The sequence below is a fragment of the Bacillus sp. D48C genome, assembly GCF_053345735.1.
The window spans coordinates 1-749,693 of the sequence record NZ_JBKFAQ010000002.1; the positions used below are offsets into that span (position 1 = coordinate 1).

736 protein-coding genes, 41 pseudogenes, 6 riboswitches and 6 other annotated features are annotated in these 749,693 nt (G+C 33.8%); of the genes and pseudogenes, 249 read left to right on the top strand and 528 right to left on the bottom strand.

Annotation, left to right across the window (positions count from 1 at the left end):
• Positions 1 to 268 precede the first annotated feature (268 nt).
• The 3 genes from ACLBXA_RS05030 (at position 269) to ACLBXA_RS05040 (ending at position 1,928) form a co-directional block, all read left to right on the top strand.
• A complete protein-coding gene (locus ACLBXA_RS05030) occupies positions 269 to 493 on the top strand; it encodes a hypothetical protein (RefSeq protein WP_086390541.1) in 225 nt (74 codons plus the stop codon).
• Positions 494 to 567: 74 nt separating this feature from the next.
• Positions 568 to 993, top strand: coding sequence for a phage holin family protein (locus ACLBXA_RS05035; protein ID WP_447617124.1), 426 nt, complete (start codon positions 568 to 570; stop codon positions 991 to 993).
• Entirely contained in the window at positions 993 to 1,928 is a 936-nt protein-coding gene (locus ACLBXA_RS05040) for an N-acetylmuramoyl-L-alanine amidase (protein ID WP_447617125.1), read from the top strand. The genes ACLBXA_RS05035 and ACLBXA_RS05040 overlap by 1 nt, the downstream gene beginning before the upstream one ends.
• 31 nt (positions 1,929 to 1,959) lie before the next feature.
• On the opposite strand, the gene ACLBXA_RS05045 is transcribed toward ACLBXA_RS05040, so the two are convergent.
• On the bottom strand, positions 1,960 to 2,211 hold the full coding sequence (locus ACLBXA_RS05045) for a YolD-like family protein (RefSeq protein WP_447617126.1): 252 nt from the start codon (positions 2,209 to 2,211) through the stop codon (positions 1,960 to 1,962).
• 137 nt (positions 2,212 to 2,348) lie between these two features.
• Between ACLBXA_RS05045 and ACLBXA_RS05050 the strand changes: the two genes are divergently transcribed.
• From ACLBXA_RS05050 to ACLBXA_RS05090, 9 genes and pseudogenes are all read left to right on the top strand, one after another.
• The gene (locus tag ACLBXA_RS05050; protein ID WP_097850606.1) at positions 2,349 to 3,392 is read left to right on the top strand and encodes a hypothetical protein; all 1,044 of its coding nucleotides are present in this window, start codon (positions 2,349 to 2,351) and stop codon (positions 3,390 to 3,392) included.
• Positions 3,370 to 3,756 carry an ASCH domain-containing protein gene (locus tag ACLBXA_RS05055; RefSeq protein ID WP_097850605.1) on the top strand — a complete coding sequence of 129 codons (387 nt, stop codon included), beginning with the start codon at positions 3,370 to 3,372 and terminating at the stop codon, positions 3,754 to 3,756. Before ACLBXA_RS05050 ends, ACLBXA_RS05055 begins: the two co-directional genes overlap by 23 nt.
• On the top strand, positions 3,756 to 4,277 hold the full coding sequence (locus tag ACLBXA_RS05060) for an ATP-binding protein (protein ID WP_097850604.1): 522 nt from the start codon (positions 3,756 to 3,758) through the stop codon (positions 4,275 to 4,277). The genes ACLBXA_RS05055 and ACLBXA_RS05060 overlap by 1 nt, the downstream gene beginning before the upstream one ends.
• A 31-nt stretch (positions 4,278 to 4,308) precedes the next feature.
• A complete protein-coding gene (locus tag ACLBXA_RS05065; protein WP_097850603.1) occupies positions 4,309 to 4,545 on the top strand; it encodes a DUF3850 domain-containing protein in 237 nt (78 codons plus the stop codon).
• Between the two features lie 316 nt (positions 4,546 to 4,861).
• A pseudogene (locus tag ACLBXA_RS05070) lies at positions 4,862 to 5,034 on the top strand (replication-relaxation family protein); the annotation flags it as partial.
• 200 nt (positions 5,035 to 5,234) lie between these two features.
• Positions 5,235 to 6,917 carry an RNaseH domain-containing protein gene (locus ACLBXA_RS05075; RefSeq protein WP_000626096.1) on the top strand — a complete coding sequence of 561 codons (1,683 nt, stop codon included), beginning with the start codon at positions 5,235 to 5,237 and terminating at the stop codon, positions 6,915 to 6,917.
• A gap of 207 nt (positions 6,918 to 7,124) precedes the next feature.
• Positions 7,125 to 7,892, top strand: a complete 768-nt coding sequence (locus tag ACLBXA_RS05080; RefSeq protein ID WP_014894749.1) for a DUF3959 family protein — start codon at positions 7,125 to 7,127, stop codon at positions 7,890 to 7,892.
• A gap of 144 nt (positions 7,893 to 8,036) precedes the next feature.
• Complete coding sequence (locus tag ACLBXA_RS05085) at positions 8,037 to 8,453, top strand: DUF3995 domain-containing protein (RefSeq protein ID WP_000905578.1); 417 nt, start codon at positions 8,037 to 8,039, stop codon at positions 8,451 to 8,453.
• A gap of 122 nt (positions 8,454 to 8,575) precedes the next feature.
• Positions 8,576 to 8,779: a hypothetical protein gene (locus ACLBXA_RS05090; RefSeq protein WP_000878369.1), complete on the top strand. Its 204-nt coding sequence runs from the start codon at positions 8,576 to 8,578 to the stop codon at positions 8,777 to 8,779.
• Positions 8,780 to 9,107: 328 nt separating this feature from the next.
• Here the strand turns inward: ACLBXA_RS05090 and ACLBXA_RS05095 are convergent, their stop codons facing one another.
• Positions 9,108 to 9,320: a hypothetical protein gene (locus tag ACLBXA_RS05095; protein WP_000416836.1), complete on the bottom strand. Its 213-nt coding sequence runs from the start codon at positions 9,318 to 9,320 to the stop codon at positions 9,108 to 9,110.
• Positions 9,321 to 9,529: 209 nt separating this feature from the next.
• Here ACLBXA_RS05095 and ACLBXA_RS05100 point away from each other — a divergent pair, with 209 nt between their 5' ends.
• The 6 genes from ACLBXA_RS05100 to ACLBXA_RS05125 all read left to right on the top strand — a co-directional run bounded on the left by ACLBXA_RS05100 (position 9,530) and on the right by ACLBXA_RS05125 (position 14,879).
• On the top strand, positions 9,530 to 10,534 hold the full coding sequence (locus ACLBXA_RS05100; RefSeq protein WP_000565700.1) for a DUF1835 domain-containing protein: 1,005 nt from the start codon (positions 9,530 to 9,532) through the stop codon (positions 10,532 to 10,534).
• A gap of 146 nt (positions 10,535 to 10,680) precedes the next feature.
• On the top strand, positions 10,681 to 11,085 hold the full coding sequence (locus ACLBXA_RS05105) for a hypothetical protein (protein WP_000282691.1): 405 nt from the start codon (positions 10,681 to 10,683) through the stop codon (positions 11,083 to 11,085).
• A gap of 160 nt (positions 11,086 to 11,245) precedes the next feature.
• Positions 11,246 to 12,481 (top strand): cytochrome P450, encoded by a 1,236-nt coding sequence (gene cypA, locus ACLBXA_RS05110; RefSeq protein ID WP_000062093.1) that lies wholly within the window; start codon positions 11,246 to 11,248, stop codon positions 12,479 to 12,481.
• A 266-nt stretch (positions 12,482 to 12,747) separates the two neighbouring features.
• A complete protein-coding gene (locus ACLBXA_RS05115; protein ID WP_000106404.1) occupies positions 12,748 to 14,031 on the top strand; it encodes an MFS transporter in 1,284 nt (427 codons plus the stop codon).
• Positions 14,021 to 14,653 (top strand): Vat family streptogramin A O-acetyltransferase, encoded by a 633-nt coding sequence (locus ACLBXA_RS05120; RefSeq protein WP_001069207.1) that lies wholly within the window; start codon positions 14,021 to 14,023, stop codon positions 14,651 to 14,653. Before ACLBXA_RS05115 ends, ACLBXA_RS05120 begins: the two co-directional genes overlap by 11 nt.
• A gap of 70 nt (positions 14,654 to 14,723) precedes the next feature.
• Positions 14,724 to 14,879 (top strand): DUF1540 domain-containing protein, encoded by a 156-nt coding sequence (locus ACLBXA_RS05125; protein ID WP_000046095.1) that lies wholly within the window; start codon positions 14,724 to 14,726, stop codon positions 14,877 to 14,879.
• A 102-nt stretch (positions 14,880 to 14,981) separates the two neighbouring features.
• Here ACLBXA_RS05125 and ACLBXA_RS05130 read toward each other — a convergent pair whose 3' ends face one another.
• The gene (locus tag ACLBXA_RS05130) at positions 14,982 to 15,479 is read right to left on the bottom strand and encodes a PadR family transcriptional regulator (protein WP_000289121.1); all 498 of its coding nucleotides are present in this window, start codon (positions 15,477 to 15,479) and stop codon (positions 14,982 to 14,984) included.
• 140 nt (positions 15,480 to 15,619) lie between these two features.
• Here ACLBXA_RS05130 and ACLBXA_RS05135 point away from each other — a divergent pair, with 140 nt between their 5' ends.
• From ACLBXA_RS05135 to ACLBXA_RS05165, 7 genes are all read left to right on the top strand, one after another.
• The gene (locus tag ACLBXA_RS05135) at positions 15,620 to 16,834 is read left to right on the top strand and encodes a cytochrome P450 (protein ID WP_081143678.1); all 1,215 of its coding nucleotides are present in this window, start codon (positions 15,620 to 15,622) and stop codon (positions 16,832 to 16,834) included.
• A gap of 108 nt (positions 16,835 to 16,942) precedes the next feature.
• Positions 16,943 to 17,521, top strand: coding sequence for a cysteine dioxygenase family protein (locus ACLBXA_RS05140; protein ID WP_000954440.1), 579 nt, complete (start codon positions 16,943 to 16,945; stop codon positions 17,519 to 17,521).
• 174 nt (positions 17,522 to 17,695) lie between these two features.
• Entirely contained in the window at positions 17,696 to 18,547 is an 852-nt protein-coding gene (locus ACLBXA_RS05145; protein WP_000766389.1) for a Cof-type HAD-IIB family hydrolase, read from the top strand.
• A 422-nt stretch (positions 18,548 to 18,969) separates the two neighbouring features.
• Positions 18,970 to 20,757, top strand: coding sequence for a PAS domain-containing sensor histidine kinase (locus ACLBXA_RS05150; RefSeq protein ID WP_001088545.1), 1,788 nt, complete (start codon positions 18,970 to 18,972; stop codon positions 20,755 to 20,757).
• 234 nt (positions 20,758 to 20,991) lie between these two features.
• Complete coding sequence (locus tag ACLBXA_RS05155; RefSeq protein ID WP_000743784.1) at positions 20,992 to 23,118, top strand: peptidoglycan D,D-transpeptidase FtsI family protein; 2,127 nt, start codon at positions 20,992 to 20,994, stop codon at positions 23,116 to 23,118.
• Between the two features lie 76 nt (positions 23,119 to 23,194).
• Entirely contained in the window at positions 23,195 to 23,725 is a 531-nt protein-coding gene (lepB, locus tag ACLBXA_RS05160; RefSeq protein WP_002162782.1) for a signal peptidase I, read from the top strand.
• A gap of 259 nt (positions 23,726 to 23,984) precedes the next feature.
• Positions 23,985 to 25,172: a macrolide family glycosyltransferase gene (locus ACLBXA_RS05165; RefSeq protein ID WP_000932152.1), complete on the top strand. Its 1,188-nt coding sequence runs from the start codon at positions 23,985 to 23,987 to the stop codon at positions 25,170 to 25,172.
• 91 nt (positions 25,173 to 25,263) lie between these two features.
• Here ACLBXA_RS05165 and ACLBXA_RS05170 read toward each other — a convergent pair whose 3' ends face one another.
• Positions 25,264 to 25,944: an aspartate/glutamate racemase family protein gene (locus ACLBXA_RS05170; RefSeq protein ID WP_044784332.1), complete on the bottom strand. Its 681-nt coding sequence runs from the start codon at positions 25,942 to 25,944 to the stop codon at positions 25,264 to 25,266.
• 153 nt (positions 25,945 to 26,097) lie between these two features.
• A riboswitch (SAM riboswitch) is annotated at positions 26,098 to 26,213 on the top strand.
• A gap of 140 nt (positions 26,214 to 26,353) precedes the next feature.
• Here ACLBXA_RS05170 and ACLBXA_RS05175 point away from each other — a divergent pair.
• The 4 genes from ACLBXA_RS05175 to ACLBXA_RS05190 all read left to right on the top strand — a co-directional run bounded on the left by ACLBXA_RS05175 (position 26,354) and on the right by ACLBXA_RS05190 (position 29,650).
• A complete protein-coding gene (locus ACLBXA_RS05175) occupies positions 26,354 to 26,902 on the top strand; it encodes an ECF-type riboflavin transporter substrate-binding protein (protein WP_001038209.1) in 549 nt (182 codons plus the stop codon).
• A gap of 10 nt (positions 26,903 to 26,912) precedes the next feature.
• On the top strand, positions 26,913 to 28,613 hold the full coding sequence (locus tag ACLBXA_RS05180; protein WP_303465517.1) for an ABC transporter ATP-binding protein: 1,701 nt from the start codon (positions 26,913 to 26,915) through the stop codon (positions 28,611 to 28,613).
• Entirely contained in the window at positions 28,606 to 29,406 is an 801-nt protein-coding gene (locus ACLBXA_RS05185; protein ID WP_081143682.1) for an energy-coupling factor transporter transmembrane component T family protein, read from the top strand. Before ACLBXA_RS05180 ends, ACLBXA_RS05185 begins: the two co-directional genes overlap by 8 nt.
• A gap of 136 nt (positions 29,407 to 29,542) precedes the next feature.
• The gene (locus tag ACLBXA_RS05190; RefSeq protein ID WP_000120182.1) at positions 29,543 to 29,650 is read left to right on the top strand and encodes a YjcZ family sporulation protein; all 108 of its coding nucleotides are present in this window, start codon (positions 29,543 to 29,545) and stop codon (positions 29,648 to 29,650) included.
• A 100-nt stretch (positions 29,651 to 29,750) separates the two neighbouring features.
• Here ACLBXA_RS05190 and ACLBXA_RS05195 read toward each other — a convergent pair whose 3' ends face one another.
• Entirely contained in the window at positions 29,751 to 31,010 is a 1,260-nt protein-coding gene (locus ACLBXA_RS05195; RefSeq protein ID WP_081143683.1) for a LytS/YhcK type 5TM receptor domain-containing protein, read from the bottom strand.
• Between the two features lie 169 nt (positions 31,011 to 31,179).
• A pseudogene (locus tag ACLBXA_RS05200) lies at positions 31,180 to 31,428 on the bottom strand (tyrosine-type recombinase/integrase); the annotation flags it as partial.
• A 233-nt stretch (positions 31,429 to 31,661) separates the two neighbouring features.
• On the opposite strand from ACLBXA_RS05200, the gene ACLBXA_RS05205 reads away from it, so the two are divergent.
• The gene (locus ACLBXA_RS05205; RefSeq protein WP_000755350.1) at positions 31,662 to 31,937 is read left to right on the top strand and encodes a hypothetical protein; all 276 of its coding nucleotides are present in this window, start codon (positions 31,662 to 31,664) and stop codon (positions 31,935 to 31,937) included.
• Between the two features lie 362 nt (positions 31,938 to 32,299).
• Here the strand turns inward: ACLBXA_RS05205 and ACLBXA_RS05210 are convergent, their stop codons facing one another.
• Together ACLBXA_RS05210 and ACLBXA_RS05215 are read right to left on the bottom strand one after the other, a co-directional pair.
• Positions 32,300 to 32,764 (bottom strand): hypothetical protein, encoded by a 465-nt coding sequence (locus ACLBXA_RS05210; RefSeq protein WP_001109245.1) that lies wholly within the window; start codon positions 32,762 to 32,764, stop codon positions 32,300 to 32,302.
• A 291-nt stretch (positions 32,765 to 33,055) separates the two neighbouring features.
• Positions 33,056 to 33,508: pseudogene (locus ACLBXA_RS05215) on the bottom strand (exosporium protein D); the annotation flags it as partial.
• Between the two features lie 593 nt (positions 33,509 to 34,101).
• Between ACLBXA_RS05215 and ACLBXA_RS05220 the strand changes: the two are divergent.
• Positions 34,102 to 34,362 (top strand): hypothetical protein, encoded by a 261-nt coding sequence (locus tag ACLBXA_RS05220; protein WP_000453679.1) that lies wholly within the window; start codon positions 34,102 to 34,104, stop codon positions 34,360 to 34,362.
• A gap of 32 nt (positions 34,363 to 34,394) precedes the next feature.
• Positions 34,395 to 34,628, top strand: a complete 234-nt coding sequence (locus ACLBXA_RS05225; RefSeq protein ID WP_000453747.1) for a hypothetical protein — start codon at positions 34,395 to 34,397, stop codon at positions 34,626 to 34,628.
• A gap of 255 nt (positions 34,629 to 34,883) precedes the next feature.
• Here ACLBXA_RS05225 and ACLBXA_RS05230 read toward each other — a convergent pair.
• Positions 34,884 to 35,170: pseudogene (locus ACLBXA_RS05230) on the bottom strand (hypothetical protein).
• Between the two features lie 85 nt (positions 35,171 to 35,255).
• Here ACLBXA_RS05230 and ACLBXA_RS05235 point away from each other — a divergent pair.
• The 3 genes from ACLBXA_RS05235 (at position 35,256) to ACLBXA_RS05245 (ending at position 36,194) form a co-directional block, all read left to right on the top strand.
• Positions 35,256 to 35,444 carry a hypothetical protein gene (locus tag ACLBXA_RS05235; RefSeq protein ID WP_136804132.1) on the top strand — a complete coding sequence of 63 codons (189 nt, stop codon included), beginning with the start codon at positions 35,256 to 35,258 and terminating at the stop codon, positions 35,442 to 35,444.
• Positions 35,445 to 35,569: 125 nt separating this feature from the next.
• Positions 35,570 to 35,731 (top strand): hypothetical protein, encoded by a 162-nt coding sequence (locus tag ACLBXA_RS05240; RefSeq protein WP_170957357.1) that lies wholly within the window; start codon positions 35,570 to 35,572, stop codon positions 35,729 to 35,731.
• A gap of 103 nt (positions 35,732 to 35,834) precedes the next feature.
• The gene (locus tag ACLBXA_RS05245) at positions 35,835 to 36,194 is read left to right on the top strand and encodes a hypothetical protein (RefSeq protein ID WP_015945802.1); all 360 of its coding nucleotides are present in this window, start codon (positions 35,835 to 35,837) and stop codon (positions 36,192 to 36,194) included.
• Positions 36,195 to 36,196: 2 nt separating this feature from the next.
• On the opposite strand, the pseudogene ACLBXA_RS05250 reads toward ACLBXA_RS05245, so the two are convergent.
• The 4 genes and pseudogenes from ACLBXA_RS05250 to ACLBXA_RS05265 form a co-directional block, all read right to left on the bottom strand.
• Positions 36,197 to 36,843 (bottom strand): annotated as a pseudogene (locus ACLBXA_RS05250) (IS4 family transposase); the annotation flags it as partial.
• A 140-nt stretch (positions 36,844 to 36,983) separates the two neighbouring features.
• Positions 36,984 to 37,457: a DUF1203 domain-containing protein gene (locus ACLBXA_RS05255; RefSeq protein WP_001245408.1), complete on the bottom strand. Its 474-nt coding sequence runs from the start codon at positions 37,455 to 37,457 to the stop codon at positions 36,984 to 36,986.
• A gap of 264 nt (positions 37,458 to 37,721) precedes the next feature.
• Positions 37,722 to 38,027 (bottom strand): Ada metal-binding domain-containing protein, encoded by a 306-nt coding sequence (locus ACLBXA_RS05260; protein ID WP_447617127.1) that lies wholly within the window; start codon positions 38,025 to 38,027, stop codon positions 37,722 to 37,724.
• Complete coding sequence (locus ACLBXA_RS05265; RefSeq protein WP_447617128.1) at positions 38,011 to 39,297, bottom strand: APC family permease; 1,287 nt, start codon at positions 39,295 to 39,297, stop codon at positions 38,011 to 38,013. Before ACLBXA_RS05265 ends, ACLBXA_RS05260 begins: the two co-directional genes overlap by 17 nt.
• A gap of 1,242 nt (positions 39,298 to 40,539) precedes the next feature.
• Between ACLBXA_RS05265 and ACLBXA_RS05270 the strand changes: the two genes are divergently transcribed.
• Positions 40,540 to 41,010, top strand: a complete 471-nt coding sequence (locus ACLBXA_RS05270) for an NUDIX hydrolase (protein WP_000210489.1) — start codon at positions 40,540 to 40,542, stop codon at positions 41,008 to 41,010.
• A 538-nt stretch (positions 41,011 to 41,548) separates the two neighbouring features.
• On the opposite strand, the gene ACLBXA_RS05275 is transcribed toward ACLBXA_RS05270, so the two are convergent.
• Positions 41,549 to 42,118 carry a membrane protein gene (locus tag ACLBXA_RS05275; protein WP_000648401.1) on the bottom strand — a complete coding sequence of 190 codons (570 nt, stop codon included), beginning with the start codon at positions 42,116 to 42,118 and terminating at the stop codon, positions 41,549 to 41,551.
• A 510-nt stretch (positions 42,119 to 42,628) separates the two neighbouring features.
• The gene (locus ACLBXA_RS05280) at positions 42,629 to 43,510 is read right to left on the bottom strand and encodes a protein kinase domain-containing protein (RefSeq protein ID WP_000654529.1); all 882 of its coding nucleotides are present in this window, start codon (positions 43,508 to 43,510) and stop codon (positions 42,629 to 42,631) included.
• A gap of 128 nt (positions 43,511 to 43,638) precedes the next feature.
• On the opposite strand from ACLBXA_RS05280, the gene ACLBXA_RS05285 reads away from it, so the two are divergent.
• From ACLBXA_RS05285 to ACLBXA_RS05345, 13 genes are all read left to right on the top strand, one after another.
• On the top strand, positions 43,639 to 44,142 hold the full coding sequence (locus tag ACLBXA_RS05285; protein ID WP_000372681.1) for a GrpB family protein: 504 nt from the start codon (positions 43,639 to 43,641) through the stop codon (positions 44,140 to 44,142).
• A gap of 175 nt (positions 44,143 to 44,317) precedes the next feature.
• Entirely contained in the window at positions 44,318 to 45,307 is a 990-nt protein-coding gene (locus ACLBXA_RS05290) for a zinc-binding dehydrogenase (protein ID WP_447617129.1), read from the top strand.
• Positions 45,308 to 45,553: 246 nt separating this feature from the next.
• Positions 45,554 to 46,153 carry an undecaprenyl-diphosphatase gene (locus ACLBXA_RS05295; protein ID WP_001110130.1) on the top strand — a complete coding sequence of 200 codons (600 nt, stop codon included), beginning with the start codon at positions 45,554 to 45,556 and terminating at the stop codon, positions 46,151 to 46,153.
• Positions 46,154 to 46,443: 290 nt separating this feature from the next.
• Positions 46,444 to 48,582, top strand: a complete 2,139-nt coding sequence (locus tag ACLBXA_RS05300) for a penicillin-binding protein (RefSeq protein WP_001170953.1) — start codon at positions 46,444 to 46,446, stop codon at positions 48,580 to 48,582.
• Positions 48,583 to 48,758: 176 nt separating this feature from the next.
• Positions 48,759 to 49,016: a binding site (T-box leader), on the top strand.
• Positions 49,017 to 49,081: 65 nt separating this feature from the next.
• Complete coding sequence (locus ACLBXA_RS05305; protein WP_000793350.1) at positions 49,082 to 50,314, top strand: MFS transporter; 1,233 nt, start codon at positions 49,082 to 49,084, stop codon at positions 50,312 to 50,314.
• Between the two features lie 166 nt (positions 50,315 to 50,480).
• Positions 50,481 to 51,506: a serine hydrolase domain-containing protein gene (locus ACLBXA_RS05310; protein ID WP_000598054.1), complete on the top strand. Its 1,026-nt coding sequence runs from the start codon at positions 50,481 to 50,483 to the stop codon at positions 51,504 to 51,506.
• A gap of 224 nt (positions 51,507 to 51,730) precedes the next feature.
• Positions 51,731 to 52,363 (top strand): VanZ family protein, encoded by a 633-nt coding sequence (locus tag ACLBXA_RS05315; RefSeq protein WP_000281840.1) that lies wholly within the window; start codon positions 51,731 to 51,733, stop codon positions 52,361 to 52,363.
• 190 nt (positions 52,364 to 52,553) lie between these two features.
• Positions 52,554 to 53,009, top strand: coding sequence for a DUF1453 family protein (locus tag ACLBXA_RS05320; protein WP_000353715.1), 456 nt, complete (start codon positions 52,554 to 52,556; stop codon positions 53,007 to 53,009).
• 79 nt (positions 53,010 to 53,088) lie between these two features.
• Entirely contained in the window at positions 53,089 to 53,595 is a 507-nt protein-coding gene (locus tag ACLBXA_RS05325) for a DUF3189 family protein (protein WP_000639423.1), read from the top strand.
• A 200-nt stretch (positions 53,596 to 53,795) separates the two neighbouring features.
• Positions 53,796 to 54,602, top strand: coding sequence for a DegV family protein (locus tag ACLBXA_RS05330; protein WP_000831924.1), 807 nt, complete (start codon positions 53,796 to 53,798; stop codon positions 54,600 to 54,602).
• 293 nt (positions 54,603 to 54,895) lie between these two features.
• Positions 54,896 to 55,321: a DUF4879 domain-containing protein gene (locus tag ACLBXA_RS05335; protein WP_000472921.1), complete on the top strand. Its 426-nt coding sequence runs from the start codon at positions 54,896 to 54,898 to the stop codon at positions 55,319 to 55,321.
• A gap of 504 nt (positions 55,322 to 55,825) precedes the next feature.
• On the top strand, positions 55,826 to 57,049 hold the full coding sequence (locus ACLBXA_RS05340; RefSeq protein ID WP_000703286.1) for a MerR family transcriptional regulator: 1,224 nt from the start codon (positions 55,826 to 55,828) through the stop codon (positions 57,047 to 57,049).
• 112 nt (positions 57,050 to 57,161) lie between these two features.
• Positions 57,162 to 58,457, top strand: coding sequence for an MFS transporter (locus ACLBXA_RS05345; protein WP_000535181.1), 1,296 nt, complete (start codon positions 57,162 to 57,164; stop codon positions 58,455 to 58,457).
• A 39-nt stretch (positions 58,458 to 58,496) separates the two neighbouring features.
• Here the strand turns inward: ACLBXA_RS05345 and ACLBXA_RS05350 are convergent, their stop codons facing one another.
• Entirely contained in the window at positions 58,497 to 59,201 is a 705-nt protein-coding gene (locus ACLBXA_RS05350; RefSeq protein ID WP_000035353.1) for a hypothetical protein, read from the bottom strand.
• 510 nt (positions 59,202 to 59,711) lie between these two features.
• Here ACLBXA_RS05350 and ACLBXA_RS05355 point away from each other — a divergent pair.
• The 3 genes from ACLBXA_RS05355 (at position 59,712) to ACLBXA_RS05365 (ending at position 62,563) form a co-directional block, all read left to right on the top strand.
• A complete protein-coding gene (locus ACLBXA_RS05355) occupies positions 59,712 to 60,512 on the top strand; it encodes a GNAT family N-acetyltransferase (RefSeq protein WP_001107084.1) in 801 nt (266 codons plus the stop codon).
• Positions 60,513 to 60,557: 45 nt separating this feature from the next.
• A complete protein-coding gene (locus tag ACLBXA_RS05360; protein ID WP_000725654.1) occupies positions 60,558 to 61,433 on the top strand; it encodes a glycerophosphodiester phosphodiesterase in 876 nt (291 codons plus the stop codon).
• A 284-nt stretch (positions 61,434 to 61,717) separates the two neighbouring features.
• Positions 61,718 to 62,563: a M15 family metallopeptidase gene (locus tag ACLBXA_RS05365; RefSeq protein ID WP_000873744.1), complete on the top strand. Its 846-nt coding sequence runs from the start codon at positions 61,718 to 61,720 to the stop codon at positions 62,561 to 62,563.
• A 133-nt stretch (positions 62,564 to 62,696) separates the two neighbouring features.
• Here the strand turns inward: ACLBXA_RS05365 and ACLBXA_RS05370 are convergent, their stop codons facing one another.
• Positions 62,697 to 63,158, bottom strand: coding sequence for a DUF2306 domain-containing protein (locus ACLBXA_RS05370; RefSeq protein WP_000021744.1), 462 nt, complete (start codon positions 63,156 to 63,158; stop codon positions 62,697 to 62,699).
• A gap of 174 nt (positions 63,159 to 63,332) precedes the next feature.
• On the opposite strand from ACLBXA_RS05370, the gene ACLBXA_RS05375 reads away from it, so the two are divergent.
• Positions 63,333 to 63,863, top strand: a complete 531-nt coding sequence (locus ACLBXA_RS05375; protein ID WP_000495184.1) for a DUF4269 domain-containing protein — start codon at positions 63,333 to 63,335, stop codon at positions 63,861 to 63,863.
• A gap of 44 nt (positions 63,864 to 63,907) precedes the next feature.
• Here the strand turns inward: ACLBXA_RS05375 and norG are convergent, their stop codons facing one another.
• Positions 63,908 to 65,341 carry an efflux pump transcription regulator NorG gene (norG, locus tag ACLBXA_RS05380; protein WP_000210495.1) on the bottom strand — a complete coding sequence of 478 codons (1,434 nt, stop codon included), beginning with the start codon at positions 65,339 to 65,341 and terminating at the stop codon, positions 63,908 to 63,910.
• Positions 65,342 to 65,492: 151 nt separating this feature from the next.
• Here norG and ACLBXA_RS05385 point away from each other — a divergent pair, with 151 nt between their 5' ends.
• The 14 genes from ACLBXA_RS05385 (at position 65,493) to ACLBXA_RS05450 (ending at position 77,571) form a co-directional block, all read left to right on the top strand.
• A complete protein-coding gene (locus ACLBXA_RS05385; protein ID WP_447617130.1) occupies positions 65,493 to 66,407 on the top strand; it encodes a DMT family transporter in 915 nt (304 codons plus the stop codon).
• A gap of 138 nt (positions 66,408 to 66,545) precedes the next feature.
• Positions 66,546 to 67,907, top strand: a complete 1,362-nt coding sequence (locus ACLBXA_RS05390) for a glycosyl hydrolase family 8 (protein WP_001013608.1) — start codon at positions 66,546 to 66,548, stop codon at positions 67,905 to 67,907.
• A 162-nt stretch (positions 67,908 to 68,069) separates the two neighbouring features.
• Entirely contained in the window at positions 68,070 to 68,993 is a 924-nt protein-coding gene (locus tag ACLBXA_RS05395; RefSeq protein ID WP_000416781.1) for a nucleoside hydrolase, read from the top strand.
• 77 nt (positions 68,994 to 69,070) lie between these two features.
• Positions 69,071 to 69,529 carry a GNAT family N-acetyltransferase gene (locus ACLBXA_RS05400; RefSeq protein ID WP_001102680.1) on the top strand — a complete coding sequence of 153 codons (459 nt, stop codon included), beginning with the start codon at positions 69,071 to 69,073 and terminating at the stop codon, positions 69,527 to 69,529.
• Between the two features lie 30 nt (positions 69,530 to 69,559).
• Positions 69,560 to 69,907 carry a divalent cation tolerance protein CutA gene (gene cutA / locus ACLBXA_RS05405; protein ID WP_001160789.1) on the top strand — a complete coding sequence of 116 codons (348 nt, stop codon included), beginning with the start codon at positions 69,560 to 69,562 and terminating at the stop codon, positions 69,905 to 69,907.
• Positions 69,908 to 69,923: 16 nt separating this feature from the next.
• Positions 69,924 to 70,370: an NUDIX domain-containing protein gene (locus tag ACLBXA_RS05410; protein ID WP_000836826.1), complete on the top strand. Its 447-nt coding sequence runs from the start codon at positions 69,924 to 69,926 to the stop codon at positions 70,368 to 70,370.
• 199 nt (positions 70,371 to 70,569) lie between these two features.
• Positions 70,570 to 70,830 carry a heterocycloanthracin/sonorensin family bacteriocin gene (locus ACLBXA_RS05415; protein WP_001071343.1) on the top strand — a complete coding sequence of 87 codons (261 nt, stop codon included), beginning with the start codon at positions 70,570 to 70,572 and terminating at the stop codon, positions 70,828 to 70,830.
• A 101-nt stretch (positions 70,831 to 70,931) separates the two neighbouring features.
• On the top strand, positions 70,932 to 71,948 hold the full coding sequence (locus ACLBXA_RS05420) for a serine hydrolase domain-containing protein (protein WP_000288927.1): 1,017 nt from the start codon (positions 70,932 to 70,934) through the stop codon (positions 71,946 to 71,948).
• 401 nt (positions 71,949 to 72,349) lie between these two features.
• Entirely contained in the window at positions 72,350 to 73,558 is a 1,209-nt protein-coding gene (locus ACLBXA_RS05425; RefSeq protein WP_000814379.1) for an L-lactate MFS transporter, read from the top strand.
• Positions 73,559 to 73,688: 130 nt separating this feature from the next.
• A complete protein-coding gene (locus ACLBXA_RS05430; RefSeq protein WP_000706901.1) occupies positions 73,689 to 74,114 on the top strand; it encodes a GNAT family N-acetyltransferase in 426 nt (141 codons plus the stop codon).
• Between the two features lie 281 nt (positions 74,115 to 74,395).
• Positions 74,396 to 74,839, top strand: a complete 444-nt coding sequence (locus tag ACLBXA_RS05435; protein WP_000757612.1) for an NUDIX hydrolase — start codon at positions 74,396 to 74,398, stop codon at positions 74,837 to 74,839.
• A 30-nt stretch (positions 74,840 to 74,869) separates the two neighbouring features.
• The gene (dnaN, locus tag ACLBXA_RS05440; protein ID WP_000394477.1) at positions 74,870 to 76,000 is read left to right on the top strand and encodes a DNA polymerase III subunit beta; all 1,131 of its coding nucleotides are present in this window, start codon (positions 74,870 to 74,872) and stop codon (positions 75,998 to 76,000) included.
• 22 nt (positions 76,001 to 76,022) lie between these two features.
• Positions 76,023 to 76,535 carry an NUDIX hydrolase gene (locus ACLBXA_RS05445; protein ID WP_014895268.1) on the top strand — a complete coding sequence of 171 codons (513 nt, stop codon included), beginning with the start codon at positions 76,023 to 76,025 and terminating at the stop codon, positions 76,533 to 76,535.
• Between the two features lie 97 nt (positions 76,536 to 76,632).
• A complete protein-coding gene (locus ACLBXA_RS05450) occupies positions 76,633 to 77,571 on the top strand; it encodes a hypothetical protein (RefSeq protein ID WP_001242971.1) in 939 nt (312 codons plus the stop codon).
• A 61-nt stretch (positions 77,572 to 77,632) separates the two neighbouring features.
• On the opposite strand, the gene ACLBXA_RS05455 is transcribed toward ACLBXA_RS05450, so the two are convergent.
• Positions 77,633 to 78,595 (bottom strand): MBL fold metallo-hydrolase, encoded by a 963-nt coding sequence (locus tag ACLBXA_RS05455; protein WP_001037075.1) that lies wholly within the window; start codon positions 78,593 to 78,595, stop codon positions 77,633 to 77,635.
• Positions 78,596 to 78,891: 296 nt separating this feature from the next.
• Here ACLBXA_RS05455 and ACLBXA_RS05460 point away from each other — a divergent pair, with 296 nt between their 5' ends.
• Complete coding sequence (locus ACLBXA_RS05460) at positions 78,892 to 79,887, top strand: LAGLIDADG family homing endonuclease (RefSeq protein ID WP_086398310.1); 996 nt, start codon at positions 78,892 to 78,894, stop codon at positions 79,885 to 79,887.
• A gap of 152 nt (positions 79,888 to 80,039) precedes the next feature.
• Entirely contained in the window at positions 80,040 to 80,435 is a 396-nt protein-coding gene (locus ACLBXA_RS05465; protein ID WP_001169706.1) for a RidA family protein, read from the top strand.
• A gap of 722 nt (positions 80,436 to 81,157) precedes the next feature.
• On the opposite strand, the gene ACLBXA_RS05470 is transcribed toward ACLBXA_RS05465, so the two are convergent.
• From ACLBXA_RS05470 to ACLBXA_RS05495, 6 genes and pseudogenes are all read right to left on the bottom strand, one after another.
• Positions 81,158 to 81,898 carry a YwqG family protein gene (locus ACLBXA_RS05470; RefSeq protein WP_447617131.1) on the bottom strand — a complete coding sequence of 247 codons (741 nt, stop codon included), beginning with the start codon at positions 81,896 to 81,898 and terminating at the stop codon, positions 81,158 to 81,160.
• A 78-nt stretch (positions 81,899 to 81,976) separates the two neighbouring features.
• The gene (locus tag ACLBXA_RS05475; RefSeq protein WP_001070924.1) at positions 81,977 to 82,384 is read right to left on the bottom strand and encodes a DnaJ family domain-containing protein; all 408 of its coding nucleotides are present in this window, start codon (positions 82,382 to 82,384) and stop codon (positions 81,977 to 81,979) included.
• A 39-nt stretch (positions 82,385 to 82,423) separates the two neighbouring features.
• A pseudogene (locus ACLBXA_RS05480) lies at positions 82,424 to 82,837 on the bottom strand (hypothetical protein); the annotation flags it as partial.
• A gap of 109 nt (positions 82,838 to 82,946) precedes the next feature.
• Positions 82,947 to 83,312, bottom strand: coding sequence for a hypothetical protein (locus ACLBXA_RS05485; protein WP_000800304.1), 366 nt, complete (start codon positions 83,310 to 83,312; stop codon positions 82,947 to 82,949).
• A gap of 280 nt (positions 83,313 to 83,592) precedes the next feature.
• Positions 83,593 to 83,969: pseudogene (locus ACLBXA_RS05490) on the bottom strand (YxiJ-like family protein).
• A 12-nt stretch (positions 83,970 to 83,981) separates the two neighbouring features.
• Positions 83,982 to 84,833: a patatin-like phospholipase family protein gene (locus ACLBXA_RS05495; RefSeq protein WP_000789281.1), complete on the bottom strand. Its 852-nt coding sequence runs from the start codon at positions 84,831 to 84,833 to the stop codon at positions 83,982 to 83,984.
• 179 nt (positions 84,834 to 85,012) lie between these two features.
• On the opposite strand from ACLBXA_RS05495, the gene ACLBXA_RS05500 reads away from it, so the two are divergent.
• Entirely contained in the window at positions 85,013 to 85,390 is a 378-nt protein-coding gene (locus ACLBXA_RS05500) for a PH domain-containing protein (protein WP_000522474.1), read from the top strand.
• Between the two features lie 121 nt (positions 85,391 to 85,511).
• Here the strand turns inward: ACLBXA_RS05500 and ACLBXA_RS05505 are convergent.
• The 5 genes and pseudogenes from ACLBXA_RS05505 to ACLBXA_RS05525 all read right to left on the bottom strand — a co-directional run bounded on the left by ACLBXA_RS05505 (position 85,512) and on the right by ACLBXA_RS05525 (position 89,314).
• Positions 85,512 to 85,999 (bottom strand): annotated as a pseudogene (locus tag ACLBXA_RS05505) (GNAT family N-acetyltransferase).
• Position 86,000: 1 nt separating this feature from the next.
• Positions 86,001 to 86,522, bottom strand: a complete 522-nt coding sequence (locus tag ACLBXA_RS05510) for a YfiT family bacillithiol transferase (RefSeq protein WP_000999062.1) — start codon at positions 86,520 to 86,522, stop codon at positions 86,001 to 86,003.
• A gap of 16 nt (positions 86,523 to 86,538) precedes the next feature.
• Entirely contained in the window at positions 86,539 to 87,066 is a 528-nt protein-coding gene (locus tag ACLBXA_RS05515) for a GNAT family N-acetyltransferase (protein WP_000409250.1), read from the bottom strand.
• Between the two features lie 63 nt (positions 87,067 to 87,129).
• On the bottom strand, positions 87,130 to 88,452 hold the full coding sequence (locus ACLBXA_RS05520) for an FAD-dependent oxidoreductase (RefSeq protein WP_000483453.1): 1,323 nt from the start codon (positions 88,450 to 88,452) through the stop codon (positions 87,130 to 87,132).
• Positions 88,453 to 88,534: 82 nt separating this feature from the next.
• A complete protein-coding gene (locus ACLBXA_RS05525; RefSeq protein WP_001104289.1) occupies positions 88,535 to 89,314 on the bottom strand; it encodes an undecaprenyl-diphosphate phosphatase in 780 nt (259 codons plus the stop codon).
• 132 nt (positions 89,315 to 89,446) lie between these two features.
• On the opposite strand from ACLBXA_RS05525, the gene ACLBXA_RS05530 reads away from it, so the two are divergent.
• On the top strand, positions 89,447 to 89,653 hold the full coding sequence (locus ACLBXA_RS05530) for a hypothetical protein (RefSeq protein WP_000265474.1): 207 nt from the start codon (positions 89,447 to 89,449) through the stop codon (positions 89,651 to 89,653).
• A 57-nt stretch (positions 89,654 to 89,710) separates the two neighbouring features.
• On the opposite strand, the gene ACLBXA_RS05535 is transcribed toward ACLBXA_RS05530, so the two are convergent.
• The 4 genes from ACLBXA_RS05535 to ACLBXA_RS05550 form a co-directional block, all read right to left on the bottom strand.
• Complete coding sequence (locus ACLBXA_RS05535; protein WP_001048947.1) at positions 89,711 to 90,091, bottom strand: nucleotide excision repair endonuclease; 381 nt, start codon at positions 90,089 to 90,091, stop codon at positions 89,711 to 89,713.
• 77 nt (positions 90,092 to 90,168) lie between these two features.
• Positions 90,169 to 90,732, bottom strand: coding sequence for a GNAT family N-acetyltransferase (locus tag ACLBXA_RS05540; RefSeq protein WP_000185962.1), 564 nt, complete (start codon positions 90,730 to 90,732; stop codon positions 90,169 to 90,171).
• Positions 90,733 to 90,764: 32 nt separating this feature from the next.
• Positions 90,765 to 91,337, bottom strand: coding sequence for a hypothetical protein (locus tag ACLBXA_RS05545; protein WP_001079230.1), 573 nt, complete (start codon positions 91,335 to 91,337; stop codon positions 90,765 to 90,767).
• A gap of 187 nt (positions 91,338 to 91,524) precedes the next feature.
• Positions 91,525 to 92,955 (bottom strand): PQQ-dependent sugar dehydrogenase, encoded by a 1,431-nt coding sequence (locus tag ACLBXA_RS05550; protein ID WP_447617132.1) that lies wholly within the window; start codon positions 92,953 to 92,955, stop codon positions 91,525 to 91,527.
• 135 nt (positions 92,956 to 93,090) lie between these two features.
• On the opposite strand from ACLBXA_RS05550, the gene ACLBXA_RS05555 reads away from it, so the two are divergent.
• Both ACLBXA_RS05555 and ACLBXA_RS05560 read left to right on the top strand, forming a co-directional pair.
• The gene (locus ACLBXA_RS05555; protein ID WP_000587696.1) at positions 93,091 to 93,348 is read left to right on the top strand and encodes a hypothetical protein; all 258 of its coding nucleotides are present in this window, start codon (positions 93,091 to 93,093) and stop codon (positions 93,346 to 93,348) included.
• A 91-nt stretch (positions 93,349 to 93,439) separates the two neighbouring features.
• Positions 93,440 to 93,619, top strand: a complete 180-nt coding sequence (locus ACLBXA_RS05560; RefSeq protein WP_000026312.1) for a hypothetical protein — start codon at positions 93,440 to 93,442, stop codon at positions 93,617 to 93,619.
• A gap of 215 nt (positions 93,620 to 93,834) precedes the next feature.
• Here the strand turns inward: ACLBXA_RS05560 and ACLBXA_RS05565 are convergent, their stop codons facing one another.
• Complete coding sequence (locus ACLBXA_RS05565) at positions 93,835 to 95,004, bottom strand: serine hydrolase domain-containing protein (RefSeq protein WP_447617133.1); 1,170 nt, start codon at positions 95,002 to 95,004, stop codon at positions 93,835 to 93,837.
• Between the two features lie 763 nt (positions 95,005 to 95,767).
• On the opposite strand from ACLBXA_RS05565, the gene ACLBXA_RS05570 reads away from it, so the two are divergent.
• Positions 95,768 to 96,139: a glycosyl transferase gene (locus ACLBXA_RS05570; RefSeq protein WP_447617134.1), complete on the top strand. Its 372-nt coding sequence runs from the start codon at positions 95,768 to 95,770 to the stop codon at positions 96,137 to 96,139.
• Positions 96,140 to 96,189: 50 nt separating this feature from the next.
• Positions 96,190 to 96,528, top strand: a complete 339-nt coding sequence (locus tag ACLBXA_RS05575) for a glycosyl transferase (protein ID WP_015945808.1) — start codon at positions 96,190 to 96,192, stop codon at positions 96,526 to 96,528.
• Positions 96,529 to 96,806: 278 nt separating this feature from the next.
• Here ACLBXA_RS05575 and ACLBXA_RS05580 read toward each other — a convergent pair whose 3' ends face one another.
• From ACLBXA_RS05580 to ACLBXA_RS05595, 4 genes are all read right to left on the bottom strand, one after another.
• Entirely contained in the window at positions 96,807 to 97,466 is a 660-nt protein-coding gene (locus ACLBXA_RS05580) for a serine/threonine protein kinase (RefSeq protein WP_000026523.1), read from the bottom strand.
• A 377-nt stretch (positions 97,467 to 97,843) separates the two neighbouring features.
• Complete coding sequence (locus ACLBXA_RS05585) at positions 97,844 to 98,284, bottom strand: NUDIX hydrolase (protein WP_001202619.1); 441 nt, start codon at positions 98,282 to 98,284, stop codon at positions 97,844 to 97,846.
• 216 nt (positions 98,285 to 98,500) lie between these two features.
• The gene (locus ACLBXA_RS05590) at positions 98,501 to 99,616 is read right to left on the bottom strand and encodes an NAD(P)/FAD-dependent oxidoreductase (protein ID WP_000844384.1); all 1,116 of its coding nucleotides are present in this window, start codon (positions 99,614 to 99,616) and stop codon (positions 98,501 to 98,503) included.
• Between the two features lie 126 nt (positions 99,617 to 99,742).
• Positions 99,743 to 100,396, bottom strand: coding sequence for a YdeI/OmpD-associated family protein (locus ACLBXA_RS05595; protein WP_000110860.1), 654 nt, complete (start codon positions 100,394 to 100,396; stop codon positions 99,743 to 99,745).
• A gap of 27 nt (positions 100,397 to 100,423) precedes the next feature.
• On the opposite strand from ACLBXA_RS05595, the pseudogene ACLBXA_RS05600 reads away from it, so the two are divergent.
• Positions 100,424 to 100,628 (top strand): annotated as a pseudogene (locus ACLBXA_RS05600) (hypothetical protein).
• 20 nt (positions 100,629 to 100,648) lie between these two features.
• On the opposite strand, the gene ACLBXA_RS05605 reads toward ACLBXA_RS05600, so the two are convergent.
• From ACLBXA_RS05605 to ACLBXA_RS05620, 4 genes are all read right to left on the bottom strand, one after another.
• Positions 100,649 to 101,416 carry an arylamine N-acetyltransferase family protein gene (locus ACLBXA_RS05605; RefSeq protein ID WP_242297086.1) on the bottom strand — a complete coding sequence of 256 codons (768 nt, stop codon included), beginning with the start codon at positions 101,414 to 101,416 and terminating at the stop codon, positions 100,649 to 100,651.
• Between the two features lie 139 nt (positions 101,417 to 101,555).
• Positions 101,556 to 102,059, bottom strand: a complete 504-nt coding sequence (locus tag ACLBXA_RS05610) for a MepB family protein (RefSeq protein WP_001058784.1) — start codon at positions 102,057 to 102,059, stop codon at positions 101,556 to 101,558.
• 108 nt (positions 102,060 to 102,167) lie between these two features.
• Positions 102,168 to 102,536 (bottom strand): DUF4180 domain-containing protein, encoded by a 369-nt coding sequence (locus ACLBXA_RS05615; protein WP_000351862.1) that lies wholly within the window; start codon positions 102,534 to 102,536, stop codon positions 102,168 to 102,170.
• A 130-nt stretch (positions 102,537 to 102,666) separates the two neighbouring features.
• Positions 102,667 to 103,416, bottom strand: coding sequence for an HAD family hydrolase (locus tag ACLBXA_RS05620; protein ID WP_000895697.1), 750 nt, complete (start codon positions 103,414 to 103,416; stop codon positions 102,667 to 102,669).
• A 461-nt stretch (positions 103,417 to 103,877) separates the two neighbouring features.
• On the opposite strand from ACLBXA_RS05620, the gene ACLBXA_RS05625 reads away from it, so the two are divergent.
• The 4 genes from ACLBXA_RS05625 to ACLBXA_RS05640 all read left to right on the top strand — a co-directional run bounded on the left by ACLBXA_RS05625 (position 103,878) and on the right by ACLBXA_RS05640 (position 107,244).
• A complete protein-coding gene (locus ACLBXA_RS05625; protein ID WP_000800727.1) occupies positions 103,878 to 104,543 on the top strand; it encodes a response regulator transcription factor in 666 nt (221 codons plus the stop codon).
• Positions 104,536 to 105,996 (top strand): sensor histidine kinase, encoded by a 1,461-nt coding sequence (locus tag ACLBXA_RS05630; protein ID WP_001084893.1) that lies wholly within the window; start codon positions 104,536 to 104,538, stop codon positions 105,994 to 105,996. Before ACLBXA_RS05625 ends, ACLBXA_RS05630 begins: the two co-directional genes overlap by 8 nt.
• A gap of 327 nt (positions 105,997 to 106,323) precedes the next feature.
• On the top strand, positions 106,324 to 106,860 hold the full coding sequence (locus tag ACLBXA_RS05635) for a DinB family protein (RefSeq protein WP_000405918.1): 537 nt from the start codon (positions 106,324 to 106,326) through the stop codon (positions 106,858 to 106,860).
• Between the two features lie 201 nt (positions 106,861 to 107,061).
• Complete coding sequence (locus tag ACLBXA_RS05640) at positions 107,062 to 107,244, top strand: hypothetical protein (protein WP_000273237.1); 183 nt, start codon at positions 107,062 to 107,064, stop codon at positions 107,242 to 107,244.
• A gap of 299 nt (positions 107,245 to 107,543) precedes the next feature.
• Here the strand turns inward: ACLBXA_RS05640 and ACLBXA_RS05645 are convergent, their stop codons facing one another.
• The gene (locus tag ACLBXA_RS05645) at positions 107,544 to 108,221 is read right to left on the bottom strand and encodes an ABC transporter ATP-binding protein (protein WP_000447865.1); all 678 of its coding nucleotides are present in this window, start codon (positions 108,219 to 108,221) and stop codon (positions 107,544 to 107,546) included.
• Between the two features lie 11 nt (positions 108,222 to 108,232).
• On the bottom strand, positions 108,233 to 109,657 hold the full coding sequence (locus ACLBXA_RS05650; RefSeq protein WP_001010216.1) for an ABC transporter permease: 1,425 nt from the start codon (positions 109,655 to 109,657) through the stop codon (positions 108,233 to 108,235).
• Positions 109,658 to 110,205: 548 nt separating this feature from the next.
• Here ACLBXA_RS05650 and ACLBXA_RS05655 point away from each other — a divergent pair.
• Positions 110,206 to 111,207 carry an alpha/beta hydrolase gene (locus tag ACLBXA_RS05655; protein ID WP_000577700.1) on the top strand — a complete coding sequence of 334 codons (1,002 nt, stop codon included), beginning with the start codon at positions 110,206 to 110,208 and terminating at the stop codon, positions 111,205 to 111,207.
• A 661-nt stretch (positions 111,208 to 111,868) separates the two neighbouring features.
• The gene (locus tag ACLBXA_RS05660) at positions 111,869 to 112,825 is read left to right on the top strand and encodes an alpha/beta hydrolase (protein ID WP_000857936.1); all 957 of its coding nucleotides are present in this window, start codon (positions 111,869 to 111,871) and stop codon (positions 112,823 to 112,825) included.
• Between the two features lie 108 nt (positions 112,826 to 112,933).
• On the opposite strand, the gene ACLBXA_RS05665 is transcribed toward ACLBXA_RS05660, so the two are convergent.
• From ACLBXA_RS05665 to ACLBXA_RS05700, 8 genes are all read right to left on the bottom strand, one after another.
• The gene (locus ACLBXA_RS05665) at positions 112,934 to 114,388 is read right to left on the bottom strand and encodes a pyridoxal phosphate-dependent decarboxylase family protein (RefSeq protein ID WP_447617135.1); all 1,455 of its coding nucleotides are present in this window, start codon (positions 114,386 to 114,388) and stop codon (positions 112,934 to 112,936) included.
• A 55-nt stretch (positions 114,389 to 114,443) separates the two neighbouring features.
• On the bottom strand, positions 114,444 to 121,460 hold the full coding sequence (locus ACLBXA_RS05670) for an amino acid adenylation domain-containing protein (RefSeq protein ID WP_447617136.1): 7,017 nt from the start codon (positions 121,458 to 121,460) through the stop codon (positions 114,444 to 114,446).
• Positions 121,461 to 121,492: 32 nt separating this feature from the next.
• The gene (locus ACLBXA_RS05675; RefSeq protein WP_001290966.1) at positions 121,493 to 122,470 is read right to left on the bottom strand and encodes a SagB/ThcOx family dehydrogenase; all 978 of its coding nucleotides are present in this window, start codon (positions 122,468 to 122,470) and stop codon (positions 121,493 to 121,495) included.
• A gap of 871 nt (positions 122,471 to 123,341) precedes the next feature.
• Positions 123,342 to 125,900 carry a type I pullulanase gene (gene pulA / locus ACLBXA_RS05680; protein ID WP_001165754.1) on the bottom strand — a complete coding sequence of 853 codons (2,559 nt, stop codon included), beginning with the start codon at positions 125,898 to 125,900 and terminating at the stop codon, positions 123,342 to 123,344.
• A 481-nt stretch (positions 125,901 to 126,381) separates the two neighbouring features.
• Entirely contained in the window at positions 126,382 to 128,085 is a 1,704-nt protein-coding gene (locus tag ACLBXA_RS05685) for a M4 family metallopeptidase (protein ID WP_000791462.1), read from the bottom strand.
• Between the two features lie 340 nt (positions 128,086 to 128,425).
• The gene (locus ACLBXA_RS05690; RefSeq protein ID WP_242297084.1) at positions 128,426 to 130,378 is read right to left on the bottom strand and encodes a bifunctional metallophosphatase/5'-nucleotidase; all 1,953 of its coding nucleotides are present in this window, start codon (positions 130,376 to 130,378) and stop codon (positions 128,426 to 128,428) included.
• Between the two features lie 527 nt (positions 130,379 to 130,905).
• The gene (locus ACLBXA_RS05695) at positions 130,906 to 131,421 is read right to left on the bottom strand and encodes a DinB family protein (RefSeq protein ID WP_086413170.1); all 516 of its coding nucleotides are present in this window, start codon (positions 131,419 to 131,421) and stop codon (positions 130,906 to 130,908) included.
• Between the two features lie 94 nt (positions 131,422 to 131,515).
• Positions 131,516 to 131,986: an AraC family transcriptional regulator gene (locus tag ACLBXA_RS05700; protein WP_017763235.1), complete on the bottom strand. Its 471-nt coding sequence runs from the start codon at positions 131,984 to 131,986 to the stop codon at positions 131,516 to 131,518.
• A gap of 254 nt (positions 131,987 to 132,240) precedes the next feature.
• Here ACLBXA_RS05700 and ACLBXA_RS05705 point away from each other — a divergent pair, with 254 nt between their 5' ends.
• Entirely contained in the window at positions 132,241 to 132,708 is a 468-nt protein-coding gene (locus tag ACLBXA_RS05705) for a VOC family protein (protein ID WP_098832643.1), read from the top strand.
• Between the two features lie 354 nt (positions 132,709 to 133,062).
• Positions 133,063 to 134,367: a preprotein translocase subunit SecY gene (gene secY / locus ACLBXA_RS05710; protein WP_000490132.1), complete on the top strand. Its 1,305-nt coding sequence runs from the start codon at positions 133,063 to 133,065 to the stop codon at positions 134,365 to 134,367.
• A gap of 85 nt (positions 134,368 to 134,452) precedes the next feature.
• Here secY and ACLBXA_RS05715 read toward each other — a convergent pair whose 3' ends face one another.
• The gene (locus ACLBXA_RS05715; RefSeq protein ID WP_000234335.1) at positions 134,453 to 135,370 is read right to left on the bottom strand and encodes a DMT family transporter; all 918 of its coding nucleotides are present in this window, start codon (positions 135,368 to 135,370) and stop codon (positions 134,453 to 134,455) included.
• Positions 135,371 to 135,518: 148 nt separating this feature from the next.
• On the opposite strand from ACLBXA_RS05715, the gene pdxR (ACLBXA_RS05720) reads away from it, so the two are divergent.
• Both pdxR (ACLBXA_RS05720) and ACLBXA_RS05725 read left to right on the top strand, forming a co-directional pair.
• Entirely contained in the window at positions 135,519 to 136,952 is a 1,434-nt protein-coding gene (gene pdxR, locus ACLBXA_RS05720) for a MocR-like pyridoxine biosynthesis transcription factor PdxR (protein ID WP_097826506.1), read from the top strand.
• A 423-nt stretch (positions 136,953 to 137,375) separates the two neighbouring features.
• Entirely contained in the window at positions 137,376 to 138,230 is an 855-nt protein-coding gene (locus tag ACLBXA_RS05725; RefSeq protein WP_242297083.1) for an alpha/beta fold hydrolase, read from the top strand.
• Between the two features lie 117 nt (positions 138,231 to 138,347).
• Here ACLBXA_RS05725 and ACLBXA_RS05730 read toward each other — a convergent pair whose 3' ends face one another.
• Together ACLBXA_RS05730 and ACLBXA_RS05735 are read right to left on the bottom strand one after the other, a co-directional pair.
• The gene (locus ACLBXA_RS05730) at positions 138,348 to 138,683 is read right to left on the bottom strand and encodes a hypothetical protein (RefSeq protein WP_001257762.1); all 336 of its coding nucleotides are present in this window, start codon (positions 138,681 to 138,683) and stop codon (positions 138,348 to 138,350) included.
• Between the two features lie 11 nt (positions 138,684 to 138,694).
• On the bottom strand, positions 138,695 to 139,864 hold the full coding sequence (locus ACLBXA_RS05735; protein ID WP_000025620.1) for a ParM/StbA family protein: 1,170 nt from the start codon (positions 139,862 to 139,864) through the stop codon (positions 138,695 to 138,697).
• A gap of 209 nt (positions 139,865 to 140,073) precedes the next feature.
• Here ACLBXA_RS05735 and ACLBXA_RS05740 point away from each other — a divergent pair, with 209 nt between their 5' ends.
• Positions 140,074 to 140,478, top strand: a complete 405-nt coding sequence (locus tag ACLBXA_RS05740; RefSeq protein WP_001093136.1) for a hypothetical protein — start codon at positions 140,074 to 140,076, stop codon at positions 140,476 to 140,478.
• Positions 140,479 to 140,522: 44 nt separating this feature from the next.
• On the opposite strand, the gene ACLBXA_RS05745 is transcribed toward ACLBXA_RS05740, so the two are convergent.
• The 7 genes from ACLBXA_RS05745 to sleB form a co-directional block, all read right to left on the bottom strand.
• The gene (locus tag ACLBXA_RS05745; RefSeq protein WP_000158573.1) at positions 140,523 to 141,059 is read right to left on the bottom strand and encodes a DUF1697 domain-containing protein; all 537 of its coding nucleotides are present in this window, start codon (positions 141,057 to 141,059) and stop codon (positions 140,523 to 140,525) included.
• Positions 141,060 to 141,087: 28 nt separating this feature from the next.
• Entirely contained in the window at positions 141,088 to 142,143 is a 1,056-nt protein-coding gene (locus ACLBXA_RS05750) for an aromatic acid exporter family protein (RefSeq protein ID WP_001070855.1), read from the bottom strand.
• 104 nt (positions 142,144 to 142,247) lie between these two features.
• Positions 142,248 to 142,760: a GNAT family N-acetyltransferase gene (locus ACLBXA_RS05755; protein ID WP_003278429.1), complete on the bottom strand. Its 513-nt coding sequence runs from the start codon at positions 142,758 to 142,760 to the stop codon at positions 142,248 to 142,250.
• 10 nt (positions 142,761 to 142,770) lie between these two features.
• Positions 142,771 to 143,127 (bottom strand): hypothetical protein, encoded by a 357-nt coding sequence (locus ACLBXA_RS05760; protein ID WP_000976437.1) that lies wholly within the window; start codon positions 143,125 to 143,127, stop codon positions 142,771 to 142,773.
• Positions 143,128 to 143,233: 106 nt separating this feature from the next.
• Positions 143,234 to 143,830 (bottom strand): YhcN/YlaJ family sporulation lipoprotein, encoded by a 597-nt coding sequence (locus ACLBXA_RS05765; protein ID WP_000854051.1) that lies wholly within the window; start codon positions 143,828 to 143,830, stop codon positions 143,234 to 143,236.
• A 26-nt stretch (positions 143,831 to 143,856) separates the two neighbouring features.
• On the bottom strand, positions 143,857 to 145,197 hold the full coding sequence (gene ypeB, locus ACLBXA_RS05770) for a germination protein YpeB (RefSeq protein ID WP_000943737.1): 1,341 nt from the start codon (positions 145,195 to 145,197) through the stop codon (positions 143,857 to 143,859).
• Between the two features lie 15 nt (positions 145,198 to 145,212).
• Entirely contained in the window at positions 145,213 to 145,974 is a 762-nt protein-coding gene (sleB, locus tag ACLBXA_RS05775) for a spore cortex-lytic enzyme (protein WP_001249046.1), read from the bottom strand.
• A 145-nt stretch (positions 145,975 to 146,119) separates the two neighbouring features.
• Here sleB and ACLBXA_RS05780 point away from each other — a divergent pair, with 145 nt between their 5' ends.
• The gene (locus tag ACLBXA_RS05780; RefSeq protein ID WP_000749154.1) at positions 146,120 to 146,452 is read left to right on the top strand and encodes a DUF3889 domain-containing protein; all 333 of its coding nucleotides are present in this window, start codon (positions 146,120 to 146,122) and stop codon (positions 146,450 to 146,452) included.
• A 48-nt stretch (positions 146,453 to 146,500) separates the two neighbouring features.
• Here the strand turns inward: ACLBXA_RS05780 and ACLBXA_RS05785 are convergent, their stop codons facing one another.
• The 5 genes from ACLBXA_RS05785 to kynU all read right to left on the bottom strand — a co-directional run bounded on the left by ACLBXA_RS05785 (position 146,501) and on the right by kynU (position 150,968).
• On the bottom strand, positions 146,501 to 147,124 hold the full coding sequence (locus ACLBXA_RS05785; protein ID WP_001213866.1) for a Pr6Pr family membrane protein: 624 nt from the start codon (positions 147,122 to 147,124) through the stop codon (positions 146,501 to 146,503).
• Positions 147,125 to 147,140: 16 nt separating this feature from the next.
• Entirely contained in the window at positions 147,141 to 148,058 is a 918-nt protein-coding gene (locus ACLBXA_RS05790; protein ID WP_000346246.1) for a serine hydrolase domain-containing protein, read from the bottom strand.
• A 119-nt stretch (positions 148,059 to 148,177) separates the two neighbouring features.
• Positions 148,178 to 149,017 (bottom strand): tryptophan 2,3-dioxygenase, encoded by an 840-nt coding sequence (kynA, locus tag ACLBXA_RS05795; RefSeq protein WP_000661959.1) that lies wholly within the window; start codon positions 149,015 to 149,017, stop codon positions 148,178 to 148,180.
• Positions 149,018 to 149,049: 32 nt separating this feature from the next.
• Entirely contained in the window at positions 149,050 to 149,679 is a 630-nt protein-coding gene (gene kynB, locus ACLBXA_RS05800) for an arylformamidase (protein ID WP_332277404.1), read from the bottom strand.
• Between the two features lie 2 nt (positions 149,680 to 149,681).
• The gene (gene kynU / locus ACLBXA_RS05805; RefSeq protein ID WP_332277405.1) at positions 149,682 to 150,968 is read right to left on the bottom strand and encodes a kynureninase; all 1,287 of its coding nucleotides are present in this window, start codon (positions 150,966 to 150,968) and stop codon (positions 149,682 to 149,684) included.
• 159 nt (positions 150,969 to 151,127) lie between these two features.
• On the opposite strand from kynU, the gene ACLBXA_RS05810 reads away from it, so the two are divergent.
• Positions 151,128 to 151,739 carry a TetR/AcrR family transcriptional regulator gene (locus tag ACLBXA_RS05810; protein ID WP_000798548.1) on the top strand — a complete coding sequence of 204 codons (612 nt, stop codon included), beginning with the start codon at positions 151,128 to 151,130 and terminating at the stop codon, positions 151,737 to 151,739.
• 35 nt (positions 151,740 to 151,774) lie between these two features.
• Here ACLBXA_RS05810 and ACLBXA_RS05815 read toward each other — a convergent pair whose 3' ends face one another.
• From ACLBXA_RS05815 to ACLBXA_RS05845, 7 genes are all read right to left on the bottom strand, one after another.
• Complete coding sequence (locus ACLBXA_RS05815; RefSeq protein WP_447617137.1) at positions 151,775 to 152,212, bottom strand: NUDIX domain-containing protein; 438 nt, start codon at positions 152,210 to 152,212, stop codon at positions 151,775 to 151,777.
• A gap of 515 nt (positions 152,213 to 152,727) precedes the next feature.
• Positions 152,728 to 153,825, bottom strand: coding sequence for an L-dopachrome tautomerase-related protein (locus ACLBXA_RS05820; RefSeq protein ID WP_069355723.1), 1,098 nt, complete (start codon positions 153,823 to 153,825; stop codon positions 152,728 to 152,730).
• A gap of 718 nt (positions 153,826 to 154,543) precedes the next feature.
• Complete coding sequence (locus ACLBXA_RS05825) at positions 154,544 to 154,801, bottom strand: DUF3977 family protein (protein ID WP_000873825.1); 258 nt, start codon at positions 154,799 to 154,801, stop codon at positions 154,544 to 154,546.
• 112 nt (positions 154,802 to 154,913) lie between these two features.
• Entirely contained in the window at positions 154,914 to 156,764 is a 1,851-nt protein-coding gene (locus ACLBXA_RS05830; protein WP_447617138.1) for a sigma-54-dependent Fis family transcriptional regulator, read from the bottom strand.
• Positions 156,765 to 157,078: 314 nt separating this feature from the next.
• Positions 157,079 to 157,417, bottom strand: a complete 339-nt coding sequence (locus ACLBXA_RS05835) for an NIPSNAP family protein (RefSeq protein WP_065228953.1) — start codon at positions 157,415 to 157,417, stop codon at positions 157,079 to 157,081.
• On the bottom strand, positions 157,390 to 157,986 hold the full coding sequence (locus ACLBXA_RS05840) for a GNAT family N-acetyltransferase (RefSeq protein WP_000635672.1): 597 nt from the start codon (positions 157,984 to 157,986) through the stop codon (positions 157,390 to 157,392). The genes ACLBXA_RS05835 and ACLBXA_RS05840 overlap by 28 nt, the downstream gene beginning before the upstream one ends.
• Complete coding sequence (locus ACLBXA_RS05845; protein ID WP_447617139.1) at positions 157,983 to 158,768, bottom strand: DeoR/GlpR family DNA-binding transcription regulator; 786 nt, start codon at positions 158,766 to 158,768, stop codon at positions 157,983 to 157,985. The genes ACLBXA_RS05840 and ACLBXA_RS05845 overlap by 4 nt, the downstream gene beginning before the upstream one ends.
• A gap of 250 nt (positions 158,769 to 159,018) precedes the next feature.
• Between ACLBXA_RS05845 and ACLBXA_RS05850 the strand changes: the two genes are divergently transcribed.
• Positions 159,019 to 159,516: a hypothetical protein gene (locus ACLBXA_RS05850; RefSeq protein ID WP_000838465.1), complete on the top strand. Its 498-nt coding sequence runs from the start codon at positions 159,019 to 159,021 to the stop codon at positions 159,514 to 159,516.
• A 61-nt stretch (positions 159,517 to 159,577) separates the two neighbouring features.
• Here ACLBXA_RS05850 and ACLBXA_RS05855 read toward each other — a convergent pair whose 3' ends face one another.
• The 3 genes from ACLBXA_RS05855 to ACLBXA_RS05865 all read right to left on the bottom strand — a co-directional run bounded on the left by ACLBXA_RS05855 (position 159,578) and on the right by ACLBXA_RS05865 (position 161,383).
• A complete protein-coding gene (locus tag ACLBXA_RS05855; protein ID WP_139213298.1) occupies positions 159,578 to 160,183 on the bottom strand; it encodes a class I SAM-dependent methyltransferase in 606 nt (201 codons plus the stop codon).
• An 89-nt stretch (positions 160,184 to 160,272) separates the two neighbouring features.
• Positions 160,273 to 160,674, bottom strand: coding sequence for an Rrf2 family transcriptional regulator (locus ACLBXA_RS05860; protein WP_000877649.1), 402 nt, complete (start codon positions 160,672 to 160,674; stop codon positions 160,273 to 160,275).
• Between the two features lie 85 nt (positions 160,675 to 160,759).
• Positions 160,760 to 161,383 carry a DUF4085 domain-containing protein gene (locus tag ACLBXA_RS05865; RefSeq protein ID WP_086390575.1) on the bottom strand — a complete coding sequence of 208 codons (624 nt, stop codon included), beginning with the start codon at positions 161,381 to 161,383 and terminating at the stop codon, positions 160,760 to 160,762.
• Positions 161,384 to 161,603: 220 nt separating this feature from the next.
• Here ACLBXA_RS05865 and ACLBXA_RS05870 point away from each other — a divergent pair, with 220 nt between their 5' ends.
• Positions 161,604 to 162,200 (top strand): hypothetical protein, encoded by a 597-nt coding sequence (locus tag ACLBXA_RS05870; protein ID WP_000914433.1) that lies wholly within the window; start codon positions 161,604 to 161,606, stop codon positions 162,198 to 162,200.
• A gap of 77 nt (positions 162,201 to 162,277) precedes the next feature.
• Here ACLBXA_RS05870 and lpdA read toward each other — a convergent pair whose 3' ends face one another.
• The 6 genes from lpdA to ACLBXA_RS05900 are packed head-to-tail and all read right to left on the bottom strand — an operon-like array spanning position 162,278 to position 167,599.
• On the bottom strand, positions 162,278 to 163,657 hold the full coding sequence (gene lpdA, locus ACLBXA_RS05875; protein WP_072938713.1) for a dihydrolipoyl dehydrogenase: 1,380 nt from the start codon (positions 163,655 to 163,657) through the stop codon (positions 162,278 to 162,280).
• Positions 163,658 to 163,672: 15 nt separating this feature from the next.
• On the bottom strand, positions 163,673 to 164,872 hold the full coding sequence (locus ACLBXA_RS05880) for a dihydrolipoamide acetyltransferase family protein (RefSeq protein ID WP_000257778.1): 1,200 nt from the start codon (positions 164,870 to 164,872) through the stop codon (positions 163,673 to 163,675).
• A 27-nt stretch (positions 164,873 to 164,899) separates the two neighbouring features.
• Positions 164,900 to 165,934, bottom strand: coding sequence for an acetoin:2,6-dichlorophenolindophenol oxidoreductase subunit beta (gene acoB, locus ACLBXA_RS05885; protein ID WP_447617140.1), 1,035 nt, complete (start codon positions 165,932 to 165,934; stop codon positions 164,900 to 164,902).
• Positions 165,935 to 165,951: 17 nt separating this feature from the next.
• Complete coding sequence (gene acoA / locus ACLBXA_RS05890; protein WP_000921263.1) at positions 165,952 to 166,950, bottom strand: acetoin:2,6-dichlorophenolindophenol oxidoreductase subunit alpha; 999 nt, start codon at positions 166,948 to 166,950, stop codon at positions 165,952 to 165,954.
• A 30-nt stretch (positions 166,951 to 166,980) separates the two neighbouring features.
• A complete protein-coding gene (locus ACLBXA_RS05895; protein ID WP_001045415.1) occupies positions 166,981 to 167,127 on the bottom strand; it encodes a hypothetical protein in 147 nt (48 codons plus the stop codon).
• Positions 167,120 to 167,599, bottom strand: a complete 480-nt coding sequence (locus tag ACLBXA_RS05900) for a DinB family protein (RefSeq protein ID WP_071713672.1) — start codon at positions 167,597 to 167,599, stop codon at positions 167,120 to 167,122. Before ACLBXA_RS05900 ends, ACLBXA_RS05895 begins: the two co-directional genes overlap by 8 nt.
• 166 nt (positions 167,600 to 167,765) lie before the next feature.
• Here ACLBXA_RS05900 and ACLBXA_RS05905 point away from each other — a divergent pair, with 166 nt between their 5' ends.
• Together ACLBXA_RS05905 and ACLBXA_RS05910 are read left to right on the top strand one after the other, a co-directional pair.
• A complete protein-coding gene (locus ACLBXA_RS05905; RefSeq protein ID WP_025989043.1) occupies positions 167,766 to 168,611 on the top strand; it encodes an oxidoreductase in 846 nt (281 codons plus the stop codon).
• 40 nt (positions 168,612 to 168,651) lie between these two features.
• On the top strand, positions 168,652 to 169,161 hold the full coding sequence (locus ACLBXA_RS05910) for a GrpB family protein (protein ID WP_000901210.1): 510 nt from the start codon (positions 168,652 to 168,654) through the stop codon (positions 169,159 to 169,161).
• A 105-nt stretch (positions 169,162 to 169,266) separates the two neighbouring features.
• Here ACLBXA_RS05910 and ACLBXA_RS05915 read toward each other — a convergent pair whose 3' ends face one another.
• The 6 genes from ACLBXA_RS05915 to ACLBXA_RS05940 form a co-directional block, all read right to left on the bottom strand.
• The gene (locus ACLBXA_RS05915) at positions 169,267 to 169,650 is read right to left on the bottom strand and encodes a DUF4181 domain-containing protein (protein WP_041488163.1); all 384 of its coding nucleotides are present in this window, start codon (positions 169,648 to 169,650) and stop codon (positions 169,267 to 169,269) included.
• Between the two features lie 23 nt (positions 169,651 to 169,673).
• Positions 169,674 to 170,111, bottom strand: a complete 438-nt coding sequence (locus ACLBXA_RS05920) for an NUDIX domain-containing protein (RefSeq protein ID WP_000620904.1) — start codon at positions 170,109 to 170,111, stop codon at positions 169,674 to 169,676.
• A 30-nt stretch (positions 170,112 to 170,141) separates the two neighbouring features.
• Positions 170,142 to 170,507: a DUF4181 domain-containing protein gene (locus tag ACLBXA_RS05925; RefSeq protein WP_447617141.1), complete on the bottom strand. Its 366-nt coding sequence runs from the start codon at positions 170,505 to 170,507 to the stop codon at positions 170,142 to 170,144.
• Between the two features lie 23 nt (positions 170,508 to 170,530).
• Positions 170,531 to 171,361, bottom strand: a complete 831-nt coding sequence (locus ACLBXA_RS05930; protein ID WP_057187472.1) for a PP2C family serine/threonine-protein phosphatase — start codon at positions 171,359 to 171,361, stop codon at positions 170,531 to 170,533.
• Positions 171,339 to 171,839: an HIT family protein gene (locus tag ACLBXA_RS05935; protein WP_057187477.1), complete on the bottom strand. Its 501-nt coding sequence runs from the start codon at positions 171,837 to 171,839 to the stop codon at positions 171,339 to 171,341. The genes ACLBXA_RS05930 and ACLBXA_RS05935 overlap by 23 nt, the downstream gene beginning before the upstream one ends.
• A gap of 91 nt (positions 171,840 to 171,930) precedes the next feature.
• Positions 171,931 to 172,086, bottom strand: a complete 156-nt coding sequence (locus ACLBXA_RS05940; RefSeq protein ID WP_065212635.1) for a septum formation initiator — start codon at positions 172,084 to 172,086, stop codon at positions 171,931 to 171,933.
• Between the two features lie 217 nt (positions 172,087 to 172,303).
• On the opposite strand from ACLBXA_RS05940, the gene ACLBXA_RS05945 reads away from it, so the two are divergent.
• Positions 172,304 to 172,540: a hypothetical protein gene (locus tag ACLBXA_RS05945; RefSeq protein ID WP_000553346.1), complete on the top strand. Its 237-nt coding sequence runs from the start codon at positions 172,304 to 172,306 to the stop codon at positions 172,538 to 172,540.
• Positions 172,541 to 172,593: 53 nt separating this feature from the next.
• On the opposite strand, the gene ACLBXA_RS05950 is transcribed toward ACLBXA_RS05945, so the two are convergent.
• Both ACLBXA_RS05950 and ACLBXA_RS05955 read right to left on the bottom strand, forming a co-directional pair.
• A complete protein-coding gene (locus ACLBXA_RS05950; protein WP_001059837.1) occupies positions 172,594 to 173,430 on the bottom strand; it encodes an ABC transporter permease in 837 nt (278 codons plus the stop codon).
• Positions 173,423 to 174,628, bottom strand: a complete 1,206-nt coding sequence (locus ACLBXA_RS05955; RefSeq protein WP_000370608.1) for a quaternary amine ABC transporter ATP-binding protein — start codon at positions 174,626 to 174,628, stop codon at positions 173,423 to 173,425. The genes ACLBXA_RS05950 and ACLBXA_RS05955 overlap by 8 nt, the downstream gene beginning before the upstream one ends.
• Positions 174,629 to 174,799: 171 nt before the next feature.
• On the opposite strand from ACLBXA_RS05955, the gene ACLBXA_RS05960 reads away from it, so the two are divergent.
• Positions 174,800 to 175,657, top strand: a complete 858-nt coding sequence (locus tag ACLBXA_RS05960) for a glycine betaine ABC transporter substrate-binding protein (RefSeq protein ID WP_001227626.1) — start codon at positions 174,800 to 174,802, stop codon at positions 175,655 to 175,657.
• 43 nt (positions 175,658 to 175,700) lie between these two features.
• Here ACLBXA_RS05960 and clpP read toward each other — a convergent pair whose 3' ends face one another.
• The gene (clpP, locus tag ACLBXA_RS05965; protein WP_000991620.1) at positions 175,701 to 176,282 is read right to left on the bottom strand and encodes an ATP-dependent Clp endopeptidase proteolytic subunit ClpP; all 582 of its coding nucleotides are present in this window, start codon (positions 176,280 to 176,282) and stop codon (positions 175,701 to 175,703) included.
• Positions 176,283 to 176,303: 21 nt separating this feature from the next.
• Entirely contained in the window at positions 176,304 to 176,990 is a 687-nt protein-coding gene (locus ACLBXA_RS05970) for an RNA polymerase subunit sigma-70 (protein ID WP_000337517.1), read from the bottom strand.
• A 142-nt stretch (positions 176,991 to 177,132) separates the two neighbouring features.
• Between ACLBXA_RS05970 and ACLBXA_RS05975 the strand changes: the two genes are divergently transcribed.
• The 3 genes from ACLBXA_RS05975 (at position 177,133) to ACLBXA_RS05985 (ending at position 178,669) form a co-directional block, all read left to right on the top strand.
• Positions 177,133 to 177,453: a 2Fe-2S iron-sulfur cluster-binding protein gene (locus ACLBXA_RS05975; RefSeq protein ID WP_001125391.1), complete on the top strand. Its 321-nt coding sequence runs from the start codon at positions 177,133 to 177,135 to the stop codon at positions 177,451 to 177,453.
• A 4-nt stretch (positions 177,454 to 177,457) separates the two neighbouring features.
• Positions 177,458 to 178,120: a ribose 5-phosphate isomerase A gene (rpiA, locus tag ACLBXA_RS05980; RefSeq protein WP_001049995.1), complete on the top strand. Its 663-nt coding sequence runs from the start codon at positions 177,458 to 177,460 to the stop codon at positions 178,118 to 178,120.
• Positions 178,121 to 178,234: 114 nt separating this feature from the next.
• Positions 178,235 to 178,669, top strand: a complete 435-nt coding sequence (locus ACLBXA_RS05985) for a GNAT family N-acetyltransferase (protein WP_001190875.1) — start codon at positions 178,235 to 178,237, stop codon at positions 178,667 to 178,669.
• Between the two features lie 224 nt (positions 178,670 to 178,893).
• Here the strand turns inward: ACLBXA_RS05985 and ACLBXA_RS05990 are convergent, their stop codons facing one another.
• Together ACLBXA_RS05990 and ACLBXA_RS05995 are read right to left on the bottom strand one after the other, a co-directional pair.
• The gene (locus ACLBXA_RS05990; protein WP_000342605.1) at positions 178,894 to 179,496 is read right to left on the bottom strand and encodes a DUF6944 family repetitive protein; all 603 of its coding nucleotides are present in this window, start codon (positions 179,494 to 179,496) and stop codon (positions 178,894 to 178,896) included.
• Positions 179,497 to 179,503: 7 nt separating this feature from the next.
• Entirely contained in the window at positions 179,504 to 179,722 is a 219-nt protein-coding gene (locus tag ACLBXA_RS05995; RefSeq protein ID WP_000337734.1) for a hypothetical protein, read from the bottom strand.
• 472 nt (positions 179,723 to 180,194) lie between these two features.
• Between ACLBXA_RS05995 and ACLBXA_RS06000 the strand changes: the two genes are divergently transcribed.
• Positions 180,195 to 180,659 carry a hypothetical protein gene (locus ACLBXA_RS06000; protein WP_000024965.1) on the top strand — a complete coding sequence of 155 codons (465 nt, stop codon included), beginning with the start codon at positions 180,195 to 180,197 and terminating at the stop codon, positions 180,657 to 180,659.
• 308 nt (positions 180,660 to 180,967) lie between these two features.
• On the opposite strand, the gene ACLBXA_RS06005 is transcribed toward ACLBXA_RS06000, so the two are convergent.
• The 16 genes from ACLBXA_RS06005 to ACLBXA_RS06080 all read right to left on the bottom strand — a co-directional run bounded on the left by ACLBXA_RS06005 (position 180,968) and on the right by ACLBXA_RS06080 (position 192,668).
• On the bottom strand, positions 180,968 to 182,335 hold the full coding sequence (locus tag ACLBXA_RS06005) for a lytic polysaccharide monooxygenase (RefSeq protein WP_133964237.1): 1,368 nt from the start codon (positions 182,333 to 182,335) through the stop codon (positions 180,968 to 180,970).
• A gap of 453 nt (positions 182,336 to 182,788) precedes the next feature.
• Positions 182,789 to 183,982, bottom strand: coding sequence for a macrolide family glycosyltransferase (locus tag ACLBXA_RS06010; protein ID WP_447617142.1), 1,194 nt, complete (start codon positions 183,980 to 183,982; stop codon positions 182,789 to 182,791).
• A 92-nt stretch (positions 183,983 to 184,074) separates the two neighbouring features.
• Positions 184,075 to 184,755, bottom strand: coding sequence for a formylglycine-generating enzyme family protein (locus ACLBXA_RS06015; protein ID WP_332277408.1), 681 nt, complete (start codon positions 184,753 to 184,755; stop codon positions 184,075 to 184,077).
• Between the two features lie 161 nt (positions 184,756 to 184,916).
• Positions 184,917 to 185,420: a DNA topology modulation protein gene (locus tag ACLBXA_RS06020; protein WP_000720572.1), complete on the bottom strand. Its 504-nt coding sequence runs from the start codon at positions 185,418 to 185,420 to the stop codon at positions 184,917 to 184,919.
• Positions 185,417 to 186,346 carry a phosphotransferase enzyme family protein gene (locus ACLBXA_RS06025; protein ID WP_000434083.1) on the bottom strand — a complete coding sequence of 310 codons (930 nt, stop codon included), beginning with the start codon at positions 186,344 to 186,346 and terminating at the stop codon, positions 185,417 to 185,419. Before ACLBXA_RS06025 ends, ACLBXA_RS06020 begins: the two co-directional genes overlap by 4 nt.
• A gap of 24 nt (positions 186,347 to 186,370) precedes the next feature.
• Positions 186,371 to 186,757, bottom strand: a complete 387-nt coding sequence (locus tag ACLBXA_RS06030) for a ribosomal maturation YjgA family protein (protein WP_001093451.1) — start codon at positions 186,755 to 186,757, stop codon at positions 186,371 to 186,373.
• Between the two features lie 65 nt (positions 186,758 to 186,822).
• Positions 186,823 to 187,530: a class I SAM-dependent methyltransferase gene (locus tag ACLBXA_RS06035; RefSeq protein WP_000655260.1), complete on the bottom strand. Its 708-nt coding sequence runs from the start codon at positions 187,528 to 187,530 to the stop codon at positions 186,823 to 186,825.
• A gap of 21 nt (positions 187,531 to 187,551) precedes the next feature.
• Positions 187,552 to 187,905 (bottom strand): MmcQ/YjbR family DNA-binding protein, encoded by a 354-nt coding sequence (locus tag ACLBXA_RS06040; protein ID WP_332277409.1) that lies wholly within the window; start codon positions 187,903 to 187,905, stop codon positions 187,552 to 187,554.
• A gap of 15 nt (positions 187,906 to 187,920) precedes the next feature.
• A complete protein-coding gene (locus tag ACLBXA_RS06045; protein WP_000288980.1) occupies positions 187,921 to 188,325 on the bottom strand; it encodes a GNAT family N-acetyltransferase in 405 nt (134 codons plus the stop codon).
• 145 nt (positions 188,326 to 188,470) lie between these two features.
• Positions 188,471 to 188,887 (bottom strand): GNAT family N-acetyltransferase, encoded by a 417-nt coding sequence (locus ACLBXA_RS06050; RefSeq protein WP_000680538.1) that lies wholly within the window; start codon positions 188,885 to 188,887, stop codon positions 188,471 to 188,473.
• 28 nt (positions 188,888 to 188,915) lie between these two features.
• The gene (locus ACLBXA_RS06055) at positions 188,916 to 189,287 is read right to left on the bottom strand and encodes a hypothetical protein (protein WP_000828002.1); all 372 of its coding nucleotides are present in this window, start codon (positions 189,285 to 189,287) and stop codon (positions 188,916 to 188,918) included.
• Positions 189,284 to 190,060 carry a serine hydrolase gene (locus tag ACLBXA_RS06060; protein WP_000450757.1) on the bottom strand — a complete coding sequence of 259 codons (777 nt, stop codon included), beginning with the start codon at positions 190,058 to 190,060 and terminating at the stop codon, positions 189,284 to 189,286. Before ACLBXA_RS06060 ends, ACLBXA_RS06055 begins: the two co-directional genes overlap by 4 nt.
• A gap of 127 nt (positions 190,061 to 190,187) precedes the next feature.
• Entirely contained in the window at positions 190,188 to 190,700 is a 513-nt protein-coding gene (locus ACLBXA_RS06065) for a GNAT family N-acetyltransferase (RefSeq protein ID WP_000617519.1), read from the bottom strand.
• Between the two features lie 80 nt (positions 190,701 to 190,780).
• Positions 190,781 to 191,782: an HAAS signaling domain-containing protein gene (locus tag ACLBXA_RS06070; protein WP_001048843.1), complete on the bottom strand. Its 1,002-nt coding sequence runs from the start codon at positions 191,780 to 191,782 to the stop codon at positions 190,781 to 190,783.
• Positions 191,769 to 192,113, bottom strand: a complete 345-nt coding sequence (locus ACLBXA_RS06075) for a PadR family transcriptional regulator (RefSeq protein ID WP_000339346.1) — start codon at positions 192,111 to 192,113, stop codon at positions 191,769 to 191,771. The genes ACLBXA_RS06070 and ACLBXA_RS06075 overlap by 14 nt, the downstream gene beginning before the upstream one ends.
• A gap of 234 nt (positions 192,114 to 192,347) precedes the next feature.
• Positions 192,348 to 192,668, bottom strand: coding sequence for a DUF952 domain-containing protein (locus ACLBXA_RS06080; RefSeq protein ID WP_000629079.1), 321 nt, complete (start codon positions 192,666 to 192,668; stop codon positions 192,348 to 192,350).
• Between the two features lie 124 nt (positions 192,669 to 192,792).
• On the opposite strand from ACLBXA_RS06080, the gene ACLBXA_RS06085 reads away from it, so the two are divergent.
• On the top strand, positions 192,793 to 193,479 hold the full coding sequence (locus tag ACLBXA_RS06085; protein ID WP_001095278.1) for a hypothetical protein: 687 nt from the start codon (positions 192,793 to 192,795) through the stop codon (positions 193,477 to 193,479).
• A gap of 221 nt (positions 193,480 to 193,700) precedes the next feature.
• On the top strand, positions 193,701 to 194,261 hold the full coding sequence (locus tag ACLBXA_RS06090; protein WP_000337120.1) for a GNAT family N-acetyltransferase: 561 nt from the start codon (positions 193,701 to 193,703) through the stop codon (positions 194,259 to 194,261).
• Positions 194,262 to 194,574: 313 nt separating this feature from the next.
• Here ACLBXA_RS06090 and ACLBXA_RS06095 read toward each other — a convergent pair whose 3' ends face one another.
• From ACLBXA_RS06095 to recQ, 4 genes and pseudogenes are all read right to left on the bottom strand, one after another.
• A complete protein-coding gene (locus tag ACLBXA_RS06095) occupies positions 194,575 to 196,650 on the bottom strand; it encodes a HelD family protein (protein ID WP_000065164.1) in 2,076 nt (691 codons plus the stop codon).
• A 230-nt stretch (positions 196,651 to 196,880) separates the two neighbouring features.
• Positions 196,881 to 197,631, bottom strand: a pseudogene (locus ACLBXA_RS06100) (class I SAM-dependent methyltransferase).
• Positions 197,632 to 197,813: 182 nt separating this feature from the next.
• On the bottom strand, positions 197,814 to 198,197 hold the full coding sequence (locus tag ACLBXA_RS06105; protein WP_000274901.1) for a gamma-glutamylcyclotransferase family protein: 384 nt from the start codon (positions 198,195 to 198,197) through the stop codon (positions 197,814 to 197,816).
• A gap of 25 nt (positions 198,198 to 198,222) precedes the next feature.
• Positions 198,223 to 200,340: a DNA helicase RecQ gene (recQ, locus tag ACLBXA_RS06110; RefSeq protein ID WP_000494275.1), complete on the bottom strand. Its 2,118-nt coding sequence runs from the start codon at positions 200,338 to 200,340 to the stop codon at positions 198,223 to 198,225.
• A 1,120-nt stretch (positions 200,341 to 201,460) separates the two neighbouring features.
• On the opposite strand from recQ, the gene ACLBXA_RS06115 reads away from it, so the two are divergent.
• From ACLBXA_RS06115 to ACLBXA_RS06125, 3 genes are all read left to right on the top strand, one after another.
• Positions 201,461 to 202,084 carry a hypothetical protein gene (locus tag ACLBXA_RS06115; protein ID WP_000287734.1) on the top strand — a complete coding sequence of 208 codons (624 nt, stop codon included), beginning with the start codon at positions 201,461 to 201,463 and terminating at the stop codon, positions 202,082 to 202,084.
• A 177-nt stretch (positions 202,085 to 202,261) separates the two neighbouring features.
• On the top strand, positions 202,262 to 202,618 hold the full coding sequence (locus tag ACLBXA_RS06120) for a hypothetical protein (protein ID WP_000606231.1): 357 nt from the start codon (positions 202,262 to 202,264) through the stop codon (positions 202,616 to 202,618).
• Between the two features lie 134 nt (positions 202,619 to 202,752).
• Positions 202,753 to 203,205 carry a hypothetical protein gene (locus tag ACLBXA_RS06125; protein WP_000877576.1) on the top strand — a complete coding sequence of 151 codons (453 nt, stop codon included), beginning with the start codon at positions 202,753 to 202,755 and terminating at the stop codon, positions 203,203 to 203,205.
• 391 nt (positions 203,206 to 203,596) lie between these two features.
• On the opposite strand, the gene ACLBXA_RS06130 is transcribed toward ACLBXA_RS06125, so the two are convergent.
• The 3 genes from ACLBXA_RS06130 to ACLBXA_RS06140 all read right to left on the bottom strand — a co-directional run bounded on the left by ACLBXA_RS06130 (position 203,597) and on the right by ACLBXA_RS06140 (position 206,136).
• On the bottom strand, positions 203,597 to 204,427 hold the full coding sequence (locus ACLBXA_RS06130; protein WP_017763253.1) for a GH25 family lysozyme: 831 nt from the start codon (positions 204,425 to 204,427) through the stop codon (positions 203,597 to 203,599).
• Between the two features lie 335 nt (positions 204,428 to 204,762).
• Positions 204,763 to 205,497, bottom strand: a complete 735-nt coding sequence (locus ACLBXA_RS06135; protein ID WP_000135285.1) for an N-acetylmuramoyl-L-alanine amidase — start codon at positions 205,495 to 205,497, stop codon at positions 204,763 to 204,765.
• A 189-nt stretch (positions 205,498 to 205,686) separates the two neighbouring features.
• Positions 205,687 to 206,136 carry a DUF6884 domain-containing protein gene (locus tag ACLBXA_RS06140; protein ID WP_000824878.1) on the bottom strand — a complete coding sequence of 150 codons (450 nt, stop codon included), beginning with the start codon at positions 206,134 to 206,136 and terminating at the stop codon, positions 205,687 to 205,689.
• A 241-nt stretch (positions 206,137 to 206,377) separates the two neighbouring features.
• Between ACLBXA_RS06140 and ACLBXA_RS06145 the strand changes: the two genes are divergently transcribed.
• On the top strand, positions 206,378 to 206,566 hold the full coding sequence (locus ACLBXA_RS06145; RefSeq protein ID WP_000789485.1) for a DUF4017 family protein: 189 nt from the start codon (positions 206,378 to 206,380) through the stop codon (positions 206,564 to 206,566).
• Positions 206,567 to 206,594: 28 nt separating this feature from the next.
• Here the strand turns inward: ACLBXA_RS06145 and ACLBXA_RS06150 are convergent.
• The 4 genes and pseudogenes from ACLBXA_RS06150 to ACLBXA_RS06165 form a co-directional block, all read right to left on the bottom strand.
• Positions 206,595 to 207,655 (bottom strand): annotated as a pseudogene (locus ACLBXA_RS06150) (M3 family oligoendopeptidase); the annotation flags it as partial.
• 71 nt (positions 207,656 to 207,726) lie between these two features.
• Positions 207,727 to 208,656, bottom strand: coding sequence for a manganese-dependent inorganic pyrophosphatase (gene ppaC, locus ACLBXA_RS06155; protein WP_000416871.1), 930 nt, complete (start codon positions 208,654 to 208,656; stop codon positions 207,727 to 207,729).
• 160 nt (positions 208,657 to 208,816) lie between these two features.
• Positions 208,817 to 209,482 (bottom strand): lytic polysaccharide monooxygenase, encoded by a 666-nt coding sequence (locus tag ACLBXA_RS06160; RefSeq protein WP_000742282.1) that lies wholly within the window; start codon positions 209,480 to 209,482, stop codon positions 208,817 to 208,819.
• A gap of 233 nt (positions 209,483 to 209,715) precedes the next feature.
• The gene (locus tag ACLBXA_RS06165) at positions 209,716 to 210,219 is read right to left on the bottom strand and encodes a GNAT family N-acetyltransferase (RefSeq protein ID WP_001245262.1); all 504 of its coding nucleotides are present in this window, start codon (positions 210,217 to 210,219) and stop codon (positions 209,716 to 209,718) included.
• A gap of 106 nt (positions 210,220 to 210,325) precedes the next feature.
• Between ACLBXA_RS06165 and ACLBXA_RS06170 the strand changes: the two genes are divergently transcribed.
• Complete coding sequence (locus ACLBXA_RS06170) at positions 210,326 to 210,967, top strand: HD domain-containing protein (RefSeq protein ID WP_000874108.1); 642 nt, start codon at positions 210,326 to 210,328, stop codon at positions 210,965 to 210,967.
• Between the two features lie 66 nt (positions 210,968 to 211,033).
• Here ACLBXA_RS06170 and ACLBXA_RS06175 read toward each other — a convergent pair whose 3' ends face one another.
• From ACLBXA_RS06175 to ACLBXA_RS06205, 7 genes are all read right to left on the bottom strand, one after another.
• Positions 211,034 to 211,426 carry a carboxymuconolactone decarboxylase family protein gene (locus tag ACLBXA_RS06175; RefSeq protein ID WP_001999958.1) on the bottom strand — a complete coding sequence of 131 codons (393 nt, stop codon included), beginning with the start codon at positions 211,424 to 211,426 and terminating at the stop codon, positions 211,034 to 211,036.
• A 72-nt stretch (positions 211,427 to 211,498) separates the two neighbouring features.
• Positions 211,499 to 212,989: an alanine/glycine:cation symporter family protein gene (locus tag ACLBXA_RS06180; RefSeq protein WP_081143709.1), complete on the bottom strand. Its 1,491-nt coding sequence runs from the start codon at positions 212,987 to 212,989 to the stop codon at positions 211,499 to 211,501.
• A gap of 130 nt (positions 212,990 to 213,119) precedes the next feature.
• Positions 213,120 to 214,604, bottom strand: a complete 1,485-nt coding sequence (locus ACLBXA_RS06185; RefSeq protein ID WP_000920980.1) for an aldehyde dehydrogenase family protein — start codon at positions 214,602 to 214,604, stop codon at positions 213,120 to 213,122.
• Positions 214,605 to 214,621: 17 nt separating this feature from the next.
• Positions 214,622 to 215,518, bottom strand: a complete 897-nt coding sequence (dapA, locus tag ACLBXA_RS06190; RefSeq protein ID WP_001169450.1) for a 4-hydroxy-tetrahydrodipicolinate synthase — start codon at positions 215,516 to 215,518, stop codon at positions 214,622 to 214,624.
• Positions 215,519 to 215,540: 22 nt separating this feature from the next.
• Complete coding sequence (locus ACLBXA_RS06195; protein WP_001025577.1) at positions 215,541 to 216,482, bottom strand: proline racemase family protein; 942 nt, start codon at positions 216,480 to 216,482, stop codon at positions 215,541 to 215,543.
• Positions 216,479 to 217,516: a proline racemase family protein gene (locus ACLBXA_RS06200; protein WP_447617143.1), complete on the bottom strand. Its 1,038-nt coding sequence runs from the start codon at positions 217,514 to 217,516 to the stop codon at positions 216,479 to 216,481. Before ACLBXA_RS06200 ends, ACLBXA_RS06195 begins: the two co-directional genes overlap by 4 nt.
• Positions 217,513 to 218,688: an NAD(P)/FAD-dependent oxidoreductase gene (locus ACLBXA_RS06205; protein ID WP_447617144.1), complete on the bottom strand. Its 1,176-nt coding sequence runs from the start codon at positions 218,686 to 218,688 to the stop codon at positions 217,513 to 217,515. Before ACLBXA_RS06205 ends, ACLBXA_RS06200 begins: the two co-directional genes overlap by 4 nt.
• A gap of 180 nt (positions 218,689 to 218,868) precedes the next feature.
• Here ACLBXA_RS06205 and ACLBXA_RS06210 point away from each other — a divergent pair, with 180 nt between their 5' ends.
• The 4 genes from ACLBXA_RS06210 (at position 218,869) to ACLBXA_RS06225 (ending at position 222,472) form a co-directional block, all read left to right on the top strand.
• Positions 218,869 to 220,530, top strand: coding sequence for a sigma-54 interaction domain-containing protein (locus ACLBXA_RS06210; RefSeq protein WP_081143711.1), 1,662 nt, complete (start codon positions 218,869 to 218,871; stop codon positions 220,528 to 220,530).
• A 108-nt stretch (positions 220,531 to 220,638) separates the two neighbouring features.
• The gene (locus ACLBXA_RS06215) at positions 220,639 to 220,911 is read left to right on the top strand and encodes a (2Fe-2S)-binding protein (RefSeq protein ID WP_000182619.1); all 273 of its coding nucleotides are present in this window, start codon (positions 220,639 to 220,641) and stop codon (positions 220,909 to 220,911) included.
• On the top strand, positions 220,908 to 221,240 hold the full coding sequence (locus ACLBXA_RS06220) for a (2Fe-2S)-binding protein (protein WP_001080019.1): 333 nt from the start codon (positions 220,908 to 220,910) through the stop codon (positions 221,238 to 221,240). Before ACLBXA_RS06215 ends, ACLBXA_RS06220 begins: the two co-directional genes overlap by 4 nt.
• Positions 221,237 to 222,472, top strand: coding sequence for an NAD(P)/FAD-dependent oxidoreductase (locus ACLBXA_RS06225; protein ID WP_332277415.1), 1,236 nt, complete (start codon positions 221,237 to 221,239; stop codon positions 222,470 to 222,472). Before ACLBXA_RS06220 ends, ACLBXA_RS06225 begins: the two co-directional genes overlap by 4 nt.
• A gap of 24 nt (positions 222,473 to 222,496) precedes the next feature.
• Here ACLBXA_RS06225 and ACLBXA_RS06230 read toward each other — a convergent pair whose 3' ends face one another.
• Positions 222,497 to 222,805, bottom strand: a complete 309-nt coding sequence (locus ACLBXA_RS06230) for a YxcD family protein (protein WP_000447759.1) — start codon at positions 222,803 to 222,805, stop codon at positions 222,497 to 222,499.
• Entirely contained in the window at positions 222,793 to 223,242 is a 450-nt protein-coding gene (locus tag ACLBXA_RS06235; RefSeq protein ID WP_000914478.1) for a hypothetical protein, read from the bottom strand. The genes ACLBXA_RS06230 and ACLBXA_RS06235 overlap by 13 nt, the downstream gene beginning before the upstream one ends.
• Before the next feature lie 258 nt (positions 223,243 to 223,500).
• On the opposite strand from ACLBXA_RS06235, the gene ACLBXA_RS06240 reads away from it, so the two are divergent.
• Positions 223,501 to 224,265, top strand: coding sequence for a DUF1836 domain-containing protein (locus ACLBXA_RS06240; protein ID WP_000447231.1), 765 nt, complete (start codon positions 223,501 to 223,503; stop codon positions 224,263 to 224,265).
• 205 nt (positions 224,266 to 224,470) lie between these two features.
• Here the strand turns inward: ACLBXA_RS06240 and ACLBXA_RS06245 are convergent, their stop codons facing one another.
• Together ACLBXA_RS06245 and ACLBXA_RS06250 are read right to left on the bottom strand one after the other, a co-directional pair.
• Complete coding sequence (locus ACLBXA_RS06245; RefSeq protein WP_206776795.1) at positions 224,471 to 224,944, bottom strand: GNAT family N-acetyltransferase; 474 nt, start codon at positions 224,942 to 224,944, stop codon at positions 224,471 to 224,473.
• Positions 224,945 to 225,007: 63 nt separating this feature from the next.
• The gene (locus ACLBXA_RS06250; protein WP_017763259.1) at positions 225,008 to 226,123 is read right to left on the bottom strand and encodes an HD domain-containing protein; all 1,116 of its coding nucleotides are present in this window, start codon (positions 226,121 to 226,123) and stop codon (positions 225,008 to 225,010) included.
• 277 nt (positions 226,124 to 226,400) lie between these two features.
• Between ACLBXA_RS06250 and ACLBXA_RS06255 the strand changes: the two genes are divergently transcribed.
• Together ACLBXA_RS06255 and ACLBXA_RS06260 are read left to right on the top strand one after the other, a co-directional pair.
• The gene (locus ACLBXA_RS06255) at positions 226,401 to 227,006 is read left to right on the top strand and encodes a DedA family protein (protein WP_000952913.1); all 606 of its coding nucleotides are present in this window, start codon (positions 226,401 to 226,403) and stop codon (positions 227,004 to 227,006) included.
• A 168-nt stretch (positions 227,007 to 227,174) separates the two neighbouring features.
• Entirely contained in the window at positions 227,175 to 227,399 is a 225-nt protein-coding gene (locus ACLBXA_RS06260; protein ID WP_000558692.1) for a hypothetical protein, read from the top strand.
• Between the two features lie 40 nt (positions 227,400 to 227,439).
• Here ACLBXA_RS06260 and dltD read toward each other — a convergent pair whose 3' ends face one another.
• From dltD to ACLBXA_RS06290, 6 genes are all read right to left on the bottom strand, one after another.
• The gene (gene dltD / locus ACLBXA_RS06265; RefSeq protein ID WP_000782293.1) at positions 227,440 to 228,621 is read right to left on the bottom strand and encodes a D-alanyl-lipoteichoic acid biosynthesis protein DltD; all 1,182 of its coding nucleotides are present in this window, start codon (positions 228,619 to 228,621) and stop codon (positions 227,440 to 227,442) included.
• Positions 228,622 to 228,960: 339 nt separating this feature from the next.
• Positions 228,961 to 230,583 (bottom strand): peptide ABC transporter substrate-binding protein, encoded by a 1,623-nt coding sequence (locus tag ACLBXA_RS06270; RefSeq protein ID WP_000758265.1) that lies wholly within the window; start codon positions 230,581 to 230,583, stop codon positions 228,961 to 228,963.
• Positions 230,584 to 230,602: 19 nt separating this feature from the next.
• Positions 230,603 to 231,604: a C40 family peptidase gene (locus ACLBXA_RS06275; RefSeq protein WP_017763260.1), complete on the bottom strand. Its 1,002-nt coding sequence runs from the start codon at positions 231,602 to 231,604 to the stop codon at positions 230,603 to 230,605.
• A 40-nt stretch (positions 231,605 to 231,644) separates the two neighbouring features.
• On the bottom strand, positions 231,645 to 232,706 hold the full coding sequence (locus ACLBXA_RS06280) for a dipeptide epimerase (protein WP_017763261.1): 1,062 nt from the start codon (positions 232,704 to 232,706) through the stop codon (positions 231,645 to 231,647).
• A 186-nt stretch (positions 232,707 to 232,892) separates the two neighbouring features.
• Complete coding sequence (locus ACLBXA_RS06285; protein WP_000271314.1) at positions 232,893 to 233,219, bottom strand: DUF3870 domain-containing protein; 327 nt, start codon at positions 233,217 to 233,219, stop codon at positions 232,893 to 232,895.
• A 260-nt stretch (positions 233,220 to 233,479) separates the two neighbouring features.
• Entirely contained in the window at positions 233,480 to 233,836 is a 357-nt protein-coding gene (locus tag ACLBXA_RS06290) for an FtsB family cell division protein (RefSeq protein WP_001228728.1), read from the bottom strand.
• Between the two features lie 284 nt (positions 233,837 to 234,120).
• Here ACLBXA_RS06290 and ACLBXA_RS06295 point away from each other — a divergent pair, with 284 nt between their 5' ends.
• A complete protein-coding gene (locus ACLBXA_RS06295) occupies positions 234,121 to 235,047 on the top strand; it encodes an aldo/keto reductase (protein WP_000559372.1) in 927 nt (308 codons plus the stop codon).
• A gap of 19 nt (positions 235,048 to 235,066) precedes the next feature.
• On the opposite strand, the gene ACLBXA_RS06300 is transcribed toward ACLBXA_RS06295, so the two are convergent.
• From ACLBXA_RS06300 to ACLBXA_RS06345, 10 genes and pseudogenes are all read right to left on the bottom strand, one after another.
• Positions 235,067 to 235,663 carry a DJ-1/PfpI family protein gene (locus tag ACLBXA_RS06300; RefSeq protein ID WP_017763273.1) on the bottom strand — a complete coding sequence of 199 codons (597 nt, stop codon included), beginning with the start codon at positions 235,661 to 235,663 and terminating at the stop codon, positions 235,067 to 235,069.
• Positions 235,660 to 236,151 carry an ankyrin repeat domain-containing protein gene (locus tag ACLBXA_RS06305; protein WP_017763274.1) on the bottom strand — a complete coding sequence of 164 codons (492 nt, stop codon included), beginning with the start codon at positions 236,149 to 236,151 and terminating at the stop codon, positions 235,660 to 235,662. The genes ACLBXA_RS06300 and ACLBXA_RS06305 overlap by 4 nt, the downstream gene beginning before the upstream one ends.
• 530 nt (positions 236,152 to 236,681) lie before the next feature.
• Positions 236,682 to 236,912: a hypothetical protein gene (locus ACLBXA_RS06310; protein ID WP_447617145.1), complete on the bottom strand. Its 231-nt coding sequence runs from the start codon at positions 236,910 to 236,912 to the stop codon at positions 236,682 to 236,684.
• Positions 236,913 to 237,181: 269 nt separating this feature from the next.
• Positions 237,182 to 237,445: a hypothetical protein gene (locus ACLBXA_RS06315; protein WP_000432422.1), complete on the bottom strand. Its 264-nt coding sequence runs from the start codon at positions 237,443 to 237,445 to the stop codon at positions 237,182 to 237,184.
• Between the two features lie 125 nt (positions 237,446 to 237,570).
• Complete coding sequence (locus ACLBXA_RS06320) at positions 237,571 to 238,131, bottom strand: AAA family ATPase (RefSeq protein WP_000767068.1); 561 nt, start codon at positions 238,129 to 238,131, stop codon at positions 237,571 to 237,573.
• A gap of 102 nt (positions 238,132 to 238,233) precedes the next feature.
• Positions 238,234 to 238,995 (bottom strand): class I SAM-dependent methyltransferase, encoded by a 762-nt coding sequence (locus tag ACLBXA_RS06325; RefSeq protein WP_081143713.1) that lies wholly within the window; start codon positions 238,993 to 238,995, stop codon positions 238,234 to 238,236.
• 227 nt (positions 238,996 to 239,222) lie between these two features.
• Positions 239,223 to 240,963 (bottom strand): annotated as a pseudogene (locus tag ACLBXA_RS06330) (Xaa-Pro dipeptidyl-peptidase).
• 330 nt (positions 240,964 to 241,293) lie between these two features.
• The gene (locus tag ACLBXA_RS06335) at positions 241,294 to 242,136 is read right to left on the bottom strand and encodes a peptidylprolyl isomerase PrsA (RefSeq protein WP_025989048.1); all 843 of its coding nucleotides are present in this window, start codon (positions 242,134 to 242,136) and stop codon (positions 241,294 to 241,296) included.
• Between the two features lie 189 nt (positions 242,137 to 242,325).
• Positions 242,326 to 243,702 (bottom strand): sensor histidine kinase, encoded by a 1,377-nt coding sequence (locus ACLBXA_RS06340; RefSeq protein ID WP_001037228.1) that lies wholly within the window; start codon positions 243,700 to 243,702, stop codon positions 242,326 to 242,328.
• Positions 243,695 to 244,342, bottom strand: coding sequence for a response regulator transcription factor (locus ACLBXA_RS06345; protein ID WP_000865984.1), 648 nt, complete (start codon positions 244,340 to 244,342; stop codon positions 243,695 to 243,697). The genes ACLBXA_RS06340 and ACLBXA_RS06345 overlap by 8 nt, the downstream gene beginning before the upstream one ends.
• A 121-nt stretch (positions 244,343 to 244,463) precedes the next feature.
• Here ACLBXA_RS06345 and ACLBXA_RS06350 point away from each other — a divergent pair, with 121 nt between their 5' ends.
• A complete protein-coding gene (locus tag ACLBXA_RS06350; RefSeq protein WP_000591776.1) occupies positions 244,464 to 244,880 on the top strand; it encodes a hypothetical protein in 417 nt (138 codons plus the stop codon).
• Positions 244,881 to 245,076: 196 nt separating this feature from the next.
• Here the strand turns inward: ACLBXA_RS06350 and ACLBXA_RS06355 are convergent, their stop codons facing one another.
• The 11 genes and pseudogenes from ACLBXA_RS06355 to ACLBXA_RS06405 form a co-directional block, all read right to left on the bottom strand.
• The gene (locus tag ACLBXA_RS06355) at positions 245,077 to 245,523 is read right to left on the bottom strand and encodes a GNAT family N-acetyltransferase (RefSeq protein WP_000651675.1); all 447 of its coding nucleotides are present in this window, start codon (positions 245,521 to 245,523) and stop codon (positions 245,077 to 245,079) included.
• A 335-nt stretch (positions 245,524 to 245,858) separates the two neighbouring features.
• Positions 245,859 to 246,563, bottom strand: coding sequence for an alpha/beta hydrolase (locus tag ACLBXA_RS06360; RefSeq protein ID WP_017763266.1), 705 nt, complete (start codon positions 246,561 to 246,563; stop codon positions 245,859 to 245,861).
• A gap of 55 nt (positions 246,564 to 246,618) precedes the next feature.
• Positions 246,619 to 247,278: an HAD hydrolase-like protein gene (locus ACLBXA_RS06365; protein WP_000938413.1), complete on the bottom strand. Its 660-nt coding sequence runs from the start codon at positions 247,276 to 247,278 to the stop codon at positions 246,619 to 246,621.
• A 2-nt stretch (positions 247,279 to 247,280) separates the two neighbouring features.
• A complete protein-coding gene (locus ACLBXA_RS06370) occupies positions 247,281 to 247,994 on the bottom strand; it encodes a 5'-methylthioadenosine/adenosylhomocysteine nucleosidase (RefSeq protein ID WP_001079715.1) in 714 nt (237 codons plus the stop codon).
• A 20-nt stretch (positions 247,995 to 248,014) separates the two neighbouring features.
• The gene (locus tag ACLBXA_RS06375; RefSeq protein ID WP_044782798.1) at positions 248,015 to 249,013 is read right to left on the bottom strand and encodes a phosphotransferase; all 999 of its coding nucleotides are present in this window, start codon (positions 249,011 to 249,013) and stop codon (positions 248,015 to 248,017) included.
• Positions 249,014 to 249,028: 15 nt separating this feature from the next.
• Positions 249,029 to 249,781 (bottom strand): annotated as a pseudogene (locus ACLBXA_RS06380) (WecB/TagA/CpsF family glycosyltransferase).
• Positions 249,782 to 249,793: 12 nt separating this feature from the next.
• Positions 249,794 to 251,377 carry a M3 family metallopeptidase gene (locus ACLBXA_RS06385; RefSeq protein WP_336455414.1) on the bottom strand — a complete coding sequence of 528 codons (1,584 nt, stop codon included), beginning with the start codon at positions 251,375 to 251,377 and terminating at the stop codon, positions 249,794 to 249,796.
• A gap of 289 nt (positions 251,378 to 251,666) precedes the next feature.
• Positions 251,667 to 252,527, bottom strand: coding sequence for a DegV family protein (locus tag ACLBXA_RS06390; protein ID WP_000538298.1), 861 nt, complete (start codon positions 252,525 to 252,527; stop codon positions 251,667 to 251,669).
• A 460-nt stretch (positions 252,528 to 252,987) separates the two neighbouring features.
• The gene (locus tag ACLBXA_RS06395; protein WP_000415813.1) at positions 252,988 to 253,440 is read right to left on the bottom strand and encodes a spore coat protein; all 453 of its coding nucleotides are present in this window, start codon (positions 253,438 to 253,440) and stop codon (positions 252,988 to 252,990) included.
• Between the two features lie 14 nt (positions 253,441 to 253,454).
• A complete protein-coding gene (locus ACLBXA_RS06400) occupies positions 253,455 to 253,655 on the bottom strand; it encodes a spore coat protein (RefSeq protein WP_000342252.1) in 201 nt (66 codons plus the stop codon).
• A 367-nt stretch (positions 253,656 to 254,022) separates the two neighbouring features.
• Complete coding sequence (locus tag ACLBXA_RS06405) at positions 254,023 to 254,571, bottom strand: spore coat protein (RefSeq protein WP_000332789.1); 549 nt, start codon at positions 254,569 to 254,571, stop codon at positions 254,023 to 254,025.
• A gap of 657 nt (positions 254,572 to 255,228) precedes the next feature.
• On the opposite strand from ACLBXA_RS06405, the gene ACLBXA_RS06410 reads away from it, so the two are divergent.
• Positions 255,229 to 255,660: a GNAT family N-acetyltransferase gene (locus ACLBXA_RS06410; RefSeq protein WP_000027164.1), complete on the top strand. Its 432-nt coding sequence runs from the start codon at positions 255,229 to 255,231 to the stop codon at positions 255,658 to 255,660.
• Positions 255,661 to 256,013: 353 nt separating this feature from the next.
• On the opposite strand, the gene ACLBXA_RS06415 is transcribed toward ACLBXA_RS06410, so the two are convergent.
• Together ACLBXA_RS06415 and ACLBXA_RS06420 are read right to left on the bottom strand one after the other, a co-directional pair.
• On the bottom strand, positions 256,014 to 256,784 hold the full coding sequence (locus ACLBXA_RS06415) for a GNAT family N-acetyltransferase (protein WP_000581062.1): 771 nt from the start codon (positions 256,782 to 256,784) through the stop codon (positions 256,014 to 256,016).
• 256 nt (positions 256,785 to 257,040) lie between these two features.
• On the bottom strand, positions 257,041 to 257,820 hold the full coding sequence (locus ACLBXA_RS06420) for a BC_2878 family exosporium-associated protein (RefSeq protein WP_081143313.1): 780 nt from the start codon (positions 257,818 to 257,820) through the stop codon (positions 257,041 to 257,043).
• A 252-nt stretch (positions 257,821 to 258,072) separates the two neighbouring features.
• Here ACLBXA_RS06420 and ACLBXA_RS06425 point away from each other — a divergent pair, with 252 nt between their 5' ends.
• Positions 258,073 to 258,393, top strand: coding sequence for a hypothetical protein (locus tag ACLBXA_RS06425; protein ID WP_001062742.1), 321 nt, complete (start codon positions 258,073 to 258,075; stop codon positions 258,391 to 258,393).
• Positions 258,394 to 258,447: 54 nt separating this feature from the next.
• Here the strand turns inward: ACLBXA_RS06425 and ACLBXA_RS06430 are convergent, their stop codons facing one another.
• From ACLBXA_RS06430 to ACLBXA_RS06450, 5 genes are all read right to left on the bottom strand, one after another.
• Positions 258,448 to 259,983 (bottom strand): MDR family MFS transporter, encoded by a 1,536-nt coding sequence (locus tag ACLBXA_RS06430; RefSeq protein ID WP_000229652.1) that lies wholly within the window; start codon positions 259,981 to 259,983, stop codon positions 258,448 to 258,450.
• Positions 259,984 to 260,006: 23 nt separating this feature from the next.
• Entirely contained in the window at positions 260,007 to 260,714 is a 708-nt protein-coding gene (locus tag ACLBXA_RS06435) for a hypothetical protein (protein ID WP_000401028.1), read from the bottom strand.
• 18 nt (positions 260,715 to 260,732) lie between these two features.
• Positions 260,733 to 261,443, bottom strand: coding sequence for a bactofilin family protein (locus ACLBXA_RS06440; protein ID WP_001258382.1), 711 nt, complete (start codon positions 261,441 to 261,443; stop codon positions 260,733 to 260,735).
• 13 nt (positions 261,444 to 261,456) lie between these two features.
• Complete coding sequence (locus ACLBXA_RS06445) at positions 261,457 to 262,080, bottom strand: YhbD family protein (protein ID WP_000102243.1); 624 nt, start codon at positions 262,078 to 262,080, stop codon at positions 261,457 to 261,459.
• Between the two features lie 160 nt (positions 262,081 to 262,240).
• Entirely contained in the window at positions 262,241 to 263,977 is a 1,737-nt protein-coding gene (locus tag ACLBXA_RS06450) for an ABC transporter substrate-binding protein (RefSeq protein ID WP_017763287.1), read from the bottom strand.
• Between the two features lie 101 nt (positions 263,978 to 264,078).
• Here ACLBXA_RS06450 and ACLBXA_RS06455 point away from each other — a divergent pair, with 101 nt between their 5' ends.
• On the top strand, positions 264,079 to 265,293 hold the full coding sequence (locus ACLBXA_RS06455) for an MDR family MFS transporter (protein WP_001108447.1): 1,215 nt from the start codon (positions 264,079 to 264,081) through the stop codon (positions 265,291 to 265,293).
• 150 nt (positions 265,294 to 265,443) lie between these two features.
• Here ACLBXA_RS06455 and ACLBXA_RS06460 read toward each other — a convergent pair whose 3' ends face one another.
• The 9 genes and pseudogenes from ACLBXA_RS06460 to ACLBXA_RS06500 form a co-directional block, all read right to left on the bottom strand.
• Positions 265,444 to 266,115, bottom strand: coding sequence for a YjgB family protein (locus ACLBXA_RS06460; RefSeq protein WP_017763288.1), 672 nt, complete (start codon positions 266,113 to 266,115; stop codon positions 265,444 to 265,446).
• Between the two features lie 23 nt (positions 266,116 to 266,138).
• Positions 266,139 to 266,309 (bottom strand): annotated as a pseudogene (locus ACLBXA_RS06465) (aminopeptidase); the annotation flags it as partial.
• Between the two features lie 140 nt (positions 266,310 to 266,449).
• Positions 266,450 to 266,596 (bottom strand): hypothetical protein, encoded by a 147-nt coding sequence (locus tag ACLBXA_RS06470; RefSeq protein WP_000959552.1) that lies wholly within the window; start codon positions 266,594 to 266,596, stop codon positions 266,450 to 266,452.
• 260 nt (positions 266,597 to 266,856) lie between these two features.
• Entirely contained in the window at positions 266,857 to 267,252 is a 396-nt protein-coding gene (locus ACLBXA_RS06475) for a hypothetical protein (RefSeq protein WP_000834883.1), read from the bottom strand.
• Between the two features lie 79 nt (positions 267,253 to 267,331).
• Positions 267,332 to 267,574: a GlsB/YeaQ/YmgE family stress response membrane protein gene (locus ACLBXA_RS06480; protein WP_447617146.1), complete on the bottom strand. Its 243-nt coding sequence runs from the start codon at positions 267,572 to 267,574 to the stop codon at positions 267,332 to 267,334.
• A 178-nt stretch (positions 267,575 to 267,752) separates the two neighbouring features.
• The gene (locus ACLBXA_RS06485; protein ID WP_017763289.1) at positions 267,753 to 268,718 is read right to left on the bottom strand and encodes a nucleoside hydrolase; all 966 of its coding nucleotides are present in this window, start codon (positions 268,716 to 268,718) and stop codon (positions 267,753 to 267,755) included.
• Between the two features lie 77 nt (positions 268,719 to 268,795).
• The gene (locus ACLBXA_RS06490; RefSeq protein ID WP_000621885.1) at positions 268,796 to 268,984 is read right to left on the bottom strand and encodes a DUF3970 family protein; all 189 of its coding nucleotides are present in this window, start codon (positions 268,982 to 268,984) and stop codon (positions 268,796 to 268,798) included.
• A 69-nt stretch (positions 268,985 to 269,053) separates the two neighbouring features.
• Positions 269,054 to 269,839, bottom strand: a complete 786-nt coding sequence (locus ACLBXA_RS06495; protein WP_332277422.1) for a class I SAM-dependent methyltransferase — start codon at positions 269,837 to 269,839, stop codon at positions 269,054 to 269,056.
• Between the two features lie 195 nt (positions 269,840 to 270,034).
• Positions 270,035 to 270,403: a hypothetical protein gene (locus tag ACLBXA_RS06500; RefSeq protein ID WP_000071474.1), complete on the bottom strand. Its 369-nt coding sequence runs from the start codon at positions 270,401 to 270,403 to the stop codon at positions 270,035 to 270,037.
• A gap of 476 nt (positions 270,404 to 270,879) precedes the next feature.
• On the opposite strand from ACLBXA_RS06500, the gene ACLBXA_RS06505 reads away from it, so the two are divergent.
• The 8 genes from ACLBXA_RS06505 to coaW all read left to right on the top strand — a co-directional run bounded on the left by ACLBXA_RS06505 (position 270,880) and on the right by coaW (position 276,975).
• The gene (locus ACLBXA_RS06505; RefSeq protein WP_074789873.1) at positions 270,880 to 271,032 is read left to right on the top strand and encodes a YqbF domain-containing protein; all 153 of its coding nucleotides are present in this window, start codon (positions 270,880 to 270,882) and stop codon (positions 271,030 to 271,032) included.
• A 205-nt stretch (positions 271,033 to 271,237) separates the two neighbouring features.
• Positions 271,238 to 271,636, top strand: coding sequence for an exosporium protein ExsC (gene exsC, locus ACLBXA_RS06510; protein ID WP_223837280.1), 399 nt, complete (start codon positions 271,238 to 271,240; stop codon positions 271,634 to 271,636).
• 294 nt (positions 271,637 to 271,930) lie between these two features.
• Entirely contained in the window at positions 271,931 to 273,133 is a 1,203-nt protein-coding gene (locus ACLBXA_RS06515; protein WP_335386127.1) for an MFS transporter, read from the top strand.
• A gap of 153 nt (positions 273,134 to 273,286) precedes the next feature.
• A complete protein-coding gene (locus ACLBXA_RS06520; protein WP_447617147.1) occupies positions 273,287 to 273,586 on the top strand; it encodes a hypothetical protein in 300 nt (99 codons plus the stop codon).
• A 169-nt stretch (positions 273,587 to 273,755) separates the two neighbouring features.
• Entirely contained in the window at positions 273,756 to 274,118 is a 363-nt protein-coding gene (locus ACLBXA_RS06525) for a hypothetical protein (protein WP_000757023.1), read from the top strand.
• A 294-nt stretch (positions 274,119 to 274,412) separates the two neighbouring features.
• Positions 274,413 to 275,612, top strand: a complete 1,200-nt coding sequence (locus ACLBXA_RS06530; protein WP_000222704.1) for an LL-diaminopimelate aminotransferase — start codon at positions 274,413 to 274,415, stop codon at positions 275,610 to 275,612.
• A gap of 56 nt (positions 275,613 to 275,668) precedes the next feature.
• Positions 275,669 to 276,067, top strand: coding sequence for a 3-hydroxyacyl-ACP dehydratase FabZ family protein (locus ACLBXA_RS06535; RefSeq protein ID WP_000547673.1), 399 nt, complete (start codon positions 275,669 to 275,671; stop codon positions 276,065 to 276,067).
• A gap of 86 nt (positions 276,068 to 276,153) precedes the next feature.
• The gene (gene coaW / locus ACLBXA_RS06540; RefSeq protein ID WP_000442499.1) at positions 276,154 to 276,975 is read left to right on the top strand and encodes a type II pantothenate kinase; all 822 of its coding nucleotides are present in this window, start codon (positions 276,154 to 276,156) and stop codon (positions 276,973 to 276,975) included.
• A 14-nt stretch (positions 276,976 to 276,989) separates the two neighbouring features.
• Here the strand turns inward: coaW and ACLBXA_RS06545 are convergent.
• Positions 276,990 to 277,205: pseudogene (locus ACLBXA_RS06545) on the bottom strand (2'-5' RNA ligase family protein); the annotation flags it as partial.
• 51 nt (positions 277,206 to 277,256) lie between these two features.
• Positions 277,257 to 277,850, bottom strand: coding sequence for a DUF4825 domain-containing protein (locus ACLBXA_RS06550; RefSeq protein ID WP_447617148.1), 594 nt, complete (start codon positions 277,848 to 277,850; stop codon positions 277,257 to 277,259).
• Between the two features lie 442 nt (positions 277,851 to 278,292).
• On the opposite strand from ACLBXA_RS06550, the gene ACLBXA_RS06555 reads away from it, so the two are divergent.
• From ACLBXA_RS06555 to ACLBXA_RS06575, 5 genes are read left to right on the top strand one after another with little or no spacing between them, the layout of a single operon-like run.
• Complete coding sequence (locus tag ACLBXA_RS06555; RefSeq protein WP_000156193.1) at positions 278,293 to 278,433, top strand: YrzI family small protein; 141 nt, start codon at positions 278,293 to 278,295, stop codon at positions 278,431 to 278,433.
• A 27-nt stretch (positions 278,434 to 278,460) separates the two neighbouring features.
• Positions 278,461 to 278,604, top strand: a complete 144-nt coding sequence (locus tag ACLBXA_RS06560) for a YrzI family small protein (protein WP_000142727.1) — start codon at positions 278,461 to 278,463, stop codon at positions 278,602 to 278,604.
• 28 nt (positions 278,605 to 278,632) lie between these two features.
• Positions 278,633 to 278,776 (top strand): YrzI family small protein, encoded by a 144-nt coding sequence (locus ACLBXA_RS06565; RefSeq protein ID WP_000668963.1) that lies wholly within the window; start codon positions 278,633 to 278,635, stop codon positions 278,774 to 278,776.
• Positions 278,777 to 278,802: 26 nt separating this feature from the next.
• Complete coding sequence (locus tag ACLBXA_RS06570) at positions 278,803 to 278,943, top strand: YrzI family small protein (RefSeq protein ID WP_000669805.1); 141 nt, start codon at positions 278,803 to 278,805, stop codon at positions 278,941 to 278,943.
• A 27-nt stretch (positions 278,944 to 278,970) separates the two neighbouring features.
• Positions 278,971 to 279,111, top strand: a complete 141-nt coding sequence (locus tag ACLBXA_RS06575; RefSeq protein WP_000668498.1) for a YrzI family small protein — start codon at positions 278,971 to 278,973, stop codon at positions 279,109 to 279,111.
• Between the two features lie 240 nt (positions 279,112 to 279,351).
• Here ACLBXA_RS06575 and ACLBXA_RS06580 read toward each other — a convergent pair whose 3' ends face one another.
• On the bottom strand, positions 279,352 to 280,437 hold the full coding sequence (locus ACLBXA_RS06580) for an AI-2E family transporter (protein ID WP_000837892.1): 1,086 nt from the start codon (positions 280,435 to 280,437) through the stop codon (positions 279,352 to 279,354).
• A gap of 149 nt (positions 280,438 to 280,586) precedes the next feature.
• Between ACLBXA_RS06580 and ACLBXA_RS06585 the strand changes: the two genes are divergently transcribed.
• Positions 280,587 to 281,408: an HNH endonuclease gene (locus ACLBXA_RS06585; RefSeq protein ID WP_000189714.1), complete on the top strand. Its 822-nt coding sequence runs from the start codon at positions 280,587 to 280,589 to the stop codon at positions 281,406 to 281,408.
• 228 nt (positions 281,409 to 281,636) lie between these two features.
• On the opposite strand, the gene ACLBXA_RS06590 is transcribed toward ACLBXA_RS06585, so the two are convergent.
• From ACLBXA_RS06590 to ACLBXA_RS06690, 21 genes are all read right to left on the bottom strand, one after another.
• Positions 281,637 to 281,729, bottom strand: a complete 93-nt coding sequence (locus ACLBXA_RS06590; RefSeq protein WP_001289320.1) for a putative holin-like toxin — start codon at positions 281,727 to 281,729, stop codon at positions 281,637 to 281,639.
• A 195-nt stretch (positions 281,730 to 281,924) separates the two neighbouring features.
• On the bottom strand, positions 281,925 to 283,037 hold the full coding sequence (gene ssuD, locus ACLBXA_RS06595; protein WP_000422253.1) for an FMNH2-dependent alkanesulfonate monooxygenase: 1,113 nt from the start codon (positions 283,035 to 283,037) through the stop codon (positions 281,925 to 281,927).
• Positions 283,038 to 283,113: 76 nt separating this feature from the next.
• Entirely contained in the window at positions 283,114 to 283,962 is an 849-nt protein-coding gene (locus ACLBXA_RS06600; RefSeq protein WP_000432136.1) for an ABC transporter permease, read from the bottom strand.
• 16 nt (positions 283,963 to 283,978) lie between these two features.
• On the bottom strand, positions 283,979 to 284,965 hold the full coding sequence (locus ACLBXA_RS06605) for an aliphatic sulfonate ABC transporter substrate-binding protein (RefSeq protein ID WP_000276925.1): 987 nt from the start codon (positions 284,963 to 284,965) through the stop codon (positions 283,979 to 283,981).
• A 17-nt stretch (positions 284,966 to 284,982) separates the two neighbouring features.
• Entirely contained in the window at positions 284,983 to 285,738 is a 756-nt protein-coding gene (locus ACLBXA_RS06610) for an ABC transporter ATP-binding protein (RefSeq protein WP_000218578.1), read from the bottom strand.
• A gap of 181 nt (positions 285,739 to 285,919) precedes the next feature.
• Positions 285,920 to 286,432 carry a DUF402 domain-containing protein gene (locus ACLBXA_RS06615; protein ID WP_001037871.1) on the bottom strand — a complete coding sequence of 171 codons (513 nt, stop codon included), beginning with the start codon at positions 286,430 to 286,432 and terminating at the stop codon, positions 285,920 to 285,922.
• A gap of 173 nt (positions 286,433 to 286,605) precedes the next feature.
• Positions 286,606 to 287,661, bottom strand: a complete 1,056-nt coding sequence (locus tag ACLBXA_RS06620; RefSeq protein WP_144514316.1) for a hypothetical protein — start codon at positions 287,659 to 287,661, stop codon at positions 286,606 to 286,608.
• A gap of 12 nt (positions 287,662 to 287,673) precedes the next feature.
• Positions 287,674 to 288,147 (bottom strand): tetratricopeptide repeat protein, encoded by a 474-nt coding sequence (locus ACLBXA_RS06625; RefSeq protein ID WP_000400637.1) that lies wholly within the window; start codon positions 288,145 to 288,147, stop codon positions 287,674 to 287,676.
• Positions 288,148 to 288,288: 141 nt separating this feature from the next.
• Positions 288,289 to 288,978 (bottom strand): phosphopantothenoylcysteine decarboxylase domain-containing protein, encoded by a 690-nt coding sequence (locus tag ACLBXA_RS06630; RefSeq protein WP_000676727.1) that lies wholly within the window; start codon positions 288,976 to 288,978, stop codon positions 288,289 to 288,291.
• A gap of 15 nt (positions 288,979 to 288,993) precedes the next feature.
• Positions 288,994 to 289,791, bottom strand: coding sequence for an aminoglycoside N(3)-acetyltransferase (locus ACLBXA_RS06635; protein WP_127726076.1), 798 nt, complete (start codon positions 289,789 to 289,791; stop codon positions 288,994 to 288,996).
• A gap of 236 nt (positions 289,792 to 290,027) precedes the next feature.
• Entirely contained in the window at positions 290,028 to 290,429 is a 402-nt protein-coding gene (locus ACLBXA_RS06640) for a GNAT family N-acetyltransferase (protein ID WP_001053229.1), read from the bottom strand.
• A 56-nt stretch (positions 290,430 to 290,485) separates the two neighbouring features.
• Entirely contained in the window at positions 290,486 to 291,424 is a 939-nt protein-coding gene (locus ACLBXA_RS06645) for a DMT family transporter (RefSeq protein ID WP_000644594.1), read from the bottom strand.
• A gap of 70 nt (positions 291,425 to 291,494) precedes the next feature.
• Complete coding sequence (locus ACLBXA_RS06650; protein ID WP_000653847.1) at positions 291,495 to 292,016, bottom strand: DinB family protein; 522 nt, start codon at positions 292,014 to 292,016, stop codon at positions 291,495 to 291,497.
• A gap of 15 nt (positions 292,017 to 292,031) precedes the next feature.
• Complete coding sequence (locus ACLBXA_RS06655) at positions 292,032 to 292,532, bottom strand: GNAT family N-acetyltransferase (protein ID WP_000620322.1); 501 nt, start codon at positions 292,530 to 292,532, stop codon at positions 292,032 to 292,034.
• Between the two features lie 33 nt (positions 292,533 to 292,565).
• Entirely contained in the window at positions 292,566 to 293,111 is a 546-nt protein-coding gene (locus ACLBXA_RS06660; RefSeq protein ID WP_001102493.1) for a GNAT family N-acetyltransferase, read from the bottom strand.
• A gap of 15 nt (positions 293,112 to 293,126) precedes the next feature.
• A complete protein-coding gene (locus ACLBXA_RS06665) occupies positions 293,127 to 293,828 on the bottom strand; it encodes a nucleotidyltransferase domain-containing protein (RefSeq protein WP_000802430.1) in 702 nt (233 codons plus the stop codon).
• Positions 293,829 to 293,844: 16 nt separating this feature from the next.
• Positions 293,845 to 294,528 (bottom strand): DNA alkylation repair protein, encoded by a 684-nt coding sequence (locus ACLBXA_RS06670; RefSeq protein WP_000478212.1) that lies wholly within the window; start codon positions 294,526 to 294,528, stop codon positions 293,845 to 293,847.
• 198 nt (positions 294,529 to 294,726) lie between these two features.
• Complete coding sequence (locus ACLBXA_RS06675) at positions 294,727 to 295,674, bottom strand: PLP-dependent cysteine synthase family protein (protein ID WP_000635842.1); 948 nt, start codon at positions 295,672 to 295,674, stop codon at positions 294,727 to 294,729.
• A gap of 174 nt (positions 295,675 to 295,848) precedes the next feature.
• The gene (locus ACLBXA_RS06680; RefSeq protein ID WP_016077547.1) at positions 295,849 to 296,238 is read right to left on the bottom strand and encodes a VOC family protein; all 390 of its coding nucleotides are present in this window, start codon (positions 296,236 to 296,238) and stop codon (positions 295,849 to 295,851) included.
• Positions 296,239 to 296,426: 188 nt separating this feature from the next.
• Entirely contained in the window at positions 296,427 to 297,248 is an 822-nt protein-coding gene (locus tag ACLBXA_RS06685) for a hypothetical protein (protein ID WP_001067271.1), read from the bottom strand.
• 708 nt (positions 297,249 to 297,956) lie between these two features.
• Positions 297,957 to 298,187, bottom strand: a complete 231-nt coding sequence (locus tag ACLBXA_RS06690) for a hypothetical protein (protein WP_001106986.1) — start codon at positions 298,185 to 298,187, stop codon at positions 297,957 to 297,959.
• A 217-nt stretch (positions 298,188 to 298,404) separates the two neighbouring features.
• On the opposite strand from ACLBXA_RS06690, the gene ACLBXA_RS06695 reads away from it, so the two are divergent.
• Positions 298,405 to 299,232: a peptidoglycan-N-acetylglucosamine deacetylase gene (locus ACLBXA_RS06695; protein ID WP_000551449.1), complete on the top strand. Its 828-nt coding sequence runs from the start codon at positions 298,405 to 298,407 to the stop codon at positions 299,230 to 299,232.
• Between the two features lie 41 nt (positions 299,233 to 299,273).
• Here ACLBXA_RS06695 and ACLBXA_RS06700 read toward each other — a convergent pair whose 3' ends face one another.
• Positions 299,274 to 299,699 carry a WapI family immunity protein gene (locus tag ACLBXA_RS06700; RefSeq protein ID WP_001010973.1) on the bottom strand — a complete coding sequence of 142 codons (426 nt, stop codon included), beginning with the start codon at positions 299,697 to 299,699 and terminating at the stop codon, positions 299,274 to 299,276.
• 154 nt (positions 299,700 to 299,853) lie between these two features.
• A pseudogene (locus ACLBXA_RS06705) lies at positions 299,854 to 300,315 on the bottom strand (TetR/AcrR family transcriptional regulator); the annotation flags it as partial.
• A 42-nt stretch (positions 300,316 to 300,357) separates the two neighbouring features.
• On the opposite strand from ACLBXA_RS06705, the gene ACLBXA_RS06710 reads away from it, so the two are divergent.
• Entirely contained in the window at positions 300,358 to 300,582 is a 225-nt protein-coding gene (locus ACLBXA_RS06710) for a hypothetical protein (RefSeq protein WP_000288051.1), read from the top strand.
• 181 nt (positions 300,583 to 300,763) lie between these two features.
• On the top strand, positions 300,764 to 301,435 hold the full coding sequence (locus tag ACLBXA_RS06715; protein WP_000346946.1) for a TerC family protein: 672 nt from the start codon (positions 300,764 to 300,766) through the stop codon (positions 301,433 to 301,435).
• A 55-nt stretch (positions 301,436 to 301,490) separates the two neighbouring features.
• On the opposite strand, the gene ACLBXA_RS06720 is transcribed toward ACLBXA_RS06715, so the two are convergent.
• The 11 genes from ACLBXA_RS06720 to ACLBXA_RS06770 form a co-directional block, all read right to left on the bottom strand.
• Positions 301,491 to 303,464, bottom strand: coding sequence for an LTA synthase family protein (locus ACLBXA_RS06720; RefSeq protein WP_000808776.1), 1,974 nt, complete (start codon positions 303,462 to 303,464; stop codon positions 301,491 to 301,493).
• Positions 303,465 to 303,982: 518 nt separating this feature from the next.
• On the bottom strand, positions 303,983 to 305,608 hold the full coding sequence (locus ACLBXA_RS06725) for an ABC-F family ATP-binding cassette domain-containing protein (RefSeq protein WP_016077543.1): 1,626 nt from the start codon (positions 305,606 to 305,608) through the stop codon (positions 303,983 to 303,985).
• Positions 305,609 to 305,920: 312 nt separating this feature from the next.
• Positions 305,921 to 309,037, bottom strand: coding sequence for an MMPL family transporter (locus ACLBXA_RS06730; protein ID WP_044782814.1), 3,117 nt, complete (start codon positions 309,035 to 309,037; stop codon positions 305,921 to 305,923).
• A 245-nt stretch (positions 309,038 to 309,282) separates the two neighbouring features.
• Positions 309,283 to 309,849, bottom strand: coding sequence for a TetR/AcrR family transcriptional regulator (locus ACLBXA_RS06735; protein WP_001107289.1), 567 nt, complete (start codon positions 309,847 to 309,849; stop codon positions 309,283 to 309,285).
• A gap of 271 nt (positions 309,850 to 310,120) precedes the next feature.
• Complete coding sequence (locus tag ACLBXA_RS06740) at positions 310,121 to 311,278, bottom strand: GNAT family N-acetyltransferase (protein ID WP_017763306.1); 1,158 nt, start codon at positions 311,276 to 311,278, stop codon at positions 310,121 to 310,123.
• Positions 311,279 to 311,403: 125 nt separating this feature from the next.
• Positions 311,404 to 312,693: a 3-phosphoshikimate 1-carboxyvinyltransferase gene (gene aroA, locus ACLBXA_RS06745; protein WP_151616702.1), complete on the bottom strand. Its 1,290-nt coding sequence runs from the start codon at positions 312,691 to 312,693 to the stop codon at positions 311,404 to 311,406.
• Positions 312,694 to 312,710: 17 nt separating this feature from the next.
• A complete protein-coding gene (gene tyrA / locus ACLBXA_RS06750; protein WP_001228126.1) occupies positions 312,711 to 313,811 on the bottom strand; it encodes a prephenate dehydrogenase in 1,101 nt (366 codons plus the stop codon).
• Positions 313,804 to 314,904, bottom strand: coding sequence for a histidinol-phosphate transaminase (gene hisC, locus ACLBXA_RS06755; RefSeq protein ID WP_001197269.1), 1,101 nt, complete (start codon positions 314,902 to 314,904; stop codon positions 313,804 to 313,806). Before hisC ends, tyrA begins: the two co-directional genes overlap by 8 nt.
• An 18-nt stretch (positions 314,905 to 314,922) precedes the next feature.
• The gene (gene aroC / locus ACLBXA_RS06760) at positions 314,923 to 316,095 is read right to left on the bottom strand and encodes a chorismate synthase (protein ID WP_001269426.1); all 1,173 of its coding nucleotides are present in this window, start codon (positions 316,093 to 316,095) and stop codon (positions 314,923 to 314,925) included.
• Between the two features lie 53 nt (positions 316,096 to 316,148).
• Positions 316,149 to 316,368, bottom strand: a binding site (T-box leader).
• A gap of 9 nt (positions 316,369 to 316,377) precedes the next feature.
• Positions 316,378 to 317,454 carry a bifunctional 3-deoxy-7-phosphoheptulonate synthase/chorismate mutase gene (locus tag ACLBXA_RS06765; RefSeq protein ID WP_001273573.1) on the bottom strand — a complete coding sequence of 359 codons (1,077 nt, stop codon included), beginning with the start codon at positions 317,452 to 317,454 and terminating at the stop codon, positions 316,378 to 316,380.
• A gap of 194 nt (positions 317,455 to 317,648) precedes the next feature.
• Positions 317,649 to 317,885 (bottom strand) — a binding site (T-box leader).
• Positions 317,886 to 317,939: 54 nt separating this feature from the next.
• Positions 317,940 to 318,175, bottom strand: a binding site (T-box leader).
• A gap of 108 nt (positions 318,176 to 318,283) precedes the next feature.
• The gene (locus tag ACLBXA_RS06770) at positions 318,284 to 321,766 is read right to left on the bottom strand and encodes a DUF4020 domain-containing protein (protein WP_000265189.1); all 3,483 of its coding nucleotides are present in this window, start codon (positions 321,764 to 321,766) and stop codon (positions 318,284 to 318,286) included.
• A 181-nt stretch (positions 321,767 to 321,947) separates the two neighbouring features.
• Between ACLBXA_RS06770 and ACLBXA_RS06775 the strand changes: the two genes are divergently transcribed.
• Positions 321,948 to 322,385, top strand: a complete 438-nt coding sequence (locus ACLBXA_RS06775; RefSeq protein ID WP_000997702.1) for a YndM family protein — start codon at positions 321,948 to 321,950, stop codon at positions 322,383 to 322,385.
• A gap of 149 nt (positions 322,386 to 322,534) precedes the next feature.
• On the opposite strand, the gene ACLBXA_RS06780 is transcribed toward ACLBXA_RS06775, so the two are convergent.
• Genes ACLBXA_RS06780 through ACLBXA_RS06790 form a run of 3 tightly spaced genes read right to left on the bottom strand, consistent with a single transcriptional unit; the run spans position 322,535 to position 323,965 of the window.
• Positions 322,535 to 323,065, bottom strand: coding sequence for a cysteine hydrolase family protein (locus ACLBXA_RS06780; protein WP_000709528.1), 531 nt, complete (start codon positions 323,063 to 323,065; stop codon positions 322,535 to 322,537).
• Between the two features lie 42 nt (positions 323,066 to 323,107).
• Complete coding sequence (locus ACLBXA_RS06785; RefSeq protein ID WP_000898780.1) at positions 323,108 to 323,647, bottom strand: GNAT family N-acetyltransferase; 540 nt, start codon at positions 323,645 to 323,647, stop codon at positions 323,108 to 323,110.
• A 12-nt stretch (positions 323,648 to 323,659) separates the two neighbouring features.
• Complete coding sequence (locus ACLBXA_RS06790; RefSeq protein ID WP_044782819.1) at positions 323,660 to 323,965, bottom strand: YfzA family protein; 306 nt, start codon at positions 323,963 to 323,965, stop codon at positions 323,660 to 323,662.
• Positions 323,966 to 324,065: 100 nt separating this feature from the next.
• Here ACLBXA_RS06790 and ACLBXA_RS06795 point away from each other — a divergent pair, with 100 nt between their 5' ends.
• The gene (locus ACLBXA_RS06795; protein WP_044782820.1) at positions 324,066 to 324,584 is read left to right on the top strand and encodes a kinase; all 519 of its coding nucleotides are present in this window, start codon (positions 324,066 to 324,068) and stop codon (positions 324,582 to 324,584) included.
• Between the two features lie 368 nt (positions 324,585 to 324,952).
• Here ACLBXA_RS06795 and entB read toward each other — a convergent pair whose 3' ends face one another.
• Both entB and ACLBXA_RS06805 read right to left on the bottom strand, forming a co-directional pair.
• The gene (gene entB / locus ACLBXA_RS06800) at positions 324,953 to 326,500 is read right to left on the bottom strand and encodes a cell wall-binding protein EntB (RefSeq protein WP_447617149.1); all 1,548 of its coding nucleotides are present in this window, start codon (positions 326,498 to 326,500) and stop codon (positions 324,953 to 324,955) included.
• A 212-nt stretch (positions 326,501 to 326,712) separates the two neighbouring features.
• A complete protein-coding gene (locus ACLBXA_RS06805; protein ID WP_001071238.1) occupies positions 326,713 to 327,204 on the bottom strand; it encodes a hypothetical protein in 492 nt (163 codons plus the stop codon).
• Positions 327,205 to 327,636: 432 nt separating this feature from the next.
• On the opposite strand from ACLBXA_RS06805, the gene ACLBXA_RS06810 reads away from it, so the two are divergent.
• The gene (locus tag ACLBXA_RS06810) at positions 327,637 to 328,119 is read left to right on the top strand and encodes a hypothetical protein (protein ID WP_001070897.1); all 483 of its coding nucleotides are present in this window, start codon (positions 327,637 to 327,639) and stop codon (positions 328,117 to 328,119) included.
• A 121-nt stretch (positions 328,120 to 328,240) separates the two neighbouring features.
• Positions 328,241 to 328,591 (top strand): short-chain dehydrogenase, encoded by a 351-nt coding sequence (locus ACLBXA_RS06815; protein WP_141403414.1) that lies wholly within the window; start codon positions 328,241 to 328,243, stop codon positions 328,589 to 328,591.
• 134 nt (positions 328,592 to 328,725) lie between these two features.
• Here ACLBXA_RS06815 and ACLBXA_RS06820 read toward each other — a convergent pair.
• Positions 328,726 to 329,771 (bottom strand): annotated as a pseudogene (locus tag ACLBXA_RS06820) (DUF2332 domain-containing protein).
• 375 nt (positions 329,772 to 330,146) lie between these two features.
• On the opposite strand from ACLBXA_RS06820, the gene ACLBXA_RS06825 reads away from it, so the two are divergent.
• The gene (locus ACLBXA_RS06825) at positions 330,147 to 331,649 is read left to right on the top strand and encodes a malate:quinone oxidoreductase (RefSeq protein WP_000069147.1); all 1,503 of its coding nucleotides are present in this window, start codon (positions 330,147 to 330,149) and stop codon (positions 331,647 to 331,649) included.
• Between the two features lie 45 nt (positions 331,650 to 331,694).
• Here the strand turns inward: ACLBXA_RS06825 and lsrB are convergent, their stop codons facing one another.
• From lsrB to ACLBXA_RS06845, 4 genes are read right to left on the bottom strand one after another with little or no spacing between them, the layout of a single operon-like run.
• A complete protein-coding gene (gene lsrB / locus ACLBXA_RS06830) occupies positions 331,695 to 332,738 on the bottom strand; it encodes an autoinducer 2 ABC transporter substrate-binding protein LsrB (RefSeq protein WP_000823653.1) in 1,044 nt (347 codons plus the stop codon).
• Positions 332,735 to 333,724 carry an ABC transporter permease gene (locus ACLBXA_RS06835; RefSeq protein ID WP_000878499.1) on the bottom strand — a complete coding sequence of 330 codons (990 nt, stop codon included), beginning with the start codon at positions 333,722 to 333,724 and terminating at the stop codon, positions 332,735 to 332,737. The genes lsrB and ACLBXA_RS06835 overlap by 4 nt, the downstream gene beginning before the upstream one ends.
• Positions 333,721 to 334,674: an ABC transporter permease subunit gene (locus ACLBXA_RS06840; protein ID WP_044782824.1), complete on the bottom strand. Its 954-nt coding sequence runs from the start codon at positions 334,672 to 334,674 to the stop codon at positions 333,721 to 333,723. Before ACLBXA_RS06840 ends, ACLBXA_RS06835 begins: the two co-directional genes overlap by 4 nt.
• Positions 334,671 to 336,152, bottom strand: a complete 1,482-nt coding sequence (locus ACLBXA_RS06845) for a sugar ABC transporter ATP-binding protein (RefSeq protein ID WP_000432604.1) — start codon at positions 336,150 to 336,152, stop codon at positions 334,671 to 334,673. Before ACLBXA_RS06845 ends, ACLBXA_RS06840 begins: the two co-directional genes overlap by 4 nt.
• A 179-nt stretch (positions 336,153 to 336,331) precedes the next feature.
• Between ACLBXA_RS06845 and ACLBXA_RS06850 the strand changes: the two genes are divergently transcribed.
• From ACLBXA_RS06850 to ACLBXA_RS06870, 5 genes are all read left to right on the top strand, one after another.
• A complete protein-coding gene (locus ACLBXA_RS06850; RefSeq protein ID WP_000677766.1) occupies positions 336,332 to 337,282 on the top strand; it encodes a sugar-binding transcriptional regulator in 951 nt (316 codons plus the stop codon).
• Entirely contained in the window at positions 337,282 to 338,844 is a 1,563-nt protein-coding gene (gene lsrK, locus ACLBXA_RS06855; RefSeq protein WP_000105712.1) for an autoinducer-2 kinase, read from the top strand. The genes ACLBXA_RS06850 and lsrK overlap by 1 nt, the downstream gene beginning before the upstream one ends.
• A 26-nt stretch (positions 338,845 to 338,870) precedes the next feature.
• On the top strand, positions 338,871 to 339,233 hold the full coding sequence (locus ACLBXA_RS06860) for a cupin domain-containing protein (RefSeq protein ID WP_000909986.1): 363 nt from the start codon (positions 338,871 to 338,873) through the stop codon (positions 339,231 to 339,233).
• A gap of 6 nt (positions 339,234 to 339,239) precedes the next feature.
• Complete coding sequence (gene lsrF, locus ACLBXA_RS06865; protein ID WP_000219772.1) at positions 339,240 to 340,022, top strand: 3-hydroxy-5-phosphonooxypentane-2,4-dione thiolase; 783 nt, start codon at positions 339,240 to 339,242, stop codon at positions 340,020 to 340,022.
• A gap of 65 nt (positions 340,023 to 340,087) precedes the next feature.
• Positions 340,088 to 340,693 carry a hypothetical protein gene (locus ACLBXA_RS06870; protein ID WP_001253821.1) on the top strand — a complete coding sequence of 202 codons (606 nt, stop codon included), beginning with the start codon at positions 340,088 to 340,090 and terminating at the stop codon, positions 340,691 to 340,693.
• A 104-nt stretch (positions 340,694 to 340,797) separates the two neighbouring features.
• Here the strand turns inward: ACLBXA_RS06870 and ACLBXA_RS06875 are convergent, their stop codons facing one another.
• From ACLBXA_RS06875 to ACLBXA_RS06895, 5 genes and pseudogenes are all read right to left on the bottom strand, one after another.
• Positions 340,798 to 341,217, bottom strand: coding sequence for a VOC family protein (locus tag ACLBXA_RS06875; RefSeq protein WP_447617150.1), 420 nt, complete (start codon positions 341,215 to 341,217; stop codon positions 340,798 to 340,800).
• 203 nt (positions 341,218 to 341,420) lie between these two features.
• Positions 341,421 to 342,125: a nucleotidyltransferase family protein gene (locus ACLBXA_RS06880; RefSeq protein ID WP_000570640.1), complete on the bottom strand. Its 705-nt coding sequence runs from the start codon at positions 342,123 to 342,125 to the stop codon at positions 341,421 to 341,423.
• 69 nt (positions 342,126 to 342,194) lie between these two features.
• Entirely contained in the window at positions 342,195 to 342,521 is a 327-nt protein-coding gene (hmoA, locus tag ACLBXA_RS06885; RefSeq protein ID WP_000469496.1) for a heme-degrading monooxygenase HmoA, read from the bottom strand.
• 96 nt (positions 342,522 to 342,617) lie between these two features.
• Positions 342,618 to 343,831 (bottom strand): annotated as a pseudogene (locus ACLBXA_RS06890) (MFS transporter).
• A gap of 57 nt (positions 343,832 to 343,888) precedes the next feature.
• The gene (locus ACLBXA_RS06895) at positions 343,889 to 344,932 is read right to left on the bottom strand and encodes an ArsR/SmtB family transcription factor (RefSeq protein ID WP_081143950.1); all 1,044 of its coding nucleotides are present in this window, start codon (positions 344,930 to 344,932) and stop codon (positions 343,889 to 343,891) included.
• A gap of 165 nt (positions 344,933 to 345,097) precedes the next feature.
• On the opposite strand from ACLBXA_RS06895, the gene ACLBXA_RS06900 reads away from it, so the two are divergent.
• Entirely contained in the window at positions 345,098 to 346,291 is a 1,194-nt protein-coding gene (locus tag ACLBXA_RS06900; protein ID WP_218225784.1) for a NupC/NupG family nucleoside CNT transporter, read from the top strand.
• Between the two features lie 56 nt (positions 346,292 to 346,347).
• Here the strand turns inward: ACLBXA_RS06900 and proA are convergent, their stop codons facing one another.
• Both proA and proB read right to left on the bottom strand, forming a co-directional pair.
• Entirely contained in the window at positions 346,348 to 347,595 is a 1,248-nt protein-coding gene (gene proA, locus ACLBXA_RS06905; RefSeq protein ID WP_332277431.1) for a gamma-glutamyl phosphate reductase, read from the bottom strand.
• A 16-nt stretch (positions 347,596 to 347,611) separates the two neighbouring features.
• Positions 347,612 to 348,715 carry a glutamate 5-kinase gene (gene proB / locus ACLBXA_RS06910; RefSeq protein WP_000744738.1) on the bottom strand — a complete coding sequence of 368 codons (1,104 nt, stop codon included), beginning with the start codon at positions 348,713 to 348,715 and terminating at the stop codon, positions 347,612 to 347,614.
• A gap of 138 nt (positions 348,716 to 348,853) precedes the next feature.
• Positions 348,854 to 349,064 (bottom strand) — a binding site (T-box leader).
• Between the two features lie 340 nt (positions 349,065 to 349,404).
• On the opposite strand from proB, the gene proC (ACLBXA_RS06915) reads away from it, so the two are divergent.
• The gene (gene proC / locus ACLBXA_RS06915; RefSeq protein WP_000360720.1) at positions 349,405 to 350,223 is read left to right on the top strand and encodes a pyrroline-5-carboxylate reductase; all 819 of its coding nucleotides are present in this window, start codon (positions 349,405 to 349,407) and stop codon (positions 350,221 to 350,223) included.
• Positions 350,224 to 350,398: 175 nt separating this feature from the next.
• On the opposite strand, the gene ACLBXA_RS06920 is transcribed toward proC (ACLBXA_RS06915), so the two are convergent.
• Together ACLBXA_RS06920 and ACLBXA_RS06925 are read right to left on the bottom strand one after the other, a co-directional pair.
• The gene (locus ACLBXA_RS06920; RefSeq protein ID WP_140159725.1) at positions 350,399 to 352,066 is read right to left on the bottom strand and encodes a M20/M25/M40 family metallo-hydrolase; all 1,668 of its coding nucleotides are present in this window, start codon (positions 352,064 to 352,066) and stop codon (positions 350,399 to 350,401) included.
• A 52-nt stretch (positions 352,067 to 352,118) separates the two neighbouring features.
• A complete protein-coding gene (locus ACLBXA_RS06925) occupies positions 352,119 to 352,868 on the bottom strand; it encodes an IclR family transcriptional regulator (protein WP_000250748.1) in 750 nt (249 codons plus the stop codon).
• A 267-nt stretch (positions 352,869 to 353,135) separates the two neighbouring features.
• Here ACLBXA_RS06925 and ACLBXA_RS06930 point away from each other — a divergent pair, with 267 nt between their 5' ends.
• The 3 genes from ACLBXA_RS06930 to ACLBXA_RS06940 all read left to right on the top strand — a co-directional run bounded on the left by ACLBXA_RS06930 (position 353,136) and on the right by ACLBXA_RS06940 (position 356,154).
• Entirely contained in the window at positions 353,136 to 354,560 is a 1,425-nt protein-coding gene (locus tag ACLBXA_RS06930; protein WP_000079997.1) for an amino acid permease, read from the top strand.
• Positions 354,561 to 354,899: 339 nt separating this feature from the next.
• Positions 354,900 to 355,247: a VOC family protein gene (locus ACLBXA_RS06935; RefSeq protein WP_332277432.1), complete on the top strand. Its 348-nt coding sequence runs from the start codon at positions 354,900 to 354,902 to the stop codon at positions 355,245 to 355,247.
• A gap of 448 nt (positions 355,248 to 355,695) precedes the next feature.
• On the top strand, positions 355,696 to 356,154 hold the full coding sequence (locus tag ACLBXA_RS06940; RefSeq protein ID WP_025989052.1) for a VOC family protein: 459 nt from the start codon (positions 355,696 to 355,698) through the stop codon (positions 356,152 to 356,154).
• A gap of 300 nt (positions 356,155 to 356,454) precedes the next feature.
• On the opposite strand, the gene ACLBXA_RS06945 is transcribed toward ACLBXA_RS06940, so the two are convergent.
• The 4 genes from ACLBXA_RS06945 to ACLBXA_RS06960 all read right to left on the bottom strand — a co-directional run bounded on the left by ACLBXA_RS06945 (position 356,455) and on the right by ACLBXA_RS06960 (position 363,460).
• Positions 356,455 to 357,486 (bottom strand): fatty acid desaturase, encoded by a 1,032-nt coding sequence (locus ACLBXA_RS06945; RefSeq protein WP_000171500.1) that lies wholly within the window; start codon positions 357,484 to 357,486, stop codon positions 356,455 to 356,457.
• A gap of 306 nt (positions 357,487 to 357,792) precedes the next feature.
• Positions 357,793 to 360,180 (bottom strand): immune inhibitor A domain-containing protein, encoded by a 2,388-nt coding sequence (locus ACLBXA_RS06950; RefSeq protein ID WP_332277433.1) that lies wholly within the window; start codon positions 360,178 to 360,180, stop codon positions 357,793 to 357,795.
• A 289-nt stretch (positions 360,181 to 360,469) separates the two neighbouring features.
• Positions 360,470 to 361,300 carry a VanW family protein gene (locus tag ACLBXA_RS06955; RefSeq protein WP_001028246.1) on the bottom strand — a complete coding sequence of 277 codons (831 nt, stop codon included), beginning with the start codon at positions 361,298 to 361,300 and terminating at the stop codon, positions 360,470 to 360,472.
• Positions 361,301 to 361,786: 486 nt separating this feature from the next.
• Entirely contained in the window at positions 361,787 to 363,460 is a 1,674-nt protein-coding gene (locus tag ACLBXA_RS06960) for an alkaline phosphatase (RefSeq protein ID WP_137050334.1), read from the bottom strand.
• 297 nt (positions 363,461 to 363,757) lie between these two features.
• Here ACLBXA_RS06960 and ACLBXA_RS06965 point away from each other — a divergent pair, with 297 nt between their 5' ends.
• Together ACLBXA_RS06965 and ACLBXA_RS06970 are read left to right on the top strand one after the other, a co-directional pair.
• Positions 363,758 to 364,240: a DUF2975 domain-containing protein gene (locus tag ACLBXA_RS06965; RefSeq protein ID WP_000809121.1), complete on the top strand. Its 483-nt coding sequence runs from the start codon at positions 363,758 to 363,760 to the stop codon at positions 364,238 to 364,240.
• A 10-nt stretch (positions 364,241 to 364,250) separates the two neighbouring features.
• Positions 364,251 to 364,466, top strand: coding sequence for a helix-turn-helix domain-containing protein (locus ACLBXA_RS06970; RefSeq protein WP_000974622.1), 216 nt, complete (start codon positions 364,251 to 364,253; stop codon positions 364,464 to 364,466).
• 40 nt (positions 364,467 to 364,506) lie between these two features.
• Here the strand turns inward: ACLBXA_RS06970 and ACLBXA_RS06975 are convergent, their stop codons facing one another.
• From ACLBXA_RS06975 to ACLBXA_RS06995, 5 genes are all read right to left on the bottom strand, one after another.
• Positions 364,507 to 364,818: a hypothetical protein gene (locus tag ACLBXA_RS06975; protein WP_000845550.1), complete on the bottom strand. Its 312-nt coding sequence runs from the start codon at positions 364,816 to 364,818 to the stop codon at positions 364,507 to 364,509.
• Between the two features lie 272 nt (positions 364,819 to 365,090).
• Positions 365,091 to 365,669, bottom strand: coding sequence for an HAD-IA family hydrolase (locus tag ACLBXA_RS06980; protein ID WP_001024247.1), 579 nt, complete (start codon positions 365,667 to 365,669; stop codon positions 365,091 to 365,093).
• A gap of 23 nt (positions 365,670 to 365,692) precedes the next feature.
• Positions 365,693 to 366,274, bottom strand: a complete 582-nt coding sequence (locus ACLBXA_RS06985) for a kinase (RefSeq protein WP_000106089.1) — start codon at positions 366,272 to 366,274, stop codon at positions 365,693 to 365,695.
• Positions 366,274 to 366,816 carry a GNAT family N-acetyltransferase gene (locus tag ACLBXA_RS06990; protein ID WP_000506642.1) on the bottom strand — a complete coding sequence of 181 codons (543 nt, stop codon included), beginning with the start codon at positions 366,814 to 366,816 and terminating at the stop codon, positions 366,274 to 366,276. Before ACLBXA_RS06990 ends, ACLBXA_RS06985 begins: the two co-directional genes overlap by 1 nt.
• A 14-nt stretch (positions 366,817 to 366,830) precedes the next feature.
• Positions 366,831 to 367,214, bottom strand: a complete 384-nt coding sequence (locus ACLBXA_RS06995; protein ID WP_000364500.1) for a VOC family protein — start codon at positions 367,212 to 367,214, stop codon at positions 366,831 to 366,833.
• Between the two features lie 281 nt (positions 367,215 to 367,495).
• On the opposite strand from ACLBXA_RS06995, the gene ACLBXA_RS07000 reads away from it, so the two are divergent.
• Both ACLBXA_RS07000 and ACLBXA_RS07005 read left to right on the top strand, forming a co-directional pair.
• Entirely contained in the window at positions 367,496 to 367,741 is a 246-nt protein-coding gene (locus ACLBXA_RS07000; RefSeq protein WP_000433605.1) for a hypothetical protein, read from the top strand.
• A gap of 156 nt (positions 367,742 to 367,897) precedes the next feature.
• Positions 367,898 to 368,176, top strand: a pseudogene (locus ACLBXA_RS07005) (hypothetical protein).
• A 109-nt stretch (positions 368,177 to 368,285) separates the two neighbouring features.
• Here the strand turns inward: ACLBXA_RS07005 and ACLBXA_RS07010 are convergent.
• Complete coding sequence (locus ACLBXA_RS07010; protein WP_000448309.1) at positions 368,286 to 368,813, bottom strand: DUF2812 domain-containing protein; 528 nt, start codon at positions 368,811 to 368,813, stop codon at positions 368,286 to 368,288.
• Positions 368,814 to 368,820: 7 nt separating this feature from the next.
• Positions 368,821 to 369,138 carry a PadR family transcriptional regulator gene (locus ACLBXA_RS07015; protein WP_000991890.1) on the bottom strand — a complete coding sequence of 106 codons (318 nt, stop codon included), beginning with the start codon at positions 369,136 to 369,138 and terminating at the stop codon, positions 368,821 to 368,823.
• Between the two features lie 206 nt (positions 369,139 to 369,344).
• On the opposite strand from ACLBXA_RS07015, the gene ACLBXA_RS07020 reads away from it, so the two are divergent.
• Genes ACLBXA_RS07020 through ACLBXA_RS07030 form a run of 3 tightly spaced genes read left to right on the top strand, consistent with a single transcriptional unit; the run spans position 369,345 to position 372,518 of the window.
• Complete coding sequence (locus ACLBXA_RS07020; protein WP_000581417.1) at positions 369,345 to 370,274, top strand: AAA family ATPase; 930 nt, start codon at positions 369,345 to 369,347, stop codon at positions 370,272 to 370,274.
• Entirely contained in the window at positions 370,271 to 371,437 is a 1,167-nt protein-coding gene (locus ACLBXA_RS07025; RefSeq protein ID WP_150158920.1) for a DUF58 domain-containing protein, read from the top strand. Before ACLBXA_RS07020 ends, ACLBXA_RS07025 begins: the two co-directional genes overlap by 4 nt.
• Positions 371,409 to 372,518 (top strand): DUF4018 domain-containing protein, encoded by a 1,110-nt coding sequence (locus ACLBXA_RS07030; RefSeq protein WP_000860493.1) that lies wholly within the window; start codon positions 371,409 to 371,411, stop codon positions 372,516 to 372,518. The genes ACLBXA_RS07025 and ACLBXA_RS07030 overlap by 29 nt, the downstream gene beginning before the upstream one ends.
• A 188-nt stretch (positions 372,519 to 372,706) precedes the next feature.
• Here ACLBXA_RS07030 and ACLBXA_RS07035 read toward each other — a convergent pair whose 3' ends face one another.
• The 4 genes and pseudogenes from ACLBXA_RS07035 to ACLBXA_RS07050 all read right to left on the bottom strand — a co-directional run bounded on the left by ACLBXA_RS07035 (position 372,707) and on the right by ACLBXA_RS07050 (position 377,122).
• A complete protein-coding gene (locus tag ACLBXA_RS07035) occupies positions 372,707 to 373,555 on the bottom strand; it encodes a PRK06761 family protein (RefSeq protein WP_001093193.1) in 849 nt (282 codons plus the stop codon).
• A 281-nt stretch (positions 373,556 to 373,836) separates the two neighbouring features.
• Positions 373,837 to 374,016, bottom strand: a pseudogene (locus ACLBXA_RS07040) (hypothetical protein); the annotation flags it as partial.
• Between the two features lie 192 nt (positions 374,017 to 374,208).
• Positions 374,209 to 375,666, bottom strand: a complete 1,458-nt coding sequence (locus ACLBXA_RS07045; protein WP_098578334.1) for an MFS transporter — start codon at positions 375,664 to 375,666, stop codon at positions 374,209 to 374,211.
• Positions 375,667 to 375,904: 238 nt separating this feature from the next.
• Positions 375,905 to 377,122, bottom strand: coding sequence for an aspartate aminotransferase family protein (locus ACLBXA_RS07050; protein ID WP_001286468.1), 1,218 nt, complete (start codon positions 377,120 to 377,122; stop codon positions 375,905 to 375,907).
• A 301-nt stretch (positions 377,123 to 377,423) separates the two neighbouring features.
• On the opposite strand from ACLBXA_RS07050, the gene ACLBXA_RS07055 reads away from it, so the two are divergent.
• Positions 377,424 to 378,803, top strand: coding sequence for a catalase (locus tag ACLBXA_RS07055; RefSeq protein ID WP_000344194.1), 1,380 nt, complete (start codon positions 377,424 to 377,426; stop codon positions 378,801 to 378,803).
• A 125-nt stretch (positions 378,804 to 378,928) separates the two neighbouring features.
• Here the strand turns inward: ACLBXA_RS07055 and ACLBXA_RS07060 are convergent, their stop codons facing one another.
• The 16 genes and pseudogenes from ACLBXA_RS07060 to ACLBXA_RS07135 all read right to left on the bottom strand — a co-directional run bounded on the left by ACLBXA_RS07060 (position 378,929) and on the right by ACLBXA_RS07135 (position 392,471).
• A complete protein-coding gene (locus tag ACLBXA_RS07060) occupies positions 378,929 to 379,450 on the bottom strand; it encodes a hypothetical protein (RefSeq protein ID WP_000723218.1) in 522 nt (173 codons plus the stop codon).
• A gap of 113 nt (positions 379,451 to 379,563) precedes the next feature.
• Positions 379,564 to 381,318: an adenine deaminase C-terminal domain-containing protein gene (locus ACLBXA_RS07065; protein ID WP_332277435.1), complete on the bottom strand. Its 1,755-nt coding sequence runs from the start codon at positions 381,316 to 381,318 to the stop codon at positions 379,564 to 379,566.
• Positions 381,319 to 381,661: 343 nt separating this feature from the next.
• A complete protein-coding gene (locus ACLBXA_RS07070; protein ID WP_044782833.1) occupies positions 381,662 to 382,828 on the bottom strand; it encodes a serine hydrolase domain-containing protein in 1,167 nt (388 codons plus the stop codon).
• A gap of 258 nt (positions 382,829 to 383,086) precedes the next feature.
• Positions 383,087 to 383,593 carry a DUF3902 family protein gene (locus ACLBXA_RS07075; RefSeq protein ID WP_000843839.1) on the bottom strand — a complete coding sequence of 169 codons (507 nt, stop codon included), beginning with the start codon at positions 383,591 to 383,593 and terminating at the stop codon, positions 383,087 to 383,089.
• 182 nt (positions 383,594 to 383,775) lie between these two features.
• A pseudogene (locus ACLBXA_RS07080) lies at positions 383,776 to 383,949 on the bottom strand (signal peptidase II); the annotation flags it as partial.
• Positions 383,950 to 384,084: 135 nt separating this feature from the next.
• Positions 384,085 to 384,582 (bottom strand): SMI1/KNR4 family protein, encoded by a 498-nt coding sequence (locus tag ACLBXA_RS07085; protein ID WP_000427920.1) that lies wholly within the window; start codon positions 384,580 to 384,582, stop codon positions 384,085 to 384,087.
• A gap of 5 nt (positions 384,583 to 384,587) precedes the next feature.
• A pseudogene (locus ACLBXA_RS07090) lies at positions 384,588 to 385,177 on the bottom strand (sugar-binding protein).
• Between the two features lie 256 nt (positions 385,178 to 385,433).
• A complete protein-coding gene (locus tag ACLBXA_RS07095; RefSeq protein WP_001204727.1) occupies positions 385,434 to 386,150 on the bottom strand; it encodes a PoNe immunity protein domain-containing protein in 717 nt (238 codons plus the stop codon).
• Between the two features lie 10 nt (positions 386,151 to 386,160).
• Complete coding sequence (locus tag ACLBXA_RS07100) at positions 386,161 to 386,820, bottom strand: hypothetical protein (RefSeq protein WP_000941894.1); 660 nt, start codon at positions 386,818 to 386,820, stop codon at positions 386,161 to 386,163.
• Positions 386,821 to 387,116: 296 nt separating this feature from the next.
• Positions 387,117 to 388,364, bottom strand: coding sequence for a PoNi-like cognate immunity protein (locus ACLBXA_RS07105; protein WP_063675489.1), 1,248 nt, complete (start codon positions 388,362 to 388,364; stop codon positions 387,117 to 387,119).
• 27 nt (positions 388,365 to 388,391) lie between these two features.
• Entirely contained in the window at positions 388,392 to 390,158 is a 1,767-nt protein-coding gene (locus ACLBXA_RS07110) for a T7SS effector LXG polymorphic toxin (protein ID WP_447617151.1), read from the bottom strand.
• Positions 390,155 to 390,517: a DUF3958 family protein gene (locus ACLBXA_RS07115; RefSeq protein ID WP_000076591.1), complete on the bottom strand. Its 363-nt coding sequence runs from the start codon at positions 390,515 to 390,517 to the stop codon at positions 390,155 to 390,157. Before ACLBXA_RS07115 ends, ACLBXA_RS07110 begins: the two co-directional genes overlap by 4 nt.
• A 40-nt stretch (positions 390,518 to 390,557) precedes the next feature.
• Positions 390,558 to 390,833 carry a TIGR04197 family type VII secretion effector gene (locus ACLBXA_RS07120; RefSeq protein WP_000503638.1) on the bottom strand — a complete coding sequence of 92 codons (276 nt, stop codon included), beginning with the start codon at positions 390,831 to 390,833 and terminating at the stop codon, positions 390,558 to 390,560.
• 212 nt (positions 390,834 to 391,045) lie between these two features.
• Positions 391,046 to 391,339 (bottom strand): putative quinol monooxygenase, encoded by a 294-nt coding sequence (locus ACLBXA_RS07125; RefSeq protein ID WP_000583832.1) that lies wholly within the window; start codon positions 391,337 to 391,339, stop codon positions 391,046 to 391,048.
• A gap of 46 nt (positions 391,340 to 391,385) precedes the next feature.
• Entirely contained in the window at positions 391,386 to 392,024 is a 639-nt protein-coding gene (locus ACLBXA_RS07130; RefSeq protein ID WP_000185391.1) for a nitroreductase family protein, read from the bottom strand.
• A gap of 18 nt (positions 392,025 to 392,042) precedes the next feature.
• The gene (locus ACLBXA_RS07135; protein WP_000204164.1) at positions 392,043 to 392,471 is read right to left on the bottom strand and encodes a MarR family winged helix-turn-helix transcriptional regulator; all 429 of its coding nucleotides are present in this window, start codon (positions 392,469 to 392,471) and stop codon (positions 392,043 to 392,045) included.
• Positions 392,472 to 392,735: 264 nt separating this feature from the next.
• Here ACLBXA_RS07135 and ACLBXA_RS07140 point away from each other — a divergent pair, with 264 nt between their 5' ends.
• Positions 392,736 to 394,679: a GTP-binding protein gene (locus tag ACLBXA_RS07140; protein WP_242297044.1), complete on the top strand. Its 1,944-nt coding sequence runs from the start codon at positions 392,736 to 392,738 to the stop codon at positions 394,677 to 394,679.
• 45 nt (positions 394,680 to 394,724) lie between these two features.
• On the opposite strand, the pseudogene ACLBXA_RS07145 reads toward ACLBXA_RS07140, so the two are convergent.
• Together ACLBXA_RS07145 and ACLBXA_RS07150 are read right to left on the bottom strand one after the other, a co-directional pair.
• Positions 394,725 to 395,370, bottom strand: a pseudogene (locus ACLBXA_RS07145) (alpha/beta hydrolase).
• Entirely contained in the window at positions 395,371 to 395,838 is a 468-nt protein-coding gene (locus ACLBXA_RS07150) for an NUDIX hydrolase (RefSeq protein ID WP_000366247.1), read from the bottom strand.
• Between the two features lie 193 nt (positions 395,839 to 396,031).
• On the opposite strand from ACLBXA_RS07150, the gene ACLBXA_RS07155 reads away from it, so the two are divergent.
• Positions 396,032 to 396,820 (top strand): DUF4240 domain-containing protein, encoded by a 789-nt coding sequence (locus ACLBXA_RS07155; RefSeq protein WP_000449118.1) that lies wholly within the window; start codon positions 396,032 to 396,034, stop codon positions 396,818 to 396,820.
• A gap of 67 nt (positions 396,821 to 396,887) precedes the next feature.
• Here the strand turns inward: ACLBXA_RS07155 and ACLBXA_RS07160 are convergent, their stop codons facing one another.
• The 6 genes from ACLBXA_RS07160 to ACLBXA_RS07185 all read right to left on the bottom strand — a co-directional run bounded on the left by ACLBXA_RS07160 (position 396,888) and on the right by ACLBXA_RS07185 (position 401,287).
• Positions 396,888 to 397,319, bottom strand: coding sequence for an SMI1/KNR4 family protein (locus tag ACLBXA_RS07160; RefSeq protein ID WP_000265344.1), 432 nt, complete (start codon positions 397,317 to 397,319; stop codon positions 396,888 to 396,890).
• A 54-nt stretch (positions 397,320 to 397,373) separates the two neighbouring features.
• Positions 397,374 to 398,399, bottom strand: coding sequence for an SDR family oxidoreductase (locus ACLBXA_RS07165; RefSeq protein ID WP_000697692.1), 1,026 nt, complete (start codon positions 398,397 to 398,399; stop codon positions 397,374 to 397,376).
• Positions 398,400 to 398,499: 100 nt separating this feature from the next.
• Positions 398,500 to 399,435: a serine hydrolase domain-containing protein gene (locus ACLBXA_RS07170; RefSeq protein WP_000844642.1), complete on the bottom strand. Its 936-nt coding sequence runs from the start codon at positions 399,433 to 399,435 to the stop codon at positions 398,500 to 398,502.
• A gap of 23 nt (positions 399,436 to 399,458) precedes the next feature.
• Positions 399,459 to 400,349 carry an AraC family transcriptional regulator gene (locus tag ACLBXA_RS07175; RefSeq protein WP_447617152.1) on the bottom strand — a complete coding sequence of 297 codons (891 nt, stop codon included), beginning with the start codon at positions 400,347 to 400,349 and terminating at the stop codon, positions 399,459 to 399,461.
• 48 nt (positions 400,350 to 400,397) lie between these two features.
• The gene (locus ACLBXA_RS07180; protein ID WP_001198087.1) at positions 400,398 to 400,868 is read right to left on the bottom strand and encodes a GNAT family N-acetyltransferase; all 471 of its coding nucleotides are present in this window, start codon (positions 400,866 to 400,868) and stop codon (positions 400,398 to 400,400) included.
• Between the two features lie 17 nt (positions 400,869 to 400,885).
• The gene (locus tag ACLBXA_RS07185) at positions 400,886 to 401,287 is read right to left on the bottom strand and encodes a DUF3980 domain-containing protein (RefSeq protein ID WP_000610481.1); all 402 of its coding nucleotides are present in this window, start codon (positions 401,285 to 401,287) and stop codon (positions 400,886 to 400,888) included.
• Positions 401,288 to 401,383: 96 nt separating this feature from the next.
• Here ACLBXA_RS07185 and ACLBXA_RS07190 point away from each other — a divergent pair, with 96 nt between their 5' ends.
• Positions 401,384 to 401,836, top strand: a complete 453-nt coding sequence (locus ACLBXA_RS07190) for an NUDIX hydrolase (RefSeq protein WP_098900463.1) — start codon at positions 401,384 to 401,386, stop codon at positions 401,834 to 401,836.
• A 33-nt stretch (positions 401,837 to 401,869) separates the two neighbouring features.
• Here the strand turns inward: ACLBXA_RS07190 and ACLBXA_RS07195 are convergent, their stop codons facing one another.
• Positions 401,870 to 402,781, bottom strand: a complete 912-nt coding sequence (locus ACLBXA_RS07195) for a DMT family transporter (protein WP_000832990.1) — start codon at positions 402,779 to 402,781, stop codon at positions 401,870 to 401,872.
• 124 nt (positions 402,782 to 402,905) lie between these two features.
• Here ACLBXA_RS07195 and pdxR (ACLBXA_RS07200) point away from each other — a divergent pair, with 124 nt between their 5' ends.
• Both pdxR (ACLBXA_RS07200) and ACLBXA_RS07205 read left to right on the top strand, forming a co-directional pair.
• On the top strand, positions 402,906 to 404,357 hold the full coding sequence (pdxR, locus tag ACLBXA_RS07200; RefSeq protein ID WP_447617153.1) for a MocR-like pyridoxine biosynthesis transcription factor PdxR: 1,452 nt from the start codon (positions 402,906 to 402,908) through the stop codon (positions 404,355 to 404,357).
• Between the two features lie 70 nt (positions 404,358 to 404,427).
• Positions 404,428 to 404,868: a YaiI/YqxD family protein gene (locus ACLBXA_RS07205; RefSeq protein WP_000708771.1), complete on the top strand. Its 441-nt coding sequence runs from the start codon at positions 404,428 to 404,430 to the stop codon at positions 404,866 to 404,868.
• Between the two features lie 86 nt (positions 404,869 to 404,954).
• Here the strand turns inward: ACLBXA_RS07205 and ACLBXA_RS07210 are convergent, their stop codons facing one another.
• Complete coding sequence (locus tag ACLBXA_RS07210) at positions 404,955 to 405,269, bottom strand: DUF3892 domain-containing protein (RefSeq protein WP_000358166.1); 315 nt, start codon at positions 405,267 to 405,269, stop codon at positions 404,955 to 404,957.
• 243 nt (positions 405,270 to 405,512) lie between these two features.
• Between ACLBXA_RS07210 and ACLBXA_RS07215 the strand changes: the two genes are divergently transcribed.
• Positions 405,513 to 406,385, top strand: coding sequence for a hypothetical protein (locus tag ACLBXA_RS07215; RefSeq protein ID WP_001017805.1), 873 nt, complete (start codon positions 405,513 to 405,515; stop codon positions 406,383 to 406,385).
• Between the two features lie 118 nt (positions 406,386 to 406,503).
• On the opposite strand, the gene ACLBXA_RS07220 is transcribed toward ACLBXA_RS07215, so the two are convergent.
• The 5 genes from ACLBXA_RS07220 to ACLBXA_RS07240 all read right to left on the bottom strand — a co-directional run bounded on the left by ACLBXA_RS07220 (position 406,504) and on the right by ACLBXA_RS07240 (position 410,797).
• Complete coding sequence (locus tag ACLBXA_RS07220) at positions 406,504 to 407,328, bottom strand: DUF2785 domain-containing protein (protein ID WP_001006698.1); 825 nt, start codon at positions 407,326 to 407,328, stop codon at positions 406,504 to 406,506.
• Positions 407,329 to 407,451: 123 nt separating this feature from the next.
• Complete coding sequence (locus tag ACLBXA_RS07225; protein ID WP_001080476.1) at positions 407,452 to 408,117, bottom strand: uridine kinase; 666 nt, start codon at positions 408,115 to 408,117, stop codon at positions 407,452 to 407,454.
• 172 nt (positions 408,118 to 408,289) lie between these two features.
• Positions 408,290 to 409,033, bottom strand: coding sequence for a metallophosphoesterase family protein (locus tag ACLBXA_RS07230; RefSeq protein WP_000357646.1), 744 nt, complete (start codon positions 409,031 to 409,033; stop codon positions 408,290 to 408,292).
• Between the two features lie 13 nt (positions 409,034 to 409,046).
• Positions 409,047 to 409,985 carry an aminoglycoside phosphotransferase family protein gene (locus ACLBXA_RS07235; RefSeq protein WP_000661761.1) on the bottom strand — a complete coding sequence of 313 codons (939 nt, stop codon included), beginning with the start codon at positions 409,983 to 409,985 and terminating at the stop codon, positions 409,047 to 409,049.
• A 14-nt stretch (positions 409,986 to 409,999) separates the two neighbouring features.
• Positions 410,000 to 410,797: a VOC family protein gene (locus ACLBXA_RS07240; RefSeq protein ID WP_000943330.1), complete on the bottom strand. Its 798-nt coding sequence runs from the start codon at positions 410,795 to 410,797 to the stop codon at positions 410,000 to 410,002.
• 98 nt (positions 410,798 to 410,895) lie between these two features.
• Here ACLBXA_RS07240 and ACLBXA_RS07245 point away from each other — a divergent pair, with 98 nt between their 5' ends.
• Positions 410,896 to 411,906, top strand: a complete 1,011-nt coding sequence (locus ACLBXA_RS07245; RefSeq protein ID WP_002082558.1) for a sulfite exporter TauE/SafE family protein — start codon at positions 410,896 to 410,898, stop codon at positions 411,904 to 411,906.
• A gap of 39 nt (positions 411,907 to 411,945) precedes the next feature.
• On the opposite strand, the gene ACLBXA_RS07250 is transcribed toward ACLBXA_RS07245, so the two are convergent.
• Positions 411,946 to 412,395, bottom strand: a complete 450-nt coding sequence (locus ACLBXA_RS07250; RefSeq protein WP_081143301.1) for a GNAT family N-acetyltransferase — start codon at positions 412,393 to 412,395, stop codon at positions 411,946 to 411,948.
• Positions 412,396 to 412,780: 385 nt separating this feature from the next.
• Positions 412,781 to 412,972: riboswitch (Lysine riboswitch) on the top strand.
• 112 nt (positions 412,973 to 413,084) lie between these two features.
• Between ACLBXA_RS07250 and ACLBXA_RS07255 the strand changes: the two genes are divergently transcribed.
• The 5 genes and pseudogenes from ACLBXA_RS07255 to ACLBXA_RS07275 form a co-directional block, all read left to right on the top strand.
• Positions 413,085 to 414,551 carry an amino acid permease gene (locus ACLBXA_RS07255; protein ID WP_001083394.1) on the top strand — a complete coding sequence of 489 codons (1,467 nt, stop codon included), beginning with the start codon at positions 413,085 to 413,087 and terminating at the stop codon, positions 414,549 to 414,551.
• A 113-nt stretch (positions 414,552 to 414,664) separates the two neighbouring features.
• Positions 414,665 to 414,970 carry an iron-sulfur cluster biosynthesis family protein gene (locus tag ACLBXA_RS07260; RefSeq protein WP_001026197.1) on the top strand — a complete coding sequence of 102 codons (306 nt, stop codon included), beginning with the start codon at positions 414,665 to 414,667 and terminating at the stop codon, positions 414,968 to 414,970.
• A gap of 33 nt (positions 414,971 to 415,003) precedes the next feature.
• Positions 415,004 to 415,444, top strand: a pseudogene (locus ACLBXA_RS07265) (hypothetical protein); the annotation flags it as partial.
• Between the two features lie 10 nt (positions 415,445 to 415,454).
• A pseudogene (locus ACLBXA_RS07270) lies at positions 415,455 to 415,765 on the top strand (tetracycline resistance MFS efflux pump); the annotation flags it as partial.
• 254 nt (positions 415,766 to 416,019) lie between these two features.
• Positions 416,020 to 416,509 (top strand): annotated as a pseudogene (locus ACLBXA_RS07275) (cytochrome P450); the annotation flags it as partial.
• Between the two features lie 117 nt (positions 416,510 to 416,626).
• Here the strand turns inward: ACLBXA_RS07275 and ACLBXA_RS07280 are convergent.
• Complete coding sequence (locus tag ACLBXA_RS07280) at positions 416,627 to 417,577, bottom strand: nucleoside hydrolase (protein ID WP_001170286.1); 951 nt, start codon at positions 417,575 to 417,577, stop codon at positions 416,627 to 416,629.
• 426 nt (positions 417,578 to 418,003) lie between these two features.
• On the opposite strand from ACLBXA_RS07280, the gene ACLBXA_RS07285 reads away from it, so the two are divergent.
• Positions 418,004 to 418,279, top strand: coding sequence for a hypothetical protein (locus tag ACLBXA_RS07285; protein WP_001087711.1), 276 nt, complete (start codon positions 418,004 to 418,006; stop codon positions 418,277 to 418,279).
• A gap of 59 nt (positions 418,280 to 418,338) precedes the next feature.
• Here the strand turns inward: ACLBXA_RS07285 and ACLBXA_RS07290 are convergent, their stop codons facing one another.
• The 6 genes and pseudogenes from ACLBXA_RS07290 to ACLBXA_RS07315 all read right to left on the bottom strand — a co-directional run.
• Positions 418,339 to 418,572 (bottom strand): YuzF family protein, encoded by a 234-nt coding sequence (locus ACLBXA_RS07290; protein WP_000120816.1) that lies wholly within the window; start codon positions 418,570 to 418,572, stop codon positions 418,339 to 418,341.
• Between the two features lie 239 nt (positions 418,573 to 418,811).
• Positions 418,812 to 419,045 (bottom strand): hypothetical protein, encoded by a 234-nt coding sequence (locus tag ACLBXA_RS07295; RefSeq protein ID WP_000340032.1) that lies wholly within the window; start codon positions 419,043 to 419,045, stop codon positions 418,812 to 418,814.
• Between the two features lie 296 nt (positions 419,046 to 419,341).
• A complete protein-coding gene (locus ACLBXA_RS07300; RefSeq protein ID WP_000738546.1) occupies positions 419,342 to 419,488 on the bottom strand; it encodes a BC1881 family protein in 147 nt (48 codons plus the stop codon).
• A 546-nt stretch (positions 419,489 to 420,034) separates the two neighbouring features.
• Positions 420,035 to 420,495, bottom strand: a pseudogene (locus tag ACLBXA_RS07305) (CarD family transcriptional regulator).
• 216 nt (positions 420,496 to 420,711) lie between these two features.
• Positions 420,712 to 421,620 (bottom strand): acyl-ACP desaturase, encoded by a 909-nt coding sequence (locus ACLBXA_RS07310; RefSeq protein ID WP_000957093.1) that lies wholly within the window; start codon positions 421,618 to 421,620, stop codon positions 420,712 to 420,714.
• Positions 421,621 to 421,850: 230 nt separating this feature from the next.
• Positions 421,851 to 422,224 (bottom strand): annotated as a pseudogene (locus ACLBXA_RS07315) (sensor histidine kinase); the annotation flags it as partial.
• A gap of 163 nt (positions 422,225 to 422,387) precedes the next feature.
• On the opposite strand from ACLBXA_RS07315, the gene ACLBXA_RS07320 reads away from it, so the two are divergent.
• Positions 422,388 to 423,149, top strand: coding sequence for a class I SAM-dependent methyltransferase (locus ACLBXA_RS07320; RefSeq protein ID WP_000817593.1), 762 nt, complete (start codon positions 422,388 to 422,390; stop codon positions 423,147 to 423,149).
• 181 nt (positions 423,150 to 423,330) lie between these two features.
• On the opposite strand, the gene ACLBXA_RS07325 is transcribed toward ACLBXA_RS07320, so the two are convergent.
• Positions 423,331 to 423,855, bottom strand: coding sequence for an NUDIX hydrolase (locus tag ACLBXA_RS07325; protein WP_000280180.1), 525 nt, complete (start codon positions 423,853 to 423,855; stop codon positions 423,331 to 423,333).
• 158 nt (positions 423,856 to 424,013) lie between these two features.
• Between ACLBXA_RS07325 and ACLBXA_RS07330 the strand changes: the two genes are divergently transcribed.
• A complete protein-coding gene (locus tag ACLBXA_RS07330) occupies positions 424,014 to 424,637 on the top strand; it encodes a cephalosporin hydroxylase family protein (RefSeq protein WP_265736909.1) in 624 nt (207 codons plus the stop codon).
• A gap of 34 nt (positions 424,638 to 424,671) precedes the next feature.
• Here ACLBXA_RS07330 and lepB (ACLBXA_RS07335) read toward each other — a convergent pair whose 3' ends face one another.
• From lepB (ACLBXA_RS07335) to ACLBXA_RS07395, 13 genes are all read right to left on the bottom strand, one after another.
• Positions 424,672 to 425,193 (bottom strand): signal peptidase I, encoded by a 522-nt coding sequence (gene lepB / locus ACLBXA_RS07335; protein WP_000711484.1) that lies wholly within the window; start codon positions 425,191 to 425,193, stop codon positions 424,672 to 424,674.
• A gap of 81 nt (positions 425,194 to 425,274) precedes the next feature.
• Positions 425,275 to 427,428, bottom strand: a complete 2,154-nt coding sequence (locus ACLBXA_RS07340; RefSeq protein ID WP_001249189.1) for a peptidoglycan D,D-transpeptidase FtsI family protein — start codon at positions 427,426 to 427,428, stop codon at positions 425,275 to 425,277.
• 323 nt (positions 427,429 to 427,751) lie between these two features.
• Entirely contained in the window at positions 427,752 to 428,489 is a 738-nt protein-coding gene (locus tag ACLBXA_RS07345; protein WP_079997208.1) for an NAD-dependent protein deacylase, read from the bottom strand.
• Positions 428,490 to 428,555: 66 nt separating this feature from the next.
• The gene (pcp, locus tag ACLBXA_RS07350; RefSeq protein ID WP_000859748.1) at positions 428,556 to 429,203 is read right to left on the bottom strand and encodes a pyroglutamyl-peptidase I; all 648 of its coding nucleotides are present in this window, start codon (positions 429,201 to 429,203) and stop codon (positions 428,556 to 428,558) included.
• Between the two features lie 15 nt (positions 429,204 to 429,218).
• Entirely contained in the window at positions 429,219 to 430,181 is a 963-nt protein-coding gene (locus ACLBXA_RS07355) for a DUF979 domain-containing protein (protein ID WP_001021658.1), read from the bottom strand.
• Between the two features lies 1 nt (position 430,182).
• Positions 430,183 to 430,878 carry a DUF969 domain-containing protein gene (locus ACLBXA_RS07360; RefSeq protein WP_000593392.1) on the bottom strand — a complete coding sequence of 232 codons (696 nt, stop codon included), beginning with the start codon at positions 430,876 to 430,878 and terminating at the stop codon, positions 430,183 to 430,185.
• Positions 430,879 to 430,899: 21 nt separating this feature from the next.
• Positions 430,900 to 431,661, bottom strand: coding sequence for a 5-oxoprolinase subunit PxpA (gene pxpA / locus ACLBXA_RS07365; protein WP_000207324.1), 762 nt, complete (start codon positions 431,659 to 431,661; stop codon positions 430,900 to 430,902).
• A gap of 18 nt (positions 431,662 to 431,679) precedes the next feature.
• Positions 431,680 to 432,669, bottom strand: coding sequence for a 5-oxoprolinase subunit C family protein (locus tag ACLBXA_RS07370; protein ID WP_000382228.1), 990 nt, complete (start codon positions 432,667 to 432,669; stop codon positions 431,680 to 431,682).
• Complete coding sequence (gene pxpB, locus ACLBXA_RS07375; RefSeq protein ID WP_000672262.1) at positions 432,660 to 433,373, bottom strand: 5-oxoprolinase subunit PxpB; 714 nt, start codon at positions 433,371 to 433,373, stop codon at positions 432,660 to 432,662. The genes ACLBXA_RS07370 and pxpB overlap by 10 nt, the downstream gene beginning before the upstream one ends.
• 14 nt (positions 433,374 to 433,387) lie before the next feature.
• Positions 433,388 to 434,140 (bottom strand): IclR family transcriptional regulator, encoded by a 753-nt coding sequence (locus tag ACLBXA_RS07380; protein WP_000026365.1) that lies wholly within the window; start codon positions 434,138 to 434,140, stop codon positions 433,388 to 433,390.
• Between the two features lie 155 nt (positions 434,141 to 434,295).
• Positions 434,296 to 434,847 (bottom strand): signal peptidase I, encoded by a 552-nt coding sequence (gene lepB / locus ACLBXA_RS07385; protein ID WP_447617154.1) that lies wholly within the window; start codon positions 434,845 to 434,847, stop codon positions 434,296 to 434,298.
• A 23-nt stretch (positions 434,848 to 434,870) separates the two neighbouring features.
• Positions 434,871 to 435,548, bottom strand: a complete 678-nt coding sequence (locus tag ACLBXA_RS07390) for a copper homeostasis protein CutC (RefSeq protein WP_000895107.1) — start codon at positions 435,546 to 435,548, stop codon at positions 434,871 to 434,873.
• A 197-nt stretch (positions 435,549 to 435,745) separates the two neighbouring features.
• Positions 435,746 to 436,453 carry an ArsR/SmtB family transcription factor gene (locus ACLBXA_RS07395; protein WP_001103797.1) on the bottom strand — a complete coding sequence of 236 codons (708 nt, stop codon included), beginning with the start codon at positions 436,451 to 436,453 and terminating at the stop codon, positions 435,746 to 435,748.
• A gap of 69 nt (positions 436,454 to 436,522) precedes the next feature.
• Here ACLBXA_RS07395 and ACLBXA_RS07400 point away from each other — a divergent pair, with 69 nt between their 5' ends.
• On the top strand, positions 436,523 to 436,993 hold the full coding sequence (locus ACLBXA_RS07400) for a DinB family protein (protein ID WP_000991277.1): 471 nt from the start codon (positions 436,523 to 436,525) through the stop codon (positions 436,991 to 436,993).
• 215 nt (positions 436,994 to 437,208) lie between these two features.
• Here the strand turns inward: ACLBXA_RS07400 and ACLBXA_RS07405 are convergent, their stop codons facing one another.
• The 8 genes from ACLBXA_RS07405 to ACLBXA_RS07440 all read right to left on the bottom strand — a co-directional run bounded on the left by ACLBXA_RS07405 (position 437,209) and on the right by ACLBXA_RS07440 (position 444,404).
• Positions 437,209 to 438,357: an acyl-CoA dehydrogenase family protein gene (locus tag ACLBXA_RS07405; protein WP_081143305.1), complete on the bottom strand. Its 1,149-nt coding sequence runs from the start codon at positions 438,355 to 438,357 to the stop codon at positions 437,209 to 437,211.
• A 301-nt stretch (positions 438,358 to 438,658) separates the two neighbouring features.
• Positions 438,659 to 439,291, bottom strand: coding sequence for a YdcF family protein (locus ACLBXA_RS07410; RefSeq protein WP_000662217.1), 633 nt, complete (start codon positions 439,289 to 439,291; stop codon positions 438,659 to 438,661).
• Positions 439,292 to 439,621: 330 nt separating this feature from the next.
• The gene (locus ACLBXA_RS07415; RefSeq protein WP_000402591.1) at positions 439,622 to 440,209 is read right to left on the bottom strand and encodes a GNAT family N-acetyltransferase; all 588 of its coding nucleotides are present in this window, start codon (positions 440,207 to 440,209) and stop codon (positions 439,622 to 439,624) included.
• Between the two features lie 218 nt (positions 440,210 to 440,427).
• On the bottom strand, positions 440,428 to 441,756 hold the full coding sequence (locus tag ACLBXA_RS07420; RefSeq protein WP_001289409.1) for a YjiH family protein: 1,329 nt from the start codon (positions 441,754 to 441,756) through the stop codon (positions 440,428 to 440,430).
• A 108-nt stretch (positions 441,757 to 441,864) separates the two neighbouring features.
• Positions 441,865 to 442,746 (bottom strand): aminoglycoside phosphotransferase family protein, encoded by an 882-nt coding sequence (locus ACLBXA_RS07425; RefSeq protein WP_118961880.1) that lies wholly within the window; start codon positions 442,744 to 442,746, stop codon positions 441,865 to 441,867.
• A complete protein-coding gene (locus ACLBXA_RS07430) occupies positions 442,747 to 443,262 on the bottom strand; it encodes a GNAT family N-acetyltransferase (protein WP_000440746.1) in 516 nt (171 codons plus the stop codon).
• 23 nt (positions 443,263 to 443,285) lie between these two features.
• Positions 443,286 to 443,753 carry a DUF2691 family protein gene (locus tag ACLBXA_RS07435; protein WP_063675504.1) on the bottom strand — a complete coding sequence of 156 codons (468 nt, stop codon included), beginning with the start codon at positions 443,751 to 443,753 and terminating at the stop codon, positions 443,286 to 443,288.
• A 216-nt stretch (positions 443,754 to 443,969) separates the two neighbouring features.
• Positions 443,970 to 444,404, bottom strand: coding sequence for a ferritin-like domain-containing protein (locus ACLBXA_RS07440; protein ID WP_000282834.1), 435 nt, complete (start codon positions 444,402 to 444,404; stop codon positions 443,970 to 443,972).
• A 309-nt stretch (positions 444,405 to 444,713) separates the two neighbouring features.
• Here ACLBXA_RS07440 and ACLBXA_RS07445 point away from each other — a divergent pair, with 309 nt between their 5' ends.
• Positions 444,714 to 445,220, top strand: coding sequence for a GNAT family N-acetyltransferase (locus ACLBXA_RS07445; RefSeq protein WP_063675505.1), 507 nt, complete (start codon positions 444,714 to 444,716; stop codon positions 445,218 to 445,220).
• A gap of 104 nt (positions 445,221 to 445,324) precedes the next feature.
• Here ACLBXA_RS07445 and ACLBXA_RS07450 read toward each other — a convergent pair whose 3' ends face one another.
• The gene (locus tag ACLBXA_RS07450) at positions 445,325 to 446,506 is read right to left on the bottom strand and encodes a YhgE/Pip domain-containing protein (protein WP_063675506.1); all 1,182 of its coding nucleotides are present in this window, start codon (positions 446,504 to 446,506) and stop codon (positions 445,325 to 445,327) included.
• Between the two features lie 171 nt (positions 446,507 to 446,677).
• Between ACLBXA_RS07450 and ACLBXA_RS07455 the strand changes: the two genes are divergently transcribed.
• Positions 446,678 to 447,295 (top strand): TetR/AcrR family transcriptional regulator, encoded by a 618-nt coding sequence (locus ACLBXA_RS07455; RefSeq protein WP_001205690.1) that lies wholly within the window; start codon positions 446,678 to 446,680, stop codon positions 447,293 to 447,295.
• A gap of 51 nt (positions 447,296 to 447,346) precedes the next feature.
• On the opposite strand, the gene ppsA is transcribed toward ACLBXA_RS07455, so the two are convergent.
• Positions 447,347 to 449,953 (bottom strand): phosphoenolpyruvate synthase, encoded by a 2,607-nt coding sequence (gene ppsA, locus ACLBXA_RS07460; protein ID WP_000094220.1) that lies wholly within the window; start codon positions 449,951 to 449,953, stop codon positions 447,347 to 447,349.
• A 503-nt stretch (positions 449,954 to 450,456) separates the two neighbouring features.
• Here ppsA and ACLBXA_RS07465 point away from each other — a divergent pair.
• Together ACLBXA_RS07465 and ACLBXA_RS07470 are read left to right on the top strand one after the other, a co-directional pair.
• Positions 450,457 to 451,302 carry an MBL fold metallo-hydrolase gene (locus ACLBXA_RS07465; RefSeq protein ID WP_447617155.1) on the top strand — a complete coding sequence of 282 codons (846 nt, stop codon included), beginning with the start codon at positions 450,457 to 450,459 and terminating at the stop codon, positions 451,300 to 451,302.
• Between the two features lie 304 nt (positions 451,303 to 451,606).
• Positions 451,607 to 452,083, top strand: a complete 477-nt coding sequence (locus tag ACLBXA_RS07470) for a YndM family protein (protein ID WP_000680680.1) — start codon at positions 451,607 to 451,609, stop codon at positions 452,081 to 452,083.
• 35 nt (positions 452,084 to 452,118) lie between these two features.
• On the opposite strand, the gene ACLBXA_RS07475 is transcribed toward ACLBXA_RS07470, so the two are convergent.
• Together ACLBXA_RS07475 and sasP are read right to left on the bottom strand one after the other, a co-directional pair.
• The gene (locus ACLBXA_RS07475) at positions 452,119 to 452,634 is read right to left on the bottom strand and encodes a DUF3231 family protein (RefSeq protein WP_000512140.1); all 516 of its coding nucleotides are present in this window, start codon (positions 452,632 to 452,634) and stop codon (positions 452,119 to 452,121) included.
• Between the two features lie 294 nt (positions 452,635 to 452,928).
• Positions 452,929 to 453,141 (bottom strand): small acid-soluble spore protein, SasP family, encoded by a 213-nt coding sequence (sasP, locus tag ACLBXA_RS07480; RefSeq protein ID WP_000002835.1) that lies wholly within the window; start codon positions 453,139 to 453,141, stop codon positions 452,929 to 452,931.
• Between the two features lie 265 nt (positions 453,142 to 453,406).
• Here sasP and ACLBXA_RS07485 point away from each other — a divergent pair, with 265 nt between their 5' ends.
• Positions 453,407 to 454,540 carry a zinc-dependent alcohol dehydrogenase gene (locus ACLBXA_RS07485; RefSeq protein ID WP_000649089.1) on the top strand — a complete coding sequence of 378 codons (1,134 nt, stop codon included), beginning with the start codon at positions 453,407 to 453,409 and terminating at the stop codon, positions 454,538 to 454,540.
• A gap of 234 nt (positions 454,541 to 454,774) precedes the next feature.
• A complete protein-coding gene (locus ACLBXA_RS07490) occupies positions 454,775 to 455,629 on the top strand; it encodes a manganese catalase family protein (RefSeq protein ID WP_000500352.1) in 855 nt (284 codons plus the stop codon).
• Positions 455,630 to 455,890: 261 nt separating this feature from the next.
• On the opposite strand, the gene aspA is transcribed toward ACLBXA_RS07490, so the two are convergent.
• Together aspA and ansA are read right to left on the bottom strand one after the other, a co-directional pair.
• The gene (gene aspA / locus ACLBXA_RS07495) at positions 455,891 to 457,321 is read right to left on the bottom strand and encodes an aspartate ammonia-lyase (protein ID WP_447617156.1); all 1,431 of its coding nucleotides are present in this window, start codon (positions 457,319 to 457,321) and stop codon (positions 455,891 to 455,893) included.
• 53 nt (positions 457,322 to 457,374) lie between these two features.
• Positions 457,375 to 458,379, bottom strand: a complete 1,005-nt coding sequence (ansA, locus tag ACLBXA_RS07500) for an asparaginase (RefSeq protein ID WP_000722293.1) — start codon at positions 458,377 to 458,379, stop codon at positions 457,375 to 457,377.
• A gap of 184 nt (positions 458,380 to 458,563) precedes the next feature.
• Between ansA and ansR the strand changes: the two genes are divergently transcribed.
• Together ansR and ACLBXA_RS07510 are read left to right on the top strand one after the other, a co-directional pair.
• Entirely contained in the window at positions 458,564 to 458,941 is a 378-nt protein-coding gene (gene ansR, locus ACLBXA_RS07505) for an HTH-type transcriptional regulator AnsR (protein ID WP_000893569.1), read from the top strand.
• 57 nt (positions 458,942 to 458,998) lie between these two features.
• A pseudogene (locus tag ACLBXA_RS07510) lies at positions 458,999 to 459,214 on the top strand (DUF1304 domain-containing protein); the annotation flags it as partial.
• 581 nt (positions 459,215 to 459,795) lie between these two features.
• Here the strand turns inward: ACLBXA_RS07510 and ACLBXA_RS07515 are convergent.
• The 10 genes and pseudogenes from ACLBXA_RS07515 to ACLBXA_RS07560 all read right to left on the bottom strand — a co-directional run bounded on the left by ACLBXA_RS07515 (position 459,796) and on the right by ACLBXA_RS07560 (position 474,882).
• Positions 459,796 to 460,875: a Ger(x)C family spore germination protein gene (locus tag ACLBXA_RS07515; RefSeq protein ID WP_000832875.1), complete on the bottom strand. Its 1,080-nt coding sequence runs from the start codon at positions 460,873 to 460,875 to the stop codon at positions 459,796 to 459,798.
• A 2-nt stretch (positions 460,876 to 460,877) separates the two neighbouring features.
• The gene (locus tag ACLBXA_RS07520) at positions 460,878 to 461,960 is read right to left on the bottom strand and encodes a GerAB/ArcD/ProY family transporter (RefSeq protein ID WP_000809703.1); all 1,083 of its coding nucleotides are present in this window, start codon (positions 461,958 to 461,960) and stop codon (positions 460,878 to 460,880) included.
• A gap of 20 nt (positions 461,961 to 461,980) precedes the next feature.
• Positions 461,981 to 463,480, bottom strand: coding sequence for a spore germination protein (locus ACLBXA_RS07525; RefSeq protein WP_000802307.1), 1,500 nt, complete (start codon positions 463,478 to 463,480; stop codon positions 461,981 to 461,983).
• A 366-nt stretch (positions 463,481 to 463,846) separates the two neighbouring features.
• The gene (locus ACLBXA_RS07530; RefSeq protein ID WP_000584302.1) at positions 463,847 to 466,252 is read right to left on the bottom strand and encodes a PAS domain S-box protein; all 2,406 of its coding nucleotides are present in this window, start codon (positions 466,250 to 466,252) and stop codon (positions 463,847 to 463,849) included.
• 431 nt (positions 466,253 to 466,683) lie between these two features.
• Positions 466,684 to 466,911 (bottom strand): annotated as a pseudogene (locus tag ACLBXA_RS07535) (hypothetical protein); the annotation flags it as partial.
• 20 nt (positions 466,912 to 466,931) lie between these two features.
• On the bottom strand, positions 466,932 to 468,332 hold the full coding sequence (gene hblB / locus ACLBXA_RS07540; protein WP_000976159.1) for a hemolysin BL regulatory component HblB: 1,401 nt from the start codon (positions 468,330 to 468,332) through the stop codon (positions 466,932 to 466,934).
• 374 nt (positions 468,333 to 468,706) lie between these two features.
• On the bottom strand, positions 468,707 to 469,834 hold the full coding sequence (gene hblA / locus ACLBXA_RS07545) for a hemolysin BL binding component B (protein WP_000591972.1): 1,128 nt from the start codon (positions 469,832 to 469,834) through the stop codon (positions 468,707 to 468,709).
• 36 nt (positions 469,835 to 469,870) lie between these two features.
• The gene (gene hblD, locus ACLBXA_RS07550) at positions 469,871 to 471,091 is read right to left on the bottom strand and encodes a hemolytic enterotoxin HBL lytic component L1 (RefSeq protein ID WP_000714435.1); all 1,221 of its coding nucleotides are present in this window, start codon (positions 471,089 to 471,091) and stop codon (positions 469,871 to 469,873) included.
• Positions 471,092 to 471,152: 61 nt separating this feature from the next.
• On the bottom strand, positions 471,153 to 472,472 hold the full coding sequence (hblC, locus tag ACLBXA_RS07555) for a hemolytic enterotoxin HBL lytic component L2 (protein WP_000850235.1): 1,320 nt from the start codon (positions 472,470 to 472,472) through the stop codon (positions 471,153 to 471,155).
• Positions 472,473 to 473,652: 1,180 nt separating this feature from the next.
• Positions 473,653 to 474,882, bottom strand: coding sequence for a helix-turn-helix domain-containing protein (locus ACLBXA_RS07560; protein WP_001097907.1), 1,230 nt, complete (start codon positions 474,880 to 474,882; stop codon positions 473,653 to 473,655).
• A gap of 429 nt (positions 474,883 to 475,311) precedes the next feature.
• Here ACLBXA_RS07560 and ACLBXA_RS07565 point away from each other — a divergent pair, with 429 nt between their 5' ends.
• Entirely contained in the window at positions 475,312 to 475,440 is a 129-nt protein-coding gene (locus ACLBXA_RS07565; RefSeq protein ID WP_003281887.1) for a hypothetical protein, read from the top strand.
• A gap of 798 nt (positions 475,441 to 476,238) precedes the next feature.
• On the opposite strand, the gene ACLBXA_RS07570 is transcribed toward ACLBXA_RS07565, so the two are convergent.
• The 11 genes from ACLBXA_RS07570 to ACLBXA_RS07620 form a co-directional block, all read right to left on the bottom strand.
• Positions 476,239 to 476,418, bottom strand: a complete 180-nt coding sequence (locus ACLBXA_RS07570) for a small, acid-soluble spore protein, alpha/beta type (RefSeq protein ID WP_042598237.1) — start codon at positions 476,416 to 476,418, stop codon at positions 476,239 to 476,241.
• A gap of 198 nt (positions 476,419 to 476,616) precedes the next feature.
• A complete protein-coding gene (locus ACLBXA_RS07575) occupies positions 476,617 to 477,258 on the bottom strand; it encodes an excinuclease ABC subunit C (RefSeq protein WP_001292159.1) in 642 nt (213 codons plus the stop codon).
• A 165-nt stretch (positions 477,259 to 477,423) separates the two neighbouring features.
• A complete protein-coding gene (locus tag ACLBXA_RS07580; protein ID WP_098900423.1) occupies positions 477,424 to 478,839 on the bottom strand; it encodes an amino acid permease in 1,416 nt (471 codons plus the stop codon).
• Between the two features lie 133 nt (positions 478,840 to 478,972).
• Positions 478,973 to 479,791, bottom strand: coding sequence for a pyrroline-5-carboxylate reductase (gene proC, locus ACLBXA_RS07585; protein ID WP_001041290.1), 819 nt, complete (start codon positions 479,789 to 479,791; stop codon positions 478,973 to 478,975).
• Positions 479,792 to 480,116: 325 nt separating this feature from the next.
• Positions 480,117 to 481,310 carry a Ger(x)C family spore germination protein gene (locus ACLBXA_RS07590; protein WP_000790795.1) on the bottom strand — a complete coding sequence of 398 codons (1,194 nt, stop codon included), beginning with the start codon at positions 481,308 to 481,310 and terminating at the stop codon, positions 480,117 to 480,119.
• Complete coding sequence (locus ACLBXA_RS07595) at positions 481,307 to 482,398, bottom strand: spore germination protein (protein WP_000628928.1); 1,092 nt, start codon at positions 482,396 to 482,398, stop codon at positions 481,307 to 481,309. The genes ACLBXA_RS07590 and ACLBXA_RS07595 overlap by 4 nt, the downstream gene beginning before the upstream one ends.
• 26 nt (positions 482,399 to 482,424) lie before the next feature.
• Complete coding sequence (locus tag ACLBXA_RS07600) at positions 482,425 to 483,999, bottom strand: spore germination protein (RefSeq protein WP_000119224.1); 1,575 nt, start codon at positions 483,997 to 483,999, stop codon at positions 482,425 to 482,427.
• A 689-nt stretch (positions 484,000 to 484,688) separates the two neighbouring features.
• Positions 484,689 to 485,633, bottom strand: a complete 945-nt coding sequence (locus ACLBXA_RS07605) for a response regulator (protein WP_000274088.1) — start codon at positions 485,631 to 485,633, stop codon at positions 484,689 to 484,691.
• A 4-nt stretch (positions 485,634 to 485,637) separates the two neighbouring features.
• Entirely contained in the window at positions 485,638 to 486,954 is a 1,317-nt protein-coding gene (locus tag ACLBXA_RS07610; RefSeq protein ID WP_000584811.1) for a sensor histidine kinase, read from the bottom strand.
• A gap of 233 nt (positions 486,955 to 487,187) precedes the next feature.
• On the bottom strand, positions 487,188 to 488,168 hold the full coding sequence (gene glsA / locus ACLBXA_RS07615; RefSeq protein WP_000588648.1) for a glutaminase GlsA: 981 nt from the start codon (positions 488,166 to 488,168) through the stop codon (positions 487,188 to 487,190).
• 124 nt (positions 488,169 to 488,292) lie between these two features.
• Positions 488,293 to 489,717: an alanine/glycine:cation symporter family protein gene (locus ACLBXA_RS07620; protein WP_000439283.1), complete on the bottom strand. Its 1,425-nt coding sequence runs from the start codon at positions 489,715 to 489,717 to the stop codon at positions 488,293 to 488,295.
• Between the two features lie 952 nt (positions 489,718 to 490,669).
• Here ACLBXA_RS07620 and ACLBXA_RS07625 point away from each other — a divergent pair.
• The gene (locus ACLBXA_RS07625; protein ID WP_447617157.1) at positions 490,670 to 491,821 is read left to right on the top strand and encodes an anion transporter; all 1,152 of its coding nucleotides are present in this window, start codon (positions 490,670 to 490,672) and stop codon (positions 491,819 to 491,821) included.
• A 261-nt stretch (positions 491,822 to 492,082) separates the two neighbouring features.
• Here the strand turns inward: ACLBXA_RS07625 and ACLBXA_RS07630 are convergent, their stop codons facing one another.
• The 5 genes and pseudogenes from ACLBXA_RS07630 to ACLBXA_RS07650 all read right to left on the bottom strand — a co-directional run bounded on the left by ACLBXA_RS07630 (position 492,083) and on the right by ACLBXA_RS07650 (position 497,544).
• Positions 492,083 to 492,343, bottom strand: a complete 261-nt coding sequence (locus ACLBXA_RS07630) for a hypothetical protein (RefSeq protein WP_000578627.1) — start codon at positions 492,341 to 492,343, stop codon at positions 492,083 to 492,085.
• 340 nt (positions 492,344 to 492,683) lie between these two features.
• Complete coding sequence (locus ACLBXA_RS07635; RefSeq protein ID WP_015945838.1) at positions 492,684 to 493,907, bottom strand: serine hydrolase domain-containing protein; 1,224 nt, start codon at positions 493,905 to 493,907, stop codon at positions 492,684 to 492,686.
• A gap of 429 nt (positions 493,908 to 494,336) precedes the next feature.
• Positions 494,337 to 494,615, bottom strand: a pseudogene (locus ACLBXA_RS07640) (erythromycin esterase family protein); the annotation flags it as partial.
• 99 nt (positions 494,616 to 494,714) lie between these two features.
• Positions 494,715 to 496,304, bottom strand: a complete 1,590-nt coding sequence (locus ACLBXA_RS07645; protein ID WP_044783657.1) for a bifunctional metallophosphatase/5'-nucleotidase — start codon at positions 496,302 to 496,304, stop codon at positions 494,715 to 494,717.
• A gap of 403 nt (positions 496,305 to 496,707) precedes the next feature.
• Entirely contained in the window at positions 496,708 to 497,544 is an 837-nt protein-coding gene (locus tag ACLBXA_RS07650) for an alpha/beta fold hydrolase (protein ID WP_063675510.1), read from the bottom strand.
• Positions 497,545 to 498,035: 491 nt separating this feature from the next.
• Between ACLBXA_RS07650 and ycaC the strand changes: the two genes are divergently transcribed.
• The 4 genes from ycaC (at position 498,036) to ACLBXA_RS07670 (ending at position 501,917) form a co-directional block, all read left to right on the top strand.
• Positions 498,036 to 498,680, top strand: coding sequence for an isochorismate family cysteine hydrolase YcaC (ycaC, locus tag ACLBXA_RS07655; protein ID WP_000131212.1), 645 nt, complete (start codon positions 498,036 to 498,038; stop codon positions 498,678 to 498,680).
• Positions 498,681 to 498,833: 153 nt separating this feature from the next.
• Positions 498,834 to 499,478 carry a hydrolase gene (locus ACLBXA_RS07660; protein WP_000067162.1) on the top strand — a complete coding sequence of 215 codons (645 nt, stop codon included), beginning with the start codon at positions 498,834 to 498,836 and terminating at the stop codon, positions 499,476 to 499,478.
• Entirely contained in the window at positions 499,475 to 500,068 is a 594-nt protein-coding gene (locus ACLBXA_RS07665; RefSeq protein ID WP_447617158.1) for an antibiotic biosynthesis monooxygenase, read from the top strand. Before ACLBXA_RS07660 ends, ACLBXA_RS07665 begins: the two co-directional genes overlap by 4 nt.
• A gap of 13 nt (positions 500,069 to 500,081) precedes the next feature.
• Complete coding sequence (locus tag ACLBXA_RS07670) at positions 500,082 to 501,917, top strand: amidohydrolase (protein ID WP_000174494.1); 1,836 nt, start codon at positions 500,082 to 500,084, stop codon at positions 501,915 to 501,917.
• Between the two features lie 304 nt (positions 501,918 to 502,221).
• Here the strand turns inward: ACLBXA_RS07670 and ACLBXA_RS07675 are convergent, their stop codons facing one another.
• The 6 genes from ACLBXA_RS07675 to ACLBXA_RS07700 all read right to left on the bottom strand — a co-directional run bounded on the left by ACLBXA_RS07675 (position 502,222) and on the right by ACLBXA_RS07700 (position 507,400).
• Complete coding sequence (locus ACLBXA_RS07675) at positions 502,222 to 503,100, bottom strand: LysR family transcriptional regulator (RefSeq protein WP_000423185.1); 879 nt, start codon at positions 503,098 to 503,100, stop codon at positions 502,222 to 502,224.
• 219 nt (positions 503,101 to 503,319) lie between these two features.
• Positions 503,320 to 503,763 carry a MarR family winged helix-turn-helix transcriptional regulator gene (locus tag ACLBXA_RS07680; protein ID WP_000111433.1) on the bottom strand — a complete coding sequence of 148 codons (444 nt, stop codon included), beginning with the start codon at positions 503,761 to 503,763 and terminating at the stop codon, positions 503,320 to 503,322.
• A gap of 457 nt (positions 503,764 to 504,220) precedes the next feature.
• Complete coding sequence (locus ACLBXA_RS07685) at positions 504,221 to 505,171, bottom strand: magnesium transporter CorA family protein (RefSeq protein ID WP_016077504.1); 951 nt, start codon at positions 505,169 to 505,171, stop codon at positions 504,221 to 504,223.
• Between the two features lie 305 nt (positions 505,172 to 505,476).
• Entirely contained in the window at positions 505,477 to 506,502 is a 1,026-nt protein-coding gene (locus tag ACLBXA_RS07690; RefSeq protein ID WP_016077503.1) for a ParM/StbA family protein, read from the bottom strand.
• Between the two features lie 35 nt (positions 506,503 to 506,537).
• Complete coding sequence (locus ACLBXA_RS07695; protein WP_000683213.1) at positions 506,538 to 506,939, bottom strand: hypothetical protein; 402 nt, start codon at positions 506,937 to 506,939, stop codon at positions 506,538 to 506,540.
• Positions 506,940 to 507,013: 74 nt separating this feature from the next.
• Positions 507,014 to 507,400: a general stress protein gene (locus ACLBXA_RS07700; protein ID WP_000549431.1), complete on the bottom strand. Its 387-nt coding sequence runs from the start codon at positions 507,398 to 507,400 to the stop codon at positions 507,014 to 507,016.
• Between the two features lie 119 nt (positions 507,401 to 507,519).
• Between ACLBXA_RS07700 and ACLBXA_RS07705 the strand changes: the two genes are divergently transcribed.
• Complete coding sequence (locus tag ACLBXA_RS07705; RefSeq protein ID WP_074789697.1) at positions 507,520 to 507,675, top strand: acyl dehydratase; 156 nt, start codon at positions 507,520 to 507,522, stop codon at positions 507,673 to 507,675.
• Between the two features lie 112 nt (positions 507,676 to 507,787).
• Here ACLBXA_RS07705 and ACLBXA_RS07710 read toward each other — a convergent pair whose 3' ends face one another.
• Entirely contained in the window at positions 507,788 to 509,326 is a 1,539-nt protein-coding gene (locus tag ACLBXA_RS07710) for a DUF3887 domain-containing protein (protein WP_447617159.1), read from the bottom strand.
• Between the two features lie 575 nt (positions 509,327 to 509,901).
• Here ACLBXA_RS07710 and ACLBXA_RS07715 point away from each other — a divergent pair.
• On the top strand, positions 509,902 to 510,267 hold the full coding sequence (locus tag ACLBXA_RS07715) for a YxeA family protein (protein WP_000714889.1): 366 nt from the start codon (positions 509,902 to 509,904) through the stop codon (positions 510,265 to 510,267).
• A gap of 87 nt (positions 510,268 to 510,354) precedes the next feature.
• Here the strand turns inward: ACLBXA_RS07715 and ACLBXA_RS07720 are convergent, their stop codons facing one another.
• The 8 genes from ACLBXA_RS07720 to ACLBXA_RS07755 all read right to left on the bottom strand — a co-directional run bounded on the left by ACLBXA_RS07720 (position 510,355) and on the right by ACLBXA_RS07755 (position 520,133).
• On the bottom strand, positions 510,355 to 511,065 hold the full coding sequence (locus tag ACLBXA_RS07720; RefSeq protein WP_016077501.1) for an alpha/beta hydrolase: 711 nt from the start codon (positions 511,063 to 511,065) through the stop codon (positions 510,355 to 510,357).
• 103 nt (positions 511,066 to 511,168) lie between these two features.
• On the bottom strand, positions 511,169 to 511,624 hold the full coding sequence (locus ACLBXA_RS07725; protein ID WP_000749748.1) for a TspO/MBR family protein: 456 nt from the start codon (positions 511,622 to 511,624) through the stop codon (positions 511,169 to 511,171).
• Between the two features lie 111 nt (positions 511,625 to 511,735).
• Positions 511,736 to 513,166 (bottom strand): cryptochrome/photolyase family protein, encoded by a 1,431-nt coding sequence (locus ACLBXA_RS07730; protein ID WP_079245726.1) that lies wholly within the window; start codon positions 513,164 to 513,166, stop codon positions 511,736 to 511,738.
• A gap of 85 nt (positions 513,167 to 513,251) precedes the next feature.
• The gene (locus tag ACLBXA_RS07735) at positions 513,252 to 513,764 is read right to left on the bottom strand and encodes a carbonic anhydrase (protein WP_086390639.1); all 513 of its coding nucleotides are present in this window, start codon (positions 513,762 to 513,764) and stop codon (positions 513,252 to 513,254) included.
• Positions 513,765 to 513,827: 63 nt separating this feature from the next.
• Positions 513,828 to 516,434, bottom strand: a complete 2,607-nt coding sequence (locus tag ACLBXA_RS07740; RefSeq protein WP_447617160.1) for a DUF2309 domain-containing protein — start codon at positions 516,432 to 516,434, stop codon at positions 513,828 to 513,830.
• The gene (locus tag ACLBXA_RS07745; protein ID WP_000908926.1) at positions 516,434 to 517,966 is read right to left on the bottom strand and encodes an NADH dehydrogenase subunit 5; all 1,533 of its coding nucleotides are present in this window, start codon (positions 517,964 to 517,966) and stop codon (positions 516,434 to 516,436) included. The genes ACLBXA_RS07740 and ACLBXA_RS07745 overlap by 1 nt, the downstream gene beginning before the upstream one ends.
• A 606-nt stretch (positions 517,967 to 518,572) precedes the next feature.
• Positions 518,573 to 518,935, bottom strand: a complete 363-nt coding sequence (locus tag ACLBXA_RS07750; RefSeq protein WP_000798170.1) for a DUF2294 domain-containing protein — start codon at positions 518,933 to 518,935, stop codon at positions 518,573 to 518,575.
• Positions 518,936 to 519,290: 355 nt separating this feature from the next.
• Positions 519,291 to 520,133, bottom strand: a complete 843-nt coding sequence (locus tag ACLBXA_RS07755) for a polysaccharide deacetylase family protein (protein WP_000665156.1) — start codon at positions 520,131 to 520,133, stop codon at positions 519,291 to 519,293.
• Between the two features lie 395 nt (positions 520,134 to 520,528).
• Between ACLBXA_RS07755 and satA the strand changes: the two genes are divergently transcribed.
• On the top strand, positions 520,529 to 521,086 hold the full coding sequence (gene satA, locus ACLBXA_RS07760) for a streptothricin N-acetyltransferase SatA (protein ID WP_001050464.1): 558 nt from the start codon (positions 520,529 to 520,531) through the stop codon (positions 521,084 to 521,086).
• 98 nt (positions 521,087 to 521,184) lie between these two features.
• On the opposite strand, the gene menA is transcribed toward satA, so the two are convergent.
• The 13 genes from menA to ACLBXA_RS07825 all read right to left on the bottom strand — a co-directional run bounded on the left by menA (position 521,185) and on the right by ACLBXA_RS07825 (position 532,911).
• Positions 521,185 to 522,096: a 1,4-dihydroxy-2-naphthoate polyprenyltransferase gene (gene menA / locus ACLBXA_RS07765; RefSeq protein WP_000526092.1), complete on the bottom strand. Its 912-nt coding sequence runs from the start codon at positions 522,094 to 522,096 to the stop codon at positions 521,185 to 521,187.
• A gap of 371 nt (positions 522,097 to 522,467) precedes the next feature.
• Complete coding sequence (gene mntA, locus ACLBXA_RS07770; RefSeq protein WP_000669597.1) at positions 522,468 to 523,403, bottom strand: manganese ABC transporter substrate-binding protein/adhesin MntA; 936 nt, start codon at positions 523,401 to 523,403, stop codon at positions 522,468 to 522,470.
• A 17-nt stretch (positions 523,404 to 523,420) separates the two neighbouring features.
• Positions 523,421 to 524,287: a metal ABC transporter permease gene (locus tag ACLBXA_RS07775; RefSeq protein WP_000706183.1), complete on the bottom strand. Its 867-nt coding sequence runs from the start codon at positions 524,285 to 524,287 to the stop codon at positions 523,421 to 523,423.
• Positions 524,284 to 525,033, bottom strand: coding sequence for a metal ABC transporter ATP-binding protein (locus ACLBXA_RS07780; protein ID WP_000503231.1), 750 nt, complete (start codon positions 525,031 to 525,033; stop codon positions 524,284 to 524,286). The genes ACLBXA_RS07775 and ACLBXA_RS07780 overlap by 4 nt, the downstream gene beginning before the upstream one ends.
• Before the next feature lie 368 nt (positions 525,034 to 525,401).
• Positions 525,402 to 526,001: a DJ-1/PfpI family protein gene (locus ACLBXA_RS07785; protein WP_000701579.1), complete on the bottom strand. Its 600-nt coding sequence runs from the start codon at positions 525,999 to 526,001 to the stop codon at positions 525,402 to 525,404.
• A 54-nt stretch (positions 526,002 to 526,055) separates the two neighbouring features.
• The gene (locus ACLBXA_RS07790) at positions 526,056 to 527,039 is read right to left on the bottom strand and encodes a phosphotransferase (protein WP_000821335.1); all 984 of its coding nucleotides are present in this window, start codon (positions 527,037 to 527,039) and stop codon (positions 526,056 to 526,058) included.
• Positions 527,040 to 527,360: 321 nt separating this feature from the next.
• Entirely contained in the window at positions 527,361 to 528,017 is a 657-nt protein-coding gene (locus ACLBXA_RS07795; protein ID WP_000359529.1) for a uridine kinase family protein, read from the bottom strand.
• Positions 528,018 to 528,325: 308 nt separating this feature from the next.
• The gene (gene arsC, locus ACLBXA_RS07800; RefSeq protein WP_000428375.1) at positions 528,326 to 528,730 is read right to left on the bottom strand and encodes an arsenate reductase (thioredoxin); all 405 of its coding nucleotides are present in this window, start codon (positions 528,728 to 528,730) and stop codon (positions 528,326 to 528,328) included.
• 24 nt (positions 528,731 to 528,754) lie between these two features.
• A complete protein-coding gene (gene arsB, locus ACLBXA_RS07805) occupies positions 528,755 to 529,795 on the bottom strand; it encodes an ACR3 family arsenite efflux transporter (protein ID WP_074789715.1) in 1,041 nt (346 codons plus the stop codon).
• An 18-nt stretch (positions 529,796 to 529,813) separates the two neighbouring features.
• Positions 529,814 to 530,251, bottom strand: a complete 438-nt coding sequence (locus ACLBXA_RS07810) for an ArsI/CadI family heavy metal resistance metalloenzyme (protein ID WP_001271002.1) — start codon at positions 530,249 to 530,251, stop codon at positions 529,814 to 529,816.
• Between the two features lie 60 nt (positions 530,252 to 530,311).
• Positions 530,312 to 530,617: an arsenical resistance operon transcriptional regulator ArsR gene (gene arsR, locus ACLBXA_RS07815; RefSeq protein ID WP_002162753.1), complete on the bottom strand. Its 306-nt coding sequence runs from the start codon at positions 530,615 to 530,617 to the stop codon at positions 530,312 to 530,314.
• Between the two features lie 591 nt (positions 530,618 to 531,208).
• The gene (locus ACLBXA_RS07820) at positions 531,209 to 531,781 is read right to left on the bottom strand and encodes a DJ-1/PfpI family protein (RefSeq protein WP_000690036.1); all 573 of its coding nucleotides are present in this window, start codon (positions 531,779 to 531,781) and stop codon (positions 531,209 to 531,211) included.
• 272 nt (positions 531,782 to 532,053) lie between these two features.
• Positions 532,054 to 532,911, bottom strand: coding sequence for a LysR family transcriptional regulator (locus ACLBXA_RS07825; RefSeq protein ID WP_000351670.1), 858 nt, complete (start codon positions 532,909 to 532,911; stop codon positions 532,054 to 532,056).
• Positions 532,912 to 533,022: 111 nt separating this feature from the next.
• Between ACLBXA_RS07825 and ACLBXA_RS07830 the strand changes: the two genes are divergently transcribed.
• Both ACLBXA_RS07830 and ACLBXA_RS07835 read left to right on the top strand, forming a co-directional pair.
• Positions 533,023 to 534,249: an MFS transporter gene (locus ACLBXA_RS07830; RefSeq protein ID WP_001171807.1), complete on the top strand. Its 1,227-nt coding sequence runs from the start codon at positions 533,023 to 533,025 to the stop codon at positions 534,247 to 534,249.
• 122 nt (positions 534,250 to 534,371) lie between these two features.
• Positions 534,372 to 535,280, top strand: a complete 909-nt coding sequence (locus ACLBXA_RS07835) for a DMT family transporter (protein ID WP_000087751.1) — start codon at positions 534,372 to 534,374, stop codon at positions 535,278 to 535,280.
• 199 nt (positions 535,281 to 535,479) lie between these two features.
• Here the strand turns inward: ACLBXA_RS07835 and ACLBXA_RS07840 are convergent, their stop codons facing one another.
• Complete coding sequence (locus tag ACLBXA_RS07840; RefSeq protein ID WP_000042407.1) at positions 535,480 to 535,884, bottom strand: VOC family protein; 405 nt, start codon at positions 535,882 to 535,884, stop codon at positions 535,480 to 535,482.
• 341 nt (positions 535,885 to 536,225) lie between these two features.
• Between ACLBXA_RS07840 and ACLBXA_RS07845 the strand changes: the two genes are divergently transcribed.
• The gene (locus ACLBXA_RS07845; protein ID WP_001053906.1) at positions 536,226 to 537,656 is read left to right on the top strand and encodes an IS4 family transposase; all 1,431 of its coding nucleotides are present in this window, start codon (positions 536,226 to 536,228) and stop codon (positions 537,654 to 537,656) included.
• A 448-nt stretch (positions 537,657 to 538,104) separates the two neighbouring features.
• Here the strand turns inward: ACLBXA_RS07845 and ACLBXA_RS07850 are convergent, their stop codons facing one another.
• Positions 538,105 to 539,121, bottom strand: coding sequence for a hypothetical protein (locus ACLBXA_RS07850; protein ID WP_081143985.1), 1,017 nt, complete (start codon positions 539,119 to 539,121; stop codon positions 538,105 to 538,107).
• 323 nt (positions 539,122 to 539,444) lie between these two features.
• Here ACLBXA_RS07850 and ACLBXA_RS07855 point away from each other — a divergent pair, with 323 nt between their 5' ends.
• Positions 539,445 to 540,875, top strand: a complete 1,431-nt coding sequence (locus tag ACLBXA_RS07855; protein WP_081143986.1) for an IS4 family transposase — start codon at positions 539,445 to 539,447, stop codon at positions 540,873 to 540,875.
• Positions 540,876 to 541,210: 335 nt separating this feature from the next.
• On the opposite strand, the gene ACLBXA_RS07860 is transcribed toward ACLBXA_RS07855, so the two are convergent.
• The 3 genes from ACLBXA_RS07860 to ACLBXA_RS07870 form a co-directional block, all read right to left on the bottom strand.
• The gene (locus ACLBXA_RS07860; RefSeq protein WP_001261152.1) at positions 541,211 to 543,067 is read right to left on the bottom strand and encodes an alpha/beta fold hydrolase; all 1,857 of its coding nucleotides are present in this window, start codon (positions 543,065 to 543,067) and stop codon (positions 541,211 to 541,213) included.
• A gap of 58 nt (positions 543,068 to 543,125) precedes the next feature.
• Positions 543,126 to 543,692: a TetR/AcrR family transcriptional regulator gene (locus ACLBXA_RS07865; protein ID WP_001072318.1), complete on the bottom strand. Its 567-nt coding sequence runs from the start codon at positions 543,690 to 543,692 to the stop codon at positions 543,126 to 543,128.
• A 375-nt stretch (positions 543,693 to 544,067) separates the two neighbouring features.
• Entirely contained in the window at positions 544,068 to 544,832 is a 765-nt protein-coding gene (locus ACLBXA_RS07870) for an SDR family oxidoreductase (RefSeq protein WP_000792677.1), read from the bottom strand.
• 167 nt (positions 544,833 to 544,999) lie between these two features.
• Between ACLBXA_RS07870 and ACLBXA_RS07875 the strand changes: the two genes are divergently transcribed.
• A complete protein-coding gene (locus ACLBXA_RS07875; protein ID WP_001181721.1) occupies positions 545,000 to 545,440 on the top strand; it encodes an Lrp/AsnC family transcriptional regulator in 441 nt (146 codons plus the stop codon).
• A gap of 168 nt (positions 545,441 to 545,608) precedes the next feature.
• On the opposite strand, the gene ACLBXA_RS07880 is transcribed toward ACLBXA_RS07875, so the two are convergent.
• Entirely contained in the window at positions 545,609 to 546,814 is a 1,206-nt protein-coding gene (locus ACLBXA_RS07880; RefSeq protein WP_000501376.1) for a M20 family metallopeptidase, read from the bottom strand.
• 88 nt (positions 546,815 to 546,902) lie between these two features.
• A riboswitch (SAM riboswitch) is annotated at positions 546,903 to 547,004 on the bottom strand.
• Between the two features lie 75 nt (positions 547,005 to 547,079).
• Complete coding sequence (locus ACLBXA_RS07885) at positions 547,080 to 549,389, bottom strand: AAA domain-containing protein (protein ID WP_002162750.1); 2,310 nt, start codon at positions 549,387 to 549,389, stop codon at positions 547,080 to 547,082.
• 111 nt (positions 549,390 to 549,500) lie between these two features.
• On the opposite strand from ACLBXA_RS07885, the gene ACLBXA_RS07890 reads away from it, so the two are divergent.
• On the top strand, positions 549,501 to 549,893 hold the full coding sequence (locus ACLBXA_RS07890; protein ID WP_001145295.1) for a VOC family protein: 393 nt from the start codon (positions 549,501 to 549,503) through the stop codon (positions 549,891 to 549,893).
• A 135-nt stretch (positions 549,894 to 550,028) separates the two neighbouring features.
• Positions 550,029 to 550,352 carry a hypothetical protein gene (locus ACLBXA_RS07895; protein WP_000528636.1) on the top strand — a complete coding sequence of 108 codons (324 nt, stop codon included), beginning with the start codon at positions 550,029 to 550,031 and terminating at the stop codon, positions 550,350 to 550,352.
• A gap of 308 nt (positions 550,353 to 550,660) precedes the next feature.
• Here the strand turns inward: ACLBXA_RS07895 and ACLBXA_RS07900 are convergent, their stop codons facing one another.
• From ACLBXA_RS07900 to ACLBXA_RS07910, 3 genes are all read right to left on the bottom strand, one after another.
• Positions 550,661 to 552,736 (bottom strand): serine hydrolase domain-containing protein, encoded by a 2,076-nt coding sequence (locus tag ACLBXA_RS07900; protein ID WP_000428443.1) that lies wholly within the window; start codon positions 552,734 to 552,736, stop codon positions 550,661 to 550,663.
• Positions 552,737 to 553,751: 1,015 nt separating this feature from the next.
• Positions 553,752 to 554,075 (bottom strand): PepSY domain-containing protein, encoded by a 324-nt coding sequence (locus ACLBXA_RS07905; RefSeq protein WP_000912129.1) that lies wholly within the window; start codon positions 554,073 to 554,075, stop codon positions 553,752 to 553,754.
• Positions 554,076 to 554,095: 20 nt separating this feature from the next.
• Complete coding sequence (locus ACLBXA_RS07910; protein WP_001233663.1) at positions 554,096 to 554,566, bottom strand: hypothetical protein; 471 nt, start codon at positions 554,564 to 554,566, stop codon at positions 554,096 to 554,098.
• A gap of 271 nt (positions 554,567 to 554,837) precedes the next feature.
• On the opposite strand from ACLBXA_RS07910, the gene ACLBXA_RS07915 reads away from it, so the two are divergent.
• Positions 554,838 to 555,512: a response regulator transcription factor gene (locus ACLBXA_RS07915; protein WP_098506801.1), complete on the top strand. Its 675-nt coding sequence runs from the start codon at positions 554,838 to 554,840 to the stop codon at positions 555,510 to 555,512.
• The gene (locus tag ACLBXA_RS07920; RefSeq protein ID WP_000826690.1) at positions 555,509 to 556,882 is read left to right on the top strand and encodes a sensor histidine kinase; all 1,374 of its coding nucleotides are present in this window, start codon (positions 555,509 to 555,511) and stop codon (positions 556,880 to 556,882) included. The genes ACLBXA_RS07915 and ACLBXA_RS07920 overlap by 4 nt, the downstream gene beginning before the upstream one ends.
• Before the next feature lie 193 nt (positions 556,883 to 557,075).
• Here ACLBXA_RS07920 and ACLBXA_RS07925 read toward each other — a convergent pair whose 3' ends face one another.
• The 3 genes from ACLBXA_RS07925 to ACLBXA_RS07935 form a co-directional block, all read right to left on the bottom strand.
• Entirely contained in the window at positions 557,076 to 557,291 is a 216-nt protein-coding gene (locus ACLBXA_RS07925; protein ID WP_001104104.1) for a hypothetical protein, read from the bottom strand.
• A 347-nt stretch (positions 557,292 to 557,638) separates the two neighbouring features.
• Entirely contained in the window at positions 557,639 to 559,084 is a 1,446-nt protein-coding gene (locus tag ACLBXA_RS07930; protein WP_001064076.1) for a L,D-transpeptidase family protein, read from the bottom strand.
• A 638-nt stretch (positions 559,085 to 559,722) separates the two neighbouring features.
• On the bottom strand, positions 559,723 to 560,607 hold the full coding sequence (locus ACLBXA_RS07935; protein ID WP_000600467.1) for a CPBP family intramembrane glutamic endopeptidase: 885 nt from the start codon (positions 560,605 to 560,607) through the stop codon (positions 559,723 to 559,725).
• Between the two features lie 359 nt (positions 560,608 to 560,966).
• Here ACLBXA_RS07935 and ACLBXA_RS07940 point away from each other — a divergent pair, with 359 nt between their 5' ends.
• The 3 genes from ACLBXA_RS07940 (at position 560,967) to ACLBXA_RS07950 (ending at position 565,144) form a co-directional block, all read left to right on the top strand.
• Positions 560,967 to 562,304, top strand: a complete 1,338-nt coding sequence (locus tag ACLBXA_RS07940; protein WP_079245739.1) for an erythromycin esterase family protein — start codon at positions 560,967 to 560,969, stop codon at positions 562,302 to 562,304.
• A gap of 358 nt (positions 562,305 to 562,662) precedes the next feature.
• Complete coding sequence (locus tag ACLBXA_RS07945; RefSeq protein ID WP_000836848.1) at positions 562,663 to 563,241, top strand: sensor domain-containing protein; 579 nt, start codon at positions 562,663 to 562,665, stop codon at positions 563,239 to 563,241.
• A gap of 115 nt (positions 563,242 to 563,356) precedes the next feature.
• The gene (locus ACLBXA_RS07950) at positions 563,357 to 565,144 is read left to right on the top strand and encodes a response regulator (protein WP_447617161.1); all 1,788 of its coding nucleotides are present in this window, start codon (positions 563,357 to 563,359) and stop codon (positions 565,142 to 565,144) included.
• A gap of 473 nt (positions 565,145 to 565,617) precedes the next feature.
• Here ACLBXA_RS07950 and ACLBXA_RS07955 read toward each other — a convergent pair.
• The 8 genes and pseudogenes from ACLBXA_RS07955 to ACLBXA_RS07990 form a co-directional block, all read right to left on the bottom strand.
• Positions 565,618 to 565,812, bottom strand: a pseudogene (locus tag ACLBXA_RS07955) (alpha/beta hydrolase); the annotation flags it as partial.
• Between the two features lie 42 nt (positions 565,813 to 565,854).
• Entirely contained in the window at positions 565,855 to 567,201 is a 1,347-nt protein-coding gene (locus tag ACLBXA_RS07960) for an FAD-binding oxidoreductase (RefSeq protein WP_000964999.1), read from the bottom strand.
• 563 nt (positions 567,202 to 567,764) lie between these two features.
• The gene (locus ACLBXA_RS07965; RefSeq protein WP_000897823.1) at positions 567,765 to 569,594 is read right to left on the bottom strand and encodes an FtsX-like permease family protein; all 1,830 of its coding nucleotides are present in this window, start codon (positions 569,592 to 569,594) and stop codon (positions 567,765 to 567,767) included.
• Positions 569,595 to 569,610: 16 nt separating this feature from the next.
• A complete protein-coding gene (locus ACLBXA_RS07970; protein WP_097981009.1) occupies positions 569,611 to 570,372 on the bottom strand; it encodes an ABC transporter ATP-binding protein in 762 nt (253 codons plus the stop codon).
• A 247-nt stretch (positions 570,373 to 570,619) separates the two neighbouring features.
• Positions 570,620 to 571,696: a sensor histidine kinase gene (locus ACLBXA_RS07975; protein WP_000800283.1), complete on the bottom strand. Its 1,077-nt coding sequence runs from the start codon at positions 571,694 to 571,696 to the stop codon at positions 570,620 to 570,622.
• The gene (locus tag ACLBXA_RS07980; protein ID WP_000444082.1) at positions 571,693 to 572,379 is read right to left on the bottom strand and encodes a response regulator transcription factor; all 687 of its coding nucleotides are present in this window, start codon (positions 572,377 to 572,379) and stop codon (positions 571,693 to 571,695) included. Before ACLBXA_RS07980 ends, ACLBXA_RS07975 begins: the two co-directional genes overlap by 4 nt.
• 191 nt (positions 572,380 to 572,570) lie before the next feature.
• Positions 572,571 to 573,521 carry a class A beta-lactamase gene (bla, locus tag ACLBXA_RS07985; RefSeq protein WP_000636468.1) on the bottom strand — a complete coding sequence of 317 codons (951 nt, stop codon included), beginning with the start codon at positions 573,519 to 573,521 and terminating at the stop codon, positions 572,571 to 572,573.
• Positions 573,522 to 573,885: 364 nt separating this feature from the next.
• A complete protein-coding gene (locus ACLBXA_RS07990; protein WP_000022536.1) occupies positions 573,886 to 574,314 on the bottom strand; it encodes a DUF5412 domain-containing protein in 429 nt (142 codons plus the stop codon).
• Positions 574,315 to 574,988: 674 nt separating this feature from the next.
• Here ACLBXA_RS07990 and ACLBXA_RS07995 point away from each other — a divergent pair.
• Positions 574,989 to 577,100 carry a TerD family protein gene (locus tag ACLBXA_RS07995; RefSeq protein ID WP_447617162.1) on the top strand — a complete coding sequence of 704 codons (2,112 nt, stop codon included), beginning with the start codon at positions 574,989 to 574,991 and terminating at the stop codon, positions 577,098 to 577,100.
• Positions 577,101 to 577,311: 211 nt separating this feature from the next.
• Here ACLBXA_RS07995 and cypD read toward each other — a convergent pair whose 3' ends face one another.
• Together cypD and ACLBXA_RS08005 are read right to left on the bottom strand one after the other, a co-directional pair.
• Positions 577,312 to 580,509: a bifunctional P-450/NADPH--P450 reductase gene (gene cypD / locus ACLBXA_RS08000; RefSeq protein ID WP_000412781.1), complete on the bottom strand. Its 3,198-nt coding sequence runs from the start codon at positions 580,507 to 580,509 to the stop codon at positions 577,312 to 577,314.
• A gap of 584 nt (positions 580,510 to 581,093) precedes the next feature.
• The gene (locus tag ACLBXA_RS08005; protein ID WP_000005102.1) at positions 581,094 to 582,572 is read right to left on the bottom strand and encodes a DHA2 family efflux MFS transporter permease subunit; all 1,479 of its coding nucleotides are present in this window, start codon (positions 582,570 to 582,572) and stop codon (positions 581,094 to 581,096) included.
• A gap of 395 nt (positions 582,573 to 582,967) precedes the next feature.
• Between ACLBXA_RS08005 and ACLBXA_RS08010 the strand changes: the two genes are divergently transcribed.
• Positions 582,968 to 583,564, top strand: coding sequence for a hypothetical protein (locus ACLBXA_RS08010; RefSeq protein WP_447617163.1), 597 nt, complete (start codon positions 582,968 to 582,970; stop codon positions 583,562 to 583,564).
• A gap of 130 nt (positions 583,565 to 583,694) precedes the next feature.
• Here ACLBXA_RS08010 and ACLBXA_RS08015 read toward each other — a convergent pair whose 3' ends face one another.
• The 6 genes from ACLBXA_RS08015 to ACLBXA_RS08040 form a co-directional block, all read right to left on the bottom strand.
• Positions 583,695 to 584,249: a hypothetical protein gene (locus ACLBXA_RS08015; protein WP_001201794.1), complete on the bottom strand. Its 555-nt coding sequence runs from the start codon at positions 584,247 to 584,249 to the stop codon at positions 583,695 to 583,697.
• 257 nt (positions 584,250 to 584,506) lie between these two features.
• On the bottom strand, positions 584,507 to 585,502 hold the full coding sequence (locus ACLBXA_RS08020) for a D-cysteine desulfhydrase (protein WP_098900330.1): 996 nt from the start codon (positions 585,500 to 585,502) through the stop codon (positions 584,507 to 584,509).
• Between the two features lie 357 nt (positions 585,503 to 585,859).
• Positions 585,860 to 587,092 (bottom strand): DUF4073 domain-containing protein, encoded by a 1,233-nt coding sequence (locus ACLBXA_RS08025; protein WP_098900331.1) that lies wholly within the window; start codon positions 587,090 to 587,092, stop codon positions 585,860 to 585,862.
• Positions 587,093 to 587,396: 304 nt separating this feature from the next.
• Complete coding sequence (locus ACLBXA_RS08030) at positions 587,397 to 587,810, bottom strand: DUF6892 domain-containing protein (protein WP_001232168.1); 414 nt, start codon at positions 587,808 to 587,810, stop codon at positions 587,397 to 587,399.
• A 171-nt stretch (positions 587,811 to 587,981) separates the two neighbouring features.
• Entirely contained in the window at positions 587,982 to 588,740 is a 759-nt protein-coding gene (locus ACLBXA_RS08035; protein WP_000620770.1) for a DUF975 family protein, read from the bottom strand.
• 361 nt (positions 588,741 to 589,101) lie between these two features.
• A complete protein-coding gene (locus ACLBXA_RS08040) occupies positions 589,102 to 590,022 on the bottom strand; it encodes a class I SAM-dependent methyltransferase (RefSeq protein ID WP_199663878.1) in 921 nt (306 codons plus the stop codon).
• Between the two features lie 215 nt (positions 590,023 to 590,237).
• Between ACLBXA_RS08040 and ACLBXA_RS08045 the strand changes: the two genes are divergently transcribed.
• Together ACLBXA_RS08045 and ACLBXA_RS08050 are read left to right on the top strand one after the other, a co-directional pair.
• Positions 590,238 to 590,819, top strand: coding sequence for an AAA family ATPase (locus tag ACLBXA_RS08045; protein ID WP_447617164.1), 582 nt, complete (start codon positions 590,238 to 590,240; stop codon positions 590,817 to 590,819).
• 150 nt (positions 590,820 to 590,969) lie between these two features.
• Complete coding sequence (locus tag ACLBXA_RS08050) at positions 590,970 to 592,091, top strand: LPXTG cell wall anchor domain-containing protein (protein WP_447617165.1); 1,122 nt, start codon at positions 590,970 to 590,972, stop codon at positions 592,089 to 592,091.
• Positions 592,092 to 592,141: 50 nt separating this feature from the next.
• On the opposite strand, the gene ACLBXA_RS08055 is transcribed toward ACLBXA_RS08050, so the two are convergent.
• The 5 genes from ACLBXA_RS08055 to ACLBXA_RS08075 form a co-directional block, all read right to left on the bottom strand.
• On the bottom strand, positions 592,142 to 592,813 hold the full coding sequence (locus ACLBXA_RS08055; protein WP_000202594.1) for an ABC transporter ATP-binding protein: 672 nt from the start codon (positions 592,811 to 592,813) through the stop codon (positions 592,142 to 592,144).
• A complete protein-coding gene (locus tag ACLBXA_RS08060) occupies positions 592,813 to 593,877 on the bottom strand; it encodes an ABC transporter permease (RefSeq protein ID WP_000477741.1) in 1,065 nt (354 codons plus the stop codon). The genes ACLBXA_RS08055 and ACLBXA_RS08060 overlap by 1 nt, the downstream gene beginning before the upstream one ends.
• Positions 593,878 to 594,199: 322 nt before the next feature.
• Positions 594,200 to 595,576, bottom strand: coding sequence for a sensor histidine kinase (locus ACLBXA_RS08065; protein WP_044783140.1), 1,377 nt, complete (start codon positions 595,574 to 595,576; stop codon positions 594,200 to 594,202).
• A gap of 1 nt (position 595,577) precedes the next feature.
• Positions 595,578 to 596,255, bottom strand: a complete 678-nt coding sequence (locus tag ACLBXA_RS08070) for a response regulator transcription factor (protein ID WP_000781960.1) — start codon at positions 596,253 to 596,255, stop codon at positions 595,578 to 595,580.
• A 161-nt stretch (positions 596,256 to 596,416) separates the two neighbouring features.
• Positions 596,417 to 597,082 (bottom strand): YczE/YyaS/YitT family protein, encoded by a 666-nt coding sequence (locus ACLBXA_RS08075; protein WP_000878286.1) that lies wholly within the window; start codon positions 597,080 to 597,082, stop codon positions 596,417 to 596,419.
• Positions 597,083 to 597,196: 114 nt separating this feature from the next.
• Here ACLBXA_RS08075 and ACLBXA_RS08080 point away from each other — a divergent pair, with 114 nt between their 5' ends.
• From ACLBXA_RS08080 to paiB, 3 genes are read left to right on the top strand one after another with little or no spacing between them, the layout of a single operon-like run.
• Positions 597,197 to 597,649, top strand: coding sequence for a MarR family winged helix-turn-helix transcriptional regulator (locus ACLBXA_RS08080; protein WP_000658986.1), 453 nt, complete (start codon positions 597,197 to 597,199; stop codon positions 597,647 to 597,649).
• Positions 597,650 to 597,674: 25 nt separating this feature from the next.
• Positions 597,675 to 598,193: a GNAT family N-acetyltransferase gene (locus ACLBXA_RS08085; RefSeq protein ID WP_000207056.1), complete on the top strand. Its 519-nt coding sequence runs from the start codon at positions 597,675 to 597,677 to the stop codon at positions 598,191 to 598,193.
• 23 nt (positions 598,194 to 598,216) lie between these two features.
• Entirely contained in the window at positions 598,217 to 598,840 is a 624-nt protein-coding gene (paiB, locus tag ACLBXA_RS08090) for a protease synthase/sporulation negative transcriptional regulator PaiB (RefSeq protein WP_000275827.1), read from the top strand.
• A gap of 213 nt (positions 598,841 to 599,053) precedes the next feature.
• Here the strand turns inward: paiB and ACLBXA_RS08095 are convergent, their stop codons facing one another.
• Both ACLBXA_RS08095 and ACLBXA_RS08100 read right to left on the bottom strand, forming a co-directional pair.
• On the bottom strand, positions 599,054 to 599,893 hold the full coding sequence (locus tag ACLBXA_RS08095; RefSeq protein WP_000747488.1) for a YitT family protein: 840 nt from the start codon (positions 599,891 to 599,893) through the stop codon (positions 599,054 to 599,056).
• Between the two features lie 331 nt (positions 599,894 to 600,224).
• A complete protein-coding gene (locus ACLBXA_RS08100; protein ID WP_000525476.1) occupies positions 600,225 to 600,866 on the bottom strand; it encodes a F0F1 ATP synthase subunit alpha in 642 nt (213 codons plus the stop codon).
• 35 nt (positions 600,867 to 600,901) lie between these two features.
• On the opposite strand from ACLBXA_RS08100, the gene ACLBXA_RS08105 reads away from it, so the two are divergent.
• The 3 genes from ACLBXA_RS08105 to ACLBXA_RS08115 all read left to right on the top strand — a co-directional run bounded on the left by ACLBXA_RS08105 (position 600,902) and on the right by ACLBXA_RS08115 (position 602,640).
• On the top strand, positions 600,902 to 601,144 hold the full coding sequence (locus ACLBXA_RS08105; RefSeq protein WP_044784009.1) for a hypothetical protein: 243 nt from the start codon (positions 600,902 to 600,904) through the stop codon (positions 601,142 to 601,144).
• On the top strand, positions 601,138 to 602,169 hold the full coding sequence (locus ACLBXA_RS08110) for a S66 family peptidase (RefSeq protein WP_000905878.1): 1,032 nt from the start codon (positions 601,138 to 601,140) through the stop codon (positions 602,167 to 602,169). The genes ACLBXA_RS08105 and ACLBXA_RS08110 overlap by 7 nt, the downstream gene beginning before the upstream one ends.
• Positions 602,170 to 602,244: 75 nt before the next feature.
• Positions 602,245 to 602,640, top strand: a complete 396-nt coding sequence (locus tag ACLBXA_RS08115) for a DUF3224 domain-containing protein (protein ID WP_000454103.1) — start codon at positions 602,245 to 602,247, stop codon at positions 602,638 to 602,640.
• Positions 602,641 to 602,701: 61 nt separating this feature from the next.
• Here the strand turns inward: ACLBXA_RS08115 and ACLBXA_RS08120 are convergent.
• From ACLBXA_RS08120 to ACLBXA_RS08175, 12 genes and pseudogenes are all read right to left on the bottom strand, one after another.
• Positions 602,702 to 602,902, bottom strand: a pseudogene (locus tag ACLBXA_RS08120) (dehydratase); the annotation flags it as partial.
• A gap of 87 nt (positions 602,903 to 602,989) precedes the next feature.
• Positions 602,990 to 604,237 carry a DUF1015 domain-containing protein gene (locus ACLBXA_RS08125; protein WP_001063061.1) on the bottom strand — a complete coding sequence of 416 codons (1,248 nt, stop codon included), beginning with the start codon at positions 604,235 to 604,237 and terminating at the stop codon, positions 602,990 to 602,992.
• Between the two features lie 13 nt (positions 604,238 to 604,250).
• Positions 604,251 to 605,423: a 3-phosphoglycerate dehydrogenase family protein gene (locus ACLBXA_RS08130; RefSeq protein WP_000490235.1), complete on the bottom strand. Its 1,173-nt coding sequence runs from the start codon at positions 605,421 to 605,423 to the stop codon at positions 604,251 to 604,253.
• Positions 605,424 to 605,435: 12 nt separating this feature from the next.
• Positions 605,436 to 606,518 (bottom strand): 3-phosphoserine/phosphohydroxythreonine transaminase, encoded by a 1,083-nt coding sequence (serC, locus tag ACLBXA_RS08135; protein ID WP_000442926.1) that lies wholly within the window; start codon positions 606,516 to 606,518, stop codon positions 605,436 to 605,438.
• Between the two features lie 207 nt (positions 606,519 to 606,725).
• On the bottom strand, positions 606,726 to 606,917 hold the full coding sequence (locus ACLBXA_RS08140; RefSeq protein WP_000670804.1) for a DUF378 domain-containing protein: 192 nt from the start codon (positions 606,915 to 606,917) through the stop codon (positions 606,726 to 606,728).
• An 89-nt stretch (positions 606,918 to 607,006) separates the two neighbouring features.
• Entirely contained in the window at positions 607,007 to 608,074 is a 1,068-nt protein-coding gene (locus tag ACLBXA_RS08145) for a glycoside hydrolase family 113 (protein ID WP_118961669.1), read from the bottom strand.
• 201 nt (positions 608,075 to 608,275) lie between these two features.
• Complete coding sequence (locus ACLBXA_RS08150; protein ID WP_000997179.1) at positions 608,276 to 608,515, bottom strand: cupin domain-containing protein; 240 nt, start codon at positions 608,513 to 608,515, stop codon at positions 608,276 to 608,278.
• 293 nt (positions 608,516 to 608,808) lie between these two features.
• Positions 608,809 to 609,636 (bottom strand): helix-turn-helix transcriptional regulator, encoded by an 828-nt coding sequence (locus tag ACLBXA_RS08155; protein WP_000762790.1) that lies wholly within the window; start codon positions 609,634 to 609,636, stop codon positions 608,809 to 608,811.
• A 552-nt stretch (positions 609,637 to 610,188) separates the two neighbouring features.
• Positions 610,189 to 612,579 (bottom strand): penicillin acylase family protein, encoded by a 2,391-nt coding sequence (locus tag ACLBXA_RS08160; RefSeq protein WP_000454330.1) that lies wholly within the window; start codon positions 612,577 to 612,579, stop codon positions 610,189 to 610,191.
• Between the two features lie 102 nt (positions 612,580 to 612,681).
• Positions 612,682 to 616,095, bottom strand: coding sequence for a DUF4132 domain-containing protein (locus tag ACLBXA_RS08165; RefSeq protein ID WP_098311408.1), 3,414 nt, complete (start codon positions 616,093 to 616,095; stop codon positions 612,682 to 612,684).
• A 111-nt stretch (positions 616,096 to 616,206) separates the two neighbouring features.
• Complete coding sequence (locus tag ACLBXA_RS08170; protein WP_000312102.1) at positions 616,207 to 616,983, bottom strand: DnaD domain-containing protein; 777 nt, start codon at positions 616,981 to 616,983, stop codon at positions 616,207 to 616,209.
• Between the two features lie 455 nt (positions 616,984 to 617,438).
• Positions 617,439 to 619,238, bottom strand: coding sequence for an S-layer homology domain-containing protein (locus ACLBXA_RS08175; protein WP_015945848.1), 1,800 nt, complete (start codon positions 619,236 to 619,238; stop codon positions 617,439 to 617,441).
• A 259-nt stretch (positions 619,239 to 619,497) separates the two neighbouring features.
• Here ACLBXA_RS08175 and ACLBXA_RS08180 point away from each other — a divergent pair.
• Positions 619,498 to 619,776, top strand: a pseudogene (locus tag ACLBXA_RS08180) (DUF7832 domain-containing protein); the annotation flags it as partial.
• 81 nt (positions 619,777 to 619,857) lie between these two features.
• Here the strand turns inward: ACLBXA_RS08180 and ACLBXA_RS08185 are convergent.
• Complete coding sequence (locus ACLBXA_RS08185) at positions 619,858 to 620,439, bottom strand: TetR/AcrR family transcriptional regulator (RefSeq protein ID WP_000113331.1); 582 nt, start codon at positions 620,437 to 620,439, stop codon at positions 619,858 to 619,860.
• 222 nt (positions 620,440 to 620,661) lie between these two features.
• Here ACLBXA_RS08185 and ACLBXA_RS08190 point away from each other — a divergent pair, with 222 nt between their 5' ends.
• Positions 620,662 to 621,912 carry an MFS transporter gene (locus tag ACLBXA_RS08190; RefSeq protein WP_001085014.1) on the top strand — a complete coding sequence of 417 codons (1,251 nt, stop codon included), beginning with the start codon at positions 620,662 to 620,664 and terminating at the stop codon, positions 621,910 to 621,912.
• Between the two features lie 144 nt (positions 621,913 to 622,056).
• Here the strand turns inward: ACLBXA_RS08190 and ACLBXA_RS08195 are convergent, their stop codons facing one another.
• The 6 genes from ACLBXA_RS08195 to ACLBXA_RS08220 form a co-directional block, all read right to left on the bottom strand.
• Positions 622,057 to 622,515 carry a hypothetical protein gene (locus ACLBXA_RS08195; protein WP_000591641.1) on the bottom strand — a complete coding sequence of 153 codons (459 nt, stop codon included), beginning with the start codon at positions 622,513 to 622,515 and terminating at the stop codon, positions 622,057 to 622,059.
• A 155-nt stretch (positions 622,516 to 622,670) separates the two neighbouring features.
• Positions 622,671 to 623,627 (bottom strand): DUF3994 domain-containing protein, encoded by a 957-nt coding sequence (locus ACLBXA_RS08200; RefSeq protein ID WP_098506645.1) that lies wholly within the window; start codon positions 623,625 to 623,627, stop codon positions 622,671 to 622,673.
• A gap of 56 nt (positions 623,628 to 623,683) precedes the next feature.
• A complete protein-coding gene (locus tag ACLBXA_RS08205) occupies positions 623,684 to 624,013 on the bottom strand; it encodes a hypothetical protein (RefSeq protein ID WP_000587852.1) in 330 nt (109 codons plus the stop codon).
• A gap of 101 nt (positions 624,014 to 624,114) precedes the next feature.
• Positions 624,115 to 624,453, bottom strand: a complete 339-nt coding sequence (locus ACLBXA_RS08210) for a DUF4064 domain-containing protein (RefSeq protein ID WP_000831395.1) — start codon at positions 624,451 to 624,453, stop codon at positions 624,115 to 624,117.
• 127 nt (positions 624,454 to 624,580) lie between these two features.
• Complete coding sequence (locus ACLBXA_RS08215; RefSeq protein ID WP_000451796.1) at positions 624,581 to 624,955, bottom strand: immunity 22 family protein; 375 nt, start codon at positions 624,953 to 624,955, stop codon at positions 624,581 to 624,583.
• A 103-nt stretch (positions 624,956 to 625,058) separates the two neighbouring features.
• Positions 625,059 to 625,547: an antitoxin YezG family protein gene (locus ACLBXA_RS08220; RefSeq protein ID WP_000403543.1), complete on the bottom strand. Its 489-nt coding sequence runs from the start codon at positions 625,545 to 625,547 to the stop codon at positions 625,059 to 625,061.
• Positions 625,548 to 625,750: 203 nt separating this feature from the next.
• On the opposite strand from ACLBXA_RS08220, the gene ACLBXA_RS08225 reads away from it, so the two are divergent.
• Positions 625,751 to 626,458 carry a DNA alkylation repair protein gene (locus tag ACLBXA_RS08225; protein ID WP_000346340.1) on the top strand — a complete coding sequence of 236 codons (708 nt, stop codon included), beginning with the start codon at positions 625,751 to 625,753 and terminating at the stop codon, positions 626,456 to 626,458.
• 76 nt (positions 626,459 to 626,534) lie between these two features.
• On the opposite strand, the gene ACLBXA_RS08230 is transcribed toward ACLBXA_RS08225, so the two are convergent.
• The 9 genes and pseudogenes from ACLBXA_RS08230 to ACLBXA_RS08270 all read right to left on the bottom strand — a co-directional run bounded on the left by ACLBXA_RS08230 (position 626,535) and on the right by ACLBXA_RS08270 (position 631,510).
• Positions 626,535 to 627,002, bottom strand: coding sequence for a DUF6985 domain-containing protein (locus ACLBXA_RS08230; protein WP_001265695.1), 468 nt, complete (start codon positions 627,000 to 627,002; stop codon positions 626,535 to 626,537).
• Between the two features lie 66 nt (positions 627,003 to 627,068).
• Positions 627,069 to 627,497 (bottom strand): annotated as a pseudogene (locus ACLBXA_RS08235) (SMI1/KNR4 family protein).
• A 64-nt stretch (positions 627,498 to 627,561) separates the two neighbouring features.
• Positions 627,562 to 627,936, bottom strand: a complete 375-nt coding sequence (locus tag ACLBXA_RS08240; RefSeq protein ID WP_447617174.1) for an immunity 22 family protein — start codon at positions 627,934 to 627,936, stop codon at positions 627,562 to 627,564.
• 19 nt (positions 627,937 to 627,955) lie between these two features.
• Positions 627,956 to 628,507 carry a SecY-interacting protein Syd gene (locus ACLBXA_RS08245; RefSeq protein ID WP_186315453.1) on the bottom strand — a complete coding sequence of 184 codons (552 nt, stop codon included), beginning with the start codon at positions 628,505 to 628,507 and terminating at the stop codon, positions 627,956 to 627,958.
• Positions 628,508 to 628,570: 63 nt separating this feature from the next.
• The gene (locus tag ACLBXA_RS08250; RefSeq protein ID WP_086403394.1) at positions 628,571 to 629,122 is read right to left on the bottom strand and encodes an SUKH-4 family immunity protein; all 552 of its coding nucleotides are present in this window, start codon (positions 629,120 to 629,122) and stop codon (positions 628,571 to 628,573) included.
• Positions 629,123 to 629,293: 171 nt separating this feature from the next.
• Entirely contained in the window at positions 629,294 to 630,082 is a 789-nt protein-coding gene (gene imm47, locus ACLBXA_RS08255; protein ID WP_137073719.1) for an Imm47 family immunity protein, read from the bottom strand.
• Positions 630,083 to 630,143: 61 nt separating this feature from the next.
• Positions 630,144 to 630,215, bottom strand: a pseudogene (locus ACLBXA_RS08260) (SMI1/KNR4 family protein); the annotation flags it as partial.
• A 78-nt stretch (positions 630,216 to 630,293) separates the two neighbouring features.
• Positions 630,294 to 631,127 (bottom strand): DUF2262 domain-containing protein, encoded by an 834-nt coding sequence (locus ACLBXA_RS08265; protein ID WP_000677953.1) that lies wholly within the window; start codon positions 631,125 to 631,127, stop codon positions 630,294 to 630,296.
• An 86-nt stretch (positions 631,128 to 631,213) separates the two neighbouring features.
• Positions 631,214 to 631,510, bottom strand: a complete 297-nt coding sequence (locus ACLBXA_RS08270) for a hypothetical protein (protein ID WP_000836202.1) — start codon at positions 631,508 to 631,510, stop codon at positions 631,214 to 631,216.
• 660 nt (positions 631,511 to 632,170) lie between these two features.
• Here ACLBXA_RS08270 and ACLBXA_RS08275 point away from each other — a divergent pair.
• On the top strand, positions 632,171 to 632,788 hold the full coding sequence (locus tag ACLBXA_RS08275) for a DUF4241 domain-containing protein (protein WP_000040618.1): 618 nt from the start codon (positions 632,171 to 632,173) through the stop codon (positions 632,786 to 632,788).
• Between the two features lie 223 nt (positions 632,789 to 633,011).
• Here the strand turns inward: ACLBXA_RS08275 and ACLBXA_RS08280 are convergent.
• Together ACLBXA_RS08280 and ACLBXA_RS08285 are read right to left on the bottom strand one after the other, a co-directional pair.
• Positions 633,012 to 633,245, bottom strand: a pseudogene (locus ACLBXA_RS08280) (hypothetical protein); the annotation flags it as partial.
• Between the two features lie 236 nt (positions 633,246 to 633,481).
• On the bottom strand, positions 633,482 to 633,814 hold the full coding sequence (locus tag ACLBXA_RS08285) for a DUF3895 domain-containing protein (RefSeq protein WP_001071926.1): 333 nt from the start codon (positions 633,812 to 633,814) through the stop codon (positions 633,482 to 633,484).
• A 313-nt stretch (positions 633,815 to 634,127) separates the two neighbouring features.
• Between ACLBXA_RS08285 and ACLBXA_RS08290 the strand changes: the two genes are divergently transcribed.
• Positions 634,128 to 634,382, top strand: a complete 255-nt coding sequence (locus ACLBXA_RS08290; RefSeq protein ID WP_000900618.1) for a SunI/YnzG family protein — start codon at positions 634,128 to 634,130, stop codon at positions 634,380 to 634,382.
• Between the two features lie 35 nt (positions 634,383 to 634,417).
• Here ACLBXA_RS08290 and ACLBXA_RS08295 read toward each other — a convergent pair.
• From ACLBXA_RS08295 to phaZ, 19 genes and pseudogenes are all read right to left on the bottom strand, one after another.
• Positions 634,418 to 634,900: pseudogene (locus tag ACLBXA_RS08295) on the bottom strand (ADP-ribosyltransferase); the annotation flags it as partial.
• Between the two features lie 501 nt (positions 634,901 to 635,401).
• Positions 635,402 to 635,842: an SMI1/KNR4 family protein gene (locus ACLBXA_RS08300; protein ID WP_001052205.1), complete on the bottom strand. Its 441-nt coding sequence runs from the start codon at positions 635,840 to 635,842 to the stop codon at positions 635,402 to 635,404.
• A gap of 15 nt (positions 635,843 to 635,857) precedes the next feature.
• Entirely contained in the window at positions 635,858 to 636,253 is a 396-nt protein-coding gene (locus ACLBXA_RS08305) for an HNH endonuclease (protein ID WP_000673073.1), read from the bottom strand.
• Between the two features lie 78 nt (positions 636,254 to 636,331).
• Positions 636,332 to 637,567 carry an IS110 family transposase gene (locus ACLBXA_RS08310; protein WP_447617166.1) on the bottom strand — a complete coding sequence of 412 codons (1,236 nt, stop codon included), beginning with the start codon at positions 637,565 to 637,567 and terminating at the stop codon, positions 636,332 to 636,334.
• Positions 637,568 to 637,723: 156 nt separating this feature from the next.
• The gene (locus tag ACLBXA_RS08315) at positions 637,724 to 638,509 is read right to left on the bottom strand and encodes a recombinase family protein (protein WP_000516939.1); all 786 of its coding nucleotides are present in this window, start codon (positions 638,507 to 638,509) and stop codon (positions 637,724 to 637,726) included.
• A 586-nt stretch (positions 638,510 to 639,095) separates the two neighbouring features.
• The gene (locus ACLBXA_RS08320) at positions 639,096 to 639,590 is read right to left on the bottom strand and encodes a hypothetical protein (protein ID WP_000873545.1); all 495 of its coding nucleotides are present in this window, start codon (positions 639,588 to 639,590) and stop codon (positions 639,096 to 639,098) included.
• Entirely contained in the window at positions 639,587 to 640,375 is a 789-nt protein-coding gene (locus tag ACLBXA_RS08325; RefSeq protein ID WP_447617167.1) for an AHH domain-containing protein, read from the bottom strand. The genes ACLBXA_RS08320 and ACLBXA_RS08325 overlap by 4 nt, the downstream gene beginning before the upstream one ends.
• A gap of 431 nt (positions 640,376 to 640,806) precedes the next feature.
• Positions 640,807 to 641,376, bottom strand: coding sequence for a suppressor of fused domain protein (locus ACLBXA_RS08330; protein WP_000611567.1), 570 nt, complete (start codon positions 641,374 to 641,376; stop codon positions 640,807 to 640,809).
• Positions 641,373 to 642,998, bottom strand: coding sequence for a GH-E family nuclease (locus ACLBXA_RS08335; RefSeq protein WP_000382751.1), 1,626 nt, complete (start codon positions 642,996 to 642,998; stop codon positions 641,373 to 641,375). The genes ACLBXA_RS08330 and ACLBXA_RS08335 overlap by 4 nt, the downstream gene beginning before the upstream one ends.
• Before the next feature lie 33 nt (positions 642,999 to 643,031).
• The gene (locus ACLBXA_RS08340; RefSeq protein ID WP_001198201.1) at positions 643,032 to 643,358 is read right to left on the bottom strand and encodes a hypothetical protein; all 327 of its coding nucleotides are present in this window, start codon (positions 643,356 to 643,358) and stop codon (positions 643,032 to 643,034) included.
• A complete protein-coding gene (locus ACLBXA_RS08345) occupies positions 643,358 to 644,077 on the bottom strand; it encodes a DUF5081 family protein (RefSeq protein WP_000514121.1) in 720 nt (239 codons plus the stop codon). Before ACLBXA_RS08345 ends, ACLBXA_RS08340 begins: the two co-directional genes overlap by 1 nt.
• 22 nt (positions 644,078 to 644,099) lie before the next feature.
• Entirely contained in the window at positions 644,100 to 644,405 is a 306-nt protein-coding gene (locus ACLBXA_RS08350; protein ID WP_000014535.1) for a WXG100 family type VII secretion target, read from the bottom strand.
• Between the two features lie 26 nt (positions 644,406 to 644,431).
• On the bottom strand, positions 644,432 to 644,854 hold the full coding sequence (locus ACLBXA_RS08355; protein ID WP_000883468.1) for a hypothetical protein: 423 nt from the start codon (positions 644,852 to 644,854) through the stop codon (positions 644,432 to 644,434).
• A gap of 645 nt (positions 644,855 to 645,499) precedes the next feature.
• Positions 645,500 to 646,231, bottom strand: coding sequence for a M15 family metallopeptidase (locus tag ACLBXA_RS08360; RefSeq protein WP_000241993.1), 732 nt, complete (start codon positions 646,229 to 646,231; stop codon positions 645,500 to 645,502).
• A 48-nt stretch (positions 646,232 to 646,279) separates the two neighbouring features.
• A complete protein-coding gene (locus ACLBXA_RS08365) occupies positions 646,280 to 647,515 on the bottom strand; it encodes a CapA family protein (RefSeq protein WP_000887594.1) in 1,236 nt (411 codons plus the stop codon).
• Positions 647,516 to 648,123: 608 nt separating this feature from the next.
• Positions 648,124 to 648,324: an NETI motif-containing protein gene (locus ACLBXA_RS08370; RefSeq protein ID WP_000166303.1), complete on the bottom strand. Its 201-nt coding sequence runs from the start codon at positions 648,322 to 648,324 to the stop codon at positions 648,124 to 648,126.
• A complete protein-coding gene (locus ACLBXA_RS08375; protein WP_000062804.1) occupies positions 648,308 to 649,504 on the bottom strand; it encodes an MFS transporter in 1,197 nt (398 codons plus the stop codon). Before ACLBXA_RS08375 ends, ACLBXA_RS08370 begins: the two co-directional genes overlap by 17 nt.
• A gap of 117 nt (positions 649,505 to 649,621) precedes the next feature.
• Positions 649,622 to 649,849: a hypothetical protein gene (locus ACLBXA_RS08380; RefSeq protein WP_000549501.1), complete on the bottom strand. Its 228-nt coding sequence runs from the start codon at positions 649,847 to 649,849 to the stop codon at positions 649,622 to 649,624.
• Positions 649,850 to 649,910: 61 nt separating this feature from the next.
• Positions 649,911 to 650,813 carry an intracellular short-chain-length polyhydroxyalkanoate depolymerase gene (gene phaZ / locus ACLBXA_RS08385; protein ID WP_000594887.1) on the bottom strand — a complete coding sequence of 301 codons (903 nt, stop codon included), beginning with the start codon at positions 650,811 to 650,813 and terminating at the stop codon, positions 649,911 to 649,913.
• A gap of 189 nt (positions 650,814 to 651,002) precedes the next feature.
• On the opposite strand from phaZ, the gene ACLBXA_RS08390 reads away from it, so the two are divergent.
• The 3 genes from ACLBXA_RS08390 (at position 651,003) to ACLBXA_RS08400 (ending at position 653,994) form a co-directional block, all read left to right on the top strand.
• Entirely contained in the window at positions 651,003 to 651,419 is a 417-nt protein-coding gene (locus ACLBXA_RS08390) for a MarR family winged helix-turn-helix transcriptional regulator (RefSeq protein WP_000343679.1), read from the top strand.
• A 15-nt stretch (positions 651,420 to 651,434) separates the two neighbouring features.
• Complete coding sequence (locus tag ACLBXA_RS08395; RefSeq protein WP_001190320.1) at positions 651,435 to 652,634, top strand: MFS transporter; 1,200 nt, start codon at positions 651,435 to 651,437, stop codon at positions 652,632 to 652,634.
• A 100-nt stretch (positions 652,635 to 652,734) separates the two neighbouring features.
• The gene (locus ACLBXA_RS08400; RefSeq protein ID WP_000768730.1) at positions 652,735 to 653,994 is read left to right on the top strand and encodes a serine hydrolase domain-containing protein; all 1,260 of its coding nucleotides are present in this window, start codon (positions 652,735 to 652,737) and stop codon (positions 653,992 to 653,994) included.
• Positions 653,995 to 654,167: 173 nt separating this feature from the next.
• On the opposite strand, the gene ACLBXA_RS08405 is transcribed toward ACLBXA_RS08400, so the two are convergent.
• The gene (locus ACLBXA_RS08405; RefSeq protein WP_000597306.1) at positions 654,168 to 654,650 is read right to left on the bottom strand and encodes a hypothetical protein; all 483 of its coding nucleotides are present in this window, start codon (positions 654,648 to 654,650) and stop codon (positions 654,168 to 654,170) included.
• Between the two features lie 348 nt (positions 654,651 to 654,998).
• On the opposite strand from ACLBXA_RS08405, the gene ACLBXA_RS08410 reads away from it, so the two are divergent.
• Positions 654,999 to 656,345, top strand: coding sequence for a short-chain fatty acid transporter (locus ACLBXA_RS08410; protein WP_000490007.1), 1,347 nt, complete (start codon positions 654,999 to 655,001; stop codon positions 656,343 to 656,345).
• 40 nt (positions 656,346 to 656,385) lie between these two features.
• On the opposite strand, the gene ACLBXA_RS08415 is transcribed toward ACLBXA_RS08410, so the two are convergent.
• From ACLBXA_RS08415 to ACLBXA_RS08430, 4 genes are all read right to left on the bottom strand, one after another.
• Positions 656,386 to 656,739: a hypothetical protein gene (locus ACLBXA_RS08415; RefSeq protein WP_001006476.1), complete on the bottom strand. Its 354-nt coding sequence runs from the start codon at positions 656,737 to 656,739 to the stop codon at positions 656,386 to 656,388.
• Positions 656,736 to 657,311: an NAD(P)H-dependent oxidoreductase gene (locus ACLBXA_RS08420; protein ID WP_001101572.1), complete on the bottom strand. Its 576-nt coding sequence runs from the start codon at positions 657,309 to 657,311 to the stop codon at positions 656,736 to 656,738. Before ACLBXA_RS08420 ends, ACLBXA_RS08415 begins: the two co-directional genes overlap by 4 nt.
• A 23-nt stretch (positions 657,312 to 657,334) precedes the next feature.
• Positions 657,335 to 657,724 (bottom strand): SWIM zinc finger family protein, encoded by a 390-nt coding sequence (locus tag ACLBXA_RS08425; protein WP_000271530.1) that lies wholly within the window; start codon positions 657,722 to 657,724, stop codon positions 657,335 to 657,337.
• Positions 657,725 to 657,986: 262 nt separating this feature from the next.
• The gene (locus ACLBXA_RS08430) at positions 657,987 to 658,244 is read right to left on the bottom strand and encodes a hypothetical protein (RefSeq protein WP_000171476.1); all 258 of its coding nucleotides are present in this window, start codon (positions 658,242 to 658,244) and stop codon (positions 657,987 to 657,989) included.
• A gap of 100 nt (positions 658,245 to 658,344) precedes the next feature.
• A riboswitch (SAM riboswitch) is annotated at positions 658,345 to 658,443 on the bottom strand.
• A 131-nt stretch (positions 658,444 to 658,574) separates the two neighbouring features.
• Between ACLBXA_RS08430 and ACLBXA_RS08435 the strand changes: the two genes are divergently transcribed.
• On the top strand, positions 658,575 to 658,766 hold the full coding sequence (locus ACLBXA_RS08435; RefSeq protein ID WP_000554032.1) for a hypothetical protein: 192 nt from the start codon (positions 658,575 to 658,577) through the stop codon (positions 658,764 to 658,766).
• A gap of 30 nt (positions 658,767 to 658,796) precedes the next feature.
• Here ACLBXA_RS08435 and ACLBXA_RS08440 read toward each other — a convergent pair whose 3' ends face one another.
• The 7 genes from ACLBXA_RS08440 to rraA all read right to left on the bottom strand — a co-directional run bounded on the left by ACLBXA_RS08440 (position 658,797) and on the right by rraA (position 666,489).
• Positions 658,797 to 659,519 (bottom strand): YwiC-like family protein, encoded by a 723-nt coding sequence (locus ACLBXA_RS08440; protein ID WP_000779996.1) that lies wholly within the window; start codon positions 659,517 to 659,519, stop codon positions 658,797 to 658,799.
• 182 nt (positions 659,520 to 659,701) lie between these two features.
• On the bottom strand, positions 659,702 to 660,403 hold the full coding sequence (locus tag ACLBXA_RS08445) for an ECF transporter S component (RefSeq protein WP_079245767.1): 702 nt from the start codon (positions 660,401 to 660,403) through the stop codon (positions 659,702 to 659,704).
• On the bottom strand, positions 660,376 to 662,037 hold the full coding sequence (locus ACLBXA_RS08450) for an ABC transporter ATP-binding protein (protein ID WP_103577927.1): 1,662 nt from the start codon (positions 662,035 to 662,037) through the stop codon (positions 660,376 to 660,378). The genes ACLBXA_RS08445 and ACLBXA_RS08450 overlap by 28 nt, the downstream gene beginning before the upstream one ends.
• Complete coding sequence (locus tag ACLBXA_RS08455; protein ID WP_016077455.1) at positions 662,010 to 662,888, bottom strand: energy-coupling factor transporter transmembrane component T; 879 nt, start codon at positions 662,886 to 662,888, stop codon at positions 662,010 to 662,012. The genes ACLBXA_RS08450 and ACLBXA_RS08455 overlap by 28 nt, the downstream gene beginning before the upstream one ends.
• A 22-nt stretch (positions 662,889 to 662,910) precedes the next feature.
• Positions 662,911 to 663,750 carry a DUF4430 domain-containing protein gene (locus tag ACLBXA_RS08460; protein WP_144514220.1) on the bottom strand — a complete coding sequence of 280 codons (840 nt, stop codon included), beginning with the start codon at positions 663,748 to 663,750 and terminating at the stop codon, positions 662,911 to 662,913.
• A 57-nt stretch (positions 663,751 to 663,807) separates the two neighbouring features.
• The gene (locus ACLBXA_RS08465) at positions 663,808 to 665,670 is read right to left on the bottom strand and encodes a DUF4430 domain-containing protein (RefSeq protein ID WP_001241067.1); all 1,863 of its coding nucleotides are present in this window, start codon (positions 665,668 to 665,670) and stop codon (positions 663,808 to 663,810) included.
• 339 nt (positions 665,671 to 666,009) lie between these two features.
• Complete coding sequence (rraA, locus tag ACLBXA_RS08470) at positions 666,010 to 666,489, bottom strand: ribonuclease E activity regulator RraA (protein ID WP_000266045.1); 480 nt, start codon at positions 666,487 to 666,489, stop codon at positions 666,010 to 666,012.
• 199 nt (positions 666,490 to 666,688) lie between these two features.
• Here rraA and ACLBXA_RS08475 point away from each other — a divergent pair, with 199 nt between their 5' ends.
• Entirely contained in the window at positions 666,689 to 668,119 is a 1,431-nt protein-coding gene (locus ACLBXA_RS08475) for a YfcC family protein (RefSeq protein ID WP_001166977.1), read from the top strand.
• A gap of 146 nt (positions 668,120 to 668,265) precedes the next feature.
• Here the strand turns inward: ACLBXA_RS08475 and ACLBXA_RS08480 are convergent, their stop codons facing one another.
• The 4 genes from ACLBXA_RS08480 to ybaK form a co-directional block, all read right to left on the bottom strand.
• A complete protein-coding gene (locus tag ACLBXA_RS08480; protein WP_000672181.1) occupies positions 668,266 to 669,093 on the bottom strand; it encodes an endonuclease I family protein in 828 nt (275 codons plus the stop codon).
• Positions 669,094 to 669,592: 499 nt separating this feature from the next.
• Positions 669,593 to 669,949, bottom strand: coding sequence for a hypothetical protein (locus ACLBXA_RS08485; protein ID WP_001229421.1), 357 nt, complete (start codon positions 669,947 to 669,949; stop codon positions 669,593 to 669,595).
• A 211-nt stretch (positions 669,950 to 670,160) separates the two neighbouring features.
• A complete protein-coding gene (locus tag ACLBXA_RS08490) occupies positions 670,161 to 671,039 on the bottom strand; it encodes a 5'-methylthioadenosine/S-adenosylhomocysteine nucleosidase (protein WP_000742457.1) in 879 nt (292 codons plus the stop codon).
• A gap of 180 nt (positions 671,040 to 671,219) precedes the next feature.
• Positions 671,220 to 671,323, bottom strand: a riboswitch (purine riboswitch).
• Between the two features lie 240 nt (positions 671,324 to 671,563).
• Positions 671,564 to 672,040 carry a Cys-tRNA(Pro) deacylase gene (gene ybaK / locus ACLBXA_RS08495; protein ID WP_000710860.1) on the bottom strand — a complete coding sequence of 159 codons (477 nt, stop codon included), beginning with the start codon at positions 672,038 to 672,040 and terminating at the stop codon, positions 671,564 to 671,566.
• A 340-nt stretch (positions 672,041 to 672,380) separates the two neighbouring features.
• On the opposite strand from ybaK, the gene ACLBXA_RS08500 reads away from it, so the two are divergent.
• The 3 genes from ACLBXA_RS08500 to ACLBXA_RS08510 all read left to right on the top strand — a co-directional run bounded on the left by ACLBXA_RS08500 (position 672,381) and on the right by ACLBXA_RS08510 (position 674,953).
• Entirely contained in the window at positions 672,381 to 673,658 is a 1,278-nt protein-coding gene (locus ACLBXA_RS08500; RefSeq protein ID WP_000425331.1) for a histidine--tRNA ligase, read from the top strand.
• A gap of 201 nt (positions 673,659 to 673,859) precedes the next feature.
• Entirely contained in the window at positions 673,860 to 674,132 is a 273-nt protein-coding gene (locus tag ACLBXA_RS08505) for a hypothetical protein (RefSeq protein ID WP_080598387.1), read from the top strand.
• 221 nt (positions 674,133 to 674,353) lie between these two features.
• Positions 674,354 to 674,953, top strand: a complete 600-nt coding sequence (locus tag ACLBXA_RS08510) for a hypothetical protein (RefSeq protein ID WP_000914419.1) — start codon at positions 674,354 to 674,356, stop codon at positions 674,951 to 674,953.
• A 161-nt stretch (positions 674,954 to 675,114) separates the two neighbouring features.
• Here ACLBXA_RS08510 and ACLBXA_RS08515 read toward each other — a convergent pair whose 3' ends face one another.
• Positions 675,115 to 675,495: a winged helix-turn-helix transcriptional regulator gene (locus ACLBXA_RS08515; RefSeq protein ID WP_000340656.1), complete on the bottom strand. Its 381-nt coding sequence runs from the start codon at positions 675,493 to 675,495 to the stop codon at positions 675,115 to 675,117.
• Between the two features lie 128 nt (positions 675,496 to 675,623).
• Between ACLBXA_RS08515 and ACLBXA_RS08520 the strand changes: the two genes are divergently transcribed.
• The gene (locus ACLBXA_RS08520; protein WP_000185604.1) at positions 675,624 to 676,307 is read left to right on the top strand and encodes an NAD(P)H-dependent oxidoreductase; all 684 of its coding nucleotides are present in this window, start codon (positions 675,624 to 675,626) and stop codon (positions 676,305 to 676,307) included.
• Positions 676,308 to 676,462: 155 nt separating this feature from the next.
• Positions 676,463 to 676,744, top strand: a complete 282-nt coding sequence (locus ACLBXA_RS08525; RefSeq protein ID WP_002005464.1) for a DUF1292 domain-containing protein — start codon at positions 676,463 to 676,465, stop codon at positions 676,742 to 676,744.
• 50 nt (positions 676,745 to 676,794) lie between these two features.
• Here ACLBXA_RS08525 and ACLBXA_RS08530 read toward each other — a convergent pair whose 3' ends face one another.
• Positions 676,795 to 677,853, bottom strand: coding sequence for a pyruvate kinase (locus ACLBXA_RS08530; RefSeq protein WP_000151076.1), 1,059 nt, complete (start codon positions 677,851 to 677,853; stop codon positions 676,795 to 676,797).
• Positions 677,854 to 678,135: 282 nt separating this feature from the next.
• On the opposite strand from ACLBXA_RS08530, the gene ACLBXA_RS08535 reads away from it, so the two are divergent.
• Together ACLBXA_RS08535 and ACLBXA_RS08540 are read left to right on the top strand one after the other, a co-directional pair.
• The gene (locus tag ACLBXA_RS08535) at positions 678,136 to 678,612 is read left to right on the top strand and encodes a hypothetical protein (protein WP_001056355.1); all 477 of its coding nucleotides are present in this window, start codon (positions 678,136 to 678,138) and stop codon (positions 678,610 to 678,612) included.
• Between the two features lie 71 nt (positions 678,613 to 678,683).
• Positions 678,684 to 679,622, top strand: coding sequence for a hypothetical protein (locus ACLBXA_RS08540; protein ID WP_000810164.1), 939 nt, complete (start codon positions 678,684 to 678,686; stop codon positions 679,620 to 679,622).
• A 62-nt stretch (positions 679,623 to 679,684) separates the two neighbouring features.
• Here the strand turns inward: ACLBXA_RS08540 and ACLBXA_RS08545 are convergent, their stop codons facing one another.
• The 5 genes from ACLBXA_RS08545 to ACLBXA_RS08565 form a co-directional block, all read right to left on the bottom strand.
• Complete coding sequence (locus ACLBXA_RS08545) at positions 679,685 to 680,407, bottom strand: hypothetical protein (protein ID WP_000782564.1); 723 nt, start codon at positions 680,405 to 680,407, stop codon at positions 679,685 to 679,687.
• A gap of 337 nt (positions 680,408 to 680,744) precedes the next feature.
• Positions 680,745 to 681,503, bottom strand: coding sequence for an SDR family oxidoreductase (locus tag ACLBXA_RS08550; RefSeq protein ID WP_002082465.1), 759 nt, complete (start codon positions 681,501 to 681,503; stop codon positions 680,745 to 680,747).
• Between the two features lie 57 nt (positions 681,504 to 681,560).
• Entirely contained in the window at positions 681,561 to 683,219 is a 1,659-nt protein-coding gene (locus ACLBXA_RS08555) for a putative ABC transporter permease subunit (RefSeq protein ID WP_000036853.1), read from the bottom strand.
• The gene (locus tag ACLBXA_RS08560) at positions 683,212 to 683,937 is read right to left on the bottom strand and encodes an ABC transporter ATP-binding protein (RefSeq protein WP_000570204.1); all 726 of its coding nucleotides are present in this window, start codon (positions 683,935 to 683,937) and stop codon (positions 683,212 to 683,214) included. The genes ACLBXA_RS08555 and ACLBXA_RS08560 overlap by 8 nt, the downstream gene beginning before the upstream one ends.
• 88 nt (positions 683,938 to 684,025) lie before the next feature.
• A complete protein-coding gene (locus tag ACLBXA_RS08565; RefSeq protein WP_000958863.1) occupies positions 684,026 to 684,220 on the bottom strand; it encodes a hypothetical protein in 195 nt (64 codons plus the stop codon).
• 179 nt (positions 684,221 to 684,399) lie between these two features.
• Between ACLBXA_RS08565 and ACLBXA_RS08570 the strand changes: the two genes are divergently transcribed.
• Both ACLBXA_RS08570 and ACLBXA_RS08575 read left to right on the top strand, forming a co-directional pair.
• A complete protein-coding gene (locus ACLBXA_RS08570; protein ID WP_000859207.1) occupies positions 684,400 to 684,759 on the top strand; it encodes a DUF3796 domain-containing protein in 360 nt (119 codons plus the stop codon).
• Positions 684,747 to 684,947 (top strand): helix-turn-helix transcriptional regulator, encoded by a 201-nt coding sequence (locus ACLBXA_RS08575; protein WP_063675548.1) that lies wholly within the window; start codon positions 684,747 to 684,749, stop codon positions 684,945 to 684,947. Before ACLBXA_RS08570 ends, ACLBXA_RS08575 begins: the two co-directional genes overlap by 13 nt.
• A 79-nt stretch (positions 684,948 to 685,026) precedes the next feature.
• Here the strand turns inward: ACLBXA_RS08575 and ACLBXA_RS08580 are convergent, their stop codons facing one another.
• The 4 genes from ACLBXA_RS08580 to ACLBXA_RS08595 all read right to left on the bottom strand — a co-directional run bounded on the left by ACLBXA_RS08580 (position 685,027) and on the right by ACLBXA_RS08595 (position 689,047).
• Entirely contained in the window at positions 685,027 to 685,992 is a 966-nt protein-coding gene (locus ACLBXA_RS08580) for a tubby C-terminal domain-like protein (RefSeq protein ID WP_447617168.1), read from the bottom strand.
• A gap of 246 nt (positions 685,993 to 686,238) precedes the next feature.
• Positions 686,239 to 686,949 carry a YjjG family noncanonical pyrimidine nucleotidase gene (locus tag ACLBXA_RS08585; protein WP_000875913.1) on the bottom strand — a complete coding sequence of 237 codons (711 nt, stop codon included), beginning with the start codon at positions 686,947 to 686,949 and terminating at the stop codon, positions 686,239 to 686,241.
• Between the two features lie 87 nt (positions 686,950 to 687,036).
• Positions 687,037 to 688,059 carry a tyrosine-protein phosphatase gene (locus tag ACLBXA_RS08590; RefSeq protein ID WP_016098733.1) on the bottom strand — a complete coding sequence of 341 codons (1,023 nt, stop codon included), beginning with the start codon at positions 688,057 to 688,059 and terminating at the stop codon, positions 687,037 to 687,039.
• A 265-nt stretch (positions 688,060 to 688,324) separates the two neighbouring features.
• Positions 688,325 to 689,047: a GNAT family N-acetyltransferase gene (locus ACLBXA_RS08595; RefSeq protein ID WP_000207406.1), complete on the bottom strand. Its 723-nt coding sequence runs from the start codon at positions 689,045 to 689,047 to the stop codon at positions 688,325 to 688,327.
• A gap of 123 nt (positions 689,048 to 689,170) precedes the next feature.
• Here ACLBXA_RS08595 and ACLBXA_RS08600 point away from each other — a divergent pair, with 123 nt between their 5' ends.
• Both ACLBXA_RS08600 and ACLBXA_RS08605 read left to right on the top strand, forming a co-directional pair.
• Complete coding sequence (locus tag ACLBXA_RS08600; RefSeq protein ID WP_000355454.1) at positions 689,171 to 690,010, top strand: DUF2785 domain-containing protein; 840 nt, start codon at positions 689,171 to 689,173, stop codon at positions 690,008 to 690,010.
• Between the two features lie 17 nt (positions 690,011 to 690,027).
• On the top strand, positions 690,028 to 690,477 hold the full coding sequence (locus ACLBXA_RS08605; RefSeq protein WP_000540466.1) for an NUDIX hydrolase: 450 nt from the start codon (positions 690,028 to 690,030) through the stop codon (positions 690,475 to 690,477).
• Between the two features lie 92 nt (positions 690,478 to 690,569).
• Here ACLBXA_RS08605 and ACLBXA_RS08610 read toward each other — a convergent pair whose 3' ends face one another.
• The 6 genes from ACLBXA_RS08610 to ACLBXA_RS08635 all read right to left on the bottom strand — a co-directional run bounded on the left by ACLBXA_RS08610 (position 690,570) and on the right by ACLBXA_RS08635 (position 695,543).
• Positions 690,570 to 690,824: a YbeF family protein gene (locus ACLBXA_RS08610; protein ID WP_001289513.1), complete on the bottom strand. Its 255-nt coding sequence runs from the start codon at positions 690,822 to 690,824 to the stop codon at positions 690,570 to 690,572.
• Between the two features lie 90 nt (positions 690,825 to 690,914).
• Positions 690,915 to 691,295: a VOC family protein gene (locus tag ACLBXA_RS08615; RefSeq protein WP_000687550.1), complete on the bottom strand. Its 381-nt coding sequence runs from the start codon at positions 691,293 to 691,295 to the stop codon at positions 690,915 to 690,917.
• Between the two features lie 61 nt (positions 691,296 to 691,356).
• A complete protein-coding gene (locus ACLBXA_RS08620) occupies positions 691,357 to 692,385 on the bottom strand; it encodes an ROK family transcriptional regulator (RefSeq protein ID WP_000003031.1) in 1,029 nt (342 codons plus the stop codon).
• A gap of 122 nt (positions 692,386 to 692,507) precedes the next feature.
• Positions 692,508 to 693,701, bottom strand: coding sequence for an MFS transporter (locus ACLBXA_RS08625; RefSeq protein ID WP_447617169.1), 1,194 nt, complete (start codon positions 693,699 to 693,701; stop codon positions 692,508 to 692,510).
• 71 nt (positions 693,702 to 693,772) lie between these two features.
• On the bottom strand, positions 693,773 to 694,336 hold the full coding sequence (locus tag ACLBXA_RS08630; RefSeq protein WP_000845633.1) for a maltose acetyltransferase domain-containing protein: 564 nt from the start codon (positions 694,334 to 694,336) through the stop codon (positions 693,773 to 693,775).
• Positions 694,337 to 694,544: 208 nt separating this feature from the next.
• Positions 694,545 to 695,543, bottom strand: a complete 999-nt coding sequence (locus tag ACLBXA_RS08635) for a tryptophan--tRNA ligase (protein ID WP_001290885.1) — start codon at positions 695,541 to 695,543, stop codon at positions 694,545 to 694,547.
• A 43-nt stretch (positions 695,544 to 695,586) separates the two neighbouring features.
• Positions 695,587 to 695,794, bottom strand: a binding site (T-box leader).
• Between the two features lie 139 nt (positions 695,795 to 695,933).
• Between ACLBXA_RS08635 and ACLBXA_RS08640 the strand changes: the two genes are divergently transcribed.
• Positions 695,934 to 697,091, top strand: coding sequence for a 1-deoxy-D-xylulose-5-phosphate reductoisomerase (locus tag ACLBXA_RS08640; protein ID WP_447617170.1), 1,158 nt, complete (start codon positions 695,934 to 695,936; stop codon positions 697,089 to 697,091).
• Between the two features lie 29 nt (positions 697,092 to 697,120).
• On the opposite strand, the gene ACLBXA_RS08645 is transcribed toward ACLBXA_RS08640, so the two are convergent.
• On the bottom strand, positions 697,121 to 698,242 hold the full coding sequence (locus ACLBXA_RS08645) for an AI-2E family transporter (protein ID WP_017763426.1): 1,122 nt from the start codon (positions 698,240 to 698,242) through the stop codon (positions 697,121 to 697,123).
• 63 nt (positions 698,243 to 698,305) lie between these two features.
• The gene (locus ACLBXA_RS08650; RefSeq protein WP_000539733.1) at positions 698,306 to 698,554 is read right to left on the bottom strand and encodes a GlsB/YeaQ/YmgE family stress response membrane protein; all 249 of its coding nucleotides are present in this window, start codon (positions 698,552 to 698,554) and stop codon (positions 698,306 to 698,308) included.
• A gap of 209 nt (positions 698,555 to 698,763) precedes the next feature.
• Between ACLBXA_RS08650 and ACLBXA_RS08655 the strand changes: the two genes are divergently transcribed.
• Positions 698,764 to 699,219 (top strand): GNAT family N-acetyltransferase, encoded by a 456-nt coding sequence (locus ACLBXA_RS08655; RefSeq protein ID WP_000601235.1) that lies wholly within the window; start codon positions 698,764 to 698,766, stop codon positions 699,217 to 699,219.
• A gap of 43 nt (positions 699,220 to 699,262) precedes the next feature.
• Positions 699,263 to 699,406, top strand: a riboswitch (cyclic di-AMP (ydaO/yuaA leader).
• 97 nt (positions 699,407 to 699,503) lie between these two features.
• A complete protein-coding gene (locus ACLBXA_RS08660; RefSeq protein ID WP_000945244.1) occupies positions 699,504 to 699,647 on the top strand; it encodes a hypothetical protein in 144 nt (47 codons plus the stop codon).
• 213 nt (positions 699,648 to 699,860) lie between these two features.
• Here ACLBXA_RS08660 and ACLBXA_RS08665 read toward each other — a convergent pair whose 3' ends face one another.
• The 4 genes and pseudogenes from ACLBXA_RS08665 to ACLBXA_RS08680 form a co-directional block, all read right to left on the bottom strand.
• Positions 699,861 to 702,374 (bottom strand): BC_3345 family exosporium-associated protein, encoded by a 2,514-nt coding sequence (locus ACLBXA_RS08665; RefSeq protein ID WP_079997236.1) that lies wholly within the window; start codon positions 702,372 to 702,374, stop codon positions 699,861 to 699,863.
• Between the two features lie 20 nt (positions 702,375 to 702,394).
• The gene (locus tag ACLBXA_RS08670) at positions 702,395 to 704,902 is read right to left on the bottom strand and encodes a collagen-like protein (RefSeq protein WP_447617171.1); all 2,508 of its coding nucleotides are present in this window, start codon (positions 704,900 to 704,902) and stop codon (positions 702,395 to 702,397) included.
• Between the two features lie 147 nt (positions 704,903 to 705,049).
• Positions 705,050 to 705,811: pseudogene (locus tag ACLBXA_RS08675) on the bottom strand (class I SAM-dependent methyltransferase).
• Between the two features lie 38 nt (positions 705,812 to 705,849).
• The gene (locus tag ACLBXA_RS08680) at positions 705,850 to 706,392 is read right to left on the bottom strand and encodes a CGNR zinc finger domain-containing protein (RefSeq protein ID WP_001072943.1); all 543 of its coding nucleotides are present in this window, start codon (positions 706,390 to 706,392) and stop codon (positions 705,850 to 705,852) included.
• A 112-nt stretch (positions 706,393 to 706,504) separates the two neighbouring features.
• Here ACLBXA_RS08680 and ACLBXA_RS08685 point away from each other — a divergent pair, with 112 nt between their 5' ends.
• Positions 706,505 to 707,701 carry an MDR family MFS transporter gene (locus ACLBXA_RS08685; RefSeq protein ID WP_000834868.1) on the top strand — a complete coding sequence of 399 codons (1,197 nt, stop codon included), beginning with the start codon at positions 706,505 to 706,507 and terminating at the stop codon, positions 707,699 to 707,701.
• 82 nt (positions 707,702 to 707,783) lie between these two features.
• Here ACLBXA_RS08685 and ACLBXA_RS08690 read toward each other — a convergent pair whose 3' ends face one another.
• The gene (locus ACLBXA_RS08690; RefSeq protein WP_001024467.1) at positions 707,784 to 708,698 is read right to left on the bottom strand and encodes a tetratricopeptide repeat protein; all 915 of its coding nucleotides are present in this window, start codon (positions 708,696 to 708,698) and stop codon (positions 707,784 to 707,786) included.
• 297 nt (positions 708,699 to 708,995) lie between these two features.
• Here ACLBXA_RS08690 and ACLBXA_RS08695 point away from each other — a divergent pair, with 297 nt between their 5' ends.
• Both ACLBXA_RS08695 and ACLBXA_RS08700 read left to right on the top strand, forming a co-directional pair.
• Positions 708,996 to 709,376: a hypothetical protein gene (locus tag ACLBXA_RS08695; protein ID WP_000810640.1), complete on the top strand. Its 381-nt coding sequence runs from the start codon at positions 708,996 to 708,998 to the stop codon at positions 709,374 to 709,376.
• A 76-nt stretch (positions 709,377 to 709,452) separates the two neighbouring features.
• A complete protein-coding gene (locus ACLBXA_RS08700; protein ID WP_000830329.1) occupies positions 709,453 to 709,680 on the top strand; it encodes a DUF3923 family protein in 228 nt (75 codons plus the stop codon).
• 95 nt (positions 709,681 to 709,775) lie between these two features.
• On the opposite strand, the gene ACLBXA_RS08705 is transcribed toward ACLBXA_RS08700, so the two are convergent.
• From ACLBXA_RS08705 to ACLBXA_RS08720, 4 genes are all read right to left on the bottom strand, one after another.
• Positions 709,776 to 710,324, bottom strand: coding sequence for a DUF2179 domain-containing protein (locus ACLBXA_RS08705; protein WP_000938443.1), 549 nt, complete (start codon positions 710,322 to 710,324; stop codon positions 709,776 to 709,778).
• Positions 710,325 to 710,524: 200 nt separating this feature from the next.
• A complete protein-coding gene (locus ACLBXA_RS08710) occupies positions 710,525 to 710,944 on the bottom strand; it encodes an ATP synthase subunit I (protein ID WP_000613871.1) in 420 nt (139 codons plus the stop codon).
• A gap of 52 nt (positions 710,945 to 710,996) precedes the next feature.
• Entirely contained in the window at positions 710,997 to 712,325 is a 1,329-nt protein-coding gene (locus ACLBXA_RS08715) for a hemolysin family protein (RefSeq protein WP_000402254.1), read from the bottom strand.
• Positions 712,326 to 712,444: 119 nt separating this feature from the next.
• Positions 712,445 to 712,852, bottom strand: a complete 408-nt coding sequence (locus ACLBXA_RS08720) for a MerR family transcriptional regulator (protein ID WP_000285639.1) — start codon at positions 712,850 to 712,852, stop codon at positions 712,445 to 712,447.
• A 462-nt stretch (positions 712,853 to 713,314) separates the two neighbouring features.
• Between ACLBXA_RS08720 and ACLBXA_RS08725 the strand changes: the two genes are divergently transcribed.
• Positions 713,315 to 714,199, top strand: coding sequence for a DMT family transporter (locus ACLBXA_RS08725; RefSeq protein WP_447617172.1), 885 nt, complete (start codon positions 713,315 to 713,317; stop codon positions 714,197 to 714,199).
• Positions 714,200 to 714,217: 18 nt separating this feature from the next.
• On the opposite strand, the pseudogene ACLBXA_RS08730 reads toward ACLBXA_RS08725, so the two are convergent.
• Together ACLBXA_RS08730 and ACLBXA_RS08735 are read right to left on the bottom strand one after the other, a co-directional pair.
• Positions 714,218 to 714,905 (bottom strand): annotated as a pseudogene (locus ACLBXA_RS08730) (hypothetical protein).
• Between the two features lie 19 nt (positions 714,906 to 714,924).
• Complete coding sequence (locus ACLBXA_RS08735; protein ID WP_000181441.1) at positions 714,925 to 715,746, bottom strand: pentapeptide repeat-containing protein; 822 nt, start codon at positions 715,744 to 715,746, stop codon at positions 714,925 to 714,927.
• A gap of 195 nt (positions 715,747 to 715,941) precedes the next feature.
• Here ACLBXA_RS08735 and ACLBXA_RS08740 point away from each other — a divergent pair, with 195 nt between their 5' ends.
• A complete protein-coding gene (locus ACLBXA_RS08740; protein WP_001207874.1) occupies positions 715,942 to 716,118 on the top strand; it encodes a DUF1272 domain-containing protein in 177 nt (58 codons plus the stop codon).
• A 66-nt stretch (positions 716,119 to 716,184) separates the two neighbouring features.
• On the opposite strand, the gene ACLBXA_RS08745 is transcribed toward ACLBXA_RS08740, so the two are convergent.
• The 8 genes from ACLBXA_RS08745 to ACLBXA_RS08780 all read right to left on the bottom strand — a co-directional run bounded on the left by ACLBXA_RS08745 (position 716,185) and on the right by ACLBXA_RS08780 (position 726,333).
• A complete protein-coding gene (locus ACLBXA_RS08745; protein ID WP_000654322.1) occupies positions 716,185 to 717,246 on the bottom strand; it encodes a lactonase family protein in 1,062 nt (353 codons plus the stop codon).
• Positions 717,247 to 717,372: 126 nt separating this feature from the next.
• Positions 717,373 to 718,896: a gluconokinase gene (gene gntK / locus ACLBXA_RS08750; RefSeq protein WP_003309728.1), complete on the bottom strand. Its 1,524-nt coding sequence runs from the start codon at positions 718,894 to 718,896 to the stop codon at positions 717,373 to 717,375.
• A gap of 327 nt (positions 718,897 to 719,223) precedes the next feature.
• A complete protein-coding gene (gene fsa / locus ACLBXA_RS08755; protein WP_000667676.1) occupies positions 719,224 to 719,892 on the bottom strand; it encodes a fructose-6-phosphate aldolase in 669 nt (222 codons plus the stop codon).
• 109 nt (positions 719,893 to 720,001) lie between these two features.
• Entirely contained in the window at positions 720,002 to 720,895 is an 894-nt protein-coding gene (gene gnd / locus ACLBXA_RS08760; RefSeq protein WP_001195925.1) for a phosphogluconate dehydrogenase (NAD(+)-dependent, decarboxylating), read from the bottom strand.
• Between the two features lie 112 nt (positions 720,896 to 721,007).
• On the bottom strand, positions 721,008 to 723,002 hold the full coding sequence (gene tkt / locus ACLBXA_RS08765; protein ID WP_000068270.1) for a transketolase: 1,995 nt from the start codon (positions 723,000 to 723,002) through the stop codon (positions 721,008 to 721,010).
• A gap of 39 nt (positions 723,003 to 723,041) precedes the next feature.
• The gene (zwf, locus tag ACLBXA_RS08770; protein ID WP_000445329.1) at positions 723,042 to 724,526 is read right to left on the bottom strand and encodes a glucose-6-phosphate dehydrogenase; all 1,485 of its coding nucleotides are present in this window, start codon (positions 724,524 to 724,526) and stop codon (positions 723,042 to 723,044) included.
• A 422-nt stretch (positions 724,527 to 724,948) separates the two neighbouring features.
• Entirely contained in the window at positions 724,949 to 725,464 is a 516-nt protein-coding gene (locus ACLBXA_RS08775) for a heme-degrading domain-containing protein (protein ID WP_141526675.1), read from the bottom strand.
• Between the two features lie 497 nt (positions 725,465 to 725,961).
• On the bottom strand, positions 725,962 to 726,333 hold the full coding sequence (locus ACLBXA_RS08780; protein WP_000402472.1) for a DUF1304 domain-containing protein: 372 nt from the start codon (positions 726,331 to 726,333) through the stop codon (positions 725,962 to 725,964).
• A 487-nt stretch (positions 726,334 to 726,820) separates the two neighbouring features.
• On the opposite strand from ACLBXA_RS08780, the pseudogene ACLBXA_RS08785 reads away from it, so the two are divergent.
• Positions 726,821 to 726,949, top strand: a pseudogene (locus ACLBXA_RS08785) (VOC family protein); the annotation flags it as partial.
• A 165-nt stretch (positions 726,950 to 727,114) separates the two neighbouring features.
• Here the strand turns inward: ACLBXA_RS08785 and ACLBXA_RS08790 are convergent.
• The 6 genes from ACLBXA_RS08790 to spxA all read right to left on the bottom strand — a co-directional run bounded on the left by ACLBXA_RS08790 (position 727,115) and on the right by spxA (position 731,795).
• Positions 727,115 to 728,434 (bottom strand): aromatic amino acid transport family protein, encoded by a 1,320-nt coding sequence (locus tag ACLBXA_RS08790; protein WP_001014191.1) that lies wholly within the window; start codon positions 728,432 to 728,434, stop codon positions 727,115 to 727,117.
• 957 nt (positions 728,435 to 729,391) lie between these two features.
• Entirely contained in the window at positions 729,392 to 730,081 is a 690-nt protein-coding gene (locus tag ACLBXA_RS08795; protein ID WP_000702349.1) for a DUF3888 domain-containing protein, read from the bottom strand.
• A 72-nt stretch (positions 730,082 to 730,153) separates the two neighbouring features.
• The gene (locus tag ACLBXA_RS08800) at positions 730,154 to 730,486 is read right to left on the bottom strand and encodes an IDEAL domain-containing protein (protein WP_033669682.1); all 333 of its coding nucleotides are present in this window, start codon (positions 730,484 to 730,486) and stop codon (positions 730,154 to 730,156) included.
• Positions 730,487 to 730,614: 128 nt separating this feature from the next.
• Positions 730,615 to 731,028 carry an Rrf2-family transcriptional regulator SaiR gene (gene saiR, locus ACLBXA_RS08805; protein WP_098900343.1) on the bottom strand — a complete coding sequence of 138 codons (414 nt, stop codon included), beginning with the start codon at positions 731,026 to 731,028 and terminating at the stop codon, positions 730,615 to 730,617.
• 189 nt (positions 731,029 to 731,217) lie between these two features.
• The gene (locus ACLBXA_RS08810; protein ID WP_000573532.1) at positions 731,218 to 731,352 is read right to left on the bottom strand and encodes a BA3454 family stress response protein; all 135 of its coding nucleotides are present in this window, start codon (positions 731,350 to 731,352) and stop codon (positions 731,218 to 731,220) included.
• A 47-nt stretch (positions 731,353 to 731,399) separates the two neighbouring features.
• Positions 731,400 to 731,795, bottom strand: a complete 396-nt coding sequence (gene spxA, locus ACLBXA_RS08815) for a transcriptional regulator SpxA (protein ID WP_000236187.1) — start codon at positions 731,793 to 731,795, stop codon at positions 731,400 to 731,402.
• A 621-nt stretch (positions 731,796 to 732,416) separates the two neighbouring features.
• Between spxA and ACLBXA_RS08820 the strand changes: the two genes are divergently transcribed.
• Positions 732,417 to 732,761, top strand: a complete 345-nt coding sequence (locus ACLBXA_RS08820) for a winged helix-turn-helix transcriptional regulator (RefSeq protein WP_000860826.1) — start codon at positions 732,417 to 732,419, stop codon at positions 732,759 to 732,761.
• A 76-nt stretch (positions 732,762 to 732,837) separates the two neighbouring features.
• Here the strand turns inward: ACLBXA_RS08820 and ACLBXA_RS08825 are convergent, their stop codons facing one another.
• Entirely contained in the window at positions 732,838 to 733,575 is a 738-nt protein-coding gene (locus ACLBXA_RS08825) for a GntR family transcriptional regulator (protein WP_000146279.1), read from the bottom strand.
• A gap of 32 nt (positions 733,576 to 733,607) precedes the next feature.
• On the bottom strand, positions 733,608 to 734,669 hold the full coding sequence (locus ACLBXA_RS08830; protein ID WP_000176645.1) for an oxidoreductase: 1,062 nt from the start codon (positions 734,667 to 734,669) through the stop codon (positions 733,608 to 733,610).
• Between the two features lie 232 nt (positions 734,670 to 734,901).
• Here ACLBXA_RS08830 and ACLBXA_RS08835 point away from each other — a divergent pair, with 232 nt between their 5' ends.
• Entirely contained in the window at positions 734,902 to 735,318 is a 417-nt protein-coding gene (locus ACLBXA_RS08835; RefSeq protein ID WP_000332040.1) for an SRPBCC family protein, read from the top strand.
• A 160-nt stretch (positions 735,319 to 735,478) separates the two neighbouring features.
• On the opposite strand, the gene ACLBXA_RS08840 is transcribed toward ACLBXA_RS08835, so the two are convergent.
• From ACLBXA_RS08840 to ACLBXA_RS08865, 6 genes are all read right to left on the bottom strand, one after another.
• Entirely contained in the window at positions 735,479 to 736,855 is a 1,377-nt protein-coding gene (locus ACLBXA_RS08840) for a S8 family peptidase (protein WP_000787690.1), read from the bottom strand.
• A gap of 367 nt (positions 736,856 to 737,222) precedes the next feature.
• The gene (locus tag ACLBXA_RS08845; protein ID WP_000855216.1) at positions 737,223 to 737,789 is read right to left on the bottom strand and encodes an SGNH/GDSL hydrolase family protein; all 567 of its coding nucleotides are present in this window, start codon (positions 737,787 to 737,789) and stop codon (positions 737,223 to 737,225) included.
• A 15-nt stretch (positions 737,790 to 737,804) separates the two neighbouring features.
• Positions 737,805 to 738,629 (bottom strand): hypothetical protein, encoded by an 825-nt coding sequence (locus ACLBXA_RS08850; RefSeq protein ID WP_447617173.1) that lies wholly within the window; start codon positions 738,627 to 738,629, stop codon positions 737,805 to 737,807.
• 28 nt (positions 738,630 to 738,657) lie between these two features.
• Positions 738,658 to 739,215, bottom strand: coding sequence for a DUF7010 family protein (locus tag ACLBXA_RS08855; protein WP_001099747.1), 558 nt, complete (start codon positions 739,213 to 739,215; stop codon positions 738,658 to 738,660).
• A 28-nt stretch (positions 739,216 to 739,243) separates the two neighbouring features.
• Complete coding sequence (locus ACLBXA_RS08860; protein WP_000406146.1) at positions 739,244 to 740,083, bottom strand: aminoglycoside phosphotransferase family protein; 840 nt, start codon at positions 740,081 to 740,083, stop codon at positions 739,244 to 739,246.
• A 187-nt stretch (positions 740,084 to 740,270) separates the two neighbouring features.
• Positions 740,271 to 741,020: a Nif3-like dinuclear metal center hexameric protein gene (locus ACLBXA_RS08865; protein ID WP_001027990.1), complete on the bottom strand. Its 750-nt coding sequence runs from the start codon at positions 741,018 to 741,020 to the stop codon at positions 740,271 to 740,273.
• Between the two features lie 83 nt (positions 741,021 to 741,103).
• On the opposite strand from ACLBXA_RS08865, the gene ACLBXA_RS08870 reads away from it, so the two are divergent.
• Positions 741,104 to 741,313, top strand: a complete 210-nt coding sequence (locus ACLBXA_RS08870) for a hypothetical protein (protein WP_098900495.1) — start codon at positions 741,104 to 741,106, stop codon at positions 741,311 to 741,313.
• Between the two features lie 83 nt (positions 741,314 to 741,396).
• Here the strand turns inward: ACLBXA_RS08870 and ACLBXA_RS08875 are convergent, their stop codons facing one another.
• The 4 genes from ACLBXA_RS08875 to ACLBXA_RS08890 all read right to left on the bottom strand — a co-directional run bounded on the left by ACLBXA_RS08875 (position 741,397) and on the right by ACLBXA_RS08890 (position 745,187).
• The gene (locus tag ACLBXA_RS08875; protein WP_000849331.1) at positions 741,397 to 742,296 is read right to left on the bottom strand and encodes a PhzF family phenazine biosynthesis isomerase; all 900 of its coding nucleotides are present in this window, start codon (positions 742,294 to 742,296) and stop codon (positions 741,397 to 741,399) included.
• Between the two features lie 12 nt (positions 742,297 to 742,308).
• A complete protein-coding gene (locus ACLBXA_RS08880; RefSeq protein ID WP_000775342.1) occupies positions 742,309 to 742,872 on the bottom strand; it encodes a GNAT family N-acetyltransferase in 564 nt (187 codons plus the stop codon).
• 144 nt (positions 742,873 to 743,016) lie between these two features.
• Positions 743,017 to 744,519, bottom strand: coding sequence for a class I adenylate-forming enzyme family protein (locus ACLBXA_RS08885; RefSeq protein WP_044784233.1), 1,503 nt, complete (start codon positions 744,517 to 744,519; stop codon positions 743,017 to 743,019).
• Between the two features lie 134 nt (positions 744,520 to 744,653).
• Positions 744,654 to 745,187: an NAD(P)H-dependent oxidoreductase gene (locus ACLBXA_RS08890; protein WP_002082441.1), complete on the bottom strand. Its 534-nt coding sequence runs from the start codon at positions 745,185 to 745,187 to the stop codon at positions 744,654 to 744,656.
• Between the two features lie 124 nt (positions 745,188 to 745,311).
• Between ACLBXA_RS08890 and ACLBXA_RS08895 the strand changes: the two genes are divergently transcribed.
• On the top strand, positions 745,312 to 745,635 hold the full coding sequence (locus tag ACLBXA_RS08895) for a winged helix-turn-helix transcriptional regulator (RefSeq protein ID WP_001072962.1): 324 nt from the start codon (positions 745,312 to 745,314) through the stop codon (positions 745,633 to 745,635).
• Between the two features lie 1,100 nt (positions 745,636 to 746,735).
• Positions 746,736 to 748,187 (top strand): FAD-dependent oxidoreductase, encoded by a 1,452-nt coding sequence (locus tag ACLBXA_RS08900; RefSeq protein ID WP_136804212.1) that lies wholly within the window; start codon positions 746,736 to 746,738, stop codon positions 748,185 to 748,187.
• A gap of 230 nt (positions 748,188 to 748,417) precedes the next feature.
• Here ACLBXA_RS08900 and ACLBXA_RS08905 read toward each other — a convergent pair whose 3' ends face one another.
• Together ACLBXA_RS08905 and ACLBXA_RS08910 are read right to left on the bottom strand one after the other, a co-directional pair.
• Positions 748,418 to 748,798: a hypothetical protein gene (locus ACLBXA_RS08905; RefSeq protein WP_000453955.1), complete on the bottom strand. Its 381-nt coding sequence runs from the start codon at positions 748,796 to 748,798 to the stop codon at positions 748,418 to 748,420.
• Positions 748,799 to 749,128: 330 nt separating this feature from the next.
• On the bottom strand, positions 749,129 to 749,404 hold the full coding sequence (locus ACLBXA_RS08910) for an ArsR/SmtB family transcription factor (RefSeq protein ID WP_001208312.1): 276 nt from the start codon (positions 749,402 to 749,404) through the stop codon (positions 749,129 to 749,131).
• Between the last annotated feature and the right edge of the window lie 289 nt (positions 749,405 to 749,693).

Genomic DNA, 749,693 nt, shown 5'->3' on the forward strand with positions numbered 1-749,693 from the left:
TTGTACCCACTAGATATGGGATTTGCGAAAAAGAATATTTGTTTAGAGTGTTATACATCACTGACAGGGAATTATCCATCTCAAGAACCGCCAACATCAACTAATGAAAATAACATACAAACGGAGCAGGAGCAGCTATAAGCTGTTTTTTATTTTGCATAAAATACGGCTTTTGTATGGAGATTCCTACGATGTATTCACCGTGAATAAGGTTGTCTCATATTATATGAAGATTGCTTTATTAAGATGATAAAAGGATGTGAATGTATTGGAAGATGTATATGTAAAAATCGATAGTTTAAAAGCAGAACAAAAAGAAATTATGCGTGATATTCGTAATTTAGAAACTCGCACAACAATTAATGAGAAAGACATCGCTACAATTAATAAGCAATTAGAAAAGATTAGTATGAATACAACTTGGATTTTACGAATTATTGTTAGTGCAATCACAATGTCGGTTTTGGGTTTAATATTAAAAGGAATGATATAAAACCTTAAAATAAAAGTACCTATTGAAAGAGGGGCAAGCGTCTCTCTTTTTTATTATAAATAAGGAGTGAACAGATGGATCGTATTGATGTATTATTAAAAACCTTTATTGCCACTTTCGGTGGTTTCTGTGGGTATTTCTTGGGAGGATGGGATACAACATTGAAAGTTCTAGTAATCATGGCAGCTATCGACTATATCACAGGAGTAGTCGCAGCAGGATATAACGGAGAGCTAAAAAGTAAAGTTGGTTTCAAAGGCATCGCCAAAAAGGTGGTGCTTTTTCTTTTGGTTGGAGTGGCGACCCAGCTGGATGTGGCACTTGGAAGCAATAGTGCTATTCGTGAAGCAACAATTTTCTTCTTCATGGGTAATGAATTACTTTCACTTTTAGAAAATGCTGGTCGAATGGGTATTCCGTTGCCACAAGCTTTGACAAATGCAGTTGGAATTTTAGGTGGTAAACAAAAACAAGAAGAGAAAAAGGGAGATGTTCAATAATGGAAATCAGAAAAAATTTAGTTGATGCAAGCAAATATGGTACTAAGTGTCCTTATACAATGAATCCAGAATTCATTACTGTCCACAATACTTATAACGATGCTACAGCAAATAACGAAGTGGCTTATATGATTCGTAATGACAACCAAGTATCGTTTCATATTGCGGTAGACGATAAAGAAGCTGTACAAGGTATTCCTTTAGAGCGTAACGCTTGGCATTGCGGTGATGGTGGTGGTAACGGAAATCGTAAATCTATTGGAGTTGAAATTTGTTACTCTTTAAGTGGTGGAGATCGATATTATAAAGCTGAAGATAATGCAGCTATCGTTGTAGCTCAATTAATGAAACAGTACAACATTCCAATCAGTAAAGTTCGTACACATAAATCATGGAGTGGAAAGTATTGTCCTCATCGTATGTTAGCAGAAGAACGTTGGAACAGCTTTATTGAAAGAGTCCAAAATGTATATAACGGTGGAGGTAATAACGTACCCCCAACTCATATTCCACCGTCATCTAGTGGGACAGGTATTGCATATATTGAGGGGAATAATGTTAATCTTCGTAAAGGACCTGGTACTGGATACGGGGTTATTCGTCAATTAGGGAAAGGAGAATGCTACCAAGTATGGGGTGAGTCAAATGGGTGGCTAAACTTAGGTGGCGATCAGTGGGTATATAATGATTCATCATACATTCGTTATATAGGAGAAAATGCACCAGCAGCTTCTAAACCTTCAAATGATGGCATTGGTGTAGTAACTATTACTGCTGATGTGTTACGCGTTCGTACTGGTCCAGGAACTAACTATGGTGTCGAAAAAAATGTGTATCAGAGCGAAAGATATCAGTCTTGGGGATATAGAGACGGTTGGTATAATGTTGGTGGCGACCAATGGGTTTCAGGTGAATATGTGAAGTTTGAAAAGTAAAAATAAGAGCCGTTTATTGGGCGGCTTTTTTTTAGTTTATATTCACTAATTCATCAAACTTAAACTCAGTACTCAAAGCAAAAGCATCTGTACAATATACAGTTTTTATCAGCGGTTCAATATGCGATACACTTATGTACATGTCGTGGATTATTCCGTCACGATAGTATGAAATAGATATTTCCTCTTTACTTTGCATCGAATGAATAAGACTTCGTTCAATTTGCTCCTGCATATCAACGCTAACAATTGATTTAGGAACTTTATTTAAATCGTTAAGCATTTCGTTTAATGAAAAGATTTTTTTATAAAAAATTCCTTTTTTTGCTATAATTAAGTGGTAACAATAAATATACTCTAGTTAAGAACGTATGTTTGAATATTGGTGCTAGAAATGATAACATAGGAGGAAGAAAGTTAATGAATGATGTAATTGAACAAATTGAAATTTCACAATTAGATGTAAATGATCGCTTTTTCGAAAGTCTGATAGAGGACTATGAGGGTTTCGAAAGATGGTTCGAGAAGAAAGCCTATCAAGGTGAAAAAGCTTATGTTTTAAGAGAAAATGGAGTTCAGGGATTTTTGTATCTTAAGGAAGAAGATGAGTCTGATGATACTATCACCCCGAATTTTCTGAAAAAAAGACGCCTTAAGATTGGAACCTTTAAAATCAATCCACATGGAACAGTTCTGGGAGAACGTTTTATTGGTATTATTTTGAAGAGAATGCTAGAAGAACAGTATTCTGAATGCTATGTAACTCTTTTTGAAAAGCAAGTAAAGTTAGTGGAGATATTTGAAAAGTTTGGTTTTGTTTTTTGGGGGAGAAAAAATAACGGTGAATTGGTATATGTAAAAACATTGGAGAAAAAAAATGATATTTTTAGAGACTTTCCATGTATTCAATTAGAGGAAAACAATAAATTTGTACTTGGTATCTATCCTAAATACCATACAAGATTATTTCCGTTTTCAAAACTAGACACGGAAAGAAATCATAAAATAGAAGATTTATCTTTTACAAATACAGTTGAAAAGGTTTATTTAACAGCTATGCTGGGGATAGAAAGTATTCAATCTGGAGATATGTTAGTAATTTATCGAACAGCTGAATGGGGTCAGTCCGCTAAATATAGTTCTGTTGCAACATCTATATGTACTGTAATAGAGAGAAAACATATTAGTGAATTTAATAACTTTGACGAATTCATTAAATTTTGCGGTAAAGGAACAATTTTTACCCCTCTAGAGTTAAAAGGATTTTGGGAGTTAAAAAAGTATCCTCATATTATTAAAATGTTGTATAATATTGCATTGCCAAAACGTATTATTAGGAAAGAATTAATTGAAAAAAATGTGATAAGTGACGGGAAGTACGCAGGTTTTATGCCCTTAACAAATTCACAATTTGAAAAGATTTTAGAATTAGGTGAGGTATGTGAAAGTTTTATTATCGATTAAACCGGAGTTTGTAGAAGAAATTATTTCGGGAAATAAAAGATTTGAATACAGAAAAAATATCTTTAAAAGAAAAGATGTTTCTTCTGTAGTAGTTTATGCAACTAAACCATATGGAAAAGTGGTAGGGGAGTTTGAAATAGAAGATATAATTATGGATAATCCCAAAAACATATGGAAACAGACAAAAGAATATTCGGGGATAACTAGAAGATTTTTTAATCATTATTTTGAGGGGAAACAAAAAGGATTTGCAATACAGATTAAAGAATTTAAAAAATATGAAAAGCCTTTAGATTTAATCGAATTCGATAGTACTTTAAAAGGTGCACCTCAATCATTTTGTTATACCAATGGAGGCATATGATGGTAGAATATATTTTTTTATCTGGCATACATGGTGTTGGAAAATCAACTTTAGTAAAAAAGTTACAAAATGACATGGATCTTGAAGCATTTTCTGTTAGTGATTTAATTAGAAAAGCGGGTAATGATATTGAAATATCTCAAAAGAGTACTGGTAATATTTCGAGGAATCAAGAGATGTGGAAGAGTGAATTAAACAATTTAGAATTAACTGATTCAAAATTGTTGTTAGATGGACATTTTTGCTTGTTAAACTCGAAAAATGAAATAAACCCTTTAGATTTTTCAACTTTTAAGGGTACTAATATGAGTAAGATTATTTTTATGAAAAATAATCCTCAAGTAATAAAAGAAAGATTATTCAAAAGAGATCGTATAAAATATTCGATAGAACTGTTAGCGGATTTTCAAGAATTTGAAATGTGTCAGGCTATTAAATATTCGCAAGAGAATGATATCGAGTTATTTATGTATGATGAAATTGAACCATACTCAGAGCTAATTAGATTTATTAAAAGCTAGTAGTATTTTGGTTAGGAGTGAAGAGTATACTATGCTACATAATTTGAAAATAAATACCGTTTTTTTTGAACCGGTGTTGAAGCGTATTAAGACCTTTGAAATCCGCAAAAATGATAGGGATTTTCATGTAGGTGATACAATTAATTTAAATGAATGGGATAATGAGCGAAAAGAATATACAGGAAGAAGCATAGCGATAGAAATTTTGTATATTACAGATTTTGAGCAAAAAGAGGGTTATGTAGTTTTTAGTTTTAAAATAGTATAGTATTTTTATTTCATAATCTTAACAAGGCGTATATTTAATTTTTTGTTTGGGTTCCTTTTGATATTAAAGGAATATAATTAGTCGACTTAAAGGCTATTTTACTTTTGCGTAACTATAACAGTTAATAATGAGAAAGTAAAAACATAAATTTAAAAACCCACTTAATTGTAATGATAGGTGGGTTTTTAAATTGTATAGGCGCCCACAAAGTATTCAATTAAAAGCCTATGAAATCGTATCTTTAATATATCAATAATATAAAAGGTTTATCTATATCAAGGAATTAAAAAGTAATTCTTAATATAACTTACTGTAGAAGAAAATGAAAAGGTGTGGTGAGTTTACAACTTACTACAAAAATAAATATAAGGATAAAATACCAATCGTTCATTTTTTACCGTAACAGAATATAGACAAAAAACTTTAGAGCAGTTTGTAATGAAGAATGGCGTTTATGTGAAGGTGTATGTTGTCCCAGAGTTTCAATAAAAAAGTGCAAACAAGTTTGCAAACACACTTGCTAACACCTATAAGAAATAGACATAAATTATCGCTGATATGTCTTCTTTGAAAATAGCTTTAATCAGTTACATCATACTTATACGAAATGCTCATAAAAACAGTCTTAATATCAAGAATATAATCATCCAGATATTCCTTTACTTTTCAGACGAAAACGAGGGATGATATTGATTTCTACCCCAGAGTTTGCATCAAATAATAAAAAAATACGGTTTGTAAAACTAAAAATGCAACAAGCTACAACCGGCATGAAATGGATTAAGATATTTAGAAATTTAAAAGATGATTTTCAAATAGGTGGAGATTTGGATTTAGACCATATTCTCCAATATCCGAAAGATTATATTGTCGGGGAAAATAAAAGGGTGTTATTTCCATACAATGAAAGAATATATAAAGTCCAAGGTACTAAAATAGAACCAGGTATAAAAGTAAAGGAAAGAGAGTATTTATTTAAAGAATTCCAGCGTAAATTCTCTTATTTCACAATACTTCCAGAATGTAAAAAGGTAGCAACAAATAACAAAAATGAATTATTTCCTTTATTTGCACCAAAAGGATTAGAGACATTAACATTAGAAGTTTGGTCTGAAAATATAGCGCTGGAAATAGAACAAGCATTACTTGATAGCGAAATTGTTTTGACTAAAATTGGTGAAAATTCTTATGTATTGAATACAGATTTCCCAGTATTATTAAAGATTGTGAGATACAATATTGAAAAGGTGTTACAAAATCCATATAAAATGCAATATTGTCAAAAATATAAAACAAATCTTGTAGATGATGTTACGAAAGCTGTCTATGCTACCGCGGGTGAGCGCAGTGATGCGACATTAGCATTAATCGCAATGAAAAATTGTGATGGACGCGAAAAAATTGATCCAAAACAAATCATTAGAGAGGGATTTGCACGAACAAATCGTATTTCAACATTTATTAATTTATTTATAGGCCAAAGTGTATCTCGTAAAACAATTGTAAATAGTGTTTTTAGTCTATTAGAACAAAAAGGATTTTTGAAGCGTAGTTGGAATAAGATAAATTTACCTTGTACATATGTTAATTTATCAATTGAACGAATATCGAAATTTGATTTCTTACCTATTCTTTCAAAAATAAAAGGAAAAGAAATTTTATATAAATTATATGGGAATACAGAGTGGCAAAAGATTGATTACGTATTATTAAATATAAATAAACATAATGCATTTTTATCACAACCATCAAAGAGAAATGATATGGGGGCTCTTTTTAAACAATATGTTTTCGAAACATTAATGGAAATTGTACAATATGCAAAAGAACAAAATGAACAAGTTTACTTCATTGTAGATGCAAATTTGAGAAAATATTGGATAAAAGAGTTACAAAATAAAGAAATTAATACAGATATTTTACCTGATATTGTTCCAGAGGTATTAAAGGTTCCCAACTTAAATATTATTAGAATAAATACAGGTTTTGATGTACCAAGCTACGGTGTAATAGAATGTGATGATGCTCTAGATAGAATAGGCTTATATGCAGATCAAAAAGGGATGTATTATAGCACTGGTGAATATTCACTTAATTGTAGTGAAGTTTTTCAGCGATATATAATTGAAATTCTACCATTAGGTGTAAAACCTGTAGAAAGGGATTATATCGCTAAAATGATACATTACATGTGCTGTAATTCTAGTATGCTTTCGAAAAAGAATGTACACATGACATATTCCGTACATATGGAAAAAGTAATAAAGAGTTATATTACTGACATAGATGCAAGAGAATTTAAAGAATTTGATGATGAATTGGATGTAGATGTAGTAAAAGTAGAAAAGAAAGATTCAATTATTCTACTTTAAATACTAGTAAACAAATCCTGCTCGTTATATCGATCAGGATTTGTCATTTTTTTATGCAAATAAGGATATCATTTGTCAAGTATCTTTTCGTTTACATATTTACTTTATGTGCAGACAGGATTAATATGTTTTTTAGAAATACAAAAACTATACCAAATGGAAAAGCGATTTTTATTAATTGAAAAAATTTGAAAGGAATGGGGAATGGTGAAGAAATTAGATGTGCTCTTAATGCTACTGAGCGTCCTCTTTCCAATTGCAGGACTTACAAAGCAAATCCCTCTAGAACAATCTGTATATATTGGAGGGCTTTTATTTTTTACTAGTTTCGGTAGTTATTTTGCTAAAAAGATGTATTCACGTATATGCAGCTGGATAGCGTATGCGCCATTTATAACATTACTGTTAGTTATTTGGCATCAGGATATTACAACAAGCTCAATCATAGCAAATGCGAAAATTGCTGCATGTGTCGCGTTAATTCCATGTTTATTTCGTTTTCGTACATATGGACTTACTTTGGGATTATTCTCATTATGGGCCGCTTTACTATGGGATATAAAAGAAGTACAGTCGTTAGTCATACTTGAACGCATGACGAGTTTAATGACAAGCCATTATGTATATATATTACTATTAATTGGAGGACTTGTATTAGGAGGATTACTTGCGATGTTCATTCACCGCAAAGAGAAAGATAATAATAAAGAAAATATAAATCTACTTGGACCAAAAAAGAAACGCAAAAGATTATCATTTAAGATTCGTCTTCCGAGATTACCGAAATTAAAGATGAAACTATTTAAGTTTGGTGGGAAAGAATCTAAAAGTAAAATTCCAGAAAAGATACATGAGCATAAGTACGAAGAACCAGTTGCAACATATAAAATGACAGAGAAAATAGATCCATACAAAGAAAATGAAGTTCAAGGTCAAACAAGGATGGAACGCCGAAGAAATAGGTTTAATGCATAATGAAGTTTAATAACCCCGTAATGACTTATCTTAATATTGATAAATCATTACGGTTTTTTTATGTAATTAAATAAAGGTTGCTAATGAGGGGGGGGATAGCATATTTTATAGGTGAGAAGTTAAATAAAATAAGGGGAGGATAAAATGCTTATCATTACATATATATCTGCTTGTATATTATTCTTAGTTAGCTTTTTACATGTATATTGGGGTTTCGGAGGTAATTGGGGGACAAATAGTGTTATACCAACTAAATCAGGGGAAAAGGCGTTTACACCTCGTGCCGGAATGACATTGTTCATTGCATTATTATTAAGTATGGCAGCGATAATTTTGTTGCAACAAGCAAATATTGTTCATTTTGCAGTTCCTAATGTTATTATTCAAGTCGGTTCCTGGATTTGTATGATCGTCTTTTCTATTAGAGTAATTGGTGAGTTTAATTATTTTGGTATCTTTAAACGACAAAAAGATACGCACTTCGCTAGAATGGATACTGGTTTATATATTCCACTTTGTGCATTTTTATCTTTATCTTTCTTATTAGTAATAATTTTGTGAGTAAATAATAGTAGTTTCTTTTCTCAAAATATATGTAAACGTGAGAAATCCAAGAGTAAATAAAAAAAGGGTGTAAGCGCCTTCTTGTCGAAATGTAAATTATTATGAAAGGCGGTGACACTATGAAGTATGTAAAAGTTAGTATGAATGGTGGAAGTGAACACAAATTTTCAATGACTTTAGATCGGTTTGAAGAACTTATTACTACAGAGAATGGGATATTAGAAAATAAATTAGTATGTATTGAAAATGTAATGATTAATCCTACTAATATATCTTCTGTAGTTGAAAAAATTGGTGTACCGGCTAAGTTTATGGAAGCTTAAAATCGTTAGATAAAAAACATCCCCAATGGATGTTTTTTAATTTATAAATATGAAATTGTATAGTGAATATTTGAGTAGATTTTTTTAGCAATGACTATGCATATATTAAGTACCTGAACATGGTGCTTAATATATGCACGAAATAATAAGTACAAGCATATATTATGTAGTAGGACAAGATCTTCGTGTCCTACTTAATACTCAGAAAAAACTTCTAATCACATAAGAGCATCCAATTGCAGGGTGCTCTTATTTTTGTAAAAATTTACTGCAAGGCTTATTTTATAGTAGGATGCAAGAATAAAGGGCTATTTTTAAATAATGTTCTTTAGCCTTTAATTTTAAATTTATCTTTAACATTAGTAAATATTAAAAATAATATGATAGCAGAAATTAAGTTAGATAAGTAGAAATCTTGATGAAACAGTAGTTCGAAGATGACATAGAAAGTAACGAATAAGGCGATAACAGGTAGTATGCAAATAAATATAAATCTCCAATTTTTTAAGTAATGTCTATAATTAGTAAGTACTTTCTCCATAAATGTAGCTCCTATATTTTTGTTTTTATATAATTATACATTTAGATACAAGGATTTTCAAAGTAAAAATATTTAGCAATTCAAAAATATAAGGAAAGTATTTGTTGAAAATCCAGATTGCTCTAGCAATCTGGATTTGACTTTAAAGAACTATACTAAAATGATACACTATAATCTACGTTATTTTTGAAATGAATAGAGGGATTTGTGTGATAGATAAAATTAAAAATGCTGTAGAGGATATGTACGAGGATGAGGTTAAAGATTTACTTCAAAGTATTCTCATACAGTTAAACTTATTAGAAGAAAACTATAGTGAAGATACAATTAAAAATTTGATGGATATTCCGAAACAATTAACGAGTAATCCTACTTATAAAAGAAATGTAAAAGAAAGTACGCACGTACATATTGCTTTTGATGATTCAACGGCTGGTTGCTTAACATATATGTTAAGTCAAGAAGAATTATCTGAAGAGAGTGTTGTTGCTTTTTCTGAATTCTTTTCAATTGGACCGATATATAAGTTGCATACGAATGGGGGGCAACTAGCAAGACAGAAGTGGTTAATAAATAATTTAACTGCTTATGATAGTTATTTTGAAGAAGAATATTTATCAAGATTTATAGCAACTATAGAAGAACTACATACTATTCCTGTTGAAACGCCTATTACAATTTGGAAGGCTGATAATGCACATGAACATGTAGGCCTAAGTTTTGTAATGGCACAATTAAAGGATAAGAAAAACATTCGAGTTATTAATACATCTGAAGCAAGTCGAGAAATATTAAAACAAGAGTATGATATTCGTGGAACTGGAGAATTACCACCTGAAAGTTTAGCTCTATTCCAAAAAAGTTTTGCAAAGTTACCTTATTTAACTGAAGAGAAGCGAATGAAGTTTGAACATGAATGGGATAGAATATCGGGAAGCGTAGAATGTTTAAGAGTGTGGAAAGAAAATGAAGTATATTCTGTACAAGAAGATTATTTTGATCAATTTATAATTGAATGCGCGAAAAGTGTGGGTGCTGATCGAGAATTCCTCAAAGCTCCTAGAGTAATTGGTGAAGCACTTGGTCTTGTTGAACAATTGGTTGGAGATACTTTCTTAGAATATCGCTTGAAACAATTAATTAAACAAGAAGTATTTGAATTTGAAGGTTCGTTAGATGAAATGCGTTTTTATAGTGTGAAGTTAAGGAAATAATAAACACCTTCTATTTTTGAAAGGCTCGTATTTTTAATAATACGAGCTTTTTAAGTTGAATTTGGGCTATAACATAAGCTTCCCAGAGAGGGCATATCACATATAAATGTTAAAGGTAATGAATGAAAAGTAGGTGATTTGTTAATATGTATAACCAACAAAATTATCCATATGATCAAGCGATGTATTATAATCCACAAAACTACGGGTATGAATCTGTAGATGAAGCGAGAGATATGGAACAAGAAGATTACAGACCAGATGATGCGGAAGATGCTCCAACGTCACCACCGCCGTCGCAAGCTCCGTCGTTACCGTCTACCTTTGCGTCTCCATCTCAAGCGGGCAATATGAAATCATGGATGTGTAATTGTCTAGGAAGATGGGGCTATTTACGTTTACATCGTCCTGGTCCTTTCGGAAGGGACTTATGGTTCTTTCCGACTGAAGTGAGAAGAAACGGAGTATCAGGTTACACTTGGCAAGGTGGTCGTCGTCGTAAAGTAAGTTATCGCTATCAACAAATTAGTAATTTTATGTGCTTCGCATAAAGAGTAGTGGGAGAGTGAAACGATTTTACTCTCTCACTTTTTTATTTTTCAATATACGAAGTAAGATTTTGGTTAAAAATTTACAATTTTCACGTTTTTATTAGAGTATAATGCATATGTTGGGTTGGTTTTCAAAAACAAATGAGAGTGAGGGAATACAATGTCAATGAAAAACAAGGTTGGACTAAAAATAGAGGAGGGCATTAATTTAGCTTCAGCTCAATTTAAAGAAGATGCGTATGAAATTTATAAAGAATCTAGAAAAATGCAACCTATCTTATTTGTGAATAAAACTGAACTAGGTGCGGAATGGCTTATCACAAGATATGAAGATGCTTTGCCACTTTTAAAAGATAGTCGCTTAAAAAAAGATCCAGCCAATGTATTTTCTCAAGATACATTGAATGTGTTTCTTACTGTTGACAATAGTGATTATTTAACTACTCATATGTTAAATTCAGATCCACCTAACCATAATCGTTTACGATCACTCGTACAAAAAGCTTTTACACCGAAGATGATCACGCAATTGGAAGGAAGAATACAGGATATTGCAGATGATTTGTTAAATGAAGTCGAGCGAAAGGGTTCATTAAATCTTGTTGATGATTATTCGTTCCCTTTACCGATTATTGTAATAAGTGAAATGCTTGGCATTCCAAAAGAAGATCAAGCGAAATTTAGAATTTGGTCTCATGCTGTCATTGCTTACCCAGAAACACCAGAAGAAATAAAAGAAACTGAAAAGCAACTATCTGAGTTTATTACATATCTTCAATATTTAGTTGATATTAAACGAAAAGAGCCAAAAGAAGACTTGGTGAGTGCTTTAATACTTGCAGAGAGTGAAGGGCATAAACTTAGCGCTCGGGAACTATATTCAATGATAATGTTACTAATTGTGGCGGGACACGAGACAACGGTAAATTTAATAACAAATACGGTATTAGCGCTCCTCGAAAATCCAGATCAATTACAGTTATTAAAAGAAAATCCAAAATTAATTGATGCCGCTATTGAGGAAGGACTACGATATTATTCTCCAGTTGAGGTTACAACTTCAAGATGGGCAGATGAACCTTTTCAAATTCACGACCAAACAATTGAAAAAGGAGATATGGTTGTCATTGCCTTAGCTTCTGCAAACCGTGATGAAACTGTATTTGAAAACCCAGAAGTATTCGATATTACTCGGGAAAATAATCGTCATATTGCCTTTGGTCATGGTAGCCATTTCTGCTTAGGCGCTCCACTTGCTAGGTTGGAAGCAAAGATTGCTATTACTACTTTGTTTAATCGAATGCCTGAACTACAAATAAAAGGGAATCGTGAAGAAATTAAATGGCAAGGTAACTATTTAATGCGTTCTTTAGAGGAATTGCCTTTAACTTTCTAGAATAGTAAAAGGAGACATGCATACATCGAAAATGATTTACATAGAGTATGTATGTGTTATTTAAATTCGAAACGGAAGGGTGAAGACATCCCAATGATCAACTAATTCTATTTGTAAGAGATCTTCGTTAAAAAACGAAATATTCTTCTGAATAGGGTTAGTCTGTACATTTATAGAAAAGGGATGTATTTCGCTCTGCGAATATATAGTCTTTTTATATGATTTGTGCTGCCTCCTGTTCAGAACATGAAATAGGAGGCTTTTTTATGTCGACAAATGTAGTAACGAAACAAAACAATGGGGTATCACAAGTATTAAAAAATCGGTTTGTTCAAGGGATTTTAGCATCAGCATTATTTTTACAAATAGGAATATGGGTTCGAAACTTTGCGGTATTACTATATGTAATGGAAATGACAAAAGGTGATGCTTTTGCTATTTCGATGATTTCAGTTGCTGAATTCGCTCCAATTTTTATTTTTTCATTTATTGGCGGTACTTTTGCTGATAGGTGGAAGCCAAAGAAGACAATGATATGGTGTGAGACGTTAAGTTCCATTTCAGTATTCGCTGTATTAATTACGCTTATGTTTGGAACGTGGAAAATTGTGTTTTTTGTGACACTCATCTCTGCAATCCTTTCACAGTTTTCACAACCATCTGGAATGAAGTTGTTTAAACAACATTTATCAACGGAACAAATTCAATTAGCAATGTCTATATATCAAACGATATTTGCAATATTTATGGTATTAGGACCAATCCTAGGGACATTTATCTTTCATAGTTTTGGAATTTATATTTCAATCATCATAACAGGCATCTCGTTTGTACTTGCGGCAGTTGTATTGTTATTTCTTCCGAAAGATCTTGAAAACGACGTAGAAAAGAAAGATATCACTCTGTTGCAGGAGATGAAGGACGGTATTAAGTATGTCAAAAAGAAAAAAGCATTAACTTTGCTGGGGCTTTGTTTTATGGCTGCAGGACTAGGTATAGGATTAATTCAGCCATTAGGTATATTTATTGTGACTGAGCAGTTAGGATTATCAAAAGAGAGTTTACAGTGGCTACTAACAGTAAATGGTGCGGGAATGATTGTTGGCGGGGCATTAGCGATGGTATTTGCGAAAAACGTTGCTCCGCAAAAGATGTTAATTATCGGTATGCTTGGTCAAGCAATTGGTATTAGCATTATAGGGTATTCTACAAATTTATGGGTTACACTTACAGCGCAGCTTTTTAGTGGTTTAGCTCTTCCTTGTATCCAAATTGGTATTAATACGCTTATTATTCAAAATAGCGATACCGATTTTATAGGTCGTGTAAATGGTATTTTAAGTCCGCTATTTACCGGTTCAATGGTAGTAACGATGAGTATAGCTGGCTCATTAAAAGAGATGTTTTCATTAAGTATGATGTATGAAGGGACGGCTTTACTTTTTATAATTGGATTATTGTTTATTATACCTATATACAATTTAAAGCCAGTAATAGCGATAGAAAGTGAAATAAGTGGTAAAGGAAGTGCTGTACAGAATGAATCCTAATCCAAATATTAAATACCCTATTGAAGGAAATCAAAACGTTCAATTTATAAAAAATACAATAACAAAATCTAATATACTTGTTGGTGACTATTCTTATTATGATGCGAAAGATGGAGAAAAATTTGAAAATCGAGTATTACATCATTATGAATTTCTTGGAGATCGCCTTATTATTGGAAAGTTTTGTTGTATTGCATCTGGAGTTAACTTTATTATGAACGGAGCCAATCATCGGATGGATGGATTTTCGGCATATCCATTTAATATATTTGGAAATGGGTGGGAGAAGTATACACCTAGTTTGTCTGATTTACCTTACAAAGGTGATACAGTTATAGGAAATGACGTTTGGATTGGTATGGATACAACAATTATGCCCGGAATAAAAATAGGGGATGGTGCAATCATTGCAGCTAAATCTGTTGTGACTAGAGACGTCGCACCATATACAATTGTTGGTGGAAACCCTGCAAATAAAATAAAAGAGAGATTTTCAAATGAAACAATTCAAGAATTATTGCAAATTCAATGGTGGCATTTTGATATTGAAAAAATAACTGGAAATATTGATGCTATTGTACGCGGAGATATTGAACCATTAAGAAAGCTAAAAAGGGAATAAAAAATGGATGACGAATAGTATCATACCTCCGAATTTTGTTAATGATAATAGAACAAGGAGGTGTGATACTATGGCACAAGACGTTTTATGTGAAGTAAACAACTGTAAATTTTGGGCGAACGGTAATAAATGTAGTGCAGAGGCAATTTACGTAGTAAGTCATAAAGGTAAACATGCATCTACAACGGAAGAAACAGATTGCAAAACATTCGATCCAGAAGTGTAAATTGTTTAAGGGTAGCCAAATCGTGGTTGCCCTTTTATTAATGATAGTATTGATAATAAATATCATTTTCATTCATTGATTTTAGCTTTTTTTGTTATTTTTTCATATTTTCTTCATAAGTGATGTAATCCAACTCAATTCATGTTCAATTCGTGATTTACTAAATTCAATGACTTCAGTAATAAAGGGTGAGGTAACCTCTAGAGACTGGATAGCGGTAAGTTGATTATGTAGTACGTTTTGACGTACAGTCAAAATCTCTTTTCTAGCTTCATATTCAAGTTTTTCAAATAGTGCGATACGAACAAGAAATTCTGCATTATTTGTCGCAAGTTTTTCGGGAAACTCTCGTAACATTTCAGAAAAAATTTCTTCTCCTGTTTCTGTTATATCGTACATATTTCGATTTGGTTTTCCAACTTGTTTATGTATTTTTTTCGTTATAGCACCCATATTTTCAAAGCGCCGAAGGGCAGGGTAAAGCATGTTGTGATTTAATTCAAAATTCTCACCTAAACGATTTTGAACATTTTTTTTGATTTCATATCCATGTTTTGGTCCTGTCGTTAATTCTGCTAGTAGTAAAATGTCAACGTACATAAAAATCCCCCTTATATATTTCTCAAGTTCTCTAATGAAAAATCTCCTTTAGTATATGTTAAAATAACATATGATAGTTTATACAACTTTGAACTGCCGACCTATCACTTTTATTGTAAAAGAAAAGGGAGGAAAGAACTATGGCTTCACCTGAAAATGTTATTTTAGTTCATGAAATTTCAAAGCTGAAAACAAAAGAAGAATTATGGAATCCATATGAATGGTATCGTTTGATGAGGGATAATCACCCAGTTCATTATGATGAAGAGCAGGATGTATGGAATGTTTTTTTATATGATGATGTAAATCGTGTTTTATCAGATTATCGCTTATTTTCAAGTAGAAGGGAGCGCAGACAATTCTCAATCCCTCCATTAGAAACTAGAATAAATATAAACTCTACAGATCCACCAGAACATCGCAATGTACGTTCCATTGTTTCTAAGGCATTTACTCCAAGAAGTCTAGAACAGTGGAAACCTCGAATACAGGCTATCGCAGATGAACTTGTACAGCATATCGAAAAATATAGTGAAGTTAATATCGTTGAACAGTTTGCTGCCCCTTTACCTGTTACCGTTATTTCTGATTTATTAGGAGTCCCAACAACAGATCGTAAAAAAATTAAAGAATGGTCTGATATTTTATTTATGCCGTATAGTAAAGAAAAGTTTAATGATCTGGATGCGGAGAAAGAGATAGCATTAAATGAATTCAAAGCATATCTTCTACCGATCGTTCAGGAAAAGAGATATCATTTAACTGATGATATCATTTCCGATTTAATTCGAGCTGAATATGAAGGCGAAAGATTAACCGATGAAGAAATTGTAACCTTTTCATTAGGTTTACTAGCGGCTGGGAATGAAACCACTACAAATTTAATTATTAATAGCTTTTATTGCTTTTTAGTAGATTCACCTGGAATTTATGAAGATTTAAGAAAAACCCCTAGCTTAATTTCAAAAGCGATTGAGGAAGTATTACGCTATCGCTTTCCTGTTACATTGGCCCGGAGGATTACAGAGGATACAAATATATTTGGCCCTTTAATGAAAAAGGATCAGATGATTGTTGCGTGGGTTAGTGCAGCGAATTTAGATGAGAAAAAATTTTCACACCCCTCTCAATTTAATGTACATCGAATAGGAAATGAAAAGCATTTAACCTTTGGGAAAGGTCCTCACTTTTGCTTAGGAGCACCACTTGCACGTTTAGAAGCTGAGATTGCATTAACTACCTTTATAAATGCTTTTGAAAAAATAGAGCTATCTCCATCTTTCTGTTTAGAAAAATGTATATTGGAAAATGAACAAACATTAAAATACTTACCTATTCGATTGAAAGCCAAATAAAAATCTCAACAAGGTGCATACATTTGCATCTTGTTTTTTGTTTCTCAATTGTGAGTTTCAGGTAATTACCTTAATATGGAGTTGTATAAAACGTAGAGGAGGATTCCTATGTTGACTTGTAATGGAAGTAAATCATTTCAAAAGTTTATTAAAGGTGTTACAGATCTTATGGAAAACGGTTTATTTGAAGAAGAAATAGTGTGTGGCATTGAAAAGTTACTAGAAGAACTTTTAGAAAAGAAAACATGGCTTCCGTTAGATAAACAGAAGGCGAATTCGACTCAATATGCACGACATTTATTGTATGAGGATCCGCTCAAACGTTTTGAAGTACTAGCTCTCGTATGGAAAGATGGACAATCTACACCTTTACATGATCATGACGGCACATGGGGGGTAGAAGGTGTCTTTTCAGGAAGGATAATGGTGCAGAACTTTATACAAACGAAACAACTTGGAAATTCACTTGTTTATTTAACACATACAGGAAATCTTTATTTGGGAGAAGGAGAAACCGATAAAGTCATTCCACCTGCGGATTGTCATATTCTTGAAATTAGCAAAAAGGAAAGCGTTATCACAATTCATATCTATGGAAAACGGTTAGAAAAGTTTAAAGTATATATCCCAACTGAAGAAAAAAATGTGTACATGTGTGAGACAAAATACATTAGTTATAATTCATAGTTTGAAATCCAAAGCTTTTTAAAAAGAAAAGCTTTGGATTTTATTTTTAATTATTTCTTGACCTGAAACGCTTTTCATAAATTATAAATAAGAAGTACCTCACGAGGATTGTATGAAAACGATACCTAATAATTAATTAGAACTCGTGTATTTATAGAAAGTGGTGAAGAAATAATGAAATTAATCGCAATTGATTTAGATGGAACTCTTCTTTCGGGGAATAAAATGATTAGTAAAGAAAATGCAGAAGCAATTCGAACATGTCAAGAAGCTGGCCATGTTGTAGCAATTTGTACTGGACGTTCTATTGTTGATATTGAACGATTATTGTTAGAAGTTGATTTAGAGTGTCCAATCATTGCGGAAAATGGTGCGCTTATATATAAAGATAAGAAAATGATGAAGAGATATCCAATTCAAAATATGCAGGCACTTGAAATTGTGGAATATCTTGAAGAGAATGGTTTATATTATCAGCTTTATACTGATAAAGGTGTGTATGTACCGGATTATGGAGTAGAGAGTGTACGTAATGAAATTGAGTATGTGAAGAATTCAAAAGAAAATTTCGACTTGAAAGAGTTAAAAACAATCGCAGCATTATATCTTGAGCATACAGCGTTTCATAGTGCGGAAAGTTGTAAGCCAATTGTAGAAACAGATATACATGTGCATAAACTATTACCATTTTCTTATGATATTGAGAAATTAAAAAAACTAAAAGAAACATTTATTCATAATACAGATTTAGCAATTACATCTTCATATTGGCACAATTTAGAGATTAATCATAGAGATGCTCAAAAAGGGAATGGATTATATACTTTAGCAGAATATCTTAATATTCCAGTTGAAAACACTGTAGCGATAGGTGATGGGCTAAACGACGTTTCTATGATGGAAAAAGCGAACATATCAATTGCGATGGGTAATGCAGTTGAAGAAATAAAAACAATCTGTAAATACGAAACGTTATCAAATGAAGAACATGGTGTGGCACATGCTTTATATAAATATGTAATGTAATTAAAAAAGAAAAAAGAATCCAAAGGGATTCTTTTTTCTTTTTTATTAGGGGTAAGGTATTCTATGAGATTCATAGAAGCCTTATTACATTTCATTATATAGAATATATTGGAATAAATGTTTATATTTTTCATGAAATTTGTGAATATTTTATGAATTTTATACTTGTTGCATTTTTATACCGTTATTAGTGACGCGTATGACCCTCAAGGAAAAATTCAGTGAATGTAAGGAGGAATGAACGAAATATCTACTAATTAAAGGTATATTCAGTATATACATTCTTTTCTTATTTTAATTGAAAAATAAAATTTGTGCGAATAATTATTCTACAGCTATATACCTACACTAGCTTTCTTCGTATAATGGAGAAGTATGAATTTTAGATTTGTATTAATTTTACATATTGAGGTGAAAAAGGAATGAATTCGCGGCTAATGGAACTTATTGATGTGAGTACAATAGAAACCATGGCAGAACAATTTTATAAATTAACTAACATATCACATCAACTTCTTGATGCTGAAAAAGAGTGTATTTTTTCATTCGGAATGAATGAGATAATTAAGAGTAAACTTCCAAAGATTGAAATCCCCATTTTCTTATACAATCAACATTTAGGATCTTTTGTTGTATGGTCCAAAAAAAGCGAAATTTTCAGTTGTCAAAAATACTTTGAAATGCTCTCAAGTTTAATTTTAGATGGCGCAATAAAAGTAATTCAAAGTAAAAAAACAACGTTGCTTTCTCAGAAAGAGGAGGAACTACATACGATTTTACAAAACATGCCTGTTATGGTCGATGCGCTTGATTATAATGGAGATTTTGTTTTGTGGAACCGAGAATGTGAAATTGTAACAGGTTATACCGCTGAAGAAATAATTGGAAATCCAAATGCACTTCAATTATTATATCCTGATCATAGTTATCGCCAGCAAATACAAAAGAAATTTTTAACTTGTGGAAAAAATTTCAGAGATTGGGAAATGCACTTAACATGTAAAAATGGTGAAATCAAAACAATAATGTGGTCTAATATATCAGAACAGTTTCCTGTAACAGGATATAGTTATTGGGCTGTTGGTGTAGATATTACACATTTAAAAGCGATAGAAGAGCAGTTAAAACAACAAACATCTGAACTGGAATTAATATTTAAAGCTTTACCAGATTTATGTTTCTTAACAGAAGATGATGGCACAATTATAGATTACAAAGCAGGATCTCCTACAAAGTTTTACGTACCCGCAGAAGCTTTTATGGGAAAAAAGTTTTACGAAGTATTACCATCTTCAGTAGCACAGCAGTTTCAGGAAGCCATTAATCAAGTGAAGAAAAAAGGAACGAATGTAATTGTAGAATATCCACTCACACTTAATGGAAGTATTGATTTCTTTGAAGCTAGGTGCTTACCATTATTACATGATAAAATTATGATTATTGTACGTGACATTACAGAGCGAAAAAAGACAGAAGAATTGCTAAACAAATCAGATACGCTTGCAGCAATTGGTCAATTAGCAGCTGGGGTAGCTCATGAAGTAAGAAATCCCTTAACTGTAATTAAAGGTTTTATACAGTTATTCCAAATTAATAAAGAAGATCAAGAAAGATATTTTGATCTTATGCTTTCTGAAATTGAAAGGATAGAAGCGATCCTGCAAGAATTTTTGTCAATTGCTAAAACAGATGAGATAAATACAGAAAAGAAAAATATTTATCAAATTTTTAAAAATGTCGTATCGTTAATGAATACAAAAGCAATTATGACAAATATTCAAGTTGAACTATTTACGGATGACAAAGATATAATTATTGAATGCTCGGAAAATCAATTGAAACAAGTATTTATTAATATTTTGCAAAATTCAATCGAAGCTATGCCAAATGGTGGGGAAATTTCAATTCACATAAAAGAAATAAATGATGATGGTGTCATCATTCATGTAATAGATGAAGGAATAGGAATACCTGAAGAAAGAATTAAGAGATTAGGTGAACCTTTTTATAGTACGAAAGAAAAAGGGACTGGTATTGGATTAATGTTAAGTTATAAAATTATTGAAAGTCATCAAGGGACAATTAGTATCATGAGCGAGGTTGGTGTCGGGACAACAGTAACAATTTACTTACCGAAAGTACAAAGTAAACAATCTTTTTCTAATTGTGACGATAAATGTATAGCAATACGCACTAGTAGTAATTCTTAAATCAATTAATACCCAATAACAAAGCGATTAGTGAAAGCTAATCTTTTTGTTATTGGGTATTTTTTATATTTAATTTAGTAAACTTTATCTTTTCTTTACATTTGTTTTAATTTCTATTAAGTTTTAAACATTATATTAATATTTGTACAAAGCAATGTATAAAAATTGTACATTACTTTTAATATAGAAAAGTGATTATTATTTGGAATATTGTAAGGAGGAGATTATGACAAGGTGAAAAAACAAGAGAAGAAGAGTGGTAGAGTAGTACCTCTCCGGTTAAATATTTTATTCCTTTGTGTTTTTTTATTATTTTCTGGCATCATTATTCAGTTAGGAAAAGTGCAAATCTTTGATGGAGAAACATATAAAAATGAAGTAGAGAAGAGAGAAAATACAACCGTGGGCCTTTCTGTACCACGTGGGAAAATATTTGATCGTGAAGGAAATCCAGTAGTTGATAATAAATCTTTACGTACGATTACATATACAAAGGTGAAAGGTGTAAAACAAGAAGAAATATTAAAATCAGCAAGACAACTTGCAGACATTATTGAAATGCCGCAAGAAGATATAGATAAGTTAACTGAGACTGATAAGAAAGACTTTTGGATGCAATTAAATCCAGAACTTACTCAAGACTTAGTATCAAAAAAAGAAATAGATAAGTTCCGAGATAAGGATATTACCGGAAAAGAGCTAGACAAAAAAATAGAAGATTTAAAAAGGAAGCGCGTTACAGATAAAAATCTTCAAGAACTAACGGCTAAAGATATAGAAGTGTTAGCTATTAAAAGTAAAATGACCTCAGGTTTTCAGATGGCACCTCAAATTATTAAAAAGGACGTTAGTGAACAGGAATATGCGGTGATTAGTGAAAATTTAGCGAAACTTCCAGGGGTAGACGCATCAGTTGATTGGGAGAGAATCTATGTAAATGATGGTCTATTTCGTTCCGTTCTTGGTAACGTTTCAAATGCTGATGAAGGATTGCCACGTGAAAGATTAGATTATTATTTAGTGCGTGATTATAGCCGAAATGATAGGGTCGGCAAAAGTTATATCGAACAGCAATACGAAGATGTACTTCATGGTACGAAAAAAGAAGTAAGAAGCATTGCTGATAAACAAGGCAATACAATGAGAACGGAAACGGTTTCGGAAGGAAAAAGCGGTAAAAATTTAACTTTAACCATAGATATGGAATTGCAAAAAAAAGTAGAGGAGAGTATAGAAAAAATATTAAAACAATATAAAGGATCAGAATCAATGTTAGACCGTGCTTTCGTAGTGATGATGAATCCTAAAAATGGCCAAGTATTATCAATGGCTGGGAAAAGGCTTGTAGAAAAAGATGGGAAAATGGAAGTAGAAGATTATGCTTTAGGCACGCTGACAAGTTCATATGAGCTTGGATCAACGGTTAAAGGTGCGACAGTGTTAACAGGGTTTGAAACAAATGCAATAACTCCTGGAACACATTTTTATGATGCACCTATGAAGTTTAAAGGAACTAAGGAAAAGAAGTCTTGGAAAAATTTTGGTGATATAGACGATCTAAGAGCGTTACAAGTTTCTTCAAACGTTTATATGTTTAATATAGCATTAAAAATTGCTGGTGTGGATTATGTGAAAAATAGTTCACTAGATATTAAACAAGAATATTTTGATAAAATGAGATATTATTTCAGGCAATTTGGACTAGGCGTACAAACTGGTATTGATTTACCGAATGAAACTGCAGGACAAATTGGAAGAAAAGATAATCAGCCTGGTTTCTTATTAGATTATTCTATTGGACAATATGATACATATACACCACTTCAGCTTGCACAATATATTTCGACTATCGCAAATGGAGGGTATCGAATGAAACCACAAATTGTTCAAGAGATTAGAGAACAAACCGTTCAAAAAGATGAGGTTGGTAAAGTAGTACAATCAATAGAACCCGTTGTTTTAAATAGAATCGATATGAAACAAGAATATATTAATCAAGTAAAAGAAGGATTTAGAAAAGTATTTCAAGAAGGAGATGGAACGGGAGTAAGAGCGTTCCAAAAAGCACCATATAAACCAGCTGGTAAAACAGGGACCGCACAAACTGTATATGGTGGAGAAAATGAAATTGGGCGAAATGCGAAAGGCGATCGTAGAGAATGTTATAACTTAACATTAGCTGGATATGCGCCATATGATGATCCAGAAGTAGCATTTTCTGTTGTAGTACCGTGGGTTGAAAATGATAAATCGGGCATTAACTCCGATATTGGAAAAGAAGTTTTAGATGCTTATTTTGATTTGAAAAATAAGCGATTAACTGGTGAAGCGCCAAAAACAGATGCCTCTAAAGAGAATTAAAATGGACGAAACGTCTCTAGCATTCATGTGAACTAGAGGCGTTTTTATCTGGGAATAGATTAGAAATGAGGTATATATGAAGCCGTTTATTCTAAAATATTGGAGGAACATATGTAGCTACATCTTAATTATAATAGGGGTTATTTTTATTAATAAGTCATTTTTATTTTGTATGGTAGAAGGAATTTCGATGCAACCTACTTTGAATGAAAAAGATTATATACTTGTTAATAAGGTAAACGTCTGTTTATCGTCTTTTCATCATGGAGATGTTGTCATTATAAAAAAAGAAGACGAGCCTACTTACTATGTGAAACGAATTATTGGATTATCGGGGGATAACATACAACTAAAAGAGGATGAGGTATTTATTAACGGTAAAAAGCGTGATGAATCGTATATACATTTAGATATGTCACAAGTATCCAATCGTTTTTCAAATTTGAGAGAAATAAAAGTTCCTACGCATAAATTATTTGTGTTAGGGGATAATCGTAATCATAGTAAAGATAGTAGGAATACACTTGGACTTATTGATGAGTCAAATATAATAGGTAAAGTAGAAATGGTATTTTATCCATTTGATCATATAAAATGGATAAAATAATTCTATTAACTATTCACGTTTTATAAAATAAATCATATATTGATAGCATAGGACAAGCAGAGAAGCTTGTTCTAACCTCACAGAACACTCCTTATCACGGTTAGGCATCTACATAGGTAGATGCTTTTTTTATGTTGATGACTGAAAATTATTTATCAACATAATGTAGCAAGCATTTTAGGACTATTAGGGGACGATTACATGTACAAATAACAGTATGCTTTAATTAAAACAGTGAAATGTAAGGAGTGAGGAATAAGTGCTAAATATTTTAGTAGTTAATTTTCCAGCAGAGGGACATGTAAACCCTACATTAAATTTAGTGAAAGCCTTTACTGAACGAGGGGATAACGTACATTATATTACAACTGCAAACTTTAAAGATAGGATTGAAGATTTAGGAGCTACTGTACATACACATCCGGATCTATTAAAGGAGATTTCTATTGATGCTGAAACCTCATCTGGGTTAAATGCTTTCTTTCATGTGCATGTTCAAACTTCTTTATATATATTAGAAATTACGAAACAATTAAGTGAAAGCATAAATTTTGATTTCGTAATTTATGATATATTTGGTGCGGGAGAGTTAGTAAAGGAGTATTTACAAGTTCCAGGTGTAGTGTCCTCGCCTATATTTTTAATTCCTTCAGAGTTTTTGAAGACATTACCTTTTCATTCAAATGCAGATATACCATTCCAACCAGAGGAGATCTCTGAAAAATTACTAAACCAGATGGAACATGAATTTGGAGTAAAACCAAAGAATAATCTTCAATTTATGAATAATAAGGGTGATGTTTGTCTCGTATACACAAGTCGTTATTTCCAACCTAATAGCGAATCGTTCGGAGAAAATAACATTTTTATTGGACCGAGTATTTCAAAGCGTAAAACAAATATAAAGTTTCCACTGGAATCACTTAAAGAGAAGAAAGTTATTTATATTTCAATGGGAACACTGCTTGAAGGACTCGAACCATTCTTTAATACTTGTATTGATACTTTTTCAGATTTTGATGGGATAGTTGTAATGGCAATTGGTGATAGAAATGATATTTCTAAAATTAAGAAAGCACCAGATAATTTTATAATTGCTCCATACGTACCTCAATCAGAAATATTAAATGAAGCGGATGTTTTTATTACACATGGCGGCATGAATAGCGTACACGATGCCATTCATTATAATGTCCCATTTGTAATAATACCGCATGATAAAGATCAGCCTATGATAGCGCAAAGATTAACTGAACTGGAAGCAGCGCGTAGACTATTGAAAGAACATGTTAATGTGCACACTTTAAAAGAGGCTGTAACAGATGTTCTTTCAAACGAAAAGTATAAGCATGGTATACGAAAACTTAATGATAGCTTTTTAGAATGTGGTGGTTCAAAAGAAGTAATTGCAGTTATTGAATCTCTTTTAAATAAAGTGAAACTTTAATCGTTGGGGGTTTTACTGCCCGTAAATAGCGGGGGAAATAGTCGTAACTATATACAAGCATAGAGGTTCGTACCTTTATGCTTGTATATTCTTATCCAGCAAATTGCACAGCAGTATTTGCATGTAAAAAAGCAGTATCAAAAACGGGAACAGTAAGATCATTTTGGGAGATGAGTAAAGGTATTTCAGTACAGCCTAATAGTATACCTTCAGCGCCGTTTTGAATTAATGACTTTGTAATTTGTAATAGCTTTTCTTTAGATGCTTCTGAAATGATCCCTTTACTTAATTCATCTAATATGACATGATGGATAACTGTTCTTTCCTCTTCATTTGGGATAATTGTCTCAATGTTATGTTTCGCTAATCGTGATTTATAGAAATCTTGCTCCATCGTTTGTTTTGTTCCTAATAGTCCGATACGTTTTATATTTTGTTTTACCATTTCTTTAGCACTTACATCGCCAATGTGAAGAAGCGGGATAGAGATTGCTTGTTCTACTTCTTCGGCAAATAGATGTACAGTATTTGAACACATTAATAAACAGTCAGCCCCAGATTTTTCAACCTTCTTTGCAACCGTGACTAGTTCATTTTTTACTTCTTCATATTGATGGTTTTGTAATAAAGTAGTTACTTCTCCAAAGTCCATACTATATAAAACTAGCTTCGCATTTTGATCGTATTGAGAGAGTGTAAGTGTATTAATATGTTTATAGTATAATGATGTAGATTCCCAACTTAATCCCCCAATTAAACCAATAACTTTCATAATGCATTCCTCCCGAAACGATTTTGAATTTATTATTTCATAATTCCGATAAGAATACAATGATTTAAATGTACTATTTAACGAAAAATAAAAATAGTTAGAAAAGTATTGAAATTTATGCTTTTTAGTGCCATAATACGAATTACAAATTAATACTTATCCAGAGAGGTGGAGGGAACGGCCCTAAGAAACCTCAGCAACCCCTATGCAATTTTATAGGAAGGTGCTAATTCCGCAGAGGACACGATGTGTTTTTTGAAAGATAAGAGGATTCTTGAACGTGAAAGAAAATGACCTCTTATGTAAGAGGTCATTTTTTTGTTGTATAGAAAGGAAGTGTCGATGCATAATTCATTTTTAAAATAAATATAGAATAATAAAAGTTGACCAATATGAGAGGGGAATTGTAATGAATAAATTATCAACAAAGTTAGTAGTAGCAATCGGGATTGGAGCAGCCTTATACGGGATATTAGGACTTTGGGGATTTTCTATTGCACCGAATACATTTATTAAACCAGCATTAGCTATATTAACTGTTTTTGGAGCATTATTTGGTCCAGTGGCAGGACTCTTAATCGGACTTATCGGTCATACCGTAACAGATACGATTGCTGGCTGGGGGATTTGGTGGGGCTGGGTTATTAGTTCAGGGATTATTGGTTTTTCAATGGGTCTTATTCAAAAAAGAGTTGGTTTTAGTGTGAAAAACGGGTCATTTAACAAGGGAGATATTTCTTATTTAGCAATTACTGGGTTAGTTGGTATTGTCATTGCTATTATATTTGCTGGGGCATTCGATATTATTGTGATGGGAGAACCATTTGACAAAATTGTTATACAAGTATTAGGAGCAACAATTTCCGATGTTATCGTATTCTTAGTTCTTGGATTGCCACTTACAATTGGCTTGGCGAAATCCAATAAGAAACATGCACATTTAAAAATTGAAAAGTAGGGATGTTAACATGCAACCAATTATTTCGTTTGAACAATTCACCTTTCAATACGGGCATGCTGCGCAGCCTACTTTAAGTGATATTAACTTTCATATATACCCTGGGGAAAAAGTGCTAATTGCTGGACGAAGTGGTTCAGGAAAGTCGACATTAGCTCATTGTATCAATGGGCTAATTCCATTTTCTTATGAAGGGATTAGTACAGGTAACGTATTAATTGCCGGTAAAGACCCGAGGGAAGGCAGTATTTTTGAACAGAGTAAACATGTGGGAACAATTTTGCAAGATCAAGATGCTCAATTTATTGGTATGACAGTAGAAGAAGATGTAGCTTTTTATTTAGAAAATGAATGTGTAAATCAAGAGGATATGAAAAAGATTGTTTCGGACTCATTAAGAAAGGTGAAGATGCATACGTTTCATAAACAAAGTCCACATGAATTATCAGGAGGTCAAAAACAAACAGTTTCTCTTGCTGGTTTATTAACAACAAATGCGGATATATTATTGTTCGATGAACCGTTAGCGAACTTAGATCCGCTAAGCGCCTTACATACGATAGAACTTATGAAAGATATACATGAGCAATATAATAAAACGATTGTTATTATCGAACATAGAATAGAAGAAATTTTAAAGCTGGATTTAGACAAAGTTATATTAATTGATGAAGGTAAAGTCATTGCAATAGGAACACCAAAAGAAATCTTAGCGTCAAATATATTACCATGTATTGGCTTAAGAGAGCCTATTTACATCGAAGCATTAAAGAGATTACATTTTGATAGTAATAATGACGTAATATATCCAATGGAAAACCTTCAAAAGGAAAAGGTAAGCAACGTTATAAGAGAGTGGATGGAGAAACAAGTCATATTAAAAGGTAATACTAAAAACAAGGAATTACTTAAAGTGGAGAATTTATCATTTTCATACCCTAATAAACAAAAAGTATTAGAAAATGTAAACCTTTCAATATATGAAGGAGAAATTGTGGCACTGTTGGGACATAATGGAGCAGGGAAATCAACATTAGCTCATAGTCTTATAGGCATAAACAAAATGAAAAATGGGGAAATCTTGTTAGAGGGTGAAGATATTAGTTCTTGGTCTATTCGTAAACGTGGGGAAACCATATCTTACGTGATGCAAAATCCAAATCATATGATTACACAGCCCACTGTTTTTGAAGAAGTTTCATTTACATTAAAATTAAATAATTTTTCTAAGGAAGAAATTAAGAATAGAGTAGAAGAAACTTTAAAAATTTGTGGTTTATATCCATTTCGTAATTGGCCAATTCAAGCGCTAAGCTATGGGCAAAAAAAGAGAGTAACAATCGCATCTGTATTAACAATAGATCCCAAGCTTATCATATTAGATGAACCGACAGCGGGACAAGATTATTATCATTATAAACAATTTATGTCGTTTATTAAAAAACTAGCTAAAAAGGGAATCTCATTTGTTTTTATCACTCACGATATGAATCTCGCACTAGAATATGCAGACCGTGCAGTAGTTCTACATGAAGGGAAAATTATTGCGGATAATACAGTGTCTAATGTATTTGGTGATCAAGAAACCTTACAAAGAGCCAACTTAAGAGAGAGTTCTTTAACCAAGCTTGTTAAATTTAGTGGGATTGTATGTCCAGAAAAATTTATGGAGCTTTATTTAGACAGTAATAGGAGGGAGGAAGGTGCATAGTACATATTTTCATCGTATGGATGGGGTAGTAAAATTGTTTTTATTTATTTTTTGTATGACGATTACTTTTTTGTTTTTTGATTTTAGGTTGTTGCTAATTTTATTTATTATTGGGTGTATTGGACTCGGAATTGCTAAAATTCCATTTCGTAAAATTTTAATTGTTTTTAGTGTCATATTTACATTTAGTTTATTAAACTCTGTCATGATTTTATTTATTACACCCACTCATGGATCTGAATTAACTGAATCATATACCTCGTTTTTACATATTGGATATGCAACAATTACATATGAAACATTATTTTATGCAGCTACACTTTCATTAAAGTATTTTACGTTATTACCATTTACACTTCTTTTTATTTACACGACAGATTCAAGTGAATTTGTAAGTAGTTTAAATAAATTTGGTATTCATTATAAGATTACATATGCAATAAATATTGCACTGCGTTATATTCCTGACATCCAGTCTGAGTATAAAATTATTAAACACGCGCAAGAAGCGAGAGGAGTGGCTTTTGAAAAAGGAGAAGCAAGTTTATGGGTTCGTATGAAGAACCGTGTTTTAATTTTCTGGCCACTAATCATTCATTCTCTAGAAAGAATAGATACGGTTTCAAATGCAATGGATTTAAGAGGATTTGGAAAGAAGGATAAACGTACATGGTTTTATACAAGTAAGGCGAAACGTGAAGATTTCATCGCGTTATTTGCCGGTGTTTTCATATTCATTGTTGCCGTATATTTAAAATTAAACGTATTTCAAAACTTTTGGTATCCATTTTAAAGCACTCTTTAAACGAGTGCTTTTACTTATTTTTATGTAGACATGCTCAAAAAAGGGATATACACATAATGTATAATACGAACCAGTTAAAATGATCAACTACCTATTAGTTTTCAAACCAAAAGGAGGAGAAAATATGAGTTACGGTGGTTCTTGTGGTTTTGGTGGAGGTTTCGCTTTATTAGTTGTGTTATTCATTCTATTAATAATTGTAGGATGCAGCTGCTGGGGCGGAGGATACTAATTTTTAATTAGTCTTCACAAATGTAAACTAAAAAACATTGAAGATACTTATGTATCGAAACAAATAAAAAAGGAGCGACTATGCTCCTTTTTTATTTGTTTTAATGCGTATTCTTACTATATTTTGGGAACGTAATCGTTAAAGTCGTTCCTTTACTAACGATACTTCGGATTTTTAAATTTCCATACATCGTCTCAATAATCTTAACAGCAACCATCGTACCTAAACCGGTGCCTTTCGTTTTTGTACTAAAATACGGTTCACCGAATCGATGTATTTGCTCCTGTGACATTCCAACTCCACTATCTTCAATTCGTATTTCAACTTTACTATTATTGATAGATGAGGAAATATTTAAGGTACCACCATTAGGCATTGCTTCAATACTGTTTTTTATTAAGTTTAAAAAACATTGTTGAAAGTGTTGTTTATTACCAACAATGGTTGCCTCAGAAAAATCCTGTGTAATATGTATCGTATTCATATTACACAATGGCAATATCATATTAATAACTCGATTTAACTCTTGTTTTACTGAAATTTGATCTAATTTTTCTGGAGAAGGTTTGGCAAACGTTAAGTAATCATCGATAATTTCTTGGGCACGATTTAACTCTTCAAGTATATGTTTAATATATTCGTCTCTTGATTCAGGAGTTAAATTTGGTGTTTTTAAAAGCTGTGTAAATCCTTTTACAACCGTTAAAGGATTCCTTACTTCGTGCGATATACTTGCAGCGAGTTGGCTAACAATCTCCATTTTTTCCATTTTAATTAATTTTGAGCGCATTAATACAGCATCTTTTATAACTTCATTTATATAAACAATAAATAACATTAAAGTAGTCGGTAATACCATGAAATAAATAATATACAAATTATTCACTTCAAAATCTGATAAAGTTAATACAATTACAGTTGTAAATATTGCTAGGAAAAAGGTTAAAAACATGGAAAAAGCTACTTTAAGCTTTCTATTATATGTATTAAATTTTGAAGATGCGAGTGCTGTAACGATGAACATTATTCCGTAAACAACGACTGTTAGCATATTAAAGCCATAAAATATAAATCTTGTAATTAATAAAATTGTAAACAATATGATACCGACAGGGAATCCACCATAAAGCGTACCTATTATGACCGGAATTTGTCTTAAATCATGAATACAACTTTCATCCATATAGATAGGGTATCGCATACATAAAATAAGCGGGATACTAGAACAAAGGGTAATCAGTAATATTTTGTATTTTTTCAAATAATGCCTGCTATCATATATGAAATAAAAAACAAATATACTACATAAAATGTATAGAAGGTTATTTAATACGTTTTGGTTAATATAAACAAAGTCCATAATATTTGCCTCGTTATTCTGAATTTACTTAACATATGTATTATACATGATAACATGTGTTAGGATGTATAAACCTTGTTCATACAAGATTTATTTAGCTTGTTTTATAAAATGCAAACATTAGCTATTCAAAGATACTTTTACCAAAACTTTTTACTGCTTCTTTCTGCATGTTCGGTAAAACATGGTGGGTTATGTTGCTACTATAAGAAACGTAGGTATTCTTTTTTAAACTCATCCTTTTAATTTCTAGCCACTGAACGAGATAGTCTTTTAAAGTAAGCTTAGACGGTTCCACAAAAGTCCCTTCATTTAAATCCGTAATCTTTTTCGCCACATTTTTTACTGCTTCTTTTTTGTCTTATAACCAGAAAAACACTAAGTACTTATTTCCTCTTTTTCGAATATGTCCTTTCACTTAAAACACTCCTTCATTTTGTTTTGAATTATATTGTATAAGTCTAGTTGTAATGTTGCTACTTTGAAAATTGCATAGTTGGACATATGAGCGATGGATATATTTTACCATATATGAACAAATTCAGTTATAGGATATGATATGTAAGTTACTGCTAATTTTATATTTACAATATACTGAAAATTAAGCAATGCAAAAAATGGAAATATAAAATAATGCAAGGGGGAAAGAAAATGAAAAAGGTTTTTGTAGTGTTTTTTGTACTAGCATTCGCATTTATGTCTATCAATTCTTCAAAAGTTATGGCTTACGGAAATCATAAAGCGGATCTTTATACAAGCGGCGGATCTCAATTATTGAATTATGTTGGATCTAAACAACCTTTATATAATGATCCTGGTAACCCAAATGTAGTAGGTTATGTTGCTTATCAACCTGTTAAAGTAAAACAAGCATGGTATTTAATTAATACATTGTTAGGACAAAAATGGATAGGTTATAACCTTTAAAAAGCACTCATAATGAGTGCTTTTTTTATTTATATATAAGTCTATTTATAATTTTGGTGCTATGAAAATTACATATTTGGACATATGAGTGATGGATATATTTTATCATATTTAGATTGTTATTAAGGAATAAAAAAAGAGCCATAGGGCCTCTTTTTTTGCTGTATTCATGGAAATAAAATTAAAAGCGTTATTTTATTATAAAAAAATAGGTGACTCAACAATTGTGCTAGCCGAGTCACTTAGTACTATCGAACCAAATAATGTACTTTTTCTATATGTAGTTATGGGGAGTTCTTAGAGGCTAGCCCAATAGACAGTTAAGGGACAAATAAAATCATTTTAGAGAGTTTTACATTTTGTTATGTTAATGCTACAACAGCAAGAGTTAAGCCCAACGTATTTAATGTATTAGAATATGGTCCTACATTAACAGTAAGAGTACTTGTTATACCTGGAGGTGTAGTGAAAATTGCGGGTGCTGATACAGAAGTGAATCCGGCTGTATATCCTAGAGAAGTACCTGAGCCAATGATAGGATTATTATTCAGATACATAGTTATACCTGCCGAATTACCCCCTGGTTGAATAATAACTTGCACTTCATAGATTGCCAAATAGGTTCTTCTACCTTCAAGTAAAACAGTTGTTGGTGGTGTGAATGAGATTGCCGTACCATTAGAATTTACCACGGTATCTAGTGGAATCGCAGAGTTTACAGAAACTATTGATGGGGTAGTTTGAACAACATTTAAACTGTTAGCCGTGGGAGATGGACAAGAACAAGGTTTGTGAATGTTAGAGTTGTTATCATTTTGGTAATTCACAAATAATCAAGCTCCTTTGCGTAAGATAATTTTTTATCTTATATAAAACGTAGCCTTTTTGTATCTAAGTTATTTTTAATAAGTTTTTAAAGATAAGTCGAATATTGTTGGTCAGTCGACTTTTGAAATTATTTGAAACTCTGGGATTTTAAAGTGCGTTTGATAAATATATATGAAAAATTTTTTAAGGACATTACTGTAAGTTAGGAAACATAATAAAAAACGGTAAAATGAGGGGAGTAAAAGGAAAAGAACCCTTTATATAAAGGGTTTTTCTGGTGATTTAATATATCAATTACATTCGTGGTAATATTCATCACATGAATCGTTATTATCGTTACAGTATATACAAAATGTTTTTTGAACAAATAAACTAACTACACTAGTAGAACCTTCCTGCTTTGTAAGAGTAAGACTTTGAAAATCTTCAACTTGAAATATTTTTGTTTGAACAGGTTGTAATGTAGTAGTAATTGGTACGCTAGATCTTCTTGTTAGAATAGTTACTTGAACGGGTGCACTCATCCCGACAACGAATAACTGAATTAATGTTTTATTATGATTGTTTGTAAAATCCTCAAATACAGTTTGTGGAGCGGTGGTTTCAAGGAAAACTGACACAGGTATATTTCCATTTGCATTTTCTGCAGAACCAGCTATCGTATGAGTTTCAATAAAACAGTTATTTTTTTGATTGTTGGAATGTGATTGGTTTTTATAATATTTTTTACCATCTTTATAAAATTAATCAGCCATATGAATTTAAAGCTCCCTTCTTTTGGATATCTATATAGTCTATTTAATAAAGTGAAGTAGTGCTTGTACAACATAATAAAATCCGCTCTCGTAATTATCTAAAAATGTTATTTGGAAATTAAAGAGCGCCATTCAAGGCGCTCTCGGATAAACATTAATATTGAAAAAGAATACCACATTATATTTTATGCATGTTCTTAATAAATGTGTAGTTTTTTAGCAAAATCCTTATTTGAAAACAAGAAGCCCTAGAGTTAGGGCTCTAAGGCTTCTTATTTTGGTATTCTCACATGGTTTTTCAAAAAGAATAGAACATATTGAAGATAACATGTGAATGTTTCATAAATGTATCAAAAAAGTGAACAAAATTGCTAGTGGAGAAGAAGCAGAAATGAAGTTTCTAATACGTAAGTACGTGAAAGGTATTATTTCCGGTGAATAAAATGCGCATGGGACACCTAATCATTATTTTATCGGGGGAAAAGAATATGTTATGAACTTGGTTGAATGAAAAAATGAAAATTTTACTTTTAGAGTGAAACTAAACAAAAACGCTATTTTATTAGAAAAGGAGAATGAAAATGGAGGTCCAGTTAATTCACGAACAAACATATAAAAGTCAGTATGATTTAGAAAGTGCAGTAGAAAAATTCTACGATAGTCTCCGAGAAGAATTCGGAATGGTTGAGGACGAGGATATCAAGCAATTTGACCATATAAGCAGAGTATTTGAAGCGACGGCCGTAATGGAGAATGGTTTGAAATTGAAGGTAGAAATATTCTTTGCGGATGATGCAGACGAAGATGAATCATGGGTTTGTAAAGCTTATCAAGTAGCTTAATAGAAACTTCATTTGAAAGGAAAGTGATCAGGGTGGAAGTTCAATATGATGCGCAGGGCCGAATGAAGTATCATCCTGATTACGATCCGAATCATAAGAAGCCGTATACAACGAAAGAATTAGCCTACATATGTAAGTATTATGGATTCGGAAAGGTGAAGGGAATTGCTTTAGCATTAGGAAGAACGGAATTAACGATAAGGCAGCTAGTAAATACTCTCCGGAAGAATGGAATGTTTGAAAAATATAAAACTATGGGTGAGTAATTACAATAAAAATTTCATTTTATAGAAATAAAAACCCTAGTTTCCTAGGGTAATGGTATAACTGCCAAATATATTTTATTCGTTTATATTGTAACTTAATATTACGTTAAATACATCAGGTAAATGAAACCAATTGTAGAAAATAAGAGCAGTTAGCAAAAGCTAACTGCTCATCTCCAAGGGGGAACAAGGAGAAAATCTAATGTCATGTATAGTATTGACGTAATATTTAGTTTTATTCGTGAAGAATTACATTTAACTTAATGCATAACCAACGATTAAAGTTAGTGTTAAAAACACTGATAATAACAATGTTAGCAGAACTGTTACTATGCTTCTAAGCATTGCTATCCAATTACCTGCTTTAGAGAATCCTTTAATACCAGCAAAAAATTTATATTATGCTTCATAGGTTGCTCCTTTGTTATCAAAATATTTCTATTAAATTTTAATGGAAAATATAAGAAAAAGATAGTGGTTATAAATTGGAATGAATCTTTTAACAAAATAATCCTTTTGTTTAAAGAAAAATAAGCTACCAAGTTACATTTATTAGAAATATTTTCTAAGGTATTCTTAAGAAGATGGGAATAGAAAGAATATCTTCGAGAGGAAAGGGATTAATTTATGTTAGGAAATTGGTTGGGTAAATTAAAAGAACCTAAATGTATACATAGATATAAACTTATTAATAGTCATGACAATGAAGATTTTAAAACTGGTAAGATGGGGATAGTTAGTTATTTCAAATGTGAAAAGTGTGGGAAAGAGAAGGAAATCAGCAAATATACTAATGATGTTAATAGTGACTATTAGGATATTTAAAACAACATTCGAATATCGTCCAGCTAGAAAACTAGAGGACACCAATTCATTAAAGCAGCAATTAAGGCTGCTTTACGAATGGGTGTCCTTTTTATTTTGAAAAGGGAGATGGGGTAATGGAGGGGTTAAAAAATCAGTTACATGAATGGAAAAAGAAATCCAAGCAAGAAAAGAAGAAAAAACCAAAAGAGAAATTAAGTACTCGTGAAATTGAGGATTTAATGGGGATGCATAGACCTTGTTATGAACGAAGACGTGGAGCAATAAGACACAAATAATCTAAAAATAAAAAGGAGCGGTCTTATATGACTAAACAATTATCTTTCTTACCAAAAATTGATAGAACAGCGAAACAAGAGGAATTAGAAGGCGTGTTGGAAAGTGTACGTATACATAGGAAATGTGAAAATTAGAAACAGATTCTTTCTTCTAGTAAAAATTGAAGTGGAAGTTGGAAATGTAGCCATAGAGGAATTTGTTTTTATTCGAATATCTGAGCAAGAAGCTAGAACATTGTTAGTAGGGGGTATTCAACGTTGTACTATTTCTAATTGTATTCCTAGGTCTCATGATGATTTAGAAGTAGAATTCATTTGTGTTTTAATCGTGGGTGGGGAAGCATTTGCGGTTTTTGATGTAGAAGACGATGTTGATGAAGCTGTACTTGTTCCAATTTCATTAAGAGAAGCCGAGCGTTTAATCTGTAGAGGAGCAAGACGATGTACAGTTATTAATAGATAAGAGTAAGCCTTTTTATGTTGTATATGTTGAAGATCTTTTAAATGAAAATACCCTAAATCACGGATACATAAATCATTTGGTGCTACAGTTGGAATACACAGAGAACCATAGGTTCGATTATGTTGTTTCCCTGGACCTGTATGGATATATAGGAATTGTCCGCTTAATAGGTCATATTCAAGTTGAATTTTCATCCCAGCAGTATGGCTACATCCTCCAGCCCAGGATAAATGGTTGAAAATATATCTGGAAGCTGAAATGCAGTGGAATCTAAAATGCGAATACGCTTGAAAACAGAGGTGTATGGAGAAGAAAGTGGTATAGATGAAGTTAATTTGTTATTTAGAAGGTTAGTCAATATATGTTGCAAAAACTGAACGGCTGATTTATTAAACCTTTGATTCAGTCCTTCCTGACTGATGAGTACTTCTGTGGATGATTCTAAACAGCTAGATAACTGAGCTAAAGAGGTTGTAGCGATATTTTGACTCATCCATATACATAAAGCGACTAAATCTTTTGCTTGGTATTTACTGGTTCGTTGCACGAAACCAACATCTCTAGCAAGATCCCGTAAGGTATTTGGAGATAAAAAACTTTGAATCTCTTGAGCAAATAGTTGTAATTCATCAGATACAGAAATAGACATACAAAAACGCCATCCTTTCCTATGATTCTACAAAAAGAATAGCGTATTTTTTCATTTTAGGGGAGATTTTGTTGAATTAGCTTGATAGCGATTAGTGGTACCCCTTATAGGATAATAGAAGTTTTGCATTTTCAATTTTTTTACACTCTATTAACAAGGCAGTTATAGCATCCTGGTTTAGCGTTAAGAATATGAATATATTCTACTTCTTTATTATCAAAAATTTCATCTATATTTTCTCTTAAATTTACACCTTCTGTAACCCTTGCTTCTACAATCATTGAGTCAGCATTGTAGCCGCGTACAGATAGATACCTATGATGTAACATATGCGGAATTTCATTTACATCTAGCTTAGCAGTAGTTGCTCCCTTTCGTATAAATATAGGACCACTTGCTTTATAAGGCGAATTAACACTATGATATTGGTAATTCAGTAAAATTACCTCTTCTCCTACCTCTGCATCCTTCAAACTTACCCTGCAAGGATATCCAGGATTTTTATTTGCTATTATTTTGACTGCCCCGATATTTTTTAATACTTCTTCATTCATTAGAAATAGGTTATTAAACTCCTTCTCTTGTAACGCAACGATTTGAAAGTTATTTCTCATATTCTATCCCTCCTTAATTAGTTGTTATAAAGCAATTCACTAATGATGCTACCACTAAAGTTCATAAAACTTGTTCAATAATGCTGCCCGTTTGTTGAGGATTGAATTAAAAAGCCTACAATTCTATAACAGAGAAAAAATTGCTTATTATTGTTCAATACAAAGTTGTTTACTTTTAATCAATCAGTAATGATTTATCGAAAAATACGATGAGTACAAAGCACTCTTGTTAATTCATGCTATCTTTTGTTAAAGAACGTGAATTCAGTCAAGTTCTTGGTTTACGGTATTTCCACTATGGAAAGCCCGGAATTGACTCGGTGAAAATCCTGTATTTCTTTTAAATGCATTATAAAAGCTAGATACACTTTGATAGCCTGCCCTTTGAGCTTCTTGCGCATTTGAAAAAAAGGATACATTTTCATAATTAGGAACCTTAGACTTGCAAGAAGGCCGGCAGAAAATTCCAGTTGTCTTGACTGCGTAAAAGAATATCCCGTCATACGCTGAATCACATGATACTGTTGCTTTCCACATGGTATCTCTAGAAAGGTTATTTTGATCTTTCATTAGATTTTAATCCTCCCTTGTAGGCGAAAATCTTATTACTTAAAATCATATAAATCACATATATAGCCACGACAATTAACGGAACAAATATATACAATTGAAAAAATGGAATCACCAGCAAACATAAAATGAAAGAGATTAACGATGCCCACCATGCCAGTGTGTTCTTCCTAAATAATTTAACGCCTGCCGCCATTGAAAGACCATAAACTAGAATCCCAAGAGAAGTCGGTATAAACAAAATATCATCAAACGTTAGTGACAAAGCTTTTGTCACTAACACACCTGCTACCGAAAAACAGATAACAAACAATACCATCTGTCTTGGAATTTGAGTAGTTGCATGCAGCCTTGAGAAAAATTTTGGGAAAGCACCATCTCTGCTTAATGAATATCCTAATTGCGTTAGGCTGGCTACAAAAGCATTCGCTGTCCCTGTACAAATAATTAAAGCTAAAACAGCTGTAACGACTTTGGCACCTCCGCCTACTGTACCTCCCATTATAACACCGATAGGAGACAGGTTGCTTTCTTGACTGCCATACGTGGCCGTTCCAATAGTGACAAGACTTAGCGCTAAAAATAATAATCCAATGACAACTGCACTAATAACTGCTCCTTTGACAATATCTTTTTCTGGCCTTTTAAAGTGCTCAGCCAGATTACAAATCGCCTCCCAACCGAAAAATGCCCAAAAGATAACCGTTATAGCGTTCCCGACAGAAAACCATCCATTTGGAACACAGGGAGTAAAATTCCCCCATTGTATTCTTGGAAATGCCACAAATACAGCTGACGCTAAAAGAATCAGTAATAAGGAACTTAAAATCACTGCAACTTTACCACTAACATTTACGCCGTAATAATTGGAAACACCTGCAATTACCAAAATAAAGACGGCAATTATAATTGTTTCAAAATGCGAAAATCCAAATGCCTGACTGACGTAAAAAGCACCAGTTAAAGATACAATCGTTTGACCAACTGCTGCTGTTACAAAGTAAAACCACCCAACGATATTGCCAAGATGATATCCAAAAGAATTTCTAACAAAGGTTGCTGCTCCACCAGAATCAGGATATATCCGTGCCAAACTAGCAAAGGAATAAGCAAGCGGAAAACTAATTATAATAACGATAAACCAGGATACAATAGATGCAGGGCCCGCTATTGAGGCCGTTACCCCCGATAAAAAAAGGACACCTGATCCTAGAATAGCTGAAATGTATAACGCAATTCCTTGAAATAATCCAATGGCTTTATTGTTCATGATCTCCCCCCTTTTATAGGATTTAGTGTACTAGTAAAAAGGGGGGGATTCTTCTTGTTTTTTGCGGTTTAATTCGTTTAATAAAACAATCAAAAGCATTTTTATTATATTTCTTCTTCAACAATCGGGCCAGATTGTTGAAGAAAGTAGCCTGTTCCAATAAAGAACTTTATTATTCAGTAAACAACTTGTCATGAAACCATAAAACGAACCGAAATTTTTCTTAAGGGTAGAAAATTCGGCTCGCTTTATGTTGGGATTTGCTTAGCTTATATTTTCGTTAAAATGTGGGCGGGATCCCATGCCCATCAAGCTAACATTTTGAGACATCTCCATTACGAGAAATCTTCAAGAAAACAGACTTTGAAGTAAGGATACTATATACACGTATAGTACTCGCTAATTGGTGCTTTGGCTTTATGGATGCTTATAGTAATCTATATAAAATAATCTTTTTTTATAAATAAAAGGGCCTGATGTGAGAGAAAAGGCCTTTTCAAAAATTGCATATGAGGAAAATCAATGTCAATAGTTTAATACCAATAAATAAGAATTAATTCCAGGTATTAAGTATTGAGAAATAAAAAATATTTAACGCAACAAATTGGTTAACTTTATGAGCTAACCAATTGTTACACAAAAGAAAATTCGGCCCTCTAAGTAATAGATGTGTAACTTAAAGTTACAGTTATAGTGTAAGCGAGATTGAAAATGTTATACGAAAGTAATTCTGTTAAAAAGTTTCATTTTGTCATAAATAAAAGAGCAGTTAGCCCAGCCTAACTGCTCGATACAGAGGTAATAATCTAGCTACATAGATATTATATGCTGAGTTATTGATTTTATTTGTGTAAAAAACAAAAGAGCAGCTAACAAAACCTAGCCGCTCTAAACAGTGATGTGTCTCTAGATGTAGTTGTAGTATAAACAGAATGCTGAGTTTTATTCATGGGGAGATAGAAATGAGCTTGAAAATAGAATATAGTCCGGCTAGAAAACTAGAGGACACCAATTTTTAGAGCCGCGATAAAATTGTTTTAAGAAAGGGTGTTCTCTTTATTTTGAAAGGGGATTCGGGAAATGAAGGTATTAGAATAGAAATGTTTAAAAAACGCATAGATTGATAAAAAGTAAAGGGCGAATTCCTTATGAGAATAAGGAATATTATCATTTTTGTTACCATTTTCTTCTATCCTTATATATAATTGATTTGTATTTTATATATAAATTAGGAGGGAATTTATGACTACAAATAAGGACTACATTCGTTATATCCGGGGAAAAGTAGGGCATGATTTAATATTTCTTAATTTTGCTGGAGGTATTGTTTATAACGAACGAAATGAAATTCTTTTACAAAAACGGGGAGATAGAAATGAGTGGGGTCTACCAGGTGGTGCTATGGAACTTGGAGAATCTCTTGAAGAAACCGCTAAACGAGAAATATTTGAGGAGACAGGATTAAATGTTGAGGTTGAACATCTTATAGGTGTCTACTCTAAATATTCTGGTGAGTTTCCGAACGGAGATAAAGCTCAGACTATCACTCATTGTTTTCAATGTAAGCCAATTGGTGGAGAACTTACTGTAGATGGTATTGAGACTTTGGATTTAAAATACTTCCCAATAGACCAAATACCAAAATTATTCACAAAACTACACGAAGATGCCTTAGAAGATTGGCTTTCCAAAAGAAAAGGTGTATTTAGATAAAACACTTTCAAATTAATTATCCATAATCTTTAACTAACGGGCGCTTTAATTGAGTAAGAAAATAAAAACTTTTAACTTCCGCTAAAGATAATTATGTTAATGATTTAGTGATGGCAGTCCTGTTAAGGACAAGAAGAGGAACGTATAAAAATAGAGTTGTAGAAATAGAAAGAGTGGATTCCATGTGAGAGAATAGGGATCCACTTTTTTTCTTACAACTGATAAAGAGACACTATATCTGACTTACATAAATATCCTAGTTGTTCAAATTTGTCCTTGCTAATGGTACCATTAGAGTCATGGAGGGATATTATGTTTACTTTTAGATAATGCTTTAAGTTAAGTCTTTACAATTAAGCCCATTAAACGAAAGCCTTTAAATATAGAGCGTACAACTTTCATGAAGATGCGCCCTAAAAGAAATATTAAGTATGTATTATTTCTTTTCTTTAACTTCGTATTTAGCTTCAATAAAATTTAATAATTTACCTTTTTGATCATCATTTTCTTATATTTCCTTATCGTGTTGTATAATTGATTACGAGTTACTCTTTCTATTTTGATGTTCCTCTACTTTCTTATCATATACCTTAGAGAAATCATCCTTGTTTTCTTTAGCTAATTGGTAAACTGCTTCTTTCCACTGTTCTCTATCCATGCCTAACAGGTGGGGAGAACTATTCGCAATAACTACACTAACTTCTTTTACATCTTTACCTTTAGCTTCTAATATTGGTTTTGTACCTTTTCTTGCATCCTCTATCCCTTCTAAGATGAGTTTATGCGTGTCTTTATACTTATCAGGTACTTTTACGTTCTCCATTCGATCTAAAGCTTCATCCAAAATACTTGCCGTTTTGAATACCTCTTTATACTTTTCATCACCTTTTAGTGCATAACCTAAACCTATTATTATGTCATCCTTATTAAAGTTAAAATCTAGTAATTGTTCATACATGTAACTTGGATACTGTTCCTCAGATATTGTAGTTTTCAACATTGCTTTACTAGTTTCTTCAGTCTTAGGAGTAGAATCTTTATCTCCTAGCCCACAACCGAACAATAATAGAACTGGCATTGTCAACGCTATGAGTTTCGTTGCTTTCATTATGTATTCCCCTTTTAGAAAGTATTGTAATTAATTAACATATTGTACCATAACGTAAATTATGAATATTAGATATACAAATTCCCTATCTTTACCGTGAAATGCATTTATTGTAATAATGAAGAATATGATACACATGCTTGGAATTGAAAAAATTTATAGCTCGTGAAATAAACATATACAAAGAAAAAGACATATTTATATTGTCCTCACCCTTACCGTCCATTTTGTCTAAAATATGGGTAGTCAAACCCACACATTAATACACAATTGGAAACATAATCAGTATATTAAGAAAAAATGTGTGAATTATTTAAACAAAAAAGTGTTAGCAAGTTTGCAAACGAACTTGCTAACACTTATACAGAATAGACATAACTTATTGCCGATATGTCGCCTTTGAAAATAGCTTTAATCAGTTACATCACACTTTATACGAAATACTCATAAAAACAGTCTTAATATACATGATAACAGTATAAACTCTATATTTCTTTTAATAATTTAAGGTTATATCCTTTCTGCATTCGCCGCGTTTAACCACGAATCATAGAATTCTGTAACTGATGCATACCGTTCTGCCCGATTTTCATTTACAGCACGATACGCTACCTCATATAATTCCTTACTTGCTTCCCATTTTATAAAGGAACGATCTTTTTCACCGCCTAGAAGTGAGAAAGCCATTGCTCCCATATTAAATACATTTGTTCTTTCATCAATTATAGCGTTTAGTTCAAATTCCTCTGGTGACATAAAACGGGAGGAACCCCATAGCCGGCCCATTTTATTTATGTAAGGTTTCTTACTGTATAAATCTATATCACAAATTTTTGTTTCGTTTGTATTAAAATTATATAAAATACTACCGTCATAAAAATCTATCGCTACATAGTTTTTCTTTTCTACATAAGTATGGAAAGAAAAAATGGAATGTAAGGAATGAATTCGTTTTATAGCAGACAAATGTCTAAATTTATAAAATGGAGAGTTTGGATTTTTATATTTCTCAGGAGGTGGGAAACGCCAATGCGAATGAAGACATTCACCATCAAACCAATCGAAAATTAATACATATCCAGATTGAACTGGAAAATGATCGATTAATCTTATAAGCGAGTCATGCTTTAAATCTTCATAGATAGTAACTGAATTTTTTAGCCTTTCAATAGCATCCCTTGTTGTTCCTTCATATGCAATTGTTTGTGCTCCTGCGTATTTAATAAATTTCTTATGACCATCTTTTTCTATACCAAAACTTATATTACCTGAATCTTGCTGGTCAAAAACTGCAAATACGGTCCCTAATTTAATAAGCCAATCAAAATTATGATATTCTTTCAATTGGAATGTTACGTTATTTAACTGAATTTCCACGGAATTATCTTTCATAGATTACCTCACATTTAATATAATTAAGTTGTACATTCCACTATTTCGACATATTTTATGGAAATCCTATGCTAATAATATAAAATTTTATAAATATAATGATAAACACTTATAAAGAGGTGAATATAATGGACCAACAAATTGTTATTAAAGCATATCAAAAAGACTGGGTTGAAGAGTATATAAAAGAAAAAGAGAAATTCTGTTCCTTGTTAGGACAAGAAATAATTGCTGTTGAACATATAGGAAGCACTGCAGTAAAAGGATTAGGAGCTAAACCTCTTATTGATATGATGATTGGCGTAACGGACTTGCAAATTACTGAAAACTGGATAGAAATTCTATCTGAAATTGGATATGAGTTTGTTCCAAAAGAAGCTACGAATTGGCGCTTTTTTAGAAAGGGAAAATGGAGAGCAGGTACTCATCATTTGCATGTTTATATTTATAATAGCGAAGAATGGAGAAACAATATTTTATTTCGGGACTTTCTAATAAGCCATGAATGGGCACGTGAAGAATATAGAGAATTAAAAGAGATGCTTGCTATTACATATACTTTTGATCGTGTGTCGTATACAAAGGCAAAAGCGCCGTTTATTCGAAAAATATTAGAATTAGCTAGAACTTAATAAATTTATAGATTCTTATCTAACTAGTTTTGAAACCTCTTCCTATACTTTTTATAGGGAGGGGATTTTTTGTTTTTTTCATGACAAAATATATAAGTTCTAATTATTGGAGGCAAACTATTTTATTTATTTTGATATTTCGAGTACATTGGAAATATTAAGGGGGAATTAAGCAATGAAAGCTATTGTACATCAATATAAAAAAGGATTAGAGGGATTAGAATATAAATTTTCACCTGAGATAAGTCCTAATGCAGATGAAGTAAAAGTAAAGTTAAAAGCTGCAGGATTAAATCATAGGGATTTATTTATTATAAATAATAGAAAAGAAATGGATCTATCATTAGTAATAGGGTCAGATGGATCAGGAGTTGTTACAGAAATAGGAGAAGGAGTTTCAAATATTAAACTACATACAGAAGTTATTATTAATCCTAGTATTGGATGGGAACATGCTACTGAAGTACCGGAGTTACCGGAAGTGCTAGGTGGACCGAAAGATGGAACGTTTGCTGAATATGTAATTGTACCAGCTGAAAATGTAGTAGAAAAGCCTTCATATCTTACTTGGGAAGAATCAGGTGTTTTATCTTTATCCGCACTAACTGCATATAGAGCGCTTTTTACAAAAGGTAGACTGAAGTGCGGCGAACACGTTTTAATTCCGGGAATAGGCGGTGGTGTTGCTACATTTGCCATGTTATTCGCGAAAGCAATTGGCGCAAAAGTGAGTGTTACTTCTAGGGTAGAGAATAAAAGGGAACTTGCTGAGAAATATGGTGCAGATATTTCTTTTCATAGTGCTGGAAATTGGGAAGAGAGCTTACAAGGTGAAAAAGTAGATTTAATAATAGATAGTATAGGTCCGGCAACTTTTTTGAAATATTTTGATGTATTAAAACCAAATGGAAGAATCGTGAATTTTGGTGCAAGCTCAGGAGATAAAATTGAATTACCATTACGCGCGCTATTTTACAATCAAATTGATATTATGGGAACATCCATGGGTAGCGGTGAGGAATTTAATGAGATGATAAAATTTATAGAAAAACATCAAATTAAACCAATTATTGATAAAGTTTACTCGTTAGAAGAAGCAATTCGAGCACTAAGCCGTATGGAACATGGAGAACAATTCGGAAATATTGTACTTCAAATGAATTAAAAAATATGATTTTGCAATTAGTATATTTAAATGAATATGTTATGTATCCCAAACATGAAAAAATACGAACCGCCTTATTATAAAGGCTTACCAGCTTTATACATAAATTGCGTATAAAATTTGTTTTATAATTGTCATATGAATAATAGTAAAATGAGGATTAGATGAAAAAAGTTTAAGCCTATTTTCATAATGGTATTGTATACTGTGTAAATCAAGAACGCTTGTATGTAAGGAGAGAGTTTAATGAATTACACAGTATTTCAGTGGTTTAATAATTTTGCTGATTCATCCAAACTATTAGATACGTTAATGGTTGCTATTACAAATAGCGCTGCATACGTAGCCATTTTATTTATGCTTATCTTATGGTTTAATAATGGAAAGAAAGATAAGGCAATTAGAAAACAATATACAGTTTTATATACGACGCTTTCGGTTATTTTTGCATTATTAGTAAATGTTCTTATACACGCAGTATATTACCATCCGCGTCCGTTCGTATCACATGATGTACATCAATTAGTACCACATGCAGCAGATTCATCATTCGTTAGCGATCATTCTGTACTTGTATTTTCAATCGTCTTCGTATTTATTCTTAGAGGAGAAAAACTGAAATATATCGCGCTATTATGGGCAGTATTAGTCGGTATATCACGTATGTACGTAGGTGTTCATTATCCTTTAGATATACTTGGTGCAGCATTCTTAACACTTATTATGAGCGCATTAGTAATGCAAAGTGCACGTATGTTTGAACCAATAGCGAAACTTGTATTCAAAATGTATGCATTAGTAGCGAGACGAATTCCTTTCTTAGCGAAATATAACCATATCGCATAATTGTATTATAAAAAAAGTTCCCCTTTGGACATCCAGAGGGGAACTTTTTTATAGGAAATACGAAAAGAGTTTAGAGTGCTCTGTAATCAAGTTGTACTAATTAATATTTTGAAATTTCACGCACCGAATTTAAATTATATAAAATAATGACACAAAATAACAACAGTTAGTTTTGCATTGTTTTAAAGGAATTAAAAAGAAAACTTCGAAACATATAGTATCGCAAACAAAAATTACAAATTTAAAAACGTATCTTCGTACGAATCCATTCCAAAAGAGAGGAGATAAGTATGCAAAAACTCCAAACGAATAAAGGCGCTCGATATATGATGATTGCTTTTATTGTTTTGTTTCTTATTATGATTTTGCGTATATTCTATATTCAGGCAGTAGGAGTCGTGCATAATGTGAATGTAAAGGATCTAGCGAATGAACAACATAATAAAAAAGGTGTTTTAGAAGCGAATCGTGGCACTATCTATGACCAAACCGGGAAGGTGTTAGTACAAGATTCTACAACGTATCGAGTTGTTGTGAATTTAAAAGGAAAAGATAAAGTGAAAAATAAAGATGAAACCGCACAACAATTAGCCGATGCACTTGAAATTGATAAAGAAGAAGTATTGAAAAACTTGCATGAAGGGCGTACACAAGTTGAAATTGGAAAAATTGGTCGGAACTTATCTAGGGAAACGAAGGAAAAAATTAATAATTTAAAAATACCAGGTGTATCTTTTATGACGGAAAAAGCAAGAGTGTATCCGAATGAAGACTTTGCATCCTATATACTTGGTTTTGCTAGACCAGATGATAAAGGGAATACAGAAGGAAAGTTTGGGCTTGAAAAGAGTTTGGATAAATATTTGCGCTCTACAAACGGGAATATAGAATATGTGGGTACACGAAGGGGGATTCCGCTTACGAATGATATAGGTAAAGTAGAACCTGCTAAAAATGGGAATAACGTATATTTAACCCTTGATAAACAAATTAATAGCTTTTTAGAAGAAGCGATGAACAAAGCACAAGAGCATTATGATCCTTCTATGTTAATTGGAATTATTGCTGATCCAAAAACAGGAAAGGTTTTAGCAATGTCTAGTAAACCTAGTTACAATCCTAATGTAGGTGATATCGAATACTTTTTAAATGATCCGATTGCAAATGCATATGAACCAGGTTCAACAATGAAAGTTTTTACGTTAGCAGCTGCCATTAATGAAGGTGTATATAACGGAAAAGAATATTTTCAATCTGGAAAATATTCCGTGGGTTCATCTGATATAAAAGATCATAATGGTGGATTTGGATGGGGATCAATTACGTTTGATGAAGGTTTTGAAAGGTCATCAAACGTAGCTTTCTCTATTTTAGAAGATCAGTTACTGAAACCAAATAAATTTAAGCAATATATGAATAAATTTGGATTCAATCAAAAAACAGGAATAGATTTACCTGGTGAAAGTAAAAATACTTTATTATTAAATACGCAAATTCAACAAGTTACAACTTCTTTCGGTCAAGGTTCTACAGTAACTCCTATTCAATTAATCCAAGCGGCTACTGCAATAGCAAATGATGGGAAAATGATGCAACCATATATCGTTGATAAAATTGTAAATCCAACAAACAAAGAAGTTATTATGGAAAATCAACCGAAAGAAATTGGGAATCCGATAAAAAAAGAAACAGCGGACAAGGTTAGAAGCTTAATGGAGCGTGTTATAACATCTTCAAAAGGAACTGGTACAATGTATAAAGTGGATGGTTATCCAATTGGAGGTAAGACAGGAACAGCACAAATCCCGAATCCTGAAAACGGCCGATATATGGAAGGGAAAGAGAATTACATTTTCTCCTTTTTAGGAATGGCTCCAATTGATGATCCGGAGTTAATCGTATACTTAGCTATTAAGCAGCCAAAGTTAAAAGGAGATGAGTATGGAGCTCAGCCTCTTGCTGAAATATTTAAACCTGTTATAAAAAACAGCCTTGAATATTTAAAAGTGAAACCGTATACAGAAAAACAAATAGCTGATGCAGCGAAACAATCTCAATTAAAAGTGCAAAATTATGTAAATAAATCGATGGATACAATAGAGAAAAGTGTAGAAAAAGAGAAGCTACAGCCGGTAATTTTAGGAGAAGGAAAAATAATAAAACAATACCCACAGTCTGGCGAGGTAATAAGTGAAGGAGATCGTATATTTTTATTAGGAAATAACGCACATATGCCAAATGTAAAAGGTTGGTCCATGCGTGATGTTATGTATTTCTCTAAGCTTTTGAAATTAGATTTGAAAACTTCTGGTACGGGTTATGTAACGAGCCAAAGTATTGAAAAAGGACAAGGTTTACAAGAAGGAGATACACTAGAAATAGAATTAGAACCGCCGTTACAACCGTTAACAGAGGCGAATACAAATTAATTCAGGTATTTGGAAGGAGCTATATGAAAATGGCTCTTTCTTTAGAGTTATAAGTAATTTCACGCACCGTAATTTTTAGAAAAAATAATAAATAAGCGAATTAATAATAATACGTTATTAAATATCTGATTATTTTTTATTTACAGTTAAAATCATTTGTGATAATATGGAAAAAATCAAATGCAGTGAAGAGAATAGTAAATAAAATGAATTTTCACAGAGAGCTCCATTTAGCTGAAAAGGAGTAAAAATTCTTTATTGAATCAAGCCTCTGAGCAGTACACCGGAACCTGTTATGAAGGGGGTGGTGTGACGGGCGCTCCCGTTATAGAGCTATGGTATAAGCATGAATGAGAATGCAGTACCTGATAAGGTTAGTATGGTGACATATTAACAAACTAGGGTGGCACCGCGATGATAATCTCGTCCCTAAGATTAAAAGTCTTGGGGGTGGGATTTTTTTATTGTTGTAAAACAATTTGGAAAGCGGGGGCCAAAAATGAAAAACTTACTTAAAGATTGGAAATATCCTTTATTACTATTGTCCGGAGTTGGTATTGCGAATTTAGGGGCATGGATTTACTTAATAGCACTGAATGTACTTGTCTATAATATGGGTGGCTCAGCCTTAGCTGTTGCTACTTTATATGTAATAAAACCATTAGCCACTTTATTTACAAACGCTTGGTCTGGGAGTATGATTGATCGTTTAAATAAACGGAAGTTAATGATTCACCTCGATATATATCGTGCGTTATTTATCGCTATTTTACCTTTACTTCCGTCACTTTGGATTGTTTATGTATTCGTATTCTTTATAAGTATGGCCAGTGCAATTTATGAGTCAACTGCTATGACGTATATGACGAAATTAATTCCAGTAGAGCGAAGACAACGTTTCAACTCACTACGTAGTTTAATAGGATCTGGTGCATCACTAATTGGACCAGCAGTAGCGGGGGGATTATTAATTGCGGGTACACCAGAATTCGCTATATATATGAATGCTATAGCATTTCTCTTATCAGGATTAATTACATTACTTTTACCCAACCTTGATAAGAAAAAAGATTCGGATACAACTAGTAATACATTATCCCTTACAGTATTAAAAAAAGATTGGAGCACTGTTATAAATTTTAGTAGAAAACATGTGTATGTCGTATATGTGTATTTCTTATTTCAAAGTATGTTCGTATTAGCAACTGCTACTGATTCACTTGAACTATCGTTTGCGAAAGAGGTATTACTACTAACAGATAGTGAATACGGTTTTCTAGTTAGTATAGCTGGTGCAGGCTATATATTAGGTGCCATAACAAATACAATTTTGTCAAAGAAATTAGCACCTTCATTTCTAATTGGAATAGGATCATTATTCATCGCAATTGGTTATTTAATTTATGCCTTTTCAAATGTATTTTTAATAGCTGCTATTGGATTCTTTATTTTATCTTTTTCGATGGCATATGCAAATACAGGATTTTATACATTTTACCAAAATAACATCCCTGTTCATATGATGGGACGGATCGGGAGTATATATGGGCTTATTATTGCGTTAGTAACAATTTTTATTACAATATTATCTGGTGTTGCGACTCAGTTCATTTCTATACAACTTGTAGTTATTGTAGGGTCATTAATAATGTTATTTATCACTATCGTATTGTGTGTGTTTACTTTATTCCCATTGCAATCTAAGTTGTATTCTACTGAATCAATAAAGTGAAACTTTAATCAGTGGGGGTCTTACTGTCCGTTAATGCGGGATAAATTCGAAATAAACTTTGTGTTCTCATTAACAATTTATCGTATTCAATAAGAGGGTTCTTTCCCCTTTATATGGAAAAATTAATAAGGGGAAAGAACAATTTGGAAAGATAAGGGTGGTTGTCGTGATAAAAACAAAAGATGAGATTAATAAAATTGTAAAAGAAATACAAAAGGAAATAGATTTCTCTGGAGTAGTTTTAGTAAAAAAAGAAAAAAAACTAGTCTATGAAAAAGCATTGGGTTACGCAAACCAAAGTGAATGTATAAGCAATACGATACAAACAAGATTCGGCATTGCCTCAGGATGTAAAATTTTCACTGCAATTGGCATCTGTCAACTTGTTGAAAAAGGTGTTATTTCTTTTCATACAAAATTAAAAGATTGTCTAGAGATAAAATTTCCAAACTTTGATGAAGATATTACAATACATCAACTACTAACGCATAGCGCTGGTATACCAGATTATTTTGATGAAAGTATTATGGATAACTTCGAAGATCTTTGGAAACAAACACCTATGTATCTATTAAAGAGCTTAAAAGATTTTTTACCATTATTCCAAAACAGTAATATGATGTTTACACCTGGAAGTAAGTTTCACTACAACAATGCAGGTTTTATCATACTCGGATTAATAATAGAAGAACAGACGGGATTTAAATTTACGGAGTATATAGAAAAGAACATATTTAATCCAATTGGTATGAATGATTCTGGCTATTTTTCTTTAGATAGATTACCAAGACATACAGCACTAGGATATATAAAGGATGAAACTAACCAAAATTGGAGAACAAACGCCTACTCTATACCAATAAAAGGAGGAGCTGATGGAGGTGCATATGTTACTGCACCAGACATGCTGAAATTTTGGGCGGCACTATTTAATAATGAAATTTTAGGAAAGGAATATACAAAGTTACTTTTAACTCCCCACATTCAAGTAAATGATAAACAGTCTTACGGCTATGGAATATGGATTGAAACACGAGAAAACAAGGTATTCAAATATCATATAATGGGATATGATCCAGGCGTCAGTTTTCGCTCGTCTATATATCCAGAATTAGGAATCACTTTAGTTATTCCATCGAATAAAGGGGCAGGACCCGAAAAATTAATGACAGAAATAGAAAGAGCTTTTTAATTATATGGATATTAAAGAAGAGATACAAAAATAATTTAAACGGGTTCATGATAGTTTCTATTTTGAAAAATATTTTAGTTAACGAGAAACCCTTTATTTAGTAAATAAAGGGTTTTATAATTTCATAAAAATATATACAATTATATAGATTTTGGAATTCGAAAACATTACTATATAGTTGTAAATTTTAATTATTCATTCATATGAAAGGGCGTGTTAGCAATTTGTATATGATCAACGGTAGTTTGTTTATTATTTTAGGGGTTATTTGTTATTTAATTGTACGTGGAATATTAATTGGTACCAAAAATAAAAAACATGTGATTTGGTGGAAAGAAATAATAAGTTTTTTATTCGTGGTCTACATTTGTATGGTTGTTGCAGTAACTTTATTCCCTTTACCAATTGGTTTTCCTTCTAATGTTGAAAATCTGAATCGCTCGGTCAATATAATACCATTTGCATCAATTATTAAAGACATCAATCAAATTGGTAGTGCTTATGATGGGGATGCCCTGTTTATGATTGGTCTAATTGTAAGAAATGTAGGCGGGAATATTTTATTATTAATGCCTTTAGGATTTTCAGCACCAATCTTATGGGATAAATATACGAAATTCAAAAATAATATTTTATTAGGATTTGCTATATCAGTTAGTATTGAATTGCTACAATTAATTGAGTCTTTATTTAGTGGAGTGGGACGTATTACTGATATTGATGATGTGATCTGTAATGTTATAGGTTCTATTGTTGGATATTGTATTTATAATATCTTTTTAAAAGCTATTAATAAATTTAACATTCGATTGTTGGGTAAAACTAATTCTAAAGGTGTGGAATTAGTTGATAAATAGGAGTTTAAACGAGTTATTAAAAGCGTACGAGTAAAAAGTACGTCTTTTTATTTTTATAAATAATGCTTAAGGCTGATGAGAACTCACATTTTCCATCTTACACTTGAAAGTAGCTATTGTATTTCAATTATGGAATGAAAAGAGGAGAATATAATCTTTAAAGATAAACAAGTTTATAGGAGGATTCTAAATGGATATTTTACTTGTTGTTCTTATTATTGTTTTGATGCAAAGTAAAGAACGAAAAGTGAAAATAAACCGTATTTGGCTCATTCCGGCTTTGTTGTGCTTTGTAACAGTTCAGTCCATTATTCGTATGGGACAAATAACTTTGCTGCAAGGACTACTGTTTTTTGTAATGCTTGGAATTGGCTTAGGTATTGGAATTATACGGGGGAAAGCTTTAACATTTCGATTAGATAGTGAAACGGGTCATGTACTACGGAAAGGAAATTGGGTAAGTACAATAATTCTTCTTGTTATTTTAGGAGCAAAAATTATTATTAAACAAAGTATGTTTTCTGGTAGCACGCACCAGACACTAATGGTTGTAACAAATGCCTTTTTATGTATTACATTAGGCACCGTAATTAGTAGACGTTATTATATTTGGAAAAAATATAATGAATTAACACAAAAAGCGTAAATACATGCATCCCTTGTTTAACATTGTTGCGAACGGTAATACTAAATAACATTGAACTTTTACAACAAGGGATGATAATATGATATACATTTACACAGACTTCGGCGGTACACATACAACATCACTAGCTGCAGCATATCATTTAAATAAATTACCAACGGATCGTAAGTTAACAAAAGAAGAAATTTTGAATGTAGATTACTTTAATAAATTGAAAACAGAAGATATGGGAAAAATTATTTTTCATGGAATAGACGAAAACGGTCATCCTGTATATACGATTGGATGTGGCGCATCAAAAGTTGTTGTACCAGCGATGAAGCATTTAGGAGAAATCTTGCAAAAACATTATCAAAGTCATGAAAAAATTATTTTTTCTAATACATCACCAACCGTACCTTTACCAATGACTTTTGGTGGTCTGTTTTCTAGAAGGTTCCATATCGATTTTATTGGCGTACCGTTACTCGTATGGGGAGCAAAAATTTGCTGTGATAATATACAAAGGCTTGTTAGTTATACAAAAGAGGCAGGAAGATTAACGAATGATTATGTTGTAATTTTAGATAATGAAACTTTTAAATAGTATATGAATAAGAAGAAAATCGAGCAAATTCCTTGATTTTCTTTTTTATTTGTGGAATAGACAAGAAATAGTCACATTTAATATACATCTACTATAGCCAAAATAATAAAGTCCTGTTACTATTACAGGGATATTCTCTTTTTATAACATAAATATATAGAAAAATTAGAAAAGAGGAATTGAATTAAGGGAGGAACAACATGAAGCGTGTTGCTTGGATTACTGATAGTACAACTGCGAATTTTAAAACAGAAGGAGATAACTTTGTTATCCCAATCGAAGTTATTATTGATGGAACTTCGTACAAAGATTGTGAAGAAGGTGTACGTGAACGGGTTTATAATGCGTTAAACGAAGGTAAAACAGTCACTACTTCACAACCTAATATTGGGGAAATGGTAGAGTTGTTTACAAAATGCAAAGAAGAATATGAAGAAGGATTTGCAGTTGCTATTAGCGGAAAAGTAAGTGGAACCTATCAAAATATGAAGTTAGCTGCAGAAATGGCAGGTTTTCCATTAACTGTATTAGACAGTGAAACAACAAGTTATCCAATGGATGAATTAATTAGAAAAGCGAAATCGTTATACAATGATGGTATGACTTTACAAGATATACACAAAACATTAGTAGATGAAAAAAGAAGACCTTTTCATGTATTCCCAAAGAGTTTAAAAGGTTTATATGCGAGTGGTCGTGTAAAGGGTATTCAATTTTTACTTGGAAGTTTATTAAGTGTGAACTTAATACTAGAAGTAAAAGGTGGAGAGCTTTTACTTGAAAAGAAAGTTCGTAAAATCCAAAAATGTCGAGAATATATTAAAAATGAACTTGAAAAAGAATTACCAAAAGTACTTCATATGTTCCATGCTAACGATAAAGCTGGAGCGGAAGAATGGATTGCAGATATTAAACAAGCATTCCCCGAAATGGATTTCAAATTATATCCATTACCAATTTCATTTGCGGTTCATGCAGGTGAGGGAACAATAGCAATTAGTTATTAAAGTAAAACCCGTGAATCATTCACGGGTTTTTTCAGAGTGTTGGGAAAGACCTTATATACTATAAGGTCTTTTGTACCTCTTAAAATGACTTGAATAGCGTTTATTTGAGGTCATTAGGTAGTTAGAGATTGATGACTATCTTTAATGAAAAAAGTTGAAGTCATATTTTTAAATGCTAATAAATCAGAATATTCTACCTTTTATTTCTACAGTTACAATCTATTTACATATAAGATTATTAGGATTATATTGACAATGAAAGAGAAAACAATAGATGGAAGGGGATGTTTTTTATGTTTAAAAAAGCAGCACTAGGGATTTCATCGTTAGCAATCACAGCGTTCGTCGGATTAGGGATGGCAACAGAAGCTTCAGCTGGACCAGCAGCACCACTTACTTCACTAAACGTCGTACAAGTAGAGTCTGAGCTGGGCGGAGTAGAAACAATTAACCAAAACAGCTTTAGCACAACACGTAACCACGGGGGAAAATACTTATATATTACAACGAAAGAGATGGGATACGGTCAAAATCCGTTTACTAAAATGAATGGTTCTAATGTAAAAAGTATTGGATCCACAATAATCGGCGGAAAACCAATCGTTGGCTGGTATTACAAATGGGATGCGTCTGGACATCAACAAGGAACATTTGAATACCAAAAAACATCTATAAACGCGCCATTTAATACAATGCGTACGTCAATTTATATCCAATAATTTTTGAAAACGTTCGCACATATAGAATAGTTAAAAAGGTACTTCTAGGAGTACCTTTTTTTGATTTGAATCACGTTCATCTATATTTACAATTCCGATTCCATAGCAAGAACACTTCCCATAAAACAAAATCCTTAACGTCTATAAAATTTATATGAACGCGTAATACAAGTCCGCTACAGTTAAAGTACGTAACTTTACATATTTCAACTCAATGAAAAAGGAAGAAACTGCAGTACTTACGCCGCAGTTTTAAATTCATCCATGAACTCACAGTTTTTAGATATATAGACATAAACGTACTACCTGCTACTCTTTTTTAAATTCAAGATTAAAAAAGAGTAGCTAAACTTATATAAGCTTAGCTTAATGGGTATGTGGCGAAACTTTAAAATTAATTAAATCTTTTTCATAGCATAAATAATTTTGTATAGGCAGATGAAAGGATTTTTTAAAATAATAAAGAAGTATGTATAAACAAATATATAAATGGTAGTGATTAGGATGAAAATCAGTAAGTTTGCAGAAGTAAATAATGTAAGTGTAGATACGATTAGACATTATATGGACCTCGGACTCGTTATTCCCGAGAAAAAAGGAAGTCACTATTTTTTTGACGAGTATTGTCAAAAGGATATAGAACTTATATTAGAGTACAAATGGCTAGGGTTTAGCTTGTATGAAATTAAAGAACTGTTTCTTTATAAAAATTTAGGGAAATCCTTAGACTATGAAAAGGATAATTTTTATCAATCTTTATTTAAAGTAAAATATGAAAAGATTGAACAAGAAATAAAAACTTTAGAGGAACGAAAATGCAAATTAAAGGAAGCGTTACATAATTTATCTATAGAAACTGAAATTTCGAGTTCAATTTTAGGGGTAGATTTAAAAGTACTTCATTTATTTAAATGTGTTAAGTGTAACGGAAATTTAATTCTTGAAGATGGCATTATTAATAAGAATCAAATTATTGAGGGAAAGTTAATTTGTAATTGTGGTGAAGAATACACGATTATTTCAGGGGTTTTAACAGCTGGCAACTCAGTGAAAGCGTATGAAAAGAAATCACTTGAAGATTCTATTTCGGATTATATTCATGAAACTGATACTGCTTTTTTGGAAAATGTTCAAAGAGGAGGAGAATGGGCGAAAAAGAAACTAATGCAATTAGATTTAAATGAAAAAATACTACTTGATTTAGGGTCTGGTATTGGGTTCTTTTTACGAAATATTTATGAAGAACTACCGGAAGAGTGTTTATATATTGCTGTTGATCGAGATTTGAATAAACTTTTACTTTTAAAAGATGTAATTGAGAGAAGAAATGTGAAAAGAAATATTGTATTTATCTGTGCCGACTTTCTAAACATACCTATTCAGAATAATTCTGTTGATATTGTAATCGATCAATCAGGTACAAGTAATTATAGTTTTGAATATGAGGAGTTCTTATTGTGTGAATTAAATTCCCTTTTTAAACACAATTGTTATTTATTAAGTTCATTTATTTTATTTAATAAATTTAGTATAAATAGCCAAATTGCACCTAGACTCAGAGAGAATTTTACATCTGCAAAAGTAACAAAAGAAATCGAAAATTTACAGTTTCAATCTATTGATGAAAGTACTTCAAATTATTTGATACGAGGGGGAAGGTACGAGGATTTCTTTGTTCAAGGAGAAGAAATTTATACATATTCATTTTTCGGAAAAAGATGGGGTTAACCCCATCTTTTATTTATTTTCCCTTAAAACTTTTCAAATAGTACATATTGCTATTGGGTTGACCCAAGAACTTACAATGTACGTAACACAAAGTTAGGCAGGGGGAAAAGTGATGGGAAGTTTACGATTACATATAGAAAATAAAAAAAGCAATCAAGAATTAAGAAATATTAGTTTATATTCAATTGCAAAAACAGTATCACTATTTGGTAGCTCTATTTATAGTTTTGCATTAGGATTGTATGTTTTACAAATAACCGGATCTGCGTTAAATTTTGCAATTTCGCTCATATTAGGAACGATTCCAATGATTGTTATGAATCCATTTGCCGGTGTCATTGCTGATAAGGTTGATAAAAAGAAACTGGTTATTTGTATGGATTTACTAAGCGGATTATTATTAATAACTGTTTATATATTAAGCAGCTATTATGGATTAAACTTATTCATCATTTATACTACTACCTTTCTTATGACAGTATTTACAACGTTTTTTGGAATAGGATTAGAGGCCGTAAAACCGAATATGGTTACTAAAGAACGGTTAATGAGTATTAATTCTATAAGTAAAATTATCGATTCTATATCTTTAATTTTAGGGCCTATGTTAGGGGGCATTGTTTTTGCAGTCTTTGATATGAAAACTTTTATAATTATTAACGGTATTTCATTTATCCTTTCGGCTATATCCATATTGTTTATAAACTTTAAATTGTGCGAGCAAAACATAAATGAGGAATGTTCAATTAGAGAAATTAATTTTATTGAAGATATAAAGGAGGGATACTCTTACTTATTGGAGCGGAAAAGCTTAAAAAATACTTTTAGTATTTTAATTTCACTTAATTTCTTTTTAGGCTTTGCTGTAACTGTTCCGTTGCCATACATTATTAACACAGTTCTCAATCTTAGTTCTAAGCAATTTGGTATGATTCAAGGGACTTTTCCGATAGGTATGATAGTTGGTGCAATATTAGTAAAAAAGATAACTGATTGTTTTTCTTATTCTTATCTATTGAAAAAAATAAGTTTTATGTTGGCAATTTTTATGATAGTTTCAGGAATACCTGTTTTATTTAAATCTATTGTAGTAAATAATTTGGTATATGTTACTACGTATTGCATGATTATGTTCTTTTTAGGGTTTATGATAGCACAAATTGATATTCCTTTAATGTATTTCATGCAAAATGAGATTCCTGAAGAATATAGAGGAAGAGTTCTTAGTATTGGATTAAGCTTAGGTAAAATAATGCAGCCAATAGCACTTGCAATATCAGGACTATTATTAAATTTCATTCCAGCCTACACGCTTCCCATTGCAGGGGGGATTGTATTTTTTACTTTGAATAAAATTTTAACAAATAAGTTAAATTTAGAAATTCATTCAAAAGATTATAGTGTTTAACGTAACTTAAAAAGCGCAGGATCAGCATCCTGCGCTTTTCTATCGTAATTCAGCTGTTTTTCTAATAACAATTTTATCAATATCATCTTCTTCATCACCAATAAATAATCCTCGTTCTTTTAAATACGCTTCAAAATATAAATCAGCTTCAGCGCGTTCATCATATGGCTTTACAGAGAGAACGAAACCTAATTTGTTTTGTTCTTCTAAATGAGAAGTGGAGATGTAAGCCGGTACATTATGGCGTAAAAAGAGTTCTTTAACCGGAATAATCATATCTTTCATTAATTTCGTTAGCATACCCATTTCAAACTCGAAATTAAAGCGATCTATACTAGACAAATCAGCGAATACTACACCGATAAAACCTGTATTAAATACTTCTTGATATTCTACATCTTCGTCATGGTCGCCGTAAAAATTCTTTTCGATTAAATAATTTACAAAATAAGCAACGCCATCACTTTGTTCAAATGGTTTCGTTGAAAGAACAAAACCAATTTTCTTTTGTTTATGTAAATACACACATGACATGTATGCTGAAATGTTATGTTCTTTAAATAAAGCACTTGTTGCTCCAGAGAGACCATCTAATACGTGATGAACAATTTGAAGTTTTTTACGAGCGAAATAATAGGATTTCTTTTGTAACTCCAATGTATCAATAAAGACAGAGCCGATAAAGCCTGTATTTGAAATAATAGGTGCTTGCTTTTTTCTTCCTCTGCGCTTTAATGGAGCCATTGTTAAAATCATCCCTTCATGTACGTTTAAAATAAAAAGAACATTTGTTCGCATGTTTATATTTTACTATTAAAACGCTATAAAGTAAAGGGTTTTTGATGAAAATATAACAAAAAAGACACCTTATAAAAGGTGCCTTAAACGCTGTAAGGAATAGGGTTTATCCTAACTATTTATATTATGATACAGAAACAATCTCTTCTGTATCTTCTACATCTAAATGACAGTCCATAGTACGAACATCTTGATCTTCATGACTTCCGAAATAAATAGTAATTTTCATATGTATCGCTCCTTTATTCTAGGAATACCTAAAATAATTACTAGTAATGTTAATATTTATTATATACCACTTTTTTCATTCCGACAACGTTATATCATTTTTAATTATTTTAAACTATAGAGCACAATTTAAAGAAGTACTTTTTATAGAAAAAGGTAAATTTCTAATATGTTATATTTAATATAGAAGGATTCGAGTAGTACTTTTTATGAAAAGGAGAACTATTGATGAATTATAAACAATTACTAATAGATAACTTTGTGTTTAAAACTTCATATGTTGCGCAATTTGTGCCCGGAATGAGTGTAAAAGAAACGAAAGATTATATTTCTGTTGATTGCGGATTACCTGCCGATACATTCAATGTTATTACTCTACTAAATAATAATTTAACGGAAGGGATTGAGAAATTATATAAGGAGGTATTCTACTATAATCAAAAAAAATTTCCAATGAGTATTTGGTTATGGGATGAGGAGCAAGAGCGAGATATAAAAAGCGAGTTAATTAAAATCGGTTTAAAAGAAGCGGAACAGAATATTGCGATGGTAGCAGACTTAGAAACAATTTCTCCACCAATAAACATGCCAGTAAGTTTTACAATTCAAGAAGCATCTTCATCTGGAAAAATAAAAAAATTTGGAGAAACATTAGCTAATCTATTCGGCACATCAGAAGAAGGTATACATGTACAAGCATTCTATAATCAAATTTCTAATCTTGATTTATGGAACAGTGAGAATATGAAACTATTTTTAGGATTTTATGAAGGTGAAGTCGTAACTGTTGGTTCATTGATATGTTCAAAAGATAGTATTGGTATTTATGACATAGCAACTAAAGAAGAAATGAGAGGACGAGGATTCGGATCTACTATGTTCAATTTCCTTCTGCAAGAAGCACAAAAATTTAAAAATACTTATTGTGTATTACAAGCTTCACACGATGGAATCAATATTTATAAAAAATCGGGATTTCAAGCTATCGGTAAAATGACTGTATTGGAAAATCGACATTTAATTGAGTAAATCATTCTAGTTAAATCGTCTTTATATAGGAGCTTATAAATCGTTATGAAAAAGATATATCTTGTTACAATAATTTGTGCCTTTATAGTAATAAGTATCTTTGTTTTTCAGAAAATAAATGAACATAAGTATACTAAAGCTATTAATCAATCAAATCATATAAAAAATATCGCACATAGAGGTGCTTCTGCGTACGCACCTGAACATACAATAGCAGCATATAAATTAGGACAACAAATGAATGGAGATTATATAGAAATTGACCTCCAAATGACAAAAGATGGACATTTAGTGGCTATGCATGACGAAACCTTAAATCGTACAACAAATGGTACTGGGCTAGTGAAAGAGCATACATTAGAAGAAATAAAGCAACTAAATGCAGGTTCTTTTTTTAATGAAAAATATCCGAACTTAGCAAAGAAAGAATTTGAAAATGCTAAAGTCCCAACATTAAAAGAAATTATTGAAACGTTTGGGCATAACGCGAACTATTATATCGAAACAAAATCACCTGATGAATATTTAGGAATGGAAGAAAAATTATTAGAAATTATTAATTACTACGAAATACAGGATAAAGTTATTATTCAATCGTTTAGTGAAGAAAGTCTACAAAAGATTCATAGCTTAAATAGTAATATATCCATAGTACAATTATTACCTTATAAAAAAGCAGTTCAATTAACAAAATTAGAGATAGAAAAGTATAAAATGTACTGCATAGGTCTTGGTATGAATTACAAATATATCGATTCAGATTATGTAAAGAAAATAAAGAAAAGTGGATTAGAAGTTCATCCATTTACAGTAGATAATGAAAATGATATGAAAAAGTTACTTGCATGGGGAGTCGACGGGATGTTTACCAATTATCCAGATCATTTACATTCAATATTGGATTTGAAAAATCATGAATAAGTAGTGTTATTCATAAAGGGAAAATTTACACAACCTGTATACTAGGATTATCAATGCAAGAAGGCATGTATCATATCAAAAGAAAATACCAAAAACCGCAACTGGAAGACCTAGGTTGTGGTTTTTTATTGCTTTGATTTCAGTTTACAAAGTTTGAAGCTAGAAGTGAAAACCTTTTTAGATGAATTGGCTTCTTATGTATTTGTACTTCATATCGTTCTAGGTATATGTACAACCCATGAGACGAATTTTGCATATGATAATAGAAAAGGAGATGTTGCATATTGAAATATCACAATAGAAATGTAAGTAATCTGAATAAATTAGCGGATAATACGAAAGCTGCCGCTTTTAAGTGGTATCAGTACTGCATTGACAATGGTATTGAAGTGTTAATTTACGAAACAATCCGTACGGTCGAGCGACAACGTGAATATGTTCGTAAAGGAGCATCGCAAACGATGCGCTCATATCACTTAGTAGGACAAGCATTAGATTTTGTTCCAATTCAGTCGAATGGTACAGAAGATTGGAATAGCTATAATAAAGAACCGTGGGCATCAGCAATTCGTTATGCTAAACAAATTGGCTTTGAATGGGGCGGTGACTGGAAAGGATTTGTGGATAGTCCGCATTTGCAATATAACTACAAAGGGTATGGAACGGATACTTTTGGAAAAGGTTCTCAAAACGTAGCGACTCCTCCTCCAACGAATGATGGTGTAGGGGTAGCTTATATTAACGGTAGCAATGTAAATTTACGAAAAGGACCTGGTACTGGATATGGTGTTATTCGCCAATTAGGGAAAGGAGAGTCCTACAAAGTATTTGGGCAATCAAATGGCTGGTTAAATTTAGGTGGCGATCAGTGGATTTATAACGATCCATCATATATTCGTTATACGGGAGGAAATGTACCCGCAACTTCACAATCATCAAACGATGGTGTAGGCGTAGTTACTATAATAGCGGATGTATTGCGTGTTCGTACCGGACCAGGAACAAATTACGGTATTGTGAAAAATGTGTACCAAGGTGCAAAATATCAATCGTTTGGATATAAAGATGGTTGGTATAATGTTGGTGGAAATCAATGGGTTTCTGGTGAATATGTTACATTTGTAAAGTAAAAATAAGAGCCGTCCTGTTGGGCGGCATTTTATTATAGATGTTCATAGGACGAGTGCTCATAATATCATTCGTAATATATAGAGTATAATTTTTCATTCTAATAATCAGAAAGTAATCAAAATGTAATTAATTTTAACTACGCTTTTTATATTTTTTTGATACACTGGCTACGAGGGGGATACCAATTAATGTGGGTAAAAACCAAAACCATATTGGCGGAAGTAAATTTATAATGGGAATATGGATGCCGACATTTACTAAAAGTGCGGTGACTGCACCTATATAAGAACCTAACATACCTCTAATGTGGTGATGGAGCCAATTTTTCCAACGTTTTTTTCGTGCGAGGTATCCATAAATTGCAAATGAATAAGAGAAGATTGCTACATAAAATAAATATGCGATTTTATCCCAGTTGATAATGGATAATATTATTGCCGTAAGGGTAATGACAACATAGGATGCATGATATATCTCGCCCCATTCAGTATGTTTTCCTTTCTTCTTTTGAGCAACCATCGCTACAATACCAGTGATTAAGCATATTGTTCCAAATAGTATGTGTATGGTTAAAAGAATGTTAAAAATGCTCATAATAATTCCTCCTTTTTTATTTTTATAGTATTGCAGTATAGGAGAAAAGTTGAAACATATTGTTTGTTGGCCTTAATATATTGAAATAAAGGTAATCCTAGAACAAATTTAAACGGACAAATTTTTCTTGATTTTAGTGAGCCACGTATTACGTGAAATGAAGGAGAGACTTCCATGTTTACATCTATTACATATTTACAATCAGGGAATGACAAACAACAAAAGGTATATGATGTTTTAAATAAACTAAACATAATGGAGGATTTAGCTTTGTATAGTCCCGTTCTTTGCGGGACAATCCCTATAAGAATTGATACTCTCCAATCTGACTTAGATATAGTAATGGAAGTACATAACTTTGATGTTTTTGAGCAGGAAATGAGATCTTTATATGGTTCTTATAGAGGGTTCAATATAAAAAAGAAAAAAATGAAAGGTACTGAATCGATAAAGGTAAATTTTGAATTCGAAGGTTTTGAATTTGAATTATTTGCTCAGCCTAAGCCAGTGCGTAACCAAAATGCATATAGACATATGATAGTAGAGCACATGCTATTAATGCAGCATCCACATATAAGGGAAGAAATTCTTCGCTTGAAAGAGAACGGTATAAAAACAGAACCTGCTTTTGCTCAAGTATTAAACATTGAAGGAGATCCTTATGAAGGACTTATTGTGTTGGGGCAGGAAATGCGGTTGTGGTAAATAAGATACATAAAAACTCCTCTATAGAAAAAGAGGAGTTTTTATTATGCCATTAGCTTACGGATTAATTCACTCAGCAATTTAACCCCGTGAGTCATTTGTTCTGGAGAAGCATATCCATATGATAAACGAATGTACGGTTCTGATTCTTCTTCATAAATACGTCCTGGATTTAAAAGAATTCCCTTTGATAGTGCCTCTGAAAATAATTTCTTCATCGGAATGCTAGGTACAACCTTAAGCCATATAAAGAATCCGCCGTTAGGAATATCCCAAGTGGCAATATCTGCACAATACTTATTTAAAGCCCGTATCATGATTTGTCTTCGTTCTTTTAGTTGAATTCTTACGTTTGCAACATGTTCTTCATAAAAACCTTTTTTTATCCATTCAGCAGCAACTCTTTGGGATAACGAACTCGATCCATAGTCTGTTTGCATTTTTATATCTGACAATCTTTCAATAACTGGTTCAGGTCCAATAATCCATCCAATTCTAAGTCCTGGGCTAAGTGTTTTAGATAGACTACCAACATATAATACATGTCCATGTTTATCTATTGATTTTAAAGGAGCTGGAGGGGGTTCATCAATCCATAACTCACGATAAATATCATCTTCAATAATAGGTAACTGTTCCTTTTCACATATCTTTATTATTTCTTTTCTTCGTTCTTGAGACATTAATATCCCAGTTGGGTTTTGAAAACTAGGAATAGAATATAAAATGTTTTTCTTTTGACTGTATTTAATGCGTTTTAATAATTCGTTAGGTAAAATACCGTGATGATCCATAGCTATACCAGATAAATTTATATTTGCTGATTGAAATACATGAAGTGAATATAAGTAAGAAGGTTGTTCAAGTAAAACAGTTGATTCTCTATGCAAAAGACCAATTGATATTAATTGCAATGCTTGTAATGCACCAGAGACGATTAATATAGAACCCGGTGATACATGTATTCCGAATGATTTTACGTAGTTACTTATTGCCTCACGTAACGGTAAAAAACCTTTTTGTTCTTCGTATCCGAAATAATCTAATTCGTCACTTACGTTTTTCATAATGGACTGCATCGTTTTTAGCGGGAAAATTTGAGGTGCAAGTTCACCTTTACTAAGATGGATAAGTGTTTTATTTGCTTCTGCTTCATTTATTTCTCGTACCATTAACTTGCTAGGTTTATGAATACCAGCTTTTACATATTCACTCCAATCAGGCGGGGGATTCGTCGCTAATAATGACCATGTATTATTTGTTACAACTGTTCCTGCTCCGATTTTCCCTTGAATTAAGCCATCTGCCATAAGTTCATCGAGCGCAGTTATTACAGTACTTCGATTTACATGAAATAATTTTGCTAACTGCCTTTGACTAGGGATCTTACTTCCGATCGGCCATTCTCCGTTTTCGATTTTTTCTTTCATATAATCTACTATCTGCCGATATTTAGGCAGTTTTTTATTCGTTGTCATAAAAAAACTCCCTCGTTCAATTTAAAAATGCCAAGTGGTTGGTTTTTACGATAAATAACTGGTTGAAGACATTGTATCAACTATTAAATATGATGAAAAGAAATAATTGGTAATTTAAAAATGGTTGGTTTATTAGAAAGGGAGAGAAAACATGCATAATAAAAAATGGGATTTACGCATTATATATGCACACGCGTTTACGATTCTTATATGGGGAACTGCTTTTCCGGCAATTCGTATGGGGCTTGAATCTTATACACCTGAGCATCTTACTTTACTACGCTTATTAATCGCTTCATTTATACTTCTGTTGTTTTCTTTTATCTACAAGTTACGGCTACCGGATTTAAAGGATATCCCAGCAATTTTTATGTTCGGTGCTTTAGGATTCACTTTTTATCACATTGCATTAAACTACGGCGAAAAAACAGTAAATGCTGGTTCTGCAAGTTTAATTGTTTCGGTCACACCTATAGTAACGGCAATTCTTGCTTCTATATTTTTAAACGAAAAAATGAAATTAAATGGTTGGATCGGTGGTGTAATTAGTTTTATAGGAATTGCTCTCATATCATTTAGTCAAGGAGATGCTATTCAATTGAATAGTGGGGGATTATTTATATTATTAGCAGCGATTTTAGAAAGCCTATATTTTGTTTTTCAAACTTCTTACTTAAAAAAGTACGGCTTCTTACCATTTACCATATATACAATTTTATCTAGTACTGTATGTATGCTTATTTTCTTACCGGGAATGTATCAAGAAATACTAGCAGCTCCTCTTGAAGTGAATGTGAGTGTTTTATATTTAGGCTTATTTCCAACAGTACTCCCATATATCGCATTGGCCTATATCATATCTCATGCTGGTGCTGCTGAGGCAACAAGCTCTCTATATTTAACCCCAGTAACTGCATGTTTTATTGCTTGGTTATGGTTAGGAGAAGTGCCAACTTTAGTTTCGATAATTGGCGGAGGGATTACTATACTTGGTATCGTGATTGCTCATATACCAGTATTAAGAAAAGAAAAACATAGGAATTTAGCAAATAATCAATCCGTATAACGTAATTCAATAATAATTTTATGATACTTTTTCATATAGTTTCTTTCTTATGTTGATAAATATAATATTTTGTATTTCAGTTAAATATTGTATGTTACATTTTATGTAGTAAGCATTTTAAAAGGAGATGACAACATAATGAATGGAAAAAGAAATATTTTCACATGTATTTCTATTATAGGAATCGGTCTAGCTAGTTTTTCTAGTTTTAGTTTCGCAGCAAATGTAACGGACAATTCAGTACAAAATTCTATTCCCGTAGTTAATCAACAAGTAGCTGCTGCAAAGGAAATGAAACCATTTCCCCAGCAAGTTAATTATGCAGGTGTTATAAAACCTACTCATGTTACACAGGAAAGTTTAAATGCTTCTGTAAGAAGTTACTACGATAATTGGAAAAAGAAATATTTGAAAAATGATTTATCTTCTTTACCTGGTGGTTATTACGTAAAAGGAGAGATTACGGGTGATGCGGATGGGTTTAAGCCACTTGGAACTTCAGAAGGTCAAGGGTATGGGATGATAATTACAGTATTAATGGCTGGTTACGATTCGAATGCCCAAAAAATCTATGATGGTTTATTTAAAACAGCAAGAACTTTTAAAAGCTCTCAAAATCCTAATTTAATGGGATGGGTTGTCGCAGATAGTAAAAAAGCACAAGGTCATTTTGATTCTGCTACTGATGGGGATTTAGATATTGCGTATTCTCTTCTTCTTGCTCATAAGCAGTGGGGATCAAATGGAACAGTTAATTATTTAAAAGAAGCACAAGACATGATTACAAAAGGTATTAAAGCTAGTAATGTTACAAATAATAGCCGACTAAATTTAGGAGATTGGGATTCTAAAAATTCACTTGATACGAGGCCATCTGATTGGATGATGTCACACCTTAGAGCATTTTATGAATTTACAGGTGATAAAACTTGGCTTACTGTTATTAATAATTTGTACGATGTTTATACGCAATTTAGTAATAAGTACTCTCCAAATACAGGACTTATTTCAGATTTCGTTGTAAAAAACCCACCACAACCCGCACCTAAAGACTTCTTAGAGGAGTCAGAATATACAAATGCATATTATTACAATGCTAGTCGGGTACCATTGAGAATTGTAATGGACTATGCGATGTACGGCGAGAAAAGAAGTAAAGTCATTTCTGATAAAGTCTCTTCATGGATTCAAAATAAAACGAATGGAAATCCTTCTAAAATTGTGGATGGTTATCAATTAAATGGATCTAATATTGGTAGTTATTCAACTGCTGTATTTGTTTCACCGTTTATTGCTGCAAGTATAACGAGTAGCAATAATCAAAAGTGGGTAAATAGCGGTTGGGATTGGATGAAGAATAAGAGAGAAAGCTATTTTAGTGATAGTTATAATTTATTAACTATGTTATTTATTACAGGAAATTGGTGGAAACCTGTACCTGATGATAAAAAAATACAAAATCAAATAAATGATGCAATTTATGAAGGATACGATAATTAATTAAATTTGAGAATGGTTACTTAAGAAAGGAATTAGCATACGCTAGTTCCTTTTTAATATTTTGTAAAACATTATCCATTCTAAAATTCGCATAGATATACTTGCTTTTTTCATATACATAGTTATTGATGACTCTATGTTTTTATGAGGGGAGAGTATTTCTTGGAAAAAGTATTATTTTTCGGAGACCCAGGTATTGATGACTCATTTGCCATTATGTATGGTTTACTGCATCCCGAAATTGAAATTGTAGGTATTGTAACTGGATACGGAAATGTTGAGCATATACATGCTGCACATAATGCAGCGTATATTTTACAGTTAGCAAATAGACAAGACATTCCTGTCATTAGTGGTGCAACAAAACCACTTACAGAAGAAATTACTACGTACTACCCTGAAATTCACGGAGCAGAAGGATTAGGGCCCATCCATGTTCCAGAAAGCGTATTATCTATTCCAATATACAATTTTGGTAGTATCGCTGCGATTCTTGTAAAGTACGGAAAAGATTTAACGATTGTTGATGTAGGAAGATCTACCTCGTTAGCAATTGCTTTTAATTTATGGAATGATTTAATGCTAGATGTAAAAGCAATATATTTCATGGGTGGTGTTTTTTTAGAAGTAGGAAACGTTACGCCGTTAGCAGAGGCAAATGTGTATGGAGATCCTATAGCAAGTAAAATTGTTTTCCATCAAGCAAAGAATTTATTAATATTCCCTTTAAATGTAACAAACAAAGCTGTGTTAACACCAAATGTATTTAGCTATATTCAAGCTAATACAAAGAATCCATTTCATATGATAATGAAACCAATGTATGACTACTATTTATCTGCATACCAAAAACTTAATCCATCTATCGAAGGACCTTTGCTACATGATGTGGTTGCAATAAGTGGATTAGTAAATCCAAGTTTTTTTGAATTTGTGCATCGTACAGTAAATGTAGATACATACGGAGATACGAAAGGACAAACATTTGCTGATTTCCGCCCTAGCTCTATACCTGAAGGGGCCCATATAGCATTAGAAATAGATGAACAAAAATTCATTCAAGATTTTATAAAAATCATGTTATAAGTTGTTGTCGAAAAAGGGAATTATTTCAATGCGTTGAATATAAAAATACATCCCTCTAGATAAAGGAGCTTACAATATTGAATGTCCAGTTAAAGGTTGTTACGAGAGAAAATTGGGAAGAAGCATTAAAGCTACAAGTTAAAGAAAATCAGTTGAAATTTGTTCCATCCGTAGCAGTTTCGCTTGCTAAAGTATATATAAAACCAGATGGTGACAATGTAGAGTACATACCATTCGCTATATACGTTGGTGACCTTATGGTTGGTTTTGTAATGCATGCAGTTGTAAGAAAGACATCAGATATGTATTGGATTAACGGATTTATTATTGATCAAAAGCAGCAAGGTAATGGATATGGAAAAGCAGCATTACAAGAAAGTATTAATATAATAAAAAATACTTTTAAATCGTGTAAAGAAATTAGATTAACCGTACATAAAGATAATATCTCTGCAAAGAAACTATATGAACGATACAGTTTCAAATCATTAGAACAGGAGTATGATGGCGAGCAAGTATATCGTTTATTTGTTTAACTATTAGGAAGTAAAGGCGTGAAATGAAATATGCAATTTACTGAAGTGAAAATTGAAGTGTTCATTCCTGAAGAATATATTGAAACATTAAGGGATGAATTAAATAAAATTGGAGCATGTAAAACGGGCGAATATGACCATTGTCTTTCCTATAGTTCAGTGAAAGGATATTGGAGACCGTTAGACGAGGCATCTCCTTTTAATGGAGAAATTGGTCGAATATGCGAAGGGCAAGAATGTAAAGTTGAAATAAAGTGTAAACGAGAACTTGTAAAAGATGCTCTTGAAGTTATTAATGATATTCATCCGTATGAAACACCTATGATTTATATTATACCAATACTAAATGACTATTTTGAGCAACTATACATTGAATAACTAGGAGGAATATCAATTGAAAAGTAAATTTCATCATATTGTACGAGCAGTCATGATAAAAGATGAAAAATTATTAGTTGCTGAATATATTGGCCATCATTATTTTTTACCTGGTGGCCATGTTGAAATTGGAGAATCAGCAGAGAATGCATTAATAAGAGAGTTAAGAGAAGAACTTGGAGTAAACTGTAGTATACAACAATTTTTAGGAGTCATAGAAAATCAATGGCAAGATAAAGAAGTGCTTCATCATGAAATTAACCACATTTTTGAAGTAGAGTCACAAGATTTACATACGGACTTACCACCGAAATCTAGCGAGTCTCATTTAGCATTTCAATGGATAGATTGTAATAAAGAAGCCTTAAATCATTATGAAATCATGCCAATGCCTTTAGTGAAGGAATTACTAGAAAGAAAGTTAAGTGATGAACTACTAAATTGTTGGATTAGTAATTTTTAAATCACTTTATTTATAGTAAATACGTCCATCGAATGAATATAAAGAAAATAGGCTGAAAAACAAGGTACATCACCTAGTGTAAGTTCATATTTTGTTGATGTACGCATTTAGTCTATAGTCTTGTTTCTACTTTGTTCACAAGAATTTATTAACTTTAATATTTGGGCGGAATTTATATTTATAAATGGAGGGGTTCTTAATGAATCAGTTTCAACATGAACTACAAACATTAAATCTTAATGATTATCAAACTGGTAATGTTGTGTATTGGGATCAACAACAAAGTCAATATCCATACTACTACATTCAAGACGATGCACGTCGTTGCGGAGGATGCGGAGGTTGTGGTGGACGCTGTGGCGGTTGTGGCGGCGGTAGATGTGGTGGCTGTGGTGGACGTTGCGTAGGTTGCGCTGGTTGTTTTGGTTGCTTTAATTGCTGGAACTGGTGGGTTATTTAAATATAGTACATCATTAATATTTTATATGAAAGAAAGGTGTAAATACTGTTTATACTTTTCTTTCATGCTGTAATTTTGTATTAGTGTTAAGGGGGATTTATTTGTATACATACGAAAAGTTGATTTCTTGGGTAGAAAATATAAAAGAAAAAAATCAAAGTTCTGCTGCAGCACTTTGTATTATAAAAGATAATAAAATCGTGCTAGAGCATTATAGTGGTTATCACTCAAATACATCTACAAGCAAGAAAGTAACAGCACCTTCACAATTTAACGTTGCTTCTGCTAGAAAAAGTTATTTAGGATTAATAATAGCGTATGCGCTTTATGAGGGGAAAATAAACTCTATTGATGATGAAGCGATAAAATATTTTAAAGACTTTGATCCTGTATTGCTTGGTAAAACGACGATAAGACATTTAGTAACACATTCGCACGGATTAGAAGAAACGAATGACGGGACAATTTTTCGTGAATTTGAACCGGGACAATCATGGGCGTATAGAGATATTAATGTAAGAATGATGACACGTCTTATTTATCAGCTATATAACAAAAGTTTTCCTGAATTGTTAAAAGAGCGTGTTTTTAAACCTGCTAAATTTCAAGAAACAGGATGGAGAATACAGCAAGATGAAAATTTGGTTGAAATTATTAATAATCCAAATGAAGACCCGATAAGTGGAATTGGTACAGTAAATGATGGTACTGAAAAAAATCTATTTGTCTCAGCTAGAGAATTTGCGCAGTGGGGCAATCTTCATCTAAATCAAGGCATGATACATGATAAACAAATCGTTCCAAAAGAAGTTATAAAAATTGCTACGAGTTTGCAGAGTCCAACATTTATAAACAAAGAGCTACCACAAAATGGGGTGTTTTGGTTCATCCAAAATGAGCCTGCACAATTAAGCGAACTTGGTGAACGTATTCCAAAAGGGTCGTATCAAATATTAGGGATTACTGGGCCGACTATTTTAGTAATACCTGAATATAATGTAGTTGTTGCAAAAATGTATAATAAAAGATATAACTACGGCGGTGATAATTACTTATATTATTTACGTGAATTTAGTAATTTAGTCGCTGATACATTTAGTAACCGTATTAGGGCATAATTACTCCTATAACAAAAAGGGGTGATTGAAAGTGAAAGATAAAGTGAACAAAAATAAAAAGCAAAATATAAAAGATGTAAATGTACCGCAGCCGAAAGATTTTGATGAAATCGAATATTAATTTTTCATCCGACTATATGATGAATGAAAAATACGTCTTAAGTCTCATAACATTTAAGAAATTATTTGATAACATATATACATAAGCATTTGAAAATGTCTTATCTTAACAAAGCTTTCTTTAGAAATATCTGATATAACCTGCAAAAGGCACTTCTTTATGAAGTGTCTTTTTGTGTATATGAACTTAATTACCATTTTCCGTACAGTATCTTGTAATTTATGATGGATATACTAACTGTGAAAATTCATGTCAAGATAAAAGAAGGGGACAAGTTAGTATGAAACAAAGTTCTATAAATCCGTTACTAATTGTTCTAGGTACAATCATTGTTCAAATTGGCCTTGGAACAATTTATACATGGAGTTTATTTAATCAACCCCTTGTAAGTAAGTTTGGATGGAATCTTAATTCAGTAGCGATAACTTTCTCCATAACAAGTTTTTCTTTATCATTCTCAACTTTATTTGCAGCAAAGTTGCAGAAAAAATTAGGACTTCGAAAACTTATTGCTACTGCAGGAATTGTTTTAGGACTCGGCTTAATACTTAGTTCACAAGTTTCTTCTTTACCACTATTATATTTATTAGCTGGTGTCGTTGTTGGTTATGCGGATGGAACAGCTTATATTACATCACTATCTAATTTAATTAAATGGTTTCCAAATCGGAAAGGGCTTATTTCAGGTATATCTGTATCAGCGTATGGAATGGGCAGCTTAATCTTTAGATATATAAACGGAAATCTTATCGATAACCTTGGTGTATCACAAGCATTCTTATATTGGGGTATTATCGTGTTACTTTTAGTGTTAATCGGATCGTTCTTCTTACGTGAGGCAATTGTAAGTAATGCTGTAACTGAAACATTACACAATGACTATACTCCGCGTGAAATGATGCGAACGAAACAAGTATATCTGCTATTTTTTATGTTATTCACCTCGTGTATGGGTGGTTTGTATTTAATCAGTATGGTAAAAGATATCGGCGTACAACTCGTTGGACTTAGCGCAGCAACTGCTGCAAACGCCGTTGCTATGATTGCAATCTTTAATACAGTAGGTAGAATCATTCTTGGGACGTTATCAGATAAAATCGGCCGAATGAAAATTGTCTCTGCTACGTTTATTATTATAGGATTGTCAGTCTTTACTTTAAGTTTTATCCCGCTAAATTACGGAATCTATTTTGCTTGTGTAGCAAGTGTCGCCTTTTGCTTCGGTGGTAATATAACTATATTCCCAGCTATTGTCGGAGATTTCTTTGGATTAAAAAACCATAGTACAAATTACGGCATTGTCTACCAAGGTTTCGGATTTGGTGCGCTTGCAGGATCATTTATTGGAGCGATACTCGGGGGATTTCAACCAACTTTCATTATAATCGGTGTTTTAAGTGTTATTTCCTTCATTATTTCAATATTAATCCGTCCACCAACTGCAGAGAAGACAAAGGAACTAAAACATCTACATCGGAAAGTTGCTTAATTTTAAAAAGAGTCCTCATGTTAGGGCTCTTTTTTATTCCATTAACTTTGCTTCTTTACTAACTCATTAAAGACAGGACAATATCATTATAAAATTGAATAGATAAGTAAAAAGGAGCGTGACACTTAAAATGAAAATAGTACAGCAGTGGGTACAAGAAGATAGTGATTACATAAGAGAGAAAGTAATTGAATATAATCAAAAATATCTCGCAGATGAAGAAAAAACACCTTCAGAAAAGGTTAGTTTCATAGTAAGAAATGAAAAAGAAGAAATCGTAGGTGGGGTAACAGCAATAATTTTTTGGCACCATGTACACGTTGACTTTCTATGGGTTTCTGAAGAATATAGACACGAAGGTTATGGAACCAAGTTAATAAAACTTATTGAAGAATTTGCAATTGAAAAAGAGTGTAGGTTAATCAATTTAGATACTTTTAGCTTTCAAGCACCTGCTTTTTATAAAAAACATGGATATAAAGTAATTGGAGTAAGTGAAGATCATCCGAAAGGACATAATCATTATTATTTAGAAAAACGGCTAAAAAGTATATAGAATTTGTTAACATTAGTATTTGGAATACAAATGTAATCAAGGCGAGGTTATTATTAATTTTAGTTTTAATTTAATCAATTTTCATGCTGAAACTTCAAGAACGTTCTTTGGATAATCTTCCTAAGATACGTTCTTTCTTTATATATCAGTGGCCCATTCTTATTAACTCCACCAATAGCGGTAAAGGCAAGACTTAACTAACTTATATATATTAAAAGGAGTTAATGGTAGAATGGATAGAAGACAGAAAATTCCTTTTATTAAAAATAGAGGAGGTACATATGAAAAAAGTTAATGTTACATACGCGATTTTGTACGATAAAACTAATGAAAAGATCTTAATGGTAAAAAACAAAGGGGAAAATGGTTCTTATTATACATTACCGGGTGGCGCAGTTAAATTAGGAGAAACCTTAGAAGAAGGAGTAATTCGGGAAGTAAAAGAAGAAACAGGGTTACATATAAACGTAAAAGGGATTTGTTCTATCAGCGAAGCCTTTTTCGAGGAAAGAGATCATCATGCAATTTTCTTTAATTTTCTAGGCGAAATAATCGGCGGGGAGACATATATATCAAGACCAAAAGAAATCGAAGAGATTACTTGGATGGAATTACATATAGCAGCACCGTATTTACGCATACCAGAACATTTACTAGATTTATTACAAAAGAAAGAAACAGTACCTTATTTTTTTAACGGAACAATCGTTCATCAATCTTCATAAAAATATTATCTCATGTAAGGCGGGGAAAACATGGAGTTCATCGTTAATCACAAACAATTTACTCAAGCACTTTCAGAAGTTAACAAAGCGATATCAACAAAATCTTTAATTCCTATATTATCTGGTATAAAAATAACTGCAGATCAATCTGGAATTACTTTAATTGCAAGTAACTCGAATATTTTTATTGAAAAATTCATTCCTGTTTCAATTGAAGACGAAAAAATTGCAACTATTTTAAAGGCAGGAACTATTGTTGTACCTGCAAAGTATTTCATTGAAATAATAAAGAAAATGCCAAGTGATATAGCAATAAAAAGTAAGAATGAGCAAATTATTAAGATACAATCAGAAGAAATCACATTAAGTTTAAATGGATTTCCTGCAGATGAGTTTCCGAATGTACCGCTTATAGACAATCATGCAGAAATCAAGGTAGAGACAGAGCAATTGATTGAAGTATTTAAACAAACAGTCTTTGCGGTAGCAAAAAATGAATCTAGACCTGTTCTTACTGGGGTGCATATAGAGTTATCTAATAATAAGTTTATTTGTGCTGCAACTGACTCACATAGACTAGCGATACGTGAAACGCGACTTTCCTCAGATGTAAAAGCAAATTGTATTGTACCAAGCGCAACCATTAGTGAACTTCTAAAATTAATGAACAGCAATTCGGAATTCGTATATATTTACCTTTCAGAGAGTCATATTATATTTACGCTTGGAACAACTACATTATATTCAAGACTAATTGAAGGGAAATATCCTAATATTTCTAACCTTATTCCAAATGACTTTAAAACGATTATTAACATAGATAGAAAAAAGATATTACAAGGTGTAGACCGATCAAGTTTATTAGCAAGTGAATGGGCCAATAACAATGTTAACTTAGAAATCATAAACGAATCTACAATTAAAATTTCTTCAAACGCTTCTCAAATTGGGCAAATATCCGAAACGCAACAAATAGATGCGATTCAAGGTGAAAAACAATTAAATATATCTTTCGATGGGCGTTTTATGGTTGATGCTTTAAGAGCAATAAAAGAAGAAACGATTACTTTAAGCTTTGGCGGTTCTATGAGACCGATATTGATTGAAGCAGGAGAGCAATCTGCAGCAATCCATCTTATATCTCCAGTAAGAGCTTATTAAAAACGGAGGAAGGAATCACATTATGTACAAGCACACTTTATGTTTTATAAAAAGAAATGAAGAGATACTTATGTTAAATAGAGAATATGATCCGGTAAAAGGATTATGGAATGGGGTAGGAGGAAAGATAGAAAAGGGAGAAACACCTTTAGAAAATGCGATTCGTGAAATAAAGGAAGAGACTAATATAAAAGTTACGTATGACCAAATTCAATTTAAAGGCATTATTAAATGGGAGGATTCTTCATATTCTGGCGGTATTTATGTTTATCTAGTAGAGTTACTTCATGAATTTACATATCACACTCCAAAAAAAGTCGCAGAAGGAATTTTAGATTGGAAAGAGGTTTCTTGGATTCTTAGTGACTATAATTACGGTGTAGGAGAGATGATACCTAAATTTTTAGTTGAAGTGCTCCACAATGAATTAATATTAGAGCATAATTTTATTTTATCTAATCATAAATTAATAGATTATAGGAATAAAGAATTAGCTAAGCAGGACAACTCTATAGATAATATAATTCCATTATAAAAAGTAAGAATCGTAATCTATCATACACAGCAAAATAATTATCACCTAAATATAAAAGCCATAGATTATTCGAAGAGTAGCTAAGGAGAAAATTTATATGAGGATGAGTGTGATGAAGAAAATAATTATTTTACTCATAGGTATCGTTTTAATTACTATTGCTTTTTATCAATACAACAAAAAAGAAGGTTTAGCTAAAAATGATAAGGTGTATGTAGAAGACTTTAAAGGTAAAAATGATTCAAACAAAATACAATCTGCTATTAATAAAGCAGAATCTAGTAAAATTAAAACAGTATTGCTTGATGATAAGAAGTATAAAATTACGTCACCAATCGTAGTGAAACAGGGTGTAAAGTTATTATTTGGTTATGGAACACAATTTGTTGTTGAAGGTAATTTTAGAGTTCTAGAATTAGAAAAAAACGCTTCTATTGAAGGAGCTTATATAGCTATAGATGATCCTAAATTTAATTCTGAAGTTATATATTTAGACGGAAAAAATAAGTATTATAACACTTGGCACAAAACACAAATAAAAGATATAAATATTATCAATTGGACAGAAACGAATAAAGGTACCGGCATTTCTTTGTATTCTGGTGGGAAGGAAAATGAAATTTCATTTATTAATTTTGAAAATATAAAAGTTGTAGGCATGGAAACTGGGGTGAAATTAGTAGCAAAGAAACCACAATCTGGACATGCATGGATAAATGCCAACCGTTTTATGAACTTCTCTCTCGAAGATTGTGTAAATATGATTTTTATGGATAGTAATGTAACAACGCCAAATGAAATTAGTGGTAACCTATTTACAAACCTTCAAATACAACCTACAAATAAAACGAAAAGTATTGTAAAGGTAAGTGGACAGCATAACGAGTTCCATGGAATGGTGTGGGATTTACAGAAAATCAATCACGAAAACGAACTCATTGAACTAACTGATAAAAGTATGAATACAGTGATTGAAATGTCCAGTGTACCAGCAAATAGAATTTTAGATAGCGGGAAATCAAATATAGTGAAATAAGTTTAAATACAGAAAAAGAGCGAATTCCTTATAAGAGAGTTCGCTCTTTTTCTATTTATAATTAAATTTCTCTCCACCAAGCTGTTGAAGGATAGTTTGTAGATTTTAACGTAATAGATTCGCCAATTTGGGGCGTTGTAATTTTAACTTCTAAACGGTTAGCTTCTTTCGTAACACGCTCTATCGGATCACTCCATTCGTGTAATGCTAATGTAAAAGCACCCCAATGAATCGGAAGAAGTAATTCTCCTTGTACATCAATATGAGCTTGTACAGTTTCTTCAGGCAACATATGAATTGCAGACCACCTCGGATCATATTGTCCGCATTCCATCAATGTAAGATCGAATGGACCATATTTATCACCAATTTCCTTAAAGTGAGGGGCATAACCGCTATCGCCACTAAAGAAAATTTTAGTCTCTTGACCAAGGATAAGCCATGAACACCATAATGAACAATCTCTATCTGTCATACTTCGTCCAGAGAAATGCCTTGCAGGCGCACATACTAACTTAATATTATCAAACGTAATTTCGTCCCACCAATTATGCTCACTAATTTTACTAGGCGAAACACCCCATTTAATAAGATATTGTGCAACTCCAGTTGGAACATAAAAGTGCTTTGCGCGATCTTTTAACTGCATAATACTTTTGTAATTCAAATGATCATAGTGATTATGAGAAATGATAATCGCATCAATTTCTTGAAGGTCATCACGTTCTAAAGAAAAAACACCACTATAGCGTTTACTATTAAACAAAGGAAATGGGGAAGAGGCATCTCCAAACATAGGGTCTAATAACAGTTTTTTACCTTCTATTTTCAAAAGAGAAGCAGAATGGCCAAACCATGTAACACTCTCTAACGGTTCATTATCTTTATTTGATAAAACGATAGGCAAACCTTTTATAGGACGCAGCTTTGATTTTATTTTAAAGTAATCCGTCATTAAACTTATAATATCTTTCGGTTTAAAACTCATATCAGTATGAATTTGATTTGTATATTTCTTATTCATTCGTTCTCCTTTTTACGATTAACAATTTACGTATGTTGTTATTGTAGCTATTTGTAGTTTAAACTATATTATTTTACCTTTCATCTAAAATGCCTTGTATTTCATAAATCCGTCAAATTCATTATTTGTATCTATAAAGTACAAATCGCACAGCAGCAGCTAAGACAAATATTAAGTACATGTAAATTGTTTTTATTTAGTAAATTCCTTCTTATACGCAACAAAGAACATATGTTTCTTTGTATGTTATAGAAGAAAATATGTCTCTAATAAAAGAAAGGAAGGAGAGGATATAAGTGCACATAGAGCGAAAAAAGAAATCAAAATGTAAACTATCAAAATCTGAAATCATGCATTTGTATACTGAAGGGAAGAGCACCTCAGAAATCGCTGTGCTTGCTAATGTGTCTGCAAGGTATATTCGTATGGTTTTATCAGACAATAACGTACCAAGGCGCGCTATAGGGAGTTGGAAGAGAAAGTATGACATAACAGAAGATTACTTTAAAACGTGGTCAAACAATATGGCTTATATTTTAGGGTTTATAGCAGCAGATGGTGTTATACAGAAAGAAAATCAATGTGTCAGTATATCTCAAAAAGAAAGTTATATTTTAGAAAATATAAAAAAAGAACTAAAAACAAACCAGCCACTTTATCAAAACAAAAAAACAAGCGTATACATGCTAAATATTAATAGCAAAACAATAAAAGACGACCTTATGAACATACACGGAATTATGCCATGTAAATCATTTAACATCGAATTTCCTTTTGTACCAGAAGAATATTTGCATCATTTTGTTCGTGGGTATTTTGATGGGGATGGTTACGTCAAGTATGAAACTTATACAGTTAATTTCGTAGGTGGATCATATAACTTTATGAATTCTTTACATCAAATTCTTCAAAATCGCAATTTACGAGCCGATTTACTAAATCAAAACAAACATTATCGCGTTATTTTATCTGGAAGAAAATCAATACAACTATTTTCAAATTGGATTTATAAAGACAAAGATATTTATTTGCATAGAAAATATGAAGTGTTTCAGAGAGAAAGTCTGAGTTTAGATCAATTACAAGATCGAAAATTAAAACAAACTCAAACTGCCGTTAAACAAAGAAAACAAAATTTCCTTGAAGAATATATGAAAAATAAATGTAATGCTACAACTTGTTCAAATTTAGAAATAAGCGAATCGGCTTTCAAACGTTGGCTAAAAAATGATAATCAATTTAAAAGAGATTATGAAAAGATTAATTTAACAATGTCCACTAGCGATAACTAAATATAAAATCCTAAAAAACCTTAGAATAGGTATGAAGATAGCTATTCTAAGGTTTTTTATTTTTAAATCATAAAGGATTCTTAATTTTATTGATTGAATATAGTAAATACATAGATTTTACAATTTTCTTGATAAAAAAGGAGAGAGACACCTTGCAAAAGAAATTTATCAATCCAGAAACGATGCCACCAACTTTTGGATATTCACATGTAGTGGAAGTTAGTAACGCTAAACGAACAATTTACATATCTGGACAAGTAGCGATTAACACTGATGGTCAAATAGTTGGCATTGGTGATTTAGCTACACAAACGCGACAAGTTTTCGAAAATATTAAAAGTGCATTAGAAACTTCGGAATTAAGATTTAATGATGTAGTAAAATTAACATTTTTCCTAACAGATATTTCTCAAATGGCCATGGTTAGAGATATACGAGATCAATACGTTGATACTAAGAATCCACCAGCAAGTTCAGCTGTCGAAGTTAGAAAGTTAATTAACGATAACTTATTAATTGAAATTGAAGCAATTGCTATAGCAAACTAATTTTAAGAACTTATCTGTAATCATATCAATGCAATTCGTTTAATGCGTTCAGTTAAAACGAATTGCATTTTTTATTGTCTTAAATATAATTTATATCTGGAGACATTTTCATCAACAACTTATAAAACAAACAACTACACAATCCATCACACAGAATGATTAAAAAGAACGAGGGGAGGCTAATCACAAAAGCTGACTTATTTATAATAAGTTTATAATTTGAAGTTAGTTAACATAATATATATTATAGGTAGTTATAGAGACAAAGCGATTACAGGTATCAAAAACCAAGTAAACTATACTTAATGAGACGGAACGGAGATTTTTAGTGAGATTCATATGAAATCTTATCTAAACAAATTTCTTCGGTTTTTATCGTTTTTATTTGTTATAAATTCATCACAGCAAATCTTACTCAATAATCGCTTAAGATTTAACGAATCCAAATCATTTTTGATCGGCAAGAAATTTTTATACAGAAAAATTATTTCTATACAAAATATAAATTAGTAATTTTATTTTATGTTTTACTTAATGAACTTATTGCTATTTGCACACGTTTTACAACTTTACATTATTTGTTGTTATTTCTGTTATTTAGGCTTGCCTTTCATTACACTCATTGTTTTTTATTCTAGTTAACATAACGCTTATTTTTAACATAAAAAATCCTCCTCACCTTCAGGAAGATTTTTTGTTTGCTATTAATTTATTTATATCTTCTAGTAACAATCCCAATTGTAAATGACATTGGAAAAATCTAGATTTAACAGCTCTTCCTTACGTATAAAGAAATTAGCAACCCCAGAATCGCCCCACATAATATTTAATGAATCGTCTGTATCGATTTGCAGCAATAATATGTCATGTTGCTGGTATTTTTCTTCCCATTCTCTAGGATCTGTCTGTGTGAAAAATGGATATCCACCAATTTTATGTCCTTGATCTTTACATAAATCATCATACAGTTCGCCTAATTCTATATTATTTTCTTCATCAACAATCTCTTCCCAATCAATGTTATCACTAAAAATCATTTCAAATCGATAATCTCTTGGTGTTACTGGTTGATATGCCAAAATCACCTTAGTTAAATCCGCTGTGATTGTAGAATGATAAACAATTCGAAAGTCTTTTTGGCTTGTGGGATGATCAAAATCTGCTCCAAAAAGATCTTCTTCAGGACTTACGAAAAACTGTAACAATCCCTTTTGAGGCATATATTCAACATGCGGCATTTCTTCAAAGTTTAACTGCGCAAGTAGCATCATAGGTTGTCCATTTGAGTCTTTAGGATGCTCTTGATCTATAGGTAAATACGGATAACCACCAAACTTACTTTCAAAAAGCGTTGTCTCTGCTAATGTTCCAGACACTTTAACATACGGTTTCACACTTTCTTCTAAAATACTACGATACTGTTCTAGTTCTTTCGGAATTTGAAGTTGATACGTATTCTTCACTACATTTGCCTCCCTTTAGTAACGAATTGAAAATGCCTAACTTAATTATATAGTAAGCGATAGCTTAATTGAAAATCGTTAAAAATCCATTTTCACCCTCATTTTTTGCGCGCTTGTCGGACAAAGTAAATTATGCTCTAAAACCTTTTTATTGATAGTTCGAATTAATTCCGCTGCTTCTGCCGTATTTGTATTTTCTTTTAGTCTTTCTTTTAAATCTTCAATTTCTTTTGAAAGCTCAATCCACCTAGGCAAAATATGATTATTTGCTAAAGTTCTATAAAGTTGCTTTTCAGGATTGTAAGAAAGATCTTTATCGAGATTAAGAGGTTTACCTTTACCAGGTAAATTATCAAAAGCTCCTTTCTGTTCTGCTTGTTTAACGATAGAACTAATATGATCCTCATACGTATACGACCAAACTTTTTCATCTTTTACTAAAATCTCTTGTTTCTTTAATTTTTTATCGAGTTCTTCCTGATTCATAGATTTTCTCTCCTTTTTATTTTATAGTGTGGTTTTTATCTATTTCAAAGCTTTCAATCCATCAAATAACTTTTTTCACCCTCACACGCTATCATGACCGTCTTGAAACTCTTCATAAGTGGTTTTGTACCCTTTATCTTTTAAAGCTCTATACAAGTGATTATTGGCCGTTAAAAGAGGTTTGTTTTCAAGTTGTCCTGCTACCATATAAAAGTGAAGTTGAGTTGCATTAGAATTTATAGATGAAATTTGATTTTCAATGCGAGGAATATCGTTTTCAAAAGTTAGTTCTTCTAGCTGATTAACATGATCTACAGCAATACATGGCGGTATTCCATTTTCGTAAATTAAATAATTGAGTGTTTTTGCGATTGAAGATTACTTAATGCATGGATTTTTATTAAAGACAATGAAATGTTCTTGAAGATGTGAAGTTTGAGAATAATTATGAGGTAGATCAAGATGTTTTGCCTTTGCTGCAATGTGGCAGTAAGGATATTTAATTTTGATAGAATGATATAAGAGTCTTGCTACACTTTTGTAATAAGACTCTTTAAATAAGTTATTTACTAGAATAATTGTCTATTGCTTGAATAGAAAGTTCAAACGATTTTATTCTTCTTTCTAAAAGCGTTCTTTGAGGACTCCCAAGCTTTGACTTAACGTAAATCTTTTCAATTGATGGAAGCAAACCAATCAGAACATTACGAGCTTCTGCTAAATCTTCCTGAGTATAATGATGAGTTTCTTGCTTCCAAACACTTTCTAACATAGCTAAGCCGATACTAGCTGCTTTGAGTCTTTTTTTCACTAAAGTAGTATTTGATCCTTTTTGAGTCATCTGTGATAAGGCATTTTCAAGTTTACTAATTGTTGACTGTAAAGATTTTATTGATTCTACTTTATCTATATTTGATACGTTTTTCATGTTAATGTTATCCCTTCTACGTTGCTAACTTGTTTTGTTTAATGTTCAATGAAATCCTTAAAAGCTTGATTTCACTCGAAATATTTTAACATAAATAACTAACTGTATTCGAGTTGGACAATAACTTAAAGCAAAACAGCTATTCCTCTCTCCTCCCCTGTATCATTCTATTATATGTACTTCTTTCTTCTCATTAGAATTCCTATATAAACTAATTGTTAATATTGAATGTTTTATGAACAAAAAACGTACAAGTAATGTAACCTGTACGTTTTCGCTTTTATTCAGTAAGGTAATAAAGTAATAGCTTCCTGGTCTTCTCATAACTTATGAAATCTCTATACAAAATGGGATAATTCACAATTTCTGTTTCTAGAAAACGATATTGCGGAAACCACTCAAAAAACGATTTTCTTAACCACTTTATTTGTTGAAACGTAATGTTCTGTTCGTTTCGTTTCCATTTAGTACAGAATTTAAAGTAGCTGCTGTATGCATCCAATGATGATTAAAATCAGCGTTTATACAATTATCTTCGGTAAATCTACTTTCTAAGTTTCGCTGCAATTTTGCTGTAGCGCGATAAGGAAACGGTTTGTACAGCGGACTAGGCATTTTCTGCAATTCATTAAAAATAACCCTTTTTCCTAACTTCAACTTTCTCCTCCTTTATTTCTCTATCCAATTTAATAAGTTTTCATAATGATATTGAGCATCTATATAGCCAAGGTTATATAAATTAACAAGTTTCTCTTTATTTCTTTCTATTCCGCTTATTGGAAGCTGTACGCTAGGCTGAATGACATAAAAGTTGTCTTTTTGTTCTATTTGATTCATATAAGATATCGTCTCATTATAAAAACGATAATGTTCTACTAAAGATTCTGCGATATTCGGATATTTTCTATATAAAATTTTAGCCAGTCTAAAAAATTTATTCCGCTGCTTTTCGTATCCTTCTGGTTTTGTCATGATAACTACATTCTTTTCATAACCATCAGTTTGAGCTTTTAGAACTGGAATAGGATCTATAATTCCTCCATCTAACAACTTACGATTATCGTATTCTACAGCAGGTGCTATAAACGGAACTGAGCTAGATGCACGGATGATTTTTAAAATATCATTTCCATGTTCTATTTTATTATAATAAACAGCTCGTCCTGATTCGCAATCAGTCGTCCCTATAACAAATTGTTCATTACAGTTTAAGAAAGTTTGAAAATCAAACGGGACAATTTTATTAGGTACTTCATCAAATAAAAAGTCCATCCCAAATAATTCACGTTTTCGAATTAAATTTCGATAAGATATATACCTGTAATCTGATACTAGTTCTGTATTTACTTTCTTATTTCTCCCTTTTTGACGTGACAAATAGGTTGCCCCCATACAGGCTCCAGCTGATACGCCGACTACATACGGAAAGAATAAGTTCTTTTCCATGAAATATTCGAGTACACCTGCAGTATATAAACCTTTCATTCCTCCGCCCTCTAATACTAAACCGATATTCTTCATGTTATATCCCTCTGCTTCTTTTTTCTTAATTTCATATTAGCACAAGATTTTAAGATGAGGTTATATAAACTAATTACAACAATAACCAGAAACTACCAAAGTAATGTCATAATATCTTTGTGAGTAACATGTTACAATATAAGTAATTCATTCCACATATATTAAAGGAGGAATTTAATATGGGTTTATTTAGCGGTATTTTAGGAAATGCATCAAATACGAGTTCTGAAAGTGTAGAACGTGATTTAGAGAAGATTATGCTAGACGATGAAAAAGTAGAGCATGCTTATAAATTAATTCGTGATCTAATCGTATTTACAAATCGTCGACTTATTTTAGTAGATAAACAAGGAGTAACCGGCAAAAAAACAGAATACCATTCTATTCCTTATAAAAGTATTACACAATATAGCATCGAAACGGCTGGGCATTTTGATTTAGATGCAGAACTTAAAATTTGGGTGTCTAGTATGGAGGATCCAATTACGAAAGAATTTAAAGGTGACGATAGTATTTTAAGCATTCAAAAAGCGTTAGTGACATATACGACAAAGTAGTGGTTTCTTGTATTTTTATTCATTTCAGAAATTACTAACCCGAGTATTTTGGAAGAAAATACATCATTTTTGTATATTTAATCTAAAATAACATAAAAAGGTAAAGCGTGTTTTATATGCTTTACCTTTCTTTTTTGTAATAAATAAGTGTAGTTTTATCATTTAATTTCTTTATAACTTCTGTTCTTTTATACTCCATCTTTTCATACAAAAAACAATTTTTCTCTTCTTCTAAAATAGTAGCAAGTTCCCAGCTCGTTGCTTCAGGAAACATTTCCTCAATTAATGTAATCACCTTTTGAGCAATTCCTTTTCCTTGATAACCCGGATGAATAAACATTGGACTGATCCAAAATTTAGAGGGTGTTTCTTTTTGTGAAATGCATATCGCTCCAACAAGATTCATATCCACTATTATTTTATAGAAGCCACCGTTTACTTGATTTATTCTACAAATAGTTTTTTCGATAGTTTCATTTGCTGGATTTGTTTCATAGTCTTTATATTATAGTCTTTATATTTATGTAATAAAGGGCTAAATGAGTCTATTTGCATTTGAAATATAACTTCTACATCAGTTTCTGTCGCCTTCTCTAATATAATATCCATGTTACCAATTTAGACGCTTTCTTAAAGAAGTAATATGAGCGGTATGATGACGACCATGCCATGCGTATAGTCCTATTGCAACAGCAAGTTTTGTTTCACCAGTTTCAGGATGGTTAAATGTCTTTTCTAAATCTTCAATTTCTAGAGAATATAAAAGGTTAACCCATCTTTTATGTAATGAATCTAGCATTACTAGTGAAACATCTACCGGTAATTTTGAATCGGGTAACTCTGCCCACTTCTCTTCTTTATACGGCTTAATAGTTGGATTCTTTTCTGTCAGTGCTAATTTAAAGCGTATGTAGCTATTCATATGGCTATCAACGACGTGATGAACTACTTGGCGTACAGTCCAACCTCCAACGCGATATGGTGTATCTAACTGCTTCTGATCTAAATCTTTAATTGCCTTTGTTAGTTCATGAGGTAAATCTTCAATTTCTTGAATCCATGTATCAATCATTTCTTCCGTTATAGGACGTTTGTATGTAAATTGGCCAATTGGATAACGCAAATCATTCATGAATAAGTCCTCCTTATTATAAGCGCGAAGTATTTCTCCAAATATAATGTACAAACTTCACATGTTCTCCATTTAATTCTACAGATGTTGTATCTGATTCGTTTTGATAAGAAGAAAATCCGCTTTTTTCTAGTACAATTTGTGATGCGAGATTATTAGTCGTTGTTTTAGCATAAATGTCAGTAATTTCATTATTTTTCGCTACATCTAAAATTAATTTTACGGCTGCTGTTGCAACTCCTTTTTTAGTAAATTTTTCTCCGACCCGATACCCTAGTGAACTAATTCGAGTTTCCGTATCTATATCTACTAAATTGATTCGCCCTACAATTTCTTTTTCTTCATTACGAATTAAATAAAAATAAGAATCTCCATCCGCTTGTTCTATTAATAAATCGTCTAGTAGTTTTTGGAAATATTCAAATTCAAAATATTTCGAGCCACGATTTGGTACCATTGTTTCAAAAAAAGATTTATTCGTAAGTTCAAACGTAAATAAATCCTTAACATCTTGTTTCTTTAGTTGCTCTATGTATATTTCCATCTCGTATTCTCCTTCTTGATTTACTAACTGTTATACATTCTTTTTTAATCAATTATATTCCTGCTATTTCTTTCGATTAAGCAATACAGATAGTAGCACTTTCGGATGAAAAAGATGAAATGGACTACGAATTAAATTCATCACTCGTACTAATCGAATATAAACATCAGAATTACTTGCGGATAGTCGATATATTTGTTTCGTATACCATAGCTGAAATTTTTGTTTTGTAGTTAATTCTCTCTTTAGCTGCGGGTGACGTGATATTTCTGTCGTTGTCATATCCCAAGGGGTTTCTATTATATTAGCTGTCTTTTTATAAAATTGTTGTGTAAATGTTTTATCAAGCTGTTTTCTGCCTTGCAGAAGTAATTGCAACTGGTGAGCCTCCATAGCAGCAACTGATACGCCTTGGCCGAAAACGGGATCAAAACGACATTGCGCATCTCCAACAACTAATAAGCCTTCTGGTACATTATTCACTAAATCAAATCGCCGGCGTACTTGATAAGGAATTTTGTATGTCTTTATATCAGTAATTCCCTCAGCCTTGTTTAGGAAGTCTGTAACATTAGAAATTGATAGGTTTTCAGCAAAATCATAAAACTCATCATCTGTTTGTGGTGCTTTCTCATTTGCGTATCCACTGAAAGTAACAAAATAACGATTATCTTCTATCGTTTGAATAAGAACGCCATAAGGGTTATCAGGGAAACTCGGAGACATTAGCATATTACAACAGTCTAACTCCTCATTTTCTTTAAGTTTGAACATTTTCGTTGCGTAAAATAAATCAATACGAACTTTCTCTTCTTTTACTTCAATTTCGTATTCTCGTAGCCATTCTATACTTTTTGAGCCAAATCCACTCGCATCAACTACAAGATCTGCATGAACTTCTTCTTGTGTGTCTGTCTCTAAATATTTAACTTTTACTCCACACACTTTGTTAAGCTTTGCATCTACCAATAACCCTTTAACCAATGTTTCATATTTAATAGTAATATTTGAAATTTGATGTATTCGTTTTTGAATATGCCATTCTAGCAAAGGACGACTTTGTTGAATCATATGTACTTCCCCTATGAACGGTTGTTTCCATAGACCGAATTGATGCCATTTCAAATCACGCGTAAAGTTGTTTATAATACTACCCGCTTCTATTAATTCGTTCGTAATATTAGGAAACAATTCTTCAATTGCGTTTTCTCCACCTTTTAATAACACGTGAGGATGATTACTTTGTGGAACTCTTTTTCTCGAAGACTTTCCATCCCATCTTTCACCAGCTTCTATAATGATTACTTCTTTAAAAGAAGTTGATAATGCTTTTGCTGCAAACTTTCCTGCCACACTTCCACCAATAACGATAGCCGTATTAAACATATTTTCCCCCTTAATAAAAAGAGATCCTGCCTTGTATGAATGAAACAGGATCTTAAACTAATTAACTTCTTTATCATTATACTTAAAATACATCAGTAAATTGCAACATTAAAATTAAAATACCTAATCCCCATACGTAATACGCGAATACTTTTAAGGATTGACGTTTTAAATATTGAATCATCCATGAAACGGCTATGTATCCAAAAAACGCTGCTGATAACGTTCCGACAATTAAAGATGTACTAGAAATAGATTCTGCTTTCCCTTGAAAAACGTCTACAAATTGCAAAATAATGGCTCCGACAATGGCTGGCGTTGATAATAAAAAAGAAAAGTAAGCAGCAGTTTCACGGTCTAACTGCCTCCATAATGCAGCGACGATTGTCATACCAGAACGAGAAATCGCTGGGAAAATAGCAGCCGCTTGAAATGAACCGATAATTAATGCGTCTTTATATGTGATGTCATCCATTTTTTTACGACCATTCTTTTGTTTATCTGCCATGTAGAGAAAGAATCCGGTCACTAAAAACTCCCAACCGATCGTGATTCCTGTTTTTGAAATATCTTCAAAGAAGTCTTTAAACAATAAACCAATAACAACTGCAGGTATCGTCCCAACAATAAGTAATAACATGAGCTTTGAAAATGGGTTTTTAATTAAATATATAAATTCTTTTTTGTAATAAATAAACACTGCAAGTAAAGTCCCAATATGCAACATCGTATCTAAAAATAAGCCTGCTTTATCTAATTGAAATAAATGCCTTCCTAAATAAAGATGTCCGGTACTACTGATTGGTAAAAATTCTGTTAAACCTTGAATTATACCTAATATGAAAGCTTCTAACCAATTCATGATGGTCTCCTTTCTCTTTTGCTTGTACCAATATATGAGGGTTAAATTTTCGATATGAAAAAAACTATATTTCTCTATGAATTTACTTTTAATTTATGGATATATATGTAAAGAGAATTAAGGAGGGGTATTATGTGGAAGCACACAAAATTTGGTAATGTATTACTTTGGGTAGGCCCTATCCTTGTATTTTTAGGACTATGTATGACAAATGTTATTTCAGATATTCCTTTCTTTGAGGGAAAACATAAAACGCTTGGTATTGTACTTATATTTATAGGGATATTCTGTTTTATTGTGGCTAATCATTTGAAAAAAGGAGAAAGATATGAAGAATAAATCTAAATAAAAAACAATCCTGGCATATTAGCTAGGATTGTTTTTTATTAATGTTCATTATTTGTAGAATACTTTATCAACGTTATATTTCGCTTTATATTCATTAATGATATATGTTTCGTAAATTTCTCTTTCTGTTGGATCTTCTACGATACATGCATCAATGCGGTATACTTCATCACGGTGATTTTTAATTGGTGAAACATTATCTTCAAAATGCTTCTTAATACGTTGTCTAATTTTACGAGCTTTACCTACGAAAAGAAGTTCGTCATTAATATTGTAAAACATAAAAATGCCGCCTTTATCTCTAGGGAACAAGTGAAAATCGATAAATCCATTAATTGGAGTAATGATTGGCTCGTCTCCTTTAATAACTTGTTTACGTTCAGTAATTGTAACATCAACTTCAGGGATACTAATTTTAATCAAGTTCATTCACGTCCTCTTTTATTATAAAGATAAATAATAGCATACATAAGTAAGAAAAGCTATGTTCAGAGGCATATTTCATTTTATAATTCAAATATTATAGGTGTATCATGTAAATTGTTCTTCCAAATCATATGATCACTGGATTCGCCCCAGTAATCTTTCAATACATAGCTAGGTTTTCCAAACTTTTTCGTCCATATACTTTGCGCATTTTTATATCCACTATCTAAACAATATTCTGTTATCCCTCTGCTAAGTAATGTAAGAAACATTGTATGTAGTAATAAACTCCCTATTCCCTTTCTTTGATACTCCGGAAGTATGAATACAGTTCCTATTTCATACAAATTTTTAAGTACACCACCTGTACAACTATTAATCAATGTACTTGCTGGACCAATTTCGATTGTTCCAATGATTTTATCGTTACTTGTATCAATTGCTAATAAAAAGTAACGACTTTCTCCGTTACTATCAAAATCACTTTTCAAATACTGCTTTTTTGAGTTAATTTCATTTTCTATGTCATCCAATAATTGTGACAATCCTTCATTTTTGTATGTATTCGTAATAACTATCCGGAAAAATAAATATAGTTCATCTACATCATTCAAATTTGGTCTTCTAACTGCAACGTTAGTCATGAATGCATTCTCCAATCTTCATTATGCCATTGTCAATACAACACTTTACATAATCTATTCATCATTATTCTGCAAAAACCTGCATAAATCCAGCAGTATAGAAAGCTCAGTATAAATATTGATAAAATAATTTTTATGTCCATAGTTGTATGAACAGTAGGACCAAGTACCGGAAAACGGAAAACATCGAGAACGATCATAATCCCTATAAGTAGACAAGTCGCTGAAAAGGAAACAATCCAAATTCTCCTCTTGAATTTTAAAAAGGCTAGTCCTAAGGCTAGACCTAATAAGCCTGTAGTAAAAGGAAAGACAATTAGTTCACTTGGCTCAATAATAAATAATAGAAAAATAGTAAGAATATAAGAAAGTATTCCCTCACGAATAGAATAGAGAATAGCAAAAAAAATCGGCAATGTCGAAAATGGACTAATGAGCAAACCTATACCAGGAATTAAGTTCCCCGCTGCTTGAAACATGGTGGCCAATGCACTCATCAAAGCTGTAAGTACTAACTTATTCGCAAGGGACAAGTTTCTTTTATGAACAAAGCTTATATCATGCTCTATCATCAGTTGATACCAATAACGTACAAAACGATTCATTAAAATACCCCCTAAAGATACCTCATTCATTACTTTCTATATTATTCGTACACATATGGTTTATGAGTTACTTTCTCCAAGTTAATAGATGCTAATACATTGAAGATTTTTAGGGGGACAAGTTAAGTCTTGCGTTTTGGAAACAGAATAAATTCCTTATGTTTTTAGACTGAGCATTTGTATCGTATCAAGGAATAATTTCAAAAATGGTACCTTTGTTAAAATCAGTTACTTTCATAGAACCGTAAACTCCTAAATATAACCTAGTTTGAGCCGAATTTGTTCCTAAACTCATATAATAAGCTGCTTGCGTACCAAAATCATAATTGGTTTCAATAGCATGAAAGTCAGCATGTTTACCGTCTGTACCGGCTCTAGTATAAGCTAAAACACCCTTAACTGGCGGTCGAGAATCTTCTTTCTTAGCAAGGTCGGTAAAAACAACGCTACCCGTTAAATTTGAAATTGCATTTCCCATATATGGCTGAACTCCTGTAAGTGAAGTTCCTCCAAACTTATCGGTTCTAAAATCTTTATGAAAATAACTAAGTAGAGGCAGAATACGCTTCACTGAAGTTTGTATTGTTTCATCATAATAAACTATTGTTCTCTCATCCAAAGTCTGATTTTCGGAACAATGTCGTATAAAAGAAGTAGGTAAATCCCCTTCCCATCCTCGCCACCCAAAATTGATAAAACCATCTTGATTGGGAGTTAACCTCATAAAATGCATTTGAACAAGTTCTGTAACTGGTATAGGTTTATATTGAACAAATGAAAAAATAGACTCTACAATATCCTGTCCGACATTTCCGGTGTATTTGATATATTGATTATAAAACCTTTGAAATGAAATGCCGGTTATATTACGTACTCCTTTTGCAATTACTGTAAGTGTTTCTTGTATAGATAAAGGAAGGTCATTAAAGCGTGTAACTACAGGAGGGTTATTTATAAATGTATTTTTATTTACATCGATTTCAATTATTTTACCTGCTATTTCTAAATCATCTTGGCTTAAGTTAAATGGATCATAACCTGATCCGCCATCTCCATTTGTAAAAACAAGTTTTCCAGTCTCAGGTGAAAAGTTTAAACTATTGACTCCGTTATGATTAAAAAATGGTCTTCTTACATTCAGTAATGTTCGTCGCTTTTGAGCTTGACCATTAGGTTGTAAAGTCCATTCTTCCACAGTATCAATGTGATCATATTGCGTATTTCTATTAACCCACTTTAAATTTAATGTTTTAGGGTCACAAGGATTAGGTTTAAATTGTTCAGAAAGTGCACCTGGCCCTTGAGTTCCGGCTACTGAATAATGTAGATAAAATAACCTATTTTGATAAAATTGTGGATGGAACGCAAGTCCTAGCAATCCGCGTTCATCATAACCGCTACTAGAAACACCTTCTTCAAATGTACCTAATTTAATAATTAGGTGACGAATATCTAAAAATGTCTTTATAACTCCGTCCCCTATGTAAAAAATCTCTCCTAATTGGGTTGCGATAAATAGTCTTTCGGTCGATCCGCCTGGAAGTATTGTTGTTTTCAATACGGTTGGTAAATTTATATTATGAACAATGGGTCGTAAACTAACTTTAACTTTTGTCAATTAACTGTACACCCCTTTTTCTTCTTTTTATAGAAGAATATGATTAGAGTAGTTCTGTTAGTATCAAACAAGTCGTATTCCTTTTTATTACAATTTTGTATATAATATAATTATAAATAATCTGGGGGACGAACTATGATAATCGTACTACAAATCATCTTACCACTAATTTTCGCAGTCTATTTATTTACCCTCTATCATAACGGGACGTATGGATCAGCTTCATTCATTTTAGCAGTCATGATAGGAATTTTCGGTTTAGAGAATATTTTTCAATATGCTAGTCTAACAGATCATGCTATTTATCCATATTGGGGAAGTTTGAAGGCTGTTGTTATCGTTTTATCAGTCGTATTTCTATTTAAAAAAGGTGGTTTAACAGGAAAATATTGATTTGTAATGCGTTACATATTTTCTTGTTAAATTGCTTTTATTTTATAAAAGCAGAAATATTTATGTGAAAACAAGAAGGGATGTGTTACATATGTCTATAAATATTATTTCAATAATCTCTATCATAATATGGATTGTGTTAATTACAGAACTTATAAAACCTTCAAAAGAACAGAATGGACGAAAAATAGTAACTTTAGTAACTGCTGGTTCCGTATCAACACTTATTTTAACGGTTTCTTTTATTCAAAATATCCCGTTTTGGAATTGATAGTGATATTCATAACAAAAATATGTATAAATAAAAAGATTAGGATTCACTCCTAATCTTTTTATTTTGGAGTAGCACCACACATCCATCAACTTAAGAATAAATGCCACCAAAACAAAAAAAGCCCCAAATTTTTCTTGAAAATAAGTTGGGGCTTTTGAACCAGAAAAGTATATTTTTAACTATGAAAATTACGATAAATTTCTCCTTTTTTCCTACTTGCTAAATTCAGCAAGTAAAATTTTTTTAAAAGGATTAGGACTGCCAATTCTACCCAAACTATTCCAATTGACGACCAACGTATGCTTGCCTCCAAGTTTACCTCCAACAAGAGTAGTAAACCCTAGAATGCCACCTGTGTGTCCCCATATCGAGACACCGCTTGGAAGCTTAGTTTCATAGATTCCAAGACCATATCCATCGATTCCTTCTTTTCCTGTAGGAACTGTAGTAAGCATTTGTTTTAGTTGCTGTTCTTTCAGTAATTTGCCACCGAGCAAGTAAGAGAAGAATTTGTTTAAGTCGTCAGCAGTAGAAATCATATCTCCAGCAGAGCTACCTGCACTTGGGTTATAATAAGTAACGTCTTTTAGCTCACTTGCTCCATCTGGTTGGACATATCCACGGGCATGGTTAGTGCCTGGAATAACACTTGAGTTGCCTGGTAGGAATGTATTCGACAATTCAAGTGGTTCAATAATTCGATTTTCAACCTCTTCCGCATAGCTGTTTCCAGTTACTTTTTCAATAAGAATGCCCAGTAATACGTATCCTGTGTTTGAATAAGACCAGCCCTTTCCTGGAGCAAAGTCTGGAGGCAGAGAAACCCCCATCTTCACTAACTCTTCAGCCGTATACGATTTTTTTGTATCCGTAAAATCAGCGTCTTTTGACCTTGAGTATTCAGCGATACCACTTGTATGGTTCAATATGTGCCGGATAGTAATCTTGTTACCATCATATCCATTTCCTTGAATGACACCAGGCAACCAGTCTTCGATGTAGTCGTTTAGCTTCAGGCGATTCTCTCCAGCTAATTGAAGTACAACTGTTGCGGTGAACGTCTTCGTCACACTCCCAATGCGAAAGCGAAAATCTGTTTTCATTGGTTTCTTGGTTCTCAGATCCGCTATTCCAGCGGCATACCCCCACGTTTTTCCACCCTCAGAAGTTTTAGCAAGTATCCCCGGGTATCCAAGTTGCAATGTATCCCGCATTGCTTGCTTGACGGAAGTATGATCTCGTTGCGTATTTGTTTGTAACGAACTAGATACATTTTGAGTGGGCTCTGCTTTTATAATTGAGGTTGGTGTTGTATATAACAGGGAACTTCCAACTATTAAAAGGGCCAAACTTGCACATGTAATTTGACTACGTATTTTCATAAGGCATTCCTCTCCTCTATTCATATTGTATAAGTGTTTGCTTGCTGTTCCTTACTTCCTAACAAGACTTAGGGAAAGACCCTCATGCATATAGATTAAAGCCCCAGTACAAAGGTATTTATCAATACCAACAATTTGAGCCATTTAAATCTCCATCCCTCCTATAACAAAATTATTCAAAGGTATGAAAGCATATTATGTACCCTTAGTTATTGTTAGTATTAACACAACATGAGACATAACCCTAACCCATATTTTACTTTATTTATCCATAATATGTATTGAGAAAGAATGTAAATTCGAATCCTTTCCGTAACCCAACTATTGATTATTTTTTCACCTATTATAATTAGTTATTTTGAATTTCATAATAAAAAAACTTTAAAAAAATAACGATTCCCTTAACGTACAGGAAGCGGTTGAAAAATATGTCTATACGCACAATTTTCTTGTTTTGATATGGTGAACCCATCGCAATTAAGCTAAGGTTTTGAAGTACCCACTAAATGAAATTTTTCTTTCTCTACAGTTAGTTACTTTGAGAAGTCATCTCATTTTTTTGTTTTTTGGGGTGTTTCTTTTTCTTAACTTGATGGATGTGGGGTCTCGCCACATCCATCAAGTTATCTAAATAAAATACCCTCTAAAAATTAAGAATATTCAAAAATTAAAATAGACATTTATTCACTTCGTTCGTTATAATTCAAACAAAATAAAAAATCGTTTACATTTTACGATATCAAATTTACTGGAGGGGATAAAGATGAAAAAAGCACTTTACATCAATATAGGTGGAGAAGGACACTTAAATCCAACATTAGGATTAGTACATGATTTAGTACAACGTGGAGACAACATTGTCTATTATTCATCAAATGATTTTGAAGAAAAAATCAAAAAAGCAGGTGCACAATTCCGTCCCATCAATCAAGAGGCACAAAGAGAGCTTTCGGAAACTATGAATGTTATGACTTCCCATCCTCAAGAGTACTTATTACACTTCCTTCATGCTATGGAAAGAATTACTGATTCCATTTTTGAAGAAACCTCCAAAGAAACATACGATTACATCCTCTATGATGCACAGTCTTTACCTGGAAAATGGGTTGCATATTTCTATGGGAACCATAATTAATAATCAGCCTGAATTCTATCAAAAATGTTTCGTCGGTTTAAAAGATCTCAATGCGAAAGCTTAGTATAGGCAAACAATTAACAGTGGAGCAGCTAGGAGATATACCTGATAATTTTATTGTTGGTAATTATCTTCCACAATTAGATATACTGCGCCAAGCGGATGTATTTATTAGTCATTGTGGAATGAATAGCACAAGTGAATCACTTTATGGCGCAGGATTTATGTTAAATATCCAGCAATTATTGGCTGAGGATTTAAAACATGCCGTTAATGAAGTGTTGCAGCATTCGATTTACAAAGAGAATGCCAAAAAAATTAGTCAATCATTCTGTGAGGCAGGTGGTTATATCAAAGCTGTTGATGAGATTGTTACATTTACTCGTTAATTCTGCTATTGTATGCCACTCAAGGCCTATTAACTTAAGAATTTTATAACACCCTACAACAAGAATATAGAAGATAGAAGAAATGCTGGCAGTATCCCATACTCATCAAGATAAGAAATTAAATACCCCATTACTATCAATTCTTAAGTTGATAGTAATGGGGTAGCACCATATACCCAGCAAGCTAAGGTCTTGAAGTAGCCCCTAAACAAAAATTTAAATTTTTCTACAGTAATTTATGTGAATTCAACTCGTTTTTGGGAACATATGTGGTCCTTTTATAATTTGAATTTCTTTTTAAGCTTCTTATATTTTCTGTACGAACGTCTAACAATGTTTAACATAAAATACGGTATTTTAACGGGGAAAGGCAATTTATAAATGAAAGGAAAATAAAAGGTGAAATATGCCTTTTCTAGGTCTCTCCACTTACTATCTTCTTTTGTTTTTAAGAAATCAGATACATCGACCACATATCCCCTTCCTTTTTCCATCATCACATTTTTCCCGTGAACATCACAAGGAGTTAACCCTTGTTCCCTCGCATACTCCAAAGCCTCATTGATATCAAGTATTACCTGCTTAGGAATTTTAATCCCCTTATGAATAGCATCGTATAAAGTAATTTCTTTTAAACGTTTCAATACTATGAAATTTTCTCCTTTATATATAAGCTTTGAATAAGAAGGATGATTTCCAATTCTTCGGTATGCTTCTGACTCTTTTTCAATTCCTTCTCCTTCTCGCACGTAAACTTTCACTACCCAATCTTTGTATTCTCTGTGCATGAATACTGCGGCATAATTACCTGTCCCTAAACACTTCCAAAGTCTAGGAATATCTTTAACTACTACAGGCTCGAATTCATCCTCACTTCGTATGCTTACCTCTTTTAATAATTCGTCCTTTATTAATCCCACAAAACTATTTATACTCATCATTCCCACTCCGGTTTTGCTAAAAGGGGCCCACCCACATTTTAACGAAAATATACACTAAGCGAATTTTAGCATAAAACGAGTCATCTTTCTTCTTAAAATAAAAAGATGACTCGTTCTATTTGAACTGTTGAATACTTAATATTTATTCCGCTATTCATAGCCAAAAACTGTACAACATAAAAATATTTCTAACTATTTTCATTTTTTCACAGGCAACTGTATAGGGCTTTTCTTAGTGCAAGTTCTCTTAGTTCATTACCCATACCAAATCTATATTACTCTATTTTATAATCTAAAACACTGTTTAGAAGTGTAGCAAAGGTTTGTTAATGGTTCCATTCTTGTTCCAATACTATCTTTGTTAGCTAAAACTTTTATTGTTTTAATAGTCTTTTGTTTAATTCCCACAATGCTGTTTTGTTGCTATCCCATTTCAAAAACGTTACTGCTTCCTCAAAGCATAACCATTTATAATTGAAGTGTTCTTTAGATAATGATATGTTTTTTGTAGGGACTTTAACTCCAAAAGAAAATTCTTTTATTACATAAACCTCTTCTCCCCAAAGGAATCCTCCAACTACATCTTCTACTGATAGTGAAGACACAGAATCTAATTGTATATATGGACATTCTCTTGTAATACCAGCCTCTTCAAATGCTTCCCGTTTTGCTGATTCAATAGGAATCTCACCGTCTTCTCCGCCACCAGCTATTCCTTGCCAATAACCATAATCACTTCGGTTAAAAATGGCATATTGAATAGAATCGACAGTTTTTATATAAGGAAATATCAATACTTGATATGGCGCTCTCATTACTTAACCTCCTCTCGAAAATAAGTTTTAAAGCAATATGAATAAAGAGCCGACATCACAATTCTACATTATTAATGCAGGTTTATAATGTCGGCCCTCTATTTTTAAATAATTTTATTTTTCATAAACAGGCTTACTCTTAACAGAGGAAAAACTGTTTATTTCTTGTCGAATTTGTTTAGCATGGTTTTTCCTAAATGTTAGCAGTACCCTATATTATTCAATTGCGCCAGCAACATCATAATCATTTAAATCTAATTCAATCGTTTGTCCGAGCGCTAGTTTAGCAAGTTCCGCTCCTAGATATGGACCAGCTGTTAAACCCGAAGCTCCTAATCCATTCGCAACGAGAATTCCTTCAAAGTTAGGTAGCGGTCCGATAACAGGTAAGAATCCTGGTGTAAATGGTCTGAATCCAACTCTCGTTTCAAGCATTGTAGCATTTTCTAAGCCAGGCGCAACTGTTAATGCCTTATGGAATACTTCATGTAAACCACCTGCTGTTACACGATGATCGAAACCAGTATCATTCTCATGTGTTGCACCAATTACGACATGCCCATTGTCAAACGTTAAAATATATTGATCGTTCGGTGGCATAACAACTGGCATATTTTCTGTTGCTGTATTTTCAATTTGCAGATGAACAATTTGTCCTTTTTGGAATGTAACTAAGAAATTAATTCCTAATGGGTTCAAGATTTCATTCGCCCATGCGCCTGCAGTTACAATAACCTTTTCTGCTAAAATTGTTTCATCGTTTACTGTAACTCCAGTAATATGATTTCCTTCACGGACTAATATGGCATCGCCTTTTATAAAAGTTGCACCATGTTTTTTCGCAGCACTTATTAACGCATTGCGTAATAATCTTCCATTTACTCGTGCAGCACCACTAATATGAACAGAACTATATTCGTCTGATAATGCTGGGAATAATTTTTTTGTTTCTTCAGCTGATAAGCGAGTTATTTCACCAATCTCTGGGGCATCTTCACGTCGTTTATAAGCTCGCTCTTCCATTTGATCTAACTTTTTCTCGTCAGTATGTAAACTAATTGCACCTACACGATTATATCCTGTGTCAGTTTCACCGTCTTCTTCTAATTGCTGAATTAACGAAGAATAGTAACGTGCACCGCCTTTAACGATTTTATACCATGCTTTATTACGACGCTGTGATAGCCATGGACATACAATACCTGCTCCTGCATCAGTTGCTTGCCCTAATTGTTGGCGATCCACGATAGTAACATTCGCACCTGCCTTAGCAAGATGATAAGCAGTAGATGCTCCTAAAATTCCAGATCCAACTACAATATACGATTTCATTTCAAACACCTTTTCTCTTTTGCTAATTATATAAATATAAGAACATTCCTTAGTATAATGGAAGGAATGCTTTTTTCAATGTACTCATCACAATTAATTGTTGCAGCATTGTGACTTTCTTAATCATTATTTTTTCTTCTTACGGAATAATTCAATTGTTTTATAACCTTGTGAAAGGATTTCTATCATTTTCTCTAGACGTTTTTCACGTGTTTTTTCTTGTTTTACAGAAAAAAGATTACGTGCCCAATCTTTCTGATATCCAGGCGTTAAACTTTGATAAAACTTAAGTTCATTCGGGTGATTTGTTAATAATGCTTCAACATCTTTAATTCGATCTGCATAATCGGCAACACATTGACTCATAGCAGATGTTTTCATTGTTTTTTTCTTTTCACGTTTTAAACCTACAACAGTAAAGACTTCATCCATACTTACCATTCGTGCAAATTTAATATTGCTTTCTCCCACATAACCATCTTCTCCAACGTTTAATGCCGGAAACATCTCATCACGGTGAATAAACGTACTATAACGAGCATTACCTTTTTTCGGATATGCGAAGAACACGTAACCTTTTTCAATTAGTAATTCTTCATTACTAATAATAAAATTCGTTTGTTTCACCATTTCATCAAGCGTTTCTACAAATATAAAGATAGCATCGTGTTCTTTTGAGAATACAGTTTCTTTACCTGTAAAAATGTCATAATTACTTGGTTCGTTAATTACGACCATATTTGTATACTTATTAAGTTTCAATTTATCAATAACTGACATAATAATCTTCCTTTACATTCAAAATTCATTGTACATACTTTTTCGTACTGTTCTAGTGTATTATATGTATTAAGAAAATCAAACTTTAAATCATATTATTCTGCTGCAAAAGAACCAGTTTTTCATACATATGAAGAAACTGAGGAAACATTAACTATACCGCAGTTTCCGAAACATATTAGACGAAAACCATTTACACCAAAAAATAATAAAGATAGCCGCCTCTGATTAAGTACCGGCTATCTTTATTATTCATAACTTAATAGCAAATAAAGTATATAAAAGCTCTCTATATTGCTCTTCTGTAACCTCACGCTTAGTTTTTGCTCCATAAATAATTTCAGTTACACTATTATTCGTTAAAGAGACATGCCCAGAGTCCGTCAATTTCACTGCAATTGGTCCCTTATTAAAAATAGATTTCTCATCTTCTATTACTCTTCTTTGAACATCGTTTACTACTATCTCATCAATAATATGTTTATAAAAGGCATGACAAACTTTCCATTCTCCTTCAGCATCTATTCTTTCTAAAACATAATTTCCTTTACTCGTATCTTTTCGTCTCACCCGGTACGACCCATTCTTTGAAGAAACAGACTCATCAGTAAAAGGTACAGGAACAAGAGGTACTAATGAAGCTATACCTACATCAATTAAATACTGTGCATTAGCATAAGTTAAAATAATTGTTATATGGCCATCCTCAAGTGCCCATGCATTTATATCATTTTTATAAACCGTACCTAATGCCAGTTGTACATCATAGCCACAGTCTTTTAAGAAATAGTAAAAAAGGGTGTTTAATTCGTAGCAAAGTCCACCACGGGAACTAGTTAAAATTTTCTCTCGTAAGTTTTCCAGAGAGATTTGATTCGTATTTTGTGCTATAACGTCTAAATTCTCAAATGGTATAGTATGTGCAAATGAAAAGAGTATAGTAGGTAATTCTTCAAACGTTACTTCATTACGTTTTTTAAGATTTAATCTTGCGAAAAGCTGATCTTGTAAACTTGTCATATTTAGCACCCCTTAAAATTTTATAAGTTTAAATAATATATGCTGATTGTAAGTTTTAAGGGGTACTGTAACAACGTACATTTTATGTAACTGTACCGGTACAAAAAGTCTAACCGACAAGATCACTAAAGATAAGAAGCTACAAATACAAATTTAATAGTTTGTCTATAGGTAAATTATTACAATCGCTTAAATCAACAAAATACTGAAGTTGCCACATTTGGCTCTTTTTAGCTTGATTGCTAACAGGCTTATCCCATATAGGATAAATCCTCATAGCCATCTTGCCTTTTTGATTTTGTGTTCTCAAGATTTTTTCCTTAAGAAGAATCTCTTTAGGCAAAATGAATTGTCCTAGTTTATGATCATCTATACAAGTAATAACTAATAAATCAGGAGCAGCGTCATAAGAAAATGCTTGATTTTGCATATTGTCATCTTTCTCCCAAAAAGAAACAAATTGACCAATTTTATTAGGAGTAACTTTTGATTTTCTAAAACGAATGGTTTTGTTATTTAAGTGGAATAAACATCCTGCATATTCTGCGTTTTGCTTTTCTTCTTTTAGATTCGTAATCATTAAATTGTTAGGTTGGTAAACTATATTATTTAAATTTCGGATCGTATCATTAAAATTGTTCAAAAAAACTCCCCCTTTATTCATCTCTTAGTTTACCACAAACATCAGTTCTTCTATATCGTATATAATCATGAACTAAGTGAAATGGGGGAATTTAGCAGGATATAATTTTTACTTTAATGTACTTAGTTTTTCAATTGCTTGTTGCTCAGTTGCTAAGTAAAAAATGTCATTCCCTTTATTACATTCATAAATAAAGTCTTTTAAGCTTTTACTAGTGTAAATAGAGAAATCCCCAATGATAGCAATCTTTACCTTGTAGTTTATAAACTTTTGAAGGATATCACCCGCAAGACGTGTTTTTAAATCAAAGAAGCTTTCACTTATTAATGACTTGTGGATAATAATATGCTTCGCATCTACCTCGTATTGAACTGTTGCCATAGTATCTAATGCAGACTGAACATCCGATATTAATACCTTATCGTTTCTAATGACCGCAATATTGATTCCATCGATTACTACTTTCTTTATGTCCATAGTCCCACCCCTTTATAATGTGCACCGTATGAGTAAAATTGTTTTACAAAACTTCGTATTAATCATAGATTAAATTAGCCGCAGCTATTAAAATCGCCTCTATTCTTTATTACTAATACGGTTAATGAAATTAATGATAGTTTCTCTTTTTTATATTTTTGAATATATATATGAAATTGCTTTTACTTGTTATAAAAATATTGTACTTGTTATAAAAATATTGTGGAGTAACATAACTTAACAAACTATCCAAAGTGTTAATCTCGGCATATGGTTGTATTTTGGTAGTATTCTTGATTTTTTGAGGGTTAAACCACACACCTTTTATATTTATATTTTGAGGACCAGCAATATCCTTTTCTAAGTCATCCCCAACAAATAAAGTATTTTCCGGCTGTAAATTTAGCTTATTTAACGCTAGTTCGAATATACGTTTATCAGGTTTACTAAATCCCACTTCTTCAGAAATAATGATTGTTTCAAAATACCTATTTAAATTCGTGTTAAATATTTTAGCTTTTTGCCTCTGAGTTGAGCCATTTGTTATAATTCCAACTTTAAAGTGCTTCTTTATTTGATTTAAGAAATGAATAGTATTTTGGTCTATTGAAAAACATCTAGGGAAATTATTATTCCAAAAATCTTGGATATAATTGCGTGGCAATCTATACTTCGGCGTGAATTCATCAAACAATGATTCTAAAACTGTCGTTTTATTACTTATGCCATATTCTCTTTTATCGTATTCTTTGAATTTCTGTAACATGTTGCTTTTAGCCGCACCATCTACATTTTCATAACACTTTTCTAAAACAATTAAAAATAATGCCGCTACTGCCTTATCCCTATCAAGTAAGGTATCATCTAAATCAAACAGCATACCTTTATAACACTTCAAATCATTTCACAACCTTTCTAACATTATATAAATCTCTCCAAGTTTGTACCTTTAAACTTTTGGTTTAGCCAGAACATTGTTATGTAGTGATTAACGATTAAATAGAAACTAGATGAGAGAAATCCAAAGTTCTTGGCACACACTCTAGTATTACTGTAGCTTCTTCTATATTAAAATTCCTTTCCCTCTTTTGGTAAAGAAGTACAAGTATATTTTCACAAATTTTAAGAAATTACATACAATTCACATTATTATACATTAGTTTTTCGTAAATATTATTCATACATCAATTCATACGATAAGTTTTTTAATCAATTATTTCTCCATAAAAAAGTAATATAGCTAATAATACTTTTTGGTAGTAAACGTCCTATGAAGTTTACTACTGTATCTCCACATAAACTCCAGATAGTACGGCTATAATGACTACCAGAGGTGATATTATGAAAAACTATCATATTCTCGTGGTAGAGGACGATCAAGAAATTCAGGAATTAATTAAACAATTTTTAATGACACAGCATTATACAGTGGTAGTCGCTTCAGATGGACTAGAGGGTATGACACAATTTAATAAGCAATCCTTTGATTTAATTCTCCTAGATGTCATGATGCCCAATCTTAATGGGTTTGAAGTTTCTAAAATGATTCGAAGTCAGTCAAACGTACCAATTATTATGCTAACTGCGTTGGAAGAAGAGGAAGATCAAATGAAAGGATTCGATCTTGGGATCGATGATTATATAACAAAACCCTTTTCATTTCATGTTTTGATTAGACGAGTCGAAGCTGTACTTAGAAGAAGTTATGATAAAAATGTAAATAATCATTTGATATTTAAAGAAGTTCGTATCGATGTGGATGCATATAGAGTCTATGTAAATGATGTTGAAATTATATTAACGACAAAAGAGTTTGAAATTCTACAACTACTATTTCAAAATGAGAGAAAAGTACTTACAAGAGAAAATATCGTAGAGAAGGTTTGGGGGTACGATTATTTTGGAGAAACACGAATAATTGATACACATATTAAAAACCTACGCAAAAAATTAGCTATCCCTTATATTAAAACAATAAAGGGTATTGGTTATAAAATTGATGAATAGTATTGTGAAACTCATGAAGATGAAGCAAATTACTTATAAACTCTTTATGACTACATCTCTCATTTTGTTATCCTTTGCAGTATTGATTTATTTAACTTTATACTTCTTTCTCCCTACGTTTTATGAGCAATATAAAACAGATCAACTTCAAACAGGGATAAACGAAATCATTGATAAGTCTAAAAATCTTACGTTTCAAGATGCGATACCACTTTTTGATGAATACGCAAAAAAAAATAATGCGATGCTTTACCTTCAAAATAAAGAAGGAGTAATTATTTACTCTCCTTCATTTTCTTTTATTCAAAGTGGTACGCAAAAAACAGTAGTTACTAAAGCAACACGATTCGAGAATGCAAGTACCCTTAGCAATTCATATAACGTTACGAAACCAATTCAATTCCAAGATGGTAGTTTAACACTTATAGTCTTTGCTACATTTCAACCGATTGATGAAGCTTCACAGGTTTTAGTACGATTTCTCCCCTATATTAGTATCATTGTGCTCATTATTGGTATAGGAAGTGCTTATTTTTATTCCAGGTTTATTACAAAGCCACTTATTTATATTAATGAAGGTGCACAAAAGATGGCAAATTTAGATTTCTCCGAAAAAATTGAGGTTCGCTCTACAGATGAGTTAGGAGAATTGTCTAATAGTTTGAATGACATGTCTATTAACTTACAACAAGCTATGTTTGATTTAAAAAAAGCAAATGAACAATTAAAAAATGATATTGAAAAAGAAAGAGAAATAGAAACAAAACGCAGAGAGTTTTTTGCGATTGTAGCACATGAATTAAAGTCCCCTCTTACTGTAATGAAAGGATACTTAGAAGGGATGATATACAATATTGGCCCTTATCAAAATCGTGATCAATATTTAAAGAAAAATCATCAAATTATTGAAAGTATGGAACAATTAGTTCGTGAAATTTTAAGCGTATCGAAATTAGAACAACACACCTTCAAACTAAAAGTAGAGGAAGTTAATCCTTCAAAGTTAATAGGTACAATCACAAAAGATCTCGAATTTTTTGCTTCTCAAAAAAGTATCGAAATAATAAAAGAATTTGATTCTGACCTTTCTATTTATACAGATTGTGCTCTTTTAGAAAAAGCATGCAAAAATATTATCCACAATGCGGTTATGTATTCACCACATAATGAAAAAGTCTATATAAAGTTAAGAGAGAATTCTAAACAAGATCAAATCGAAATGAAAATTATAAATACAGGTATCAATATTAAAGATGAAGATATTCAACAAATTTTCAAACCATTTTATCGAATTGAAAAATCAAGGAATCGAAATACTGGAGGAAGTGGTTTGGGGCTATATATTGTTAAACAAATTCTTGAAACGTTAGATATAAAGTATTCAATAAAAAATATGGAACATAGTGTGCAATTTTGCATGAGTATTCCGCTATCTAAACATAAAAACAAATAAACTCTCCTTTAAATAGGACGAGTTTATTTGTTTTTGTAGTAAGTATAAACTTATTAACAGGCTTTTCGTTTAATGACGTATGCTACTTTTTAAATGGCGATTGTCATAAGTAGTGACAAACTGTATTCAACTTAAATGTTTACCTATAACAGCAAAAAAAGCGAAATTACGCTTAGCAGCAAATTAGATTCTCTTATTTGAGATACATTTCATCTATGAAACTGAAAAGGAGGATGAAAAATGTTTATTCACCTCCATTTTTCAGATTAATTTGGAATTCTTTTATGATAAGCTATATGTAAAGATTAAACATAAAGGATGATTCGTATGGAAATAAGACCAAAGGTAAGTGAATATAACTCCTATTATGCAACGTATACCAACTTGGTATCAGACGGAAATATCATACATATTCTAGAACAACAAATGAAGGAAACGAATCTTTTATTAAAGGGAATTTCTAATAGTAAGGGACTTTTCCGGTATGCTCCTACTAAATGGAGTATAAAAGAAGTAATCGGTCATATAGCAGATACAGAACGTATTATGGCGTATCGATTGCTATCTATCGCTCGAGGCGAGACAGCAGAACTTCCAGGCTATAATGATGATATGTATGTTCTTAGAGCTGCTTTTGATAAGCAATCTATGCAAGATCTTCTTGAGAATTTAATAGTTGTTCGCCAATCTACCCTGTATTTACTTAGAAGCTTAGATAAAGAAGCCTGGTCACAAAGAGGAAATGCGAATAATTCTGAAGTTACAGTTCGTGCATTAGCATACATCATTGCCGGTCATGAGCTTCATCATCTTCAAATTATAAAAGAACGTTATCTTGGTTCTGATGCATATCCAGCAAGTTAATATTTGAAGAACAAGAGTCCTATTTATGTAGGGCTCTTGTTCAGTATTTATAACGTATTAGCACTTAGAATCATGGCAATTAAATGCATTTATTTATAAAATTCACCACATAATATATATGCTATCCTCTTTTATTCTGTACATAATTTTCTTTAGGTTGATATACTATAAACACAATAGTTCTGGAAAGGTGATGATATTATGTATGAACAACAAAATAATAGAGATAGAGATCAAAAAATGATGTTTTCGATGCAAGGAGTTCCCACAAATAAAATTAACATGAATCAATTACCTAAATGGATTAAAATTTTTGGATATTGTGCGTTTGGTTGGATGATAGTATTTAGTTTAATTATGATTGTAGGTTTAATTCTGCAATAACTATACAGATACATAGATAGGTAAACGGGACGATATTTAGATTATACATCTAGGTAATGTTCCGTTTTTTATGTATGATTATCCCATGATATAGGTAACCAATTATACTAAAAAGAACTTGTAGAATATCCTACAAGTTCTTTTTCAAATATTATTAAAACGGGAACAACAAACTATTTTAACATTCAGTACAGGGAGACCATTTTGATTATGGCTTGATTTTATTATAAAACAAATATAAGCTTTTGAAAGGTCTAGATTTTGAAAATTATGTGAATTGAACAGCTACGATGTTTATATTAGATTTCATTTACAACCAACTTCTTCTTACTTAAATACACTGCACGATCTGATTTTTTAGCAACCTCCTGTGAGTGCGTCACAACAATAATACATTTATTCTCTTTATGTGCAAGTTCTTGAAACAGTTCTATAATATCCATTGCGGTTTGCTCATCAAGGTTTCCTGTTGGCTCATCCGCAATCAATAAATCAACATTACAAGATAGTGCTCGAGCAATTGCTACACGCTGTTGTTGCCCACCGCTTAGTTGCAGGACGTTTCGTTTCGCTTCAGCTTCTGAGAGTCCTACCCTCTCTAATAACTGTAATGCTCTTGCTGTTTTATTTTGCACTTTAACACCTGTAATTTCCATTGCTGTTAAGACATTTTGAAGAGCTGTCATATAGGTTATTAAGTTATAAGATTGGAAAATTACAGATACATTTTGATTACGGTATCGATCCAAACCAATTTTTCTAATATCTTTGCCATTATACAGTACATAACCATTTTTAGGGACATCTAGTCCACAACCTAAGCTTAGAGTCGTAGTTTTACCAGATCCAGATGGTCCTAAAATCGTGTAGAAATGTCCTTTTTGAAAAGAAAAGTTAACATTTTCTAGTATCGCTACATTTTTTCCATTACTTTCATAATAATAATCTAAATTTTTAAACTGTAAAATTGTCTCCATATCGAGCCTCCTCATTCATCTTTTAAAAGAATTTGTTTTGGGTTTAAACGTAGAATAGATAATGCCGGAAGAAGCGTTGCTATTATAGCAATAGCTAGTCCAATTCCACCCATTTTTCCTACATCTTCTCCTGTTACACTTACATCAATTTTATTAATCGGATCTTCTTTTTGATTTTGTAGAGTACCACCAGGTCCAGCCATCATTACAGTACCATGTTGCGAGGTATCTGTTTCTTCGCTTGAAGTAGCAATTTCATTCGAAAGTAAATTATCCCCGATATATTGAGAAACTTTAGCTCCTGTTGTTATGGATAATCCAAATGCTAAAATAGCGACACACACTACTTCTACTACGAATTGCGCCATCAGCTTCCACTTTTTCTCTCCAATGGACAATAGAATTCCCATTTCTTTACGACGCCCTTTAATTGATAGCATTATGATTAATCCTAAAATGATCGCACCTGCAATCGATACAATATAAATAATCATTTGAGAAGTCGAAGAGATATTTTCGATAGGACCAATCATTTGCTTGTACAATGAATCATGCGCATCTAATTTATAATAATTAAAATCAATATTAAATTTTCTTGCTTCTTTTTTAAATGCATCAATATATTGTGGATCATTCAAGAAATACACGACTTGAACACTACTTATACCTTGGTCTACTTCTAATTTTTTCATAGTTGAATGCGGCATATATAGTTTATTAGCTGGATCCATAATAGGAGGAGCCTGTTGACCCATTGCTTGCTCATTTGTTTCGTAAATACCGATAATTTCAACCTCAAGGGTTTCCTTCTTATCCCCTGATTGCACTTTAACTTTGTCTCCTACTTTCAAATTGTTTAATTCCGCTAATCGTTTTTCCATTAAAGCTACATTCTGATCCTTCATTTGCTCTGTTATTGGTTTTCCATCAATGATTTTACTTTTTCCGTTTTTAAAGCTTTCTTGTAATGCAGTCTTGCGAACTCCCTCAATCATAAAAGAAGCGTTCATATCGATTTCTGTACCAGAGCTTGAACCGCCTCGCGCAGCCGCCATTCCCACTTTACCTTTTCCTTCTCCTTCTGAAGCTCCTACTAGTTTAAGCCCATCAGAAATACCGAAAGTGTTAGCTATGTAATTATAATCTTTTACATACTTGGACTTCGCTAATTGATCTGTTTCTTTTGCATCGAGCTGCGGCGGATTTGGCATTTCTCCAGTTTCCTTAGCTTTTTGACCTAATTTGTCGAAATCAAGACCTAAAGTAACATCTGCACCAAGTTTTTTTCTTGCAGCATCCGCTGCTTTTTTTGATGCATTTTGGATTGTGAAACCTGAAAGAACCAAATTTGTAACAATCAGAAAAACTGCCATCAAAATTAATGATGTTCCTATCCTTTTTTTCATACTGAGAATTGCTCGTTTCATAAAATTCATTTTTGCTTACCTCCTTGATAACTTGTATTCTATATAGGTTATCTAGAGTTTATATGGAGCTAATCGGTAGTTTAACTAGAGATATAAGGAGTTTATGTGTAGTTATTTACCTGTTTCAGAAAAGCTAGAACACAAATTCAAAAATGCAGCCGTTTTTGAATATTGATAAGGAGTTATTCCGTTTAATAAATTTATTAAAGGTTAAGATTAATTTAATGTATGTAGCACAAAAAATATTTACTGTGTAATTTCTATACAATAAATATAGAGAAACCTATTTGTAAATATTTATATGAGAATGTAAGTTCCTAATAGAAATTACATCTTTTAATAAGAAAAGAAACAATTTAATATTCTTTTATACGGATATGAACATTAACTTACTTCTTAAATTTTAGTATATATTTATAGTTTTATTTTATTGCAAGCTTTATAATATGATATACAAATTTATCACCTACTATTAGGAAAAGAGAATATTTTATAATTAATTTACAACATAAATTTTGTCCATGTTTTAAACAATATGTATTTTGGAGGAGGTTAATTTGATTTTTTCAAAACTCATTGATCGGTACGCCTTATATGATTTACATAAAAAAAGAAGTGTAGCATTTCAGTTTACTTCCCTTTCTAACACTTCATTAAATATAAAGGACATAGAATCTTTTTATAAAGTACAACCATCACATTTTCATTTTGACATTAAGCATTCAAAGCAGGAAAATGAATACATGGTTGGGCAATTCAACCATAAAAGTTCGGTTCAATCCGGTGATTCACGCAACGACTCTGTAACTGGGGAATTATTCTTACATAAAAATGAAAATGCACCTCATGTTATCTTTGTTCACGGTTGGAGAATGGATTCTAACGAACGTGTGAAAAAAATATTCCACGATCATATGACCAGCCTGAAGTGGAATATGTATTATTTCACTCTACCCTATCATTTTGAAAGAAAACCCGATCAATCCTTATTCAGTGGAGAGTATATGGTAAGTGCAAATATTGAACGAACATTACAAGCAACTAGACAAGCGGTAGCTGACTTACGAGCTTTGATTAAATGGATTAAAGCAAATAAAAATGGGCCCCTGATTCTAATAGGAATTAGTTTAGGCGGATTTATTACTAACTTAACCTCTCTTGTTGAAGAAGAAATTGATGTGTTAGCATCCATTTTCTATGCAAATCGACTTTCTTATTCTATTTGGAATACAACTCCAGGTAAATTTATTAGAGAAGACTTGGAACATCATGGTGTTACGTATGATGATTTAATAGATTATTGGAAAATCACTGAACCGAGTCAAGCATTGCCAAAAGTAAAAAAAGAAAATATTTTATTAATTTCAGGTAAGCATGATCTATATGTGCATTCTGAGGATACAGACTACTTGTGGGAATCTTGGGAAAGACCTCCACGATATATTTATAAATGTGGGCATGCCGGGATCGTTCTTAAACGTAAAAAAATTGCAACTGATACTATTGATTTTATTCAAAATCGATTGAACTCCCCGCACTTATCCAATGTCATGCCTTAAATCGCGAGATTACTAAGTACAAAATCTTATACTTATATTGTTATATTTTTTACTAGTCACCTTTGTAAATCTTCGCCCCTAGCCTTACACGATTGAAAATGAAATAAAATAAATAACTAAGGAACTAATTTACCATATGGAAAAACATTGCTCAACATTTTCACTAGTAGTCCCTGTATATGCAATATTACATATAAAAATCTTTATGTATTCCGTTATTAATTTAAAAGGAAATTATTTATCCATTAATCTATACCATCCGTATTTGCAGTTAAGGATACCCTAATTACATATGAAAAAGAGAGAAGAACATTGGTTAGTTCTTCTCTCTTTGTTTATTTTTAAGATAACTATCTATAAAATTTTGCTTTTCATAATTCTTCATGAGTCTAGAAAAGAATCTAATCCTTTTCTAGACTCAAAAAGAAATTTTTCTAATGTACATAATTACAACGACATTAAACCACTTTGCTCTTAAATCCAATACTTGTATTATTAATTGCATGAAAGTCCTTCTTGAGAAAGGTTTTAATTTCCGAATATTCTGTTGACCGTTATAACATATCCAATTTACAATTTAATTGTGGTGTTCTTTCACAATTAAACTACTTAGAATATACACTTCATTTATTTGAAAACAATTACAAATAGAGGTGCTAAAATGAAAACTAGAGTAAATCCAGAATTATTACAAGGGTTAGAGATGTTTCCGGATCTCGATTTACGCCCGGAAAACTTGCAATCAATCAGAGAAGGAATAGCTCAAATGAGACCACCTACCGTTGTTGATGACTCTCTTTCTTTAACAGATAAAGTCATTTTTGGGCCTGATGATAATCCGTTACCATTACGAATTTATCGTCCAAAATCAAATCATGAATCTTTACCTGTCTTATTATGGATACATGGTGGTGGTTATATCTTAGGTTCTATAGATGATAACGATGATACTTGTATGAGGTTTGCAAAAGAAGCTGGCTGTGTGGTTGTATCTGTAGACTACCGCTTAGCACCTGAACACCCTTACCCAGCACCAATTGAGGATTGTTATTCAGCTTTAAAATGGATTGCTGATAATGCAAAGTCATTAAACATTGATTCAAATCGTATTGGGGTTGCAGGAGTAAGTGCCGGCGGTGGACTAACAGCAGCATTATCATTATTAGCCCGAGATCGAAAATATCCTTCAATTTGTTTACAAATGCCACTATATCCAATGATTGATGACAGAAATGATACACCTTCAGCGAATGAAATTAAAGAGGGATTTGTTTGGAATCAAAAGGCAAATGAAGCTGGCTGGAAAATGTATTTAGGAGAAATGTATGGAACGGATCAAATCCCTGCCTATGCAGCACCTTCTCGAGCTGAGGATTATAGTGACTTACCGTATACTTACACATTTGTTGGTCAATTAGATCCATTCCGCAGCGAAACATTAACCTATGTAAGCAAACTAGCGCAAGCTGGTGTTGATGTGGAGTTTCATTTATATCCAAATGCCTATCACTGGTTTGAAGGGTTAAATCCAAATGCCGATGTATCTATTTATGCTGTGAACGAAATAGTACAAGCAATAAAGACTGGTTTCAAACGAGTATCCAAGGTTGAGGCTTAATCCCATTACAAGATAAATACTTATAAATAGTATATATGTTATCATTTAAACATAATAGCCGATTCTAAATGAGAATCGGCTATTAATATGTAAAATCCGCCTAATATATCAAGGTTGAGAAACAGATATAAGATGTTTAGGCGATGTGTTTATTTCCTCTGCCAATGCTTTTATGTTCATCATGATTTGAAGTATTTCTTCTTTTGTTGTCCTTGGGTTGATAGAGCAAAGTCGAATTACTACTTTTTCTTTTAATTTAGTAGTACTTAGCATAGCAAATCCACTTTGATTAATTTCTTCCACTAATTTTTTGTTTATTTCATGAATTGTATCTGTAGATGTTAGCTCACATGGAATATAACGAAAAGTAACAATTCCTAATTGGGCGGGTGTTACTACTTCCCAATCTTTTTCTTTCCTTAAAAACTCTTCAACTTGTTCAGCTAGCATAATGCCATGATCAATTGCCTCACGAAAAGCTGTAACTCCGAATGCTTTAAAAGAAAGCCATACCTTTAATGCTCTAAATCTACGAGAAAGTTCAATTCCACGCTCCCCAAAATTCACTTTTTCTTCTATATTAGTTTCTGTATCCTTAATATACTCTGGGATCATACGGAATGTTTCACTTAAATATTGGCTATTTCGAATAAGTACACAACCAACATCATAAGGCTGAAAAAGCCATTTATGCGGGTCTAACGTTAAAGAATCGGCACGATGAATTCCACTTAATAACTCCCTTCCTTTTTCACTGAGAATTGCTGCAGCCCCATAAGCCCCATCCACGTGTAGCCATATATCTTCATCACCACATACATCAGCCAATTCATCGAGGGAGTCCACCGCTCCGCAATTCGTTGTCCCTGCATTAGCAATAACACAGAATGGTTTTTTCCCTTTTAATCGATCTTCTTTTATTTGTTTTCTTAAAGTACTAACTGAAATTTTTAAGTCTTCATCTGTCTCAATTCGGCAAATTTGATGCTGTTTAAAACCTAATACTTTAAGTGCTCGATCTACAGAAAAATGAGTTTGGTTAGAAAAATAAACAATCGCATTTTCTATGTCATTATTCAGCTTGACCTGTCTCGCTACAGTAAGTGCAGTCAAATTAGCCATGGAACCACCACTGACAAATAGTCCTTCAGCTGAATCAGGGAATCCTAGCATTGATTTTAACCAGTTAATTGTCGTTAATTCAATTTGTTCGGCACCTGCACCTACTATCCAAGCTGTAGGAAATACATTAAACCCACTTGCTAAAAAATCTGCTAATACACCAACATAATTATTAGGACCTGGCACAAAAGCCATAAAATGAGGATGATCCACATGAGTAATTTGATTAAACACATTGTTATTAAGAAAATGAAGTAATTCTTTTGGATTAGATCCGTTTTCCGGAATCGTTTCAATTAGCTTGTCTCTAAAAATATTACTATCAATCGTTTCTGAAACTGGTTTACTTTTTAAATGATTCATATGATCAACAATCAAGTCAACCGCTTGATATCCTAACTGACGCATTTCTTCGGCTGATAACTGTAATTTTTTTGTCATTTGATTTACTCCTATTCTATTTAAAAAGGCGAGTTCTTGCTCGCCTTTTCATTTTTTATAATTTGTAATCACAAATTGTTTGTATTGGATTTTGAAGAATCGTGTTGATTAACCCATGGATGTGATTTAATATTTCCTGTATTTTCTCTGCTTCATATACCGTTTGATCATATCCAAACTTTATTGTAAGTCTTTCTTCAGGGAAGCACATAATTCCATACTTTACATGTGGCTCATCAACAACTTCGTAATCCGTGATAGCAAAATGTCTGTTTTCATTTGAAGAAAAGATTGCTGGATTAGTTGGATAGTTTTCAAAAACCCAAAGATGGTCAGTCAACTCAGTTTTTAATTCACTTTGCTTTTGTATATCAACAAATGAATAGTATGCATACTCATTACATTTCAATGTCTCTAGTTGTACCTTTTGCAGAAAATCCACAAAAGATTGCGTTTCTGTCCATGCTAATCGGATAGGCAAAACATTTGTGAACAGACCGAACATATTTTCAATTCCTTCTACTTCGGGAGGTCTGACTGATACGAGATTAGGCAATACTACTTCTCTCGTTCCGTTGAATTTGCCAAGTAATATTCCCCATACAGCTAGTAGTGCTGTATTCATAGTTATATTGTTTTTAGTTACAAATGTCTGTAACTGATTAGTCAAATCCTTGTCTAATGTTAAATCCATAAAAGTGAAGTTTAACCCTTCACTTTTAGATGGGACTTTCTTTTTAGGAATACTAATTTTCTGATTGTATCCTGATAAATAATCTCGCCAAAAATGACGTGCTTTCTCATGATCTTGTGCCAAAGTCCAATCTATAAATGTTTCAAAAGGTTTTACCATAGGTAACTCCGCCGTAGTTCCCGCATTTGTAGTTTCGTAGAGCTGGAATAATTCGTCTATCAAAATGCTGACGCTCCAACCATCACATAATAGATGATGGGAACTCCAAATTACCTTATACTCGTTATTACCTAGTTGGAATATACAGAGACGGGTCATAAGTTCACCATTTTTAAATCCTTGACTTAAATTTTCATTCATCCACTGATCTAGGAATTCTTGCTGTTCTTGTTTCGTCATCTCAATCAAGTTTTTTATTTCTGAATTTATTTGAACATCATATAGAACAGCTTGCCAAGGTTTTGCTTGTTCATCTTGCACAATTATTGTTCTTAAAGAATCATGACAATCAACTAATTGTTGGAAACACTGAATAAAGAGTTTAATATCCAGCTCCCCCTCAAGTGCCCAAATTGTTTGTTCAAAATATGCATTTGTATCAGGTTCATTCGTAGCATGCTCATAAATAACTTCCTGGAAAGGTGCTAGCGGGTAAATACGTTCTATTTTTATATCCGGCATTTTTTCTTGTATTTTGGTAAGTGTATGTTGATTAAGTTGTTTATCTTTAACATTTAGTAATGTAGCTTTATTATCGTTCATTATATTTACATCATTTGTTTGTGAACTTGAAAACTGGTCTAGCTTTTTAACAAATTGAACCATATCTCTTAATATAGGAAATGAAAATAGATTTTTTGGTTCAAGCTCGAATCCTTGTCGATACAGTCTAACGGACACTTGAATTGCTTTTATCGAATCTCCACCTAAGGCGAAGAAATGATCATTTACTCCAACTTGATCTATTTTGAGTACTTCTTGCCAAATACTAGTTAATATTTTTTCCATTTCAGTTTTTGGGGCAATAAATACTTCATTTTTTTGTTTCTCCGGAGTAGGGAGCGCTTTTCTATCTAATTTCCCGTTTGGAGTCAGGGGTAATTGGTCCAAATAAACAAAATAAGAAGGAATCATATAATCTGGCAAGTGATCTCGCAAATGCTTTCGTAGTTCTGTTGTACTAATATTTTGCTCAGTTACCACATATGCAACTAAAAATTTTATCCCGTTCTCATCTGTTTGATCAATTACGACAGCATGTTCGACTTGTTTATAAGTTAGAAGACAATGAGAGATTTCTTCTAACTCTACTCGATATCCCTGAATTTTCACTTGGTAATCTTGGCGGCCTAAAAATTCAATATATCCCTCAGAATGCATTTTTCCACAATCTCCTGTTTTATATATAAGACCAAAATCAGGATGTGAAACAAACGCTTCATTTGTTTTCTTTTCATCATTTAAATATCCTTTAGCAAGGCCCACTCCCCCGATATATAAATCTCCAATTACACCAACAGGGCACATTTTCTTTTCATAGTTCAACACATAATACGTTTGGTTTGCCAAGGGCATCCCGTATGGAATACTATTCCAATGTGATTCCACCTGTTTGACCGGATAATAAATTGACCAAATCGATGCTTCTGTTGCCCCTCCTAGTGAAACTACTTCTGCAATCGGAAAATGTCGTTTTATTTTTTCTGGTAAAGAAAGCGGAATCCAATCTCCACTATGTAAAACTAAACGTAAAGAAGAATGTTCAAAATGAGAACCTACTTGATCCAATGCCAAATCCATGATTGCAGGCACTGTATTCCAAATTGTAATCCCTCTACGTTCGACAGTGCGGATTAATTCTTGCATGTCTCTCGGATCACGAATCATTACTAACATTGCACCTGTGCTTAAAGCTCCGAAAATATCGTATACAGATAGGTCAAAACACATGGAAGAGATACTAATAATACGATCATCTTCATTTACCTCATATTTTTGATTTATGTCTTGAATCGTATTTGTAACCGCTTGGTGAGTAATAATTACTCCTTTTGGTTTTCCTGTACTTCCTGAAGTGTATATAATATAGGCAATATCTTCTGGACCAGCAATAGCGGGCATGTCTTCTGTTGTATAAAATGACAAATCATTTTCTTCATAAAGACTAGGTTCTAATAAAAACTTGCATGAGCTATTTTTTAAAATATATGTTTGGCGATCTAAAGGATGATCGGGATCAATCGGAACATAAGCAGCACCTGCTTTTAAAATACCTAGCATATTAACAATTGTGTCAACTCGTCTTTTGGCTAAAAGACCCACTTTGTCACCAAGACCAATGCCCTGCTCTTTTAAGAAGTGGGCAATTTGATTGGAGCGTTTATGAAGTTCCGAGTATGTTAACCATTTTTGCTCAAATACCACCGCTACTTCATTCGGTGTACGTTTTACTTGGTCTGTAAATAATTGATACAGAGTAGTTGAAGGTATTTTTTCTGTTGTTTCATTATATTGTTCAATTAAAGTTTGATCCGACTCTTTCATCTGCAAAGATGTTATATCGCTTTGTTTCACCAATTGTTCCAATAAGTCAACAAATTGGGAAAACATTGCTTCTATCACATCAATATCAAACAACTCTTCAACATAATTCCAGCTAATTAATAACTCTCCATTTTTTTCAATTACTACATTATCCAAATACACTTGTGGAGTTCGAGCATGAATATAGCGAAGAGAACCAAGTTGTTCCCAAGAGAAAGCACCTGCACCTGCTAACATCGAGGTGAAAACGATCGGCATAACTGCTTTTGGCGTCATTTGATGATATCGAGTAAAATCTCGAATAAAGTTAACTCCATCGTAATGACGATGTTCAAGGCCATCTAATAAAGTAGATTGCGTTTCTTTTACTCTAGTAAAGAAAGTTTGCTCTGGTTTTACATCAACATCCAACAAAATAAGCGATGTGAAATCTCCTACAATCTGTTCTACTTCATCATGAACAGGATAACGGTTAAATACAGTCGAATTAATTGCTAATCGACGTTGATTACTCCAATATGCCAACACATCACCATATATTGTACAAAGTAGAGCGGAAGGCGTTACCTCTTTCTCTTGTGCTAACTTTCGTAGCTTTGTCCATTTTTCATTGTCCAGGATTTTTGTAAGTGATTGGAATTTAGGAGTAGCAATCTCTGCTGGATCCTTTTTTAACAGCAAAGAAGGTGCAAACGGAAAGTCAAGAAGCTTACTTGTCCAATAATCTTTTGCTGTTTTATATTCTCCGATTTGTTCCATTTCATCATAGATAAACATATAATCTTGAAAATCAAAAGATAAAGATTCTAATTTTTGATTTGGTTTATAATAATAATGCAACAAATCCTGTCCAACAATGTTCATGCTTGCTCCGTCCATTAATAAAGCATCGTATCGAAAACATAATAAATACGTGTCTTCTTTTAAAAGAAAAGCTTTCAATTCAAACAAAGGCCATTGCCCCAAAGGGAATACATGGTTAGTCATTCGAGAACGCTCTTCTTGCAAGCGAGCATTTTGATTCCTATCATCTAAATCTATGAGACTCACTATTTCAATCTGGTAATCAGGAACGCTTTGTAATATTTGCTGTTTTCCCTCTGGTAAAATTACAGCTCGCAACATTGGATGACGATGGATTACCTTTTGAAAACTTTTTGAAAGACGATTGATATCCAATGTTGTTTCATATTCAAAATATGTTTGAGGTGAAATACCACTTAATTCAAACTGTGAATTCCTTCCTAACATATACGCTGTCTGAACTTCTGTTAAGGAGAATGGATTAGACAAATCTTTAACATGAGTTGGTTTACTTTCAAAGTTTTCTTCTTTATGCTCTAACTTTACACAAGAACTCAGTTGAGCGATTGTAGGGTGCTTAAAAAAATCTGTTGTACTTATTTTTAAGCAGTCTTTTCTTAATAAATTAATTACCTGAAGTGCTTTAATGGATTCTCCTTTTAATGCAAAAAAATTATCATGAATACCGATTCCCTCAATCTCCATAACTTTTTCCCACGCACGCACCAATTTTTGTTCAATTTCATTGCGCGGGGCAACGTATGGAATTGATACATAATCCGTTTGGGTTATATCCAATAACCTTTTTCTATCCACTTTTCCATTTGGATTCAATGGAATCTCTTCTACCTGAATCATTTTTTCAGGAATCATAAACTCAGGTAATTTATCACTTAAATATTTTCTGATTTCACCAAAAGACACCTTGTTATCCGATACATAGTAGGCAGCTAATAATTTCCTATTTCCATACACTTGATCAACAACGATAGCCTGGTTTATTTCTGGATATTCCCTTAATTGAGTTTCGATTTCTCTTAATTCAATCCGATACCCTCGAATTTTCACTTGATGATCCATTCGACCTAAATACTCAAGTTCTCCATTAGGCAACCAACGAACGAGATCACCTGTATGATACATCATTTCCCCTGCCGCAAAAGGACTCTGTACAAATTTTTCATCTGTCAGTTTACTTTTACCAAGATACCCTCGTGCTACCGCTACTCCAGCAATGCAGAGTTCACCGGGAATTCCAAATGGTTTTAATTGGCCATACTTATTCAATATATAGGAATGATAATTCGGATTTGGTTTGCCGATCGTAACTTCTTTGGAAGTGCTCAAGTCTTTTATTGTTGCGCAAATGGTTGTTTCTGTGGGACCATAAATATTTAAAATTGTTGCTTCACTGATACAACGAATTTTTTCAACCAAATCAATGGAAAATGCTTCTCCTGCTAATAAAATAGATTTTAAATCTTTTAGAAAATTTGCCCCTTCTGGATCACTCAAAATCACTTCCATTCGCGATGGCGTTGATTCCCATAAATCCACCTTATGTTTTTTGACCAAATGAGCCAATTCTTTTGTTGCAAACTGTTCCTCTGTAGCAATTACTACTTTTGAACCTTGCGTTAAAGGAAGACATATTTCTAACAAGGAAATATCAAAAGATACACTAGCAAGAAACAAGAATGATTGATTAGCTTTTACTTTTTCTCTCATTACATTTAAAAAATGAACTAGCGATTTTTGTTCTATCATTACCCCTTTTGGATTTCCTGTCGATCCTGATGTGTAAATAACATAAGCCAAATCATTAGGATTATGTTCTCGTACTAAATTACTTTCTTCACCTTGGAAAAGATATTCTTTATCAAAATACAGTACTTCACCCGCAAATTGCGGCAATACTTCCTCTGTTCGCTTACTAAGTAAATATTTTGCTTGACTATCTTGTAACATATATTCAATTCGTTCAGTTGGGTAGTTAGGGTCGATTGGTAAATACGCTGCTCCTGCTTTTAAAATCCCCATCATACCAATAATCATTTCTAATGACCGATCTACCATAACGCCAATAATACTTTCTTTTGAAACACCTTTACTTTGAAGAATAGAAGCCAATTGATTCGCTTTCTTATTCAATTCTCTATATGTCAAAGATTGATCATTACAAACAACAGCAATTTGATCTGGAGTTTTTAATACTTGCGCTTCAAACAAATCTTGAAATGATTGAAACAAGTCTATGCCCGTTTGAAAAGTATTCAATCCTTCTAACAACTCTTTTTCTTCTTCTGCAATAATACAAATATCTTTCAATGCCAAATTCGGATTTTGTGAAACTTGCTTTAAAACATAACAATACGAATTGGCAAACTGTTGCAAAGAAGAGAATGAACGGGACTTGCAAGAAATTTGAAATTCAAATTCATTATGTATTTCATTCCATTTTCTTCGTATCCATAGGACTAAATTATTCTCTGCGTATTCTTCTAGTGAATTTTCATTATGTAATCCTTCCATCCCGATTACAATTTGAAAAGGAGTTAAATTGTGTTTAACTAATAATTCAGAGAGCGGATACTCCTGATTTTCATACCCGAATAAAGTCGTTTGTTCAATCTCATTTACTAATTGTTTAAAGGGGTGATGCGGATGGATTTCACTTCCTAAAGGAATCAACTTATTAAGATTCTCACTTTGTTCAAGATTCTTTTCAATTATAGGAATACCAATGGTAATTCTTTCTTGATCTGTATAATGTGCCAAACAAACCCTTAAAGCGGCTTGAAACCAGCTAAATAATAATAAATCTTGAGACTTACTTATTTTTTGTATACTTTTACTAAATTCTACATTCACTCTGACTTGAACGTACTCACAAGGTGTTTCTTTATTTAGTTGGTAATCGCTATTAAATTTAAATACAGAAAAATCGAGAATCTCGGAAGATAATTGCTCCTTCCAAAACGCTTCTACTTCTTTATTTTCATGAATTGAACTTCGATCTTTAATGTGCATTTTTATCTTTATCCCCCTAATATTCATTTCTTCTACTCGTTAATTTTTAAGCCAACTTCAAGCCCATGGAGAAACACTTGATGATTATCCAAACATAAAAATTGCTGAATATCTTCAAATTTCATATGACCAACTGAACAAACCCCTAAATTTAATGTTTCAGCAACCATATTTAAGGTAGCAGTGATAATGCCTGACTCAATACAAGCAAATAAATATCCATCTGAACCGTATTTCGGGATAGAAGCGTTCGCATTATAAATCAAATAAACTGAGAATGCAGATTGAGTAAATAAATCCTGATTAATTAACTCATGATCACTTTTGATCACTTGATCAATGTTGTTTACAATCACAAGACTGTTTTTTGATGGGTTATAATAATAAAATCCAGCTTTCATACCCTCTATACGTTTTGGTTTTATATAAACAAAGATATCAATGGGATAGAGCCCGCCTGCACTTGCGTAATGATAGTATATTTTTTCTTCCTTAACCTGTTTTAGAGTTGATAAGAATTGGGAAAATTCCGAAAAACTAATATGTTTTTCCGTATCAAATTGACGACAAGATCTACGTTCCTTAATTATAGTAGGTAGCTCATTTGTTGTTTCAAGTTGAATTTCGGTCGACCGTGCAGCAACGTGCGTGCGATTTAATTGTTCACTCATATACTTATCTAACTTTTCTTTAGAAAAGCGAATCTGGTTGCTATATGGATTTGAAAAAATCTTTTCTTGTGAAGAAAATACTTCTCTTGGGTGTAATATATTACTTACTAACACACGATTTTTTATCATGAGCTCTATGTTTTTTTGTGTCTCTTCTACATTTCCTAACGAAAAGCGCTCTACTAGTTCACTAATTTTCACACCTTTTTGAGCCATAAAATAAAAATCTGGAAACCACTCAGACAGAATACCTGTAAATCTCATTTCCCCTATCAAAACTTCATTATGCAACTTCTCCCAATGCTTAATCGGAGACCAGTAATAAATTTTCTCGCTCATATAACCCTCCATAAACATTTAACTTATTTTTGAAATGCAATTTTCTAATTTACAAAATTTTTTTTGGATTCTGCTCCTTGTCTCATAGTGATTATAAATACATGCACTTTAACGAAACTTGAAAATAATGAAATAACTTTTTCTTCATTAAAATTTTTTATTTCATCATAAAAAATGATTTCTTTTTGGATATTTCACATCCTTTCCCATAGTAATCCTATAAGGTATAAACCATTTATAACATTGAGAATATTCATGTATTTCCAATGTGAAATTATTGTAATGGATTGGAGAGCGGTTGAATATAGTTATTAAATCAAATAATGTTGAGAAAGTTTTATTTATTATATCGATAAAATTTTATGATGTAATTTATTACAAATAGATTAAGAAAAGAGTTTTAAATTTTTCTTAATCAGTTAGTGTGAAAATATCACATACTATTACATACAATCGAGTTACTTACATTTCATATTCAAAATAGAGAAAAGACACCTTGAATGGTGTCTTTTCTCTATTTTAATTCCATATACTTTTTACGCCTTTGTTATTTTTAAACGATTTGTAGGAATTAATACAACTCGAACATCTAGTTCGTTATATGTTCGAATATATAATAAACATTATCTGAATTACGAATGTATTTCAGGTAATTTTATAAATAAACTCAAAGATATCTTCTTCTCCTACTGCCACAAAAGAAATAATCTATTGCTTATTTCTTTTATTAAATTGTAATATAATTACAGTATGTGAAATTATATTACATTAACTTTAAAAACGAAGTGAGAATAATCTTCACTTCGCTTTTTTTATTTGCAATCCTTGTTAAATTTGCTCAATGCAGTATTTATTTCCACATTCTTCGCTTTTATTTAATCGGTTTCTCTGTTTTTAAGACAAATGAACTTAATGCAGGAACTTTAATTTTATTGTCATGGACAACATAAAGTGGTTTACTTCCCGCCTGCTTCCCGTCTACTAGTACTTTCCAAGGACCTTTCGATGGAAGTGTTATATCAACAGCTTCTCTATTTGCATTGTGAGCCACTGTAAAGTATTCATTTTTATTCCCCTCTATTGTATAAGCTACCGTATTTTTCGGGGCATCAATAAATGATACGTGTGTTTTTATTTGCTCTGCAGATGTCATTCGAAAAGCTGAGTACTTTTTGCGTAATTCTATTAAACCCTTCATATAATCTACTTCATTATTAAACGTTGCACGGCGCAGCCAATCCATCTGGTTAATTGAATCTGGAGATTTGTAACTATTATGATCACCGTATTTCGTCCGCATAAACTCTTGCCCTGCATGTAAAAATGGAACTCCTTGTGATGTTAATAAAATTGAAGAAGACAATTTGTGCATTTGTTTTCGCACTTCTTCACTGTCACCTGAATTAGTTAACTCAAGTTTATCCCATAATGTATGATTGTCATGTGCTTCCACATAAGTTAATACCTGTTCCGGATCTTGATAGGTAGACGAATTTGTATCGTAGTCAATACCTGCCGTAATACCTTTTTTAATACGATCTTCCATGTTTTCCTTTCCATTTATAAAACCATTTTCCTTTTCCTCAAATACACTACCTTTCAACCCATCACGTATATTATCGTTAAAATGAGCAATCCCTTTCATTTTCTCTGCATTTTTTTGATTTGCTTTCAGCTCAGCTGCAAGAGGTGTATTTAAATCCCATCCTTCTCCGTGTAGTATAATAGAAGGGTCAATTTGATTAACAGCTTTACGTATTTCATTCATCGTTTCATAATCATGAATACCCATTAAATCAAAACGGAATCCATCTAAATTGTATTCTTTTGCCCAATATGTGACGGAATCTATCATAAATTTCCTCATCATTTTTCTTTCTGAAGCAGTATCATTTCCTACTCCAGTTCCATTTGCAAATGTTCCATCTTCATTGTAACGATAATAATAACCTGGAACTAACTTATGGAAATTAGATTCAGCAGCGTTATACATATGGTTATATACTACATCCATCACTACTCGAAGATTATTGTCATGTAGTGTTTGAACCATTTGCTTCAATTCAGTTATTCGCACAGTCGGCTCATAAGGATTTGTAGAATAGGAGCCTTCTGGAACGTTGAAATTTTTAGGATCATATCCCCAGTTATATTGCGGTTCATTTAAAGTCTCTTCATTTACAGAAGCATAATCAAATATCGGTAAAAACTGAACGTGAGTAACACCTAGATCCTTTATATGATCAAGTCCTGTTTTTACACCTTCTGGCCCTTTTGTTCCTTTTTCTGTTACACCTAAATACTTCCCTTTCTGTTTAATACCACTTTCAGGTTGGATGGAAAGATCGCGTACATGTAACTCATAAATAATAGCATCTTCCGGATTTTTAAATTTTGGCTTTTTGTTTGCTTTCCATTTTTTCGGATTTGTTTCTTCTAAATTAACGACTGCACCTTTATCTCCATTTACAGAAGCAGCACGCACATATGGATCAACCGCTTCAGTCCATGTATCACCAATTTTGACCTTATACGTATAAAAGAGCCCTTTTTGATTCCCCTTTAGTTCTGCTGTCCAAGTTCCCTTTTCACCTTGTTGCATGTTTATTTCAGCACCTATTTTATCGTTCCAGTTTTTATATGTAACTAACTTCGCTTCGCTTGCAGTAGGAGCCCATAAACGGAACTTTGTATGTTGCGCGGTATATGTATTCCCTAAATCGTTACCACTATAATAAAATAAATTATCAAATTCCTCGCTACGAATGACTTTACCAATTTCAGTATTCGTATCAGCTAAGTTTTCTATTTTAACTTTGTATGTTTGTTTTAAATCAATTTTCTGTTCCGTAATTATTTTGACCTTATTAGTAATATCTCCACTATTTATATCATAAGGACTAATATTTTTAATTTTAATGCCTTCAATTTCAATTTTCTTTTCCCTAATATGAAACGGGACATTAGTCGTTACGGTAATTTCATGGAAACTATCAATAGTTGCTTTTTGAATTGAGAGATCTGAAGAAGGCTTAGAGTTATATACTTTTTCATCGCCCGAAAGAATCCATACTTCAGCACGACCGCCCTTTATATTTTCAATCCAACGATCCCCACCATCTTTTTCCCATTCATTTGTTCGAACTATAAATCCTACACGATTATAGTCACCGTCTATTTTTATCTTAGCGTATTTTCCAAATTCATCTTCACCAGTAAATTCATAAGATGTACCATTTGCATTTTCTCCCCATAACCAAAGATTCCAGTCTTTTGTATTTCCAAGCTTCTCTTTGTAATGAATGATAACTTCAGTTGTTTTCGAATTTGAAACTGCCTTCACACCCTGAAAGGAGAAAACAGATGATAACATAACGATTAAAGTAAGTAATAAAACTGTTTTGTTAATTAATCTTTTTATAATTTGCACCACATACACCCTTTCTTCAAATATTACTAGCGATTTATTATGCTTACACTGAATAACACTGCTTAAATTAATCTAGAAATCTCTTTTGCTTCACCTCCATATTGGCTATTTTCACGTATGTATTTCAATGACCTTTTAATACGGAAGCGTTTGCATAAATTGCTTAAAAAAATAGATTTGTGTATGCCCTCATATATTTGTAAATGCTAAAAGGTCAGGGAAATCATTTTAAAGCAATCGTTTGTTATCGTTTTCATTTTATAGACTTTCTATCAAGAGGTCAATATATTATTAATTTTCTGTTTTTATATACTTTAAACCTTATTTATTTGTCGCAACTTCTTACAGATAACGCGCCTAATTATTGCTTAGTCAGTTTATTTTCAACAATACATCGCTACGTAAAAAAGCTAATATCCTTAAAATGATATTAGCTTTTTTCATAATGTATTAATATATGAATGAGAACTATAATTCTAAATTACTTAATTTTTGCTGCATCAAATGCCTTTTGAACTGCTTGAACTTCAGCTGTATTCGCCCCATATTTATTAGTTGCCACTCGAATACATGCTGATTTCAATTCTTTGAAATTAGAAGTCATGTTTAACTCATCAGTATTTGCATAATAGAAAATATCAAACATTTTATCTTCACCAATTCCTTTAACAGTTACTCCGTTATGAGTTCCGCCTTTTGCAATGAGATACGCAACTTTATTAATAATACTTGAATTAAAATGAACACCGCCTTGATCCCATCCATTAAAATCGTTAAATTCACTGTAATCATCTGGATAAGGTACTCCGAGTGAAGATGGAACAGAAGCTGGGTTTTCCATATCACGGAAAACAGATCCCGTTTGTTCTCCCATTGTCCAATTAAAGTTTCCATTATTTACGTATTTCTCAATAGATGTTCCCATAATATCAGATAGCGCCTCATTAATCGCACCGGATTCACCGTAATATTCAAGATTAGATTCACTAGAAGTAACAGCATGTGTAAATTCATGTCCAGCTACGTCATATGCTTTAACAATAGGATCCCCATATACAAGCATACTTCCATTATTAGCACTTAATGCATTCTGCCAATTTTTCGGATCATTCGTCTCTTCAGAATCCCAAGCATGTACAACTGAAACTACCTTTTGTCCCTTATTATCAAAGCTATTACGTTTGTATTTATCTTTATAAAAATCAAATACTTTTGTTGCTAAGTAATGAGCACTTACTGCTTTTGGATCGTTAAATGTTGCCGAAGTACTAGTCGCTAATGTACCAGGATAATAGCTTTCTTCTTTAGTAATATCTCTGTAATTCACATCATATGTTTCAATTCCTTGCCCTCTTGTATAATCAGCAAGAGCATATTTGCCATTACTTTGTTTAGAGATACCAAATGAACGAGAAATACCTAAATCATCTTTTCCTGTTCCAGTTAATGATGTAAGACTGCTTTGTTTACTTTTCTTTAAAGCTCCAACTAGTTTGTCACTAGCTTTTAAGTTAGATTCTTGTACCATATTTTTTAACATATCACCATTTTGTGCATTTACTAAATAAGTACCAGAAACATAGTTTGGTGTTGCAGCTTCAAAGGTAACTTGGTATGCATTTTTAGCTTGTCCATTATTTTCATCAACAAAAATAACCTCTTTAACTTCTGGCTCAGTAATAAACTTGATATCGTTCCCGTACTTCGTATAAATAAATTGTTTTGCTTCATCTTTTGACAGATTAATAGGTTTTTTCAATTCTTCTTGTTTTAGATTTTGCGCGCTATCACCTGAAACACTTTTAATAACACCATTATTATCTACGTGTGCAGTTAATTGATGACCATATACTTCTTTTCCTTCGTATGTTTGCTGCATACGTACAAGTGTAGTTCCATCATACGAACCACGTTTTTGAAGGACTTTATAATCTACTCCTGCTTCTCCATTGACTTGTTTTTGGGAGAGAGCTTGCTCTGTTTTCTCCTTAAGTGCATCCTTTACTACATTTTCTGGTGTCTTTTGTGACGGTTGTGTCAGTTCACCCGAACGGAACGATTCTTCCTGAATTTGAACTTGTAGTTGATCTGTTTCCTCTGCATGACCTACCCCATATGGTGCCACAGCTGTTAAAGCTAATCCAGTTGTTAATGCTACCTTAGTTAATGTCTTTTTGTTTTTCATTATTTCACCTCGTATAATTTTTGAAATAGAAAGCTTGTACAAAGTATACTGTCTATTTCTGTCGGAAAAAAGAGAAAATACACAATTTATGTAACATTATGCAAAATTACATAAATTGTGGTCAATATTATAAATAATGAACGGAACACATATGTACATTAATTTGAATAAAAGAGAGTCCTTATAGGCGCTCATCCAATTGGTTAGTTATTAATTATCTATATTCATTGTAATAAAAGTATACTTACCTCTAAATAACAACATAAAAACCCACTCTTTACTATTTTAAGAGTGGGTTTAATGTTGTTAAAATAACAATTACTATAAGAAACCTTATAATTTATATTTTTTTAGTAATCCTACTAAGTTTTTTGTAAAATTCACCTTTCGTTTTTATATGCTTAAACTGATTTGGATTAATATTTGCTTTTTGTGAGAGTGCTACAATCTCTTCTTTTGTAATTGAATCTTTCGTATTTATAGATGCTATATTTGTGTATTTTCCGTCTTCTGTTTTTGGAATTTCTAAAATCCCTTTATTCACAAGATCAACTACAGCCTTATGCTCTGAAGAATGTAAATCTACACCAGTAATTTTCCAATTACGCATAACTTTTGGCGTGTATACACCGTTCTTTACCTCTTTTAAATATGTAATAGCAAGGTTACGAATGGTTCCACCTGTTTCTCCAAATGCATTCTCTTGTTTAGATGACCAAATTTGTTCAAACTTACGCCCCTCTAAAGCTCCTCCTTTTGCCTGAAGAGCCTCCATTCTGTATGCATTCATTCCCAGCGTCATAACATCGCTCATTTTGATTGGTTTGTTTGTACGAATAGAGCGTAAATTTGTAATTCTACTTCCGTATGGTTTTGTTAATTCAATTTCGTATTTTACGCCTCCAAAGAAATCGTTCGTACTGTATTTAGATGCACGGCGGGTTTTATCAAAGCTAACGGTTACATCTCCGGCACGAGATGAGTTAAAATATCCTGCTGCCCATTCCATATAGTCTTTTAAATCTTTTCCAGAAATCTTATATACTGTAATCTCTCCCAAGGCATATTGGTAATTATACGCAATATCTTTTTTCTTAATAGGACCTGTATCCAAACGGGCATAATCATTATCAATTTGATGGGCTACTACATCTGCTTTACTGTAGTAGAGCATGACTTCATGAAAGAAATCTGATAAAGGTGTTTCTTGAATCTGAACACTTGGAATACCCTTTATTTCATTTTCAGGAACAAGATTTCTACCCTTTAATTGAGCGACTACAACATTTGCATCTCCTCTCGCATATTCGTGAAAAGGTGTTAGTGTTTCTTCAAGTGTAGGATCAGATAATATCGTTGTTCCATCAGCATTTTTTACAGGTATAGCGGTAGCAGTTTTATCTTTTAAAACCAACTTCCCATCTTGCTTTGTAAAAGTAAGGTCAATACGTGAAATATGTGTTCCATATTTATCTGGCTCTGTAATAATTACGCCATTTACAACTTCTTTTTTTACAAGTTTATGCATGTGAGCCGCAAAAATAGCGCTTAGTTCCGGACAAGCATTTGCAATATCTTGAACACCAGTACCAGGGATACCATTCTCATTTTCTAATCCCATATGCATAACTCCTACCATTACATCTACTTTACCTTCTAATTCCTTAATTGCCTTTTTCGTCTCTTCTACCGGATTTTTCACCACTAAACCATTTAAGTGATCTGTCCCTTTTTCAAAATCACTAATCATTGGTGTATTCATACCAATAATCCCAACTTTAATTCCACCTTTTTCTACAATTGTATATGCAGGAAGAAAGCGCTCTCCATTTTCCTTATAAATATTTCCTGCTAACGTTTTTCCCTTATATTGCTCACTAACTTTTTTCAATGTATCTAATCCAAAGTTGAATTCATGATTTCCAAATGCCCAGGCGTCATATCCCATTGTATTCATCGCTACCATCATTGGCGATTGTGGCTTATCGTTGAATAATTCTACTGAGTTTCCTTGAATTGTATCCCCGGCATCTACTAATATGGTATTTTGATTTTCTTGACGGACCTTCTTTATAACCGTATAAAGCTGCGTCAAACTTCCACTCATATTTGCTCCATCAAGCGCATAATCCCAAGGCATAAATCTGCCATGAATATCTGCAGTACCTAACAATGTAATATTAACTTCAGATTCCTCAGCCTTAGAGATAGGTGGTTTGACTATTACTGCTGTTCCGAGCAGTAATAGAATTACAAAGTAACATACATAGTTCTTCCATTTCATTTTTTGCATAATAATAATATTTCTCCCCTTTTTGTACTTTCGTAAAGTTGTTTGAACTTTAAAAATGTAACTTATTATTCGGGAAACTTCAACTACAAAAGATAATTTTGAAGGTGGTTCTGTTGCAAAAATAAAGAGAATAAATTGCATACATCCCCTAACAGAATTGTATTTTATCGTTTCCTGACAGAATACCCCTTCCTTAAGGGTGTGAAGTGTACTTTCAAAATAAGGATATATCATTCATTATCATTTCAATTTATTAAAACGTGCATATACAATATGTTATGATGATTAATTTTTTGAATTTCGTTGCTGATTTATTTCCTTCTAAATAAAAACACTTTCAAAAAAAATAACCCCGCTCTTCATTTAAGACGGGGTTACACTTATACAGAAAATCGGATAGTTTTATATTTTCTTAAGCTTATTGGTTACTTTCAACTAATTTCATTCTATTTTTGTTTTCTTCTGAATCAATATGAATCAATCGTTTCCCCTGTTTATAATACGCATCAATAAACAGGGAATGATTTTTACTTTTCAATTTCACAAAGCAATTTTATCTCTTTGATTTGTTCTATATGACGCTGTTCATGCAAATAGATTAATTCTATCCACTGATCAAGAAATAATTCTCCAAGAGCTGGATGCATCACTGATTTTTTTACTAATTTAGATTCATCTTCTATTGTACTCAGAAAACGCATCAATTCTTTTCTTGATTCGTTTAGCATATTGAGCATTTGCTCCACTTCAAATGGTTCTATACTTGGTTCAATCATTTCTGGAGCTATAAACTTTTTCGTTCTATCTAATAAAATAGTGTGAATTTCTTTACGCTCATTTTGGGTACTATCTAACTTTTTTAACCCTGAGGAAATAACTGTTATCACTCTTTCATCTAATAAAACTAAATGATGACAAACTTGTGCAATACTCCATTTATCCTTATCTGGTTTCCTATTAAATTGAGCATCACTCAACAAAAAAATTTCCTCAACTAATTGATTTCTCGTTTCATAAAACTTGTCATTTACAAATGTATCCATGCGGATTCTCCTTTCATTGCAACCTACATACTTAAATTTCTACGCTAAAAATATTATCTTCGAAAACAGATTTTCTTTCACTACTATTCCAATTTCATTTTAAAGCCACAAATAAATCAACTTTTAACTTTCCTTCTAGATCTTCAGCAACATTATTTAAGCAAAACTCTAAATTATCTCTATCATAATCTGCACCATACTCACTATTTAGTAGCCACTCTGCATACATGTATTGATACGCTTCACTTAATTTATGAGGTTCATCATAGAACTGGTATAGACCATATGTACCTCCATCTAATCTTTTAAATTGCACATCATGATACTTTTCTTTATCGAAGTTTTCAGGAATCGTAACACATGCATCATGCCGGCACTTATGACTTGCAACAAGTTCAGGATTATCTAATGATATTCCGATAAATGATTGCTCTGGTGGATACAGTTTATTTTCAATTGACCAGTTCAGTAACTTCCCCCAGTGATCTTGCGGTTCAAAGTAGCTACCAGTTCGTCTTATATACGCTACTTCTAATGGTGGTAATTTTTTTATAACAACTTTCATTTATATCTTCTCCCCTATAAATATGTACACTGTTTAATTAGCTTTTTTTAACATTTATTCCTTCTTAAATTAAAAGAATTCTCTAATCATATAAAGTGAAACTTTAATCAGCGGGAGATGAATTTTAATTGAAATATAATTGATTACTATTACTACTACTAAAGTAGTATGTACTTTCATACTTTTATTTGATTTTACATTCTTTTTAAATCGATATATTAATTGTAAGAAAATAAAAAGGTGGAGGATTTTAATTGATTAAAGGAATATACGAAGCGCATTTACCAGTGAGTAATTTACAACAATCTATCAGATTTTATGAAAAACTAGGGTTGAAGTTAGCCTGGAGCGATGAATCAACAGCATTCTTTTGGATTGAGGATGGGAAAAGTTGGCTAGGATTATGGGCGGGCTCTGAATACGAAACAAAATATCATCCTTCTTTACGTCATATTGCATTTAGAGTTTCATATGAGGATTTAAAAGAATCATTATATTGGTTACACTCACTTCAAATTAAAGCTGTTCCGTTTGGGAGTAATGAATCTATTGAACCCTTTGTCCGTCCACATCAAGGTAATGCATCTGTTTATTTTATTGATCCAGATGGTAATAGCTTAGAACTTATTTGTCATATTGTTGTACCTAATGCACTAAAACATATAACTAATAAATTATCATTTAAAGATTGGGAGACACTATTAGCTGACACATTTGAATGAATATAAGCTATAAATCATAGTGGCTCGCCTTTATTTTTATAACATGTATAACAATCGTGAATAATAATGTCCTATCAATTTATCATTAAATAAATGTAAAAAATGACCCTATTTATTCATTTTTCATGCGTATGTATGTACATTTGTGAATTTATTCGATATATTATGGGTATTGAATGATTACGAAAAGTGTATAGGTCGCTTATATAACACCTTATATTTTTATATCCGTGAAAACTACAAAGTGTATGAAAATCCATTTGTCAAATGAATTTAGTGCGGAAGGAGGTTTGTGGTTACTTCATAGGGTATAATAATCAGTTTTTTACTGATAAAAATATAGGAGGCGACATAATGTTTCGTACGATTTCAAATTTCATGAGAGTAGCTGAGATAAGAAGGAAAATCCTTTTTACACTAGCGATGTTAATCGTTTTTCGAATTGGCACGTTTATTCCAGTTCCTCATACTAACGCAGAGGTATTAAAAGTACAAGATCAAGCTAACGTTCTAGGTATGTTAAACGTATTTGGTGGAGGAGCACTGCAACACTTCTCAATCTTTGCTGTAGGTATTACACCATATATTACAGCTTCTATCATAGTACAATTACTTCAAATGGATGTTATACCTAAATTTTCGGAATGGGCAAAGCAAGGAGAAATGGGCCGTAAGAAATCAGCTCAATTCACTCGATACTTTACAATCATTCTCGCATTCATACAGGCCATCGGAATGTCTTATGGCTTTAATAATATAGCTGGTGGACAATTAATAACAGATCAAAGCTGGACTACATACTTATTTATTGCGACAGTTTTAACTGCAGGTACTGCATTTTTACTTTGGTTAGGCGAACAAATTACCGCTAACGGAGTTGGTAATGGTATTTCGATGATTATCTTCGCAGGTCTCGTTGCCGCGATTCCAAATGTTGCAAATCAAATTTATTTACAACAATTCCAAAATGCTGGCGATCAGCTATTCATGCACATAATAAAAATTGTTTTAATTGGACTCGTAATTTTAGCGATAGTTGTTGGCGTTATTTACATTCAACAAGCTGTACGTAAAATACCGATACAATATGCAAAAGCTGTTTCAGGAAACAATCAATATCAAGGAGCAAAAAACACTCATTTACCTCTTAAAGTAAATAGTGCTGGTGTTATACCAGTTATCTTTGCTTCTGCATTTTTAATGACGCCGCGTACAATTGCGCAGCTCTTCCCTGATTCAAGCATATCAAAATGGTTAGTTGCAAATCTTGATTTCGCACATCCAATTGGAATGACACTTTATGTCGGTCTTATCGTTGCTTTCACATACTTCTACGCATTTATTCAAGTAAATCCTGAACAAATGGCTGAGAATTTGAAAAAGCAAAATGGATATGTTCCTGGTATTCGTCCTGGTAAAGCAACTGAACAATATGTAACTAAAATTTTATACCGTTTAACATTTATCGGTGCAATTTTCTTAGGTGCAATTTCTATATTACCGCTCGTATTCACGAAAATTGCTACGTTACCACCTTCTGCCCAAATTGGTGGTACAAGCTTACTTATCATTGTCGGTGTAGCACTAGAAACTATGAAGACGTTAGAAAGCCAGCTTGTAAAACGTCATTATAAAGGTTTTATTAAAAAAGTGAATTAATTATAAAAAACACAGTTGGAAAAATAACCAACTGTGTTTTTTATTGTATCAGTCCTGTAATATACAGGGCTGTTGCTTTATTAAACTACATCTCCTTCTCTAATAACCGCCCTTTTTTGAAATAAGTCCGTAGTGTAGAACGATTGGCTAAAAATACACCAATCAATATAAAACAAGCCCCCATTCCCATTATAGGATTTAAAGGTTCTCCTAAAATGATATATCCCACAATTATTGCAATTAATGGTGATACATATAACCACGTCGATGGAAATACTGGATTTGTTTTTGATAAGAGCCAGTAATATAGTCCGTGTCCACCGATCGATCCGATAAATATGAGATATAAAATAGGCCATTGTACACTCCATGAAGTTAATACAGTTACATTTGGTTGTTCTACAATAATAGATGCGATTAGTAGTAAAATCCCTCCATAAAACATTTGAATACCGTTAATAAGAAATGGTGATACATTTGATAAATCTGAAAGTATTTCTTTCGAACGAATAGAGCCTATTCCGTAAAATAACTCTCCTATAACTAAAACAATACAAGCAATACTCCATATGAAACTTACTTGTTGATGCATTCCTGGTAAAGAAACAAATATAACACCTATTAGTGCGATAACTAAAGCAACGAGTTGCTCCTTTTGTAATTTCTCCCTATTCCTCTTTGCTTGTATTAATAAAATCATCATTGGTCCCGTAGCAGAAAGAACAGCAGCTAATCCCGAAGAAATATATTGTTCTGACCAATATAAACTTGCGAATGTCATAAATGTTAAACAAAATCCAGCATACATAATACGTTTTGAAAATATATGTGGCATAATTTCTTTTCGCTTTAATTTAAAAATAATCATAAGGATTATGCCCGCTAAAAAGAATCGAATTCCTGCTGAAAACAACGGTGGCGCCCCTGCTTCAATTCCAATTTTTATTGTTAAAAATGTTGTCCCGAAAATAATACATACTAAAATGTAATTAAAAATGACCATTTTTCTTCCTCCTTTTTACTCTTAAAATGAGTATAGAGGGTATGGTGTATAACAGTGTATCAATACATATAACAGTTACTTCAAGTTGTAGTTGATTCCCTATATATTTTTCGCTTTAATTAAATTAAAAAGAAAAATAGGTGAAACTATGAAGATTGTATTGCGTAAAGAATCAAACATACCGTATTACAAGCAAATATATATGCAAATTGTTGAAAGAGTACAAAGTGGTATGCTTTCACATGGTGAATCCCTTCCTTCTTTACGTTGTATGGCCACAGATTTACAAATCAATGTATTAACTGTTCGTAAAGCGTATAAACAGTTAGAAACGAAAGGGTATATACGCATCGAACAAGGAAAAGGTGCTTACATATATAAACATGTAAAGAAAGATTTCAAACCGATACCATATAAATGGCAACAATCAAGATCTATTAATGTTATGCGTTCTCAATATGCAATGAATAAGCACCGTAAATATCATGATTTTTCACAAGCAATTCTGTATCCTCGTCTGTTACCAAATCCATTTTTGGCAGACGAAATGCATAAATTGCTAGATAAAAATCCGATGTTGTTAGCAACTTATGGGCCAGTTCAAGGCGATTATGAACTGCGAGTTGAAATAGCAAATTACTTAAATGAACACCAGAAATTAGTGACGGACCCATCTCAATTATTAATTACAAGCGGAGCACAACAAGGAATTGATTTAATTGCTCAAACATTATTAAAACCTGGAGATATCGTATTAGTAGAAAGTCCATGTTACAGTGCTGCGCTTGACGTTTTCATCAATAAAGGTGTTCAAATCATTCCTATTTCTCTTGATAATCATGGAGTTCGCTCCGACTTAATTGATGATATTTGTCAAAGTAAAAATCCTGTTTTATTGTATACAAATCCCACCTTCCAGAACCCGACAGGTACAGTAATGAGTAAAGAACGAAGAATGGAACTTATAGAACTAGCGGAGCTATATCAATTTTTTATCATTGAAGATGATTCTTTCGGAGAAATATATTTTGAAGGTGCTATAGTCCCACCACCAATCAAAAGTTTTGATAAGGATGGCCACGTGATATATATAAAAGGATTTAGTAAAACGTTAGCACCAGGACTCCGTATCGCAGCACTTTTTGCCGATGGTCCTATTTTTGAATGGCTATATGCAGTGAAAGGTTCCATGGATATCGGTAGTCCTTTATTAACACAGAAGGCACTTCTACCTTTCTTACGTGCGGAACGTATGAAAAATCATTTAGAAAAATTACGTACAGCTTTACAAATGAGACGTGATTTAACAATTGATATACTATCGCCATTAAAAGGACTAAACTTTGAGATACCAAATGGCGGTTTTAATTTATGGGTGAAACTGCCTGATTCGATAGATCCCTTTACCTTATTACAAAAAGCAAATGAAGTAGATGTCTCTTTTTTACCAGGAACAGCTTGTCTATTAAACTACGAAACAAATGATAACCAATTAAGAATTAGCTATTCAATGTTAAACGAGAAAGATATGGCAATTGGATTAGAGAAATTACATGATACAATACGAAACAGTATTTGTTAGAAGTAATAACACAATAGCCAACAATAAATAATACCCGAAAATGACAATGTGTAGTATGGGCTATTATTTATTGTTGAGCTTTTTCGTTATTCTTAACAACCGATTTTAAAACTTGTCTTTCTTTCAATTCTTCAACACTACCATATTGATCAATAACAATTGCTTTCATTTACTCTCCTCCTTGCTGTTTATTTTAATAACATACAATTATTTCTCAAATTTTTTTGTCTTGAATTACCATATAATTATTTTTGGGGGTAATTATGCAAGAAGCATTATAAAGTGAAACTTTAATCAGCCCTCACCAATTGGGCTCCTACTGCTCGTTAATACTGGATGAATTTCAAAACAAATCTTACACACATCTTAGAATCATCCAAAACTGTTTTATTAATTAAATTCAAAAGAAATGAGGCTAACTATATGAGTGAAAAGATATTTAAAATAAACGGAATTGATATATGTACAGAAAGCTTTGGGAACCCTAAGAACCCTGCTATTTTATTAATTATGGGCGCTACATGTTCCATGGTTTATTGGGACGAAGAGTTTTGTGAGCTGTTGGCTAGTACGGGGAAATTTGTTATTCGCTTTGATAACCGTGATGTTGGACGCTCTGTTGCCTACGAACCTAGAACTTCCAATTATACAGTAACAGATATGGCTGAAGATGCAATTGGAGTACTAGATGCTTATCATATTGATAAAGCTCACCTATTTGGTATGTCATTAGGTGGTATGATTGCTCAAATTGCCGCTATAAAACATCCCGAAAGAATTTTGACGCTAACTTTACTAGCGACTAGTGTAATAGGATCTGATGACAATACTCGCGATTTACCTCCAATGGATGAAAGAATTTTAACACATCATGTAAATGGCACAAGTATAGATTGGACAAATAAAAACGATGTGGCAGAGTATTTAGTTTCAGGATCTCGTCTATTATGTGGATCAGAACGAATATTTGATGAAAATAGAGTTTATACACAAGTAAAACAAGAAATAGAACGCGCAAATAATTTATTAAGTATGTTTAATCATGCTTTACTTCAAGGTGATGATGCATATGAAGGTGTACTTGACTCCATACAAGCACCTACATTGGTTATTCACGGAACAGATGATACAGCACTCCCATTCGAACATGGCCTCGCACTAATTGATGAAATTCCAAACTCAGTACTATTAACTCTTAAAGGGGCAGGCCATGAAAACCATCCAGATGACTGGGAAAACATAATTACTGCTGTTTCTAAACATACATCTGAAATTTAGACAAACAAATAATTAACAAAAGGGGCACAAATTATATTGTGCCCCTTCTATTTACAAACAAAAACCCATCACTGTATTCGTATGTATAGTGATGGGACTTCTTATATTTTTCTATGTTTAAAAAAATGGACAATCTAATTGATCAACAGATTCCCATAATTTTTTTTTTGCATTTTCGGTGGATGTATTTGTTTCTAGTGTCATGTTTTTAAAAGGGTTTACTTCAACTTTTAATAAGGATGAAGGCTCCACATATAATGAGAAAACATGGCTGCTTGGTAAAGCTTTAGAAACGTCAATATCTCCTACTTGTTTAAATAGTTGCTGCGCAGCAAAAAAGAAGAAATTAGTTGGATTTGATTGTTTATTCAGCCACGCAAGCATTTCAGGTGATACCGATTTATGAATATTGATTTTTACTCGATCACCACGTTTATATCGCCTAGATCGCATACTTCCACCAACTAACTTATCGTTAAGTTTGTAAATCCTAACTCTTTTTGCTTATGCTCTCTATATTTTGGCGAACAAGTATAGACTAATAATCCTCGTGCATTGGTAAATAACGGATTATCTACAAAGATTACATTTTTGAGTCGTCCTTTTTGCTTTAAAATCATTTTTAAACTGTTTTTAATAATTACTGCACCACCGCCATAAATAAACACGTATGGATCGTCTTTCATATCATCAATTTTATTTATAATATCTGTTGCAACACGAGCTGCTAAACCTAATAGTGCCGGCTGTGATTCCTCAACTAATAAGGTATTTCTCGGATGCTTATCATTTAAATAAATTTGATTGAATTCTGTAATACTATCAATCGTCTTAGTTGGATACTTTCGGTTCCATCTCGTGATAATTTGTAATAACGTCTCTTTTACACCATAAGATAAACCTTTACTTAGTTGCGGACGGAAATTTACCCCTAATGAAACAACTTCTTCTGTCGTCCCTGCACCAATATCAAAAGAGAGTAGAGTCTTATCTACAAAATCAATTTCAGAAACTTGATTCGGCTCACATTCTATTTTATGTTTCACAACATTTCCTTCTTCATCGTATACAATGCCCCACGTCCCAGATGCGCCCTCAGGCAGGCATTTACAAAACTCAATTGAAACATTAATTGTCACATCCCGTCCGTTCGGATAATGGAAAATAACCTTATGATTTCCCATATAACGTTTTGCATTTTCAGCAGCTATTTCTTGTGTAATAAGCTGCATAGGAAGAGCGACAGATAAATCATAACGAATATTAATATGGCTAGAAGTTGGACTTTGACGCATAGCGCTTACCGCCAAACCTGATAGTATTGTAATAACCATTAACTCATCCGTTGACTTATTCGATTTCTTCTCTACCTCAGTACCTTTTAATTGATCTTGAATGACTTTTTCTCCAACGATGTATCGTACATTATTTAGCATTAACGATGGCGAACTTATAGTCACATCAATGTGGTTTTCTAATTCAGATAATGAAACATCTACCTCATCTAAGAGTCCTGTAGGCTCACCTATATATAAAGAATAAATACTCGGAATAAAAATAGGGTCTTGCCCTTTCACCATTAACTTCAAACCGTTGTTTCCTGCATCTGCACCAGCTTTTAAAAGTATAGACATAACTACCCCCTAAATTAATCTGACATCCCTTCCAAATATATGCGAGCCCATTCTTTTACATTCAAATGTATTGTAATTTTTTATTTATCATAAAACCAAAATATTGCATACTTACATATTTTATGTAAAAAGTATTTGACATGATACTTTTCCAATTTTATACTTATATTTGTAAAGAGTTTTTTACAATCGAGGGGGGCAATTATTTATTGAATACTAAAAAAACTATTTTTATCATCATTGTTTTAGCATTAATTGCAATAATAGTACATGGCACATATAAATACATCACTGAAGGTTCTATTTTGGGTAGTACGATTTTTGCTATTTCGTTAATACTTAGTAATTTAATTAATCACATTACTTGGGGAGATCCCCACGGTGTATCAGAAGAAAGTCAAGATGAAATGGGCCAACAAATTACATATAAAAGCTTTAAAATTGCGTATTTTGTGCTTGTAGTTATAATGTTCCTTTTATTAATCTTCTCCGAAGGATTTTCTATGGGGGCTAATTTAGATGGCGTTAAAAACCTCCCTCTGTTCATCGCAATTTGCTCTTCATTCTTTATTTATCCTATTGTCGAACTCATAGTTGCAAAACAATATAAGTAAAAAGATGAGGTTTTCTACATGTAGAAAACCTCATCTTTTTATATTTACATACTCTCTACAATTGCTTTTAATTTATTCACAGTCCGCCAATTCCTAACTGTAGCTGGTGTATGTAACTTCTGAAACTGGTTCATTAATTTAGAATTTCGAATGCTATTTTTGAAAAACAAATAAGCAACCTTCTCATCTATATAGCAATCTTCAAGTTCACTTTTAAATGTAAGCAATTTACTACTCTCTTCTTCAGAAAGTACATTAGCTAAAAAAGCAACATGAACACTTTCTCCTTCTAACAATGAATGAACTTCATACGGACATTGTTTAATAATATTTATAAATTCATCATGTGTTCTTAGCATGACTGGAACATCGAAATCAAATTCATTTTTCATTTCAGATTGTATTCGGTCCTTTAGAAAGTTTATACCTTCCTCAGATTCGAACACGATATTACCACTTTGTATATATGTTTTCACATGTTTTAATTCTATTGATTCAAACAATCGTTTTAAATCAGCCATTTTGATTACTTTATGTCCACCGACATTGATTCCTCTTAGTAGTGCAACATAAATTGTCATATTATTCCCCCACAATAAAATGAATTTATCAACTGAATTGATTTTCCCACTCATATTTCTCGGATATTTGTTTTAATTCTTCTAACATATCATGAATAGATAATACCTCAAATAAAATAATAGATTCACTTGAAAAATGGTGATGATAATGATCTGGTTTATAATCTTTTAAATCATTTTTATAACTCCAAAATTGCTTGTCTAATTCAGCAATAAGTTTAAAATGTTCCTCATCAATTTCATTACAACGGTTTCTCAATATAGCAATTATAGAATAAGTTGTTTGTTGTAATATTTCCCTTTCACTTTGTGACCAGTCACAGGTCTCAATTGACACTCGAGCTAAATTATCTATATGGTAAATGATTTGCTGTAATAAATGCAATTGCTTTTGTACAAGTAAAAAGCTTCTCATTTCCTTCTTTGTATGGTGATGATATTTCCAATCTTTCTGCTCATATTGAACAAATTGTATCGCCTTATGCAATAATAAAGTCAATTTAGATAGATCCTGAGCTGTCTCCTTTTTCATACCTTTTCCTGCAAGTAATGCAGTAATCCATTCTTCCATAATATTTGCTGTTTTAGCAAATAGATCCTCTGTACATCCAAAAATCGTTTTCGTGTAGTGTGGTGGGAAAATGAAAAAATTCACTAAAGTAGATACTATAATACCAGTAGATGTAGTAGCTAAACGAATTAAAAATGCAGTAAAATAATGATCTGCCGTAATTGGAATCATAGCTACAGCAGTTAAAGTCGCGACTAATGTTCCCGCATGTAACCTTAGTTTTTGACATGTAACAATCGTAAACATCGCAGCTAATGCATAAGAAATTGCTTGATGGCCTAGGAAAAATGTGAAAGTCATGGCATATGCCGATCCAATTGTTGAGGCCGGAAAGCGAATAAACCCTTTTTTTATTGAGTCTGTTGCAGTTGGTTCAATTGTAACAATTGCTGTTATTACAGCAAAAATAGTTGGGATGTTAAAAAATTTACAAACTAACACTGTAAGAAAAACTGCAATCCCAGTTTTAATCACTCTTCCCCCAACAATATTCCATTGTCTATCTTGATTCATTTTTTATATCCTTCATTTCTGTTTCATTTTATATACATATATTATATATTGTTAAAATAAAAAAACCTACTACATGAATATTCAAGAGTAAGTTTTCTATCTCATTATTTCATTATAGGTAAATGCATTATTATTTGTTGGCCAATTGGTCCCATTCTTCTAAAACCTTTATCTTGGAAGCCGACTTTTGCATATAAATTTTGTGCAGGAATATTTCTTTCATTCACAGCAAGTACAACTTCATTTTTTATTGGAAAATAACGTTTTACAAACTCTTCTAATAATAACAATGACTTTTTAGCGTATCCCTTTCTTTGTCTATTGTGATTAATAGAAAATGATGTTAAAAGTAAAGCATCCTCATTATCCGTAAACTCCTTTACTCTATCTCCCGTTTGCAATGCGAAAAGACCAACCGGTACCCCATTGTAATCTAAAATAACAATCACATTTTTTGTACGATCACTTTTTGCTTTCTCCAGTAATGCGCTTGGATCTGATGTAAACTGAACTTGTTCACTTGGTAAAGTAAATGTTTGAATAACTTCTTTATATTTCTCCTTATACGGAACTAATTGAATTTCCCCTGTGTGTATGTTCATGCTAAACTCTCCCATTTTTTGCTTATTAACTTATACCTTGCTGTACTTTTGAATGCACTCTTCCATCTAAAAAGGTAATTTCAACAAATGAATTTGGATCGTTTCCTTTCCAAGCAAAAATTTGTTTAATTTGTGTAGAATGCTCTACCCCTTCTTCTATAAGTAAATCCCCTTCACAACCAATTAAATCTTTTACTTCTGTATAAGTCATTCCTTCATTTATGTTCGAGAAATGGTTTATATTGATAGACGCTTTCTGTTGCCTTTCCATCACAGTAGAAGAAGTTGCTGTTTGATTTTTCACTTCTTTTCTCTGTTCACACGCTGTCATACTGAAACCTAAGCAAAAACTAAACAATATACATGCGCTTTTTTTCATCATAACAGTTGTCCCTCCCATCATAATTAAACCATATATTCCCTTAAAAATAAACTGAATATTTAATATTATATTCAAAAACCTCGTACAATTAAGTACGAGGCTAATTTCATTTATTCAAATGATTATTTGATTGATCATCCTGTTCTTTTCTTAGCTCTTGTTTTTCATCTTTTGGTAATTGTTTATCATTATCTTTAATTGGATTCGTTTCTCTATTTTCAATCATATCATTTGGAACTTGTGGCATTACTCGGCCCACAATAGCCGCTAATTCATCTAGTATACCTTCACCTGTTTTTCCTTTTTTAATTTGCTTTCCAATTTGTTTGAGGCGTTCATACGTATCAACATCTGCTACAACGACTGCATTAGCACCGTCAGGATCATTTTTTAAACTTTCTGCAACAGAGTATTTAATTGATTCAACTCGAGTTCGATCAAGTTTTGCTTTTACGTCTATACCTACAATTGCATATTTGCCGACTACTACGGCTGTCGCATCATTCACACCTGGCACACTTGCAGCTAAAGATGCTAAATGATCTGCTGCTTTTTCATTTGGCTTATTTAATTTATTCGTATAATTAACATTTTTCATTGAGACATTTTTTTGTTCCGGCTTTTCGTTTGGATTGTCTTTTTTTCCAATACTGCATCCAGTTATAACGAAGCAAAGCATCAATATATATATTAGAGTTTTCATTATTTTCACCACTTCACTATTAAGGTTTAATCATAAATTTTTTCAACAGCTTGCATTTTCTTTACCTTTTCTTCGGCCCCACTATTAGCATTAATGAATATTTGGTACGTATCTTTTCCTAAAGTACCTACAAATTCATAGCAAAGTACTTCATTATGCAAATCATTGACTACTACAGCTTTACGTTCTTCCATTACTTTCACATCCGGATTGATTTTCTTTCTTGCTTCTGCTACAGTTAACTTTGCCGATGGAACTGTTCGTTTTTGATGCGACGCTAAATATTCTTTTGCGGAGAACCCTACGATAGAACCGTCATCTAAAGCAATTTTCATTTGGATTGCTTCTGGATAAATTCGTACTCCATTTTCATTTACTACATACGTAAACACACCAACATTATCATATTGAGAGCTATCATAAAGCTCCATATTATTAAACTTATGGTCCTTTAAAAATTTCAAACCTTTACTACCTGCATCGTTTAAACTAACTTTCTGTTCTTTAATTTCGCGGTTATTCATAACCCAAATTGGATATCCGCCTTTTCCCGTAATATCCATATAAAACTCATTGTTCGTTGCTTCATCTTTAATTTTCACACTATAGAAAGATTCTTTCGCACCTTTTCCGCTTTTCTCAACATCTACTTTTTCATTTCCTTTTAAATTCAAAAACGATTTTGCAATTTTCGCCGCTTCATCTTTAGAAATTGCCTTTCCTTGCGCTTCAAATCCGCCTTTTTTATTTTTTTGCGCACTTGTAAAGGTCGGTCCGAAGTTTGTAGAAGAATATGATGTTACGTTTTTCTCTACAGTTTTCAATCCATCAATAATTGTGTTATCTGCTGGATCGCGATTTGATGCAAGTGCCATTTCTACATCCATCCAGCGTAAATTATTTTTCAAAACAAGATGTTGTACTTTTCTTAGTTCATCTTGTATATTTCCTGCATTTGAATATAAAGTTTGCAACGTTTTATATTCTTGCTCATTTAAAGGCTCTTTTTCTAAATCACGAATGGCTGCACGGTAACTAAAATCACCGATATTCGCTAAAAATTCTTCCGTTTTATTAAATGGCATTAATGTTAAAGGAAGTTGCCCTACATCTGAGCGAGCTTCAGATGTTAAACGCCATACATCCGCTAATGCAGGTGATAAAGATGATCGTGAATTCATCGCAAGTGTTGTGCCAATTTTATCGTGTAATAAATCGACTTCGTATGCTAAATCATGGAATGCACGTTGATAGCTATTTTCCGCTCTAATTAAAACCGCATTTTTCTCTTGGTGCTCTTTATAGCCCCAGTATCCTGTTCCTACTACACCGACTGTTAATAATACAATGATAATACCTCGTAACATTGTCCCACCTCCGCTCTATTTACAGAAAATATGTTTACCGATTTTTTTAATTTGTGGACGAGTCCAAATCCATTTACTAGTCGCAGTATCTGGATTGAAATAATATAAAGCATTTCCTGTTGGATCCCATCCATTAATCGCATCTAATACAGCTTTTTTCGCTGTTTCATTTGGCGTTAAATATATTTGCCCATCCGCAACTGCCGTAAAGGCTCTTGGCTCAAATATTACTCCTGAAACGGTATTTGGAAATGATGCACTTGTAACACGATTTAAAATAACAGCAGCTACTGCAACTTGTCCTAAATACGGTTCACCACGTGATTCCCCGTATACTGCGTTTGCCATGAGTTGAATGTCATTTTGCGAATAACCATTCGGAACATTTGTCCCTTTATTTTGAGATGGTTTATTTTTTTGTGCAGTACTACCACTATTTCCTTTATTGGCAGTGGACTTGTCATACTTCGTTGCCTTCACGAGCATTTGCTTCGTTTTAGCTCCAGCTAAACCATCAACGGGTAATCCGAATTTCTCTTGAAAATTCCGAAGTGCCCAATATGTACCCCATCCGAAAACACCATCCACTTTTCCCGTATAAAATCCGTTATATTTCAAACGAGATTGCAGTTCAATGACATCTTCGCCAGATGCTCCTCTTTGAATGACTTGATTAGAAAAAGCTTCTACATTCTTTAGTTGTATACTACTGACCATTAAAGACAGTCCTATGAACGCAAGTAAAACTGCTATTTTAAAAATAGCTTTTTGGCGCATACTTTTCCCTCCTTAATTACAGAAATGATTTCTTGGTTATGTTTTGTAAAAGCCTCGCTTTTATGTAAAGAAGACAAAAAAATCCAAACTAATATCGTTGAAAAAATATGTAAACAATATAAAAAAAGGATAAAAGGAGTTCATCATGAAAAAATCGTTAAAACGTGTCGCACTCGTCATTCTGTTCCTAACAACATGTTCAAATATATATACAGGCTCATCAATTGTTCATGCGCAGCCGCCGTATGCCAAATGGGGTAAACTTGCCGTAGAAAAGACGAAAGAACAATACCCAAAAGCAGAAATTATTGATTATCTACATATAGGTAGAAAACCCAAAACAGTTCAAATAACTGTTGAAAAATTTAAATTGTGGTTACGTGAAGATGGAAAAGAATATGGTGTTTTTGTTGATGTAGAATTTGAAACGAAGACGGAGAAATTTATAAAGTTGTCGTTTCAGAAGACGAGTAGATAAAGTGAACCCCCACTGTTAAAAACAGAAACAGTGGGGGTTCTTGCATTTCTAAAATTCTTTCCTAAAATTTCGATTCCCTAAAAATCTTACCAATATACAAATAGCGCCAATTACAACAGCTATCCCTATACTATATAAAAGGACTCTACCATATCCTCCTATTCTCGGATCTAAAAAAGGATATGGATACCAATTTACGATTGGACCACGTAATAAGCTATATACAACGTAAAAAAACGGGAATAAGAGCCAACTTGCAGCTTTTTTCCAGGTGATTTTCTTATTTGGTGGATTTAAAATCCAATCTAAAAGCATGGTAATTGGCATGATATAATGCAGCACCGTATTTACCCATGGTATTGCAGTTTGAAGTGATTCTTCTAATCCTCTTAATAGTAAAAAATAAATTAGTCCTGTCGTAAGTATATATACCGTTGCCGCACCACGAAGTATACCAAACTGCTCTGATCGACCAAATGTAGCTGTTCCGATACTGCTTAAAAGGAGAATACATGCAACTAAAATGTTACTTTCGATCGTAAAGAAACTAAAAAAGTTAACTGGATTGAACGGTTTCACTTGTGCCCTGATTATGAATTGCGTAATAATGGCGCTACATGCTAGAAGACTTAAACATAATCTAAATAAAGATAAAGTTTTTTCACCCCTCATACATTCCCTCCTTTTCTTATAAATAATTAGAATTTCCCTGTACATGCTCAATAAATAATTTTAATGGAACGAGCCCACGCTTTGGCATATGACTACTTATAATAGCTACTACTTCTAACTGAGGAATGATAACGATGTATTGTCCGCCATATCCCATAGCGAAATATATACAATACGGTATGTGAAATCTTTCGTTATGTAATACCCACCAGTGATATCCATAGGCACCGACATGTTCATATGTTTCAAATTGCGCCCTGCTTGACTCTTCTAACCATTGTGCTGATACAATTTCTTTCCCATTCCAATATCCATTTTGTAAACATAATTTTCCTAATTTTAATAAATCTGTAGATTTCATTTTCATACCGAAGCCGCCAACATATATACCCTGCGGATCTTGTTGCCATTCGTATTCGTTAATTTCTAATGGATCAAATAAATATTTCTTTGCAAACCGCTCTGTCGACATTCCAGTAGCTTCTTGAATAATATAGCTCAGTAAATGAGAAGAACCTGAATTATAATTCATTTTTGTAGCAGGTTTTTCAATTATTGGCTTTTCTAATATGTACTGTACCCAGTTCTCTGATTCTACAAAGTCATTTGGGAATACTACTCCATTCCCAAACTCTTTCCAATCCTCACCAGTAGTCATTGTTAATAAGTGATAAAGCGTCAAATCATGTTTTTCCCCAGGTACATTTTCAATCCACTCTGTAATCGGTGTATGTATATCATTTATATAGCCCTTATCAATTGCAATACCAATTAATAAAGATACGATACTTTTTGTAATCGAATTTATTTTATATAAGTTATTTGCACATTCAGGTGTTTTATAATACTCAGTTGTTAATTCCCCTTTTTGATAAACAAGAAATGTATTCACTTTTTTCTTTTCGAATTTATTTTCTAGTTGCTTGAAATCCAAAAACTTTACCTCCATTTAAATAGTTACTCCATTTATTATATCTTGTTACTTCATTTTAAACATAATTGTGCTCAAATAAAAATAAACCTGTCAGCCATAATGAACTGACAGGTTTATTTTTATAATTTCGTACGAACATTCCAAAGCTCTGGGAAGAATCTTTGATCAAGTACTCGTTTTAAATAAGAAACACCGGAGGATCCACCTGTTCCCATTTTATGTCCAATAATTCTTTCTACTGTTTTCATATGACGGAAACGCCATTGTTGTAGCCAGTCTTCAATATCAATCAATTTTTCAGCAAGCTGATATAAATTCCAATATTTTTTCACATCCACATACACTTCTAACCACGCCGCTTCTACTGTTGCATCTTCTTCATAAGGCTGCGTAATATCACGGTTTAACACATCTTTATGAATAGGGAATCCTTCTTTTACTAATGCTTGAATCGCGACATCATATAGACTTGGTGCATGTAGCGCTTTATGAAGTCGTGCATGTAATTCTGGATCCTTTTCATAAATTTTTAATGCGTGCGGCGTTTTATAGCCAAGTGCATACTCAATCATACGATATTGATACGATTGAAAACCTGAAGCTTGACCGAGTGAATCACGAAACTCAATATATTCTGATGGTGTTAATGTCGCAAGAATATCCCAAGATTGAATAATTTGAGACTGAATTTTCGATACACGTGCTAACATTTTAAAAGCTGGTTGTAATTTATCTTGTTTAATAGATTCAATCGCCGCATTTAGCTCATGTAAAATGAGCTTCATCCAAAGCTCACTTGCTTGGTGGATAACGATAAATAACATTTCATCATGATGGTCCGATAATCTTTTTTGAGAAGATAGTAAACTATCTAATTGTAAATACTCCCCATACGTCATATTCTCTTTAAAATCCGTATGAATCCCTTTTTCCATAATTACTTTTTCATTTTCTTTCATATTAGCCAAACTCCCCTTTTATATAATTCTACTTATATTAGTCTAATAACGGCTCGAACTGGACTTCCATCTGCATCAGTTAATGCAAGTGGTAATGCAATAAGTTCATAATCACCGTCTGCTACATGATCTAATACGACATTTTCTAAAATATGAATTCCATGTTTAAATAATTGATGATGCGCTGCTAATTCTTTATCATCTAACGGATCAACTGATGGTACATCTACTCCGATTAAACGAATACCTTTCTCTGATAGAAAAGGTGCTATGTCTGCACGTAAATGAGGGATCACATCTGGAAATTCTTCATTTTTTCCATGTGAAGATGTACGTAATAATAATCGTTCTACACCTTCTAAATGAAAGTTTTCTAATTCCTTTTTCCCGATGCTTTCAAGATTAGAAACGTCAATAATCCGTGCTGGGCCAACATAAACTTGAACATCTAAATCCAATACTTTCTTTCCATCATTATCAAAATGAAATGGTGCATCAATATGAGTGCCTGTATGAATACTCATCGTTAACTTTCCGACATTTACCGAGCCACTTTCTTCTTTTGACCATGAAACTTCATACGAGAACGGTGTGTCTCCTGGCCACGTTGCAATATTATTATTTAGCGGTTGTGAAATATCAATCCACTCTGATGTTTTCATACTTATGCCACAACCTCTCGCTTATTTTCAAACTGCTTATACTTTTCTTCTTTCATAATTCCCTTTAATATTTGTACAGATTTCCACACTTCTTCGTATGTGTTATATAAAGCGACCGGCGCAAGTCTCACTCCATTTGGCGCTCTAAAATCTGGAATTACTCCATTTGCCTTTAGCGCTTTACATATACGTGCTGCTTCTGCATGCTCTAAATAAATGTGCCCGCCTCGACTTTCATCCTCTAACGGATTTCCAATTGTAAATCCGAAATCTTTTAATTCATGATCAATTAAATTCAGCATGTATCTCGTAATATGTAAAGACTTCTCACGTAAACGTTCAATACCAGCATCTTTGAAAATTTCAAGAGAACCAATTAATGGTGCTATACTTAATACGTGAGGTGTACCAATTTGATAAGCACCTGCATGATCAGCGGCTGTTAATGTATGCTCCATATCAAACTGCTTATCTTTTTTAGAACTAAACCATCCAGACAACCCTGGCAGTCTATTAAAATGTTTATTATTTACATAAAGTCCTGCAACACTACCCGGTCCTGCATTTAAATATTTATAATTGCACCAAACAGCAAAATCAACATCCCAATCTTTGAAATGATGCGGAATAGATCCTATTGAATGACATAAATCAAATCCGATATGAATGTCTCGTTTATGTGCTTCCGTTGTTAAACGTTTCATATCAAGAATTTGACCACTTCTATATAAAACAGAAGGTAATAAAATTAAAGCGATATCATCTTCCATCGCATGAATAATATCTTCTTCAGAAAGTGTTCTACCATCTCGGCTTTTCACTCTTACTAGATGCTCATCTGGGTCTAATCCTTTTAAACGTATTTGACTTTGAAGTGCATAAATATCTGACGGGAAAGTTAATTCATCCGCAAGTATTTTTGTACGTATTCCTTTCGGTTCATAAAACGTCCCAATAACTTGGTGTATATTTGTAGTCGTAGAACCGGTTACAATAGTTTCCTCCGGTAAAGCTCCAATAAGAGGGGCTGTAAGTTTACCTAATTTCTCTGAAAGGAAGAACCACGGGTGCTCACCTTCAGTCCAACCGTCAATTCCATATTCTTTCCACGAATCTAGCAACGTAAGTAATGATTTCTCTGCTCTTTTTGAAAGTAGCCCTAATGAGTTTCCATCTAAATATATAGTACCTTCTTTTTTATAGAATTCAGTTTGAAAATCTTTCAGTTCATCATGTTTATCACATTCAAGCGCATACTCATAAGTTGGTTGAAATGGTTCTTTATACATGGTGTCACCTTCTCTTAATTTTCTTTTTATTCTAACTAATTGAAATATAGCACCTTAATTGATATAACGTCAATGATATTATGTCAGTTGACTTTATATATGAACTTCTTTTACAATACAGTTATATTTTCAGACATTTCAGTATGAAGAGGTGATTCTTTGAAAAACTCTACTCTTTCATCAAGAAAACACCGCTCCTTAGAAACGAAGAAGAAACTACTACACTCTGGTTACACTATTTTTATACGTAACGGATTTCAAAAAACGACAATTACACAAATTATTAAACATGCAGAAACCGGTTACGGAACAGCATATGTATACTTCAAAAACAAAGACGATCTCCTAATTAGTTTAATGGAAGATGTTATGAATCAATTTCATAATATTGCCAAGCGCTCCTTTTTGCCTCAAACGAAGGAAGAAGCTCATAAAATGATTCGAAATCAAGTTAGAGCATTTCTCCAACTAGCAAAGAAAGAACGAGCTATTTTACAAGTTGTAGAAGAAGCAATCGGATTATCAAAAGAGATACGTAAAAAATGGGACGAGATACGGGAACGCTTCATAAACAATATTACGCAGGATATTACATACTCTCAAGAAAGTGGATTAGCACAGCCTGAATTAAATAAAGAAATTGTAGCACGTGCTTGGTTCGCAATGAATGAGATGTTTCTTTGGGCGATTGTGAAAAATGATAAAAAATTAGAGTTAGAAGAGATAGTACATACATTGACGGAAATGTATACGACGGGGTTATATAAATAGCACACCTGCAATAAATACGGTGTGCTATTTTACATTTATAAAAATATTTTATCTGGGTATGGCAATGCTAAAAGGGGCTTTTCAGATAAAGGGAAATATTTTAGTTTTAACGATTCACCATCTATCGATTTCAACTCGCCACCGCTAACTTCACACTCAAACACAACAATAATATATTCTACTTCATCACCATTCGGATATGTATGGCGGTACTTTTCTCCTCCAAATACTCCTTTTTGTTTTTTTACTTGTACTTTCAATCCTGTTTCTTCCCAAACTTCCCTAACTACTGCTTCTTCTGGAGTTTCCCCAAGTTCAATTGCTCCAGCTGGCAAACTCCAGTATTCCCCGCCAGGATATTGAAACAAAATATCTCCCTGCCCATTCTTTATAACAGCAGCTACACTCGGTATTAGAATTAGTTCATGGCCTAATTGCTCACGGATTTTTTTATAATATAGCGACATCGACATATAATTCTCTCTCACTCCAATAATAAACAACTGTATTTTCTGACACCTATTGTATAATAATACCAATAGCAATTTCTATATAGAAAGGATAAGAAAATTACTCCCCTTTATATCTGCTACACTAGATAATTTATACAGTTCTAAACCTCGCGTTTTCCATTCTTGTGAATCTTGTTTAATTATCTTTTTAAAATATTTTAGTAGTGGCCATAAAGCATACTCCTTATGATCTACATAACTAACAACATCCCATTTTAACTTTTCATTAATTTCACTCATAAGTTGGGGTATTACTACTTCACCATATTTTTTAAAACATTCATGAGTTCCTTCGTAATTTTAAAATAAAGTTTGATTAAAAATATCGTGTTAACCCGTATTCTATGGTAAATAAAAAGAATCCATTTTGAAAAAGATTGATCAAAATGGATTCTTATCCAGCAGGTTTATGTTTTGGTTTTATAAAAAAGTTTGATCATTTTCTATCAATGAAAACAATTAATTGACTATTTTTATTATGAAAAGGTCGGAGCAGGAAATTCATCAATTTTGATACGAAGTAAACTATAAGGTTTCTGTCGTAAGTCTTTTCCATAATGAAATCTAGGCTGTCGATGTAATTGGTTCACAATGACATACAAATATTGATCTGGACCAATTGAAAAAGTATCCGGCCACAAAATTCTCGGATCATGTGCAATAGTTTCCATTATGCCATTTGGCAATATCTTACGGATACTGTTGTTTTCATAATCTCCAGCATAAACAGTTCCCTTTGCATCAGTGATCATTCCATCAGACGCACCTTTTTCTCCCCAATACTCCACATGATAAGGTAAATTCATGTCCGATATCGTTCTGTCTCTCAGGGCTTCTGTTGAGATCGAGAACAAATGCCGACTGGTTAGTGGAGCAAAAAATAATATCTTTCCATCAGGAGAAATCGCAAGACTATCAGACGCCAATCTAAATGGAGAAGTTGAACCGTCTTTGTTTCGATTCATTAAAATTTGACCTTCTACTTTCGGTAAAAAATAGGGATCGGGTGAAGTTGAATTTGCTCCATTTAACCGTCTAAACGCGTTTCCATTTGATAAATCTACGACGATAATAGCTCCTGGTCCTCTTGAAGAAGAATCCGTTATATAGGCATAACCTGCTTTTCCAACACGAAAATCAAAACGGACATCATTCAGATAAGTTGTAGGCAGGACAACATCTTCTGTAAAGGTATATACTTTTCTTATTGTATTGGTTTCTAAATCAACAGCGACTAATTTTGCCCCCCCTTTAATAGGTTCAGAAAAATTGGGTGCCGCTGTATCTAATATCCAAAGCGTTCCCCTTCCATCAGCAACTACGCTTTGGACACTGATGAAAGTCATTGGGATATTCTCGGGGTTAACCAAATTGGTTTGTAAATTAGGATAAGGCTGCAATTTATCCTCAAAAATTTCCGCCACCGTAAATTTAACATCGTCTCCCCATTTCGGAAAGCAAATGAAAATACGACCGGTTTCTGAAACAGTAACACCTGTAGGCATAGCCCCATAAAATGCATAAACTAGTTCTAAATTACCGAAATATTTTTCACTAGGTAACATAGGTTTCATAATATCCTCCTCAAGCATTCAAACGGGATATCTCCTATATATGATTTATATTTTTTCTAGTGCATGTTTCTTAATAAGTTTTTCTATACGAAAAGATGATTGAATTGATTGTTTTCGAAATTTAATAAGTCTGTCAGAAGAAAGGAAACATTTTAATTTAAAGGTCTCCAGATGAAGTAGAATTCAATTAGCAGGTAGCGAAGTTCAACATTCCCGAATCAACGTTAAGCTGGTATAAAAATGGGGAAATTTCCCCATTTAAAATTGTGAAAAAATGTACTTAAGCTAAACTGCCCGTTAGTTTAAGTGTAACACTTCACAAACAATCTTTTGAGTATTCTTATTATTCCTGTTTCCTCAACACTCTGGCCCTTTAATTGAACAATACAACTGAAATTTAAGGGGCAAAAGAAAAATCTTATATTAATACAGGGGTTTATCAATCTTTTTTATAAATTATCAAACTTTATTTCAAATCAATACCACACTTTATTCCATGTTCCATGAGTGACTAACGGGTGCTTTGAACAAGAAAATAAAGGTGAGTACATATTATACATGACTAATATGCGCTCACCTTTATTTTTTTAGGATTTTTAGCTTTTAGGTCTTGATAATAATTTTTAGTGGTTTTATTAACAATTTATATTTAGTAAAATTGCTTTTTATGAATTTAATATAAGTCCAAAGAATTTCCTGGTCAATATAATAACGTATATCAGCACACTTTTTCTTTATTTATTCTACTTACAATTCCAACTATAAATTTATATTCAATCCTCCTCTTCTTAGTTTTTTTAAACCCTTCTTTCGTATCAAAAATAAAACACGTTTTCCGAAACCAAATTCGTACATATAAAGACTCAAAATAAATAGGTTTTATAATTCCTCGTTCCTCAAATTCAGTTCCATCTTTATTTTCAGTTTCTGTTCGGACGAACCACCTATTTCCGAAGCCAATTTCAATATACTTCACATAAGTCCCCCTTTCGGAAATTAATTTCTAACTGTTCTATTATTTCCCCGGTAAGCGCACATTCCGACAGAACATGAGCCCACAAAGAAAAAGTAGATTACAAAAATCTACTTTATAACTTATATTTTTGCATTCGTTTATAAAATGTACTACGGGGTACATCTAATAGTTTTGCAGCTAATGAAACATTTCCGTTTGTCTTTTCTAATGCTTCAATCATGCTATCACGCTGTATTTTTTCACGAAAATTCAATGTATGTTCGGTTTTATTTTCAACTTGTAACTCAAGTTGTTGTTGATTTCCCATCATTGTTTGTATCAAAAGAGCGACTTGTTTTTCGCATATTTCCCGTCCTTGCGACAAAATGTAAATGCGTTCTAATGCATTTACTAGTTCTCGAATATTTCCGGGCCATGTATGTTGTAAAAATTGATTGCAAATACTCTTCGGAAATACAACATTCCAATTCTTCTGTTCGCAAAAGTGTTGTATAAAATATGGGATATCCTCTTTTCTTTCTATTAACGATGGAACATATAACGGATAAACGTGCAAACGATAATATAAATCTTGACGGAATTTCCCTTCTTCTACTAACCGTAGTAAATCTTTATGTGTGGCAGTAATAATACGAATATTTACTGGTACCTCTTTTGAACTTCCTATTGGAGTTATTGTACGTTCTTGTAAAACACGCAATAATGCTACTTGCATCTCTGGTGGTACTTCACCAATTTCATCTAAAAATAATGTTCCTCCATTCGCTTGTTCAAATTTCCCTTTATATCCTTGACGTCGCGCACCTGTAAATGCACCTTCAGCATAACCGAACAATTCACTTTCTATTAATTCTTTAGGCAAAGAACCGCAGTTAACAGCTATAAAGGGCCCGTCTTTTCTTGGACTATTTTCATGAATCGCTCTCGCGACATATTCCTTTCCCACTCCTGTCTCACCACATACATACACACTAGCATCAGTCGGTGAAACAAGCTTAATTTCTTCTAGTGTGTGTTGAAATGCTCTGCTTGTCCCAGTAACTCCTGGAAAAGTAATTCCTTTTATAAATGTGAGAGCAGAATATGTATTCATTTGTTCGTTTTCCTTTAAATACATACATTTCCCAATCATTCTTTCATTACTATATACTGGTATCTCTAATTTAGTTTCTAATCCATGGTGCATTAACTCTTCAAGTTTCATTCTTGACCAATTATTTATTCGTTCACGAACGCTCTTACTCGCAGAAACGATAACATCACGATGATTACAAATAACTACTTGTTCATCACTATCAATGACATCTAAAAAACGATGAATTAAGTGTAATTCATTTTGATGAACTCTTATGCTACATTCACGTTCTATCGCATGTGCAATTGAAGTTACCATACCGAGCATATATGGATGCGAAAATTCAATTGGACAGGAGAAATCTAGAACACCAATTAATTTCCCGTCATCATTATGAATGGGAGCAGCCGCACAACTCCAGCTATGAGATATCACGGAGTAATGTTCAGTACCACTTATCATAATAGCTTCTTCAATTTCTAGCGCTGTTCCTATTGCGTTTGTCCCCACAGCTGCTTCCGTCCATTTTACACCTTCAATAAAATTAATATGTTTCGCTCGCTTTAACGTTTGTTTATTTCCACTTAACGATAGAACATAACCATCTGGATCGATTAATAATGCCATCATTTGTAGTTCATCAATGGTTTTTCTCATATTTTGTATTTGAGGGATTGCGATATCTAGGAAGATTTCACTCTTTTTCTTTTGATCTTGAAAAAAATTAGAAGACAAAATTTTCTGACCTTTATTCATGTGAGGATTCACATTTGCTTGTTTACATCGATGCCATGACTCTGAAATTCTTTCGTTTATACGGTTCGAATCAAGGACTCCTTCATTAATAAACTTTTTCCATGTATGTAAGTAAAACGGTGAAGCTAACATTGTATCATCTCCCTATTCATTGTTTTGGAGATCTGTAAAAACATACTTTTATTATAAAACTGAATAAAAGCGTTTTCAATAAAACTAGAAAGACGACACAAATATGTTAATAATTTGAATATCTTAATGCACTTCTTTATTCTTTTTTAGTAGCACTATATTTTGTATAATGGAAGCAAAGAAAATACATAACCAAAACCACTTTTGTGGATTACCGTTTATAAAGAAAACAATCACGGCTATTGCAAATAAAATAGTGGATGCTAAACTAAAATATAATTTTGTTTTCATTCCTATTATCCCTCACCCCTCTATTACTTTACAGTACATACTAACTCTTCATTTTTCATCTCTACTATGTACTCCTGTAAAACATATTCTTTCCCGCCATGGTTTTCATACCATTCATGTATTCTTCTAATATGCCTCTCGTCACTTCTAATTTTCGATTCTATTTCTTTATACTGTTCATAACTATCATATTCCCATATGGCAAATACTTCAGACGTACCATTCTTATTATCTTTCACCCAGCGTCCTATTAGCTTAGAACCATGCTTTAATTGATTAGGTAAGTTCGTGTTATTGAAATAATCATTAAATACTTCTATGAATTCATTTTTCACTACATAGTACTTCCTTCTGTAAAACATACTTCTTCACCTCTTTTATGAAAAGTATCAGTAAACCTTCCCATCACTACCGTATTATAATACTTTCCGTCCGATAGTCTTTTGTCATTTTTCAAAACGCCTTCTACTTCAAAACCTAATTTTTTATAAAGATGAATAGCTTTCTCGTTTGTCTCTAATACTTGTAAAGATATTTTATTTACTGCATTTTCGTCAGCCCATTTAATAGATTGTTGTAATAGGCTCTTACCCATTTTATATCCCCAAAACTCTTTTAAAATGCAAACGCCAAACTCCACTTTATGAGATAATCTCTTAAAATTTGATCCTTCACACCTTGAAAATCCAACGATTCGATTGTGCACTTCTGCAACTAAAAAGAGATTCTTCGTCTCTTCACTATCTGTTTTTATTATTTTTTGAAATCCTAGATTATCTATAAATCCCTCTCCAGCATCTCTATCCATATTTTCAGTTTCTCCATCAATCTGAACTCTAATTTTCGATAACTGGTCAGCATCTTTCTCAGCTGCAGAACGAATTGTATAAGTTAATCCATTTATATGAAACTCTTGCTCTTTTACAATCATGTCAAACTCCTTTCAAATGAATATAATGGCGCTATTACAACTTGTTTACCTTGTTTCTCAAATTCCTGAACAGTTTCTTTACTAGCCTCTTCGTCAGTTATAATAAGGTTAATTTCTTTTAGAGACTCTCCTCTTATAAAACAATCTATTCCAAGTTTATTATGCGGAACTAAACAAATATTTCTTCTAGCAATTTCACTTACTCTTTTACTAAAATAAGCAACTTCAGGTGTTGCGGTACTAATACCTTGTAATGAAATGCCTCCACCTGTAGAGAAATACAGATCAATAGAAAATCTACTTATCAATTCAGAGGCAAGTGTATCAGTAATATTCCCTGAAGGTTTTACTTTTCCGCCAATTAAATACGTATCAATATTCTTATATTCTCGTAGATAACCAGCTATTTCTATAGAATTCGTAATAACCGTAAATGATACTTCCGATAAATATTTCAGCATCGCATTATGAACGGAAGCCCCACCAATAAAAATTGAATCACCTTCTTGTATATAAGATACCGCAACTCTTGCAATTGTGTCCTCATATATTGAGCTATCACTATAACGTTTAGTTGGTTCCGCAGCTAAGTTTCTCACTCGCGTAAGTTCAATTGCACCTCCGTGCGTTCTTTTTAATAAACCATCCTTTTCCATAATAGACAAATCTCTTCTTATAGAATCAATAGACATATCAAATCTTTCCGCAAGATCCTTTGCTATTACTCTTCCATCTGTATTAAGTAGTTCTAAAATTTTCTCTCGACGTTCTTCAGTAAACATGTTATCACCACCGTTATTGAAGGTTCAGAAACTTAAACTTTATTTTAATTATATGCATGCCTCTTCCGTTTTACAATATTTTCAATTCTTATTTATTCCGTTTTATACAGTCTTCTCCCTCTTTCTATCCTGTTAACTTGACAACCAAATAAATGTATATCTGTATATTACGCAAAGATACTTCCATTTACCTTCCTATTAATGTAAAATTATTCCTATGTTTTACTTTTTAATACAGAAAGGGATTACTATGAAATCATTAATCAAAACGACATGTACAGCATTATTATTTACTGGAATATTAACAGGATGTAATAGCAATACTACATCAAAACAAGAAAAGAGCGCTCTCGAAAAGAATGCAATGCACTATGGAGAAATAGTTAAAAATGAATACTATAGAGCGACAGTTGAGAATGCAAAGTTTGAAAAAATAGACAAAGAGCGGCGCCTTACTACTCGTGTTATGATTAATAATGTTCGAGACGATGGACAAACTATTGATCTTTCGGAAATAAAATATTTCATACAAGATGAAAAAACTGGTGAGAAATATGAAGGTGAAGCTCATCCGATAGATGACGAGCACTATAAAAATGTTCCACACGAATTCTCTTTAACTACTGACATTGTGTTTGAACTGAAAACTTCACCAAAAGATTTAAATAATATGTATTTATACATAGATAGCAAAGCTGCGCCGTTAACAAATACATATTGGAAGCTTGATAATTTAGTATCTAAATAGAAAGACCAGTCTTATACGACTGGTCTTTTTACATTTATACATTTAACACTTTCATTAACACTTATATTAATTTTCTAATAACAACTTGAATAACATCAGCTAAACCAGTGTGCCCTTTCCCTTCAACTCGCTCTTGTTCTCCATTAAAGAAATGAATTACCTTATGTTCTTCACACCAAGTAAGGATATCAATTGGATTATACAGCATATCAACATCTTTTGGTCCACCAGTACTATAGTTTATTTGTTTTTTTGAGTAAACTTCAAACATAATTAATCCACCAGGTTTTATCGTTTGTATCATTTTATCTAATATCATTTTTTTATAATCATCATGAAAATGTCCAAATACCATAATTGCCGCATCATATTCATTTTCTGGCAAACTATCAGCTAATAAATCTACTTTTTTTGTATGCACGTTTACGTTATGCTTCTCTGCCAATTTTTTTGTCTTTTCTAATCCATCTTCCGAATAATCAATAGCTGTTACTTCGTTCCCTTGTCTTGCTAGAAATACAGCATTTCTACCTTCTCCCTCCGCAAATGCTATTACTTTATTGTGATTTGCTAAACGAAATGCTTGTTCTTTAATAAATGTATTAGGTTCTTCCCCGTAAAAATATTCATCTGATTTATATCGATCATTCCAAAAATTATTCATCATCTTCTCTCCTTCTTCATATCATTTTCTAACTACAATTAAAGATATTAAAGAGCCTTTTTATCCTTAATTAATTTAAAAATAAAAGCAGATTAAAAATCCACTTTTATTTTTTTCGCAAGATCTACGATTTTTTGATTTCTTAACTCTTCTTCCATTTTCTCTTCTGCTGCGAGCATTGCCTCATTAATTAAACATCCAGGTTTGTCATGTAAACAACAGTCAAACAATGATGTTTTGCCTTCAATTGCATGTATAATATCTAAAAATGAAATATCTTCCCAATTCTTACTAAGCGAGTAACCGCCCTTTGGACCAGATGATGAGTGTATCATCCCTTCCTTCGTCAACTTAGTTAGTATTTTAGACAAGTACGTTGGTGAAACATTTTGCATTTCTGCTAATTGGTGAACACTAACTAACTTATTTGGTGTGGCCTTTGCCAGAAAAAGCATTGTATGAAGAGCATAATTTGTAGCTTTAGAATATTTCATAGTACAGCTCCTATTGTAGACTTCATGTATCTACAATAACTTTATTTTTTTATTATGTCAAACGTTTGTAATACTCCATACAACATTATTTCTTCACAAGTAATACATCTGCTGCGCAAATCGTCACTTCTCTAAATGGAGAGTCAAATAAAACACCTAGTTCAAAACCATCTTCAGTAAGAGCTATTTCATGATATAGCCACCAAGAACTGTCAAAGTTTTCCTGCATAGAACACTTTGTTACTCCTATAAAGGTTACTTCAAGTTTATCAAATTCACTAAAAGTACCACTGCAATCTAATACGATAGACAAAGTATCTTCTGATTCTCTCTTTATTACTTTAATTACACTATCGTGTAGTGATGTCTTGTGTAACTGAGCGACATTTGACGGAAGTTTTTTCTCAATGGAATTAAAATATTCTACGTATGATTGATCTAATTGTGCCATTCTTTTCTCATAATCTGTTGTCCACTCTTGCATAAGTTTTTTCAGTTCACCTGATGGATATTCTGAATTAATTGTTATGTTTTGTATAATTGAGTATATCGATTCAGGAAGGAATTTTAATAAATCTATTTTCCTTTCCTCTATTTCTTCCTTTAAACTTTGTATATCCATTTCCGACCATTCTTTTATAGACTCTATAAAACTTACAAATTCTAAAACTTGCATTTTTTTATACCATTCTCTTGTAAAATATTTCAATGACACCTCTCCTAAAATATCTTTACATCCAGTAAAAGCAATACATCCACTTATTATATCATTCCAATAACCATTTTTTCTAAAGAAATAATGTAAAAATGTAAATATTCCGCCTATTATTTCTAAAACTTCAGAATATTTACAAAAGTATAAAATTAGAATACATTTTAGCTGTACAAGATTCACCTGTACAAAAATTCAAACAAAAAGGGATGGTTATATGTTGAAGAAATTAGTAGCAGGGACATTAGTAGCTGGTTTTGCATTAACTGGAGGACTAGGTGCAGTAAGTGCTGAGGAAAAAAGTAACACAATTAAGTCATTTGATTATTTAAAAGTGGATGAACAAAATGTTAATTCATTTGCAAAATTAAGTGATCAGGATAAGAAAGATATCCAAATTACTATGGTATTACCAGAGCAAAATGAAAATGGAGATTGGCTAGCTTATGGTTTTACTAGCCGTGAAACATTGGATGCGTATATTGCAAAGGATAAAAAAGCAATTAAAAATAATATTAATCCTTTAGGTAGCGGTGCTGGTAGTACTGATTTTTACGAACATAAAGATAAAGGTGGTCAATATATTTACTGGAGCAGCGGCTTTAAAAACTTACCATCTAGCTGGAATGACAGAATTTCTTCTGTAAGTACAGCCTCACCTTCTGCAAGTTATTCAACGACACTTTGGGAGCACACTTCAACACAAGGATATGGAAAAGGTGTTATATTTAAACACGCTGATTGGTATGGTAAAACTGCTAATTTAGCTCCTGATTGGAACGATATTACTTCAGCGATTGAAATTAAAAAATAATAAGATATTCTATTAATAAAAAATCAAACCACTATTCTCTTATTTGTTTAGAGAATAGTGGTTTATTATATTTCCATTTAAGCATGTACAGCATGTCCTACCGCTTGCATTAACGCTTCATGAATTGCTTCTGATAAAGTAGGGTGTGCTGCAATATAATCTCTCATTATATCAGCGGTAACTTCTGTATGAATCATTATGGTTCCTTGACCAATAAGTTCAGTTGCATGAGGACCGATAATAGAAATCCCTACAATTTCTTGGTATTTAGGTTCTACAATGACTTTTACTTTACCTACTTGTTCTCCTAAAATAAGAGCTTTTCCGTTCGCTGTAAAAGGAAATTCTCCGATGAGAATATCACCATATTGTTCTCTTGCACCTTTTTCACTTAACCCGACACTAGCTATTTCTGGAGCTGTGTATATACAACGGGGCACAGCGTGATAATTTACTTTCACGTCTTCTCCGCTTGCGTGTAATGCTGCTGTCGTTCCTTCATGGAAGGCAACGTGAGCAAGCTGAATTCCACCGATCACATCACCAGCTGCGTAAATATGCGATACGTTCGTTTGCATATGTTCATTCACAGCAATCCCTTTATTTGAAAACTGAACCCCTGCCTTTTCTAATCCTAATTGTTGCACTCGTGGTTTTCTTCCTACAGAAACAAGAACAAATTCTGGAGTTACTTCGTGAGTAATTCCCTCGTATTCAAATGAAGCTTGCTTCTTATAGTTATTTAAACCTTTTAAAACTGCTCCCGTAAAAATTTTCACCCCATCTTTTTCTAATTTCTCTCTTAAAGTATTCGCGATATCTTCATCTTCACCAGGTATTAATTGCGGTGCCATTTCAACTATCGATACTTTTGTGCCAAGTCTACTATAAATGCTTGCAAACTCGCATCCTATTACACCACCACCAACGATTAACAATGAAGATGGTACACTCTCAAGAGACATGGCATGGCTACTATTTAAAATCCATTTTCCATCAAACGGAGCGAATGGTAATTCTGTAGGTTCGGAACCAGCTGCGATAATAAAGCTCTCTCCATCAACTACTTCTTCTTTATTTCCTTGTACAACTCGCATACGATGATCCGTTTCGAATTTCGCTGTTCCTTTTACAACTTTAATTTTATTTTTCTTCATTAAATATTGTATTCCTTGGACGAGTTGCATTACGATTTGTGATTTCCTCGCCTGTATTTGATCCCAATCAATTGATATACTTCCTGTATTAAGCGTAACCCCATAATCATTCGCTTTTCTCACAATGTCATGTACTTCAGCACTTTCTAACAGTGATTTCGTCGGCATACACCCAACATTTAAACATGTTCCGCCAAGGTCAGCTTCATCAATAAGAGTGACATCTTTGCCATTTTGAGCCGCGGTAATTGCTGCTACATAGCCAGCAGGTCCGCCCCCAATAACAACTAATTTACTCATTCTCTCACCTTCTCTTTATAAAAGAATTGTTATAGGTTCTTCTAAATAATGTTTAATTGTGCGTAAAAATGCAGCTGCTGGTGCACCGTCTAATACACGATGATCGAATGTTAAACTTAAAGGTAACATACTTCCTTTTCTTAATTTTTTCCCTTTAAATACAGGAACATGTTCAATTGCACCTACACCTAAAATACCAGTTTCAGGTGTATTTAATACCGGTGTGAAATATTCAATACCAAAGCTACCTAAATTACTAATTGTAAATGTCGTTCCGTGCATATCATCACTACTTAAGCTACCTGCTCGTGCCTTTTGTGCCACATTCTTAATCTCTTTAGACAACTCTACTAAAGATAAATTATTTGCAAAGCGAATAGCTGGAACGACTAACCCTTTTTCTAATGCGACTGCCATGCCTAAATGCACATGTTCAAATTGATGAATTGCATCATCTATATAAGCGCTGTTCATTTCTTTATGCTCTCCAAGTGCTAATACAACAGCATGCGAGACGAAATCCGTAATAGTTAATTTATTATCGTATCTTTTTTGTACAACTTCCGCTATTTCTTTATGTAAAGCAACTAAATCTGTTACATCTACTTTCATCGTTAACGTTAATTGTGCGCTATTTTGTAAGCTTGCGTGCATACGATTTGCGATTGCTTTACGCATACCAGTAACAGGAATCGCTTTACTTTCTTCTCGTTCAGATATTTCCGGAACGTTTACTCTTACCTCAAGTGCTTTTAATACATCTGCCTTTGTAATCCTTCCGCCAGGACCTGTACCAACTAATGCCTTGATATTCAGATTTTCAGACTTTGCAATTTTCTTGGCTACAGGTGAAATTTTAATTCTTTGCTTCGATACTTCTTTCCCATTTGCTTCTTGATTTTGTACATTTTGTACTTCTATATTAGATGTTTTTTCTTCTACAACATGTGTGCTTTCCTGCATTTCTACCTTTTCATTCGGTTTACCGATGTAGCAAATTACAGTACCAGGCGGCACTCCTTCATCTTCACTTACAGCTATATCAAGTACCGTACCATCAGCTGGCGCTTCAATTTCCGTTTCAATTTTTTCTGAATTAATACTAGCAATTAGTTCTCCTTTTGCTACATTATCGCCTGCTTTAATATTCCAGCTCGTAATAATACCTTCTTTCATCGCCATACCTAACTTCGGCATTACAACTTCTACAGCCATGTCTCTCTCTCCCTTCTCATCGTTTTATTACACATGTAATAAAGATTGGTCTCCGATCATTTCTGATACAGTTTCAATTACTTTTTCTGGCGTTGGCAAATACAACTTTTCAAGTGGTGGTGAGAACGGAACAGGTGTATGTGGTGCTGTAATTCGTTTAATAGGTGCATCTAACAAATCAAAACCTTTATCCGCTACAATTGCCGCAATATCTGTTGCAATACTACATCTAGGATTCGCTTCGTCAATGACGATAAGACGATTTGTTTTTTCAACAGATGATAAAATAGTATCTTCATCAAGTGGTGATAAAGATCGTGGATCAATTACTTCTACTTCAAGCCCCTTTTTCGATAATTGCTTTGCAGCTGCAAGCGCTGTATGAACTTGCTTTCCGATTGCGACAATTGTTACATCAGAACCTTCCCGTTTAATATCTGCTTTTCCTAATGGAATTGTATAGTATCCTTCTGGCACTTCACTTTTCATATTGTAAAGTGTTTTATCCTCAAAGAAGATTACTGGATCATCATCTTCAATTGCCGCTAATAATAAGCCTTTTGCATCATACGGTGTGGAAGGAACAACAACTTTAATACCTGGTATGCTCGTAAATAATGCGTACAAACTTTGTGAATGTTGAGCTGCTGCACTAAAACCAGCGCCATGCATCGTACGTACTGTAACGGGTACTTTCGCTTTACCACCGAACATATAGCGGAATTTTGCACCTTGGTTTAATACTTGATCAAGACAACTGCCGATGAAATCATTAAACATTAATTCAGCAATCGGACGTAATCCTGTTGCCGCAGCTGCCATCGCCGCTCCCATATAACCCGCTTCAGAAATTGGTGTATCTAAAATACGATTTCGTCCAAATTCTTGTACAAGTCCTTTTGTAACACCGAGTACACCGCCCCATGCTTCATCATCTTGCAGGTGATCAACTTGTGCACCACCTGCAACGTCTTCACCTATTAAAATTACATTTTCATCACGACGCATTGAGATTTTCATCGCTTCATTAATTGCAGTTGACATACTTACTGTTCTAGTCATAATTTTTCACCCTCCTCTTATTTGTAAGAAACGTATACATCTTTTAATAATTCTTCATCCTCTGGGTATGGACTATTTTCACTAAATTCAATGGATCTTTGTACTGCATCATCTACTGCTTTTTCCATATCAACAAGTTCAGATTCTGTTAATAAACCTTCATGAATTAAATGCTTACGGAAATTCACAATTGCATCTTTTTCGTTTAAATGTTCTTCTTTTTCTTCTGATGTTTTATATGTTTGCGCTTCACCTTCGAAATGACCATAATTACGATATGTCATACATTCAATAATTGTTGGACCATCACCATTACGCGCACGTTCAACTGCTTCTGCAGCAGCTTTATATACAGCTAGAAGATCTTTTCCATCTACTTGAACACCTGGAATATTATAAGCTTTTGCGCGATCAGCGATAGAATCACAACTTGAAGCATATTCAAATGTAGTTGCTTCACCGTAACCGTTATTTTCTGCAATAAAAATAACTGGTAACTTCCAAATCGCCGCTAAATTAACCCCTTCATGGAATGTTCCTTCATTATTTGCTCCGTCACCGAAGAAGCAAACACTTACATCTTTTGTTCCTTTATATTTAGCTGTTAATGCTGAACCGCAAGCAAGTGGGAAACCCCCGCCTACAATGCCATTCGCACCAAGCATTCCTTTATCTAAATCGGCAATATGCATGGAACCGCCTTTACCTTTACATAATCCTGTCGCTTTCCCGAAAAGTTCAGCCATCATACCATTTAAATCACAACCTTTTGCGATACAATGTCCATGACCTCTATGTGTACTTGTAATACTGTCACTATCCGTTAAGTGGGCACATACACCAACTGCTACCGCTTCTTCACCTGCGTATAAATGAACGAAACCTGGCAAAACGCCTTGCGCGAACAATTCATGCACCTTATCTTCAAACTTACGAATTTCTAACATTTTTTCGTACATCCAATGAGCTTGTTCTTTCGTAATTTCATTCCCTTTACTTTCAGTTGTTTTTAACATGTCCAGCCCTCCTATTTTCTTGTTCGTCTTTTATATTGCAAGTATTGTGCCAATTTCGAATCCTTGTTTTAATAGGTTTTCTCTATCTTTTAACAATAAAAAAGTGGACAAAATGAGACGTTTGTCTCGTTTTGTCCACCTTTGTTCCCTTAATAAGAGAATTGTTACTTTATTCATTATCAAAGCTCTTCTGTAATTTTCGGATGTAAATAATTTGACCAATATGATATGCATTATGAGTTGTTACATTCGCTAGCACTTCCCACCACTTTGCAGAAACAGGAAATCCCACTACATCACTTTCAACCTTTTCTTCATTTATGAGATTTTGCCATTGTAACAGTTTTTCTAGTAGTTTTTCCCGTAATTCATCGAAAGTTTGATTATCTGAGAGCATAAAACTTTTGTTATTATCTCCTATAGCGGGTACTGCATTCACATTTGATTCTTTATACCTAGTTTGCCACGTAGAGTTCCAATACAGTAAATGTTGTACGATTTCAGCTATACTATTACTCTCTTCATTCGGTTTCCAGAAAGCTTCCCTCTCAGACAAACCCTTAACTGCATCTGAAAATGGCATATACCAACTGGGATCATTTGCATTTGCTAATAACTGATCCGCTAATACAGCTTTTACATGGACCATTTTTCTTCCCTCATTTCATTATCATATTAATATACACTACTCTATATACGCTGATTCCCTATAATCCCCTTTTTTTACATACAAATTGATTTCATACTAAATGTAAGAATAATAGATTTTCTTATCATAACTCGTTATGATAAAAGAAAAAGAAAGCTGGCGAAAAATGAATAAAAAAATCGCAATAATTACTGGAGCCTCAAGTGGATTTGGACTATTAACTACACTCGAACTCGCAAAAAAAGATTATTTAGTTATTGCTACAATGCGGAACCTTGAAAAACAAGTGAACTTACTATCTCAAGCTACTCAACTCAACTTACAACAAAACATAAAAATTCAACAATTAGATGTAACCGATCAAAACTCTATACATAACTTCCAATTATTTTTAAAAGAAATACAAAAAGTTGACCTACTTGTTAATAATGCAGGATATGCAAATGGCGGCTTTGTAGAAGAAATTCCAGTAGAGGAATACCGTAAACAATTTGAAACGAACCTATTTGGAGCTATATCAATTACCCAGCTTGTCTTACCGTATATGAGAAAACAAAGAAGTGGAAAAATCATTAATATAAGCAGCATTAGCGGCCAAGTTGGATTTCCTGGTTTATCTCCTTATGTATCTTCAAAATATGCATTAGAAGGCTGGAGTGAATCGCTTCGCTTAGAAGTAAAACCTTTCGGAATAGATGTCGCTTTAATTGAACCTGGTTCTTACAACACAAATATATGGGAGGTTGGTAAACAACTAGCTGAAAACCAATCTGATACAACATCTCCTTACAAAGAATATATGGATAAAATACAAAAACATATTAATAGCGGTAGTGATACATTTGGTAATCCGATAGATGTTGCTAATAAAATCGTTGAAATTGCTGAAACAAAGCGTACTACTTTACGATATCCTATTGGAAAAGGTGTAAAATTTATGATCTTTACGAAGAAGATTCTTCCTTGGAGATTGTGGGAACACCTTGTTTTGAGAAGCTTTAAGAAGATGTAATAAACTTTTTGAAAACTATTTTGAAAGAGGTGCTAATTAAATGTTAGGTTTACCGTATGGGAAAGTGTTTTTAGTGCCGTGGACTGAAGAATGGGAAATTGAGTTTATGAAAGAGAAACAAATCATTGAGGAACAAATTGGCGAACATATTTTAGCGATACACCATATTGGTAGTACTTCTATTCCATATTTAAGTGCAAAGCCAATTATTGATATAGCAATAGAACTAAAAGATAATGCAGTTGGCATACAATGTATCGCAAAGTTGGAACTACTAAATTATAAATACAGAAAAGATGTATTGCCTGAAAGATACTATTTTAATAAAGGAGAGCCACGAACTCATCAAATTCATATGTATGAACAAGGAAATAAATATTTAATAGAACAATTACAATTTCGAGATTACTTAATAGACAATAAAACATCTCGTATACAGTATGAACAATTAAAAATTCAACTTTCACAAGCTAATCCTACTGATAAACATAAGTATGCGGAGGACAAAACAAATTTCATTACATTCATACTAGCTAAAATAAATGATTGAATGAAAAAGACAGAATTTCATACACAGAATAAGAAACCGTTTATTCCTAAGTAAATGGTTTCTTATTCGTTAGTTATCTTATTATTTATACTATCAATTTTTTTATTATACAGCAGGTGGAAAGAAGTAAAATAGTATCGAAGTCATAAAAATAAACGTGAATACCCCAATTACCGAAAATATATATTCTTTCGACTCTCTATCATACTTCCATTCCATCAATGCTCTTAAGATTAACTTCCCACCTAAATAAGTAAAAATGACATAAGCAATATTAACACTTTCGAATTTAAAGATAAACATAAAGCTAGTTATTAAATAAATAAAAAGTAGTCCTATTTCCAATTTTTTATGTAAACTATTTACATGTTTCTTATATCCCCAAAAACCACCCTTGGGCATATTCAATTTTTTTCTTAAAAACTTATCGAGAAAATAGACAGCTATACAAAAAACAATAGTTATAATCCAAAAAGTAGAAGCTCCTATTTTCACCCATCCTATTATTTCATTTAATTACTTGAAATAAATTGGACTATATTACGGTTATCCCCTTCTAAATAACTTATGATTCCTTCAGGATATGTCGGCTTCTCCTGTAATTCCTCTAGACTTTTCCAAATTAATATAATATCCTCATGCTCTTTATGCCTTATTTCATTTGTAATGATTTTTTCAACAGTCCCCCAATATATCAATGTACAATGATGACCTTTTTCGTTGTCCCACTCAAAAATGTGTTCATTTACAATTGCTAACTCTTGAACATGAACTTTCAAATCGTATTCTTCTATTAACTCTCGAATTATTGCTTCTTTTGACGTTTCACCAAATTCAATAGAGCCACCTGGAAAACGATAAAATGATTCGTTTTCATCACATTGTACTAGTACTTTTGAATGTTCGTCGTTTACAATCATTACTTCAGCCCGTAAATGTGGTCTTATCATTTTCTCACCCTTTATTTGTATGACCATCCATCACCAATACGTATTATAGAATACATTCAAAATAATACCTGTAATTATTAATAACGGAACAATTCCAAACGAAATAATATATTCTTTTGCTTTCCTATCATATTTCCACTGCATATATCCTTGAAAAATGTACAACGTCATAAAAAAGAAAATTGGTATATAAGTCATGTATATTGGATTCCAAATTGAACCTATCATCATAAGTACTACATAAGAAATAATGATGATCCATTGTCCCCATTTATGTGATTGACTGACATATTTACTATTCCATCCTGTTTGTCTCGGTATATTTAACTTCTTCCTCACGATTTTTTCTAAAAAAATTAAAATTATAATCCATAACAATAAGACAATTAGTTTCAAAAGAAACAGAAAGGCCTCCTCCTTTACCTTTTCTCCGGCTGATCACTCGGATACGTAGCATTATCTTTATTTTCAACATCCCAACTAATAATGGTCGCACTATCTCGTCCGAATTGATGATGAACATGTTCTAAAACATTGTGAACATTTTCTTTAAGTTTAATATTATTTCTATTCATATTATTATACAGATTTAATGGCGTTTCATATCGGCGTTCCCCGCATTCTAATACCCCATCTGTCACCATTACAATTCGGTTCTTTCCAGTACGTAATTCACGAATACCTGATGAATAGCAAGGAACAGGTAAATCAAATGTGTTTACATTTCCAATCCATTCGTAAAAATGACGTTGATTTAATGCATATTGCCCTAACTTATGTAACTCTTCATGAAATACATACACTAAACAATCACCAATAGAAAGCCACCATATATAATTTTCTTTTCTTACACATAGTAAGCAAGCTGTTTCACCTTTAATTCTTTGGCATTTTTCTTTAAATGAAGAGGATTGAAAAATTGAAAGTATATGATTTTCAACAGATCGAAATACTGTATCAATTGGTTCATTCAAAATTATTCTTATATTTTCATATTCTTTTTCGATTGTATTTACTACTAAATCAACACTTTCCGCACTATTATGTCCATCTAAAATAGCTGTAAACTCCCAATCATCATTCGACCAAACTAACGCACCATCTTCATTCTTTTTCGCTCCAGCACTTATATTCCCGCCATATTTACCAAGTACAATATCACCATATTGCTTAACTGAAATTTCTCCTAAACACATTTCTATATTTCCAACCCATGAATATTGTGTATTATTTGTTGTATGCATACTCATTTACCATATACTTACGTATTCTTTCGCATAGTTTTTTTATTTTCTCTTCATCACCATATGGTGCACCAGTCCATTTCGCTACTTCGGTTGGTGACCAAAATTCTTTTGGTGTATTGGGATAACGTGGAATAATGTGCATATGCATATGTGGTACACCATTTCCTGAAACAAAAGTGTAAATATGCTCTGCACCTTCGCTTTCTTTTAGCGCTTTACTTACTCTACTTGTTATAAGTCCTAACGCTTTCGCTTCTTCATCTGTTAGTTCAGCAAGGCCAGGTACATGTCTTTTTATATCTATCATTACATAACCTAGGTATGTTTCTTCACTATCCCAGTAGACATGTCCAACGTAAACGAGTTCATCTTCGTAAATAGCTCCACCTGGAACTATAATATTTCCTTTATGTTTTTCGCAAATGAAGCAGTTTTGTTCTACTTGATTGTTTGTTGACATATCCATCACCATCCTTTTCATATATAATATCACAAAAAAAGGAAAAATAAGTTCCTTATTCCGAATTTTCATTCTCTTTATACAGCAATTTTTGAAATGAATTTACACCTCATTATTTCTTCAAAAACGCAATCCCAATTATAATTCCGATTACTAAATTATTTGTAAAGTGCCCTTGAAATACACCGATTACAACCCCTATACCGACACCTATTGCCAAAGCATCATTTCTTTTTTTATTTTTAGCCAAAATTGCATCTCCTCCCATCATTTCTCCCTAAACAACATGCATTCACTTAAATGTATTAATATACGCACTATCTCGCTTGAATCTTTTCAAAAAAAGCACTTTAACTTCATATATAATATTTTCCATTTTCTGTACATACTCCTTTTATAATGAAAAAATTTCAAGTAACCATTAAATATATATAGGCATTTACTATAAGAAAGATCCGTAATTTATTGAAGGAGGAACGATTCAAATGCATCCTCATTGGAATCCAAATATAAATCAACAGTATGTTTATTCCCCCCATCCTGTAAGGAATACATTGCATCATGATTCACAATATATGATGCCGCGCATCGCTAGCCTTGAAAGTCAGTTAGCTAAATTAATCTCATTAATCGAAGAAAATAATCAATTAATTAAATCCATGGAACAACAGCAAAACCAAGTTTGTGCACCAGCTGGAGGTTCTGTTATCGTTCGTATGTAAACTGGATGCAATAAAAAACACACTTTGTAGTATAAAAGTGTGTTTTTTGGTCATTATTTTCTTTTCGTATGGAACCCTTGTGTAATTCGGTCTAATATAATTGCGATTACTACGATAGCTAATCCAGCTTCAAATCCCATTCCGATATTAACTTGTGTTACCGAGCGATATACATCAACTCCAAGCCCAGGAGCTCCTACAAGTGACGCTGTTACAACCATTGATAACGAAAGCATAATGCTTTGGTTCACACCAGCCATAATCGTTCCGGTTGCAAGTGGTAATTGTACTTTAAATAGTTTTTGTGATGCTGTGGATCCAAATGCATTCGCTGCTTCAATTAAATCTTCTGGAACTTGTCTAATTCCTAAGTCAGTAAAACGAATTGTAGGTGGCATTGCAAAGATTACCGATGCAATAATTCCAGGTACTACACCAACTCCGAAAAATGTAATCGCTGGAATGAGGTATACGAATGCCGGCATTGTTTGCATAAAATCTAATGTTGGTTTTAAAAATTTTGAAAAACGTTCATTTTGAGATGCTAATATTCCAATTGGAATTCCGACAATAATTGAAATAATAACAGACGTAAGTACGAGTGCTAATGTTTGCATCGTTTGTGCCCAGTAGTTAATATTTAAAATAAACAATAAGCCGATTAGTGTAAAAATAATTAATGATACTTTTCTCGTTGTGTACCAAATGAGGAAACAAAGGATAATAATCATCAATATGGCCGGTATTATTGTTAAAAAATTAGTGAGTAAATCAACGAATCCGCCGATAATATAAGAGAAACCTCGGAATATGCCTTCAAGGTGCTCATATAAACTTGCAACAAATGAGTCGACCCATTCTCCTAAAGGAATACGTGGTATATTATTCATCGTCTTTCACCTCTTCCTCAATGTTTCCTGCAAGAGCTTGAATGACACTTTCACGTTTAATAATTCCTCTTAGCCTTTTCTTCTCATCGATTACTGGTAACGGATATTTCATCTCCGCCATTTTTGCATATGTCTCTTCCAGTAAAGTATCTAAATACACATGCGGAATATCATTAAGTAATAAATCAGCAATCGGCCATTGTTTTTGAACTGCTTTACTCGCATCATCCGCGGTTAATATACCTAAAAACTCATACTTTTTATTGACAACATATACAGTTGAAACACCTGCATTCCTCATAATTTGAAGGGCTACACGTGGTCCACGATCAATTAATAAAGTTTCTGGTCGTTTTAATATAGATTCCGCTGTAATTACTTTTCCTAAATTCACATCCGCAACAAACTTTTCTACGAATTCATTAGCGGGGCTCATCATAATTTCTTCTGGCGTTCCAATTTGGACAATTTCTCCATCTTTCATTAATGCGATACGATCCCCAATTCGAAGCGCTTCATCTAAATCATGTGTAATAAATATAATCGTTTTTTCCATTTTATCTTGTAACTCTAACAATTCATCTTGCATTTCTTTTCGAATAAGTGGATCTAATGCACTGAATGACTCGTCCATTAGTAATACATCTGGATTATTCGTTAGTGCTCTTGCGATTCCAACGCGCTGCTGCATACCACCACTAAGTTGACTTGGATAATTATCTTTATGATGATCGAGTCCTACTAACTGTAGCGATTCTAACGCTTTTTTCTCTCGCTCTTCTACCGAAACCCCTTGTATTTCTAAACCATATGCAACATTTTGTATAACCGTACGATGCGGAAATAGAGCGAACTTCTGAAATACCATACTCATTTTCGTTCTTCTTACTCTCCGTAACTCTTCTTTTCCCATCGTTGCGATGTCTTCACCATCTATGTATATATGACCTGCAGTTGGTTTAATCAATTGATTTAACATACGAACTAGCGTAGATTTCCCGCTACCAGACAAACCCATAATAACGAAAATTTCTCCAGAGTATACCTCAAACGTTGCTTTTTTTACACCAACGTTCATTCCTGTCTCTTTTAAAATTTCCGATTTGCTTTTCCCCTCTTTTAATAAAGAAAGGGCTCTTTGCGGATGTTTCCCGAATACTTTTGTTACGTTTTCAACACGCACCTTTGTATTATCCATGTCACTACTCCTTTTCTACCCATCTATTCACATAGTGTTGCGATTTTGCAAAGAAATATTACATAAAAATGACATTCATAAGATTTCTTTAAAATTCTCGTTTCCGTTCATAATAAGAATGCTTACTTATACATTTATTTTATAAGGCAAACACTACTTAGGAGGTTTTCGATGCGAAAGAAAATTTGGTTTATATGCCTTGCATTATTTATTACTATGATTTTCACTTCATGTAATGCAACAAATGCAAATTCGAAAGGAAAAATTAAACTTGGTGTAACAAGTTGGAAAGAAAATATTGCAACTGCAAACATGTGGAAAGTTTTATTAGAAGAAAAAGGCTACAAAGTTGAGCTCATGTATTTAGAAAAAGCCGCAATTTGGACTGGTGTCGCTCGTGGTGATGTTGATGCGAATTTAGAAGTATGGCTACCCGTTACGGATAAGCCGCTAAACGATCGTTATAAAGATGATATTGTCTTAAAATCAAAATGGTACGAAGGTACTGGACTTGGTCTAGTCGTACCTTCCTATGTGAAAAATATTAACAGTATTGAAGACTTAAATGCTCATAAAGATGAATTAGATAATAAAATTGTCGGTATCGAACCTGGTAGTAGTCTTATGAATTTAACGAATAAAGCAATGAAAGAATATGATATAAAACTAAAACTTGTCCAATCCTCAGAAGCTGCGATGATGAGTGAATTAAAGAAAGCATATACGAAAAAGAAACCAATCGCTGTTACGCTTTGGAATCCGCATTGGGGTTTTTCAGAATTTGACTTAAAATATTTAAAAGACCCTAAGAAAGTATATGGTGAAAAAGATGACATTTATTACTCCGTTCGTAAAGGTTTCGAAAAAGATCACCCAGATGTTATAAAATACTTTGATAAATGGAAAATGACCGATGAACAACTTGGTACGTTAATGGTCATGTTAAATAAAACAAAAGATCCTGAAGAAGCTGCGCGAAAATGGATTAAAAAAAATCAAGCATTAGTTGATGAATGGGTAAAAGATTAATAAAAAGGCTAGAGAATTAACATATCCTCTAGCCTTTTTCATCTTATTTTTTCGTAACAACATCATCTACAATTCCATATTCCTTAGCTTCTTCTGCGGTCATAAAATAATCTCTTTCTGTATCATGCGCTACTCTTTCAATCGGTTGGCCTGTTTTTTCTGCAATCATTTTATTAATATCATGCTTTAACTTTAATATCCTTTTTGCTGTTATTTCAATTTCTGTTGCTTGCCCCTGTGCACCACCAAGCGGCTGATGAATCATAATTTCACTGTTAGGGAGCGCAAACCGTTTTCCTTTTGCTCCTGATAATAATAACAATGCACCAAATGATGCCGCAAAACCCATGCATAGCGTTTGTACATCTGGTTTAATTAAATTCATCGTATCTAATATTGCAAAACCTGCTGTCGTTGAACCTCCTGGGCTATTGATATATAAATATATATCTTTTTCTGCATCTTCTGCTTCTAAAAATAATAGTTGAGCTACGACACTACTCGCTACTTGATCATTAATTTCTGAACCGATAATAATAATGCGGTCTTTTAATAGCCTTGAATATATATCATAGGAACGTTCTCCTAATTTTGTTTGTTCTACTACATATGGAATTGCATTCATTTTAAATCCCCCCAATACTTGTTATGCAACGCAAAGCATACAACTGTAGGAAGAAGGTTCTTTTACACTAAATAATAAGACTGGCTGTTTAGATGGTAACTTAGTAAAATCTATTGTCGGAAGAAGTTTCGTTAACAATTCCGGTCTTTCCTCACGAATAGACGTTACAACAACTTCAATATCCTCTGTGAATTCGACTATCTCGATCCCTTCTTCACTTACAGTTTTCAGCCTATTTCTACTCCGAAATAAAGAAGCTTTCACTGCACCTTCTGATACAGAACACAATTTAGCAATATCAGCGATACTATATTGAAAAACATCTTTTAATAATAAAATTGCGGATTGCTGTACATTTAATGAAGACAATACTTTCCCTACCATTTCATGCAAATCTGCAATGTTCTCATGTGGTTCTTCAACAGTGATTTGTTCTCTTATTTTTTCATGAACAGACTTAGACTTCATCTGATCTAACCAACGATTTCTAGCTATTTTATAGACGAGTGTCATACAAATATCTTTATTTCTATATTTTTGAAGCACTTTACACACCGTTTCTTGGGCGAGATCTTCCCCATCCCATTTGTTTTTCGTTAAAAAAGTACAGTATCTTTTTAGCTCTCCATATTGTTCAATTAAAAAATTTATATTTGAATGATTCATATCGATATGATTCTTTAAAACATGAGTTACTTTTGTGCACAAAATAACCACTCCTTTTCAGCGCTTACTTAATAAACGATTCTACATTTAAAAAAGTTACGGGGGTATAAAAAAATAATGTTTATGTTCAAGAATTCGCGGTCATAAATATGTTATGTACAATTTTACGTGAGGAGGAACAAATTTGCCAAAATTAACAATTGAAGGTGCGGGAACTTTTGATGTGAAAGAAGGAACAAAGTTAGTATTAGCAATTGAAGATAGCGGTGTCAACATTCTCCATCGTTGCGGCGGGAATGCACGTTGCACGACTTGTAGAGTAGAAATACTAGCAGGTGATTTCTGTGAAGCGAGTGCGAATGAGAAACATGCAATGACGGAAAAAGGGATTGAAGATCATTTACGATTATCTTGTCAAATGCGTGTACATAAAGATATAGTCGTTCGTCCGGTACTTACAGTTGAAAATTCAAGTCTTGATGCTGGGCCACGTCCGGCGGAGTAAAGCGATGAATTTAAAACAACTCGCTGGCGAATATGCTGCTAACTTTGTAAATGATGGCATGAAGATTGGGCTTGGTACAGGTTCTACTGTATATTGGACAATACAAAAATTAGGTGAGTATGTAAAAGAAGGATTATCATTTCAAGCTGTACCGACATCAAAGGAAACTGAAGCATTAGCACAGCAACTAAATATCCCCCTAATTTCGTTAAACGACGTACAAAGTCTTGATCTTACAATTGATGGAGCGGATGAAATCGATTCAAATTTACAACTTATAAAAGGCGGTGGTGGTGCATTACTTCGTGAAAAAATCGTTGCCTCTTCCTCTAAAGAACTAATTATCATTGCTGATGAATCGAAACTTGTAACACATTTAGGTAATTTTCCATTACCTGTTGAAATCATCCCTTTTTCATGGAAACAAACCGAAAATAAAATTCAGTCTTTAGGGTGTCAAACAACATTACGTTTGAAAAATAATGAAACCTATATAACCGATAACAATAACATGATTATCGATTGTATATTCTCTAATCATATTTCTAATCCTGCCCATTTACACACCCAATTAAAAATGATTACTGGTGTAGTTGAAACAGGATTGTTTATAAGTATGACGAGTAAAGCAATTATCTGCACTAAAAATGGGATAAAGGAATTGTAATAAAAGCTGACTTTTTAAAGTTGGCTTTTTAGTATGTTCATCTTCTCTTAATAGCACTTTATTATGATATACTATGAAAACACAAGCTGATTACACTAGAAAGGACTGAACATTTTGCAATCCAAACTTATAACAGAACTTACTGATTTAGAAACTGCCTTTCACATTCGAAAAGAAGTATTTGTAAAAGAACAAGGTGTCCCTCTTGCAGATGAATTCGATATATTCGATGAAATCGGAGAGCAATGTAAACATATTTTAGTTTATTATCATGAGTTTCCTGTAGGCACAGGGCGTATACGATTTGTTGATGGTGTCGGAAAATTAGAACGTATTTGTATTTTAAAAGATTATCGTACATACGGATTAGGTAAAGTTATCATTCAAACGTTAGAAGAAATTGCTCGTAACGAACAAGTTACAAAAGTGAAGCTACACGGTCAAACACAAGCTGAAGGATTTTATAAAAAATTAGGCTATCAAACTTCTTCTGATATATTCATGGAAGATAGCATTCCACATATACTTATGACGAAAATGTTATCATAATAGAAAGGTGACTATATTGTTTATTCATATAGTCACCTCTCTGTATCTTATTCACTTGAAAGTCTCTTTAGTGAATATTCCAATGAAAGAACTTTTAACTTGAAAGCAAAGAACCTAGCATACATAGTCTTAAAACACCCTTAATGAAATTGGCATTCTCTAGTTTTCTATTCGCACTATATTCTGTTTGCTTTCACTTTAAAAAGAATATTTTATTAAACTCACTATGAATTGTTGTCTAAAATCTCTTGTCTTTCTTCTCTTATTTGACCGATTAATGAAACTACTGAACCAACCGCTTGAATCCAGCTCCCCGTAATCACTATAATCTGTCCATCCTCCTCATTTCCTTCCGAAATTTCTTCCACTTTATCCCGACTAGCTTTCAATTCATCTATTCCACCTATTGCCTGTAATGAATTTCCAGTCGCTTGTAACACATTCCCAACAATGTTATACGATTCATCTATGTCGGAACTATCCTCTAATTCACCACCTATTGATGTAATACCACCTAATGCTTGAATCCAATTCCCTGCAATCACTACTTTTTTTTGTGTATTATCTTCAAATTCTATAATGAGTCCTGTTAAAACCGTTACATTACCAATTGATTGGATTTCATTACCGATTTTTTCAAGAGATATTTCCCCTTGTCCATCAGCTTCTAGGCCGTTCCCTGTTGCCTGTAATACATTCCCCCATACGTTTAAATCTCTTCTTAATTCGTCATTCAATTTTTTAAAAGGTGTACTACCAACCGCAGCAATAATTGTCCCTACTGCAACAAACCAAGCACCAACTATCTCCTTAATCGGATCATCCATTTTCAATCTATCCCGTCATTAATTTACTACTTACAGGATATGAATTTATGCATCTCCATGTTAATAGCCTACTTCTCTCCATTTGAATAAAAATCAATATTTCTTTAATATTATAAATACATCTAGTGTGACATCCCTGTTTGCCGTTAGCTTTTGCTAACGGCTCATTTATTTTTTTCTTGCTTCTCGGAGAATTCTCTAAATACGTTTCCCAATACGTACACATTCTTTATTCCTCCTCGAATACAATACATAACTCAATATAATATCTATATATCGATTAGTTAAACTTGGCTAACTGCTCCTTTATTTATAGTAAAATTAAATTTCTATAATTTTTTTAAAAATCCATCTCGACATCCATAATTCCAAACATTTAAAATCAAAAATATAATTTTATCATCACAGGAAAATTTTCTGAATAACTTTCTTGTTAAAAAGTTTTCACCTTAAAATTTGACAAGCATATGTTATTGAATGGAGATTCTCCATTCATAAGATTCTTACCTTTCTTATCTAGAGCACACTTTAATGTGTGCTTATTTTTAGTTAGAAACTACAACATTCTCAAATAGTATGCATATCAAATTGTTTTTTCAATTATTTTCAAGAGCGGATATTATTCTTTAGTACAAGCACTCTTTCCTTTTAATTAATACTATATATTGATATTCCAAAGAAAGGAGAGCAAAATAATTATGGCTAATTATTTTTATAAAGATGGTAAAAAATATTATAAAAACCAATCGTATTCGAACGATCAAAAAAATAACTGTTTTATTGAAACTCATACGATAACTGGTTCTGAAGAAAATGCAAATGGAAATATACCTTTATCTGTTTTCCTTGAAACCACCGCTCCACAAACTGTATTTGAGGATTTCACAAACAATCATAATAAAACATTAATTCAGTTATTCGTTGTCGGGATGAGTGCACCCGTTCAAGTAACTATTCTAACAAGAAAATCTAGCCGCCCAATTACTACAACATTACAACCTGTTCAAACAAAAATATTTCAAGTTGAAGATTTTCAAAGTCTTACTTTTACGAAACAGGAAGGCCCTACTAGTATAGTTAGTTTATTTGTGCAAAAAACATTTTGTATTTGCTGTAACGATAATAAAGATTCATGTGATGAATATCATCAAGATTGTAATTAATAGATTAACGCACCAAAAGAACCCGTTTTACAAAGGGTTCTTTTTATTTCACTCCATACATTTTCAAAAACATTTTAGAATCATACACAACGATTTTTCTATAAATCTCTCCTTTTCCCGCTATTTTATTAAAATAACACTTTAGTTTAATTAATTACGGGACTTATCATCATTGAATGAAGGGAAGTAAAATTTAGAAAAAAAGACGACGCTGAATACGTCGTCTTTTTTATAAATAGAAAAGCGAATTCTCAAGATTCCCTTTTGCATCAAAGCCCATCATCTCTTAGTTCATGCCTAGGTAAAGCTTACACTGTTTTCCATAATGATAATGCATAAATCCAGTTTGGATCACCATTTCCTTGATAACTCTGGACTGCTTCATATACTTTTCCTTCGTGTAGAACTCTATCTCCCTTTTTATATGCTTTTTTTGCATCCCACGCTTCATATGAAGCGCTTTCAACTTTTGTAGTAATTGTGAATATATCACTCTGTACGGATTCATTTCCAGCTACATCAACAGCTTTCACTACATATTTATAAGTAGTATTAGCAAGCAGATTTTTATCCATATAAGAAGTTGTATTGGATGTTGCAATCTTTTTCATTAATCCTTCTATTTCTCTATAAATATCATAATGGTCTACACCAATGTTATCGTCAGATGGACTCCACATTAAATCCACACTTGATGCTGTCGTTCCCATACTATGTAATCCTTTTGGTTGTGTTGGTGCTTCTGTATCAGGAGTCGCAACTGTTGTTTTTACTGTAAGCGCTGTACTTTCTTTCGATACATTTCCAGCTGCGTCAATTGCTTTTACAGTATAAGAGTATTCTGTGCTTGGTTGTAATTTCTTATCAATAAAATGAGTGCCTAGTATTGTATCGATCATCTCTCCGTTACGGAAGATTTGATATCCTTTTACCCCTACATTATCCGTAGAAGAGTTCCATGTTAGTTCTACACTATTCGCTGTTACTTTTTTCGTCTGAAGTCCATTTGGAATACTTGGCGCTTCTATGTCTGGTTTCACATCATTAATAAGATTAACATCAATTACATTATAGAATGCATTTGCTGTATCAGCTACATCCCATACTGCTAAAATCACATGATATCCACTACGATCAGTAGGTACATTAATTTTATGAGTTAAATTATTTGAAGCTGCAGAACCATCGTGTTGCACAGTTCCAATTGGTTCAAAATCTGCTCTTGTTAGCGCTTTATTTGGATTCCATCCTTTTTTAGTAATATAGTAATGCCACTTACTCGTTAAGTGAGGCGCAGTATACTTCCAAGTAAATGTATTTTCCCCACCAGTGATTGTATTTTTAAACCAACGATTTGCTGTTTGTTGATCTAAAATACCACCAAATTTTCCGCCTGCTGAAGCAATTTGTCCATCTACTGGACCACCTTGTGGGAACCCTTTTGGAGCTTCTAAACTTTGTGGTTCATACATAACACTTCCGCAGTTTACATTTAGCGCACCATAAGTTGGACTACATAAAGCGGATCGGCTACCGGGCTTTTCAACAAAACCGTGCGCATAAGCATTTTGAGGAATAAGTGTCGTACTAATAATTCCAGCTGTTAATGCTACAGCTCCTAAACTTTTTTTGTTCATTTTCATGTTTTGTAGTTGTTTTAAAAATCGATTATTCATGTTCATGTCTCCTTCTTGTTATACTTTGTAGTGGAATGTGGGCTTTGATGTAAAAGAATAACAAGAGACAAACTTGTACCGATGTATGTATTAATTATGCATACACCGCAGTGAAAATATATTTTTTCCTTGTGAAATATTTCACTTTATGAATATATCATGACATAGAACTCGCCTAAGCATGTGCAGAAGTTGTGCAGAAACAGTGAAATTATTACTAACATATAAAACCACATCCTGAAATCATAAAGTAAAACTTTAATTAGTTGGGGTTTTACGGTCGGTTAATACGGGATAAAATAAAAGTGTGCAGCAGAAATTGTAGACTTAGTTCTCAAAATTCACATTTAGTATTTTCATTTTTTCCATTTAAACAATTCTTCTCTTCTTACAACAGAAAAGTGTCTATATCATTTAATATAGACACTTTTTTCATGTATAACTTTATATTTATTACTGACCTACAAATGTAAAAATTTCATCAACAGCTTCCTTATATCCACCCGATGTTCGGAATGATTCCTTCAAATTCAAAGCAGCCTCTTTATATGAAGGGTTATTTAAAATTAACTCCACACTTTCACGCAATTTCTCCACGGTTAATTCATTCATATGTAATTGAACTCCTGCTCCAAGACTCTCCACTTGCTTTGCGATTGCTGGCTGATCTGCACTTTGCGGTATTACAACGAGCAGAACCCCGTTATATAGTCCTTCATGCGTACTGTTCATCCCGCCGTGTGTAATAAATAGTTTCGTATAAGTAAGCAGTTCGGTTTGAGGCACATAGTGTTTCACAATGAAGTTTTTAGGAATTTCGCCTAGATTACTTATTTTCGTTTTATTACCAATAGACATAACAATTGTATGCTCACTATTCTCAAAGGCCTTCATACACAGTTTATAAAAGTCAATCGCTTCATTAAAAACAGTACCTAATGAAATATAAATCGGACTTTTTTCTTCAATTGAAGTAAAATCAACGTCTCTGTTTTTCACGTGTGCAGAGATAGATGGTCCTACAAATTTATATGTTTCATCAAACGTATCACCAAAAGGCTGGAACTCCTTAATTGTATACACAATAGTAAGGGGTGCAGGATTACAGAAAACTTCATACTGTGATTTTATTTCAACACCATATTTTTCAGCAATTCCCTTCGTTAAGTTTTGAAAATCATTCTGTATTTTATCATGAATTTCTACTGGAATATTTTTTGACAGATGACCTAACATTTGTTCAAAAGATTTTTCATCCTGCGTAAAAGATGTACATGAATTTATGGATGGCAGTTTAAGAATTTGAGCAATTAAGTGCCCACAGCCAAACATAGAATCATGAATTATGTAATCAAAATGTTCACCTTCAATTTGTTCTAGAACACTAGGTATAACAATATCCGCTGTATGTAGAAGACCGTTTATTCTTTCCTGTAAATAATTTCTGCCTCCAGATAGAAACGCTTTTATAAATTTTTGATCATCAATCGTTCGTACAGTAGCACCTGTCTTTTCAATCCGCTCCCTGAAAGCTTCTATTGAGAAATAAACGACCTCTTCACCGCGAGAAATCAATTCTTCTACAACCGGTAAAGTTGGATTTATATGTCCTTCTGATCCAGCGTTAATACATAAAACACGCGCCATTATAAACACTCCTTACGTTAAATCATTTCTATGTTAGCAAGAGTATGGATTCTCTCCATACTCTTTTCTTTGTTGTTCGTATCATATTCCTGCTAAATTGACCTAGCAAGTCTAAAACCGAGATCTTCTATATGAAATGTGGGATGGCTTCGGCGACGACAAGTAGCGCCGCAACCTCTCGCTGCCTCCGCCCAACTACCTCCACGAAAAATGCGGTATGATCCGTATACTTTTTCATCATACAAATCATAGCACCATTCCCAAACGTTCCCTAGCATATCATAAAGTCCCCATGCATTCGGTTCCTTTTGGCCAACGTCATGAATTTGTCCATTTGAATTTTCATTATACCACGCTATATCAAGAAGTTTCCCGTATGTATATCCGGTTGTACTTGCTTTACATGCATATTGCCACTCTGCCTCAGATGGTAATCGGTAGCCATTCGAATCTAAATTACATTTCACAATTTGACCAACATCACTAATAGAATAATATTCTTTTAATCCCGCTATTTTTGAAAGTACATTACAAAACGCAATGGCATCGTTCCATGAAATATTTACAACTGGTTTATGATTTTTTTCAAAATTATTTAATGTACTATTTGTAATAGCATCATATAGTTCCGTTGTTACAGCATACTTTGCAAGAAGAAATGGTTGAATTTGTACTAGCCATTCTTTTTTTATTCGATCATCTCTTAATACTACCTCTCCAGCTGGAATATTGACCATTAATGAATCGATTAGTTGAATTAAATCGTTAGTCATTTTCTATTCCTCCAAACGTTCATTTTATATGAACTTATAGTCATATACTCATTACAAAATACAATTTTCAAAAAGCGTTAAATTTTTCATAATAAAAAACGATTAGTTTTATTAAACTAATCGGTAAGATCCACAAAGAATTTTTGTGTTACATTCTATTATTATATGTGCTCTAAAAATTTCCGAACCTCATTTGGAGATTTTAAAACAATAACCTTTTTCTCTTCGGGCAATTGCTCTAACTCTTTTAAAATTGTAGGTCGTTTAGCATTAGGATATTCCCATATCCATTTAAAAAATTGCAAATCAAATCTTTCTTCACATCCCGCGCCCATATCTGGTCTTGTTTTATTTCGGTATTTTACAATTCTTTTAAAAGCACGATAAATACAAATTGTTCTATGAATATCAAGGAAAATAATTGTATCAGCTGCATTCAGTCTGATACCCATCGTCCCGCCATAATTCCCATAAATAATCCACTTCTCATCTTTAATTAAGTTATTTTGAACTGTTATTTGTTCTTCTCTCGGAACACCTTCCCAATTCGGTTTCCAAAATAATACATCAAGATGATGCACCTTAATATTTAATTTATTTCCTAACTGTCTTGCTAGTGTAGATTTTCCTGAACCACCAGAACCAATTAATATTATTTTTTTCATACCTTTACGATACCTTCTATAACTTCTTCAATATCTTCCTTATTAGCAAAAATCCAGAAGAACATTTCTTCATTTAGCTTTAATAAATCTGGTAACTGGACAAAATAAGCAATAAAGATAATTTGAATTGAAAGCATAACATACCAAATAGCTTTTAGTTCTTCTTTCGTTAAATCATTTTGTTTATAATAACCTTCAAAGACTTTGCTAACGATATGTAACCATTTTCCTCTTAATCTTTCATCACTAAATAGCTCGCTTAATACACTTGTACAGCAATAACATATATCAAATATTTTTACATTATTTTCTAAAATATCGAAATCTATAAACCCTTCCAGTTTATCATCTTTAAAGATTACATTTGATAGATGCATATCACGATGAATAATTTGTCTCGGTAATGGATGGACCGTTTCCTTGAAATCTGTGTGCATTCGCTCCATCTTTTGAATTACCTCTCGATGAACATACTCATTCTTTTCTAAAATTGGTATAGCCCATTCAAATACCGTCTTATATAAATTTCTTTTTATTAACTCATGATCACTATTCACCGAATGTAATGCTTTGTGCAGATTAGCTATTTCTTCTCCAATTGTACTTGCTAGCCTTTCCAGCTTATCCGTATCTTTTATTTCTAAAACACTTCCGGCAACATACTCATATAAGCAATAATATTTTTCTTTATATAATACATATTGTTCATCATTTTCTGTCTTTACTACTCTCTGTACTTTAATTCCCTTTTCATACAGTTGATCCAAAACATCGAATTCAACTAGAAGTTGGTCTATCGATCCCGTTCTCTTTAAAATATACTCTTTATTCTTGCATATAACCTTCGCTACTTTTGGTTGCATTACAGTAGCTGTGACATGTTCATTTTGAAACCAAAACTTTGCAATTTCCAGTGCTTGTTCCATTTACAAATACTCCTTTTACAATTCTTATTTCTTCCGAAAAATAACCTCACACAGTATTCCCACTCCAACACCAATTGTATAAGCCACTAAATCACTCCAAAAAAAACCGTATCCCAACACGAGTCCACCCAAAGTCGTTGCACGCATGCTATCTATCCATTCAGCATGATACAATTGGCTCACTTCAATCCCGTAGCAAAACATTAAACTAATAAAAGACAACTTCTTCGTCTCTGTTTTAAGAAACAAAAATCCAAAGCCAGTGAAAATCATTAATGCCCATAAAGCATCGCCTAAGTAATCATTTAATAGATGTGGTAGTGCAAAAGAAAACTTCCTTGAGCTAAGACCTAAAATAATAACAACTATAGTAAATAGTGCATATAATACTCTATTTCGTTTCGTATTCATTTTAAAGTCTCCTAATATATAATGTATAACTGTAAATAGCTAGTAAAATAAAGTTATTTTACTAGCTATTTATTAGTTGCTTTTATGATAAGAAAATGTGGATTCATATTTAGATAATAATATGATTTTTCGTCTACTTCTTTCATCTTTTCAACTGCCTTCGGTTCCACTATCTCTTCTAATACAAAATAATTTGTAGTTTCATTTATTATGTCTTGTAGTGACCTTCTGAAAAACTTGACTTCAATAGTAATATTCGGTTTAACCCAAGTATCTATTAATAACTGTTTTTCAAAATAATTTTCACATGGAAACTTTGTGAAATCCATAAAAGGATGATGAATAGAATAAATAAGTTCTCCACCTGGCTTCAGTACACGACGAAATTCTTGAAATACTTGATTCCAATTTTCTAAGTAATGAAGAGTTAACGAACTTACAATCACATCATACGTACTATCTTCAAATGGCAATGTTTCTTGCAGATCATGACAAAGGAACGTTGCTTCTTCTCCTATATTTTCTTTTGCTGCTTTTACCATTTCAGGACTTATATCAATTGCTGTAACATTTGCTCTTCTTCCTATGAATTGAGAAGTATACCATCCAGCTGCACATCCAGCATCTAGTATCTTTTTTCCTTCTAGTTCCTTTGGAATAAGCTCCATCATCGCCGGTCTTTCATAATAACTGTTATATGGATTTGCGAAATCTAGATTTTCTTTATATGTACTCGCTAATTTATCATACGTATCTTTAATCGAATCTTTCATTACACACACTCCTAATACATATTAATTCATTAACTCCTGCTGCTTTTTCTTTGAAAATGATTGTAGTACTAAATCATACGACCAATCAATCATTTTATTTATTTGCTCCTGTTCTATACCCTTACGAATATAAACGGTATTCCAATGTTTTTTATTCATATGATACCCTGGAATAATTGTTTCTGGATAATCTTCTCTTATTCTTAATGCGACTTCTGGATCACACTTCAATGTAATCGCAGCTTTTTCACCTTCTTCATGATTTACTATCGCAAATATTTTATTATTAAGCCTCATACATGTTGCACTCCAACCATCTGGAAAATCTTCTGTCGCTTTTCTTTTCGATAAACAGTACGCTCTTGTTGCATTCATTTTAATTGGCACCTCTTATTCTTTCCCTGTTTGATTACGATGCATCACAATTTGCTTCGTTGCTTGAAATTGTTGCTCACCATAAAACTTTATTAGCTTCTCTCCGCAAAATAGACTAACAATATCAATATGAGATATTTCTCGAAGTAATATTGTAAGCATCTTCTCTCCAATACCTTTATTTCTTACACTCTCATGTATGACAACATCTTCAATGTATGCTCGAAAAACACCATCAGAAACGACTCTAGCAAATCCAATTAATTCATTTTCTTCCCATACTCCAATTGCTATACTATTCTTTAACATTATTTCAATATCGACTTCTTTTCTTTCTGGCCACCAACCGACAGAATCATAAAGTTTTTTTATTTTTTCTGCACAGACTGGTTGTTCTTGTTGCAATTTATACGTGTACATATGCTTTCTCCCATCAACCAGTATACATAATATTATTATCCCGCTATTTGCCGTGCAGTAAGACCCCACCTCAAAATTCAGCAAAAGCAAAGAAGTTTGGTGGGATCCGGCTACCCGTAAAACCCCCACTGATTAAAGTTTCACTTTATAATCTCTTTTCAAAAAAGTGCTGACTATGACCTTTCGGGTGATCTTCAACGACACCATACTCCCTGTAACCGTGCTTTTTATAAAATTCTGGTGCTTGGAAACTAAATGAATCTAGCAATATTAATCTACACCCTTTTTCCTTCGCAATACCTTCAATTTCATGTAAAAGTTGGCTACCATAACCGTCATGACGAACTGATTCATCAACCCATAAAAAGTCGATATGAAGGTGATAAAAATACATCGTACCTGTTACGCCACCAAAAATTTTTCCTTCTTCATTTTTTACTACGAGGCTTACTTCTTCCATCGTCTGTCTTGCCTCATCTGTTAAGATGGACATATTATATTGAATAACTTTATTTTTAATATATTCTCCTTCAGTGCGTGTACCGTTCTTTATATGTTTCATATATATTGCTTCCTTTCAGCTCAGTAAGCTACATTTTATTTTTTCTCTTTAAAATACTAATACATACGAATCCACCATATGTAACAAAGCATGAAAAGCCAATTATCCCTGGTACAGAGACATAGCCTATCCTTATGTAACTTATAACTGCGAAACAAGTGATAGACAATAAAATAGATGGCCAAAATATAAGAGCTGTTTTTCTTCGCCCTCGTTTCGATTTACTTTCTTTCTCTTCAGAAACACGTGTACCAAAAAGCAATACAATACAAATAAGGATTGCTGCAAAGTAAATTGTATCTAATGACAAATTGTGATTATATAGTGCGATTCCAACTTCAAGAGCAATAATCGTTAAAATTAAAATAATGATTGTTGAAGTCTTTAAGTTTCTTTTCAACCGCTCACTCCTAGCATGTTTTCACTATATTCTTTGTATATGTACTTTAAAACTACTGCAAAAGCTTCATCTACCTCTTTATTTTCACGTCGATTCGGTAAATCTTTTCCCCCAATCACATAAAGAAGCGGAAATTCGTTAAACATTCCTATTATACCAATATTTATTGTAGCTGTGAGCAATCCACCTGTCATATGAGCTAAATGATAATATGGGATTTCTTCATACTCTCCTTGTTGTCTTACCATGCCACTAATAATTGGTTCCCATAATTCTGGTTCTGATTTATAACCTTGAAAGGTTTGTATCAAAAGGGCAAGAACTTCATTTAAGTCTCCAATATTTTTCTCATCTCTAGCATTCTCTTGTATATGAATTTTTGAAAAGTACGTTTGTACATACATTTTCACAGCATCCCATCCACCACAGTGCATTACAACTGACTGTGCAACGTAGCTATCATGACAAGCTATCATTACCTCGACCGCTTGACTAAGTGTTAAAGAAGTTCTTCCTTGTAAATGCGGATATAACTGCGTACTATCTTCATGCGGATTAAATTTAATGTGATGAAGTATATCATTCCAATTATGTTTATTTTCCTTCACCATTTGTGCTACTACAAATCCAATAACTAATTTTGCTGCTGATGCTAACGGAATATTTAATTCACTATTATATGAAGCAACTATACGATTGTTTTTTGTAGAATAAATTTCCATTCCCACATAATTAGATTGTACCTCTTTTATTTTATTTATGACAGTTTCCATTTCCATCCCTCTTTTCATATCGTTATATTAACTTCTAATAATTCAATATTGAATATAAAAAACCTTTTCATCAGCTATTAAAATAAGAAAAAGGTAGCATGAATTTTTTCTTGCTACCGAAAAATATTTATTCTTCTATAGGATTTTCAGGACCGTTAAGCTCCAGCTGATAAAAAGCTAAATCTAGCCATTTATTAAACTTATAACCAGCTTTTTTTATTGTCCCTGCATGAACAAATCCATAGTTTTGATGCAAGGCAATACTTTTCTCATTCTCTGCATCAATTCCAGCAATTAAGGTCATATACTCTCGTTCCTTCGCGATTTTAATTAATTCTTTCATGAATAAAGACCCAATGCCATTTTTTCTATATGTCTTATCTACATACACAGAATGTTCAACTGAATATTTATAAGCAGGCCACGCTCTAAATGGGCCGAATGTCGCAAATCCTACTACTTTATTATCTAATTCGTATATGAAAATTGGATACCCTTCGGCCTTTTTTTGTTCATACCAATCTATTCTATTTTCAAGGGTTACAGGTTTATACGCATATACAGCTGTTGTATAAAGTATCGCATCGTTATAAATATCTAAAATGTATGCTAAATCTCTTTTCGTTGCTTCCCTTATCATTGTTTTCTTCCTTTCATCATGTTCATCTTATTTCACTATCTTTTTAATAGTTTTATTTTACCGAAATTTCCGATTTTTATCTACGTACGAATACTAGCTTTTCGGAAACCATCAAATATATTTATTGCAGCAGATAACGTATAGAAGAAAATTCCTCCCCCAATGAGCCACGTTTTAAACTCCTCTGTGGAAATAGTAAATGCATTTGCCAAATACGTAATAAATCCTGTGTTAAATAAATGTGGATTTACTACAATTACAATGAATACTATCGTCCCAGCTACTTGAAGAATAGCATTTCCAATCGCCAATCTTTGCGTCCATTTTCCTTGCACTAATTTATAAAGGGATATACCTATTTCAAAAACGATCATAATTACAACAATTGGCCAGTACTGCAGTAAAACATCTTGATTAAAAGTTGGCGAGACAAACTTCAGTCCATTTTCCGTACCATTGTATACGCCAACGAGATGATTCGCATAGAAGTAAAGTGTAGCCCATATTGCCGTCCACATTAGACCTCCAAACACTTCAAACTTTGAGATCGCCTTTTTCTTCGGGATATACGCAATATTTTTCAAATCATCCGGCGTCCATTTTTTTAAACTTGTTGTTAATGGTTGTGGGTCCTTTTCTTTATCCGTTCTTTCTATAACAGCAAACACAACTGTCAGCCAGAAAAATACTTGGAAACCTACTTCAAACGTTCTTCCAATGCCTTCACCTATCAATTTTAAAATAACATTTAATACAGCCTGATCACCACTATAACTAATAAAATTTTCTGCAACCATTGAAATAAGCGCAATTACAACTGCGATTGGTAAGATCATTTTTAATAATGTCATATATACATCAAAATAACGTGGTCCAATTAAATGCATTGGTCTATCCAAGTACCCATTAGCTAATGCAACTGGACTTCCCAATTTTTCAAGAACTCTTTTTTCATCATCTTCATTATAATCATCCGGTAACATATCCTCGATTGTTGACCGTAGTTCAAGAATAATATCTTCACGATTTTTTTCAGGTAATCTCTTCGCTACTTCCTCGACATAAATATCAATTAAATTCATTCTTGTCCTCCTTTAATAAGTTATAAAGTTCCTTCGAATCCTTTATCCATTCCTTTTTTAACTGCAAAAATATCTCTAATCCGTATTCACTTAAAACGTAATACTTACGCGGTCTACTCTCCGTTTTATCCCAACTACTCGTCACTAGCTCTTGCTTTTCTAATCGGCGAAGTAGTGGATATAAAGTACTTTGATCGATTGTGATCCCTGATTTCTCCAATAATTGGACAAGTGAATACCCATACTGCGGTGTTCTTAACTGGCTTAAAACCGCTAATGTTAATGTTCCTCTTCTTAGTTCAGTAATTAACGAATTTAATAAAGCATCCATTCACTCACCTCTTTCCCATTACTATATGTCATACAGTATATGTTTTATACTATGTATCGTACAGTATTAGTGTGATAAAAACAATATTTTTTACCAAAAAACGGATAATAAAACACACTAACTATATGATTTGCGCTTTTCTCACTAACATATATAACATACTTATCTTTTTTAATCAGTGGGGGTTTGGTTCATTCCCCACTGATTATCAGCCCTCACCAATCGAGCTGTCTGTTAATGCGGGATAAACTCTCCGTTTTCTTTATGCAATGGAACAACCTCTACAATCGCCTCAACATTAATTACTCCGTAAACATGCGGATATTCTTGACCGTTAGAAGCAAGTTCATATTTTACTTCTGCTTTTAATAGGGCTGGATCAATTGTAAGTAATAAAACATCTTCTTCATGCTTGAAATATTTTTCTGCAACTTTTAAAGCTTGATCTACTAATGAACAATGAATAAATCCCTCTTCTATAAGTGAATCTTCATTAATTTCTCCAATTATTTTTGCGATTTCCCAATTACTTTTCGTAATTACTTTTGTAATCATAGTAACTCTCCCTTTTTAATTTATGTAATGATATAATAACACTAAATTTTCAACACGTTCTTAATAGATTGGGGGACTTATAATACATAAACCTCACACTGCATTACAAACCATTATTATAAATATGAATACAAATGAACATTGGCATGATTTTATTTGTTACTGTCAGCATCGCGAAGCGGGACTTCGAAAATTAGCTTATAAACATTTAGAGACATTTATTTCAAATGCAAAGAAATGGGAATCAAAAGATCAAGAAGAGTTTGCCATTTCGCTGTTTACTATTTTAGATGCATTAAACGAAAAAGATGAGGTCTTAACTTTCTCACTAAATAGTTTTCTAATTGATATTCTATATAGATGGACAGAAAACAATCCGATTGATTCAAGACCTTTTAGATGGATAGGAATTTATATGGACTCTAGCAATAAAGAAGACGATTTAGAAAAATCCCTTCGAAAAGCGATTGAATTAGGTGGTTATACCGAACAAAAAGCCATGATATACCTAGTTTCTAATTACATCAATACTTTAGAATTTGGTACAAATGAATTCCCTTCAGGTTATTGCGGAGATTTAAGCGAATGTATAGAAAAACTTCCCTATATGCTGCAATTAATTAATAGAATTCAGAATAAGAACATAAAGAAGCTACACATTGGTCAAATACAAGTACAACTACACCTTATTCTAGATTGGTTAAAACATACACAAATTCCAGTAGATGCCGTTCGTATACGGGAAAAAGGACAAACTAAGGAATTAGAAAAGGTCATTGTATATTATTTATACAACAGCTCAAGTCGTTAATTCATCTTGTACAGAGATAATGAATTTGTTTAAAAAACGCCAGTCATGTTATTCAAAAATCGGGTTATATAACGGAATAAATTATTGTAAAAATTAGAAACATTTGAAATAATCGTTATTAAGTTGAAGCAGAGCGAATGCAGAAAAAGGTGATACGACTTTTTCTTACTTAAGAATCGCGAAACAGTTAAAAATTTTAATTAATTATATTCCGAAAGGGTGTGTGTAGTATCTTATCAACTAATGTTTTTACTTATAAATCTAAGGATGGAAAAACAGTAATAATTAGAGAAGCTAAAGAACAGGATGCAGAAAGAATACTAGATTCTGCTTCAAAAGCTTTAATAAACGCTCCATACACGCTAAGTACGGTTGAGGATGTAAAAAAGGTGCGTATCGATGCTATTCAAAAAACGTTAAAAGCTTATCATGAAAATCCAAATTATGTACAGTTTATTGCTGAAGTTGATGGTAAGTTAGTCGGTGCAATAGATTTTAAGAACGGAAACAAAGAAAAAATTAGTCATCAAGGGGCTTTCGCGATGACCATACTACCTGAATATCGAAATTATGGTATTGGAAGAGCTCTTCTAGAAACGTTAATCAATTGGGCTAAAAATAACAGTAAGATTGAAAAAGTTTGTCTTGAGGTAATGGAAGATAATCTAGGTGCAATCCAGTTATATAAGAATCTAGGCTTCTTTGAAGAGGGTAGAAAAGCAAAGGGTGTAAAATTGGATGATAGCTATCAAAATTTAATATTAATGGCTTTATTCGTTTAAAATTGAACATTATTCAACAATGGGCGATATTGTTGAATAAAACTTAGATTTTCAAACGACTTTATTGTTATATTTTTAAGTACAGTGAAGTATCTTATATCGAAAATTAAATAACTATGTTTTAACCCCGTCCTAAATTTAGAGCGGGGTTATACTTGTTTTAGGTTTTAAAATTAAATAACTTTATTGTCATTTTACACATCTACCATTTCAATATAAAAAAGAGGATTTTCATACAGTACTAGAAAATCCTCTTTTTATATTTATCCCACATTAGCTTGCAGTAAAACTCCCCACTGATTATAGTTTCACTTTATTTTAATCCTTTAATTAAAGGTGACGCTTCCCCACTATGGAAAATCCATAAATCATGAAGTGATCTCGTACATCCGACATATAGTAACTTTGCATCATGTTTTGTGTTTTTGTAATGTTCTTCATCCACATCAATTAAAAGCACCGCATCAAATTCTAAACCTTTCGCTAAATAGACAGGTACTACTGAAATACCACCTTCATATTTACTTTGATCTGCTTCAATAACGTTTACAGCCAATCCTGCTTTTGTTAATTTCTCATATATATCGCGGCATTCATCGTCTGTTCTTCCTATTACCGCAATGGTTTTCACATCTTCGTTTTGTAGATGTTTTAACGTCTTCATAATCTCATTAAATTGATCTTCTGCATGGATTACCTTAACATCTTCACCACTGCGAAAAACTGGTGTTGCGAGCCCAACTGGAATCTCTGCATTTTTAATTATTTCGTTCGCAAATTCTATAATTTCTTTTGTAGAACGATAACTTCTCGTCAGTTCATAATAACCTGTTTCTTGGAATACTTCTTTAAAAGCACTCCAATCTTCAATTCCTTGATAATCATAAATTGCTTGAGATAAATCACCTAATATAGTAAAAGAATTACCTAGTGTAATTTCTTTTAATACATAAACTTGGAATGGTGGAAAATCTTGCGCTTCATCAATAACGACGTGATGGAATTTCTGTCCGATTTCAATACCTGTTATGCGGTGATGTATGTAAATTAAAGCTGGTAAATCTTCTACATACACTTCTTTTTTACGACAACTCTTTTCAGTTTCTTTCACAAGTTCTTCAGGCAATACTTCGAGTATTTCTTTACTTTTCAATATTGAACTATATAGTGAAAGTGGGCTCATTTTCGGCCAAAACTTCATATAAGTGTTCAATCTCTTTGTCGCTTCTTTTTTTAATAATTTCTTCTCGTTTGTTTCTCCATACTTTTTCAGTTCAATTTCAATCCAGCGCTTCATTCGGCCGACTAATCTTTCTCTTCTTTTCTTTAATGGATAATGTTTATATTCAACTTGCATCCATTTTTTTATGTCTTCTACTGGAATAATAGCTTTGTCCCATGCCTCAAAATCACTTGTTGGTATTAATTCATTTTCAAATTGAATCATTCTCTCTTCAATAAAGAACTTAAATTCCAGTGTACCTTTCAATTTACCGAGCATAACCTTTTCTTCATCACGATTAATTGAAAATGCTTCTTTCAATTTTTCTTCTGTCTGCTTTAGTTTCACTGAATCATCTAACGTGCGTAATGCCCAATCCGGAAACGTTGTTTGACTAATATTCCCTACACCTAATTCAGGAAGTACACTCGAAATATAGTCTAAAAACAGACTATTCGGCGCAAATACGATCATTCTCTCAGCTTCTAGCTGCTCACGATATTCATAAATCAAAAAAGCAAGGCGATGTAAAGCAATTGTTGTCTTTCCGCTCCCTGCAACCCCTTGAATTAATAATGGCAAGTTTCTTTCCGCACGAATAATATCATTTTGTTCCGATTGAATCGTTGAAACAATATCCTTTAGTTTATTATCTTTATTCTCACCTAATCGATATAGAAGAAAATCATCGGCATGTGATACATCTTCATTTCCTTTTACATATGTATCAACGACACGTTCAAGTTCTCTTTTTCGAATAGAAATGTTTCGTTTTAAATACACATCACCTTCTACTAACCCATCTGGTGATTGATAAAATGCTAATTCTTCTCCACCGGTAAATGAATAAAACATACTTGCGACAGGTGCTCTCCAATCAATAATGATTGGTTTCATCGTGTCCATATCCGAAACCCCTACTTTTCCAATATAAATCGGCATAGCTGCTTCTTTACCATCTTCCTGAAAATCTAACCTTCCAAAGTACGGCTCTTGCACACCAATACGTAAATTTTGTCTATTAGACTCTCTCATACTTTCAAGAATTTGCTCCTTAAAATCTTCTCCATAATAAACTGGGATTTTTTCAAGCTTATCCAATTGCTCATCCATCGTATGCAAAGTATCCTTCATTTTTTGTAACTCATCTTCAAATATGTTGCTCATTTCGACGATTCCCTCCTGTCCGTTCTAATTTTTCAGTCGAAGTATCATTGTATTAAAAATCCAATCATAAAGTCAATAGTTTCTATTTAAATTTTCCGAAAAAACTTACTTTTCATCTTTCTAATTTAAAAAGAATATGCAACATTTAAATCACACAACTACACATATATTAAATTGATGTATACAAAAACGACAATTATTCACACAATAAAAGTAAAAAGAGTAAGGATTTAATCCCTACTCTTTTTTACTTTTATTCGATATGATAAACATTCATTTAAAGAGGATCGCTCTTTATATTTCCCAGCTTCAAAATCATGCGCTCCTCCTGGGAAAATCCCAACTATACTTAAATGAGCCTCGGCACATAAATTACTAATCTCACCTACAGCATAGCAGCGTAAAGATTGTGTCACGATATCATTTGAAGAATCTATTTCCCACCAATGGTCTAGCATTCTTGCATTTTCACTATCATATTCATACTTTCGCATTGCAGAACCTATCGGCATTTCTTGTCCATTGGCCTTTTCCCAATATAACGGTTGATAAATATCAATAAGTGCACATCCATCATCCATCATCCATCATCCAATTTTTAATTCGTTTTAATAGAATCAATTGTTCCTCATCTGTTCCTACACCAAATCCGTCTAAATAAATAACAACATCAAACTTTTCTTTAAAGTTAATTTTATAAAAATCGGCGCAATGAACCTCAATATCATTAGTAGCATGTTCTTTTGCAAACATAGCTAACTCCGGTACAAGCTCAACAGTAGTCATTTTTACATTCAAATTAGACATCGCCCTTGCAAATCCGCCATTTCCAGCTCCTAGTTCTAACATCGTCTGAATTGGATATCCAACTTGTTCTTGCACTTCTTTAGCAACTTCCTGTAACCAATTTTCATTATTTATATCATAGCTTATTAGTTCAAATTGTTTTTTATAAAATTCTTTTACATTTAATTCGTTCATTATTATTCTCCTCCTGCAAATTATTTTTCTGTTACAGGTGAGAAACTAAATTTCTAATGCCCATGAAAAATCCTCCTTTTGATTTCCCTATATTTACAATTCATCAAAATAATAAGAATTTTGAAAGTGAAAGTATAAAAAATAGATAATGGATTATTCCACTATCTACTCTTTAGCTACTTTTATTTTTCTTTTTGATACTCCACCCAGTCACCAGAATCAATAACTTTCAATATCATCTTTTTATCTTGAGCGATATACACATATGCTTCTATTTCCCTATCAGCAACATATACTGTTTGCGTGATTCGATCATATAAATCGGTCTCCGCATTACCTGTATATTCTTCTAGTTCATCTAACTTACACAATATCTCATCATTTACTACATAAACTTCTCCATACACCTTTTCTTCAATCGAATAAGTCATAGCCGGATATCCTTCATTCGTATCAAATAATTTTCCATATGTCCAAGCTCTGTCTGCAATGCACGTTGCACCTAACATATAATGAGCATTCGTTTGTCCTCTTCTTAACGTGCCATAAACGAAAACATGATACATAAAATCTTATCCCCTTTATATGTCTCTACTTTCTTATTTGTAAATAAGCACGAATCATAAAGTAACTCACTTCATTCGGAAGCTGTTCTTTAATAGATTTCAGACCACCCTCAGCATTTTGAACGGCAGTTTCAATAAGAGATTCATACTCTGCTGGAACAAAACTTTGCCACTCTACTTCCATTCCATCCTCGTAGCAGCGAATTAAATGGTTTTCGATTGTTTGTCTTGATAAGTTACGTTCTTTTGCAATCTCATTCAAATCAATACCTTGTTTATACATTTCATACGTTTCTAAATGAGAATTTGCGGACGCTTTTCCTGACTTTTTACGCTCTGCAACTACTTCTGTCTTAATCGTTTCAGCGTAATTTGGATTTTCCTCAATAAAATGCTGAACTGCTTGTAAGAAGTGCGAGCCATATTTCACAAGTTTGTGTTCTCCGATACCTTTTACCGTCAACAATTCGGAATCACTTTGCGGCATTTTCACGCACATATCTTTTAATGTTTGGTCAGAGAAAATAACGAACGGAGGTACACCTTCTCCTTGTGCAATTTCTTTACGTACTTCACGAAGCACTTCAAATAAAGGATGGTCTTGTACAATTTGTCTTGTCTCTACTCGTTCTTTTCGTAAAACATTCTCTTTACCAAGTAATACTTCTTTCCCTTTTTCTGTTACTTTTAACGTCGGATAAGTGCCATGTTCAACTGCAATTAACTCATCTGAAATTAAAAACTCAATAAACTCACTGACCTCTTTTACACTACGGTTCGATAAAAGCCCATACGTTGGTAAAGTATGAAAATTAAATTCAATAACTTTCTTATTTTTCGACCCCGTTAATACTTGCGCTATCATTTGCTTCCCAAAGCGTTGGTTCGTTCTAATCATGCATGATAAAACCATTTGTGATTCCCTTGTCACATCAATGCTCTCGCGATCGTCTGTACAATTACCACAGCGTCCACAATCTTCTTTCGGTTCTTCTCCAAAGTATTGCAAAATGAATGATTGTAAACATTGTTCTGTATGACAGTAATCGGTCATATTTTGCAATTTTTCAAGTTCATTTGAAAAACGTGATTCTCCAGTTGATTGATCAATTAAAAAACGCTGTACTTGTACATCTTGAGAAGAATATAACAATATACATGTGCTATCTAATCCGTCACGACCAGCACGTCCTGCTTCTTGATAGTAACTTTCCATATTTTTTGGAAGCTGATAATGAATTACGTAACGAATATTCGATTTATCAATACCCATCCCGAATGCAGATGTTGCTACCATTACACTTACTTCATCTCGTAAAAAGAGTTCTTGTTGCTCATTTCGATCACTATCACTCATACCAGCATGATATTTTGATACAGAAACTCCAGCCTTCATTAAATCTTCATATAACTGATCGACTACTTTTCTAGTAGCTGCATATATAATCCCAGATTCCTTTTGATTTTGACGAATATAATCCGCCAAATATGCATTTCGATCTTGCCCTTTAATGACAGAAAACGATAAGTTCTCACGCTCAAACGTTGTCATAATTGTATTTTCTTGATTAATTTCAAGTGTGTTACAAATGTCCTCACGTACTTGCGGTGTTGCTGTTGCTGTTAATGCTAATACGAGCGGTTTTTCTGGAAGATAATCTAATATGCGATGTATATGTAAATAACTTGGACGGAAATCATGTCCCCACTGTGAAATACAGTGTGCTTCATCAATCGCAATCATAGGGATTTTCATATCGATAAGTTGGTCAACAAACTCCATCGAATCAAGACGCTCAGGCGCGACATAAAGTAATTTGTAATGTCCTTGTTTCGCTAATTGAATTCGCTGATTTGCTTCGGCAATAGAAATAGAACTATTAATATATGTAGCTGAAATGCCATTCTGTACCAATGTATCTACTTGATCCTTCATAAGTGATATTAAAGGCGATATAACCAACGTCGTTCCTTCAAATACTAATGCCGGAATTTGATAACAAATCGACTTACCGCCACCCGTTGGCATAATACATACTGTATCTTTCCCATCTAGTACATTTTTAATTGTTTCATCTTGTCCTCTTCGAAACGAAGAATAACCAAAATAGGACGCTAAAAGTTCTTGTGCTTTAGTAAACAAAAAAGAGTCACCTGCTTTTCTTTATCTTTCATCTACTTCTATTATATCAATCACTTATGCGACTTGAAAGAGATGAATAGATGCTTATTATTTTTTCATTATTCTATGTTTCTCCACCTATTTAATATGAATTAGCATCCATGTTTTATATGTTTTACAACATTTATAACGTAAATCCAGTAAACATGAAGAAAGAGTTTCAATTTAAATATTCATTTTATTTCCCTTTCTTGAATACTACTAATCGTATACATATAAATTCAGGAGGTTTCTATATGAAACATCATAATATGAGTTCCATCACGGCAAAAAAGAAAACAACACAACTCCAATTCTCTAATAATGATGCGTGGAAATATGAATCATACTATAAGTACCAACCATTATTCTCTTATAAAAAGCTTTTTAATTTTCTTTCTCAACTTTTTAGATGTTAATATATGCGCAAAAAATATATCATTCGCAGAATTTTTCTCAATATTAAATGTATAGACTTACTACAATTCAGTTGTTACCATATATAATAATCTGTTGGATAAACCCCTTAAGTTGACCTGCTTATATTAGCAGGTCTTTTTCATGATTACTTACTTCTACACCTCAATCTCACTTCCAAGTCTTTTTTCCATTTTATAACCATATTTAAATCCCAACAATTAATGATAATCATAAATTGTTGGGATTTTAATTGTTCACATATAATTATGCAATTCTTCTTTCTCAATACACAAAACACATTTTACTTGTTACTATGAAAGTACTCCAGATGAGTTTTTGCTCATCGACATTATCTAGTTAATGGGGCCTGCCGCGGGAAGCAGGTCTCTTTGACTTTATTAAGGTCCCAATTTCATTTGGACACATTTACCAGGTTTTTTCAAAAGAATTTTATGATAACATTACGTAGTCGAGTCCGACATCTCGGCAATACCCTTTTGAGGGTCTGTAACTTCCCTTGCAGACCCTCTTTTACTTTATATTCAATTTATTCATATATACCACAAGATCATTCACCTAATTTCTCCAATTCAAATTCCCTAAAAATAATCTAGGACACGTAACTAAACATAAATCTATATCATACTTTGAGTTATACATGTTCAAAGGAGTGTTACTATTTATGTATTCTTATTGGCAATCGTATTACTCCCCCTACCATAACCCTTATGTAAACTATGATTTATCCGTACGTAACTACCGAATTAGTAAAAACGAGAATTTTTTAAAAGGGTATATGCGTTCTTTATGGGAACAACACGTCGCTTGGACGAGATTGGCTATTATAAGTATTGTATTTAATTTACCCGATGTTAACGTTACTGTTGGACGCCTTCTACAAAACGCAACACATATGGGACTATCACTTGAACCATTTTACGGTGAAGATGCAGTAAAAAAATATAGTGCATTAATTAAGGATCACTTAGTCATTGCAGCAGATCTTGTTAAAGCCGCAAAAACTGGTGATCAAAATGCAGCTGCCGCTATAGAGAAAAAATGGTACGCTAATGGTGATGAAATCGTTGAGTTTCTTAATAACATCAACCCATATATAGGAAAAGAAGAATTCCGAAAAATGTTTTATGAACATTTAGCACTAACGAAAGCAGAAGCACTTACCTTCCTAAATAAAGATTATGAAGCAGGAGTACAACTTTACGATAAAATTGAAAAAGAAGCATTAGAAATGGCCGACATGATAACAAACGCAATCGTAAAACAATTCCCACAAGTATTTCAATAAAGTGAAATGTTAATCAGAGTAGGTATTACTACTAAGTAATACTTGATAAAATAAGTCGATTCCCAAACATAAATCGGCTTATTTAACTTTCTCTCCATGATATTTCACCTCTCCTCTTTACATTTAGCTTATATCGATATATTTTATTAATATCCGTTTTTTATAGGAGGAAATAGTTTGATTAACGCGATTGGGCTCGTTTTTATACTTACAAATAAACACGAGAAAAAAAAGAAAGTTTACCTAAATGAAAAATTTGCACTAATAGATATTATTGATTCTAAAGAAGTATTTGATGATGAAGGGAATCCTTTAGTAGAACTAACATGTAAATACAGTATATATTTAGATGAAAAATATTACTGTAAATCTCTCGATGATTATACTGGACAAGTATTTCCTTTCTTAAGTGCAAAAATAGGAAAAGGTCTTCTAAGAAACTTAAACTACTACTTTTCTTACGTTGATGCCTATGATAAGAAACCACCAGTTAAAGAAATAAGACCGCTGATGAAACAAGTAACTAACAGATAGCGAAACATACAAAAAAGGAAAGCATCTAGCTCTGGATGTTTTCTTTTTTATTGAAAACTCATTCATTCTCATCCTCTTCTAAAAGTATGTATCCAAGCATATTTTAAATTAAAAACATTGGAGGATTAGACTGAATGAAATACTCAGAAACAATTATAAGTAAACGACTTCGAATGCTTAAAATGACGGGTATGTTTTTCATGCTAGTATTAATAGCATGGATTGGATATACAAAATTACTTTATGAAAACGGATTTCTTCAAGAAAAAAAGAATTCAGTAGAAGTAATGAATACTAGCATTACAGGAGAAATAGAGCAGCTTTTTCATATAAACTTGCAAGGTTATCGAAAAACAAACCTTGATGCTGTTATAGAAGCAAGTAAAACCGATCCAAGCGAACTATCCCTAATTGAACTGGTCAACAAATCCTGCTCGCGAGATTGCATAGGTGAGCCAGTAACATATGTAAACTCAAACAATGGATATATCTTTTATAAGGAATCTAATGGAACTAATGTAGCTATAACGGTTAAAAAGAAAGACACATGGGTAATTGTAAAGAAATCTGTTCAAGATGGAATATAACCACCCTAAAAAAGAGTACGTATCGTACTCTTTTTTATTATTAATACCCTTCATCTTCATCTCTACAATGGCATTTCGGTTTCGTTTTACAATGACATTTTTCACACTCACATTTCGGTTTCTCTTTGCAACAACATTCGTGAAAATCACTGCGTTTACATCTACATCTCCCAAACATTAAATTATCCCAAAATTTATTACAATTTCGGGAATGCCCACAATGACAAGTATTCCCCATGGATATGCTTCCTCCTTAATAGAATTCATCATATTCTATGTTTGAAAGTATACAAAGGCTTGTTTATTAGTCTATTTTCTCCATATTATAACTAGATTTAGAAGATTACATAAAAATAAAAAGCCGTCACATGACGGCTTTTTATTTAGCAAACTACTCTTTTGTATAAAAAAATTTAATTCCTTTCGTATCTAACCAAGCCGTTACTTTGTCCAGTTCGTTCCCTTGACGATAATCTGTCTCGAAATACACAAGTCCTTGGTTATTTCCGGGAGATATTATTTTAGAAGTATATCCAAGCTTATCCATCATTTGAATCATGTCAGGAATTAAATTTACACCAAATTCATAAGTAACTACTTTGTTATATTTATTCACTATAATTCCAACCCCTTCTTGTTTCTTTATTGGCTCAACAGTTTGATTTATAAACCAAGCTAACGGTTTATTTCCAATTAGCTCATTTAAATCACATTTTCCGATACCAGCTACATTCCCTGTTTCTGTGTATTGCCAAATATCACATGGATACGCCGGTTTGTTACCACCATAACGAGGAATCCATACAAAATCAGAATTGACATTTGCTATTCCAAATGGAGCATACATATGATGAGCAATATATAAACCGACCTTCTTAGCTCCTAATCTACGTAATTCATCAATAAATGCTTGTGCACCCGCTCTCATATCATTCATTGTTTTTACTTCTACGTCAGCTACCCAAACTGTGGCATTTTTTTCACCACGGTTCCAAAAGTCTCTTGCTTCTATCCGTGCATCCTCTACTGAAACGAAACGACAGAACGCATAATTACCAAACGGAATATTTCTTACTTTCATTGCTTGTACATAATTATTATATAAAGGATCAACATAAGTTGAACCATCTTGCACACGTGCAATTACGAAATCTAATTGTGGGGCTGCGATATCCCAGTTAATATTGCCATTCCATTTTGAAATATCTACAATGTAACCCATTATTCATCATCTCCTTTTTTATTATCATATTCAGAGATTGTATTTTTTGCTCTTATCCCTTAAACAATCAAGTCAGTTTTTTAATTAGCAGTAGAGATTTTGTATTCATTGATAATGATTTAAAATTTAACTTATGTATCGAAAAATAGAATATTATTATAGATTTAAAAGATGATTATTCAAAAAAACTAAAGTATATAATTAAAACCACCTTTTTGATAGGTGGTTTTAATTATATACATTGTCCATATTTGTGGTTACATAGTATATTATCGTGAGCCATTAAAATAATAAAAGCCAACTTGTATTTTTAACCCACTGATTAAAGTTTTACTTTATCTCACATACTCATAGTACCACTTACGCGCATCTAACCAAGCTGTAAATTTATCGATATTTCCAGCTGGATAGCCATTCGTTATAGCATAACCAATGCCATCTTTCTGAACGACAATTTGTCCATCAATACCCGCATCAACCATCGCTTGAGCCAAAGCTTGTAAATTACTAAATGCTACACCGCCAGTTTTTACTTTGAGCAAATCCACTGTACCTCCTCCAGTTTGTCCTGTAAGAGCAAACACAATAGAATTAGCGATTTTATCAACATTCCATTTTGCCATGTCAGATTCATTATCAATAAATCCTAATTCTATAAGAATAGCAGGTGCTTTCGTCCCATTTAATACCGCTAAATCTGTACGCTGTTTTGCACCTCGATCACGCCATCCAATATCTTTTGCTAGTTGAGCTGAGATTTTAGCCGCCAAGTCTTTCTGATCATAATACAGAACCTCAACACCCTGTCCATTTCCATCGCTTGCATTAAGATGAAAAGAAATAACTAAATCCACAGCATGGGAATTGCTTTTACGAATGATATTATTTAAATTTTGTGATTGAGTTGTTCCTACCTCGTCCGTATCGTCATAAACCGTGTGTCCTAAGGCTCTTAACTTAGCCGCCACGGCATCTTTAACTTGCCTATCCAGAACGTGTTCTTTCCGATTCCCGAAATTAGCACCTTGAACAATACTATTATGTCCTCCGTGCAAACTATATCTAGCCATTATTCATCAACATCTCCTTTCTTAATATTCTATTCAAAACTTGTCTTATTGCTATTCCCACTTACAATCTTAACTGTACCCATACACCCTACATTTTCTAAAATTGACGGCACGAACAAAAAAGCATCACCCTTTCGGCGATGCCTAAGCTCCCTAAATAAATAGAGTTTAAAATCACTGAAACTTCACCTATATTTCCTCCCCTTCCTTCACAGCTTCTTTCAACCTCTGCAACATATACCCAATCCCTTTACACCCCTCTAGCGGATATGTAATCATTTCTTCTGGATATAACTTTGTCACTACTTTTTTATGCTTTTTTCCTGCTAGTAAGACGATTTCGTCAAACTGTAATAAACTTTTATCTACCAACTGTTTTTGTAATTGCTCTATACTTATTACCTCATCGCTTTTTGAATCAAATGCAAGATCATAGTTTTCTAATACAATATCATTTGGTCTTAAAAATCCATGTTTCGCTGATAATATAACCCAGTTTTCGAAAAACATAGTTGCGTATGCCTGACATGCTTTTCCGAACGGACTAATATATACATCTTTTGCTTCCATCGGTCCGTAGTTTGAGTGCTTATCCCAAATTTTCTTTTTTCCACAAGGAATTATACATAGCCTTTTCATATATATTTCTACTCCCTTTACTTCTGTAAATAAAATTCGTTATTTTGTACATTTTTCTCTCGAAATACTATATAATAATTCCGAAAGCTAAAATTACACATTTTACCATATACGTACTATGGATCACTCTCATTGCAAATATTATAATACCATAAAAATTTTTGCTTTTTTTCTTCAAAATATTAAATATAAATTTTAACATAAGGATGTATAGATATAATTAAAAAGGAGGTTCATAAAAATGAAAAATATTATCCCTGCACTATTAGTCTATTTTATCGTTTGCGTTATTTCCGTTATCATCCCAGCATCTGAAGGCTATAATTATGTCGGCTGGAAGTTATTTGTTGGGCAAGTGTATGCGATACCTATTTTCTTCATTACTGCGATAATCACATTTTATATAAACAAGAAAAAATCTTACGAATAAACGATTATAAGGATAGCTAACGCTATCCTTATTTTAATTCGTTAATCAAATCTAAAATAGCCCTTGCAGTACTTTGTATCCTTTCTTCCGAAAAGTCAAACGCAACACCTGTATTTATATATATTTCCTGTATAGGTAAATTCCAATCTGAACTCGCTCCCTCTTTAAAGAAAGCAATCGCTTGTTCCTGATTCTCTCGATAAATTTGAAACAATTGCATCGCTCCTATTTGCGCAATTGCATATTCAATTTTATAAAAAGGAAACTGAACAAAGTGAAATGACTCGAACCAATTTCATTCTCTACTCCTGCAATATCAACTGATGAATATTGATACCTTTTACATAGTTCAATATATTTCTCATCTCGCTCTTCTGGTGAATGGTTTGGATTTGTATAAAGCCAGTGCTGGAATACATCTCCTGAAACTGACGATATTAATAACGATAAAGTACGATATAATTGAGCTTGCTGTACTTCTTTATAATCATCCTCTTGCGTATAAAAAATATTAAGCTTATCCATTAATAGTAATTCAAGACTAAGGGAATAAAGTTCCGCCACCTCTTCACGAAGGTATCTTTCCTGCATACTACTTTCATTGTTAAATTGTTTATAAAAGTGAAATGCATGCCCCAATTCATGTATTAATGCATGAATCGCATAAAATGAAGAACTAAAATTAGAATAAACAAAAACGTCTTTACTATGAGATAAGGTAAAGCAAGCAGCTCCTGGTGCTTTATTTTTCCGTTCTTGTACGTCAATTAATCCCGCTTTCCTTATATGAGTAAATTCCTCATGAAAACATGAATCTGTCTTCCGCAACATTTCTTCAATTCCATCCAATAAATTAATATAATTTTCAAATGGATATTTTTGCAAATTACAAGGAGCAAGATCCCAGGGACGATACGTTTTTACATCAAGATTCTTTTTAAGAAAACTTCCTAACTGTTTCCAAATTGGTACAACACACTTTTCTATCGACTCATGAAACTTAAAACAATCTTCAATACTGTAATCTCTATTTTTTTGTTTAAAGGCATACTCACTATAATTATTAAATCCTGCATTTAATTTTCTGTTTTTTAGAGATAAAAAAGGACAAGTAGCCAATCTGACTACTTGTCCTTGCTGTTTATGTGTACTCAATAAAATTAAGCTTGGAATGCTTCTGTTAATACTGGTACGATTTGTTTTTTACGAGATACAACACCTTTTAATGTAGCTGTGTTGTTTTCTAGTGATACGTTGTATGCTTTCTCAACAACGTTTGCTGCTTTACCGATCGCAAGACCGACAGAATCGTTAGTTAAGATATCAGTTACAACGAATAAGAATAGGTCTAAACCTTTTTCTTCTACTACTGCAGAAATTACTTTTTCAAGTTCCGCTTGGTGTACAAGAACGTCGTTTGTATCAACAGCGTTTACTTGTGCGATTTCAACTTTCGCATTACCCATTTGGAATTCTTTAGCGTCAAGAGAGATTAATTGCTCCATTGTTTTTCCGCTTAAGTCAGCACCAGCTTTTAACATTTCTAAGCCGTAGCTATCAGCATCTACACCAGCGATTTCCGCTAATTCACGAGCAGCTGCTACGTCTTGTTCTGTGCAAGTTGGAGATTTGAATAGTAAAGAATCTGAAATAATTGCAGATAACATTAAACCTGCAACTTCTTTACGAATTGTAACGCCATTTTCTTTGTACATTTTGTTTAAGATTGTAGCTGTACATCCAACTGGCTCACAACGATAGTATATAGGATCGCTTGTTTCAAAGTTAGCAATACGGTGATGGTCAATAACTTCTAACACACGAACTGATTCGATATCGTTAGCACTTTGTTGACGCTCGTTATGGTCAACTAAAATAACGTTGTCCACTTCGCTTGCTACTGTCTCAACAAAACGCGGTCCTTCTACTTTAAAATAGTCTAACGCAAATTGAGTTTCACCGCTGATTTCGCCTAAACGTACAGGCTCAGCATTCATTCCTAATTCTTTTTTCAATTCTGCATAAGCAATTGCAGAACAAATTGCATCTGTATCTGGGTTTTTATGCCCGAAAACTAGTACTTTTTCCATGTTTTCCACCTCTTCATGAAAAGGATATCTTAAAGAAGCAAATATGACAATATTTAAAGCATATTTTTTTATAAATAATTGCACTTTCTTCTATATTTTTCATCATTTTCATAAAAAAAATCATCTAAAATGAATTAGATGATCGAAATATATGTTTCAATTAAAATAGTGTAGGAGCTTGCACTACGTTGTTAAAAGCGAAATTTGAAGCTAAGCCATTATTCACAAGGTTTACATCTATAACTTGATAAAACGCATTTCCAGTGTCTGCAATTTCCCAAACAGCTAAAATAAGATGGTATCCACTACGATCAGTTGGTACATTTGCTTCATGCGTTACTGTTGTCCCTGGTCTAGCCCCACCGTCATTTTTCACATAGAATGGCACTAAATCTAAATCTGATCGCGTTAAAGGTTTATTTGGATTCCAGCCTTTTTTCGTAATATAATATTTCCACTCTTTCGTACTATGAGGAGCAGTTAGTTTCCACTTGAATGTATTCGTCCCGCCATTTAACGTAACTTTCTTCCACCTATCCACAGTTTGAACATCTAAAGCAGGAAAATGACCAGCCCCTGCAATTTGTCCATCAGAAGGTCCTAGTTGCGGAAATCCCCCTATCCCTTCTACACTTTGTGGTTCATATTGAATCGGTCCACAATTTACATTTACCCCTTGCTTACATAAATAAGATCGGCTCGCTGGTGATTCTACATAACCATGAGCTGAAGCCTTTTCTGAAAATCCAAATGTTAATAATCCCGTAAGTAATACGCCACCACTTAAAATAACTTTCTTCATCTTTTGTAAACTATTCTTTTTCATTCTTTCATCCCCTTCCGATAATAAAGCGAAAATAACTATAGTTGGCTAGTCATCTTCTCTACATTTATTATAAGACGAGAATCATTACTAAAAGAACCCTCTAAAAACTTTCTCAAATTCATTTAGTGCGTTAAATGGATTATATCAATAAATTTATTTAACACCGCCAGAAAAATATAGACGGTGTTAAAATAGTTTCTTATTATTCAGTATGATAACCTTTTAATCACAATTTATATGCATTTATAATAAAGAACCGTAGCATCTAACTTTCCATTCGGAGAAATTGCATACCCTGGTATTGTTCCAACTTCTTGGTAGTCTAGTGATTTGTACAATTTATTGGAAGGATCTCCTTCTCTAGTATCTAATACTAAAAGAGACCTGTTTTCTTGCTTCGCTCGTTCCTCTGCTTTTTGCATAAGCAATCGTCCAATACCGTTACGTCTAAAGTTTGGATGAGTCATTAATTTGCAAATCTCGGCTCTATGAATTCCGTTAGGCTTTGTAACTAATTGTAATTGAATACTCCCTGCTACTTCGTTGTTTATTTTAGCCACATACAATATCACTTCTGGCGCTAATACTGTTTGCCAATACTTTGTTGCGTCTTTTTGTTCCAGTGGAGGCAAAAAACCAATTGATGCCCCATCATTTACAACCGTTTTCAAAAGTTTCGAAAGTTCTTCCATATCATTTTCTAGTTGCTTAATTTCTTCAATTACTAAATTTCGCATTACTTTTCCCCCTTTTGTTTCATTGTAACAATTTTTAAAGAAGGAATAATGAAATAATAAGATGAATTTATTTAGGATATGATTTTTTTAGTGAAAGGATAACTATATGAAATATATATTAGATAGAACGTACGCAAAAGAATTACTCGAATGGGCATATGAACAAAACCCGGGCCCTTGGTTTGAACATTCACTACATGTTGCTCATGCAACTGAAAACATAATTATAGAGCTTATCAAAAAAGGGTATGACCTAGACGCTGACATAGCATATAACGCTGCCCTTTTGCATGATATCGGAAGATACAAAGGTTTTACCAAATCGGTCATTCATTCCTATGATGGTTATATGTATATGAATGATTTAGGATATGCAGGAAACGCCATTATTTGTGTGACACACTCGTTTCCCTGTAAAAATGAACATATAGATATCGCAGCGGAATGGCATCTCGTTCCTGACCATATGAAAAGCCGGTTGGTTGCAATATTGAATGAACATAGTAACTACGACTTATACAATAAAGTAATTACTCTTTGTGACGCTCTTGCTGACGCGGATGGCTTTACTACGCTGGAAAGAAGATTAATTTCCGTTGGTTTGCGTCATGGTACAACATCTCATACATCTTTACATTGGAAAGGGTTTTATGCAATTAAGAAAGAATTAGAAGCTTTAATCGGTAAGAGTATATACACAGTTCTTCCTGATGTAGAGAATTCGATTTATGAAGATATAGAATACTAAAGTGAATACAAATTTAATTTCACATAAAAAAACGTTTTAAACATAAAGTTTAAAACGTTTTTTTATTCAATGCTTTTGATTTTTCAGTTCTGTTAAACACTCTTGCACTAAAGTTACCGCTTGACTCATCGCAGCTCCGCCAGCAAATGCTGCTGAAACACCACATGCTTCCAGAATCTCTTTATCCGAACATCCTTGATCAAGACAACCTTTTGTATGATAAATTGTACAATACTCATCTTGCGTTGCTAAACTAATTCCTAATGCAATAAGTTGTTTTTCTCTTTTTGTTAAAGCACCCTCTTGAAAACAAGCTTGCGTAAACGCATTATATGTCTCAGCGATTTCAGGAATTTGATTTGTAAAACTACCTATACCTTCTTTATAATGATGTAGAATATCATTTATCGAACTATGTTGCTCATGTTCCATCTTATTCCCTCCAGTCATATTATCCATACCTATTGTAGTATGCGATGAAATGGAGGCAATATACCTTCTTTTAAATCAAGAATTTTCAGTTAATTTACGTTATAATTTTAAATTATCATCTACTATAACTTTTTCTCTAGAACTTTTCCTTTCAACCTCTTTACTTCTTTCTTCCCAAAATGTTAATCCTTCAATCCCTACATTTTTAGGATCAAATACTGGATCTTTCCCTTCTTTTTTCTGCGTTTCATAGTCTTTTAACACTTTTAATGCGATTTTACTTAATAATAGAATCGCGATTAAGTTTAACCATGCCATACTACCGATTCCTAAATCTCCGAGATTCCATAAAAGCGACGCTGATTCAACACTACCGATGTAAACCATAATTAAAAATCCAAATTTTAAAACTGGTTTTAACCAGCCATACTTCAATTGACGATCTAAATAAGTAAGTGTCGTTTCAGCGATATAGTAATAAGCGAGTAACGTTGTAAATGCAAAAAAGAAAATTGCAATTGAAATAAATATTGGACCAAACCCTGTCATCACAGTTTCAACTGCTTGTTGCGTATAAATTGGACCTGCTTCCACACTTCCTATGTTTTTTACAATAGCGCGTTTCCCTTCAGGTATAACATTATACATACCTGTAATTAATATCATAAGAGCTGTCGCTGTACATACGACAATTGTATCGATATATACGGAAAACGCTTGAACTAATCCTTGTTTTGCAGGATGCGATACTTCAGCAGCAGCCGAACTATACGTCGCTTCTCCGACACCAGCAACGTTTGAAAATACAGCGCGTTTTACGCCCCATGCAATAGCTGCACCAACAATTCCACCAAACATTTCATTTACACCAAATGCGCTAGAGAAAATTAAAGCAAACATACTTGGAATCTCCGTTACATTCGCAATTAATATGATACATGTAACAATTACATAACCAATTGCCATAAATGGAACAAGCATTTGAGAAACGCCAGCAATTCTCTTTACACCACCAAAAATAATTGCTGCTAGTAACACGACTAAAAATATACCAGTTATATATTTGTTAATACCATTAGAGTTTTCAAATCCAACTGCGATACTACTAGATTGAATACCTGGTAATAACACGCCATATGAAAGTGTTACAACTACCGCTACAATGACTGCAAACCATTTCATTTTTAAACCTTTCTCAATGAAATATGGAGTACCGCCGCGATATTCATTCCCTACTTTACTTTTGTATACTTGAGATAATGTTGATTCAACAAACGCGCTCGCTGCCCCTAACAAAGCCATTACCCACATCCAAAATACAGCTCCAGGCCCGCCGAAAGCGATTGCTGTCGCTACCCCTGCGATATTACCAATTCCAACTCTTCCTGATAAGGCTAAACAAAATGCCTGAAAAGATGATATTCCCGTCTCTGAACTCTTTCCTTCAAATAATAGTTTAATCATCTCTTTAAAATAACGAATTTGCAAAAAGCGTGTTGCAATCGTGAAATATACGCCTGCCCCTAATGCAAAAACAACTAAACCGATACTCCACACTTGCCCTACTAACCATTCTACTAAATTCTCCATCCAAATCCCCCTTATCATTCTTTTGAAAAACAATTTTGTATATAAGAAAACGGACAACTATTATCAAACTTTCTAGTTGTCCGCATCTTTCATTATTTCATCCCTCAATTTTTGTCAGTAAAACGCCCTATTACTTTATATTTACCCAAACACTTTTCACTTCTGTATAATTATCAAGCGCATATGAACCTAATTCGCGGCCAATACCAGATTGTTTGTATCCACCAAATGGTGCAGCTGCATTTTCTAAGTTATAATCATTAATCCACACTGTTCCTGCTTTTAATTTATTTGCCACTTGATGACCCGTTTTGATATTTTGCGTCCATACACCCGCAGCAAGGCCATAAGATGAGTTGTTCGCTCGTTCAATTACTTCTTCTGTCGAATCAAATGGAAGTACAACAACAACTGGTCCAAATATTTCTTCCTTAACGATTGTCATATCGTCTGTAACGTCTGTGAATACAGTTGGCTTAACGAAATAACCTTTTTCAAGCGCACGTTCACCACCAGCCGCAACTGTAGCACCTTCTTTCTTCCCTTGCTCAATGTAATTTAACACACGCTCTTGTTGTTTCTTAGATACGAGTGGACCCATCTCCGTTCCTTTCTCCATACCTGCTCCAAGTTTTACGTTGTTCGCCATTTTCACAAGTGCATCTACTACAGTTTCATAATGTTTACGATGAACAAATACACGTGATCCTGCGCTACAATTTTGACCGTGATTATACATAATACCTTGGAATGCACCACTAATTGCTTCTTCCAAGTCCGCATCTTCTAAAATGATATTTGGTGATTTGCCGCCAAGCTCTAACGTTACATGCTTAATCATTTCTGCAGACTGACGCATAATATACTTTCCTGTAACAGTAGATCCTGTAAAAGCAACTTTATCAATGTCATGATGATTTACAATTGCCGCTCCTGCTTCAGGACCAAAGCCTGGTACAAAGTTTACAACACCGTTTGGAAATCCAGCCTCTTTAAAGAGTTTTGCTGTATATAGTAAGGATAAAGGTGTTTGCTCTGCTGGTTTTAATACGATCGTACAACCTGTCGCCAGTGCAGCTCCCATTTTCCAAGAAGACATAACGAGCGGAAAGTTCCACGGAATAATCTGACCTACAACACCTACAGGTTCATGTCTCGTATAGTTTAAGTAATCTTTTGAAATCGGGATTGTTTGCCCAATAATTTTTGTAGCCCATCCTGCGTAATAACGATAATTTTCTACAGTCGCTGAAATATCATCCTCAAGTGCTACTTGATACGGCTTCCCATTATCTAAAGCTTCTAATTGCGCTAACTCTTCTCTATGTTCTTCAATTAAATCTGCTAATTTATAAATAAGATGCGCTCTTTCAGCAGTAGTCATTTCTGCCCACGGACCAGATTTAAATGCAGATCTTGCTGCTTTTACTGCAGCATCAATATCCTCTTCTTGCGCTTCACATACGACTGCTAAAACATCTTCTGTTGCTGGATTGTACGTTTCAAACGTCTTTCCGCCAATAGCAGAAACAAATTCGCCATTAATAAACATTTTAATTTCTTCATTTAAAAACGCTTCCACTTTTGGTTTCAGCTCAATATTTGTCTTTAACATTATGTTCTCCTCCTTATTTAAACAGCTGCATGAGCTGCAATATTTGATAAAATCGTTTGAAGCTTTTGATCTTCGTTAACAGTTAATCCTAGTCTTGGATAGCGAGAAGGTCCTCCCGCTTGCCCATGTAATTCCATGGAACGTTTAACGATTTGAACATATTTCCCTGACCCTTCAAGAAACTCGCAAAGTGGTAAAATAGCATCGTTTATTTCCCATGCTTTTTCTAATTCACCATTTTGAAAATGCTCATACATTTTTGTAACGAGACCAGGAACGATATTTCCTGCTACTGAAACCCATCCCGAGGCACCAACTAAATATGATTCCATAACTAAATCTTCAGAACCACAGAAGACTTGGAAAGCCCCTTCACTTTGTCTTACTAAATCTCTTGCTTTTCGAATATCTCCGCTAGATTCTTTAATATGTGTAACATTTTCACACTCTTTTCCAATACGGAGCATTAGCTCTGTACTCATATCAACACCAGAAGTAAATGGATTATTGTATAACATAATTGGTATATTTACAGAGTTTGAGATTTCTTTAAAATGAAAATAGATCTCCTCTTCCTTCGGTTTACAATAGTAAGAGTTTATAATTAATGCACAATCCGCTCCGTGCGCTTCTGCATGTTTCGTATATTCAATTGTTTCTTTCGTGGTTTCCGCAGCAGTTCCAACAATGACTGGAATACGGCCATCAATTTCTTTCAAAACGGTTTCTACCATTTTAAATCGCTCTTCTTTTGATAAACTTACAAACTCTCCTGTACTTCCATTAATGATGATGCCTGCAACCTTTTGTTCGATAAAGTAATTTACATTTTGTTTTACCCCATCCCAATTAATTTCCTGAAATTCATCCATCGGTGTTATTAATACTGGAAATGCCCCTTTAATTTTTTGCATATTTATCTCTCCTTATCACATTTTATTTTAATAAGAACCCTGCCGGAAATGGATCCGTAGGGTCTAATAGAAACGTCTGCATTCCTGTAATAAATCCTCTACTTTCAAAACGGAAAATGTACCCTAGCTCCTCCTTCTTCACTTTTTCCACAGTTATAAAACTATTAAATATACTTTCATTTTTAAAAGGTTTATCCGCCATATAATCATTTTTAAATAACGCATGAACATAGGAAACGATAGTAGAAACAAAACCTGGCGAACGTACGATAAAGTTATCTTCATGAAATGTAATCGACTTTATATGGTTCTTTTCTTTTTGCGAAGGATCTACTAAAATAAGCCTTTTTATTAGCGACTGTTTTTGTATAACCTGCAGTGTAGCTTCTCCCCATCTTTTCAATTCTGGAATGTTTTCAACACGAATTTCTGGCGAATACGCACCTTTTTCTACAACTGCATATACTTTATCTGCTTGTATGAGAGAATAACTTACATTACCAACCTGTAAATTTTCCTCAATCAAATAGCAAAGTTTGCTTTCAAACGAAACAGATACAACTTCATCATTCTCTACATACGCATGAACTAAAAATATTCCAGATAACGTTTCAATTTTGTATTGATTGGACTCTCTCTTTTTTAAATACCCACTTTCGAGTAACATCGTTATTACCGCAACAATGCCCCCATAATGAAGCGGAATCGAACCTTCATGATTAAAAAATAATACAGCTGCATCCACTTCATTATGGATAGATGGAACGACAATACACCCATTCAAACCGATAAAACCACGTGGTTCATTTAATAAAAGCTTCCTCTCTTCTGCTAATTCACCTGAAAATTGTTCATTTAATTGCTCCAAACTGTAGTAGTATTTGCATGGTACGTCTTTCATTACACGAAATGCCTCGCCATTTACATGTACGTCTACTGCTGTATACATTTTTTGAATGTTCATTTTATATCCTCCGTTTCATGTTCCATCGGCGGAATTAGCAAAAATCCTTCTTTGAGTGGATCCATTTCATTGTAAAAAAATTTATGCATACCCATAAGCCAAGCTGATCCCGTAATTTTCGTTATGACAGCTTCAATATTTTCAACATGTGTCGTATTCACGACATATCCTTTAAATAAAGAACCAACGATACTCTCATGAATGAACTCTTCACCAATTTTGATTTCTTTTTGAGCGTATAATACAGCTAGCTTCGCAGATGTTCCTGTACCGCATGGGGATCGATCTATTCCGCCTGGTGGTACAACAACTGTATTTTTCACATTCGCACATCCATGAGTAGCATCTGTATAAAATTCAACATGTGTTAATCCTCTAATAAACGAATACTCTGGATGAATGATTTCAAACTTCTCATTAATTGTGTTTCTTATATGAATCGCCTTATCGATGATTGTAGATGCATTTTCTGGTACTAATTCTAGGCCTACTGAATTCGCATCAATAATGGCATAAAAATTCCCTCCATACGCAATATCAGCCTCTACAGTTCCAATGTCTTTGACGTGTACAGTAATATTTTTCAATAAAAAAGCTGGTATGTTACAGAAAGATACCTCTTTTGCTTTTCCATCTTGAACAGCAATATCTACTTCCACTAAGCCAGCCGGGGTATCTAGTTTTAAAGAAGTAATCGGTTCAACTACTGGAATTAAACCTGATTCAACTAACGCTGTACATACACCGATTGTATCGTGACCGCACATCGGTAAGTATCCACCTGTCTCTATGTATATAACACCTATATCAGCCTCAGGATGACACGGGTCTGTTAATAATGCCCCTGACATTACATCATGACCACGCGGTTCATTCATTAACAATTTTCGAATCCAATCATATTCCTTTTTCATATGTAACATCTTCTCTGCCATCGTCTCTCCAATCAACTTTGGAAGTCCGCTAATTAATGTCCTCGTTGGATTCCCGCCCGTATGTGTATCAATAGTCGTAAAGACTCTTTGTGACCTCATCCGTTTAACACCCTTTCTGTAAAACGACTCAAACGAAGTGGTTCAATAGGAATAATTGTCTCTTTTTCATTTAATAACTCTTCAATTACTTTCCCAGTAACTGCTGCAAGACTAATCCCATCCCCTTCATGTCCAGCGGCAATGAAATAATTCGGAATATGTTCCACTCGTGAAATAATCGGCAAATGATCTTCTGTCCACGGACGTAAACCAGCGTAAGAACGAATTACCATCATATCTGCCATTTTCGGATAAAAGCGAGTCGCTCTATTTGCGATACATTTAATGACTTCATTGTTTATTCTCGTATGAAACCCTACAAATTCACGACTACTTCCAATTAAGAAATTTTGACTTTCAGTAGGCTCAAATACGAGCGCAACCCCGTATTTTTCAGTTAAAGCATCTACTTTTCTTTTTCCGCCAAATTTAGAAATTAAATAACCGAATTCCATTACTTTACGGCATCCTACATGTTGTTGCCTTGATGCTACCATAATATGCCCTTTTCTCGGTTCAATTGGTATATTTACATTTAACATCTGACCAATCTTAGGAGCCCACACACCGGCTGCATTTACAACTTGTTTTGCTGTAAAAGTACCATTCGTAGTTTCTACAACAAATGAACCATTCGTCTCTATTTTCATACTCTTTACTTCGGTCTGCTTAAAGGCTTTTGCGCCAAACTTTTGTGCCTCTGACAGAAGCGAGAAAGCAAGGAGATATGGATTCACAGTTGAATCCGTCGCACATTCTAAACCGCCTAATAAATCATCAGCAAAAAAAGGCGACTCTTCTCTTATATCTTGCCTATCAAGCATTCGAAACGGTAATCCAGCTTCTTTTTGCCGATCTACCCATTGCTGCGCAGCTTCCATCTCTTCGTCTGACTCACATACGAGAATACTTCCTGGTGCCCTATATTCAAATGAATGCTCTAATTTTTCACTTAAATCAGTTACTAATTTTTGACTTACTAAAGACATTTGACTATCAAACCCTGGGTCTTTATCAATGGCCAAAATATTCCCATCACACCGTGAAGACGTCCCGCTGACAAATTCTCCTTTTTCAATGATTGTTACGTCTCTTCCGTATTTTGAAGTGTAATAAGCGATAGAACACCCTATTATTCCACCACCTATAATTAAAACGTCGCAGTGCCTCACAATATACTCCTCCTTTCCCTAAACCTCTCACTTTCTTTTATGCAATTGACGTGCCAATTCTGCACATATACAATTTCCATAAACAATATTTTTATTTGTAAAAATAATTCAAATTTATAGTAAATAGGTGTATTATTTTTTTATCACTGTCAAATTTTTTATACATAACGGGAGGATATTATGGCATTTTCATTTCCGACTATACAAGAGTTTTTGGAAAGTATTTTAATCGATCATACATGTAGCCTTAATCACATTAAGCAAGTAAACGGAAGGTTTTATTATCTCCCTTCTACTACAGAAGAATATAATTGCGCCATTATTTATGTAGATGACTCATTCACTGCATTAATTGACGCTTTTTCTTATGAATTAGCTGTTATCATCCTTAACGAAAACGATGAGCCGATATTCTGTATAACCTCTCAGCAAATGATTCCATTTCTTTATAAGTCCTACAATGAACTACAGTCATTTTATAACACCGTAATACAAACAACTGACTCTTCTGTTACAGTCATTGATAGTAAAGAATGCGTTCGAACTTGGACAGATGGTGCTGAAAAAATATTTTCAGTCAACCATAATGAGATTATTGGGCAACCGATTACTCGTTTTTTTGATTATAAAGACTTGGAAATTTTACAATCTTTACATGATGGAAAAAATATAGTCGCTCAGTTCCATCAGCCTCGTCCCGATTTATTCGTATTAATTAATTCAAATCCAGTTTATTGTAATGATGAAATTATAGGAGCAGTCGTTTCAGAAACAGATGTTACAAATCAAGTCGCTTTAAATGAAAAACTATTTAATATGTCACATGAAATGCACCGTTTAGAACAAGAAGTGGCAAAGTATAAAGATGAATCCGATCCATTCCTTGCGATGAATGGGAAAAGTCCTGTTATACAAAGAACGATACAATTAGCTAGAAAAGTTTGTTCGGTGAAATCAACTGTTTTAATACTTGGGGAAAGCGGAGTTGGAAAAGAAGTATTTGCGAAAGCAATTCATGAAGCAAGTGAAGCAGCGAAGGCGCCTTTCATTTCGATTAACTGCGGGGCAATTCCAGAAGCTTTATTTGAAAGTGAATTATTCGGTTACGAGCGTGGGGCCTTTTCTGGAGCGAATAGTAAAGGGAAAAAAGGTAAAATCGAACTCGCACAAGGCGGTACTTTATTCCTCGATGAGATTGGCGAAATGCCGCTCGATATGCAAGTAAAACTGTTACGTGTACTACAAGAACGAAAGTATTACCGAGTTGGCGGAGAAAAAGAAATTAATATTGATTTCCGCATTATCGCTGCTACAAATCGGGATTTACAAGAAGAAATGAGAAAAGGAACTTTCCGAGAAGATTTATATTATCGTTTAAATGTAGTTAGCCTGCATATTCCACCGCTGCGTGAAAGACGAGAGGATATTATCGAACTCACATACTCATTCTTAAACGATTTTTCGATCAACTATAACCGACCAATTCGTGACCTACCTTCAAGCATTATGTATGAACTGCTTCATTACAATTGGCCAGGTAATATTCGCGAACTTCGAAACGTTGTTGAACGGCTTGTGGTATTCGCAACAGACGGAATTATAAAACAAGAATATTTACCATTTCATACGACTGAAACTTTAGACAACCATACAGCTCATTCCCTATTACTCAGCAACAATAATACAATCCTTTCTTTACAAGAAGAGATGGATGAGCATGAGAAAAAAGTTATTGAAAGGGCTTTACGAATTTTAAATGGGAATAAATTAGAATGCGCAAAACAACTTGGCGTAACAAGGGCTACTTTATATAACCGTTTAAAGAAACTCGGACTTCAATAAAGAATCAGTATGCACCAATCAGGCGTTTATAGGTAGCCCTCTCCCCTCTATATTGGCATGATTTTTGCATATATAATTTGTGCAAACCGAACTAGAGGAGGAATACATATGACAAATAAAAACAACTTAATCGTTTGTCGTTGTGAAGAGGTTACATATGGACAACTTCAATCGACAATTGCTGAATATAACTGCTCGGCAAGAGAATTAAAACTAAGAACACGTGCTGGCATGGGATTTTGCGGTGGTCGCACATGCAGAATAATGATAGATCGAATGATAGAAAATGCGAATCCTGACGTAACTCTTAATGAACTACCGTTAAAATATCAACCACCAATACGTGCAGTTACTTTTGGATCGGTAGGTGAAAGTAAATGAATAGAATTACACATCACCCTATTTTAGGTACTTTACAAAGTAGTGAGCGTATTACTTTTCAATTTAACGGTCATCAATACGAAGCATATGAACATGAAACGATAGCTGCTGCCCTGTTAGCAAATGAAATACGGACATTAAGAGTTCATGAAGATAGCGGGACACCGCGAGGTATTTATTGTAATATCGGGCACTGTTCCGAATGCCGCGTGACAGTAAATAATCAAACAAATGTACGCGCATGCTTAACTGTTGTAGAAGAAAACATGGTTGTTGAAAGCGGGAAACAGCATCCGAATATCGTGAGAGAGATGGTGAAAAAACGATGAGTGATGTAATTATCATTGGTGCAGGACCAGCGGGATTATCTGCTTCTATCTCTTGTTCTCGTTTCGGACTAAAAGTGCTCGTTATTGATGAATTTATGAAGCCGGGCGGGAGATTGTTAGGACAGTTGCATCAAGAGCCTACTGGAGAATGGTGGAACGGAATAGAAGAATCGAAGCGACTTCATGAAGAAGCAGAATCACTTTCAGTACATATCAGGTGCGGTGTTTCGGTCTATAATTTAGATAAAGATGAAAACAATTGGTTTGTACATACTAATATCGGTACGTTAGAAGCACCGTTCGTACTACTTGCTACTGGTGCTGCGGAATATTCTATTCCCCTTCCAGGCTGGACACTTCCAGGAGTGATGTCAATTGGAGCAGCTCAAGTTATGACAAATGTTCATCGCGTGCAAGTTGGAAAAAAAGGAATCATTATTGGTGCTAACATTTTGTCTTTCGCCATTTTAAGTGAATTGCAATTAGCGGGAATTAAAGTAGATCATATTGTACTCCCTGAAAAAAGCGAGTTAAGTCAAAAAGCTGGTGAACCTGAAGAAGTTTTAAACTCTCTTTTAAATGCAGCACATCTCGCTCCTTCTGTTATTTTACGAATAGGTAGCCACTTTATGAAATATGATTGGATTCGAAAAGCTGGATTAACATTCTATCCAAACAGCGGAATGAAAATAAACGGAACGCCACTTCACCTTCGGAAAGCAGCTCTTGAAATTATCGGAACAGATCAAGTTGAAGGTGTACGTATTGCTAATATTGACTCTAAAGGAAATGTTATTAATGGATCAGAGAAAATATATGAAGCAGATTTTGTTTGTATTGCCGGGGGATTATACCCACTTGCCGAACTTGCAGCTGTAGCTGGTTGTCCCTTCCATTACATTTCAGAATTAGGCGGACACGTTCCTCTCCATTCCGAAACAATGGAAACCCCTCTTCCAGGTTTATTTGTAGCTGGCAATATTACAGGCATTGAAAGCGGAAAAATTGCGATGGCGCAAGGAACTGTTGCAGGTCTATCAATTGCTAAATATGCAAGTAAAAAACGTGATATAGTCGACCAACAATTATATCACGCCATTCAAAACGTTCACTTTGTTCGTCAGAAAGCTGCAATTCAGTTTAATCCGATGGTAGATATCGGTAGACGAAAGATGAATGAAATTTGGCGTGATTATTCTTCTACATATGCACATACTAAAAAGAGCTGCTGAGATTATTCTCAACAGCTCTTTTCTCTACTCATCCGAGTTATTAAATTTCGCTAATGCGTAAATACCTTCTTCATCATCTAATTCAAGCTGTAATCTCGCTGCGAATGAATTGACATTATATTCTCTGTCAAGCAATAAGCGTAATGCTTCGATTAAGTTTGCTTGAATTAAAATTTGCTGGCGACCATTTACCTCTACTTCCGCAGAGAAACCGTAGTCATCGTCATACATGAGTTCAACTAACACTTCTTCTGGACCCACTTGTCTTTTTTCAGCTATATATACGCAAAGCGCATTTATTAATTCTTGTTCAGAAATTTTTATTGTTTCCATGCTACTTCATCTGCCTTCTTTTTACGTTGGTCTTTGAAGTATTTAAATGCACGAACTGCTAACATTACGATACCAGCCATTACTAACATATTTACCATAAACGCTAATACAGAACCAAGAGCTCCCATATTTGCAAATAAGCTACCCATTAGTAAACCACCAAGACCACCTAGTAATAAACCTTTCATAAAGCTTCCTTTATTACTTTTTGGTGCTGTATTTGTTGCTTTCGTTTTTGAATCTGGAGTCGTTTTTTGAGAATTTACATTTGAGTCTTTTTTGTTTAAATCAACTTTTGACTTTTGACCTGAACTTGGTGTAAATGATTTTTTACCAGATTTGTAACTTTTCGCTGCCGCATGATCTACGAACATAAAGCTGCTAGCCCCAAAGATAACCATAAATGCTGTCATTACTGCTACAAGTTTTTTCAACATATTATATCCATTCTCCTTTTATATAGATATATGTGAAATCTATCTTTCTAGTAAATTCAGAATGATAGATTTGTTTTTAAGAACATTTTAAAGGTTCTTATGAACTTATTATATGAACTTTTGTCGAAATATGCAAGTATTATTTACTTCCGACAGTTTGGTGACAAAGGAAAATTTAAGCAAAACAGAATTGACTTTAAATGAAACAAAACATATTATAAGTTCATAAGAACTTTTTATTATTTTGGAGGTGAAAAGATGGAAACATTTCATCTCACACGAAACGAAATGGCTACCCTTCTTCTATCACTAAGAGGATGGAATACGAAAAAGCCTCTCGGTATTTTACAAGAAGCTTGGGCAAAGTCACATAAAAAAGATATTGAAAGCGGACAAAGCGTTACAGCTTTTATTACTACCGCACTTTCACCTATTTTTGAAAAGCTGATTAAAATTGACGATACTGATGTCGGTTTTTCTTTAAATGAAATAGTTGCGCTTGGCAATCAGATTGAAAACACAAGTTTCTCTGTAACTGCTATGCAAAACTGGGTGAAACGAGATATAAAAGAAATGATTGGCTCTCCTCAAAAAGGGAAAAAATATTCAATTGAACAAGCAGCCTTACTATTTATTGTCGAAGATTTAAAAACAGCACTTGATTTTGAATCCATTCGTAAGCTATTACGCCTTATTGTAAATGACCCAGCCGATCGAAGTGATGATTTAATCAATCCTGTTCATTTATATGTAGCATACTCTTCTCTATTTGAAGAACTCAATCAAGGGAATTGCTTACAATTAAATGCAACAGATACCGTTCATACAATTGAAAACATTGTAAAAGAAAAAGCTGATAAAATCGCAAGCAAGTTCGATCAAATTAATAACGAACAACGCGAAGCAATTCGTAACGCTATTATCATTGCGACCCTTTCTGTACATACCGCTTATGTACAAATGTTAGCAAAGCGTTACGTAACAGCAACGTTATTTTTACAGAACTTAGATGTGAAGCCTTAAAAAATAGGAGCAGAAATGCTTCTATTTTTTTATAACGGAAACAAGCAACCATCTGTTCCAAATATACAACAAATGCTTGCTTGATTTATTTAAATTTAAGTTTCATTTCATATAAAGCCGTAGTATTACGCATATCTACAAGTAGTGTCATTTAAGGTTCCATATATCCCTCTAACCCTCATTACATTCAGAATTAACTGTTTTTTTAATGTGCTATTTTCTCATTCTTAATTCTATGCATATCATACACTTTCACTTCATTCTCTATATATGATTTTACTTTTTTAAATTCAGCTTTCTCATAACAACGAATTGCCCTTTTGTTGTCTTCCCTTACCTGTAATACAACTGCTTGTATATCGGAATCTAAAAACGATTTACTTATGAAATACTTTGTAATTTCTGTTCCAAGTCCTTTTGAATATAAATTCGAAACGCCAATAAGAATAGAGTATTCCATCACATAGGTATCATCATATTTCGTCTTTTTTAATCCGACTCTTCCTATTACTTCATCTCTCACTATTATTACATGATAACTTGCATAAGACCGCGCTAATTTTTTAGTCCAATACTCCCGAAGTTCTTCTATTGTATATCGCTTAAATGGTTTCACATCTGCTATGTTATGTAATTCTTCGTCGTTATACCATTCTAATATAATTGGTAAATCATCCAATTATAGAAGACGTTCTTTCCAGTTCACATTTCCACCCCATCTATTTTATGTTTTCAAACCAATTTAAAAAGAATATGCATATTCTTTTTTAGGTAATCTCACTATCTGTTGAATAAAAGGGGATTTTTCTATAATATCCTCTAACTGCCCCTCACTATAGACGTAAATACCACCTACATATGAACTGTACGCCTTTTTCTCAGTTATTACTGCTAAAGTGCTATTTTCCTTTTTAAAATCACCCTCTAGTCCTTTTTCAAAAGATAAACTTTTGGCTTCTGAAAAATAAAGCTGAATTAACGTCGCTAATTGTACGTCCTTTGATTTTGCAAAGTACTTTATTTCATTTAAAATGATTTCATCTTGTAACGGAAGAAAGTCCTCTACTTCTAACTTCTCTCCGTTATGAAAGAAGTTTTGAAGTTCAGGAGTATAGAACGAAAGATTTTTCTCCTCTATCATTTTAAAAATTGTTTGCAGCAATATGTCTTTTCCTATCACAAACGGGTGGCCAAATCCATTATTGTAAAGCCCTTCTTTCATTTTCATTAATTGTTCAATGAAGGGGATTCCCGATTCTTCAATAACAAGTTTACCGTCAATTAAACGCATGTTAGCAATCAATTCTTCTATCTGTAAACCTTCTAATTCAAGCGATGAGTAATATATATCTCTATTCCAAAAATCTAATTGATCCATTCCTAATGAATTAAATAAGAGCTCATCTATAATTGGAAAAACTCCATCTTCTGTTAAAGCTTTCGTTACATCATCTAATAATCTAGGTGTTTGATTTAAAATCGTACGTATTTCTTCGTCCTCTTGAATGATTCGTACCGTCCACTCACCATGATCTTCACCCGATATTTGCTGAAAACAATGTGAATATGGCCCATGTCCAACATCGTGTAGAAGGGCTACAGTAGATACTAGCTTTCGTTCATATTTCGATAAATGTATGTCACGAATCTCAGTAAGATGTTCTATCACTTTATTTACTAGCACATATACACCTATCGAATGTTCTTCTCTTGTATGTATTGCGTTCTCATGTAAAAAATAAGTATGTCCTTGTTGTTTAATATGCGTCAACCTTTGAAATGCTTTTGTATCTATCAATCGAAGGATATCTCTATCACGAATAGAGATTGGTCCATAAATCGGATCTGTAATATACATACGTTCTCCTCCTATTTTTGTAAATGAAAGACCTATACCATTATACTTAATTTTCAGTCTATTATCATTGATATATGAGAAATTCTTAATAATCTTTTCATTAACCCTTCATAAAAACGCGGCTTATATCCTTTACTATAATACTTATGAGAGACATAAAAGAATTGAAATAGCAATCCCCTATGTAAATAAGGTATAATCTACATATAGTGAACCTTTTATGTGATTAAATAAAAGGTTCTTATACTCAAAAATTCATAAACTAGAAGGTGCAACAATGTTAAGTAGTTTTATTCATTCAGTATTAACGTTTTTTGAAGGATTAGGTTATTGGGGCATTATGCTTGGACTTATGATTGAAATTATCCCAAGTGAAATTGTCCTTGCTTATGCAGGATACTTAGTATTCAATGGAAGTATCTCATTTATAGGCGCTGTTGTATTCGGTACAATTGGCGGTGTTATTGCTCAAATCTTTATTTATTGGCTTGGACGATACGGCGGACGCCCTATATTAGAACGTTACGGAAAATATATTTTCATACATAAAAAACAAATAGATGCTGCAGAAGATTGGTTTAATCGTTACGGAACTGGCGTCATTTTTACAGCACGCTTCATTCCAGTAGTGCGTCATGCGATTTCAATTCCTGCTGGTATTACAAAAATGCCTTTACTACGTTTCACTACATTAACAGCACTCGCAATCATCCCTTGGTCAATCATTTTCATTTATTTAGGTGAAAAACTAGGTGAAAATTGGGAGAATATAAATGATATTGCTGGTCCGTATGTGAAATCATTCGCAATTGGTGGCGTCGTACTTATACTTTTATACTTCGTTATAAAAAAATGGACAAAAAAGCGTAAAAATCTCGCTTAAGAATATAATAAAAACCGCTATAAATTCATTCGGAATTATAGCGGTTTTTTATTTATATATGAATTAATCTTCAGGAATTATATAACACCTTTCCATCTACATTTACATGGATAAGCAACCATTTGATCATTTCTTTCGTATATTATCTCAAAAAGGAGTGATTCCCCTATGCATTGGCAGCAAAAAATACCATACTTAATCGGACGCCCTATCGGTATTTCCTTCATAAATGGGCAAGGAACTTCCGGCGTATTATGTTCAGCGCATGATGGTCAATTATATGTGTATGAATACCTTTATCAAGCTCAGTTCGCAATGAAACATTATGATTATAGACAGGTTCAAGATATACATGCATTCCCAAATTGTCCTCACCAAAATCCTCTATACTAAAAAAATCGGAACGGCTCATAGCCATTCCGATTTCTATACTTTATTTCTCAGAATAAAATTTCTGCACTGCTTCATCAAAATAAATCCAACCTTTCCAGCCCAAATGAATCGTATCTTTTAAGAAATACTTATCATATTCATGGCCAGAGAAATCAACTACTGGATATCCTGCTTTCTCAACCTGTTCTCGAACTTTTTTATAATACACTTCACGGCGTTCTTTCGGGAATCCAGTATAATCATACCAAGGCCCATTTACAGGTACAGAAATAAAGAGCGGTTTGACATTTTTCTCTTTAAATAAATCTAAAATAATTTGTAAATCATTATATTCTGGTGATTCATCATATGTTTCATTTGCTCTAAAGTTTTTTAAACCTTTAAGTTTTTTCTTCAGATTATTCTTATGATAATACGGATTTTCAATTCCAAATGTATTTGTAGTAGACTCAGCTTTCCCTTCTTGTTCTGCGTGTTTACGTGCGTCTTCCCAAGAAATTGAACGAAGTCCGCTATTTGTTTTCTCTTTCATCGGTTCGATTTTAAATAAAGAGTTAAATAAATCTCTATGATCTAAAATATTTCGATGCATATAAGCAAGTGGTTTAACTAAACCTGCTTTTATGTTATGTTTCGTATCATTATATACAATACCTTCTAATGAATTTTTTAATATATCATCTTCTTGAACAACTTTATAATCTAATAGCCGTTTCGCGATTTGCTTCTTCATTTCTGGATTTATCTCATCATTAAAAATAAAATGATATGCTTGTTGTTTGGAGAAATTATTAGTGAAATCCCCTTGTGATACACCAGTCTTTGTAAACCATTGTGGTGAAAGAACAAAGACTACTTTTTTACCTTCTAATTCATCCATAGTAGATGTCATATTTAAAATATGAGCTAAACTTTGTGTACCGCCAGTTCCAATTAAAAACGGTGTAAAACCAGCTGGATTTACTTTGAAATAATTAGACGGATGATATGCATCCATTCGTAAAAATTCTGATGAACCGTACATCGGTAAATACTGTGAATTATCTAACATTTTTTGCTGTAAGAAAACACTTTGTAATTTCTCTTTTTGTAAAGAAGTAGCCGCATCTTCTACCTTCTTATCACTAATAAGCGATACTAAACTTTTCGATGGGATTAGAATGATAATGAAAAAAAGCACACACGCTAAAATTATAGGACCAAAAGCATGCTTCATTTTCATCTTCTGTCCCTCTTTCTATCGTTATTAACTTGTAACCCTTGTCTTTGACACGCCATCTTTTCTCTCCTTTTTCTCTATACATGATGTTCCATTCTATTTGTCTATTATATACATGTATGTATTTCCTTCCTTGTTCTATTAAATCCTATAGAAATAGCGCAAGAAAATGTTTCCATAGAAACACGTTAATTATACAAGATTCTACATAAATTTCACACTGGAATTTTAGTAATAATTTTATTTTTAAGTCGTAAAAAAACATATGAAATGTCTATATTTCATTAGGAACTGTACAAAAAAACAGACTATCACATACGTGAAGTCTGTTTCCCCATTCTTTTATTTTTGTACATCTGCCCATTTTAAACTTGTAGCTGGACCAAATTGATGTACATATAAATCTTTCACATATGGTTTTTGTAAGTAAGATAATCCGCGCTGGAATACCGGTGCAATTACTGCATCATCAAGTAGCATTTTTTCAGCATCCTGCATTGCTTTCCAGCGAGCCTTTTCATCATTACCTAATTCTGTTTTAATCTTCTTAATTAACGCATCATATTCTGGGTTTGCATATTCTGTATTATTAACACTACTTCCAGAAAGGAATACTTCTAAGTAAGTCATTGGATCTGGATAATCCGGTAACCAGCGTGATAACGACATTTCATATTCTTTCTTCTTCTCTAGTGCTAATTTTTGCGTATGTGGTTGCAATTTCACATTCACTTTTAAACCTGGTAAATTTTTCTCAAGCTGCTCTTTAATGTACTCTCCAACTTTTTTAAAGTTTTCTAAGTCATAATTTAATAGTTCTAACGTCACTTCATCTGTACCTGTTTCTTGCTTTGCCTTTTCCCAATATTCTTTCGCTTTTTTTACATCAGTTTTATTAAACTCACCTGCCGTACTTCTAAAATCTTTTTTATCTGGTCCCTTTAAAAATCCTTTTGGTACGTAATAGTTTGCAGCAACCGAACCATCATTTAAAAATGAATCCGCAAGTCCTTTCTTATCAAAAACTGTACTTAGCGCAAGACGTGCATTTTTATTTTTAAGAATCGGTACATTTTCATTAAATCGGAAGAAGTACATAACTGGATCTGTATATTGTTTTAGCTCTTTATTATTTTTATATTTATCCACGAATTCTGTAGAAATAACAGCTCTATCAACTTTATCTGTTTCATATAAATTTACCGCAGTTGAAATTTCTTTTACAATTTGATAGTTTACTTCATCTAACTTCACTTCTTTTTTATCCCAATACTTATCGTTTTTCTTCATTGTAAAGCTAGCTTCATGCTTCCACTCTGATAATGTAAATGGTCCATTATATACCGCTTTATTTGCTTCTAATCCGTATTTATCACCTTGCTCTTTCGCATATTTTTCGTTAATTGGATAGAAGGATGGTAAAATTAATAATTTCGTAAAATACGGTACAGGATGTTCTAGCTCTACGACGAACGTTTTATCATCCTTCGCTTTTACTCCTAATTCATCTAGACCTAGTTGTTTTTTATTTATCTTCTCAGCGTTTTTCACATCGTACGCAATGTATGCATATTGAGAAGCGGTATCTGGATTAATCAATTGCTTCCAAGCGTATACGTAATCATGAGCGGTTACTGGATCTCCGTTTGACCATTTCGCATCACGCAAATGAAATGTATATGTCTTTCCATCTTTACTCACTTCATATTTTTGTGCGCCTGCCTCAATTACTTCATCATTTTTCGATAGACGGAATAGTCCTTCCATTACGTTATTCAAAACGTTAAACGAGATTGCATCTGTGACTTTCACTGAGTTTAACGACGGAATTTCACCCGTTTCTAGTAACTGTAATACTTTCTTTTCATCTTTCGGCTTTGTTGTAGTTTTTTCTTTTGCGCAGCCAACTAAAAATGAAGAAACTAATAGAGTACTAACTAATGAGTAACGAACAACTTTTTTCATTTAAAAACCCCCTCTATTTTTAAGGTAAGTAACGACGAGCACCAGCGTATTCTTCTATATATCCTGGTGTATTTAGTGGTATAATCTCTACCGACCTTTCAGCTCTTGGTGAGTGAATCATATTGCCATCACCAATATACATTGCAACGTGATGGACACTACCTTTCCCTTGATCATGTGCAAAGAAAATTAAATCTCCCTTTTGTAAGTTTTCTTTATCAACTGCAACCCCTGCTCTTGATTGCGGTCCAGAATCTCGCGGAATTGTAATGCCGTGCGATTTATAGATCGTATGCGTGAAGCCAGAGCAATCAAATCCAAAACCACTTGTACCAGCCCATATATACGGTAAACCTAAAAACATTTTCCCTGTGTTAATTAAATCATCAGCGGTCGGTTTTGGAATATCAGTTTGAGAGCGGTAAACTGTTCCATCATTTTTTCGTAGCCATGCTTTCTGACCATCTGGCAACAATACACGGTATGAAATTGTGTCTTCACTTAATAGCGGCAGTCTTGTATTATAACTGACTTCAAGTGATTTATGTTTTTCAGAAGGATTTATATATAAAATCGCTGTTGGCTTTGTTATTAACACAAAAGGTTCATTTGTTTTATCTGCAAATTCTTGATTATATGTTAATTGCTTTTCAGGCATCCAGCCCGGATAACCTTCTTCATTTCGTGGCGTTGGCTGTCCATGCACTAATACCTTCACCCACTCGCCTTTCTTATCAATAACAGTTACTTCTTGACCGAGTAACGCTTGTGTTTCTAATTTATTTGCATTTGTTAACCATAGTTTCTCGTCAAGTGTCATTGATTTCGTCCATTTCCATAGATCCACTGGATTTGTTGCACTCGGTGTATCGATTGGCCTTAATGCATCAGGTGCTGTCCATAACGTTGCAGCAGATACATCTATAAATGCTTTATTATCCTTCTTTTCTTCAGCATTTGCCGATGTAAACGATGAAAATATAAATAAAGTTGTTAAAAATGCAGTTCCTACTTTTTTCATATATATCCCCCTAAAAAAAATAGTTTACTAGTCTCTTCTCCTAAGACTTACTATTCACTGTCGATTGAAGGTTTACCTTTGATCCAGAATAAGTCATTCCTTCCGGCTCTTCCATTAACCAAAGCGGTGCATCAAGATCAAAATAATGAATATTAGGATGCGCTGCCGCTAAATGCGCAACAGCACTAACGGAAAGTGAAGATTCCATCATGCTTCCCACCATACACTTCACACCAGCTGTTTCTGCGATATCTGCAATACGCCATGCTTCACGTATGCCACCACATTTCATTAATTTAATATTAATTAAGTCTGCATATCTTCCTTGAACGAGCTTTAATGCATCACTTGCTGAAAATATACTTTCATCGGCCATAATTGGCGTTTGCACACGATCTTTGACGTACTTTAACCCATCCCAATCTTTCGCGTGTACTGGTTGTTCAATAAATTCTATATTTAAATTACGATTTTCCATCCCTTGAATGATAGAGACCGCTTCTTTTGGACTCCAACCTTGATTCGCATCTAAACGTAATGTCGTATTTCTTGGTACCACATTTCGAATTGCCTCAATACGTTCCAAATCTAAATGCGCCTCTTTACCCACTTTAATCTTTAATGTTTGAAATCCTTTTTCTATATGTTTCTTCGCTTCTTTTGCCATTAATACAGGCTCATCCACACTCACTGTAATATCCGTATAAATTTCTTTCTTCCCGCCTAACAATGCATATAACGGCACCTTTTGATATTGGCAATATACATCATATAAAGCGATATCTACCGCTGCTTTCGCACTTGAATTTCTAATACAACTCATTTGAATGCGCTGTAGTAACTGCTGAAACTGAATGATATCTTGACCAATTAAACATGAACGCATCGGTCCTAAAATCGCTTCTACTATTCCACTGGTGAAATCACCCGTAATAACTGGCGTTGCGGCTGCAGCTCCCTTACCAATCACTCCTTCATCTGTATGAATATAAACATCTATACTTTCAATTTCTGTTACAGTACGAAGCGCGGTTTTAAACGGTGTATGAAGTTTTACACGTCTACGATTTACTTTTACATCTGTAATTTTCATTTTGTTCATCCTTTCGTTCTCCAATGAAGTGAAATTTTAATCCACCGGAGATTTATACCCACAGATTATTAAGTAAACCTATTGGGCATTTACTCTCCTATCTCTCTACTTTGTTTCCGTTTACTTTTGATGTAGGATGATAATGTGAAATAAAAAAATCCAGCCATAAGAATGATTCTTACGGCTGGATTTTGTCTATGATTGAGTAGACAAAGCAGCAATCTGATTATATTTTTTCTGTGCATCTTTTAGCGCTACAAGTAACGCTTTTTGAGAAGAGCCGAAATATCGGTTCTTTACTTCCATTACTAACGCCGGGTCATTTATATTTTTATGTAGAAATAAATATTTAACAAATTGAGATGTTAATGCAATTGTCGCTGAGCAGTCTGCATCTACAATTTCCCCTGTATCCTTAACAAGTACAAATGCTACGAAATAGCTTTTAAACTTTTCAGTAATGGGATTATTTTGAGGTGCTTTCGCATCCCCTACGATATAAATTGTATTTGAAGCGTACACAGCTATCTTCCTTTCGTATACGAGGATAACGGGTTTCTTAATAGTCGTATGAGCGAGGAACTCAACGTTGATTAAAAAATATATCCGCTTACCTTGTATTATAATATAATTGACAGAATTTTAACAACATTTATTTTAGTGCATATTCCATATCTATGAAAATAGCTTAAACTCTTCATTTTTACAATATGTGATTATTCCTTGTACCATTACATTCATACATAAAAAAAACAGTTAGCGACGGCTAACTATTTTTTTCATTACTTGGGCATCACAAATATAGTTTCATTTGACTTAGAAAATTGATACTCTTTTCTCGCAAACTTCAAAATTTCTTCCTCATCGTCTGTTAAATTTTCTATGTTAGTCTTTAAAGAATCTTTATCTTTCTTTAAAGATACTAATTGTTCCTTTTGATCCGTAATCGTACCTTTCTTCTTATCAATTACTTCTTGTTGTTTCGTTAAAATATATTGAACGTACAGAGTAGTTGCTGCAATAAAAAGGACCATTAAAATAAGTCGCCTTAACTTCTTTTTATTTATCCTACGCTTGTCACTAGGTTGTGATAACTGCTCTGGTATATTAGGAACATTTACTCGTTTGAGTTTCCTCATTCAAATCCCCCTAACCCATATTTTTCACTACCATCGGCACGTTTTCTTACTAAACTAAATTCTATTCTTATAAAATAAACTCCTTCACAAAAATATCCCATAAATTAACCAATTAAAGATAGCATTCGACGACATTTCCATATTTACACCGATTTTTTTTATACATGCTGCTATAAAATAGTAGTTTCTGTAATTCTTTTTCTACTATTGTAGAAGAGTTTTTTCACACACAAAATTCCTTCCCTACATATCCATGTTATAACATGCTTACAAGGAGGGGAAATATGCATTACCGCACATTAGGTAACACTGGAATAACTGTTTCTGAAATAGGTTTTGGGGCATGGGCAATCGGTGGTGATGAATGGGGACCTGTTAACGATAAACAATCTATAACTGCTATAAAAAAAGCCATTGAGTGTGGTGTGAATTTTATTGATACTGCGGATGTGTATGGTTTAGGACATAGTGAAAAGTTGGTGGCTACCGCGATTAAAGGACATCGTAATGATATTATACTATCAACGAAAGGTGGTTTAATCGGACATCACTACGACACTAATGGCGTTCCTGTATATGATACTCCTGAAAAAATCATCGCCGTATTTGAAACAAGTTTACAACGTCTTCAAACAGATTATATTGATCTTTATTTTTGTCATATTTGGTGGCATAATCGTAGAGAAACAGAAGCATTTCTACGTGCATTTGACATATTAAAACGTGATGGCAAAGTAAGAGCAGTCGGTGTTTCGACTCATGATTTACAATACATTCATCATTTCAATAACAACAACGAAATTGATATCGTACAACTTGATTACAATATATTAAATCGAAAACCAGAAAAAGATATATTACCATTCTTACAAGAGAAAAATCTAGGGGCTGTTATTCGTGGTCCATTAAAAATGGGCATTTTAACTGGAAAATTTACAAATAAAACAATTTTTCCAGATGGAGATTTACGCAAAGATTGGCCAAATGAAACTTGGTTTCAAGAAGACTTACAAACCGTAGAGAAACTTCGGTTGCTCTCAAAAAAAAATCAGACCCTAGGGCAACTTGCACTTCGCTATGTACTCTCTCATCCGGCAGTAAGTGTTGTAATTCCTGGTGCGAAGTCAGGAACGCAAGCACAAGAAAATGCAAATGCATCTGTTCGCCCTATTTTGAGTGATGAAGAGCTTAACTATATTCATTCAATATAAAAAGCCCAATCCGGGCTTTTTAATTTGGCAAACTAATATCATACTCCATTCGCTTCGCTGTGTCCTCCGCAACATGCACACCTAACAAGTTTTTCACAATATGAAATGCCATATTAATTCCAGCTGAAATTCCGGCAGATGTTATAATATGTCCTTCATCTACAAACTTTACATTTTCTATAACTTCAACATTTTGAAACTCATTTTTAAACTTTTCAATACTAGCCCAATGTGTTGTTGCTTTTAACCCTTCCAGTAAACCTGCTTTCGCCAGTAATAACGCTCCTGTACAAACTGAAGTCATCAGCTTTACTTCTTTCATTTGTTGGCGAATCCATTTTATTACTATTTCATTTTTTATTTCATATTCTCTAGCACCTAGCCCACCCGGAATTATTAAAATATCCACTGGTGGTAAATTTTCAATACTATAATCTGGCTGTACCTTCAATCCGTTCCTTGCTGTAATCATTTCCCCATTCTCGCTAACGGTATAAACAGTAAATGGTTTTTCTTCATTCACCTCAGTTACAGAAAAAACTTCAAATGGCCCTGCAAAGTCTAACACTTCTACTTCATTAAATAAAAATATACCAACACTCCATTTATTCATCATAAGTTCACTTCCTGTTTCAAATGATGTAATAGATGATCATATCCTTTTTCTAATGCAATATCATACGCTGTTTTCCCATCATTTTTCTTTATCATCTTATTAGCTCCATTTTTAAGGAGTAACATAATTATTTCTTCATTTCCTAATAATGCCGCTTCGTGAAGTCCTGTCCAGCCATCACTTTGCATAATATTTACATCTGATCCTTTTTCAATTAAGAAAGCAACAAGTTCACTTTGCTTGTTCGCGATTGCTGCTTGCAAAGGCGTATTTTCATTTTCGTTTTTCGCTCTACTATGTATATCTGCACCGCTTTCTAAAAGAAAACTCGCTATTTCTTTTTGTCCAAAATAAGCTGCTAAATGAAGTGGTGTCCAGCCATCTTCACTACATTCGTTAACAATACTTGGACTCGCCTTTATAAACTTCACTACTTTTCCCTTATGACCACTTATAACAGCTTGTGCTATTGATTGTAAATGCTCCATAATAATCTCCCATCCTTCAAACTATTTAAGCATCTCCTTCTACATGTTCTATTAATTATTACATTTTCCTTTTAAAACCTTAAGTTTACATAATAATATTATATATCCCTTTTTGTGCTTAATGCTGAATAGCAATAATGTTAAAAATACTGCCTTTAAACAATGAAGACCATGATTTCATTAGAGTTACTGAAAAAGCAAGCAAAAAACTATACACATAGTTTTCATCATATTTGTTCAGTTGCATGAAATAAAACAGGTAATGTTTATTCTGCTATTCATGCTTTCAACATATCAAATAATATTATTCCAATAAAAAAACAATCCATTTTTAAAATGGATTGTTTTTTTATTTCTGTTTTATGCGGTTTATTTTTTTGTATTTTCAATGAAGAAATAATTACGTTTACAAAAATGAAACGCCACTATCTTCGTCCCTCTTATAGTGAGTTTTTCGTTTGAAAACAAAAAACTTTTTTCACCTTACGTTTGAAAAAACATATGTAAAATTCTCTAAAACAGCTGCCTTATCATACTAATCTATAGCAATTCTGTCTTCTTCCCTTACCTGTTTCCTTTAACACATACGATTTTAAAACAAGCACCGTTAATGAATCTGTTAATGTTTTATATGATAAATTTGATAATGCCAATAGATCGTTCGTATATAACATTCTATGCTTCTCTAATAATAATAGCACTAATCGTTCAGACGGTTTTAATGCCTCATCACTTTCTAGTATAAAGTCTATATTTTTCATTTCTCTAATTATTACTCCTTATATAAAAAAATACTTTAGGTGCTAATTTAATATAAAAATAATACACAACAAAATTTGAAATATATTAAAATAACATTACTTTAGGACACTATTATACTATAACATATAAAAAGCATTTGCCGAAATAGGAAATGCTTTTTATATTGCTTATATAATTCTTCAAAAACCACATTTAAAAACGGTTAGTCATTCTCTAAATATGAATGACTAACCGTTTTCCAGCTTCTTCTCAATTAACATGTTTTACCTTAAATATTTATTGCAATATGCGGCTTACTGTAATGACTTGTTCCACCGCCACCTACTACTACTTTACCGCCTTTTTCAAAAATTAATAATTTACTTGAACCATCTGCAAGAAGCACTATTACTTCAGCATTATTACTTGTTGCTACATAAATTACATAACCACTCTTTGATATACAAGTTTCCCAATTCGCATCAAATTCTGATCTTACTACACGATTTGAATACACTTGATTTTCAATTCTATCTTGTTCTACGTTTTCCAAATTTATTCTCTCCTCTTCCCTGTATAGTTATATATATTAAAATAGCGACCGATTTTAACATAAATAGTATATGTAATTAGTAGGAGAATGCTTAGACAATGGAAATGAAATAGACTTTAAAAATTTTACAATTGAAACTTCTCTTTAATCATTTCCGCTACTTCTTTTGCACTCAAATACGTGTTATTAATTTTTATATACTCTTCTTTTTCAATTTCACCATGAAGAGAGTTTAATCTATGCTTTTTCATCGTCTCTTTCAAATTATTTTGAGACCACTCAATATCTCTTTTTTTCGGTTTATGTTCTAATCTATTCGGACTTTTATTCCGTTCTAATCTTTCATCTAATTCCGCTTCCAGCTCTATAAAATACACTGTCCCACCTTTTGATTCAAAAATACTTTCTACATAATGTATATAATCCCAATCCGATTGGAGGTCAAATGCCCATATATACGTAAAAATCATTCCAGATAAATCACTTTTAGATACTTCTTCAAATATTTCATTACGAAATAAACTTACTAGCCTTTTTGCTTCTGTCGTACTGTAATCAAAAATTGGACTTACTAAATCAATTGTCATGTGGTTATGAAAAAGTTTTAAACCGGTTAATGTTGCTAATTCTTGACCCACTGTCATTTTCCCAACTGCTTGTGGGCCAAATATTAATATAAGTTTCATTTATTTCCCTCCGATCTTTCTCTATAAACAATTACATAAAATTAAAAATAAGGCAGCCGATTTTTAATCGATTGCCTTATTTTTTTATTCATAGTATTAGTTCTATTCTTTTCGCACAGCTTCAAAAGTAAACATTTGATTTGAATTTGACGGTTCGTTTTTATAAGCATATTCAGCAGAGCAAGTAATATTAGAGAAACCTATACTTTCTAACAGAAGTTTAAACTCTTCTATTCCATACCAACGTACCGCAAAGCGTTGTAGTTCTGTTTGTACTAACTGTCCTTTACTCCACTTTTCATATTTCAAATATGATACAGTAACTTGGTTCAGCCAATCTATTTCAATTGATTTATTTTCTAATGTGATTCCGTCTCCGCTCGGCAAAGAAAAAGTCGATGTATGAATTTCCCCAGTCTTCCAGTCATACGGAAGCATAATATCTACGATTAATCGTCCGCCTGGATTAAGATGTTCATAAAAATATTTCAATGCGTTTATAGAATCGACACGATTTTCAATTAAACAAAAAGATCCAGTAGGAATGATAATTGCCTCATATTTATGCGGAAGTGATAATTGTTGCAAGCTTCCTTCATATAAATTAGGATGTAAGCCTCTCTCTTTACAGCGCTTACGGCAAGAATCTAGCATTTCAGGTGAATAATCTATCCCATCTACTGTAAAACCAGCCTCTAGAAGTGGAATGATGACACGCCCTGAACCTACTGCAGCTTCGAGGATTCTTCCTCTACAATCTTTTAAACGTTCTTTGTAATACTCAATATCACCATTCAAAGAATAACCGACTGGTTTTGTGTAATCATACAGTTCCGTACAAAGTGTACTATAAAAACTAAACATTTATTTTCTCCTCCGTTTTTACGTACGGAAGATTTCAATTCAACTAATCTTCCTGTACCTCGAATTTTAATGAGATTTTGAAAGAGCTGACTGTCATAATATATCACTCACTTTCCATAGAATATAATGATATTGTATTACATAACCTTCCAATTTGAAATATAAAAATTAAAAATTCAGACTGTAAATTAAAGAGCTTACTTTAGTAAGCTCTTTAGAAAAAATATTTATTTCACAATCGGCAATGTCACTTCACTTAATTTCACTGTAAGTTTCGTTCCAGCTTTCGGTCTAATTGTATAATCATAATCACTTGCAATTAAAACAACTCCGATTTGATGCCCCACTTTAAATACATAATCATCTGGCTGCATGTCCCATGTAAATGCATAATCTTTGCCCGGTTGAATCGCTGTTGAATTTTCTATACTCTTTAAGTTTTGTGGATCCATCCAGCCTCTCGTTACGATTTCCGGCTTCGCTCCTCCATAGTCAACAAGTAATGCTGTTAAATTTAATACAGATCGATCAATATTTCCTGTAATTGAAATCTTTGGTATACCACTTATACGCGTATCTTTTTGCAGTACAGGCATTGTATATACTAATCGATTGGCTACTTCTAATTCTGGGTTTGCTACTAATTGATTTGATTTTATTTGTGCATCATCTACGAATGAGAAAACTTTATTAACCGATCCCATACTTAGTCGCAAATTGACTGATTTATTACTTAAATACATACGGATTTTTGAAGGTACAACCGCTGGATCTGGCCAATTTTTTATCTTTTGCCACGATTTATTTTCTCTTTGCACATCAACCATTGGTTCATCCATAATTCCATTTTCAATTCCGTACAACCAATAATCTAACCATTTATTTTGTGTTTGCTGCCAGTTATTACTTGATGTCCCACCGTGTCCACCTTAATATAGCCACATTTTACGAGGTACATCATTTTCTCCAAGAGCATCCCACCATTGTGCGAACTGTTTCGTTTTAACATTCCAATCGTTTAAACCATGAACAACAAATACACTCGCTTTTACATTTTTAGCATCTTTTACATAATTTCTTTTATCCCAAAAATCGTTATAATTACCCGTTTTCCGATCTTGTCCAGCAGTAAGTTCTGTCATTATCGGACCACAAACTTCTGGATTCTTTCTTGTCAGTACTGCTTCTGCCATATTATCTGTATCTTCTCCTTGATATCCGCCTGGAGCAATGACTGCACCATTTGCACGATAATAATCATACCAACTACTAATTGCTGCGATTGGAATAATTGTTTTTAAACCTTCAACTCCAGTAGTCGCAACAGCATTTGGTAATGTACCATTATAAGAAACTCCAGTCATACCTACATTTCCTGTAGACCAATTTGCCTGAACTTCCTCACCCTGTTCTGTAAATGCTTTCGCGCGACCGTTTACCCAATCAATAACAGACTTTGTACCGAGTATTTCTTGTTCATCTCCAGTTGTAGGGCATCCATCTGATTTTCCAGTACCGATACTTTCGCCTAGAATAACTGCATAACCTCTTGGCACGTAATAGTTCCCATACGAACCAAGATTAACTGCTCCATACGGTTTCCCTTCATACGCATACAATTCTTCATCTACATTATATACAGGAACATCTTTTAATCCAGATCGATATGGACTCATTTCATAAATAACAGGAACCTTCACATTCGGATCTGTCTTTGGACGCATAACTTTTATCGATACTCTGTCTTTCTTACCGTCGCGATCACTTATCAACTTCTGTCTCTACATATAAATTTTCGATAATAGCTTCATCGAGAGAATAAATCGGCTTTGTCATCCCATTTTCTAATTCAATTTTCGTATTTTTAGTCTCTTCCTTCTTCTCTGCATGCACATCCATAGTAAAGCTAGGTATAATTGTTGCAGATAGCATTGCTGACAGTGTAATTGCCATTTTCTTTTTACTCAAAATGTTCCCTCCCCTTATTCGTTCTCTTTTACTATATAAAAAATAACTGAAAATTCAGTTTTATTTTTATATAAAAGTTGAGAAACTCAAAGATTTCTTATTAAGTAAAATTTAATGCAGGTGTGAAAGTATTTTCCCACTCCCCCCTTCTTTATAAAGTGAAACTGTAATCAGCACTCACCAATCGGGCGTTTACGAGCAGCAGGGCCCCCGTCTAACTTCTTTGCTTCCACTGAATTTTGAAGTGGGGGTCTTACTGCCCGGCAAATAGCGGGATAAATAGAGGAAAAGACAACCGATATTTCTATCGATTGTCTTACATTCCATTTATTATTTTTCTAACTCTTTAAAGGTATCTTTCAAGTCTTTATCAGATACCTTTATATCTGCATTTTTAAGCAGATCTCTAGTAACTTGTTGATGGAATTGAGGATCTTGTATACGTTGCTGTTCTAATTCTTTACGAATATTCTCTTTCTCTTCCTCATACGATTTAAGCTCTTTTTTATCCGTTAACTTAATAATATGATATCCGAAGGAAGATTTAACAGGTTCACTCAATTGACCAACTTCTAACTTATATGCAGCATCCTCAAATTCTTTCACCATCATACCTGGTCCAAATTCAGATAGTTCTCCACCTTTCTCTTTAGAACCTGGATCCTCTGAATATTGTTTAGCCAATGCCGCGAAATCTTCGCCACTATTTAATTTTTCTTTAATTTCTTTTGCTGTCTTTTCATCTTTCACTAAAATATGGCTAACTTGAAGCTTTGGCTTATAGTGATTTTTAAAATCTTTTTCCGTTACGGTTGCTTTAATAGCTTTTTCAAAAGCGAAAGTAAGCTTTAATTTCTCTTTCAACTGATCTTCATTTTTCACACCATTAGATTCCATATATGTATTAAAATTATCGCCCATCTTGTCTTTTAATTCTTTTAGTTGTTTCGTTACCTCTTCATCCGTAACTTTATATTTATCATCTAATACTTTCTCTACTACCATTTCAGATAAATTCTGTTTACCGTAGTTTTCTTTTAATTTTTTGTTAAAATCACTTTCTGAAATGCTTCCTGATTTTGTAGTTACAATATTATCTGATGAACCACATGCGGATAAAGATAACGTCATCCCCATTAAAATGCTACCTATTACTAATTTCTTTCTTTTCAAATCCGAATACCTCACTTCATTAAATTCAAATGTAACTATGTAAATGTAACGTTTCCCTGTGAACTTCACGTGAATTTAATGAAAGTAGAACATTTGCTAATTCTCCATTTAATACATCAATTTTGAAAATTATGGTGATTCATCCTGTATCGCTAACCTCTAAAGCTGCAAAAAGGACTAATATTTTCATTAATCCTTTTTCACATTTATATAAAATTGAATTTCTCCATCTATAGAGGAAACTCCATATTCAAAACCATGTCTTTCTAAAATACTTTTCACTATCGCTAGTCCTAATCCTGTACCTGATTTTTCTTTACTACGAGAAAATTCTAGTACGTAAAAAGGCTCCCAAATTTTATCGATATCTTTAATTTTTTCCGTATGAATGCCATTTTTTATTTGAAAATATATACTTTTATTTCTATCTTCTAAAGTAATTATTATGTTTTGATTTGCTGAATATTTTATTGCATTAGAAATTAAATTTTGAAATACCATTCTCATTTTATTTAAATCTGCATAAACGATTGTATCGCTCGTATTACAGTTTACTTGCAAGTTAATTTCTTTCGAATCCAGTTCAATCTGATGCTTATCTAATATACTCTGGACCAGTGGTTCAATAGGGAATTCTTCTTTTTGTAAAATATCTCTTTCTAGTTTAGAAAATCGTAATAGTTCTTCAATTAAGTTTGATATTTGATCTGTTTGTTTAATAATTGTATCTACGTAAGTCCCATCATCTAGTCCATCTTTAATCCCCATAGAGTATGCTTTTACTAATGCGATCGGTGTCTTTAATTCATGCGTCACATCACCCATAAATCGTTTTAAATGTTCATTACGATCAGTTAAATCTTGATGTGCTTCATGTAGTTTTTCGCTCATGATATTAATACTATTGGCCAACTCTCCTATTTCATCATTCGTTTTCACTTTCGTTCTTTTAAACTGCAAATGTGAAATATCCTGAGCTACATCACTTAGCTCTTTCAGTGGCGTCGTTATTATTTTTGAAAGTATCCACACAAGTAAAATAATAAGAAGCAGCGAGAAACATACGATGTATAAGTAAAATGTATTTAACGTACTTATAATTTCATTTGAATTCGCAATAGAAGTCCCAATTAAAATTATCGTATCATCTTTCGCAATATATTTAGCAAAAAAACTCGCTTTTACCTTTCCTTGATCGTACAGTTTATTCGATTGCCCTTCCGTCTTCACTTTCATGACTTCGTCTTTCGTAATCCAAAGCTTATTTAACGTCACTTTCTTTTTCGTAAGTTGCATGCGTAATGCTTCGTTCATAGCATCTTCTGACTGATTAATTGGCGTATACGCAATTGTAACGTTGTTTTCACTTTCAATTGTATGAATAACATCCTCTATATTTTCCACTGTTGTATTTTGTATTTGTGTTGTAAATTTATTTAAGCTTTCACGTGTTTTATAAATATTATAGTTCGGTAAGAGATTGTTAATGAATAATAACGAAATCATAAAGATGAGAATAACAGTTGCAGAAATACTGAAAAATAACTTTTTTCCAAGTTTATTCACTTTGTTCCTCCAAACTATAGCCCAGCCCGCGATGCGTCTTAATAATATTTTCTCCAATTTTTTTACGCAGCCTTCTTACATGTGTATCAACAGTTCTCTCTTCTCCAAAATAGTCAAATCCCCATACAATATCTAGCAATTTTTTACGAGTTAAAATCGTTCCTTTATGATTTAAAAAGCATTTTATTAATTCGAGCTCTGTTTTTGTAATTTCTAACTCTATATCATTTTTATATACTTTATTTTTGGCGAAATTTATCTTTACATCTTGTACTTGAATAATATCATCATGCTGAATAAGCTTTTTCGCTCGTGTAATTAGTACTCCTGGATGAAATGGTTTTTTTACGTACTCATCTGCCCCACTTTGAAGCGCTGCTAATTCATCTTCGCTTTCACTTTTCGCCGTAAGCATTAACACTTTTACGCTTGAATTCTTTTTTATTTCCTGACAGACAGTAATACCACTATGTTTCGGCATCATCCAATCCAAAATTGCTAAATCAATTTTTTCATCATAAAACATTTGAAGTGCTTCCTCTCCGTCTTTCGCTAATAAAACTTCGAAGCCTTCTTTTTCAAAATAAGCTTTTAAAATTCTTAACATATCTTGTTCGTCATCTGCAATTAAAACTTTCATATTTTTTCCTCCATTGCTTTTAAACAAAAACCAATTGTATCATACAACATCTTTGTTACATGAATGTGACAGAAAAATATTTAAAGCTTTTGAGGGGATAGTAATGGTGAGGTGTTGTATTATGATAAAAAAAATCGGGGTCATTTCTCTTCTTTTATTTCTATTATCAACAAATGCATTAGCAAATACAAATCAACAAATTGAAGTGTTTGATTGTCAAAAAGAAATGGTCATTCAAAAACAATCTTTAGATCCAATAGTCCAAAAAGAAGCAGTTCAATACGCTAAAGCAATTACTGGTCCATTTAAAAACTTAAATGTCGTTCCAAAAGATGGCTATATGATAAAAATCCCATTATCTAAGCCGGTTTCTATTACTAATCAATGGTTACACACTACAATAGACGAAGTACTTATACTGCTCCCACTAAATGAAAAGCCTTATATTATGCTTTATGATGATGAAAATAATCCGCATTTTTATTATGTAAAAGGTAAACCAGGATTATTATTGAAACAAATGAACGTTAAAACGTAATTGACTGAAAAGGAGTCACCTTATAAGCTAAATTTTAAAAGCTAAGGTGCTCTTTTTTATAATAACAATTTAGTAAATGAAATTATAAAAGTTGGTTTTTAATATAAGGATCGCAACTTCATATATCAGCGATTTTTAAGATATATCGATTTACCAACAAAAAACCTGTTCGTAGCTATTATTTGGATAGCAATCTCTATAATAGTTTGTAGTGACTCGATCCCTTATATAATCCCCCTTTTACAAATCCATTCGCAGTATAAAACACATCCCCTTGCTTCGTGTCAGTATGTAAAACAATCACTTCAAAATACTTTTCCGCATGACATAATAGTTGGTTTAATAATAAGTTCCCTAACCCTAAACGCCGATAATCCCTTGAAATATAAAATCTCCTTAACCGCCCAATCTTATTGTCTTTTGTGTACGGATCCTCATTTAAACCTCCAACTCCAATTAACATATCACCTTGAAAAATACCATATAAACATTCTCCAGTTTTATTGAATGTATTTATTTCGTTTTTATATTCACTTATTAGCCTTATAAGGAAATTAAAACCTTCTTCTTCACTGTCTTGAACGAGATGACTGAATTCATATCCCATTAATTTTTCTATTTGTTGAATATGTATATCTTTCAAGTCCATTCCCCCTAAGTACGAAAATATATAAAATGCTCGAGAATCATTTATTCTGAGCATTTTTATGGTTGTTACTTTATGTAATTTATAGCGTGCGTATTCTTCACTTCATATCTAAACCGATAATACAGTTGATTAATTTTATTATGAAAATATAAGAGCCTTGCTACAATCTAGTGTGTGATAAGGCTCTTTAAAGTTGTTTAATTCTTATCGAATTAAAGCATGTGTTTTTTTAAGTGTATACATTCACCATTTATAAATTCTCTCAAATATACTATAAGTTTATATATTTCTCATTCTTCTCTAACAGGTTCAAAATAAATTGTAATTTGTTAATCGATATGTTTGTGTAACCACTGTTCAAATATCTTTAACTGTTCTTCAGTATGAAAGTAATGTTCACCCGTCTCCATAACTTCTAATTCACAACGATGTTTTTTTATAAAATAGTTAATAGTTTCAAATTCGCACAGTTCATCCTTGGCTCCGTACATAATATATGTATCTATATTCCATATATTAATAGGATGTTCTTTTACATAGCATAAATAATCCCAATATAACTTTTGACCAATAGGTGTCTCTATAATCATTTCTTTTTGCAAAAGCTCTGGTGTTACATTAAACCATTTCATCATATTTTCGATAATTCGTTCCATATTAACTACTGGTGATAAAAATAATGCCTTTTCTACCACATCATTTTGATAAGCTAAAAGGCTAAAATACGCTCCCATACTACATGCAAACACGTTTATTTCTTTCCAATGTTCTTTGGCATAATTCATAATTATAGATAATTCACTAACACAAATCTGTACTTTGCAAGGAGTATTATCATCTTTTCTTTCTCCATGCTCAGGTAAATCAAAGCTTAATACTTGATAACCTTTTTGTTTGGCTTCTTCAGCTAATATTTGAATAATTGTATCTTCCTTATTTGACATATTTCCATGTACTGCAATAAAAATTTTATCACTCTTATCTCCCCATAAAACCGCAGGAATATTACTAATTTTAAAATTATTTTTAATCATATTCCCTCCATAAACTAAGACATATAGGACTTGGCAAAAAACGCACACACTTTATTTACCTCTGTACAGCAGGTAATATCCCCTTCAACTCCATTAAATCATCTATTACTACATCAGCCTGAGCAAGTTCATCTTCTTGCGCAAAATCAAAATTACACCCAATTGCAAGTAAACCGTTGTCTTTCGCTGCATTTATATCAGATAGCCGGTCACCAACTACCGCTGCCTCTTTTATATCATATTTGTTCATAATACTTTTAACTAAGTCACCTTTATTTAGCGATTGTATTTGTTCAATACTAAACGTTTCAATCACCCACTTGTCTAAAGCATAATAAGTTACGATTGCTCGTAAATATTCTTTCAAACCATTACTAGCAATGTAAATGGAACAATTATTTTCTTTTATATATGTAAATATTTCTTTTACATTTGGATATAAAGCGCCTTTTCCGCTTTTTATGTTTTCAATAAGTCTATCTAAAAAATATGCATCTGTTTGTTCTCTTATTTCAATAGAATGGTCTGGTAATAAAGCTTCCCAAACTTTCGGTAACGGCACACCCATAATTTCTCTATATTTATCAATTGGTGTTACTGTATCCCATAATTGTAATGATCTTAAGTGATCAAAAGTATCATCTAATGATAATTCTAAAATTTTATCTGTTTGAAATAACGTACCATCCATATCAAAAATTAATGCTTGTAACATTCCTATCTCTCCTTTTGGACTATGGTTTTACCAGATATATTTTTAAGCATCTCAATAATAATTTCTGAGCAATAATTCGCAGCAGTTTTCGCGAAGTCATCATAAGAAATTTGAGCTTCATCATCTGCGCTGTCAGAAATACATCTTATAATGAGAAACGGTATATCATTTATATAGGCAACATGTCCAATTGCTGCCCCTTCCATTTCTGTACAATGAGGTGCGTATTCGTCTATTAATTTCGCCTTTAACTTTGAATCTTCAACAAAACATTCACCGCTGACAATTCTTCCTTCATGAACTGCAATCTGTAAACTACTACTAATACAAGCTTTACGTGCTAACTCTACCAATTCCTTACTTGCAATAAATTCCTCTTGGAACGGAAATAAGTTTTTCATTTGAGTTTTACTTACATCATGATGAGTAACATTCGTTGAAATAACTATATCGCCGACTTTTACATCTGAATGTAATCCGCCAGCAACGCCCGTATTAATGATAGAGTCTACATCAAATTTATGAATTAATGTTTGCGCGCATGCAGCTGCATTTACTTTCCCTACACCAGAACGTGTAATAATTACTTCTATTCCCATGAATTCTCCAATATAAAAAGGCATTCCCGCTATTGTCTGTTCCTCTTGTATAACTAGTTTTTCTAAAAGTAAATCTATTTCAATTTGCATTGCTCCAATAATGCCGATTCTGTTCATGTATGTAGTCTCCTCTTTATTTATAAGTCGGCCAATATATTATGTAATACACCATAATTTTCAGCTATCCAATTCATTTCATCTGCAAAGCGTGAAGGTGGTACACTATGCTGATCCATATCGGCATGGATCCACCAAGTACTCTCCATGTACCAAAGCATTTGAATTGCCCGAACAATATTCCCTACTGGAAAGTCTACTTCATTTCGGTACCCTTCTAAAAATGATGCAACAAGACTCTTATTTAATACTCCGTCACTTAATGCGCACGATATAACTACACGGCCAATATCTAACTCTACATAATCGTAATCCATGCGATCAAAATCAAGAATCGCTGATACTTTATCATTAAGAAACAAGAAATTATCTACCCATAAATCACGGTGCACCCATCCCCGTTGGCTATTATGAAATTGTTCTGTATTTACCAATTGTGTTGCTTCTTGCTGTAATTTTATATAAGAGAGAATGTGCTCTTTTCCTAGCTTCTCTACTTCTCTCATTTTTTCTTCCCAATGTTTCAATCTCGCCTCTTTAGTAGGTGGAACAAATTTAGGATTTTCTCCTTTTATTAAAGAGCCATCATTTAACAAGTTATGCATATAACCTATCGTCTGACCAAGAGAGTGAATTTCCTTTTGATTCACTTTTCCTGGTGAAACTAAGCTACCTTCCTTATGTTCTAATACTATAAATCTTTCATCACTTTTTGATATATGCATTACATTATTTTTATAAATTAATACCCTTGGACAACTTACACCATTATTATGTAATCTTTGCTGTTGTTGTAATGCTTGTATTAAAAGGTCTGAGTTATACATTTTGTACCGTTCTTGATTATATTGCTTTAATACAAAATCCCCTGCATCCGTTTCGAGTTTCCACTTCAAATTTAGCCAACCACGATGAATAGGTATTGCATTTCGAATTTTAAATTCAAATAAAGTTTCACATTCTACTTTCAGCTCTTGAAAAATCATTGTAGCTTTTTCATTAGATAACGGCTCTATCATCTTACTTGTCCTTTCTTAGCTTGGCATTCCTTTCACTCTCTCTAACATAACCGACAATAAAAATTTCGGAAGTACAAGTTGCCTCTTCAATCTTTTCGGCTGTGAGAGTAACCTATACAGCCATTCAGTTCCAGTATCCCTCATCATTTTCGGTGCTCTTTTTACAGTACCAGATACTATATCAATCATGCCTCCGATACCAATAGATAGCGGAACGTTTAATGTTTGTATGTTTTCATAGATGAACTCTTCTTGTTTTGGTGAACCTAGTCCTACGAGTAGTAAATGCGGCTTGAATTGCTTAATTTTTATTTTTATTTTTTCTATTTATTCACCATTTACAAATCCATGCTGTCCTTTAAACTGTGCTCCTGGGAACTGCTCATTTAATTTTTCTAATGCCTTTTTATTACTTTCTGGAGCGGCTCCAAAAAGAAAGACACGATATTCATTGTCGTTACAATATTTTATTAAATCGTGAGTTAAATCCGCCCCAGTAACACGTTCTTTCAAAGTTCCTTTTAATATTTCCGAGCCAATTATGACACCAATCCCGTCCGCTGTTATTAAATCCGCAGATAGTAACATCTTTTTAAACTGCTTTGATTTTTCCGTATTTTCCTTTGCAGACATAACAATTTCAGGATTTGCAGTTACTACAAACCTTGGTTTCTCTTGTTGTTCATGTATCCAACCTTTTAATAAACTTATAGCTTTTGCATATTCTAAAGTTGAAAAAGGTATACCTTTTATAAACTGTTGATCCACTATACTCTCCCCTTACATAAGCTGCAAATATTCATCAATGTCTTTAGAAATTTGAATAAAAGCCTTATTCCAAAATTCATAATTTCTTATATCTATTTCAAAATATTTTTTCATAAGCTCCTCTACTGGAGCCTTTCCTGTTTCTCTTAAAAACTCTTTATATTTCGGATGAAAAGTACCTTTACTTTCTTGAGCTATTTCTAATAAACTAAAACTTACTAAATATCCAAATGTGTATGGATAATTGTAAAAAGGAACATCTGCTATATAAAATTGAATATATTTCATCCATACAAACGGCTGGTATTCACTTAAAGAATTTCCATATGCTTCTTTTTGTGCCATTATAGATAATTTCTCAATTTCATCAGCACTTAATGGACCCTCTTTACATTTTTCATAAAATGTTTTTTCAAACTGATACGATGCTCGTATTGCCATTACATAATTAAAACTATTTCTTATTTTCCAGCTAAGCAATGCCTTTTTCATATCTTTACTATCAGTTGTTTCAATTAGATAATTTAAGAGTACCGTTTCAAAGAAAATAGATGCTGATTCAGCCGTACTCATCGGCAAATAATCATCTAAAAAAGATGTAGATTGTTCAAAACTCATATTATAAAAATGCCAAGCATGTCCTAATTCATGAGCGAGCACTCTTACACTATCTATACTCCTATCATAACGCATGGAGATTCTCGATTCTTTCTCACTGAAAAATGGAGCACAAAACCCACCTGGTGGTTTATTCTCTCTCGGTTCAGCATCTATCCATCCACTTTCTATCGCATTACGTGCAAATACTGCTAATTCTTCATCAATATTCTTACATGCATCATAAACGTTTTGTACTGCTACTGAAAAAGGAATAGTAACCTCATTACTTTCCTTTACTGTCATAAGTTCATGCCATGTAATCGAAGCTTTCCCTTTCTTATACACGCTTAAAGCACTTACTAATTTATCAAGGTTTTCTTCTGTCACATTCCACATTTGTAATAATACAGTTTCTGAAATGCCATTCGCATGAAAAGATTGTGTTAAAATCTCTCTATCTTCTATTTCATTACTCTTTATATTACGTAATCTCCCTATTTGATTTAATACAGTAGCAAAGATTTCTTTTTCTTTATTTAATGCATTTGTAAGTAACTCGAATAATTCTAATCTTTCCTTTTCATTATCACTATTCATTGCAATGTTATTTGCTTGTCCAAATGATAATTGTTTGTTATTGTGCGCTATTTCTATCCTATCCCGTAATTGTATGTACATATTTTCCCACGCATTAAGTTCATCTTTTATTAACTTAGTATTATCTGAAGTTTCCACTTCATTATGTTTTATTACTTGCTGTACTTCACTTTTTAGTTCCTTCACTTTCACAGTCAATTTAGTAAGGTCAGATGAAACACTTTCTTCAACCGATTGACAGTACAAATAGTATTCTGCTTTTTCAATAACTTGTATAAGCTTTGAAAGAATCTCTACATCTTTTGTTACAAAATATTGCTCTTTCAACTCCAAAATCGGAAATAGAATATCCTCATTCAAATACAGTCGATTTAAATCCCATCTAGCAATTTCTTGCATTTTTATAGCCGCCTCCTATTTTTACAAATAGTTACAGATATTTCTTCCTACACAATTATATATGAAATAAAAAAATTTCGATATCCTTAAATATTCAGATTTCTATAAATGCATTCTTATTTATATCTTTTCTTCTACCATAAAGTATCATTTCACATATAAAAAATACTCCCTCTACAGGATTGCATTTGATATAGGCTAACTTCAAAGGTTTCATCTTCATCCATACCATATCGACCGATTATCACAGATTAAAAAATAAAAAAGGATTGATCAAAAGATCAATCCTTTACTCTACTTCATTTAAGAAAAATAACGTTATAACGCCAGGACCTGTATGTGCACCGATTGCTGCACCAATTGTATTTACGATAAATACTTCACAGCCAAATCTTTCAGTAATTAATGCTTTTAACGCTTCAGCTGTTTCTAAGTCGTCACCGTGAGTCATAGCGATTGTTTGACCTTTAAGGTATTTTCCACGTTCTTCCATAATATCAACAATACGGCTTAATACTTTCTTTTTCCCTCGTACTTTTTCAAGTGGGACAAGTTTTCCTTCTTCCACGTTCAAAATCGGCTTAATGTTTAATAAACCACCGATAAATCCTGCTACTTTACTTAAGCGCCCGCCTCTAACAAGGTACTGTAAGTCAGCTACAGTGAAGATATGTTCCATATGGTTCATTAGAAAAGCGACACGTTTTAATATATCTTCTTTTGATGCGCCGTTTTTTGCCATTTTAGCAGCTTCTAATACGACAAGCCCTTGACCAAGCGAAGCACATTTCGTATCAATAATTTCTAAATCTAAATCTGCATATGTTTCTTTTACTTCCTCTTTAATGACAACTGATGATTGATATGTACCAGACAGTTCAGATGAAAAAGCTAAATATATACAAGGATTACCTTCTTTTGCATAAGAAACAAATTTTTCTTGGAAAGTTTCAAGTGAAGGCAATGACGTTTTATAAACAGCGCCTTCTCTCATTTTTTGCAGTAATGTAACTGACTCTAATGTTACTCCATCTAAATACTCTGTTTCTACTTCATCATATACACGGAGTGGAATTAAATCAATATCATATGCTTGCAGCAATTCTACTGGTAAATCCGCCGCACTATCCGTAATGATTTTAACACCCATTTTTAAACCTCTATTCTGTTATAAATATAAAATAATAAAATAAAAATAGTACTTTTAAATTATATACGTAAAACTTAAATGAAGAAAGGAAAACACTTTATATTGTATGCACTATTCTTCAAAACTTGAACTATTAATGAAAATGGTTCTATTTTAAACACCTTTTTCTTATCATTTTTCAATAACACGAATAATTTTATAAGTATTTTGTATCATCATATTTTAATTCTTTATCTTAATATAATCTTTTCAAATTTATACTGTTTAAAATTTATACTGTTTAAAATTTAAAAGCCACATCCAATAAAGGAAATGGCTTTTAAATTTCCATAAAACAACCAAACTTTATTTCCCATCACATTGTTCTCATTATTATTTTGGCGATGTTAATGATTAATATTTATAGCCTGTACTATATTCACCTGTAAGAATCAATATATAAAAAAACAGGTTAAACATTTTATAAAATATTTAATTTTACTAGTAAAGCTAATAAAATTTGGAGAAGAATTTGAACATTTACTGCTATGTCTGTATCCGTAGTCGTAACTGTAACATTTCTAGAATTTCTAATAACAGTTTCTTGTTTATTAATTTGTTTAATAGATGATTTTTGAAACAATTCTTGTGCTACACGATCAGCTTTTTCACTATCTGCTATAGAAATACTTATTATAACCACAATAGCTGCTTGTAAAGCTGCTTGAATAGATAACGCAGCTTTTGTATCAGTAGTAGTAACTTCTACATCTGCTGAATCAACTATTGTAATAGATTCTTCAGAAATTTGATAAGTTTTACTTTCTTGCGCAGCTGCTTCTGAAACGCTAGCATTTTTAAAAGACGGATGAGGATTTGAAGAATCTAATGCACTCCACTTTTTATTTCCATCTGAATGACATGTTTTTTCCATAAGTTCACCCCCTTTCAATCTAAATAATTATTAACCTGTGATTGTATTTCAGAAATAATACTTTTAATTTGCTGCTTTTTTTCTGGCGATAAATTTTTTAGTTTTTCTTCATTTATCCCATGCCTATTAAAAATATCTGAGAGTAAAAGGTCTATAATTATATTCTTTTGATCTTTATCAAACTTAAAGGAAGAAAATTTATTTAAATCATCCATTTACAATGTTCACTCCTATCAGTTTTCTATAAAAATTTCAAATAACTACCAGCATTATATGTATTTAAATAACAATTGCTTGGACAAGTAACTTAATCTTCTATTTTCCCTTCTTTTTACTAATGAAATCAAAAGGCTGTCTTCTAATGCGAAGACAGCCTCCCGTTACTTAACATATATAAGTTTTAATTACTGTTAAATAATAAGTTCACCTTTGCTATTGTATAGTTATCCCCACTTACCTTCCCATCAATCTTGAATTTTAATTTAGTCATAATAAGAAGTCCAAGCTTGTACCACATATTACAACAAAAAAATATTTACTTTGAGTCAACCATTATAGCTAAATATAAATGGGATAGACACTTTATAAAATGTTTAGTTTAACTAGTAACGCTAATAAAATTTGAAGGAGAATTTGAATATTCACTGCAATATCTGTATCAGTAGTTGTTACGGTTACGTTTCTGGAATTTTTAATAAATGTTTTTTGTCTATTAATTTGTTTAATAGATGATTTTTGAAACAATTCTTGTGTTATTTTATCTGCCTTTTCACTATCTGCTATAGAAATACTTACTACAACCACAATAGCTGCTTGTAACGCAGCTTGGATGGATAGCGCAGCTTTTGTATCTGTAGTAGTAACTTGTACATCTGCTGAATCTACTATTTCAATATATTCCTCAGAAACTTGATCGATTTCATCTGTTTGTATAGCTTCTTCTAAAAAATTTGCATTTTTACTATATGAATAAGAATTTACTGATTCGGAATCCTGATTTATTGGCTCAGAAACCTGTTTTTTTGGTTCACAATCCTTTTTTATTGGCTCAGAATCCACTTTTTTTCGTTCAGAATCCCGATTTAATGGATCCCGGTTTTTCTTTCGTCTACAAACTTCACAATCACACATAAAATCACCCCTTTTAAACTAAAAAATTAGCAATATTAAAATATTGGCTAACTACTAGCATTTTATGTATTTTTTAATAATTTGTTTGGACAAGTAACTTGAATTTATATTTTACTTCTAATTCTTTTTTGTAATAACAAAAAATAGCCTTCTAACAAGAAGACAACCATCTTTTATTTCACATTTATATAAAAGACCCATACTTAAATACACTTAACTTCATATAATATTTTTAGAATGAGTAGTCGTTACTGAAGGGCACTTTTCGAAGTGCTCTTATCTTTAATCTCCCTCTTTTTCAGGAAGAGTTTTTTTACTAAATCCTAATATGATTTATATCACTAAGGCTGGCGATTACCACATTTCCTTAATAGCTTCAATGAATACAGTAGCTACTAATTAAAATATCCCTATGATTTTCTCTACACTAAAAAAATCGTGCGTTATCGAACACATGAACTATTTTTTATTTTGACTATGTAACACTAAATTCACAACATTATTATCCTATATTTGGTGAAGCCTACATTTCAATGCCAGCAACCCCACACTTTTAACTAATAACTTAAACAAATGTGCTATCTCAAGGTTCCTTTGATATAGTATCTTATGTTCTATATAATGAAGAGAGCGCTAGTATTCGGAAGGAGCATGTATATGAGTATTCAACTAGCTACATCTAACGATTTAAAATGGATTAATAATCAATATGAATCAATAGGATTTGTACGAAGTGATTTAAAGAGAGATAAAGTTGCAATTATTACATATAACAACGAGTATGCAGGTGTTGGACGATTAGTCCAAATAGATGCAGATACTATAGAAATGGGCGGGATTTTTATTCTCCCTAAATTTAGAGGGCTACAATTAGCTGGTGAGCTTGTTTCATTTTTAGTAGAAACTGTAAAAAAATCACAAATACAAGATGTATATTGTCTTCCTTTTGAGGAATTAGAAAACTTTTATAAGAAATATGGCTATACTGAAGTCGATACTACGAAAGAAGCAGTCCATCCAATTATTCTAAAAAAATATAATTGGTGTTTGGAGAACTACGATAAACACGTTCTACTATTTAAATTGTAAATATAATAAAAAGTATATTCTCAATCGTTTTTCTATCAGTACTCCTAATCGGAGCCTAAGGATTAATCAAAGATATTTTATCTCTCCTTTTATAAATGGCTGATTAAAACTCAATGTTCCGTCAATACTATAGGTAACATGATTGTATTTCTCCATTCTCCCTTGGAGAGGAGCAGTTAGCTTTTGCTAGCTGCTCTTTTATTTTTTCAAAAAGTCACATAAATATCTTTAATTCCAAACATTCAAAAGATAAAATGTGATAAGATTGTTATGAAGATATTTACCAACTAATAAATGCGCCCTAGACTTACGTACTAGGGCGTATTTATTTTTTAGTATGTAATTTCCTTCACTCATCTATTATCCACAAAATAAGTATCATACGCTTTATCAAAAACATATCCTAACTTTTCTGCTAGGTTAGCAGATGTAGTATTCGCTGCGTCCCAGTTTGGATACTTTCCATTTTCTAAGCAATCCAATATAAGAGCTGCACTAACTACAGTTGCCAAGCCTTTTCTTCTATGATTGTGATCAGTCGCAACTTCAATTTCAATTCCATCATTATAAATACTATACGAGGATGCACCACATACAACTTCTCCGTTATATAAAATGCTATAACCTATACCACGGTTTATATAATCTTCTACCGACTGAAATTGACTTATAAAATCTTCAGAGATTTTATGTAATGTAGGGCTATTTGCGATATGCTCATCTATTCTTTTTAACTCATATCCTTTTGGAAGTATTGATATAAAAGACTGTAATTTTGAACGATTAAAACCTTCTGAATTTCGTTTGAACTTATAGCGTAAAAACTTATCTATTTTTCTTTCATGGAATGTTTCTAAGCGTTGTTTCCACTCTTCACTATTTACGATAACTAAAATTCTTTCAGGAATGTTACGTAATAACTCTTCTGTTTCTTGCACATTTGGGTCTCCAGCGTAAAATGTGAAAATTCCTACCGTAACTTGTGCTACTGTTGGATTTTCAAGATCATTTACCCAAGCAGTCCCCATATGCCCTTGTAAATAAGAAAGTAAAATAACGTTATTGAAATCATCAAACATAGAAACTAGTTTTTTTCTTGTATGTATATTCGCTTCATGTATCATTTACATTCCCGCCTTCTATAAAATCAATCTTATTCTAAATCTTTTAGAATAAACTTATATAATTTTTCAATCAACCATTTACCATATAAGAAAACACCTATTAAACTAAATTTTTATATAATTATAAATCATTCACAAATATAAAATTATTATAACATCTAATAAAAAAAGAGTATCTCACTTTTTAAACTTTAGAATATACATCGTGTATGTATAAACCCTCAACATAATGTATGAGGATTTATCAAAAAATGCGTTATAACTCCTTCTTAGAAATAAAAGATTCCATTTCACCATTTTTATATACTTTAGTCAATTTAACAACTGACTTGTACGTGTTAACGTCATCCTTTATCATTTTTTTCAGCTCTTCTATTTCGATATTACCAGTTCCACTCTCTACCTTTAAACAATTTGAAATGTTTAAGTATCCACTAGATGCGAAAAGAATAACGAATGTAATATCAGGAAAATTAATGAACAGCATTCCAAACTTCAAAGGGTTCGCAGCAGTATCCGATAAAACTAATCGAAAATCTAACAGTTCAGGTACTTGAACAAAATCCTTAGAAACAATCGCTTCACCTACAATTGCAAATTGCTTTACTACATTCCCAAGTTCATCTGTAAATTCAGTACATATAGGTGCATCAATTGTTTTCGCTTGTAAAGATAAATTTAATTCTGGATTATGAAAATCAAAAAAGATTGTACTCCCCTCTGTTAAACATTGCGGGCACACATTTCCTAGCAAGCTAAAGTCCTCTTCAATATATTTAACTTTCGATTTGCAACTACAAACTTTTCCTATTCGGATTACATCAATTTTTGAGCAATCTACAAAAATAACCTCACTGTCTTCTTGTACGAATGATACAATCCCTTTCATCACATTAAATGAAAGAAAATAAGATACAACGATTTCGTTTCCTACTATTACAATACTTTCAACTTTAGTATACGGTTCTAGACTTTGTAAAAATTCACATATACTATTTTGGCAACATCCACAATCACGTTTCGGCTCACAATCCACTTACACTCCATCCCTTCTCTATATAGAATAGCTAATACATATATATGAAAGGAAAACAAAAAAGCTTGGACAATATAACTTTAACGTAGGAATATCGTTACCTATTCATAATATTAGTAAGGGAATTACACCAATAATGAGTAATAACACATAATTTTTACTATAAATACATATAACAATTTCATCTTTCATGAAAAAAACGTTATAATGAAGTGTAGCCTCTACGATTACGTTATAAAGGAGATTAAAACAATGGCTAAAATTAAAGTATACCAAGTAAAAGAAGAAAATATGGAAGCAGTAAAAAACATCATTGATGTTGAGGAACAAAACCCAACTGCTGAAAACTTACAAAATCTATATGCATGTGTATTAGAAACTGAAGATATGGCATTGCCTGAATCATACATTGAAGAAGATATCTTAATCGATTCTATGGAAGTTATGGTTAACGCTTCTCAAAGCAAAGTAAGAGACTTAGGTGCATACGATGTAATTGAAGTTCAAAACAAAGGTAAGAAAACACAAATTTTATTACTTGCAGACGAAGAATACGAAATTATTGAAGGCTAATCTAACACCATACATACGAAAAAGCTCCTTTCCAATTGGAAAGGAGCTTTTTCATTACGCTTTTGATGTTTCACTTTTTTTATTTGTTTGTTCTTTCTTAATTACCATGCGCTCATTTCCCATAAAGAAAATGAATATGAATGCTAATCCAGCTGGTACCAGTGCCCACATGAATGTTTGAACAATTGAACTAGAAAGAGCATCAATAATCTTATCTAATATTTGCGGAGGGATTTGAGATCTTGCCGATTCTGATAAAATGGCTCTTGAATCCCCTAATGTGTTTGTATTCATTCCCCCGCTCATGCCTTTAAATGCTTCTTCTAATTGATCTTGGAAACCTGTTCTTTGGATCATTCCGAAGATTGTAATACCAAGTGTCATACCTAATGAACGAATGAAATTACTCGTCGAAGTCGCAGATCCGCGCTGTTCCATACCGAAGTTGTGAATAGCTGCCATACTTAGTACAGAGAATGAGAAGCCGACTCCAAATCCGATAATAATCATATACACTGTTAATAATACACGACTTGTTTCTGGCGTTAATGTGCTTAATAAAAATAGTCCAATTAGCATAATAACCGCAGAAATGATCATAATGTTTCGGTAGCTAAGCTTTGTCGTTAAAAACCCACCTAACTGCGCTGTTACGACTGAGCCTAACATCATTGGTAAAAGTAATAATCCCGAGTTTGTTGCAGTGCCACCGTATACACCTTGAATGAATAATGGAATGTATACAGTTGCTGACATAAACGCAGCTCCGTAACATAAAGCAATAATTGTACTCATTCCGAACAAACGTTGTTTAAACATCTCAAATGAAATGATCGGTTCTTCTACTTTACGTTCAATAAAAATGAATGCAATAATTAAAATAGCGAATCCACCAAATAAACTTAAAATAAAGTTAGAATCCCAATCATACTTTTGTCCGCCAAGTTCAAGCGCAAACATTAAAGAAACTACTGCTCCAACTAAAGTAATTGCGCCAAACCAATCAATTTTTTGCTTTCTATGAACTCTTGACTCTTTATAAAAGAATGTAATAAAAATAAGTGCTAAAACGCCAAGCGGTAAGTTAATATAAAATACCCAGTGCCAGCTTATGTAATCTGTAATATACGCACCAAGCAACGGACCAAAAATACTTGATAAACCAAATACTGCTCCGAATAAACCACCCATTTTCCCACGCTTTTCAGGAGGGAAAATATCAAAAACGATAGTAAACGCGATCGGCACTAATGCCCCGCCGCCAATACCTTGAATGGCACGATAAATCCCTAACTGTGTAATATTTTCAGCAGTACCACAAAGTGCCGAACCAATCATAAAGACGATTAAACCGAAAATAAAGAACCTCTTTCTACCATACATATCTGATAGTTTTCCGAATATCGGCATACCTGCCATTTCTGCGACCATATAGGCAGAAACGACCCATACAAAGTTTTCAAGGCCTCCTAAATCACCAACGATTGTTCCCATCGCTGTAACGACAATGGTATTATCCATTGATGCCATTAAAATACCTAGCAATAAGCCCGCTACAACAAAGCCGAGCCTATTATTCTTCTCAACCATAACCTTGCTCTCCCTCATACTACTTATATTTGTTTATGTTCTTTTACGACTGCATTACTTTTTTGGTTAAAACTAGTATGATATTCTACAATACTAATTTCACATCCAGGACCAATTGTAACGTTGTTTCCTCTTACAACTTCAGCAATCGTATGTTCTAAATAGATATCATCTCCTTCAATGATAGATGTTTGGAGGCTTCCAGCATGATTGGTAAATGGAATAAATCTCGCTTTTTTACGAACGGTAATCTTCTGACCGCCAATTTCTCTTACTTTGCTACCTTCATAACGAAGTGAAATTTCAATATTTTCAGCATTAAGTAATCCATCACTTTCAAGGCCACCAGTTAGTGATAGTTCTTCAACTTCAATATCTCCTTTTACATTTAAAGCGCCTTTCACATCTACGAAATCACCAGTTAATTTCCCCTTAACTTCTATCATACCTCTTACTTTTATTTTTTCAATATGAGCATCACTATGCATTTGTGTATTTCCGTATACTTTTACAGATTCCGCATCTACATTTCCTTGTACTTCACTATCTCCATACACGACATAACTTTTCACTTTCATATTACCGCACACTTCACTCGTGCCGTACGTTTTAAATTCATTACAGCTCATATCATTAGAAATCGTTCCTTCACCGCGAATCTTTACTTTATTATAATCTCCGCCCGCTGAACTACCAGAACCATTAACAGTAAGACTGTGTTGATGTTCCATATCATTTTCTCCCTTCCATTAAATCTGCTTAATTTCTTTTACATTTGCGCTTTTATCAACAGTAAGAACACCCGTATATTCGATTAGTTCAATCTCACAGTTCGGTCCTACCGTAACATTATTTCCTCTTACCGTTCTTATGTGAGCATAATCAATATCGATATTGTCACCTTCTAATAGTTCAGCCTCTAATTGCATACCAAATACTGATTTAAACAGCCTACTAAAAGTACTTAGTCTATGCTTTACTTTAATCGTTTGACCACCAATTTCTTTCGCTCGACATGTACCGTGAATATTAATATTTATTTCATCAGCGCTTAATAATCCGCCAATTGTAAATTGTCCTTCTGAAGAAAAAGTATCCACTTCACAATTACCGTCAATTGTAGCTTGACCATTGACCTTAAATTCTTCACCAGTGACATTTCCACCTATCGTACCTTTTCCTGCAATTTTCAAACTGTTTGCCTTTACATCTTGCGTAATTGTTGCTTTCCCATCAATTCGCATCGTTTCAGCATGAACTGTGCCATCGACTTTACCAGATCCGCTAATTCGTGCACTGCTACTTTTCAAATCGCCAGTAACTGCACCGTAACCGTTACATTCAAATTGCTCACATTCAACATTTCCATTCACAGTTCCTTTTCCGTTTAATTGTACTTTATGAAACTCGCCGCCATTGGATGAACCGTAACCATTTATAATCAAATTATCTGTACGCATACTTTCTCCTCCACTACAACAATTTAGTTTTTAATGCTTCGGTATATTTCATAATCGCTTCGCGTAAAACGATTTTAGTGCCTTTTTCAAAAATTAAATCGTCCACGTTTGAAACTAATAAACATGTAGAAATCCCTAATTTTCGGACAACGATTAAATCACAAGTTTTATGTTTAATTGTTTCATAATTTTCACGTAAAACTTGCAAGACCATTTTTCCTTCTTCTAAACTAATCTCTCCCGATTGTAGTAATTCTTCTAACATGTACACATAAAGAATATCTACAAATTGAAACTCTGCTGTTTTATTCGTTTGTTCTATGAAAAATTGTAAAACTGGTTCTGATGCAATCTCCTTACGTAAAATGTCTTCCTTTGTTAAAAGAATTTCTCTCACACTCGGTGAAAACATATTCGCTAGTTCATCAAGTGATAAATCCTCTTTCATCGTTTGGATCTTATCGATGCGCTCTAATATCTTTTCTTTCGGAAAAAATGTCTCTTGACCCGTGAATGTTGACTTTCGTACAAACCAATCTTCCGGTATTAAATTTTTTCTCTTCCACCTATATAACTGTCCGTATGAAATACCAGTTAGTTCTAATAAATCTTTTTTTGAAATTAAATCTGTACTCAACTGTATAACACCCCTTCCTGATAACAATGTAACATAACACTGTTACGCTGTAAATAGACTTTTATCACAAGTAGGGTAACAATGTGTAAAACAAACCTATTCCCACATACAAAAAAAGGCTCTTACACATCTTATGAAAATGCGCAAAAGCCCTTATATATCAAGATTTAAACCAAATATTATAAAAATCAATCCAACCTTGTGAATTAATCATTATATTTTGGACTTTTTCATGTGTACTTACCTCTTGTTTATTACGATATAAAGGAATAATATGAATTTGACGTAACAAAGTATCCTCAATATCGCGTAACAGTGTAACTCTTTTCTCTAATTCTTCTTGTTTAAAATAAGGAGACAACTTTTCATGAAAGTCCATGCTGCTTTGTCCATGAATAAAACTATTTTTTGTAAGAAACATATATAATAGACTATCTTCTATTCGTTCACTTATTGTGGCACTATCATGCATCATATCGGCCTTTTGTATCGTACTTACTTCCAATAGCTCTTCTATGTCAAGAAAATTATTTTCTACACGAATCCCGTACTTCACACACTCTTTTTGTATCCATTGTGCATCTTCAACATGATCTCGTCCTGTAAATGTGTAGAGTTGTAGCGCTTCATTATGATAAGTACTCCTTTTAATTAAACTTTCTACATCTTCCTCAATCTCTACAATGCTTTCACCTGCTAATATTAGTTTCTGTGCCACTTCTCCACGTTCTCCGCCGAGTTCTTGAACGATTGTATAACCATGAATGATTTTATATAATGCTTTCCGAAATAACTCATCTTGCATTGGTCCTTCTTTCGTATGATTACATGTTATATATGTCACGTTCGACTCAAGCCGAGACAATTCTTTATTATGTTTTTCTTTATCTTTATACTGCGCCTTTACTAAAACATCGTATGTACTTACACCTTGTTCTACATTCCACAACTCAACACGATCTAAAAAAGGTCTTTCACGAAAATATAAAGGATGACCTTCTAAAATGAACAAATTTTCATTACTTTTATATAATTGAAAAGGCCCTGTTCCAATTAGCTCTCCTGCTTCATCTTTATTCACGATAGAACACTGTTCTGCACTTAGCATATGTAAAAACATTCGATTTTCCGTATGTAATTGAATTTCGACAACGTAGTCATCCACTGAACGAATACTTTCAACGTGTTGTAACATCCATGCGTGTGCATTATTTTCCAGCTTCATAAATCGATTCAATGAGTATATAACATCATGTGCAGTAAGTTGTTTTCCATTATGAAAGTGAACTCCTTTTCGTAAATAAAACGTCCATATTTTTTCAGCATCATTATATTCCCAGTGAAATGCAAGTCTTGGCTCTATAATGTTTGTATTACCGTCTACATACACGAGTGTATCGAATATATGTTTTACCATATGGCATTCTGAACGCATTGTAGCGTATACAGGATCTAATGTGATATCTAAATTCATTTGTACTTGCAACCGGAGTACATCTCTTCTCCCTTCAGATGTCATTTCAATCTTATGACCAAATATTGAATCCACCCAGGAGTGATATTCTTCCTTTACTAATGGAAAATGTGAGCTATAGCGTTCCACAAATATGCTCCCGCTTTTCACATCCCCTTTTTTCGTTATTTCTTTTCCTCTATCTAAAATTAAAGATATCGGGTCCTTTTGAAATATTAACTTAGAACGATTTCCTCTGCCGCGACCTGGAAACCACTTGATCCAATTTAACTCATCTAATTTTTTTATAATTAATTTACTATTACGCTCTGTACAAAATAATGTTTCAGATATATTTTGCACTGTTACTTCCAATTGTTCTCCCTCTTTTTCCCCTTTTCCATAAGCACTCCATAGTTCAATGTATTGATCTAAAATAAACATCATAATCCCCCTAAAAGGTGAAAAATACTCCCTATTGTTTCTACACTTTTTCCAATTCTTCTTTCATCTTATCATTTCAATATAGAAAGGAGGAATTAATATTGAATTATCTCTTACTTCGTTACAATAAACCTATTTTTATTAGACTGTGTGGTGAATTATTAACCAGAACGACTGAATCTATGTTAGCTATCATTATGATTATTTACGTCAATAAAATGTTAAACGGCAATGTAATAATAACTATGCTGATTTTCGGATTACAGCCACTTTCAGACATTTTATTTACACTTATTGCTGGAGGAATTACTGATAAATATGGCCGGAAAAAAATTATGTTACTCGGCTTATTGCTACAAAGTGTTGCAATCGGTAGTTTCGTTTTCGCTCAATCCGTTTTTATATTTGCACTGTTATATGTCATTAATGGCATTGGCCGTTCCTTATATATTCCGGCTCAACGTGCACAAATTGCTGATTTAACAAAAAAAGAGCAGCAAGCAGAAATTTTTGCTCTCCTACAAACGATGGGAGCAATTGGATCCGTAGTCGGCCCTTTAATCGGTGCAAGTTTTTATAATACTCACCCAGAATATTTATTTATCGTGCAAAGTGTAACCCTTACGATATATGCCGTTGTTGTTTGGACCCAGCTCCCAGAAACCGTTCCACCAATAAGTATGTCAAAACAAACAGTTGAGGCAAGTTCACCAAAGCAATTTATTTTTAAACATTACGCCATATTCGGTCTTATGGTTTCTACACTTCCTATTAGCTTTTTTTATGCACAAACTGAGACGAATTATCGTATTTTCGCAGAACATGTATTTCTTAATCTCGTATTCATACTCGCATTTATTTCAACATGTAAAGCCATTTTGGAAATCATTCTACAAATCTTCCTCGTAAAATGGTCTGAACGATTTTCTATGGCGAAAATCATCCTTATTTCTTACGCCTGCTATACAATAGCTGCAGTTGGCTTTAGTTATTCAACGACGATATTGTCGTTATTCTTCACCTTACTCTTTTTAGTCATTGGAGAAAGTATTGCTCTAAACCATTTATTACGATTCGTTTCAGAAATTGCACCTCATGATAAACGTGGTTTATATTTTTCAATTTACGGTATACACTGGGATATATCTCGAACGTGTGGACCAGTTATTGGTGCAGTTTTATTAAGTAAGTTAAATGGAAGTATGCTGTTTTATATTTGCGCTAGTTTCTTATTAGTTGGAGGTATTGTACAAGCGTTATTTGTTCAAAATTTGGAACGAAAAAAAATCGCAAACCAGCCTACACATAATTTATAAGTTACTACTTTTTCAGTAGATCAACATTTCTTATTGGATGCATGCTAAAAAACAAAAGTGAAGTATTTCGCATATGAAATGAGACGTTCCTTGTTTACAACTAAAACACCTCACTTAAAGAGCGAGGTGTTTTTGAAATCACTTAATTTCTTATCCTGCCATTTTATTAATACTATCCTCTGGTGAAAACACGGAAATATGATCTACATTACCAGTCGATTTTGGAATGACAAATTTTAACTCATACTGGTTATTTACTTTGTATACATATATTTTGTCTCCACCATTCCCTTTAACTGAAGATGGTTTTCCTAACACTTTTTCAATTTCTTGTAATGTAATCGATTTTAGTTCTGCATGATATGAGCGTACATCAAAAACTTGTGACCCTTTATTAAATCCAAAAACAACATTTTTATTTGTAAAAGTTGCGTACATTCCGTTCCCTGCTTGTTCGGTTTTATTCGCTTTCCCCCATGCTTTTTCTATTTCTTCAATATCCCCTGTATGGGCTCCAAATAGTACATTAGGTACTTTTCCTTCTTTTGCTAATTCAAACAAATCTTTAATGTGGTTAATTGATTTTTGATTAAATGTTCTATTTTTCGAATCTGGCTCAGTTGATGGTTTTGTTGTTTTTTCATTACTTGGTTTTGTTTCAAGATTTTTCTGTTCTTCTGAAGAATTACTTTGTTTATTTTTATTATTTTCCAAAGTTGGATTTGTTTCGTTTTTTCCGTCTGTCTCTTTACATGCGGCTAGCGCAAACATACATGTAAACACCAAAAATAACATAACTATTTTTAAATATATTTTCATCATTTTTACCCCCTATTGCATCTTATTTATTTCGTTAACCAACCCATTACACTACTTTTCAAATTATGTTTGTTCCAAAAAGTCAGTACTTCACTCTCTCAAAAAGCTTGTACAAAATATATTACAAAAGCTGTTTCTAAAAAGTAACCAAGTCTGTTATATCCGAAGTAACTACCTCCTGATAAACGAAACCATTTTCATCTCCTTATTTAACCCTTCTCTTCTCAATGACAATATCCTCTATCTATCACTTAAAACATGTTGTCACAACAGCTCCTTCAAACAGAAAAAAAACCAGTAGGAAGTGATTACTCTTTTCCTACTGGTTGAAATGAAATTAAATGGTAAATCTTAGCTTCTTAAAAAGTGTAGCGATAGTGTTTTTTACAGTTTCAAAATTATAAACAAACGTGTTATCTCCACTTAACGATGAAATACATGTTAAACCTGCAGCTTTAATAAAAGCTTTTACATCTACAAGCATAGAATTAGCCTCCATGAATTTAATTACAATCATTATAACAGGTGTTTTACGATGCTAACATGAAAGTAATAAATAAATTTCTATTATGAATTTATCCTGCTATTTGCCGGGCAGTAAAATCTCCACCTCAAAATTCAGCAGAAGCAAAGAAGTTAGATAGGCAGGGCTGCCCGTAAAAGCCTTATTGGTTCAACTAATAATACACCAATTCAATGTCATATAAAAAAGCTGCCCCAAAAGGACAGCTTCAAATATGTATATTATACTTCGATTGATTTACCATCTTCAACAATATGATAAAGTAAGTGCGCTAAATGATGAATTGGACCGTATTCTTCCTCTTCCTCATCTGTTTCGCCTTGGAATTCAAGATCGTTTAAGTATAGCGCTAAAAATTGATAATATAGTTTTAAATCAAATCCGTAGCACGCAGTTGGTTCTTCATGATCCCCTTCATATTGTAACATTAAGTATTGATCATTTCCTTCTGCATCTTCTGCATCAAAGAATACGAAGAAGCCAACGTTTGTATCTAAATCAAATAAATGACGAGTACCTTTTTCAGTTGCTTTATTGAAGTCCTCTTCACTTAATTTATGTACTGTTGTCGCTTTTGCATTATCTTCTTGATGGAAATTTACTGTAAATGATTTCAATGCTGACACCTCCTGATTGTATAATACTAGCATAACATATAAAAAGGACTGCTTACAAATGTAAACAGTCCTGCTACATTCATTTCCGCATTGCTCGTAGTAAAAAACTCACAATGAAAATCAAAATAACCGCACCAATTAAAGCAGGAATGATTGCAAATCCGCCTATTACAGGACCGAAACTACCAAGTAATTTCGTACCAATCCAAGAACCGATAATACCAGCAATAATATTACCAATTACACCAGCTGGTACATCCCTTCCAGTAATTAAGCTTGCAAACCATCCTAATAAACCACCAACGATTAAAGACCAAATCATATAATAACCTCCTTTATATTTAACCAATCAAAATATAATTAGAAACAATTGCTTACCATTAGTTATGTGACATTTTTCATAAGTTATTCATGCTGCTCAACTATAAGACTTTTGAGAATAATACAGACTGATAAACCATTTTTCGGACTAACGATTTATCCGACTTATTATTAACACATTAAGGACAATCTGGCTTCAATATTGTTCGCATAAACTCTTCTTTAAAAGCAGGATAGTTAAAACCAACAGCAATTCTTTGAATCGGCCGACCATCAAACCTTGTTGGTTCAGCTATTTTTCTAAAGTCAGCTACACTTTGGCCCCTAGTCACATCATTTGTCGTACTAATCCACACTGCCGATTTTTTATATTCAAAAATACTATCATTTATAAACGAGACAAACGGTAGTAAATCGTGTATAGGGCTTCCACCAATACCCGGATATTCTTTTTTATAGAAGTTCTCATAATAAAAATCAATCATTGGTTTAATGAGTTTCGCCTGTCCAGTTCCTTGTCTATCTATTATATTGGCCATTTCAGGCGTAATAAGCGCGCCCTGTGTTACATTTAACGGGTATATACTAGCGTTTTTCGCATATTTCATAACAATATTTGCTGCAATTGGATCACCATAAAAATTCGCTTCAGATACTGGTGTAACATTACCTGGAAATAGGAAAGCACCGCCCATTATATAATACGAACAAATACGATCCATTATATTGGGATACAATAAAAATAACGTAGCAAGCGTCGTTAGTCTTCCTGTCGCCACAATTATAATATCTTCTGGACAAGGTTCGATTAATTTGATTAATTCACAAAAATTTTCTCGTTTACAAATTCTCATCTCAGGTGGATTAATAGGACCTAAACCGTGATCCCCATGGATTTCAGGGAAAAACAAAGGTTCTTCAGCTGTCATCGGCCTACTCGCACCTTCAATAATTTTTACATGTGTAGCATAGTACCTTTCTAAAAAATAAACATTTTCCGTAACGATTTCTCGTGATACATTCCCGTACTCTGCAACAATACCTAGAATATCTAATTTACATGTTTTATTTGCATAAATTAACGCTACGGCGTCATCAATACCAAAGTCTCCAAAAAAGATGATTTTCTTATTAACTATTCTCACCCCTCTTCAGCATAATCTACTATTATTATTATGTGAAAAAGACAAGGCGGTGAAACAGCGCAAACTAAAAAAGCCGCCTATTTATTGGCGACTTCAATCTTTTTATAAGACAAATATGCTAGTACATTTTTACTCGAATCGTATTTCGGGTTATTTCCTTTTCTCGGCTCTCTCATATGTGTCTTTTCAAATCCAGGAATGTCCGGCATTTTCCCCATAAATTCAAGCATTTCTTCCTCAGTACCTTCAATGCGTACACGAATCATTATAACTATTCCTCAATTCTCAGTTTCTCTGTACTAAGTATATCGTACTTCAGAAAGACTGCAACACATTTATCTTTTTAATGTTGTACTTTTTTTACATATAAACATAGCCATTTCAGTATAGAATGAATCTACTTTATTATTTTTAAATTGAATATTAAAATATCCCTTCATTTCGTTTGGTGCTTTCATCATACATTCTGTTAATTTTTCGCGCTTTTGTACAGGGACATTCATCATATTACACCACCAGTCAAAATCAAACTTCTTATCAAAAGTAAGACATGACTGCATTTGCAAACCGTTTTTTTCTAATAAAGTAAGCCATTCTGTCTTTTTTAGAGCTCGTTCATGACTTGGGTCCCGCTTTTTTTCTATAAAATTATAAAATGTATCATATTCATTATTTTCTGGCGAAACATTATCTATTAAGATGAATAATCCATTATCCTCCAACGTACGATTTACTTCAAAAATAAATTGAGCCGGATTCGTAAAATGATGGGCTGCAATCCGGCATGTAATTGTATCAAAAAAATGGTCTGCAAATGGTAAATCCTCTGCGTTTCCTACTACAAAAGACACATTTCCATGACCATTCTGCTTTATAAAACCTTTTGCTTCTTCTAACATCTGTTCTATTAAATCAAGTGCAACTACTTCTTCAAACATAGGTGCTAACATATTCGCAACATGTCCGCCACCAGTAGCAACATCAAGAAGACGATTATTATGGCGAGACGCAACTTGTTGAACTACATATTGTAAGTCCTGTCCTTTAGCATGTATTTTACTATTCACATACTTATCTGCATTACTGCCAAACTGTTTTTTCACAAGCTCTTCCTTACTCATTTTATCATCTTCTTTCTATTGTTATTTACATATACGATTCATATAATTATTACAATTCTCTTCATGTATTTTCAAATCCTCTTTTCATCTCACTTCTCATCAAGTTTACCTATAATCAAAATAATATAATTTTACGTTTTACCATTAAACAAAAAAGGCTACGGGAACTTGTCCCCTAACCTGACTAAATATTTATTACATTTTTATTTCTTCGTATATATCTATATAATATAAATCCTCTTTCAACTTCATAATAACATCTACTTCGTTATAAGTAGCCTCACGAGCATGTAAACCAAATTGATCCATACCAATCCATATCCACCCAGGTGTATGATATAAAACATCTAAGTTAAAATAATCTAATTTAGTAAGCTCCGATGTAATAAATTTATCTTTATTAGCGATTTGTTTATCTAGTAAACCATATTCTTTACCATTTTCAAATAGCGATATAACTTTCCCTACAATCGGATGTTCACGAACAATAAAATGATATTCCTTTTCCTCTACATTTGCCACAATCAAACGAGAAACAGATAAATCAGCCCCCGAATTCGACATATTTGTTTATTCACCTCCTTATATAGGTTTCTTCAATATAATAACAAATGAATATTCAAATTAAGTTAATATAATGTAAAAAATAAAAAGCTGACTTCCCTTTAGAAATCAGCCTTTACAATTTGATCAACTTTATACTTTTACAAATTATTATAATGTTTCTTTTTCCTCATCATTTCCGGAAACTAAACTTCCTATAGCATCCGCTGTTACTTCTACTACAAATTCACAAATACCTGCTACAACTTCTCCAATTACTTCATCCATCTTTTTACCCCCTTATTTTATGCAACTTATTTGTAGTATAGAAGAAATTGGTGAATGTAAACTATCGAAAAAGGTGACATAAACCTTACAAAATTGTAAGCTCTTTCATCCCTTTACTTACTTCCTTTGAAACTCCAAGTATTTTTAGCAGACATATAGGCCATCATAATATGAAGAAAGTAATAATCTAGTGTCAGGAGGCGTTTAATATATATTATGTAAAATTAATTAAAGGTCAATCTTTCTACGCTTTTGACCATCGTTTCTTAGTGTCTGAAGAAGAAGAAGTTTCTGAGAGAATTTATAATTACTTACGACGTAATGAATTTTTTGAAGTACGTAAAGAAGAATATTCTGCTTAATTACAAAAAGCATTAAGAAAAATATCATCTTATTATGATATATTCTTGATGCTTTTATGTAAATTGCTTCTTTTCAACAATTGTTGTGGACTCTATTATAATATTCTAGTATTTGTCCAAGATAATTCATCCCTATTTCCGTATTTCAGTATATGAAGAGGTTGTGAATATGACTCATATCATTGATTATTAAGCTACTCAACCTATAAGTAAAACTGATGCAACAACTTTTGCAATCCCCTCTTCTCCAAACAAAGTAATTCTAGCAAATTTGAAATTGAGAATTTCAAGTAGAGATTCACGTAATAATCGAGTAGAATTAATAGCTACAGTTGGTGTAGAAGGTATAACTGAGATTTCACAAGTTTTATTCCGAATTTTCCTTGATAACATTGAAATTTTCAATACACAAGTAGGTATTGAATCAACAAATTCTGAACAATTTTACGTACAAACATTCCAAGCTACAGACCAAAACGTTAGCAGTGGAACACACGAATATTCATTAACTGTAGAAAACCTTATTAGTAGTGCAAGTACAGAAGTTGCTGGTCCTCTATCTTTTAGCGCTTTAGCTATTGGACAAGAGCGTAAATATTGCTAATTGAAATTAATGTTTAATTTTGTACTTTGGAAAAGCAAGACGTAGTTATACGTTCTTGCTTTTTTATATTTATCCTTACTTTCTATTAGCTTTAATCATGAATTTTTTACGTTTTGCTTCATTTATTTCATCAATTAATACATCAAATTTTTTACAAATCAAAAAGATTGAAATCCAATTATGAAACACGTAATATAGACTCTGACTCTAAAAAAGTTCGTATAAAAATACTACATAAATAAGGAGGTTTTATATACGAGTTTTTCATTTTAAAAGACGGAGAGGTTTTATGTTATGTGGCGTAATAAAAACGTTTGGATTGTTTTAATTGGGGAGTTTATTGCAGGTCTAGGATTATGGCTTGGTATTCTTGGCAACCTTGAATTTATGCAAAAATATGTCCCTTCTGATTTCATGAAATCAGTTATATTATTTATCGGACTATTAGCCGGTGTTCTAGTTGGACCTATGGCTGGCCGTGTCATCGATCAGTATGAAAAGAAAAAAGTTCTTCTTTACGCTGGGTTTGGTCGAGTTTTAAGTGTTATTTTCATGTTTTTTGCTATTCAATTTGAAAGTATCGCATTTATGATTGCATTTATGGTTGCTCTTCAAATTTCAGCAGCATTTTATTTCCCTGCATTACAATCTGTAATTCCACTCATCGTACGTGAGCATGAGTTATTACAAATGAATGGTGTACATATGAATGTTGGTACAATCGCTCGTATTACAGGTACTTCACTAGGTGGAATTCTTTTAGTTGTGATGAGTTTACAGTACATGTATGCCTTCTCAATGGCAGCATACGCCTTATTATTCCTCTCGACTTTCTTCCTACAATTCGAAGACAAGAAATCAACAACACCAAGTAAACAAGCTGCAAAAGATAATAGCTTTATGGAAGTATTTCGTATTTTAAAAGGAATTCCTATTGCTTTTACAGCACTTATACTAAGTATTATCCCTCTATTATTTATAGCTGGGTTTAATTTAATGGTTATTAACATTAGCGAAATGCAACATGATCCTACGATTAAAGGGTTCATATATACAATTGAAGGTGTCGCATTTATGTTAGGTGCCTTCGTAATTAAACGTCTATCTGATCATTTCAAACCTGAAAAATTACTATATTTCTTCGCAGTTTGTACTGCTTTTGCACACCTTTCATTGTTCTTTAGCGATATAAAATGGATGGCTCTTACATCATTTGGTTTGTTTGGGTTTAGCGTTGGCTGCTTCTTCCCTATTATGTCGACAATTTTCCAAACGAAAGTTGAAAAAAGTTATCACGGTCGCCTCTTCTCATTCCGTAATATGTTTGAGAGGGTTATGTTCCAAATCGTCTTACTTGGCACAGGGTTCTTCTTAGATACAATTGGGTTACAATATATGGTTCTCATCTTCGGAGTCGTTTCATTATTGATTATTTCTATTTCCCTTTCTAAGCAGAAACATTATGAAAAACAGCATTCGCAATCTGCGAATTTATAAAATAAACAAAGAAGTATGGATATAATATTGAATCCATACTTCTTTGTTTTATAATACGCCTATTTATTACGTTTATTGAAATTATCTAAAGGAGTAGCCCTCTTTTATTTCGAATAGATTATAAAGAGTACTCTTTATAAAAGGAGTGGTAAAATGTCTGATGGCATCCAAGTATTTATTGTCCTGCTCTTTGCAATTGCTCTGTTTAGCATCCTAAACTTTTTAGCCATTTCCTTATCTGGACATAGTTTTAAAAAAAGAATCGTGGCAGGTTTCATATTTTTACTACTGACTCCCATTGTCTTTTTGACTATCGCAACATTTGCTTCTATATTCGATAAAGCAGGATTTGGCGCAGGTACGTTAGCCTTTATGATCGCAAGCGTATATATAATAAATGGAATAGTGCTTCTGCTTTCCTCTTTATATATCCTCAAAAAAGACATAACATAGGCTATAGTACTAGCATGAATCTGACTTTACACTAGATTCATGCTTATTTAATTTCTCCTAAATTTTTATATGAAATTAAATAATTCTTTAAAAAAATTTAAACTTTATTTATTATAATATCCCTATCGTATTCGCACGTTTATTCAACTTTAAAAGAAAGGAGCACAAAATGAAAAAGGTTCTACTTACAATTCCTATACTAATCATCCTACTTAGTGGATGCAGCAATAACGATATATACGGTTCTTGGGAAGTCGTTGACAATAAAAATGGTGAATGCCCTGTATATTATAAATTTGAAACAGTTGTCAAAAAAGAAAATAAAGAGGAAATTGTGCAAAATTTAGTAGAAATGCAAACCACAAAGAATAAAGACGATTTATATAAAGGCTCATTTGTCAAAAATTCTAATGTATATCACATTGATTATGGTAATTCATTTACATCAGAGCAAACTTTAAAAGTTGCCGACGGTACATTAAATGTATACTTTTTGATAGCTGAAAAATTATGCACGTATAAAAAGAAATGATTACATTTCAGAGGAAACGCAGAAAATATTTTCTGCGTTATTTCACTTTAGAAATCTTCCACAAATACTTAATAAAAACTATAAAATAACTTAAGTTATATAAAATGAATCCTATAATAGACATTTCAATTAACACGTCTACGCTATTTACATCGATACTTTTCAAAATAGGCTAATCCTTCCTCTAAATTTGTCAATCGTTTTAATTTTCATAAAAAAATGATAAAATATAAACATGTGTTTTCAGAATAATTAAAAACGCAGAATGAAAGCACTGTTTTAGGAGGGGTTTTGATGACTTACACGTTAGCAACTAGAATGAAAGCATTCCAATCTTCTATATTTAGTGAATTAGGAGCCTATAAAAAAGAAAAAATTGCAGCAGGTCATAACATGATTGATTTGAGCATCGGAAATCCTGATATGCCGCCCGCTGATTTTGTAAGAGAAACAATGGTACATACAGCGAGTGAGAAAGAGAGCTACGGGTATACATTATCAGGTATTCAAGAATTTCACGAAGCTGTAACTGAATATTACAACAACACTCATAACGTTTTATTAAATGCGGATAAAGAAGTTTTATTATTAATGGGTTCACAAGACGGGCTCGTTCATTTACCTATGGTTTATGCAAATCCAGGTGATATTATATTAGTTCCTGATCCAGGATATACAGCTTATGAAACAGGTATTCAAATGGCTGGTGCAACATCTTACTACATGCCTTTAAAGAAAGAGAATGATTTCTTACCAGACTTAGGAGTCATCCCTGAAGAAATTGCCGATCAAGCGAAGATGATGATTTTAAACTTCCCAGGGAATCCCGTTCCAGCAATGGCTCATGAAGATTTCTTTAAAGAAGTAATCGCATTCGCGAAAAAGCATAATATTATCGTTGTCCATGATTTTGCTTATGCTGAATTTTATTTCGATGGTAATAAGCCAATTAGCTTCCTCTCTGTACATGGTGCTAAAGAAGTTGGTGTAGAAATCAATTCTTTGTCAAAAAGTTATAGTTTAGCAGGTAGCCGTATTGGATATATGATTGGAAACGAAGAAATTGTTCGTGCACTTACTCAATTTAAATCTAATACCGATTACGGTGTATTTTTACCAATTCAAAAAGCGGCATCTGCAGCACTAAGAAATGGCGCTGTATTTTGTGAGAAAAACCGCGATATTTATCAAGAACGGAGAGATACTTTAGTCGATGGATTCCGAACATTTGGCTGGAATGTCGATAAGCCAGCTGGTAGTATGTTTGTCTGGGCTGAAATTCCACAAGGATGGACTTCTCTAGACTTCGCTTATGCATTAATGGATCGTGCGAATGTCGTTGTTACACCTGGTCATGCATTTGGACCTCACGGAGAAGGCTTCGTACGTATTGCACTCGTTCAAGATAAAGAAGTGTTGCAACAAGTTGTTGAAAACATTAGAAATAGCGGCATTTTCACTCTTGAAAAAGTAAATGAATTAGTTAAAAATTAGTTCCCACTCCCCTGCTTAAATTTAGCAGGGGTATTATTAATTGGAGGTACTTTCATATGCATATTAAAGACACTCTTCCCCATCGTTATCCATTTTTAATGACTGATAAAGTAACAAATGTAAAACAAGGTGAATCCGTTACAGGATATAAACTCATTACAAATAACGAATGGTTTATAAATGATAATCAAAAACATATGCCTCATATGTTAATTGTAGAAGCACTTGCTCAGCTTAGTGCATTTGTACATACAAGTGATTCTGAAGGACTAGGATTCCTCTCCTCTTTAGATGGAGTTGAATTCCAAGGAAAAGCATATCCCGGTGATAAACTTGATTTACATTATGAACTAACGCGCAATCGCCGAGGTTTTGTTCTTGGTAAAGGTATTGCAACTGTAAACGACCAGCCTATTGTAACTATAGAAAAACTATTAATATATCAAGCAGATTAAATTGTTCCTTATATCAGTTGGGAATATCTATTCTCAACCAATTAAAAATAAATAGGAAAACATATTACGTAGTTAGGAGCAGGAAAATGGAACGTACTATCGGTATCGATGCTGGAGGCACATTAACGAAAATAGCTTATTTTAACGAAAAAAGGCTATTAACTTTTGAAAAATTTTATTCACATGAACAACATAAAATAATAGATTGGATTAAAAACAACAATGGCATAAAACAAATATGTATTACGGGTGGTAAATCGAAACTATTACAGCAACTGCTTACAGGTTCATATAAAATAATAGAGCTAAACGAATTTGAAGCTACTCTTGCAGGTGTCCAATACATATTAAAAGAAGAAAAACATGCTATACGCAATTTTATTTTAACCAATATCGGTACAGGTACTTCTATCCATTACGTTTATAATGAACAATATATTCGCGCTGGTGGAACCGGAGTTGGCGGTGGGACTATTATGGGACTTTCAAAACTGTTAACAAATATAGATCATTTTGAAGATGTAATCCCTCTAACAAAAGTAGGATCTAGAAAAGAACTAGATATTACGGTTGGAGATATTTATGGTGGTATTCTTTCCCCTATCGATAATAACTTAACTGCTAGTAACTTCGGAAAAGCAGCCATTACAGAATCAAATAATAGTAGCTCCGATATACTAGCTACTGTACAAGGACTTGTCGGTGAAGTCGTTACTGCATTAAGCCTTCAATTCGCTGAAACAAAAAACATTGAACATATTATTTATATTGGTTCGACTTTATGTAATAACGTACAACTTCAACATATTATTAGTAGCTACACCGAATATCAAAATAAAACACCAATCTTTTTACAAGATGGTGGTAATAGCGGTGCAATTGGTGCATTACTTCATGCTACGAAATAAAAAGCTGACTTTTGTCAGCTTTTTAGAAATGGCACTTCAAATTCAATAATTGATTCCCCGTTCTCTCCAATTCGCTCCACGCTTATTCTATCAATCACACAATTTAACTTCCCATGAAAACTAGGAATCTCCTTCACTACTTCAGCAGCTAATTCGGCACTTTCTTTTCTTCCGACTGTTACATGTGGGATGTACGGAATGTCTTCTTTCAAAAATTGTAATAATGATCCTGCATTCTATGATAAGAAATTTTGTATACTAACTCCATCTTCTCCCCTCCATTATTTCAACTGGCTTACTGGATATTTAGCAAATAAAGATTTCCGAAAATCTTTATCTTCCACAAGCATTTTAATTTTTTCATTATGATCGTTAAGAAACTTTACTACTTTCTTTTTATCCCATATATCATCTTCTTTTGGAAAATCATCAAATTTCCCATGCAAGATTGATAGGATTTCCTCCCTTTTCATTATAAATTTTATATTCTCTACCTGAAACTCGTAACTGTTTGCATTTGGCACTAAAACTACAAGATAAATAATGTTAAAGAGAAAATTCTTCTTCATCGTATCTTTCTCATCAAACCAATACGTCTCAATCATTTCTTCTGTAAGAGCCCCACTCTCTTTTGCGCCATAGTTCACTTTTATATTTTCATTTTCTAAACTTATACTTTGAACTGTTCCACCACCGGGTAAATGATTAATAATTGCAACCACATCTGAATTTTTACCAACGTATGTCCCAGTATATTTCTTAAAATCATCTGAACTAACATCATATATATCTTTTATTCTTTCTCCATTAGAACAAGCCGTAATAAATAAAAAAATTGTTAGCATAACGATTATGTTATGATGCATATATTTCATTTAGCATCCCCCATTTTTATCGATATTTCGTTAATTACAATATTTACTTTCAAATCCCTTTTTAAATATACGCATTTTAATCAAAATTAAAAATTTTCATTTTTTATGTTTACAATTATCCATTAATTGTATATACTTACTAACGTAAGAAAAAAATTCTAAAAGGAGGTCGAAGGAAATGATGAAATTACAATTACATGCATTAACTTTAGCGTTAACTGCACCTGTGTTTTCTGGACAATTAAATATGAATTCGACCACCCTAATGGAGAATTGAAAATCGTACTTTATTTCATTTAATTCATAAATTCGCCACAGGAGGTCGTATACTTTCCTGTGGCTTTTTCACGCCCCGCCATAGGAGAACTGTATCTTCCTGTGGTTTTTTTGCGCGGTTTTTTTAGTCTCTTACATTATTTTTCTAAGAAAGGAGCAACATTCAATGACTATTAGCGTATTGTTTTTAAGTATTACGATTCAAAGAAATACAATTTCCAAAGATGAAATTCTTCATAATGAGCAAATTGAAAAAGCTATGAATGATGTTAAGGAGCGCCAAGCACTTTACTGTGATCACCTGTAATTCCTTTTCGAAAGGAGGAATTCATTTATGACTTTTCATATTTTCTTTTTTACGACTGTGCTTCAAAAAAATACTTTATCTGAAACTGAAATCATTCGTAAACAACAGTTAAAACAACTGACTGATAAAATAACTGACATTAAAAGTTCATACTACACTCAAATGTATTAAAAATATATTTTAAAGGGGTAATATATTCATGAAATTTAAAGCATTCTTTTTAACAATCACCATTCAAAAACGTAAGCTTTCACAGAAAGAGATTTTACGTGAGCAACACATCCAAAACATTATGGACGAAGTAAAAGAGCGCCAATCTTCTTATTACACTCGTCTTTTCTAAATCACTTATAAAGGGGTAATTATCCAATGAAATTTAAAGTATTCTTTTTAACCATTACCATTCAAAAAAATAAATTTTCTGAGTCTGAAATGCTTCATGAACGACAAATTAATCAAGCTATGGATTCTGTAAAAGAAAGACAAAGTCATTACTGTAGTCATCTGTAATTCCAATTCGAAAGGAGGAATTCACATATGAAGTTTCACCTTTTCTTTTTAACGATTACGATTCAAAAAGAAACAATATCTCAAAATGAATTAAAACAAGAAAGACAATATAAACAAGTTATTAATGAAATTCGAGATCGTAGAAGCAAATACTACACTCACCTTTAATCGTTTAACTATATAGAATTGAAAGGAGTCGATTTTGATGTTGATAGCGTGCTGTAAGGAAATGATTTGGATAGTTCAGAGGGATTCCACATAGTTTTATAGAGCCTTATATCACACAAGTTCATCACTGAATTTGATGTATAAAAAATATATAATAAAATCAAATCAACCCACTTTTAATTATTTTTTATAAACAAAAGATACACCACTTAAAAAGCGGTGTATCTTTCTCAGGTTTTACTATTTCCGATTACTTCTCTTCGTCTTAAACAATCTCACTAAGTTCGAAACAACTGTTTTTGTTACTGCATAAACTGGTACTGCTAAAATCATTCCGATGATTCCAGCAAAGTTACCTACCCCTAAAATTAGGATAATAATTGTTAATGGGTGGATGTTTAATTTCGAGCTCATAATACGTGGTGAAATAATATTACTTTCAAACTGTTGTACAATTGTTACGATAATAATTACGTATAAGGCTTGCATCGGAGATACGAACAGTCCTACAATAACAGCTGGCGCTGCCCCAATAAATGGACCTAAGTTAGGAATGATGTTTGTAAATGCTGCAATAATTCCTAAAACGAAAGCGTACGGTAAATCGATAATTAAATAACCGATAAAAGTAAACGCACCTACAAATATACAAACGAGCGCTTGCCCTTGAATATATGCAGATAATGTTTCGTTCGTTTCCTTAATGATACGAAGCCCCTCTTCACGGTAAGACTCTGGTAATAAACTTACCGCTTTTCCTGGAAAGGCATGTCCATCTTTAAACATGTAAAATAAAATGAACGGTACAGTAAATACAACTAATGCAACGTTCGTGATAATACCAAATAAAGCCGTTGCACTCGACGTAATTGTATTTGGTATATCTTTTAAGTATTCAATCGCATTTTTTTCAATTGTTTCAATGGAAACGTAGTTTTGTGTAGATAACCATTCAAACAACCTATGATGTGATAATTCTTGTATGTATACTTTTCCCTCTTTTATGTAGCCTGGCATATTTTTCACTAAGTCCATTAGCTGTTGTGAAATCGTAGGAACAACTACTCCAACGCCAACCGCAGTTAATGTTATGATAAAAAGATATAACAGTAATATCGCTAAATTTCTAGGTACTTTTTTATTCTCCAAAAAGATTAATACAGGATTAAATATGAAGTATAAAAAAAGCGCGATTAAGATTGGGAAAAATAATGTTGATATGAAGATACCAATCGGTTGAAATAAAAATGATATTTTTGTGCAAATAAATATGATTCCTACAACCATTAGCACTTCTAATGTCCAAAAGTGCACTTTTGATTTCAAAAAAACGGCCTCCTTTAAACTAGCACTTCTCTTCATTGTACCAAAATAAGTATGAATTTCACATAATATTTTCCTTTACAATATTCCAAAATACCGATAAATACACTACAATGAGATTACATACAAATTTGCAGGTAAAGGTGATAAAAATGACACAATGCATCATTTGCAGAAAAGATACGAAAGAACTTAGTGAACAATATGTCATTCCAGAAATATTATGTGGATATTATTTCACAAACTCAATTTGTGATACTTGTCATGAACAAATGACAACAAATATTGATCGTCCTTTAATTAGGCATAAATTGAGTCAATTTAAGATTGAACAAATGAAAAGACAAATTGATTCCCCACTCTATACGAATGAGCACGGTGAGGAACTTGCGGCTGCTGAGACTGATGTTGTCGAAGTAAGCGACGAGATTCTTTATTCTAATGCATTAATTATGAAACTATGTAAAAAGCACGATATTTCCTTACATAATGAAATTTGGAAAGAGGAACGTGTAACGAAAGTAGCGAGTTCTATTCAACGTGAATTACTATTAGATAACCGTAAATATAAAATGAGTGTATTAAAAATGGCTTATACATTCGCTGTACAAGCAGTTGACGGCTACTTTGAAGATCAAGATGCAATTGATATTTCTACCATTCTCTCCAATGCAGATTTCGTGGAACTAAAAGAAAAAAGCATTGTACGTGATTTAAGCAAAAGTTCTTTATGGAATACGCTAAATACAAGTAGTGAAAATCATTACTTTATTTTACTTAGCGATAAAGACGGCCTGTTTTGCTTCATTCGTTTGTTTGACATCTTTGATGTTGTCGTTCATTTATCAGAAAAAAGATTTGACCTTCCATCGCCGATTGTCGGTGTAAATAATGTGAATACGCAGAAATTTTATGTCCAAAGTTTAAAACAGTATATGGATGGGCTGTTTAAAGAAAAAGCACCTACTATATAACAGAAACCAGAACATACGGTCTCCTTTCTTGATGAAAAGACACTGTGTTATAATGAGTATGAAAAGAACAATACAATCACATAAACCAATTATAAATTGTATATAAATAAAAAAGACTAGTGTGCGGCTACACACTAGTCCACGTAACTTAGCAGATTGGATTGTTCATTTATCCTATTTGTTTCTTACAAACAAAACAACCCACATTCTATAAGCATAGGTGGGTTGTTATTTTTTGAGCTTGTCTATTAAAACGACGACGAACGTTAACAATGCAACGAGAAACAGTCCACCTTGCAGTAGCAACGCTATTTCACTCACGTATTATCACCCCCCTCCTACTCGGAGAAGTGATAATTGAACAACCAACCGCACCTTAAGTTACCCTTTAATTTTACCATATTTTCTAATAATTTACGATGAAAACCCGCAAGCGAATAACTTGCGGGTTTTTTATCCCGTATTAACAGGCAGTAAACAAAATAAAGCAATAAATAGGTGAAACTTTATTTCTCACTATTTTTTTAATGCATATGCATCAGCAATCATTTCACCAACCATTTTATTTTCTTCTTTCTTCTCGTTTTTCAATAATGGGAATAACAATTCTGCCACTTCATACGCTTCTTCTAAATGCGGATATCCTGATAAAACAAACGTATCAATTCCTAACGATTCATATTCTTTTATCCTTTCTGCTACTGTATGTGGATTGCCTACAAGTGCAGTACCTGCCCCACCTCTTACAAGTCCGATTCCAGCCCATAAATTAGGGCTTATCTCTAACGACTCTCTCGTACCTTTATTTAAATGTGTCATCCTCTTTTGACCAACCGAATCATATCTTGCAAATGTCTTTTGAGCAAGCTCAATTGTTTCATTATCCACATATTGAATTAAACGTTCTGCCTCTTCCCACGCTTCTTCTTCTGTTTCTCTTACAATTACGTGTAATCTAATGCCAAATCGTACTGTACGCCCCTTCTCTTCTGCAAGTTTTCTTACTTCTTCTATTTTCTCTTTCACTTGCTCTGGTGGCTCTCCCCACGTTAAATATACATCACTATGTTCAGCTGCTACTTCTTTTCCAGCAGCTGATGATCCTCCGAAATATATAGGAGGATATGGTGTTTGAACTGGCGGGAATACAACTTTACTATCTGTAACTTGAATATGTTTTCCTTCTAAAGAGATCGTTTCACCTTGCAATGTCGATTTCCAAACTTTTAAAAATTCATCCGCTGCTTCATATCTTTCATCATGCTCAAGATATAATCCATCTCCTTGTAGTTCAACTGGATCTCCTCCAGCTACTACATTAATAAGTAGTCTCCCATCTGAAATTCTATCAAATGTAGATGCCATCCTCGCTGCAACTGTAGGTGACATTAGTCCTGGTCTCACTGCTACTAAAAATTTTAGTTTTTCTGTTTCAGCAGCAAGAGCTGAAGCTAACACCCAAGGGTCTTCACATCCTTGACCAGTTGGAAGTAAAACACCCGTATATCCTAAATAATCAGCTGCCGCAGCAACTTGCTTATAATAACCATATTCAGCTGCTCTTCCTCGTTTTGTCGTTCCTAAATATCGACCATCTCCATAAGCCGGAATAAACCATAATAATTCCATACCTTTACACACCCCTTATTTATTTTGAAACGTATACTAACAAATTCTATATAAATTACCCCTAATAATTTATATGTTAATTCCTAGTCTCACCTTTAAAATTATCTCGCCATCTTAAAAACTTCACTTCTAGTAAACGTACTAGAGAGTCAGAAAACTTCCCAACAAATGCAAAGATAATTATGCCGACAAATACGATATCTGTATTTGAAAATTGCCTTGCATCCATAATCATATAACCAATACCTTCTGTAGATCCCATAAGTTCTGCTACTACTAAACTCACCCATGCAACACCTAACGATAACCTTGCTCCTAGTAAAAGGTTAGGCAATGCAGATGGTAAAATTAGTTTCGTAATTAGTTTTCTTTTGCTAAACTCTAACACTCTCGCAACATCAAATAACTTTGAATCCACACCTCTAATACCTAAAAATGCGTTTACGTATAAAGGAAAAAATGCACCATCTGCAATTAATAGCACTTTCGATGTTTCACCAAAACCGAACCATAATACGAAAAGCGGCGCAACAGCTAAATGAGGTACAGTTCTTAACATTTGCACAGATGGGTCTAAATATTGCTCACTTCTCGTTGAAAATCCAACAATCGTTCCTAAAATGATTCCTAAGCCCCCACCAATAAAGAAACCAGCCGCAGCCCTGAATACACTAATACTTAAATGGCCGAATAACTCTCCTGTTTTAATAAGCTCTTGGAAAGCTAGAAAAATATCTAATGGTGTTGGTAAAACTGTTTTAGAAACAAGACCGAATACGCCAGCCAACTGCCAAATTATTAATATAATAACCGGTATAGTAATCGCCCTTACTAAAACTTTTACATTTAACTTTCGTACCTTCTTTATGCCATTTTTCTTAATCGTTATACTCGCTGGTTTCATAACAGCTTTCGTATTTTCCACTTTACAAAACCTCTTTTCACTTCGCTTTCAATGCTTTTTCTACGAAAGAATTATCTACAACTTTTTCCGTCTTAATTTCTTTCTTTATAGAACCGAGCTTATATTGAAAATCCGCTGTCTTTTGTTGTTCTGCTATTATTTCCTTCGTTACCGGAACTAAAATTGGTTTGTCGTGATTAAACACTTCTTTTACAATCTCTGCATCTATCTTTTTTACAGAAGTGTATACTTTTATTGCTTCATCTAAGTTAGCATCTTGCCATACACGTGCTTTCTCATAAACTTTGAGGAATTTCTCAACTAATTCTGGATGTTCTTTCGCAAATTTTGTCCTCGTAATTAAAAATTCTGGTGAAGAGACATTTAATGTTTCACCGTCTGCAATCACCTTCGCACCTTTATTTAACGTATGTAATGATATGAAAGGGTCCCAAATCGCCCATGCATCTACTGATCCTGATTCGAATGCAGGCTGCGCTTCATCTGGTTGTAATTGAATGACATTTACATCTTTTGCATCAATACCTTCTTTATCAAGTGCTCGATACAATAAATTAAAGGCACTACTTCCTTTTGCTACTGCAATTTTTTTACCTTTTAAATCCTTTACACTCGCAATCTTGCTATCTTTTTGAACGAGAATTCCAGTTCCTTTTCTCGCATAACTTGTATTGGCGATTTCGGTAAATCCAATACCTGCTGCTTGCGCTGAAATGACTGGAGAATTCCCTACTTCACCAAAGTCTAACCGGTTTGATGCGATTGCTTCAAAATAAGGAGGTCCACTTTGGAACTCTGTCCATTTCACTTTAACTCCTTCTTTTTTAAACTCCTCTTCAAACCATCCCTTTTTCTTTGCTAGTAATAGCGGGCTTAATCCTTGCTGTATACCAATTTGTATTGTTACATCTTCTTTCTTACTACTTGCTGTACTTTTTTCGCATCCTAATAAACATACTGATATAGCTAAAGCAAAAGAAAGAACTTTAAATTTTTTATACATATAAAATCACCCTTTTCCTATATACTTGTTTGAATCAACCCTCCATATTCAAACTGCTGTAATACTTTCGTTCGAAGTTGTTGGAACGATTGAGAAGTTTTATTTCGCGGATAAGGCAAATTATTTTCAATCACTTTATGTATTTTCCCTGGTTTTGCACTCATAATGATAATTCGGTTTGAAAGATATATCGCTTCGTCTATATCATGTGTAACGAATATCATTGTTGTTTTCTTCTGCTCCCAAATATTCAGCAATACTTCTTGTAAATGACTTCGAGTAAAAGCATCCAGCGCTCCAAAAGGTTCATCAAGTAATAATACATTCGGATCTCTTAATAACGCTCTCGCTATCGCAACACGTTGTGACATCCCGCCTGAAATTTCTTTCGGATACGATTTTTCAAAGCCATCTAACCGAACGATTTCAACCCATTCTCTCACCTTATCTTTCACATACTTATCTTTTAACGACAAATCTGCCGCTATATTTTCTTCAACTGTTAACCATGGAAAAAGCCTATGCTCTTGAAAAATAAAACCTTGTTTCTTGCTCGTTTTTAAGATAGGCTCCCCGTCAATAATAACTTCACCTTCAAAATCATTATCTAGACCTGCAACAATTTTTAGTAATGTACTTTTTCCGCACCCACTCGGACCAATTACTGTAACAAAATCCCCTTTCTCTAATTGAAAATTAATATTCTCTAATACTTGAACAGTACCAGTTTGTTTCAAAAAATATTTTGATACCCCATCAATTGAAACAGTCATTTCTTCCCCTCCTTAAAATGATTCATATAAATGAACAGATTCAGTATTTGTGCAATAAAAAAACCAAAGGCATTTTATCAACAGATAAAATGCCTTTGGTTTCTCCAATCAGCAATACGTTATGGAATTAAGTACATATTATACAAATATTTCCGATAAGTCAACTGGGTTTTAGCGAACATTATTTATTTTTAAAGATATCAGCAGTCCCTTTTATTATTTTTGGAAGGAACGTTTTAATTGTATCCATTAATATATAAAGAGCTTCCTTCACATAACCACCTTCGAAATTTCCTAATGGTTCTGGTAATTCATCCTCATCTAATATGAAGTATTCTCCATTTGGAAGTACCATAATATCAATGATTAAATCTTCGAAGGAAACCACTTCGTCTTTTATTTGTGTATTTTTTACGATATTAAAATAGGAACCTAAATACTTCCCTTTTATATCTCTCCATACGTATAAATTGTACGGACAATCTTTCCAGTAATATGCGATTGTATAACTCCCTTTTGGGATTGTTAGCTTAGTATCATTTGCAGTCATTGTAAATGAATACTGCACCTCGTGAAATAAAACAATACTTTGTGATTGCTTTTCAAGTAATAAACACTTGTGATCTACTATTGTTGAGTTATATCGGATTTTTCTTTCTATAATTTCAATTTTCGATGTAAGTAACTTATTCATTATTTTGTTTCCCCTTACACTAGTTCTATCCTCAATTATATCCATTTATATAGTGATAAAGAAGTATATAGTTTTTTATATAATGATTTATACAAGAAAAACTCCTTCTTATTTAGAAAGAGTTTTTCACTTCTAACGGAAGTTTATTTGTTTTTATGTAACTAACAGCACTATTACTCATGTTTTAACTTTTCCTTAACCGCATCATAAAATTTTCGTTCTTCATCAACATTTAAGTGCACACGACTTACTGTTTTAGAAAATCCATATAACAACTGTGCTTTCACTGGCTCTTTTAATGTTATTTCAAAAGTAGCAGGTTCTTTTATGAAATCCATAACAGTTGCATCCAATACCTGTTTCCCTTCTTTTGCCGTTAGCAATTCATCCTTGTAGAACGCAATATTATCAATTTGTGTAAATGATATAACAATTTTCTTTCCTAATCCAATTTGAATGATTACTTGTTCTTCTGTTACGATAAGTGGATTTTTACGCATCGCTTGTATTTCAGCTATAAAATAAATCATCGCGTATACATTTAAAATAAGTAAAATCCATGCTATTACTGGATTCCACTGGTGTAGCAAATAATGAAAACCAATACTTTCTATTAAGGTCGCATGGATGATCATGATATATACACCTATTGCACCAGTCTTTTTGTGATATGAGTATACGTATTCACCTTCTGGTACTTTTTCACGCCACGATAAAAATGCATAATAGATTAACTTACACTCCGTTACAATGATATCTATTAATTTATTTCTTTTCATAGTAGCGTCAAACGCAGCATCAATTGCATAAGAAAATGAAGAGTACTCACTTTTATATTCTTTATATTTTTTTATTATGGTAGGAAGCTTTCTAACAATTTTATATAGAAGGAATAACTCTAAACATACAAAAGCAATTTCTCCTGCAACTATAATATAAGAAACGTATGAAAAATCTTGTAAATAGTCACTTGGAATAATAAATCTTGCAAAAATATAACCAGCTATTACAACAGGAACTATATACGTTAACGAGTACCTTTTTCGAATAATGAAGAAATACGTGATGATTGGAATGACAAACATGCAATCTAATAATGACCCAAGTACAACTTCTTTCGGCGCAGCTGGTACTATTGGAAGAGCATACAATAAATAGTTTGATAGCATAATTAAAGAGACGAGTCCAATCCAAATACCTTTTCGCCTTCGCGATAGTGTAACATTCATACGTTCACTCCTTTATTTAAAAACCTCATTTAAGTGGTCTTTATAAAATGAAATGGCACGTTCAAATTCTTTTACTTCCTCTACTTTCACGACAGTTTCAAGTAATAATTTCATCGCTGACTCGTGATCGTTTACGTTATATTTTGCTAATGATAAAAATACTTTCATCGGATCGTTCTCTGGGAATTTTTTCACCCCAGCTTCTAATACTGTAATTGCCTTTTCATATTCCCCTATACAACGGTATGTACTTCCTAGACCAATATAAGCACCGCAAAGGGATTCGCCATCAAGTCCATTTGCGATTGCCTGCTCATAATACGGAACTGCTTCTGTTTCTAGCCCCATTACATCATGTATCCACGCACACTGATACAGTACTTCTGCATCCTTTGTAAAGTTTGTTAATCCTATAAGCATCTCTTTAGACTGCGCATATTTCTTTTCGTTTCTAAGTTTAATAGCTTGCTTTAATAAATGTTCCATAGAATCCACTCCTCACCAATTATTCTGTGTATAGCTCTTGATTGATATACGCTTCACATTCGTGTAAAAGTAAAATTCCCACCAATTAAAGTTTCGCTTACTTATTACTATGCGGATTCATTCTTATCTAAAAACTTAATTTTAAAAAGCAGTGACACGATTACATAATACCTCTAAGCTTTTGACAATTTCTTTCGCTGTTTCATCTTTCCCATTACACAACTTCCCTTTACCATCTTGTCCAATTACATAATGCACAGCTCCGCGCGAATATAAAGAATGTGGTGAATTCGCAATCATTACATTCGCCCTTGCTTCTTTCATTCTATTTTTCGCTCTTTCAAACAGTTCTTCTTCATTTAAATCACTTTCAAGTTTAAAACCAATAAGTACTGTTTCTGGGTCCCATTCTTTTATTTGTTTTAATACTTTTGGAGCCTTTTGAAAGTGAATAATCGGTGCAATATCACTTGAAATTTTTCCGTTCATATTAAGAACATTACCATCTTGATCACAGATCTTCTCCACAATCCAATCTGATCCAGCCGCTGCCATAATAACCGCATCAACCTTTTCATGTGTGATGATACTTTTCATTTTATCTTGTAAATCAACAATCCCTTCAAATGGATGTAATTCTAACCCTCTATGTACATCGCTCGGTTTCTCCGCAAAATAACCGTGTAAATATATAACATGTGCCCCTTTAGCTAGAAGTTCTTCTGCGATTATCCTTCCGATTGTACCTTTAGCCATATTCGTATGCCCGCGTACTTGATCCCATTTTTCTAGACAACCACCGCTCGTAATTAATACCTTTTTCCCTTTCATTGTAACCATCCCTTACTAATTTTTCTTACGAAACCATTCTGTTCCAAAGTCAACTATATCACGCTGTTTCATTAGACGACACGTTGCATTCCCTATCTTCCCATTTTTTACAGTTCCTTTTCGCTCAAACTCAACACCAATTTCAACAAACTTCTCAGATTCGTAATCCATTTCAACAAACTCTTTCCACACTCTCTCACCGTTTTCTATAATAGGTGCTCCTACTTGTATTAACTCACATGCACCAGTACGCACCTCGGATAAATGAACAGACGTATTGGAATCATATCCAACACCAATTAATAATACGTACCCGTCTAAATCATATATTTTTCTTAATGGAGATTCTTCTCCAAAGCTCATTGATAACGAATGGTTCATTGTTATTTCTACTGCATGTTTTCCCCATGCAGCAAAACTTCCTAACGGATGATTACTACGTACTACATTCGGATATGTACGAAAACATTCAACTATTTCACCCATTCCCCTTGTTGGGGTTATACGTGAATCAAATGCCGGGACGTTATCTCGGATAATTTGCCACCAGTCTTCCGGTACAGGTGGTCTTGACCAATGTTTCGGATCGGATAAATCCGAAGATTGCGTTGGCATTATTATCGTTCCTTCTTCCGTAACAACTTTCATTAATGCTTCTACTACGGCAACCGCACCACCAGATATCCACCCGATAGAACTTAGTGATGAATGAACGATAATTGTCATTCCTTTTTCGATTCCTAATGCTTTTAAATCTTTTGTTATTGTTTCGATTGTATTTGGAAATTTTGTACTTGCTACTATATCATTCATTTTCATATTGGTTCCCCCACTAGCCATGTAAATTTAAACTTTTATATAAATATATTATCATATTTTTCTTAATTTTTAACTTAATCATATTCATTACTACAAAAATATGTATATTATTATACTGAAGACTCAAAACTCTATTAAAATCGTAGATAATGATGAACGAGAGTTTTTTGAAATGAAGAAAAATGTAGATCTTATTTTTTCAGACTATACTCCATATGCATATTTTTATACTATTTTTCCAAATAACAATGAAATCTTTCGATTTCCTTATATTTTTCTCCTAAACTTTTAACTCGAAAACCAATTCTTTTATAAAATTCTACCGCCCCATCGTCTGTCTCTGCTTCTATATAAGTCAATTGATATATTCTTACAACCTCTTTAATCATTTGCAGTGCAATTCCTTTTTGACGATAATCTGGATCCACTGCTATATGACATACTCGTGCTTTAGTTGCTCCGATTACTTCTATACCTATACAAGCTTTTTCTTCATATTTGTACAAAGTCCCTTTATTATTTTGATAAAGTAATACTGCTTTCTTTAAGCTTATTTCATTTGGACCGACGGCATATTGTAGCACATTTAATATTGAATCTTTTTCAAGTTGTTCAACAAGTTGTAAATTCATACTTTCATCCCTTTCTACGAAAAAATACTAGCTCTTAATAAAAAGAGCTAGTCTCATTACGCCGTTATTTTTTCTTCTTTTTTTACAACGACAGCTACATAACTATGAAGTATCATCCCAATAATAACGAGACTCATACCAATCCAAGATAATGATGACGGAATTGGTGCAGATAACCAGATCAGCTCTCCTACTAGCGCAAATAAAACTTCACCAGACTGCGTCGCTTCCACTGTTGCTAGTTTTTGTGGATCATCTTTCACAAGATCTGTTGCAAAGAAAAATAATACTGTCGCGATTAACCCCGAACTAACTGCTACAATAAAACATTGAAAAACTTGGCTACTTGACGGTAATCCGCCAGTTGATACTTCGTAACCAGATAATAAAAACCAAAATGGTAAACTTGCTAATGTCATACCGAGTACTCGCTGAAATACATCTAATTCCCCTTTACAAACTTGCATCATTTTTCGATTTCCAAGAGGATACGCAAATGCTGCAATAAGTACAGGAACTACACATAAAACGGTTTCACGAATACCTAATGAAGAAGCATGTTCTACTTGCATGAGAACAACACCAAATAAAATAATACCCGACATAACTAATTCCTTCATCGGAAGTTTTTTATGTAGTGGATCCACCGCAAAAAATGGTGTTAACAAAATCCCTGCAACGATTGTAATTTGCCATGTTGATGCAACAAGCCAACCTGGTCCGAACGCTCCAGCAAAACTAAGCGGTGCATAAAAGAGACCAAATCCAACGATACTCCATACTAACCATTCTTTCGGATTGTTTTTCATATATTGAAAGAGTTGCTTTAAGTTCCCTCTATACATAACAATAAGTAATAGCATTGGAACCATAAAATAATACCGTAATGATGCACTCCAAATCCAGCTTCCACCTTCTAAGTCCATTGCCCGGTTTAAAACAAAGGTAAAGGCAAAGAAAAATGATGCCAGTATCCCTATAACAATTGCTTTCATTGTAAAACCCCTTGTTTAGTTTCTCCCTAATACTATACAACAAAATAAATATAATTAAAATTCACAATCTTTAACTTGTATGTAATCTAGCTCTATATAATTTCCTCAATCGACTTATATGTGCTTGATGATATCGATTATGATCTGCTATATGCCAAATTCCCCATCTTATAGTCGCAGTTTCCCCTTTTTCATACAAAACTTCCCGCGTTAAATCAGTTTCTGTTAGTTTCATACATTCTTCATGAAACAATTTTTGCACTGCTTCATAATCTTGCATTAACTCTTGCAACGTGTATTTTCTTAAACTCGGCATTTCTCCTACTTCATTCAACATAGGACCATATTTATTTTCAAATGTTGTTGGAACATCTTCTCCCTTGAAACGATACACCCAATGTAAATCGACAACTGCTAAATGCTGAAGTAACTGCCCAATACTATTTTCATTATTTTCAGACCCTTTATAGGATAGTTCGTTCTCTTCAGTACCTTCTACTAACCTTTGCAATCTATTAAACGTATCAGCAACCGTCGCATACAAAATCGCTACTTGAAGGTCCATATTTCTTTCTAAATGGAGATCTTTCATGCTAAACTTCCTCTCTTAAAAGAACAACACCATATGTTCATCATCACTATACACACCATTCATTTTTATAGCCCTTTTTTCAATTCCGTACGTTTTAAATCCCATTGATTCATATAATCGTTTGGCTGGTTCGTTCGTTGACACAACCCCTAAGTTCAATTGCTCTAGCTTCATCTCTTTTGCCCTTTCAATTGCTTTACGTATTAAATCACGTGCAAGACCACTTCTTCGATTTTCAGTATCTACATACATTGCAACGATATGCCCTTTATGCTTATATGCATCCTTTTCTTCTGTTAATAAAGTAACAACCCCAACTAAACGATTTTCATTATTAAAAGCACCAAATGTAAAACTACTGTTAGATGAAAGATTACTAGCAACGCGTTCAAGAGGGTTTTCTTGACGTACTGCTTCTTCATAAGTCGTTACAAATGCTTCTGGGTTTACTTGTAGTGCTTGTAAACGTAACTCCCAATATTGTTTTGCATCCGCTTTTGTAAGTAATCGAATCATTTTATCTTCCCCTTTTTCATTTACATAATATTTTTATAGGTTATTATTTTTTAATTCATACTCTTCTTTTAATATACTGTAACGATAGCGATGAATGAACTTCCCCTGTCTCAATCGATCATTTCTCATTAACCCTTCACATACAAATCCGGCATGTTCATAACTCTTTTTAGCTTGTGTATTATCTTCATCTACACGTAACCAAATTTTCTCCAATTCAAACTGGGAAAAACCTATATGTAACATGCTGTTTAGAGCTGCCATTCCAAATCCTTTACCCCAATAGTCTTTATTTCCAATCGCAATTCCTAGTTCTGCATTTTTATTTGTTTTATCAAAATTTTTAAGGTCTACCCATCCAATATGTATACCTTTCTCAGTAACAATTGCCCTTTGTTCATAACCATTTTTTCGGCTTATACAAGCTTCAATCCAGTTTCTCGTATCTTCACGAGTGAACGGAGGATATTGATCTGGTACGACTAAATGCTTTGTTACATCTCTATCTAATGACCATTGATAGCGATCTTCTACATCATCTAATGTCAATTCTCTTAATTGAACATATGGTACATTCATTTTTCTCTCCCCTTTTTATTTACCAATAGAAAATCCTTCGAACACTCTTCCACCATACTGTTCTAACGTCTTTTCTATAAAATGAATTAATTCATTTTTCTCTCCCGTTTTATAAAAATGATCAAAAGCGGCTACAAATTTGTTTGCATATTGCTCATCATACCTTCTTAGCACTCTAATGAACCATTTTGAACTCCCAAGCCACCTACCATTTACTCTTAATACATATTCATGTACTAAATCCGCTAATAGATTAGCGATAAACAATTCTTCTTCTCTTTTCGTTGCACCAATAAAGTCATCTAAAGTATCCGTAATAAAATATCGCTTCTGCTTAATCGTTTCTTCCGTCCATTTATCTGGTCCTTTATGTAGTAAACCATTCGCTTCTTTTTTTAATTTCTCAACAATTTCCTTTTCCCCTTTTAATGCAATCCCTTCTGAAACTAATTGTGGTAACGAAGGTCTCCCTCGATCACAATCCATTTTGAAAAAGGTTTTATATGTTTCAAAATTATGAACAAACACCTCAACAGGCCATCCATTACTATAGAAAGATTCTCTATAACAAGAAGTTAAACTTTGATCGACTATTACAATATCAAGGTCAGATGTTTTCGTCGCTTCTCCTCGTGCAACGCTTCCGCCGAGTAAAGCTACATCACAATTCGGAAATTGTGATGTAATTATGTTTTGTGCTGCTTCAATTGGTTTCATAACCGTTCCTCTTTTCTTATTTCACTTTCTTTTTTTCAGCTCTTTCTCTCGCTTTTTTTATATAGCTTTCTGCATCTGGTGTTTTACATGATGTCGCACCGTGATCAACCTCTACTTTTCCAATTTCACGCGCAATTCCAATCGTTTGTCGCTCTAAATCTTCATTACGAATTCCTATTGCGATTAAAGCACTATTCATCGCTTCTTTTTTTCTATTTTTTTCATTATGTATATTTTCTTTAATCTCTTCTAAGTACGGAGAGAAGAAATCATCATGTAACGCTTTATTTTTAATCGCTATATTTGCTAATAAAGACCAGCCAGCTCTTCCAATCCATTCATCATTAAACTTTGTCCACTCTTCCATTCTTTCTATTGCAATTGGCGAAGTACATATAGATGTCATAAGAAGATCCATTAAACAGTAATAATCAACATCCTGAACCCAACTATTAAGCTGTTCTGTCGTTATTTTCTTCGGATCTAAAATATAAGTTGCTAATGTCATTGCGTCCATATTTTTTGTTTCCCACAATTCAACTGCTAAATCATGATCTTTTTTTAGCTTCTTTTTTAACAATTTTAAATTCGCAAAACTAACTCCGAATAGTGGCTCTTTCGCTCCGTGGTTTTTATACGTTTTACGATTTTGTTCTGTTCCATATTTCTCTAGTTGCTGCATTACTTCCTCAAGAAACATATACCCACCTCTTTATCTTTTATGTTGACTTTATACATGTATGCACGATATATTCTACATTACTTTTTGGTTTTCCTATATTTATTTTTAAAATACGGTATGTGAAATTTCTAAAGATTGCACAGCTACACCATCAAAAAACTGTACCAGTTAAACATACAGTTTTTTGATGGTCCTCTCTATCATTTGGTCTATCCCCTATTTTTCAACTAATTTTTTTACATCTGACCACTCTTCTATTGACCCTGCGTCCGGAAAAACTGTAACTACATTAAAATTCGCACCTTTTTCTTTCCCAATTTGTTTAGCAGCTAATAAATTCGCTGCCGCAGAAGTTCCTATTTTTATACCAGTATCTTTGTAAAAACGTGCCATTTCATACAGGGTATCTTCATATGAATAAGTCCATTGTTTTTCTATCAAATTTTCTTCCTGTTCTATGAAATGTTGTTTCCTTCCTAAGCCGAACCCACCTGATCCAGCATATTTCTTTAAATCATTTGGTGGTTGTTCCGAAGCATAAGGCAATTCAGCAGGCATTACTAAATGTAGTTCAACATTTTTTGTATAATTCTTTATTGCTGTATAGCCTCCCATTAGAGTTCCACCAGTACCAGCAGATGCTACCCATGCATGTATTGGTTTTCCAATCATTTGTGCAATAATTTCTCGCCCTGTACCTTCAATATGACTTACTATATTTGCATTATTATAATGTTGGAATAAAAAGTATAATTCTGGATTTTGTTTGCTAATCTCTATTGCCTTCTCAATTACTGCGTAAAACCCCTTACATTTATCAACTAAGATTACGTTAGCACCATAATATTTGAGTTTATTTAATAGAGATTGACCAGTTGCAGAACTTAACACTAACGTGCATTCAATCCCTAAACAATTACAAATACACCCAATTGACCTCGCTAAGCTTCCACCACTATACTCTAAAATATTTTGTTTTTTGTCCGCTTCTTGTAAATATTTATTAATCATTCCAAGTGCGGCCCTATCCTTAATTGATCCTGTAGGATTATGCCATTCACATTTAGCATAGATAGAAAGGTTCTTCGTTTCTTCGCATTCTAATTTCATGAGAGGTGTATTTCCAACATGTTTAGAAAACTCTTTAAAATGTTTTACTATCATACTTTTATACCTCCTTCATAAATTATGTTTATTACATTTGCTCTTAGCCAAAATCTTTCTACATTTTAATAACTCTCTCAATAAGATTTTCTTATATAAAAATCCCTACAAACACTGTAGGGATTTATGTCTAAATCATTTTGTTACACTCTATTTCATATAATAATAGTTTCTTTATTCAGATGCATTCATAAGCACAATTCTCCAACCATCTGGATCCTCTATTGTGGTTCCTTTCTCTATCCAATACGGGTTTTCTGGTTCCACCTCATGATAGCCCATATTACTTAATCGATTCACTATCTTTTCAATTTCACCTTTATTAGGCATATAAAAAACTAGTAAATTATCTTTTGTCGGTGCCGGACATGGACTTCCATTAACATGTGTAGTAAACTCCAAATGATATTCTTCATCTGGTAAACCAAACATAACCCCGTCATATCCTTCATGATTGTGAAATTCCCCTATACGTTTTAATCCTAATCCTGTTTCATAAAAACTTATCACTTCTTCAAATTTATCTGTTGGTCTTGCAATTCTAAATTGAACCCAATTCTTCATGCAAATCTCCTCCTTTTCATTTTCCAAAGCTTTATAGTAATTAGTATAGGTTACATATATTCCCTTTAACATCCCTCATTAGTGTGAGCTTCCTAAGTTGAAAGACCTATAAGTTAATAAACAATAGGACTTTCGTATAAAATTCATATAAAATTAGTTATATAAATGTAGAGATGAAATACAAGCTATTACGTATGAAATAGTTCTCCTTGCAGGGCCTTTATATACCGATCAGCAGATCTTTGTACAGCTTTATTTGCATCTTCCACCACACCATGAAATGCATTATATAGTCGACTAAATTGGATATCTTTTACTTTCTCTGCCATATCTCTAACTTTATTCGCTGGTAATGGAATAAGATTGGGATAACTATACATAAAACTTACCCATTTTTGATCCGAAACTACTTGTATAATATCACCTGATAACAAAATACCTTTCCCTTCATTACCGTCTTTCCAATGTATAACAGTCCCGCCCTTAAAATGGCCTCCTAAGCGATGTAATATAAGTTCTTCCGATAACAAAAGATGCTCCCCAGACCAAAATTTAATTTGCTTACTCGGACGAACCACCCACTCTTTATCATCTTCATGAATATAAATAGGTACATTGAATGTTTCTGCCCATTTAACTTGTGTAGAATAATAATGTGGATGAGAAAGTGCTATTGCTTGAATACCACCTAAATCATATATACGTTGTATCGTTTTATCATCTAAATAACTAATGCAATCCCACATAACATTTAGAGTTTTACTTTGTATTAAAAATGCTGTTTGTCCAATCGCAAATTTAGGTTTAGTAGTAATGCTATACAAACCGCTTTCTTCTTTTATTATTTCGTTTTTGTATAAATTGCTATTTTGCATTGTTTCTAATGTTGTCCATGACTGCCCAATTGGATTAACATATTGTCTTTCCTCATTACAAATTTTACAACGAGAAGGTGCTTCTTCATTTTCGGGATACTGTACTCCACATGTAGTACAAATATAATTATTCATATTCCCACTCCTTTTTTTTATGTAATTATTTCTTTACCAATATTTTAATAAAAAACAAAAATATTCGAATCAATAATTGGAACGAAAATGAAGTGATACGAAAGTATGATTAGTCTCCTTTCGTTTTAAGACTTTAGTCTAATTCCTATAAATTTTTTATTTCCTACTTCCAAGAAAATAGAGTTTTAATTTTATTAAAACTTTCTAATATATTTAATCCTTTAATCGTTAAAAGAAGGAGCAAATCTTCATAAAATAAACGAATAAATTAATAGTTTTTGTCAAAATTTTAACACAACAATACTTACTAACACACATCAGGGGGATATTAGGTTTAAATTAAGGAAAGATTTTAATAAAAATCATTATAATGCTTTATGAAGGAATTACTGCATTAGGTGCTATTATGTTGTACGAGGTATTTAATATAGAAGTTTGTTGATAGAAATATCGGATCAATTAAATTTGATGATTGAAGAGTTTGTAACGAGAGATGAATATTGATTTCAAGCTTCATTTTAGGGGAAATAAACATCACAAACTACATGAATTAAAAAGTAGCCTTAAAGCAAAAGTCATATCCATGAAATGTTTAAATTCATATACAATTTTATACAACCACTTTTTTATAAAGCAAGAAAAGTGGTTGTATGTTTTAAAAAGTATTTTTTGTTACAAAATCATGCTACACATTTCATTAAACTACAACTACTCATTTTCTTTTTTCTTCTTTTGTTCCTCAGATGGCTCTTCTGTTGGATCTGGTTCTTGCTCATCCTTTTTGTTTAATTCATTATTTTTTTCCTCCTGTCTTTGTTCAGAAGGTTCCTCCGTTGGATCTGGCTCCTTTTCATCTTTTGGAGCTGGATTACAGCCAATTAATAATCCTACTGTAAATATGCTTGTCATTAATATTGAAAGCATTTTTTTATAATTCAATTAAAGCACCTCCTAAAATTAATATCCCTTGTATTGTTTCCAATTCACCATTCAATTTATCCAATCATTTGTGATGTTTCTTCCAAAATGACATTCCTTTAAAATCTTGCATACTTTTTGCCAAACTTTTTTACACTTGTAAAAAAGTTTTTTTGCATTTCCCTACCTATAATTGCTAATATAGTAGAGTAGAACTTTTATAGAGAGAAGGAAAATTATGCACAATGGAATTCGAATGACAACTTTGGTAAAAAGGGCTATGTTGGTTTGTGCGGGGGTATTATTTACATACGAAGCCGCTTTAGGATCAGTACATACTGCTTTAGCTAGTACAGAGGATGAAGCAAAATCTGTTCAACTTGTAAGTGAGATTCAAACATCTCTTGCTCCGAAAGAGGCTCCAAAGCATTATAACGGACAAGTTAGAAAAGTCGCTTACTTAACATTTGATGACGGTCCCGGAAAATACACAGCTGAGCTTTTAGATATGTTAAAGAAAGAAAATGCAAAAGCAACATTCTTCCTAATTGGTTCAAACGTAAAAGCTTTCCCTGATCTTGTAAAACGCGAAGATGCTGAAGGCCACTACGTTGGGATGCACAGTATGACTCATAACTACAAGAAACTTTACACTGAAGGACATTATGTAGATGAAATGAAGGAAGATCAAGGCTTAATCGCTGGTGTTTTAGGTAAATCACCAGTATTAACTCGCCCATCTTACGGATCAATGCCAGGATTAAACGAAGCTCTTCGCAACAAAGTTGTAGAAAATGGCTTAAAGGTTTGGGATTGGACAATTGATTCTTTAGACTGGAAATATAACAAAATGCAAGTTGATGCTGCATCTGCTAAAATTGTAGAGAACGTACTACATGGTGCTACAAATCCAACAGAAGTTATCCTTATGCATGATATTCATCCACAATCGGTAAAAGCAGTACCTGGAATTATTAAAGGACTGAAAGAAAAAGGATATGAATTAGAAGCATATAATGAGAACGAACACTTCCCATTAAACTTCTGGCATGATAATCGTATGTAATGAAAAGACTTGATTCCCTCTAGTAGGTTATCAAGTCTTTTTTATCGTTTTGGGAAATTTCTTTGTTGCTCTTCAATAAAAAGAATAATCTTTTCTCTGTCCTCTTGTGTAATACTTATAGAAAATTCGTACTCCTCTTCCTTACACCATGAAGGGGTAAGTTCCTGAGATAATCGGACTACAATTTGAAACTCATCTTCATTTTCCCCCATTAATTCAAACGCTATATTAGGCTCTATGAAATCTAGTTCGGTATATGTAGGATTCGGTAATGATTGAAACCATTTTTTCATACGCTGTAAGTCGAACGTTTGTAGAAAAGGATCCATCGTTTCAAAAACTTTATTTCCTTCTGACAGTTTCGCTTTTACTATTAGCCAATTTCTATCACACTCCTCTTTTGCATCTTTAAATTGGTATTTCACCACCTCTAAATGTAATACTATTTTTTTATTTTGAAAATTCATAAATTTCTCCTCTTCTTGCTATAAAACTTTTACTTTATAAATTTGAAATTTATACGCCTTTCTTAACTTGTAAGACACTTTCTATCTCCCATTAATTTCAACTCTTAGATATAATGATTTTTATTTACTAATACATATGACTGATTTTAACATATCATCCTTTATACATTAAATAAATTTGATTTGCAATATAATCTGAACTAAAGTGAAGTCCATTCCTTATCCACCACATGATAATCCCTACCAAAGAGGCTGTTTTAATATCAACTGCAACGTAATCATCAGGTAAATTCTTTTTCGTATTCTCTCTTCTCGTTTCTATTAATTGCTTTAAAAATAAAAACAATTGCTCCTCAAATTGATTCATTTTAAATAATATAAATAAAAAATTTCGGTGAATATATAAATAATCTAGCAATTGTGTTAGCTTTTGTTTTTCTGATAAATCTTTTGCATGTATTAAATCAACAATTTTATTTGAATGCTCATTTAAAATTTCGCTAGTGATTTGGTCTAGTAAATCTTGAATATCTTGATAATGCAAATAAAATGTTGTTCGATTTAACCCTGCTTTTGTTGCGATTTTCTGAACCGTTAAGCTTGAAATAGTAGGATTCGCCAATTAGCAGGTGCTATTGGAACAGCAGTTATTATCACGGTGTATACAATTCAATCCACTTCACACATTTCACAGTTATCTAGTGAGAATGGAAATATATCAGCTATGCAAGTAACAAACTTATCTTCTATCTATAGCTCAAGTGATGCGTACGTATTTATGTTAGTCTTATCTATTGTGGCTTTAATTATTGCATGTTTCACGCCTAAAAAAGTAATAATCAAAGATACGAAAGTAAATCTTCAAACAAAAAATGATAATTAAAAATTAAGCACTTAAAAGATGGTTCCAGAATTGTACCGTATCCATCTTTTTAAGTGTTTATGCACCATAATTATAATCCTTAATTACTATTTGAAGAGATTGTATTTTAATAAATAATCCTTAGAATTCTTAATACGGAATAGCTTATAAGTACATATTAATTATAAGGAGTGATATATTTATGGATTTTCTTTCACCTGAATATTTGTCTGCCTTATTAGCAATTATCGTAATCGATTTAGTGTTAGCCGGAGATAACGCCATTGTAATTGGATTAGCAGCAAGACGATTACCGAAAGATCAACAAAAGAAAGTTATCATTTGGGGAACCGTTGGAGCAATTGCTATAAGAGCTCTTGCTACTTTAGTTGTCGTTTGGTTATTAAAAATACCAGGATTACTTTTAATTGGTGGTGTACTTCTTATATGGATTGCTTACAAATTAATTGCTGAAGGCAAAGACCATGATATTAAGGCAGAAGAAGGATTTTGGTCTGCTATTAAAACCATTATCATTGCTGATGCGTTAATGGGTATTGATAATGTACTCGCTGTTGCAGGAGCTGCGCATGGTAACTTTTCTTTAGTAATCATCGGGCTATTAGTTTCTATTCCTGTAGTCGTATGGGGCAGTACATTGATTTTAAAATGGGTAGATCGTTTTCCTGTCATCATTACGATTGGAGCAGCGGTTTTAGCTTATACTGCTGCAAAAATGATTGTAGATGAGAAATGGTTCGCTGGATTTTTCGAAAGTAACCCTTTCATTAAATGGGCATTTATCATTATGATCATTGTTGGTGTAGTGTTCTTCGGAAAAGCAAAACAAAAAGCAACAGCTAGTTCTGTCTAATAATGATGGTATATTTACAAATAAAAGGCGCTATTCATATGAATAGCGCCTTTTATTATTTAGCTTCCCCTTCCGGAGTCGTTTTTACCTTCGTTTTGTTTTTATCACGATTGTTATAGTTATACTTCGAACGATCTACTGGAGTGAATCCTTCCGGTGTGTAGAATCGTAATAAGTCACCATTTACGACTTGGTCAGAGTATTTTAGTGAGTTTTGAACCATTTGTTCATTTTTCTTTATTTCATCTGTAAATTCTACAGGTTTTCCAGTTGTTGTATCATAGTATTTGCCGTTTAGTGCAGTAACAGTTGGGCTTACGTAGTTACCGTTACGGAACGCAACGACTTGTTTATGCTCTGGTGATAATAAATCTGAACCGAATTGAACATAGTTTTTCGTATCTGTACCTAGTAAGTGTAATAACGTAGGAAGAACGTCAATTTCACCGCCATATTGATGTTGTACGCCACCTTTCACTCCTGGTACACGAACGATTAAAGGCACACGTTGTAACTGTGCATTTTCAAATGAGTTCATTTCTTTACCCATTACTTTTGACATTGCTGCGTTATGATTATCTGAAATACCGTAATGGTCTCCGTACATAACGATAATTGAGTTATCATATAAACCAGATTGTTTCAAGTAATCGATGAAGCCTTTTACAGATTCATCTAAATAGCGTGCTGTTTGAAAGTACGTATCTACTGATGAATCACCTGTTGTTGCTGGTTCAATCGTTGCTTCTGCCTTATCAATTGGATAAGGGAAATGGTTCGATAACGTAATAAACTTCGTATAGAACGGTTGTTTCAACGTTTGTAATAACGGAATAGATTCATTAAAGAACGGTTTATCTTTTAATCCGTAGTTTACTACGTCTTTTTCATTCATATCGTAGTATGACGCATCAAAGAATTTATTAAAACCAAATGATTTATAAATATCGTCACGGTTCCAGAATGTTTTGTAGTTACCGTGGAATACTGCTGATGTGTATCCTTGTTGTCCTAAAATAGCTGGTGCTGATTGATACGTATTATGAGATTTCGTTGTAAAGACAGAACCTTGCGGTAAACCAAACATTGAATTCTCTAACATAAACTCCGCATCAGATGTTTTCCCTTGTCCTGTTTGATGGAAGAAGTTATCAAAGTATAGCGTATTCGCATCTTTTGTAAATGAGTTTAAGAACGGTGTAACTTCTTGACCATTTAATTTGTAATCAATTAAGAAGTTTTGGAATGACTCTAAATGAATATAAATTACGTTCATTCCCTTTCCTTTACCGAAATACTCAGGATTTGGACTTGCATAAGTTGATGTTAAATAATTTCGTACTTCTGTCATATTATCGCCATCAGCTAATGCTCGTTCTGTCGATGCTTTCGCACTTTGAATTCCATCATAAATTGTGTAGTTGTATGCCCCTAAATATTTCACAATATAATTACGGTCAAACGTTCTTGTTAATAATTCAGGACGGTCAGACTCTGCAAGACCTAAATTAACACTGAATAATAAAATACCTGCTACAAATACTAGAGATACTTTATGCTTCGCAACACGAATTGGTTTTGGATTTGCAAATTTTGTTGCAACTAACACAATTAATATAATCGTGTCTAAGAAGTATAGTGGATCATAAAGATGTAGCAACGCAAGAATACTACCACCTAAATCTCCAAAGTTATTCGTTTGTGTTAATGTTGGGAACGTAATAAAGTCACTGAAAAAGCGATAGTAAACTACGTTTGCATATAAAAGAATCGACAATAACAAGTTGATAACAATTAACCAAATATAAGATCGCTTCCCTTTTGCAAATAATGCAAGTCCTAAAAATAGAACTGCTGAACTAAGCGGGTTAAAAAACAGCAAGAATTTTTGGATTGTGTTTGAAATTCCTAAATTAAATTCCGTTACATAGGCTGCATACGTTTTGAGCCACAATAAAATAACGGCAAACAGAAAGAATCCAAAATGATTGCTTAACACACTTTTGCTCTTTAATAAGAACTGTTTCATTTCTCCACCTCTTTTGATCATCCAAGGCTTATTTTTTATAAGTCTGTCTCTCTATTCGATTTTTCTTCTTCAAATAGATTTTTTTATTTAACTATATGAAGAATATTAGTAATTATAATTTGAAGCTTGTATTTATTCAACTATTTCTTTTTAAACATTTTGACCTTGGTTTCTATTTAATAAAATAAATTTGTAACATTTCCTGTTTTCTCCCAAGATTCATCCACTAATTATGACATCCCATACTATATACCTTTATAAACTCATTCGCAAACTATTCTATCTCCAATTTTGGTACATATTTCACATGACAAAATAATGTTATTTAATTATATTGCTCACCTTACATTCTCCTGCTTCAACTAAATCTTAAAGTCATTACATCTCTTCCATACATGAAAAATCCTCATGTTCACTAATATTATATTTGAATAATTATTCATTTGCCCCCACCAATGGTGTTATGTTTTCTCGACAAAAAAACTCGCTCTAAAAAGAGCGAGTTTTTTCATTATATATTATTGACCTTTGTACATTGCATCTACTTGTTTTTGAAGTTCTTCATTTTCTAAGTACTCATCGTAAGTTGCTTCTTTATCGATTACACCGTTTGGCGTTACTTCGATAATGCGGTTTGCAATTGTTTGTACGAACTGATGGTCATGAGATGTGAATAACATTGTACCTTTGAAAGCAATTAAACCATTGTTTAATGCAGTGATAGACTCAAGGTCTAAGTGGTTCGTTGGATCGTCAAGTGTGATTACGTTCGCACCACTTAACATCATTTTAGATAACATACAACGAACTTTTTCGCCTCCAGATAATACAGAAACGTTCTTCTTAACTTCTTCACCTGAGAATAACATACGGCCTAAGAAACCACGTAAGAAGCTTTCTGACTCATCTTGTGGAGAGAATTGGCGTAACCAATCAACTAAGTTGTAGTCATTGTTCTCAAAGTACTTAGAGTTATCTCTTGGGAAGTAAGATTGAGATGTTGTAACACCCCATTTGAATGAACCGCTATCTGGCTCCATTTCACCCATAAGGATTTTAAATAATGTTGTCATCGCAATATCGTTACGACCGATAAATGCAACTTTATCACCTTTATTTAAAGTGAAGTACACATTATCTAACACTTTTTCGCCATCAATTGTTTTAGAAAGACCTTCAACAGTTAATAAGTCATTTCCTATTTCACGCTCAGGTGTGAAGCCAACGAATGGGTAACGACGTGATGATGGTCTAATATCATCTAATGTAATTTTATCTAATAATTTTTTACGAGAAGTTGCTTGTTTCGCTTTAGATGCGTTTGAGCTAAAGCGTGCAATGAAGTTTTGTAACTCTTTTACTTTCTCTTCTTTTTTCTTATTAGCATCTTGTGTTAATTTTAAAGCTAACTGGCTTGACTCATACCAGAAGTCATAGTTACCAACATAAAGTTGAATTTTACCGAAATCAAGATCAGCCATGTGCGTACATACTTTATTTAAGAAGTGACGGTCATGGGATACAACGATTACTGTATTTTCAAAGTTCATTAAGAAGTTTTCTAACCATTGAATCGCTTTTAAGTCCAAGTGGTTGGTAGGCTCATCTAGTAATAGAATGTCAGGTTTACCGAATAATGCTTGAGCAAGTAATACTTTCACTTTCTCTGCACCAGTCAATTCTGATAATTTTTTGTCGTGAAGATCTTCACCAATACCAAGACCTTTTAGAAGGATTGCAGCTTCTGACTCAGCTTCCCAACCGTTAAGCTCAGCGAACTCACCTTCAAGTTCTGCAGCACGCATTCCATCTTCATCACTAAAGTCTTCTTTCATGTAAATAGCATTTTTCTCTTGCATTACTTTGTAAAGTTGCGTGTGACCCATAATTACTGTTTCTAATACTGGGAACTCTTCATATTCGAAGTGGTTCTGTTTTAATACTGCTAGACGCTCACCTGGCGTAATATGTATGTCACCTGTTGATGGTTCAATTTCTCCAGATAAAATCTTTAGAAATGTTGATTTACCAGCACCGTTTGCTCCGATTAAACCGTAGCAGTTACCTGGCGTGAATTTTATGTTAACATCTTCAAATAATTTGCGATCCGCGAAACGCAAACTAACGTTACTTACTGTAATCATTTGTGTCCTCCTACTAATACCGCTTATTTCAGCGTTTTCTCACCGATTGTCTTAAAAAATCGCATATTACGACTCAATTATTGTAGACTATAGCTATTATATAGTAGAAGCTGGATGAATAGCAACGGTTGATTACCTTTCTACAATGAAATCGGATAGTTTTTATCCATTCCCTTAGCTATGGTATGTATATCATCGACCTCTTTCTCATGTTACCATTCACTTCTCGTTGTGTAATACATTGGATTCATTTTCCATTTAAGATTTTATATATAGAAAAACTGTAGAGAAATCATCCCCTACAGTCTTCACTTATTTCGTATTTATTATTTTTTCTTTATAACTCTTCAATTTACTCGTTAACCCCATTAAAGCAGGTAACAATATCGGCATCACGATTAAAGCTAATAGTAATAGTGCAACGCCAACAACTGATGCAACTTGTATAAGTGTTAACACACCTGATGGAATTAATGCTGCAAACGTCCCTACTAAAATTAGCGCCGCCGATAATACAACTCCTCCTATATGACGAGATGCAGTTACAATTTTTGTTACCGAATCCCCTTCGATCTCGTTATAGCGCATCATTACGAAAATACTATAATCCACTCCTAAAGCGACAATCATAATGAAGCTAAAGAATGGAACATTCCAACTTAATGTATCTACATGTAATACATGTGCACTAATTTGTTCGCTTATACCAAGTGATGCGAAGTACGCTAATAGTAATGAGCCAATAATAAATATTGTGTTTAGTAGTGAGCGTGTAATTACGATTAATACAATGGCAATTCCAATTAACATAATTGTAGCTGTACGTAAAAAATCTTGCCCTGTTACTTCTTTTAAATCAACGTTTCTAGATGTTGTTCCGCCGATCGCTGTTTTCGCATCATGTAATTCCGTTCCCTTTACAGTGCCATCGATTGTTTTATTAATTTCTTGAATAATTGGCATCGCTTCTTTGGAATACGGATTTACATCTAAAATGATGGTCATTTTAGCAATTTTTCTATCCTGTGACATGTACGTGTTCAATGCTTTTTGGAAATCTTCTCCCTCTAGCACTTCTTTTGGAATATAAAACTTCTCAGAGCTTTTCGACTCATTGAGCTCCCCTAAATATTTCTGTGCGTCATGCAGGCCATTACTTACTTTTCCAAGCCCTTCTGTACTTTTAGATAAACCGGATTGTAATTGCCCCATCTTTTCTTGCAGGTCTTTAAGGCCCGTTAAAAGTTGTCCTTGTCCATCGTTTATTTTCGTTAATCCAGATTGTAACTCAACTGATTTATTTGCAATTTGTTTTGAACCTGCAGTACCTTCATTTAATCCATTTTTAAGATCCGCTGCTCCCTTTTGTAACTTATTAACTCCAATGCCCATTTCTTTTAAGCCATTATCCACTTTCCATAACGATTGATTCGCTTCTTTAAATGAACTCATCGCCGTTTTGTGCTGGGTTGCTAATTGATTTAATTCATTTGAAAGTACGCTTAATTTTTTTTGTGCCTCTTTAGCAATCCCTATCGTTTGTTGTATGTTTGGATCATTCGCTAATTCTGGTTTCGTTTGAACGAAATTGGTTATTAACATTTCAATTTGTTCATATCCTTTTTTCGCACCGTCAATCGCTTGATCAATACTTCCGAAGTATTGATCGTAAGAACTTAAACCTTTTTCTAACTGTGCATAACCATTATGAAGCTGTGACGTTGCATTGGATAGGACATTTATATTTTTATTTACTGAAGTTAACCCACTCTCAATTTGCTGCGCTCCTTGTGCACCTCCGTTTATGCCGCTGGATAATTGATGTAAAGCTGTTCCTAATGCTGATACCCCATTTTTCGCCTCGTTCGTTCCATCAATTAATTTTTGAACATTCGCAAGACTATTTGAATCATTACTTCCCATTTTATTTTTCGCATCCGTTAATCCATCATTAATTTCCTTTATGCCACCATCGGCATCTCCTAATCCTGTATTCAATTCTCCCGCTTGCTTATTTAAATATAATTCTTTTATCTTCTCACCAGTTGGACGTGTTGGTGCATATACTTCTGACACACCTTTAACTTTCGAAATTTTATCAGTTAATTCATCTAAAATTTGTAGAGAAGTTCCTTCATCCAGCTTTTTATCAGATTGAATGACTAATGTACTCGGTGAAGAGAAACCAGGCGGAAAATGATCTTCTATTACGTTAATACCCATCTTTGATTCATACTTATTATCCACTTCAAATAAATCATTGTAATTCAGTGTAGTAGAGTATTTTAATACGAAAGGAATCGATATTACGAATACGATGATTAAAGCGATAAATGGCCTTGCTACTGAATTTTTCGCAAAGAATCCCCATAAGCGACTATCCTCATGACCTTTAAATGTTTTAACTGGATAAAACATTCCTTTTCCTAAAAGCACCATAAAAAACGGATTTAAAGTCGTTAATACGAGTAGTAATACTAAAACACCAATTGCTACCGCTGAAGTAGATTGATATAATTTAAAACTCGCTAACGCAAGTGATGCAAAACCAATTAGCACCGCTATACCGCTATATAATACGGTTTTACCTGCCGATTTAAATGTTTCTTTCGTGGCCAAAAATGCATTTTCTTGTTTACTTAATTCTTCTTTAAACCTCGTATATAATAAAATGTTATAATCTGTTCCTACTCCAAAGAGGACGACGACTACGAACACTTGTGTAAAGTTTGAAAATGGGAAATTAAATTGATCCACAAGCTGAGCAATAATCCCCATTGAAACTAAATACGACACACCGACTGTAAGAAGAGAAACAATCGGAACAACTGGTGAACGGAATACGAGGATTAATACTACAAGAATGAAAATGATTGAAATAACTTCTGTCTTTTTCACTCCCTCTTGAGAGGATTTAAGAAAATCACCCGCTATTAAGTCACTTCCTGTTAAATACGTTTTTACCCCTTTCGTTTGCACTTTTTCATGAAGATTATTTGAAACCTTTGATATTTCACCATGTTTTTTATCTATCGATATTTGCGTTAAAATAGTCGTATTATCTTTAGAAACTAATTGTTTTTCCAAGTCTTTATTATCTAAATATGAAACAACTTCCTTAATTCCTAATTGCTCTTTTTCATTTTGCAGGGCGTTGATTGTTTTTGTTATTTCCTTCTTTTGTTCATCTGTTAAAGCTGCCTTATTGCCACTATTAAAAACGGCTATAATTTCATACTTTTCAACCCCTTCTTTATCCATCTCTTTTATCATCTTGTCAGCAATGCTGCTTTGTTCTGTATTAGGGATTGTAATTTTCCCTTTTTCCTTCACTAATTTATCCATATTAGGCATCGTTACGACCATTGTAATAGTAATAACTATCCATAATAGAAAAGATAAACTTCTCCAACTTTTTAACTTGCTCATTTGAATCATCTCCCATTATAAAATTCACATGTGGAATGAATATTCATTCCTAATCTTTTGAAAACACTTTCCGGAATGAACGTTCATTCCTATCATTCTATTAATTTATTCATTAACTTTATTAAACTAGGTAATACGGAATGAATATTCATTCCTTTAGTTGTAAAGATTTATCATCTCCTGTTATTCTTTTTCATACCTTTCTCGGAATGAATGTTCATTCCTGTCCTTATAACGCTATAGAATCAAATGATTCTAATAGCATTCCAACAACTTTCTTCCAATTCCTTTACCAAATCATCTGTATATTCTAACTGCCCTGTTTCCATTACTTTAATTAATTTTTCAATTGGTTGATATACAATAATAATTAAAGCAATTGGTGGTAATGGACGAAGCAAACCTTTTTCGATTCCATCTTCAATCAAGTTCATGAAGAAACCCATGAAGTCCTCGAATATTTCATTGCTATGTTCATCTAGAAAATAACTATCACAGTGAGAATTTGTAAAAAGAAAAGCATCTGCATTTTGTCTCGCAAATTCAAATAAACGGTTGTATGTATGGCTAAACTGTTCACGAATATTTGCATCGACCGGGAAATCATTTTTTATTAATTCTGATAGTTGTAAAACACTTTTCGTAAATAAAGAATTAACAAGCGCTTCTTTATTTTCAAAATAACGGTAGATCGTACCTGCGCCTACTTTTGCTTTTTCAGCAATCATCGGAATTGTTGTACCATCATAACCTCGTTCTGCAAAAAGTTGTATTGCAGCATCAAAAATATCCTCTTGTTTGTTTTTAGCCATTTTTCCACCTCAATTTCCAGGAATGAAAATTCATTCCGTTTTTAATTATAAATTACATGAATTAAAAGTCAAGTGCGTGACAAAGTATAGCTGTGATTTTTTATCCCTTATTTGTGAATGTAATTATACGAGCGACTTTCTGGATATATTGGCGCAACTCTAATTATATCAGCGATTTTCATGATATATTGACTTACCGACAAAAATTCACAATATAAGAGGAAGCTATCCCGAAATTCCACTTAGGATAGCCCACCTTCATACATACAAATTAAAAGAAATCATAAATAAATGGCTTACGCACTGGTACTAGATTCTCAATTGACCGTATTGCCTCGTCACTTCCACTAATTAATTCAAGTTCATTTAGTTCTAATGGGCGTTTATAACCAAACATTATTGCCGATAGTGCATTAATATCCAGTTTTATTCCTTTTTCCGTTGTTTCTTCTACAATTGTTATTTCATGATTTGCAAGTCTCACTGTTACGTTATTCCACGGAGCAAATGCGTCTGTAATGTGTAGGATCACTTCTTGCTGTACATTGTTCCAGCTCAACTCATATTGTTTTAAGAACTGCTCTACATCTACAATTCTTCCCATAAAATATGGTTTTATTTCTGTCTTCACGCGTGGCTCTTGCAATGAATATAGCAACGGTTCGTTTTCACTTACTGTCATTTCAAGTTCTTTAATCATAGAATCATGCTGGCAAATAAAGTTCCACAGACCATTTCGTGCTTCATTATGCAGTGGTACAAATTCTTCTACTGTCATTTTATAGTTTTCTATTTTGTATAACATGTAACCTGCTGCCTTTTTATTTTCATCATAGTAAATCGCTAATGTTAAATCATCATAAACTGCTTGTAACCACCAGTTCTTCTCTCGAACTAACATACCTGAAAAACGTTCTGCAAATACTTCATAGAGCTTCTCGACTTCTTCTGGATGATTTTCTTTATTGAAACGTTTCACTGTGCCATTTACTTGTTTTTTCATCACTAAATCGCTCTTAGTCATATGACATGTGACTAAATTCGCACAAAGTTCCCAGCCGTATTTACGGTAAAATGAAACAGCAAATGGATGTAACATAGAGACTGTATATCCATCTTTTTTCATTATTTGAAGTGAATGTTGAAGTAGCTCTTTTACATACCCACTTCTTCTGTACTCTGGATACGTCGCTACTCCTGCAACGCCACCCATTTTAAATTTTTCTTTACCTATGTAAATATGAAACGGAATAAGATGTAGTTTTGCTGCTAAGTCTTCCCCTTCCATAATGCCGTATATTTCATGACTTTCCTTCATCTTTGTAAGTTGCTGCTGTAATCGTTCCTCATCTACTTTATATTGAAAAGCGTATTCTGATAAACGTAATGCTTCTCTGAACTTATCTTCTTTTAATTGCATGACATTCATATAATTCTCCTCCATTCTCTGTTTGAATTGTATCACAATTCTCACTATTATAGTTCGGTAAGTGAAATTACAAGGACGTTTTAACAAAAAAAGCAGATACATCACGTATCTGCTTTCCATCTTTATTATTTAGCTAACTTTTGAAGTTCATCAAAGAATGTAGGATATGATACACCTACTGCTTCTGCATCTTCAATAATTATTTTCCCTTCTGCCAGGCAGCCAGCAATCGCAAGCATCATTCCGATGCGGTGATCACCGTAACTATTTACTGTATTGCCTTTTAAAGCTGATTTTCCGTAAATGATCATGCCGTCATCAGTTGCTTCTATGCAAGCTCCTAGTTTCGTTAACTCCGCAACGACTGTATCAATACGATTTGTTTCTTTTACTTTTAATTCGTGTGCATCTCTAATAACTGTAATACCTTCTGCTTGTGTTGCCGCTAAAGCGATAACTGGAATTTCATCGATTAGTCTTGGAATAATATCCCCACCAATTTCAATTCCTTTTAATGAAGATGTTTCAATCGTAATGTTTGCAGCTGGTTCTGATGCGCCTTCGTTAATCGGCTCTATAGTAAATGTAGCACCCATTTTCTCTAAAACATCAATAATACCTGTACGAGTTGGATTCATTCCTACATTTTGTAATATTAGTTTACTATTTGGGATGATTGCACCTGCTACTAAGAAAAATGCTGCTGATGATACGTCACCTGGCACTTGAATGTCTGTTGCTGTTAATTTTTGTCCACCTGACAGCTTCACTGTCTTTCCTTCTCGAGTTACTTTAACACCAAATGCTTCAAGCATTCTTTCCGTATGATCGCGGGAAATATGTGGTTCTGTAACAGCTGTTACACCTTCTGCGCGAAGCCCTGCAAGTAAAATAGCTGACTTTACTTGTGCACTTGCAACAGGAGAAATATATTCAATTGCTTTTAAATCTCCACCACGTATTGTTAGCGGTGTAAATGTTCCTTCTTCTCTGCCGTCAATGTTTGCACCCATTTGTTTTAATGGGTTTGTTACACGCTTCATCGGTCTTTTTGCGATAGATTCATCACCTTGTACGCAAGAGAAAAATGGTGTGTTAGCTAATATACCTGACATTAATCGAATTGTTGTACCAGAATTACCAACATCTAATACAGCTTTCGGTTCTTGTAAACCTTCTAATCCTTTACCAACTACAGTAACTTCATCACCGTTTTGCGTAATTTCTACTCCCATTTCTTTAAAACATGAAATAGTACTTAAACAGTCTGCACCGGACAAGAAACCTTTAATTGTTGTTTTCCCTTCTGCAATCGAACCGAACATAACAGCACGGTGTGAAATGGATTTATCACCTGGGATTGTAATATTGCCATTCAATCCGTTATTAACAGGTTGTATTGTTCTTTCTTTCACGTTTTTCACCTTCTCATTTAAATTGTTTCATAAGTTTGGTATTCTTCTTCTCCAAGCGCTAGCTTTGCTTTCATACGATCTTCTTCCCTTTGGAAGCTAATACGTAATACCCCAAGCAGTCCTTCACGCGCTTCTAATATTTGCAAGTTCGTAATACTAATTTCCTCGCGCGCTAAAATACTCGTAATATGAGCCAATGCCCCCACCTTATCTAATACATCAACGTATAAGTCGTGATAAGCAGGAATTGCACCACTCTTTCTTACTGGTAAAGAATCACGGTATTCTTTCGCATCTGCAAAATAGTTTTGAATCTCGCCTGCATCTCCAGTAGAAACTGTCTTATATAAACCTTCCATTTCAGAGATCCACTCTTTTAATAATACCATTAAATGCTCTCGATTTTGCTTTACAATATCACTCCACATTTTCGGACTACTAGATGCGATACGTGTAATATCTTTGAAACCTCCAGCAGCTAGCTGATGAATGAGCGGATTATCTCCTGCATGCTTCTCAACTTGCTTTACTAAACCTGCTGCGATAAGATGCGGGAAATGACTAACGATCCCTGTTACATAATCATGTTCTTCTGTATTTAAAACAAGAAAATGTGATCCTGTTCCTTTTAACCATACTTTAAGGTCTTCCACTTGTTCATTTGGTACATGATTCATCGGTGTTAAAATGTAAAATGCATTTTCAAATAAATGCGCCTTTGCGCTTTCAACTCCCGTTTTATGAGAACCCGCCATCGGATGTCCCCCAATGAAAGAAACTTCCTTTGAAAATAAAGCTTCCGCTTCGTTCATAATAGACCCTTTTGTACTACCAACATCAGTCACTATAACATCTTCTCGTAAACGGAATGACGCAAGTTTGTGTAATAACTTCTTCGTTTCTTCAACTGGAGAAGCAAAAACAATTAAATGTGCCTCTTCACATGCATGTTGTAAATCAACTGCTATTTCATCTACTACGTGTAATTCTTTTGCACGCTCTACTTGCTCTTTAAATATATCATAACCTGTTATCATTACATCGTGCTCTTTCTTAATTGCTAATGCGAGAGAGCCTCCTATTAAACCTGTTCCAATTAATACTACCTTTTTACGCATTTGCCTCATCTCGAGACTTACTTTTTTTATTTTCAAAGTGTTGTTTTAACACTGAAATCACTCCTTCATTTTGCTCCCTTGTTCCAACTGTAATACGGACACCATTTGGGAATGGACGAATAATAAACCCTGCATGTGCGCAAGCTTCATAAATCTCTCCAGCATTATCTACCGGTAAGAAGATGAAATTAGTTTGTGACGAATAAAATGGTATACCGTTTTCCTTACAGAAACTCTCGTATTGCTGTAATCCTTCTGTATTCACGCGAACTATTTCTTTAATAAACTCGTCATCACTAAAAGCAATTGTAGCTGCTTTTTGCGCTAATGAAGATACGTTAAATGGTAAACGTACAACATTTAATTTCTCAATTAGCTCTTCCTGTCCGATCGCATATCCAACGCGGAAAGAAGCTAATCCGTATGCTTTAGAAAACGTTCTAAGTACAAGAATGTTTTTATGTTTTTCTAAAAGCGATAATGTCTCAGGGAAGTCTTTTGCTGTTACGTATTCATAGTACGCTTCATCAATGACAATTAACGTATTTTCACTAATGCCTTCAATAAATTGAGTTAATTTTTGCTCATTCACATATGTGCCCGTCGGGTTGTTCGGATTACAAATCCATACGATTTTCGTATTATTATTTACCGCTGACGAAATTTCGTCTAAATCGTATACACCTTTATTTAAAGGAATTTCTTTCACTTCACAGCCTTCAATAATCGCATGATGACGGTACTGCGGGAATGTTGCACCTGCTGTTACAATGTTATCTCCCGCTCGTAATACGGCGCGGCTTATTATTTGAATGATTTCATCTAAACCACTACCACAAAGTACTTGTTCCATTTGCACATGCAACTTATCTGCGATTGTTTGACGGAGCGTTGTAGCACCTCCGTCAGGATATAAAGAATGTTCCAACCAAGATTTTTGCAACTCTTCTAAAACTCTCGGTGAACAACCGAATGGATTTTCATTCGATGCTAATTTCACAAACGAATGATCTCCGTACACTTCTTTCATTTGTTCTGGTGATTTACCTGGTTTATATGGTTGTAATGATGATAGTTGATCCTTTACTTGCACGTTAAACCCACCTTTTTATTAAAATTCTTTTGCGTAGTTATTGTGTTGCATAATGTTTTGTTTTAATAATTCCATACGATCTTTTCCGAATTGTTCGACTAGTGCATCTGCAAGTTCCCATGCCACAACAGATTCAGCTACTACACCCGCTGCTGGTACTGCGCAACTATCAGATCTTTCAATACTCGCTTGGAATTCTTCTTTCGTATCAATATCAACGCTTGCTAACGGTTTGTATAAAGTAGGAATTGGCTTCATAACGCCTCTTACGACAATTGGCATACCTGTTGTCATACCGCCTTCTAAACCGCCGGCATTATTCGTTTTTCTCGTGTATCCTTTTTCTTTATCCCACAGAATTTCATCATGCACTTTGCTTCCAGGTTGTCGTGCCGCTTCAAAACCTACGCCAATTTCAGCACCTTTAAATGCATTTATACTCATAATTGCACCAGCAAGTTTTGCATCTAATTTACGATCGTAATGAACGTAACTACCAACGCCAATTGGCATACCTTCTGCAATGACTTCCACGATGCCACCGATTGAATCTCCACTACTTTTTGCGTTGTCAATCGCATTCATCATTTCTTGCTCTACTTCTTTATCTAAACATCGAACTGGTGAGTTTTCAGTAATTGTTTGAATTTCTTCAATTGATAAGTTTGAAATATGTTTTGCTTTTACTCCACCAATTTCAAGAACATGTCCTGCAATTTCCACGCCTAATTCGCTTAAAATTTGTTTTGCAACTGCACCAGCAGCTACACGAACTGTCGTTTCTCTTGCAGATGAGCGCTCTAATACGTTTCTTATATCACGATGACCATATTTAATTGCTCCATTTAAATCCGCATGTCCGGGACGTGGTTTTGTAATTGTACGTTTCATGTCTTTACTTTCTTTTTCCGAAATTGGCTCGGCACCCATTACTTTCGTCCAATGTTTGAAATCATCATTTTTTACGATTAACGTAATCGGTGATCCAAGTGTCATCCCGTGACGAACACCACTTACAATTTCAACTGTATCTGTTTCAATTTGCATGCGTCTTCCGCGTCCATGACCTTTTTGTCTTCTTAATAATTCTTTATTAATATGTTCCGCCGTAAGTGTCAAACCTGCTGGTACACCTTCTAAAATAACTGTTAACTGCGGTCCATGTGATTCTCCAGCTGTAATGTATCTCATTTCTCTTGCCCCTTTACTATTTTTTTGTACAAAAAAGTCCCTACTGAGCGCTCAGTAGGGACGATGTTTATCGCGGTACCACCCTAGTTGTAGACAAATGTCGTCTACCTCTCTTCTTCTTTAACGATCGTTTGACCGTCTTCCCCTCCATAAGTTGTCGGGAAAGATGCTCCAAGGCTGTAATTCATGCTTACCTTTGTACTGATTCACACCGACCATCAGCTCTCTTTAACAGTGAGATAAGCACTACTGTTTCCTCTTCAATGCATATATGATATGGAATTAAGATAATTTATTTTTGAAACCTTTTAACTCATCCATGAATCTATGGAATTCTGGAATGTCCATTTGTTGTGCAGAATCTGATAATGCAACTGCTGGATCTGGATGCACTTCAGCCATTACTGCATCTGCGCCAATTGCAAGTGCCGCTTTCGCTGTTGGTAATAATAAATCTCTGCGTCCAGTTGAATGTGTTACATCAACGATAACTGGTAAATGTGTTTCTTTCTTTAAAATTGGTACTGCAGAAATGTCTAATGTGTTACGTGTTGCTCTTTCGTATGTGCGAATACCACGCTCACAAAGAATAATTTGATCGTTGCCTTGCGCAATGATGTATTCCGCTGCGTTAATGAACTCATCAATTGTTGCTGCTAATCCACGTTTTAATAATACTGGTTTGTTAACTTTACCTACAGCACGTAATAAATCGAAGTTTTGCATGTTACGTGCACCAACTTGAATTACATCGACATAGTCTAATGCCATTTCAACATCGTTCGGATTTAAAATTTCACTAATAATTGCTAAGTCGAACTCGTCTGCTACTTGACGTAAAATTTGAAGTCCTTCTACTCCTAAACCTTGGAAATCGTATGGAGATGTTCTCGGTTTGAATGCACCGCCGCGCATTAATTTTAAGCCTTGATCTTTCATCGCTTGCCCTACTTGACGAACTTGCTCTAAGCTTTCTACTGCACAAGGTCCCATGATGAACGTTTGTGCTCCGTTTCCAATCAATTCACCTTTTACATCAACGATTGTATTTTCTTGTTTCTTTTTACGTGATACTAGTAACGCTTTGCGGTTATCATCTTCTTGTAACTCTAAGCTTGCTTTGAAAATCGTTTTGAAAATATGTTGAACAGTTGATGTTTCGAATGGTCCTTCGTTATGCTCTGCGATCATATCAAGTACTTCACGCTCACGTACTGGATCAAAGCGTTTCGTACCTTGTACTTGCTTTTGCTCTCCAATTTTTTGAACAATTTCACCACGTTTGTTTAAAAGGTGTAATAGTTGTAAGTTAATTTCATCTACCTGTTTACGTAATTGATCTAATTCATGATTTGCCATTTGGAAATCCTCCTCTAATGTTTTAAAAGTATAGTAAGAGAATAAAAGATTCTCTATTTTCTGAACTGGTTAATTATACAAATTTATAGTGGAATCGATACCTCTTCTTATTTTAAACTAATAATTCGTACAAAGACATGAACTACTAGTTAAAAACCCACTTTTTTGTACAAAAAAGCCCTACTGATGCAATCAGTAGGGACGATATTTATCGCGGTACCACCCTAGTTGTAGACTTCTTTCGTCTACCTCTCTTCATTGTTAACGATCATCTGACCGTCTTTCCCTTCATAAAGACAAATACTATCTTTACTACGAAAAAGATGCTCCAGGACTGTAATTCGCTCTTGTTTTTGTACTGGTTCGCACCAACCACCAGCTCTCTGTTACAGGGAAACAACAACTACTGCTTTTCCTTTCAATGCATGACTATTTTATTTTCAAGTTGGACCACTAAAATACAAAAAGTCCCTACTGAATAAATCAGTAGGGACGATATTTATCGCGGTACCACCCTAGTTGTAGACTAACTTTCCGTCTACCTCTCTTCACTGTTAACGATCAATTGACCGCTTTTTCCTCATAAAGACAAACTATCTTTATTACGAAAAAGATGCTCCAAGACTGTAATTCATGATTATCCCTGTACTGGTTCACACCAACCACCAGCTCTCTGTTACAGTAAGACTAACCACTACTGTGATCTCTTCATTGCACTTTGTTTATTCAAATGTTTTTGAAATTGAATAAGTATGATTCGTATTATAGAACGCTTTTTAAAACACTGTCAACAACTTTTTATATATTTTTTTAAAATTCCACTTTCATCCTATAATTCTTTTTGTAAATCACCCATTACAATTCCTATGCGAATTATTTCATTTTCTAGTAAATGTAAAACATATTCCTCTACTTCATACTGAACTAATAATTCTTTTATTTGTATGATTTCTTTTTCAAATAAAACGGCTTCGTGACATGTTTGTAGTAAAATAAAAAACACATTTGCAAACATTTCTTTATGCGCTTTCATACTTTCTTTTTTATGAAGCATTTCAATCAATAACTGCTTCATTTCCTCACCTGTACATTTACCATGTACACTTGAAAATGCACGAGACATAATACATAATCCTTTTTCTAATATTTCATCCATGTATAAGATAATACGTAAAAGCATTACATATTCTCTCGCAGTTATCTCACCCATTTTTGGTCGTTCTCGTAAAAATACACTGAGCCAAGCTGTCCAAAATTTTTGTTGTTCTTTTACGCTTAATGTTTTGACGTAATAGCATAAAAACTGCATAAATTTAATTTTATTTTCTTCATTTTCTAGTATGAGTAAAGGGTATAACCACTCTGTTTTTTGCTCCCAATATAGTACACATTTAATAAATACAAAGCTAAGCCACTTCAAGAAAGCTTCCCTCGTATGCGGATGTAATACTTCCAAATGTTCTATCGCATACTTAATAAAACGCTTCATTTCTGTAAATAAAGGTAAATTTATTTGCGTGTAACATAAACCAGCCCATGCATATTCCGTAATTTCATTTTGTTTTTTTAAATCTAAGTATGGTAACAAATATTTTCGGCACCATTGCTTTTCAATATGATATAGAAATGTAATATCTGCTATTAAACGAGCAAACATAAAGTTTGTTCGTTCCAAATTAACTCTTACTTGTTCTTCAAATAAAAATAAATATTCATATACATTACGATCGTATAAATGATCATATGATAACAACTTTAATAATACAGCCGTCATTTTCCCAACAGGATGCTGAATTGATTCATTGTAAAAATCTTGTTTTCCAAGCTTAAAATCCGTATCACTCTTCATAACTTGAGGAAACACTGAAAAAGCAAAGCGTTTTACAACACGTATACTATTCTCTTCTAACTCTTCTAGTCGATTACTAATTTCATATAGAAAACTACTAATTAACCAATGATAAGCAGTATTTCTAACAAATTTCTGCAATAGCGGAATAATTTTTTGGATTTGATCATTTGTCAATCCTCGGTTATTTCGCCATTCTCTAATACAAACAAACCATACTTCATTACTTATTTCTTGCACTCCTACTAATTGATATGCGAATGAAATACTCCACTCTGTATTCAATTTACATGCTTTTGATAACATCTCTAAAAAATGGCGTTGTTCAAAAACACCATCTTGCGAAAATTGCCGAACTTGCTTCATAATTTCAACATCTTTCAGCTGCAATAATCCGTCAGCTGTTACATTACAAGTAATGCTTTGCGCTGTATCCTCTTTCTTTTGTACACTGTATCGTTCAGAATGAAAATGAGGATGCTTTTGCTTCATTAACTCATACCCATTTGCCGTAGATGGACTATTTGAATCACACTTGAATAATAAGTCTAATACGAGACATGCATCAAATACCCTCTCTTCTGTAAGATGCTTTATTACAGTTCGAGTGACTTCTTCTTTTGTTTCTTCTAAACAATGTGCATAATGCCTTTTTAAAAGTTGAAAAACTTCGTGTTTATAAGTGAAATCTAAAAGAAGTCCTTCATGTAACAACCATTTCATTTTGTCATCTACACGAACAAAAATATTTTTATTCATCGCGTCAATTGCAATTCGCTTTTGAAGTACACTATTTGCTTCTATCATTTCTGTAATATAATAATCCGCTTTTTTCTCATTGTTTTCACATAAATAAGTTAGACACTCTTTTACAATTTGTATTAAAAATGCAAGATCATTTTGATGAAAATCTTTTTCTACATCTTCCTTATTTCTTTTTTTCAGTGCCGTTTGTCTTAACGACAACATTCTCAATTTTTCTAATCCGATCATCATAATTGGAACAGCATAATGGGTGATATATGGCCTCATCTTTTCGTTCCAAATTTGCTCCACATGAGAAAATGTAGATACTGGTAAGCGACTCGATTCCTCGAGTTCTATTGATTCTTGCGTATCATTTCCCCATTTTCTTACACGTTTCAACTTCAGTTTTCCATCTAAAATAAAAGTTAGTAACAATAAGGCAATTTCCTTATGCTCAGGAAAAGAACATTTTTGCAGTAACTTAGAAATCTTTTCTATAGAGCTACTATCTTTTTCAGCTGTTTCTAATAAAAAGAGTGTCCATCTTGCAAACAACAACGGATCCATCTTACTCTTCGTTTCGTTTAAGTAGTTACAAATCGTTCTCCATAATAACGGTGATATTTTAGAATAGTTTTTATAAATTAATTGAAATAATTCTTTCTGATGACTAAAAAGAAATTGTTCCACTAACCATTCTGCAAGTAATTCATCTACTTCATTATAGTTTGGCGTAAGCATAAACAAATTTTGTAATTTACCTTCTGCTTCTAACCATTCGACCCATTCATAATCATGAGCAAATTCCACAAAGTAACGAACTGTTTCAATTTTTTTAATTGATTGCTTTATGTATGATAATTGTTCCTGTTCTACTGACGGGGGAACCGTTACAATATCCCGAATACGCATTCTTTTCGTAATATAATTATCGCCCATTAATTCCGCCCAGCGTTTTACCGCTTTTACGAGGGATTGATGATTATTCACTTTATTCGGATACACAATTGGTCTTATCCCTAAATGTTCCCAGTGGTACGTATTTTCCCCTTGTGCGACAAAAGCAAATCGTCTTGTACTTGGTGGTAAACCAGTTGCTAAATATTTCATTACTGGGTCATTATGACTATATCCAACGAATAAAACGGTGTAATTCGAGAATAGATCGACTAAAAATCTTCTCGCCCACCCTTCGGTTAAGTAAGCCCTTCCAAAATCACCGTCTGTTAAAATTAAAGCCTCTTTCTCCTGTTCTACATTACCATGTATATAAGCAAGACCTTTAAATGCTCTCCCAGTCGGTAAAGCTGGAGCATAATAAACATTGATATCTCTATTTATTTCCTTAATTGCAGTTGTAAAATGTTGATCAAAATTTGTTGTTACAATGCGGATATCTGTATCTAAAGGAAATAACCTTGGAATTGCAAAATGCAATGGATTCGGTTTTGATTTCTCTATATGAACAAGATCTCTTGCAACTTGATGTACATCTTTTGTTTTTGCAATTTTACCAAGATAATAATCATGTGGTTCTGTTATTTCACGTTTTTCGACATATAACGTTTTTGCAATTGCATCAACTAAATCATCAAAATTCGGTAAGTTTGATTTCCCTTTCATAGAAACTCCCGCTCCAACAAATAACACTAACTTTCCTTGCTCAAGGTGATCGATTAACTCATCTGGAATTTCTACTTCTGAAGTAATCCACATCCTGGATTCCCCCTTACCTAAAAATGTCATACACTCTCATTTTACTATAACATTTTTCCGTTGTTTTTATAATATTTAGACTAAATTCCGAACATGAAAAAGTTTTACGTAAATAAATCCGTTACAATGTATGAACTCCAGAATTTATTGAAAAACTATGTATAAATCGGAGGTGTGAATTTTGAATGATTTCACAGTAGTGCTTATCAAGTTTATATCGTGCATTATCGCATTTAGCATTGGGCTTGCTTTATTTTTCCCTGCAACGTTTGTTCAAATTATTTCATTCAGTCTCTTTGTTACAATCGTATCCTACATGTTCGTTGATAAAATTATTTTAAATCGAATTGGCAATACTGGTGCCATTATGTCGGATTTCTTATTAACATATTTAAGCGTATGGATTTTCGGTAATATTTTATTAGACAACTATATGCAAATTGCATGGGGCAGTATCCTTTCTGCCATCGTCTTCACTTTATCTGAAGTAATCGTTCATCGCTTCTCAAACTCTCATACAAGGCACAACAATGATAACATTCGTATTAATCGCCGCTTTGCATATGGTACGGAGTTTGCTGAAGAACAAAATATATTGGATAAAGACAAGAAGAAGTAACATTTTAATGCAGGAGCACCCTTTTTAATTATGTGGTGCTTCTTTTTTGTATATTTTCATTATGGTACGTAAAATTATATAAACGATTATTTCAAAATATCGACTTACCGACAATATTTGACGCTTTTTTCTAATAAAAAAACTACCTCTTATTTAGAGGCAGCCACTTTCAAGTCTTTTAATGCAACAACATCCGCAAACGCTCCCAATACTGCGTTATGATGTTGCACAATATCTTCAGCACGTAACACTTCTGTATTAAATGTACTATGCGCATCACTCACTAACGTTACTTTATATCCTTCACTACATGCTCTGCGCGTTGTCGTATCTACACAATACTCTGATTGCATTCCCGAAAGAATAACGTGTTCAATTCCTTTCTCTTGTAACACTTCGCTTAAGTTTGTCTTATGGAATGAATCTGGCGTCGTCTTTTCAACAATATTATCTCCTTCTTGCGGAGCGATTGCCGCATGGATTCGCCACCCATCCGTACCTTTTTCTAACGGATGGTCTTTAGGACCGTTATGTTGGACATAAATAATTGGGATATCATTTGAACGACATTCCCCAATAAGCTCTTGCAATGTTTGTAAAAACTTTTCCCCATTATGTACTGGCATTCCAGCTGTATACATACCCGCTTGCACATCAATTACGATTAACGCTTTTTTCATTTCGCACAGCTCCCTTCGTTTATATAAGCCATTGCATATTCATTATAATTGTTTGTATTCCATCATCCAACAATCTTCTAATTTCCCCTCATGCAGCTCATGTTCCTTTAAAATCTTTACTTTTTTAAATCCGCATTTTTCATAACACTTTATCGCTCGTTCATTATTTACTTTCGGATCCATTGCGATTGCTTCTGCTCCCATTTCACCCATAATGTATGTAATTGCTGCCTGAACGAGTTTTTGTCCAATTCCTTTTCCCCAATAGGCTGGTTCACCGATAAATTGGTCCATTCCCCATACATTTTGTGATTCTTTATAGCCATATAACGCTTTCCACTCTGAATCAACTGGGTACATTTGCATGTAACCAATCGGAACGGTATCAAATTCTATTAAACATCTTTTTTCATTACTGTTTGGATTATGTATAAAATGATCAAGCACCTTTTCTACAGACTGCGGATTATCTCGTCCTTCGTAATACCGCAGGACTGCTGGGTCCGTTAACCATTTAGAAACGATAGATGCATCATCTTCCATTACGTATCTAATCAATAAACCTTCTTTTTGAAAAAGCATATTATACCTCTATTATTCCTTTATATTTTTTCTTGATGTTATATCTTTCATTGCACCTACTAATGCATATGGTAGTAATGTAATCGCAAAAAATGCTGTAAATACGTTAAATTGCGGGGTTGTATAGAGTGTGAACCATTCAGTGAAAAATTGAGAATTTAATATTCTATTAAAAAACTCTCCGCCTGGCCTAAAGTTTGGTGCCCACGCAGTTATTTCACACAAAATAAACAGTAACTGAACAATAAAAAATGCCCCTAGATACCGAAACCAAGTCCGTTTCCATATAGGTCGTGCATTTTTTAATATATCTCCCATCTAACCCCCTCCTTAAATATCCGTCATATTAATTATACACTTTCCTCACTTTATTTGTTAAAATTTTCTATATAATTAATACTGTTGGGGGGAATACATTATGTCTAATCCTATATTTACATCCACTTTAATCATTCTTAGAGGAAACTCCGCAAGTGGTAAAACAACGATTGCAAAGCAACTACAAGAACATTTCGGACAAGGTACACTTTTAGTATCACAGGATGTTGTGCGTAGAGATATGCTTAGAGTACACGACACAATGGGGAATTTATCACATGATTTACTATTTGAAATTACAAAGTACGGAAAAGGAAAATGTGAATTTGTTATTTTAGAAGGTATATTGAACAGTATTAGGTATGGTGAGATGTTAAAAGAATTAATTCGTTATTTTGATAAAAATGCATTTACATATTACTTTGATTTATCATTAGAGGAAACTATTAGACGACATAACACAAGGGACAAACGACATGAATTTGGTGAAGATTCCCTACAAAAATGGTACAATCCGCACGATACAATTGAGGTTGCGAGAGAAACTATTTTTACAGATAACTTTACGCAAAAAGAAATATTTGATGTGATTTTTAATGATATTAAGATATACAAATAAGACTGACATAATCAATCAGTCTTATTTACATTATGTACCTTGTATCTCGGTCTTCATTACAGAACAATCTTGACATAAATAAAAATAGATATTCATTTCCCCAAACTGGAAATCAACTACTGAAATAAGTTCACGTTCCTCGATATCTTGTGTAATTGTAGCAACATACTATTCTTCTCTACTTCTCAATACCCTTCTGTTCTACTTCCTTACCTCATTCTTAATAGTTTTTCTAAACATGATACAATTTTTATGTTTTATTACAGTTTTATTAATAAGTCATTTAAGAATCCTATTATACTTCCACTAAAAAAATAAAAGCCAGCCTCAATAAAGAGAACTGACTTCTATTTGGATCATTATAGTTACTATAAAATTTTCACTTTAACAGTTTGTCTTCCCCAATTCATAGCTTTACTTTTTGAACCCATTAATACATCAATACGATTACCTTTAATTGCGCTTCCAGTATCACCAGTGATAGCTTCTCCATAACCTTCCACCCATACTTTAGATCCTAATGGGATTACTTTCGGGTCAACTGCGATAATTCTCATATTCGGATTTGCCGTTAAATCATGCCCCATCGCAGTTAAAACGCGTCCACCATATGTACCATTTTCACTTGGATCAGCAGTATACGCTGTCGCTACTACCGTTAATTCACGTTTAGCAGACTCTATGTTGTTTTTTGATACTTCTTTCGCTCTCTCTTCTTCTTTAGCTTTTGCTATTTCTCTTGCTTTCTCTTCTTCTTTAGCTTTTGCTATTTCTCTTGCTTTCTCTTCTTCTTTAGCTTTTGCTATTTCTTTTGCTTTCTCTTCTTCTTTAGCTCTTGCTATTTCTCTTGCTTTCTCTTCTTCTTTAGCTTTTGCTATTTCTTGCGCTTTTTCTTCTTCTTTAGCTTTTGCTATTTCTTGCGCTTTTTCTCCTTCTTTAGCTTTTGCTATTTCTTGCGCTTTTTCTTCTTTAGCTTTTGCTATTTCTTGCACTTTTTCTTCTTTAGCTTTTGCTATTTCTTGCACTTTTTCTTCTTCTTTAGCTTTTGCTATTTCTTGCGCTTTTTCTTCTTTAGCTTTTGCTATTTCTTGCACTTTTTCTTCTTCTTTAGCTTTTACTTCTTCTTTAACTTTTGCCTCTTCTTTAACTTTTGCCTCTTCTTTAGGCTTTACCATTTCTTGCGCTTTCGGTTCTTCTTTAACTTTTACTTCTTCTTTGACTTTTGCCTCTTCTTTAGGCTTTACTATTTCTTGCGCTTTCGGTTCTTCTTTAACTTTTACTTCTTCTTTAGGCTTTACTATTTCTTGCGCTTTCGGTTCTTCTTTAACTTTTACTTCTTCTTTAGGCTTTACTATTTCTTGTGCTTTCGTTGTTTCTTTCGCTTTTGCTACTTTCTGCGTCTTTACTTCTTTCTTTTCTTTAACTGATTTTTGTACTTTCGCTACTTGCTTCGTTTTCTCTTCGGTTTTCTTTTCAGTTGGTGCTGTACTTGATAGGAAAGAAACGTTTGCATAAGCTGTTTTTCCTTTATACTCAAATTGCAGCCATCCGTCTTTTACTTGATGCGTTGATTCAATTACATCATCTTTTTTCAGTCTGCCAAGAATTTCTGATTCTGTGTTTGCTTCGGTACGTACATTTAACAAATTCGCCGTTACATGATACACATCTTTTGTAAACTCCGAACTTACAAACACTTCTTTACCGTTCAATTCAATTTTTGACCAACCATCTTCGGTATTGATGACTTTTAACTCTTGCCCATTCTTTACTTTTTCGACCACTTTTGATTCTGTAGTCGGTTTTTCACGTACGTTAAGTACATCTGCTGTTACGATTGTTTCTGCGGTAGCAGTTGAGGTAAACGCCCCCAATCCAAAAATAGTTGCTGTTGCTGCGCCAATTACTTTTTTCATATTAGCCTCCATTATATTTTTTGAATTTTATCAAATGCCTCTGTAAAATTGTATAATTTTACATAATATCAAAACATTTGCAACAGTATATTAATATTGTTTAATATACTGTTATTAAAACTCCTTACTCCAATACTATCAAATTCTTATTTCTAATTCTATATATTATAAATATCCTTATCTTTTATAAAAGCTTCATGCCCTTCTTCACACTAAATAGTTGTTGCAATTCCCGCCAAAAATAAACTTACGATTGCTAAAATTTTAGTAGCGACTATAGCACCTCTTAAATGAAACTTATAATCTTTATATCCCTTCATTCCTTCTGTACTAGGAATCACAACAAACCTCGGAGTAATCCAGCAAAAAATTAGCCAATCAATTATAAATAAATCTACTAAATTAAAAATCATTAAAATACCAAAAGTGTGTAAATAAGCATCAATATACAATAATTTTTCATGCTTATGTAATATATATGTAGAAACGAAAGGACAACTGAAAAGAATAGCATTATATACAATATTAAAGTAAATGGTTTGCTTTTTTTCATGAATCGATTTTGGAAAAACTACTTTTTGAATATCTTTCGGATAATCAGTTAATGAAAGTCGAGGATTATAATATAAGGACCCTAAAATCATAACGGATAGTACAATAGACATGATGACACCAACGTACATCATTTGCTCAAATTGATTCATATGCTTCATTCACCCTTTTCTGTAATTACTATGTTGATCATTTACTTAATTACATATTGTATGTACGTACATAATCAAAAATTAACAACTAGCTTTAACACCAAAGCAAAATTGTTGCAATGCAAATGCAAACTTAATACAGTGGAAGCCTAATTGCTACAGATAGGATGGATGAAACCTATGAAAATTGAACATATCGTAATTTGGGTAAATGACTTAGAATGAATGCGTGATTTTTATATGAAATACTTTAACAGTAAAGTAAACTCTATAGCCATTCTTTCAATTTTACTTCATCCAACATTACAACCCCTTCTCATGATCTTTCACAATATATTCGCTCGTTTTTCACAAAAGGTTCATTTTACATGAAAATTTATTTATTACAATAAAAATATAAGGTATATTTTTAAGAAAAGGAGGATTTCAAGAATGAATCAAGAGGATAAAATTTACGCTGAAAAGGTGTTGAAAAATCTATTCATCGGATCACAAGTTGATGGATTACAATTTGGTATTTCTCCAGGCGCTATAAAGATTCATTTCACAAACTTTCACGACTCAGTTGATTATGACGGACAATTATATATCAATATCGAATCAAAATGGTGTTTATTTAATAAACCTCAAAAAAGATACCCATTAAATGAAGATGAATTTGAAGTTTATTCTGGGGAAGAAGAATATGAAAGAATATTTAAGATAAGAAGACAAAAAGTTACCGATATACAACTTGGCTTAGAAAGCCCTCATTTAATTATTACATTAGATAGTGGACAAATTATTTTTGTAAATGGTTTTCATGATTATTATGAATGTTGGCAATCTGGTGTTCTATGTGAGCAATGGCTTGTAGTCGCTGCACCTGGGAATGAAATCGCCACTTGGGCTCCCGATGAGTTTATCGATAAATAAACTGTCTTCACGAAGAAGAACCGAAGATATTTTATGAACTACATAACTATTTCTATTACACTTAAACGAATGACCATTTTACTTTAATAGAACTCACTTTATTAAAATTGAAAGGATGATAATGATGGCATGTGTCCATGATTTTGGAATAATTGACGATTTTACTTCTCAAAAAAATTACGAAGATTATACACCAGAGAAATATCATTGTATTTCTGTTGATGATGATATTATCAGTAGCTTAAATCGAAATTTATCAATTATGAAAGCCTACTTTCATACAGTCAAAAATCAGGAATACGGTTTAGCTTATTACGGTATTACAATTATCCCGCCTGAATCATTAGCAATATTCTATGAAACAGTTACATCTTCAAAGTTCTTCAAAAATTCTGATGAGCTGATTGAGTTAGCTTCAAAAATTGAACAAGCTACAACAGAACAGAAGTACATGATCCATTATGGGGTTTAAGTGTAATACAAAAAAAGCTTAGGATTTCTCCCAAGCTTTTTTTGTATTGTACTAATAATATTTATTCCTTAGTCATTTAGTTAATGCTTGAACCTATGCCCTCACTTTTTACAAGTGAGAGCGCCAATATTAATCTAAATAAGCGTCTCATTTCCAATCTTCCAGCTAAACCATCTCCCGTGTCCTTCTGTTTCTCCAACCGTTTCACGATATTCGTTTCCGTTAATATAATAATCAATATGAAGGTCACGATCCCACATATTGTTATACAGGTGGAATACATCACGTTTTGCGCCGATTTCTTGTATTTGTTTTTCTAATTTATGTTTAACTTGTTCTGGTATTTGATTTGCGACGTGTGTATGGAAAATACAAATAACAGCTTCTTCACTTATTTGTTCAATAATAGATGATAATAGCTCTACACCGTCTCCTTCTATGAATTGGACAGATTCATTTTTCACTAAAGATGCAGCTTGATCAAACATCTCAAGCCTTTCTTTATGTGCTGGCCAAATTAAAGCACGTAACCATAAATAATCTTCCTCATTATGTAAATCATTCACATGTAAGTCCAGTCCGATTCTTTCTACGACAGATGGGCTTTCTTTTAGAAAATGCGGTACATTCTCCCCTCTTATTTCAGAAGTTACATGCACATTTGAATTTATATTTCCGTACATTTCATCCGTCCCGTACGAATAACGATATTGGTCCCAGAACAGTTGCAACCCAGAACTTGTCCCAATTTCAATTAACGCTAACGGCTTCTTCACTTTGTTAAATATGTAGCAGAAACTTGGGTATAAGTATGCGCACCGTCTTACTTCATTTGTTTGAACGAGTTTCGTTTGTAACAAAGTAATGATTTCTTCTCGGTACTCTTTACAGAAATCTTTAAAATGATTAAAAGCTTTATCTAAATTTGTATCAGCATTTTCAACTAAACTACTATAATACGTTTTAAATGATGTTCTTTCCCTGCTAGCAATAAATAATGTACTGCACCTAATAGTAAGTTTGGGACTGGTTGACCTACCTGAGCATAGGACGATAGTGTAAGTACTTCCTCATCTTCAGCAATTTTCATTGATAAATATTCATATAAATCACTTGACCCTTTACATTCCTTTATTGAAAAGTTTCGAAATAAGTTTGAAATTTGTTCTTTTGTACACATTAGAGCCCCTCCTTTTTTCAGAATAATCTTACCATTACAGAAAGAATAATCCCATAAAAAGGTACTCGATTTAGTCACTTAAGGATACGTAAGCTTTTTCGAGATAATTTCAAACTGTAATTTTTTTCTATTTACCACCTTAAAAGAGCTTGTTAAATAAGATTTTTAGCGAATAAAACGTTAAATAGTTTAAAATTATCAGATAACACTAGATATTTTAGTCTATTAATTATTATAATAGAGTATGAGATGGTTATATAATTGAGACAAAAAAGGTATACACCTAGGTGGGGCCTAGGCGGTGTTTCTCTTTTACGGCTTAGACATAGAAAACACCTACACTTTTTTGCCAATATAGGGGATGGAGAGATTATCATGAGCAACATGCAGCAAAAAACAGACGTTATCTTAATTGGTGCAGGAATTATGAGTGCAACGTTAGGCTCATTACTAAAAGAATTAGCACCTGAATGGGAAATTAAAGTTTTTGAAAAACTCGCAAGTGCCGGGGAAGAAAGCTCTAACGAATGGAATAATGCAGGTACAGGGCATTCTGCGCTATGCGAACTGAACTATACTTCCGAAAAATCTGACGGATCTATAGATATTGGTAAGGCTGTAAAAGTGAATGAGCAATTCCAGCTTTCAAGACAATTTTGGGCATATCTTGTAAAAAGCAAATTAATTCGTAATCCACAAGATTTTATTATGCCACTACCTCATATGAGTTTAGTACAAGGGGAAAAAAATGTTGAGTTTCTAAAAAACCGTTTTGAAGCGCTTTCAAAAAATCCACTGTTTCAAGGAATGGAATTTTCCGACGCTCCTGAAACATTAAAAAAATGGCTTCCACTCATTATGGAAGGCCGTACATCTAATGAACCGATGGCGGCAACGAAGATTGACTCTGGAACAGATGTTAACTTCGGTGCATTAACACGTATGTTGTTTGATTACTTAAAAACGAAAAATGTCGAGCTAAACTACAAGCATAGTGTTGAAAATATTAAGCGCACGAAAAATGGTTTGTGGGAAGTGAAAGTACACGATATGAATAGTGGTAAAATTGAGCATCATACTGCTAAATTCGTCTTTATTGGCGGTGGTGGCGGTAGTCTACCTCTACTTCAAAAGACTGGTATCCCTGAATCAAAGCATATCGGTGGATTCCCAGTAAGTGGACTATTTATGGTATGTAAAAACCAAAAAGTTGTAGAGCAACATCATGCGAAAGTATACGGTAAAGCTAAAGTTGGCGCTCCGCCAATGTCTGTACCTCACCTTGATACGAGATATATAGATAATAAAAAAGCTTTATTATTCGGACCATTCGCAGGGTTCTCACCTAAATTCTTAAAAACTGGCTCAAATCTTGACTTAATCGGTTCTGTAAAACCGAATAACGTCTTAACGATGTTAGCTGCTGGTGTAAAAGAAATGGGACTTACAAAATACTTAATTCAGCAAGTTATGTTATCGCACGAAAAACGCATGGAAGAATTACGCGAATTCATTCCGAACGCGAAAAGTGAAGATTGGGATATTGTAGTTGCTGGACAACGTGTACAAGTAATTAAAGATACTGATGCTGGCGGTAAAGGAACACTTCAATTTGGTACAGAAGTAGTAAGTGCAGCTGACGGCTCAATCGCCGCATTACTAGGCGCATCACCAGGTGCTTCTACTGCTGTTCACGTCATGCTTGAAGTATTAGAAAAATGTTTCCCAAGCCGCATGGTAGAATGGGAAGAAAAAATAAAAGAAATGATTCCTTCATATGGCATTTCACTAACTGAAAATCCAAGGTTGTTCCAAGACCTACACACTTCTACAGGTCGTACGCTTGGATTAAATGAAAAAGAAACAGTTCATAACTAATGAAGAAATAAAAAACGTCCGATATATTCGGACGTTTTTTCGTTACTAGAAATTATATTTATCAATATTCTCTTTCGTAAATACAACCCGCTCTGGCAATACAATAATTCCATTTCCTTCTGCCTCATAATCATAACCTTGGATGGAGTTTGGCTCTACTTTCACTTTTCCGATTCCTTTTACTTCAAAACTATCCCCTACTTTTAACTTCTTCCCTTTTACTACTATTTCATTTGCTACATACGTTGCGAGTGCACCTTGTTGTTTTACATCCCATAATCCAAATTGTTGTACTGTTCCTCGTTTTACGTAATCACGCATAACGTTTGGTGTAGAGAAGCCAGTTACGACAACCTTTTTATCCATTTTTAAATTTTCAGCTGCTTGTGCCATTGCCGGAAGTGCCGTTGCATCTGGACAAATGACTGCATTAATATCAGGATACGTTTTTAAAATATTCTCTCCTACTGACAAAGACTTTTGCGCATTATTTTCACCATACTGCGTCGTTACAATTTCCCAGTTCGGATATTTCTTTTTAATAATTTCTTTCGCTTTCGTTACCCATTGGTTTTGATCCGTTACTGTTGGACTAGAATAAAAGAACGCTACTTTCCCTTTATCTCCAATTTGCTTGGAAGTCATTTCAATTAATAAGTTAGCAAGTTGGTCTGGTGTCCCTTGACTTATATAAAAAGAACGGTCTTTCGGATTCACATCAGAATCCCACGTTAAGACAGTCATTCCTTTTTTCTTAGCACGTTGCAATGATTGCGATAAACCATCAACTGATGTAGAGGAAACCATAAGTGCATCATAATTTTGGTTAATAAAATTATTTATATACTTTACTTGCCCTGATACACTCGCTTCAGACGGCCCATCATATTTCACTTGTACGCCTAGCTTATCTCCCATCTCCTTTGCTCCTTCACCGCCCGATGTAAAGAAGCCAACTCCAGTTAATTTCGGGATAAATGCAAATTTCACATCATCCGCTTTTTTCTTATCTGCCGTTTGACTGGAACAAGCGATTAAACCTATTAAACAAATACATACAATCAATACAATCCCTAGTTTTCTCTTCATGACATTTCCCCCTTATGCAAATTCTTTCTTTTCTCCGGTATGAATTGATGTAATTTGAAATGTCTCATAATAACTGAAAGAATTAGAATCATACCAATTACTACGTTGGATTGTTCATTTGTTAAACCCGTCATTTGCAAACCATACTGCATGAGCCCAATAAAAATACTCGCTAGTACAGTACCGAAAATACTTCCTTTTCCGCCTGTAATAAGTGTCCCGCCTAATACGACTGCTGTAATGATTGGTAAAATTGTTTCATTTCCCATATCAGCACGTGCGGAACCAAAATATGCGGTTAAGAAAGCACCTCCTAATCCACCTCCTAACCCAGAAAGTATGTAAGCGATAATGACTACTTTTTTCGTTTTAATCCCGGTGTATTTTGCTGTATTTTCGTTCGCACCTGTTAATTTTACATGGCGCCCGTATATAGTTCGGTGAAATAATACAGTATATAAAACTGTTAATACGATCAGTAGCCATAATAAATTCGGTATTCCTATAAAACTACCGTTTGCCAGTTGTACAAATGTGTCAGGTAAACCGCTTATTCCTTCATACCCAGAAGCACCTGCTCCTCCTGAAATGACGAGTGCAATTCCTCCATATAAAAACATCGTTCCGAGTGTAACGACGAGTGGTTCTACATCTGTCATTTTTATAATGAGTCCGTTTAAAGCGCCTGCTAAACAACTAATTATTAGGGCGATTATGACAGCAAACAAAATAGGTATTCCGTTCATCCAAAGTACACCAATCAAGATCGAAGTGAGCCCCATTATTGATCCGACCGATACATCAATTCCTCCTGTTACAATAACGAAAGTCATTGGTATCGCCGCAATTGCGATAAATAGGAAATCATTTGTACTAAAAAGGAGATTACTAATATTTAAGAAATCACTATTTATAAAACTAAAAAGGATGAATTCTATAAGAAGTAATACAATTAGAACCCCTTCCCATCTATATACATACTTCATAGATTCATCCTCCTTTCTGCCTTCCACTTTTTCATAACACTATCTAATATGATGATAAGTAATAATAAAAAACCTGAAATAGCATTATTCCAAAATGCTGGTATTTTTAAAAAGACGAGTGAGCTACTTATTGTTTCTAAAAATAACGCTCCTAATGCAGCTCCAAATAAAGATCCTGTTCCTCCTTTTAAATGAATTCCTCCTAGTACAGCGGCTGCGATTACTTGTAATTCTAATCCTGTACCTGTTTGATTTGGGACGAACCCGATATTCATAACAAATATGCAACCAGCGAGCGCAGCGCTTATGCCTGAAATCATAAACGCATATATCTTCACTTTATTAACAGGTATACCAATAAGCCTCGCGCCATCTTCATTATCACCTATCGCATAAAAGTATCTTCCCAATGGCACTTTTCTTAAAAAGAAGTATAGTAGTAGTAAAATAATAAAAACGAACCATACAGTTATAGGTAAACCAAGAATGATGATAGATGACAGCTGCTTAAAATCGTTTGGAATATCTTCAATCCACTTCCCGCCTGTGAAGATTAACATTGCACCTCTAACAATTCCTAACATCCCTAATGTCATAATAATGGCTGGTACCCGAAACTTTGCAACTCCAATCCCGTTTATGAAACCGATAATAGCACCAAGCATTATAGCAGCAAGTATCGACAAGACTGCACTATATCCGTTCGTTAATAACATCCCGCAAACTGCCGCGCTTAATCCCATAATTGAGCCAACTGATACGTCTATATTTTTCGTAAATAAAACGAACGATTGGCCAATTGCTAGAACGACTAAAATAACGCTTGATTTCATCATTAACGATAACGAGTTAAACTGAACAAAACTAGGATTTATTATCCCGACCATGGCTATATAAATTAGTAGTAACAGTATGATAGACGTTTCATGCATTTTTAACATACGTTTCATTTCGCTACACCTCCGTTTGCAAGGCGTGTAACTTCATTCACACTCAGTTGTTCTTTTTCCATATGAGAAACAAATCGTCCATTTCTCATTACATATACACGGTTTACTAATTGAACAATTTCTTCAACATCTGAAGAGATTAATAAAATTGCAAGTCCTTCCCTTTTCATTTTTTCTATCGTCTCATACACTTCAAGCCTTGCTTTCGCATCAATTCCGCGAGTCGGTTCATCAAGAATAATAATTTTCGGATTACATGCGAGATACTTCGCAAGTACGACTTTTTGCTGATTTCCTCCCGATAAAGATGCGAGTTCTTCATTCATATTCTGTACAACAATTCGGAATTGTTCTATAAAAAAATTAACTAAAGCGCTTTCTTTTTCTTGATTTATAAAAAAGCGCTTATTTTGCTGTAAACTTGCTGCTGCAATATTTTCTTTAACAGAAGCCATTGAGAAAATTCCATTCCTCGCCCTATCCTCTGGCACATAAACTAGTCCTTCGTCTAGCCTTTTATGCAAAGAACACGTATCAATTGATTTTCCATCTAATAAGATAGACCCTGATTTTATAGTTTTCAATCCAAATATCGCTTCTGCTAATTCCGTTCTGCCAGATCCTATAATGCCAGCAACACCTACAACCTCTCCCGCATGTACAGTGAATGATATATTTTTGAATGCGTGACCATTTATATCAACCACTTCTAATATTTTTTTCGTCCTTGCTGTCTCTTGAACTACTTCTATTTTCTCTTTCTGTTTATATCCTTTTGGCAATAGTCCCTCCATTAGCATGTCATATGTATAGTCACATACATCACCTTGGCTTACAATCATTCCATCACGTAGTATTGCTACTTTGTTGGCAATTTCAAAGATTTCTGGAAAACGATGCGTAATATAAATCATCCCAATTCCTTTTTCTTGTAAACTTTTCATCAACACAAAAAGACTCTTAATTTCGTGTGTTGTTAATGTCGATGTTGGCTCATCTAGAATAAGAATCTCAGCTTCTCTTATTAATCCTCTAACGATTTCTACTAACTGTTGCTGCGCAATGGATAATGATGCTCCTAACTCATAAAGGTCAATATCCCACCCTAGACTGTTAATCAATTGCTGAATCTGTACTCTTAGTTTCTTTTTCTTTTCTTTTAACCCGATACATATATTTTCTTCAATAGTCATATGCGGAAAAATGAGTGGTTCTTGCGGTATTAAATAAATACCTTTTCTATGTGCTTCTGACGGATTTGAAAACTGTTGCTTCATTCCTTTTACATACATCTCTCCATCATCATACGAATATAACCCCGTTAATATTTTCATTAATGTTGATTTCCCGGCGCCATTCCCTCCCACTAAAGCGTATATATCTCCACGCTCTACTTGTAAGTTCACTTCTTTTAATACAAGTTGATTTAAAAACGCCTTACTCATTTTCTTTATTTGTAATAAAGGTACGTTCTCCACATGATGTCACCTGCCTTTATCCAGAACATTTTTTGAGAAAATGATTATTTGTTCTACTTGTTTTGTAGCATTGTATATTCCTTTTTTTATATCTAGAACACTTTTTTCTACGTACAATTAATCGTTTCAACTGGAATAAACAAAATATGTGGCACATATGTTTAAGGAGTGGTCAATTGTTGAAAGGGATGAAGAGTATGACACAGCTGAACTTTGAAGAGAATTTATTAACTAAAGTAGCTTGGTACTATTATAAAGACCAATTAACACAACAGGAAATTGCTTCACTTCTTCACATTTCAAGAAATAAAGTTGTCCGGTTATTAGATAAGGCACGCAGTGAAGGTATCGTTACATTTCACGTAAAAGGAACTGGTTTACACTGTTTAAGTATTGAGCGTGACCTAATGAAAAAATTCCACTTAAAAGATGCTTTCATTATCCCTACTCCAATAGACAATTATCACGCTTCTCTCGGAAAAGCCGCTGCACAATATTTAGAGACTCATCTCCAACAAGGTGATTTACTCGGCATCGGCTGGGGTGAAACAATAAGTAAAATGCTAGAAAACATTCATTTTGAAAGTTCTATTAATCTTTCATTCGTAACGCTAACAGGCGGAGTAAACCACTATCTCCCAAGAAAACAAAACTATTTACACTACATGCAAGGTGATCTTCATATTATTCCTACTCCTTTTCTAGCATCTTCTACTGAAATGGCACAAAGTATTTTATCAGAACCAAGCGTGAAAGATATGCTTCATGTCGCTTCACTTGCACATACGGCAGTTGTCGGTATTGGCGGGTTATCTCAAGACGCTACGATTGTAAAAGAAGAAAAATTAACGCTACGTGAAATGACATATATTCGAAGTCAAAACGGGGCGGGCGATATTTTAGGACAGTTTTATAATACGAATGGTGATTTATTAGAGCTCTCGCATCATAATCGTCTAATTGGCACACCACTTACGATTCTTCGCAGTATGAAGCATGTCATTGGTGTGGCTGGAGGTACTCAAAAGATAGATGCCATTTATGGGGCTTTAAAAGGGAAATTTATTCATACATTAATTACTGATGAAGAAACTGCGCTCTCCTTATTAAGAAAGGAAGGTGATTCTTAATGTCTACTTTATTAGCTTTCGATGCTGGTACAGGAAGCATTCGAGCTGTTCTTTTTGATTTACAAGGCAATCAAATTGCAGTAAGCCAAAAAGAATGGGTTCATAAAACTGATCCTCGTTACCCCGGTTCTATGAATTTTGATGTAAAAGCAAACTGGCAACTCGTACAACAGTGTACGAAAGAAGTTCTACAAAAAAGTAATATACTTCCTTCTTCTATTCAAGCTATTAGCGCTACAAGTATGCGAGAAGGTTTTGTTTTATATGATAAAAATGGGCAAGAAATATGGGCATGTGCAAATGTTGATGGCCGTGCATCCGCTGAAGTTAGTGAGCTAAAAGAAATCCGCTCACATCTTGAAGAAGATTTATACAGAAAATCTGGGCAAACTTTTTCATTAGGTGCTTTACCACGTCTACTTTGGATTAAAAAACATGAACCAGAAATCTATTGTAATATCCACTCCTTTACGATGTTAAACGATTGGATTTTGTATAAATTAAGCGATGTGCTGCAAATCGACCCTTCCAACGGTTGTACGTCTGGAATCTTTGATTTACAAAATAGAAATTGGGATAACGATGTCGCTAAAGAGTGTGGTATAACTTTGCCATTTTCACCAAAAGTAAATGAGGCTGGTACAGTAATCGGAAACGTTACAAAAGAGTGTGCAGCATTAACTGGATTACTGGCAGGAATTCCTGTCGTCGCTGGCGGCGGAGATGCTCAAATGGCATCACTCGGAACTGGAGTCGTGAAACCAAATCAAACATTAATATGCGGAGGCAGCTTTTGGCAACAAGAAGTAAATATTACAGAACCAATTACAGATCCATATGCTGCGATTCGTGTAAATTGCCATGTCATTTCGAATCTATGGCAATATGAAACAATCGCTTTTTTCCCTGGTCTTGTTATGCGCTGGTTTCGAGACGCTTTTTGCCAAGAAGAAAAAAAGCTCGCTGAAAAACTCGGTGTAGACGCTTATGAATTATTAGAAGAACAAGCGAAAGACGTACCTGTCGGTTCATATGGTATTATCCCTACTTTTTCAAACGTTATGAACTACATTTCTTGGCGTCATGCCGCACCTTCATTCTTAAATTTAAGTTTAGACGCTGACAAATGCGGAAAAAAGGAACTGTTCCGTGCTATTGAAGAAAATGCGGCCTTCGTTACACTTGGAAACTTAAAACTAATTGAAAATCTTACTGATACATTCCCTTCTGAAGTTGTTTTTGCTGGCGGTGCCGCTAAAGGGAAACTATGGCCACAAATTCTATCAGACGTACTCGGCATTCCTGTAAAAGTACCAGTTGTGAAAGAAGCAGCTGCTTTAGGAACTGCGATTGCTGCTGGAGTTGGCGCTGGAATATATACATCTATGGAAGAGGCTGCCGAACAATTTTTACAGTGGGAAAATACATTTGAACCAATCACGGAAAATCACGAGCTATACAAGGAATTCTATGAAACATGGAAAACCGTGTATAACAGTCAGCTCACTTTAGCTGATAAAGGACTTACAACACATATGTGGATTGCGCCAGGTGCACTGTAACTCATTTACATAAAGGAGTGAACTGTATGTTAAAAGCGAATGAAAATGATTTCTCCTATCGCTTCGGTGATAACGGGCCGAAATATTTAATACAAGGCCCGAATATTGATCTTGGTCTTGTTGTCATTCAGCCTGGGCAAGAGTTTCAAAATCACTATCATACAACGTGTGAAGAAGTTTTTTATGCGTTAGAAGGTGAAATAGACTTCTATGTAAATAACGAAAGAGTTCCGATTAAACAAGGTGATGTCCTGCAAGTTCGCCCTCATGAATCTCACTATCTGATTAACCATTCTGATAAACCTTTTAAAGCTGTTTTTATAAAGTCACCACATTTACCAAATAAAGATACGGTACAAACGGAAAATCCAACATTAACGAAGGAGTGATTTCGAATGACTTGGGGATTTAAAAATCGATTAAATACAATTTTACCTGATGGTAGAGCGGTTATGTTAGCAATAGATCACGGATATTTCTTAGGACCAATTCACGGACTAGAACAACCACTTGAAACAGTAAAAAACTTACTTCCTTATACAGACTCCCTCTTTTTAACGCGCGGTGTACTTAGCTCCTGTATTCCTGAAAACTGCAGTACACCGATGGTTATGCGTGTATCTGGCGGCGCTACTGTCGTTGGTAAAGATTTAGCGAATGAAACAATTGTTACACCTGTAAAAGAAGCAGTGAAGCAAAACGCAATTGGCGTTGGCGTTTCTGTTTTTGTCGGATCAGACTATGAAACACAAACTGTTTCGAATCTCGCAAATGTAGTTTCTGAAGCTCACGATTACGGCCTACCAGTACTCGGTATTACCGCAGTCGCAAAGGAATTACAAAAACGTGAAGCTCGCTTTCTAGCACTTGCTTCCCGCGTATGTGTTGAAATGGGTGCTGATATTATTAAAACGTATTACTGCGAAGGATTCGAAAAAATAACGAGCACATGCCCTGCCCCAGTTGTCATCGCGGGTGGCCCAAAACTAGATTCAATTGAAGACGCATTAAACATTACGTACAATGCACTGCAAGAAGGCGCGATCGGAGTAGACATGGGCCGAAACATATGGCAATCTGAGCACCCAGCTGCGATGATTCAAGCAATACATGGCATTGTGAAAAATGGATTGAATGTGAAAGAGGCACTTGAACTTTATGATGATGTGAAGAATTAATGTAAAAAGACAGACTATTTATTAGTCTGTCTTTTTTGTTAAAATAAAGTAAAGGAGGAATGATTATGCGAAGAATGACTTTCGAACGTCCTACCGATCATTACGATGAACGCTTATACTCTATTGATGAAAAAATTTGCGCCCTATTAAAAGAACGAAAAGAACTTTCAGGTGATGACCCAGGTTTTCCACATGATGAAGCGATTTATAAATGGGCTAAGCAATACGAATTTTATCCAGACTATCTAAACTCATTATTCTCTTCCATGATGGATGAAGAAGAATTTAAACCTCGCGTTGAACCAACTGGCTTCAAAAAACATGTACCTGTTTTTAAAACTTATGAACATAATGGCGTCATGTATACTGTAACTTTTATTCGGCAATATGCAAATGCTAGTGTAGTTTATTTATATAGCGATTGGGATTCCACGGATGAAGATTTTATTGAAAATAAGCCTCATAGTTTCTTCCAATTATCAATAGATGATACATACGATTGCTGGTCAGAAGGTGGTGGTGGCACCGATGGACATATGAATCATCAATTCGTTATATCTCCTGTCCTTCCTGATAATTTGTCTGGAATAAGCTTACGATTTAAAGAACTCAGTATCCCGTTTAGGAAAGATCAAGCTGTGCTTGAATTTGAAATTCAGATAGACAAATAAGGTGAGACTATAATCAATCCACAAATAGTAAGATAAATAAGGTAATAAAATAAACAAGCCCCTTTCCAAACTGGATAAGGGGCTAAATATACACCTTCAAATGATTACTCTTGGTGATTACTATTAAGCTTTGAAATTTTCTTACCTTCTCTATAATCAAGACAAGACACTTCAATTAATAAGCCATTAAATACTGTAAAATAAAAACCATAACTACTACCTCGCATCGAATAAGGTTCCTTATCTATTTCAATGCCGCCTGCTACTAAACGATTATACGCTTGATCAACTTCATTTGAAGTATCCACTAAAAAACCAATATGAAAAGCTTCAGGATACATAACTTCCTTATTTCCCTTAAATGCTTTTGGATCGCTCAGCACAAGTATAAATCCACTTTCATCACTCATCACTACTAGTGCCTTTCCCTTTTGCTCCAAAAATTGAAAATCAAAAAATGTTTCAAAGAAATGTCTCGCTTCTGATAAATCATCAACACATAAATTCAAATGATTTAACTTCATTCACTCATCTCCTTTTAAGCAGAGGGTATGTAGACTCATTTTCATAACACTTAAATATGCAAGGTAAGATATTCAAGCGTTCCGTCTAAGACTATGCTTTATAAGTCTAATACTTTTCTCCATAGCCTAGAACGTTTTTTATGACTGCAATTATATAAACCGTTCGACGTGAAATATTAATGTACCTATATAAAATAGTCTCATTATTTATTTTCCAGATTGTGTAGAACCCACTCAACCAGGAAAATTGCTGAAGGGATGCGCTCTGTTGTATCACCTAAAAATAGCTTATTAAGTAACTCATCTAAATGAATTGGCTTATTCGGCAACGTTTGAATATACCTTAAAGCAGATCCCGCTGGCGGTACTGGCTTATTATTAATAGCCCATATCCCTTCTAACAATGTCCAAGTTGACGTATGAACTAAGTATGAAGCTTTTAACTCATCATTTGCTTTTAAAGCAGATTGAATTTTAATAAGCGAACTATGCAACCAATGAGAAATGCCCTTCATTTTGTCACTTGAAACACGATAGTTTTCAAATTCATATGTAGCTATTTCCTTTAACTTTTTTAACTCACCGCTTTTATCAAACAAAATTTTCCCTTCTAGAAATGAGTATAGTTCCATCGGATTGTTTTTAAAGTTTACTTGAATTTGATTAAAATCTGCACCCTTATATTCAACTAAAATATCTTCTCTCATTTCAGAATGAAATTTCTTCTTTTGTCCGTCTTCTAAAAGAATATAGAAGTCTAAATCAGATTCAGGATATGCATCGCCTCTTGCAACAGATCCAATTAGCATGAATCCATTTACCTTTTCCATAGATAAGACTTCCGCTACTATTGTTTGCACTAATTTTTTATGTTGTTCATATGTAATGAATGCAAGTTTTTCTATCATTCCCATCCCCCCAGTAATAAAAAAGAGGATACATGATTGCTTCTACAACATGTATCCTCTGCTTGTATATTACGACTGCTGATAAGCCGCTTTTGATGATTTCACATAATAAACTGCGTGATCCACATTAATGATATGATCTGGTTTTGGTTTACCACGGCCCGCTCTATGTCCAGCTAAGTGTTCTTCACTTGTTTCCCAGTTTTTCCATGCTTCTTCAGATTCCCAGCGAATCATTACGACAACTTCTTCGTCGCCGCGTCTTACTTTTTTCACGAGAACACTTAAATCGATGAAGCCTTCAAATTTTTCAATAATACCTTCTCCAGTGAAACGTTCTACAACTATATTTGATGTACCTTCTTTTACTGTAAATGTTTTCGTTTCGATAAACATATATCCCACTCCCTCTTTGTAATACGAATACTAGTATACTTCTATTATAATTGATTATGATAATTATTTTCAATTGTAAAGTTTTAATTTTTTGAATTATGCTGATTTCTTTTCTATCGCCTCATCTAAAAATTTGAAATACGGAAGTAACATTCCTATTAAAGAGGTGACACATATAATTGCACCGATGATTACATATAGCGCTCTTACTCCCCACATTTCACTCAATATCCCCCCTACTAACACACCTAACGGCATAGCGGATCGTATGAAAAATAAACGCACTGAAAATATTTGTCCTATCATATTATTAGGCACAGTTTGTTGGCATATTGTTGTGTTATGAACATTAAAAAATGCAATCAAATCCCTGCTATTACTTCAATTATTATTGCAATGATAATACTATGATTGAACCCTAATGAAATGTATGTGAGCCCCCCTATAAACAATCCTCCAAGCATAAGTATACGCCGGCTTTTATATGTTACTTTTCCGACTAATACTGAGCCAATTACGTAGCCAAGTGGAAAACCTGCCATGAAATAGCCGTACTCTGCATATCCCGCTGACAGCTCGTCTTTTATATAAGGAAGATTTGTAACCATCGTTACCCCTACTCCAAACTGCACGAAAGTAAGAAATATACCGAGCCAAACGATGATTGGTTTTGTAAAAAAATATGTAAAACCTTGAAGAAATTGTTCTAGCCACGTTTTTCTTATATCTGTTGTAGTTCTCTTTTCTTTTATATAAAGTAAGAAAGCACCACTAACAAATAGACAAATACATACAAAAGATAATGTAAATTCTGTTCCAATGTAATGAATTACTACTCCACCTAATACTGGCGCAAGAAACATCATAAGGCGAGTCATTCCATCAATGTACGCATTTGCGTCTTGAAGTTGTTCTTGACTTACAATGCTCGGTGTAATCGCCTGACTCGCAGGTGTATAAAGAGGTGTAATAAGTCCCACTACAATTTGAACAACATAAATGTGCCAAACTTCTATACTACCCGAAACTAGCATCACCAAAGGTAATAAAAATACGGACGCTCGTATCCATTGTGAAAATATCATAATCCACTTCCGGCTCCATTTATCAATAAATGGGCCACTTATTAATTGCAATATGAGTGATGGGATGAAATATAATAGCCACATACTACTTAAAGCCATTTCCGATCCTGTTAATTCATATACTAGAATTGAATTACATAACGTTCCGAAAGCCCCTCCTAATTCTGAGATTGCACTACCAATCCACATAAAAAAGAAAGAACGATTTTTCAATACACTCTTCACTATAGCTCACCAACTTTTCTCTTAAATTCCTCCCTTTATGTACATTCTTGTTGCATATTATCTATTCAAAAACGCTTCTAATTCTTTTGCTAACGACTGTACTGCTTTCTTCCTTAATACATACTTTCCGTCATGTATATCAACTAACTTCGCTGCACGTAACAATTTCAAATGATGGTGTACTGTCGATTTACCAAGCTGCAATCTTTCCGTTATTTCCTGTAATGTACGTTCTTTTTCAAACAACATTTTTACAATTCGCAATCTCGCCTCATCCCCAAGAGCCTTATGTTTTTGAACTAAAAAATAATTCGGTTCATACGGATCTTCAGGATGAATGCTTTCATTCGCAACTGGATAATGAAATACTTTCGTATCTTCAATATCTGCTTCAATATTCCACGGTCTGTACGTCATTTGCGGAATAAGAAGTACGTGATGAACACTTGGCTCTGGCATATAGTTCACTCCGCCAGTCGCCCACTCGACAAACTCTTCCGGTTTCATCTTTTTATTCATTTCATTTTTTGCTTCATAATCTCGTTTTAATATAGAAAGTATTTCTTCTTCCTCTTTCTTAATTATGCTCTCATACCAACCTGTCATTACAGTGATTAAATGAGATTTCAGCACTTGTACATCTACATCACATATAAAGCTAATATAAGTAGAAAAAAACGGATGATCCTGCGTTAATTCCTTTAGTTCATGTATTGCAGTTACATCTCTACTTGCGGCTAAACGTCTTTTCTCTTCATACTTCTCCCCTAAAAACGGTAAACATATAAATTTCAAATCTTCTTCTGAAAGTAAATCAATTTTAAAATTAAACTGCGATAAATCTTGAAAATCCTCTTTATACAATAACTGAAGCAATGCTTTCCACGTATTATGTTCTTCTACAAACTGCAAGTGTTCTCTCATCTCATTTGTTAATGATTGTCTAATTCCTTTCCATTCACTTTCAGTCTTTTCAAGAGTATCAATTAACCTTTTATGAGTAATTGCTGCAATGCCAAGTGCACATTCGAAAAGTATCGAATATTTCACCTGAACGTTGTATGTTTCCCTCTTTTTACTCTTTATGTGATAGACCTCCATTTTTATCTCCTCCTTGTTTGCTATGTATTAAATTCTATTTTTATCGAATTTACCCTTCTATATTTTTAGAATTTACAAAAATATAAATTAAACCACATTCATTCTAAATTAAGAAGAATAAGAGCTTTTTTATATACAAATAATAAAGCTCAAGGAGTGGTTGACATGCATTTCATATTAAATATGTTAGGGATTTTCGTTGTCATATTAATCGTTTTCTTATGTTCGCCTAATAAAAAACATATAAAATGGAGACCAATTGTAATTCTCATCATATTGGAGCTTTTTATTACGTGGTTTATGTTAGGCACGAAACTCGGCAGTATTATCATTAATAAAATTGCGTCATTTTTCAGTTGGCTACTGGCATGCGCGAACGAAGGTATTCGCTTTGCATTTCCTTCCGCTATGGACAGTCCACACATTGATTTCTTCTTTAGTGCATTACTTCCTATCATTTTTGTTATTACTTTTTTCGATATTCTATCTTATTTCGGAATCTTAACTTGGATTATTGATAAAGTAGGTGCAGTTATTTCAAAGATTTCTCGTTTGCCAAAGTTAGAAAGTTTCTTTTCCATTCAAATGATGTTTTTAGGGAACACCGAAGCACTTGCAGTTGTTCGTGATCAATTATCTGTTTTAAAAGAAAATCGTTTGTTGACTTTTGGAATTATGAGTATGAGTAGCGTTAGCGGATCCATTCTTGGTGCTTATTTATCAATGGTTCCAGCAACATATATTTTCAGCGCAATCCCATTAAACTGTATTAACGCATTAATTTTAGCCAATGTATTAAATCCTGTGGAAGTTTCGAAAGAAGAAGACGTTGTTTACACACCTTCCAAACATGAAAAAAAGGATTTCTTTTCTACTATTTCAAACAGTATGTTAGTTGGAATGAATATGGTTATCGTTATTTTAGCCATGGTAATTGGGTATGTAGCTTTAACAGCATGTTTAAATGGGATTTTAGGCTTTTTTGTAACGGGGTTAACAATTCAAAAAATCTTCTCCATTATCTTTAGTCCTTTTGCATTTTTACTCGGTTTATCCGGCAAAGATGCTATGTATGTAGCTGAATTAATGGGAATAAAAATTACGACGAATGAATTTGTTGCTATGATGGATTTAAAATCAAACTTAAAGTCGCTACAACCGCATACGGTTGCGGTTGCAACAACATTTCTAGCTTCTTTTGCTAACTTTAGTACAGTAGGTATGATTTACGGAACTTACAATTCATTATTTGGCGGGGAAAAATCATCAGTCATCGGTAAAAATGTTTGGAAGCTTCTTGTTAGCGGGATGGCTGTTTCTTTATTAAGCGCTATGCTTGTAGGGCTTTTTGTATGGTAAATGGATATTATAATAACAAAAGACATCTCAATTAAATTGGATGTCTTTTGTTATTCTTAGCTCCGAATTTGTCCATTTCCACGAATTACATATTTTGTGGAAGTTAATGCTGGAAGCCCCATTGGTCCTCTTACGTGTAATTTTTGCGTACTGATACCAATTTCCGCTCCGAATCCAAATTCGGATCCATCTGTAAAACGAGTCGATGCATTATGATAAAGTGCCGCGGCATCTACAGAAGTAAAAAACTTGCTGACGTTTTCCTCGTTTTCAGTAATAATTGCTTCAGAATGCATAGATCCATACGTATTTATATGATGAATCGCTTCTTCAACAGTGGAAACCACTTTCACTGCTAGTGTAAGAGATAAAAATTCTGTCCCCCAGTCTTCTTCTGAAGCAAGTACAATTGAAGAATCCATTGCAAATGCTTTTTGATCACCACGTAGCTCCACACCTCTATCCTTCAAAGAAGAAAACAACTCGCTACCATATTTCTCTGCCCACTTCTCATGAAGAACAATCGTTTCAATCGCATTACATACAGATGGACGCTGCGTTTTTGCATTTATAATAATATCCAATGCCATTTGTTTATCCGCTGTTTCATCAATGAATATATGACAATTTCCCGCACCTGTTTCAAGTACTGGAACAGACGCTTCTCTCACAACAGTATCGATTAATTGTTTGCCACCTCTTGGAATAAGAACGTCTAGATAATCCTTCATTGTAAACAACTGCTTTGCGCTATCTCGCGTTGTATCTTCTATAAGCTGGACGCTTTCTTGAGGTAAGCTTGTTTGTTTGAGCGCCCTGTGAATAACGGCAACGATCGCTTTATTAGAATGAATAGCAGAAGAACTACCACGTAATATGACTGCGTTTCCTGTTTTCAAACAAATTGTAGCAGCATCCACTGTTACATTCGGTCTTGCCTCATAAATCATCCCAACAACACCAAGTGGTACGCGCATTTCCTGAATAGATAGTCCATTTGGCCTTTCCCATGCACTTACACATTCTCCTACAGGATCACGTAATTCAATTAGCTGCTTAATCCCTTCTGTCATATCAACAATACGCTGTTCATTCAGCATAAGGCGATCAAGGAGAGAATCAGAAAACCCTTTTGCCTTACCTTCTTCTATATCCCGTTTGTTTTCCTCTAAAATATAAGCTGTTTCACTTATTAATTGATTTGCAATTGCAGCAAGTGCTTCGTTTTTTTGATTTGTAGATTTTAGTACAAGTTCCCTAACAACCTCTTTTGCTTTTATCCCCTTTGCCAACACTTCATTCATTTTCATTTCCTCCTTTTTAAAGTGAAACCCAATGATCTCTATGAATGACTTCATAACTATGTCTCTCGCCTCTTACTTGAATATCTTGGCTTTGCATACCTTTTACATCTCTTAGTTCCTCTGCACTATATGTGCATTGTCCTTTTCCTATTACGCGCCCTTGTTGCGTTACAACCTCTACAACTTCACCCACTTGGAAAAATCCTGATACATTCGTAACACCAGCTGGAAGTAAACTCTTACCATGCTGAATGATGGCAGTAGCCGCCCCAGCATCTACTTCAATTTGTCCGCTAACAAGCGAATGCAAGGCAATCCATTGCTTGTTCATCTTCATTTCTTTTTGAGGAGCATTACCAACATACGTTCCATCACCCTTACCCTTCAAAACATCTACAAACTTTTCCTGTCCACGTCCTGTCCCGATAAATACACTCACACCAAGAGAGAGTGCTGTCTTTGCAGCATCGATTTTTGATTTCATACCACCAGTCCCAAGTTTTGAGCCAGCATCTCCTGCAAGAGAAGAAATTTCTTCCGTAACTTCAGGAAGAAAATAATATTTTTTTGCATCCGCATTTTTCTGAGGATTTTTGTCATATAACCCGTTCACATCCGTAAAGATCATAAGCATATCCGCCGAAACAAGCCCGCTTACTAAAGCTGACAGCATATCATTATCACCGAACGTCAGCTCCTCTAAAGAGATGGAATCATTTTCATTAATAATTGGAAGAGCGGAACGGTTTAGTAATTCTCCTAACGTAGCGTAAGCATTACTATATTGTTCTTTTCTAGAAAAATCACTTCTCGTCAGCAAAAGTTGCGCAGTAACGATGCCATATTTACGGAATTCCTCCGTGTACGCCTGCATTAACAAACTTTGTCCGACAGCTGCTGCAGCCTGTTTCCCTTTAATCGTTACAGGTCTACTAGGATATCCTAGCGCTGAAAAACCTGCAGCGACGGCTCCAGATGTAATTAACACAACCTCGTGCCCTTCCTCTTTCAACCGAGCCAATGCGGCAACGTGATCTGAAAGCTGTTCTGTAGAGATGCCTCCGTGACTATCTGCCAAGGAACTACTTCCAATCTTTACAACAATTCGTTGTTTTTTCACCTTTTTATCCCCCAAGTCTAAAATCAAAGTTTTTATAGTTTACACTTCATTCACTTTGCAACTATATCTATTCTCATCAATGCTGCATTGAAGTATTTAAGAGCAAAATAAAAATGACCGCTTCGCCCTTAATAAAATAAAAAGGACGAAACGGTCATTGTTCCGCGGTACCACCTTAATTGATATACATAGATATCCACTTGGTGCCTATAACGCAGGCGAACGCCTAAACTTTCATTTAAGACTCAGGGATAGGTTCGATACATTCTATACGAGGAATCTTTCAGCCGGTGAATTCCACTCTCTTTCGTAAGAAGACATATGTACTAATTCCCTTCAACGATTTTCGATCTAATTTTTTTATATTATGCGATATAGTTCGATTCGGTGTCAAGAGGTATTTTTAAAAATAAATAGAGCCACAAGTTACTTGTATGAAATTATTGCCCTACTGAATGAAAATACAAATTGATATAAGTTTAACTCATATTCATAAACATAAAACCTTAAATTATAGTGTATATATTTACATAATGTCGAATATAATTAATTTTTATCTTTTAGTGTTGCAAAAAGGAATATATTCTCTTAGAATGTTTCTTTATATTGCACAGGGATGTTATTCTTATTCTAAGATAATAATATCAAACCGATATAATTGATTATAAAAGGAGCAAGATTGAGTTATTATGGATAAACAAATTGGATTCATCGGTTGCGGAAATATGGGAATGGCTATGATTGGCGGAATGATAAACAAAAAGATAGTGTCTTCAAATCATATTATTTGTTCAGATTTAAACACTGCTAATTTAAAAAATGCTAGTGAAAAATATGGGCTAACTACAACTACCGACAACAATAAAGTAGCTAAAAATGCTGATATTTTAATTTTATCAATCAAACCAGACCTATACGCATCAATAATTAATGAAATAAAAGAAGTAATCAAAAACGATGCTATCATCATTACGATTGCTGCTGGGAAAAGTATTGAAAGTACTGAAAATGCCTTTAATAAAAAATTAAAGGTTGTAAGAGTAATGCCTAATACTCCTGCTCTTGTTGGAGAAGGAATGTCTGCATTATGCCCTAATGAAATGGTGACAGAAAAAGATTTAGAAGATGTACTAAACATTTTCAATAGTTTTGGTCAAACAGAGATCGTAAGTGAAAAATTAATGGATGTTGTCACATCCGTAAGTGGTTCTTCACCAGCTTATGTATATATGATTATAGAAGCGATGGCAGATGCTGCTGTACTAGATGGTATGCCAAGAAATCAAGCATATAAATTCGCTGCTCAAGCTGTGTTAGGCTCTGCAAAAATGGTACTAGAAACAGGAATACATCCAGGTGAATTGAAAGATATGGTTTGTTCTCCTGGTGGAACGACAATAGAAGCTGTAGCAACATTAGAGGAAAAAGGATTACGAACAGCGATTATTTCAGCTATGCAACGTTGTACGCAAAAGTCTGTTGAACTATCTGGTCAAACTAAAAAATAAAACTATAAAAGAGATTACGTTAGCTATGAATTCACATAATTTTAATTAAAAATCCACTACATGATAAACGGCCAAACTCATATAAAATTGAGCTTGGTCGTTCCGTTTTTAATTATATTAAAATAATTTAATTCGAATCTTCTTTAAAGGTTCTGTTTTATCCCTTACCTATTCCCTACTGTGATTGTGTAATTTTATTAGAAACTAATAATTTTTCAATGCATTTCGGTAACATATCTAATAGTGTTTCAAATGCGTAGTTTACATCTAGACGTTCTGTCCATTGATGTGCATCTTTTCCTACCGGCCCCATATTTAATACTGGAACATCAAACTCTTCTAATTCCTGAAGCGGAATTGAATAACCTTTATCCCATAATGGCATATTGTCTACAAGCGAACTCATTGAATCCAGTGGATACTGCAAGCCTACATAGCTTAAATCTGAAATCCCCCCAAAATAATTTTGGTTTTCAAATGTAATCTTATGATTGTAGTGTGCATACTTTTCCATTTCTACAACTACCTCTTTTATTAAAGGATTGTTGCGCGAACTCACAGCTGGATAGTACGGCGGAGCGAAGAAAAGTACAATCATCGGTGCCTTTTCTTTACATAAAATCGCTAATTTATCTACTAAATCAATCGTTACCGCACGATCATCTTTATCTTCTCTATTTTTTATAATATTAGATTGAATATGATTTATTTTTTCTTGTCCATGTTGCTCAATTGCATATGTGATAAGCTCTTCATAAGTTAATACATTTACTTTAAGATTAGGTGGTATAAATGGATTATATTTAGAAAAACGATATGCATGTTTTTCATACGACTCTTCTATTTTCTCTGCTACTTTCGTTACTTTTTGACGTAACAATGAAACTACATCTGTCATTGATTTTTCTAATAAAAACAAATTAAATAATGTAACTGCACGATGCGGAATTTGTACAGAATAATCCTCCTTTAAGTCCCTTTGAAGTAAGTTAGTTGGCGGAGGACTCGCTTCCCCTTCTACAATATCACAAAGGTCTGTGTTTAACTCTAATTCTGCTGTTATTAATGAAGCCATATAACTCCCATTTAAGCCTGCAAAAGGTTCACCTACATGTGTCTCTTTTCCATAGCAAAGAAAACCAGGTAACACTTTACCAATAGAGCCAGTGTAAATATACTTATTTTGGTCACCAGGATGTCTTGAAAACATAGGCTCTGAGTTTAAGACCGTTTTATAATCTAAGTTATGCTCTCTAGCTAAATCTAACAGTCTTGGAACAGCGGCCCTCATCCCTACAGAATTCACTTCTTCATCTGGTACAGCCAATAAAAGAACATTCCCATCGAATCTTCCTTCACATGCTTGTTCAATCATTGCCATTTGTAATGCTAGACCGCATTTCATATCCATTGTTCCTCTACCAAACAGCCATTCCCCATGTTCTATATCTTCACGTACATGGTCTGGAAGTTCATCTTTATGAGAATAAAACATAGATGTTAACTTTTTAGGATTAAATGCATCTTCTTTCCACACTCCGTAATCTTGTACATCTACAACATCAAAGTGACTTACTAGAATTACAGTATTTTTTATACTATCGCTTTTCTTTACTAGTGCTGTAACAAAATATCGTCCGTCCCCTGTCGGATTTTTTTGTAAATGATGCGGGTTTTCTTTGAAGTACTGTAAATCAGATAACTGTTCCACAACAAAGTCTGGCAATATTACTTCAGCTTCTGAACCGGTAATACTAGGAATTTCAACAAGACCGCTTAATAATTGAATCAATTGTTCTTTTGATTGCCACTTTGACATATAAATCCCCCTATTTTTCCACATTATGAAAACTAATTCCAGTATATGAATAAAAAAATGACGACAGCTATCAAAATTATAGTTCTGATGTACTGCCGATTTTTATTGATATTTCATGAGCCGCTTGTTTTACCTTGCTAATAAGAAAAGATAGTCGATCATCATTAATACGATGACTAATTAACCCAACACTTAATGCTCCTACTACTTTATGATTAAATCCGATAATAGGTGCAGCTACTGAAGCTGTCCCTTCTGTTTTTTCACCATAACTGACAGCATATCCTTCATTTTTTATTTGCTTTATTTGATTAAGAAGAATTTGCTTTTGTTCTGGTAATGAAGAAAGTAAATGTTCTACAATATGTTCCATTTCATTCGTTTTCATATTAGCAAGCATCGTTTTATTTGCGGCACCAATTGAAAGTGGAATTTGTTCCCCTAGATTATCGATAACTCGAATTTTTAAAGGACTATCCATTCTTTCAATGATAATAGAATGTGTTCCGTTTGGAATATTTAAATAGACACTTTCTTCGACTTCAAAGGCCAACCGCTTCATCACTTCTCTTGCAACTGATCTGTAGTCTACCTTCTCCAATTGACGTAACCCTATTTCCATCCACATTGGTCCAATTTTGTACTGTTTTGTCTCTGGTATTTGTGTAACTAACCCATGCTCCATTAGAGAGTTAAGTAATCTATGTACTGTACTAACTGGGAGATGTGTTCCATCTGCTATATCAGAAATAGCCCAATACTCTTTTTCATTTGTAGAATTCAATAATTTAATAATACTTATCGCTCGATCAATGGACTGTACCATAACTCGCCTCAACTTTACTCGTAATATGTTAGTATGCTTAATTAACTATCAATTTAGCAAACATTCGAAATGAAATCAATTTATTTATTTAATTTTCTAACAATAAAAACATATCACTAACAAAGAATTGAAAACGCAAACAAAAAAATATTGACTTTTCTTTTTAATTATCTGAAAATTATAACAAGATTTCACATCACGGAATACATTCCATAATACGGAAAAACATCAAACTTTATTCTATCAACTACGAAAGTGAGGAAAACAATGGCCCAAGTAAGTAATACAAACAATGAATTAAAACGAACGATGAAAAGTAGACACTTATTCATGATTGCACTCGGTGGTGTGATTGGAACGGGGTTATTTAACGGATCTGGCTTTATAATAAGTCAAGCTGGACCTGGCGGATCCGTACTTGCCTTTATGGCCGGTGGATTATTAATGTATTTCGTTATGCTATGTCTTGGTGAACTCGCTGTAGCCATGCCTGTCTCAGGTTCTTTCCAGGAATATGCCACTAAGTTCATCAATCCTGCAACTGGCTTTACAATCGGATGGTTGTATTGGTTAAGCTGGGCGAATACGACCGGTCTTGAATTTACAACTGCCGGCATTACAATGCAGCGCTGGTTTCCTGATATTCCTGTTTGGGTTTGGTGTTTAATATTTGGCGTTACAATCTTCACTATTAACGCATTATCTGCTCGTAGTTATGCAGAAACAGAATTTTGGTTTTCAAGTATAAAAGTATCTGCCATTATCGCTTTCATTATTCTTGGCGGCGCCGCTATGTTCGGTTTTATTGATTTAAAAGGCGACGAACCCGCTCCGCTATTATCAAATTTCGTAAATCATGGTGGTTTATTCCCAAATGGACTTGCCGCTATTCTTTTAACAATGGTTACAGTCAACTATTCCTTCCAAGGTACAGAACTTGTTGGAATCGCAGCAGGTGAAAGTGAAGATCCAGCAAAAACTTTACCTCGTTCTATTAGAAATATTATATGGCGCACGATGTTTTTCTTCGTCTTAGCAATCTTTGTTCTTGTTGCTTTAATTCCTTGGGAAGAAGCTGGATTAACAAAGAGCCCATTCGTTGCTGTTTTTGATAATATCGGTATTCCATATGCAGCTGATATTATGAACTTTGTTATTCTTACTGCTGTTCTTTCTGTTGCAAACTCAGGACTATACGCTGCTACTCGAATGCTTTGGTCTTTATCAAAAAACGAAATGGCTCCAACCTTTTTAAAGAAATTATCATCACGTGGAATTCCTCTCAACGCTTTAATCATGACGATAGCTATTTCTGCTTTTTCTCTTTTGACAAGCGTAGTAGCTGCTGAAACGGTTTACTTATGGCTCATTTCAATTTCCGGAGTCATTACCATTATTGTTTGGATGTCAATTTGTGTTTCTCAATTCTTTTTCCGCAAACATTATTTAGCAGACGGTGGAAAATTAGAAGACTTAAAATTTAAAACACCACTTTATCCACTCGTACCAATTCTTGGTTTTGGATTGTATGGCATTATATTAATCAGTCTTATTTTTATCCCAGAACAACGACTTGGAATCTATTGCACTGTACCATTTATCATCTTTTGCTATACCTACTATCACTTTAAAGTTAAGAAAAGAATATCTACTAACACTCATAGTGAAAGTAAAATTAGCGAGACTATGTAATATTTGACGATACATAAAAGACCACACGTGGCGCTTCACTTCATGTATGGTCTTTTATCGTTCCTTCTTTCATTTCTCCCTACTATTGAAAGGATTATTTATAACACTTTAAGTTCTGAATTTCTCAGATGAACTATGGGTTGAAAAGTGAGCATTTCAATACCTTCCCCCCAGATTTCAAGTTTTGCCAATGATGATGTTGAAAGTGTTAATGTAGTAAATGCTACAATACTAGCAATTATGATTTTTACTGTTCATAAGTTGATGATTCAGCTTACTATTACTGTTTTGTTTGGATATATTTAATATATATTTAAAGACAGACAGGAGTTAGATACGATGATAAAAGGTTTCGGAGGAATATTTTGGAGAACTAAGAATCTTGATGTTATAAAAAAATGGTACAGTGAAGTGTTGAAACTTGATATAGAAGATTGGAATGGGACTGTGATTAAACCCCAGTTAGGAAATGAGACCATCTTTTCTTTCTTTACTGAGAATGACAATTATTTTCCAACAGAACAACAAGTAATGTTAAATTTCCAAGTATATAATCTAAACAAGACTATAAAGCATCTTGAGAATATTGATGTACCTCTTGAAAAGAAAGAAGAAATGAGTGAATTTGGAAAGTTTATTTGGATTAAGGATCCTGAAGGTCGATTGATTGAACTTTGGGAGAAATAGGTGATTATACTTATCTACTATTAAGTTAACAGCCGCGTTAATACAACAAGGTAAATAAAAAGTCGATTCCTTTAACTCCACAGGAAATCGATTTTTTTGTGGAGTTAAAATTCTTAGCTTTGTAATTTCGCATTTTTCAAATTCTGCCCTATGGCCATCAACTTAAGAACATTAAAAAAGATGCTATTCTTACGAAAAGAATAGTGTTTTTCATTATTTTAATATGATTTCATCTGAATTTAATGAATATATCCCCTCTCCTACAAAAGTAGTAGAATATTCATTTAAACTTGCTACCTCAGTTGGATTTATCTTATTTCAATTTCAATATAATAGTAAGTAGGTATATCGGATATAGATGTACATTACTAGGCTTATACATATTTCAACTTTAGAATTACATTCACTATTCAATTGGTAGTTACCAATAAAGAAAGGAATGATCATAATAATACAGAACATATACGAAACTCATTTACATGTAAAAAATTTAGAAAAAGCGATAAATTTCTATCAAAACAAGCTAGGATTAACGTTAGCAAGAAAACTCTCCAAAAGAAGAGTGGCTTTCTTTTGGGTCGGAGAAAATAAAAAACAAATGCTTGGACTATGGGAAGTAAATAATATCGAAGACTTTGAGCCGAGACATTTTGCTTTTGGTGTAAATTTAGAATCTTTAATGACTTCTAAATCTTGGTTAGAGGAACGTGGAATAGAAGTGATAGGAAGTCAAGGAAAAGGAAATCAAGAGCCAATTGTCCAAAGGTGGATGCCCGCTGCAAGTGTATACTTTCTAGATTGTGATGGAAATAAATTAGAATTCATTTCTATGTTACATGAGAATCCAGATGAATTAGAATATGCATCTTATTTAAGTGTATGGAATGCGGAACACCAAGAAAAATGAATGAAATTTCCATTCAAGTCTTTTCTTATTTTTAGATATAATGTTGTACTATCCCCCTTTTGCTATTAATTTTCGTCGGATTTATGAACAGTTATCATAATGGAGAATTCATGACAACTCCACTTATTAACATAATGTATTTACTGTCACCTTATATTTGTACTTACGTACGAGCAATTCCTAATCTGCTTCAATTATAATTTGAATCATTTAATTTTTCTTCTTATCTGGCATCTACTCTTTAAACAAAAACTCCCCTTAAATCGAAAATGATTAAGGGGAGTTTTATATGCGATGCAATTATAGTTCAGATTTCACCCGAACAGAAACATTATTTTTAATTATATTTTTGACATCTTTAAAGCTAACAAAATTGTTACTTTTCTCATCCCAAAGACGGAAACGTAGTGATTGTAAGCTTGTAGCAAGCGTAATCGTTGGTACATTTTTTAAAGGAAGCGTATTATTGTGTGCCTCTTCTAGTTTATAGTTAGGTACTCTTGGGCTTAAATGGTGAACATGATGGAATCCAATATTACCCGTTAGAAATTGCAAAATTTTGGGAAGCTTATAAAAAGAACTTCCTTCCACTGCCGCTTTCACATATTCCCAATCTTTATCCTCTTCAAAATAAGAATCCTCAAATGTGTGCTGTACGTAAAACAGCCAAATCCCTACTGAACCTGCTATTAAGAATATAGTACCATGTACTAACAGAAACGATTGCCACCCAATCGCCCAGCAAAGTATAGCTACTACAGCAACGATTAAAATATTTGTTAAATAAGTGTTCATACGTTCTTTTTTTCTAGCACCTTTTCGGTTAAATCTATTTTTAAGCAGGAAAACATAAATTGGGCCTAACCCAAACATAACGAATGGATTGCGATATAAACGATATGCTAAACGGAGTCTAAATGGTGCTGCTACATATTCATCTACTGTAAGCGTCCAAATATCCCCTGTACCCCTCTTATCCAAATTACCACTCGTAGCGTGGTGAATAGAATGCTCATGCCCCCACTGATCAAATGGGAATAATGTTAAAACACCCATACACGTTCCAACTATTCTATTTGCACGTCGACTTTTAAAGAATGAATAATGGGTACAATCATGAAAAATAATGAAAATCCTTGTCATAAATCCAGCGGCTAACAGTGCTGGAACTAATGTTAACCAATAAGAAACTGACAAACTTTTATAAGCAAGGTACCATAAAATAATAAATGGCACGATTGTGTTGATCAGTTGCCAAACACTTTTTTTAATCGTTGATTTTTCAAAAGGAGCAACTTGTTTTTTTAAATTTTTAGTATTTTCTAAGGTCATTGTTCTAATTCCTTTCCTTTTTGTTGCTAATTCATATTATAGCACACTATTAGTATCAGGTGTTAAAAGTAGCTATAATAAATATTTTATACTATGAAAATCTCTTTTTTCTTACTCATTACTTACAAATTTCTTACGTCCAAAATAGCTTCTATAATTGGACAGACGGAGCATTTTATGTATCAAAAAAACTTCATATTTTTCCAATAAGTACATAAAAAACAGCGAGTTTTTTCACAAGAAGAAAAAAGCTGCAATCAGTCAGTTTCACCGACTTATCGCAGCTTCTCTTCTTTTTACCTTATTTTATCGATGAAGCCAAACTGCACCTGCAGACTTGTCTTCAGCTTGGCCTACTACTTCAAACTTCAGTCCTAGCTTCGGTAACTTACGTCCTGCATCAGGAATAACGCTGTTGATGTATTGCTTAGAATCATCAAATTTTGCCACTCCTGGTAATCCTTTATAATCAAAGATACCGCGTGTTGGTGAATTTACTTTCCATGTTGGTGTTTGATCAAATGAGAATGCCGCATCGGCAATTTGATAACGCGTACTGCTCTTCACAGTAGGTTGTCCGTTTAATGTCCCTACAATTGCCTCTGGATGAGAATCTACTACTCCTAAGAACCCTTCACCTGGATGAACGCCTACCCAGTTATCTGTAAAGCTTTGATCCGCATACCATACAACCATTCCTGTATTAAATACTGGGCCACGTGCATGTTGTAACGCAGTGTCAGAACCAGCGTAATTTCTCCACTCTACATAGTAATTATGTTTTTTCTGTTCAAATCCGTTAGACACAGTAAAGCCTTTTAACGTCATTGCTGGCTGACCTTCTGCATCATCAGAGAAAACAACTTTTCCATCTACAGTTAAGGCTGCATTATCTAACGCAAATCCTTTATAAGCTACTGCAATATCTGTTAAGTACTCAAATTGCAGTTTTACTTTTTTCCCTTTGAATTGGCTTAAATCGTATGATTTATCAACCCATTTACCATCAGTTGTATCCGCGCCGCCTTTTACATCTTTTTCGCCCATTCTATCAATGCGTGTCTTCGTTCCATCTTCTGCAATCGCATATACGTCAAGGAAATCATACTTCGCTTCAAGTTCGTAAAATGCCTTATAATCGAACTTAGCATCCTTTGCATTTGTTAAGTCAAATACTGGTGTCTCAAGTGTTGTATGAATGTCATTTCCTTTTGTACTGTAATAGAACTTCTTACCAAACGCCGATTCGATATTTTTTATATCTTTGTCCGGCAAGTTAACACGAACAATTCCAGGTCGTTTAGATTTTGTAGTACTTTGATCTACATATGTTGCAACACCGATTCCTTTGCTAAGTTTGTCATAATCTACTTCAAGAATATTCGCCCAGTTCCCCTTCATATTCTTTTGGAAAAACTCTTTATTTTGTGGTGAGAAACTCGTTGGCTCTGTTCCTGCAATTTTTCCAGCCCAGCTACCACCACTCATAATAGACCATGACTCAACAGGTTCACCTTGTCCTGAGTACTTTGTATCATATTCATCTGGTAAGCCTAAATCATGGCCATACTCATGTGCAAACACACCAACTGCTCCGTCTTCAGGCTCGATTGTATAATCATATGCAGCCATCTTTCCGCCCCAGTTCGAAACAGAAGATTTCGTGCCATCAATTGCATATGGTTTTGAACCTAGTTTTGAACGATGTGACCAAATCGCATCATCTTTCAATTTACCGCCGCCAGCTTCTTGACCAACGCCAGCATGTACAACCATTAAATGATCAATAATGCCATCTGGCTCATTTTTATTTCCATCACCATCTTGATCGTATTGATCAAATTGGTCATAGTCTGCTAAATTGATTCCTTTTGCTACCGCTGCTTTTAATGCTTCTTTCACAAAATCTTTTGGTCCTAAAGGCCCCTTGTTATCATGCCCAGTACCCGCATCAGCACCATAATCTGATGCTTTTCCTGGAACAGTAAGCCACTCTGTTACAGTCCCATCAACTGTATAGCTACCACCAGATTGTTCTTCATAATATTGCTTAAATGTGTTAATCTTCGATCCATCAAATAAAGTGAATGGTTCATCACCAAATAACATTTTTTGATAATGTTCACGATTAAAGTCCTTAGAATACATGTATCCTGGCTCTTGATCAATATTGTTATGCTTAAAATCGCTAAATTCTACAAGTAAAACAAGTACTTTATCTTTTCGAACAGCTCCATTGTATTCTTCTTGCTTCGCTGATGTAGTAGGTACTTTTCCATTTAATTTCCCTGGATTCAATGCTGCACCTTGTCCAGCTACTGGGCCTACTTCAGGCTGCTGTGCCTGTTCATTTTCCTTCATTTTTGTATCTTTTACTTTTTTCATAAAATCAGAAGCTTCTTGTGTAAGACTATCTCCTGTTAAGATTTCTTTCCCAGGGTTTTCCCCTTTCTTTTTCTCAACATATTTTTCGACAGCCTTTGACGTCTCAGCTTGTGATGCAGATTGATCAATTACCCCCCGTTGTTTCAGCGCTTCTGCCAAACGCTCCTCCGGTATTAAGTGCTCATCTATTGGTAGAGATGATGTTGGTGTCTCAGCATAAGCTGCGTGACCTCCAAAAGCAAACGTACTACTTAGTACTGCTGCTGTTGTTAATACCGCTAATGGTTTTAATTTCTTTTTCTTTTTCAATGTATTTCCTCCCCAGTGTCTGCAAATTATCGTTTTTTGCCGATAACAACATAATATTCGTTATAATACGAATATTCAATCTTTTTCAACAAATAAAATGTTGAGAAATATTTTTTTATGCAGGGTGAAATACATAAGATATAAAAACAAACAGACTCTCCTATAAATAACAGTGAACTTTTATATGTTCTTAGTTACAATTAAAATCCAGTAAATCTGGGATTCATACTTTTTTAATAAAAATAAGAATTAAATATTTTCTATACTATTTAATCTATGGATTACCATATTACTCACTATTCTCATTATTACAAGCTAATAGTGGTTCGTACATCATTATAGCGTGATTCTCTGTTACATATTGATCTTCTATTAACTGTTTCTGTTGATTATATACTTTACGTTGAATCACATTATGTCGTATATAACCGCCCCAGTATGCAGGTTGAATTGAATGTTCTTTCTCATACACTTCATATTGATAAAGTTGCGGATAGACTGTTCTCCATTCACCAACTAAATATTCATCTGTCATATAAAGATGAAGTTGATACGGTTGGTCCGTTTCATTTTTAATTTGTAAATCCAAATAGTTATAGGAACAAGTTGCTCCACTCCCAAACGGTTGAGTTCGCCTAGAATCAGGAAAGACATCAAAGCTATGACGATATCGTTCTGTTACTGTCAGTGGTGTATGTAAAGTCATCCAATATATTAAATTCGAAAGCTGACAAAGACCTCCTCCAATACCTGTTTGAAAAGATCCGTAATGTAATACCATACCTTCTACATACCCTTTTTTCCTCGTAGGCTTACCTATTAAACGCCAGTAAGAAAATGTTTCTCCTGGTCTAATGACGATACCATTTAGTTTTTTAACAGCAATTTTCAAATTAACAACCTTATTCTGTTGATACCACATATCTACATCTTTGAGCTTACGGAGTAATATCGTTCGGTGCTGAATTGCTGTACAAGGTAGCTTTTCTTGTTGGAACCTTTTTGCATATGTTTTTCCGTCTGATAACCACTGAATATACCTCTTTGTAGAGTAATACCACGTCCCTAGCATAATTCGATACTTAGAACGCTGTTTAGGACGTAAGTGCACTATATTCATTTTATTCCCTCTCTCTTTCTTCAAATAAATTCTAATATATCTCTAATTCAATAAACTACAGTTTTCTTAGCGGCATAATAATTTTTGTAAATAAAAAACGCAAAAAAATAATAAATTTACTCTAGTGGAGATTTTATTTTGAGGATTGCTTTCTAATTATATGAAACTGCGCTACAATACGATAAATTGAAATAAACACATTATAAATATAACGGATAACCTTAAATAAAAAATAATGAAAATTAAAGAAATTCTAAAGTATTAATATATTTTTCGTAAATATTAATTGATAATACATTAGACTTTACTATATGTATAAATTCTCTATTCTACAAAACGAAATTTTTTAATGTAAGAAAAGAATATAATTCCCCTTTAACATTTATACAAGTCTCCTCTGAAAAACTTTACAAAACAATCCGAGCCCTTATATTTAGAATGAACACAAAAAATTGCCACCAGTTAGCTTAACTGGTTGGCAATTTTTTAACGAGAATGCTTTACAAATAGTTGAATTGCTTCTTCTGGTACATAGCACTTTCCATTACTCTCTACAATAATACTTCTTAATTCATACCCTTTACCATTGATACGAATTATATTTTTGTTACCAAATAATTGTGCTTCTACTTTATTATGTTTTACTACGAGTAACGGGTTTGCTCCTTCGGTTTTGTCGGCTGTTACAGTTGCACCGATTTTTTTAAAGGCTTGTTCACTCTCTAAAAATATTTTATTCGTTACTTCTTCTAAGTTAAAGCCCATCGCTTTCGCCATCGTCTTCGCAATGTCTGTATTTTGGATTAAGCCTTCTGGTTTTTGAGGTCCATAAGAATGTAAGAATACATCCTCACCTGTATGTCCTCCTGTCGTAAAGCCGATATTTGCACGATTAGCCAATAATGTAGTAAGAATTCGTCCTACATCCATTTTCTTTTTTGCCACTTTTAATTTTTCTTTTTCATCATGAGTTAGATTATCCAAACCATATAATTTAGCTACATCTTCTACATTTGATAAATCAGATTTCAGTTTATTTATAGTTCCTTCAAGTGTCATTTTCGCCTTTTTCAATGGATCAATGTATGCAGAAACCGGTGTAGTATTGTATCCTTTTGTCGTATTCCTATTCCCTATAGAGATGCCGCTGTTACCATGATCAGTTAAAGCGATGAGCATCGTATCCCCATCTTTCTTCGCAAATTGTAACGCCTTTGCTACCGCTTCATCAAATGCCAATATATCACTAATCATCCCAATTGGATCATTAGCATGGGCTGCCCAATCAGGCTTACTACCTTCTATGAATAAAAAGAAACCATCTTTATCTTTTGATAATGTTTGAATTGCTTTTTCTGTCATTTGAGAAAGTGTTGGTTGTTCTGGGTTTGTTGCTATACGATCCAGATCAAACGCAAGAGCATGATGTGAGAAAGAGCCCCAAATTTTATTAGATTTGGAGTTCAATAACGCATCTTTCGTTTCAACAAAATCGTATCCTTTGTTTTGAATCACCTTTACTAAATTTTCACCATCTTTTCGGATTCCATTACTTTTCATAGGTAACAGCGCCGCTTTTCCCCCGCCTAATACGACATCTATATTTTGATATACTTGCTGCTTCGCAATTACGTCAAATTGCTTGCGATTGACATGGTGAGCCGAGAATCCCGCCGGAGTAGCATGCTGAATTTCAGATGTAGCAACAATTCCAGTTGCACGACCAGTACGTTTTGCACCTTCTAATACGTTTGCGACCGGCCGTAACTTGTCCTCTTCTTTTATTGGCTCTAAGCTAGGCGAACTTACAATAGAAGGTAATACACCTACATATCCTGAATTTGATTTATTTCCAGTTGCTAATGCTGTTGCTGCTGGCGCTGAGTCTGTAATAGCTGATTCCGCCGAAAACGTACGAACTCCTCCTGTTACAATTTGATCTAACGTAAGCGGTGCCCCTTTATACCAGCGAGCCAATGTTGTCGCCGTTGAACTCGTTCCGTCCATAACCATCATAATTATATTTTTAGGCTGATGTTCTACTTTTTTCACCTTAGCTTTGGCCGCATGATAATTCATCATACTTTCCGTACTTAATACGCTTACTATTATAGCTGCCACTAATAGCAACTTTTTCATCTTCACACCATAATTCAACATGATTGTTCCTCCATAAACTTTGCACTCATTTCAATACACCTTATCTCCTTTTTCATTCCACAACCTACATATGTTTTATTAGTTCCCAATTCTCATAAAGCTAACAATAGTTACTTTCCCTTTCTTTCCTTTATTAAATATCGGTATGTTTCATCTATCTTATAAAAAAGATTTAGCATTCTTTTCATTAATTACTTGTTTAACAATAAATCCTCGATTAAAAGAAATAAAAATTTATTGTTAAACAATAAATTTCATGTTAAATTAATAAGATATTAAATAAATGAGGTGCTTTTTATGAAACAAGGATCCACACTCTTTTTAAAGACCGTTGTGATTCTGATCGGAATCCCTGTTCTTGCTATGTGCATTTTTTTAGTCCCTAAAATAGGAAATTTCGCCGCAGAATTATATCCAGATATTGCATATATTAAATATCTTGTATTTATCAACTTATACGCAACAGCACTACCTTATTACTTCGCACTGTACCAAACATTTAAGCTTTTAAACTATATTGATAAAAACAACGCATTTTCAGAGTTATCTGTTAAAGCTTTAAAAAATATTAAGTACAGCGCATTGGCAATTAGTGTATTATATGTATTAGGTATGCCACTTTTCTATCTTGTGGCAGAGAGAGATGACGCCCCTGGCATTATTATTATCGGAATGATTATGATTTTTGCTTCAATGGTAATCGCGGTCTTTGCTGCCGTTCTCCAAAGACTATTAAAAGATGCTATAGATATAAAATCAGAAAATGATTTAACGGTCTGAGGTGAATAATATGGCAATTATCATTAATATTGATGTAATGTTAGCGAAAAGAAAAATGAGTGTAACAGAGCTTTCGGAGAAGGTTGGAATTACAATGGCTAACCTTTCTATTTTGAAAAACGGAAAAGCAAAAGCAGTTCGGTTTTCAACTTTAGAAGCAATATGTAAAGCATTAGAATGCCAACCGGGTGATATTTTAGAATATCAACCTGAAGAAACCGAATAAAAAGAGTCCTTCATACGAGAAGGACTCTTTTTATTACACATTACGGCGCAAAACTAATTTGACCAGTAAACAATAGGATAATTGCTATGATCCAAAATATAAAAAATGATGAGGACAGTATTAATGAAAGAATAGCAATTCCCTTCTTCTCTGTTCTTTTCGTCATTGTGATTATTGAAAGCATGATACCTACACCTGTCAGGGCAATTGTAATATAATCTCCAACTATATTACCTGCATTCGCTATCCTTGTTGGCGTTATAAACACGAATAGAAAACACAAAATACCGATGAGTAAAGATATATAGCTTATTATACTGTACTTCTTTTTAGGAACTATTTCTGTTTTCATACTAACCCCACCCCTTCTATATAGCTATGAGTTCATATTAACACGAATAACCATAATTTGGTTAAAACATAAAAAAGATAAAGTGGACGCTATCACTTTATCCTTCAGTTTATTTCTATCTAACAATTAACCTGGCTACTTCTTTAATAAAGATGGACGGACATTCTTTAACTCCTAGCAATTTTTATATACAGAAAATAAAATGAAATAGTTCTAAAAAATAAAGACTGTACCTTTAAAATGAAATATACAGTCTTAAATACTAACTTATTTTATAAAGAAAACTCTCTATTTATCACTACCTTAAAAAACTCCGAGTAATGTGATAAAGAATAATCCGCTACATCACAATTACCTTGAAACATACATGTTGAAATACCTAATTCTTTTGCAGGTAATAAATCTAATTCTCTATCTCCAATAGCTAAATCAATATTGTATTTTTTATGCAGATGATTATAAGCCAAAGAGTTCGGCTTTCGAGGAAAGCCATCGTCAATTGTAACCATATCTACGAAGTATTTTTCCCAGCCGTAATATTTTAAAATGGCCATAACCCCTTTCCTATGTTTATGGGTCATAATCACATTTTTATTTGCAAATTTCAAAACCTCTTCGACACCCGCAAAAGGTTCCATATCTTTTGGAGTAAATTTCCCCTTCAAAACTTTAATTTTTTCTTCCTGCTCGCATGAAATATTATAATATTGAATTGCATAAGAGTATGATATTTTTAAGTTTTTGTATATTTCTTGTTTTTCTACTGAATCACCTAATATTTCAGAAAGCATCATTGTATATGCAGGATACGTATCAAATAACGTCCCATCAAAATCCCATAAAATATTCATTCTATTCACCTTCTATTTTCAAATCATTCAATGACTAAATCCGCCCTATCCTTCGGCAATTCCATTTCTAAGTAATAATCCTCTGCTTTCCAATACCTATTTTCAAACTTTGAAAGGTTTTTCTGCGTTTTTTCACTCTCACGTAGAAACCTTGTCTCTCTTGGACAGTCCAAATAGACCATATAATGAAAGAAATCTCTCCATTCTTTTCGCTGTAGAAAGACTCCTTCAATAACAATTACGCCTACAATAGGAATCTGTACTTTTTTCATTTCACATGAGTCTGTTTCCTCTTGATAAAAAGGCAAAGTCAGTTTTGTCTCATGTTGTAACTTCTGAAAAAACTTCTGCCTCAAGTATGGAATATCCCACTGTAAACAATAATACTCATACCATTCTTCATATCCTGTATGATAGCGTTTATTACGCTCCACTATGTGATCATCAATATGAAAAATATGAAACGGAATGCCTTCTTGTTTCATATTTTCTTTTAAATTTGCTACGAATGTTGTTTTTCCAGATCGACTTAAACCATCTATACCTAAAATGAATCTATTTTCCCTATGCTTCTTCATAATCTTTATAAGTTCGTTTGTGCTCATTACTTCTTCCACTCTTCTTTTAATAAAGAATATAAAATAGTATCATGAGCAACTCCATTTTGAATCATATGTTTTCGAAGTAATCCTTCTTCTTGAAACCCTGCTTTACTTAATAATTTTTGAGAAGCTTTATTTTCTACATATACAACAGCAGCAATTCTTATAAGTTGCAATGTTTCAAACCCGTAAGCTAAAATCGCCTGTAACGCTTCCGTTGCGTACCCTTGTCCCCAATATGTATCATCTAATTCATAACCAATTTCAGCTCGTCTATGATGATTGTTAATTAAATGAAATCCACACGTCCCAATTAATTGGCCCGTCCCTTTTTTCTCGATTCCCCAGCGAAATACACTTCCTTCTTCATAACGATTTTTAAACGTTTGAATCGTTGTTTTCGCTTGCTCAATATTTTGAAAAGAATCCATTCCGAAATAACGTATAACAGATTCTTTCGAAAAATAACGGAACATCGTTTCCGCATCTAATAGTGTAAGTTCTCTTAAGAATAAACGTTCTGTTTCTAGTTTCGGAAATCCCATCTCTCTTTCTCCCTCTATTCTAATGAACTACAAATTTCAATATAATTTCCATCTGGATCAGCAATGTAAGAAATTGTTTGTCCCCACGGTTTTACAATAGGTTCAACTAAAATCTTAATACCTTGTTCTCTAAATTGCTCAATCGTTTCTTGTACATTCTCAACAACGAATCCTAATTCGAAATGAGAAGACTGTAATTCACCTTCTGTAAGCGGTAGTCCTGTTAATTCTTTCACATCTTGCCGCGTATTCATCGCTAAAATGGTAGTTCCAGTATTAAATTCAATATATGTACCGTGCTCTGCTTTTATAGGTAACTGTAAAATATCTTTATAGAATTTTAAACATTCCTCAAACTTTTCTACATATAAAATGATGTACTTCATTTTCAAATCCATTTTACATCCCCCTTTATATCTACCCCTAAAATTTCGACAAAAGTCTCATAAAAACCTTGTTCTTTGTAGTAATGAGCAAAAAAAATGAGGCCGATTTCTCGGCCCCCCAGCTTATTGGCATAAAACAGGAGATTTGGTTTGGACATAACCAGTTCGTACTTTTATTATATTTTATTTTTTCTGAATTTTAAATACATTAAACACCTATTTATATTGAGAAAGTTTTTTGCTTGCATAAAATTAAAGAGTTTAAGAAATGATACAAATGGAGGTGTATACATATGGAACCAATGCTATGTCCAAGTTGTAAAACGAACCGTACTCGCTTTAATATTCTTGAGCAACAAGTAAAACCAGTCAAATTAAATCCACAAACTGGTCAAGTAGAAGAAGAATATACAAATGACACGATGAATGCTTTTCATATGGCCTATCAAGGACCTACTTATCGCGTCCAATGCGCTGTATGTGGGCTTGTTGAAAACCCAGAACAATTTATTAAACCTGCTCAAAATCAGTCTTTCTAATAAAAACATTATTATCCCTTATAGAAATAGATTTTTCTATAAGGGATTTTTCCGTTTAATAACTTAATTAAAAATGTATTTCTTCCTTATTATATGTTAAACTTCGCACTCTTTTAGAAATGTTTACATAAGAGAGGTAAAACAAACAATAAAAAGATAACGCTTCCATCAATATTTCTACTATTAACTTGTCATATAGTCATCTTTTACTTTTGGATCTTCGATTGGGAGAAAATAACGACTCCTTACGATCTAACAATATGGATTGTTTCTACTATTTGTAGTCTTTTACTTTACTACCATTTTTAAAATCAAAAATCTAATAAATTAATATTAATTGCTAGTTCGTTATTGTTGATTATTTCTTCTTCATTTATGATTTTTTTAGGTGTTGTTACTGATATTATCTTTGTAACTGTTAGTTCTATGAATTAAAAAGTTGGTCTTTTATTATATAAAAAAGAATGAACAAAAAAAATATATATAGAAATTAGAGAAGTTGATTCCCATCAACATATATCTTCTCTAAGAATATCACTCTTTGTTAAAATATTTCCTTTTTTAACTTTTTAATCTTCCTAAATAAATTAATAAACGCATATAAATATATACAAACTAAAAACCCTACCATACCTTTATATAATCCTGATTCTGATACTCCAAGAAAACATAAGTAAAGCACTGGAATTAACATTACAAACATAATTGCAACGAACTGTATCAATTCAACAAGTTTTTGTATCTTCGTTTCTTTGTCTGAATAAATATCAGGTAACTCATTTTCCTCTTCTACTTCTTTACAAAAGTAATTCCACTTCGCAAAACTCGTTACATGTTTCCAACCACACATTTCATATATTTCGATATATTCTTTTTGTTTTTCTGTCGAATCTTTATACTCTAATCTAAAGTCTGCTTTATATACTACATCTTTCGGCTCAGTTTTCTTAAACCTATACATTACGTTATACTTTTGTAACGCCCAGCCTTGTTGATGCATTTTACGTAAATACGCTTCTTCTTTTTCTAAGCTCCATACTGCGAAAGGTTTGAATATCTTCTTTGTCTCCATCTTCCATTCACTCCCCTAATATACTGTTTCCATTCTTTACAGACCGCTGTAATCTGTTGTACTCCAGTTCCAGCACTTCTCTCCCAAACGGCGTTAACTCATAGCACTTCTTTCTATCTGTAGAGGCAACTTCAACAATTAACTTCTCTTTTAGTAACTTCGTCGTATTCCCGTATAAAGTACCAGGACCAAGCTTTACTTCCCCATTTGTCATCTCTTCTACCATTTGCATAATTCCATATCCGTGCATTGGTTTCACTAGTGATAACAGTATGTAATATGTCGCCTCAGTTAACGGAATATATTTTTGCGCCTTCGCATTCATTATAACTACCTCCGATGCATCGCCTTATGATATATCGACTTGCGATACATCATAAGGCGATATTGTATAATCATATTCCAAAATATGCAAGAGTAATTTAATAATTAAATATCCATTTCTTTGAATTAAAAAACCATACAAATTTTCTGAATAATTTGTTAAAATATAGAAATATTAGCTCTTTTATAATGAAAGGAATGGTACATATGATACATAAATTGAAAGAAAACATCGGATCTGTGTTTGTTGGGAAAGAAAATGTTATTGATCTACTGCTCGTTTCACTTCTTGCTGATGGACATGCACTACTCGAAGACGTGCCTGGTACTGGGAAAACGTTACTGGCGAAAACCATTTCCAAAAGTATTGGTGGTAGTTTTTCTCGCGTTCAATTCACCCCTGATGTACTTCCAAGTGATGTAACAGGTATTGAATACTTCAACCCAAAAACAAGCGAATTCGAATTAAGAATTGGACCGGTTATGACAAACATTTTGCTAGCAGATGAAATTAACCGTGCAATGCCGAGAACGCAGTCGAGTTTGTTAGAAGCGATGGAAGAACGACAAGTGACGCTCGAAAAAAAATCTACGCCTCTGCCGAAACCGTTCTTTGTTATTGCGACGCAAAACCCAATCGAATCACAAGGGACTTTCCCTCTTCCAGATGCACAGCTTGATCGCTTTTTAATGACGATTTCAATTGGTTATCCAACTCCTAAAGATGAGTTACAAATGATGCGACGTTTTCGGAACGATTTACCATTAGAAAGTGTCACATCTGTCATCTCATTAGAAGATATTTTAGAAGCTCAAAAACGAGTAAAAGAAATATTTGTTTCGGAACCGTTAGAACATTACATTATTAAACTTGCTCATGCTACAAGAAATCATGATTATATCGCTAACGGTGTAAGCCCACGTGCCACATTAGCTTTAGTACGTGCTGTTCAAGCTTTAGCCTTTTTACATGGGAGAGAATATTGCACACCAGAAGATATACAATTGTTAGTTCCTTCTGTTTGGAATCACCGTATCGTCTTATCAATGGAAGGTGCATTACGTACGACAAAAAATGATATTATGCAAAGTATTTTAAAAGAAGTTGATGTACCCGTGGAGATTGAGCAAGCATGAATGGACAGCGCGTTGTAACTGTACCTTTATTTTTTCAACTTCATATTATTCAACTAACCGTTCCAATCGCGTTACTTTTCACATTCTTTTTCCCGCAACGAATGCTTATGTTTCTCTTTTTCTTCTATTATATATTTGCGATTTTTATTTATAAATATGTCGCTTTCATAGAGAAGAAGTTTCAAATCATAAATGAGAAACAAACTACACGGCTTTTTCCTGAGGAATCTGGACCGTTTTTTATTCATTTAAAAAATGGAGCCAGCATACCGCTCGTTAATGGTGTTTGTTACTTTCATTTAAATTCGTCCCTTATACCGCATAAAGAGCAAGGCATTGAACAAATATCAAAAACGTTATTCTCTTTCCCATTTTCACAACCTGCACATTCGGCACAAAAATGGGATTTAACATTAACCGCTACGAAGCGTGGGGTGTTTCAAATTGAACAGTTTGAATGTGTATTAAAAGATCCATTTCATCTATTAACTGTACATTTACCTGTTTTTGATAAATTAAGGACTGAAATTATTGTGTATCCTTCTCCTAAAGAAGTAGCAGGTTTGCAAGAACTTCAGCAACTTTTAATCGGATCCTATCAAACGAATTTTTCTTTTTACAATGACGAAACATCTATTATAGGTGTAAAACGCTATGAACGTGAATCATTCCGTTCTATTCATTGGAAGGCATCTGCTAAAATGCAGGAATTACAAGCGAAGCAATATGAACCTGTAAAAAATTATAGTTGGACGATTTGTCTTTCTTTAGCTGCCGATCGTGGATTTGGTTGGAAAGATAATGTTGAAGATTTAATTTCATTCGCAACATACATTTGCCAATATGCAACGAAGCATCAAATACCGTTTGAATTATTTATTAGTGTATTAGCAGAAGGTGGTGCATTACATTTATCGTTACATGAAGGGCAAACGCAATATGCAAAAGCTTTAGAAGAATTAGCCCGTATTTCAGATGATAGTACGTTACTTCCGAAACAAGGATTCCTTCATTATGTAACGAGAAAGAGAGAACGATCGTCTACAATGATATACATTGGTTTACAAAGAAATGAACTCCCTCTTCTCTCGCAGCCAACGTTTCTCATTACTAGTGAAGGGATGGTGGAATCGGTTGAAAACTTGGCTATATCACATTCATGATTTCATTCTGCTCCTCCTGCTTTCATTATTAACAGAAAGAGATGAACTAATTAGTATTGCAATATTTTTAACAACAGGCTATATTGGAGTATTTCTTATTCATAAATTTATGCAGAAAAAAACAACAGGATTTGTAATACTTTTAGTTCTTCAAATCGTTCTTTTCTCTTTATTTTTACCTTTTTCTCTTTTTGGCACAATCATATTACCACTATTTTTCTTTATCGTACATGTGGTCGGACCTGGATATCCAGTTCAAAAATCTTTAGGTGGTATTGTATGGTTTGTCGTTTCAGTTATATTTTATGCACCCTTTCCACCGTTGTGGAAACTATTAATGTTAGCCTTGCATCTTATGATTACATTTTGGTTAACCGGGGCAAATCGCAAACAACAACTATTACGTTTTGCTTCTATCATTACGATTGGCTTAATGAGTATATTAATTGTTCAAATATTTCCTTTCATTCGACTTATTTTTGGTTTTATAACGGAAGTAGTCGCATTAGGCGTCGGCTATGCTTTAATGCCATTAATTAAAGCAGCGGAATTAAAAGATACTGAAGATGTTTGGGCAAATAAAGGACATCTCTTAAAACCAAAAATTGAAGACGGAAAAAAAATTCCTGATTTTGATCCAATACTCATAAATAGCGCTACAATAATAGTCTGTACAGCTATCGCTATTTACGTCGTTTGGAAAATAGTAAAAAAACGAAAACATTTAAGTTTACCAAATATGCACGTCTTCGAATCTACTATCATTACTGATAAAGAAGGAATGAGCCAAAATCGTTTTAAACGAAATAAACCGCCACATAACGAAATTCGGAAGGAAATTTTCAAGCTAGAGAGTAAGTTAACCCCTCCTTTAAATAGAAAACGGGGAGAAACTGTTGAGGCTTGGCTAGAAAGAATACATGATGAAGAAGATGTAAATATTCAAAGTGATATTATTATAGATGCTTATAATACGGTGCGTTATTCAAATGGTAAAAGCATTGTACTTCTGCATGAATTTAAGGAAGAGATTCATAAGCTTTATGCATATCAAAAACATTTGAAGAAAAGAAAGAAATAAGACAACAAAAGACTCCTATTTTTTCATTCATGTGCTCAGTTTAGGGAGAGAAAAATGCTAATAACCATTAGAAATAACACAATAATTTGTATGTATTTCGCATTATAAATAGCAAACTAAAACGCTCAGAAAATATTCTGAGCGTTTTCATTTCCTTCTTCAACTAAAGTACCAGTTAGTGCAAAAAGCTATTTCACCATTTGTATTGTTAACTTATCTTTTAACATTGAGCTATATGAATCAATTTCATATTTTGTATTATTGATTTTTTCTTTTTTCATTTTTAACATATCGAATATTTCTAATTCTAAATTCCTTCTAGCTTCAAGAACTTTTATCGCTCCTTCTACACCTGAATGGTTATGTTCTTTCCCATAGCCTTGGTTAGTGTAATAGTCGACGATTCCTGTGGACCATTCTGGAGTTCTTTCTTTTAGTGCCTTCCTAAATGAAAATTCAAGATTATCTTGTTCTACATACAATAACATTGGATTTAAATTCTCTATAATTTTTGCAACTTTCATTACATAATTTATTATTTTTTCTTTTTGTTCACCATATTTAATCATCCCAATAGTTAATGAGTTTTGTATGAAACAACATTCAAAGATATAAACCTTATTGTCTTCTAGAGCACTTTCAGTAAAGTCATTCCATTTGTCAGCAATTAATTCAACATTTTTATCGAATGACAATTCATATATATCGTTTTTTGAAATATCGTTAAATAATTCGTCCGAAAACTGATCACCAAACTCATTTTTTATCTTTCTGTATGGTAATAAATAATTGCTTCCTTTTTTTAGAACTCTTTTAAGAAGCACTTCTTTAAAATCTCCACTGTTAGATAATAATCTATCAAATTCAAATTTATTAAAACAAGATACACCATCATAGTCGGCTGGATGGTTCAAATTTCCCTCTAAAAATAGTTCAACTTCAATTTTATTTTGGCTTAGAATTTCATTTATTAGCTTTGCAGTGGTTGATTTTCCAAATCCAGGTAAACCTTCTACTATTATTAGTTTTGTGTTCATAATTATAAATCCCTTTCTTCAAAGTATTTAACCAAGATAAAAAAATCACTTACTTCACTGCAATCACCCCTTCAAAATATGATATTCACCATTTCCTTTGAAAAATCCTGCTTAAAGTAACCTGACCGTTAGTTTAAGAACATTTTTTCACAATCTCTATAATTATTTTAACGTAATTTTCCATTTACCTTTAAAAAAATATAGTCCACCATTATTTGAGTGAACTATCTAAATTAAATTATATCTCTTAAATCAAACAATTTTCCAGTAATACCCAATTGTTATACTGGTGTTTTTACTGTTTTCTTTTTCCCTTCGTTTGTGGTAAATGGCATACAAAAGTTATAATGGGTTCGAATTATCGTTAGAGCCATTTGTGCGTATTTTGGATTAAAATTAGAATAGATATAACTTTTACCATCTCCACGAGCTATCATTAAAGGTCTTTCTAGACAACCAATTTAGCAATGGTTTTAGTATATAAAATAGCAAGAGTACATAAAAGTGCTTAAACATTTTAATAACAATATAAAAAAGGATGCTAAATCATATGTGATTTACATCCCTTTTTTGTTTGTTATTTTATATTTTCTCTCCCGTAACTGAACCCGTTATTTATTCATAGGAGTCTTTTTATACTTCTACGTTGCTTTTTAAATTGAAGCATTCTTCCCTGCTTCAATTTCTAATGACTCTTCATGCCACCAAAGTGTTTCTTCAGGGTCTTCTTTAGCAATTAGGTGTGCTTCTTTTTTCGTTTCTACTGTAGGATATGAACCTTTTAGCGCACGCCCTGAAGTCGTAACAAATAGTACACTAAATACAACTAATCCAATAATACTTACACCTGCTAAATAAAATGCTGGTGCGAGCGGGTTACCAGTTGCATGAACTAAGTATGAACATACGAGCGGTGTTGTTCCACCGAATATCGATACAGAAATATTAAATGAGATCGAAAGTGCTCGATAACGTACATCGGTGAAAAAGAGTGATGGTAATAATGAAGGTAATGTTCCTTCATATACACTTAAGAAGAAACCTAGTACGAAAATACCTGCAAATATAGCTGCAATATGTCCGTTACCTATTAGTAAAAATGCTGGAATTGCAAATACAGTTAAACCAAGTAAACCAATTTGCACAACGCGTTTATTACCAATTTTATCACTTAACTTACCGAAATATAGTGCTAGTGGAATCATAAGTGCCATCGTAATAGAAATAATTAATAAGCCTGTTGTTTCTTCGACTTTAAGTACTTGAGTTAGATAAGAAGGAATATACGAAAGAATCATATAATTTGTAATATTAAAGAAGGCGACAATTACTGTGCTTAATAAGAAGTCTTTTTTGTGATATTTAATAATATCCATAAATGAAAATTGTTCATTGTCTTCAGATCCCTCTTGTGCTTTTTCCATCTCTTCAAAGATTGGAGATTCATCTAGATGACGGCGTAAGTATAAACCGACCAAACCAATTGGTGCAGCTACTAAGAACGGAATACGCCATCCCCAGCTGAGCATTTGCTCATCTGTTAACAATAACGTCAAAATGGTAACAATTACCGATGCAGCAATGTAACCTGAGAGTGTTCCAATTTCAAGACCACTACCGAGTATACCACGCTTTTTATCTGGAGAAGATTCTGCGATATAAACCATTGCACCTGAATATTCGCCGCCTGTAGAGAAGCCTTGAATCATTCGGGCAACTAAAAGTAGTATTGGTGCCCATACACCAATTTGTTCATAGGTTGGTAGTAATGCGATGAATAATGTAGAAAGTGCCATTAAAATAATAGTAGTACTTAACACGATTTTTCGGCCGTACTTATCTCCTATTCTACCAAAGAATACACCTCCGATTGGTCGAACGAGAAAGGCTGCTGCAAATGTACCGAATGTAAGTACAAGCTGCAATCCACTATTATCAACACCTGAGAAGAATAATTGACTTAAAATAACCGCTAAATACGCGTATAATCCGAAGTCAAACCACTCCATTGCGTTTCCTATACCAGTAGCAATTACTGCTTTCCTGGCTTGTTTAGGATTGACAATATTAACGTCTTGAGGTTCAAAATTTAAATCATTATTTTGTTGCATATAATAAAACAGCTCCTTATTTAATTTAACTTCTTTAAGCACACCTTCTCTTATTGAATAAAATTAATTCGAAGCACTTAAGGAAAATTAACGTCTCCTTATCTGTTATTATTGTTTCACATAATTAATTATTTGTCCAATGAGATGCTCTCTATGTTAAGTAATTTACTATTTTAAAAAGCTAAAGAAGCCGCTAAAATAGCGGCTTCTTTAGCTTTTTATATTTTTTTATATTTTTTTAAATACTTGCTGTAGCAGCTATGTTATGAACACAGGAAATAAATTCATAAGTGAATGCGTCAATTTCCTCTTTCGTAATAATATACGGCGGAAGTAATCGAATAATATTCCCTTGTGTTACATCGACTAACATCCCTTTATTCATTAACTCAATCTGTAATTTCTTCACATTTTCATTCGTGTCATTCACACTTATCCCAAACATCATCCCCGCATGACGCACTTCCTGAATATAATAAGAATTTTCTTTCTGAATGTCTTGCAGTTTGTCATTTAAATATAGTGACGTTTCATAAGCTTCTTGCATTAACCCATCATCAAGTAATGTATTTAATACAGTTAAACCTAATGCTGTTCCCATTGATGAGTGAGCAAACGTTGTCCCGTGATCTCCTGGTGAAAATACATCACATAACTTTTCACCTACAATAATTCCCCCTAGCGGTATCCCGCCTCCTGCTCCTTTACCGATTTGAATAATGTCCGGTGTAATATTAAAATTTTGATAAGCAAATAGTTTTCCCGTTCGACCCATTCCACTTTGAACTTCATCAACGACAAGAAGTACATTATATTTTTTACATAAATTTTGAACACCATGTAAATATTCACTTGATAAAGGATAAATCCCCCCGCTACCTAAAACAGGCTCTAGCATAATCGCAATTGGATTTTCTTTAATAATGGTTTCTTCTAATTGGTCTATATTCTCGCGCTCTACTTCATATACAGGAATAGATGTTTTAGGAAAATTTTGATATACTTTTTCTTGTCTCGTAAAATGTAGTGCCCCTAACGTCCTCCCGTGAAAACTATCTTTTAACACAACTACTCCATCACGCTCTTCATTCGCAATAGATCTATATTTATCAATTAATTTTAATGTCGTTTCTGTCGCTTCCGTACCAGAGTTTGTAAAAAAGACTTTTCCGCTTTTTAAAGTACAACCTACTAATTTCTTTGCATACTCAATTGCAACTGGGTTTAAAAAATGAAACGGTAAATGCAACGATTTCGCAACTTGCTCCATTGTCGTTTGTACAATTTTAGGATGATTATATCCTAATACATTTACTCCTACGCCAGAAAATAAATCTAAATACTCTTTACCATCTACATCATACAGTTTACACCCTTCTCCCCTTTCCATTGCAACCTCTGTACGACAATATGTAGACATCATATATTCTTTATCTAATTGAAACCAATCCGACATGCTAAATTCCTCCTAGTTATTTTCCCTTTTTTAACGTTCATTCTCTATATAATCGTTTATAAATTAAGTTTTAAGATTGAAATTTTAATAGTGGTTTTCTTCCACATTTTTAGTAAAACGTGTGCTTTCTCTTCCCGATATTCATTTTTCCATAATTTCTTCTATTTCAACAGGTCCACTACATATGTGTTTTTTTCATCTAGCGGTATGTTACTGCTTTGAACTGTGCGTGTCATACATAATTAAGGCTATAAAATCATATTTAGTAACAATGGACAAAAAAGATTTGGAGGCTATATCGATGGATGAAAACTATGATAAACAGGGGCAATCTATACTAGGGAAAGACTTTAATGAAAATGACGAACGTAATGAACAAGCTAAACTTCACTCTCAAACAGTTGGTTCACGTGGACCCGTACTAGAGCAAGATAGTGTACTGCATGAGTCATTACAAGAATTTATTCATGAAAAAATTTTAGAAAGACCTGTTCATGTAAAAGGATTTGGTGCGTTCGGTTATTTTCAAACGATATATTCGATGTCTGAACATACTAAATTAAGTTTTTTACAAAATTCTAATGAGAAAGTTCCTGTTATGGTGCGATTTTCGTTAGCTGTTAGTACGAAAGGAACACCGGATACTTCTAGAAATGTACGCGGTTTTTCCACAAAATTTTATACGAAAGAAGGCATTTTTGACCTTTTATGCAATCACATCCCTGTTTTTTCTGTTCGTGATCCTATGCGTTTCCCTGAAACAATTAAAGCATTATTGCCTTCACCTAAAAATAACTTAATAGACCCTAATAGATTTTGGAGTTTTGTCGCTAAAGCACCTGAATCTATTCATTTTGTTGTCCGTTTATACTCTAATAATGGTACAGTCAAAAGTCTTCGCCACATACCAGGACATAGTGTAAATACATACATTTGGAGAAATGCGGAAGGTAATCGAAAGTATGTAAAGTATCATTGGTACCCATTTGAAGGTGTACAGTACATTACTAGTAAAGAAGCAATTAAACTAGCTGCCGAAAATCCTGATTATAGCGGGAAAGATTTATATGATGCAATTGAAAATGGTAAACCAGTGGAGTATGGCTTATACGTCCAGCTCATGGATCCGAAAGATGAAGCGCACCTATCTTATGATCCTTTAGATGACACAAAAGTATGGGATGAACAGACGTATCCTCTCATACCAGTCGGGAAAATGGTATTAAATAAAAATCCTGAAAATTTTATGGAACAAGTAGAAAAAGTCGCATTTTCCCCTTCTAATTTACTGGATGGTGCAGAACTATCAGATGATAAAATGCTGCAAGGGCGCGCTAATATTTACAGTGATTCACAACGAAGAAGAATTGGTCCCGAATTTCGCAAATTAACGATTAACCAGCAGCAAGATTGGACACCGACTAAGCAAATAACGAGCGGTGACGGAAGATACGTTGAAGGTAAACTTGAAAGAACTTCTATAACAAAACAAAATGACTTTACGCAGGCTGGTGAATTTTATACGAAGTTACAGCCGATAGAAAAAGAACATCTCGCTGAAAACTTAGCTAGTGATTTGAAAGTTATATCCGATGATATTCGAAAGGTAGTTTTGGGGTATTTTCATAAAGTGTCAGCTGATTTGGTGAATAAAATTGAGAGTGCAATACAAAAGCTTTGAGAATAAAAAAAACGTCATTTTTAATCTATAAAATGACGTTTTTTTTATGGCGAAATTACTAGGAATTTCTACCGCCTCATTTACAAGTATTAACGAAATTTTTCTCCTTCAAAATTTCCGTTATTTCATTTGGGATTATGATACTCATATCTCTTTTTCAAATAATCTTTTTCACATTGCAACGGTTTGTATTCCACTATTTCCCCTTGCTTCTTTTGCGTTTCAGTAACAACCCATTCCCCTTTTTCAAGTTCAAGGTGTTTTATCACATTTGTATCGTCTATTTCTTTATAGAGTAAAAATGCTTCAAGCGGCTTTACAAACAATCTTGGCTCTCCTCTATATCCACCACTTTCAAAAACTTTAGTTAACGAATTATAATACGTATCATCAATCCGACCACCATACATTAAATGTGCAGCTTCTAAATCTCTTTTATTAACTTCCCAAAAGCCACCTTCATCAAAATCCAAATGAAATACGGATTTAATGTCCTTCATAATATTTTCCACATACTTTTCATCCCGAATTTTACTTTCTTCGAGACAATCTGAAGTTAACTTTGGTGCATCTGTTTGAGAATGTACAACGTGTTGTATCGATACACACAAAATAAATATGCTTAAGATGTACAATATTTTTTTCATAATTACATATCACCTCAAATGATTTAGATACTATATTATTTGAGGCTTACAATATTCTTATGCTAGAAATGAGAAAGGTCCTATAAAATAAATTTTTTATAGGACCTTTCCTTTTAATATTGCTTTATCAAATTCACGAGCGGGGCAACTACCTTACTACTTTTCACATCATATAATCCTATAGGTGTTACTCGTATAAAAGGCAAGTGCGTCGCAGAAAAGAATAAAATCGTAAATGCTGGATCGTTATAAGCATATCCTCGCGCTTGCAGTAAGTTCACCATCTTTTTCTCTTCTTGTATTAATTCACTCATCTTTACATCCGACATAATCCCGAGCAATGGTAATGCAATTTCGTGCAATACTTCATTCTTTTCAGCAATTACAATCCCTCCGCCAAGCTCTTTTACTCTATGAAAAGCTGTAAGCATATCTTCTTTACTCTTTCCAATAAGAATGATATCGCCTGTACCTGAATAAGAACTAGCAAGGCCACCTAATTCATTCGCAAAACCTTTCACAACTGTATTCACTCGCCAACTGCCATCACGGGCAATCATCATGAGGAAACATTCATCATGAACAATAGACAGTTCATTAAGGCCTAAGTCGATTTCGCTAACGTATGGTTTTGTTATAACGTTATTCAATAAGTGTATACCTGCTTTATTAGAAAAAACCATATCCTCTTTTTCTATGGTCCAGTCTAACAGTAGTGGAGTTACTTTGAAGTTACTCCATTCTATAAGTAACGATTCATTTTTGTTTACTCTATCACGCTTTACCCATTGTCCTTTTGCGATTACACTCGTTGGCACCGGATTTTCTTTACTTTCTAAAATATTGACATTGGCGATTCTACCTGTCGCAATTGAACCATGCACATGCTCCATATTATAATAGCGAGCAATATTATAACTTGCCATATGGTATGCATCTATTACTGGCACTCCTTGTTTTATCGCGGTAGAAATCATAACGTTTGTCATTCCATTTGCATAAAACGAAGGATGTGAGCCGTCTGTAGTAAGAATAAATCTATCAAACTGCTTTACGCCTAGTTCCAACAATTCTTTCAGTAAAACTTCTAAATCTGGACGGATTGAAGAATTTCTTAGGGAAACAGTGTAACCTTGCATAAGACGAGCGAAAGCTTCCTGCCCTGTCATCGCCTCATGATCACAATCTGTACCTAACAGTTTTAACTTCGCTAAAGTCGTTTCAGATGCACCTGGAAAATGTCCTTCTACTTTTTTATGTAATCGTTTCGTTTCCTGCACCCAATGTAACATTTCATCATCACCATGTAATAATTTGGGCCATGCTGTTAGCTCGCCGCCTTGAATCACCGCTTCATGCTGTAGCCACTCTACTATTTCTTCACTATTAAACAAAGATTCCCCGTTTTGTAATTCAGTCTGTCCATCAAAACGGCACCACCAATACATACTTGCTGGAATCTTATTGAATTCATCTAATAAACGAAATGCTTCTTCACGCTTTAATGTGAAAAATAAAGTTAAATTATCATTAATAAAAGTTGTTGTCCCAAACTGCATCGCATGATTCGCTAGCGTCTCTGGGTTATACAACTGATATGGATGTGCATGGGGTTCTATGTAACCGGGTACGACATACTTTCCTTCACAATCAACAACTTCACACTCCGTTAATTGCTTTGGCAGCTGCTCCCCTACATATACAATTCGATCATTATATATCCAAATGTGCGCTGTCATCCACTCGCGTATATAGGAATTTAAATATGTTACATTCTTTAATAATATGTGTGGACTTCTTGTGCCGTCTAGTACTTCAACATGTTCTCGTAATTGCTTATTACTCCATTTAAAATGATTTTGTCCCATTGTATTCAACTCCACTGTTATATTAGTTAATATTAGAAATAATTAACAAACTAAAGTATCATCTATTCATAACTCCCCTTTATACCCCCTATTACTTTCATTATATGAAAAGATTATAAAAATAACAATTTTCAGAAATAAACACATTTCTTTTCTTCAAAATAAAAAGAATGCCATGCAACTGACATCCTTTTTATTTTTATCGTAAGCATTAAGATTGATTTTCACTTTGAAATACACTTGATGCCATATCATAAATGCAACTACTGTCCATAGTTGCGAACTTAAAAAAGCACCTCTTTTAAATATAACTATAAAAAAATTCCATTCACTTTCTTTTCATCTATTTATTAAATTCAATTTGCATCATTTTATTAAACTGTGGAACAATATCGACCCCACCTATAGAGTTGAGACTGATAGCCAATGTATGTTTGCCTCCAATTACTCCCCCAGCAAAAGTTGTAAATCCAGGAATTCCTCCTCCATGCCCCCAAACTGAAACACCGTTTGGAAGTTTAGTCTCATAGATTCCAAGACCGTATGCGTCACCAACCCCTTTTCCTTCTATAGGAACTGTAGTAAGCATTTCTTTTAGCTCGCGTTCCTTCAGTAACTTACCACCGAGTAAAGATGAAAAGAACTTATTTAAATCATCCGCATTAGAAATCATATCTCCAGCTGCATTAGCTAAACTCGGATTATAATACGTAATATCTTTCAACTCGCCTGTTCCTTCCATTTTTACATATCCACGAGCATGATTCTTTCCTGGGATGACGGGTGAATTTCCTGGTAAAAACGTATTTGATAGGTCCAAAGGTTCAATAATTCGCTTTTCGATTTCTTCCGCATAACTATTTCCAGTTATTTTTTCAATAAGCATTCCTAGTATTACGTATCCTGTGTTTGAATACAACCAGTCTTTACCCGGCGAGAAATCTGGAGGCAGCGAAAGGCCTATTTTCACTATTTCTTCTGCTGTATACGTTTTTTTCGAATTCATTATGTCCGCGTCTTTTGACTTTAAGTATTCAGCGATACCACTCGTATGATTCAAAAGTTGTCGTATCGTAATTTGATTACCATTATACCCATTTCCTTGCACGAGACCCGGTAGCCACTTTTCAATTGGATCGTCAAGTTGTAAGCGCTTTTCTCCTACTAATTGAAGAACAGTCGTCGCAGTAAACGACTTCGTCACACTACCAATCCGAAAGCGATAATCCGAATTCACCGGTTTCTTTGTACTTAAGTCCGCCAAGCCAGCAGTAAAACTACTAGTTTTTCCGTTATTAGACGCCTTAGCTAATATTCCTACAGCACCAAGCTGTACTGTTTCCTGCATTACTTGTTTCCAGCCATTACGATTCTTTTGATCATGTACTTGTGACGAACTAGAAATATTTTGAGTTGACTCTGCAGTCACAGTAAAACCAGGTGTGAATAGAGCAGTACCCGCTAATAAAACTGCAAAACTTGCTAACTTAATTGAATTACATTTTTTCATAAGGCTTTCTCTCCTCCATGAATATCGGATTGATTCAAGCTATACTTTCATCCTATATGATAAATCTCTCTTTTTTCTTATCCATTCCTTACGAAATACTTACGTTTAAATTTAAATACGGTAAACTGAGGAAGAGTTATGCATGCAAATAAAAAGAGAACATGTTTTCATTTTTTATGTAAACATGTTCTCATAAACATTTAAAATTCTATATCAACTTGTCATCCTATTCTTTGCACAACTAATCTAAATTCCTTTTTACCAGCCCGCACTAGCATTCATACCATTTCCAATAATAGAAAGTAATAGCGGCCATAATACTGGTCCCAATGTAAGAAATACATTTAGAAGTATGAGCATTCTATATCCAACGGTGAAATTGTGATTTTTACGATTAACAAATACTAAACTGATTAATGATATTATAGTCGTTAAAAATAATACTAACATTAGCAACCAATACCACACCATTAAACTAAGACTCCATGGTGTTAATAGCTCATGTATGATACAAAATGAGATTCCTAATACAGCAAAACTAAAACTAGTCACCGATGTTTTTATAAGCCATTTATTTATTTTTTTATCGTATGTATTTTTACAATATAAATCTATTAAAGTATATAAAGATAAATATGCCATTAATACACCTATCCAAGACAACAACCAGTCTCCGTCCCCTTTGAATAATACGTACAGTAACCAACACATACCTACTGCAGAAAAAACAAAGGAAATAAGTATGCTTTTTAATACCGATTTCATTACATTTTCACACCCTTAAAAAATCAAAAATTAATTATATTTTATAAAAATTAAGTATAGGTTAACATGTAATAAAGTATAAGTAAATAAAGTTAATTTTGTTTACCTATTTGAAGACGGTTTCATATAAAAAAAGAATTCATGTTAATCAAATTTCCGTATAAAAAAGAAAAGGTGGATATTTATGTATCCACCTTCCCATCTTCCTCTACCCACTTCATTATTTCTTCCACATCTAAATCCGTATACGTCTTTTCACCATAACGAACAGACTCATATAACGGAATAATATCTCTCGTTCTACAAATTCTCTTTTGCCATTGTTACATCGTTTCAGAGAATCTTCTCTGTTCATGGTCTCATCTCACCTAAACTCGTACTTCTTTTTCTATTCTATAATTGCACATAGTACTCCATAATGGTTCAACCATCATAGAATACGTATTTTCAAACACCCTGTCACTTTCCTATCTCACTTAAAGATTCTCTTTTCACTCTTGATCATCATAAGCATCACCCAGTGATTCAAATTCACTCTTTAGCCAATAACAATATTGTCCATTATTCTTAATAAGTTTTTCAAGTAAGTCAGTGAATGAAGTGGCAATAATTTGCGACTCCCCAACTATTCCATGCCGATCAAAGAAACTATCATAACATCTACCTAGTCTTTCTTCACTAAGATCTATTGTTAAATATTCATCCTTGCCATCATTGCATATAATATACCAAGTTGATGAAATATCTTCTTCACATAACTCTCCTACAATTACGGGATTAGCCAAAATAAACCCCTTTGGGGTAACAATATGAATAGGATATTCCTCATTTTCAAATAAAGTTAGACCACCACAAAGACTATAAAATTCTTTTAAATCACCTGGTAGCATATGCTTATTCTTATCAATTAACGGTAATTCTGTAGGCTCCTGAACTCGACAATTAGGTAATGATTTTACTTTTTTAATCAACTGATTAATATTTTCCATCTGAATTACTCCCTAAAATTATATTGATTAAAAGCCCTATAATACTCTTGCTTAGCTAAACGTGGTACATTCGCAGCATCAAACATTTTTTCCGTCAATTCTTGTATTTCCTTTGTTGAAACAGATTTCCACTCTACTTTACCTCCAACCTTTTTCCCTGTTTTATCAAAGAGCCATTGTCTATAAACCGCTTTAGTATCATTGTGTTGCTCTTTAGTTAAAGCTATATTTGGAGTATTCGCCCCTCTACTAACATAATCAGGGACATTATGTTCAGCCCATACATCCATAACGCCATGATGATTTTCTAATGGTGAATTGCTTGGTCTATACGGTACTACATCGTATGGTTCTGTAGTCTTACCCTTACCGCCATCTTTAGACTTCGCAAACTTATAATAAGCTTCTATTAATTCGCCTTGAGGTATATTTTGGTTACAATAGTTCCACCAACACTAGAGAATGCATAAGAAGCATCTCTCTTAAATGATTGTAACATTTCAAGCGTAGGCTTCAATTCTTTTGCTAGTGTTACTGCATTAGCAAATGTACTTACTCCACTTGATGCTTTTGCTCCTTTTGTGATATGGCCTATTGAAGATTTAGCTAAACTCTTAAATCAATTTATATATATAAAAATATATTCTGATAACAACATGTTGATGAATTTACTAACAGTCAATTAGATATTATGGATATTTAGATAAAAAAACAGTGATAATTCCTAATTAGTTCTGCATCAATCTTACTTCTAGCTCACTAGATCCCTTACCAACATTACCCTTATAGCTACTTTAACACAAACTAAAAAATCCACAGTGTAAAAAGTTGAACACTGTGGATTATTACATTTATTTTCCTTGATAATGCACCATATCATAAGGGTAGTATAAAGTATTTTTTAAACTTGAATCATCTAATTTTAAAATCTTTACGATTGCTCCGCTTTCGTAACTCCAATAACCATTGTAGATATCATTTTTATTTTCATGTGAATCATACCAGCCTGTATCACTATGCCCCTTATACCATTTTCCCTCTAAATATTCTTTCAATTCCTTTACTGATTCTTCTTTATTCTTTGCATTGACCACACGATAAATTGATTTATATGGGTCTGCAAAGATAAATTCTGTGGTATTCCCTTCCCAATTTTCATCTTTATAACTAAATAAAAAATCAATCAAATAATCATTCAATTTCTCTTTTTCTACCAACTTTTCTAATTCAATTATATAATCTTTTGAAACATCTAGCATTATCCCAATAGAAAGAACCCACAATAAATCTATATATCTATATTTGCCACTCCACCCCTTTTTCATCGCCTCAATTATTTCGGGGTAAAAATCTCTTAGTACTTCCATAGGTCTTCCCATTGAATATAAACAATTAAATTTATCAATACAAATTGATTCAATATATCCATAAGCTCTTTTAATACTACCTAAATCATTTGGTCTTTCATTTTTTACTTTCATTGCTAATTCTTTATACTTTTCTATTCTATTATTCTGTCTATTTAAATAATCCTCGAAATAATCTTCATTTTTTAAAATATCTCTCATTTCATTCTCCTTACTCAATTATTTTCTTCCCAGAAGAATCCAAAATGCTTTTAACCACATTACCATCCTTATCAACATTAATTAGTATATTTTGTACATTTTCAGGATTCAAAAGCATTTCTTCTCGAATTTTATCTGCCATTTCTTCTCCAACAGTTGATTCCAAACGTCTAGAACCATCTATCCATGTTTCGCTCATTTGCTTTCCATCTTTTGTATTTGAAAGTTGCGCAGTATTATACTTAGCCTCCGCTATTACATACTTAGGCGGCGGAGATGAATTTTCATATATACCATCTATTCCCTTAACAATTTTTTGATCTAATGTTAATACACGATCATCACTAATTCTAGTATATGTTTGACTTTCAAAAAAGTCATCCATCTTCATTTCACCATAATTTCCTTTACGCTTCGTTGTTTTTAAAGCTACTTCGCCACTTTCTACTGATTCTATTACCGTACGTTGTTGTGCTCTAGCTGCTTCTAATGTTTGGGCTACTTTTCTAGATTCCTTAGCTATTTCACCAGTTTTACCCTTACTACCATCTTTAGATTTCGCAAACTTATAATAAGCTTCTATTAATTCACCTTGAGGTATTTTGGTTACAACAGTTCCACCAACACTAGAGAATGCATAGGAAGCCTCTTTCTTAAATGATTGTAACATTTCAAGCGTAGGCTGCAATTCTTTTGCTAGTTTTTCTGCATTAGCAATTGTACTTATTCCACTTGATGTCTTTGCGATATGACCGATTTTATTTAGCGCCTTTAACTTATTTACTTCTCCTACATAATATATATACTCTGAAATACTCTACTTAATTTACAGAACCATTCGTAAACACAAAAATAGTGGCAGTTGGATTCTCCAAACTACCACTATTTTTAAATTCTTCACTCATTAAATTACGTATAAATTAGTTTTTTAACGTTACTCATGATGCGTATATTTCGATTTGTTCATTATAGAACTTCCTCTACATCGACACTCTCAATCTTCACTTCATACATATTTGGGATGCTTGCTTCTTTTGGTACCCATGCATAATAATTTTGATCATTCTCTAACATAAATTGAACTAACTTTGTTTCTGAAACATTCCAGAAATTTTTAAGATTATCGATGTAGTCCTCTAAATCTTCTTTATAGTCCAATTGTAATATATAATCTCTTACCGTCAGGGCAAACACAATTAAACTTCCTAATAGATTTTTTTGTTCATTTTCTTCTTCATACTCTTGTGGTAAGAACCACACTTGACCTATTCCTATCGTTTTTTTGTATTTTTCATAAAAACTACTATCATCCATATTCTTATAATCATGTATTAATTCATTGACCAATGAATGCCATTTTGGCGGAATAATGTTTTCCAATGCAGGATTATGTTCAATTCCTTCTACTATTTCCTCAATTTCTTCTGTCTCATCTTCATAGTGATATTCACTTAGGTCTATATGCTTGAATTTCATTTCATTTTTATAATGTGCCAAATCATATGGATAATGGTTATTATCTTTTAAACTTGTATCATCCAGTTCCAAAATTTTTGCAAGCGCTGCCGTTTCAAAACTCCAATATCCTACATATCCAGGTTCTTTATGCGCATTTTTCCATTCATAATCATAATGGCCTCTAAACCATTCTTTCTCCATGTACGTTTGTAATCTTTTAGACGCTTCTTTTTTATCTGTTTGTGCAAGTTCTATAATTTCTCTCGTTTTTGCATATGGATTTTCTTTATAATATCTATTCATCATTTTTGTGTATCCGATATCACTAGCGCATAAGAGGAAATCAATTACTGCGTCATTCACATTTTTTTTATCAACTATCTTTTTTAATCTTTCTATATTCTTTTTATCCGTTTCTAACAAAATCCCTAAGGAAATCATCCAAATCAGACTTAAATATCCAATTTCCCTACTTCCTGTATTCTCTAAATCATAAATTGCATTATGAAAATCTTCTTCTATTACACTAACATCTTCCCCTAAAGAATACTTTGCCCTAATATCCTCCATCTCATATCTAAAATTGGCTAGATATGTCCCTTCTATAATACTCTTATTATCTTTAGAATATCTTTGAATTCCATTTTTAGTATCTTCTTCTAAACTTTTAATATCTTCTCTATTTTCCTCTATAAACTCTTTATGATATTCAATTCCTTCTCTACACTTTTCTTCTATACATAAATAATCTCTCATACCATTCAATTCCTCCTAGCTTCTAAATTATGGCCATTCTCCAACGATGTTACCCTTTGCATCTATCTTAAATGTTTTAACCTTTCCGCTACTATCGACTTTTGATAATACTCTTTCTACCTTATCTCTCTCCAACGCTTTTGTAATCTTATCTGCTAATTTGTTATCTCCATCAACAGCTTTCAATATTCTACTTTTTTCAGTATTCACACCTGTCAACCAACCATCTGACATTTGTCGTCCATCTTTAGTTTTTCCTAATTGTGAACTACCAAACTTTGCTTCATCAATAACATATTTAATATTTGAATTTGGATTTGCATTTTCGTATAATCCATCAATCCCTTTTACTATTTTATCATTTATGCCTGATGGTGCACTTTTTCCGACTGGCTTTAAATCAAATCCAGCTTCTTTTAAACTTTGATTATTCAATAAATTGTCACTAGATTTTATTTCACCATAATTACCTTTTTGCTTATTTGTAGCTGTTTTTGCGTCAAAATTGTCTACATTTGTATTTTTGTTACTGCTAGGTTTACCCTTACCACCATCTTTAGACTTCGCAAACTTATAAAAAGCTTCTAATAATTCGCCTTGTGGTATTTTGGTTATAATAGTTCCACCAACACTAGAGAATGTATAAGAAGCCTCTTTCTTAAATGATTGTAACATTTCAAGCGTAGGCTTCAATTCTTTTGCTAGTTTTACTGCATTAGCAAATGTACTTACTCCACTTGATGCTTTTGCTCCTTTTGTGATATGGCCTACTTTATTTAGTGCCCTATCGCCTAATATTGTGGTAGCTATTTGTGTTAATCCATAGGTAGTCAATTCTGTACGACTCTCTGCATCTCCCTCTATCATATCTCGTTTTATTTTATTTGAAAATGCATGCCACATATTTTTTGCAGTTTCATCCAAATGGAAAAGTGCATAGGTTACATTAATAAAAGTTCCTATGTCCATATTACTTAAAGCTATTGCGGACTCGATTTCATCACCAATAGCTTTCCCCGATCCTCTTTGAATAGCTTCCCACATCTTTTTCGCTGTTTCAAACGTACCAACTATACTGTCTGCCGCATCGTCCCAAGCATTTCTAACCGGAGATTTCTCCTCAATTATGTTATTTGTTTCTATATCTTTAATTGACTGATCATTTTTTCGGGCTGTTTCTTCTATAATCCCCTGAATAGAACTCACCCAATCCATATTCAACCCTTGTGTACTAAACGTCCCACTCACAGGACTAAATCCTTTCCCGCTTTGCACTTCAGCGAGTCCGGCTGTGATGCTAGCGGCTAATTGGAGGGCGGTGCTGTAGTTGTTGCTGGACGAATGATTGAATTCATATAGACGCTCTAGTTTTTCTTCTAGTTTTTTTCTCATTACAATTAAGACTGCAATAATTGCGTCTACTCCAGGCATTGGTGTAAGCACTTCTATTGCTTCTATACTTGCAATGGATTGATTGGTTTCTTGTATTTGTTGTCTTATTTCATGTTCGATAACATCTGTTGAAGCAACTTTTGCTTGAAAATCGTTTGGAAATGCTTCGTTTTGGCGAATTAATTCTTCACATAAGCATATGATTCCTTGCGCTAATGGCCGGAATGTTTGGACAAGGTAGGCTTTTGCACTACTGTATGTTTGTCCTTGTAATACTGTGTCTATCGCAAAGGCATCAATAGATTGAATAGCTTGTTCCATACTTTGAATCGTAGCATTACATATAGCGTTCATACTTTGAGTTTGACTTTGTACTTCTCCCAAATACATGTTTAAACTCATGTATCGGCCTCCCTTTGTAGTTGCTGCTGTTCATAGGAAAGGTCGTTTTCTTTCTCACTGAGATGCCGTTTTTCTTTAAGCAACGTCTCTTTTTCATTTTCTAATTCGAATGTAAGTTTTCTTTCATACTGTCCGATTTCTTGCCGCATATTCGTAAAAAGGTGAAACACTTCTTTGTCGTCGTGCCAAGTTTCTAGTATTCGGTTAAATAAACGATTGCTTCTATTTTTCCATTCATGAAAACTAGCCTCAGCTCGTTCTTGATTTTGCAGCGCGATTCGGTTTTCATTTTGTTCTTCAAATATAATTCGTAATTTTTGATTACATTGACTGATTCTCGTTTCAATTTCTTGACTCATCTTTTCTCCCTACCTTTTCCCCTTTACGTAGGTTGTTACATTATTGAAAAGTCTTTTGAAGTCCAGTATCCATTTTCTCAAATTCATTTGCTACGGAATGGATATTATCAATCGTTTGTTGAAAAGTAGCGCAAAATTGTTTCGTGATTTGTAAATTTTGTTGATTTGCTTCTTGTGCTTTGAAGTTCACAGATAGTGTCGTACGCGTTGCCTTATTTATAGAGCGACTAGTAGCACTTTGCATCCTATCTGAAGCATTTCTCATTTTCGTTGCAAGTTGCGTTGCCGTATGCAAATTACTTTGAAATTCTCCCATTACTTACTCCCCTCTACCTTTTATTTACAAGAAAATTATAACACGGAAAAATATCCCAATAAACCGAATGTTCGAATTTAACATACAATTCACCACAGTTACTGAGGATACGAGCAACGCTTATCTATCAACATAACTGAGTCCAAGATGGATTCTACTTATACAAAAAAGATGACTTCAGCCATATGCTAAAGTCATCTTTTTCTACCTTATTATTTTACTAATTCTCCATTATAAGCTTTTATATTAAGCGGAGCAGTTAAAAATTGTGCTGCTTTACTAACGAAAGATGTGAAGTGTGCACTCGTATTATGGCTCGCAACTGCTGCTTCATCTTTCCATACTTCTACCATCGTATAAACACTTTCTTTTTCTGTATCTTTATATAAGTCATAAGATACATTTCCACTTTCTTCTCTTGAACCATGAATAAGCGGACGAATTTCTTCTAAAAATGCTTGTTGTTTCGTTGGATCTACTTGAAATATTGCGTGAATAATAATCATGGTGCTTCCCCTCTCATCTTTCACTTATTGAAGTTCTTTTATAAAATTATTTCCACTCTGCAACTTTTTCAATTGGAAGACGTACTGATTGGTAACCACTGTCTGCAGCTTTCCCGATTGAAATTAACATAACTGGTACGTAGCGTTCTTTATCTAGTCCAAATGCTTCTGCAATTTGGTCTTTTTCAAATCCACCAATTGGACAAGTATCATAACCGTGCGCACGAGCTGCTAGCATAAACTGCATCGCTACAAGACCACCGTCAATTAATACTGTATCTTTCATTACTTCTGGTGTAACCATAGAGAAGTAAGCTGAAAGTTTTTTCATTTGATCTTCTTTTACTTCTGCTGGCATAAGTCCACGCTCTACTGCTGTACCGTAAATTTCTTCTGCGTTATCAAAGTTGTTTAAATCACCAAATAAAGCAATCATTGCTGAAGATGTTTCTACTTGAGATTGATTGAACTTCGCAAGTGGCGCAAGTGTTGCTTTCGCTTCGTCACTTTCAATCACTACGAATCTCCATGGTTGCATGTTTACTGAAGATGGTGCAAGTGTTGCTTCTGTAAGAATTTCTGTCATTTCTTCTTTGCTAATTTTCACTGAAGGGTCGTACTTACGAATTGAACGACGTCCTGTTAAAATTTCGTTAAAATCATTTGTTTTTACTGAGTTAGTCATAGTTGTATTCTCCCTTTTTTATAATTCTTTTATATTTTCTTGAATGTGATTTAACATATTTAAAAGATTATCGCGTTCTTCCTCACTTAATCCTTTAAATGCAGATGCTGCAAAACGTTCTTTTTCCTCTTGAAACGCTTGAATTTTATTTCGTCCCTCTTCAGTAAGAGAAACTAACGTAATTCTGTTATCTTCTGGATTTTTACGTCTTACAATCATTTCATTGGCCTCAAGCTGCTTTAAATGCCTTGTTATCGCAGCATTATCAATATTCACTTCTTGCTGAAGTGCTTTTTGACTAATTTCACCTACTTCAAATAATTGAAGTATAAGCTCTAATCGAGACTGGCTCATACCCGTACACCCTTCAAATTTCGAACTTACTTCTTTATTTAGAAAGTGTAATTTATATAAAATAATCGCTTCTTTTGAGCATGAACTTGTCAAATTAACCCTCCTTTACAATCAAAATAAAAACATTTGATGTATCAATAGTTGATATGTCAATTAATATAATCTATATCGATTTAGAATGCAAGCATTTTGTTTTTATTTTATTTTTTCCAAATTAAGGCGCTTTGTAGCGTTACAAATAATGTTAATTGCACTATAATAATACTAATTTAAAGAACTGGAGAGTGATTGTAATGCGGCAATACACAAATAGAAATGAGGAAATGAAAATGGAAAATGAAATGAGGATATTTAAATATGACAACAATAAATATAGGGATTGTCGCGCACGTAGACGCTGGCAAGACGAGTTTGACTGAGCGTATTCTTTATGAAACAAATGTAATTAAAGAAATTGGCCGAGTTGATAGTGGTAATACACAAACTGACTCAATGGAATTAGAAAGACAGCGCGGAATTACGATTAAAGCATCTGTCGTTTCTTTCTATATAAATGACTTAAAAGTAAATGTAATTGATACACCTGGACACGCTGATTTTATCGCTGAAGTGGAGCGATCCTTCCGCGTTTTAGACGGTGCGATTTTAGTTATTTCTGCCGTTGAAGGTGTGCAAGCACAAACGAAGATTTTAATGCGAACATTACAGAAACTAAACATACCAACAATATTATTCGTAAATAAAATTGATAGTAATGGCGCAAATACTGAAAAAGTTATGAAACAAATAAAAGAGATTCTTTCAAATGAAGCATTCCCCTTCTACTCTGTTCTAAACGTAGGAACGAAAGGAGCCTGGATTATTGCATACAAATCATATGACGATTGTACGGAACTGTTAGCGCCATATAATGAATCGTTACTTGCGTCATATGTAAATGATGAAATCGTACCGGACGTATTATTAAGAGAAGAACTCGAAAAACAAATACAGCAAGCGAATGTGTATCCAATCTTTTTCGGTTCAGCAATGACTGGTATGGGCGTAACAGAACTTCTTGAAAAACTTCCGGCTCTCATTCCAGCTCATACATCGGTACAAAATGAAACATTATCTGGCGTTGTTTTTAAAATTGAACGTGAATCTTCCGGTGAAAAAATTACTTACGTGAGAGTTTTTTCTGGTAGTTTACACGTTAGAAAATATGTTGATATACAGCGCTGTAAATCTCTATCCCATAAAGAAAAGATTAAAAAACTATGCCTATTTCATAATGGAGATGCCGTTCAAACTACTACCGTTCCTAGTAGTGAATTTTGTAAAGTGTGGGGACTGAATGATATTAAAATTGGTGATATTATTGGTGAACGTACGGATTATATAAAAGATATTCACTTTGCCGAACCACAAATGGAAGCTTCCATTGATGCAGTATCAAAAGAAAGAATTCATGATTTATACGCTGCACTTATGGAGCTATGTGAAGAAGATCCACTTATTAAAGTGTGGAAAGATGATGTTCATAATGAACTATATATTCGCCTTTTCGGTGAAGTACAGAAAGAAGTAATTGAAACGACTCTTTTTGAAAAATATAATTTGCAGGTTACTTTTTCAAATACGCGAGTTGTATGTATTGAAAAGCCAATTGGCATTGGGAATTCCGTTGAAGTCATGGGTGAAAAAGCGAATCCATTTTACGCAACAGTCGGATTCAAAGTTGAACGTGGTGAACTTAATTGCGGCATAACATATAAATTAGGTGTTGAGCTCGGTTCACTACCTTTAGCATTCCATAAAGCGATTGAAGAGACGGTATTTCAAACGTTAAAACAAGGATTATATGGATGGGAAGTTACAGATATTATCGTCACGTTAACACATACTGGTTATGCTAGTCCTGTTACAACAGCGAGTGACTTTAGAAATTTAACACCGATCGTATTAATGGATGCTTTAAAGCAAGCTGAAACACATGTATATGAACCAATAAACGAGTTTGAATTAACTGTACCGGAGCACGCAATTAGTACCGCGATGTATAAGCTCGCTGCCGTTCCAGCAACTTTTAGAGAGCCTATATTGAATAATAACTCTTACCAGTTAACAGGATCATTACCTGTTGCAAAAACAGAGAATTTTAAACGAATGCTACATTCATTTACAGAAGGAGACGGCATATTTACAACGAAGCCAGCTGGTTTCACAAAGCTTATGGCTCCCTTCCCTACTCGAAAACGTGTTGATTATAATCCGCTGAACCGTAAGGATTATTTACTTCATGTTTTGAAGGCTTATTAAAGTAAAAGAGGTGCAATTCGCACCTCTTTTGCATGTATTAATAGGTTAGTTTGTCCTAACAACTTCTTTAAGTTCTCCTATTATTTTCGCTATAGCCTCAATTGAATTTTCCGTTTCATATCCCCCAACATTTACAGAATGATTTGCATTTTTGACAACTTCAATCTGTAAATTCGTTTTATATAACTGATCAATTTGATCTGCATTGTATTGGTAATCTTTATCCCCAATAACTAAAAACCCTTCGTGTCGACTATGTAAGATAGAATCAAAAATTGTATCAAACGTCAGTAAAGGTGTAAGTAGTATCATTTTTGACTGCGCGAATTCGTCTCTCTTCATTAAATCATTTGCAATCGGAATTGTTCCGAGTGATTTCCCTAAAAACATAGTATCGTTATATTGCTTACCTTTTAATACGCCCTTCATTATAGGATTAATATCATCCATCATTACTTTCGTTATTTCTTCCATTGTTTTATTCATTACTTGTTCGTCATAAGAATAATGAATATGTACTACATCTATTTTATTTTCGAGCATAAAACGGTTTATCGTAATTGTATCCTGAACCGGAGAACATAAAGCAAATCCTACTAGAACCTTTTTCGATATGTGTGTAACGAATTACTTTATCATCTATATGTATTTCTTTTTTAGTCCCCTTCACCCTTTTCCCCTCCGAATACATTTAATTTTGTAAAACGATATGTTCTGTATGAACTGCTATATCCTTTACTTTCTCTTTTATAAATGCAGGCTGTAAATTATATGCCTCTAACTCTTCTACCGGCACCCACTTAAAGAAATACGTTCTACCTTCTTCTTCCAAAATATATTGATCCGCTCCATTTGCAGGTAACTCATGTAGCTCTACTTCATAATAAAAACTAATTTCATGAAACTTTCGCTCAGAAAGTGTAAAGAAATTTTCTACTGACCATATTAATCTTTTCCCTTTCATAGGAACACCTAATTCTTCTGCAAGTTCTCGTTTTAACGTATCTTCACTATTTTCTAGCATTTTCACTCTTCCGCCTGGTACATACCAATAATCTTCCCCTTTGTTTTGAAGAATAAGTATTTTATTATCCTGTTTACAAATTGCTCCGACGCGATAATTAAAACATGTTTCCTCTACTTTAAACGTAAGATCCATCCGTAATGCCCCCTCATATAAATATCGAATTATTACAAAACAATTATGTAATTACTGTACAAATAAGGTTACTAAATTTATCCACTTCATTCAATGGTTTTTGAATTTTCTAAACTATTATTTTTCATCATTACAAGTGTATATACATATGTTACAATCACATTGCACACTAGAAAACATTATGGGGGTACGGATGGAAACGTTATTAATCCAGCAAACTGAGAAATCAAATAAGTTTTGGAAAATCGTTGTGAAAGAAAAAGACTATGTTGTGTTTTACGGAAAAATTGGCACAGCTGGCAGTGTGAAAGCGAAAGAGTTTGAAACAGAAGAAGAATGTATGAAAGAAGCTAATAAACTAGTTGCTTCCAAACGTAAAAAAGGATATACAGACCCGTTGCCTGGGGAAGATTACATAAAAGAAAAAACGATAACCGAAGAAGAATTTTGGGAACTACTTCATCGTGCAAAAACGAAAGGTGAGGACCAAGAAGAACAAATAGAATGGCTTACTTCTCACCTTGCTAAACGTACAGTACATGAAATTGTAGCATTTGATACGCATATGCATCGTCTTTTGAAAGACTCCTATACCTCCCGTTTATGGGCAGCAGCCTATATTATTATGGGTGGCTGTTCAGATGATACTTTCGATTACTTCCGCGGATGGTTATTATATCAAGGAAAAGAGACATACGAAGCTTGTATTGAAGATCCAGAACGATTAATTCCTGTATTAGAAAACTTGAGTGAGTATGACGTCCCAGAGATTGAAGAACTTTCTTTATATTTCGGTTTCACTGTATATGCAGAAAAAACTGGTGACGAAGATGATACTTACTTTACACTTTACCATGTCTTATCTAATGAAGAATTCGACGATGTAGATTTTGAATTTGACTGGAATGAAGACGATGAAGAAGGTTTAAAAAAGATGTTTCCTAAGCTATGGGAGATGTATGGGGAAGAACCGATTGAGTAGTAGATTAATTATTCGTGAAAAAGCGCCTTGTTTCTTTAGTAACAAGGCGCTTTTTTTGATACTATATTTAAATTATTATCTTCCCACTCTCCCACCACTCCATAAAAGTCTTTAAAGAAGGAGCAACCCACGTTCTACTATCATTTTCATGATTCCATACATATATATCATCTCTTTGCACTTTTCCATTCAAAATGGAATAGCCAAACAAATCACCATTTCCGCCATCAGCAAAAAATAATAAACAGTCAAAAGGCATGTATAAATCCTTAAAATCAACTATATTTCTCATACTCATATTTTCAGTTTTAATTTTTGAAGCAGACCATATAAAGTCACCGTATTCACCTTCTATACCATTTGTTTCCTGTAATAATTGATATAAATCATTCGGTAACTCCACATGTATACATTGTTGTATATCAGTAAGTTCCTCCTTCGTAGCCGAATTTTTTAAGCTTAAGTTTGATGAGATACTGTGAATGGTGTCTTTCCACATCACCTTTTCTCCTCCTTATGTGCAATCAAGTATATTCAAAGGACACCGCTAAATTTATTGATACCATCTTTCTAACAATTCCTTCTCCCTCTCCCCTGAAATACCTGCTTTTAATTCCCATTCGTCCACACTCTTCATCCACTCATACACATCTGTAACTGTATGTCCTAACCTTCTAAAAGTAAGTCCTTCTTTAACAGCACTTTCAATACTAATTGAAAATCCACCTTTCCACGGCTTCGTTTCACCTTCTAATGAAAAAGTTTCTGGAAGCCATAAAGGCATCTCTGTCCAAGGCTGCACTTTATGTTCATTCATAAACGATTCCTCTATCCAAACGAATTCAGCATCACTATTCGTAACTTTTTTACACGTATTTAATAGCTCTTCCATCGTCAAATCATAATTCGGACCTGTTACATTGAATGTACCTGCATTTTTGTTTTCTGCCATGTTTAGTCCCCAGTTTGCGACGTCTTTTATATCAACTATCTGTACTGGACGGTCTTTTCTTCCTGGAACTAACACTTTACCTCCTTTTGCTACACGCCCGATCCAGTATGGAAGTCGATCTGTATAATCGAACATTCCTGAAAGAAGTCCTGCTCTTACGTGTAAAACACGCCCCGGCCAATACTTCTCTGCTTCTTTTTCGCATAATACTTTCAGCGCACCATAATGCTCATAAGGAGATATTTCACCATTCTCTACAGCCTTTATTTGCTCTTCCGTCGGTTCAGGTTGTAATATATAGTCTTCTTTTATGTCATGCAGAATCCAATCTTTATATACGGAAAGGCTTGAGATGAATATATAGTGTTCAATATTATCTTTAAGCACTTCTCCAACATTCCTAATATGATGCGGAGAAAATCCACATGTGTCTATGACAACATCCCACGTTCGATTTTTTAAACTTGATACATCGTTATTTCTGTCACCGGTTAACTGCTCCACATTAGAAAAAATTTCTTTGTTTGTTCCTCGGTTAAATAACGTAATTTCATGCCCTCTCTGTAAAGCCTCATCTACAAATGCTCTTCCTAAAAATCGTGTACCGCCTAGAATTAGAATTTTCATGGTTCTCCCCCATTCGTGATTAATAACCCTTCCTAATGTTTAACGATTTTTTATTGAGGAAAGTTACGGGGAGCGTTTAAATTTTTCTACAAGTTCACCATTACTCTTTTAAAAGTATATACTCTTTGATTAATCTCCATCTATCCTTTGTTTCTGGCACAACTTCAGAAGCCATCACCACCACCAATTCCTTCTCTGGAATACAACAAATCATATTCCCACCATCACCCATTGCACAATACGAATAGACACCCTCTTCTTCTCGTAACCACCATAAGTAACCATATTGATTTGAATTCATCGCTATTGATTCTTTTATCCATGATTTTGATAGTATTTGTTTTCCATTATGAATACCTTCATTCAAATACATCTGTCCAAACTTAGCCATATCCCTAACCGTTAACGTTAGTCCCCAGCCGCCCGCCGAAATACCATTTGGATCGTGAACCCATCCTTTCACATCTTTTCCGAATAAGTCATCAAATCCAAATGCTTTCATATTATAGTTTGGAATTTCTCTCATGCCGAGTGGCTGAAATAAGTATTCATTCGCAAATTCACGCGCATTTTTTCCTATTGCGTTCGTTATGATCGCTGATAGTATATGAGCTCCTGCAGATGAATATTTAAAAGATCCAATTTCTCCGCCGTTTCCTATCCTATTTAACGTATATTGTATCCAATCTTGTTGTGTACATAGTTCTTCTAACGGTTCCTGCCAGTCTACGAATGGATGTGGAGCTGTCATCGTTAGAAGATGGCTTACTGTTACTTCAGATGAATTAACGTTATATTCCGGGAAAAATTCTATTACTCTTTGATCAACGCTTTTTATATAGCCTTTATCTACACATAGTCCAATTAACGCAGAAATAATCGTTTTTGTGACTGACGCTATATGAAATGCATCATCTGGACCGTGACCGTTATAATATTTTTCAAAAATAACATCACCTTTTTGTACTACTAACATCCCATTAATATTTTTATACTCTTCTTTTATAATCAAATCTAACTTTTCAGCAGTTTTCATTTTTATTCCCCTTTAACCCATAATTAAAAAGGTTCGATCGGTACATATATATCAACTATATGTTTATTTTCCGGGTGCCGTCTTGGGTCATTTTTATACATTTCAAAAGGATACGAATCTCTCGGTTTATATCCGCTATTAGGAAGCCACTCACCGTATAAGAAATCCCATGCTCCTTTATATTCATCTTGGAATATTTCAAAATGACCTACCGCATACTTTCCAGAAGGTATAACCATTATTCCAATGTCGTTCGTTTCTACTGCGGACTCATTCGGAATTGTTATGCATAAACTAGTTCTTAAATGATTGTCCTCAGTAAATTCATGATGATCGTGGTAAATGGTTAATACTTTCGTATCCTCAAATACATAATAGTTTTCCACCGCTGCGTAATGAAATAATTTCTCTATCATTTTTGGAAAAGCTATCGTTAACTCTTCATATGTACCGATATGTCTTTTGTATGCGACGTTTATATTATCCGCTGTTACAATTTCAACATTTCCTCGAACCTTCTTACACTCATTGTATTGAGAAGTTTCGCTTACGTCTTTGCAATTCTTGCTATTATCGTTTCGATATTGAGATGGACTTATTCCGTAATGACTTTTAAATGTGCGGGAGAAAACTGCTGAATCTGTAAACCCGAAGTGATACGCAATATGTGTAATCGTCATATCTGTGCGATATGTAAGTAGATTTGTTGCCCTTTCTAACTTCAATCGGTTTACATACCGTGATAATGGCTCGTCTACTATCCCCTTGAAAATCCGATGAAAATGAAACTTTGAAAATCCTGCTACATCCGCTAGCTCTTCAATGGATAGTGAATCATTTATGTGTGATTCTATATAATCTTGCACTTTATAAATGCGTCGTAAGTATTCATTTCTACTTTGTTTACTCTCCATATTTTTATCTCCTCACAACAAAAAGGCTACCGTTAAGCTAGCCTACTTTTACACATTTTTCAAAAACAAAACTCTACTACCGCCGTTCCCATCATAATTTGTATGTACCGATACACCCTCTACCTCATCATCCCCGGCCTCAATTCGAAAACCGATTTCTTGATGAAACTGTATCGACTTTTTGTTAATTGGTGACGTAATTGCTTTTACAACTTTACGATTATTTGCACGAGCGATATCAAAGAAATAAGAATACAATGTCGATGCGATTCCTCTTCTTCTATACTTCGGATTGACACCGATAAAATGAACATATGCTTCATCTTTATATGTTTGTGAAAAGAATCCACATAAGAAACCTAACGTTTCGCCATCTTCTTCAATGATAAAACTCGTTTCTTGAAAATGAACGAAGAACAGTTTTGGCAACATAGCAGCCATATCTCTACCGCCCCACCAATCATTTAAAACAGAATGAATCTTTACATAATCTTCCCCTTGGATGTTTCTTACTTGCATATGTTTCTCCCTTTCACTCACTTCATTTTTTCATAAATTTTAATAACCGTTTCTACTAAAAGGATGAATACCCATATTCCACAAAATACAAGAACAGACTGAAATATCGATCCAATTATCATAACACCAACTGCACCTGTTATTGAAAAAGATATTCCACCAAGCCCTGGATCCTGTATAAATGCTCCAGCAGAAAAAGCGGTTATAATTGATACTATTAAATAAATAACACTCATTATTTTTAATATTTTTATAGAAAGATACGAAGTTTGTTCTTTCTCCACTTGTGATAATTCGATTTCCCCGCTCGCAATTCCTTTTTGCAAACAGTCCTCACATAAAAATTCTTCCTTAATTTTTTTACCCCCATGTATTGTACCCGTTATCTCTTTACACCTTGAACATTTTCGATTTATCATGTTGTTACCACTCCAATCTATTAAGATTATACTTATATCATTCTACATTTACCTTAATATCCCTTTTATGTATTTTATAGAGAAAGGTCGTGTTTTATGATTTCAAAACTTACGTTTGGCTCGAAAAAGCGTACCGTTCATTATGTATTAAGACCTAGTTGTTATGCAGGTATTTTCCATTCATCTTCTTCAATGATTGCTGTTATCCAAAAAGGTGACCGTTACTTTTTACCTGGTGGCGGTATGGAAGGTAATGAAACAAAAGAAGAATGCTTGCACCGTGAACTACTAGAGGAATTAGGATGGGCAATTAAAATTGATCAGTATATCGGTAATGCGGCTCGATATTTTTATGCAGAAAAGGAAGATACATATTATTTGAATGATGGATTCTTTTATATTGCGAACATGGTGCAGAAACAAACTGAAAACTGTGGGGAGGATCATGTTTTACGATGGATGTCTCCATTACTTGCTGTTAAGCTTCTCATTCACGATCATCAAAAATGGGCGGTTGAACAAGCACTTTTATTACGAAAACAAAAATGATCTCCTTCTATATGAAAGAGATCATTTTTACTATTAACTGACTTTTTTCAAATTGAAAGCAGGCTTTTTGATTCCGCCTTTTTTTACAACATATAAGCCGATGAAGATAATAAGTCCGCCAACGAGTTGCATCATATTAATTTGCTCTCCAATTGTAACTGCCGCAAAGATAACTGCGAACAATGGTACGAGATACATATAAACCATTACTTTCGTTGAGCCTATTTGACTAATACCGACATACCACATTGCTAGTCCGAAGATGGTCGCAAAGATGATTGAATATGCTAGTGAACCCCAGCTTGGCGTATCTACTGGCCATGTTAAAGAGTTTACGTTGAATAAACAGTATATAACAAGTGGTACAATTCCAATTAAAGTAGACCATGATGTAACTCTCATTGCGGAGTATTTTGTAATAAGAGGTTGCGCTAATATTGGATACCATCCCCACGCAATTGCTGCGACTAATCCAATTACATTTCCGAGCCACGCATATTCGTAAGTAGCTCCTCCTGTATGTCCTGTTAATAAAACAAATGCTGCACCAATAAACGCTACTATTGAACCAATTTGTACTTTCATCGAAAAACGTTCTTGTTTGTGCAATACTGCTAATATCCCTGTAAATATAGGTGACATCGCAATTAATAATGAGGCGTTCGTTGCTGAAGTATATTTCACAGATAACATAAACATCGTTTGATACATTGCCGTACCAACGATACCGACTACTACTAATCGTAACCAATCTTTTCTTTCAATACGTAATGAGCGTTCCATCATAAATGTAATAAGTAATAAGACCGGTGATGCTACTAAAAATCGTAAACTATTAAATTGAATGGATGACATATATGCCACGCCATACTTTCCTATTGTATAATTTGCTCCCCATACTAACGCTACTGATACTAGGAGCCATTCCATTTGCCATCTTTTCATCCGAATCTCCCCTTCCATATTTAGCATAGTAAAATTGGCTGGATATAGCACCGTCCAATTGGCTGTTTTTTTACCCAGCCAATTTGTTATACTTAATGTATATAAGAGATACGGAGGCGTTTGTATGGAATGGAAGCTAGATAGTGACAGTAAAATCCCTATTTATCAGCAAGTGGTTGACTTTATTGAAAAACGTATTACATATGGAGAACTTCCTCCAGGAAGCTTCCTCCCTTCAGAACGGAAATTAGCTACGCAGTTAAATGTAAACAGAAGTACAGTAACGACTGCTTATAATGAACTTCGTGCTATGGGAATTGTAGAAAGTACGACTGGTAAAGGTACACGTGTGAGTACACATATGTGGGGCGTTTCTCCAACATTAACGCCGAACTGGAGAAATTTCGTAGAAGGTGGTACTTTTTTACCAAACTTACCACTACTTCGCCATATTCGGGCAGAAGTACAACAAAATGAAAATATTATAGATTTCGCTAATGGAGAACTCGGTTGTAATCTTTATCCTCACGATCAACTACAAACGATTTTACGTGAACAACCGTTAACGCATTCATTAAGTTACGATCATCCGCAAGGCTATCTCCCGCTAAGACAAGCGGTCGTAAAATATATGAAAGAATATTTAAAAGTTGAGGCGACTGAACAATCCATTATGATTACATCCGGCGCTCAACAAGCACTGCACCTTATCGTGCAATGTTTATTAAATCCAGGTGATGCTGTTGCTTTCGAAAGTCCTTCACACTGTTATTCCCTGCCGTTATTCCAATCAGCAGGTATTCGTATTTTCCCATTACCTGTCGATGAACACGGCATTAATCCAGACGATGTACAAGAGCTATACAGAAAGCACCGCATTAAAATGATTTTTTTAAATCCAAATTTCCAAAACCCTACGGGGACGATGCTTCATCCAAACCGTAGAAAAAAACTATTATCACTTTGCGCAGATTTACGAATTGCAATCGTTGAAGATGATCCATCTAGTTTGCTGACGCTAGAAAAGAAACAACCTTGTCCTACTTTGAAATCAATAGATGAAAATGGAACTGTCATTTATGTACATTCTTTATCAAAAATGATTGCGCCAGGATTACGAGTCGGTTGGCTTGTCGCCCCGCAGTCTGTCGTAGAGCGATTATCAGATGCACGGCACCAAATGGAATTAGGAATGAGTATTTTCCCGCAGTGGCTTATGCAACAATTTTTTGAAACTGTACCATTTCAGTCTCATATCGTACCGTTACGAAAACAACTAGCAGAAAAAAGAGACGTTATCGTTCATGCCCTAAACGAGCAACTTCATGATAAAATCTCTTTTTCAAACCCTACTGGTGGTATATACATTTGGGGGAAATTAAAAGAACCTATAAACGAAAAACAAATCATTATGCAAAGTTTAAAACAAGAAATTGCTTTTATGCCAGGTAGTATTTTCGGTGCGAAAGATGGTTATATACGTTTATCTTATGGAAAAGTGGATATTGATCAAATTGAGGAAGGTATTTCTCGTTTACGCGAGGCTATTTTGGTATGTGAAAATAACTTTAAATAAAGCTTTCTCGTTTGACAAAACCTAAATCTACCATTATTATCAACTCGAACCTATTTATAGGAGTGATAAAATGAAGATTTACGTTGATGCAGATGCTTGTCCTGTAAAAGATGTAATTATTTTTGAGGCTACGAATGTGGAAATTCCTGTTACCCTCGTTACTAGCTTTTCACATTATTCTAATGCAGAGCAGCCAAAAGGTGTCGAAACAATTTATGTTGATTCTGGAGCAGATGCTGCGGATTACCGGATTATGCAGTTAGCAAAAAAAGAAGATTTAATCGTAACGCAAGATTACGGTCTTGCTTCACTCGCTTTAGCAAAAGGCTGTATCGTACTACACCATAAAGGCTATAAGTATACGAATGACAACATTGAACAATTGTTACAAACACGGTATTTAAGTGCAATGGTTCGAAAAAGCGGTAAGCGTACAAAGGGACCGAAACCATTTACAGCAGAAGATAAAGAGAAATTTAGAGCGCTCTTTAAAAGTATGATCGCTCATTAAAGATGAACCTTCTTTTCGCAAGGAAAACTTCGCAACACAAAGAAGAGAATATCCAAATGAACATTCTCTTCTTGAGGTTTACCCGTTTAAAATGAAGGTAAATTATCTAAGTTATTTTCCTTTATTCCATCAGGTTCACTACGTATAATATCTCTGCCATACTTATGAAATACGTCTACATGAGCTAACTTCCCTGATTTTGCTTCTTCAAGGGCAGTCATATAATCTAACTCTCTCCCGCTACTTGTTTTAAACGCAATTAAATCACCATCATCATTTTTACGAACAGCAACAATTTGTTCTGCTCCTGAATTAACTTCATGGTCTACTTCAAATTGAGCTTGTTCTTCTCCTTGATGTAAGTAATCATTATAAACTTTTTCAAAGTCTTTTTTGTCCATAACATTCACCTCCAACACATTTTTTAGTATGGTTGGGAGGTGTTGGTTTTATGTACCTTTTTATTAACTTAACAAGACTTTACTACTCCAAATATATAATGCAAATCATAATTTTATCCTAATATAAATTTATTTTATAAACCCTCTACTTATTAATTTAAGGTAAATTTAAGTGTTAATATTTTCCTAACAACCTTATAATTTAATATATCGAAACAAAATTTGAAATGGGGAATGGTTAAGATGAATATAGATTTTAATCGTTTAACTAATATTTGTTTAGAGTTTCAACAATCTAGATTTTATGTTACTAGAATTCCTAAAGATTTCTTATCAATTGCTCAAAAACGTTTTTCTATACCAACGGAAGATCAAATTGTCGCTTTTTTAAGTTGTAATTTATTAGGATCAGGCAAGTATGGTGTTTACTTTACGAGTTCGGGTTTATACTGGAAAAATTGGTTATTAGGTAAAGGAAATTTGAAATGGGAACAATTAAATAAAGTGCAACAAATTGAAATTGATAAAGATGGTTTCTTATCTTTTGATGCACAAAAAAGTTTCAATATTAACGGGAGTGACTATCCCCCACTATTATTTAAAGAATTGCTAATAGCTCTTACGAATTCATTCCAAAATTCAAAACAACAGGATATACATCCAATTATAAAAATGGATGAGATAAAATCTATTTGCTCTTTATTTGAAACGCACAATGAATTATTAGAACCTGATAATGGATTATTTGTAGACACTCATATTTCAGAAAAAAAGTTAAAAGCAATTGAGGCACGATTTATCATTCCAAAAGAAGAACAGATCATCGCTTTTTTAGATACATCTGTTCTTGGGAATATGGGGAAAGGATCGGATGGGGTATTAATTTGTCAATCAGGTATATATTTTAGAGAAGCTTTTGTACACTTATATTTCCCATGGCATGTTTTTAAAAACATCCCTATTACTTTAACTTCGGATGAATTTGAAATTGGGAAAGGAAATATATTTCATCTTCTACATGCTAGAATGCCTAGTCAAGATATTCTATTATTCATCAAGAATTTAAAACAGTACGTGAATAGTTTATATGAAGAACAACCACAATTACATATTTAATACACTCGTGTATAGTTAAGTCTAAAATTTCAATTCAACTAAAAAACCGATTATTTTTGTAGAGGGCCTACAAGTATAATCGGTTTTTTACTCTTATTCTTTTCTTATATTCCTATTTTTAATACCTACGCAACCCTTTCAAAGTCTCCAATATATCCTCTGTAAAGGCTGTACTACCCTCTGTCTCTAAAACTCTAAAATATAAACTTCTTAAGAAAGCTCTAATATTTTGTACTAAAATATCATATTGAGGATGCGGGATGTCTTCAACAATTGCTATACTATGTAACCAGTTGCTCCACTCTTCTTCAGTTAAAAGATTTTGGTTACGTAACGACATAATTGGTGCTACTAATCTCTCATCCTCAAAGTGAATGTATACGTAGTCATGTAAGCGTACCTTCTGGCGAACAGCAGCTAGTATTGCATATGAGAACTCACGATTTTGGATTGTACGTGCTAAAGCATCGAGCGCATCTGCTGCATGTGCAGTAGAGTGTGCCCAGCCTTTTCCTTCTACGTAGCCTCTTACATCTTCTTCTAAATATACATATTCCAGCACTTGTTCTGCCACACTGTACAGTTGTTCTTCAGATAACAATGGTTCTCTTTCATGAACAGATAAAATAAGTGGTGGAATTAATACAGAAAATGCACGTTTAAAGACAGAATCTGTTCCCTTTTCACCAATTTTATAAAATAAATAATCAGGGCTAATTGCTTGCAGCATTAATCCTCGTAATTCTTTTTGTCTAAACACATCATTTGTAATCCATTTGTGAAGCGTACTATAAATTAAATCATCGCGTAATTCAGCATCAGTTGACCCGATATAATCTAACATCCACTGTGCATATGGATAAGCATCTACGTCTTCTGGTACAGCATAATTATTATTTTTAATTTGTAGTAGTTCTTCTTTTAGTTCTAGTACTTCATTCATTATATTTCTTGTCCCCTTTTTGCGTTTTTTATTGTCTTATCCCCTTTTATTTGCTTCATAAAATTAATTTAATTATAACAATAAACAAAAGGCTATACATATATTTCTGATTATGTAATACGCTCATTCATGAAATATAACTTCTGGATTTCCTAAATCACTATTCTGAAATACAACATCCGCACAACTTTTCGGATTATGCTCATCTATATACATCTTACAGGCCGCATGATATCTGTTTAAAAACATTTTCTCAGCTTCTTCATAACTTCCAAAAGCCTCAGTCTCGCGCTTTGCACCACGTTTTCTCGCAATCTCAAAATCTGTATCTACAAAGATTTTGTAATCAAATAAATACTCAACGTCTTTTTTCAATAGAAATGTTCCATCTACTATGAGTACCATATTGGGTTGAGCCATTAACGGCTCATTATGTACAGGAATATCCGTTTTTAAATTATGAGAGATCGTTTCATACTGTAAATTCCCATTAGGTCCTAAAGGTTTTAATAACCTTTCTTTGAAAGCTGTATAATCGTGTGCATCTTCATAATACCCTCTTGCAGATTCTTTACCTTGTGTATAACGAATCACTTTTGAGTTATGAAAATCGTCAATGCTAGCGCACGTTACTGGTAACCCTCGTTTTTTTATTTCTTCCGCTAATTCGTTTGCAAATGTTGTTTTTCCTGATGCTGTAATACCGCTTACTCCAACTCTTGTTGGGTGCGTTAAATTTAACATTAAAATATGATTAGCAATTTCTTTTATACATTGTTTTCGGTTCATGATATTTCTCCCTTCATTTAGTTTACATAACAAAATTATAATTAACTTTTATGTCACTATTTGTCGGTAAGTCGATATCCTTTGTCGAATCGTTGATATATTGAAAAAATCGTTGATATATTTTAAGTTATGATAGATATATTTGAAAAATCGTTGATATATTATGATTGGCTTACTTCCCCTTAAACCCTCGATATAAAGCAGTCCGTAACTCTTGTTTGTATTCTTCAATTTCTGGCATATCGAGCTCTTCTGCCAGCCTGATAGCTAATTCAATATCATACGGTACTCGTACGAGTTGAATAGAAAAGCTCGCTGCTTCTTTTTCATTGTAAGTTCCTTCAAATATTAAATAGGAAGCTTGTGTTATTTCAAGTGGGTTTCCTACGCTACCGGCATTACATAACGTTTTCCCTCTGAAATTTTGAACGAACGCTTGGTGAACGTCACCGTAACAAACGACATCTGGTTTTCTTTCCCCTTCTATATTCTCTGTGAGCTCACTATTTTCGAACATACTAATACGCTCTTCTCTTGAGGCATGTGGTTGAATTCTTTCATATAAACTTCTCGGTGAAGCGTGGAACATACGGATCAGTTTGCCGCTCATAAAAAATTCGATTGAAAATGGTAAGCTTCTTAAATAGTCATTTTGTTCTTCCGATAATTGTTTTTGATGCCATTTTAACGTTTCAAATTCAGTCGGTTTTGTAATGAAATCATCCCAGTTCCCCATTACAACTCCTTCACATTCTTTACGAATGATTTCAATCACTTCGCTAGAATGAGGACCTTTTCCGACTAAATCTCCAAGACACACGACGCGCTCGATTCCTCTTAATTTAATATCTTGCAGTACAGATTCTAATGCTGGAATATTACCATGTATATCTGAAATTACCGCTATTTTATCCAAATGAATCCCTCCATTACTTATAGTTTATTATATCCTCATGTTGTGATTGATACCATTTTGGAATATAGGATGAAAAATGATTATGATCTTCTAAAATTCCGTTCAATCTTTCCTTCATATCATTTACTAAATGTGGCGTGCTTCGGTTTGTCCATACGATATCAGCTGGGAATGTCATTGCTGCATATAATGAGTACAGTTTCCAAAAATGAAGCGACGGTTCGCCTCCGCAATATCCGTGAACTTGTCCAACCGCAAATGGTTTACTTATTCTTGTAGTAAAAATCGCTACGTTATAAAAATCATGTATTGGATCACCAAAATCATATCCACCAAAATCGATAACGATAAACTCCTTATTATGAATCATACTATTTGCTGGATGGAAGTCATCGTGTAAAAAGGTAATAGGGCGATTTTTCAATAATTGTTTATGCTCCCCTACAAATCTTAATACTGGCTTCAAATCAAGGAAGTCTATTTCATAATTTGCTAACGCTTCTACGTATCTTTCGTATTTATTCCATCGAACTGTTTCCCATTTATTACTTGCACTTTCTCTTTCAATTGAGTGAATCCTCTTTAGTACTTCTCCTGCTTTTCTTCCTGCATGGTACTGTTCTTCCACGGATAGCTTCCCTAAACCTTCTTCACCATTTATACCTTGGATCCATTCAAATACTTGAACACATTTATTTATTTGTTCAAGTTTTATAAAATGAATTAACTTAGGCGTTGGAATATGTAATGACTCTAATTGTTTCATATACATATATTCTTCTTGTTTACGTTCAAAATGAACAGCATCACATACTTTCACAAAATATGTTACTCTGTTTTCTAATTCTATTTTATATTTCTCTTCATGTGAAAAACCTTTTGAAATAACTGTACACTTTACAATACGAGGCCATTCTAGTTTACTCTCTATCTCTCTAAGCATTTCCTTCACAACGTTCACCTCTATCAATATATGTACAAACTATGTAACACTTCATGCTCTCGTTTATTTTCACCTTTAAACTCCACTGCAAAAGGATTTTCGCCATTCTTATTCAGATGTTCTAGCACTAGCCCTTCTCCAATCGGCTCACAAAACTGCACATGAATATCTCCAAATACTACACTTTGACACTCGGCATTCCATTTTTCACTTTTCACAACTGAGCTTGTAGATAGCCCCATTACTTCTTTCCATTTCCGCACCGTTTCTCGAACGTTTTTCACTGCATAATGGATCGTTTCAATTTGTTGTACTTTATTTTTATGTTCCGTGATTGTTCCAATGTTACGTAAATCATTTCTTCTTTCTTCGTCCGTTTCATTCCATTGTATAAAGAAAGGTAATTTCGGTCCGTTCTCTTCTTGCTTTACAAATAACATTTTCCATTCTAAAAGGCGGCCATCTTTTCTCATACGTTTCCCTTCAAATGGTCCTATCGTATGTAAACCGTGCTTACTAAACTTTACTGCTAGGTCTTCAATTGCATCTGTTCGAATTGCGATTTGCAGCATTCCTTCTCCGTCTTGTAATTTCACTACTGTTTCTTGTACTAATGGATTGTCTGCTTCTTTCGCTTTTTCTTCATGCTGCACTGCTAAAAATTCGATATATGATAAATCAAAATAACATAAACTATTCCAAGTACCCCAAGTAATATGCTCTCCACCTATTGCAGTATAAAATCCGTGCGCCTGCATTTGTTTTGCCGCTTCTTCCGGTGTACAATGTACGGCGTGTACTAGATGATCAAATCGCAACATGTCCTTCTCCCCTTTCTCTCCATCCTTTTATTGTATATTTTATTTTTCTTTCATTCAATTCAAAAAACTTTAAAACCCAGTTGATTTATACGATTAATATGTATTATAATGAAACAAATTTAATTATTGCTGATTGGAAAAACCAAAGGCACTTTTCTCATACGGGAAAAGTGCCTTTTTCATTTATTATTACAGGGGGATTATTTATGCAGAAATTAATTGTCTTTGCTATTATCGGATTTTTCGCTCAATTGATTGATGGGGCACTTGGAATGGCGTATGGGGTAACATCTACCTCACTATTATTAATGTTTGGTATCGCACCGGCTGTAGCTTCCGCTTCTGTTCATTTAGCTGAAGTCGTTACAACCGCCGCTTCCGGTGCATCTCATATCAAATTTGGAAACGTTGATAAATATACAGTTTCCAGACTTACATTACCTGGAGCAATTGGTGCATTTGTTGGGGCATGTTTTTTAAGTAATTTACCTGGCGATGTAATTAAACCGTACATTTCCGTTTTTTTATTTACTTTAGGGGTTTATATTTTATTACGATTCGTCCTTCAAAAACAAATTGTTGCTTCAAATAAGCGTATGTCTGCAAAACAACTTGTGCCGCTTGGTTTATTTGCTGGATTCGTTGATTCAACTGGTGGCGGTGGCTGGGGGCCGATTACGACACCCGTTCTTCTAGCAAGAGGAAATGAAGCTAGAAAAGTTATTGGATCTGTAGATACGAGTGAATTTCCTGTTTCACTCGCTGCAACAATTGGTTTCTTCATCTCACTTGGCTGGGAACAAGTAAGCTGGGTTTGGGTATTTGCCTTAATGCTTGGCGGTATTGTCGCAGCTCCAATTGCTGCATGGTTAGTTCGTATCGTTCCAGCACATTTACTTGGGGTATTAGTTGGTGGTCTTATTATCTTTACGAATATACGTACACTGCTGACTACATTTAAAGTGGATCCAACTATTATTTCACTTTCTTACGTGGCAGTTGGTCTTGTCGTTATTATTTCTATTTTCATTGCTGTTCGCAATCATTCCAAGCGTTCTAACGCATCGACAGCCGGATATCCGAATGATCAAAAACAAATGCTACCATAACGATAAAAATACCGCCCGATATACTTCGAGCGGTATTTTTTATTTTTCTATTTTCCAATTAATCATCGTTTCTGTAGCATTTACTCTCTTCATATGTAACTTTTCTAAAACACGAATCGAACTATAGTTATCTAGGAGTGTCTCTGCAATTATTGTTTCTACCTCTCCTGTTTTGAAAGCCCAATCGATTAGTTCTCTTACAGCTTCTGTTGCATAGCCCTGATTCCAATATTTCTCAATAAATCCATAGCCAATTTCTACTGTTTGCTTCTCGTTTGGTTTCCCTTTAAACCCAATATCACCTAAAAAGCTATCATCTTCTTTCCGAAGAACATACCACGCACCCCATGGTAATATAGCTGCATCTCGTTTTACATTCTTTACATGCCCTACAATATGCGGACCGCTATTATATCCTTGCTCGTTAGCAATTTGAATCCTCTCTTCTGTACACGGCACTATATAGAGCCTTTCTGTTTCTAATTTCATATTGATTTCCCCTTTTCAATTAAACAATACCTCAATTTTACTAAAAATAAAAAGAATATTCATTCTATCCGTTAAATTTATACTTATTCTTTGAAACGAATTTAAGGAATAATCCTCTTTTGATAGTTATGTCGAATTATATTTTTCTGAATTTTCTTTTAATTTAGAGGGTTTTTCAATATTTTTTGCGAAACATTTGTATAACAATTTTTTCTTTGCTTATTGCTACATAATAGTAGGTTCGGGTGGAGTTTTGCAAGCGTTTCCTATACAATAACCGATATTTTTTGACTTTTCCTAACAAAATATCTTGCAATATATTCAGAAAGTCATTACAATTGCCATATATTAAAAATCTTAGCAATATATCAAATCCTCATCAATCCGATGAGGTAGAGGTTGCGACTTTTATGAGTAAAACGGACGAGACACAGAGAATGTCACCAACTCCGTTTGAAAGGAAAGGTTGCCGAAGTTTATATTTCTTCTCTGGAAATATGAGCTGGGGCTGTCTCCGAAAGGAACAGAACTGTCACGTTTACAAATTACCGTGTAAACGTGGGGTGCTATCTTAACGGAAGGGTATGATGGGGTGGTTATTTGTGAAACGTTCCGCCAAATTCCTTTGGCGGTTTTTTGTATTTTTCTCCCCCGCTCCTTCCTAACCTACAAGAAAAGGAGTGTTGAACATGAATAGCGCAACAAATCAATCTACCTCTAAAACGCAAACTACACAAGGACAAGGTGAATTAAAACGCGGATTAAAATCTCGTCACCTTACGATGATTTCTCTCGGTGGTACAATTGGTACCGGACTATTTCTTGCCAGCGGTGGTGTCATCCATACAGCTGGACCTGGTGGCGCATTAATTGCATACGCCGCAATTGGAATTATGGTTTATTTTTTAATGACAAGCTTAGCTGAACTTGCAGCTTACATGCCTGTTACTGGATCTTTTAGTACGTATGCAACAAAATTTGTTGATCCATCACTTGGCTTTGCACTTGGATGGAACTATTGGTATAACTGGGCAATTACGATTGCTGCTGAACTTGCAGCTGTAACATTAATTATGAAATTTTGGTTCCCAGATACTCCTTCTCTTATTTGGAGTGGATTATGTTTAGCTATTATTTTCCTTTTAAACTATTTATCTGTTAAAGGGTTTGGTGAATCTGAATATTGGTTCGCACTTATTAAAGTAGTTACTATTATTATCTTTTTAATTGTTGGTTTCATGATGATTTTCGGAATTATGGGCGGCGAAACTGTTGGATTTAAAAACTTCACAGTTGCAGATGCACCATTTAACGGCGGTATCATGGCAATTATCGGTGTATTTATGGCAGCTGGTTTCTCCTTCCAAGGAACTGAATTATTAGGAGTAGCTGCTGGTGAAACATCTGATCCAGAACGTAATATCCCAAAAGCAATTCGTTCAATCTTTTGGCGTATTCTTTTATTCTATATCCTTGCGATTCTCGTTATCGGTTTACTAATTCCTTATACAACTGAAAGCCTTGCTGCAAGTGATGTAACAGTAAGTCCGTTTACACTTATTTTTGAAAAAGCGGGCGTTGCCTTTGCTGCTTCTGTTATGAACGCTGTTATTTTAACTGCTGTACTATCTGCTGGTAACTCTGGTATGTATGCATCAACTCGTATGCTTTGGGACTTAGCTCGCCAAGGAAAAGCACCAAAGTTTCTTGGTAAATTAGATAGCCGCGGTGTACCTGTTAACGCATTAATCGTAACGTCAATTGTTGGTAGTATTGCTTTCATTGCTTCTTTATTCGGTGACGGTGTTGTATACATTTGGTTATTAAACGCATCTGGAATGTCTGGTTTTATCGCATGGGTCGGAATTGCAATTAGTCATTACCGTTTCCGTAAAGCATATATCGCACAAGGAAAAGATTTAAAAGACTTACCGTATAGAGCAAAATGGTTCCCATTCGGTCCAATCTTCGCATTTACACTTTGTATCATCGTAATTTTAGGACAAAACTACGGCGCATTTATGGGTGAAGCAATTGATTGGAACGGTGTACTCGTTTCTTACATCGGTTTACCACTCTTCTTAGTACTATGGTTAGGTTATAAATTTACGAAAAAAACAAAAGTGATTCCACTTGATAAATGTGAACTAAAATAAAGTGAAACGAGCAAACAAATTTGTTTGCTCGTTTTTTGTTGCAAACCTCTTTCCTTTATTATTGCTCCTGTTTTTGCAATAATAAAGGAAATATAAATAAAGGTTGGGATACAATGAACATTCGTATTACTGATGAAGCAAAAGCAGCTATACGTAGATTAGAACGTGAAGATAAAAAGATCGTTCGCATTAGAGGAACAATGACGAACTCTTGTAGTATTTTCGTTGATGTCGATTTAATTTGGGATACATATAACGCAGATGATGTTGTATATGAAGATGTAGAGCTTATCGTACAAATGGATTCATTCACGAAAGAATACACTGGTGATACAGTGAAACTTGATTATAAGACGACAGGTTTTAGTATTACGACTCCGAGTGAGACTTTAGTTTATGGATTGTCGATTAAAAAATAAAAATTGTTTTCATTTGACCACCGAGGTGAAAAAATGGGTAAATATGTTCCGTTAAAATTTTTATTTAATGAAGAATTAGCAGAGAAAATAGCTGATTCTATTTGTAAACACGATCCTAATTTTTCTAAAAGAATCTTTGTAGATTCTGTAACATATAAAGTTGAAAATTTAGAGTTAAAACAACGTATTGAAGTAATAGCAGATGAATTACACAATGCTTTACAAAAAGATTTTAATGTAGCAATACATATATTACTGAAAACATTAGGACCAGAAAATACAACAGAAGTAGGCACATTCACAAACGGATATATGTACATGCCTATCGCAAAATACGTTGAAAAATATGGTCTGAACGATTTTGAAACCTCATTCAACACCATGTATGAAATAACGAAAAGGAATAACGCTGAATATGCCATTCGGCCTTTTCTTGAAACATACCATGAAGACACACTAGACATATTACAACAGTGAGTTCATGACCAAAACAGTTATCTCTATCAGTGTTTCAGTAGTTTGGAACAAAAGGCTGCTGGTACTAGAATGAGTTTGCTTAATTTCCCAGGCTTTCTAACGAAAGGAATGGGGATTGCGATTGTAGGTGGATTATTATCGATACATTTGCTAAACCGAAAATTACTACCTATGAATGCTAATTCTTTCACTCATTTGTATAGTAATTTACTATTACTTTTTGCAGGAATCATATTGATTAGCTGGTTGGTTACTATGAAAATGTATAAATGCTCCAGAAGAAATATATATCAAGTGAAAAGATTCATTTTTCAATAACTTTTTTGTTATATTTTTCAATCTAGTGACGTTTCTTACATCAAGATTAAACAACTATATTTTTAACCCCGATCTAAATTTAGATCGGGTTATACTTATTTGGACTTTTGAAATTAAATAACTTTATTATCATTTTACATATAAAAAATCAAAATTTAACAATTTACCCTATATGCATTATAAAAGGCTTGTCTAAAATAATGTATATGTCAAGAAAACTTGTCTGTAAGTTGAAATGTTGTAGAATCTAGAGTCCGAATATGCTTACGGTAGATCCTCCTAATCATACTCGCCTGCGTCGGATGGTCTCTAAACCCTTTATACCACGTATGATTGAGGACCTTCGTTCCCGTATTCAGCAACTTGCCGACGAATTGTTAGTTGCTGTACAAGAACAAGGAAAGATGGAAATTATTGCAGATTTTGCTTAACCACTACCCATTATTTTCATTTCAGAGGTGCTTGGGATTCCCGCCACTGATCGAAACCAGTTCCGCAAATAGACAAAAAACTCATGGACACCTCTGTGGAACCTATTCAGGGAACTGAAGTTAAAACAACACTTAAAAGTTTATTCATTACATTGAGACATTACTTAACGAAAAGCGTCTAAATCCTGATTCTGATTTGATAAACGATCTCATTCAAACAAGAGAGCAAGAAAACAAGTTGAATAAGAACGAGCTTCTTTCGACAATTTGGCTATTCATCATCGCTGGACATGAAACGACAGTTAATTACATAGAGAAGTCAACGTCTTTTTTATTTTAGGGGAACTTGTTTTGTTAATTTGATATTTACAGTTAAGTTAAGTGACATTTGATTCTCATAATCCGTATTATCTGAAGTTAATAAAGTCTATTACACTCTCTTCTTTAGGAACGTTTCCATAATATCTTTCTTAAATTTTTCATAATCAAACTGAAAAGCTACATTATGCGTTTTATAGCCTGGATTAGTAACAAAACGAAAATCTGCAATGCTTTGACCAAATCCTTCTCCTTGATCAGGGATTACTTTAATAGGTACTCTTGAAAGACTAACAGCGTCTTGATTTAGCAAATACCAAACTGTTACAAAATCATGCATAGGACTTCCACTTATACCAGGATTAGACTTGGAGTAGAAATTATAATAATAATCTAACATAGGTTTGATGATGAGTCCTGCAAGATCCTGTGTACTCCGATGAAATGCATCAATTTGCTGGACCATTTCGGGTGTAACAATCGCGTGTTGAGTCACATTTAAAGGAATAATCGTCAAGTTCTTTGCATGCTGCAGAATTAAGTTTGCTGCATACGGGTCTGCGTAAAAATTAGCTTCAGCCACAGCAGTTACGTTACCTGGATAGAAAAAAGCTCCCCCCATGCAAATGCATTCTCTTACATTTCGCATTGTTTCTAAATTTAATACAAAAGTCGTAGCTAGCGAAGAAAGTCTTCCTAAATTGATAATTGTAAGATCTTCTAAATTTGATTCTATAATTTGATAAATATCATTTAAAGGATAAACTGGATATGAAATTTCAGGTGGAATAATAGGTCCTAATCCAACTTTTCCATGTACCTCAGGGAAATACTGAATCACTATACCTGTCAACGGTACAGAAGCACCAAGGAATACAGGTATTTCTTCTCTTCCCGCAATGTACTTTAAATAGTTAATATTTCTTATTACATCTTCTCTTGATACATTTCCATAATCGGCCACAATTCCTACAAGTTGAATGTCTTTACGAAAAAAGGTGTACAGTATAGCAAACGCATCATCAATCCCTAAATCTGTAAACAGGAGAACCTTTTTTTGCATATCTCTTCCTCCAAAATTTATAGAATTCTACTTTCACCAATGATGCAGTGATTAGAATACGCTTTTATATATATTTTTTATGTATTCTTAAAGAGTGGATTCTATTCACTTGAAATAGTTTTGCTTATCTAAATCTGATATTATATTCAAGCACAAAATACATAAGGGTATTAGAGATATGGAAAAATCTGTTGTTATTGAGGAATTTACATCGGATTGGGCACTACAATTAGGGCTCACCATATCAAAAACGAAAATTGTACGTTTAGACACAAAATTAACATATTTTGATTAGCTCCCTGTACGTTAAGGAATTAGTTTCTATATTTGAGGAGATGTATGTGACAGGTGTATATTTAGGGGAATCTAATATTCACCATTCAAATATGATAGAATAGAAGTATATCCAAAACGGAGGAATAACAAATGAACTCAAACACAAAACAGTTTATTTATGATATCCAGCAAAGAAAGAACAATTATATAGAAAATGCTCTAATAGCAATACAACACCCTAAAAAAGAGCAATCTGAACAGGTCATTCAAAATATAGTAGAGAAGATGGATATGATGATTAGTCTAGTTACTACGTACATGAGGATTGAATCTGGATCTATGGAAGAATTAAAAGAACTTCAGAAAGAAATTATCCATGCTCAAGCATATATCCAAAAACGAAAATTTGAAGAAACACAGAGATAAAACCCTGTGTTTTTATTTGATTTATAATGCTAATCTATTATAAATCAAATTACATGTGATTATTGTTTTGGCATAATCCATACAATTTGTTGAATGCGTACAATATATGGCACCGTATCTTCAATGAGCAAATGATCTAGTTTCACATCCTTTAATTTACCTCTTATATTGCCTCTTACAGTTTCAATAACCACATGTTTACCAATTACTGATTGTAATGTCTGATATACATAGGGATTAGGCACACTTACCATATTTTGTTTACTAAAGTCATTTCCCTCCAAATAACTCATTCTATAAAACTCCTTTCTAACTTGCATTCTTTCTACTAATATATGATATAAATCTTATAAATATGCTAGAAGGATAATTCATTATATGGACGGAAATAACATTTTAATAGGGTACGGTTTCTATTTCTACATTGCTAAAAAAATGATTTATATAAAGTTACTTTTACTAGTTAATAGGAGATGATAAAGGGATATTTTGAATATACATCTAGGTTGTTCCTTTCTGGTTATGTATCATTTTAAATACGCCCTTTATTAGAATAGTGCTCATACTTTTTTTGAGATTCTTTCGTAATACGTGCGTTAAGTAAAATTGCTAACAATAAAAACACTCCATATTTTCCGCCTGTAGCTCCTATGATAATCACACTACTACAAACAAGTACAATTAATAGGATAAACGAAACTAAATAAATACGATCATAATTCTTTGACATCTTCTCGTATTTTATGCGTTCTTTCCTTGCATCCATTTTAATTCCTCCTTTAGATGATCCATTTCACTCTCAGATAAATCTCGCCCTTAAAAAGGAAACAATCTATCGTTTTAAATAATTAGTTTGTTTTTTTATCAACTAATTTATATAACGTAAAAAGAAATCCTACCAATATTAAGCTTTCCACCATGATAATCTCCATCCTCTCCTTCCTTTTAACCCCAACACATCAGATAAAAGTTATGTATATCCCATATTAGCTGCAGCAAGCAAAAAGGATCCCCCTTTTCTTAAAGGCTGATCCTTTTCTCCTTGCATGCAACTATTTTTACCTATTCTTGATTAATTAGAATAATAGCTGGTCCATCTACACGAATTCCACCAACTTCGATTTTTTCATAAGGCTCAACTGTAATAGAAATAATCCCTTCTCGCTTCTTTAATTCATTACTTAATTCTTTTGTTAACATTTTTTTCATGTGCGGACTCCTTCTTACTGCTTAATTTACTATTGTTATGTAAATAAAATAAAAAATGGTTTCTTGGTCTGGAAACCATTTTTTGTAGTTTACCATATGGTGTTACCAGTTCGTTTATCAATTTTACGTAAAGAAGATAAACAATTACTATTCACTGTCTCAGTAGATGTAAGGAACTCTTAAAGCTGGCGGTGAGATTGATTGTTTTTTCTTCTAGAAATAATGACTTAGATAGTATATTACCTAAAACAATGAAAGCCCTACCTCTCTTTCATCCTTACGGCTCCTTGTCCGTGCCAGTGTGAATCAGGATTGCAAAAATCAAGTGACTATTTAATCGAGTTATTTAATGAAACTTCGAATGTTCGTAAAATAAATTTAAAAATAAAAATGGATTAGATTGAAGTAATAACAAAAGAGGTTCCTACTCTAAAAGTGAGTTGAAGAAATTGAATGTCTTTGAAATGATTTACTTTTAATACTCATCATATTCTCGAAAAATTCAGGATGTTTTCGGGAAATATAATACATTATCTATAATAAACCTTAACAGAAACTTTTTATTTGATTTTCAGTGATTCCTTTAATTAATTCTAGTTCACTGACCAAAAACTTATATGCATCATCCAACAATTTTTTTCACTTGTATTCAGTGTTTTTTCTTTCTTCATACGCATTAAATCGCGTACAACTTCAGCACCTTCTTGTATTTCACCCGTTTTTATTTTGTCCGTGTTCACTTTATGCCTTTGTTTCCACGGCAGTAATTTACATGATTCTTCATGCTGAAAAATGTGTATAATGTGTTTTAATGCAAGTATATTAGTAACTGGGCGTATATTCGAATTCAATATTTTACCCGTAGGAATCATGACTTGCATATTACTGATTGACATTTTGATGACATAATACTGTTGTTTTTCCCCTGAGAATTCTTTTTCTTCTATGGCTTCAATTATACCTGCTCCGTGCATTGGATAAACAATGTTATCGCCAATTTGAAACATATAATCCACCTCCATATGTGGTAACCTTTTCAAGCTTAACACATATGTTGTTTTTTATCAAATATTTAATAATATCACAAGTTCATTTTAGGTGTCAATTACTTTTTTCTTCAAAAGTTAAATCAAGTAAAACAGCCGTAAAATACCAAAGAGCGTTCGAGATTTCCAATAAAAGAAAAGGGAATCCATACGCGTATATCCTGAAATCTCCACCCATTAACGTAGATCAATTTCCCCTTGAAAACGGCCAAATCGATCCCGTATTTTTTTCAATCTTATATGATACTCCAAAATCTCAATTCTTGCTTTTTCTGCTAGAGGGGCAATTGGTCGTAAATCTTTTAACCCCCAATACTCAACCACTACATCAAGTACTTGATCAAAATATTGTAGTGGGCCATAGTTTGCTTCTTTTGCAATCACAGCCATTCTATTTTCAAAATCAGGCATGACGGCACCTGGCATTTTAAAATTCCTAATCACATTGGCAATATGGTAGCAATAATTTGGTTCCAATTCTAAATGTGTTCGAATAACGTCTCGATAAAACGCATAATGAAGTGTTTCATCTTTTGCAAGACGGCGTAATAATGTAGCAAGATCTGGATCATGCTTACTTGCCACCTTAGCTACATTATTGTAAAACACCATTGTTGCAAGTTCTTGTAGCGTCGTATATGTCATGGCTTCGATTGGTGTATGAAAATCAGGCTCAAATCCACACTCAACGACTGATTTTCTTAATTCATGTATACGTTTAGGGTTTACACTTCGAGTGAGTAGTAAATATGTCTCTAATAAATTCGAATGTTGATCCTCTTCTGAGGTCCAAGTATGAATAAAGTCTGTAATAACAGAAAGGGAACCTTTAAAAGTCGCAGATAAATACGTTGTAAACCATGGTAAATTCACTTCTGTTAATAAAGCTGTTTCAATGGCCGTAATTACACCAGAAGGGAGAGTAACTTGACTTTCATCCCAAGGAACTCTTTTAAAGTCCATTCCCTTATCCCATGGTAAAAACTCATGATAAGCCCAGTCTATCTTCTGCGCTCTTATTTTATGTTGTTCATACAGTTCTTTTAAACGTGGTTCTAATCGAAAATCTAAATCATTTGTTAACATTTAAGTGCCCCCTTTTTCTTACCATGGATATTCATCCTATTTTTATCCTTAAAAATTTTCTACAAATAAATATTACTTTCCTTTTTTAAAGTCAAACAAAACAAATTTGTAACAAAATTTTTTAAGAGCACTATATTTTTATAGGATTTTTTTATTAAAAGGAGGACCGTTACATCTATTTTCTTTTTTATAAAATAGATACTGAAACATACAATATGTTAGTTAGCCTAAATAATAGCTTTGACAAGTGCCAACCCAATTCCATTCGAGCCAAGCTTTTTAGAACTACTTGATTTATAGAATCGTTCAAAAATATGAGGTAATTCTTCAGCTAAAATTCCCTCTCCAAAATCTTGGATCACTGGTTCGATATAGATTGGAGAATTTTTGACCTGAATCATTATGTTACCACCTGGTTTAGAATGTTCTATTGCATTCTTCAACAGGTTTAACAAAGCTTCCTCCATCTATATTTTTTCGTGAATAACGATTATTTCTCTCGGTGCATTCCAATTAATATATTTTTATCACTTATCATGCTTTCCAAGCGATTTAGAACTTCCTTAGTCATATCTACTAAATTCCCTAGCTCTTGATCAAAGGATTTCCACTTATTTATCCCGAATATATAAATAACCATTCTCACAAGGAGCGAATTTATATGAATCTATTCGAACATGAAACATAAAACTGCTTCATTTTAATAAGAGGTCCTCCCTTTTTCTTTTCTCATCATATTATCCATTAAAAAATAGGAGGACAAATTTATGAAACGTGATCCATTATTTTTAACTTTATTAGAAAGTGCAAATACAAACTTTAGTGGCTGGGATTTTTCTTTCATTTCAGAAACGGGTCGAATGAAGAGCGAGCCATTATCGTGGTCGTACGGCAGTACTGCTTTTCAGCTTATGCAACGTGCAGAATCAATGCTCGATATGGGTACTGGTGGCGGAGAGTTTTTATCTATGTTACAACCGTTCCCGTCAACTACATTCGCTACTGAGGGCTACGCTCCAAACGTGCCAATTGCTCAGAAGAAATTAGAACCTTTAGGGGTTACAGTTGTGGCAGTAAGTGATGATACTGCTTTACCATTTCAAAATGAACAGTTTGATTTCATTCTGAATCAACATGAATCCTATTCTGCTTCTGAGGTAAATAGAATACTTTCTCCTAATGGAATATTTCTTACACAACAAGTTGGCGGTCTTGATTGCGTTGAACTTAATGAACAATTGGGTACGCCTCTAAATAGTGAGTTTGCAAATTGGTCTCTCGAAACTGCATGCAGTGAGTTAAACCAAAATGGATTTACTATTTTAGAAGCAAAAGAAGAATTCCCTTTCCAACGTTTTTATGATATTGGCGCTATCATCTATTATTTAAAAGCAATTCCGTGGCAAATTCCTGATTTTACTGTCGAAAAGTACTTTGAGGAGTTATATCGTATACATGAGATTATTTTGCAAAAAGGATATTTAGATGTGAATCAACATCGATTTATAATTAAGGCGATTCGTAGCTAACAAAAAGAGGTAGCAAAGCCACCTCCTTTTTTGTTCCGTTTACGTATATTCTCTACTCTTTCACCATAAGAAAAGTTATATCATGCATATTACAATTATGGCCAATAAATTGTATTTCTGAAACATATAATCACCTCGCATATATAATGAGAGCAAAAACGTGATTTTTCACTATCCTCTTCTATTGAGAAATGAGTTGTTTTTCATATCGCTTATTCGCATCATCTTCTGTCAAACATGCAGTTGTGTAATGAATAATATTCCGGTTATCATACGTGAATATATGTTTTAACTTATTTTCTTCTGTTAATACTGTCGGTAAGTATTTTGGTAAATTGCTAACAACACCTCTATTATCACCATCTAATATCCAATCAATTTCTTTCCATTCTAATAATCCTTCAGCCGTACGAAATGGTGTATTCATTTGCATTCCATCTGGCAAATCAGCAACGAACACATACATTCCTTCACTAGCCTGGGGCTCATCTTTACCTTTAAAACCAACAGTCCCTTTATACATTACACTTGAAAGTTCTATACCCGTTTCCTCAAACGTTTCTCTAATTATTCCTTCGTATGGCGTTTCATTATCTTCTATTTTTCCTCCAACACCATTCCACATCCCCATATTCGGCTTTTTATTTCTATTTAATAGCAGTATTTTATCGCTTTTTCTAATAAAACAAATTGTGTATTTGTACATACAATCATTTCCTTTCATTTTCCACATGAGTTATTTGGCTTATTTTCAAGTAAAAACACTCGCCTTACAATTCCTTACTACATAATATATAGTACAACTTTCATGCGTAAACACTTTACGTCAAACGAGAGAATCCTTTTTAGAAAGGAGAATTTAAAATCGATAATATAAGCAATGAATTTCTAAACCAATATTACAACAGCCTCGTGTGGTTAAACGATACACACTGGTTCGGAGTTCCAATCTGTAAACTTCCCTCTGACCTCTTTTTGTATCAAGAAATTATTTATGAATTAAAGCCCGATTTAATTATTGAATGCGGGACTTTTCACGGTGGTAGTGCACTGTATTTAGCTTCTATGTTAGATTTAATTGGAAAAGGTCACGTACTTACTATCGATATAACTCCGCAGCCAAATCGGCCATCACATAATCGGATTACGTATTTAACAGCCTCTTCTGTTTCTGTGCAGGCCGTCCAAACAATAGTAAGCATGCGCAAACCTGATGATGTGGTTTTAGTTATTTTAGATTCTGATCATAGTAAAGAGCATGTATCCAAAGAACTATTACTATATAAATCTATCGTCACTACTGGCAGTTATATGATTGTAGAAGATACCTCCATTAATGGAAATCCGCTTCTTCCCGATTGGGGTCCTGGTCCGATGGAGGCTGTGGATGAGTTTTTAACTAAAAATAATAACTTCATAATCGACGAGTCTAAACATAAATTTTTCATATCATTTAATCCAAAAGGTTTTTTAAAGAAAATAAAGTGAAACTTTAATAAGTGGGGTTTTGCTTCTCCCCCACTTATTCTATCATTTTCATTTTTGAAAAAGGATAATATACGAATTCCACCTTGCCAATTATGTTATCTTCTTCAATATATCCTAAGCCATTTCGACTATCTCTACTTACTTCGCGGTTATCTCCCATTACAAATAACTTATTTGGCGGAATTTTTGTCTTTTGAAAGTTATAAAACACTTGTGTGTTGTTAAATAAATCTTTGTTCGTATATGGTTCTTCTTGCTTTTTATCGTTCACATATACCTTTCCGTTCGTTATGTTAATTACATCACCCGGAAGCCCTATTACACGTTTCACATAATATTTCGATTCATCCGCTTCCTTTATAATGACAATTTCTCCGCGTTGTAAATTAGAAAGACGTACTACTGCTTTATTTACAAATACGTAATCTGCTTCATATAAAGTCGGCTGCATCGATTCCCCTTCCACTTTACATAAAGTAAAAGAATGGTAGCCTATTACCATCACCAATATAAATAGTATGTACTTTCCCCAGCCTCTCTTAATTTCCTTTTTCATATCCATTCCCACCTTATAAAGCGCTTTTTAACTCAAAAAATATATCACTGCACAATATGTTTCCATGCAGTGATACTATTTTTACTGTGCCTTGTTCGGTTGTTCTACTGGAATTGAATTTGTATTTGATCTATTTGTTTTTAATTCAAAATACGCATCCAAAATCTCTTTACCAATCGCAGAATTAATTCCTGATTTATCATCATTCACCCATGGTACAACAACTGAAAAAGCTACTTCCGGATCAGCATCATATGGTGCATAACCGGCAAGAGTTAAATTATAACATTTTTTTCGGTTGTTATTCTCATCTCTTCCAATATCACTTTCTCCACCATATACCGTCTCAGCTGTTCCTGTTTTTCCCGCTGGTTTATATGGTAAACCTTTAAACGTTCCGGTACCTGTTCCGTCAGCTTCTTGAAAAACTCTTCTAAACCCTTCTTTTACATGATTAATGTACGAAGTGTCCATATCCACTCGATTTAATACAACTGGTTCAATCGACCGAACGACTTTTCCTACATCCTCTGGTCTATTCGGTTGCTCTCTAACTTCTTGTACAATTTGTGGTTTCATTCGGTAACCGCCATTTGCAATTGTGGAAATATATTGCGCAAGCTGAAGCGGCGTGTATGTATCATACTGTCCAATCGCGTAATCAAGTAAAAATCCGGGTATGTTATCAGTTCTACCTACTTGACCGATTGCTTCATTTGGCAGATCAATACCAGTCGACACACCTAGGCCAAATTGTCTAAAATAGTAGCGCATTTTATTAAATGTTTCTTGTTTAATATCTAATGGATTATTTGGGACATAATTAATGCCTGCCATTTTTAAAGCTGTATTAAACATATAAACGTTCGATGAAACTTGTAAAGCTCTTAAATCATCAATATCCCCAAATTCTTTCCACGATTTCTTCGGCTTAGAACTTCCTTTAAAATACATTGGTGCATCAAAGAAATGTGTATATGGCTTAATCGCTTCTGTTTGATATCCAGCTAATAAAGTAGCACCTTTTACAGTTGATCCTAACTCATAAGAACTTGTCATCGTTCCTAATGCATAATCTTCTATTTGCATACCGCCATCTTTATTTACAATTTTCTTTCCTGCCATTGATAAAATTTGACCGTTTTTCGGATTCATCATTACTACGAACGCACGATCCATCATCGGCTCTGCAGCATGAAAAGCTCGTAAATTCTTTTCAAGGCTTCCCTCTACTTTTTTCTGTAAATCCATATCGACTGTTAACATTAAGTTATTTCCACTTTTTCCTTCGGTCACTTTTTCTGTTCGAACAATTTTCCCTGCTTTATCCATAATATTTTTAGACTGTTCTTTCGTTCCATGTAGTGCATCTTCGTATTGTTTTTCAATGTAACTTTTACCAATACGATCGTTTCGATTATAATCACGAACTAAATAATAATCTAATTGTTCTCTTGGCAACCCTTCATTTTCATTAGAAACGCTACCTAGTATAGAGCGCAGTATTTTATCATTTGGGTATTCTCGTTCCCAATCTACTGTCGTATCTACCCCCGGTAAACTTGCCAATCTTTCACTAACGACAGCATATTCATTTTGACTTACATCTTTTTTAACGATTTGCGGTGTCATTTTATATCCTGCATTCATTTTGCTTTTAATTACTAATACTTCTATATCTTCCTTTGAAAGCTCATTTAATTCTTCTTGTGTAATTCTTTCCCGGCGCAGTTCTTCTACTTTTTTATCTAATTCTTTTCCTTCTATTTCTTGCTTTCTAAATTTACTCTCATCTTCTTTCGTTACTTTCGCTGCTGCCCGCTTTTCATTTAACTGCATCCAAAAATCTTTCTTATCTGTCTCTGTTAACTTATCCATGTCCTCTTGCGACATTTCAATCAGCTTGGCTAAATCTCTTGCTACTTGTAAAACTTCTTTCGAGTCTACTCCTCTCATTTTCGTATATGTAACGGTTCGCAATGGTTTATTATTTACAATAACGTGACCTTGCCGATCAAACATTTTCCCTCTAGGAACGGGAGTGCTTACCGTTACATCTTCCTTTTTGTTTACTTCATTTCTATACGTTTCTCCATCAATGATTTGTACTTTACCTAATTGAATTATAATAGCTGAAAATAAAAGAAAGACAATAAAAAATAGTACATTTAACCGAAAAGGAATATGAGTCTTTTTCTTTTTCGATTGTTTCTTCTGCTCCTTTTTCTGTCTCATTTCGCTCCCTCGCTTCATTCTATTAACATTTCTACGCAAAATCATTATGTATCAAATTTATTTATATGATATATATAGAATTTTATATTAATTACAAAAGAAATAAAAGATTTAATTTTCAGTTTTTTAATTAATTATCCTATTTATTACCATTCCCTTAATGCACAATAACATGAATATTATTCTAAAAGAAAAATGGGGCAAATTGATTTTTATAAATTATAGAGATGTGGTTACTACATTATCAAAATGTTTTCATATGGCTTAAAACAGTGATTACTCAAATAAAAAACTGAGGCGGATACCTCAGTTTTTTCGATAACTTATTTCATTGAAGATAATCCTTCAACAAATTCACCAATTTTATTTTGAAAAACATAATCAAAGTTATATTCCTGTTCTGTTAACTCTTCATTTACTAAAATAGTTGTTGCCCCTACTTCTCTTTTTGCGATTTCCGGGAATGAAGCGACGGGTTGTACTTTTAATGACGTTCCCATAACAATAAGCACATCTGTTTCATATAAACGTTTTATCGCATTTTGATATTGCGGCAATGTATCTCCGTATAAAACAACATCTGGATTTAAAATGAAATTACACTTCTCGCAGCGAGGCACTTCATGATCAATCATATACTGCAAATCATATCCCGCTTTACACTTCGGACAATGTGCTGTTTGAAGTGTTCCATGTAAATCAATGACATGCTTACTACCGCCTAATTGATGTAAACCGTCAATATTTTGCGTTAAAATCGTAATATCTTTCCCTTGTTCTTCTAATTCAGCTAAAAAGCAATGGCCACGATTTGGTTTATATTGATGAAACGTATTAATTTGAAATATTTCTTTATAATGCTTCCAAAATTCTTTCGGATTTCTATTATAATATCCCCTTGATAAATACATCTCCACATTCGCATCAGCATACAATCCATTTGCTGAGCGGAAATCTGGAATACCGCTTTCCGTACTTGCTCCTGCACCTGTTAACACTGTAATTTTCTTCGCTTTTTCTAAAATTGAACGTACTTCTTCAAATTGTTGCACAAAAATCACCTCTATGTATTTTCCTATACTTATTATACCAGTTGTTTACAGGAGGTGTTGTATGATTCGATTTATTTAATGCGTCGCACCCCCAACCTCTACAATATCTACTTCAACTGTTGTCGTTACCTCAACTGCCAATTCGATCCCTTTACGAATAGTAGAAAGTGACATACTCGGTTGCCCTGGATATTTACTCGCTTGTTCTGGTAAGAACGGAATATGAATAAATCCGCCTTTTATTTTCTTATCACGCTTCTCTAGTTCATGCATGAGACCGTAGAATAAATGATTACAAACGAATGTACCTGCTGTTTGTGAAACGAAAGCTGGTATACCTTCTTCTTGCAGTCTTTTTACGATTGCTTTCATCGGAAGTGTAGACCAATAAGCAGCTGGTCCTTCTTCTGCAACTGGCACATCTATGGGCTGATTCCCTTCATTGTCAGCAATTCTTGCATCATCAACGTTAATTGCGACACGCTCTATCGTAATATCTGGTCTGCCCCCAGCTTGTCCGATACATATAATCATTTCAGGGTTTAGTTCTTCTATATATTCTTTTAATACTTTTATTGATTTATGAAATACCGTTGGGACTTGTTTGCTAATAATCGTGTACTCTCCAATTGTTTTTTCATGCAAACTTTTTGCTACTTCCCAAGCTGGGTTGATGCTTTCTCCGCCAAACGGATCAAATCCTGTTAATAATACTGTTTTCATAGTTTTCCCTCCTAATTAGAAACGATATACAAGGCCGTACATAATAAACATATTGATAATAAAGATTGAAAGAGCAATTGGTACTTGTGCTTTAATAACTGCATTTTTATCCTTTAGTTCTAAAAGCATCGCCGGAACGATATTAAAGTTTGCTGCCATTGGCGTAAGTAGCGTTCCGCAATATCCAGCAAACATACCGAGTGCTGCCATAATTGCTGGATTCCCACCGTGCATTTGAACAATTAAAGGTAAACCAATTCCGCCAGTAATAACGGCAAACGCTGCGAATGCATTTCCCATTACGACTGTGAAAAGCATCATTCCTAAACAATACGCCATAACAGCAACGAACGGATACTCTGTCGGTAACACTTGTCCGACTAAATCTGAAACAACTTGTCCAACGCCAGACTTCGCGAATATACCGCCAAGTGCTGCTAACATTTGTGGTAAAATTACAGCCCAGCCGACAGCTTGTAATAGTCTGCTTCCTTCTTGTACAGGCGTTGTTATTTTTGATTTTGTAATACGCATCGCCGCAACGAATGCGAGTAATGCACCAAGCGCTAATGCAACTAATGTTACTTTATCTGGATCAACAAGAGAGACATTTCCCCATTTAATTTTCCCTAAGGTCAACGTACCGATAATTGTAAAAATAGGAATTAATAGTGCAGGCATAAAAATTTTATTTTTTAATTTCTCAGCATGTTTTACACGCTCTTGTACTGGAACTTCTTTTTCCTCTGATTTTGTTACTTTATTTAGCGAGGCTAAAACGACCATAGCGAGCACGATACAGCCAACGTAAAACGAAGGAATTACATTTCCGAATAAAAATGTAACTGCAAACAATGCCCAAAATAAACTAGAACCGAATCTGTTGGGATGTTCACGATCGAATGCGATACGAACAGCGATAAAAGCAACGATTATCCCTAATACATAATAGATTGTATCCATTGTGATGATGTTCATATTAGATTGCCTCCTTCTCTTCTTTTCCTTCTGCCTTCATTGTTTTCTCTATATATTTATCAAACCTTCTAAATCTAATCCAGCTTACAATAAGTGCAGATATTGCAGTTGGAATGCCCCAAAGTGCCATATCCCATACACCCACATGCATACCTACTGAATCGAAGAACCCTTTCATTAATAAAATAGCACCAGTTGCGATGAAAATATCTTCTCCGAAAAACCAAGCTGTATTTTCCGCAGCAGCTGCGTTTGCTTTAATCTTTTCTCTTAATTTTTCAGGAAGTTTACCGTATTTACCTTGCGCGGCCCCTTCTGCCATCGGTGCAACGAGCGGTCTTACCGTTTGTGCATGCCCACCAATATTAAGCCCTAGTGCTGCTGACGATTCTCTTATCGTAAAATATGACATTAATACTCTTCCAGTTGTTGCTCCTTTTGATTTCGTTATAAGTGCTTCTGCTCTTTCTTTTAAACCGTAACGCTCTAAAATTCCGATTACCGGTAAAGTTAATATAATTGGCATAGACATATATCTATTTTCTATGAAAAATTTACCGAACATGCTGATCACATCATAAAAACTTAATCCTGAAACCATCCCCGTAACAATACCTGCAACCATAACTACTAAAAGTGTATTTAATCTAAATAAAAAGCCCACTGCAACAAGTAGTATTCCGATTAATTTAATCATCCCAGCACTTCCCCCTATTTTTTATTTCGGTGCACAAATAGAAATACCATTACGTTCGAATATTCTGTATATTTTTCCCGCAAATTGTACTGCTTTTTCTCCATCACCGTGTAAACAAATCGTCTGCGCCTGAACTGCTACTTCCTCTCCATTGACCGAATTTACATAGCCTTCTTTCACCATTTGAAGCACTTGCTTTATCGCTTCGTCTTCATTTTTTATAAGTGCATTTTCTTCTGTACGGCTCGTTAACGTTCCATCTTGCTTATATGTACGATCCGCAAACGCTTCTTGTACGAGAGTTACATTGTATTTTTCTGCAGCCTGTATAAACGCCTCGCTATTTGCTAATCCGTAAAGCGATAGACTCGGATTCATATGATAAATTGCCTTAGCGATTGCATCTGCAATTTTCGAATCCGTTGCCGCCATATTATATAAGGCACCATGCGGCTTTACATGCTGCATTTTCCCGCCTGCCGCTTTTACAAATGCGTCTAATGCGCCGATTTGATATAAAACATAATCGTATACTTCACTTGCTGAAACATTCATGTTTCTTCTACCGAATCCAATTAAATCAGGAAATCCAGGATGCGCCCCTATCGCTACGTTATGCTCCAAAGCTTTTTCAACAGTTTGCCGCATAACAGACGGATCACCCGCATGAAAACCGCAAGCAACGTTTATAGAGGAAACGAACGGAAGAATTTCATCATCATTCCCCATTTTATAAGCTCCAAAACTTTCTCCTAAATCACAGTTTAAATCGATTGTAGTCACAATGTATCCCTCCTAATTTCAGCTTCGTAAAGCGATAAATTTCTTTAATAGATTTATATTTACTTCTTGTTCTATGTACAATTGTTCCGCTTCTTCAAGCGTAATTTCCTCAAAAGAAACATAGTCCCCCGGCTTTAGCTGGGCAAGAAGAGGTAAATCTACAGAAATGATATTTCCCATTCTCGGATAGCCACCTGTCGTTTGCCTATCTGCCATTAATATAATTGGCTGTCCACCATTTGGAACTTGAATGGTTCCAAATGTAACAGGACTCGATAAAACCTCTTTTTCTTCAATCCTATTTAAAACTTCTCCCTCAATCCTATAGCCCATGCGGTCAGCATAATTAGATACTTTATACTCTTTCGTAAAAAATGCCTTTCTACTTTCTTCTGTAAATTGATCATATTCAAAGTCAGTTATGACACGAAGCTTAGGATGTTTCTTATACTTTGATAGTACGCTGTTGTTAATTGCCCATTTCGTTTTTATTCTCCCATCTTTTTGTAAGTCTTGAATGAAACGATTCGCCATTTCTGGTTGTGCACCAATTTGGAAGTAGTCACCCTTGTTGAGCATTCTTCCTTCTATACCGCCAATCGCAGCACGTATGTACGTACTTTTACTTCCCATAGTACGATCAATATGGATGCCACCCGCAAAAGTCACATACGCTCTGCAACCACTTTTCACTTTTCCAAAACAAAGCATACTACCTTCTTCCGCTAAAATGGGACGCCATAACGGGATACGTTCTCCATTCAATAACGGTTCCATATCTGCTCCGCCAATCGCAAGTAAAGTCGTTTTCTTTATTAACAATTTAGGTCCCATAATCGTCATTTCGAGTCCCGCTTCATTCTCTTCATTGCCAACTAACATATTGATCATTCGAAGTGCACTTTGATCCATCGCCCCGCCAACGGGTACACCGTATTGTTGATAATGAGATCGCCCTAAATCTTGGACTGTTGTAAACATTCCTGCATGCAAAACTTCTACATCCATTCTTTAGCCCCCTCAAATGATACGTACTCTTCCTTCGTTATTGGGATAAATCGTAAATACATACCACTTTGAATATATGTTGGTATTTCTTCTTCTGGATTAAATAATGAAATAGGAGTTCGGCCGATAATATTCCATCCTCCTGGTGTTTCAAGCGGATAAATACCTGTTTGATTTCCGCCAATACCTACTGAACCAGGAGAGATTTGTAACCGTGGCGTTTCTTTTCTAGGTGTTTCTAATTCTTTTGATAGTCCTCCTAAATACGGGAACCCTGGTGTAAAACCTAGCATATATACAAAATATGTAGTTTCACTATGTATTCGAATCACATCTTCTACTTGTAAACCTTTATAATGCGCAACCTCTTCTAAATCAGGTCCATATTCTCCCCCGTAGCACACTGGTATAGAAATATGTTTCACATCCTGTTTTACTTCTTCTTTATAAGAATCACACAGCTCCTTTATATACTGGTGAACGTAATCATATGGCCTTTCATTTCTCTCATTTCTCTTCCATACTTCGTATACATTGTAGTAAACAGCTAATGAAGTAAACGACGGAACGCACTCAATCATTCCTGCAAACGGATGTTGCTGCAGTGCTTGAAATAACCGCTGTACTTTCTCATATATATCCATCTTAATTTCTTCACCAAATGTAACAATAATTGCTTGATCCCCTAACGCAGAAAATTTCATCCTACTCCCTCTTTCTATGCCAAAAAGCCGAGTTCTTTCGAAATGCGATGTGCTGTTTCTTTCACCTTAGCGATAAAATATGAAATGTTACTTTCGCTGTACTCAATTGCTAATCCCGAAATACTAATGCCTGCTACAACCGTTCCATCACTTGCGAAAATGGGCGCTGCTATTGCGGCTGTATGATTTTCTAACTCAGAATAACTAATTGTGTAGCCTTCCTTTTTTGCCATTTGCAACACTTCTAGCAATTGTTCCTTATCCACAATTGTTCCATCTGCAAACTGTTTTAAATCCACTTCCTCTATGTATCTCCGTTTCTCTTCCTCAGAAAAATACGATAGTAAAATTCTCGGACATGCACCAGCATAAAGCGGTGCTCTTCTTCCAACCGCCGTATACACGCGTACTGGCTGAACACCTTCCATCTTTTCAACATAAATTGCGTCGTTACCATCTTGAATTATTAAATTAACTGCCTGTCCTAAACTATCTCTAAGTTCTTTCATATAAGGAATTGCTATATTTCTTACTGATAATCGTTGTGAAACAAGTTGACCGAACCGTAAAAATACGACCCCTAAACGATATTTCCCCTTTTCGTTTTTTTGTAAAAACTCCATCTCTTCTAACGAGCCAATTAAACGATAAACAGATGTTTTCGGCATATTTGTAAGCTGAACCATCTCAGTTAAACTTAGCTCTTCATGCTCATAAAACAACTCTAAAATATCCATTGTCTTAACTGCCGTTTTATTTATACTCATTCTCTCTTCCTTTCGTTCTGAATTTCGGAACTTAAATTCCATTTTTCGAAACAAACATATAATTTAAAATTATAAAATATTCTTTCAATTCATTCAATAGATTTTAAACAAATAAAAAAGTACGGAAGAATATCTCTCCCATACTTCACTACACTTTATAACGCTCTTACTTGTTTCAACGGCCAGAAAACAGCTTGTCCTTTTCCGACAATCTCATCTTCTGAAATAAAGCCAAACATGCGACCATCCTTAGAAACTTCACGATTATCCCCTAAAACAAATACTTGGCCTTCTGGCACTTTCGTTTTCCCTGTAATTTGTTCTAACGTAAAGTCTGGAGTTAATACACGGTCAGTTGCTTTTTCTTTAAACTCTTTTAAATATGGTTCTTCCATCGCTTTTTCGTTTACATATAAAACATCATTTTTATACTCAACTGTATCACCTGGTAAACCAATTACTCGTTTTACTAAATCGTATCCTTCTTTGCCGTGGAAGACGATAATATCAAAGCGTTCTAATCCACTTATACTATAACCAATCTTATTTACGAGAACTCGTTCATTATTTTCTAAAGTGGGCATCATTGATTCACCTTGCACTAAAGAAGGTGTAAATAAAACGCCGCGAATAATAGCAATTAATACAAGGGTAAACCCTATCGTTTTAGCCCAAGAGAATAATTCTTTCTTCGTATTTTCCTTCATCGTTTCTCCTCTTTCTTAAGCACTTATTTTATTATTTCAACTAGTTCTTGTACTACATTAGGATCTATTTCAGAAAAACATGATTTTGCTTCTCTTACCGCTGTACCGACATGTGCTTGCGAAATTCCAGTTTCATCTAGCAATCGCTTTATATTTTCTTTCGTCACGCCAGCTCCAGCTACAAGCTGAATTTGACCATCACTTACTTTTTGCATTTCTGTAAGCACCGGAATATTGTCTACTATATCTCCTTGTCCACCTGAAGTTAAAACGTGAGTTACTTTATGAAACTTCTTTAAAGTTCTCATCGCTTCTACTGGATTTTCTATATCATCTATCGCACGGTGGTACGTTACATTCATTCCATCTACAACAGATAGTAAATCCGCTAATTTCTCTTCATCTACTTCATTTTGTTCGTTTAATACGCCTAATACTACACCAGCTGCTCCTAACTTCTGCGCAACTATAATATCTTCTTTCATCATTTCAATTTCTTCTTCCGTATATGTAAAAGACTTCGCATGCGGACGAATCATAACATGAATTGGTATACTCACCGCTTCTACCGCTTTTTTTATAAAAGCATAACTTGGTGTTAAACCACCTTCTGTATAAGATGAAATTAATTCAATCCGCTTCCCGCCAGCACTTTCAATTCTTTTTACATCTTCTAAACATGTTGCAATAACCTCTAGCATGAGATGACCTCTTTTCGTGCTTTTTTCTTATTATAACATTAGTAAAAATAAGAAGCCTAGCTTTCTCCTTTAAAACTTAAAAAAGAAGAATGAAAAGAAAGATTTTTTATTGGCAACGATTATTGGTAACATCCTATTATTCATGTACACTCCTACCATAATGAAAAAGCCCGTCATTTTGACGGACTTTTCTAATTTCAAGCTTTTCTTTCCTCAGTTTTCATATCAATGCCTAATTGATCTTCCAATAACTTTACACCTTTCTTTGTAAGATGGACAGCTCGGTTCTTATCCGTTTTCGTAATCCATCCTTGTTCAAAAAGCAGTTTTGCAATTGCAGACCCTAGCCAACCAGAAATATGGTAACGCCGTTCACTCCAATCAAGGCAAGGTTTTGCAAATACCCTCCTTTTTGTATCTGCCTCATCAACATTTATTCCAAAATTCAGAAACCATTGTTTACCTTGTTCTGTTACAATGTATTCTCCATCCCCTAAAATTATAAATTTCCTATCTAGTAATTTTTCAGTTATCTCTACACCGAGTTTGCCTGCAAGATGATCATAACAAGTTCGAGCATAACGAATTTGTTTTAGTTGACCTGATTGTTTTAAAGAGCGAACTTGAACTGTTGGTGCGATTGTCTCTAACTTTTCAAGCACTTCTGCAACTTCTTGATTAGCAAGTCGATAGTAACGATGTCTACCATGTTGTTCAACTGTAAGTAGATTCCCCTCTACTAATTTAGAAAGATGAGAACTAATTGTTGGATGTGACACTTTTGCCATATAAGCCAATTCGCTAGCAGGTAGTGCCTGATTATTCATTAGACAATCTAAGATGATTGCTCTTGTAGGTTCAGCAATTAGTTTAGCTATATATGAGATATTCGGATATACATTCATATTTCGATGATACCCTAACTGTTAAATTGATACAATTATTTTAAGTTTAATAGTAAAGAAGAATTTATTATGAATGCAATTGATCTTAGTATATTAAATTTGAAAGAGACGAGAAGGCGCTCAGAAAAATTATGGAATTCTCTTCCCGATAATTTTCTTAATTGGAGGCCTGATAATGAGGCTATTTCTTTTGGTGAGATGATTCGTCACGTATGGAGCTCAACTTTTTACTATCATATGATTTTAAAAAACAACGGCTCAATAAATGATATACATTTCCCGTATGATGAAGAGCCAATTACTTGTGTAAAAAAGGAAATTGAATTGGCACAATCATACTTTACTGACTTCATAGAGTATGTTCAATCCATAAACATAGCAGAGCTAGATTCAACCCTTATCGATCGAAGCGATGTTGGCTATCAAAGATATTTAGGAGACATGCTATTACGAATTGCCTATCATGATGCGGTCCATGCAGGTCAATTTTTACAATATTTACGAATGATAAACTTAGAAAGACCATTAATTTGGGATTAAATACGAAAAATGTTTATACAGCCTTCAAACTGGCATTACAACAAGAATTTTTCAACAAGAAACAATCACAAAACCATGATAATCATTTATATTAAAAACCTACATCTCAACCAAGTACTTCATACACATAAAAAGCACGGATTTGATCACTAATCAAACCCGTGCTTTCAAAACAACTATTTTATCCATAAACAATAAAATATAAGCTTTAAAAACTACGACCGAAACGCCGCATCCGCCAGCATAGACAATGTTGCATCATCCATCGGTGGATTGTGTAATCCTGCTCTGACGTTTAAATAGTAACGATGGAGCGGATTTTTTTCTGATAAGCTTTTTGCTCCTACGATGCGCATTGATTTATCCACTATGGATATCGCCGCATTTGTTACGGCGTATTTCACTGCCGCTAATTCTGCTTGCAGTGACAGTTTATCTTCTGCCTCATCGTATTTTTTCGCAATTTGATATAAAAAGACGCGAGCTTGCATAAGCTCGAGTTCTAATTTTCCAACTAATCTTCTAACATTCGGTAATAAACTAATAGAATGGTTTAAACTATTTGGTCTGTATGATCCCGCAAACTGAACTGCATAATTTCTTGCTGATTGTGCAATTCCTAAATAACATGCTGGTATATGTAGCAACCAGCCAATACCCTTTTGTTTCACTTTCCCGCCTTTTACATCCGTAAAAAAGCGGTTGTCTATCTCTACATTTTGTAAGAGAAGGTCGTGGCTAGCAGTCCCTCGCATTGCAACGCTATCCCACGTTTCTTCAATAGACACACCGAGTGTATTTCTTGGAATAACAAACTCACCAACTTCTTCTTGGCCTTCCATACTTGCTGAAATAATAAAATAATCAAGTACTGGCGCCATCGTTGTAAAAGTTTTTCTTCCATTTATAACCCACTTCTCGCCTTGTTGAACCGCAATTGTTTCTGGTTTGCCGCCACGCGTCGGACTCCCTGTTTTCGGTTCTGTTGCTGCCCTGTTAAAGAGCGCACCATTACGTACTTCTTCGCAAAACCATTTGAACATCTCATCATTCCAAGAGCGATTTTCCGCTAGCTCCTTCACAATGCCAAGATGCCAGCCAATCGATAATGCAGTAGCTCCACAGCCTTCCGCGATTTTCTCTTGAAATAAAACGAAGTCATATAAAGAAATGGCACTACCACCAAATTCCTTCGGTAACGTTAATTTCGTATATCCGATATCTTTCAAATCATTTATATTTTCATACGGAAATGATCCTAATTCACTTAGCTGATGCTCCCTTTCCATGAACTTCGGAATCAATTTATTTATTTTCTCAATAATTAAAGACTGTTCTTCTGTTTCAACAAATGAGAGTGCCATACTATAATCTCCTTTATCCCGCTATTTGCGGGCAGTAAAACTCCCACCTAAAAATTCAGGTGAAGCAAAGGAAGTTAGGCGGGAGATCAACTGCCCGTAAACGCCCGATTGGTTCAACTAATAATCAGTGAGAAACCCACCCACTGATTAAAGTTTCACTTTATGCTCGATTCATAAACCGTTCATTTTGTCATTATGATTATATGAAGCTACCTCTCTATTGTTTCACTATTCCGATAAAAATACAATGTTTTTGACTAATAAGAAAAGTTCCTATTTAAGGATAGATCCTTTTCTTATATTAGTCCCCCTTCAATGCTTTTAACGGCAAAGAGGTTACATATCCAATATACGAGAATAATTCTTTAAAGAAGAATGGTATTTCTGTATCTAACGTTTTATATGCTGATGTCGGCGTTGGTGAAGCATATGCTTCAATATTAATATGTTTTGCGATTCTCATTGCGCGTTTCATATGAAGTGGATCACTTACAATCGTGTATGTGTGTATTCCGTTCTCTATTCCAACTTGCTTCGCATTCTTTAAATTTTCTTCAGTGAAAAGGGATTTTGTTTCAATTAAAATATCTTCCTCTTTTACACCTTGTTTCATTGCATATACTCTTGCAGTACGTGCTTCCTCAAGTTCTGCCTCGAACTTTGTACCACCTGTAAAAATAATCTTTTTAATATTTCCGTTCCTATATAAAGAAATCGCATGATTAATTCTTTCTTTAAATACAGGAGATGGTTTTCCGTTCCATGAAGCTGCGCCTAGTACGATACCAGCATCCGTTTTCACGTCATCATTTGCTTTAAAACGATAACTCCAAATATCATAAGCTGCATAACTTACATATAAAATAGCAGAACAAATCATTAGTAAAAATACTTGAAAGATTCGTCTTTTCTTACTCTTCTTATTTTCTTTCATTTGTAATTGCCTCCGTACATCATCCATACTTCTATAAAAAACATTTATATCAAATCGTTTTGTTTGAGTTTATTTAAAAGAAGGAACTTTACTTGTTATTTATATATAAAAGGGTTTTCATTTAAAATTGAGGATTATCAATTCATTTTCATTTGCGGTATTCATTACATTTTTTTAAATTCATAAGTTTATTACCATACAACTACATTGTAACGAATTTTTTCTCAGAAGGGAACGATGAAACAAAAGGAATTAAAATAAAGTAGCATTTTGTAAGAAAAAAGGTATATTTTTCATATCTCACGAACAATATACCTTTCAAAACACGAATTATACCTTTTCTTTATATAACTGTAATTTTTCTAACAATTGTTCTTTTACGCCTGGCCATTCACTCGAGATAATACTGTACACCACCGCATCTCTCACATAACCATTCGGTAATTTTCTTTCATTTCTAAGCACACCCTCTTTTACTGCGCCTAACCTTTCAATTGCTCGTTGTGCTTTTTCATTTCTTGCATCCGTCTTAATTTGTACCCTAAGCATATGCAGTTTTTCAAAAGCATACTGGAGAAGCATATACTTACACTCTGTATTTATACTCGTACGTTGCACACTCGGATGATACCACGTTTGCCCTAACTCAACTGTCTTATCTTCTACTGAAATATTATATAAACGTGTACTTCCTACAATCTTATTCGTCTGTTGATCTACGACTACCAAAGGTATTTGAGTACCTCTTCCGTAACCCTTTATCGCTTTTTGAACGTATTGTTGCATATCTTGCACACTATCCATTTTAGAGATTAAATACGCCCAAATATCCCGATTTCCTTCTACAATCGAAAACAAAGTTTCGACATCAGTATTATCCATTAACCGCAACTTTGCTCTTTCGTGAATAATTTCCATTTGTAAGCCCCCTTTGTTGTTACTATAACATACCATCTATATCGTTTTATTAATATATAAAAATATTTTTTCGTAAACGTGTAGTACATCTAAAAATAAAAAATGCGATGCCTTTATTCAAGCATCGCACTTATAATTTCGCACTACCTACGATTTTACAATAAATATTCATTTACACAAGTTAGTAAACGTCATATATTTAGAACTTACATTCTAGTTCAAAGCAACAAATAAGCAATCGGCGTAATGATAAGCAACGTTAAAATCGTTCTCTGCACATACAGAATAATAAGTTCAGATACTTTTAACGGAATATCTGTTGATAATATACAAGGAATGGAAGCGGAGAAAAACAGTATAGATGATACGGAAACAACTGCAATGACAAACTTTGTCACAAGTGGCGCACTTACAACTAATAATGACGGTAAAAACATTTCTGCAATACCAACTGATGCGGCTTTAGCGGCTAAGTCTGCTTCTGGTAATTGTAATAGCCATGTAAACGGATAGAAAATATAACTGATCCAATCAAATATTGGCGTAAACTTCGCTAAGACGATACCAATTAATCCTACTGACATAATGGATGGTAAAATTCCCATCGTCATAATAAATCCGTCTTTTAAATTCACTGCAATATTTTTCATAATGCTCGGTGCAGACTTTGATACTTCTAACGCATCTTCCCAAGCACATTCTAACATTTTCTCTTTATAAACAGGCTCTGGGAACCCTTCTTCTGTTACATATGTATCTGGTTTTCTACTGAGGGGCGGGATTCTTACGGTGATAGCAGTCACGATGAATGTTACAACAAGCGTAGTCCAAAAATAAACATTCCATAAATGCATAATATCTAATGTTTTTGCGATGATGATCATAAATGTAGCGGATACTGTAGAAAATCCTGTAGCGATAATCGCCGCTTCTTTTGTGGTATACTTTCCTTCTTTATACACGCGATTCGTAATAAGGAGGGCAAGCGAATAACTTCCAACGAAGGACGCAACTGCATCGATTGCCGATCTCCCCGGCGTATTCCATAATGGCCTCATAATCGGACGACAAAATGTACCGATAAATTCAAGCAATCCATATCCGACTAATAACGCTAAAAACGCCGAGCCAATTGGAACGAGCAAACTTACTGATATGACTAGCTTCTCATACAAAAACGGTCCAACATCTGGCGCAAAGAACCAAGCTGGTCCTACTTTTAAACAATATAATATGCCAAAAACAACGCCAACTACTTTTAAAATAGAAAAACAAATGTCTACGATAGATGCATTCCATTTCTTCGTATAAAATGGATAAATTGCACCAATTGCCATAACAAATAATGCATAATAAGGTACTACGTCAGGAACCGAAGCCCTAATCCACGATACGATGTGATCAATCATAATAGACGATGCACCGTTTATCGTAACAGGAACGAAAAACATAAACACTCCAACGAGACTAGCAAGTATAAACCGGAGAATAATCCCCTTCTCTCGCCCTGCCTTAATTATATTGCTCTTTAATTCAATTTCACTCAAAATTCGACACCTCCTATTATCTAAATATTCTGTATAATTATGTTATATTCCTTCTTTCCGTTTCTACTATTTAATCATATGAAAAAACCTATTTTGAAATAGGCTTTTCTATTCCCCTTTATAATCATCCACAATCACTTGAATGATACGATAAGATTCTTCTGCCACCCTCTCATTACTATCCTTATTTGCGTCATATGTAATTAACGCCTTCCAAAGTGCCCATCCTCTCGCTCTATTCCATGTTTCTTCGTCCATACGTAACACTTCTTTAAATACGTTTCTACTATTTTCATCAAAAAATGTCCAAGCCATCGCCGCATCACATGCAGGATCTCCTACTCCTAAAATACCAAAATCAATTACAGCACAAAGCTTTCCATCTTTAACGAGTAAATTCCCTGGCGCTACATCTCCATGAACCCAAACTGGCTTACGGTCCCATGTTGAACTAAGTGCTACATTCCAAAGGTGCTTTAATAATGCCTCGTCAAAAACATCCTTATTATTTTCAATAGCAACTCTCGCCTCTTCATCATATACCGATATAAGTCCGCCCCGGTAAAAATTATGTGTTCCAGCTAAAGGTCCGTTACTCGCATCAATAGATTGCAATTCTACTAAAAAAGATCCTAAATCCGCTGCAAATTCATTTAAATCACGAACTTTTTGTTTCGTAACTGTTTCCCCCTCTATCCACTTATTAATAGACCAAGGCAATGGATACGCTTCAGATGGATTTCCTTTCGCAAGTGGGGTAGAAATCGGTAAAGAAAGCCTCTTACTTAATAGTGGTAACCACTTATTTTCTTTCTCTACTTGCGGTGCATATGCCACATCACTTGGCAATCTTACACTCATCTCATCCCCTAAGTGAAACGTCCTATTATCATGCCCACTAAACTTTACAGGTTTCACTTCTAAATGGGCCCATTCGGGAAACTGTTCCTGTATTAACTTTTCAACTAAACTTACATTAATTAGATGCATTCACATTCTCCTTTTCTTTTGAAACTTACTAAGCCCATCCGTACTTCCAACATATTCAAAACCATTTTTCTTATAAAAATCATTCAACGTACGATTATGCCCCACACAATCTAACTTCAAATACTCTTTATCACATTGCACATTCTCTTCTACCCACTGTAAAATCCATTCGCCTATTCCATTTCCCTTATACTTCCGTTTCACCGCAAATCTATGAATATATAATGAATTAGAAACTTCCTCTTTACCAAAAATATGTTCATCCCATTCATTTTGTTTAGGAGAAACTGTAACCGTACCAACTATTTCATCTTCTTTCAGAACAACATATGTATATTTTTCTCTTATACATTCTAGTATTTCAGCCGTAGCTTCCTCTCCTAAAAGATACTGCCACTGATCCACTTCTTTATATTGTAGCCATTGCGCTACTTCTTTTAATAAAAGGAGAATACTATCACTTTCAATTTCAGTAGCAATTCGAATTTCATGTTCTTTACTTATATTTCTCTCCATATTGCCGTTCCCCTTTCAAATTGCTACCATACTGACAAATGCGTCCTTCCATCATTTTCATCTATAATATATTCTACATAAAATCCTTGATTCACTGCGTTTTCATACATCATTTCAATCTCTTCTTGGTTTTTCGCATAAATTTGTATATACTCACCATCCGCTACTAATACGACTACTTCACACTTACTCTCCTTAAATTCTTCAAATGTTGCAATTTCTCCTAGTACCTCTCCTTTTGGACATGCTTTTAAATCTAAAAATAAAAGATAATATATGTTATCTTTTATTAGCTTTTTTAATTCTGATCCTTCCATAATCTCGTTATCTTCTGAAAATAACTCTGAACCTAATTCATTCCCTATTATTATATAAGCTTCCTCCCTTCCCATGACTTGCCAATCAAATACAGTAATATCAATTGGCTTTAATACTTTCCAAAGTAAATTATCATATCCATCTAGAATATCTACTGTAATCCCTCTTTTCATATGCTTGCTCCTAACTTATTCATTTTCATTTCATACATTATATATCAAATGTAATTACTATATTTTGTCGATACATATGTACATCATAAAAAAACCGCTCCACTACTAGCGAAACGGTTTCCTTCTGCTTACATTTAAATATTTCATTCAATTGTTGCACTACGTTTTAAAATATTTTTTAATATATGCACCACATCAGTCGTTCATTCTTAATGCTCACTTCGACTTCACGAAGTAATATAAAAACCATACTGCATGATTTTGTTCATCCGCAGCTATTCTCCGCAACAACTCTTTCAGATGTGCATCCGATGTCTCATCTGAAATTTCCAAATAAAAATCTACTGTTTTTTGTTCATCTTGTATAGCGAACTCTAATCCTTGTAAATACGTATTTGGGCAGTCTTCAGTAATTTGTGGTTTTGGCTGCCTACCAGTTAAACTCGTATAAATTTGTACAAAGTTGTGGAAATGCTTTATTTCATCATTACGAATTTCAAGAATTTGTTTTTGTTCTACTTGATTTGGAGCCATATTCGCTAATTTTGCATAGCAGCTTATAGCGCTATACTCTCCGTTTATAGCTTTTTCAATATCACTAATCAACTTATCATTTTGTCTATACCAATCATAATAATTCGAATTATACATCGTATCCCTCCATACTTTCGCTTAACATTTTATGCATTTAGAAATAGTAGGAGCCTGTGTATATAACGGGACGACTTTAGATTGAAAGTAAAGTTTGAGAAAAGGGTCTATTTTGCAAAGGAATTGCTTATTCATAAAGTGAAACTATAATCAATGGGGATTTTACTACACGGCAAATAGCGGATAAAATATCACTATTTTTTTGTACGCTGTTGCTATAAATTCGCGAATGAATCAGGTTTCCAACCAGATGTGGTGTTGAGATGCGAAGCTATTATGAATCCAGTCATATAACTAGGAGGTACCACTATGCCATCTTTATTTAAACCTATGGCCTTCCAGCTGAAAACCGAAAGACTTGAGCTTAGTATGTGGGAGGAATCCGATTCCGTTTGGCTGAGCAAATTAATTGGCGAACGTGGTGTGGACATTCCAGCCGTTGATTCCGTTCGTAACCGGCTCATTGAGATGCGCAAGAAGGCAGAGGAAAATGGCATTTCCCTTCTCACTATTCGAAGGCGCAATGAAGGCGATTTCATCGGATACTGCGGCTTAATTATCGGTCGTTCCACACTTGAAGAGCCGGAGATTGCATACGAGTTGTTCCGCAGCGCCCATGGTAAAGGTTATGCAACTGAGGCGGCATCCGTTGTACTGGACGCTGCGATTGCTACTGGGCGCCATAGACTTTGGTCGACTGTAGGCACTTGGAATATCGCTTCACTCCGGGTACTAGAAAAGATAGGATTTAAGCGTCATCACAGTACGTGGGATGATGAACGTGGTGAGATTGTTTGGAACGTACGCGATTTTTAGAGATTCCGACTTAATTCTAAGGCGACAACAGCAGATACTCATTCTTCAGCTTTTAGATTTCATCACAAAAAAGCCGTTTCACTAATTTAGTGAAACGGCTTTTTTTAAGCGTTCAATTCTGTTTTATGCCCTTTTACTACACTACGTTTGAATGTAGTTGCTAATATAGTAACCATACTTACTATACCAATCCAAACGAGTACAGTAACAGGTGTATTCCAGCTTAATCCTTTTCCGAAGAAGAAGATTTCTCTTAGGCCTTCAATCATAAATTTCATTGGTAACCATGAGTAAACCCAGTCTTGATAAAACGGAGACAACATCTCAGGTGCTAACGATAATAACGGCGCTCCGAAGAATAGTAATAAAGCGAATAAACCGATTCCTTTTAGTCCAACTAATGAAAGTACCGCAGATATCATTAAGAAGAAACTAAAAGAAGTAATAGATAAGAATAGAGCTGTATCCGTGAAGTTCGAAATATTTAACCCTACCATCCCATCTGCAATCCATGTAAGACCAAACCCAATTACAAGTGTCGCAATAGCCCCTGTTACGATTTGTTTTACTTTTAACAGAAAGTTTTCTTTTCTTGAGCTTACTGGCATTTTACTAATCGCAATAAAAATAATCGCTGCACTAGCTAAACTTGCAATCCATAACGGTTGGAACAATGATATTGGTGAGTTACCGTTCGCACTATTTTTGCCGACCTCATTCACATTTTTCACGTTCTTTACAATAGGTGTTACTAATTTCTCAGCTTGGTCTGTTGTTACAGTAGCTCCTTTTGTTTTCAACCCTTCTAATATTTGTGTACGGACATTATTGTTCATATTATCAACCACGCCATTTAATATTTGTCCTGCCATAGTTGATGCAGCCGTATTCATTCCTTGATTAATATATATTTCTATCTCAGGTGAAGATGGCTGTGGTGTTCGTAACGATGCTTGTTTTGCACTAAATTCTTTCGGAATGACTAACGCTGCATAATACTCTTTATTATTTAGCCCTTTTTGAACTGCTTCCTTATTCTTCACTTCTACCCACTTTACCGCAGGTTCTTCATCTGATTTCGATGATTTTTTCACCGTATCAACAATTGTTTGCCCCATATTCATTTTCGGTTGATTTGGAATTTCTACACCTTGATCCTCATTTACAATTGCAATTGGCAAGTTTTTCGGCTGCGGTTGAACAGTTGGAAATAACGTTAATGAAAAAATAAAAACAACAAGCAGTGCAATAACTGGTGATAAAAATAAAAGTTTATTTTTAAACATTTTCTTTTTTCCTCCTTTAATTTGATTTATAATAATCAACAACGTGTTGTTTATTTATATTTTGAATTATATGTTCGAGTTGAACCATATACAATAATCAAAAATCGGGAATGTGTCGGTTATAAGACACATTTTCTAAATGTGTTGAGTAAAATTAAGGAGGGACATGCGTTGCGCGATAGCAATTTAGATTTGCGTGTTGTTCGTACGAAAACCGCCATACGAAATGCATTGGTGGAGCTAATTGAAGAAAAAGGTTTTGACGCCATTACAGTGAAAGATATTACAACGAAAGCAAACATTAATCGCGGTACTTTCTATGCGCACTATCAAGATAAATTTGATTTAATGACAAAATGCCAAGAAGACATTATGTACGAGTTTTCTAAAATTGCCAAACAGAAATTCCCGGAAGTTATTGCTGATCTTGGAACAAATCCTTCTCCAACAATGCCATTTATACTTATCACTTCTATTCTTGAATTTCTAAATGAAAATAGTGATTTTATGAGAGCTGTGCTTAGCCCAAATGGAGATTTATCTTTCCAAACAAAACTGAAAGATTTTATGTGGAAAACATTATTTGAAGATACGAATGGTCCTCTCATTAATAAGGAAAATTTACTTGTTCCAAGCGAATACTTAACTTCTTATATGGCATCTGCACATATAGGTGTCATACAGCAATGGTTAAATAATGGACAAAAAGAAACACCTGAGGAGATTGCTCGCTTTTTATCAACTATTGCAGTTCATGGACCTTTTTATGCGGCTGGTTTAAAGAAATAAGTCAGCTATATAATAAAAGAGCATCCACTATAATAGTGGATGCTCTTTTACTTACAACACTTCAATATACCCTTCTGTTCCATGTATCCGAATTCGTTGACCGTCTTTTATTCGTTTCGTAGCATTCTCTACTCCGACGACTGCTGGTAATCCATACTCACGTGCAATTACTGCTCCGTGCGTCATAAGCCCACCGACTTCTGTTACTAACCCTTTTATAGAAACAAACAAAGGTGTCCAGCCAGGATCGGTAAATGCCGTAACTAATATATCTCCCTCTTCCAAATTCGCGTCTTCCATATTTAAAATAACGCGTGCTCTCCCCTCAATCACTCCAGAAGAAACAGGCAAACCTACTATTGCTTCAGCTGGGAGATTTTCTCGTTTATATTTACCTGTAATGATTTCTCCATCAGACGTCATAACTCGCGGCGGCGTTAGTTTTTCATATAATTTGTACTCATTTTTTTGCTTATGAATAAGCTCGTAATCTAGTTTATTTGTGCGGACGACTTCGTGAAGTTCTTCAAAAGTTAAGTAGTATATATCATCGACTTCATGAATGACCCCGCTCTGCACAAGTTGCTTAGCTTCTTTCAATAACGCCTGCTTATATATAAAATAACGATTAATCATGCCGTATTTTGGATATTCACGATAACCGATACAATTACGGATGTTGCGAATCATTCGCTTCGTTTCTTCTACTTTTTGTTTTCCATCCGGCAAGTCTTGTAATCGATCTACTAACTCTTCTTCTTTTTTCAAAGCTTCCTGTAGTCCTTCTTCAAACTTTCGCTTACTAGCGCCAGCTTCAAAGTCTCTTATATTATTTAAAATCATCGGGATAATGATTGTTGGCTTTTCACTCCAGCGCGTTTTCGTAATGTCGATTTCTCCGCTGCATCTCATTCCATATTTGCTTAGAAACGCCTCGATTGCATCCCGAACTTTTTCCCCGCCTTTAAACTGAACTAATTCATCTAAAAAGCTGTCATCTTCTACATGCTGTAAATACGCAATGACTTCTGGATACGGCCGAATCACATCTGCAACATCTAATAATGCTAAACCCATTTCTGAAGTAATATTATTTTGTACGGATTGAGAAAGTGTATCTGCTGCATTTTTTTCACCTAGCCATTGCTCCATCTTTTCATTCATCCATGTTGAAGCATTCATACCAGCCATAATAACAGCTATACTTTGCGGGTTAAATAATACTTTCTTTAATTGCTGGATGTCTTGCAAAATAAAATCAAATACATCCACACCTGATTTCGTTTGCATGTTTCGTTTTAACTCTTCGATTGATTCTTGACTATTCTGTATTAAATTCGTAACGATTGCCGTATTATTTTCGATTTCTGTTTGCGAACTTGCAGGTTGCTTACTTTTACTAGCACTCTTTCCTTTTTCATCATCCGGTAACAATTGAATAAAATCATCTCGCTCGATTATAGTCGTTAATGCATCTCTTACGAGTGGATCCGATTTTCCTAAAGTGTTTATTAAGTAATCTCTGCTAGCAGGTAAAGCTAATTGTTGCGTAGCATCAACAAATAACCTGCCTCCCGCTTTACGCATAGGTGCACTAGTCGTTAACAAGAAAAAAGATAACCCAAGTGGTTTCATCGCATCGGTCATCATTTGTTGGTGACCAACCGATATATACACATGATTTTCCCCATCATTTACTCCTGGAATTGGATATAAAGTCGTAATCGGCCTGCTTTGGACTATATAAAATGTATCATCAACTAAACACCATTCAATATCTTGCGGACAACCAAAATAAACTTCGATTTGTCTTCCGATGCGTGCTAGTTGTAAAATTTGTTGTTCAGTAAGTGTTTGAACTTTTTGCTGATTAGGAGCAATTTTCTTTGTCTCTGTTCCGCCTTCTTTTCGTCCATAGATGGCTAATTTTTTCGTTGCGATGACCTTTCCGACGATTTCATCTTCTTTTACCTTATAATTATCGGCAGAAACCAATCCAGATACTAGCGCCTCGCCAAGTCCAAAGCTGGCATCGATTGACAACACCTTCCTATTCGAAGTAATCGGATCGGCAGTAAATAAAATCCCTGAAGCCACAGGGAAAACCATTTTTTGAACGACAACACATATAGAAACTTGATTATGATCAAAAACGTTTTGCATTCGGTATATAACCGCTCGATCTGTAAATAAAGAAGCCCAGCATTTTTTAATATGCTGCAAAATGCTTTCTTTTCCAATAATATTTAAATACGTATCTTGTTGACCAGCAAACGAGGCATATGGTAAATCTTCAGCAGTAGCACTCGAACGCACTGCATACGCATGTTCATCGCCAAAGCGAGAGAGATGATGAGCTACTGATTCCACTACATCAACTGGAATTTCCACCGCCATAATGACTTCTCTAATCTTCTTACTAATTTCACAAATTTGATCTCGTTCCTCAATTTTTAGCATCGTTAGCTGCTGCAACAAAATTTGAAGCCCTTCATTTTGCTCGATGGCCTTTTCATACCCTATCGTTGTAACACAAAATCCTTCTGGCACTTGTATCCCTTGAATGTTGGATAACTCCCCTAAATTCAAACCTTTTCCACCGACAAGTGAAAGGTACGTGTTTTCTATTTCCTGAAAATCGAGAACGAAAGAACTCATGTAACATCTCTCCTTACTTTACTTGTGTTCTTGATTGTATCAGTAGTAAATGAGAAGAAACAGTCTATTTCGAACTTGATTTACATGATATAATTAAGTTAGGAAGAGATAATCTTTTTTATTTATCCCCTCGAATTCACTTCAATTATATCTCCAAACTTAAACATTCTTTGATTACGAAAAGCATCGGTACAAGTAATCGTCTTATTTAATGGATTTATATCAGCTACTGTTATGTAATTTTTGTATAAACTTACATTATAATATCCAGATGAATCTTTTATTAACTCGTAATCCCTCCTCAAAAAATAGTAGAAACTACAATTGTAAAATCAATATTTCCTGTTTGCACTTTATATAAATTGATATGAATCTCTCTTAATTCTAGGACTAAATTATTGTTTTTTAATCCCACATTAATTCTTTTCTCAAATTCGCCAAAATGAATTTTCAAGATTAGGGAACTATAATGTCGTATTAAAATATATTAAGGGGGAGAAAAATTGGACAATGAAATGAATTATGGAAGTGATTACAAGTTTATTCCAGCAACTTCAATTGAAAGTGGTCATGGCATTGAAGTATTGCCTGATTTATTTTGTTACACGATTCAAATCGTCAATATATGCTTTGCTGGAAATCCTGAGACCAATGATTTTGTTTTAGTTGATGCTGGAATGCCTAAATGTGCAAATAAAATTATCTCTATCGCTGAGGATCGATTTGGTACCAATAGTCGCCCAAAAGCCATTATTTTAACTCACGGCCATTTTGATCATGTTGGGGGAATAATTGAACTCATCAAGTATTGGGATGTTCCCGTCTATGCACATCAGATGGAGATACCGTTCCTGACCGGACAACAAAGCTATCCAGAACCAGACCCTACAGTTGAAGGTGGTATGGTAGCAAAAATGTCTCCTCTGTTCCCAAACGAACCAATTGACTTAGGAAATAACGTAAAAGCGCTACCTACCGATGGAACTGTTCCCCATATGCCAGAGTTTAGATGGATTCATACACCAGGACATACTCCAGGGCATATTTCATTATTCCGAGAAAAAGAACGAACTTTAATTGCTGGGGACGCTTTTGTTACAGTGAAACAGGAGTATCTGTATAAAGTAATAACTCAAGAACAGGAAATAAGCGGTCCGCCTCGTTATTTAACAACAGACTGGAAAGCCGCTAAAGAGTCAGTTATTAAGCTAGAGAAGTTAAAGCCTCTAACCGCTGTTACTGGACATGGGATACCGATGTCGGGTGAATTGCTATCAACAAGCCTCAAAACACTCGTTCAAGAATTTGATAAAATCGCTTTACCCGATTATGGAGAATATGTAGACTAAAAGATACATTAAGCATGAAAATAATTTTTATTCTTATATTTAAGAAACAAAATCAAAACGGAAAAAATTATTAAGTTTAATAAAAAACACTGTACTTAGGCAACATCTCTATTATTAGAATAGAACTACGCCTTGTGAATAAAACTCGATATTCCTCAAATACTATCTGTAGTATAAGCCCGCTTCTTACCCAGGTTGTACTTCTTACCATTAAAGGTTGATTAAAATGGGTTACGCTATATAGCATAACCCGTTTTTAATGAAATCTTTTATTCCATATACGTTTAAATAATGGAGGAAAATGATGAAACATATTGTTGCTTTATTAATTAAATACACAGCGATAACTGCAGTATTACTTATCGTACTCAGTATCTTTCAAGGCATTTCAATTCCTAGAGTATTACTCATTTCTCTTTTCTTAACAGGGGCTGCCTATTTAATCGGCGATCTCTTCATTTTACCTAAATACGGAAATATGATTGCTACAATTGCAGATTTCGGCTTAACTTTTTTCGGAATTTGGTTACTAACATACTTATTCACTAATTTAGACACTACTCGTAATATTGGACTTTCTTCATTTATAGCCGCTTTAATTATTGGTGGAACAGAAATTTTCTTCCACATTTATATGAAGAGACTAGTGCTGCGTAACGACGATGAATTAAGAAATCACAAGCATATTCATCATGATAAATATGCTATGGAAATGTCAGATGAATATATGGATTCTTCTACAATAAATAAATCCAAAATTGGGGATACATCTAAAAAATAAAAAAGTGGCCAATGCCACTTTTTTATTTTTGGTTATTAAGCTTGATCAGAGTTTCTTACATGTAACGGTGGTGGAACTACCCACCCTTTTTTCTTACTTAAACGCAGCAAAGTTACACCTGCTTGCGCTTTTTTCATATGAAATTGTCCGAATAACATCCCTACATCTTCTCGAAGACATTTTCCCATCACTTGACTACATGTCACAAGTCCAGCTGCTAATCCTGTAGAAACAGCTGCTGCTATTTCAGCATCATTAATACGTGCCCCTGGGGGAATGTCTTCGATAGATGCAACTGGTCGTTCTGGAGGAGCAGGCGGTAAAGCTACGCCATTAACCTTTAAAAGAGTTTTTAACTCTTCTATTTCCGAGTTCATATCATTTTCAATTAAGCTTTCTAAAAACTTCTTCAAATCTTCGTCACCTGTGTGATTCATAAACACTTGATGGCTTGCGATTCCACCTTGTGCAGCTAGAAGATAACTCCAAATATCAAATACTTCTCCGTAATGTAACGGTTCATTTTGAGGATTTCCACTTAAAATACCCATTTTTAAATTCCTCCCTTTCGAAAATATCATAATCAATATTGATTTCAATATTGAAATCAAATTTTTAAGTATGCTTTTTCCTGCAAAAGATTTTCTATTATGCATGGAAAACACCTTTCCAACACTGCGTGTTTATTGTTTAGGAAAGTAGTTTACAAATTAAATACTCAAAGATTATGAAAGAAGATTATCAATAATCTTTGAGTGAGAATCCATTTACTATAAGGGTTTTTATTTTTATACATATACAAAAGAAATTGATTTACATATCTGCTATATTGTATGCCAATTTACTTAGCGGTTAGCTCTACCACCAAGTTGTTGTTCAGCCATTGCTACTAAACGTTTTGTAATTTCACCACCAACAGATCCGTTTGAACGAGCTGTTGTATCTGCACCAAGTTGTACACCAAACTCTTGTGCAATTTCATATTTCATTTGATCAAGGGCCTGTTCAGCACCTCCAACTAACAATTCATTACGACTTCCACTATTATTGTTTGCCATATTGTTTCACCTCCGATGTTTTTAATATGCTACAAATTATGAAATAATAATTATCCTTTTTGTGGGAATTAGATTATGAATAAAAATTGATTTTTTTCTTAAAGTAGGGCAAAACATATAAGAAAGAATAACTGATATAACATACTTTCATAACAACACTATGTATACTTCCTAATTCCCTTCAGTAAATAAAAGAAAGATTTCTATTTCACCAAGAGATTAAATAAAATTATGTTTTGAGACATAATCCAAAAGGAGATATGAGATGAAAGCTGTAACCTATCAAGGACCAAATCAAGTACAAGTTAAACAAGTTGATGATGCAAAGTTAGAGAAAAAAGATGATATTATTGTAAGAATTACTTCAACCGCTATTTGCGGTTCTGATTTACATTTATATCAAGGTAACATGCCCTTACCTCAAGGATACATTATCGGCCATGAACCAATGGGAATCGTTGAAGAAGTCGGGCCAGATGTCACTAAAGTGAAAAAAGGCGATCGTGTTGTCATCCCCTTCAACGTTTCTTGTGGACATTGTTTCTATTGCCAACATGAAATGGAAAGTCAATGTGATAACTCAAACCCTCATTACGATTCTGGTGGATACTTTGGTTATACGGAGAAATTTGGTAATCATCCAGGCGGACAAGCAGAATATTTAAAAGTTCCTTTTGGAAATTTCACTCCATTTGTTATACCGGAATCATGCGATCTTGAAGATGAATCCCTACTATTTTTATCAGATGTTTTACCAACAGCCTATTGGAGTGTAATAAACGCAGGCGTTAAGCCAGGTGATACCGTTATCGTCCTTGGTTGTGGACCTGTTGGATTAATGACACAAAAATTTGCCTGGATGCAAGGTGCTAAGCGCGTAATAGCAGTGGATTACTTAGATTATCGAATGAATTACGCAAAAAAGATTAACAATGTTGAGGTATTTGAGTTTACAAAATTTCCAGATATGGGAGAACATTTAAAGGAAATTACACATGGCGGTGCCGATGTAGTCATTGATTGCGTGGGAATGGATGGAAAAAAATCGCCTCTAGAATTTCTGGAACAAAAATTGAAACTACAAGGCGGAACTCTCGGCCCTATTCAAATCGCTACGAAAGCCGTAAGGAAATATGGAACGGTTCAAATGACTGGCGTTTATGGTGGCAATTATAATGCATTTCCACTCGGGGCATTTTGGGTTAGAAATATTAATCTTAAAATGGGACAAGCACCTGTCATTCATTTTATGCCGGAACTATTTAAAAAAATAACAAATAAAGAATTTGATCCAAAAGAGATTATTACACACAAAATCCCCCTTGAAGAAGCGAGCTATGGTTATCAAATTTTTAATAATCGTGAAGATGATTGTATAAAAGTCATTTTAAAACCTTGAAGATACAATTTATTATTCTTAATAAAAAGATAAGATTACACTCCGTAATCTTATCTTTTTTATTAAATTGTAAGTAGCTATTCCCCCATTTTCATCTCATATCGAAAATAGTTATTTCCAAAAGAATTTGCATTTTGAGATCATGATTTATTGGTAAAAAAATGAATTTGAGTATTAAGTAACCAATTAGCGGACACGATAACAATGTTAACTAACTTAAAAGAGGTGTACTTCATGTTTTATTATAAAGAAGAACTGATTAATATTATCAAGCCGGACAAGCCAGATCCAGCTGCCGCAAAAGTTTTACAAGAAATATTAGGTGGGCATTATGGCGAAATGCGTACAATGATGCAATACTTCTTCCAAAGCTCAAATTTTAGAGGTAAAGAGAAGCAATATCGCGATTTACTTCGAGGTGTTTTTTTAGAGGAAATAAGCCATGTAGAACTTGTACAACATACAATTAATCAGCTACTAACTGGATCTGGTGAACCTACGCCAGGAAATGCTGGTATTGACAACGCACCGCTTGATGAAGCGGTTAAACATGCAAACCCTCACCACTTTATTGTAGGTGCTCAAAGTTCATTACCTGTTGATGCAGCTGGAAATCCGTGGAATGGATCTTGGGTATATAGTCATGGAAACTTAATTAGCGATTTACTAGATAATGTCGTACTTGAATCTACAGGCGTACTTCAAAAGACTAGAATTTATGAAATGAGTTCTAATCAAACATTTAGAGAAACTCTTGCATTTTTAATTGTACGTGATAATGCACATCAAAATGCTTTCGCAAAAGCTTTAGAGACATTGGGTGTTGAATGGGGAAAACTCTTCCCTGTGCCGAACTATGATATTAATAAATACCCAGAGTGCAGAAAGTATGTAGACATGGGATTCCATAACGCACAATTTAATTTTAGCTTAGATCCAACAAGAATGGGAGAAATATTCCAAGGTGAATCACCAAGTAGAAACAAAGGAACATTAGCAGTAACTGACCCGCCAAAAGGTTTTCCTGTACCAGAACTTCCTGAAATGCCAAATGAGCATAGTCCTGGATTAAAAGATATGGGTCTTTAAGATCATTATGGCCAACTATTGATTCATGGTTGGTCATAGTTATTTATAAAGATTCATGTAAACTTGTTGTTAACATGATAGGATGTTTTAATAAATCCTCTTTATTTAAAAGTGATGTTGATTATATTGCTGCTCCTCTTAATTTTGTTTCTATGAACCATTAAACGCCACTGTATACTTACTTATAATCTCTCTACCTCTATTCACGTATAACATCCTTATATTGTAAACAAAGAGGAGGGACTTCTCCCCCCTCTTCTTTTAATTTTTCTTTAAAAGAGTTGCTCCTGCAATCCCTGGGTGTGTCATTTCGAATGGATCTAGAATTAATTCTAAGTCTTCTTGTGACAGTACACCATTTTTCACACAAAGTTCTCGAACGGATTGCCCTGTCGCGATTGCTTCTTTCGCAACGCGAGCTGCTGCTTCATAACCGATATGAGGGTTCACGGCTGTAATAATTCCTACACTTTTCTCAACATACTCTTTTAAGCGATCTTCATTCGCTTCAATTCCTTTTAAGCAATTATCTGTAAAGGCACGGAAACCGTTATTCATAATGCTAATCGATTGCAGTAAGTTGAAAACAAGTACTGGTTCCATAACGTTTAATTCTAATTGTCCTGCTTCTGAAGCAAGGCAAATTGTATGGTCATTACCAATTACTTGGAACGCAATTTGATTAATTACTTCTGGCATAACAGGGTTTACTTTCCCTGGCATAATAGAAGAACCTGGTTGGCGAGCTGGTAACATAATTTCAGCTAAACCAACACGAGGACCTGATGCCATTAAGCGAAGGTCATTCGCAATTTTAGACATATTCATCATACATACTTTCAGTGCTGCAGATACTTCAGTATACGCATCCGTATTTTGCGTCGCATCTACTAAATCTTCTGCACCGACAAGCGGGAGTTCACTAATTGCAGCTAAATGTTTTACAACTGCTTCAATATATTCTGGATCTGCATTTAAGCCTGTACCAACTGCAGTTGCCCCCATATTTACTTCATATAAGTGTTGACGCGATTGTTGAATACGTTTCATATCACGTTCAAGTACGCGAGAATATGCTTTAAATTCTTGTCCAAGACGAATTGGCACAGCGTCTTGTAAATGTGTACGACCCATTTTAATCACATGGTCGAACTGTTCTGATTTTAATTCAAATATATCGTGCATATAACCCATCGTTTGTAATAAGCCTTCTAATGCGTTTAATGTTGCAATATGAATCGCCGTTGGGAATGCATCGTTTGTTGATTGCGCCATGTTTACATGACTATTTGGACTAATATAATGATAGTCTCCCTTTTCCATTCCTAATAATTCAAGAGCACGATTGGCCATGACTTCATTTGCATTCATATTCATTGAAGTACCTGCTCCGCCTTGGATTGGATCTACGATGAAATGATCATGCCATTTTCCATCAAGAATTTCTTGAGCAGCTTCTGCGATGGCACCGCCCTTGTTTAATTCCAATCTTCCTACATCTGTATTGGCAAGCGCTGCAGCTTTTTTTACAACTGCGAACGCTTTAATTAAACTTTCATGAATTTTATACCCTGTAATCGGGAAATTTTCAACAGCGCGTAAAGTTTGAATTCCGTAATATGCCTCAATAGGTAATTCCTTTCCTCCCAAAAAATCATTCTCCACTCGCACGTTCTTGTTTGTCATTTCCATTTTAATTTCTCCCCCATATTAAATGTAAAACCTAAATAAATCATATGAAGTCATTACCAATCCTTATCAGATTTTATTGTTAAATCGTAGGCTAAAGGCTCTTCAATAATTTTTTTAATCTCTTCTAATTTATTAGTTTTCCCAAGCGCCCACATCAATTTTGCTATGATGGCTTCCGTATTCATATCTCCAGATAATATTACTTGATGTTGTGCCACTTTCCGTCCTACTTCATAGAGAAGTATGTCTTCTCCTTCTTCCAGGCATTGAGTAGTAATCACTACAGCAATCCCCATTTCAGTCAACTCTTGAATTTTCGAAAGCAAGTTCCTTCCTTCAAAAGGTAATCCACCGTTACCAAAACTTTCAATAATAATCCCTTTGTACAAATCTTTTAAACAATCAAATATCTCTGGTTTTGTACCTGGATACAATTTCATAAGAAAAACATCCGTACATAAATTAGTATTTATTGAAAGTTCATTATGGGAGGACTTTGGCTTCCAATGATATTTCAGTTCATCTTCATTTACCTCAGCAACATATGGATAATTCACACTTTCAAATGCATCATAACTTTTTGTTCGCATTTTAACTGCTCTCGTCCCAATAATCACCCTACTATCAAAAACAATAAACACACCGCCAACATCCTCACAGGCAAATCTAAGAGCATCAGCTACATTTTTCTTTGCGTCTGTCTTTTTAAAACTAATAGGTACTTGTGAACCTGTTAAAACAACTGGTTTTCTTAAACCTTGAAGCATATAAGATAACGCGGAAGATGTATAAGCTAACGTATCCGTTCCATGTGTAATCACAAACCCGTCATAGTCATCATAGTGATTAAAAACAGCATTAGCTATTTCTTTCCAGTGCTCAGGTTGCATATTGGTACTATCAATATTCATTAAGATTTTGCAATCTATTTCTAAGTTTCGAGAAGACTTCGAAAAATAATTCAATAATTCCTCAGCGGACAATCCTGGAACAAGCCCCTCATTCCCCTCCACAGATGCAATTGTCCCACCAGTTGCAAGTAATAAAATTTTCTTCATACACAACCCCTCCATAAAATAAACAACGATATATCGTTCGCGTAATGCGTATTTATATTTATTATTATAGAACTTAATTTGAATTAATCAAGATTTTGTATTCAATACGCGTACTTTTTTTCTATTCTTGATTCTTTTTCTATGTTATAATTAATTTAATAAAATTAGATGGGGTATGAGACGAATGCTGGAACGTTTATCTAAATTAAGAAAAAATCAAAAATGGTCCTTACAAGAGACAGCAGATCGACTTGGGATTGCGAAAAGCACCTATGCCGGGTATGAAAATGGTTATAGATTACCTTCATTACAATCTTTATCAAAAATAGCCGATTTATTTGATACATCTGTAGATTATATATTAGGTCGAATTGAACATTCACATCAAAACAAAGATGTAATTGATATTACAAGACTCCTAAACGATCCAGATCCAACACTTTTAATAGATGGAGAAGCACTGTCAACAGAAGAGATAATAGATTTTATTGCTTTTGTGAGAAGTAAACGAGAACTAAGTTCCAAGAGAATAGAAAATATTGAACCAACATGTAAAAGTTGATTCAATAAAAAACGAAGACACTGTACTCTTTAAACTTAGAAATACTTAGACAATTAATTTGCAAACGGTTTATATAATGAATTCTTAGCAGCTGGCCTCATTCGGGGACTTATACTTGGAAATAATCCCATTGGTTATATGATTCAATTATTTTTCATCATTTGTGTAGTGGTAGCGGCTATTTTCGGAGGTTTCACATCCAATAAATCAATTATCATGAAACAAGGATTTCTCGCTATTTTAGCGTTGCTTGCCCTTTTATCTGTCATATAGAACTAAAGCTTTTCAATAAAGGAACTCACTTTTGAAGAATACGCCATTCTTTCTGTAGATTTATAAGAAAGAATGGCGTTTTTGTATGTCTATTTCTGTATCGAAAGAATTTGAAAGTATAACAGAATTCAAACAAGAATTAGCAAAGTAGATAAAGTACTATAATCATGAAAGAATCAAGGAAAAATAAAAGGAAATGAATCCAGTATTGTACTAGGCTCATTCCCTAGAGACTACTTAATAAACCGACCTTTCTAACTTTCGGGGGCACAGTCTAGTTGAAGTGCTACAACTACTTTAAAGTTAAGTGTTTAACTTTGAAGTACTTAATTCTTTTTTCCAGACAAAGCATACATTATATCTTGATGCTTTATTGTCCTCTTATAATTATGTGGTATCGGGAATTTGTTTCGGTGTTCTTTTATTATAATTATGATTACTATAAGTGATAAAGCTACAGGTATAAAAACGATTAACAAAGCATCTTAATGTTTATGAAATTCTTTGTTAATCGTTTCTCTTCTCCCTAATCTCCTGCGAGACTATATTTTTTCATTAAAATTCCCCATATCTTATTTGATTTATTCTGTAACACCAGATTGGGTTACTTTTACATCAGCTGTTACACGAAAACGTAATTGTTTATAGGATTCTTCCCATTCTTGACTGTTCCATTTTCTTACGTGAGTTCTACCAAGCTTTCTAAGTCCTATAGGATCTGTGTCTTTTTTAATAAATCTCTTTATCAATGTAGTTGCTTTTTTCTCTATTTCTTTTTCCATAATTTTTTCTAATTTTTTTATTTCTTTAGGATTATCTAGATTTTTTGTTTTTGTAAATTCTTGAATTTCAGCTTTAACTTGAATATGAGCATTTACGAATGGATGCTTACTATTCCCCTCCATCTTATATTTTGTTCTAGCTTTTATATTCTCTATCGTGGCGTAAGTATTTGGGGAACCAGGTAGTTTGAATTGGTATGTACCTTGTTTAAAATTATCTGTCAACAATTTAAATACAAATAAATCTTTAGGGTTTACTTTATCAACCATTTTACATCTTTTAAAAAGTGCTATTCCATCTAACTCCAACACATTACCTTTTTTAGATATTATCGGTAAATATGAATCTCTCGCATCATCATTAAGTTGGTTTAAAAACATAAAAAAATTTGTTTTTGGCTGCGTTCCATTATCTATATTTTGCTCCAGTAAAGAGGATAGATAGGAAGCAATTTCTTTTTCTTCAGAATAGTTCCCCTTTAATAGTGATTCCCCTTTTACATTTGTAATTGCTAAATAAATTGCATTTCCTACACTAGGATTTCGATTCAAAGTCTCTAAAATTTCCTGCATTCCCTTTTCAATTATTTTTTCATTAAATATAATAACACGCAATTGCCCCAACTCTAGAGGTCCAGAAGATTTTTCGGATGCTCTTGCAAGAACTTCTCTACCAGTCTGGCCTGATGCTGAATAGATTTTCGTTTCACCTTCCCCGCCTCCTTTATAAGCTGAAATCGCAAAGGTTCCTTTTAGCTTACCTTTTGCTTCGGTATCATATGCCGCAACTTGAACTAAGTCAATGTCATCCACAATTTTCGTTTTAGCACAACCTATTAAGAAGACACTTACTATAAGGAAAAGTATCCATCGCTTCATGTTTATCTCCTTAACTTTATTTTGGCGGTTTGAATTAGCCATAGTACAGGTAGGTATACATATATATATATAAAGCCCATTTGACCTGTCCAAGTATTTAATAAGTTAATTTTATTACGGTTATTCAAGAAAAATGATAAAACAAAGATGAATAGGATGATAACTGGCAAAACATATTTTTGCTTTATTCCCAGTGCCTCTTTTATACCACGACTTACTCCCCATAATGTAAAGGAAACATTGGGTAATATAAAAAAAGCCCAAACAGAAACAATAATGTATTCAAACCGCTCTATAAAGGGAAATTGTATAATTTTAATCATGCTTAAATATGCCCATATCGCACTCGCTAGTTGTTTTTCACTAAAAAACGCAAGAGTTAAAATCATAAGGTATGTGTAGACAATAGTCGTTACTAAATTTGCATAGTGCGCATATTTTTGAGACGTTTTTGCCTTTTTAATAAATGGGTAGTACAGCAATAACATTTCAAATCCAAAAAAACTAAACATATTTCCTTTCATTCCTTTCATAATTTCTAGGAATGAATGCTGTGCAATTGGAAATAAATTTCGGAAATCTGCATACTGCAAAGGATAAAAAAATGTGAAGATTAGAATGCTTGGGATAACGATTCCAAAGAAACCGATTCCGGCAACTACACGAAATCCTCCAGTAACAATGTAATAGCATAAACCCAAAAAAGCCCCAGCTATAACCCAAGATGAAATAGAAGGAAACATCCAAACATGTACTACTTCGATATAAGTATGTAGTGTTGTTGCACCTAACAATACAATATAGGATAAAAAAATGAAGTTGAATATTCCACCAATCCATTTTCCAAGTACGTTTTGATTGATTGCAATGATGTCTCCATTACCCTGATTTAAAATCTGATATATGATCCAAATCATAAGATTGACAGATATTCCAAAAAGTAGCGTGCTAATCCACGCATCATTTCCAACTAATTTTGCACTAATCCTTTCAAAACCAAGCATACCAACCCCCATCTGTATAGTAATAATTAAAAAAAATACCATATATGGAGAGACTTGATACTCAATTGGGATCTGTTTCATAATGCTCCTCCCTGTTAAATTCAATCATCAAAATCATTTCTTGATAGTATTTTATTTTTCTCTACCTCTTCTGGATTAAAGCGAAAACGCTGTTTAGACCTTGAAAAAATAGGACGTCGAAACATCGCTGAAATCGGCATACGTACAATACTGTCTTTCCAATCTGTAAGGCGTGTAGGATAAAAAGGAAACAAATAAGGACGTCTTAATGATTCTGTACGTAATAAACGTGCTAAAAGCAAAGAGCTTGTTAAAACAATTCCTAATAAACCCAACAGGTGTGCGGCGATTATAAAAGGAAAACGAATTACTCGAATTGTATTACCAATTCGATATATTGGTGCTGTAAATGAGCTAAGGGCTGAAAGTGCAACAATGATAATAAGTACATTACTTGTAAGACTTGCCTCTACCGATGCCTGTCCAATTACAATACCACCTACTATACCGACAGTTAGACCCACTTTAGTTGGTAAACGTGCCCCCGCTTCTCTCAGTAATTCAATCGTTATTTCTAAAAAAAGTGCTTCAATAACTGGAGGAAAAGGTACTTTACTTCTCGATATGATTAACGTTTCAAGAAGTTCTCTCGGAATTAGCTCGTAATGATATGTTAAAATTGCAACATATAATGGAGTTGTTAAGACAGAAAAAATAAAAGCAAAAAGCCTTAGCAGTCGAAAAAAGGAGGAAATAATCCAAGGCATGGTGTAATCTTCTGTCGTAGAAAAAAAGTCAATTAATGTTGTTGGAAGAGTGATAGCATAAGGCGAGCCATCTACAAAAAGTGCAATTTTCCCTTCTGCTAATACAGCTGCCACACGGTCCGGACGTTCTGTATTCAAAAATTGAGGGAATATAGAATTCGGGTTGTCTGCAATTAACTGCATCAAATAAGTACTATCCAAAACATGGTCTGTTTTTATTTGACTTACCCTTTTTATAATTTCTTGTAGATTTTGATCATTTACAATTCCCTCAATAAATACAATCGCAACAGTTGTGTTAGAGAGAGATCCTACTTTCAATTCTTTCATTTGTAAATAAGGTGTTGGAAGCTTTCTACGTACTAAATTTAAATTTACATCTAAATCTTCGACAAATGCGATTTGCGGACCCACAATATTGTATTCAATTTCGGCTTTTGTAATATCCCTTTTTTCTTTCTTTGACACATTTACTAACAAACAATTTAATTTATCTGTATCGAACTGAATCAGTATATAGCCATTTAAAATACTATCCTGAATATCTTCCATTTGATTTGTTATTTTTGAATTCTCAAAAGGTAAGACAGAGTGAATATCTTGTAATGAATCGAAGCTCTTCTCTTTTATATAAGTCAAAACCTCTTCATGAAATATATTTACATCGATTAATGTTCTAAAATATGAAATGACTATAGAGGAATTATTAGAAGCAATTTCCAACGTTATAAAATCTTTAGATTTTTTTAGTAATTTCATTAAATCCTGCAAAGATTCTATAGAGTAAACAGATATTCTTTCATGTGGTTTCAATTGATAATACCCTTCCTTTCAGAAAGAAACTATATATAGTTTTCAGGAAATTGCTATTTTTAAAATTAGGGATGGTGATATGTAAATATACTTATTGAATTAATAATAACGCCTTTGAAAATAACTTAACCAAAATTAGTTAAAAAATGTATTAAAAGTAAAAATAAGAAATGTTTTCGAGCATAATTACAATATTAAAAACATCCTTTCTTTTAGTTCTAAAGAAAGGATGTTTTTATAACAAGCTTTTTCAATTGTCTATTCTATAGGGTAAATTTACCAGTGTTCTTCTCTTTATTATTTCATTAAGTAACATTAGCATTACATTCTGTATGGTTTCTTTAAAAATTTCAGTAAAAGAATATATTAATTTTGAAGTGTACAAATAGGGAGAGTGACTTCAACTGTAGTCCCCTTATTCACTTCACTCTCAATAAATACCTTTCCCTGATGTGTTTCAATGATTTTATAACAGATCATTAACCCTAAGCCAATCCCCTCTTCTTTAATACTATAAAAAGGTTCTCCAAGGTATGGTATACGTTCTTTTGGAATCCCGCACCCTTGATCGATAAAACGAATTCTTACTTGATTATTATCAAGTATATTTATTTGAATCAGAATTTCCCCTCCCATCGGCATAGATTCAATTGCATTTTTTAATATATTAACAAATACTTGTTTTAATTGATTTCCTTCACATGAAATCAATGGAATACCAGGGTTAAGATCGATTCTAAATTTTATATTATGCATCATTGCTTGAGGTTGTAGTAGCATTAAAACTTGATCCATTAGCAAACTAATATCATTAGGTTGTATTTTTACCACCTGTGGTTTGGCTACCGCCATAAATTCAGTTGTTATGCTCTCTATACGCTCAATCTCTGATGATACTATATTAATATAACCCTGATTATTCTCATTTTCTGTTGATTTTAGTAATTGCATGAACCCTTTCATTGCAGTTAATGGATTATTAATCTCATGAGCCATTGCAGTCGCTAATTGTCCTACAACAGCAAGTTTTTCAGATTTTCGTAATAATTCTTCTGTTTTTAGCCGTTCAGTGATATCACGAGAAATACTTAGGAAAACCTTTTTACCATTTAAGTTAAAAACACGAACACTAAACTCAGCTGTTATTACTTTTCCTGTTGGAAAAACATATTCATCTTGCAAAGTGAAGGAAGTTTGTCCCTTTTTAATTTTTTCTAATAGCCTTACGATCATTTGAGAATCTTGTGGTACTATATTTGAAAATGATAATGAGAGCAACTCTTCTCTACTATATCCAAATCTTCTACACCCAACAGGGTTTACCTCAATAAATCGACTTGGAGCATTATCTTCATTCAGCTCTACTACATATACCGCATCAGTTGCTTGTTCAATTAGTGCACGGTACTTCATTTCACTATCTCTTAATTGCTGGTGTAATCGATGTCGTTCTCTTTCTGCTTGTTTTCTTTCAGAGATGTCTCTACATATTGCTGATAAAGCTATCACATTTCCTCTTACATCTAGTATAGGAGAAACTGTCAGACTGACATCAAGAAGACTCCCATCGCTCCTTTGTCTAACAGTTTCTAATCTAGTAACCACAGATTCGCCTGTTAGAATTTTCTGAATATTTTTAAGCGATTCTTCCATTAAAAAATCTGGTACACAAGGTAATCTCTTACCTATGATTTCTTGTGATGACCACCCAAATATCTTTTCATAAGCTTTATTCGCTTGTAAAATATGCCCTTCTCGATCAGAAATGGTAATAGCATCTAGATTGTGCTTTATAAATGATTCCAATAATTCTTTGGTAGCGCTTAATTCTGATTCTACCTTTTTCCTTTCGGTTATATCAACTGTAGAACCAACAACTTCAATAACTTGTCCATTTCGTTTAATCGGCCTAAGCGCAATAAGAATAATAGTTTTATCATTTGGCCAAGGTAATTCAAATATAATTTCTTTTCCTTCCCATGCCTGAAGATAGTACTTCATCAATTGTGGAACTAAATGTGGAGGAACAATAGAAGCATCAATAGTACGTAAGCTTTTTCCTACCACCTGTTCAGAATAAAATCCGTTTTGATAATAAAACTGTCCATCACATAAAGTGTGTATAAAGTGCTTACCCACTTTTTTAAATTTAAAAATTCCTCCTTGAAGCTCATGTACGGTATCTGCAAGTTCTTGCTTCGATTTTTTTAATTCTCGATTCATTTTAGATAAGTCCTGTGTTAAATAATACAATCTCTGGTAGGCTTCCATAAGAAATAGCCCAATTAAAAGTCCTAACGCTATATATAATAAGCCTCCTGTGTAAAGTAATGTAGTATTAAATAATACGCCAACTAACCACTTTATTCCAATAAAAACAGAAAAATATAACGATGCACTTTTAAAAGGATGTAGTTTTTTAAAATAAGTTTTAAAGGTAGAAAATAGAATCCCCATACCTAAATAAGCAATCACAGGAGGTTCCCAGTACCCTCCTGTGTAAAAGATACGCATTACAATTATGCTAATTAACGTAATCCAACCAGCAATACGACCAAAGTAAATAAAAGATAGAATAAGAGGAACAACTCGAAGATCGTAAGAAAATCCCATGTATGGAAAAGAAAAGAACATTAACGTAACTGCAATAATCCCTCCATAGAGCTTTTCGAAATATCGACTAGAATTAATTGTAAACACTTGAATAAATATTGCTGCGCTAACTAATAAAGAAAAAATAGAAAGGTTGATGAAATAATCTTTAATAATCATGTAATGTCCCTCCTTGCATTAAGTGTATTCGACAAAAAAGCTAAAAATCCTACAAATTGTATAAACAGTTCAAATGCATAAATTTTAAACTAGGATAAAATCTGGAAAAGTAAATAAGGAGCACAGCAGATGAGATATTTTAATGAAAAATAGTTCAAAAAAGATAATAGTAACCGTTGACTACTATTATCTTTTTTCTTTAAGTTATCGTAATACGTATGAAACTCTAAGGGACGTGGTATGTCATTTCATCAAACAATGATTATATGCTGAGTCATGAATATAGAAACTTCAACAGTAATTTTTGAAAAATAACATAAAAAAACAAAACTATCTTTGAAAATGGAAAAAATCTATATAAATGTCAACTAATCTATGTACAAAAACGTTCACTTAATTTTGCATAAAGTCACTCCACTTAGGAAGCTAAGTAGTTCTTCAAGGTCGATAAGAACACCTGTAGATGCTTCAGGATAACTACATAATTGTATGAGTAATGTACTTGAAACCTTTCGGTAAAACCATACACATAATACAACTAACTCCTTGGTTCAATATTTACTTTTTCGCTGAACAAATTCTTTTTCTTGAGCAAAATATTCTAGGATATAAGGAGATTTTTCAATTAACTTGGTGTCTAGTTTATTCTCCAGCTCCAATTACTTCGTTACTTTCAGATTCAGTTCATTATATTTTGTACTTTGTCTTTATACACAACATATTCTTTACCATCCACTACTGCTACTACCGCAAATTCATCATTTGGATTGAATGAAAGCCAATCAGCCCACATGTTAGTATTAGCCCCTCCACTCCACATATTATGAACAGTGTTTTTAGTTAAATTCATAACTTTATAAGACGCATTTGGCGCATTTGTTCCAGTCTTTATTTCAAAAGTGTATGCGTTATGAATTTTTTTATAAAAGTAGAAAACGTTTGATGGACGAAGCTGATTCAAAAAATCCTGTTCTTTTTTCTCTGCAATTTTTATCCCTTCTTGCAAAGTGACAACATCTGTTTTTAATGTTTTCCAACTGTTTTTCGCTGCATTCAAGCTAGGGGTTAAGAATTTATATTTATTTTGATCAGCTTTTTGATCAGCTTTATCAATATGTCCCAGTACACCCGAATATTGAGAATCTAAATCCTCCCATTGCGTAGACATATAAGTAAGAGCAGTGATAGCACTATCAAGCGTACTATGCATATCACTAATATTATGAAATGCAACTCCAACTACACGATTCAATGTTATTTTATAATCTACAGTCTGACGCAATTTTGCTAATTCAGGTTCTAGCCAACCTAACTTACCTCTTGCATCACCTATCATTATGCCACCAGCAATCAAGGTTGGAATAAAGGGGATTTTTACCATGTCTAACCCCTTAGATTCTATGTCTTTCTGATATTTTACTTGTCCTAAAAGGTCCTCTAGACGCTTTTGGTCAGCCTCCACATCAGCACCTTGGTTTTTTAAAATCGATTGCAATGTCTCTTTATGACTTCCAAATGTTCTAACATCTTCTCCAATAGCATTTTTTAATTGAATTAATTCTTCTATTAATGCTTTTGCAGACTTTTGATTTTGTTGAATTCCTCCCTGTAAATCTGTAATCCCTTTTTTTAAAGTATCTCCATTTCCATTATTGATCGCCTCTACTAATGTTTCATAATAATTTTCAAATTTTGTATCGTATTCTATAATGCCTGTCAATGTATCAAAAAGCTGTTTTTTCACTTGTGTATTCCATGTAACAGCATGTGCTCTTGCATTCTTTTGATCTTGTACAATTTTACTAGGTAAATCTGCATTTCCATTAATAGTTATTCCTTCAAAACTCACATCTGGATTATTAATTAGCAAATAAGAATATTCATTCATAGCTTTTGCAAATAAACCAGCATCTTGCAAAGCTTTTTTCATCTGTTCTTCATTTGCTGAAAGAGATATATTTTCATTGTTCGTTTGTTCAATTTCAATCGCAAAAGTTTCTAGTGGTATGACTGCATAAGTAGTTGTTATAGTTAAAAACGCTGATACAGCGAGTAGTTTATTAGGGATTTTTTTCATCATTTCGTATTCCTCCTATATAAGGTATGGTTTCAAGTTCTAATCTTATTAAAAAGCGATGTCTTTCAAAATGAGTTCTACATCTTTTATCAGTATCGTTTGAACTTTCTTTAGCAGCCTTCAAATCATTAAGTATTAAAGAAAATGTATATAATCTGCTTCAAATTAACCGATTCTGTTGCAAATTTTAAAAAAGCAATTAAACTACAAGGTTATTTTTTATTCGAATCATACTTATATATAATTGAAAGGCGAAGTCTTTAATGAGACTCCGCCTTTCTGTTATATAAGGATTTATTAATTATTACTTTTCTGTTTAACAGTGTAATCATAGACTTTCTATGTTTTAGTTCACTTTACGCAGAATTAATATTTCCCTATTTTTGTGGAGTAACAGTTTCCACTTTTAATTCCTTTATTCCTTCTTTTAATGTAACAGCATCTGTTCGTAATGTTTTCCAACTGTCTTTCGCTGCATTTAAATTAGGTTTTAAGAATTTAAATTTATTTTGATCGGCTTTTTGAGCTGCATTCTCAATATGCCCTAGAACGCCCGAATATTGAGAATCTAAATCATGCCACTGCGTGGACATATAAGTAAGAGCGTTAATAGCATCATCAAGCGCCTTGTGCATTTCATTAATATTACTGTAAGCAACTCCAACTACACGATTTAAGGTTACTTTATAATCCACAGTCTGACGTAATTCTGCTAATAAAGGCTCTAACTTACCTAAATTATCCCTTGCTACTCCCACTATAATACCGCCAATTATTGGTAGACCCAAAATAGCACCCTTCATTACATTAAACCCATCAGATTCTAATTGTTTATAATAGTTTACTGATCCTAATACTTCTTCTAGACGCTTTTGATCGGCATCAACATCTGCACCTTGATTTTTTAAAATTGACTGCAAGAGCTCTTTATTACTTCCAAAAGCTCTAACATCATGTCCAATAGAGTCTCTTAATTTAGTTAATTCTTCTATTAGTTGTTGTGCATACTTTTGATTTTGTTGAATTTCACCTCGCAAATCTGTAATCCCTTCTTTTAAAGTTTCTCCATCCCCTGTATTAATCGCTTCTACCATTGTTTCATAATAATTGTCAAATGTTGTATCGTATTCAACAATACCATTCAATGTATCTAAAAGCTGTTTTTTTACTTTCGTATCCCAAGTAACAGCATGTGCCCTTGCATTCTTTTGATCTTGTACGATTCTACCAGGTAAATCTACATATCCATTAATGGTAATTCCCTCAAAATTCACATCAGGATTCTTAATTAACATATAAGAATAGGCATTCATAGATTTTGCAAATAATCCAGCCTTTTGCAAGGTCTCTTTCATTCTCGCTTCATTTGCAGAAAGAGCCGTATCTCCATTGTTCGTTTGTTCAATTTCACTTGCAAAAGTTGTTACTGGTGAAACTACATTAGCAGTTGTAATAGTTAATAGCGTCGATACAGCGAGTAATTTATAAGGGATTTTTTTTATCATTTCATTTTCCTCCAATTTAGGTTTTAAATTTCAGTTCTACTCCTGTTTAAAAGCAATATCTTTTGAAATGAATTCTGCATCTTTATGAATATCATTCCAACTTTCTTTAGCGGCTTTTAAATCATCTGGTATTAAAGAGAATTTGTGGTCTTGCATAGAATCGATATTATCCAGTAAATCTGTATAATTTGCGCCCATTGTATTCCATTGCTTTTGAATATTTGTTAGAGACAATATCGCTTGATCTACAGTCTGATATAAATATGCCAATGTTTCTTTCGCGTTAGTAAGCGAAAGAACTGCTTGATTAGCACGATCTGCTTTCATACTTAATTCTCCGATTTTGTTAGAAATTTCATTATAGGAGTCCATATGCTTAGATGCTGTGACACCAGCCGCAGTTCCTAGACCGATACCAGCTGCACCAAGAGCCGAGAGTCCACCAACAACAGCCGGTGTTGCTGTACCGCCAGTTACAACAATAACTACCGCTCCTCCAATAGCTGCAATAACTAAAATAGCTGCTCCCAATCCACCACCAATTGACCATGCTAATACATCATCAAAATGTTTTTTCTGAGTAGAACGAAGTTGCTCAATTTCAGCTTGAAGTTGTGGAATCGTTGCCTGTTGACCTGCTAATATTGCAGTTAATCCACCTTTCCCATCTGGACCACCAACATTATTTTTAAAATCTGTAGAATTTTGATATAGTTTCCCTTTGAAGTCTTGTAGCATCTTAATCACATCTGTAACTTCTTTTGAATTTGTATTGATTGTAGTAATTAAATCATTTATACCCTCTTTTAGACCTGCCTTATCTTTCTTTTGTACAGTTTCTACTAATGTGTCGTAATAATTTTGAAATTGTTCATCGTAATTTACAATATTACGAGCAGTTTTTTGAATCTGTGGCTTCGCTGTATCTAACCAGTAATTCGCATTGATTCGTGACAGCTCTTGATTAAGGTGAATATTTTTGAGCAACTCTCCCCCCTCTGAGCCTAAATCGATATTAGATAAATTTACATTTGGTTGCTTAATCATTGTTTTTGCGTATAAATCCATTACTAGAATATGAGACCCTGTTTCAGCTAATGCTTTCTTCAGTCCTTCGGGGCCTAATGCATAATTGCCTACTTTTTGTTCTTGAGCGGTCGTTTCTTGTGCAAATGCATGAATAGTGTTACCGGTAGTAGCAGTTATAACAGTTGCTAATGTAGCTAAAGTTAGTACTTTGAATGGAAATTTTTTCATGACTATTCTCCTTCTTTCGCTAAATGCTTATAATCTGTATGAATTCCCTAAAAACGCAATATTAAAATTTATATACTTGTTCTTCAAGGTAACTTATTACATTTTTTAATTGTCTTAATGTATCTTTTTGAGACTGCTCGTTAGTTGTATCAACATTAGTAGATAATTTTGTAATGCTATTTTTTATTAGATTTAAATCTTCTTTATAGCGCTTTAGTAGATCCAGTTCTACATCTACTTGATTTGCAAACGTATGCAAATCATTTTGTGTAAGAAGAAGCATTGATTTTTGTAAATCAGCTATTGATAGTTTCGTTGTTAAATCATATATTTTTTGATTTTGTTTCTCTAAATCATCTAAATATGCTCGCTGTTCTGCTGTTAATTTATTTACTTCAGCAAAAACGCCAAATGTTTTCTTAATCTTTTCGGTATCAATGACCTTCATCAGGTCATACTCTTGTGTTTTTGCTGCGGCTGCGGCTGCTATTTCACCTTGTTTGCTTTTCTCAATTGCTTCACGAGCTGCTTTTTTTGCTGATTCAATCTCTAGAGCAGTTTTACCTTGTTCTGTCGCTTCTTGCGCCGCTTTTTTCTCCGCTTCTAGAATAGAGTTGTTAATTTCTTTTCCTTTGTTATACGCTGCCACCCCTGCTTGAGCAGCTGGTTCAATAATTTCTTTTGAAAGACTATAAACTTCTTTGAATATAGCAAATCCCTGCTCATTTAAAGCTCCTGGTATTAATGCAATTTGCTGTAAATCATTTTGAATTGCTTTTTTGGTATTTAATATTTCATTTTTTAACTGATCTATTTTTCCTGTTCCATCTGTACTTAGTATGCCTTGCGCAGTTGCCACATTAGTATCAAAATCTTTTAATTTTTTATCAAGCTGTAATTTAAGATCTGTTAATTCATTGATTTGTCGTTGCGCATTTTCTTGATTCGTCATAGCCATTTCTTGAAGTACTTCAAGTCTATCCGAAAATCCTTCTCTATCTTCTTTATTGTCTACAAACGATTTTAATGTCGGGTAATAACTATTAAATTTTGTTACAAATCCTTTACTTTTTGAATTTAATAGAATTAACTGTGGATAGAGTTCCGATGACCATTCCTTCATATCTTGTTTGATTAGGAATTGATTGGTATTTAAAGCTGGGACTTCCTCTAGCTGTACATTAGGACTCATTAAAGATTGATCAATATACGTTTGGATTAATTTAGATTGCGCACCTAATTTTCGTAATGAAGAGGAAATATCCATGCCTTCCTGTTGAGTTTCCGCTTGAACGATTGGTGTTGCGAGAGTATTGATAGGAATAGTTGCTCCAGTTACAATGGATGTGACTAATAATCCTGTCATTATTTTAGTTTTCATTCCGTACACTCCTTTACCATTGTTTTTATAACTTAATTCATATAACTTGTACGACCGCTCTCTTTGTAAACTGGATAAGAAGGAGAAATCTTTCAGATACGTTAATATCGTTGTTTTTTACTTCTAATAGGATGTAAGGATTTTATTTATCTCTCATTTCGATACTCTATTTTTTTAAATATAAATAACAAAAATTTATTAACTATATTTGAATCAGGCACCTTATGAGTAGTAAATTATTAATTCTTTCCTAAAGTTGCGGTTTAACTTACAGAATCGTGAGGATCAATAAACCAATGCTTACAGTTAATCTTGTCATAACATTGTTTAATTTCAATTTGATAATATCCCTCTTAGTTTTGTCAGCAAACTCCTTAGTAGACAACAAAAGGTGAAATTATACTGTACATTGCTTATACTTTTATTGCGGAATAACTTCACTTTTGTTATGCAGAAACTTAGAACACGTTTATTACCAATTTGATTCTTGACCTCTTGTAAATAAATTGACTATTTAGAAAATTATTAAAGACATAATGTTACTTATAACTTCACTATAATTCCTATTAGCGTAACCTTCTCCTTTCTGTCTGGTCATACCAGTTATGTTGTTCATTAAAACATTAAATTTTTAATGCGTAAATAGAAAAATTTTGTCGATTACGCTCGATAATTTACTGTTAAATAAAAATATGAACCGAAAAAAATTATATAAATATAGTTATTCGTAAATTTCATTTCTGTAATTGTAATGATTACAAATTAATGTGTATACGGTTAAAAATAACTATTTTAGCTCAACCAAGAAATTTTATTTTAGAAAAAATACTTATAGAATAATATAATAGGTTTTTTTATACTTTTTTACCTTTATTTAGTTATGTATAATTGCATAAAATGTAGATATATTTAGTAATATATGTTATATTATTGATTTTTTTACGAAATATCCTAATATCATTATTAATAAATATATAATATGAAGATATTAGTCTATAAACTTATCATCGTTATAAACATAGGTTTTAAATTACAAAAAAGCTGCAAAGCTTCCTTGGAACACTTTGCAGCCTTCTATCTTTTTGTTTCCTTTAGCAAAATAATGGTTAGTGAATTTTCATTTTTTGGGATACTTACACCCATGTTTAAGTCTTTACATTGGAGACAGTAGATAACAAACTTATATTATTGTATATTTTTCACGGTACTGCCTAGGGGTCATGCTAGTGATTTTTTTGAAAACTCTTATAAAATAACTTTGGTCATTAAAGTTAAGCCAAGCACAGATATCTGATAACGAATAAGTAGTGAGTGTTAATAATTTCTTTGCTTCTTCCACTCGTTCCCTTTGAATATATTCGCTTAAAGTAATTCCCATTTCTTTTTTAAATAGTTTAGACAGATAAGTAGGCGTAATTTCTAAATGATTAGCAAGTTCATTCAGAGATATTCCATCGTAAACATTTTTATTAATATGTTTTATACATGTAGTAACCGCGTAAGAATACTTTTTTGCATTGTATTCTTTCACACGATCTGCAAAAGTACGTAAAGCATCCCCTGACAATCGCTTTACAGATTCTACATTATCTAATTGTTCCAGGGTTTGTATATATAAAATACTATGAGCAAAAGCAATATCTGGTGGCAGGTTTCCTTCTATTGCATATCGAGTGGCTAAGGTAATCGCAATAATTCCAAGGTTTTTTTGATTCCTGAGCGGATCCTCTATTAGCATAAGTTCAACATCTTCTTGCGAAACCGCATACATATACTGTATTAACTTTTTTTTATTCCCTTCTTTAATAGTCGAAAAGAAATCATTTACTAATGACATATTGTGCGTTTTAGGTTTGTTTTGTCGACGTTTTAAAATATATAAATCAGGTTTCACATTTTTATTAGGAATTTCCTCTAGTACTTTATTTTTTTCCAAGACAATATCTACATCTAACTTTTCATTGAAAATCATGTAATGTAATAAAATTCCCATATCAATTAATGTAGTTTTTTTAATCTCAGATAAACACTGATAATAGGCAAGTCTTTCTTGAATGTTATCATTTGATTTAAATTCTTTCTGAAATTTTATGATCATATCATCTGAATCTTTTGGATGTATAGTAGGACCGATTATAATAGTCCCTTTAATATCATCATGATTTTCTATATGAATTAGAACAAAATTTTCAAGATAGTTGTTACTTCGGAAAAGTGGCAAGTTAAAGGGATCGTTTTCTTGATAAATATCACTAAGATGTTCTTCTTTTGAAGAATAAAAAGGACTACAAACATTATCAGATGTAGAATGATATAAAATTTTTCTGTCTGCAGATAAAATATGTACAGGGGCATTAAATGCTTTATGTGCAAGATCACACAAGTGTTGTATATCGATAGAAGTATTCATTACATTCTCCTTTATAGATCCATAAAATATATTCTGTTAGATATAATTCACGACAAATAATACTATAAAATATCAAATTAGTACAATTCACAACAAAATATTACTATATCTTTTTTATAAAAATCATATATTATTTAATTGTAGTTAGCATCTAAATATCAGAGTAGATAAGTAAACGAAATAAGCTAAGTTCTTTTCTTAATTCTACAAGATATAATTATTGAACTTGAGAAAACAGTGAAGCACTACAAAATACAGTGATAGTCAATGCGAGGACCGAGATAGAAAAATATTACAAATAAAACGAAAGTAACAGGAGATACTGTACCACCGCAAGAAATAACAGTCAAAGTTCCAATTCAATCATTTATACAAATTGAATTCAAAAAATAAATACTGCTAATTTAAATATGAAACTGAAAAACTATTTTGCTCCAAATTTTAGAAAAAGATAATAAAGAAGTCGTGAAATCGGAAAAAGAGGAAAGCGATACGGCTATTTTTGAAACACTATGTTTTGAAAAGTACAAGGTGGAGGAAATTCAAGTGCTCAATTAAACATTTAATTGAGAGAAAGGTCTTTTCATCAACTAAAAATAAAAATAAAAATAAAAAACGAATGGAATATTCAAAAAATGACACTATATTACTGGTCGTAACATTAGTTTTACTTTCCACAAAAGAGGGAAAAATATATAGACTTTACAAATACTAAGAATAGCAAAATAGCTAGTTTTATTACCGCATCACATAAAGTGAAACTTTAATCAGTGGGGGTTTTGTTCATCCCCCACTGATTATTAGCCCACACAAATCGGGATTTTACAGACAGTTGATCCCCCACCTAACTTCTTTGCTTCCGCTGAATTTTGAGGTGGGGGTCTTACTGCCCGGCAAATAGCGGGATAAACTTATTATTAATTTCCAAACACAATAGTTGTTAATCAACAAAAAACTTCAATAATTAAGGTACACAGTAAATTGATCTCAAAACAGTAATTACTACAGTATCAGTTTTTACTTATTCTATAAAAAAAGAAATATCACTTAATAATCATTACTTTATATCAATTTAGACATAAAACATTTTATTATATCGGCTTAAGTATTATGGAATTAAAATTATAAATAACACCAAAACCCTTTTAAGGGATCATACATCGTTCGTATCGAATTTATCACCTTTCGATACCTATGTCATTAACACAACTAAAAAAGATTATTACAAAGGAATCTGAGAGGTTTTTTCAATTTCGAAATTTATTTTTTTGTAAATTAAAGGAAAAATAATCCGTATATATACGGATTATTTTCTTAGTGTAATCTGTATTGACCTGTTAACTGTTTTTCAGCCATTCAAACTAAGCGTTTTGTAAACTCTCCACCGATCCGAACCATTTGCAGATGATGTGATGTATCAGGTCCCAGTGTGACTCTTAGTTCAAAAGCAATTTCATACTTCATTTGCTCAATAGTACTTGTAGTAGCAGAAATAAGAATTTCCTTTGTATTACTTTCGTATCTTTGAATATTTATAATTGCACTTCCAATATATTTATAAATAACATGTGCCTACTTATGCTATTTATGCATAAGCGACCTAATTTCTTCCAGTATTTTTATAGGAACCCTTTCCCTCCCCTTATTCCACCAATTAAATTTGAAACACAAATGTACATTACATTTCAATATAACAATAAAAGCTACAAAAGCAACGAATTTACTATTTTAAAGTTAAGTGTTTAACCTTGAAGTACTTAAATTCTTTTTTCCAGATAAAGCATACATTATATCTTGATGTTTTATTGTCCTCTTATAATTATGTGGTATCGGGAATTTATTTCGGTGTTCTTTTATTATAATTAAAGTTTGAAGTTCTATGCTCAATACTTTTGCGAGAACATGATAGTTATATCCATTGTTTAACAGAGAAATTATGTCATAAAACATAGTTTTTCCACCCACTAATTTTACTAATTTATTCTTTAACTCCTCCCCTTTTTCTTTAGCTTCATCAATTTCTAACAACATAGATTTTTTATTTGTCTGCTTAATGTATTGAGTATACAACTCTGGGAATTCTTTTTGTACTTCTTTGTTTAATACTGGTTTATATTTAATCATATAAGTAACTTGTAACAATGAGCGTTTTAACAAACTATCTTCAATGAGATACGCTACTTTATTAAATAAATGTACATATTCCTCAATATTGGAATAACTATTAAAATGAGCTAATACTCTACTTTTTATACTAAAAGCCTTGCCTACATAAATAATATTGTCATTATAATCTTTAATGAAATAAATACCACTGTCAGATTTTTTCAATTTATTATCCAATTCTTCTATACTCATAAAATGCAATTCACTCATACTTCTCTCTCCTTAGCAGTTTTAAATCGTAAAAAACAAGCAAGGTTTCTAAAAAAGTACTTAGCTGCCCTAACATCTCTTATTTTATCTCTTGCTAAATGTCAAAAAACTGTTTCTATGTTACTCAACTATCAATATGATTATTAATAAAATTTTCTATCGTTATTATCTCGCAATTTTATCATGTAATTTCGAGATCGTTTCCTCATTTAAATTACTGTGTTTTATCGAATAAAGGAAATATATTACTACCCCAATAGTAATCCAAATACTAAAGTACACCCATGTCCTTAACGGTAAATTTAGCATTAAAAACACACAGCATACAATTGCAACGCATGGTAATACAGGTACAAAAGGTACCATAAATCCACGTTTTAAATTTGGGTGTGATTTACGTAGAATAATAACTGATAGACAAACTAACGCAAACGTCACCAAACTACCGATATTAACTAAATTAACTAATTCTTTCAAATCAATAAACCCAGCTATTATAGAGCTCCCTATTCCTGCCAATCCAGTTATAAAAGTGGGTGCTCCAGTTTTCTTATTAACTTTCGCAAATGATTTCGGTAACAATCCATCACGACTCATTGCAAAGAATACTCGTGTTGCTGCATACATATTGGAAAAAATAACAGCCATAAGGCCAATTACAGCACCTGCAGCAATTGCACCAGCGACTTTTCCTTGTCCTACCACTTCCATTACATAAGCCATTGCCTCAGGGACATTTAATTCTTTATAGGAAACCATTCCTGTTATAACAAGGCATACGATAACATAAATAATTGTACATATGATTAATGATGCAATAATACCGATGGGAAGATTACGCTTCGGATCTTTTACTTCTTCTGCTGAAGTTGCTAATATATCAAAACCTGTGAAAGCGAATAAAATAGCTGCTCCCCCCGTAAAAACCCCACTTAAACCGTATGGTGCAATTGGTATCCAGTTCATTGGTTTTACATAGAATATACCAACTGTAATAAACAACAAAATCATACCAATTTTAATCAATACCATTATATTATTGATTCGTTTACTTTCCCTCGTACCACGGGATAACATCCATGCTAATATCAATGTAATGATTACTGCTGGTAGATTCACAATACCACCATGTGAAGGGATCGTTACTAGAGCTTTAGGTATCTCTAATCCAAATCCTTTTATTAAATTGTGGAAATAGCCTGTCCATCCAGCAGCGACAGCCGCTGTTGCCACAATATATATTAACAGCAATGACCAACCTACTAGATGAGCAACAAACTCACCAATTGTTGCATATGAGTACGTATATACACTACCAGACGCCGGGAGTGTGGAAGCAATTTCTGCGTAACATAATGCTATAAATCCGCATATAATTGCTGCAAGTACAAATGAAAAAATAACTGCTGGACCAGCATCTCTTGCTGCTACTAATCCAGTTAACACAAGAACCCCCGTTCCAACTATCGAGCCTACCCCTAACATAATTAAATCAAATGCTCCTAATGTTTTCGTTAAAGTCTTGCTTTGATTATGCTCTAACAATTGTGTAACGGATTTCTTTTTTAGTAAATTACTCATATTTTCTGTATCCCCTTTAAAATAAGGTTTATTCTTCTCGTTAGTGTTGTATATAAATTTACTTAGTTATTAACTAGCCTCATAATATTTCTTTTACATTAAATAGATTTGAAATATTATATAAATTCGCTTCTCACTTACTAGTTAAACTAGACATTTCCATAGATTTTTGCGTACAACGTTTCATAGCTGAAATGATAGCTGTTCTTAAACCTTTTTCTTCTAGCGTTACTACAGCTTCTATCGTCGTTCCACCTGGAGAACAAACCATATCCTTCAATTCACCTGGATGTATTCCTGTTTCCAATACCATTTTTGCAGAACCTAATACAGCCTGAGCCGCAAATTTATAAGCTTGTTTTCTCGGCATACCGCCAAGTACAGCAGCATCTGCCATGGCTTCTATAAACATATACACATATGCTGGAGAAGAACCACTAATAGATGTAACAACATCCATTAGTTTTTCATTTATGACCTCCGTCTGGCCGAAAATATTAAATATGTTCAGTACCTCTTTTATATCTTTTTCTGTAACCATTTCATTAAAACATAACGCAGACATTCCTTCTCCAACAAGTGCCGGTGTATTAGGCATTACTCTAACAACTTTCAACTTTCTACCAAATTCATTCTCAGTGCTCTTAATACTTTTTCCTGCAGCAATAGTTACAACGATTACATCATTTTTTATTTGATCTTTTATTTGGTTAATTACCGATGAGTATAAATCTGGTTTGATTGATAAAATTAAAATGTCAGCGCTGTTAGCGACTTCATTGTTGTTAGTAGTTATAGTTATGCCATATTCATTACTAGCATTTTTTAAATTAATGACATTTAAATCTGAACAAATTATTTGATCTGGAGAAACTATATTTTTTTTAATCATCCCACCTATCATAGCAATACCCATGTTTCCACATCCGATAAAACCTATTTGTTTATTCATAATAATTTGCTCTTGCTCCTTCTACTCTAAATTTTATTGATTTTGAAATTATTATTCTAAATAAGGGCTATTACAATTACTTGGTTTATCAATAGAATTTCAAAATTCTCCTTCCTATATAGAGCTTACATATACCTCTAATAACTTCTTTGCTTTCGCTGAATTTTGAGGTGTGAGTCTTACTGCCCGGCAAATAGCGGGATAAAATCATTTCTTTAATCTATAATAAGAAGGACATAAAAAAAACAAAAAGTTACAAAAATTTTCAAATTAAAACTTTTATAACTTTTTGTTTTGATTCAAATATAATTTCAATTAAGGTATCTCATCGTTTTAAACTTGACGCTCCATAATCTTGTATAGTTACATTTATATGATATTTAATCGGTACTTTACTAAATGTTTGATCCCAATCTTTTTTGACTTTCTCCCATGTTCTCGGGTGTTTAATTCTTAATTGGTTGCCAAAACCCGCAATATCGACTTGATATTCTTTTTGTATTTTTTTTGTAACATGATGTACTAAGTGCTTTACTTCTTTTTCAATAGCTTTTTCTTCCTTTTTTAAAAATTCATTTTCAAAATCTTTTCCTGATTGCATCCAATTTTCAGACAAACGCCCTTCTGATTCAATGTTTACATCAAAGGAAATATTATTTCCGTTAACATGTGGTATGATTTTGCTTTTTATTGACTTTATTTCGTATATAATGAGTTTCTTTGATTCTTTATCAAAAGTTTTTACCACACCACCATTCCTTTTTCCGTTTATCCATACTACTCCTTCCAATTCCTGTTCATTTAAAAAGCCCATCAACTTTTTTGTCTTCCCTTTAATTACAGCAGCTCCTGCAAATTTTGTTTCCCCTTTTATCGAGATTACATTTTGCAAAAGAAAACTGGACCCTGACCGCATCTTTCCTTCCAATTTAGCGAGCGATACAGGAGGTAAAATCCTTGTTGTTCTATTTCTATTATCTGCAATTCCAGACAAACGAAATGCTGGAATTTCTCCTTTTTTGTTTGATTCCAGTACCTCCTTCGCTAGCCCCTTGCTAATTAAGAGCATACAGCTAAGCCGAACTTCATTGTCACGGAGATACTGTTCAAGTAATTGTTCTAAACTGTATGTACGTACAAGACTATCACTAATAACAATGTTTTTTAAATGTGGGCTGAACATTGTGCTCTCTCTTTTCAATGAAAACTCACGAACAATTTGATGAATGGAATCACCTGTCTCAGAAACATTAATATAACGTTTTTGTTGTCCATTTCCTTTACTTTGTGCTTGCGAACTAACAATTTGATAAGTAGCTGTTATAAGATTTCTTTTAGGATAACCTCCTTCCTCATCTTCTTTCTCAATTGTTGAATTCTTCCCTTTATCTAGTGCTATACCTGCAGTTAAACTCAACTCTTCTACTTCTTTACTGCTCCAACATCCTGTTAAAAACAGAAGCAAAAGCGTCCATAACAAAGCAAAATAGAACCGCATATAATTAAATTTATTTTTCACACTACTCCTCCTTTTAATCGCGTAATAATAAGAAGAAGCAGTGGCAGTAAACCAAATAAAAATAAAGCAGCATTACCGAGCATATCCCCCAATTTAAGCAAGTCATTTATATTTTTCGAAGTCATAGCAATGATGTAAATGATTGGAATCAAAGCAAAAATAAACGGATGAATACTCTTTTTAAAGAGTTGCGCTAATCCTAATGCAGCTGCATAATAACTAATCGTATAGGTAGCAAATATTTGCATAATCCATATTACAAGCAGTAAAGATTCAAAACGTTCAAATATCAATCCAGAAATTTCAAAACTGCGCATAAGGTCAATTGTCGGCCATGTTCTTGTTACAACCCCATCAATTGATAATGCACCAATGACCATTACAACAGTTATTACATAAAAGATTAACGGAATAGAAATTCCAACTAAAATAGCTTTTACTGCTTTATTTCGTTGTTCCATAAATACCAAAAGAATTAACATAATTTCAGGACCTGTATATGCGAGAGACGTTGTTTTTATCCCATCTAATACTGGTTTAATTCCCAAACCTAATACGGGACGGAGATTATCTATCTCGAATATTCCGATGCTCATAAAGGAAATGATTAAAAAAATAAAAACAGTAATAGGAAATATTATTTCAAACATCCGTGCAATTGAATTAATACCACTCATAATCAAATAGAGACCTATCCACATAAAAGGCATAACAATAGCCCATGTGGGGGTTCCTTCGAGCAAAAAAAAGCTTATTACTTCTGCCATTGAACGAATTTGAAATGCTGAAGTTGTAAGAAAATACCCTATAATAAGAAAACTAAGCAACCTGCCTATCCATTTCCCTACAATATCTTGACTGTATTGGTAAAATGTTTTTTCTGGAAACTGCTGACTTAATTTGACCATAATTACTCCTGAAACCATTGCCAGTATTCCACCTAATATCACACTTATCCATACATCTGGTGTTTTCACTTTTTCCACAGATGCTCTAGGCAGAGTGAGAATTCCTGTCCCAAGTATGTAATTTACAATAATAACAACTGCCTGTGAAGTTGTTATTCGGTCTTTAAGTTTAGTAATCACTGAAGGCCACTTCCTTTCGTCATCAGCTACCTTTTGCGGATATTTTTTTGGGTATGCATTATTTTTGGTCGACGTCTCATTATTTTTAATGGCATGCGAACCATAAAATCTTTCCAGTCACTGAATCGATATGGAACAGCAGGACTGGTATAAGGAACGCCAAAACTTTTCAGTTTCACTAAATGACTGCAAAGTAAAAGAAAGAAGAGAATAACTCCATACAAACCAAATATCGCAGCACAAAACATAGCTACAAAACGAAGAATGCGTAACGTAATTCCTACACTATATTGTGGAATAGTAAAAGAAGAAATAGCTGTTACCGCAACAACGATAACCATTATTGGACTAACAATTCCTGCTTCTACGGCAGCTTGACCAATTATTAAACCGCCCACAATTCCCATTGCAGGTCCAATCGGTTTAGGCAGACGTAAACCTGCTTCTCGCAAAACTTCGATAGCTACTTCCATAATTAACGCTTCTATTAAAGCGGGAAAAGGAACTCCTTCTCGCGATCCGATAATAGAAATAGCGAGCTTAGTGGGAATTAATCCTGGATGAAATGAAATAAAAGAAATATACAGTGCTGGAGCAAATAATGAAACAAAAGCTGTCATGAAGCGTAATAAGCGGAGAAGCGTACCAGGAAGCCACCTTTCATAATAATCTTCTGGTGATTGCAGCAGCATACTAAATGTAACTGGAGCAATTAAAACAAATGGTGTTCCATCTAACAAAATAGCTACTCGACCTTCCATTAAAGCACTAATAACACGATCAGGTCGTTCTGTATTTTGAATCTGTGGAAAAGGACTTAGATAATTATCTTCAATGAGTTGCTCTATATAACCAGATTCGAGTACACTGTCTATGTCAATTTTCTGAATTCTGTTTTTTACTTCATCCACCAATTCTGTACTAGCAAGATCTCTAATAAATGCGACAACTAACTCTTTCTTTGCACGTTCTCCTACTGGTAGCTTTACTAATGATAAGCTCTCATCCGCACAATGTCGTCGCAAAAGTGAGGTATTATCACTTAATACTTCAGTAAAACCGACCCGTGGCCCTCTGACTAATGCCTCCGATACTGGTTCTTCAATGTTTCGTTTATTTGCTTTTGTTGTACCAAGAATAAACACATCTGCTAAACCATCAATTAAAAGAGCTGTTGAACCTATCAATACTTTGGGTATTAAATCTTTTATGTAATGGACTTCTGCTACTTCACTAATTGTAAGAACTTTATTTTTAATATATTCTTTTGAAACAGTCCCCTCCACATAAGAAGTTTCATTTTTATATTCATCAGAAAAATCATCCATTAGTAATTTCATAATATGTTTGTCAATTATCTCTTTATCTGATAGGCCATCAACAAAAACGATCCCAGCCTGAATATCTGTGCGTCCAATATTAAACTTCCGAAAGCGAACATCAGAATTATGTCCGATTTGTTGCTTTATAAGTTCTAAGTTAGAGGCAAAATCATTTGTGAAATGAACGATTGCATTTTGAGAAGGTTTATGCTCTTGTTTCGTTTTACTTTGAATATTATTTTTTTTCACTTGTTTGTCTCTTGACTTCCACCAACTCATTCTTCCCACTCTTTCTCTGACATACGAACCCAATGAAAAACTCTTGAGATAGTATACGGAATTAAAAACAAGATAAAAGCTTGTACAAAGACTTTCCAATCTGGAAGATAAGAAGTAATTATGTTCCACATTTTTATCACCCAATTTATATACTCTGCTAGGATTGAGATTTCTAAAAAACGATATGTACTTAATAAAAAATAACGATAAGATTAAAGAGCAGAAAAGCGATACTTTATGCTTATTTAGTACCAATAACCTAATTAGTATAAAAACATTTCTGACCTAAAATACCATTTCCAATTATAATTTGTTAAATATTATCTCCTTTTCCGTTATTTATATGCCCGCATTTGAATTTCAAATAATATAAGGATCAATGATATTTCCTCTTAAAGAAAAAAAGATGCTAGAAGATAGCATCTTTTTTTAAATTCAACTTACTATGTATTTATATTTTATTGTGAAAATACTCGTTTTTTTTAATGAATATTAATGTTTAAAAAAATAAAAAATACATATTCTTTTGTTCTAAGTTCATACACTTCTACCAAATCGATACGGAATTTTCTGATTTTAAAATCAATATGAAATAAAGGAAAATACTCTCTTAGAAAAACTATATAAAACAAATAACATGAAAACAATTATCAATCTAGCAATTGAAAATAATAATTAGCAAGAGTTTATCATCTTAACTCCAGGTGTATTCGTTTTGCTTCAAAATAAAGAACTTGAATAAATTTTTTCGTATCAATACGAGCAGGTAATGTTGGTTCATTATTCAATTCTGTCATCTTTCTCCTTACGGTAGTAAAATCAAAAAATCTAGAAGCATAATTTTCGAACTTCGGGTTTAAAAAATCAGTAAGTCCAAGGGATGCTAAATGGTTTAATGATTGATAAATAGCTCTCCGAATCCGTTGTTTGGAAGCTTCTATGAACCTTTTTAATTCGGCATCTTCAGCTGAATCCCCAAGTTTTTTTTGAGCCAAATTCATAAAAATCTCTTTTAGTGAGGGAAAGCCTTGTTCCAACGTGTTATCTTGTTCATATTTATATAAATAATCTAGCATATCCATTAAATCTTTACTTCCACTTTCACTGGCTATTCCTAATTCAGACAAAAGAAAATGAATGGAATTTTGAAAATGATTGAAAGTATTTAAATGTTTTTCATTACGGTATTTTTCTTGCACACTTGAATTACTATCCAATTTTAGTACCATATTAAGCGATTCTTGAATGTTTTTTATTGATTTTTCCAAACGAATTCGTTCAATGACTTTCCGAACAACTGTTAATACTTCAATCCGGTTAATTGGCTTAATAATATAGTATTCAACACCAAGCGAATAAGCTTCAGCAATTAATTCTTTTGATTCTACTTGAGAGACCATGATGATTTTCCCTTTAAACGAAGGCTTTATTTGACGAATTGTTTTTATTCCATCTTGATTCGGCATTAACAAATCGATAAATAAAATGTCTATATTTTTAAGGATTACCATTTGTTGCTCTAAAGATAAACCATCCTCAGCTTCTCCTATAACCTCCCCAAGATCTTCATCCTCGATAATTTGAGCCAACATTGAGCGAACCGCTTTTTCATCATCTACTATATAAAAATACATAGAATCACCCTTTCGAAATTATATGATCAATCCCTAATCTAATTATAAAAATTGATCCTTTTCCTTCGGTTCTGTCCCCAAGCGTAACATCACCTTCAAGTTGTGCGACCATTTCTTTAACATACGATAATCCGATACCTGTCGATGGATTGCCTAAATCATCATATTTAGAAGTAAACCCAGGCTCAAAAATTGAATCTTTATATTTTGAAGAAATACCAGGACCATTATCGCCTATTTGAAATTCAACAAAATGGTGGTCTTTATTAATGTCAATTGTGATGGTTCCCATACCTTGGATAGCTTCTACAGCGTTTGTAACGATATTATTTATAATAGATAAGATTGTATAAATATGATAATGAGGATGCACACCATCAATTTTATACACAAATTGGATATCTTTCTCTAACAACTGTGCATATTTCGTATTTGCCCGTATAATGATATTTACTAGTTCATGTACAGACATATAATCTGTAAAACTTTCATCAGAAATTAGTTTTGAAAGTCCCGCAAAAATACGTTGGTTATCCTTTTTAACGTCATGGACCTCACCAGCAATTTGTAATGCCTGTTGCCTTAAATCCTCAAACTGAAAATCCATCTGTTTATGCTCAAAAGAGTCTAAAGTTTTATATAAATCATAGGATTTTTTTGTTATATTCTCAGCATCTTGTAATGTTTTTTTTAAATGAACAGCATCTTCATATAAATTAGAGATGAGCATGAGCATATGTTCATTTTGTTTCTTTATATGTCGCTCCCTTGATTGTGCTTCATACAATTTCATCATATTGAAAAAGCTTAGAACTATAAAACTATGGGAACATGCGATAACAATGATCTCATTTATTGCCTCGGATGTGATCGATGTTTTTAATACGAAATATTGAATCATTAATTCCACACAGTCTGACAGTATTTCAATCATGCAACCAATAAAACCAATCATTAGTGGTTGATGATAAAAACGTTTGATTTTTGCTAAATGAAAGAGATACGAATAAGTAAAATAAAAGAAAAAACTAGGATAGTGAGTATGAAAAGCGGCTAGCCAATCCATATTTTCCTTTATAATGACATCCATTGAGATACGAAATACTACCACGACTATCGCTGTTAAAAAACCCGGTAAAAATGCTGGAACTCGTCGAAACAATAACAAAAAAAAGAAAAATGTTGGTGCACCAAAGCTCATTCTAAATGTTTCATTTAAGGGAAATGACTTTATTTCACCTACTAAGGGTACTGTAAGTATCATTAAAACGAGAATATAGATGTCTTTTTTTACTAAATTACTAAGATTCAAAATAATCACTTCTCACTTTCGCCTAACAGTCAGTATACAAACCTATTTGCATTAATACAATACTTACTCTATTTTTTTCAAAAACTGATAAATAAGTTATAAACGAAAGCATTATAGATTGTGAGTATTCATTACACTCTTCTACTTTAGAAAGATACTTTATAACTCAAAAATGTTCAGACACAATATAAGGTCTGAACACTTTTGGACTCGCTCTAACACCAAAATATCTGTGCTCCTTTTTAAAATATACTTAAATCCCATTCTTTTGCAATATGTTCTAACAACATAATTCCTGGTAAACTATTCCCATACTCATCAATGGCTGGTCCGTAAATACCAATACCACATCCATCTTGAAACGATAAATCCTTCCTAGATTTTGAGGGAACAAGTGTCATAATTCCGCCGGATACCCCACTCTTAGCTGGTAATCCAATGAAAGCAGCAAATTTTCCAGAAGCGTTGTACATTCCACAAGTAAGCATTAAAGCTTTTGTTAACCTAGCTACTTCTTTAGGGAGCACTTGTTCTTTGCGAATAGGATGATATCCATCATGTGCTAGTATAAGCCCTATTAAGGCAATATCTTCTGTATTTATTTCAATCGAACATTGTTTTAAGTAAACCTCTAGTGTCTCCTCCACATCTGATTCTAGAAAACCATTCTCCTTTAAATAGTATGCTAATGCTCTATTACGATGAGCCGTTTCCCATTCTGATTGAAATACTATTTCATTAATAGCGGGACGCTTCTCTATCATTTTTTCAATTAATACGTATAGAGATTCTAATTTTTCTTGCACCGATGTCCCTGGCAAAAGTGAAGCTATCGTAATCGCTCCAGCATTGATCATAGGATTAAAAGGTTTTCCTGGTTTATGTATCTCTAAACGAATAATTGAATTAAAGGCATCTCCAGTTGGCTCTACGTCAACTCGTTCTAATACATAAGAAATACCGCGACTTAAACAAGCGGCTATAAAACCGATTACTTTTGATATACTTTGTAATGTGAAAGGTATCTCCCAATCTCCTGATTTTATCATTGTTCCATCTGGCTTTACTATACAAATACCTAACTGCGATACATTTATTTCCCCCAGAGCGGGAATATAACTGGCGCTTCGTCCCTTAGCTGCATACGCTCGATAATGAGCTACCCATTGATCTAAGCAAACTTTTTCTTGCCCCTCAACTTGAACGCTAGAATCCTTTATCATTTAATAATATTCCCCCGTACTATTAACTTTATATAGAATGATTTTTTCTTTACTATAATCAATAATATTTGCACTAGAACCAAGAAAAATATTCAGACATATTGCAGTCTGAATATCCTTCTTATTACACACTTTTCTTTTTTGAAGTTTTCTCATAACTATCCCAACATTCAATATTTTCAAGTCCTTTAATGTTTTCTTTATAAAAAATAGGATCTTTACCAGCTTTTTTCTGGTTTATATAATCTTGTAACGCCGCAAATGCTACTTTTGAAAGTAAGGTAATAGCAATTAAATTAATAATAACCATAAAGCCCATAAATAAGTCCGCTAAATCCCATACAATTTGAATCTTTGCAACAGAACCAAATACAATCATAGCCAACACACTTATTCTGTATATCATTAACCACACTTTACTTGTATGTAAGAAGCGAATGTTTGTTTCACCATAATAATAGTTGCCAATTAACGCACCAAATCCAAATAAAAAAACAAAGATAGCAAGACAACCCGATGCCCAAGGGCCTATGTGTTCACTTAATGCTGCTTGTGTAAGTGCAATACCATTTAACCCCGGTTGTTTATATGCATCAGACAGCAAAATAATAAAGGCGGTGCTAGTACAAATGATTAGTGTATCCGTTAATACACCAAATGCTTGAATCAGTCCTTGTTTCACCGGATGACTTGTTGTTGCTGTTGCAGCAACGTTTGGTGCACTTCCCATACCAGCTTCATTTGAGAATAAACCGCGTTTAACTCCATTCATAAGTGCTGCACCAATTGAACCGCCTGCTATTTGTTTAAAACCAAATGCGTTTTGAACAATAAGAGAAAGAACTTCCGGCATTTTTGATATGTTGGTAACTACAACAAATAATGCAACTCCAATGTATAATACCGCTAAAAATACCACCTTGTATTCAGCCATTTTTGCAATACGTTGTACACCACCAAAAATAATCGCAGCGAAAGCAATGGCCATGATTATCCCAACTGTTAGACGATCTGTACCAAATGAGTTTTGAAAAGCAATTGTAACTGTATTTGATTGTACTGAATTGAATACAAGTCCAAAAGTAATTGTGATTAAAATAGAGAATAATACTCCCATCCAACGTTTATTCAACCCTTTTTCCATATAATAGGATGGACCACCGCGGAAACCAGTTTTATCTTTTACTTTATATATCTGTGCTAATGTGCTTTCGACAAAACTAGATGCCGAGCTAATAATAGAAATAATCCACATCCAAAATACAGCTCCAGGACCACCTAATGCAATTGCAATCGCAATTCCTGTAATATTCCCTGTCCCAACGCGGGCTGCCATACCAATACAAAACGCTTGAAAAGGAGAGATTTGATCTTTAGAACCACTTTTCCCCTCCATTAATACACGGACCATCTCTTTTAACATTCGAAACTGTACAAAATTCAATTTAAATGTAAAATAAATTCCGCAAATAACAAGCATAATAATTAACAATTTAGACCATAAAAAATCATTTGTTGATCCGACTAACTCTACAAAAAACCTTTCCATATCATCACTCCACGCCAAAATTTATATATTATAATTTATATAAAATCACCTATATTTCCTGGTATAAATACCTCTTTCATATTCAAATACAACAAGGATAAAAATTTTCTATATTAATCGGATTGGCCTGTTTAAGCAAACAGCACAACATGTAACCGTAAAACTGAAATTTTGAAGTACTTAACGCTTATACAAACGGATGCTCTACCCCTTTCTGCAAACTAATATTTTTATCCACTAACATTGTTGTACTATTATGTTTGTTTCGTTTACCGGTGATTTAAATCATAAAATCAATAGTGATTAACTGGTTATTTGTTAATTTTCTCAAGAACATGGAAATATCTCCTTTCTCACTACTAATCTCAAAAATAGGCTAGATAAAAAATTTATAGAAAAACTATGAAGCGCTTTCAATCTTCAACTAAGAGAAGCTTGTCTTTAATTTATAATTAAAAGTACAGAATGTTACGAAAAAGTACAGATTTTTATAAAAACAAAAAAATATTTTAAGATTTTTCATCTAAAAAAACAGTGAGATTTTGTGAATTTTATACAGTATCCAAACGTCGCGGATGCTGTTCTACCTAACCTCTGACAAGCCTCTATTTTCTTCATAAAAACATGCATATTTTTTCTCTTTTAGAAGTTCACATAAAGTATTTGAAATGAAGAATCAATGGAATATTATAAGAATATTAAAAAAATAAAACATTTAATTTATTTATGTTATCATACAAAAAACATTTGTTTTCTCAATTAATCCCCCTAGTTGGATTCGTCTATATTGCACATATTTACAACAGGAAAGACACTAAGAAAAAAAGATTTTGTTGAAGGGATGAAACATTACAAAACTCTTATTTAGGACCTTATGACATCCTCTTTTCTAGCAATATCGAGTTATCCCAAAAAACGTATATTTACTAACATAGATTACAGGTGGTGTATTGTGAAAGAAATAGTATTCGTTCAAAATAAAAAAAGACTCCTTATGAAATTCGAATTTTTAAAAAAGGATTTAGTGCTTACCATTTCACTGATACTAGCAATTGTAAGCTGCTTAATACATTCGCCAAAGATCGAATATATTAACTTTGAAGTGTTAATTAGCTTATTTAATCTGATGGTAGCCATTAAGGCCTTGGAACAGCTAAAGATATTAGACAAACTTGCCGTTGCGATTTTAAATAAATGCAATAACAGCAGGTCAATATCTATTATTCTAATTTTGTTATGCTTTATTTGCTCCATGTTTGTAACAAATGATGTTGCTCTCCTCACTTTTGTACCAATAACACTTGTCATTAGTAAAAAAACACAAATGAACATGATGGAGACAATCATCCTGCAGACAATTGCAGCAAACATCGGTAGTAGCTTGATGCCTATGGGAAACCCACAAAATTTATACCTATATTCTTACTATGGAATTAAGCTCATCCCATTTTTAGGTTCAATTCTGCTTTTAGCTGTACTTGGAATTAGTTTATTATTTATATTTACTCAAAAACTTCAAAAAACAGATTTGAAAATAGAACTACCTGTTATTACCGTGAAAAATCGAAAAAAAGCTACCGTCTGGATTTTGATACTTATTACTATCATTGCATCTATTTTTGGTGTTATTAATTATTACATCGCGCTAATAGTCACACTGATAGCAGCATTTACGTTAGATAGAAACTTACTATTTAAGATCGATTACTTTCTTCTAATAACCTTTGTCTGTTTTTTTATTTTTATCGGAAACATTTCCCATTCCGATGCACTGGGGACATTTGCTCGCCCTAATTTAAGAGGAGATACTTCAGTCTTCTTTAGTTCCATATTTTTGAGTCAATTGATTAGCAATTTTCCTACTTCAATTCTTCTATCAAACTTTACTTCTGATTGGAAAGCTTTATTACTAGGAGTAAATATTGGAGGGCTTGGAACAATTATCGCATCTTTAGCCAGTGTAATCTCCTATAAACTATTCATTCAGGCCAATGTTAAAGAGAGTAAGGCATATTTAATTAAATTTAGCATTTACAACTTTTCATTTTTAATCATACTTACATGTATACAATACTTTATCTTTAAATTTCTAAAAATTTTTTAAAAAATTGATTCCTTTAGAAAAACCCAAATTTCTCAGCATTAAATTGAGAAATTTGGGTTTTAATATAGGTATGTTTAAAGAGCTACAACAAAGTTACCATCAATTTAATATTTTGAGATGTTCCCAAAGCGAAAACCTTTTAGCTTTTACGTTATTTAATAGAGTTCGGTTCATTTTTTATGCACTCAGTTATATAATAAATGACTGAATTTATAGGGTAATAACTTTCAATTAATAATAGAAATATAACTTATTACAATGTTATTTCATTTTTGAAGTCCTCTTCACAAAATCTTTAATGTCCCTCAATTTTTTTCCGCTAATATTATCTTTGATCGTTGAATCTATTTCAATTTCTAATTTTGCAAATGCTGCTCCTACACAATTATAGATACTTGATCCAAAAGCAAGATGTCTTGCAGTACCACTAAATGCCTTTTTAATATCAATGTCAGGACGATAAACGGTGAATTTATCAAACCTTTCAAATACGTTAGAGTCACAATTTGTTGCACCAATCATACAGTAGTATCCACATAACTAGTTACATTCTCCTTTTTCTATTGTTAATAGCTTCGTAATAAAAGCTGTTAAACAGCAAAAGTGCGAAGTCTTAAATTAGACTTCGCACCTTATACAAATTTACAATCCGTGACGATACCAACACAAATGCAATACTATATACATAATCACTCATTATATGTGTTGCTCTTTTAATTGGCCAATGTATAAACAAATCCTTTTACTTAGCCATCCTTCATGATTGGCTTGATTGTTTCTAGATACTTAATCCCTCTATACTCATTTCAAGCGGTAATCCATTCCGATGGAAATTACAAATGACAAAATTTATCCGTTTTTCCTACTTGCTAAATTCAGCAAGTAAAATGTTTTTAAAAAATTCCGGGTTATTAATGTTTAAACTGTTCGAATTGATAGCGAGTATATGTTTACCTCCAAGTGTTCCACCAACAAAAGTGGAAAACCCTGGAACGGCCCCCCTGTGTCCCCATACCGAGACACCGTTCGGAAGCTTAATTTCAAGGATTCCAAGACCATATCCGGTTCCCTCTCTATTTGTAGGAACTGTAGTAAGCATTTGTTTTAACTGCTGTTCCTTCAGTAATTTGCCACCTAGTAAGTAAGAGAAGAATTTGCTTAAATCGTCAGCAGTAGAAATCATATCTCCATCCGAGCTACCTGGGTTAATATAAGTAACGTCTTTTAGCTCACTCGCTCCGTCTAGTTGCAAATAGCCACGGGCATGCTTAGTCCCTGGAATCACGCTTGAATTGCCAGGTAGGAATGTATTTGACAAATCAAGCGGTTCAATAATCCGATTTTCAACCTCTTCGGCATAACTGTTGCCAGTTACTTTTTCAATAAGGATCCCCAGTAATACGTATCCTGTGTTTGAATAAGACCAACCCTTTCCTGGGGCAAAGTCTGGGGGAAGTGAAATCCCCATCTTTACAAATTCTTCAGCCGTATACGATTTTTTTATATCCGTAATATCAAAGTCTTTTGAATTTATATAGTCAGCAATACCACTTGTATGATTCAATATTTGCCGGATAGTAATCTGGTTACCATCATATCCGTTTCCTTGAATCACACCAGGTAACCATTTTTCAATTGAGTCGTCTAGATTCAAACGGTTCTCTCCAGATAATTGAAGTAGAACTGTTGCAATGAACGTTTTCGTCACACTGCCAATGCGAAAGCGAAAATCTGCTTTCATTGGTTTCTTAGTTCTCAAATCCGCTATCCCAGCACTATAACTCCAAGTTTTACCCCCCTTAGAAATTTGAGCGAGTATTCCCGGGTATCCAAGTTGCAGTTCATCTCGCATTGCTTTCTTAACGGAAGTACGATCGCTTTTCGTACTTGTTTGTAACGAACTAGATACATTTTGCGTAGGTTCTGCTTTTACAATTGATGTTGGTGTTATGTATAACAGGGAACTTCCAGCTATTAAAAGTGCTAGACTTGCACATGTAATTTTACTGCGTGTTTTCATAAAGAATTCCTCTCTTCTATTAAAATTGTATAGATAGTTGATAGCAGTGTCATATACGAACCACACAGCTATCCATTCTCCCAATGATGAAAAGGCAACAATGCATTTGCAATCATTGTACTCATTATTTTCACAAAACACTCTTGTTACTGATTGTTATATATAGGCCGTACTTATCCCCCCTTCACGACTCCTTATATTTTTATCCTACACAATGAAAATCTCTTTTTTCTTACCTATTCCTTACAAATTCCTTACATACAAAATCACTTGTACACTAGGGTTGAAGTAGCATCTGTGCCCGAAAGCGCAAAAAACACCGATGCTTTTCGCTTCAGTGTTTTTGCGCTTTACATATTGAAGATTCGTTTTACTCTTAACAGGTTAAACTGCTAATTTTTTCTAATGCGATTATTCTTCTTGCTATATAAAACAAATTTCATTGTGTTATATGAAACACTATGAAATTTGTCATTAAGGCATATTATTCTAAATTTATTGATGTACTTGAGATGGACTCACTTTTTGAATTTGAACAAGTATATCAAACGCTTTACCTAATGATATATCAACAGTTTTTGGTATATCAGGCCCTTCGGTAGTTATTCCAGCGAAAATTGGATGTTGTTCGTGTAACCAAGTTTTTGTCACGCCGTTCGCCTTACGTAAATCAATAAAAAATTGATCTTTTTTGACCTGTCCAAAAATGTAGTTATAACTGTTTGGATCATCCAATTTTAATGTTCCATAGGGGCCAAATTCACCGTCACTATTAATTGGCCACAGTAAGACTTTATTTCAAACCCACAAAAAATAGATTACCTGTACAATAAAAAGTATAGGTAATCTATTTTTTTTGAGATTAATAAAAACCTAATTTATTTTTTGAATTCTTCCATCAATAATAGACTGAATTGGTTCTTTTGATTTTTTTATATAATCTACTAATGCTTCAAAATCAGTTGGTCCTGTTTCAGCATCTTTACCGTTTTTAAAAGATACAAATCCATCTCCACCTGAAGCTAGAAATGCGTTAGCAACGACGCTGTAAGTTTTCGAAGGAATAATTTCTTCTCCATTTGTTAAGCGAATACTTGTTACTTTTTCTCCATTAGGCTTGTTCGCATCCCAAGTGTATTGGATCCCTGAAATTTGAAGCATTCTTGTTATGTCTTTTTGCCATTGTTGATTTAAAATATCACGAATGTCTTGACCTGTTAAATTTACTTTTATTAATTGATTTCCGAATGGTTGAATACCATATATCTCTCCCCATGTAATATCACCAGCATCTAAGTCATTACGAATACCACCAGGATTCATAAGTGCAATTTGGGATTGCATTGTTGCACGCTGGGCATCAGCAACCAAATTTCCGAGAGTAGATTCACCAGCCGTATTGAGTTTGCGATCTAGTGGAGCAATAGACTTACCTACAACTTCATTAACAAGAGGTGCGATTTTTGCTTGATATTTCTCCATCTTCTTCTTTATTTTTTTATCAGGCTCCATGCCTTCATGGTAAGTTGTAACAATTTCTGCTTTTTTCTCAACAATATCTTGTGTCTTACGGTCAATCTTTACATCAACATCAGCAAAAGCCATACCATATGAATTTGCTTGTACGACAAGTTTATTATTAACAGTTCCATTTACATACGTGTGGCTATGCCCACCAAAAATAACATCGACTTCTGGATCAGTCTCATTTGCTAATCGGACGATATCACCATTCGTTACGCCGTTCCCATCTGTTGTACCTCCGTTATGTGCAAGAACAACGATAGATTTAACGCCTAGTTTTTTTAATTGCTTTACGGATTTGTTAATAGCTTCAACTTCATCTGTAATTTCCACATTCTTTAGCATAGTAGGCATAACAAGGTTAGGAACATCCGTTGTTACAACTCCGATAAATCCAACAGGAACTCCTTGTACCTTTTTTATAGTGAATGGTGGTAAAAATAAACGACCGGTGGATTTATTATAGAAATTTGCAGCAACATATGGGAATTTTGCTCCTTTAAAATTCCCTGTTTTCTCATGATATCCACCATAAATAAGGCGGTTCATTTCCGCAACACCTTCATCAAATTCATGATTTCCTATAGTTCCAACATCGAATTTCAAATCATTTAGAAATTCAATCGTAGGTTCGTCTTGTAATAATGCTGAAACAGGAGTACTTGCTCCAACAACATCGCCAGCATGTACCTTTAATGTATTCGGATTTTGTTTTTCACGATCACGTAAATAAGCCCCTAAGTACTCAATTCCCCCTGCATCTTTATTGTTAATTTTTTTTACAGTGTCTAGTTGCCCATGAAAATCGTTAATACCGAGCATTTGCACATCTATGTAGCGGTTTGGTTCTGTACTCGCTTGGATTGAAGGCGCAGCAAATACACTAGTAAAAGTAACTGTACTTAATGCTAAAGCAACTGGAATGATTTTTTTCAACATAAAATTTCTCTCCCCTAATTAAAATCTGACATAATACGATGTTATTTTAATATATTAAGAGAATTATTTCCATAAAAATTCTACCAATTATAAAAATTAATAAGATTTTATTGTTTTCTGACAAGATATTTTTTCCTCAAAAAAATGTATATTTCTTTGTTTTGAGGAAGAAATATTATCTTGATAGTAATATAACAATACTTCTAAGAAATCTAAAAAACTCTAATCAATACATTTTAGCTGTTAAGAAGAATATTCAATCCAAAACTTATGGCGATTTATTAACCTAACATCTCAATATCAATATTTAAAAAGATGCTCCTGGATTTATCCAAGAGCATCTTTTATAAAGCTTTATTTTAACTTATTTATAATGTCTCAATTAACAATTATATAGTTGTAATCAGTCCTTTAAAAATGATAGGAGTGCTTCATTAAATTCTTTAGCATGCGTTGCATTGAGCCCATGTGGACCACCCTTTATTAATGCTACTTTAGAATTAGGAATTGCTTCATGTGTTAATTTCCCACTATATTCATATGGTACAGTTGCATCTGAATCACCATGAATGATAAGGGTAGGTATATTAATCTTGGCTAAATCGCTTCTGAAGTCTGTTTTGCTGAAAGCAGCGATACAATCTAATGTTCCTTTAGGTGATGCACCCGCAGCGATATCCCTATTGTAAAGTCGAAATGGTTCACTAACTAAGTCAGTTCGATCTCCAGCAGCAAAAAAACCTTTCGTAAACTCATCAAGGAATGCTATGCGATCACTTTTCACTCCATTTTCAAATCCTTGAATTGCTACATCATCTAATACACCCTCAGGATGATCTGCTGACTTGTAAAGGAATGGTGGTACAGCTCCGGCAAATACAGCCTTCTCTATTCTATGGGTTCCATATTTCCCAATATACCGGGCTACTTCGCCTCCCCCCATAGAAAAACCAACAAGTGTGACATTTTGAAGCTCTAAATGTTCTAATAGTTGATGTAAATCAGAAGTAAAGGTATCATATTCATACCCTTCCCACGGCTGAGATGATTTTCCAAAGCCTCGACGATCATATGTTATAACTCTGTATCCAGCCTCAACAAGAGCGGGAACTTGATATTCCCAAGATCGACCACTTAACGGCCAACCATGAATGAGTACAACTGGTTTTCCTATACCATGATCCTCATAATATATCTCAATTGGTGCTTGATTTTCGGTTCCTACAGTAATTTTTGCCATTCTCCTACCTCCTTTAATATGTATCCTTTTCTTCAATAATTCGGATGAATCTCATAAGCTATTCATGCACGTTTATGTTGTGAACTCTAAGTATGAAACTCTATTGTTCCAATGCATTTTTTCTCCGTTTGGAACAATCCCCCCTCTAATACCTTTTTCATCATAAAATAATTACTGAACATTACTCATATTCAATTGTAATAACAAAAATAGGTGACTATCAATATTGTTCTATCTATAGGATGTATAGGTAAAACCAATCTATTTTATAGTGAAAACAACTATAGTTACGACCTATACAAATTATAGATAATTTAGAATTGATTAATGAATCAGTTTTCAAATACTATAAATTTGTATAGCACTTCATGTTCTGTGAATGCTGCTATAACCAATATTATTGGTCAGCTTAGTTATAAACGAAGAAACTTATGATAGTATTCGACTATTTAAACTTTCTTCGATTACTTAATTTTTAGGAGGAATACATAATGACTGATCTCTATTCTCGTATTAACAAAGATGATGCTGTCGTGCTTTTAGTAGATCATCAAACTGGTCTTATGTCCGGACTAGTACGTGACTATGGTGTTGATGAATTCAAGAACAATGTTTTAGCTCTTGCTCATACTGCTAAGTTTTTTGATTTACCAGTTATTTTAACAACAAGTTTTGAAAACGGACCTAACGGACCTTTAATGCAAGAATTGGTTGATCTCTTTCCTCATGCACCAAAAATAGCTCGACCTGGACAAATTAACGCATGGGATAATGATGATTTTGTAAAAGCAATCGAAGAAACTGGAAAAAAGCAAATTATCATCGCCGGCGTAGTTACGGACGTTTGTGTTGCTTTCCCTGCACTTTCCGCTATAAAAGCTGGATATGAAGTATTTGCTGTTACTGATGCTTCAGGTACTTTCAATAAACAAGTTGCAGATGCTGCAAATACTCGTATGGCACATAGTGGTGTGCAACTTATGAACTGGTTTAGCGTAGCTTGCGAATTACAACGCGATTGGCGCAACGATGTCGAAGGTTTTGGCAATTTGCTTGCTAGCAATCTTCCAGGCTATCAAAATATAATTGGAAGCTATATGGGCGCACAGCGAGATCTTAGTAAACAAAATGCATAAATGTATTTCAAGGAAATAGCTTTAAATCACTTTTTAAAAAATGGATAGTATACATTTAGTGCTGATTAAATCAGCACTCTCTTTTTAATTAACAGAAAAAACATTATTTTCAATAATATTGATTTTAAACAATTAAAAAAGGAGCGTTTTATTATGAGTAATTTAGAATTGTTAAATCCGGAGAACAGTGCCTTAATTTTGATTGATTTTCAGCCTCAAATGACTTTTGGAGTTGCAAGTATTGATAGACAAACATTGATTAATAACGTTATGCTGCTTGCTAAATCAGCAAAAACTTTTAACGTACCTACTATTCTTACTACAGTTGAAACACGCAGCTTTTCTGGTTATTTTTGGCCGCAAATTCTTGACATATTCCCAAACCATGAAATTATAGAACGCAGTTCAATGAATTCTTGGGAAGATCCAAAATTTGTTGAAGCAGTTAAAGCAACAGGTAGAAAGAAATTAATATTTGCAGCACTTTGGACTGAAGTTTGCCTTGCATTCCCTGTGCTTGAAGCAATTAAAGCTGGCTATGAGGTGTATGCAGTTGATGATGCTTCAGGTGGTACTAGTTTGACAGCACATAACGCTGCTATGCGTCGTGTAGAACAAGCTGGTGCAATTCCAGTGACAGCAATTCAAGTTTTACTTGAATACCAACGTGATTGGGCACACAAAGACACTTATGATGCTGTAATGGAGATTGTAAAAGAACACACTGGCGCTTATGGTCAAGGTGTAGAATACGCATATACTATGGTTCACGGCGCGCTTCCAAGCAGAAAAATATGAAACTAGAAGGAGTAGCTGTCGAAGAGACTCATACAGAGAACACAATGGATGCTGCTAATCCAGTAACAACGATTGTTACATGGGAAATTCAACAGGGTAAAGAAAAACAGTTTGAAACATGGAGACATGAAATTGAGGCTGCGGCTACTACATTCCCAGGACATTTAGGTGTAAATCTAATAGTCCCAAGTAACGAATCCAGAGAGTATACTGTTATTTTCCGCTTTGATACGTATGAGCATCTACGTGCTTGGCAAGAATCAGATGTTCGCCGGGATTTGTTAAAAACGGCCGAGCAATTTCAAGCCACTAATCCAACTTACAAAACTGAAAGCAGTTTGGCTTATTGGTTTGTTACTCCGAAAACGCCAGTTCCACCGCCAAAATGGAAAATGTCTATCGTTACCCTTTTGGGTGTATGGCCTCTTAGCATGTTAGTTCCTAAATTGATAGGACCTATTATAAAACATATGAATCCTATTATGTCAGCTTTTTTTGTTTCTGTATGTATAGTGTCCTTGCTATCATGGGTAGTCATGCCGATTTTCGGTAAATTATTTCATCCATGGTTACAAAATAATAGAAAGTAGACGAGGTGTGAACATGACTTTACCGGATATGATCTTATATAACGGAAAAATTACTACCCTTGACCCTTCTCAACCTGAGGTATCTGCTATCGCCATAACTGATGGTTTAGTCACTGCAGTAGGTGGAGATGAGCTTCTTAATAGTGCCACGGAAAAAACAAAGAAAATAGACCTTAAAAGAAAGAGAGCTATTCCAGGCCTGAATGACTCTCATATACACGTTATTCGTGGTGGTCTACATTATAATATGGAATTACGTTGGGAAGGCGTGCCATCACTTTTTATTGCTCTAGAAATGCTCAAAGAACAGGCAAGGCGTACACCTGCTCCTCAGTGGGTAAGAGTAGTTGGAGGTTGGTCTGAATTTCAATTTAAAGAGAGACGGTTGCCAACTTTGGAAGAAATTAATGCCGTTTCTGAACACACTCCTGTCTTTGTGCTACATCTTTACGATAGAGCACTTGTAAATCGTGCAGGGCTGCATGCACTGGGATATACGAAAGATACACCAGACCCTCCAGGCTGCTTAATTGAGCGGGATAAACGAGGTAATCCAACAGGCCTTTTAATTGCGAATCCTAACGCTTCTATTCTTTATTCAAGTTTGGGTAAAGCACCAGTACTTAATTTTGACGACCAGATTAACTCAACTCGCCATTTTATGCGCGAATTAAATAGATTAGGTATTACAAGTGCTATTGACGCAGGTGGTGGATTCCAAAATTATCCGGATGATTACAAAGTTGTTGAACATTTAGCCGAGAAGGAACAATTAACTTTGCGTATTGCTTATAATCTATTTACGCAAAATCCAAATCATGAATATGAAGACTTTGCTTCATGGGCAAAAATTGTTTCTCCAGGTCAAGGAAGTGATAAGTATAAAATGAATGGTGCCGGAGAGATGTTAGTATTCTCAGCAGCCGATTTTGAAAAATTTCAAATGCCACGGCCTGAACTAGCTACGATGATGGAAGCTGACTTAAAGAAAGTAATTTCTCTATTGGTGGAAAACCGTTGGCCCTTCCGTTTACATGCAACTTATGATGAGTCAATCACACGTTTCTTAAATGTATTTGAGGAAGTTAACAGTGAAATTCCTTTTAATGGTCTACGATGGTGGTTTGACCATGCAGAAACAATCTCAGATCGTAGTATGGAACGTGTTAAGGCTTTAAATGGCGGTATTGCCATCCAAGACCGCATGGCTTTTCAAGGTGAATACTTTGTTGATTTATACGGAAAGGAAGCTGCAAAGCGTACTCCTCCGATTTATCGTATGTTAGACCTTGGTATACCTGTTGGCGCCGGTAGTGATGCAACTAGGGTTTCCAGCTATAACCCTTGGGTTGCCCTTTACTGGATGGTTGCCGGAAAAACCATTGGTGGGCTTTCCATATACGATGAAAAAAATAAACTTGATAGAAAAGTAGCCCTGGAATTATATTCAAAAGGAAGTGCGTGGTTCTCTGATGATGAAGGTAAAAAGGGAACCCTGGCAGTAGGTCAGTTTGCTGATCTTGCTGTATTGTCTGCTGACTACTTTACTGTGCCAGAAGAAGAAATCAAAAACCTTGAATCATTACTCACCATTATGGGTGGGCAGGTTGTTTATGGAAATGATGAATTTAAAAATTTATCACCTGAATTGCCGCCAGCATCACCTGATTGGTCACCGACGGGCGTTTATGGTTATGGTGGTGCTAACCTAGCCAACACTATACTTTCCCACGATTCCCATGATAACAAGTTACATAGTTGCAGTAACCCTCTCCATCAACACACTCATACCGTAATAGGAAAAGATGGAACTACATGGGGTATCGGTTGTACTTGCTTTGCTTTCTAAGTCAAAACCACCGGTATAATGCCGGTGGTTTTCTTTCTGCAATAAGGGTATGTAGATTCGAAATAGCATTGTATATCCCTACATGGAATGTGTTACTATGCGATAAGACCGAAGAATTGATTGATTAACTTAACTTGTTTTTGATAGCCTTCTCTCCTTGCAAAGTCTGTCCTTTTTTCCTTAATTAAAAGTCAATGGTATCCCCCTCTTGATCGACTACACCACACATATAAATCCACTGCCCTTTGACTTTAATATAGATCTTAATTTTTCAATTGTTACACTAGAATCATTATTATTTCTATTACACTGATACTTTTTGCGAATCATTTAACTTCTGCATAAAGATACGTGCTGCAAAACTTAAAAATTTATCATCAAAGTGAATAAGATTAATATCTTGGCTTGGTGTTGGATCAGTAATACGAACTATGCTCAAAGTATCATTATTAACAAAGTTAACCAGTGAAAGAGGTATTATGGCAACCCCATGTCCATTGTATACAAGGCTCAATAGAGAAATAGAAGATTTTGTTTCTATATTTGCTTCAGATAAAGATAACCCTAAACTCTCACAATATATCTTAATAGATTCACGACAACTACATGAAACCATTATTCTACTCAGCCCTACTAATTCTCGAAAAGAAACAAATGATTTTTCATTCAAAGGATGATTTTTTGGAATTACAAGGACGAGCTCTTCACTATACAAAAGGGTGCTTGTTAATATGTCTGGAATTTGAGCACTACGTGTAATCCCGAAATCAATATTTTTGTCAACGATTTGATTTACAGCAACTTCGGATTCTATAATCTTTACTACAATGTTGGGATAATGTTGTTGAAACTTCATAATATAAGGTGTTAAATAAGTGAGATCCTCTAATAAACCTCCTATAGTAATCACACCTCTTTTTACACCCTTTAATTCAAAAATTTCATTATACACGTCATCAAATTGTTGCATGATAAATTTTCCTTTATCAAATAGCAGCTTACCCGCTTCTGTCATTTTGATACCTCTTCCAACTCGATGAAACAAGGGTGTATCAAGTTCCCCTTCTAAAACACGGATTTGTTGACTTAAAGTCGGCTGTGAAATACCTAGAACTTCCGCAGCTTTAGTGAAACTATTATTATTACAAACTTGAATAAAATACTCTAAATGACGTAATTCCATTCTTGATACCCACTCTCCGCTTTATGAAAGATTTATAATTTAAAGGACGATATGTATACGTTAACATAACAACTTTATTTCATGCTATACCAATTGAAATTACATGGTTTATTCATTTTGTATTATAATAAATTTACTACCATTTATTAATTTTTCCTCCTATTTATTTAAATTAGATTTAATTAGGACATTACTAATTCGAGATATATTTCTAAAAATTTATAGTTCGAGTGCATAATACCCTAATTTTTTCAACTTTTCGATTATCATTTTTTTCTCAATATAGTCCAAACCACCAAATATATGCCGAATCGCCTCTTTATGCTGAGGAAAAATACTATCCATTAACTGAATACCATCTGAAGTAATTGACGCATACGTGACACGGCGGTCTTTTGGACATGGTTTTCGTATTAAGAACCTCTTCTTTTCCAACTTATCCACTACATACGTGATACTACTACTTGCAAGTAATATTTTCCCTCCAATTTTTTGTATAGGCTGATCGCCTTTACTATATAGTAGCTCAAGCACTGCAAATTCAGTTGGATTAAGTCCATAACTTTTTATATCCTCTTCAATACGCTTAGTAATTGCCTGTACTGCCCTTGATAATGTAACAAATAACTTTAAAGATAAGCTCTCATCATTAATCACACTCATAATTACCAATCCTTTACAAGTTATCTTGAATTCGAGATTTATTATATTATCGTCGAAATATTATGTCAATAATTCATTTTAGTTTTATTAAGCCCCTTATCATTTATTTCTCAACATAAGAAATATGGAATTAGAAGAAAAAATTGTTAATATATAAGTATCTCAATTACGTTATTTCTTTTAAAGAGAGCTTGTATTCTAACGCAAGTTCTCCTTTTTTATATTCTAAATTGAATCCGGACAAAGTTCACATATTGAGTCTGCCCATGTATATGCTATAGTTTTTAAACAAAGATTAGAGCCCTCCTACAAGAAGGAGAGCTCTAATCTTTCATATAAATATTCACAATTTTTATCATTGCGGGGACATCAAAACTTTAACTTGATAGGGATATGGCACTACCCCAATTAATAAATATTATTAACTATATATCTATCATATTTTTTATAAACAGGATTAATTAGATTTAAAAAAAGATTTCTTTTTCTTTACTCGTAATAAATCACCTGTCCACCCTTTGAATCGCATATACATATACATACCTACCGTTGTGAAAATAATAAATAAGAGAGCGATTAAATAGCTATATTTCCATTCTAGTTCAGGCATGTATTTAAAATTCATTCCCCATAATGCTCCTAAAGCTGTCAAAGGCGTACTCACAGCAGTTAATACAGTAAGAGCTTTCATAATTTCATTCCCACGATGAGAAGAAACAACTTCTTGTAAATGAATCATCGTGTCTAATTCTTCTTGGTACTCTTTAACAAGTTGTAATCCACGCTCTAATTTTACGTGTGTTTGTTTATAACAAAGGGTGTTTGTTAAGTTTTCTAACCAAGCTTCCTCCAAGCCTTGTAACACTTCCTGTATTAAGCGAAACACATGTGTGTTCATAAATAATTCATGACGAATATGATAAATCCTTTCTAAAACTGCTATGTTATTATGATGATAAAAATCCCATAATACATTTCTGAAATTGTTTTCAAAGTAGTCAACCTTTCGCAAATAATGAGATATAAACATTGATAAGATAGCACATAATCCTTCAGCAGAACTATTACAATTTTTTGTACCCATAGGGAAATTATGTATTAATTCTTGAAAATCCTCTTCCTCTTTTTCTTGGACCGTTATCAGTATTCCATGAGCTACAAAATAATGAAGAAATTTTTGAATTTTGGCGTCCTTTTTATCTTGATCATATAAAAACGAACCATATACACAAGTTTGGCTTGGTGATAACGTATAAACATATAATCCATTTTCACAGGGAGAATTTATTTTCTTTACAAATTGAGAGAAATAAGATGTTACATCACGGGGGATTATAGAAGAAAGTTTTTCAAGCTTACTAGTTTTCACATGATACCAACTCCATTTCGTCATTTTTATGCATTCCATATTATTCTTCCTTTCTAAATAGTTTTATGTTTGATCGAATCATATCCGTAATACGAAATTTGTATGTAGGTATTCATGTCTTGAAGGAAAAGTTTTTAGATCATCTAAATTACAAAATAAATGACATAGGAGGTCTTATTCTTTTAAAAGGAAGACCCCCTATATATTAGTTATTTTTATTTTCAATTTTAAACATTTCCTCTATACAAGCACTTTTTATCTTTTCTTATAAAGAATTTATTATATGTGGAAAAGAAGCTACATAATTTGGCACGTCTATTCAATGAACTCCATTTCAGTCGTTATTATAATTTGGATTCATATGCAGATTGATTGGTGATGTCGTCAAATACTTGACTCCCAATAATGTAGTATCCATGAAGTGCAGCCTCTTTCGAAGCGTCTACCATACGGAAAGAAGCAATTTCACTTTGCATTTTTTCAATTCGTTTTTTGTGGAGATCTACTATTCCTCCTGTCCAAATGATAGTATCATACTGTTCTAACGTAAATTGTTCTTGTAATACACGTATGACGTCTTGGAAGTGTGCATCCAACTCTTTTTGAATCAAAGTATGAACCTGACTTGTCTCATAATTTTCGTCTCGATCTCCATATCCTTTTTCTAATATTTTTGGCATGTCGTTAATATGCAATTGATTACTTTCACCCGCATGATTCTGCAGGATATTCTTAATATTTTTCAAAGGCTTGCTACATCCTAGTTCCGTCTCATAATGATTTAAAATGAGATTCTGTTTCATATCTGCCATTTCTAATGTACGAAATCCACCATCAATAATTAAGATGCGATCTTGTTCCTGAATAATTCCCTCTTTTAAGAAATAGGCATGTAAAGCGACTGGTTGCTGAAGAATCAAAGCATTTTCCACCGTAATATTAATAAATTTCCCATCAATTTGCACGGAAGTTTCTTTTTTTAGTGCATGTTGTAATTGCTCGTGCTGACTACCAAAACAAGTGACTGGAAGCCCGGTAACAACTAAAGGTAACACGACATTTTCTTTATAATCCTTTGCAATGCAACCAAATATTTGTTGTTTAAAACGTTCGCTTTCATAATAATTTTCTATTTCTTCATTAAATGGAGGAAGCAATGAAGCGTCAGATTGATGTGCTTCATTTCCCATGTAGTATGCAAAGTCTAAGTCTATAAAACTCACCTTTGTTAAATCTTCACTGTCAGTATGATTAGGTACAGGGGCTAGTGTGGAAGCTTCACTCTTAATCGTCATCTCAGAATCTACATCCTGTCGATATGCCCGCTTGGTAAAGCCAATTCCTACATCAATTGCATACAGAGATTTCATACTTTTTTCCTCACTTTCTCTTTTAAGAATTAAATCTAGGCACTCTCTTCTTTCCCTTCTTTCACATATTTCTTTTCATTTTTCGTTTTTTCTCCGTCTAGGTTCCTACTATTTTCATTTATTTCGTAATCCTTTTCATCTTTTTTCTTTTTGTTACTTTCGTTTTCTGTTAAGTCTTTAATGGTAGAAATGACAACTGGTGTGGCTGTAAGCAATTGTGGTAATGTTTGTTTTGCAACATTAGCTGCAGTTGCAGAGAATTGTTTACTTGTCTCAGTTACCTTCTCCAATGTTTCCTTTATGTTTCCTTCTTGTAGTTTTTCTTTTACGCTTTTTCCTTTTGTTTGTATAGCTTTCCGATTTTCTTTTTTTAATAGGGAGACGATGACTCCGGTCGTAATCCCAATCACAGCATATTTAAATATTGTATGTTTCATTTTTCTCACCCTTCTCTACTTTTATTTTCTTCAATGCTACAACTTAAAATAATTACCTTACCTATTGCAATCTATTAGAGAGAATGATAGGTTTGCGACTTCCTATCACTCGCCATTGGTGTTTCAGCTGTTACTAGGAGTAAAATCCTCCCTTGATCTAGTTTTTCTTCATATAAGTTAGCTTCCTCCTTCGACAATCCCATTTCTTCCATTTGATTTCGAAGTTCGTCCCCTTTTTTGGAGAAAAAGTTGATAATACTTGTTCCCAATCCTTGTTCTTTTACTCCAATCGTATTTGTGTTTGTATCATCCGCAATCTTTTTTGTTAGATGTTTTTCATGTGTTAAGACATACATGTCATCTTGGTGAATCCCTTGCAATTCTAGCTCTTTTACTTTCATAACTACTTCCTGTTCATTTTCATATTCATGAACCACCGGTTTTCTTTCATTCTTGTGCATTGTATTTTTCCTCCTTTAGATTTTTTATTTTTTTATTTAGTTGTTATGTAATATGTAATACACCTATTTTAAAGATGTTAAACCTAAATTTTCAAAAAATTTCATAAAATAAGTTATAAATGTTTTTGAATATCACAGCGATGTCACGAGAAGTTTGCTTTGATAAAAGTGCTACAAATAACGATTTGTTTGGAAGGCAAGCCCATTGTTTTATAGAAAATTTCTATTTAGAAAAAGTTACAAAAGGAGTACAAGATATTTTTTTCGTTAATTAAATCCTAGGAAAATAAAAAAGCACTCTTTTTAAAAGAGTGCTAAAAAACATATAACCTAATAATGTTTCTAGTTTGATTACAGAAAGAAAGTCTTTATTAAAACATATAGTTGCTAATTTAATTGCGATCTTCCTTGCACCCAAGCAGCAATGTCATTTATAACATACTCAGGGATATTAGCAGGACTATAATATTCATCCGGTTTACTTATTTCTCCATCACCTTCTGTAAAGAAATGATTTAACTTCGGATATAGTCGATAATCGACGTTATCTCGTTCTTTTAATTGTTCTTTCCAAAGAGGAATTTCGATTTTTGATTGAACTTGATAGTCTCTTTCCCCTTGAATAATAAGAAGCGGTGTCTTTTGTTCTTTTGACATTTCGGCTGCTTTAATTTTTCGGATAGAATCCCAAAATATTGCTGATCCTAAGTAAAAATCTTTTGGGGGATTCTGACTAGAGAAATTTGGATCATTTAATAATTCAAATTGTGCTTTGTAGAATTTATATTCATCTAGATTCATTGCTCCAATAGAAAAAAGGTACTCAAATTGATCTAAAACAACGTCTTGGATCGTACGAGCTGGCCCACCCATTACAATTGCCCCAGCAATATTATTATTTTGGTCTTTTTCAATCATTTTCGGAAGCATCATTCCACCTTGACTATGACCAAGAATATATATTTGATTCTTATTTATTAGAGGCTCATTTTTAAGAAATTGAGTTACAAAAAGAGCATCATCTGTTGTCTCTTTATCAACTGTATAAAAGGGACTAAATTGTGTTTTCAACCCATGTTCATAAGTTCTTTTATTATAGCGAAGAACAGCAATTCCCTTCGATGCAAGACCTTCAGCTAAATCGCGAAATGGTTTTAAAGCAAACGCTGTTTCATCCTGATCGGTTGCTCCTGATCCTTGAACAAGAATAACCGCTGGAAAAGGACCCTTTCCTTTTGGAACCGACAATGTTCCTGGTAATGGAAATGCACCACTTCCAACTACTACTTCTTTATCAACAAATGATTCAGGCTTACTATATGATGGACGCTCTGCAACAGGACTAAACGACATGCTTAGTTGAAAATCGTCTATTTTTCCAGATGGATCTAGTTTAATTAGTAAAGGTACAGTCATTTTTTCAAAAACTAATTGAATCTCCACATTTGTATGAACAGGATTTGTCTCTTTTTGTGTAACCTCTCCAATTTCTATAAAAGAACCTGCTTGTAATTGTACTGGGAGTCCCTCCCAATAGCTCTTCAGCCATTCTTCGGATATTATTTTCTGTAATGACCTTGAGGTTAAATCAAATGCAGATTTATAATCTTCACTATTCATATGGCGAATAGATGAAAGGGTAGTAGATAGAATAGGATTTTCATCATCACTATTGTCTACTTTTTTTATAGTTGTGTTTGCTTCCTTTAATTTCGAAATAAATTGATGGTTAAACGGATAATTATATGTATCAGGATATAAGCTTGTTTTCAATACTTCCGTATTCCGTCCCTCATACAAACTTGAAGAACTCGTAAAATTTTCAGGTAAAATTACTTCCTCCGCATATGAGACTGAGGGAATTGTTATTGAAAAAATCGCACTAACAAGTAATAACTTATTACTTGTTCTTCTTTTCTTACCCATACTTATTGATTCTCCTTTCAAAATTTAAAATTTCTAATACAGTATGCCAACTATAAGGAAAATAAAAATTATCAAAGAGATTAATAATCTATTTTACGATCCCCCCTAACTAATTAAAAATCTATCATTAACAAACTTCAATAAAAAATGCCCTCCCCCTCTTTTTTTATTGTTGGATTTTCCAAGGACTTAGAAGCACAGCACTAATTTACATGTAAATGACCCATGAGATTCTCTGTTTCAAAAGAAAAAAGCACCCGACTAGATGCTTTCTTTAATTGTTCTCACTCTCATTTATTTAGTTAATTCTCTTATTACTGTAAAATAAATTTATTCTATTTCCTAAATCTCACTTATTTCTTAATTCACTCATACCAATATAAAACCTAATAACCTATCCTCAAAAAATAAAGAAAACAGGTTATTTGGCTATTCATTCCGTAAGCTTACTGCTCAAGTTAGTCTTTTTTCACACGGTTAAACTTTATTAAGAAAACCTTAAGGAATTTCCCTCTATATTTATAAGAATTTTTTTCTATACTGAATCATGTAAATGAACAAGAGGAGAAACGATCATGAAAAAATTTGTAATTTGCATACTAGGAATAGGCCTCCCTATATACTTACTACCTTTCATATTACGCGGAGATTTAGACAGATTTAATCCGATTGCTGAAGAAAAGAATGTATATGCCGTTGCGAAAGGATATGGTGTTCCAGATTATCATCATAAAGGAAGAGCTATGTACTCACTAAAAGGTGTTGATGAATTAAGCAATGAAAAAGAATATAAAGTTGGAACGAACACGCCTAATGATTTTACAAGAAAAATTTACTTAAAAATTCATGTGAAAGGTAAGTATGTCTATTCCTACGATATTATTTCTGAAAAGGACATTCCAGAGAAAATAAGGGGACAATTGGAGATAGCAAAGAAATAAAAGAGCCAATTCGTACGAGTTGGCTCTTTATTATCACTCCCATCTACCGTTTGGAGAATTCTTTCGATCGATTTATTAAGTTCGTTATCATTGTTTTAACAACCATTCTTCAATTACTTTAACTGTTTCATCCCGTTGTGCTTTTGACGTAATTAAGCTTGCATTATCACCTTTTTGCTCACCATACATGCCAAAATGAGCATGGTTTCCGCCTTTTATCATGTGCATAGTTGTATTCTTTGACATTAACTTTTTATTGTTCTCTATTTTTTCTACAGTTGCTAAAGCATCTACTTCTCCATAAATAGATAACATTGGAATCGATTTTGTAGAGAAATCATCTGCAGGATAAGAGCCTAAGAAAATGATCCCATCTACCTTGTCTTCATTCTGAAAGGCATACTTAGAAATCATAGCTCCGCCCATTGAATGTCCAGCAACGTACCATTTTTGAACTTCAGGGTACTGTTCAATTACACTATCTACCGCATTGATTCCAAGTATCGCTAAGTTTAATGGTAACTTAGGCATTACTACAAAATGCCCATCTTTTGCAAGAGCTTCTCCTAAGTAACTATAAGCTTCAGCTTCTACTTTAGCACCTTGATAAAAAATAACCCCTATTTTAGCATCTTTCTGTCCAAAAACTATATTATCTTCATCTTTTTTATCATTCACTAACGACAAAGCCTCTTTCGTTGGTTTGTAAGTAAACTGGGACCAAGTAAAAAAAGTAATACTCCCTATAAGTAAAATACCAAGTAAAGAGTACAGAACAATTTTCATCCATTTCTTCATATGTATGACCTCCCTAAGATGTATATATTCTATACTTTAGATTATCATTAATAAACATAAAAACTCGAGCATTTTTATTGTGCTCAAGTTTTCATTTACGTCTTTAATTTATACTATAAATTGTCCAAGATAAATATGTAGCAAATGCAGACCATAAAAAATACGGAATTAGCAACCATGTTGATACTTTAGATAAATTGGAAGAAAACATAATGAGAAGTAACGTAGTAATAGCGACTAGTAAACAGTCTACTGTTGCTAAAAACAAATTTTTTTGACTGAATTGAAAGTAGCTGAACGCTTGATTGCACATATAATTTAAAAGGAATACAAACCAAAATGTTTTTGGCTTAAATCCATAGTTGTTGTAAATAATTGCAACTGATAATGCAATAAGTCCAAATAATACAGCCCATATCATTCCGATTGTCATACCAGGAGGTGTCCAAGACGGCTTTTCTAACGCATCATACCAAGTACGATCAATAGGGAATAAAACACTAGAAACATAAAACAAACCATATGTTAGTAAAAATACTATAATACTAGATTTTTTCATAAACATTCTCCTTTTTACTAGAAGATTATAGAAACTTTATATGATTAGTATGCCCTTGTAATGGATAAATTTCTAATATTTAAATTTCAAATACATATCGTTTAATCTATTTTATACGAACTCTTTCATACTTTTATATGCACACAGCGCTCTCTCTCTTGCTGCCTTATGATCAACGACTGGCAAAGGATATGTATTACCAAGCTTTATATTGGCCTTTTGTAAAATATGCTCAGGTGCTTCCCAAGGTTTATGTATATACTTATTCGGTATATCTCTTAATTCTGGTACCCATTTTCTTATATACTCTCCATTTTTATCAAACTTTTCTCCTTGTGTGATAGGATTAAAAATACGAAAGTACGGTGATGCATCTGCTCCACTTCCAGCAACCCATTGCCATCCCATTGTATTATTTGCAATATCAGCATCTAGTAGTGTATCCATAAACCATTTTGCTCCTTCTTGCCACGGAATTAACAAATGCTTTACAAGAAAAGAGGCTACAGCCATTCTTGTCCGATTATGCATAAAACCTGTTTGCCAAAGCTCCCGCATTCCCGCGTCAATAAACGGATAACCAGTTTCACCTTTTTGCCATACTCTTAATAACTCCTCTTCCTTATTCCACGGAAAATGTTCAAAGTTTTTATTAAGAGGTTTATATACTGTAAACGGATAGTGATATAGCAAATAATAAGAAAACTCTCGCCAAATTAATTGGCGTATAAAACTATTCACTTGTTTTTCAAAAAGACTACATTGTCTTTCGGTACTTTTATTTATTAAGTAACGATACATTAACTTCACTGATATTTGGCCAAATGAAAGATATGGCGCCAACATCGAATGAGCATTTTGATTTGGAAAATCTCTTCCTTCACTATAAGAGGCTAATTTGCTAGAGAAAAATTTCTTGAATGTTTTGTATGCCCCTTCCTCTGTAGGCTCCCATATTGATTCAATATGAGATGTCCACGGTATAGTTGGCAGCAAGTGTAATTCTGAAACAGATAAGCTTGCTGGTAAAGAGCTTCCCCATTTTATACTCTGCACTTTGCTAATAGGTTTAGGTATTACCTGCTTTTGAAATGTATTGTAAAAAGGCGTAAACACCTTATATTCAGTGTTGTCCTTCTTTTTTATAATCCACGGTTCTAATAATAAATGCGAATTAAATTCCTTACAAATAATACCTTTATCTTCTAACATCATTTTCATTTTTTGATTAGATTGTAATCTGTCCGGATCATAGCAAATATTCCAATATACAGCCGTTATATCTAATTGTTCTATGAGAGAAAGTATTTCTTCCTCCGTACGTCCTTTACGAATTATTAAAGTAGAGCCCAATGCCTCAAGTTGCTTCTTTACATCTATTACAGCATGGTGCAACCACCACTTTGCCGCACTTCCTATTGAAAAAGTTTCATCTTGTACATATACCGGAAGAACCTCCCCGGACTGAACAGCCTCAAATAGAGCTGGGTTATCATATAAACGAAAATCTTTTTGAAACATAACGATAATTTTGTTTTGCATGGCTACCTCTTCTGATTCTTAAAACATAATAAAATTTATTATACAACAGCAATTTATACATAAGAATTTATTTGTCTTTAATAAATTAGTTAACTTTTTCAACTATTTTATTAGTAGGAATTTTAACAACCGTTTCTTTTTCCCCTATTCTATCAATCTTGAAACCATGAACTTTAACATCAGACGGTACTAGTGGATGATGACAAATCATATCTATACTCTTCTCAATATTTTCACTAACATTTTCTTTTCCACTTAGCCATTCATCGAGGCTACCACTTGAAAATTCAGGCATGCAATTTTTAAAGAGATAGTCTAATTCTATATTATCTTTTATGAAATCACGTTGAGTTTGTAGATTAACTGAAGACGTTTCTTTATCCTCTATTCCGACAACAAAAATTTCTTTAACATTTTCTTGATAAATAGCAATAATAATAGATCTCATTATATCTCCATAAGGATGTACAATTACAGAATCATAGCTGTGTATAGTCAACATGTTTTCTTGGTGAATGTTAGTTACTTGTTGGATACTAGGCTCTATTCCGTGTTCAATGTCTGTTAATAATAAAACTTTTTTATTCTTTGAATTCATATGGAGCACTCCTTCTTCATTATTGTATTTATGAAACTTTTAAGCTAGTAACAATAATAATTGTTACCAGTTTTTCCAGCGTCCCTCTGGATCAACACTTGCAAGTCTAACCCATCCATTTTGAACTTTTTCTCGAAATGTGAAATCATTATTTAACAAACGTTCTATATATTCAATAGGTGCTTGAATGACAATTAGTAAACGAAGTGGTGAATGATACGTCTCACTATCTGACTGCATAACCGATTGCCAAGGTAAGCCTGGCAACAGGTCACTTGCATTCCCTTGCATAACACCGAGACCTGCCGTTACAGTTTGGGTTGTTTTGTTTCCACTACCATAATAATGAGGTGCTACAGTTGAAGCGTAATATTGTAAATTTATCCACTGAGCTACTGTTCCTGGTCCTGCAATAATGTTAGCTAATATATCGCCACTTTCATCCTGTTTCCAATCATAATTATGGAGGAACGCCCTACCTTCTAAGTCACAATCTTGAGTTAATTCTCGTTGCCCGATAATAAAAGATGCATTACGAGCTAATCCCCATTCTGGACGTATTTCACTCCAATCTTCTGCAAATCGATGTGCCTCTTTACTCGCATTTTTTATTTTCGTTTTAAAATTTGGTAATTGCGTTAAACGCTCTCTATTTGCATGTTGGCTCACATTTGGCATAATCGACTCGATACAATCAAATGCTTCTTGCGCAGCTTCCGAAAGTTCCGGGACGTAAATCCATTCCAATTCGTCCACTGTTGTTTTATGTTCAGCTGCTGCAAAAATGGTGTCCTCAGGAATTTTAATACCTTCAGCAGCCAATGCCTCTCTTACTTCTGGAAGATTACATAAAGTAGCAAAAACTCTTGCATTGAATCCCCCTGCTGCTCCGCCACAAGCACCACACTCAAGCGCTGCAGCATAAGGATTGTTCGTACTTTGACTACTATGTCCGCACATTACAACTAAAGGAGCAAATTTTTCTGTCAGTCCCACCATTTTTAAAGCTTGACGCACATAGTTCACTTTTTCTTCTTTCGTAAAACCGATAGGTATCTCGCCCTTTGTGTCATGAACATGATTAAGTGAGAATGTTGTATCAGGTTTTTGTAACATAGTTTTACGAAGGTTACGAATGAAAGCACCAACTCCTCTTGGGACAAAGCTTCTTGTCACCATTTGTAGACCAAATAAAGGACCACTTAACTCAGGTAGCGCCATACTCGTCAGTACGTTCTGTTTCATCGTTTTAAATGTATAACGTACCGAACTGCCTACCCTCTTACGTTGCTCATAAGATTTAAGTTCATTTTCATTTGTGAGCTCTTTTATTTGATGTTTCGGTTTGAGTATAACTGGCAAAGAAGGATGGTTGTTATTACTACCTAGTTCACTAGTTGCAATTGGTAATCCAAAGAAACCAGCTATTCCAAATGTTTCAAACGGACCTAATTTTTCAAGATGGCGACGAAACGGTTCTGAACGTACATCAATACAGAATGCTAATTGAGCTAATACACGCTTTTTATCATTAGTTGCACGTTGTTTAGAAGCAATCTTCTTCCTTAATTGCTCTGCATGCGTCTGTTCCCAAGCTTCCAACCAAAGTTTCCTACGAATATTTTCATCAAAACGATAAGCGAATACTAATAATTCACTTTGTTCAGCAGCAGGCATTTGTAACCATTCCCGTGTTGAAATATTCCCCCAATAGATCCAAGAAGCTATAAGCGGGACGATTGCAACTTTTTTCTCAACCTTTTGATTTTTTAAAGGTAAATAAGGCTTTGTAATAGCCAGCTCCATAGAAATTCGAACTGCTAAATATTCTATTAGGAGTTCCTGTTCCTGAATTGATTGTTGTGAGCGCCATCGTATCATTCCTGCCCACCCAGGCAAAGAAAGTAAGTGCCCTTCAAGGTAAGCTTGTATGTTAGATTCAGAAATTCCTAGTTCAGATAATGCTCTCGCTAAAGCTACTTGGGCATCTTGTGGCCAATCTTTTAAAACTTTACGCTCATTTTTACTGAGCGCTGGATCAAATTTAATAAGGTGTTGCCATGCACGATAAAAACCTTTCTCTCGATTTGGCATCGTCCAACTTGATCCGGAGTCATCAAGATATAATTTACACCATTTAATGATATGATAATTAAGAATATTAGATAGGTTTTCACCCTTTTGGTTCTCTATAAGTGAACTTACAGGTTGCAAAGAAGAGTCTTTCATACTCTCTGTATTTATATAACTCATTTCTTCTGCCAGTTTATTTACTTCTGGCAATGATAATAGACTAGAAGGTAATTCCTCTAATTTTAAAGCTACTTGGCAAAACTGCTCCACTTTCTTTCGCGGGATATGAAAAGATTGTGAATCAAGCCAACGAGACAAGCCACTTTGTAAAAATGATTCCTCAATCTCCCCTTTTGCCTTTGCCGAATGAATCATAGCAGCACTCGGATATATATCCACATTACGAATTTCTTTTAACCAATCTGCAACTTGTTCAAATGATTGTTTTTCAAGTCCCATCCAAGGGTGATGAGCTGCAAACGTAGAGATAGGCCAAAGTGGTGCAATCACTCGGCTAGCAGATGCAACTAAATCATTTATATTATTTTCTTGCATATCAATATTTGTATCTTTCTTTAATATTGACAATATGCTCATCACGAATTACCTCCCTTTGATACATAATGTTTCAGATAGCCTGGGTGACTTTCTACTGACTTTCTTCTCGCCTCACCTACTCGAACTAACCAAAGATAAAGTACAGCGAATAAAGTAGAAGATTGATTACGAGTAACGAAAGTACTAATAGCACTACTAAATAGTAAAATACATATAACAAAGATAACAGCTGGAGCTGAAGGTTGAACACTTTGATACATGTCAGTATGCAACCATTTGTAAAGAGAATTATGAACGGTAAAATAAATGAGAGAAAAACCAGCTAAAATAACTACGCCAACAATTCGTCCCATTCTTCCCTCTCCAAAAACAACAAGCTGTTTCCATGAAAAGTATAATGACCACCCTAAGATGAACGCACTAACTAATTCATACCCTTCTCCAGAAGTCGTAAACCAAAAAGCAATCGCTATAAATAATCCGAAAACACGTCCGACCATAATCCATAAATCAGATATCTTTTCATTAGACTGCTTCACTGCCCCAAAACGTTGCACGGAAGAACCAGCTTGTAAAAACAGTGTAGCTTTAAACAAACCATGTAAAATCAAATGAATAACAGCCGCTAAATAGGCTCCTAATGCGCATTGAATAAGCATAAACCCCATTTGTGCAATAGTTGATCCCACTAGCTGACGTTTATAATCAACTTGAACTAGGCTAATTCCTGTTCCGATTAAGATAGAAATACTTGAGAAAATTAGTAAAATGATTTGTGCAATATCATCATGAAAAAGAGGTGAAAATCTAGTTAACATGATACCGCCAGCATTTACTAAACCAGCATGCATAATAGCAGACACAGGAGTTGGAGCTACAGCTGACTCAATTAACCATCTTTGAAAAGGCCATTGTGCTGCTGGAATCATCACAGCTACTATAATCAATAAGTTAATTCCTGTTTTCTCCAACGTTCCAAATTGAGCTACATTTTCATTCGTTAAAACTGATGTTAATTGCCACTGTCCAGTGCCTTGAAAAAGCCAAATGATAGCTGATAGCAAGGCGATCCAGCTTATTGTAAATAAATAACTAGAAATTTTTGTTGCTTCACTAACTACTTTCCAACCTTTATTTAGCCCTATGAGTAGAACCAATCCTATAAGAGTTGCTCCCCAACAAATAATCATGAAACGAAGATCATTACTTAACCATGCGACTGAAGATACACCTGTAGTAAATGTAAAAAGTGCAAAGTATTTTCGATATGAGCGATCTCCCAGTAAGTAACGTATAGAAAAACGCTGAATGATTAAACCAATTGTAAGAACAAAGAAAGCCATGAACCAAGCTAAAGTATCTAGATGCCAAGGCCCTACAACTCTATCTTCATTGTGATTAACAAGTGCGAGTAAAGAAACCAATGAAGGCAATGCAGCGATACCAATATGGATATGAACAAAACGTAAAGGCATCCTTGCATGTAAAAACAATAATCCACTTAGCCAAGAAGCACTAAGCGCCATAAAAAATAATGTTAACAGTGTTGATGAACTCAGCGAAATTAACATGTTAAATACCCCCTTCTAAGCAAAAATAAACTATAAAAATTCCTTTTAATTAAGATGATTTTTTAAATTTCAATTTTCATTCACTCTTTTTAGTGCATCGTTTTTTCCCATAAAAAAACCGACAACTTCCATAATTCAATGATTTTATATCATCATTGAATTATGGAGATTGTCGGTTTCCCTTCAACTAACTTCAATAAAGTTTTTTGAAGAGCTCCCATTTTATAGAGGATAATAATGTATGTATTACTCCTGTTAAAAAGAAATGTATATTTCTGATCTCCTAGATTATGCAATCAATATATCAATTTATGTTATACGCTATCTTTTAATTAAGAAACTTTTTCATTTAGTCAATATTACATATTAAAAAAATGCTAAAGCCTTAATTATAGCAAACTGTTAAAATGAGCATCTATCAATTTTTTAAAACAATTATAAGATAAACCATATTAAGCAGTTTGTCAATTTCTTTATCCGTTTTTTAAGAGTTATTAGAATTAAGATTTATTATACCTAAATAACTTCAAGTTTTTAATTATTAGCCTGTTAATAAAGTGCCAAACTTGTAGGTTTCTTAATCCTTCCACTAACCTTAAGGTATTTTTAAAATTTCTCCTCAAGATTATGAAGCAATTTAAAAATCATTACTCGTTCGCCTGTACGGGAGCTTATATCCGTATGAAAGCTTTTCACTTTTTCTCCAGTTAATTCTAGTATAATCTCTTTCAGATCATCAATTCCAGATTCAACTAGCTCCGAACGATTTTTCTTTATCGTTAGCATACCGTCTTTTGTTTCGCAAACCGTATATTCAGCCGGCGTTAAAACACCTTGTAAATTTACGATAATCATATCCCGTAATATATCTGTCTTAACGGATATAGACCCGCGTCCTAGGTAGTCCTTTTCCCAGTGAGTAATTGCTTTGCTTATCTCTGATTCAATAGAGCCTTTTGAGTTTTTCATCTTTGTATCCTCCTTCAATAAAATGTAATTACAATAACAATATAATAATCTGGATTGATTTTATTTTCAATTATTGAGAAGAATTTATAGGAATCGTTGTCATGTATCCTTTAGTATTAAAGTGAATTTTTATATTGCAATATACGTTTTTTTGATTATCTCCAACATAATACTCTTACTATAAAGACTCTGTTGCATACATTTCTAAAAAGGACATTCCGGAGAAAATAAGAAAACTCTTGTAACGTAATATACAAACGAAAAAGCCGATTTCTTTATAAAATAAGAAATCAACTTTTGGCTTAGTTATTGATTTAGTAATGGAAAACACCTTTTTAAGATAATTATGTTTATACTATAGACGTTGATCTTTCTGGAAGTTTAGTTGAAAATGATCCGCTTCATTGTATACCCCGAATTCATATCCTTTTTCCTTATAAAATTTAATAATTTCAGGAAGCGCTTGTAATGTTTGTGGTTTTTCATGCATTAGAACTACTTCCACATCTTCTGTTGTTGTACGCTTTACATTCTCTATAATTTGCTGTGGATTACCTTTTAATTTCCAATCATTTGAATCTATCGTCCAATCCCAAACTTTTATTCCTGCTTCTACAATTTGGTTACGAATTTCCTCGCCCTTTAATCCTGGTGCAGATCCATATGGCGGACGAACTAGTTTAGGAGTTGTACCCGTAATATTATGGATAAGAGCTAACGTTTCTTTCATCTCCGGTACAAATTGTCCTTTTTTGTATAACTTATCACTATTATGTGTCATACTATGAGCACCAATATAATGTCCTTCTTTTACTGCTCGCTTTACGTTTTCCTGAAAAGCGGTATTCTGTAAATTGCTACCTTGCATAAAAAATGTCGAAGCAACATGTTGCTCTTTTAGTACATCTAAAAATTTCCCAGTTAATTCGCTAGGACCGTCATCGAATGTTAAATAAACAACCTTTCCTACCGGTTTTCCATCAGGTCTTTTCTGTTTTGCTGGTGGTGTCTCCTTTTTCTTTTCTTGTTGTTGCGTATTAACTTGATTACTACTTTCATTAGCTACTCCCTTCGCTGGGATAGAGTTCCATTTCCCAATTAAAAAGAATGTGAAAAAGGTCGTTGCTAAAACAACCCCTAGAGATAGTATTGCCTTAGTTCCTACATTTGTTTTTTTCTTATTTTGTGATTCTTTCATTATGTTTCGATCCTTTCCCTACTAATTTTCATATTCATTATTTATACAGCTAAGCATTAACTCCAGTTGATATTTACAATAAATAGATTAATAGAGGAAGGTGAAGATAAAATGCAGATAATGTCGAAATTAGTTAAAGAATAGCGTACTGCATCCACTCTTTAGAAAAATATTGTTTTCTCTAATACAGTTAAATTTGAAAACTGGATATACATCCAAAATAAAAAATACTACTCTTTCTAAACAAAATTTTTATATCAAGATAATAGTATGCTGTTATAAAGATAAAATACTGAGTTAGCCATACTATTGAAATTCTATTATAATTTTGTAATTGGAATTCATTTGAATCAAATAAAGAACTAGAAGAAATATTATTATGTGGAGGTGCTCCGATGAATCTTTTAATTAGAGAGTTAGAAAAAAATGATTTAGACAATTTCCCGAAGATCGATGACAGTTTTATAGTGAATGCTCGGTTAATTCTTTCTCTTTCCAAAGTAAATAGACGCATAGAATATACAGTAGAAGACGTTCCAAGTTATGAAAAAAGTTATTTACAAAATCAAGATGATAATGAAGAACTGGCTTACAATGAATATATAAATAAACCTAATCAAGTCATTTACATAGCACTGTTACATAACCAAATCATTGGATTAATGGTATTGAAAAAGAATTGGAATCACTATGCTTACATAGAAGATATAACGGTGGATAAAAAATATCGTACACTCGGAGTTGGTAAAAGATTGGTTGATCAGGCAAAGCGATGGGCAAAAGAAGGCAACATGCCCGGGATCATGCTTGAAACGCAAAATAATAATGTCGCAGCATGTAAATTTTATGAAAAATGTGGATTTGTAATTGGTGGGTTTGATTTTCTTGTTTATAAAGGTTTAGATATTGAAAATGATGAAGTTGCAATTTATTGGTATTTATATTTCAAATGAAACTGTTTTTAGCATTAAACAAAGTCAAAATAAAAACCCCAATTTCTCCATATTAAAATTGAGAAATTGGGGTTAAGTTATTTAACAAGATTTTTTATCTAAAACAGATAACTAATTAATAATCCTGCCGATAATAAGAAGCCAAAAATCGTATTTGTCATTGCTGTTGATTTCATTGCGATGCGCATATACCCAGGGTCCTTTGCTCCTTTTTGGAAACTTTGAATAGCAGAGATTGGCTTTCTCAAACCTAGGAACATAACTAATGCCCAAGGGCTTATATAACCCATTAATACAATTACGGCAATCCATAAATACGCAATGAAAAAGGCTACCGCTAGTGTTACTATGGCTTTTTCTCTCCCAAGGAGGATTACTAATGTCTTTCTTCCACCTTTAATATCTTCTTCTATATCTCGGATGTTATTTGACATATTGATTGCACCGACTAAAATCCCAATTGGAATGGAAATCAATACACTTTCAATCGTTATCGTATTTGTTTGAATAAAGAAAGCAATAAGTACAAAACATGTCCCCATTAACAATCCAGAAACTAATTCTCCAAACGGAGTGTACGCAATTGGTAATGGACCACCTGTATATAAATAGCCAACCGCCATTCCAATTAAACCAATAACCACTAACCACCAACTACTATTCATACAAATATAAATGCCAATAAAAGCTGCTACGACATATAATAAAAGCGCAACTGTTAACACATTTTTTGGCTTCAATCCATGACGGACAATTCCGCCACCGATGCCAACGGATTCAGCGGTATCTAATCCACGTTTAAAATCATAGTACTCATTAAATAAGTTAGTTGCTATTTGCAATGCTAAACATGCAACCATCATCGCAATAAATAACAGCCAATCAATTTTGGCAACATAAAGTGATGCCACTGTCCCTAAAATTACAGGAGAAAACGTCGCCGTTAATGTATGTGGGCGCGTCATCTTCCATATTAATTTAGCGGAACTAATTTCTTTTTCATTCCCCATAACTCTGTTCAATCTCCCTACATTTTAAGTATAAATTACTAGCAGTATCTTTCTATCTATTTCCTGCCACGCATCCATTCATTATATCAATAAATGATTATCCTTTCTAACAAATCTACTTTTAATAAAGTAAAAATTATAAAATGAAACTTTAATTAGTAGAAGTTTTGTCACCCCCACTGATTATTAGTACATATTCAGTGGGATTTTACGGGCAGCCCTCCCTCCCATTCGCTGAATTTTTAAGGAGGAAATCTTATCCGCCCGCAAATATTGGGATAAATAAAAGAGCCAACTCATATGAGCTAGCTCTTTCATCTCTTATTTTATAAAAATTCAATAGTTACGCTACATTGAAAAACAGATAAATCCTACTTTTGTAGCCCATTAATAATGGTATCTATATTCCATTTCATCATTTTTAAGTAAGTATCTCCATCCTCACCTGATTTACCTAGTGAGTCTGTAAAAATTGTCCCTGCAATTGGCACGTTTGTTTCTTTTGAAACAGTTTCCATACTACGTCGATCTACACTTGTTTCAACAAATAAAGCTGGCACTTTGTTTGTTTGAATTAAACTTACAACATCTCTAATTTGATCTGGCGTACCTTGATTCTCTGAGTTAATTTCCCAAATGTATCCCGTCTTAATGTCATATGCTTTTCCAAAGTATTTAAAAGCACCTTCGCTAGAGATTAAGAAACGTTTTTCTTCAGGAATTTGATGAATTCTGTTTACTGTCTCATCGTGTAACTTTTGAAGTTCTGCTACATACTCATCAGCATTTTTAGTATAGAACTCTTTATTTTTAGGATCTTCTTTAATTAATGCCTGCTTCACATTTTCAGCGTATAAAATACCATTTTTAATATTCATCCAAGCATGTGGGTCTGGTTCTTTTTCTAATCCTTTTGTTTCTAAGTAAATAGCTTCTACACCTTCACTTACTTTATAAACCGGTGCATCTTTCGCTGATTTATTTGCCGTTTTTAATAGCTTTTTAAACCACGCTCCACCTTCTTCTAGGTTTAGCCCATTGTAAAATACCATATCTGCATCTGTCATTTTCATAACATCTTTTGGTAGTGGATCATATTCATGCGGGTTAGCTCCGATTGGAACAAGACTATGAATCTCAACTTTATCTCCACCAATTTGCTTCACCATATCATATATAATGGAGTATGTAGTTACAACTTTTAATTTTCCATTACCCTCTTCTTTTCCATTTGTGTTACTCGAACACGCTGTTAATGCAAATACAAAAATACAAATTACCGATAATACAACATTTTTAAATTTCATCATTATCCTCCAATCAATTATGACAACTCTGCTCTATTTTTTCTAATTTTGATAGCTCTCCAAAACAAACCTTGTGACGGTGAGAAAAAGAATGCCAATCCGAACAAGAATGTTGCGACAAGAACAATTGTTGCACCTGAAGCAAGATTATAAGAGAAACTAAAATATAACCCTACTACAGATGAAAGCGCACCAATGCCTGCTGCTAAATAAATCATGACCCATAAACGGTTTGTTAATAAATACGCTGTAGCCGCTGGTGTAATAAGCATCGCAACGACTAGAATAATTCCAACAGTTTGAAGTGAAGCTACTGTAACCATTGTAAGGAGAATCATTAAGCCATAATGAATCCATTTATTCGGTAATCCATAGCTTTGCGCCATAGTTGGATCAAACGTGGATACGAGTAATTCTTTGTAAAACAACATTACAAGACCAATAATGACCACTCCAATAATCAGTGTCATCCACATATCAGAAGAACGAACGGATAAGACATTCCCGAATAAAATATGATACAAATCAGAACTACTCTTCATAAAGGTAATTAAAATAATCCCTACAGCGAAAACAGATGTAAACATAATTCCTATCGCCATATCATGTTTAATACGACTATTTTGACTTACAAATCCGATTCCTACTGCAGTAATAACACCTGTTAAAACCGCTCCTATAAAATAGTTCATTCCAATCATATAAGAAAGCGCTACTCCTGGAAGAACAGCATGTGAAATGGCATCACCCATTAATGCCATACCTCGTAAAATAATAAAACATCCAATGACACCACAGATAATTCCTACCATAACGGAAGTTAATAACGCCTTCTGCAGAAAACTATACTGCGTTAATGCATCTATAAATTCTACAATCTTCATGATGAATGTACCTCCGCTGCATTATTAAACAATATTCCTTGATTCACATACGCTTTTGACATAACAGTTGGTTCTAATACTTGGCGTACTTCTCCGTAATGAATTAAGCTTTTATTCATTAATAGTAATTTATCAAAATACGATTCTGCTTTACTTAAATCATGATGGACAACGACAATCGTTTTTCCTTCTTTACGTAGTTCCCTAAGAATTTTAATGATTGTCTCTTCACTTGTTACATCAATTCCGACAAACGGCTCATCTAAGAAGAATATTTCCGCCTTTTGCGCTAAAGCTCTCGCCAAAAAGACACGTTGTTGTTGTCCACCTGACAACTCACCGATTTGGCGATTTTTAAACTCTTCCATTCCGACTTTTTTTAAGCAATCAAACGCCCAATCCCGATGCTCTTTCTTCGGTCTTTTCATCATACCTAAAGATGGATACGTTCCAATTAGCACGACATCTAAAACTGTAATCGGAAAGTCCCAATCTATATCACTTCTTTGCGGTACATATGCAACACTCTTTCTAACGCTTCGAATATCCTCTCCAAGAATTTGGACATATCCCTTATCATTTGGGATTAAATCTAATACAGCTTTCATTAAAGTAGATTTCCCCGCTCCATTTGGACCAATAATTCCAACGAGCTTCCCTTTTTCAATATCGAAGGAGACATTTTGAACTACTTGATTCCCTTGATACGATACAAACAAATCTTTAACAATTATAGCCTCACCCATTTTTTATGCATTCCCCTTTCTTTTTTTCGTGTATATAATTATTTTGCGCAAAGGCAACTTTTAAGCAAAAAAATATAAAGCGAATGTAAACCCGCGCTTAAGTTTCCTTAAGGAAACTTTTTTATATGAGTCAAATTATATAAGCTATATGAAAATTTGTAAACTAAATTTTACTAATTTATAAATATATAATGAAAATAATTATCAATGTGGAACAAAATATATTATCTATTTTATGATTTTTTGAAAAAGATATTACTGTGAAAAAATAAGCAATATAGTATATAAATGAAAGAACCTACTCGTATGAGTTGGCTCTTTCTCTTTTACAATATTTGATACGCTCTGCAGCAAAAAATATAATTAAATTACTTCCAAACAACACCTCGCCTCTCATATTCCATTCTATATTCAACAGCAGCTGCAATTTTAGAACTTGCGAACTTTTCCGTAATCCAAAGAGCTAAATCAGTTCCTGAAGTAACTCCTCTTGCAGTAATAATATCGCCTTGATCTACAATTCGGTAATGAAGAAGTTCTGCCCCATATTTACTCATTTCACCCTGTGCCAAATGGTGCATCGTCGCCTTTTTACCATTCAATATACCTGAGGCTGCTAGTAGCATACCTCCTGTACAAACTCCCGCAACAATCGTTCCTTCATTATGCATCTCTCTAATCGTTTCTGTCAGTGTTCCAAGCTCTGCTTGCTTTCGTGCCCCATGTTCAGCTTTATGATTCCAGCCACCACCAGGTACAATTAACAAATCTGGGCGATTATCCATTCGTAAAAAATCATGTAGTGTAACCGTAACTCCAAACGAGGTAGTAACTTCTTGTTTTCGTTCACTTGATACGAGTTCAACTGTAAACGGAGCCCCTTCTTCTATTGCTCTTTTCAGTACTTCAAACGACGCGAAAGAGACAAGTTCTCCGAAGCCATCAAACAATACAATTTGTATTTTCATTTTCGGACACCCCATATTGTTTCTTTTTTGAATCGTAAATTAGGACAATAAATGTTATCTACAAATTAACAATGAAGATAGTCTTTCTCCTCTCACTCTATAAACTTCAAAATGTTCCTCTAGCTGCCCCGCATCTTCTAATACATTTAGCGTTTTCTTCACAAAATTCCAATTCAAACTACCAGATAACCATAATAATGAAGACAGTCTTTTATAATCGTTTGAGGTTAAAATATTATTAGCCTTATATCCTTCTAAAAATGAACTAGCAACACTTGAACATACTTCATGCGAATGTATTCCTTCTGTTCGAGAATACCACTTTACTAAAAAGGCTAACCCTTCAACGCGGTCAACATAACTAATAGATTCAAAATCCACAATTCCTTTTACCTTTTGACTTAATCCCCATAAAACATTCAAAGGATTTAAATCAGTTTGTACAATAAACTCCAAACTATTCGTATGTGCACATTCTATATGACACTTAGCGAGCTCTATATACCCCCGCAATTCCTTACATGTACCACCTTTATTTTCTAATAGCTTTATAAACTCACCATATCCATCTAAATGCGATTTCTTTTGAAAAGTCGAGCTTTGAAATGTACTAGAAATATCATGTATATTTCTTGCTTCCTTTCCAAAAATCTCTGCCATTGTTTCTGTACAATGAGTAACATGCTCCCCTTCAATCCAAGTAGACAATACAAACCGGTACTGTTCATCATTCCAAGTAACAAATGTAAATGACCCTCCCGCCTGATTCTCCTTAATCTGCATAAATGGGATTCCATGCTCTCGTAAATAATACGTAAATCGTACTTGCTCTTTCAATTGTTCATTTGATAACGGCCCAAAAGCTGGATTGATTGTTCGATCGCTATTGATAAACCGTGCGGAATACCGATCTCCATTTACGATAATTTTATAGTGTAGATCGGTATGCCAACTGTTCTTATGTAATTCTTCTTCCACTATTAGTGAATGAATTTCTTTAAAATAATTTATTACTACATTTCTTATTATACGTTTCACCCTATTCCCCTTTCATGCAAAAATTCATTCTTGTACTTCCGAATAAAAACCTTTTAAAGTGAGGATTTTTAAGATACACCTAATGTATTCAAATAAAGAATTCTATCCTACTGTGGAGTAATAATAAAGTTATGTAATTTTGTCGCCAAAATTACAATAGCCTTCTATCTATGTAGATGAAAGAAGGCTACTAAATCTTTTTAAAAATCTAGTTATTTCATAGTGAATGTATTATTGATTAAATAATACATTTGTTTAATACAAGTACTAAATAAGAAAAAATAACCGTTATAATGCAATTAACAAATTAAGGATTTTCATTTAAACTTTATAAAACTCAAATGTATTTTTTTCTATACATATTGTTTCATCAGAGGTTTTGATAATGATATCAAAACGCTGACTATACGAATGCATAAATACTTCATATTGAATCCGGCGTTCTTCATGAGACTGCCTTAAATAATTTATATCGGCTCCCCTTTCAGCTATATCCCGGCTTGATCTTCTTATTAGTTCCGTTTCGCCATCTGTATAAAAATAAATTTTCAAATCAAATAAATCAGGATTAATAAATGCGGCGCTCATTCCTTCCACAATCGTTACTTTATTTTCCGAAGAAATCAACTTGCTTTTCATATAATGCGTATCTATCGTATAAAAATCTATCCCAGCTCTAACCATATGAATATCTCTTTCTAAAGCTGCCAAATGGTGCGCAGCTGGATGACAAGCTGTCATTTTATAACGATGATTTTCATTTTGATATGTATAGTGAATCACTGCATGCTTACGGATATCCGAACTAACAATGTAAGGATCTGTATTAATATAATTTACTTCATTTTGATTTAGTAGGTTTACGAGTCTATTAGTAAACGTTGTTTTTCCAGCTGCACCATGTCCTGAAATACCGATAACAATTTGTTCATCTCTCATCTTTAACCAATTTATGATTTCTTGTAACAACTTATCCATCATTATCCCCCTTGCGCTAATATACTACCCTTTATTTCAATATCCAAAAATCCCTTTATTTAATTATACATAAAAAGGGAAAGATAGTGTGATTATTCATCATACCACCTCTAATTCTAAGCAACTTTATTATCTTTTATATGACTTTATTATTTATGAACACCTACATGATTAAATACATTTCTAACTTTATAAACCCAACAGAATATCCTCTGCTTTTCGGTAATTTATGCGAACCAATGCAGTCATAACTATGTACAATAAAAAAAGAGCCAATCATACAATAGAAGATTGACTCTTTCCTTTATTTACTCCCCTGTTTCAGAAAATCTCTTTATACGTTTTCCAATTTCATCGCGAACACGTTGAAATTCAGACCACCCTTTTCCTGCCGGGTCATCAAATCCCCAGTGAACACGATTTACGTGCGGAGGTGTCGAAGGACAAACCGAATCCGCATGACTACAAAGGGTAACAACTAAATCAGCGTTATTTAAAATATTTACATCAATTATATCTGATGTTTGATTCGTTATGTCAATATTAACTTCTTTCATCGCTTTAATAGCATTTGGATTTACTCCATGTGCTTCAATACCTGCAGAATATACATTCCACTTATCCCCTACATATTGTTTGCCCCATGCTTCTGCCATTTGGCTTCGGCATGAATTTCCTGTGCATAAGAAATAAAGTGTCTTTTTATTTTCCATGTTGTTTTCCGCCTTTGTTTTTAATTATACTGGTTGATTATTAAAATATTTACGCTTAAACCAAAAAGCGACGTTTACAAGTGCAATCATTACAGGTACTTCCACTAACGGTCCGATAACAGCTGCAAATGCTGCGCCCGAATGAATACCAAACACACCAACTGCTACAGCAATCGCTAACTCAAAGTTATTACTACCTGCTGTAAATGCTAACGTTGTCGTCACCGGATAGTTTGCACCAATTTTTCTTCCCATAAAGAAAGAAACAAAAAACATTACAATAAAATAGATTAATAACGGAATCGCTATTCTTACTACATCTAATGGTACGCTAACAATCATTTCCCCTTTTAAAGAGAACATAACGATGATTGTAAATAGTAATGCAAGTAATGTAAGTGGACTAATCTTCGGTATAAACACCTTTTCATACCACTGTCTACCTTTTAACTTAACGAGTACAAATCGCGTCAACATACCTGCTATAAAAGGAATTCCCAAATAGATAAACACGGATTTCGCTACTTCTACCATTGTAATATCGACAATAGCCCCTTCAATTCCTAACCATTCTGGAATGACTGTTACAAACACGTATGCATAAACGGAGAAGAATAGCATTTGGAATACTGAGTTAAAAGCCACTAAACCTGCTGCATACTCTTTATCCCCATCTGCAAGATCGTTCCAAACGATTACCATGGCAATACAGCGTGCTAAACCAATCATAATGAGCCCGACCATGTATTCTGGCTTATCAGGAAGAAAAATAATTGCTAAAACAAACATAAGTACAGGTCCGATAATCCAGTTTTGTACTAAAGATAAAACCAATACTTTTACGTCTTTAAATACTCGGCCCATTTCCTCGTAACGAACCTTTGCTAATGGTGGATACATCATGACAATTAAACCAGCAGCAAGCGGAATAGACGTCGTTCCAACTTGTAATGTATTCAGTCCATCTACTACACTAGGAAACACAAACCCTAAACCAATTCCAACTGCCATAGCTAGAAAAATCCATAGTGTTAAATATCGATCTAGAAAAGATAAACGTTTCATTTTATTTTCCATCTCCTATTAACAACAAGAATTTTTAGCTACCTCATTTGAAGTCATGCAACAAGATGAATCTTCTATTTTGTGAACATCACTATCAGCTTTTGTATAAAAGAACTCCCACTCATTACCATCGGGATCCGTTACCCAAAACTTATCTTGCACTGCATAACAACAAGTCGTATCCATCTCATCACGCGCAAAGAAACCTTCTTTTTCTAATCGCTCTTTATGTAATGTAATTTCTTCAGCTGTATCCACTTGGAAACCAAAGTGATTTACTTGATTTCCATTCACTTCATCTCGTACGTTTAGCGTGAAATTAAGTCCTGGCGTCTCTAATAGAAATTTTGCATAATCTGATTTCACTTTAACTGGTAATACACCAAATACCTTTTCATAAAATTCAATAGATTTCTCTAAATTCGTAACGTTTATACCGACGTGAACATATCTCATACCTTATTCCTCCTCTTTATATGTCATTAATCAATTTTTTTTGATTAATAGTACAAAATTTTAACAACAACTACCTTTTCCTGTTTTTCTAAAGATACAACACAATTCTTCTGATAATAAATTATTCACTTCCGCATCATTCAAATCATAATAACTCCACGTACCTGTTGTTTCTTTTACAATTAAACCTGCATCTAATAAAATCTTTAAATGATAGGACAACTTAGATTGCGTCATTTCAAAAACTTCGGTTAAATCACATACACACGTCTGTCCTCGCTGACAAAGTTCATACATGATTTCTAGACGTTTCTGATCCGCCAACGCTTTAAATTTTTTCTCATAGAGCTGAAAATCTTGTGCCACTGTAGTTCACTTCCCTTCATCAACTTTTTTTGATGTTTATAGTATATACGCTAGTGAGTTTATTATGCAACTTATTAATCAAGTTTTTTGATTTAGAAAAAATTTCTCCCATTATATCTTTGCTACAAGTAAAAAGGACCATCGCCTTTTCAAAAATGAAAAACTACGGTTCTTTTTACAACTTAATAGTTACAATATTTCCTAGTAATGGAGTCTCTATAACTATTTAACTTTTAATTTGATTATTATAGAGTAGTGCCCCATTACCATCAATCTAAGAAAAACAAATACCCCCAAATGAGAAAAATCGATATAACTCTTCGGCAAATAAAGATAACTCTTGTTTTTGGTGCATATTCATAAAAAGCACGTCACCCTTTCTCATTAACATAAGAGAATAGTAACGTGCTTTTAATCTCAAAAATAGTCTAAATCCTTAAGTTGATGGTTGTGGGGCGGGACCCCATGCCCATCAAGCTAATATTTTGAAGTGCCCCCAAAACGAAAATTTTATTATTTTACAGTTTTTTATGAGAATGCAACTCATTTTTTCGTGTTGGGGAACACCCAATTTCTTGACTTGATTTGAAATTAAAAATATAAACCTTTGCCCACTGGCTGAACGGTTTCTAACACAGTGTCAACCATGTCTTCATTAATTAGGGTTCTTATAATCCAAACTGAGAGATCTTGAGCAGCAAAACACCCTGCAGCAGTCGAGATATTTCCTTCGTTTACGAAACTTTGTTCAATAACGTCTACCTCAAATTCTTTTAGCTGTTCTACAACTGATGGATATGTAGTTGCTTTTTTACCAGTTAATAATTTTTTAGCTCCTAGTAATAGTGAACCAGAACACATAGAGCCTATTAATTGCCTTTGAGGATCTATATGAATACTATTAAGATATTCTTGATTTTTATATAAATTTTGTACACCCTTACCACTTCCAAATATTACAGCGTCAGCAGAAGGAATATCAGATATGCTTCCTGTCATGGGAATACGTAAGCCAGATACGGATATATGAGTTTTTTCCGTTCCTAATAGTTGGACGTTCCAATCAGAAATACCGCCAACTAAACGTACACGATTTAATAAATCCCATGGTAAAAAAACATCTATATCAGTAAAGTTATCAAAACAGACTATTCCAATTTTCATTCTCTAGCCCCCGTTATTTAAATATTGAAAACATTTTAATTATAACGATTTCAAGTGGTGGTAGCGAGTCTTAAATTTTTCAATAATCAGATATCCCGCCAATACCATCAAGCTAAAAAATTGTTTCCATAAAACGAACGCCCCAAAAACAGTAAAATTGATATTTCCGGGTAAAAATCTTATTTGGGGGCGTTATAAAATTCTTAAGTTGATGGATGTGGGGTTCTACATTTTATGCCGCACTAAAACCATCCTCAATAATCAAAATTAGGTTACATAGTTTTTTCTTTTATCATCTCAACAAATCTCTGTAAAGCTGCCGAAAAAAGTACATCTTTTCTCATAATAAAATAAGTTGGTACTTTAGAATATTGCTCAGGTAAATCAGCCATGGTTAAAGATTGCTCATGGTCTTTCAAAATTGATTTGACCATGACAGCAATGCCCATGCCAGCCTTCACACAACCAATAATCGCTTCAATTGTCCCAAATTCTAATACACGCTTTGGATAAATACCTGCTTCTTTTAACCACTTATCTACTCTATTTCGATAGTGACAACCGTTCCCAAATGCTAACATATTGACTTTATCAAGTTCTTGTAAAGTATGTAATGGTTGATAACTAATAATCGTTAGTTCTTCCTGACAAAACAAAAAAGAAGTTAAATCTGGATGATGAACATCTTCAACAATGAAAGCCCCTTCTAGTTTACGTTCAAGCACAAGTTGAGTTAGTTCAGTACTTTTATGAGTTTCTAGTACTAATTCAACCTCAGGATACTTTTCACAATAATTTTTTAGAAGAGGAGGTAAACGGACTGCTACTGTAGAGTTAGTAGATCCAATTTTCAACGTACCAAGGGGTTTAGATTGATTACTTTGTACCAATCTGATTGATTGCTCAGTTAGATCTAGAATTTTCCTAGTATATGTTAACAAAATCTCACCATTAGAATTTAAAGTAACTCCCTTTCCGTTCCGGTAAAATAAGGGAACACCTAACTCATCTTCTAGCTGTTTAATTTTCATAGTCACATTTGATTGAACATAGCTTAGTGATTTCGCTGCTTTCGATATACTTCCTTCTTCGGCTACCTTTTTAAATACAGTCAAATCTTTAATATCCATATAACTCACCTCTCGTGATATCATTTTTTTTGATAACTTCCTTCTTTATTATTCATTTTACTTGATACATATATATTCATACAATAAGAGAGAAGAGGAGGAAATGATAAAATGCAGAAACAAATAACAAGAAATGAACCCATTAGTTCTTACAAATGGATTGTCTTATTGATTGCAACTATTTCACAAACATGTGCCACGTTTGTTACATACGGGATTGGTCCTTTAGCTTCTTTATGGCAGCAAGTACATCACATATCTCAATTTCAAATAGGATTACTTGTATCAGTTGTCAATATTGGACCTATCTTCTCAATGTTATTGTTTGGAAACCTAATGGACCGACATGGCGAGAGATGGATTGTAGGAGGAGGTTCTGTCTTACTTGGAGCGAGTATGTTGTTTGCCTATCCAGTCACCAATTATACATATGTAGTTGCTATTTTACTATTTGTAGGGATTTGGTATGGAACGGCACAACCTGGGGGCAGTAAAGCTATTGTAAAGTGGTTTCCTCCTCAGCGCAGAGGACTTGCAATGGGGATTCGTCAAACTGGAATTCCCATCGGAGGTGCTTTAGCTTCTAGTACACTCCCTTTCTTTTTTTATGAATATGGCCTTCCATCTGTAATACTTGTGCAAGCAATTGTAGCTATTAGTGGGGGGGTATTGTTTATTCTATTTTATCGTGAGGAGCATTCGAGCATTCAAAAAACAGAAGCGGTTTCCTTCTTTACAAAGTTAAAGAAGATACAAAGAAACTATTCTCTCTATCCTATCTTTTTAATTGGAATATCAATGATGTCGTTACAGATGGTGCTCGTTTCCCACCTAATGAGTTATCTTACAAATGAAGTTCATACAAGTCTTCATCATGCTGGAACATTATTAAGTATAGTATTGATAGGTGGAATGTTTGGGAGGATCCTTTTAGCATGGGCTAGTGATAACATATTTAAAGGAAATCGCATCATTCCATTACAAATAACTATTGTTATGACTGTCTTATTGCTCCTTTGTACGAGCTATGTCATGACTTATATGATTTTTGGGATACTTGTAATCTTGTGCTTCTTTTTTGGTTTCTTTGCTATCGGTTGGTTTAGTTTATTTATCGTTTTCGTATCGGAAAGATCAGATCCGCAATTTATTGGTTTAACTGTTAGTTTCGCTTTAACATTGAATCAATTTGCTATTGTACTTGCACCTACGTTGTTTGGTATATTTGTTGACTATTTCCATAGTTATACTGTGCCGTTTAGTATCCTAGCTTTTTTCATTGCTTTGAGTGGAATATGGTTAACCATTATCGAATATCGGAGCAAACCATTACAGTAACTACTAAATTACTTAACAAACTAGGTGGTACAGTTATTATAAACAAATTTTTGGTTCGATTTCTTTTAATACGGCACTAGTGATAAAAAACTATAAATATCAATAAGTAAAGAGGGAGAAAAATGTCACGTAAATTATACTTTGCACTCATTATGTTAAGCCTTATTTGGGGAGGATCTTTCTATTTTTTTAAGATTTTAGTTACGGATTTCAATCCTTTAGTAGTAGCATTTTTACGGTCAACTTTTGGAGCTATAACACTTATTGCACTTATACCATTTTTTCGCAAATCTTTTAGAGGAAACATCTTTTTTATACCTTTGTTTGCTGTCGGAATACTAAATACTTTAATTCCATGGACACTTATTTGTTTTAGTGAACAAAAAATGACTAGTAATTTAGCTTCTGTTTTAAATGCAACCCAACCATTATGGACAATGGTTTTAGGAATCTTATTATTTGGTATACATTCCAATCGCAACCAAATTATAGGTCTATTTATTGGATTCGTAGGTATTTTAATACTCTCAGATATACATTTATCAAATGTTTTTTCAGTTGATTCATTAAATTTCGTCGCAATGTTGATAGCAACTTTTTGCTATGGTTTAGCAACTCATATAACAAAGCGTTATCTTAAAGAGATGTCCATGTTCCAAATTTCTTTAGGTACATTATTAGTTGGTAGTATATGTAGTGGTGGCATAGTTCTATTTTTAGAAGAACCAATTCAAATTTTAACTAAAATATCCTGGCATCATATAGGCGCATTAATTGGAATAGGTACATTTGGATCAGGTATAGCTTATTTACTTTACTTTTACTTAATTCAAAAAGGGGGCCCTAACTTCGCATCCATATCCACATACTTAGTTCCAGTATCAGCTATTTTTTGGGGATATATTCTTTTAAATGAAAATATCAGTTGGAGATTAATCATTGGATTAGTTTTTATACTTATCGGAGTTTATATAACTAATCGTAAAATCCAGTTAAATATTCCAGTTAAAGGTATACAAAAAGAATCCTAATTATTTAAGGCATTTTCTTATTTGCGTGTTCAAAATAAATTTTTAAAAAGGAAGGTCCTCCAAATTAAAGAGCCTTCCTTTTTTGTCCACAAATAATATTCGTAATATTCCCTCTTCTATAACAATCGATATACTAACAACTAACATAGTACTACTATTTATTTGCTTTTCAGCTCGTTTTCATATAAGTTTATAAAGTTTAAATTCCTTTGTTATCACGTAATTCCACAATTGTTCCTTCAGGCGCTTTCAACTTACATAAGTAACCATTTTCTATTTGATATATAATCTCACCATTTTTCAAAACAAAATGGGTGTTCAATTCTTTTAATCGTTCAACCTCTTGCTGAAGATTTTCTACCCACAAACAGAAATGGACAAGCCCTTCACTATTTGAATTGGTTACGGGTAGCTCCTCCCCCTGCTTACCCGTTTGTAATTCGATATAAAACGCACCTAACTTCAACCAGGTATTAAATGCACGTCTGTGAAAATTTGGTGACTCTTGGACAATTATAAAACTCAACGCTTTTGTATAAAATGTCAAGGTTTCTGAATATGTATTAGTTTGGATACATAGATGGTGCACATAATTTTTTGACATTAACTTTTTCTCCTTCTTCATACTGCCCTATAGTTTAATTATATTTTTTCACAACCTCATCTATTTTAACATAAATATCCAATTCTATTTAGAAAAAATCTTTCACAATATGGCCAGATTGTGGAGCGAAGAAATACTCTACAAAATATACTTTTTTATAAACAAATTAAAAATTATCAATCCTTATTATAAATGATTAGACTCTTTATAGATTATCGAACTTTATTTTAAACCAACACAAGCATGTTCCTATACAAACAAACTTTATAAATTTGTATCTATAAAATGAAAAAAACGCTATTCTATTTGTAAAAATATACAGGAAGGATGGCGTTTTTGATATGAACTTATCAATTTTTGATGAACTAGAATTGTTTTCTCAAGAGTTAAAACGATATATGTCACCTGATGCTCTAGAGAGATTAGCTAAAAATGTAGGATTTGTTAAACGAAAAAGTAAATACCGCGCACAAGATTTAGTGGCCTTATGTATTTGGTTAAGTCAAAACATAGCCCATACTTCATTGACACAACTATGCAGTCGATTAGAAGCTAACACCGGTATTTCTATGAGTCCAGAAGGATTGAATCAACGCTTTAATTTACAAGCTGTGCAGTTTTTACAACAACTCTTAGCACATTTACTTCACCAACAATTTTGCTCTTCTAGTAAGATTCCAACTTTGTATACAAACTATTTTCGTAGTATTCGTGTATTGGATTCTACACATTTTCAGGTTCCAGATAAATTTGCTTCTAGATATCAAGGTTCAGGAGGTAGTGGTCATAGTGCTGGTGTGAAAATTCAATTAGAGTACGATTTGCTTAGTGGTCAATTTTTACATGTTCATGTAGGTTCGGGAAAGCAAAACGATAAAATTTATGGTTCTACTTGCTTAACGTCTCTTCAACCGCACGATGTATGTATACGTGATCTAGGATATTTCGATTTAAGAGATTTACAAACGATAGACGAGTGTGGTGCTTATTTTATTTCACGATTAAAGCTCAATACACGTATATATAGGAAGAATAGAGAACCTGAATACTTTCAAAACGGAACAATAAAAAAGCAATCTGAATACATCCAACTAGATATGGAGCAATTCATTGACCAATTACAGTCCGGTGAAACATATGAAATTCCTGAGATTTATATTGGGATGTATCAAAAACTTCCTGCAAGACTAATTCTGTACAAATTAACTGAAACGCAAATGAAACGTAGACAAAAAGATTTAGCATCTAAAGAACATAAAAAACAAATTACCTATAAAGAACGCAGTAAGCGACTTAGTGCAATTAACTTTTACATTACAAATATTCCTTTGGAATATCTGCCAAAAGAACAAGTATACGATTTTTATTCCTTACGATGGCAAGTTGAACTTATCTTTAAAACTTGGAAATCATTTTTTCGTATTCATCATTGTAATTCTATAAAATTAGAACGACTAGAATCTCACTTATACGGACAATTAATTAGCATCCTTCTTTGTTCCTCCACCATGTTTCAAATGCGCCGATTACTCCTCATCAAGAAGAAACGAGAATTAAGCGAATATAAAGCGATTTATATGATAAAAGATTATTTTCCACTTATTTATCAATCTCTACAAAAAGAGACACAAGAATTAACAAAGATATTGTCTCGGCTATTTAATCTCTTACAGAAAAACGGACGAAAATCCCATAGGTATGAGAAGAAAACAGTCTTTGATGTCTTAGGTGTCGTATACAACTTTTCTATGTCACACAATCATGTAGCGTAATCCAAAAAATTGAAACCCGTTCGGGTTTATTTGGTATGCACATCTTTAAAGAACTTACACTGGATTTTAAAAAAAAGAAAAAATCTCACGTGAAATTAAATTTATATAATCTTAGCTTGATGGGCATGGGGCGGGACCCCATGCCCATCAAGTTAAGATTTTAAAGTACCCCCATAACGAAATTTTTATCTCTCTACAGTTGTTTATGTGAATTAAGCTCGTGTTTTGCGTTTTGGGGGATAATTAGTTTTTTAACTTGATGGCGATGTGTCTGTACCCCTAATTTAAGATGATGTCGTACTTCCTCTTCAATCAGATTCGACTATACTTATTCTAACTTTCTACCTGTTAATAAACTTTACAACTGAACCCTAATTTGCAAGCTGGCGGAACAAATCGAAATATCATGCTTTCCCATCAAATAACAAACAGCAACAGTACTTTAAATTTAATTCTTAGGATATCGCTCTTTTACAAGTTCTTCGATGTTAATAGCTTTTTTAATTTCTTCTGATGATAACCAAGGTGTATATCTTGTTCCATTCTTAGTTTGTAAATATATCTGAAATTTTTTATTATATAGTTCTTCTTTAAGGATTGTGGTTACCTTGATTAAATCTTTAATTACAAGGGGATTATTTTCAAATTCATTACTACCGGTATTAATAATTAAATTCACCTTATATCCTCGGATATCCATATATTCCAAATTCGCATAAGTAATACCTTGTAATTCAAAACGATTGTTTTGAATTGCAATTAATCTCTCTTCTATTTTTGTATGATTTTTAATCCAATTTTCCAAATAAATGTCTATGGTATTGTTCATCGTTTTTTTCATTGTTAATAACAGCTCTTCTTTTGTTATCATTTTTTGCACATTTTTAAAAGGTCCACCTAAAGATTTTCCATTATAATCCTTAATTTCAAGTTCTGTTATCTTTTTATTATTTTTCTGGATGAGTTGAAATAGAGTATATAAACGATCTAATTCTACTGATTCAAATTGGCTAAAATCAATCTCGTTACTCATCTGCAAAGTTAATAATAATTCATTAGTTGGTTTTCCTTCATCTGATCTTCTATCCTCTGACAAATATTGAAGAGTGTTATCAGTTTTAGTTTCCACGTACCCTAACTTTTTTATTTCTTCTAGAGTTGGTTGGAATTTCTGATATGCCTCATATGTTTTTTTTCCATATTTGTATTCATCACTTTTTATGGATGAATAGAAGAGACCATCTACCTCTACTCGAAATTGAATATTTTTATTATTCTTTACTTGCACAGTATGGTATGCATGTCCCATATTATTTTCATTTAAAGGGCTCATATGTGTTACAACAACATCGATTCCGTGTTTTTCTTTTATATATTTTTGTACCTCATCTTCATTAACTTGATTACAACCACTTAAAAATATGAAACATACTACTAGCAATATTACATTTTTCATGCTTTTCATATAAGCACTCCCTACGTAAGATTAATTCTTGAATATGCAGCACACTGCAAAGCACTCTTTCCTTAGTCGTATACTTCAACTTTTATATAGTGTGAATCTTAAATCATTTAAGTTCTTGACGTTCCCATCTATACTGCTTGGAACATTACTGTCTTAAAATATATAACTTATTTATTTCAAGGTCTTTCTCAGTTCTAAAAGCATATGGTTCATTGGGCAAATATCTAAATTGTACATTCATACCATGAGACCTATTTTACTATAAAATAACGAAAAAATACGCTATTCTTTCTGTAGAATCATAGGAAAGGATGGCGTTTTTTATGTCTGTTTCTGTGTCTAACGAATTACAACTATTTGCTCAAGAGATTCAAAGCTTTTTATCTCCAAATATCTTGCGAGATCTTGCTAGAGATGTTGGTTTTGTACAACGAACCAGTAAATACCAAGAAAAAGATTTAGTCGCTTTATGTGTATGGATGAGCCAAAATGTCGCTACGACTTCTTTAACTCAGTTATCTAGCTGCTTGGAAGCATCAACAGAAGTGCTCATCAGTCCTGAGGGGCTGAATCAACGATTTAATCAAGCGGCTGTCCAATTTTTACAACACCTATTAGCTGAACTACTAACCCAAAAACTGGCCTCATCTATTCCGATTTCTTCTCCATACAATTCTGTTTTCAAGCGTATTCGTATTTTAGATTCAACCGCATTTCAACTCCCAGATCCCTTTACATTCGTTTATCCAGGTGCAGGAGGATGCAGCCATACAGCTGGGATAAAAATTCAACTTGAGTATGATTTGTTAAGTGGACAGTTCCTACATATTCATACTGGTCCAGGTAAACAACATGATCGAACCTACGGTTCTCTGTGTGTCCCAAATGTGTCAGCGAATGATTTATGTATCCGAGATTTAGGTTATTTTCATTTGAAAGATCTTCAACATATACAAGATAAAAAGGCTTATTATATCTCACGTATCAAATCGAATACACGTATTTATCAAAAGAACCCTAACCCTGATTATTTTCAAGATGGAAGAATCAAGAAAAGTACAGAGTATATCCAGATAGATATGGAGGTTTTAATGAACTCTCTTCAACCAGAACAAACATGTGAAATATCCAACGCTTATGTAGGAATGACTGATAAAGTCCCAACTCGTGTGATTGTTCATCGACTAACAAAAGAACAACAACAAAAACGATTACAAGATCAAGCTGTAAGAGAAAAAAAGAAAGGAATGAAGTATTCTCCTCGTAGTAAACGACTCAGTGGTATCAATGTATATATGACAAACACCCCTACAGATATTGTCCCGATGGGACAGGTACATGACTGGTATTCTTTGCGTTGGCAAATCGAAATTTTATTTAAAACGTGGAAGTCATTCTTTCAAATTCATCATTGTAAAAAGATAAAATCAGAACGATTGGAGTGCCATTTATATGGTCAATTGATTGCCATTCTACTCTGTTCTTCTATCATGTTTCAAATGCGCCAATTGCTCCTCATGAAGAAAAAACGAGAGCTTAGTGAGTATAAAGCCATATATATGATTAAAGACTATTTTCTTCTTCTATTCCAAACTATACAAAAAAACACCCAAGAGCTATCAAGGGTGTTACTTCGCCTGTTCAACCTCCTACAGCAAAACGGGCGGAAATCTCATCGATATGAGAAAAAAACGGTCTTTGATATATTAGGTGTCGTTTACAATTGTACCCTGTCTGATAATCAAGCCGCTTAATTCAAAAAAGTGAAACCCGTTAGGGTTTATTTCGTATGCAAATCTTTCAATCACCTACACTTGCCCTTTAGAAAAAAGAAACAATCTCGTCTAAAATTGATTTTGCATAAGCTTAGCTTGATAGCGATGGGGTAGCACCACATCGCCATCAAGCTAAAATTTTATAGCACCCCCAGAACGAAATTTTGTACTATCTTGTAATAAAATGCTCATTTTTTCGTTTTGAGGTATTTGCGTTTCTTAGTCTGATAGTGATGGGGTGGGCCCCCACACAGTACGATTTTATTTCAAAAACACAACGATTTTACTACACACTTTTTATTTATCCCAAACTCTCATCTGCTAGTATTACTATTTTTCATTACTAATCTTGCCGTTTCACTCGGATGGCTAAGAGGAAAATGATGGCCATATGGAACAAAATCAACCTTACCAAGATACGATGGAGCAGAATAACCTCTGTCATAATCCCCCAAAATAATGTGAAGATTATACTTTGTTACTTCCTTGAAATCACCTTGATCTTTTTTCAGTAGTAAACTGTTAAGCTGAACCGTAGTATTTAAAATTCTAGGAGAAGTAAAACTGTTACTTACTTTTTCGATATAATGTTCAGGGATGCTCTCCATACTTTCAAACAAACCATTATTTAATAAATAACGCCCTATCAAATTAGGAGTTGCCAATTTTAATGTCCATTTGTTTATAAATTGGGGAACATTTAGCAATTTAGCATTTTTTTTAGCAACAGGTGGCTGAAGTAACGTAATTGAATACTTCTTATCTATGTACTCTTGTACCAATGCTTCCAGAAGAATAAATGCACCGAATGAATGGCCAATTAGATGTGCACCATTCGTAGCTTTCTCCAATAACTTTTTCACTACATTCAAATAGATAGCTAGAAGATTTTTCTCTTGTTTAAAAGGAGAACGTCCCAAACCTGGAAGATCCAAAATCCATACAGGTTGACCAGTTTTTTCATGAAGCTCTTGTGCTAAAGGAAATAAATCCTCTCCATCACTCAATAAACCATGTAATAAAATAAACGGTTTACCCTCTCCTTGTAATTGGTAAAGGGTATTGTTATCGCATAATGTTCGTTTAAATACATGATTATGCTGGCCATATTGATACATCATTCGATAATCCAGATCAGCTACTACGGCAGGGAAAAATTTCATTACACTCGTCTCCTTAAACCAATCTCCTCCCATAATTTTTTTCGCTGAAACATTTGAAAATTTTCGTTTTGTAATAAAATTCAGTCCATCAGAAGGAATTTTTGTTATTTTACTTACTCCACTATTCATAATTGCTTTCATAAGTGGCATTGGGACAGAGATTTTTGGTGCCCTCATATTCATACTTTCTGACATAATACTTAATAACTCAGCAATGTTCTGATCGTGCTGTTTGTCTTCAACAAGTGTATATGTTTGAATAGTCGGTTGCTCTAATCTGAAAACCTGCACAATAAACTTCGCAAGCTCATCGTTTGAAATAAGTGGTAACCTATATCCCTTACCTCCAGGAATCATTGGCATGAGCCCTCTTCGCATACTCATCACAAGCAAACCTAATCCTGCTATCTGCTCTGTACTCCCTGTTTTACTACTACCGACTACAGTTGGCGGATTAATTACAGAAAGCGGATAACCTACTGCTGATGCCTGCTGACGGATATAAAGATCTGCTAAAAATTTTGTTCTCTCATATGGATTTTTTATTTTCAAATAATTATTTCCTTCTTGAAACACATCAATTGCAATCTTGCTATTTTTATCATCAAAGGGACTCATATAACCTACAACATGAATAAATTGTTGCAAGCCCTTCAATTGATGAATACTTTTAGCTAATTCACTAATATGTTTTGCGCCATTTAAAAATACGGAAGCTGCCTCTTTACTTGTCGCTTGAATATCCATGGGGCCTCCTGCGTGAATAATCACATCCGTTTTCAATACCCTCTCCTTATCTTCAGCACTTAGACCTAAATCTTTTTTCGTCAAATCACCTTCAATAAAGTCCATAACTTCCTTTTTTAAGTTTCCTCTTTCTTGAAAAAGGCGTATTGCTTTACTTTTCGACCTTACTAAAAGAAGAATTTTAACATCCTCTTTGGCTAATTCTTTCACTAATTGCTTTCCAATAAAGCCTGTTCCACCAGTTAAAAATACTGTTCTCATATAAAATCCCCCTTTTAGTACTAATCAGTACTAATTTAATTTAAAAAAAATGCTTCTTTTATCGAAGCAATTTTAAAAAATGATCTGCTGTTTTCGTGATTACAGTTGCATCCTTCAATGTTTCTGAAATAAATAACGCTCCTTCAAGATTTGTAATAAAAAGTGATGCAACCTCATCAATATGAATCGTATTTCTAAATTCTCCATTCTCTACCCCTTGTTTAAGTAATAGAGAAACTTTCTTTTGTAATCCTGTAAAAAAAAGACCTATTTTTTCTTTTATTTGCGTGGCCTGTTTAGGACTTTGAATATAAAGAGTAATAAATGGACAGCTCCCCTTATACTCTCTCGACTGAACTCCTTGTGATAATTGCTTTAAAAACAGTTGGATACGATCTTCAACTAAAAATTGGTTCTGAGAAAGTACGTCATCAATTGCAGATTGATACATTTCAATCCAATAATCAACGACCCCTTCTAATAATACTTCCTTATTAGAAAAGTGATAATACACATTAGACTTTGAAACTTTGCTTACACGTACTAATTCATCCATACTTGTATAAGCAAACCCTTTTTCTAAAAATAATGTTGCAGCTACTTCAATCACACGTTTTTGATTCATTAATTTTACCTTTGTCATAACTAGAACTATATAGTACTAATTTAAATATTACAAGTATTTATGTTAATTTAGAAAAAAGTTTGTTTAAAAAAGTTCCACTAACATTGATTTTACTGCAAAAAAAATCTTATTTTGAATAAAGTTGAACTGAACCCCGAAATTGTTAATTCACTATCGTCTAATAGAGGTCACCATACATACCCATCAACTTAAGAAAAAGAAATGCCCCCTTATTCAAGTTGCCTAGCCAAAAAATCACGTTTTAATAGACTTCTTTAGCATGCCTATCTTTCTATAAATTACCAGATATGAAACAAGGATCGTTTCATATCTAGTAATTTACTTGATTAGCTTGATGGGTATGGAGTAGTGCCCCTATAAACAAAACCCTCCAGAAACATCTAAAATCTGCCCTGTTATCCAGCGGCTATCAGCAGAAGCAAGGAATGCTACTGCATCTGCAATATCTTCAACTTGCCCTATTCGTTCGAACACAGATGAATTCGTAGCAAAACTTCGTATTTCCGGATCATCTAGCAATTTTGCATTAATATCTGTCTTCGTATATCCAGGCATAATTGTATTCACTGTTATACCTCTTTCTCCGAGATGTTTAGCTAGAGGAAGTGTCATCGTATTTAATGCACCTTTACTTAAGCCGTATGCAATTGAGCCTGTAAAACCAAGTCGTACTTCAGCTGATGAAATGTTAATAATACGCCCCTCTGCTCGTAGTAACGGCAATGTTTGCTGAATTAAGAAGAACGGTGCCTTAATATTTACAGACATAATTTCATCAAAAACTTCTTCTGTCGTATTTTCAATCGTTCCTTGTGTACCTATCCCTGCATTGTTTACTAAAATATCAATCTCTGATGTACCAACCCTTACTTGTAATTCATTCTTCAATTGTTCTACTAGCTTCTTGACACCATCAATTGAATTGAGTTCTGCTTCAATTAAGAATGCTTTTCCTCCATTAGATTCAATCTCACTAATTGTTTCATCTGCAGCTGCCTTATTTCGTCCGTAGTGAATCACAACTAATGCACCGTCGTTTGCCAATCTCATCGCAATCGCACGACCAATACCGCGACTCGCCCCTGTTACTAACGCTACTTTCCCATCAAGATTCTTCATTTTTTCCATCCTTTCTAAATTTCCGTTTAAAAAATCCAACACTTATATTTTCATGCAAACACCGATAATTTTAAATATAGATTTATAAGTAATTCAGTTCGTTCACTTATGATATTATAGTTATAACTTACGTTTTACTTTAGAAAATAAAATAAGGAGACTACACAATGCAAAACACAGTAAAACTGGATGAAATCGATCATAAGATTATGAACTTGTTGTATGAAAATGCGAGAATTTCTGTTTCAGAAATAGGACGAATTATATCCATGACGCAACCTGCTGTAAAAGAGCGTATTAATAAACTTGAAGATCAAGGAGTTATAGCGGCTTACCGAACGAAATTTGAGCCTTCCAAAATTAATAAAAACATTCAAGCATTCATCATGTTTAAAACGAGCCAATGCTCTGATTTCATCCAATATTGTAATGCCGCTCCTGAAGTAACTGATTTATATCGAATTAGCGGGGAATTTAATTATATGATGAAGGTCATGAGCGATTCGATGGATTCCCTCGCTGCGTTTTTAGACTCGTTAATGCAATTCGGATTATCATCTCCTTTAATTGTTTTAAAGAGTGAGTTCGAGGAGAAATTGTCATTCTAATAAAGGGATACGTATTATTATCCTCACTAACAGTAAAATTTTCTCTTTCTTGAGAAAAACCAACAAAATCAATGACTAGCAAACAAAAAAGAACATTGATTTTTCAATGTTCTTTTTATATCTCTACTTATTAATTCGATTGCTATTCGAAAAAAGCACCTTAATCCCTTACCCTTGATTCCTCTGCACCTCTCTAAACTCCTCCTTCACCTTCTCTAACAACCCTTCTTCCGTAATTAATCGATACGCCGTATTTGCTAATGCTTTTGCCGATGTAATTAATGCTTTATCTCCAAGTTCTGAACGTGCTGCTTCTCTAAATTCATTCGTATGTGCAATTAAGTCATCTGGTCCGATTTTAATGTACGGATGAATTGTCGGTACGACTTGACTTACGTTTCCTGCGTCGGTTGAACCGATCCCTACTCTTTCTTTACGATTTACCTCTTCACCTAATAGTTCTAATTCTTCCGCTACGATATCGTTATATGTTTTTGTTACGAGTAATTCATCGATTTCATTTTGGAATTGATGAATTTTTACTTTTGCACCTGTTGCTAACGCTGCTCCCTCAGCAATGTTTCTTACTTTTTCTGTTACTTCTGCACATCTTTTTCGCGTTGCTGCGCGGATGAAGAACCTTGCCGCGGCGTAGTCAGGAATAATGTTAGGTGCTTTTCCGCCTTCTGTAATAACGCCATGAATTTTCACGTCTGACGGAAGTTGTTGGCGAAGTGCGTTAATACTGTTATAAAGCTGAATAACCGCATCTAATGCATTAATCCCTTCTTCTGGTGAGGCTGCAGCGTGAGCTGTTTTTCCGTAAAAATGAAAATCAAGTGGATCGACTGCTAATGAAGGACTCGTTGTCGCTGTCTTTGCGCTCGGATGAATCATAAGCGCCGCATCAATGTCTTTAAATAAACCTGCCTTTACATAACTTGATTTCGCGCTACCATTTGGCCCGCCTTCTTCTGCTGGTGTACCAAACACGACAACTTCCCCGCCAATTTCTTCAAGCGTTTCTGATAATGCGATTGCTGCTGCAACGCTAATTGTGCCAATTAAATTGTGACCACACGCATGACCTAGTCCTGGTAAAGCGTCATACTCCGCTAAAAATGCAATGACTGGTCCTTGTTTTCCTGAACTTTTTCGCGCAATAAAACCTGTTTCATGTCCAGCTATATTGTGTTGCAGCTGAAATCCTGCACTACCTAGTAATAAGCTTAACGTTCTGGATGCGTAAAACTCTTGGTTTCCAATCTCCGGATTCGCATGAATATCATGACTTGTTTCTATGTACTTTTCCTTATTTCTTTCGATACTCTCTTCAATTGTTTTTCTTTGTGACGTTACTCCTGTCGCTCCCATTGTTCTTCCTCCTTTTATTTTCACGTAAAAAAGCCTCTTTCTAAAAGATAGAAAGAGGCTTCTGTATATACAATCAAAATGAGCTTCTTTCTTATCTTTCAAGTTACCTTGCTGGAATTGGCACAGTATTCATAACGAATCCGCTGCCGAGGTATCATAGGGCCAGTCCCTCCACCTCTCGTGATAAGAATTTTCATAAAATTATATTAAATTACATTCATTCTAAGTTCATTCCAAATAAAAGTCAAGGAATTCCTATCCGAATTTACCGAATATCTAAAAATCCTTTTAATACACCAATTGTTTCTGGCGCTTGCAGTCTGGCACATACGTACGGAAATTCTGTACTACCTTCAAACATCATTTGAGATGTAAGCGGTGCGCCTGCCCAGAAGATTTCATCATCAATTACGATAAACGGGAATGCTTTATTTTGTCTTTGTAACTTTACATTTTTCAGTGGAACTGGTCCATCACTATAAACTGTTATCTGTGCATTTGTACGCATTAACGCTTGCCATACTCGCTTATCCACTTGTTTTGTACTTGGAAGTGAAATAATAATTTTTCGTTTTGCGGCTAAAATATCTTTTAATAACCCTTTCGGCTCTTCAAGATTCATTTCCATAAACCAGCGTAAACGTTTCGAAATTTTCCGTTCCCACAATTGTCTTGATGTCGTGCGATCATACACATCTCCATGACGTTCTATATGAGCTGTTAATTGTGATAACGCTTGTTTTCTCGAAAGGTTTTTACGCATATAATGGCAATCTGATAATTGAATGAACTTCCCTCTCGCTCTTGTCACTGCTACATTGACGAGGCGATGGTTTTTGTGATCAAAGAATAATACGCCAGGTCGTTCTTGCGGATAACTGTCAACCGTATCAAAGATCATCATATCTCTTTCAGAACCTTGGAACTTATGAACTGTCGCCGCTAAAACTGGTATGTTTTGATATTTCGTTCTCTGCAACATTTCTCTAATACACGTTGATAAAAAGCGTGACTGCGCCCTGTAAGGTGTCACAACACCAATCGACTGAACACCGTCTAACAATCCGATTAACATCATTTGCATCGCTACTAAACCAGACATAATGTTAAAACGTGAACCAGAAGCCGCATCTTTTAACGAAAAAGCTCCCATTTGGCTCGTATCAAATAAAACACTCGCTTCATTTGCGAACGGCTGCAATTGCGCAAGTTCTTTACGCTCTGAAACAGACGGATGATCGTATACTCTATTTTTATAAATAAACGAATTCGTAAACTTCGATATATCCGCATGCATACGTCTTTGTTCCTGCAACATAAATAGGTTCGGATGTGCTTCTGATTTATTAACAGACTCAACAATCCCAGCATGGTAAAACATATCTTCCCCAAGCCATTTGCGAACAAGTTCATGGTTCGCCATCGCAATTGGAGGTAATTGTAAAAAGTCGCCACAAACAACGATACGTTTTCCAAGTGAAGCAGCTAATGCGATTTGCGGAACGAACGCCATACTCACTTCATCTACGACAACTAAATCAAATGTACGCTCATAAATTAGCGCATCAATTGCACATTTTGATAGAGTTGCACCAATTACTTTCGCATTTTCAATATATTCTTTTTCTACTTCTTTAATTTTCGCTTTTTGCTTTCGAAGATCACTTTCAATCTCTTGTATACGCTTCTTATCAGCAGAAGTCGCTTTATATGATAAAATCTTTTCACGAAGATCTTGTCGTGTTTCTTCTAAATAGAGTCTTTCTTCTCCCCAAGATCCGTTCGTCGTTTCAACTAGCTTCGACGTAAGTAATGTTTCATGATTTCGTATATGTTCATGTTGACTATAACCGTAACGAACAATTTCGCCAGGTGTCCATTTCTTTTTCTTCTCAATTTGTTTCGTTACTTCGCTCATTAATACGTCCACTGCCGCATTACTATGAGCTAACACAAGTACCGATTTTCCTTTTTGGTAATGAGCCGAAATAATACGTGATAAATTGTACGACTTCCCTGTTCCAGGCGGTCCCCATACGTACGTTGTCGGATTGTAAAACGAACGATATGCTAGTTCATTTTTCGGATTTTTCATCTTCTCAATATGCTTCGGACTGCTCGTCCCATCAACGAGACGCTTTATACGATTACGTTTTAGCTTATCTTTACGTGCTTCTTTCAATCGCTCTTGCAGTTGCTCTAAAAGTTGCCACGGTTCACTGTATAAAACCGCTTCTCTTATTTCACCTTGTATATAATCATTTAATTTCAATTCTATTTCTAATCCATGTACAGATAATACTTCTCCTGTCGCTTCCTCACCATCGAACTCAATTCGAATTGGTGAACCTTCAGGTAAACTTACTTCCGAAATAAGCTGAAATACATACACTGTATTCTCATAATCTGTATATAAAAAACGACCGTTCATGATAGAAATTTTACTACCACCTATCGTTTTCCAATGTTTAATTTCATATGCTAATGCATAATGCCACTCTTTCATCGTTTCCGATAATGAAGGAGTTTGAGTAGGTATATTCATCGTATAATCTCCTTCCTTCTCCCCAAACATACTTTCTCACTATACCATACAACACGCTTAAATTTGTAAGGTTTTTATCTTGCTTATTTTCTTAATTTTCAATAATATATTGTATATAATTTTCAGAAAGAAGGAATCTACATGCCAGTTAGAAGAATTGAACACGTAGGACTTATGGTTGCAAACTTAGAAACATCTATTACTTTTTATGAAAAAGTAGTTGGCTTACAGCTCATTAAGCGAATGGGACACCCAAACCCAGACTTAAAACTCGCTTTTTTAGGTGTAGAAGAATCGAAGGAAACGATACTTGAATTAATTGAAGGCTACAATTCTTCTCTTCCGGCAGAAGGAAAAGTACATCACATTTGCTTTAAGGTAGATTCATTAGAAGAAGAAATCACAAGACTAAAGAAACACACAGTAACCTTTTTACTAGGAGAAGAAGTCGAAACATTACCAGATGGAACACGTTACATATTCTTCGCTGGTCCTGATGGAGAGTGGATTGAGTTTTTTGAGACAGAGAGATAAAACAAACCTTTATTTTGCGGGATAGAAAAGGAGCCGGAATTACGGTCCTTGTTTTTAACCAGTAACAATGAAACATACCTCCAACCTAAGAATTTGCCAAGATTAAAAATACAATCATTTTGTTAGGAGGAGAGAATGGGAAATACAGTCTTTATTATTGTTTTTTGGATACTGATACTATTTCCAATCCTTTATGTAATCAAGATAAAGGATTGGAATATAAAAACAGCTGCCTTATTTGTTGGAAGGATTCTATTAAGTATTGTCTATTTTATAAATGGAATGGTATTAGGTCTGCAACGAAATTGGGTAGAACCTCCCTATGAAACAGAATGGGATTTCTTTGTAAAGTCTTTACTAAACGGAAAAACTGATGCACTTATACACTTGTTACTTCTAATTATTATCATTACTTTGGATCTATTCATTACATTTTATTATATCAATAAAAAGAAATAGGATATTCTCTCCTATTTCTTTTTTATGAGTAGCGCCATATCGTTATCAAACTAAGGTTTTATGTTGCCCCTAAACAATAATTTTTTACATTTTTACTCTGGAGATGTCAATTTTACTATATTTTGGGTATTTATTTTTACTAGCTTGATGGACATGGGGTTGATTTATTTTCTTAGGCTGATAGGCATGTGGTGCTATCCCATTGCTATTAAGCTAAGAATTTAATTGTAATAAGGTAATACTTAAGATACAAATAAAATATCTTTTCCATGTCGCACTGTTTTATTGAAGTCTATCCCGAGTTGTAGCTAGTTCAATGCGACTGTAAATTCGGAGTTCGGTGCGCCAGCAAATACAACCGTTCCATTCTCTGGTAGTTTCACTTTGTTATTATCACTAACGACGGTAAAATTGACGCATACTCCATTCTCATCATACACCGCGAATGAACTTCCTGATGGCAACTCCACATTCATCGTTTTCCCTGCTGCCTCTTGCGGGACCGTAAACCATTTCGCATGCCCATTTTTTTGCAATGTAACTTTTGATAATCGACCTGTATCAAGGGGTTTTACGTTAGATTCACTGACGTATAAAAAGCTGGACATCTCCATATATTCAGTACCATCCTCTGTATAGAAATGGGCTTCCTTTGTATCCCGCCCATTCATCACAGGAATTTGAATTTGATGCGTCGCCGTATTCGGACCTGTAATTTTTTTGCCGTCCCAATATCCATCCTTGATCGTAATTTGTGTGTTAAGAGGCATTAGTTGTCCTAGATAGTTCATAGAATTAAATTTTTCGTTAACGAGATAGAACTTGCCACCCTCGCGCTTCGCCCATGCAGCAGCTGTTTTCTTCGGTAACACATTGTTTTCTAATTTCTGGGCTAAATAGTGAGTCAGCACATTTTGCCCCAATCCCGGTGATAATTCATATGTGCTCTCTCTCAAATAAACTTTTCCATTCTTCTCTGTGACGAAGTTAAGCTTGGAAGTACCCTTCTCATTTATAAAGCTTCCATCCGCCGTATATACATATTTTTCTTCCGGTTTAGTTGGTAAAACCAGTTCTCCCTTCTTCGTAATTTCTATTTTGAAATGGCTATAGCTATTTCCATAAAATCCTGCTTTTTTTACCACGTCTTGAGGCACTTTAGCCTTGACGGGCTTTCCGAAGGATTTATCTGGCTTTATATCCTTAATTGTCCCTTTCTCTTTAAGCCTAGCTAGCAGTAATTTATTTGCCAACAGTTGATTTGTCATGCTGCTGCCGCCGGAGGACAATACAGCTGCTGCCATCTTCTGTTCTGGAAGCACGACCAATGTAGCATGTTGCAGTATCGTATCCCCACCCTTAGTCAACGCTTTTATCCCATATTCACTGAATGGGTATAGTTTTACACTATCCCAGCCAAGTCCATAGTTGAACACATTTCCGCTATCTCCCGGCCACATTCCTTTTTTATATTCTTCTTGTTCCATCGCCTTGACTGCTTTATTAGAGAGAATTTCTTTTCCCTGTCCCATAAATATTTGTGAGAATCGCACCACATCTTCTGCAGTAGAAGAGATTCCTCCCGTACCAATTAGATTCACCATTTCACTTGGTAGCTGTCCCTGGTATGTCGGAGAATACAGTCCAGCCCGCTTTTCGTCTTCCCATTTGTCTTGCGATGTTATCGTATGATTCAGTTTTAATGGCTCTGTAAACTTTTGATGTAGAAATTCAGTAAAACTCATACCGCTGACTCTTTCTACCAAGATCTCAGCCAGTGTAAAACCGTCATTACAGTATACTGAGAACGCACCAGGGTCTGCCTTCAAGTTTTGGTTGGACAATTGTTGCAATAATATATCATGGGCATAAGCATCATTATCTTTAAATAAAAATGCATTATTGAACGTCGAACCTTGCAAACCCGAGGAGTGATTCAACAGCATACGCGGTGTAATACGCTTATATCGTTTATCTTTCATTTTAAAATCAGGAATATAGCGGGCAACAGGAGCATCCAAATCAACTTTTCCTTCGTCTACCAGTTTCATAACAGCCGCAGCTGTATATACTTTACTGGTTGAACCAATTCCGTATAGAGTATCTTTGGTTAGTGGCTCTTTCCCTTCTATGTCGTTCTTACCTGTCTGCCCCGACAAAATAAGTTTACCATTATCAATCAGCGCATACTGTACACTAGTCGTCTCATAGGACTTCGTGAGCAGTGCAGCGTTCTCTGCAGCAATCTTCTCCAAATCTTTGCTAGCAACTTCTTGGCTAGATACAACCGGAGTCTTACTGCTAGAAGACGCTATCGCTCCTGTTGGTAGACTCATCGTTAGAGCTAAGGTAGCGGCTAACACTCCAGATAATTTATTTTCCATAAGAAAAATTCCTCCTTAGATAAATGATCGATTTCATCTTTTATTTGTTCAATTACAAACATCACATAAACTACTATTCTGGCTTTATCCCTACTGTCTATATTCAACAAGTAAAATACTTTTAAAAAGACCAGTATTCTCGGCTCTACCCATACTGTTCAAATTGCCGTCAACATATGCCCCTCCAGCAAAAGTATCAAATCCTAGAATAACATCTGTATGTTCCCATATCGGGACACCGTTAGGAAATATAATTTCATAGATTCCTAGACCATATCCATTGATTCTTCCCTTTCCTGTAGGAACTGTAGTGAGTATTCTGTTCTTTCAGTAATTGCCACCAATAGAATGCTCTTATTACTAGTTTGTTTTTCGTATAAATGTATCCTATTTACCCTCCCTCTTTTACGCTTCTCTATATTTGTATCCTACACAATAAAAATTTCTTTTTTCTTATCCATTTCTTACAATTTCCTTACGTTCAAATCACTTCTATAATTAGATAGGTTTTATTTTAAAATCTCCAGGATAATAAGTGCATATATAATCCCACGATTTTATAGAAGATGGATTAATAACCTTTCATGCACATCTCTAATATTCCCTTAGATTCCACCCTCAACCTTTACCACAGTTCCAACTGGCATCAACACTTCTTCACATTCTTATAAGTGGAAGTCATTATTTCATATTCATCATTGTAAAAAGATAAAACGAGAACTGAAACACCCCCTAATATAATTGACGTTGTATGAGCTTTGATTGATAGCGACGGGGTACCGCCAGTATTTCGGAAAAAACCACACTAAGGGTATACAAGGTTTTATACAGTTTTTCAGTTAATCCAATAAGAGACAAGAACCCTAAAACCGCACCAGGATAGGAAAGTATAAAAAATGCATAGATCCATAGAACAAAAAAAAAGACGATTCCCTTGTAAAATTAGGGAACCGTCTTTTTCTTCGCTATCGATAACAAAAATCAAGTACGTAATATTTTATTTGTCGATATTTTTTCAATCTTCATTATCGATTTCTATTGTACCCGTTCTAGCACTAACCTTTAAAATATTTAACAAATTATCAGGTGTCTTGATTTCTACTTCATATTCAAATTTTGATTGTGCTAAGTTATCATCTTCTAATTCGAATTCTTTTTTCACATTAATAATTTCTCCATTTGTATGAGCTAAAGAAATTTCACGAACTTGTTTCTCTGTGTAGTTTTCATTCTTTTTTGCATAATTGTAACCCATACCATAATATCCACCAACAATAGCAATACCACTTACTAAAATAGCAATTACACTTATAATTATTTTCTTTTTATGCTTTAACATTTTCATCCACTCCTTAATGATTACTCCTCTATTCCAAATCTTGCTTCAAGCGCATTTTCTGCTTGCTCTAATTGATCTTCCAGTATATCGTGTTCTTTTTCTTGCGTTTGATATTGTTCAACAGTTATCGTTCCAGCGTGATAATCTGCTTCTAGCTGATTATCAGATAGATCTATCTTGTCATCCAATTGGTCAATTTCTTTTTTTGTTGCCAAGTACATATTTAAGTTATCTTCTTTTGCTCCAACTGGTTTCGTGTTATTTGCCTTTTCTACAATAGATGTGACTTCGTTTTTGAAATCTTGTGTTTGCTTCGTATCATTCGTAGCAGGCTCTGTTTTGTTTGGTTCTTGTTGTAGTTGAGCAACTTCTTTTTGTAATTTATCATTTTCCACTTTCAGTTGTTGCACTTCTGTATTGTTAACAGCTTGAGTAGAACAAGCTGTTAACAATACACAAGATATCGCTCCAATCAGCATCCATTTTCGCATTCTGTTTTCCTCCCTTTACATGTGCACCTTATCCTTGCCTTTATATTACTGAACAAACATTAAAGGAAGATTAATGTATAAAAAAATAAAGTGAAGACTTTTACGGGTAGCCCGACTTCCCCTAACTCCCTCGCATTCGCCGAATTTTGAAGGAGGAGTCTTACTGCCCGTTAATGCTGGATAAAATGATATAATTAAATCGTTTCTAATCTTGCTTTAATGTTTTGGAATTATAGTGATACATATTAATAAGAAGAAAAGGAGAATGTTAATGCGAGTTCTTATTGTCGAAGATGAACAAGACTTACAAAATATATTGGTAAAACGATTAAATGCAGAACATTATAGTGTCGATGCATGTGGGAATGGAGAAAATGCCTTGGATTATATAAACATGGCTACCTACGATTTGATTGTGCTTGACATTATGATTCCAGGAATAGATGGTTTACAAGTATTACAAAGATTACGCGCGGACAATAATACAACTCCTGTCTTGCTTCTTACAGCTAAAGATACAATTGATGATCGTGTAACAGGACTCGACTTAGGTGCGGATGATTATTTAGTAAAGCCGTTTGCTTTTGACGAACTGTTAGCAAGAATTCGAGTGTTAATGCGAAGAAAAACAGGAAATACATCTAATGTGTTTGAAATCGCTGACCTAGTGGTAGATTGCAATATGCATAAAGTAACACGAGGAGACCAAGTTATCACTCTTTCCAGTAAGGAATTTGCTATTTTAGAATATATGATTCGTAATAAAGAAGTTGTGCTGACACGAGATAAAATTGAGCAACATGTGTGGAATTACGACTATGAAGGTGGCTCGAATATTATTGATGTTTACGTCCGCTATCTTCGCAAAAAAATTGATAGCCAGTTTGAAACGAAGTTAATTCATACAGTACGAGGAACTGGTTACGTATTGCGAGTAGAATCATGAAAAGACTATCAATAAAAATGAGAGTAACCCTGTGGTATACGGGGCTAATTGTAATTATTATGGCACTCGTGTTAGCTTTTATTTTAACTTCTTCAGATAAAGTTTTGCTTTTTAATATGAAAGATCAATTAAAGAGCACAGTAAAAGAAAGCATGGAAGATATCAAATATAAGCATGGGCAGTTAAAGATTGACGATGATTTTGAAACCTTAGAAGATGGCGTAAATATTAGTATTTATAGTAAACAAGGTGAGCTGTTAGTAGGACATAGTCCAACAAGCTTTAATAAAAAGATATCGCTTAAATCCGATGAAATACAAACCATTAAAGACGGCAATAAAGAATGGATAGTATATGATTTTCTCCATAATGCAGGCGGCGATGAGCAAGTCTGGGTTCGTGGAATAATGACTATGAACCAATTATCCTCAACGATGAATACGCTTATCGTGGTAACAATCATCTCATTCCCATTACTTATTCTTATTGCGGCATTCGGAGGATATTTTATTACGCAAAGGGCGTTTCGACCTGTGCAACAAATGAGTGATTCAGCTAGTAAAATTGGTGATGGTAAAGACCTTTCGAAGAGAATTAATTTACAAGGTTCACCGAAAGACGAAATGTATCATTTAGCACAAACCTTTGACAAAATGTTTGAGCGATTGGAGACATCATTTGAAAGTGAAAAACAATTTACATCTGACGCATCTCATGAATTAAGAACACCAACATCTGTTATTATTTCACAATGCGAATACGCTTTATCGCAGAAGAATAATCCGAAAGAAATGGAAGAATCGTTAGAAGTAATTTTAAAGCAATCACGTAAAATATCCACTCTAATCTCACAACTTTTATTATTAGCAAGAGCTGACCAAGGAAACCATAATACTTTCCAATTTGAATGTATCAATATGAGTGAATTAACGGAAATCGTCGTAGAAGAGCTCTCATTAATGGTACAAGAGGCTTCGATTGATATAACAATTAATATAGAGAAAGACCTATTTATTAAAGCCGATCAAACATTGATGATGCGTTTATTAATGAATTTACTAACGAATGCGATTGCTTATAGTAAAGCGAGTGGAACTGTGAATATGCAACTATTCCGTGATGAAACCAACATAATAGGTAAAGTCTCTGATAATGGTATAGGCATCAGCGAGCAACATATTACTAAAATATGGGACCGCTTCTATCGAGTTGACGCAGCACGAACATCTTCAAACATCGGAAACACAGGTTTAGGATTGTCTATGGTAAAATGGATTGTCGAACTACACGGAGGAGAAATTACAGTTGAAAGTGAATTAGGAGAAGGCAGTACTTTTACATTTAAACTACCAATTGAAAAACAAGCATAATTTATGCGCATCTGTCGCTTCAAAATAAAGATTGATATTTAAAGGCTCTCTACAATCCTTATGTAAAAATAACTGACGCATTTTAAACATCATCGATTTTATCATTTTGGACAACCTATTCTGTTAAATTGATATACATGCGAAAAAACTATCGAAATAAAACCCCAGAAATCCAACGGTCTCTGGGGCTCCATTATATATTTAGCTCTTTTTGCTTTTTGTTTTGTTTATGTCTATACAGCAATTTTCGACTTATTAGAGAAATCACTAATAAGGTCAGAATTAATAAGATAAGTTGCATAAATGATAAATCAAAATATTTAGCACCTGTAACGATTAAAAGTGTAGAAATCGTGCCTTTTACAACGAAAAAAATAATAACCCATAACCCGCCTTTTTTCCAGTTCATTTTATATTACCCTTTCCTACGTTTAAATTCTTAAAATATTTAATGATAGTTCGTAAATATGACAACTTAATAGAAATCTATTATATTAACAAAAAATTCATGTCTAATTAAATGCGACGATTCTATATTAAGTGAAAATGATATTCATTGTCAATTTTATTGATTATTTGAATACTTATTCTCAATCTCTTTCTACTTTGTTTCTTATAAGCAATACACTTTTATATTCAAACAAAAACACCTCCATTACATTTGCACACTTAGTATGCGAATGCAAGAGGTGTTTTTTTCATATACCATCAGGTAAGATTTCCTGCTTTGTTTATTTCTTGATACTTAGCTATTTTTTAGTACACGATAACTGGATCATAAGTGTTCAAACTATCATATACAGTTTTTGCAACATTAGGAAGAAGGTTCACACACCCACCTGATCCTCCTGTTAAATAAGCATTATTTGCCCAGTCTTTTCGCCAACCGGCATCGTGGAACCCTTGACCGCTATTTGTGAATGGGACCCAGTAATCTACTTTAACTGCATAATCAGCTTTACCTACTGCGCTGCCTCTGAGCGTGTATGGTGTTCGTTTATATAGGACGTACCAAACACCTGGTGATGTATCTTCACCCGTGCTATGTTTACCAGTTACTACATTTGTTGTAACAACTAATTTTCCATCTTTATAAATCCAAATTTGTTGCTCTGCAATTGAAACTTCTGCATATGTGTCTCCGATGCCATTATTCGATGTTGTTTTATAACCGATACCTTCCTTCTCCCAACCATTTCCATGAATATTAGAAGCAGAAAGCGATTTTTCGCCTTTCTCAAAGGCTTGTTGAACTTGTTTAGTTTCTTTTTCAACATCTAGTGCCCAGCCGTAGCCTTGCCCTTTTACTGATATGATTGAACCGGAATGCGTTTTAAATGAGAAATCTTTATTTAATGTTGATTTGGCATTATTAATTTCAATAATTTTCTTCTTAATGTCGCTCGCGTCAATTGTAACTTTCATATCCTTTGACATAGAGGCATTTTGAATTAAATCTTTCGCTTTTAAAGGATAAACTTCATTCTGCACTTTATACTCAACAGACTGCCCAAGAAGATTCTGTAGTGCTTTCTCCTCTTTTTTGACAATTGGATCGTCTTCTTTAATAGGTTTTATGTATGCAGACTTCAGGTGAATTTCGCTTTTATATTTTTGCTTATCGTAATCTTTTAGTAGACTAGTAACGTCATACTGTTTTCCTTCAACACTTTTCGAAATAACTATTTTTCCTTGTTCTAGCTTCGCCATAGCATCTTGAGGCGCTTTTAATTTTGCATTCATAGAGATGAGCTTTTCTTCTACAAGTTTTTTCATCGTTTCACTACGATACTGATCTGCCTTCTCTGGTAGCAATGAATAATTTTCTCCCTTTGAGGTAGGGACAAATGTCCACTGACTTTTTAATAGTTTCTTAACTTGAGGCAAATCTTTTTCCGTAAGTTCCGTTTTTGTATCTTTTTCATCTAAAATTTGTTGTTGATCAACATAGACTTTGTTTGCTAGTCCAGATGTCTTTAATTTCTGTATTGCCTGATCAGCGCTCAGACCACCAACTTTTGTGTCATTAATTGTAACATTCGAATTGAAGTGAGTTGCCTGATAATAACTCATTCCCCCAATAAGAAGTGCAATTACACCAATACCCACTGCGATAAACTTCCAATTTGTATAACGTTTTTTTGATCTTACTCGTTTTTGATCAATTTCTTCAACTGATTCATTTGTTGTATTGTTGTTCATCAATCTTTCCCCCGTATGCATTAACGTCAAACGATTTTCAACTAAAATCATAGACTAGTGTACCTTATTTTTCCTAAAATTTCATTATTTCCGACCACATTTTATCGCAATTCATCGATTAAATTTAGATTTTTTAATGGTACGATGCATTGAACATCCCTTTACAAGTCATAAAGTGAAATTTCAATCAATCGTTATACATCAAGAAAATTAGCTAAATCTTATTCGGAAAATTTTTCCTCTTTACGTAAAATACGAATTATATTCTCCATTTTATGAACATCAACCCCTAATTTTGTCAAAAAAATAAACGATAGTCCTTCTACATTTTTGATAAAAGGACTATCGTTTTTTCAGTTAGAGTATTTGTATAATCGTTTAACTTTTTATTTCCTGAAGGTCTAACGTGATGAAGATGATGAAATTTCATCTCATAGCCTTTAAATGAAAAACATTATGTTTTTTATGACAATCAAGTTTATTTTTATAAATTAAACCCTTAGCTTGATGCCTCCCATATATCCAGCAGCCTAAGATTAAGTAAGAGTCCATTCAACTAGATTTTTTCTAATATTTTTAGGTGCATCTTATTTCGCCTCGTCATATTTCACTAATTGAATTTAAAACACATCCGTATGCTATTTAGTAAAATTTACGATTCGAGACGTAATTATTGCAGTAATCAAGATAATAATAGCGGTTATCAAGCCAGATTCTCCAATCCAAATCTCAGTTTGATACCCTGTACTTGCACGTGTGAAAGGTCCTTGAATAATGGCATTCCAAGTAGCATGGATGATAACCGAAGGCCAAATGCTACCTGTGATAAGTCGTAAATAAGCTATAATATAACCGAATGGTACAATACAAAGATAGATACCAAGTACTGAAAGAACGACAGATGGTCCCGCTACATATAGACCAGCAATAACTATTGGAACATGCCACGTTGCCCAAATCAATCCACTAATAAGGATGGGCCGTGAAAACTCTGCATCGACTAGCCTTGTGAGCATATAACCTCGCCAACCCATTTCTTCTCCCAAAGCCGGGATTAAGCCAAGCAAACTTCCGAAAATGCCGCTCAATACTACTAGATAAATGAAGTTGAATGGTGCCGTTACATACTGAAGCCCAAGCATATTGTAGATCGGTTCTAAAATAAACATACCAACTTCGGGATACTGAAACCCCGCAATTCCGCTCAACCAGGCGATAGAATAAGTAATTCCACAAATAATCATAGGGATTAGCAGAGCAAAACCAATCCCTTTCCATATCTTTAAGTTACCGAGACTAAAAGATACATCTTTAAACCCTTCTTTCAGTATTATGCGAGTCAAAATAGAAGATAATGCTGGGGTAAACATATATACCACAATAAGCGGCATACTTTTCGTAATTATTACTACTACATTTAGGATAATAGAAGTAATGATTAAGATACTCAAAAAGAGTTGAAGTCCTATTTTAGCACGTTGGATTTTATCTTTATTGTGGAACGATTTTGCGTGTAATATCATTTTAATCCGCCCTTCCCCTTTCATTCACTTGTTTATCGAATTTACTTCTTGTCATTTCCACAGACACAACTTAGAATAAAAATGTTTTTGTATACAGATTCATTCATCTTTAAAATCCCTCCCCAATTTATAGTCTAGTCTTACTTACGACTCATCAATGTAATTATTATTTATAAGTTGTCATAACCGATAGTACAAAAGTGTAATGATTAGTCTATGACCTGTGTCAATTAACCTTATGACAATATGTAACTAGAAAATATGATATGGAATAGATAACAATTGAATTAAGGCAATTGATTCGTTCAAGTACAATGAATCAATCTTGCTTTACAAATAATTCAATTGAGGTGGAAAAAATGAATAAGAAAAGCATAATTGCAATGGTTAGTACAGCTTTATTAGTCACAGGATGTGTAGAAGTAGGAAAGGCTCAAACAGTAGCAGTCGAAAATTCAGGTCAATCAATACAAAAAAATATAGTTAAATCCATACAATCACAGGCTTACCCATTAAAAACGATAGAGCCGTCAAAATCATTTGAGGATTTAAAACCACTTAAGAAAATGATTGGGAGCGCGCAATATGTGGGATTAGGAGAGAATACTCATGGAAGCTCTGAAATTTTCACTATGAAATTTCGCCTTGTGAAATATTTGGTTACTGAGATGGGTTTTACAAATTTCGCAATGGAAGAAGATTGGGGAAACGGCTTAAAGCTAAATGAATATATCCAAACAGGAAAAGGAAACCCTAGGGAGTTTTTAAACTTGTTATATCCTACTGATGAAATTATAGCCATGATTGAGTGGATGAAAGATTATAATGCCGATTCATCCAATAAAAACAAGATCCAATTTATCGGGCTCGACTTAAAGGAATTGGACCAAGGTTGCTTTAATAAAGTAATTGATTATGTAAAGCTGCATCGACCAAATTTGCTGGCAGAAGTAGAAGAAAATTATAAAGAATTGTCGGCTTTTAATGGAAGTACACAGGAATATATGGACCTTGCTCCTGAAATAAAAGAAAAGTTCAAAGCAAACGCTGAGAGAGTAGCTCGATTACTAAAAGATGAGAATAAACAAGCCAACACAGAAATAGTTTCACCCGAGTACATCTGGGCGAAAGCAACGGCAAGTGCAATAGAGAAATTTACCACAATGCTAATTCCTAACGACTATCCAAGTATGTTAAAGCTACATGAGCAATACTTGGCCGATCATGCAATGTGGGCACAAGAAACATTTGGTGGTAAAACGATGGTATGGGGACACAATATTCATATTGCTAAAGGAATTATCGATGAGAAATTATACCCTTATGTTGCGGGGCAATTTTTGAAGGAACGTTTAGACAATAATTATGTCACAATTGGTAGTACAACTACGAAGGGGAATTTCACCTTATACAGCGAATATGATCCTTCTACTGGAGGTAAGATTACAACGCGTGCGATTCCACAAAATGTAAATAGTTTTAACTATACCCTCGGAAAAGTACCATATAACATGTTTTTATTGGATAACCGTCACCTTAAAGGACAAGCAGAGAAATGGGTTAAAGCCAAAAGACCATTACTAAGTATAGGGGGACAAATATTCCCAAACGAATCGACATACTTTGATAAATCATTGCTTGAGCAATTTGATATTATTTTTCACATTCGAAAAACAAGTCCATCTCATATTAAATAAAAGTACAAAACAATCCCGTTCTTGCAAATGCAAAAACGGGATTGTTTTGTGGAGGATTAATAAAATGAAACTTTATTCAGTAGGGGTTTTGTTCATCCCAACTGATTATCAGCCCTCACCAATCGGGCTTTTACGGACAGCCCGACCCCCACCTAACTTCTTTGCTTCCACCTGAATTTTGAGGTGGGGGTCTTACTGCCCGGCAAATAGCGGGATATAAGCATCTTTTTAACCAGCAGTAGGCTGCTCTTCCCTTTTTAGCATCATTTAGAAATGTCATATGACACTTTTACACTAGTGAGAATGACAAAAAAAGCAGTATGATTCGGTTATTACATAGATAGGAGCGATGAACTTTATGAAATCAAAATTCATCCAGAATGGTTATTTTTTATTGCTAACTTTCGTTACAGGATTGTTTTATTTTTGTTTTTATCTAATAGCTCTGCTATTTAGTTTCACCCTTTCATTTACTGTTGTTGGGATTCCATTAATTATGCGCGTACTACAGACTACCACACACTTTATCCAATTCGAGCGCATACAGACGAAAATTTATACAGATATTTCAACAGACTCTTACGATAGAAATATAACAATGGATACATCGAACTGGGCTCAGGTGAAATTAGTGCTTACAGATCGTTGTACTTGGTCTGCTGTCTATTGGTTAATGCAGAAATTTGTGATTGGCATTTTCAGTCTTATTAGTGCAATCATTTTTTATGTAATGCCACTTATGTTCCTGTTGGCACCACTACTGTATCGATACATCGATATGAATATTATATTCATACAGATAGATACGTTTGCCAAGTCACTCTTTGTAATGTTTATGGGTATAGTATTTACCGCCATAAGTATTAGAATAGTAGAAGGTTTGACACAGAAAATTGGGGGCTATACACGTAGTATGATTCAGCAACTAAATCAATAGAAGTTTGCAGTCTGTGAGTAGTATCGCAGTTTTAAATTAAAAAGTATAATAAGGCATGAAGGATTAATTTATACTATAGGAAGTAAAAAGGTAGGCTATTTAGGGGGTAAATGACTTGTTAGATATGGTTAAGTATTGGTTTTGGTACGATTGGATTATGTTAGGAGTCCGTATACTTGTTAGTGTCTCTATCGCCATAACCACATTAGATTTTCAGGATAGTTTAACATTGCCACTTTGGATTGTTATTTTTTGGGAGGTTGTTACCTTCTCGATTCCATGGGTAGCCTTACTGTTCAATTACAAATATTACTTGTTCACAGAAATACTGCTATATGGTGGACTGTGTATATATTTAACCTCTTTATTTCCGGAAGCTAACGTTACATTTCTGATATCGGCTTTTCTAATTGCTGCGAATAGTAAGCATTTGTCCTATTATTGGACAGCTCCAACAACAGTTTTTATAACAACTGGAATTCTCTATGCGGTTGCGCCAAGTAATAGCTATTGGATTTTGGTTACCTACTATGGACTTGCTTATGTAATGGGCTTCGCTTTTCATTTATTAATCGTCAATCATAAACAAAATGAATCAATTCGTAAACAAAACGCGGTACTTGAGCAATATATGTCTCAGATTGAACGCATCACACTGGCGGAAGAACGGAACAGACTGTCGAGTGAGCTTCATGATACAGTTGGTCATGCTTATACTTCTATTATTATGGGGATGGAAACGTTGCGTACCGAACTTTCTACTGAAATGGGTATACAGAGGCTAGACTCTCTGCTTGAAATGGGACGGAAAAGTATCGAGGACGTGAGAGGTTACCTACATCAAATGGATTCTTCATGTCAATCGCCTTCCTTAATTCAATCTCTACAAAATCTTGGAGCCGAATTTCAGGAGCACGCTCAGGTAAATGTAAGTTTTAGGACATTCGGAGAGGAATATCAGCTGTCTCGGCAAGCGAAGATCGCATTCATTCGTTGCTTACAAGAGTCCCTTACGAATGCAGTACGTCATGGTCAGGGGACTGAAATTATAGTTTCATTGCAGTTTGACGAACAATATACGAGGTTAGAAGTTCAAGATAATGGAAAAGGAAATGTAGAATGGCAGGAAGGCTTTGGTATGAATGCGATGAAAGAACGGGCAATGAACTTGCAAGGTCAATTGTCTGTATATACAAAGCCAGAGGAAGGAATGCTTGTTACATGTACCATACCGCGACAAACTGAAATAAAAGATGGACTTATTCGTTTGTTAATTGTAGACGATCAACCATTTGTTCGGGAAAGTTTGAGGACACTACTCGATAGATATGAAGATTTAAATGTAGTCGGTTTAGCTGAGGATGGCAATGAAGCCATCGATTTGTGTGGGCGCCTTCAACCCCATGTTATACTTATGGATTTAGATATGCAGCACATGGATGGAGTCGAAGCAACCAAAAAAATCAAGCAACAATGGCCACATATCCGCGTATTGATTTTCACAACTTTTCAGGATACCGAACAGGCGTTGGAATCCCTTCGCAACGGTGCGGATGGTTTTTTACTCAAATCTATTGAAACATTGGAGCTAGCTAATACGATCCGACTTATTCACAAAGGTGGGACACTGATTGATCAGGGAATGTCTCACAAAATATTTGAGAAGTTTGATGAGCAAAAAGAGACACCACAATCAAAAGCAACCGCTTATGAGCTAACAGCTAGGGAGATAGAAATATTGCAGCTAGTGGCAAAGGGACTTCGATACACTACCATAGCATCAAGGTTATATTTATCGAATGGTACGGTCAGAAATTATGCTTCCACAGCTTATACAAAGCTAGGAGTCCGCAACAAAGAAGAAGCTGTTCAAAAGGCTCTAGAAATTGGAATTATTGAATAAGAAAAATGTTTTTTGTTTCTCTACAGCAAGGTAAAATGTAGTTACAAGATACAGTAAAGGATAAAGTGAAACTTTAATCAGTGGGAGTTTTGTCATCCCCCACTGATTATCAGCCCTCACCAATCGGGCTTTTACGGGCAGCCCGCCCCACCTCACTTCTTTGCTCTCGCTGAATTTTGAGGTGGGGGTCTCACTGTCCGTTAATGCGGGATAAACTTATGAATTTAGTTGAATATTATTTTTGATAGGTAATTTTTTTGAAAAATTTAACCCTGTTTTAAAAAATTTAAATAGCGTTACTACATATTGAATGTAGCAACGCTATTGTTTTCTATATTAGAAATTAAACATCTTTATTATCGCTATACGGAAGACAGTTTCAGGTCTTTTCATGTGGGAATTCCTCTAAACCAGTACCCCCTAATTCACTTGTTGTCTCTGAAAATAGTCATTTAAAAATATAGTTGCTAATTTCATTTCACTCTTCCTTGCACCCAAGTGGCAATATCATTTATAACATACTCTGGGATATTAGCAGGACTATACTATTCATCCGATTGACTTAATTCTCCTTCTCCTTCTGTAAAGAAGTGATTTAACTTTTGATACAGTCAATAATCAATGTTATCTCTCTCTTTTAATTGTTATTTCCAAAAAGGATTATCTATCATTCTTTATAAATTGCAAAATTTAAGGTCGGCAAAGGATTTCTATTTTTTATAAACAGGTGGAATGCTTTGTGGAAAATTAAAAATATCTTCTGGATCGTATTTAGCTTTCACTTGAGTCAATCGTTTAAAGTTTTCACCATAATATAAATCCGACCAATCTTTCATTGAGAGGTCAGGTGTGTTAACATAGACACCTTTCGTAAAAGGAATTAACGCGTGACGAAAAGCTTCTACCCAACGAATCCCTTGTGCAGCTCCCTCAGGTTTGTCCCAAGTGGAAAATAACACCATATTCATTAGAGCTTTTCGATAAAAATAAGCAGTTGCTTCCTCGGGTACTGCAGAAACAGTCCCCCCTAAGCCCTGAAAAAATATAGAAACAGTAGAATTAGGTGGAGATTGACTCATAAAATGTTGAATTGTAGCAATACCTTCTTCAGGTAATAAAGAATCCATAAAAGGTGCTACGCTTTTAAATGGAAAAGGAGTTGTAGGCTGATGATTGGATATTAACGTTATAGCTTCTAAATAAGAGAGTTCTTTTATGTCTACCTTTATAGGTGATCCAATTTTGAGAAGTGGTTGTATCAATTTCTGTAAGTCTGTAACTGATCCATGAAAAATCCCATGCATCAACACAGGAGCTGTCTTTTCTGAAGACAATAATAATGTAGGAGTAAAGCGTTTATCAGAAGTAGGTAGAGTATACTTTTGCCATTCCTGTATAACGGCTTTTAAATCTTGATGCCTCCAACTAACTTCAACAAAACCAACAGTCTTAATTTCCTGAGTACGAAAGCGAAAAGATGTACAAATACCGAAACTTCCGCCTCCACCACGTAAAGCCCAAAATAGATCAGGATGCTCCTGATCATTAACCTGCAATACACAGCCGTTAGCATCAACCATTTCTATTTCTACGACATGATCAAGTAGTAGTCCTAATGGTCGAGAAAGAATACCTTGCCCACCACCTAGCGCTATTCCTGCGATAGCTGGTTTAGGACAGACCCCATTAGGAATAGCTAATCCCTCTTTCCCAAGAAGCTCAGCTAGATGGAGATTTTTACAACCAGCTCCTACTGTAACAGTTTTTGATGTTGGATCTATTTTTATTTGATTTATCTCACTGACATCAATTACAATACCACCATCTAAAACTGACAAGCCTTCATAATTGTGCCCTCCTGAACGTACTCGGATAGGTACGTTATTATGTAACGACCATCGTACTGCATTCACAACGTCTTGAGTATTTTGTGCAAAGACAATAACAAAAGGGAATCTATTAAAAAATGTGTTGAACGCCTGACGTGCTGAATCATATTGCGCTTCACCAGGCGATACAATACGTCCTGTTAAACTTATATTTTCATCATAGAGCATATAGAAACCTCTCTCTCCGTACAAAAATTTTTAATGCTATCATGCTAATAATATGTATGTAAAAAAAAGTAAGAACCGCCAATTATATTGGTGATTCTTACTTTTTTTCATAAAATTAAACAAATCCGTGCAGCTTTTAAATCGACAAATGCCGTTTTTGAGCCTTTATTTTTACTATATGGCGTAGTGACGCATACCTATCAACCTTGCTTGATGGTGATAGGACACGGCAACAATCCTTTCTCTTTCGGGCTACTCATTATAAATAATAGATTTTCAGGGTGAAACTTTAACTTATGAGATTATAGCATTACAAGCTTTAAAGAAAACTCATACAAATTAATCCTATTAAATAAAACTTGCCAATGGCCCCTAAAAGTAGTAATCGTTGCCGCGCCCCTTCTTAGATAAAAGATAAATTTTTAATTTAAAATCTAAAATAAATAGTTTATGGACTGTAGTGCTAGTCCACCTATTATTTCTAAATTTCTTGTACCCATTCAAAATAATCAATAAAACGAGGTCCGATTATGTCTATACTTCGTATAAATAACATCATTACATTAATCTTTTTTCGGGAGTACAATCCCTTTATATAATTGAACTGTAATCAAGTAATAAATCGAGTAAATTACTACAAAAATAACAAGTGGTAACCAAATACGAAAGTACGGATCGATTAAAAGCGATCCAAACATGTTCATACCAACTAATATGTGAGTAATCCCCACAATTGCTGGGAATAAGAATATGAAGAATAACTCTTTATAGATTGATTTTGTTAATAATTCTCGGCGAACACCAATTTTACGAAGCATTTGATAACGTGCTACATCTTTTGATGCTCCCGACAGAACTTTAAACATTAAGCAACTTGCCATCATTGCTAAAAATGCAACTCCAACGAAAAAGCCCATAAACATTAGTCCGCTGGAAAAATCATGACTCGTAATATATTTTTGATACTTACTATCCAATTCTTCCGCTTTCACATTTTTATATTTTGCTATCTGTAATTCATCAAGTTTTTTCCATTCTTTTATGTATGATCCAAAATCATCTGTTTTCCCTATAAATACAGTACTTTCTTTCCCCTTCAACCCATCGTATATGTTTTGTTCTACAATTTTGATTTCATAATCAGGATACATATAATTTGGCTGGATCGTTCTGAAAGCCTGAATCCATTGTTTTGTGTCGATCTCTCCTTTAACCCATTTTATTGAAAATGCACCAATTGGTACTTCCTCTGAAACTTTCTCTATTTTCATACCTTGCAAGAAAGGACGATTTTTTTCTACATCTTCTTTAAGATAATAAACATACCTATCATCAACTTTGTAATGGTATTCAAATTTTTCTTGAAATAAGATACCACCCAAAATTGTCTTTTCTTCCGCAGTTGGATTATGAATGACTGAATCGTAAATTCGCATTTGATCTGTCATGTTTATAATGTTGTTTTTAAATGCCATACCACAAGCAATTCCACCAGCACCAAGAGCCACTAAAATTGCTACTGTTGCAAGCACATTTGTTAGACTATTAATGCGGAAATTTAATTGTGCAAAAGTAAAAGCATTGAGGCCTTTTTCACTACGTTTTTTATTACTCTTTAGCTTGTTAATCATAACTGGAAGAAGGGATCCAAATATAAGGTAAGTACCAACGGTTGCTGAGATTAATCCGACGGCCATTAATCCCAAAGCAATTAGCGGATTTGCATATGACATATAGATCAGTGATGCATAACCAATACCTAATAAAAGAATACCAAGGAATGCAATTACAACTGTCATTTTTCCTTTTATGGCAACACGTTCTGTTTGTGCATCTGCATGTACAAGTTGCAGTACAGAAATACGCGATAATTTAATACTATTCATAATTGCTGATAATACAAATAGTGCAAAGAAGAAGACGCAAGTAATAGCTATTGATGGCAGATAAAATGCTTTATAACCTTTACCAGCAAACTCGAGTTGTTTCATTAATAGCTGACCGATACCTTCTGCAAGTCCTACACCAATTGTAATTCCAATCAAAAGAGAGGTGGCACCTAATATGATTGTTTCAATGAACATAAGTAAGGTAACTTTATGCTTTTTTGCTCCTAACATCATATACATACCAAATTCTTTTTGACGAAGAGCTGATAAGAAAGAGTTTGCATATAAAATATAGAAAAATGTGATAATCGCTAACAAAACGGAACCAATTTTAAAGACAGCCACAATATCCCTAATAGAAGAGTTAGATTCAAGGAACGTTTTATTGGATGCTAGCGTTTGAAACATATAAAAAGTTGAAATAGAGACAATAAGACCAACAAGTAAAACAATGTAATCTTGCAACTTACTTTTTAGGCCTGACATAGAAAGCTTAAATAACATGATTGAACTTCCTTCCTTACGCTTTTTCTGTGCCTAAGTTTGCAAGCACATCTAAAATTTCTTTATAGAATTCTTCACGGGTACTACCGCGATGAATTTCTTTATATAACTCACCATCTTGAATGAATAAAATACGTTGACAGTAACTTGCGCTGTAAGGATCATGCGTAACCATCATAATGGATACACCTTGCTCTTTATTTAAGCTTGTCATGGCATTAAGTAAACTCGTTGCATTTTTAGAATCTAGGGCTCCAGTCGGCTCGTCTCCCAAAATAATTGCTGGTTCATGAACTAACGCACGTGCTGCTGCGGAACGTTGCTTTTGTCCACCAGATACTTCAGAAGGATATTTTTGAAGTATAGCTGTAATGCCTAACATATCAGCTACTTTTTCTACTTTCTTTCCAATATTACGAGATGAAACACCTTGAAGTGAAAGTGGGAGTGCGATATTTTCATAGATAGATAAATTCTCCAATAAGTTAAAGTCTTGGAAAATGAATCCTAACTTTTGTGAACGAAAATCAGAAAGTTCACCCTGCTTCATCCTCGTAATATCCGTTCCTGCAATTTCAACAACGCCGCCTGTCGCTTTATCTAACGTTGAAATTACATTTAATAATGTTGTTTTACCAGAACCAGAAGGCCCCATAATACCGACAAACTCCCCCTCTTGAATTGAGAATGATACACCTTTTAATGCATGTGATTGATTCTCACCTTTTTTACCGTACAATTTTTGAATGTTTTTTACATCTACAACTGACTTTATCATTTATATCCTCCTACATTTTTTATTTCATTACAATAAGCTACTACGTTTGTTTACTACTAATAAAATAGTCATATTGCATTCACCCTAAAGCTACAATGAAGTCTTTCCTTTTTTCTTCTTTGCTCACCTCATCACTTTGAATACACCCATGATAAACTATAAAAATTAGGAAACACCCTGTAAAATCCTTAAGAATTCTTAAGTTTTATAAAAAAAGCTTATGGAACCTGTAATTCCATAAGCCGTTCTATTTGATTGGATGTTCAACAATAAAGGACATCCAGCCATCTTTATATTCTGCATGTATATTACCATCATGAAGTTCAACAATTCTTTTTGAGATAGCAAGTCCCAGTCCATTTCCTTGATTATTTTTTCTTGCCTTATCACCCCTGAAAAACCTTTCAAACAATTTATTTGGATCGCTAACAGGCGATCTCTCGACTTTATTTGATACTTTTAAAATTGCTTTGTTATCCATTAATTCAAGACATATGAATAATTGGGATGGTTTCATGCTGTACTTTATCGCATTCATAAACAGATTTTCATATACACGTACCATTTTTTCTGCATCTATGAAGATAGGTATTATTTCTTGTGTAATTGATTTTTGAACGATTAAACTTTCCTTTTCAAATATAGGAATGTATTCTCCAACTATTTGCTCCAACAGACCTGATAAATCAACTTCATTAAGATTTAACTTAGCATCTATGCCTGATAAACGAGTATATTCAAACAGCTCATCAATTAAATATTTCAGTCTCTGTGACTTTGAATAAGTGGTTTCAAGGTATTCCTGTAATTGTGTGTTATTGTTGTATTGCCCTCTTTTTAATAAATCTAAATAACCAATAATAGATGTCAACGGTGTGCGTAAGTCATGAGATACGTTAGTTATGAGCTCATTTTTTGTACGTTCTAATCGTCTTTCTTGTTCAAATGTATTTTCCAATTCCTTAGACATATAGTTGATATTTTTAGCAAGTTGGGTCAATTCGTCCTTCCCCTTAATCCCAATTGTTAGACCTAGTTTTCCATTGGCAATATCATTCACGTTATCAGAAATAAGCTTCAAATATACTATTTTCTTTCGAACCAATATCAAAAAAAGTATAATAAAGGTAAAGATTGCGAACGCGAATAAGAACAACATTGCGACATTGAATTCAAACATACCAAATTCTTCGTGTTTTATAAATAATGGATCTATGACGTATGCCAAAATGAGGATTGTTAAACCAAATGAAATAAAAAAACTAATTGCAACAGCACCAAGAAGTTTTATAATGATCTTATTTCTGAAACTAACATTCTTCATATTTTATACCCAATTCCCCAAACAGTTTTAATGTAAATGGGATGTTTAGAATCCTCTTCAATTTTGTCTCTTATTTTTGTAATATGCACCATGACGGTATTGTCTGATTTATAAAAAACCTCTTTCCAAACTGCTTCATATATTTTTGCTACACTCAGGACAATCCCTTTATTGCGGGCAAGTAGTTCGAGAATAGCAAACTCTTTTGGAGTTAACCTTGTTTCTTTTCCTCTTACCCATACTTGACGTGTATCTGTATTTACGGTTAAGTCACCAATTTCTAGAATGCTTTTATTATGTTCTACGGACGTATTGTATTTTTTAAATCTTCTTAATTGGGATTTCACTCTAGCGATTAATTCTAATGGGTTAAACGGTTTTGATAAATAATCATCTGCACCAGAGGCTAGGCCCTGAATTTTGTCTATATCCTCAGATTTTGCAGATAGCATAATGATAGGCATATTGCGATCTTCCCTAATTTTCATACATGCTTCAATGCCATCCATATTCGGCATCATAATATCTAAAATAACCAAATCAAATTCCTTTTCTTCTAACAGTTGTAAAGCTTGTATAGCATCTTCTGCCTTTTGAGTTTTTAGGCCTTCATTTTCTAGATATACAGAGATAAGATTTCTAATCTCTTTATCATCATCAACAATAAGAATTTTTGACTCCATATTATTCCTCCACATTAAATGCAATAAGTATACAATAAAGCATATATTTGTTGTTACTTAATTAATAAACTTACTAGAGATAGTTTCTATCTTTTTTTCTTTAATTAAGACGATTCTTTGTAAAATACACAAAAAGACCGTCACAGTATTGTGACGGAAAAACAGGAAAATTTCAATAACTAATACTATTATTATTTATTTTTAGCATTTAAGACACCCAGCGCTATTTTGGTTGCTTCTGCAATAAGCTTATCATCGTATTTAGCATCCTCTTTATCATGATTAGAAAGTATCGCAAGAACAATTGGCTTTTTATTTGGTGGCCAAATAATTGCGATATCATTTCTGGTTCCATAAGATCCCGAGCCCGTCTTATCAGCTACTTCCCATCCTCCTGGAACTCCAGCACGAATTAAGTTGTCTCCGGTAGTATTCCTTTTCATCCAATCTATTAATAAATCCCGTTTCTCAGTTGAAAGTACATCTCCTAACGCAAAAGCCTGAAGACTAGTAGCTAATGCCTTTGGGGTACTAGTATCATGTACGTCTCCTGGATGCACTTCGTTTAACTCTGGTTCAAAACGTTCAGGATTTGTAACGGTATCTCCTATTTCTCTCAGTGATTTTTTGAATTCGCTAGGTCCACCTAATTGTTTAAGAATAAGATTTTGTGCAGTATTATCACTATATCGAAGGGAAGCATCTGCAAGCTCTTTCAGAGTCATCCCCCTATCAACATACTTTTCTGTAATTGGATTGTAATTAACAAGATCTTCACGAGTATACAAAACTCTTTGATTTAGATCTTCTATTGATTTCTTTTGTAAAAGTACTCCCACAGCTAAAGCTTTGTGGGTAGATGCGTATGCAAACCGTTTATCTGATTGATACGTAACGGTTTGATTCGTATCAGTGTCCAATGCATAAATACCAAGTTTAGCATCAAATTCTTTTTCAAGTTTAGCAAAAGAATCATTACCAGTAGTTTCTTGTTTGATTTGATTTGTTTGTTTCGTTTGTTTAAGTGATTCAGATTGAGTATTACCATCGGAACAGCCTATAAGCGTTGCACATGAAAGAAATACTACAGGTACCATCTTTTTGTAATGTAAAATGTTAAAAAACTTGTTTAAGACTATCATACATTTTCAACCTCTTTCAAGAATATATAGTTTTTCTAGGTGTTATACATACCGACACAATGAAAAAGTCTATCGGATATCACTCTTCTTGCATCTCACTTTTCATAAAGTGAAATGCAAGAAGCCCTCACCAATCGGGCTTTTACGGGTAAATAGCGGGATAAAATGAGCGAATTATCATGAACACCTGTTTTATACGTATACTTAATAGACAACTTAAGTAACAAGTTTGTTCCATTTTTATCAGTAGTCGTATCTAGAAACCTAAAAAAGTCCATTTAGAAGATCTAAATGGACTTTTTTACTCATATAATCCTATCTATAGTTAAACGAATAAGATTAAATAAATTTAAATTTTCTTGCTTTATCTACTAAACTGTTTAGGCATTTCTTTAACGTGCTTATCATCATCACGCCAATCATAGGTTTCTTTCTGTGAAATATCTAAAGTTTGATCTCCAATTCTAACAATATTCTTATTTACCCATTCAATATATGGATCGGTATCTGGATAATTCCAATATATATTTTTCTCTGAATCTGTATCAAGGTTAACTAATTCACCCCTAACAGCATCCGCACTTAATGATCCTGCATTATGAAAATAAGTCTTGATGAGATATTTTCCATCTGGAGATTTCACTGTTCGAATTAATTCCCCTTTTGGAACACCTTGCAAACTAAAAAATTTCCAATATCCAAACCCAATTATAATTACTAACATAGTAATTATAGTTAGTAATACTTTTCTTTTTGTTTTTTTAATTTCACCTTTTGTATTTATAATACTCATTCAACTCCATTTCATAGAACTAATACCATATTATACCATTAAATAAATGGTATAATATATCAAAAATAAAAATCCTCCCGTAATAGTATTATAAAAAGGGCATGTGATGGTCTCCCTATTTATAAAGTGAAACTTTAATCCCACTCACCAATCGGGCTACCCGTTAATGCGGGATAAACATGAAAATTCCCCTTTAAGAAAAATATAAAAAATCAGACAGTATACTTGAATTGCTCTTCGCAAGAGAATATACTAATAAAGCAGGCTATGACGTTCCTTCCTTCTAACTTCTTTGACCAAATAGGGATGTTACTTTCCTGCTAAACACATAGGCTATGACAATTCTTCCTTCTTTTCCAGAAATTTCAAATAGTTTTAGAGTTGTCAATTCCCTATGAAAAATAATTAGACTATAAAACCTCTTTCTTCTTTGGGATTGAATAAACTTTAGTTTATCAACCATTGATGTAGAGGTTTTCTTTTCTTAATTAACAAATTACCACTTAACAACTAAATGTTATACCCCTAATTTTTCACTAAAAAATAGCTATGTAACCTCTGTGTATTTTTCTACAATTAGTGTGTTTATGCATGTAAAAATAAAAATCTACCACTGAAAGGAGGACAGTCAGACTATTCCCCTCTTTTATAAGGAGTGAATAGCTGGCGTTCTCATGAAAAATTCTATTTACATAAGAAGAAGTTTGAAAGTAATTATAAAAAGAGAAGAAAATAAACTACCGAACATTTATTTAGCCACTGTTTTAAAAAACTTGGAAAGTTTAGGATTTACTTTTTCCGAGCCTTTAATAGAAGAGTTGCAAACACTTTCGGTTGATACATTCACACCGTTTTACAAAGAGTTGGTAAAACATTTAAAAGAAATGGTTGGTGCACATATTCAGTTTGCTCCTATGTATCCAAACTTTCCGCAACAAATGATGGATTTAAGTGACGCTGATTTATACATTAATGCTATTATTCATTATGTGACGTTGCGCCTACCTGTATCAAAAGTAGAAGAACGACTTCCTCTTTTAGATAGCGTTGATTTGAAAGTTATTAACTTAGGAAGTGAAGAAGATTTCAATCAAATGATTTCTCAATTGATTAGTGCAAACAGCTCTATTTCCTCAACTGATAAGACAGATGTAGAATGGGCTATTACACACACTGAAGATGTTTCCTGTTTTCTACCTAATGTAATTCCTCATAAGGAAAATATGTCTTTTATAATTGGAGTTTTATTAATAAACAGAAAAATATCAGCCGATGCTGCTGCAAAGTATTTTAAAACAGCAACTGATGTTCTTCGCCTTGCAGTTGCTTTATCTGAAGGCGATGTGAGTTTAGCATCTTCCGTTCGATTCAAGAAGTTTAACCGAGCAGAAAGACGCTTCCTTTTAGGATTGTTAGAGCAATGCGGAAACATTACCGAAGATATGCTTCGATACAAAAAACGTTGGATTCGTCTAGGTGAAATTCTTCATCCAGCAGAATATCATACTCGTTTCCCAAAAACCCACCGAGCATTTGAGATTCTTCGCAACAACATTAAAGTTGAAACATTTAATGGAAAAATAGAAGCAGCTTTGTTGAATCGTGATATCATGACAGCGAAAAATCTTTTAAAAACTCGCCCTGGGGAATTTGCCAGACGCTTGGATCATTTAATCCGTTTATGTAGTGATAAGTCAACAGATGTTTTCCATATTCTCGAAGAGTTTCTAAGTATAATAGGAGACGTTTCTACTCCTGTATTACTTCAACTCACAGCTCATTTTAAGCATCGAAATGATAAAAATGAATTTCGTACCTTTTTTCCAAAGGGAAATGTAGCAAAAGCTATAGGTATTGAAAATACACTTCCATTTATCTCAAAGGATATTTGTTTAATGATTGTAAAAATGTGTGAAGATACTTTAAAAAATCGCTTCGCAAAACTTCCAAGTCTCGGAAAAGTATTTTTGGATGAACAGTTAAAAAATCACTTAGTTCCCTTCTCTCAACGTTCAGCCAGCAAAGCGCTTCGCACATTATCTCGAGGAAGTAAAGTAGATTTGCCAGAAGGAGATACGATTCGTTTTTTCCTATGGTGGAAAGAAGGCTATGTGAATGGACAACATACAGGACGCGTTGACATTGATTTGTCTGCTGCAATGTACGACGAAGATTGGCAATACAAAGAACATGTATCCTTCACGAACTTACGTTCAAAAAATTTCAAAGCCTACCATAGCGGAGACATTACTTCTGCACCAAAGGGGGCATCTGAATTCATTGATTTCGATATTCCGTCTGTGCTGAAATATGGTGGACGCTATGTAGTCATGACTTTGCTTTCTTACACAGACCAACCATATAAAGATTTACCAGAATGCTTTACTGGTTGGATGGTTCGTCAATATCCTGGTTCAGGTGAAATATTTGAACCTTCTACTGTTCAAGATAAAGTGGATATTACTGCCGACACCCAAATCTCTATTCCAGTTATCTTAGACTTAAAGGAACGAAAATTGATTTGGACAGATTTATCTCTTACAAGAGATCTAACTTATGATAATACCATCGAGGCGAATCAAAAAGGTATGATACTAGTTGGAAAGGCTTTAACTAATTTAGTTAAACCGAATTTATATGACTTGTTCCGATTACATATTGAAGCTAGAGGTGAACTCGTTCAAGACATCGAAGAAGCAGAAACTATTTTCTCTTTGGATAAAGGGATTACTCCTTTCGATATTGAAAAAATAATATCTGATTTTATAGCTGACCCACAAGGCTAACTACATTACAAACATTGATAATGTGTGGAAAATATCCATGTATAATGTCTATGTGAAACAGGACCTGATAGATGCATATCAGGTCCTGTTTTTTATTTAGTAGATACTAAATAGTCCGGTTAATCATTATTCAGCTAAATACACGATACTAATAAAGTGAAATTTATTCGAAAGAAGTTCATTAGTTAATACGTATCTAATTAAGAAACATTCATATACCAGCCCAAACATCTTTTCCATATCGCCCTTCATCTTGCACACGATCCAACCAATTCCTTGCTTCTTGTTCACTGACTTCATGAATTTCTTGATATGCTTGACAAAGGGTATCTTCTACATCCGGAGCCATTTTACTGCCATCACCACATATATAAAGATGAGCTCCATTATCTAATAACGAAATTAAATTGATACTATCTTGTTTTATTAAATGCTGTACATATGTTTTGGGATGTCCCTCTAGACGAGAAAAAGCTGTGTGTAAAGAGATTAATCCATCTCTTTCATCATTTTCTAGCTCTGTACGATAGAGATAATCTTTTTCAGGATGACGACAACCAAAATATAGATGCGCTTGTCCTAAATTAATACCTTTTTGCTTTTGAACACGACGCGCTTGCAAGAATCCACGGAATGGTGCAACTCCAGTACCTGGCCCAACCATAATAATTGGTGTTTCTGGATCTTTAGGTAATTCAAAGTTTGATTGTGGCGTTCGAATGAAACAAATAATCTCATCTTTATTATGACGCTGAGCTAAATAATTAGAAGCGACTCCTTCATATGTCCCTTCTCCACTCCATGCAGGCGCATTAACAACACCGACCGTAATGCTCAGACGATTCTGTGCAACAAGTGGAGAGCTTGAAATAGAATAGTAACGCGGTTTGAGCGCAGGAAGCAGTTCTAAAAAGCGTTCAAATCGGATTTCACAAGCCTCATACTTTTCAAGAAGATCCAACATTGAAATACGTTTCTTTAGTATTTGTTCATGATAGACCCCTTCTTCTAATAATGCTTCCAATTCTTTTTTATGAGGAGGGCATGCTGTGAATGTTACCATTTCCCGTATTTGTGCACGAGTGGCTGCTTCTTGAACTTCGACACTATAACTAAGAAGGTCCAATAAACTAACAGGACTGTCTAAAGGTATGTGATTTATACTTCGTCCACTTGCACTCAGTATGACTTGATCCTTTCCGTTTAATCCAAAGCGTTTTAAAATTCGATTAACATTCTTCTCGCTATTAATTGGCAGCACTCCGAGGTGGTCTCCTTCTTGATATGTAGCGCCTTCTGGCAAGGATACCTCGATATGTCGTGTACTTCTATCGCTGCTGGATGATTGGAGTTCACGATTTTCTAGTATAGTTGCATAAACTGCTTCATATGTTCGTGCAAGAGGAGATCCTCCAAGACGACTGACAAATTGCAGACTCAAAGTACTACGCTCTTTCTCCATATTTTTGTTAAATTCCAATCCAAATGCCTTCATCGCATCAGACCACATGCCTTGTTTCCATTGCTCGAGCTGTTCCTCAAAATCACCACTTGCATCTGCTTCTCCGCGTTTAGAAAACCTTGTTGCTCCTTTTTGAGCCATCTGCTCATCAATGTATCTTGGAATCCGTTGATAGGTACTAGCCCAATTATGATCTCCACAACCAAAAACTGCGTATTGAACACCTTTTAGCTCATCTGGTTTTAGTTCCTCCAACCATTGCACAAACTGTCCTGCATTACTTGGCGGTTTTCCATTATAAGAAGAAGTTACAATAAGAACCGCTCCTTCTTTCGGTAGACTTCCAATTCGATCGTTAAGAGCTACCACTTCCGTTTGAACCCCTTCTAAACTAGCTGTATCTGCTAATTCTCTTGCAATACCTTCTGCTACACCTGTATCCGAGCCGTACAGAACAAGAAGTGAAAGATTATCAGCCCCAATAATAGAAGGTGTCTTCTGAACGTGCTGCTTAATTTCATGGTTTTTCAGCTTGTCCTCTGTAGGTGCAAGAACAGTAGGATGACTAATAGTTTGTTTTCGGGGTAGAATCCTAATCTTAAAATCACCGGGCTTTAGCGTTAATGTTTGTTTTACGTCCAGCTGATAGTTTTGATAATCGATTAATTCAAAATGTTGAAGAAGCATTCCCATTACAAGAGTGGCTTCATGAAGTGCAAATTGCATACCGATACATGCTCTCTGGCCATTTCCAAATGGCTTATAAGCATGATGAGGAACCTTATCCAGCTCTTCAAATCGTTCAGGTTGGAATTCTTCCACATTGTCTCCCCATGCATCTTTATCCCTATGCAGCTGTGGAATAAGAACAGAAATACGATCTTCTCCTTTCTTAATTGGGTATTTCCCGCCAATCACTGTATCTTCTTTTGCATAGAGACTGAATGCTGGAGCGGTAGGCCATAGACGTAGCGATTCATTTAAAATCATCCGTATATACTTCAGTTTCATAACTTGTTGGTATGTTGGAGTAGGATCTGTCAAAATACGGTCTACTTCTTCATAGGCTTTTTTTAACTTATCCGGATTCTTTAATAAAAAGTAAATTGCAAAAGATAACAATCCACTTGTTGTCTCATGCCCAGCTATTAAAAAAGTGATAATTTGGAAACGAATGTTTTCATCATCTAATTTTTCACCAGTTTCCGGATCCTGTACATTTAACATACGGGAAAGTAAATCATTTTCTTCCTGATCTCCACTACTTTTACGTTCAGCAATAATATTATCTACTAAAGAAAACATAGATTGGATATCATGCTGAAATTGACGTTTCGTTCTCCACATGAGTTTGTCTTCTATATCCAGCCGCTGCAATTGGTGCATTGCCTCATCTAGAGCACGGCTCATGCTAGTGATAAAAGGATGAGGGGTCTCACGATAAAAGCTATTAAATCGGTAATTAAAACCACATAGACCAATTGTATCTAACGTAAGGCGAGTCATATCCTCCGGAACATCTACGTCTTCATTCGGATTAAGCCGTGCCCATTTTTGAACGAGTTGTACAGCAAGATCGACCATCATGGCATGGTAATCTTTCATTGCCCGTTGGCTAAATGTAGGCATCAAAATATTATGAGCTTTTTTCCAGTTAGGCTCGTGAGTCTCGCTAGTAAATAATCCGTCTCCAGCAAAGGCACGAACCTTTGCCAAAGCACCCTCTATGCTTTTATCGAACCGCGTTTCGTCACAAACTTCTGCTACCAGTTCATGTCCAGAAACGACAATTATGGCATCACTTAAAGTTTGAATTCGAAAAATGGGACCATACTCTTCCGCCAGCTTAATAAACGATAGAGTCGGTTTATCTTTATCGATTAATGGGAGATTACCCAGCGGTCCATATGTTTTCGGCTGGGGAATGGCAGATACTTTTTTTTCCATTTAAAACACCCTTTCAAAAAAGCATGAAATAGCATATCCCATTTAATAAAGAGGAAATAGCAACTAATTGCCTGGGATACAGATATGTAATTGATTACCTTATTTTATCTTTTCCCTAACTATTCATGATTATGATATTGAGTATAAGCTTGGCAATTAGATTTATAAATTGTAGAAAAATACTAAATTAAAATGAAGCGAATAAATATAATTGGATCCTTTTAATATTGGCGTTAAAAGATAAGCTAAAATTATAATGTTTATGAGAATTTGCAAACGGATCTCATCTCTTGCATTTGTTTATAAAACGATCATTTTGATTTATTTTCTTCTAAAACACCCCAAAATAGAGAAGTTGACGAGCTTAAGATTGTAGTATTCGAAAAATCAGTAGTTTAGTTAAACCAATACGATAAGCAAGTATACCGTGTTACTAATGAAAGAGGACCTGATATGAACGTCAGGTCCTCTTTCACTATATATAATTATTTCACTGCTTCTTTCAGCTCTTTTCCAGCTTTAAATATCGGCGCCTTAGCAGCAAAAAAACTTGTAGGAATCATTATCTAGCGTTTTATTCTTCTCTACCGATTTAACTTCTCGACAGCTTCCGCACTTGTATCTACACGTTTAACGAAAAAAACTAATAGTAGTGCAACAACATTCATGCCAAGCGCTACATAGAATGAATATTGAATTCCGGATAATAAAGCCTTCTGAGTTAACATTGCCTTCGTAGCCTCTGTGAAGGTTGTTGGATCTACATCAGCCATTAGACTTTCAGCTTTTGTTTTTGTTACAGAATTCATAATCGTAACAAGAATAGCAGTACCAATCGAACCGGACACTTGTTGAGCTGTATTATTAACAGCTGTACCGTGCGGATTTAAGCGCGTTGGCAATTGATTGAGGCCATTTGTCATAAGTGGCATCATCACCATCGCCATCCCAAACATCCGCAATGTGTAAATAAGAATAATATGTGTGTGACTAGAATCGAGTTGCAGATTTGCCAGCATATAAGTTGAAACGGCTGTAATGGAAAGTCCTACTATACCAAGAATCCGAGGGCCATATTTATCAAATAGTTTACCTGTAATTGGTGACATAACCCCCATTATTACCGCACCTGGAAGCATCATCAGCCCAGAGCTCAGCGGTGAAATACCGCGGACGTTTTGTACATAAGCTGGTGTTAAAATCATCCCCGAAAACATGGCCACTGCGTTGACAATTGCAATTACAGACGCAAGTGCAAACATTGGGTACTTGTAAACACGTAAATCCAATAACGGCTCATCCATTTTTAATTGGCGGATAATAAAAGCAATTAGGGCAATAGCGCCTATGATTAAGGTTGTTAAGACAACTTTATTTGTCCAACCATCGGAGCTTGCAGAACTGAATCCATATAACAAACCGCCAAAACCGACAGAAGATAATAGTAATGAGAGATAATCAAGTTTTGCATTTTTGTTTTGTTTCATGACATTCTCAGATTTCCAAATCCCTAACAGTAAGCTAATGATTGCTAACGGTAAAATCATTTCAAAAAGCAAACGCCAGTCATAATACTCTACAATATAACCTGATAGTGTCGGTCCAATTGCTGGAGCTGTAATCATAACTAGTCCAAAAATCCCCATTGCTGTTCCCCTTTTTTCTCTTGGAAAGCTTACTAGCATAATATTCATTAACAAAGGCCCCATAACTGAAGAGCCTGCCGCTTGAACCATCCGACCAGTAAGTAATAAACCAAAATTCGGCGCTACAGCTGCTAAGGCAGTACCAAGAATAAAAATCACCATAGATGTAATGAATAGGCTTCTATTCGAGAAACGCGTTATTAAAAATGCTGATGCCGGAATTAATATACCACTTACAAGCATATACCCTGTAGAAAGCCACTGGATCGTTGAATAATCTTGAATGTCTAAATCTTTCATTATTGATGGCAAGGCTACATTTAAAAGCGAGTTATTTAGAAATGAAACAAATGCCCCAATAAAAAGGATTACAAGCATTAAATATGGTGGTTTTCTTTTATGTAATGTTTCACTCATATATTTAATTGCCCCTTCATTATAAATTTCATTGATTCGTTTAAATCGTTTACATATTTGCACAAGAAAACATTACCCTTGCAGTATTTTGCCAAACTCTTCGAATGGATATTCTCTTTTTAGCAATTCCACTTGCCCAACATAACATTTTAAAATCTTTTTTTGATTAAACCTTTATAAAAACGTTTGTTAACGGAATTTAAATTAGGCTGAAATATATAAAAGAAGCGACTGAAAATACCCTTCTAAAATAAAGTGAAACTTTAAATCAACAAGGCCACACACCCATTCCTTTAAATACAGGCTTGTAGATCTAGTTATGTAACCATCCATAAAAAGGAATATTACATAGGCTAAGTCTAACATTACATTTTTAAAGTGAGGAGAATAAGCGTATGCACCAATATTGGTATTTGAATTCAAAGGGAAACGGGGAACAATATACTAACCAAATTTCATTATATTCACAGCCCGAAATAACTAAATCTGAGGTAATGAATGATTTGAAGATTCCTGAGAATTGGAGTTACCGAGTCTATCCAGTTAATTGGGATTCATCAGCCAATTATACGGGATTCACTCCCCAACCCCCTCCCTTCTCTTGGGGGCAGCAGCCAATTAATTATACAGGGATAATACCACAAGGTCACCCTGCTAATTGGACTCCATTACCAGGTCATGCAGGTTTTAATTTTCAAAAACCTCCCTTCCCCTGGGCGCAACCATTCAATCATACAGGGATGTTCGCACAAGGTCATCTTGCCGCTTTACTATCGCCGCCAGCCAAGCCTTTTCATTTCAATACCAATAACTCGGGTGTTTTTGGAAATCCTTCAGGATGGGGTGGTCCGTGGGCCCCAATGGGATGGGGAAATACCGGAGGTAACGGTCAGCTAGGAATGCTTGGAAACTTACTTACAGCAGGAAAAGGCACCATGAGTGGAATAGGAATGATTAGTAGTCTAATCGGGATGGGGAAGTTCTTCTTTTAGTTAATTAGAACAGGAGAATGTGGCTGTAGCTTTAATCAACCACATTTAAGGACAGTAATCTCCCACCTAACTTCCTAGCATAGCATTCGCGGAAATTTTAGGTGGATATGTATTGTTACAAGTTACTGTTTTACTTTGAGTGCTCCTTTACTTTCTTATCAAGTGCCTTACTATAAGCATCTTTGTTTTCCTGCGATAACTCATAAATTGCTTTTTTCCAATGCTCTCCGTCTACACCTGATAAAAATTCAGTACCTTTCATTGTAGCTTCTTGAACCTTCTGTTTATCTTCTTTACCAGCATCCTTAATTAACTTCGTTGCTTTTCTTGCCTCTGTTACCCCTTCTTGTATGGATTTGTGAATGTCTTTGTATGTATCAGGTACTTTTATGTGTTCCATATTGTCTAAAATTTTATCTATCTCGTTTGATGTTTTTAAAACAGCTTTTGCTTTTTCTTTGTCCTTTAAGGATTCTCCTAAGTTTAGTAATAGTTCATCCTTCTTAAATTGGAACTCTACCACTTGCTCACATATGTAGTACGGATACTGTTGTTCGGAAAGTACTGTTTTCGTTATTGCTTTACTAGTTTGCTCAGTCTTATGAGTAGAATCTTTATCTCCTGCCTCGCATCCGACTAACAGCATAAATGGAACTGCTAACGTTACTAGTTTCTTTGCTCTCATTATGTATTCTCCTTGTAGAAATTATTGTAAGTAATTAACATATCAAACTATAACATACATTACATTATGGTTCACTTCCATTACGCTTTTAAAATGCAAAATAAGAATACACCCCATAAGCCGCAAATAAGATTAATAGAATAGAAATGCCGAGTACTGTATATAATCCATTTTAAATTTGAATTCATATCATCCTCCTACCTCTCAATAATTCCAGTATATAACAAAAAAGCATTGGATACCCAATGCTTTTACACTTACGCAAATAAAGACGTATTCGCATATAAAGCTGGTGAACCACCTGAATGTACGAATAAAATGTTGTCTTCTTTATTAAATGTACCTTTTTTAATTAAGTCGATTAATCCCGCTACCGCTTTACCTGTATACACTGGATCAAGTAAAATACCTTCTGTTTTCGCAAGTAACTGAACTGCCTCTACCATTTCCGGCGTTGGTAACGCATATCCTGGCCCTACATATTGATCAAAGCACGTAACAGCGTCACGCGGGATAAAGTTTGGAATACCAACGTGTGCTGAAGTTTCATCTACAAGTTTTGCTACTTTCTCTTCTTGCTCAGCTTTTCCTCTACTTACGTTGATTCCAATTACAGGAATGTGGCTTTGTGTTCCAGCAAAACCAGTAATTAAACCAGCGTGCATACCAGCGCTACCGCTTACGCAAACGACTGTACTGAAATCAATTCCTTGGTCAAATGATTGTGCCATAATTTCTTGCGCACAAGCAACGTATCCCATTGCACCAGTAGGATTTGATCCACCAACTGGTATGACATATGGTGTATTACCTTTTTCACTAACTTCTTTCGCTACTTTATGCATCTCTTCCATAAGATCTGCCCCGTTTGGTACAACAATGACATTTTCAGCACCTAATAAGTGATATAAGAAATAGTTTCCGTTAAAGTCTGGCTTCTCTTCTGGTTCAAGCCCTTCTTCTAATACAAGGATACATTTCATTTTTTCTTTTACCGCAGCTGCCAGTGTTAGACGGCAATGGTTTGACTGAATACCACCAGCTGTAATTAACGTATCTGCACCATTTTCCTGTGCATCTGCAACTAAAAATTCTAATTTTCTCGTCTTATTGCCACCAGCTGTTAAACCAAGTAAATCATCTCGTTTAAAATAAATAGTCGGGCCACCAAGTGCTTCAGAAAAGTTGTTTAACTTTTCAATTGGTGTATATGATTCTGTATATTTTTTTCTCGGGAATTTAGCTAAATTCATTGTAACGCTCCTTTTGTACTTCTTTCACAATATATGTAACGTTACTATTATTACACGTAAAAATGGTGAAGTCATCTTTCTGGGTTAAAAATGTATTAGAATTTCGTTTTGATAAGTAAAACCGTATTAATGATTTTAACTTAATTACGGTACATGAAATTTATATCAACGATTTTTTAAATATATCGTTCATTCCTTACAATATATCAACGATTTTTCAAATATATCTATCGTAACTTGCAATATATCAACGATTTTCTTAATATATCGATCTATCGACAAAAAACGACAGACAGGCAACCCCTTTCTCATCAACAAAAAAAAGAGCCCACACATTCAAATGTGGGCTCCCTCCAATCACTTATTTACCGAAAAACGAAGTAACTGTGTTAATCCCGGTTCTAAATTCATTTCACCTTTATGGCGTACGTATACGACTTTATCTCCATTAAATTTCGGAGGATTTGCTTTACTATACGTATGCCACTCATTCGTTCCTTCTATAGAATACTCCATATATTCAGTTGCACCGACAATTATATTTTTACTATTATCTGCCGTTACATTTGGTGCCATCTGCGCAATTTTTGAATCACTAATTAATAACTTCTTTATATCCTTATCACGTTTGTAATCGTAAGCTGTCACAATTACATCGTTACCATATGCTTTCACTTGTAACCCTTGTTTAAATGAATAGCCATCTGGAGCAGTTTTCTCTCCTCCATTTGGTCCTGCTGACATCCAGCCTGTTTCAATCCCACCCGTATTTACAACAGTGAAACCTTTTTCATCTCCGCCTTTAATTTTCTTTTTACCAGCCCAGTCAGGTAAGTTTAAATCCCAATGCGTATGACTCGTGAAGAAAACAACCTGCGGATAGTCTTTTAATATATCGTACAATTTATCCACGTTTAAATAATCTTGTAAATACGGCGATTGTCTTGATCCCGATACCGTATCAGGTAAAACGTGATGAGAGAAAATAAAGATTGGTTTATTTTTATCTTTTTGACTATACTCTTCTAAATTTTGTTTTAACCAACCTAATTGCTCATCACTCATATATACTTCGTCCCACATTTTTGAATCGTGGTATTTCATATATTTTTCAGTTCCTAAAAATAAAAGTGGATAGCCATCTAATTCTTTTTTATGATATACCTTTTCTTGTCCACTAAATTTCAGATAGCGGTTAAATAAAGTTTCCTCAGTTACACCATTTGGCCATGTACTTTGAGAGAGTTTCCCATCTGCTGTCCATTTCCCAGCATAAAACTCATGATTCCCAACAGTAGACCATACATTTTCTGGATGCTTATTTTTATTTAACACACGCTTTACATCATCATATTGTGACTGTTGTCCAGTTGGCGTTATATCCCCATTCATAATAAGCGCTCTAGAAAGTGGCGTTACTTTATTCATATCTTTTAATACGTGATCAAAATCTCCTAAATCACCTTGAATGTCACTAATAACATTAAAAGTTGTAGCTGATTTTCGAACTTGCTCTTTCCCTTCCGCATGTGCTGAAAACGTCGGTAATAATGCCGCCATAACTGCTAACGAAGCAACCGTCTTTTTCATACAAATTCTCCCCCTAATAATAGAATGTACAAACTGACATGTTCTGCTTTCTCTTAGGTGCTTGTCCAATTCACATTATAGGGGGCGATTGTAAAGATTAATGGAATAAAAAATTAAGTGTTTTTTAAGAGATTTTGTCTTTTTTTCACACTCCACAATTAACAATTAACACTAATTTTTCTATTAACCTACTAATATTAACTGAATGTAAATTTATACGATAAATCACTTCGTTTAATATGTTGTGTTTTAATTTCCTTTACACAATTTCAATAAAGTACTTTACCATTTTAAATTCTCTTCATTAATCCTCAACTTCTATTCCAGCCTGTTTTAATGGTTCTAATACTTTCGGGTAACACATTGAAATATATTCCACTGTTTTTAAATTTTTTAGATTTTGAAATCCTTCAACAGATATAACATCAAATAAACTGTCTTCACCGTCCCAATCAGGCTTTAAAATATGATAAATTTCATTCCCACCATCAAAGCAAAGGGACTCAATCTTTTCCAAATCACTTATTTCCAAAGTTAACGCTTCTAAAAAAGCTTTGATTTCAACAATTGGCCCAGCTCCTGAATACCATTCAAAATAATTCGTATGCTTTTCTATTAAGTCTTTCAATTCTTTTAGAAATAGTGGCTCTTTATCTAATAAAGCTTCAATTACTACTAACTTAAAATTAAAATCCTGAAACATTTTACTCTTCCTCATTTTAAATTCCTCCAATGTTATAACATCCTTGTCCAAATTATTATAAGTAAAACATATCCAATTGCAGCTTCTTTATTTCTTTCAATATCACATTAAAAAGGGATATGCTTAATTGCATGTCCACAATCGAGAAAATATACATTATACATATTTTCTTACTAATTATATTCTTTATATACTTACCTTCGCTTCTCTAGCATCTTGTTTCTTAATTAAGTCTAAGTAAAAATGCGAGACAGTTGTGTTGTAATAAGGGGAAATGAATATGAATGACAGATTAAATGTAAACATGCCTATAAATGCAGTTAATAAAAACCAACCAATAAAAGATAACCAAAGAACAAATAACTTGAACTTATGTCCTTTCATTATTCTTTTACTCTCCCTTAATGCTTCACTTGCTGTATAATCCGGATTCTCTATTAAAATATAATATGCCATTGAATAAGAAAAATATTTAATAATACCTGGAACAATTAATAACAGACTCCATAAAAATAGAAAAACAGCCTGCAACACTCCTAATTTCATTGATTTACACAAATTATTTTTCCTAAACCCCACAAATACATCGTCCACCTTAGCATCTTCATTTTTACCTAAGCGTAAGGTGAAAACAGAATACCCATAATTAAAGATACCTTGTATGACACTGTAAATTAAGAAACAAATCAGTCCTATAAAAAAATAACTTAGAATAAGTAAAACTAGTGCTGTTAGATCTACTTGTAGTTGCCCACCCATTGAATAAATAAAGAAAACATCCAAACCAATTATCCCAATAAACAAACCAAATATTAAATATATAAAACTAGCGATTGCTGATGCACTTAAAGTTGGTACAAAATAGTATAACGCCGATATCCCTATACTTACTCCCCATTTCCCATCTAACGAATTAAGTGCTGCTTTCTTTAAATTTCTTATCAAACTTGCATCCTCCTTTTTTCCATATTTTAGCCAATAAAAATTTTACAAATAAAAAACTTGTAGCAAGCCCCACTACAAGTTCTTTTAGCTAAACATTTTAGCTTATCAAAACAAAATATACCTTCTACACAATCGGGGGTAATTTCTAAAATATGGTTTATTAAAATCATTATATAACATACTCATGGATTTTTGTTGAATATTCTATGTTTTCCGACAAATATACCCGAAACTCTTCCTGATGTTCATTTAGATATAATAACTTATATAGCAATATATTTTTCATTATCTTTCCCAATAAACCCTATCCTCTTGTTTTCCACAAAAAAGCACAGAGATTCCTCTCCATGCCTACTAACCTCTACCTCTTCACCGCATGCACATAATGCACCGTCTCAAAAGCTTCTAAATAATCATTTCTTCCTTCAAAATACAATGTATTTATATCCTCTGGTGATAAATGCTCATAAATAAGTAAGCCCGCCTTCTCTAACAGTGCTTCCATTTCGGCATAAGAATAACATGATTTCATCGGTTCTCCGCCTACCGCAGCCATTTTCACCATGTTTTCAACTCGATTGGATAATCCTTTTTTCGTAAATAAGTTTTCATCGGGATAATCGAAAACGATAGAACTCCCTACTGGAACTATCTCGAACAAGCACTCTATTAAACTAGCAAGCTCCTCTTTCGTTAAATAGTATGTTACACCTAATAGACTAAAGAACGTCTTTTTATTTTCAAATCCTTCATTGCGTAACTGTTCATAGGAAAATCCTTTCGTGAAATCCATCGAAACAAAATGAAGGTTATTTGGAACTTCAAGTTCTACTTCTTTTATTCTTTCCTTCTTAAACGCCTGCGTAGAAGGATGATCCACTTCAAATATTTCTATTTTATTTTCTAATTCTCGGTGTCTAAAACTGAACGTATCTAAGCCTGCACCGAGTATGACGTATTGTTTCGCTCCTAATGTAATTTCATGTAGTAATACTCTTTCACAATATGCGGCACGTGCTAAAGGTGTTGGTGATAACTGAACTTGCGTAATCCATTTCAATATTTCTTTTGGATTGTCTTGAAACTGCTCTGCAATTTCTTTATTGAAAAAGTGAATCCCTTGAACCATGTTCGTTTCAATATTGTTACGTTCTTTTTGTGAAATGAAATCTTTAGCTACATAATCATCAAAGATTTTAGGATTATCAAATTCACTATGATACGCCCTTCCGAAAGCTGATACTAACGACGTTACACTTGCTTCACCTTGTTTCACACACATACACTCTCCTTCATTTTCACAACAAAAATAGGGTTCTCCTGGCCAGGAGAACCCTATTATACACCTTATTTTTATATTGGTAAATTATAGAATAAATAAGTTTTTTTGTAAAGTTTTCAGCCTACTAACGCTCCAATAATTTGTGTAATCTCTAGCAGGAAGATTTCGATCTACACCGAATATTCCAGTTCATAACAATACAAATGGAGGGCGTCATGAAAAGATTAGTCATCATTACAGTTGGAAAAACACACAGTGGAAAAACTACATTTGCAAAAGCTTTAGAAAAAGAGTTACCCCACTCTTTCGTTATGGATCAAGATAACCAAGCTGAATTTATTAACACGCATTATGAAAAATTACAGCCGGCTGAAGGTGCTAATACATTTAAGCACGGTCTTTCAAAATTCATTGTTGATTATGCGAAAGAACATACAAATTTATACCTTATTATTTGTAATTCCAATCGCAGTAAAAGCGGAAGATTCTATTTACTAAACGAATTATTTCCACAGAATGAATATGTACGCATATTAGTTCATTTTGACATTCCAGATGATGTACTTTACGAAAGAGTGGCTCGAAGCACGCGAAGTACGAATATTTTTAGAGGTGGATATTCTAGTTTCAAAGAAGTACTTGATCGACAACAAACTGAATCACTTCACGATGATGTGGTAGATCCTGTAGAAAACGAGGCTGATTATTTGTTTGTTATTCGCAATAATAAAGATGTAAGCTTTACTATAGAAGAAATTGTTCATCTAGCTAAAGGTTTATCCCCTACCCCCAAATAAGAGATTATAAAAATTACATAATCATAGATTATTATGCAAATCCTTCCTCTAAGCGCCTAACATAGTATATAATAATAAGATAATCTACTTCTATATGCTCATTTTTACACAAAACAGTTCATGCATATGAAAGAAAAGAGGTACAAAAATATGAAAACAAAACAAACAATCGCTGCGTCTACACTAGCTTTAGCAATGATTGCTGGCGCGAACCCTGCTCATGCGGAAGTAAATGATGCTACTCCTCAGCAAAGTACGGGAGATCGATTAGCTGAAATTAAGCAACATAAACAAGAGTTAGATGCGAAATTGCAGCAACACAAAGAAAACGTGGATCAAACATTGAATGAACTTAACAAGGTTAAGGAAAATGTTGATACGAAGGTGAATGAACTACATGAACGTAAACAAGTTGCTGATGAAAAAATTAACGAGATTAAACAACATAAACAAGAGTTAGATGCAAAACTTCAGCAAGACAAACAAATCGCCGAAGATAAAATCGCTGAAATTAAAGAGCATAAAAAACAAGTAGAAGATAAAGTTGCTGAAGTAAAAGAGCATAAGCAAAATATCGATAACAAAGTGAATGAGATTAAAGAACATAAACAAACTGTCGATGAAAAAGTGAATGAAATGAAGCAACATAAAGAGAACATCGATCAAAAGGTTAATGAACTTAAGGAAGTAAAAAAACAAGTAGATGAAAAATTAGCTGAGTTAAAGAAAGCGAAACAAACTGCTGAGGACAAACTTGCTGAGTTAAAAGAAAACAAGCCGAATACTGGTAACACGTTAGAGGAACTTAAGAAAATTAAAGGCAATTTAGACAGTCTTTCCGCTAACTTAGAACTAGCTAAACAAGATGTGAAAAACAAACTAGCTGCATTACAAGAAGCTAGACAAGATTTAATCAATAAAATTAACGAAATTAAACAATCAAAACAAACTGTTTCAGACGATTTATCAAAGAAAAAACAAGACTTAGATATTAAAATCAACGACTTTAAACACACTGAGAAAAAAATTGATGACAAATTAGCTGAGATACATACAACGAAGCAAAATGTTGATAATAAGATTAATGAAGTATCACAGGCTAAACAAACTAATGGTACTAAAAACAATAACGCTAAAGAACTTCCTAACGCTAAAGAACTTCCTAACGCTGGTAGCGAGCAATCAAACAATATGGCTCTAGGAATGCTATCTGTATTAGGCGGTGTTTTATTACTTACTCGTAATAAAATTAAAACGTTATTCTCTAAATAAATCCATTAAAAAAAAGGAAACCCGCACATACATGTACGGGTTTCCTTTTTTTATATTAACTGTCCATCTCGAAGCATCAATATACGATCACATACATCAAGCATTCTTTCATCATGTGTAATCATAATTGCTGCTTTTTGGCTCTCTTTCACTTCACGTTTCATCATTTCTACAACTTCACGTGCACGTTTTGAGTCTAAGCTTGCCGTTGGCTCATCCGCTAATATTAAATCTGGGTTGTTCATGAACGCACGAGCGATTGCTACCCTTTGTTTTTCCCCGCCAGATAGTTGATTTGGATAATGATTCTTTCTTTCTCCTAATCCAAATGCCGCTAATAAATGATCTGCACGCTTTTCCGATTCTTGTTTACTTTCTTTTTTCAGCTTTGCAATGTAAAGCAATTGTTCTTTCACATTTAAATATGGAACAAGATTTGCAAACTGGAAAATGAAGCCGATTTTTTTCAAACGAATGTCTGTCATTTCCTTTTCTGATAACTGTGTAATATTTTGCTCACGAATGTAAATATCCCCTTTTGATGGTGATAATAATGCACCCGCGATTGATAATAACGTACTTTTCCCTGATCCAGAAGGACCGACGATTCCGATAAATTCTCCGGCTTTCACATCAAGCGATATCGGATGAAGGGCTGTTACTTCCGTATTCCCTTCTCCGTACACTTTACTTACTTTGTCTAATTTTAATAATGAAGTCATTACATCCCGCCTCCAATTGCCTCTAGCGCATCAACTTTTAATACTTGGTATAACGAAATAAGTGTTCCTAAAATACTAATTACGATAAAGATTGCTGCATATTGTGCAATCATCGGTGTTGTTAATAAGAACGGCATACCTGCTGGTAAAATTTGTTCTAACCCTTGTACAAGAACGATACTGATTACCATCGCAACGACTGATAAGAATAACGCCTGCACGACTAAGCTATTTGCTAAATACGAGTTCTTTGTACCGATTGCTTTTAATACACCTAATTGCTGTGTTTTTTGCAGTGTAATGACGTAGAAGAATACACCAATTAGTAATGCAGCAATAACAAGTAAGAATGCAATGATCATTGTTAATGTTCCTTGCTCTTCTTTAAACCCTGGAATACTTTGCAGCACTTCTTTTTTGTCAATTACGTGTGCATTTTTTACTTCTTTATCTGTATTAAGTGCGATTGCACTATAATCTTTTTGGTTTGGTTGTGAAATAGCGCCCCATACGTCTTCATTTACATAAACGACTGGTGTATGGCTAAACATTTGATCTTTCGTAAATCCGACGATTGTAAATTCTTTCTTTGAAACAGGATCGATAATTGTATCCCCAATATCGATTCCTTTTTCTTTAATTGATTCATCAGCAACCATTTCATTATTTGCTGTACCTAATTTCTCACCTTTTACAATGTTCGGTTCTAAAAATGAATCACGTTCACTTGAAAAAATAGCGATATCAACCTTTTTCGAACTATCTTTCTTTTCATACGTTGAAACTTTCACCCGAAATGGAACTGCCTCTTTCTCGTCCACTTGATTTACTACGTTATCTACATCGTCTTTCTTAATTTGTGAACGAAGTAATTTATTTTCCGCATCATCTGCTAAAACGAACTTATTTGCCTCCATATTTTGAATCGATGAAGCATTATCATATGATAATCCATTTGCTAATCCTGAAATAACAAGAACTAAAAATGATAATAAAACCATGATAAGTCCGATTAATCCGTATCTTAATTTTGATTGTTTCAATTCACGCAGAGCTAAAAACATTATGCTCGCTCCTTCCTCTTTCTTTCTATGCACTTATCATAAAAAAGAAATATGAACGGAATATGAACAGAAGATTACAAAGGGAAAATTAAATTACATCTGATACTTTTTGAGCGCGGAAAAGGTGCGGCTTTATAGCAGAAATGGGAGTACGTGAAATTTATATCAGCGATTTTTCAAATATATCAGCGCAAATAGAATTATATCGGCGATTTTCACAATATATCGGCGCAACTCAAATTATATCAGCGATTTTCCGATTATATCGACTTGCCGACATAAAACGACAAAAAAGAGGCCGTTTCCAAACAGCCTCTTCCATCTATTTCGGAAGCTCCACCCGAACAGTAGTCCCTTCCCCTTTCGTGCTATACACTGAAACGTCTCCGTTATGCAGTTCCACAATCTTCTGCACAATCGATAATCCTAAACCACTACCTTCTACGTTTCTCGCTCTTGCCGTATCTACTTTGTAAAAACGATCAAATATACGGTCCATCTCTTCTTTTTCCATACCAATTCCGTTATCAGATATAGAGACAATGACACTAGACTCTAACTCTTCGACGAAAAACTCAATCGTCCCACCATCGTTTGAAAACTTAATGCTATTCGTGAAAATGTTACTCCATACTTGATGAAGTAAGTTTTCATCACCTTTTATAGTGATATCTGGCACATCAAATTCAACGGCGATATCTTTTTCCCGCCATTTCCACTCAAGCATAAAAATGACGTCTTTAATTTGCTTCTGTAGATTGAATTCTCTTATTTGTAGAACCTTTTCCTCTTTATCTAATGAAGCGAGCGTAAGTAACTGTTTACATAAACTAGACATTCGCTTACTTTCACCCTCAATAATTTGTAAGTAATGATTTCTTTCTTCCTCACTCATCTTTTCTGTTTGCAACGTCTTTGAAAAACCTTGTATGGAAGAAAGTGGCGACTGAAATTCATGTGAAACGTTCGAAACGAATTCTTGTCTCATTTCATCTAGTTCTTTAATACTCTTCGTCATCTTTTGGAAGCTTGTAGATAACGTTCCTATTTCATCTTTTCGTTTTACGTCTAATTCAATTTCATATTCCCCACTCGCAATTTTTTGCGTAGCCTTCGTAAATTTACGAATGGGACGAACGATGTAACCTGCTGCAATCGCTATAAAAATAATACTTAGTAAAACGATAAACCCAAGTAATACCGCTAAGAAAATTCGCATCTCGCCAAATTGTTGCTGAATGTCAGGGCGAATGAATAAAGCGTACTGTTTATCACCGTGTTTTACCGGGACACCGACGCTATTAATTAATTCATTATCGAAAAATCCTGTAATGAAAAGGCGCGTTGGATAAGTAGAAACACCATTAAATGTCTCCCCCTGCAATACTTTATGAACGGTATCATCACTTATTGTCGTCTTACGAAATGCATTTCCGATACGCTTTCCATTCTTTTGATCATCGACAATATAAATTTCATATCCTAGCTTCGCAATAGACCGTAAGTATGCCTCTTGATTTTCTTCACTTTGCTTTTCATATAACGATTTTACTTCTTCAGCATACTTTAAAATCTTTTCACTATTATACGGTTTTAACTTCACTTGATAATATACGTTCGTTAATAAAAAGCCTATAATACTACTAAGTAGCATAATGCCGACCGTCATAAATACAAATCTAGAATATAGTGATTTCATCTTATTTCAGCTCCAACTTATACCCGAGGCCGCGCACCGTTGTAATTTGAAAATCATCCGTTCGTTTTGAAAAACGATCTCTTAATCGCTTTACATGAACGTCAACCGTTCGTTCATCCCCTTCAAAATCCATTCCCCATACTAATTCAATTAATTCTTCCCTTGAAAATGTTCTTCCAGGATAACTAGCCAGTTGCGATAACAATTCAAATTCCTTCAGTGGAAGCAAAATCGTTTGTCCGTTACACTTCACTTCAAAGCCTTTTCGGTCAATTGTTGTACCGTGCAACGTAATAATATCAGCACTCAGCATTTGATAACGACGAAGTAATGCTTTCATACGGAAAATGACTTCAGCTGGCTCAAATGGTTTTACGATATAATCGTCTGTACCAGAAATGAATCCTTTTTCTTTATCCACTAACTGGTCTTTCGCAGTTAATAAAATAACAGGAATATCATGATACTTACGAATTTCTTCACATAACGTATAACCATCAACAAACGGCATCATAATGTCTACAATCGCAAGATGAATATTTTCCTTCTCTAATACTTCTTGCGCTATCTTTCCATCTTCAGCCTCAAAAACTTTAAACCCCTCTTTTTGTAAATGATAATGCAATAACTCTCTAATATGTTTATCATCATCAGCTAATAAAATATGTATCATCTTCATTAAACCCTCTCTCGTTCATCCTTCTACATCACTACATTAAGAAACAATTGGATTTTTTGCAAGAAAAAGAAAAACAGAATTTATAAGTTCTTGGTGGATTGAAGAAGGTTTCAAAAACAGTCAGTCTTCAAATGTATAAGTAATTTAAAGAAAAGGATTCCTTAGAAGATACTTTTGTTATCATTATGGTCAGCTGCTTTATTTTTCTTATAACTTGATGACGTACTCTGGTGTACGAATAAGTGATCTATTACTTTTTTAGTAAGTGGTATAAAGAAATTCAGCAATAACCCACCTAAACAAACAGTTAATATAGTTCCAACACCTATTGGTCCATGTAAAATCGTTGCCATTATTAAGAATATAAGGTAAATAAATGTTCGTGCTATAAAAATATTCGTTCTAGTTAATTTTTGTATGATTAAAGTTAATCGGTCAATTGGAATGGGAGCAAAATTTGTTTGTAAATATATTGCAGTTCCTAATCCTGTAATAACTAATCCGATTCCAAAATAAATCATTTTACTGTACCATATTTCAGGTGTAATTAAATCGCGTAATAAAAATAGCCACACATCAATACCAATACCCGTTATGAATGCTGTTAACAACCCTAGTACCTCTGGTCTTTGTCTTTTTAATTTCGAATTACAACATATTAATAATAAAGCTATTATTATTTCCCAGCTTCCCACAGTAAGCCCCACATTTAAAGAAAGTCCTACTAAAAGTGCATCAAAAGGTGAAGTGCCAAAATCTGATTGTATTGTGACAGAAATACCAAGGGTTAATATTAAAATTCCTAATACATAAAAAACATACTTCATTTTAATCAACCTCTTCATCGTCATTTTTGTTGCATTTACAATAAAAATATTTTATATTAAATGTAACTTCAAATTGTTGCATTTGCAATAAAAACAAAAGATAAGGAGTTCATTATGAAAGAAATTCTTCGTGAAATTGGCATGATTGCAAGAGCATTAGATTCTATTAGTAATATAGAATTTAAAGAATATGAGCTTACAAAAGGTCAGTATTTGTACCTTGTGCGAATATGTGAAAACCCAGGAATCATTCAAGAAAAGCTATCTGAGATGATAAAAGTAGATCGTACAACCGCAGCCCGTGCTATCAAAAAGCTTGAAATCAATGGATTTATCGAAAAGAAAGAAGATGAATCTAACAAGAAAATCAAAAAACTTTTCCCAACAGAAAAAGGGAAAAATGTCTATCCTTTTATTAAAAGAGAAAACGATTATTCAAATACTGTTGCATTAGAGGGATTTTCGGAAACAGAAGCGGAAACTATTTCTAATCTTCTTCAAAGAGTAAGAAAAAATATAGAAAAAGATTGGGAATTTGTAAAAAAGGGAAATAAGAGAAATTATTGATTATATAAAGGAGCGAACTATTCAAATGACTACACATATAGAAAAGTGCACCCTTGAAGATATACACAGACTTCAAGATATTAGTTATGAAACATTTAATGAGACTTTTAAACATCAGAATTCACCCGAAAGTATGAATCACTATTTGGAAAAGGCATTTAACTTAAAACAATTAGAAAAAGAATTATCCAATATCTCTTCTCAATTCTTTTTTGTCTACTTTAACGATGAAATTGCTGGATATTTAAAGGTCAATATTGATGATGCTCAGTCTGAAGAAATGGGAAATGAATCACTTGAAGTAGAGAGAATTTATATAAAGAGCTCCTTTCAAAAACATGGTCTTGGTAAATATCTACTAAATAATGCTATTGAAATTGCAATAGAACATAATAAAAAGAATATTTGGCTAGGCGTATGGGAGAAAAATGAAAATGCTATTGCTTTTTATAAGAAATTAGGTTTTGTACAAGCTGGCTCTCATTCCTTTTATATGGGCGATGACGAACAAGTTGACCTTATAATGATCAAAACACTCATATAACTTTTTTTGAAAGGTGGGCTATTATGTATATTCCAAAGTATTTTAAAGTCACAAATGTTGATGAAATTTGGGATTTTGTTCAAAAAAACTCTTTTGGAACAATCGTCACAACTAAAAAAGAGAAACCAATCGCAACTCATTTGCCCTTTGGATTAACTAAACAAGGTGATGACTATTTTATTACTGGACATATGGCTTATGGGAACCCCCAGTGGAGAACATTTGAAACCTGCGAAGATGTTCTTGTAATGTTTCAGGGACCGCACTCTTACATCTCTTCTTCTTGGTATGAAAATGAAGAAGTTCCAACATGGAATTATCAAGCCGTTCATATATATGGTAAAGCAAGTATTTTAGATAAACAGGAATTAATAGATGAATTAACAACAATGTTGAAAAAATATGAAGAACATCGTGAAAATCCAATATTATGGGATAAACTTTCCCCAACTCTCTTAGAAAATGAACTGAAAGGGATAGTTGGGTTTAAAATTAAAGTAGGAGACATCCAGGCTGCATATAAATTAAGTCAAAATCGGAATGAGAGGGATTATAGTAATATTATTGATAAATTGTACGATGAAGGAAATCCAGATGCGAAACAAATGGCAAAACTCATGGGGAATAGATTAAACAATCACATATAATCCATTGTAATTCAACTCTCACATTTCAAAATTAAAGAAAAGACTGGAGGGCTTTATCGGCAGTTTTCTTTAGAACGTAAAAGATTGAGCTTAAAGTGCATGGGGGTTAATTATAAATATAGATCCATTAGAAAAGAATCTATTTTGAAAAAAGATTATTCAAAATAGATTCTTACATTTTAGTATTAAGATTATTTTAATCAAAAATAATTTCTAAGCCTTCGAAATATCAACAAATCCTTCTCCGAACACATCACGAACATCGTGTATAGCGATGAACGCCGCCGGATCCGTAGTTTGAACAATCCGCTTTAGCTTCACTACTTCTTGCTTATTAATAACAACATAAAGAATTTCCTTTGGAGTTTTCGTGTAATAGCCATGACCTGAGTACACAGTAACCCCTCTGCCCATTAAGGTAGTTACCTTCCCAGCTATTTCATTCGGGTTATCAGAAATAATCGTAATGGCTTTCTTCGGATTTAAACCTTCAATTACAAACTCCATCACTTTCGTTGCTACATATAGCATAATAATTGTTATCATCAGTTTTTCTGCACCAATGATGAAATAAGATGAAAACGCAACAATTAAATCGAAGAACAGTAGACCGTAGCTAATGCTCCAGCCTAAATATTTATGCGTCATCCTTGCTAAAATCGTAGTACCTGCAGTTGTTCCACCAACGCGAATAATAAGACCAATCCCGCACCCAATAAATATTCCTCCGAAAATGGCATTTACAAGCATTTCATCCGAAGCAATCGTCCAGCCTTCTGTCAAATGAAGAAATAGCGAGTTCGTAACTACAGCGATAATCGTATAAATTGTTGTAATCTTATTTAAAAACTTATAACCGGCTATTAACAAAATCGCATTTAAAATTAAGTTAACTAAGCCCGGTGACCATTCAAATAAATAGTACGTAATAATCGTGATACCTGTTACCCCACCCTCACCAAACTCGTTCGGGATAACAAACAAATTAACACCTAACGCAAAAAGAAATGCACCGATAATAATAAAAATAATGTCTGTCGTTCTTTTTTTCATACAGTACCTCACTTCTTATGTAAATATTTATTCTGCCATAAACTCTCACTATTATATCGTGGAATATTCAAATCGAACAGTGGTTTGTTTTTATTTTAATATAAGATAAAAAATCAACATTATTTATTATGTACTGCAAATAAAGTTTTGATTTCAACCGTAATTTACTCTTAAAAAGAAATGCTAAACATTGACTTGCACAAATTTCAAATAAAAAAGTACCCATCTAATTGTCATACGCAATGAGAATTAGATGGGTACTGCATGATACATTTAGTTTTTACATGTATTGTTTGGAGAAAATTGCAAATAACGACTTATACTCGCCTTATTAAGACCAAACCCAAACATCATCATTATTTTCAACGTTGCTCTTTACCTCATGAACTTTTTCAATGTTATCCGTTGTGTTCCAGTTAATAGAACTTCCACCCCAGCCTACATACTTCATATCAATTTTCACTTTCTCACCCACATTAAATACTTGTCCCTTTGTTAAGAAAACATCAATAATATCTTTCTTCCCATTTAGCGATGGATACTCAACTACAACATATTTAGTAGCACCGTCTCCCTCATCTTCCATCGTTCCTACTTTTGATACTTCTCCAATTACATAATTAGGTGAGCCATCTTCTTTCATGTGCATACCTAACTTGTTTGTTGTATTTTCAACTGCAGTTGCAACCATATATTCTGTAAAATTACGCATCATAGATCCAGTAGCTTTTACTTCATCTCCTACTTTCACATTTGAAAATGAATCAATATACACACTAACAGGTTCTTCGTATTGCTTAGATTTTACGACAATTACACCGTTATCTACTTCTACTACTCGTCCTTCTAACGTCGAGAAGTTCGATTCAATAGAAGCTGCACTCGCTTTTGTTACTTCTAGTCCTGGTAAATTTGTTCCTGATAATGCTGCGATCCCTAAAGCACCTGCTAAAATTATTTTTTTCATACCCATTATGAAACATCTCCATTCATGATGATTGTATTTGTTTGATTGGTATCGACCAACCTGTAATCATTATAGTTACAGGTTGTGAAAATAACAACCGTTTTCCTCATGCAATGTTGCATACTGTAATTTTTAAATATACAACAATGAGTCTAGATTCTCGAGTTACAGCAGGTGAAATTGTTGATGATGAAGAAGCTAATGTTATGCATCATATTTTTCAGCGCTACAATTTGTATAGCCGTAGTTCATTACATTATGTAGGAGCGGGATTCATATGTTAATAAAACCAAAGAGATTACAGCCAGGAGATATCGTGGCGACAGTAAGTCCTTCATGGGGAGGAGCAGGTGATTCTGAAATAAGATGGCGATATGAGCAAGGAGTAAAAAGATTAGAAGAGGTTTTTCGTCTTACGGTTATCCCAATGCCAAATAGTTTAAAAGGTAGCGAATACCTTTATAACAATCCAGAGGCTCGTGCGGAAGATATAATGACTGCATTTAAAGATACACGCGTGAAAGCAATTATCGCGAATATTGGTGGTGAAGATAGCATCCGGTTACTCCCCTATATAGATTTTAATGTGATACGCGAAAACCCGAAAATTTTTATGGGGTACTCTGACGTTACTATTTCACATTTATTTTGTCATAAAGCAGGCCTTTCCTCTTTATACGGTCCAGCAATTTTGACTGATTTTGCTGAAAATGTAGAGATGGATCCATATACAGTTGAAATGGTAAATCGAACTCTCTTTTCAAATGAAACGATTGACGAAATTCAACCAGCTCATGAATGGACGAGTGAGCGTTTAGAATGGATAGAGAGTAATAAGGATACAAGACGTACGATGCAGCAAAACAAAGGATATGAGCTACTTCAAGGCTCTACTACTGTACAAGGGCGTTTAATTGGTGGTTGTATAGAAGTACTGGAATTTGCAAAAGGAACGGAACTTTGGCCTGAGAAAAAACATTGGGAGAATAGTATTCTTTTCTTTGAAACCTCTGAAGATCATCCGGAACCAAGTTATATAAAATATTGGTTACGAAATTATGCAGCGCAAGGTATTCTGCAAAAAGCAAAAGGTATCATCTTCGGTAAACCGAAAGATGAACAATATTATGAAGAATATAAACATGAAATACTGCTGGTTATGAAGGAACATCATTTAGAAGATTTACCGATTCTTTATAATTTAAATTTTGGCCATACCGAGCCAAAGTTTATTTTACCTTACGGCGCGTTGGCAGAAATTGATTGTGAAAATGTATCTTTTTCTATTTTAGAGAGTGGCGTGGAATGAATAAAAACACTCCTATGAGATATGTCTGTGAATTGGTACTTTTTAAAAGTATATAATTGGAGGGAGATTACGTGTATGGAAGTAACATTTACAGTAAGTAAATGGGATGAAAAACCAATCGATGATACTAGAAAAGATTTCCCTATTAATATTGCACATGTCGAATATGATATTGATGGTGAATTAAAAGGAAAAGCTTTTGTTGAATACTTCTTATATTATTTAGACTCAAATATAAATGATGGTCACTTAGCTACTGCTAAAATTTCTGGATTTTTACACTTTGAAGGAATTTATAAGGGGCAACAAGGGACATTTACAGCTATAGAGCAAGGAATATTTGATAAAGGAAATTTAGATTCCCCAGGAACAATTATTAAAGCTACTGGTAACTTAGAAAATCTGAGAGGGTCCTATAATTATCAGTTTACAGGTCAAACCAGTAAACTAATTTTAGAGTTGGAATTTTAGCGAAATATCCTATAATTTAGTGGAAAAGACATTTCTTGTAATACTAGGAATGTCCTTTTTGTTGACGAGCTAGTACGTTATAGTCACCACCAATTTTTATAGGCAGCGTTGATGTTAATAGTCCTTGTACAACGAATCTCCCCTGCTCATCTGGCGTAACATGATGAACACCTTCATCTTTCGATACTTCCGTAAATAGCGCAACATCTTCTTTTGTAAACGTTCGTTCAAAGGTGATTTTTTCGCCTACTTGTAATTTCATCCCATGCGCCTCCTCAAAAACTCTTTTAAAATAAGAAAAACCGAAACTATAATCATTTCGGTTTTTCAAAACTGTAGAAGTCTATATTTACTTTAAAGAATGTACAAACAACCCGCTGCGCAGTTTCGGTTCAAACCACGTTGATTTTGGCGGCATAACTTCTCCAGCGTCTGCGATTGCTAATAACGATTCCATTGATGTCGGATATAGTGAGAACGCTGCTTTATATTCACCGCTATTTACAAGGCGTTCTAGTTCTTCTAACCCGCGGATTCCTCCGACAAAATCAACGCGTGAATCAGATCGCGGATCGTGTATTTCAAGTACTTGGCTTAATAAATGATCTTGCAGAATAGATACATCCAAACCTTTCACGAGATCATTCGCATCAAACGTTTCCTCTTTCACTGTAAGCTTATACCACTTCTCATTTACATACATTCCAAATGTTTTTGGCTCATTTGGTTTATACGGAGAAACAGCCGCTTCTTCTACATAAAAGTATTGCGCTATTTGTTTTAAAAACTGTTCTTCTGATAAACCATTTAAATCTTTTACAACTCGGTTATAGTCCCAAATGGATAACTCATCGTGTGGGAATAAAACAGATAAGAAGAAATTAAATTCCTCTTCTCCTGTGTAATTCGGATATTGTTCTCTTCGCATGATCCCTACTTTTGCAGCTGATGCAGAACGGTGATGCCCATCTGCAATGTACAGGTTAGGAATATCTTCAAATAAGTTTACTAAACTTGCAATTACTTCTTCATCAGCTATTTTCCAAGCAACGTGCCTAACGCCGTCTTCTGCTGTAAATGTATAGATTGGCGCATGTTCTTCTTTCCAGCTGGCAATGAAATGCTTTATCTCTTCTTTTGTACGATACGTTAAAAAGATAGGACCCGTATTTGCATCACACACATCTACGTGACGAATACGATCTAGCTCTTTTTCATGACGCGTTCTCTCATGTTTTTTAATTGTATCATCTTCATACTCATCAATAGATGTACAAACGACAAGGCCTGACTGCGTTCTTCCCTGCATCGTCAGTTCATAAATGTATAACGCTGGCTCTTCGTCTTGAATGAACACTTCTTCTCGTATAAATCGATTTAAATTTTCACCCGCTTTTTCATATACACGATCATCGTACGGTGAAAGTGCCGGGTCTAAATCAATTTCTGCTTTATCAACATGCAAGAAAGAATATGGATTCCCTTTTACAACTTCTCTTGCCTCTTCACTATTTAATACGTCATACGGTAAAGCTGCCACTTGTGCCGCTTTTTCCTCTACTGGACGAATGGCCCGAAACGGTCGTATTTTTGCCACATTCCTCTCTCCTTTACACAATCATTCGAACGGCTACAACACCTGTAATTTTGCTTATATTTTCTACAATATTCTCTTTTATTATATCATCAATTCCGTTATCGATATCAATCATTGTGTATGCCCAAGAATGTTTACTACGATTAATCATATCGGCAATATTAATATGATGTTCCGCTAAGCATCCTGTAATTTGCCCTACCATATTCGGGACGTTTTGATGCATAATTGTAATTCGTTTCTTTCCGATATACGGCAATTCTACGTTTGGATAATTTACTGAATTACGAATATTTCCTGTCTCTAAATATTCACGTAATTGGCGCGCTGCCATGAATGCACAGTTTTCTTCTGATTCGGACGTAGATGCACCAAGGTGAGGCGTCGCTGTTACATTTTTCATCTTTATCACATTTTCATTTGGGAAGTCTGTTACGTAATGCGTAATAACATCTTCTTCTAACGCTTTTTGAAGAACATTTTCATCTACAAGTTCTCCTCTTGAGAAATTGAATAAACGCATACCTTTTTTCATCTTCTCTATAGCGTGTTCCCCAATAATTCCCTTCGTTTGATTTGTAAGAGGAATATGAAGGGTAATATAATCACACGTTGCAAAAATTTCATCAAGGCTAAATGCTCTTTGCACATGTGTAGAAAGACGCCAAGCTGTTTCAACTGAAATATAAGGATCATATCCAATAACGTCCATCCCTAACGCTAACGCATCGTTCGCAACTAAAGCACCGATTGCGCCAAGGCCAATTACACCTAGACGTTTTCCTGCAATTTCTGATCCAACGAATTGCTTTTTTCCTGATTCAACAAGCTGCGGTACTTCTTCACCCTCTAAATTTTTCGTCCAGCTTACACCGTTAATAATGTTACGTGAAGACATAATAAGGCTGGCGATAATAAGTTCCTTTACTGCATTGGCATTCGCTCCTGGTGTATTAAATACTACAATCCCTTTTTCTGTACATCGCTCGACAGGAATATTATTTACACCAGCACCAGCTCTTGCAATCGCCTTTAAGTCTTTTGAAAACTCTTCTTGGTGTAAAGAATAGCTGCGAAGTAAAATACCATCTGGGTGGTCCATTCTATCCCCTACTTCATAACGCTCTCCGTCAAGAACTTGCAAACCCTTTTCTGCAATTTGATTTAACGTTTGAACACGAAACATATCCCCATCTCCCTATCTATTCTCAAGCTCAAATTCCTTCATATAATCTACTAATTGTTTTACACCTTCCACTGGCATCGCATTGTAAATACTTGCACGCATACCACCGACTGAGCGATGTCCTTTTAACGTAACAAGGCCGCGTTCTTTCGTTTTTTGTAAAAACTCATTGTTCAGCTCTTCTGACGGTGTTGTAAATGGAATATTCATAAGTGATCGATACGCAGGGTCAACTGGTGAAGTAAACAATTTAGATTCATCTAAAAAATGATAAATAAGTGAAGATTTCATTTTATTTTGTTCTTCAATCGCAGATACTCCGCCTTGCTCTTTCAACCACTCTAGTACAAGTTTTGTTACGTAAATACTAAAGGATGGCGGTGTATTATATAAGGAGTTATTTTTACTGTAAGTTTCATAATTTAACATTGTCGGACAAGAGCGATCTGCTCCCCCAATTAAATCTCTTTTTATAATAGCAATCGTTAAGCCCGCAGGTCCTAAATTCTTTTGCGCCCCCGCATATATAAGACCAAACTTCGAAACATCATATCGCTCTGATAAAATATTTGAGGACATATCCGCAACGAGCGGCACTCTTTCTACATGTGGAATGTCCACATATTTTGTCCCCTCAATTGTATTATTCGTAGTAATATGTACATAATCTAGTTTTTCATCACTTAATAAACCGTCCAGTTTAGGAATCGTAGTAAACTTCTCTTGCTCGGAAGAAGCAATCACTTGTACTTCCCCAACTTTTTCGGCTTCTTGTAGTGCCTTTTTAGACCATGAGCCAGTTAGTACGTATCCAGCTTTTTTATACGTATTCATTAAGTTGAACGGTATCATAGAGAATTGTAATGACGCACCGCCTTGTAAAAATAAAATATCATACTCATCAGGGATGCTCATTAATTCACGAAGTAAGTTACTCGCTTCCTCTATAATACTTTGAAAATAAGAAGATCGATGACTCATTTCTATAATAGACATGCCTGTCCCGTTATAATTTACAAGCTCCTTTTGCACTTTCTCTAAAACTGGCAAAGGGAGTATTGATGGTCCTGCTGAAAAATTATAGACTCTCTCCATTACCCTCATAACCTCCCTATTTCTCATTTGATTATTTTTTAAACTTTCTGAATTATAACCTAAAATATAATATGTGGTCAATTTGTTTTCTATTATTACGACGCAAGACGCGATGGAATCGCTTGCAAGTGCAGACTTTTTATATATACATAAAAAAGTGTTAAGTACATAATCGCACTTAACACTCTAATAATAGAATAATAATAGCTAGTCGTTCGTAAAGAACCGATCAAAAATTTGATAAATAGCAGAAAGACCAATGAGCCAATAAATAGTGTCCACAAGCGCCGGCATAGAACCAAACCATTTCTCAACTACATTGTAATCTAACGCTACAAATAACCAATTCAAACCGCCGAGAATCACCAAAATTACTGTAAGGTAAGACAAAAATTTCATTATGATTGCCCCCTAGGTGATAAGATGGTGAAAGGCCTTTCACTAGAAATATATGTAGTAATCTTTAAAACTTACCTATTTTATAAAAATTATTTTCGGTACCACCCATTAATAACTGCCTCTGCTTCTTTACTATGTATTTGATACGCATGTGTACTATCATTAGAGCCAATAAACCAAATTGAAAAACCTTTAAAATATGGTTTCGGTTCTAATACATCGCGGTAAGCACGCCATCCATTTAATTGTACATCTTTTGAAAACACATTTGAAACATCTGGATTCCACGGATTTTGTAATCCAAGTTCACGCGCCGGAACGTTAAACCCACCGAAGTAAACTGGTTTTCCTGTTGCATTATGTAATTGTTCCAATTGCTGAACAACATTTTGTCCACGATTATACACTGTCGTCGCAAATAAACTTTTCTTTACTTCTTCATATGTTGGATTTCTTTTTCCTGAAACTTCAAACCAACTATCAATACTTACAATATCCACCTTTTTTAAATACGGACGATTGATTTTCTCTTTAAACTTCGCTTCATAAGAAGGGTCCCAGCTTGCTGTTAACCACCAGTTCATTTGATACAAAACATTTCCTTTATACTGATTACGAACAAAATCAATTGTATCGCTCCAGTATCCTTCTGCATACTCCATATTCACGAAATTAGAAGCAATCTTTAGTCCATACACATTGTATTTACTTGTAATGGAATTAAAAATATCTTGCAGAATAACCGTCTTCCAATTCCAGAAGAAATCATTAATGTTACTTGGGTTCCATTCTGTCTCTCCAACATTCCCCTGCTGAATATACGGGAACGGTTCCACTATAACTTGAATATTACGCTTTAATAATTCTTGAATTAAAATAATAGCTTGTTGCTTTTGCGCTTGATTAATTACCATGTTAGTAGAAGTCACATTTGGGATATCCACTTGAATCGGTACATTTACTGTATTTAAATTTAAGCGCTCCACATCCGCTAATACTTTCGCTACATTTCCAACTTCCCATACTGTTACGTTTCCTGATTTGATTTTTCCAGATTGAACAGTATTTACATCTGCCTGTACATTTCCTTGAAAACAAAAAGAAAACAACACAATAAACACTCCTAAAAAACTTATTAAACTCTTATTTTTCTTCACAACTTTCCCCCTATAATTTTTGGCTTTCTTGATTATTTTATACAACGTTTCATATATATTCCACAAAAAATCCAATAAATTTTTATTGATAAAAATGCTATTCATCCTTTATTCACATCTTACTCATACTAAGCCCCTAAAAATAGTAAGATAAATAAAAAAGGAACGGATTTCCGCTCCTTTTTTATCTTTTTACGATTATCAATCCATTTCCCTTTTAGGCTCTACCAACATGATGTGGGATTCCTTTTCAGTGAAAGGTTTATGCTCAACGCCTCTCGGGACAATAAACATCTCGCCCTTAGAAATTTTCACCTGTCCATCACGGAAATCGATGAACATCTCCCCTTCAAGCACAATAAATAGCTTATCCGTATCAGGATGCTCATGCCATATAAAATCTCCATTAGCTTTAAAAAGCTGAATTTGATCATCATTCATTTCACCAATCACTCGTGGATACCAATAATCGTTAATTTTAGATAACTCGTCATTTAGTTTAATAGGTTGGTAATGGATAATAATCCCTCCTCATTTTTAACTTCCACTATATTACAATAATCTAAGTAAAAAAGTCGTCATTACGCTTAAAAAGAAAATGCTCCGGCCAGAACTTTTCATTCAGATAGTACAAAGGAGTGATTTCAATGAAAGTTCTTTCAATCCAATGTTTCCTTTAACTCTCCATAAGTATAGAACAGTGATTTTCAAATAAGAATGGACCCCTGTTGACATTAGTATGGATTATTGATGAACTTCTCGCGATATTTAGTAGGCGAAATGCCAACTCGCTTCTTGAAAACTCTACTAAAATAAAAAGGGTCTGCAATTCCAACAGCCTGCGAAATTTGTTGTACAGGCACACCACTTGTACATAACATTTTTTGAGCCATCTTTATACGATAGTTCAATAAATATTCTGCTGGCCCCATACCTGCATGCTTTCTAAACACGTAAGAAAGACGATTTCGATTAACATTATTTTGTTCTGTAAGCGTATGTATTGTAATATCTTTATAATAGTATTGGCGAACGTAACTAGATATTCGTTCGAATAAAGTATGCGACTCATAGTTGTTTTCTCTATTGACAACACTTAATAAAGCTTCATTCAACGCTTCGCGAAACAGCATTTCGGTCTGAAGCATCGAAATGCCTCCACGCTGATTATACAGATCCCAAAGACGCATAAGTAATTCGACAAGACGAGGAGATTGTCCTGTTAATAATTCAAAATGCTGATGAGTAAAGCCAGAGTCTTCTCGTTCTGGATTGCTTATCTGATATAAAACAAGAATATATTCCCAGTTTATTTCACCAAGCATTTTATGGGCTAATGTCATTTTTGCACCCCCATGTATAACTTTTCCTGGGGAAAGGATATACGGCGTACCATTAAATTGAAATTGCGTCTTCCCTGTAAGTGGAAATACAAATCCTGGGAAAGAATCTGTAGACTCAGCACAAGGCACACCTGGATTTTTAGCATAACGATATACTCCTTCTACTCGGAAAGGATTATTGGCAAGATACTCTGCTAACTCATTCACGTCCAACTTCACAATGCACGCCTCATTTCAATAATAATTTTCTTGTAATTCGCGAGATTAATTGGTGTACATTCTGGGCAACGCTAAACTAAAAATAGTACATACGACTTAACAAGATCTGGTTATTAACCTATAAATATATTGTTTTTCATTTATTGACAAAAGTATCCTCCCTATATTATTGATAATGATTTTCATTGTAGTTTGATAAAAAAACATTTGTCAAGTTGGATGGCGTAGAAAAATGACGAAACAAGGGGTACAGAGGGACCGTTCTGTTGCAAATAATACCTGGTCTTTGTTAACTAATTCCCCTCAAAACTGGAATAATCATGTTAATAGTTGTAATGGCTTTATTTGTTACAGCACTTGCAGCATGTGGAAATAATCGTAATCCTGAAGAAGTTGCTACAGCGTATTTCGAAGATGGAAACAGCCTACTATCAAATTAAATGATAGTAGGCTGGCTGTTAAAATTATTTAAGAACTGGGTTATGTTCTAAATGATAAGCTTTCATTATCAAAAAGATTATTACTAGTCCCTCCACAAACAAAAACCCCCTATCACTTCGGTTCTAAATTTAGCACCTTCCCCTCTATTCCCTCCGTATTCAATGTAGTCGTATGATACGTTCCACTTACCCAATCATCTATTTGATCATGATACCAATCACTTCTAAAATGTCCCGATTGTCCTGGTCCCACTATATGATAACCGTTTGACATATCTTTCGTATCAATAATGAATCTCCAAGACGCTCCGTGATTTACAATGCCGTTATCGCCGTAACTCGCTGCTTGCACGGTAACTTGACTTCCGCCAATCGGGACTGGTTTCTCACGATTAAAAGCGAGTAGTGCTAACATACTAGATGATTTTGAAATTGGATGTGTAAAAGCGAGTTGATGGTAATCGCCCCACTTCCACTCTCCAACATCCGGTCCATATTCCTTCTGCAATTTCTTCATTACATTCTCGTACGATGTATGCACAACTTTTGTGAAACCTCCGTACTTCGTAAACCACGCGCTATTTTCTCCCGCTACTTCTTTTCGAATCAATTCATCAACAACTTGTGACTTCCCTTCAAATAACTTCATTACATCTTTCGGTATTTCTTTTGAAAATAACGTATTTGAAATCTCTTTCATTAATAAATAGAATATTAATGGTGCCGGTTCATCTTTACTATCGTAAAAATTCCACTTTGTTAATTGGTTTACGCCTTCTTTCTCTACCTCATTTAAAGATGCTTTATTTAACTCTTTTAAAAATATAGGAGTAAACTCTTTCCCGTATAAATTCTTTTGATCCATCTGTAACTCTTCTAAATCTTTCACCGTATACTTTTCCTTCTCTTGCAAAAATTCTTGAATACGCATTTGCCTATATGGCTGTGCCCACGTATTGCTAATATGGTACGGATAATCATCATCAACAATTTTATTATTCGCAGTTGAAATAAAACCTTCTTTCGGATTTATAACTTTCGGCAGCTGATCAAATGGAATATACCCTTCCCATTCATATTCATCTGTCCATCCTGGAACAGGCAAGCTACCATCGCCTTTTTTACGCACTGGTATATTTCCATTCGCTTTATAAGCAATCGTGCCATCGTTTGATGCAAACACAAAGTTTTGGGTTGGTGTATGGAAATCTTGAAGAGCGGTTTCAAACTCCGTCCAGTCTTTTGCTTTGTTCATATTTAATACAGCTTTTAACTCAGCTGACGGTTCTAAAGCAGTCCACTTTAAAGCAAATACTGTTTTCGTTTTCTCCTTCCCCTTATCCGCAAACTCTGAAATTACTGGCCCATGCCTCGTAATCGTAACGTTATAAGGAATTGTCTTCCCGCCTTTTACTTTAATCGATTCATCAACTACCGTAGCTTTCTCCCATTTATCGTTATACAGAAATTCATTTTCATTATTAGGATTTCTCTTCTCAATATATAAATCTTGCACATCAGGCCCCGTATTCGTAACGCCCCACGCTATTTTGTCATTGTGGCCTAATATAACACCTGGTACTCCAGCGAAAATAACGCCACTCACATTTAAATCTTTCATTTCAAGTCTCGTTTGATACCATATAGAAGGTGTCGCAAGGGATAAATGAGGGTCATCTGCTAAAATCGGCTTACCTGACGCACTCTTCTCACCGCTCACAACCCAGTTATTACTACCGTTAAACTCCGGGGGAATTATCGTTTTTGAAAAACTTTGTGCTACGTCCACATTTGTAGTTTTTAGTTCAGCTAGCAATCTAGGTGCATCTTTCGGATATGTAGGAAATAGCTCATTTGCTTGCTCTTTCGGAAGATTTTTCAGCGCCCAATATCGAAACGCCTGCCCATGCCAATGTCCCCCTAAGTCAAACGCCATATACTTCCCAATTGTTAAGGAATCAACAATTGACCATTCAGAAGGCTCATAACCTAATATAGTAAACTCAACTGGTAATTTCTTTTCTGCTTTCGCCTCACGTATAAAAGCGTTCACCCCATCAGCAAATGACTGCAGGGCATATTTTGCTTCTCCATCATATTGACTAACTGAAGCTTCTGCCGCTCGCCGTAAACCGAGTGTTCGAAACAATTTATCTCGGTCAACGGCTGCTTCCCCAACAACTTCACTTAACATACCAGAAGCTTGTCTTCTACTTAAATCCATTTGAAACAACCGATCTTGCGCTTGTACATATCCTTGTGAAAAATATAAATCATGTGCATTTTCCGATTTAATATGCGGTACACCTTTACTATCCCGCTTCACCGTAACAGCGTGTTGTAAATCCTCTAGCTTTATCGTTCCATCTATCTTTGGCATAGATTTCAGCGTATATATATTCAAAAAAATCGCAGCGGAAATAACTAACAAGAGAACGATACTACTAGCCCAAATAAAAATTCTTCTTCCCCTTTTTCGTTTCTTCTTTATAACTACCTCCATATAATCACCCCTTTCTCACACTATTCGCTTCTTTTTGAGAATGAACCTTTTAAAAACATTGAAAAACCCCCTTCATTTTCCTACCAATGAAGGGGGTCTTTCTTATCGTTTGCTACGCCGACTTTCATTATGCCCAAGATTTGCACCTGTCGCTACTTGCACATCATATAACATTTCACTAAAGAAGCGTTTATCTACTTCTTTTGGTACAATGCGTCTTTCATCATCAATTTCATCGTATTCATATGAACCATGATTCACTGTACCTGCTTTATAAAATTGAATGTCAAATACACATACATCTTCTTCATCTTCATAACCAATCGGCGCTCCGCTAAATGAAAGCTCTGCCCCTAATCCAGTACGAGTATCTTCTTTATAAAACGTATAATACACACCGCCATCTTGAACAGATCCACGGATCCATCCAAGCTTCGTCATCTTACCGAATAACAAACGACCATTTACTAAAATACCACCAAATCTCTCAATAGCACTCTCATCATTCTCTTCTACTACAAACACTGGACGCTCAATTTGTAGGAACGGCTGAACAATTCCCGCACTTTCTAATTGCTCTTTCCATAATTCCTTCTCCGCCCCAGACAATTCTAACGGATGAACGAAACCAATAACAGTGCCAAATGAAAGTTCATAACTCTTCCCGTCAATTGTACAGAACACGCCACCTTCTGCATAACGGAATGCGTTCAGCAACTTCCCTTCCTTATACTCACCCCAAATGAGTGAAATAGAAAATTGCTTCATAATTGGATTATCCATAAATACAGACTTCCATGCATTATGTGACCAATAACGCTTTAACGAAAGTGCCGCTTCCAATCGTTGTTTTTGCATTGAAAGAGTAGTTCGGAGTTCCTTCTTTAAAGAGGCTAATTCTTTTTTAGCCTCTTCAGCCTTTTCTACATCATCTTTTGCATTCGGCTTTGGAAGTGACTTCATACGTTTTCCTTCCTCTGTCTCTAATTCAATTTTTGACTCTGTAGTTAAAATGGCAGTAAAACTTCGATTCCCGAAATCAATTATCTTTTCACCATGTATAGTAAAGCCAAGGTCCGGCACCAATTGATCTTCCAGCTCTTCCTCTGTTATACCACGTGTTTTCGCAGCAAGACTTAACGCTTCTTTTGCTGCATTACGTACTTGCTTATGTTTATATTTAAATGCTATTGCATGAATAGACATAAGTGCAAGCTTAGATGAAGACAAACCTAAAGCACGAACGGCATCCGCTGCTATCTTTCCTCTCATTTGAAGCACCCATTCATCAATTTGCTTTATAAGTATGTCGACCATTTTGTCGTCACTATACATTCCGTATAACGAAAGAATTCCACGCTTCTTCACATCTGCGTCTTGAGAAATCCATATTTGATATATCGTTTGCACATATTCTTTTAAGTCCTCTTCATTTAAAGCTCTACCAATTACTTCTGCCGTTTCTTTCTTCTCAATAACAGCATCTGAGATATACTGTTGTAAATAGGCTAACGGAATTGCAGCATCAGCAATTTCATTAGAGTCACGTAAACGGATTTGTGGCTCATCCCCAATCAATTGCAGAAGTGAATTTCTTGTTTGTTCCGTTAAAATACGTGCACATAGTTCTTCGATCTTTTCTTCCTCCGTTTGAAATAAAAACGAGAATTTTCCTGCGAAAGATTCATTTTTACTTTCTTGCAAAGCTTCCTGTACAAGTTTCGTATATTTTTCAAGCTTATACTCTATTAGTATTTTCATCACATTTTCACGAACAATCTTCTTTTTATTATGAAGTTCAACTGCTACATCCGCTGCAGCTTCTACATCTTTTGAAAGCAGTTTAACTACAGACTCACGCATTTTTTTAGATGAATCCCCTAAGCTTTTAATTAAAATCGGACGCATTTTAACCATGTTATCCTTTGCTAACTCTTCTAAAATATATGCTTTTGCCATAGCAGAATACTCATCAAACCGTTCAATTATATATGCTTGTTCTTTTACAATTACACAAACAAGCGCTTCCTTCGCCTTATTTCTCTCTTCACTGTAGCATGCAGCTTCTTCAACTGCATAAGCGATAAGTTTTTCCTTACTTAACCCATACGAAAGCAGATCTTCTAATACTTGTTTCGGCTCTACTCCTCTGACAGAACATTCGTAAAGAAGTTCGTATAAATTAACACTATCATCATCTCCAAACTGTAGTGTAAGTACAGCTTCCCTTTTCGCTACATCATCTATATCCCAAAGAAGCGCAACCTCTAACACCGGCATACCCCAATACATACTTCTATATTTCGGATTTTTAAGTATTTGCTTTATATCCTCAAGTGACAACTTCCCTAGTAAATAATCACAATATGTATCCCGCAATGTAGACAATTTAATTTGCAAAGCAGCAACAAAAAATTCTTCTCGCATTTTCCCTCTATTTAGTTCATATCCTTTTTCGGCTAGCGTTCGTGCGATGATGAGATAATTCATTTTACTTACATATTGCAAAGTTTGTTGAATAAATTCAGGATTTCCCTCCAACATAAAGCATAGCAATTCATATTCATACGTCTTACAAAAATCCTCACTATTCAAATCATGTTGCCTTAGACGATGCGCGAAAAATCGTTCCTTAGAAATCCAAAACTGTGTACAAAAACTTTGAATTTCTTCATATGTTTCTCTATTTACACTACCAGTTTTTTTATAGTTTTGAGACTGACCGAGAGTGTGACACATATAACGTGTTGCATAGTTTATAAAACCCCAAACATTTTTCTTCGCCAATATTTCAATATATCGCCTCGCAACATCCGAATATTTATGAACACAAAATAATAGCCGCCAAATATGTTCCGGTAAATTCCAACCTATAAATACTTCACTCTCATCTTTACCTTTTAAATACCGTTTAACTGCTTCAACCTTTTCCTTTTCCCCTAGCAGTTTCAATATAAATTCTGTATGTTCTTCTAACCTCTCATTCAATAAAGAACTATATGTACGAAACTTTTCATAATCTACATCAAACATTACAAGAAGTAATGTTACTTGCTGGTTAGTTGGTAAAGTATGTAATTGTCCCTCTATATAGTTCGGATTCTCTCTTGTTAACTCTCTAAGAAAAACATCTGCTTCATTCACATAACTTGAAATACTGGATAAATATTTACATGCGATTGCTACAAGTTTGTCCAAAGGAAGTGCACTTTTTTCTAAATAAATCTTCATTTTAGAAAAACTGACATGCGCAAAACGGACTACAAGAACATTTAATAATTGCTCCTCGAGTATATGGTAAAATAATCGAAAAAAATCCGGATCTTGTTTATGCACTTTCCTAAAATCGTTTATAAATCGCTCCGCAAAATCGCTTCTTTTTTGATCACGAATTGTCGTTAGTTGAATATCTTTTAAAATCCCTTCTTCTTTTGTCTGTAAATATCGTTGTGATAATTGTTTCTGTTCTTCTGTCATATTAATATATTGAAACAACTCAGATGTACTAGTAGTCAAACTTTGTACCCCCCGCATCTTTTTATCTATTATAAAAATACCCTTATTTAATGGTAGTATAGCATAAATCTCACAAAAACGAACATACATTCTATGTTAAGTTAATGTAAATTAAAATACACTACTCAAAATACATTTCCTTCTCTCTAAACTTCCCATTACGCACTTCTCCCCACTAAAATCCTTTAATTTTTCACTACACCAATTCCTCAAAATCCCCTTCACATAAACTAACGTTTTCTTATTATTTTCAAACGCAATTTTAAGTGCCTCTAACACTTTCTCTCCAGAAAGTCTTTGTATCCAATTCTTCAATTCCTTCACAATATATGGGGATAAACTACTAATATTTTGTTCATAAAACTTATAAACTTCACTATTTGGAACGCCCTCTTCTATGGTTTCTATCTCTTCCTCTTCTTTTTTCTCTTCAATAACTACTTGTGAACTACTATTATCCTCTTCTTCTGGCATACCAAAATGCTGCAATAATAATGGAATCGTGTATTCTTCTTCAAGGCATTTACGTAAAAATATATGTATGAACTCATTACTTTTTACAGTCTTTAACTCACGTAATACGCACTTCTCCACATTCGCATTTGAAATAGGGTTATAGTGTAACCAGTTTATTATGAATACCTCTTTCGTTTTCGTATCATATAGAATCTTTCCATACTCAACAAACCTGTTTAGCAGCTTCTCAACAGTCTCCATACTATAACCTGTTTCAAGCTCTGCCACACGCTTCGGTAATATGTAAATACCACATTGCTTTGTTTTCGTACCAGTTAACAAATATATGTAAAAATAACGCTCCTCTGGCGTTAAATCTAATATGAATTCATCTTGCCAAAAGTTCACCTGCACATTACGGTATACCGCCATATGTTTCCCTCCACTCTTTGCTAGTAAATAGGAAAATTTTAATCCTTCATTATAAAGATAGGCATGCGGGAATGGTTTTGGCATTCGAATTACAATTTTTTTACTACTACAACGCCGGTTTCATTTTTTCGCGCTTGTTTTGTTCTTGTAGTTGTTTTTGTTTTTGTTTTTTCTTAGTGATTTATTACTTGGTAGGGGCTTATGAGGGGCTTGGAAGGGCATTCTACATTACAATCTATCAAATACAATTTTTTCTTCCTACTAAATAGGAGCTATTCCAAATTATTATTTTGGATAGCTCCTTTCAAATTCTTCTTATTTTTTACTTCTACCAATGTCAGCTTCTACATACAATTTCTTCTGCTATTTGCGGGCAGTAACACTCTCATTTCAAAATTCGGTGAATAAACTGCTCGATTGCAATGCGAGTGACCCTCACTGATTAAAGTTTCATTTTATTTTTGCATTGAATCTAACATCTTCACAATAAAGGCAGCTGCCTGACCACGAGTTGCTGTGCCTCGAGGATCAAACTCATTATTTCCAATACCATTAACTACCTTTAGACTGTATAATCGTTGAACCGATTCTTTGTATGTTATTAAATGCTTATCTGTAAATGGTAATGCTACTAACTCACCTGTAATTCCTTTATATCGTAATGCTTTGTCAATCATAATAGATACTTCTTCACGAGTAATTGGTGAGTTAGGATCAAAAATCCCTTCACCACGACCATTAATAATTCCTGCACTTGCACAATGTTTAATACCGTCATGAAGTGATGGATGTGCCTCATTAATATCTACAAATGACTTATTTCCCTCTGGTAGTTTAAGAGCATTCGAGATTAATTTCGCAAACTCCGCTCTCGTTACATTTCGATATGGCGCAAATACACCATTACCTTCGCCTTGCATAATACCTAGACTGTTTAATTTACGAATATGCCCTTCAAACCAGCCACCTGTAATATCATCTTTTGGTTTTTGTACTTCTTCCTTTGGCTTTTGTACTTCTTCCTTTGGTACATTGTAGTTAATTTTAATCCAACTTGGGTCATAGAAAATCCATTCTCCATTACCTACTTTATACCAACCATTTTTAACCGCTAATACTTTGTAACGATCTCCGTTTGAAGCTTTACGTACAACACGATGTTCAATACCCGCATCACTACGTACATTGATGCCACTACCATTTACCACTAGTTCCATGCTAGGTTCAGCTGGATTATTTTCATTTGGATTAAATGAGTCATTTTTATCTTGTAAAGGCGTATCAATCTGCGCATTTATATTTGCATACCACTGAATTCCTTGTACGAAACCAGCCCAATTACCACGTGAAATTAAAATGTCAGGACATTTTTTCCCGCTCCATTGTTGATGCTTGTAAATATGATCTGCACCAATTCCTTCTTTGTTCATTAAATAACCTGCAAGTCGTTTTGCATTTTCTAATGCTTTATTGTAATCACCATCTTGGTTAACCGCGATCTCGATACCGATAGATTCCCTGTTTCCTGATCCATCTCCATCTCCTGCATGCCAACCATTTTCGTTTGTTGGTAAGTGTTGATAAATTTGTTTATCGTCTACAGTAAAATGCCATGAAGCTGTTCGGAAAGTGCCTTCAGTTGCTTGCTTGTATAAATATTTCGCATGATTTTCAGCATTAGCACCAGCGGCTGTATTTGCGGTCTCATGAATTGTAATGTAACGTGCTTTCATCGGATTTGCAGGACGAATATCAGGATTTCCTGCCGGAACAATCCACTCCACAAATGGAACTCCTGCAAGTGTTCCATATTTCTTCGTACTCTGTGCGCTATATTGAATACCTCTTGGCTTTGCAACAGGTTTCATTTGACGATCAGACCCATCATTTCGACCATCTACAGATTCAAATGCCTTTTCAATGTTTGAAATAGCTTCCTTTTCTGCTACTTGTCCCTTCTTAGCATCTTGCATTTTGTTTAATTCTTCTGTTTCATCATGTTTATGCTTATATTCTTCTAAAAGCATTTTTTCATTTTCAGATACTTCTGCTTCGTTAATTTGTACATGATTAGGAACTTCCAACTTGAAATTAGAATAATTTAATCCGCTCGATCCGTATTCTCCTTGGGCAATATTAAGTTGATCAGTTTGAGAGTTGTTTATCTCTTCTGCCGATACTGATAAAGGTACGCTCCCTAAAATCACTAGACTTGTTGATAGTGCGATTACTTGTTGTTTGATTGTCTTATTCATTATTATAATAGATACATACACATTCCCGCCGTGTATGTATCTCAACCTCCCTTTATTGTCACATTAATTTTTTAAAATATGAATCTACTATGTACTTCTAATACATTTTCTTTTTATTTATATATTTACATTACTATATTTTATACCCATTAAGAAAATATTTATATGTCATCCCTACAGATGAATTTCATCTAACATACTTTTTATAAAATTCGTCAACAAACATTATTTTACAACTAATTACAAATGCCGTCAAAATAATCAATTTAAACTTAAACAAATGACTGGCACACAAATTTATATAAATTGGGATGGCGTGTTAGTAGACGACATGTTAAATGATGAGGGCAACCAATTCGCAATGTACTACTTTAACAATAAGGATGAGTGGAAGTATATAGATGATTACTCAGGTATTTTTACAGACGATGGAGAAACTCTCTACCACGTGCAAGTTACTTGAGAAAATTATTTCAAATTAAAAGAAGTTATTGATAATAGCTATAATTTTTGGAAAGACAACTTACAAAATATATAATTATAACAAGTCGATTTCTTATTTTAATAAGGAATCGACTTTCTTAATATTTAATTTGCTGATTAACATCTCACTCAAAAATTATTTTACTAACGATACTATTATAGATACCGAATTATCTATAACGGAACGTTCTGGGCGTGATTTCATTAACACTGTTAATCCAATTAAGGACGTGACTAATGTTTGCGCTAATGCTTTAGCGTTCAAATCACTTTGTAGTTCTCCTGATCGAATTCCTTTCATGATTAATTCTTGAAAAATAACTGCAAGATACATTTGGTGTTCTCTAGTCAGTACTTCAAACTTTTCATTATGAGGAGCAAGCTCAACCATTGTGTTAATACAAAAACAGCCTTTACTGAACTCTTTTTTATATTCCTCTTCCACCATATTTTCAAAAAACATCTGAATTGCTTCTTTTACAGATTGTTCGTTTTGAAGTTTTGTTCGTATACGAGCCGCATGTAAATTTGTGTATCTCCTTAATGCCGCTTCAAATAAGCCCTCTTTATCACCAAAAGCTGAATATAAACTCGGTTTTTGTATTTCCATTCTTGCAGTTAGATCACTTAATGAAGTAGCAGCGTATCCTTTCTCCCAAAAAAGTTGCATAGCAGCATCCAAAGCTTTTTCTTCATCAAATTCGCGTAGTCGAGCCATTTAAAAATATCCCCTTCCTCTACATTTTCAGATTATAAACTAACACTTTATGTACCAATCAGTATATTATATATCGTATTAAATTATAAACGATGTGTCAAAGAAAATGGAATTAAATCAAAAGAAACTTGACATATATATTTACTCAAGATTATATTTTACTTACAAAATAACATACCGTTCGGTACGTTATTTACAACAATACAAAATGGAGCTGATTTTATGAATAGCAAGGAAAAGATGATGACCACTCTTAAACATAATGATCCCCAGTTACATTCACCTATTAGCACAAACATGTCCCGCTACATGACTCTATTATTCGCAATAGCTTGCGGGATGGCGGTGGCAAATATATATTTCGCTCATCCGCTACTTGATTCTTTATCAAATGAATTTAAGATTAGTCATTCAACTATCGGTATTGTGATTACTATTACTCAAGTTTGTTATGCAATCGGATTACTTTTATTAGTTCCACTTGGTGACTTATTAAACCAAAAAAGACTCATTATTGTTCAAATGGTTTTATCCGTTATCGCTTTAATTGTAATTGGGACCGCTCCCTCGGCCATCGTACTTTTTATAGGTATGGCCTTAGTAGGAATTCTTGCAACAGTTACGCAAACACTCGTCGCATACGCATCAATTTTAGCAAATCCAGCAGAACGTGGACGCATAGTAGGTTTCGTTACAAGCGGTGTTGTAATAGGCATTCTCCTTGCGCGTACATTTGCAGGCGCATTAACAGACTTAGCTGGATGGCGGTCCGTTTATCTCACTTCCGCTACCCTTATACTATTCGTAACTGTTTTGTTATATCGTAATTTACCTACTCTTGGACAGAGCAGAATGACAACTATGCCTTACCGGAAGTTAATACGTTCTGTACTCTTATTATTTATAGAAGAACGACTCTTACGCATTCGCGGAATATTAGCATTGCTCATTTTCACTTCATTCAGTATTTTATGGACTTCTTTAGTATTACCTCTAAGTGCTACACCACATAATCTTTCACATACAGCTATTGGTGCGTTCGGCCTTGCTGGAGTTGCAGGTGCATTAGCTGCTACTAAAGCTGGACAATTAGCTGATAAAGGATTAGGACAAAGAACAACTGGCATAGCTTTATCTTTATTAGTACTTTCATGGCTCCTAATTAAATCTATTAATCACTCTCTATTATTACTAATTTTCGGCATTATCCTCTTAGATTTAGCGGTGCAAGCTGTACATGTCACCAATCAAAGTATGCTGTTCACAGTGCGTCCCGAAGCAAGAAGTCGACTTACTGCCAGTTACATGATTTTTTATTCTATCGGTAGTGCAACAGGTGCAATTCTTTCAACAAATACGTATGCAAAATATGGTTGGGATGGCGTATGCATATTAGGTGTATCTATTAGTGCTTGTGCTCTTTTATTTTGGATAATAACCTTGCGGCGATCATCACAGCTGAACGAAGAATAATTCATTTATGATTAATACGTGTTTTTCTACAAGACTATAGAATAGCATTTATTTTTTAACACAAATCAACGGCATTTTCATATAAAAAATGCCGTTGATTCACAATTTCATAATAAGAGATCCTATACTATCGAAATACATCTATTACAAATTCCCTTTAACGTTTTCAACAATTTCGTTTATCGTATTTCGATCAAACTTATCACTAATTTCGTATGGCTCACGATCTTCTACTAATTGTACGCCGACGATATCGTTGCGATTTTTACTATATTGCACTTCAATAATAGACCCACGCTCTATTTGTTTCCAAACGAGACTTGCTTCATCTTTATTATCTAAAATAATACAGTCCTCAATATTTTCATCAATTCCAATTAACTTATTATCATCCATATATCCAATCTCGTATTGTTGCCGTTCTTTCGCTTTGCCACTTACTAATATACCTTTGCTACCATATGAATAATCCATATAGTCCTTTTTCTCCGTTTGTACCGCTTTCGGCTTTTGTGCTTCAGTTTTTTCAGTAGCCCCACAACCTGTAATAAGACTGATTGGCATAACCACTATTAATACTAATCTAGTGAATTTCTTTATCATTTGTAACCAACCTCATATATTTAATGTAAAACTCCATTTATTACTCTATTAAAGAATAACATGATACTAAGTAAACAGAACGAAAGATAACATATTATTTACATACCCACACTTTAATGAAGGACCAGACCATTTAAACCTAGTCCTCCATAACTTTAGCTTTGCTTCACATACTTAATTGTATGAAATGACGTCTCATTAAATAATCGCAAGTTTTCCCCATCATAATCTTGAACTTTATATGCTATTTTCTTTTTTTGAATTGTATCTTCTACACCGTCTACTAAACGTTTATTGAGATGTAAATAGATTGTAAAAGCTTCCTTATCATATTCCCAAGTGCCTTCAATATAATTCTTTTTATTTGGATACTCATCTTTACCATACGTTTCAAATGTCTTATCACCTTTTAAAATAAGTGACATAATGAAACCGTCTGTTCCTTTGAATCCCCAATTACCAATTAATTCCATACCATCCTTCACATTCTTCATAACGTTATCCGTATTAATTCCAGCTTTCTTATCTAACTCTTTCAAATCTTTCACAGATACTGTACCGTCACCGATTTTAATATCCCCTTCAAGGTCTTTGAATGCCTTAAGCCAGTAAATATCTCCTTCTTTCACTAACTTTTCGGATTTCTCCATTAACTCTTTATCAGTCTTATCGCCTTTTTCTCTTTTTTCTTTTCGGGTGAATACTTCATTGATTAAAGAAAAAGACTCTCTAAAATAACTAATTGCTTTTTCAAAATCCTTTTGTTGATTTACATACTCTGCAGGGGGATCTATCGACTCGAATTTATCTAACGTTTTATTTAATTCTTTCACACTATCTACTATATCTGATTTCTTTTTCTTACCGTCAAAAACCTCTCTTGTAATATTGTTATGCTCCGCAAACAACTTATCAAACTCTATCCCTAATTTATACACTTTATTAGGATAGTCTTCCTTTGAAACTTTTTCTTTCTTACTATTAGACTTCGATTCTTTTACTTTAGACTCTTCTGTTTTCTCCTGTTTAGAAGTGTTCGTTTTCTCAGACACTCCACAACCAAATAACAACATGACCGGAACTGCTACCCCTAGTAGTTTCTTTGTATTCATGACTGATTTCTCCTTTTACTTGAATAGATTACTCTTGCTATACCCATCCTCTTTTTTTATCTTGTAATTAAAATTACAATCGCAATAACTCCTAGAATCGGTCCCCAATATTCCATTTTTATAAAAAATAATGAGTGCTTTTTGTTAAACATAACTTTTTCACCAGTTTCGGCATCTATATAAACTTTCCCATCTGGATTATTAATATATTTACCTAAATACCAAGACATAACCCCTGATATAATAAACATTACCGCCATTGGCCAACTATGGTCTTGAAAATATGTAGCGTCCCCCATTATAGATCCAAAGATAGCCTTACCCAAAAGAGTATTAATAATTACAATAATTGCGACTAAAAAACCCCAACCAGACCAAATAATCATTTATTTCTCCTCCTAAAGCGTACAACTTTGTACTTTATGTTAATTTGAACTGCAAACGAAAATGTTTAAAAATCCGAATTTTCAGACGTCAATAATTATATTTAGCTTACATTCGATTCTAACTTTAATGTTCTAAATGCAAATGAACCAGACATAATTTGTAATATTGTTGGAATAAGTAAAAAGAATAATGACATAAATAACATAACTATAGGAATCACAATCATACAAACTCCATAAACTTTATTATTAACCTTGTTTACTAAACATGATAAAATAAGCAACCCTATTTGAACCGTTAAAATAATAGAATAATAAGCTAAAAGTTCATAATCAAAACCTTCCATAATATTAAACGCTACAACTATTAATAGTATGGAAATAATAATTCCTATAATGCCACCAATTAAACCTAGTACGAATTCAATCGTTCTTTTCAATTCAATCCCCCTTTTATGAGCCACTAAAAACTTGTATATTTTTCCCATTCACCATCATACCAAATATTAATTGGAAAAACTATACATATTTTTCATACTCCCTTACCTTACAGTGACCTTCTTACCATTATAGATAGCTTGTAGCAGTCACAAAATCAAAACCTTCAAAATTACTAACCGAATTGTCATACTGAAAATTATAAATTAATATGATCGAATTGTAGGATTTCTTTAATTTAACTTCTTCGTTAATTCGAGAAAGTATTTTGTCATCATATGAACATCCCGTTAATAACATAGAAATGTCATCACTTGCTTCTTCTAACACTTCCTTTTCAATAAAATCCTCATCTACATCAATCATATCTATATTAAAATCAACAAAAAAACTCGCTGGTATAGCATCTCCTTCTTCATCATATGTAACATCGATATATGCATCTAACTGATCTTGCGTTTTCATATTACCTATCCATATTGAAACCATTCCATGTACTTCCATTGTAGTTCTCCTTTATTTTTTATCTTGCAGAACCAATTTTATAACTTACCGACTACTTTAAAATACATAATTTTTATAAAAAACATTTCTTCTTTCCATTTAGTTAAATGGGGTTATTCGGAAATTCATTATCATACTTATTAATTAACGCTTTATCATTTTCATTAATTGGTACTTCACCTAAGTATTTATGTTTCCAAATAATCATTTGATCACTAAAACTATATTCTGTTTCGAGCCAATTGGTATAATCGAAATGCATGTTAAATTCCCCACTATGTTCCAGGGACATTGTAAAAGAGTACCAAAGCTCTTGCTGATTATCTTTAAAAACATCTCTTAATTCCTTACTCAATTTATATAAAGAATCTTCTTTCCTTTCAAACTCCTCTTCATTAACTTCGTATTTAAAAGGAATTTCTACACTATACTTATAATTTTGTTTATTTCTGAAGTTGTTATAGAAAAAGTAAGTTCCCCCTCCAGCTTCTGATATTTGTGCATAAAAATAAAATTTCTCCCATTCTTCTGGAATCATGGCATGAACCGTTTCCGCTATCTCTCTATATAATCGATTCAATTTTATTTCCAATTGAATACCCCCTATTTGATTTTCATCATTCACTTTTTCTATATTATACCACCCTTTTAATTAGCTCTTTATTTCATCTAAAATTCAAACCAAGTTTCGATGCCTTTAGAAAGTAGACATACCTCTTAAATACAATTAGTATTAAAATAAGAAATATGAAAGACTTAAAAAGGCTCTTACATGAAGGAAGGAAGTGCACAGCTATGGATTTTAAAACAGTTATGCAAGAACTTGAGGCTCTAGGTAAGGAACGAACGAAAAAAATATACATATCTAACGGTGCGCATGAGCCAGTATTCGGAGTAGCTACAGGTGCTATGAAACCAATCGCCAAACAATTAAAATTAAACCAAGAGTTAGCTGAAGAACTTTATGCGACAGGTAATTACGATGCTATGTACTTTGCAGGCATTATTGCGGATCCGAAAGCTATGAGTGAGTCTGATTTTGATCGTTGGATAGATGGGGCTTATTTTTATATGCTATCTGATTATGTTGTAGCCGTAACTTTATCGGAGTCAAATATTGCACAAGACGTTGCTGATAAATGGATTGCAAGTGGGGACGAGCTTAAAATGTCTGCCGGGTGGAGTTGCTACTGTTGGCTTTTAGGAAATCGCAAAGACAATGAATTTTCCGAAAGTAAAATTTCCGATATGCTTGAAATGGTGAAAGATACAATTCATCATTCTCCAGAACGAACAAAATCCGCTATGAATAATTTCCTAAACACCGTGGCAATTTCATATGTACCACTACATGAAAAAGCAGTCGAGATTGCAAAAGAAGTTGGTATAGTTGAAGTGAAACGTGATAATAAAAAAAGCAGTTTGTTAAATGCTTCTGAAAGTATTCAGAAAGAACTAGATAGAGGAAGACTTGGTTTTAAGCGTAAGTATGTAAGGTGTTAAACAGATTCGTATCTGGGTGTCAATTCGAGAAAGGTTGACACCTTTTTCATTCAGTTTATATATCCCCCGACTTATATTAAAAAATAATATCCTGATAACCTACTTCCATTACCTTTTCATTTAATAAACGAACTCCTACACCATTTTCTATATCCCACGTACAATTAAATGTAATTCCAACCTCTCGTCCTTCCGTAATATCTGCATACGGAACAACAATACCATCTAAACTAATCATCTCTAGTATTTGATCATTTGTTTCAATTAATGGATAATTTTCTTGCACTCCAATATCATATCCTAATTCACATCGCCTTTGTTTGTAATAATCTAATATAGAATGTAATAAACTTATTTGTACCTCTTCCCAATTTTTTATTAATGATTGATATGCTACATACTGCCCTTCATCAAACACTCCATCTTCTTCACCATCTATCATCAAATCAATCTCAGTTACATTGCCTATAAAAGTTATAGGCATACACTTAGCCCAAGCATAATTATATTCAATCTCTCCAAAAACTGAATTGTTCACTCTCATTTATCTGTCATTCCTCTCGCACTTATTACTAAGGTGTCCCTGCTTCTTGTTAACTTCCATCAACACTTAACACTTGAAATACTCTTTCAAAAACATATAAAACGTTGGCCAACTCTCCTTTAATTCTCCATTTCAAAGTAATTCATCTCCACCTTCAAAATTTACTGAGTAAACTTGATCGGTTACACTATCAAGTACCAATGCAGCATTTGCTGTCATTTCCGTTAAAACTAAATACTTATTAGGAAATCCATGTTCCTTTCGAGCAATAATTGTGTAGTATTCAATATTATTCTCTTCATCTATAATATCAAGTAATTCATAAGGAACGTGCTCTTCCCAAAAAGGTCCTGCAAATCGATAATAAAACTCTCTAAATGTATCAGATACTTCTACACCTAATCTATTTATTACTTCATTCACCTGCTCTTTATCTGCCCGCTTATATATGTCTTCTTCCAAAACTTCTTCTAAACAATTCAGCAAAGCATGCATTTGTATCCCTCCTTTATAAGGTTTATCCATGTGTTTGTGAAATAAATTAGCAACCCCGTACAACCTACCTGTATGGCATAGAACCAATCAATGTAACCTCTAAACCATCAAACATATCTTCTCTTTTTACTTCATTATATTTAAAATCATATAGAACAATAGCAAAGTTAATATCTTTCGCTAAACTATCTCCATTTATTAGCTTTTTTATTTTAGGAATAATTTGTTCACTATAAGAAAAATCACTTAAAATATGTTCAACGTCCCTTTTATTATTCTCATAAAAACAAATTTCAATATTATCTTCATCATAATAACCGAATTCAAAGCTCGTCCCAAACTTTGAATGAACTGAATCACCATCTATCGTGTAATCTATATCGACATACTCCTCAAGATTTTGAAGTGATTTAGAAATTCCAAACCAAACTGAAGCCATTCCACTATATTCCACTTTTCTACGCCCCTCTATAATTCATATAAACATTCTTCACTTTACTATTTTGTAATCTCAAACTAGAAATCAACTCATTTAAACTATTCGAAACCTCTATAAACAACCCACGTTCGAAATCCTCCAATTCGACCTTTCCGCTTACATTATTTAAAACAACTAATGAACCATTTCCTTCTACTCCTATAGGAATCTTATCTAGCTTACAATGATTTTTCTCATACCCTTCTAACTTCTCTTTGAAAGAGTCCAACTCTTTATTTGGTAATACAGCTTCTAAACTAATATAATGGTCACCGATAAACCCATCCAAATCAGCGAACCAATATGAATTAAAATAGTGATAAACTGAATCATGAAACTTAATTGCGAATTGCTCCTCAAGTATTGTTAAATCAGTTTCAATATATTTCTCAACTGGTTTCCATGAAATTTCATCTTCCTCTATTTCACCTTGATATATAACAAAATCAACTTTTTCGTTATATGGTGATTTAAATAAGAAATTCAAACCTCTATCAAAATATTCTTTTCTTAATTTAAAATATGTACTCATAGCATTCTTCACTATCACCATACTCCTCTTCCATGCACCATACATTTTCTTTTTCACTTTCAATTATTCATATAAGTTCTCAATTTCAATCAACCAAAAAGAATCCTTTTCCATACACTTATCATCAATTTTTTTCAACTCTTCCTTCAACCAACTTATTGTACACTCTGGTATATTATTATCGATAAAGGCATCCTCACCATTAATCTCTACTGCCTTATCGATCATTTTTGAATATACTAATAAACATTCTGCAAATTGATGTATAGAAGAATTCATAAACACTTCTTTATACTCATCACTATTATTTAGAAATACTACATTTTCTTGTTTTTCAATTAGACAAATTGGATCTCCAGAACTAGTTGTTCCTAAAAACCAATATTTTCGAAACTCTTCTGGCATATGAAATACAGTTGTAATAGACCTTACGAAAGACTGAGATGAAGTAAACTCTAAATATGGTGACGGTGTTTCTGGTAAGCCTCCTATAGACAAAAATCGTTTCACTTCATCTAAAAAGTTTTTGTTTATTAATTCTTTTTCATGAAATGTAACGAGTGGGCCATCTTTATTAACATCCCATTTCTCTCGAAAATCCTCTGGCAATATCATTCATTCACCTTCTTGATGTGTTTATATCTTTTTACATTTAGTTGAGCTACTAGTTGTTTTTTTATTTTCCTCCATAAAACATACCATCCATTAAAGCTTTCCATTATAGTAAAAATCACTCCTTAGCAGGGTGCCATAGAATGTTTTATATTCATCGCATATATCGTTTTCTTATACGACTACATATCCATAAAAATACTTTTTACCAATCTTCCATTCTTTCTTTGTTAAAACATCAATATATGACATCAACTCTCTATTTTTTTCATTTGTTATAATCGTATCATATTGAATTGGACATTTGATTCCACTCCAAATTGATAAAACGGAAGGTATAGTAACAACATTATAAGTAGTTCTATCTCTTAAAGAACTCATAACTTCCGACACTAACTCCTTTGCCAAGTCTCCAGGAAAAGATAGTCTATTACGATAATAATATTCTTGCGCATCATTATTTTCGATAAAACCAGAATAAGCTTCATTAAATTCTTCTAACGATACTTCATAATACTCGTCCTCAATTCCAAGCATCCATGAAAGTTCATTTCTAATAGCTTTTTCAACAAAGGTATCTTCCCACTCTTCTAGTAATGCTAAAAGATATGGTACTACATGATATGAAAGAGTTTCACCAGCACTTACTACAAAATTATGAACTCCATCCTCTGAAGCACTTGAAAGGAATTTCAAATTATTCGTTTCTAATAAATCATCGTGAGTAGCTACTGAGCAAAATAGTCTAGTACATAAATTCAACACAAGCTCATCTCGAGTACTATTCATAAGTTCGATTAGTAACCCCTTTACAGAGAAATCACCTAGCTTTAACAATTCACTAATTAAGATAAAGCATTCTTTCTCTGTTGCACCATCCCTTAGGTTAGACTTAAGAGTTTCAATTGTATGATTAGAAACTTCTCCATACCAAATATCTTTTTTTAAATGCTCTAAGTCCATCATTCTCTCTCCTTTTATTGCTTCTTACATTTATACGAACCATTATATATGGATAATATTATTAATCATGTAACTTATTTAAAAACTCCGTAAAATGATTAGCCACAAAAAATACATTTTCCCTCGCTACTTTCGGACAGTAAGTGCCCGAGTGGTTTAAATAATCCATCAGTAAGGATGAAGAAAAATCCTCACTGATGGAAGTTTCACTTTATCCTGCAATCTCAGCCGAAGAGAGCCCCTCATGAATATTTCCGCTTACAATGATAGAATGTCCCCAAAATATATCTCCATCCGAAAAGAATATTTCAAAATCACCTTCTGAATAAACGCTTAAGCTGCTTAATGTGATGGAATTAATGAACATTTCTTTTGTAATTTCGTCGATTTCTGCTTCATCATCATCTTGTAGCCATTCATTTGCTAACTCTACCAGTTCTTTTGCAGCGTACATTTTCATTTTCATTTTCCATTCATCTTGCTCTTTGAAAAGTGCATGTGCTGTTTCCAGTGCAGACTTCATCATATGTTTGTCTTCACTCCAATCAAAATATAAATGACATTCTTCACCAGCCCAAGATATTCTCTTTTCAAAAGTTTTCACTCTTTTATCGAGTTCGAACACACCCAACATCTCATCATGATAAAAAAGCGGTTTCATTGCATCTTGTAAGATGATTTCCAACTCATCATCTTTATATGGTGTTTCCAAAACCTTAACAAGCATCAATGAATTTTCTGACTTGCGCACCTGTAATGTTACAACTGTATTTGCTGTCAAAATGTCTTTTGATTTTCTCCATTCTGCATCATCAACCAACCATGCGAGTCGTATATCTTCTTTTGTAATCGTTTCATTGGTATGTAAGTCTTTCCACGCAATCAAATCAATTGACGCAGTCCACAAAATGTTGTCACCGCCTTTTGATGCGCCGATTCCTAATGCCCCTGTGACAGCTGCTATTTCAATCACATTTTCTGAGAATCTATTTTCAAATCTACTTATTTCACTTGATTTACTCAATTTCGAATACATTCCTTTCATCACCCACAGGCATAAATACTTTGTGAGTTTTCCTGTTTTATTATAATTGGTCATGGTAAAGCCTATATAGAATTATAGCTATAATTCTATATAGACTTTTTTTCACCTGGAATTTTAAATTTATTTACATCATATTCTTTAATTATATATACTTTTATAGCTTCAAAATCTTTACCAAATGCAAGAGATGGATTTTTTAAAAAATATATTATTTCTTCCTCTTCATAAATTCGGGCTTTAATTATTTCTTTGTCCGAGTGAAACGATAAATTGACTCCTTTGTAAAAATATTCGTAGTATCCCTCTTCATCCTGCTCACTCTTATCTTCAAAAGGAACAGATTCAATATGATATATATTCCCATTTATATTTATTGATTTCATATAGCATCACTCTCTTTTTAAGAATATTCATAAGAAATTAAATAGTCTCTGTCAATCATACCAAAAATAAGGGATTTACTTTTAGAATTTATAAAAAATATATAGGATTAAATTTAAATCTTTATATTTTTTTTCATATTACTTCATTATCACTGTACAATTGTGTAATGTGTCACAGAAGTAGACATATTGCAATGAGTCGCAGTGAAGTGGGATATCCCTTGAGAATATAAAATAAGAAGATTAATCTAGAAACACTATCTAGTCTAATCTTCTTTTATTGAATTTTTAATTAATGCATTTTTACCCTTAAAATAATATAATCAACGGGTGGATTATTATTTACATCCTCAAAACTGGTTCTAATTTTAAAGTCAAATTCATTTGTTATATTTTTCAATGAATAAAGGTTTGTTCCATCTACACTTGTACGGAGCAATATATCCGAAAACGTAAAACGCATGAAGAATATGTTGAGGAACTATTAGAAAACGCGGGTATGATATGCCGCAGAGGTTTTAGAAGTTCATGGCGATAATATCGAAGTTATAGGAACATACAAAGGCGCTAGAAATACCACAGAACACAAATGTAACTCATGTAAAAATATACGGGAGGCAGCACCAACAAATATTTTAAAAGGAAAGGGAGAGAAACATTATGTCAAAGTTATTACGTGAATTATCTAAACCGGATAGTGAGGCCCTGCGTTCCGAAGCACTAGAACAGTTAAAAGTTACTTCAGGTAAAATTGTTGCTTGTGATCCTCTTATTTTTAATAAAAATCACTTCGAACAAACAATTCAGCCAGGTACATATTCAATTGTTGCTTGGTGGCATAAGGAAGATGGAGTCATTGCTGGTGCTGAATTGAAATTGTCGGAGTCAAAAGCGGTAGGATGGAAGATGGCAACAAAACCAGAACAAAATGTAAGTGAACTGGAAGACGGATATATTTTTGGTTACCCGGTTGATACAGGCTTAGGGTGCTTTGCAGATGTTGAAGCAATTGATAAGTTAGAAGAAATAGAAGATAGGTTACAACAAGAACTAGGAGAAGAATTTACTAGTTTGTATGATGATCTTATAGATGACATACTAACAGAACATGATGAAGATTGGGGAAATTGCGTGGTTTGTGAGGAAACAGGAAGTAATATCATTATATTCCGTTCAGGTTATGGAGATGGATTTTATCCTTCCTATTGGGGAATCGATGAAGCAGGAAAAATCGTTTCACTTGTTACTGATTTTCAAGTGCTACATGAGGAAAATTGAGGACAATATCAATAATGATATAAGAATCAATATTTTTTCTTTTACAGCGTCAAATATTCCTCGTCTAATATTTGTATATAACTCGTAGAATAATCTCCTTATATACTACTGGTTCTAATAAATAGGGTTATATTCTTAAGTGAATATAACCCGTCATTAATTCTCGTTGTTTATTAACAGTTTTTTATTTAAATAATTTATTAACTCTACTGATGTAGAGTTAATAATGCACTGTTTTATCACGATACAGGTGAACTTCAGATACTCTACGCTCCGAAATTACTTTTTCTATGATTTCCTGGCGATTATATTCTACCTGCATCGTTTCATAGTTTCCCCAATGAGTAGGAGCGGATTTTTCGTTTGACTCAAATACATCTAGAAGACGATTTAATATCTCTTCTTCGTTAAATGCTACAGTCGGATACATTGCGATTGTAAAATAATTCGGTTTCATTTTAATCCCCCCTTTTTATTAGAAACGAGGTTATGTAACTATTTTCATTTATCACTGCCAGATAAGTTTGAATCCTTTCCACTATTAATCATGTAACTTATTTAAAAACTCCGTAAAATTATTAGCAATATAGCTTTCATACATCCTCCCTCAAAAAAATCCCCACGCTTATGTGAAAATAATCTTTCAACACAAATATGAGGACTTCCTTATTTCATTACTATACTTTACACATTTTATTCGCTAGAATCTTCTTCTTTCAATTTATATACTCTATCTCTTTTCTCATCACTTTTGACAAAAATAAGCTTTTCTTCTTTAACAAAACCTTCTAATAGTAAGCATACTTGCCCATATGCTTTAGGCTTATCCGTTGTGAATCTTTCATCTGATATTTTACCAGCTCGTATTAATTGCTCGCATAACTCAAGTGCACTTATTTCTTCAGAATTAATTAACTCTAAAATAGCCTTTTGTAAGGGCGATAAAGGTACGGGAATCTCAGCTACCTCCAACTTTTCTCGTTTGTTTTCTTCTTCAAATAAATCTTCGAATGAAATTTGATTCATACTTCTTTTCCTTTCTAACTATTGATTTTTATAACATGAACTGAATCCTATAGCGTATGTATTATTATGTATTACTTACCTTTTTTCATAAATCTCAAACTCATGTACATCGTTTCATATAGTATATTTTGATTATACCAAATATACGTTCTGTTTTCTATTGTAGAATTTGTTATAATAGGAATGAAAGTAATTATGAACCTTTTTCTCGTTGTTAATTGTATACTCTCTGTAAAAAAATAGAAATATAATTTATAAATTTGTATAATAAAATAGTACGAGTGAAATTTTATTATAGAAAGGTTCTGGTAATATGTTAGGTATTCATGTTGAAAAAACAAAAGATGAATTAATTATTTCATGGCAATTCTCTAAAATTCATATTCCATTATGTGAAATCACTGAGGTAACGGAAGATAATACATATGCTGGTGTTGAAGAAAAAAGCGCAATCCGAATTGGAACAGCATATGGTACAACTGATCGTATTTTAATTAAGACAGCAAAGCAAAATTATTTATTATTCACTACTAATAGAGTATCCATTTTAAATAAAATAAAAGCTTAATTGTTTTTCTTCCTATATTTAAACGTTAAACATCTACTAGATGTATATGTAACAACCTCACCAGCGTTATTGTCTTCTAATTGGCGATCAAGATGTTCTCCCAAGGCTTTTCTCCCTTTTATTTCTTCTTCTCTTCCACGCTCTTGGCTCTTCCTTAAATTTTCAGTCCTAGCGTCCCAATCTTTACGCTCTAAAGGTTGTTTTGTTTCTTCACAATGACAATCATATCTAATATCATCTGCTGCCTTATAATCTCCTCGCGCTTTGGCTTCATCTATTTTCATTCGATAGTATTTTTCTCGTTCTGAAGTTAGTTTAATTTTGTTTGGGTTTGTATTACTACCTTCACCTGTCTCCTTAACCCCACCACTCTCCAAATTCGAGACCCTACTCTGAATACTCGCCTTTGAGGCATCATGGGCTTCTTGGAATTTTCCGCTATAGTTCGTTCCAGATCTAACGACACTTCCATCTGGCATTATTTCTACACCTTTAACGAATGGGGTTACGGAGTCCACACCTTTTGCTAATGTATTTTCAATTATATAATACTAATAATTTATGTTAGCCTGAATTCATAAAAAATAATTTCTAAAAATTTATAGCATGTCTATCTAATAAAAAAGCACTCGTTGCCTTTCGGAGACAATCAAGTGCTTTAAGTTCATGTATTTTTAAATAGCATAAATCTGTAAGTTTTTTAGTAACAGTACGACACCTTTTATATGTCATGACAACTACTACATTAAAACTTACGAGTTTCTATCAGTTCGTTAGTTTAATATGCATTCCATGTGTTTTGAAGTATGCACTTTTTAATAGCCTACTTTTTTTCCACTGCAAATACACTTTATTTTCTATTCATCTACATATATGATTGTTATCTTTAACCAAGTACCACATTTTTTAGCATTCTCATGTATAAAGTATAGTTTTAGCATTTATAAAGTTACTGTAACCCATTTCGTATATTTGCTTAATATCTTAAATTATTAATTACAACATACAAAAGCTGGTAATTAAGGATTCTTCAATCCATTAATAAAATCCTTAAAGCTATCAGCTATTTTATACGTATTTTCTTCTTCACTAGACTGTGGAAAATAAAAAGAGTGATCCCAATAATATACACCATGGTTTTCAGTATCTGTAATAAGTACAATTAACCCTGAATTCGGATCATCTCCTATGATTAAACTGGTCGGTAACATATCTTCTTCAAACTCTTCATAGCATTCACTTAAATCAAAAGTTTTTGTTACACCTATACCATACAAAACATCTAAAGGGATTTCCTGATTTAATTCTTTAACAAAAAATTTACTATACCTAACTTTCGAAGTCCCTCCGTTATATTCACTTAAAAATTTTTTATAATCTTCCGGAAGTAAAAATCCTAAAAACTCTTCTAATTCTTCAATTGATTCTTCAGTTGCTTTACCAAAAGCATTTAAATTCATTTATTTCACTCCTATTTAATCTTTTAACTTCTTAGCTAATGACATTCCACCCATATGTCGAAATCTTCTGTGTATCTCTTTACTAACTTCTTGCATTGTTGTTAAATCTTGATGATGGTGCCATGTGTTTTCATCTAATTTTGGTCCATTTGGAGCTAATTCATCAGCTTTAGCAAAATCAATGTCATATCTATTAAATTCACCTATCGGAACTTCTTGTCTTACCAACCCAGCAGATTTAAAGTTGGGAAAACCTCCAGGATAAGAAACTCGATTTGGAGGAATCTCCCAATCAATATAAGTCCATATTCCTTCCTCACTAATTTCGATTTTCCCACCTTTTTTCTGCCATTTTTCAGGATTTCTAGAATATAAGGGTTTAGTAGATAATTGTTCCTCTGTAAATTTCACTATTTCTGGATTTTTACCCGTACCCTATGTTGTAATCTTAAACCCTCACAATAAAAAAGCAAACCATGTAAAACCTTATTAAACTACTTCTTTTTCTTCCACTACCGGCAATTCATAAGCTGTTTTATATTTCATCATGCCATATACAATGTTTACAAGCCTTCTCATAATACATACCAATGCTTGTCCTTTTGTTTTTCCTTCTTTAAGCTTCTTTTGATAGTACGCATGAAACACTGGATTTCGTGGCATCTTACTCCCTTTTGCTACTTGCACTTGCTGTACTGCTAAATTATAAAATAAAGCGTGTAGCGCCCTGTTTCCTTGTTTGCTTTTGTGTGTCTTACCTTTCCCACCAGAACCAAAGTAAACAGGTGCAATCCCCGCAAATCGTGCTAATTTATTGGCATTTGAAAATCGCCTTACATCCCCAATTTCTGCAATTAATGCCGATGCCGTCACAAGTTCTATTCCCGGCATCGTCTCTAATTGATAATCTAGTAGTTTTACTAGCTGGTTTAATTCTCTTTCGATGTATTTCATTTCCTTCTTTTTAAACTCAATGTCCCTTACAATACTTCTTACTAAAAAATCTCGCGTTTCCTGATACTCTTTCATTGTTTGTCCATCTTCTTTTACAAGTTTTAATATTTCGCTTGCTTTCTTTACTGAACATGTATTGTTGCTAACATCTAATAAAAAAGCTGTTAATTGTTTTATATTTGCCCCCTCTAAACAAGAGGGTGACGGATATTGCTGCCAAAATGCTAATGCTGTTTTTCCATCTAACTCTGAGAAAAACTTTTTATAACTTGGATAATGGTGGTTTAATTGAATATGTAATTGGTTCTTTAACGCACTTTGTGCTTTTACTAATGCATTCCTTCTTGACACTAGTTGTTGTATCGACCAAAATAAATCGTTTGGCTTTGCATCTGGTAATTGATTTAACTTATTTATTAGTATACGGGCTATGCATTCCGCATCCCAACTATCATTTTTTTGTATCATCACTTGGCTCTTTCGTTCTAAAAATGATAAAGCTGGATTTACTTCTTTCACTACTTGTTCATGATCTACTAAATATTTCGCTAATGCTCTTCCATAACCGCCAACATCCTCTAAACCAAATACAACTGATAAACCATCACTCACATATGTCTCTACTTCTAATAAAAACTTCGAAAATGCAGATGGTTTATTCTCAAATTGTATTTCTCCTAATTTCTCTTGCCAACAATTAATAATAACAGCCGTATGATGCTCCTTATGTAAATCTACTCCTACATACAAATAGTTCTGTCTATTATGCATAACTCATCCCTCTATTCAATGATTTAGTCATATACAAAAATGTCGGCAACCTTAGTTCGAGCGTTCATCTTTCGATGCGCATAGGTACGCAAGCCTATCCATTTTTCATCTCTTTAGTAGTATGTATAGTAAAATGAGCTAATTTTTTAAGTGAGTTTATAAAATAATTGCTGCATGTTGTCCTTTTGTTTGTATTTTCCCGTATTTATACATGCCACGATAAAAATTCTCTCTATCTAACATGCGTTTCACTTGTACTTTCGTAAATTGTTTACCTTTCGCTGTGCAGTAGCCTTCTACATTCAATTGTTCTGCCAATTGGGTAAGTGACCAATGTTTAAAAATGTGTCTTAACTCAAATAGTCTACGTACAACTACTGCTTTCCCAGCATCTACTTCTAACACCTTTTGTCCTTTTTTGGCCTTGTAGCCAAAAAGTACGCCACCACCTGCATATCCACCTCGTTCAGCCTTCTTCTTTCTACCTCTACTTAACTTCAATGCAATTTCAAGTCTTTGATATTGGTCTAATAGTTCTAACATGCCATTCACCAAAAAGTCATTTGGATCATGTGTGTAAATACTATAGCTTGATTGTTCAATTGCCTTCACATCTACTTCATGTTTCTTTAGTTCTCGTTGTATCAATACTTTCGCCATATCAGAGCGCCACAATCGTGATGTATTCAACACAACAACATAGCTTACTTGTTTATACGCCATATCGGACAATAGCTCTTGTAGTCCATCACGTTCAACTGTTAATCCCTCTTCATCAACAGTCGCTCCGCTTAATCCTCTATCTTCATACACACGAAGTAGTTCTAAATTATTTTCGTTACAGTAACGTTCAATCTCTTCTATTTGATACGCTAAACTATACCCATCACGTACTTGTCCTTCCGTTGAAACTCGTATGTAACCAACTACTTTCTTTCCCATCATAAATCCCCTCCCGTTACAGTAATTTGAGTCCCTGTAACGTTTATCCGTTTTTTTGCGGATAACGTGTTCGTAACGTAAATCCGTTAAAACGTACTTTACGATGACTTCAAAACATAATACAACCCTTTATTTTTACAATAGTTTTTTCTCTAGTAGTGTCGTACACTGTACAAAGCCACTACAGTTTATAAAATTTAACACTTAATACATTTATAAAATTATACGTTTACCAACTTATTTCTACTCTAAAATGCAAAAAAGCACTTGTTGCCATAATTGACAATCAAGCGCTTTAAGTTCATCTGTTTTTAAGTAGCTTTAATTTATAAGTTTTATAATAATAGTATGACACCTTATATATATCGTGACAAATATTAATTTAAAACTAACGAGCTTGTACGAGTTCGTTAATTTTATGTCTCTTCCATGCGTTTATATTCATCTTTCGGTAAAATGTCATCTCACCTAAGCTCGCACCTCGTTTTCTGTTCTATCATTGTACGTAATACTCCATGATGGTACAACCATCATGGGTCTCTACTTTTAAACCACTTATTGTTTTTCTTTCCACTACAAATATACTTTATTTTTTATCTGGTGAATATACAATTATTCTCCCTTGTGGATATTCACCTTCCCATCCACAAGGCCATCCCCCAAGCTTATAAACCTCAAAGATTCTTTCATAAAAATTATCAACTTTTCCATTTACTAAACGATTTAGTGCACACATATGTAAATCTCCAATTATTTCTTCAAAAATATCAATATATTGTAATACAAAATCACCTGGATAGTTCTCAGATGATTGAATAATCTCCCTTATAGGACGCTCCATAGAGTTTAAATCATGCTCATATAATTGTCCTATTATTTCCCCACCTTCTGAGGATTTAATATCTTCCCAAACGTTTTCAACCTCATCCAAATCTTGAGACCATGCCAATTCTTGTGCTCTTTCATACTCATTAACCATAACAACATCACGATTTAGAAGGTTTTCATTATGAAAAAGTTGTAAATTTGTAATAAAATTAATAACCTCTTCGACTAATTGAGTGTTTTTTCCGTACTTCATTTATTTATCCACCTTTCCCAAAGTTCTTCAGTAGCACCGCCACCTCTTTGCCAAATCTTTATTTCTTCATTTAATTTTGTTTTGTAAAACTTCTCAATACCAATTTCTAATACCTTTGATTTGTATAATGGCAAGCCACTTTCTGTACCTTTTTTTAATTTTTGTTGCAATTCAAATACTTGTTGTTCCAACTCCTTAATACTTTGATTGATATTTAATTTATCTAACTGATCTTTAACCACATTATTATATACACTATGAAATCCTCTATGCCTAGACAAAGCACTTGGATCTTTTGCTGGTATCGGTAAAAATATCCCGTTATCAGCATGATCCATATCCATTCCAATTTTCTTTAATACCGGATGATTTCTTAAATTTTTAGGTATTATATGTTGCGCCTGATATCCTTTCCGTGATGCAGAACGTGGAAGCCCCATGGATTCCAATAAATTTTGCCCTAATTTTGTAGAACTACCTCCTGTAACCTTTCCAGGGGTACCTGGAATAAGTCTAGTAGCTTCACCCGTACCCTTAGCCACACTACCTTCCTTACTAACTCCTGAACCACCACTACCCTTAGCAAGTTGATAAGCATCATCCTTAGCTGCCGTACTTGCCTTTGAAAACTTTCCAGCTACTTCTCCAACAGTTGAAGATTCTATATAAGGAAGCTTCATTCCTATTCCAGTATCCACCGTCCTAACTGCTACTGGAATAGGAGTATTTTTCATAGCATCTAGTGCATTCTTTAAAGTCTTATTTTCCCTAGGCGATTGTACCACATTATTTCTACACTAAAACAAAAAAAGCACTTGTTGCCTGTAATCGACAATCAAGTACTTTAAGTTAATATATTTTTAAGTATCGCTAATTTTGTAAGTTTTGTAGTACAGTTTGACACCTTTTATATATCGTGGCAACTACTACGTTAAAACTTACGAGTTTGTACGAGTTCGTTAGTTTTATGTCCATCTCATGTTTTTATATTCACCACCATGTAAAATGTCATATCGCCTAAGCTCGTACTTCGTTTTCTATTCTATCATTGCACACAATACTCCATGATGGTACAACCATCATGGAGTATTTACTTTTTAACAGCTTATTCTTATTCTTTCCACTTCAAAAATAAATTCTTTTTCGTTTACTTGTCTTATGTGAATTCTTTAATTTCTAACCCTAATTGTCTATACCTTTCAATACTAATTAACCCTCAAATTATAGATTTCCTGCTAACATTAAAAGGATCTACGTTATTTTCCTCTAACAAATCTTCAAATTTTTCTGTTCCGTATTTTACAAAACATTCATATTCCGACTGGGAAATAAAGAATGCTAACAAAATTTTACCATCTTGATCTTCACTTCCAGTACGTACATCACCATATTCTTCTGGAAAAGCGAATGGTTCAGTAAAGTAAACTGCACTTTTATTATATTTTTGAACAAATGATTTATCAATACTTTCAATACCACTAATTGCTGTTCCTCGTCCTATTTCTATTCCATTACCTATACAATAAAATAAAGCACTTGCAAGGATATACCCTGTACTATTAAATGCCCCATCAACTACCATTGAAATTTCAACATTATCCCCTACTATTTCTTCATATTTACTGAGTCCAAGTGTATTAAAAACTAAACATTCTTCAAATACATTTTCATATTTTAAAATTTGCATACTCGGAAGCTCTTCATTATTTTTAAAAACCTCTCGGTCTATTGGATCACCTAAATATTTACTATAATGGTCATAATAAAGCTCTCCGTAATTTATCATTCTTTTATCTCCCCTTTATATGTTCCTTCTATTCCTTCAAATTTATGACTTATATTACATTCATGACATTGAACCCTTAGTCGAGCATTATATTCATCCAATACTTCTTTTCGTGTTGGTTTTACTTCACCTGTTTTCATACTTACAACTCTTTCTGCCCAAGTATCTGGATAATGATCTAAGTCATATCCAATTCTTTTTACTGGTCCATTTTTAGTATTAATGGTAATACTATCTGGAATATCTTTTCCGCACGTAGGACAAATCATTTTTCCTGTTGCATTTTTTGGTGCTTCACTTTCTGCTTTAACACGAGTACCTTTTCTAAAACTACTTCTCTTATACAAACTATCAGTTTTTTTAACTTTTGTACTACCTTCACCCGTACCCTTACTAGCAAGAGAAGCCTCTACACCCTTAATCTTATCATCTATAATCTTATTACTTTCTGTATGATGCTTATTCACCCAGCTTTGGAAATCTGTACCACCTTGCTTAGATATTAGTAAGCCATTTCCATCAACTTCAAAACTTGCCGATTTGGCTGTCCTATCATCTATGCTTTTGGCTATTTTTTCGCCAAATTGATACATCTTTTCATTTCCGGATTTCTCCATTTTAAGGCTCGCTAGTTTCAAACGGTCAAGCATAATAGCTTTATTATCACGCAATGATTGTACCACATTTTTACCCAAATTTGGATTAAAACCAGGCATTCCTTCTTTGAATTTTAATAATTTGGCTAAATCAGCTAATTCACTCGTCCCTTTGAATGCTTTTACTCCTTTTCCTACTGCTCCAACAACTGGGATTGCGTCTAATCCACCAAAAATGATGTTTCCTACCCGCTCTTCTTGGCTCAATTTCCGGTGTGTTCCCCAGTCTTCTCCGTCGATACCGCTTTTTATTTGTACACCTCCGTATACTACTGCGGCAGCGGCCCCGAGTGGTGGACAAAGGATTGTTGTGATGATGATTCCTACGCCTATTCCTATGTCTCGCACCATTTCTAGTTTTTTCTGTTCATCTTCTATCGATTTGTATTCAAATCCTCGTGTGGATGGGACTACTTTCTTGTATTCTTCATAATTTAATTTTGCATCTGGATTTTGTTTTTTTAGTTCTTTGTATTCTGCCCTAAGTACGTTATCAAATGCAGGAGAATCTCTAAAAATATCTTCTACTGTTATTTTATCTTTCTTCTTCTGTATTGTTTGTGGTACACTTCCGTAGCCCGCATGCGCACCTGGTAATACTGTCGTTGTTGTGGAGCCAATTCGGTTATTTGTTTCAAAACTGAGAATAGATGTATCTCTCACTTTTTGAGCGAATTTATCCATTTCTACTAAAAAAGGTTTATCTATATGTTCAGAGACTAATCGCCCTGCTTCTCCGCAATATTTTTGTAATGTCGTATAACTATCAAGTAATTCCCCGATTTTTTGCGATTGATCTTTAGGATTAAAATGTATACTACCATCCGAGTCTAAATCTCGTATTCTTCCATCAATTCTTTTTAATGATTCATTTGCTTCCCGTAATTTCATGAGTGCATCTTTTGTAATTCGATTCATACCATCTCCCATGTTTTGCCATGGTTCAGGTCTATATTTCACATCCATCTCGTTTTCATCCCCCCAGCCGTATGGTGATTTCTACAACTTACTTAATATTTCACGTAATTGTTCGTCCTTTTCAAGCATTTCTACACATACATTCCCTACAACTGTCGCTGACCTAGAATAGTGTTCAGCCAATTCTAGTGTTTTGTGTAATATATCAGGATATTTTTCAATTACTCTCATCGCTTCACCTTTTTGATAAAAATCACAGCTTAATAAACTCTCAATATTCGTTCCAATGACGTCTACATGGATTTTATATATATTTTCTAACTTCATTACTATATCTAGTAGTTCTTGAAAATTAACTAATACTTCTTCTCCACCACCAGAACCACTATCTCCCATTGATACTTGCATTATTGAATACCTCCTAACGAGAATTGTCTCGGGTCAATTAACTTTTTATATGGCATTTTTAACACGTCATACAATTTCTTATTAACCGCATAGAGGCTCACCCAGTCATATCGATTACGATCTACATCTATTTGAACGAAATCTTCTCCTTCAGTAAAATATAAGAAACATTCCCATTTTCCTCCTCTATTACTTCGAGGCCTCGTATACGTTTCTATCGCTATAACGTCTTTATTTGATAAATCTTTTTCCTCAAATGTTTGTTGTTCTGCCTCTGTCATTCTCTTTGAGAAAAATGTATCTTCTATTTCCCTCGGTTCTCTCAATAAGAAAGGGATGCGTGTTAATAATGAAAAATATACGTCTGGCTTTGGTATGTAGTCGATCTCGTATTTTTTATTTGGCTCTATTTCCGTTAATACAGCCACTCGGTCTTTATCCTCTTTTAAAAAGCCAATTAATACATTATTCATTCTCGTGTATTCATGACAATTTTCATATTCCTTTAATAGTTCAATTATTTGAAAAGCTGCAGGGGTAATTCCATTTTCACTTGTAAGTAGGCCTTTTTCTTTTAAACTCGTAGTTGCTTTCGTGACACATTCTGCATCAAGTAAAATAATTGCGTCACGGTTTGGCAATCCAAATATATCGGTAACCCCAGCTGCACCTGCGAGAACATATAATTCAGCAGGTGCAAAACTCATTTCTTTCCCCATTCTTTTATCCCTCGTTTCTCCATCACAATTGTTTTATCGCCCTTACTTCCGATTTATCTCCGTACGTTTGAATGCTTTTATCTAACTCTTTCAAAGCTTTCGTATGTCCTTCAAATGCCTCTACCATTTCTGAATTATATTGAATGATCAAATCAAGATAACTTAAAAATGCATCTCTCGTTTTTCCATTCCATTTCGCACCTGTGACATATGCTTTTAAGTCTTTCGCTTGGTTTAAAGAATCCTTCATACCATTTTCAATGTTTTGTGCGTAAGAAATGGCACTTGCAGTGTTACTTCCTATAATTTCAACCTCTTTACCACTCATGTTCGTTCCCTCCATTCTTTGTATACTTAATGGATAAGTTTTTCAATTTCCTTTTTCTTTTCTTCAAAAGCCTTGGTCGCTGCAGCGTATGCTGACGCTTTCTCCGATTCTGCTTTCGCTTTATATTCCAAATACTTTGCATAAGCTGTACTTTTTGCAGATCCAATATCGCTTAATGCACTTTTAAAATAGGATACTAATGTATGTAATTCTTCATCCTTTTCATGACGTTTTTGTTCAAATTCAACTGCCGGAATTTTATTAGCTTCTAAACCATTACTTTTACTCTCATACTCTCTCTTTGCTGATTCAGCCTCTTGAATGAATTGCTTTAACTCTCTTTCTTTATCTTTTAAATAATCGTGTAAATCATCATACCGATCTCGTTTCCTCGCACTTTCTGTAAAACCAGACGCATTTAAAAAAGCATTGTACAATTCATCTAACATCTTTCTCCCCCTTTAGCACAATAACTATGTAGTTAAATTCGTATATTTAAACATGAATATTCATTACATTAAGAATTAACAAATAATTTTTTTTACATATTGCTATTTTATCAAAGGGATTTTAACATTTCCATATTTTATGAATGGCTTTCGCATTTTTCTTCAATAAAGTGAAACTTTAATCAATATGACTATGTATTTATGTGCAGAAATAATAAAAAACACTGCCAGGCGCAGTGTTTTTTATTACTACCTTTTATCCAATTCATTCATATTAAATCCTTGCTTGAGAGTAAGACCAGTTCTTTCTTATTTCATAAACAACTATTTCTGGATAATCCCAATGAAGCGTACGAGTAGGCTCCCTGATTCGTTATACTATTCCTTGGGCTGTTTTGTTTCTATATTCATTCCAATATTTTGGCTCAGTCGCTCTTTAAAGAACGATAGAAAAAGGATCTGATATGAATATCAGATCCTCAACTTTAATTTCTTAATACATACATCTTTTTACACGATAACTGGTTCATACGTGCTCAAATTATCATACTCAGTTTTTACAATACTAGGCGGAAGGTTAACACATCCTCAGATTCACCTTTTCCTGTAGCAGTGCATAATGTTTAATAAAATTAAAGCATATTTTTACTTACCAGACTTAATTTTTTCGTTATATTCTTCTAAAGTTAACCCTTTTTCTTTTAGATAAACAGCAACTTCTTTTCCTACATAACGATAGTGCCATGGCTCATACTTAATGCCAGTAATATTCTCTTTATCTTTTGGATAGCGGAGAGTAAATCCATACTCTGCAGCATTCTTATCTAACCATTTGAATGCATCGGTAGTTTCAAATTTTGCATTTAAATCTTCTACAGTATTCTGCCATTCAACTGAAATAATGTCTAACGCTAATCCAGTATGATGTTCACTTGCACCAGGATACTGAAGATATTCCAACGCCTTAGCACTAGCCTCTTTATCCGACAAGCCTTGAGATTTATAGCTTTTAACTGAAGCATCATAATAGGTTTGTTGTAATTTTATAGCTCGATAACCTGATCTTAAATAAAGATTGATTCCCTCTTTTTTTGCAGCTGCTACCATATCCTGATAGGAAGTTGCAATTCTACTATCTATTTTCATATTCGGCTTAGCATTTTGGGTAATACTTGTTAATTCAATTCCTAGTTCCTTTGATAACATATGCTCTCTATTTACAAGAATAATTCTCCAATCATTAGGATCAGAGATAGGTAAAACATCTTTTTTATTCGCATGTATCTCTTTTTTATTTTTATCGTTATTATTAGTAGTTTCCTGAGATGTTTGCTTTCCACTACAAGCAGCAAGACTCCATCCCATTGCCAATACCAATGCTAAAATTATAAATTTTTTAATTGTATCTCATTCCCTTTTTGTTTATTAGTCTTTATACCAATTTCCCAACACGTCTCTAGGAATCTCCTTAAAATCCTTCAAAGAAACGGGGCCGACAAATTTTTTAATTCCATGTTTTTTAGAATCTTCATCCGAATAATCTTTTAAAAATTGAATTTTAAATTGTTTCTTACCATCAGCGTAGTCGGTTACTGTCGGTACGATTGCCGCTTGTCGTATACCAAAAGTTTTATCTTCATACTTAACAAATTGTACATAAGATAATCCTCCAACCAATGTTTCTAATTTTTCTTGCGCAGAAATAAGATTTCCAAGAGAATAATAGATTAGCGTTTCATGTCCCTCTTTATTTTGTTTCCACTCAATTGGTTGAATTACATGTGGATGATTTCCAATTACTACATCTACACCTAAATCTGTTAAATATTGAGCAACTTCTTTTTGTTGCTTTGAAGGTGTTGAGGTATATTCTACTCCCCAATGCACCATAACAATCACCATATCAGAGCTACTCTTTGCCTTTTCCACATCATTTTGTATCGCTTTTTTATCAATTAAATTTAAAGCCCAAGACTTATCAGCCGGAATTTTAATTCCATTCGTACCATATGTATAATTTAGTAACGCAAAGCGAATACCATTTTTTGTAATCGTTTTTATTTCATTACGCTCGTTTTGACTCTCATTCATGCCTACTGGGATAACATCCGGATATTTCTTCCAGTATTCTCTTGTATTCGCAACACCTTTAATACCCATATCCATAGCATGATTTGTCGCTTGAGTCACTATATTGAATCCAGTGTCCACTAAAGATTGTCCTACTTCTTCAGGTGTATTGAAAGTCGGATATCCCTGTACTTTTAGATTATTTCCTGCAATTGGAGTCTCCTGGTTCACGATAGCAAGATCACTTGATTTAACAGCTTTTTTGATATTTTCATAAATATAGTTATAATCATATGAACCGTCTTTTTGTTTGCCATCTTTAATTACTGCGTCATGATATAAATTATCACCCGTTGCTATTAAATTCACAACCGATTTTACTTTTTTATCTTCCGTAAAATTAGGAGACTGTTGGATAGGACTCTTCTCTACCCAATTTGGTGCTTTTAATGATGTATCTATATTAGATTCAGCCGGTGGTAATGAAGCTTTAGATGTCTTAACATCTGTATTACCACAAGCAGTTAAAAGCACTAAAAAAATAAGACATAATAAAAAAAACTTTTTACTTCTCTGTAAAGTATCTAACATGTGATCCTCTTTTCTGTTTTATTACTTATAACCAGTTCTAACAAATCATTCTTTAAAACAACGTATTTTGGTTTTACCCTTAATTATGGAAGGACACTCTGTTACATTTACTTCGGAATATACAGATAATCATTTTCCATTCTCTAGCAATCTATCAATTCCATCAGAATTGATAGATTGCTAGAAAAACATGATCCATCAGGATGTCGACTAGTTTCATATACCTACCTGTTCCAATTGCAGTAACTCGTTTAATCTAAACAAGATAGAAGAATAGTTCATATAGCCTCTTCTCTTGCTTTACGTTTGTGAGTGGCTCCAAAAAGAGGGGATCGTTGCTGTACCCCCTTTAAATATTATGGAATCATTGTAACTAATTTCTTTACGTTAAGCGACAAACATTATACCGATAACGATAAGTAAGACCCAAGAACTTATTTTACCAATATACAAAAAAAGTAGCAATCTTTTGACCCATATAAAGAAGCCAATTAGGAGAAATGAAAGGAAGATTCATTTTAATTAATTCCTTCCTTCATTGATTAATAAAAAAACAAGCCATCCAGCTATTGGATGGCTCTATACGATAAAGAGAATTTGTTATTGGATTACTTCAATTTCCCTTCAAAAACAATCTTCCTACCGCACGGCTCAACTACTGTTTTGCCGTCTTTCTTTACTTCATGAAAGATCGGCTCTTCCATACGACGAGACGGAGCGTAGCCTTCTTGTTCCATACGTGCTAAGCAGTCTGTAATTGTTTCATTTTCTAGTACTTCAAATTTCTTTTTATTAGGTTGTTTTGTCATGCCCTAACCTACTTTCTATTTTTCTTGATGCGAATTGATTCTTCATGTAGACCATATATAACATTGCTAGAATTCCCATTATAATCATAACCGCAATAAAAAAGCTTGTATACTGTATTTTTTCTATAAATACGCCGCCTAATACAGGCCCCATAATACTTCCTAAACTAAAAGCGATTCCGGATAATATATTACCTGCCGGTAGTAAATGTCTCGGTAATAAATCAGTCATAAATCCAAGCCCTAAAGAGAAACACGATCCAATAACCATACCCGCTAAAAGCATGCAGGCAAAGACAATCCAGTAATATTGATCAAATACGGCGGCAAGTAGAAAAATTCCCGTACTTATGCTAAACGTCCACGTTAATATACGGTCCCTTCCGTATTTGTCACTTAATATACCGAGCGGAATTTGTGTAATAATACCCCCAACTGCAAATGCTGGTAATAAGAAGGATACATCTGAAACAGACCACCCTTTACGAAGTGCGTATACTGGTAAGTTACTGTTTAACATTGCTTCAAGTACGCCATATGCAAGTGGACCTAGCAGTGCAATCCATCCTAATCCAACAACTTGTTTATAACGAGAAAATGATGATTCACTCTTCACTTCTCTTTCATCTTGCGCTGGGAATGCATTTTTTGTTGGAAGTAGTAAAAGCCAACCTATTAAACAAAGTACAGTAGATATAATAAATGGTGTCGCAAGACCGTACTGCACAGTGCTTGCTAAATACGGACCAACGGCAAAACCAATTCCGAAGAATACACCGTATATCGATACTTGTCTCCCTATTTTACTTGGGTCCGATGTTGTCGTGATCCATGTTTGTGTTCCGACATGAAGCATATGATCTCCGACTCCAACTAGAAATCTAAGGATAAACCATACCCAAAACGAAAATGTTTGTGTAAAAAAGAATAATGAAATAATAACGAGAAACCCACCTATAACAATAATCGGCTTCATTCCAAACCTTTGCATCGGTTTTTCAAGAAACGGCGAAATGACTAATATCCCAATGTACAATGCCGTCGCATGAATACCATTAATACTTGAACTAACCCCTTCTTGTTCAAAAATCATTGCAATGGCAGGTAAGAGCATTCCTTGTGACAAACCCGAGATTGCTACAATCCCAACCATAATCCAAAAAGTAAAACGCATTGACATCCCTTTCCCTCTCCTTCTCACGCTTCCACTTTTCATTATAAACTGTTTCTTCAAATGCGTGTACGAATATTCGCAATAAAAAACAAGCTAAAAGAATGAACCTTTTAGCTTGTTATCTTATCCTTCCCAAACTTGCGCTTTCACATTGTAATGAAAGTGTTTAAAATATGGATTTTCATAAAATGATGGTCCATATAAGTAATGTTGCATATGAACTGTTAGTGGCTGCTGCATTTGTAAAGGAACTACAGCTGGTGAAACTTGCATATACATCGGATCTATCATTATTTTTGTATAGATATGATGATTATATGGCGAATAAGCGATTAAGGATGGTTTATGCATTGATAATCTCCCCTTATACATACAAATGTTATAGTATATGCAACACTTCTCATTTCGGGGATTATTTCTGTTCTAACCAATTCTCTACATGTTTTATAAATACATCTAAACAATCAATAAACGGTGAGTGTCCGCAATCTTCTAATACCTTCAACTCTGCATTTGGCAAATGTTTCGCTAATTCCTCACCGACTACTTGCGGTACGACATAATCTCTATCACCTTGTATGACGAGTGTTGGCGCTTTAATACGATGAATTTGCTTACTTCCCTCTACAACCCCGTTATGTTCATCTGAAATATTAAATGTAATGAGCGCATAATTCACATCTACGAAATTACGTTGCGTTAACATATCATCTAAATACTTTTCATAACGGTCCGGTTCAGGTTGATTATGTGTATATATTAATAGATTCCATACTGTACGGTAATATAGTTTGTTCATATTTTTTATCGCATCTAATACTGGAGCGATTTGTACTGGATCTTGCGCAATTTCTTCTTTCGTCTTTACTAAACTTGATACAATCGGCTGCCCATTCGTATCTTTTTTAAAGATTGGGTATCCTTTCATTCCTACTGATTCTACTAAAATTAACTTTTCTACAAAATTTGGGTGATTCGCTGTAAATTGCATCGCAACGCCACCGCCCATTGACCAGCCCATTAATGAGAATTTCTCTAGCTTTAACTCGTCGATAAATAATTTTACATCCTCTGCAAAGTCTTGTAATGAATCTATCGATCGATTATACGTTGATTGTCCAAACCCTCTTAAATCAAGAGCGTAAATATGGTATTGATCTTGCAACTTTTCAATGACTAAATCCCAATGTTGTGACGATGTCATGTTCCCGTGAATGAGTACAAGAATATCTGTATTTCGCCTTCCAACTTCCTGATATGCAATCGTTTCTCCGTTCGATAGTGAAACAAACTCCATTGTTGCAGGCTTAATCATCACAAGTTCCCCCATTCTATTTAATAGAAAGAAAATTCTTTACTTAATTAAAGAATAGCACGTAGAATATACGTTCGCAACATAAAACCTATAAGAATTTTTTACATAAATCAACATGTCTATTACTAGACAATTATTATAAAAAAGTATATAGTTAGCTAGGTAACTAATTTGAAAGGATCAAAATACATGGACGAAAAACAACATTTTTTTCACATCGTCAGCCAGACTTCTCGAAAGTTTACGAAGAAATTTAATGAACGTGTATCTCCAACAGGGTTATTTAGTGCGCAATGGGCTGTTATTTTCCGCATTAATCAAACTGGTTCTTGTACGCAAACAGAATTATGCCAGTATTTAAATGTTGAATCACCAACGATGACTCGTACGTTAACACGTATGGAAACGATGGGATGGATTATTCGTACAGAAGGTAAAGATCGCCGCGAGAAGCTTATTTCTTTATCCGAAACAGCGATAAAGATGATTCCAGTATGGCAAGAAGAAGTTGACACTTTCGAAGAAAAAACGCTAGAAGGTATTAACGAAGATGATTTACATCAAGCATTTCAAATGTTACAACAAATTATTAAAAATTTAGATTAAATTGGAGGGATGACGATGCAAAGTGAGAAACTTTGGACGAAGGATTTCCTCGGAACTTGTTTTAGTAGTCTATTTCTCTTCTTAACATTTTACATGCTTATGACTACTCTGCCTGTCTATGTAATAGACGGCCTAAAAGGAAAACCTGAGGAAATTGGTTTAGTTGCAACTGTGTTTCTTATTTCTTCTGTTTTATGTAGACCATTCACAGGAAAATGGCTCGATGATTTAGGAAGAAAGAAAATATTATTTATTTCACTTTCATTATTTTTAGCCGCTACTGTTATGTATTTCGGTGCGCAAAGTTTATTCTTATTACTTGCCCTTCGCTTCTTACACGGTATTGGGTTCGGGATGGCAACGACAGCTACTGGTACGATTGTAACTGATGTTGCGCCAGCTCATCGACGAGGCGAAGCACTTGCATATTTCGGCGTATTTATGAGTCTGCCAATGGTAATTGGTCCTTTTTTAGGTTTAACAATTATTTCTCATTTTTCGTTTACTGTATTATTTATCGTTTGTTCCGTATTTTCATTACTTGCATTTTTATTAGGGCTACTTGTCGATATTCCTCACGAAGCACCTGTTAGCAAACAAAAACGTGAAAAAATGAAATGGAAAGACTTAATCGAACCATCTTCTATTCCGATTGCACTTACAGGATTTGTTTTAGCCTTTTCTTATAGTGGTATTTTATCCTTTATTCCTATTTATGCGAAAGAACTCGGTTTAAGTGAAATTGCAAGTTACTTCTTTATTGTATACGCACTTGTTGTTGTCATTTCTCGTCCATTTACAGGAAAGATTTTTGATCGCTTCGGTGAAAATGTACTCGTTTACCCTGCAATCATTATTTTCACAATCGGAATGTTCATATTAAGCCAAGCACAAACTTCATTTTGGTTCCTTGGCGCAGGTATGCTAATCGGTTTAGGTTACGGAACATTAATTCCGAGTTTCCAAACGATTGCAATTTCTGCCGCCCCAAACCATAGACGTGGTTCTGCGACAGCTACGTATTTTTCATTCTTTGATAGTGGTATTGGTTTTGGTTCTTTCATTTTAGGTATTGTCGCAGCGAAATCCAGTTATCATAATATGTATTTTATCGCAGCTATTATCGTTGCGTTCACTTTACTTTTATATTACGGATTACACGGACGAAAACAAAAATTCAAGAAACAACCTACAGACGGAAAAATTTCCGCTTAACGTTAATAAGGAAAGTAAACTTCCCCGTTTACTTTCCTTATTTTGTATTTCTTTCAAGACGAGCGTATACTTATAGTAGAAATAAAAAGGAGGGCCATATATGAAACTAAAAAAATCTCCCCTACTCTTACTTATACTAACATTCATATTTGTAATTACAGGGCTTGGGTTTACTTACTTCAAACATAATAAAACGACCCCATCAAAACATAATGTGACAAAAGAAAACTGGTTAAATGACCCTTACTTACGTTGGTCGTATACACATATGAAAGAATTCACTTTAGTTAATAACGTAAAAAACAACCCTGACCAAATTGCTCACTTCCCTTCCGCATTGCAAAACTTAGATGATTTTGCTGTGGAGCGTAGATTCGGAAATACAACTCCTCTAAAAAAACTTTTAGACGATAACAAAACAGATGCTTTTGTCGTTGTACATAATGGACAACTTGTTTATGAACGATATTTCAATGAGTATAAACAGAATGAACCTCATGGTATGGCATCATTAGCAAAAGTCTTTACCGGGGCAATTATACAATCTCTCGCTGAAGAAAAACGTATTGACTTAGAAAAAACAGCTGACACTTACATAAAAGAATTAAAAAACACACCGTTCGGTAATGCCACACTTCAGCAATTAATGGACATGCAAGTTTCAGCTGAATATCCTACTCATGGATATGAGCAACCTGGGCTAGAAAATCAAGATGCACAATTATATTTAGCTAGCAATATTTTACCCCGCGGCAAAAATTACGACGGTCCGATGAAAATTTATGATATGTTACGGGAAGCCGAAGAAACTGCACCGCCTGGTTCTTCCTTTTCTTACAATAACGGATCAACAGAAACGCTTGCTTGGATTATTAGAACTATTACTGGTAAATCACTAGCTGAAAATGTAAGCGAACGAATTTGGTCTCAAATTGGTATGGAAGAAAACGCGTATTACGTTACAGATGAAATGAAAATAGAACAAGCAAGCGCTGGCTTAAATGCAACTGCTAGAGATATGGCGAGATTCGGGCAATTACTATTAAACAACGGGGAATATAACGGAAAACAAATTCTCCCTTCTTCTATTACAGAAAGTGTAAAAAATGTACAAGAAGGTGAACTTGAAATTAGTATTGGCGCTTCTATTTCTTATCATAATCAATGGTGGATTCCCCACAATGAACAAGGTGCTTTCGAAGTGTTAGGTAGTTACGGACAAACACTTTACATCGATCCGAAAGCAAATATGGTAATCGTTCATTTCTCTTCTAACGCAACGCCAAGTAATGAAATACATTCGGTTTATTCAAATATGTATATTGATATTGCACATCATTTAGAAAAGCTTCCACAGTAGTGGAAGCTTTTTCATTACAGTACATTATTTACACTACTATACCAATTATCTTTTCGTTATTAGAAAAGATTGAAAAAACAATTACCTAAAATACACCTATCGAAAATTTTATAAGCAGGTTACAATTTTAATTGAGCGTTTAACTAATACACCCACATCTTTTGGAGAATGTATTAAAACACTTCCCTTACAAAGATTGTCTGTTCATATTGGTCGAAAATTTCTTCTATAGATGAAAATAAAGTTTCTTCCGGTATGATGAACTTTATTTTTTGATCATTTTTTAACATAAAGGAAATTGTTCCATTATCATTAAAACCTGTATGAAACGTTCCTCGTTTATTTAATAGTACCTCTTCAATTATATTTATTTCAATTGAAAAGTTATTCTTTAATTGCAAGAGTTCATGTACATCGCCAGTATGTATTTTTGCATCTATTTCAGTTTCTAAGTTTAATTGTTTTTTCTCAATTTTTTTGAACCAAAACAAAAACAATAGCTCTGAAATACCAGGTAATTGTTTTTTATAAGCATGTCGGCTATGAAACTGTCCGCCAATCTTTATAAAATATATACAGTCACCTGTAATAAAAACTTTATAATATATATCTGCCGTAAACATTTTAGGCTTTAAAAGATAAAAACTTTTGATCATAATTCCCCCATCAATTTTAAATGTATTTGTATAAACATTTTTAGCTAGATTTGTGCTAAAACATATTTCTCATGTAATGCAACACTATTGTATTGAATCTCCTCTCCCTTTGCAACAGTTGCTTTGAAGCCAGCTAGTAACCTTTCTCTATACTATCCCTATAAGTGCTACCCCATTTCCAACCGTTTTTCTTCTAGTATATTAAAAGCAGAATTTGATACGAGGCTCTATATCAATCTATCAATAAATTACCGCTCTATAAATATCTGAATTTTCTTTACATTGAAGGTTATCTCCTAAACAACCTCGAATAATTGTAATACATATACATAAGGAGGTTGATCTATTTTGTTTCGTTCCTTTACAAATGGTTGCGTCGCCTTAGTGCAACGCTTCTTGCCAGAACCGTTTATTTTATCATGTTTACTAACTGTTTTCGTTATCTTCTTTGGTATGTTTGCGACTCACCAAACACCTGTAGAAATGATTAATCACTGGGGTAATGGAATTTGGGGACTCCTCGCCTTTTCTATGCAAATGGCACTTGTACTCGTGACTGGATCTGCTTTAGCAAATGCTCCTCTTATTAAAAAAGGATTAACGAAAGCTGCCAGACTACCAAAAACAATTGGACAAGGCATTATTGCCATTTCAATTGTAAGTTTACTCGGTGCATACATAAACTGGGGCTTTGGAATTGTTGTATCTGTTTTATACGCAAAAGAAGTGGCAAGGCAGCTGGACGGATTAGATTATAGACTAGCAATCGCCTCTTCTTACTCTGGATTTCTCATTTGGCATGCCGGTCTTTCTGCCTCTATTCCTCTTACGTTAGCAACAGGCGGTGAAACGTTAATTAAAACGACTGCTGGAAGTATTAAAGAGGCGATTCCAATAACAGAAACGTTATTCTCACCATACGCTCTCGTTCCAGTTATTATTTTTCTCATTACGATGCCTCTCATTAATAAAGCGATGCATCCAGATGAAAAACATACGATTACAGTAGATCCTAGCGTGTTCCATGAAGAAGCTGCTGCTCAAGAAGTAGAAAAAAATACGTTCGCTGAAAAGATGGAAAATAGCATTATTATTACACTTTGCGTTGGATTGTTAGGTCTCATTTATATTTTCAATTACTTTTATACGAAAGGTTTTAACCTTACTCTCGATATCGTGATTTTTATGTTATTAATTGCAGGTCTTATTTTCCACCGTACTCCGATTCAGTATATTCGTGCTTTTTCAGACTCTACGAAAAGTGCTTCTGGCATTTTACTTCAATTTCCGTTTTACGCAGGAATTATGGGCATGATGATTGGAGCAAATAGTGAAGGACTTTCACTTGGAGGAGCTATTTCTAATTTCTTTATTAGCATTTCAAATGAAACGACTTTTCCGCTCTTTACATTTTTAAGTGCTGGCATTGTTAACATTTTCGTTCCATCTGGCGGCGGTCAATGGGCTGTGCAAGCACCAATTATGATTCCAGCTGGCGCTGAACTTGGTGTACCTGCTGCAAAAACAGCAATGGCAATTGCATGGGGCGATGCTTGGACGAATTTAATTCAACCTTTCTGGGCATTACCAGCATTAGCGATAGCTGGTTTAGGTGCTCGTGACATTATGGGATTTTGTGTTGTGAACTTACTATATGCGGGTTTTATCATTAGTCTATGCTTCTTATTTATTTAAACGAAAAGCTAGTTTTATACTAGCTTTTTTACATAATAAATCAATTATTTCCCATGAAATTTATAATCTTCTCCCACTCTAACTCCGTAAGATGTAATGACTCAAATGCAAAAAAATCTTCGCACACTTTTTCAATTAGATGTGGATTTTCCCTCAAAAAATTCCACTGTAATACTTTAGGAAGAAAATGCATTTCATATTCTTTACTTCCCCGTACTACCTGATCAACTTCTCTTTCACAAATTCCTCTTATTAAATAATCATTTCTTAACTCTATTTGAATTTGCTGAAATGTTTCGCTGCATTTTTTCAATTGAAGTAAACACGTAACATACTTCCGAAAAAGTTCGCCATCATACTGAACACAGTTTATAATACGATCGACTTCATTCATAATGCACGAGCCTTTTCTTCTATTTGTAATAACCATTTCTCACGCTTTGATACTTTACTCGTTTTCACAGATTGAAACACTGACCGTTTTATATCGCGAATGCCACAAAAACGTAAAATACCTCTCTTCATCATAATCCAATCTGCTGATCGATATAACAATGCGACGTACCATAGAGGCGAGTCTAACGTATTAATAACCCATGCTTTTTTCCCTTGCAATAATCCTTTCGGCAGAGCCCCTTCATATTTATAAGCAAATCCAGCTACGAAAATACGATCGATAAATCCTTTTAAAATTGCTGGCATCCCCCACCACCATATTGGATAGATGAATAGAAGTGTATCTGCTTCTTCTACTAACGTTCTATACCGAGCTGTTTCCTCTTCATTTACTAAATCGCGTCTTTTCTTCTCTTCATTAAATACGAGGACTGGATCAAATTGTTCTTTGTATAAATCAAGTACGGTAACTGAATGATTTGTTTCCTGTAGTCCTTTTTGCACATGATTGAAAATCGCCGCGTTAAAACTTGAAGGGTTAGGATGAGCATATATAATTAGTACGTTCACTACAAAACAACTCCCTCTATACGTTAAAGTTTCTCCTTCTTTAATAACTTCTCTACAATTTGTACGTTTTTCGAACTTTGCAACAATCGATTTAATAATATAAGTAACTCTTCTTTTTTTAAATCTTTCAGTTTCTCTTTAACTGCACTCTCACCAGCACCTTGAATATCATAAACAACTGCCACCATATGTTTACAATAATTTTCATAGGGACACTCACAGTTACTTTCTGAAAAATCTTCGAGATCGATAACTACTTCATAATTCCCTGCATTTCCAGTAACGAAAGCAAACACTTTTTTATCTTGTATTTCAACATCTTCTACATGCCCATCTTCATAATATTCATATCCCTTATCTACAATGTACTTTGGGATCCATTTCGTTATATCTTTTAATAAGTAAGCGTACATAATTGTACCCCTTCCTTTAATTCCCTTTTGACTTCAAAAATCCTGCATGTTATTCTAATTACTGTTAAGTAGCAAGTCTACGTGACAAAACGACTGACACCTATTCGGCGAAGGTGTCTCTTTTCATTTGCAGCCGATATGAATTGCCTCTTTCAGGCACATTCAATTTTTGACACTACACACTCAACACCATTCCCTGTATCAGGCTGCTTTAGCAGTCTTTTACTCTACATACTCCGTTATTTTAAGAAAAAAAGAGAGCTTAGCTCCCTTTTCTCGCCTTATACAATACACCTTTTTCAGCATAGAGATATTCATCAGCTAATGTAATTTTCCCATCCAGTTTTAGTTCGTCTAATAATCTTGATAAATAAAATTGATGCAACATCTTTTTCGTGAATTTTCCTTCATGATGCGAAACGATATGTTCTTGAATATCTAACAATGATATCGGCTTATCTTGCTCTATCATATATTCATAAACTGTACTACGCAGTTTTACGTATTTTTCGAGTGTCACAGTAATGCGCAACCCCTTTCTTCTTAATATAAATTTTCGTAATCGGTTTTTTTGCAATAAAAAAACCTCTCCGATAAGAAGAAGTTACGTATATATCTTCGTCTTATCTCCCAGAACAAATATGTTCTGCTGGAATTAGCACCTGCATCGCGGTTGCTGGGTTTCATCGGGCCAGTCCCTCCACCTCTCTGGATAAGAAAATATTCACTTAATTCTTACTATACGTAATTCCACTTTAATTGTCAAACAAATATAATAAATATAACAAATTATATTTTCTTCCTTACTGTTCATACTACCCATATACGAACATGCAAGGAGGATTATGAAATGCATCAAAATGCTCGCGGATATGTACAAGATTCTTTTCAATCATTACAAGAAGCTAAAAATTGTTTAGAAGAAGCGCTCGAAACAGTTGAAAAAGATTTTAATCGCGCTCGTATTGAACAATCACTTTATGCTGTTGAACAAGCTATTCAACGTTGCGAGTACACCGTTCACATTTTAGAAAAAGATTAAAAACTTCCCATCTATTGATGGGAAGTTTTTTCAAATGGCATACTTCATAATTATTGCCGTTATGATTAAAAAATATACAGAATTAGCAATTTCTAAAATTCCTACTTTTATAATAGAAATTTTTTTGCCATACAACACAATTGCTCGAATGACACTTGGTATAAAAATAAGAGAACACCACGGATTAATCGCAAATACAATTATCGTTAATAAGATATGATATCCCCAAGATATAAGACGATACTTCGGGTTATTTTTTTCACGAATCATCGTTTTCACATAGAACGTACTACCTAAAAAGTATAAAAATGAAATAAGTGCAATGAATAAAGCTGTATGATCGATTTGCTTCATTGAAAAGTAATAACTAATTAACCCACCGATACAAAACACAATGATTGCACAAATATCATTTAATAGTGCTCTTTCATTTTTTTGACGGGCGTAATACATATTCACTATAAATAATGGAATCATTACTATTAAGAATAAAAGAATTCGCCACTCATATAATAAAGAAATCATCCCAAATAGGAACGCAATGCTGAAATAAACAATGGTAGCTTGTAAAAACTCTTTTTTTCGTCTTTGCTTTATGTACGTAAGAAATGGATACGTGGCTAAATAGATAAAAAACCACGCTAAAAACAATGGAATATGATAAATAGTAGGTTTCCCAAGTACGACACTTAATAAAAAAGGAATAACAAGCATGGCCCATGCACCATGTTGCTTCGGAATAACTAACTTCATTAACTATACACCTCACTTTTGAAAAAAGTTCTCACCTACCATTATACAAATAATTTTATATAATAACGGATGCATATTAAATCAATTTTTTGACAAAAAAATGCTCCTTACAATATGTAAGAAGCATGAAAGAGGCAAACGAATATGTAAGTCGCGACCCTACCTTATATGAGTATGCTTTTCTATGTCACGTTATGCTCATCTAATATACCGTATTTCTTTTTAAATCTTGTAAGAATCGTAATCCATGAAGTACTAAATAGTAATAAGAAAATAACATTCGAAATCGCATGGCTCAAATCAAAGTAAAAACTTGCGATATAATACGAAATGACAGTTTCCCACGTTGCTTCTCGTATAAAACCGAGAAGGCCCCAGAAATTCATAATCCAGCCAAATAAAAAGCCAACAATTACTCCGTAAAGAAGTCTTCCCCATAGCTTTTTCATAAAAAATGTATTACGAAGTAGACCTGCTATAAAACCAATCATGCCCCATGAAAACATTTGCCACGGTGTCCATGGACCTTGTCCTAAAAAAATATTGGATATGATTGCTGCTGTAGCACCAATCATAAAACCAGTTTCACTTCCAAATACAATTGCAGAAACGATAATGACAAAAGAAGTTGGTTGTACACTTGGTAAAATAGAAAATGGCACCCGGCTTACTGCTGCAATTGCCGCTAATACAGCAACGAGAACAATTTCACGTGAAACAAACGCCTTTCTTTCAAAACGGATATAGAAAGGCAACATAATAACTGCTAATATAAACAAACTACTTAACATGTAATAACCGTCCATGACAAGTGTCGTAAGAAGTAATGTGCCGATTATTACTGCAAAGATACATATTATAAATGCAACATATCGTTTGGACACGCTTCGTACACATCCTCCCACGTTAATGCATATGGCAATTCTTTTCGAATGAATCGATTAATAGATGTTGTATAAAAGAAGTTGCCGCTAAAAAATTCTTTCGGTGCATCATTCATAATGACTGTTCCATCAAATAACATCATACATTGATCCACGTATTTCGCTGCAAACTCAATATCATGCGTTGCCATTACAATTGTTGTACCTTCTTTTTGTAGCTTCCTAAATAGTTCTCCTACTCTTTCTTTCTTCCACGGATCTAGCCCCTTTGTCGGTTCATCAAGTAATAATAAAGTCGGCTTTGATAATAACGTCGTACATAATGCAAGAAGTTGTTGCTCTCCTCCGCTACAATCGTGCGGATGGCGTTCTTTAAGCGAATACAACCAAAACTGTTTTAGCGTATCTTCTGCTATTTCTTTTCCTTGTTCTCCGTATAATTCACGTGCACGTTCATACACTTCTTCCCACACTGTATCAAATGTAAAATGATAATATGGATGCTGCGATACATACCCAATACTTTTAAATCGTTCTTTCGAATCAATTTTATGTATCACTTTCCCATTCCACTTTACTTTCCCTCTTCTCGCTTTTTGTAATCCTGCTAAAATCGTTAACAGTGTAGACTTCCCTGTCCCGTTCTTCCCAACGAGCGCTACCCATTTTCCTTTTTCAATCGAAACTGATAAATCACGTAAAATAAGCGGACTATTTTTTTCATATTGGAACGAAATATGCTCTGCGCTTAAAATTACCTCTTGCTTTTCACTTTGTGCTATTGGCTCATTTACATATGATATCGCTGAAAAATTATTCATTTTCATTTGCGCCTCTCGCACCGTAAACGGAATATCTCTCACATTCCACTCTAAAAATAGCCTTGGAATTTGCGGAATAAATGGACGGAATGTTTCTACTCCCCACATATTCGTAATAACAGTTTTAGGACTACCATCATACATAATACAGCCATTATCCATACAAACAACGCGTGTTGCAAGCGGGATAACTTCATCTAAACGATGTTCACTTAAAATAATCGTAATTCCAAGTTCTTCATTAATCCGTTTTAATAATCCTAAAAACTCTTTTGCAGCAATTGGATCTAACTGCGCTGTCGGTTCATCTAATAATAGCAATTTCGGCTGCATAACTAATACCGCAGCTAAATTGACAAGCTGCTTCTGCCCACCAGATAACGTATGAACAGATTGATGCAATAAATCTTGAAATCCTAAAAAGCTAATAAGCTCTGCTATTCTTTTTTGAATAATATGTGATGGTAATCCGATATTTTCTAAAGAAAATGCTAATTCTTGAATCACTGTATCCATAACAATCTGGTTTTCTGGGTTTTGAAATACCATCCCAATTTCTTGGGCAGATAACAAATCAGCTACTTCCTCTATTAAAACACCCTCATAAAATATCTCTCCAGAACGCGTACCAATTGGAAGTAACTCCTTTTTAAAATGTTTTAATAACGTCGTCTTCCCAGATCCCGATTCTCCAGTAAGTGCAATAAACTCACCTTTTTGAACAGAAAGAGAAATATGCTGTAACGCTTTTTCATTTTCATCAGCATATACAAATGATAAATTGTTTATTTCTGCATGCGCCACCATAACCATTCCCTTCCTTCCATTATAATTGGTAAACTAATAAACATCGTAAATACGATAAACATCATCCCATCGTATTGCTGAAATAAAATAGATTCGACTTTCGGATAAATGATTAACTTTCCTCCGCCATACGTACTACATATGATAGCAATTATAAATAGAATACTTAAATAACTGAGCGTATACCAATCTCGTTTTTCCATTCTATAGCGAATATATGTCGTACGTTTCGTTACACCAAATCCACGAGCTTGCATAGAATCTGCCGTTTGCAGTGCATCTTCCAATGAACAAATTAATAATACTTGCAGCAATTGCATACCATTTTTGACGCGTTCAATTATCGAACCTGAATCTACCTGCACACCTTTCGTCTTTTGAATGAGTGTGATTTTCTTTAATCGCCTTATAAACAAAGGAACAAATCTCACTGTAATCATCGTTAACAATGCAACTTTCGGTGAAATTCTTGAAAACAGATATAAAAATTTATGACTGGAAATAATATCATTGTATGACGCAAACGTAAACATAACTGCAACTAGTAATAACCCCATTACTATTCCAAACATAATCGCCTCAAGCTTAATACGGCTATCACCTAACCAAAATAATGTCGTTCGGCCTCTATGCGTTAATAACGAATTAAATAAAATGACCATAAAAAAGAAAATAATTGTGCTTGGTAACATCTTTCTTATCTTTTCGCTATTCCCTTGCATCACATTTAAAATAACAATTAATAGTATTGCTCCAATTAAAAAAAGAGGATGAAGACACATCATACATAGTATCATCACCCCGATATAATAGAAAAAATTCACAAAAGGATGTAAAGAAGAAAAACTTATTTTCATAGCCCTTTACCGAATGCCTTTCTTATTGTAATACGTATACCCACTCAATTGTATCTCCTGGTTTTACCGTAGCTACACCAGCACTATGGTTTGGAAAATCACCGTTCACACGATATTTCCATCCACTAGTATCCGCAATATCTTTTTCATATAAATCATTAATACCTTTTACATAAATACTATCTCTAGATCCGCTTGCATCAACATCTAATCCTGTACGTTGCAATACTTTATACACTGTATCGCCTTCTTGTACATCCATCTTTTTCGCACCCATTATATATCCGTTATTTCCTTTTACCGAGATTGTTACTTGTTTTGCTTGCGGTTTCGGTACTGGTACTGGATCTGGTTTTGGTGGTTCAGGTTTTGGTACTGCCGGAGTCGGTATCGTTTTCTCCGCTTTATTCGGATCAACTTTTTGCTCCTGCTTCGGTGTTTCTTTCGGCTGATTCACAACCTTTGCTTCTTCTTTTACTTCTGGTGCTTTCGGTTGTTGTTTCTCTTCTTGTGCTGGTTGCTGCTCTGGTTGCTTATTTACAGCCGGCTGTTCTTTCGGTTGTTCCTGTTGTTTCTCTTCTTTCTTTACCTCTGGTTGTGCCTGCGGCTTTTCCTCTTTCGGCTTCTCTTCTACTTTTTGTTCTTGTTTCTCTTTCTGCTCTTCTTGCTGCTTTTGCTCTGATTCAGCTTGCTTTTCTTCTGTTTTTTCTTCCGGCTTCGCTTCATCTTTTTGTTCTTCTTGTTTCGCTACCTCTTCTTGCTTCGGTTCTACCTTCTTCTCAGGCTTTACAGCTGCCTCTTCACATCCGGCAAGTAGCCCGAGCGAAAGCAGTAAAGAAATGAACCATTTCACCTTACTCATCCTATCTCTCACCTTTCATACGAAAATTAGGAGCAAATAATTGCTCCTAATTTTTTGTTAAGCTGCTTTACGTCTCCATAATACATATGCAGAAGCAATACATAATACACCCATACCTACTTCTGTTGCTGCACTATGAGAAGATGCTCCTGTTTTTGGTAGACTGTTACCGTTTCCGATTTTTTTATTCTTAACCGGTTCGTTATCTACAACTACTTTTAGATTTTCATCTTTTGTTTCTTGTTGTACTTGGTCTTGTTCTTTCGGTTCTTCAGTAACTTCTTTTTCTACTACATTATTTTCTAGTTCAACGACCTTTTCTGGCTCTTCAATCGGTTTTGGCTTAATTACATCACCAACGTCTACATTAGACCAATCATAAATAGATTTTCCCATTTCCTTAAATTGAAGTAATGCTAAAAGAGCCTGTTCTGTAGCCATTCCGTTACCATTTTGATCACTTGGTAACCATTTAAATTCACCATTTGAAAGTTGATATGATAATAGGTTTTGTATTGCCTTATGAAGACGGTTTTGATCTACATCTTTAACAAGCGATAATCCAATAATTGCTTGCGCAGTACTATTTGAATTTTCTTGTCCATCAGCTGAAAAACCACCATTTTGCAGCTGTTCGTTATATAAATAAGCAACAGCTTTTTGTATAGCTGGTTTCACATCTGATCGCTCTTGATAAGGAGCTAATGCTGATAAAACCATACCTGTTACATCAACGCTACTAGCACTATCTTTACTACCTGAACTATTATAAGTCCATCCACCGTCTGTATGCTGATTATTTAACAGTGCTTCCACTAGAGCAACTCTGTTCCATTTTGATTCAACTGGAATCTCATACTTCTTCGTATCAAATGCAAGTAAAGCAAATGCATAACCTGTAACAGAATTCACTTTATCTGACTCATACAATTTTTGAACTAAATTATGTCCACCTACATTTTTAGGGTCTGCATTCATTGCATTCATCATAATAATTGTTCTAGCTAAATCTGTCGCTGAAAAACGGTTAATACGCTTTTCTACTTTTTCAGTTACTGACTTAACATAATTTAATTTTGCCTCAATTGGCACATTCTTTCCAGAACGAGAAAGCGCTACAGCTACCCAGTCACTTTCAATTCCATCTTGTAACATCTTATCTGATGTTTTAGAAATGGCTTCGTTTAATTGTGCACTTGGATCTTGAATGTTCTCTTGCTGTGGTTGTTCTGTTTTTTTCCCATCTGGCGTTTTACCGTCTTGATCACCTTGGTTTTTCTCATCTGGCGTTTTACCGTCTTGGTCACCTTGGTTTTTTCCATCTGGTTTTTCACCGTCTTGGTCACCTTGATTTTTCCCATCTGGCGTTTTACCGTCTTGGTCGCCTTGGTTTTTCCCATCTGGCGTTTTATCATCTTGACCTTCTGATTTTGGTTCTTCTGTTTTGCCACCGTTAGGTTCTTCTGTTTTACAAGTCCCGAACTTATCTAACGTTTCTTTCAATGTTTCCTGGCTCATATTGCTCCAGTCTGAAACAAAACGGAATACAACAACATCACCAGACTCTAATTTATAACTATCTGCCCCAACTTGTGCAGATGTATCATTTACATCGTATGTCCAACCACTTGTAGCCCCGGCCATTAAGCCATCGATGCCTTTTACATATGTTCCAAACGACATCGTTTCAGATTCTACCTTGTCCCCCATGACCTTTTGCAGCAAACTTAAAGCTGTTTCCCCATCTTTAATTTGCTCTTCTTTCGGACATAACATAATGCCTTTTTGTGATTCCCCAATAATTGCAAGTTTTGCTGTATTTTCTTCAGCAAACGTAATATGTACTGTATTCGCAAAAGAAACAAATACAAGTGTCACTGCCATTAACGACGTAAGCAGCCACTTTTTCAACATTGCCATCCCAAAATTTCCTCCCTTACTACCATTTACACAAAAAAAGGCCCTTCAAGGGCGTGCGATTGACACTCTCTTTTTGTAAGTGTCGAACAAAAATGTACAACACCTCCTACCCGCATTATTCGCGGCTATATTTGTATAGGAAAAATAATTTTGTTTATGAACGTATCATTGTGATAACATTCACTTTTCTTGGCACAACTTACTTCCATTTAAGTTATCGTAAAACGATAAACCTATACATTCTGTAAACTTTAAATTTCTGTATTATTTTACTATTGACAAAGAATTTTGTCCATGCTTTATCGGATTTATTTTCTAAGAATAATAACTTATTAACTCTTAACTATGTAAACTCTTTTCACTAATAATGACGCCATCTTCATCCGCATAAACATATTCATTTGGATTCCAATCCACTTTTCCAAAGTGCAATGAAATATTTCGTTCTCCTTTTCCTTCTTTCACACTTCTATTTGGCATCGTTCCTAACGCTAAAATACCAATATTAATATTCTTTAGTTCGCTAGAATCACGAACATACCCATTCACAATAATTCCTGCTAACTTTCTTTCTTCCGCAATAGCTGCCAAATTATCACCGAGTAACGCACAATTAGTAGACGCTCCGCCATCAACAACTAATACTGTTCCTTCTGGTAATGTTTGCAATCCTTCCTGCACTAGTACATTATCATCTTTCACTTTTACAGTTGCAATTTTCCCGTGGAATTGTTCTTTCTTCCCAAAAGATCGAAAAGACTGACGACATATTTGTAATTCCTTTTCAAATTCATCACATAGATCCGTAGTTTTCCACATCTTATTCCCTCTTTTCCTTTTTCTTTCTACATAACATATTCTTGGCTTATTTTCGTTTCCCTGTCTAACATTGCAATAATTTGTATGTACGGGAAAGGATACAAAAACTATTGCCTTAAGAAGCCACCTTTATTATAATCTATTTCACAGATTAAATTCAGAATATTAAAAATTAACCAAGTGAAGAAGGAGGGATTTTATGCAAATACAAACTGAGGCAAAAAAACAACCTAGTAAACAAAAGTTTAAAATGCCTGATGCTTACGTACTACTATTTTTTATTGCCTTACTTTGCGCCATTGCTACGTATTTCGTTCCTGCTGGAGAATTTAAAAGGGTTACAAACGGGACCGTTACAACAACAATACCAGGTAGCTACCATTCTGTTCCGCAATCACCCGTAGGATTTGTTTCTTTTTTTACCGCTATTGAAAAAGGAATGACACTTGCTGCTCCTATTATCTTTCTAATTTTATTTACAGGTGGAGCCATTGCAATTCTTGAAAAAACAGGTGCCCTTGACGGTTTAATCTATCATGTTATTAACAAATTTCGTAATCAGCAATTACTTTTCATTTGTATCGTTGCTGCACTTTTTTCTATTCTTGGAACGACTGGCATTATCGTTAATTCAGTTATCGGTTTTATCCCCATCGGCATCATCGTTGCACGCACATTGAAATGGGACGCTATCGTCGGTGTAGCAATTATTTATTTAGGTACTTATGCTGGCTTTAATGCTACTATTTTATCTCCCTCACCTTTAGGCATTTCACAAAAGATTGCAGAACTTCCGATGTTTTCCGGAATTGGTTTACGCACCGCAATCTATATATCTTTTTTACTTGCCACTATCCTTTATATAAATTGGTATGTAAAGCGCTTGAAAAAATCGAATAAAGGAAGCATTCTTGGCGATAACTGGTTTCCAAGTAACGCTCTTTCAAGCGAAAAAGAAACAGAGAAAAAAGAAGTTCCTTGGACGATACGTCATAAATTAATTTTACTCGTTTCAGCTTTATCATTAATTGCATTTTTAATAGGCGCTTTTCGTCTACATTGGACGGACGCAGAAATGACCGCTACTTTTATTTTCATAGCAATTACAGCCGGAATAATAGGTGGCATGAAAGCAAACGATATCGCTTCTACTTTTCTAGCGGGCTGCCAAAATCTCATATATGGTGCTTTAATCGTTGGAATGGCTCGTTGTATTTCAGTCATTTTAGAACAAGGAAAATTGCTTGATACAATTGTTAACCAACTCGCACAAGCTCTCGAAGGACAAAGCCCTGTATTTGGTGTTATCGGTATGTACGTAAGTAGTGCCGCATTACATTTCCTTATTTCATCCGGGACAGGAGAATCGGTTATTTTTATTCCGATATTAGCTCCATTAGCTGATTTCATGCACATTACACGCCAAGTTACAGTACAGGCTGTTATGCTTGGAGAAGGTGTAGTCAACTGCTTAAATCCAACTTCCGGTGTTTTAATGGGCGTTCTCGCAGCAAGCGGCATTTCTTACGGCAAATGGATTCGATTCATGGCTCCACTTGCATTCATTTGGTTTATCATTGGACTTGTTTTTCTTATTATTGGGGTGAATATTGAGTGGGGACCGTACTAAAATACCCATATATACTTAACTTGATAAAATATCTATCCTATTCTCCTCTTCAATCCTATAAAAATCATTTATTCTAGTAAACATATAAGAAGGGATTGATCATAATGATCAATCCCTTTTATCAAAATATAATACCTTTAAAAATCTTAGTTCCAAATTTTATTTACCCATTCAGGATGATCAATAAAAGGATTGCGGTTATGTTGATATTTTGTAAAAATCACTTCATTACGCTTTCGCTCTAAATCATCGACCGGGTCTTGTTCATTCCATTTTAATAAAACAGATAGTTTCCCCATGTATGCATCTTTATTGTTATTCACTTTTTCATTTAGTTCTAAATCTATTTCGCCGTTGTCCCCCTCGTAACGAACAGCCATATAAAACAGCATTCTAGCAATATCTCCTTTTACACTATCACGAGGTTCCCAAGAATCACTATCATATTTACATTCTGTCGCTTCAGAATGATTTACACCACCGTTATCAAAATCCAGATTTCCACGTGAACTATTTACAGATACATCCGTCGCTCTTAAATGATGTAGATCTGTTCCAGGTCCTGCAGTCGTTCCAAAGTCACCGTGAGATTTTGCCCAAACATGCTCTCGGTTCCAGTTATTTACTCCTGATCCATTCGTAAGCTTCCCTTGCGAACGACCAGTATATAACAGTAACACATTATTTTTATTATTTGGATCTTCATCAGTATCTCTTAGTGCTTCCCAAACCGCACTGTATGATAACTTTGTATGATTATCAATAATATTATGCAGTTCCTTCTTTAATTCTAACCCCGTTTTTCCTATTGCGTTATTATAATATGTATCGTCATAACTTTTTACAATAATCTCTTGTGCTGATGCAGGAGCTACTTCACCGTGTATAGTATCTGTGAATGATAGCGATGCAGAACCTAAAATAAAAAATGAAGATAGTGTAATCATAGCAATCTTTGTATTTCGAAACTTCATATACCCATTCCCCTTTAAAATATAATTTGAAGCTATTCACTAAAAAGTGCTTTCTAACCCCCGAAACCTTTTAGAAATCCATACCCCTTTTCTGTTTATTTAATACACGACTCTATCCAGTCTGTATCACTTCTAAACTTTTTGTTTATTCACATTCCAAACAATTTCACTTTTTACATGGAATATCCTTCTCTTATAAAGATTATTAAAATATTCTTTACAATTAAAAAGTAGTTTAATATTAACTTATAAATTTAAATTTATTTATGCAATAATGCATATTTGATAAATACTTTAAAAAACAGTTTGAATAAAAAGCATTCAAAGAAAACCATGCCACAAAACAGATACAATCTAAGACAGAAATAATAAAAATCAAGATGATAGCTCGACTTTTCCCTTTTCTATAACTGGCTTTATTTTTGTGTAAAACCTTTCTTTCTCTGAATAATACGTACAAAAATAGATTGGATACCATGTAGGCACCAATCTATTTTAATTAAAGAAACTGTGTCAATTCTGAGTTCACAACACGTTGTGCAGTAATGATAACACTGTCAGCTGTTAGTCCATAAACACTATATAGTCCACCAGGTTGATTAGGAACAATTTGAACTTCATATTCAAATGCTTGTCCAAAAGCAGGATGAACTAAACTTAGAGTTGCAAAAGTAGAAGCATTAGAATTCACATTGAAGTTTACCTGTTCAATTAATACTAATGAACCGTCAAGTCTAAAAACTCTAGCTACTCCAGTAAGTGGGCCCGCAGTACGGTTAAGGATCTTTACCCTAACTCTATTTGCATTAGCAGGTTGATTTCCTACGTTTTCAATTGGTCCTGTAGTAAGTGCCATATAACATCACCCCCATTATATTATTATGATATTCAACGGTATATATTGACGTTATAGTTTAATTACCCAATTTATTTTAAATAAAAAAGCTTGTTTCTTATATTTTCTATAAGAAACAAGCTTTTTTTTTCAACTACCATTCCTAAGACAAGTTTATCCGTCTCGAAAACATTTACAGTTACTTGACGTTTATGCTGGAGCAGAACTACTACTATTTACTTTGCATTGAATCTATATATTTTTTAACTACTTCATATACATATTCTTGATTTGCGGCTGCTGTATTTGGGTTATATTTCCCGCCGTTTGTTTTATTATTAGATAATACTCGAATCCCTAAAAATGGGACATCATAAGCTTTCGCGATTTGAGCTGCAGCAGCTCCTTCCATTTCTTCTACAGATGTACCGTATTTTGTATGGAACCACTTAATTCTATCTACTTCATTATTCCAAAGGTCTGCTGAGCCTATAGTACCTTCAACCACTTTACCTTTTGTATATTTATCTTTTACCGCATTAGCTGCTGCAAGTAAATCCTTATCTCCTTCGTAGTATCGGATTTTCTCAGCATTTGGATCTTCTCCTGCACTTCCTTCAGAAGCCATTAAGTCCATAGATATCCATTTTGTCGGCTCAATTCCTTGATTCTCATCCATATTTGTTGTTTTTAATGAACCTATATTTGCAACTTGTTTTCCTAATACAATATCAAATACATTTAAATTTGGATCATGTCCACCTGATGTTCCTTGGTTAATAATTGCTGTAGGTTTATATTTTTCAATAGCCACCGCTGTAGCAGCTGCTGTATTCTCCATTCCTTTACCTGTTTTCGCAACGATTACAGGATAATTGTCGACAGTTCCTTTATAAAATACAAAAGTTCCAGACTTTTCTTCTTTCACATTTTTTAGCCTTTTCGCAAACTTTTCTGCTTCTATCGGCATTGGCCCTTGAATTAAGATAGGTTTTTGATTGCTTTTTTCCTCAACTTGTTTCGGACTCGCATTACATCCCGCAAGTATCGAGAATGACAATGCAACAGTAGTTACTAGGGCAGCACATTTTTTCAACGTATTCTTCTTCATAAATAATCTCTCCTCTTTCTCTTGTTGTGTTTTCTATACTCGATGCTTTTGGTCCAAACAAAAAAGTTCTAGAAATTGTAGAAGAATCTCTACTTTCTAGAACTACGGTAGTCAAAGTTAATTGAGCAAAAGATAAAACAAATGCCAAATTATAGATCGGTAGCGCTCATTAGCATAGAACGGCCGAATACTTTAACCCGTAGTCCAGTTCTTTCATTGGGAACTAGGTAGAAACGCTCGGACCATATTACCGAGTATATACGAGTGATGTTATTCAAAATTATTATATGGATAATATAACAAACTATTAGTGTGCGCGCAATTAAAACATGAACATTTTTCGTTAAGTTTTTAAAAATGTTCGTTTTTAAAGATAAATCCGATGAAAAAATAACCTTCCCAAATAACTTACATCGTAAAAAAATTATATACTAAACTAGTTTATCCTACAGCAATCGTTAATGAAAATCTTCCTAAAATAAAAAGAAGTCCTATAAAACTAGAACTTCTTTTTATATGTATATTTACTTCGTTACCTCTCCAAACTGCGCTCTCGTCACTTTCGCCAAGTCATCCACTTTCAGCTCAATTTGTATACCAATCTTCCCGCCACTTACGATCATCGTTTCAAGTGATTGGGCGCTTTCATCGATACATGTAGAAAATAACTTCTTCATTCCGACTGGTGAACAACCACCGCGAATGTATCCTGACACTTTCGTAATATCTTTTACAGGAATCATTTCAATCTTCTTTTCACTTACTGCTTTTGCGGCAGCTTTTAAATTTAATTCCTCATCTACTGGGATGATAAACACATGATAATTTTTACTATTTCCTTGAGCGATTAACGTTTTATATACTTCTCTCACTTCTCGTCCAATTTTCTCGGCTACTGATACGCCATCAATTTTCCCATCGTCTGGATCATATGACATCATCGAATATTCGATCTTTTCTTTATCTAATATTCGCATCGCATTTGTTTTATCTTTTTTCATAACGTTCTCCTTAAAAGGTTATTTCATATTATTAAGTTTTATTATACACCCTTTTCCATTTCTCCTACATAACTTCACGTATATTTCAAAACTAAAAATATTGATAATTCAAAAATCATCTGATATAATTTGGAAAAACTTACGTTAAGGAGAGATTTGCAATGCGAAATTTTAATACTTCTTTCCAACTTCATCATCATACGTAACGCCGTGTATCCGAAGAAAAATTTTTCTTCGTGGGTACAGGGCTTTTCCTGTTGACCCACGAAGCGTTCATAAAGCTATGTGGGTATTTTTATACCTGCATAGCTTTTTTTAATTAAAAAAAGGAGTGATTACAATGGAAATGAAAAATGTAAAAGGAACGAAAGACTATTTACCAGAGGAGCAAGTGCTGCGAAATAAAATTAAAAGAACTTGCGAAGATACATTTGAACGATACGGATGCAAACCGTTAGAGACACCAATGTTAAATATGTATGAGCTTATGTCTTACAAGTACGGTGGTGGCGATGAAATATTAAAAGAAATATATACACTTCAGGATCAAGGAAAACGTGACCTTGCCTTACGATACGATTTAACTATTCCATTCGCAAAAGTCGTGGCAATGAATCCGAACATCCGCCTTCCGTTTAAACGTTATGAAATTGGGAAAGTATTTCGAGATGGGCCAATTAAACAAGGAAGATTTCGTGAATTTATACAATGCGACGTTGATATAGTCGGTGTAGAATCAGTCATGGCTGAAGCGGAACTCATGAGCATGGCGTTTGAGCTGTTCCGAACATTAAACTTAGAGATAACGATCCAATATAATAACCGAAAACTGTTAAATGGTATTCTTCAGGCCATTAACATCCCTACTGAATTAACAAGTGACGTCATTTTATCATTAGACAAAATCGAAAAGATTGGGATTGATGGTGTACGAAAAGATGTATTAGAGCGCGGAATTTCTGAAGAAATGGCTGATACAATATGTAATACTGTATTATCTTGTCTAAAGCTTTCAATTGATGACTTTAAAGACGCTTTCAATACTCCAATCGTTGCCGATGGAGTAAACGAATTGCAACAATTACAGCAATATTTAATCGCTCTTGGAATAAATGAAAATGCTATATTCAATCCGTTTTTAGCGCGAGGACTTACAATGTACACAGGCACCGTATATGAAATCTTTTTAAAAGATGGATCGATTACATCTAGCATCGGTAGCGGCGGTCGATACGATAATATTATTGGGGCATTCCGTGGCGATAATATTAGCTATCCAACAGTCGGTATTTCATTCGGTTTAGACGTTATTTATACAGCACTCTCACAGAAAGAAACGATATCATCTACAGCGGATGTATTTATCATCTCACTCGGGACAGAATTACAATGCTTACAAATTGCCCAGCAATTACGTTCTACCACTTCCTTAAAAGTCGAACTCGAACTAGCAGGACGCAAATTAAAACGTGCTCTTAATTATGCCAATAAAGAGAATATCCCTTACGTGCTTATTATTGGTGAAGAAGAACTTAGTACAGAAACCGTTATGCTGCGGAATATGAAGGAAGGTAGTGAGGTGAAGGTTCCCCTTTCTTCTTTAAGTAGTTATTTATAATACGAACCACCCTCGTTTGGGTGGTTTTTCTATTTTATAGATAAGGAAACAATTAGTTAACATAAAATAATTATATTATACTAAAAACCACAAGTGTTTAATATCTAATCACCTACCTTTTTTGGTAATATATAGATATTAATTATTTTAGGAGGATTTACTTTGAAAACTTACATATAAGCACTAAAGTGGCCTACAGGGATCTATCATCTTTTATTACTTCCTTGCTATTATATATTTCCAAGTCTTGTTAACCTAGATGGGATACCTTTACTACTATTGATTGCTTTACATATCACTACTATTTTATTAGCTAAAAAAGCAGGCATGAATACGTACGCTCATTATATAGGTATTATCGTTACTCTAGTTGCCTTCTTTCCTTATATAGAAATCCTTCTACATATGATAGCAGCCATCTTCCTTTTATTAGATGCTGCTTCTACGAATGCAAAAGAAGTTTATGATTCATAGATGGATAAAATGAAATTTTAATCCATTGAGTTTTGAAATAGGTCAGCAAAAAAGATTTACTTTTTAAGTAAACCTTTTTTCATTTTTAATTACTTTCCTTACTCCAGAATAATAAAAGAATATTCTGTTTAATTTTTATAAATTTCTAAATATTTATAAAACATTCAAATTAACATACATTTTAGTTATGTAAAAAATCTAAGTTTTAAGGAGATGAATCCATGCTGAAAAAGTTGGTAGCAGGTGCATTATTAACTGTTTCGTCGTTAACTGGAGGACTGGGGTCAGTATCAGCTAGTACCGAAAAGGATTATTCGATTAGCTCTTTTGAATATGTAACTGTAGATGAAAAGACTGTAGATTCGTTTAACAAATTGGGTGCTCCATCTAAGGAAGACGTAAAAATAACTGTAGTTCTACCGAAACAAAATCAAAATGGAGACTGGTTATCTTATGGATTTTCGAACAAAGAAAGTTTAGATTCTTTTATTGAAAAAGACAAACAAAGGTTGAATAATACAATCAATCCCCTTGGTGTTGGAGGGAGCGGACCTAATAGTACAGATTTCTATGAACATGCAAATAAAGGTGGCGAGTATTTTTCTCTTAGTAGCGGTTTTAAAAATTTGCCTCCTAATTGGCAAAATAGAATTTCTTCTGTAAGTACAGCATCCCCTACTGCTAGCTATTCGACAACACTATGGGATCGTACTTCAACTGAAGGATATGGTAAAGGTATCGTCTTCAAACACTCTGATTGGTATGGTAAAACTGTAAACTTGAATGACTTTGCAATTTCAGCAGTTGAAGTTAAAAAGTAAAAACATAGAAATAAAGTGAAACTTTAATCAGTGGGGGTTTTGTTCATCCCCCACCTAACTTCTTTGCTTCCACTGAATTTTGAGGTGGGGATCTTACTGCCCGTTAATGCGGGATAAAAGGTGTCTTTACGTATGGAAAACACCTTTTATTTTTACAACTCTTAACTATTATTTTTCGTATTCCTACTTTCCAAAACTTTCTCCATATTATGAGTCGCCCATTCCATCATTAATAGAATCATTGGACGTAGTGATTCACCAAGCTCAGTTAACGAATATTCTACTTTAGGTGGAACTTCACGGTATACTTCACGATGGATGATGCCGTCTGCTTCAAGTTCTCTCAGCTGCAGTGTTAACATTCTTTGTGTGATATTAGGTTTTAATCTTTTTAATTCATTAAACCGCTTTGTACCATCTAATAAATGATACAAAATAACCCCTTTCCATTTTCCACCAATAACCTCAACCATAGCTTCAACTGGACAAGAATATTTATTTAGAAATGGGTAATTTATATTATTTTCATTCGAACAATCCATCATAACTCCTTTCCCTTACCAATAGTATCTTTTTTGATACTATAACACAAAAATGTGCGTACTTGTGTCTATGTTACTTTAAAAATATAATTTACTTACAAAATAAATTAACGAAAAGAGGAACTTTTATGACAAATACAAAAGAAATTACAAAAGAGAAAATTATGGAGGCTTTTCATTTCAGACATGCATGTAAAGAGTTCGATCCTATACACAAAATTTCAGAAGAGGATTTTAAATTCATTTTAGAAACAGGCAGATTATCTCCTTCTTCTTTTGGATATGAGCCTTGGAAATTTATTGTCGTACAAAATAAAGAATTAAGAGAAAAACTACAACCGTATTCATGGGGCGCTGGTGGGCAACTTGCAACAGCAAGCCACTTCGTCATTGTTCTTTCAAGAAACATTAAAGATATGCACTATGATGCAGAGTATATTAAATATATGATGAACGATATTATTGGATTGCCTGAAGACACTCAAAAAATTAGATATGAATTCTTCAAAAAGTTCCAGGAAACAGATTTTAACTTATTACAATCCGATCGTGCTGTATTTGATTGGGCATCTAAACAAACTTATATTGCTTTAGGTAATATGATGACGAGCGCAGCTCAAATCGGTATTGATTCTTGTCCAATAGAAGGATTTGATAAAGAGGAAGTAGATTCTTTACTTCGTCAAGAAGGCATTATACAAGGCGATAACTTTGAAGCATCAGTTATGGTTGCCTTTGGTTACCGTAAAGAAGAGCCAAAGCGTGATAAAACAAGACAGACTATGGATACAATTGTTGAATGGATTAAGTAATATAGCACACACAAATAATGCTCCTAATAGCTGGATACTTATACTAAAGAACTATCAGTCGTTTTTCTTATGTATGAATTTGATTTTTCATGGAAAGATATATTAGTATGTATACAGTTTGAGCGCTCTATTTTTTAGAGTCGAACAGGAGGAGAATGAATATGTCTGATATTGAAGTTGGCGAAGTGTTTACTCTTAGTGATGAGAATAACGAAGAGCAAGAAGTAGAAGTACTTGGAGCGATGGATGTCGAAGGCGCAGAATATATTGCAGTTGCCTTTGTTGAAGATATCCAAACAGAAACTGAGGAAGACATTGATATTTTCTTTTTAAAAGTAGAAGAAGATAATGAGTTTTCATACATTGAAAATGATGAAGAGTTTGATAAAGTATCTGCTGCGTTTGAAAAGATTTTGGATGAGCAAGAGCAAGAATAGTATGAATGAAAAACATGAGGGCGGATGCATATCCGCCCTCTTTTTATTTATTACTCATCCAGAGACTCACGCAGTAATTGCAGTACATCTTTCATCGCAAAAGGTCCATCTTTTTTAACATGCTCCGCAAATTCTGAAACGAGACGTAATGTTCTCACACTTTCGATTGGATGTTCTCCTGATGCACTTTCAGCTGAAAGCATAACTGCATTCGTCCCGTCCAGTACAGCTTGAAACACATCAGTCACCTCAGCCCTTGTTGGAATAGAATGATCTACCATAGATTGAAGCATTTGTGTTGCTGTAATAACATATGTATTCGTTCGATTACATTCACGAATCATCATTTTCTGTAAAAGGGGAATACATTGATATGGTAACTCTACTCCTAAATCGCCCCTTGCAATCATAATTCCATCTACTTCTTTACATATATCTTGAAAATTCTCGATTGCTTCCATCGTTTCTATTTTAGCGATTAAACTTGGAGAAGTTTCTTTATACTGTTGTATAAAATCTCGTATTTCTTTTATATGACTAGGTTTTCGTACGAAAGAACACGCAATAAAATCAACATCCTCTTCTAAAAGAAACTGAATATCTTTTTTATCTTTCTCTGTAATAGCTGGTAAACGAACAGTCGCACCTGGTAAATTAACTCCTTTATGAGATGAGATATTGCCACCTGTTTTAACCTTTGTTTCTATTTTGTCCGTACTTATCTTTTCAACAATTAATTCAACTTCTCCATCATTAATCAAAATTCTACTGTCTACTTTCACATCATTCGCAATTCCTTCATAATCAACACTTGCTTCTGTATTACTCCCTGTAACTGGTTTTGTATGTAAAATAAAAGAATCTCCTGCCTGAAGTGTAATTTGCTCTCCCTTCACTTCACCTAATCTTATTTTAGGACCTTGTACATCACCCAAAAATTTAATAGAGTCATCTAATGATTTCACTAAACGAATGATGTCTTTATGACTTTCATGCGTGCCATGCGATAAATTCAGTCGAACAATTTTCATACCATTCTTTATTAACTGTGCTAACGTTTCTTTATTATTACTTGCGGGTCCAATTGTACAAATTCGATCGATTGTCATTTTTGTCACCATCCTTTTTTTAATAAGTTTCCCATATGAACTTAAAAATAACAGAGATAATGACATGAATAGATTTAAATTTACACAAATTTCATAAGGTTAAACCTATATTCCTTGCTGGCTAAGCATTAGAAGATATATTCGCTTTTTTGCAAATGAAGATATGTTGAATTGAAAGTAAAAGAAAAGTTAAATATGGGATAAACCATTGAGAATTTCGAATTTTTCATATATTGTACGAATTGAGTTCGAACTCAAAAATTTAAAAAGGTGGGAAAATTAGTGAATATGAAAAAATCTTTATCGGTGACAACTTTAGGGTTAGCGGTTTTAGGTTTTGGTTTTACTAATAACGCAAGTGCTTCAGAGGTCGACACTGTAGACAAGCAGCCCGTTTTAGTTGACTTTGATACAATTCAATCAACAAAAACATCTAGTGTTCCTAGTTTGACTGTTGCAGCTGCACCTAAGAATGACTCTAACATTAGCGTATATACTCCCTTTTTTGGTAACCCATATGCAGTTGCGAAATCGAAATCAACTACGACCGAAGACTATGTTTATGCAAAAGCAAGAACTTTCAATGGCGATGGCTCATTAGTAAATACGAAAAGTAATAGTGCAAAAAAATCATCCTTTGTAAATGCTACAGCGACCAACACAAGCGTTTATTATGGAGATGATTACGCTATCGGTAATCATACCTATAAATTAAGTGGTTATAATGATGTAAATCACGAAACAAAAGCCTTCTGGTAAGAAAGAGAAAAAAGATATGCATCTTGCATATCTTTTTTCTCTAATACTTTACATATATTGAGGTGCTATTTATGAAACAAATATATATTATTAGCGGTGTTTTACTTATTTCATTACTTACAATTTATATTTTGTTCAATACTTCAATCATACAACCTCATCCTCTTTCCATAGAAAATAAACGAGAGCAACAAACCAATACTATTTCTTACGGATTGAAGGATAATCAAGGCCAACATATCAACAATGGCAGTACAATTACTAGTGAGGATAATAAAATTAATGTAACATTATCATTCGTACATACTATTAATGAAAACCGAAAATATGGATTAATTGTTCTAGAAGATTACGAACAAAAACCTTTTAGAATAGAAGATACTACTAATGAAATATCACACTATTTTTTTGATATGAAACCAAACAGTTCAATTACTACGAAAATCTCTTTACACACCTCTCCTAATGGAAATGAATTAACCTTTTTAATAATTAAAAAACCTGAATACAAATTAAAAGATAATAACTTAAATAAAGCAGCAATTTTAGAAGATATTCTAAGTATGCGATATTCAATGCATCCTTTTCAGAAAGAAAACGAAAAAATAAAACTCTCCCTTATAGATCCAGATGCTATTTTAAAAGATGGTCTTTACGAACCATTATTTGTTACGAACCGTGAAGAGAACTTACAAACTGTCTTCTTTGAAAAGGAAGGCAAGCAATTAACCCTATCAAACGGTAATGAAACGAATGATGAAATGACTTACGCAATCGTAGCTTTTAAAGATTGGAAACAAGTTGAAATATTTAACAATAGAAAAGTCGTTTATACTAAGGTTGCACCTGAAACAAGACAAATCTTTAATTTCACATTGCCTTCAGTGGATCAGGAAAGTAATTTTCAACTCGTCGCTTTTCCATTTCCTTTTAAAGTTAGCGAAGAAGATTATATCAGTCAACAAGCATTCAGTTCCTTTCGCATCGTAATTGAAAATGATAATAAATAAGTTATACTGTGCACATTACAACAACCTAAAAAAGGCCTACTCACACGAGTAGGCTTTTGAAACTATGAAAGTTTCGTCAATAACTGATTTAAATCTTTTTTCGTTTTCGTCGTTAATGATTTCATTTTATTAATATCGATTTTTTCTTTCTCCGCTCCTACAATTAACGGATACATACTTTGACCGATTGTTTTAGAATCCGTCGGATGTGATGCTTCTAGCTCTTTTTCAATCACGTCCCACTTTTCATTAATTTGTTTGCCAAGCTTATTCACTGTTTCCAATTTTGGATTAGCAGCTAACTGCTTGTCCAAGCTATCAATTAATGCCACAACTTCTTTAACGTTCGTTTTCACAGCAACACTTTTCTTCGGATCTTTCGTTGTCTTTTCGTTATTGTTTGTGTTTGAGCTTGTACTTGTGCTTTGATCTGCTGTTTTCCCGCTAGTCGTTTGGTCATTCGTTTTTCCTGTCGTTTCTTTTTCTTTTGTTTTCACATTCTCATTTTGAGTTGACGTTTTGCCGTTACTTTCTGTTCCTGATGATTCTTTCGTATTTTTTGCATCTTTATCTGTTTTTTCATTTGAAGAAGTATTTGTTTCTTTTTCAGTATCTTTCGTTGTTTTGGACGCTTCATCTGCACTTGTCGTTTTTGCTTCTCCTTCATTTTGCGCTGTTACTTGCTCTTTCTTTTCTGCCTCTTTATCTACTGATGGACTACAAGCTGCCATAGTAAGCATTGTACCAATTGTTATCGATGCGATAGCGACCTTTTTCATTTTCATATAAATCCCCCTATGTTTACTTTATTTATCCTCCCCTTTACGATTCGATTTCCCCTTAAAAAATCCCTTTTCATACGAATTACCATCTTTCCGACAGTAATCTTCATAATAATACGGACAAAAACTGATAAACTCATTTTAATATTCGAGTTTCTTCTACTTCATTTTTCTGCTCGTAAGTAAAAGAAAAAGAGTATATTGTCACATTAAGAATTACTATCTTTATATGACGATATACTCTTCTATCAAATTTTTATCTTTCTTGACATTTTATTTATACAAAAAAATAAAATTTCCTTTCGTTTTTTGTTTCTCAACATTTGTTAACATAATATTTTTATGAATAACCACCATTCGAGTGAATAACTTGCCCAGTAACCCATTTCGCTTCTTCACTTACTAAAAAAGAAATTAAGCGCGCAGCATCCATTGTTTCTCCAACTCTACCTTGCGGGAATTTCCATACTAAATAATGTTTTAATTCCTCTGTAATCCACCCTGTATTTGTTGGTCCTGGATCAACGGCATTAACAGTAATCCCCTTCTCCATCGCTACTGGTGCTACTGACTTTGTAAATGCTTCAATTGCCCCTTTCGTTGCTGCATATGCTAGTTCATCTGGCATTGGACCTACTGACTGTCCTGAAGTAAGATTAATAATACTCCCGCCCGTTTTAAGTGAATAATGTTTTATAAACAATGAACTTAATAGCATAGTAGCCCGAATATTAACTGTATAATGTTTATCCAACTGCTCTACATCTAATTCCTCAATTCTCGTATGAGTAGAATATACTGCATTATTAACTAGAATAGATGGATCACCTAACCGTTCTGATACCATATAAAACAAACGATTTGGCGAATAAGACTGCGATAAATTGATTTCTGCCATTTCACATCGAACATCGTAACTTTCAATTTCCTTTTTCAGCAAAAAGGGTTCTTGATCACTCATTCCCCATGGCATCGCTTTATCATACTTTGGCCAGTACGTGAAAAAAATGTCTATCCCCTTTTGAGCAAGCACCTTGCATACAGCTGCACCAATTCCATTCAGACGAGTTGCCCCTGTTACAATTGCTATTTTCTTCACCTTTTTCTCCTCCATCTATACACAGATCCCCTGCATGAATACAGAGGATCTATCTTCTTATTGAATATTTGACAGTATACGTTCAGCACCTAATTTTAACATTTTAATAAAGATATAATTTACAATCGTAAACATTACAAATAAAACGATAAACATAACCCACAGTCCGACATGAAGGAAGAAGTATAATACACTTACTCCCCCCACAATAATTAAAGCTATTAAAATATTAGCTAAAAAATTCCACAAAGTGGTATATCGGCTCTTAAATAATTTCTGCTCTGTATCCCAATGAATATCTGCAGTTTGCGCGTCCCAGCGTGTTCCGATTAAATTAATTAATAACAACCCGTTCGCACTTAGTAAAAACCACAGTATCATAAAGACTGGAGAAATCCCAGCTACAACTGCCATCGTAATACCGAATACTGCTAAAATGATCACATTAATTAACCAAGCAGTGATTGCTTTCGCAAAAAAGATATCCGAAGCCTTTACTGGTAAATAACGATTCACAAACCAAGAGCTTCCATCTCGCGAAAATGACGTTGTTGCAATGACGTTACTACCCATTAAAAATAACGATGCACAAAGACCAACACCAATTGCAAATCCTGTTGTCTTTGGATTGTTAATATACTCTGTAATAAACTTTAAATTTCCATCTTGCACAAATAAAATAAAGAACAACATAATTGGCATAACGAAAGTTTGTACAATGCAATTTAAGAAAAATTGTGGTGTACGGAATAACGTTTTAAATTCTTTTTTCACATACGCTTTTAAATGCGAACTTTGTACTGTTGATTTCTGTAAACCTTCCGCCGAAATAACTTGTTTCTTTGCTGTACTCGTTGAAAGTCCAATAACCCCTTTTAAATATGTACGCTCTGCTATGTAATAAAACAACACAAAGAAGACAAATGAAATAACTGCAAAGATTATTACATATAAAGGTCCCTTCCAATTTGCATTTTCTACTAATGCCACTGCTCCAAAATATGTAGTTGGAAAATAATTTGTCATTTGTACTAAAAGAGAAGATTGATTATTTACAAGGTATTCCGCAGCCCCATCTCCAGAAAACGCACTTTTATTTCTCCACTGCATAAATACGTTAATTCCTACAATAAATAATATACTTACGATTCCAATAAATATATTTCCTCGATCTTTATTTTTCGCTATATTTGTATACCTCATAATAATTGTCATCAGTAACGAAGCTAATACTAACGGCACGATTGGGAAGAGTAAGTAAATAAAAATCATATATATGTAATATGTAATAAATGCGCCACTTTTTAAACCGTACGTAATGAAGATTGGTAATAAAATGAATGAACTCATTACGTATTGTGTAATTAATACCGTTAAAAATTTTGCCGAAATAATTTGCGCTGGTTTTAATGGTAACGGCAGTAACATTTCAATATCATTGCTGTAGTAAAATACAGTTAAAATGTTCGTTATACTCATTAAAAATACCCATATACTCGCAATCGCAAGTCCCATTGCAATAATCATTCCCGGCCCTTGCCCTAATTGTTTCAGACCTTCATACATTCCGTGCGTCATCGAACCAAATATTAAAAATCCAACAAATAAAATAGCTGCAAATGAAAATAAATACGCCCATCGCTTCTTCTTATCTGCTATAAAATCTGCGTAATTTAACTTTAATAGTACCTTCGTTAACGTCCAAATTTTACTCATTGCCCGTCATCTCCAAGAACATTTTTTCAAGTGATTCATTGGATTTAAAATGATCTCTCATTTCATCTAAATTTCCTTTAAACTGCAAATTCCCCTTATTAATAATAGCAACCCGGTCACATATTTTTTCCGCTACTTCTAATACGTGTGTAGAGAAAAATACAATCTTTCCTTTATCCGCATGTTCTCTCATCATTTCTTTTAAAATATATGCAGATTTCGGATCAAGCCCTGTTAACGGTTCATCTAAAATCCATACATCTGGTTCATGCACGAGCACACCAATAATAACGATTTTTTGTCTCATACCGTGCGAATAACTTTGAATTTGATCAGATAATGCATTATAAAGATCAAACTTCTTCGCTAAAGACTCTATTCGTTCTTGTCTTACTTCTTTCGGCACTTCATACATATCAGCCATAAAGTTTAAATATTCAATTCCTTTTAAACGTAAAAACATATCTGGGCTATCCGGCACATAACCAAACGTCTTCTTCGCTTCCATCGGCTCTTCCATAATATTTTTTCCGTTAATCGTAATCGTCCCTTTGTCCACCCCGTGAATGCCAGTAATCATCTTAATTGTCGTGGATTTACCCGCACCATTCGGTCCTAAAAATCCAAAGATTTCGCCGCTAGGTACAGATAAACTTAAATCTTTTACTGCATAGGTAGACCCATTATAACTTTTTGACACATTCGTAATTTCAATCATTCCATCCAATCCTTTCCTTAATTACCAAATAACTATATTGATATTATAGCATACTTCTATTTTAAGATTTTTACATTTTTCAGTTTATTTAACCTTTAAAATAAATATACACCCCTAATCCAACAACTAAAACGACAGCTAGTATAATATAAATCATTGTTAATCGTTTAATATTCCCCTTTGTCGCTTTGCTATAATTTGCATCACCATTCCGCCCAATTAACACCGTCGCAATGACAGTAATCACTACAAGTAATACAACGATCATGATCCAAGTTAGCATTTCTTCCTCCCCCTCCTTACAACCATTTTACAATATTATCCTCTTTATTTCGCAGCATATTTCCTCTTTTTACTATTATTATGAAGCAAACTGGAAAACTATTATTACCATTCCTATCCAATTGTGATATATTTGTAACATAACGTGACTTATTTCTAACAACGTAAGGAGGACCTATCATGAAAACAACTTGGATAAAATATTTAGGATTTCTCGGTTTCTTCGGTTTCCTCGGATTTTTTTATGAAAAAGGATTGTTTACTATGTTCTGTTTCTTCTCCTTTTTCACATCGTATAGAACAGTTCAACACGATGAACTGTTTGAACAAATTGTCAATAAATCGTGTCGCAATGCATTTATCGTTACATTACTAACTACCGCTATCATTATATTTATTGAAATGTTATTTCCAAACCCGGCGCTACAAGAAATTGATATCGCTCTTATTTTCGGCACACTCATTATTACGTTCGGTTTTTCTATGTTCTTTTATGATAAACCTGTTGATGAAATGGAAGATGCACCATGGCGTTCGTAACGAAGATAAAAGAATACCGCGCAAAATTGAACATGACACAAGAAGATTTAGCGAAGCAAGTTGGTGTACGCCGTGAAACAATTAGTCATCTCGAAAAAGGTAAATACAATCCTTCCTTACAACTTGCTCACGATATAGCGAAGGCACTACATAGTACAATTGATGAGATTTTTATTTTTGAGGATTGATTAAAGGCGTCCTGTCACCAGAATCACATAAAAAAATACCGTCATTCTTTCCAAGAAGAATGACGGTATTTCTCATTGATTATCCATATAAAACCGCATGAAATACGCCTAATAGTAAGTATTGATTCTCCATGTAATCTCCATCATATGCATTCATCTCGATGTAATACGTATCTTCCTCAAGACGAATATTCCAATCTGCAATTACATAGCCTTTTCGTAATAATTTCCCCATTCCAAATGAAGTTTTATGAACAACATATTCTTCTGCCTTATATGTAAAGGTAAATATGAAATTTGCATCCAATAACTTTCCGTCACATACAAGTATTTCATGCTCTGCATCATTATTATCGATGTACGTTACTAAAATCTTTCTTTGGCGCTGCCTACTTACATCCTTTGCAATGATGCGAATATTGCCCTTACTATCCTTTATTTCATAAATGATATTACTACCAATTTTCGGAATAAAATCCAGCACTCTCATCAGCGTATTTTTATAATAGCCCCGTACTACGCCTACTTGCTCGCTTCCATTATAAACCTCTACCGGCGTCGTATCTGCTTTGCTATCACACGGTCGTTTGTAAGAAAGCTGCATCATTCGCTCTCCTCTTAAGTACTGATCAAACGTCACAGGATATTCTATCATGCGCAGTTCTTTATTTAGCTCATACAAATAGCGTTGAACACTCTCTATTAATGTTGTAGTAGCTATACGCTCTTGAAGTTCAAATTCTTGCCAGCTGGAAGAAACATTCCATTGATTATGATCCTCTTTATAGAAGAAGCCAAGAATTACCTCTTCACGGTCAGCCGTTTCATATTTCATAGGCACGTTTTGCCCGTGTTGAACTTGTTCCATCCACTGACCTAAATAAATGCCCAGCTCTGCAACCTTCATACGTGACTTTTGAAAAAATACTCTGTCATCCATACAGATTGTTAAATCCCCTTCGATAAAACCATTTGTATAAGCAACATACCGTGGCTCATTCGTCTGCGGAATAACCTTGTCTAACTCAAATAAAAACGTTAACATCCTTCATTCACCTCTAGTTGTTACACTAATCATACATGACATCGCATCACTCTGAGAAACTATTTATATACGTATATTTAATTCACGCATTATAACACGTGAATGACCTTGTATAGTAGCGTTATTTTTTGTTCTATATCTTAGTATATGAACTTATATGAGCGATTTTTCAAATATATCTATCGCAACTTACAATATATCAACGATTTTTCAAATATATCGATTTTTCGACAAATATCAGCACAATTAAAATGAAGCTACCTTTTCTTCAGCCACTTCTACAATTTCTAAAATTTGTAGCAGACTCTCCACTTCATAAGTCGGATTAACACTCGTCTTATTCTCTTTCAAACTCGGATTATACCAACACGTATCAATGCCGAAGTCTTCTCCGCCTTTCATATCAGAAGTTAGCGAATCTCCGACCATTAGTACACTTGATTTATCCGTAATTCCAAATTTCTCAAATGCATAATCAAAAATCTCACGCGCTGGTTTTTGATGACCAACTTCTTCAGAAATAATAATGTGATCAAAGAAATTACATAAAGGTGAATTTCCGATTCTTGATTGTTGCACCTTCGTATATCCATTCGTAATAATACCTAACTTGCAATCTTGTAGATTTTCACATAATTGTACTGCGCCTTCTATAAGGTGTACTTCTTTCCCTAAGTTTTCAAGATATACATCACTAAATTGCTGCGCATCTACGTTTATATTATGAAGTGCAAATAATTGTCTAAATCGATCTACTGCTAATTCACTTAGCGTAATCATTTTATTTTCTAAATCTCTCCATAATCCATTACTAATCTCTTTATAACTTGCAAGATAATCATTATACCCTGTAGGCATACCAAACTGTACAAACGCATTATGTAATGCGTGTCTTTCCGTTTCAGGGAAATCTAATAATGTATCATCTACGTCGAATAATATAACTTTGTATTTCATGATGTTTTCCTCAACTCCTATATTCTCATAGCTTAATTATAACAACAATAAGAAAAGGAGGCTAATTAAAACCAGCCTCCCTTCTTCTTACTTATCTTCCAGCAATAACTCTTTCATTTCCTCTAACGACTCTTTCGTAAAGCCAAGAGCCCTTTCAGCGTATGCTTCAACTGATCCGTATTGCTTTTGAATTTCACCAATCGCAGCTTGCAAGTATTCAGCACGTGCTTCAAACATTGCACCTAATATCGCTCTGCTCTCATCGTTTTGTAATTTCGCACCTAAAAAGGCCATCATTTTTTCATTTAGCTTTTCACGGAAACCGTTACTTAGTAAGTAGTCTTCCATTACTGTTTTTTCCGGTACACCTAGTAAAAGTAATAATAGTGCTGATCCGAATCCAGTACGGTCTTTTCCAGCTGTACAGTGGTTTACTAACGGTAAGTTTTCCGGATTTTGCGCTAAGTTTAAGAAGCTTACAAATGCCTCGTTACCACTTACGAAACCTTGATTCATTTTCACAAGATACTCACCTGGTTTTCCTAACATAGAAAGGTCACCAACTTGGAAAAATTCATTTATATTTAAGTCTTTCGCTAAATCTTGCATAACTGGTAAGCACACTTGACGAGCACCTGTAATCTCTGGGTTTGGCTTATGCTTCACTTCAAAGTCTGTACGGTAGTCACAAATTAATTTCAAGCCAGACTTTTGTAAATAGTCGATATCCCACTCTGTTAGTCCTGCCAATTCTTCAGAACGGTACAACTTGCCCCATTTTACTTTACGGCCTTCAGTCGTTTCATATCCTCCCATATCACGGAAGTTAAACGCGCCTTGTAATGGCAGTCTACGTTCAGCTACTGTTACTGCTTGTCCATTACTTCCTACTAGTCTAAAATATGGACGTTCAGTTTCACTCGGGTTTTCAATTGTATATGATAATTCTCCATTTAACGTTGCAAGTAATTCTCCATTTTCTTCAATATGATCTGGTGAAGTACTCCAATAAATACGAACTTCTTCTATATTATTTTCCCACTTTATTTGTAACGTATTATCTTCAATTCTTTCTACAGTTGCTTGTAGCCAATTTCTTTGCTGCTCCATTCTTTCACCAACGCTTTCTCATATAATCGAATCTTTCTTTATTGTATTATAGGAATATCTATTTTGTCGTTCTCATTTTTCTTTTTATCTTACAAAGAGGCAAAAAGTTCTTTTACTTGTTCATAAGTTGTACACGGATTCCCTCGAAAGACATATGCAATTTGTTCATCACCTAAATCTTTATATACAACTGTCCCGCGATCAGGGTGCGAATAAATAGTCCCCTCCCGCTATACGAGTTCGAGAATATAGACCATTCATCCTCCTAAAACACCCTCACATACCGCTCAGTACAACTCAGCAGCTGACATCCGTTCTTTTCAAAAACATCCTTCATCCACTCATTTTGTACATTTGTCTCACCAATATAATAAGATGCACCTATTTCCTTTAAGACAAACATCGCACCTGCAAATAGTGCAGCTTCATATCCCTTATTACGCATATTTGGAGTAACTGCGAAGTACATAAGTTTCCCTTCTTCTAACGTACCTCTTTCAATATGCGGGATTACAATTCCTATCGGCTCTTCATCGACACTCGCTGTTAAGCAATGTTCTTTCCAGTGCTCACCAATTTCTTGTAGCATCATATGCACAAATTGATCATGAGCGACTGGTTCTCCCGTCGCTTCATTCCACAGTGAATAAAAAGCCTCTTCTCCAACTTCTTCAATAAGCTTAAAATCCATTTCACTTTCTACATCTTCTACTTCATATATATCTTTAAATACAATCATGTTTTCCGTAACATATTCAAATGAATACGTTTCAAAACATTTTTTATACACATCATAATTTGGACTTTTTGAAGAGATTTCAAAATGTAGTTTTTCTAATTCACCTTTTTTAGCTTCAGCAACGCAATATTGCATCATTTCCTCTAATTGCTCTTCTGTAAAAATCTCTGCATTATTTTCTTTTATCATAATAGAAGAAGCACTTCTTCTTATTTTAAAATGTTTTTCTAACTGTTCTATCGTCGTCATATTCTTCCCTCATCTATATCATACTCGAATTTCTAATCGTTCTCCTTGCATGAGCAGGATTGTCCTTGAATATATAGAATACTAGAAAAGATCGCATCTTTAAAGTGCGGAGGAGGTTCTCCAGTGGATATTACAGCATTGCAACAACAGTTAGAGCTTATACAACAAAATGACTATACGCAACTACAGCATATAGACGTAAATGAGTTAACTTTGAACATGCTTCAGTATATCGGAACGACTGATAGCTACGTTCGTTACCAACTTATATATAAATGTTTTGCGCATTTCATTCATCATGAATTCCTTATGGACGATCAGCTGAAATTACTTCTGCAAACTTGTTTAAGTGATGAGTATTTATATTGTGACATTTACTCCCCACATACAGATGGGGTTTTCACACGTTCTTACACTGTTTCGTTAATTGCGTTAATACTCCAATTCGCTAATTCGCACTACTTTTGTACAGAGGAGGATATCGAAGAAATAAAAAATAAACTCATTACATATACAAACTTAGAAACGGATTTTCGAGGCTATATTGAAAACAAAGGATGGGCTCATTGTCTTGCTCACGTATCTGATGCTTTCACCGAAATTGTTCATAATACGTATACGACCTTTGAATGGTACGAAGAATTAATTCATTGTTTATTAAATAAAATTTTTATTCCATCTGACCTTTTTCATAATAATGAAGATGAACGCATTGTTACTCCATTACTAGCAATGCTGTATCATGATTTTCCTCAAAACGAGTTAATTTCTATTATTCATAAAAAAATAAAAAGGCTTCCTCAAATTAGAAAACGCCTTTCACTTAATGAGTATTGTATTTTATGCGCCAACATTAAAACCTTTTTACGCACATTATTTTTCAGAACGAAAGATGACCATAACTTAGCTTTTACAGCGCGTAAAACAGAAAGAATGTTAAAAGAACTCCCTAACTATTATTAAATACAAGGAGCAAAAATATGGGCTACATTGAAGACATGAGAAATCTAGTAGGAAATCATCCACTTATTTTAATAGGATCACATGCCATTATATTAAATGAAAAAGATGAAGTATTACTGCAGCTTCGGACAGATTTTAACCGATGGGGCATTATTGGGGGTGCCTTAGAATATAACGAAACGTTAGAAGGTGCTTTAAAACGAGAAGTATTTGAAGAAACTGGACTTATTATTAAAAATCCAGAACTATTCCGTACATACTCAGGGCCAGATTTCTTTCAAATCTATCCAAACGGCGATCAAGTACATGGTGTACTCGTTGTTTATATTTGCCGCGAATTTCACGGGGAGCTTATATGTGATAAAACTGAGTCAAAAGAATTACGTTTCTTTCCGTTTGATGAGTTACCTAGTACTCTTCATCCAGTCATTGAGGGGATTCTTCGCGATTTTCATCACTCTAATTAAAAATATAAATAAAACAACCTCATTTCCCGTCATTACAACGTGAAATGAGGTTGTTATCGTTCACCGTAAATCCCTATTTCCCCAAAATGATATTAACGCTCTCTTTCTACAACTTTATATCCCTTTATAAAAAGGATAGTTATATAAGAAACAATAAATGAAAGAATAGTATACATGCCAACCCAAAAGAAAAATGCTGGATCGTGCACTGTAACACTTAACATAAGAAAAATAAGAAATGTTACAATTGGCATCGCGTAAAATGTACCTACTTTATATGTCACAGCTATTGAAAAAATACAAATAAGTAATGGATATATACAGAAAATAAAAATGATTTCACTCAATGTTATGTCCCCCTTTCTGCAGAAATAATAGGTTTCTCGTAAACATTTGGGGGAACAACAAAATTTTATTTTTTATTAGTAAATATAATGTTAGATTGTTATCTCAATCTGATTCCCTTCAGGATCACTTACTACACTTTCATAGTAACCATCCCCTGTAGTTCGTGGGCCGTTTAACACAGGGTACCCTGCTTCTCTTAATGTATGAGTTAATTCGTTCACCTTTTCTTTATTACCTACAGAAAAAGCAATATGCGCATATCCTACTGTTTGTGTTTTTATTTTATCGTCTATCCCTACTTGTCTCATAAGTTCTAGACGCGCACCACCTTCAAAAGTTATGAAATAAGATTCAAACTGCTTTTTCGGATTGTGATATAAGCTATTTTCTTCACCACCGAAGTACTGTTTATAGAAATCACACATTCCTTCTAAATCATTCACCCAAATTGCTACATGTTCAATTTTCATAATCGACACCTTTTCTTTTATGTTATTCAACTGGCAATTGGATGCTTCATTGCCAGTACATTTAATTTTCTTTATTTGTTCTCGTAATCATAAGATCAAGTCCAAGGCTTTTTAACCCATATAAATAATCTTCTTTCCAGTTGCTCACTGTTATTTTCGGAATATGTTCTGCCGGAATGTACTGCGGACAACTTTTTACAATTTGATCTATTACAAATTGATTCACTTCATCATCACAGAAGATAAACGTATGAGGGTTAATAATAGCTATACATGTAGCTATTAAACGAGTAATAGCATCTATATTATATTCCTCTGAATTATGCGAATCCCCACTTCTCAAAGCTTGTAAGAAATTTTTATTATCATACTGCGGAACGAAAGATATCTCTCCTGAGAAAAATGTACTTCCGCGTACGACATCTCCATTTACCATAATCCCCGCACCTGGGCCATTTTGACCTGAATACAAATATACAAGAGAGGAATTGTCATTATTCCTCGTGTTTTTATGATACCCGAGCACTGCAGCATTCATATCGTTTTCTATTACTACTGGTATAGAAAACAGTTCCTCAAAGTGACTTTTCAAATTAAAATTTTGAAACTTTTCATATCCAGGAATATAGAAAATACGCCCATTATCGACCGCACCAGGGACACCAATTGATATAGAACTTATTTTTGGAAACATAGCTATAAGACTTTCTATATGTTCTGTTAATACGCTTAGTCCCGCATCAATTAATGCACTTGAAGTACTCCCTTGTTCTTTTACTTCCCCTAAACAGTTAAAAATTGTATAATTCGTCTCATTTTTTTCTAAAAATATCGCTAATCCTAACATATATTCTGGATTATACGCATATCGTTTCGCTCTTCTTCCGCCACTTGAATCATCTAAACCGACTAAAGTGACTTCACCATCTTGTTTCATATTTTCTATAAATTTACTTATCGTTGGAAAACTAATTTCTAATGTATTACTAAGTTCAACTTTCGTCGCACTTCCTTGCTCTAGAAGAGCCGTACGAATGCCGCGAAGGATCGTCTCTTTAATTGATTTTTGAGTAACAAATTGTTCACTCAAATCGCTCACCACCTTAATCAACATACTTATTAAACACTTTTAATAAGTTGCGTTGACAATATATCATACATCATTTTCTAAAGCAATAGAGATGATATATTTCCGCTGCATGCAACCCTTATTTAGCTCGGTGTATTCTCTCTTGTAATAGACGATACAATTCCAGACAAAAGAACAAATAATAAAACAGCTAGCAAGGCATTACGTATTCCGAATGCTTCCCCAAGTATCCCTAAAAATGGTGGTCCGACTAAAAAGGCTGTATAACCAATGATAGAAACTGCAGCAACATTAGAAGTCGCATTTTCACGGTCATCTCCAGCAGCTGACAGACCAATTGGGAACCCTAGCGCTGCACCAATCCCCCACAGTACTACGCCAAATGCTAGAAAATACGAATTACTCCCAAATATTACGATTGAAATTCCTAGAATCGCCATCATAATAGTGGCACGTACGACAGCGACACGACCGAATCGATCAAGGAAATAGCTGCTACACATACGAGTTAACGTCATTGCTAATACAAAAATTGCGTACATAATAGAACCTGCCACTATACTTTGCTCATGTCCATCTACCATCACGATAGGTAGCCAATCATTTGCACTACCTTCTGCAAATGCCATTCCAAGCACAAAAAGACCAATTAAAAGCACCTTTTTTTCCATACGTAAGGAAGTACGCTTCTCTCTCCTTTTGTTCCGCGATTTCTCCTTCTTTCCTGTTCCATGCGGAAGAAAACGATACACCATACATACAAGTAATAGAAACATGACCGAAATCACAAGAAACTGATACAGAATCGGGATGTGAAGCGACGCTGCGACAGAACCACTGAGCGCGCCTACTAAAGTTCCTACACTAAAAAAGCCATGAAATTTCGGAAGAAGAGTTGTTCCTAATTTCTGCTCAATGGAAGAACCTTCTACATTCAATGCGACTTCCGCCAATCCGTAGCCTACTCCAAATACTAGTAAGCTACTAAAAGCCCCCATACTAGAAACAAAATAAATATTTATATCTAAACAAATCAATCCAACAATCATAAAAAACATGCTGCCTATAATAACGTCTCTAGCTCCCTTACAGTCAATGAAGCGGCTTGCACTCAGTAAACCAATTATTGAACCAACAGATAGTCCGAACAAAATCCAGCCCATTTCTGCATTTGACACTGCTAACATATCTCGAGTAGCTGCTGTTCTTGAAATCCATGTAGCAAACGCGACACCTGGCAAAGCAAATAAGAGAAAAAGAGCGTTTCGAGAGGCAAGTAATGTCTTTGTATGATTGTTCGCACTATATTTCTCCATATGAAACACCTTCCCCATTGTCTATACGATAAGACACCAGTTTATTCATATACCCGTAAAAAAAACGATTTCTATAAGTCTATCGTTTTAATAACTTTAGCTGGATTACCACCAACAACTACATTATGAGGTACATCTTTTGTCACAACTGCCCCTGAGGCAATTACAGCGTTGTCTCCAATTGAAATACCAGGGTTAATTATAGCTCCCCCGCCAACCCAAACGTTGTTACCAATCTTTACAGGCTTTCCATATTCTTTACCGGAATTCCGCTCTACCGGATGTAGCGGATGCGTAGCAGTATAAATGTGAACTCCAGGTGCAAACATACAATTATCACCGATTCGTACTTCACAAACGTCCAAAATCACACAATTGAAATTTGCGAAAAAGCTCTTTCCAACATGGATGTTGTAGCCATAATCACAACGAAAATCAGGATTGATTTGGGCTTTCCCGTCAGCTGAAGAACCTAAAAGCTGATTTAATAACGTAAAACGTTTTTCATCTCCTATCTCCATCGCCTCATTATAAAGGCGTGTTAAACGTTTTGCTTCAGTTCTATCAGCTACTAACTCTTCATCATCTGGCATATACATTTCTCCTGCCACCATCTTTTCTTTCTCCGTTTTCATACATTCATCTCCTTTTTTATTGAATGAGATCCACTTATTAAACTTCTTTAATAAGTGACTTAAATTATACTTATTAAACACATTTAATAAGTAACCCTATATTAGCATACTTTTTAACATATGCAACTAATAAGTTTTGAAAAGAAGTGCGAATTCCTTGCTCTACATATCAATATGAAGAATATTATATAGATAAACAAGGGAACGCTCAGCGCCCCCTCTCAAATCCAATCCGTTTTTTAATTTCAGCTAAATTTACCTTCGCGATTTCTCTTGCCCGCTCAGCACCTTTTTCTAACGCTTCGTATAATAAATTTGGCTCATTCATATACCTAGCGTATTTCTCACGAGGTCCAGCTAACTCACGATCTACAACGCGAAACAACTCTTTTTTCACATCACCCCATCCGATTCCAGTCTCATATTTTTCACGGATCGACTGTATTTCAGCCTCTGTCGCAAATTCTTTATAAATTATAAATAACGTTTCTAGTTCTTTCGGTTCATTCGGAAGTGAAGAATCTGTTTTGATTTTAAATATTAACTTTCGTAGTTTTTCTTTCTCTGCAAATAATGGGATTACATTCCCGTAACTTTTACTCATCTTTCTTCCATCAAGTCCTAGTAATATTGCTCCTTCTTCTTGTATGACATACTCCGGAAGTGTAAATGTCGTGCCGAATGTATGATTAAAATACGTCGCAATATCACGTGCAATTTCAATATGCTGAATTTGATCTTTCCCAACTGGTACATGAGTAGCTTGAAATAGTAATATATCCGCCGCCATTAAGATCGGATACGTATATAATCCCATATTCACTCCTGCATCTATCTCTAAACCCGCTTCTTTATTTTGCTCCACCTTCGCTTTATACGCATGAGCACGGTTCATAAGTCCTTTCGGAGTTAAGCAAGCTAATATCCAAGCTAATTCTAGAATCTCCGGCACTTCTGTTTGTCGATAAAAAATAACATCTTCCCCAAGTCCAAGCGATAACCAAGTAGCTGCTACCTCTTTCGTATAACTGCTGAACTTTTCTGAATCATGCACAGCATTTAACGCATGATAATCAGCTATAAAGTACAATGCTTTTCCTTCATTATTCTTTGACATTTGTAATGCAGGTTTAATCGCGCCAATATAATTTCCTAAATGCGGATAACCTGTCGGCTTAATTCCTGTTAACATTATTTTTTCACTCACACTAACTCCTCCTTTCTCAAAATAAAAAGAGCCTCTCATCCTTAAAAAGGACGAGAAACTCCCGCGGTACCACCTTAATTAGCTATCATTATAGCTCACTTCAACTTCTTAACGTGAAGTAACCGTCTTTACCTACTCATTTCAGTTAGAAGCTCCAGAGCCCATTCCATATTCATCCCTTACTGATTCTCACCACATATCAGCTCTCTGAAAAGTTTCGAATATGTACTCTTCTCTTTCATTGCTTTTTCGTTATTTTTTTACAGTTTATCACATTTCACTTCCAAACAAACCCGAATTTTCTATTTTATATAGCAGGAATTTCCACTTCAATTGTCTAATCTTATATAGGTTTGCAGAAATATTCAAAACAACTTTGGAGGTTTTTTCATGGTAAAATATATATCCATTTTAGGTTCCACAGGATCCATCGGCACATCTGCATTAGATGTTATTTCAGCTCATCCTGAACATTTCAAAATCGTCGGTTTAACCGCAAATTATAACATTGATCTTCTTGAGCAACAAATCAAAACGTTTCAACCTCGTATTGTAAGCGTTGCGACAAAAGACTTAGCAGACACGCTTCGTACGCGTATTTCAGCAAATACAAAAATCACACACGGGACTGATGGCTTAATTGCAGTAGCTACTCACCCTGATTCAAATCTTGTATTAAGTTCTGTTGTCGGTGTTTCAGGATTACTCCCAACAATTGAAGCATTAAAAGCGAAGAAAGATATCGCTATTGCTAATAAAGAAACTTTAGTTGCAGCTGGACATATCGTAACTGAACTAGCGAAACAAAACGGATGCCGCTTAATTCCAGTAGATAGTGAGCATTCAGCTATTTTCCAATGTTTAAACGGAGAAAATAATAAAGAGATTGAGAAGTTAATTGTAACAGCTTCCGGTGGTGCTTTTCGTGATAAAACACGTGAAGAAATGCAAACGTTACAAGCTAAGGACGCTTTAAAACATCCAAACTGGTTAATGGGCGCAAAACTAACGATTGATTCTGCCACATTAATGAATAAAGGGTTCGAAGTAATGGAAGCGAGATGGCTATTTGATATTCCGTATGAAAAAATTGATGTAATGATTCATAAAGAAAGCATCATTCATTCTTTAGTAGAATTTATTGATGGATCAGTTATGGCACAGCTCGGTGCTCCTGATATGAGAATGCCGATTCAATATGCGTTTCACTATCCTACTCGGCTACCTTCTTCCTATGAAAAATTAAATTTATTAGAACTCGGTAGTTTACATTTTGAAAAACCAGATTTAGAGAAGTTCCCTTGTCTACAATACGCATATGAATGTGGCAAAATCGGTGGTACTACCCCTGCTGTATTAAATGCAGCAAATGAAATTGCAAATGCACTGTTTCTTAAAAACGAAATTGCCTTTTTCGATATTGAAAAAACAATTTACACAACAATTGAAGCTCATCATAACGTAAAAGATCCTTCATTAGATGCTATATTAGAAGCGGATCAATGGGCACGCCAATATGCAAATAAATTGTTAATAAAAAAGAGCTAAAACAGTTTTATCTGTTTTAGCTCTTTTTCCTACGTATTTAACTTAACAAATCTATAACTATGCGTTACTAACACTTTTAATATCGCATATCCTGGAATTGCTAAAATAATCCCCATAATTCCAAATAAATTTCCGGCAGTTAAAATAATAAAAATGATAGTAATCGGGTGAATGTCTAGCTTTTTTCCCATAACTTGTGGAGAAATAAATTTACCTTCTGCTAATTGTACGACCATCATTACGATAATTACTTTTAACACCATTGCTGGCGAGTCAATAAATGCGATAATTAACGCTGGTGTAATAGCAATAATTGGTCCTACGTACGGAACGATATTTACAATCATCGCTAAAATCGCAAGTAGTACCGCATATTTAATACCGATAATAAGGTAACCGATTAATAGCATAATACCGATAAACAAGCTCACGATAATTTGCCCTCTAATATACGAGCTAATCGCATAGTGCATATCATCTAGTATTCTCATTGCTGCTGGTTGTCTTTGTTCTGAAATGAATTTTAAGAAGTGATTCGGCAATTGTTCGCCATCTTTTAAAAGATAGAACAATATAAATGGAACCATTACAAATGTTAAAACAACCTCTGTAACAGTACTCAAGAATCCAGTTACATTCCCAGTTACTGATGATAATGACTTTGTAAAATCAACTGTATAGTCTTTTACCATATTCGCAACATTAATATTTAAATTCTCCTGAATTTTACCAAGTAAATTACTTTCCCCGAATCTACGCGCTGCTTGTTCAATCTCATGGCCAAAGTACGGTAAGTTATCAATTAATGCATCAATTTGATCTTTAATAATAGGGATAACAGTTACAACTAAAAACACAAATAATCCGATTACTATTAAGTATATTGAGGCTATCGATACGATTCTTGAAACACCTTTCTTTTCTAAAAGTGAAACGAATGGATGCAAAATATAGAATAGCACGCCTGCCAATAGTACTGGGAAGAAAATTGTTTTTAAAAATACGATAAACGGTGTAAAAACAAATGATATTTTTGTTAGTAATAAAATATTAATAAACAATAACGCAAATCCAAGCAATACCGCCAAATAATTTTGTTCTCTAAAAAACTTTCTTAACTTATCTCTTTTTCTTATATTTATTTTCTCCAATGAAACCACCTCTTCGAATGATGAAAAGCCCTTATTCAGGGCTCTTCATCATAATCTATATCTCTATTTCCTTGCAGCTTTCACTACAAATGATACAATAAGAATTAACACGATTGCACCTAATAATGCCGGCACGACATGAATCCCACCAAATGATGGCCCAAAGGATCCAAATAATCTACCACCTAACGAAGCACCTAATAAACCTGCGATAATATTTCCGAACATACCACCTGGGAAATTTTTACCCGTTATAGAACTAGCAATTGCACCTATAATAGCACCAACTATTAATGTGATAATCCATCCCATTTTTAGTCCTCCATTTCTATTATAGTTTGTATGATTCAATACAAACATATGTATTTATCATTGCTAATCATATTTCACTATAGAAATATATTTACTACTATTTTACATATGGAGATACATATATTATATGCAAAAAAGAAAAATATTGTCAAACTCACCCATAAAGCAATTATATTAATATACCATATTCAAAGGAGGCTTCATTATCTATGATTCTTAAGTTAAATTCCACTTCTTTTGAAGTAGCAACATCCATTTTACAAGTTCAAATTCCAGCCTATAAAGTTGAAGGGGACTACTTAAATAGTACTGCCATACCCCGTTTATATGATACTGTAAACGATATTCAAAGTTGCGTTGAAACATTCTATGGATATTTTTCTGAAAATAAACTTGTCGGCTTTATTTCTTTTGTACAAGAAGAAAAACTAATTGATATCCACAGGTTAGTTGTATCGCCCGATTTTTTTCAAAAAGGAATTGCGACGAAACTCCTAATTTATATATTTAACATGTTCCCTTCTTCTATGACATACATTGTACAAACAGGTAAAGCAAATACCCCTGCTATCGCATTATATAAAAAACACGGCTTCCTTGAAGTAACATACACCGAACTACCTGATGGAATAGTACTTACACAACTGAAAAAACAGAAAAAATAAAATAATTTGACTAATCGTTTTATTTATGTTACCTTTTACCTTATAATACCTTTTGCTGAGTCCAAATTTTGGAGCGGGGGAACCAATTTTGTAGCTATGCTACTTGGGGCGAATCTTTTTTTAAGTAGGGAAACTCTCACTTCCCGAGTCCGACAGCTAACCTCGTAAGCGTAATGGGAGAGGAAGGTGCTTTTTGCCTATGTTACACATTTTGCCTCCTTAATTATAAATATGGGATCGATATCAAATAGTCACCTATATTTATAGAAAAGGAGATATGTATTATGTTACGTTTATCTGATCACGCAATAAAAATGATGGAGCAAAGACTTCGACTCGAACAACATCGCACATATCAAGCAAATAAAATTGTAGATAACTTACATCACAAATACTTCTTTCAACATATTTTTCAGCCAAAAAGATAAAGCAAAACTTTAATCAGTGGGGGCATCCCCACTGATTATTAGTTAAACCAATCGGGCTTTTACGGTCCGTTGATCTATCACCTAACTTCTTTACTCTAGCTGAATTTTGTAGTGGGTGTCTTACTGCCCGTTAATGCAGGATAAAAAATTGTTCATTTAACATCAAAAACACAAGGTGTGTCTAAAAAGACATTCCTTGTGTTTTTATATTTCTTATAATATTCTCACTACATTTAAACTTGCCGTAATCGTACCTGCTATTGTAGTCACATGCCCAACACCGAGCGGGCCATTTTGTAATATAAACGTTGAATTTGCACTAGCTACATTTACAAGAAGCGTATTTGAAATAGATGGTTCCAATACTACAGTTGATGTCGTTACATTTTGTATAAAACTCCCTGTTACTTGTGTTCCATTTAATAGTAATCTTACAGATACTACTTCATTCCCACCAGTCGCGTCCCCTTGGAAATAGTAGCTTACTAAATATATTCCTGGCGTCGATACTGTGACAGTTGTAGCACTAGTTAAAGATACACCAGTTCCATATACAGTGGATCCCGAGTTAATTGGAATATTGGCACTTGCTGCAATTGTGCTTGTTGATGTAGAAAAGAAATAGCCACCACCTGTCGATATAGCAGATGATCCTGTTGCTCCAGTTAAGCCGGTTGGACCAGTGGCGCCGGTTGGGCCTGTTACTCCCGTTCCCCCTGTTGCTCCAGTTATTCCTTGTATGCCTTGTATTCCAGTCGGGCCAGTGGCACCAGTCACTCCCGTCTGGCCGGTTGCTCCCGTCGAACCTGTTATCCCTTGGAGACCTTGGATTCCTTGAAGACCTTGGGGACCCGTTTCTCCAGTCGGGCCGGTTGCTCCCGTTGGACCCGTTATCCCTTGGGGACCTTGGATTCCTTGAAGACCTTGGGGACCCGTTTCTCCAGTCGGGCCGGTTGCTCCCGTTGGACCCATTTCTCCTTGTGATCCTTGAATTCCTTGAGGACCTTGGGGACCCGTTTCTCCAGTCGGACCGGTTGCTCCTGTTGGACCGGTTGGGCCCGCCTGGCCGGTTATTCCTTGTAGACCTTGAGGGCCGGTTGGACCAGTTGGGCCGATTGGACCTTGCACTCCTTGTATCCCCTGAATTCCTTGGGGACCAGTTGGACCAATCGGACCTTGGATTCCCTGAATTCCTTGAGGACCCGTTGCCCCTGTCGGACCTGTTGGACCTTGGGGACCTTGCACTCCTTGTATTCCTTGAGGACCGGTTGGGCCTATACTTCCTTGCGGTCCCTGGATACCTTGTATTCCTTGAGGACCGGTTGGGCCTGTTATGCCACTCGGACCTTGTACGCCTTGCACTCCTTGTGGGCCAGTTGGGCCACTCGGACCTTGTACGCCTTGTAGACCTTGTAAACCAGTTGGACCTGTCGCTCCCCTTACTCCTTGCTCACCTTGTATACCTTGAACCCCTTGTGGGCCGGTTGGACCGATTGGACCCTGTGCCCCTTGCACTCCTTGGGGACCTGTCGGACCGGTTGGGCCGATTGAGCCTTGTAATCCTTGTAGACCTTGCGGACCTGTCGGGCCGGTTACTCCTTGTATCCCTTGTGGACCTTGAATGCCTTGGTCACCCGTTGGACCTGTTGCTCCCATCGGCCCCTGTACCCCTTGCAAACCTGTTAAACCGGTTGCTCCTGTTGGACCCTGTATTCCTTGCACTCCTTGGATTCCTGTTGCTCCTGTTGCTCCTGTCGCCCCTGTTGCCCCTGTTGCTCCTGTCGGACCGGTTGGACCCCCTGGTGATCCTGCTGGACCGGTTGGACCGGTTGGGCCTCCCGGAGGACCGGTTGGACCTGTTGCTCCTGTTGGACCCGTTGCAGAACCAGTCGGACCGGTTATCCCAGTTGATCCGGTTGATCCAGTTGGACCTGGATCCCCTTGTAAACCAGTTGCCCCTGTCGGACCGATTACACCTTGCACTCCTTGGATTCCTTGAGAACCGGTTGGACCTACCTGCCCCATTTCTCCCTGGGGACCTTGTAAACCTTGAACACCAGTTTCCCCTTGTGGCCCCATTGGCCCCTGTTCCCCTTGGATTCCTTGAGAACCTGTTGGGCCTGTTGGACCAATTAGACCCTGTATTCCTTGTATTCCTGTTATACCTTGTAAACCACTACTTCCTAAATTACCTTGAACACCTTGTATACCAGTATTTCCAGTCGGACCTGTTGGACCATTGTCCCCTTGCACTCCTTGTATACCTTGTATTCCTGTTGGACCTGTCGGACCGACTTCCCCTTGCATTCCTTGTATGCCTTGTATTCCTGTTGAACCTGTTGGACCGATTGGACCAGGAATTCCTTGTATCCCCTGAATACCAGTTGGACCTGTCGGACCTCTTTCGCCTTGAATTCCTTGAACACCTTGTATTCCCTGTGGGCCTTGTTCTCCCATAGGTCCTTGACTACCTTGAGAGCCTTGTGGTCCAGTTAAACCTGTTGGACCTGTTGGACCATTTTCTCCCTGTACCCCTTGCACCCCTTGTATTCCTGTCGGACCTGTTGGACCGATTGGACCTTGTACGCCTTGTATTCCCTGCGGTCCAGTTGGTCCACCTAAAGCACCTGTTGGACCGGTTGGTCCAGTGGGCCCCGTAATACCTGGCGGCGGAAAAGGAATAGGTGCTTGAAACTTACTACACTTATCTTGATTCTTCACAAGCATCTCCTCCCGTTTGTAACGCATCAAACTATTTGTAATATGTTTAAGCTAGCTGTTATTACTCCCGCTAATGTCGTTACATGCCCAATAGCTAATGGACCATTTTGTAATGACAAAGTGGAATTTGGAGAAGTAACTTCAATTACCATCGTATTTGAAATCGCTGGTTCTAATATAAAATTACCTTTTGTAACATAAAGAATAAAACTCCCTGCGACTTGCGTTCCGTTTAAAACAAGCCTTACCGAAATCGTTTCATTCCCCAAAATTGCATCCCCTTGAAAATAATAACTTATTAAATATATCCCTGGCGTACTTAACGTTATAGTTGTCGCATTTGTTAAACTAACTCCTGCTCCAAAAATTGTAGAACCAGAATTAATTGGTATTAGCGCATTCGCTGCAATTGTACTCGTTGCAGTGGAAAAGAAATAACCGCCCCCACTAGGTAAACCAGTCGCTCCAGTCGCTCCTGCTATCCCCGAGAAACCTATTGATCCTACATTACCAGTTGCGCCTGTTGGTCCAACCGCTCCATTTTGCCCCTGACTACCTTGCGCTCCAACTGGGCCTATACTACCACTAGCACCTGTCACCCCACTTGCTCCAATTGGGCCTTGCAAACCTTGAATTCCTTGTATACCTTGTATTCCTTGCGGACCCGTTGCACCTATATCGCCTGTCATTCCTGTTATTCCTTGTATTCCCGTAATCCCTTGAACACCTTGCACACCTTGTGGTCCAGTTGACCCGGTTGCTCCAGTAGCTCCAGTTTCACCCGTTGCACCAGTAATTCCAATATTCCCTTGTGGGCCTTGGGGTCCCTGACTACCTTGTGCCCCTTGGACTCCTTGAGGGCCAGTTATACCGACCTCCCCTGTATTTCCTTGGGGACCTCTAATTCCTTGTGCTCCTGTTGGACCGATTATTCCTTGCACTCCTTGTATTCCTTGCACTCCTTGAACTCCTGTTGGACCCGTTATTCCTTGTAATCCTTGAGGACCTTGCAAACCAATAGCTCCAGTCGGACCGATTATTCCTTGCACTCCTTGAAGACCTTGTGCACCTTGTGCACCTGTCAATCCCGTAGTCCCTTGTATCCCTTGAACTCCTTGAGGACCTTGTGCTCCAGCTGCTCCTGTTTCCCCTTGAATTCCTTGTACTCCTTGTATACCTTGCGCTCCAGCTGGACCAGTTGCTCCTCGGATTCCTTGTTCACCTTGAACTCCTTCCGCTCCTGTAACACCAGCTGGACCGGCTATCCCTTGTATTCCCACCATTCCTTGTGCACCTGTTGGGCCTATTACACCTTGAATACCTTGAATACCTTTAGGGCCTTCTGCACCTGTCGGACCAGTTACTCCACGCGTACCTTGTATTCCTTGAGAACCTTCTGCACCCGTTGGACCCGTTATACCTGGGTTACCTTGAGGACCTTGTGCCCCTTGGACTCCAACTGCTCCAACTACACCTTGGGAACCTTGGGCTCCCCTTACACCTTGAGGACCTGTTGGACCTGTTATACCTTGCACTCCTTGCGCTCCAATTGGTCCTATCCCTCCGCTTACACCTGTTGAACCAGTCGCACCCGTTGGACCTGTTGGACCTCCTGGCGGGCCGGGTGGACCTGATGGACCAGTCACTCCACTAGATGGACCAATTGGACCGGTTGTTCCCGTCGGACCACCCGGTGGTCCTTCTGAGCCTTGTGTACCAGTAGGACCAGTTGCTCCTGTTATCCCTCGTACTCCTTTTGCTCCTTGAAAACCTGTGGATCCACTTACTCCTTGTATTCCTTGAACTCCTTGTGGACCTTGAGGGCCTGTTACACCGGTTATTCCCTTTATTCCGCTTATACCTTGAGGACCTTGTATTCCAGTAGAACCAGTTGTTCCTACTACACCTTGTGCCCCTTGATCACCTTGGTGTCCTTGTTCTCCAGTAATTCCTTGTATTCCTTGAGCGCCGTCTTCTCCTTGTATACCAGTAGCCCCTTGCTCTCCTTGTATCCCTTGAACACCTTGAGGACCTTGGGAACCAGTTACCCCTGGAACTCCAGTTCCCCCTCTCTCTCCTTGTATTCCTTGTGCCCCCGTTTGTCCTCGCTCACCTACTTCCCCTTGTATTCCTTGTATGCCCTGTATTCCTTGACTACCAGCAGGACCCGTAGCTCCCTGTGTTCCTTCTAATCCTTGTACTCCAATATCACCAATTGGACCTTGGTTTCCGATTAATCCTTGAGCACCTTGGAGGCCAGTTGGACCAGTTATACCTTGCTCTCCGGTATCACCAACAGCTCCTTGTATTCCCTGCGCTCCTGTTGTCCCTCGCGAACCTTGTATTCCCCTGATACCTTGAGGACCTTGGGGACCAGTTGCTCCCGTCGGTCCAGTCATCCCTGTTGGACCAACAGGACCTTCATGCCCTCCAGTTGGACCTACAGGGCCACTATTACCTGTTGGACCAGTTGCACCTATAAGCGGAAGAGGCAGTGCCACTCCGAATTTTTTGCAATTTTTATGATGACGCACAACAATCCCCCTTCCCTAAAATCATTACACCTTTTATATGAAATGCATTTTTTTTTTAAAAGTACACCTCTGACCTTATTTTTTTAAAAATAAAGAAGCCTATCATTTCAACTATTTGAAACGATAGGCTTCTTTTTATAAAACAATTTATTTCCTCGCCTTAATAATAAAAGTAGTTGGTACCATCCTAGCTTTATATAAAGAATAATATTTCGTAGACGGCTCAGCTAGTTCTCCATCAAACGAGCTCGATGGTTCAGGCTCTTCTATTCTCTCAATTATAAAGCCTGCTCTATTTAACTCATTTATATATGTACTTATTTTTCTCTTATATAATATCGCTTGTACATTTTCTCCTTTAAATGTTTCAAACGTAATGGACGTTTCCTCATGATAAGAAGACTTTATAGCAACTTCTTCTGTACCATACTGTAAGTTTGAATATACTGGGTGCTCCCAACTAAAAATAAAACTTTCTCCTGGCTTTAAATAGGAATATATAAACTCTACTGTTTTTCCTAAATTTGAAGTCCAACCTAATGCATAAATGGAATATATAATATCAAAATACCCTTTCTGAATATCTCCTTCTTCTTCCATTGCTCCGCATATTAACTTTGGATTCCAACGCTTTTACGTTTTATTCGCTGTTTTAATTTGTTCACTTGAAAGATCAAGACCCCATACTTCCTCTGCCCTATGCTCTGCCATATATTGCAACGAATGTCCACTTCCACTTCCACACCCAATATCAAGAACTTTTTTATTTCTAATTGACTCGAACAAATGAATCTCATCTTCAGACGCCGTATACGGACCATATTTCGGTAAACAATCCACTTGAAAGAAATATGGTGCAACTGTATCCCAACACTTTTTGTTTAAAGCTAACATTTGTGTGCCTTCCATAGCATTCCCCCCATCCATTTTTCTTTCTCTAATATTACTTACATATCATAACCAGATCGCCCTTTTCTCTTCGCCCGGTAGTTTTTCACTTTTGCAATCGTCCCGCATGCTCTTCCTCCTTCTTCTCCAGCATACATACCGCACCATCTTTTACTTCCATTTCGCGAATGATCATAAAATACCCAGCGACAATCTGGACATGCTTTTAACCTTCCCCACACATTTTCTTGAATTGACATTAACACAATGCTTAGCACTTTTGTATACACATTCTCTTCATATACTGGTTCATATGTAATACCTTTCATATCTTCCTTTATATGTACATGAAATGGGTATTTCTCTAACCATTTTTGCAATGATTCTTCGCCTTCAATTGTCATCCGAATATCTTCTCGAAAACCTCTTAATTCCTCTATCGTATGAAATGGAAACTCTTCATCAAAATATTCTTTCATAAAGAGCTTTATATCTTCTTTTGTTTGCAGCAAATCAATTGGCTCTCTCGTATCGTTTGGTATTCTCCATGTATTTAAAAATTCCCGAATATATTCTAGTTCATTTGGAGCGTTTTGATTCAATTCGATCCACCTTCTTCTTAAAATTTACTTTTTTCTGACTTTATGTATAATTATAGTATAAAATAGTTAACCATCAAATAATTTTATTGGTTACATAATTAGGGGGATTTCTATGAAAAGTTTCTCAACACCGATACGTTTCATGCTTATTTCTTCATTTTTTATGTCTTTTGGGTATTTTGCAGTATACGCATTTTTAGCTATTTATCTATTAACCTTTCTTCATTTTTCTGCTGTCCAAGTAGGAACAGTGTTGACGGTTATGACAATTACATCACGAGTTATCCCATTATTCTCAGGGTTAATTGCTGACAAAATAGGCTATATCATTATGATGATAGCTGGTTTATTTTTGAGAGGAATCGGATTTATCGCTTTAGGAATATGCTCTGATTTCTATACAATTTCTATTTCTTCTGCACTTATTGGCTTCGGAACTGCATTTTACGAACCTGCCGCTCGCGCTATATTTGGCTCACAGCCAGCTCATTTGAGAAAAAATTTATTTACATATTTAAACCTTAGCTTTAATTGCGGTGCAATAATCGGACCAATTGCAGGAGGGTTCTTACTCTTACTCGATCCACTCTACGCTTTCTCTCTAACAGGATCTCTTATGCTGTTATTTGCTTTTATCTTTTACTTACTTAAAAATCACTTCCATGTCACTACTGAAAACACGTCTATTACATTAGGAATACAGGCCATCTTACAAAACAAGTCTTTCCTTCTGTTTTCCTTTATCATGATTTTCTTCTATATTATGTTTACTCAGCTTACTGTCGCACTTCCACTTCATATGAAAAACATTAGTAATAGCAATCAACTTGCTACACTCGTTATTACGATAAATGCGATAACAGGCGTCATATTTATGGTATTATTCCGAAAATTATTCCACAAATACAACACACTTTCGATTATTAAATACGGTGTTTTATTAATGAGTATTTCCTTTTTACTCATTCCTTTATTTCAACACCCATATTGGCTCTTTATTTGTGTAATTTTATTTACAATCGGTGAAACACTCGTATTACCTAACGCTGATATCGCTATTGCAAATTACAGTAATGAATCATATACAGCCACTTTCTTCGGATTTTATCAACTATCACTCGCATTTGGTTTTATCATCGGTAACTATACCGGGACATCGTTTACATCCAATTTAAACGGAATGTATACACCATGGCTTATTTTCGGCGGAATAGGAGTTATTGGTTTTATTTCACTCCATATTTTAAATATTAAAAAAGGGAGCTCTAAAGAGGATATATACCTATGTAATGAGACGAAACCTCTTTAACACATTACAATTGAGATGGTACCTTTAGACAAGCAACCTATAATAAAAAAATTCGACCATCATACTTGACAGTCGAATCTTTTTATTTTTCATATTCAAGATGATTATGTCTTTTACAACCAAATAAATAGCACCCCCCTAAATGATAAGTTTCAAATTCTAACCCTGGAACATATCCAGATTTGATACGTTCTATCATTGTTTTATAACAATTATTCTCTTCTGTATATTCCTCAATTAACTCTTTCTTATCTTTTTCTGTCCAGTTTTCTTCTACTTCTTCATTCTGAACATCTTCTATTTCTGATGTTTTCGCTTCGATAGATTCCTGTATAACTTCATTTATACGGGAGAAATTATTAGCTTTATATAGAGCATATACAAACCTACCAATCCAGTTAGGACTTTTCCAAACTTCTTTGTATCCCTTTTCGAACCATTCAATTGCTTCGTTATAGCAATTCAACTCAACATATAAATCTGCTACATGAATTTCTCCTAAAAAGTTATCAGATTTCCTGTTAAAAGCATCTAACTTCTCTTTCGCTTCTGTCGTTCGCCCTAAATCAATTAAGCATTTTACATAGCTATACATTATATAGTCCGAATCCCCTGCAACTCGCAAAAAAAATTCTGAAGCTTTTTCTAACTCTCCAAGGTTATAATGCGCTACAGCTACATTGTGAAATGCTTCATCCGATGGTTGCATCGAAATAGATTTTTGCAATACTTCTTTCGCTTCTTCCCATTTTTCTTGTTTCGTGTAAATTTCCCCTAAGATGTTATAAGGAAAGTATGAAGAAGGATTCAACTTAACAACTTCTCTTATTAATTCAAGAGCTTTATCATCATTCTCTTCCTCATAAAAGTACATCCAAGCCAGATTATTGAGAGATTGTACGTCTCTAGATTCATGTACTGCTTGTTGAAACAGTTCCATTGCTTCCTCATATTTATTTTGTTCAAACATTTCAATTGCCTTCTCATTAATGTTCAAATAACTACCTCCGAAGTAAATGAATTCATCTATTCCCTATCATTATTGTAAAATGTAAAAATTATAATTTCTATAAAAAAATTTCTTTCTCTCGTCTACATTTCGATTGAAATAGAAGCTAAAACACACGAATTTACAACAATCAGTAAATTTTTTAATCTCCCTTAAATTGGATATACATCCTGTTTTAATTTACATATTATGGTACAATTAAAAGGGTACTAACTAAACATTTACGCTCCACACTAGTAATCTAGCAATACCAAAATCAAAATTCACATGGAATTGAGGGATGTTATGAAACAGAAATTAGCTGTTCTTCTATTCACCGGAATCATATTATCCGGATGTTCAGCTATTGCAGGAAATTCTTTAGAAACTGGAAACGGCAGTATGGAATTATTAACACCAACCATTACAACAAAAGATAATGAATTAGAAATTAAGACCGAGGGCATTGATGAAAATAAAGTGACCTTTATTTATGTTGCTAATAAAAAAGTATTGGAACAAAAAATTAATAATGGTGAATCCTACAAGCTTAACATTAAAGATATCGAACACGCTCATAGGACGGACTACAAGCCAAAAGTTCAACTTTTGCAAACAAAAGATGATGATAAAGATGGAGAAATGGTAACCTTTAAACAAGTTAGGTATACAGTTAAAAAAAATTAATTTTATAGGCATTTCATTATAAATGTAACGAACGAAAATTTACTTTTAACAGTGGGTAAATATAAGGGGTGCTAGCATGAAAAGAAGATGGATTTATTGGTGGATTGGTAACATATTTTGGATTATAGCTTTCGGGATATTGACAGCTATCATTTTGCTAAGAGAGGTTGATGGGACCGGTGTTACTCAAACACCTGAGCTGAAATTAATAGCCTTTATCGTTTTATTAATTGCATTTATATTACCAATAATTATTCAAGTTGTATGGTTACTTGTTAATTTAAGAAAGAGTAGAAAAAAATAATACATAAAAAAGAGAGGAATCTTTTTCAAACTTGATTCCTCTCTTTTTATTTTGGGATTATGCCATGCTTTTAAAGCTGCACTACCCCCTTTTCTTTACGATGCATGTTCATCTTTCTTCTTCATTAACGCTCTCTTCTTCATCGCCTTCGTTAAATATCCGCCTTTAAATGAACGGATTTCATAAGAAGACATAAACGCTTTCGGTGCAATTTTATTAATGATTTCTAACAGTTCTTTCTCTCTAGAGCGCTTTGCAACGATATCTAAGCGATAACGTATAGAATTAATTCCTTCGCCTTCAAATACCGTAACACCAAATCCAGAGTGACGTAGTTCATCTACTAATTCATTACAACGGTCTAGTAAACTAACTTGATACGTAATATAACCAATTGCTAATTTATTCTCTATATAACCGCCTAATAAAAGTCCTGTACTAAAGCCAATGACATAGGCAACGATGTTCATCCAATTTGATAAATCTTGAAACACAATACCTAAACTGACAATGTAAATAGCTCCTTCTAACAATCCAACACCAGCAGCGGATCTTGTTTGATTCTTTACAAGCAAAATCGTACGGATTGTTAAAATTGGAACATAAATAATTTGAAGCACAAAAATAAGTAACGCTTGTAACATTGGTATCCACCTCTTTCAAAAAGTCTTTTGTCATAATAACATACATAACCTTTAGAAATCGATGGGTTTTTAAATTTTTTTACATTATTTTTCATACTATTGAAAAACGAAAAAAAGAAGCGTATTATATTTGTCGTAAAATTGATTCCTTTCATTAGCTCACTTAAACACAAAAAAGGAACCCCATTAGGCCCCTTTCATCATAGCTCTATGTTTTTCGAAGCATGTTCCCTTTGCTTCTCTTCCTCTTCCTCTTTCACTAACTGCATATTCGCATAAGCTAAATTTGCAATCATTAAAAAGTGACCACCTAAAATGCCTGTACCAAATGCCCACATTTCCATTTCATGCTCAATTTCATACATGATGATTGCTCCTAAAATGGCAGCTGCAAATCGGTTTAGAACTCCTAACCCAGGAGCCTTTTCCTTCATTACGATACTTTTTCCGAGTTTCTCCACCCTGCGAGCTAATAACCAAAGACAATAGGCGCTTACTGCTAATCCAATACCAAACCCTGTCACTTGTTTTCCAAACGGAGTAATCGTCCACATAAGTAGTAAACCACTAAAGATCACATACAATTGTAATCGATATACACGTAAGGCTTCTTGAATCAAAATATCCGCTCCTAAGTTCTCATTTTTTGTACTTTAGAAGAAAAGCAGCAACTTACACAGTTGCTGCTTTCTCTTCTTCTTGTTCTTGTTCCATCTTACGAATTTCAACACGTTTAATTTGGTAAGCGTCTTTTTCTAACACTTTAAATTCATAACCTTCCGCCTCAACGTGTTGTCCTTCTTCGATTTCATGATTTTGCATCATAATCCATCCACCGATTGTATCCACATCATCTTCTTCGATGTGTAATCCAAATAAATCTTTCACTTCTGAGATAAGCACTTTTCCATCAACAATGATATGTTGCTCGTTCACATGTTGAATTGGTGGTGCTTCATCTTCATCATATTCGTCACGAATTTCGCCGACGATTTCCTCCAAGATATCTTCAAGCGTTACAATTCCGGCTGTTCCTCCGTACTCATCATATAAAACAGCCATCGGAATTCGCTTTTTCTGCATTTGAAGTAATAAATCGTGAATTGGAGTCGTTTCCATCACTTCAATAATCGGACGCATATACGAGCGAATAAATGATAAATCTTTTTGATCCTCGGTCATATATCGAATAAAGAAATCTTTTACGTTGACCATACCGATAATATCATCTTTATCTTCCCCAAAAATCGGATAACGTGTGTATCGCTCATTTTGGATTACTTTCATGTGTTCTTCTACTGAATCTTCCAGGTAGAAACCAATGATTTCTGTTCGCGGTACCATAATCTCTTTCGCAATACGATTATCAAATTCAAAAATGTTATTTACATACTTGTATTCAGCTTGATTAATTTCGCCGCTTTCATAGCTATCTGAAAGGATAAGACGTAATTCTTCTTCTGTATGAGCTACTTCATGTTCTGAAGCTGGCTTTAAACCGAATAAACCAGTTATCACACGAGCTGAACCGTTCAATACCCAAATAAATGGATACATTACTTTATAGAACATCATTAATGGACCTGCCAATAATAACGTTACCCTTTCAGCCTTTTGAATTGCCATCGTTTTCGGAGCTAATTCCCCTACTACAACGTGTAAATACGTCATAATCATAAAAGCAAGACCAAATGTTAATACTGATGAAATAGAAGGATTTAAGTTCCATTTCTCAAATAACGGGTGTAATAACTTTTCGATTGTCGGTTCACCTAACCAACCTAATCCCATAGCTGTAACTGTAATACCTAATTGACAAGCAGATAAATATTCATCTAAATTTGTTGTTACCTTTTTCGCTGCTAAAGCACCGCGTTTTCCTTCCGCAACAAGCTGATCGATACGGCTTGAACGTATCTTTACAATCGCAAACTCTGCTGCTACGAAAAATCCAGTAAATGCGATTAAAATCGCAACCATGACTAAATTAAATATTTCCAATGAATCCCCTTAGTTAAAAAACTAAGGTGTCCACCTCCTGTATACTATAATGTTTTCTTATTTATTTGTTAGAAAACATAGCCCGATACAAAAATTAAAGAGGTCGGATTTCACTTATTCTATAATAATAGAGCAAGTGTCTGTATTAAAGCTGTCGTTTGACCTGATAAAGATTTCGATATTTTTTCACGTTGTGAATCAGTCAATTCATCTAAAAGCGGTTTTAACTCAGTAAGCTCCACTTCTAATCGGTGAATATGGTCTGTCACTTCATTCACTTGTTTCGAAACGTGTTCATTGATACCGAGCAGCTTCTTCTTCTCCTCGATTTTCTCTTTAATCTCACAAAGCGGCATATGCATTTCTTTGCACTTCTCAATAAATTGTAATGTCTCAAATGCTGTTTCGTCGTAATAGCGATAATTAGATTGAGATCGCTCCGCTTTTAAGATACCTAGATTCGTATAATAATCAATCGTTCGTTTCGACACGTGAGCCATGAGAGCCAACTGTCCGATTCGATACACCTTCCCAACGATCTTCCCCCCTTGTTTATATTACTTACATCATACAACACATAAACTGTACAGTCAAACGTGACGGTTTATTATTCACAATTTATACACAACTTCATATATTTTCTTAAACTTATAGAATATGATTCTACTTATATAATTAAATTATTAAATTTCATTAATTACGTGCTAGCCAAATATATTTATGAAATCACCTGTTCTTTTCAAATTTTCTTATTTTAGAACATACCGTTCTATTTCTAAAAAAATAACCCAGTACAATAAACTGAAAATTAAGTTATAATATCATTATAAAATATGAAGGAGGAATGCACTCATGTACTACAACACTTCATTCGAAAACGATCAGCCTGTAGGCCGTCTATAAACTAAGACGGGCATTCATTTAGCACATACACTACGCCTCGTCTTAGGGAACTCATATTACCCTAAAAATAGACGGAGGTACTTTACATGAAACAAACAATTTTAGGAGCTATATATTTATCACTAACAACAAGTATATGGGGTGGTATGTATGTTGTTAGCAAATACATACTCGATTTTATCCCACCACTGACACTCGTTTGGTTACGCTTTATTATCGCTTTTGTTGTTTTGTATTTCATTTTGAAAATAGCTGAGAAAAAGCAAAAGAAAAAAGCAACCATTCGCAAAAAAGATTGGCTATTATTCGCTTGGATTGGATTTATCGGCTATTTCATTTCAATCACATGCCAATTTATCGGAACAAAATTATCCGACGCTCATACAGGCTCGTTAGTTACATCAGCTACACCTGCATTTATGGTTATATTTGCAGCGCTCATTTTGAAAGAAAAACTAACTGCTCGTAGACTTTTATCTACTATAATAGCGACAATCGGTGTCATTATCGTAATCGGATGGGATATTGAAATCGGCTCCTATTTTATCGGAACAATCATTTTAGTTGGAGCCGCTATTACGTGGGCTTTACTATCTATTTATGTAAAAATCGCTTCAATCCAATTTTCATCCTTAGTTATTACAACGTATGCCATATTCTTTTCACTCTTTTTTATTACACCTTTTATGATAGGGGAACTACAAACATCCTCTATCGGAACAGTAAATACGTACGTCATATTAGGCGTATTATACTTAGGAATCGTCTCAACAGCAGGTGCCTTTTTCCTTTGGAATAAAGGATTAGACTTAATGGATGCAAGCATCGGTTCCTTATTTTTCTTCTTCCAACCTATCGTTGGATCATTACTTGGTTGGCTCTTATTAAATGAGACATTAAATAGTAACTTTTTCATTGGTGGTATGCTCATTATATGTAGCGTTTTCATTACTACTTTTGAAAAGAAATAACAAAACAGGCAGAGATTCTTAGTCTCTGCCTGTTCGCATAATTGGATCTTGGTCGTGAAAACCAATACAAATCGGTATATTACTTTGCACTTCACTACGTACACTTATAAAACTACACAGCGTTTTAGCAATTAAATATAAAGTTATACTGATTGCTTTTTCACTTGTATCAAAGCCATTTTCATTATACATATCCGCTAATTCTACAGACCCCGACCCCTCAATATTATATGTCCATTCTGACGCCCAATTATCGTCCTCTTCTTCCATTGAAACATATTCCTCACAAATATAAAGTGAAACTTTAATCAGTGGGGGCGTTCTTCATCCCCACTGATTATTAGTTGAACCAATCGGGCTTTTACGGGCAGTTGACTTCCCACGTAACTTCTTTGCTTTCGCTGAATTTTGAGGTGGGGGTCTTACTGCCCGTTAATGCGGGATAAAACTGACTATTCCACTCGTTATCAAGATCATACTCTAAATAAATCGCCTTTGCTTCTTCATTAGTAGCCATTTCTACAGCTGCATCCAAACCTACTCTAATACTTTCCTTATATGACTCTAAATCAATTGCTTTAATTCGTTCTGCATATTCTGTAGACGCCAACATGCAACAAATATCATAATACTTCGCTTCTATTTGCTCTACTGCTAACGAAAAGGCATCCTCTTGCACCTCTTCTAAATACTGAAATATATCCACACTAAATACTCCTCACTCTTTACGCACTCCAATGCGATGGACGAGACAATAATTTCGGTAATTTCGTATGTTTGTCCCCTCTAGCCGCATTAACTTGAACTTGCGTCAGGAAAATACTATTTGTAAAATCAGTCCCGCGAATATCTGCATCTCGTAAATCTGCTCCGATGAGATCTGCCCCTCGTAAGTCTGCTCCATTTAAGTTTGCCGCAATTAAATATGCTCCTCTTAAATTTGCACCTTGTAAATCTTTCTTTTTCAGATTTGCTCCCATAAGGTCTGCACCGCGGTGTATGATTCGTTTCTTACGCGCAGTATTCATTTCCTTCCATACTAATTCGCTCGTTTCTAAAAGAAGAATGTTTACCTCTGCCCTATGCACTGGAACATTTATTTTCATTAACTCATCTGGATTTAAATTCGAAAGTCGCTCTGTCTCCTCAATTGCGGTCTTCAGCTCTTTATGAATTGGCTGTGTTGCCTTTAAAAGAATCGCTTCATTCAAATACCAAAGCATTTCATGAAGTTGATGCATAACTGGAAAAGCATCATACATTTTTCTCGCATGCTTAGCATCTTTCCGCCAATCAACCCCGTTAAATGTAACTTGAGAAATCTTCTGCCCAGCGCCGAAACATTCAAATACTGTACAACCTTTATAACCTTTTCCTCTAAGATTTTTATGTATACTACATTTAAAATCTGATTGTAAGTTGGAACATGGTTTACCACCATCTTTATTCACTGCAAAATCTACCGATGCTGCGAACGGTAATGCAACGCAACATAGACCGAAGCATTTTTCGCAGTTTGCTTTTAAATGATCATTATGATTAGTCAAAATCTATACCCCCTGTTGTCTTTTGACTATTTCATAATATTCCAACTGTAATAAATAATCAATTTTAAAATAAACCGGCATCTTTCGTTTCAATTCATAACTTTATCATTCGATTTCCTTTCAATTGAAAAGGACTATTTTTATTTAATGAATTATAATTAAATTATAAATTTTCTAACTAAAAGGAGACTTATTATGGCACTACAAATGAAAACAAACTGTCAAATTTGCGATCAATCGCTCGAACAAGATTCTGAAGCATACATTTGTGTATATGAATGTACATTTTGCGCACCATGTACAGAAGAAAGACACAACGTTTGTCCAAACTGCGGCGGCGAATTAGTACGTAGACCGAAAAAGAAACAATAAAAAGCAAAGCGATATCGCTTTGCTTTTTATTGTTTTCTGAGTATATGAAATTATATCGAACACAACTTAAACATTTAAAAACTTCACACAAACAGGCTCTGGCACAGCAACATCAGATTGTAAAAGTGTTAACTTTCCTGTAGATTCATCTCTTGAAAATAGCACAAGATTATGTGACTTTTCATTTGTAGCAACAAGAAACTTTTCAGTGGGATCTAATACAAAGTCCCTCGGCCAATTTCCTTCTGTAGATGTATGTTCAACAAATGTAAGCTGACCTGAATTTTGATCTACGCTATAAATAGCGATACTATTATGACCACGATTACCTGCATATACAAAACGGCCGTCAGAAGAAATATGGATAGCACTTCCTTGACTATTTTCATCAAAGTGTTCTGGAAGAGTAGAAATATACTGTACTTCTGTAAAGGATCCTTCTTCCGAGTTATATGTTAGCGCAATAACCTCTGAACTAAGCTCCGTCATTACATAAGCGTATTTTCCATTTGGATGAAAAGTAATGTGTCTTGGACCACTCCCTGGATTTACAGATAAACTATTCACTTCTGTTAATGTACTATCTTTTATTTCATACGTAATTAACTTATCAATTCCTAAATCAACACCTATCACATATTTTTCATCAGGAGTATATCCCGCGTAATGTGCATGTGGTTTTTCTTGTCTTTCTTTATTTGGACCTGAACCTTCATGCGCCATAATAGATGAAGCAGGATTTACAGTTCCATTTTCTTCATTTATTTCAAAAGACTCAATCGTTCCTTTATGGTAATTTGCTGTAACTACCGTATGATTCCCACTATCAACGCTCACATGACAAGGAGAAGCCCCTTCTACTACTTGTCTGTTTTCTGCCTTTAACTCTCCAGTTTTACTATCAATTGAATAGGCAGCTACACCACCAGATTCTCCTTCCTTAACAACGGAATAGAGATACTCATTATTTCGGTTAATCGTTACATATGTAGGGTTATCCAGCTTAGCGGCAAGTGTTACATTACTAATTTTTTTTGCTTCTGTGTCTAAAGTAATCTTATATATTCCTTCACTATTTTCTTTTGTGTAAGTTCCAACATATCCAATAAACTCTTTGTTATCCTTCATTTTTATAACCCTCTCTCCCTATATTTTTCGTTCATCATACTTCTTAAAATATTTTATGTTGAAAGAGTATCCTAAAAAATCGGAGTACCTCTTTATACGTTACCATATTTTCTTGATAAATAGCTTTTAAACCCACTTTTTTTGGTACGCTGCTATACTTTCATATTCTTCTTCCAATTGACGAGACAGACGAATATAGATTGGTGTTAAATCTTTATATTTTTCCACACTTTCCATGTTTGGCCCATGATGAAAATCTGCCCCTACCATTTCAGAAACTACGCATAATGTATCTATTTCACCTAAACTATATAAACCGAGGATTGCAGCACCTAAGCAAGAGCTTTCGAAACTTTCAGGAACATATACGTCTTGATGGAAAATATCTGCCATCATCTGTCTCCAAAGTTCCGATCTTGCAAAACCGCCTGTCGCTTGAATTTTTTTTGGTTCGCCAATTAGCTCTTTTAAAGCGAGAAGAACGGTATATAAATTATAAATTACTCCTTCTAAAACAGCACGGATAAGATGTTCTTTCTTATGATGCAATCCGAGTCCAAAGAAAGATCCCCGTGCATTTGCATTCCATAAAGGAGCTCTTTCCCCTGCTAAATACGGATGAAACAATAAACCGTCAGATCCAGGATTCACATTTGCTGCTATTTCAGTAAGTACTTCATATGGATCTTTTCCTAAACGCTTCGCAAGTTCAATCTCTGAAGTGCCCAATTGGTCACGAGCCCATCTGAAAATCATACCACCGTTATTAACTGGACCACCGATTACCCAATGGTCTTCAGTTAACGCATAACAAAAAATTCTACCTTTTGGATCTGTTACAGGACGATTTGTTACAGCACGTATCGCACCGCTTGTACCAATTGTAACAGCCACAACGCCAGGGTCTATTGCATTTACACCTAAATTAGATAGTACTCCATCACTCGCTCCTACTACAAAAGGCGTAGAAACAAGTACATTCATCTCTTTGGCAAGCTCTTCATCTAATCCTGTTAAACTGTGCGTTGTTGGAACAAGTTTAGAAAGCTTGTCATCTGTAATTCCCGCAACATGTAAAGCCTCTTCATCCCATTTTAAAGATTTCAAATTAAACATCCCTGTCGCTGATGCTATAGAATAATCAATTACATATTCTTTATATAACTTGTAGAAAACATATTCTTTAATAGAAATGAATTTATAACTTCTTGCGAACAATTCTACCCGCTCATTCTGTAACCAAACTAATTTCGAAAGTGGTGACATCGGATGAATAGGTGTCCCAGTACGTAAATAAATTTCATGACCATTCATATCATTCTTTATTTTCTCCGCCCAGCTTGCACTTCTATTATCTGCCCACGTGATACATTTCGTTAACGGATTTCCATCTTCGTCTACAGCGATAACGCTATGCATTGCCGAACTGAAAGAAACACAGAGAATATCAACCGCTTGTATATTACTTGATTGCACAACTTCTTTAATCGTATGTATCACCGCTTGAAAGATTTCTTCTGGATCTTGTTCTGCTATTTCAGGCGTAGGAGAATATAAAGGATATTCAATTCCATGACTTGCAATAACAGATCCATCAATTGAAAACAAAACCGATTTTGTACTAGTTGTCCCAATATCTACACCGATCATATATTTCGATCTCACTATGTAACCCCTTTCAGAATATCCCATTAAAAAAGAACACTCTCAATTCTTTACTAATTATGCATACATACTTGGGAGCACCATGGTTTATACGAAAAAAGACTCTCCCTTATGAGCATTACGTGCTAACTAACTTTACTCTCATAAGGGGGCCTTTTCATATCTATTGTACTAATTTGAAAATGAATCGTTTCTATATGATATTGCTGTTTTCACGTAATAAGATGTCAAAATCAAGATTAAGTTTATAGGATGAAGTCACATAGAGATTGACCCTCTCGTAAAAAAGCAATTAGTGAACATTTCACTTCATTATAATTTAGGCGCTTTCGCCCAATCAGCAGCAAATTTCTCAATACCTTGGTCTGTTAATGGGTGCATAGCAAGTTGTTCAATTACTTTATAAGGAATTGTTGCAATGTGAGCACCTGCCATCGCTACACGAGTTACATGATCTGGATGTCTAACAGAAGCCGCAATAATTTGTGTATCTAGTTGATGAACATCGAATAATTCAGCAATTTTAGCAACTAATAATACGCCATCTTCAGAAATATCATCTAAGCGTCCTAAAAATGGAGAAACGTACGTTGCACCTGCTCGAGCAGCTAAAAGTGCTTGGTTCACCGTGAAAATAAGTGTAACATTCGTTTTCACACCTTTTTCAGTAAGGTAGCGACAAGCTTCTAATCCAGCTAACGTCATCGGAAGTTTAATTGTAACTTTTTCATCGCCACCGTTAATTTTAATCAGTTCTTCTGCTTGGGCGATCATCTCTTCAGCTGTAACAGCATCTGGCGTTACTTCTGCCGAAACAGATTCAACTTTAGGAACTGCCTGACAAATTTCTGCAATACGGTCTTCAAATTTAATGCCCTCTTTTGCTACTAAAGAAGGATTCGTTGTAACACCAGCTAAAACTCCAAGTTTATATGCTTTTTTTATGTCCTCAAGATTTGCAGTATCAATAAAAAATTTCATGATTAATTCCCTCCAGTTTTTAAACGTTGATGAGTTACATGTTTAATATGCTTATCCCGTAAAAGCCCGATTGGTGTGGAATGAAGCCCCTACTTATTAAAGTTTCACTTTATTTCTTTTCTACTGCATGTCCGCCAAATTCATTGCGCAGAGCTGCTACAACTTTTCCTGTAAATGTATCATTGTCTAATGAGCGGTAGCGCATTAATAGAGACATTGCGATAACAGGAGTTGCTGTTTGAAGGTCTAATGCTGTTTCTACTGTCCATTTTCCTTCACCAGAAGAATGCATAACACCCTTAATCTCATCCAATTTTGCATCTTTAGAAAATGCATTTTCTGTTAATTCCATTAACCAAGAACGAATGACTGAACCGTTGTTCCATACTCTTGATACTTTTTCATAATCGTAGTCAAATTCACTTTTCTCTAGAATCTCAAATCCTTCACCAATAGCAGCCATCATACCGTATTCAATTCCGTTATGAACCATTTTTAAGAAGTGACCACTACCAGCTTTTCCAGCATATAAGAATCCATTTTCTACAGCAGTATCGCGGAAGATAGGTTCAACGATGTCCCAAGCTTCTTGATCTCCTCCGATCATGTAACAAGCACCATTACGAGCGCCTTCCATTCCGCCAGAAGTTCCTGCATCCATAAAGTGAATGCCATCTTTCTTTAATTGCTCATATCGGCGGATAGACTCTTTATAATGTGAATTACCAGCTTCAATTAAAATATCTCCTTTTGATAAAAGTGGTGTAACCTCATCAATAACAGAATCAACAACAGCGTGTGGTACCATTACCCAAAGAATTCTTGGTGATTGTAATGACTGAACAAGTTCACTTAAACTAGATGTACCCGTTGCCCCGTACTCTTTCATTTCTTCTACTGCGCTCGTATTTAAATCAAATGCTACTACTTCATGTTTATGATCCATTAAATTTTTCCCTAAATTTAATCCCATTTTACCTAACCCAATTAATCCTACTTGCATAATATAATTCCTCCTCAAATCATCTTTTATTAAAAATCCATATCACTACAATCTGGAATACCTTTCAGCACTGAAATGTTAGTATGTACAGAAAGGTATTCACAGTCATAGCTTAAGAATTCAACACATTTTTTGTAATTTGAACAACATTTTCTGTCGTAAATCCAAATAGATTCATGACTTCAGCTCCAGTTCCTGAAGCTCCAAATGTTTCAATTGATAGTACTTTTCCTTCTTGTCCTACATAACGTTCCCAACCTAGAGATACACCCATCTCAAGAGATACTCGTTTCGTTACAGAAGACGGAAGAACGGATTCTTTATATTCGTTCGATTGGCGATCGAATAACTCCCAGCTCGGCATTGCAACGATGCGAACAGAAACTTGTTCTTCTTCTAATTTTGCTTTCGCACTAGCAGCTAAGGATACTTCAGAACCTGTCGCAATTAAAATTACATCCGGATTTTCATTTGTTTGTGTTAATACGTAAGCTCCTTTAGAGAGATTCTCTATGTTCGCTTTCGTTTCATTAAACACCGGTAAATTTTGACGGCTCAGTACTAAAACGACTGGACCATCCGTTTGCTGTAAAGCATACGCCCAAGCACTTGCTGTTTCATTTGCATCTGACGGACGGATAACTGTTAGACCAGGAATTGCTCGAAGCGCTGCCAATTGTTCAATTGGTTCATGCGTTGGGCCATCTTCTCCTACAGCAATCGAATCATGTGTAAATACGTAAGTAACAGGTAACTTTTGCAGTGCAGCCAGTCGAATCGATGGACGAAGGTAATCATTAAATACAAAGAATGTACTTACGAAAGGTTTTACTCCTCCATGGAGAGCCAGTCCATTCGCTGCCGCGCCCATTGCATGTTCACGTACACCGAAGTATATATTTCGTCCAGCATATGATTCTACTGCATATACTGCTTCACCTTTTATATCTGTCATCGTAGAATGAGAAAGATCCGCACTTCCACCGAAAATAGAAGGAATCGATTTCACATAATGATTAATAGCTTCCCCACTTGCAACACGAGTGGAAATTGTTTTTTCAGTATCAAAAGATAGAATGTCTTTCGCTTCAATTAAAACCTCACCTGTAATCGCTTTTTCTAATTCATCTGCTAGTGCAGGGTTTGACTCTCTGTATACGTTAAATTGCTCATTCCATTCGTTCTCTTTTTCAATACCTTTTTGTTTCAGTTCATTAAAATGAGCTGTTACTTCTTCAGGCACAAAGAAGTCTTCCTCATAGTGCCAACCATACACTTGTTTTGTCGCTGTCGCTTCTTCTACTCCAAGCGGATTACCATGTGCTTTATTCGTTCCAGCAACTTTTGGACTTCCATAACCTATAATGGTTCTAATTTCTATAAGAGTAGGTTGATCCGTATTTTCTTTCGCTAATGTAATGGCTTTTGTAATAGCATCGACATCGGTTCCATCTTCAACTCTTACATATTGCCAATGTACAGATTCTGCCCTTTTCTGAATATCTTCAGAGAAAGCAATGCCTAATTCACCATCAAGTGAAATTTCATTTGAATCATACAGTACAATTAACTTGCCAAGTTTCATATGTCCTGCCATTGACATCGCTTCATAAGCGACACCCTCCATTAAGTCACCATCTCCGACTAAAGCATACGTATTGTGATCTATAATAGAGTGACCATCCTTATTAAACTTCGCTGCTAAATGAGCTTCTGCCATTGCCATTCCGACAGCATTAGCAATCCCTTGTCCTAACGGGCCTGTAGTCGCTTCAACTCCAGGAGTATGCCCAAACTCAGGATGTCCTGGTGTTTTACTATTTAACTTTCTGAAGTTTTTCAAGTCATCAATTGAAACGTCATATCCAGCTAAATGAAGTAGGCTATATAACAGACTAGATCCATGTCCTGCCGATAAAACGAAACGATCACGGTTAAACCATTCTGGGTGATTAGGATTGTAATTTAAATGATTCGCCCATAATGCATATGCCATTGGTGCTGCTCCCATCGGAAGACCTGGATGACCTGAGTTTGCCGCATTAATAGCATCAATCGATAACGTACGAAGTGTATTCACTGCTAATTGATTTATGTTTTGTGCCATAGTAATCGTCCCCCTAAATGCTTTCATGAAAGAAAGTACTTATTTTTCCGTCTCTTGATCTAACCACCATTTAAATCCACTTTCTTGCAACAGTTCATTAGACGCTTCTGGACCATATGAACCAGACTCATATTCATGAAGCGGTAATAAGTTTTCCTCGAACGCTTCAAGAATTGGTTGTACCCATTCCCATGACAATTCAACTTCTCTCCAATGTGCAAAGAATGTAGCGTCTCCACTCACCGCATCATGAATGAGTCTTTCATACGCTTCAGGTACTCCCACATCCACTTGCTCGCAAGTAAAGTTAATACGCATCGGTTCAATCTCTCCATTTTTCAATGGATTTTTACTATTTAACTGTAATGAAACATTCTCACCTGGGCTAATTTCAATTATTAATAAGTTAGGTGCTGCATTTGGATTATTATCTTGATATTGCTGTTTTAACGTATTTTTAAATTCAATTACAATACGAGTAGACTTTTCTTTCATTCGTTTTCCTGTTCGTATATAGAAGGGAACGCCAGTCCAAAATGGATTATCGATCCACAAACGAGCAGCAACAAATGTGTCTATGTTAGAAGAAGGATTTACTCCTGGCTCCTCTTTATACGCTACAACTTGCCCGCCTTTTATCTCTCCTGAAGAGTATTGACCGCGAATGATATGGCTTTGAACGTCTTCTTTTTTCACTTTACGAAGCGTCTCCATTACTTTTCGTTTTTCCTCTCGAATTTCACACGCATTAACCTTTTCCGGCAGATTCATAGCAGTCATCATTAATATTTGTAACATATGATTTTGAACCATATCTCGAATGGCTCCTGCATGATCATAATATCCGGCTCTTTCTTCAACCCCAACTGTTTCACTAGCTGTAATTTGTACATTTGCTATATGTTCTTTGTTCCAAATCGATTGGAGAACAGGATTTGCAAATTCTAGTGCTTCAAGGTTTTGAATCATCGGTTTACCTAAATAGTGATCAATACGGTATATCTCGTCTTCTTCAAACGTGCGACTAAGCTTATCATTAAGCTCACGAGCAGATGTAAGGTCGTGCCCAAACGGTTTCTCAATCATCAGGCGTTTCCATCCATCTGTTTTATCGAGTCCGCTTTCCTTAATATTTAAAGCAATGGTCTCGAAAAATTCAGGAGCAACTGAAAGATAGAACATTCTATTACCTTTTATATGTAGTTCCTCTTCCCTTTCACGAACGACTTGTAATAACCTCTCATAGTCTTCCGGTTTACTCACATCTAATGGACAATAGCGAAAATTATCTAAAAAACCTTCGAGTTCCGGAGTACCTTCTTCCCTCTGACGAGAAAACGTCTCTATTGATTCTTTTATTCTTTTTTGAAAATCTATATGAGACACTTCACGTCTTCCAAGCCCGATAACAGATATTTGCTTTGGAAGCTTTTGATCTCTATATAAGTTATATAGCGCGGGGTAAATTTTGCGTTTTGCTAAGTCCCCTGTCGCTCCAAATAAAACAAAGGTCATTGATTCCAAGTTCAGTCCCCCTCGTGATGTATAGTCATTGTCACTATAGTAAAAATGCATTGTACAGAAGCTACTATCATTGTTGATTCACTCTTGCTTCTTAACTTCAAATTTTTTATATTTGTCGCTTTCTCATTGTCCCCAATATTAATAGTGGCAATTCAAAGCATTTTTACCACATACTACTTAATTACTATAACTTATATAAAATAATTTAATTATTAAAAGTAATTAAGTTATTTTATATCTATCATATTAACTACATAAATTATCATCGTCAAGAAAAGTGTCTCGGATTAAAGATTCTTCATTCCCTAATATCTTTTAGTACTCATGTATTTATTAGAAAAAGATTAGATCTATGTTCATTACATGAAATGAATAATAAAAAGGCCAAAATGAACATATTCTTGTTCGTTTTGGCCTTTTTATTATTGCTTCAGATGATTCTTAACTGCTCTTATAACCAATTCGTGATCTTCTTCTGGTGGTAATCCCGAAACTGTTATCATTCCAATAACCCCTACGTCTTTTATTCTGATAGGAAAGCAGCCACCAAACGCAGCATATTCCGAAGTATCTAAAAGATATTTTTCATTATATGAGATTCCAGTTATTTCACTTTGTATCTGCATATAATACGAGCTATGATCATGCAGAGAAACGACTCGTTTTTTACGCTCAATCCATTTCGTATTTTCCTCATTTGTCCCTGTCATTTTGAAATGAAACAATTGCACACCGTTTTTCGTTATATCAGCAGCAATCAATTTCCCCTCTTTCTTCGCTGTTTCAACGATAAATAAACCTAGTTGCAGTGCATCTTCATTTGTAAAAGAGGAAAATTGAAGTGTTTCCTCCTCTATTAAAATTCGTTTACTTATTTCATTCAAATTTGAAGTACTCATATCTTTAACCTCCATAATTGTTTTATGCCACACCGACATTTTTTCGAAATTATTAGGCCATATAGTACAACCTTTCAATCAATCTGATTCTAAATAAACTACTGTAACATCTTTGGTGACTAGTACCGTAAAGCTTGTTTTCTTCTTACTGGTGCTATTATGAATGATATTCAAAGTTATAAAAAGTACTATTCTAGTTACCCTTATCTTACAGAGACTATTATGAAATATATTTAACATCTTAAAAATGTATGTACTAAAGAATAATATTTTTAATCACTAGCTTTTTTGATCAATCATTATAATCCAATTTCATCAAAATTTTTATCAATTATTACACTATCCAACAATAGGAGGAAACAAAGATGGATGAAAATATATCCAAAAGCTGAAAAGCAGTTGAATCCCTTGAAGGAATAGTTGTAATTCACTACATATAGAAATAGACATACAAAAACGCTATCCTTTCCTATAATTCTAAAGAAAGAATAGCGTATTTTTTCAAAAATGAGTTCTTTTATTGAGAAACTTTGATTCTATATCATACATAAAAGAGCAACTAGTGCTAAAACAGCTGGAAGTCCTTGTTTCACAATAATTGATTTATTAGATGTGAAACCTCCGAAAATAGCTGCTATCACCACACAAATCACGAAAAATAATTGGACCATATAACCAATTGGATTGAGCCCAAGTACAAGTCCCCAAATGAGACCAGCCGCTAAAAATCCATTATATAAACCTTGGTTTGCAAACATAATGGCTACGTTTCGATCTCCTTCTAAATGCTTCGGTAATTTGAAAGCACGTTTCGCTACTTTTGAATCAATAAAAAACATTTCAAGGATCATGATAAATAAATGTTCTAATGCTACGATCCCGACTAAAATAGCTGCGATTATTTCCACACTATTCTGCCCCCTACACTCTCTATTCTTTAATATTCTCTACATTTTTTTGTATCTATAATAGAACATGAATAAGTATTTTGCGTTCTTCTCCACTGATATTTACGAACATTTCCTTCATAAAATGTTCCTTTTCTTTCTTGTCAAAATATTAATTGATGTATCAATTATTGATACATCAATTAATATACATCTCTCTTTTTATTTTTGCAAGTTTTTTTGCTCAATTGGTTTTATTTTGTTCCAGCAACTTTAAACCAATTCAAAACATCAGTTCGTATTTCTAGAAATCATAATTACTTTAGGTTCATTCTGACAATCATATTTAACTAAATATATAAAAGAATTGAGTTATATCTCCATCAATTTATAAAAATTATTTTTTTCTAAAAACAGATACTTTACGTTTTTTATAGTAATAAAAATCATTTTTTGTTTCAGAGGCAATCCATTTTGTTAGCTTGATGGGCATAGGATAGCACCATATGACGAACCAATTATCTTTCAAGAAGACGGCTAGAAATCTGGATTTGGTACAGGAGTTGCCTACTTCCCCGATCCAGATGGTACTAATTTAGAGCTAATTGCTCCAAAAGGGCCATTCAGACATGAATAGTTAAAATAAATTAATACCGAAACAAGCCACCTTCTGCCTGGAAGGTGGCTTGTTTGTCGGCAAGTTGATAGAATGACTAAAAAAGGACAAACTCTCCAATGTGAGAAGTTTGTCCAAAAAGTTTTTCATGTTAACTATTTTTACACTAATACCAATAATAGTGAATTAGAATAATGACTTAATACTTGCTAAGACAGTAAGTACACCTACAATAATAACAAATACGTTGCTCATTTTCCCTTTGTATTTAGCTAGTACTGGCACTTTTTGAATCGCATACATCGGTAATAGACATAAGATAGCAGCAACTAATGGACCGCTTAGAGAATCAATAAGTCCAAGAATACTTGGATTTGTATAAGCAACAAACCAGCATGATAATACAACAAAAGTAAGGATTACTGTCTTAATTGTTTTTTCTTCAATATCTTTTCCACGTGATTTACCGAACTTAATAATCATGTCACGCATTACTTCAAATGCTCCTATATAATGGCCAAGGAAAGACTTTGTAATAGCCACAAAAGCAATAATTGGAGCTGCAATCGTGATTACAGGCGAATTAAGCTCATTAGCAAGATATGAAAGAATTGATAAGTTTTGTTCTTTTGCCATTTTTATATCATCTGGAGTCAAGCTCAATGCGCTACTCCAAACGAAGAACATAACAACAGCGAATGTCATGATATAACAAACCTTTTGTATTTGCGCACATTTAGCATCAGTGGCTTCGATTCCATACGTAGCTCTCTGTTTCACAACAAATGATGAAATCATAGGTGAATGATTAAATGAGAATACGATGATTGGTAGAATCATCAATATCGTCCCAAAATAGCCTGTTCCTGTTGAAGCAGTTGAAACAGCTGAAAAGCTAAGCATTGACGTATTCCACTGTGGAATTAAAGATATTGCGATAAAAAGTAGAGAAACTATGAAAGGATACACTAACATACTCATTACCTTTACAGTAATATCTTGACCAAAATTTAGTATAGCGATAAGACCAAGAACTAATACAAGTGATAAAATAGCCCTTGGAGGTTCTGGCATGTGCAATTGATGCACGATAAAACTACTTGCAGTATTTGTAAGCGCAACCGAATACATTAGTACGATTGTATAAATTGAACTGAAATATACGATGTTAAAAATGATACTCGCTTTATTTCCGAAATACTCTCTAATTGTACCTGTGATCCCCTCATCAGCAGAATTAGAAGCGTATATCATTTTAGCAAGCGCCCTATGTGAGTAGTACATAACTGGATATGCAAGTAATGTAATTAGTAGTAAAGATAATAAACCACCTGAACCTGCATTAATCGGTAAAAAGAGCACCCCTGCTCCAATTGCAGTTCCAAATAGACTGAGTGCCCATGTAGTATCCTGCTTATGCCACTTTTTCGGATCTGCATATTGCTCATTTTTTCGTGCGGTATTTTCAGCTTGAACTTCTATTTTCTTTGCAGTATTCCCGTTCATATAATAACTCCCCCTTGTATCTATTCCTACATCTCTCTTTGTACCTAACAAATATTCCCTTTTCGGAAAATGAATTCCTTACAAGTTGCCCCACTTTGTATGTCCTTCATCATAATGAATCCAAATTGAAACATTCGCTAGTTAGCGTCCTAATATAATTGTTAGCGTTCACAAAAAAGTTTACTCGTAATATCCGCTCTTTATATAAAGACCTCTTAAGAGAACAATATAGAATAGACTTCATAAATACGTTGCAACATTTCTAATAACAGTGTATTACTTTAATGGTTTCTCTTTTTTTACTTTTAACAGTAATTTTAGCTAAACCGGCCTCTCTTAATTTGCGAGGCATTTCTTTCTCAATTCTATACATTACTTTAATAACTTCGGCAGCACTGATGATATTGCTTACACAAGCCACTGAAGCACTTTACATACATTTCGCCTCTAATCACACACCTTTCTTACTAGTAATCGCATTTTTTATATTTTCTCCAGAGATAATAAAAATTCTCTCGACGCCCTCATTATAACGTGTATATTTATAAAATTAATATTTTTATATTTTCAGAAATATTAAAGGTGAATAATTTTATATGGATAATATTTTACAGTTAGCATGTAGCCATTGTTTTTATCGCTTAAAGCTGAATTAGTTAGTAAAAAAATACAATAATACATTGTTTTTCTAGGTTACTCATTATAAAGATACTTATATCCCCTTTATCAAAAAATTTCATTTTAAACATAAAAGATATTCTAATAAATAATTAATGTAGGTAAAAAGAAAAAATTCCAAAATAAAAAAACCAAATTTTAGGATATATATTATTAATATTGAATTCATATACATTTTAAAAAGATACACTGAGTAAAAAAACAAAAAAGCTGCCCCATATGGACAGCTCATTTACATAATTATCATTATCAAGGATGCACAAACAAATCACTTCAATGTTATCTTAATTGTAGTTTGTTCGACTCTTCTTCAGGAATATCTCTATGTTTATAATGAATCGTTTTTAGATCATTTCCTTTTATGCGAAAAGTAATTGTGTCCTCTCCATAAGGCGGGTTGTGTGCACCCTCAAAAGTTTGAATTTGAACAGTTACATAAAAAGTATAGTTTGTTGTATCTTTTTTTATTTCAAGTATTTTTTCAGAACCTCGATACCAAAGTTTTGGTTCCTTATAATAGTTTTCAACCTCTTTACTTATTGGCTCCAATAAGAGCTCAATTACTACTTCTTTTAAAAGCTGTTTTGATACAGTTATTCTGCTGATTTTCTTTCTTTTTACATCTATAATTCTCCAAAAATCCCCGCTCTTTTCAACGGTATAAAGAACATTCGTACCGTCCGCTTTCAAAAGATGAAAATAACCTTTATTTCCCTTAATATATAATCGTGGTTCATTAATCCACTCACCTTCTGTTTGCACTATTCCTAAAAACAACTGAGTAAGTGGTGTTATCTTATAATCTAATTGGTTAAATTCACCAAACGAATAAAGTTTATAACCAGTTAAATCTATGCCAAAATTTCTGTTTATATCATTTTCCTTTTTTACAATTGCTTGAGCAGAAATGCAGGGTAATAAAAAAATAAACAGACATATGATGCTAACCATTGTTAATCTTATTTTCATAACATCCATCCCCTCTTTTATTAAGATGCAACAAAAGAAAGGATATTATTGATTAGGGTATAAGCTAAAAAATTAAACTCCCCCATTAACTAGCTCGTTTATCGAGTTTAATTTTGAAGAAAGTCCGATAAACCATTCTTCGTCTCCTGTTAATAATGCAAGGTCTATAAGGTAAAGAATTTGTTCCTTATTTATTGCCTTTGATTCAGGGAGTTTTTTTACATGTTTACTTAAAAAGGACATTGTTTTATTTATTGTATCTCTGTTGTCACATTTCACAACATTAACCTTAACTACTTCCCCTACATTATCAAATGATTCAATATAACCAAGTATTAATTCACCCTCTACTGATATTCCTCGAACCCAATCGCCTACTTTTAAAACAGGATTATGCTTTGACATCATACTCTTTCACCTTCCTACAAATTATTTTTAGTGACGATAAACAACATAAAAAAATAAATTTAACTGTAATATTTTTCATTACATTTATGTGTTAAGAACTCACGGCTATATAATAATTAAGCCGCTTAACGCTCTTGATTAATAAGGTCAACAACTTCTTTCATTGTATAATTCTTTAAGTATTCACCTAGATGTTCTTCAGCACCTAAGAAAATAGCAAAAAGAACTTTTCGCATGTTCGAACCTACAACACACTGATCGTTTGATTCCGGACACTTCGGCTGCAAAGCACCTTCAGAGGTTATCTGATAAATATGCCAAAGATTAACTTCACCTAAATCGCGAGCGAAAATAAAGCCTCCACCAGTTCCCTCTTTTGATTGTATAAACTTATGTTTTTTTAACAAACTTAGTACTTTACGAATACGTACTGGATGTACACCTGCACTTTCTGAAATAGCATTACTTGTTGACATCCGGCCTGGCTGTAAAGCTAAATAAGTTAAACTGTGAATGGCCAAGGTAAAGTCGCTGTTCATTGTTTTCCTCCTACGATTAAAAATATTGTTTCTCATATATTAACATACTGTAGCCATAAATATTACAGATAGGTTAGAACGTTAAAACATATAGAATACTTCTTACCATAAAAAATTAATTCCTTTATATTCTATCCGGTCTGGCCTATATCCGATAACTTCATTTAGCTTTTTAAGTTGAAAATAAAATTAAACACTCCACTGTTTCTTCACTTGTTCTTCTGCCAGTTGTTTAATTTTTGTCCAAATCGTATCTTTACTCACAATAACATTTGTTTGATAATTTCTATCATTATAATTAACTGTAACACATACTTCAATCATCTTCTGCTTCCTCCTTTCAAAAAACTTTTTCTAAAAAATATTACTTATTAATTGGCCAATTTTTGCAGTTCAATGTTTAAAAATGTTCGAACGCTACGTGGTAAAAACTTGCGAATTTCTTCATCATTAAAACCAATCTGTAATCTTTTCTCATCCAGCATAATTGGGCGACGCAACATTAGTGGATACTCGATTATTAATTTATAAAATTCATTAAGCGAAAGCTCCTCAATATTTATATTTAAGTCCTGAAAAGTTTTGGATCTAGTTGAAATAATTTCATTAGCCCCCTCTTCAGTTAAACGAAGAATTGCTTTAAGCTCATCAACTGTCATAGAATTTGATACGATGTTTTTTTCAATATAATCAATTTGATGCTCTTCAAGCCATGCTTTCGCTTTTCGGCATGAAGCACAGCTTGCTGTTGTATATAGAATTACCATATTTAACTCACTCCTTTAATGTTTTTTATCAAACGTACATTTTACATATCGGTTATTGAAATGTATTAAAAAAAATTACAGTTTAGAATCAAATTCACGTAATGTTTCGTTTATCTCTACTATTCATTTCTTTTCAAAATGCTTCTTCTATAACATTGTTGAAACTACATTTTACAGACGATGACAACTCACTTCTAAAAATCTTACTGTAATTTTAAACTTTACAGTTCGATTAATCAACTGTTAAGTCTTGGATTAATTATTGTAACGCAACAAATCGTTTTCTTTTGTATGAATGTCCTCATAGTATTACAGCTAACCAATCTCAAATGCACTTCAAAGCACATTTTATTCATTTCTTGCTTACAAGTGCTATTATGGAATATATTTAACATAATAAAAAGTACGTACTTTAAAGTGTTATAGGTACTAAAAAGTAATATATACACTTTAAAGTGCAGTTCTGCTTACTTCTCTCTTACATCAGTTATTATGAACGACATTTCGCACAATAAATAGTACGTACTTTAAAGTGTTATCGGCACTACAAAGAAATAATTTTAGTATTACAACGTATTTAGGCTCAAAACTATAATCTAAATTCATCAAAGGAGTTTTTTTATGAAAACATACAATATTCCTGTAGAGGCGACTTTAGAAGTTATTGGCGGAAAGTGGAAAGTTGTTATCCTTTGTCATTTAAAAAAAGGGACAAAAAGAACGAGTGAATTAAAACGATTAATGCCTGGTATTACGCAAAAAATGTTAACGCAACAATTACGGGAACTAGAAGAAGATGGTGTAATCCAAAGGAAAATATATGACCAAGTACCACCGAAAGTAGAGTACTCTTTAACCGATTACGGTTCGTCTTTAGGAGCTATACTCGATTCCCTCTGTTCCTGGGGAGAAGTTCATCTTGAAAAAACCGGGAACACATCCATGCTGATTACAGCCGATGAATAATAACTGCTCCTACTATATGTGTAAATTCTATCCAAGATAAAAAAACGGTTGAGACAATACTTGCCTCAACCGTTTTTTATGTCTCTTTATAATTTTTTGCCGTAATGACTGTTTCAAACTCAAAGGTTTCTGGTAGATGATCTGCATAAGAATATTCAAAAGTTCGTCCATCCGTTAAGTAAGCTACTTGTTCAACTCGCATTAGGAAATCCTGATTTGTTAAGTTCATAAACTGCTTTTCCCTATCATCTGGGCGAATTCCTTTAACCCTGACAACAGATGTCCCTACTTCAAGGCCAAGTTTATTTTGAATATGTGAGTATATCGACTCCTCTAAAACAGAAGCCTCAACACCTGGGATAACCGAAATTGGCATCCATGTATGCTCCATAATCGTCGGAATGCTGTGAATGATGCGGAGGCGAATGATTTTATAGACGAAATCACCGATTGAAACTCCCAATTTCTCAGCAACTACTTCATCAGCCCCAACAATCGCAAACTCGATAATTTTACTTTCTACCTCACTGCCGTATACAGCTTTCGTACCCGTTAAAGTTTGAATCATTCGTGCCTTTTCCTGTTGACGCCAATCTTGCACCACTGTTCCGCTTCCGCGCCGGCGGATGATGTAGCCATCTCTAACTAATAGATCCAGCGCTTTCTTAATAGTAAGGGCTGAAACACCAAATTCTTCAGCAAGGACGGGGCTACTCGGAATTTTTTCGTTGATTTTATATTCACCGTCTAAAATTTGCTGTTTAATCTTTTGATAAATGCCGAGGTATTTTACTTGTGTTGATCCGCTTGCCATTTTCATACCTCCTTTATACTGCAAACTCTCTTCTATTCATTCAAATGTAAAGCCTCAAGTTTGTAAACTGAAGGTGATGGGGCAGCAAATCCATTTTCTAAGATTTCAATATTCGTTACCGCTTCTTCGTCTTTCACAAGTTTTGGTGCACCATTTATAATTGTTTCATACGCGGAATCATAGAAACGACCGTAATCACCAAGCGGCGTTTTAATTTGTTTTTCAATCCAGTCACCATTTGCATTACGATATTTAGCAACTCCATAGTACATCGGTGAATCTTCACCAAACCCTGCACTCTCAGGCATAATCCCCGCTTTCAAATCATTTTCCTGCTGATCTTCACCATATTTAATAAATGATCCATTTGTTCCATGGACGATAAAGCGTGGATAATCTTTTGCTACGACATGGTTCGTTTTCAGCTTAATCTTCAACTGATTTCCGTAATGTAAACCAACATCGAAATAATTATCAACCGCACCTTCCATTTCATTATTACGAATATCGTATGTCACCGTATCTGGACGGCCGAATAGTGAAATCATGCGGTCCATCGTATGAATACCTAAACTATAAAATGAACCTTCTTCTTTTGGAGCTTCATGAGTGATTGAACCAGGACGGAAATAATCAATATGTGATTCAATCTCAATAATATCACCAAGGAATCCTTGTTCAACTACTTGCTTCACAGCTAAAAAATCACCATCAAAACGGCGGTTTTGATAAGGCATAACTACTACACCTTTTTCTCGTCCTAAAGCTAATAATTCTTTCGCATGTTCCACTGTATCGCAAAATGGTTTTTCAACGATAACTGACTTTCCAGCAAGTATAACTTTTTTCGCTAATTCGTAATGCGTATGTGCTGGCGTACAGACCGTCACCACTTGAATTTCTTTGTCATTCAACAATTCATCCAAATCAGTAGTGAAGTAAACACCTTTTTCCTTATATGGAGCCGCTAATTTTTCATTTATTTGACGTACAAAAATCGTTTTTATTTTTATATTATTACGTGTGTTTACATAAGGTAAGTGATAGCGGTTAGCTGACTTTCCAAATCCAATAAAGCCCATTGTTAATGTCATATTTTTCAACTTCCTTGCTCATAAATTTTCGTTTCTATATTTATTATATAATTTAATCATTAAAAGTATATAGTTTTAACTTTATAATTATATATCAAATAAAAAATCCACGATAAAATTCATTCTCACTATAAGTTATGGACCTATAAAGTGAAACTTTAATCAGTGGGGCGGTTTATCCCCTACTGATTATTTACCCGTAAATACCGGGATGAAAAGGAGCGTAATGAACATGGCATATACTACTATATCTATGGAAATTTTCGGATCACCTGAACAAGTATGGCAATTAATCGGAGGTTTCAACTCCCTTCCAGACTGGTTACCTTATATACCTAGTAGTAAATTAACTGAAGGCGGTCGTGTACGTCATCTAGCTAATCCAGATGGTGATACAATTATAGAACGCTTAGAAGTATTCAATGATAAGGAACGCTACTACACGTATTCAATCATGAATGCACCGTTCCCGGTCACTAATTATTTATCTACAATCCGGGTGAAAAAAGGTGCTGAAAGTAACACATCATTAGTAGAGTGGTCTGGTACGTTCACTCCTGTTGAAGTTAGTGATGAAGAGGCAATTAATCTGTTCCATGGTATATACAGCGATGGGCTCAAAGCATTGCAGCAAGCATTTCTAGATTAATTAATATAATTGATTGAGAAGAAAAAGTTAATTAACAGTCAAATATTCGACTTTGTGGTTAAATTCATTATGAAAGATAAACAAATACAACTTTCATGCCTGCTTGTTAATGACAAGAAATAAAAAATACTACCTCCAAATGGAAGGTAGTATTTTTTTATTAATCAGGAAAAACAATTAATCCCTCTTCTTTTTCCTCTTGTTTTAAATCTTCTTCTGGGAAGGTTACAGTTGAATTTTTATCACCTGTTCTTTTTGTTTCTTCACCTGGAAATACGAAAGTTGAATTTTCTTTTCCTTCATTTTTTTCTATGTTATCTGGAAATACCATAGGATCATTGGTAGTCAAATCACTATTATATCCAAGGTTAGACAAAATCGCCCTTAAATCTGGTAAAACCCCTATTTTATCAGATGATGGGTTATTAGACTTTGTGCCTGTATTTGGATTACTTAAAATTGCTCTCAATTCTTTTGGTGAATATGCCTTACCTAAATGTTCTTTAGCAATCCCTTGAATCGATACAGCAGCCCCAGCAATTATAGGCGAAGCGCTAGAAGTACCACGGAAATTAGGAGTATAACGATTAATTATGTTCTGATCTGTAATTTTTTGTCCTTTACTATTTTGATTTTGATATGTATCTAATGTATCAACATATTCTCCCCAACCATATACATCAATTCTACTACCATAGTTAGAGAAAGCTAAACGTTTATGAGGAACTCTTGCAGTAGATGCTCCAACTATAATAGATCCTGAATCTTTAAAGTCTGGACTATTTCGATTTAAAATCTGTTTACCATTACGGTCTTTAAATTCATCTAAATCAATCCCACCATTACCAGCTGCTTCTACAATAATAATGCCTTTATCTGTCCCTTTGCGAATTGCGTTAAATATACTAGGATACACTTCGACTGGTAAAGGGTCATCTCCATATCCATCATATTTAAAGGATTCTTCAATTAATAAAACATCTCCAGCCTGTAAAGAATCTACGGCACTTAAAATAGCATCTCTTACATCGATTCTCCCATTATCTCGGATCACTGAAATTACTTTTGCCTTTGCTTTTGGTGCAATCCCAATGTTCCCAATTCCATTGTCAGCTGCAGAAACAACACCTAGAACTGAAGTACCGTGAGAAAGATCATTACTCATTTTTCCAGACATAAATTCAATATTTTGACCGACTAAATCTTCATGATTTAATAACCAGCCTTCTTCCAAATCTACAAAAGTTGCTCCCTGACCATTTCCTCCTTTAATTCCCCAAGCATAAGGAGCATTAATTCCTAAAGGTGCCTCTTCAAGATATCCCTGTCTCGAAAATCTAGGTTCATCATAAGGATTGACTGATAATACAGGCCCTCTCGAGCCAGTTGTTGTGTTTATACTCTTATTAGAACGAACTTGTATTTTACTAGAATCGTTATTAGCAGCATGTACTGTATTTGTTACAAATGTCGTACCTACCCCAGCAAAAGTTGTAATTGCAAGTGATGATATCAACATACCCTTAAAATTTTTCATTTTTCCACCTCTAGTTTTCTATTAGAAATAACATATTTAATAATTTGTACGAACAAAAAACATTTTATCTCATTATAAAAATTAATAGATTTTTATAACTTTTTGATTTACATAAAAACTCCCTTCATTCTTGTAATTCAATGTGTACATTTCAAAACAACGAACTTACTGTAACTATTATAGTTACACCTTTATTGATTTTCAACTACGAAATATAAATTTTAAAAAATAAATTTATATTACTTTAAAACAGTACTAGCCTTTTACGCACATACAAATGCAAAACGTTTGTCCAAATTACAGCAATCAATAAGTTTATGGACTGCGAAAGAAATAAGAAAAAGCAAAACACTAAGTGCTTTGCTCCTTATAAAATCCCTTTTAACTTTTCACCAATTAACTTCGCTACATACTCATAACCTTCTGGTCCAAAGTGTAATCCATCTTTTTCATCATTTTCTACAAATCTTTTATAATCCCGTTCTTGAATCATTTCAGCGAATACGTTTAGAAAATAACTTCCTGTTTCCCTCGCCACTTCCTCCACCACGTCTGCATACTGACCAAGTACTCTATTTGTTCTGTTATGCTGTCTTTCTTCATCAACTGGTGCAGGACTAATCAGTAGTACTTTATTTGATGAAATTTGGTTCACAATCTTCTCTAAGTTTTCTTTATATGCTTGTAATGACACTTGAGAAAAAGGGACTGCATCATTCGTACCAAGAAAAACTGTTACGAAATCTGGTTTATATGATATTACATCTTCTTCAATTCTATTTAACGCATCAAATGTATTATCACCTGGAATACCTGCATTCACTATTTTCCAGTTCGGAAACACCTCTTGCAAACGTGGTGTTAATCTCGGCATTCCATTAAAAAATGTTTCATCAGCTGTAATACTATCTCCAAAGCATACTAACGTTTTCATTAAGCTATTCTCCTTTTACGTATGAAACAACTTTCCTTCTATTGCTTTTATATATCTTTCAGCAGAACGTTCAACTGCCTCATTTGCATTTTCTTTTACTACTCGATGAAAAGCGTTGTATAAACGATTAAACTGTAACAGCTTCACTCGATTCACCATTTCTTCCACTTTTCTCGCTGGTAGTGGAATTAAGTTTGGATAGCTGTACATGAAGCTTACCCACCTTTCATCCGCTACAACTTGAATAATATCACCTGTTAACAAAATCCCTTTTCCATCATTACCTTCTTCCCAATGTAAGACAGATCCACCTTTAAAATGTCCCCCTAAACGATGAATGACTAATCCATCAGCTAATTGTAATGACTCTCCAGACCAGTAAATAATACGACTACTCGGGCGCATTACCCACTCTTTATCATCTTCATGTATATAAATTGGTACATCAAATGTCTCCGCCCATTCTACCTGCGTTGAATAATAATGCGGATGAGACAATGCAATTGCATCTAATCCACCAAGCTCTTTTATCTTCTCAATTGTCGTTTCATCTAAATACGTAATACAGTCCCATAGTAAACGATATGACTCTGTTTTCACTATAAATGCAGTTTGACCGATCGCAAATCCTGGTTTTGTCGTAATACTATAAAGTCCATTTTCCTCTTCGATTATTTCATTTTTATATGTATCACCTGTTTGTAAGCTTTCTAGTGTCGTCCAAGATTGTCCTTTTTGGTTAACATATTGCCTCTCTTCATCACAAATATGACAACTCACCGGTTCTTCTACACTCGCTGCATACTGCACACCACACGTTGTACAAACGAAATTTTCCATAATAATTCCCCCTATCCCTATTTCTTTATTAAGCTGACTTTTGTTGATAATGATCTGCTTTTTTATTTTCAATTAACAAACTTATAAAAGTAAGTAAATAGACAACTGTAACCGATAATGGAATTACAATAAATCCTTTTTCTGCAAAAAGAATCCCACAAACTGACGTTACAAATACAGTCCCTACTGACAATAAACCATAACTTTTACTTTCATAAATCCATACGTACGGAATAAAATGAACACCTATTAACATCGCTACTACAAAAGGTAACCATTCTGGAAATTGAAAATAGGCAAGTAATACAAGTGGAATATTCAATACATTTATCCCACCAATTAAGCCTGCCAAAACCCCTAACGGATTTCCTTTCGCAAACATATCAATTTTCAATATAGCAGCTATCATTAAGCCAAAAGGAAACACACAGCCCATACCGATTAAATATACCCACACCACTTGTTTTTCAGAAAGAACAAATCCCGTTATACTCATAACTATCCAAAATAAAACGCCGGCTAATATAATCGGTAAGCCTCTCTTCGTTTTTATTGCTAAATCCTTTTTCGCTTCTGCAACATTCATTTCACTATCTCCCCCCAAAATATTTGTGCTATAAAGCCGGCTTAATTTCACCCATCCAATAACGCCAAGCTATTAAATAATCTTCTAAATCTTTCGGGTGATGTCTTAAACATGTGTCTATACGTAAATATAATCCTATGACTATTTCTTCATATAAATCACAGTCTTTTTTATGAAATACACACTGTTTCATCGCATAATTAATTGTTTCTTTTGTTAAATTTTCCGGAGTTGAACAAAACGCGTAAATTAAATCGTATATAGGATCTCCTAACACTGGTAAAGGATCAATTACACCGTGCAGTTTATTCTCTTTAAATATAAAGTTATGAAATCCAAGATCACCATGCAATAAAAATGGCTGATTTATTCCAGCATCCCTATTTGCTAAATTAAGAACCGTTCTATACTCTTCTTCACTTATGTAACGTCTTACATTTTCATGAGCTTCTATCACATTTGTTGTTAAAAATTCACTCCAAGATTGAAGCAGATTTTCTTTCCATCCCCAGCCATCAACCTCTGTAGCCACTTCATACTTATTGATAACTTCCTTTACAAGTTTACAAAGAACACTCCGTTTATGGCCTAGTTTGCAAGACGTTGTGCCCTCAAGGAATGAGTAAACAATATAGCGATTTAAAGGTTCCTTATATAAAAGCTTTGGAAATAATTCGTCCTTTTTATAAAACTGAAGAAAATAAGCTTCTTCACGTATGACATCCGATTCATTCAACTTTACAACGTATTGTTCATCCAACAAATATACAGTACTTGTCGTTCCCCCGTTTAATGCTTTTACGCTATTTGGATAATGTGAAATAACTTTTTCCTTAATTAGTTGTGCAGTGATTATTGAAATTTCCATTCTCTCACCCTTTAATTCGGAATATTCCCTTAATTCAAAAGACAACTTTACTATTATTTGACAAACGTGAGGGGAATCCTGCCAACCATCCTAATATAGCAAACAACAATTTTATTTTATTACAATGGCTTTCTTCAATATTCCATCATATAGTTCATTCCATTTATGGTAATGTGATGTGATTTCATCACTCTAAATGCTCTTCATATACTCTAATAATTTCTATTGCCGGGTCTCTGTCTTGTAATTTATGAGCCAAACTTTCTACACCAAACACTTCTGTAAAAGTATGACTGCCTACAATTAAATTAATCCCTTTAAATTTCGCATGTTGCACTGTATATAATGTTTTTTCACCTGTTATGTACGTGTCACATCCTTTTTCTAATGCACGTTCAATTAAATTTGTATTGTTTCCTGCACCGGTTAAAATCGCAATCCGTTTTACTGGTTTATCATGATTTCTCCAGCTCTTCACTTTCTCTTCCATTTTTTCTTCCAGTTTTCCAACTAAGTTTGAAAAAGGAATCGCTTCTTTATATTCTCCTATTCCCGGTAGTTCTTCTTCCTCATACGTGGAATATTCTAGTATTGTATCTATCCCAATTCCGTTAAATAACGACGTACACGTGCCAAACTTTACAAAATCTAACGGCAAATGAATCCAAAAATGATTCATTTCATATTGCTTCAATTTCTCAATACAAGCCTTTTCCATACCAAATAAAAAACTCCACGGCGCATGATGTGTAACTATCATATCGACTCCATTTTTATACGCTTCTTCAATCGTCTCTAATGTCAGATTTGTTGTGTAACCGATTTTGTGAAATTCATCTTTACTTATATGAGTAAAACCATATTCATCATCGCCATATTTGTGAAGATGCTCTTCAAATAATGATGTTATCTGTTCGTTAAACTGCGTTATATTCATTTTATTTCTCCTTTCATTTACTTTTATATTTCAAAAATAAGGAAATACTAAATAACAACGTTACATACATATAGGAGGACACCATGAAACCTGAATTTTTAAAAGCTGTACATGATGCTATCGGAAATGTCGAACACATTCATATAGAAGAAAGCGGTGCTGACAGCTTACTTATCCATCATGATGATGCACAGCAGTTACAACAAGTTGCTGTGGCGTTAGAAAATAATAATTTCCGCTCCGCTTTAAGAACAACCGGAAATGGTTCGTACATTGAAGTATTGAACAGATAATGAAAGTCCGGATGTATTCCGGGCTTTCTTTTTTATCTTGCTATTCACCGGGCAGTAAAACCCCCACTGATTAAAGTTTCACTTTATATTGAAACTTCAAACTCTTTCACATACACCGCTGTTCCAGCAATATCTATTTGTAACTTCTCGTTTTCTATCTCTTTCGTTACATAAACAGTTACACGACCATCTTTATTTATTTCCTGTCCTTGCTCAACGATTAAATCCAATTCATGTTCAAAATCTTTCTCTAAATACTCCGCATAATACGCTCCCATTACACCTGAAGCTGTTCCTGTCACTGGATCTTCAATCGTCCCAGCGTAAGCTGATGAAAAATGACGGCCGTGCATTTGTGCTAGTTCATCATAAGTTTCTAGACAAATTGGGTGAATAGAAGCATTAGGTATTTCTTTTAATACTGATGGAAATGCAGCATTATTAGGTTTCATTCTCTCGCATGCATTAAGATTTTTAATCGGTACAATTACAGTCCAATTACCAGTACTTCCATATACAATCGGTAAACTTACATCTAAATCATTTATTTCTAAACCAATACTATGAGCTAATTTTTCTTTTGAACCTGTAAATTCTTTAAACTGAGGTGCTGCCTGTCTCATTTTAATAAAGGTTTCTCCATTTTTATTTACACCTATTTGTATCGGTAAAATCCCAGCCTTCGTTTCAATCGTAAGGTTACTTTTCTCTTCTAATAAACCTTTTTCGCGCAAAGCATATATCGTCCCTACTGTCCCATGACCACATAAATCCATTTCAAAACCAGGTGTAAAATAACGCATTCTTATATCTCCTACTTCTGAAGAAAGAACAAAAGTTGTTTCGTTATATCCAACTTTTTCAGCAATAATTTGCATTTTCTCTTCCGTTAATCCATCTGCTTCTAATACAATACCTGCTGGATTTCCCTTATTTGGTTTATTCGTAAATGCGTCGTAATGAAATACGTTTATAGTCTTCATTTTCTTTTCTCCTTATTTGTTCATTTCTTTATTTTTATAATAAATAAGAAAATCCATCCACTTACCATTCTCTAAAGAAAACGCCTCTCTCTCGCATTCAAAAGAAAAACCTGATCGTTCCGCAAGACGAACAGATGGCTCATTATCAACATGTATATGTAATTCAATTCTATGAAAATGAAGACTATTATAAAATAACGATAACGCAGCTTTCACGCTTTCTATGCCATATCCATTTTTCCAGTATTGATTATGTATGGAATACCCCATCATCGCCCATTGGTAATCCATTCGTAAAATTTTTATCAGCTCTAACTTTCCAATATTAGCTCCGTCTTCTTTACGAAAAATGCCTAATACATACATCTCATCTCTATGTGCTGCTTCATCAAAACCTCTTATCCATTCCGTGAACCATGCTTTTGTTGATGATACCAGAACTTGATAGCCATCGTCATATTTATACTGCGATGGCAGTCTCTTATTAAATCCATCTAACCAACTTTCGTAATCATCTTTTTGAAATGGACGGATAATGAGTCTATCCGTCTCTACTTCTAATAACGGTAGCTTCATTTAATTTCATCCCTCGAATTATTAATTGAATATTCTTTATTATCTTACATGAAATACAAAATCTAGTAAATTATTATGTTTTTGATACATAAAAACCCAGTCATGCTTTATACATAACTGGGTTCTCCATCGTTTCATAATTTTCTATTTCATAAGAACTACATCTCGTAATTCCCTCTTCAACACTTTTCCTAAAGCATTTTTCGGTAATTCTTCTATGAATACCACTTCTGGTATTTTGTAACTGGCTAATTTCTCCTTACAATACTGAGTAATACTTTCTTCTGTTAATGTTGTTTCGCCATCCTTCACAATGTAAGCTCTTGGAACTTCTCCCCAAAAGTCATCTGGAACTCCAACTACTGCAACTTCTAAAACACCATGTATTTCATGAATAACATCTTCTACTTGATCTGGATATACATTGTCACCACCGCGTATAATAACGTCTTTATATCTTCCCATAATATGCAGGAATCCGTCGTCATCTATCATGCCAGCATCACCCATGTTAAACCAATTATCTTTCACTACCTTCTTTGTCGCCTTTTCATTATTCCAATATCCTTTAAACATGTATGGACTTCTTACATGAATCTCTCCGACTTCATTTGTTGTTAGTTCATCACCTGTTTCTGGATGAACAATTTTCACCTCTACATGTTTCAGTGTTTTTCCTACAGAAGACATCTTTTCTTTTCCCATCATTGGATGCCATGAGGTTACAACCCAACCTTCTGTACTGCCATAGCCTTGCACCATATATATTCCTTTTTCCATATATTTTTGAATGAGTGTTTCTGGCACTTTTGTACCACCGCTTTGTGCTACTTTAAAGGTTGAAATGTTACGTTCTTTTTTATTTAGCTCATCAAGCATGTAACTATAAACAGCTGGGAACGCAAGCATCGTAGTAATTTTCTCTTCTTCAATCTTATCCCAAATAATAGCAGGATTCGAATCAGCTAAGAAAATCATCGTAACGCCATGATAAATACAATTTAAAATAGAAAGCACGCCACTCATATGGAACAATGGATGCACGGATAAAAAACGTTCACCTGCTGGGATTTCTCTTTGGCCCGCAATTTCAGCAAAATAATGATGCAAGTTTTTATGTCCAATTACACATGCTTTCGCCTGTCCAGTCGTTCCTGAAGTAAATAAGTAAATGGCATCGTCTTCTTCATGAACTTCTACGTTCGGTTCTGACGTTGGCTGTTTTTGCAACTCTAATTCAAATGAACCAAAGCCTTCTTTTGTCGTTTGAATTACATAAGGGATTTCTTTAACAGCATCAATCTTTAATAATACTTCACTAAATTCTTCATCAATAACTAATACTTTTAATTTCGCTTCTTTTACAATCGTTTCTAATTCATAAGCAGTAAGCTGATGATTTAGCGGAATACATACCGCTCCAATTTTTAAACTTGCCATCATAACGCTTGGAAACGGGTGATTATTTTTGCATAGTATTCCTATACGGTCTCCTCTTTGCACACCATTATGTAACAAATAATGTGCAAGCTGATTTACTCGTTCATTATACTGCTGAAACGAATACCTTTTCTCTCCGCCTACAAGCGCTTCCAAATTTGGTGATTGCATTGCTCTTTTTTGTAATAATTTTTGCATCGTTCTCAAGTAAAACTCCCCTTTATATATGTTAGGTTTTTTATTTTACCAGATTAACTATTAATTTACTAAAGATTACACTTAGTGAATATAAGAAGAATATAAAATAGCCATTTACTTCACAAGTAAATGGCTATTTTTCATTATATATTAGAATACTTCTTGTTCATCACATATTGCACATATTCAGGTGCACTTTTATCAATCTCTTCATCACTTAGTTTATATTCTGCACCATATAAATAAAAGGAAGGTATAAATTCCATACCTGTATATAAGCATGTAGCTTGGAATGGTTTCGTCAACTCATCCATTGTAATCCCACTATTTTCATAGTCTTTTTCTAATCCACCTATAGAAATAGCTACACCAAATTCTTTTCCCTTCACTTTATCTCCTTGTGATCCGTATGCAAACCCATATGTTAATACATCATCGAACCATTTTTTCAATAAAGGTGGTGAGCTGTACCAGTAGAGAGGAAATTGAAATATATATCGGTCATGTTCTACTAACAGCTTTTGTTCCTCTTCCACATTAAACTCCCAATTCGGTGCCACTTTATACAATTCATGCACCGTAATTTCATCCGAATATTTCTCAAGTTCTTCAATCCATCTTTTATTAATTTTTGATTTTTCAATATCAGGATGTGCTACAATTACAAGTGTTTTCATCATTTTTCATCCCCTTTATAAATTATTCAACCCTTTACGTATTAGTATGAATGAGTCACATATAATTGAAAAGTACGTACTTTAAAGTGCTATAGGAACCTTAAAGTACCTGTGGAGGTGTTATATGAATCAAAATGATGACTGCCCAATTGCAACGACACTCGACGTAATCGGCGGAAAATGGAAAGTTCATATTTTATGTGTCTTAATAGATGGAAAAATGCGAACAAATGAAATCCGACGAGAAATTCCAAACATTACGCAAAAAGTTCTGACTCAACAACTTCGGCAACTTGAAGCTGATGGAATTATCCATCGTACTGTATATCAAGAAGTTCCACCAAAGGTTGAGTACACAATAAGCGAATATGGGAAATCTTTAATGCAAATTATGGATGAACTATGTGAATGGGGAAAAGATCATCAATTGAAAAGATTACATGACTAAAAAAACATTACCGTCTTTATTAAATCTTCTACATTCATATTAGTAGTTCAATATTTCTACTGAAATTTTATATTAGAGGGACTCCAACAACTCGTAATTTAGAACCCCAAATCTTTCAGAAATAAAAAACAATAACATTCATCTATAAATACTCTTTATAACAAAAGTATCTTATACTTTTCACCTTATATTTTGCTCGGACACTTTTTATTCATTGAACCGCATCCTAGTTGTTAGACATATAGTCAACAATTTGAGATGTGGTTTTATTAGTCGAATAACAGCTCTCATCAACTTTAATAATCATGACTGCAGACAAAATACTTTGCAAAGAGTTCCTGTACAAGGTGATTTTTCACATAGACTTACCAAATAGCATTTTTATAAAAAACTTCTCACATTTAAATTGGACAAGCATATTTTATTATATGAGGACTCCCTACTCATAGAAAACTACCTTTCTATTCTAAGAGCGCGCATATTTGTGTGCTCTTAAATTATTTACAATAAAATAAAGAGTTTATTAATTTTCTTAATTCACTATCGGAAAAGTACCCATAATAATATCTTTATATTTATCTATTTTTTTTTTTGATTTTTATAAAACTATATTATTTTGGAGTTGGTTAATACGTTACAAAAAACTGACCGTGTAATCATTATGGTCCCTCCATTTTCACAAGTGTTTGTTACATTTTACTCCTCATCAGGAGCACTTCTTTCATCACAAGTCTTATCTAATACCTCTCCACACCCTGTATCAATGTATGCACTTAATGAAATTGAAAGCGAATTATTTGAAGTCGAGTTAAAACCACTACTACTTCATTAAAACTACGAATAGCGGAAAGACCTTTACAACTCCCATATGGAACTACAGCAGTAGCATTTTTAGCAAAAATAGCACAAGCAGAAGAAGCTGCAGAAACGATATATAGCTTTAACTACACACTTACTATGTAGACTTCTCCTAGGAACTTCATTTTAGTTTCCGAAGAAACTAAAATGAAGTATAATTATATATGTACAATAGATATCATTAATCTATTTACAATTTTTCACATTAGCTCTTAAACAATTAAATAAATGGAGGGCATGATATGGACAATTATTATGATGTAGCGGTAGTTGGTGGTGGTCCAGTTGGACTTATGGCAGCATGTGAATTAGCTATCCAAGGCGTAAAAGTTGTTGTTTTAGAGAGAAGATTAGACCGGGTACGAAATTCTAGAGCACTCACACTACACCCTCGTTCCTTAGAATTGATGGCTATGAGAGGTATTGCAGATAGATTTTTAGCTAGAGGACAGAAATTAAATACAAGTCATTTTTCTGCCTTAGATACAAGATTAAACTTTAAAAATTTAAATACTGATTTTCCGTATACACTTTTTATTCCCCAATCTATTACAGAAGAAATATTAGAAGAACATGCATTAGAATTAGGCGTAGTCATTAAACGCGGGCATACTCTGAAAGACTTAAAACAATATGAAACATTCGTACAACTAGAAATAGAACAAAGAGAAACAATATATAAAATAGAAGTTCCATATGTAATAGGAGCTGATGGAGCAAGAAGTATAGTTCGTGAATTATCAAATATACCATTTAATGGAACAAACACAACAACTACCGCTATATTAGGTGATGTTATTTTAGAAGGTATACCAGATAATCCATTTTTATCTACTTCTAATATAAATGGGATATTAATGATGGTACCTATTACACCTGATGTATTTCGTTTTGCAATTATTGACCCTAAGAATCAGACAATACCTGTTCATGTTGCTGTTACAGAAAAAGAGTTTATAGATAGTATTTATAGTATTACAGGTAAACATCTTCAAATTAAGAGCACAATATGGCTTTCTCGTTTTGGCAATGCAACCAAACTAGCAAATACTTATCAACATAAGCGTGTATTCTTAGCTGGGGATGCAGCACATATTCATTTCCCTGCTGGAGGACAAGGTTTGAATGTAGGTCTACAAGATGCTTTTAATATAGGATGGAAATTAGGACTCGCAATAAAACAAAAAAAATATGAAAGCCTATTAGAAAGTTATCATATTGAAAGACATGCTGTGGGAAAACAATTTTTCAAGGAAGTACAAGCGCAAGAACAATTAATGATAAACTTTTCAAACGCAGGAATGGAATTGAGGGATTTATTTTCGTACCTACTTACATACCCCGAGATAAATCAAGATTTATCTGAAAGAGTAAGTGGCTTAGGGATAATGTATTCGTCGATGCACGATATAGAAAGGCATCCATTGATAGGAAAAAGATGTACAAACCTCACTATTTCTTCTCTAAATAAGAAAAGTTATAAACTCTTTGAATTAATGCAGGATGGTAAATTTATTTTATTAATACACCCTACTTATATAGATAAGATAAATAAAATAAATATTGATTCACACATAAAGGTGATAATAGGAGAAATACAAGATTCCAAGTTAAAAAATATAGATACCGTTTTGATTCGACCGGATGGTCACATAGCCACCATTGAGTATACCAAGATAGATAACTGCGAATAGTCCGGAAAAATAATCATCCATTGTATTAGTGATACAAAATAAGTTCACTTTTATAAAACGAAAAGAATCCTATTTATTTAGGACTCTTTTCGTTTTGCCCATCTCACTATTTATAAAAACATATCTACAAGGGAAGAAACACTATATTTACAGTTAACTATAAAATCCCGTTCCAAAGGACTACCCAAAACTCCTCACCTATATACTCCCATGATCAAAAATATTTGTCTCTATTTCATATAAAGTATGAAAAGCATCCATAAAGATAAAGCACCAAGGATAGCAAGCACTATACGAGTAGATAGTACTCTTACTTCAAAATCGGTTTTCTTGGATGGTTCAGGATATGCAATTACATAAATCCCTTTTAATAGTGCGAGCCATGCAATAAGTGTAATGAGTCCCTGCCAATTAAGTGTCCAAACATTATGTAAGATAACAGTACCTAACCCGAGGAAAATTGATAGAAAGCCATACATAATTCCAAATCCTCTGTCTTCTACCACTAATTTTTTCAGTTCACGTAGTATAGATGGTCGTACAAAAAGTATTCCTGAGATGATAACCGTTATCCACCCCCAAAAAAATCCTAAAAAAAGGCTTACCTCCATTGTTACTCCACTCCTTTCAATTACATTTATATTTCAGTTATTTTCCCTTTAGTATTAGATCTATAGATAAAAAACTAAAAATGTAACTTTGGAGTAAAGTCGTACTCTTTATAAAATATTTCATGTGTACATAAATAATCCTTCACCTTACTAATTTTTAATAAAATAAGCTAATTAAGAAGTATAACAAATTAATAACCACCCTACATACAACTTATGTTAGTAAGAAAATCACATGCACTTATACATATTACTTTTGTATAAAATCTTAAAAATTGTAGTCAAAGAATTACTTTTTCATCCTCTTCTTAATGTCTAGACAATCAGTATTTAAACTAAACATGCTAATATTGATTTTGTGCGATTGTCCGTTACCTCATAATAAATTTCTAATCCTTTCCGAGTACCTGTAACCATTTTAGCAGCTTTTAGTTTAGATAAATGTTGACTAATTGTACTTTGAGGCATTTGTAAATCCCCATACATTGTTGTTACATTAGTAGGGCCTTTTGCAAGCATTATTTTTACTAAAGATAGACGAACGGGATGCGCCAATACCTTTAACACCTCAGCAATTTCTTGAAACATTTCTTTTTTTTCTCTCATCTTATTTCTCCCCTTTTATATACATATTTATGTTATCCATATATATAATTCGAAGGTATATGCGTTTTTATGTCCGTCATTTTAAAAAAATATAAAAAAACTTTAATCCGAAACTAAAGGAGAATCTTAACATAATGTCTCACCACTACTCTATATTCAACTTACTAAAATCAATAAAAAAAGAGCAGATAGTTGAACTGCACCCCAATTGTTAGACACAGTCTAACAATTGGGGTGCAGTTTTTCTATGGCTAAATTTACAGCTGATGAAAAAATACAAATCGTTCTA

Coding starts and splice junctions, on each gene's coding strand:
- ACLBXA_RS08345 (WP_000514121.1), bottom strand. CDS start 644,077: ATGGGGAAAGAAATGAGTTTTGCACCTGCTGAATTATATGTTCTCGCA.
- ACLBXA_RS05500 (WP_000522474.1), top strand. CDS start 85,013: ATGGGTTTATTTAGCGGTATTTTAGGAAATGCATCAAATACGAGTTCT.
- ACLBXA_RS05350 (WP_000035353.1), bottom strand. CDS start 59,201: ATGGCTCCATTAAAGCGCAGAGGAAGAAAAAAGCAAGCACCTATTATT.
- ACLBXA_RS07415 (WP_000402591.1), bottom strand. CDS start 440,209: ATGGAAATTATTCACGAAAGAGCAAAGTTGCGGTTAATGGATAATACT.
- hmoA (WP_000469496.1), bottom strand. CDS start 342,521: ATGTTTATCGAAACGAAAACATTTACAGTAAAAGAAGGTACATCAAAT.
- ACLBXA_RS05370 (WP_000021744.1), bottom strand. CDS start 63,158: ATGAGCATTTTTAACATTCTTTTAACCATACACATACTATTTGGAACA.
- ACLBXA_RS08395 (WP_001190320.1), top strand. CDS start 651,435: ATGCAAAGTGAGAAACTTTGGACGAAGGATTTCCTCGGAACTTGTTTT.
- ACLBXA_RS08075 (WP_000878286.1), bottom strand. CDS start 597,082: ATGAAGTATGTTTTTTATGTATTAGGAATTTTAATATTAACCCTTGGT.
- ACLBXA_RS07915 (WP_098506801.1), top strand. CDS start 554,838: ATGCGAGTTCTTATTGTCGAAGATGAACAAGACTTACAAAATATATTG.
- ACLBXA_RS06515 (WP_335386127.1), top strand. CDS start 271,931: ATGTGGCGTAATAAAAACGTTTGGATTGTTTTAATTGGGGAGTTTATT.
- ACLBXA_RS07910 (WP_001233663.1), bottom strand. CDS start 554,566: ATGCGAAAATGGATGCTGATTGGAGCGATATCTTGTGTATTGTTAACA.
- ACLBXA_RS07290 (WP_000120816.1), bottom strand. CDS start 418,572: ATGAGTTATTTGGAGGGAAATGACTTTAGTAAACAAAATATGGTAAGT.
- ACLBXA_RS06495 (WP_332277422.1), bottom strand. CDS start 269,839: ATGAGTAAGGAAGAGCTTGTGAAAAAACAGTTTGGCAGTAATGCAGAT.
- ACLBXA_RS06470 (WP_000959552.1), bottom strand. CDS start 266,596: ATGCTTGTAGATGTAAAAGCTTTTATTAAAGCTGCAGGTTTAACATGT.
- ACLBXA_RS07870 (WP_000792677.1), bottom strand. CDS start 544,832: ATGAAGAATCTTGATGGGAAAGTAGCGTTAGTAACAGGGGCGAGTCGC.
- ACLBXA_RS07065 (WP_332277435.1), bottom strand. CDS start 381,318: ATGGGACAAAATCATTTTAAATGGAGTAATAAGCAATTACGAGAACAT.
- ACLBXA_RS07280 (WP_001170286.1), bottom strand. CDS start 417,577: ATGCAAAAAAAGGTTCTCCTGTTTACAGATTTAGGGATTGATGATGCG.
- ACLBXA_RS07725 (WP_000749748.1), bottom strand. CDS start 511,624: ATGAAAAAATCTAGTATTATAGTATTTTTACTAACATATGGTTTGTTT.
- ACLBXA_RS08825 (WP_000146279.1), bottom strand. CDS start 733,575: ATGGCAAGCGGATCAACACAAGTAAAATACCTCGGCATTTATCAAAAG.
- ACLBXA_RS06720 (WP_000808776.1), bottom strand. CDS start 303,464: ATGAAACAGTTCTTATTAAAGAGCAAAAGTGTGTTAAGCAATCATTTT.
- dapA (WP_001169450.1), bottom strand. CDS start 215,518: ATGCAAAAAATTAAAGGGGCATTTCCAGTATTAATAACACCGATGGAT.
- ACLBXA_RS05325 (WP_000639423.1), top strand. CDS start 53,089: ATGATATACATTTACACAGACTTCGGCGGTACACATACAACATCACTA.
- ACLBXA_RS06250 (WP_017763259.1), bottom strand. CDS start 226,123: ATGTATATTACAGATCCGATTTATGGACCAATCTCTATTCGTGATAGA.
- ACLBXA_RS06665 (WP_000802430.1), bottom strand. CDS start 293,828: ATGAAACCAATTGAAGCAGCACAAAACATAATTACATCACAATTTCCG.
- ACLBXA_RS06490 (WP_000621885.1), bottom strand. CDS start 268,984: ATGATTCGTGTACGCATTGAAGGTACTGAGGAAGAAATGCTTGAATTT.
- ACLBXA_RS07395 (WP_001103797.1), bottom strand. CDS start 436,453: ATGAATGTATATCCGAATATCTCATATATAGCTAAACTAATTGCTGAA.
- ACLBXA_RS07895 (WP_000528636.1), top strand. CDS start 550,029: ATGGGAAATACAGTCTTTATTATTGTTTTTTGGATACTGATACTATTT.
- ACLBXA_RS06270 (WP_000758265.1), bottom strand. CDS start 230,583: ATGAAAAAAGTTGTTCGTTACTCATTAGTTAGTACTCTATTAGTTTCT.
- ACLBXA_RS07370 (WP_000382228.1), bottom strand. CDS start 432,669: ATGGATGTAGAAGTTTTGCATGCAGGAATGTTTACAACAGTCCAAGAT.
- ACLBXA_RS07965 (WP_000897823.1), bottom strand. CDS start 569,594: ATGTTATTTAAGCTTTCTATGTCAGGCCTAAAAAGTAAGTTGCAAGAT.
- ACLBXA_RS05660 (WP_000857936.1), top strand. CDS start 111,869: ATGAAAACTAGAGTAAATCCAGAATTATTACAAGGGTTAGAGATGTTT.
- ACLBXA_RS08045 (WP_447617164.1), top strand. CDS start 590,238: ATGAAAAGATTAGTCATCATTACAGTTGGAAAAACACACAGTGGAAAA.
- ACLBXA_RS08650 (WP_000539733.1), bottom strand. CDS start 698,554: ATGGGATGGATTATCACATTAATAGTTGGTGCTATTATAGGTGCAATT.
- ACLBXA_RS05565 (WP_447617133.1), bottom strand. CDS start 95,004: ATGAAAATACGTAGTCAAATTACATGTGCAAGTTTGGCCCTTTTAATA.
- ACLBXA_RS07360 (WP_000593392.1), bottom strand. CDS start 430,878: ATGATTAAATTAATCGGAATACTACTTGTTGCAGTGGGCTTTTTATTT.
- ACLBXA_RS05685 (WP_000791462.1), bottom strand. CDS start 128,085: ATGAAAAACAAAAAGACATTAACTAAGGTAGCATTAACAACTGGATTA.
- ACLBXA_RS05960 (WP_001227626.1), top strand. CDS start 174,800: ATGCGAAAGAAAATTTGGTTTATATGCCTTGCATTATTTATTACTATG.
- ACLBXA_RS07690 (WP_016077503.1), bottom strand. CDS start 506,502: ATGAAATCTCTGTATGCAATTGATGTAGGAATTGGCTTTACCAAGCGG.
- ACLBXA_RS06570 (WP_000669805.1), top strand. CDS start 278,803: ATGAAATTTAAAGTATTCTTTTTAACCATTACCATTCAAAAAAATAAA.
- acoB (WP_447617140.1), bottom strand. CDS start 165,934: ATGACTAGAACAGTAAGTATGTCAACTGCAATTAATGAAGCGATGAAA.
- ACLBXA_RS08415 (WP_001006476.1), bottom strand. CDS start 656,739: ATGAATGAAGTCGATCGTATTATAAACTGTGTTCAGTATGATGGCGAA.
- ACLBXA_RS07855 (WP_081143986.1), top strand. CDS start 539,445: ATGTCTGTTTCTGTGTCTAACGAATTACAACTATTTGCTCAAGAGATT.
- ACLBXA_RS07140 (WP_242297044.1), top strand. CDS start 392,736: ATGACAACAATAAATATAGGGATTGTCGCGCACGTAGACGCTGGCAAG.
- ACLBXA_RS08010 (WP_447617163.1), top strand. CDS start 582,968: ATGCACCAATATTGGTATTTGAATTCAAAGGGAAACGGGGAACAATAT.
- ACLBXA_RS06695 (WP_000551449.1), top strand. CDS start 298,405: ATGCACAATGGAATTCGAATGACAACTTTGGTAAAAAGGGCTATGTTG.
- ACLBXA_RS06530 (WP_000222704.1), top strand. CDS start 274,413: ATGACTTACACGTTAGCAACTAGAATGAAAGCATTCCAATCTTCTATA.
- ACLBXA_RS08100 (WP_000525476.1), bottom strand. CDS start 600,866: ATGGGTATGAAAAAAATAATTTTAGCAGGTGCTTTAGGGATCGCAGCA.
- ACLBXA_RS07165 (WP_000697692.1), bottom strand. CDS start 398,399: ATGAAAATTCTAATTCTAGGCGGTACACGATTTTTAGGAAGAGCATTT.
- ACLBXA_RS08435 (WP_000554032.1), top strand. CDS start 658,575: ATGCATCAAAATGCTCGCGGATATGTACAAGATTCTTTTCAATCATTA.
- ACLBXA_RS05540 (WP_000185962.1), bottom strand. CDS start 90,732: ATGACTAACGTTGCAGTTAGAAGACCAAATTTGAATGATGTAGATGAA.
- saiR (WP_098900343.1), bottom strand. CDS start 731,028: ATGAACAGCGACTTTACCTTGGCCATTCACAGTTTAACTTATTTAGCT.
- ACLBXA_RS05765 (WP_000854051.1), bottom strand. CDS start 143,830: ATGAAAACTCTAATATATATATTGATGCTTTGCTTCGTTATAACTGGA.
- ACLBXA_RS07445 (WP_063675505.1), top strand. CDS start 444,714: ATGCCATCTTTATTTAAACCTATGGCCTTCCAGCTGAAAACCGAAAGA.
- ACLBXA_RS07960 (WP_000964999.1), bottom strand. CDS start 567,201: ATGCTCTATGATGAAAATATAAGTTTAACAGGACGTATTGTATCGCCT.
- ACLBXA_RS06350 (WP_000591776.1), top strand. CDS start 244,464: ATGATAAAAAAAATCGGGGTCATTTCTCTTCTTTTATTTCTATTATCA.
- ACLBXA_RS06115 (WP_000287734.1), top strand. CDS start 201,461: ATGTATTCTTATTGGCAATCGTATTACTCCCCCTACCATAACCCTTAT.
- ACLBXA_RS05320 (WP_000353715.1), top strand. CDS start 52,554: ATGGATATTTTACTTGTTGTTCTTATTATTGTTTTGATGCAAAGTAAA.
- ACLBXA_RS07745 (WP_000908926.1), bottom strand. CDS start 517,966: ATGTTAATTTCGCTGAGTTCATCAACACTGTTAACATTATTTTTTATG.
- mntA (WP_000669597.1), bottom strand. CDS start 523,403: ATGAAATTTAAAAATGTTGTATTATCGGTAATTTGTATTTTTGTATTT.
- ACLBXA_RS05255 (WP_001245408.1), bottom strand. CDS start 37,457: ATGAGAAATAACTTTCAAATCGTTGCGTTACAAGAGAAGGAGTTTAAT.
- ACLBXA_RS08245 (WP_186315453.1), bottom strand. CDS start 628,507: ATGAGTACATATTTTAAATTAAGAAAAGAATATTTTGATAGAGGTTTG.
- ACLBXA_RS08515 (WP_000340656.1), bottom strand. CDS start 675,495: ATGGATTGTTCGAATGAAAATAATATAAATTACCCATTTCTAAATAAA.
- ACLBXA_RS08580 (WP_447617168.1), bottom strand. CDS start 685,992: ATGTTAACGTTTTTATTTGAGTTAGACAAGGTTATTCCGCAGACGAAT.
- ACLBXA_RS05375 (WP_000495184.1), top strand. CDS start 63,333: ATGTTTACATCTATTACATATTTACAATCAGGGAATGACAAACAACAA.
- ACLBXA_RS08190 (WP_001085014.1), top strand. CDS start 620,662: ATGAATAGCAAGGAAAAGATGATGACCACTCTTAAACATAATGATCCC.
- ACLBXA_RS08315 (WP_000516939.1), bottom strand. CDS start 638,509: ATGGGAAAGAAAGTAGTTGGTTACATACGAGTTTCAACGGAAGGACAA.
- ACLBXA_RS06985 (WP_000106089.1), bottom strand. CDS start 366,274: ATGAGCACAAACGAACTTATAAAGATTATGAAGAAGCATAGGGAAAAT.
- ACLBXA_RS06835 (WP_000878499.1), bottom strand. CDS start 333,724: ATGAAGTATGTATATAGATGGGAAGGGGTTCTAATTGTATTACTTCTT.
- ACLBXA_RS05090 (WP_000878369.1), top strand. CDS start 8,576: ATGAAGTATGTAAAAGTTAGTATGAATGGTGGAAGTGAACACAAATTT.
- ACLBXA_RS08005 (WP_000005102.1), bottom strand. CDS start 582,572: ATGAGTGAAACATTACATAAAAGAAAACCACCATATTTAATGCTTGTA.
- ACLBXA_RS06675 (WP_000635842.1), bottom strand. CDS start 295,674: ATGATAGTAAAACATTTTAAAGAGTTTTCTAAACATGTTGGAAATACA.
- ACLBXA_RS08725 (WP_447617172.1), top strand. CDS start 713,315: ATGAAACAAACAATTTTAGGAGCTATATATTTATCACTAACAACAAGT.
- cypA (WP_000062093.1), top strand. CDS start 11,246: ATGTCAATGAAAAACAAGGTTGGACTAAAAATAGAGGAGGGCATTAAT.
- ACLBXA_RS08840 (WP_000787690.1), bottom strand. CDS start 736,855: ATGAAAAATTTTAAGGGTATGTTGATATCATCACTTGCAATTACAACT.
- ACLBXA_RS08695 (WP_000810640.1), top strand. CDS start 708,996: ATGAAACAGAAATTAGCTGTTCTTCTATTCACCGGAATCATATTATCC.
- ACLBXA_RS07225 (WP_001080476.1), bottom strand. CDS start 408,117: ATGAACCGAAAACAATGTATAAAAGAAATTGCTAATCATATTTTAATG.
- ACLBXA_RS06640 (WP_001053229.1), bottom strand. CDS start 290,429: ATGAATTTACAACTTGTTGAACAACTTGAAAAAGATTCAATATTAAAT.
- ACLBXA_RS05605 (WP_242297086.1), bottom strand. CDS start 101,416: ATGACAAGTTTACAAGATCAGCTTTTCGCAAGATTAAATCTTAAAAAA.
- ACLBXA_RS08095 (WP_000747488.1), bottom strand. CDS start 599,893: ATGAAAAAAAGAACGACAGACATTATTTTTATTATTATCGGTGCATTT.
- ACLBXA_RS07300 (WP_000738546.1), bottom strand. CDS start 419,488: ATGAAAAAAATGTTAACAAAAGAATTAAGTAATGAATTAAAGAAGCGA.
- ACLBXA_RS08225 (WP_000346340.1), top strand. CDS start 625,751: ATGGATTTTAAAACAGTTATGCAAGAACTTGAGGCTCTAGGTAAGGAA.
- ACLBXA_RS06805 (WP_001071238.1), bottom strand. CDS start 327,204: ATGAATCAATTTGAGCAAATGATGTACGTTGGTGTCATCATGTCTATT.
- ACLBXA_RS05835 (WP_065228953.1), bottom strand. CDS start 157,417: ATGTTTTACAGAAGGAAGTACTATGTAGTGAAAAATGAATTCATAGAA.
- ACLBXA_RS06725 (WP_016077543.1), bottom strand. CDS start 305,608: ATGATTACAGTAAGTAACGTTAGTTTGCGTTTCGCGGATCGCAAATTA.
- ACLBXA_RS08460 (WP_144514220.1), bottom strand. CDS start 663,750: ATGAGTAAGGTGAAATGGTTCATTTCTTTACTGCTTTCGCTCGGGCTA.
- ACLBXA_RS06480 (WP_447617146.1), bottom strand. CDS start 267,574: ATGATTTGGTCTTTAATCGTTGGTGGTTTATTAGGATGGTTTGCAAGC.
- ACLBXA_RS07190 (WP_098900463.1), top strand. CDS start 401,384: ATGATTTCAAAACTTACGTTTGGCTCGAAAAAGCGTACCGTTCATTAT.
- ACLBXA_RS05235 (WP_136804132.1), top strand. CDS start 35,256: ATGTTAGGAAATTGGTTGGGTAAATTAAAAGAACCTAAATGTATACAT.
- ACLBXA_RS08490 (WP_000742457.1), bottom strand. CDS start 671,039: ATGAAGAAGAATACGTTGAAAAAATGTGCTGCCCTAGTAACTACTGTT.
- ACLBXA_RS06135 (WP_000135285.1), bottom strand. CDS start 205,497: ATGGCTAGATATAGTTTGCACGGAGGACATAATAGTATTGTTCAAGGT.
- ACLBXA_RS08615 (WP_000687550.1), bottom strand. CDS start 691,295: ATGAAAATTGAACATGTAGCAATTTGGGTGAATGATTTAGAAGGAATG.
- ACLBXA_RS06560 (WP_000142727.1), top strand. CDS start 278,461: ATGACTTTTCATATTTTCTTTTTTACGACTGTGCTTCAAAAAAATACT.
- ACLBXA_RS07825 (WP_000351670.1), bottom strand. CDS start 532,911: ATGGATATTAAAGATTTGACTGTATTTAAAAAGGTAGCCGAAGAAGGA.
- ACLBXA_RS05220 (WP_000453679.1), top strand. CDS start 34,102: ATGGAGGTCCAGTTAATTCACGAACAAACATATAAAAGTCAGTATGAT.
- ACLBXA_RS06280 (WP_017763261.1), bottom strand. CDS start 232,706: ATGAACAAAATGAAAATTACAGATGTAAAAGTAAATCGTAGACGTGTA.
- sasP (WP_000002835.1), bottom strand. CDS start 453,141: ATGGCAAACAATAATAGTGGAAGTCGTAATGAATTGTTAGTTGGAGGT.
- ACLBXA_RS06085 (WP_001095278.1), top strand. CDS start 192,793: ATGAATACAAATGAACATTGGCATGATTTTATTTGTTACTGTCAGCAT.
- ACLBXA_RS08030 (WP_001232168.1), bottom strand. CDS start 587,810: ATGAGGAAGAGTAAAATGTTTCAGGATTTTAATTTTAAGTTAGTAGTA.
- ACLBXA_RS05670 (WP_447617136.1), bottom strand. CDS start 121,460: ATGCACATTAAAGATCGAAGTTCAATTCATGAAAATAAAGAAGTAGAA.
- ACLBXA_RS05725 (WP_242297083.1), top strand. CDS start 137,376: ATGAGTGAAAAGATATTTAAAATAAACGGAATTGATATATGTACAGAA.
- ACLBXA_RS05425 (WP_000814379.1), top strand. CDS start 72,350: ATGAAACAAAGTTCTATAAATCCGTTACTAATTGTTCTAGGTACAATC.
- hblA (WP_000591972.1), bottom strand. CDS start 469,834: ATGATAAAAAAAATCCCTTATAAATTACTCGCTGTATCGACGCTATTA.
- ACLBXA_RS08285 (WP_001071926.1), bottom strand. CDS start 633,814: ATGAATCAAATTTCATTCGAAGATTTATTTGAAGAAGAAAACAAACGA.
- ACLBXA_RS05430 (WP_000706901.1), top strand. CDS start 73,689: ATGAAAATAGTACAGCAGTGGGTACAAGAAGATAGTGATTACATAAGA.
- ACLBXA_RS06185 (WP_000920980.1), bottom strand. CDS start 214,604: ATGTTAAAGACAAATATTGAGCTGAAACCAAAAGTGGAAGCGTTTTTA.
- ACLBXA_RS05910 (WP_000901210.1), top strand. CDS start 168,652: ATGTTAGGTTTACCGTATGGGAAAGTGTTTTTAGTGCCGTGGACTGAA.
- ACLBXA_RS05455 (WP_001037075.1), bottom strand. CDS start 78,595: ATGAATAAGAAATATACAAATCAAATTCATACTGATATGAGTTTTAAA.
- ppaC (WP_000416871.1), bottom strand. CDS start 208,656: ATGGAAAAAGTACTAGTTTTCGGGCATAAAAACCCAGATACAGATGCA.
- ACLBXA_RS05175 (WP_001038209.1), top strand. CDS start 26,354: ATGAATAAATTATCAACAAAGTTAGTAGTAGCAATCGGGATTGGAGCA.
- ACLBXA_RS06740 (WP_017763306.1), bottom strand. CDS start 311,278: ATGAATGTCATGCAATTAAAAGAAGATAAGTTCAGAGAAGCATTACGT.
- ACLBXA_RS07015 (WP_000991890.1), bottom strand. CDS start 369,138: ATGAATGCGAAGGCGCAAAAATATATTCCGTTAACTGAGGCGACATAT.
- ACLBXA_RS06605 (WP_000276925.1), bottom strand. CDS start 284,965: ATGTATAAAAAATTTAAAGTTCTTTCTTTTGCTTTAGCTATATCAGTA.
- ACLBXA_RS08335 (WP_000382751.1), bottom strand. CDS start 642,998: ATGGATGTGAAATATAGACCTGAACCATGGCAAAACATGGGAGATGGT.
- lpdA (WP_072938713.1), bottom strand. CDS start 163,657: ATGAGTAAATTAGTTGTTATTGGGGGCGGACCTGCTGGCTATGTAGCA.
- ACLBXA_RS07220 (WP_001006698.1), bottom strand. CDS start 407,328: ATGAATGAAGTACTAGAACTAAAAGAAGAACTACTACAAATTAAAAAT.
- ACLBXA_RS08290 (WP_000900618.1), top strand. CDS start 634,128: ATGTTAGGTATTCATGTTGAAAAAACAAAAGATGAATTAATTATTTCA.
- ACLBXA_RS07475 (WP_000512140.1), bottom strand. CDS start 452,634: ATGGGTATTTTAAGTGGAAATCCTCAAAATGAACCGTTACATTACGGA.
- ACLBXA_RS07130 (WP_000185391.1), bottom strand. CDS start 392,024: ATGACTAACTCAGTAAAAACAAATGATTTTAACGAAATTTTAACAGGA.
- ACLBXA_RS06815 (WP_141403414.1), top strand. CDS start 328,241: ATGATGGCATGTGTCCATGATTTTGGAATAATTGACGATTTTACTTCT.
- ACLBXA_RS07170 (WP_000844642.1), bottom strand. CDS start 399,435: ATGAAAACTGCTGAAAAGTTAGATTTGATTATAAAAGAAGAGTATAAA.
- ACLBXA_RS08115 (WP_000454103.1), top strand. CDS start 602,245: ATGGAAGTAACATTTACAGTAAGTAAATGGGATGAAAAACCAATCGAT.
- ACLBXA_RS06655 (WP_000620322.1), bottom strand. CDS start 292,532: ATGATTCGATTACTTACAAAAGCGGATGCAAAACAATATTGGGAGTTA.
- ACLBXA_RS08070 (WP_000781960.1), bottom strand. CDS start 596,255: ATGAAGATGATACATATTTTATTAGCTGATGATGATAAACATATTAGA.
- pdxR (WP_097826506.1), top strand. CDS start 135,519: ATGAAGATTGTATTGCGTAAAGAATCAAACATACCGTATTACAAGCAA.
- entB (WP_447617149.1), bottom strand. CDS start 326,500: ATGAAAAAAGTAATTGGCGCAGCAACAGCAACTATTTTTGGATTGGGG.
- ACLBXA_RS08590 (WP_016098733.1), bottom strand. CDS start 688,059: ATGGAGCAGCAAAGAAATTGGCTACAAGCAACTGTAGAAAGAATTGAA.
- ACLBXA_RS07750 (WP_000798170.1), bottom strand. CDS start 518,935: ATGAAAAACTCAAAAGGCTCTATTGAATCAGAGATAAGCAAAGCAATT.
- ACLBXA_RS07920 (WP_000826690.1), top strand. CDS start 555,509: ATGAAAAGACTATCAATAAAAATGAGAGTAACCCTGTGGTATACGGGG.
- ACLBXA_RS06645 (WP_000644594.1), bottom strand. CDS start 291,424: ATGAAAGCAATTGTTATAGGGATACTGGCATCATTTTTCTTTGCCTTT.
- gnd (WP_001195925.1), bottom strand. CDS start 720,895: ATGCAAGTAGGATTAATTGGGTTAGGTAAAATGGGATTAAATTTAGGG.
- ACLBXA_RS06030 (WP_001093451.1), bottom strand. CDS start 186,757: ATGAATACGAAACGAAATAGAGTATTATATGCACTATTTACTATAGTT.
- ACLBXA_RS08085 (WP_000207056.1), top strand. CDS start 597,675: ATGACTACACATATAGAAAAGTGCACCCTTGAAGATATACACAGACTT.
- ACLBXA_RS05485 (WP_000800304.1), bottom strand. CDS start 83,312: ATGAAAAACGTATCAAATATAGATAAAGTAGAATCAATAAAATCTTTA.
- ACLBXA_RS07830 (WP_001171807.1), top strand. CDS start 533,023: ATGCAGAAACAAATAACAAGAAATGAACCCATTAGTTCTTACAAATGG.
- ACLBXA_RS05675 (WP_001290966.1), bottom strand. CDS start 122,470: ATGAGCGAGAAAATTTATTACTGGTCTCCGATTAAGCATTGGGAGAAG.
- ACLBXA_RS05035 (WP_447617124.1), top strand. CDS start 568: ATGGATCGTATTGATGTATTATTAAAAACCTTTATTGCCACTTTCGGT.
- ACLBXA_RS05935 (WP_057187477.1), bottom strand. CDS start 171,839: ATGAAAAGGATGGTGATGGATATGTCAACAAACAATCAAGTAGAACAA.
- ACLBXA_RS05195 (WP_081143683.1), bottom strand. CDS start 31,010: ATGGACTTTGTTTATATTAACCAAAACGTATTAAATAACCTTCTATAC.
- kynU (WP_332277405.1), bottom strand. CDS start 150,968: ATGTATAAAGAACCATTTCAACCAACTTATGAGTATGCGCTTGAATGT.
- ACLBXA_RS08510 (WP_000914419.1), top strand. CDS start 674,354: ATGCTGAAAAAGTTGGTAGCAGGTGCATTATTAACTGTTTCGTCGTTA.
- ycaC (WP_000131212.1), top strand. CDS start 498,036: ATGACTGATCTCTATTCTCGTATTAACAAAGATGATGCTGTCGTGCTT.
- ACLBXA_RS06375 (WP_044782798.1), bottom strand. CDS start 249,013: ATGATAGAGCCGTTATCTAATGAAAAAGCTACAATGATTTTTCAAGAG.
- ACLBXA_RS08560 (WP_000570204.1), bottom strand. CDS start 683,937: ATGATTGAAATTACGAATGTGTCAAAAAGTTATAATGGGTCTACCTAT.
- ACLBXA_RS07630 (WP_000578627.1), bottom strand. CDS start 492,343: ATGATTGGTGCAACAAATTGTGACTCTAACGTATTTGAAAGGTTTGAT.
- ACLBXA_RS07515 (WP_000832875.1), bottom strand. CDS start 460,875: ATGAAGCGATGGATACTTTTCCTTATAGTAAGTGTCTTCTTAATAGGT.
- ACLBXA_RS06295 (WP_000559372.1), top strand. CDS start 234,121: ATGCATTACCGCACATTAGGTAACACTGGAATAACTGTTTCTGAAATA.
- ACLBXA_RS08355 (WP_000883468.1), bottom strand. CDS start 644,854: ATGTTAGATGAATTGTACAATGCTTTTTTAAATGCGTCTGGTTTTACA.
- ACLBXA_RS08475 (WP_001166977.1), top strand. CDS start 666,689: ATGCAAATACAAACTGAGGCAAAAAAACAACCTAGTAAACAAAAGTTT.
- ACLBXA_RS05340 (WP_000703286.1), top strand. CDS start 55,826: ATGAAAATCAGTAAGTTTGCAGAAGTAAATAATGTAAGTGTAGATACG.
- ACLBXA_RS08350 (WP_000014535.1), bottom strand. CDS start 644,405: ATGAGTGGTAAAGAGGTTGAAATTATAGGAAGTAACACTGCAAGTGCC.
- ACLBXA_RS06875 (WP_447617150.1), bottom strand. CDS start 341,217: ATGAAGTTAAATCATTTGAATTTATGTGTTGATGATTTATCAGAAGCG.
- ACLBXA_RS08880 (WP_000775342.1), bottom strand. CDS start 742,872: ATGAAGCTACCGTTATTAGAAGTAGAGACGGATAGACTCATTATCCGT.
- ACLBXA_RS05555 (WP_000587696.1), top strand. CDS start 93,091: ATGATAATCGTACTACAAATCATCTTACCACTAATTTTCGCAGTCTAT.
- ACLBXA_RS07120 (WP_000503638.1), bottom strand. CDS start 390,833: ATGGGAGAATTTCAAAGTAATTTGCATACGGCAACGCAACTTGCAACG.
- ACLBXA_RS07890 (WP_001145295.1), top strand. CDS start 549,501: ATGCCAGTTAGAAGAATTGAACACGTAGGACTTATGGTTGCAAACTTA.
- ACLBXA_RS05860 (WP_000877649.1), bottom strand. CDS start 160,674: ATGAAATATTCTAAAGCTACAAATTATGCTCTTCATACAATGCTTTTT.
- ACLBXA_RS08240 (WP_447617174.1), bottom strand. CDS start 627,936: ATGGCTTCAGTTTGGTTTGGAATTTCTAAATCACTTCAAAATCTTGAG.
- ACLBXA_RS07110 (WP_447617151.1), bottom strand. CDS start 390,158: ATGAGTTTAAACATGTATTTGGGAGAAGTACAAAGTCAAACTCAAAGT.
- ACLBXA_RS08450 (WP_103577927.1), bottom strand. CDS start 662,037: ATGGTTATGGTGGCGCATGCAGAAATAAACAATTTATCATTTGTATAT.
- ACLBXA_RS07560 (WP_001097907.1), bottom strand. CDS start 474,882: ATGAATACTTCTATCGATATACAACACTTGTGTGATCTTGCACATAAA.
- ACLBXA_RS08310 (WP_447617166.1), bottom strand. CDS start 637,567: ATGCATAATAGACAGAACTATTTGTATGTAGGAGTAGATTTACATAAG.
- ACLBXA_RS05435 (WP_000757612.1), top strand. CDS start 74,396: ATGAAAAAAGTTAATGTTACATACGCGATTTTGTACGATAAAACTAAT.
- ACLBXA_RS05065 (WP_097850603.1), top strand. CDS start 4,309: ATGCTACATAATTTGAAAATAAATACCGTTTTTTTTGAACCGGTGTTG.
- ACLBXA_RS08440 (WP_000779996.1), bottom strand. CDS start 659,519: ATGAAGTTAGTTATTCCGAAGCAACATGGTGCATGGGCCATGCTTGTT.
- ACLBXA_RS08820 (WP_000860826.1), top strand. CDS start 732,417: ATGAAAACATACAATATTCCTGTAGAGGCGACTTTAGAAGTTATTGGC.
- ACLBXA_RS06955 (WP_001028246.1), bottom strand. CDS start 361,300: ATGAATATAGTGCACTTACGTCCTAAACAGCGTTCTAAGTATCGAATT.
- ACLBXA_RS07310 (WP_000957093.1), bottom strand. CDS start 421,620: ATGTTAACAAATGATTTAGATTTTCGATTAGAACCACGTTTAAAAGAA.
- ACLBXA_RS05515 (WP_000409250.1), bottom strand. CDS start 87,066: ATGGAAATATACATAGAGCAACTAAAGAAACAAGATGTTAAGGATTTA.
- ACLBXA_RS08465 (WP_001241067.1), bottom strand. CDS start 665,670: ATGGCAATGTTGAAAAAGTGGCTGCTTACGTCGTTAATGGCAGTGACA.
- ACLBXA_RS08365 (WP_000887594.1), bottom strand. CDS start 647,515: ATGTTAGATACTTTACAGAGAAGTAAAAAGTTTTTTTTATTATGTCTT.
- ACLBXA_RS05895 (WP_001045415.1), bottom strand. CDS start 167,127: ATGAATAAAGTAACAATTCTCTTATTAAGGGAACAAAGGTGGACAAAA.
- ACLBXA_RS06000 (WP_000024965.1), top strand. CDS start 180,195: ATGGCTAATTATTTTTATAAAGATGGTAAAAAATATTATAAAAACCAA.
- ACLBXA_RS06620 (WP_144514316.1), bottom strand. CDS start 287,661: ATGAATGTTACACTATCGCGAAGGCGAAAAGGTATTTGGATTGGACTC.
- ACLBXA_RS08640 (WP_447617170.1), top strand. CDS start 695,934: ATGGTAAAATATATATCCATTTTAGGTTCCACAGGATCCATCGGCACA.
- ACLBXA_RS05150 (WP_001088545.1), top strand. CDS start 18,970: ATGAATTCGCGGCTAATGGAACTTATTGATGTGAGTACAATAGAAACC.
- ACLBXA_RS05280 (WP_000654529.1), bottom strand. CDS start 43,510: ATGAAAGATAATTCCGTGGAAATTCAGTTAAATAACGTAACATTCCAA.
- ACLBXA_RS07490 (WP_000500352.1), top strand. CDS start 454,775: ATGTTTTATTATAAAGAAGAACTGATTAATATTATCAAGCCGGACAAG.
- ACLBXA_RS08655 (WP_000601235.1), top strand. CDS start 698,764: ATGATTCTTAAGTTAAATTCCACTTCTTTTGAAGTAGCAACATCCATT.
- ACLBXA_RS06860 (WP_000909986.1), top strand. CDS start 338,871: ATGTTAAAAGCGAATGAAAATGATTTCTCCTATCGCTTCGGTGATAAC.
- ACLBXA_RS05700 (WP_017763235.1), bottom strand. CDS start 131,986: ATGAAAGTTGTTATAAAAAAATTACCACCATTAGAAGTAGCGTATATA.
- ACLBXA_RS07710 (WP_447617159.1), bottom strand. CDS start 509,326: ATGGGTAAGAAAAGAAGAACAAGTAATAAGTTATTACTTGTTAGTGCG.
- ACLBXA_RS06260 (WP_000558692.1), top strand. CDS start 227,175: ATGCATTGGCAGCAAAAAATACCATACTTAATCGGACGCCCTATCGGT.
- ACLBXA_RS06810 (WP_001070897.1), top strand. CDS start 327,637: ATGAATCAAGAGGATAAAATTTACGCTGAAAAGGTGTTGAAAAATCTA.
- ACLBXA_RS05580 (WP_000026523.1), bottom strand. CDS start 97,466: ATGAGTATAAATAGTTTTGTGGGATTAATAAAGGACGAATTATTAAAA.
- ACLBXA_RS08830 (WP_000176645.1), bottom strand. CDS start 734,669: ATGACATTAACAATGGGCTTTATTGGATTTGGAAAGTCAGCTAACCGC.
- ACLBXA_RS07085 (WP_000427920.1), bottom strand. CDS start 384,582: ATGGAAAATATTAATCAGTTGATTAAAAAAGTAAAATCATTACCTAAT.
- ACLBXA_RS05780 (WP_000749154.1), top strand. CDS start 146,120: ATGAAAAAATCGTTAAAACGTGTCGCACTCGTCATTCTGTTCCTAACA.
- kynB (WP_332277404.1), bottom strand. CDS start 149,679: ATGAAAACATCAGAGTGGATTGATATTTCACAACCGCTAAATAATAAT.
- ACLBXA_RS05140 (WP_000954440.1), top strand. CDS start 16,943: ATGTTGACTTGTAATGGAAGTAAATCATTTCAAAAGTTTATTAAAGGT.
- ACLBXA_RS05305 (WP_000793350.1), top strand. CDS start 49,082: ATGAAAAACTTACTTAAAGATTGGAAATATCCTTTATTACTATTGTCC.
- gntK (WP_003309728.1), bottom strand. CDS start 718,896: ATGATCGGTGTAGATATTGGGACAACTAGTACAAAATCGGTTTTGTTT.
- ACLBXA_RS07755 (WP_000665156.1), bottom strand. CDS start 520,133: ATGAAAGAATCACAAAATAAGAAAAAAACAAATGTAGGAACTAAGGCA.
- ACLBXA_RS05180 (WP_303465517.1), top strand. CDS start 26,913: ATGCAACCAATTATTTCGTTTGAACAATTCACCTTTCAATACGGGCAT.
- ACLBXA_RS06275 (WP_017763260.1), bottom strand. CDS start 231,604: ATGAAAAAAGTAGGAACTGCATTTTTAACAACTTTATTTATATTTTCA.
- lsrB (WP_000823653.1), bottom strand. CDS start 332,738: ATGAAGAGAAAACTAGGGATTGTATTGATTGTATGTATTTGTTTAATA.
- ACLBXA_RS07620 (WP_000439283.1), bottom strand. CDS start 489,717: ATGGAAAGGTTTTTTGTAGAGTTAGTCGGATCAACAAATGATTTTTTA.
- ACLBXA_RS06075 (WP_000339346.1), bottom strand. CDS start 192,113: ATGGATGCTTTATTAAATTCGTTAATTACTGAACTAAGAAGAGGAACA.
- ACLBXA_RS07240 (WP_000943330.1), bottom strand. CDS start 410,797: ATGTTGCGATTTGATCATCTAGTACACGCCGTACATTGTACACCGGAA.
- ACLBXA_RS06325 (WP_081143713.1), bottom strand. CDS start 238,995: ATGTTTAGTTTTTATAGTACACTTTGTACGGAACTGTATGATTACACA.
- ACLBXA_RS06235 (WP_000914478.1), bottom strand. CDS start 223,242: ATGTTGAAAAAACTTGTAGCAGTAATGACAGCATTTATGGTTATCTTT.
- ACLBXA_RS06790 (WP_044782819.1), bottom strand. CDS start 323,965: ATGGGAGATATATTAAAAAATGCACGACCTATATGGAAACGGACTTGG.
- ACLBXA_RS08405 (WP_000597306.1), bottom strand. CDS start 654,650: ATGATCAAAAGTTTTTATCTTTTAAAGCCTAAAATGTTTACGGCAGAT.
- ACLBXA_RS07025 (WP_150158920.1), top strand. CDS start 370,271: ATGAATGGACAGCGCGTTGTAACTGTACCTTTATTTTTTCAACTTCAT.
- ACLBXA_RS06035 (WP_000655260.1), bottom strand. CDS start 187,530: ATGAAAGATTCGATTAAAGATACGTATGATAAATTAGCGAGTACATAT.
- ACLBXA_RS05570 (WP_447617134.1), top strand. CDS start 95,768: ATGAAAAAAGCACTTTACATCAATATAGGTGGAGAAGGACACTTAAAT.
- ACLBXA_RS08575 (WP_063675548.1), top strand. CDS start 684,747: ATGGCGTTCGTAACGAAGATAAAAGAATACCGCGCAAAATTGAACATG.
- ACLBXA_RS05930 (WP_057187472.1), bottom strand. CDS start 171,361: ATGAGTATGCATACAACAAATAATACACAATATTCATGGGTTGGAAAT.
- ACLBXA_RS05625 (WP_000800727.1), top strand. CDS start 103,878: ATGAAAAACTATCATATTCTCGTGGTAGAGGACGATCAAGAAATTCAG.
- ACLBXA_RS06825 (WP_000069147.1), top strand. CDS start 330,147: ATGAGCAACATGCAGCAAAAAACAGACGTTATCTTAATTGGTGCAGGA.
- ACLBXA_RS07980 (WP_000444082.1), bottom strand. CDS start 572,379: ATGGAGTCAAAAATTCTTATTGTTGATGATGATAAAGAGATTAGAAAT.
- ACLBXA_RS08370 (WP_000166303.1), bottom strand. CDS start 648,324: ATGACAAAACAACCTAATAAAAAGAAATTTGAAGTACTAGAAAATGAA.
- ACLBXA_RS05105 (WP_000282691.1), top strand. CDS start 10,681: ATGTATAACCAACAAAATTATCCATATGATCAAGCGATGTATTATAAT.
- clpP (WP_000991620.1), bottom strand. CDS start 176,282: ATGAATGCAATTCCATATGTAGTAGAACAAACAAAATTAGGAGAACGT.
- ACLBXA_RS06735 (WP_001107289.1), bottom strand. CDS start 309,849: ATGGCTAAAAACAAACAAGAGGATATTTTTGATGCTGCAATACAACTT.
- ACLBXA_RS06550 (WP_447617148.1), bottom strand. CDS start 277,850: ATGAAATATATGCATCATAACATAATCGTTATGCTAACAATTTTTTTA.
- serC (WP_000442926.1), bottom strand. CDS start 606,518: ATGGAGAGAGTCTATAATTTTTCAGCAGGACCATCAATACTCCCTTTG.
- ACLBXA_RS08215 (WP_000451796.1), bottom strand. CDS start 624,955: ATGGAAGTACATGGAATGGTTTCAATATGGATAGGTAATATGAAAACG.
- ACLBXA_RS08025 (WP_098900331.1), bottom strand. CDS start 587,092: ATGAAAAAGACGGTTGCTTCGTTAGCAGTTATGGCGGCATTATTACCG.
- ACLBXA_RS07885 (WP_002162750.1), bottom strand. CDS start 549,389: ATGTTTGGGGAGAAGGAAGGAGATTATACGATGAATATACCTACTCAA.
- ACLBXA_RS07650 (WP_063675510.1), bottom strand. CDS start 497,544: ATGGCAAAAATTACTGTAGGAACCGAAAATCAAGCACCAATTGAGATA.
- ACLBXA_RS08060 (WP_000477741.1), bottom strand. CDS start 593,877: ATGTTTTTAGCTCTGCGTGAATTGAAACAATCAAAATTAAGATACGGA.
- ACLBXA_RS06585 (WP_000189714.1), top strand. CDS start 280,587: ATGACACAATGCATCATTTGCAGAAAAGATACGAAAGAACTTAGTGAA.
- ACLBXA_RS07105 (WP_063675489.1), bottom strand. CDS start 388,364: ATGAGAGATTATTTATGTATAGAAGAAAAGTGTAGAGAAGGAATTGAA.
- ACLBXA_RS07125 (WP_000583832.1), bottom strand. CDS start 391,339: ATGATTATTATTCACGCAATATTTCAAGTAGATCCAACGAAACAACAA.
- ACLBXA_RS08110 (WP_000905878.1), top strand. CDS start 601,138: ATGTTAATAAAACCAAAGAGATTACAGCCAGGAGATATCGTGGCGACA.
- ACLBXA_RS06895 (WP_081143950.1), bottom strand. CDS start 344,932: ATGGAGGTCTATCACATAAAGAGTAAAAAGAGGGAAACATACAACGTT.
- ACLBXA_RS08870 (WP_098900495.1), top strand. CDS start 741,104: ATGAAACCTGAATTTTTAAAAGCTGTACATGATGCTATCGGAAATGTC.
- ACLBXA_RS06095 (WP_000065164.1), bottom strand. CDS start 196,650: ATGAGCAACATATTTGAAGATGAGTTACAAAAAATGAAGGATACTTTG.
- ACLBXA_RS06995 (WP_000364500.1), bottom strand. CDS start 367,214: ATGGATTTGAAAATGAAGTACATCATTTTATATGTAGAAAAGTTTGAG.
- ACLBXA_RS05645 (WP_000447865.1), bottom strand. CDS start 108,221: ATGGAGACAATTTTACAGTTTAAAAATTTAGATTATTATTATGAAAGT.
- ACLBXA_RS07180 (WP_001198087.1), bottom strand. CDS start 400,868: ATGCAAGTAAGAAACATCCAAGGGGAAGATTATGTAAAGATTCATTCT.
- ACLBXA_RS06145 (WP_000789485.1), top strand. CDS start 206,378: ATGAAAAATATTATCCCTGCACTATTAGTCTATTTTATCGTTTGCGTT.
- ACLBXA_RS07720 (WP_016077501.1), bottom strand. CDS start 511,065: ATGAAGAAATGGATGAAAATTGTTCTGTACTCTTTACTTGGTATTTTA.
- ACLBXA_RS08425 (WP_000271530.1), bottom strand. CDS start 657,724: ATGTACGCTTACTTATTAAAAGATATAACGAAATGGATCCCAAAGTAC.
- ACLBXA_RS07930 (WP_001064076.1), bottom strand. CDS start 559,084: ATGAACAACAATACAACAAATGAATCAGTTGAAGAAATTGATCAAAAA.
- ACLBXA_RS08130 (WP_000490235.1), bottom strand. CDS start 605,423: ATGTTTCGTGTTCAAACGTTAAATCAAATTGCAGAAAAGGGTTTGCAA.
- ACLBXA_RS07260 (WP_001026197.1), top strand. CDS start 414,665: ATGAACATTCGTATTACTGATGAAGCAAAAGCAGCTATACGTAGATTA.
- ACLBXA_RS07865 (WP_001072318.1), bottom strand. CDS start 543,692: ATGAATCAAAAACGTGTGATTGAAGTAGCTGCAACATTATTTTTAGAA.
- ACLBXA_RS08015 (WP_001201794.1), bottom strand. CDS start 584,249: ATGAGAGCAAAGAAACTAGTAACGTTAGCAGTTCCATTTATGCTGTTA.
- ACLBXA_RS07010 (WP_000448309.1), bottom strand. CDS start 368,813: ATGGAGACAAAGAAGATATTCAAACCTTTCGCAGTATGGAGCTTAGAA.
- ACLBXA_RS08555 (WP_000036853.1), bottom strand. CDS start 683,219: ATGAGTAAAATTTGGACGTTAACGAAGGTACTATTAAAGTTAAATTAC.
- ACLBXA_RS07860 (WP_001261152.1), bottom strand. CDS start 543,067: ATGAGAACAGTATTTTTAACTGGTGGAACAGGCTTTATTGGAAAGCAA.
- ACLBXA_RS07905 (WP_000912129.1), bottom strand. CDS start 554,075: ATGTTAAAGCATAAAAAGAAAATAATTATAAGTGTAATTGCTATTTTA.
- ACLBXA_RS06220 (WP_001080019.1), top strand. CDS start 220,908: ATGAATAGAATTACACATCACCCTATTTTAGGTACTTTACAAAGTAGT.
- sleB (WP_001249046.1), bottom strand. CDS start 145,974: ATGCGCCAAAAAGCTATTTTTAAAATAGCAGTTTTACTTGCGTTCATA.
- ACLBXA_RS07095 (WP_001204727.1), bottom strand. CDS start 386,150: ATGAGAGATATTTTAAAAAATGAAGATTATTTCGAGGATTATTTAAAT.
- ACLBXA_RS05345 (WP_000535181.1), top strand. CDS start 57,162: ATGGGAAGTTTACGATTACATATAGAAAATAAAAAAAGCAATCAAGAA.
- proC (WP_001041290.1), bottom strand. CDS start 479,791: ATGAATAAACAAATAGGTTTTATCGGATGTGGAAACATGGGTATTGCT.
- imm47 (WP_137073719.1), bottom strand. CDS start 630,082: ATGGACTTAGAGCATTTAAAAAAAGATATTTGGTATGGAGAAGTTTCT.
- ACLBXA_RS08700 (WP_000830329.1), top strand. CDS start 709,453: ATGAAAAGAAGATGGATTTATTGGTGGATTGGTAACATATTTTGGATT.
- ACLBXA_RS08705 (WP_000938443.1), bottom strand. CDS start 710,324: ATGTTACAAGCGTTACTTATTTTTGTGCTTCAAATTATTTATGTTCCA.
- ACLBXA_RS07295 (WP_000340032.1), bottom strand. CDS start 419,045: ATGGATGCAAGGAAAGAACGCATAAAATACGAGAAGATGTCAAAGAAT.
- ACLBXA_RS07780 (WP_000503231.1), bottom strand. CDS start 525,033: ATGGGTGAGGCTATAATTGTTAAAGATTTGTTTGTATCGTATCAAGGG.
- ACLBXA_RS07060 (WP_000723218.1), bottom strand. CDS start 379,450: ATGAAAAAAATATTGTACATCTTAAGCATATTTATTTTGTGTGTATCG.
- ACLBXA_RS06070 (WP_001048843.1), bottom strand. CDS start 191,782: ATGAATTTAATTGATATTTATGTCGAGGAAGTAGCGAAGAGATTACCT.
- ACLBXA_RS08080 (WP_000658986.1), top strand. CDS start 597,197: ATGAAAGAAATTCTTCGTGAAATTGGCATGATTGCAAGAGCATTAGAT.
- ACLBXA_RS08375 (WP_000062804.1), bottom strand. CDS start 649,504: ATGTCAATGCGTTTTACTTTTTGGATTATGGTTGGGATTGTAGCAATC.
- tyrA (WP_001228126.1), bottom strand. CDS start 313,811: ATGCGTAAAAAGGTAGTATTAATTGGAACAGGTTTAATAGGAGGCTCT.
- ACLBXA_RS07995 (WP_447617162.1), top strand. CDS start 574,989: ATGAAAAATTCTATTTACATAAGAAGAAGTTTGAAAGTAATTATAAAA.
- ACLBXA_RS05120 (WP_001069207.1), top strand. CDS start 14,021: ATGAATCCTAATCCAAATATTAAATACCCTATTGAAGGAAATCAAAAC.
- ACLBXA_RS06785 (WP_000898780.1), bottom strand. CDS start 323,647: ATGCTTTTTCAAAAAGAAGGTTTATTGATTAGATACGTAATGGAAGAT.
- ACLBXA_RS06390 (WP_000538298.1), bottom strand. CDS start 252,527: ATGGGTGTTAAAATCATTACGGATAGTGCGGCGGATTTACCAGTAGAA.
- ACLBXA_RS05585 (WP_001202619.1), bottom strand. CDS start 98,284: ATGAGAGCGCCATATCAAGTATTGATATTTCCTTATATAAAAACTGTC.
- ACLBXA_RS06405 (WP_000332789.1), bottom strand. CDS start 254,571: ATGTGTGATTGTGAAGTTTGTAGACGAAAGAAAAACCGGGATCCATTA.
- ACLBXA_RS08500 (WP_000425331.1), top strand. CDS start 672,381: ATGGAAATGAAAAATGTAAAAGGAACGAAAGACTATTTACCAGAGGAG.
- ACLBXA_RS06610 (WP_000218578.1), bottom strand. CDS start 285,738: ATGACTGTTTCAATTGATGGGGTATCAAAATATTTTTTGAAACAAACT.
- ACLBXA_RS07645 (WP_044783657.1), bottom strand. CDS start 496,304: ATGTTGAAAAAAATCATTCCAGTTGCTTTAGCATTAAGTACAGTTACT.
- ACLBXA_RS05265 (WP_447617128.1), bottom strand. CDS start 39,297: ATGAACAATAAAGCCATTGGATTATTTCAAGGAATTGCGTTATACATT.
- ACLBXA_RS07875 (WP_001181721.1), top strand. CDS start 545,000: ATGCAAAACACAGTAAAACTGGATGAAATCGATCATAAGATTATGAAC.
- ACLBXA_RS08790 (WP_001014191.1), bottom strand. CDS start 728,434: ATGAACGGGAATACTGCAAAGAAAATAGAAGTTCAAGCTGAAAATACC.
- ACLBXA_RS06360 (WP_017763266.1), bottom strand. CDS start 246,563: ATGATTAAAAATAATTTTAAAATTAGTAATATTCCTGCGGTTTTATGG.
- ACLBXA_RS06660 (WP_001102493.1), bottom strand. CDS start 293,111: ATGAATGTACCATATGTTCAATTAAGAGAATTGACATTAGATGATGTA.
- ACLBXA_RS05940 (WP_065212635.1), bottom strand. CDS start 172,086: ATGGGAGGAGATGCAATTTTGGCTAAAAATAAAAAAAGAAATGATGCT.
- ACLBXA_RS08545 (WP_000782564.1), bottom strand. CDS start 680,407: ATGAAAATGAAAAAGGTCGCTATCGCATCGATAACAATTGGTACAATG.
- ACLBXA_RS05545 (WP_001079230.1), bottom strand. CDS start 91,337: ATGAATCGTTTTGTACGTTATTGGTATCAACTGATGATAGAGCATGAT.
- ACLBXA_RS05275 (WP_000648401.1), bottom strand. CDS start 42,118: ATGAAAGCAACGAAACTCATAGCGTTGACAATGCCAGTTCTATTATTG.
- ACLBXA_RS05840 (WP_000635672.1), bottom strand. CDS start 157,986: ATGATTGTAAAAGAGCAAGAGTTTCATATAAATGGATTAACTTATACA.
- ACLBXA_RS06670 (WP_000478212.1), bottom strand. CDS start 294,528: ATGTTTCTTGAGGAAGTAATGCAGCAACTAGAGAAATATGGAACAGAA.
- ACLBXA_RS08520 (WP_000185604.1), top strand. CDS start 675,624: ATGACAAATACAAAAGAAATTACAAAAGAGAAAATTATGGAGGCTTTT.
- ACLBXA_RS07575 (WP_001292159.1), bottom strand. CDS start 477,258: ATGAGTGAATTGCATTTTATGAGTATAGAAGAATTGGATAATAAATTG.
- ACLBXA_RS06520 (WP_447617147.1), top strand. CDS start 273,287: ATGTCTGATGGCATCCAAGTATTTATTGTCCTGCTCTTTGCAATTGCT.
- ACLBXA_RS07000 (WP_000433605.1), top strand. CDS start 367,496: ATGGAACCAATGCTATGTCCAAGTTGTAAAACGAACCGTACTCGCTTT.
- ACLBXA_RS05445 (WP_014895268.1), top strand. CDS start 76,023: ATGTACAAGCACACTTTATGTTTTATAAAAAGAAATGAAGAGATACTT.
- ACLBXA_RS06980 (WP_001024247.1), bottom strand. CDS start 365,669: ATGAATATTTTATGGGATTTTGATGGGACGTTATTTGATACGTATCCT.
- ACLBXA_RS05760 (WP_000976437.1), bottom strand. CDS start 143,127: ATGATGAAAAAAAGCGCATGTATATTGTTTAGTTTTTGCTTAGGTTTC.
- ACLBXA_RS07850 (WP_081143985.1), bottom strand. CDS start 539,121: ATGAAAAGCATGAAAAATGTAATATTGCTAGTAGTATGTTTCATATTT.
- ACLBXA_RS08905 (WP_000453955.1), bottom strand. CDS start 748,798: ATGGAGGTAAGCCTTTTTTTAGGATTTTTTTGGGGGTGGATAACGGTT.
- ACLBXA_RS05525 (WP_001104289.1), bottom strand. CDS start 89,314: ATGAATTGGTTAGAAGCTTTCATATTAGGTATAATTCAAGGTTTAACA.
- ACLBXA_RS06625 (WP_000400637.1), bottom strand. CDS start 288,147: ATGGAACATTTATTAAAGCAAGCTATTAAACTTAGAAACGAAAAGAAA.
- ACLBXA_RS06780 (WP_000709528.1), bottom strand. CDS start 323,065: ATGAAAAAAGCGTTAATCGTAATTGATGTGCAAGCGGGTATGTATACA.
- ACLBXA_RS06680 (WP_016077547.1), bottom strand. CDS start 296,238: ATGAAGAATTGGGTTCAATTTAGAATTGCAAGACCAACAGATAAATTT.
- ACLBXA_RS07935 (WP_000600467.1), bottom strand. CDS start 560,607: ATGATATTACACGCAAAATCGTTCCACAATAAAGATAAAATCCAACGT.
- ACLBXA_RS06105 (WP_000274901.1), bottom strand. CDS start 198,197: ATGTATCATGTTTTCGTTTATGGCACGTTAAGAAGAGGACAAACGAAT.
- ACLBXA_RS06065 (WP_000617519.1), bottom strand. CDS start 190,700: ATGATAAGGGAAGCAACGAAAAGAGATTTAGCATACATTTTAGATATT.
- ACLBXA_RS07115 (WP_000076591.1), bottom strand. CDS start 390,517: ATGAGTCAAGAAATTGAAACGAGAATCAGTCAATGTAATCAAAAATTA.
- ACLBXA_RS06920 (WP_140159725.1), bottom strand. CDS start 352,066: ATGTGGAAAAATAGGGGGATTTATATGTCAAAGTGGCAATCAAAAGAA.
- ACLBXA_RS07175 (WP_447617152.1), bottom strand. CDS start 400,349: ATGGAGAGTAAACAAAGTAGAAATGAATACTTACGACGCATTTATAAA.
- norG (WP_000210495.1), bottom strand. CDS start 65,341: ATGACAACGAATAAAAAACTGCCTAAATATCGGCAGATAGTAGATTAT.
- ACLBXA_RS07990 (WP_000022536.1), bottom strand. CDS start 574,314: ATGAGTATTATAAATACAAAAGGTGAAATTAAAAAAACAAAAAGAAAA.
- hblB (WP_000976159.1), bottom strand. CDS start 468,332: ATGATGAAAAAAATCCCTAATAAACTACTCGCTGTATCAGCGTTTTTA.
- ACLBXA_RS06565 (WP_000668963.1), top strand. CDS start 278,633: ATGAAATTTAAAGCATTCTTTTTAACAATCACCATTCAAAAACGTAAG.
- ACLBXA_RS05950 (WP_001059837.1), bottom strand. CDS start 173,430: ATGAATAATATACCACGTATTCCTTTAGGAGAATGGGTCGACTCATTT.
- ACLBXA_RS05290 (WP_447617129.1), top strand. CDS start 44,318: ATGAAAGCTATTGTACATCAATATAAAAAAGGATTAGAGGGATTAGAA.
- ACLBXA_RS08625 (WP_447617169.1), bottom strand. CDS start 693,701: ATGGAGAAATATAGTGCGAACAATCATACAAAGACATTACTTGCCTCT.
- arsB (WP_074789715.1), bottom strand. CDS start 529,795: ATGAAACGTTTATCTTTTCTAGATCGATATTTAACACTATGGATTTTT.
- ACLBXA_RS05755 (WP_003278429.1), bottom strand. CDS start 142,760: ATGGGAGAGTTTAGCATGAACATACACACAGGGGAAATTCAATTAGTT.
- ACLBXA_RS07695 (WP_000683213.1), bottom strand. CDS start 506,939: ATGAAACATACAATATTTAAATATGCTGTGATTGGGATTACGACCGGA.
- ACLBXA_RS05750 (WP_001070855.1), bottom strand. CDS start 142,143: ATGAATCAAGATAGACAATGGAATATTGTTGGGGGAAGAGTGATTAAA.
- pxpB (WP_000672262.1), bottom strand. CDS start 433,373: ATGAAATTTTCTGCGTTAGGGGATCAAGCAATTATTGTTACATTTGGT.
- ACLBXA_RS06795 (WP_044782820.1), top strand. CDS start 324,066: ATGTCTAATCCTATATTTACATCCACTTTAATCATTCTTAGAGGAAAC.
- ppsA (WP_000094220.1), bottom strand. CDS start 449,953: ATGAGTTCTTTCGTTCTCGATTTTCAGGAAATAGAAAACACGTACCTT.
- ACLBXA_RS05270 (WP_000210489.1), top strand. CDS start 40,540: ATGACTACAAATAAGGACTACATTCGTTATATCCGGGGAAAAGTAGGG.
- aspA (WP_447617156.1), bottom strand. CDS start 457,321: ATGGAAATGACAAACAAGAACGTGCGAGTGGAGAATGATTTTTTGGGA.
- ACLBXA_RS06195 (WP_001025577.1), bottom strand. CDS start 216,482: ATGAACATTCAAAAAATGTATACAGCAGTAGACGTACATGTAAATGGC.
- ACLBXA_RS06765 (WP_001273573.1), bottom strand. CDS start 317,454: ATGGCAAATCATGAATTAGATCAATTACGTAAACAGGTAGATGAAATT.
- ACLBXA_RS08380 (WP_000549501.1), bottom strand. CDS start 649,849: ATGCATAAACCATCCTTAATCGCTTATTCGCCATATAATCATCATATC.
- ACLBXA_RS08630 (WP_000845633.1), bottom strand. CDS start 694,336: ATGAAAACGGAGAAAGAAAAGATGGTGGCAGGAGAAATGTATATGCCA.
- rraA (WP_000266045.1), bottom strand. CDS start 666,489: ATGTGGAAAACTACGGATCTATGTGATGAATTTGAAAAGGAATTACAA.
- ACLBXA_RS07435 (WP_063675504.1), bottom strand. CDS start 443,753: ATGAAAAGAGGGATTACAGTAGATATTCTAGATGGATATGATAATTTA.
- ACLBXA_RS06840 (WP_044782824.1), bottom strand. CDS start 334,674: ATGAAACGTATGTTAAAAATGCATGAAACGTCTATCATACTGTTACTA.
- ACLBXA_RS05190 (WP_000120182.1), top strand. CDS start 29,543: ATGAGTTACGGTGGTTCTTGTGGTTTTGGTGGAGGTTTCGCTTTATTA.
- ACLBXA_RS07485 (WP_000649089.1), top strand. CDS start 453,407: ATGAAAGCTGTAACCTATCAAGGACCAAATCAAGTACAAGTTAAACAA.
- ACLBXA_RS05040 (WP_447617125.1), top strand. CDS start 993: ATGGAAATCAGAAAAAATTTAGTTGATGCAAGCAAATATGGTACTAAG.
- ACLBXA_RS06925 (WP_000250748.1), bottom strand. CDS start 352,868: ATGGTACAGTCCATTGATCGAGCGATAAGTATTATTAAATTATTGAAT.
- ACLBXA_RS05635 (WP_000405918.1), top strand. CDS start 106,324: ATGGAAATAAGACCAAAGGTAAGTGAATATAACTCCTATTATGCAACG.
- ACLBXA_RS05170 (WP_044784332.1), bottom strand. CDS start 25,944: ATGAAAGTTATTGGTTTAATTGGGGGATTAAGTTGGGAATCTACATCA.
- ACLBXA_RS07925 (WP_001104104.1), bottom strand. CDS start 557,291: ATGAACTGGAAAAAAGGCGGGTTATGGGTTATTATTTTTTTCGTTGTA.
- ACLBXA_RS06555 (WP_000156193.1), top strand. CDS start 278,293: ATGACTATTAGCGTATTGTTTTTAAGTATTACGATTCAAAGAAATACA.
- lepB (WP_002162782.1), top strand. CDS start 23,195: ATGAAGCCGTTTATTCTAAAATATTGGAGGAACATATGTAGCTACATC.
- ACLBXA_RS05145 (WP_000766389.1), top strand. CDS start 17,696: ATGAAATTAATCGCAATTGATTTAGATGGAACTCTTCTTTCGGGGAAT.
- ACLBXA_RS06010 (WP_447617142.1), bottom strand. CDS start 183,982: ATGGCGCGTGTTTTATGTATTAACGCTGGATCAGAAGGACATATAAAT.
- ACLBXA_RS07840 (WP_000042407.1), bottom strand. CDS start 535,884: ATGTCAAAAAATTATGTGCACCATCTATGTATCCAAACTAATACATAT.
- ACLBXA_RS08065 (WP_044783140.1), bottom strand. CDS start 595,576: ATGAAATCACTATATTCTAGATTTGTATTTATGACGGTCGGCATTATG.
- ACLBXA_RS06460 (WP_017763288.1), bottom strand. CDS start 266,115: ATGATGAAAATATATTTAAAAATAGTTATGTTATTTTTGGTGTTTACA.
- cutA (WP_001160789.1), top strand. CDS start 69,560: ATGCAATTTACTGAAGTGAAAATTGAAGTGTTCATTCCTGAAGAATAT.
- cypD (WP_000412781.1), bottom strand. CDS start 580,509: ATGGAAAAAAAAGTATCTGCCATTCCCCAGCCGAAAACATATGGACCG.
- ACLBXA_RS08525 (WP_002005464.1), top strand. CDS start 676,463: ATGAATATGTCTGATATTGAAGTTGGCGAAGTGTTTACTCTTAGTGAT.
- ACLBXA_RS08040 (WP_199663878.1), bottom strand. CDS start 590,022: ATGTGTGTGAAACAAGGTGAAGCAAGTGTAACGTCGTTAGTATCAGCT.
- ACLBXA_RS06880 (WP_000570640.1), bottom strand. CDS start 342,125: ATGATAGAAAAACTTGCATTCATTACATATGAACAACATAAAAAATTA.
- ACLBXA_RS07730 (WP_079245726.1), bottom strand. CDS start 513,166: ATGCAAAACAAAATTATCGTTATGTTTCAAAAAGATTTTCGTTTATAT.
- ACLBXA_RS06435 (WP_000401028.1), bottom strand. CDS start 260,714: ATGGAACATCAACACAGTCTTACTGTTAATGGTTCTGGTAGTTCAGCG.
- ACLBXA_RS08275 (WP_000040618.1), top strand. CDS start 632,171: ATGTCAAAGTTATTACGTGAATTATCTAAACCGGATAGTGAGGCCCTG.
- tkt (WP_000068270.1), bottom strand. CDS start 723,002: ATGGCACAAAACATAAATCAATTAGCAGTGAATACACTTCGTACGTTA.
- ACLBXA_RS07160 (WP_000265344.1), bottom strand. CDS start 397,319: ATGTGGAAAGACACCATTCACAGTATCTCATCAAACTTAAGCTTAAAA.
- ACLBXA_RS08875 (WP_000849331.1), bottom strand. CDS start 742,296: ATGAAGACTATAAACGTATTTCATTACGACGCATTTACGAATAAACCA.
- arsC (WP_000428375.1), bottom strand. CDS start 528,730: ATGGAAAATAAAAAGACACTTTATTTCTTATGCACAGGAAATTCATGC.
- ACLBXA_RS06080 (WP_000629079.1), bottom strand. CDS start 192,668: ATGATTACAAAAGTAATTACGAAAAGTAATTGGGAAATCGCAAAAATA.
- ACLBXA_RS07355 (WP_001021658.1), bottom strand. CDS start 430,181: ATGAACATCATCACAATGGATACAATCTATTATGTATTAGGGATAATC.
- ACLBXA_RS07390 (WP_000895107.1), bottom strand. CDS start 435,548: ATGCTAGAGGTTATTGCAACATGTTTAGAAGATGTAAAAAGAATTGAA.
- ACLBXA_RS05990 (WP_000342605.1), bottom strand. CDS start 179,496: ATGGATGATCCGATTAAGGAGATAGTTGGTGCTTGGTTTGTTGCAGTA.
- ACLBXA_RS07205 (WP_000708771.1), top strand. CDS start 404,428: ATGAAGATTTACGTTGATGCAGATGCTTGTCCTGTAAAAGATGTAATT.
- ACLBXA_RS08480 (WP_000672181.1), bottom strand. CDS start 669,093: ATGAAGTTTCGAAATACAAAGATTGCTATGATTACACTATCTTCATTT.
- ACLBXA_RS07810 (WP_001271002.1), bottom strand. CDS start 530,251: ATGAGATATGTTCACGTCGGTATAAACGTTACGAATTTAGAGAAATCT.
- ACLBXA_RS08890 (WP_002082441.1), bottom strand. CDS start 745,187: ATGAAAACACTTGTAATTGTAGCACATCCTGATATTGAAAAATCAAAA.
- ACLBXA_RS06415 (WP_000581062.1), bottom strand. CDS start 256,784: ATGATACATGAAGCGAATATACATACAAGAAAAAAACTAGTTTCTATG.
- ACLBXA_RS05560 (WP_000026312.1), top strand. CDS start 93,440: ATGTCTATAAATATTATTTCAATAATCTCTATCATAATATGGATTGTG.
- ACLBXA_RS07670 (WP_000174494.1), top strand. CDS start 500,082: ATGACTTTACCGGATATGATCTTATATAACGGAAAAATTACTACCCTT.
- ACLBXA_RS07975 (WP_000800283.1), bottom strand. CDS start 571,696: ATGAAGAATGTTAGTTTCAGAAATAAGATCATTATAAAACTTCTTGGT.
- ACLBXA_RS08605 (WP_000540466.1), top strand. CDS start 690,028: ATGGGCTACATTGAAGACATGAGAAATCTAGTAGGAAATCATCCACTT.
- ACLBXA_RS05360 (WP_000725654.1), top strand. CDS start 60,558: ATGAAAAAGATATATCTTGTTACAATAATTTGTGCCTTTATAGTAATA.
- ACLBXA_RS06200 (WP_447617143.1), bottom strand. CDS start 217,516: ATGAGGTCACAAAGAGTCTTTACGACTATTGATACACATACGGGCGGG.
- ACLBXA_RS05785 (WP_001213866.1), bottom strand. CDS start 147,124: ATGAGGGGTGAAAAAACTTTATCTTTATTTAGATTATGTTTAAGTCTT.
- ACLBXA_RS08835 (WP_000332040.1), top strand. CDS start 734,902: ATGGCATATACTACTATATCTATGGAAATTTTCGGATCACCTGAACAA.
- ACLBXA_RS06345 (WP_000865984.1), bottom strand. CDS start 244,342: ATGAAAGTTTTAATTGCAGATGACGAACAAGATATGTTAAGAATTTTA.
- paiB (WP_000275827.1), top strand. CDS start 598,217: ATGTATATTCCAAAGTATTTTAAAGTCACAAATGTTGATGAAATTTGG.
- ACLBXA_RS05335 (WP_000472921.1), top strand. CDS start 54,896: ATGTTTAAAAAAGCAGCACTAGGGATTTCATCGTTAGCAATCACAGCG.
- ACLBXA_RS08160 (WP_000454330.1), bottom strand. CDS start 612,579: ATGGAGGTAGTTATAAAGAAGAAACGAAAAAGGGGAAGAAGAATTTTT.
- ACLBXA_RS06450 (WP_017763287.1), bottom strand. CDS start 263,977: ATGTTTATTTTAGATCAATACATTGAACTATGGAGTGCTTATGGAAAA.
- ACLBXA_RS05955 (WP_000370608.1), bottom strand. CDS start 174,628: ATGGATAATACAAAGGTGCGTGTTGAAAACGTAACAAAAGTATTCGGG.
- ACLBXA_RS08195 (WP_000591641.1), bottom strand. CDS start 622,515: ATGATAAAGAAATTCACTAGATTAGTATTAATAGTGGTTATGCCAATC.
- ACLBXA_RS07845 (WP_001053906.1), top strand. CDS start 536,226: ATGAACTTATCAATTTTTGATGAACTAGAATTGTTTTCTCAAGAGTTA.
- ACLBXA_RS08565 (WP_000958863.1), bottom strand. CDS start 684,220: ATGCTAACTTGGATCATGATCGTTGTATTACTTGTAGTGATTACTGTC.
- ACLBXA_RS05630 (WP_001084893.1), top strand. CDS start 104,536: ATGAATAGTATTGTGAAACTCATGAAGATGAAGCAAATTACTTATAAA.
- ACLBXA_RS05330 (WP_000831924.1), top strand. CDS start 53,796: ATGAAGCGTGTTGCTTGGATTACTGATAGTACAACTGCGAATTTTAAA.
- ACLBXA_RS08300 (WP_001052205.1), bottom strand. CDS start 635,842: ATGAATTTAAATGCTTTTGGTAAAGCAACTGAAGAATCAATTGAAGAA.
- ACLBXA_RS05450 (WP_001242971.1), top strand. CDS start 76,633: ATGAGGATGAGTGTGATGAAGAAAATAATTATTTTACTCATAGGTATC.
- ACLBXA_RS05240 (WP_170957357.1), top strand. CDS start 35,570: ATGGAGGGGTTAAAAAATCAGTTACATGAATGGAAAAAGAAATCCAAG.
- ACLBXA_RS07835 (WP_000087751.1), top strand. CDS start 534,372: ATGTCACGTAAATTATACTTTGCACTCATTATGTTAAGCCTTATTTGG.
- ACLBXA_RS05855 (WP_139213298.1), bottom strand. CDS start 160,183: ATGATGAATAATTTTTGGAATGATCGATATAAATCAGATGAATATTTT.
- ACLBXA_RS08330 (WP_000611567.1), bottom strand. CDS start 641,376: ATGATAAATTACGGAGAGCTTTATTATGACCATTATAGTAAATATTTA.
- ACLBXA_RS06215 (WP_000182619.1), top strand. CDS start 220,639: ATGACAAATAAAAACAACTTAATCGTTTGTCGTTGTGAAGAGGTTACA.
- glsA (WP_000588648.1), bottom strand. CDS start 488,168: ATGATAAAGGATTCTAGCGTTCAAGTTGAGGGGCAAGAAAAAGTTTGC.
- ACLBXA_RS05735 (WP_000025620.1), bottom strand. CDS start 139,864: ATGTCTATACTTTTAAAAGCTGGTGCAGATGCAGGAAACAACGGTTTG.
- ACLBXA_RS07450 (WP_063675506.1), bottom strand. CDS start 446,506: ATGTTTAAAAATAAACTTTTATTTTTATCACCAGTTATTGCACTGCTT.
- ACLBXA_RS07050 (WP_001286468.1), bottom strand. CDS start 377,122: ATGTCGGATTGGTTTCAATTAGATAAAGAATATATGATGTCTACATAT.
- ACLBXA_RS05295 (WP_001110130.1), top strand. CDS start 45,554: ATGAATTACACAGTATTTCAGTGGTTTAATAATTTTGCTGATTCATCC.
- ansR (WP_000893569.1), top strand. CDS start 458,564: ATGCTGGAACGTTTATCTAAATTAAGAAAAAATCAAAAATGGTCCTTA.
- ACLBXA_RS06960 (WP_137050334.1), bottom strand. CDS start 363,460: ATGTTGAATTATGGTGTGAAGATGAAAAAGTTGCTATTAGTGGCAGCT.
- ACLBXA_RS07795 (WP_000359529.1), bottom strand. CDS start 528,017: ATGGATAAGTTGTTACAAGAAATCATAAATTGGTTAAAGATGAGAGAT.
- ACLBXA_RS06945 (WP_000171500.1), bottom strand. CDS start 357,486: ATGACCTTAGAAAATACTAAAAATTTAAAAAAACAAGTTGCTCCTTTT.
- ACLBXA_RS07715 (WP_000714889.1), top strand. CDS start 509,902: ATGAAAAAATTTGTAATTTGCATACTAGGAATAGGCCTCCCTATATAC.
- ACLBXA_RS07600 (WP_000119224.1), bottom strand. CDS start 483,999: ATGAGTTGGTGGAAGTCAAGAGACAAACAAGTGAAAAAAAATAATATT.
- ACLBXA_RS07685 (WP_016077504.1), bottom strand. CDS start 505,171: ATGGAATGCATAAAAATGACGAAATGGAGTTGGTATCATGTGAAAACT.
- secY (WP_000490132.1), top strand. CDS start 133,063: ATGTTTCGTACGATTTCAAATTTCATGAGAGTAGCTGAGATAAGAAGG.
- ACLBXA_RS05495 (WP_000789281.1), bottom strand. CDS start 84,833: ATGAAGAATATCGGTTTAGTATTAGAGGGCGGAGGAATGAAAGGTTTA.
- ACLBXA_RS08910 (WP_001208312.1), bottom strand. CDS start 749,404: ATGAGAGAAAAAAAAGAAATGTTTCAAGAAATTGCTGAGGTGTTAAAG.
- ACLBXA_RS06700 (WP_001010973.1), bottom strand. CDS start 299,699: ATGAATTTTCAAAATAAAAAAATAGTATTACATTTAGAGGTGGTGAAA.
- lepB (WP_447617154.1), bottom strand. CDS start 434,847: ATGAAGGAAAATACGAAGAAAGAATTATTCTCTTGGGCTAAAACGATA.
- ACLBXA_RS06040 (WP_332277409.1), bottom strand. CDS start 187,905: ATGAATGCAACAAGAGCGTACTGTTTATCGAAAAGAAAAGCGACAGAA.
- ACLBXA_RS08595 (WP_000207406.1), bottom strand. CDS start 689,047: ATGACGACGATAGAACAGTTAGAAAAACATTTTAAAATAAGAAGAAGT.
- ACLBXA_RS05830 (WP_447617138.1), bottom strand. CDS start 156,764: ATGTTAGCTTCACCGTTTTACTTACATACATGGAAAAAGTTTATTAAT.
- ACLBXA_RS08900 (WP_136804212.1), top strand. CDS start 746,736: ATGGACAATTATTATGATGTAGCGGTAGTTGGTGGTGGTCCAGTTGGA.
- ACLBXA_RS07320 (WP_000817593.1), top strand. CDS start 422,388: ATGAAACGTGATCCATTATTTTTAACTTTATTAGAAAGTGCAAATACA.
- ACLBXA_RS06430 (WP_000229652.1), bottom strand. CDS start 259,983: ATGGTTGAGAAGAATAATAGGCTCGGCTTTGTTGTAGCGGGCTTATTG.
- ACLBXA_RS06125 (WP_000877576.1), top strand. CDS start 202,753: ATGAAATACTCAGAAACAATTATAAGTAAACGACTTCGAATGCTTAAA.
- ACLBXA_RS05355 (WP_001107084.1), top strand. CDS start 59,712: ATGAATTATAAACAATTACTAATAGATAACTTTGTGTTTAAAACTTCA.
- ACLBXA_RS08850 (WP_447617173.1), bottom strand. CDS start 738,629: ATGGAAAATTTCGTTTGTACAACGTGTGGTGTGCAGTATGCAGCGAGT.
- ACLBXA_RS05945 (WP_000553346.1), top strand. CDS start 172,304: ATGCATCCTCATTGGAATCCAAATATAAATCAACAGTATGTTTATTCC.
- ACLBXA_RS06305 (WP_017763274.1), bottom strand. CDS start 236,151: ATGGAGCATTTACAATCAATAGCACAAGCTGTTATAAGTGGTCATAAG.
- ACLBXA_RS05745 (WP_000158573.1), bottom strand. CDS start 141,059: ATGACAATTTATGTTGCACTACTAAGAGGAATCAATGTCGGTGGACAT.
- ACLBXA_RS07100 (WP_000941894.1), bottom strand. CDS start 386,820: ATGTTACAATCATTTAAGAAAGAGGCTTCCTATGCATTCTCTAGTGTT.
- ACLBXA_RS07580 (WP_098900423.1), bottom strand. CDS start 478,839: ATGAGTAATTTACTAAAAAAGAAATCCGTTACACAATTGTTAGAGCAT.
- ACLBXA_RS06365 (WP_000938413.1), bottom strand. CDS start 247,278: ATGTTACAAGCATTAATTTTTGATATGGATGGTACGTTATTTCAAACA.
- ACLBXA_RS06180 (WP_081143709.1), bottom strand. CDS start 212,989: ATGGAGAATTTAGTAGAATGGTTAGTAGGGCAAGTGTGGAGTATCGGT.
- ACLBXA_RS08485 (WP_001229421.1), bottom strand. CDS start 669,949: ATGGCACTTACTACAGGACCAATTGAAAACGTAGGAAATCAACCTGCT.
- ACLBXA_RS07605 (WP_000274088.1), bottom strand. CDS start 485,633: ATGTATTTTTATATAGTAGATGATGAAAAAGCGGTTCGCTCAATGTTG.
- ACLBXA_RS07020 (WP_000581417.1), top strand. CDS start 369,345: ATGATACATAAATTGAAAGAAAACATCGGATCTGTGTTTGTTGGGAAA.
- ACLBXA_RS07285 (WP_001087711.1), top strand. CDS start 418,004: ATGAACTCAAACACAAAACAGTTTATTTATGATATCCAGCAAAGAAAG.
- ybaK (WP_000710860.1), bottom strand. CDS start 672,040: ATGAAAAAAGATAAAACAAATGCGATGCGAATATTAGATAAAGAAAAG.
- ACLBXA_RS08170 (WP_000312102.1), bottom strand. CDS start 616,983: ATGGCGGTATACCGTAATGTGCAGGTGAACTTTTGGCAAGATGAATTC.
- ACLBXA_RS05620 (WP_000895697.1), bottom strand. CDS start 103,416: ATGCTGTTTGATTTAGATGATACCTTACTTGATAGGGATAAGGCAGTA.
- ACLBXA_RS06535 (WP_000547673.1), top strand. CDS start 275,669: ATGCATATTAAAGACACTCTTCCCCATCGTTATCCATTTTTAATGACT.
- ACLBXA_RS06930 (WP_000079997.1), top strand. CDS start 353,136: ATGGCCCAAGTAAGTAATACAAACAATGAATTAAAACGAACGATGAAA.
- aroC (WP_001269426.1), bottom strand. CDS start 316,095: ATGAGATACATTACAGCTGGAGAATCACATGGACCGCAGTTAACAGTT.
- phaZ (WP_000594887.1), bottom strand. CDS start 650,813: ATGATTAAGCCTGCAACAATGGAGTTTGTTTCACTATCGAACGGAGAA.
- ACLBXA_RS07210 (WP_000358166.1), bottom strand. CDS start 405,269: ATGGACAAAAAAGACTTTGAAAAAGTTTATAATGATTACTTACATCAA.
- ACLBXA_RS07530 (WP_000584302.1), bottom strand. CDS start 466,252: ATGATTATTAAAGATTATTTCATCAACCTTTCTATTTTTTCTTTATTA.
- ACLBXA_RS08855 (WP_001099747.1), bottom strand. CDS start 739,215: ATGAATGTTGCAGAAGCGAAAAAGGATTTAGCAATAAAAACGAAGAGA.
- ACLBXA_RS07700 (WP_000549431.1), bottom strand. CDS start 507,400: ATGCACAAGAATGAAAGAAAACCGGTGGTTCATGAATATGAAAATGAA.
- ACLBXA_RS06990 (WP_000506642.1), bottom strand. CDS start 366,816: ATGGGATTTCCGAAACTAGAAACAGAACGTTTATTCTTAAGAGAACTT.
- ACLBXA_RS08055 (WP_000202594.1), bottom strand. CDS start 592,813: ATGACTTCATTATTAAAATTAGACAAAGTAAGTAAAGTGTACGGAGAA.
- kynA (WP_000661959.1), bottom strand. CDS start 149,017: ATGAAAGAAAATGAAAAAGTAATTATGGAAAAAGGGATTCATACGGAT.
- ACLBXA_RS08150 (WP_000997179.1), bottom strand. CDS start 608,515: ATGAATGATGATCAAATTCAGCTTTTTAAAGCTAATGGAGATTTTATA.
- ACLBXA_RS06770 (WP_000265189.1), bottom strand. CDS start 321,766: ATGTGGATTACTTCAGAAGTAGAAATTCCAGATGAGTTAATCGATCAC.
- ACLBXA_RS07705 (WP_074789697.1), top strand. CDS start 507,520: ATGTTTTTGAATATCACAGCGATGTCACGAGAAGTTTGCTTTGATAAA.
- ACLBXA_RS05130 (WP_000289121.1), bottom strand. CDS start 15,479: ATGTACGTTGACATTTTACTACTAGCAGAATTAACGACAGGACCAAAA.
- ACLBXA_RS07430 (WP_000440746.1), bottom strand. CDS start 443,262: ATGGAGAGAAATATAAGTAAAGAACATGAAATTCGAATTGCTACTGAA.
- ACLBXA_RS08810 (WP_000573532.1), bottom strand. CDS start 731,352: ATGATTGAAGTATGTGTTACAGTTAATTATAATGATAGAAATTATCAA.
- proC (WP_000360720.1), top strand. CDS start 349,405: ATGGATAAACAAATTGGATTCATCGGTTGCGGAAATATGGGAATGGCT.
- ACLBXA_RS08050 (WP_447617165.1), top strand. CDS start 590,970: ATGAAAACAAAACAAACAATCGCTGCGTCTACACTAGCTTTAGCAATG.
- ACLBXA_RS08020 (WP_098900330.1), bottom strand. CDS start 585,502: ATGAATTTAGCTAAATTCCCGAGAAAAAAATATACAGAATCATATACA.
- ACLBXA_RS06685 (WP_001067271.1), bottom strand. CDS start 297,248: ATGAATAATTATATTTGTACTACATGTGGAGTACAGTATCCCGAAAAT.
- ACLBXA_RS07055 (WP_000344194.1), top strand. CDS start 377,424: ATGGATGAAAACTATGATAAACAGGGGCAATCTATACTAGGGAAAGAC.
- ACLBXA_RS06715 (WP_000346946.1), top strand. CDS start 300,764: ATGGATTTTCTTTCACCTGAATATTTGTCTGCCTTATTAGCAATTATC.
- ACLBXA_RS05125 (WP_000046095.1), top strand. CDS start 14,724: ATGGCACAAGACGTTTTATGTGAAGTAAACAACTGTAAATTTTGGGCG.
- ACLBXA_RS07410 (WP_000662217.1), bottom strand. CDS start 439,291: ATGAAAGAAAATAAGAAGAGTAAGAAAAGACGAATCTTTCAAGTATTT.
- ACLBXA_RS06965 (WP_000809121.1), top strand. CDS start 363,758: ATGAAACAAGGATCCACACTCTTTTTAAAGACCGTTGTGATTCTGATC.
- ACLBXA_RS07470 (WP_000680680.1), top strand. CDS start 451,607: ATGAAACATATTGTTGCTTTATTAATTAAATACACAGCGATAACTGCA.
- ACLBXA_RS06575 (WP_000668498.1), top strand. CDS start 278,971: ATGAAGTTTCACCTTTTCTTTTTAACGATTACGATTCAAAAAGAAACA.
- ACLBXA_RS08895 (WP_001072962.1), top strand. CDS start 745,312: ATGAATCAAAATGATGACTGCCCAATTGCAACGACACTCGACGTAATC.
- ACLBXA_RS07675 (WP_000423185.1), bottom strand. CDS start 503,100: ATGGAATTACGTCATTTAGAGTATTTTATTCAAGTTTGTAATAATAAT.
- ACLBXA_RS05205 (WP_000755350.1), top strand. CDS start 31,662: ATGAAAAAGGTTTTTGTAGTGTTTTTTGTACTAGCATTCGCATTTATG.
- ACLBXA_RS08860 (WP_000406146.1), bottom strand. CDS start 740,083: ATGGAAATTTCAATAATCACTGCACAACTAATTAAGGAAAAAGTTATT.
- ACLBXA_RS05260 (WP_447617127.1), bottom strand. CDS start 38,027: ATGAAAGATCAAAATAACCTTTCTAGAGATACCATGTGGAAAGCAACA.
- ACLBXA_RS08400 (WP_000768730.1), top strand. CDS start 652,735: ATGAAACTAAAAAAATCTCCCCTACTCTTACTTATACTAACATTCATA.
- ACLBXA_RS07250 (WP_081143301.1), bottom strand. CDS start 412,395: ATGAAATTAGAAACAGAAAGGCTCTATATAGTGCCGTGTACAGAAGAG.
- ACLBXA_RS05870 (WP_000914433.1), top strand. CDS start 161,604: ATGTTGAAGAAATTAGTAGCAGGGACATTAGTAGCTGGTTTTGCATTA.
- ACLBXA_RS06650 (WP_000653847.1), bottom strand. CDS start 292,016: ATGAAAGATCTCCATTTAGAAAGAAATATGGACCTTCAAGTAGCGATT.
- ACLBXA_RS06290 (WP_001228728.1), bottom strand. CDS start 233,836: ATGAGGAAACTCAAACGAGTAAATGTTCCTAATATACCAGAGCAGTTA.
- ACLBXA_RS07070 (WP_044782833.1), bottom strand. CDS start 382,828: ATGAAAAAATGTAATTCAATTAAGTTAGCAAGTTTTGCAGTTTTATTA.
- ACLBXA_RS06310 (WP_447617145.1), bottom strand. CDS start 236,912: ATGAAAAATATAGACTTTATACTAGAAAGTGATGAGGCATTAAAACCG.
- ACLBXA_RS05920 (WP_000620904.1), bottom strand. CDS start 170,111: ATGATAAGACCACATTTACGGGCTGAAGTAATGATTGTAAACGACGAA.
- ACLBXA_RS07775 (WP_000706183.1), bottom strand. CDS start 524,287: ATGAAGATTGTAGAATTTATAGATGCATTAACGCAGTATAGTTTTCTG.
- ACLBXA_RS06165 (WP_001245262.1), bottom strand. CDS start 210,219: ATGCGAAATTTAGTAATTGAAGAAATTAAGCAACTAGAAAATGATATG.
- ACLBXA_RS05115 (WP_000106404.1), top strand. CDS start 12,748: ATGTCGACAAATGTAGTAACGAAACAAAACAATGGGGTATCACAAGTA.
- ACLBXA_RS07215 (WP_001017805.1), top strand. CDS start 405,513: ATGAATATAGATTTTAATCGTTTAACTAATATTTGTTTAGAGTTTCAA.
- ACLBXA_RS05050 (WP_097850606.1), top strand. CDS start 2,349: ATGAATGATGTAATTGAACAAATTGAAATTTCACAATTAGATGTAAAT.
- ACLBXA_RS08795 (WP_000702349.1), bottom strand. CDS start 730,081: ATGAAAATAAGATTAACAATGGTTAGCATCATATGTCTGTTTATTTTT.
- ACLBXA_RS06370 (WP_001079715.1), bottom strand. CDS start 247,994: ATGAACAGAATCGGCATTATTGGAGCAATGCAAATTGAAATAGATTTA.
- ACLBXA_RS05530 (WP_000265474.1), top strand. CDS start 89,447: ATGTGGAAGCACACAAAATTTGGTAATGTATTACTTTGGGTAGGCCCT.
- ACLBXA_RS08200 (WP_098506645.1), bottom strand. CDS start 623,627: ATGAATACAAAGAAACTACTAGGGGTAGCAGTTCCGGTCATGTTGTTA.
- ACLBXA_RS08185 (WP_000113331.1), bottom strand. CDS start 620,439: ATGGCTCGACTACGCGAATTTGATGAAGAAAAAGCTTTGGATGCTGCT.
- ACLBXA_RS05880 (WP_000257778.1), bottom strand. CDS start 164,872: ATGGCTGTAGAAGTTGTAATGCCGAAGTTAGGTATGGCGATGAAAGAA.
- ACLBXA_RS05415 (WP_001071343.1), top strand. CDS start 70,570: ATGAATCAGTTTCAACATGAACTACAAACATTAAATCTTAATGATTAT.
- ACLBXA_RS05665 (WP_447617135.1), bottom strand. CDS start 114,388: ATGACAAAAAAATTACAGTTATCAGCCGAAGAAATGCGTCAGTTAGGA.
- ACLBXA_RS08665 (WP_079997236.1), bottom strand. CDS start 702,374: ATGCTTGTGAAGAATCAAGATAAGTGTAGTAAGTTTCAAGCACCTATT.
- ACLBXA_RS07405 (WP_081143305.1), bottom strand. CDS start 438,357: ATGGCACTCTCATTTGTTGAAACAGAAGAACAGTCTTTAATTATTGAG.
- ACLBXA_RS08660 (WP_000945244.1), top strand. CDS start 699,504: ATGTTACGTTTATCTGATCACGCAATAAAAATGATGGAGCAAAGACTT.
- ACLBXA_RS05085 (WP_000905578.1), top strand. CDS start 8,037: ATGCTTATCATTACATATATATCTGCTTGTATATTATTCTTAGTTAGC.
- ACLBXA_RS08865 (WP_001027990.1), bottom strand. CDS start 741,020: ATGAATATAACGCAGTTTAACGAACAGATAACATCATTATTTGAAGAG.
- ACLBXA_RS05995 (WP_000337734.1), bottom strand. CDS start 179,722: ATGTGTACGTATTGGGAAACGTATTTAGAGAATTCTCCGAGAAGCAAG.
- ACLBXA_RS06015 (WP_332277408.1), bottom strand. CDS start 184,755: ATGACTAACGATTTAATTCAACTAATCGATTCATTAATGGTCAATATT.
- ACLBXA_RS06045 (WP_000288980.1), bottom strand. CDS start 188,325: ATGTACACGTATAAATTGCAACAAGAACAACCAGTCTGTGCAGAAAAA.
- ACLBXA_RS06385 (WP_336455414.1), bottom strand. CDS start 251,377: ATGCAAGAAATTGCTAGATGGGATTTAAATCGACTGTATTTGAATGAG.
- ACLBXA_RS07150 (WP_000366247.1), bottom strand. CDS start 395,838: ATGGATCTTACGTTTAAAGTAGAGGAAACATGTTTTAATTATCGCGTC.
- ACLBXA_RS06500 (WP_000071474.1), bottom strand. CDS start 270,403: ATGTCGAATTCGGGGGCTGATTTATCTGTTTCTCGTTTGATTGTGGCA.
- ACLBXA_RS07945 (WP_000836848.1), top strand. CDS start 562,663: ATGAAATCAAAATTCATCCAGAATGGTTATTTTTTATTGCTAACTTTC.
- ACLBXA_RS06440 (WP_001258382.1), bottom strand. CDS start 261,443: ATGCGTACAGATAATTTGATTATAAATGGTTACGGTTCATCCAATGGC.
- ACLBXA_RS07340 (WP_001249189.1), bottom strand. CDS start 427,428: ATGAGACAGAAAAAGGAGCAGAAGAAACAATCGAAAAAGAAAAAGACT.
- hblC (WP_000850235.1), bottom strand. CDS start 472,472: ATGAAAACTAAAATAATGACAGGATTATTAGTCACATCCATTGTAACT.
- proA (WP_332277431.1), bottom strand. CDS start 347,595: ATGAATGAAGTGTTGGCAAAGGGGATAAAAGCAAAAGAGGTTGTTAGG.
- ACLBXA_RS05535 (WP_001048947.1), bottom strand. CDS start 90,091: ATGAACTTGATTAAAATTAGTATCCCTGAAGTTGATGTTACAATTACT.
- ACLBXA_RS05640 (WP_000273237.1), top strand. CDS start 107,062: ATGTATGAACAACAAAATAATAGAGATAGAGATCAAAAAATGATGTTT.
- ACLBXA_RS06400 (WP_000342252.1), bottom strand. CDS start 253,655: ATGGATGATTTAAATAAATTTTCTTCCTTTAAGTTTGATAAAGATCAA.
- ACLBXA_RS07665 (WP_447617158.1), top strand. CDS start 499,475: ATGAAACTAGAAGGAGTAGCTGTCGAAGAGACTCATACAGAGAACACA.
- ACLBXA_RS05385 (WP_447617130.1), top strand. CDS start 65,493: ATGCATAATAAAAAATGGGATTTACGCATTATATATGCACACGCGTTT.
- dltD (WP_000782293.1), bottom strand. CDS start 228,621: ATGAAAATGAAGCATGCTTTTGGTCCTATAATTTTAGCGTGTGTGCTT.
- ACLBXA_RS06130 (WP_017763253.1), bottom strand. CDS start 204,427: ATGGGTTACATTGTAGATATTTCAAAATGGAATGGCAATATTAACTGG.
- ACLBXA_RS06170 (WP_000874108.1), top strand. CDS start 210,326: ATGAAATATATATTAGATAGAACGTACGCAAAAGAATTACTCGAATGG.
- ACLBXA_RS08340 (WP_001198201.1), bottom strand. CDS start 643,358: ATGCAAGTATCAATGGGAGATAGTGGTTCTGGTGGTGGAGAAGAAGTA.
- ACLBXA_RS06025 (WP_000434083.1), bottom strand. CDS start 186,346: ATGGAACAAGCACTGGAAATTGCAAAGTTTTGGTTTCAAAATGAACAT.
- ACLBXA_RS07735 (WP_086390639.1), bottom strand. CDS start 513,764: ATGAATTCAAAGAATAAAAAAGTTTTATTATTAACAGACATTGAACAC.
- ACLBXA_RS05390 (WP_001013608.1), top strand. CDS start 66,546: ATGAATGGAAAAAGAAATATTTTCACATGTATTTCTATTATAGGAATC.
- ACLBXA_RS05520 (WP_000483453.1), bottom strand. CDS start 88,452: ATGTTTAATACGGCTATCGTTATTGGTGGAAGTGTGGCAGGAAAGTTT.
- ACLBXA_RS06935 (WP_332277432.1), top strand. CDS start 354,900: ATGATAAAAGGTTTCGGAGGAATATTTTGGAGAACTAAGAATCTTGAT.
- ACLBXA_RS07255 (WP_001083394.1), top strand. CDS start 413,085: ATGAATAGCGCAACAAATCAATCTACCTCTAAAACGCAAACTACACAA.
- ACLBXA_RS07045 (WP_098578334.1), bottom strand. CDS start 375,666: ATGCAACAAAATAATGATTTAAATTTTGAACCTCAAGACGTTAATATT.
- ACLBXA_RS06630 (WP_000676727.1), bottom strand. CDS start 288,978: ATGAAAGGGAAAAAGGTATTAATTACGAGCGGTGGTTGTCTAGAAAAA.
- ACLBXA_RS06255 (WP_000952913.1), top strand. CDS start 226,401: ATGTTAAGTAGTTTTATTCATTCAGTATTAACGTTTTTTGAAGGATTA.
- lsrF (WP_000219772.1), top strand. CDS start 339,240: ATGACTTGGGGATTTAAAAATCGATTAAATACAATTTTACCTGATGGT.
- ACLBXA_RS06730 (WP_044782814.1), bottom strand. CDS start 309,037: ATGAGCAAGTTAAAAAGTTGGAGAAGTTTATCTTTTCTATTATGGATA.
- ACLBXA_RS08250 (WP_086403394.1), bottom strand. CDS start 629,122: ATGATATTGCCAGAGGATTTTCGAGAGAAATGGGATGTTAATAAAGAT.
- ypeB (WP_000943737.1), bottom strand. CDS start 145,197: ATGTTACGAGGTATTATCATTGTATTATTAACAGTCGGTGTAGTAGGA.
- ACLBXA_RS07195 (WP_000832990.1), bottom strand. CDS start 402,781: ATGAAAAGATGGCAAATGGAATGGCTCCTAGTATCAGTAGCGTTAGTA.
- ACLBXA_RS08800 (WP_033669682.1), bottom strand. CDS start 730,486: ATGTCAAAGCATAATCCTGTTTTAAAAGTAGGCGATTGGGTTCGAGGA.
- dnaN (WP_000394477.1), top strand. CDS start 74,870: ATGGAGTTCATCGTTAATCACAAACAATTTACTCAAGCACTTTCAGAA.
- pcp (WP_000859748.1), bottom strand. CDS start 429,203: ATGAAAACAGTATTATTAACAGGATTTGATCCGTTTGGCGGAGAAAGC.
- ACLBXA_RS05820 (WP_069355723.1), bottom strand. CDS start 153,825: ATGAAACCTATGTTACCTAGTGAAAAATATTTCGGTAATTTAGAACTA.
- ACLBXA_RS07785 (WP_000701579.1), bottom strand. CDS start 526,001: ATGAAAATACAAATTGTATTGTTTGATGGCTTCGGAGAACTTGTCTCT.
- ACLBXA_RS06615 (WP_001037871.1), bottom strand. CDS start 286,432: ATGAATAAGTTACTTACATCGAAAATTGAAATTATAGAAAGAAAAATC.
- ACLBXA_RS06900 (WP_218225784.1), top strand. CDS start 345,098: ATGCATTTCATATTAAATATGTTAGGGATTTTCGTTGTCATATTAATC.
- ACLBXA_RS07245 (WP_002082558.1), top strand. CDS start 410,896: ATGTATTATAATGAAACAAATTTAATTATTGCTGATTGGAAAAACCAA.
- ACLBXA_RS07680 (WP_000111433.1), bottom strand. CDS start 503,763: ATGAGTGTGATTAATGATGAGAGCTTATCTTTAAAGTTATTTGTTACA.
- ssuD (WP_000422253.1), bottom strand. CDS start 283,037: ATGGAATTATTATGGTTTATTCCGGCTTATGGAGATGGTCGATATTTA.
- ACLBXA_RS06425 (WP_001062742.1), top strand. CDS start 258,073: ATGGCTAAAATTAAAGTATACCAAGTAAAAGAAGAAAATATGGAAGCA.
- ACLBXA_RS06140 (WP_000824878.1), bottom strand. CDS start 206,136: ATGAAAAGGCTATGTATAATTCCTTGTGGAAAAAAGAAAATTTGGGAT.
- pdxR (WP_447617153.1), top strand. CDS start 402,906: ATGGAATGGAAGCTAGATAGTGACAGTAAAATCCCTATTTATCAGCAA.
- ACLBXA_RS07440 (WP_000282834.1), bottom strand. CDS start 444,404: ATGTATAATTCGAATTATTATGATTGGTATAGACAAAATGATAAGTTG.
- ACLBXA_RS08540 (WP_000810164.1), top strand. CDS start 678,684: ATGAAACAAATATATATTATTAGCGGTGTTTTACTTATTTCATTACTT.
- ACLBXA_RS06410 (WP_000027164.1), top strand. CDS start 255,229: ATGAGTATTCAACTAGCTACATCTAACGATTTAAAATGGATTAATAAT.
- ACLBXA_RS05695 (WP_086413170.1), bottom strand. CDS start 131,421: ATGGATACATTTGTAAATGACAAGTTTTATGAAACGAGAAATCAATTA.
- ACLBXA_RS07425 (WP_118961880.1), bottom strand. CDS start 442,746: ATGCATCTAATTAATGTAAGTTTAGTTGAAAAGTTAATACAGGAACAG.
- ACLBXA_RS08530 (WP_000151076.1), bottom strand. CDS start 677,853: ATGACAATCGATCGAATTTGTACAATTGGACCCGCAAGTAATAATAAA.
- ACLBXA_RS07380 (WP_000026365.1), bottom strand. CDS start 434,140: ATGAGTATAAATAAAACGGCAGTTAAGACAATGGATATTTTAGAGTTG.
- acoA (WP_000921263.1), bottom strand. CDS start 166,950: ATGTTAAAAACAACTGAAAGTAAAGGGAATGAAATTACGAAAGAACAA.
- ACLBXA_RS06870 (WP_001253821.1), top strand. CDS start 340,088: ATGCGAAGAATGACTTTCGAACGTCCTACCGATCATTACGATGAACGC.
- ACLBXA_RS07185 (WP_000610481.1), bottom strand. CDS start 401,287: ATGATAAATCGAAAATGTTCAAGGTGTAAAGAGATAACGGGTACAATA.
- spxA (WP_000236187.1), bottom strand. CDS start 731,795: ATGGTAATTCTATATACAACAGCAAGCTGTGCTTCATGCCGAAAAGCG.
- ACLBXA_RS08685 (WP_000834868.1), top strand. CDS start 706,505: ATGAAAAGTTTCTCAACACCGATACGTTTCATGCTTATTTCTTCATTT.
- ACLBXA_RS08230 (WP_001265695.1), bottom strand. CDS start 627,002: ATGAGAGTGAACAATTCAGTTTTTGGAGAGATTGAATATAATTATGCT.
- ACLBXA_RS05845 (WP_447617139.1), bottom strand. CDS start 158,768: ATGTTTACTGAAGAACGTCGAGAGAAAATTTTAGAACTACTTAATACA.
- ACLBXA_RS05475 (WP_001070924.1), bottom strand. CDS start 82,384: ATGAATCAGGAAGAACTCGATAAAAAATTAAAGAAACAAGAGATTTTA.
- coaW (WP_000442499.1), top strand. CDS start 276,154: ATGGAACGTACTATCGGTATCGATGCTGGAGGCACATTAACGAAAATA.
- ACLBXA_RS05590 (WP_000844384.1), bottom strand. CDS start 99,616: ATGAAATCGTATATTGTAGTTGGATCTGGAATTTTAGGAGCATCTACT.
- ACLBXA_RS06210 (WP_081143711.1), top strand. CDS start 218,869: ATGGCATTTTCATTTCCGACTATACAAGAGTTTTTGGAAAGTATTTTA.
- ACLBXA_RS07900 (WP_000428443.1), bottom strand. CDS start 552,736: ATGGAAAATAAATTATCTGGAGTGTTAGCCGCTACCTTAGCTCTAACG.
- ACLBXA_RS05715 (WP_000234335.1), bottom strand. CDS start 135,370: ATGGTCATTTTTAATTACATTTTAGTATGTATTATTTTCGGGACAACA.
- ACLBXA_RS06160 (WP_000742282.1), bottom strand. CDS start 209,482: ATGAAAAAGAATAGTTTACAAAAGATGAAGAAAGTTATTTTAAGTGGT.
- ACLBXA_RS07155 (WP_000449118.1), top strand. CDS start 396,032: ATGGAAACGTTATTAATCCAGCAAACTGAGAAATCAAATAAGTTTTGG.
- rpiA (WP_001049995.1), top strand. CDS start 177,458: ATGAATTTAAAACAACTCGCTGGCGAATATGCTGCTAACTTTGTAAAT.
- ACLBXA_RS06050 (WP_000680538.1), bottom strand. CDS start 188,887: ATGAAACATATAAAGAACGGTACACGCACTGAAGGAGAATATATTAAA.
- ACLBXA_RS05730 (WP_001257762.1), bottom strand. CDS start 138,683: ATGCGATCTAGGCGATATAAACGTGGTGATCGAGTAAAAATCAATATT.
- ACLBXA_RS06395 (WP_000415813.1), bottom strand. CDS start 253,440: ATGGAAAAAACATGTCATTCAGATGGAAATAAAAAGTGGAGTGCATTA.
- ACLBXA_RS08740 (WP_001207874.1), top strand. CDS start 715,942: ATGGCACTACAAATGAAAACAAACTGTCAAATTTGCGATCAATCGCTC.
- ACLBXA_RS08745 (WP_000654322.1), bottom strand. CDS start 717,246: ATGAAGGATAACAAAGAGTTTATTGGATATGTTGGAACTTACACAAAA.
- ACLBXA_RS08775 (WP_141526675.1), bottom strand. CDS start 725,464: ATGTCGGTGTGGCATAAAACAATTATGGAGGTTAAAGATATGAGTACT.
- ACLBXA_RS07660 (WP_000067162.1), top strand. CDS start 498,834: ATGAGTAATTTAGAATTGTTAAATCCGGAGAACAGTGCCTTAATTTTG.
- ACLBXA_RS05095 (WP_000416836.1), bottom strand. CDS start 9,320: ATGGAGAAAGTACTTACTAATTATAGACATTACTTAAAAAATTGGAGA.
- ACLBXA_RS06635 (WP_127726076.1), bottom strand. CDS start 289,791: ATGAATGATATAGTAGCAAGTACAAAATTTCCAAATACAATCGAAACA.
- ACLBXA_RS08270 (WP_000836202.1), bottom strand. CDS start 631,510: ATGAAATCAATAAATATAAATGGGAATATATATCATATTGAATCTGTT.
- lepB (WP_000711484.1), bottom strand. CDS start 425,193: ATGAAAAAGGAAATTAAGAGAGGCTGGGGAAAGTACATACTATTTATA.
- ACLBXA_RS05815 (WP_447617137.1), bottom strand. CDS start 152,212: ATGTCGATGTCGCTATATTATAAAAAAATCCGTGAGCAATTAGGCCAT.
- ACLBXA_RS05595 (WP_000110860.1), bottom strand. CDS start 100,396: ATGTCAGTTATTGATAAATTGAAACTTAATAAGTATACAAATATGGTC.
- ACLBXA_RS07400 (WP_000991277.1), top strand. CDS start 436,523: ATGAATGCAATTGATCTTAGTATATTAAATTTGAAAGAGACGAGAAGG.
- ACLBXA_RS06020 (WP_000720572.1), bottom strand. CDS start 185,420: ATGAAAAAAATAATATTAATTGGTTCTGGTGGTTCAGGAAAATCTACA.
- ACLBXA_RS06225 (WP_332277415.1), top strand. CDS start 221,237: ATGAGTGATGTAATTATCATTGGTGCAGGACCAGCGGGATTATCTGCT.
- bla (WP_000636468.1), bottom strand. CDS start 573,521: ATGATAGTCTTAAACAAGTTTTTTAACATTTTACATTACAAAAAGATG.
- ACLBXA_RS07325 (WP_000280180.1), bottom strand. CDS start 423,855: ATGTACAAATACACAATTTGTTTTATTAGAAAAAGCGATAAAATACTG.
- ACLBXA_RS05690 (WP_242297084.1), bottom strand. CDS start 130,378: ATGCAAAAAATGAAATGGAAGAACTATGTATGTTACTTTGTAATTCTA.
- ACLBXA_RS08585 (WP_000875913.1), bottom strand. CDS start 686,949: ATGAAATACAAAGTTATATTATTCGACGTAGATGATACATTATTAGAT.
- ACLBXA_RS07970 (WP_097981009.1), bottom strand. CDS start 570,372: ATGATAAAGTCAGTTGTAGATGTAAAAAACATTCAAAAATTGTACGGT.
- ACLBXA_RS05285 (WP_000372681.1), top strand. CDS start 43,639: ATGGACCAACAAATTGTTATTAAAGCATATCAAAAAGACTGGGTTGAA.
- ansA (WP_000722293.1), bottom strand. CDS start 458,379: ATGAAGAAAATTTTATTACTTGCAACTGGTGGGACAATTGCATCTGTG.
- ACLBXA_RS08205 (WP_000587852.1), bottom strand. CDS start 624,013: ATGATTATTTGGTCTGGTTGGGGTTTTTTAGTCGCAATTATTGTAATT.
- ACLBXA_RS08570 (WP_000859207.1), top strand. CDS start 684,400: ATGAAAACAACTTGGATAAAATATTTAGGATTTCTCGGTTTCTTCGGT.
- fsa (WP_000667676.1), bottom strand. CDS start 719,892: ATGAAATTTTTTATTGATACTGCAAATCTTGAGGACATAAAAAAAGCA.
- ACLBXA_RS07035 (WP_001093193.1), bottom strand. CDS start 373,555: ATGAACACAAAACTAATAATAGTAGAAGGTTTACCTGGATTTGGAAAA.
- ACLBXA_RS05510 (WP_000999062.1), bottom strand. CDS start 86,522: ATGAATGATTTGCGTTATCCAATTGGCCAATTTACATACAAACGTCCT.
- ACLBXA_RS06230 (WP_000447759.1), bottom strand. CDS start 222,805: ATGGAAACAATAAAAATTTCTGAACAAGAATTAATAAATGCGCTTTGC.
- ACLBXA_RS05615 (WP_000351862.1), bottom strand. CDS start 102,536: ATGGACATAAAGAAAGTAGTAATCGATGGAATCAATATTGCGGTCATT.
- ACLBXA_RS08390 (WP_000343679.1), top strand. CDS start 651,003: ATGGACGAAAAACAACATTTTTTTCACATCGTCAGCCAGACTTCTCGA.
- ACLBXA_RS05650 (WP_001010216.1), bottom strand. CDS start 109,657: ATGAATTTTATGAAACGAGCAATTCTCAGTATGAAAAAAAGGATAGGA.
- ACLBXA_RS06970 (WP_000974622.1), top strand. CDS start 364,251: ATGGCAATTATCATTAATATTGATGTAATGTTAGCGAAAAGAAAAATG.
- ACLBXA_RS06320 (WP_000767068.1), bottom strand. CDS start 238,131: ATGAAACTTATATTAATATTTGGCCCACAAGCAGTTGGGAAAATGACA.
- ACLBXA_RS07520 (WP_000809703.1), bottom strand. CDS start 461,960: ATGAAACAGATCCCAATTGAGTATCAAGTCTCTCCATATATGGTATTT.
- ACLBXA_RS05060 (WP_097850604.1), top strand. CDS start 3,756: ATGGTAGAATATATTTTTTTATCTGGCATACATGGTGTTGGAAAATCA.
- lsrK (WP_000105712.1), top strand. CDS start 337,282: ATGTCTACTTTATTAGCTTTCGATGCTGGTACAGGAAGCATTCGAGCT.
- ACLBXA_RS05905 (WP_025989043.1), top strand. CDS start 167,766: ATGAATAAAAAAATCGCAATAATTACTGGAGCCTCAAGTGGATTTGGA.
- ACLBXA_RS08175 (WP_015945848.1), bottom strand. CDS start 619,238: ATGAATAAGACAATCAAACAACAAGTAATCGCACTATCAACAAGTCTA.
- ACLBXA_RS07820 (WP_000690036.1), bottom strand. CDS start 531,781: ATGAAAATTGGAATAGTCTGTTTTGATAACTTTACTGATATAGATGTT.
- ACLBXA_RS07740 (WP_447617160.1), bottom strand. CDS start 516,434: ATGAGCATATTGTCAATATTAAAGAAAGATACAAATATTGATATGCAA.
- ACLBXA_RS08140 (WP_000670804.1), bottom strand. CDS start 606,917: ATGAAATTTTTGTCTTACCTTACAGTAATTTTGGTGATTCTCGGCGGT.
- ACLBXA_RS07940 (WP_079245739.1), top strand. CDS start 560,967: ATGAATAAGAAAAGCATAATTGCAATGGTTAGTACAGCTTTATTAGTC.
- ACLBXA_RS07075 (WP_000843839.1), bottom strand. CDS start 383,593: ATGAAATCGGTATTAAAAAGCATACTTATTTCCTTTGTTTTTTCTGCA.
- ACLBXA_RS05045 (WP_447617126.1), bottom strand. CDS start 2,211: ATGCTTAACGATTTAAATAAAGTTCCTAAATCAATTGTTAGCGTTGAT.
- ACLBXA_RS08455 (WP_016077455.1), bottom strand. CDS start 662,888: ATGAAAATAAGTTTTTCTTCTTTACATCCTTTTGTGAATTTTTTCTAT.
- ACLBXA_RS06300 (WP_017763273.1), bottom strand. CDS start 235,663: ATGATGAATAAATGGAGTGTTGGTATATTTTTATTTAATGAAGTAGAA.
- satA (WP_001050464.1), top strand. CDS start 520,529: ATGAATCTTTTAATTAGAGAGTTAGAAAAAAATGATTTAGACAATTTC.
- ACLBXA_RS05300 (WP_001170953.1), top strand. CDS start 46,444: ATGCAAAAACTCCAAACGAATAAAGGCGCTCGATATATGATGATTGCT.
- ACLBXA_RS06005 (WP_133964237.1), bottom strand. CDS start 182,335: ATGAATAATCGATTTTTAAAACAACTACAAAACATGAAAATGAACAAA.
- ACLBXA_RS08265 (WP_000677953.1), bottom strand. CDS start 631,127: ATGAAAGGAATGTATTCGAAATTGAGTAAATCAAGTGAAATAAGTAGA.
- ACLBXA_RS08845 (WP_000855216.1), bottom strand. CDS start 737,789: ATGAAAACGTTAGTATGCTTTGGAGATAGTATTACAGCTGATGAAACA.
- ACLBXA_RS06975 (WP_000845550.1), bottom strand. CDS start 364,818: ATGAAAACAGAAATAGTTCCTAAAAAGAAGTACAGTATAATAAGCTAT.
- ACLBXA_RS06175 (WP_001999958.1), bottom strand. CDS start 211,426: ATGGATAATATGACTGGAGGGAATAAGATGGAACATGAGCAACATAGT.
- ACLBXA_RS08320 (WP_000873545.1), bottom strand. CDS start 639,590: ATGAAGTACGGAAAAAACACTCAATTAGTCGAAGAGGTTATTAATTTT.
- ACLBXA_RS06525 (WP_000757023.1), top strand. CDS start 273,756: ATGAAAAAGGTTCTACTTACAATTCCTATACTAATCATCCTACTTAGT.
- menA (WP_000526092.1), bottom strand. CDS start 522,096: ATGGGGAATGAAAAAGAAATTAGTTCCGCTAAATTAATATGGAAGATG.
- ACLBXA_RS05135 (WP_081143678.1), top strand. CDS start 15,620: ATGGCTTCACCTGAAAATGTTATTTTAGTTCATGAAATTTCAAAGCTG.
- hblD (WP_000714435.1), bottom strand. CDS start 471,091: ATGAAAAAATTTCCATTCAAAGTACTAACTTTAGCTACATTAGCAACT.
- ACLBXA_RS05900 (WP_071713672.1), bottom strand. CDS start 167,599: ATGGTCCATGTAAAAGCTGTATTAGCGGATCAGTTATTAGCAAATGCA.
- ACLBXA_RS05850 (WP_000838465.1), top strand. CDS start 159,019: ATGAAATCATTAATCAAAACGACATGTACAGCATTATTATTTACTGGA.
- ACLBXA_RS07880 (WP_000501376.1), bottom strand. CDS start 546,814: ATGGGAGCGACAGGAGTAACGTCACAAAGAAAAACAATTGAAGAGAGT.
- ACLBXA_RS06240 (WP_000447231.1), top strand. CDS start 223,501: ATGGAAACATTTCATCTCACACGAAACGAAATGGCTACCCTTCTTCTA.
- ACLBXA_RS05575 (WP_015945808.1), top strand. CDS start 96,190: ATGCGAAAGCTTAGTATAGGCAAACAATTAACAGTGGAGCAGCTAGGA.
- ACLBXA_RS06060 (WP_000450757.1), bottom strand. CDS start 190,060: ATGGAAACTGTCATAAATAAAATAAAAGAGGTACAATCTAATTATGTG.